Annotated in this window: 777 protein-coding genes, 14 tRNA genes, 10 rRNA genes, 19 pseudogenes, 3 riboswitches and 1 other annotated feature (2 of these 824 running past the window's edge); of the genes and pseudogenes, 381 read left to right on the top strand and 439 right to left on the bottom strand. The window is 64.7% G+C overall.

Going from position 1 to position 918,649, the window contains the following annotated elements; translation table 11 throughout:
* The 5 genes from DIR46_RS16585 to DIR46_RS26640 all read left to right on the top strand — a co-directional run.
* Nucleotides 1–180: the final stretch of an RNA-directed DNA polymerase gene (locus DIR46_RS16585; RefSeq protein ID WP_109346211.1), read on the top strand. The gene continues 1,215 nt to the left of window position 1, outside the view; the window shows 180 of its 1,395 coding nt (coding positions 1,216–1,395); its start codon lies beyond the left edge, outside the window; it ends in the stop codon at nt 178–180.
* A gap of 130 nt (nt 181–310) precedes the next feature.
* Nucleotides 311–715 (top strand): hypothetical protein, encoded by a 405-nt coding sequence (locus tag DIR46_RS16580; RefSeq protein ID WP_162819534.1) that lies wholly within the window; start codon nt 311–313, stop codon nt 713–715.
* A 428-nt stretch (nt 716–1,143) separates the two neighbouring features.
* Nucleotides 1,144–2,184 carry an LPO_1073/Vpar_1526 family protein gene (locus DIR46_RS26650; protein ID WP_162819533.1) on the top strand — a complete coding sequence of 347 codons (1,041 nt, stop codon included), beginning with the start codon at nt 1,144–1,146 and terminating at the stop codon, nt 2,182–2,184.
* Between the two features lie 219 nt (nt 2,185–2,403).
* Nucleotides 2,404–3,615: a hypothetical protein gene (locus DIR46_RS26645; RefSeq protein WP_162819532.1), complete on the top strand. Its 1,212-nt coding sequence runs from the start codon at nt 2,404–2,406 to the stop codon at nt 3,613–3,615.
* Nucleotides 3,616–3,662: 47 nt separating this feature from the next.
* Nucleotides 3,663–5,888 carry a hypothetical protein gene (locus DIR46_RS26640; RefSeq protein ID WP_162819531.1) on the top strand — a complete coding sequence of 742 codons (2,226 nt, stop codon included), beginning with the start codon at nt 3,663–3,665 and terminating at the stop codon, nt 5,886–5,888.
* A 120-nt stretch (nt 5,889–6,008) separates the two neighbouring features.
* On the opposite strand, the gene DIR46_RS26635 is transcribed toward DIR46_RS26640, so the two are convergent.
* Nucleotides 6,009–6,998, bottom strand: a complete 990-nt coding sequence (locus DIR46_RS26635; RefSeq protein ID WP_162819530.1) for a hypothetical protein — start codon at nt 6,996–6,998, stop codon at nt 6,009–6,011.
* Nucleotides 6,999–7,418: 420 nt separating this feature from the next.
* Nucleotides 7,419–7,895, bottom strand: a complete 477-nt coding sequence (locus tag DIR46_RS16560; protein WP_109346206.1) for a DNA-deoxyinosine glycosylase — start codon at nt 7,893–7,895, stop codon at nt 7,419–7,421.
* Nucleotides 7,896–8,268: 373 nt separating this feature from the next.
* On the opposite strand from DIR46_RS16560, the gene DIR46_RS16550 reads away from it, so the two are divergent.
* Nucleotides 8,269–8,553 carry a YlcI/YnfO family protein gene (locus tag DIR46_RS16550; protein ID WP_109346204.1) on the top strand — a complete coding sequence of 95 codons (285 nt, stop codon included), beginning with the start codon at nt 8,269–8,271 and terminating at the stop codon, nt 8,551–8,553.
* Nucleotides 8,541–8,834, top strand: coding sequence for a type II toxin-antitoxin system RelE/ParE family toxin (locus DIR46_RS16545; protein WP_109346203.1), 294 nt, complete (start codon nt 8,541–8,543; stop codon nt 8,832–8,834). The genes DIR46_RS16550 and DIR46_RS16545 overlap by 13 nt, the downstream gene beginning before the upstream one ends.
* A 65-nt stretch (nt 8,835–8,899) precedes the next feature.
* On the opposite strand, the gene DIR46_RS16540 is transcribed toward DIR46_RS16545, so the two are convergent.
* The 6 genes from DIR46_RS16540 to DIR46_RS16515 form a co-directional block, all read right to left on the bottom strand.
* Entirely contained in the window at nt 8,900–10,171 is a 1,272-nt protein-coding gene (locus DIR46_RS16540) for an alpha-amylase C-terminal beta-sheet domain-containing protein (protein WP_109346202.1), read from the bottom strand.
* 284 nt (nt 10,172–10,455) lie between these two features.
* Nucleotides 10,456–11,967, bottom strand: a complete 1,512-nt coding sequence (locus DIR46_RS16535) for an efflux transporter outer membrane subunit (protein WP_109346201.1) — start codon at nt 11,965–11,967, stop codon at nt 10,456–10,458.
* A gap of 1 nt (nt 11,968) precedes the next feature.
* On the bottom strand, nt 11,969–15,148 hold the full coding sequence (locus DIR46_RS16530; protein ID WP_109346200.1) for an efflux RND transporter permease subunit: 3,180 nt from the start codon (nt 15,146–15,148) through the stop codon (nt 11,969–11,971).
* Nucleotides 15,149–15,154: 6 nt separating this feature from the next.
* The gene (locus tag DIR46_RS16525) at nt 15,155–16,381 is read right to left on the bottom strand and encodes an efflux RND transporter periplasmic adaptor subunit (protein ID WP_109346199.1); all 1,227 of its coding nucleotides are present in this window, start codon (nt 16,379–16,381) and stop codon (nt 15,155–15,157) included.
* Between the two features lie 491 nt (nt 16,382–16,872).
* Nucleotides 16,873–17,718, bottom strand: a complete 846-nt coding sequence (locus tag DIR46_RS16520; protein ID WP_109346198.1) for an alpha/beta hydrolase — start codon at nt 17,716–17,718, stop codon at nt 16,873–16,875.
* Nucleotides 17,715–17,942, bottom strand: a complete 228-nt coding sequence (locus tag DIR46_RS16515) for a hypothetical protein (RefSeq protein ID WP_109348049.1) — start codon at nt 17,940–17,942, stop codon at nt 17,715–17,717. Before DIR46_RS16515 ends, DIR46_RS16520 begins: the two co-directional genes overlap by 4 nt.
* Nucleotides 17,943–18,084: 142 nt before the next feature.
* Between DIR46_RS16515 and DIR46_RS16510 the strand changes: the two genes are divergently transcribed.
* From DIR46_RS16510 to DIR46_RS16495, 4 genes are all read left to right on the top strand, one after another.
* Nucleotides 18,085–19,062 carry a LysR family transcriptional regulator gene (locus tag DIR46_RS16510; RefSeq protein ID WP_109346197.1) on the top strand — a complete coding sequence of 326 codons (978 nt, stop codon included), beginning with the start codon at nt 18,085–18,087 and terminating at the stop codon, nt 19,060–19,062.
* A gap of 43 nt (nt 19,063–19,105) precedes the next feature.
* Nucleotides 19,106–19,552, top strand: coding sequence for an Mpo1 family 2-hydroxy fatty acid dioxygenase (locus DIR46_RS16505; protein WP_109346196.1), 447 nt, complete (start codon nt 19,106–19,108; stop codon nt 19,550–19,552).
* Nucleotides 19,553–19,651: 99 nt separating this feature from the next.
* A complete protein-coding gene (locus tag DIR46_RS16500) occupies nt 19,652–20,590 on the top strand; it encodes a DMT family transporter (protein WP_109346195.1) in 939 nt (312 codons plus the stop codon).
* The gene (locus DIR46_RS16495; RefSeq protein ID WP_109346194.1) at nt 20,587–21,087 is read left to right on the top strand and encodes a GNAT family N-acetyltransferase; all 501 of its coding nucleotides are present in this window, start codon (nt 20,587–20,589) and stop codon (nt 21,085–21,087) included. The genes DIR46_RS16500 and DIR46_RS16495 overlap by 4 nt, the downstream gene beginning before the upstream one ends.
* Nucleotides 21,088–21,369: 282 nt before the next feature.
* Here the strand turns inward: DIR46_RS16495 and hutI are convergent, their stop codons facing one another.
* From hutI to ada, 9 genes are all read right to left on the bottom strand, one after another.
* The gene (gene hutI, locus DIR46_RS16490) at nt 21,370–22,593 is read right to left on the bottom strand and encodes an imidazolonepropionase (protein WP_109346193.1); all 1,224 of its coding nucleotides are present in this window, start codon (nt 22,591–22,593) and stop codon (nt 21,370–21,372) included.
* Nucleotides 22,586–23,191 (bottom strand): HutD/Ves family protein, encoded by a 606-nt coding sequence (locus DIR46_RS16485; RefSeq protein ID WP_109346192.1) that lies wholly within the window; start codon nt 23,189–23,191, stop codon nt 22,586–22,588. Before DIR46_RS16485 ends, hutI begins: the two co-directional genes overlap by 8 nt.
* Nucleotides 23,188–24,567: a formimidoylglutamate deiminase gene (locus DIR46_RS16480; protein ID WP_109346191.1), complete on the bottom strand. Its 1,380-nt coding sequence runs from the start codon at nt 24,565–24,567 to the stop codon at nt 23,188–23,190. The genes DIR46_RS16485 and DIR46_RS16480 overlap by 4 nt, the downstream gene beginning before the upstream one ends.
* Nucleotides 24,564–25,352, bottom strand: coding sequence for an N-formylglutamate deformylase (gene hutG / locus DIR46_RS16475; protein ID WP_109346190.1), 789 nt, complete (start codon nt 25,350–25,352; stop codon nt 24,564–24,566). Before hutG ends, DIR46_RS16480 begins: the two co-directional genes overlap by 4 nt.
* A gap of 23 nt (nt 25,353–25,375) precedes the next feature.
* Nucleotides 25,376–26,920, bottom strand: coding sequence for a histidine ammonia-lyase (gene hutH / locus DIR46_RS16470; protein ID WP_109346189.1), 1,545 nt, complete (start codon nt 26,918–26,920; stop codon nt 25,376–25,378).
* 9 nt (nt 26,921–26,929) lie between these two features.
* The gene (gene hutU, locus DIR46_RS16465; protein WP_109346188.1) at nt 26,930–28,639 is read right to left on the bottom strand and encodes a urocanate hydratase; all 1,710 of its coding nucleotides are present in this window, start codon (nt 28,637–28,639) and stop codon (nt 26,930–26,932) included.
* 92 nt (nt 28,640–28,731) lie between these two features.
* Nucleotides 28,732–30,402 (bottom strand): amidohydrolase, encoded by a 1,671-nt coding sequence (locus tag DIR46_RS16460; RefSeq protein WP_109346187.1) that lies wholly within the window; start codon nt 30,400–30,402, stop codon nt 28,732–28,734.
* A gap of 82 nt (nt 30,403–30,484) precedes the next feature.
* Nucleotides 30,485–31,222 carry a 2OG-Fe(II) oxygenase gene (locus tag DIR46_RS16455; protein WP_370659978.1) on the bottom strand — a complete coding sequence of 246 codons (738 nt, stop codon included), beginning with the start codon at nt 31,220–31,222 and terminating at the stop codon, nt 30,485–30,487.
* Nucleotides 31,171–32,268 (bottom strand): bifunctional DNA-binding transcriptional regulator/O6-methylguanine-DNA methyltransferase Ada, encoded by a 1,098-nt coding sequence (gene ada / locus DIR46_RS16450; protein WP_229446282.1) that lies wholly within the window; start codon nt 32,266–32,268, stop codon nt 31,171–31,173. Before ada ends, DIR46_RS16455 begins: the two co-directional genes overlap by 52 nt.
* Before the next feature lie 157 nt (nt 32,269–32,425).
* On the opposite strand from ada, the gene hutC reads away from it, so the two are divergent.
* The 10 genes and pseudogenes from hutC (at nt 32,426) to DIR46_RS16400 (ending at nt 40,798) form a co-directional block, all read left to right on the top strand.
* Nucleotides 32,426–33,127: a histidine utilization transcriptional repressor HutC gene (gene hutC / locus DIR46_RS16445; protein WP_109346184.1), complete on the top strand. Its 702-nt coding sequence runs from the start codon at nt 32,426–32,428 to the stop codon at nt 33,125–33,127.
* Between the two features lie 76 nt (nt 33,128–33,203).
* Nucleotides 33,204–33,611 (top strand): response regulator, encoded by a 408-nt coding sequence (locus DIR46_RS16440; protein WP_229446281.1) that lies wholly within the window; start codon nt 33,204–33,206, stop codon nt 33,609–33,611.
* Nucleotides 33,612–33,841: 230 nt separating this feature from the next.
* The gene (trxA, locus tag DIR46_RS16435) at nt 33,842–34,168 is read left to right on the top strand and encodes a thioredoxin TrxA (RefSeq protein ID WP_005665082.1); all 327 of its coding nucleotides are present in this window, start codon (nt 33,842–33,844) and stop codon (nt 34,166–34,168) included.
* Nucleotides 34,169–34,308: 140 nt separating this feature from the next.
* Nucleotides 34,309–35,571, top strand: a complete 1,263-nt coding sequence (gene rho, locus DIR46_RS16430) for a transcription termination factor Rho (protein WP_109346182.1) — start codon at nt 34,309–34,311, stop codon at nt 35,569–35,571.
* Between the two features lie 188 nt (nt 35,572–35,759).
* A complete protein-coding gene (locus tag DIR46_RS16425) occupies nt 35,760–36,029 on the top strand; it encodes a type B 50S ribosomal protein L31 (protein WP_005665079.1) in 270 nt (89 codons plus the stop codon).
* A gap of 112 nt (nt 36,030–36,141) precedes the next feature.
* Nucleotides 36,142–37,863 carry an ArnT family glycosyltransferase gene (locus DIR46_RS16420; protein ID WP_109346181.1) on the top strand — a complete coding sequence of 574 codons (1,722 nt, stop codon included), beginning with the start codon at nt 36,142–36,144 and terminating at the stop codon, nt 37,861–37,863.
* Between the two features lie 270 nt (nt 37,864–38,133).
* Nucleotides 38,134–38,601, top strand: coding sequence for a hypothetical protein (locus DIR46_RS16415; protein ID WP_109346180.1), 468 nt, complete (start codon nt 38,134–38,136; stop codon nt 38,599–38,601).
* Between the two features lie 123 nt (nt 38,602–38,724).
* Nucleotides 38,725–38,809: transfer RNA gene (locus tag DIR46_RS16410), tRNA-Leu, on the top strand.
* A gap of 362 nt (nt 38,810–39,171) precedes the next feature.
* A pseudogene (locus tag DIR46_RS16405) lies at nt 39,172–39,681 on the top strand (IS1595 family transposase); the annotation flags it as partial.
* Between the two features lie 91 nt (nt 39,682–39,772).
* Nucleotides 39,773–40,798: pseudogene (locus tag DIR46_RS16400) on the top strand (IS110 family RNA-guided transposase).
* 298 nt (nt 40,799–41,096) lie between these two features.
* On the opposite strand, the gene DIR46_RS16395 reads toward DIR46_RS16400, so the two are convergent.
* Nucleotides 41,097–43,274 (bottom strand): hypothetical protein, encoded by a 2,178-nt coding sequence (locus DIR46_RS16395; protein ID WP_109346179.1) that lies wholly within the window; start codon nt 43,272–43,274, stop codon nt 41,097–41,099.
* Between the two features lie 367 nt (nt 43,275–43,641).
* On the opposite strand from DIR46_RS16395, the gene DIR46_RS16390 reads away from it, so the two are divergent.
* From DIR46_RS16390 to DIR46_RS16380, 3 genes are all read left to right on the top strand, one after another.
* Entirely contained in the window at nt 43,642–45,795 is a 2,154-nt protein-coding gene (locus DIR46_RS16390; protein ID WP_109346178.1) for an O-linked N-acetylglucosamine transferase, SPINDLY family protein, read from the top strand.
* A 176-nt stretch (nt 45,796–45,971) separates the two neighbouring features.
* The gene (locus DIR46_RS16385; RefSeq protein WP_205288987.1) at nt 45,972–49,319 is read left to right on the top strand and encodes an MHYT domain-containing protein; all 3,348 of its coding nucleotides are present in this window, start codon (nt 45,972–45,974) and stop codon (nt 49,317–49,319) included.
* Nucleotides 49,316–50,311: a response regulator gene (locus DIR46_RS16380; protein ID WP_109346177.1), complete on the top strand. Its 996-nt coding sequence runs from the start codon at nt 49,316–49,318 to the stop codon at nt 50,309–50,311. Before DIR46_RS16385 ends, DIR46_RS16380 begins: the two co-directional genes overlap by 4 nt.
* Before the next feature lie 26 nt (nt 50,312–50,337).
* Here DIR46_RS16380 and DIR46_RS16375 read toward each other — a convergent pair whose 3' ends face one another.
* From DIR46_RS16375 to DIR46_RS16355, 6 genes are all read right to left on the bottom strand, one after another.
* Nucleotides 50,338–51,522: a glycosyltransferase family 4 protein gene (locus tag DIR46_RS16375; protein ID WP_109346176.1), complete on the bottom strand. Its 1,185-nt coding sequence runs from the start codon at nt 51,520–51,522 to the stop codon at nt 50,338–50,340.
* Nucleotides 51,523–51,534: 12 nt separating this feature from the next.
* A complete protein-coding gene (locus DIR46_RS16370) occupies nt 51,535–52,413 on the bottom strand; it encodes a glycosyltransferase family 4 protein (RefSeq protein ID WP_229446280.1) in 879 nt (292 codons plus the stop codon).
* Nucleotides 52,389–52,673 (bottom strand): hypothetical protein, encoded by a 285-nt coding sequence (locus DIR46_RS27320; RefSeq protein ID WP_229446279.1) that lies wholly within the window; start codon nt 52,671–52,673, stop codon nt 52,389–52,391. The genes DIR46_RS16370 and DIR46_RS27320 overlap by 25 nt, the downstream gene beginning before the upstream one ends.
* Nucleotides 52,670–53,620 carry a GDP-mannose 4,6-dehydratase gene (locus DIR46_RS16365; RefSeq protein ID WP_109346175.1) on the bottom strand — a complete coding sequence of 317 codons (951 nt, stop codon included), beginning with the start codon at nt 53,618–53,620 and terminating at the stop codon, nt 52,670–52,672. The genes DIR46_RS27320 and DIR46_RS16365 overlap by 4 nt, the downstream gene beginning before the upstream one ends.
* Nucleotide 53,621: 1 nt before the next feature.
* Nucleotides 53,622–54,662, bottom strand: coding sequence for a GDP-mannose 4,6-dehydratase (gmd, locus tag DIR46_RS16360; protein ID WP_109346174.1), 1,041 nt, complete (start codon nt 54,660–54,662; stop codon nt 53,622–53,624).
* Nucleotides 54,663–54,965: 303 nt separating this feature from the next.
* A complete protein-coding gene (locus tag DIR46_RS16355) occupies nt 54,966–57,278 on the bottom strand; it encodes an NADP-dependent malic enzyme (protein ID WP_109346173.1) in 2,313 nt (770 codons plus the stop codon).
* 139 nt (nt 57,279–57,417) lie between these two features.
* Here DIR46_RS16355 and thiL point away from each other — a divergent pair, with 139 nt between their 5' ends.
* The 4 genes from thiL (at nt 57,418) to DIR46_RS16335 (ending at nt 63,192) form a co-directional block, all read left to right on the top strand.
* Complete coding sequence (thiL, locus tag DIR46_RS16350) at nt 57,418–58,392, top strand: thiamine-phosphate kinase (protein ID WP_109346172.1); 975 nt, start codon at nt 57,418–57,420, stop codon at nt 58,390–58,392.
* A gap of 110 nt (nt 58,393–58,502) precedes the next feature.
* Nucleotides 58,503–60,191 carry a hypothetical protein gene (locus DIR46_RS16345; protein WP_109346171.1) on the top strand — a complete coding sequence of 563 codons (1,689 nt, stop codon included), beginning with the start codon at nt 58,503–58,505 and terminating at the stop codon, nt 60,189–60,191.
* Nucleotides 60,192–60,292: 101 nt separating this feature from the next.
* Nucleotides 60,293–61,279, top strand: coding sequence for a glycosyltransferase (locus DIR46_RS16340; protein WP_205288986.1), 987 nt, complete (start codon nt 60,293–60,295; stop codon nt 61,277–61,279).
* Nucleotides 61,280–61,329: 50 nt separating this feature from the next.
* Complete coding sequence (locus tag DIR46_RS16335; protein ID WP_162819529.1) at nt 61,330–63,192, top strand: hypothetical protein; 1,863 nt, start codon at nt 61,330–61,332, stop codon at nt 63,190–63,192.
* Between the two features lie 57 nt (nt 63,193–63,249).
* Here the strand turns inward: DIR46_RS16335 and DIR46_RS16330 are convergent, their stop codons facing one another.
* Nucleotides 63,250–64,173, bottom strand: a complete 924-nt coding sequence (locus DIR46_RS16330) for an AraC family transcriptional regulator (protein ID WP_109346168.1) — start codon at nt 64,171–64,173, stop codon at nt 63,250–63,252.
* 87 nt (nt 64,174–64,260) lie between these two features.
* Between DIR46_RS16330 and DIR46_RS16325 the strand changes: the two genes are divergently transcribed.
* Entirely contained in the window at nt 64,261–65,088 is an 828-nt protein-coding gene (locus tag DIR46_RS16325; protein WP_109346167.1) for an oxidoreductase, read from the top strand.
* Between the two features lie 193 nt (nt 65,089–65,281).
* Nucleotides 65,282–65,527 (top strand): glutaredoxin domain-containing protein, encoded by a 246-nt coding sequence (locus DIR46_RS16320; RefSeq protein ID WP_109346166.1) that lies wholly within the window; start codon nt 65,282–65,284, stop codon nt 65,525–65,527.
* A gap of 96 nt (nt 65,528–65,623) precedes the next feature.
* Here DIR46_RS16320 and DIR46_RS16315 read toward each other — a convergent pair whose 3' ends face one another.
* Entirely contained in the window at nt 65,624–68,236 is a 2,613-nt protein-coding gene (locus tag DIR46_RS16315) for an EAL domain-containing protein (RefSeq protein WP_109346165.1), read from the bottom strand.
* Complete coding sequence (locus DIR46_RS16310; RefSeq protein ID WP_109346164.1) at nt 68,233–70,269, bottom strand: sensor histidine kinase, YfiR-like protein-associated; 2,037 nt, start codon at nt 70,267–70,269, stop codon at nt 68,233–68,235. Before DIR46_RS16310 ends, DIR46_RS16315 begins: the two co-directional genes overlap by 4 nt.
* 309 nt (nt 70,270–70,578) lie before the next feature.
* Between DIR46_RS16310 and DIR46_RS16305 the strand changes: the two genes are divergently transcribed.
* The 4 genes from DIR46_RS16305 to DIR46_RS16290 all read left to right on the top strand — a co-directional run bounded on the left by DIR46_RS16305 (nt 70,579) and on the right by DIR46_RS16290 (nt 75,430).
* Nucleotides 70,579–71,061: a CinA family protein gene (locus DIR46_RS16305; RefSeq protein WP_109346163.1), complete on the top strand. Its 483-nt coding sequence runs from the start codon at nt 70,579–70,581 to the stop codon at nt 71,059–71,061.
* Nucleotides 71,062–71,200: 139 nt separating this feature from the next.
* Nucleotides 71,201–74,023: a M16 family metallopeptidase gene (locus tag DIR46_RS16300; protein ID WP_109346162.1), complete on the top strand. Its 2,823-nt coding sequence runs from the start codon at nt 71,201–71,203 to the stop codon at nt 74,021–74,023.
* Between the two features lie 58 nt (nt 74,024–74,081).
* Nucleotides 74,082–74,438 (top strand): ArsR/SmtB family transcription factor, encoded by a 357-nt coding sequence (locus DIR46_RS16295; RefSeq protein WP_205288985.1) that lies wholly within the window; start codon nt 74,082–74,084, stop codon nt 74,436–74,438.
* The gene (locus DIR46_RS16290; RefSeq protein ID WP_109346161.1) at nt 74,435–75,430 is read left to right on the top strand and encodes a cation diffusion facilitator family transporter; all 996 of its coding nucleotides are present in this window, start codon (nt 74,435–74,437) and stop codon (nt 75,428–75,430) included. Before DIR46_RS16295 ends, DIR46_RS16290 begins: the two co-directional genes overlap by 4 nt.
* 6 nt (nt 75,431–75,436) lie before the next feature.
* On the opposite strand, the gene cysK is transcribed toward DIR46_RS16290, so the two are convergent.
* From cysK to tcdA, 3 genes are read right to left on the bottom strand one after another with little or no spacing between them, the layout of a single operon-like run.
* The gene (gene cysK, locus DIR46_RS16285; protein WP_109346160.1) at nt 75,437–76,369 is read right to left on the bottom strand and encodes a cysteine synthase A; all 933 of its coding nucleotides are present in this window, start codon (nt 76,367–76,369) and stop codon (nt 75,437–75,439) included.
* A 30-nt stretch (nt 76,370–76,399) separates the two neighbouring features.
* Nucleotides 76,400–76,933: an FKBP-type peptidyl-prolyl cis-trans isomerase gene (locus DIR46_RS16280; RefSeq protein WP_109346159.1), complete on the bottom strand. Its 534-nt coding sequence runs from the start codon at nt 76,931–76,933 to the stop codon at nt 76,400–76,402.
* Nucleotides 76,934–76,976: 43 nt separating this feature from the next.
* Nucleotides 76,977–77,873 carry a tRNA cyclic N6-threonylcarbamoyladenosine(37) synthase TcdA gene (gene tcdA / locus DIR46_RS16275; protein ID WP_109346158.1) on the bottom strand — a complete coding sequence of 299 codons (897 nt, stop codon included), beginning with the start codon at nt 77,871–77,873 and terminating at the stop codon, nt 76,977–76,979.
* Between the two features lie 110 nt (nt 77,874–77,983).
* On the opposite strand from tcdA, the gene pdxH reads away from it, so the two are divergent.
* Nucleotides 77,984–79,192, top strand: coding sequence for a pyridoxamine 5'-phosphate oxidase (gene pdxH / locus DIR46_RS16270; RefSeq protein ID WP_109346157.1), 1,209 nt, complete (start codon nt 77,984–77,986; stop codon nt 79,190–79,192).
* A gap of 48 nt (nt 79,193–79,240) precedes the next feature.
* Nucleotides 79,241–80,476: a class I SAM-dependent methyltransferase gene (locus tag DIR46_RS16265; protein ID WP_109346156.1), complete on the top strand. Its 1,236-nt coding sequence runs from the start codon at nt 79,241–79,243 to the stop codon at nt 80,474–80,476.
* A gap of 57 nt (nt 80,477–80,533) precedes the next feature.
* Here DIR46_RS16265 and msrA read toward each other — a convergent pair whose 3' ends face one another.
* Nucleotides 80,534–81,076: a peptide-methionine (S)-S-oxide reductase MsrA gene (msrA, locus tag DIR46_RS16260; RefSeq protein ID WP_109346155.1), complete on the bottom strand. Its 543-nt coding sequence runs from the start codon at nt 81,074–81,076 to the stop codon at nt 80,534–80,536.
* A gap of 144 nt (nt 81,077–81,220) precedes the next feature.
* Between msrA and DIR46_RS16255 the strand changes: the two genes are divergently transcribed.
* Both DIR46_RS16255 and DIR46_RS16250 read left to right on the top strand, forming a co-directional pair.
* Complete coding sequence (locus DIR46_RS16255) at nt 81,221–81,733, top strand: flavin reductase family protein (protein ID WP_109346154.1); 513 nt, start codon at nt 81,221–81,223, stop codon at nt 81,731–81,733.
* A 108-nt stretch (nt 81,734–81,841) separates the two neighbouring features.
* Nucleotides 81,842–83,035: an acyl-CoA dehydrogenase gene (locus DIR46_RS16250; protein WP_109346153.1), complete on the top strand. Its 1,194-nt coding sequence runs from the start codon at nt 81,842–81,844 to the stop codon at nt 83,033–83,035.
* On the opposite strand, the gene DIR46_RS16245 is transcribed toward DIR46_RS16250, so the two are convergent.
* Nucleotides 83,036–83,881 (bottom strand): oxygenase MpaB family protein, encoded by an 846-nt coding sequence (locus DIR46_RS16245; protein ID WP_109346152.1) that lies wholly within the window; start codon nt 83,879–83,881, stop codon nt 83,036–83,038.
* A 102-nt stretch (nt 83,882–83,983) separates the two neighbouring features.
* Here DIR46_RS16245 and DIR46_RS16240 point away from each other — a divergent pair, with 102 nt between their 5' ends.
* The gene (locus DIR46_RS16240) at nt 83,984–85,942 is read left to right on the top strand and encodes a phosphatase PAP2 family protein (protein WP_109346151.1); all 1,959 of its coding nucleotides are present in this window, start codon (nt 83,984–83,986) and stop codon (nt 85,940–85,942) included.
* A 64-nt stretch (nt 85,943–86,006) separates the two neighbouring features.
* Here DIR46_RS16240 and DIR46_RS16235 read toward each other — a convergent pair whose 3' ends face one another.
* Nucleotides 86,007–86,354, bottom strand: coding sequence for a hypothetical protein (locus tag DIR46_RS16235; RefSeq protein WP_109346150.1), 348 nt, complete (start codon nt 86,352–86,354; stop codon nt 86,007–86,009).
* A gap of 48 nt (nt 86,355–86,402) precedes the next feature.
* Nucleotides 86,403–88,682 carry a DOMON domain-containing protein gene (locus DIR46_RS16230; RefSeq protein WP_109346149.1) on the bottom strand — a complete coding sequence of 760 codons (2,280 nt, stop codon included), beginning with the start codon at nt 88,680–88,682 and terminating at the stop codon, nt 86,403–86,405.
* 276 nt (nt 88,683–88,958) lie between these two features.
* Between DIR46_RS16230 and DIR46_RS16225 the strand changes: the two genes are divergently transcribed.
* A complete protein-coding gene (locus tag DIR46_RS16225) occupies nt 88,959–91,064 on the top strand; it encodes a putative bifunctional diguanylate cyclase/phosphodiesterase (protein WP_229446278.1) in 2,106 nt (701 codons plus the stop codon).
* Nucleotides 91,065–91,109: 45 nt separating this feature from the next.
* Here DIR46_RS16225 and DIR46_RS16220 read toward each other — a convergent pair whose 3' ends face one another.
* The 12 genes from DIR46_RS16220 to DIR46_RS16170 form a co-directional block, all read right to left on the bottom strand.
* Nucleotides 91,110–91,793 (bottom strand): OmpW/AlkL family protein, encoded by a 684-nt coding sequence (locus DIR46_RS16220; RefSeq protein WP_109346147.1) that lies wholly within the window; start codon nt 91,791–91,793, stop codon nt 91,110–91,112.
* A 210-nt stretch (nt 91,794–92,003) separates the two neighbouring features.
* A complete protein-coding gene (locus DIR46_RS27765) occupies nt 92,004–92,642 on the bottom strand; it encodes an SGNH/GDSL hydrolase family protein (RefSeq protein WP_307719100.1) in 639 nt (212 codons plus the stop codon).
* A 30-nt stretch (nt 92,643–92,672) separates the two neighbouring features.
* Nucleotides 92,673–93,365, bottom strand: a complete 693-nt coding sequence (locus tag DIR46_RS27760; protein ID WP_307719099.1) for an SGNH/GDSL hydrolase family protein — start codon at nt 93,363–93,365, stop codon at nt 92,673–92,675.
* Nucleotides 93,366–93,624: 259 nt separating this feature from the next.
* On the bottom strand, nt 93,625–94,668 hold the full coding sequence (locus DIR46_RS16210) for an L-threonylcarbamoyladenylate synthase (RefSeq protein ID WP_109346146.1): 1,044 nt from the start codon (nt 94,666–94,668) through the stop codon (nt 93,625–93,627).
* Nucleotide 94,669: 1 nt separating this feature from the next.
* Nucleotides 94,670–95,866, bottom strand: coding sequence for a 5-(carboxyamino)imidazole ribonucleotide synthase (locus DIR46_RS16205; RefSeq protein ID WP_109346145.1), 1,197 nt, complete (start codon nt 95,864–95,866; stop codon nt 94,670–94,672).
* 4 nt (nt 95,867–95,870) lie between these two features.
* Nucleotides 95,871–96,368 (bottom strand): 5-(carboxyamino)imidazole ribonucleotide mutase, encoded by a 498-nt coding sequence (purE, locus tag DIR46_RS16200; protein ID WP_109346144.1) that lies wholly within the window; start codon nt 96,366–96,368, stop codon nt 95,871–95,873.
* A 4-nt stretch (nt 96,369–96,372) separates the two neighbouring features.
* Nucleotides 96,373–97,269, bottom strand: a complete 897-nt coding sequence (locus DIR46_RS16195) for a phosphoribosylaminoimidazolesuccinocarboxamide synthase (protein ID WP_109346143.1) — start codon at nt 97,267–97,269, stop codon at nt 96,373–96,375.
* A gap of 112 nt (nt 97,270–97,381) precedes the next feature.
* Entirely contained in the window at nt 97,382–98,446 is a 1,065-nt protein-coding gene (gene fba, locus DIR46_RS16190; protein WP_109346142.1) for a class II fructose-bisphosphate aldolase, read from the bottom strand.
* 125 nt (nt 98,447–98,571) lie between these two features.
* Nucleotides 98,572–100,020 carry a pyruvate kinase gene (pyk, locus tag DIR46_RS16185; protein WP_109346141.1) on the bottom strand — a complete coding sequence of 483 codons (1,449 nt, stop codon included), beginning with the start codon at nt 100,018–100,020 and terminating at the stop codon, nt 98,572–98,574.
* Between the two features lie 60 nt (nt 100,021–100,080).
* A complete protein-coding gene (locus tag DIR46_RS16180) occupies nt 100,081–101,283 on the bottom strand; it encodes a phosphoglycerate kinase (RefSeq protein WP_109346140.1) in 1,203 nt (400 codons plus the stop codon).
* Between the two features lie 51 nt (nt 101,284–101,334).
* Nucleotides 101,335–101,679 (bottom strand): AzlD domain-containing protein, encoded by a 345-nt coding sequence (locus DIR46_RS16175; RefSeq protein WP_109346139.1) that lies wholly within the window; start codon nt 101,677–101,679, stop codon nt 101,335–101,337.
* Nucleotides 101,672–102,424: an AzlC family ABC transporter permease gene (locus DIR46_RS16170; RefSeq protein ID WP_109346138.1), complete on the bottom strand. Its 753-nt coding sequence runs from the start codon at nt 102,422–102,424 to the stop codon at nt 101,672–101,674. The genes DIR46_RS16175 and DIR46_RS16170 overlap by 8 nt, the downstream gene beginning before the upstream one ends.
* Before the next feature lie 257 nt (nt 102,425–102,681).
* Between DIR46_RS16170 and DIR46_RS16165 the strand changes: the two genes are divergently transcribed.
* The 3 genes from DIR46_RS16165 to DIR46_RS16155 are packed head-to-tail and all read left to right on the top strand — an operon-like array spanning nt 102,682 to nt 104,483.
* Nucleotides 102,682–102,876 (top strand): zinc-finger domain-containing protein, encoded by a 195-nt coding sequence (locus DIR46_RS16165; protein WP_109346137.1) that lies wholly within the window; start codon nt 102,682–102,684, stop codon nt 102,874–102,876.
* Between the two features lie 35 nt (nt 102,877–102,911).
* Nucleotides 102,912–103,895: a YheT family hydrolase gene (locus tag DIR46_RS16160; protein WP_109346136.1), complete on the top strand. Its 984-nt coding sequence runs from the start codon at nt 102,912–102,914 to the stop codon at nt 103,893–103,895.
* Nucleotides 103,896–104,483 (top strand): DUF2946 family protein, encoded by a 588-nt coding sequence (locus DIR46_RS16155; protein ID WP_109346135.1) that lies wholly within the window; start codon nt 103,896–103,898, stop codon nt 104,481–104,483.
* Between the two features lie 6 nt (nt 104,484–104,489).
* On the opposite strand, the gene DIR46_RS16150 is transcribed toward DIR46_RS16155, so the two are convergent.
* Nucleotides 104,490–106,061 carry a beta-barrel assembly-enhancing protease gene (locus tag DIR46_RS16150; protein ID WP_109346134.1) on the bottom strand — a complete coding sequence of 524 codons (1,572 nt, stop codon included), beginning with the start codon at nt 106,059–106,061 and terminating at the stop codon, nt 104,490–104,492.
* Between the two features lie 101 nt (nt 106,062–106,162).
* Between DIR46_RS16150 and moaC the strand changes: the two genes are divergently transcribed.
* Nucleotides 106,163–106,669 (top strand): cyclic pyranopterin monophosphate synthase MoaC, encoded by a 507-nt coding sequence (gene moaC, locus DIR46_RS16145; protein WP_109346133.1) that lies wholly within the window; start codon nt 106,163–106,165, stop codon nt 106,667–106,669.
* Between the two features lie 45 nt (nt 106,670–106,714).
* Here moaC and DIR46_RS16140 read toward each other — a convergent pair whose 3' ends face one another.
* Nucleotides 106,715–107,137, bottom strand: a complete 423-nt coding sequence (locus DIR46_RS16140) for a LysM peptidoglycan-binding domain-containing protein (protein WP_109346132.1) — start codon at nt 107,135–107,137, stop codon at nt 106,715–106,717.
* 343 nt (nt 107,138–107,480) lie between these two features.
* On the opposite strand from DIR46_RS16140, the gene DIR46_RS16135 reads away from it, so the two are divergent.
* From DIR46_RS16135 to DIR46_RS16125, 3 genes are all read left to right on the top strand, one after another.
* Nucleotides 107,481–107,816 carry a hypothetical protein gene (locus tag DIR46_RS16135; RefSeq protein WP_109346131.1) on the top strand — a complete coding sequence of 112 codons (336 nt, stop codon included), beginning with the start codon at nt 107,481–107,483 and terminating at the stop codon, nt 107,814–107,816.
* A 38-nt stretch (nt 107,817–107,854) separates the two neighbouring features.
* Nucleotides 107,855–108,250 (top strand): VOC family protein, encoded by a 396-nt coding sequence (locus tag DIR46_RS16130; RefSeq protein WP_109346130.1) that lies wholly within the window; start codon nt 107,855–107,857, stop codon nt 108,248–108,250.
* A 164-nt stretch (nt 108,251–108,414) separates the two neighbouring features.
* Nucleotides 108,415–109,128 (top strand): flagellar brake protein, encoded by a 714-nt coding sequence (locus DIR46_RS16125; protein WP_109346129.1) that lies wholly within the window; start codon nt 108,415–108,417, stop codon nt 109,126–109,128.
* On the opposite strand, the gene DIR46_RS16120 is transcribed toward DIR46_RS16125, so the two are convergent.
* Nucleotides 109,125–110,057 carry a MerR family transcriptional regulator gene (locus DIR46_RS16120; protein WP_229446277.1) on the bottom strand — a complete coding sequence of 311 codons (933 nt, stop codon included), beginning with the start codon at nt 110,055–110,057 and terminating at the stop codon, nt 109,125–109,127. The genes DIR46_RS16125 and DIR46_RS16120 overlap by 4 nt on opposite strands.
* Before the next feature lie 315 nt (nt 110,058–110,372).
* Between DIR46_RS16120 and DIR46_RS16115 the strand changes: the two genes are divergently transcribed.
* Nucleotides 110,373–110,828, top strand: coding sequence for a fasciclin domain-containing protein (locus DIR46_RS16115; protein ID WP_109346127.1), 456 nt, complete (start codon nt 110,373–110,375; stop codon nt 110,826–110,828).
* A 142-nt stretch (nt 110,829–110,970) separates the two neighbouring features.
* On the top strand, nt 110,971–113,028 hold the full coding sequence (locus tag DIR46_RS16110) for a S9 family peptidase (RefSeq protein ID WP_109348046.1): 2,058 nt from the start codon (nt 110,971–110,973) through the stop codon (nt 113,026–113,028).
* A 56-nt stretch (nt 113,029–113,084) separates the two neighbouring features.
* Here DIR46_RS16110 and DIR46_RS16105 read toward each other — a convergent pair whose 3' ends face one another.
* From DIR46_RS16105 to recA, 6 genes are all read right to left on the bottom strand, one after another.
* Nucleotides 113,085–113,573 (bottom strand): pilin, encoded by a 489-nt coding sequence (locus DIR46_RS16105; RefSeq protein ID WP_109346126.1) that lies wholly within the window; start codon nt 113,571–113,573, stop codon nt 113,085–113,087.
* Between the two features lie 302 nt (nt 113,574–113,875).
* Nucleotides 113,876–114,757 (bottom strand): succinate--CoA ligase subunit alpha, encoded by an 882-nt coding sequence (gene sucD / locus DIR46_RS16100; protein ID WP_109346125.1) that lies wholly within the window; start codon nt 114,755–114,757, stop codon nt 113,876–113,878.
* 28 nt (nt 114,758–114,785) lie between these two features.
* Entirely contained in the window at nt 114,786–115,955 is a 1,170-nt protein-coding gene (sucC, locus tag DIR46_RS16095; RefSeq protein WP_109346124.1) for an ADP-forming succinate--CoA ligase subunit beta, read from the bottom strand.
* Nucleotides 115,956–116,023: 68 nt separating this feature from the next.
* Complete coding sequence (locus tag DIR46_RS16090) at nt 116,024–116,587, bottom strand: DUF2889 domain-containing protein (protein WP_109346123.1); 564 nt, start codon at nt 116,585–116,587, stop codon at nt 116,024–116,026.
* Nucleotides 116,588–117,056: 469 nt separating this feature from the next.
* Entirely contained in the window at nt 117,057–117,521 is a 465-nt protein-coding gene (recX, locus tag DIR46_RS16085) for a recombination regulator RecX (protein ID WP_109346122.1), read from the bottom strand.
* A gap of 84 nt (nt 117,522–117,605) precedes the next feature.
* A complete protein-coding gene (gene recA, locus DIR46_RS16080; RefSeq protein WP_109346121.1) occupies nt 117,606–118,682 on the bottom strand; it encodes a recombinase RecA in 1,077 nt (358 codons plus the stop codon).
* Between the two features lie 202 nt (nt 118,683–118,884).
* On the opposite strand from recA, the gene DIR46_RS16075 reads away from it, so the two are divergent.
* The 4 genes from DIR46_RS16075 to DIR46_RS16060 are packed head-to-tail and all read left to right on the top strand — an operon-like array spanning nt 118,885 to nt 123,557.
* A complete protein-coding gene (locus DIR46_RS16075) occupies nt 118,885–119,619 on the top strand; it encodes a response regulator transcription factor (protein WP_109346120.1) in 735 nt (244 codons plus the stop codon).
* Entirely contained in the window at nt 119,616–121,199 is a 1,584-nt protein-coding gene (locus tag DIR46_RS16070; RefSeq protein WP_109346119.1) for a sensor histidine kinase, read from the top strand. The genes DIR46_RS16075 and DIR46_RS16070 overlap by 4 nt, the downstream gene beginning before the upstream one ends.
* A complete protein-coding gene (locus DIR46_RS16065; protein ID WP_109346118.1) occupies nt 121,177–121,512 on the top strand; it encodes a DUF4212 domain-containing protein in 336 nt (111 codons plus the stop codon). Before DIR46_RS16070 ends, DIR46_RS16065 begins: the two co-directional genes overlap by 23 nt.
* Nucleotides 121,509–123,557 (top strand): sodium:solute symporter family protein, encoded by a 2,049-nt coding sequence (locus DIR46_RS16060; RefSeq protein WP_109346117.1) that lies wholly within the window; start codon nt 121,509–121,511, stop codon nt 123,555–123,557. Before DIR46_RS16065 ends, DIR46_RS16060 begins: the two co-directional genes overlap by 4 nt.
* Before the next feature lie 92 nt (nt 123,558–123,649).
* On the opposite strand, the gene purM is transcribed toward DIR46_RS16060, so the two are convergent.
* Entirely contained in the window at nt 123,650–124,693 is a 1,044-nt protein-coding gene (gene purM, locus DIR46_RS16055; RefSeq protein WP_109346116.1) for a phosphoribosylformylglycinamidine cyclo-ligase, read from the bottom strand.
* 168 nt (nt 124,694–124,861) lie between these two features.
* Here purM and hda point away from each other — a divergent pair, with 168 nt between their 5' ends.
* From hda to thpR, 7 genes are all read left to right on the top strand, one after another.
* Nucleotides 124,862–125,545 (top strand): DnaA regulatory inactivator Hda, encoded by a 684-nt coding sequence (hda, locus tag DIR46_RS16050; RefSeq protein ID WP_109346115.1) that lies wholly within the window; start codon nt 124,862–124,864, stop codon nt 125,543–125,545.
* The gene (locus tag DIR46_RS16045; protein ID WP_109346114.1) at nt 125,542–126,216 is read left to right on the top strand and encodes an HAD family hydrolase; all 675 of its coding nucleotides are present in this window, start codon (nt 125,542–125,544) and stop codon (nt 126,214–126,216) included. The genes hda and DIR46_RS16045 overlap by 4 nt, the downstream gene beginning before the upstream one ends.
* Nucleotides 126,209–127,606, top strand: coding sequence for a polynucleotide adenylyltransferase PcnB (gene pcnB, locus DIR46_RS16040; protein WP_109346113.1), 1,398 nt, complete (start codon nt 126,209–126,211; stop codon nt 127,604–127,606). The genes DIR46_RS16045 and pcnB overlap by 8 nt, the downstream gene beginning before the upstream one ends.
* The gene (gene folK / locus DIR46_RS16035; RefSeq protein ID WP_109346112.1) at nt 127,603–128,076 is read left to right on the top strand and encodes a 2-amino-4-hydroxy-6-hydroxymethyldihydropteridine diphosphokinase; all 474 of its coding nucleotides are present in this window, start codon (nt 127,603–127,605) and stop codon (nt 128,074–128,076) included. The genes pcnB and folK overlap by 4 nt, the downstream gene beginning before the upstream one ends.
* A gap of 12 nt (nt 128,077–128,088) precedes the next feature.
* On the top strand, nt 128,089–128,436 hold the full coding sequence (locus tag DIR46_RS16030) for a DMT family protein (protein ID WP_005664942.1): 348 nt from the start codon (nt 128,089–128,091) through the stop codon (nt 128,434–128,436).
* Nucleotides 128,437–128,512: 76 nt separating this feature from the next.
* A complete protein-coding gene (panB, locus tag DIR46_RS16025) occupies nt 128,513–129,379 on the top strand; it encodes a 3-methyl-2-oxobutanoate hydroxymethyltransferase (RefSeq protein WP_370659942.1) in 867 nt (288 codons plus the stop codon).
* A 10-nt stretch (nt 129,380–129,389) separates the two neighbouring features.
* Nucleotides 129,390–129,902: an RNA 2',3'-cyclic phosphodiesterase gene (gene thpR / locus DIR46_RS16020; RefSeq protein WP_109348045.1), complete on the top strand. Its 513-nt coding sequence runs from the start codon at nt 129,390–129,392 to the stop codon at nt 129,900–129,902.
* Here the strand turns inward: thpR and DIR46_RS16015 are convergent.
* From DIR46_RS16015 to DIR46_RS27950, 3 genes and pseudogenes are all read right to left on the bottom strand, one after another.
* Entirely contained in the window at nt 129,892–131,040 is a 1,149-nt protein-coding gene (locus tag DIR46_RS16015; protein ID WP_109346110.1) for an MFS transporter, read from the bottom strand. The two genes, thpR and DIR46_RS16015, sit on opposite strands and share 11 nt — an antisense overlap.
* Nucleotides 131,037–131,300 carry a DeoR/GlpR family DNA-binding transcription regulator gene (locus DIR46_RS16010; RefSeq protein WP_162819528.1) on the bottom strand — a complete coding sequence of 88 codons (264 nt, stop codon included), beginning with the start codon at nt 131,298–131,300 and terminating at the stop codon, nt 131,037–131,039. Before DIR46_RS16010 ends, DIR46_RS16015 begins: the two co-directional genes overlap by 4 nt.
* Nucleotides 131,300–131,812, bottom strand: a pseudogene (locus DIR46_RS27950) (DeoR/GlpR family DNA-binding transcription regulator); the annotation flags it as partial. The gene DIR46_RS16010 and the pseudogene DIR46_RS27950, both read right to left, overlap by 1 nt.
* 175 nt (nt 131,813–131,987) lie before the next feature.
* Between DIR46_RS27950 and DIR46_RS16000 the strand changes: the two are divergent.
* The 3 genes from DIR46_RS16000 (at nt 131,988) to DIR46_RS15990 (ending at nt 135,359) form a co-directional block, all read left to right on the top strand.
* Entirely contained in the window at nt 131,988–133,046 is a 1,059-nt protein-coding gene (locus DIR46_RS16000; RefSeq protein ID WP_109346108.1) for a sensor histidine kinase, read from the top strand.
* A gap of 4 nt (nt 133,047–133,050) precedes the next feature.
* Nucleotides 133,051–133,797, top strand: coding sequence for a LytR/AlgR family response regulator transcription factor (locus tag DIR46_RS15995; RefSeq protein WP_109346107.1), 747 nt, complete (start codon nt 133,051–133,053; stop codon nt 133,795–133,797).
* A 101-nt stretch (nt 133,798–133,898) separates the two neighbouring features.
* Complete coding sequence (locus DIR46_RS15990) at nt 133,899–135,359, top strand: high affinity choline transporter 1 (RefSeq protein ID WP_109346106.1); 1,461 nt, start codon at nt 133,899–133,901, stop codon at nt 135,357–135,359.
* Between the two features lie 90 nt (nt 135,360–135,449).
* On the opposite strand, the gene DIR46_RS15985 is transcribed toward DIR46_RS15990, so the two are convergent.
* Nucleotides 135,450–136,820, bottom strand: coding sequence for a glutamine synthetase family protein (locus DIR46_RS15985; protein WP_109346105.1), 1,371 nt, complete (start codon nt 136,818–136,820; stop codon nt 135,450–135,452).
* Nucleotides 136,821–136,900: 80 nt separating this feature from the next.
* Nucleotides 136,901–137,679 (bottom strand): annotated as a pseudogene (locus tag DIR46_RS15980) (gamma-glutamyl-gamma-aminobutyrate hydrolase family protein).
* 409 nt (nt 137,680–138,088) lie between these two features.
* Here DIR46_RS15980 and DIR46_RS15975 point away from each other — a divergent pair.
* Together DIR46_RS15975 and DIR46_RS15970 are read left to right on the top strand one after the other, a co-directional pair.
* Nucleotides 138,089–138,616 carry a PEP-CTERM sorting domain-containing protein gene (locus DIR46_RS15975; RefSeq protein WP_109346104.1) on the top strand — a complete coding sequence of 176 codons (528 nt, stop codon included), beginning with the start codon at nt 138,089–138,091 and terminating at the stop codon, nt 138,614–138,616.
* A gap of 155 nt (nt 138,617–138,771) precedes the next feature.
* Entirely contained in the window at nt 138,772–140,226 is a 1,455-nt protein-coding gene (locus DIR46_RS15970) for an NAD-dependent succinate-semialdehyde dehydrogenase (RefSeq protein WP_109346103.1), read from the top strand.
* Nucleotides 140,227–140,247: 21 nt separating this feature from the next.
* Here the strand turns inward: DIR46_RS15970 and DIR46_RS15965 are convergent, their stop codons facing one another.
* From DIR46_RS15965 to DIR46_RS15920, 10 genes are all read right to left on the bottom strand, one after another.
* Nucleotides 140,248–140,616 carry a nucleotide pyrophosphohydrolase gene (locus DIR46_RS15965; protein WP_109346102.1) on the bottom strand — a complete coding sequence of 123 codons (369 nt, stop codon included), beginning with the start codon at nt 140,614–140,616 and terminating at the stop codon, nt 140,248–140,250.
* Nucleotides 140,594–141,292: a carbonate dehydratase gene (gene can / locus DIR46_RS15960; RefSeq protein WP_109346101.1), complete on the bottom strand. Its 699-nt coding sequence runs from the start codon at nt 141,290–141,292 to the stop codon at nt 140,594–140,596. Before can ends, DIR46_RS15965 begins: the two co-directional genes overlap by 23 nt.
* A 202-nt stretch (nt 141,293–141,494) precedes the next feature.
* Nucleotides 141,495–142,625, bottom strand: a complete 1,131-nt coding sequence (gene dnaJ, locus DIR46_RS15955) for a molecular chaperone DnaJ (RefSeq protein ID WP_109346100.1) — start codon at nt 142,623–142,625, stop codon at nt 141,495–141,497.
* Between the two features lie 120 nt (nt 142,626–142,745).
* Nucleotides 142,746–144,698 (bottom strand): molecular chaperone DnaK, encoded by a 1,953-nt coding sequence (gene dnaK, locus DIR46_RS15950; protein ID WP_109346099.1) that lies wholly within the window; start codon nt 144,696–144,698, stop codon nt 142,746–142,748.
* A 121-nt stretch (nt 144,699–144,819) separates the two neighbouring features.
* Nucleotides 144,820–145,395, bottom strand: a complete 576-nt coding sequence (gene grpE / locus DIR46_RS15945; protein WP_109346098.1) for a nucleotide exchange factor GrpE — start codon at nt 145,393–145,395, stop codon at nt 144,820–144,822.
* Nucleotides 145,396–145,642: 247 nt separating this feature from the next.
* Nucleotides 145,643–146,746: a ferrochelatase gene (gene hemH, locus DIR46_RS15940; RefSeq protein ID WP_109346097.1), complete on the bottom strand. Its 1,104-nt coding sequence runs from the start codon at nt 146,744–146,746 to the stop codon at nt 145,643–145,645.
* Nucleotides 146,747–146,882: 136 nt separating this feature from the next.
* Complete coding sequence (locus tag DIR46_RS15935) at nt 146,883–147,311, bottom strand: organic hydroperoxide resistance protein (protein ID WP_005664912.1); 429 nt, start codon at nt 147,309–147,311, stop codon at nt 146,883–146,885.
* A gap of 135 nt (nt 147,312–147,446) precedes the next feature.
* Complete coding sequence (gene recN / locus DIR46_RS15930) at nt 147,447–149,111, bottom strand: DNA repair protein RecN (RefSeq protein ID WP_109346096.1); 1,665 nt, start codon at nt 149,109–149,111, stop codon at nt 147,447–147,449.
* A gap of 66 nt (nt 149,112–149,177) precedes the next feature.
* Complete coding sequence (locus DIR46_RS15925; protein WP_109346095.1) at nt 149,178–150,080, bottom strand: NAD kinase; 903 nt, start codon at nt 150,078–150,080, stop codon at nt 149,178–149,180.
* A gap of 128 nt (nt 150,081–150,208) precedes the next feature.
* The gene (locus tag DIR46_RS15920; RefSeq protein WP_109346094.1) at nt 150,209–151,117 is read right to left on the bottom strand and encodes a DUF3667 domain-containing protein; all 909 of its coding nucleotides are present in this window, start codon (nt 151,115–151,117) and stop codon (nt 150,209–150,211) included.
* A 145-nt stretch (nt 151,118–151,262) separates the two neighbouring features.
* Between DIR46_RS15920 and DIR46_RS15915 the strand changes: the two genes are divergently transcribed.
* The 7 genes from DIR46_RS15915 (at nt 151,263) to ribB (ending at nt 159,566) form a co-directional block, all read left to right on the top strand.
* Nucleotides 151,263–151,583, top strand: a complete 321-nt coding sequence (locus tag DIR46_RS15915) for a hypothetical protein (RefSeq protein ID WP_109346093.1) — start codon at nt 151,263–151,265, stop codon at nt 151,581–151,583.
* Between the two features lie 3 nt (nt 151,584–151,586).
* On the top strand, nt 151,587–152,018 hold the full coding sequence (locus tag DIR46_RS15910) for an OsmC family protein (protein WP_109346092.1): 432 nt from the start codon (nt 151,587–151,589) through the stop codon (nt 152,016–152,018).
* 99 nt (nt 152,019–152,117) lie between these two features.
* Nucleotides 152,118–152,531, top strand: coding sequence for a lactoylglutathione lyase (gene gloA / locus DIR46_RS15905; RefSeq protein WP_109346091.1), 414 nt, complete (start codon nt 152,118–152,120; stop codon nt 152,529–152,531).
* Between the two features lie 206 nt (nt 152,532–152,737).
* A complete protein-coding gene (locus DIR46_RS15900) occupies nt 152,738–155,563 on the top strand; it encodes a type VI secretion system Vgr family protein (protein ID WP_109346090.1) in 2,826 nt (941 codons plus the stop codon).
* A 38-nt stretch (nt 155,564–155,601) separates the two neighbouring features.
* Complete coding sequence (locus DIR46_RS15895; protein ID WP_109346089.1) at nt 155,602–157,164, top strand: hypothetical protein; 1,563 nt, start codon at nt 155,602–155,604, stop codon at nt 157,162–157,164.
* A 23-nt stretch (nt 157,165–157,187) separates the two neighbouring features.
* Nucleotides 157,188–158,294: a hypothetical protein gene (locus tag DIR46_RS26630; protein WP_162819527.1), complete on the top strand. Its 1,107-nt coding sequence runs from the start codon at nt 157,188–157,190 to the stop codon at nt 158,292–158,294.
* Between the two features lie 370 nt (nt 158,295–158,664).
* Nucleotides 158,665–158,816: riboswitch (FMN riboswitch) on the top strand.
* A gap of 102 nt (nt 158,817–158,918) precedes the next feature.
* Nucleotides 158,919–159,566, top strand: a complete 648-nt coding sequence (gene ribB / locus DIR46_RS15890) for a 3,4-dihydroxy-2-butanone-4-phosphate synthase (protein ID WP_109346088.1) — start codon at nt 158,919–158,921, stop codon at nt 159,564–159,566.
* Nucleotides 159,567–159,656: 90 nt separating this feature from the next.
* Here the strand turns inward: ribB and DIR46_RS15885 are convergent, their stop codons facing one another.
* The 4 genes from DIR46_RS15885 to DIR46_RS15870 all read right to left on the bottom strand — a co-directional run bounded on the left by DIR46_RS15885 (nt 159,657) and on the right by DIR46_RS15870 (nt 162,842).
* Nucleotides 159,657–161,015, bottom strand: a complete 1,359-nt coding sequence (locus tag DIR46_RS15885; RefSeq protein WP_109346087.1) for a TolC family outer membrane protein — start codon at nt 161,013–161,015, stop codon at nt 159,657–159,659.
* A 37-nt stretch (nt 161,016–161,052) separates the two neighbouring features.
* Entirely contained in the window at nt 161,053–161,376 is a 324-nt protein-coding gene (locus tag DIR46_RS15880) for a rhodanese-like domain-containing protein (RefSeq protein WP_109346086.1), read from the bottom strand.
* A 9-nt stretch (nt 161,377–161,385) separates the two neighbouring features.
* Nucleotides 161,386–162,039, bottom strand: a complete 654-nt coding sequence (locus DIR46_RS15875; protein WP_109346085.1) for a protein-L-isoaspartate O-methyltransferase family protein — start codon at nt 162,037–162,039, stop codon at nt 161,386–161,388.
* Between the two features lie 161 nt (nt 162,040–162,200).
* Nucleotides 162,201–162,842: a TetR/AcrR family transcriptional regulator gene (locus DIR46_RS15870; RefSeq protein ID WP_109346084.1), complete on the bottom strand. Its 642-nt coding sequence runs from the start codon at nt 162,840–162,842 to the stop codon at nt 162,201–162,203.
* Between the two features lie 204 nt (nt 162,843–163,046).
* Here DIR46_RS15870 and DIR46_RS15865 point away from each other — a divergent pair, with 204 nt between their 5' ends.
* Nucleotides 163,047–163,328, top strand: coding sequence for a YkgJ family cysteine cluster protein (locus tag DIR46_RS15865; RefSeq protein WP_109346083.1), 282 nt, complete (start codon nt 163,047–163,049; stop codon nt 163,326–163,328).
* Nucleotide 163,329: 1 nt separating this feature from the next.
* Here DIR46_RS15865 and DIR46_RS15860 read toward each other — a convergent pair whose 3' ends face one another.
* Nucleotides 163,330–163,737, bottom strand: a complete 408-nt coding sequence (locus DIR46_RS15860; RefSeq protein WP_109346082.1) for a hypothetical protein — start codon at nt 163,735–163,737, stop codon at nt 163,330–163,332.
* Nucleotides 163,738–163,975: 238 nt separating this feature from the next.
* Between DIR46_RS15860 and DIR46_RS15855 the strand changes: the two genes are divergently transcribed.
* Together DIR46_RS15855 and recQ are read left to right on the top strand one after the other, a co-directional pair.
* On the top strand, nt 163,976–164,809 hold the full coding sequence (locus DIR46_RS15855) for an undecaprenyl-diphosphate phosphatase (RefSeq protein ID WP_109346081.1): 834 nt from the start codon (nt 163,976–163,978) through the stop codon (nt 164,807–164,809).
* A 42-nt stretch (nt 164,810–164,851) separates the two neighbouring features.
* On the top strand, nt 164,852–166,684 hold the full coding sequence (gene recQ / locus DIR46_RS15850) for a DNA helicase RecQ (RefSeq protein WP_109346080.1): 1,833 nt from the start codon (nt 164,852–164,854) through the stop codon (nt 166,682–166,684).
* Nucleotides 166,685–166,689: 5 nt separating this feature from the next.
* Here recQ and DIR46_RS15845 read toward each other — a convergent pair whose 3' ends face one another.
* The 3 genes from DIR46_RS15845 to trmB form a co-directional block, all read right to left on the bottom strand.
* Complete coding sequence (locus DIR46_RS15845; protein WP_109346079.1) at nt 166,690–167,439, bottom strand: LytR/AlgR family response regulator transcription factor; 750 nt, start codon at nt 167,437–167,439, stop codon at nt 166,690–166,692.
* The gene (locus DIR46_RS15840) at nt 167,436–168,650 is read right to left on the bottom strand and encodes a sensor histidine kinase (protein WP_109346078.1); all 1,215 of its coding nucleotides are present in this window, start codon (nt 168,648–168,650) and stop codon (nt 167,436–167,438) included. The genes DIR46_RS15845 and DIR46_RS15840 overlap by 4 nt, the downstream gene beginning before the upstream one ends.
* 131 nt (nt 168,651–168,781) lie before the next feature.
* Entirely contained in the window at nt 168,782–169,462 is a 681-nt protein-coding gene (gene trmB / locus DIR46_RS15835) for a tRNA (guanosine(46)-N7)-methyltransferase TrmB (RefSeq protein WP_109346077.1), read from the bottom strand.
* 172 nt (nt 169,463–169,634) lie between these two features.
* Here trmB and DIR46_RS15830 point away from each other — a divergent pair, with 172 nt between their 5' ends.
* Together DIR46_RS15830 and DIR46_RS27305 are read left to right on the top strand one after the other, a co-directional pair.
* Nucleotides 169,635–170,750 carry a succinylglutamate desuccinylase/aspartoacylase family protein gene (locus tag DIR46_RS15830; protein ID WP_109346076.1) on the top strand — a complete coding sequence of 372 codons (1,116 nt, stop codon included), beginning with the start codon at nt 169,635–169,637 and terminating at the stop codon, nt 170,748–170,750.
* A 735-nt stretch (nt 170,751–171,485) separates the two neighbouring features.
* On the top strand, nt 171,486–171,779 hold the full coding sequence (locus DIR46_RS27305) for a YqhG/Tai3 family protein (protein ID WP_229446275.1): 294 nt from the start codon (nt 171,486–171,488) through the stop codon (nt 171,777–171,779).
* 4 nt (nt 171,780–171,783) lie between these two features.
* Here DIR46_RS27305 and DIR46_RS15815 read toward each other — a convergent pair whose 3' ends face one another.
* Together DIR46_RS15815 and DIR46_RS15810 are read right to left on the bottom strand one after the other, a co-directional pair.
* The gene (locus DIR46_RS15815) at nt 171,784–172,452 is read right to left on the bottom strand and encodes a DUF6064 family protein (protein ID WP_109346075.1); all 669 of its coding nucleotides are present in this window, start codon (nt 172,450–172,452) and stop codon (nt 171,784–171,786) included.
* Entirely contained in the window at nt 172,449–173,378 is a 930-nt protein-coding gene (locus tag DIR46_RS15810; protein ID WP_109346074.1) for an aldo/keto reductase, read from the bottom strand. The genes DIR46_RS15815 and DIR46_RS15810 overlap by 4 nt, the downstream gene beginning before the upstream one ends.
* Before the next feature lie 339 nt (nt 173,379–173,717).
* Between DIR46_RS15810 and DIR46_RS15800 the strand changes: the two are divergent.
* The 3 genes and pseudogenes from DIR46_RS15800 to DIR46_RS15790 all read left to right on the top strand — a co-directional run.
* Nucleotides 173,718–174,086, top strand: a pseudogene (locus DIR46_RS15800) (transposase); the annotation flags it as partial.
* An 85-nt stretch (nt 174,087–174,171) separates the two neighbouring features.
* A pseudogene (istA, locus tag DIR46_RS15795) lies at nt 174,172–175,251 on the top strand (IS21 family transposase).
* Nucleotides 175,248–175,403, top strand: a complete 156-nt coding sequence (locus tag DIR46_RS15790; RefSeq protein WP_229446274.1) for a hypothetical protein — start codon at nt 175,248–175,250, stop codon at nt 175,401–175,403. Before istA ends, DIR46_RS15790 begins: the two are co-directional and overlap by 4 nt.
* On the opposite strand, the gene DIR46_RS27945 is transcribed toward DIR46_RS15790, so the two are convergent.
* The 6 genes from DIR46_RS27945 to DIR46_RS15760 all read right to left on the bottom strand — a co-directional run bounded on the left by DIR46_RS27945 (nt 175,358) and on the right by DIR46_RS15760 (nt 181,655).
* A complete protein-coding gene (locus tag DIR46_RS27945; protein WP_370659977.1) occupies nt 175,358–175,567 on the bottom strand; it encodes a hypothetical protein in 210 nt (69 codons plus the stop codon). The genes DIR46_RS15790 and DIR46_RS27945 overlap by 46 nt on opposite strands.
* A 72-nt stretch (nt 175,568–175,639) precedes the next feature.
* Nucleotides 175,640–175,966 (bottom strand): aldo-keto reductase family protein, encoded by a 327-nt coding sequence (locus DIR46_RS15780; RefSeq protein ID WP_229446273.1) that lies wholly within the window; start codon nt 175,964–175,966, stop codon nt 175,640–175,642.
* A 132-nt stretch (nt 175,967–176,098) separates the two neighbouring features.
* Entirely contained in the window at nt 176,099–176,425 is a 327-nt protein-coding gene (locus DIR46_RS15775) for a DUF6572 domain-containing protein (RefSeq protein ID WP_109346070.1), read from the bottom strand.
* Between the two features lie 23 nt (nt 176,426–176,448).
* A complete protein-coding gene (locus DIR46_RS15770; protein WP_162819526.1) occupies nt 176,449–177,072 on the bottom strand; it encodes an RHS repeat-associated core domain-containing protein in 624 nt (207 codons plus the stop codon).
* 598 nt (nt 177,073–177,670) lie between these two features.
* Nucleotides 177,671–178,681 carry a site-specific tyrosine recombinase XerC gene (gene xerC, locus DIR46_RS15765; protein WP_109346068.1) on the bottom strand — a complete coding sequence of 337 codons (1,011 nt, stop codon included), beginning with the start codon at nt 178,679–178,681 and terminating at the stop codon, nt 177,671–177,673.
* A gap of 40 nt (nt 178,682–178,721) precedes the next feature.
* Nucleotides 178,722–181,655, bottom strand: coding sequence for a toprim domain-containing protein (locus DIR46_RS15760; protein ID WP_109346067.1), 2,934 nt, complete (start codon nt 181,653–181,655; stop codon nt 178,722–178,724).
* Nucleotides 181,656–181,784: 129 nt separating this feature from the next.
* On the opposite strand from DIR46_RS15760, the gene DIR46_RS15755 reads away from it, so the two are divergent.
* A complete protein-coding gene (locus DIR46_RS15755) occupies nt 181,785–182,129 on the top strand; it encodes a helix-turn-helix domain-containing protein (RefSeq protein ID WP_109346066.1) in 345 nt (114 codons plus the stop codon).
* A 753-nt stretch (nt 182,130–182,882) separates the two neighbouring features.
* Here DIR46_RS15755 and DIR46_RS26625 read toward each other — a convergent pair.
* From DIR46_RS26625 to DIR46_RS15735, 3 genes and pseudogenes are all read right to left on the bottom strand, one after another.
* Nucleotides 182,883–183,431: a hypothetical protein gene (locus DIR46_RS26625; protein ID WP_229446272.1), complete on the bottom strand. Its 549-nt coding sequence runs from the start codon at nt 183,429–183,431 to the stop codon at nt 182,883–182,885.
* 660 nt (nt 183,432–184,091) lie between these two features.
* Nucleotides 184,092–185,102: pseudogene (gene xerC / locus DIR46_RS27295) on the bottom strand (site-specific tyrosine recombinase XerC).
* On the bottom strand, nt 185,099–188,047 hold the full coding sequence (locus DIR46_RS15735; protein ID WP_109346063.1) for a toprim domain-containing protein: 2,949 nt from the start codon (nt 188,045–188,047) through the stop codon (nt 185,099–185,101). Before DIR46_RS15735 ends, xerC (DIR46_RS27295) begins: the two are co-directional and overlap by 4 nt.
* A gap of 129 nt (nt 188,048–188,176) precedes the next feature.
* Between DIR46_RS15735 and DIR46_RS15730 the strand changes: the two genes are divergently transcribed.
* Nucleotides 188,177–188,521: a helix-turn-helix domain-containing protein gene (locus tag DIR46_RS15730; RefSeq protein WP_109346062.1), complete on the top strand. Its 345-nt coding sequence runs from the start codon at nt 188,177–188,179 to the stop codon at nt 188,519–188,521.
* Between the two features lie 596 nt (nt 188,522–189,117).
* Here the strand turns inward: DIR46_RS15730 and DIR46_RS15725 are convergent.
* The 20 genes from DIR46_RS15725 to DIR46_RS15625 form a co-directional block, all read right to left on the bottom strand.
* Nucleotides 189,118–191,397 carry an RHS repeat-associated core domain-containing protein gene (locus DIR46_RS15725; RefSeq protein WP_109346061.1) on the bottom strand — a complete coding sequence of 760 codons (2,280 nt, stop codon included), beginning with the start codon at nt 191,395–191,397 and terminating at the stop codon, nt 189,118–189,120.
* Nucleotides 191,394–195,374 (bottom strand): RHS repeat domain-containing protein, encoded by a 3,981-nt coding sequence (locus DIR46_RS15720; protein ID WP_162819524.1) that lies wholly within the window; start codon nt 195,372–195,374, stop codon nt 191,394–191,396. The genes DIR46_RS15725 and DIR46_RS15720 overlap by 4 nt, the downstream gene beginning before the upstream one ends.
* 695 nt (nt 195,375–196,069) lie before the next feature.
* Nucleotides 196,070–197,704, bottom strand: a complete 1,635-nt coding sequence (locus DIR46_RS15710) for a DUF4214 domain-containing protein (protein WP_109346058.1) — start codon at nt 197,702–197,704, stop codon at nt 196,070–196,072.
* 912 nt (nt 197,705–198,616) lie between these two features.
* Nucleotides 198,617–198,690 (bottom strand) — tRNA-Gly (locus DIR46_RS15705).
* Nucleotides 198,691–198,758: 68 nt separating this feature from the next.
* Nucleotides 198,759–199,754, bottom strand: coding sequence for a TraB/GumN family protein (locus DIR46_RS15700; RefSeq protein ID WP_229446271.1), 996 nt, complete (start codon nt 199,752–199,754; stop codon nt 198,759–198,761).
* 145 nt (nt 199,755–199,899) lie between these two features.
* Complete coding sequence (locus tag DIR46_RS15695) at nt 199,900–201,465, bottom strand: UdgX family uracil-DNA binding protein (protein WP_109346056.1); 1,566 nt, start codon at nt 201,463–201,465, stop codon at nt 199,900–199,902.
* Nucleotides 201,462–202,691, bottom strand: coding sequence for a putative DNA modification/repair radical SAM protein (locus tag DIR46_RS15690; RefSeq protein WP_109346055.1), 1,230 nt, complete (start codon nt 202,689–202,691; stop codon nt 201,462–201,464). Before DIR46_RS15690 ends, DIR46_RS15695 begins: the two co-directional genes overlap by 4 nt.
* A gap of 104 nt (nt 202,692–202,795) precedes the next feature.
* Nucleotides 202,796–204,367 carry a tetratricopeptide repeat protein gene (locus DIR46_RS15685; protein ID WP_109346054.1) on the bottom strand — a complete coding sequence of 524 codons (1,572 nt, stop codon included), beginning with the start codon at nt 204,365–204,367 and terminating at the stop codon, nt 202,796–202,798.
* Nucleotides 204,368–204,373: 6 nt separating this feature from the next.
* Nucleotides 204,374–206,599 carry a GGDEF/EAL domain-containing response regulator gene (locus DIR46_RS15680; RefSeq protein ID WP_109346053.1) on the bottom strand — a complete coding sequence of 742 codons (2,226 nt, stop codon included), beginning with the start codon at nt 206,597–206,599 and terminating at the stop codon, nt 204,374–204,376.
* 8 nt (nt 206,600–206,607) lie between these two features.
* On the bottom strand, nt 206,608–208,779 hold the full coding sequence (locus tag DIR46_RS15675) for an HDOD domain-containing protein (protein ID WP_109346052.1): 2,172 nt from the start codon (nt 208,777–208,779) through the stop codon (nt 206,608–206,610).
* Nucleotides 208,780–209,094: 315 nt separating this feature from the next.
* Nucleotides 209,095–210,384 (bottom strand): multidrug effflux MFS transporter, encoded by a 1,290-nt coding sequence (locus tag DIR46_RS15670; RefSeq protein WP_109346051.1) that lies wholly within the window; start codon nt 210,382–210,384, stop codon nt 209,095–209,097.
* A 12-nt stretch (nt 210,385–210,396) separates the two neighbouring features.
* Nucleotides 210,397–211,599 (bottom strand): THUMP domain-containing class I SAM-dependent RNA methyltransferase, encoded by a 1,203-nt coding sequence (locus DIR46_RS15665; RefSeq protein WP_379763162.1) that lies wholly within the window; start codon nt 211,597–211,599, stop codon nt 210,397–210,399.
* A gap of 171 nt (nt 211,600–211,770) precedes the next feature.
* Nucleotides 211,771–212,184 (bottom strand): CopD family protein, encoded by a 414-nt coding sequence (locus DIR46_RS15660; protein ID WP_109346049.1) that lies wholly within the window; start codon nt 212,182–212,184, stop codon nt 211,771–211,773.
* Between the two features lie 17 nt (nt 212,185–212,201).
* Nucleotides 212,202–213,467 carry a glutamate-5-semialdehyde dehydrogenase gene (locus DIR46_RS15655; RefSeq protein ID WP_109348044.1) on the bottom strand — a complete coding sequence of 422 codons (1,266 nt, stop codon included), beginning with the start codon at nt 213,465–213,467 and terminating at the stop codon, nt 212,202–212,204.
* A gap of 231 nt (nt 213,468–213,698) precedes the next feature.
* Entirely contained in the window at nt 213,699–214,712 is a 1,014-nt protein-coding gene (holA, locus tag DIR46_RS15650) for a DNA polymerase III subunit delta (RefSeq protein ID WP_109346048.1), read from the bottom strand.
* Nucleotides 214,713–214,726: 14 nt separating this feature from the next.
* Entirely contained in the window at nt 214,727–215,248 is a 522-nt protein-coding gene (locus DIR46_RS15645; protein ID WP_205288984.1) for an LPS-assembly lipoprotein LptE, read from the bottom strand.
* A gap of 9 nt (nt 215,249–215,257) precedes the next feature.
* Nucleotides 215,258–217,900 carry a leucine--tRNA ligase gene (gene leuS / locus DIR46_RS15640; RefSeq protein ID WP_109346047.1) on the bottom strand — a complete coding sequence of 881 codons (2,643 nt, stop codon included), beginning with the start codon at nt 217,898–217,900 and terminating at the stop codon, nt 215,258–215,260.
* Nucleotides 217,901–218,030: 130 nt separating this feature from the next.
* Nucleotides 218,031–218,357, bottom strand: coding sequence for a barstar family protein (locus tag DIR46_RS15635; protein WP_109346046.1), 327 nt, complete (start codon nt 218,355–218,357; stop codon nt 218,031–218,033).
* 2 nt (nt 218,358–218,359) lie between these two features.
* A complete protein-coding gene (gene dapB / locus DIR46_RS15630; RefSeq protein ID WP_109346045.1) occupies nt 218,360–219,169 on the bottom strand; it encodes a 4-hydroxy-tetrahydrodipicolinate reductase in 810 nt (269 codons plus the stop codon).
* A gap of 10 nt (nt 219,170–219,179) precedes the next feature.
* Entirely contained in the window at nt 219,180–219,785 is a 606-nt protein-coding gene (locus tag DIR46_RS15625) for an outer membrane protein assembly factor BamE (protein ID WP_109346044.1), read from the bottom strand.
* A 79-nt stretch (nt 219,786–219,864) separates the two neighbouring features.
* On the opposite strand from DIR46_RS15625, the gene fur reads away from it, so the two are divergent.
* Nucleotides 219,865–220,296, top strand: coding sequence for a ferric iron uptake transcriptional regulator (gene fur, locus DIR46_RS15620; RefSeq protein WP_109346043.1), 432 nt, complete (start codon nt 219,865–219,867; stop codon nt 220,294–220,296).
* Nucleotides 220,297–220,384: 88 nt separating this feature from the next.
* On the opposite strand, the gene hrcA is transcribed toward fur, so the two are convergent.
* Together hrcA and DIR46_RS15610 are read right to left on the bottom strand one after the other, a co-directional pair.
* On the bottom strand, nt 220,385–221,413 hold the full coding sequence (hrcA, locus tag DIR46_RS15615; RefSeq protein ID WP_109346042.1) for a heat-inducible transcriptional repressor HrcA: 1,029 nt from the start codon (nt 221,411–221,413) through the stop codon (nt 220,385–220,387).
* Nucleotides 221,414–221,531: 118 nt separating this feature from the next.
* Nucleotides 221,532–222,233 (bottom strand): HAD family hydrolase, encoded by a 702-nt coding sequence (locus tag DIR46_RS15610; protein WP_109346041.1) that lies wholly within the window; start codon nt 222,231–222,233, stop codon nt 221,532–221,534.
* Between the two features lie 243 nt (nt 222,234–222,476).
* Here DIR46_RS15610 and DIR46_RS15605 point away from each other — a divergent pair, with 243 nt between their 5' ends.
* Together DIR46_RS15605 and DIR46_RS15600 are read left to right on the top strand one after the other, a co-directional pair.
* Entirely contained in the window at nt 222,477–223,061 is a 585-nt protein-coding gene (locus DIR46_RS15605; protein WP_109346040.1) for a hypothetical protein, read from the top strand.
* Nucleotides 223,062–223,081: 20 nt separating this feature from the next.
* The gene (locus DIR46_RS15600; protein ID WP_109346039.1) at nt 223,082–223,723 is read left to right on the top strand and encodes a hypothetical protein; all 642 of its coding nucleotides are present in this window, start codon (nt 223,082–223,084) and stop codon (nt 223,721–223,723) included.
* A gap of 179 nt (nt 223,724–223,902) precedes the next feature.
* Here the strand turns inward: DIR46_RS15600 and DIR46_RS26950 are convergent, their stop codons facing one another.
* The 5 genes from DIR46_RS26950 to DIR46_RS15575 form a co-directional block, all read right to left on the bottom strand.
* Nucleotides 223,903–224,070, bottom strand: a complete 168-nt coding sequence (locus tag DIR46_RS26950) for a hypothetical protein (RefSeq protein WP_187271610.1) — start codon at nt 224,068–224,070, stop codon at nt 223,903–223,905.
* Nucleotides 224,071–224,353: 283 nt separating this feature from the next.
* Nucleotides 224,354–225,121: a 16S rRNA (adenine(1518)-N(6)/adenine(1519)-N(6))-dimethyltransferase RsmA gene (rsmA, locus tag DIR46_RS15590; protein ID WP_109346037.1), complete on the bottom strand. Its 768-nt coding sequence runs from the start codon at nt 225,119–225,121 to the stop codon at nt 224,354–224,356.
* A complete protein-coding gene (gene pdxA, locus DIR46_RS15585; protein ID WP_109346036.1) occupies nt 225,118–226,227 on the bottom strand; it encodes a 4-hydroxythreonine-4-phosphate dehydrogenase PdxA in 1,110 nt (369 codons plus the stop codon). Before pdxA ends, rsmA begins: the two co-directional genes overlap by 4 nt.
* 4 nt (nt 226,228–226,231) lie before the next feature.
* Nucleotides 226,232–227,602: a peptidylprolyl isomerase gene (locus DIR46_RS15580; protein ID WP_109346035.1), complete on the bottom strand. Its 1,371-nt coding sequence runs from the start codon at nt 227,600–227,602 to the stop codon at nt 226,232–226,234.
* Nucleotides 227,603–227,674: 72 nt separating this feature from the next.
* The gene (locus DIR46_RS15575) at nt 227,675–229,645 is read right to left on the bottom strand and encodes an LPS-assembly protein LptD (protein ID WP_307719098.1); all 1,971 of its coding nucleotides are present in this window, start codon (nt 229,643–229,645) and stop codon (nt 227,675–227,677) included.
* A 401-nt stretch (nt 229,646–230,046) separates the two neighbouring features.
* On the opposite strand from DIR46_RS15575, the gene DIR46_RS15570 reads away from it, so the two are divergent.
* Genes DIR46_RS15570 through DIR46_RS15555 form a run of 4 tightly spaced genes read left to right on the top strand, consistent with a single transcriptional unit; the run spans nt 230,047 to nt 234,338 of the window.
* On the top strand, nt 230,047–231,105 hold the full coding sequence (locus tag DIR46_RS15570; RefSeq protein WP_109346034.1) for an aminoglycoside phosphotransferase family protein: 1,059 nt from the start codon (nt 230,047–230,049) through the stop codon (nt 231,103–231,105).
* Between the two features lie 8 nt (nt 231,106–231,113).
* Nucleotides 231,114–231,836: an N-acetylmuramate alpha-1-phosphate uridylyltransferase MurU gene (murU, locus tag DIR46_RS15565; RefSeq protein ID WP_109346033.1), complete on the top strand. Its 723-nt coding sequence runs from the start codon at nt 231,114–231,116 to the stop codon at nt 231,834–231,836.
* Nucleotides 231,833–233,176 carry a Xaa-Pro aminopeptidase gene (gene pepP, locus DIR46_RS15560; RefSeq protein WP_109346032.1) on the top strand — a complete coding sequence of 448 codons (1,344 nt, stop codon included), beginning with the start codon at nt 231,833–231,835 and terminating at the stop codon, nt 233,174–233,176. The genes murU and pepP overlap by 4 nt, the downstream gene beginning before the upstream one ends.
* Before the next feature lie 13 nt (nt 233,177–233,189).
* Entirely contained in the window at nt 233,190–234,338 is a 1,149-nt protein-coding gene (locus tag DIR46_RS15555) for an FAD-dependent monooxygenase (RefSeq protein ID WP_109346031.1), read from the top strand.
* A 153-nt stretch (nt 234,339–234,491) separates the two neighbouring features.
* Here the strand turns inward: DIR46_RS15555 and DIR46_RS15550 are convergent, their stop codons facing one another.
* The 3 genes from DIR46_RS15550 to DIR46_RS15540 are packed head-to-tail and all read right to left on the bottom strand — an operon-like array spanning nt 234,492 to nt 237,437.
* Nucleotides 234,492–235,949, bottom strand: coding sequence for an NAD(P)(+) transhydrogenase (Re/Si-specific) subunit beta (locus tag DIR46_RS15550; protein WP_109346030.1), 1,458 nt, complete (start codon nt 235,947–235,949; stop codon nt 234,492–234,494).
* Nucleotides 235,946–236,284, bottom strand: coding sequence for an NAD(P) transhydrogenase subunit alpha part 2 (locus DIR46_RS15545; RefSeq protein WP_109346029.1), 339 nt, complete (start codon nt 236,282–236,284; stop codon nt 235,946–235,948). The genes DIR46_RS15550 and DIR46_RS15545 overlap by 4 nt, the downstream gene beginning before the upstream one ends.
* A 40-nt stretch (nt 236,285–236,324) precedes the next feature.
* Complete coding sequence (locus tag DIR46_RS15540; RefSeq protein ID WP_109346028.1) at nt 236,325–237,437, bottom strand: Re/Si-specific NAD(P)(+) transhydrogenase subunit alpha; 1,113 nt, start codon at nt 237,435–237,437, stop codon at nt 236,325–236,327.
* Nucleotides 237,438–237,678: 241 nt separating this feature from the next.
* On the opposite strand from DIR46_RS15540, the gene DIR46_RS15535 reads away from it, so the two are divergent.
* Both DIR46_RS15535 and mnmA read left to right on the top strand, forming a co-directional pair.
* The gene (locus tag DIR46_RS15535) at nt 237,679–238,161 is read left to right on the top strand and encodes an NUDIX hydrolase (protein WP_109346027.1); all 483 of its coding nucleotides are present in this window, start codon (nt 237,679–237,681) and stop codon (nt 238,159–238,161) included.
* A gap of 18 nt (nt 238,162–238,179) precedes the next feature.
* Nucleotides 238,180–239,292, top strand: a complete 1,113-nt coding sequence (gene mnmA / locus DIR46_RS15530) for a tRNA 2-thiouridine(34) synthase MnmA (RefSeq protein ID WP_109346026.1) — start codon at nt 238,180–238,182, stop codon at nt 239,290–239,292.
* A gap of 10 nt (nt 239,293–239,302) precedes the next feature.
* On the opposite strand, the gene DIR46_RS15525 is transcribed toward mnmA, so the two are convergent.
* Nucleotides 239,303–241,081 (bottom strand): sensor domain-containing phosphodiesterase, encoded by a 1,779-nt coding sequence (locus tag DIR46_RS15525; RefSeq protein WP_109346025.1) that lies wholly within the window; start codon nt 241,079–241,081, stop codon nt 239,303–239,305.
* Nucleotides 241,082–241,250: 169 nt separating this feature from the next.
* Between DIR46_RS15525 and DIR46_RS15520 the strand changes: the two genes are divergently transcribed.
* A complete protein-coding gene (locus DIR46_RS15520) occupies nt 241,251–241,979 on the top strand; it encodes a GAF domain-containing protein (protein ID WP_109346024.1) in 729 nt (242 codons plus the stop codon).
* A gap of 6 nt (nt 241,980–241,985) precedes the next feature.
* Here the strand turns inward: DIR46_RS15520 and DIR46_RS15515 are convergent, their stop codons facing one another.
* The 3 genes from DIR46_RS15515 to DIR46_RS15505 are packed head-to-tail and all read right to left on the bottom strand — an operon-like array spanning nt 241,986 to nt 243,863.
* Nucleotides 241,986–242,381, bottom strand: a complete 396-nt coding sequence (locus DIR46_RS15515) for a response regulator (RefSeq protein ID WP_109346023.1) — start codon at nt 242,379–242,381, stop codon at nt 241,986–241,988.
* Nucleotides 242,382–242,396: 15 nt separating this feature from the next.
* Nucleotides 242,397–243,173 carry a 5'-3' exonuclease gene (locus tag DIR46_RS15510; RefSeq protein WP_109346022.1) on the bottom strand — a complete coding sequence of 259 codons (777 nt, stop codon included), beginning with the start codon at nt 243,171–243,173 and terminating at the stop codon, nt 242,397–242,399.
* A gap of 15 nt (nt 243,174–243,188) precedes the next feature.
* Nucleotides 243,189–243,863: a glutathione S-transferase gene (locus tag DIR46_RS15505; protein ID WP_109346021.1), complete on the bottom strand. Its 675-nt coding sequence runs from the start codon at nt 243,861–243,863 to the stop codon at nt 243,189–243,191.
* A 134-nt stretch (nt 243,864–243,997) separates the two neighbouring features.
* Here DIR46_RS15505 and DIR46_RS15500 point away from each other — a divergent pair, with 134 nt between their 5' ends.
* The gene (locus DIR46_RS15500) at nt 243,998–244,873 is read left to right on the top strand and encodes a DUF72 domain-containing protein (RefSeq protein ID WP_109346020.1); all 876 of its coding nucleotides are present in this window, start codon (nt 243,998–244,000) and stop codon (nt 244,871–244,873) included.
* Nucleotides 244,874–244,891: 18 nt separating this feature from the next.
* Here the strand turns inward: DIR46_RS15500 and DIR46_RS15495 are convergent, their stop codons facing one another.
* Genes DIR46_RS15495 through DIR46_RS15485 form a run of 3 tightly spaced genes read right to left on the bottom strand, consistent with a single transcriptional unit; the run spans nt 244,892 to nt 247,286 of the window.
* On the bottom strand, nt 244,892–245,143 hold the full coding sequence (locus tag DIR46_RS15495) for a DUF6587 family protein (protein WP_109346019.1): 252 nt from the start codon (nt 245,141–245,143) through the stop codon (nt 244,892–244,894).
* Nucleotides 245,144–245,146: 3 nt separating this feature from the next.
* Complete coding sequence (gene feoB, locus DIR46_RS15490; protein WP_109346018.1) at nt 245,147–247,027, bottom strand: ferrous iron transporter B; 1,881 nt, start codon at nt 247,025–247,027, stop codon at nt 245,147–245,149.
* Nucleotides 247,028–247,031: 4 nt separating this feature from the next.
* Nucleotides 247,032–247,286: a FeoA family protein gene (locus tag DIR46_RS15485; RefSeq protein ID WP_109348042.1), complete on the bottom strand. Its 255-nt coding sequence runs from the start codon at nt 247,284–247,286 to the stop codon at nt 247,032–247,034.
* A gap of 235 nt (nt 247,287–247,521) precedes the next feature.
* Here DIR46_RS15485 and DIR46_RS15480 point away from each other — a divergent pair, with 235 nt between their 5' ends.
* Both DIR46_RS15480 and bfr read left to right on the top strand, forming a co-directional pair.
* The gene (locus tag DIR46_RS15480) at nt 247,522–247,731 is read left to right on the top strand and encodes a (2Fe-2S)-binding protein (protein ID WP_109346017.1); all 210 of its coding nucleotides are present in this window, start codon (nt 247,522–247,524) and stop codon (nt 247,729–247,731) included.
* Nucleotides 247,732–248,247: 516 nt separating this feature from the next.
* Nucleotides 248,248–248,718, top strand: coding sequence for a bacterioferritin (gene bfr / locus DIR46_RS15475; protein WP_109346016.1), 471 nt, complete (start codon nt 248,248–248,250; stop codon nt 248,716–248,718).
* Nucleotides 248,719–248,793: 75 nt separating this feature from the next.
* Here the strand turns inward: bfr and DIR46_RS15470 are convergent, their stop codons facing one another.
* Entirely contained in the window at nt 248,794–249,720 is a 927-nt protein-coding gene (locus DIR46_RS15470) for a PfkB family carbohydrate kinase (protein WP_229446270.1), read from the bottom strand.
* Nucleotides 249,721–249,734: 14 nt separating this feature from the next.
* Complete coding sequence (locus DIR46_RS15465) at nt 249,735–250,349, bottom strand: glutathione S-transferase C-terminal domain-containing protein (RefSeq protein WP_109346014.1); 615 nt, start codon at nt 250,347–250,349, stop codon at nt 249,735–249,737.
* A 157-nt stretch (nt 250,350–250,506) separates the two neighbouring features.
* Here DIR46_RS15465 and purB point away from each other — a divergent pair, with 157 nt between their 5' ends.
* A complete protein-coding gene (gene purB, locus DIR46_RS15460; RefSeq protein WP_109346013.1) occupies nt 250,507–251,886 on the top strand; it encodes an adenylosuccinate lyase in 1,380 nt (459 codons plus the stop codon).
* Nucleotides 251,887–251,966: 80 nt separating this feature from the next.
* Here purB and DIR46_RS27290 read toward each other — a convergent pair whose 3' ends face one another.
* Together DIR46_RS27290 and DIR46_RS27285 are read right to left on the bottom strand one after the other, a co-directional pair.
* The gene (locus DIR46_RS27290; protein ID WP_229446269.1) at nt 251,967–252,827 is read right to left on the bottom strand and encodes a TonB-dependent receptor plug domain-containing protein; all 861 of its coding nucleotides are present in this window, start codon (nt 252,825–252,827) and stop codon (nt 251,967–251,969) included.
* Between the two features lie 36 nt (nt 252,828–252,863).
* The gene (locus DIR46_RS27285; protein WP_229446268.1) at nt 252,864–253,853 is read right to left on the bottom strand and encodes a TonB-dependent receptor plug domain-containing protein; all 990 of its coding nucleotides are present in this window, start codon (nt 253,851–253,853) and stop codon (nt 252,864–252,866) included.
* 219 nt (nt 253,854–254,072) lie between these two features.
* Between DIR46_RS27285 and DIR46_RS15450 the strand changes: the two genes are divergently transcribed.
* Genes DIR46_RS15450 through DIR46_RS15440 form a run of 3 tightly spaced genes read left to right on the top strand, consistent with a single transcriptional unit; the run spans nt 254,073 to nt 255,779 of the window.
* Complete coding sequence (locus DIR46_RS15450; protein ID WP_109346012.1) at nt 254,073–254,621, top strand: cytochrome b; 549 nt, start codon at nt 254,073–254,075, stop codon at nt 254,619–254,621.
* Nucleotides 254,618–255,172 carry a YceI family protein gene (locus DIR46_RS15445; RefSeq protein WP_109346011.1) on the top strand — a complete coding sequence of 185 codons (555 nt, stop codon included), beginning with the start codon at nt 254,618–254,620 and terminating at the stop codon, nt 255,170–255,172. Before DIR46_RS15450 ends, DIR46_RS15445 begins: the two co-directional genes overlap by 4 nt.
* A gap of 37 nt (nt 255,173–255,209) precedes the next feature.
* The gene (locus DIR46_RS15440; protein ID WP_109346010.1) at nt 255,210–255,779 is read left to right on the top strand and encodes a YceI family protein; all 570 of its coding nucleotides are present in this window, start codon (nt 255,210–255,212) and stop codon (nt 255,777–255,779) included.
* Between the two features lie 96 nt (nt 255,780–255,875).
* Here DIR46_RS15440 and DIR46_RS15435 read toward each other — a convergent pair whose 3' ends face one another.
* A complete protein-coding gene (locus DIR46_RS15435; RefSeq protein ID WP_109346009.1) occupies nt 255,876–257,198 on the bottom strand; it encodes a hypothetical protein in 1,323 nt (440 codons plus the stop codon).
* 288 nt (nt 257,199–257,486) lie between these two features.
* Between DIR46_RS15435 and DIR46_RS15430 the strand changes: the two genes are divergently transcribed.
* The 4 genes from DIR46_RS15430 to DIR46_RS15415 all read left to right on the top strand — a co-directional run bounded on the left by DIR46_RS15430 (nt 257,487) and on the right by DIR46_RS15415 (nt 262,662).
* Nucleotides 257,487–257,756 (top strand): GlsB/YeaQ/YmgE family stress response membrane protein, encoded by a 270-nt coding sequence (locus tag DIR46_RS15430; RefSeq protein ID WP_005664749.1) that lies wholly within the window; start codon nt 257,487–257,489, stop codon nt 257,754–257,756.
* A gap of 81 nt (nt 257,757–257,837) precedes the next feature.
* Nucleotides 257,838–259,103, top strand: a complete 1,266-nt coding sequence (cls, locus tag DIR46_RS15425) for a cardiolipin synthase (protein ID WP_109346008.1) — start codon at nt 257,838–257,840, stop codon at nt 259,101–259,103.
* Nucleotides 259,104–259,246: 143 nt separating this feature from the next.
* The gene (locus tag DIR46_RS15420) at nt 259,247–261,406 is read left to right on the top strand and encodes a S46 family peptidase (RefSeq protein WP_109346007.1); all 2,160 of its coding nucleotides are present in this window, start codon (nt 259,247–259,249) and stop codon (nt 261,404–261,406) included.
* A 161-nt stretch (nt 261,407–261,567) separates the two neighbouring features.
* Complete coding sequence (locus DIR46_RS15415) at nt 261,568–262,662, top strand: alpha/beta fold hydrolase (RefSeq protein WP_109346006.1); 1,095 nt, start codon at nt 261,568–261,570, stop codon at nt 262,660–262,662.
* Here the strand turns inward: DIR46_RS15415 and DIR46_RS15410 are convergent.
* Nucleotides 262,625–263,299 carry a CatA-like O-acetyltransferase gene (locus DIR46_RS15410; protein ID WP_109346005.1) on the bottom strand — a complete coding sequence of 225 codons (675 nt, stop codon included), beginning with the start codon at nt 263,297–263,299 and terminating at the stop codon, nt 262,625–262,627. The two genes, DIR46_RS15415 and DIR46_RS15410, sit on opposite strands and share 38 nt — an antisense overlap.
* A gap of 13 nt (nt 263,300–263,312) precedes the next feature.
* The gene (locus DIR46_RS15405) at nt 263,313–264,794 is read right to left on the bottom strand and encodes an APC family permease (protein WP_109346004.1); all 1,482 of its coding nucleotides are present in this window, start codon (nt 264,792–264,794) and stop codon (nt 263,313–263,315) included.
* Nucleotides 264,795–265,053: 259 nt separating this feature from the next.
* Between DIR46_RS15405 and DIR46_RS15400 the strand changes: the two genes are divergently transcribed.
* Nucleotides 265,054–266,244 (top strand): globin domain-containing protein, encoded by a 1,191-nt coding sequence (locus tag DIR46_RS15400; RefSeq protein WP_109346003.1) that lies wholly within the window; start codon nt 265,054–265,056, stop codon nt 266,242–266,244.
* Nucleotides 266,245–266,268: 24 nt separating this feature from the next.
* Here DIR46_RS15400 and DIR46_RS15395 read toward each other — a convergent pair whose 3' ends face one another.
* From DIR46_RS15395 to DIR46_RS15350, 10 genes are all read right to left on the bottom strand, one after another.
* Entirely contained in the window at nt 266,269–267,129 is an 861-nt protein-coding gene (locus tag DIR46_RS15395) for a head GIN domain-containing protein (protein ID WP_109346002.1), read from the bottom strand.
* Nucleotides 267,130–267,252: 123 nt separating this feature from the next.
* A complete protein-coding gene (locus tag DIR46_RS15390) occupies nt 267,253–268,365 on the bottom strand; it encodes an NADH:flavin oxidoreductase/NADH oxidase (RefSeq protein ID WP_109346001.1) in 1,113 nt (370 codons plus the stop codon).
* A gap of 90 nt (nt 268,366–268,455) precedes the next feature.
* Complete coding sequence (locus DIR46_RS15385) at nt 268,456–269,442, bottom strand: succinylglutamate desuccinylase (RefSeq protein ID WP_109346000.1); 987 nt, start codon at nt 269,440–269,442, stop codon at nt 268,456–268,458.
* Between the two features lie 3 nt (nt 269,443–269,445).
* A complete protein-coding gene (locus DIR46_RS15380) occupies nt 269,446–274,137 on the bottom strand; it encodes an NAD-glutamate dehydrogenase domain-containing protein (protein WP_109345999.1) in 4,692 nt (1,563 codons plus the stop codon).
* Nucleotides 274,138–274,238: 101 nt separating this feature from the next.
* Complete coding sequence (gene astB, locus DIR46_RS15375; protein WP_109345998.1) at nt 274,239–275,579, bottom strand: N-succinylarginine dihydrolase; 1,341 nt, start codon at nt 275,577–275,579, stop codon at nt 274,239–274,241.
* A 2-nt stretch (nt 275,580–275,581) separates the two neighbouring features.
* The gene (astD, locus tag DIR46_RS15370; RefSeq protein WP_109345997.1) at nt 275,582–277,078 is read right to left on the bottom strand and encodes a succinylglutamate-semialdehyde dehydrogenase; all 1,497 of its coding nucleotides are present in this window, start codon (nt 277,076–277,078) and stop codon (nt 275,582–275,584) included.
* The gene (gene astA / locus DIR46_RS15365; protein ID WP_109345996.1) at nt 277,071–278,129 is read right to left on the bottom strand and encodes an arginine N-succinyltransferase; all 1,059 of its coding nucleotides are present in this window, start codon (nt 278,127–278,129) and stop codon (nt 277,071–277,073) included. The genes astD and astA overlap by 8 nt, the downstream gene beginning before the upstream one ends.
* Nucleotides 278,120–279,193, bottom strand: coding sequence for an arginine N-succinyltransferase (locus DIR46_RS15360; protein ID WP_109345995.1), 1,074 nt, complete (start codon nt 279,191–279,193; stop codon nt 278,120–278,122). Before DIR46_RS15360 ends, astA begins: the two co-directional genes overlap by 10 nt.
* Nucleotides 279,194–279,295: 102 nt before the next feature.
* A complete protein-coding gene (locus DIR46_RS15355) occupies nt 279,296–280,537 on the bottom strand; it encodes an acetylornithine/succinyldiaminopimelate transaminase (RefSeq protein WP_109345994.1) in 1,242 nt (413 codons plus the stop codon).
* Between the two features lie 134 nt (nt 280,538–280,671).
* Nucleotides 280,672–281,610, bottom strand: coding sequence for a GlxA family transcriptional regulator (locus DIR46_RS15350; protein ID WP_109345993.1), 939 nt, complete (start codon nt 281,608–281,610; stop codon nt 280,672–280,674).
* A 176-nt stretch (nt 281,611–281,786) separates the two neighbouring features.
* Between DIR46_RS15350 and DIR46_RS15345 the strand changes: the two genes are divergently transcribed.
* The 5 genes from DIR46_RS15345 to DIR46_RS15325 all read left to right on the top strand — a co-directional run bounded on the left by DIR46_RS15345 (nt 281,787) and on the right by DIR46_RS15325 (nt 286,365).
* Complete coding sequence (locus tag DIR46_RS15345; protein WP_109345992.1) at nt 281,787–282,284, top strand: MarR family winged helix-turn-helix transcriptional regulator; 498 nt, start codon at nt 281,787–281,789, stop codon at nt 282,282–282,284.
* Entirely contained in the window at nt 282,281–282,562 is a 282-nt protein-coding gene (locus DIR46_RS15340; RefSeq protein ID WP_109345991.1) for a hypothetical protein, read from the top strand. Before DIR46_RS15345 ends, DIR46_RS15340 begins: the two co-directional genes overlap by 4 nt.
* 90 nt (nt 282,563–282,652) lie before the next feature.
* Nucleotides 282,653–283,486, top strand: coding sequence for an HDOD domain-containing protein (locus tag DIR46_RS15335; protein WP_109345990.1), 834 nt, complete (start codon nt 282,653–282,655; stop codon nt 283,484–283,486).
* Nucleotides 283,487–283,754: 268 nt separating this feature from the next.
* The gene (locus tag DIR46_RS15330; protein WP_109345989.1) at nt 283,755–284,552 is read left to right on the top strand and encodes a glucose 1-dehydrogenase; all 798 of its coding nucleotides are present in this window, start codon (nt 283,755–283,757) and stop codon (nt 284,550–284,552) included.
* Entirely contained in the window at nt 284,545–286,365 is a 1,821-nt protein-coding gene (locus tag DIR46_RS15325) for a glycoside hydrolase family 15 protein (protein WP_109345988.1), read from the top strand. Before DIR46_RS15330 ends, DIR46_RS15325 begins: the two co-directional genes overlap by 8 nt.
* A gap of 428 nt (nt 286,366–286,793) precedes the next feature.
* On the opposite strand, the gene secF is transcribed toward DIR46_RS15325, so the two are convergent.
* The 5 genes from secF to queA form a co-directional block, all read right to left on the bottom strand.
* Entirely contained in the window at nt 286,794–287,816 is a 1,023-nt protein-coding gene (secF, locus tag DIR46_RS15320) for a protein translocase subunit SecF (RefSeq protein WP_109345987.1), read from the bottom strand.
* Between the two features lie 15 nt (nt 287,817–287,831).
* Nucleotides 287,832–289,706, bottom strand: coding sequence for a protein translocase subunit SecD (gene secD, locus DIR46_RS15315; protein WP_109345986.1), 1,875 nt, complete (start codon nt 289,704–289,706; stop codon nt 287,832–287,834).
* Between the two features lie 56 nt (nt 289,707–289,762).
* Entirely contained in the window at nt 289,763–290,092 is a 330-nt protein-coding gene (gene yajC, locus DIR46_RS15310; protein WP_109345985.1) for a preprotein translocase subunit YajC, read from the bottom strand.
* Nucleotides 290,093–290,270: 178 nt separating this feature from the next.
* Nucleotides 290,271–291,410 (bottom strand): tRNA guanosine(34) transglycosylase Tgt, encoded by a 1,140-nt coding sequence (tgt, locus tag DIR46_RS15305; RefSeq protein ID WP_109345984.1) that lies wholly within the window; start codon nt 291,408–291,410, stop codon nt 290,271–290,273.
* Between the two features lie 10 nt (nt 291,411–291,420).
* Nucleotides 291,421–292,443 (bottom strand): tRNA preQ1(34) S-adenosylmethionine ribosyltransferase-isomerase QueA, encoded by a 1,023-nt coding sequence (gene queA / locus DIR46_RS15300; protein ID WP_109345983.1) that lies wholly within the window; start codon nt 292,441–292,443, stop codon nt 291,421–291,423.
* A gap of 105 nt (nt 292,444–292,548) precedes the next feature.
* Between queA and recG the strand changes: the two genes are divergently transcribed.
* Complete coding sequence (gene recG / locus DIR46_RS15295) at nt 292,549–294,609, top strand: ATP-dependent DNA helicase RecG (protein ID WP_109345982.1); 2,061 nt, start codon at nt 292,549–292,551, stop codon at nt 294,607–294,609.
* Nucleotides 294,610–294,634: 25 nt separating this feature from the next.
* On the top strand, nt 294,635–295,036 hold the full coding sequence (locus tag DIR46_RS15290) for a hypothetical protein (RefSeq protein ID WP_109345981.1): 402 nt from the start codon (nt 294,635–294,637) through the stop codon (nt 295,034–295,036).
* Between the two features lie 34 nt (nt 295,037–295,070).
* Here the strand turns inward: DIR46_RS15290 and DIR46_RS15285 are convergent, their stop codons facing one another.
* From DIR46_RS15285 to pyrC, 5 genes are read right to left on the bottom strand one after another with little or no spacing between them, the layout of a single operon-like run.
* Nucleotides 295,071–295,445, bottom strand: a complete 375-nt coding sequence (locus tag DIR46_RS15285) for a YggL 50S ribosome-binding family protein (protein WP_109345980.1) — start codon at nt 295,443–295,445, stop codon at nt 295,071–295,073.
* A complete protein-coding gene (locus tag DIR46_RS15280; RefSeq protein WP_109345979.1) occupies nt 295,435–295,818 on the bottom strand; it encodes a glyoxalase superfamily protein in 384 nt (127 codons plus the stop codon). Before DIR46_RS15280 ends, DIR46_RS15285 begins: the two co-directional genes overlap by 11 nt.
* 10 nt (nt 295,819–295,828) lie before the next feature.
* Nucleotides 295,829–296,818 (bottom strand): Gfo/Idh/MocA family protein, encoded by a 990-nt coding sequence (locus DIR46_RS15275; RefSeq protein WP_109345978.1) that lies wholly within the window; start codon nt 296,816–296,818, stop codon nt 295,829–295,831.
* A gap of 13 nt (nt 296,819–296,831) precedes the next feature.
* Nucleotides 296,832–297,623, bottom strand: coding sequence for a DUF3025 domain-containing protein (locus tag DIR46_RS15270; protein ID WP_109345977.1), 792 nt, complete (start codon nt 297,621–297,623; stop codon nt 296,832–296,834).
* 8 nt (nt 297,624–297,631) lie between these two features.
* Nucleotides 297,632–298,681: a dihydroorotase gene (gene pyrC / locus DIR46_RS15265; protein ID WP_109345976.1), complete on the bottom strand. Its 1,050-nt coding sequence runs from the start codon at nt 298,679–298,681 to the stop codon at nt 297,632–297,634.
* Between the two features lie 275 nt (nt 298,682–298,956).
* On the opposite strand from pyrC, the gene DIR46_RS15260 reads away from it, so the two are divergent.
* From DIR46_RS15260 to DIR46_RS15250, 3 genes are all read left to right on the top strand, one after another.
* Complete coding sequence (locus DIR46_RS15260; protein WP_109345975.1) at nt 298,957–300,225, top strand: dicarboxylate/amino acid:cation symporter; 1,269 nt, start codon at nt 298,957–298,959, stop codon at nt 300,223–300,225.
* A gap of 93 nt (nt 300,226–300,318) precedes the next feature.
* Nucleotides 300,319–301,602, top strand: a complete 1,284-nt coding sequence (locus tag DIR46_RS15255; RefSeq protein WP_109345974.1) for a metal-dependent hydrolase family protein — start codon at nt 300,319–300,321, stop codon at nt 301,600–301,602.
* 41 nt (nt 301,603–301,643) lie between these two features.
* Complete coding sequence (locus DIR46_RS15250; RefSeq protein WP_109345973.1) at nt 301,644–302,729, top strand: type II asparaginase; 1,086 nt, start codon at nt 301,644–301,646, stop codon at nt 302,727–302,729.
* On the opposite strand, the gene DIR46_RS15245 is transcribed toward DIR46_RS15250, so the two are convergent.
* Entirely contained in the window at nt 302,723–304,600 is a 1,878-nt protein-coding gene (locus DIR46_RS15245; protein WP_109345972.1) for an ABCB family ABC transporter ATP-binding protein/permease, read from the bottom strand. The two genes, DIR46_RS15250 and DIR46_RS15245, sit on opposite strands and share 7 nt — an antisense overlap.
* Nucleotides 304,601–304,662: 62 nt before the next feature.
* Here DIR46_RS15245 and DIR46_RS15240 point away from each other — a divergent pair, with 62 nt between their 5' ends.
* Nucleotides 304,663–305,106: an acyl-CoA thioesterase gene (locus tag DIR46_RS15240; protein WP_109345971.1), complete on the top strand. Its 444-nt coding sequence runs from the start codon at nt 304,663–304,665 to the stop codon at nt 305,104–305,106.
* 32 nt (nt 305,107–305,138) lie between these two features.
* Here DIR46_RS15240 and DIR46_RS15235 read toward each other — a convergent pair whose 3' ends face one another.
* The 4 genes and pseudogenes from DIR46_RS15235 to DIR46_RS15220 all read right to left on the bottom strand — a co-directional run bounded on the left by DIR46_RS15235 (nt 305,139) and on the right by DIR46_RS15220 (nt 311,962).
* Nucleotides 305,139–306,821, bottom strand: coding sequence for a long-chain-fatty-acid--CoA ligase (locus DIR46_RS15235; RefSeq protein ID WP_109345970.1), 1,683 nt, complete (start codon nt 306,819–306,821; stop codon nt 305,139–305,141).
* A gap of 85 nt (nt 306,822–306,906) precedes the next feature.
* Nucleotides 306,907–308,597 (bottom strand): annotated as a pseudogene (locus DIR46_RS15230) (long-chain-fatty-acid--CoA ligase).
* 160 nt (nt 308,598–308,757) lie between these two features.
* Nucleotides 308,758–309,834, bottom strand: a complete 1,077-nt coding sequence (locus tag DIR46_RS15225) for an aminopeptidase (protein WP_109345969.1) — start codon at nt 309,832–309,834, stop codon at nt 308,758–308,760.
* Nucleotides 309,835–309,859: 25 nt separating this feature from the next.
* Nucleotides 309,860–311,962, bottom strand: coding sequence for a molybdopterin-containing oxidoreductase family protein (locus DIR46_RS15220; RefSeq protein ID WP_109345968.1), 2,103 nt, complete (start codon nt 311,960–311,962; stop codon nt 309,860–309,862).
* A 174-nt stretch (nt 311,963–312,136) separates the two neighbouring features.
* Between DIR46_RS15220 and DIR46_RS15215 the strand changes: the two genes are divergently transcribed.
* Entirely contained in the window at nt 312,137–313,330 is a 1,194-nt protein-coding gene (locus tag DIR46_RS15215) for a M20 aminoacylase family protein (RefSeq protein ID WP_109345967.1), read from the top strand.
* Nucleotides 313,331–313,333: 3 nt separating this feature from the next.
* Here the strand turns inward: DIR46_RS15215 and DIR46_RS15210 are convergent, their stop codons facing one another.
* Entirely contained in the window at nt 313,334–314,044 is a 711-nt protein-coding gene (locus tag DIR46_RS15210) for a suppressor of fused domain protein (protein ID WP_229446267.1), read from the bottom strand.
* A 138-nt stretch (nt 314,045–314,182) separates the two neighbouring features.
* Here DIR46_RS15210 and DIR46_RS15205 point away from each other — a divergent pair, with 138 nt between their 5' ends.
* Nucleotides 314,183–314,746, top strand: coding sequence for an acyloxyacyl hydrolase (locus tag DIR46_RS15205; protein ID WP_109345966.1), 564 nt, complete (start codon nt 314,183–314,185; stop codon nt 314,744–314,746).
* Nucleotides 314,747–314,863: 117 nt separating this feature from the next.
* On the top strand, nt 314,864–316,306 hold the full coding sequence (locus DIR46_RS15200; RefSeq protein ID WP_109345965.1) for a DHA2 family efflux MFS transporter permease subunit: 1,443 nt from the start codon (nt 314,864–314,866) through the stop codon (nt 316,304–316,306).
* A gap of 1 nt (nt 316,307) precedes the next feature.
* On the opposite strand, the gene DIR46_RS15195 is transcribed toward DIR46_RS15200, so the two are convergent.
* The 15 genes and pseudogenes from DIR46_RS15195 to DIR46_RS15125 all read right to left on the bottom strand — a co-directional run bounded on the left by DIR46_RS15195 (nt 316,308) and on the right by DIR46_RS15125 (nt 329,723).
* The gene (locus DIR46_RS15195; protein ID WP_109345964.1) at nt 316,308–316,592 is read right to left on the bottom strand and encodes a hypothetical protein; all 285 of its coding nucleotides are present in this window, start codon (nt 316,590–316,592) and stop codon (nt 316,308–316,310) included.
* 135 nt (nt 316,593–316,727) lie between these two features.
* A 5S ribosomal RNA gene (gene rrf / locus DIR46_RS15190) occupies nt 316,728–316,840 on the bottom strand.
* Between the two features lie 116 nt (nt 316,841–316,956).
* Nucleotides 316,957–319,848 (bottom strand): 23S ribosomal RNA (locus tag DIR46_RS15185).
* 210 nt (nt 319,849–320,058) lie between these two features.
* Nucleotides 320,059–320,134, bottom strand: a tRNA-Ala gene (locus DIR46_RS15180).
* A gap of 21 nt (nt 320,135–320,155) precedes the next feature.
* Nucleotides 320,156–320,232 (bottom strand) — tRNA-Ile (locus DIR46_RS15175).
* An 81-nt stretch (nt 320,233–320,313) separates the two neighbouring features.
* Nucleotides 320,314–321,848, bottom strand: a 16S ribosomal RNA gene (locus tag DIR46_RS15170).
* Together the 16S, 23S and 5S rRNA genes with 2 tRNA genes alongside form the textbook arrangement of a ribosomal RNA operon.
* Nucleotides 321,849–322,236: 388 nt before the next feature.
* A pseudogene (locus DIR46_RS15165) lies at nt 322,237–322,884 on the bottom strand (Wadjet anti-phage system protein JetD domain-containing protein).
* Nucleotides 322,797–323,648 (bottom strand): annotated as a pseudogene (locus DIR46_RS15160) (SbcC/MukB-like Walker B domain-containing protein); the annotation flags it as partial. The pseudogenes DIR46_RS15165 and DIR46_RS15160, both read right to left, overlap by 88 nt.
* A 51-nt stretch (nt 323,649–323,699) precedes the next feature.
* Nucleotides 323,700–323,786, bottom strand: a pseudogene (locus tag DIR46_RS27940) (DUF3375 family protein); the annotation flags it as partial.
* A 91-nt stretch (nt 323,787–323,877) separates the two neighbouring features.
* Nucleotides 323,878–324,519, bottom strand: coding sequence for a DJ-1/PfpI family protein (locus DIR46_RS15150; protein WP_109345963.1), 642 nt, complete (start codon nt 324,517–324,519; stop codon nt 323,878–323,880).
* A 101-nt stretch (nt 324,520–324,620) separates the two neighbouring features.
* Nucleotides 324,621–324,733 (bottom strand): 5S ribosomal RNA (gene rrf / locus DIR46_RS15145).
* Nucleotides 324,734–324,849: 116 nt separating this feature from the next.
* Nucleotides 324,850–327,723: ribosomal RNA gene (locus tag DIR46_RS15140) — 23S ribosomal RNA — on the bottom strand.
* Nucleotides 327,724–327,933: 210 nt separating this feature from the next.
* Nucleotides 327,934–328,009: transfer RNA gene (locus tag DIR46_RS15135), tRNA-Ala, on the bottom strand.
* Between the two features lie 21 nt (nt 328,010–328,030).
* A tRNA-Ile gene (locus DIR46_RS15130) sits at nt 328,031–328,107 on the bottom strand.
* A gap of 81 nt (nt 328,108–328,188) precedes the next feature.
* Nucleotides 328,189–329,723 (bottom strand): 16S ribosomal RNA (locus DIR46_RS15125).
* A 521-nt stretch (nt 329,724–330,244) separates the two neighbouring features.
* On the opposite strand from DIR46_RS15125, the gene DIR46_RS15120 reads away from it, so the two are divergent.
* Nucleotides 330,245–330,655, top strand: coding sequence for a DUF2061 domain-containing protein (locus tag DIR46_RS15120; RefSeq protein ID WP_109345962.1), 411 nt, complete (start codon nt 330,245–330,247; stop codon nt 330,653–330,655).
* A 65-nt stretch (nt 330,656–330,720) separates the two neighbouring features.
* Here the strand turns inward: DIR46_RS15120 and DIR46_RS15115 are convergent, their stop codons facing one another.
* From DIR46_RS15115 to DIR46_RS15080, 8 genes are all read right to left on the bottom strand, one after another.
* Nucleotides 330,721–332,157: a DUF3999 family protein gene (locus DIR46_RS15115; RefSeq protein WP_109345961.1), complete on the bottom strand. Its 1,437-nt coding sequence runs from the start codon at nt 332,155–332,157 to the stop codon at nt 330,721–330,723.
* Nucleotides 332,158–332,234: 77 nt separating this feature from the next.
* Entirely contained in the window at nt 332,235–335,360 is a 3,126-nt protein-coding gene (locus DIR46_RS15110) for a DUF2339 domain-containing protein (protein WP_162819523.1), read from the bottom strand.
* Nucleotides 335,361–335,581: 221 nt separating this feature from the next.
* Nucleotides 335,582–335,694 (bottom strand): 5S ribosomal RNA (gene rrf / locus DIR46_RS15105).
* A 116-nt stretch (nt 335,695–335,810) separates the two neighbouring features.
* Nucleotides 335,811–338,682: ribosomal RNA gene (locus tag DIR46_RS15100) — 23S ribosomal RNA — on the bottom strand.
* A gap of 241 nt (nt 338,683–338,923) precedes the next feature.
* Nucleotides 338,924–338,999 (bottom strand) — tRNA-Ala (locus tag DIR46_RS15095).
* Nucleotides 339,000–339,007: 8 nt separating this feature from the next.
* Nucleotides 339,008–339,084 (bottom strand) — tRNA-Ile (locus tag DIR46_RS15090).
* A gap of 80 nt (nt 339,085–339,164) precedes the next feature.
* Nucleotides 339,165–340,699, bottom strand: a 16S ribosomal RNA gene (locus DIR46_RS15085).
* 305 nt (nt 340,700–341,004) lie between these two features.
* Nucleotides 341,005–341,919 (bottom strand): LysR substrate-binding domain-containing protein, encoded by a 915-nt coding sequence (locus DIR46_RS15080; protein ID WP_109345959.1) that lies wholly within the window; start codon nt 341,917–341,919, stop codon nt 341,005–341,007.
* Between the two features lie 100 nt (nt 341,920–342,019).
* On the opposite strand from DIR46_RS15080, the gene DIR46_RS15075 reads away from it, so the two are divergent.
* Nucleotides 342,020–342,892 carry an aldo/keto reductase family oxidoreductase gene (locus DIR46_RS15075; RefSeq protein WP_109345958.1) on the top strand — a complete coding sequence of 291 codons (873 nt, stop codon included), beginning with the start codon at nt 342,020–342,022 and terminating at the stop codon, nt 342,890–342,892.
* A gap of 91 nt (nt 342,893–342,983) precedes the next feature.
* Here the strand turns inward: DIR46_RS15075 and rrf (DIR46_RS15070) are convergent.
* The 4 genes from rrf (DIR46_RS15070) to DIR46_RS15055 all read right to left on the bottom strand — a co-directional run bounded on the left by rrf (DIR46_RS15070) (nt 342,984) and on the right by DIR46_RS15055 (nt 344,794).
* Nucleotides 342,984–343,096, bottom strand: a 5S ribosomal RNA gene (gene rrf / locus DIR46_RS15070).
* A gap of 107 nt (nt 343,097–343,203) precedes the next feature.
* Nucleotides 343,204–344,016, bottom strand: coding sequence for a M48 family metallopeptidase (locus DIR46_RS15065; protein ID WP_109345957.1), 813 nt, complete (start codon nt 344,014–344,016; stop codon nt 343,204–343,206).
* The gene (locus DIR46_RS15060; protein ID WP_109345956.1) at nt 344,013–344,480 is read right to left on the bottom strand and encodes a YbjQ family protein; all 468 of its coding nucleotides are present in this window, start codon (nt 344,478–344,480) and stop codon (nt 344,013–344,015) included. Before DIR46_RS15060 ends, DIR46_RS15065 begins: the two co-directional genes overlap by 4 nt.
* Nucleotides 344,480–344,794, bottom strand: coding sequence for a YbjQ family protein (locus DIR46_RS15055; protein WP_109345955.1), 315 nt, complete (start codon nt 344,792–344,794; stop codon nt 344,480–344,482). The genes DIR46_RS15060 and DIR46_RS15055 overlap by 1 nt, the downstream gene beginning before the upstream one ends.
* A 140-nt stretch (nt 344,795–344,934) precedes the next feature.
* Here DIR46_RS15055 and DIR46_RS15050 point away from each other — a divergent pair.
* From DIR46_RS15050 to DIR46_RS15000, 11 genes and pseudogenes are all read left to right on the top strand, one after another.
* Nucleotides 344,935–346,433: pseudogene (locus DIR46_RS15050) on the top strand (B12-binding domain-containing radical SAM protein).
* A gap of 54 nt (nt 346,434–346,487) precedes the next feature.
* Nucleotides 346,488–347,621 carry an MlaE family ABC transporter permease gene (locus DIR46_RS15045; protein WP_109345954.1) on the top strand — a complete coding sequence of 378 codons (1,134 nt, stop codon included), beginning with the start codon at nt 346,488–346,490 and terminating at the stop codon, nt 347,619–347,621.
* The gene (locus DIR46_RS15040; protein ID WP_109345953.1) at nt 347,621–348,478 is read left to right on the top strand and encodes an ABC transporter ATP-binding protein; all 858 of its coding nucleotides are present in this window, start codon (nt 347,621–347,623) and stop codon (nt 348,476–348,478) included. The genes DIR46_RS15045 and DIR46_RS15040 overlap by 1 nt, the downstream gene beginning before the upstream one ends.
* 2 nt (nt 348,479–348,480) lie before the next feature.
* The gene (locus tag DIR46_RS15035) at nt 348,481–349,428 is read left to right on the top strand and encodes an MlaD family protein (protein WP_109345952.1); all 948 of its coding nucleotides are present in this window, start codon (nt 348,481–348,483) and stop codon (nt 349,426–349,428) included.
* A gap of 8 nt (nt 349,429–349,436) precedes the next feature.
* Entirely contained in the window at nt 349,437–350,060 is a 624-nt protein-coding gene (locus DIR46_RS15030) for an ABC-type transport auxiliary lipoprotein family protein (RefSeq protein ID WP_307719097.1), read from the top strand.
* The gene (locus DIR46_RS15025; protein WP_109345950.1) at nt 350,057–351,202 is read left to right on the top strand and encodes a VanZ family protein; all 1,146 of its coding nucleotides are present in this window, start codon (nt 350,057–350,059) and stop codon (nt 351,200–351,202) included. The genes DIR46_RS15030 and DIR46_RS15025 overlap by 4 nt, the downstream gene beginning before the upstream one ends.
* 58 nt (nt 351,203–351,260) lie before the next feature.
* Nucleotides 351,261–351,596, top strand: a complete 336-nt coding sequence (locus DIR46_RS15020; protein WP_205288983.1) for a (2Fe-2S) ferredoxin domain-containing protein — start codon at nt 351,261–351,263, stop codon at nt 351,594–351,596.
* 16 nt (nt 351,597–351,612) lie between these two features.
* Nucleotides 351,613–352,242, top strand: a complete 630-nt coding sequence (locus DIR46_RS15015; RefSeq protein WP_109345949.1) for an alpha/beta hydrolase — start codon at nt 351,613–351,615, stop codon at nt 352,240–352,242.
* A 105-nt stretch (nt 352,243–352,347) separates the two neighbouring features.
* Nucleotides 352,348–353,493, top strand: coding sequence for a D-alanyl-D-alanine carboxypeptidase family protein (locus tag DIR46_RS15010; RefSeq protein ID WP_109345948.1), 1,146 nt, complete (start codon nt 352,348–352,350; stop codon nt 353,491–353,493).
* Between the two features lie 132 nt (nt 353,494–353,625).
* Entirely contained in the window at nt 353,626–354,549 is a 924-nt protein-coding gene (locus DIR46_RS15005) for an aldo/keto reductase (RefSeq protein ID WP_109345947.1), read from the top strand.
* 1 nt (nt 354,550) lies between these two features.
* Nucleotides 354,551–354,862: a metal-sensitive transcriptional regulator gene (locus tag DIR46_RS15000; protein WP_109345946.1), complete on the top strand. Its 312-nt coding sequence runs from the start codon at nt 354,551–354,553 to the stop codon at nt 354,860–354,862.
* A gap of 7 nt (nt 354,863–354,869) precedes the next feature.
* On the opposite strand, the gene pssA is transcribed toward DIR46_RS15000, so the two are convergent.
* Nucleotides 354,870–355,649 (bottom strand): CDP-diacylglycerol--serine O-phosphatidyltransferase, encoded by a 780-nt coding sequence (gene pssA, locus DIR46_RS14995; RefSeq protein ID WP_109345945.1) that lies wholly within the window; start codon nt 355,647–355,649, stop codon nt 354,870–354,872.
* A gap of 142 nt (nt 355,650–355,791) precedes the next feature.
* On the opposite strand from pssA, the gene DIR46_RS14990 reads away from it, so the two are divergent.
* Genes DIR46_RS14990 through DIR46_RS14985 form a run of 3 tightly spaced genes read left to right on the top strand, consistent with a single transcriptional unit; the run spans nt 355,792 to nt 357,361 of the window.
* Nucleotides 355,792–356,643, top strand: a complete 852-nt coding sequence (locus tag DIR46_RS14990) for a CAP domain-containing protein (RefSeq protein WP_307719096.1) — start codon at nt 355,792–355,794, stop codon at nt 356,641–356,643.
* A complete protein-coding gene (locus DIR46_RS27755; RefSeq protein WP_307719095.1) occupies nt 356,583–356,762 on the top strand; it encodes an Ig-like domain-containing domain in 180 nt (59 codons plus the stop codon). Before DIR46_RS14990 ends, DIR46_RS27755 begins: the two co-directional genes overlap by 61 nt.
* On the top strand, nt 356,759–357,361 hold the full coding sequence (locus tag DIR46_RS14985; RefSeq protein ID WP_229446266.1) for an Hpt domain-containing protein: 603 nt from the start codon (nt 356,759–356,761) through the stop codon (nt 357,359–357,361). The genes DIR46_RS27755 and DIR46_RS14985 overlap by 4 nt, the downstream gene beginning before the upstream one ends.
* 3 nt (nt 357,362–357,364) lie before the next feature.
* Here the strand turns inward: DIR46_RS14985 and DIR46_RS14980 are convergent, their stop codons facing one another.
* Both DIR46_RS14980 and DIR46_RS14975 read right to left on the bottom strand, forming a co-directional pair.
* Nucleotides 357,365–357,526 (bottom strand): hypothetical protein, encoded by a 162-nt coding sequence (locus DIR46_RS14980; protein WP_229446265.1) that lies wholly within the window; start codon nt 357,524–357,526, stop codon nt 357,365–357,367.
* Between the two features lie 343 nt (nt 357,527–357,869).
* On the bottom strand, nt 357,870–358,451 hold the full coding sequence (locus DIR46_RS14975; protein WP_109345943.1) for a DUF1439 domain-containing protein: 582 nt from the start codon (nt 358,449–358,451) through the stop codon (nt 357,870–357,872).
* Nucleotides 358,452–358,707: 256 nt separating this feature from the next.
* Here DIR46_RS14975 and DIR46_RS14970 point away from each other — a divergent pair, with 256 nt between their 5' ends.
* Nucleotides 358,708–359,685: an IS481 family transposase gene (locus tag DIR46_RS14970; RefSeq protein WP_109343495.1), complete on the top strand. Its 978-nt coding sequence runs from the start codon at nt 358,708–358,710 to the stop codon at nt 359,683–359,685.
* Nucleotides 359,686–359,702: 17 nt separating this feature from the next.
* On the opposite strand, the pseudogene DIR46_RS14965 reads toward DIR46_RS14970, so the two are convergent.
* From DIR46_RS14965 to rpmH, 6 genes and pseudogenes are all read right to left on the bottom strand, one after another.
* Nucleotides 359,703–360,929, bottom strand: a pseudogene (locus DIR46_RS14965) (IS3 family transposase).
* Nucleotides 360,535–360,651 (bottom strand) — a sequence feature (AL1L pseudoknot). (Overlaps the previous pseudogene by 117 nt.)
* A gap of 340 nt (nt 360,930–361,269) precedes the next feature.
* Nucleotides 361,270–362,658 carry a tRNA uridine-5-carboxymethylaminomethyl(34) synthesis GTPase MnmE gene (gene mnmE / locus DIR46_RS14955; RefSeq protein WP_109345942.1) on the bottom strand — a complete coding sequence of 463 codons (1,389 nt, stop codon included), beginning with the start codon at nt 362,656–362,658 and terminating at the stop codon, nt 361,270–361,272.
* An 84-nt stretch (nt 362,659–362,742) separates the two neighbouring features.
* The gene (gene yidC, locus DIR46_RS14950; protein ID WP_109345941.1) at nt 362,743–364,428 is read right to left on the bottom strand and encodes a membrane protein insertase YidC; all 1,686 of its coding nucleotides are present in this window, start codon (nt 364,426–364,428) and stop codon (nt 362,743–362,745) included.
* Nucleotides 364,429–364,436: 8 nt separating this feature from the next.
* Nucleotides 364,437–364,700, bottom strand: a complete 264-nt coding sequence (gene yidD / locus DIR46_RS14945; protein ID WP_109345940.1) for a membrane protein insertion efficiency factor YidD — start codon at nt 364,698–364,700, stop codon at nt 364,437–364,439.
* Nucleotides 364,697–365,092, bottom strand: coding sequence for a ribonuclease P protein component (gene rnpA, locus DIR46_RS14940; protein ID WP_109345939.1), 396 nt, complete (start codon nt 365,090–365,092; stop codon nt 364,697–364,699). Before rnpA ends, yidD begins: the two co-directional genes overlap by 4 nt.
* Before the next feature lie 31 nt (nt 365,093–365,123).
* On the bottom strand, nt 365,124–365,258 hold the full coding sequence (gene rpmH / locus DIR46_RS14935; protein ID WP_040378179.1) for a 50S ribosomal protein L34: 135 nt from the start codon (nt 365,256–365,258) through the stop codon (nt 365,124–365,126).
* 364 nt (nt 365,259–365,622) lie between these two features.
* Between rpmH and dnaA the strand changes: the two genes are divergently transcribed.
* The 3 genes from dnaA to gyrB all read left to right on the top strand — a co-directional run bounded on the left by dnaA (nt 365,623) and on the right by gyrB (nt 370,820).
* The gene (dnaA, locus tag DIR46_RS14930) at nt 365,623–367,044 is read left to right on the top strand and encodes a chromosomal replication initiator protein DnaA (protein WP_109345938.1); all 1,422 of its coding nucleotides are present in this window, start codon (nt 365,623–365,625) and stop codon (nt 367,042–367,044) included.
* A 96-nt stretch (nt 367,045–367,140) separates the two neighbouring features.
* Nucleotides 367,141–368,247 carry a DNA polymerase III subunit beta gene (gene dnaN / locus DIR46_RS14925; RefSeq protein WP_109345937.1) on the top strand — a complete coding sequence of 369 codons (1,107 nt, stop codon included), beginning with the start codon at nt 367,141–367,143 and terminating at the stop codon, nt 368,245–368,247.
* Between the two features lie 71 nt (nt 368,248–368,318).
* A complete protein-coding gene (gene gyrB / locus DIR46_RS14920) occupies nt 368,319–370,820 on the top strand; it encodes a DNA topoisomerase (ATP-hydrolyzing) subunit B (RefSeq protein ID WP_109345936.1) in 2,502 nt (833 codons plus the stop codon).
* Between the two features lie 56 nt (nt 370,821–370,876).
* Here the strand turns inward: gyrB and DIR46_RS14915 are convergent, their stop codons facing one another.
* On the bottom strand, nt 370,877–372,163 hold the full coding sequence (locus DIR46_RS14915) for an MFS transporter (RefSeq protein ID WP_109345935.1): 1,287 nt from the start codon (nt 372,161–372,163) through the stop codon (nt 370,877–370,879).
* Between the two features lie 248 nt (nt 372,164–372,411).
* Here DIR46_RS14915 and DIR46_RS14910 point away from each other — a divergent pair, with 248 nt between their 5' ends.
* Complete coding sequence (locus DIR46_RS14910; RefSeq protein ID WP_109345934.1) at nt 372,412–372,843, top strand: hypothetical protein; 432 nt, start codon at nt 372,412–372,414, stop codon at nt 372,841–372,843.
* A 181-nt stretch (nt 372,844–373,024) separates the two neighbouring features.
* On the opposite strand, the gene DIR46_RS14905 is transcribed toward DIR46_RS14910, so the two are convergent.
* Nucleotides 373,025–373,549: a nuclear transport factor 2 family protein gene (locus DIR46_RS14905; protein ID WP_109345933.1), complete on the bottom strand. Its 525-nt coding sequence runs from the start codon at nt 373,547–373,549 to the stop codon at nt 373,025–373,027.
* Between the two features lie 141 nt (nt 373,550–373,690).
* Complete coding sequence (locus DIR46_RS14900; protein WP_109345932.1) at nt 373,691–374,809, bottom strand: NHL repeat-containing protein; 1,119 nt, start codon at nt 374,807–374,809, stop codon at nt 373,691–373,693.
* A 567-nt stretch (nt 374,810–375,376) separates the two neighbouring features.
* Between DIR46_RS14900 and leuA the strand changes: the two genes are divergently transcribed.
* On the top strand, nt 375,377–377,059 hold the full coding sequence (leuA, locus tag DIR46_RS14895) for a 2-isopropylmalate synthase (RefSeq protein ID WP_109348038.1): 1,683 nt from the start codon (nt 375,377–375,379) through the stop codon (nt 377,057–377,059).
* A gap of 42 nt (nt 377,060–377,101) precedes the next feature.
* Here leuA and infA read toward each other — a convergent pair whose 3' ends face one another.
* The 3 genes from infA to DIR46_RS14880 all read right to left on the bottom strand — a co-directional run bounded on the left by infA (nt 377,102) and on the right by DIR46_RS14880 (nt 379,767).
* Nucleotides 377,102–377,368 carry a translation initiation factor IF-1 gene (gene infA / locus DIR46_RS14890; RefSeq protein WP_005664553.1) on the bottom strand — a complete coding sequence of 89 codons (267 nt, stop codon included), beginning with the start codon at nt 377,366–377,368 and terminating at the stop codon, nt 377,102–377,104.
* Nucleotides 377,369–377,732: 364 nt separating this feature from the next.
* Nucleotides 377,733–378,044 carry a hypothetical protein gene (locus DIR46_RS14885; protein WP_205289206.1) on the bottom strand — a complete coding sequence of 104 codons (312 nt, stop codon included), beginning with the start codon at nt 378,042–378,044 and terminating at the stop codon, nt 377,733–377,735.
* A gap of 73 nt (nt 378,045–378,117) precedes the next feature.
* Nucleotides 378,118–379,767 carry an ATP-binding domain-containing protein gene (locus tag DIR46_RS14880; protein WP_109345931.1) on the bottom strand — a complete coding sequence of 550 codons (1,650 nt, stop codon included), beginning with the start codon at nt 379,765–379,767 and terminating at the stop codon, nt 378,118–378,120.
* A gap of 394 nt (nt 379,768–380,161) precedes the next feature.
* On the opposite strand from DIR46_RS14880, the gene DIR46_RS14875 reads away from it, so the two are divergent.
* From DIR46_RS14875 to DIR46_RS14845, 7 genes are all read left to right on the top strand, one after another.
* Nucleotides 380,162–383,308: a DUF6701 domain-containing protein gene (locus DIR46_RS14875; RefSeq protein ID WP_109345930.1), complete on the top strand. Its 3,147-nt coding sequence runs from the start codon at nt 380,162–380,164 to the stop codon at nt 383,306–383,308.
* Nucleotides 383,308–383,790: a type II secretion system protein gene (locus tag DIR46_RS14870; protein WP_109345929.1), complete on the top strand. Its 483-nt coding sequence runs from the start codon at nt 383,308–383,310 to the stop codon at nt 383,788–383,790. Before DIR46_RS14875 ends, DIR46_RS14870 begins: the two co-directional genes overlap by 1 nt.
* The gene (locus tag DIR46_RS14865; RefSeq protein ID WP_162819522.1) at nt 383,780–384,229 is read left to right on the top strand and encodes a prepilin-type N-terminal cleavage/methylation domain-containing protein; all 450 of its coding nucleotides are present in this window, start codon (nt 383,780–383,782) and stop codon (nt 384,227–384,229) included. Before DIR46_RS14870 ends, DIR46_RS14865 begins: the two co-directional genes overlap by 11 nt.
* Nucleotides 384,226–385,080 carry a prepilin-type N-terminal cleavage/methylation domain-containing protein gene (locus tag DIR46_RS14860; protein ID WP_109345927.1) on the top strand — a complete coding sequence of 285 codons (855 nt, stop codon included), beginning with the start codon at nt 384,226–384,228 and terminating at the stop codon, nt 385,078–385,080. Before DIR46_RS14865 ends, DIR46_RS14860 begins: the two co-directional genes overlap by 4 nt.
* Nucleotides 385,077–385,571: a hypothetical protein gene (locus tag DIR46_RS14855; protein ID WP_162819521.1), complete on the top strand. Its 495-nt coding sequence runs from the start codon at nt 385,077–385,079 to the stop codon at nt 385,569–385,571. Before DIR46_RS14860 ends, DIR46_RS14855 begins: the two co-directional genes overlap by 4 nt.
* Before the next feature lie 88 nt (nt 385,572–385,659).
* Entirely contained in the window at nt 385,660–386,394 is a 735-nt protein-coding gene (locus DIR46_RS14850) for an SDR family oxidoreductase (protein WP_109345925.1), read from the top strand.
* A 96-nt stretch (nt 386,395–386,490) separates the two neighbouring features.
* The gene (locus tag DIR46_RS14845; protein WP_109345924.1) at nt 386,491–387,414 is read left to right on the top strand and encodes an AraC family transcriptional regulator; all 924 of its coding nucleotides are present in this window, start codon (nt 386,491–386,493) and stop codon (nt 387,412–387,414) included.
* On the opposite strand, the gene DIR46_RS14840 is transcribed toward DIR46_RS14845, so the two are convergent.
* Nucleotides 387,411–389,978 carry a chemotaxis protein CheW gene (locus DIR46_RS14840; RefSeq protein WP_109345923.1) on the bottom strand — a complete coding sequence of 856 codons (2,568 nt, stop codon included), beginning with the start codon at nt 389,976–389,978 and terminating at the stop codon, nt 387,411–387,413. The two genes, DIR46_RS14845 and DIR46_RS14840, sit on opposite strands and share 4 nt — an antisense overlap.
* Nucleotides 389,979–390,100: 122 nt before the next feature.
* On the opposite strand from DIR46_RS14840, the gene DIR46_RS14835 reads away from it, so the two are divergent.
* Nucleotides 390,101–390,736, top strand: a complete 636-nt coding sequence (locus DIR46_RS14835; RefSeq protein WP_109345922.1) for an HAD hydrolase-like protein — start codon at nt 390,101–390,103, stop codon at nt 390,734–390,736.
* A gap of 16 nt (nt 390,737–390,752) precedes the next feature.
* On the opposite strand, the gene DIR46_RS27280 is transcribed toward DIR46_RS14835, so the two are convergent.
* Nucleotides 390,753–390,878 (bottom strand): RtcB family protein, encoded by a 126-nt coding sequence (locus tag DIR46_RS27280; protein ID WP_162819520.1) that lies wholly within the window; start codon nt 390,876–390,878, stop codon nt 390,753–390,755.
* Between the two features lie 142 nt (nt 390,879–391,020).
* Between DIR46_RS27280 and DIR46_RS14830 the strand changes: the two genes are divergently transcribed.
* Nucleotides 391,021–391,440, top strand: a complete 420-nt coding sequence (locus tag DIR46_RS14830; RefSeq protein WP_229446264.1) for a hypothetical protein — start codon at nt 391,021–391,023, stop codon at nt 391,438–391,440.
* A 17-nt stretch (nt 391,441–391,457) separates the two neighbouring features.
* Here DIR46_RS14830 and DIR46_RS14825 read toward each other — a convergent pair whose 3' ends face one another.
* From DIR46_RS14825 to folE, 3 genes and pseudogenes are all read right to left on the bottom strand, one after another.
* Nucleotides 391,458–392,066 (bottom strand): phosphatase PAP2 family protein, encoded by a 609-nt coding sequence (locus DIR46_RS14825; protein ID WP_109345920.1) that lies wholly within the window; start codon nt 392,064–392,066, stop codon nt 391,458–391,460.
* A gap of 168 nt (nt 392,067–392,234) precedes the next feature.
* Nucleotides 392,235–392,510: pseudogene (locus tag DIR46_RS14820) on the bottom strand (transposase); the annotation flags it as partial.
* A gap of 81 nt (nt 392,511–392,591) precedes the next feature.
* The gene (gene folE, locus DIR46_RS14815; RefSeq protein WP_109345918.1) at nt 392,592–393,158 is read right to left on the bottom strand and encodes a GTP cyclohydrolase I FolE; all 567 of its coding nucleotides are present in this window, start codon (nt 393,156–393,158) and stop codon (nt 392,592–392,594) included.
* A 143-nt stretch (nt 393,159–393,301) separates the two neighbouring features.
* Between folE and DIR46_RS14810 the strand changes: the two genes are divergently transcribed.
* Entirely contained in the window at nt 393,302–394,225 is a 924-nt protein-coding gene (locus DIR46_RS14810; protein WP_109345917.1) for a hypothetical protein, read from the top strand.
* Nucleotides 394,226–394,253: 28 nt separating this feature from the next.
* Here DIR46_RS14810 and nudC read toward each other — a convergent pair whose 3' ends face one another.
* A complete protein-coding gene (gene nudC, locus DIR46_RS14805; protein WP_109345916.1) occupies nt 394,254–395,075 on the bottom strand; it encodes an NAD(+) diphosphatase in 822 nt (273 codons plus the stop codon).
* A gap of 255 nt (nt 395,076–395,330) precedes the next feature.
* Here nudC and DIR46_RS14800 point away from each other — a divergent pair, with 255 nt between their 5' ends.
* From DIR46_RS14800 to DIR46_RS14790, 3 genes are all read left to right on the top strand, one after another.
* Nucleotides 395,331–396,989, top strand: a complete 1,659-nt coding sequence (locus DIR46_RS14800; RefSeq protein ID WP_109345915.1) for a carbamoyltransferase C-terminal domain-containing protein — start codon at nt 395,331–395,333, stop codon at nt 396,987–396,989.
* Entirely contained in the window at nt 396,986–398,404 is a 1,419-nt protein-coding gene (locus tag DIR46_RS14795) for a N,N-dimethylformamidase beta subunit family domain-containing protein (RefSeq protein WP_109345914.1), read from the top strand. Before DIR46_RS14800 ends, DIR46_RS14795 begins: the two co-directional genes overlap by 4 nt.
* 111 nt (nt 398,405–398,515) lie before the next feature.
* Complete coding sequence (locus DIR46_RS14790; RefSeq protein ID WP_109345913.1) at nt 398,516–399,568, top strand: glycosyltransferase family 9 protein; 1,053 nt, start codon at nt 398,516–398,518, stop codon at nt 399,566–399,568.
* Nucleotides 399,569–399,635: 67 nt separating this feature from the next.
* Here DIR46_RS14790 and DIR46_RS27640 read toward each other — a convergent pair whose 3' ends face one another.
* Nucleotides 399,636–401,288 (bottom strand): methyl-accepting chemotaxis protein, encoded by a 1,653-nt coding sequence (locus DIR46_RS27640; RefSeq protein WP_109345912.1) that lies wholly within the window; start codon nt 401,286–401,288, stop codon nt 399,636–399,638.
* Nucleotides 401,289–401,410: 122 nt separating this feature from the next.
* Here DIR46_RS27640 and DIR46_RS14780 point away from each other — a divergent pair, with 122 nt between their 5' ends.
* Nucleotides 401,411–402,241 carry an AraC family transcriptional regulator gene (locus tag DIR46_RS14780; RefSeq protein WP_109345911.1) on the top strand — a complete coding sequence of 277 codons (831 nt, stop codon included), beginning with the start codon at nt 401,411–401,413 and terminating at the stop codon, nt 402,239–402,241.
* 102 nt (nt 402,242–402,343) lie between these two features.
* Here the strand turns inward: DIR46_RS14780 and DIR46_RS14775 are convergent, their stop codons facing one another.
* The 4 genes from DIR46_RS14775 to DIR46_RS14760 form a co-directional block, all read right to left on the bottom strand.
* Entirely contained in the window at nt 402,344–403,504 is a 1,161-nt protein-coding gene (locus tag DIR46_RS14775; protein ID WP_109345910.1) for an MFS transporter, read from the bottom strand.
* A 583-nt stretch (nt 403,505–404,087) separates the two neighbouring features.
* Entirely contained in the window at nt 404,088–405,113 is a 1,026-nt protein-coding gene (locus DIR46_RS14770) for an alpha/beta hydrolase (RefSeq protein WP_109345909.1), read from the bottom strand.
* Nucleotides 405,114–405,321: 208 nt separating this feature from the next.
* A complete protein-coding gene (locus DIR46_RS14765; RefSeq protein WP_109345908.1) occupies nt 405,322–405,747 on the bottom strand; it encodes an organic hydroperoxide resistance protein in 426 nt (141 codons plus the stop codon).
* 220 nt (nt 405,748–405,967) lie between these two features.
* Nucleotides 405,968–406,978 carry a LacI family DNA-binding transcriptional regulator gene (locus tag DIR46_RS14760; RefSeq protein ID WP_229410097.1) on the bottom strand — a complete coding sequence of 337 codons (1,011 nt, stop codon included), beginning with the start codon at nt 406,976–406,978 and terminating at the stop codon, nt 405,968–405,970.
* A 287-nt stretch (nt 406,979–407,265) separates the two neighbouring features.
* Between DIR46_RS14760 and DIR46_RS14755 the strand changes: the two genes are divergently transcribed.
* The 6 genes from DIR46_RS14755 (at nt 407,266) to DIR46_RS14730 (ending at nt 415,088) form a co-directional block, all read left to right on the top strand.
* Entirely contained in the window at nt 407,266–409,689 is a 2,424-nt protein-coding gene (locus tag DIR46_RS14755) for a TonB-dependent receptor (RefSeq protein ID WP_109345906.1), read from the top strand.
* Nucleotides 409,690–409,775: 86 nt separating this feature from the next.
* Nucleotides 409,776–411,134, top strand: a complete 1,359-nt coding sequence (locus tag DIR46_RS14750) for a GH1 family beta-glucosidase (RefSeq protein WP_109345905.1) — start codon at nt 409,776–409,778, stop codon at nt 411,132–411,134.
* A gap of 31 nt (nt 411,135–411,165) precedes the next feature.
* Nucleotides 411,166–412,200: a glucokinase gene (locus DIR46_RS14745; RefSeq protein ID WP_109345904.1), complete on the top strand. Its 1,035-nt coding sequence runs from the start codon at nt 411,166–411,168 to the stop codon at nt 412,198–412,200.
* Nucleotides 412,193–413,533 carry an MFS transporter gene (locus DIR46_RS14740; RefSeq protein WP_109345903.1) on the top strand — a complete coding sequence of 447 codons (1,341 nt, stop codon included), beginning with the start codon at nt 412,193–412,195 and terminating at the stop codon, nt 413,531–413,533. The genes DIR46_RS14745 and DIR46_RS14740 overlap by 8 nt, the downstream gene beginning before the upstream one ends.
* An 89-nt stretch (nt 413,534–413,622) precedes the next feature.
* Nucleotides 413,623–414,108 (top strand): heme-degrading domain-containing protein, encoded by a 486-nt coding sequence (locus DIR46_RS14735; RefSeq protein WP_229446263.1) that lies wholly within the window; start codon nt 413,623–413,625, stop codon nt 414,106–414,108.
* Complete coding sequence (locus tag DIR46_RS14730) at nt 414,105–415,088, top strand: Gfo/Idh/MocA family protein (RefSeq protein ID WP_109345901.1); 984 nt, start codon at nt 414,105–414,107, stop codon at nt 415,086–415,088. The genes DIR46_RS14735 and DIR46_RS14730 overlap by 4 nt, the downstream gene beginning before the upstream one ends.
* Here DIR46_RS14730 and DIR46_RS14725 read toward each other — a convergent pair.
* From DIR46_RS14725 to DIR46_RS14715, 3 genes are all read right to left on the bottom strand, one after another.
* Entirely contained in the window at nt 415,073–415,321 is a 249-nt protein-coding gene (locus tag DIR46_RS14725; RefSeq protein WP_229446262.1) for a response regulator, read from the bottom strand. The genes DIR46_RS14730 and DIR46_RS14725 overlap by 16 nt on opposite strands.
* 6 nt (nt 415,322–415,327) lie before the next feature.
* Entirely contained in the window at nt 415,328–416,479 is a 1,152-nt protein-coding gene (locus tag DIR46_RS14720) for a serine hydrolase domain-containing protein (protein WP_109345900.1), read from the bottom strand.
* Nucleotides 416,480–416,570: 91 nt separating this feature from the next.
* Nucleotides 416,571–417,665, bottom strand: a complete 1,095-nt coding sequence (locus tag DIR46_RS14715; protein ID WP_109345899.1) for a porin — start codon at nt 417,663–417,665, stop codon at nt 416,571–416,573.
* A 175-nt stretch (nt 417,666–417,840) separates the two neighbouring features.
* Here DIR46_RS14715 and DIR46_RS14710 point away from each other — a divergent pair, with 175 nt between their 5' ends.
* From DIR46_RS14710 to mnhG, 8 genes are all read left to right on the top strand, one after another.
* The gene (locus tag DIR46_RS14710) at nt 417,841–418,371 is read left to right on the top strand and encodes a hypothetical protein (RefSeq protein WP_109345898.1); all 531 of its coding nucleotides are present in this window, start codon (nt 417,841–417,843) and stop codon (nt 418,369–418,371) included.
* A gap of 166 nt (nt 418,372–418,537) precedes the next feature.
* Entirely contained in the window at nt 418,538–419,419 is an 882-nt protein-coding gene (locus DIR46_RS14705) for a universal stress protein (protein WP_162819519.1), read from the top strand.
* 60 nt (nt 419,420–419,479) lie between these two features.
* Complete coding sequence (locus DIR46_RS14700; RefSeq protein WP_205288982.1) at nt 419,480–422,392, top strand: monovalent cation/H+ antiporter subunit A; 2,913 nt, start codon at nt 419,480–419,482, stop codon at nt 422,390–422,392.
* A complete protein-coding gene (locus tag DIR46_RS14695) occupies nt 422,392–422,736 on the top strand; it encodes a Na+/H+ antiporter subunit C (RefSeq protein ID WP_109345896.1) in 345 nt (114 codons plus the stop codon). The genes DIR46_RS14700 and DIR46_RS14695 overlap by 1 nt, the downstream gene beginning before the upstream one ends.
* Nucleotides 422,733–424,403, top strand: a complete 1,671-nt coding sequence (locus tag DIR46_RS14690) for a monovalent cation/H+ antiporter subunit D (RefSeq protein ID WP_109345895.1) — start codon at nt 422,733–422,735, stop codon at nt 424,401–424,403. Before DIR46_RS14695 ends, DIR46_RS14690 begins: the two co-directional genes overlap by 4 nt.
* Nucleotides 424,400–424,930: a Na+/H+ antiporter subunit E gene (locus DIR46_RS14685; RefSeq protein ID WP_109345894.1), complete on the top strand. Its 531-nt coding sequence runs from the start codon at nt 424,400–424,402 to the stop codon at nt 424,928–424,930. Before DIR46_RS14690 ends, DIR46_RS14685 begins: the two co-directional genes overlap by 4 nt.
* The gene (locus tag DIR46_RS14680) at nt 424,914–425,192 is read left to right on the top strand and encodes a K+/H+ antiporter subunit F (RefSeq protein WP_109345893.1); all 279 of its coding nucleotides are present in this window, start codon (nt 424,914–424,916) and stop codon (nt 425,190–425,192) included. The genes DIR46_RS14685 and DIR46_RS14680 overlap by 17 nt, the downstream gene beginning before the upstream one ends.
* The gene (gene mnhG / locus DIR46_RS14675) at nt 425,189–425,560 is read left to right on the top strand and encodes a monovalent cation/H(+) antiporter subunit G (protein WP_109345892.1); all 372 of its coding nucleotides are present in this window, start codon (nt 425,189–425,191) and stop codon (nt 425,558–425,560) included. Before DIR46_RS14680 ends, mnhG begins: the two co-directional genes overlap by 4 nt.
* Before the next feature lie 18 nt (nt 425,561–425,578).
* Here mnhG and DIR46_RS14670 read toward each other — a convergent pair whose 3' ends face one another.
* Nucleotides 425,579–426,139: a putative glycolipid-binding domain-containing protein gene (locus DIR46_RS14670; RefSeq protein WP_109345891.1), complete on the bottom strand. Its 561-nt coding sequence runs from the start codon at nt 426,137–426,139 to the stop codon at nt 425,579–425,581.
* Nucleotides 426,140–426,456: 317 nt separating this feature from the next.
* Here DIR46_RS14670 and DIR46_RS14665 point away from each other — a divergent pair, with 317 nt between their 5' ends.
* From DIR46_RS14665 to DIR46_RS14640, 6 genes are all read left to right on the top strand, one after another.
* The gene (locus DIR46_RS14665) at nt 426,457–426,990 is read left to right on the top strand and encodes a gluconokinase (RefSeq protein ID WP_109345890.1); all 534 of its coding nucleotides are present in this window, start codon (nt 426,457–426,459) and stop codon (nt 426,988–426,990) included.
* Nucleotides 426,991–427,135: 145 nt separating this feature from the next.
* On the top strand, nt 427,136–430,132 hold the full coding sequence (locus tag DIR46_RS14660; RefSeq protein ID WP_109345889.1) for a TonB-dependent receptor plug domain-containing protein: 2,997 nt from the start codon (nt 427,136–427,138) through the stop codon (nt 430,130–430,132).
* Nucleotides 430,133–430,144: 12 nt separating this feature from the next.
* Nucleotides 430,145–431,461, top strand: a complete 1,317-nt coding sequence (locus tag DIR46_RS14655) for a gluconate:H+ symporter (RefSeq protein ID WP_109345888.1) — start codon at nt 430,145–430,147, stop codon at nt 431,459–431,461.
* A gap of 11 nt (nt 431,462–431,472) precedes the next feature.
* Entirely contained in the window at nt 431,473–434,508 is a 3,036-nt protein-coding gene (locus DIR46_RS14650; RefSeq protein ID WP_205288981.1) for a glycosyl hydrolase family 28-related protein, read from the top strand.
* Complete coding sequence (locus DIR46_RS14645; RefSeq protein WP_109345887.1) at nt 434,508–435,404, top strand: alpha/beta hydrolase; 897 nt, start codon at nt 434,508–434,510, stop codon at nt 435,402–435,404. Before DIR46_RS14650 ends, DIR46_RS14645 begins: the two co-directional genes overlap by 1 nt.
* 19 nt (nt 435,405–435,423) lie before the next feature.
* A complete protein-coding gene (locus tag DIR46_RS14640; protein ID WP_229446261.1) occupies nt 435,424–436,203 on the top strand; it encodes a ThuA domain-containing protein in 780 nt (259 codons plus the stop codon).
* A gap of 90 nt (nt 436,204–436,293) precedes the next feature.
* Here the strand turns inward: DIR46_RS14640 and DIR46_RS14635 are convergent, their stop codons facing one another.
* From DIR46_RS14635 to DIR46_RS14610, 7 genes are all read right to left on the bottom strand, one after another.
* Nucleotides 436,294–436,896 (bottom strand): antitoxin Xre/MbcA/ParS toxin-binding domain-containing protein, encoded by a 603-nt coding sequence (locus tag DIR46_RS14635; RefSeq protein ID WP_282433151.1) that lies wholly within the window; start codon nt 436,894–436,896, stop codon nt 436,294–436,296.
* 72 nt (nt 436,897–436,968) lie between these two features.
* Nucleotides 436,969–437,280 carry an NYN domain-containing protein gene (locus DIR46_RS27635; RefSeq protein ID WP_282433150.1) on the bottom strand — a complete coding sequence of 104 codons (312 nt, stop codon included), beginning with the start codon at nt 437,278–437,280 and terminating at the stop codon, nt 436,969–436,971.
* Between the two features lie 78 nt (nt 437,281–437,358).
* Nucleotides 437,359–438,786 carry a PepSY domain-containing protein gene (locus DIR46_RS14630; protein WP_109345885.1) on the bottom strand — a complete coding sequence of 476 codons (1,428 nt, stop codon included), beginning with the start codon at nt 438,784–438,786 and terminating at the stop codon, nt 437,359–437,361.
* Between the two features lie 159 nt (nt 438,787–438,945).
* Nucleotides 438,946–441,030 carry a TonB-dependent receptor gene (locus tag DIR46_RS14625; protein ID WP_109345884.1) on the bottom strand — a complete coding sequence of 695 codons (2,085 nt, stop codon included), beginning with the start codon at nt 441,028–441,030 and terminating at the stop codon, nt 438,946–438,948.
* Nucleotides 441,030–441,347, bottom strand: a complete 318-nt coding sequence (locus DIR46_RS14620) for a hypothetical protein (RefSeq protein WP_109345883.1) — start codon at nt 441,345–441,347, stop codon at nt 441,030–441,032. Before DIR46_RS14620 ends, DIR46_RS14625 begins: the two co-directional genes overlap by 1 nt.
* On the bottom strand, nt 441,344–441,787 hold the full coding sequence (locus DIR46_RS14615) for a MotA/TolQ/ExbB proton channel family protein (RefSeq protein WP_109345882.1): 444 nt from the start codon (nt 441,785–441,787) through the stop codon (nt 441,344–441,346). Before DIR46_RS14615 ends, DIR46_RS14620 begins: the two co-directional genes overlap by 4 nt.
* Nucleotides 441,784–446,151, bottom strand: a complete 4,368-nt coding sequence (locus DIR46_RS14610; protein ID WP_109345881.1) for a cobaltochelatase subunit CobN — start codon at nt 446,149–446,151, stop codon at nt 441,784–441,786. Before DIR46_RS14610 ends, DIR46_RS14615 begins: the two co-directional genes overlap by 4 nt.
* A 185-nt stretch (nt 446,152–446,336) precedes the next feature.
* Nucleotides 446,337–446,556: riboswitch (cobalamin riboswitch) on the bottom strand.
* A gap of 149 nt (nt 446,557–446,705) precedes the next feature.
* On the opposite strand from DIR46_RS14610, the gene DIR46_RS14605 reads away from it, so the two are divergent.
* The gene (locus tag DIR46_RS14605) at nt 446,706–447,956 is read left to right on the top strand and encodes an ROK family transcriptional regulator (protein ID WP_109348034.1); all 1,251 of its coding nucleotides are present in this window, start codon (nt 446,706–446,708) and stop codon (nt 447,954–447,956) included.
* A gap of 181 nt (nt 447,957–448,137) precedes the next feature.
* On the opposite strand, the gene ssb is transcribed toward DIR46_RS14605, so the two are convergent.
* Entirely contained in the window at nt 448,138–448,641 is a 504-nt protein-coding gene (gene ssb / locus DIR46_RS14600; protein WP_109345880.1) for a single-stranded DNA-binding protein, read from the bottom strand.
* Between the two features lie 445 nt (nt 448,642–449,086).
* Here ssb and uvrA point away from each other — a divergent pair, with 445 nt between their 5' ends.
* On the top strand, nt 449,087–451,936 hold the full coding sequence (uvrA, locus tag DIR46_RS14595; RefSeq protein WP_109345879.1) for an excinuclease ABC subunit UvrA: 2,850 nt from the start codon (nt 449,087–449,089) through the stop codon (nt 451,934–451,936).
* A 107-nt stretch (nt 451,937–452,043) separates the two neighbouring features.
* On the opposite strand, the gene DIR46_RS14590 is transcribed toward uvrA, so the two are convergent.
* On the bottom strand, nt 452,044–453,912 hold the full coding sequence (locus tag DIR46_RS14590; protein WP_109345878.1) for a phosphoenolpyruvate carboxykinase (GTP): 1,869 nt from the start codon (nt 453,910–453,912) through the stop codon (nt 452,044–452,046).
* Nucleotides 453,913–454,239: 327 nt separating this feature from the next.
* Here DIR46_RS14590 and DIR46_RS14585 point away from each other — a divergent pair.
* Nucleotides 454,240–455,231: pseudogene (locus DIR46_RS14585) on the top strand (D-2-hydroxyacid dehydrogenase family protein).
* Here DIR46_RS14585 and DIR46_RS14580 read toward each other — a convergent pair.
* Complete coding sequence (locus DIR46_RS14580; protein WP_109345877.1) at nt 455,232–455,987, bottom strand: L-asparaginase; 756 nt, start codon at nt 455,985–455,987, stop codon at nt 455,232–455,234. It lies immediately after the preceding pseudogene.
* 137 nt (nt 455,988–456,124) lie between these two features.
* On the opposite strand from DIR46_RS14580, the gene DIR46_RS14575 reads away from it, so the two are divergent.
* Nucleotides 456,125–456,610 carry an asparaginase domain-containing protein gene (locus DIR46_RS14575; RefSeq protein ID WP_109345876.1) on the top strand — a complete coding sequence of 162 codons (486 nt, stop codon included), beginning with the start codon at nt 456,125–456,127 and terminating at the stop codon, nt 456,608–456,610.
* A 59-nt stretch (nt 456,611–456,669) separates the two neighbouring features.
* On the opposite strand, the gene DIR46_RS14570 is transcribed toward DIR46_RS14575, so the two are convergent.
* From DIR46_RS14570 to DIR46_RS14560, 3 genes are all read right to left on the bottom strand, one after another.
* Nucleotides 456,670–457,566, bottom strand: coding sequence for a recombination-associated protein RdgC (locus tag DIR46_RS14570; RefSeq protein ID WP_109345875.1), 897 nt, complete (start codon nt 457,564–457,566; stop codon nt 456,670–456,672).
* Nucleotides 457,567–457,640: 74 nt separating this feature from the next.
* Nucleotides 457,641–458,729 (bottom strand): DNA polymerase IV, encoded by a 1,089-nt coding sequence (gene dinB / locus DIR46_RS14565; RefSeq protein ID WP_370659939.1) that lies wholly within the window; start codon nt 458,727–458,729, stop codon nt 457,641–457,643.
* 77 nt (nt 458,730–458,806) lie between these two features.
* Nucleotides 458,807–459,835 carry an aldo/keto reductase gene (locus DIR46_RS14560; RefSeq protein WP_109345874.1) on the bottom strand — a complete coding sequence of 343 codons (1,029 nt, stop codon included), beginning with the start codon at nt 459,833–459,835 and terminating at the stop codon, nt 458,807–458,809.
* Between the two features lie 60 nt (nt 459,836–459,895).
* On the opposite strand from DIR46_RS14560, the gene DIR46_RS14555 reads away from it, so the two are divergent.
* The gene (locus DIR46_RS14555; protein WP_109345873.1) at nt 459,896–460,909 is read left to right on the top strand and encodes an AraC family transcriptional regulator; all 1,014 of its coding nucleotides are present in this window, start codon (nt 459,896–459,898) and stop codon (nt 460,907–460,909) included.
* Here the strand turns inward: DIR46_RS14555 and DIR46_RS14550 are convergent.
* Nucleotides 460,899–462,713, bottom strand: a complete 1,815-nt coding sequence (locus tag DIR46_RS14550) for a S8 family peptidase (protein WP_109345872.1) — start codon at nt 462,711–462,713, stop codon at nt 460,899–460,901. The genes DIR46_RS14555 and DIR46_RS14550 overlap by 11 nt on opposite strands.
* A 391-nt stretch (nt 462,714–463,104) precedes the next feature.
* A complete protein-coding gene (locus DIR46_RS14545) occupies nt 463,105–465,330 on the bottom strand; it encodes a TonB-dependent receptor (RefSeq protein WP_109345871.1) in 2,226 nt (741 codons plus the stop codon).
* Nucleotides 465,331–465,721: 391 nt separating this feature from the next.
* Here DIR46_RS14545 and DIR46_RS14540 point away from each other — a divergent pair.
* Together DIR46_RS14540 and DIR46_RS14535 are read left to right on the top strand one after the other, a co-directional pair.
* Nucleotides 465,722–465,797, top strand: a tRNA-Val gene (locus DIR46_RS14540).
* Between the two features lie 40 nt (nt 465,798–465,837).
* Nucleotides 465,838–465,914, top strand: a tRNA-Asp gene (locus tag DIR46_RS14535).
* Between the two features lie 82 nt (nt 465,915–465,996).
* Here the strand turns inward: DIR46_RS14535 and DIR46_RS14530 are convergent.
* Nucleotides 465,997–467,148 (bottom strand): GGDEF domain-containing protein, encoded by a 1,152-nt coding sequence (locus DIR46_RS14530; RefSeq protein WP_109345870.1) that lies wholly within the window; start codon nt 467,146–467,148, stop codon nt 465,997–465,999.
* 244 nt (nt 467,149–467,392) lie between these two features.
* Between DIR46_RS14530 and DIR46_RS14525 the strand changes: the two genes are divergently transcribed.
* Both DIR46_RS14525 and DIR46_RS14520 read left to right on the top strand, forming a co-directional pair.
* Complete coding sequence (locus DIR46_RS14525; RefSeq protein WP_109345869.1) at nt 467,393–467,878, top strand: cyclic nucleotide-binding domain-containing protein; 486 nt, start codon at nt 467,393–467,395, stop codon at nt 467,876–467,878.
* Nucleotides 467,875–469,089: an AI-2E family transporter gene (locus DIR46_RS14520; protein ID WP_109345868.1), complete on the top strand. Its 1,215-nt coding sequence runs from the start codon at nt 467,875–467,877 to the stop codon at nt 469,087–469,089. Before DIR46_RS14525 ends, DIR46_RS14520 begins: the two co-directional genes overlap by 4 nt.
* Here the strand turns inward: DIR46_RS14520 and DIR46_RS14515 are convergent, their stop codons facing one another.
* The 7 genes from DIR46_RS14515 to DIR46_RS14485 form a co-directional block, all read right to left on the bottom strand.
* Entirely contained in the window at nt 469,090–471,351 is a 2,262-nt protein-coding gene (locus tag DIR46_RS14515; RefSeq protein WP_109345867.1) for a YgiQ family radical SAM protein, read from the bottom strand. It abuts the gene before it with no gap.
* Nucleotides 471,352–471,455: 104 nt separating this feature from the next.
* Complete coding sequence (locus DIR46_RS14510; protein ID WP_109345866.1) at nt 471,456–471,740, bottom strand: DUF4404 family protein; 285 nt, start codon at nt 471,738–471,740, stop codon at nt 471,456–471,458.
* Between the two features lie 183 nt (nt 471,741–471,923).
* Nucleotides 471,924–474,083 carry a M3 family metallopeptidase gene (locus tag DIR46_RS14505; RefSeq protein WP_109345865.1) on the bottom strand — a complete coding sequence of 720 codons (2,160 nt, stop codon included), beginning with the start codon at nt 474,081–474,083 and terminating at the stop codon, nt 471,924–471,926.
* Nucleotides 474,084–474,151: 68 nt separating this feature from the next.
* Nucleotides 474,152–476,275, bottom strand: a complete 2,124-nt coding sequence (locus DIR46_RS14500; protein WP_109345864.1) for a M3 family metallopeptidase — start codon at nt 476,273–476,275, stop codon at nt 474,152–474,154.
* Between the two features lie 91 nt (nt 476,276–476,366).
* Nucleotides 476,367–478,499, bottom strand: coding sequence for a M3 family metallopeptidase (locus DIR46_RS14495; protein WP_109348032.1), 2,133 nt, complete (start codon nt 478,497–478,499; stop codon nt 476,367–476,369).
* 175 nt (nt 478,500–478,674) lie between these two features.
* The gene (locus DIR46_RS14490; protein WP_109348031.1) at nt 478,675–478,878 is read right to left on the bottom strand and encodes a SlyX family protein; all 204 of its coding nucleotides are present in this window, start codon (nt 478,876–478,878) and stop codon (nt 478,675–478,677) included.
* A gap of 341 nt (nt 478,879–479,219) precedes the next feature.
* Nucleotides 479,220–481,289 (bottom strand): UvrD-helicase domain-containing protein, encoded by a 2,070-nt coding sequence (locus DIR46_RS14485; RefSeq protein WP_109345863.1) that lies wholly within the window; start codon nt 481,287–481,289, stop codon nt 479,220–479,222.
* Nucleotides 481,290–481,491: 202 nt separating this feature from the next.
* On the opposite strand from DIR46_RS14485, the gene DIR46_RS14480 reads away from it, so the two are divergent.
* On the top strand, nt 481,492–481,977 hold the full coding sequence (locus DIR46_RS14480; RefSeq protein ID WP_109345862.1) for an SRPBCC family protein: 486 nt from the start codon (nt 481,492–481,494) through the stop codon (nt 481,975–481,977).
* 14 nt (nt 481,978–481,991) lie between these two features.
* On the opposite strand, the gene DIR46_RS14475 is transcribed toward DIR46_RS14480, so the two are convergent.
* The gene (locus DIR46_RS14475; RefSeq protein WP_109345861.1) at nt 481,992–483,431 is read right to left on the bottom strand and encodes a dihydrolipoyl dehydrogenase; all 1,440 of its coding nucleotides are present in this window, start codon (nt 483,429–483,431) and stop codon (nt 481,992–481,994) included.
* A 174-nt stretch (nt 483,432–483,605) separates the two neighbouring features.
* Here DIR46_RS14475 and DIR46_RS14470 point away from each other — a divergent pair, with 174 nt between their 5' ends.
* The gene (locus DIR46_RS14470; RefSeq protein WP_109345860.1) at nt 483,606–484,055 is read left to right on the top strand and encodes a PEP-CTERM sorting domain-containing protein; all 450 of its coding nucleotides are present in this window, start codon (nt 483,606–483,608) and stop codon (nt 484,053–484,055) included.
* A 16-nt stretch (nt 484,056–484,071) separates the two neighbouring features.
* On the opposite strand, the gene DIR46_RS26145 is transcribed toward DIR46_RS14470, so the two are convergent.
* From DIR46_RS26145 to hemE, 3 genes are all read right to left on the bottom strand, one after another.
* The gene (locus DIR46_RS26145) at nt 484,072–485,661 is read right to left on the bottom strand and encodes an eCIS core domain-containing protein (protein WP_115766705.1); all 1,590 of its coding nucleotides are present in this window, start codon (nt 485,659–485,661) and stop codon (nt 484,072–484,074) included.
* Between the two features lie 135 nt (nt 485,662–485,796).
* The gene (locus tag DIR46_RS14460; RefSeq protein WP_109345859.1) at nt 485,797–487,803 is read right to left on the bottom strand and encodes a primosomal protein N'; all 2,007 of its coding nucleotides are present in this window, start codon (nt 487,801–487,803) and stop codon (nt 485,797–485,799) included.
* Nucleotides 487,804–488,381: 578 nt separating this feature from the next.
* Nucleotides 488,382–489,464, bottom strand: a complete 1,083-nt coding sequence (gene hemE, locus DIR46_RS14455) for a uroporphyrinogen decarboxylase (protein WP_109345858.1) — start codon at nt 489,462–489,464, stop codon at nt 488,382–488,384.
* A gap of 91 nt (nt 489,465–489,555) precedes the next feature.
* Between hemE and DIR46_RS14450 the strand changes: the two genes are divergently transcribed.
* The 4 genes from DIR46_RS14450 (at nt 489,556) to DIR46_RS14435 (ending at nt 499,466) form a co-directional block, all read left to right on the top strand.
* Entirely contained in the window at nt 489,556–491,487 is a 1,932-nt protein-coding gene (locus DIR46_RS14450; RefSeq protein ID WP_109345857.1) for a S9 family peptidase, read from the top strand.
* Nucleotides 491,484–495,635: a DEAD/DEAH box helicase gene (locus DIR46_RS14445; RefSeq protein WP_109345856.1), complete on the top strand. Its 4,152-nt coding sequence runs from the start codon at nt 491,484–491,486 to the stop codon at nt 495,633–495,635. The genes DIR46_RS14450 and DIR46_RS14445 overlap by 4 nt, the downstream gene beginning before the upstream one ends.
* Before the next feature lie 294 nt (nt 495,636–495,929).
* A complete protein-coding gene (locus tag DIR46_RS14440) occupies nt 495,930–497,816 on the top strand; it encodes a DUF885 domain-containing protein (RefSeq protein ID WP_109345855.1) in 1,887 nt (628 codons plus the stop codon).
* Nucleotides 497,817–497,954: 138 nt separating this feature from the next.
* Nucleotides 497,955–499,466, top strand: a complete 1,512-nt coding sequence (locus DIR46_RS14435) for an extracellular catalytic domain type 1 short-chain-length polyhydroxyalkanoate depolymerase (RefSeq protein ID WP_370659976.1) — start codon at nt 497,955–497,957, stop codon at nt 499,464–499,466.
* 31 nt (nt 499,467–499,497) lie between these two features.
* Here the strand turns inward: DIR46_RS14435 and tatC are convergent, their stop codons facing one another.
* From tatC to DIR46_RS14305, 27 genes are all read right to left on the bottom strand, one after another.
* Complete coding sequence (gene tatC, locus DIR46_RS14430; RefSeq protein WP_109345853.1) at nt 499,498–500,253, bottom strand: twin-arginine translocase subunit TatC; 756 nt, start codon at nt 500,251–500,253, stop codon at nt 499,498–499,500.
* Entirely contained in the window at nt 500,254–500,778 is a 525-nt protein-coding gene (gene tatB / locus DIR46_RS14425; protein WP_109345852.1) for a Sec-independent protein translocase protein TatB, read from the bottom strand.
* 12 nt (nt 500,779–500,790) lie between these two features.
* Nucleotides 500,791–501,027, bottom strand: a complete 237-nt coding sequence (tatA, locus tag DIR46_RS14420) for a Sec-independent protein translocase subunit TatA (RefSeq protein ID WP_109345851.1) — start codon at nt 501,025–501,027, stop codon at nt 500,791–500,793.
* A gap of 115 nt (nt 501,028–501,142) precedes the next feature.
* Nucleotides 501,143–501,517: a histidine triad nucleotide-binding protein gene (locus tag DIR46_RS14415; RefSeq protein ID WP_109345850.1), complete on the bottom strand. Its 375-nt coding sequence runs from the start codon at nt 501,515–501,517 to the stop codon at nt 501,143–501,145.
* Nucleotides 501,518–501,684: 167 nt separating this feature from the next.
* The gene (locus DIR46_RS14410; protein ID WP_109345849.1) at nt 501,685–502,023 is read right to left on the bottom strand and encodes a phosphoribosyl-ATP diphosphatase; all 339 of its coding nucleotides are present in this window, start codon (nt 502,021–502,023) and stop codon (nt 501,685–501,687) included.
* Nucleotides 502,020–502,433: a phosphoribosyl-AMP cyclohydrolase gene (gene hisI, locus DIR46_RS14405; protein WP_109345848.1), complete on the bottom strand. Its 414-nt coding sequence runs from the start codon at nt 502,431–502,433 to the stop codon at nt 502,020–502,022. Before hisI ends, DIR46_RS14410 begins: the two co-directional genes overlap by 4 nt.
* Nucleotides 502,423–503,205, bottom strand: a complete 783-nt coding sequence (hisF, locus tag DIR46_RS14400) for an imidazole glycerol phosphate synthase subunit HisF (protein ID WP_162819518.1) — start codon at nt 503,203–503,205, stop codon at nt 502,423–502,425. The genes hisI and hisF overlap by 11 nt, the downstream gene beginning before the upstream one ends.
* A 107-nt stretch (nt 503,206–503,312) precedes the next feature.
* The gene (gene hisA / locus DIR46_RS14395) at nt 503,313–504,089 is read right to left on the bottom strand and encodes a 1-(5-phosphoribosyl)-5-[(5-phosphoribosylamino)methylideneamino]imidazole-4-carboxamide isomerase (protein WP_005664401.1); all 777 of its coding nucleotides are present in this window, start codon (nt 504,087–504,089) and stop codon (nt 503,313–503,315) included.
* Between the two features lie 50 nt (nt 504,090–504,139).
* Nucleotides 504,140–504,781, bottom strand: coding sequence for an imidazole glycerol phosphate synthase subunit HisH (hisH, locus tag DIR46_RS14390; RefSeq protein WP_109345846.1), 642 nt, complete (start codon nt 504,779–504,781; stop codon nt 504,140–504,142).
* Between the two features lie 2 nt (nt 504,782–504,783).
* Nucleotides 504,784–505,374 (bottom strand): imidazoleglycerol-phosphate dehydratase HisB, encoded by a 591-nt coding sequence (gene hisB / locus DIR46_RS14385; RefSeq protein ID WP_109345845.1) that lies wholly within the window; start codon nt 505,372–505,374, stop codon nt 504,784–504,786.
* A 77-nt stretch (nt 505,375–505,451) separates the two neighbouring features.
* Nucleotides 505,452–506,555 carry a histidinol-phosphate transaminase gene (gene hisC / locus DIR46_RS14380; RefSeq protein WP_109345844.1) on the bottom strand — a complete coding sequence of 368 codons (1,104 nt, stop codon included), beginning with the start codon at nt 506,553–506,555 and terminating at the stop codon, nt 505,452–505,454.
* Entirely contained in the window at nt 506,552–507,382 is an 831-nt protein-coding gene (locus tag DIR46_RS14375) for a DNA-methyltransferase (RefSeq protein ID WP_109345843.1), read from the bottom strand. The genes hisC and DIR46_RS14375 overlap by 4 nt, the downstream gene beginning before the upstream one ends.
* Nucleotides 507,379–508,716: a histidinol dehydrogenase gene (hisD, locus tag DIR46_RS14370; protein WP_109345842.1), complete on the bottom strand. Its 1,338-nt coding sequence runs from the start codon at nt 508,714–508,716 to the stop codon at nt 507,379–507,381. The genes DIR46_RS14375 and hisD overlap by 4 nt, the downstream gene beginning before the upstream one ends.
* Before the next feature lie 9 nt (nt 508,717–508,725).
* Nucleotides 508,726–509,400, bottom strand: coding sequence for an ATP phosphoribosyltransferase (gene hisG, locus DIR46_RS14365; protein ID WP_109345841.1), 675 nt, complete (start codon nt 509,398–509,400; stop codon nt 508,726–508,728).
* A 22-nt stretch (nt 509,401–509,422) separates the two neighbouring features.
* Nucleotides 509,423–510,673 (bottom strand): UDP-N-acetylglucosamine 1-carboxyvinyltransferase, encoded by a 1,251-nt coding sequence (gene murA / locus DIR46_RS14360; RefSeq protein WP_109345840.1) that lies wholly within the window; start codon nt 510,671–510,673, stop codon nt 509,423–509,425.
* 2 nt (nt 510,674–510,675) lie between these two features.
* Nucleotides 510,676–510,912: a BolA family protein gene (locus DIR46_RS14355; RefSeq protein WP_109345839.1), complete on the bottom strand. Its 237-nt coding sequence runs from the start codon at nt 510,910–510,912 to the stop codon at nt 510,676–510,678.
* A 26-nt stretch (nt 510,913–510,938) separates the two neighbouring features.
* On the bottom strand, nt 510,939–511,700 hold the full coding sequence (locus DIR46_RS14350) for an ABC transporter permease (protein WP_109345838.1): 762 nt from the start codon (nt 511,698–511,700) through the stop codon (nt 510,939–510,941).
* A complete protein-coding gene (locus tag DIR46_RS14345; protein WP_109345837.1) occupies nt 511,700–512,623 on the bottom strand; it encodes an ABC transporter ATP-binding protein in 924 nt (307 codons plus the stop codon). Before DIR46_RS14345 ends, DIR46_RS14350 begins: the two co-directional genes overlap by 1 nt.
* Before the next feature lie 162 nt (nt 512,624–512,785).
* The gene (locus DIR46_RS14340) at nt 512,786–513,061 is read right to left on the bottom strand and encodes an STAS domain-containing protein (protein WP_109345836.1); all 276 of its coding nucleotides are present in this window, start codon (nt 513,059–513,061) and stop codon (nt 512,786–512,788) included.
* Nucleotides 513,062–513,070: 9 nt separating this feature from the next.
* Nucleotides 513,071–513,718 (bottom strand): MlaC/ttg2D family ABC transporter substrate-binding protein, encoded by a 648-nt coding sequence (locus DIR46_RS14335; RefSeq protein ID WP_109345835.1) that lies wholly within the window; start codon nt 513,716–513,718, stop codon nt 513,071–513,073.
* Nucleotides 513,719–513,772: 54 nt separating this feature from the next.
* Nucleotides 513,773–514,495, bottom strand: a complete 723-nt coding sequence (locus tag DIR46_RS14330) for an MlaA family lipoprotein (protein WP_109345834.1) — start codon at nt 514,493–514,495, stop codon at nt 513,773–513,775.
* A complete protein-coding gene (gene mlaD, locus DIR46_RS14325; RefSeq protein WP_109345833.1) occupies nt 514,492–514,965 on the bottom strand; it encodes an outer membrane lipid asymmetry maintenance protein MlaD in 474 nt (157 codons plus the stop codon). Before mlaD ends, DIR46_RS14330 begins: the two co-directional genes overlap by 4 nt.
* Nucleotides 514,966–515,005: 40 nt before the next feature.
* On the bottom strand, nt 515,006–515,788 hold the full coding sequence (gene mlaE / locus DIR46_RS14320; protein WP_109345832.1) for a lipid asymmetry maintenance ABC transporter permease subunit MlaE: 783 nt from the start codon (nt 515,786–515,788) through the stop codon (nt 515,006–515,008).
* Nucleotides 515,785–516,588 carry an ABC transporter ATP-binding protein gene (locus DIR46_RS14315; protein WP_109345831.1) on the bottom strand — a complete coding sequence of 268 codons (804 nt, stop codon included), beginning with the start codon at nt 516,586–516,588 and terminating at the stop codon, nt 515,785–515,787. The genes mlaE and DIR46_RS14315 overlap by 4 nt, the downstream gene beginning before the upstream one ends.
* 372 nt (nt 516,589–516,960) lie before the next feature.
* Nucleotides 516,961–517,578 (bottom strand): FMN-dependent NADH-azoreductase, encoded by a 618-nt coding sequence (locus DIR46_RS14310; RefSeq protein WP_109345830.1) that lies wholly within the window; start codon nt 517,576–517,578, stop codon nt 516,961–516,963.
* Nucleotides 517,575–517,736, bottom strand: a complete 162-nt coding sequence (locus tag DIR46_RS26615; protein ID WP_162819517.1) for a hypothetical protein — start codon at nt 517,734–517,736, stop codon at nt 517,575–517,577. Before DIR46_RS26615 ends, DIR46_RS14310 begins: the two co-directional genes overlap by 4 nt.
* A gap of 11 nt (nt 517,737–517,747) precedes the next feature.
* Entirely contained in the window at nt 517,748–518,956 is a 1,209-nt protein-coding gene (locus DIR46_RS14305) for an NAD(P)/FAD-dependent oxidoreductase (protein WP_109345829.1), read from the bottom strand.
* Nucleotides 518,957–519,052: 96 nt separating this feature from the next.
* Between DIR46_RS14305 and pdxR the strand changes: the two genes are divergently transcribed.
* Nucleotides 519,053–520,561 (top strand): MocR-like pyridoxine biosynthesis transcription factor PdxR, encoded by a 1,509-nt coding sequence (gene pdxR / locus DIR46_RS14300; RefSeq protein WP_109345828.1) that lies wholly within the window; start codon nt 519,053–519,055, stop codon nt 520,559–520,561.
* Nucleotides 520,562–520,571: 10 nt separating this feature from the next.
* Here the strand turns inward: pdxR and DIR46_RS14295 are convergent, their stop codons facing one another.
* From DIR46_RS14295 to DIR46_RS14275, 5 genes are all read right to left on the bottom strand, one after another.
* On the bottom strand, nt 520,572–522,035 hold the full coding sequence (locus DIR46_RS14295; protein ID WP_109345827.1) for a glutamate synthase subunit beta: 1,464 nt from the start codon (nt 522,033–522,035) through the stop codon (nt 520,572–520,574).
* A 24-nt stretch (nt 522,036–522,059) separates the two neighbouring features.
* Nucleotides 522,060–526,775 carry a glutamate synthase-related protein gene (locus tag DIR46_RS14290; RefSeq protein WP_109345826.1) on the bottom strand — a complete coding sequence of 1,572 codons (4,716 nt, stop codon included), beginning with the start codon at nt 526,773–526,775 and terminating at the stop codon, nt 522,060–522,062.
* A gap of 250 nt (nt 526,776–527,025) precedes the next feature.
* On the bottom strand, nt 527,026–527,736 hold the full coding sequence (locus DIR46_RS14285; RefSeq protein WP_109345825.1) for a transposase: 711 nt from the start codon (nt 527,734–527,736) through the stop codon (nt 527,026–527,028).
* Between the two features lie 260 nt (nt 527,737–527,996).
* On the bottom strand, nt 527,997–528,677 hold the full coding sequence (locus DIR46_RS14280; protein WP_109345824.1) for a response regulator transcription factor: 681 nt from the start codon (nt 528,675–528,677) through the stop codon (nt 527,997–527,999).
* 113 nt (nt 528,678–528,790) lie between these two features.
* The gene (locus tag DIR46_RS14275) at nt 528,791–529,882 is read right to left on the bottom strand and encodes a sensor histidine kinase (RefSeq protein WP_229446259.1); all 1,092 of its coding nucleotides are present in this window, start codon (nt 529,880–529,882) and stop codon (nt 528,791–528,793) included.
* A 200-nt stretch (nt 529,883–530,082) separates the two neighbouring features.
* Between DIR46_RS14275 and DIR46_RS14270 the strand changes: the two genes are divergently transcribed.
* Nucleotides 530,083–530,331: a DUF3297 family protein gene (locus tag DIR46_RS14270; RefSeq protein ID WP_109345823.1), complete on the top strand. Its 249-nt coding sequence runs from the start codon at nt 530,083–530,085 to the stop codon at nt 530,329–530,331.
* On the opposite strand, the gene DIR46_RS26610 is transcribed toward DIR46_RS14270, so the two are convergent.
* Nucleotides 530,300–530,533: a hypothetical protein gene (locus DIR46_RS26610; RefSeq protein ID WP_162819516.1), complete on the bottom strand. Its 234-nt coding sequence runs from the start codon at nt 530,531–530,533 to the stop codon at nt 530,300–530,302. The two genes, DIR46_RS14270 and DIR46_RS26610, sit on opposite strands and share 32 nt — an antisense overlap.
* 112 nt (nt 530,534–530,645) lie before the next feature.
* The gene (locus DIR46_RS14265; RefSeq protein ID WP_109345822.1) at nt 530,646–533,759 is read right to left on the bottom strand and encodes a DEAD/DEAH box helicase; all 3,114 of its coding nucleotides are present in this window, start codon (nt 533,757–533,759) and stop codon (nt 530,646–530,648) included.
* Nucleotides 533,760–533,987: 228 nt separating this feature from the next.
* Between DIR46_RS14265 and DIR46_RS14260 the strand changes: the two genes are divergently transcribed.
* Entirely contained in the window at nt 533,988–536,342 is a 2,355-nt protein-coding gene (locus DIR46_RS14260; RefSeq protein ID WP_109345821.1) for a Tex family protein, read from the top strand.
* Between the two features lie 9 nt (nt 536,343–536,351).
* Complete coding sequence (locus tag DIR46_RS14255) at nt 536,352–536,831, top strand: GNAT family N-acetyltransferase (protein ID WP_229446258.1); 480 nt, start codon at nt 536,352–536,354, stop codon at nt 536,829–536,831.
* Here DIR46_RS14255 and DIR46_RS14250 read toward each other — a convergent pair.
* Both DIR46_RS14250 and DIR46_RS14245 read right to left on the bottom strand, forming a co-directional pair.
* Complete coding sequence (locus DIR46_RS14250) at nt 536,812–537,099, bottom strand: hypothetical protein (RefSeq protein ID WP_109345819.1); 288 nt, start codon at nt 537,097–537,099, stop codon at nt 536,812–536,814. The genes DIR46_RS14255 and DIR46_RS14250 overlap by 20 nt on opposite strands.
* Nucleotides 537,100–537,160: 61 nt before the next feature.
* The gene (locus DIR46_RS14245) at nt 537,161–537,472 is read right to left on the bottom strand and encodes a hypothetical protein (RefSeq protein ID WP_162819515.1); all 312 of its coding nucleotides are present in this window, start codon (nt 537,470–537,472) and stop codon (nt 537,161–537,163) included.
* A gap of 170 nt (nt 537,473–537,642) precedes the next feature.
* Between DIR46_RS14245 and grxD the strand changes: the two genes are divergently transcribed.
* Both grxD and DIR46_RS14235 read left to right on the top strand, forming a co-directional pair.
* Nucleotides 537,643–537,957 carry a Grx4 family monothiol glutaredoxin gene (grxD, locus tag DIR46_RS14240; RefSeq protein WP_109345817.1) on the top strand — a complete coding sequence of 105 codons (315 nt, stop codon included), beginning with the start codon at nt 537,643–537,645 and terminating at the stop codon, nt 537,955–537,957.
* Between the two features lie 4 nt (nt 537,958–537,961).
* The gene (locus DIR46_RS14235; protein ID WP_109345816.1) at nt 537,962–538,570 is read left to right on the top strand and encodes a UbiX family flavin prenyltransferase; all 609 of its coding nucleotides are present in this window, start codon (nt 537,962–537,964) and stop codon (nt 538,568–538,570) included.
* Between the two features lie 33 nt (nt 538,571–538,603).
* Here the strand turns inward: DIR46_RS14235 and DIR46_RS26945 are convergent, their stop codons facing one another.
* The 3 genes from DIR46_RS26945 to DIR46_RS14225 form a co-directional block, all read right to left on the bottom strand.
* Entirely contained in the window at nt 538,604–538,777 is a 174-nt protein-coding gene (locus DIR46_RS26945) for a hypothetical protein (RefSeq protein ID WP_170976722.1), read from the bottom strand.
* A gap of 128 nt (nt 538,778–538,905) precedes the next feature.
* On the bottom strand, nt 538,906–539,325 hold the full coding sequence (locus tag DIR46_RS14230; RefSeq protein ID WP_040775023.1) for a hypothetical protein: 420 nt from the start codon (nt 539,323–539,325) through the stop codon (nt 538,906–538,908).
* Nucleotides 539,326–539,602: 277 nt separating this feature from the next.
* Nucleotides 539,603–540,655: an MBL fold metallo-hydrolase gene (locus DIR46_RS14225; protein WP_109345815.1), complete on the bottom strand. Its 1,053-nt coding sequence runs from the start codon at nt 540,653–540,655 to the stop codon at nt 539,603–539,605.
* Between the two features lie 135 nt (nt 540,656–540,790).
* Between DIR46_RS14225 and DIR46_RS14220 the strand changes: the two genes are divergently transcribed.
* Nucleotides 540,791–541,195, top strand: a complete 405-nt coding sequence (locus tag DIR46_RS14220) for a MerR family transcriptional regulator (RefSeq protein WP_109345814.1) — start codon at nt 540,791–540,793, stop codon at nt 541,193–541,195.
* Nucleotides 541,196–541,334: 139 nt separating this feature from the next.
* Here DIR46_RS14220 and DIR46_RS26605 read toward each other — a convergent pair whose 3' ends face one another.
* Nucleotides 541,335–541,544 carry a hypothetical protein gene (locus DIR46_RS26605; RefSeq protein WP_162819514.1) on the bottom strand — a complete coding sequence of 70 codons (210 nt, stop codon included), beginning with the start codon at nt 541,542–541,544 and terminating at the stop codon, nt 541,335–541,337.
* Nucleotides 541,545–542,109: 565 nt separating this feature from the next.
* On the opposite strand from DIR46_RS26605, the gene DIR46_RS14215 reads away from it, so the two are divergent.
* The 5 genes from DIR46_RS14215 (at nt 542,110) to DIR46_RS14195 (ending at nt 547,040) form a co-directional block, all read left to right on the top strand.
* Entirely contained in the window at nt 542,110–543,294 is a 1,185-nt protein-coding gene (locus tag DIR46_RS14215; RefSeq protein WP_109345813.1) for an isovaleryl-CoA dehydrogenase, read from the top strand.
* Nucleotides 543,295–543,373: 79 nt separating this feature from the next.
* The gene (locus DIR46_RS14210) at nt 543,374–544,573 is read left to right on the top strand and encodes an acetyl-CoA C-acyltransferase (RefSeq protein WP_109345812.1); all 1,200 of its coding nucleotides are present in this window, start codon (nt 543,374–543,376) and stop codon (nt 544,571–544,573) included.
* Between the two features lie 77 nt (nt 544,574–544,650).
* Complete coding sequence (locus tag DIR46_RS14205; protein WP_109345811.1) at nt 544,651–545,319, top strand: SDR family oxidoreductase; 669 nt, start codon at nt 544,651–544,653, stop codon at nt 545,317–545,319.
* 34 nt (nt 545,320–545,353) lie between these two features.
* On the top strand, nt 545,354–546,481 hold the full coding sequence (locus tag DIR46_RS14200) for an acyl-CoA dehydrogenase family protein (protein WP_109345810.1): 1,128 nt from the start codon (nt 545,354–545,356) through the stop codon (nt 546,479–546,481).
* Between the two features lie 10 nt (nt 546,482–546,491).
* Nucleotides 546,492–547,040, top strand: coding sequence for a GNAT family N-acetyltransferase (locus tag DIR46_RS14195; RefSeq protein WP_205288980.1), 549 nt, complete (start codon nt 546,492–546,494; stop codon nt 547,038–547,040).
* Here DIR46_RS14195 and DIR46_RS14190 read toward each other — a convergent pair.
* The 3 genes from DIR46_RS14190 to DIR46_RS14180 form a co-directional block, all read right to left on the bottom strand.
* The gene (locus DIR46_RS14190; RefSeq protein WP_109345808.1) at nt 547,033–548,085 is read right to left on the bottom strand and encodes a S66 peptidase family protein; all 1,053 of its coding nucleotides are present in this window, start codon (nt 548,083–548,085) and stop codon (nt 547,033–547,035) included. The two genes, DIR46_RS14195 and DIR46_RS14190, sit on opposite strands and share 8 nt — an antisense overlap.
* A gap of 83 nt (nt 548,086–548,168) precedes the next feature.
* A complete protein-coding gene (locus tag DIR46_RS14185) occupies nt 548,169–551,021 on the bottom strand; it encodes a TonB-dependent receptor domain-containing protein (protein ID WP_109345807.1) in 2,853 nt (950 codons plus the stop codon).
* Nucleotides 551,022–551,239: 218 nt separating this feature from the next.
* On the bottom strand, nt 551,240–552,985 hold the full coding sequence (locus DIR46_RS14180) for an ABC transporter substrate-binding protein (protein ID WP_109345806.1): 1,746 nt from the start codon (nt 552,983–552,985) through the stop codon (nt 551,240–551,242).
* A gap of 164 nt (nt 552,986–553,149) precedes the next feature.
* On the opposite strand from DIR46_RS14180, the gene DIR46_RS14175 reads away from it, so the two are divergent.
* From DIR46_RS14175 to DIR46_RS14165, 3 genes are all read left to right on the top strand, one after another.
* Entirely contained in the window at nt 553,150–554,388 is a 1,239-nt protein-coding gene (locus tag DIR46_RS14175) for a spore maturation protein (RefSeq protein ID WP_109345805.1), read from the top strand.
* 20 nt (nt 554,389–554,408) lie between these two features.
* Nucleotides 554,409–555,878, top strand: coding sequence for a D-alanyl-D-alanine carboxypeptidase/D-alanyl-D-alanine endopeptidase (gene dacB, locus DIR46_RS14170; RefSeq protein ID WP_109345804.1), 1,470 nt, complete (start codon nt 554,409–554,411; stop codon nt 555,876–555,878).
* A 179-nt stretch (nt 555,879–556,057) separates the two neighbouring features.
* Complete coding sequence (locus tag DIR46_RS14165) at nt 556,058–557,194, top strand: GGDEF domain-containing protein (protein ID WP_109345803.1); 1,137 nt, start codon at nt 556,058–556,060, stop codon at nt 557,192–557,194.
* Here the strand turns inward: DIR46_RS14165 and DIR46_RS14160 are convergent, their stop codons facing one another.
* The 9 genes and pseudogenes from DIR46_RS14160 to DIR46_RS14120 all read right to left on the bottom strand — a co-directional run bounded on the left by DIR46_RS14160 (nt 557,195) and on the right by DIR46_RS14120 (nt 566,640).
* Nucleotides 557,195–557,806 carry a M15 family metallopeptidase gene (locus DIR46_RS14160; RefSeq protein ID WP_109345802.1) on the bottom strand — a complete coding sequence of 204 codons (612 nt, stop codon included), beginning with the start codon at nt 557,804–557,806 and terminating at the stop codon, nt 557,195–557,197.
* Entirely contained in the window at nt 557,807–558,706 is a 900-nt protein-coding gene (locus tag DIR46_RS14155; protein ID WP_109345801.1) for a LysR family transcriptional regulator, read from the bottom strand.
* A gap of 372 nt (nt 558,707–559,078) precedes the next feature.
* Nucleotides 559,079–559,843: pseudogene (locus DIR46_RS14150) on the bottom strand (N-acetylmuramoyl-L-alanine amidase); the annotation flags it as partial.
* Nucleotides 559,844–559,871: 28 nt separating this feature from the next.
* Nucleotides 559,872–560,795, bottom strand: a complete 924-nt coding sequence (locus tag DIR46_RS14145; RefSeq protein ID WP_109345800.1) for an N-acetylglucosamine kinase — start codon at nt 560,793–560,795, stop codon at nt 559,872–559,874.
* A gap of 18 nt (nt 560,796–560,813) precedes the next feature.
* Nucleotides 560,814–562,403, bottom strand: a complete 1,590-nt coding sequence (locus DIR46_RS14140) for a glycoside hydrolase family 10-like protein (RefSeq protein ID WP_229446257.1) — start codon at nt 562,401–562,403, stop codon at nt 560,814–560,816.
* Between the two features lie 34 nt (nt 562,404–562,437).
* Nucleotides 562,438–563,580, bottom strand: a complete 1,143-nt coding sequence (locus DIR46_RS14135; RefSeq protein ID WP_109345798.1) for an acyltransferase family protein — start codon at nt 563,578–563,580, stop codon at nt 562,438–562,440.
* A 6-nt stretch (nt 563,581–563,586) separates the two neighbouring features.
* Nucleotides 563,587–564,852: an MFS transporter gene (locus DIR46_RS14130; protein ID WP_109345797.1), complete on the bottom strand. Its 1,266-nt coding sequence runs from the start codon at nt 564,850–564,852 to the stop codon at nt 563,587–563,589.
* 42 nt (nt 564,853–564,894) lie between these two features.
* Nucleotides 564,895–565,773, bottom strand: coding sequence for an N-acetylmuramic acid 6-phosphate etherase (murQ, locus tag DIR46_RS14125; protein WP_109345796.1), 879 nt, complete (start codon nt 565,771–565,773; stop codon nt 564,895–564,897).
* Between the two features lie 126 nt (nt 565,774–565,899).
* The gene (locus DIR46_RS14120; RefSeq protein WP_109345795.1) at nt 565,900–566,640 is read right to left on the bottom strand and encodes a GntR family transcriptional regulator; all 741 of its coding nucleotides are present in this window, start codon (nt 566,638–566,640) and stop codon (nt 565,900–565,902) included.
* Between the two features lie 123 nt (nt 566,641–566,763).
* Between DIR46_RS14120 and DIR46_RS14115 the strand changes: the two genes are divergently transcribed.
* The 12 genes from DIR46_RS14115 to DIR46_RS14060 all read left to right on the top strand — a co-directional run bounded on the left by DIR46_RS14115 (nt 566,764) and on the right by DIR46_RS14060 (nt 580,926).
* Nucleotides 566,764–568,062, top strand: a complete 1,299-nt coding sequence (locus tag DIR46_RS14115) for a serine hydrolase domain-containing protein (protein ID WP_109345794.1) — start codon at nt 566,764–566,766, stop codon at nt 568,060–568,062.
* Between the two features lie 116 nt (nt 568,063–568,178).
* Complete coding sequence (locus tag DIR46_RS14110) at nt 568,179–569,414, top strand: D-amino acid dehydrogenase (protein ID WP_109345793.1); 1,236 nt, start codon at nt 568,179–568,181, stop codon at nt 569,412–569,414.
* An 84-nt stretch (nt 569,415–569,498) separates the two neighbouring features.
* Nucleotides 569,499–569,960, top strand: a complete 462-nt coding sequence (locus tag DIR46_RS14105; RefSeq protein ID WP_109345792.1) for a YchJ family protein — start codon at nt 569,499–569,501, stop codon at nt 569,958–569,960.
* Between the two features lie 48 nt (nt 569,961–570,008).
* Nucleotides 570,009–571,628 carry a carboxyl transferase domain-containing protein gene (locus DIR46_RS14100; protein WP_109345791.1) on the top strand — a complete coding sequence of 540 codons (1,620 nt, stop codon included), beginning with the start codon at nt 570,009–570,011 and terminating at the stop codon, nt 571,626–571,628.
* A 12-nt stretch (nt 571,629–571,640) separates the two neighbouring features.
* On the top strand, nt 571,641–572,429 hold the full coding sequence (locus DIR46_RS14095) for an enoyl-CoA hydratase/isomerase family protein (RefSeq protein ID WP_109348028.1): 789 nt from the start codon (nt 571,641–571,643) through the stop codon (nt 572,427–572,429).
* Between the two features lie 16 nt (nt 572,430–572,445).
* Nucleotides 572,446–573,786, top strand: a complete 1,341-nt coding sequence (gene bioA, locus DIR46_RS14090; RefSeq protein ID WP_109345790.1) for an adenosylmethionine--8-amino-7-oxononanoate transaminase — start codon at nt 572,446–572,448, stop codon at nt 573,784–573,786.
* A complete protein-coding gene (gene bioF / locus DIR46_RS14085; protein ID WP_109345789.1) occupies nt 573,783–574,967 on the top strand; it encodes an 8-amino-7-oxononanoate synthase in 1,185 nt (394 codons plus the stop codon). Before bioA ends, bioF begins: the two co-directional genes overlap by 4 nt.
* The gene (gene bioD / locus DIR46_RS14080) at nt 574,964–575,791 is read left to right on the top strand and encodes a dethiobiotin synthase (protein ID WP_109345788.1); all 828 of its coding nucleotides are present in this window, start codon (nt 574,964–574,966) and stop codon (nt 575,789–575,791) included. The genes bioF and bioD overlap by 4 nt, the downstream gene beginning before the upstream one ends.
* Before the next feature lie 19 nt (nt 575,792–575,810).
* Nucleotides 575,811–576,836 carry a biotin synthase BioB gene (bioB, locus tag DIR46_RS14075; protein WP_109348027.1) on the top strand — a complete coding sequence of 342 codons (1,026 nt, stop codon included), beginning with the start codon at nt 575,811–575,813 and terminating at the stop codon, nt 576,834–576,836.
* A 120-nt stretch (nt 576,837–576,956) separates the two neighbouring features.
* Nucleotides 576,957–578,981 (top strand): acetyl/propionyl/methylcrotonyl-CoA carboxylase subunit alpha, encoded by a 2,025-nt coding sequence (locus DIR46_RS14070; RefSeq protein ID WP_109345787.1) that lies wholly within the window; start codon nt 576,957–576,959, stop codon nt 578,979–578,981.
* Between the two features lie 93 nt (nt 578,982–579,074).
* Nucleotides 579,075–580,004 (top strand): 2-hydroxyacid dehydrogenase, encoded by a 930-nt coding sequence (locus DIR46_RS14065; RefSeq protein ID WP_109345786.1) that lies wholly within the window; start codon nt 579,075–579,077, stop codon nt 580,002–580,004.
* 1 nt (nt 580,005) lies between these two features.
* Entirely contained in the window at nt 580,006–580,926 is a 921-nt protein-coding gene (locus DIR46_RS14060; protein ID WP_109345785.1) for a hydroxymethylglutaryl-CoA lyase, read from the top strand.
* Between the two features lie 71 nt (nt 580,927–580,997).
* On the opposite strand, the gene DIR46_RS14055 is transcribed toward DIR46_RS14060, so the two are convergent.
* A tRNA-Pro gene (locus tag DIR46_RS14055) sits at nt 580,998–581,074 on the bottom strand.
* 98 nt (nt 581,075–581,172) lie between these two features.
* Here DIR46_RS14055 and DIR46_RS14050 point away from each other — a divergent pair.
* Nucleotides 581,173–581,787, top strand: coding sequence for a hypothetical protein (locus DIR46_RS14050; RefSeq protein ID WP_162819513.1), 615 nt, complete (start codon nt 581,173–581,175; stop codon nt 581,785–581,787).
* A 4-nt stretch (nt 581,788–581,791) separates the two neighbouring features.
* Here DIR46_RS14050 and rsmI read toward each other — a convergent pair whose 3' ends face one another.
* Nucleotides 581,792–582,697, bottom strand: a complete 906-nt coding sequence (rsmI, locus tag DIR46_RS14045; RefSeq protein WP_109345783.1) for a 16S rRNA (cytidine(1402)-2'-O)-methyltransferase — start codon at nt 582,695–582,697, stop codon at nt 581,792–581,794.
* Nucleotides 582,698–582,708: 11 nt separating this feature from the next.
* Here rsmI and DIR46_RS14040 point away from each other — a divergent pair, with 11 nt between their 5' ends.
* From DIR46_RS14040 to DIR46_RS14020, 5 genes are all read left to right on the top strand, one after another.
* Nucleotides 582,709–584,061 carry a penicillin-binding protein activator gene (locus DIR46_RS14040; RefSeq protein WP_109345782.1) on the top strand — a complete coding sequence of 451 codons (1,353 nt, stop codon included), beginning with the start codon at nt 582,709–582,711 and terminating at the stop codon, nt 584,059–584,061.
* 1 nt (nt 584,062) lies between these two features.
* The gene (locus DIR46_RS14035; RefSeq protein WP_109345781.1) at nt 584,063–584,422 is read left to right on the top strand and encodes a YraN family protein; all 360 of its coding nucleotides are present in this window, start codon (nt 584,063–584,065) and stop codon (nt 584,420–584,422) included.
* Between the two features lie 56 nt (nt 584,423–584,478).
* Nucleotides 584,479–585,075: a phosphoheptose isomerase gene (locus DIR46_RS14030; RefSeq protein ID WP_109345780.1), complete on the top strand. Its 597-nt coding sequence runs from the start codon at nt 584,479–584,481 to the stop codon at nt 585,073–585,075.
* Nucleotides 585,068–585,727: a BON domain-containing protein gene (locus DIR46_RS14025; RefSeq protein WP_109345779.1), complete on the top strand. Its 660-nt coding sequence runs from the start codon at nt 585,068–585,070 to the stop codon at nt 585,725–585,727. Before DIR46_RS14030 ends, DIR46_RS14025 begins: the two co-directional genes overlap by 8 nt.
* A 72-nt stretch (nt 585,728–585,799) precedes the next feature.
* A complete protein-coding gene (locus tag DIR46_RS14020) occupies nt 585,800–586,327 on the top strand; it encodes a TlpA disulfide reductase family protein (protein ID WP_109345778.1) in 528 nt (175 codons plus the stop codon).
* Between the two features lie 3 nt (nt 586,328–586,330).
* Here DIR46_RS14020 and DIR46_RS14015 read toward each other — a convergent pair whose 3' ends face one another.
* Entirely contained in the window at nt 586,331–586,753 is a 423-nt protein-coding gene (locus DIR46_RS14015) for a PaaI family thioesterase (RefSeq protein WP_229446256.1), read from the bottom strand.
* A gap of 84 nt (nt 586,754–586,837) precedes the next feature.
* Nucleotides 586,838–588,865, bottom strand: a complete 2,028-nt coding sequence (locus DIR46_RS14010; protein WP_109345776.1) for a helicase-related protein — start codon at nt 588,863–588,865, stop codon at nt 586,838–586,840.
* Nucleotides 588,866–589,108: 243 nt separating this feature from the next.
* Here DIR46_RS14010 and DIR46_RS14005 point away from each other — a divergent pair, with 243 nt between their 5' ends.
* From DIR46_RS14005 to DIR46_RS13980, 6 genes are all read left to right on the top strand, one after another.
* Complete coding sequence (locus DIR46_RS14005; RefSeq protein WP_109345775.1) at nt 589,109–589,297, top strand: hypothetical protein; 189 nt, start codon at nt 589,109–589,111, stop codon at nt 589,295–589,297.
* 69 nt (nt 589,298–589,366) lie between these two features.
* Nucleotides 589,367–590,371 carry an ATP-grasp domain-containing protein gene (locus DIR46_RS14000; protein ID WP_109345774.1) on the top strand — a complete coding sequence of 335 codons (1,005 nt, stop codon included), beginning with the start codon at nt 589,367–589,369 and terminating at the stop codon, nt 590,369–590,371.
* Nucleotides 590,359–591,231: an SDH family Clp fold serine proteinase gene (locus DIR46_RS13995; protein ID WP_109345773.1), complete on the top strand. Its 873-nt coding sequence runs from the start codon at nt 590,359–590,361 to the stop codon at nt 591,229–591,231. The genes DIR46_RS14000 and DIR46_RS13995 overlap by 13 nt, the downstream gene beginning before the upstream one ends.
* The gene (locus DIR46_RS13990) at nt 591,228–591,737 is read left to right on the top strand and encodes a MauE/DoxX family redox-associated membrane protein (RefSeq protein WP_109345772.1); all 510 of its coding nucleotides are present in this window, start codon (nt 591,228–591,230) and stop codon (nt 591,735–591,737) included. Before DIR46_RS13995 ends, DIR46_RS13990 begins: the two co-directional genes overlap by 4 nt.
* Nucleotides 591,734–592,291 (top strand): hypothetical protein, encoded by a 558-nt coding sequence (locus DIR46_RS13985; protein ID WP_162819512.1) that lies wholly within the window; start codon nt 591,734–591,736, stop codon nt 592,289–592,291. The genes DIR46_RS13990 and DIR46_RS13985 overlap by 4 nt, the downstream gene beginning before the upstream one ends.
* Entirely contained in the window at nt 592,288–594,078 is a 1,791-nt protein-coding gene (locus DIR46_RS13980) for an ABC transporter ATP-binding protein (protein ID WP_205288979.1), read from the top strand. Before DIR46_RS13985 ends, DIR46_RS13980 begins: the two co-directional genes overlap by 4 nt.
* On the opposite strand, the gene DIR46_RS13975 is transcribed toward DIR46_RS13980, so the two are convergent.
* The 8 genes from DIR46_RS13975 to DIR46_RS13935 all read right to left on the bottom strand — a co-directional run bounded on the left by DIR46_RS13975 (nt 594,068) and on the right by DIR46_RS13935 (nt 600,144).
* Nucleotides 594,068–594,445, bottom strand: coding sequence for a rhodanese-like domain-containing protein (locus tag DIR46_RS13975; protein ID WP_370659975.1), 378 nt, complete (start codon nt 594,443–594,445; stop codon nt 594,068–594,070). The two genes, DIR46_RS13980 and DIR46_RS13975, sit on opposite strands and share 11 nt — an antisense overlap.
* A gap of 138 nt (nt 594,446–594,583) precedes the next feature.
* The gene (lipA, locus tag DIR46_RS13965; protein ID WP_109345769.1) at nt 594,584–595,576 is read right to left on the bottom strand and encodes a lipoyl synthase; all 993 of its coding nucleotides are present in this window, start codon (nt 595,574–595,576) and stop codon (nt 594,584–594,586) included.
* Between the two features lie 24 nt (nt 595,577–595,600).
* Nucleotides 595,601–596,308 carry a lipoyl(octanoyl) transferase LipB gene (gene lipB, locus DIR46_RS13960; protein ID WP_109345768.1) on the bottom strand — a complete coding sequence of 236 codons (708 nt, stop codon included), beginning with the start codon at nt 596,306–596,308 and terminating at the stop codon, nt 595,601–595,603.
* 122 nt (nt 596,309–596,430) lie between these two features.
* Nucleotides 596,431–596,697, bottom strand: a complete 267-nt coding sequence (locus DIR46_RS13955) for a DUF493 family protein (protein ID WP_109345767.1) — start codon at nt 596,695–596,697, stop codon at nt 596,431–596,433.
* Between the two features lie 47 nt (nt 596,698–596,744).
* Nucleotides 596,745–598,658 carry a DUF6600 domain-containing protein gene (locus DIR46_RS13950; RefSeq protein WP_109345766.1) on the bottom strand — a complete coding sequence of 638 codons (1,914 nt, stop codon included), beginning with the start codon at nt 598,656–598,658 and terminating at the stop codon, nt 596,745–596,747.
* Nucleotides 598,659–598,779: 121 nt separating this feature from the next.
* The gene (locus tag DIR46_RS13945) at nt 598,780–599,418 is read right to left on the bottom strand and encodes a LysE family transporter (protein WP_109345765.1); all 639 of its coding nucleotides are present in this window, start codon (nt 599,416–599,418) and stop codon (nt 598,780–598,782) included.
* 127 nt (nt 599,419–599,545) lie between these two features.
* Entirely contained in the window at nt 599,546–599,833 is a 288-nt protein-coding gene (locus DIR46_RS13940) for an HU family DNA-binding protein (RefSeq protein WP_005664253.1), read from the bottom strand.
* Between the two features lie 89 nt (nt 599,834–599,922).
* A complete protein-coding gene (locus tag DIR46_RS13935) occupies nt 599,923–600,144 on the bottom strand; it encodes a BrnA antitoxin family protein (protein WP_109345764.1) in 222 nt (73 codons plus the stop codon).
* 220 nt (nt 600,145–600,364) lie between these two features.
* Between DIR46_RS13935 and DIR46_RS13925 the strand changes: the two genes are divergently transcribed.
* Nucleotides 600,365–601,306 (top strand): DUF808 domain-containing protein, encoded by a 942-nt coding sequence (locus DIR46_RS13925; RefSeq protein WP_109345762.1) that lies wholly within the window; start codon nt 600,365–600,367, stop codon nt 601,304–601,306.
* Between the two features lie 33 nt (nt 601,307–601,339).
* Here DIR46_RS13925 and DIR46_RS13920 read toward each other — a convergent pair whose 3' ends face one another.
* Complete coding sequence (locus tag DIR46_RS13920; protein WP_109345761.1) at nt 601,340–601,813, bottom strand: hypothetical protein; 474 nt, start codon at nt 601,811–601,813, stop codon at nt 601,340–601,342.
* A gap of 36 nt (nt 601,814–601,849) precedes the next feature.
* On the opposite strand from DIR46_RS13920, the gene DIR46_RS13915 reads away from it, so the two are divergent.
* Genes DIR46_RS13915 through DIR46_RS13905 form a run of 3 tightly spaced genes read left to right on the top strand, consistent with a single transcriptional unit; the run spans nt 601,850 to nt 604,672 of the window.
* Nucleotides 601,850–603,142, top strand: coding sequence for an SDR family oxidoreductase (locus DIR46_RS13915; protein WP_109345760.1), 1,293 nt, complete (start codon nt 601,850–601,852; stop codon nt 603,140–603,142).
* A complete protein-coding gene (locus DIR46_RS13910) occupies nt 603,142–603,606 on the top strand; it encodes a DUF2269 family protein (protein ID WP_109345759.1) in 465 nt (154 codons plus the stop codon). Before DIR46_RS13915 ends, DIR46_RS13910 begins: the two co-directional genes overlap by 1 nt.
* A gap of 40 nt (nt 603,607–603,646) precedes the next feature.
* Entirely contained in the window at nt 603,647–604,672 is a 1,026-nt protein-coding gene (locus tag DIR46_RS13905; protein ID WP_109345758.1) for a zinc-dependent alcohol dehydrogenase family protein, read from the top strand.
* Between the two features lies 1 nt (nt 604,673).
* Here DIR46_RS13905 and DIR46_RS13900 read toward each other — a convergent pair whose 3' ends face one another.
* From DIR46_RS13900 to DIR46_RS13890, 3 genes are all read right to left on the bottom strand, one after another.
* On the bottom strand, nt 604,674–605,459 hold the full coding sequence (locus DIR46_RS13900; protein WP_109345757.1) for a glutaminyl-peptide cyclotransferase: 786 nt from the start codon (nt 605,457–605,459) through the stop codon (nt 604,674–604,676).
* 67 nt (nt 605,460–605,526) lie between these two features.
* Entirely contained in the window at nt 605,527–605,889 is a 363-nt protein-coding gene (locus DIR46_RS13895) for a hypothetical protein (RefSeq protein WP_229446255.1), read from the bottom strand.
* A gap of 113 nt (nt 605,890–606,002) precedes the next feature.
* Nucleotides 606,003–606,347: a DUF6152 family protein gene (locus tag DIR46_RS13890; protein WP_109345755.1), complete on the bottom strand. Its 345-nt coding sequence runs from the start codon at nt 606,345–606,347 to the stop codon at nt 606,003–606,005.
* 143 nt (nt 606,348–606,490) lie between these two features.
* On the opposite strand from DIR46_RS13890, the gene DIR46_RS13885 reads away from it, so the two are divergent.
* On the top strand, nt 606,491–606,970 hold the full coding sequence (locus DIR46_RS13885; RefSeq protein WP_109345754.1) for a GNAT family N-acetyltransferase: 480 nt from the start codon (nt 606,491–606,493) through the stop codon (nt 606,968–606,970).
* Here the strand turns inward: DIR46_RS13885 and DIR46_RS13880 are convergent.
* A complete protein-coding gene (locus DIR46_RS13880; protein ID WP_109345753.1) occupies nt 606,862–608,349 on the bottom strand; it encodes an MFS transporter in 1,488 nt (495 codons plus the stop codon). The genes DIR46_RS13885 and DIR46_RS13880 overlap by 109 nt on opposite strands.
* Nucleotides 608,350–608,398: 49 nt before the next feature.
* A complete protein-coding gene (locus DIR46_RS13875; RefSeq protein WP_109345752.1) occupies nt 608,399–609,520 on the bottom strand; it encodes an ROK family protein in 1,122 nt (373 codons plus the stop codon).
* Between the two features lie 261 nt (nt 609,521–609,781).
* Between DIR46_RS13875 and DIR46_RS13870 the strand changes: the two genes are divergently transcribed.
* From DIR46_RS13870 to DIR46_RS13860, 4 genes are all read left to right on the top strand, one after another.
* Nucleotides 609,782–612,148 (top strand): TonB-dependent receptor, encoded by a 2,367-nt coding sequence (locus tag DIR46_RS13870; RefSeq protein ID WP_205288978.1) that lies wholly within the window; start codon nt 609,782–609,784, stop codon nt 612,146–612,148.
* A gap of 4 nt (nt 612,149–612,152) precedes the next feature.
* Nucleotides 612,153–613,292 carry a YdcF family protein gene (locus DIR46_RS13865; protein WP_205288977.1) on the top strand — a complete coding sequence of 380 codons (1,140 nt, stop codon included), beginning with the start codon at nt 612,153–612,155 and terminating at the stop codon, nt 613,290–613,292.
* 83 nt (nt 613,293–613,375) lie between these two features.
* Complete coding sequence (locus tag DIR46_RS26600) at nt 613,376–613,663, top strand: hypothetical protein (RefSeq protein WP_162819511.1); 288 nt, start codon at nt 613,376–613,378, stop codon at nt 613,661–613,663.
* Complete coding sequence (locus DIR46_RS13860; RefSeq protein WP_109345750.1) at nt 613,629–613,817, top strand: hypothetical protein; 189 nt, start codon at nt 613,629–613,631, stop codon at nt 613,815–613,817. Before DIR46_RS26600 ends, DIR46_RS13860 begins: the two co-directional genes overlap by 35 nt.
* Here DIR46_RS13860 and DIR46_RS13855 read toward each other — a convergent pair.
* The 3 genes from DIR46_RS13855 to DIR46_RS13845 form a co-directional block, all read right to left on the bottom strand.
* The gene (locus DIR46_RS13855) at nt 613,805–614,602 is read right to left on the bottom strand and encodes an SDR family NAD(P)-dependent oxidoreductase (protein WP_109345749.1); all 798 of its coding nucleotides are present in this window, start codon (nt 614,600–614,602) and stop codon (nt 613,805–613,807) included. The genes DIR46_RS13860 and DIR46_RS13855 overlap by 13 nt on opposite strands.
* Before the next feature lie 189 nt (nt 614,603–614,791).
* Nucleotides 614,792–615,445, bottom strand: coding sequence for an oxygen-insensitive NAD(P)H nitroreductase (nfsB, locus tag DIR46_RS13850; RefSeq protein ID WP_109345748.1), 654 nt, complete (start codon nt 615,443–615,445; stop codon nt 614,792–614,794).
* 47 nt (nt 615,446–615,492) lie between these two features.
* On the bottom strand, nt 615,493–616,500 hold the full coding sequence (locus DIR46_RS13845) for a zinc-binding alcohol dehydrogenase family protein (protein ID WP_109345747.1): 1,008 nt from the start codon (nt 616,498–616,500) through the stop codon (nt 615,493–615,495).
* Between the two features lie 110 nt (nt 616,501–616,610).
* On the opposite strand from DIR46_RS13845, the gene DIR46_RS13840 reads away from it, so the two are divergent.
* Nucleotides 616,611–617,534, top strand: a complete 924-nt coding sequence (locus tag DIR46_RS13840) for a LysR family transcriptional regulator (protein ID WP_109345746.1) — start codon at nt 616,611–616,613, stop codon at nt 617,532–617,534.
* Here DIR46_RS13840 and DIR46_RS13835 read toward each other — a convergent pair.
* On the bottom strand, nt 617,531–618,823 hold the full coding sequence (locus DIR46_RS13835) for a Xaa-Pro dipeptidase (protein ID WP_109345745.1): 1,293 nt from the start codon (nt 618,821–618,823) through the stop codon (nt 617,531–617,533). The genes DIR46_RS13840 and DIR46_RS13835 overlap by 4 nt on opposite strands.
* 73 nt (nt 618,824–618,896) lie before the next feature.
* Nucleotides 618,897–619,514, bottom strand: a complete 618-nt coding sequence (locus DIR46_RS13830) for a LysE/ArgO family amino acid transporter (RefSeq protein ID WP_109345744.1) — start codon at nt 619,512–619,514, stop codon at nt 618,897–618,899.
* A 92-nt stretch (nt 619,515–619,606) separates the two neighbouring features.
* On the opposite strand from DIR46_RS13830, the gene DIR46_RS13825 reads away from it, so the two are divergent.
* Nucleotides 619,607–620,500 carry a LysR family transcriptional regulator ArgP gene (locus tag DIR46_RS13825; RefSeq protein ID WP_109345743.1) on the top strand — a complete coding sequence of 298 codons (894 nt, stop codon included), beginning with the start codon at nt 619,607–619,609 and terminating at the stop codon, nt 620,498–620,500.
* A gap of 343 nt (nt 620,501–620,843) precedes the next feature.
* Here the strand turns inward: DIR46_RS13825 and DIR46_RS13820 are convergent, their stop codons facing one another.
* Nucleotides 620,844–623,111 (bottom strand): PhoX family protein, encoded by a 2,268-nt coding sequence (locus tag DIR46_RS13820; protein WP_109345742.1) that lies wholly within the window; start codon nt 623,109–623,111, stop codon nt 620,844–620,846.
* Between the two features lie 218 nt (nt 623,112–623,329).
* Between DIR46_RS13820 and DIR46_RS13815 the strand changes: the two genes are divergently transcribed.
* Nucleotides 623,330–625,651 (top strand): hybrid sensor histidine kinase/response regulator, encoded by a 2,322-nt coding sequence (locus DIR46_RS13815; RefSeq protein ID WP_109345741.1) that lies wholly within the window; start codon nt 623,330–623,332, stop codon nt 625,649–625,651.
* A gap of 3 nt (nt 625,652–625,654) precedes the next feature.
* On the opposite strand, the gene DIR46_RS13810 is transcribed toward DIR46_RS13815, so the two are convergent.
* The 4 genes from DIR46_RS13810 to tssE all read right to left on the bottom strand — a co-directional run bounded on the left by DIR46_RS13810 (nt 625,655) and on the right by tssE (nt 629,614).
* The gene (locus DIR46_RS13810; protein WP_005664212.1) at nt 625,655–626,062 is read right to left on the bottom strand and encodes a DUF2750 domain-containing protein; all 408 of its coding nucleotides are present in this window, start codon (nt 626,060–626,062) and stop codon (nt 625,655–625,657) included.
* A 90-nt stretch (nt 626,063–626,152) separates the two neighbouring features.
* Nucleotides 626,153–627,271, bottom strand: coding sequence for a type VI secretion system baseplate subunit TssG (gene tssG / locus DIR46_RS13805; protein WP_109345739.1), 1,119 nt, complete (start codon nt 627,269–627,271; stop codon nt 626,153–626,155).
* A complete protein-coding gene (gene tssF / locus DIR46_RS13800) occupies nt 627,235–629,076 on the bottom strand; it encodes a type VI secretion system baseplate subunit TssF (RefSeq protein ID WP_109345738.1) in 1,842 nt (613 codons plus the stop codon). Before tssF ends, tssG begins: the two co-directional genes overlap by 37 nt.
* Nucleotide 629,077: 1 nt before the next feature.
* On the bottom strand, nt 629,078–629,614 hold the full coding sequence (gene tssE, locus DIR46_RS13795; protein WP_109345737.1) for a type VI secretion system baseplate subunit TssE: 537 nt from the start codon (nt 629,612–629,614) through the stop codon (nt 629,078–629,080).
* A 158-nt stretch (nt 629,615–629,772) separates the two neighbouring features.
* Between tssE and tssK the strand changes: the two genes are divergently transcribed.
* From tssK to DIR46_RS13770, 5 genes are all read left to right on the top strand, one after another.
* Nucleotides 629,773–631,113: a type VI secretion system baseplate subunit TssK gene (gene tssK / locus DIR46_RS13790; RefSeq protein WP_109345736.1), complete on the top strand. Its 1,341-nt coding sequence runs from the start codon at nt 629,773–629,775 to the stop codon at nt 631,111–631,113.
* Nucleotides 631,114–631,131: 18 nt separating this feature from the next.
* Nucleotides 631,132–631,395 carry a PAAR domain-containing protein gene (locus tag DIR46_RS13785; protein ID WP_109345735.1) on the top strand — a complete coding sequence of 88 codons (264 nt, stop codon included), beginning with the start codon at nt 631,132–631,134 and terminating at the stop codon, nt 631,393–631,395.
* A 4-nt stretch (nt 631,396–631,399) separates the two neighbouring features.
* Nucleotides 631,400–632,659, top strand: a complete 1,260-nt coding sequence (locus DIR46_RS13780; RefSeq protein ID WP_109345734.1) for a hypothetical protein — start codon at nt 631,400–631,402, stop codon at nt 632,657–632,659.
* Nucleotides 632,656–634,146 carry a hypothetical protein gene (locus tag DIR46_RS13775; protein WP_109345733.1) on the top strand — a complete coding sequence of 497 codons (1,491 nt, stop codon included), beginning with the start codon at nt 632,656–632,658 and terminating at the stop codon, nt 634,144–634,146. The genes DIR46_RS13780 and DIR46_RS13775 overlap by 4 nt, the downstream gene beginning before the upstream one ends.
* Nucleotides 634,147–634,270: 124 nt before the next feature.
* Nucleotides 634,271–635,008 (top strand): DNA-binding protein, encoded by a 738-nt coding sequence (locus DIR46_RS13770; protein WP_229446254.1) that lies wholly within the window; start codon nt 634,271–634,273, stop codon nt 635,006–635,008.
* A 93-nt stretch (nt 635,009–635,101) separates the two neighbouring features.
* Here DIR46_RS13770 and mqo read toward each other — a convergent pair whose 3' ends face one another.
* From mqo to DIR46_RS13725, 9 genes are all read right to left on the bottom strand, one after another.
* Nucleotides 635,102–636,691: a malate dehydrogenase (quinone) gene (gene mqo / locus DIR46_RS13765; protein ID WP_109345731.1), complete on the bottom strand. Its 1,590-nt coding sequence runs from the start codon at nt 636,689–636,691 to the stop codon at nt 635,102–635,104.
* 614 nt (nt 636,692–637,305) lie between these two features.
* Entirely contained in the window at nt 637,306–637,545 is a 240-nt protein-coding gene (locus DIR46_RS13760) for a hypothetical protein (protein ID WP_109345730.1), read from the bottom strand.
* 5 nt (nt 637,546–637,550) lie between these two features.
* A complete protein-coding gene (locus tag DIR46_RS13755) occupies nt 637,551–639,647 on the bottom strand; it encodes a putative bifunctional diguanylate cyclase/phosphodiesterase (RefSeq protein WP_109345729.1) in 2,097 nt (698 codons plus the stop codon).
* 162 nt (nt 639,648–639,809) lie between these two features.
* The gene (locus DIR46_RS13750; protein ID WP_109345728.1) at nt 639,810–640,685 is read right to left on the bottom strand and encodes a helix-turn-helix domain-containing protein; all 876 of its coding nucleotides are present in this window, start codon (nt 640,683–640,685) and stop codon (nt 639,810–639,812) included.
* A gap of 16 nt (nt 640,686–640,701) precedes the next feature.
* Complete coding sequence (locus tag DIR46_RS13745; RefSeq protein WP_109345727.1) at nt 640,702–641,565, bottom strand: pirin family protein; 864 nt, start codon at nt 641,563–641,565, stop codon at nt 640,702–640,704.
* A 184-nt stretch (nt 641,566–641,749) separates the two neighbouring features.
* Nucleotides 641,750–643,078 carry an alginate export family protein gene (locus DIR46_RS13740; protein WP_162819510.1) on the bottom strand — a complete coding sequence of 443 codons (1,329 nt, stop codon included), beginning with the start codon at nt 643,076–643,078 and terminating at the stop codon, nt 641,750–641,752.
* A 1-nt stretch (nt 643,079) separates the two neighbouring features.
* Complete coding sequence (locus tag DIR46_RS13735; protein WP_205288976.1) at nt 643,080–644,888, bottom strand: amidohydrolase; 1,809 nt, start codon at nt 644,886–644,888, stop codon at nt 643,080–643,082.
* Nucleotides 644,889–645,059: 171 nt separating this feature from the next.
* The gene (locus tag DIR46_RS13730) at nt 645,060–645,356 is read right to left on the bottom strand and encodes a putative quinol monooxygenase (protein WP_109345724.1); all 297 of its coding nucleotides are present in this window, start codon (nt 645,354–645,356) and stop codon (nt 645,060–645,062) included.
* A gap of 65 nt (nt 645,357–645,421) precedes the next feature.
* Nucleotides 645,422–646,066 (bottom strand): hydrolase, encoded by a 645-nt coding sequence (locus DIR46_RS13725; RefSeq protein ID WP_109345723.1) that lies wholly within the window; start codon nt 646,064–646,066, stop codon nt 645,422–645,424.
* 431 nt (nt 646,067–646,497) lie between these two features.
* Between DIR46_RS13725 and DIR46_RS13720 the strand changes: the two genes are divergently transcribed.
* Together DIR46_RS13720 and DIR46_RS13715 are read left to right on the top strand one after the other, a co-directional pair.
* Nucleotides 646,498–647,109 (top strand): nuclear transport factor 2 family protein, encoded by a 612-nt coding sequence (locus DIR46_RS13720; protein ID WP_205288975.1) that lies wholly within the window; start codon nt 646,498–646,500, stop codon nt 647,107–647,109.
* 52 nt (nt 647,110–647,161) lie between these two features.
* Nucleotides 647,162–648,046 carry a LysR family transcriptional regulator gene (locus DIR46_RS13715; RefSeq protein WP_229446253.1) on the top strand — a complete coding sequence of 295 codons (885 nt, stop codon included), beginning with the start codon at nt 647,162–647,164 and terminating at the stop codon, nt 648,044–648,046.
* 22 nt (nt 648,047–648,068) lie between these two features.
* Here DIR46_RS13715 and DIR46_RS13710 read toward each other — a convergent pair whose 3' ends face one another.
* Nucleotides 648,069–649,760: a sigma-54-dependent Fis family transcriptional regulator gene (locus DIR46_RS13710; protein WP_109345722.1), complete on the bottom strand. Its 1,692-nt coding sequence runs from the start codon at nt 649,758–649,760 to the stop codon at nt 648,069–648,071.
* Nucleotides 649,761–649,869: 109 nt separating this feature from the next.
* Nucleotides 649,870–650,064: a LysR family transcriptional regulator gene (locus DIR46_RS13705; protein WP_307719146.1), complete on the bottom strand. Its 195-nt coding sequence runs from the start codon at nt 650,062–650,064 to the stop codon at nt 649,870–649,872.
* Between DIR46_RS13705 and DIR46_RS13700 the strand changes: the two genes are divergently transcribed.
* The 3 genes and pseudogenes from DIR46_RS13700 to DIR46_RS27255 all read left to right on the top strand — a co-directional run bounded on the left by DIR46_RS13700 (nt 650,025) and on the right by DIR46_RS27255 (nt 650,720).
* The gene (locus DIR46_RS13700) at nt 650,025–650,234 is read left to right on the top strand and encodes an SDR family oxidoreductase (protein ID WP_229446252.1); all 210 of its coding nucleotides are present in this window, start codon (nt 650,025–650,027) and stop codon (nt 650,232–650,234) included. The genes DIR46_RS13705 and DIR46_RS13700 overlap by 40 nt on opposite strands.
* Nucleotides 650,234–650,407 (top strand): annotated as a pseudogene (locus DIR46_RS27260) (NAD(P)-binding domain-containing protein); the annotation flags it as partial. The gene DIR46_RS13700 and the pseudogene DIR46_RS27260, both read left to right, overlap by 1 nt.
* Nucleotides 650,388–650,720, top strand: a complete 333-nt coding sequence (locus DIR46_RS27255; protein ID WP_307719142.1) for an NAD-binding protein — start codon at nt 650,388–650,390, stop codon at nt 650,718–650,720. The pseudogene DIR46_RS27260 and the gene DIR46_RS27255, both read left to right, overlap by 20 nt.
* A gap of 144 nt (nt 650,721–650,864) precedes the next feature.
* On the opposite strand, the gene DIR46_RS13690 is transcribed toward DIR46_RS27255, so the two are convergent.
* Together DIR46_RS13690 and glmS are read right to left on the bottom strand one after the other, a co-directional pair.
* Nucleotides 650,865–651,410, bottom strand: coding sequence for a hypothetical protein (locus DIR46_RS13690; RefSeq protein WP_109345721.1), 546 nt, complete (start codon nt 651,408–651,410; stop codon nt 650,865–650,867).
* Nucleotides 651,411–651,657: 247 nt separating this feature from the next.
* A complete protein-coding gene (gene glmS, locus DIR46_RS13685) occupies nt 651,658–653,487 on the bottom strand; it encodes a glutamine--fructose-6-phosphate transaminase (isomerizing) (protein WP_109345720.1) in 1,830 nt (609 codons plus the stop codon).
* 162 nt (nt 653,488–653,649) lie between these two features.
* Between glmS and DIR46_RS13680 the strand changes: the two genes are divergently transcribed.
* On the top strand, nt 653,650–654,120 hold the full coding sequence (locus DIR46_RS13680) for an Lrp/AsnC family transcriptional regulator (RefSeq protein ID WP_109345719.1): 471 nt from the start codon (nt 653,650–653,652) through the stop codon (nt 654,118–654,120).
* A gap of 124 nt (nt 654,121–654,244) precedes the next feature.
* On the opposite strand, the gene glmU is transcribed toward DIR46_RS13680, so the two are convergent.
* The gene (gene glmU / locus DIR46_RS13675) at nt 654,245–655,621 is read right to left on the bottom strand and encodes a bifunctional UDP-N-acetylglucosamine diphosphorylase/glucosamine-1-phosphate N-acetyltransferase GlmU (protein ID WP_109345718.1); all 1,377 of its coding nucleotides are present in this window, start codon (nt 655,619–655,621) and stop codon (nt 654,245–654,247) included.
* Nucleotides 655,622–655,661: 40 nt separating this feature from the next.
* On the opposite strand from glmU, the gene DIR46_RS13670 reads away from it, so the two are divergent.
* From DIR46_RS13670 to DIR46_RS13655, 4 genes are all read left to right on the top strand, one after another.
* Nucleotides 655,662–656,540 carry a DUF6279 family lipoprotein gene (locus DIR46_RS13670; RefSeq protein WP_109345717.1) on the top strand — a complete coding sequence of 293 codons (879 nt, stop codon included), beginning with the start codon at nt 655,662–655,664 and terminating at the stop codon, nt 656,538–656,540.
* 59 nt (nt 656,541–656,599) lie between these two features.
* A complete protein-coding gene (gene rsmD / locus DIR46_RS13665; protein WP_370659937.1) occupies nt 656,600–657,241 on the top strand; it encodes a 16S rRNA (guanine(966)-N(2))-methyltransferase RsmD in 642 nt (213 codons plus the stop codon).
* 122 nt (nt 657,242–657,363) lie between these two features.
* Nucleotides 657,364–657,864 carry a pantetheine-phosphate adenylyltransferase gene (gene coaD / locus DIR46_RS13660; protein WP_109345716.1) on the top strand — a complete coding sequence of 167 codons (501 nt, stop codon included), beginning with the start codon at nt 657,364–657,366 and terminating at the stop codon, nt 657,862–657,864.
* A 16-nt stretch (nt 657,865–657,880) separates the two neighbouring features.
* Nucleotides 657,881–658,141 (top strand): YfhL family 4Fe-4S dicluster ferredoxin, encoded by a 261-nt coding sequence (locus DIR46_RS13655; RefSeq protein WP_109345715.1) that lies wholly within the window; start codon nt 657,881–657,883, stop codon nt 658,139–658,141.
* Between the two features lie 656 nt (nt 658,142–658,797).
* Here the strand turns inward: DIR46_RS13655 and DIR46_RS13650 are convergent.
* Nucleotides 658,798–659,082, bottom strand: coding sequence for a hypothetical protein (locus DIR46_RS13650; protein ID WP_109345714.1), 285 nt, complete (start codon nt 659,080–659,082; stop codon nt 658,798–658,800).
* Nucleotides 659,083–659,231: 149 nt separating this feature from the next.
* Between DIR46_RS13650 and DIR46_RS13645 the strand changes: the two genes are divergently transcribed.
* Nucleotides 659,232–660,185: a LysR family transcriptional regulator gene (locus tag DIR46_RS13645; protein ID WP_109345713.1), complete on the top strand. Its 954-nt coding sequence runs from the start codon at nt 659,232–659,234 to the stop codon at nt 660,183–660,185.
* A gap of 99 nt (nt 660,186–660,284) precedes the next feature.
* Here the strand turns inward: DIR46_RS13645 and DIR46_RS13640 are convergent, their stop codons facing one another.
* Nucleotides 660,285–660,740, bottom strand: a complete 456-nt coding sequence (locus DIR46_RS13640) for an Lrp/AsnC ligand binding domain-containing protein (protein ID WP_005664065.1) — start codon at nt 660,738–660,740, stop codon at nt 660,285–660,287.
* A gap of 212 nt (nt 660,741–660,952) precedes the next feature.
* On the opposite strand from DIR46_RS13640, the gene putA reads away from it, so the two are divergent.
* Nucleotides 660,953–664,600 (top strand): trifunctional transcriptional regulator/proline dehydrogenase/L-glutamate gamma-semialdehyde dehydrogenase, encoded by a 3,648-nt coding sequence (putA, locus tag DIR46_RS13635; RefSeq protein ID WP_109345712.1) that lies wholly within the window; start codon nt 660,953–660,955, stop codon nt 664,598–664,600.
* 100 nt (nt 664,601–664,700) lie between these two features.
* Nucleotides 664,701–665,816, top strand: a complete 1,116-nt coding sequence (gene ald, locus DIR46_RS13630) for an alanine dehydrogenase (protein ID WP_109345711.1) — start codon at nt 664,701–664,703, stop codon at nt 665,814–665,816.
* Here the strand turns inward: ald and DIR46_RS13625 are convergent.
* A complete protein-coding gene (locus DIR46_RS13625; protein WP_441295127.1) occupies nt 665,786–666,682 on the bottom strand; it encodes a 5'-methylthioadenosine/adenosylhomocysteine nucleosidase in 897 nt (298 codons plus the stop codon). The genes ald and DIR46_RS13625 overlap by 31 nt on opposite strands.
* Nucleotides 666,683–667,814: 1,132 nt before the next feature.
* Here DIR46_RS13625 and DIR46_RS13620 point away from each other — a divergent pair.
* From DIR46_RS13620 to DIR46_RS13545, 16 genes are all read left to right on the top strand, one after another.
* Nucleotides 667,815–668,654: an alpha/beta fold hydrolase gene (locus DIR46_RS13620; protein ID WP_109345709.1), complete on the top strand. Its 840-nt coding sequence runs from the start codon at nt 667,815–667,817 to the stop codon at nt 668,652–668,654.
* Nucleotides 668,655–668,742: 88 nt separating this feature from the next.
* Nucleotides 668,743–669,513, top strand: coding sequence for a sulfite exporter TauE/SafE family protein (locus tag DIR46_RS13615; RefSeq protein WP_109345708.1), 771 nt, complete (start codon nt 668,743–668,745; stop codon nt 669,511–669,513).
* A gap of 199 nt (nt 669,514–669,712) precedes the next feature.
* Nucleotides 669,713–671,644: a tRNA uridine-5-carboxymethylaminomethyl(34) synthesis enzyme MnmG gene (gene mnmG / locus DIR46_RS13610; RefSeq protein WP_109345707.1), complete on the top strand. Its 1,932-nt coding sequence runs from the start codon at nt 669,713–669,715 to the stop codon at nt 671,642–671,644.
* Nucleotides 671,641–672,288: a 16S rRNA (guanine(527)-N(7))-methyltransferase RsmG gene (rsmG, locus tag DIR46_RS13605; RefSeq protein ID WP_109345706.1), complete on the top strand. Its 648-nt coding sequence runs from the start codon at nt 671,641–671,643 to the stop codon at nt 672,286–672,288. Before mnmG ends, rsmG begins: the two co-directional genes overlap by 4 nt.
* Before the next feature lie 125 nt (nt 672,289–672,413).
* On the top strand, nt 672,414–673,184 hold the full coding sequence (locus tag DIR46_RS13600) for a ParA family protein (RefSeq protein WP_109345705.1): 771 nt from the start codon (nt 672,414–672,416) through the stop codon (nt 673,182–673,184).
* 23 nt (nt 673,185–673,207) lie between these two features.
* Nucleotides 673,208–674,086, top strand: coding sequence for a ParB/RepB/Spo0J family partition protein (locus DIR46_RS13595; protein ID WP_109345704.1), 879 nt, complete (start codon nt 673,208–673,210; stop codon nt 674,084–674,086).
* Between the two features lie 354 nt (nt 674,087–674,440).
* The gene (locus DIR46_RS13590; protein WP_109345703.1) at nt 674,441–674,776 is read left to right on the top strand and encodes an ATP synthase subunit I; all 336 of its coding nucleotides are present in this window, start codon (nt 674,441–674,443) and stop codon (nt 674,774–674,776) included.
* Between the two features lie 4 nt (nt 674,777–674,780).
* Complete coding sequence (atpB, locus tag DIR46_RS13585; RefSeq protein ID WP_109345702.1) at nt 674,781–675,614, top strand: F0F1 ATP synthase subunit A; 834 nt, start codon at nt 674,781–674,783, stop codon at nt 675,612–675,614.
* Nucleotides 675,615–675,699: 85 nt separating this feature from the next.
* Nucleotides 675,700–675,945, top strand: coding sequence for a F0F1 ATP synthase subunit C (gene atpE, locus DIR46_RS13580; protein ID WP_005664041.1), 246 nt, complete (start codon nt 675,700–675,702; stop codon nt 675,943–675,945).
* 77 nt (nt 675,946–676,022) lie between these two features.
* The gene (locus DIR46_RS13575) at nt 676,023–676,493 is read left to right on the top strand and encodes a F0F1 ATP synthase subunit B (protein ID WP_109345701.1); all 471 of its coding nucleotides are present in this window, start codon (nt 676,023–676,025) and stop codon (nt 676,491–676,493) included.
* A gap of 2 nt (nt 676,494–676,495) precedes the next feature.
* A complete protein-coding gene (locus tag DIR46_RS13570) occupies nt 676,496–677,029 on the top strand; it encodes a F0F1 ATP synthase subunit delta (RefSeq protein WP_109345700.1) in 534 nt (177 codons plus the stop codon).
* A gap of 78 nt (nt 677,030–677,107) precedes the next feature.
* Nucleotides 677,108–678,649 (top strand): F0F1 ATP synthase subunit alpha, encoded by a 1,542-nt coding sequence (gene atpA / locus DIR46_RS13565; protein WP_109345699.1) that lies wholly within the window; start codon nt 677,108–677,110, stop codon nt 678,647–678,649.
* 56 nt (nt 678,650–678,705) lie between these two features.
* Nucleotides 678,706–679,581 carry a F0F1 ATP synthase subunit gamma gene (gene atpG, locus DIR46_RS13560; RefSeq protein WP_071360947.1) on the top strand — a complete coding sequence of 292 codons (876 nt, stop codon included), beginning with the start codon at nt 678,706–678,708 and terminating at the stop codon, nt 679,579–679,581.
* 135 nt (nt 679,582–679,716) lie between these two features.
* Nucleotides 679,717–681,120, top strand: coding sequence for a F0F1 ATP synthase subunit beta (gene atpD / locus DIR46_RS13555; protein ID WP_005664031.1), 1,404 nt, complete (start codon nt 679,717–679,719; stop codon nt 681,118–681,120).
* A gap of 27 nt (nt 681,121–681,147) precedes the next feature.
* The gene (locus DIR46_RS13550) at nt 681,148–681,570 is read left to right on the top strand and encodes a F0F1 ATP synthase subunit epsilon (protein WP_109345698.1); all 423 of its coding nucleotides are present in this window, start codon (nt 681,148–681,150) and stop codon (nt 681,568–681,570) included.
* A 170-nt stretch (nt 681,571–681,740) separates the two neighbouring features.
* Nucleotides 681,741–683,420 (top strand): serine hydrolase, encoded by a 1,680-nt coding sequence (locus tag DIR46_RS13545; protein WP_109345697.1) that lies wholly within the window; start codon nt 681,741–681,743, stop codon nt 683,418–683,420.
* Nucleotides 683,421–683,443: 23 nt separating this feature from the next.
* On the opposite strand, the gene DIR46_RS13540 is transcribed toward DIR46_RS13545, so the two are convergent.
* Nucleotides 683,444–684,070 (bottom strand): peptidoglycan recognition protein family protein, encoded by a 627-nt coding sequence (locus DIR46_RS13540; protein WP_109345696.1) that lies wholly within the window; start codon nt 684,068–684,070, stop codon nt 683,444–683,446.
* Nucleotides 684,071–684,182: 112 nt separating this feature from the next.
* Between DIR46_RS13540 and DIR46_RS13535 the strand changes: the two genes are divergently transcribed.
* Nucleotides 684,183–684,605 carry a CoA-binding protein gene (locus DIR46_RS13535; RefSeq protein ID WP_109345695.1) on the top strand — a complete coding sequence of 141 codons (423 nt, stop codon included), beginning with the start codon at nt 684,183–684,185 and terminating at the stop codon, nt 684,603–684,605.
* Between the two features lie 71 nt (nt 684,606–684,676).
* Nucleotides 684,677–685,261, top strand: coding sequence for a glutathione peroxidase (locus DIR46_RS13530; protein ID WP_109345694.1), 585 nt, complete (start codon nt 684,677–684,679; stop codon nt 685,259–685,261).
* 4 nt (nt 685,262–685,265) lie between these two features.
* Here DIR46_RS13530 and DIR46_RS13525 read toward each other — a convergent pair whose 3' ends face one another.
* Nucleotides 685,266–685,703 carry an acetyltransferase gene (locus tag DIR46_RS13525; protein WP_109345693.1) on the bottom strand — a complete coding sequence of 146 codons (438 nt, stop codon included), beginning with the start codon at nt 685,701–685,703 and terminating at the stop codon, nt 685,266–685,268.
* A 174-nt stretch (nt 685,704–685,877) separates the two neighbouring features.
* On the opposite strand from DIR46_RS13525, the gene DIR46_RS13520 reads away from it, so the two are divergent.
* Entirely contained in the window at nt 685,878–686,489 is a 612-nt protein-coding gene (locus DIR46_RS13520; protein WP_109345692.1) for an OmpW/AlkL family protein, read from the top strand.
* Nucleotides 686,490–686,575: 86 nt separating this feature from the next.
* On the opposite strand, the gene pabB is transcribed toward DIR46_RS13520, so the two are convergent.
* The 7 genes from pabB to DIR46_RS13480 all read right to left on the bottom strand — a co-directional run bounded on the left by pabB (nt 686,576) and on the right by DIR46_RS13480 (nt 693,017).
* The gene (gene pabB, locus DIR46_RS13515) at nt 686,576–688,399 is read right to left on the bottom strand and encodes an aminodeoxychorismate synthase component I (RefSeq protein WP_109345691.1); all 1,824 of its coding nucleotides are present in this window, start codon (nt 688,397–688,399) and stop codon (nt 686,576–686,578) included.
* Nucleotides 688,400–688,409: 10 nt separating this feature from the next.
* Nucleotides 688,410–688,988, bottom strand: a complete 579-nt coding sequence (gene slmA / locus DIR46_RS13510) for a nucleoid occlusion factor SlmA (RefSeq protein WP_109345690.1) — start codon at nt 688,986–688,988, stop codon at nt 688,410–688,412.
* Nucleotides 688,989–688,995: 7 nt separating this feature from the next.
* Nucleotides 688,996–689,742, bottom strand: a complete 747-nt coding sequence (locus tag DIR46_RS13505) for a pyrimidine 5'-nucleotidase (protein WP_109345689.1) — start codon at nt 689,740–689,742, stop codon at nt 688,996–688,998.
* An 89-nt stretch (nt 689,743–689,831) separates the two neighbouring features.
* Nucleotides 689,832–689,906 (bottom strand) — tRNA-Thr (locus DIR46_RS13500).
* A 68-nt stretch (nt 689,907–689,974) separates the two neighbouring features.
* Nucleotides 689,975–690,904 (bottom strand): acetylglutamate kinase, encoded by a 930-nt coding sequence (gene argB / locus DIR46_RS13495; protein ID WP_109345688.1) that lies wholly within the window; start codon nt 690,902–690,904, stop codon nt 689,975–689,977.
* 476 nt (nt 690,905–691,380) lie between these two features.
* Nucleotides 691,381–692,439 (bottom strand): extracellular catalytic domain type 1 short-chain-length polyhydroxyalkanoate depolymerase, encoded by a 1,059-nt coding sequence (locus DIR46_RS13485; RefSeq protein ID WP_109345686.1) that lies wholly within the window; start codon nt 692,437–692,439, stop codon nt 691,381–691,383.
* A gap of 98 nt (nt 692,440–692,537) precedes the next feature.
* Nucleotides 692,538–693,017, bottom strand: coding sequence for a hypothetical protein (locus tag DIR46_RS13480; RefSeq protein WP_109345685.1), 480 nt, complete (start codon nt 693,015–693,017; stop codon nt 692,538–692,540).
* Nucleotides 693,018–693,166: 149 nt separating this feature from the next.
* Here DIR46_RS13480 and DIR46_RS13475 point away from each other — a divergent pair, with 149 nt between their 5' ends.
* Both DIR46_RS13475 and DIR46_RS13470 read left to right on the top strand, forming a co-directional pair.
* Nucleotides 693,167–693,361 (top strand): DUF1289 domain-containing protein, encoded by a 195-nt coding sequence (locus DIR46_RS13475; protein WP_109345684.1) that lies wholly within the window; start codon nt 693,167–693,169, stop codon nt 693,359–693,361.
* Between the two features lie 109 nt (nt 693,362–693,470).
* Complete coding sequence (locus tag DIR46_RS13470; RefSeq protein WP_109345682.1) at nt 693,471–694,424, top strand: NAD(P)H-dependent flavin oxidoreductase; 954 nt, start codon at nt 693,471–693,473, stop codon at nt 694,422–694,424.
* A 3-nt stretch (nt 694,425–694,427) separates the two neighbouring features.
* On the opposite strand, the gene DIR46_RS13465 is transcribed toward DIR46_RS13470, so the two are convergent.
* Nucleotides 694,428–695,012, bottom strand: a complete 585-nt coding sequence (locus DIR46_RS13465) for a hypoxanthine-guanine phosphoribosyltransferase (protein ID WP_109345681.1) — start codon at nt 695,010–695,012, stop codon at nt 694,428–694,430.
* Between the two features lie 128 nt (nt 695,013–695,140).
* Between DIR46_RS13465 and DIR46_RS13460 the strand changes: the two genes are divergently transcribed.
* The 7 genes from DIR46_RS13460 to DIR46_RS13430 all read left to right on the top strand — a co-directional run bounded on the left by DIR46_RS13460 (nt 695,141) and on the right by DIR46_RS13430 (nt 700,342).
* The gene (locus DIR46_RS13460) at nt 695,141–696,958 is read left to right on the top strand and encodes an aminopeptidase P family protein (RefSeq protein WP_109345679.1); all 1,818 of its coding nucleotides are present in this window, start codon (nt 695,141–695,143) and stop codon (nt 696,956–696,958) included.
* Between the two features lies 1 nt (nt 696,959).
* Nucleotides 696,960–697,220, top strand: a complete 261-nt coding sequence (locus DIR46_RS13455) for a hypothetical protein (protein WP_109345677.1) — start codon at nt 696,960–696,962, stop codon at nt 697,218–697,220.
* Nucleotides 697,221–697,250: 30 nt separating this feature from the next.
* Nucleotides 697,251–697,994, top strand: a complete 744-nt coding sequence (locus tag DIR46_RS13450) for an MgtC/SapB family protein (RefSeq protein WP_109345676.1) — start codon at nt 697,251–697,253, stop codon at nt 697,992–697,994.
* Nucleotides 697,995–698,046: 52 nt separating this feature from the next.
* A complete protein-coding gene (locus DIR46_RS13445) occupies nt 698,047–698,625 on the top strand; it encodes a DUF924 family protein (protein ID WP_109345675.1) in 579 nt (192 codons plus the stop codon).
* 1 nt (nt 698,626) lies between these two features.
* Entirely contained in the window at nt 698,627–699,457 is an 831-nt protein-coding gene (locus DIR46_RS13440; RefSeq protein ID WP_109345673.1) for a Rossmann-like and DUF2520 domain-containing protein, read from the top strand.
* A gap of 24 nt (nt 699,458–699,481) precedes the next feature.
* On the top strand, nt 699,482–699,859 hold the full coding sequence (locus DIR46_RS13435; protein WP_109345671.1) for an MAPEG family protein: 378 nt from the start codon (nt 699,482–699,484) through the stop codon (nt 699,857–699,859).
* A gap of 120 nt (nt 699,860–699,979) precedes the next feature.
* A complete protein-coding gene (locus DIR46_RS13430) occupies nt 699,980–700,342 on the top strand; it encodes a hypothetical protein (RefSeq protein ID WP_109345670.1) in 363 nt (120 codons plus the stop codon).
* 27 nt (nt 700,343–700,369) lie between these two features.
* Here the strand turns inward: DIR46_RS13430 and DIR46_RS13425 are convergent, their stop codons facing one another.
* A complete protein-coding gene (locus DIR46_RS13425) occupies nt 700,370–700,954 on the bottom strand; it encodes a molybdopterin-dependent oxidoreductase (RefSeq protein ID WP_109345668.1) in 585 nt (194 codons plus the stop codon).
* Between the two features lie 63 nt (nt 700,955–701,017).
* Here DIR46_RS13425 and DIR46_RS13420 point away from each other — a divergent pair, with 63 nt between their 5' ends.
* Together DIR46_RS13420 and DIR46_RS13415 are read left to right on the top strand one after the other, a co-directional pair.
* Nucleotides 701,018–701,614, top strand: a complete 597-nt coding sequence (locus DIR46_RS13420) for an alpha-ketoglutarate-dependent dioxygenase AlkB family protein (RefSeq protein WP_109345667.1) — start codon at nt 701,018–701,020, stop codon at nt 701,612–701,614.
* A 176-nt stretch (nt 701,615–701,790) separates the two neighbouring features.
* Complete coding sequence (locus DIR46_RS13415) at nt 701,791–702,363, top strand: porin family protein (RefSeq protein ID WP_109345666.1); 573 nt, start codon at nt 701,791–701,793, stop codon at nt 702,361–702,363.
* Nucleotides 702,364–702,453: 90 nt separating this feature from the next.
* On the opposite strand, the gene DIR46_RS13410 is transcribed toward DIR46_RS13415, so the two are convergent.
* The 3 genes from DIR46_RS13410 to rarD all read right to left on the bottom strand — a co-directional run bounded on the left by DIR46_RS13410 (nt 702,454) and on the right by rarD (nt 705,865).
* Entirely contained in the window at nt 702,454–703,011 is a 558-nt protein-coding gene (locus tag DIR46_RS13410) for an REP-associated tyrosine transposase (protein ID WP_109345664.1), read from the bottom strand.
* 187 nt (nt 703,012–703,198) lie between these two features.
* Nucleotides 703,199–704,866 (bottom strand): energy-dependent translational throttle protein EttA, encoded by a 1,668-nt coding sequence (gene ettA / locus DIR46_RS13405; RefSeq protein WP_109345663.1) that lies wholly within the window; start codon nt 704,864–704,866, stop codon nt 703,199–703,201.
* Nucleotides 704,867–704,983: 117 nt separating this feature from the next.
* Entirely contained in the window at nt 704,984–705,865 is an 882-nt protein-coding gene (gene rarD / locus DIR46_RS13400) for an EamA family transporter RarD (RefSeq protein ID WP_109345662.1), read from the bottom strand.
* A gap of 167 nt (nt 705,866–706,032) precedes the next feature.
* Here rarD and DIR46_RS13395 point away from each other — a divergent pair, with 167 nt between their 5' ends.
* The 8 genes from DIR46_RS13395 (at nt 706,033) to DIR46_RS13365 (ending at nt 714,758) form a co-directional block, all read left to right on the top strand.
* Nucleotides 706,033–707,910, top strand: a complete 1,878-nt coding sequence (locus DIR46_RS13395; RefSeq protein ID WP_109345661.1) for a potassium transporter Kup — start codon at nt 706,033–706,035, stop codon at nt 707,908–707,910.
* A 155-nt stretch (nt 707,911–708,065) separates the two neighbouring features.
* A complete protein-coding gene (locus DIR46_RS13390; protein ID WP_162819509.1) occupies nt 708,066–708,974 on the top strand; it encodes a polysaccharide pyruvyl transferase family protein in 909 nt (302 codons plus the stop codon).
* A 156-nt stretch (nt 708,975–709,130) separates the two neighbouring features.
* On the top strand, nt 709,131–709,565 hold the full coding sequence (locus DIR46_RS13385) for an FKBP-type peptidyl-prolyl cis-trans isomerase (protein WP_109345659.1): 435 nt from the start codon (nt 709,131–709,133) through the stop codon (nt 709,563–709,565).
* Between the two features lie 132 nt (nt 709,566–709,697).
* Nucleotides 709,698–709,892, top strand: coding sequence for a hypothetical protein (locus DIR46_RS26595; protein ID WP_162819508.1), 195 nt, complete (start codon nt 709,698–709,700; stop codon nt 709,890–709,892).
* Nucleotides 709,893–710,042: 150 nt separating this feature from the next.
* The gene (locus DIR46_RS13380) at nt 710,043–712,109 is read left to right on the top strand and encodes a PEP-CTERM sorting domain-containing protein (protein ID WP_229446251.1); all 2,067 of its coding nucleotides are present in this window, start codon (nt 710,043–710,045) and stop codon (nt 712,107–712,109) included.
* Nucleotides 712,110–712,283: 174 nt separating this feature from the next.
* The gene (locus DIR46_RS13375) at nt 712,284–712,958 is read left to right on the top strand and encodes a response regulator transcription factor (RefSeq protein WP_109345657.1); all 675 of its coding nucleotides are present in this window, start codon (nt 712,284–712,286) and stop codon (nt 712,956–712,958) included.
* Nucleotides 712,955–714,307 carry a sensor histidine kinase gene (locus DIR46_RS13370; protein WP_109345655.1) on the top strand — a complete coding sequence of 451 codons (1,353 nt, stop codon included), beginning with the start codon at nt 712,955–712,957 and terminating at the stop codon, nt 714,305–714,307. The genes DIR46_RS13375 and DIR46_RS13370 overlap by 4 nt, the downstream gene beginning before the upstream one ends.
* Nucleotides 714,308–714,401: 94 nt before the next feature.
* Nucleotides 714,402–714,758 carry a hypothetical protein gene (locus DIR46_RS13365; protein ID WP_109345654.1) on the top strand — a complete coding sequence of 119 codons (357 nt, stop codon included), beginning with the start codon at nt 714,402–714,404 and terminating at the stop codon, nt 714,756–714,758.
* Nucleotides 714,759–714,769: 11 nt separating this feature from the next.
* On the opposite strand, the gene DIR46_RS13360 is transcribed toward DIR46_RS13365, so the two are convergent.
* From DIR46_RS13360 to DIR46_RS13320, 9 genes are all read right to left on the bottom strand, one after another.
* Nucleotides 714,770–715,285, bottom strand: a complete 516-nt coding sequence (locus DIR46_RS13360) for a GNAT family N-acetyltransferase (RefSeq protein ID WP_229446250.1) — start codon at nt 715,283–715,285, stop codon at nt 714,770–714,772.
* Nucleotides 715,282–716,328: a histone deacetylase family protein gene (locus DIR46_RS13355; protein WP_109345653.1), complete on the bottom strand. Its 1,047-nt coding sequence runs from the start codon at nt 716,326–716,328 to the stop codon at nt 715,282–715,284. Before DIR46_RS13355 ends, DIR46_RS13360 begins: the two co-directional genes overlap by 4 nt.
* A gap of 50 nt (nt 716,329–716,378) precedes the next feature.
* Nucleotides 716,379–717,974: a glutamate--cysteine ligase gene (gene gshA, locus DIR46_RS13350; protein WP_109345652.1), complete on the bottom strand. Its 1,596-nt coding sequence runs from the start codon at nt 717,972–717,974 to the stop codon at nt 716,379–716,381.
* A gap of 77 nt (nt 717,975–718,051) precedes the next feature.
* Nucleotides 718,052–720,097 (bottom strand): DUF885 domain-containing protein, encoded by a 2,046-nt coding sequence (locus DIR46_RS13345; protein WP_109345651.1) that lies wholly within the window; start codon nt 720,095–720,097, stop codon nt 718,052–718,054.
* Nucleotides 720,098–720,164: 67 nt separating this feature from the next.
* A complete protein-coding gene (prmC, locus tag DIR46_RS13340) occupies nt 720,165–720,986 on the bottom strand; it encodes a peptide chain release factor N(5)-glutamine methyltransferase (RefSeq protein ID WP_109345650.1) in 822 nt (273 codons plus the stop codon).
* Entirely contained in the window at nt 720,983–721,465 is a 483-nt protein-coding gene (locus DIR46_RS13335; RefSeq protein WP_109345649.1) for a disulfide bond formation protein B, read from the bottom strand. Before DIR46_RS13335 ends, prmC begins: the two co-directional genes overlap by 4 nt.
* Nucleotides 721,466–721,615: 150 nt before the next feature.
* Nucleotides 721,616–722,692, bottom strand: a complete 1,077-nt coding sequence (gene prfA / locus DIR46_RS13330; RefSeq protein WP_109345648.1) for a peptide chain release factor 1 — start codon at nt 722,690–722,692, stop codon at nt 721,616–721,618.
* A 100-nt stretch (nt 722,693–722,792) separates the two neighbouring features.
* Entirely contained in the window at nt 722,793–724,067 is a 1,275-nt protein-coding gene (hemA, locus tag DIR46_RS13325; protein ID WP_109345647.1) for a glutamyl-tRNA reductase, read from the bottom strand.
* A 73-nt stretch (nt 724,068–724,140) separates the two neighbouring features.
* Nucleotides 724,141–724,830 carry a response regulator transcription factor gene (locus DIR46_RS13320; RefSeq protein WP_109345646.1) on the bottom strand — a complete coding sequence of 230 codons (690 nt, stop codon included), beginning with the start codon at nt 724,828–724,830 and terminating at the stop codon, nt 724,141–724,143.
* A 251-nt stretch (nt 724,831–725,081) separates the two neighbouring features.
* Here DIR46_RS13320 and DIR46_RS13315 point away from each other — a divergent pair, with 251 nt between their 5' ends.
* On the top strand, nt 725,082–725,672 hold the full coding sequence (locus tag DIR46_RS13315) for a hypothetical protein (RefSeq protein WP_229446606.1): 591 nt from the start codon (nt 725,082–725,084) through the stop codon (nt 725,670–725,672).
* A gap of 291 nt (nt 725,673–725,963) precedes the next feature.
* Here the strand turns inward: DIR46_RS13315 and minE are convergent, their stop codons facing one another.
* From minE to minC, 3 genes are read right to left on the bottom strand one after another with little or no spacing between them, the layout of a single operon-like run.
* A complete protein-coding gene (minE, locus tag DIR46_RS13305) occupies nt 725,964–726,215 on the bottom strand; it encodes a cell division topological specificity factor MinE (protein WP_109345644.1) in 252 nt (83 codons plus the stop codon).
* A 1-nt stretch (nt 726,216) separates the two neighbouring features.
* Complete coding sequence (gene minD / locus DIR46_RS13300) at nt 726,217–727,032, bottom strand: septum site-determining protein MinD (protein WP_109345643.1); 816 nt, start codon at nt 727,030–727,032, stop codon at nt 726,217–726,219.
* A 36-nt stretch (nt 727,033–727,068) separates the two neighbouring features.
* Complete coding sequence (gene minC / locus DIR46_RS13295) at nt 727,069–727,860, bottom strand: septum site-determining protein MinC (RefSeq protein WP_109345642.1); 792 nt, start codon at nt 727,858–727,860, stop codon at nt 727,069–727,071.
* Nucleotides 727,861–728,192: 332 nt separating this feature from the next.
* Between minC and DIR46_RS13290 the strand changes: the two genes are divergently transcribed.
* From DIR46_RS13290 to DIR46_RS13260, 7 genes are all read left to right on the top strand, one after another.
* Nucleotides 728,193–729,371: an acetyl-CoA C-acetyltransferase gene (locus tag DIR46_RS13290; RefSeq protein WP_109345641.1), complete on the top strand. Its 1,179-nt coding sequence runs from the start codon at nt 728,193–728,195 to the stop codon at nt 729,369–729,371.
* Nucleotides 729,372–729,460: 89 nt separating this feature from the next.
* Entirely contained in the window at nt 729,461–730,201 is a 741-nt protein-coding gene (phbB, locus tag DIR46_RS13285; RefSeq protein WP_109345640.1) for an acetoacetyl-CoA reductase, read from the top strand.
* Between the two features lie 89 nt (nt 730,202–730,290).
* Entirely contained in the window at nt 730,291–731,625 is a 1,335-nt protein-coding gene (locus DIR46_RS13280) for an amino acid deaminase (protein WP_109345639.1), read from the top strand.
* Between the two features lie 57 nt (nt 731,626–731,682).
* The gene (pip, locus tag DIR46_RS13275; RefSeq protein ID WP_109345638.1) at nt 731,683–732,639 is read left to right on the top strand and encodes a prolyl aminopeptidase; all 957 of its coding nucleotides are present in this window, start codon (nt 731,683–731,685) and stop codon (nt 732,637–732,639) included.
* A gap of 70 nt (nt 732,640–732,709) precedes the next feature.
* Nucleotides 732,710–733,192 carry a DUF2721 domain-containing protein gene (locus DIR46_RS13270; RefSeq protein ID WP_109345637.1) on the top strand — a complete coding sequence of 161 codons (483 nt, stop codon included), beginning with the start codon at nt 732,710–732,712 and terminating at the stop codon, nt 733,190–733,192.
* Between the two features lie 20 nt (nt 733,193–733,212).
* Nucleotides 733,213–733,668 (top strand): hypothetical protein, encoded by a 456-nt coding sequence (locus tag DIR46_RS13265; protein ID WP_109345636.1) that lies wholly within the window; start codon nt 733,213–733,215, stop codon nt 733,666–733,668.
* A 66-nt stretch (nt 733,669–733,734) separates the two neighbouring features.
* Nucleotides 733,735–735,768 (top strand): NADPH-dependent 2,4-dienoyl-CoA reductase, encoded by a 2,034-nt coding sequence (locus DIR46_RS13260; RefSeq protein ID WP_109345635.1) that lies wholly within the window; start codon nt 733,735–733,737, stop codon nt 735,766–735,768.
* 38 nt (nt 735,769–735,806) lie between these two features.
* Here the strand turns inward: DIR46_RS13260 and DIR46_RS13255 are convergent, their stop codons facing one another.
* The gene (locus tag DIR46_RS13255; protein ID WP_109345634.1) at nt 735,807–736,928 is read right to left on the bottom strand and encodes a beta-ketoacyl-ACP synthase III; all 1,122 of its coding nucleotides are present in this window, start codon (nt 736,926–736,928) and stop codon (nt 735,807–735,809) included.
* Nucleotides 736,929–737,048: 120 nt separating this feature from the next.
* On the bottom strand, nt 737,049–738,485 hold the full coding sequence (locus DIR46_RS13250) for a S41 family peptidase (protein ID WP_109345633.1): 1,437 nt from the start codon (nt 738,483–738,485) through the stop codon (nt 737,049–737,051).
* Between the two features lie 587 nt (nt 738,486–739,072).
* Here DIR46_RS13250 and DIR46_RS13245 point away from each other — a divergent pair.
* The 3 genes from DIR46_RS13245 to DIR46_RS13235 all read left to right on the top strand — a co-directional run bounded on the left by DIR46_RS13245 (nt 739,073) and on the right by DIR46_RS13235 (nt 744,681).
* Nucleotides 739,073–741,148 (top strand): M13 family metallopeptidase, encoded by a 2,076-nt coding sequence (locus tag DIR46_RS13245; RefSeq protein ID WP_109345632.1) that lies wholly within the window; start codon nt 739,073–739,075, stop codon nt 741,146–741,148.
* 77 nt (nt 741,149–741,225) lie between these two features.
* A complete protein-coding gene (locus DIR46_RS13240; protein ID WP_109345631.1) occupies nt 741,226–743,316 on the top strand; it encodes a M13 family metallopeptidase in 2,091 nt (696 codons plus the stop codon).
* 171 nt (nt 743,317–743,487) lie between these two features.
* Nucleotides 743,488–744,681, top strand: a complete 1,194-nt coding sequence (locus tag DIR46_RS13235; protein ID WP_162819507.1) for a hypothetical protein — start codon at nt 743,488–743,490, stop codon at nt 744,679–744,681.
* A 49-nt stretch (nt 744,682–744,730) separates the two neighbouring features.
* Here DIR46_RS13235 and DIR46_RS13230 read toward each other — a convergent pair whose 3' ends face one another.
* Nucleotides 744,731–746,185, bottom strand: coding sequence for a right-handed parallel beta-helix repeat-containing protein (locus DIR46_RS13230; protein WP_109345629.1), 1,455 nt, complete (start codon nt 746,183–746,185; stop codon nt 744,731–744,733).
* A 587-nt stretch (nt 746,186–746,772) separates the two neighbouring features.
* Here DIR46_RS13230 and DIR46_RS13225 point away from each other — a divergent pair.
* A complete protein-coding gene (locus DIR46_RS13225) occupies nt 746,773–747,414 on the top strand; it encodes a PEP-CTERM sorting domain-containing protein (protein WP_229446604.1) in 642 nt (213 codons plus the stop codon).
* A gap of 112 nt (nt 747,415–747,526) precedes the next feature.
* Here the strand turns inward: DIR46_RS13225 and DIR46_RS13220 are convergent, their stop codons facing one another.
* Nucleotides 747,527–748,420, bottom strand: a complete 894-nt coding sequence (locus tag DIR46_RS13220; RefSeq protein WP_109345628.1) for a c-type cytochrome — start codon at nt 748,418–748,420, stop codon at nt 747,527–747,529.
* A 175-nt stretch (nt 748,421–748,595) separates the two neighbouring features.
* Between DIR46_RS13220 and DIR46_RS13215 the strand changes: the two genes are divergently transcribed.
* The 6 genes from DIR46_RS13215 to DIR46_RS13190 all read left to right on the top strand — a co-directional run bounded on the left by DIR46_RS13215 (nt 748,596) and on the right by DIR46_RS13190 (nt 757,120).
* Nucleotides 748,596–748,671 (top strand) — tRNA-Arg (locus tag DIR46_RS13215).
* Between the two features lie 286 nt (nt 748,672–748,957).
* Nucleotides 748,958–750,040 carry an acyltransferase family protein gene (locus DIR46_RS13210; RefSeq protein ID WP_109345627.1) on the top strand — a complete coding sequence of 361 codons (1,083 nt, stop codon included), beginning with the start codon at nt 748,958–748,960 and terminating at the stop codon, nt 750,038–750,040.
* 663 nt (nt 750,041–750,703) lie between these two features.
* Nucleotides 750,704–752,107: a TIGR03013 family XrtA/PEP-CTERM system glycosyltransferase gene (locus DIR46_RS13205; protein ID WP_109345626.1), complete on the top strand. Its 1,404-nt coding sequence runs from the start codon at nt 750,704–750,706 to the stop codon at nt 752,105–752,107.
* A gap of 90 nt (nt 752,108–752,197) precedes the next feature.
* On the top strand, nt 752,198–754,306 hold the full coding sequence (gene prsK / locus DIR46_RS13200) for an XrtA/PEP-CTERM system histidine kinase PrsK (RefSeq protein ID WP_109345625.1): 2,109 nt from the start codon (nt 752,198–752,200) through the stop codon (nt 754,304–754,306).
* 14 nt (nt 754,307–754,320) lie between these two features.
* Nucleotides 754,321–755,685, top strand: a complete 1,365-nt coding sequence (gene prsR, locus DIR46_RS13195) for a PEP-CTERM-box response regulator transcription factor (protein WP_109345624.1) — start codon at nt 754,321–754,323, stop codon at nt 755,683–755,685.
* Between the two features lie 10 nt (nt 755,686–755,695).
* On the top strand, nt 755,696–757,120 hold the full coding sequence (locus DIR46_RS13190) for a right-handed parallel beta-helix repeat-containing protein (RefSeq protein ID WP_109345623.1): 1,425 nt from the start codon (nt 755,696–755,698) through the stop codon (nt 757,118–757,120).
* A 4-nt stretch (nt 757,121–757,124) separates the two neighbouring features.
* Here DIR46_RS13190 and DIR46_RS13185 read toward each other — a convergent pair whose 3' ends face one another.
* The 6 genes from DIR46_RS13185 to DIR46_RS13160 all read right to left on the bottom strand — a co-directional run bounded on the left by DIR46_RS13185 (nt 757,125) and on the right by DIR46_RS13160 (nt 763,915).
* Nucleotides 757,125–758,054, bottom strand: coding sequence for a hydrolase 1, exosortase A system-associated (locus tag DIR46_RS13185; RefSeq protein ID WP_205289122.1), 930 nt, complete (start codon nt 758,052–758,054; stop codon nt 757,125–757,127).
* A complete protein-coding gene (locus DIR46_RS13180; RefSeq protein WP_109345622.1) occupies nt 758,044–758,889 on the bottom strand; it encodes a hydrolase 2, exosortase A system-associated in 846 nt (281 codons plus the stop codon). The genes DIR46_RS13185 and DIR46_RS13180 overlap by 11 nt, the downstream gene beginning before the upstream one ends.
* Nucleotides 758,886–759,149: an acyl carrier protein gene (locus tag DIR46_RS13175; RefSeq protein WP_109345621.1), complete on the bottom strand. Its 264-nt coding sequence runs from the start codon at nt 759,147–759,149 to the stop codon at nt 758,886–758,888. Before DIR46_RS13175 ends, DIR46_RS13180 begins: the two co-directional genes overlap by 4 nt.
* A gap of 11 nt (nt 759,150–759,160) precedes the next feature.
* Nucleotides 759,161–760,621, bottom strand: coding sequence for an oligosaccharide flippase family protein (locus DIR46_RS13170; protein WP_109345620.1), 1,461 nt, complete (start codon nt 760,619–760,621; stop codon nt 759,161–759,163).
* A 206-nt stretch (nt 760,622–760,827) separates the two neighbouring features.
* Entirely contained in the window at nt 760,828–763,017 is a 2,190-nt protein-coding gene (locus DIR46_RS13165) for an RIFT barrel domain-containing protein (RefSeq protein ID WP_109345619.1), read from the bottom strand.
* Between the two features lie 19 nt (nt 763,018–763,036).
* Nucleotides 763,037–763,915, bottom strand: coding sequence for a glycosyltransferase family A protein (locus tag DIR46_RS13160; protein ID WP_162819506.1), 879 nt, complete (start codon nt 763,913–763,915; stop codon nt 763,037–763,039).
* A gap of 342 nt (nt 763,916–764,257) precedes the next feature.
* Between DIR46_RS13160 and DIR46_RS13155 the strand changes: the two genes are divergently transcribed.
* Entirely contained in the window at nt 764,258–765,241 is a 984-nt protein-coding gene (locus DIR46_RS13155; RefSeq protein ID WP_109345617.1) for a hypothetical protein, read from the top strand.
* A gap of 66 nt (nt 765,242–765,307) precedes the next feature.
* On the opposite strand, the gene DIR46_RS13150 is transcribed toward DIR46_RS13155, so the two are convergent.
* Entirely contained in the window at nt 765,308–767,590 is a 2,283-nt protein-coding gene (locus DIR46_RS13150) for a hypothetical protein (RefSeq protein WP_229446602.1), read from the bottom strand.
* Between the two features lie 516 nt (nt 767,591–768,106).
* On the opposite strand from DIR46_RS13150, the gene DIR46_RS13145 reads away from it, so the two are divergent.
* Nucleotides 768,107–769,150 carry a polysaccharide deacetylase family protein gene (locus DIR46_RS13145; protein ID WP_109345615.1) on the top strand — a complete coding sequence of 348 codons (1,044 nt, stop codon included), beginning with the start codon at nt 768,107–768,109 and terminating at the stop codon, nt 769,148–769,150.
* 12 nt (nt 769,151–769,162) lie between these two features.
* On the opposite strand, the gene DIR46_RS13140 is transcribed toward DIR46_RS13145, so the two are convergent.
* Both DIR46_RS13140 and DIR46_RS13135 read right to left on the bottom strand, forming a co-directional pair.
* Nucleotides 769,163–770,188, bottom strand: coding sequence for a GNAT family N-acetyltransferase (locus tag DIR46_RS13140; RefSeq protein WP_109345614.1), 1,026 nt, complete (start codon nt 770,186–770,188; stop codon nt 769,163–769,165).
* Nucleotides 770,185–771,408 (bottom strand): aminotransferase class I/II-fold pyridoxal phosphate-dependent enzyme, encoded by a 1,224-nt coding sequence (locus tag DIR46_RS13135; RefSeq protein ID WP_109345613.1) that lies wholly within the window; start codon nt 771,406–771,408, stop codon nt 770,185–770,187. The genes DIR46_RS13140 and DIR46_RS13135 overlap by 4 nt, the downstream gene beginning before the upstream one ends.
* A 212-nt stretch (nt 771,409–771,620) precedes the next feature.
* Between DIR46_RS13135 and DIR46_RS13130 the strand changes: the two genes are divergently transcribed.
* The gene (locus DIR46_RS13130; protein WP_109345612.1) at nt 771,621–773,186 is read left to right on the top strand and encodes an acyl-CoA ligase (AMP-forming), exosortase A system-associated; all 1,566 of its coding nucleotides are present in this window, start codon (nt 771,621–771,623) and stop codon (nt 773,184–773,186) included.
* A gap of 39 nt (nt 773,187–773,225) precedes the next feature.
* Nucleotides 773,226–774,473 carry a pyridoxal-dependent decarboxylase, exosortase A system-associated gene (locus DIR46_RS13125; RefSeq protein WP_109345611.1) on the top strand — a complete coding sequence of 416 codons (1,248 nt, stop codon included), beginning with the start codon at nt 773,226–773,228 and terminating at the stop codon, nt 774,471–774,473.
* Here the strand turns inward: DIR46_RS13125 and DIR46_RS13120 are convergent.
* Nucleotides 774,470–775,795 carry a putative O-glycosylation ligase, exosortase A system-associated gene (locus DIR46_RS13120; protein WP_109345610.1) on the bottom strand — a complete coding sequence of 442 codons (1,326 nt, stop codon included), beginning with the start codon at nt 775,793–775,795 and terminating at the stop codon, nt 774,470–774,472. The two genes, DIR46_RS13125 and DIR46_RS13120, sit on opposite strands and share 4 nt — an antisense overlap.
* 325 nt (nt 775,796–776,120) lie before the next feature.
* Here DIR46_RS13120 and DIR46_RS13115 point away from each other — a divergent pair, with 325 nt between their 5' ends.
* Genes DIR46_RS13115 through DIR46_RS13105 form a run of 3 tightly spaced genes read left to right on the top strand, consistent with a single transcriptional unit; the run spans nt 776,121 to nt 779,375 of the window.
* Nucleotides 776,121–777,485 carry a UDP-glucose dehydrogenase family protein gene (locus tag DIR46_RS13115; RefSeq protein ID WP_109345609.1) on the top strand — a complete coding sequence of 455 codons (1,365 nt, stop codon included), beginning with the start codon at nt 776,121–776,123 and terminating at the stop codon, nt 777,483–777,485.
* Nucleotides 777,485–778,480 carry an NAD-dependent epimerase/dehydratase family protein gene (locus DIR46_RS13110; protein WP_109345608.1) on the top strand — a complete coding sequence of 332 codons (996 nt, stop codon included), beginning with the start codon at nt 777,485–777,487 and terminating at the stop codon, nt 778,478–778,480. The genes DIR46_RS13115 and DIR46_RS13110 overlap by 1 nt, the downstream gene beginning before the upstream one ends.
* 13 nt (nt 778,481–778,493) lie before the next feature.
* Nucleotides 778,494–779,375: a hypothetical protein gene (locus DIR46_RS13105; protein WP_109345607.1), complete on the top strand. Its 882-nt coding sequence runs from the start codon at nt 778,494–778,496 to the stop codon at nt 779,373–779,375.
* Between the two features lie 61 nt (nt 779,376–779,436).
* Here DIR46_RS13105 and DIR46_RS13100 read toward each other — a convergent pair.
* The 10 genes and pseudogenes from DIR46_RS13100 to DIR46_RS13055 all read right to left on the bottom strand — a co-directional run bounded on the left by DIR46_RS13100 (nt 779,437) and on the right by DIR46_RS13055 (nt 792,448).
* A pseudogene (locus DIR46_RS13100) lies at nt 779,437–781,331 on the bottom strand (XrtA/PEP-CTERM system amidotransferase).
* Between the two features lie 22 nt (nt 781,332–781,353).
* Nucleotides 781,354–782,538 (bottom strand): TIGR03088 family PEP-CTERM/XrtA system glycosyltransferase, encoded by a 1,185-nt coding sequence (locus DIR46_RS13095; RefSeq protein ID WP_109345606.1) that lies wholly within the window; start codon nt 782,536–782,538, stop codon nt 781,354–781,356.
* 11 nt (nt 782,539–782,549) lie between these two features.
* Nucleotides 782,550–784,124, bottom strand: a complete 1,575-nt coding sequence (gene xrtA, locus DIR46_RS13090; protein WP_109345605.1) for an exosortase A — start codon at nt 784,122–784,124, stop codon at nt 782,550–782,552.
* Nucleotides 784,115–785,308 carry a TIGR03087 family PEP-CTERM/XrtA system glycosyltransferase gene (locus DIR46_RS13085; protein ID WP_109345604.1) on the bottom strand — a complete coding sequence of 398 codons (1,194 nt, stop codon included), beginning with the start codon at nt 785,306–785,308 and terminating at the stop codon, nt 784,115–784,117. Before DIR46_RS13085 ends, xrtA begins: the two co-directional genes overlap by 10 nt.
* Nucleotides 785,309–785,312: 4 nt before the next feature.
* Nucleotides 785,313–786,410, bottom strand: a complete 1,098-nt coding sequence (locus DIR46_RS13080) for a FemAB family XrtA/PEP-CTERM system-associated protein (protein WP_109345603.1) — start codon at nt 786,408–786,410, stop codon at nt 785,313–785,315.
* Complete coding sequence (locus DIR46_RS13075; RefSeq protein WP_109345602.1) at nt 786,407–787,291, bottom strand: XrtA system polysaccharide deacetylase; 885 nt, start codon at nt 787,289–787,291, stop codon at nt 786,407–786,409. Before DIR46_RS13075 ends, DIR46_RS13080 begins: the two co-directional genes overlap by 4 nt.
* 17 nt (nt 787,292–787,308) lie before the next feature.
* Nucleotides 787,309–788,340, bottom strand: coding sequence for an XrtA/PEP-CTERM system-associated ATPase (locus DIR46_RS13070; protein ID WP_109345601.1), 1,032 nt, complete (start codon nt 788,338–788,340; stop codon nt 787,309–787,311).
* Between the two features lie 25 nt (nt 788,341–788,365).
* Nucleotides 788,366–789,994 carry a TIGR03016 family PEP-CTERM system-associated outer membrane protein gene (locus DIR46_RS13065; protein WP_229446600.1) on the bottom strand — a complete coding sequence of 543 codons (1,629 nt, stop codon included), beginning with the start codon at nt 789,992–789,994 and terminating at the stop codon, nt 788,366–788,368.
* On the bottom strand, nt 789,975–790,895 hold the full coding sequence (locus DIR46_RS13060; RefSeq protein WP_109345599.1) for an XrtA-associated tyrosine autokinase: 921 nt from the start codon (nt 790,893–790,895) through the stop codon (nt 789,975–789,977). The genes DIR46_RS13065 and DIR46_RS13060 overlap by 20 nt, the downstream gene beginning before the upstream one ends.
* Before the next feature lie 26 nt (nt 790,896–790,921).
* Nucleotides 790,922–792,448 carry an XrtA system polysaccharide chain length determinant gene (locus tag DIR46_RS13055; RefSeq protein WP_109345598.1) on the bottom strand — a complete coding sequence of 509 codons (1,527 nt, stop codon included), beginning with the start codon at nt 792,446–792,448 and terminating at the stop codon, nt 790,922–790,924.
* A 406-nt stretch (nt 792,449–792,854) separates the two neighbouring features.
* Between DIR46_RS13055 and DIR46_RS13050 the strand changes: the two genes are divergently transcribed.
* From DIR46_RS13050 to pepA, 5 genes are all read left to right on the top strand, one after another.
* Nucleotides 792,855–793,622, top strand: a complete 768-nt coding sequence (locus tag DIR46_RS13050) for a S1 family peptidase (RefSeq protein WP_109345597.1) — start codon at nt 792,855–792,857, stop codon at nt 793,620–793,622.
* 197 nt (nt 793,623–793,819) lie between these two features.
* Entirely contained in the window at nt 793,820–794,425 is a 606-nt protein-coding gene (locus DIR46_RS13045) for an XrtA/PEP-CTERM system exopolysaccharide export protein (RefSeq protein ID WP_229446598.1), read from the top strand.
* A gap of 320 nt (nt 794,426–794,745) precedes the next feature.
* A complete protein-coding gene (locus tag DIR46_RS13040; RefSeq protein ID WP_109348018.1) occupies nt 794,746–795,477 on the top strand; it encodes a GNAT family N-acetyltransferase in 732 nt (243 codons plus the stop codon).
* A 79-nt stretch (nt 795,478–795,556) separates the two neighbouring features.
* Entirely contained in the window at nt 795,557–796,222 is a 666-nt protein-coding gene (locus tag DIR46_RS13035) for a class I SAM-dependent methyltransferase (RefSeq protein ID WP_109345595.1), read from the top strand.
* Nucleotides 796,223–796,403: 181 nt separating this feature from the next.
* Nucleotides 796,404–797,204, top strand: coding sequence for a flocculation-associated PEP-CTERM protein PepA (gene pepA / locus DIR46_RS13030; RefSeq protein ID WP_109345594.1), 801 nt, complete (start codon nt 796,404–796,406; stop codon nt 797,202–797,204).
* A gap of 205 nt (nt 797,205–797,409) precedes the next feature.
* On the opposite strand, the gene DIR46_RS13025 is transcribed toward pepA, so the two are convergent.
* The 5 genes from DIR46_RS13025 to icmF all read right to left on the bottom strand — a co-directional run bounded on the left by DIR46_RS13025 (nt 797,410) and on the right by icmF (nt 805,772).
* Nucleotides 797,410–798,288, bottom strand: a complete 879-nt coding sequence (locus DIR46_RS13025; RefSeq protein ID WP_109345593.1) for a ThiF family adenylyltransferase — start codon at nt 798,286–798,288, stop codon at nt 797,410–797,412.
* 54 nt (nt 798,289–798,342) lie between these two features.
* A complete protein-coding gene (locus DIR46_RS13020) occupies nt 798,343–798,942 on the bottom strand; it encodes a GNAT family N-acetyltransferase (RefSeq protein ID WP_229446597.1) in 600 nt (199 codons plus the stop codon).
* A gap of 228 nt (nt 798,943–799,170) precedes the next feature.
* The gene (gene prsT, locus DIR46_RS13015) at nt 799,171–801,945 is read right to left on the bottom strand and encodes an XrtA/PEP-CTERM system TPR-repeat protein PrsT (RefSeq protein WP_109345591.1); all 2,775 of its coding nucleotides are present in this window, start codon (nt 801,943–801,945) and stop codon (nt 799,171–799,173) included.
* Nucleotides 801,946–802,114: 169 nt separating this feature from the next.
* Complete coding sequence (locus tag DIR46_RS13010) at nt 802,115–802,444, bottom strand: hypothetical protein (RefSeq protein ID WP_109345590.1); 330 nt, start codon at nt 802,442–802,444, stop codon at nt 802,115–802,117.
* A 40-nt stretch (nt 802,445–802,484) separates the two neighbouring features.
* Nucleotides 802,485–805,772, bottom strand: a complete 3,288-nt coding sequence (icmF, locus tag DIR46_RS13005) for a fused isobutyryl-CoA mutase/GTPase IcmF (protein WP_109345589.1) — start codon at nt 805,770–805,772, stop codon at nt 802,485–802,487.
* Between the two features lie 220 nt (nt 805,773–805,992).
* Here icmF and DIR46_RS13000 point away from each other — a divergent pair, with 220 nt between their 5' ends.
* Nucleotides 805,993–807,216, top strand: a complete 1,224-nt coding sequence (locus DIR46_RS13000) for an HD-GYP domain-containing protein (RefSeq protein WP_109345588.1) — start codon at nt 805,993–805,995, stop codon at nt 807,214–807,216.
* A gap of 24 nt (nt 807,217–807,240) precedes the next feature.
* Here DIR46_RS13000 and DIR46_RS12995 read toward each other — a convergent pair whose 3' ends face one another.
* A complete protein-coding gene (locus tag DIR46_RS12995) occupies nt 807,241–808,275 on the bottom strand; it encodes a GGDEF domain-containing protein (protein ID WP_109345587.1) in 1,035 nt (344 codons plus the stop codon).
* Nucleotides 808,276–808,662: 387 nt separating this feature from the next.
* On the opposite strand from DIR46_RS12995, the gene DIR46_RS12990 reads away from it, so the two are divergent.
* From DIR46_RS12990 to DIR46_RS12940, 11 genes are all read left to right on the top strand, one after another.
* Entirely contained in the window at nt 808,663–808,851 is a 189-nt protein-coding gene (locus DIR46_RS12990) for a Flp family type IVb pilin (protein ID WP_109345586.1), read from the top strand.
* Nucleotides 808,852–808,925: 74 nt separating this feature from the next.
* Complete coding sequence (locus tag DIR46_RS12985) at nt 808,926–809,474, top strand: A24 family peptidase (RefSeq protein WP_109345585.1); 549 nt, start codon at nt 808,926–808,928, stop codon at nt 809,472–809,474.
* Between the two features lie 113 nt (nt 809,475–809,587).
* Nucleotides 809,588–811,024 carry a DUF8689 domain-containing protein gene (locus DIR46_RS12980; protein ID WP_109345584.1) on the top strand — a complete coding sequence of 479 codons (1,437 nt, stop codon included), beginning with the start codon at nt 809,588–809,590 and terminating at the stop codon, nt 811,022–811,024.
* Nucleotides 811,021–811,866 carry a Flp pilus assembly protein CpaB gene (gene cpaB, locus DIR46_RS12975; RefSeq protein ID WP_109345583.1) on the top strand — a complete coding sequence of 282 codons (846 nt, stop codon included), beginning with the start codon at nt 811,021–811,023 and terminating at the stop codon, nt 811,864–811,866. Before DIR46_RS12980 ends, cpaB begins: the two co-directional genes overlap by 4 nt.
* 18 nt (nt 811,867–811,884) lie before the next feature.
* Nucleotides 811,885–813,546, top strand: coding sequence for a type II and III secretion system protein family protein (locus DIR46_RS12970; protein ID WP_109345582.1), 1,662 nt, complete (start codon nt 811,885–811,887; stop codon nt 813,544–813,546).
* Nucleotides 813,547–813,560: 14 nt separating this feature from the next.
* Entirely contained in the window at nt 813,561–813,830 is a 270-nt protein-coding gene (locus DIR46_RS12965; protein ID WP_109345581.1) for a hypothetical protein, read from the top strand.
* A 40-nt stretch (nt 813,831–813,870) separates the two neighbouring features.
* On the top strand, nt 813,871–815,046 hold the full coding sequence (locus tag DIR46_RS12960) for a CpaE/TadZ family protein (protein ID WP_109345580.1): 1,176 nt from the start codon (nt 813,871–813,873) through the stop codon (nt 815,044–815,046).
* Between the two features lie 38 nt (nt 815,047–815,084).
* Complete coding sequence (locus tag DIR46_RS12955; protein ID WP_109345579.1) at nt 815,085–816,437, top strand: TadA family conjugal transfer-associated ATPase; 1,353 nt, start codon at nt 815,085–815,087, stop codon at nt 816,435–816,437.
* Nucleotides 816,438–816,460: 23 nt separating this feature from the next.
* Nucleotides 816,461–817,453: a type II secretion system F family protein gene (locus DIR46_RS12950; protein ID WP_109345578.1), complete on the top strand. Its 993-nt coding sequence runs from the start codon at nt 816,461–816,463 to the stop codon at nt 817,451–817,453.
* Between the two features lie 7 nt (nt 817,454–817,460).
* Nucleotides 817,461–818,408, top strand: coding sequence for a type II secretion system F family protein (locus DIR46_RS12945; RefSeq protein WP_109345577.1), 948 nt, complete (start codon nt 817,461–817,463; stop codon nt 818,406–818,408).
* 13 nt (nt 818,409–818,421) lie between these two features.
* A complete protein-coding gene (locus tag DIR46_RS12940) occupies nt 818,422–819,483 on the top strand; it encodes a LytR C-terminal domain-containing protein (protein WP_109345576.1) in 1,062 nt (353 codons plus the stop codon).
* A gap of 32 nt (nt 819,484–819,515) precedes the next feature.
* On the opposite strand, the gene DIR46_RS12935 is transcribed toward DIR46_RS12940, so the two are convergent.
* The gene (locus tag DIR46_RS12935) at nt 819,516–820,019 is read right to left on the bottom strand and encodes a lactoylglutathione lyase family protein (protein ID WP_109348017.1); all 504 of its coding nucleotides are present in this window, start codon (nt 820,017–820,019) and stop codon (nt 819,516–819,518) included.
* Nucleotides 820,020–820,113: 94 nt separating this feature from the next.
* Here DIR46_RS12935 and DIR46_RS12930 point away from each other — a divergent pair, with 94 nt between their 5' ends.
* A complete protein-coding gene (locus tag DIR46_RS12930) occupies nt 820,114–820,992 on the top strand; it encodes a LysR family transcriptional regulator (protein WP_109345575.1) in 879 nt (292 codons plus the stop codon).
* Nucleotides 820,993–820,995: 3 nt separating this feature from the next.
* On the opposite strand, the gene DIR46_RS12925 is transcribed toward DIR46_RS12930, so the two are convergent.
* Together DIR46_RS12925 and DIR46_RS12920 are read right to left on the bottom strand one after the other, a co-directional pair.
* Nucleotides 820,996–821,838: a glycoside hydrolase family 16 protein gene (locus tag DIR46_RS12925; RefSeq protein WP_109345574.1), complete on the bottom strand. Its 843-nt coding sequence runs from the start codon at nt 821,836–821,838 to the stop codon at nt 820,996–820,998.
* Between the two features lie 20 nt (nt 821,839–821,858).
* The gene (locus DIR46_RS12920) at nt 821,859–822,716 is read right to left on the bottom strand and encodes a polysaccharide deacetylase family protein (protein WP_109345573.1); all 858 of its coding nucleotides are present in this window, start codon (nt 822,714–822,716) and stop codon (nt 821,859–821,861) included.
* Between the two features lie 521 nt (nt 822,717–823,237).
* Here DIR46_RS12920 and DIR46_RS12915 point away from each other — a divergent pair.
* From DIR46_RS12915 to DIR46_RS12900, 4 genes are all read left to right on the top strand, one after another.
* Nucleotides 823,238–826,255: a TonB-dependent receptor gene (locus tag DIR46_RS12915; protein ID WP_109345572.1), complete on the top strand. Its 3,018-nt coding sequence runs from the start codon at nt 823,238–823,240 to the stop codon at nt 826,253–826,255.
* 160 nt (nt 826,256–826,415) lie between these two features.
* The gene (locus DIR46_RS12910) at nt 826,416–827,126 is read left to right on the top strand and encodes a SapC family protein (protein WP_109345571.1); all 711 of its coding nucleotides are present in this window, start codon (nt 826,416–826,418) and stop codon (nt 827,124–827,126) included.
* Nucleotides 827,110–828,123: a cupin-like domain-containing protein gene (locus tag DIR46_RS12905; protein ID WP_109345570.1), complete on the top strand. Its 1,014-nt coding sequence runs from the start codon at nt 827,110–827,112 to the stop codon at nt 828,121–828,123. Before DIR46_RS12910 ends, DIR46_RS12905 begins: the two co-directional genes overlap by 17 nt.
* 10 nt (nt 828,124–828,133) lie before the next feature.
* Nucleotides 828,134–829,651, top strand: coding sequence for a tryptophan halogenase family protein (locus DIR46_RS12900; RefSeq protein WP_109345569.1), 1,518 nt, complete (start codon nt 828,134–828,136; stop codon nt 829,649–829,651).
* 73 nt (nt 829,652–829,724) lie between these two features.
* On the opposite strand, the gene DIR46_RS12895 is transcribed toward DIR46_RS12900, so the two are convergent.
* The 9 genes from DIR46_RS12895 to DIR46_RS12855 form a co-directional block, all read right to left on the bottom strand.
* Nucleotides 829,725–831,029 (bottom strand): sugar MFS transporter, encoded by a 1,305-nt coding sequence (locus tag DIR46_RS12895; protein ID WP_109345568.1) that lies wholly within the window; start codon nt 831,027–831,029, stop codon nt 829,725–829,727.
* 13 nt (nt 831,030–831,042) lie between these two features.
* Entirely contained in the window at nt 831,043–832,023 is a 981-nt protein-coding gene (locus DIR46_RS12890; protein WP_109345567.1) for a glucokinase, read from the bottom strand.
* On the bottom strand, nt 832,020–834,542 hold the full coding sequence (locus tag DIR46_RS12885) for a glycoside hydrolase family 3 protein (RefSeq protein ID WP_109345566.1): 2,523 nt from the start codon (nt 834,540–834,542) through the stop codon (nt 832,020–832,022). Before DIR46_RS12885 ends, DIR46_RS12890 begins: the two co-directional genes overlap by 4 nt.
* 50 nt (nt 834,543–834,592) lie before the next feature.
* Nucleotides 834,593–835,957, bottom strand: a complete 1,365-nt coding sequence (locus DIR46_RS12880; protein WP_109345565.1) for a GH1 family beta-glucosidase — start codon at nt 835,955–835,957, stop codon at nt 834,593–834,595.
* A gap of 130 nt (nt 835,958–836,087) precedes the next feature.
* Nucleotides 836,088–837,140, bottom strand: a complete 1,053-nt coding sequence (locus tag DIR46_RS12875; protein WP_109345564.1) for a LacI family DNA-binding transcriptional regulator — start codon at nt 837,138–837,140, stop codon at nt 836,088–836,090.
* A gap of 80 nt (nt 837,141–837,220) precedes the next feature.
* Entirely contained in the window at nt 837,221–838,198 is a 978-nt protein-coding gene (locus tag DIR46_RS12870) for an ABC transporter ATP-binding protein (protein ID WP_370659966.1), read from the bottom strand.
* A 74-nt stretch (nt 838,199–838,272) separates the two neighbouring features.
* On the bottom strand, nt 838,273–839,133 hold the full coding sequence (locus DIR46_RS12865; RefSeq protein ID WP_109348016.1) for a carbohydrate ABC transporter permease: 861 nt from the start codon (nt 839,131–839,133) through the stop codon (nt 838,273–838,275).
* Between the two features lie 32 nt (nt 839,134–839,165).
* Nucleotides 839,166–840,059 (bottom strand): carbohydrate ABC transporter permease, encoded by an 894-nt coding sequence (locus tag DIR46_RS12860; protein ID WP_109345562.1) that lies wholly within the window; start codon nt 840,057–840,059, stop codon nt 839,166–839,168.
* A gap of 4 nt (nt 840,060–840,063) precedes the next feature.
* On the bottom strand, nt 840,064–841,320 hold the full coding sequence (locus DIR46_RS12855; RefSeq protein ID WP_109345561.1) for an ABC transporter substrate-binding protein: 1,257 nt from the start codon (nt 841,318–841,320) through the stop codon (nt 840,064–840,066).
* Nucleotides 841,321–841,556: 236 nt separating this feature from the next.
* Here DIR46_RS12855 and DIR46_RS12850 point away from each other — a divergent pair, with 236 nt between their 5' ends.
* The 6 genes from DIR46_RS12850 (at nt 841,557) to DIR46_RS12825 (ending at nt 850,723) form a co-directional block, all read left to right on the top strand.
* A complete protein-coding gene (locus tag DIR46_RS12850; RefSeq protein ID WP_109345560.1) occupies nt 841,557–842,768 on the top strand; it encodes a cation:proton antiporter in 1,212 nt (403 codons plus the stop codon).
* A 281-nt stretch (nt 842,769–843,049) separates the two neighbouring features.
* On the top strand, nt 843,050–844,378 hold the full coding sequence (locus DIR46_RS12845; protein WP_109345559.1) for a tyrosine-type recombinase/integrase: 1,329 nt from the start codon (nt 843,050–843,052) through the stop codon (nt 844,376–844,378).
* A gap of 684 nt (nt 844,379–845,062) precedes the next feature.
* On the top strand, nt 845,063–846,040 hold the full coding sequence (locus tag DIR46_RS12840; protein WP_109345558.1) for an IS481 family transposase: 978 nt from the start codon (nt 845,063–845,065) through the stop codon (nt 846,038–846,040).
* A 187-nt stretch (nt 846,041–846,227) separates the two neighbouring features.
* Nucleotides 846,228–846,809 carry a plasmid recombination protein gene (locus tag DIR46_RS12835; RefSeq protein ID WP_109345557.1) on the top strand — a complete coding sequence of 194 codons (582 nt, stop codon included), beginning with the start codon at nt 846,228–846,230 and terminating at the stop codon, nt 846,807–846,809.
* Between the two features lie 320 nt (nt 846,810–847,129).
* Nucleotides 847,130–848,128, top strand: a complete 999-nt coding sequence (locus tag DIR46_RS12830; RefSeq protein ID WP_109345556.1) for an AAA family ATPase — start codon at nt 847,130–847,132, stop codon at nt 848,126–848,128.
* Between the two features lie 51 nt (nt 848,129–848,179).
* Nucleotides 848,180–850,723, top strand: a complete 2,544-nt coding sequence (locus DIR46_RS12825; protein WP_109348015.1) for a S8 family peptidase — start codon at nt 848,180–848,182, stop codon at nt 850,721–850,723.
* Nucleotides 850,724–851,014: 291 nt separating this feature from the next.
* On the opposite strand, the gene DIR46_RS12820 is transcribed toward DIR46_RS12825, so the two are convergent.
* Nucleotides 851,015–853,402 (bottom strand): hypothetical protein, encoded by a 2,388-nt coding sequence (locus DIR46_RS12820; protein WP_109345555.1) that lies wholly within the window; start codon nt 853,400–853,402, stop codon nt 851,015–851,017.
* A gap of 274 nt (nt 853,403–853,676) precedes the next feature.
* Between DIR46_RS12820 and DIR46_RS12815 the strand changes: the two genes are divergently transcribed.
* The 6 genes from DIR46_RS12815 to DIR46_RS12790 all read left to right on the top strand — a co-directional run bounded on the left by DIR46_RS12815 (nt 853,677) and on the right by DIR46_RS12790 (nt 862,144).
* Nucleotides 853,677–854,267 carry a recombinase family protein gene (locus DIR46_RS12815; protein ID WP_109345554.1) on the top strand — a complete coding sequence of 197 codons (591 nt, stop codon included), beginning with the start codon at nt 853,677–853,679 and terminating at the stop codon, nt 854,265–854,267.
* A gap of 1,254 nt (nt 854,268–855,521) precedes the next feature.
* The gene (locus DIR46_RS12810; RefSeq protein ID WP_162819505.1) at nt 855,522–856,931 is read left to right on the top strand and encodes a hypothetical protein; all 1,410 of its coding nucleotides are present in this window, start codon (nt 855,522–855,524) and stop codon (nt 856,929–856,931) included.
* A gap of 13 nt (nt 856,932–856,944) precedes the next feature.
* Nucleotides 856,945–857,838 carry a trypsin-like serine protease gene (locus tag DIR46_RS12805; RefSeq protein ID WP_109345552.1) on the top strand — a complete coding sequence of 298 codons (894 nt, stop codon included), beginning with the start codon at nt 856,945–856,947 and terminating at the stop codon, nt 857,836–857,838.
* On the top strand, nt 857,835–859,988 hold the full coding sequence (locus DIR46_RS12800; RefSeq protein WP_109345551.1) for a S8 family serine peptidase: 2,154 nt from the start codon (nt 857,835–857,837) through the stop codon (nt 859,986–859,988). The genes DIR46_RS12805 and DIR46_RS12800 overlap by 4 nt, the downstream gene beginning before the upstream one ends.
* 52 nt (nt 859,989–860,040) lie before the next feature.
* Complete coding sequence (locus DIR46_RS12795) at nt 860,041–861,561, top strand: tyrosinase family protein (RefSeq protein ID WP_109345550.1); 1,521 nt, start codon at nt 860,041–860,043, stop codon at nt 861,559–861,561.
* A gap of 76 nt (nt 861,562–861,637) precedes the next feature.
* Nucleotides 861,638–862,144 (top strand): hypothetical protein, encoded by a 507-nt coding sequence (locus DIR46_RS12790; protein ID WP_109345549.1) that lies wholly within the window; start codon nt 861,638–861,640, stop codon nt 862,142–862,144.
* Nucleotides 862,145–862,260: 116 nt separating this feature from the next.
* Here the strand turns inward: DIR46_RS12790 and DIR46_RS12785 are convergent, their stop codons facing one another.
* From DIR46_RS12785 to DIR46_RS12775, 3 genes are all read right to left on the bottom strand, one after another.
* Nucleotides 862,261–865,950: a hypothetical protein gene (locus DIR46_RS12785; RefSeq protein ID WP_162819504.1), complete on the bottom strand. Its 3,690-nt coding sequence runs from the start codon at nt 865,948–865,950 to the stop codon at nt 862,261–862,263.
* 338 nt (nt 865,951–866,288) lie between these two features.
* Nucleotides 866,289–867,788 carry a recombinase family protein gene (locus DIR46_RS12780; RefSeq protein WP_162819503.1) on the bottom strand — a complete coding sequence of 500 codons (1,500 nt, stop codon included), beginning with the start codon at nt 867,786–867,788 and terminating at the stop codon, nt 866,289–866,291.
* Nucleotides 867,782–869,281, bottom strand: coding sequence for a recombinase family protein (locus DIR46_RS12775; protein WP_370659974.1), 1,500 nt, complete (start codon nt 869,279–869,281; stop codon nt 867,782–867,784). The genes DIR46_RS12780 and DIR46_RS12775 overlap by 7 nt, the downstream gene beginning before the upstream one ends.
* 897 nt (nt 869,282–870,178) lie before the next feature.
* Here DIR46_RS12775 and DIR46_RS12770 point away from each other — a divergent pair.
* On the top strand, nt 870,179–871,414 hold the full coding sequence (locus DIR46_RS12770; protein ID WP_109345545.1) for a DUF4268 domain-containing protein: 1,236 nt from the start codon (nt 870,179–870,181) through the stop codon (nt 871,412–871,414).
* 664 nt (nt 871,415–872,078) lie between these two features.
* Here DIR46_RS12770 and DIR46_RS12765 read toward each other — a convergent pair.
* Nucleotides 872,079–872,723, bottom strand: coding sequence for an antitoxin Xre/MbcA/ParS toxin-binding domain-containing protein (locus DIR46_RS12765; protein ID WP_205289121.1), 645 nt, complete (start codon nt 872,721–872,723; stop codon nt 872,079–872,081).
* Nucleotides 872,724–872,858: 135 nt separating this feature from the next.
* Between DIR46_RS12765 and DIR46_RS12760 the strand changes: the two genes are divergently transcribed.
* Nucleotides 872,859–873,101 carry a helix-turn-helix domain-containing protein gene (locus DIR46_RS12760; protein ID WP_109345544.1) on the top strand — a complete coding sequence of 81 codons (243 nt, stop codon included), beginning with the start codon at nt 872,859–872,861 and terminating at the stop codon, nt 873,099–873,101.
* A gap of 432 nt (nt 873,102–873,533) precedes the next feature.
* On the opposite strand, the gene DIR46_RS12755 is transcribed toward DIR46_RS12760, so the two are convergent.
* The 6 genes and pseudogenes from DIR46_RS12755 to petA all read right to left on the bottom strand — a co-directional run bounded on the left by DIR46_RS12755 (nt 873,534) and on the right by petA (nt 877,800).
* Nucleotides 873,534–873,609: transfer RNA gene (locus DIR46_RS12755), tRNA-Thr, on the bottom strand.
* A gap of 25 nt (nt 873,610–873,634) precedes the next feature.
* Nucleotides 873,635–874,135 (bottom strand): ClpXP protease specificity-enhancing factor, encoded by a 501-nt coding sequence (locus tag DIR46_RS12750; protein ID WP_109345543.1) that lies wholly within the window; start codon nt 874,133–874,135, stop codon nt 873,635–873,637.
* Nucleotides 874,136–874,267: 132 nt separating this feature from the next.
* On the bottom strand, nt 874,268–874,879 hold the full coding sequence (locus DIR46_RS12745) for a glutathione S-transferase N-terminal domain-containing protein (RefSeq protein ID WP_005663771.1): 612 nt from the start codon (nt 874,877–874,879) through the stop codon (nt 874,268–874,270).
* Nucleotides 874,880–874,977: 98 nt separating this feature from the next.
* Nucleotides 874,978–875,742, bottom strand: coding sequence for a cytochrome c1 (locus DIR46_RS12740; protein ID WP_109345542.1), 765 nt, complete (start codon nt 875,740–875,742; stop codon nt 874,978–874,980).
* Nucleotides 875,743–875,770: 28 nt separating this feature from the next.
* Nucleotides 875,771–877,182: pseudogene (locus DIR46_RS12735) on the bottom strand (cytochrome b).
* 3 nt (nt 877,183–877,185) lie between these two features.
* Nucleotides 877,186–877,800, bottom strand: a complete 615-nt coding sequence (gene petA / locus DIR46_RS12730) for a ubiquinol-cytochrome c reductase iron-sulfur subunit (RefSeq protein WP_071360824.1) — start codon at nt 877,798–877,800, stop codon at nt 877,186–877,188.
* A 224-nt stretch (nt 877,801–878,024) separates the two neighbouring features.
* Here petA and mscL point away from each other — a divergent pair, with 224 nt between their 5' ends.
* The 4 genes from mscL to DIR46_RS12710 are packed head-to-tail and all read left to right on the top strand — an operon-like array spanning nt 878,025 to nt 880,713.
* Nucleotides 878,025–878,444, top strand: a complete 420-nt coding sequence (mscL, locus tag DIR46_RS12725; protein WP_109345541.1) for a large conductance mechanosensitive channel protein MscL — start codon at nt 878,025–878,027, stop codon at nt 878,442–878,444.
* A gap of 50 nt (nt 878,445–878,494) precedes the next feature.
* The gene (locus DIR46_RS12720; protein ID WP_109348013.1) at nt 878,495–879,640 is read left to right on the top strand and encodes a trypsin-like peptidase domain-containing protein; all 1,146 of its coding nucleotides are present in this window, start codon (nt 878,495–878,497) and stop codon (nt 879,638–879,640) included.
* Nucleotides 879,641–879,667: 27 nt separating this feature from the next.
* Nucleotides 879,668–880,366, top strand: coding sequence for a DUF2461 domain-containing protein (locus tag DIR46_RS12715; protein WP_109345540.1), 699 nt, complete (start codon nt 879,668–879,670; stop codon nt 880,364–880,366).
* Nucleotides 880,367–880,377: 11 nt separating this feature from the next.
* Nucleotides 880,378–880,713, top strand: a complete 336-nt coding sequence (locus DIR46_RS12710; protein ID WP_109345539.1) for a cupin domain-containing protein — start codon at nt 880,378–880,380, stop codon at nt 880,711–880,713.
* 30 nt (nt 880,714–880,743) lie between these two features.
* Here the strand turns inward: DIR46_RS12710 and DIR46_RS12705 are convergent, their stop codons facing one another.
* The 5 genes from DIR46_RS12705 to DIR46_RS12685 all read right to left on the bottom strand — a co-directional run bounded on the left by DIR46_RS12705 (nt 880,744) and on the right by DIR46_RS12685 (nt 883,774).
* On the bottom strand, nt 880,744–881,775 hold the full coding sequence (locus DIR46_RS12705) for an NAD(P)H-dependent glycerol-3-phosphate dehydrogenase (protein WP_109345538.1): 1,032 nt from the start codon (nt 881,773–881,775) through the stop codon (nt 880,744–880,746).
* Nucleotides 881,776–881,793: 18 nt separating this feature from the next.
* Nucleotides 881,794–882,207 carry an SH3 domain-containing protein gene (locus DIR46_RS12700; protein ID WP_109345537.1) on the bottom strand — a complete coding sequence of 138 codons (414 nt, stop codon included), beginning with the start codon at nt 882,205–882,207 and terminating at the stop codon, nt 881,794–881,796.
* 125 nt (nt 882,208–882,332) lie between these two features.
* Nucleotides 882,333–882,791: a protein-export chaperone SecB gene (gene secB, locus DIR46_RS12695; RefSeq protein WP_109345536.1), complete on the bottom strand. Its 459-nt coding sequence runs from the start codon at nt 882,789–882,791 to the stop codon at nt 882,333–882,335.
* A 149-nt stretch (nt 882,792–882,940) separates the two neighbouring features.
* Nucleotides 882,941–883,204: a glutaredoxin 3 gene (grxC, locus tag DIR46_RS12690; RefSeq protein ID WP_109345535.1), complete on the bottom strand. Its 264-nt coding sequence runs from the start codon at nt 883,202–883,204 to the stop codon at nt 882,941–882,943.
* 168 nt (nt 883,205–883,372) lie between these two features.
* Nucleotides 883,373–883,774, bottom strand: coding sequence for a rhodanese-like domain-containing protein (locus tag DIR46_RS12685; protein ID WP_109345534.1), 402 nt, complete (start codon nt 883,772–883,774; stop codon nt 883,373–883,375).
* Between the two features lie 91 nt (nt 883,775–883,865).
* On the opposite strand from DIR46_RS12685, the gene gpmA reads away from it, so the two are divergent.
* The 16 genes from gpmA to DIR46_RS12605 all read left to right on the top strand — a co-directional run bounded on the left by gpmA (nt 883,866) and on the right by DIR46_RS12605 (nt 899,976).
* Nucleotides 883,866–884,612: a 2,3-diphosphoglycerate-dependent phosphoglycerate mutase gene (gpmA, locus tag DIR46_RS12680; RefSeq protein WP_109345533.1), complete on the top strand. Its 747-nt coding sequence runs from the start codon at nt 883,866–883,868 to the stop codon at nt 884,610–884,612.
* Nucleotides 884,613–884,654: 42 nt separating this feature from the next.
* Nucleotides 884,655–886,085, top strand: coding sequence for a murein hydrolase activator EnvC family protein (locus DIR46_RS12675; protein WP_109345532.1), 1,431 nt, complete (start codon nt 884,655–884,657; stop codon nt 886,083–886,085).
* Between the two features lie 12 nt (nt 886,086–886,097).
* Nucleotides 886,098–887,546, top strand: a complete 1,449-nt coding sequence (locus DIR46_RS12670; protein WP_229446594.1) for a S41 family peptidase — start codon at nt 886,098–886,100, stop codon at nt 887,544–887,546.
* Nucleotides 887,547–887,582: 36 nt separating this feature from the next.
* Nucleotides 887,583–888,353, top strand: a complete 771-nt coding sequence (locus DIR46_RS12665; RefSeq protein ID WP_109345531.1) for a HesA/MoeB/ThiF family protein — start codon at nt 887,583–887,585, stop codon at nt 888,351–888,353.
* Between the two features lie 194 nt (nt 888,354–888,547).
* Nucleotides 888,548–888,985, top strand: coding sequence for a type II secretion system major pseudopilin GspG (gspG, locus tag DIR46_RS12660; protein WP_109345530.1), 438 nt, complete (start codon nt 888,548–888,550; stop codon nt 888,983–888,985).
* 12 nt (nt 888,986–888,997) lie between these two features.
* Nucleotides 888,998–889,489: a GspH/FimT family pseudopilin gene (locus DIR46_RS12655; protein WP_109345529.1), complete on the top strand. Its 492-nt coding sequence runs from the start codon at nt 888,998–889,000 to the stop codon at nt 889,487–889,489.
* An 11-nt stretch (nt 889,490–889,500) separates the two neighbouring features.
* Complete coding sequence (gspI, locus tag DIR46_RS12650) at nt 889,501–889,884, top strand: type II secretion system minor pseudopilin GspI (protein WP_229446591.1); 384 nt, start codon at nt 889,501–889,503, stop codon at nt 889,882–889,884.
* Nucleotides 889,881–890,543, top strand: a complete 663-nt coding sequence (locus DIR46_RS12645) for a PulJ/GspJ family protein (RefSeq protein WP_109345528.1) — start codon at nt 889,881–889,883, stop codon at nt 890,541–890,543. The genes gspI and DIR46_RS12645 overlap by 4 nt, the downstream gene beginning before the upstream one ends.
* Complete coding sequence (gene gspK, locus DIR46_RS12640; RefSeq protein WP_109345527.1) at nt 890,543–891,538, top strand: type II secretion system minor pseudopilin GspK; 996 nt, start codon at nt 890,543–890,545, stop codon at nt 891,536–891,538. Before DIR46_RS12645 ends, gspK begins: the two co-directional genes overlap by 1 nt.
* Nucleotides 891,539–891,554: 16 nt before the next feature.
* Entirely contained in the window at nt 891,555–892,832 is a 1,278-nt protein-coding gene (gspL, locus tag DIR46_RS12635) for a type II secretion system protein GspL (protein ID WP_109345526.1), read from the top strand.
* Complete coding sequence (locus tag DIR46_RS12630; protein WP_109345525.1) at nt 892,829–893,347, top strand: type II secretion system protein M; 519 nt, start codon at nt 892,829–892,831, stop codon at nt 893,345–893,347. Before gspL ends, DIR46_RS12630 begins: the two co-directional genes overlap by 4 nt.
* Nucleotides 893,344–894,117 carry a type II secretion system protein N gene (gene gspN / locus DIR46_RS12625; RefSeq protein WP_109345524.1) on the top strand — a complete coding sequence of 258 codons (774 nt, stop codon included), beginning with the start codon at nt 893,344–893,346 and terminating at the stop codon, nt 894,115–894,117. Before DIR46_RS12630 ends, gspN begins: the two co-directional genes overlap by 4 nt.
* A complete protein-coding gene (gene gspD / locus DIR46_RS12620) occupies nt 894,117–896,531 on the top strand; it encodes a type II secretion system secretin GspD (protein WP_109345523.1) in 2,415 nt (804 codons plus the stop codon). Before gspN ends, gspD begins: the two co-directional genes overlap by 1 nt.
* 3 nt (nt 896,532–896,534) lie before the next feature.
* Entirely contained in the window at nt 896,535–897,956 is a 1,422-nt protein-coding gene (gspE, locus tag DIR46_RS12615) for a type II secretion system ATPase GspE (protein WP_109345522.1), read from the top strand.
* 42 nt (nt 897,957–897,998) lie between these two features.
* Nucleotides 897,999–899,219 (top strand): type II secretion system inner membrane protein GspF, encoded by a 1,221-nt coding sequence (gene gspF / locus DIR46_RS12610; protein WP_109345521.1) that lies wholly within the window; start codon nt 897,999–898,001, stop codon nt 899,217–899,219.
* Nucleotides 899,220–899,238: 19 nt separating this feature from the next.
* On the top strand, nt 899,239–899,976 hold the full coding sequence (locus tag DIR46_RS12605) for a hypothetical protein (protein WP_229446589.1): 738 nt from the start codon (nt 899,239–899,241) through the stop codon (nt 899,974–899,976).
* Nucleotides 899,977–900,011: 35 nt separating this feature from the next.
* Here DIR46_RS12605 and DIR46_RS12600 read toward each other — a convergent pair whose 3' ends face one another.
* The 4 genes from DIR46_RS12600 to hslV all read right to left on the bottom strand — a co-directional run bounded on the left by DIR46_RS12600 (nt 900,012) and on the right by hslV (nt 903,023).
* Nucleotides 900,012–900,743 (bottom strand): helix-turn-helix domain-containing protein, encoded by a 732-nt coding sequence (locus DIR46_RS12600; protein ID WP_109345519.1) that lies wholly within the window; start codon nt 900,741–900,743, stop codon nt 900,012–900,014.
* 152 nt (nt 900,744–900,895) lie between these two features.
* Entirely contained in the window at nt 900,896–901,099 is a 204-nt protein-coding gene (locus DIR46_RS12595; RefSeq protein ID WP_109345518.1) for a hypothetical protein, read from the bottom strand.
* 33 nt (nt 901,100–901,132) lie between these two features.
* Nucleotides 901,133–902,473, bottom strand: coding sequence for an ATP-dependent protease ATPase subunit HslU (hslU, locus tag DIR46_RS12590; protein WP_205289120.1), 1,341 nt, complete (start codon nt 902,471–902,473; stop codon nt 901,133–901,135).
* Between the two features lie 13 nt (nt 902,474–902,486).
* Nucleotides 902,487–903,023 (bottom strand): ATP-dependent protease subunit HslV, encoded by a 537-nt coding sequence (gene hslV / locus DIR46_RS12585; RefSeq protein WP_109345517.1) that lies wholly within the window; start codon nt 903,021–903,023, stop codon nt 902,487–902,489.
* Between the two features lie 89 nt (nt 903,024–903,112).
* Here hslV and DIR46_RS26590 point away from each other — a divergent pair, with 89 nt between their 5' ends.
* Entirely contained in the window at nt 903,113–903,274 is a 162-nt protein-coding gene (locus DIR46_RS26590; protein ID WP_162819318.1) for a hypothetical protein, read from the top strand.
* Nucleotides 903,275–903,285: 11 nt separating this feature from the next.
* Here the strand turns inward: DIR46_RS26590 and DIR46_RS12580 are convergent, their stop codons facing one another.
* The 7 genes from DIR46_RS12580 to DIR46_RS12550 form a co-directional block, all read right to left on the bottom strand.
* On the bottom strand, nt 903,286–904,536 hold the full coding sequence (locus DIR46_RS12580; protein WP_109345516.1) for an STAS domain-containing protein: 1,251 nt from the start codon (nt 904,534–904,536) through the stop codon (nt 903,286–903,288).
* 211 nt (nt 904,537–904,747) lie between these two features.
* Nucleotides 904,748–905,197, bottom strand: a complete 450-nt coding sequence (gene dksA, locus DIR46_RS12575; protein WP_109345515.1) for an RNA polymerase-binding protein DksA — start codon at nt 905,195–905,197, stop codon at nt 904,748–904,750.
* A 261-nt stretch (nt 905,198–905,458) separates the two neighbouring features.
* Entirely contained in the window at nt 905,459–906,529 is a 1,071-nt protein-coding gene (locus DIR46_RS12570) for a CobW family GTP-binding protein (RefSeq protein WP_109345514.1), read from the bottom strand.
* A gap of 154 nt (nt 906,530–906,683) precedes the next feature.
* The gene (gene xerC, locus DIR46_RS12565) at nt 906,684–907,613 is read right to left on the bottom strand and encodes a tyrosine recombinase XerC (RefSeq protein WP_109345513.1); all 930 of its coding nucleotides are present in this window, start codon (nt 907,611–907,613) and stop codon (nt 906,684–906,686) included.
* Between the two features lie 10 nt (nt 907,614–907,623).
* Nucleotides 907,624–908,289, bottom strand: coding sequence for a DUF484 family protein (locus tag DIR46_RS12560; RefSeq protein WP_109345512.1), 666 nt, complete (start codon nt 908,287–908,289; stop codon nt 907,624–907,626).
* Nucleotides 908,290–908,407: 118 nt separating this feature from the next.
* Nucleotides 908,408–909,688: a porin gene (locus DIR46_RS12555; RefSeq protein WP_109345511.1), complete on the bottom strand. Its 1,281-nt coding sequence runs from the start codon at nt 909,686–909,688 to the stop codon at nt 908,408–908,410.
* Between the two features lie 145 nt (nt 909,689–909,833).
* A complete protein-coding gene (locus DIR46_RS12550; protein ID WP_109345510.1) occupies nt 909,834–910,883 on the bottom strand; it encodes a porin in 1,050 nt (349 codons plus the stop codon).
* Between the two features lie 502 nt (nt 910,884–911,385).
* Between DIR46_RS12550 and DIR46_RS12545 the strand changes: the two genes are divergently transcribed.
* Nucleotides 911,386–913,149, top strand: a complete 1,764-nt coding sequence (locus tag DIR46_RS12545; RefSeq protein ID WP_109345509.1) for a tetratricopeptide repeat protein — start codon at nt 911,386–911,388, stop codon at nt 913,147–913,149.
* A gap of 88 nt (nt 913,150–913,237) precedes the next feature.
* Here DIR46_RS12545 and dapF read toward each other — a convergent pair whose 3' ends face one another.
* Genes dapF through DIR46_RS12530 form a run of 3 tightly spaced genes read right to left on the bottom strand, consistent with a single transcriptional unit; the run spans nt 913,238 to nt 915,819 of the window.
* Entirely contained in the window at nt 913,238–914,098 is an 861-nt protein-coding gene (gene dapF, locus DIR46_RS12540) for a diaminopimelate epimerase (protein ID WP_109345508.1), read from the bottom strand.
* 3 nt (nt 914,099–914,101) lie between these two features.
* Nucleotides 914,102–914,965 carry an LpxL/LpxP family acyltransferase gene (locus DIR46_RS12535; protein ID WP_109345507.1) on the bottom strand — a complete coding sequence of 288 codons (864 nt, stop codon included), beginning with the start codon at nt 914,963–914,965 and terminating at the stop codon, nt 914,102–914,104.
* A complete protein-coding gene (locus tag DIR46_RS12530; protein ID WP_370659973.1) occupies nt 914,962–915,819 on the bottom strand; it encodes a lysophospholipid acyltransferase family protein in 858 nt (285 codons plus the stop codon). Before DIR46_RS12530 ends, DIR46_RS12535 begins: the two co-directional genes overlap by 4 nt.
* Nucleotides 915,820–916,010: 191 nt before the next feature.
* Between DIR46_RS12530 and metK the strand changes: the two genes are divergently transcribed.
* Both metK and ahcY read left to right on the top strand, forming a co-directional pair.
* A complete protein-coding gene (metK, locus tag DIR46_RS12525; protein ID WP_109345505.1) occupies nt 916,011–917,177 on the top strand; it encodes a methionine adenosyltransferase in 1,167 nt (388 codons plus the stop codon).
* A 94-nt stretch (nt 917,178–917,271) separates the two neighbouring features.
* A riboswitch (S-adenosyl-L-homocysteine riboswitch) is annotated at nt 917,272–917,366 on the top strand.
* A 29-nt stretch (nt 917,367–917,395) separates the two neighbouring features.
* A protein-coding gene (ahcY, locus tag DIR46_RS12520) for an adenosylhomocysteinase (RefSeq protein WP_109345504.1) crosses the window boundary here: on the top strand, nt 917,396–918,649 show its 5' portion. It continues 156 nt past the right edge of the window; only the first 1,254 of its 1,410 coding nucleotides appear in the window; the start codon lies at nt 917,396–917,398; its stop codon lies beyond the right edge, outside the window.

Genomic DNA, 918,649 nt, shown 5'->3' with positions numbered 1-918,649 from the left:
CGGTACATCCCTAACTTCGACACCTCGTCCATCGACGAACAGCGGGCATTGCTCGCCCTGTACGGAATGGAAAATGTCGGGAGTCTGACCGAAGTGCAGGTCAACCGCGCCTTTAAAAGGCGCATCAGGCGCGAGACTTCTGAACTTGAGCAAGACATCCAGGGCGGCTCGCGTGGTTGAGTATCGCCACCGATGATGATTCTGGTCCTCTGAAAAGGAAGCGCAGTACGCATAGCCGGACGCGCAAACCTAACTTTACCAAGTCGTGCGTGGCATGAATGTAGACAATGAACGTGTAAGGACAATCGCCGTGGCTGTACGCGTAGCTTTCGAAAAGTGCGATCTGAAAGAGCTGCCGTGGCCAAGTTTTCCTCGAGGCGCCTGTGGCGACGTGTCGCTCGTGCTGGGCCAGGTTCTCGACGACGAAGGCATCGACGGGTTCATGTATGTTTGCGGGCACAAATACAGCGAGAGCGGCGCCGTCTCATCACATGCCTGGCTGCAAAATGGCGATTGGGTCGTCGACATCACTGCTGACCAGTTTGAAGACGTGGATGACGCCGTAATCGTCTCCAACTGCAGTACATGGCATGACGAATGGAAGCGCGACCACCCTACTGCCGGCACTTTGCGCCAGTATGGTTGCCAAGTACCTCAACTGTGGCGAGTGCTGTCGAAATTGGAACTGGAGTTTGACTCTTCTAGGAACCCGTAAAGCCCACATTTAGCATCACACATATGCGCCTTCTTCGTCATGAACTTGAATGTGTCCTTGCCAGGCACTTCTTACTCAGTTATCGAATTGCGTTTGCCGAATGCGTATCTGGAAACCCGTGGGGATTAAAAAAAATAGATTGGTTGACATATAAAACTTGCCGTGGGATACAGATAACTTAATCTTGATGATGGATCCAATATGTTCAAACTCGTCGCTATTCTCGCATTTGTCGTAACTGGTACATGGGTCTTCTTCCTACCTGGCTGGGATAGCATCTGCGCCGCACTAGCTGCTTTAGCTACCGTTGTGGGCGCACTCATGCAAAAAAGCGAACCAACGCAATCGCAAACAGTTGGCCCTGGCGGTGTCGGTATTCAGGCAGGAAGAGACGTCTCGACCCATGACATCTCAAGTAGAGGCTAGTCATGTTTGGTGATACGAAACAGGAGGTAGGAGACGGCTCACTGGCAATTCAAGCCCATCGAGATGTGACCGTCAATGCTGGTCTCAGCTACGAAAATGTCCGCACGGTAGCACTGGACACATTCCGATCTGAGTTCGTCAAAATGCTGGACATGGCAGGTGCTATCGCCGAAGCACGAGCGACCAATTTGCTCAACGAATACATTGCTCGCATCGAGCATGAGAACCGGGCAGCATTGGAGAACGCTCATGATCCCGATTTCCGATATAGCCTGTACACCGCGCAGAAAATTGCTGCCCGAAGTGGCGACGCAGGCCTTCAATCCTTACTCGTTGAGTTGCTTGTACAACGTTCCCATCAGGTGCCAAGAAGCTTCGTTCAGCTCGTGTTGAGCGAGTCGATCGATGCTATCCACAAGATTTCAGCAGGGCAGATCAATGCACTAACGCTGATCTTCGCCATCAAGCACATGAAGTTTTCGACGGTATCATCCTTCTCAACCCTATTGGATACACTAGACAAGTACGTAGAACCAGTCCTACAGGATATCGCCTCATCTGACGCCTCGATGAGCCACCTGGAATATGCTGGATGTGGAACCATCAGCAGTACTGGAAAATACGACATGAACAAGGCTTTACTCAGGTTCTATCCAGGCGCCTTTCAGACTGGCGTGTCCGAGGCTGATGTATGCGTAAAGGTCCTAAGCCCAGCTGCGCGCACTCTTCTCGTCCAGTGCGAACATGATGCGGGGCATGTCCAGGTCCTTGGGGGAAGCCTCGAGAATGTACGTGCCCTTTGCGATCAGCTAAGTTTGACGCTGAACGACCGGAAGATGCTCGAAGCAATCCTTCATTCGAAAAGCCAAATAAAGGTACTTGATTCATGCGCAAACCGCCGGACATATTTCGATTACTTATGGCAGGTATGGGAGAACACTCGACTTTCCAACTTTTCTCTGACAAGTGTAGGTTTCGCGATCGCTCATGCGAACTTATCGAAGTTTGGCCCCATCAGACCATTGACAGACTGGATTCATTGACATCCTAATCCCTTGGCCATATGTCGTCGTTATCTTTAATCCAATTTAAACTTTGTCTTGTTCGTGCTCAGCTCTCGCGACGGATTCGCCAAAGAACTACGCATCGCCCAAGTGTGATTAATAACCGGCTGGTTTTCTGCCATACTTCATCAACATCCTTCACAAATGCTAATTAAAGGCCGCTACAATATGCATCCGTTCCCGACATCTTTGGAGGACATGGAGGCGCTACTTGATACTCGTATTGAGCCAGCGGACCGCGTTTTAGCGTTTGACTCGCATCGTATTCGCGCCGACGATCATAAACTCCTTGTGGAAGCCTCGACCGTGCAGTGGTTGTGTACATGGACGCGTGTCTTGGGCGGTCGCACAAGTATTGAGCCAGGCATAGCAGAAGCCCCGCTTGACGCCCTCAAGCGCATTTCCGATACTCTGCCGGGGGCTCTGCTCGGCCTGCTCGACGAAAAGGCGGTGCCCGAAATTCCCAAGGTCGCGTTTGCTCGCTACAAAGACGCTTATTTCAAGCGTCAGCGTTCGTGGCCCGACCTCAATGCGCAAGATCGAGCTTCTTTGTTGTGTCTCGACAACATTCCTGCAGCGATCGGATTGCCGCCCCAGTTATATCCGCAGGCACCAAACCGACTTGTTGCCAGCCGCGACCAGTTCGAGCACATCGTAAATCAGATGATTAAGGCGGTCACGCCAGAGGCTAACATTCGGGGCGCGATCACAAATCATCGCGAACGGCTGACAACGATTTTGCATGAGCTCTTCAAGAATACGCACGACCACGCACGTACGACCGTGGACAGGCAGCCACTATTATTGTCGATACGTGGGATGTACGCTCGTTACTACACAGCTGAACAGCTTGCATATACTGCGCCCGCGCCTGTGAAAGACGACGAGGGTAATGACATTCCGTCGACGCTGAACCAAGCCGAAAACTACGCTTCGTACTTTACAAGACCGCGGGCGCTAGCCCCAAACACTCGACTAGTTCCACTGCCAGATCGCCACTTCCTTGGCCTTCTCGAGATTTCCGTCTTCGACACTGGCCCGGGGTTTGCCTATACCTACCTTAAAGATGGATATGCCGGGTCCTCCGCGCAGCAACAATTCGAGGCCGTGCTCGGCTGTTTCAGCACAGGAAGATCATCGACTGGGGACGAAAACCGAGGGTATGGTTTATGGAAGGTATTGCGCGACCTGAAAGAGCTTAAGGGATTCATCCGCGTACGCACTAACCGCGTGCATGTGTATCGGGATTTTGCATGGTACGGAAATATGTTCCTACAAACCGATGTCGCATCGCCGGCTGAGCGGATGATGGATTGGCGTAGAGGAATTACACAAAAGATGACGGAAGGGTATCCAGACATTCAAGGCGCACATGTGTCGATTCTAATTCCGCTGGGTGACAATTTATGAGCGTGTTCAATATCTCGACGTACCTTCGAGCAGGATCCGATGGCCGCTTGATCAACGTGCTCTCCGTTTTTCTTCATCCGGTTTCTTTCAGCGAGGAACTCTTAGATGAGGCAATCGTTCCTTGGCTGGCCAGTGGCGGCCCTTACGACCGCATTCATATCAGCGGCCAGCCAGTTGCCGTAGCAATGGTGCGCGCAATCCTATCCAGAGATTCCGCGATACGGATACGCCTCCAGACGATGCTCAAGGATATCGATCACATTACGCTGATTACGTGGTCAACGGATCATTCGAAGGTTTCGGTCGAGTCGTTGACGGGAATGTGCCCGGCAGACGCGAACATTGACGTCTTGGAGCAGCGCTTTTCCTTATTTGATCTGTTTTTAAGAAACGGGGGCCTTGTCACTGCTGGTCGTGGTACGCATTTCACGAAGCCGTCCGGTACGCATTCAACTCAATTTTTACGTGCAGCTAATGTTCTCGAAAAGAGCGGAGCAAATCACCAACTCCTTTTCTGGCTGTATCCACTGCTCAAAGGCCGCACTATCAATCGGCTCGTCATCGACACGTCCGGTATCGCACCAGTGGCTTACGCACTCGCGTATGAGCGACTCCGTTGGCAAGAGGCCGATGCACTTCCGATGATAGAATCGCACGCTTCGTATGGCGGCCTAGACGCACTTACCGTGTCCGATCCTGAGCATACTGTTTTTTTGGTTTCAGCCTCCACGTCAGGTAGTTTGGCCTCAAAGCTTATCGAAAAAGGCGCAAAAGCGGAAAATATCTTCACCTTGTATTTCCTGGGTTCTACCACGCCTGGCATTGTGGTCTGTAACTTGGGTGCGGACGCGGCGCACAGTTTCGAAGGAATACCGCGAATTGAAAATTACCCGGGAGCTAAGTGTCCCGAATGTAGCAGTCACTCCTACGCGATTCCTATTGTGGGAGACCAGTTTCGTACCGAACCGGCAAAAGTGGAAGAAATTGAAGTGGCTCTCAATGACTTCGACGAGACATCTAGGTCCGTGTTAGATCGACTGGTCAGTACAGGATTGTTCAGAGCATTCAGGTCTGTTGGCACGCGGCAGTTTGAACTTTATCTCGATGTGCAAAATATGTTGGAAGGCACGGCTGATGAAGAGAGTGCCCGCGAACGCGTTGCGGATATTCGCAGTAGACTTTCTCGGCTGATCCGTCGCGGCTCGACCGTGAACTTACGTCGCGTTGTACCAACAAGTTATCCTGGTGCCAGAACCTTCGCAGATCAAACCTATGCGGCGCTCCCATCCAATCTTCAGGAACAGGCGATCGTTACGCCATCAATGGCTCTTTCAGCCGTTCCCGAGGAGAGGGAAGCAGGCACCTTGGTGCTCTCGGGCTGTATGGACGACACCTACGAGTTGATGGGTATTAGTCGCGACCTGCGTACTGTTCACCCAGGCGGCAGCATTACTTACGTCAGCCCCATTTTCAGGGCTACGTCGGGGACAGAGCGTCGCCGCATCGAATCAAATCTTACTTTCGGGGATCAGGGACCTAAAACGTTTAACCTGCTGTCGGTTGTTTCTCTCGATCTACCACACTGTGTACCTAATCACAGCTGGCAGCTCGAATACGAACGGTTGCTAGAGTTGGAATATTGGTGCGCCTGTGCAGACCATGACGTGCCTGTCGCTATCACTGAGCGCATTGAGCTACTGCGCACTGCACCCGGAGTGGGTCTGGAAAACAACCTCTTCTGGCCTTCGCCGCAAGGGGTAACGTTAAAGCTCGCAGCTGACTTCACGATGATCCCGACTTACGATGGTAGACGCGTTATTAGCCAAGCGGACACGTTCGCAATCATAACGTCGCTGTTTCATAAGTATCGGCAGGGCGTGCCGAAGAAGGCGAGGCTGGTCTGCAGAACATACGAGCGAACGGTGATTTCGCCAGAGAGCTTTCAGAGGTTTAGCGACGGCGTTATTCAGGCATCCTTTCTCCGTGCTGCACGAGAGGGCGAAATCGCATACAGCAATTGTGACGAAATCGTTAGTGAACGCATGTTTGCCTTCCTGTCCGGCGAAGTTGCCGGCGCGTGCGAAAGCGGAGGTCATGCATTAATGGAATATTTGATTGCGCTGTTGGTTGGACGCTTGACGCTGCATCAGAAGCACGCCCGTGAACTTCTTGCCAACGTCGTCGACAAGGCTATCGCAGATCACTTTACTATCATTGCAATGTTCTTGATGAGTGAAATGGAACAAAACCGCCAGACTAGGTCCTCTACTTAACATCGTAGCGCCGCGCTTGGATTGACTTCAAATCTCCGTCCTCTCGATGCGTTGCCATAAGTCACGTACATTGGACGCTTGGGGCCTCGTCAGGCGCATCCGCGGCCTACGGGATTTTAGTTAATATGGTCTATGGGACCATGTGCATTCTTTACAAGACAACACGTTATCAATATAAATTCTTTCAAGCGCGGCGTGACTTGCATCTAATGCGCCCCCGCATTGTGGGCATGTGATCTCCAATAATGCCTCCGCTATTGATTCTAAAATTGGTCGGGCCTCAATTGGCGTAGGTCGGTGTTGGAACCAAAGTGCAAGACCAATAAGCGCGCGAACCGGATCCAAATCTCGCTGCTCAGTAAATCGAGAAAAATTTCCTATAATCGACTTCACAATCTGAACTGTGTGGAAAAGCATGATTGGCAGAAAAGAATATAACCCCTCCCACTGTGACTGCCATGCATCCTCATCAGAGAAAACGAAATTTAAGTTTGCTCGCTCGGTCTCAAGAAATCGAAATGACGTTACTAGATGATTTGCCTTTTGAAATAATGCCTCGAACCCTATCGAGAAGTTCTTATTGTATCTGACGTCGTAAATCAGCTCAGCCGGAAGCCATTCACCTGCATGAGAATTCTCCGCTGCCTCTTTAATTATTTGCTTTTTCTCAGAATCAGAAAATCGCTTGTTGATCGACTTATGCTCATAATCACCATCAAACGCAGCCAACATTTCACTAGGCCTCGCCAATAACCATTCCAGAAAAAACAGATTTTCCTTGAGTGGCTTTCGAAGTAGTGCAAAAGCGACGGTCAGCTTTCCTTTTGCAGAGCAAGATAGTGCCTCGTAGACAAAGTTCAGCATGTCCGAAACTAGCGCGGCGCAAATTTGTTTGTAGTAGAGGGAAAAAACCACGTCCTTCTTGTTGTTTCTCTCCAACCATTGAAATAGTTCCTCCCCTGATAAGTTCAAAGGAGGGTGAGCTTCCCCTTCCACAACCTTCCATTCATGCGAAAAAATATCCGCCGCTTCGCCCCCCTTTAAGAGGCTTACCAACTGATCGTGCAAAAAGAAGCAGTATTGGTGACTAAATTGGAACTGGTCAGGCAAGTGATTCTTCATTTTTATTCGGTACGATTGGATGGCCTAACGTAAATGATGGGACTTATAATATTACTGTTTCACTACTAAAGCGAAAATGGAGTTAATCTTCCGATAACTAGTGCACCTAAGCTCCCAGATATCTCGGTCTGCAGCAGCAGGGCATGTACACATATAGGCCTGGGTAATGGTTCAATTTATCAAGAAAGCCGAGATTGACGTTTCAGGAACCAGCATGCGTTGCCGCCTCTACCCTTAGGTGACGTTCACTTATTGTATTGCGATCTCGTCGTTAGTAAAGCTACGAACTACGCGCGAGGCGAACAGAGGCGGAACGCAGCGTCTCAAGGCGGGCAGTATCCTGCAGTGCGAGTCGCGCCGTCGTCCGGTGCGAGGATAGTCCTCCGAGAACCGCCCCCGCTGCTACCGCTATGAGTCTACGATCTTCTTCCAGACAGCCAGTTTATCTTCGAAAGACATATGAGCGTACGCTGGCGATGATGAGGGCAATACGAGGGTTTCGAACCCTGCCATGCAAAAGCGTTGTTCGGATTTGCCGGAGGTCTTACCGTTGAAGCAGACGCGGAAAAGATGTGGGCTGTGCCGTAGCAAAACGCCAAATTCGTTGGCCTGTGCCTGACGAATGGCAGCGTCCAAGCTTCCTTCACGTTCGCAAGCAGCGATGGTGTCCCACAAGCCGATCCGGTGAGCAAGCAAGCGAGCCAATCGCTCTTCGTAATCCATATCTGCGAGAGGTTCATTCGTCACTGCAGACATAAGCCGCCAGAACTGATTCCTAGGATGGGCATAGTATCGCTTTGCCGAAAGGGACGCCTCACCAGGAAAACTTCCAAGGATAACAATACGTGTTTGCAGATCAAGAACGGGAGGCAAGCCAACTAGCATAGGGACGACTTCGCTTGTAGTAAGTTAGATGGAGCAAAGTGCGAAATGAACACTTCGTCTCCAGATTCTAACTGTGTAAATGAGTTAAAGCCTCACTCCATGTTGGTTCTAGACCCGTTTTACATACACAGTGAACAAACCTCGTCACGCATAAGCGGATGGGCATAGTACTGGCCCGCAGCTAGCGAGGCCGCACCCGGAAAGCTGCCCAAGACAAGGATGCGCACGCTTGCGTCGAGAACCGGCGCCAAGCCGGTGAGAATGGGAACAGTTGCGTTCTGCATGACTGCATTGTAGCGGCCGGCCCGCGCGCCAGCTTGAAACTCCGTCGGAAGGTGCTACCTTAGTAGCACCACTTTAGATAACGCAGACTATGTCGACCACATCACTCAAGCTTCCCGATGAGCTCAAGCTACGCGCAGTCAACGCTGCGCGGGAACTAGGCATCAGTCCCCACGCATTCATGGTGGACGCGATCCGCCAGGCCGCCTATGCTGTCGAGCAACGCGCAGCCTTCGTTACGCAGGCGCGAGAAGCAAGGACGGAAATGCTGGAGCATGGAAATGGGCATGCGGCCGAGGACGTTCGAGCGTATCTGCGCCAGCGTCTCCAGAACGGCCAGATTGAAAGGCCCGCCAAGAAACCATGGCGAGAATAAGCTATTCCAGTCGTGCGCTGGCCGACCTCGAACGTATCAGCGACTTTCTCGCACCGGAGGGCATGGACGCGCAACTCGAAGCACTCGATTTGATTGACGAGGCCGTCACGGTACTCGTTCGGCACCCGCTCATCGGCCGTCTCGCAGAGCATGATTTACGTGAACTCATCATCTCGCAGGCGAAAACCGGATACATCGCTCTCTACAGCTATGAAGTGGAACAGGATGTCATCCTGATTCTCGCCATCCGACACCGGCGGGAAGTTGGCTTCTACGGATAGCGTTCGATCGCATCGAGCACGCAAATCCGACTGCCACAGACGGCAGCCGGTGACGACAAGCGGTCTTATTTGATCCAGACCGCGTAATGATTCCCCGACGTCTGCAGCACCCATCCACTGCCCGCCGGGCTCCAGCTGTTCGGCCCGATCTTCATCGCCAGCTGGCGCGTGTTGCCGTTGATGATCGCCGCATACAGGCCCTGGGTCGCCTGCTGGATCGCCACCGGCGAGGTCGAATGCACGCCCGCCGTACGCCGCGCCGCCATCAGCGCCGAAATCGGCGTCTTCAGGTTCCAGTTATAGATGTGGGGGTAGTACACGGTCGGGATGCCCGGATGGCTCAGCACATAGGCATACCCTTCCATCACCGAACCGCACGGCACCGACCAGTAGTTCTGGCCATTGCCGCAGCTTTCGGACGGACCGGTGTCGTGGTTGTCCACGAAGGTCACCGACATCGCCGGCCACCAGCCCAGCGCCCCTTGCGGCTTGCCGGATGCGTCACGCAGGCGCCAGTAGTTACCGTTCGCGAGCGCATCGTTGAGCAGGCCCTTGGTGGTGAAATCGAAGGCGCCGCAGCTGTTACCCGTGCCGTTAATCCAGTTCATGATTTCCTGGCGGTGGGCGTCGATATCGTTCAGGTTCATATCGTTCCACAGCTCGCCGACGCAGAATTCGGCGCCGAAGGCGTTGGCGTACTGGCCGGCATAACTCGGGCTGAAGCCGCGCACGTAGTCGATCCGCATGCCGCTGAAGCCCACCGGCTTCAGCGTGTGGTTCAACCAGGTGACGATGCCGTTCTGGACTTCGCCCACGTTGCGGTGATCCAGGTCGCGGCCGCCGTCGAAGCCGAGGGCGGTGTCGGGATTGCCCAGGCCGCAGTTGCATTCGTCGTTGTTGACGATCGTGTGCAGTGTCCAGTTGGGATTGGTGAAGTCCGACCAGTTGGTGGTGCCGACACGGTGATTGACCACGATATCCGCCACCGCCTTGATGCCGTTGTTGGTGAAGGCGCGCACGACGTTGGTCAGCTCGGCCGAGCTGCCATAGCTCGAACTGAGCACGTTGAGCTGGCGCGGCAGATAGCCCTGGGACGCGGCGGAATCCGATGGCGGCGGGAACCAGACGTGGGTGAATCCCATCGTTTTCAGGTCCCCCACATTGCCCAGCAGGATGTTGTACCAGTTCGGGCTGCGGTAGCCCGACGAATTCCAGTGGAAGCCCTGCAGCAGGACGGCCTGGCTGTTGCCGGACTGGGCCGGCGGGGTGGCGGCGCCGGCGCCGGCGCAGACGGCCATGGCGCTCGCGGCCAGCATGCCGATGATGCTCTTCTTCATGATTGCGTCTCCTCCGATTTTTTTGCGGTTTGAATGGGTTTTTTCAAACATCAGGATCTTGTCGCGCTCACCGGCAGCGTCCAGCCAGGTAGAAAAACTACCTTTTTCCTCCAAGAATCTACACCACCGATGAGTTCGACGGGATGAGTCTCTGCCGCGACCATCAGCGTGTCAATTGAATATGGGTGAAATATGTAGTTTTGCTACATCACGCAAAAAAAAGCGGCGGTACGCTTTCACGCACCGCCGCAAAGGGCAAACAACTTTGCCAGGGGGTAGTCAGATCAACGCTGTACCAGGGTCGCCGCTTCTGCCTGCGGGGCATCCCAGCCGCCGCCCAGCGACCGGATCAGCGCCACGGTCGTCAGCGCACGGTCGCCGCGCAGCTGCACCGCGGCGCGTTCCACCGTCGCCAGGTTGCGCTGCGCGTCGAGCAGTTCAAGGTAGCTGGAACGGCCCGCGTCATACAGCTTCTGCGCGAGATCGGCCGAACGGCGCGCCGACACCACGGCGGCGTCGATCTGGGCCGACTGGCCGGCCAGGATGCGCAGGCCGGCCAGGTTGTCCTCGACTTCGGCGAACGCCACCAGCACGCTCTGGCGGTAGGTACCCACCGATTCCTCGAGCGCCGCTTCGCTGCGCAGCACGTTGTTGCGGTTGCGGCCACCGTCGATCAGCGGCATCGAGGCCAGCGCCCCCACCACCCACGAGCGGCTGCTCCATTTGAAGACTTCCGAGAACACGCCACCGACGCCGCCGCCGTCGGCGCTGATGGTCAGCGCCGGGAACATGGCGCCGCGCGCCACGCCGATGCGGGCGTTGGACGCTTCCATCGCGCGCTGGGCGGCGACGATGTCGGGACGACGCTCCAGCAGCGACGATGGGAGGCCGGCGGGAATCGCCGGCATCAGGTTCGCGTCGAGCAGCGGGCTCGGGCCGGCCACGTAGTCGGCCGCCGGCTTGCCCAGCAGGACGGCAAGCGCGTGCTCGGTGGTGGCGCGCTGGCGCCGCACGCCGATCGCTTCGGCGCGCGCCGTCGCCAGCTCGGTGCGGGCACGCGACAGGTCGAATTCGCCGATATCGCCCAGGTCGAAGCGGCGCTGGGTCACGCCCACGCTCTCTTCACGCAGGCGCACGGTCTCGTCGACCGTCACGAGTTCGGCGTCCAGCGCGCGCAGCCTGAAATAGGTCTGGGCCACGTCGGCCTGCAGCGCCAGCAGCACCGAGCGGAAGTTCGCCTCGGACGTCGCCGCGTCGCCGCGCGCCGCCGACACGCCGGCCGCCACGCGGCCGAACAGGTCGACCTCGTAGCTGGCCGAGAGGCGCGCGGTGTAGCTGGTGCGCGCTTCGGTATCGCTGCCCTGCGGCAGATTCGACTCCAGCGGCGACAGGCGCGCGCGCTGGGCGCCGATGCCGATGCCCACCTGCGGGATGCGGTCGGCTTCGGCGATGCCGGCGATGGCCCGCGCCTGCTTGACGCGGCTGGCCGCGACCGACAGGTTGGCGTTGTTGGCGGCGGCTTCCTCGATCAGCGCGGTGAGCGCCGGGTCGTTGAAGGCCAGCCACCACTGGCCGCGCGGCTGGGCTTCGGCCGGCTGCGCCGGCTTCCAGCGCGCGCCGTCGACGCCCGCCACTTCCACGTCGGCCGCCTTGGGGGCCTGCGATTCGCGGAAGGCGGCCGGGGTGGCCACGTTGGGCTGGACGAAGTCCGGGGTGGCGCAGGCGGTCAGCAGCAAGGCCGCCAGTAATGGGCTTAACAACGGCGCGACGCCGCGTCGAATGAATGGATTATTCATCTCAATGTACTCCTTCCGTGCTATGCGCCACGGCCGGCGCCTTCGCAGGTTTTTCAAAGCGCTTGGCCAGCATGCGCAGCAGCACGTAGAACAGCGGCGTCAGGAACAGGCCGAAGAAGGTCACGCCCAGCATGCCCCAGAACACGGCGATGCCGATCGCGTGGCGCATCTCGGCGCCGGCGCCGCTCGAGAACACCAGCGGCACCACGCCGGCGATGAAGGCGATCGACGTCATCAGGATCGGACGCAGACGCAGGCGGGAAGCTTCCAGGGCGGCGTCGATCACGCTGCGGCCATGGTCTTCGAGTTCGCGGGCGAATTCAACGATCAGGATCGCGTTCTTCGAGGCCAGGCCCACCAGCACGAACAGGGCGATCTGGGTGAACACATTGTTGTCGCCACCCGACAGCTTGACGCCGGCCAGCGCGCACAGGATCGACATCGGCACGATCAGGATCACCGACAGCGGCAGCGTCCAGCTCTCGTACTGGGCGGCCAGCACCAGGAACACCAGCAGCACGCACAGCGGGAACACATAGATCATGGTGTTGCCCGACAGGATGTCCTGGTAGGTCAGCTCCGTCCATTCATACGACACGCCCTTCGGCAGCGTCTCTTTCGCGATTTTCTCCATGATGGCTTGCGCCTGGCCCGACGACACGCCCGGGGCCGCGCCGCCATTCATCTCGGCCGCGACATAGCCGTTGTAGCGCGTCACGCGGTCCGGACCATAGGTGTCCTTCACGCGCATCACCGACGACAGCGGGATCATCTCGCCGCTGTTGCTGCGCACCTTCAACTGGTCGATCTGCTCGCGGTGCGAACGGAACTCGGCGTCGGCCTGCACGCGCACCTGGTAGGTACGGCCGAACTGGTTGAAGTCGTTCACGTACACCGAACCCAGGTTCACCTGCAGGGTCTGGTTGATCGCGGACAGCGGCACGCCCAGCTGCTTGGCTTTCACGCGGTCGATGTCGGCGAACAGCTGCGGGACGTTGATCTGGAAACCGGAGAACACGCCGGCCAGCTCCGGGGTCTGCCAGGCGCGGCCCTGCAGCGCCTGCACCGCCTTGTTCAACTCGTCGTAGCCGACGTTGCCGCGGTCTTCGATCATCATCTTGAAGCCGCCCGTGGTGCCCAGGCCGTTCACCGGCGGTGGCGACAGCACCAGCACGAAGGCGTCTTCGACGGCGCCCATGCGCTTGTTGATCTCGGCCGCGATGGCGTCCGCGCTCATGTCCTTGCCCTTGCGCTCGCTGAACGGCTTCAGGCTGGTGAACACGATGCCGGCATTCGGCGCATTGGTGAAGCCATTGATCGACAGGCCCGGGAAGGCGATCGACGATTCCACGCCCGGGATGTCCTTGGCGATGGCCGACATCTGGCGGATCACGGCTTCGGTGCGGTCGAGCGAAGCGGCGTCCGGCAGCTGGGCGAAGCCGATCAGGTAGGCTTTATCCTGCTGCGGCACGAAGCCCGGCGGCACTGCCTTGAACATGAACACCGCGGCCACGGCCAGCGCCAGGTAGACGCCGATGGCGGCGGTCTTGCGGCGCAGGACGCCCTTCACGCCACCTTCGTACTTCTCGGACGAACGGGCGAAGAAGCGGTTGAACACGGCGAAGAAGCGTCCGAAAACTGCGTCGATCATGCGCGTCAACCGGTCCTTCGGCGCGCCGTGCGGCTGCAGGATCGCGCTTGACAAGGCCGGCGCCAGGGTCAGCGACACGAAGGCCGAGATCACGGTCGAGATCGCGATGGTCAGGGCGAACTGGCGATAGAACTGGCCGGTCAGGCCCGACACGAAGGCGATCGGCACGAACACCGCGCACAGCACCAGGGCGATCGCAATGATCGGACCACTGACTTCCTTCATCGCCTGGATGGTCGCGTCATGCGGCGTCAGACCATTCGCGATATTGCGCTCGACGTTTTCCACCACCACGATCGCGTCGTCGACCACGATGCCGATCGCCAGCACCAGGCCGAACAGCGACAGCGTGTTGATCGAGAAGCCGAAGGCCAGCATCACGGCGAAGGTGCCCACCACCGAGACCGGCACCGCCAGCAGCGGGATGACCGAGGCGCGCCAGGTCTGCAGGAAGATGATGACGACCAGCGCCACCAGCACCACGGCTTCGAGCAGGGTCTTGATCACCGAGTCGATCGATTCGCGCACGAACTGGGTCGGGTCATACACGATCGAATACTCGACTCCCTGCGGGAAATCCTTCGCCAGCTCATCCATCGTGGCGCGCACGTCGCTTGATAGTTGCAGGTCGTTGGCGCCAGGGGCGGCGAAGATCGGGATCGCCACCGCCGACTTGTTGTTCAGCAGCGAGCGCAATGCATACGAGCTGGAACCGAGTTCCAGGCGCGCCACGTCCTTGAGCAGCGTGGTACCGCCGTCGGCATTGGTCTTGAGGACGATGTCGCCGAATTCCTCGACGCTCTGCAGGCGGCCCACCGTGTTGACGGTCAGCTGGAAGTCGGCGTCCTTGGCCGGACCCTGGCCGATCACGCCGGCCGCGACCTGCACGTTCTGTTCGCGGATCGCCTCGACCACATCGCCCGCGGTCAGGTTGCGCGCGGCCACCTTCTGCGGATCGAGCCAGACCCGCATCGCGTATTCGCCGGAACCGAACAGCTGCACTTCGCCCATGCCATTGATGCGCGCCAGCTGGTCCTTGACGTTCAGCACCGCGTAGTTGCGCAGGTACAGGTCATCGTACTGGCCATTGGGCGAATTCAGGTGCACCACCATCGTGATGTTGGGCGACGATTTCACCGTGGTCACGCCAATCTGGCGCACCTCTTCCGGCAAACGTGGAAGCGCGCGCTGGACCCGGTTCTGCACCGCGGTTTCGGCCTGCTCGACGTTGGTGCCGATCTTGAAGGTGACGGTCAGCGCAAGCGCGCCGTCCGAGGTGTTTTGCGAGGACATGTACAGCATGTCCTCGACGCCGTTGATCTGTTCTTCCAATGGCGTGGCCACGGTTTCGGCGATCACCTTCGGGTTCGCGCCCGGATACTGGGCGCGCACCACCACCGAGGGCGGCACCACTTCCGGGTATTCCGAGATCGGCAGCTGGAAGATCGAAATCAGGCCGCCGACGAAGATGATCACCGACAGTACCGCAGCGAAGATCGGCTTGTCGACAAAAAATCTGGAAAAGTTCATGTTCGATTACTCCTTGACGTCGGCCAGCGCCACTTTGGCGTCCTTGGCCGCCGGGGCTGCGGCCGCGGGGGCCACCATCGGCACGGTTTGGGCGGCGATCGGCGCGCCGGGACGCACGCGCTGCAGGCCGTTGACGACGATCTTCTCGCCCGGCTTCAGGCCCTCGCGCACCACGCGCAGGCCGTCGTTCAGCGGTCCGAGCTTGACGGCGCGGTATTCGGCCTTGCCTTCCTTGTCGACCACGTAGACGAACTTGCGGTCCTGGTCGGTGTTGATGGCGCGGTCGGCGATCAATATCTGCTGGCTCGGGGCGCCGCCGGCGATCTGCACGCGCGCGAACAGGCCTGGGGCCAGCTGGCGGTCGGCATTGGCCAGGGTGGCGCGCATGCGCACGCTGCCGCTGCGGCTGTCGAGCTGGTTGTCGACGAATTCGAGCTTGCCGGCGTGCGGGAAGCCTTCTTCGCCGGCCAGGCCGACCTTCACGTCGACCGGCTGGCCGGCGTGGGTGCGGCGGCTCACGCGCAGATAGGTGTCCTCGTCGCCGTCGAAGCTGGCGTAGATGCGGTCCAGCGACACCACGGAGGTCAGCACCGCGCTGGCGTCGACCAGGTTGCCGAGGGTGATCTCGGCTTTCGAGACGCGGCCGTCGATCGGGGCGGTGACGCGGGTGTAGGCCAGGTTCAGGCGCGCGGCCTCGTGTTCGGCGGCGGCGGCGCGGGCGCTGGCGTCGAGCTCCTTCTGGCCGGCGTCGCGTTCGTCGAACTCGCGCTGGGCGATGGCTTTATCGGCCAGCAGGCGCTCGGCGCGCTGCAGTTCCAGGCGCGCCAGGTCGGCGCGGGCGCGGGCGGCGGCGGCGGCGGCCTGGGTGCGGTCGGACTCGGCCTGGTAAGGACGCGGGTCGATCACGAACAGCACGTCGCCCTTCTTCACTTCGGCGCCCGGCTTGAAATTGACGGCGGTGATGTAGCCCGAGACGCGCGAACGGATCTCGACCACGTCGATCGCTTCCAGACGGCCCGAGAATTCCTGGGTCTCGAGGACGGGTTTTTGCACGACCACGGCGGCGGACACCGGTGGCGCGGGGGGCGCTGCCGGTGCATCGTTGCTGTTGGCGTCCGCACAGCCGGTGACGCCTGCGCCGACCACGCCGGCGAGCGCCAGCGCGGCGACGACCGTCCGCAGCTTGCCCTGCAACAGATCCTTTGTTTTGCCCAGTTCTGGTTGGTTATTCATGATTAACCCTTCTTATTAAACACGATTGAAAAGACAATAAAACCCCGTCCGGCGTCGTCGACTTGTCGTGTCGAACGAAACGCTGGCGAAAAGAAGTCCCTTCCGCGCCGCAGCGCGGAAAAAAATTCAGTATCTGGATGGAGCGCGGCCGGTCAGTTCATGCCGGCGGCGCCGGGCTCAGGCCCGTGGACAGTCGCGCGCTGCCTGCAACCGCCGGCCCCGTGCCTGCTCGTTGTGTTTCATGGCGACCCTCCCCTCGATGCACTCTTACTCACCCCGACAGGATGCGAAAGACGCGGTTACAAAAATGCTGCCAATCTGCCCTGGCACAATATATTGCGCCCGGATGGCTTTCCCGACTCTTACTTACCCACCAATTATGCGAAAGACGCAGTTACAGCGATGCCCCCACCGGTGCGCCTGGCACGGTGTCTTGCGATACGATTGTGTGCCCGGCTCGGCCGGGCGTCAGGTGAACTGGCGCTGACTGGTCAGGCGCCTCCGCGCCCTTCCAGCCGCGCGAGGAAGCTGGAAATTTCAAGCATTGCCTGCACCTTGCAGGCGCACTCGTTGCGCCCGTTCGGATCCTGCAGGTCGGGTGCGGCCATGCGCCGCACGGTGGTGCAGATGCCGGCGTTGATCAACTTGGCGCCGTATTGTTCGGCCTCGTCGCGCAATGGGTCGTCCTCTGCCGACAGGATCAGGGCCGGCGCCAGGTTCTTGAGGCGGCTCGAGTGCAGCGGCGCCGCATACGGATGCGAGCGGTCGGCCGCATGCGGCAGATAGCCGCGGTAGGCGGCCGCACATACGGTAGCCGCTTTTTCGCGATCGGCACAATAGGTCATCTGACGCATCGAACCGGTGGACAGGGCCGGGTCGAGCATCGGCATGACCAGGATCTGTCCGGCCAGGGCCGGGCCGCCGCGGTCGCGCGACATCAGCGCGCACACCGCCGCCAGGTTGGCGCCGGCTTCGATGCCGGACGTTACCAGGAGCTTGCCGCTCCATCCCAGCTTGGTCTTGTTCTTCTTGGCCCACTGCAGCACCGCGTGGGCATCCTCGACCGCGGCAGGGAACGGGCTCACGGTCGCCAGCGTATAGGTGGTGGCCAGCACCAGCGGCAGATGGTCGCACTCCGCCAGGCTGCGCAGGAAGTCGTCGCACTCGTCCAGGTCGCCGCTATCGAAGCCGCCGCCGTGGAAATGCACCACCAGCAAGTCGCGCTTGGCGGCCGGGCCGGCGGCATACAGCCGAGCGGCCAGCGGGCCGGTGGCGCCACCGACCTCGAGCTCACGCACCTTCAGGGCACGCTCGGCCGCTTCGAGCACGGCGCTCATCGGGCGCCCCCCTGTTTCTGGAGCTCGACGATGCGCTCGTCGACGCCGGCGCAATCACCCACGCAGCTCATCTGCATTTCGAGGGACAACGCATGAAAGCCACGCGCCTCGGCGCCGGCGGCGCGTGAGTAGGCATCGGTGCAGAGCAGTGCCGCCAGTGCGACGCCGCTCAGGGCGACTGCTACCGTGGTAAAGATTCCGTTCTGAATGTTCCGATGGCTCATGGCCTGCTCCGTCTTCCTGGTCAATACATTGTTGCGATGCACACATAATAGTCTTCATCTACAATCAGATAAAGATGGCAATACCGAATTAATTGTTCGGATTGCTGAACAATCGCATCAAACTGGATTCGGAGAACAGGATATGAACAAACTCCAGGCCATGGAAGTCTTCGTGCAGGTGGTCGACGCCGGCAGCTTCACGCGCGCTGCCGAGACCCTGCAATTGCCCAAGGCGACGGTTTCGACCCTCGTCCAGGGACTGGAAACCTCGCTGGCTTCCAAGCTCTTGCACCGCACCACGCGCCATGTGTCGGTGACGTCGGACGGCGCCGCCTATTATGAACGCTGCGTACGCATCCTGTCCGACGTGCGCGACGCCGAGGAATCGCTGTCGCGCCACCGCTTCAGTCCCAGCGGACGGCTGCGGGTGGATGCGCCGACCGGGCTGTCAACCGAGATATTGATTCCGGCCTTGCCCGACTTCTTCGAGCGCTATCCGGACATCACGCTCGAGCTCGGCACCACCGACCGCCCCGTCGACCTGGTCGAGGAAGGCGTCGATTGCGCCGTGCGCGGCGGCGAACTGGTCGACACGAACCTGATCGCGCGCCGCGTCGGGGTGATCAATTTCGTCACCTGTGCCTCTCCCGCCTATGTGGAACGCTATGGCATGCCCATGCACCCGCGCGACCTGGAACGGCACCGCTGCGTGAACTATTTCTCGGCAAGGAACGGCAAGATCTCCAACTGGGACTATAACCGCGACGGCGAGCGGATCGAAATGACCTTGCCCGGCGTAATCGCCCTGAATGATTCGAGCGCCTATATCCAGGCCGGCTTGTCGGGGCTGGGCGTGATCAATATGACGGATTACCTGCTCAACGAGCACCTGGCCACAGGCAAGATGGTGCGTCTGTTGCCGGAATGGCGCTGCGATCCGCTGCCGGTGCACGTCGTCTATCCGCACAACCGCCATTTGTCGGCCAAGGTGCGCGTATTCGTCGAATGGATTTCGGAACTGTTCGCGAACCATCCGAACCTGCGCCTGCAGCCGGCCGACACCGCGGCGCCCGTGCCGGCCCTGCCTTCCGGCGCGCGGCAGACGGGACAGGGAGACTAAGTCGGGCGTAGAATCGTCGGCATAACAACCGGAGACCGCCGTCATGGAATTTTCCTCTACGCCGCGCGATATCGACGTCTTGCTGGCCCGCTATGCCGAGAGCCACCGCAATCCCGTCAACGAACTGATCCACTTCGTCTGCATCCCCGCCATCGTGTTCAGCCTGCTGGGCATCCTGTGGGCGATTCACCCGCTCGTGGCCCTGGCCGTCGTGGCCGCCGCGCTGGTCTATTACGCCAGGCTATCGATGCCGTTCGCGCTCGGGATGGCGGCGATGTGCGCCGTGATGCTGGGGCTGCTGAACGCGCTGCCGGACGGCACCGTGCTGGTGACCTCGATCGGGGTCTTCGTGCTGGCCTGGATCGGGCAATTCATCGGCCACCATATCGAGGGCAAGAAACCGTCGTTCTTCGAGGACTTGCGCTTCCTGCTGATCGGGCCATTGTTCGTGCTGAGCTTCCTGTATCGGCGCATGCGGCTCGCCTACTGATCGCCCAGGCGGTGATGTTGCGGTTTTGATACAGCACACCGTCCCACCGTCTAAAAAAAGTGCCTCCAGGAACAAAGCGGGAGGTCTATACTCCCGCGAATGTCTTCTCCCGTCCTTTTCATCATCGCCTCGCTGATCTGGGGCTCGACCTTCTGGGCCATCACCCTACAGCTGGGACACACCGCTCCCGCCGTGTCGGTCGCCTACCGCTTCTTCCTGGCCGCCGCCACCCTGTTCGCCATCTGCCTGGCGCGCCGCGACAGCCTGCGATTGCCCTGGAGCACCCATCGCTGGATGGCGCTGCAGGGCGGCCTGACCTTCGGCATCTCGTATATCTGCACCTATGAATCGGAGCAGCACATCGTGTCCGGCCTGGTGGCGGTGATGTTCGCGCTGATGGTGTTCTGGACGCCGATCTGGAGCCGCATCTTCTTCGGCACCGAGGTCAAGGGCCGCACCTGGGCCTGCGGCGCCGTCGCCACCGTCGGCGTGGCCCTGCTGTTCTGGCACTCGATCGGCGACGCCTGGCAAGCATTGAAAACGGGCGGCGACGGCCACTTCCTGGCCGGCGTGGTGCTGGCCCTTGCCGCCACCCTGGCCAGCTCGGCCGGCAGCATCGTGGTCAACAAAGTCAAGGACCAATCTTCCAACCTGCCGCTGACGATGGCCTGGTCGATGCTGTGGGGCGCGTCGATGGTGGCGGTGTGGTCGCTGGCCAACGGCAATGCCTTCACCCTGCCCGACAGCCCCTCTTACTGGGCGGGCCTGGTCTACCTGTCGATCTTCGGCTCGGTCATCGCCTTTTTCGCCTATTTCACCCTGATCGGCCGCATCGGCGCCAACAAGGCCGTCTACATCGGCGTCGTCACGCCCGTGCTGTCGGTGCTGCTGTCGGTCCAGCTCGAAGACTACCGCCCAGGCCTCCTCGAATTCCTGGGCATGGTGCTGTGCCTGGCGAGCGTCGCCTGGGCCGTGCGCGCGCCTGCCGCCAGGAGCGTGCAATCCGCTAACCTGAACAATGCCATCGAATCGCCATGACTATCCATTTCTCCATCCGCCCCGCCCAGCCGCAAGACGTCGCCCACATCCACGCCATGATCGTGGAGCTGGCCGTATTTGAAAAACTCGAACACATGGTGGTCGCCACCGAAGCGCTGCTGCACGAAGGCCTGTTCGGCGCGCGTCCATCGTGCGAAGCGATCGTCGGCGAAGAAAACGGTGAAGTCGTCACCTTCGCCCTGTTCTTCCACAATTTCTCGACCTTCCTCACCAAGAAGGGCTTGTATCTGGAAGACCTGTACGTGAAGCAGGCACACCGCGGCAAGGGCTACGGCACGCAGATGCTGCAACGCCTGGCGCAGCTGGCGGTAGAACGCGGTTGCGGACGTTTCGAATGGTCTGTGCTGGACTGGAACGAGCCGGCCATCCAGTTTTACAAGGCCATGGGCGCGGATGTCATGCCCGATTGGCGCATTTGCCGCGTCACCGGCGATAGCCTGCTGTCGCTTGCGCAGCACAGCCAAAGCACGCAATAAAGCGACGCACAAAGAAAAACCCACGGGCCTTGGCACCGTGGGCAAACCCATTTTGGCAAATGGGGAGGGGAGATGGGAATCACATGAATGACTATAGTCGGCCATTCTTAATGATCCATTAAGGCTTACATTTGCTTACCGCTGTAACCGCCGCTGTAACCGCTTGTCGCCATTGCGTGTTGGATCCATCATCAATCAGGCAAGAAAGCCGGACTTGAGGGCGATCAAGCACTTATCCACCGTGACTGTGGGTGTTGCGGTAAGGGGACAGGTGTTGCCGGACTAGGCAGGAAGATGAGGCGCGCGCAGGACGCCGCCATTGACCACGGCCTGGCAGGGATTGAAACCGATCGCATACGCCAGGTCGGCGGGACGGGCGATCTTCCACAAGGCCAGGTCGGCGCGCTTGCCGACCGTCAGGGTGCCGATCTCGGCCTGCAGGCCCAGGGCCAGCGCGCCATAGGCGGTCGCGCCCAGCAGGGCTTCCTGCGGCGTCAGGCGCCACAGGGTGCACGCCATATTCATCGCCAGCAGCAGTGAGGTCATCGGCGAGGTGCCGGGATTGCAGTCGGTGGCCACCGCTATCGGCACGCCGGCCTCGCGCAGCGCATCGATCGGCGGCATCACGGTCTCGCGCAAAAAATAATAGGCCCCCGGCAGCAGCACCGCCACGGTGCCCGCGCGCGCCATCGCCGCGATGCCCTGAGGGCTCAGGTGTTCCAGGTGGTCGGCCGACAGGCCCCGGTAGCGCGCCACCAGTTCCGCCCCGCCCTGGTCCGACAACTGCTCGGCGTGCAGCTTGAGCGGCAGGTCGAGCTTGCGCGCGGCGTCGAACACGCGCCCGGTCTGGGCGTGGGTAAACCCGATTCGTTCGCAGAAGGCGTCGACTGCGTCGACCAGGCCTTGCTCCGCCAGCGCCGGCAGCATGCGTTCGCACACTTCGGTCACGTAATCGTCCTGGCGGCCGGCGAATTCCGGCGGCAGCGCGTGGGCGCCGAGGAAGGTGGTCGCCACCCGCACCGGCAGCAGCGCGCCGATGCGGCGCGCGGCGCGCAGCATGCGTTCTTCGGCGCCCTGTTCGAGGCCGTAGCCGGACTTGATCTCGAGCGTGGTCACGCCCTCGGCCAGCAGGGCGCGCACGCGCGGCAGGCTGGCCGCGACCAGCTCGTCGATACTTGCTTCACGGGTCGCGCGCACGGTGGACATGATGCCGCCGCCCTGGCGCGCGATGTCTTCATAGGTGGCGCCGTTCAGGCGCGCTTCCCATTCGTTGCTGCGGTTGCCGGCGTGGACCACGTGGGTATGGCAGTCGACCAGGCCCGGCGTCATCCAGGCGCCGCCGCAATCGTGCACCCGGCTTGCCGGCGGGGCGTCAAGGCGCTTGCCGATCCAGGCGATGCGGCCATCCTTCACCGCCAGCGCGGCGTCCGGCAGTTCGCCGTAGCCGTCCTCCATCGTCGCCAGGTGGACGTTGGTAAACAGCAGATCCACGATGCGTTCAGTCATACATCGCCTCGTCGTCGTCCTCGGAATAGTAGTGGACGTCGACGATGAAGATCGTGGCCTGCCCTGCCTCCAGCGACCATACCGTGCCCTGGTCGAGGATCACGGCGTCGTAGCGCACCAGGCCGATGCGCTCGTCGTCGCTGGCCAGTTGCAGGCTGTCGCCCTCGGCCAGGAACAGGATCGTCACCTCGGCGCGCGCCACGAAGGTGGAGTCGCCGCTCAGGCGGCGCCGCCCGAACTGGTGCCAGCAGCGTTCGCTGCGCGACATGACGTTGAAGTCCAGGGTCGGCCCGCGATTGAGCCGGGCCTGCACTTCCGAGGCGCCGTCGAAGGCGATCACGGGTTCGGCGTCGCTGATCAGGGTCGGCTCGCCGTCGATCTGCAAGGTCAGGCCATGGCCGTCGACCAGCGCCAGGGTGCGGTCCACGCCGGGGAACTGCGAGAACGCGCCGTCCTCGGCGATGGTCGCCAGGCTGACGCGCCAGTCGAAATCGTCGAAGCCGGCCTCCAGTGGGCCGATCGCGATCTCGATCGTGCTGCCGCCGCCGTTCTTCCACGGCACCGGGGACAAGCCTGCAAAGGGAATCAAGACAGTCATTTCGCCACCTCCTGGGACACTGCGCGCAACTCCTTCAGCGCCTGCCGGTAACGCCCGGCGATCGCCTCCTGCGCCATGTGGCGCCCGTTCTCGACCACCCAGCGGCCGCCGCACAGCACGTCGCGCACCAGGTTGTCGTTGCCACAGAATACAACACGTCCGAGCACCTCAGCCTCAACGACGTCATCGAGGTTTGGATGATCCGCGTCCAGCACCAGCAGGTCGGCGCGGCTCCCGGCCTCGAGCCGCCCGACGCGCCGCCCGGCCGCGGCCGCGCCGCCGTGCAGCGCAGCCTGCCACAGGAAGTCGGCCACATCGCGCTGGGCCGGCGTGTGCGCCACGTTGCGTTTCTGGTGCAGCAGGCGCTGCCCGTACTCGAGCCAGCGCAGCTCTTCCACCGGGCTTTGCGACACATGGCTGTCGCTGCCGATGCCGAAGCGCCCGCCCGCCTCGATGAAGGGCGCCAGCGGGAACAGGCCGTCGCCCAGGTTGGCCTCGGTGGTCGGGCACAGGCCGGCCACGGCGCCGCTTCTTGCCAGCGCCGCGACTTCCGTCTCGTTCAGGTGGGTCGCATGCACCAGGCACCAGCGCGCATCGAGCGCGACGTGGTCCATCAGGTACTCGACCGGACGCCGTCCGGCATGCGCCAGGCATTGTTCCACCTCGCCCTGCTGCTCGGCGATGTGGATGTGCAGCGGACGGCCCGGCAGGCCAGCCGCCAATTCGCGGATCTGGTCGATGGTGGCCGCGCGCAGCGAGTGCGGCGCTGCGCCGACTTCCAGTTGTCCACTGCGCAGCGGGCCCAGCGCATCGACGATGCCGAGCACCTCGTCGACGTTCGTCCGAAATCGCGCCTGCGCCGGCGCCAGCGGTTTTTCACCGAAACCGGCATAGCTGTACAGCACCGGCAGCAGGGTCAGGCCCATGCCGGTCGCCTGCCCCGCCACCGCCAGTTGCTGGGCCGTCTCGGCCGGCCGCGCATAGGCGGCGCCGCCGACGTCGCGCTGCAGGTAGTGGAACTCGCACAGCGAGGTATAGCCGTGGCGCAGGCACTCGGCGAACAGCTGGGCCGCGATGGCCTCGATCTGGCTTGGGGTGATGCGGGCCGCGAAGCGGTACATCAGGTCGCGCCAGGTCCAGAAGCTGTCCGGCCCGTCGCCCGCGACTTCGGTCAGGCCGCCCAGCGCGCGCTGGAAGGCGTGCGAATGCAGGTTGACCATGCCTGGCAGGACGTATTGCGCCTGCCGCGTGCCGGAAGAAACCGTGGCGCCGGGCGCCACCCGGGTCAGGTCGCCGTGCGCATCCCATTCGAACAATACGTCGCGCCGCCAGCCCTGCGGCAGCAGCGCATGGCGCGCGAACAGGGCAGTCGTCATGAACGCACCCAGTGCACCGCCGCGCCGACCATGTCGCGCAGCAGCGGTTGCAGCTGGGCCGCGACGTCAGAACGGTATTCGAACGGCGGCGCCTCGTTCATGTACAGGCACTGGCATTTCTCGAGCTGGATCGCGTGCACGCCGCTGGCCGGCTGGCCGTAGTGGCGGGTGATGTGGCCGCCCTTGAAGCGGCCGTTCAGGGCGATCGTGTAGCGCTCCTGCGCGCGCGCCACGCCGAGGATGGCTTCCTCGAGTCCCGGGTCGCACGACTTGCCTTCGGCGGTGCCGAAGTTCAGGTCCGGCAGCTTGCCCTCGAAAAAGCGCGGAACGACGGACGCGATCGAATGCGCTTCCCACAGCACCACGCGGCCATGCTCGGCCTTCAGGCGCTCCAGCTCCGCCCCCAGCTGCTCGTGGTAGGGCCGCCAATAGCGATCCAGGCGCCGCTGCACCTCCGCCGCGTCGGGCTCCATGCCCTCCCTGTAAAGACGCTCGCGCCCGAAGGTGTCGAGCGGGCACAGGCCGGTCGTGTCCAGGCCCGGATACAGATTGGTGTTCTCCGGTGGGCGGTTCAGGTCGATCAGGTAGCGCGACCAGCGCGCCGAGATGGTCGCGATGCCCATCTCTTCCAGGAAGCCGTACAGCTCCGGCAAATGCCAGTCGGTGTCTGCGCGCGCCGCGGCGCAGGGCGCCAGCGTGTCCGCCACCTCGTCGGGTATGTCGGTGCCCGCATGCGGCATCGATACCAGCATGGGAAGCCTGCCTGCCTTGAACCGGAACTCCATCGCGACTCCTCTCCCTTACAGGTTTACGGGTGCAGCACGGTGAACAACGCCTTGCACGACGCCGACAGCGCGCCGTCGACCACCAGCTTGCGCGCGGCCTCGATGTCGGGCGCAAAGAAGCGGTCGGCATCGTAGGGGGCGACCTGCTGGCGCAGCTGGGCATGCACCGACTCCAGCGTCTCGGAGCTCTTCAACGGGCGGTGGAATTCGATTCCCTGGCCGGCCGCCAGCAGCTCGATCCCGACGATGACCGCCGTATTGTGCGCCATATGGTCGAGACGGCGCGCAGCGAAGGTCGCCATGCTGACGTGGTCTTCCTGGTTGGCCGACGTCGGCAGGCTGTCCACGCTGGCCGGATGGGCCAGCGACTTGTTTTCGGAAGCCAGCGCGGCGGCGGTCACGTGGGCGATCATGAAGCCGGAATTCAGCCCCGGCTCGCGCACCAGGAAGGCCGGCAGGCCGGACAGGTTGGCGTCGATCAGCAGCGCGATGCGGCGCTCGGCCAACGCGCCGATCTCGGCGATCGCCAGCGCCAGCGTGTCGGCGGCAAACGCCACCGGCTCGGCGTGGAAGTTGCCGCCAGAAATGATCTCTCCTCCGTCGAAGAGCAGCGGATTGTCGGTCACCGCATTCGCCTCGATCAGCAGGGTGCGGCCGGCATTGGCGATCAGGTCCATCACGGCGCCCATCACCTGCGGCTGGCAGCGCAGGCTGTACGGGTCCTGCACCCGCTCGTCGCCCACCAGGTGCGAGGCGCGGATCGCGCTGCCGGCCACCAGCTCGCGGTAGATCTTCGCCGCCGCGATCTGGCCCGGCTGGCCGCGCACCGCGTGGATGCGCGGATCGAACGGCGCATCGCTGCCGCGCGCCGCATCGACCGACAGCGAGCCGGTGACCATCGCGGCCTCGAGCAGGCGTTCGGCCATGAACAGGCCGTGCAGCGCCAGCGCGGTGGAGACCTGGGTGCCGTTGATCAGGGCCAGGCCTTCTTTCGCCGCCAGCGTCACCGGTTCGATGCCGGCCGCGCGCAGCGCATCGCCCGCCTCCACCAGCACGCCATTGTGGCGCACCTGGCCCACGCCCAGCATCGCCAGCGTCATATGGGCCAACGGCGCCAGGTCGCCCGAGGCGCCCACCGAACCCTGGCAGGGAATGGCCGGCATGATGTTGGCGTTGTACAGGGCGACCAGGGTCTCGACGATCACCGGACGCACGCCCGAATAGCCGCGCGCCAGGCTGCCGATCTTGGTCAGCAGGATCAGGCGCACGATGCTGTCCGGGAGAAGCTCACCGGTGCCGACCGCATGCGACAGGATCAGGTTGCGCTGCAGGGTGGCCAGCTGCTCGATCGGGATGTGGGCCTTGGCCAGGATGCCGAAGCCGGTGTTGATGCCATAGGCCGGGTCGCCCTTGGCGACGATGGCGTCGACGGTGGCGGCGGAGGCCGCGATGTCGTCCCAGGCCCTGGTGGCCAGGTCCAGCCGCTGGTGGCCGGCCCAGACGGCGCGCAGGTCGGCCAGGCGCAATTCGCCGGGTTGCAGGGTGAGGCTGTGGTTCGTGTCGTTCATATCGGTTGCTTACTTGATCATTGGGAGGTTCAGGCCATTGCGCTTGGCGCAGTCGATGGCGCTCTCATAGCCGGCGTCGGCGTGCCGCATCACGCCCGAGGCGCTGTCGTTCACCAGCACCCGCGCCAGGCGCCTGGCCGCGGCCTCGGTGCCGTCGGCCACGATCACCACGCCGGAATGCTGCGAGTAACCCATGCCCACGCCGCCGCCATGGTGCAGCGAGACCCAGGTGGCGCCGCCGGCCGTGTTCAGCAAGGCGTTCAGCAGCGGCCAGTCGGACACCGCATCGGTGCCGTCGCGCATGGCCTCGGTCTCGCGATTCGGGCTGGCCACCGAGCCGGTGTCGAGGTGGTCGCGGCCGATCACCACCGGCGCCTTCAGCTCGCCCGTGCGCACCATCTCGTTGAAGGCCAGGCCGGCCAGGTGGCGCTCGCCCAGGCCCAGCCAGCAGATCCGCGCCGGCAGGCCCTGGAAGGCGATCCGTTCGCGCGCCATGTCGAGCCAGCGATGCACCCGCGCGTCGTGCGGGAACAGTTCCTTGATCTTGGCGTCGGTCTTATAGATGTCTTCCGGGTCGCCCGACAGCGCCACCCAGCGGAACGGGCCGCGGCCCTCGCAGAACTGCGGACGGATATAGGCCGGCACGAAGCCCGGGAAGTCGAAGGCATCCTGCACGCCCTCGTCCTTCGCCACCTGGCGGATATTGTTGCCGTAGTCGACGGCATGGGCGCCGAGCGCCTTGAAGTCGAGGATGGCGCGCACGTGGATGGCGCACGATGCCGCCGCTTCCGCCTTGAGGCGCGCATGCTGCGCAGGGTCCTGCTGCGCCGCCTTCCATTGTTCGACACTCCAGCCGATCGGCAGGTAGCCGTTGATCAGGTCATGGGCCGAGGTCTGGTCGGTGACCAGGTCCGGCACCAGGCCGCCCTCTTTCGCCCGGCGCACCAGCTCCGGCAGCACCTCGGCCGCATTGCCGAGCAGGCCGATCGAGACGGCCTCGCGCGCGTCCTTGTGCCGGCGGATCATGCTGAGCGCCTCGTCGATGTCGCGCGCCTGCTTGTCCAGGTAGCGGGTGCGCAGGCGGAAATCGATGCTGCTCTGCTGGCATTCGACGGTCAGCGAGACGGCGCCGGCGAAGGTCGCGGCCAGCGGCTGGGCGCCGCCCATGCCGCCCAGGCCCGCCGTCAACACCCAGCGGCCGGCCATGTCGCCGCCGAAATGCTGGCGGCCGGCCTCGGCGAAGGTTTCATAGGTGCCCTGCACGATGCCCTGGGTGCCGATATAAATCCAGCTGCCGGCCGTCATCTGGCCGTACATGAACAGGCCCTTGCGATCGAGTTCGTTGAAGTGCTCCCAGTCGGCCCATTTCGGCACCAGGTTCGAGTTCGCCAGCAACACGCGCGGCGCATCCGGGTGGGTCTGGAACACGCCGACCGGCTTGCCGGACTGGATTAGGAGGGTCTGGTCGTCCTCGAGCGCGCGCAGCGAGGCCAGGATCTGGTCATAGCACTCCCAGTTGCGGGCGGCGCGACCGATGCCGCCATAGACCACCAGATGCTGCGGGTTTTCCGCGACCTCGGCGTCGAGGTTGTTCTGGATCATGCGGTAGGCGGCTTCGGTCAGCCAGCTCTTGCAGCTGAGCTGGCTGCCGCGCGGGGCCTGGATCACCCGGGTCGGGTCGAAACGTGGATCGGCGAGATGGCGGGAATCTTGGGACATGGCGGCTCCTTCGGTCGGTGACACGGCGCACGCCAGCGGCGCGCGCCGTAAAGCTGCTCTGGAGTCTAGGTTGTCTATACAACCTCGTCAAATCATTTTTTGAAGACCTGGCGGCCCGCCACCCAGGTCTCCAGCACGCCGGTCTTGTGGATGTCGTAGGTCGGCATGCGGAACAGGTCCTGGTCGATCACGATGAAGTCGGCCTGCTTGCCCGGCTCCAGCGAACCGAGCTCCTTTTCCTGGTGCCCGGCGTAAGCGGCATCCAGCGTGAAGCAGCGGAAGGCTTCCTTGAGCGACATCGCCTGGTTCGGATACCAGCCGGCCACCGGCTGCCCCTGCGCATCCTGGCGCGTGACGGCGGCATGGATGCCGAAGAACGGGTTCGGCGATTCGACCGGAAAATCCGAACCGCAGGCGATGCGCGAGCCCTGGTGCAGGAAGGTGCGCCAGGCGTAGGCGCCCTTGATGCGCTCCGGTCCGATGCGGGTCTCGGCCATGTTCTTGTCCGACGTCGCGTGGGTCGGCTGCATCGACGGAATGATGTCCAGCGTCCTGAAGCGCGGGATGTCGGCCGGGGTCACGACCTGGGCGTGCTCGATACGGTGGCGTTGCGCAGCGCTGCCAGTCGCCTTCAGCTCCTTCTGGTAGATGTCGAGGATCTGCTTGTTGCCCGCGTCGCCGATCGCGTGAACGTTGACCTGGTAGCCCTTGCGCATGGCCTTGGCCATCATGGCGTCCATCTGCGCGGTCTTGTAGAACAGCAGGCCGTGCGAGTGCGACTCGTCGCTGTAGGGCTTGATCAGGGCGGCGCCGCGGCTGCCCAGCGCCCCGTCCGAATACAGTTTCACGGAGCGCAGCGCATACATGCCATTGCCGTAGTCCTTCAGCGGCCCCTTGGCGGCCAGCTGGTCGAAATCCTTGTCGGTGCCGGCGATCATGCCGTACACGCGGGTGGTCAGCTTGCCTTGATCCGCATAGGCGCGGTACAGGCGGTCCTGGCCCACGTCGACGCCGGCGTCGTGCACGCTGGTCAGGCCGACGCGCGCCAGCTCGGCCAGCGCGCGGTCGAGCATCAGGCGTCCTTCGGCCTCGGTCTGCTGCGGCAGCACGCGGGTCAGGAGTTCCTGCGCGGTGTCGACCAGCACGCCGGTCGCCTCGCCATTGGCGTCGCGCACGATCTTGCCGCCGACCGGGTCCGGCGTCGACTTCGTGATGCCGGCCAGCGCCAGCCCGCGGCTATTGGTCCAGCCGGCGTGGCCGTCGACCCGCTCCAGCCATACCGGACGATCGCTCACGACACCGTCGAGCTCCCCAGCGGTCGGGAAGCGGCCCAGCTTCCAGTTCTCCTGGTTCCAGCCGCGGCCGCGGATCCATGCGTGATCCGCATTGGCGCGCGCGTAGTCGCCGATCGACTTCAGGGCGCCGTCGAGCGAGGTGCTGTGGAACAGGTCGAGCTGGGTCAGTTGCTGGCCCAGGCCGAACACGTGGCCGTGGGCGTCGATCAGGCCCGGCAGCAGGGTGCGCCCGCCCATGTCGACGCGCTTCGCGTTCGGCGCTTTCGCGGCGACGTCGGCGCCGCTGCCGACGGCGATGATGCGGCCCTTGTCGTCGAAGGCGATGGCCGTGAACTGGACCAGCTCACCCTTCCCGTTCAGGGTATAGCCGTTGGCGTTGTCGACCAGGGTGTCGGCATGTGCCGACAGGCTGCCGAGGGCAGCCAGGACGAATAATGAACACTGCAGGGATAACTGGCGCGCGCGCATGCTTTTTTCTCTCTCCGATATGGGTTTTCCGCGCTTCGTGGGCACGGTTCGACAGAGTGTACTGCATGAGGGCGGCAGCCCTTCAGGTGGCGTCGTGGAAGATGATCCCCAGGGTATGGCGCAGGCCGCGCCGCACCCGGCTGACGCCATGCCGCATCGCCACCCGGTAGACGCCGCGCGTGCCCTGCACCGGCCGCTGGTTGACGGCGAACACGACGGCGTCGCCCTGCTGGAGGCTCACGACTTCGGCGCGCGACTGCATGCGCGGCCGCTGCTCGGTGAGTACGAACTCGCCGCCATCGAACTCCTCGCCGGACCGCGACAGCAACACCGCCACCTGCAGCGGAAACACCTGTTCGCCATACAGGTCCTGGTGCAGGCAGTTGTAGTCGCCGGCGCGGTAGCGCAGCAGTAGTGGCGTCGGACGCAGCTGGCCGGTCGCATGACACTGCGCGAGGAAGTCGGCGTGAGCGGGCGGGAAGCGCGGTTCCAGCCCGAGCGCAGCCTGCCAGCGGTTGGCGATGCCCGCCAGCGGCGGATACAGGCTGGCGCGCAGCGCGGCCAGCGGCTCCGGCAGCGGATACCCGAAATACTGGTACTCGCCGCGGCCGAAGCCGTGGCGCTCCATCACCACCCGGCTACGAAAGCGCTGCGGCTCGTCGTAGGCGGCAATGAAGCGTGCGCAGTGACGCGCGTCGAGCAGCCCCGGAATCACGGCGCAGCCGGCGTCGTCGAGCTGGATGCCGACGTCATCCCAATCGATGACGGTCACTGCTGTGTCTCGCGCTCGAGCAGCGCGCGCTTGCGCTCGATCCCCCAGCGATAGCCGGACAGCGCGCCGCCGGTACGCACCACGCGGTGGCAGGGAATCGCCACCGCCGCCGGATTGGCGGCGCAGGCGCCGGCCACGGCGCGCGCGCCACCGGGCAGGCCGACCCGTTCGGCCAGTTCGGCATAGGTCACGGTCTGGCCCGAGGGAATCGCGCGCAGGGCTTGCCACACGCGCTGCTGGAAGGCGGTGCCGCGCACGTCGAGCGGCAAGTCGAGGCCGATGCGCGGCTCCTCGACCAGGCCGATCACCAGCGCCACGGTGCGCTCGAAGCCTTCTTCGGCGCCGCGCAGCTCGGCCTTGGGAAAGCGCGCCTGCAGGTCTTCCACCAGCGGTTCCGGTTGGTCGCCGATCAGGATCGCGCAGATGCCGCGCCCGGTGGCGGCGACCAGGATGGCGCCCAGCGAGCATTCGGCCACGGCGAAGCGGATCGTCTCGCCCCGCCCGCCGGCGCGGTAGTTCGACGGCTGCATGCCCAGCACCTCGTTCGACGCCGCATAGAAGCGCCCGCTGGAGCCATAGCCGGCGCCGTACAGGGCGTCGGTGACCGATGCGCCTCCCTCCAGTTCCTGGCGCACCCGGGCGCCGCGCCTGGCCGCCGCGTAGGCCTTGGGCGTGATCCCGGTCCGGGCCTTGAACACGCGGTGGAAGTGGAAGCGGCTCATGCCGGCGGCCTGGGCCAGGGTATCCAGGTCAGGTTCATCCTCCGATTCCTCGATCAGGCGGCAGGCGCGCGCCACCGCCTCGGCCTGGCGCTCGGCCAGCGGCGGCAGGTGCGGCGCGCAGCGCAGGCAGGGCCGGAAGCCCGCCGCCTCGGCCGCCTGGCTGCTGGCATGAAAGGCGACGTTGGCGCGCTTCGCGCCGCGCGACGGGCACGAGGGCCGGCAGTAGACGCCGGTGGTGCGCACCGAATAATAAAAACTGCCGTCGGCGCCGGCATCGCGCCGCTGTACCGCGTCCCAGCGCATGGCGTCGATCCGGTCGCTATCTGTCGCTGCTTCTGTCGCTGCTTCCGTCACTGTATCTGTCACCGTCATGATGGCCTCCTCCTTCAGCAATAGCGACATCCTGAAGCTCCCGCCGCCAGGCCGCACTCCGGGTCTTGCTTTCGAATCCCGGTGCTAGAATCGGGCGTGGCCGCAAAGGCCAGGCATTCGGAGATTGAGTTTGGAAGCACAGACCGCGCAAGAGAGCATGCAGGAAAAGTCGCCCATTTTCCAGCAGATCAAGGATTACCTGGTTGCCGAAATCGCTTCCGGCCGCTGGAAAGAGGGCGAGCTGGTGCCATCGGAGCAGGCGCTGGTGCGCCAGTTCGGCGTCTCGCGCATGACCGTCAACCGCGCCGTGCGCGAGCTCACCGCCGAGCAGGTGCTGGTGCGACGCCAGGGCTCGGGTACCTACGTCGCCCCCCAGAAATACCAGGGCACCCTGGTCGAGATCCGCAACATCGCCGACGAGATCCGCGCGCGCGGCAAGCTGCACGCCAGCCGCGTGCTGGCGCTGGAAGAAAAAAGCGCCGACGACACGCTGGCCGCCGAGTTCGACCTGGAGCCGGGCGCCACCCTGTTCCATTCGCTGATCGTCCACTTCGAGAACGAGGCGCCGGTCCAGCTCGAGGACCGCTGGGTCAACCCGGCCTGCGCCCCGGCCTACCTGGAGCAGGATTTTTCGCGCATCACCCCCAACGAGCACCTGATGGCGAGCGCGCCGCTGCAGGGGGCCACCTATGCGATCGAGGCCCAGCCGGCGCCTACGGCCGAGGCGCGCCTGCTGGCGGTCGAGGCCGGCGCCCCCTGCCTGGTGCTGCACCGGCGCACCACCTCGGCCGGACGGGTGGCCTCGGTGGCCACCATGTGGCATCCGGGGCACCTGGCGCGCTTCACCGGCAGCGTTTGATAAAAAATACCGATTCGGACAACCCGTCTTGCCGGTTTTTCGCGATAATGGCCGTCGATCTACCCATTTCAGATACATGACGCACATGCCTCCCGACGCCGCCGATTCGCCTCTCGCGCAACTGCGCGTGCTGGTGCTCGACGACGACCATCTGCTGCTGGAGGTCATGCGCGAGATGCTGGCAGCCTGCGGGCCGTGCGAGATCGTCCTCGAAGTCGATGCACCCCAGGCCCTGGCCCGGCTCGATGAAGCCATGCCCGACGTCCTGATCTGCGACCTGGTGCTGCCCGAAATGGACGGCATCGAGTTCCTGCAGGCCGCGGCCAGCCTTGGCTATGCCGGCAAGGTGATCCTGCTGTCGGCGCTCGAGGACGAGGTGCGCGAGGCCGCCGCCGACCTCGCGCGCGCCCTCGGCCTGCAAGTGGTAGGCTCCTTCCGCAAGCCGCTCACCCCGGAGCAATTGCGCCATGCGCTGGGATGTTGAGATTTTGTACAAAGCCTCGAACACTTTTTAAAAAAATGGGGTATTATTCGCCTCATTCCCCGCCTGACACCCTCTAGCCGTTCTTCCAATATTGAAATTCGCACACAGTGCCTCCACCATTGTGTAGCAGCAATATTTGGCAAGGCAGTACCCACGGTAGCCGGTCGAGACGTTCCGCATGACTTGTCTCAAGGCGTTAATAACGATTCTTACCTCACATTGAGGAAACCATGAGCGAAAACATCAAACACATCAGCGATGCATCCTTCGAAGCCGACGTGCTCAAGTCCGAGCAGCCGGTGCTGGTCGATTTCTGGGCCGAGTGGTGCGGTCCTTGCAAGATGATTGCCCCGATCCTGGAAGAAGTAGCCAAGGAATACGCAGGCAAGATCACGATCGCCAAGATGGACGTCGACGCGAACCAGGCCGTGCCGGCCCAGTTCGGCATCCGTGGCATCCCGACCCTGATCCTGTTCAAGAACGGCCAGGTCGCAGCCCAGAAGGTTGGCGCCGTCGCCAAGGGTCCGCTGACCGCTTTCATCGACAGCAACATCTGATCCAAGTAATATAGCGGCGACGGCGCGCCCGCGCAGTCGCCACGCAGTCACAATATTGGCCGGGAGTCACCCTCCCGCCTCGATTAACCCACGCAGTCCCCTCCCCTACCACATTCACCCGTCACGGGTCACCCACACACATGCATTTATCTGAACTGAAGGCGATGCACGTTTCCGCGCTGCTGGAAATGGCAATCGGCCTCGACATCGACAACGCAGCCCGCCTGCGCAAACAGGAACTGATGTTCGCGATCCTGAAGAAGCGCGCCAAGCAGGGCGAGCAAATCTTCGGCGACGGCGCTCTCGAGGTCCTGCCGGACGGTTTCGGTTTCCTGCGCTCGCCGGACGCGAGCTATATGGCTTCGACCGACGACATCTATATCTCGCCGTCGCAGATCCGTCGTTTCAACTTGCATACGGGTGACTCGATCGAAGGTGAAGTGCGTACGCCGAAGGACGGCGAGCGTTATTTCGCCCTGGTCAAGGTCGACAAGGTCAATGGCGAATCGCCGGAAGCCTCGAAGCACCGCATCCTGTTCGAGAACCTGACCCCGCTGCACCCGCAGGAACCGCTGCGCCTGGAGCGCGACATGAACGGCGCCGAGAACATCACCGGCCGCATCGTCGACCTGATCTCGCCGATCGGCAAGGGCCAGCGCGGCCTGCTGGTGGCGTCGCCGAAGTCCGGCAAATCGGTCATGCTGCAGCACATCGCGCATGCGATCACCGCGAACCACCCCGACGTGACCCTGATCGTCCTGCTGATCGACGAACGTCCGGAAGAAGTGACCGAGATGCAGCGTTCGGTGCGCGGCGAAGTCGTCGCCTCGACCTTCGACGAACCGGCCACCCGCCACGTGCAGGTCGCCGAGATGGTGCTGGAAAAAGCCAAGCGCCTGGTCGAAATGAAGAAGGACGTGGTCATCCTGCTGGACTCGATCACCCGCCTGGCGCGCGCCTACAACACCGTGATTCCGGCCTCGGGCAAGGTGCTGACCGGTGGTGTCGACGCCAACGCGCTGCAGCGTCCGAAGCGCTTCTTCGGCGCCGCCCGTAACGTCGAGGAAGGCGGCTCGCTGACCATCGTCGCGACCGCGCTGATCGAGACCGGCTCGCGCATGGACGACGTGATCTACGAAGAATTCAAGGGCACCGGCAATATGGAGGTGCACCTGGAGCGCCGCCTGGCCGAAAAGCGCGTCTACCCGGCGATCAACCTGAACAAATCGGGCACCCGTCGCGAAGAACTGCTGATCAAGCCCGACCAGTTGCAGAAAATCTGGATCCTGCGCAAGCTGCTGTACTCGATGGACGAGATCGAGGCGATGGAGTTCATCCTCGACAAGATGCGCGCGACCAAGAACAATGTCGAATTCTTCGACATGATGCGCCGCGGCGGTTGATACGCCCCGGTGCGCCGCGTGCAAAGGCAGCCTTCGGGCTGCCTTTTTATTTGGCATTGCCTGGCGCCGGAAACCGTTTTATAATCTTCGGTTCAGTCCAACCCCTGGCAAGTGATCGGCAATCGGGTCAAGAAGCTGTTCGACCGACGAAGTGCTGTTTGGCTACCAACTCAATAGAAAGCAGAACCATGAAGACCGATACCCATCCAGATTACCGCGAAGTCGTCTTCCACGACCTGTCGTGCGACTTCAAATTCGTGACCCGTTCGACCATCAACACCCGCGAAACGATCACCCACGAAGGTAAAGAATACCCACTGGTCAAGATCGAGGTGTCCGCTGAATCGCACCCGTTCTTCACCGGCAAGCACAAGATCGTCGACACCGCTGGCCGCGTCGAGAAATTCCGCCAGAAGTTCGGTTCGGTCGGCTCGAAGACCTCGGTCGCCAACGGCTAATTGCCGCAGTAGAATCTTCGAAGCCTCCGGGCTTCGCGAAAGAAGCCGCCTCAGCGGCTTCTTTTTTTTTCGCAGCTATACTACGCAGTTATTTTACCCATCCGATTCGCCGATGAAACCAGTCCGTCTTCCCGCCGCCGCCACCCTGGCGCTGCCCCGCTGGGCCCTGCTCGCGCTGGGCATGCTGTACATCCTGCCCGGCATTATCGGCCGCGATCTGTGGAAGGAAGACGCGGGCAGCTTCGGCATCATGTGGACCATGGCGCACGGCGGCCTGGAGGACTGGCTGTACCCGAACATCGCCGGCCTGGCCAGCGTCGACGAGGGCCCGCTGGCCTTCTGGCTGGGCGCCATCTGCATCAAGCTGTTCGGCTGGATCCTGGGCGACGTGCTGGCCGCGCGCGTGTCGACGATCGGCATCTTCGTGCTGGGCACGACGTCGCTGTGGTACACCGCCTTCCACCTCGGCCGGCGCGCCGAGGCGCAGCCGCTGCGCCTGGCCTTCGGCGGCCAGCCCGAACCCGACGACTACGGCCGCACGCTGGGTGACACCGCGGTCCTGATCTACCTCGGCAGCCTGGGCCTGCTGCTGCAAAGCCACCTGACCCTGGCCGCCACCCTGCAGGGCGCGCTGCTCGCCTATTTCCTGTACCGCGCCGTGCGCTACGTCGAGCACACCAGCACCCGCAACGCGGTGCTGGTCGGCCTCGCCCTGGGCGCCCTGACCCTGACCCAGGGCTTCCTGCCGCCGCTGGTGCTGATCGTGGCCCTGTTCGCCTGCACCCGCTATCTCGACATGCCCGCGGGCCAGGCGCTGCGCCACCTGCTCGTGGCGGCCGGCGTCGGCCTCGGCCTGACCCTGGTGTGGATCCTGCCCGCCGTCGTCGTGCAGCCGTTCGGCCTGCCGCCGGTGGCCGACTGGCTGGCCTGGAACGCGCAGCAGTTCGGTGTGCCCGGCTGGGTTGCGGTCAAGACTTTCCTCCGCACCGGCGTCTGGTTCTTCTGGCCGGCCTGGCCATTCGCGATCTGGGCGGTCTGGGCCTGGCGCCGCCAGCAGCAGATGCTGCACATCGTGCTGCCGGTGTTCTTCTTCCTGGCCCTGGTGCTGCAACTGCTGTGCGACCCGGTGCCCGAGAACAGCGACTTCCTCAAGATGCTGCCGCCGCTGGCCCTGATGGCCGCCTTCGGCCTGCCGACCATGAAGCGCGGCGCGATCAACGCCATCGACTGGTTCTCGGTGATGGTGCTGACCATGCTGGGCGCCGCCATCTGGCTGTTCTGGATCGCCAAGCTGACCGGCTGGCCGGCCCAGCTGGCCAAGAACGCGCTCAAGCTGGTGCCCGGTTTCACGCCTGAAATCGGCATCGTCACCTTCACCGTGGCGGCCGCAGCCAGCGTGGGCTGGGTCGTGCTGGTGCACTGGCGCCTGTCGCGCCAGCCATCGGTGCTGTGGCGCGCGGTGGTGCTGTCGTCCGGCGGCCTGATCCTGCTGTGGGTGCTCCTGATGACCCTGTTCCTGCCGGACCTGAACTACGGCAAGAGCTACGCCGGCGTGGCCCAGCAGATCGCGGCGCGCCTGCCGGCCGACACCGACTGCATCGAGACCAATGTCGGCCCGGCCCAGCGCGCCTCGCTGGCCTATTACGGACGCCTGCCCTTCGTCACCCTGGCCGGCGGCAAGTGCGACTACGTGCTGCTGCAGGACAGCCTGCGCAACCGCAACGACCGCGCGCTGCTGCGCAAATGGGGCGTGCGCAACACGATCCCGCTGTGGGAAGGCCGGCGCGCCTCCGACCGCGACGAGCGCTTCAGGCTGTTCCGCCGTACTCAATAAGATGCACCTCGACAAGCCGCATACCATGCGGCTTGTTTCTTTATGAGGCTTGTGAGCAACGATATTCACCTGTGCGCGGCAAGTGTTGCCAATATGAGAACCTAATCGCAAAGAATGCGTGTTTGCGTGGAGTCAAGCACCGGCCTGGTGCCGCTCGTCACAATGGGCGAGTCAATGCAGATCAACTACCAGGCTGAATGGGGTGTTGCGTCAGTTTAATTACAGGCCAACATGGACCGTTGCACGAGATGCTGTGAGGGAGAGATCACCATGAAGAGTGTGACGTTGTCAGAGATCGTGCGCGTCCGGGAGCGGCCCGGGTTCCTGCGGCGCATCGACACCTGGCGCCAGTCCCTGCCCTGGGCGCTGACGCTGCTGGGCGGCCTGCCGCTGCTGGTGCTAACGCTGCACCTGATCGATCCCGGCACCCCGCTGCCCTACCTGGTGCTGCCGGCCATCGTGGGCGGCCTGCTGCCGATCTATATGCTCGGGCCCGGCCGCTTCGAGATGCGCACCCGCTTCGATGCCCACTACATGATCAACACGCTCGACGAAGCGCTTGGCACGCTGGGCTACCGGCGCACCGCGGCAGACAGCACCAGCATCCGCTACTTCCGCCCGCGGCCCTGGCTGCGCGGGCAGGAAGGCGCGATCAATGTCGCGGTGCGCGAGCACGTGCTGGAGATTGTCGGGCCGGTGGGGAGTTTGCGGTTGTTGCAGCATCGGATTGCGCGCTGAGCGGGCGCGCCGGGCATCGGTTGGCGGCGTGCGCTAACGTGTCCGCATGTCGACTTACGCCAATTTCTTGCGCACACTGGTCAGTTGCGCGCGCCATGTGCTAAGATGCGCGCCTGCTATTGGGCCTCTGTGGCGGAATTGGTAGACGCACTTGACTCAAAATCAAGCGCCGTAAGGCGTGCCGGTTCGATTCCGGCCGGAGGCACCACCAACAGACAGTATTAGCGAAACCCGCTCTCTTCTTCGAAAGAGCGGGTTTTTTGCTTTTTTGGCCGGACCGCTCGCCGGCGCACTATCCTCCGCTGCAGGCAAGCGAATCGCAGCCGTCACCCTGCCCACCCTTCTCCGACTGCGGATAGCAAGCGTTTCATGCTGTTCCACAATCCCACCTAAATGTCTAGGTCCATACCCAGTCAGGCCCCGTTGTCTGCTGCTGCAAATTAAAGCTATAGGGTCACGTCTAAGCCACAGCATGACGTCTGCCAATCGAACACGGGCTCAGCCGTTTTTACCCAATAGCCGGGATTAATGTAGAGGCCGTGTCCGATTGTCAGACGTGACCCTTCGGACTCAGAAGCGGACGAGCTGTTCCTGCTCGAATCGCAGAAAGGCTCACGCCAACTGACTCGTCCTGCCCGCAAGCGTGGCGGCGTGGCGGCAAAACGCGGGATCTCGAAAGAACACGACTGCGTCCTGGTGGCGCGTGACCGCGACGGCCGCACCTTCAACTTCGTTCCCGACCGGGGTGCGGTCACCAAGTCGCAGCTGCATGAGCATTTATTGCCGGCGCTCGAAGCGGACATCCTGCTGGTCACCGATGCGCACGCGGCGTATCGGGCTTTCGCACGCGAAGCCGGCATCAGCCACGAAGCCGTCAATCTGCGCCAGGCAGAGCGGGTGCGCGGCGCGGTGCATGTCCAGAACGTCAATGGCTACCATCGGCGCTTTCGCCAGTGGCTGGCGCGCTTCAACGGCGTGGCATCGCAGTACCTGCTCAACTATCTGGGTTGGCGCTGGGCCCTGGATGGCGGGCGCATCGATTCGTCGGAGGCGCTGTTGCGAGCGGCATTGGGCAGTTTCAACACGAAACAGTTACAGCGCCTAATGAGATGGTCCCCCTCCACCCTGGTCCAAGCTGACTGGGGACTTCATTTCTGGGACGGAGGCTATCATGCAAGACGCTACGCTTATCGGCATCGATCTGGGTAAAACCACTTTTCACGTTCACGGCCAAGATGAGCATGGCAAGGAACAGCTACGCAAGAAATTCAGCCTTAAGCAGCTAATGGAGTTCTTTGCCGAGCTCCAGCCTTGCACAGTTGTAATGGAAGCCTGTGCTGGCGCCCATTACTTGGCTCGGCAATTGATCGGCTTCGGCCATGACGCCAAGCTCATTTCCCCGCAGTTCGTGAAGCCCTTCGTCAAGAGCAACAAGAACGACTACGTTGACGCCGGAGCAATCTGCGAAGCGGCCAGCCGCGCATCAATGCGGTTCGCTACACCAAAAAATGAAGCCCAGCAGACCTTGTCAGCGCTGCACCGCGTACGCGAATCCCTCGTACATGATCGAACCAAAGTATGCAATCAGGTTCACGCGTTCTTACTCGAGTTTGGAATAAGCTTGCCGATTGGGCACGCCGCGATTCGCCGGTTGCCGAGCATTTTGGTTGATCACGAACTGCCGCCCCGCCTGGGGGCTGTCCTGTAGCGGCTGCACACCCACTTAAAGTATCTGGATGAGCAAGTGGATGCAATCGAAAAAGATCTATCTGCACAGCTCGCCGATGATGACCTTGGACAGCGATTGTTGACCGTACCCGGCATTGGGCCGATCACGGCAAGCGTCCTCGCAAGCGAATTGGGCGATGGAAAGCAATACCGCTGCGGTCGCGACTTCGCCGCTTCCGTAGGCTTGGTGCCACGCCAGCACAGCACGGGCGACAGGAACACCCTGTTAGGCATCAGCAAACGCGGCGACAAGAATCTGCGTCGCTTGCTGGTGGAGTGCGCACGAACCTACATGCTGCGCGTGGAAGGAAAATCGGGACAACTAGCTGACTGGGTACGAGCCATGCTCACTCGCAGGCACTCCAACGTAGTGGCCTGTGCTCTCGCCAATAAGCCGGCACGGATCGCTTGGACGACCGCCGCGCACCACACCACGTTTGAAACGAAGCGCTCCTTCATGCCTACATGAAGGAGCCTGGACTTGCTTTAACAACCACCTCCAGGTTTTCCGACTGCTGAATTTGGATGACGTGAACGGCACACCGGCCTGCCGGATACCCTGGCAAAAAAATCGGCTATAGCAAGCCGAGCGCCTTTTCAGGGACGACAGGCGCGACTCTCATCGTGGCGCGGAGCTTGTCTCCACCAGACGCCGGATAGATTTATGCAAGCCCTCCTCGCCTCACACAAGATCAGCTTGCAAAAAGGAGGGGGACCATAGATTTCTTGTGACCGAGAGCCGCACACCAGGATAGCCAGTACTTCCTCTAGCGTGTACCCAGGTCAAGCTTGAGCACAGCCCCAGGACGTGTAAGGTAGAAGGTGTTCGCGCCTAGGTAGGTAATGCTCTGGAGGCTTTCCTGGGACCACTCATTTTGCGGCGCGGGCAGGGCAAGCACGGTCGATACGACGCCATCCCTGGCGATCTTGCGGATGGCAGTGTTGCCGCTATCGCTGATAAAAAGGTTGCCGTTCGCATCGATCGCGATGCCGCTCGGGTAGATGAAACGTGCGGCCAGGCCCGGCCCGTCGACCAGTCCGCCTTCCGACTGCTTTCCGGCGATCGTCACCACTTCGCCTCCCGGACTGATCCTGCGTACCGTATAGCTCCTGATATCGACCACGTACAGGTTGCCGACGCCATCGATGGCGATCGCATTCGGGTTGTTGAAGGTCGCTTGCGCGCCGACGCCATCGAGGTCGGCGGAGCCGTCCCCTTCACGCAGCTGCCGGCCGGCGATCGTCGATACGGCGCCGGCCGGCGTGATCTTGCGGATAGTCGGACCATCGGTCACGAACAGGTTGCCGGCGCTGTCCCTTGTGATGCCGGTGGGGCTGATGAAGTGCGCATTGCTTCCGACGCCATCGACCAGATCGAAAGTGCCGACCGTGCCGGCGATGGTGGTCACCTCGCCGTTAATGGCGATCTTGCGGATCAGCTTGTTGAACGTATCCGTGAGGAAGATATTGCCGGCGGCATCAGCCACGATGCCTGCAGGACTGAAAAACCGCGCGGCTGCGCCAACGCCATCGGCGCTGCCGCTTTCTCCGGCCTTGCCTGCGACCGTGGTGACCAGCCCGCCAGGCGTGATCTTACGGACGGTATGCCCATAGCTGTCGGTGACATACACATTGCCCGCGCCATCCGTCGTGGAACCGCTCATGAGTGCCCCAAGCGTCGCCTCCGGCCCTGCCCCGTCGGTAGCGCCCTGGCGCCGCGCCGCGCCGGCGATGGTAGTGACCTGGGCCTGGGGCGAGGCCTTCCTGATCGTGTAATTGCCATAGTCCGCGATATACAGGTTGCCGCTGCCGTCGGCAGCCAGCCCCTGCGGCCCATTGAATTGCGCCGCAACGCCCACGCCATCGGCGCTGCCCGGACTCATGACGATCAGTCCGCCATGGGTGTCGATGAACATCGGTCCAGGCGATCCGGCGAACACGTCGATCCGGCCCGTCGCCGCCGAATAGGCGTAGACCCTGTGATAGCCGCGATCCGAAAAATAGACGTTCCCGGAGGGATCGATCGCGACACCCGCGTAGCTCCCTTCCGGCGGCACGACGCCCAGGGTCGCCACCGCCCCGCCAGGCGACAGCCTCAGGAGTTTCGGGGTCCGGATGGTAATGGCCGACGCGGGCGCCCCGGGCACGGTATTTAGTTCCGTGGTATCGCTGCCGACGACGCCGATCACGGACAGGTTGCCCGATCCGTCCACGGCGACACCATCACTTTGGACGACGAAGCTGGGATCATTGCTCGTGATTGTCGTGACGGTCCCCGCCGGGGTGATTCGCCGGAGCGTCTTGAATGTGTCGACAATGCCCAGTTGCTGGTCGACGACGTACAGGTGTCCAGTGGGGTCGCTGGCCACGCCCACGGGTCGATAGAATCGTGCTGCATTTCCTTGCCCATCCGCATTGCCGAAAGCGCGCACAGCGCCGGCCAGTGTCGTCACTGTCCCACCAGGATCGATCTTGCGAATGACGTGATTGCCGGAATCGGCAACGTAGACATTGTGTGCGGCATCGACGGCAAGCGCGACAGGCGAATCGAAGCGCGCCGCAGCTCCCCGGCCATCGGCATGCCCATTCAGGCCAGGCGCACCGGCTAGCGTGCTGACTTGCCCATCGGACATCTTGCGGATCGTATGGCTGTATCTGTCGGCGATGTACAAGGTGCCGTCGCCGGCAATCGCCACGTCGCTCGGGAGGCGGAACCTGGCAACATCGGCGGCGCCATCATCGATGCCGGGGCCGCCAGTATTTCCTGCGAGTACCGTCAGCTTTGGCATGACCGGCACTGTCGGGGGCGGTTGCTCGCTGACCGGGGGCGTTCCCGTCGAAGGCGCGTCGCTGGAACTGCCGCAAGCGGACAGCAGGGTGAAAACGAAGGCGGTGACAATCGGTGTGAAGAATCCAAGCCCTCTTGAACCACGAAGATTTTTCATTGCGGTTATCGATGTGTATTTTGTTCAGCATCCACTATAGGCGAGTCTGCGGCCGGACGGTATCTGGATCGCATGATCGCTCACGCTTTACCCGAATCGCATGCGCGAAGTGGAAAAAGTGAGGATGTATCCCAGTTCGGCACCCCATGCTGGTAGCCTGGCCTGAATGTCCCCCAGCGACCTGGCCGCCCCCTCTCGACCGGCGCCGCCGTCCATGGCCTGATGCCCTGTCCAACCTGGTCTGCGTCGGGTCGAAAGGATGCCGCCCCCATGGCCTCTCCTTGACCCTCCCCCGCCTCATACCCTAATGTAGCGCCATGAGCACGCTCCCCCCAGCGACGACGTCCGCCAGATCGTCGACCAGGCCATGCAGGCCGCACACCACGAAACCGAGGCGGGCAACCTCGAGCAGGCGCTCGCCCTGTACGGGGCCGTACTCGAGCTCCAACCCGGCCACGCCGGCGCCCACCATGCCGTGGGTGTGCTGGCCAGCCGCGCCGGGGATGCGGAGACGGCGATGCCGCATTTCGCCGCCGCCCTGGAAGCCGACCCCGGCCAGGAAGCCCATTGGCTGTCCTATCTCGCCGCCCTGATCGAGACGCGCCAGTTCGCCGCCGCCACGGATCTGCTCCAGCTCGGCCGGACCCACGGCCTGCGAGGCCCGACGATCGACGAGATCGAACGGCAGCTGGCCAGCTCGGGCGCGCCCGACAGCGCCGAGATCGACGCCGCCGCCGCCCTGTTCGCCCAGGGACGCAGCGAGGAAGCGGAGAGCGCCGCGCGTTCGCTGGTCGAGCGCTTCCCCCAACACGCTTTCGGCTGGAAATTATTGGGTGGCGTCTACCACCGGCGCGGCGACGCGCAAGCGGCCCTGAATGCCATGGCGATGTCGGCCAGGTTCGACCCCGACGATGCCGAGACGCTCAGCAACCTGGGCATGCTCCTGATGCGCGCCAACCGGCTGGAAGAATCGGAGAACGTGCTGCGGCGCGCCCTCGCGCTGCGGCACGAGAACGCGGACGCCCACAACCACCTGGCCATGACCCTGGCAGAGCGTGGACGGCTGTCCGAGGCGCAGGCCAGCATCGACGCGGCGCTGGCGCTCGACCCGCATCATGACAATGCAGCCATCACGCAGGCGCTGATCCTGCAGAACCGGGGCCGGCCGGCCGAGGCAGTGGCCGTCTATCGCGACTTATTGGCGCGGACCCCGGAAAACACCGATGCCCACAGCAATATGCTGTTCTGCCTGAGCGAAATGCCCGGACTCACGCCGGGCGCGCTGTTCGCCGAGCATCGGGCGTACGGCAGCCTGATCGAACAGAGGACCGCGCCCCCCGCTCCCCTGGACAACACGCCGGAGCCGGAGCGGCGCCTGCGCATCGGCTTCGTGTCGGGCGACCTGCGCAACCACGCGGTCGCGTCCTTCATCGAACCGGTCTTCGAGCGCCTCGGGCAGCGCCCCGGGCTGGCGCTGCATGCCTACTACAACCATACCCTGCATGACGCGGTCACCGAGCGCCTGCGTGGCCACCTGCCCCATTGGCGCGACGTCGCCGCGCTCGACGACGACGAACTGGAGCGGCTGGTGCGCGCCGACGGCATCGATATCCTGATCGACCTGTCGGGCCACTCCGCCTTCAACCGGCTGCCCGCGTTCGCGCGCCGGCTGGCGCCGGTGCAGGCGTCCTGGATCGGCTATCCCGGCACCACCGGCCTGGCGGCGATGGATTACTACCTGGCCGACCGCAAATTCCTGCCGCACGGACAGTACGACCACCTGTTCACGGAGAAACTGGTGCAGTTGCCGCTGTCGCTCCCCTTCGAGCCGGTGACCAGCGCGCCCGACGTCGGCCCGCTGCCCGCCCTGGCCAACGGCTACGTCACGTTCGGCAGCTTCAATCGCCTCAGCAAGTTCAACGGCGAAGTGATCCGGGCCTGGGGGCTGCTGATGCGCGCGTTGCCCGATGCGCGGCTGCTGGTGGGCGGCATGCCGGAACGGCACGATCATGCGGAAGTGCGCGCCTGGCTGGAGCACGAAGGCATTGCCGCGCACCGGGTCGACTTCCATGGCCGCATCGTACTGCACGATTACCTGAAGCTGCACCAGCAGGTCGACCTGTGCCTCGACACCTTCCCCTATCCGGGCGGCACCACGACCATGCATGCCGGCTGGATGGGCGTCCCGACCCTGACGCTGGACGCAGGTACCGTGACCGGGCGGCAAACCGCCTGCTTCCTCGAGCATTGCGGGCTGCACCATTTCGTCGCGCACAGCGTCGACGATTTCGTCGCCAGGGGCCTGGCCATCTGCGGCGACCTGCCGGCGCTGGCGGCAGTGCGCGCCACGCTGCGCGAACGTTATGCGCTGCCCACGTCCGACACCATGACCCGGATTACCGACGGCGTCGACCATGCGCTGCGCCAGATGTGGCGCCGTTGGTGCCAGGGCCTGCCGCCAGCCAGCTTCGAGGGGACGCTGCCGGCGGCCCCTGTCGACGCACCACATCAATCGGCTTGATTATGTTAGCGGGCGTGGTTACGAAACCACGCCCGCACCAAAAAGGTCGCTTGGAAGCTACATAAGTTCGCTAAAAATCCAGTAAATCCAGTAATCGCTGTATTTCCCCACGGGAAGATGTCATACTTCGCGGTCATGTCCCAAGGATAAAACTCCGTTGTCCTGACTGCGAATTCATGTTGCAACTATTTAACGCCCCTGCCGACCCATCCATGCTGACCTATGGCGTCTACGAGCCACGCCTGGTCGTGCTGTCGGTGCTGGTAGCGATCTTTTCTTCCTGGATGAGCCTGCAAATCACGGGCCGCGCCAGCGCCAACCCCGCGCACCGCGCCATCGTGCTCGGCACCGGTAGCCTGGCGCTGGGCGCCGGCGTGTGGTCGATGCACTTCATCGGCATGCTCGCTTTCAACCTGTGCACGCCGGTCCATTATGACCACGGCATCACGCTGCTGTCGGCCCTGCCGAGCATCGGCGCGTCCCTGGTCGCGCTCAACCTGATTTCGCGCCCCAAGCTGCGCCTGGCGCATCTGCTGGTGGGCGGGGTGCTGGTCGGGGCGGGCATCGGCGCCATGCACTACACCGGCATGGCCGGCATGCGCATGCGTCTCGACCTTTATTATGATCCGGCCATGTTCGCGCTGTCGATCGTGGTCGCCGTGGTGCTGGCCACGCTGGCCCTGGGCGTGCGCCATGGCCTGTCGCGCTACAAGTCGATGACCGATTCGCGCCGCCTGCTGATCGCGGCGGTGGTGATGGGCTGCGCCATCGCCGGCATGCACTACACCGGGATGGCGGCCGCGCGCTTCGCCGGCGAGGTCGATCCGCTGGGCCTGAACGGTTCGAACAGCGATTTCCTGGCGCTGTCGATCACGGTCATCACGGTGGCGCTGTCGCTGTGCGTGGTCGCCGCCAACGGCCTGCTGCGCTACCGCGAAATGTACCTCGGCCTGGAGCGCAGCGAAGCCTGGATGCGCGCGCTGCTCACCACCACCGTCGACGGCGTGATCACCGTCGGACGCGACGGCATCGTCACCGAATTCAACGCCTCGGCCGAGCGCATCTTCGGCTGGCGGCGCGACGAGATCGTCGGCCGCAACATCAGCCTGCTGCTGGACGAAAAAGACCGCAAGTCCGAACGCGGCCTGCTGTACGTGCTGTCCCGGGGCAACCTCGAAGGCGTCAACACCAGCACCGAGACCTTCGGCTTGCGCAAGGACGGCAGCCTGGTGCCGGTACGCGGCGCGATGGGACACGCCAGGCTGGGCGACCAGGACCTGTTCGTCTGCTTCGTCACCGACATCAGCGAGCGACGCGCGATGGAACAGGCGCTCACGGCCAGCGAGCAACAGTTCCGTTCCCTGATCGGCAACATCCCCGGCATCTCCTACCGCAGCAAGCTCGATGGCGACTGGCCGATGGTGTTCGTCAGCGAGGCCGTGGAGCGCGTTACCGGCTACCCGGCCGCCGATTTCCTGGGCGAGCCGCCGCGCCGCGTGTTCGGCGCCCTGATCCATGCCGAAGACCGCATCCGGGTGGCGAAGGCGACCGGCGCCGCGCTGCGCGAAGAGCGCCCCTACCTGGTGGAATACCGCCTGCTGCATGCCGACGGCGGCGTGCGCTGGCTGTGGGAAAACGGCACCGCGGTGCGCAACGAGTCCGGCGACGTGCAGTGGCTGGACGGCGTCATCCTCGACATCACCGAGCGCCGCCAGATGGAAGAAGCGCTGCGCGCCGCCAAGGAAACCGCCGAGCAGGCGGCCGCCGCGCGAGCGACCTTCGTGGCCAATATGAGCCACGAGATCCGCACCCCGATGAATTCGATCCTGGGCTTCACCGACGTGCTGCTGGACGGCGACCTGGACGTCGAGCAGCGGCGCCACCTGGACACCATCCGCAGCGCCGGCCGCGCCCTGCTGCGCCTGCTCAACGAGATCCTCGACACCGCCAAGCTCGAAAAAGGCGCGGTGGAGCTGGAGCAGAACGACTACAACCTGCTGTCCCTGATCGACGAACTGTCCTCGACCCTGGCCGCGAACGCGCGCGCCAAGGGCCTGCACCTGGACATCCAGTACGATCCGGCGCTGCCGACGGGCCTGCGCGGCGACGAGCTGCGCATGCGCCAGGTGCTGACCAATCTGCTGGACAACGCGATCAAGTTCACCGCCAAGGGCAGCGTGACGCTCAAGGTCGGCGCCGAAGGCGACCAGTTGTGCATCGCCGTGATCGACACCGGCATCGGCATCGCGCCCGAGCGCCTGTCCGCCATCTTCGACCCGTTCACCCAGGCCGACGCCTCGATGACGCGCCGCTTCGGCGGCACCGGCCTGGGCACCACGATCAGCAAGCAGCTGGTCGAGCTGATGGGCGGCCGGATCTGGGCCGAGAGCGAGCTCGGACACGGCACCACCTTCCACGTGCGGGTGCCGCTGGTGCTGGCGCGCTTTGCGCAACAGGCGCCGCGCGTGCGCAGCGCCGCCGTGCTGCCGCCGCTGCGCGTGCTGGTGGCCGACGACGTGCCGCAGAACCTGGAACTGATGCAGCTCCTGATGACCCGCCGCGGCCACACCATGACCGCGGTGCGTGATGGCGCCGCCGTGGTCGCGCTGAGCGCCAGCGGCGAATTCGACCTGGCGCTGATGGACTTCCAGATGCCGACCATGGATGGCCTGGCCGCCACCCGCGCGATTCGCGAACACGAGGCGCGTGAAGGGCGCAAGCGCCTGCCGGTGATCGCGATGACCGCCAGCGTGCTGGCCGAACACCGCCAGGCCAGCATCGACGCCGGCATGGACGGTTTCGCCAGCAAGCCGGTGGACTGGTTCGCGCTGTCGCACGAGATCGCGCGCGTGCTCGGCCTGTCGGCCAGCGAACCGGATGCGCTTGGCGTGGCCAATGCGCCGCGCGAAGTGCTGAACCGGCGCGCCGGCCTGCATCGCTGGAGCAACCGCGAGGACGCCTATGCCGAGGCGCTCGATCACTTCGCCCGCCAGTACGCCGACCTGGGCCAGGCGCTGCGCCTGCACGCGGCCGGCGGCGAGCACCAGCAGCTGCGCATCCTTGCGCACAAGGTGCGCGGCGCGGCCGCCAACGTCGGTCTCGAACTGCTGGCCGATGCCCTGGCCGCGCTGGAGCACGCTACCAATGCGGTGCCGACCGATGCGCGCCAGGTGGCCAACACGCTGGTGGTGGCGAACAATGCGCTGGACGCCGCGCTCGAGGCGCTGCGCGCCGTGGCGACGGCGCCGGCGCCCGTGGCGCAAGGCAGCACGGTCGACCTGGCGCGCGCGCGGCGCGCCGGCGGCGTGCTGCTCGAGGCGCTGCGCCGCGGCGCCCTGAACGACGGCGCCATGGCCAGCCTGGCCGCGGCGCTGGCGGCGCATCCGGCCGCCACCCGTGTGACCCAGGTCCAGTCGGCGATCGCCGACTTCGACTTCGACCTCGCCCTCGGGCACCTGGAGGCCATCATCGGCGTCTTGGGCGATGGGGCATTTGACGACGTTTTCGACGAATCCCCAGCATGAGCCAACCGAATACCCGCCCGCTGATCCTCGCGGTCGACGACGAAGCCAGCAACCTGCAGCTGCTGCGCCAGATCCTGCAGGACCACTACCGCCTGCTGTTCGCCAAGGACGGCGCGCGCGCGCTCGAACTGGCGCGCCAGGAGCAGCCAGACCTGGTGCTGCTGGACGTGATGATGCCCGGGATGTCGGGCTACGAGGTGTGCGCCGCCCTCAAGGCGCATCCCGCCACCGCCTCGACCCCGGTGATTTTTGTTACCGCCCTGACCGAGACCGCCGACGAGGTCGAAGGCTTCGAGGCCGGCGCGGTCGACTACATCACCAAGCCGGTCAGCCCGCCGGTGGTGCGGGCACGCGTGCGCACCCACCTGTCGCTGGTGCGGATGGAAGAACTGCGCGCCAGCCGCCTCGAGATCGTGCAGCGCCTGGGCCTGGCCGCCGAGTACAAGGACAACGAGACCGGCCTGCACGTGATCCGCATGAGCCACTTCTCGCGCATCCTCGGCATCGCGGCCGGCATGACGGAGATCGAGGCCGACGACCTGCTGCACGCGGCGCCGATGCACGACGTGGGCAAGATCGGCATCCCCGACCGCATCCTGCAGAAACCCGGGCCGCTCGACGCCGACGAATGGAAGATCATGCAGAGCCACGTGACGATCGGTGCCGAGATCATCGGCGAGCACGATGGCGGCATGCTGGCGCTGGCGCGCCAGATCGCGCTGACCCACCACGAGAAATACGATGGCAGCGGCTATCCGAACCGGCTGACCGGGGAAGACATTCCTTTGGTGGGCAGGATCGTGGCGATCGCCGACGTGTTCGACGCCTTGACATCGGTGCGGCCGTACAAGAAGGCCTGGACCGAGGAAGAAGCGGTGAATTTCTTGCGCGAGCAGAAAGGCCGCCACTTCGACCCGCAACTGGTGGATCTGTTCGCCGACCAGATGCCGGCGATCCGCGAAATCAGGCTGCGCTGGGCAGAGACGGCCTGAACGCCGGCTGCGCGCGCCGGTATGCCCTAACGCCCTGTGGCGTCGCCTTTCATGTGCAAGGCGCCGTCCGCCGGCTCGACGAGCGCACCCTTGGGGGCGCGCCTTGCCACCAGCTCGTGGTACAGCGCCGTATAGTTGGCCGCCATCTTCTCGGACGTAAACAATTCTTCGAAACGCGCCTCGGCGCGGCGGCCCATGGCGCGCGCCATGTCCGGGTTGTCCCACAGGGTGCGCATCGCCGCGCGCAGCGCCGGAGCGTCGGACGGGGGCACCACCAGGCCGGTGTCGCCATCGACGTTGATATAGGTGGTGCCGGTGCCGATCTCGCTCGAGATCATCGGCTTGCCGTACATCGCGCCCTCGAGCAGCGAGATGCCGAAGGCTTCCGAACGCAGGTGCGAGGGGAACGCCACCGCATAGCACAGCGTCAGCAGCGCCGCCTTGTCCGGTTCGTCGATCGCGCCGACGAACATCACGTTGGACAGGCCCAGGCGCGCGGCCTGTTCCTTGAGCTCCTGCTCGATCGGCCCGGCGCCGACGATCACGATCGGATAGTCCAGCCCTTGCGCCGCCTCGAGCAGGATGTGCAGGCCCTTGTAGTAGCGCAGCACGCCCACGAACAGGAAAAACTTGGGGCCCACGCGCTCGCGCCAGTGCGCCAGGCGGGCCGGTTCGGGCTGCGGATAGGTGCCGCGGTCCAGGCCGAAGGGAATGACCGAGGTTTTTTGCTTGTAACGCGCCAGCACGGTCGACGAACCGAGATAGTTGGGCGAGGTGGCGACGATCGCGTCGACGCTCTTGAGGAAGCGGTGCTTGAGCGGCTGGTACAGGCGCAGCAGGTGGCGCTGGCGCACGATGTCGGAGTGGTAGGTGACCACCGTCGGCTTGTCGACCCGGGCCATGAAATGGGCCAGGTCCATGAAGGGCCAGGGGAAGTGGTAGTGCACCACGTCGGCCTGCTTCGCCAGGCGCGCCAGCGCGCCGATCGACTGCACCGAGATGGCGTTGGACGCGATCTCGGCATTGAGCGGCACGCGGTGCACCATATGGCCTTCGAATTCGAACGGGACCAGGTTGTCGTGTCGCGACAGCGACAGCACCGTATTGCTCACGCCGAGGCGGCCGGTGCCCACGCACATCTGGCGGATCACCTGTTCGACCCCGCCCACGGAATCGGGGTGGTAGGTCTTGTAGAAATGAAGGACACGCATAATCAACTCAGCTTACTGCGAAAGGACGGCACGGTACACCTCCGCCGTCAGGCGTGCGGTGTTTTGCCATGTCAGTTGTTCGGCGCGGGCGCGTCCGGCGGCGATACAGCGCGCGCGCGCAACACCGTCCGTGGCCAGTATCCGCATGGCGTCGGCGATGGCGCCGCTCGACAGCGGGTCGACCAGCAGCGCCGCGTCGCCCGCGACTTCCGGCAGCGAGGTCGTGTTCGAGGCCACCACCGGCACGTTCGAGGCGAAGGCTTCCAGTACCGGAATGCCATAGCCCTCGTACAAGGAGGGAAACACGAAGACGCCGGCGCCGGCATACAGGTCGCGCAATTGCCCATAGTCGGTCAGGCGATCCAGCCAGACCACGTTCTCGCCCGCCGCCCGCGCCGCCTTGATCGACGCCACCAGGGCTTCGCTGCGCGCGCCGGGAGCGCCGACGATCACCAGGCCGCGTTCAAGGCGCAAGGGCGCGGGCAGCGCGAGATACGCTTCCAGCAGGCGCTCGACGTTCTTGCGCGGCTGCAGGGTTCCAACAAAGAAGAAATAGCCAGGCTCCAGGCCATAGGCGTCCAGGGTCGCCTCCACTGACCGCGGGTCGGGTGCGGTGAGCCATTCCTCGTCGACGCCGCAAGGCACCACCGAGATGCGCCGCTCGTCGACGCCGAAGCAGTCGACCAGTTCTTCGATGGCGAAGTGCGACAGCGCGATCACGTGGTCGGCCTTGCGCGCCGCCCTGGCTTGCAGCCAGTTCTTGAGCTTGCGCAGGCGCGGGTTGCACCATTCCGGGTGCTTGATCGGCAACGCATCGTGCAGGCTGGCCACCACCGGGCAATCCATGCGCACCACGCGGTAGTCGGTCACGTGGAAAATGTCGGCCGGCATGTGGACACGGTGGGCCCCGGCGTCACCAGATCGATCAGGGTCGCTGTCTCAAAAGATTGGGGAAATGCCTGGCCGATGGAGATACCCGCATCGCCCTGGCGCAGGCGGGGCCAGGAAAACGGCGCCACCTCGCACAGCGTTGCGGGCAAGTGCTGCATCAAGGCCCGGGTGTAGACGCCGATGCCGTCCAGCCGGCCACCAGTCAAACCGGGCTCGACCATGGTCGTGCCCAGACCGACCTTGATGACTGCGGGTTTCACGCCCTGTACATCCAGTCCAGCGTCTCGTGCAGCGGGGTCGGCGCCAGGTCGCCGATCACGGCGGCCAGCTTGCGATTGCTGCCAGTCAGTTGAAGCACGTCGTTGGCGCGCACGAAGGCGGGATTGACCTGCACGTCGATACGGTAGCCGGCGATCTCGCCCATCGTCTCGATGACGCTCGACAGCGAGTGCGGGGTGCCCGAGCAGACATTGAAGGCTTCGCCGGCCGGCGCCGCCGCCAGCAGACGGCGATAGCTGCGCACCACCATGCGCACGTCGGAGAAATCGCGCGCGATCGCGAGGTTGCCCAGTTCGATGCGTTGTTCGTTGCGGCGGAAGTGGTTGACGATCTTGGGCAGCAGGAAATTCTCGGCCTGGCCCACGCCGGTGTAATTGAATGGCCGCACGATCGTGATCGGCAGCTTGTCCATCCACAGGCGCGCCATGTATTCCATCGCCAGCTTGCTGACCGCGTAGTCGTTGGCCGGCGCGGGCGGCACGCTTTCGTCGATCACCGGCACGTTGGCATTGCCGTAGATATTCGCCGACGAGGCCAGCAGCACGCTGGTGGGGCGATGCTCGCCGGCCGCCAGGGCTTCAAGCAGGTTGCGCGTGCCCACCACGTTGACGCGGTAGATCGCCTCGACGTTGGCATGGCCCACGAAGGCGATGCCGGCCAGGTGGGCCACGACGTCGGGCTTGACCTCGGCGACCATGGTGGCCACCGCATCGCGGTCGCACAGGTCGACCGCATACACATCGGGCCCGGTTTCCTCGCCCGGCATGACGGTGCCGAACACGCGGTAGCCCGCGGCCGTGAGGGCTGAGGCCAGGTAATGGCCGGTGAAGCCGCGCAGACCCGTGATCAGGGCGCGGCGGCCCTCCCCTTCACGCCCGCTCGCCTGCTTGGCGAGGGCGGAAACGTCATCCGTGGCCAGGCGCGTCATATCAGAACGAGAAGCCCTGTTCGTTGCGACGCAGGTCGGCGTCGACCATCATCTGGCACAGCTCTTCGAGCGTGGTCTTCGGCTCCCAGCCCAGCTCGCGCTTGGCTTTCTCGGGGTCGCCGATCAGGAGGTCCACTTCGGCCGGACGGTAGAACTTGGGCGAGACACCCACCAGCTTCTTGCCGCTCTGGCTGCAGTGGGCGACTTCCTGCTCGCCCGAACCGCTCCAGTCCAGCGTGACGTTGGCGGCCTTGAAGGCCATGGTGACGAAGTCGCGCACGGTCTCGGTGCGGTTGGTCGCCAGCACATAGGTGTCCGGCTTGTCGGCCTGCAGCATGCGCCACATGCCTTCGACATATTCCTTGGCGAAGCCCCAGTCGCGCTTGGCGTCCATATTGCCCAGCTCCAGCAGTTCCAGCTTGCCTTGCACGATCTTGGCCACCGAATCGGTGATCTTGCGGGTCACGAACTCGCGGCCGCGCAGCGGCGATTCGTGGTTGAACAGGATGCCCGAGGAACCGAAGATGTCATACGACTCGCGGTAATTGATGGTCATCCAGTGCGCGTACAGCTTGGCTACGCCATACGGGCTGCGCGGGTAGAACGGTGTATCTTCCTTCTGCGGGATGGCCTGCACCTTGCCGAACATTTCCGAGGTCGACGCCTGGTAGAAGCGGATCTTCGGATTGACGATGCGGATGGCTTCGAGCAGGTTGACGGCCCCCAGGCCGGTGATCGAGGCGGTGGTCACCGGCTGGTCGAAGGACACGCCGACGAAGCTCTGCGCCGCCAGGTTGTACACCTCGCTCGGTTGCGCCGTTTCGATCAGGCGCAGGCTCGAGGCCAGGTCGGTCAGGTCGTATTCGACGAGCGACAGGTTCGGATGCGAGGTGATGCCGAGTTCATCGATGCGCCAGAAATTGACCGAGCTCGAACGACGGTAGGTGCCGGTGACGTGATAGCCTTTTTCCAGGAGCAACTGGGCCAAATAGGCGCCATCCTGGCCGGTGATACCGGTGATGAGGGCTCGTTTGTTTTGCATGTTCTTGGATGGGTATGAGGTGGTCTTGCGGGCGCCACGTATTATCTGACGAGCCCGATGAAGCAAGGATTGTAACAGAGGAGGTCGGTTTGCCTAATTGCACACCAGAAATGTGTGCAATTAAATCAACACCTATCTGAACATTATGACCCGAAAATGACGCCCTCCGACGGTCGCTTACGGTTTGTTACCAGTGTCTTTGCAGGACGACAAACGGCGACAGCTGGAGACAGGTGAAAACAAAAACGCCTGCCCCGGCGCAAGGCGCGCGAGGCAGGCGTCAAGTACAGACCGGCTAATTAGTTACCGCTCGGAAACAGCATCTACCACCGCCAGCGCCGTCATATTGACGATCCGGCGCACCGTCGCCGACGGGGTCAGGATGTGGACCGGACGCGCGCAGCCGAGCAGGACCGGCCCGATCGCGATGCCGTTGCCGGCCGCCGTCTTGAGCAGGTTGTACGAGATATTGGCGGCATCGATGTTCGGCAGCACCAGCAGGTTGGCGTCGCCCTTCAGGGTCGATTCCGGCATGATCTTGGCGCGGTTCTTGGCGTCGAGCGCGGCGTCGCCGTGCATCTCGCCGTCGATTTCCAGTTCCGGCTTCTTCTGCTGCACCAGGGCCAGGGCGGCGCGCATCTTCTGCGCCGACTCCGAATTGGCGCTGCCGAAGTTCGAGTGCGACAGCAGGGCCGCACGCGGGCTGATGCCGAAGCGCTCCATCTCCTCGGCCGCCATGATCGTGATCTCGGCCAGCTGCTCGGCGTTCGGATTCTCGTTGACGTGGGTATCGACCATGGCCAGCTGGCGTTCCGGCGTGATGATGAAGTTCATCGCCGCATAGACGTTGGCGCCGGGACGCTTGCCCAGCACCTGGTCGATGAAGTCCAGGTGCATCTGGGTGGTGCCGTAGGTGCCGCAGATCATGCCGTCGGCTTCGCCCTTGTGGATCATCATGGCGCCGATCAGGGTGTGGCGGCGGCGCATGGCCAGCTTGGCCAGGTCCTGCGTCACGCCCTTGCGCATCACCATCTGGTGATAGGTCGTCCAGTAGTCGCGGTAGCGCTCGTCGAAGTCGGGGTTGATGACGTCGAAGTGCACACCCAGCTTGAGGCGCAGGCCGAATTTCTCGATGCGCTGCTCCAGCACCGCCGGACGGCCGACCAGGATCGGGCGCGCCAGCTTTTCGTCGACCACCACCTGCACCGCGCGCAGCACGCGCTCGTCCTCGCCCTCGGCGTACACGATGCGCTTGAGCTCCGGCGGCGCGCTCTTGGCGACCGTGAACAGCGGCTTCATGAAGGTGCCGCTGCGGTACACGAACTGCTGCAGGGTTTCGGCGTAGGCTTCCAGGTCCTCGATCGGACGGGTGGCGACGCCGCCATCCATCGCGGCCTTGGCCACGGCCGGCGCGATATGGGTCAGGAGGCGCGGGTCGAACGGCATCGGGATCAGGTATTCCGGACCGAAGGACAGGTTCGAGATGCCGTAGGCCGAGGCCACGATGTCCGACTGCTCGGCGTGGGCCAGGTCGGCGATCGCGTGCACCACGGCGATTTCCATCTCGCGCGTGATGGTGGTCGCGCCGCAGTCCAGGGCGCCGCGGAACATATAGGGGAAGCACAGGACGTTGTTGACCTGGTTCGGGTAGTCCGAACGGCCGGTGGCGATGATGGCGTCGCCGCGCACCGCCTTCGCGTCTTCCGGCAGGATTTCCGGGTTCGGGTTGGCCAGCGCCAGGATCAGCGGGCTCGGGCCCATCTGCGCGACCATGTCCTGCTTGAGCACGCCGCCGGCGGACAGGCCCAGGAAGATATCGGCGCCGGGGATGACATCGGCCAGCGAACGGTGCGGCGTGTCCTGCGCGAAGCGCTCCTTGTCCGGGTCCATCAGCTCGACACGGCCCTTGTAGACCACGCCGGCCAGGTCGGTGACGAAGATGTTCTCGATCGGGAAGCCCAGGTCGACGATCAGGTCGAGGCAGGCCAGCGCGGCCGCGCCGGCGCCCGAGACCACCAGCTTGCATTCCTTGATGTTCTTGCCGACGACTTTCAGTCCGTTCAGGATGGCGGCGCCGACGATGATCGCGGTGCCGTGCTGGTCGTCGTGGAAGACCGGGATCTTCATGCGCTCGCGCAGCCGGCGCTCGATGTCGAAGCACTCGGGCGCCTTGATGTCTTCCAGGTTCACGCCCCCAAAAGTAGGCTCGAGCGCGGCGATGATGTCGACCAGCTTGTCGGGATCGGTCTCGTTGATCTCGATGTCGAACACGTCGATCGCGGCGAACTTCTTGAACAGCACGCCCTTGCCTTCCATGACCGGCTTCGACGCCAGCGGACCGATATTGCCCAGGCCCAGCACGGCGGTGCCGTTGGAGATCACGGCGACCAGGTTGCCGCGCGCGGTGTATTTGTAGGCGTTGGCAGGATCCTTGACGATTTCCTCGCAAGGCGCAGCCACGCCCGGGGAATAGGCCAGGGCCAGGTCGCGCTGGTTCAGCAGGCCCTTGGTGGGCGCCACGCTGATCTTGCCGGGACGGGGAAACTGGTGATACTCGAGCGCTGCTTGACGCAGTTGCTGACGTAATTCTTCTTTTTTGTCAGATGACGAATCCATGCTGGGCAGCCTTCCTGAAGCAAAACGGGACTTTCGATTCTATCAGACAGGATGTTGTCAATGGCTACGTATTTTCACCACTCTTATGTGAGGTTGCAGCAAATCCTGGCAGGCCAACGGAGGGCGGTACAATCGCCCCATGCTTTCCGAATTCGACCTCATCAAGCGTTATTTCAAGCGCGAGCGCCCCGGCCGCCCTGATGTCGGGCTCGGCATCGGCGACGACTGCGCCCTGCTCTCTCCAGCCCCTGGCCGCCAGATCGCGATCTCGTCCGACATGCTGGTCGAAGACCGCCATTTCTTCGCCGGCGCCGATCCTTTCATGCTGGGCCACAAGGCCCTGGCCGTGAACCTGTCGGACCTGGCCGCGATGGGCGCGCGGCCCATCGCCTTTACCTTGGCCCTGGCGCTGCCGCGGGCCGACGAGGCATGGCTCGACGGTTTCTCGCGCGGACTGTTCGCGCTGGCCGACGAGCATGGCTGTGAGCTGATCGGCGGCGACACCACCAAGGGGCCGCTGAATATCTGCATCACCGTGTTCGGAGAACTATCTCCCGGCCATGCGCTGCGGCGCGCCGCGGCCAAACCGGGTGACGACATCTGGATCTCGGGCACGCTGGGCGATGCGCGCCTGGCGCTGGCCGGCTGCTGGAAAGAGGTCGAGCTCACCCCTGAGGCACAGGCGCAAGCCGCGCCGAGGCTGCACATGCCCACGCCGCGCGTGGCCCTGGGCCTGGCGCTGGCGGCGGTGCCGATCGCACACGCCGCGCTCGACATCTCGGACGGCCTGGTCGGCGACCTGGGGCACATCCTGGCGGCGTCAAGCGTCGGCGCCACGCTCGACGTCGACGCGCTGCCGGGCGGCCCGGCGCTGGCGCGGCAAGACCTCGCGCTACGGCGCCGCTTCACGGCGGCCGGCGGCGACGATTACGAATTGTGCTTCACGGCGCCGATGTCACAACGCGCGGCGGTACTGGAAGCGGCGGCGCAGGCCTCCACGCCAGTCACCCGGGTCGGCACGATCGACGCCGTCCCCGGCCTGCGCCTGGTCAATGCACATGGCGAGCGGCTAGACCTGTCGCTAGCGGGCTGGGATCATTTTGTGGCAGGGTGAGTCATCTCTCCATACGGACTGAACAACAGGCTTTCCTGCCACCAAGAAAGTTTTATGATTGGCAGGTGAGTTTTATGATGCACAGGTGAGCCCCACCCTCGAGAGCGTCCATGCATATCCTGAAGAACCCGATCGCCCTGGCGGAACCCTGGTTCGCCCGTTTCGCCAATTTGCTAGCGCAACCGCGAGTGGCCCTGGCCATGGCCTGGATCGCACCAGTCCTGTTCGGCCTGTTGTCGATGGCCTTGGGGCAGGACAGTAACTGGGACCTGAAAAACTACCACTGGTATAACCCTTATGCTCTTCTTAACGGGCGGCTCGACCTCGACATGGCCCCGGGCCAGTGGCAAAGCTATTTCAATCCGCTGATCGACGTCCCCTACTACTTGCTGAGTATCACGCTGCCCGGCCCCCTGGTCGGATTCCTGATGGGGTATGCGCACGGCCTGAATGTCGTGCTGGTGATGGCCATCGCGCATCGCATCCTGCCGGCACGCGGCGGCGGCATGCGCCTTCCCCTGCTGCTTGCGGTCGCGGGCGCATGCGGCCCCGCTTTCCTGTCGCAACTGGGCAATACCATGGGGGACAACCTGACCGCGCTGCTGGTGTTGTCCTCGCTGCTGCTCGTACTGCGCGGCTGGAACGGGCTGCATGTGGCTACGCGTCGAACAGTCGGTTGGATCGTGGTTTCGGGCTTGCTGATGGGCTTCGGAACGGGGCTGAAGCTGACCAATGCGCCCTATGCCGCGGCGTTGTGTATTGCCCTGCTGACGGTGCCGGCCTCCTGGCGGCAGCGGTTTGCGCTGGCGGTCACCCACGGTTGCGCTGTGCTGGCCGGCCTCCTGCTCGGCGCTGGATATTGGTGGATGACGATGTGGGAACGCTTCGGCAATCCCCTGTTCCCACAATTTAATAATATTTTTCGCAGTCCGTTGGCGCAGCAAATGGGGGTGATCGACAACCAGCACACACCTCAAGGCATGCTTGAGACCCTGTTCTGGCCATTGGTGTTCGCCATCGACGTCGCGCGCGTATCGGAGCTTCCGCTCAGGCTGGTGATCGTCCCGCTCCTGTACGCCCTCGCGCTGGCATGCGCCGCCGCCTGGCTGCTGGGCCGGATTGCCGGGCGGCGGCCGCACGCGCCAATGCCGGAGCGCGCGCGATTCCTCCTGGTGTTCGGCCTGGTGGCCTATCTGGCCTGGATGAAGCTGTTCGGCATCTACCGCTACCTGGTGCCGCTCGAACTGCTGGCGCCGCTCATGGTGTGGATCCTGCTCCAGCACCTGATGCCGTCGCTTACGGCAGCGCGCGTCGGCGGCTGGCTGCTGCTTGCCACGTCCCTCGCCGTCCTCCCCTTCGTGACTTGGGGCCATGCCGAATGGGGTTCGCCCAATATCGGCGCCCAGGTGCCACCCCTGGCGTCTCCCGCCAACACGATCGTCTTCACCGCGCATGGAGACCCGCCAGTGGGCTGGCTGACGACGTTCTTCCCGCCGCAGGTGCGCGTGATCTCGGTGACGGGCGCCTTCCCGGAGTCACCGGCCTGGCTCGAGCGCATCCGGGCAGCCGCGGCCGCGCGTCCGGGGCCGCATTACGTGATCCTCTCGACTTTGCCCGAAGGCAACCTGCACGATAGGCGGGCCATCGCGGAAGATGATCGCCTGCGCATGCTGGCGGCCAGAGAACAATTGGCACGCTACCGCTTGCGCATCGACGACGGCGCCTGCAGGAAGTACGCTGCCACCATCGGGACGGCCTCGCTGCCCTACCGGTTCTGCCCCGTGACAGTCGTCCCCTGAGCCGGAATGCGGCAACACACCAATATATGATCCCGATAATGTGTTAACGTGCAACCAAGAAAGATATAATGACTGGCTTAGCAATTGCCGAGCCGTGTCTCATGAACTCCTCAGCCAACCCGACGGGCGCGACCGACGCGGGGATCCAGCGCAACGCGCCGCGCGTCGCCGTCGTCATCCCCTGCTATAACGAAGCGCTCACTATTGCCCAGTTGATCAACGACTTCAACCGCTGCCTCCCTGAGGCGCAGGTATATGTCTTCGACAACAATTCCACTGACAATACCGCCGATATCGCGCGCAGCGCCGGCGCAAGCGTGCGCCGGGTCACGATTCAGGGCAAGGGCAGCGTGGTGCGGCGGATGTTTGCGGATGTCGAAGCCGATGCCTACATCATGGTCGACGGTGACGGCACCTATGACACCAAGGCGGCGCCGCGGCTCGTAGAGAAACTCCTGGAAGAAGGCCTCGACATGGTGGTCGGCAGCCGCGTCAGCACCGAGCAGGCTGCCTACCGGTTCGGCCACCGTTTCGGCAACAGCATGCTGACCGGCTTCCTGTCGCTGATCTTCGGCCGCACCTTCACCGACATCCTGTCAGGTTACCGCGTGTTCTCGCGCCGCTATGTCAAATCGTTCGCCGCGCATTCTTCGGGCTTCGAAATCGAGACCGAGCTTACCGTGCACGCGCTAGAGCTGCGCATGCCGGTGGCCGAAGTCGAAACCGTCTACGGGGCGCGCCCCGACGGCTCGGTCAGCAAGCTCAACACGTACCGAGACGGCGTGCGCATCCTGCTGACGATTCTTCGCCTGTTCAAGTCCGAAAAGCCGCTCGGCTTCTATTCGATCGCCTTCTTCGTCTGCGCACTGGCCTCCGTGCAGATGGCGATTCCCATCTTCGTCACTTTCCTGGAGACCGGCCTGGTGCCGCGCCTGCCGACCGCATTGCTGTGCACCGCGCTCATGCTGTTCGGCGTCATCCTGCTCGCTTGCGGCATCATCCTCGACGCCGTCACCAAATCGCGGATCGAGCAGAAGCGCTTTCGCTACCTGGCGGTCGCCGCCTTCGACCCAGCCCGGGAAGACTGAATCCCGCGGCTTGCGTCCGCCGCAGTTCCTCACCTCCCCAAGAAAATCGCATGCGTTTTCCAAATAATGTAGTCACCAGGCTCGAAACCTGGTTCCGGAGCCGTACCGCGGCGCTGGCGCGGCCAGGTGCGCCTGTCGCCGCGGCCTGGATCGTACCGGTGCTGTTCGGCCTGGTTTCGGTCTACCTTGGTCAGGACGAAAACTGGGACTTGCGCAACTACCACTGGTACAACGCCCATGCGCTGCTTAACGGCAGGATCGACCTCGACATGGCGCCGGCCCAATTCCAGAGCTACTTCAATCCACTGATCGACGTTCCCTACTATGTGCTGAGCACGAACCTGCCTGGTCCGCTGGTCGGCTTTCTGATGGGCTGTGTACACGGCCTGAACTTCATCTTGCTGCTGGCCATCGCACGTGTCGTGATCGGTGACCGCGCCGACCGCGCACGCTTGCCGCTTCTGCTGGCCGGAGCCGGCGTTTGCGGCGCCGGCTTCCTGTCGCAGGTCGGTAACACCATGGGCGACAACCTGACCGCGCTGCTGGTGCTGGGCGCGCTCCATGTGATCATGCGCGGCTGGGATGGCCTGCACAAGGCGTCGGTCCGCGCGGCCGGGGTGCTGCTGGCATCCGGTCTGCTCATGGGCCTGGGGACAGGTCTGAAGCTGACCAACGCTCCGTACGCAGTCGCGCTGTGCCTGGCGCTGCTCGTGGCGCCAGCTTCCTGGCCGGCACGTATCGGGTTCGCCTTCGTGCAGGGCTGCGGCGTCCTGGCCGGCATGCTTGCGAGCGGCGGCTACTGGTGGCTCGAGATGTGGGAGCGCTTTGGCAATCCGCTGTTCCCGCAGTTCAATAATATCTTCAAGAGTCCCTTAGCCCAGCAGTTGGGCGTGATCGACAATTCCCACATGCCGCACAATATACTCGAAGCGCTGTTCTGGCCCTTCGTGTTCATGGCGCAAGTCGCACGCGTATCGGAAATCCCCCTCAAGATCGCCGTGATTCCGCTGCTGTATGCCATGGGGCTGCTCTTCGTCGTCAGCTGGCTGCGCGGCCGCCTCTTGGCTGCGGCTGGCCCCGGCAGTGCCGCTTCAGTGCTGTCGACGCGCGCCTGCGGCCTGCTGCTCTTCGGCCTGATCGCCTATTTGCTGTGGGTCAAGCTGTTCGGCATCTATCGGTATCTGGTGCCGCTCGAGCTGCTGGCGCCGCTGATGGTGTGGATCCTGGCAGAGCGCATGTTCTCGGCCGCCCGCGCCGCGCGTATCGGCGGCTGGCTGCTGGCCGCGACCACGCTGGCCGTGTTTCCTTTCGTCTCCTGGGGCCACGCCGGCTGGGCTTCGCCGAACTTCAGCGCCAGCGTGCCTCCGCTCGCCAGTCCGGCCGATACGATCGTGTTCACCGCCCACGGCGATCCGCCAATGGGGTGGTTGGCCACATTCTTCCCGCACGAGGTGCGCGTAATTGCGCTGGCTGGCGGCTTCCCCGAGTCGCCGGCCTGGCTCGAGCGCGTCCACGCCGCCGTCGCCGAGCGGACAGGACCTCATTACGTGATGCTGGCAGCCGCCCGGAGCGAAAAGGAAAACAGCCTGCAACGCAAGCGCGCGCTGGTCGATGCACTTGGACTGACCGGCGACGCGGCCGGTTGTGCGCGCCTGGAGCGCCTGACACGGCGCGGCCGCTTCCATGTCGACGTGCGCCTGGTCGACGAACCGGGACGCGCCTGCACGCTGGATCTGCAGCAACGCTACGTCGCCGACCTGCCAGAACAGGATCGCGCCCGCATGCAGGCCACCAGGCAAACGCTGGCGCAATACGGCCTGGCGGTCGACGATGGCGCTTGCAAAACCTATTTGGCAACAGCCGGCACGGCGCCATACCCGTTCAGATTCTGCACGGTGACGGTCGCCAGGTGATCTCAGGGCGGCGGGACCGGGTGCGATGCATGCAAGGTCTCCAACATCCGCGTGATCTCAATGCGATGACACGAACGCCGGATTGGCCTGCGGCGGCAGCGCGAAGCTGGAACGCATGCGCCTGGCTTCCTGCGCCGGACTCAGGCCGAACAGGCGCTTGAACTCGCGTCCGAATTGCGAGGCGCTTTCATAGCCCACCTCCGATGCCACGACCGCCGCGCTGCGGTCGTTGCGCACCATGAGCAGCCGCGCCTGGTGGAGCCGGATCGATTTCAGATACTGGATCGGCGTGGTGCCGGTGACCGCCTTGAAGTGATGGTGGTAGGTCGGCACGCTCATGGCGGCGTCCAGCGCCAGCTGTTCCACCGTCAGCGGCTCGCGGTATGCCCCATGGATGCGCCGCAGCGTCTTGAAGATCTGGCCGAACTTTCCCTGTCGGGCGAGCGCCGCGCGCATGGCGCCGCCCTGCTCCCCGGTCAGCACGCGGTAATACAGCTCGCGCAGCAATCCCCGTCCCAGCACCGCCGACGCCATCGGGTCGGCCAGCGCCTGCACCAGGCGCAGCACGGTCGCAGCGAAGGCCGCGTCGACCGGCGTCGACACCATGCTTTTCGCGCCCGCCTCGGCCAGGCCGCCATGCTGCTGGACCTGCAGCAGGACGTCGGCCGCCAGTTCGAGATCCAGGTGCAGGTAGATGGCCAGCAGCGGCTCGGCGGCGCTGGCCTGGGTCTCCATGGTGAACGGCACCGGCACCGCCACCGCCAGGTAGTGCTGGGCGTCGTAGCGATACACCTCGCCGCCGAAATACCCCTGCTTGCTGCCCTGGCACACGATCACGATGCCGGGATCGTACAGCACCGGCGTGCGCGCCAGCGGGCGGTCGGAACGCAGCAGCCGGACGTCCGGCAGCGGCGTCAGGTTATAGCCTTCCAGCGGCGACAGGGCGGCCAGCAGTTCGACGGTTTGTTCGTGGGTACTCATAGGATCAGGCTAGAAATCGACCGTTTCAGGCGTTAACGGCCTGAGGCTGAAGAATATCATGCCAGTCATCGCAAACAAGGAGGACATATGGGCAAGCTATTCTTCATCACCGGCGTCAGCAGCGGATTCGGGCGCGCGCTGGCGCAGGCCGCGCTCACGGCTGGCCACCGCGTGGCCGGCACGCTGCGCGGCGCGGAGCAGGCCGCGGCCTTCGCGGCCCTCGATCCGGCGCGCGCGCATCCGCAACTGCTGGACGTGACCGACAGCGCCGCCATCGAGGCGGTCGTGGCCCGCGTCGAGCGCGACTTGGGGCCGATCGACGTGCTGGTCAATAACGCCGGCTATGGCCATGAGGGCGTGCTGGAAGAATCGCCGCTGGACGAGATGCGCCGCCAGTTCGACGTCAACGTGTTCGGCGCGGTGGCCGTGATCAAGGCCGTGGTGCCCGGCATGCGCCGGCGCCGCCAGGGACACATCGTCAACATCACCTCGATGGGCGGCACCATCACGATGCCGGGCATCGCCTATTACTGCGGCAGCAAGTTCGCGCTGGAGGGCGTCTCGGACACCTTGAGCAAGGAACTGGCGCCGTTCAATATCGCAGTCACGGCCGTCGCGCCGGGCTCCTTCCGCACCGACTGGGCCGGGCGTTCGATGGTGCGCAGCCCGCGCGCGATCGGCGACTACGACGCCAGCTTCGAACCGGTGCGGCGCGCGCGCATCGAGAAAAGCGGCAAGCAGCCCGGCGATCCCGCCAGGGCGGCCCAGGCCATCCTGCACCTGGTCGAGAGCGAGCGGCCGCCGGCACACCTGCTGCTCGGCAGCGATGCGCTGGCGCTGGTGCGCGCCGCCCTCGCCGAACGGCTGGCCGAGATCGATGCCTGGGAGGCCGTGACCCGCTCGACCGACGGCTGAACCGCCCGCGGCGCTGGCGCCGGCGCACAGATGCCGCTTCACGCGCGCCAGGATGAACCGGCCGATGACGGCCGTGCGTGCGTTGACGCACGGCGTAGCCCATACCATCGGCCTACTCTGCGAGTGACGACGTCAGCGCTCATGACGTTGCAACCTGCAACTTTGCCATGCAATTTAAAGGAGTAACATTTCAATGGAATCGAGGCAAGCACTGCTGCACCGCATGGTTACGCCGGAACATATTTGCCCATTCGGGATCAAGTCGCTCGAGTTACTGGAACGGGCGGGTTACCAGGTCGACGATCATCAATTGACTACCCGAAGCGAAGTGGACGCCTTCATGGAGGAAGAAGGCGTGCAGACGACACCGCAGACCTATATTGACGGGCAGCGCATCGGCGGGTATGACGAACTTGTCGTCTTTCTAGGCGAGAAGTGAAGGCCGCCTCCTGGCCTGGGCGTCGGCGGCGCGCCCAGCCGGGTACCGGCTGGCGCCGGTGCGGCGAGCTGCTAGCGGCAAACGGCATGGCGGCCGCTAGGCCGCTGCTTCCCCCTTCGCGTCCTCGCCGCGCGGCGCCTTGCGATCGTCATAGGGCCCGTACGTCATCCAGTAATGCCGGAACGCGAGGCGGATATTGTCGCGCAGCTGCTGGTCGTCCCATGGCTTGGTGTAGAAGCGGTAGATCGCGCCGCGGTTGATCGAATCGAGCACCGATTCCACCCCGGTATAACCCGACAGGATGATGCGGATGGTCTCGGGATACATTTCCTTGACCTTGCTGAGGAACTCGGTCCCGCTCATCACCGGCATGCGCTGGTCGCACAGGATCACGTGCACCCGGTACAGCGCCAGCAATTCGAAACCCTCGGCCGGCGAGGACGCGGTCAGCACGCGGTAGCCGTCGCGCCGGAACAGGCGGTGCAGCGCGGTGAGCACGTTCGGGTCGTCGTCGACGATGAGCAGGGTCTGCACCTTGTTATCGTCGGTCTGCTTTTCTTCGGGCTTGGCGCGGTTGGACACCACCATCTCGGCCAGCTGGTCGGCCGGCAGCGCGCGCGAAAAATAAAACCCCTGGATCTGGTCGCAACGGTGGCGCCGCAGGTAGGCCATCTGGGCGCGCGTCTCGACGCCCTCGGCGATCACCTGCATGTGCAGGCTGTGCGCCATGCTGATGATGGCCAGCGCGATGGCGGCGTCGTCCGGGTTGTTGACGATGTCGCGCACGAAGGCGATGTCGATCTTGAGCTTGTCGATCGGGAAGCGCTTCAGGTAGGCCAGGCTCGAGTAGCCGGTGCCGAAATCGTCGATCGCGATCCGGATCCCGAGCGCCTTCAGGCGCGTGAGCACCTCGGTGGTGTGCTCGGCGTTCTGCATCAGCGCGCTCTCGGTCAGCTCCAGTTCCAGCAGCCCCGGTTCGACGTCGTGGCGCGCCAACGCGTCGCGGATCACGCCTTCCAGGTCGCCTTCGACGAACTGGCGGCTCGACACGTTCACCGCCACCCGCACGTCGCGCACCCCGTCCGCGTTCCAGGCCGCGATCTGGCGGCAGGCCTCGTCGATGATCCAGTCGCCGACCCGCACCACCAGGCCCGTCTCTTCCATGATCGGCACGAATTCGGCCGGATACACCAGGCCGTAGCCGGGACGGTGCCAGCGCAGCAGCGCCTCGGTGCCGGCGATGCGGCCGGTGTTGAGCTCCAGCTTGGGCTGGTAGTGCAGCACGAACTGGGCGTCTTCGAGCGCGCCGCGCAGGGCCAGTTCGAGGTCCAGGCGCGCCAGCACCTGCACGTTCATGCCGGCGGTGAAGAAGCGGTAGCCGTCGCGGCCGGCCTCCTTGGCGCGCACCATGGCGGTATCGGCGTACTTGACCAGCGCGCCCGGCTCGACCGTGTCGTCCGGGTACATGGCGATGCCGATGCTGGCCGTCAGCGCGGCCTGCTGGCCGTGCAGGTCGAACGGCACGCGCAGGGAATCGCGCACGTCGTTGGCCATGTTCACCGCGTCCTGCTGCTCGCGCGGCATGGTGAGGATCAGCGCGAACTCGTCGCCGCCCAGGCGCCCGACCGAATCGCGCACCTTCACGCAGCGCACCAGGCGCGTGCTGAACTGGCGCAGCAGCTCGTCGCCGCCGCGCGTGCCGAGCGTGTCGTTGATCACCTTGAAGCGGTCGAGCGTGATGCACAGGACCGCCACGCGCCAGTTCTTGTCCTGGGCCAGCTCGATGGTGTCGCGCAGGTTGTCGAAGAACAGGGTGCGGTTCGGCAGGCCGGTCAGGGCGTCGTAGCTGGCCGCATGGCGCAGGTTTTCCTGGGCCTGCAGGCGCTCGCTGATGTCGCGCGCCACCGCGATCAGCATGCGCTGCGCAGGGTGCTCGAGGTCCTGTTCCTGCAGCTTCCAGCTGATCTCGACCGCCACCGAGCCTTCGCCGCCGGCGCGCAGCAGTTCGGTCTCGACGATGTCGGCCTCGGACTCGGACTCGCGATCGTGCGCGGCGCCGCCGCCCAGCAGGCGCTCGAGCTGGGTGCGCGTGGCCAGGCCCAGCGCCACCGGGTCGATGCGCAGCAGCGCGTCGCGCGAAAAGCCCAGCATGCGGCAGGCGCCTTCCGAGACGTCGACCATGGCCATGCTGGCGGTGTCGATCAGGAACAGGGCGTCGGGCGTGGCGTCCATCGCGCCGCGAAAGCGCGCCAGTTCGGCGGTGCGCTCGCGCACCTGTCGCTCCAGCTGGCTGCCGTAGTCGAGCGACTCGCGGTGCAGCAGGCGCACTTCGAGCAGGTTGCGGATGCGGGTCATCACCTCGACCGTGTCGAAAGGCTTGCCGATGAAGTCGCGCGCGCCCGCCTCGAGCGCTGCCAGCTTTTTATCCGGCTCGGCCGTCACCACCAGCACCGGCAGCCACGAATCGCTTTCCAGCGGCTTCAGGGCTTCCATCACGTCGAAGCCGTCCATGCCCGGCATGTGCAGGTCGAGGATGATCAGGTCGAAGCGGTGCTTGAGGTGCAGCGCCACCACCTGGCGCGGATCGTAGGTGGAACTGACGTTCTCGTAGCCGGTGGTCTTGAGCAGGTATTCGAGCAGCTGCACGTTCACCGGCTCGTCGTCGACGACGAGGATGCGCGCGCGCCGGATGTCGGACAGGGAAATCATCTAGCCTTCCTTTCGCCTGGCCCGCCCGTCCCGGGCTGCTTCGCCAGCGTGCTGTTGATCGCTTCGGTGAACTTGTCGATGTCGATCGGCTTGGTCAGATAGCGGTGGAAGCCCGCCGCCAGGCCGCGTTCGATATCGCGCGGCATGGCGTTGGCCGTCAGCGCGATGACCGGAATCCAGGTGGTCTCGGGATCGGCGCGCAACTGGCGCAGCACCTCGAAGCCGCTCATGCCCGGCAGGTTCAGGTCCATCAGGATGGCTTCCGGGAGGTGCGCCTTGGCCAGCTGCAGGCCGAGGTGGCCGTCGGGCGCCGACAGCAGGCGCAAGTCGCGCCGGAAGGCGACGATTTCTTCCACCAGGCGCAGGTTGGCCGGGTTGTCCTCGACGTACAGCACCAGGTGCGGCTCGCCCTCGTCGGGCAAGTCGCTCGGCGCGCTCGCGGCCTCGGGACCGCCCTCGGGCAGCGCCGAGGCCAGCGGCGTGGTGCTGGCCAGCTCGATCCAGAACACGCTGCCCACGCCGGGGCTGCTGGTGACGCCGATCTCGCCGCCCATCAATTCCACCAGGCGCTTGGTCACCACCAGGCCGATGCCGGTACCCTCCTGGGCGCCGGCTTCCTGGCCCAGGCGGTTGAAGGGCTGGAACAGGTTGGCCAGCTGCTCCGGGTTCAAGCCCTGCCCAGTGTCCTGCACCGACAGCCGCAGGCGTTCTGGCGCGGTCTGCTCGCAGCTGACCACCACCGCGCCCTCCTCGCGGTTGTACTTGACGGCGTTCGACAACAGGTTGAGCAGCACCTGTTTCAGGCGCGTGCGGTCGGCCATCACCACCGCCCCGTCGATCGCCGGGAACAGCACCCGCACCTTGCGCGTGGCGGCGATCGGCTCGATCATGGTGCGCACCTCGAGCAGGATGTCGGTCAGGGCCACCGGTTCCATCGACAGCGTGATGGTGCCCGATTCTACCTTGGCCAGGTCGAGGATCTCGTTGATCAGGGTAAGCAGGTGGCGGCCCGACTTGAGAATGTGGTTCGCGAATTCCTTCTTCTGCTCCAGGGTCGATGGCAGCGTGTCGGAGGTCAGGATCTGGGCGAAGCCGAGGATCGCGTTGAGCGGGGTGCGCAGCTCATGGCTCATCGAGGACAGGAAGGCCGACTTGGCCTGGTTGGCGCTCCTGGCCTCCTCGTTGGCGTTGGCCAGTTCGGCGTTGGCCAGCGCCAGCTGCAGGGTGCGCTCGTCGACTCTGTGCTCCAGCTGCTCGTTCAGGCGCATCACTTCCTGCTGCGCGCGCGTGCGCTGCTGGGCTTCGCGCAGGGTGGTGCTGTGCGAATCCTCGAGCTCGCGGGTGCGGCCCTCGATCTCGGTCAGCATGGCGTTGAAGGAATCGGCCAGCTCGGCCGCCTCGTCGTCGCCGATGCGCGGCGCGCGGCGCGAATAGTCGCGCGTGGCCACCACCTCGCGCGCGATCTCGGTGACGGCCACGATCGGCGCCGTGATCACGCGTCCCAGGCGCCGCGTCAAGAGATAGGCGATCGCCATCGCCAGCAGGGTCACCCCGGCTGCGATCGCGAGATAGTCGATGGTGCGCGCCAGCAGGCGATTCTCGGCGCGCAGCACGACGGTGCCGACCGTGTCGCCATTCTCGACGATGGGCTGGCGCACCACCAGGTCGTCGGTGGCGTCCCCGGACACCACGGCCGCGTCCAGGCGCTGGGAAATATTGCGGGGTTCGCCGGGGGCGGCGTAGGAGGCGAACAGCGCGCCTTTCGCATCGTAGATGGCGGCGGCGCGCACCAGGGGACTGGTGCGCAGCAGGGCCAGGTTCTCGTTGGCCAGGCGCGGGTCGTCGAAGCTCAGCGCGGCGGACGTCATGTGGCCGACCAGTTCGGCCTGGGTCGAGAGGTCGTTCACCAGGGCGCGATGGTAGCTGCGCAGGTCATAGGCGATCACGACGGCGATCGAGACCAGCAGCGCGACGAACGTAGTCGTCATCACCACCGCCACCAGCTTCTTGCGGATAGAGCGCTGGCGGCTCATGCTTCCTCCACGGACCGCTCATGGAAAAGCATGCGCGGCATGTAAAAGTTCTAACAAAGACGAGAAATTGGTCATCCCAGCATAGCAGCACGCCTGTGCTGTGTGTCGCACGAAACATTTATCACGCCGGGCCAGGATGAGAATGCGGCTGGCACTGTAAACGTTCGCCTGCGGTTTGGGTAGCAATTTTTGAAACGTTGACCTGTCGTTCGCCCACCGTGCGCCCGCGCAGCGCGCTAGAATGAAGGCAGTCCGACCGGTTTCCCGACGTGGCACTCGCCCGGCCGGCGGCTTCCAAAGGAGACCCACGTGACGAACGAACTCATCGACCTTGCCCAGAAAGTCAGCGACACCATCGGCCCCAGAAAACTGATGCTGGCCGCCGCCGAATCCTGCACCGGCGGCGGCATCGCCTATACGCTCACCGCCATCCCCGGCTCGGGCGACTGGTTCGACTGCGGCTTCGTGACCTATTCGAACACGGCCAAGAACGAGATGCTGGACGTGCCCGACGCCGTGATCGCCCAGTTCGGCGCGGTCAGCGAAGAGGTGGCCGCCGCGATGGCCGCGGGCGCCGTGGCCAACAGCAATGCCGACATCGGCGTCTCGACTACCGGCATCGCCGGCCCGACCGGCGCCGTGCCCGGCAAGCCGATCGGCACCGTGTGCTTCGGTTGGGCGCGCGGCGACCATGTCCACACCGAACGCCTGGTGTTCCAGGGCGACCGCCAGGCGGTGCGCGAGCAGGCCATCGCCCACGCGCTGCGCGGCATCCTGCGCTTCGTGGAATAAGAGGCAGGGAGAGTAAGAGGCAGGGAGAGCGCAAGGCGCTGCGGCGCCATGCCACAAATTTTCTTCGTATCCGGGATAATGGCGAGGCGCGCGCCGCTCGAGCGCGGCAAGCGCATTGTCATTGAATTACGGAGAGTATTTGAACATTCCCACGCTGATGGTCCCGCTGATGCTGGCCGCCGCTCCCGCGGCCGGCCAGGCCCAGGACCAGCCTCCTGCGCCGGCGTCGGCGCCGATCCCGTCGATCGCTTTTGAAAAGACGGTGCTGCCCAACGGCCTGCAACTGATCCTGGTCGAGGACAAGCGCCTGCCGATCGTGGCCGTCAACCTGTGGTACCACGTTGGCCCGGCCAACGAGGCGCCCGGCCTGACCGGCTTCGCCCACCTGTTCGAGCACATGATGTTCGCCGCCACCCGCCACATCCCGCGCGGCGAGGCCGACCGCCTGCTCGAAGGCGCCGGCGCGACCGACAGCAATGGCGGCACCGGCTTCGACAGCACCAGCTACTACGACACGGTGCCGAGCAACCAGCTCGAACTGGCGCTGTGGGTGCATGCCGACCGCATGGGCTTTTTGCTGGACGTGCTCGACCAGCAGGCCTTGACCAACCAGCAGGACGTGGTGCGCAACGAACGGCGCCAGACCGTCGAGGGCGAGCCGTATGGCCTGGTCGAGGAAGCGCTGCTGCAAACGCTGTTCCCCAAGGGCCATCCGTATGCGGCCTCGATCATCGGCTCGCACGCCGACATCCAGGGCGCGCGACTGGAGAACGTGCGCGAGTTCTTCACCAACTACTATGGCCCCAACAACGCCAGCCTGGTGATCGCCGGCGACATCGACAAGGGCAGAACGCGCGAGCTGGTGCAGCGCTATTTCGGCAATCTGCGGCGCGGGCCGGACGTCGTGCGTCCCAGGGTGGTCACGCCCCCGATCACGGCCGAGCGCCGGGTCGTGGTGCGCGACCGGGTGGAGCTGCCGCGCGTGTTCATGGGCTGGCTGACGCCGGCCGCCTACCAGCCGGGCGACGCCGAGCTGGCGGTGGCCGCCACCATCCTCGGCGGCGGCAAGTCGAGCCGCCTGTACAAGGCGCTGGTGTACGAGCGCCAGATCGCGCAAGACGTATCGAGCACCCAGACCTCGCTGGCCTTAAGCTCGACCTTCGTGGTCGACGTCACCGCGCGCGCCGGCCACACGCCGCAGGAACTGGAAGCGGCGATCGACGCCGAGCTGGAACGGCTGCGCAAGGAAGGCCCGAGCGAACGCGAAGTCGAACGCGCCCGCTACAGCCTGGAGACGGCCCTGCTGGCGTCGCTCGAAAAACTCGGCGGCGACGGCCTGGCCGAGCAGCTCAACCACTACAACCTGTACACGGGCGACCCGGGCTACCTGGCCAAGGACCTGGCGCGACTGCGCCGCATCGACGCCGCCGCCGTCCAGCGCGCGGTGCAGGCCTGGCTCAAGCCGGAGGCGCGCGCCGTGGTGACCGGCGTGCCCGGCAAGCCGAAGGTCGACGATCCGCGCGCGCCCAAGCCGGCCAAGACGGCGCCGCCGCCAGGCCCTCGGATCGCGCTGAACGAGGCCGAACCGTGGCGCGCGACGCCGCCCGTGGCCGGGCCGACGCCGAAGGTCACGCTGCCGCGCGGCGAGACCTTCAAGCTCAAGAACGGCCTCACCGTGATCCACCACCACAATCCGGCGCTGCCGCTGGTCTCGAGCCAGCTGGTGGTGAAAAGCGGCGGCGCGGCCAATCCGGTCAAGCTGCCCGGCCTGGCCGGCTTCACCGCCCAGATGCTGGAAGAAGGCACGGCAACCCGCAGCGCGCCGCAGATCGCGGACGAAATCGCGCAGCTGGGCGCCTTCATGGACGCCGGCAGCAGCGACGACGTCTCGACCGTGTCGCTGCTGGCCCTGCGCGCGACCTTTGCGCGCGCACTCGAGGTGGTGGCCGACATCGTCCAGCACCCGTCCTTCCCGGCGGCCGAGATCGAGCGCCAGCGGCAAGACCGCCTCGGCGCGCTGACGCAGCAGCGCGAGGATCCGGAAACCGTGGCGGCGCTGGCGGCGGCCGGCGCCCTGTTCGGCGAAGGCCATCCGAAGGCCTATGGCCAGCTGGGACTCGAAGACGCGATCCGCGCCACCACGCGCGCGGACATCGCCGGTTTCTGGAAACGCCACTACGTGCCGTCCAATGCGGCGCTGGTAGTCACCGGCGACATCACGCGCGCCGAGCTGGAAGCGCTGGCCGAGGCGCAGTTCGGCGCCTGGCCGGCGGCCGAAGCGCCCGGGTTGAAGCCGGCCGAGACCCGGCCCACGCCGGCGCGCCTGGTGCTGGTCGACCAGCCGGACGCCGGTCAAACGGCGCTGCAGGTGGCCTGCATGGGCCCCGCACGCGACACGCCCGACTTCCCCGCCCTGCAGGTGATGAACGGCGCGCTGGGCGGCATGTTCTCGAGCCGATTGAACAACAATCTGCGCGAAACCAAGGGCTATACCTACGGCATCTACTCGCACTTCGACTACGACCGCACCCCGGCGCCGTTCTCGGTCGAGGCCAGCGTGCAGCAGGATGCCACCGGCGCATCGGTGCGCGAGATCCTGCGCGAGATCGCGGCCATGCGGGAGCAGCCTTTATCGCAGGCCGAACTCGACGCGGCGCGCAACGCCCAATTGCTGTCGCTGCCAGGCCAGTTCGAGACCAATGCCGACATCGGCGCCAGCCTGACCGAGTTGTTCGTCTACGGCCTGGGGCCGGATTACTACGACAATCTGGCGCGGGAGTTGGCGCGGGTCGGCGTCGAAGACGTGCAGCGAGTCGCGCGGGAATACCTCGATCCGGACCGGATGGTCGTGGTGGCGGTGGGCGAGCGGCGCAAGATCCTGCCGCAGCTGCAGAAACTCGGGCTGGGCCAGCCCGAGAGCCGCGACGACGACGGGCAGGTGTTGGACAAGAAGCAACACTGAACGAGACCGCGCTTGCCCGCTGCGGCTGTTTGGCCCTAACATGTGAACACCTATTCATATGTTAGGGCCAAACTTGACTGCGACGCATCCACCCGCCCAGCCCATCGCCCCGCCGCCCGAGGAAGCGATCGGCCAGCTGGCCGACCTGTTCCACCTGCTGGGCGACCCGACCCGGCTGCGCATCGTGCTCGCCTGTCTGACACAGCCGACGGCGGTGGGCGAGATCGCGGCCGGCCTGGCGCTGTCCAGCTCGCTAGTGAGCCACCACCTGCGCCTGCTGCGCGCGGCCCGCATCGTCAAGGCCGAGCGCCAAGGCAAGCAAGTCTTCTACTCGGCCGCCGACGCCCACATCAGCAGCCTGCTCTCCACCATGTTCGAGCACATCGCCGAACCCGCCAACGGAATGGACGCATGAACCACGCACACGACCACAAGCATGGACACGATCACGATCACGATCACGGTCACGGTCACGGTCACGACCATGGCCATTCCCACGGCTTCGGCCATCACCACCACCACATGCCCTCGCCCGACGGCCACGGCCGCGCCTTCGCACTGGCGATCGGCCTGAACCTGGCCTTCGTCATCGTCGAGTTCACCTACGGCTTCATCGCCCACTCCACCGCGCTGATGGCCGACGCCGGCCACAACCTGTCCGACGTGCTGGGCCTGATGCTGGCCTGGGGCGCTGCGCTGCTGGCCAAGAGCGCCCCCAAGGGCCGCTATACCTATGGCCTGCGCGGCTCGTCGATCCTGGCGGCGCTGGGCAACGGCCTGCTCCTGATGGTGGCCTGCGGCGCCATCGCCTGGGAAGCCGTGCAGCGCATCGCCGAGCCGGCGCCGGTGGCCGGCGCCACGGTCTCTATCGTGGCCGCCATTGGCGTCGTCATCAATGGCTTCTCGGCCTGGTTGTTCCTGGCTGGCAGCAAGGGCGACCTGAACATCCGCGGCGCCTACCTGCACATGGCGGCCGATGCCGCGCTGTCGCTGGGCGTGGTGATTTCGGGGCTGGCGATCATGTACTCGGGCTGGACCTGGATCGATCCGATCGTGAGCCTGGTGATCGTGGTGGTGATCGTGATCGGCACCTGGTCGCTGCTGCGCGAGTCGGTGCAACTGTCGATGGCGGCCGTGCCGCCGAATGTCGACCCGGGCAAGGTGCAGGCCTTCCTGGCCGGCCAGCCCGGCGTGACCGAGGTGCATGACCTGCACATCTGGGCCATGAGCACGACCGAGACCGCGCTCACCGCCCACCTGGTGATCCCCGGCGGCTATCCGGGCGACGCGGTGCTCGACACCATCGAGCACACGCTGCGCAAGGACTATGCGATCCACCATTGCACGCTGCAGGTGGAACAGGGGACAATCCATCACCACTGCACGCTGCAGGGCCACGCCCACTGATAAAAACTATCCCGCCAGGTTGGCGTACAAGGCCGTGCTGAGGTAACGTTCGCCGAACGAGGGAATGATGACGACGATCAGCTTGCCCGTGTTCTCCGGCCGGCGCGCCACCTCGATCGCCGCCCACAGCGCCGCGCCCGACGAGATGCCGACCAGCAGCCCCTCCTCGCGCGCCGCGGCGCGCGCCGTCTCGAAGGCATCCTCGTTCTTCACGGAGACTACTTCGTCGTAGGACGCGGTATTCAAGACCTGCGGCACGAAGCCGGCGCCGATGCCCTGGATCGGGTGCGGGCCCTTGGTGCCCTTCGACAGCATCGGCGACGCCTCGGGCTCCACCGCGATCGCCTGGAAGCCGGGCCGGCGCGGGCGGATAGCCTCGCTCACGCCGGTGATGGTGCCGCCGGTGCCCACGCCCGCCACCAGGATGTCGATCTTGCCGTCGGTGTCGCGCCAGATTTCCTCGGCCGTGGTGCGGCGGTGCACTGCGGGGTTGGCGGGATTGTTGAATTGCTGCGGCATGAAGGCGCGCGGGTCGCTCGCCACGATTTCTTCGGCGCGCCGGATCGCGCCCAGCATGCCCTCGCTGCCGGGCGTGAGCACCAGCTCGGCGCCATAGGCGCGCAGCAGCATGCGCCGCTCGCTGCTCATGGTCTCGGGCATCACCAGCTTGCAGCGGTAGCCGCGCGCCGCGCACACCATCGCCAGCGCGATGCCGGTATTGCCGCTGGTGGGTTCGACGACGGTAGTGTCCGGGTTGATGAGGCCGGCCGCCTCGGCGGCCTCGATCATGGCCAGGCCGATGCGGTCCTTGACGCTATGCGCCGGATTGTGGAATTCGAGCTTGCCGACCAGGTCGGCTCCGCTGCCCCGCGCCAGCTTGCGGATGCGCACCAGCGGGGTATTGCCTATCAGTTCAGTGACATCGTTCGCGATTCTCATACCGCCTCCGTTGTCGAACAAATATTGACGTTATTTGACGTCCAGCAGTTCCACGTCGAAGATCAGGTCGGAATCCGGCGGGATCATGCCGCCACCCGCGCCGCGCTTGCCATAGGCCAGCGCGCTCGGGATGATCAGGGTGCGCTTGCCACCGACCTTCATGCCGGCCACGCCCTGATCCCAACCCTTGATCACACGGCCAGCGCCAAGCTGGAACTCGAGCGGATCGCGGCCGGCGTCGAGCGACGAGTCGAACTTGCGTCCGCGCTGCTGCCGGGCCAGCGGCTTGTGGAACCAGCCGGTGTAGTTGACCACGACATTGCTGCCCAGGGTCGCCTCCTTGCCGGTGCCGACCACCCGGTCGACGATCTCGACCTGGGGCGCGGGCGCCTCGGCCACCGGCGCTGGGACCTGGTTGTCCGGCGGCGCGACCGGCGGCGTGCCCGACTGCTGCACGTCCGGCGGCGGCTGGGTGGTCGGCTTGCTGGCCTCTTGCGCGCCTTCCTGCGCCTGGACGCTCGCGGCGGCCAACAGCAGTGCAATGAATGCGGATCGACGAATCATGTGTGCTCTTCCAAGAATAGGCAACCGGACGGTTGCAACAATCTTATGATAACAAGGCCTCTTCGGCTTGCACAGCTTGCACTGCCGGGACAGCCTGGGCCTCCACCTCTGCAGCCTTGGCGGCAGCCGCCGCCTCGGCCAGGCGGCGCAACACCTGGCCCGCGGTCACCATGCCGAAGGTGGCGGTGACCACCATGCTGGAGCCGAAGCCGGCGCAATTCAGGCCGGTGATGCTGTTCGGGTCGACATCGCAGGCATCGCCAGCGTCGGGATAACGCAGCGGCTCCATCGAGAACACGGCATCGATATGGTATTTCTGCTTCTCGCCGCGCGAGAATCCATATTGTGCGCGCAGGATCTTGCGCACTTTCTTGAGCAGCGGTTCTTGCTCGGTACGGGCCAGGTCGCGGATCTCGACCTTGGTCGGATCGATCTGGCCGCCCGCGCCGCCCACCACCACCAGCGGCATCCTGTTGGCGCTGCACCAGGCGATCAGGGCCGCCTTCGGCTTCACGCTGTCGATGGCGTCGACGACGTAATCGATATCCTTATCGCCGATCATTGCCGGGATATTCTCGGGATCGATAAAATCCTCGACCAGCGTGACCTGGCAGAACGGATTGATCTGGGCGATGCGCTGCTTGAGCGCCTCGATCTTGGCCATGCCGACGGTGGACGACAGCGCCTGGATCTGGCGGTTGATGTTCGATTCCGCCACATTGTCGAGGTCGATCAGGGTCAGGCGGCCGACCGCGCTGCGCGCCAGCGCCTCGACCACCCACGAGCCGACGCCGCCGACGCCGATCACGCAAACGTGTGCAGAGCGAAAACGTTCCAGCGCATGCTCGCCATACAGGCGGGCAATGCCGCCAAAGCGCCGCGCGAAGTCGACTTCTTCGTCCAACGTTGCCGAAAAGAGCTGAGTGTTGATCTGGTTCATCCCAATATTGTAGCGGACACGCCTTTTGCATCTGCACTAAAATACCTCTTAGATAACCAAATAGTGATGAGCAAATAATTTGCGTGTCACCAAAATGCTACTGGAACGCCATGAGCTCCCTCCTGCACGACGCCGCCCCCGATTTTACCCAGCCGATCGCCGTGCTCAAGCACTGCCACGGACGCATCCGCAAGCAGCTCGCGACCCTGGAAAAGCTGCTGGAACACCTGCCGCGGCACGGCGCCGATGAGCAGGCGCGCCAGGCGGCCAGCGCGGTGCTGCGCTACTTCGAGAAGGCGGCCCACCTGCACCACGACGACGAGGAACAAGACCTGATCCCGATGCTGCGCGCCACCGCGCAGGGAGAAGACGCCGCCATCCTGCAGGCGCTGGCGCCGACCATCCTGCAGGACCACAAGGACATGGATGCCTTGTGGCAAGACCTGCACGAGCAGCTGACCGCCGTCGCCGAAGGCCGCGACACCATGTTGTCCGAGAGCGCGGTGCGGCGCTTCGTCGCGCGCTATACCGCCCATATGGAGCGCGAAGAGAGCACCATGGCCCCGATGGCGATGCGCCTGTTCTCGCCGGAACAGATGGCGCAACTGGGCCAGGCCATGCAACTGCGCCGCGGCATCGCAGCCCCGGTGGCATCGGCTGCCGCGCTGTCGCCGGCCCTGGGCCAGGCGGTGGCCGACCTGCGCAAGGACTACGGCCAGGCCAGCCTCGACGAAGCCGACGTGAGCGACGATCCGATCGCGCAATTCACCGCCTGGTTCGAGCAGGCGCTGAAGGCCGAGGTGAACGAGCCGAATGCGATGTCGCTGTCCACCGTGGCCGCCAACGGCCGGCCCAGCTCGCGCATCGTGCTGGTCAAGCAATTCGATGCGCGCGGCTTCTCGTGGTACACGAATTACGACAGCAAGAAGGGCGCCGATTTGCGCGACAACAGCTATGCTGCATTGCTGTTCTTCTGGAGCGAACTCGAACGCCAGGTGCGCATCGAAGGACGTGTGGAGCGCACCGCGCCGGAAGAAAGCGACCGCTATTTCCGCAGCCGTCCCCTCAAGAGTCGGCTGTCGGCGATCGCCTCGCGCCAGAGCGCGCCGATCGCCAGCCGTGCGCAACTCGAACAGAACTACGATGTCGTGGCGCAGGGGGCCGGCGAGGATCCGGCGCGTCCCGACAACTGGGGCGGCTTCCGCCTGATCCCCGACCGTATCGAATTCTGGCAAGGCCGGCGTTCGCGCTTCCATGACCGCATCGTCTACGAGCGGCAGGAAGACGGCAGCTGGACGCGCCAGCGTTTGCAACCGTAACCGGCCAGGAGCCGCGGCCGGCTACGCCTTTATATAAAGGGGTGGACCGTGTTCGATCAGATCAAGCTGTCGGCCTGGCAATCGGGCCTGCGCGGCAAGTTGCCGCAACTGTCACTGCCATTGCGCGTGGAGCTGTGGAACGGTGAACGCATCGACCTGTCGTCCGATCCGCCACGGGTCACCATCCGCCTCCCCGGCCCGGCCGCGCTGCGCTACCTGCGCTCCCCTTCCCTCTACAGCCTGGGCCGCGCCTACGTCGAAGGCGCGATCGAGGTGATGGGCCGCGCGGCCGACATCATCGCGATCGGCAATGCGCTGGCGGCGTCCGGCTCGGCAGTCGGCGCCACGGTCGATACCAGGCGCGGCCGCCTGGCCGACGCGCTGGGCTTGCGCAGGAACCACACCCGCGAATCCGACCGCGACGCGATCCGCTACCACTACGACGTCTCCAACGAGTTCTACGCCGCCTGGCTCGACCCCGGCATGGTGTATTCCTGCGCCTATTTCGAGGAGGGCAGCGAAGACCTGGCCACCGCGCAGGTCAAGAAGATCGACCACATCCTGCGCAAGATCGACCTGCGTCCCGGCCAGACCCTGCTCGACATCGGCTGCGGCTGGGGTGCGCTGGCGCTGCGCGCGGCCGAGCAATTCGGCGCGCGCTGCGTGGGCATCACGCTGTCCGAGAACCAGGCCGCACTGGCGCGCGAACGGGTCATCAAGGCCGGGCTGCAGGACCGTGTCGAGATCCGGATCCAGGATTACCGCGACGTCGGCGGCCATTTCGAGCGCATCACCAGCGTCGGCATGTTCGAGCACGTCGGCGTGCGGCACCTCAAGGATTATTTCGCGCGCGTGGCCAGCCTGCTGGCCCCGGGCGGCGTGGCGATGAACCATGGGATCACCACCACCGACGCCGACAACGGCGCCACCCCCTACGGCGGCGGCCAGTTCATCGACGAATACGTGTTCCCGCAAGGAGAACTGGCGCACCTGGGGACCGTGGTGCGGGCGATGCAGGAAGGCGGCCTGGAAGTGCGCGACGTGGAAAACCTGCGCCGCCACTACGCCCACACCTGCGCGCTCTGGACCGACAACTTCGAGAACAACGCGGCCCGCATCCGCACCCTGACCGACCCGAAGCGCTTCCGCATCTGGCACGTCTACCTGGCCGGCTGCGCCTACGCCTTCGCCCACGACCGGATCAGCCTGTACCAGATCGTGTGCGGCAAGGCAGGGAGCGACGTGGCGCAGTTGCCGTGGTCGAGGAGGCATATGTATGCCTGAGGCGCAGCACCGCCACGGTCACTTGAACAGCACCGGCGTGGGCTGCTCGTATGTTGTTCAAGCCTTCAGGCGATCCGTGAAAGTTTTGCGGAACTTGGCCACCTTCGGCGCCACCACGAATGCGCAATAGCCCTGCAGCGGGTGCTGGGCGAAGTAATTCTGGTGATAGTCCTCGGCCTTGTACCAGGTTTCCTGCGGTTTCACCTCGGTGACGATCGGCGCATCCCACACCAGGCCCATCTCGCCGATCACCTTGTGCGCGATCTCGGCCTGCTCGGCCGAGGTGGTAAAGATCACCGAGCGATACTGCGTGCCCACGTCGTTGCCCTGGCGATTCAGCGTGGTCGGATCGTGGATGGTGAAGAAGATCTCGAGGATGTCGCGGTAGCCGATCACCGCAGGGTCGAATTCGAGACGCACCACCTCGGCGTGGCCAGTGGTGCCGCTGCAGACCGCCTCGTAGCTCGGATGGTCGACCTGGCCGCCCATATAGCCGGATTCCACGCGGGTGACGCCCCGCGCCTCGAGGTAAACCGCTTCCACGCACCAGAAGCATCCACCGCCCAGGATGGCCACTTCGGTTGCTTTTTGCTCACTCATAGTTCACCTTGGCATTTGTAAGATTAGATATCCTTAATGTAGCGCAAAGCGCAGTGTTCTGCTTTGAACTGACAGCATGGCGCCCCGCTCGCGGCAAGGACTCACCCGACGATGGCATAATGAGCGCCAACGTTCAGGAACCGCATGAATACACTTTCCGCCCGCGCCACGACACGCGGCTTCGATACAACACATTTCCGCCACGCCCTGTCGCAATTCGCGACCGGCGTGACCGTCATTACCACGCGCCTGGCCGACGGCAGCTTCCGCGGCCTGACCGCCAGCTCCTTCAATTCGGTCTCGCTCGACCCGCCCCTCGTCTTGTGGAGCCTGGGCGCCGGCGCCAACAGCCTGCCTATCTTCAGCGGCAACTCGCACTACGTCATCAACGTGCTGTCCGCCGGCCAGGAAGAGCTGGCGCTGCGCTTCTCGCGCCGCACCGAAAACCCGTTCGAGGGCATCGAGTACGAACTGTCGCGCACCGGCCTGCCGATCCTGAAAGGCGTGTCGGCGTGGTTCGAATGCCACAACCGCAGCCGCTATCCCGAAGGCGACCACGTGATCTTCGTCGGCGAGGTCGAGGAATGCCAGGTCCATCCGCAGCCGGCCCTGATCTTCCACGGCGGCAAGTTCGGCAGCACGGCTGGTCAAAAATAGAAATTTCTGTCGCAGTTTCAAAAGATACGGCTGCCGCTCGTTTCTATAATGGTCAGGCGCGCCGCACGCGCTACCGACCGAACTAGAACTTAGAGACAGGATTTTGCGATGACCCGTACCGACTCGTCCAAGAAAGCTTCTTTCCACTGGGATGACCCGCTGCTGCTGAACAGCCAGCTGACTGATGACGAGCGCATGGTGCGCGACGCGGCCGCCGCCTATTGCCAGGACAAGCTGCGCCCGCGCATCCTCGAGGCCTTCCGCCACGAGACCATGGACGTCTCGATCTTCCGCGAAATGGGCGAGCTGGGCCTGCTGGGCCCGACCATTTCCGAGCAGTACGGCGGCCCCGGCCTCAACTACGTCGCCTACGGCCTGATCGCGCGCGAAGTCGAGCGCGTCGACTCCGGCTACCGCTCGATGATGAGCGTGCAATCCTCGCTGGTGATGGTGCCGATCCACGAATTCGGCAATGAGGAAACGCGCCAGAAATACCTGCCGAAGCTGGCCACCGGCGAATGGATCGGCTGCTTCGGCCTGACCGAACCGAACCACGGCTCGGACCCGGCCTCGATGGTCACCCGCGCACGCAAGGTGGACGGCGGCTACAGCCTTACCGGCAGCAAGATGTGGATCACCAACTCGCCGGTCGCCGACGTGTTCGTGGTCTGGGCCAAGGACGACGAAGGCGCGATCCGCGGCTTCGTGCTCGAGAAAGGCTGGAAGGGCCTGTCGGCGCCGGCGATCCACGGCAAGTTCGGCCTGCGCGCCTCGGTCACCGGCGAAATCGTCATGGACAATGTGTTCTGCCCGGAAGAAAACGCCTTCCCGGACGTGCGCGGCCTGAAGGGCCCGTTCACCTGCCTGAACTCGGCGCGCTACGGCATCGCCTGGGGCGCGCTGGGCGCGGCCGAAGACTGCTGGCACACCGCGCGCCAGTACACGATGGACCGCACCCAGTTCGGCAAACCCCTGGCGGCGAACCAGCTGGTGCAGAAGAAGCTGGCCGACATGCAGACCGAGATCACCCTCGGCCTGCAGGGGTGCCTGCGCCTGGGCCGCATGAAGGACGAAGGCACGGCGGCGGTCGAGATCACCTCGATCATGAAGCGCAACTCGTGCGGCAAGGCGCTGGACATCGCCCGCGTCGCGCGCGACATGCTGGGCGGTAACGGCATCTCGGACGAGTTCGGCATCATCCGCCACATGGTCAACCTCGAGGTGGTCAACACCTATGAAGGCACGCACGACATCCACGCCCTGATCCTGGGCCGCGCCCAGACCGGCATCGCCGCGTTCTGATCATCGTGCGACGCGCCGCGCGGCCTGGGCCTGCGGCGTGTCGCCCAGCGGCGCCAGCACCGACCCACGCGCCATCGCGCGCACCAGCGCCGCTTCGCCAAAGCGCAGCCCGCGCCCGCGCAGCTGCGGCAGCGAGCGCACCGGCTCGGGCGTGATCTCCACCGCCGCGCGCACCAGCAAGCGCTGCAATGGCCGCAAGGGCGCCGGCAGGATGGGCGCCTCGCCCATGATCCGCATGAAATCCGCGAGGATGCTTGACCCTTCCAGTCCGGGAGCGGTCTTCGCCAGCATCGATTCCCACTCCTTCCATGAACCCGGGGCGCCAAGCGCGCCGTACAGGCGTGCGGCCGGTGCCGATTCGGCGAAGGCGGCGTCCTTCTCCAGACTGGACAGCGAACGGACGTAGCGGTGGTAAGCCTCGGCAAACCCGAACGAGGCGGTCGCCTGCACCCAGTCGAGCAGGCGCGGATCGTTGGCGCGGTAGGCCACGCCGTCGGGCGTGCTGCCCTTGACCCGCTCATGCATGCTCACCACGCGAGCAATCATTTTTTCGGCGGCCGAGCGCGGGCCATAGACGGTCATCATCGCCGCGAAGCCGGTGCGGCGCAGCCGCATAGCCGGGTCGCGCTGGAAGCTGCTGTGGTCCCACACGCCGGAGCGCACCGACGGTTCGGCCAGTTCGAGCAGCACCGCCGTCACCCCGCCCACGAACAGGGCGACCGGGTTGGCGAAGACCTGCCACGAGATGCCGTCGTGCGGCGCCAGCGCGGGTTCGCCGGCCGGCTGGCTGAAATCGCAGGCCATGCCGGCAGGCGGCTGCAGCAATTCCCGAACTGCGCTCAACATCGCGCTTCTCCTAATAAAATCTATTCGGTCATCAAGACGTCACAGCATATTCATATCATCCCTTCAATTTTTCGGTCTCACAATTCATTGAAGGGTTAGTCCATGCTTTACGCCAGTCCACTGCGCCGCCTTCCGCTCGCCATCGCCATCGGCGCCGTCCTCGCCCTCTCCGCCTGCGGTGGTTCGGATCACCATGACGATGCCGATGTCGTCGTCGTCCTGCCGCCGGCGCCGGCCGACCAGGGCGCCGCCGATACCGCACCGGTCCCGGCCGTCACGGCCTTCGTGGACACCGTCGCCACCAACCAGCGCGGCGACGCCCGCTACGCCACCCTGGCCACGAATGCCGGCGTGCGCGTGCTGGGCGGCATGCTGAACATCTGGAAGCCGCTCACCGAGATCGTCGACGCCGGCCAGACCGCCCCTGCGGCCGACGGCTTCCCCGCCGTCGTCGCCTCCAGCTGGACCGGCCTGCCGAACGACGGCACGCCGGGCGGCACGATCGTCAACCCGCAAGTCCACAACGCGAACATCGACTACGTGGTCAAGGCCACCGCCAGCCGCACACAGGAGCAGACCTTGCTGGCCTACCTGGACGACCGCCGCGGCAAGGGCTACAGCACCGCCAGCGGCATGGGCCCGCTGACCGACGCCTGGCGCAGCGCCTCGCGCCAGACCACCACCATCAACGACATGCCGGCGGACGCCGTCAGCGTCAAGTATGACGACGGCGGCAACAACAATGGCGTCGGCGGCGACGCCAATCCCGAGTTCGGCAAGGTGATCGACCTGGTCAACGCGATGGGGGCCAACGGCTCGACCGAGCCGGCCAAGCGCTTCTACAAATATGCAAGGCCGTACCGCTGGAGCAGCGCGGTGAAGGTGGTGCCGCAGCTGGAGCCGGCCAAGAGCACGACGCCGGGTACCGACGGCGGCTACACCAGCGGCCACTCGGCGGAAGCGACCCGCAACGCCGTCGCCATGGCCTATGTGGTGCCGGAGCGCTTCCAGGAAATGGTCGGCCGGGGCCTCGAGCTGGGCGAGAGCCGCATCCTGGCCGGCATGCACTCGCCGCTGGACGTGATGAGCGGCCGCGTGCAGGCGCAAGCCGTCGCAGCGGCCAACCTGATCGCCGCCGGCGCCACCACCCGCGCCGCCGCCCGCGCCCAGGCGCAGACGACGCTGATGAAGCTGACCAACACCACGCCGGCCACCTTCGCGAACTATGCCGCATCCGGCACGCCTGCCAACGACCGCTTCGCCGACTATGCGACGAGCAAGGCGAATTACCTGCGCCGCATGACCTATGGCCTGCCGCAGATCGGCTCGACCACCACGCCGGCCGTCGTGCCGAAAGGCGCCGAGGTGATGCTGGAAACCCGCCTGCCCTACCTGAGCGAAGCGCAGCGCCGCGTGGTGCTCAAGACGACCGCGATCCCTTCGGGCTATCCGGTGCTGGACGATCCCGAAGGCTGGGGCCGGTTGAACCTGTTTGCCGCCGCCGACGGCTACGCCGTCTTCAGCGGCAACGTGGTCGTGAACATGGATGCGAGCAAGGGCGGCTTCAACGCCGCCGACCGCTGGCGCAACGACATTTCGGGCAGCGGCAAGCTGGTCAAGCAAGGCAGCGGCGTCCTGAAGCTGGGCGGCAGGAACAGCTGGACCGGCGGCGCCCAGGTCGAGGGCGGCACGCTCGAAGCCCTGTCGATGACGGCCTTCGGCACCGGCGACGTGTATGTCGCCAGTGGCGCCACGGTGGTGAACAATACGGCGGGCACGCTGGCGCTGGCGAAGGGGTACACCCAGCTCAAGGGCGGCACGCTGGAAATGCGCATCGGCGCGGTGACCCACGGCCACCTGAGCGTCAGCGGCGCGGTGGCCATCGGCGGCGGCACGCTGCGCATCGTGTTCCAGAACGGCTACAAGCCGGCGGCCGGCGCCACGCTCAAGGTCATCACGGCGGGCAGCCTGAAGGGCAAGTTCGAGACCATCACGGTCGACGGCTACACGGTCACCCCGACCTATACCGCGACCGGGCTGGAACTGCGCCTGGGCGCATGAACACATAGGATCGCGACGTCGAAGTAGAAAGGGCCGGGAGCGATCCCGGCCCTTTTCAGTTGGCTTATTCGTCGAAGTCTTCGGCCAGGTTCTTCCAGCCGCGGCTCTTGGCGAAGGCCGCGAATTCCTCCGGCGCTTCGAGCACGATCAGGCGGCTCTCCTGCAGGCCGGGATCGCTATGGCCGAAATCAGGGCCCTTGTAGCCGACCGCGCGCAGGCGGTCGACGATCTGGCGCACCAGGACCGTGTCCTTGTAGGCGCCCGGTTCGAGCTTGGCCGCGAATTTCACGTACACGTCAATAATCCCGTAGCCCTCGTCGAAGATCGTGATGTTCTTCACGTCGAGAGTACGGCCTTGCCCATCCTTGGCCTGGAAGGCGCCGGACAGTTCGATATCGGAGTCGGTAGTCATGGCGCCAGCATATCACCGGGACGCGAGGCGCGGTGGCAGGACAAGCGTCTATACCTCCCACTGCAGCTTGAAGGTCAACGACCTGCTGCGCTCATCCACCAGCGGCAGCTTGTCGTCGACGACCCCGAGCGACACCGTCCTGCCCACCCGCCACTGGTAGCGATACAGCAGAGACCGGTGGACCTGGCGATCGTTCCACGCCTCCAGCTGCGTCACGCCGTCATCGCGCCGCGCAGCCCAGGTATTTTGCGCGAGCAGGCGCACCGAGTCGCGCGCGCTGAAATGCAGCATCGCCAGCCAGCGCCAGGCGGTATCCGAAAACGCGGGCTGGCCCAGGGTTCCCTGCACCCAGGCCCGGTTCACATGGTGGTCCAGTTCGAGCGACCAGCCCCGGCGCAATGGGAAGCGCAGCCCCACGTCCAGGATCACGTTCCCGCCCGGCCCCACGCGATCGGCGTCGACGTCGAGCTGGCGCCCCAGCGCGACCTCCGCCGCGATCTTCGAGATCCACGGCGCCGGCGTGGTCTCGACGCCGAAGTTGATGACCCGGGTATCGTGCAGGCGCCCGCCCGGCCCGGCGCGCTGGCGGTCGAATCCCAGCTCGACCCACAGGCCGGTCTGCAGCGGCGCCGCCATCCACACGCCGGGACGCAGCTTCCTCTCGACCGTTTCGCCGCCGCGCTGGCCACTGACGTCGTCGGCCAGGGTGCGCATCTCGTGCACGATCAGATAGGTCTCGAATTCGTACAGCTCGAGCGCGCCCAGGGATTGCGGACCCAGGATGCGGTTCATCGATCCCGTGATGCGGGCGATGCCGGCCTGCGGCACGAAGCCGTTGTCGTTCACGAAGCCCGGCGCGATCGCTTCCACCTCGGCCTCATGCCACCAGCGCGCGCTCTTGTGCAGGTACTTGCCCCACAGGTAGCCGCCGGAGCGTCCGTCCACCTGCGCCGGTAAATCATCTTCCGTGAATCCGGCGGTCGTGCGCGAGGCCATCGCCACGCCGGACAGCTGATGCTGGACGCCGCCGTCGGTCTCGCCGCGCCACTGCTCATCGACGCCCAGCACCTCGTTGCTGCCGAAGCGGTGGTAGTCGCGCTGCGAGGCGAAGGCGCCCAGCAGCAGGCCGTCCTGGTGCCAGCGCGCACGCGCCAGGCTGGCCATCGTGCGCCGGGTCTGTGCGTACTCCAGCGTTTCATAGGGACGCCCGCGCAGCACCAGGCCGCCCGGCTCGTCACGCAGGCTCATCGCGGTGGCGTCCATGTGGGCGCCGCGCCAGGTCGCGCGCAGGCCGTATTCGGGGTCGTTCACGGTGCGCGAATAGAAGCTCGGCAGCGGCAGGCCCAGCACGTCGGCGCTCTCCAGGAAAAAGCCGCGCTTCTCCGGCAGGCTGAGCGCCACGTTGCTGGCGCCCTGCGATACCGGCTCGTCGATCTCGACCTGCGAGAAGTCCGGGTTGATGGTGGCGTTGAACACCCAGTCGGCGCGCGGGCGGGCATTGATCTCCAGTCCCAGCTCGGCCTGCGAGCCACGCATCCGCTGGCCCGGACTCCAGGCGCGAGCGCTGCGCACCGTCAGTTCAGGACGCAGCTCGACGAAGCCGCGGTCGCGCACCGTTTCCACGGTGGCGTCCATGCCCGCGATCTCCTGCAGGAAGCTCAGGTGGCTCAGTGCGTCGATCCGGAACGGCGCCGTCACCAGCAAGGCGCCTTGCGCGTGCGGGACGCTGCGCTCGACCATCATGCGCCAGTTGCGTCCGTCCGCATACGGGAAACGCAGGTTCGACAGCGGCCAGCGCACTTCCATGCTGTAGCCGTCGGGCAGGATGTTGACGGCGGTCTCGACCGGGAAGTCCGGCCCCAGGTCGGACTCGTCGTCGGCGGCGCGGTGCATGCCGTCGCTGACCACGCCCAGGGTATTGATGCGCACGAACTGGGCCGAGCGGCCATGGCCGGCCGGGTCGATCCAGATGCCGATGAAGTCCTGGTCGGGGCCGACCTTGTCGCGCCGCGCCAGCTGGCCGCGGCGCCGCTCGGGCGCCGGATCCCAGGCGCGGATGCCGAACACCAGCGCGCCATCGTCGACCAGCAACTGCACCGTGGTGCGCAAGCCGCTTGGGGCGGGTTGCCCGTCGCGCGGCAAATGCTTGTGGAAATCGTCGTACAAGGGCGCGCGTTGCCAGACCGCCTCGTCGAGCACGCCGTCGATGGCCGGCGCCTCGGGCGCGCCGATGCGCAGCGCGTGCAGGGCCTCGCGGTCGGTGGAAGCATGCGCGGCGCCGGCGCCGAGCAAGGCGGCAAGCAGGACAGCAAGTCGGCGCAGGGTCACGTCAGAGAATCGCTCGGGATGGGGGCCGGGCAGTCTAGCATGCGGGTTATTAAAAAGAAAATGCCATCGACATTCCATGCCCGTTGGGTTGCAACTGTGAAAGTGAATGTGGGATATGTCACATTTCGTGGTATGGCGTTCTCATTCGATACGCTTTAGCGCTATCAGCCTCAGGTCCACTCTGTGTGCATGGATATTTACGCTACCATCAATGCGCGATGCATGAGGATCGTGCCGGTCTCTACTTCTTGAGCGTGAGAACAAATGAGTGTGCACATGAGTACGACGCAGCCCTTGCCGGACCCTTCCCTGCCCGAGCAAGCGGGCGCCCTGTCGCTCGACCTGCTGCTGAGGAACTTGCCCGGCGCGGTCTTTCGCTGTCATAACGACCGCGACTGGACCATCGAATTCATCAGCGAGGGTGTCGAAAAGCTGACCGGCTATTCACCCGCCACCTTCACCGCGCGGCCCGGCCTGCCATTCGGCTCGATCATCCTTCCCGAAGATCGCGCCCTGGTGGACGGCGCGGTCGCGCTGGCGCTGGCCCAGGGCCGTGCCTACCAGGTGACCTACCGTATCCGCACCGCGAGCGGCGACGTACGCTGGATCTGCGAACAGGGCTCGCTCAACCTGTCGGGCGGCGCGCCCGGCATGCTGGAGGGCTTCATGTCCGACTTCACGCGCCTGAAGAAGGCCGACCTCAAGATGCAGGAGCAGGCATCGTTCCTGCAACGGGCGCGCGACGCCATCATCGCGATGGACATGCATTCCGTCATCAGCTACTGGAACCATGGCGCCGAGCGCCTGTATGGCTGGAGCGCCCGGGAAGCGCTGGGCAAGCGCTTCTGCGAGTTGTTGTGCGACAAGCCCGCACTGTACGAGGCCGCCTTCAGGCAGACGCTCGAGTCGGGCGAGTGGGCGGGCGAGCTGGCCCACATCCGGCGCGACGGGTCGGCGGTCGACACCGACACCAGCTGGACCTTGCTGGGTGCGGACGACACCCTCGGCGCCTGCCAGAAGATCCTGGTGATCGGCACCGACATCAGCGAACGCAAGAGCAACGAAGCCAGGATCTTCCACCTGGCCTTCTTCGACCACCTGACCGACCTGCCCAACCGCGCCAACCTGCTCGACCACCTGCGCCGCGCCCTGCTCACCAGCACGCGCACGCGCAAGTACGGCGCGCTGATGTTCTGCGACCTCGACAACTTCAAATTCCTCAACGACAGCCAGGGCCACGCGGCCGGCGACCAGCTGCTGCAGGCGGTGGCGCGCCGCCTCGAGCACTGCGTGCGCGAGGCCGACATGGTGGCGCGCCTGGGGGGCGACGAGTTCGTGGTGCTGATCCAGCCGGTGGAGGACACGCGCGAACTGGCCGCGAACCAGGCCGAAATCGTCGCCGCCAAGGTCGTGGCGGCCCTGGCTACGCCGTTCCAGCTGGGCGACCTGAATTACTCGGTGTCGGTCAGCATCGGCGTGGTCACGCTGTGCGGCGTCCACGACACGGTGGAATCGACCTTGCGCCAGGCCGACGCCGCGATGTACCAGGCCAAGGCGGCGGGCCGCAATACCTTCCGCTTCCACGATCCGGCGGTGCAGGCCGCCTGGTCGGCGCGCGCCGAACTCGAAGGCAGCCTGCGGCGCGCGCTGCAGCACGAGGAGTTCGTGCTGCACTACCAGCCCCAGCTCGACCGATCCGGCCGCGTGCTCGGAGCCGAGGCGCTGCTGCGCTGGCGCCTGCCCAATGGCCGGGTGCTCTATCCGGCCGAGTTCATCCGCGCCGCCGAGGAAAGCGGGATCATCGTCGAGATCGGCAAATGGGTGCTGCGCACCGCCTGCGCCGAGCTGGCGCGCTGGCAGCGCGCGCCCGAGACGGCCGGCCTGACGCTGTCGGTCAACGTCAGCGCGCGCCAGTTCAACCAGCCGGATTTCGTGCCCATGCTGCAGGCGATCTTCGAGCACAGCGGGGTGCAGCCATCCAGCCTGAAGCTCGAGCTGACCGAAAGCCTGGTCATCACCGACTTCGTCCAGACCGCGCACACCATGGCCACCCTCAAGCGGCGCGGCCTGAGTTTTTCGCTGGACGACTTCGGCACCGGATATTCATCGCTGGCCACCCTGCGCAAGCTGCCGCTCGACCAGCTCAAGATCGACCACTCCTTCATGCGCGACGTGCTGACCGACCAGAACGACGCCTCGATCGTGCGCTCCATCATCGCGCTGGGCGACAGCCTGGGTTTGCAGGTGATTGCCGAAGGGGTCGAGACGCCGGGGCAGCGGCAGTTCCTGGCCGATGCCGGCTGCCATCTTTACCAGGGGTTTCTCTACCAGAGCGCGCTCAGCGCCGAGCATTTCACGCAGTACGCGCGCGGCATCCATTAAAAAAGCCCGCACGCGGCGGGCTTCGGTCACGTGGCAAACGCCGCGTCAGAACTTGTAACCCACCGCCAGCACGATCGCCACCGGATCCAGTTTCATGAACTGGGTCTGGCCGGTCGAGAAGTGCACGTCGGTGCGCAGGCGGGTCTTGATGACGGTGGCGTCGGCGAACCAGCGCTCGTCGAAGTTCATCGCCACGCCGACTTGCGCGCTATAGGTCAGCTTGTTGTCGATCTTGAAGGTGGTCGGCACGTCGCTGCCTGGATTGGTGATCGCGGTCATCTTGCCCGAACCGCGTTCCTTCATGAAGTAGGCATAGGTCGGACCGACGCCGACGAACGGACGGAAGCTTGATGTCGGCGCGCCGAAGCGGTATTGCACGAAGGCGGTCGGCGGCAGCGCCTCGACCTCGCCCAGCTTGCCGGTGCCCTGGATCGCGCCGGCGCCGTAGATGCTGTGCTTGTACGGCGTGCCGAGCGCGCCTTCGACCGAGATATTGTCGGTCAGGCTGTAGCTGAGGATCAGCACCGGCTGCATGTCGTTGCCGACGTCGGCCTTGGTGCCCGGCAGCGCCGGGGCGCTGATGTCGCCGCTCTCGACCTTCGGCATCAAGCGGTTGAAACCGACCTTGGCCGTGATCTGGCCGGCCGATTGCGCGTACGCGCCGGACGCGAATGCCAGCCCGGCAGCCACACCCAGCACCTTGATCATGCTGTTGAAACGAATATTCATGCTATCTCCTGATGTGTGTGATGGGGCCTGCCATCGAGGCAGGCCTGCCGCTCAGAGCCTGTGCCGGCAGGTGGGGGAAGCTCATGGCGATGCATGGCGAGCGTGAGCAGGGCGCGAGGAGGCTGCATGGCGGCGCCATGCAACGACCGAGCAACGCAGCACACGCTTGCCAGGCGCGCCAGGAGCGACTCCCATCTGTCGGCGCGGCTCTTACAGCCAGCCCTTGATTGCCATGTCCTTGAAGACGTAGCGGGCGATGAGGTCGTTCTCGAACGGGGTCGGGTGGATCCCGTCGGCGAACATGTAGCGGCTCACATCACCTGCGACCGTGTTGTTCGCGGTGCAGATCAGCGAGGTCGTGCCCAGTGCATTTTCGGCGCAGGCCGGTGCGCTGGTGTTGGTCAGGCCGTATGGGCCGGGGTTCTTCACCTGGTCGTTGCTGACGCTGTACAGGTCGGTGTACAGCACGCGCGCATCGTCGGCGCCCAGGCCGGCTTTCAGCTGGGTGTTGAAGGCGTTGACCATGGCGGTCACCAGTTGCTGGATCGCGACGGGACGCGACTTGGCGGTCGGGGTGCTGGCGACGTCCGGCAGGTTGGCGACGATGACGTACTTGGCGCCCTTGGCCAGCAGTTCGCTCTTGACCAGGCCAGCCATCTGGGCGCCGGCGGTGCCGAGCGCGGTGACCATGGCGGTCGCGTTGGCAGTGGCGTAGGCGCCGGCCGCGGTATTGCCGGCGGCGGTGCCGTCGGCCTGGGCGGCGGCCACGATCGGGCCATATACGGCCGGCTGGGCGACCGCCTGGTTACCCGGCTGCATCGCTGCGGCGCGCACGGCTGCCTGCACCACGGTCTGGTCGGTCTTGCCCGGGCGTGCGTTCTAGGTGGCGATCGCCGCGCCGATGGCTTGCGCCGCGGCTTGCGGGTTGGTCGCGCCGGCCGCGAGGCGGGTGGCCAGGGCGGTGGCGAAGGCTTGCGCGCCGGCGGCCGTGCCGGCATTGGTCACGGCGGCCAGCTGCATCAGCACGTCGTTACCGCCCGACAGCACGGTCACCAGTTCGGTGCCGGTGAACTTGTTGCCGGTCTTGGCCAGGTGATTCGCGATCTGGGTGACCATCGGGGTGGTCATTTCGCCGATCGGCGAGCCGGTGGCGGCGTTACCCGGGCCGATCGGGTTGACCACGCGCGAACCGCCTTGCGCATAGTTGAAGCAGTTCGGGTGGTTCACGATCGGCACGTTGAAGCCGAGCGCGGCATTGCCCTGCAGGCCGGTCTGGGCGGCGCACGGGGCCGGCAGCTTGAGCTGGGCGGCCATGAAGTCGAGCCAGATCTTGCCGGTCAGGTCGACATTCTTGGCAGTGCTGTCGCCATTGATGGTGAACTTGCCGCCGCCGGCCGCCGCCACCGCGCCGACGCGATAGGTGCCCACGTCCGACAGGCTGTCGCCGAACGACACCATATTGGTGAAGGTGAGCTTGGTGGTCTGGTCGCCGCCGGCCGGGCTGGTGCCGCCGCCGCATGCGGTCAGGAGCGCGGCCGTCAGAACGGCCAGCGCGAATTTGGTGTGACGCATTGTGTCTCCTGGATAGAAATTATTGTGAAACGAACGCCCGTGCTATTCGCATCATGATAACTATGCCAGCGTTGAAACCGCTTGTATAGCAAATTCCATTGCACGTTGGCATTTGGCTACCACACCTATCAAAAGAGATGGGTAGCCCTGAGGGATGGGATTATAACCACCGTTTTCCCGGCAGAAAGAGATGTGTTTGTAACAGACGAGTACGAAACGCGGAGCGTTTAAGCTCCGTCATTCGCTTTATTGATGTAAATTAAACTTTTGCCTGGCTGTTGAGCAAACCGTGCACGATGCCCGTCGAACCATGGGCTGCACGGCGCAGGCGATCGTTGACGCCGAGCCAGTCGCCACCCTGCGGTGGCGCTTCGACCAGGATCACGTCGGCCCCCTGCCCGTCCATCGCGCGCAGCGCGGCGTAGAGCGCATGGGCGAAGCCGTCGGGCGCCGCCGGCAGGCGCAGTGCGGCGTGGGTCGTCGTGATGATTCCTTGCATGTCGCTCACGTGGATCAACGCCACCTTGCGGCCGGCGCCGTGCAGCGCGTCCAGGGTCTGGAGCAGGGTCGCGCGCTCCTGCATCGCCACCGGCGTATGCGGCGCGTAATGCGATTCGAGCGTGCCCGAGGCGCGCGGCGCGGCAGCGTCTGGTGCGGCCGGCAGCTGGTCGATCACGGCGGCGATCGCGGCGGCAGAGATCTGGCCGGGACGCAGCAGCACCGGGCCGTGCGTGTCCAGGCGCGACAGGTCGACGATGGTCGACTCGATGCCGACCTGCGAGGGGCCGCCATCGAGCACCATGGCCACGCTGCCATCGCTCCCGAATTCATGCTGCACGTGCTCGGCCAGCGTCGGGCTGACGTGGCCGAATTTATTCGCCGACGGCGCGGCGACCCCGCCCTTCCCGCCCTTGAACGCGCGCAGCAGCGCCAGCGCCACCGGGTGCGCGGGGCAGCGCAGGCCGACCGTGTCCTGGCCGCCACTGACGGCGTCCGGGATGTTCGGGGCGCGCCTGAGGATCATGGTGAGCGGGCCGGGCCAGAAGGCGGCCGCCAGCGCCTGCGCCTGCGGCGGGATGTCGCAGGCCCAGTAGTCGAGCGGCGCTTCGGGAGCGAGGTGCACGATCACCGGATGGTCTTGCGGGCGGCCCTTGGCGGCGTAGATGGCGGCCACCGCCGCAGGATTCTCGGCGTCGGCGCCCAGGCCGTATACGGTCTCGGTCGGGAAGGCGACCAGCTGGCCGGCCTCCAACGCGCGCGCGGCGGCCTCGATGGCCGCTGGGTCGAACTGCTGCGTGTCCATCTCAGGGCTCGATTCCCAGGATCGCGCAGGCGGCGCGCAGGCTGTCCTGCGCCTCGGCCAGCGTCGGCGCCACGAAGGTTACGTGGCCCATCTTGCGGCCGCGGCGCGGGTCGTTCTTGCCGTACAGGTGCAGGTTGGCGCCAGGCAGGCCCAAGACCCGGTCCCAGGCCGGCTCGCGTGCGTCTTCGCTAGCGCCTTCGAACCAGACATCGCCCAGGATGTTGAGCATGACGGAGGCCGAATGCTGGCGCACGTCGCCCAGCGGCAGGCGCGCCATCGCACGCACCTGTTGCGCGAACTGGCTGGTGATGCAGGCATCGATCGTGTAGTGGCCGCTGTTGTGCGGACGCGGCGCCATCTCGTTGACGACCAGGGTGCCGTCATCCAGCACGAAGAACTCGATGCACAGCACGCCGACGTAACCCAGCTGGGCGACGATGGCGCGCGCCGCGTCCTGGGCCTGCCTGGCGCAGGCCGCGGACACGTTCGGTCCCGGCACGGTGGTGGTGAACAGGATGCCGTCGCGGTGCACGTTCTCGGCGATCGGATACACGACGGACTCGCCATCGTGGCCGCGCGCGGTCAGCACCGAGACCTCGTAGGCCAGCGGCAGCATCTTCTCGAGCAGGCAGGTCACGCCATCCATGCTGTCGAAGGCGGCGCGCACGTCCTCGCGCGAACGCACGCGGACCTGGCCCTTGCCGTCGTAGCCCATGCGCACGGTCTTGAGGATGCCCGGCAGCAGGTCTTCGCCGATGGCATCGATATCGGCATGCGAGGCGATGGTCTTGTGCGGGGCCGGCATCACCTTCGAGGTCGGCGCGCAGTCGACGAAGAACTTCTTCTCGAGGATGCGGTCTTGCGCGATCTGCACGCACAGGCTCGATGGCGCGACAAAGCTGCTTGCTGCGAGCTGCGCCAGGCTGTCGGCGGGGACGTTCTCGAATTCGGTGGTAACGGCCGCGCACAGCGCCGCCAGTTCGGCCAGGGCGTCGCCATCGGTGTAATCGCCTTCGATGGTGCGGTCGGCCACCTGGCCGGCCGGGCAATCGGCGCTCGGCTCGAGCACGGCGACCTTGTAGCCCATGGCCTGGGCGGCGTGGGCGAACATGCGACCGAGCTGGCCGCCGCCCATCACGCCAAGCCAGGTCGACGGATCGGCGGATGGGAGGATTGGGGACAATGCGGGTTGAGTCATCGACTTACAGGGGAAGAGTCATGGCCTGGGCGGCGGCGGTCTGGTCGCGGCGGAACTGCTCCAGCTTGTCGGCCAACGCGTCGTCGCCCGCGGCGATGATGGCCACCGCGGTCAGGGCCGCGTTGGCGGCGCCGGCTTCGCCGATGGCGAAGGTCGACACCGGCACGCCTTTCGGCATCTGCACGATCGACAGCAGCGAATCCTCGCCGCGCAGGTATTTCGACGGCACCGGCACGCCCAGCACCGGCACGATGGTCTTGGCGGCCACCATGCCAGGCAAGTGGGCCGCGCCGCCGGCGCCGGCGATGATGGCGCGCAGGCCGCGGCGACGCGCTTGTTCGGCATAGGTGAACATCTCGTCCGGCATGCGGTGGGCCGAGATCACCTGCGCTTCGAACGGCACGCCGAACTGCTTCAGGATGGCCACGGCATTCTGCATCACGTCCCAGTCGGACGAGGAACCCATGATGACGCCGACCAGCGGCTTGTTCTGCTCGCTCATCTGCTTATGCCTTCAGCTTCTCGCCGGTCAGGCGTTCGATGGCCTCGAAATACTTGGCCTGGGTTTTCTCGATGACGTCCGCCGGCAGGTTCGGCGCCGGTGCGGTCTTGCCCCAGTCGGTCAGGGTTTCCAGGTAATCGCGCACGAACTGCTTGTCGAACGACGGCGGCGACATGCCCGGCGCGTACGAATCGGCCGGCCAGAAGCGCGACGAGTCGGCGGTCAGGACTTCGTCCATCAGGTGCATCACGCCGTTTTCATCGAGGCCGAATTCGAACTTGGTGTCGGCGATGATGATGCCCCTGGTGGCAGCATATTCGGCGGCGGCGCTATAGAGCTTGATACTGACTTCGCGCATCTTGGCGGCCAGTTCGGCGCCGATGCGCTGTTCCATCTCGGCGAACGAGATGTTTTCGTCGTGCTCGCCGATATCGGCCTTGGCGGCCGGGGTGAACAGCGGTTCCGGCAGCTTGTCGGCCTGGCGCAGGCCGGCTGGCAGCTGGATGCCGCAGATCGCGCCGCTTTGCTGATAGTCTTTCCAGCCCGAGCCGATGATGTAGCCGCGCACGACGGCTTCGACCATGATCGGCTTGAGGCGCTTGGCCACGACGGCGCGGCCACGGACCTGCTCCACCTCGTTCTCGGCGACCACGCTTTCCGGCGCCACGCCGGTCAGGTGGTTCGGCACGATGTGGCCGAGCTTCTCGAACCAGAAATCGCTCATCTGGTTCAGCACCATGCCCTTGCCCGGGATCGGCTCGTTCATGACCACGTCGAAGGCCGACAGGCGGTCGGTGGTGACGATCAGGATCTTGTCGTCGCCGACGGCGTAGTTATCGCGCACCTTGCCGTGACCGAGCAGTGGCAGGGACTGGATGGAGGATTGGTAGAGGCTGTTCATAGATGGCTATCAGGAAAGCGGAAACCGGCGACAAAGGCCGCCGGTTGAGAAAGTCAGGCCTGGTTGGCCTGTCCAATACGATATTTTACGTCAAAAAAGCCGGCAATCCGACTTATTGGACGATCTGCGCCAGTTCGCCGGCCTTGTAGCGCTCGGCCATCTTGTCCAGCGGGATCGGCTTGATCTTGCCCGCCTGGCCTTCGCAGCCGAACGCCAGGAAGCGCGCCTTGCACACTTCCATCGCCGCTTCGCGCGCCGGCTTCAGGTAGTCGCGCGGGTCGAACTTCGACGGGTTCTGGAACATGTATTTGCGGATCGCGGCCGTCATCGCCAGGCGGATGTCGGTGTCAATATTGATCTTGCGGACACCGTGCTTGATGCCCTCTTGAATCTCTTCGACCGGCACGCCATAGGTTTCCTTCATGTCGCCGCCGAATTCGCGGATGATGGCCAGCAGCTCTTGCGGCACCGACGACGAGCCGTGCATCACCAGGTGGGTGTTGGGGATGCGGGCGTGGATTTCCTTGATGCGGTCGATCGCCAGGATGTCGCCGGTCGGCTTGCGCGTGAACTTGTAGGCGCCGTGCGAGGTTCCAATGGCGATCGCTAACGCGTCGCACTGGGTGCGCTTGACGAAGTCGGCCGCCTGGTCGACGTCGGTCAGCAGCTGTTCGCGGGTCATCTTGCCATCCGCGCCGTGGCCGTCTTCCTTGTCGCCCTGCATCGTCTCCAGCGAACCGAGCACGCCGAGTTCGGCTTCGACGGTCACGCCGATCGAGTGCGCGAACTTGACGACTTCTTGCGACACCTGCACGTTATATTCATAGCTGGCGACGCTCTTGCCGTCGGCTTCGAGCGAGCCGTCCATCATCACCGACGAGAAGCCCGAACGGATCGCGGCCATGCAGACGGCCGGCGACTGCCCGTGGTCCTGGTGCATGACGACCGGGATGTGCGGGTAGGCTTCGACGGCGGCGTCGATCAGGTGACGCAGGAAGGCTTCGCCCGCATATTTGCGCGCGCCGGCCGAGGCCTGCATGATGACCGGGCTGTTGGCGGCATCGGCGGCGGCCATGATGGCCTGCACCTGCTCCAGGTTGTTGACGTTGAATGCCGGCAGGCCGTAGCCGTTTTCGGCGGCGTGGTCCAGCAATTGACGCAATGATACGAGTGCCATGGTTGTACTCCAAAACAATAAAGAAACTTGTCCGGGAATCCCGAATGCCGAGCGCGGCGCCGTCCGTCCTGGACAGCGCCTGGCAAATGCCGCTGTTCGCGTCTCAGGCTACTCGTCGATTCCCTTTAATCAAACTCGCCAACGCGCACGATCTTGAGCGCATTGGTGCCACCGGCCTGGCCCATCGGCGAGCCCCAGGTGACGACGATCAGGTCGCCCTTGCGTACGAACCCTTCTTTCATCAAGAGTTCCTCGGCCTTGCGCAGCACGGCGTGGCTGCCGCCTTCCTGCGGCAGATTGAATGCTCGCACATTGCGGTACAGCGACGCCTTGCGCTGCGTCGCCTGCAGCGGGGTCAGGGCGAAGATCGGGGTGTCGATGCTGTGACGGCTCATCCACAGGGCGGTCGAACCCGACTCGGTCAGCGCCACGATCGCCTTCACCGCCAGGTGGTGGGCGGTGAACAGCGTGCCATAGGCAATGGTCTGGTCGATGCGGGTGAACTGCTTGTTCAGGAAGTCGACGTCGATCTTGTTGTATTCGGACTGCTCGGCTTCGACGCAGATCGCGGCCATCATTTCGACGGTCTCGATCGGGTACTTGCCCGATGCGGTCTCGGCCGAAGTCATGACGGCGTCGGTGCCGTCCAGCACGGCGTTGGCCACGTCGGACACTTCGGCGCGGGTCGGCACGGCGTTGACGATCATCGACTCCATCATTTGGGTCGCGGTAATGGCCAGCTTGTTCGAATCGCGCGCCATGCGGATCATGCGCTTCTGCAGCGCCGGCACGGCGGCGTTGCCGACTTCGACCGCCAGGTCGCCGCGGGCGACCATGATGCCGTCCGACGCATCCAGGATCTCTTGCAGCAGCGGAATCGCTTCGGCGCGCTCGATCTTGGCGATCATCATCGGCTTGTGGCCATACGGCTCGCCGGCGATATTCGCCAGCTGGCGCGCCATTTCCATATCGGTCGCGCTTTTCGGGAACGAGATGGCGAGGTAGTCGGCCTGGAAGCTCATCGCGGTCTTGATGTCTTCCATGTCCTTGGAGGTCAGCGCCGGCGCGGTCAGGCCGCCGCCCTGGCGGTTGATGCCCTTGTTGTTCGACAGGTCGCCGCCAACCTTCACCGTCGTGAAGATCTCGTGACCGACGACGCGGTCGACGATCAGCACGATCAGGCCATCGTTCAGCAGCAGCTTGTCGCCCGGCTTGACGTCGCGCGGCAGCGCCTTGTAATCCAGGCCCACGCGTTCCTGGTTGCCCAGCTCGCCGTTATCGCCCCACTTGGCATCCAGGATGAAGCGGTCACCATTGTTCAGGACGATCTTGCCTTCCTCAAACTTGCCGACGCGGATCTTCGGACCCTGCATATCGGCCATGATGGCCACTTCGCGGCCGCATTCCGCGGCGGCGCGGCGTACCAAGTTCGCGCGATCGATATGGTCCTGCGCCTTCCCGTGCGAGAAGTTCAGGCGCACGACATCGACGCCGGCGCGGATCATTTTGACGAGAATATCGAAATCGGTCGAAGCAGGGCCGATGGTTGCGACGATCTTGGTGCCACGGTACATGGATTGTCCTTGTATAAAAACAAAGCGCAGACTGGCTGCGCTAGGGTCTCAAGCAGTTTCTTATGAAGCGCTGCGTTGCAGCAGGATATCGACAGCAGGCAGCGTCTTGCCTTCCAGGAACTCCAGGAAGGCGCCGCCGCCGGTCGAAATGTAGCCGATCTGGTCGGCAATCTTGTATTTTGCAATCGCGGCCAGGGTATCGCCGCCACCGGCGATCGAGAAGCCCTGCGAGCCGGCGATGGCCAGCGCCAGGGTCTTGGTGCCCTCGGCGAACTGGTCGAATTCGAAGACACCGACCGGACCGTTCCAGACGATGGTGCCGGCCCTGGCGACCTGCTCGGCCAGCATGGCGGCGGTTTTCGGGCCGATATCGAGGATCATGTCGTCGTCCGCCACGTCGGCGACGTCCTTGACGGTCGCGGCCGCGGTCGGGGCGAATTCCTTCGCGCACACGACGTCGACGGGGATCGGCACCTGCGCGCCGCGCGAGGCCATCTTCTCGATGATGGCCCTGGCTTCATCGACCAGGTCGTTCTCGACCAGCGACTTGCCGATGTTCAGGCCCACGGCCTTCATGAAGGTATTGGCGATGCCGCCGCCGACGACCAGGTTGTCGACCTTGTCAGCCAGGCTTTGCAGGATGGTCAGCTTGCTCGATACCTTCGAGCCGGCGACGATGGCCAGCAGCGGACGCTGCGGCTGATGCAGGGCTTTACCGAGGGCATCCAGTTCGGCGGCCAGCAGCGGGCCGGCGGCCACGATCGGGGCGAACCTGGCGATGCCGTGGGTGGTCGCTTCGGCGCGGTGGGCGGTGCCGAAGGCGTCGTTGACGTAGACGTCGCACAGCTTGGCCATTTTTTGCGCCAGCTCGTCGCTGTTCTTCTTCTCGCCCTTGTTGACGCGGCAGTTTTCCAGCAGCACAACCGAGCCGGGGGCGACGTCGACGCCGTCCACCCAGTTCTGTTTCAATGCAACGGATTGGCCCAGCAGCTCGGACAGGCGCCTGGCGACCGGCGCCAGGCTGTCTTCCGGCTTGAATTCGCCTTCGGTCGGACGGCCCAGGTGGGACGTGACCATCACCGCGGCGCCGGCCTTCACTGCGGCCTGGATCGCCGGCACCGAAGCGCGGATACGCGTGTCTTCGGTGATATTGCCAGCGTCATCTTGCGGGACGTTCAGGTCAGCGCGGATAAAGACGCGCTTGCCTTGCAGCGCTTGTTGGTCGATCAGGTCTTGCAGGCGGGTGAAACGGAGAGCGTCCATTTGGTCGGCGTGGCAATAGTGAAAAAACGTCATTGTACATTAGCAGGCCTGCTAGCTGACGGTGCCGAAGACGTGGAGTACACGCAATATCGTAAATACAAGCATGCCGAATAAAATCGTCAGCAGCATGTTACGGCGCCATAGATAAAAGGCGAACGCGGCGACGCCGGCCAGCAGCTTCGGATTCGCCAGCGTGAACTGGACTTCGCCCTGCGTATCGATCAGGAAGTCGGGCCCGATGATGGCCGCCAGTGCGCAGGCCGGGGCATAGCGCAGCATTTCCTGCACCCGTGGCGGGATCGTCACGCGGTGGCCGATCATCCAGAACGAACTGCGGGTGGCGGCGGTGGCCACGCACAGCACGCCGATCACGACCCAGATTTCCCAATCAGCCACGGCGCACCTTCGCTTTCGCCAGCGTTTCTTCGATCACCATCGCGGTGACCATTCCAACCAGCACCGCCAGCAGCAGCCCCAACTTGTACGGCAGGTCGTAGGCCAGCACCGAGATCGCGGCCGCCACCAGCACGCCGCACAGGGCCGCGTTGTTGATCATCAGCGGCACCATGATGCACAGGATGGCCAGGGTGCCGGCGAAGCCAAGTCCCCATTCGGCCGGCACCGCGCTGCCCAGGAAAATGCCGATGATGGATCCGATCTGCCAGGCGAACCAGTTCGGATACATCAGCCCCTTCAGGTAAGAGAGCTTGCCCGCCACCGGCTCCAGCGTTGGATAGCGCTGCAGGAACAACGCGACGGTCAGGTCGCCCGAGATATAACCGAGATAAAAGCGCTGCCGCCACGGCAAGTGGGCGAAATGCGGCCCCAGCAGCGCAGAAAAGATCACGAAACGCAGGTTGACCACCAGGGCGGTGGCGAAGATGACCCAGATCGGGGCCTGGGCGGCGATCAGCGGCAGCGAGGCCAGCTGGGCCGAGCCGGCGAACACCAGCAAGGTCATGCCCAGCGCCTGCGGCACGGACAGGCCACTCTTGACCATGGCGATGCCGACCACCAGGCCCCAGGCGGCGATGCCGAACAGGGTCGGCAGGCCGGTCTTGAAACCTTCGTTCCAGGCATCGCGGTTCGGCGCGTCGCCGATGGAGACGGAAAGCTGGCCCGGCTTGTCGACCGCGCTCATGCGGCGCGCGGCACAGCACGCATCACGACAAAACGTGTGGCATTCTTGCAACGGCCGACCGGGAAGTCGACGCAGGCGGCAGGCTTGAAACGGTCGGACATGAAACGCATGGATGGATGTGGCGCGGGTTGGACGCTCAATATAACAGGCGTCGCTCTTGCTCTTTATGCTGAGCGCATTATTTTACGGTCATTTCGGCAATAGAGCGAATCCGTTAAAATCCAGTCCTTGCCCATTTTTGCCTGACGGAGAAACAGATGAATCAAAAGACGATGCCTGTGGTGGAGCTCACGGCCAAGGACCTGCCGGCCTATTGCCCCAACCCGGCCATGCCGCTGTGGTCCTCGCACCCGCGCGTCTTCCTCGACTTCGACCACCACGGCGAGGCCAAGTGCCCCTACTGCGGCACCGGGTACCGCCTGGCCCCGGGCACCGTGCTCAAGCACCACTGATTTTGTCCTGTGAGGCGCCATGGCGCCTCTTTTTCATGCACTACCCCGCTCCCGCTTGGCTGCCCGGCGGCCACCTGCAAACGATCTATCCAGCGACCTGCATCGCCAGGCCGCCGGTCATCTATCGCCGCGAGCGCTGGCACAGCGCGGACGGCGACTTCGTCGACCTCGACTTCGTGGATGGCCAGCCCGGCCAGCCGCTGGTGGTGCTGTTCCATGGCCTGGAAGGCAGTTCGAACAGCCATTATGCCCGCGGCCTGATGGCGGCCCTGGCCGCACGCGGCTGGTCGGGCGTGGTGCCGCATTTTCGCGGCTGCTCCGGCGAAGCCAACCTGGCGCCGCGCTTCTACCACTCGGGCGACGCGAGCGAAATCGACTGGATCGTCCGCAAGCTGCGCGCATCCCGGGAAGGCGCGCTGTATGCGGCCGGCGTCTCGCTGGGCGGTAACGCCCTGCTGCGCTGGCTGGGCGAATCGGGCCACGGCGCGGAGATCGTCGATGCCGCCTGCGCCGTATCGGCCCCGCTCGACCTGGCGCGCGGCGGAGAAGCGCTGTCGTCCGGCTTCAATATGCTGTACACCCGGATGTTCCTGCAGACGCTCAAGCCGAAGTGTCTGGCCAAGCTGGAGCAATTTCCTGGCCTATTCGACCGCACCGCCCTGCTCGCGGCGCGCGATCTGTACGCCTTCGACAACGTCGTCACGGCGCCCCTGCACGGCTACCGCAACACCGACGACTACTGGCATCGCGCCAGCGCCCGCCACGTGCTGCACGCCATCACGGTGCCGACCCTGGTGCTCAATGCCCGCAACGATCCATTCCTGCCGGGCATTCACCTGCCGACGTCGGCGTCGAACGCGGTGACGCTCGAGTATCCCGAACAGGGTGGACACGTCGGCTTTGCCGTCGGCCCGTTCCCGGGGCGGATCGACTGGCTGCCGCGGCGCATCCTGCACCACTTTGACTCCGTCAATGGCACGCGCGCGCTGTTGCCGGCCGAACCGTGCGATGCTGCCTGAATGGACGATATCGTAAAACAGGCAATGGCCAAGTGGCCGAACGTGCCCCACTGCTACGGCTGGCTCGCGCTCGACGCGCGCGGCGGCTGGCGCATGCGCGACGAAGCGGCCCAGCGGGCGGGCGTGCCGGGCGATCGCTTGAACAATCCTGCGCTGGTGGGTTTCATCAACCGCAACTACCTGCATGACGAGCACAGCAACTGGTATTTCCAGAACGGGCCGCAGCGGGTGTACGTGAACCTCGAGGCCACGCCCTTCATCGCGCGCACCGATCCGCAGCAGGGATTGGTATTGCAGACCGGGCAGGCGCTGGCGGAGGTCGAGCGGGTCTACCTGAGCGACGCCGGCGCGCTGGTGTTCGTGGCGGGCGAGACGGTGGCGCAGCTGGATGACCGCGACGTCGCCCAGGTACTGGGCCTGCTCGAGCTCGATGGCACAGCGGCCTCGGACGAGGCGGTGATGGCGTGGCTGGAAAGTGGCGACGGCCGCCTGGTCCTGCCGTGGGCTGGCCGCCGGCTTGCCGTCGAGCGCGTGGTGGGCGAAGAGATGCCGGCCAGGTTCGGATTCAAGCGGACGCCGGCGCCGTAGGCGCGGTCAGCGCTCTTCGGCCTCTTCCTTCGCTTTCTTCTGTTTCTCCTGCAGTTCGCGCACGCGCGCATCGATCACGGCCTGGTCGTAGAACGACGCATCGCTGGCCTTGCGCGCCAGTTCGAGCTGGGCCATCGCCGCCGGCACGGCGCCGGCCAGCACGTACGATTCCGCCAGCGACATGTGCTGCAGCGCGATCTTGCCCTGCTTGGCATAAGTCCTGGCCAGCATATCGTGCAGCTTGCGTTCCTCCCGATACTGCTGGGCCTGGTCGCGCAGGTACAGCGCCGCCTCGTCGAAGCGGTCGGTCGCGATCAGGGCCTGCGCGTACTGGTGCGCGAGCGCGCGCGACAGCGGGTAGCGCTGGCGCGCCGCATCCGCTTGCTTGACCGCTTCTTCCAGCACGGACCTCGGCTGGCCCGGCGCCATCTTGATCTCCAGCGCCAGCCCGGCGAACATGGTGGCGCCATCGCCCACGTTCGACGGCGCCGCCGACAGTACCCCCTCGCGCGGCTTCATGGTCTCGATCGCCTTGTCGAGCCAGCGCTGGGCGCCGGCCAGGTCGTTCTCCTTGAGCGCCAGGTAGGACAGGCCATACTGGGCCCCGGCCTGCCACTGGCGGTGGGGCTGATCCTTGAGCTGGGCCTCGAAGGCGGTGCGCGTGTCGCGTCGGCCCTGTTCGCTCCCGTCCTGCAGGACGCGCGCGCGGGCGCGCACCAGATGAAAATCGAGGCTGTCGACGCGCTGCTTCTTGGGAATTTCGCGGATGCGCGCCTGCATGTCGGTGATGCGCTCCTGGGTCAGCGGGTGGCTGCTCAGGCTGGCAAGGCCGGGCGGCAGGTCGCCATACAGCCTGGAGGCGGCCTGCAGGCGCCGGAAGAAAGCGACGATGCCGGTGGTGTCGTAGCCGCCCGCCTCCATGATCTGGAAGCCGACTCGGTCGGCCTCGCGCTCGGCGTCGCGGCTGAAGTTCAGCTGGCGCTGCACGGCCAAACCCTGGCCGCCCATCAGCACGCCCATGGCCGCATCCGAGCTGGCCCGGGCCGCCAGCGCCGCCAGGATCATCGACGCCAGCGGCAGCAGGACGTCCTGGCGCTGCTGGCCGATCCTGCGCGCGATATGGCGCTGGGTGACGTGGCCGATCTCGTGCGCCATCACGCCGGCCAGTTCCGATTCGGTCTGGGCCGCGATGATCAGCCCCGAGTGGGCGCCGATGAAGCCGCCCGGCATCGCGAACGCGTTCAGGGCCGGATCGCGCACGGCGAAGAAGTGAAAGTCGGCATTGGTCTCGCCGCGCGCGCCGGGCACGGCGGCGACCAGGCCGTTGCCGAAATTGTTCAGGTATTCGGAGATCGGCTCATCGTCGAGATAGTCGCGGTCGCGCCGGACGTCGCGCATGAACTCCTCGCCCAGCTTGCGCTCGACGACGGGCGACAGGTCGCCGCGCGCGGTGTCGCCGAGCGTGGGCAGGCGGGTCGAATCGGGCCGCCTGAATACGTCGGACTGCGCTGCGACGGGGAAGGCGGTCGCCATGCACAAGGCCATGACGGACAAGGAGGAGCGCCAGCGGCGCGCCATTGCTGGAGGGACGACGGATTTCACGGTGCTATCATACCTGCATCCGCGCGCATGTTGCTGCCCGGCGAACCTTTTTGTAATCCGAATACACCGACCGAGTAATGACGAATCCGATCCCGACCGCTGACCACTTGACCCACTTCGACGCCACCGGCCAGGCCCATATGGTCGACGTCGGCGCGAAACAGGACACGCACCGCACCGCGGTGGCGGCCGGGACCATCCGCATGAAGCCGGAGACGCTCGCCTTGATCACCTCCGGCAATGCCAAGAAGGGCGACGTGATCGGGATCGCGCGCATCGCGGCAATCATGGCGTCCAAGCGCACCAGCGACCTCGTGCCGCTATGCCATCCGCTGCCGATCACGCGCGTGACGGTGGATTTCGAAATCGACGAGGCGGCCAACAGCGTGCATTGCCGGGCGCAGGTGGAAACCATCGGCAAGACCGGCGTCGAAATGGAAGCGTTGACGAGTGTGCAGGTGGGCTTGCTGACCGTGTACGACATGTGCAAGGCGGTCGATCGCGGCATGGTCATGACCAACATCCGCGTGCTGGAAAAGCATGGCGGCAAGAGCGGCGATTGGACGGCGCAGCCTGACCGCTGAGGGCCAGGCGCACGCTATCCGGTCAGTCGACCCGGGTGGACGAATTCACGGAGCCGACAGCATCAGTTCCTGGCCAACCCGCAATTCCCTCGGGTCGCTGACTTTATTCCATGTCGCGAGATCGCCATGGTTGATCCCGTTCTTCTCAGCAATACTCCATAAGGTATCTCCCCGTTCCACGACGTACATCCCGCCGCCGCTTCCTTGCGCCGCGCCTGCGACCGATGATCCCGATGATGCCGTACCGGCTTCGGACGCGGTTGCGGGTGCGGGTGTGCTGGCAGGCGTCGTCGCCGGTACCGTGGGTTCCGTACTCACGGTGGCTGGCGGAACGGTGGCTGGCGGGGTTTCCATCGTGGTGCTGGCGGGTGCTTCCATCGAAGGCGCGGTGGTCTCCGGCGCAGGGACGTCATTCTTGCATGCTGCTAATAAAGTAATGCAAGTGACAGAAATCAGTAGCGTTTTCATATCAACCTCTCCTCGTTGATTAAAAAAGATGCCTCCACAAAGACGCAGGTACGCCGGCAGGCCTATGACTGCGATGGAGCGCCGGATATTCCTGTTCTTTTAGAGTGTGTGCCATGATTTAAAAATCAAGAACTATTGTCGAAATGTTTTTCTTCCCTGCTCATCGGGGTCCACGGAGACACCTACCGGGACGGACACGCCACGACGCCGCAGCCATGTTCGGTGGCCGACTGCCCCGTCAACTGAGCAACACCATGGACAAGTTCCATACCCGGCCTATACTGGTCGGCGACCCACTGAGCACGTTTCTCCTTCAACCTGCTTCTATCCGAGAGGATGTTTCATGACGACCGCATACCCGCAGTTCACCGCAGCGACTGTCCAGCTGAACGCCCTGCCCTATCAAGCTACATTCCTGAAGATCGCCAATGTCTACGCGGATTCGACCCGCGCCAGCCTGGAGCAGCTCTGGATCAGCTCTTCCAGGATCATCATGGAAGAGACGATGAAGGCCTTCATCGCCGCCTCGCAGTCGTGCGCCGAAGCCTTGACCAGGAATGCCGTATCGGTCCAGCAACAGTCATTCAGCCGGCTCATCAGCGCAAACCAGAAGGCGGTCGAAATCATGGGCCAGAGTTTTGCCGACGCCATGACGTCGGGCTGGAAACCCGCACACTGAGCGCCTCCGCTTCATCACCCTGTCGACAGGAGTCGTCGATGGCGCACGGCATCACTCCATTCCTGATGTTCGAAGGCGCGGCCGAGGAAGCGACGCGCTTCCATGTCTCTCTGTTCGCCCGCTCCGAGGTCAAGCAGATCGAGCACGACAAGAGCGGCGAGATGGGCCCCGAAGGGAGCGTCAAGCGGGCCGGTTTCACCCTCGCCGGGCAGGCCGTGATCCGCACCGACGGTCCGGCCAGACACGCGTTCATCTTCACACCGTCGGTGTCGCTGTTCGTAGAGTGTGAAGATGAAGCCGAGTTCGACAACGTTTTCGCCCGGCTGGCGGATGGCGGCAAGCTGCCGATGCCGCCCGATAATTACGGCTTCAGCCGCAAGCTTGGCTGGCTGATCGACCGCTTCGGCGTGTCGTGGCAGACCTACCCGAGTTGAGCGGGCTCGTTCTTCTTCGCTGGCAGGCGAATACGGCCGCCATTAACTTATTGCTACGGGCCGTCGGCAGCAAGCAGTGACATTAAGATACATTTCAGAGGAAAGGCTGCTGCTATCATTCCAGCTTTTCTCTGCGGCAATGGCCGCCCGCTTGTCTTGCCGATATGAACAGCGCCCAAGCCCATGAGCTGACGCCCCAGGAATACGAATTCGAAACGCTGAACATGCAGGTTGGCGTCCGCCTGCAGCTCATCACGCACCGGCGGCTCAAGCCAGTTTCGCATTTTTCCAGCCTCATCGGCTACGTCAGGGACGAGTACCTGATCCTCAAGATTCCCTTCGAAGACGGCGTGCCGATCGGGCTCACCGAAGGCGAGCGCGTGACCATCCGGGTGTTTTCGGGCGTGAACGTATGTTCCTTTGCCTGTACGGTCGAGCGCATCTTTGCACGCCCGCTGTTCTATGTCCACCTGTCCTTTCCGAACTCGATCCAGGGCACCAGCCTGCGCGGCGCGATGCGCGTGCGCGCCGACCTGCCGGTGCGGGTGGCCGGCGTGAAGGATGGCGCGACGCCGATCGACTGCCAGCTGGCGAACGTGTCGGTGACCGGCGCGCGGATCGATTCGTCGCAGCCCTTGCCGCCCGACGAAGACATCGTGGACCTCCGGTTCGCGCTGGTGGTTCCGCCCGATAACGGGGAAACGCAGGTGCGCACCCGGGCCAGCATCAGGAACCTGGCGGTCGGCAAACCAGCGGACGGCGAGCGCGAGATGTACAGCTATGGCGTGCAATTCATCGACCTCGACCCGGTCCACTACACGCTGTTGCAAAACATGACCTACGAGGCGCTGCTGGCCGACCGCGGCAGGATCGTCTAGGCCGCCCAGCCTTTCGGCAACGGCAATCCCTCCTCGATCGCGAGACGCTCCATCGCCGCTTCCAGCACGACCCGCGCCCGGCCCGATGCCAGCGCCAGCTCGGCATGCAGCGCGGCGTCCTTCGGAGTGCGCGAGGCGCAATCCTGGCTGTAGCGCTCGAAACTGCCGACCATGAGCAGCAATTCGGTCAGGTGACGCGGGCATTCGCAGGTCAGGCGGCTGCCGGCGGCGGCGATATTGGCCAGGTCCTCGTCGGCAAAGCGCGGCGGCGCGACGGCGGCGGCAACCGGCTCCCGCAGTGGCGGGCGGTGACCGGTCAGGGCCGACTGGCACAGCAGCGCCAGCTCGTTCAGGTCCGCCGGGATGCGGGCAACCAGGCAGCCTTGCGCGCGCAGCGTGCGGATCGTGGCGCTGGAACAGAATCGGTACAGCACCACGACCGCGGCCACGCCAGTCGCTTCGCGCGCCGTGGCAATGGCCGGCATGACCCGGTCGTCAAGCTCGGATTGTTCGATCACCAGGACGTCAGCGCCCGTGTCGCGTGGCAATTCTTCCGCCATTGCCAGGCCAGCGCTGTGACCGCGCACATCGAGGCCAAGGGAATGCTGCCCCATGCCGGCAACGCGCCGTGCCAGCATGGCGCCAACGAGCAGCACCCGTACCGGCGCGGCCTGGACGGCCCGGGCCTGGCCATCCAGGCCCAGCATCGATTGCAGCTGGTCGCGGCTCAGGCCAGCGAGTACGCCGATCGAGTGGCCCTGGTCGACCAGCTGCTTGAGCAGGCCAAGGCGCGCGACCTGCTCGGCCGAATAGAGGCGCTGTCCGCGCTCGGAGCGCTGGGCGTCGGACAGGCTGTAACGCCGCTCCCATACACGCAGCGTTTCAACCGGTAACCCTGCCAGCCGTGCGGCGGCGCCCGTGCGGTACATGATCCGCTCTTGTCCCGTTTTAAAAGAGTCCGTCATCGTGCATCCAAACTGAATCAATTGAACTTTTGAAAATGAATGGTGTCACAACTCGCAGCGCATTGCAGCTCCATGCTCAACAGTGCGTAAAGCGCGCACGCGGCTCAATCAGTCGTCACCCAATCGACTTTTGCATGCGGCTCCGCAGGCCGACCCATAGTTGAACCTATTTTATAGGACAAGACCGCTGCACACATTAGACTGAACCGCTTAAATAGCGGTAAATTTACTCCAGATAGGTTCATCGTGAACCATCGCCACCTACTCAAGGAGTCGACAATGAAAAAGATCCTGGTCGCATTGCCCCTCGCATTCGCCTTCGCCTCGGTCCAGGCCGCGGATATCGTGGATACCGCCAAATCGGCCGGTACCTTCAATACCCTGGTCACTGCCGTCCAGGCCGCCGGGCTGACCGACACGCTGAAAGGTCCGGGCCCGTTCACCGTCTTCGCCCCGACCGATGCGGCGTTCGCGAAGATCCCGAAAGCCAAGCTCGACGCCCTGTTGAAAGACAAGGCCGCGCTGTCCAAGGTGCTGACCTACCATGTGGTGCCAGGCAAGGTCATGGCTGCCGACGTCAAGCCAGGTAACGTCAAGACCGTGGAAGGCAGCGCGTTCGCGGTGAAAGTCGCCGGCGGCAAGGTCATGGTCGACAAAGCCACCGTGACCAAGACCGACATCGCAGCCGACAATGGTGTGATCCATGTGATCGATACGGTCATCATGCCGAAGTAAACGCTGCGCCTTCCCAGGCAGCGCTCCCCCGTCCTGGTCACGCCAGCGGCGGGGACTATGTCAGCTTCATGCTCGATGACATCGTGGTAAATTGCCGGCTTGCATGCGGCACCCTGCCGCGGCACTGATCGACGAGGATGGAATGACATTTCGCTTGCTGACGATGGCGGCCGCCCTGCTGGCCGCCACCACCGCGACCGCCGCGCCGCGCGGCTTTACCGTGGAAGACCTGGTCAACATGGAACGGGTCGGCAGCCCGGCCGTGTCGCCGGACGCCACGCGCGTGATCTATACCGTGCGCACCACGGACATGGAGAAGAACCGCGGCAATACCCAACTGTGGATGGTCGACCTGCGCGCCGCCAAGCCGGCGCCGCAGCGCCTGAGCCAGCATGCGTCGAGCAGCAGCGATCCGGAATGGTCGCCGTCGGGCGATGCCGTCTATTTCCTGTCGGCGCGCTCGGGCTCGTCGCAGGTGTGGCGCCAGCCGGTGGCGGGCGGCGAGCCGGTGCAGGTGACGAACCTGCCGCTGGACGTCGACAACTTCCGCCTTGCGCCAGGCGGCGACCGCCTGGCCTTCAGCCTGGCCGTGTTCCGCGACTGCGCCGACCTGGCCTGCACCAAAGCGCGCCTGGACGCGAAAGAAAAGGACAAGGCCACCGGCAAGGTCTATGACCGCCTGTTCGTGCGTCATTGGGATACCTGGGGCGACCACCGCAATGCGGTGCTGTTCTCGGCGCCGCTGGGTGCGGATGGCAAGGTCGGCGGCGAGCCGGTCAGCCTGTCCGGCTCGCTCGACGGCGACGTGCCGTCGAAGCCTTTCGGCGACCGCGAGGAATACCGCTTCAGCCCGGACGGCAAGACCATCGTGTTTTCAAGCCGCATCGCCGGCAAGACCGAAGCCTGGTCGACCAACTTCGACCTGTACAGCGTGCCGGCCGCAGGCGGCGCGGCGCCGCGCAACCTGACGGCCGATAACCTGGCATGGGATACCAAAGGCACCTTCTCTCCGGATGGCCGCACCCTGGCCTACCTCGCGATGGCGCGTCCCGGCTTCGAGGCCGACCGCTACCAGGTCATGCTGATGGACGTCGCCACCGGCGAGAAGCGCAAGCTGGCGGCCGACTGGGACCGCTCGGCCGGCAATCTGGTATGGCGTGCGGACGGCAAGGCGCTGATCGTCGATGCGGAAGACATCGGCCAGCACCGCCTGTTCTCGATCGACGTCGCCAGCGGCAAGGTGACGCCGCTGACCGACAAGGGCGCGGTCGGTGCGTATGACCTGCGGCGCGATACGCTGGTCTACACCCATGCGAACCTGCAATCTGGCGCGCAGCTGTTCTCGATGAAGCTGGGCGGCAAGCCGAAGCAGCTGACCGATGTGAACACGGAGCGCTTGAAGGACGTGCGCTTCGGCGAGTCGGAGCAGTTCTCGTTTGCCGGCGCCAATGGCGAGACCGTGTACGGCTACGTGATGAAGCCGTGGAATGCGCAGCCGGGCCAGAAGTATCCGGTCGCCTTCATCGTCCACGGCGGCCCGCAGGGCAGCTTCGGCAACAGCTGGAGCTATCGCTGGAATCCGCAGGTGTATGCGGGCGCGGGTTACGCGGCCGTGTTCATCGACTTCCACGGCTCGACCGGCTATGGCCAGAAGTTCACGGACTCGATCAGCAACGATTGGGGCGGCAAGCCGCTGGTCGACCTGCAGAAGGGCTACGACGCGGCGGTGCAGAAATTCCCGTGGCTCGATCGTTCACGCGATTGCGCGCTCGGAGCGTCGTACGGCGGCTACATGATGAACTGGATCGCGGGGAACTGGTCGGATGAGTTCAAGTGCATCGTCAACCACGACGGCGTGTTCGATACGCGCGGCATGGCGTACTCGACCGAGGAACAGTGGTTCACGGATTGGGAGAGCGGCGGGCCTTACTTCAAAGTGCCGGAGAACCATGAGCGCTTCAATCCGGTTCATCACGTGAACAAGTGGAAGACGCCGATGCTGGTGATCCAGGGGGATCTGGACTTCCGGATTCCGACGGCGCAGGCGCTGGGGACCTTTACCGCGCTGCAGCGCATGGGTGTCGAGAGCAAGCTGCTGGTGTTCCCGGATGAGAATCATTGGGTGTTGAAGCCTGCGAACTCGGTGCAGTGGCATCACACTGTGGTGGGGTGGTTGGATCAGTATCTTAAGCCACGCTAAACACGAGAATGCTAAAAGCCGCCAGAAGGCGGCTTTTAGGTCCCAGAGAGGTTTGATTAATCCGCTTCAGCCGCTGGAGGGTTATTCTTCTGAATTGCTTCTACGGCTACTTCGTTAGTCAGAGTGGCGCCGACAGTGTTAGTCCAGACCAGTGCCGCATCGTTGGCAACAGGCGTCATGATGATGTCGCCACCGTCAATGTTTGCGCCAATACCGGTGCCTAGAGTTACGGTCACGACACCGTCCGCGACTTCCACTGCAGCGACTTCTTTGGTAGGCGTGAAGTCTGCAGCTGCCGGAATACCGTTACTACCACTGTCGCACTCGGTCAAGACACCGCCGTTTTCCTGAATGCAGACACCAACTGACGTCTTCACGGACGAGACAGTACCCAATGCTGCGGCGATTTTTGACTTGATAGTGTAATTACTGTACTGCGGAATCGCTACGGCAGCCAGAATACCGATGATCGCAACGACGATCATCAGTTCGATCAGGGTAAAGCCGCCTTGGGCGTTTTTACTTGGCATTTGCTTGAAGTTCATTTTTCTCTCCAGGGTAGTATTTCAAAAGTTGGGACTACGTGACTTGTACGGCTCAGCTGCTACGTTTCCTATACGCAAGCGCCGTGCCAGCTCAAAAAAAGCAAGAAACGGTCGATTTTATGAATAGAGAGATAACAAAACGCTGTGCCATGACAAGATTTGACGCCTCGGGTGACAAATTTTGTCGGTGCCGTAGGTCAATTTTTGTCAGGCGACGAAGGTTGATGACGAAAAATGGAACCGCAAACAAAACGGGGAGCCGAAGCTCCCCGTTTTAGCTATCGATCAAGCGATCGTCAGGATTACAGCATCGCCTTCAGCAGACGCGCCATTTCCGACGGGTTCTTGGTGACGGTAATGCCGCAGGCTTCCATGATTTCCAGCTTGGCTTGCGCGGTGTCTGCGCCGCCCGAGATCAGCGCGCCGGCGTGGCCCATGCGCTTGCCTGGAGGCGCGGTGACGCCGGCGATGAAGCCAACCACTGGCTTCTTCATATTGTCCTTGATCCAGTAAGCAGCATTGGCTTCGTCCGGACCGCCGATTTCGCCGATCATGATGACCGCGTCGGTGTCAGGATCGTCGTTGAACATGCGCATCACGTCGATGTGCTTCAGACCGTTGATCGGGTCGCCGCCGATGCCGACTGCCGACGATTGGCCCAGGCCCAGTGCGGTCAGCTGGCCGACTGCTTCATAGGTCAGGGTGCCCGAACGCGATACGACGCCGATACGGCCCTTCTTGTGGATGTGGCCCGGCATGATGCCGATCTTGATTTCGTCAGGGGTGATCAGGCCTGGGCAGTTCGGGCCCAGCAGCAGGGTCTTGGAACCGGCTTTGGCCATGCGATCCTTGATTTCCATCATGTCGCGGACAGGGATGCCTTCGGTGATGCAGATTGCCAGGTCCAGCTCGGCTTCAACGGCTTCCCAGATAGCGGCGGCTGCGCCTGCTGGTGGGACGTAGATGACCGACACGGTCGCGCCGGTTTCGGCCTTGGCTTCCTTGACCGATGCGTAGATCGGGATGCCTTCGAAATCTTCACCGGCTTTCTTCGGGTTCACGCCTGCGACGAAGGCTTCCTTGCCGTTCGCGTAGTCGCGGCACATGCGGGTGTGGAATTGGCCGGTCTTGCCGGTGATGCCCTGGGTGATGACTTTTGTGTCTTTATTGATCAGAATCGACATTTTTATTTCCTTAGCGAATTAGGCCGAATTATGCTTTACCAGCGGCGGCGGCAACGACCGACTTCGCTGCGTCTTCCATCGTGTCTGCGGCGATGATTGGCAGACCCGAGTCAGCCAGCATCTTCTTGCCCAGGTCTTCGTTGGTGCCCTTCATGCGCACGACCAGCGGCACTTGCAGCGACACGGCTTTCGATGCGGTGATCACGCCTTCGGCGATGACGTCGCAACGCATGATGCCGCCGAAGATGTTGACCAGGATGGCCTTCAGTTCCGGGTTCTTCAGCATGATCTTGAATGCTTCGGTCACTTTCTCGGCCGTAGCGCCACCGCCCACGTCCAGGAAGTTGGCAGGCTCGCCGCCGAACAGCTTGATGGTGTCCATGGTTGCCATGGCCAGGCCGGCGCCGTTCACCAGGCAGCCGATGTTGCCGTCCAGCGAGATATAGGCCAGGTCGAACTTCGATGCTTCGACTTCGGCTGGATCTTCTTCGTCCAGGTCGCGGTAGGCGACGATCTCTGGGTGACGGAACAGCGCGTTGGCGTCGAAGTTGAATTTCGCGTCCAGGGCGATGATCTTGCCCGAGCCGGTCACGATCAGCGGGTTGATTTCAGCCAGCGATGCGTCGGTTTCCCAGTACGCTTTGTACAGGCCTTGCAGGTTGGCGCGGGCATCGGCGATCGAGCCAGCCGGCACGCCGATCTTGGCGGCGATGCTGTCGGCGTCGGCGTCGGTCAGGCCGACGGCCGGGTCGATCACGACGTTGTGGATTTTTTCTGGGTTGCTGTGCGCGACTTCTTCGATGTCCATGCCGCCTTCCGACGACGCCATCAGCACGACCTTCTGGGTGACGCGGTCGGTGACCAGCGAGACGTACAGTTCCTGCTTGATGTCGGCGCCTTCTTCGATCATCAGGCGACGCACTTTCTGGCCTTCAGGGCCGGTCTGGTGGGTCACCAGCTGCATGCCCATGATCTGGTCAGCGTATTCCTTGACTTGCTCGATCGACTTGGCGACCTTGACGCCACCGCCCTTGCCGCGGCCGCCAGCGTGGATCTGGGCCTTGACCACCCAGACCGGACCGCCCAGTTCTTCAGCTGCCTTGACAGCCTCTTCCACCGACATGCACGGAATGCCGCGCGGAACGGTCACCCCGAATTTTCGGAGGATCTCTTTGCCCTGGTACTCATGGATCTTCATGCTGGCTTCCCTTCTTCTATTACTGAATTAGAAATACGGTTGAACTACAAAAAATAAAACGACGAACGCTAACCCGAGACGGCCTTGATTGACCAGCGTGGGTAGTATTTGGCCACGGCAGGGCCGTCGCTGCGCAGGGCATGGCAACGGTCGAGCTCAAATGGACGGTCGGTTGACGAGCCGCCGAGCCCGCCTGGGGCATCGACATTGTCGTCAGCAAAGGCTTGCAAGGCTGCGGTCGGCAACACCTGGGCCAATTCGGTGAGATGGGTGCAGCCGAGCACGCCGGATAGGCGGTCTTTCAGGTGCAACCGGAAATGGTTCACGAGCGAGAGCCCGATCAACTTCTTGTAGGCAGGGCCGATGGTATCGCAATAGCCCGGATACGGGACGGCATCGGATGCGGCTTCGGCATCGACGATGTTGAGGTCGCGGTCTATGGTCACGCGCAGCTTGAGGTCGTGCACCGGCGTGCCGCCGGGCCGTTCGCCGGAAGCAAGCGCAATCGTACGCGTCTTCACATCGCGGATGCTGGCATCGAGGTCCCACAAGCCATCGTCGCGCGCGAACGCTTCGACTGTGATGGCGCGCGTATGCCGGAGCGAGCGCGATACGGGAGGTGACAAAGGCATAAATACCAGTGCCGTCGGGACGGCGGTTAGTGGTGCAGCCGGTGTGCTTCGTGCACGTTGCCGCAGCTTCTGCGACAACAACCGCTCATGCGGCGCTGCTTAAACCCGCAAAGTTTAGCACAGCGTCCACAGCGGCGCATGAGAAAGAAAGGCCGGTAAGGGATACTACGAGGAGATGAAGGGACTTCAAGACAATATAACGACGCGTTTGCCGCTTATATTATTCGGCTGTCTTTAATGAGAGTAACGATCCCATTCACAACGTGAATGAAAGATATGTAATTGGGATAGCGTCGGTTCACCACATGGATGAGCAGACGACGGAAAGCGCCAGCGTGCAGCGCCATCGCCCGTTGAGGAATATGCTTTTAAGCATATCGGGGATGGCGCTCCACGCTGGCGCCTGGAACTGCAACGACGCATATTGTCGTTGAACGCGCGGACGGGAGCCCCGTCCATCCTAATGCTGTTATTCAGAAAACTCGTCGTCGGCTGGGCTACCCTGCATCGCCACCCGCGCCGCACGCTGGGAAAAGCCGCGCTGCAACAGAAAGCGCATCTGCTTGGCCCGCATCGCCGCATCGGTAGCGACCGTGCCGAACTTGCGCTGCCAGACTTCGACGGCGCGCGCGGTCTCGCTATCGGACAGCCCGGCCTTGATCTCGACCAGCGCATCGCCGGTAACGCCATGGCTTTGCAGCTCGGCCACCACGCGGCTATTGCCGTAGCGGCTGGCCTTGCGGTTGATCAGCGATTCGGCGAAACGTTCCTGCGACAGCCAGTTATTCTTTTCAAGAAAATCCAGGAGGGCGTCGATGTCGTCGTCTTCCTGGGCATACTTGGCCAGCTTGCGCCGCAACTCGAACCGGCTGTGCTCGCGCTGCGACAGGTAGCGCAGCGCGCGCGCCTTGAGACTCAGTACGGGTGCTGGCATGGGGACACCATCGTCGACCACATGGCGCGAGCGAATGGGTAGAAACCCGCGGCGCTACCCTGCCGCGCCGCCCGCGCCAGGCGATTACTCACCAACTGCCTGCAGCTTCGGCTTGTCCTCACCACCGGCAGCAACCGGCGGCAGTTCGCGTACGCCCAGGGCGGCGCGGACCTTGTTCTCGATCTCACGCGCCAGGGCCGGGCGATCCACCAGGAACTGGCGGGCGTTGTCTTTACCTTGGCCAATGCGCTCGCCGTTATAGCTGTACCACGAGCCCGACTTCTCGACGATCTTGTTGTCGGCGCCCAGGTCCAGGATTTCGCCTTCGCGCGAGGTGCCCGCTCCGTACAGGATGTCGAAGTGGGCTTCCTTGAACGGTGGCGCGATCTTGTTCTTGACGACTTTGACCTTGGTTTCGTTACCGATCACTTCGTCGCCCGACTTGATCGAACCGGTACGACGGATGTCCATGCGCACGGAGGCGTAGAACTTCAGTGCGTTACCGCCGGTGGTGGTCTCCGGGCTGCCGAACATGACGCCGATCTTCATGCGGATCTGGTTAATGAAGATCACCAGCGTGTTGGTGCGGTTGATCGAACCGGTCAGCTTGCGCAGCGCTTGCGACATCAGGCGCGCCTGCAGGCCAGGCAGCGAGTCGCCCATATCGCCTTCGATCTCGGCGCGCGGGGTCAGTGCCGCCACCGAGTCGATGACCACCAGGTCGACGCTGCCCGAACGCACCAGTGCGTCGGTGATTTCGAGCGCCTGTTCGCCGGTATCCGGCTGCGAGATCAGCAGGTCGCCCAGGTTGATGCCCAGTTTTTGGGCATAGGTCACGTCGAGCGCGTGCTCGGCGTCGATGAAGGCGCAGGTGCCACCCAGTTTTTGCATCTGGGCGATGGTCTGCAGGGTCAGGGTGGTTTTACCCGACGATTCAGGGCCGTAGATCTCGACGATACGGCCGCGCGGCAGGCCGCCGACGCCCAGGGCGATGTCGAGGCCCAGCGAGCCGGTGGAAACAGTCTGCACTTCTTCGACCGGCGCATTGGTGTCCATGCGCATGACCGAGCCCTTGCCGAACTGCTTTTCGATTTGCGCCAGGGCGGCTGCCAGCGCCTTGCCCTTTTCAGCGGCGTTCAATGCGGATTTTTTGTCGTCCATGGTGTACTTTCAATCGTGGAGTAGGCAAGGTGTGGGCGCGCACGCGCACTTCAATAGCCACTACTGTATAAAAATCCAGTGGTTTTTGCAAGCACTAATACGTAACCATTTTGTCAATCAATGGGGCGAAGCTCGCATTGTTGCGACAAATCAAACACAATATGGACTTGAGTTTGTCTAACGCGTTAACCGAGGTGCCACCATGCGAATTCTGCTCGCCGAAGATGATAGCGTACTTGCTGACGGCCTGACGCGATCCCTGCGCCAGTCCGGCTACGCCATCGATTACGTCAAGAACGGCCAGGATGCCGACACCGCCCTCTCCACCCAGGAGTTCGACCTGCTCATCCTCGATCTCGGCCTGCCGAAGATGTCGGGGCTCGAAGTGCTGCGCCGCCTGCGCGCCCGCGCCTCGCTGCTGCCGGTCCTGATCCTCACCGCCGCCGATTCCGTCGAGCAGCGGGTGGAAGGCCTCGACCTGGGCGCCGACGACTACATGGCCAAGCCGTTCGCCCTGTCCGAACTCGAGGCGCGGGTGCGCGCCCTCACCCGCCGCGGCGCCGGCGGCGGCCCGACCGTGGTGCGCCACGGCCCGCTGGTCTACGACCAGGTCGGCCGCAGCGCCTACATCAACGACCAGATGCTCGACCTGTCGGCGCGCGAGCTCGGCCTGCTCGAGGTGCTGCTGGCGCGCACCGGCCGCCTGGTATCCAAGGAACAATTGGTCGACCATCTGTGCGAATGGGGCGAGGAAGTCTCCAACAACGCGATCGAGGTCTACGTGCACCGCCTGCGCAAGAAGATCGAAGTCGGCGGCGTGCGCATCGCCACCGTGCGCGGCCTGGGCTACTGCCTCGAGAAATACTCCGAGGCCGCAGCAAGCGCCGCCGCCGAACGCGCCGCAGGAACAGCAGCGGCAACCGTCGCCGACAGGTGAACGAACGCGACGCCGGCTTCACGGCCGGACCCGAGCAAACCCCGGCCACGACGGCCGAGCCGACCTACGTCCCGCCGAATCCCGAGCCGGACGAAAACATCCGGCACTCGCTGTTCGGCGAGATCCTCGACTGGATGCTGGCTCCGCTGCTGCTGCTGTGGCCGATGAGCATCGCCATCACCTATCTGGTCGCCAAGTCGATCGCCAACCAGCCCTTCGACGACGCGCTCGAAGACCGGGTCACGGTGCTGGGCCAGCAGATCCGCAGCGTGGGCGGCAAGGCGTCCGGCCAGCTGCATCCGTCCGGTCGCGACATCCTGCGCGCCGACGACGTCGACAGCGTCTATTACCTGCTGGCCGGACCCGACGGCGAACTGCTGGACGGCGACCGCGACCTGCCGCGTCCGCGGATCAACGCGGCCGACGAGCATGCGCGCAGCGGCGCGGTCGAGTTCCGCAACGACAGCATCCACGGCACGCCGATCCGGGTCGCCTACACTTATGTCAACCTCGACCCATTGCACGAGCGTTCCCTGCAGCCGCCGCTCGAGCCGCCTCATTCGCCTCCGCTTGCGCTGGTGCAGGTGGCCGAGACGCTCGACAAACGCGCGCACCTGGCGGGCGAGATCATCAAGGGCGTGATCCTGCCCCAGTTCATCATCCTGCCGGTGATCCTGGCGCTGGTGTGGTTTGCGCTGTCGCGCGGCCTGACCCCGCTGGCCGAGCTGCAGCAGCGCATCCGCGCGCGGCCCCAGGACGACCTGTCGCCGATCGATCCGCGCCAGGTGCCGGAAGAGATCTCGCCGCTGGTCGGCTCCTTCAACGACATGCTCGAACGCCTGGGCGAATCGATGGCGATGCAGAAGCGCTTCATCGCCGACGCCGCGCACCAGATGAAGACCCCGCTGGCCGGCATGCGCATGCAGTCCGAACTGGCCCTGCGCCAGCTCGACCCGGCCGAGATCCACCGCTCGCTGGAACAGCTGGCCAAGAGTTCGGAATCGGCCACGCGCCTGGTGAACCAGCTGCTGGCGCTGGCGCGCGCCGAAAACCAGCCGCAGGCTGGCCTGGCCTTCGCCGAGCTGGACCTGTCGCGCCTGGCCCGCGAAACGGTGCAAGACTGGGTGCAGGCCTCGTTCGCGGGCGAGATCGACCTCGGCTTCGAGCCGCCGGCCGCCGACGAAGGCCCGGTCGTCATCGCCGGCCAGCCGCTGATGCTGCGCGAGCTGCTGTCGAACCTGATCGACAATGCGCTGCGCTACACCCCGGCCGGCGGCAGCGTCACGGTGCGCGTGCGGCGCGACGGCGCCGGCGGACCTGCGCTGCTCGAGGTCGAGGACACCGGCCCCGGCATCGCCGCCAACGAGCGCGAACGCGTGTTCGAGCGCTTCTACCGCATCCTGGGCAGCAATACCCAGGGCAGCGGCCTGGGCCTGGCGATCGTGCGCGAGATCGCCCAGCAGCACGGCGCCCGGATCGACATCTTCAACAACCCGCGCAGCCAGTCCAAGCGCTTCCCGGGCAGCCTGTTCCGCCTGACCTTCCCTCCTCCGCTCCATGAACCCGACGCCGCCCCTTGACCCCCACCAGGACGACGCGGCGCGCCGCCGCGCCGCCAACGCCGTGCACTGGGAACGCACCCGCAAGACGACCCTCCTGCTGCTGGCGCTGTGGCTGGCGACCGGCTTTGGCACCGTGTTCTTCGCGCGCGAGCTGGCGCGCGTCGAGGTGTTCGGCTGGCCGCTGTCGTTCTACATGGCGGCGCAAGGCGCCTCGCTGGTGTCGCTGGCCATCATCGGCTTCTATGCCTGGCGCATGCGCCGGCTGGACCGCGATGCGGCTGCCAATGCTGCGGCAAACACTGCGGCAAGCGCCGGGGATGCGCCACGATGAGCGGCAAGCCACCGTATTTCAGCAAGCTGGCGCGCTACTATCTCTGGTATACCGGCTGCTTCGCGCTGTTCCTGGTCGCCGTCGCCCTGCTCGAGCAGGAAGGCATGCCGCGCCTGTGGATCGGCCACCTGTTCATGTTCGCCACCATCGCCCTGTACGCGATCATCGGCGTGATCTGCCGCACCTCGAGCGTCACCGAATACTACGTCGCCGGACGGCGCGTGCCGGCCATGTTCAACGGCATGGCCACCGCCGCCGACTGGATCTCGGCGGCCAGCTTCATCAGCCTGGCCGGCGGCCTTTATCTGCAGGGCTTCGATGGCCTGGCCTTCATCATGGGCTGGACCGGCGGCTTCGTGCTGGTCGCGCTGCTGATCGCGCCCTACCTGCGCAAGTTTGCCCAGTACACCGTGCCCGACTTCCTGGCGGCGCGCTACGGCGGCGGCGCCGGAGGACGCGGCGGCCCGGTGCGCGCGCTGGCGGTCGGCGCCACCATCCTGGTCTCGTTCACCTATGTGGTGGCGCAGATCTACGCGGTCGGCCTGATCGCTTCGCGCTTCACCGGGGTCGATTTCTCGGTCGGGATCTTCCTGGGCCTGGCGAGCATTTTGGTGTGCTCGTTCCTGGGCGGGATGCGGGCGATCACCTGGACCCAGGTGGCGCAGTACATCATCCTGCTGGTCGCCTTCCTGATTCCAACGATGTGGCTGTCGGCCAAGCACGCCGACAACCCGATCCCCGCGGTGGCCTATGGCTCGCTGATGCCCAAGCTGACCGCGCGCGAGGCCGAACTGGCCAGGGATCCGCGCGAAGAACAGGTGCGCGCCGAGTTTCGCCGCAGGGCCGACGCATACGCGGCGCGGGTCGATGCGCTGCCCGAATCGTGGGAGACCGGCAAGCTGGAAGCCCAGCGCCAGCTGGCAGCGGCGCGTGCGCGCAATGCCTCGCTGACCGAAGTGCGCCAGGCCGAGCGCACGCTGGCCACCTATCCGAACTCGGTGGACGAGGCGCGCTCGCAATGGAGCGAGCGGCGCGACGCCAATCTGGCGCGGGCCCGGCCGCCCGAGCCGCACGCCGAGCCCTTCCCCGGCGCCACCAAAGAAGAATCGGATAAGCGCCGCAACAACTTCCTTGCCGTGGTGTTCTGCCTGATGTTCGGCACCGCGGCGCTACCCCACATCCTGATGCGGGCCTATACCACGCCGTCGGTGAACGATACCCGGGTCTCGGTGTTCTGGACCCTGTTCTTCATCCTGCTGGTCTACCTGACCATCCCGGCGCTGGCGGTGCTGGCCAAGTACGACATCTATACCTCGCTGGTAGGGAGCGACTTCTCGTCGCTGCCCACCTGGATCTCGTACTGGGCCAATGTGGACAAGGCCAATCCTTTGGTGAGCGTGGCCGACATCAACGGCGACGGCATCGTGCAGCTGGCCGAATTCGCGATCGACGCCGACGTGCTGGTGCTGGCGACGCCCGAGATCGGCGGCCTGCCCTACGTGATCGCGGGCCTGGTCGCGGCCGGCGGCCTGGCGGCGGCGCTGTCAACCGCCGACGGCCTGCTGCTGGCGATCTCCAATGCGCTGTCGCACGACGTCTACTATAAAATGGTCAATCCGAGCGCGTCGACCCAGAAGCGGGTCACGATTTCCAAGCTGCTGCTGCTGGGGGTGGCCTTCATCGCCGCCTACGTGGCGTCGCAGAAGCCGGCCGACATCCTGTCGCTCGTGGCTGCGGCGTTCTCGCTCGCGGGCTCCACGCTCTTTCCGGTGCTGGTGCTGGGCGTGTTCTGGAAGCGCGCCAACCACCAGGGGGCGATCGCCGGCATGCTCGTCGGCTTCGCGGTCTGCCTCTGCTACATGCTGAGCACGAGTCCAGCCCTGGGCGGCAGCATGAATGCCGCCTGGTTCGGCATCCTGCCGATGGCGGCCGGGGTGTTCGGGATGCCTGCCGGGATGCTGACCGTGGTCGTGGCCAGCCTGCTCACCGCGCCGCCCAGCCGGGGCAGCGAGGGCATGGTCGACTACATCCGGGCGCCGGAGTAGCCGATCATTGCAGCGGCGCGGCGCGCTAACGACAGCGCACAACGAAGAACGGGCGCCCTCGGGCGCCCGTTTTGCGTTCGGCAGTCCTGCCCTTACAGCACGACGGTCTGCGCCTGGCCTTCTTCGCGGGCGCGGATCTCGCCGATGCGGTACACGGTCTCGCCGGCCGCTTCCAGCTGGGCAAACGCCGCATCCGCGTTTTCTTTCGAGACGATCACGGTCATGCCGATGCCGCAGTTGAACACGCGGTGCATCTCGGCGTCAGCCACGCCGCCGTGCTGCTGCAGCCACTGGAACAGCGGCGGCATGGTCCACGACGAAGCGTCCAGCACGGCGGTGAGGTTATCCTGCAGCACGCGCGGGATGTTCTCGACCAGGCCGCCGCCGGTGATGTGCACCAGGCCTTTGACTTCCATCGAGGACATCAGGCTGAGCAGCGGCTTGACGTAGAGGCGGGTCGGCGCCATCAGCACGTCGGCCAGCTTGCGGCCATGGAAATCGGCCTCGAGGTCGGGCTTGGCCACCTGGATGATCTTGCGCACCAGCGAGTAGCCGTTGGAGTGGATGCCCGACGACGCCAGGCCCAGCACCACGTCGCCCGGGACGATCTTGCTGCCGTCGATGATCTGCGACTTCTCGACCGCGCCGACGGCGAAGCCGGCCAGGTCGTATTCGCCGTCCGGGTACATGCCCGGCATTTCGGCGGTTTCGCCGCCCAGCAGCGCGCAGCCCGACTCTTCGCAGCCCTTGGCGATGCCCGAGACCACGGCGGTGGCGGTCGCCACGTCCAGCTTGCCGCAAGCAAAGTAATCGAGGAAGAACAGCGGCTCGGCGCCCTGCACCAGGATGTCGTTGACGCTCATGGCGACCAGGTCGATGCCGACCGTGTCGTGGCGGTTCAGTTCGAACGCCAGCTTGAGCTTGGTGCCCACGCCGTCGGTGCCGGATACCAGGACCGGTTCCTTGAACTTCTTGCTGATCTCAAACAGACCGCCGAAGCCGCCGATGCCGCCCAGCACGCCTTCGCGCATGGTGCGCTTGGCAAGGGGCTTGATCGCTTCGACCAGGGCGTCGCCGGCATCGATATCGACACCCGCGTCGCGGTAGGAGAGAGAAACATTAGATGGTTGGCTCATGGTATTTGGCAGCGGAGGCGGTAAAATAGGAGGCGACCGGCGAAACTGGTCAATCCACTATTTTAGCAAAACGGTTCATCCAATATCCCGTTTAACGAATATAACAGCGAAACTTGACCTTACTGGCATGCCATTTTTCCCTACGTCAGGCATGAAACGGCCCACGCCATGAAACAGCTGGTGCTCGATTTAGGCGCCGAGCCGGCCCAGAGCCTCGACACCTTCCAGGTGGGGGCGAATGCCGAGATGGCGCACCTGATGCACCTGTTCGCCGAGCGCAGCTCGCGCGAGCACTTCGCATACCTGTGGGGCGACACCGGCGCCGGCAAGACCCACCTGCTGCACGGACTGGCGGCCAGCCCCGGCGCGCGCTATATCGCGGCCGACGCGCCCGCCGCCGATTTCCTGCACGCGCCCGACGTCACGCTCTACCTGCTGGACGATTGCGACCGCCTGAGCCCGCAGCGCCAGATCGACGCCTTCTCCCTGTTCAACCAGATCCGCGAGCATGGCGCCTACATGGTCTGCACCGGGCCGGTGCCGCCGGCCGTGCTGCAGGTGCGCGAAGACCTGCGCACGCGCATGGGCTGGGGCCTGGTGTACCAGATCCACGGCCTGTCGGACGACCAGAAGATCGAAGCGCTGACGCACGCCGCCGAGGCGCGTGGTTTGACCTTGTCGGCCAGCGTGTTACCCTATTTGTTGTCTCATTTCAAACGCGACATGCGTTCCCTGTCGACCATGCTGGACGCCCTGGACCAGTATTCGCTCGAAACCCAGCGCCCGGTCACGCTGCCCCTGCTGCGCGACCTGCTGTTGCAAGAGAACCTGCCGCTTGAACCCAAAGAATGAAAAACCTTGCCCTGTTTGACCTCGACCACACCCTGCTGCCGCTCGATTCGGACCATGAATGGGGCGAATTCCTGGCGCGGGTCGGCGCGGTCGACGGCGATGCCTACCGCGCCCGCAACGACGCCTTCTTCGCCCAGTACAACGCCGGCGTGCTCGACCCGGTCGAATACCTGGAGTTCGCGCTCGGCACCCTGGCGGGCTTTCCCCGTCACGAACTCGAATCCCTCCATGCGCGTTACATGCGCGAAGTGATCGAGCCCGCGATCAAGCCGCAGGCCCTGAAGCTGGTGCGAGAGCACCAGGCCGCCGGTGACCTGGTGGCGATCATCACCGCCACCAACCACTACATCACGGCGCCGATCGCGGCCGCCTTCGGCGTCGAGCACCATATCGCGGCCATGCCCGAGCGCGACGCCGCCGGCAATCTCACCGGACGCCTGGCGGGCACCCCGACCTCGGGGCCCGGCAAGATCACGCATATGCACGCCTGGCTGGAACGCCTGGGGCAGCCGTTCGGCAGCTTCGGCCGCAGCCATTTCTACAGCGATTCGCACAACGACATTCCGCTGCTGTCCATCGTCTCCCATCCGGTCGCGACCAATCCGAGCGCCGCGCTCGCGAGCCACGCGCAGCAACAGGGCTGGCCAACCATCCAACTATTCAATGATTAAAAAATTCATCCGTAAAATCCTGGGTGTGAAAGACCAGCGCGACGCCACCGAACCGACCATCCTCGGCCCGGCCGAACACGGCATCGATCCCAAGAATGTCTCGTCGAACGCGATCCGCGTCACGCAAACCCTGCAGGAAGCCGGCTTCAAGGCCTTCGTCGTCGGCGGCGCCGTGCGCGACCTGCTGCTGGGCGTGAAGCCCAAGGACTTCGACATCGCCACCGACGCCACGCCCGAGCAGGTCAAGAAACTGTTCCGGCGCGCCTTCATCATCGGCCGCCGGTTCCAGATCGTGCACGTGATGTTCGGCCAGGACCTGCTGGAGGTGACCACCTTCCGCGGCAACGGCAGCGACAACGCGCCCAAGGACGAACATGGCCGCGTCCTGCGCGACAACAGCTTCGGTCCGCAGCACGAAGACGCGGCGCGACGCGACTTCACGATCAATGCGATGTACTACGATCCGGCCACCCAGTCGGTGCTGGACTACCACGGCGGCATCGAGGACATCCGCGCCAAGACCTTGCGCATCATCGGCATGCCCGAGGCGCGCTACCGCGAAGACCCGGTGCGCATGCTGCGCGTGGTGCGTTTCGCGGCCAAGCTGGGCTTCACGATCGAGCCGACCACACGCGCGCCGATCCCCGTCATGGCCCCGCTGATCGACAATGTGCCGGCGGCGCGCGTGTTCGACGAGATGCTCAAGCTGCTGCTGTCGGGCCACGCCCTGGCCTGCCTCAAGGAGCTGCGCTCGGCCGGCCTGCACCATGGCCTGCTGCCGCTGCTGGACGTCGTGCTCGAGCAGCCGATCGGCATGAAGTTCGTGACCCTGGCGCTCGATTCGACCGATGCGCGCGTCAAGGCCGGCAAGGGCGTCTCGCCCGGGTTCCTGTTCGCGTCGCTGCTGTGGCACCAGGTGCTGGAAAAATGGACCGCCTACCGCGCCGCGGGCGAAGCGCCGATTCCCGCGCTGCACCTGGCGGCCGACGCCGTGCTCGAAACGCAGACCGAGAACCTGGCCCTGCAGCGCCGCATCGCCACCGACATGCGCGACATCTGGGCCATGCAGCCGCGTTTCGAGCGCCGCGCCGGCCGCGCGCCGTACAAGCTGCTGGAACACCCGCGCTTCCGCGCCGGCTATGACTTCCTGCTGCTGCGCTGCGCCTCGGGAGAATTGCCGGCCGAAGTGGGCGAATGGTGGACCGAGTTCTATGCGGCCGAAGGCGGCGACCGCGAGCGCCTGGTGGCTGCGGCCGGCACGCGCGAGCGCGAAGGCGGCGCGGCCAATGGCGCGCCCAAGAAGCGTCGTCCCCGCCGCGGTCCGCGCAAGAATACTGGTGAAGGCGGCGGCGAACGCAGCCCGGCGCCAGCAGGCGGCAGCGAAGAATGATCGCCTGGGTCGGGATCGGCGCCAACCTGGGCGACGCGCAGGCGAACGTGCTCGACGCGCTGGCGCGCCTGGCGCGGCTCGGCGGCAGCACCCTGCTGCACACCTCGAGCCTGTACCGCACCGCCCCGATCGACTCGAGCGGCGACGACTACATCAACGCCGTGGCCTGCCTCGACACCACGCTGGCGCCCCACGACCTGTTGCGAGCGCTGCAGGACATCGAACAGGCCCATGGCCGCGAGCGGCCCTATCACAACGCGCCGCGCACGCTCGACCTCGACCTGCTGCTGTACGGCGACGAAGTCATCGCCAGCCCGGCCTTGAGCGTGCCGCATCCGCGCATGCATGAACGCGCCTTCGTGCTGCAGCCGCTGCTCGAGATCGCCCCCGACATCGACATTCCCGGCCATGGCCCGGCGCGCAGTTTCGCGGCGCTGGTGGCCGGCCAGACCATCGCCAGACTCGCGTAGAAAGCGCATGCCATGAACCTGCCCGTCTGGGCCCAGACCACGGGCCTCCTGATCCTGTCGAACGTCTTCATGACCTTCGCCTGGTACGGCCACCTGAAAGGCCTGCAGCACCGCGCCTGGTACGTGGCGGCCCTGATCAGCTGGGGCATCGCGCTGTTCGAGTACCTGCTGCAGGTGCCGGCCAACCGCATCGGCCATACCCAGTTCTCGCTGGCGCAGCTCAAGATCATGCAAGAGGCGATCACCCTGACCGTGTTCGTGCCGTTCGCGATGTTCTACATGAACGAACCGTTCAAGCTCGACTACGTCTGGGCCGGCCTGTGCCTGGTCGGCGCCGTCTACTTCATCTTCCGTTCATGACGGTTTGCCTGCAGCTTCGCATGCGCCGCATTACACTACGCGAATCTGGACGTTCCAGTTTTACCAAAGGATTTGTATGAGCTCTTATTTGCAGGGTAACGATATGGCCACGACCGGCGCCGCCACGGTGCCGACGCCGGTGCCCGCGTTGCCGAAGGCCGTGACCGTTCCCGCGCTGCTCGCCAAGCGCGCAGCCGGCGACAGGATCGCGATGCTGACCTGCTACGACGCCAGTTTCGCCTCGCTGATGGACCGCTGCGGCGTCGAGATCCTCTTGATCGGCGACTCGCTGGGCATGGTCTGCGCCGGCCACGACTCGACCCTGCCGGTGACGGTGGCCGACATGGTCTATCACACGGCCTCGGTCGCGCGCGGCAACAAGAACGCGCTGGTGCTGGCCGACATGCCCTTCGGCAGCTACGGCAACCCGCAGCAAGCCTACGACAGCGCGGTGCAGCTGATGCGCGCCGGCGCCCACATGGTCAAGATCGAGGGCGGCGCCTGGCTGGCCGACACCGTGCGCCTGCTGGTCGAGCGCGGCATTCCGGTGTGCGCCCACATCGGCCTGACCCCGCAGTTCGTGCACCAGCTGGGCGGCTTCAAGGTGCAGGGCAAGACCGGCGAAGGCGCCGAGCGCCTGAAGAACGACGCGCTGGCGCTGCAGGCGGCCGGTGCGGCCGTGGTGCTCCTCGAGGCGGTGCCGGCGGCGCTGGGCAAGGAAGTCACCGAGCTGCTGTCGGTGCCGACCATCGGCATCGGCGCCGGTCCCGACTGCTCGGGCCAGGTGCTGGTGATGCACGACCTGCTGGGCGTGTTCCCGGGCCGCAAGGCGCGCTTCGTCAGGAACTTCATGGATGGCCAGACCAGCATCGACGCGGCCGTCATGGCCTATGTGGCGGCCGTGAAGGACGGCAGCTTCCCGGCGCCGGAGCACTGCTTCTGATGTGAGCATCATGGGCCAGCAAGAGACATCGCGTCTGTTCCTGGCCCTGTGGCCGTCGGCCACGATACGCGCCCAGCTGCGCGCGCGGCGCGATGCCTGGCCGTGGCCACGCGGCGCAACGCCGGTCCATGCCGACAAGCTGCACCTCACCCTGCACTTCCTGGGCGACGTTCCCTCCGAACGCTTGCCCGAACTTCTCGAGCGATTCGCAGTCCCGTTCGAAGCGTTCCGGCTCGATCTCGGCATGCCGGTGCTGTGGCCGCACGGAATCGCGGTGCTCGAACCGCTGGCCGTACCGCCCGAACTGCTGGCGCTGCACGCGCGGCTGGCGGATGCGCTGGTGGGCCTTGGCTTGCAAGCCGAGGCGCGCAGCTACCGGCCGCACGTCACCATGGCGCGCCGCGCCAGCGGCGTCGCCGTGCCGGAGAACGGTCCGGCCATCGCATGGCAGGCCGACGGCTACGCGCTGGTCGAATCGCAGGGCGGCGTCTACACCGTCCTGCGCGAATACATCAGCGCTTGAGCACCCCCGCGCTCAGCGCGATCACGATCCCCGACAGCGACAGCGCGCCGAGCGCCACCATCACGCTCGAGTGCACCGCCACCCAGCCCAGCACCGGCGGCGCCAGCAGCAGGCCGCCATAGCCCAGCGTGGCCACCGCCGCCACGCCCGCGCCGGGATGCATGCCGGGGATGCGCGCGGCGGCGCCGAACAGCAGCGGCACCACGTTCGCCGCGCCCAGGCCGACCAGGGCGAAGCCGCAGCTCGACATCACGAAATTGGTGCTGAGGACCGCCAGCGCCAGGCCGGCGAACATGGCCAGGCCGCCGATCACCATTACCCGCATCGCGCCGACCCGCAGGATGATGCGGTCGCCGGCGAAGCGGCAGGCCGCCATCGCGATCGAGAACGCCGAGTAGCCCAGCGCCGCCGACGCCGGCGAGGCGCCGGTGCGCTCCTCGAGCAGCAGCGCGCTCCAGTCGACCAGCGCGCCTTCGACCGCGAAGCACAGCAGCGCCAGCAGGCCCAGGCCGAGGGCGGCGCCGCGCGGCAGCATGAAGTGGCTGCCGCTCGCATGCGCGGCGAAGCCCAGCACGCGCGGCGCCGTCAGGGCGAGCACCACGGCGGTCGCGATCGCCACCATCAGGGCGCCTCCGCCATGCCCCAGGCCCTGGCCGACCAGCACGCCGCCCAGGCTCGCACCGAACAGGCCGCCCAGGCTGAAGAAGCCGTGGAACGACGACATGGTGGGCAGGCCGCGCGCGCTCTCGACCTCGCTGGCGTTGGCGTTCATGGCCACGTCCAGCGCGCCGTTGGACACGCCGAACAGGAAGGCCGCCACGAACAGCAGCGGCAGGTTCGGCACGCCCATGACCACGGCCGTCATCAGGGCGAAGGCGAAGCCCGACAGCAGCACCATGCGGCGCGTGCCGAAGCGGCCGGTCAGGCCGCCCATCAGCGGCATCGCCATCAGGGCGCCCCCGGCGATCGTCAGCAGCACCAGGCTGAGCATGCCGGTATCGATGCCCATGCGCGCCTGCACGGTCGGCACGTGGGCCGCCCACAGGCCGATGCCGGCGCCGTTGAGCAGGAAGACGGTCGAGATGGCCCAGCGGCCGGCTTCGATGCTGCGTGGTTCGATGGTGGAGACGTGGGTCATGCCGGGGCCTTGTTGGTGAGGGTGATGTCGAGTGCGGGATGGCGTTCGCGCAGGGAGGCGATGGCGGCAAGCGGCGCATCGGCCTCCAGCACCAGGTGGTCGATCTCGTCCAGCCCCCCGAACACGAAGGGAGCGCTGTCGTCGAAGCGTTCGTTGAGGACGGCGACCGCGCGCCGCACGCTCGCGGCCAGCATGGCCCCTTGAGCGCCGCTTCCTCGGGATTCGAAGCGGCCAGGCCGCGCGCGGGATCGATCGCGCACACGCCCACCAGGGCCAGGTCGGGCCGCAGGCGCTGCACTTCGGCCAGGGTGGCGGCGCCGATCACGGCGCCCTCGTTCGGATGATAGGTCCCGCCCAGCAGCACGATGCGGGTACGCTGGAAGCCGCCCAGCGCCAGCGCGATCTGCGGGCTGTTGGTGACGATGGTGGCGCAGCAGCCGTCTACCAGGGTGCGCGCCAGCGCCAGGTGGGTCGAACCGGCGTCGATGAGCATCGTGTCGCCGGGGCGGATGCATGCGCGCAGGCCCTGCGCCAGCTGCGTCTTGCGCGGCAGGTCGCTGGCGGCGCGCTGCTCGAAGTTCTCCGCCGGCCGCAGGCGGATCGCGCCGCCGTGCACGCGCCGCAGCAGGCCGGCCGCATCGAGGTCGCGCAGGTCGCGCCGGATCGTGTCTTCGGACGTCGCCAGGCGCTCCGCCAGCTCGGCCGCCAGTACCCGCCCTTCGCGCTCGACCGCGTCGACGATCGCCTGGCGTCGTTCTTCCGGTAATTGCATTTCTTCTCCAGTTTGCTTGCGTCGTCAATTTACACAAACATGCAAATTAACGCAATAACATGCAAGATCACGCACACGATCGACTCGTCGCATCCAGTTCGCAGTTGACGCCGTATTTCCTGCAACCTGGCGCAGGCCATCACGCAGGCGACGCAATCTCGACGATACTGAATGGATGAACCCGATCAAGTCCATCTCCCTGGCCCCGATGTGGCGCGGATATATCGCCATCTGGCTGGCGTACATCATGCTGATCGCAGTGGTGCTCCAGACTGACGCCCTGCTGACCGGGAATTTCAACCCGGCGATGATCTTTTACGCCTTCGCCAGCATCGCGCCTTCGGCAATCGTGCTGACGCTGGTCTGGCCCCTCACCGGCTGGTTCGAGCGGCGCGGCGTGGGGCTGGGGTGGCGCTGCGCGATCCACTTCGCGGCTGCGCTGACCTTCGCCTTCGGTGCGCACGTGCTGCTGACGCTCATGCAGGAGCCGCTCGAGCGCGGGCTCGCGTGGCATGTCTGGCCGTTCCTGTACAACGTCATGAGCTACGCCGTCGTGGCCGGCCTGTTCCACACGATGCGCGCCACCGCCGCCACCCAGCGCCAGGCGCTGGCGGCCCAGCAGGCGCGCACGCTGCTCGTTGCCGCCGAACTCGGCGCGCTGCGCAGCAAGCTCAACCCGCACTTTCTCTTCAACACCCTGCACTCGATCATCGCCCTCACCCAGCGCAACCCCGCCGCCGCCGAGACGGCGCTGTTCCAGTTCTCGGACATGCTGCGCTATGTGCTCGATACCGAACGCGCTGGCGCCGACCGCGTGACGCTCGACGCCGAGCTTCAGTTCGCGCGCGACTACCTGGAGCTGGAACAGCTGCGCCTCGGGCCGCGCCTGCAGGTGCACTGGGATCTCGATCCCGACCTGGGGGACGTCGTGCTGCCGGCCCTGACCCTGCAACCGCTGATCGAGAACAGCATCAAGCACGCCTTCAATCCCTATACCCGTCCCGGCCTGCTGCGCATCGAGAGCCGGCGCGACCCGCAGGCCGGCATGCTGCGCCTGACCGTGAGCGACGACGGCCCGGGCGCCACGCAAGAGACGATCGACGCCTCGCCCGGCCTGGGCATCCGCACCATCGGCCGCCGCCTCGAACTCGATTACGCGGGCCGCGCCTGCTTGAGCATCGATTCCCGTCCCGGCGCCGGCTTCGCCGCCCGCGTCACCCTGCCCATCGCCTGACACCATGACCAAGACCGCAAAGACCGTGTTTTTCGCCGAAGACGAGCCGCTCGCGCGCGACGTGCTGCGCGACGCCATCTATGCCCACCCTGGCCTGCGCCTGGTGGGCGAAGCCGCCGACGGCGCCAGCGCGCTCGAGCGCATCGGGCAGCTGCGGCCCGATGTCGTGTTCATGGACATCCAGATGCCCGAGATGACAGGCCTCGAAGTGCTGCGCCGGCTCGACTACCTGCCGCAGATCGTGTTCACCACCGCCTACGACCAGTACGCGGTGACCGCCTTCGAGCTGCACGCGGTCGACTACCTGCTCAAGCCGTTTACCAGGGCGCGCTTCGCGGCCAGCGTGGCGCGCCTGCTGGAAGGAGCGACGCAGGAGCGGGCCGGCCTCGAGGATGCGCTGGCGCGCGCGGCAAGCGGCCCGGGGCGGCTGGACCGCATCCTGGTGCGCGACCGCGGCCGCATCTTCCCGCTCGCCGTGGGCGAGATCGAATACATGAAGGCCGATTCGAAGTACACGGTGATCGCCGCGCGCGGCCAGCACTTCCTGGTGCGGATCGGGATCTCGGAGCTGGAGACCCAGCTCGACCCGCGCCGCTTCATCCGCGTGCACCGCTCGGCGCTGATCAACCTCGATTTCGTCGAATCGATGCGCGCCGACGAGCAGTCGCAGCTGCAGATCTTCATGCGCGACGGCGCCTGCATCGGCGCCAACCGCGAGGCGTCCAGACTGTTGCGCGAGATGGCGATCTAGACCGGCGAAACGGCAAAGTTGGGCCTGCCGCCGGCTTCTGCATTTATAATCGCGAATTTTCCGCCCGATAATAATTCCTGGCCTTCGGAGCATTCACCAGCATGAATATCACCCTGATCTCTTTCGTCGTGCTCTACCTGTTGGGTACGCTTGCCCTGGGCATGTGGGCGGGCACGCGGATCAAGAACACCAGCGACTTCGCCGTCGCCGGCCGCAGCCTGCCGCTGATCATGGTGATCACCACGACCTTCGCCACCTGGTTTGGCGCCGAGACCGTGATGGGCATCCCGGCCAAGTTCGTGCAGGGCGGCCTGAACGCGGTGGTGGAGGATCCGTTCGGGGCCGGCATGTGCCTGATCCTGGTCGGCGTGTTCTTCGCCGCCCGGCTCTATAAACTGAACCTGCTGACGATCGGCGACTACTACCGCCAGCGCTACGGCAAGGGCATCGAGGTGTTCTGCTCGGTGGCCATCATCATGAGCTACCTGGGCTGGGTCGCGGCCCAGATCACGGCGCTGGGCCTGGTGTTCTCGGTGCTGACCGCCGGCGCCATGTCGCCGGCCACGGGCATGATCGTCGGCACGCTGACGGTGCTGATCTACGTGGTGGTGGGCGGCTTCCTGGCCGTGGCCGTGACCGACTTCATCCAGATGATCGTGCTGGTGGTGGGCATGAGCGTGATCGCCTGGTTCGCCGCCGACCTGGCCGGTGGCGCCGGCAACGTGCTGGCGATGGCCCAGCAGGCCGACCTGTGGCGCTTCCTGCCCGAGCCGAGCCTGAAGGACGTGATGTTCTTCATCGCCGCCGCGATCACCATGATGTTCGGCTCGATCCCGCAGCAGGACGTGTTCCAGCGCGTGATGTCGGCCAAGGACGCGCCGACCGCGCGCACCGGCGCCATCATCGGCGGCGCCAGCTACATCGTGTTCGCCTTCGTGCCGATGTTCATCGTGGCCGCCGCCGTGGTCGTGATGGGCAGCACCGCGCTCGACCTGGCCCAGAACGACTACCAGCGTCTGCTGCCGACCTTCGTGATGACGCAGATGCCGCTGTTCATGCAGATCCTGTTCTTCGGCGCCCTGCTGTCGGCGATCAAGAGCACCTCGTCGGCCACCCTGCTGGCGCCGTCGACCAGTTTTGTGGAGAACATCCTCAAGAACCTGCGTCCCGGCATGACCGACCGCGAACAGCTGTTCGCGATGCGTATCTCGATCGTGGTGTTCGCGGCCCTGGTGCTGCTGTACGCGATCGCGATGGAAGGCACTTCGATCTACGAACTGGTGTCGGGCGCCTACCAGGTGCCGCTGGTCGGCGCCTTCATCCCGCTGGTGATGGGCCTGTACTGGAAGCGCGCGACCACCCAGGGCGCGATCCTGTCGATCGGCGCGGGGCTGTTCACCTGGATCCTGTTCTTCGAGCAGATCTCGTCGCTGGGCGAGCACTTCCCGGGCCAGCTGGCCGGCCTGATCGCGGCCTTCATCGGGATGGTGGCGGGGTCGCTGGCGCCGCAGGTGTTGAAGAATCGTGGCGAGACGCAGGACGTGCTGGAGGCGCGGGCCTAAGCCTCGGCCATTTTTATGCCGGTTGAACGCGTGGACGGGAGCCCCGTCCACGCGTCCAGTCAGCGCATGACCATCCGGAGCGCCTACGGCTCACACATGCAGCAGCAAATGCTCCCGCTCCCACGGACTGATCACCTGCATGAACTCGCGGTGCTCGAGTTCCTTCACCGCCGTGTACACGTCGATGAAGCGCTCCCCCAGCACGTCGCGCAGCCGGTCCTCGCGCCGCAGCAGGGTGATCGCTTCCGACAATCCCTGCGGCAGCTCCACCGGCATATCGTAGGCATTGCCCTCGACCATCGGTGACGGTTCGATCGCTTCCGTCATGCCCAGGTAGCCGCAGGCCAGCGTGATCGCCAGCGCCAGGTAGGGATTGGCGTCGGCCCCGATCACGCGGTTCTCGACCCGGCGATCCTGCGAGCCCGATACCGGCACCCGGAAGCCCACCGTGCGGTTGTCGATGCCCCATTGCAGGTTGATCGGCGCCGCCGTCTCGCGCACGATGCGGCGGTAGGAATTTACATAAGGCGCAACGATCGCCATCGCCGACGGCATGTAGCGCTGCAGGCCGCCGATGTATTGGTGGAACAGGGGCGATGGCGAACCGTCGTCGTTGCTGAAGACGTTCTTGCCGGTCTCGGCGTCGACCACGCTCTGGTGCACGTGCATCGCCGAACCCGGCTCGCCCGCCATCGGCTTGGCCATGAAGGTGGCGTACATATCGTGCTTGAGCGCGGCCTCGCGCAGGGTGCGCTTGAAATAGAAGACCTTGTCGGCCAGGCCCAGCGGCTCGCCGTGCTGGAAGTTGATCTCCATCTGGCCGGCGCCGATCTCGTGGATCAAGGTGTCGACGTCGAGGTTCATCATCTCGCAGTAATCGTAGATGTCCTCGAACAGCGGATCGAATTCGTTGACGGCGTCGATGCTGTACACCTGGCGGCTGGTCTCGGCGCGGCCGCTGCGGCCGATCGGCGCCGCCAGCGGCAGGTCGGGGTCGATGTTCTTGGCGGTGAGATAGAACTCCAGCTCGGGCGCCACCACCGGCGTCCAGCCACGCTGCTCATACAGCTTGAGCACGCGCCGCAGCACGCTGCGCGGGGCGAAGTCGACCAGCCTGCCATCGGCGTAGTAGCAGTCGTGAATCACTTGCGCGGTGGGATCGGCCGCCCACGGCACCATGGTGATGGTGCTCGGGTCGGCGCGCAGGATCATGTCGCGGTCGATGCTCGAGATGGCGCGCTCGTAGGCAGCATCGCGCTCGGGGGTGTTGCCGGTAACGGTCATGCCCAGCACCACCTCGGGCAGGCGCATGCCGCGGTCATCGGTGAATTTCACGCGCGGCAGGATCTTGCCGCGCGCCACCCCGGTCAGGTCGGGGACCAGGCATTCGATCTCGGTGACCCGTTTTGCGTCGAGCCACTCTTCCATATCGGTATAGCTGAAGTTGTCGCGAATTGCCATGTAGTTGCCTCACTGTCGTTGAAGGATGCAGAAGGCAGGAGAGTCGGGGAGCCTCGGTCCCGGGCCCTTGGCAGAGGCGCTCATCCGGCGCTCCGGCGCCGTTCGTGGTTCTCGCAGCGTCGTTCCTGATACGCGCGGCACGCCTGGCCAAAGGCGCCGAACATCTTCATCGAATACGGATTGTGCTGGATGCGCCACTCGGGATGCCACTGCACGGCCAGGGTGAAGCCCGGCGCATTCGACACGGTGAACGCCTCCACCAGGCCGTCTTCCGCCAGGGCTTCGACCGTCAGGCCGGGCGCCAGTTCATTCACGCCCTGCCCGTGCAGCGAATTGACGGGAATCTCGGACACGCCCAGGATGCGCTCCAGCAAGCCCCGGCGCACAGGCTGACGTTGTGGGCGTCACCGTACTGCTCATCCATGCCAAGCTCGGGTTTCTCGCGGTGGTCGAACTTGCCGGCGACGGTTTGCACCGCCTGGTGCAGGCTGCCGCCCAGCGCCACGTTCATCTCCTGGAAGCCGCGGCAGATCGCAATGATCGGCACGCCGCGCCGCACCGCCTCGCGGATCAGCGGCAAGGTGGTCTGGTCGCGCGCCGGGTCCTGCGGCAACGAGGGATCGAGCACTTCCTCAGAGTAATAACTGGGATGCACATTCGATGCCGAACCGGTCAACATGATGCCGTCGATGGTGCCGAACAGGGTATCCAGGTCCAGATTCGCGCCGAGCGAAGGAAGAATGAACGAAGCGCAATCGGCGCCGAGGGTGACGGCGTCGACGTATTTGTGCTGGGCCGCGTGGTACGGGTGCTCGCCGAAATCACGCGTGCATGCGGGAACGATGACGATGGGGCGCATGGTTTCTACCTTGTATTGAGCGCACGAGACCGAAACAGCCGGATCCTGCGCGGTGCGTTAATCCAGATCGAACACAGCGCCAACGAAGCGCTTCTCCTGCCGATCTGCTAAAAAACTGCGATTCCATGTCAAAAGCTTAACGTTAATTGGCGAGCCCTGCCCACACGTTACGGGCCGTCACGAAACGTTTTCAAATCGATGTGAACGGCGAAAAACCAGACCGACAAAGTCACTACACCATTTGGTGGTGTCGGGCAAAATTACATACAGTTGGTCAAATTTCCATGCATTTTGGGTGAGCTTTTGATTTTTATCAAACGCTCATCCGTGGCACGCGAATTGCATCAAGGCTTTTGCTTCAAATCGAAGCGACGTGTTACTCGAAACCAAACCAAAACGGAGGGTAATCATGAAAGTCCTGAAAAAACTGGCTGGTGCTGCTGTCTTGATGCTGGCGACGACCGGCGCCGTGCATGCGATTGAATACACAAGTCTCTATAATCCGGAACCGGACCGCTTTGTCACGTTCCTCACCCCGGTGTCCTACTCGCATGACCTGACGTCGTCCGGGCTACCGGATGATGCCACCCTGAATTGGGCAACACTCGACGTCCGCCTGTACGACATTCTCCTGGGTTCGGAAACGGTCAGATTCTTCTTCAACGGAAACCTGTCCGAGACTGTCCAGAACGTCTCGCTCTTCGGCCAGACCTACGACTTCGATGTCAAGACGGCGCTGCAGGACACCGGCATTCTGGACGTCACGATCCGTGTCTCCGGCCTGCTCCAGACCGTGAACTTCGCATGGTCGGAGCTGACCGCCGACGTGACGCCGAACACCCCATCCGAGGTCCCCGAGCCGGCCACCCTGCTCACCCTCGGCGCCGGCCTGCTCGGGGTGGCCGCCACCCGTCGTCGCAGGATCCACAAGGGCTGACCGTTCCTGCGGCCTGGCCGGCGACGACGTCGCCAGCCAGGCTTGAAGGACTTGCCGCGGGCGGCGCCGCGGCAGGTCCTGCTCTTCCAGCCTCGCTCCGCCCTTCCCCGAAACGGTCTACCATGAGTCCCGTTACACGACCGACGAGGACCGCCATGCCGAACCTGACCGACCCTTCCCTGCTGCGCCGGCAAGCCTATGTCGACGGCGCCTGGTGCGATGCCGACGGCAAGGACACCACCGCCGTGACCAATCCCGCCAACGGCGACACCATCGCCACGGTGCCGCGCATGGGCGCGGCCGAGACCCGGCGCGCGATCGAGGCCGCCAACGCGGCCTGGCCCGCCTGGCGCAAGAAGCTGGCGAAGGAACGCGCCGCCATCCTGCGCAAGTGGCACGACCTGATGATGGAAAACGCCGACGACCTGGCGCTCCTGATGACGCTCGAGCAGGGCAAGCCGCTGGCCGAATCGAAAGGCGAGATCGGCTACGCCGCCGCCTTTTTCGAATGGTTCGGCGAAGAGGCCAAGCGCATCGCCGGCGAGACCCTGGCCTCGCCCTGGCCCGACAGCCGCATCCTGGTCACCAAGGAACCGGTCGGCGTGTGCGCCGCGATCACGCCCTGGAACTTCCCGGCCGCGATGATCGCGCGCAAGGTGGCGCCGGCGCTGGCCGCCGGTTGCCCGATCGTCCTGAAACCCGCCGGACTGACCCCGCTGTCGGCGCTGGCCCTGGCCGTGCTGGCCGAACGCGCCGGCGTGCCCCGGGGCGTGTTCAGCGTGGTGACCGGCGACACGACCGCGATCGGCGGCGAGATGACGGCCAATCCCCTCGTGCGCAAGCTGAGCTTTACCGGCTCGACGGAGGTGGGCCGCCTGCTGATGGAACAATGCGCGCCGACGATCAAGAAGCTGTCGCTCGAGCTGGGCGGCAACGCCCCCTTCATCGTGTTCGACGATGCCGACCTCGACGCCGCGGTCGAGGGTGCGATCGCCTCCAAGTACCGCAATATGGGCCAGACCTGCGTGTGCGCGAACCGCCTGTACGTGCAGGACGGCGTGTACGACGCGTTCGCGCGCAAGCTGGCGGCGGCGGTCGGCAAGCTGAAGGTCGGCGACGGCCGCGAGGAAGGGGTCGATCAGGGACCGCTGATCGAGGAGAAGGCGGTGCGCAAGGTCGAGCAGCACATCGCCGATGCGCTGGATAAAGGGGCGAAGCTCATCGCGGGCGGCAAGCGCCATGCGCTGGGCCAGACCTTTTTCGAGCCGACCGTGCTCACCGGCGTGACGCCGCACATGCTGGTGGCGCGCGAAGAAACCTTCGGGCCGGTGGCGCCGCTGTTCCGCTTCAAGACCGAGGAAGAAGTGATCAAGCTGGCCAACGATACCGAGTTCGGGCTGGCATCGTATTTCTATGCGCGCGACCTCGGCCGCGTGTGGCGGGTGGCCGAGGCGATCGAAACCGGGATCGTGGGCGTGAACACGGGGATCATCTCGACCGAGGTCGCGCCGTTCGGCGGCGTCAAGCAATCGGGGGTGGGGCGCGAAGGCTCGGTCTACGGCATCGACGATTATCTCGTCGTGAAATACATCTGCATGGCGGGCCTTTGAGGGCCGGCCCGCCATGCCCGTCTATCTCTTGTACTCGTCGTACTTGCGCATGTCGCCGCGCACCTGATCGGCCGGGTATTTGGCGCGGTTGAGCACCATCTTGTCTTCCACCGCCGCCAACAAGTCGACGTCCAGCTTGTCGGCCAGCCGCACCAGGTAGACCAGCACGTCGGCCATCTCGTGGCGCACCTCCTGCAGCTTGGCGGCGCCGAGTTCGTCAAGCCGGCCCGACTGCAGCCACTGGAAATGCTCCAGCAGCTCGGCCGCCTCGACGCTCAGGGCCGAGGCGAGGTTCTTGGGCGTGTGGAACTGGTCCCAGTCGCGCTCGTCCACGAAGGTGCGGACGATGGCGCGCAGGCGTGCGAGATCACTGTCCGCGGCGTTCGTCACGCACTTCTCCGCCGTCCACGTAGCCGCTCAGCACGCGCTCGAGCTTGGGCGCGATTTCTTCGAAGCTGCTGATGGTGATGCCAAGGTCGCGCAGCAGGCCGTCGTGCACGCCGTACACCCAGCTGTGGATGGTCAGCGGCTGGCCGCGTTCCCAGGCGTCGCGCACGATGGTGGTGTGGGCCGTGTTCATGACCTGCTCGGCCACGTTCAGTTCGACCAGGCGGTTGGTGGCGGCGCGGCCGACCACGTTGCCCAGGTATTTGCCATGCTTGTCGCGCACGTCGCGCACGTGGCCGAGCCAGTTGTCGGCCAGGCCGACGCGGCCGTCGGTCAGCGCCGCGTGCACGCCCGAGCAGCCGTAGTGGCCGCAGATGATGATGTGCTTGACCTTGAGCACGTCGATCGCGAACTGCAGCACCGACAGGCAGTTCAGGTCGGAGTGCACGACCACGTTGGCGATGTTGCGGTGGACGAACAGCTCGCCCGGCGCCATGCCCAGCAGCTCGTTGGCCGGCACGCGGCTGTCCGAGCAGCCGATCCACAGGTATTCGGGCGCCTGCTGGTCTTGCAGCGCCTTGAAGAAGTTCGGATCTTCGGCCACCATCGAGGCGGCCCAGGTGCGGTTCCGTTCGAACAGCTCGCTCGCGGTCAATCCCTTGGTCTTGTACTTGTCCATCGTGATTCCTTGTATTGTCGTGTTGCCGTCGAGCGGAAGGTGTCCCGATCGACGTTGCCTGGCCCATCTCGCGTGGGCGCTTCGGCGATGCTCCTCAAAATTACGTGAAGTGTAACAGCGTTGCGTGACCTTCGGCAGCGGCGTGGCGAGGCAAAAAAAACCGCCGAGGGCGTGTGCCGCTCGGCGGTTTCGGCAAAGCCGCTTATTCGAAGAAGTCCTTGACCTTGTCCATCCAGCCCTTGCTCTGCGGGCTGTGCTTGGAACCGCCTTCGCTGGTGAGGCGGTCGAACTCGCGCAGCAGTTCCTTCTGCTTGTCGGTCAGCTTGACCGGGGTCTCGACCACCACATGGCAGAACAGGTCGCCGGTATAGCCCGAGCGCACGTTCTTGATGCCCTTGCCCTTGAGGCGGAAGGTCTTGCCGGTCTGGGTGCCTTCGGGCACCGTGAACGACACCTTGCCGGTGAGGGTCGGCACCTCGATCTCGCCGCCCAGGGCCGCCTTGGAAAACGAGATCGGCATTTCGCAATGCAGGTCGTCGCCTTCGCGCTGGAACACCGCGTGCTGCTTGATGTGGATCTCCACATACAGGTCGCCCGGCGGCCCGCCATTGGTGCCCGGCTCGCCATTGCCCGACGAGCGGATGCGCATGCCGTTGTCGATGCCGGCCGGGATCTTCACTTCCAGCGTCTTGTTGCGCTTGATGCGTCCGGCACCGCCGCAGGCCGCGCACGGCTCGGGGATGATCTTGCCGCTGCCATGGCATTTCGGGCAGGTCTGCTGGATGCTGAAGAAGCCCTGCTGCATGCGCACCTGGCCGTGGCCGGCGCAGGTGGTGCAGGTCACGGGCTGGGTGCCCGGCTTGGCGCCGCTGCCGTGGCAGGTGTCGCACTTGTCCCAGCTCGGCACGCGGATGGTGGTGTCGAAGCCGTGGGCCGCCTGTTCCAGCGTGATCTCGAGGTTGTAGCGCAGGTCGGCGCCGCGGTACACCTGCGGGCCGCCACCGCGGCCGCCACGGCCGCCGCCGAAGATGTCGCCGAAGATGTCGCCGAAGGCGTCGCCGAAACCGCCCGCGCCGCCGCCGAAGCCGCCGCCCATGCCGCTGTTCGGATCGACGCCGGCGTGACCGTAGCGGTCATACGCTTCGCGCTTCTCCGGATTGGTCAGCATCTCGTAGGCCTCTTTGACCTCCTTGAACTTCTCTTCCGCTTCCTTGTTGTCCGGGTTGCGGTCAGGGTGGTACTTCATCGCAAGCTTGCGATACGACTTCTTGATCTCGTCTTCCGACGCACCCTTTGCGACCCCGAGGATCTCGTAAAAATCACGCTTCGCCATGGTCGGCACCTAAAGTTATCTGCTGTATTCTTTTAAATCAAAAAAACCGAGCCGATGAACCAGCGAAGGTATCGGCTCGGCCTGTGCGCGGGAAACTGTCCGTTCCCGCGCCAAAGACGCTTACTTGGCGTCCTTCACTTCCTTGAAGTCGGCGTCGACCACGTCGTCGTCCTGCTTGGCCGACTGTTCGCCACCGGCCGCACCCGCACCAGCAGCGCCCGGAGCGCCGGCCGCGCCAGCCTGCTGCGCCTGCATGTCGGCGTACATCTTCTCGCCCAGCGACTGCGCTGCGCTCGACAGGGCCGCGGTCTTGGCATCGATGTCCGCCTTGTCGCCGCTCTTGATCGCGCCTTCCAGGTCGGTGATCGCCGCTTCGATCTTCTCTTTCTCGGCCGCGTCCAGCTTGTCGCCGTACTCGGTCAGCGACTTGCGGGTCGAGTGGACCAGCGCGTCGCCCTGGTTGCGGGCTTCGGCCAGTTCCTTGACCTTCTTGTCTTCTTCCGCGTTCAGCTCGGCGTCCTTCACCATCTTCTGGATTTCTTCTTCCGACAGGCCCGAGTTGGCCTTGATGGTGATCTTGTTTTCCTTGCCGGTAGCCTTGTCTTTCGCGCCGACGTGCAGGATGCCGTTGGCGTCGATGTCGAAGGTCACTTCGATCTGCGGGGTGCCGCGTGCTGCCGGCGGGATGCCTTCCAGGTTGAACTCGCCCAGGCTCTTGTTGCCCTGCGCGATTTCACGCTCGCCCTGGTAGACCTTGATGGTCACGGCCGGCTGGTTGTCGTCGGCGGTCGAGAACACCTGCGAGAACTTGGTCGGGATCGTGGTGTTCTTGTGGATCATCTTGGTCATCACGCCGCCCAGGGTCTCGATGCCCAGCGACAGCGGGGTCACGTCCAGCAGCAGCAGGTCCTTGCGCTCGCCCGACAGGACCGAGCCCTGGATGGCGGCGCCGACGGCGACGGCTTCGTCCGGGTTCACGTCCTTGCGTGCGTCCTTGCCGAAGAACTCTTTAACTTTCTCTTGCACCTTCGGCATGCGGGTCATGCCGCCGACCAGGATGATGTCGTCGATGTCCGAGACCTTTACGCCCGCATCCTTGATGGCGATGCGGCATGGCTCGATGGTCTTGGCGATCAGTTCCTCCACCAGCGACTCCAGCTTGGCGCGGGTGATCTTGAGGTTCAGGTGGACCGGGGCGCCGTTGGCCATGGCGATGTACGGCTCGTTGATCTCGGTCTGCTGCGACGACGACAGTTCGATCTTGGCGCGCTCGGCCGAGGCCTTGATGCGCTGCAGGGCGATCGGGTCCTTCGACAGGTCGAGGCCGTTGATCTTCTTGAATTCGTCGATGATGTAGTCGATCACGCGCTGGTCGAAGTCTTCGCCGCCCAGGAAGGTGTCGCCGTTGGTCGACAGCACTTCGAACTGCTTCTCGCCGTCCACGTCCGCGATCTCGATGATCGAGACGTCGAAGGTGCCGCCACCGAGGTCATACACGGCGATCTTGCGGTCGCCCTTGTCGGTCTTGTCCAGGCCGAATGCCAGCGCGGCCGCGGTCGGCTCGTTGATGATGCGCTTGACGTCCAGACCGGCGATGCGGCCGGCGTCCTTGGTCGCCTGGCGCTGCGAGTCGTTGAAGTAGGCCGGCACGGTGATGACGGCTTCGGTGACTTCTTCGCCCAGGTAGTCCTCGGCGGTCTTCTTCATCTTGCGCAGGACTTCAGCCGAGATCTGCTGGGCTGCCAGTTTCTTGTCGCGCACGCTGACCCAGGCGTCGCCGTTGTCGGCCTTGACGATCTGGTACGGCATCAAGCTGATGTCTTTCTGCACTTCCTTCTCGTCGAACTTGCGGCCGATGAGGCGCTTGACGGCGAACAGGGTGTTCTTTGGATTGGTGACGGCCTGGCGCTTGGCCGGCGCGCCGACGAGGATCTCGCCGTCTTCCTGGTAGGCGATGATCGACGGCGTGGTGCGCGCGCCTTCGGCATTCTCGATCACCTTCGGGGTACCGTTTTCCATGATGGCGACGCAGGAGTTGGTGGTGCCCAGGTCGATACCGATGATTTTGCCCATGATGTGTTCCTTTAGTATTTGTGAATTTCTGATGGATTCAATATTGGGAAGGAGCAGCGTGCTTTCAAGTGGTCCAGTTGACAGCGTCGGTTAGAACACACACGGATGCCGCTGCCGGTCCTTATTTCGGCGCCGCGGCGGTCACGATGGCCGGACGCAGCAGGCGGTCGGCGATCATATAGCCCTTCTGCAGCACGGTGACCACCGTATTGGCTTCCTGTTCCGACGGCACGACGGCCACGGCCTGGTGCTTGTTCGGGTCCAGCTTGTCGCCCGCCTGCGGCATCACTTCGACCAGGCGGTTCTTCTCGAAGGCGGCGGTGAGCTGCTTGAGGGTCATTTCGACGCCTTCCTTGATCGACTCGACCGTCGGGGCTTCGACCTTGACGGCCATTTCCAGGCTGTCGCGCACCGGCACCATGGCCTCGGCGAAGCTTTCGATGGCGAATTTATGGGCCTTGCTCACGTCTTCCTGGGCGCGGCGGCGGATATTGTCGGCTTCGGCCTTGGCGCGCATGAAGGCGTCATGCATCTCGGCCAGCTTGGCTTCGGTGGCGCTCAGTTGTTCTTCGAGGCTTGGCTCTGCGGACGGAGCGGCCGGCGCCGCGGTTTGTTCGGTCGCAGCCCCGGTGGCGTCAGCGGCAGGCGCTTCGCCAGCTTGCTGGTCGAGCACCTCTTTGTTTTCTTGGTCTTGCATCGGAAAAACTCCTAGAATCAAGGACTTGGCTGAGTTGAAAACGTATCCTGATCGATACACAGCGCCCCAGATGGGGCGATCTCCTACAATTTCAAGGGGAATTGCAGAGATGCCATGTAAAAAACGGATCAATACGGCACCCAGCACCAACAACCTGGCATTTTAGCAGGTTGTCAATAAGCAAGCGCTTGCGGACGCCCTTGGTATCGATGCCGGCCTGGTGCCGGCATGCCGGGTGTGGAACAGGTCAGGCGCCCAGGCGGGCCGCGTTCTGCGCGCCGCGCTCGGCGTCGAGTCGGCGTGCCTCGCGCTGGGCCGGGTTCTGGATCGTGGACCAGCCGATCAGGTGCTGCTCGGCGATCTCGGCCATGCCGCGGATCCAGGACGGCGACGCGTTCAGGCAGGGAATGTAGTGGAACTCCTTGCCGCCATTGGCTTCGAAGTCGTGCCGCACTTCCATCGAGATCTCTTCCAGCGTCTCGAGGCAGTCGCTGGTGAAGCCCGGACAGATCACGTCGATGCGCTCGACGCCGTCGCGCGCCAGCTGCTGCACGGTCGGCGCGGTGTACGGCTGCAGCCATTCGGCCTTGCCGAAGCGCGACTGGAAGGTGACCAGGTAGTCGTCCGGCGCGAGGCCGAGCGCCTCGGCCAGCAGGCGCCCGGTCTTCTGGCACTCGCAGAAATACGGGTCGCCCAGCTCGAGGGTGCGCTTGGGCGTGCCGTGGAAGCTCATCACCAGCTTCTGGCCGCGGCCGTGGGCGTCCCAGTGGGCCTGCACGCTGTCGCGCAGCGCGTTGATATAGCCTTCGTGGTCGTGGTAGTGCTTCACCAGGCGCAGCTCGGGCACGTTGCGCACGTGCGCGTAGTGCTGGAACACCGAATCCCAGATCGAGGCGGTGGTGGTGCCGGAATACTGCGGGTAGGCGGGCAGCACGACGATGCGGTCGCAACCGTCGGCCTTCAGTTGATCGAGCACGTCGGGCAGGGACGGCGTGCCGTAGCGCATGGCCATCGCCACTTGGACGTCTTCATGGCCGCGTTCGGCCAGCACGGCATGCAGTTTTTCCGCCTGCCGGGCGGTGTGGATGCGCAAGGGCGAGCCTTCGCGGGTCCAGATGGTGCGGTACTTGGCGGCCGACTGGCCGGAGCGGAACGGCAGGATGAACAGGTTCAGGATGAACCACCAGATGCGGCTGGGGATCTCGACCACGCGCGGATCGGACAGGAACTGCTTCAGGTAGCGGCGCACGCTCGAGCGGGTCGGCTCGTCGGGGGTGCCGAGGTTGACCAGGACGATCGCGCTGTGCGACACGGCGCCGTGCATGTGAGGCGGTTCTTTACGAAATGGCATAGATGGAGGATGGTGACAGGACTTGCTTATTATAAATGCGGCATGCCGCCCGGGCGGGTGACGCCCCCTTTTGCCGGGGCGGCGCCACCGCCATCCGTGGCGCTCTGACCACGGAACCTGTCTTGTGCCGCCTGGATCAGGTGTTCACGTGCAGGCGCACGTCGATATTGCCGCGGGTGGCGTTCGAGTACGGGCACACGATGTGGGCCTTGTCGACCAGCTCTTGCAGCTGGGCCTGGTCCATGCCGGGCGCCTTGATGGTGAGGTCGACCTCGATGCCGAAGCCGGTCGGGATCTGGCCGATGCCGACGTCGCCGGTGATGGTCAGGTCTTGCGGCAGCGCAACCTTGGCCTGGCCGGCCACGAACTTCAGGGCGCCCAGGAAGCAGGCCGAGTAGCCGGCCGCGAACAGCTGCTCCGGATTGGTGCCCGGGCCGCCACCGCCGCCCAGTTCCTTCGGCGTGCTCAGTTTCAGGTCAAGGACACCGTCGGAACTTTTCGAGGTGCCTTCACGGCCACCTTGCGAGGTGGCTTGGGCGCGGTACAGGACTTTTTCGATGCTCATGCGAATTCCTTCCATGGTTGAGGTTGGCGAACGATGCTGCGGCGTGCGGGCCGCAGGTCGAACGTCACTCTGCCACAGAATGGAGAAAGTGGCATGACATCAGAATGAAGAGTTCAATAGCACAAGCGCAGTGGTTCAGGAAGCGAGCAATTCCCGCGCATGCTTGCGCGTGGTCTCGGTGATCTCGATTCCGCCCAGCATGCGCGCCACCTCTTCGACCCGTGCGCGGCTGTCGAGCACGTCGATGCGCGAGACGGTGCGCCCTTCGCCGGTCGTGCCCTTGGCCACCTGGAAGTGCTGGTTGGCTTGGCTCGCCACCTGCGGCAGGTGGGTCACGCACAGCACTTGCCGCTGCTGGCCCAGGCGCTTCAACAGGCGCCCCACCACCTCGGCCACGCCGCCGCCGATGCCGGTGTCGACCTCGTCGAAGATCAGAGTCGGCACCGTGGTCGCGTTCGAGGTGATCACCGAGATCGCCAGCGAGATGCGCGCCAGTTCGCCGCCCGAGGCCACCTTGGCCAGCGCACGCGGCGCCACGCCGGCATGGCCGGCGACCAGGAATTCCACCTGCTCGAGGCCATGCGCGCCCGGCTCGCCGCTGTTGAGACCGATGGCGAAGCTGCCGCCGCTCATGCTGAGCTCCTGCATCGCGGCCGTCACTTGCGTGCCCAGCTCGGCGGCGGCCTTGATGCGGCGCACCGACAGGCGCCCGGCTACGTCCATATAGGCGGCTGCGGCCTTGCCTTCCTGCTTGCGCAGGCCGTCGATATCGGTGGCGTCGGCCAGCTGGCGCAGCTTGGTGGCCAATTGCGCATGTTCTTCGGGCAGTTCTTCGGGCGTGACGCGGTACTTGCGCGCAGCGCTGTGCAGGGCGTCCATGCGGGCATCGACCTCGCGCAGGCGGCCAGGGTCGAGCTCGACCTTGTCGATGTAGTTGTTCAGCTCGGACACCGCCTCTTGCAGCTGGATGCGGGCCGGCTCCATGCAGTCGAGCACCGCCTGCAGCTGGGCGTCGACGTCGACCAGCTTGCCGAGCTTGGCGTTCAGCGAGGATAGCTGCGACAGGATCGGATGCTCCGATTCCGAGATCGCGGCCAGGGCCTCCTGGGCGCCTTCGAGCAGGCTGGCGGCGTGCGACAGGCGGCTGTGTTCGTTGCTGATCTCGGCCCATTCGCCGGCCTTCGGCGCCAGCTTGTCGAGCTCGCTGACCTGCCACTCGAGACGTTCGCGCTCGATCAGCACGTTCTTGGCATTGGTCTCGTATTCTTCGCGCTGGCGCACCAGTGCGCGCCAGGCGCGCCAGGCTTGCGACACGGCTTGCGCCTCGATGCGCGCCTGCGGATCGCGCACCGCGATCTGATTGTCGAGCAGCGCGCGCTGGGCATCCGGCTTGAGCAGCGACTGGTGGGCATTCTGGCCGTGGATGTCGACCAGCAGTTCGCCCAGTTCGCGCAGCTGGGCTGCGGTGGCAGCCACGCCATTGATATAGGCCTTGGAGCGGCCGGCGTTGTCGATCACGCGGCGCAGCAGCGCCCCGCCCTCCTCGATGCTGAATTCATGCTGCTCGAGCCAGGCACTGGCCGCCTCGGTCGGCGAAAAATCGGCCGTGATGTCGGCTTTGGCCGCGCCTTCGCGCACCATGCTGGCGTCGCCGCGTCCGCCCAGCGCCAGTTGCAGCGCATCGATCAGGATCGACTTGCCGGCGCCGGTCTCGCCGGTGAACACCGAAAAGCCGTTCGAGAACTCCAGTTCGATGGCGTCGACGATGACGAAGTCGCGGATGGTCAGTGTGCGCAGCATGAAAAATCGGGTCTCCGGTGATTGGCGATTCTGTGGCGATCAGGTCAGGCGCTGGATCGTGGCGACTTACTTGAGCTTGCCGTCGTTGGTGGGGTATTCGTTCCAGTGCAGCTTCTGGCGCAGCGTATGGTAGTAGCTCCAGTCGAGCGGATGCAGGAAGGTGATCGTGTGCGGCGAGCGCGAGATGACGATCCGGTCGCCCAGCTGCAGGCTGGTGAAGGTCTGCATGTCGAAGTTCACGCTGATGTCGCGTCCGCTGACCAGCTCGACCACGATCTCGCTGGTGTCCGGCACCACGATCGGCCGGTTCGACAGCGCGTGCGGCGCGATCGGCACCAGCACCGTGCCCCCCAGGCTCGGATGCAGCAGCGGGCCGCCGGCCGACAGCGCGTAGGCCGTGGAACCGGTGGGCGTGGACACGATCAGGCCGTCCGAGCGCTGGTTGTACATGAATTGACCGTCGACGGTCAGCTTGAGTTCGACCATGCCGGCGCCGGTGCCGCGCGCCACGACGACGTCGTTGACCGCCACGCTGCAGAATATCTGCTCGCCGCCGCGCATCACGCGCGCCTCGAGGAGGGTGCGCTTCTCGGCGCGCGAACGGCCCTGCAGGATCTCGCCCAGCGCCGGCAACATGTCGTCGAGCGGGATGTCGGTGATGAAGCCGAGCCGGCCCAGGTTGATGCCGACCAGGGGGATGCCATATTCCGCCAGCTGGCGCGCGATGCCCAGCATGGTGCCGTCGCCGCCGACCACGATGCCGATCGCGGCCTGGGCGCCAATCTCGGCCACGGTCATCGAATCGATGTTCGCCAGTTGCAGGTTGGCCGCGGTGTCGGCCTCGAACACCACCCGGTAGCCCCCATATTGCAGGAAGTCGCGGATGCGGCCGACCGGCTCCTCGACGCCTGCCGTGTTGTGCCGCACCACGAGCGCGATGATCTGTTGCGGTTGGGGCGAAGCGGGCATGACGGTCTCTGCGATAGTGGGTTAACGACAGGCTGAGATTAACCGATAATCCCTGCGGCTGCCATACGGCGCTCGGCAATTACTGTATAGATGAACAGTATAGCTGGCGCCCGCCCTCCCCTGCAAGTTCAGCCCATCAGTACCATTCCCATCACGGTCAATACGGCCGAGGCCAGGGTCACGACGTGGGCGAAGATCAGCACGATCCACCGGATCACCGTACCCACCCAGCCGCGTTCGTAGACGCGGCGCATCGCCATCGGCAGGTAGAACACCAGCCATAGCAGCAGCACGAAAATGATGAACTTCCAGCTTTCCGGGACCAGGATCATCACGGACAGCATCAGGAAGGCAAACGCATTCACGTGCAGGGCGAACAGGAAATGCTCGCCATAGCGGCGTCCGGTGCCCAGATAAAGGATCTTCAGGTACAGCGCGAACAGCGGCATCATGGCGAAGATCGCATACGGCGTATAGCTGAAAAAAGCCTGCTTGAGCGCCGCCCTCTGCGCCTGCGGGGACAGGGACAGGAAGCGCGCCACCCGCTCGCGCAAAACCGGATGCACGTTGCCGGCCTTCTTGTTCAGCACGCCCAGGACTCTTTCATACTCGGCGGCGTCCATTCCCACGGCCGGACCCAGCACCGTGTCCTTGGCGCGTCCTTCGGCCACCGCGGCTGCCAGGGCCGGCGACGGCTCGTCGAAGCGCGCCACTTCGACGCCGCTGAGCTTGAACAGCGCAAAGAAAATGATGCTGAAGGTGAGATACAGGCGCAGCGGCTCCAGATAGCGCACGCGGCGGCCCTGGATGTATTCGCAGGTCAGCAAACCCGGTTTGGCGATCAGCAGGGCCAGCGACTTCCACAGCTTCCCCTCCAGCGCCACGTAGTGGGCGATGAACTCGTGCAGGAATTCGCGTGCGCTCGGCACGTGCAGGTGGGTGGCTTGCCCGCACTGCTGGCAGTAATTGCCCTGGGTAGTTGCGCCGCAGTTCTTGCAGGCGGTGCTGGCGTGGTGAGTCAGGGTGTCTGGAGTCACGGTGCGCTTGTCGTCAATACGGTCAAGCGCTCATCTTAGCGATGTAATTGCAAAAAAGCATCACCAAATTACGGGGTTCAATTGCGCGACTCAATCAGCGACAGGCAGTTAGGATGAGGATGACGAAAATGCAAAGGAGAGCAGCATGGTGACCGAAGCCAAGGACCGGTTCGTCAATACCAAGGAACCGATGAGCAACGACGGCGTCAAACGCCAGCCGCATGAACGCGACGAGACGCCGGACGGGCAAGACCAGGCGCCACGTGGCGTCATGAAACAGGCGGCCAAGGACCTCGAGCAGGGCCTGGTCGACACCGATTCGCGCAACACGCCCGGCATTTCGGAGGCGGTCGATCCCGTCCCCGGCGCCAGTGGCCAGGCCAAACCGCAGCCCGACCGTCATCGCGACATGCGCGATCATGACGCCGAGCCTGCACCCGAAGACAACGACAAGGAAAGGAAATAACTGATGACGATCAAACGCGATGGCAGCGCAGTCTGGAGTGGCGGCATCAAGGATGGCAAGGGCCAGGTGTCGACCGGTAGCGGCGCGCTCAAGGACCAGCCCTACGGCTTCAACACCCGCTTCGAGGACGCACCGGGCACCAATCCCGAAGAGCTGATCGGCGCGGCCCATGCGGGCTGCTTCACGATGGCGCTGTCGGGCCAGCTGGGCCAGGCCGGCCTCACCGCCGACGAGCTGCGCACCAAGGCGACGGTGTCGATGGAGAAGGTCGAGGGCGGCTTCTCGATCACGGCCGTGCACCTCGACCTGGTGGCGAAGATCCCTGGCGCAAGCCAGGAAGCCTTCGACAAGGCGGCCACCACGGCCAAGGAAAACTGCCCGGTCTCGAAGCTGCTGAACGCGAAGATCACGCTCGACGCGAAGCTCGAGAACTGATCCGGCGCGCCGCAGGCCGTCCTGCCTGCGGCGCCTCCGGCAAGGATGCCGTCGAACGCATAGAATGGCGGTTCTTCGAAACACATAGGGCAAGCCAAAATGCGCATCCTGCATACCATGTTGAGGGTCGGCGACCTGCAACGCTCCATCGACTTCTACACCAAGGTGCTGGGCATGAAACTGCTGCGCACCAGCGACAATCCGGAATACAAGTACAGCCTGGCCTTCCTCGGCTACGGCAGCAACCCGGACCACGCCGAGCTCGAGCTGACCTATAACTGGGGCACCGACAGCTACGACATGGGCACCGCCTACGGCCACATCGCGATCTCGGCCGAAGACATCTACGCCACCTGCGAACAGGTGCGCGCGGCCGGCGGCAACATCACCCGCGAACCGGGCCCGGTCAAGGGCGGCACCACCGTGATCGCCTTCATCACCGATCCGGACGGCTACAAGGTCGAGCTGATCGAGCGCGCCGACCATGCCGGCGGCGGTGGGCTGAGCACCTGAGCACTGACTGAATTTTCAGCAAAAAATGGCGCGGCGCCTCCAGGCACCGCGCCATTTCTTATTTCGATCTACCCGTTACGCATATCCCATTTGTGGTTTGACGGCCGTCATGCCTACAGGCATCACCTGGAGGACCCGCTCTCTTAAGATCGACATTGCCGCCAACGCAAAGGAGCGACGATGTCCATCCAGGCCTGCCTGCGCCCATGAGAGCCTTTCCCGACCCCGCTTCGCTCGGCCTGTTCGGCACGGGCCTGAGCCAGCATGCGCGACTCCTCACCCTGGCCAGCAGCCAGAAAAGCGACTTGACGCAATCGCTCGTGGCGGAGCGCTTTTCGGGACGCGAGGCCGTCAATGCGTTGTTTCGCTTCGAGGTCGATGCGCTCAGCACCTCGACCGATCTCGACCTGTCTTCGTTCATCGGCGAAGAATTGAGCGTCGGCCTGCTGCAGCCGGATGGCGGCCGGCGCGCCTGGCATGGCCTGTGTACGCAGGCCTCCTGGCTGGGCGCCGATGGCGGCGTCGCCCGCTACCGCCTGGTGCTCGAACCGGCGTTGGCGCTGTTGACGCTGCGGCGCGACTGCTACCTGTTCCAGAACAAGACCGTGCGCGACATCGTCTGTGAATTACTGGCGGATTACCCACAGGTGGAAGTGTTATTCGACGTGACGCAGGAACTGGCGCCGCGGCCCGTCTGCACCCAGTACCGCGAAAGCGATTATGCGTTCTTCGCGCGGCTGCTCGCGTCCGAGGGCTTGAGCTGGCGCTTCGAGCATGCGCCGTTCGAGACCGTGGCGGGCGCCGACCACGGCCAGGCGCGGCACCGGCTGGTGATCTTCGACAGGCGGGCGCGCATTCCCCCGATGCCGGGCGGCGCGATGCTGCGCTTTCACGGCGTGCGCGCGACCGAGCGCGACGATGCGATCGACACCTTCCACGCGCGGCGCCGGGTTGCCGCGAACGGCGTCAGCATCAGCAGCTGGAACCCGGCCATCTTGCTGGCGCCTGCGTCCGAACTGAATTCGCACCTCGATGCCGGCGCCCTGCCCGCGCTCTCCATCCACGACGGCAGCGGAGAACGCATCGGCGGAGACACCGGCGCCACGATGCGTGTTCACAGCGAGTTGATGCTGCTGGCGCTGGAGCTGGACAACAAGGTCTTCGAGGGCGCAGGCGCCGTGCGCCGGCTGGCGGCGGGACATGGCTTCACCTTGACGCAGCACGACCGCTATCCGGCCGGCGCCAACGCCTTCACCGTGGTGTGGGTCCAGCACGAGGCGCGCAACAACTTCGACACGGGCATCGCGGGCGCGGCGAAACAGGTCGAGAACGGCACCTACCGCAACGCCTTCGCCTGCGTGCGCGACGTGGTGGCGCTGGTGCCGGCCGCGACCGCCGCGCCGCATCCCTGCACGAGCCTGGGGCCGCAGACGGCGCTCGTGGTCGGCTTGCCGAATGCGGTCGCCACCAGTACGCGCGATCATCAGGTAAAGGTCCAGTTCGCATGGCAACGTGGCGTCCATCCGAATCCCGGCGGCCTCTCGCACAACCTGGATGAACGGGGCTGCGCGCCAGGCAATGACGCTTCCGGCAGCTGGATACGGGTGGCCGAGGCGCTGGCCGGCCCGAACTGGGGCACCGTGTTCGCGCCGCGCATCGGCACCGAGGTGCTGGTGGATTTCATCGAAGGCGACATCGACCGGCCAGTCATCGTGGCGCAGTTGCATAACGGCGTCGATCTGCCGCCGTTCCCGGCTGGCGTGGATTCAGGGGCAGATCATGCCGGCGTGCTGTCGGGGATCCATAGCCGGAACTTCGATGGCGGGGGTTTCAATCAATGGCAGGTGGACGATACGTCCGGCCAGTTACGCACGCGGCTGGCAAGCAGCAGCGCGGACAGCGAGCTCAATCTTGGTTATCTGATCGAGCAGCCGCCCGGCACCTTACGGCGCGGACGGTATCGCGGCAGCGGCTTCGAGCTGCGCACCGACGCCTGGGCGGTCGTGCGTGGCGGTGAAGGCGTGCTGCTGTCGACCAGTGCGCGGCCGCAGCTCGGGAGCGGGATCACGTCGACGCAGATGGATGCGGCCGAGGCGGTGGCGCAGTTCAAGGCGGCGCAGTCGCTGGGCGACGCGCTGCGCGATGCGGCGGGCCAGTCGCAGGCGCTGTTCAGTAGTGATGCTGTCAAGGCGCAGGAGGAATTCATTGCGTTGATCGATCCCCAGGCCAAGGGCAAGTACGACGGTGCGGTTGGGGGACAGACGGCACTCAAGGCCAAGGCGGGGTCGCGCGAGCTTGATGGCGAGCAGCCTGTTGAAAAATTTGGGGCGGCAATCGTGCTGATGGACTCGGCGGCCAGCGTGAATTGGGCGACGCCGGCATCGACCGTGGTCCATGCCGGCGGGCAGATGCAGTGGACGACGCAGTCGGATTTGCATATCGCTGCGGCGCATACGGTGTCGACCGTGGCGGGCGGCGCGGCCAGCCTGTTTTCGCATGCAGGCGGGATCCAGGCGATCGCGGCGAACGGGCCGGTGTCATTGCAGGCGCATACGGATCAGCTGGAGATTTTGGCGGACCAGGAAGTCACCGTGATCTCGGTGAATGACCGGATCGAGATCAAGGCCAAGGAAAAGATCGTGCTGCAGGCGGGCGAGTCGGCGATCACGCTGGAAGGCGGGGATATCACGTTCGCCTGCCCCGGGAAGTTCTCGGTCAAGGGTGGCAAGCACCTCTTCGACAAGGGCGGTCGCAAGACCGCCAATTTGCGCAATCTGCCGGGAGACCTCAGTCCCGAGATGCAGCATTGGATTGCCTTGCACTATCTCGATCCCGAGATCGCCGAGGGCATCCCCGATGTCGATTACGAAATCCATTTTCAGGATGGACCAGTCGTTACCGGAACGCTCGACAAGGACGGCAAGGCCTTGCACGAGAACGTCGACAACAAGGCGGTCAAGAAGGTCATTTACAAGCCGCGAAAGCCAGACGATGAGGTTCCTCACGATCCACTGGAAGCATTGACCCGTTGACGTCTTCCCCATAACGCAGTGCCTGCCGGAGCATAGCAATGGCCGAGATAAATCCTACCCAGTTGCGTAGTGCAGTTGCATGGAGTACCGGCACACCGCAAGCAGAAGCAGAGGACGACAAAAGCGCATGGGAGTGGTTCTGGGAGGCGATTCAGGGAGACTTCAACGAGAACCGGTCCACCGGACAGATCGTGGCCGATGCCGCGATCTCGATGATTCCGCTGGTCGACCAGGTCTGCGATGTGCGGGACCTGGTCGCGAACTGCAAGAAGCTGCGCGAGGAACCGGACGATATGTGGTCGTGGGTGGCGCTGGCGCTGACGCTCATCGGGCTGTTTCCGGTTCTGGGGTCCTTGGTCAAGGGCGCACTGAAGGTGATCTTCTCGTTTATCAGGCGTACAACTGGTAAAGGAATTTCTCTTGCGATCGATGCCTCGATGACGTGCGTAATTGCCCTGCTACGGCGTGAGGAGTGTCAGCGGTATCTACGGCGCCTCAAGGTGGACGACGTGTTCGCCTGGCTGGCGAAACAAGTTACGCAAGTCAAGGAGAAGACGAACCCTAGTGCGCTATTGCGCGCGTTCGACAAAGGAATCAGTACAACAAGGACGCTGGTCACCAAAGTCGAGGATATTCCTCGCGTTGGACCGAAGGCAAAAGCAGCGCTCGATACAATTGTCTGGGTTCGCGCAAAAGCAGATGACGGGCTAAAAAAGGCATGCGACCCAATCAAAGAAATTTTAGACGCGATCGTTATTCGACTTGGGAAGGAATCTCTCAGAAATCGGCACGGAATTATAGACGTCAAAAATATTCATTACCGCGGTGCACTCCCGGAAGCCGCAGCAGTGACTATGATGCGGACCAAGAACCCGAAACCATCATGGCTCAGCACTGGTAACAACTTCAGCTTTCCACCGCAAATCGCGGATGTGGAACGTTTGCGCGTTGACACGGAGGTAAGCAACGGTTGGCCCCCGTTAACCAATGGTAACATTGAGTCGTTTCATAAAATGGCTAACGTTGTAATCAAAGGCCCAGCTCGGCTTTTCCGGATTATATCCCCCAATAGCCGGGCAATGAGCGATTGCTGGATAAGCGAGAAGGTGTTCAATGAAATACAAAACTCACCCGATCCGCGAGCGGCGTGGAGAAAGTTTCTGGCAGTGTGGCCAGATTGGAACGTGAACGGTCAATTTGTTATCTACGATATCAAACCAGGCGAGACATTGAAGGCGTGGCAAGGCCCTGCGGCGGCCCAGACGAAAGACACGCTCCCAGACTATCATCTCGAAGGCGGAGGGGAGCAGATTATTTTCAAAATCAACAGAAGCGACCCACGAAATGACACTACTAGGTTCTACAAAATAGGAAATGATAAAGAAAAAACGCTAGGGGAACCAATCGAGCGTTCCGCATATGACAAGTTAAACTCCGCAGATAAAGAAAATTATCTGGAAATACGAGAATCCATAAACCATCCTAATATCAGTGGACCGTTTGACACTGGATGGAAGCAAACTGAATTTGACGGGAATAATGTTCACCAAAGGATTGGCCTCCCCTCCTTACCCGGGCAAATTACAGCAATCAAAAGATAGCCCTAACTGCACAAGGATATTTTATGAATCACATCATCTCACTGACCCCATGGCAAAAGAAGCAAGCAGCCCTCCTGTATCACTTCTCATCATTGAAATACCTAATCGGATTGCGGGATCGAGTTAATTTTCTGAAACTTTTCGCCGAAGAAAAAATTGAACAAAGCCGTGCTGAAGGACGCGACCGTTTTCTACGCAGCGCACAGTGGGGAGATCGGGATACAACTGAGAACTGGGCAAATAATGCATGGCAATTTTTAGCTGACTTCCAATTATCCATTGTAGAGGCTATTGCGGATCATCCATCAAAAGTTTATCACGTGACAGGTACGAATCAATGCGCTCGCGGACTAAGCGAATACTCTATGCAATGGGCGACTGCAGACGAAGAAAAAAAATTTGACACCATGTTTGCGGACATTTCGGACTATGCCCACAACATCGATAACACGATGCAGAAGCGTTTCCAAGTGAGCCGATGGAGCGATTTCAGCCTCGCGCTGGCATGGCGAAAACATGCGTCGGAACTAAAGATGACCCCGAGATTTCGTTTGCTACCAGATATCATTTCAGATACGAATCAGACTCCGCCCCGCACCGGGGTGTATATTTCTGTCGACGATCCACATGCATCGCTGCAGTTTGCATGGAACGGATCAAAAGGCGGCGAACTCATTCCCAGCTCTACATTTAACGACCTGGGACTCGCTGCATTAGTTGCGGTCGGCCGATCAAAGCTCTGGATTGACGATGCGGCAATGCGTGCTTTCGTTTTGGCGAACATTTCACATCCAGACTTGGCAAACGATTCTTATGCAAATACATCACTAAAACCTCAATTAGCTCCGAGCCTAGTTGCACGTTACGCATTTAAAGCGCGCCCAACTCGTTGGTGCTACGTCGAACTTATCGATGGTGAGTTTGAAGATTTGGAGAAAGGAAGTGATTCGAGTCCACCATTAATGGAAAGTCTACGCTTCAATGCTGGAGAAGCTTGCAATACCAGTGGCTATTACTTCAGTCCTGCACGCCTCGACTCACGGCGGTGGTTCGAAGCGAGCGAAGTATTTCCTCATATTGATTCCACTTACGGAAAAACAATCTGGCAGTGGGATGAACAGCAAAAGTAAGAAATTAACGAATGCCTTCAATCCCTCAGCGGGATAAATTCACTTGGAAAGATGAGCATGAAGAATCAATATATAATGAAACAACGAATGCTTCGATTTTCTGCAGCAATCGCAATCTATCTGATTAGCTTCCCTCGACATCCACGTCACGCATGGGAACACCAAGCATCACTGACGTTGAATGAATTCCATGTTTTTCGATTCCAGAAAATTTAGAAACGCCAGACGGACCGCCATTCCATGGGATTTCCATAAGCAAACTTCCTGACGCATCTCTACCCATTCGATTCCCAAATCGGTAGCTGCTGAGCAGAAGTTTTCGCACACTGCTACAATCGCCTTGCCTATTCAACAGGCAACCACAATGTAATGACGTCTTCGGGGCGGGGTGCGATTCCCCACCGGCGGTATGACCTTCACGGGTCGAGCCCGCGAGCGCTTGTTCAACTCCCATTGAGCAGGGTCAGCAGACTTGGTGAGAAGCCAGGGCCGACGGTATAGTCCGGATGAAAGAAGATGTGCGCTGTCATGCGCCTGCTCACCCGCGCCTTCGCGGTTGAACAGGTGCGCGGTCTCGCTTTGCCCTGATGCGTTTTTCGCCAACCACCGCGAGGAGCGTTTCACATGTTAGTCCCTACCTACACCCTTCAAAGCAACGATCTCGAAGGTCGTATCGCCGCCGCCCTGGCCGCCATGCGCGCCGGCATTCCCGTCATCCTGCTCGACGACTTCGATCGCGAGAACGAGGCCGACCTGATCGTCGCCGCCGAAAAACTGAGCGTCGAAACGATGGCGCTGATGATCCGCGAATGCAGCGGCATCGTCTGCCTGTGCCTGTCCGACGAGAAGGTCCGCGCGCTCGAGCTGCCGCCGATGGCGACGGAAAACGGCAGCCGCTACGGCACCCCGTTCACGGTCTCGATCGAAGCCCGCCACGGCGTGACTACCGGCGTTTCGGCCGCGGACCGCGTCTCCACCATCCAGGCCGCGATCGCGCGCAATGCGCAGCCGGACGACCTGGTGCGCCCCGGCCACGTGTTCCCGCTGCGCGCGACGCCGGGCGGCGTGCTGGCGCGCGCCGGCCATACCGAGGGCTCGGTCGACCTGGCCAGGCTGGCCGGCCTGCAGCCGGCCGCCGTGCTGTGCGAGCTGATGAACCCGGACGGCACCATGATGCGCGGCGAGCAGATCGAGCAGTTCGCCGAAGAGCGCGCCTTCCCGATCCTCACCATCGCCGAACTGATCCAATGGCGCCGCGCGCGGGCGCTGTAATTTAACAATGAAAAAGCCCGGGGCGCCAGCACGCTGGCCTACCGGGCTTGTTCACACCTGCCTGCGCACCCAAGCGCAGGCACCAAAAGATCACTCTCCCAACAAGCTGTTCACCGGCACCAGGTCCGCCTCGCGCAGCGATCCGGCCGCCGCCTTCAGGCGCAGGCCGTTGATGATCACGTCATAGCGCGCACGCGACAGGTCGGTACGGGTCTGGTACAGCTGGCGCTGGGCGTTCAGCACGTCGATATTGATGCGCACGCCGACCTGGTAACCCAGCTTGTTCGACTCCAGCGCCGACTGGCTCGACACTTCCGCCGCTTCCAGCGCCTTGACCTGGGCCAGGCCGCTGTTCACGCCCAGGAACGACTGGCGCGCCTGCAGCGCCGCATTGCGGCGGGTCGCTTCCAGGTCGTTGCGTGCGCGGTCTTCCAGCGCGATCGATTCGCGCACGCGGCTGGTGACGGCGAAGCCGCTGAAGATCGGCACACTCCATTGCACGCCAATCGCATTGTTCTTCGTGTCGCCCGAGCTGCCGGTGCGGCCGTTGACGTCGCGGCGGGTCGAGCTCGCCACCAGGTCGACGGTCGGCAGGTGGCCGGCGCGGTTGCGCGAGATGTCGCGCATGGCGATCTCGACCTGCAACTGGCCGACGGTCACGCCATAGTTCTGGTTCTCGGCCGACGACACCCACGGATCGACCGATGCCGGCTGCGGCACCGCCAGCGTCACGCCCGGCTTCAGCGCGGCCAGGTTGCCCGGCGCGGTGCCGATGATCGTCTGCAGCGTGTTGCGCTTGTTGTCCAGGTCGTTGACGGCGGCGAATTCCTGCGCCAGCACCAGGTCGTACGCGGCCTGCGCCTCGTGGGTGTCGGTAATGGTCTGGGTGCCGACCTCGAAGTTGCGCTTGGCCGACGCCAGCTGTTCGGTGGTCGCTTCCTTCTGGGCGCGGGTCGACTCCAGTTTATCCTGCGCCGCCAGCACGTCGAAATAGGCCGTGGCCACGCGCGTGATCAGGTCTTGCTGGGCCTGGGCGAACTGCGCCTCGGCGATCGCCTGCTGCAGCTTGCTCTGCTGGTAGGTCTGCCAGCGATCCCAGCGATACAGCGGCTGCTGCAGCGACAGCGTGTATTCGTTGGTGCGCAGGTTCGAACCGCTCGAATCGATGATGCCAGGCTGGCCGTTCGGCAAGGTGCCCACCTGGCCGATATTCCATGGATCGAACTCGTTGTCGTTCTTGCTGATACCACCACTGAGACCCACGGTCGGCAGCAAGCCTGCACGCCCCTGTGTGATCCGCTCGCGGCCGGCGGCCAGCGAGGCGCGCGCGCTCGCATACGTCGCATCGTTGGCCAGCGCCTGCTGGTAAACCTGGATCAGGTCGGCAGCGTGGGCGTTGAGCGAGAAGCACGCGCTGGCAAGCAGCACGGCAAGTAGGGGTTTCTGCATTGCTATCTCCACAGGAGTCATCTAGTTGAGGATCAGGTCAATACTTCGGCATCGACGGATCGACCTGTACGGCCCAGGCGTGTACCCCGCCCGTTAAATTCGTTACGTTACTGAACCCATTGCGCTCGAGGAAGGCAGCCACGTTCATGCTGCGCGCACCGTGGTGGCAGATGCACACCACTTCCCGGTCGTCGTCGATCTCGCCCACGCGGACCGGAATCAGGTGCATGGGGATCTGGACCGAGCCTGCGATCTTGCAGGTCTCGAACTCCCAGTCCTCGCGCACGTCGAGCAGCAGCGGCTGCTCGCGCGCCGGGTCGGCCAGCCAGGCGGCCAACTCGGGTGCGGTAATCTGTCGCATCGATCGCCCTCAGAAGGTGAAGCGCGACGGCGCTTCGGCGCCGGTCAGCGGCTTGGCCACGGTCTCGAACAGCTTGACCGCGTCGCGCGCCGTTTCCGAGGTGCGGGTGATCAGCTGGCAAGTCATCGCCGGCGCCTCGCCCAGGATGACGATCATGCGGCCGCCCACCTTCAGCTGCTTGACCAGCGCTTCCGGCAGCACCGGCAAGCCACCCGAGACCACGATCACGTCGTATTCGGTGCCCGCCGCCCAGCCCTGGGCGCCGTTGCCTTCTTCCACGCTGACGTTGGTCACGCCGGCCTTGGCCAGGTTTTCCTTGGCCAGGGTGACGCTTTCTGGCTGGATCTCGACCGTGGTCACGTGACGCGCGGTATGCGCCAGCAGCGCGGCCATGTAGCCGGAACCGGTGCCGATCTCCAGCACGTTCTCATGCTTCTTCACCGCGATCTCTTGCACGATGCGCGCTTCAACCTTCGGATTGAACATCGTCTCGCCGCCTGGCAACGGGATCTCGACATCCGCGAAGGCCAGGTTCTCGTAGGCCTTCGGCACGAATTGTTCGCGCTTAACCACGTGCAGCAGCGCCAGCACATCTTCGTCCAGGACGTTCCACGGACGGATTTGCTGTTCGATCATGTTGAAGCGGGCTTGTTCGATATTCATTTCAGTTCTCGGTGGAAAAATAAATAATCCGATATTCTAATCGCTCAATGGCCTCTGGACGCACATCTTAACGATGCACGGCCAAGCCAGAGGAAAATTGCGACAGTCTGCAGTTTGAGGGGGATGAACGCCAGAAATCCGTCCCTGGCGTGATTGACAAGTTACTTGGATGCGGGAAGCAGGCCGTGCAGGGTGATCTCGAGGAAGGCTTCCAGGAAGGCCTCGGGCTGCAGGTCGCAGCGCTCGCAAGGGGCGATCGTATGCTTCCAGGTGGAGAGCATCAGCAGCGGCGCGATCAGCACCTGGGCCGTCTGCGGCACGTCGATCGCGCGGAATTCGCCGCGGCGGATGCCGCGTTCGAGCATGTTCGAGATCATGCGCATGCGGCGCGACATGACCTCTTCCTGGTAAAAGCGCGCCAGTTCGGGGAAATTATCGGCTTCGGCGAGGATCAGCTTGCTGATGCCGGAAGCCTTGGTCGAGCCGATGCGCACCCACCAGGACAGGATCACATGGCGCAGCAAGTCGGCGCTATGGCCATCGAACTCCGCCACCGAGGTCTCGGCATCGTCGATCATCGGCAGGATGGTCTGGCGCACGACGGCCTTGAACAGGTCTTCCTTGTTGGCGTAATACAGGTAGAGCGTACCCTTCGACACCCCGGCGCGGCGGGCCACGTCTTCCAGGCGCGTCGAGGCGAAACCACGTTCGACGAACAGCTCGATCGCGGAAGCCAGGAGTTCCTTGGGACGCGCTTCCTTGCGACGTTCCCAGCGCGGCTTGCTGTCAAGTTGGCAGTCCATATTCCCGCCCAGAAATTATCTAAGGAACAATTAATATAGACCGCGCTCGGCGGCACAGTCAAGCAAACGTTGTATCGCCGAAACTATATTAGTTGAAATGTGGTAGCAGCCGTAGATTCAACCGTTTTCACGAAGATGTTGCAGGCCGATGAAAGCTGAGCGGGATATACTGGCGGACTCTGTTTCAAGCAATCCTCGATATCCATGCCCGCCTCTTTCCAGTGCCGGCCGCAATGCGGCGCCTGCTGCACCGCGCCTTCGATCACCAGCCCGATTCCAGGCATGCCGAACGGCAAACCAGCTGGGGTGCGTTGCGTGCAACTGGGGGAGGATGAGCGCTGCCGCATCTTTGGTCAGCCGGAACGGCCTGTCTTCTGCGGCGGCCTGCAGCCGTCGCACGAGATGTGCGGCGACGATCGCCCGCAGGCGATCCGCTGGCTGAGCGAGCTGGAAAGGGCTACTGCACCTGCCTGCGCATCTTCCTGAGCTATACCGCCGATTTTCCACGCGCCTGTTGCACGCGCTGGAACAACCCGCCGAGGGTCAGGCCGTCATGCCAGACCTCGTCCAGGCGCAGGCCGTAGCGCTCGCGCAGGGCGCGCGCCAGCGGCTCGATATCGGACGCGTCGGGCATCCAGCGTGCGGACCTGGCGGCGCGCACCACGCCCAGCACCTGGTCGTCGGGGCGCAGGTGCAGCTTGTCGCTGTCGCCGAACGAGAAGGCGGCGCCGAACACCGACAGGAATTCGCGGATGTCTTTACGGGATGCGGATGGGAAGGAACTGCGCCAGACCCGGCCCTGGAAGGGTCGGTAGCGTAATGCGTTGGGCAACTGCCAGTCATGAAATGCCAGCCAGGACAGCGCGGCAAGGATGATGACCAATAATAGACTCATTGGGTGAGTGCAGGATTACTCATGGATTTAGTTTAGCACGCGATTTCACATTCGAGGCAAGCGCTTTTTTCATTCGCGCGCAGCTCCAGGCGCACCAAGGCTGCACATTGCCTCAGCAAAATTGCTCGTACGGTTCAGTTAGCACAACGGTGGCGGCCCGGCTCATGGTAAGCTTCGAGCCCGAGTCGGCGTGCCTGAGCCGGCTCGTCCCCAGATCACTTCCACACCAACACAATTCATGGATATTGCGCTCGCCATCAAGGCGATCATCATGGGCCTGGTCGAGGGCTTCACCGAATTTCTTCCGATTTCTTCCACCGGTCACCTGATTCTTGCGGGCGAACTGCTCAACTTCACGGGCGTCAGGGAAACGGTATTCAAGATCGTGATCCAGCTGGGGGCCGTGCTGGCTGTCGTCTGGGAGTACCGCGAGCGCGTCATGCGCCTGTTTTCCGGGCTGGGCTCGGATCCGATCCAGCAGCGCTTCGCGCGCAATGTCGCGATCGCCTTCATGCCGGCCGCCGTTGCCGGCGTGCTGTTCAGCGCCACGATCACCGAACTCCTGTTCCACCCGGTGCCGGTGGCGATCGCCCTGGTCGTGGGCGGCGTCATCATCCTGTGGGTGGAACACCGCCAGCGCCAGCGCGCGACGCCGCCGCGGGTCGAGACGGTCGACCAGATGACGGCGCTCGATGCCCTGAAGGTCGGCTTCGCCCAGTCCTTCGCCCTGATTCCCGGCACCAGCCGTTCGGGCTCGACCATCATCGGCGGCATGCTGTTCGGCCTGTCGCGCAAGGCGGCCACCGAGTTCTCGTTCTTCCTTGCCATGCCGACGATGCTTGGCGCTACGGTGTATTCTGTGGTCAAGGAACGCGAGGCACTGTCGATGGCCGACTTCCCGCTGTTCGGCCTCGGCTTCGTCTCGGCCTTCATCGCGGCCTTCCTGTGCGTGCGCTGGCTGCTGCGCTACATCAGCTCGCACGACTTCACGATCTTCGCCTGGTACCGTATCGTATTCGGTATCCTGGTGCTGGTAACCGCTCACTTTGGCTTGGTCAACTGGTCGGAGTAAACTAGCGCCCGTACCCCTGATCCAAACACTGAAACAGACAGTATGAATCCCGATATCGGCGCCGACCTCGGCGCGCGCGCTCTCCATGTGCTGGAGACGGTCTTCGGCTATCCCGCCTTCCGCGGGCAGCAGGGAGAGATCGTCGAGCACGTGGCCAGCGGTGGCGACGCGCTGGTCCTGATGCCGACCGGCGGCGGCAAGTCGCTGTGCTACCAGATTCCCGCCCTGCTGCGCGACGGCGTCGGCGTCGTCGTCTCTCCGCTCATCGCGCTGATGCAAGACCAGGTCGATGCGCTCGAAGAAGTCGGCGTGCGCGCGGCCTTCCTCAACTCGACCCAGAGCTTCGAAGAAGCCATGCGCATCGAGCGCCTGGTGCGCAGTGGCGAGATCGACCTCGTCTACGTGGCGCCCGAGCGCCTGATGACGCCGCGCTGCCTCGAGCTGTTCGAAAGCAGCCGTATCTCGCTGTTCGCCATCGACGAGGCCCACTGCGTCTCGCAATGGGGCCATGACTTCCGCCCCGAATACATCCGCCTGTCGATCCTGCACGAGCGCTTTCCCAACGTGCCGCGCATCGCGCTCACCGCGACCGCCGACCAGCAGACCCGGGCCGAGATCGCGCACCGCCTGCAGCTGGAAGACGCGCGCCAGTTCGTCTCGTCGTTCGACCGGCCCAATATCCGCTACTCGATCGTCGAGAAGACCACCGGCCGCAAGCAGCTGATCGATTTCATCAGCAGCGAGCATCCGCAGGATTCCGGCATCGTCTACTGCCTGTCGCGCAAGAAGGTCGAAGAGACGGCGGACTTCCTGAACGAGCACGGCATCCGCGCCATGGCCTATCACGCCGGCATGGAGCACACGGTACGCGCCGCCAACCAGGCGCGCTTCCTGCGCGAAGAGAACATCGTCATGGTGGCCACCATCGCCTTCGGCATGGGCATCGACAAACCCGACGTGCGTTTCGTCTGCCACCTCGACCTGCCCAAGAGCATCGAGGGCTATTACCAGGAGACGGGCCGCGCCGGCCGCGACGGCCTGCCGGCCAGCGCCTGGATGGCCTACGGCCTGCAAGACGTCGTCCTGCAGCGCCGCATGATCGACGAATCCGAGGCCGACGAAACCTTCAAGCGCGTGCTGTCGATGAAACTCGACGCCATGCTCGGACTATGCGAGACCTTGTCCTGCCGGCGCATGCGCCTGCTCGACTACTTCGGCGAGCGCTCCGGCCCCTGCGGCAACTGCGACACCTGCCTGGTGCCGCCGGTCAGCTTCGACGGCACGGTGCCGGTGCAGAAGCTGCTGTCGGCCATCTACCGGGTCGACCAGCGCTTCGCCGGCGGCCACGTGATCGACGTGCTGCGCGGCGCGCAGACCGAGCGCATCAGCCAGTGGCACCACGACAAGCTCACCGTGTATGGCGTCGGCGCCGACCGCAGCGAACAGGAATGGCGCGCCATCCTGCGGCAAGCGATCGCCCTCGGTCTGGTGACGGTCGATCACGACGCCTTCAGCTCCCTGAAACTGACCGACCTGGCGCGGCCCGTGCTCAAGGGCGAGCAGAAGGTGCAGTTGCGCCAGTACCAGAAGCCGGTCAAGGCCAAGCGTCCGTCCACCTCGCGCTCGAGCTACGAAGAAACCGAACTGTCGCGCGACGAACAGGCGATCTTCGACCGCCTGCGCTCGTGGCGCATGGGCACGGCGCGCGAGCACGGCGTGCCGGCCTATGTCGTGTTCCAGGACGCGACCCTGCGCGAGATCGCCAAGGTCAAGCCGTCCTCGATCGACCAGCTGCGCGGCGTGTCGGGCGTGGGCGAGAAGAAGCTCGTCTCGTATGGCGACGAGATCGTCGCCATCATCAACGAGATGAGCTGACCGGATCATTCCCGGAACAGGTAAGTGAAACTGCGGCTGACCGGGAGCACCTCGTCGCTGCCGCGCAGCAGCACCTGCATGCGTTCGGCGTCGACCCGCTCGGCCGCCCGGATCGCATTCACGTTCACCAGCGTGCCGCGGTGGATCTGCCAGAACAGGCTAGGGTCGAGCCCGCCCACCAGATCCTTGAGCGGGATGCGCACCAGCGCCTCCGAATCGGCCAGCACCACCCGCGTGTACTTGCTGTCGGCCTGGAAGAACAGGACTTCGTCGACGTCGATCAGGCGAATCTGCTTGCCGACGCTGGCCTTGAGCCATTTGAGCTTTTCGCGCTTCGCTTGCGGCGACGCCGCCTTCACCTGCCGCACCACCTCGCTGACATCGTCCGGACGGGTGTCCAGCTTCTCCCGCAGGCGCGCCAGGGCCTTGTCGAGCCGCCCCGGCTGGATGGGTTTGAGCAGGTAGTCGACCGCGCCGGTGTCGAAGGCATCGACCGCATACTGGTCGTAGGCAGTGACGAACACCACGTGCGAACGGCGGCCGATGCGCTCCGCGACTTCCAGGCCCGACATGCCCGGCATGCGGATGTCGAGGAAGACCACCTGCGGCTCGTGCCCGAGCCAGGCGTCCCAGGCATCGATGCCGTTTTCGGAAGCCGCCACCACCTGCGCTTCGGGCCAGGCCGTGGCCAGCATGCCTAGCAGGCGCTCGCGCATCAATGGTTCGTCTTCGGCGACCAGCACGTTGATACTCATGCTCGCTCCTTGCAGGGGATGGCGATTTCGGCCAGCAGGCCAGGTTCGGCTTCACTCAGCAACAGGCAGGCGCCGTCGCCGTAGGCCAGGCGCAGGCGGTGGCGCACGTTCTCCAGGCCGGCGCCGGCGCCCGGCGTGTCGCTCATGCCGACGCCGCTGTCGCGCACCCGGATGCGGATCGTCCCGTCGTCGTCGTGGGCCGTGACCGCGATCTCGCCGCCGTGCAGGGATGGCTCGATGCCGTGCTTGATCGCATTTTCGGCCAGGGTCAGCACCAGCATGCTGGGGATCCGGGTGGCGGCCAATGCATCGGGCACATCGACCGTGTAGCGCAGGCGCTCGCCCATCCGGATCTGCATCACCCGCAGATAGGAGTCGACCAGGCCGAATTCGGTCGCCAGTGCGACCTGTTCGCAGCGCATATCGCTCATGCTGGCGCGCAGGAAGTCGATCAGGTGGGACGTGAGTTCGGCGGCGCGTGGGGCACCCTGCTCGGCCAGCTGCTGCACCGCGCCCAGGGTGTTGAACAGGAAGTGCGGCTCGATCTGGGCACGCAGGAGGCGCAATTGGGTTTCGCTCAGCTCGCGCGCCAGGCGCTCCTGCTCGGCGTCGCGCCGGAGTTGCTCGGCCAGGAGCTGATAGTGGCGATTACGCAGCACGGCAATCACGATGGTCGGTATCGCCACCAGCGCGGTCACGACGATCGTCACGGTCACGACGATCCTGGGCAGCCTGTCGAGCAGGACTGACCAGTTCCCCCCCGTCTCGAACATGGCGGTCAATCCACCAAACAGCCCGCCCACCAGGCCAAGGCCGACGATCGTGCCCAGCGCCTTGCCCTTGGCGCGCACGATCTTCCCATAATTGAACCAGACGCCCAGCAGCGACATGGCCATCGCGAGCCCGATCACATTGGCGGCGAGGACCGTATGCCACCACGGCCTGGCAGGCAAGTAAGCGAGATTGATCAGGAAACCGAGCACCGACAGGACGACGAAGAGCTTGAGCAGCGCAAGCAGGGCTGCCGAGGTGCTGACGGTACTGGAAAACTGATAAAGGGATTCACGCTCGGCAGGCGACATTTGCGCCAGCTTGCGGGCGAAGAAACGGCGGCAGCCGGCCGGCACTTGCGCCACCAGCGTTGGATCGCGGAGCACCGCAAGCTGCTCCGCCTCTACCTCACGGTTCCATTGTTCGATGCGCTTCCACATGCCGCTCTCCTCCGTGCTCGTTAATGTATATCAACAAGTCCAGTCTAGGAATTTCCGGCACCCCGGCACAGCAAGTGGCGACGAACGACGAAGGCAGGGGAGCGAACGACGATCCGCCCCCGGCCTGGTGCTTATTTGCGCGTGAAGACCAGGTCCCACACCCCGTGGCCCAGCTTGATGCCGCGGTTCTCGAACTTGGTCAGCGGACGGTATGCCGGCTGCGGCGCATAACCCTCGGCGGTATTGACCAGCTCCGGCTCGGCGCTCAACACCTCGAGCATCTGCACCGCATAGTCCTCCCAGTCGGTCGCCAGGTGCAGGTAGCCGCCAGGAGCGATCTTCTGGCACAGCAGCTTGACGAAGGCCGGCTGGATCAGGCGGCGCTTGTTGTGGCGCGCCTTGTGCCATGGATCGGGGAAGAACACGTGCACGCCGTGCAGCGCGCCGTCCGCGATCATGTGGTTCAGCACCTCGAACACGTCGTGCTGGACCAGACGCAGGTTGGCGATGTCCTGCTCGCCGATCTGCTTGAGCAGGCTGCCCACGCCCGGCGTGTGCACCTCGACGCCCAGGAAGTCCGTCTCGGGCATCAGCTTCGCGATATGGGCCGTGGTGTCGCCCATGCCGAAGCCGATCTCGAGGACGACCGGCGCATGACGACCAAAAGCGCGCGCGAGATCGAGCGGCTCCTTCTTGTACTCGATCAGGAACTTCGGACCATGCTCCTCGAAAGCCCGCGCCTGCGCGGTCGACAACCGCCCTGCGCGCGTGACGAAACTGCGGATGCGGTGTTCGGTGGGATCGTACAGCATGGACCGTGCCGGACCACTGGTGGGCTTTTCAGAAGACATGGGGAGTGTGGAATATGCGGAAAAAACGGCTGTCATTATAGCGCAGCCCTTCTCCCCTTCCGGTCGTGCGTGGTGGCAGGGCGGAATCGCGCATAATCGGTGTCTTACCCCAGCAACGCCGGAGCCTCTTGCCATGCACTCGACGAAACACCCGATCGCCATCGAAGACAGTGTCGCCACCCTGAACCTGACGTCGTTCCACTATGGCGCACCGGGCAGCGGCAAGAAGGTGTACATCCAGGCCGCGATCCACGCCGACGAAGTGCCGGCGATGCTGGTCGCGCACCTGCTGCGCGGCCAGCTCGACAAGCTCGATGCCGAGGGGCGCATCCAGGGAGAGATCGTCCTGGTCCCGGCCGCCAACCCGCTCGGCCTGTCCCAGGTGCTGCATGGCGCGCCGTTCGGCCGCTACGACCTGTCCACCGGCCTGAACTTCAATCGCTCCTACCGCCACGTCGCGGCCGCCCTCAAGGACACGCTCGAGGGCCGGCTGGGCCAGGACGCCGCGGCCAACGTCGCGCTGATCCGCGAGCTGGCCCGCAACGAGGTGGCCGCCTGGGAACCCGCGGACAATGCCGCCACGCTCAAGAAACTCCTGCTGACGATGGCGATCGACGCCGACATCGTGCTCGACCTGCACTGCGATAACGAGGCGGTGCTGCACATGTACACCGGCACGCCGCTGGTCGACGTGATCCAGCCGCTGGCCGACCTGATGGGCGCGCGCGTGCTGCTGGTGGCGAAGGAGTCGGGCGGCGAAGCCTTCGACGAAGCCTGCAGCCGGGTGTGGTGGGACCTGGCCGACCATTTTACGGACGCCGTCATCCCGCCCGCCTGCGCCGCCGTCACCGTCGAGCTGCGCGGCGAGAACGACGTCAACTACGACTATGCGCAGCGGGATGCCGACGCCATCCTGCAGTACCTGGCGCACCAGGGCGTGCTCGACATCCCGGTGGCCCCTCTGCCTGCCGGGCAATGCGGCCCGACGCCGCTGGACGCGGTCGAGCCCCTGGCGGCGCCGCATGCGGGCGTTCTGGTGTTTCGCAAGAAGCTGGGCGACCAGGTGGCGGCGGGAGAGCCGATCGCGGACATCGTCAATCCGGTCAGCGGCCAGGTCACGCCGGTGGCGGCCAGCCGTCCGGGGTTGCTGTTCGCCAGCACGGCGCACCGGCACCTGCTGCGCGGGATGCACGTGTGTAAGGTGGCGGGGGCGGACTCGTTCAGGTCGGGCAATCTGTTGTCGAGCTAAAGATCTTTTGCTGAGGCATCCGGCCTTGTAGCGCGTTACCAAGGCTACTTGGCGTTGGCAAATGGATGCGAGTGCACAATGTGCCCACCTGCCGAGCGACAATCATTGGATGTGTTTTCAACGACACGCCAATAATCATGTCTATCGACGTGGAGAAGTTTGTATCCTACTTGCGTGCGCATGCCGTCAATCAAAGTCAGGGAAGATGCGCTCGTTCCACCCGGTTGGCACTCGAAGCTGGTGGCGCCGATACCGCAGGACATCCGCTGAGAGCAAAGGACTAGGAGCCTATCCTGACGAGAAATGGATTCCGTTCTATCGCTGTTCCTAGTCCAGAACAATGCAGATTTCTCAAAGGCGATATCGTGGTCATCCAACCGTATCAAGGTGGAAATCCAGCAGGCCATATTGCTGGATTCGACGGAGAAAAGTGGGTATCCGATTTCGCCCAAAGGGACTTCTGGGCAGGTCCAACCTACCGCAGGGAAAGGCCTGACTATGCTGTCTACCGTCCTTAATCGTGTGCTTGGAGCGATAGCGTTGGCTTTCGTGCTCGTGACGCAGACAAGTGCGGCGCCACTCGTACCCGACGAGAAGATCGCCATTGTCGGCAGTCTGTAGAAAGCCTTCGCATGGCAGGTACTGTCAAGCTCCGACGATGTCTTTGGCAAACCGCTCGTGCAGTAAGAGGAGCGGGTCCTTCGTCGTTATTTCGACCAGGAGCTGACGTCTCTATTGATCAAGGATCGTCAGTGCGCCGCCAAGGCCGGTGGGATCTGCAATCTCGACTTCGACCCGATCTTCGCCTCACAGGACCCTGCTGCAGTCGACTTGTCGATCCGTTCCATGCCAAACGATATCGTGGCTGTCGAATTTACCTATCCTGCTCATGGCGAGAGGGTAAAGCTGGAATATCGCTTGGCCAAAAACGAGGGTGCATGGCGAATCGGCGACATTCGATATCCTGGCATGTCGGACACCTCACTCAAACAGCTGCTCGCGCGTAAGCTGCCTGACAGCGGAAAATAGCCGCTCAATGTACTGGCGAATGCCTCGCATGCCTGAAGAGTAATCCAGCCGCAACCGCAAGAATGGCGAACGTCGGCAGCAACCAGGCGTAACCGACATGCAGCTCCATCAGGGTCGCCCCACTCACCGCGCACCACGCCAGCGGTATCAGCCAGGCAACCGGGTGCGCGCGGCTGGCCAGCAGCACGCCCAGAGTCGCGATCGCGGTCGGATCGGGCGCGATGCCGAACACCTCGGCCTGGTTCCAGCCACGGCCGCTGCCTGGCGCCAGCAGCGGGTAGGCGATCACCGCCAGGCCGGTCAGCCCCAGCGCCACCTGCTTCTGCATGCCGGCCGGCGTCGCCGCGCGCGGCCGCAGCGCCATGAAGCACAGCATCACGGCCTGCACGCCGAAGGCGAGCGCGAACCAGGGGCCGGCGGTGTTGATGTCCGCATGGCGTTCCAGGTGGTACGCCCAACCTACCCAGCCCCAGGCCACGGCCAGCACCAGCAGCGCGATGCGGCGGATGTGGACGCCAGGGCGCGCGATGCCGCCGATGACGATCAGGCCGGCCGCCAGCGCCATCAGGTGCGCGGGCCAGACCGCCTCGTTGTACAGGGCGATGAGCCGGTAGTAGCTGCGCTGCGAGAACATCAGAAAATCCGACAGCGTATAGGTCCACCACTCGCTCATGCCAGCCTTTCGGCATCCTGGGCGATGCGCTTGCGCAGGGCCTCGTCGGGCATGCGGCCGGCGCCGGCCAGCAGGTTTTCGCGCACGTGGGCCACGCTCGAGGTGGCGGGGATCGCGCAGGTGACGGCGGGGTGGGACACGATGAACTTCAGCAGCGCCTGGGCCCAGGTGCTGCAGCCGATGTCCGCGGCCCAGCCGGGCAGCGGTTTGCCGGCCAGCGTCTGGGTCAGGTCCCCCTGGCGGAACGGCCGGTTGACGATCACGCCGATGCGGCGCTCGCGCGCCAGCGGCAGGATACGCCCCTCCACCTCACGATCGAGGGCGTTGTACGAGATTTGTACGAAGTCGATGGGGTGTGACGCCATGATCTTCTCGATCTCGCCGTGGCGCCGGCCTTCGGACGTCGTGATGCCGACGTAGCGCAGCCGCCCTTCCCTCTTCATCGCCAGCAGGGTCTTGAGGTGCTCTTCCCACGACAGCAGGTTATGCACCTGCAGCAGGTCGAAGCGCGGCACGCGCCACAGCTTGCGGGAAGTCTCGATTTGCTGCACGCCACGAGCGCCGCCGCTGATCCATACCTTGTCGGCCGAGAACAAGGCCGGCGGCTTGATGGCTTGCACGGCTTCGCCGATCACGTCCTGGGCCGAGCCGTACATCGGAGACGAGTCGATCATCCTGCCGCCGCCGGCGAAGAACTGGCGCATCACGTCCTGGCACTCCTTGCGCGCCTGCGGGTCGCGGCCAACGTTGAAGGTGATCCAGCTACCCAGGCCGATGACGGGAATCTGCTCGCCGGACGAGGGAATCGGGCGGGTGAGCAGCGGCGCGGGGGCCGGTGCGGCGTGCAGCGCTGGCAGGGCCAGGCTGCCGGATGCGGCGAGCATGGCTTGCAGCAGGCGGCGGCGTGAAGGCGAGTCCAGTGTCATCCTTGTTCCTCGCATGGCTGAGTGCAGGAATCGACAGGATACTGCGTCTGAAGATGAGATGGCGCTGCCGTCAGCGCTGTTCCGGCCCGGATGGCGGCTTGTCGCCCAGCTGGCGTCGCAGACGCCGATTATCTGTCCTTCGCCATCGACCGGGCCACACGCTGGGTTTTCATGCACATCTACGGCAAAGTGACCGAGGCGAGCAGCGTCGATTTTCTACATTCGTTAAACGCGTTTATGACCAAACTGGACTCGACAGATTACGTATCTGTCGCGACATTGGACTACCACCACTCGGGTAGACATTTCTGACCTATGATTTGAGCATAGGAGAAATGAATGAGTACACAGCGTTACTCCCCGGGATTCAAGGAAGAGGCAGTCAGACAGGTGGTCGAACGGGGCTACCCGGTGCCGGAAGTGGCGACCCGGCTGGGCGTGTCTTCCCACAGTTTGTACAAGTGGGTCAAGGCGGTCATGCCGACCAAGGATGAGAAGCAAAGTGCCGAGCTGGTCGAGGCGAAAAGCGAAATCTTGCGGCTGCGTTCCCAATGCGCCGGCTGGAAGAGCAGCGAGATCTGCTAAAAAAGCCGCACGGTACTTTACCAGGGAGCCCGAGTAAAGTATCGGTTTATGAACGAGCACCGGCACGAGTTTTCGCTTGTGATGATGTGTCGTGTTTTGAAGGTGGCGCGGGCTGGGTTCTATTGTCAGCCGCAGTTGTAAACTGATACAGGCAGCAATTGAAAACTGATACACGATTTTGAGAAGATGGCCGCTTTGCGGAGCGGCCTTGAAACCCAAAGAGGTGTATGTGGAAATTCAACTCCTGAAGAAGCATGGGTTAAGCCTTCGGCAAATCGCCGCCGAGGTAGGCTGCGCAGTGAACACGGTGCGCCGGCACTTGGCCCTGGAGGCCGTGCTGAAGTACGAACGCAAGGTCAAGCGCCAGACGAAGCTGGCGCAATTCGAGCCGTACCTGAGAGATCGGCAGCAGCCGCTCAGCCCGACGTGATTCCGGCCACTGTGCTGTACTGCGAGATCGCCGCGCGCGGCTACGAGGGCGGCATGAGCCAGTTGAGGGCCTTCATGCGCACCTTGCGCCCAGCGCCTCCTGCCGATCCGGTGGTGCGCTTTGAGACGGCGATGGGCGAGCAGCTGCAGGTGGATTGGGTCGAATTCCGCAAAGGCAGCGCGCCGTTGCACGCGTTTTGCGCGACGCTCGGCTTTAGCCGGGCCAGCTATGTGGAGTTCGTCAGCAACATGAAAGTGGAAACCCTGATCGCCTGCCACGAGCGCGCCTTTGCAGCGTTCGGCGGCGTGACGCGGCGGGTCCAGTATGACAACATGAAGACGGGGGTACTGGAGCGCGATGCGTACGGTGAGGGCGAGCACCGCTTCCACGCCGGCTTCCTGGACTACGCCAGGCATAGCGGCTTCGTACTCAAGCTGTGCCAGCCGTACCGGGCCCAAGACCAAGGGCAAGGTCGAGCGGTTCAACGGTTACCTGCGTCGTCCATTCTATGTTCCGCTGGCGAGCCGGCTGGCGCAAAACGGCCAGAAGCTCGATGTCGTGACCGCCAACGTAGAGGCGGCCCACTGGCTGCGCGAAGTGACCAATGCGCGCATCCACGGCACGACCGGGGAGCCGCCAGCCGAAGCATTGAAGCGAGAGGCGCAGCACCTGCAACCGTTGCCGGCACCATGGCGCGCGGACATCGCAGCAGCTAGGCCGCAGCCGGCTACCGCAGCCCCTGCGGCGCCACGGCCGGCGGCAGTAGTGGACCGGATCGCACAACCGTCTCCATTGCAGCATCCGCTGCAGGTGTACGACGCGCTGCTGGTGCGGGTATCGGAAGGGGTGGCGGCATGAACCTGCAGCATGAGCGTATCGCCGCGTTATGCGATAGCTTGAACCTGCCGTTCGTGACACAGGGCTACGGCGCCGCCACCCAGAAAGCGACGAAGCAGGAGATGGCCTACAGCGACTTCTTCGAGGGGCTGGTCTGCCCGAAACGCAAGTGATATTCCCACAGCATTCCCCAGTCGAACAGGTAGCTGCCCGCAGTTGCCGGTGCCTTCACCTGAAAGTTGAAGGTCGCCGATTGTCCCGGAGCCACGCTGGCCACGCCCAAATCGACACGCACAGTACCGAAGCTCGTATTGTCGACGGGGTTGCTCGTGCCAATACGGTATAACTCGCTCCGGCTCCACGTGACGTTGCCGGTATTTTTGAAAGTCAGCTTCAGTAGCGCCTGGTATCAGGTGGTGCAGCGGATCTCCGCAGCCCATCCGAGCAGCGGATTGCCGGCCAGTACCTGCGTCAAATCTCTCCGGAGGAAGGGCCAGTTGACGAACACCCCAATGCGGCGCTCGCGCGCCAACGGCAGGATGCGCTGCTCTCGCTCGCGATCGAGGGCGTTGTAAGAGACCTGCATGAAGTCGATGGGTTGCGACGCCATGATCTTCTCGATCTCGCCGTGGCGGCGCTCTTCGGAAGTCGTGATGCCGACGTAGCGCAGCCGCGCTTCCTTCTTCATCGACAATAGGATCGTGAGGTGTTCTTCCCACGACAGCAGGTTATGCACCTACACCAGGTCGAAGCGCGGCACCCGCCACAGCTTGCGCGAGGTCTCGATCTGCTGCACGCCACGGGCGCGCCACTCTAGCCACCTGCGCAGCCGACTTAGCACCGACACCGCCTGCTACCGCAGCTTCCGTCAATCTGGTAAAACACTATAGGAAAACTTAAACCCTGCATCATGAATAAATGCCGTTACCTTTTCAAGAAATCCAATGCCCTGCAGACTTGGCGAATATTTACAAGCCAAATGAATAGCCACAGGCCTTTCCTCTGTATCAGGAAAAGTTTTAATAATTTCATCACTTTCCACGAAGGCCAAGTAACTGTTGAGCTTCTCTTGAAGCAATAGAAGATGCTCGTTTTCAGCATCCCATTGAAGATGATCTGAAATGGTCAATATCACCTCGCCAGTCGTTGAGTCGATACTGATAAAATCGACTACCCCTGCTTGCTCAATTGTCATGGGGATCTCTATAGCTAATTACTTTACAACGGTCTAATTACATCAACTTTTTGAGGCGGTATTATAGTCCCCCCTGGAAAACCGTCCTTCCCTTTTCCAACTACCACTCCACCACTCTGCGCGATTTCAGGGTGAGCTTTTGTTTGATTCTTTGTTAAAGGCGCAGTCGCAGATGCTTTGCATTCGGTACATATGATATTGCCATTCGTATCCCGCGCGACGATATCCATTCTAGTTTTCACTCCACTTGCAGTCTTTATGGTTACCTCTTCGCCAACTTGCTTTCCGCTACTTTTCACCCGCGCAGCGACTTTACTTTGAAATGCATCACCTGCAGCTTTGTTAGCTTGAACGCCTGCTCGCGACGCGTTAATTAACGTACCTGCACCTCCAGGAAGACCAGGCACAGCAGTCGCAAACCCGTCATAGAGAAGGCCGATTGCATCGACAGCTGCACCACTATAATTTCCAACTGCTAGGTTCCGACTAAGGCTAACGATATCCATCGCAACGTTAGCAGCGTCCCACGGCGTTTCGACTGCGCGCCCATCGGGGTCTATGTACTTATGCGGGTTGTTGTTGGCGTACGCGTAACGATTGAAACTCCCTCCGGTATTGGCGTCCGTGGTCACCGGATCAATGCTCAAGAATCGTCCACCCGACATGCGTTTGTCGTAGGCGAACCGATTTCCCCTAGACCCTTCAAGGACTTGGCGCAGGGTTTTGCTGGCGGATTGTGCGTAAAGAGCGAATTTTTCCCTAGACGCGATTTTGGCTCGCGTACGCGCGTGCGACAAGCTGTTTCTTTGCCTGTTTATTAATGGCCCCACTTGGCCGCTGGAGTTGGGTTTGCGTGGGTTTCAACTGACTGACGGCGGAGCGCGGCGGCAAGCGACGCAGGAGCGCGCCCTGTACACCTGACTGGCTTTACCCCGTATGGTGGACTGCGCGTAGCGCCTGGACAAAACCATGCGCCGGCGGCGCACGCATTGGCCTGGCAAACCCGCAGGGGCGCAAGACATAACGCCTATTCTGTCAACCCGCAGGGCGCGCAGCGATCGGCCCACCGAACGCAGCGCAGCGTAGTGAATGGGACGATTTGACAGAATGCCGCGTTATGTTAAAGCGCGCGGCACGCGCGATTTACCCCGGCGGGGCTGTGCCTTTGCATGGCTGTTTTCCGACTGACGGCGAAGCGCGGCGGCAAGCGAGGAACGAGCGCGCTTTGTGGGCCTGACCAGGGTTCTACGCCTGCTCGCCGGTGCCTGGGCCGTGCAGGCGGGCCGGATGGGTCGCCTCATGCACCTGCTTGAGCTTGACGATCGCCACGCGCGTGTAGATCTCCGTCGTGCCCAGGTTGGCGTGCCCAAGCAGCGCCTGGATGAAACGCACGTCGGCGCCGTTCTCCAGCATGTGCGTGGCGCAGGCGTGACGGAACAGGTGGCAGGAACTGTTCAGCGGCCCTGACAGCTGCACACGCTCCAGCTGCGCGCCGTCGATCGCCTTCTTGACGATCCCCGAGAGCTGCTTGCCGGTCAGCCGCAGGCCCTGCCTGGAGAGGAACAGCGCGTGCGCTTCGCCGCCCTGATTGGCCCGCACCTCGTCGCCATACCTGGCAAGCCAGGCCAGCGCCCGGTCCCCGATCGGCACCATGCGGTCCTTCCTGCCCTTGCCCTGCCGGATCAGCACTGTGCCGCGTTCGGCGTCGACGTCGGCCAGGTCCAGCGCGACCAGTTCGGCGCGCCGCATGCCGGTGCTGTACAGCGTCTCGAGGATGGCCCGGTCGCGCAGGCCGAGTTCGCCGCTGCCGGCCGCGTCGATGACCTGCGCGACCTCGGCCACGGTCAAGACATGGCGCGGCAGGCGCGTCTCCTTTTTCGGCAGGTCCATCTCGCCGGCCGGGTTGAATAGCAGGTGATGCTGGCGCGTCAGCCAGCGGAAGAACACCCGCACCGCGACCAGCCGCGTGCCCTGGCAGTTGAACGACAGCGGCTGGCCGTCGCGCTGCCGGCGGTAGGCGAACACGTACTGCCGGTAGCGCTCCAGCATGGCCCGCGTCACCTCGTCCGGCCTGCGGATGCCGCGCTCCTCGCACCAGTCGATGAAGTAGCCCAGGTCGATACGGCGCGTCCTGATCGTGTGCTCGGAATAGCGCATCGCCCGCAGCCAGTCGATGAAGCCGACCAGGTGGCCGTGGAAGCCGCCGGCAATCGCCGGATCGCCCGCGTGCAGCGGTTTCACGGTGCGCGCCCTCATGCTTCACCCGCCACTACGGTGACGACTGGCGCGTGGCCGTTCACCCCAGGATGCGTGGCGGCGGCGACAAATGGCTCGCCTTCCGCCGCAACCCGCGCCGCCACTGGCTTTGCGGGCAACAGCACGCCCCGGCCGGGTACCGACACCGCCCCGACCCGGCCCGACCGGAGGTCGACCGTGCCACCTGTGCCCCCGACCGCTCGCCGTCATACCCGCCCAGCGCGGCCGCGTCGAGCAGCCCGAACAGGTGCGGCGCCCGGCTGCCGTCGCCGTCATACAGCAGCTCGTAGACATAGCCCTGCCCGCGCTCGGCCCGGTGCACCAGCAGGTATTCCAGCTCGGCCAGCCGGCCCAGGTGGATCTTGAGCTGGGTATCGCCCCAGCCGGTGGCGGCGCGCACGTCCTTGCGGCTGAAGCGGATCTCCTTGCGCGGCAGTTCGAGGGAGGCCGCGCAGGCGTCGACCATGCCGGCGACGAGCGTGAGCAGGCGCCGCGTCTGCGGCGGCAGCTCGTCCAGGCTGCGGCCCAGCACCTCGTGCGTCAGCCGGTTGGCCTGTTCGATGTCGGCAAGGGTCACCTCGATGTACTCCAGCGCGGCGCCGCCCGGACCATGCGCGCTCTTGACCGCCCGCTGGTACTGGTGCAGCAGCGCGATGGTATCGATCAGCGTCAGGTATTTTTCATGGTCGCGCCGCGTGCGCGTTTTATCGGACAGGAAGGTCAACTGGTAGGCATATGGGTTGACCACCGCCAGCGGCCGCAGCAATCGCTGCGCATTCTGCTGCACGGTCAGTACCGCATCCTTGCCCTGCTTCGCCAGCAGGCCTGCGAGCGTGCGCCGCTGCCGCTGCAGGCTGTGGATCGCCTCGGTCTGGGCGCGCCCCTCATCCACCGTCAGCACAATGCAGCGGTTCATCAGCTCTTCGTCGATCTCGATCGCGGTCGTCGTCAGGAAAATCATCACCGGCCCCGTCACCTTGTACTCCTGCGTGATCAGGCTGCCGCTGTTGGCGTCCTTGCCGGTCGAGGCGATCGTCAGCTCGCCCTCGGACTGCAGCAGTTTTAACGCATAGCTGGCGCGGCTCGCGCCTTCCTCTTCGACGATGGCCAGGATCTTGTGCTGCAGGTTCGTCTCGCCCATGTAGAACAGGCTCTGGCCGGTCATCGCGCTGTACTTGATCCGCTCTTCCTGCGGGATCATCGCCAGCACCGCGTCCATCAGGCTCGACTTGCCCGCCGCCGACGAGGACTGCACCACGATCGCCAGCGGCCGGTCCAGCTTGCGGCTGACCGCCGCCAGGTAGCCCACCAGTTTATTGGTCCGCTCGCCCACCAGGCCGCAGGCGTCGAAGTCGGCCACGATCCGGTCGAGTAAACCGGGGCTGCGCAGCATCGCCAGCGCGGCGTCGCGCTCGGCCGCGCTCATCGCCGGCACGGCCGGCTCCTGCTTCGTCGCGGCCCGGATGCGCTCGTCCTGCAGCGCTTCGAGTTTCAACAGGATGCGCCCCAGGTCGTGCTTGACCACGTCGTCGCGCACGCCCAGTTCCTTCGCCGCCTGCTGCAGGTAGTGGGCGCGGCCCTTGGCGCTGTACAGGTCGAGCGTATCGACGTGGAAGGCTTCGCCACTCGACACCAGCAAATTGATCTTCAGGGTTTCCGGCGACAGGTTCTTAGGCAGGCCGCGCACCCGGTAGCGGCGCTCGGCGAAGGTGAACACCACTTCGTCGTCCTTGACCTCGGCAGCGGGCTCGGTGGCAGGCGCCGCTACCGGCGAAGCGGCCAAGGGAAGCGCAGCCCCGGCATCGCCAGCTGGAGCCGGCTCCGCCGCAGGCGCATAATCCACCACCTCGATACCCGGTCCAGCCGTGGCCTGCGGCGCAGCACCTTTGCCCATCCACGCCGCCTTGCGGATCAGGATGCCCAGGCTTTTCGCAGCCGGCGTCACCTTCAAAGCGTATTCGTTGGCGTCCATCCCCTTCGGGAATTCGATGCGGTAGCACTCGATGCCGGCCGCGATCAGCTGCTCGGCCAGCGCCGCGGCAGCCTTGTCGCCCGCCTCGTCGCGGTCGTAGGCAATCAAGACCCGTTTCACGCCGTGCAGCTGGAACGCGGCCAGGTGGTCGGGCGTAAAACCGCCCACGCCATAGCTGGCCGTCACGTTATGAAAGCCGGCCTGCCAGAACGTAAGCGCGTCGATCAGCGCCTCGCACAGGATGATTTCCTCGAACTGCGCCAGTGCCGCCGCGTTCCACACGCCCTTGTGTGCGCCCGGCAGGTACAGGTGCAGCGGCGTGCCCGCACGCAGGTCGTCGCGCAGCTTGCGGCCGTACACCTCGGTCACGTTGCCATCACTGTCGAGCACCGGGACCACGATCGAACCATTGAAGTGTTCGTGGCCCGAGGCGCGCAGGATGCCGATGCGCTGCAGGCGGCCCTTGATGTCCGCGCCGGCCTTGACGTTCTTCGCGGGCAGCCGGTAGCCCAGCGTGCGGTTCGCGTAACCGAGCCTGAAACGCGCGATCAGTTCCGGGTCGCCCAGGCCGCGCTTGCCGAGATAGGCCAGCGCCTCGGGCGACTCCAGCAGGCTCTGGTGGTAGAACCCGACCACCTGGTTCAGCAGCTCGCCATCGGACGCGCTTGGCGCCACCGGCGCCGGCAGCTTGACCGGCACGCCCACCCCGGCAGCTAAAGCGGAGTCGGCCCGCAGCAGCTCGACCGCGTGCCGGAACGAGACGCCGTGCGCCCGCATCACCCAGTCGATCGGCCCGCCGCCGGCCTGGCACGCGCCCAGGCAGTGCCACAGGTTTTTCTCCGGCGTGATCACCAGCGAGGGCGTCCGGTCGGCATGGAACGGGCAGCGCCCGATCAGGTTCGCGCCCTTGCCGGCCAGTTCGACGCCGTGCGCTTCGGCCAGCTGCCGCACCGATATGTCTCTCTTTAGCCGCTCGATCTCTTCTGCCGGTATGCGTGCCATGCGTTTTCCCCGAAACCTTGTCAAGACATTTTACGTGTATTACTATAGTACACGACTATGTACTTTAGTCAAAGCTTGAAAATTTCAGGGGGTAGCATGGCGGCTGGTTCATTCTCGATATGGTTATCCATGACACTGCCCGCACGCCTGATCGCCTTGCGCAAGGAGCGTGGCCTGTCGCAACAGGCCATGGCCGACGCGATGGGCATTCACGTCAACAGCTTGAAAAAGTACGAGTCCGGCCAGGCGCAGCCTTCCCTGGACGCGCTGCGCAAGATCGCCGTGGCCCTGCACACCAGCACAGATTTCTTGCTGTTCGATGAACATCAGCGTGGTCCATCGGACGACCTGCGCCTGCAGTTCGAGGCGGTGTCCCAATTTCCGGAAGAAGAGCGCAAGATCGTCAAGGCGCTGCTCGAGGGAATGATCATCAAGTTCCAGACCAAGCAGATGGTGGGCAACTTGAGCAGCTAAAACGGGACCGCTTTTTAGCGGCTAAAAAGGAAAGCCACTCGCATCCGGAAACACCGGAGGGAGTGGCTTTTTTTTGTTTAAAAAGAAGGATGATTTCCACCGCCCACGGTATGGGTCTCGGGGCATACCCTGAGTGCAAGAAAAGCTGGGCGGTGTGAAGGTGGCTGCAGGCCACCGAATGCCGGCACAGCGGTGTATCCACGCGCCCGCGCGTGGATACATTTCTCATCCTGTCCTCAATGTAGCTACGCTTAATCGTGGGCGTTGCAGTGGGCGTTGCAGTGGGCATTGTCGTGGGCGTTGTGGTGGACGTTACAGTGACCTGTTGCGCTCACGAAGCCGGGAGCGCCAACTGGGTCAGGCCCGAATTTGGGCATGGCCACCAAAAACCAAGTGCTAAAAAGAAGGCACTCGCATCCATGACACCAGAGAGAGCCGCTTCTTTTGCTTAATAAAAATAGATTTAGGATCCGCGCCGCTCCCACTACTACCTGCCCTTGGCGTTTCGCGGACTGTCGTAGGCCACGTTATTTCATTCGGTAGCGCCTTCGCATATCGCAATTTCGTTATTCCATCGCCCTCCGCGATCGAGGCAACTATCGATTCGCATCTCGCGGGCGAGCCAGATCCCTAAACAAAAAATCGTCAGTAAACCAATAATAATGGTCAGAGTTTTATTTTTTTTCATCGCAATCCCTTCATGCAATTGACCATACCTAGGGACGAGTGCATCCCTGGTATCCGGTCGCTCAATCATAATTCTTTAGGCTCAACCTTTTTAGGTTCAGGTACCGGCCGCGGTGGCGATGGGGGTGGCACCGGGAGCCCGCGAGGCGCTAAAGGACTGCAGGAAGTTGTGCACGCTTGAGAGGAACTACTTCCTTGAGCCCGCCCGAACGCGTTTGCTGCTTGGTCGGCATCCGACGAACTTTTTGGATCACCTTTGACATTCTGATCGACAAATTCTCGAGTATCGGAGATCACTGTCGCGGCAGCTTTGCCCTCGGCGCCGCGCTGTGACGCTTCGCAATTTGCCTTACAGTGAAAATACTTGTCGGCTCCAATAGTATTCGCATCACGCATTGCCTGGTAGTTTTTGACGAAGTCTTTGGCAGCGCCGACCGACTGCACTCCAGGGACATCTTTGGCCTTTGGCAATCCGTTGGGCAACACAAAGATGCCCGGTGACATTGCTTGTCGTCCATCTGGATCGACATATCTATAAGGATTGTTGTTCCCGTAAGCGTAGCGGTTAAAGCTGCCACCGGTATTCGCATCCGTCACCACCGGATCAATGCTCAAGAATCGTCCACCCGACATGCGTTTGTCGTAGGCGAACCGATTTCCCCTAGACCCTTCAAGGACTTGGCGCAGGGTTTTGCTGGCGGATTGTGCGTAAAGAGCGAATTTTTCCCTAGACGCGATTTTGGCTCGCGTACGCGCGTGCGACAAGCTGTTTCTTTGCCTGTTTATTAATGGCCCCACTTGGCCGCTGGAGTTGGGTTTGCGTGGGTTTCAACTGACTGACGGCGGAGCGCGGCGGCAAGCGACGCAGGAGCGCGCCCTGTACACCTGACTGGCTTTACCCCGTATGGTGGACTGCGCGTAGCGCCTGGACAAAACCATGCGCCGGCGGCGCACGCATTGGCCTGGCAGACCCGCAGGGGCGCAAGACATAACGCCTATTCTGTCAACCCGCAGGGCGCGCAGCGATCGGCCCACCGAACGCAGCGCAGCGTAGTGAATGGGACGATTTGACGGAATGCCGCGTTATGTTAAAGCGCGCGGCACGCGCGATTTACCCCGGAGGGGCTGTGCCTTTGCGTGGCTGTTTTCCGACTGACGGCGAAGCGCGGCGGCAAGCGACGCAGGAGCGCGCGCTGTCGGCCTGACTCGATTCAAGCGTGGCCGTTGCCTTCCGCAGCGCGGCTGGCACTACCGCGCAGCGGCTGACCAGGGGTTCTACGCCTGCTCGCCGGCGCGTGGGCCGTGCAGGCGGGCCGGATGGGTCGCCTCATGCACCTGCTTGAGTTTGACGATCGCCACCCGCGTGTAGATTTCCGTCGTGCCCAGGTTGGCGTGCCCGAGCAGCGCCTGGATGAAGCGCACATCGGCGCCGTTCTCCAGCATGTGCGTGGCGCACGCATGCCGGAACAGATGGCACGAACTGTTCAGCGGCCCGGACACCTGCACCCGCTCCAACTGCGCGCCGTCGATCGCCTTCTTGACGATCCCGGAGAGCTGCTTGCCGGTCAGCCGCAGTCCCTGCCTGGAGAGGAACAGCGCGTGCTCGCCGCCGCCCTGGTTGGCCCGCACCTCGTCGCCTTACCTGGCAAGCCAGGCCAGCGCCCGGTCCCCGATCGGCACCATGCGGTCCTTCCTGCCCTTGCCCTGCCGGATCAGTACCGTGCCGCGCTCGGCTTCGACGTCAATCACGTCCAGTGCCACCAGCTCGGCGCGCCGCATGCCGGTGCTGTACAGCGTCTCGAGGATCGCCCGGTCGCGCAATCCCAGTTCGCCGGCGCCGGCCGCATCAATGACCTGCGCGATCTCGGCCACGGTAAGCACGTGGCGCGGCAGGCGCGTCTCCTTCTTCGGCAGGTCCATCTCGCCGGCCGGGTTGAACAGCAGGTGATGCTGGCGCGTCAGCCAGCGGAAGAACACGCGCACCGCCACCAGCCGCGTGCCCTGGCAGTTGAACGACAGCGGCTGGCCGTCGCGCTGCCTGCGGTAGGCGAACACGTGCTGCCGGTAGCGCTCGAGCATGGCCCGCGTCACCTCGTCCGGCCGGCGGATGCCGCGCTCCTCGCACCAGTCGATGAAGTAGCCCAGGTCGATGCGGCGCGTCCTGATCGTGTGCTCGGAGTAGCGCGTCGCCCGCAGCCAGTCGATGAAGCCGACCAGGTGGCCGTGGAAGCCGTCGGCAATCGACGGATCGCCCGCGTGCAGCGGCTTCGCAGTACGCGCCGTCATGCTTCACCCGCCGTTACGGTGACGACTGGCGCGTGGCCGTTCACCCCAGGATGCGTAGCGGCAGCCGTAATCGGTGCATTTTGCGCTGCAACCCTTGCCGCCACTGGCTTACCGGGCAGCAGCACGCCCCGGCCGGGTGCCGACACCGCCCCGACCTCGGCCCGACCGGACGCCGACCGCGACGTTTTCTGCCCCGACCGCGCGCCGTCGTACCCGCCCAGCGCGGCCGCGTCGAGCAGCCCGAACAGGTGCGGCGCCCTGCTGCCGTCGCCGTCATACAGCAGCTCGTAGACATACCCTTGTCCGCGCTCGGCCCGGTGTACCAGCAGGTATTCCAGCTCGGCAAGCCGGCCCAGGTGGATCTTGAGCTGGGTGTCTCCCCAGCCGGTGGCCGCGCGCACGTCCTTGCGGCTGAAGCGGATCTCCTTGCGCGGCAGCTCGAGCGCGGCCGCGCACGCGTCGACCATACCGGCGACGAGCGTGAGCAGGCGCCGCGTCTGCGGTGGCAGCTCGTCCAGGCTGCGGCCCAGCACCTCGTGCGTCAACCGGTTGGCCTGCTCGATGTCGTCAAGGGTCGCTTCGATGTACTCCAGCGCGGCGCCGCCCGGACCATGCGCGTTTTTGACCTCCCGCTGGTACTGGTGCAGCAGCGCGATGGTGTCGATCAGCGTCAGGTATTTTTCGTGGTCGCGCCGCGTGCGCGTTTTATCGGACAGGAAGGTCAACTGGTCGGCATAGGGATTGACCACCGCAAGCGGCCGCAGCAGGCGCTGCGCATTCTGGTGCACGGTCAGTACCGCCTCCTTCCCCTGTTTCGCCAGCAGGCCGGCCAGCGTGCGCCGCTGCCGCTGCAGGCTGTGGATCGCCTCGGTCTGGGCGCGCCCCTCGTCCACCGTCAGCACGATGCAGCGGTTCATCAGCTCTTCGTCGATCTCGATCGCGGTCGTGGCCAGGAAGATCATCACCGGCCCCGTCACGCGATATTCCTGCGTGATCAGGTTGCCGCTGTTGGCGTCCTTGCCGGTCGAGGCGATCGTCAGCTCGCCCTCGGACTGCAGCAGTTTCAGCGCGTAGCTGGCCCGGCTCGCGCCTTCCTCTTCCACGATGGCCAGGATCTTGTGCTGCAAATTGGTCTCGCCCATGTAGAACAGGCTCTGGCCGGTCATCGCGCTGTACTTGATGCGCTCTTCCTGCGGGATCATCGCCAGCACCGCGTCCATCAGGCTCGACTTGCCCGCCGCCGACGAGGACTGCACCACGATCGCCAGCGGCCGGTCGAGCTTGCGGCTGACCGCCGCCAGGTAGCCCACCAGCTTATTCGTGCGCTCGCCCACCAGGCCGCAGGCGTCGAAGTCGGCCACGATCCGGTCGAGCAAACCGGGGCCGCGCAGCATCGCCAGCGCGGCATCACGCTCGGCCGCGCTCATTGCCGGCACGGCCGGCTCTGGCTTCGTCGCGGCCCGGATGCGCTCGTCCTGCAGCGCTTCGAGTTTCAGCAGGATGCGCCCCAGGTCATGCTTGACCACGTCCTCGCGCACGCCCAGCTCCTTGGCCGCCTGCTGCAGGTAGTGGGCGCGGCCCTTGGCGCTGTACAGGTCGAGCGTATCGACGTGGAAGGCTTCGCCGTTTGATGCCAGCAGGTTGATTTTCAGGGTTTCCGGCGACAGGTTCTTCGGCAGGCCGCGCACGCGGTAGCGGCGCTCGGCGAAGGTGAACACCACTTCGTCGTCCTTGACCTCGGCGGCGGTTTCGGTGACGGGGGCGACGGCCGGCGAAGCGGCTAATGAAGACATGGTCGCGGCAGTCAGGCACTCCACCTCCTCGACGTGCGGCCCCGGCGCCTGCGGCGCCGCACCTTTGCCCATCCACGCCGCCTTGCGGATCAGGATGCCCAGGCTCTTCGCGGCCGGCGTCACTTTCAATGCGTACTCGTTGGCGTCCATCCCCTTCGGGAACTCGATGCGGTAGCACTCGATGCCAGCCGCAGTCAGCTGCTCGGCCAGCGCCGCGGCGGCCTTGTCGCCCGCCTCGTCGTGGTCGTAGGCGATCAAGACCCGTTTCACGCCGTGCAGCTGGAACGCGGCCAAATGGTCGGGCGTAAAACCGCCCACGCCGTAGCTGGCCGTCACGTTATGAAAGCCGGCCTGCCAGAACGTGAGCGCATCGATCAGCGCCTCGCACAGGATGATCTCCTCGAACTGCGCCAAAGCCGCCGCGTTCCACACGCCCTTGTGCGCGCCCGGCAGGTACAGGTGCAGCGGCGTGCCGGCACGCAGGTCGTCGCGCAGCTTGCGGCCGTACACCTCGGTCACGTTGCCGTCACTGTCGATCACCGGGATGACGATCGAGCCATTGAAGTGCTCATGGCCCGAGGCGCGCAGGATGCCGATCCGCTGCAGGCGACTCTTGATCTCTGCGCCGGCCTTGACGTTCTTCGCCGGCAACCGGTAGCCCAGCGTGCGGTTCGCGTAGCCGAGCCTGAAAAGCGCGATCAGTTCCGGGTCGCCCAGGCCACGCTTGCCGAGATAGGCCAGCGCCTCGGGCGACTCCAGCAGGGCCTGATGGTAAAACCCGACCACCTGGTTCAGCAGCTCGCCATCGGAGGCGCTTGGCGCCACCGGCGCCGGCAGCTTGACCGGCACGCCCACCCCGGCAGCTAAAGCGGAGTCGGCCCGCAGCAGCTCGACCGCGTGCCGGAACGAGACGCCGTGCGCCCGCATCACCCAGTCGATCGGCCCGCCGCCGGCCTGGCACGCGCCCAGGCAGTGCCACAGGTTTTTCTCCGGCGTGATCACCAGCGAGGGCGTCCGGTCGGCATGGAACGGGCAGCGCCCGATCAGGTTCGCGCCCTTGCCGGCCAGTTCGACGCCGTGCGCTTCGGCCAGCTGCCGCACCGATATGTCTCTCTTTAGCCGCTCGATCTCTTCTGCCGGTATGCGTGCCATGCGTTTTCCCCGAAACCTTGTCAAGACATTTTACGTGTATTATTATAGTACATTACTATGTACTTTGGTCAAGACGGAAAAATTTCAGGGGGTAGCATGGCGGCTGGTTCATTTTCGATGTGGTTATCCATGACACTGCCCGCACGCCTGATCGCCTTGCGCAAGGAGCGTGGCCTGTCGCAACAGGCCATGGCCGACGCGATGGGCATTCACGTCAACAGCCTCAAGAAGTACGAGTCCGGCCAGGCGCAACCGTCGCTGGACGCGCTGCGCAAGATCGCCGTGGCCCTGCATACCAGCACAGATTTCTTGCTGTTCGATGAACACGAGCGTGGACCGTCGGATGACCTGCGCCTGCAGTTCGAAGCGGTGTCGCAATTCCCCGAGGAAGAGCGCAAGATCGTCAAGGCGCTACTCGAGGGGATGATCATCAAGTTCCAGACCAAGCAGATGGTGGGTAACTTGAGCAGCTAAAGCGAACCGCTTTTTAGCGGCTAAAAGAAAAAACCACTCGCATCCGGGACACCGGAGGGGTGGCTTTTTTTGTTTAAAAAGAAGAGGAATTTCTACTCCTACGGTAGGGGTCTCGGGGCATGCCCTGAGGTCAAGAAAAGCTGCGCGGCGTGAAGGGGGCCGCAGGCCACCGAATGCCGGGCAGCGGTGTATCCACGCGCTTGCGTGTAGATACATTTCTCATCCTGTCCTCGATGTAGCTACCCTTAATCGTGGGCGTTGCAGTGGGCGTTGCCGTGTACGTTGCAATGGGCATTGCAGTGGACGAGTCACGGCACCGCTCGATCGACTTCGCGCTCACCCTGTGAAAAGCTTATCGATCAGAGACTCTAAAATTCGCCCTCTCACAGTTGGTTCATATCTTTCGTCTAGGCCGCTGACCTCGAACTCGTCTTGCAGCAAATTTCTATACTCGTCCGCAGTCTCATCAGTTATCTCAAGAACAGGTTGATTTCCGGACAAAGCTGGACAAGGCCCGGAATCAGCTTCGGCTAAAACTTCCTTGAGGACTTGCCACTCGTCTGGTGTCAATTTAATCAACATTTTTGAACCTCCACTTATTGCTCGGCTGCCTTAATTAGTTTTTCAGCAGTTTTTGTTGACGTGGGGTTGACCGACACGATCTTACCGGTCTCGGGATTTACTGCGGTCGTGGCATCCTTTCCAATAAATCGCTGGGACGCTCGCCCCATTTCATCAGTTTTAGTTTCAGTGATCTTCAAGGGATTTTTCAGTGAGTCCAGTATTCCTTTTGGTCCGACTCCGGCTCGCTTACCGCCATCGCCGATCGCTCTATCTACCGCGTGACGAGCAATCGATTTGATTTCCACCCCATTCTTCGCAACTATGGTCGTCGCTTTACCTGCCGCAGCACCCACCACGGCGGCTTCTGCGGGAGCGCCAGCGATTATCGCAGCCGCAATGGGAGGACCGACGGCCATGCCGATTGTCGCAATCACGACAGGGGTGCGGAATGGTTCGTAGACCCCTGAGTTGCCCGAGGCCGCATGGTTACGAAATTGGTCGCTAAATGCCTCGGCTGCTCGCTCTTGCCGACCATCCGGGTCGACGTACTTGTACGGGCTGTTAGCCGCGTACGCATAGCGATTGAAGCTGCCACCTGTATTCGCATCGGTCACCACCGGATCAATGCTCAAGAACTTTCCCGCGACCGGATCATAATATCGCTGCTGCATGTACGTCAGCCCAGTGTCGGCGTCATTCACATGTCCCGTGAACCCGACAATCGGCGCCGCCCCACCCGCCACATAGCCATATGGCTCATACCGCGTCCGGCTGATCACCTGCCCCGCCGCATCCGTGCGCGCTACAGGACTGCCCAGCCCGTCGGTGTGGATATAGGTCACACCGCCACTTGCCGCGGCCGACGTCGTCACCGTCTCGACATGCATGGTCGTCCCGCCCGCACCATTTGCCGTCCACGTGCAGCTGGAAGGATACCCCACCCACGCCGCCAGTGCCGTGTCGGTGCGCGAGCCATTGACGGTGAGCGATTCATTGACCTTGTAGCCGGTGCCTGATGCCGTGCACACGCGTGCGAGCGACGTTGCGTTGCTGGTCGTCCATACGGTCGTGAACGACTGCCCCGCAACCGGCGCCGGATTGCGTGTGACGTTAATCGTCGGCTTTGCGCTTGCACCTGCGGACGTTATCAGCGTCTCGGTGTAGGTCGTGGTTCCGCCGGCACCGCTGGCCGTCCAAGTACATGTGGATGGATAGCCGACCCAGGCTGACTGCGCAAGCTGGGTCCGGCTGCTGTTGACGGGAATGCTCTCATTGACCTTGTAACCGGTCCCAGAGGCGGTGCATACACGACTCAGCGAAGTTGCATTGGTCGCATTCCAGTACGTCGTAAACGGGCTGCCGGCGACCGGCGCGGGGGCGTGCTGGACGCTGATGGTCGGCTTTGTTGCGGCCGCATTCACCGTGATCCGTAGTCCGCTGGTCTGCCCGAAACGCAAGTGATATTCCCACAGCATTCCCCAGTCGAACAGGTAGCTGCCCGCAGTTGCCGGTGCCTTCACCTGGAAATTGAAGGTCGCCGATTGTCCCGGGGCCACGCTGGCCACGCCCAGATCGACACGCGCAGTACCGAAGCTCGTATTGTCGACGGGGTTGCTCGTGCCAATACGGTATAACTCGCTCCGGCTCCACGTGACGTTGCCGGTATTTTTGAAAGTCAGCGCCACGTTGTACATGCTGCCGGCAACCATCGTGGTCGGCACGGTCGAGCCGGTAAACTGGGCGTCATAGACCGGCACCGGTGCAGTGACGGTAATCGTGCGCGACATGAGATTGCCGAACCAATGCAGGTTCTCACGCAGCATCTGCCAATCGAAGCTGTAGGTGCCAGGAACCGTCGGCGCTTTGATGTTCAGGGTAAACGTCACGTTGTCGCCAAACTGATGGCTCCCTGGTACATTGACACGACCGACGCCCCAAACCACGTTGTTCTCGGGTGTCCTCGAGCCTAGACGATAGGGATAAGGCTCTGCCGAGGACCAAACCGTCGAGCCAATATTGCGCATCATGATCGTAACCGTTCTCGTCGAACCGGCCTCGATCGTCGACGGCATGCTGGTATTCATGAACTGCGCGTGGTCGTAAGGCTCCTCTCCTTCGGGCGGTGGCGGTGGCACGAAATCGGTCGTTGGTGGCACCGCATCCGGCGCCAGTCCGGGTTTGGTCTGGCTGGCCGCAGTACCCACCTGTAGCAGCAAGGCAAACAGGAGGGTGAGCAGTACGACCCCGTGTACCGCAGCACCGCAGTGGCGCGCCAGATTCTTGAAAACCGGCAGGAATGGCGCACGCATCATTTCACCTCCGCGATGACGTGATTATTCAGGTAGATGTAGCGGGTCGCGGCATTCGCGCCCGAAGTGGAATACAGCAGTTGTCCCGCCTGGCTGTACACTTGGATCCGGTTCACACCGTCGTTGCCGACCACGCTTACCCGGCGGCCATGACCGTCGTATTCGTAGGTGGCCAGGCCGGTCGCGCTCGACATGCGGTTGCCGATGTCGAACGTATAGCTGCGGTTGCCTCGCCGATTGATGTTGCCTTGCACGTCGTAACCGTAGGCGAAACTGAAGGCGGCATTGCTGCTGCCGAGACTGTCCAGGCGGTTGGTGCTGCGGTTGATCGTATGCACGCCGGTGCGGGCATTGCTGCCAGCGCTGATCGTACTCGAGAGCAAGTTGTCTTGGGAATCGTAGGTATAGCTGGCAGTGCCCCACAAGCCCGGTGCCGACACGATCTTGAGGCGATCCAGCCCGTCGTAGCCCATGGTGCGCGAGGTGATGCCCTCCTGCTGGTCCTGGATGCCGGTGACGTTGGCGTTCTCGTCGTAGGTATAGATGTCGTTCAGGATGCCGGCGTCGGCCGACGAGCGCGGCAAGCCTCGCACGTTCTGCGCCATGCTGCGCACGATACCGTTGCCGTACCTGAAGCCGGCGACCGCGCCGCCCGGATGGTAAGTGATGCCTGTCGCGTAGCTGCCGACCTGCTGCGCCTGACCGAGCGCATTTGGCGCCAGGGTGATGGACAGGCCATCTCCCGGGTATTTCAGTGTCGCAGGCGAACCGTTCGCGTCGTAGCCGCGGTCGATGATGTATGGCGTGCTGCCGTACGTCAGACTCTCGCGTTCGAGAAGGCGCCGCTTGTTATAAGTGTAAGTCCACTTGGCGTTCTTGGACGTGGTCGTGGCAAGCAGGCCGTCCGGCCAGTAGGTCCGGTCGATCGCGGGACTCGCATCGCCGAAGGCCGTCCTTGTCAGGCGGTTGCGCGCGTCATACGTGTAGGTGATCTTGCGGGCGGCACCGACCGTCGTCGGGTTGCACGACAGCGCCGTCGACAAATCGGTACCGGAGCCACGCCACCAGATATTGTTGGCGGCGTCATATTCCTGGATTGTCGCGCCGTTTTCCGGCTCGATGGTCTTGCACAGCCGTTCCTTGCTGTCGTAGACATAGCGGCGTATGACGCTGGCGTCGGCACCGCTGCGGGTAATTGAGGTTGGTTTGCCGAAGACGTCGCGGACGATCGACAGGTTCACCGCCTCGGGCAGCGCGATGCTGGCGATCGCTTCATCGCTCGGTTCGTCGAATGCCTGGTAGCCGAAGGTCGTGCGATTGCGGCGCGGATCGGTGACCGTCGTGGTAAAGCCGCTGTCATATGAGTAGCTCGTGTACAGGTTGCCAAGCTCGCTGGACGCGGTGGTTTCGGTGATCCTGCCCAGTCCATCGTAGGACGCGCTCACGCCGTCGCCGAGCTGGGCGTAGCTGCGTTCAGGATAAGACTCGTAGGTCGTGCGGCCGTTGAAATCGTAGCGGCGCTGGACGATGGTGGTCGTACCCGCGGGGTTGGCGCCATCGTAATGCTCGCTATAAACGGGCCGCAGCAGCTCGTCATAGTACTCGACGCGGTAGCCGTTGCCCGTCGTGACCTGCTGGCGCCAGTGGCCGGCCGGAAGGTCGAACTTCGGAGCCGAGGAGCGCGCGACGTCGATCACGGTCGGCGTCCAGGCCACCGTATCGCTGGCGGGATAGGTCACCCTGGCCAGCCTGCCCATCGCGTCATAGCCGAAGCCGGTCGTGAATCCGTTCTCGTCGGTCAGGCTGTCGATGCGGCCGATATTGTTGACGCTCACGCTCTGGGTCTCGCCGGTCGCGTAGCGGATGGATTGCGGGATGCCACGCTTGTAGTTCGAATACGTGGTTACCTGGTTCTTGCCATCACTGATCGAACTGACCGTGCCGTCGGTGTTGTACAGCATCGAGCTCTGCAGGCTACCGAACTGCGTGACGCTGGTAAGCGTTGCATTGGTGGCGTGGTAGGCATTCGACACCATGACCTTGCCTGAATCCGGATCCCGACGCTCCTTGAGCTGCCCGAGGACCCACTTGCCGACGTTGTCGTCGTACGTAATTGTCTCGCGGCGCTGGAATCCCAGAGAACTCGAACGGCTGATCTGGGCCGGCCGGGCAAAGGTATCGAAGGCAGCCACATCCATGACGAAGGTCGTTCCCTGCTGGGTAACCTGGCGCCGGTTGACTTCGGTGATCTTCGCCGCCATTTCGCCATCGCCACGCGGCTGCAGGCTGTGCCCGAACTGCGCGATCGGCGTCGTATAGCTCAAATCGGTAGAGCGCAGCGGCATGCCGCTGCTGCTCGACACCTCTGTCCTTTGCAGTTGTCCCTCAGTTTCGCGCCATGCCGTGCCGAAGGTATGGGCAGTCGTGTCGCCCGCCGGGTCGGTCACGATGACCGTCTTGGTGCGCACGCAGCCCGGACAATCATTCCAACTTGGCTCAGGGGCAGGATAGCTCGTCGACCAGACCAGGGAGCCAATCGACGAACCGCTCAGTTCCTTCCTCGTCAGTGCATAGGTATCGAACAGATACGGATACCTGACATGCTCGGCGTTGGTTTGGATATCGCGACGGCAGTCACGCTCGACCTGCGAGCGTGCGTGCCGGGTCTGTACCAGGGTGAAGCGCCCGACCGCCCCGGACGGATGCGTCATGGTTCCCGTTTCGGCAATCGGGGATAGCATGCCGGGGTTGTCGCACGAACCCTCGCCAGGATACGAAATGGCCTTTTGCAGGCTGGCGATCGGCCCCAGCGACCAGCTCGATTGATCGGGCAGGGTGACACTTTGCAACTGGGCGTAAGAGGTCGAGTTACTGTAGCCGTAGCGCCAGGTCCGGGTACCGTCCGAGACGCTGGCGACCAGGTTCGAGGCGGTCGCCCCTGGCGTGACATAGGTGAACGTGATCGTGCGTGCACTGCCGGAAGCATCGTTTCCAGTGATGGTTTTCAGCTGCCACTTGTTGGTCGTATCATAGGTATAGGTCACCGTGTTGCCGAACTTGTCGGTGATCTTCGTCGGCAGGATCCAAACCTCGCTGCGATCGAGTTGCGGCATGGACGGGATCATGTTCGGTTGCTCCGGTTCATCCTCGACCGGTGCCCCGCCAAGCTCATGAGCCCCTGCCGCGACAGCAGGGTCTCCCCTACCGTCGTCGCCGGTGATTGCACGGGCTGCCAGCATCTCCGGTGCAAGCGTTCCTTTGACGATCGGCTCGATTCGGCGGCTGACCATCCAGTCGAACCGATACTGAGTCCCATCGGGGGCGATGGCGAGGAATCCCTCGCCCGTACCTCCACTGCCGGCAGCCAGCGTGGACAGGCACTGGATTGCCCAGTTGTTCCGGGTGACCACGGGATGGCTAGCGGCCGCATTGCCTGGCGCCGCCGTGTAAAGGTGGCTGCGTTCGAGCATCTCCTGATCGCCCTGGCCCGGCACATACAAGAAATTGCCATGCCAGAACTCGACCGCGGTCCAGATAGCACCACTGTTCGGCGTGACGACCGATTGCGGTTCGCTGAAGCTGGAGCAGCGATTGGTGCCGCCGCTACTGTTGACCCACCCCTTGCGTGACTCGAAGACGCCATGCATGCGCGGTATCTCAATATCCCAGCGCCCAAAGAGGGCGCCGTCGACTGGCTCCTGCCCGACAATCAGACGGCGGCCGACCGATACCGGCAAGCTGCTATTCCCGGGCAGCGATACGTCGGTCTGGACGAACTCAAGCGCGCCAGTGTAAAGGTTCACCTTGTCGCCAAACAGATCAGCACCTAGCGTGGTTACCGCCTGCGGAGCACGGATTAGCTTGGCCTGTTCGGTGTAGGGAGTCTGTTGCGCGAGTGCGGATTGCGACAGCAGGAGAAAGGAAACCGGGATAAAGACGATCGCAAATCCCGTCACACGTAAGTTGGACCACTGGCGCACTGCAGACTCCTCGAGTTGCACAACATGGGTGAAGATTTAACCCATCCATAATGGCACCTGTGAGGCTCCAGAATTCTCATCGAATGTAACTCTCGTCACCTTTTCCATAATTTACCGATACTCCCAACGGCTTCTTGGAAATGCACGCGATTATTAAGGCCCGGTGACTACCCCATCACGATAGTCGACCCTGGCTATCACACCCGTCATAACTTATGGCGACAACGCACTTGTTAGAGCGTGACAATGACACCAGCAGTCCGATCGCCACGTCGATGCAGCACCCGCCTCATACAGAAATATCGCCGCCAGCCATGATTCCATGCCCCATTCGCAAACAGTCGCCGCGGCGGTAGCCATCGGACTGAGGTCAATTTTTGTGGCCACCTGCTCGCCTTACCATGTCAAGCAGCTACTTAAGAACCATAAGTAAGCCTGTACATTGGCATTCAATCGAAGCACTCAGCGACTAAAAAGCTCCAACGTGCGGACGCGTAGACGTTATGGGTGAAGGTGAAGGACGCCTTCGGCGGGATCGTATCGAGGCAGATGCTTGAGGACGCGCGCGTTGAACGGAATCGGCGGCGTCGGCAATGGTCAGACGACGAAATGCTCGACAAACTCCACCAGATATTTGTCGAGCATGGCAAAGTAACCCCCGACTTCATTCAAACAGTGAGGGGTGCTGAGTTACATCAGAAATTGCAAGCTAGATTACCGGGTGTCGTCGGCGCCACGACGCCGTGAGACGTGTTTCCGGTGATCGTGACTCCGCTGATATTGTCTGTTACGACTGCTGCCCTAGACGGGCACCTGGCATATGGGTCTAACGTCTGAGATACAGTATAGGATGAGTAGCTTAAGGCATTTCCGCTAACCAAAGTGTTGATGGCGTAGCCGACACCAATGCCGACTTGCATGGTTGTAGAGATACCTGCATTGCTATTATTAGAAAATTCTCCACCACTGATATAAGACGTCAGATTATTCCAAGGGCGGCGACCCGCCGATATCCCCAGCTCGAAACGTGTTCCTTCCGCTGCAAAAAAAGTATTTCCAGAGAACGAGGAGCCGGTGAAGTCGCGCACAATCGGCGTTGATCCTGCGTAGAAATAAGGCTCGTACATAAGGGCAGCAAATGCTGGAATGCCCGTAGAGATAATCAGGTTTCCCGTGACCTTACTTGCTTGAACAGTTTGCAGGCCGGCAGTGTAAAACAAGATTATTGACACGTCGCTGGCATCTATGATGGTGTTATTCTCAATTGAAGTCTTCGCACATTTTGACGTAATGCCATCACTGTAAGGATACGGCGTTGTTGCATTGCCATAATGCGTGTTCGTATATCCAGTCAACAGATTGCCACTCACACTTATATTGTTACAGGTGATGCCTGTGGGCTCTGATCCGTCGATTCCAATATTTGTTCCACCAATAGGTGTGTCGAAGCGGCTATTGCTCACTCTCGCGTTATTTCCACTCGTAATAAGAACGCTGGCCGCGGGCTGTACATAGTTGATAGTCGTACCATTTACAACGTGATCACGGTGTCCGGAAACCCAAATTCGGTCCATTACCGCGCCTGGCTGTGTATTTGTTGAGCCTTGCATAACGATAGTTGAGTCAGAAAAATTTGCACTTCTTACAATTCTTGCCATTTTGGCATATTGACCTCGAACGATGTTACCCGCAGTAGTAAGCGTGACTCCAGCAGGAATAACGATTCTCTGGTTCGCATAAACGACTGTGCCTTGAGGCAAGCTCACTACTTTATTCGAACTATTGCTAGCGGCATTGATCAGGTTTTGCAGGGCCGCAGACGTCATAGGCGCAGTGCCGGAGTCGAGTGGCATTGCTGGGTGCTGACCCCAAGTGTATGGAGTGTTCTGTCCTACAGGGATCGATGAACAAATTTTAGTGTTACGAAGGTTCACGAACTCGCTGCTGCTGACGAAGTCGCTGATTATCGCGGTGATGCGGACACCTGTATCAAGTAAGTTTGCATAGTACTGAATCGATCCGCTATCAGGCTCACGGCTTAATATTCCACGATACAAAGTCAAAACTTTTTCTTTATTAGTATAGCCGAGGGCATTATACTCTGCAGAAGTGTAAATATTGTTAGCCAGATCGGAAAAATTCAATGTTGCGCAATTCGATGGTGTCGTAAGAAAATACGGATTTGCTTTCCATGCTGCAGTATCGGGGGCACGACCTAATCCCTCAGTGTATAAGCGAGAAAGGAACTGTGCAGTAGTAGCCTGTGCTGGTAGGGCGAAGGTACTCATCGTGGCGAGCAACAAGAAAGTTTTGAATCGTGGTATAAACATCAATCATTCCTTTTCAGTGGATTAAGAACATCATGAATATAATGGGAATTTGCATTGACCGCTTTACGAGGCAATTCCACTAACACGATAACAAATAGCGCTGTTTGGATACTCACCAAAAATAACGTGCAGTAAGATCTGGCCTGACTTTAAGGATGCGCCACTTTAATCATCGGTCCACGTCGCGTCAATCCGAACTGTCACAAAGACCACTTCGATTCCTGCTGAGCCTCCACGAAGCAAACCACGTTCTCCGACGCCAGATTCGGGCACAAGAAAAGCAAACCCGCTGCGACCGGTTCCAGGCCGATATCAAGGCCGTGACGCTGTGGCTGGCACTGGTGGCGTCACCCGAAGGGCGAAGGATGCGGCCGGCCAGCGACCAGTTTGGAGCGGATGCCACGCATACATATCGCGCAGCAATGTTTCGGCCTGTGTGACAAAGGTATCGAGACGTGCTCTACAACAACCAGGCCATCCGCGGGTGCGTCAGCGTCAACATGAGGAACGAGCCGGCGCTGGACGTTCGTGACGACCGCCGGTAACGTGTCGATGTGATGCAAAACCACACGCTTCGGCATGGCGACGAAACTATGGCGTTCGGCGATGCTTGCGACCTGCCTTCGCAATGCGAGTACTTCTTTACTGCACGATGGCATGGAGATACGGCTCGCCACCGGCGCCTTCGCGGCGCGATCGGCGCTACCCATGGCGAGTCTAGCGGCAACGCCAGGCACTGTCGCTAACGTGTTGCTGGCGCGGGCGACGGGAAAGTGACGCCTGCCAGATACAAATTTGGTCAGTAAAACGGTTCGGGGCAGGAAAAGCACGGTGAGTACATTTGCTCACGTCTTCGACAGCAGGCAATACCACAATCGTGCTGACTTGCGTCCATATCAACTTCCAGTTGATTGGAGCGGGTGAAGGGGATCGAACCCTCGTCGTAGGCTTGGGAAGCCTCTGCTCTACCATTGAGCTACACCCGCGTCGCCAGCATTCTACGCGTGTTCGGGACGGTTTGACAATTTTCCGCCCCTCCCCCGCCTGCCCCGGATCAATCCGGCTGCTCGACCGCATACCCCTTCGCCGCCAGCGCCGCGATCACCCCTTGCGGATCGAAGATATCCTCGATCTTCAGCACGGCGAAGGTCGAGGCATTGGCCGCCAGCGCCTTCTCCGCCGAGGCGACCCACATCGCCTGCGCACGCGCTTTCATGTTCTTGAATTCGGGCTCGGCATCGAATGCCGCGCTGTTCATCAGTGCGCCGAAACAGGCCTCTTCGCGCGTGGCGAAGTCCAGCTTGCGCATCTCATCCATGTCGCCCTTGGCCCAGGCATTGGCGCGCCGGCTGGCGGCCTCGATGTCCTGCTCCAGCGTGGCCATCGTCCGCGCCAGGCAGGCGGCGTCGCCCAGGGTCGACTTCTTGAAGTTCTTCAGCACAGTGCGCGCATTGTCCATCGGTAGCTGGAAGGTCGACGCGGTCTCTTTCAGCTTCGCCTTCTTGACCAGATCCAGCAGCGGCTTGCGCACCGCGTAGCTGTCGATCAGGCCCGCCTGCTTGCGCGCGGCATTCGACAACACTTCCGCCGCGAAGATCGGGCGCTCGCGCTCGACGTCGTCGTTCTCGGGCAGGTATTTCGCCTTGAGCGTGGTCCAGCGCGCGTAGTCTTCAGCCGGCATCACGTCGCGCAAGGTGGCGCCATCCGGATTCTTGCGCACCCCGATCATGCTCGGCAACAGCGTGATCGACTTGAAGAAGCCTGCCTTGGCAGAGGCGCTTGGCGCCGACAGGTATTCCTGCGAATTCATGATGACGTTCTCGACTTCCTGCGAGCGCCACTGCATGTCCTTCGGTACCGGCCCGTACATGCCGAACACCCACAAGACATGCTCCCCCTTCCTTACCTTCCACATGCCCGGTCCCGGACGCTGGGCCACGACGTGGATCTGCTCCGGCGCCGGTTCGGCGGCGGTCTCGAACGCACCAACAGCGGCCTGCGCCGGGACAGCCACATCTTCCGATTGCGCCCAGGCGGGAGCGGTCAGCATGCATATGCAGAAAGCGGGTACGGCGAGCTTGTTCATGAAATGATCCGGTGATGGGAATCGCCAGATCTTACGCCAATGGCATCGCTGGCGAACCCGCTGTGACACGGCTGTTTCAATTACATGAGCAACGCATATCGCGCATATGTCAGCCTTCCGGCGGCTCCGGCACGTCGGGCCGGTCCAATAATTCCTGCGCCAGCTTCAAGCCCTCGACCATCACCGAAAACGCCTCCTGCTTGGACGCTTCGTCGGGCACGCGCAGCACGTACGACGGGTGGTAGATCGTCACCACCCAGCTGTCGCCATGGCGCACCGGCCGCCCCAGCTTGTCCTTGAGCGTCGCGCTGCCGGTCTGCAGCACCGACTTGAGCGCGGTCGCGCCCATCGCCACGATGACCTTGGGTTTACGGGTGGCGATCTCCTTCTCGAGCCAGTAGTGGCAGGCCTCGATCTCCTTCTGCGCCGGCGTCTTGTGCAGGCGCCGCTTGCCGCGCGGCTCCCATTTGAAATGCTTGACGGCGTTGGTGATGTAGACGCCCTTGCGCTCCACGCCGGCCTGTTCGAACACGCGGTCGAGCAGCTTGCCGGCCGGGCCGACGAAGGGCTGGCCGGCCAGGTCTTCCTGGTCGCCCGGCTGTTCGCCGACGAGCATGATTCTTGAATGTTCTGGTCCTTCGCCGCCCACCGCCTGGGTCGCGTGTTCCCACAGGTCGCAACGCCGGCACTCGTCCAGCTTCGACGGCTGCTGGCGCTCGGGCTGCGCCTGCTCGGCCTCGATCGAGATCGTGCGGCCGCTGCGCCTTCCTACGGCCTCGACCTGGCCGATGCGGCGCGCGCCAAGGCCGGCCTGGCTCACCAGCGACGGCACCAGCGCGCCTTCCGGCAGATTCTTCCAGAAGCGTGACGGGATGTGGCTGTTCATCACCTGCGTGTTCAGGCGCGCCGGGTTGAAGATGCTGCGGTAATAGGTCAGCCACAAGGCCTCGCCGGCGTCGTCGAGATCGGCCGCGCTCGACATCAGGGGACCGGTGTGGTGCAGGATGGCGCCGTCCCACAGCACGCTGGCGTCGGGCGTGGCGATCATCCAGCTCACCTTGCCCATGCGCGCCACAAAATGCTCGGCGACTTGCGGCAGGACGTCATGGGCGGGTTCGAACCAGGCCACGAAATGGGGCGCGCCGGCCTCGATCGGCCGTTCGCGGAATCGGATATAGGCGTGCATATCGTGTACCTCGCGCCGCACCGCCTTGACCATCGCGTGCAGCCGCTGCCCGTCCGGATCGGCGGGCGATTGCACGTCGTGCTCGCCCTGCTGCCAGCGCCAGATCACCCGGTACAGGAAGGCCCAGCGGTCATGGTCGCGGTAGCAGGCGGCGGTCTGCAACATCTCCATCAGGGAGCGGGGAACTTGTGGCCTCGGCGGCCTTGGCGTCGCTGCATTGGAAGGCTCCGGTTCGCCCGCTTGCGGTTCTGCCGGAGTCGCCAGGAGGTCGCCTCCATGATGCGCAGCGGCTTGGGATGCCGGCGCACCCGAGAACAGGTCGGCGCCCGGCGCACCCCAGGTCACCGCCTCGGGCGGCACGCCGGCGCGCAGCAGTTCGCGCGCCACCGCGCGCCATGCGGTGAAGCCGTCCACCAGCAGCGGCCGGCCCGCGCGCACGTTCTCCACCGCGGTCGCGGCGAGGGCGGCGGCGCCGGCACTCGCGTTCATGCCGCCTGCAATTCGGGCCACAGGTTCATCTGCTGCGGCGCATCGGCCATGTGCTTGCGCAGCAGGTCGGAACTGGTCGCGCCCTGCGCCGGCTTGTAGTCGGCGGTGACGACGAAGGGCGCCAGCTTCTTGAGGCTGCAGCGCAGGCGCGACAGATCTTCCCAGCGGATGCGACGCAGGCGGCGCAACTCGACGATGCGCTTGGCGTTGCGCAGGCCAATGCCGGGAATCCGCGGGATCAGGGAAGCGTCGACGCGGTTCAGGTCCATCGGGAAGTGCTCGCGATTGCTCAAGGCCCAGGCCAGCTTGGGATCGACGTCCAGCGCCAGGTTGCCCGTCTGCGGCATCAGTTCGCCGGCCGTGAAGCCGTAGCCGCGCAACAGAAAGTCCGCCTGGTACAGGCGGTGCTCGCGCAGCAGCGGCGGCGGCGCCAGCGGCACGCTGCCGGGGCTCTGCGGGATCGGGCTGAAGGCCGAGTAGTACACGCGCTTGAGCTTGTAGCTGCCGTACAGCGTCTCGGCCGTGTTCAGGATGGTGTGGTCGTCGCTGGCGTCGGCGCCGACGATCATCTGCGTGCTCTGGCCGGCCGGCGCGAAGGCCGGCGCCTTCGGCTCTTCGGCCTTCTCGTCCAGCTTGCGGCGAATGGAACCCATCGCCAGCTTGATCGTGTGGACGCTTTTTTCGGGCGCGAGGCGGGTCACGCTGTCGTGGGTCGGCAGCTCGATGTTCACCGACAGGCGGTCGGCCCAGCGGCCGGCTTCCTGGATCAGCAGTGGATCGGCGTCGGGGATGGTCTTGAGGTGGATGTAGCCGCGGAACTGGTGCACCTCGCGCAGCTGGCGCGCGACTGCCACCAGTTGCTCCATCGTGTAGTCGGCCGACTGGATGATGCCCGAGCTGAGGAACAGGCCGTCGATATAGTTGCGCAGGTAAAAATCCTGGGTCAGCTTGACGACTTCGTCGACCGCGAAGCGCGCCCGCGGCACGTTCGAGGTGCGCCGGTTGATGCAGTACTGGCAGTCGTAGATGCAGAAATTGGTGAGCAGGATCTTGAGCAGCGAGACGCAGCGGCCGTCCGGCGTGTAGCTGTGACAGATGCCCATGCCGGTGGTGGCGCCCAGGCCGTCCTTGCCCTCGGAGCCGCGCTTGGGCGCACCGCTGCTGGCGCAGGATGCGTCGTACTTGGCCGCGTCGGCCAGGATTTCGAGCTTGTCGTTGAGTTCCATCGCGCGCGCTTGACTGTATGGACATACAGTATAACGCGGCGTGCTTGCATACACGGTGCGCTGGCCCAGCCATGCATGCCTGCCGGCGGTTCAAATGCGGTGCGTTAAACGGATATCAAGCGCTCTGCCTGGGACAACTGTTGCGCTTCCATTTGGCCCGCGATCTTGCCCAGGTAGGCAGAAGCCGGAGCCACGCCGGCAGCGCCAGCCCGGTGCAGCCAGGCGTAGGCCTCGACCAGGTCGCGCTGGGCGCCCTGCCCCGCCGCATACATCACCCCCAGGTTGAACTGGGCCCGCGCATGGCCCTGGCGCGCGGCGCACAGGTACCAGAAATGGGCCGCCTCGTAGTCGCGCTCCACGCCCTTGCCGCAGTCGTAGCGCAGCCCCAGCTCGAACTGCGCCAGCGCGTGCCTGTGGTCGGCCGCCTTGTGGAACCAGTCGGTCGCCTCGACCGGGTCGCCGGTCTCCAGGCGGTCGAGCAGCGCGCCGACCATGTACTGGGCCGGTGCGTAATCCTGGCCGGCCGCGCGCCGGTACCAGGCCAGGGCCTGCGCGCTGTCCTGGTCGACGCCGCTGCCGCTCTCGTAGCGCAGGCCCAGGTCGAACTGGGCGCGCAGGTGCCCCTGCTCGGCCGCCTGGCGATACCACCCGGTCGCCTGGGCCGGATCCTGCTCGACCCCGTTGCCGGCATCGAGGAGCTGTCCCAGCTGGTACTGGGCCGCCGGCAGGCCCTGCTCGGCCGCGCGCCGGTACCAGGCGGCCGCCTGCGCCGCATCGACCGCCACGCCCTGTCCGTGTTCATAGCGCATGCCAAGGCTGTTCTGGGCCCCGGCATGGCCCTGGTTTCCGGCGCGCCGGTACCACGCCAGGGCCAGCGCTTCGTCGCGCGGGACGCCGTGACCGGTGTCGTAAATGAGCGCCAGATTGAACTGCGAGCTGGCATGCCCCTGTTCGCCGGCGCGTCCATACCACAGGATCGCCTGCCGGCTGTCCTGCTCGACGTCCTGCCCCTTGTCGTAGCGCAGGCCGAGGTTGAACTGGGCGGGCGCATGGCCCTGCTCGGCCGCCTTGCGCATCCAGGCCAGCGCTTCGCGCGGGTCGCGCGCCACGCCCTGGCCGGCGTCGTAGCGCAGGCCCAGGTTGTACTGCGAGCGCGCATAGCCCTGCTCGGCGGCGCGCCGGTACCAGTGCAGCGCCGCTTCCTGGTCCTGGGCTACGCCCTTGCCGGTCTCGAACATCATGCCCAGGTTGTGCTGCGCGCCCGGCTCTCCCTGATCCGCCGCCTGGCTGAACCAGTGCAGCGCCCGGCCCACGTCGCTGGCCACGCCGAGGCCCTTCGCATACAGCCAGCCCAGGTTGTACTGGGCCGGCGCGTAACCCTGGTCGGCCGCGCGCCCGTACCAGTGGGCCGCCTGGGCGAAATCCTGCTCCACGCCCTGGCCCTTCTGGAACATCACGCCGAGGTTGTACTGGGCCTGCGCCAGGCCGCTTGTCGCGGCCATCCGGTACCAGACCACCGCCAGCTCGTCGTTCCTGGGCACGCCCTGGCCGTTGACGTACATGAAGCCCAGGCTGTGCTGGGCCTGGACCATGCCGCGCTCGGCCTGCGCTTTTACGCGCAAGAACTGAGCGCTATACGTCGGCGTCTCACCGGACACGAGTGACGTGTCGAGCATGATCGGTCAGGCCTGCACCGCGCGCAGGCTGGCGCCCGACTGGGTGCGCAGCGCGGCCATGAAGTCCTGCAGCGAAATCGGGCGATAGAACAGATAGCCCTGCATCGTCAGGCAGCCGTTGGCGCGCAGGTAGCGCGCCTGCTCCTCGGTCTCGACGCCTTCGGCGATCAGGTTCAGGCCCAGGCCGCGCGCGATCGAGATGATCGCCAGGATCACCGGATAGTGGCCGTCTTCCTGGTGGATCTCCTTGACGAAGGACTGGTCGATCTTGACCGTGTGGATCGGGAAGCGGTGCAGGTAGGACAAGGACGAGTAGCCGGTGCCGAAGTCGTCGATGGCGATCGACACGCCCAGCTGGCACAACTTGTTGAGCTGCTCGATCGCATACTGCGGATTGCGGATGCAGATGTTCTCGGTGATCTCGACCTCGATCTGCTGCGGCGAGATGCCGTGGCGCGCCAGCGCGCCGCGCATCTTCTCGAAGAAGTCGCCGCGGTCCAGGTATTGCGGCGACAGGTTCAGCGACAGGCGGATCTCGCTGCCGCCGATCGCATTCCACTTCAGCATGTCGCGGCACAGCGCGCCGATCATCCAGTCCGAGATCGGCAGCATCAGGCCGTTCTCTTCGGCGAACGGCAGGAACTCGCCGGCCGACAGGCGCCCGCGCGTTGGATGGTTCCAGCGCATCAGGGCTTCGGCGCCGGTGATGCGGCCGCTCATCGCGTCGATCTGCGGCTGGTAGAACATCTCCAGCTCGTCGTGCTCGAGCGCGCGGCGCAGCGCCTGCTCCAGCGCGATCTTCTGGTGCGACACTTCGAGCATCGAGTCGTGGTAGAAGCTGTGGCCGTTCTTGCCCAGCGCCTTGACCTGGTACATCGCGATGTCGGCGTGGCGCAGCAGCTCGTCGATCGATTCGCCGTCCTTCGGGTAGATCGCGATGCCGATCGAGGCCGAGATGTGCACCTCGTGGCCGTCCAGGTCGAACGGCTCCTGCAGCACCTCCAGGAATTTGTCCGCCACCATGCGCGCGTCGTCGCGGTCGCGCAGCTCGGGCAGCACGATCGTGAATTCGTCGCCGCCCTGGCGCGCCAGGGTGTCGCCCTTGCGCAGGCATTCCTTCAGACGTCCCGCAGCCTGCTGCAGCAACTCGTCGCCCTTCACATGGCCCAGCGTGTCGTTGACCAGCTTGAAGCGATCGAGGTCGATGAACATCACCGCGAGCTCGGTCTGCTTGCGCTTGGCCTGGATCACGGCCAGGCCGAGGCGGTCCTTGAACAGGATGCGGTTCGGCAGGTCGGTCAGGATGTCGTGGTAGGCCTGGTAGGAGATGACCTCTTCGGCGCGCTTGCGGTCGGTGATGTCGCGCGCCACGCCATAGGTGCCGAAGAATTCGAGCTTCTTCACTTCCTGGTCCGGCACGTGCATGCCGATCGCGTTGAGCGAGATCGTCATCAGGGTGGTGTTGAAGGTGCGGTCGTGGCGCTCGAGACCATTTCCTCCGCCGCGGCATTTGAGGCGCAGCTCGACGTTGCGCGAGGCGCGCTCGTCGACGCGGCGCTCGTTGAACACATAGCGCGCGCGCTCCAGGTCTTCCTCGTGCACCAGGATCGAGTAATGCTGGCCGATCAGCTCCTCGCGGGTGTAGCCGAGCAGCTGGTAGGCGCGGTCGTTCACAAAAGTGAAGCGGCCCTCGTGGTTCAGCGTATAGATGATGTCCGGCGACGAGTCCACCAGGTAGCGGTACATCTTCTCGGAGTTCTCGAGCTGGTTCGCGATGCGCGCGTTATCCAGCGTCAGGCGCCGCCGCTGCAGCGCATTGCTCACGGTGGAGAGCAGCTCCTCGCGGCTGTAGGGCTTGCGCAGGTAGCTGTAGGCGCCGCGCTTGAGCGCGCCGATCGCGGCGTCGATGCCGATCTCGCCGCTCATCACGATGACGTCGGCGTCGATCCCCTTCTGGTTGATGAAGTCCATGATCTCGTGGCCGCCGATGTCGGGCAGGCGCAGGTCGAGCAGGACGAGGTCGAAGTGCTGGCGAGACAGCTGAGCCAGGGCTTCAGTCCCCGACGGCGCGGTGACCAGGCGGTAGCCGCGCCCCTGAAGCAGTTCGTACAGCGAGGACAGCAGGCGTGGCTCGTCGTCGACCAGCAGCAGGCGCGGCTGGCTGTCGGTCTCGAGAGTCTGGGAAAAGGGAGCGGGTTCGCCGGGAAGCATGTTGGCGGGATGCGCGTGCATGGTGAGGGTTAAGCGGAACCGAGGGCGCGCGCCGGCAGCGCGGGGGCCGCACCGGCGCCGGACCACGCCGGCAAGAGGATTTCAAAGGAAGTGCCGGCGCTGCCGCTGCGGCAGGCGATGTGGCCGTCCAGCTGCTTGACCAAGCCGTGGACGATCGACAGGCCCAGGCCGCGGTTGGCGCCGGCGTTGGCGCCGTCCTTGGCGCTCCTGACCGGAGAAAACAGGTTGGCCAGCACCTCGCGCGACAGGCCCGGGCCGTTGTCGCTGACGACGAGTTCCAGGTAGACCCGGCGCTCGCGGTTCACGTGGCCGCGGTTGACGATCTCGATCCGCCCCGCCGGGCGCGAGCCCAGGGCCTCGACCGCGTTCTTGATCAGATTCACCAGGATCTGCTTGAGCACGTCGGGTTCGCCCTCGATCGCGCCATCGCCTTCCATGCGCGCCACGATCTGGGTCGTGGCCGGCACGTAACCGCTGCCGCGGAACAGGCGCAGCACGTCGTCCACCACCTTGGCCGCATCGAGCGGACGCGGAACGGCGTCCGGCGTCCTCTGGTCGGCCAGGCTGCCGATCAGCTGGCCGACGCGGTCGATCTCTTCGTTCAGGATCGACAGCTCGCCGCCCACCGGCTCCTGGCGCGCCAGCTTGCCGTCCAGGACACTGAGGTAGTTCTTGATGATCGCCAGCGGATTGTTCACTTCGTGGATCACGCGGCGCGAGGCGTCGCGGAATTCCTCGGCCACGCTGGCCAGCTGGCGCCGCGCGTGGCCGCGCTCGAGCAGCAGGTTTTCCAGCGCGCTCGCGGCCTGCGCGCCGAAGGCCTGCATGAAGCGCTCGCGGCGCTGGCAATGCGGCAGCTGCCAGCCCGGCACGCCGCCGACCAGCACGCCCAGGCAGCGCGGACCGGCGACCAGCGGCACCACCACCAGGCTGTCGGTGCCGAGCATGCGCAGCAGCTGTTCCTCGGCCAGGCCCAGCTGATCCCGCTGGCGGTCGCGCTGCACGAAGGCCGGACGGCGTTCCAGCGCGCTGCGCGCAACCGGGCCGCCTTTCGCCAGCGGCAACGTGAACTCGGCGATGCGCTGCGCGCCGAAGGTCGGGGCGCCGGCAAGCAGCTGGCCGGTCGGGTTCTCGAGCAGCACCACGGCGCTGTCGAAATCGAACAGGATGCGCGCGGTGCGCGTCATCGCGTCCAGCAGGCCCGACTCGCCCTGCTGGCGCGCCAGGCTCTGGCCGACTTCGGACACCAGCACCATATTGCGCACTTCCTCGTTCAGGCGCTGCTGCACCGGATCGACGGGCGGCGGCGGCGCGTAGGCCGGTGGCCTCGGGATGTCGTCGGCGCCCGCCAGGTCGATGCCCAGGTGGGCGGCGGCCTGCTCGACCTGGCGCGCGGCCTTCTCGACCAGCCGGGCCGCCTGCGCGGCGTCGACGCCGCACAGCGCGCCGGCCTCGCTCACCATCGTCGCATCGTCCGCATGATGGGACAGCACGTGCGCCAGGCGCACGATGCGGATCAGCGGATGGCTGGACTCGAGCCGCTCGCTCGGTTCGTGGTGGTAGAGCACCGCGTCCGCCAGGAAGGAATCGAGCTGCCAGCGCTCGATCAGCCAGGCGCCGGCCTCGGTGTGGGTGATCTGCAGGGTGCGCTGCTCGACCGCGCACAGGTCGTCGTCGTCGCGCGCGGTGAAGTTGAAGCCGTATTCCTTGGGCGCCGCGGCCAGCAGCGCCAGCCGGCCGACGTTGTGCAGCAGGCCGGCCAGGTAGGCTTCTTCGGGATGCGCGTAGTCGATCGCGCGCGCCACGTCGCGCGCCAGCACCGCCGCGCTGAGCGAATGCTTCCAGAACGCGCGCAGGTCGGTGCTGTTCGAATGGGGAAAGCTGTTGAAAGTCTGGAACACCGAATCGCTGATGACCAGGGTCTTGATCATGTCGGTGCCGAGCGCCACCAGCGATTGCTCGAGGTCGGCGCTGCGCGTGTGGCGGTGGTAGGCGGAGCTGTTGGCGACCGCCAGCAGCTTGCCGGTCACGCCGGCATCCTTCGCGATCAGGGCGGCGAGTTCCGGCATGCCGAGGTCGTCGGCCTGCAGGTGCTCGATCAGCTTGACCAGGATCTGCGGCATGGCCGGCAGACGGGCAATCAGCAAACGATTGCGAATGTCCTGGTCGGATTGGTGCATGTTTTCTAGCACGGCCGCCACTTGTCGAAGATTGGGTTGGTGGCGTTGCCCGCTACCCGGGGCGGCCACAACATCTGGCACTTCAGTCAATGGAACAGGCGCGTGAATTGCCCTCTGCTCCGGATGTAAAAAACGTATCGTAGCATATATACATTTCTGATCAGGAACAATAGTTTCAATAGTAACTCTTGCCGAAGGCTGGCTCTAACTGTAAGACAGAGGAAAAGCAGACTTATGCTTGTTGCATCGATACGACTGTTGCATAAAATTTCGTGAATTTCAGGCACAAACACCCGGCATGCGCCGGGTTCGCACTCAGGGGACGTGTTCTCCCCGCGCACGCAATTTGCGCCGGTGGCGCCGCGCCGTGTCCCAGAACGCCAGCGAGACCAGCACGAAGAACATCTGGCCGACGGCCAGCGCCAGCACCGAGTGCGACAGCATCGGGGCGACGACGCCGGCCACGATCGCGCCCAGCAGGGTCGAGACGAAGGACTGGCACGAGGCCACGGTGCCGCGGATGTGCGGGAACAGGTCGAGCGCCAGCAGGGTCGCGCCGGGCGCGATCAGCGAGCTGCCGAAGGTGAAGAAGAACATCGGCGCCACCGTCCACGGCAGCGCCGGCGGCAGGAACGCGTGGTAGGTCACGTTGAAGGCCACCGCCCCCAGCATGAAGAAGTAGCCGATGCGGATCTGGCGCGCGAAGTCCATCCTGCCGGCCAGGCGGTTGGCCATCAGCGAGCCGAGGAAGATCCCGCTCACGGTCGGCACGAACAGCCAGGCGAATTGCGACGGCCCCAGGCCCAGGCTTTCGGGCAGCATGACCGGCGCCGCCGCGATGTACAGGAACAGGCCGCCGAAGTTCAGGGCGGTCACGCCGGCCTTCATGTGGAACAGGAAGGAGCTGAAGATGGCGCCATAGCTCTTGGCCAGGAAGCGCGGGTTGAACGGCTGGCGCTTCGGTGCGGGGATGGTCTCGGGCAGGTGCTTCCAGCAGAACCAGCCGAGCAGCACGGTGTACAGGCACAGGGCCAGGAAGATCGCGCGCCAGTCGAACCACAGCACGATCCAGCCGCCCACCACCGGCGCGATGGCCGGCGCGATCGAGAAGATCATGGTCACCATCGACAGCAGGCGCGCCGCCGCGGTATCGGAATACAGGTCGCGGATGATGGCCCGTCCCACCACCACGCCGGCCCCCGCCGACACGCCCTGCATGATGCGGAACACCCACAGGTAATGCACCGAGGACGCCGAGGCGCAGCCGAAAGTGGCGACGGCGAACACCACCAGCGCCACCAGGATCACGTTGCGGCGCCCGAAGGCGTCCGACAGCGCGCCATGCCACAGCACCATGCCGGCGAAGGCCAGCATGTAGGCGGTCAGGGTCTGCTGCACCTCGAGCGGGGTCGCCGCCAGCTCGGCCTGGATCTGCGGGAAGGCCGGCAGGTAGGCGTCGATCGAGAACGGCCCCAGCATCGACAGGGCCGCCAGCAGGGTCGCCAGGCCGCCGGCCGACAGCATCGCGATCTTGTGGGGAGTGGGGAGCGGAACCGGGGTGACGGGGTCCTTCGGAAGATCGGGCGGGTCGGTTGGCGGCAGCATCGTCAGTCCAGGTCAGTCCTGCTTTGGTTTTGCTTCTTCGCGACGGTTGAAACCGGCCACCATGTCGAAGCGGAACAGGCGGCATTCGAGCGCGCCGTTGAAGAACGGCGTCTTGCGCGATTCCTTCAGGCGCAGCATCTTGGGCAATCCCAGGTCGGCGGTGAACAGGTAGGCGGTCCAGCCGGCGAAGCGCTGCTTGAGCGTGGTGGAAAAGGCCGAGTAGAAGCCCAGCGCCATCTCGTCCTGCGGCACGGTGCTGTCGCCGCGCACGCCGATCCGTTCGCCGTACGGCGGGTTGGTGAGCAGGATGCCCGGTTGCGCGGTCGGCGCCGACACGTGCTGGGCCTCGATCTGCTTGAGCGGCACCTCGAACAGGATGCCGGCCACCTTCAGGTTATGGCGCGTCATGGCGACCATATCGCCCGAGATGTCGGAGCCGAAGATGGTCGGCTCGTTCGGCAGCGGGTTCGGCTTGATCGCGGCCTTCATGTCGGCCCAGGCCTGGCGGTCGTGGTCGGCGAACTGTTCGAAGGCGAAGCGGCGGCGCGCGCCGGGCGGGATGCCCTGCACCATCTGGGCCGCCTCGACCAGGATCGTGCCCGAGCCGCACATAGGGTCGAACAGCGGCACGCCCGGCTTCCAGCCCGAGACGCGCAGCAGGCCCGCGGCCAGGTTCTCGCGCAGCGGCGCGTCGCCCGTCTCTTCGCGCCAGCCGCGCTTGAACAGCGCTTCGCCCGAGGTGTCGAGGTAGATGATGAAGTTGCGCTGGTCGAGGAAGCCGACGATGCGCATGTCCGGCTCGCGCGTGTTGACCGAGGGACGCTTGTTGTACTGGTCGCGGAAGCGGTCGCAGATCGCGTCCTTGATCTTGAGCGTGGTGAATTCGAGGCTCTTGAGCGGCGACTTGACGGCGGTGACGTCCACGCGGATCGTGTGGTCGGGGCCGAACCAGTCTTCCCAGGGCTGCTCGAGCACCAGGTCGTAGATGTCGTTCTCGTTGCTGTAGCTGCGCTGGCCCATCCGCATCAGCACGCGCGAGGCGATCCGCGAATGCAGGTTGACCAGCCAGGCGTCCTGCATCGTGCCCGAGCAGTGCACGCCGCCCGGCACCTGGTTGTGCACCTTGAAGGTGGTGGAGAGTCGGGCGATCTCGCCCAGTTCTTCGGCCAGCGCCGCTTCCATGCCGCGCGGGCATGGGCAAAAATATGAGGCCATGAGGGGTACCCTTTGTCCGTTGATGAAACTGTGTTGACAACGCGTCAGCCACGTCAGTGGCTGACCGTTTGATTATTTAAAGCCACCTGCTTCAAGACGTCATCCCCGCGCGGGCGGGGATGACGTTCATGCGTAGCGCGAGAAAGCCCGCCACACTCTGCGCATACTACGTCAGAACGGCTTGACGGTCGCCAGGATCACGATCACCAGCAGCAGGATCACCGGCACTTCGTTGAACCAGCGGAACCACGTATGGCTGCGCGTGTTCACGCCGCGCTCGAATTTTTTCAGGATCGAACCACAGGCGTGATGGTAGCCGATCGCCAGCACCACCAGCACCAGCTTCGCGTGCAGCCAGCCGTGCTTCATGCCGATCATCATCGCCAGCCACAGGCCGAGCAGCAGCGCCGGCACCATCAGGATCGTGGTGAAGCGGTACAGGCGGCGCGCCATGCCCTGCAGGCGTTCCAGCGCGGCCGGGTTGGTTTCCTGGGCCAGGTTCACGAAGATGCGCGGCAGGTAGAACAGGCCGGCGAACCACGAGGCGATGAAGACGATGTGCAGGGCTTTGATCCAGAGGTACATGCGGTTCCTTGTTATGGTTATTGACGAACTTCGCCGTGCCCGAACACGACGTACTTGAGCGACGTGAGTCCTTCCAGCCCGACCGGCCCACGCGCATGCAGCTTGTCGTTCGAGATGCCGATCTCGGCGCCCAGGCCGTATTCGAAGCCGTCGGCGAAGCGGGTCGAGGCATTCACCATCACCGAGGCCGAGTCTACTTCGCGCAGGAAGCGCATGGCGCTCGTGTAGTCCTCGGTGACGATGGCCTCGGTGTGCTTCGACGAGTACGCGGTGATGTGGTCGATCGCCTCATCCATGTCGGCCACCACCTTGACCGCCAGGATCGGAGCCAGGTATTCGGTCGCCCAGTCTTCTTCTAGCGCGGCGGCCAGGTGCGGATAGCCGGCCAGGATCTCACGCGCCTCCGGGTCGGCGCGCAGCTCGACCTCCTTCGTCGCATACAGCGCGGCCAGGCGCGGCAGCACGGTGGGCGCGATCCCGCGCGCCACCAGCAGGGTTTCCATCGTGTTGCAGGTGCCGTAGCGGTGGCATTTGGCGTTGAACGCGACCGCCAGCGCCTTCTCGACGTCGGCCTTGTCGTCGATGTAGACGTGGCAGATGCCGTCCAGGTGCTTGATCATCGGCACCGTGCTTTCCTTCATCAGGCGCGCGATCAGGCCCTTGCCGCCGCGCGGGACGATCACGTCCACGTACTCCGGCATCGTGATCAGGGCGCCGACGGCAGCGCGGTCGGTCGTGTCGACCACCTGCACCGCATCCTGCGGCAGGCCGGCGCCCGCCAGGCCCTCGGCCACGAGCGTCGCCAGCGCGCGGTTGCAGTGGATCGCTTCCGAACCGCCGCGCAGGATGGCGGCATTGCCGCTCTTGATGCACAGGCCCGCCGCGTCGACCGTCACGTTCGGGCGCGCCTCGTAGATGATGCCGATCACGCCCAGCGGCACGCGCATCTGGCCGACCTGGATGCCGCTCGGACGCACCTTCATGTTCGAGATCTCGCCGACCGGATCGGGCAAGGTGGCGATCTGGCGCAGGCCGGCGACCATGGTGGCGATCGCGCCGTCCGACAGCGCCAGGCGGTCCATCAAGGCAGGGGCCAGGCCGGCGGCCTGCGCCATTTCCAGGTCCTTCTGGTTGGCGGCGCGCAGGCTGTCGGCATCGCGCTCGATGGCGGCGGCGATCAGTTCCAATGCGCGGTTGCGGGTGGCCGTATTGGCGCGCGCCATGGCGCGCGAGGCGGCCCGGGCCTGGCGGCCCAGCTGGTGCATGTGTGCGGTGATGTCCATCGTGATTCCCGTTGCGTTATCGATCAGGCGCGCCGAGCGATGCACATCCGTATCGAGAGCGGCTGCCTTAGGGAAGCACTGCTTTATTCATGGCGGGGAATCGGCCACGAGAAAATGCACCCTGCAGCGTTGCAAATCCTCGCGATACCACGGGGTATCGCTGCGGTTTGCGCCTTGCCGGGCACATTTTTCGTGACCGATTCTCTCCCGCCAGAATAAAGCAGTGCTTCCCTAGCGCGCCACCTTCAACGCCAGCTGCAACATCGCATCCCACGCATCGCCCGCGAAGCCCTTCGCGCGCAAGCCCTTGACCATGCGGTCGACCTGCGCCGCGTCCTGCAGCGCCGCCTCGAGCGTGCCAAGCGACACGCGGCGCAGCGCCGGTTCCATCATCCGCTCGCGCGGTCCCCAGATCCGGTATTCCTTCAGCAGCGCGCCCAGCGGGCGTCCCTGCGACATGCCGGTCTTTAATTTTAGCAGCGTGCGGATCTCTTCGGACACCGCCCACAATACCAGCGGCAGCGCCTCGCCCTCGCCCTTCAGGCCTTCGAGCATGCGCGCCAGGCGCGCCGGGTCGCCGCCCAGCATCGCCTCGGACAGCTTGAACACGTCGTAGCGCGCCACGTTCAGCACTGCGTCGTGAACCTGCTCGAAACTGAGCTTGCCCGGTTCGTACAGCAGCCCCAGCTTCTGGATTTCCTGGTGCGCCGCCAGCAGGTTGCCCTCGACCCGGTCGGCGATGAAGTCCAGGCTCTGGCGCTCGGCGCCCTGGCCCTGGTTCGACAGGCGCTGGCCGATCCAGCCAGGCAGGTGGGCGCGTTCGACGTTCGGGATCTCGATATAGACCGCCGCCTGCTGCAGCGCCGTCACCCACGACGACTTGGCGGTCTGCCAGTCCAGCTTCGGCAAGGTGATCAGGGTGAGGTTGTCGGGGCTGAGGTCTTTCGCGTAGCTCTGCAGCGCGGCGCTGCCGTCCTTGCCGGGTTTGCCGGTCGGGATGCGCAGCTCGATCAGCTTCTTGTCGCCGAACAGCGACAGCGCCTGGTTGGCAGCCAGCAGCTCGCCCCACTTGAAACTGCGCTCGACCGTAAGCACGTCGCGCTCGGTGTACCCTTGCGCGCGCGCCGTCTTGCGGATCCGGTCGGCCGCTTCCAGCGCGAGCAGGTGCTCGTCGCTGGTGATCACGTACAAGGGAGCCAGTCCCTTGCCCAGATGGCCGTCGAGTGCCTCGAGCCGCAACTGCATCGTCGCTTACTTCCTCACGCCGGCTTGATCGCCGCCAGGCGGCGCAGGATCTGCTGCACCAGGTCGGACTGCATGTCGCGGTACAGCAGCGCTTCTTCCGATTCCTTGGCCAGCACCTGCGATTCGTCGAAGGCGATATTGCGGCGCAGGGTGATCTCGGTCGGCGCCAGCAACTGGCGGTTGTTGGCGTCGCGTACCTGGAACACCAGCGTATAGCTGAGCGAGTACTCGCGCACCCGGCCCAGGCTGTTGAGCGACAGGATCGATTTGCCGCGCGTTTCGCTGATCACGTCGAACAGGGCCTGGGCCTTGGAGGCGTCGGTCTCGATGCGCACGGTGTCGCCCGCGCGCAGGTTGCGCTTGAGCTCCGTGCCCAACGGCGAGGCCTCGTTGAACGACAGCCAGATGCTCTGGAACGGCAGGTTGTACTGGCCGTCGCTGCCGCGCAGCTGGAAGCCGCAGCCAGCGAGCACCGCCGCCATCATGCATGCGGCCAGCGCACGCACCAGGAACTTGCTCGACACGAATTTGATCATGCGGAACCCTTACACGACGATGTTGACGAGTTTGCCCGGCACCACGATGACCTTCTTCGGCGTGCCTTCGATGAACTTCTGCACCGCTTCCGAAGCCAGCGCCGCGGCTTCGATGGCGGCCTTGTCGGCCTCTTTCGGCACCTTGACCGAGCCGCGCAGCTTGCCGTTCACCTGGATCATCATCTCGATCTCGGACTGCTCCAGCGCGGCCGGGTCGACCTGCGGCCAGGCTGCGTTCAGGATGTCGCCATGGGCGGTGGCAAAGCCCAGCTCCTGCCACAGCGCGTGGGTGATGTGCGGCGCGACCGGGTTCAGCAGGCGCAGGAAGATCGAGAAGCCTTCGGCGATGATGGCGTTCGAGGCCGCCGAGTCGTCCAGCTTCGCGGATTCCAGCGTATTGAGCATCTTCATGCAGGCCGAGACCACGGTGTTGTACTGGATGCGCTTGAGGTCGTAGTCGGCCTGCTGCAGCACCTTGTGCACTTCGCGGCGCAGCGTCTTCTGGTCGTCGTTCAGCGTGCCTTGCGCTTCACCGTTGAACGATGCCGCAATGCGTTCGCGCTGGGCATAACCGAAGGCCCACACGCGACGCAGGAAGCGGCTGGCGCCTTCGACGCCGCTGTTCGACCATTCCAGCGTCTGTTCCGGCGGCGAGGCGAACATCGTGAACAGGCGCGCGGTGTCGGCGCCGTACTGCTCGATCTGGGCTTGCGGGTCGATGCCGTTGTTCTTCGACTTCGACATCTTCTCGGTGCCGCCGATCTCGACCGGCTGGCCGTCGGCGCGCAGGATCGCGCTCTGTGGGCGGCCCTTGTCGTCGAAGGTCAGATCGACGTCGGCGGGGTTGAACCAGGTCTTCTTGCTGGTCTCGTCCTCGCGGTAATAGGTCTCGTTGAGCACCATGCCCTGGGTGAGCAGGTTGACGAACGGCTCGTCGAACTTCACCAGGCCGAAGTCGCGCATCACCTTGGTCCAGAAGCGCGCGTACAGCAGGTGCATGACGGCGTGCTCGATGCCGCCGATGTACTGGTCCATCGGCATCCAGTAATCGTTGCGGGCGTCGACCATCGCCTCGTTCGAACCCGGCGAGGTATAGCGCATGTAGTACCACGACGAATCGATGAAGGTGTCCATCGTGTCGGTCTCGCGGCGCGCCGGCTTGCCGCATTTCGGGCAGTCGCATGTCAAGAACGCTTCGTCCTTGTTGAGCGGGTTGCCGGTGCCATCCGGGACCAGGTGCTCCGGCAGCACGACCGGCAGGTCGGCTTCGGGGACCGGCACCGAACCGCATTCGCCGCAGTGGATCATCGGGATCGGGGTGCCCCAGTAGCGCTGGCGCGAGATACCCCAGTCGCGCAGGCGGAAGGTGGTTTTCTTTTCGCCCAGGCCCTGTTCGGCCAGTTCGCCCGCGACCGCGTTCACGGCCGAGGTGTAGTCAAGGCCATCGTACTTGCCCGAGTTGATGGTGCGGCCGTTTTCCTTGTCGCCGTACCACTCCTGCCAGGCTTCCAGCGAGAATTCCTGGCCCTCGACCGCCACCACCTGCTTGATCGGGAGGTTGTATTTCTTCGCGAAGCCGAAGTCGCGCTCGTCGTGCGCCGGCACGCCCATCACGGCGCCGTCGCCATAGGTGATCAGGACGTAGTTGCCGACCCAGACCGGGATCTGCTCTTGCGTGACCGGATGGGTGACGAACAGGCCGGTCGGCATGCCCTTCTTCTCCATCGTCGCCATATCGGCTTCGATCACGGAACCCATCTTGCACTCGGCGATGAATTCCTGCAGGGCCGGGTTGTTGCGGGCCGCGTGCTGGGCCAGCGCGTGTTCCGGCGCCACGGCGCAGAAGGTCACGCCCATGATGGTGTCGGCGCGGGTGGTGAACACGTACAGCTTGCCGTCGTTGATCGGCTCACCGTCGTCGTCCTTCACGCTGTGCGGGAAGGCGAAGCGCACGCCGGTCGACTTGCCGATCCAGTTGGCCTGCATGGTGCGCACGCGCTCCGGCCAGCCCGGCAGCTTGTTGTCGACGTGGTCGAGCAGCTCGTCGGCGTAGTCGGTGATGCGCACGTAGTACATCGGGATCTCGCGCTTCTCGATCAGCGCGCCCGAACGCCAGCCGCGGCCATCCACGACCTGTTCGTTGGCCAGCACGGTCTGGTCGACCGGGTCCCAGTTCACGGTGCCGGTCTTCTGGTAGATGATGCCTTTCTCGAGCATCTTGAGGAACATCCACTGGTTCCACTTGTAGTAGTCCGGTTTGCACGCGGTCATCTCGCGCGACCAGTCGATCGCCAGGCCCATCGATTCCATCTGGCCACGCATGTGGGCGATGTTCGAATACGTCCATTCGGCAGGGGGCACGTTGTTGGCCATCGCCGCGTTTTCGGCCGGCATGCCGAACGCGTCCCAGCCCATCGGCATCAGGACGTTATAGCCGTTCATCCGCAGGTAGCGGTACATCACGTCGTTGATCGTATAGTTGCGCACGTGACCCATGTGCAGCTTGCCCGATGGGTAAGGCAGCATCGAGCAGGCGTAATACTTGCCTTTCGGGAAACGCGGATCGTTTTCGACGGCCTTATAGGCGTCGATCGATTTCCAGTAGGCCTGGGCGGCTTGTTCTACTTCGGCTGGACTATATTTTTCTTGCATGATTCTGCAGACGTAATGTGGGATGTGGAACCGGTCATTATAACCCGTTCATTTTGCACTGCGGCGAAGGCGCGGTGCGTGAGGGAAAATGCAAAGAAGGCAGCATCCCGGTGAACGCTGCCTTCGAGGATTAACGCAGGACCAGTTCCAGCGCCGGCTTTTCGCCATAGTCCTCGTAACGCTCGTTGATGCCGCCGACGCAATAGCTCAGCTCTTCGAGCAGGTCGGGCGCCGCCGCCTTCATCTTGTCGGCCTCGAGGATGACGATTTCCAGCACCTCATCCGCTTTCAGGCGGAACCTGGTCATGTTCTCGTCGTCGCGCAGATAGCTCATGCAGTCGACCCAGGCGTCGATGCTGTCCGCATACGAGGCCGGGAAACCGAAGGCCTCGCGGCTCTGCTGGTGAAACGATGCCTCATCGACAATGACGGCGCCGTTCAGTTGTGCCACCGCCATGATCAACCCTTCAGGCCCAGCACGTCCTGCATGTCGAACAGGCCGCTGGCCTTGTCCGCCAGGAAGCGCGCCGCGCGCAGCGAGCCGTGGGCATAGGTCACGCGGCTGCTCGACTTGTGGCTGATCTCGATGCGTTCGCCGGTGCCGAGGAACATCACGGTATGGTCGCCCACCACGTCGCCGCCGCGCACGGTGGCGAAACCGATGGTCGACGGATCGCGCTCGCCGGTGACGCCTTCGCGGCCATAGACGGCGCACTCGTTCAGGTCGCGGCCGATGGTGGAGGCGACGACTTCGCCCATCCTGAGCGCGGTGCCGGACGGCGCATCGACCTTGTGGCGATGGTGCGCCTCGACGATCTCGATGTCATAGCCTTCCGAAAAACTTTTTGCGGCCATCTCGAGCAGCTTGAGCGTGACGTTCACGCCCACGCTCATGTTCGGGGCGAACACGATGCCGATTTTTTCGGCCGCAAGCGCGATCGCGGCCTTGCCGGCCTCGTCGAAGCCGGTGGTGCCGATCACCATCTGCTTGCCGTTGGCGGCGCAGTATTCCAGATGCTGCAGGGTGCCCTCGGGGCGGGTGAAGTCGATCAGCAGATCGGCATTGTGCAGGCCGTGCTTGATGCTGTCCTCGATCGGCACGCCGGTCAGGATGCCGGCGAAGGCGCCCGCGTCCTGGCCGATGAAGGGCGAACCCGGCACGTCGAGGGCGCCGGCCAGGCGCATGTCGGGCGCCTCCTGGATGGCTTCGATCAGCATGCGGCCCATGCGGCCGCTGGCGCCGGCAACGGCGATGTTCAACATGGTCATGCTCGCCCCCTTATTGCTGCGTTGCAGGCGCATTGACCTTGGCCGGCTCTACCGGGCGTCGGTCGGGATGGGCCTTGCTGCCCTTCGACGGACCGGCGATGCGGTCGATGTACTCGCGCTCGCTCGGCAGATTGCCGCCCTCGAAACGCTCGACCACGTCATTCTTGAAGAACACGGTCACGCGGCTGGTGGTCAGCTCGCCATTGCCGCGCGCCAGGTAGAACGGGTAATCCCAGCGGTCGGCGTGGAAGGCGTCCATCAGCAGCGGCGAACCGAGCAGGAAGCGCACCTGGTCGCGGGTCTGGCCGGCCTTGAGCTGGTTCAGCATCTCTTGCGAGACGAAGTTGCCCTGCTGGATGTCTGGGCGATACGGCGAGAAGATCCACAGGAAGCGCTGCAGGCGCGTGGCCTGGACGGTCTGGGCGCCGGCATTGGCGATGGCGGCCGACTTTTCCGCGTCGGACGCACTGGCGGCCGCATCCGTCGCCACCGGCGGCGCCGGACGCGTCTGGTTACGCCAGGAGGCGCAGCCGGACAGCGTCAACGTGCAGGCGAGACCCGCCGCCAGCGCCGCTTTGGTGGAGAATCGATGGAATACGGCTTGTTTGACAGGCATAGTTAACCTCAATACGTTCGAGCGGGAGCTTCCAAAACGCTATATCATAAAGCACTCCGCCAATATTCGAGTGACAAACATGAGTAACAACCCGACCGACCTGAAGGCGAGCGGCCTCAAGGCCACGCTGCCACGGCTGAAAATCCTGGAAATCTTCCAGAACAGCTCCGTGCGGCATTTGACGGCGGAAGATGTCTACAAGATCCTTCTTGCTGACAATATGGACGTGGGCCTCGCGACCGTTTACCGCGTATTGACCCAGTTCGAGCAGGCCGGCCTGCTCAACCGCAACCATTTCGAGACCGGCAAGGCCATCTATGAGCTCAACGCCGGTTCCCACCACGACCACCTGGTGTGCGTCACCTGCGGCCGCGTCGAAGAGTTCTACGACGACGAGATCGAAAAGCGCCAGCAGATGATCGCCGAACAACACGGCTTCACGATCGTCGAGCACGCGCTGGCGATCTATGGCAGCTGCCCGCAGTGCCGGGGTATCGCCAAGCCGGAGTGATTCCGCAACTGGTACGGCCGGTGTAAAGCTAAGTAAAAAGGGCGCATGGGAACCATCCCACGCGCCCTTTTCTATTGTTGTTGGCAATTCAGCCGTGACTGAGGGCGTTCGACAGCAGCTTGGCCGTGATGTCGACGATCGGGATCACCCTTTCATAGGCCATCCGCGTCGGGCCGATCACGCCCAATGTGCCGACGATGCGGCCGTCGACCGCATACGGCGCCGTCACCACGCTCATCTCGTCCATCGGCACCAGCTTCGATTCGCCGCCGATGAAGATCTGCACGCCGCCGGCTTTGCTCGACACGTCGAGCAATTGCATCAAGCCAGTTTTTTGTTCGAACATCTCGAACATCTGGCGCAGCGAACTCATGTTGGACGACAGGTCGGACACCGACAGCAGGTTGCGCTCGCCGGCGATGACCATGTCATCCCCCTCGGCCATCGCCTCGCTGCCGGCCTCGACCGCCGCCTGCATCAGGCGCCCCATATCGTCGCGCAATTGCTGCAGCTCGCCACTCAGGCGCTTGCGCACTGCGTCGAAGGACAGGCCGGCGAAGTTCTGGTTCAGGTAATTGGCCGACTGGGTCAGTTGCGCGGGAGAATAATCCTTATCGAGCAGCAGCAGCCGGTTCTGGACGTCGCCGCGCGGATCGACGATCACGAGCAGGATCCGCTTTTCGCCCAGGCGCAGGAATTCGATCTGCTGGAATACCGACTCGCGGCGCGGGCTCTGCACCACGCCGGCGAATTGCGACAACGAGGACAGCATCTGCGCCGCGTTGGCGATCAGCTTCTGCGGTTGCAGGTTGGATAAGGGCTGCGGCAAACGCATGCGCTCGGCATCGACCGCCTTGTCGTCGATCGGCCCCACCGTCAGCAGGGTGTCGACGAACACGCGGTAGCCGCGCGGGGTCGGGATGCGGCCGGCCGAGGTGTGCGGACTGGCGACGAATCCCATCTCCTCGAGGTCGGCCATGACGTTGCGGATGGTGGCTGGCGACAATTCCAGGCCCGACAGCTTGGACAGCGCGCGCGAGCCTACCGGCTGGCCGTCGGCGATATACCGTTCGACGAGGGCTTTGAGCAGGGTTTGGGCACGTTGGTCGAGTTGCATGATTCCGGGAAACGTTCGAGAGCGTCCTTGTTTAAGGTGTGCATTATAGGCAGGTTGGGGCATGGTACGGGCGGCACAAGGCTTGCTGTGACGCATGTCCAACGCTCTTGCCCTTGTACTACATGAAGCCGAGCCAGTCGAGCAGCGCGTCGAGGCTGGCCACCTCGACGTCGGGCCGGACTTCATGGGCGAGCTCATTGACCTTGCCGGTCCGGTTCATCCAGGCCGCGCGCAGGCCCGCGCGCTGGGCGCCCTGCACGTCCAGCAGCAGGTCGTCGCCCACGTACAGGGTCTCGCCAGGCTCCACGCCGAGCGCGGCGCAGCCGGCCAGGAAGATGCCGGGGTCGGGCTTGGCGCGGCCATACTGCCGCGCCGCCACCGAGGCCTGGAAGTGGTGGGCCAGGCCGATGGTCTGCAGGTCGGCCACGCCATTGGTGACCGAACCGACCAGGACGTGTTTCTTCAGGCGCTCGAGGCCCGGCACGACATCGTCATAAGGCGTCACGGCATTGCGGGCGGCAAAGAACACGGTCATCGCCAGTTCGACCTTGCCGGGATCCTCGCCCACCTGTTCGAAGGCGGCGACCAGGCCGGCGTGGCGCAGCGCGCCCAGGTCGATCCCGAATTCGGGGCGCGCCGCCAGCAATTCCAGGCGCGCCGCGCGCAGGCTGTCGATCGTGAAGCGTTCGGCCACCAGCGGCGCATGCTCGGCCAGCCAGGCATACAACAGTTTTTCGGCTTCCAGGATCACGGGCGCGATCGGCCACAGGGTATCGTCGAGGTCGAACAGGACGGCTTTCGGCCAGGGTTGGCGGGTCATCGGCTTCCAGGTCAAGAGGGGAGAAAAGGTGCGCCCCAAGCATAGCGATGCGCCACGCCGAATGCAATGCGCACGCCGTCAGCGCCCCGGAATGTTGCCTTTGTTGAATTATGGTTACACCAAGATACAAAACCAAATGCGCCCGAAATGGACCAGCTGCTTGCCAAATGGACTAAAATGTTGAGCGATTTTTCCATTCTCACCGCGCAGCTGCGCTTTCCCGCTAGATTTTTTGGAGATGTTATGAAGAGTTCCTACCTGCGTGCCGGCGCGGCGCTGGCCTGCGCGGTCGCCTTGTCTGCCTGCGGCGGCAGCGATGGCCAACTGATATTGGGCGGCACGTACCAAGGCGTGACCAAGACCGGCCTGGTCGTGAAGAACGGCGGTCAAGAAAAGAAAATCGATCCGCCTGCCAATGGTTCCGGCGCGGGACAATGGTCGTTCGACAATCTGATCTCGACCGACGACCGGTATACCGTCGAGTTCGTATCGAAGCCATCGAACGTCAAGGATTGCACGATCGAAAATGCGAGCGGTCGTGCCGGCTACCACGTCTACACCGTCTACATCACGTGCGAGCTCAACCGCCATGCGCTGTCCGGCAGCGTCAGCAACCTGAAGGGCAATCTGGTCCTGGTCAACGGATCCGACAAGGTGACCGTGCCGGCTGGCGCCACCGGGTTCAGGATGGCCGACATCGCCGAAGACTCGCCGTACGGCGTCGCGATCCTGGAACAACCGGCCGGCCAGACCTGCACCGTCGCCAATGGCAGCGGCACCGTGGGCCCCGCCGCCGTTACCAACGTGGCCGTCACCTGCACCCCTTAATTTTCCCTGGAGCGTTACGCATGAAGTCTTCCCTGATCCGTCCGGCGCTCGCGCTGGCGCTGGCCGCGGGCCTGGCCGGCTGCGGCGGCAGCGACAAAGCCGAGTTCGTTGTCAAAGGCACCATCACCGGCATCGTCTACCCGGGCGCCGTCCTGACCACCAATGGCATGGAAATCGCCATCGCGCCACCGGCCAAGCCTGGCGACCCGGTCAGTTTCGCATTCCCGAACAAGCTCGAGTACGGCGATGTGTACAACGTCCAGTTCAAGAGTGAACCGAACAACCAGAATTGCGGTACGCCGCCCCAGACGATCGCGAACTTCAGCGATACCGCAGGTCGCCTGGCGGACATCAACATCACCTTCGCCTGCGCGGTCGATGTCTATACGATCGGGGGCACGGTGAGCGGACTGACGGCAGATGGCCTGGTGCTGGCAAATGGCAGCACCGGCGGTACGATCACGGTGGCCAAGCCGGCAGCGGGAGTCACCACGCCAATCACCTATACCTTCGCCGGACCGGTTGAATTCGGTCAGACCTATGGGGTGACCGTTCTGACCCAGCCAACCGGCCAGGTATGCACTGTTGCAAACGCCACCAACACCATGGCCGCCGCAAACGTCACCAATATCAACGTAACCTGCGTGGCGACCCCAGGCTGATCAGATATACACAATTCTTATGTCGAGTATTTGAAAGGAAAATTGGATTTATATGCTGTCGCGCAGCATAATAACTCCTGTCTCCTCCAACTCTCCTCAGAAAAGAATTGGATTTCAGCCCGCTCCTTGAGCGGGCTTTTTTTTGTCCGCATCATCGGGGGGCAATCTGCCAGCAGCGCTCAGCGGGCGGCGCTCACCTTCACCACGGCGATCTTTTCCATGCCGACCGACACCTGCGACTGATACGCCTCCACCGAGCGCGCGTTGGCGGCGACGGCGTAGCTGCTGAAGCCGGCGAGGATGGCGGCGGCGATGAAGATGGCTTCCATGTGCTTGAGGACGTTCATGATGTGCTCCTGTTGGTCGGTTGAGGCGCCGGATCGGCTGTCCATGTGAGCACTATAAGAAATTGGTCCGACGCTCTCCAGCGGCATGCGACAGACTGCACAAATCGGCGACCCAGCCCCCGGAAATACGTGATAACCCGTATGTTGCGGCGCAACATGGACATCGTTGGGCGTAAAAAGAGCGCCGACCGGCGGCGCTATCATGTTTTGTGCGGCAAGCCGCACAAAACTCGGGTTTCCGCCTTCGCGGGAAGTCATTGCCGCCAGCGGCAGGAATGACGTGTCAGGGCAGGTTGGCCAGCGCCACGTATTGCTCCAGGCTGACCGCTTCCGGACGCACGCCCGGATCGATGCCGGCCTCGACCAGCTGCGCCTCGGTGAACATGCCGGCCACGCAGTTGCGGATCACCTTGCGCCGCTGCGAGAAGGCCTTGGCCACCACCGCCTCCAGGCGCTTGCCGTCGCACGGCAGCTGGCGCCGGGTCGGCACCATGCGCACGATGGCCGAATCGACCTGCGGCGGCGGATCGAAGGCGGTCGGCGGCACGATGAAGAGCATGGCCATGTCGTAGCGCCATTGCAACATCACCGACAGGCGGCTGTAGGCCTTGGTACCCGGCTCGGCCACCATGCGCTCGACCACTTCCTTCTGCAGCATGAAGTGCTGGTCTTCGACCAGGTGGGCGAACTCGGCCAGGTGGAACAGCAGCGGGCTCGAGATGTTGTATGGCAAGTTGCCGACCACGCGCAGTTTTTGTCCGTCCGGCACGGGAATCGACCCGAAATCGAATTTGAGCGCGTCGCCCGAATGCACGGTGAGACGCTCGCGCGGGTAGGCTTTTTCCAGGCGCGCCACCAGGTCGCGGTCGAGCTCGACGACGTGCATATGATCGAGCGACTTGAGCAGCAACGCCGTCATCGCCGCCAGGCCCGGGCCGATCTCGACCATCGTTTCGCCGCGCCGCGGTCCGATGGCGTCGATGATATTGTTCAGGACATGGTCATCGGTCAGGAAGTTCTGGCCGAAGCGCTTGCGTGCGACGTGTTTCATGCTTGCTTTCTTGATGATTCGAGAGTGGCGGCTGCGCGGCGCGCGGCCACCATGTGCATGGCGGCGCGGATCGCCTCCTCCATGCTGCCGCAATCGGCCAGGCCCAGGCCCCGGGCCGCCAGGTCGAGGGCGGTGCCGTGATCGACCGAGGTGCGGATCAGGGGCAGGCCCAGCGTGACGTTGATGCCGCGCCCGAAGGTCGCATGCTTCAGCACCGGCAAGCCCTGGTCGTGGTACATCGCCAGCACGCAGTCCGCATCCTTCAGGTACTTGGGCTGGAACAGGGTGTCGGCCGGATACGGGCCGCGCGCGTCGATGCCGCGGCTTCTCGCATCCATGAGCACCGGCGTGATGACGTCGATCTCTTCGCGGCCGAGATAGCCGTTTTCTCCGGCGTGCGGATTCAGGCCGGTGACCAGGATCACGGGCGCCGCGATGCCGAATTTGTCGCGCAGGTCGGCGTGCAGGATGTCCAGCACCTGGGTCAGGTTGTCGCGCGTGAGCGCCCCCGGCACGTCCTTCAAGGGCAGATGGGTCGTGGCCAGGGCGACGCGCAGGTAGGGCTGGTCGCCGCCAGGCGATCCGGCCAGCATCATGACCACCCGGGACGTGCCGGTCTTCTCGGCCAGGTATTCGGTATGTCCGGAAAACGCGATGCCGGCGTCGTTGATCGTGCTTTTTTGCAACGGCGCGGTGACGATGCCATCGAACCACCCACGGCCGCAACCTTCGATCGCCAGGTCCAGCGTGGCCAGCACCGCCAGGCCATTTTCGGGATCGAGCTGGCCCGGCACGACATGCGCGGCCAGCGGCACGTCGACCACCGCCAGGCGCCCGGCGCCGAAGTGCGGCAGGCCGCCATTGCGCAGGGCCTGGGTCGACAGCGCCGACAGGCGGATGGCGGGATCGATCAGACTGGCGGTGAGCGCCAGGAAGGCGGCGTCACCGACCAGCACGCAGTTGGCCTGCTCGCGCAGGGCCCAGGCGGCGCGGATCGCGATCTCGGGACCGATGCCGGCCGGCTCGCCGACCGTGATCGCCAACACTGGCCTCGATGTGGCCGACTGCGGCGCCAACGGGCGCCCGGGCGCCTGTGGCGCAGCCATGGTCTTACTGCTCCTCGCGGAACTCGACGTAGGCGCGGTCGCGCACCTGGCGCATCCAGTCTTCCATTGCTTCCTGCATCTTGCGGTCGCGCAGGACCTGGCGCGCCACATTGCGTTCCTTCTGCTGGGTCACGTCTTCGCTCTTGCGCCCGATGACCTGGATCAGGTGGAAGCCGAACGGCGACTGGATGACGTCCGACACCTCGCCGGGCTTGAGCGCATTCATCGCGGTCTCGAATTCCGGCACGGTGTCGCCCGGGTACAGCCAGCCCAGGTCGCCGCCCTTGGACGCCGAACCGTCCTGCGAGTGCAGGCGCGCCAGGTCCTCGAAGGTGCCGGCATTGTTGTCCATCTTTTCCTTCAGCTCGAGCAGCTTGCGCTTGACCTCGCCCTCGGTCATGGTCGGGGTGACCTTGATCAGGATGTGGCGCGCATGGGTCTGCTCGACCACCGACTTCTCGGTCTCGCCGCCCAGCGGACGCTTGCCGGACAGCTTGAGGATGTGGAAGCCGACGTTGGTCTTGAGGATCGGCGTGACCTGGCCCGCTTCGAGCTTGCGCAGCTCGGTCGAGAACATTGGCGGCAGCCGGTCGGCGTCGCGCCAGCCGATCTCGCCGCCCTTGAGCGCGTCGGGCGCGTCGGAATACGTGGAGGCCATGCGCGCGAAGTCGGCGCCGGTGCGCAGCTGGCGCATCACTTCCTCGGCGCGCGCGGCGCGCGCGGCGATCTGCTCGGGCGAGGCGTTCTCTGGCACGCGCACCAGGATCTGGGAGATGTCGACCTCGATGCGGTCGGCCTCGGCAGCCTTGGCGGCGGCCATATAGGTGTCGATCTCGGCTTCCGAGACCTGGATCTTGCTGTCGACCTCGTGCTCGCGCAGGCGCTGCATCATGATCTCGTTGCGGATGTCTTCGCGGAACTGGGCGAACGGCATGCCCTCTTTTTCCATCTGGTTGCGCATGTCCTGCACCGACATCTTCTGATTTTCGGCGATGCGGCCGATGGTGGCGTCCAGGGTGCGGTCGTCGACCTTGACGCCCATTTCTTTCGCCAGCTGCAGCTGGGCGCGCTCGACGATCATCGCCTCGAGCACCTGGCGCTCCATGGTGGCCGGGTCGGGCATCTGGGCGTTACGCGCCTTCATGTTCTGGGTGACCTGGGCCACGCGGCCGGTCACTTCGTTGCGGGTGATCACTTCGTCGTTGACGACGACCTGGATCGAATCGACCACCTTGGCGTTGGCCGAGGCCGGCGGCAGGAAGCCGCCGCCGGTAGCGGCTGAAGTGTCGGCCTGGGCCAGCGCCTGGCCCGCGGTTAGCGCGCACAGCAATGCTGCCGCCATCTGGAGGGACTGCAAACGGGTAGTACGCATCATCTTGATAACACTCATTTCAGGATAGTTCACATCATGGACGACGAATTATGGACGGCTAGTCTGAACGCTTGCTTATGGACGTCCAATTCCGGTGTTCAGTCGCGTATAGCCCGGGATGCTCTTGTTGAACGAATCGAGCGGGTTACCCAGGCCCAGGCGCGACAAGCCATTGAGCTCGAGCTGGAAGAAGATCGGCGTCGATGCCTCGCGCGCGGCGGTCACGAAGCGCTGCGCGCCCATCCGGAACACCCAGCAATCAGCCTTGTATTCGAGACCGATCAGGCTTTCGATCAGCTTGCCGCCGCCAGCCGGTGAATTGGCTGGCAGCCCCACGCCGTACGACCGCAACGCGTAACTGACCCGGCCCACGCCATACCAGCGGCGGCCGATCGGCCACTGCGCCGACAAGTCGACGTTGCGGAAGCTGTCACGTTGATAACGGTATTCGGCGTTCAGCACCTTCATCTGCCCCGGACGCCACTGTACACCCACATTCGAGCTGTACAAACTGCTTCCGCTGGCATCGTATTGTACGCCGCTATCGAAGCTCCAGGACTCGGAAATGGTGCCGGAGGCCGCCAGCAGCATGTCGGAACGGCTCTGGTGTGGCGGCTCGTTCTGGTAGAGGCCCACGCGCGGCTGCTTGAGGTACTGGCGCTGGCCAAAGGCCAGCCGCAGGCGCTCGGAGCCATCTTCCTGGATGAAGCGCGACACCAGGGCGGCCGTGACCTGGTTGGCGTCGGACACCCGGTCCAGGCCCACGTAGCGGTTTTCGGAGAACAGCTGGGCGTAGTTGAAACCGGAGCGGCCGGTGTCGAACAGTGGCACGTCGTCCTGGTTCTCGTACGGCGTGTAGACGTAGAACAGGCGCGGCTCAAGGGTCTGGGTGGCGCCGCTGCCGAACAGCGAGGTCTTGCGCTCGAACACCAGCCCGCTGTCGAGCGAGAAGGTCGGGATCGTGCGCGAGATAGTGGTGGGCTTGCCGACCCGGCTCTCATGCCTTTCGAGATCGTACTTGGCCGCGTTGTACATCAGCTTGGGCGTGACGAACCAGCCCGGACGCACGATCGGATAGCTGACCTGGCCCTGCACCACGGCGCGGTTGCCGCCGATATCGGTAGGGTGGTCGAAGCGGGTCGCCTCGGCGTCGATCGCCCAGTCGAAACCGGCCACGTCGTAGCGCGCGGCGCGGAAGTTAATTTGCGGCAGGCGGTCGTAGGGGCGCGGCACCCTCAGGTTCGGGTCGATGTCGGCGGCCGGATCCTGCAGCACCTGGTAGTTCTGGGCGCGCGCGGAGAGGCTCCAGAACTGGCCATGCAGATCGGTGCGCAGTTCGCGCAGCAGCTGGCGCTCGGCGCTGGCCGAGACGTTGCGCGAGAAGTCGGACGGGTATTCGTCGTCCGAGGCGCCATGCAGGTTCCAGCCGTACGACCAGTTCGGCCTGATCGACTGGCTGTGCAGCGAGTCGACGCGCCAGCGCGTGGTCTCCGTCTTGCGGTCGTCCGGCAAGACCTCGACATGGGTCTCGCCCTGGTAGGTGCTGCCCAGGTAGCGGCCGGTGGCGCCCATCTGGAAGCCGCGGTCGAACATCATGCGCGGATACAGCGTCAGGTCGCGGTTGGGGGCGATGTTGACGTAGTACGGCACCATCACCTCGGCCTTGCCCTGGGAGCCGAAGCCCACCGTGGGCGGCAGCCAGCCCGAGCGGCGCTGGCCCGACAGCGAGAACGACATCGCCGGGGTGCCGATGATGGGCACGTCCTTGAAATAGATGATGGTCTTGCCGGCGGTGCCGACGTCGCGGCCGCTGTCCAGGCGCAGGGTGCTCGACTTGAGGTACCAGTCGGGATCGGGACCTTCGCAGGTGCTGTAGGTGCCGTTGCGCACCAGGGCCTGCTGCTCGCCCAGAAAGTCGATGCGGTCGGCCTGCCCCTGGCCATTGCTGTCGGCCAGGAAGTAGGTCGGATTGAGCAGGTAGCCCTTGCCGGTCTCGAGGTTCAGCTGCAGCTCGTCGCCCTTGTAGCGGTCGCCGAAGCGCCACATGTTGACGTTGCCGGTGGCGGTGACTTCGTCCTCGACCCGCAGGTAGCAGGCGGTATCGGCGGTGATGCCGCTCTGGCCGCGCGTGATCTCGACGTTGCGGTTGAGGTCCAGCCGCCGGTCGGGACGGCCGCCGATCTCCTCGGCCTGGATAGTAACGGGAAGTTCGTCTTCAGCTTGTGGCGCGGGGGGACACTCTGGGCGAATGCCGGAACCGCGGTCGCGGAAACCAGTGCATAGAGCGCGAGGACCTGCCGCGGCGGGAAAGGTTGGCGTGACGACCAGCTCATGGAAAATCGCAGCTCATGGAAAATCGGACATGCACCATAAAGGGCGGTTTTTTTAGAATGAATCCCTTATTATATGGGAATTAGCTCAACCAACCGGATTCATCAGGCCGCTTCATGTCAACTTTGTATCAAAACTCTTCCACTTCCTCCAGTGCCGACGCGCGCTTGGCGCAGCTGAACGATTGGCTGGCCTCGACCGGCCTGGTGGAAGTCGGAACCGGCCGTCCGGCATCGATCGATGCGAGCTTTCGCCGCTACTTCCGCTACGACGTCGTCCCCGCCATGCAGGACAAGCTGGGCGCGACCCTGATCGCCATGGACGCGCCGCCGGAACGCGAGAACGTGCCGGCCTTCATACACGTGCAGGGCCTGCTGTTCGACGCCGGCGTGACCGTGCCGGCGATCGCCGCGCGCAACGTCGAGCAGGGCTTCCTGCTGCTGGGCGACCTGGGCAACACCACCTACCTGTCGCGCCTGGACAGCGACAACGCGGCCTTCATGTATTCGGACGCGGTCGACGCCCTGCTCAAGTTCCAGATGGCCAGCCAGCCTGGCGTGCTGCCCGAGTTCGACCGCGCCTTCATCCTGCGCGAGCTGAACATCTTCCCTGAGTGGTACCTGAACCGCCACCTGGGCGTCACGCTCGACGACAAGCAGCAGGCGCAGCTCGACAAGGTATTCGAGGCGATCGCCTCGAACGTGCTGGCGCAGCAGCAGGTCTTCATGCACCGCGATTTCCATTCGCGCAACCTGATGTTCCTCGACCACGGCAACCCCGGCGTGCTCGACTTCCAGGACGCCGTGTACGGACCGGTGACCTACGACCTGGCTTCGCTGCTGCGCGACGCCTACATCCAGTGGGACGAAGAGATCGTGCTGGACTGGGTGGTGCGCTACTGGCAGAGCGCCAAGGGGGCCGGCCTGCCGGTCAACCCGGACATCGACGCCTTCTACCGCGACTTCGAGTTCATGGCCATGCAGCGCCACCTGAAGATCCTCGGCATCTTCTGCCGCCTGAACTACCGCGACAACAAGTCGCACTACATGGGCGACCTGCCGACGGTGCTCGATTACGTGCGCAAGACCGCGAACCGCTACACCGAACTCAAGCCGCTGCTGCGCCTGCTCGACGCGCTCGAAGACAAGGCGCCGCAAGTCGGCTACACCTTCTGAGGTCCAGCATGAAAGCGATGATTTTCGCCGCCGGCCGCGGCGAGCGCATGCGGCCCCTGACCGACAGCTGCCCCAAGCCCTTGTTGAAAGTGCGCGGGCGGCCCCTGATCACCTGGCACGTGCTGAACCTGGTGCGCGCCGGGATCCTCGATATCGTGATCAACCACTCCCACCTCGGCCACACGATCGAGGAAGAGCTGGGCGACGGCAGCCGCTACGGCGCGCGCATCGTGTATTCGCACGAGCCGACGCCGCTCGAGACGGCGGGCGGCATCGCCAACGCGCTGCACCTGCTGGGCGACGAACCGTTCCTGGCCGTGTCGGGCGACATCTATGCGCCCTACTTCGATTTCTCGCTGGCGCTCGACGCGCTCAAGGATATCGATGCGGTTGGCGTTCCCTACCCGGTCGACAAGCGCGACATCGCCTGGCTGTGGCTGACGCCGAACCCGTGGCACAACCCGGATGGCGACTTCGCGCTCGACCTGTACACGCTCAAGAACGACGGCGCCACCAAGTGGAACTTCGCCGGCATCGGCGTATACCGCGCCGAGATGTTCGACGGGATCCAGGCCGGCGAGTTCCTCAAGTTCGGGCCGCTGATGCGCAAGTTCATCGAACAGGGCCGCGTCGGCGGCGAAATCTACCAGGGCCAGTGGGTCAACGTCGGCACCGTGGGCCAGCTGGAAGAGCTGAACGCGCCGCTGCGGGCGGCCAAGACGGCTTCATGATGCCGGATTGCGCCGCGCATGCCGCCCGGCGCGCGCATCTGCTGGGGCGGATGCAGCCGGGCGCTGTCGCCGTGCTGGGCACCGCGCCCGAAGTGCCGCGCAACGGCGACAGCGACTACCCCTACCGCCACGACAGCCATTTCTATTACCTGAGCGGGTTCGCCGAACCCGAGAGCTTCGTGGCGCTGGTCGCGGCCCAGGGGGAACGGCCGGCGCGCGCGATCCTGTTCTGCCGCGAGAAGAATGTCGAGCGCGAGATCTGGGAGGGTTTTCGCTTCGGCCCCGAGGCGGCGCGCGCCGCGTTCGGCTTCGACGAGGCGTATCCGATCGACGAACTCGATGCGCGCATGGCCGAGGTCCTGGCCGATGCGCCGGCGCTGTACTACGCGCTCGGCTCCGGCGCGGCGCTCGACGCCAGGGTGGCCGACTGGCTCAAGGCGGTGCGCGCACGCGGCCGCACCGGCGTCACCGCGCCGCAGACGACGCACCACCTGCTGGCCATCCTGGACGAGATGCGGCTCTTGAAGGACGAGCACGAGATCGCCCTGATGGCGCGCGCCGGCGCCATCTCGGCCCAGGCCCATGCGCGCGCGATGCGCGCCACCCGGCCCGGCATGTTCGAGTACGAGATTGAGGCCGAGCTGCTGCACGAATTCCGCCGCAACGGCGCCCAGTTCCCGGCCTATCCCTCGATCGTCGCTTCCGGCCCGCAGTCCTGCGTGCTGCACTACAACGCCAACAACCGCCGCATCGGCGACGGCGACCTGGTGCTGATCGACGCCGGCTGCGAGTTGGACGGCTACGCCAGCGACATCACGCGCACTTATCCTGCCAATGGCCGCTTCAGCGATGCCCAGCGCACCCTGTATGAACTGGTGCTGCGGGCGCAGTCGGCAGCCATCGCCGCCATCAATCCGGGCCGGCCGTACAGCGCCATCCACGATGCGGCGGTGCGCGTGCTTACCGAGGGCATGCTCGACCTGGGCCTGCTGGACCGGAACAAGGCGGGCCCACTCGACGATGCGATCGCGTCGCGCGCCTATGCGCAGTTCTACATGCACGGCACCGGCCACTGGCTGGGCATGGACGTGCACGACGTCGGCGCCTACCGCGACGTCGCCTCCCCCGACAAACCGTCCCGGTCCCTGCAGGCGGGGATGGCGCTGACGGTGGAGCCGGGCATCTATGTGCGGCCCGGCGAGGGCGTGCCGGAACGGTTCTGGAACATCGGCATCCGGATCGAGGACGACGTGGTCGTGACCGGCGCCGGCTGCCGCATCCTGACCGCCGACGCGCCGAAGGACGTGGCGGATATTGAAGCTTTGATGCGAAAGCACTGATGCGGGAAACACGATGACGGAACAAACCCTCGACTTCGACGTGGCGATCTGCGGCGCCGGCCCGGTGGGCCTGGCGCTGGCCGCCTTCCTGGCGCGGCGCGGGATGCCGGGTGCGCGCATCGCCCTGATCGACGGCAAGTCGCTGGGCCAGGCGATCTCGGACCCGCGTTCGATCGCGCTGTCCTGGGGCAGCGTGCAGCTGCTGGACGAGCTCGAGGCCTGGCCGCTGCCGGCCACGGCGATCCACCAGATCCACGTCTCGCGCCGCGGCCAGCTGGGCCGCAGCCTGATGGACCGCCGCGACCACGACGTCGACGCGCTGGGCTACGTCACGCGCTACGGCGCCGTGGTCGACGCCCTGGCGCGCCGCTGCGATGCGGCCGGCGTCGCCGTGCTGCGCCCGGCGCGCGTGCAGTCGCTGGACGAAACCCCTGATGGTGCGCTACTCGCGCTGGACGACGGCCGTACGGTGCGCGCGCAGGTGGCGGTGCAGGCCGAAGGCGGCATCTTCGGCCAGCAAGAGGGTCGCGCCAGGAGCCGCGACTACGAACAGACCGCCGTGATCGCGCGCGTGACGAGCGACGCGCCGATCGCGCACCGCGCCTTCGAGCGCTTCACCGACGAAGGCCCGCTGGCCCTGCTGCCGGAAGACGGTCCCGATGGCCACCAGTATGCGCTGGTGTGGTGCGTGCGTCCCGAACGCGCCGGCACGATCCTCGACCTGGACGACACCCTATTCCTGCAACAACTTGGCGAGGCTTTCGGCGCCCGCCTGGGAACGTTCACGAAAGTCTCCCCCCGCGTCGCCTTCCCCCTCGGGCTGAACGCCGAAGCGCGCGCGACGGCGCGCACGGTCGCCATCGGCAATGCCGCGCAGACGCTGCACCCGGTGGCCGGCCAGGGCCTGAACCTGGGCCTGCGCGACGCCGCCGTCCTGGCGCGCCAGCTGGCGCGTGGCGCCACGTCGGCCGCGATCGGCCGCTTCCTGGAAGAGCGCGCGCAAGACCGGAAGCTGACGATCGGCCTGACCGACACCATGGCCCGCGCCTTCACCGCCAGCAAGCCGCTACAACCCCTGCTGGGCCTGGGCCTGGCCGCCCTCGACCTGGCCAAGCCCGCCCGCACGCTCCTCGCCGACCTGATGATGTTCGGCCGCCGCTAACCACCGCAGGCGCCAACCCAATAATTAGGGTCAGAGTAGAATTATTGAGCAATTTCTCAGCTCGATGTTGTCACTTAATTCGACTCCGACCCTAACTATCTGGGTGGCAATTGGCCAATAAATCAACTCTGACCCTAATTGTCGGGCTATTGATTATTCGACGGCTTTGACCATCGATTCGATGACTTTCTTGGCGTCGCCGAAGACCATCATCGTGTTGGGCTGGTAGAACAGGTCGTTGTCCAGGCCGGCGTAGCCGGAGGCCATCGAGCGTTTGTTGACGATGATGCTTTTGGCGCGGTAGGCCTCCAGGATCGGCATGCCGGCGATCGGGGATTTGGGGTCCTTCGCGGCCGGGTTCACCACGTCGTTGGCGCCCAGGACCAGGACCACGTCGGTCTGGCCGAAATCGCCGTTGATGTCTTCCATCTCGGCCACCTGGTCGTAGGGAACTTCGGCTTCGGCCAGCAGCACGTTCATGTGGCCCGGCATGCGGCCGGCCACCGGGTGGATCGCGTAGCGCACCGTCACGCCGTGTTCCGTCAGCTTGTCGACCAGCTCCTTCACCGTGTGCTGGGCGCGCGCCACCGCCAGGCCGTAGCCGGGGACGATGATCACCGACTCGGCGTTCTGCAGGATGAAGGCGGCATCTTCGGCGGAACCCGATTTCACCGGGCGCTGCTCCTTGGCGCCGCCGTCGTCGGCGGCGGCTTCTCCGCCGAAGCCGCCCAGGATCACGTTGAAGAAGGAGCGGTTCATCGCCTTGCACATGATGTACGAGAGGATCGCGCCGCTCGATCCGACCAGCGAGCCGGCGATGATCAGCATCGAGTTGTTCAGCGAGAAGCCGATGCCGGCCGCCGCCCAGCCGGAGTAGGAGTTCAGCATCGACACCACCACCGGCATGTCGGCCCCGCCGATCGGGATGATGATCAACACACCGAGCACGAAGGCCAGCGCCGCCATCACGATGAAGGGCGTCCAGGCCGGCGCCACGCCGTCGGCGAAGCAGAACATCAGGCCCAGCACGACGATCGCGATCGCCAGCACCAGGTTCAGGATGTGCTGCCCCCCGAAGCGCACCGGCGCCCCCTGGAACAGGCGAAACTTGTATTTGCCCGACAGCTTGCCGAAGGCGATCACCGAACCCGAGAAGGTCACCGCGCCGACGAAGGTGCCGATGAACAGCTCCAGCCGGTTGCCGAAGGGGAGCGGCATCTCGCGGGTGGCGATATTGAAGGCCCAGGGTTCGGACACGGCGGCGATCGCGATGCACACCGCCGCCAGGCCGATCAGCGAGTGCATGGCCGCCACCAGCTCGGGCATCTTGGTCATCTCGACCTTCTTCGCGGCGTAGGCCCCGATCGCCCCGCCGACCACCACGCCCAGCAGCACCAGGGCGAAGCCCGAGCCGCCTCCCTGCCCCAGGCTGTCCTGCAGCTTGAGCATCAGCGCCACCGTGGTCACCACGGCGATCGCCATGCCTGCCATGCCGAAGGCGTTGCCGATGCGCGCGGTCGAGGGCGAGGACAGGCCCTTGAGCGCCTGGATGAAGCAGACCGAGGCGACCAGGTAGAACAGGGTGACGAGGTTCATGCTGATGGCGTTCATGCCTGCTTCTCCTCGATCTTCGCTTCGACCGCCGTCTTCGCGGCCTTCGGCTCCTTCTTCTTGAACATCTCCAGCATGCGCTGGGTGACCAGGAAGCCGCCGAACACGTTCACCGCCGCCAGCGCCACCGCGACCGTGCCCGCCACGCGCCCGGCCATGCCCTCGGTCAGGCCGGCGGCCAGCATGGCGCCGACGATCACGATCGCCGAGATGGCGTTGGTAACCGCCATCAGGGGCGTGTGCAGCGCGGGGGTGACGGTCCAGACCACGTGGTAGCCGACGTAGATCGCCAGCACGAAGATGATCAGGTTGATGATGGTGTGGCTGATGTCCATGCCTTGTCTCCTGTCCTGTTCTGGTCCTGCCTGAAACGATCTATTTACGCAGCACTTCCCCGTTCGCGCACACCAGCGTCGCGGTCACGATCTCGTCCTCGCGGTCGATGAAGAAGCGGTCGTCCTTGTCGATCACGAGCTTGAGGAAGTCCAGCACGTTGCGCGCATACAGGGCCGACGCATCGGCCGCGACCAGCGCCGCCAGGTTCGGTTCGCCGATGATGTGCACCCCATGCTTGACCACTGTCCTTCCCAGCTCGGTCAGCGGGCAGTTGCCGCCCTGGGCGATCGCCATGTCGACGATCACGGAACCCGGCTTCATGGCGCGCACCGTTTCTTCGCCGATCAGGATGGGCGCCTTGCGGCCCGGGATCAGGGCGGTGGTGACGACGATGTCGGCCAGTTTCGCGCGCTCGTGCACCAATTCGCCCTGGCGCCGCATCCAGTCGGCCGGCATCGGCCGCGCATAGCCGCCGCTGCCCTGGGCGATCTCGCGTTCCTCGTCGGTGAGATACGGCACGTCGATGAATTTGGCGCCCAGCGACTCCACCTGCTCCTTGACCGGCGGACGCACGTCGGACGCCTCGATCACGGCGCCCAGGCGCTTGGCGGTGGCGATCGCCTGCAGCCCGGCCACGCCCACGCCCATGATCAGCACGCGCGCCGCCTTGACCGTGCCGGCCGCCGTCATCAGCATCGGCATGAAGCGCCCATAGGTATTGGCGGCCAAAAGAATGGCCTTGTAGCCGGCGATATTGGCCTGCGAAGAGAGCACGTCGAGCGACTGCGCGCGCGTGATGCGCGGCGCGGCTTCCAGCGCGAAGGCGGTGAGACCGCTCCCGGCCAGCGCGGCGAGATTGTCAGCGTCGAAGGGATCGAGCATCCCGACCAGCACCGCCTCGCGCCGCATCAGGCCGCGTTCGTCGGCGTCCGGGCTGCGTACCTTGAGGACGATGTCGGCGCCGAAGGCGGCGGCGCCATCGACGATGCTGGCGCCGGCCGCTTCATAGGCGCTGTCGGGCGCCGCGGCATGCAGGCCGGCGCCGGACTGCACCAGGACCTGGTGTCTGGCGGCCAGCTTCTTGACGGTTTCGGGAGTTGCTGCAACACGCGTCTCGCCCGGCCTTGTCTCGGCCGGTATGCCTATCCTCATGACACCTCCGTACGTTGGAATACTCGAGTGCACAACCTGTCTTTACGGCAAGTGTTCCAATATACCTTCTTTTAATGAATTTGCAATGCTTATGACAAAACTCATGCCGCTTGGGCGATTTACCGGCATTTTTGCGACAGATCAAGCCGAATTAACGACAGGCAAGCACCGCAGGCTGGGCAAGGCTGAGCAAAGCACCCCTCGACCGAGGTAGAATACCGGCTCATTTTCAAGGACAGGCATGAGCGACATCTTCAAACCATCGGTTACCGTGGCTGCGATCATCGAGCACGAAGGCCGTTTCCTGCTGATCGAGGAAGAGACGAGCGAGGGCGTCAAGCTGAACCAGCCCGCCGGCCATCTCGACCCGCACGAATCGCTGGAACAGGCGGTCGTGCGCGAAGCGCTCGAGGAAACCGCCCACGAGTTCATACCGCGCACGCTGGTGGGAATGTACATGTCGCGCTACCACTCGAAGTCGCGCAATGCCGACGTCACCTACCTGCGCTTCACCTTCGCCGGGGCCGTCGGCCGCAAGTTCGACCAGCCGCTCGACGAAGGCATCCTGCGCACCCTGTGGATGACGCGCGACGAGATCGCCGCCACCGCCGACCGCCACCGCAGCCCGATCGTGCTCAAGTGCGTGGACGACTACCTGGCGGGCCAGAGCACGCCGCTGTCCCTGCTGCACACCCATCCCTCGGTGTTCGAGGGCGGGATCTGAATTCAATACGGACGTAACATGAGCAAGAAAAAAGTCGTGATCGGGATGTCGGGCGGGGTCGACTCCTCGGTCGCGGCGTGGATGCTGAAGGAACAAGGCTACGACGTGGTCGGCCTGTTCATGAAGAACTGGGAAGACGACGATGACTCCGAATACTGCTCGACGCGCCAGGACTGGATCGACGCGGCCAGCGTGGCCGACGTGGTCGGGGTCGACATCGAGGCGGTCAACTTCGCCTCCGAATACAAGGACCGCGTGTTCGCCGAGTTCCTGCGCGAATACCAGGCCGGCCGCACGCCCAACCCGGACGTGCTGTGCAACGCCGAGATCAAGTTCAAGGCCTTCCTCGACCATGCGATGAAGCTGGGCGCCGACCTGATCGCGACCGGCCACTATGCGCGCGTGCGCCAGAACACGGGCAGCGGCAGGTTCGAGCTGCTCAAGGCCTTCGATGCCACCAAGGACCAGAGTTACTTCCTGCACCGCCTGAACCAGGCGCAGCTCTCGAAGTCGCTGTTCCCGCTGGGCGAGATCCCGAAGACCGAGGTGCGCAAGATCGCCGAAAAGCTCAAGCTCCCGAACGCCGCCAAGAAGGATTCGACCGGCATCTGCTTCATCGGCGAGCGCCCGTTCCGCGACTTCCTGAACCGCTACCTGTCCTACAAGCCGGGCCCGATCAGGCTCGACGACGGCAGCAAGGTCGGCGAGCACGTCGGCCTGTCGTTCTACACGCTGGGACAGCGCAAGGGCATCGGCATCGGCGGCCTCAAATCGCGCAAGAACGCGGACGGCACCAGCGAGCCATGGTTCGTGGCGCGCAAGGACATCGAGGCCAATACCCTGTACATCGTGCAGGGCCATGACCACCCATGGCTGCTGTCGAACCGCCTGGAAGCCGGCCAGGCCAGCTGGATCGCGGGCGAAGCCCCCGATCCGCGCGCGCTGTCGGCCAAGACCCGCTATCGCCAGGCCGACGTGGCATGCAGGGTGCAGGCTGCAAGCGACGGCCGCTTCGCCCTCGACTTCACCGACCCGCAATGGGCGGTCACGCCCGGCCAGTCGGCCGTGCTGTACGACGGCGACGTCTGCCTGGGCGGCGGCATCATCGACGCCCGCTCGGGTCCGGCCTGACCCGCGCGTCTCAGCCAGCCCGTCCGGCCAGCCATCCGGCCAGCGCGTCCGGGGCCAGCGGACGCGCGTGCAGGTAGCCCTGCACCTCGTCGCAGCCCGCCGCGCGCAGGAAATCTTCCACTTCCGCCGTCTCCACGCCTTCGGCCACCACCTTGTGGCCCAGGTCGTGCGACAGCTTGATCATCGCCCCCACGAGCGCGCGCCTGCGCTCGTCATGCGCCAGGTTTCGCATGAAGCTCTGGTCGATCTTGACCACGTTCGCAGGCAGGCTTTGCAGATAGGACAGGCTGCTGTAGCCGGTGCCGAAATCGTCGATCGCCAGCTGCACGCCGGCGCGCGCCAGGCGCTCCAGCGTGGCCTGCGCCACCTTCGGATTGCGCATCAGTGCGCTCTCGGTGAGTTCGAGCGCCAGGTTTGACGCCGGCAGGCCGTGGCGCACCAGGAGCTTCAATACGCGCTCGCAGAAATCCGGCTCCTCCAGGTTCACCGCCGACACGTTCACCGCCACCTGCAACGCCACGCCATCTTGGCGCCAGGCGGCCATCTGGCGCATCGCGGCCGCCAGCACCCATTCGGTGGTGGCGCGCGCCAGCGAGGTGCCCTCGATCACGGGGATGAATTCGCCCGGCGAGATCACGCCCTCCTCCGGATGGGTCCAGCGCAGCAGCGCCTCGACGCCGACGCAGGCGCCGTCGCCCAGGCCGACCTTGGGCTGGTATACCAGGTGCAGCTGGCTGCGGCTTTCGAGCGCGGCGTTGAAGGCGCTCACCAGCCAGAAACGGCGCTGCAGGATGGCGTCGTGCTCGGACGAGAACACGCGCACGCAGCGTTCGGCGGCCAGGCCGTCGTGGGCGGCGCTGTGCATATTGCGCAACAGGTCCAGTCCTTCGGTCTGGCCGACCGTGAACGGTGCGATGCCGATGGTAGTGGTGGTGATGAAGCGCGCCGGGCCACAACCGGAGCGGGCGTCGAGCCAGGACTGCAGCTGGGCGCGAAAGGTCTCGAGCGAGACGCCGGGCGGCGCGAAGAAAGCGAACTGGGTACTGGCCACGTGGTAGATCTTGCCGGCGCCGCCCAGGCGCAGCTGCGGAACCGTATCGCGCATCAGCTCGTCGAGGTAGCCGGAGCCCATCACGCGCTGGGCGTCGCTGAGCTGCTGCGGGCTGGCCAGGCTGACCAGAGCCGCCAGGCGCATGTCTCCCGTCGGCCCGGCCAGCTCGAGGTCGGTGAAGTCGCTGATGAACTGGTTACGGTTGGGCAGGCCGCTGGTCGGATCGATCCGGCCCAGCGCATGCTGCAGCTCGATCTGCGCCATCACCATCGCCGCCAGGTCCTGCAGCGCCTGGCTCTCGGCCGCCGTCACCTGGCGCGGAGCGGTGCCCAGCACGCACATCGCGCCCAGCGCAAAACCGTCGCTGGTCATGAGCGGCGCGCCGGCATAGAACCGGATGCCGTCCGCTGCCAGCTTGCTGTCGCGAAAGCAGGCGTTGTCCAGCAGATCAGGTACGATCAGCACGCCTGCGGTGTCGGCAACCTCCGCGCACGGCGCGCGCAGTCGGGGGATCGAATCATGCTCGACGCCGACCTTCGACTTGAACCACTGGCGGTCGCTGTCGGTCAGCGACACCGCCGCGATCGGCAGACCGAACAGTTGGGCAGCCATTCGCGTGATGCGGTCGAACGCCTCGCTCGGCGGCGTATCCAGCAACTCCAGGCGATACAGCGCGTCCAGACGCGCCGCTTCGTGGCTGGACGGGGCCAGTAGTGCTGGTTTGATCGGTGAGTTCATGGTCGGCCTGGCTGGCGCACACGCGCCGGAAATGACGAAATTGACGGATTTTCATTCATTGTTACAACAAAAATTCTTTCAGTCAACAATTATTGCCAATTTTATCGTCATATTCGTCATTTTTTGTTGCTTCATGTAAAATCGGTGTATTGCAGCAATACGCCATACCATGACAACCAGAGCCGACGACGATCCGATCCTGACCACGCGCGAAGCGGCGCGCCTGCTGGGCGTGGCGGTGAGCACCGCCCAAGTCTGGATGGAAGGCGGCGCGCTGCCGACCTGGAAGACTCCCGGTGGTCATCGCCGCGTGCGCCTGAGCGCCGTGACCCAGCTGATGCGCCAGCGCGACGCCGGCCTGCCCGCTTCGCTGGCCGCGCCGCTCGGCGGCGAGTTCCTCCCGACGCCATCCCCCGCCTATCCGGTGGCGCCCAACGAGGCGCAGCGCCTGGCGGCGCTGGCCGCGTCGCAGCTGATGGCATCGCCCGAGGAAGCAGCGTTCGACCGCGTGACCTGGCTGGCCAGCCACGTGACCGAATGCCCGATGGCCCTGCTCACGCTCCTGTCCGGGCAGCGCCAGTGGTTCAAGTCGCGCATCGGCATCGAGCAGCGCGAGACCCCGCGCGAGGTGGCCTTCTGCAGCCACACGATCATGCAGGACGGGGCGTTCGTGGTGGAAGATGCCGGCGCCGACCCGCGCTTCGTTGCCAATCCCCTGGTGACGGGCGCGCCGCACATCCGTTTCTATGCGGGCTATCCGGTGCGGGACGCCAACGGGCTGGCGCTCGGTTCGCTGTGCGTGCTCGACCGCGAGCCGCGGCGCCTGCGCGAGCGCGAACTGCGCGCGCTGCGCGAACTGGCCGCCATCGCGTCCGACGAAGTCAGGCGCCGCGGCTAGCGGCATTCACTCCGGCTTGGGGGCCGCCTGCTGTTTCTTGACGAAGGCGATCACGGTATTGCGGATGGTCTTGAGCACGGTGTCGGCCTTGAACGGCTTGACGATGAAGCCGTGCACGCCGCGCGCCACGGCCGACTGCACGGCTTGCGCATCGAGCGTCCCCGAGACCAGGAAGATCAGGGTCTTGGGCAACTCGGCGCGCAGCTGTTCGACCACGTTGTTGCCGTCCTCGACCTGCTCGCGTGCGATGCAGAGCACGTGCGGGCGGTGCTTGATCGCCAGGCCGTAGCCGAGCGCGCTGGTGTGGGTCGCCCCCACCACCTCGTAACTGCCATCGGCCAGCACGGTGCCCAGCATCGACCGCGAGACCGCGTTTCCATCCACGATTACCGCCTTCAGCATTGCGTCGCTTTCCGTTTAGTGAGAGTCATAGGCAAGCATATTCCAGGTCACGCCCAGGCGCACGTCGAGCTTGAGCGACACCAGGCAACGCGAGATCTCGAGTATCTCACGCTCGGCGCGCAGCCTTTCGCCCAGCGGCGTCTTGAGGATGCCGGCGCCGGCGATGACGGCGTCGAGGCTGCCGTAGGCATTGAGCAGGCGCGCGGCCGTCTTCATGCCGACCTTGGACACGCCCGGCACGCCGTCGGTCGGATCGCCCATCAGCGCCAGCAGGTCGTGCAGCCGCTCGGGCGCGACGCCGAAGCGCTGGCGCACCCAGGCGTCGTCATGCCATTCGTTCTTGAAATGGTCCCACACCAGCGCGCCATGCGCGATCAGCGGATGCAAGTCCTTGTCGGTGGTGGCGACGATGGCCTCCCCCCGCCCTTCCGACAGCCAGCGCATCACGCCGGTGGCGATCACGTCGTCGGCCTCGACCTCGGGAATCGACACCACGTGCAGGCCCGCCGCGCGCAGGCGCTCGTGGAATTCGGGCAGGGCCGCGCGCAGCTCGAGCGGCATCGCCGCCCTGCCCTCGCGGTAGCGCGGATACAGGGCGTGGCGCCAGTTCTCGCCGCCGTGGTCGAAGGCCGCCAGCACATGGGTCGGCGCATGCGTCTCGAGCACGTTGCGAAACGACGAGAAGGCGTGGCGCAGCGCGATGCTGGCCTTCAGGTCGGAATCCGGCTCAGGACTGGCCTCGTACACCCGGCGTACGATGTTCAGGCCGTCGATGGCGAGCAGCTTGGCCATGCTTGATGGATCCTCTTACGCTTTGCCGATCTCGTATTTGCCGCCACGTTCGAGCGCGCGCCCGTAAGCCGGGCGCGCATGGATGCGCTTCAGGAAATCAAGCAGGTTCGGGTACTTGCCATCGAGCCCGCCGCGCGAGGCGGCCGCCTCGAGCGGGAAGCTGAGCTGGATGTCGGCCGCCGTGAATTCTTCGCCGGTGAACCAGGGATGCTTGCCCAGTTCCGCTTCCAGGTAGCCCAGGTGCAGCGCGATCTGCGGCAGCACGAAGCTGCCCTTGACCTTTTGCGCGATGCCGCGCGCGATCGGCTTGACGAAGAACGGCATCGGGCTGTTCTCGACCTTGTCGAACACCAGCTTGAGCAGCAGCGGCGGCATCGCCGACCCTTCGGCATAGTGCAGGAAGTGGCTGTAGCGCAGGCGCGCCGGAGTGCCGGCCGCCGGTTTCAGGCGTCCCTGGCCGTACTGCTCGACCAGGTATTCGACGATGGCGCCGGATTCGGCCACCACCAGGTCGCCGTCGCTGATGACGGGCGACTTGCCCAGCGGGTGCACGGCCTTCAGCTCGGGCGGCGCCAGCATGGTCTTGGGATCGCGCTGGTAGCGCTTGATCTCGTATTCCAGGCCCAGCTCTTCCAGCAGCCACAGGATGCGCTGCGAGCGCGAATTGTTCAGGTGGTGGACGACGATCATGGCGGCTTCGATAGTAATAATGGTCGTTAGCTTAGCACTGTTGCGCCTTTGCCAAAAGGGCGCCGCCGCCATTGGCGCCGGCTGGGTGCGCCAGCGCACGACCGCGTGCACGCGCCCCATGTATCGTGGCAGGCATGAGCGGAAAGACCTGTATCGGCATCTCGGGGTGGCGCTATGCGCCGTGGCGCGGCGCGTTCTATCCGCCCGGCCTGGCCCAGCGCCGCGAGCTCGAATACGCGTCCGGCCAGCTGTCCAGCATCGAGATCAACGGCTCGTTCTACGCGCTGCAGCGGCCGGAAAGCTATGCCGCCTGGTACGAGGCCACGCCGCCCGGCTTCGTGTTCGCGGTCAAGGGCAACCGCTTCATCACCCACATGCTGCGCCTGCGCGACGTCGAGAAGCCGCTGGCCAATGTGCTGGCCTCGGGCGTGCTGGCGCTGCGCGAGAAGCTGGGCCCCATGCTGTGGCAGTTCCCGCCCAATTTTTCCTTCGATCCGGAACGCTTCGAAACCTTTCTCTCGCTGCTGCCGCATGATACCCAAGCCGCCGCCGAACAGGCGAAGGGTCACGAACAACGCATGAAAGGCAGGGTGACGCTCGATCCCGGGACCAAGAAGCGGCCGCTGCGGCATGCGGTCGAGATCCGCCACGAAAGCTTCATTGACCCCGCCTTCATCGCCCTGCTGCGCAAGTACAAGGTGGCGCTGGTGGTGGCCGACACGGCCGGAAAATGGCCGCAGATCGAGGACGTGACGGCCGACTTCATGTACCTGCGCCTGCATGGCGACAAGGAACTGTATGCGAGCGGCTATGACGACGAGGCCATCGAAAACTGGGCAAGGAAGATTCGCGCCTGGCGCGATGGGGGACAGCCCGAAGATGCGTGCCTGGTAGCGAGCAAGGCGCCGCGCAGGCGCGCCAGGCGCGACGTCTACTGCTACTTCGACAACGACGTCAAGGTGCATGCGCCGTTCGACGCGCAGCGCCTGATCGCGGCGCTGCAGGATTGAACCGCGTCGCGCCGGTCCTCAGCGCTGGTGCAGCTTGATCACGCGGTGCTTGCCCGGCGGGTCGGGCTGCTTGGGCGCGCAGCCGCTGCCGCAACTGCCGCCGCCGCAACCGCCGCCGCCCGACTTGTCCAGCCAGCGCGCCAGGACGGACTTGCGGCCGCCCCTGGTCAGGTGCATGACCAGGCGCGCACGCAGGCCGGGCGACATGTATTTGGCGCCCAGGTACAGCGCCGAGGCAAGCACGATGACGGCAACAAGCAGTTCCTGCATGATTCAGGCTCCAGTGATGGCGAGGGTGACGCGGTAGACGATGAAGGCCGCCACGTAGGCCAGGCCGAACATATAGCCAGCCATGATCCAGGCGTACTTGCGGCTGCCGGTTTCGCGGGCCACGGTGGCCAGGGTCGGCAGGCAGTGCGGCGCATAGACGTACCAGGCCAGCAGCGCGAGACCCGTGGCCAGCGACCACGACTGCGCGATCAGCGGCGCCAGGGTGTCGCCGACTTCGTCGCCGCCCGACAGCGCGTACACGGTGCCCAGCGCGCCGACCGCCACTTCGCGCGCGGCCATGCCCGGCACCAGCGCGATCGCGATCTGCCAGTTGAAGCCGATCGGCGCCAGGATCACTTCCAGCGCGCGGCCGATCATGCCGGCCACGCTGTAGTAGATCGGCGGCTCGGTCGCGCCTTCCGGCGCGCCCGGGAAGCTCGACAGCAGCCAGAGCAGGACCATCATGGTCAGGATCAGGGTGCCGACCCGCATCAGGAAGATCTTGGTGCGTTCCCACAGGCCCGAGGCCAGGGCGCTCAGCTGTGGCCAGTGGTAGGCCGGCAGTTCGAGCATCAGCGCGTGCTGCTTGTAGGTGCTGCGGCGCTTCATGAACCAGGCCACCGCCATCGCCGACAGGATGCCGGCCATGTACAGGATGAACAGCACCAGCCCTTGCAGGTTGAGGATGCCGGCCACGGTCTGGTCGGGGATGAAGGCCGCGATCAGGAGCGCATACACCGGCAGGCGCGCCGAGCACGTCATCAGGGGCGCGATCATGATCGTCACCAGGCGGTCGCGCGGATTCTGGATCGTGCGCGCGGCCATCACGCCGGGGATCGCGCAGGCGAACGAGGACAGCAGCGGCAGGAAGGCGCGGCCCGACAGGCCGACGCTGCCCATGATGCGGTCCAGCAGGAAGGCCGCGCGCGGCAGGTAGCCCACGTCTTCGAGCAGCAGGATGAAGAAGAACAGGATCAGGATCTGCGGCAGGAATACCAGCACGCTGCCGACGCCGGCGATGATGCCGTCCACGATCAGGCTGTGCAGGATGCCTTCGCCGAGCAGGCCGCCGACGGCTTCGCCCAGCGCGCCGACGCCGGCTTCGATCAGGTCCATCGGCGTGCCGGCCCAGCTGAACACGGCCTGGAAGATCAGGAACATCAGCGCGGCCAGGATGACCGGGCCCGCGACCGGATGCATCACGACGTTGTCGATCTTCTCGGTCAGGTTGCCGGTGTCCTTCGCGGTGGAGACGGCGGCGGCCAGGATGCGGCGCACCTCACGCTGGGTCTCCTCGACCGGCACGGCGTCGATCGCCGACAGCGGATTGGCCTTGACCGGGGCATCGAAGGCCATGCGATCCAGCTCGGCCAGCAAGGCCTGCTCGCCGCCCGACTGGATGGCCACGGTTTCCACCACCGGCATGCCCAGTTCCTGCGACAGCCTGGCGGTATCGATCTCGATGCCGCGCTTCTTCGCGACGTCGACCATGTTCAGGGCCAGCACCATCGGCAGGCCGAGGCGCTTGAGCTCCAACACCAGGCGCAGGTTCAGGCGCAGATTGGTCGCGTTGACCACGCACAGCACGACGTCCGGCGCCTGCTCGCCGGCGCGCAGGCCGGCCACCACGTCACGCGTGATGCCTTCGTCCGGCGTCTGTGCGTTCAGGCTGTAGGCGCCCGGCAGGTCGAGCACGCGGAACGCGCGGCCGGCCGGCGACTTGAAGCTGCCCTCCTTGCGCTCGATGGTGACGCCGGCATAGTTCGCGACCTTCTGGCGCGAGCCGGTGAGACGGTTGAAGAGCGCGGTCTTGCCGCAGTTGGGGTTGCCGAGCAGTGCGACCAGTGGAGTACGAGCAGCCACCTGTTGTTCCATGACTCCCATGCGCTCAATCCGCCTTGATCGAGACGAGGGCCGCTTCGAAGCGGCGCAGCGCGAAGGTCGACTCGCCGACCTTGACCGCCAGCGGACCGCCCAGCACGCGCTTGAGCACGCGGATGCGCTCGCCCGGCACGAAGCCCAGCTCCATCAGGCGGCGCTGGACATCGACACCGCCCTGCGCATGCGGCGCCAGCTGGACTACGGTGGCACTCTGGCCCGCTTTCAGCGAGTCGAGTGTGGACAGGGTGGGGGCTAGGGTCATGGCAGCTTCCAGGTGGTTGTTGCGCTTATGAGACAGCGACAAGAATGATGCCGTCATCATAAACCTAAATGCGAACTATTACTATTTGCAGCTTGTCATTGCCAGGCCGGAAAGCGCAAAAATAGTGCAAACAGTTCGCAGAATTCGCTTGCTTTCGTGGCCGAGTTTACAGAAAATACCAACGCAAATGAGAATGATTCGCATTTTTCTAGTGTAATTAGCAAGGGTAGCTCCGATGATCGTCTGCGTCTGCAACAACATCTCCGACCGTGAAATCCGCCAGGCCGTCGACCTGGGCATCTCGTCGATCGCCGAATTGCGCAAGGAACTCGGCGTCGGCACCATGTGCGGCACCTGCGTCAGCTACGCACGCGAAGTCCTGCATACCCATCTCGACAGCAAGACCACCATCACCGAAGTGCGCCGCCTTCCGCAAACGGCCTGACTCGCCAGCATACGGCCTGCCCCGCCAGGCCGCGGCGCGTTGTTCTTCCTCGGGTCTTGAAAAGCGGTCAAACCGCCGCTGGCTGTACTGGCCGGTCGAAACTCTCCGGTAAGCCCATGACCATCCTGCCCGACCTCGGCCTGGCCGGCGAATAGGGCCTGTCCCTGCTGCGCAGCCTGCGCGGAGCCGGTAACGCGACGCCGATGATCATCCTCACCGCCCGCGCCGGGATATCCGGGCGCAGCGACGGCAAGACCGTGATTCAAGGTTTTCAATGCGGTAAATAAAGCCATGGATGATGCCGGGAGCGGTAAAACGAGAAGCGTTCTGATTTCCTTTTCGCGGTAGCGAGAAGCGTTATCAACGTGGAGTGAGAACGGTTTTTATTACGCCCCAATTTGTGGCTTTTTCTTCGATTTAGCGCGCTTTTTTAGGCAATTTTGTCCCTTTTGAGGGCATATTGCGCTGGCTTGTTTGCTATCATTGAGGCCATTCAAAATTATCAGGGGCACTCCAATGAAAGGCGATCAAAACGTTCTCCGTCTGCTGAACGCACAGCTGACCAACGAACTCACCGCAATCAACCAGTATTTCCTGCATGCGCGCATGTACCGCCATTGGGGCCTGGAAAAACTGGGTAAAAAGGAATACGAAGAATCGATCGGCGAAATGAAGCATGCCGACAAGCTGATCGACCGCATCCTGATGCTGGACGGCCTGCCGAACCTGCAGGCGCTGCACAAACTGATGATCGGCGAATCGACGCAGGAAATGCTGGAATGCGATCTGAAGCTGGAACGCGGCGCGCAAGTGACCGTCAAGGAAGGCATCGCCGCCTGCGAAGCGGCCGCCGACTACGTGTCGCGCGACCTGTTCCTGATGATCCTGGAAGACACCGAAGAGCACATCGAGTGGCTGGAAACCCAGCTCGACCTGATCGTCAAGGTCGGCATCCAGAATTACCTGCAGAGCCAGATCGCTTCGTGATCGCGGCATGATCGCGTCGTGATCAACCTGGGCCGGCTTGCGCCGGCCCTGTTGCATTGTGTCCCGCCCTGGCCCTCAGCGCCAGCGCGTCATCCACTTGTCGTAGAACCCCATATCCCTCGGCACCGCGCCGGGAATCGCGCAGATCGCGCCGGCGAATTCGTTCGCGCGCGCCAGACTCGTCTCGAGCGGCCAGCCGCGCATCCGTCCCAGCAGGAAGATCGCCGCGAAGGCGTCGCCCGCCCCCACCGTATCGATCACGAACGGCGGGGCCGGATGGTCGCGCTGGGTCAGGACCCGGCCCTCGCTGTCGAAGTACGCCGAGCCGCGGTGGCCCAGGGTCACGATCAGGGCGTCGAGCGAGAACATCTTGAGCAATGCCTGGCACGAGGCGTGGACCGCGTCGGCCGCCAGCGGCGGATCGTCGGGCTTGATCTGGAAATACCAGCCGAACAGCGCCTGCAATTCTTCTTCGTTGACCTTGACGATGTTCGCCGCCTGCAGCGAGCGGGTGACGCCGCGCTCGTCGTACTGGCCGTCGCGCAGGTTCAGGTCGAGAAAGCGCGTCGCCGTGCCGGCGGCGCCATCCAGTACGGCGCTCAAAGCGCCGCGCGACGCCTCGTGGCGCTGGGCCAGCATCCCGAAATAGACGATGCCCGGCGTAACGCCTTCCACGCTCGCCACCGCCGCGGCGCGGTCGATGAAATCATAGGCCTGGTTCGGCAGGATCGTGAAGCGGTGGCCGCGCGGGCCGCGCTCGACCAGCACGCGGCCGGTTTCTTCCAGCGGGTCGCGCTGCAGCCCGGCCTCGCTCATGGCGAAGCGCTCGAACTCGGCGCGCACCAGCTGGCCGCTCCTGTCGTCGCCGATGCGGGTGATGGCCAGGACCGGCGCCATGAAGGCGGCCAGGTGGCGCGCCACGTTGAACGGCGCCCCGCCGACGACCTGCTCGGGCTGGAAATCGTCGACCAGCGCCTCGCCGAACACCACGGCGGTGGACATGCCCGGCACGCCGTTCATGCGAGGACGGGAACGGTGTCCTTGAACGACTGGCGTTCGGACAGCTTGTCGAACAGGCGAGCCAGGTTCGGATAGTCGCCGCGCCAGTCGATGTCGGGGAAGCGGAAGCCGATCCAGCCAAGGGCGCAGCCGACGGCGACGTCGGCCAGCGAATAGTGGTTGCCGGCGCAGAAGCTTGACTCGCCGAGGCGCTCGGACATCACGCGCAGGCCGGCATGCACCTTGCCCCACTGGCGGGCGATCCACTCGGGGCTTTGCTGCGCCTCGGGACGCAAGGTGGTTTCCAGGCGCACCAGCACGGCGGCGTCGAGCACGCCGTCGGCCAGGGCTTCCCATACCTTGACCTCGGCCCGGTCGCGGCCGTTAGGCGGCAGCAGCTTGCAGACCGGGGTGAGCGTGTCGAGGTATTCGGCGATCACGCGCGAGTCGTACAGGGTGCTGCCGTCTTCCATCACCAGGCATGGCACCTTGCCCAGCGGATTCGTTTGCTGGATGGTGGTGTCGGCGGCCCAGACATTCTCCTGGATAAAGGAATAATCGAGTTTTTTATCCGCCATCACGACACGGACCTTGCGGACGTAGGGGCTGGTGACAGAACCGATGAGTTTCATGGGAGGTCGCAGTTGGGAATTGAAACCCAGTATAGCATCGGGCCCTGCCGCGAAACCTGCGCTGTCGCCGCCCCAACACACTCGCGCACCGCGGCATGCGCAAGGGTTCGCCGCCCGTCCGGTGGTAAAATCCGCGTTTTTGACCGCCACTGCTGCCATGACCTCTACCGCCCTGTCCCCTACCTTGTCGGCCCTGTCCCCGCTCGACGGCCGTTACGCTTCGAAAACCGACAAGCTGCGCCCGATCCTGTCGGAAACGGGTTTCATGCACCACCGTGTGAAGGTCGAGATCGCGTGGCTGCAGGCGCTGTCGCAGGCCGGCTTTGCCGAGATCAAGCCGTTTTCCGCGCAAGCGATCGCTCACCTCGACCAGATGGCGGCGAACTTCAGCGAAAAGGATGCCGCCCGCATCAAGGAAATCGAGGCGGTCACCAACCATGACGTCAAGGCGGTCGAGTACTGGCTCAAGGAACAGGTCAAGGACGTGCCGGAGCTGGTCGCGGCCAGCGAATTCATCCACTTCGCCTGCACCTCGGAAGACATCAACAACACCTCGCACGGCATGATGCTGAAAAGCGCGCGCGACGGCGTGCTGCTGCCGGCCCTGCAGGCGATCATCGCGAAACTGACCGAGATCGCCCACGCCAACGCGGCGCTGCCGATGCTGTCGCGCACCCACGGCCAGACCGCCAGCCCGACGACGCTGGGCAAGGAATTCGCCAACGTGGTCGCGCGCTTGCAGCGCGCCGTCCGCCGCATCGCCGACGTCGAGATCCTGGGCAAGATGAATGGCGCGGTAGGCAACTACAACGCCCACCTGTCGGCCTATCCGGAATTCGACTGGCCGACCTTCTCGAAGAACGTGATCGAACAGCGCCTGGGCCTGACCTTCAATCCGTACACGATCCAGATCGAGCCGCACGACTACATGGCCGAGATGTTCGACGCCATCGCGCGCACCAACACCATCCTGCTCGACCTGAACCGCGACATCTGGACCTACGTCTCGCTGGGCTATTTCAAGCAGAAGCTGAAGGCTGGCGAGATCGGTTCGTCGACCATGCCGCACAAGGTCAACCCGATCGACTTCGAGAACTCGGAGGGCAACCTGGGCCTGGCCAATTCGGTGCTGCGCCACATGGCCGACAAGCTGCCGGTCTCGCGCATGCAGCGCGACCTGACCGATTCGACGGTGCTGCGCAATATCGGCGTCGGCTTCGGCTACGCCCTGCTGGCCTACGACAGCTGCCTGCGCGGCCTGAACAAGCTGGAGGTGAACGCCGCCCGCCTGGAGCAGGACCTGGACGCGAACTGGGAAGTGCTGGCCGAGCCGGTGCAGACCGTGATGCGCCGCTACGGCATCGCCAACCCGTACGAACAGCTGAAGGAACTCACCCGCGGCAAGGGCATCACCCGCGAAGCGCTGCGCGAGTTCATCGAAACGCTGGCCGTGCCGCAGGAAGCCAAGGACCTGATGCTGGCGATGACGCCGGCGAACTACACCGGGCTGGCGGCAAAGCTGGCGGCCGACATCTAGGCGTTACCCTCAGCACGTCGTTCCCGCGAAGGCGGGAACGACGTTCAGGGGCCGACAAAAGAACGGCCCCTGCGCTGCGCTCAATAATCCCACCTCACCCTGACGCCCACCCGGCGCTCGAATTCCGCCAAGTACGTGCTGGAGCCAAACTCCGCATGCCCGCCGTTCAGGTTTTCCCCGTACACCGACAGCGCCAGTCCCGGCCGCACCCGCCAGCCGAAGCGCGCGTCGAGCGCCGTGTATGACTGCACCCGTGACGCCGGCATGTCGCCCACCCGGCGCACCGTGACGTCGACCTCGCGCGCATCGTCGATGTTGTAGCTCGAGCGCAGCTGCAGGGTGTGCGAGGGATCGCGCCGTGCCGTCTCCAGGCGCGCCGCGTCGTTGCCGCCCGGTTTCAGGGCCAGGCGCTGGCGCAGCGCGGTCCAGCCGCCCGACAGGCGCCAGCGCGGCATCGGCTGCCAGCTGCCCCAGGCTTCGATGCCGCTGGCATGGCCTTCCATCAGGTTGGCGAACACCAGGTAGCTGCGCGTGGGATCGAGTTCCTGCGTGCGCAGGTGGTCGTAATCGGTATGGAACAGCGTGACCGAATACGACAGCGCCGCCGTCGGCTGGCCGCGCACGCCCAGTTCGATGACGCGCGCCACTTCGCTGCGCACCGTTGGCCCGCCGCGCAGGATGAATGGCGGCTGGCCAGGCACCCAGGCGTCGGCGTCGAGCCGTGCGGGGGCGCGCACGGTGCGCGCCGCCGACGCCCAGAAGGCGTGCTGCGGCGACATGCGCCATGACAGGCGCGCGCTCGGCAGCCATTCGACGCCGGTGTAATGATTGTATTCGGCGCGTCCGCCCAATGTCAGGCGCCAGGCGTCGTCCAGCGCGATCTCGTCTTGCACGAACAGGCTGCCCCACCGCTGGTTGGTATCGGCCGGCAGGAAGGCCACCCATTGGCTGTTGCCGACCCGGTCGCGCGTCTGGCGTTAGTTGGCGCCCCATACGACGCCATGGCGGCCGGCGGCCGGCAAGGTGTGCTGGAACTGCACGTCGGCGGTGGTCAGGCGTTCGGAAAACAGCGGCGGCGATTCGCGCACCGTGTGATCGAGATAGGCCTGCACGGCGATGTCGCCGCCGCCTTCCAGGGCGCGCCGCCAGCGCGCGGTCAGGTTGGCGCCGTCCGAGCGTACCCGGCCGAGCTCGGTGGGACCGCGGGGCACCGCGATTTCGCCGGGCTGAGGCTGGTCGAGCCGGCCCTGGTAGACATTGCCGACGACCGAATAACGATCGCTCCCCTGCTCCCAGTCGGCGCGCACCCCGGCCATCGCGCGCCGGTGACTGTCGTCGATGCGCCCGCCTTCGATGCGGTCGCTGTCGCTGCGACGGGTCGTCTTGCCGAAAACGCGCCAGGCGACGCCGCCGGCGCTCGTGCCGCCCTGGCGGAAGGCGGCGCCCCCGCTGCCGTCGCTGGCGCCCTGCAGCGCCAGCATGCCGCCCTGCGTGTCGCGCGCGGAACGGGTCGTGATGTTGATGACGCCGTTCACCGCGTTCAAGCCCCATACCACGCCGCCCGGCCCGCTGACCACTTCGATGCGCTCGATGTCTTCGAGCAGCACGTCCTGCGCATCCCAGAACACGCCGGCGAACAGCGGTGTGTAGACCGTGCGGCCGTCGATCAGCACCAGCAGCTTGTTGGACAAGACACTGCCGCCGCTGTTCTGGCCGCGCGCGCTGATGGAATAGGCGTAGCCGTTGATGCGCGCCACGTGCAGATTGGGCGCCAGCCGCAGCGCCTCGGGCAGCGAATCGGCGCCGGAACGGCGGATGTCGTCGCCCGTGATCACGAACACCGCGGCCGGCGCATCCTGCAGGCGCTCGGGGCGCTTCGAGACGGAAGTCACCTGGATATTGGCCAGCTCTTCGATCGACAGGTCGGCCAGGTCGTCCTGCCCGCCAGCGGCGGCAACGGCAGGCATGGACAACGACACAACCGTACCCGTGGCCAACAAAATATGCCGGTAGCAATATTTAATAAATGCGCTCATGACCGAATTTTACATTCTGCCGAGCCCGATGGTGCATCTTTCACAAGTCCGTGCTAGTGTTTGCGACAGAAATTCGAGCTCTGCAGCACGGTGACCGCTTTTTTGCTATAGTTGGTTAGTTCTAACTCGTACTAGTTACCTAGAGACAATATGCGCCGTTATACGATGCCCGCAATCGTGCTGCACTGGCTGATCGCCATCGCCATCATCGGCACGTTCACGCTTGGCCTGGTCATGACCGATATCCAGGGTATCAGCATGGCCAAGATCCGCTACACCAATTGGCACAAATGGGCCGGCGTGACCGTGCTCGGCCTGGCCGCGCTGCGCCTTCTGTGGCGCCTGTTCAACCACCCGCCGCGATACGTCGACGACATGCCGGCCTGGCAGCGCGGCGCCGCCCACGGCCTGCACGTCCTGCTGTACGTGCTGATGTTCGCGGTGCCGCTGTCGGGATATTTCTTCAGCCTGGCGGCCGGCTTCCCGGTCGTGTATTTCGGCGAAATCCCGCTGCCGGTGCTGATCGGTCCCGATCCCGAGCTGCGCGCCGTGCTGCGCGGTGTGCACTACTGGCTCAATATGCTGCTGGCCGGCCTGGTCGCCCTGCACGTGCTGGCCGCCTTCAAGCACCTGCTGGTCGACCGCGACGGCGTGATGCAGCGCATGCTCCCCATCCCTACCCCGAAGGAAAAACGATGAAACCATTCAAGGCCTTGCTGGTTGCGACCCTGGTCGGCGCCAGCGCCATCGCCATTGCCGTCCCGCTCAAGACCGATCCGGCCAAGAGCAGCGTCTCGGCCGTGTTCAAGCAGATGAACGTGCCGGTCGAGGCGCCGTTCCGCAGCTTCAGCGCCGCCATCGACTACGACGCGGCCAAGCCGGCCGCATCGAAAGCCAGCGTCGCGATCAATACCGCCAGCTTCGACATCGGCGACCCGATGTACAACAAGGAAGTCGCCAAGAAGGAATGGTTCAATTCCGCGCAATTCCCGAAGGCCAGCTTCGTGTCCACCAGCATTGCCCCGGCCGGCGCCGGCAAGCTGAACGTGTCGGGCAAGCTGACCCTGAAGGGAAAAACCGCCGACGTCACCTTCCCGCTCGCGGTCAGGGCCGAAGGCGGCAAACAGGTATTCGAGGGACAGCTGCCGATCAGGCGGCTGGCCTTCAACATCGGCGAAGGCGAGTGGAAGGACACGAGCATGGTCGCCGATGAAGTCGTCATCAAGTTCCGCGTCACCGCGGCGCCGTAAGTTTTACCACCACCACACTCACAAGGGACATCACCACATGAAGATCAAGCACCTGATCGCGGCCGCCGCCGCCCTCGCCGCCAGCACCGCCTTCGCCGCGCCGGTCACCTACGACATCGAGCCGAACCACACCTATCCGAGTTTCGAAGCCGACCACATGGGCCTGTCGGTATGGCGCGGCAAGTTCAACAAGTCGAGCGGCACCGTGACCCTGGACCGCGAAGCCAAGACCGGCTCGCTGGACATCACCGTCGACATCAACAGCATCGACTTCGGCCACGACAAGATGAACGAGCACGCCAAGAAGCCGGACATCTTCGACGCCGCCAAGTACCCGACCGCGACCTTCAAGTCGAAGTCGATCAAGTACACCGGCGACGTGCCGACCTCGGTCGACGGCGAGCTGACCCTGCACGGCGTGACCAAGCCGCTGACGCTGCAGATCAACAAGTTCAAGTGCATCATGCACCCGATGCTGAAGAAGGAAGCCTGCGGCGCCGACGTGGTGGGCACCTTCAAGCGCGACGACTTCGGCATCAGCTTCGGCCTGCCGAACTTCTCGCCGGAAGTGAAGCTGGCGATCCAGGTCGAAGCCGTCAAGCGCTGATCGATCGAGCCATATGAAAAGCCCCGCCGGCGCGAACCGGCGGGGCTTTTTCCGTTTCACCAGTAGCGTGGACGGCTTTGCCGTCCACGCGTGCGATCAACGGCCGTCGCGATCGAAATCACCCGGAATGGCGCGCTCGACGCGGTGCCAGCCGGCGCGGGTCGCCGACTTGGCCTGGTCCCACTTCAGGCGCGAGTTGCCCTTCGAGCGTTCCCATTCGCCGGCCAGGTGGCTTTCGTTGGCGTCATAGCCGCCATCGTATTTGCCGTAGCTGTTGTAGCCCAGCGCATAGGCCGGCGCGTAGTCGTCGTAGGTGTAGCCCGGCGTGTAATAAGGCTGGGTCTGGTACTGGGTGCGCCAGTACTCGTTTTCCTCGTGCGGATTGACCATGTGGCCGACGCCCTTGCCGGCCGCGCCGCCCGCCAGGCCGCCGATCGCCGCGCCCGCGGCCACGCCGAGTGGGCCGGCCGCGGCGCCGATGATCGCACCCGCGGTCGCGCCGCCGCCGGCGCCCACGCCCTGCGCCAGGTTGTGGTCGTGCAGCTCGTCGGTGGACTTCGGATTGACGACCTCGCCCACGCCACGGCCGGCCGCGCCGCCGGCCAGGCCGCCGACCACGGCGCCCGCCGCCATCCCGATCGGACCGCCCACGGCGCCGACCGCGGCACCGGCGGCCGCGCCGGAACCGGCGCCCACGCCCTTGGCCAGGTGGTGTTCGGCCAGGTCGTCGCCGGCCTTCGGATTGACCACTTCGCCCACGCCCTTGCCGGCGATGCCGCCCGCCACGCCGCCAACCACGGCGCCGGCCACGGTGCCGATCGGACCGGCAACGGTGCCGACCGTGGCGCCCAGCGCGGCGCCGCCAGCGATGCCCAGGCCGGCGCCGATCACGTGCGAGCCGCCCTGCTTGGTCCAGTTTTCCTGGATGTGGGCCGCGTCTTCATCGGAGCGCGCATGCACGCCCATCAGGATACCGCCGTTCTTGATGCCTTCTTCGTAGTGCGCAGCGCGCTCTTCGGGAATGCCGGCGCCGATCAGTGCGCCGATGAGACCACCGGTGATGCCGCCCGCGCCCGCGCCGGCCAGGGCCGCCGCCAGGGGACCTGCGACCACGACACCCAGGCCCGGCAGCACCAGCGTCGTGCCCACGGCGGCGATGCCGGCCAGCACGGCTCCGATGGTGCCACCGATACCCGCACCGATGCCGGCGCCTTCTGCCGCCTTGCTGCCCAGTTCCGTATCCTTGTCGGCGAAGTGGGTCTGGCGCGTGGAGTCGGACATCATCAGGTTGACGTCGTCGCGGCCATAGCCGCGGTCGGACACGGTTCCATAGGCGCGCTCGGCGCTGGCGCGGTCGGGGAACAGGCCGGTGACCATGCGCTGGTTCTGGGTCTGACGGTTGGTATCGTAGCTGCTCATGACGAATCCTTTCTGATAGTTGGGGTGGCCAGGCGCTGTCGCAGCGGCGCTGCCAGGGAGGTCCACCTTATGCCCCGATCGCATATGGCTCTGTTCGATGACGCACCCTGCGCGGAGACGAGCAGATTTGCGCCGGGGCGGCGAACCGGGGCATGAACAGCGATGCAAAAACGCTATCTAACGTGAGTTGCCGCACCGACCTGATGGGGCAGCATCTTTAGACTTTTTCCCATGGTCACGGCATTCGTTGGGCCTGGGGTATGTCTTTCAACTTGAGGAGGAAGCACCATGTTATTCATCATCTGGATCGTCGTCGGCGGCATCCTTGGCTGGCTCGCCAGCATGGTCATGAAGACCGACGCAGAGCAGGGCATCATTCTTAACGTCGTGGTGGGTATCGTCGGCGCCTTCCTGGGCGGCTGGCTGCTGTCGCCGCTGTTCGGCACCGGCACCATCAACTCGGACGACTTCAGCGTCGCTTCGCTCCTGGTCTCGTTCCTGGGCGCGGTAATCCTGCTGGCCATCGTCAACCTGCTGCGTCGCGGCCGCGTTCGTTAATGCGATCGAGTAGTCAATCGTAAAAACCAACGCCACGGCGTTGGTTTTTTTTCCTCTGTGGTTTTATTGATGAGCTCAAAAATGTTCTGGACAGTGTTGATCACGATCGCCGCGACGCTGGTACTCGGCGTCCTCGCGCTGAACTTCATGCCGAGCGAAAAACAGATCGAGCGGCAGCTGACGCGGCAGTACGATACCCGCGACCCGCAATTCCGCCGCTCGATGGGGGTCCTGCTGGGGCCGCCCATTCTCGAAGGTAACAAGGTCGATGTGCTGGTCAATGGCGACCAGATCTTCCCGGCCATGCTGGCCGCGATCCGCCAGGCGGAAAAGTCGATCACGCTGGAAACCTATATCTACTGGTCGGAATCGATCGGCAAGGAATTTTCCGAAGCGCTGTCCGAGCGCGCCCGCGCCGGCGTGAAGGTCCACGTCATGCTCGACTTCATGGGCAGCATGAAGATGGACAATGCGCTGGTGGACGAAATGAAGAAGGCCGGCGTGCGCGTGCAGCGTTATCACAAGCCGGTCTGGTGGAAGCTGGCGCGCATGAACAACCGCACCCACCGCAAGCTGCTGGTCATCGACGGCAAGATCGGTTTCACGGGCGGGGTCGGCATCGCCGACCAGTGGCGCGGCAATGCCGAGGACGAAGAACACTGGCGCGACAGCCACTTCCGCGTGGAAGGCCCGGTCGTCGGACAGATCCAGGCGGTGTTCAACGACAACTGGTTCAAGGCCACCGGCGTGGTGCTCGACGGCCCCGACTACTTCCCGGCGCTGGAGCCGAAGGGCACGATGCCCGCGCAAATGTTCTCGAGCTCACCGACCGGCGGCAGCGAGAGCATGCACCTGATGTACCTGATGTCGATCACCGCCGCACGCGAGACGATCGATCTGTCGGCAGCGTATTTCGTCCCGGACGACCTGACCGTCCGCACCCTGATCGCGGCCGCCAAGCGTGGCGTGCGCGTGCGCCTGATCACGCCGGGCCCGATCATCGATTCGGACCTGGTCAAGGCCGCCTCGCGCGACCGCTGGCCGGAACTGCTCGATGCCGGCGTGCAGATCTCGGAATACAAGCCGACCATGTACCACGTCAAGACGCTGATCGTCGACAAGCTGCTGGTGTCGGTCGGCTCGACCAACTTCGACAACCGCTCGTTCAGCATCAACGACGAGGCCAACCTGAACGTGATGGACGAAGACTTCGCCGCGCGGATGAGCGAGATCTACGAGGAAGACTGGGCCCGCGCCACGCCGATGACCGAGCATAAGTTTGCCAAGCGGTCGTGGTGGCAGCGCCTGACGACCTGGGCGGCATCGCTGGTGGACAAGCAACTGTAGCGAATGGAACAAAACACGGTCATTCGACGAACAAAGGGTTTTTGATTGCGCACTCGAAATAGCGGTTGACGATCCATCATGGGATTAACGATACTCATGGACGCTTTCCAATCCGAGTATCCCTTCCCAACCAGATCACGCGCATGAAAAAGACTCTTCTCTCGCTCGCCATCCTGAGCAGCTTCGCCGCCCACGCGGACGAAGGCATGTGGATGCCGCAACAGCTGCCACAAGTGGCCAAGCAACTGAAAGCCGCCGGCCTCAAGCTGGATCCGGCCAACCTGACCAAGCTGACGGAATTCCCGATGGGCGCCATCGTCAGCCTGGGCGGCTGCTCGGCTTCCTTCGTGTCGCCGCAAGGCCTGGTGGTCACCAACCACCACTGCGTCTACAACAGCATCGCCGTCAATTCGACGCCGGAGCGCGACCTGCTCAAGAACGGCTTCCTGGCCAAGACCATGGCCGAGGAACTGCCGGCTTCGCCAGGCAGCCGCATCTTCGTGACCGACGAGGTCACCAACGTCAGCAACCAGGTGATCACACCGGAAGTCGCCAAGCTGACCGGCAAGGCCCGCATCGACGCCATCGAAAAGAACCAGAAGACCCTGGTGGCGGCCTGCGAACAGGAAGCCGGCTACCGCTGCACCGTGGCCAGCTTCTACGGCGGCCTGGAGTTCTATCGCCTGAAGCAGCTCGAGATCCGCGACGTGCGCCTGGTGCACGCGCCGGCCGACGGCGTCGGCAAGTTCGGCGGCGACACCGACAACTGGATGTGGCCGCGCCACACCGGCGACTACGGCTTCTACCGCGCCTACGTGAGCAAGGAAGGCAAATCGGCCGAGTTCTCGAAGGACAACGTGCCGTACAAGCCGAAGCACGTCATCAAGCTGGCGCAGGGCCACGCCAAGGAAGGCGACTTCGTGATGGTGCTGGGCTACCCTGGCCGCACCAACCGCCACCGCCTGCCGTCCGAAGTGGCCTTCACCTTCGACTGGAACTACCCGGCCTTCGTGCAGGCCTCGGGCGAGACCCTGGCCATCATCGACCGTGAAACGAAGAACGACCCGGCCGCGCGCCTGAAATATGCCGGCCAGATCGCCGGCGTGAACAACTACTACAAGAACCGCAAGGGCATGCTGGTCTCCTACCAGAACAGCGACTTCTTGCAGCGCAAGACCGCCGAGCACAATGCGCTCAAGGCCTGGGTGAACGCCGATGCGTCGCGCAAGGCGCAGTACGGCGCCGACATCGAGGCGGCCGAGAAGCTGATCGCCGAGCGCGACGCCGGCACCAAGAAGGGCTTCTTCCTGACCTATTCGCAGCCGAAGTTCCTGACCTCGGCGCGCACGCTGTACCGCCTGGCCAACGAGCGCGCCAAGCCGGACACCGAGCGCAAGACCGGCTACCAGGACCGCGACCTGCCGCGCCTGACCTCGGTGATCGAAGGCCAGGACCGCACCTACGATGAAAAAGTCGACAAGGCGCTGGTGCTGAACTTCCTGAAGCAGTACAACGCGCAGCCGGCCGCCGAGCATGACGCGGCGTTCGACGCCGCCCTCGGCATCAAGCCGGGCATGAGCGAAGCCGAACTGAAATCGGCGCTGGACCGCATCTATGCCGGTTCCAAGCTGGCCAGCAAGGAAGAGCGCACCGCCTGGCTCAAGAAGTCGCCGGCCGACTTCAAGGCCTCGAACGACAGCTTCATCAAGGCCGCGGTCGCGATGTACGACGCCGACATCAAGGACGAGGAAAAAGGCGAGGAATCGGCCGGCAAGATCCAGCAAGCCTACGGCAACTACATGAAGGCCAAGATCGCCTACATGAACAGCAAGGGCCAGGCCGTCTACCCGGACGCCAACAGCACCTTGCGCGTCACCTTCGGCAAGATCGCCGGCCGCGACGTGGGCGCCGACGGCACCACCGGCTGGACCGCCTTCACCACCGTGTCGGGCGTGACCGCCAAGCACACCGGCGAAGGCGAATTCGATGCGCCGGACAACCAGCTGGCCGCGATCCAGGCGAAGAACTTCGGCAAGTACGCCGATCCGAAGCTCAAGACCCTGCCGGTCAACTTCCTGGCGACGCTGGACATCACCGGCGGCAACTCGGGTTCGGCCGCGCTGAACGCCAAAGGGGAGCTGATCGGCCTGGCCTTCGACGGCACCCTGGATTCGATCATCTCGGACTGGGACTTCAACAAGGCCATGACCCGCTCGATCCAGGTCGACACCCGCTACATGCTGTGGAATATGAAGGAAGTCGACAAGGCGGATAATCTGCTGAAAGAGATGAACGCGCTGTAATCGTTCTTTTCTCTTCCGAAGGCCGCGCCACCGCAAGGGGCGCGGCCTTTTTCATGGGGTTTTGTACCGGTCATTCCCCGGATTTGCCCGTCTGTCGCGATCGCCGCGACCGAGCGCTGTGCGCTCGCTAGACTGAATGCACGAAACGATGGGAGAGCGAGATGAAGAACACCCTGATCTGCTGCCTGGCCGCGCTGGGCATGCTGTGCGGGAGCGCCGCCGCACAGGACAATATCGACGCGAAGCGGCTGGCCGGCGCCCGCGCCGCGGTCGAAGACCTGCAGCGCATCGTGGCGCCGCGCGGCGTGCAGGATTCCTATAAAACCCGCATCGGCGGCATCGACCAATGGATCAATGTGCGCGGCCAGGACCGCGCCAACCCGATGATCCTGTTCGTGCACGGCGGCCCGGCCTCGCCCATCACGCCGACCATGTGGCAGTTCCAGCGCCCGATCGAGGAATTCTTCACGGTCGCCAACTACGACCAGCGCGGCGCCGGCAAGAGCTATGGCGAGACCGATCCCGCCATCGTGGGCGAGACGATCCGCATCGAGCGCTACGTCGACGACCTGATCGAGGTCGCCGAACACCTGCGCGGGCGCTACGGCCAGCAGAAGCTGGTGCTGATGGCGCACAGCTGGGGCACCGTGATCTCGATGGCGGCGTCGTTGAAACGTCCCGACCTGTTCCACGCCTACGTCGGCATCGGCCAGGTGATCAGCGTGCGCGAAAATGAACGCATCAGCTTCGAATATGCGCTGGAACAGGCGCGCATCCACGACGACAGGGAAGCATTGAAGGAGCTGCAGGCCATCGCGCCCTATCCCGGCAACCAGCCGATCACGCGCGAGCGCATCGTGGCCGCGCGCAAGTGGCCGCAGCACTACGGCGGGCTGTCGGCCTGGCGCAGCGAATCGACGTATTTCTTCAAGGGCCCGCTGCTCTCGCCCGACTACACGATGGACCAGGTCAAGGCCATCGACGCCGGCAGCCTGCTCACGCTGGGCCGCCTGTTGCCGGAATTCGTCGAGGTCGACTACTCGAAGGTGAAGGAATTCCCGGTGCCCGTCGTGATGTTCCTGGGCCGCCACGACTATACGACGCCGACCGCACCGCTTGAAGCCTGGCTGGCGCAGGTGAAGGCGCCGTCGAAGCGGGCGGTCTGGTTCGAGCGTTCGGCGCACATGGCGCCATGGGAAGAGCCGGGCAAGACCCTGGTCAGCCTGCTGGAGTATGTGCGGCCGCTGGCGCAGTAGAACGCATCATCGCCGTCAGCTCGCTTGCTACCTGCTGGCCCAGCTGGTAGATGTGGAAGCCGTCGACGAAGCCGTGGTGGGCCTGCACCGAGAATGGCAGCACGAGCTTGCCGGCTGGGCCGTCGCGGAAGCGCCCCCAGGCCAGCGAGGGAATATCGGAACGGCCGATGCGCGTGGTCGGATGCTGGATCGCCGTGAACTCGAGCCAGGGAATGCAGGTGACGAACACCTGGTCCTTGGCGTCGCGCGGCGACAGGGTGGTGTAATGCTGGTTCAACCCGGTCATGTTCGCCGCTTCGACGCCGGCCGCGCGGCCGCGCGCGACGAATTCGCGCAGGTCGTCGGACCAGTCGAAGGTCGCGAAATTGAGGTCGTCGTTGAGGTTCCTGACGGTGAACGACGGAATCAGCCGCTCGATGCGGATCACTTCGTCGTCGTGGATGCGGTAGCGGAAGTTCTCGATCTTCAGGACCGAGCGCAGCACCGCGCACAGCAGCACGTGGAAGGGCGCCAGGCCCTGCTCCTTGCACCAGGGCCGGAAGTCCGGCAATTCGAGCGGGAAGCACAGGTTGACCGACGGGCTGTCCATGCCGTCGAACAGCGCGAAACGGTCGCGCCGCTGTTCGAATTTGTCCACGCAGTTCTCTTTCTTACTTTGCCGTGTTCAGACGGCTGTTGCGCATGCCGTAGGCGAAGTAGGCCACGACCGCCACCGCCATCCAGATGAAGAACACGCGGAAGGTTGCCGGCGACAGGTCTTTCATGATGTACAGGCAGGCCAGCACCGACAGGCCCGGGATCACGTAAGGGCCGAACGGCACGCGGAAGCCCGGCGGCGCATCCGCTCCCTGGCGCTTGCGGATCACCGGCACCGCGATCGAGACCACCATGAAGGCGGTCAGTGTGCCCATGCTCACCATATCCCACAGGAAGGTGGAATCGACGCTGCCGGCCACCAGGCCCACCACCACGCACACGATGATGGTGTTCTTCACCGGCGCCTGGGTGCGGGCGCTCACCTTCTGGAACACCTGCGGGATCAGGCCGTCGCGGCTGATCGCGTACAGGATGCGGGTCTGGCCGTAGATCGTCACTAGGGTCACCGAAAACACCGACACCACCGCCCCTAGCGACAGCACCAGCGCCGGCCAGGCCTGGCCGGTCACGTTCTGCAGGATCACCGCCAGGCCGGCCTCCTGGCCCTCGAACAGATGGGCCGGCTGGGCGCCCATGGCGGCCACCGCGACCAGCATGTAGAACACGGTCACGATGATCAGGGCGGCCAGGATCCCGATCGGTACGTTGCGGCGCGGGTCCTTCACTTCTTCGCCGGCGGTGGCGATGGTGTCCAGGCCGATGAAGGAGAAGAACACGGTGCCGGCGGCGGCGGTCACGCCGGCCATGCCGGCATAGCCCGAGGCCTCGTTCGTATTGAAGAAAGGCTGGAAGTTGTCGGCATTGAAGCCGGTGAAGGCGATGGCGGCGAAGAACACCAGGATCGCCAGCTTGATGATCACCATGATGGCATTGGTGGTGGCCGACTCCCTGGCGCCGCGCACCAGCAGGAAGCCGCACATGATCACCAGGAGGATCGGCGGCAGGTTGATGTTCCCCGGATGGAAGGTCACGTTATGGTGGTCCGAGACGAACATCGGAGAACGCAACTGCTCCGGTATCTGCCAGTTGAAGGCATTCATCAGGAAGTTGTTCAGGTAGTCGGACCAGCCGATCGAGGTCGCGCTGGCCGCCAGCCCGTATTCGAGCAGCAGGCAGGCGGCGACGATGAAGGCCGCGAATTCGCCGACGGTGGCGTAGGCGAAGGAATACGAAGAACCCGAGGCCGGGACGCGGCCGGCCAGTTCGGCGTAGCACAGCGCGGTCAGGCCGGCGGTGAGCGCCGCCAGCAGGAAGGACAGCACCACCGCAGGTCCGGCCTTCGGCACCGCTTCGACCATCGTGAAGAAGATGCCGGTGCCGATCGTGGCGCCGACGCCGATCATGGTCAGGGGGAACAGGCCGAGCGAACGATGCAGGCCGGGTACGGCGCCGGCGACGCCGACGCTGGCGGTTTCCTCGTGATGGCGTGCTGCCGATTTGGTGCGTAACAGCTTCTGGCCCAGGGTCTGGTTCACGGCGAGTCCTTCGATGCGCGGTAGTGATCGCGGCGACGGCCGCAGCTCAACAGTCTCAAAAACGAAGTTGCGATTATAGGGGAGTCCGCCTCCCTCGCAATGAATAGTTGAAAATAAGAGTTCAAATAAGGTGCATTTACAAAGCATCTTTGATAGAATTTCTTCCGTCCACTTACCGTTGCCCGCACGCGAAGACCATCAGGCGGGCTTTTTTCAGCACCAAAACATGCTTTTTAATTGCATCTAATAAGGACCCGCCATGATTTCTGCCGCTTCCCGCCCCTATATCGACGCTTCGGTTCCTGTCCTGCGCCAGCACGGTCCGGCCATCACGACCACCTTCTACGCCAATATGTTCAGGGCCCATCCGGAGCTGCGGAACCTGTTCAATATGGGTAACCAGGCCAGCGGCGTGCAGCAGCAGTCGCTCGCTTCGGCGCTGTTCGCCTACGCCGCCAACATCGACAACGCCGCCGCCCTCGGCCCGGTGGTCAGCCGCATCGTGCACAAGCACGTCTCGGTCGGCCTGACCGCCGCCCACTATCCGATCGTCGGCTTCCACCTGCTGGGCGCGATCAAGTCGACCCTGGGCGATGCCGCCGTCGACCCGCTGATGAAGGCATGGGAAGAAGCCTATGGCTCGCTGGCCAAGGTCTTCATCGATGCCGAAACGAAGTTGTATGCGGATGCCGGCATCGAAGCGGGCTATCTGCGTCCGATGCGCGTGACGGAGGTCGTGCGCGAAAGCGAAAACGTGCTGTCGATCCGCTTCGTACCGCAGGATGGCGAGCCGCTGCCGCCGTTCAAGGCCGGCCAGTACGTGAGCGTGGAAGCGATCTTCGACGACGGGTTCAGGCAGCTGCGCCAGTACAGCCTGTCGGATGCGTACGGCGTCGATTCGATGCGCATCTCGGTCAAGCGCGAGGAAGGCAACAACAACGTCCCGGCCGGCGCCGTGTCGAACTGGCTGCACCGTAACGTGGAAGTGGGCGACATCCTGCAGGTCAGCCATCCGTTTGGCGACTTCTTGCCGGATACCGAATCCGACGATCCGGTGGTGTTGCTGTCGGCCGGCGTGGGCATCACGCCGATGATCGGCGCCCTCAACCGCATCGCCCTTGTCAATCCGCAGCGCCGCGTGATCTTCGCGCACGCCGCGCGCTGCCCCGAGCATCATCCGCACCAGCGCGATATCGCCGCCGCCCAGGCGCGCATGCCGAACCTGCAGGTGGTGACTTTCCATGAACAGGACAGCGCGCCCGACGCCCTGCCCGGCTTCATGGACCTGGCGCGCCTGCCGAAGTGGCCGCGCAGCGAGACCAACGTCTATATGTGCGGCCCGCTGCCTTTCATGCAGGCGCAGTGGAATGCGCTGCTGCAAGACGGCGCCCCGGCGAACCGCCTGCACCGCGAGGTGTTCGGTCCGGACCTGCTGGATAATCTGCTGTAGAGCCTACCTGCTGAGGTAGGCTCCTCAATCGAGCAGGTGCACCCGGTCGCCAGTGATGCTGCGCTGGGCCGGGTGGCCATACACGCGGATGCCGCCCGAGCCCGAGGTGCGGGCGAACAGCGACTGCTTCACGGTGGCGCGGATGCCGCCCGAACCGCTGGCGCCGAGGTCGGCGTCTTCGGTTTTCAGGTCGGCCAGGTCGACGCTGGCCGAGCCGCTCACGCGGGCGCTCAGCGAGCGCACCGCGCCGCTGGCGTCAAGCGAGCTCGATCCGCTCAGCTCCAGGCGCGCATGATCGCCCTTTACCTGCCCCAGGCGCATGCGGCTCGATCCCGACAGGGTCGCGTCGATGCCGTCGCTCTGCAGCCGGCTCGCGTCCAGCAGCCCCGCGCCGCTGGAACGCGCATTCAGGTTGCCCACCTTGCCCGCGAGGCGCACTTCGGACGAACCGCTCCTCTTCACGTCGAGCGGCGCGCCATTCAGCTCGCTCACCTCGACACGGGTGGCGCCGGAGGCGCGCACTTCACTCAAGCGCGGCGTGGTGTACACGATGCGCAGCGGCGTCTTGCTGCGCAGGCTCTTCTCGGAATAGATGCGCAGGGTGTCGCCCTGGGTCTCGGTGCGGATCAGCGGCAGCAGGTTGCTGTCCGCCTCCACCACCAGCGACGGCGACGGACCGACGCGCACCTCGACCGGCAGCGAACCGCTCACGTCCAGCACAGGCAGCGCGCCAATGGCGCGCTGTTCGCGCGCGGCGACGCCGTCGCCCTCCTTCGAATCGCTGCTCCACGCGGTATGGACGCGGGTATCGCCGTCGCCTGGGGCGACGATGATGGCGCAGCCGGTGAGCGCTGCGAGGGAAGCAAGGGCGATGAGGGTACGCATGGCAGTCCAATCAGGTTGTTGTTCGAGTGATGGCACTCTAACAACGCCCCTGTTCCATCGCCATTTGCATGCGATGAACTGCAATAAAGCCGCGCTGGACTGCAGAAAAACGGCGCGAACGGATCAGCGCTTGCCCAGCTGCGTATCGCCGAACAGCGCCTTGTGCTCGCGCGGCTGCGAACGCCAGTACTGCGGCGGCGCGACCACCTGGTCGCCCAGCTCGGCCGCCGCATGCCAGGGCCAGCGCGGATCGTACAGCATGGCGCGCGCCAGGGCGATGACGTCGGCCTGGTCGTTCTGGAGAATCTCTTCGGCTTGTCTCGCCTCGGTGATCAGGCCCACGCCGATGGTCGGCAAGCCCGTCTCGCGCTTGATGCGCTGCGCGAATGCGATCTGGTAGCCCGGCCCCAGCGGGATCTGCTGGAAGGGCGAGATGCCGCCGGTCGAGACGTGGATGAAGTCGCAGCCCTGGGCCTTGAGCGCGTGGGCGAAGCGCACGCTCTGCTCCAGGTCCCAGCCGCCATCGACCCAGTCGGTGGCCGAGATGCGCATCCCCACCGTCATTCCCGGCACTGCCGCGCGCACGGCGGCCAGCACCTCGAGCGGGTAGCGCATGCGGTTTTCCAGCGAACCGCCGTACGCGTCGTCACGGTGGTTGGCCAGCGGCGACAGGAACTGGTGCAGCAGGTAGCCATGGGCGCCGTGCAGCTCGATCGCGTCCAGGCCCAGCGCCTGGGCGCGGCGGGCGGCGGCCACGAAGGCGTCCTTCACGCGCACGAGGCCCGCGGCGTCCAGCGCCAGCGGCACGGTCTCGCCGTCGGCATGCGGCACGGCGGACGGGGCTTCGGTCTGCCAGCCACGCGGCTGGCCGGGCGGGATGTTGGCGCCGCCTTCCCACGGCACCTCGCTCGACGCCTTGCGGCCGGCGTGGGCCAGCTGGACCGCGACCTTGATCGGGGAGTGGCGGCGGATCGCGGCGATCACCGGTTCGAGGGCCCTGGCGTGATCGTCGGACCACAGTCCCAGGTCGTCCGGCGAGATGCGGCCTTCGGGTGTGACGGCGGTGGCTTCGATGATCATCAAGGCAGCGCCGGACAGGGCCAGGCCCCCGAGGTGGATCATGTGCCAGTCGGTGGGCAGGCCGTCGACGGCCGAGTACTGGCACATCGGGGCGATGGCGATGCGGTTGGACAGCTCCAGCGAGCCGAGGGAATACGGGGAAAACAGCTTGCTCATGGTGACTCCTGCGTGTCGGGAAGGACAAGTCTAGTCCGGTCCCTCGATTCGTGCAGGGCGCGAAAAAAAACGGGCCGCAGCCCGTTCCGGTCAATCGATGCGCACCACCATGATCCCGGCGCGCAATCCTACCCGCACGTCGGGGTTCGGGAACACGACCAGTTCCTCGTCGTGCTCGACCGTATAGACCGTGTCACCGTCGGAGGCGATCACCTCCCCCCGCTTCATCGGCGTGAAGTTCCAGGTCTCGCGGCCCACGCGCATGCTGAACGCATCGGACAGCTTCATGATCGAACGCGCCGTCGCGAACACGTGCGGCGCCACCTTCGCTTCCCCGGCCGGCTGGCCGCGCAGCAGCCGCTCCAGCGCCTTCGACGCATCGGCGAACTGGGACAGGTCGTTCTGCCCCAGCGTGCCGACCCGCCCCAGCTCGACCGTGGTGCCGGCCGCGCCGAGATGCTCGGACGTGAAATAGCTGTAGGTGCCGGCGGAGGCCGGATTCATGATGATGGCCTGGATCCCGGCCTCGCCCATCCACGCGATCAGGCTTTCGCGGGCCCGGTCCTCGATCAGCTCCGGCACGATCGCGAACATCGGATAGTGCGAAGGCCGGATCGCCGTGTGCAGGTCGAGGTGCCAGCGCTGCGGCCCGCTGCCTTCGAAGAAGGCGCGGGTGACGTCGATCAGCACGTCGGCGCGGCCGGCTTCGAAAGTGCCGGCCAGCGAACCACGCTCCAGACGGAACATCCGGTTCAGGTCCGCATCGACGAAGCGCTTGCCCAGGCGGATGGCATCGATGTTCCCGACGCACAGCATCAGGTCCACCGCCAGCGCCTCCGGCGTATGCGACAGCGCCTCGACCAGCCAGGCGACCATCTCGATCGGTCCGGTCTCGTCGCCATGCACGCCCACCGACACCAGCACGCTGGGACGGCCGGCATCCGGCGTCGCCGCCTTGACGGTCAGCACGCCGGACGCCGGCTGCGCGACCGCGAAGCCGGCGCTTTCGAAGCGCTGCGCGACCGAGGCGAAATCCGCCTCGGCCAGCGCGCGCACTGCTTCAGGCAATGCGCTCACGACTCAGGCCGCCAGACGTTCCGGGCTCAGGCCTTCGGACAAGGCCCACACGTCCAGCATCGCCTGTTCCAGGTCGGCCGGCTGGGCGAAGCCGGTCAGGCCGCGCGCGGCCATCACCTCTTCGACCGCCGCTTCCATATTGCCGTCCTGGCCGGCACGCTCGATCACCTGCAGCAGCAGGCGCTGCTGGGCGCGGCGCAGCGACTGCAGCGCATAGTTGCGCAGCTGTTCCTGCGACTTGCTCTGCGCCGGCAGCTTCAGCCCCAGTTCCAGCGTATCGATGCCGACCTTCTGGCGCAGCACGGTGCCGATCTGCAGGAACTGCAGCAGGGTCATGCCGCCCGGACGCTGCACCGACACGGCCGCGAACAGGAACGATGCCTGCGATTCGATGATCTCGACCGCCTTCCAGGCCGCGGCGAACGGCACCGGCAGGCCGGTGTGGCCGTCGGCTTCCGAGCGGATCTGCGGCGCCTGGCTCTGGTCGGCCTCGGCGAACAGGGTCGACAGTTCCTTCAGGCCCTCCGAGTTGGCCGGCAGCGACAGCACGCCTTCGACCACGGCGCGCAGCATGGCGCGGCTGCGGTTGTCGACCGAAACCGACACGTCGCGCGGCACCACCAGCGCGTCTGCGTCGAGCGCCTCGAATACCGGCGCCAGGTGCAGGGCCGCCCAGGCGCGCGCCCATGCCTTGACCACGTCGGTCTCGTCGATGCGGTGTTCCAGCGCCAGGTCGCGCAGCATCAACGGGCCGCAGCGGTTGACCGCTTCATTGGCCAGCACGGTGGCCAGGATGGTATTGGCCAGCGGATGATCCAGCGGATCGCGGGTCGCCACCAGCTGGGCCGGGAAGTAAGGGCGCAGCAGCGAGTCGGCCCACGGTTCGCCCGTCAGCTCGAGCGCGGCCAGGGTGCGCTTGAAGCGGTTCTTGACGTTGGCGATCACCACCGCCAGCTCCGGCGCCGTCAGGCCCAGGCCCAGCGACTTGCGGCGCTGCAGCTCGACGTCCGTCGGCAGCTGTTCCAGCTCGCGCGAGACCGCGCCTTCGGCTTCCAGGTTGCCGATCAGGGCCATGTAGCCGTCGACCACCGCGCTGTTGGCCTGCGCCTGCACTTCGCGGGTCAGCAGGTGGGTCTGCAGCGTATTGTCGCGCAGGACCAGGCGCTCGATCTCGCCCGTCATCTCGTTCAGGATGCGGTTACGATCGCCCTCCGGCAGCTTGCCGGCGTTGACTTCGGTGTCGAGCCAGATCTTGACGTTGACTTCGTGGTCCGAGCAATCCACGCCGGCCGAGTTGTCGATGGCATCGGTGAAGATGCGGCCACCGGCGAGCGCGAACTCGATGCGGCCGGCCTGGGTCGCGCCCAGGTTGCCGCCCTCGGCCACCACCTTGCAGCGCAGTTCGTTGCCGTTGACGCGGATCGCGTCGTTGGCGCGGTCCTTCACCTGCGCGTGGGTTTCGGTCGACGCCTTGATATAGGTGCCGATGCCGCCGTTGTAGAACAAGTCGACCGGCGCCTTGACGATGCGGTGCATCAGTTCCTGCGGTGGCAGCGAGGTTTCCTCGATGCCCAGCACTTCGCGGATCTGCGGCGACAGCTCGATCGAGCGGGCGCTGCGCGGATACACGCCGCCGCCAGCCGAAATCAGGTTCTTGTCGTAGTCTTCCCACGACGAGCGTGGCAGCGCGAACATCCGCTCGCGCTCCCTGAACGAGACTTCGACATCCGGGGTCGGATCGAGGAAGATGTGGCGGTGATCAAAAGCGGCCACCAGTTTCAGCTGGCGCGACAGCAGCACGCCGTTGCCGAACACGTCGCCCGACATGTCGCCCACGCCGGTCATGGTGATCGGGTTGTTGGCCAGGTCGTGGCCCAGTTCGTAGAAGTGGCGCTTGACCGCTTCGAACGCGCCCTTGGCGGTGATGCCCATCTTCTTGTGGTCGTAGCCGTTCGAGCCGCCCGAGGCGAAGGCGTCGCCCAGCCAGAAGCCGCGCTCCACGGCGATGCTGTTGGCGATGTCGGAGAAGGTCGCGGTGCCCTTGTCGGCTGCCACCACCAGGTAAGGATCGTCGCCGTCATGGCGCGCGGTCGCCGCGGGCGGCACGATCTCGCCCTGCACGCGGTTGTCGGTCACTTCCAGCAGGCTGGCGATGAACAGGCGATAGACTGCCTCGCCCTCGGCCGCCACGACGTCGCGCGCGGCGCCGGCCGGCATCTGCTTGCAGACGAAGCCGCCCTTCGAACCGGCCGGTACGATGACGGCGTTCTTGACCATCTGCGCCTTCACCAGGCCCAGCACCTCGGTGCGGTAGTCTTCCATGCGGTCCGACCAGCGCAGGCCGCCGCGGGCGACCGGGCCGCCGCGCAGGTGCACGCCTTCGAAGCGGCGCGAGAACACATAGATCTCGCGGTAGGGACGCGGCTCCGGCGCCAGCGCCAGGTTGCTGGTGTCGACCTTGAAGATGATCTTCTCGCCGTTGTTCTGGAAGTAGTTGGTGCGCACGGTGGCCAGCGCCATGTCGACCAGCGCGCCCATGATCTCTTCGGTGTCGGCGTGGTTCACGCTCGGCAGGCCGGTCTTGAGGGTGGTCAGCTTGCTGCTGCCTTCGTTGCGCTGATCGACGCTCAGGCTCGGGTCGAAGCGCTGGATGAAGCCGGCGACGAATTGCTTCACCAGGGCCGGCTGGGTGCGCAGGGTCTCGGCCATGTAGCGCACCGAGAACTTGGAGCCCAGCTGGCGCCAGTAGCTGATGTAGGCGCGCACCAGCTGCACTTCGCGCAGCGACAGGCCGCCTTCGATGGTCAGGCCGTTCATGCGGCCGTCTTCGGCCTCGTCGTTGAACAGGGCGGAAAACAGTTCTTCGGCCACCTGGGCGATGCCCGGCTTGGCCAGCTTGGCCGCGCTCTCGGCATCGACCGTCAGCGCGGTCACGTAGCGGCGCACGCCATCCAGGCCGGTGTGGCGATAGGTCTGCTCGCGGTCGACCGCGATACCGGCGTTCTGCAGCGCCGGCAGGATGCGCGACAGCGACGGCACGGTCTCGCTCGAATACAGGCGGATCGAGGCGCCGGCGGCGTCATCGTGCTCGATGCGCGCGGTCACGCGGTCCGGGCGGCAGCGGGTCAAGAGAGCGTGCACGTCGCGGAACGCGGTCTCGGGCGCGGTCGCGGTCACGAAGTTGACCGGCAGGGTCGGCACGATCTTGCGCATCAGGCTGCGCTGGCGGCTCTCGTCGACCGAGTTGATCAACTCGGCGAAGCGGTCGTGCCAGCCATCGAGCACGCCCAGCAGCGGACGCTGGATATCGCTTTCCAGGTCGAGCGGGTAACGCGCGGCGTGGGCGGTCAGGTAGACGCGCGCCAGCGGTCCATCGGCCACCAGGGTCTGGACGTCGACGTCGCGCGCGCCCGAGCTTTCCTTCAGGGCGGCGGCCAGGCTGGATGCGACGGCGGCGCTGAAGCGCTCGCGCGGCAGGTAGACCAGCACGTTCAGGTGGCGCTGGTAGACGTCGCGGCGCGCGAACACCTTCGCGCGCGGCTGCTTGTACAGCGAGACCACGGCGCCGCAGACTTCGGCCAGCCATTCCGGCTCGGCTTCCAGCGCCTCGGTGCGTGGCAGCGATTCGAGGATCTCGATGAATTTCTCGGCGCGGAAGCCTTCCTGGCGCACGCCGGCGATGCTCAGCACCTTGGCCACGCGGCCGCGCGCGAACGGCAGGCGCGCCAGCGGGGTCGAGGTGGCGGCGCGGGTGAACAGGCCGATGAAGCAGTGCTCGCCCAGGATCTTGCCTTGCGCATCCAGGTCGCGCACGCCGATGAAGTCCAGCGGCGCGTCGCGGTGCAGGGTGCCGGCCACGTCGGCCTTGACGATCGACAGGTTCTCGGCGCGCAGCGACAGGGTTTCGAAGTCGCCCGGAATGCTGGCCAGGCAGGTGCCGTAGACCGGGTGCGCGGTGTCCTTCAGCACGCCGATGCGGCTCGGGATGTCGCGTTCGAGTTCGCGCGCGCCCGGCTTGACGACGTAGTAGGCGTAGCCGAACGGCTCGTAGCCTTCGTTCTTGGCCCATTCGAGGAAGGCTGCCACTTCCTGGCCTTCCGGGGTGCCGGAGGCAGCGGCGGCGGCGGCCACGGCGGTCATGCGGTCGCCCATGGCGACGGCGTCGCGCTGCACGGTGGCGGCGTCGTTGGCGACCATGCGCAGGCGCGCGGTCAGCTTGTCGAGTTCCTCGAACTGCAGTTCATCGTTCAGCAGGCACAGGACGATCGATTCCAGCGGGCTGCCGGCTTCGCCGACGGCGACGAAGGCGCCATTGGCGTCGCGGCGCACCGGCAGCACGGCGTTCATCACGCCGGCGGCGGTCAGGCGTTCCTTGCGCAGGGCCATGACGAAGGAGTCGACCAGGTAGGGACGGTCGTCGTTCAGAATCAAGAGTGCGGTGGCGGTGCCGCCGCGGCCGTCCAGGTAGCGCATGGTGGCGATCTGCGCGCCGGGGCCGCTGCGCTGGGCCAGTTGCGAGAACCCTTCCACCAGTACCGGCGCCAGGCTTTGCGGCGCGGTGCCGGCCAGGTCTTCGTCGTCGAGCGATCCGAGCCAGGCGGCGGTCAGGGCATTGACCTGCACGCTGTTGGCGGACTGGTTTGCACCGACCAGAGCGAGCGTCTGGTTGCGCAAATCGTTGGGCATGTCTTTCATCTTGCTTCTCCAAAGTTGTGTGCCTGGTGCGTCGACAGCTCGTGGCCCGACGCGGCCCTGCTTATACAGGACAGGGATCTTCCCGCCCGAATACTACATCGTTACAAGTCGTACAGCCCCGGCAATCCGAGGATGCGGGTGAGTTCTTCCAGCGCCGCCGCGCATTCGATGGCCAGTTGCGGGTCGGCCAGGTCCTTCGGCTCGATGCGGTCGCGGTAATATTGTTCGACCCAGGCGACCAGCCGCGCGTACAGCGCCTCGGTCATGATCACGCCCTGGTGCATGGCGGCGGCTTCCTCGTCGGTCAGCACCACGCGCAGGCGCAGGCAGGCCGGTCCGCCGCCATTGCGCATGCTCTGGCGCAGGTCGAATTCGACCAGTTCGTCGATCGGGCCGCCGCTGGCGACCAGGCCGGCCAGGTAGTTCGATACCGCCGCATTCTCGCGGCATTCGTGCGGCACCACCAGCGCCATGCGGCCGTCCGGCTTCGAGAGCAGCTGGCTGTTGAACAGGTAGCTGGCCACGGCGTCTGCCACCGGCACCTGGCTGCTCGCCACGCGCACCGACTGCAGCTCGGTATCGACGCCGGCCAGGGCGCGCCGGAGCTGATCCAGGGTGCCCGCTTCGTCGGCGAACGCCTGCTCGTGGTGAAACAGCACGTTGCCGTTGCCGACCGAGATCACGTCGTTGTGGAACACGCCCTGGTCGATCAGGTCCGGATTCTGGGCGGCGAACACGGTGCGCGCCGGGTCCAGGCCATGCAGGCGCGCGATCGCCTGGGAGGCCTCGAGCGTCTGGCGCGCCGGGTACTTCTTCGGCGCCGGAGCGGATGGGTCGAACTCCACGCGGCCGTAGACGAAGAACTCGACGCCGGGCGCGCCAGGGCTGGCGGCGAAGCGCGTGTGGTTGGCGGCGCCCTCGTCGGCGAAGGCCGGCACCGACGGCAAGGTGTCGTGCACCACGAAATGGTTGCTGTCGGCGAAGATCGCGCGCAGCGTGCGGGTCGCCTGCAGGTGCTCTTCGGAGCGGTGCAGCTTGTTGTTCAGGTTCGCGGCAGTAAGGTGCACGCGGCCGTCGAGCGAGTCGGCCGACGGGCTGACGGTGCCGGCATTCGCGGTCCACATCGGCGCGGCCGACCAGGCGCAGGCCAGGATCACCGGCGCTTCGCGGTAGGCGCGCGCCAGGACGTCGGCGTCGGTACCCGAGAAGCCCAGGCTGCGCAGCAGGCGGAAGTTCGGACGGCCCTGCGGCGGCATCACCGCCTGGGCGAATCCGCGCGCGGCCAGTTCGCGCATCTTGGCCAGGCCCTGCAGCGCGGCCTGGCGCGGATTCGAGGCCGAGCGCACGTTGTTGAACGAGGCGACGTTGCCGAACGAGAGGCCGGCATAGTTGTGCGACGGGCCGACCAGGCCGTCGAAGTTGAATTCGCGGGCGTCACGCATGCTCAGGCTCCTTGCGCCGGGAAGGCCAGGCCGGGCGACAGCCTGGCCGGCATCTCGAGTTCCGCCGTCTCGATCGAGGCCACCGGATAGGCGCAGTAGTCGGCCGCGTAATAGGCGCTCGGACGGTGGTTGCCCGACTTGCCGACGCCGCCGAACGGCGCCGAGCTGGCCGCGCCCGTGGTCGGACGGTTCCAGTTGACGATGCCGGCCCTGGCGCGCACGGCAAACCGCTTCCACAGCTCTTCCGACGGCGACAGCAGCGCGGCGGCCAGGCCGAATTCGGTGGCGTTGGCCACGCGCAGGGCGTCATCGAAGTCGCTCACGCGGATCACCTGCAGCAATGGGCCGAACCACTCTTCGTCCGGAATGCCCTGCGCATCGGTGGTGTCGACGATGCCGGCGGTGACGAAGCCGGCATTGGTGTCGAGCTGGCGCATCTGCAGCAGGATTTTTCCACCTTTGGTCGCCATATCGGCCTGCGCCTGCACCAGGCGCGCCGCGACCGCGCTTGAAACGACAGGGCCCATGAACGGCTGCGGCTCGGCGTTCGACGGGCCGACCTGCAGGTTCGCCGCGACCTCGACCAGGCGCTTCAGGAAGGCCTGGCCCGCTTCGTTGTCCTGGATGACCAGGCGGCGCGCGCAGGTGCAGCGCTGGCCGGCCGAGATGAAGGCCGACATCACGGTATGGTGGACGGCGGCGTCGATGTCCAAGGGGTTGCCGCTGAGATCCCACACCACCAGCGGATTGTTGCCGCCCATTTCCAGCGCCAGCATCTTGCCCGGCTGGCCGCCGAACTGCTTGTGCAGGGCGGCGCCGGTCTGGCTGCTGCCGGTGAACAGCACGCCATCGACCAGCGGTTCCTGGCCCAGCGCGATGCCGGTCTCGCGGCCGCCGTTGACCAGATTGAGCACGCCCTTCGGCAGGCCGGCCTTCTCCCACAGTTCGACGGTCTTCACCGCCGTGCGCGGCGCGTATTCGCTCGGCTTGAACACGACGGTATTCCCTGCGATCAGGGCCGGCACGATGTGGCCATTCGGCAGGTGGCCAGGGAAGTTGTACGGCCCGTAGACGGCGAACACGCCGTGCGGGCGGTGGCGCAGCACGGCATTGCCGTCGGCGACCTTATTGGCGCTTTCCCCTGTGCGCGCGCCGTACGACTGGACCGAGATGTCGATCTTGTTGGCCATGGTCGCGACTTCCGTGCGCGCTTCCCACAGTGGCTTGCCGACTTCCTCGGCGATGGTCGCCGCCAGTTCCTCTGCGTTTTCCTTCAGCAGGTCGCGAAAACGGGTGGCGACGGCGATACGTTCTTCCAAGGGGCGCAGGGCCCAGTCTTCGAAGCTGTCGCGCGCCGCCTGGGCCGCGCGCGCCACGTCTTCCTGGGTCGATTCGTTGCTGGTCCAGGTCTGGCGGCCGGTCGACGGATCGATGGTGGCCAGTTCGCGACCGCTGCCGGCGAGCCATTCGCCGTTGATGTAGTTCGAAAGATTAGCCATGGGAAGTCTTCCTGGTATTGAGTGTCAGGGTACGCACGTTGTCGCCCGCCTGGCAGCGCAGTTGCGCCAGCTCGGCGGGGTTCAGGACCACGCTGCTGGCGCCAGGCACGGCGCGGGTCAGGATCATCCGGAAGTCGTCCAGGCGCGTGTTCGACACCAGCATGTGCTCGGTGTCCGGCGCCGCTTCCTCGACCGACAGCCCTTCGGCCGCCACCGCCAGCACGCTATCGCGCACCGCGCGCAGCTCGGACACGCGGCCTTGCAGCACCGGACCGGCGTCGAAGATGTCGACGTAGCCCTCGTAATGCATGCCTTCCTGCTCCAGCAGGCGGCGCGCCGGCTGGGTCGAGGTGTGCACCTTGCCGATCACGTCGATCGCCGACTGCGGCAGGTAGTCGACGTACAGCGGCTGGCGCGGCATCAGTTCGGCGATGAAGGATTTCTTGCCGATCGCGGTCAGGCCGTCGACGTGGTTGAAATCCATCTTGAAGAAATGGCGGCCCAGGCCTTCGTAGAACGGCGAATCGCCGGCCTCGTCCTGGTAGCCGCGCATCTCGGCGATGATTTTTTCGGTGAATAGGTGCTGGAACTGGGCGATGAACAGGAAGCGGCTCTTGGATAGCCACTTGCCGTTGAAGCCGGCGCGGTACTGCGGCAGCAGGAACAGCGAGCACAGTTCGGTCGAGCCGGTGAGGTCGTTCGACAGGTACAGCGTCTCCATCCGGGTGAACACGTTCAGCTCGCGGCTGCAGTGCACCAGGGTGCCGATGCGGTAGTTGTAGAACGGCTCGGTCAGCCCGACCGCGCCCTTGATCGCGCACACGCCGGCGATGCTGCCGGCCTCGCCGGCAGGCCCCGTGTGCTCCAGCACGAACATGTAGTCGCGCTTCTCCGGCGCGATGGTCTCGGCGAACGAGGCCTCCGAGGTGGCCAGGCGCTGGCCCAGCATCTCCGGATCGGGTTTCAGGGTGGTCATGCCGCTGCCGGCCTGGCGCGCCATTTCCATCAGGGCGTCGAGGTCGGACAGTCTGGAGGAACGGATCACGAGCATGCGGGTTCTCCCTGGATGCGCACGCACACCACTTCGTCGCCCGGCGCGACACCCAGCGCCTGCTGGACCTCGCGCGGCAAGTCGATGGTGTGCGCATGTTCGATCGGTGCACAGCGCACGGTCACGGCGCGGAAACCGTTGCCGACGCTGGCGACGGCATAGTCGACCGGCGCGACATCATGTGCATGAGCAGGTGCATGAGCAGGCCCCTGAGCAGGCCCCGCGCCCACGCGCAGCTTGTGCGAGGCGCAGAACGAGCGCAGCGCGTTCTTGTGCGCCTGGAGGATCGGGCCGCCGTCGAAGATGTCGATGTATTCGTCGGCCTCGAAACCTTCCTGCGCCAGCAGGTCGAAGGCCATCTGGCCGCCGGGATGGATCTGGCCCAGCGCGGCCTGGGCGTCGCCCGGCAGCAGCGGCACGTAGACCGGATAGTGCGGCATCAGCTCGACGATCAGGGTGCGGTTGCGCGCGCCCTCGATCAGGCGTTCGGCCTCGAGGAAGTCCATCTTGAAGAACTTGCGGCCCAGCGCATTCCAGAACGGCGACTGGCCGTCGGCATCCAGGCGCCCGGCCAGCGGCACGAAGAAGCGGTCGCCGAAACGGTGCGGCGCCAGCATGGCGTACAGCAGGCGCGCGCGCGACAGCAGCGCGGCCTCGATGCCGGCGCTGTCGCGGTGGCGCAGGAAGAAGCCGGACAGCTGCGAATAAGCGGTGAGCTCGGAGCACAGGGTCAGCGCGTGCACGCTGTGGCTGATGTTCAGGTCGCGCGAGACCTGCTGGATCACGTCGTTGCGGAACGCGAAATAGGTGCCGTTCGAGCCGGCCGAGGCGTGGATGATGGCGGTGCCGACCACCTCATGCGAGCGCAGGTCTTCCAGCACGAACAGGTAGGATTCTTCGCTCGGGATATCGACCTGGGCAGCGAACGAGGCGAGCGAGCGCTCGACCGCCGCGACAATGCCTTCACGCGTGCGCGGCAGCGTGTGCACGCCCGGCATCGAGATGGCCGCCATCGCTTCCAGCGCGCCGATATCGGCGCGGTCTACCGGACGGACAACATACATGTGTACTCCCAGGTGGTACGTCAGTGGAGACAATAAGTGGAGACAATGCCCACGGCCGGCCTCACCCTTCCAGGCGGGCCGGCCGCGACCGGAAGGTGGCGATCAGGCGCCGGAGAATTCCGCCACCGCCGCGCGCATCAGGCGGTCGGCTTCGACGATCTGCTCGTCCGACACCACCAGGGCCGGCGCCAGGCGCACGACGTCCGGGCCGGCGATCAGCAGCATCAGGCCCAGCTTCTCGCACAGCTTGGTGTAGTCCTTCGAGCGGCCCTTGAAGCCTTCGGCCATCGGCAGGCCGATGAGCAGGCCCATGCCGCGCGGCTGGCCGAACACCTGCGGATAATCCGCCGCCAGCTGCTGCAGGTTGGCCATGACTTTCGCGCTGGCTTCCTTGACGCGGCCCAGGAAGGCCGGCTGGTTGATCAGCTCGAGGACTTTCAGCCCGACGCTCGAGGCCAGCGGATTGCCGCCGTAGGTGGTGCCGTGGGTGCCGACCGCCAGGTACTGGGCGATCTCGCTGGTGGTCAGCATGGCGCCGATCGGATAGCCGTTGCCCAGCGCCTTGGCCGAGGTCAGCACGTCCGGCACCACGCCCATCTGCTCGTAGGCGAACAGCGAACCGGTGCGGCCCATGCCCGACTGCACTTCGTCGAACACCAGCAGCGCGCCGGTCTTGTCGCAGAACTCGCGCAGCGCCTTCAGGTAGTCGGGATTGCCCGGGATGACGCCGCCCTCGCCCTGGATCGGCTCGACGATCACGGCGGCGACGTCGTCGGTGATGGCGGCGCGCGCCGCTTCGATGTCGTTGTACGGGATGTGGGAGAGGTCTTGCGGCAGCGGCTCGAAGCCTTCGGTGTACTTCGGCTGGCCGCCGACCGAGACGGTGAACAGGGTGCGGCCGTGGAACGACGACAGGCAGGACACGATGCGCGACTTGTGCGGCCCGAACTTGCCGTGCGCGTATTTACGCGCCAATTTGAGGGCCGCTTCGTTGGCTTCGGCGCCCGAATTGCAGAAGAAGGCGCGTTCGGCGAAGGTGGCGTCGATCAGGGCCGAAGCCAGGCGCAGCACCGGCTCGTTGGTGTAGCCATTGCCGATGTGCCACAGGGTGTTCAATTGCTTGGTCAGCGCTTCGTTCACTTCCGGATTGGCGTGGCCCAGGGCGGTGACGGCGATGCCCGAGGTGAAGTCGAGGTAATGCTTGCCTTCCTGGTCCCACAGGTCGAGGCCCGACGCGCGCACCGGCACCATCGCAGCCGGAGCGTAGGTAGGGACCAGGACCTCGTCAAAAGTCTGACGGCTAACCGGCAGCGTGGCGATACCCGAATCAAGCTTTGCGTTCATGGCTTCTTTTTCCTCATCCAATGGGTGTGGGTGGTGCGGGGTGGAATCACCGCATGATCGGGCCATTATAGAAACGCTTACCGGCAACTTCTTTTAGAAGTGCGACAGGCATTTTCATTTTTGACGCTGCTTGACTATTGAGCAAGTTTCCGCTGGCGCTCTTCCCTCGGCGTATTCCCGAACAAGGCGCCGAATGCCGTCGAGAAATGTGAGCCCGAGGAAAAGCCACACATCAGCCCCACCTGCACGATCGAGTGGTTGGTATCGAGCAGCAGCTGGCGGGCGCGGCGCAGGCGCAGCTCGAGGTAGTAGCGCGACGGCAGGCTGCCCAGGTATTGCTTGAACAGGCGTTCCAGCTGGCGCCGCGAAATGCCGGCCAGCTGGGCGATCTCGTCGGTCGAGAGCGGCTCTTCGATGTTCGCTTCCATCAGCGCCACCGCCTCGGACAGCTTCGGCTGCAGGGCGCCGAAGCGGGCCTGCAGCGCCACCCGCTGGCGCTCGTCCGGGCCGCGCACGCGGTCGATGCACAGGGTTTCCTTCACCTGCGCCTGGGCCGTGGCGCCGAACAGCAGCTCGACCATGGTCAAGGCGAAGTCGATGCTGGCCGCGCCGCCGCAGCAGGTGAGGCGGTTGGCGTCGAACTCGTATAGATTGGGGGTGAGCAGGGCCTGCCCGGCCTGGGCGTTCACGTCCGGGTACAGGGCCCAGGGCAAGGCGGTGCGCGCGCCATGCAGGACGCCGGCGTCGGCCAGCCACAGCACGCCGGCCCCGACGCCCCCCCAATATGGCGCGGCGCGGCAGCGCTCGATCAGCGCGCGCAGGTTGGCCGGGCGCAGGGCCGCCTCGGACTCATCGGCCACCAGCAGCACCAGGTGCCAGTGGCGCCCGGCGTCGCCCATGAATTTGTCGGGACTGCGCACGTCGACGTGCAGGCGGTCCGGCCCCAGCACCTTGGCCGCGAGACGCAGCGGCTGGTACAGCCCGGACCAGGTCAGCGCATCGGGTTCGCCTGCATTGACCAGCAGGATGCGCAGCGGCCGCTCCTGCGCGAGCAGGGACAGGTCAGGCGGCATCGCGGCGGATGAAAGATGGCATGGCCAAAGAGGCGGACTCGCAACGGACGTGATGAAAGAACATGGTCGTCTATCATACCGGAGAACAATGGGTGCGTTTCGAGCCGGCCGTGCCTCCTGCAGAATCTTGCGTAGCGGGCAACGGGAGGCGCGGCGGACGGCTATAATCCCGGCCCATGGGGGAACGATATCTAAAAAGCGTCCGGCTGCTGGCCGAGTGCATGCAGGGCTTCGAGCGCGTCTCGGGCGACGCGGTGCGCCAGAACGGGTTGACGCATGCGCAGTTCGATATCATCGCCACGCTGGGCAATACCACCGGCATGAGCTACAAGGAACTGGGCGAACGCACCCTGATCACCAAGGGCACCCTGACCGGTGTCATCGAACGCCTGGAACAAAAAGGCCTGGTGCTGCGCGAGCGCAGCTGCGACGACAAGCGATCGTTCTTCGTGCGCCTGACGCCTGCCGGCGACCGGGTGTTCTGCGATGTGTTCCCGAAAGTGATTGCACGTGGAAAAGAATTATTCACTGCCTACAGCGATGCCGACTTCGCCGCGCTCGAAGACGCGCTCGGCCTGCTGCGCTCCCGCATCCGGGCCGGCGCCCGGCATGACGGCAGCGATGATGACGAACGCCCCACTCCCTCCCCATTCCACCTGAAGGAAACGCCTTGAAAACCTCTCTCATCGACGGCAAGAAGCCAGCCCATTTCGACAAGCACATTATTGGCAACATCCTGCTCGACGTCGCCCCACTGGACGACGTGCGCGAGGAACCGATGCTGATCGGCGTGCGCAACGAAGCCGGCGAAATCTATCGCCTCATCGGCGCAACCAAACTCAACAGCTACATGAACGCGGTCGAGGAATTGCTCGACCTCGGCCTGGTCGACGAGCTGGAAAACCTCGAAGAACAGAAGGAAGGCTGCGACGCCATCTTCAGCGAAGAATAAAGACGCCTGGATACGACGGTCCCGCTGAGATCGATACCATAGAGCAATATTTTTGCAAGCAAGGTGTTGTGTTGGGGGTATAATTTTTTCATGGACCAAGTCTCCGCACTCGACAGCATCGCCGCCGAAGCCAGCCGCGGCGAACTCGCCTTCCCCACCAGCGTCAACGCCTCGTTGACCCTGCAGCGGGCGCTGGGCGAACCCGACTGCCACATCGACGCCGCCGCCCGCCTGGTGCAGGCCGAGCCGCTGCTGGCGGCGCGCACGGTGGCGATCGCCAACTCGGTGGCCTATAACCGCAGCGGCAACGACGTCACCAATGTGCGAGCGGCGGTCCAGCGCGTGGGCTTTCGCACCCTTGGCGCCCTGGCGGCCTCGGTCATCGTGCGCCAGCTGGCCAGCGAGATCCGCGATCCGGGCCTGCGCCACAAGGCCGACCAGCTGTGGGCCCACTCGGCCCACGTGGCGGCGCTGGCCCAGGTGATCGCGCGGCGCGTATCCTTCGTCGATCCCGAAACGGCGCTGTTCGCCGGCATCGTGCACGAGGTCGGTGGCTTCTACCTGCTGTCGCGCGCCGAAGCCCTGCCCGGCCTTCTCGACGACAACCTCGACGCCTGGCTCGACCATGGCGAAGCGGCGATCGGCCGCGGCGTGCTGCACAAGCTGGGCGTTCCCGCCCCGGTGATGGACGCGATCGAAGCATTGTGGGACGGCATGCGCGCGCTGCCGCCGGAAACGCTGGGCGACACCCTGCTGCTGGCCAACGACCTGGCGCCCCTGCCCTCCCCCCTGTTCGCACCGCCCGGCGCCACCACCCATGCCGCGGCGGCGACCATCGACTTCGTATTCGGCGAAGGCACGCTCAAGGGCGTGCTGGAAGAGTCAAGCGAGGAAGTGAAGAGCTTGACGTCGGCGCTGCTGTAGGCGATCCGACAAAAAAAACGCCCGCTCGGTAAGGAGCGGGCCAAGTCCAAAACTAGGGATGTCCTGAAAGAGACAGCCTCATCTTATGCCTCCGGCGTAGCGCACTCCGTACGTTCACGCACACTGGCGCCCACTCTTGTCGCATCGCCCGCTGCCTGCCATTGCCGGCCCAGCCGTGCATTTCCCATCCCCGCTTTCTGCTAAGGTCGTCCAGCCGGGCGCGCAAGCGCAGAGCGCGCCGGCCTATTCACGCTCTGGAGGACAACCCATGCATATCAGCCTGAACGACCAGGTGGCGCTCGTGACCGGCGGCGATTCCGGCATCGGCCGCGCCATCAGCATCGCCTTCGCCGCGGCCGGCGCCAAGGTGGTGGTCAACTACAACAGCAGCCAGGACAAGGCCGACGAAGTCGTACGACAGATCAAGGAAGCGGGCGGCCAGGCGCTGGCGGTCCAGTGCGACGTGTCCAGCGAAGACGACGTCGCGCGCCTGCTCGAGGCCACCGACGAGGCCTTCGGCGGCCTCGACATCCTGGTCGCGAACGCCGGCATGCAAAAGGATGCGCGGATCGCCGAGATGTCGCTGGACGACTGGAAAGCCGTGCTCGACGTCAACCTGACCGGCCAATTCCTGTGCGCCCGCGCGGCAGTGAAGCGCTTTCGCCAGCAGGGCAACCGCGGCCGCATGCGTGCCAACGGCGTCATCCTGTGCATGAGCTCGGTCCATGAAACCATTCCCTGGGCCGGCCACGTCAACTATGCCGCGTCCAAGGGCGGCATCGGCATGTTCATGCGCTCGCTGGCCCAGGAAGTCGCGCAGGAACGCATCCGTGTCAACGGCATCGCGCCCGGCGCGATCCGCACCCCGATCAACGAAGACGCCACCGAAGGCGGGGCGGGCAAGAAGCTGCTCGAGCTGATCCCGTATGGCCGCATCGGCGAGACCGACGACGTGGCCAACCTGGCGCTGTTCATGGCCTCCGACCTGGCCGACTACATGACCGGCACCACGGTCTATGTCGACGGCGGCATGTCGCTCTATCCAGGATTCGAAGACAATGGCTGAACCAAACGCAACCCGCCCACCACGCCCGATCGCCGCTCACGGCGCCATCGGCAATATGGCCACGATCGCACTGGTCGCGCTCGACGGCGCGGTCGACTTCCTGTGCTGGCCCGACTTCGACAGCCCCAGCATCTTCGCCGCCCTGCTCGACCCCGAGCAGGGCGGCCACTTCACCATCGCGCCGGAGGACGGGGACATGCGCGTGGTGCAGACCTACCTGCCCGCCACCAATGTGCTGCTTACCCAGTGGCTGGGTGAAGAGTCCAGCGTTCACGTGACCGACTACATGGCCAGCTCGGAACAGCTCGGCCATGGTCCGGCGCGCATGCTGCGCCGGGTCCACGTCACCAGCGGCGAGGCGCGCATCCGGGTCGACTGCCAGCCCCGCTTCGACTATGCCCGCCAGCGGCCGGAGGTCGCGGCCGGCCAGGATCAGGCGGTCTTCTCGGCGCCCGGCGCCCCACGCCTGCGCCTGTCGGCGCCCGTGGCCTTCGAGGCTGCCGATGGCGGCGCCTTGGCCTCGATCGTGATGCGTGAAGGCGACGTCATCGATTTCGTGCTCGACGAAGACGGCGACCCGCCCCTGCAGGCCGGCGCCGGCGACGCCCTGCTGCGGGAGGTCGTCCAGTACTGGCAGGCATGGAGCCAGCGCTCGACCTATCGCGGGCGCTGGCGCGAAGCGGTCACGCGCTCGGCCCTGGTGCTCAAGCTGATGACGTCGGGCCGCCACGGCTCGATCGTCGCCGCCGCGACCTTCGGCCTGCCCGAGGTGCTGGGCGGCTCGCGCAACTGGGATTACCGCGCCACCTGGATCCGCGACGCATCGTTCACCGTGTATGCCCTGATGCGGCTCGGATATATCGACGAGGCGAAGGCGTTTACGCGCTGGACCGCCGAACTGCCCAAGCATGATCAGAGCGACGGCCATCTGCGCATCATGTATGCGTTCGACGGCAGTCCGGTCGGAGAAGAAACCGAGCTCGGCCATCTGGCCGGCTATGCGAACTCCAGACCCGTTCGCATCGGCAATGCAGCCGCCAGCCAATTACAGCTCGACATCTTCGGCGCCTTGCTCGATTCGATCTATCTCAGTAATAAGTATGGCGAGGCCATTTCTCATGCCGATTGGATGGGCGTCTGCCAAGTGGTCAATTTCGTTTGCGACAACTGGAAGCGCCCGGATGCCGGCATCTGGGAAGGTCGCGAACCGGCGCGCGAACACCTGCATTCCCAGCTCATGTGCTGGGTGGCGGTCGACCGCGCACTGCGCCTGGCGGGCAAACGCTCGCTGTGCGCGCCGTTCGATCGCTGGATTGCGGCACGCAACGAGATGTCGCGTTATATCTGGGACACCTTCTGGAACGAAGAGCTCGGGCATTTTGTGCGCAGCAAGGGCTCACGCAATGTGGACGGCGCCATGCTGATGATGCCGCTGGTGCGCTTCATCGGCTCCACCGATCCGCAATGGCTGGCGACCCTGGACGCCATCGGAGACCAGCTCAGCCACGACGCGCTGGTGCAGCGCTACGATCGCGACGACGGGCTCGAAGGGAAGGAAGGCGCGTTCGCGGCCTGTTCATTCTGGTATGTGGAATGCCTGGCACGGGCCGGGCGGATCGACCATGCACGCAATAATATGGAAAAACTCATCGCCTACGGCAACCACGTGCACCTGTACGCGGAAGAGTTCACCAATAAGGCTGAGCTGCTCGGCAACTTTCCACAAGCCTTTACCCACCTTGCCTTGATCAGCGCCGCGACGTATCTCGATGCGGCGATTGAAGGCAAGCTTGGGCATCCGTGGCAGTTGTAGGCAAAAAAAACCCGCGCCGTTGCCGGTGCGGGTAAAGTCCAAAACTAGGGATGTCCTGAAAGAGACGAGTCCATCTTAAGCCTGCGGCATCCCGCACTCGGTGCGTCATTTCACATTAAGCATGTCTTTTTTACACGCTCGAATGGGAGCCAGCGCTCAGCGCTGGCTTTGACCCCAGCGACGCGTTCTTCAACAGCATCTCCCCCGATGGGCGGCTTTCTTAAAAAAAAACCCGCTTCGTTGCGGAAGCGGGTGAAGTCCAAAACTAGGGATGTCCTGAAAGAGACAGTTCCACTATAGGTGGGCCAACCTGGGCACTCAGTGCGCTGCCACACACAGCACCGTGAAATTCGTCGCAGCAGCGTCACATCAAACAAAATGCCGCCGCGGCAAGGCCGGGGCGGCATTCTTCATGCGGGGCGGGTAGCCTATACCACCGCGCCGTCGGTCTCGTCCTTCTCCTTGATCGGCTTGATCAGGTCTTCGCGCTTGACGCCCATCCACATGGCCACGGCTGCCGCCACGAACACCGACGAATAGATGCCGAAGCAGATGCCGATGGCCAGCGCGATCGCGAAGTAGTGCAGCGCATAGCCGCCGAAGAACAGCATCGACAGCACCATCATCAGGGTCGAGCCGTGGGTGATGATGGTGCGCGAGATGGTGCTGGTGATCGCGTGGTCGATGACTTCCGGCGTCGACATGCGGCGCTGCTTGCGGAACATCTCGCGGATCCGGTCGAAGATGACGACCGATTCGTTGACCGAGTAGCCCAGCACCGCCAGCGTGGCCGCCAGCACCGTCAGCGAGAATTCCCACTGGAAGAAGGCGAAGAAGCCCAGGATGATGACCACGTCGTGCAGGTTGGCGACCACGGCGGCGACGGCGAATTTCCATTCGAAGCGGATCGCCAGGTAGATCATGATGCCGACGATCACCATGATCAATGCGTTCAGGCCGTTCTGTGCGAGTTCCTCGCCGACCGATGGACCGACGAACTCGACCCGCTGCAGGCTGATCAGTTCTTCACCGGAAGCGCTGGCGCAGCTGGTGTGGTTGACGACTTCACCCTTCTCGGTCGTGACCTGGCTCTGCTTCGGCGCGCCGCCATCGGCGGCGCAGATGGCGTTGAAGACGCGCGCCGAGGTGCCGGCCGCTTCCGTGCCTTCCAGGATCGGCAGGCGCAGCATGATGTCCTGGGCGGTGCCGAAGCTGGCCACCTCAGGGTGCGAATACCCCATGCCGCGCAGCGTGTCGCGGATCTTTTCCTGGTTGGCCGCATGCGGATAACGCAGCTCCATCACGGTACCGCCGGTGAACTCCACCGAGAAGTTCAGGCCTTTGCTGAACAGGAAGAACACCGCGGCGACAAAGGTCAGCACCGAGATCGCATTGAGGATCAGGGCGTGGCGCATGAACGGGATATCCCGTTTGATCTTGAAAAATTCCATGTCAGTCTCGAGTCCTTACTTCTTGGTGGGCGACATGCCCGGCTGCCAGACCGTGCCGATCGAAATCTTGGTCAGTTTCTTCTGGCGGCCATACCACAGGTTGGCGAAGCCACGGGCCACGACGACCGCCGAGAACATCGAGGTCAGGATGCCCAGGCAGTGCACCACGGCGAAGCCGCGCACCGGACCGGAACCGAAGATCAGGAGCGCCAGGCCGACGATCAGGGTGGTCACGTTGGAGTCGACGATGGTGTCCCACGCGTGCTTGGAGCCGGCCGCGATCGCCGCCTGCGGCGGCGCGCCGCCGCGCAGCTCTTCGCGGATGCGCTCGTTGACCAGCACGTTGGAGTCGATCGCGACGCCCAGCGCCAGCGCGATTGCGGCGATGCCCGGCAGGGTGAGCGTGATACCCAGGATCGACAGCAGGGCCAGCAGGAACAGCACGTTGGCCGCCAGCGCCAGCGCCGAGAACACGCCGAACAGGTGGTAGTAGATGATCATGAAGACCGCGATCGCCACGAAGCCCCAGATGGTCGAGTGCAGGCCGCGTTCGATGTTCTCGGCGCCCAGCTGCGGGCCGATCACGCGTTCCTCGACGAATTCCATCGGCGCCGACAGCGCGCCCGAGCGCAGCAGCAGGGCCAGCTCGTTGGCGTCCTGCGAGGTGCCCATATTGGTGATCTGGAAGGTCGAACCCAGCTCGCTCTGGATGGTCGGGGCCGACAGGACGTTGTAGACGCCCTTCTCTTTCAGCAGGATCGCCATGCGCTTGCCGACGTTGTCGCGGGTGGCCTGGCGGATGCGGCGGCCGCCGTCGCCGTTCAGGTCGATCGAGACGGCCGGCTGCTGGTTCTGGTCGAAGCTGGCGGTGGCGCTCGAGATGTATTCGCCGGTCAGGATGATGTCGCGCGACAGCACGACCGGGGCGCCGCGGCCTTCGGTGAACAGTTCGGAATTGAGCGGGATGGCGGCCGACAGCTCGGTGCCCGGGGTCACGCTCTGGTCGACCATGCGCAGCTCGAGGGTCGCGGTGCGGCCGATGATGTCCTTGGCGCGCGCCACGTCTTGCACACCAGGCAATTGCACCACGATGCGGTCGGCGCCCTGCTGCTGGATGATCGGTTCGGTGGTGCCCAGCTCATTGATACGCTTGGACAGGGTCACGATGTTCTGCTTGACGCCGTCTTCGACGCTGCGCTTGATCGCATCGGGCTTGAGGCTGACGACCAGCTTCTGGTCGGCGCCGTCGGCGGCCTCGGCGAAGTTCAGCTCGTTCGAGCGCGAGGTCAGCACGTTGCGTGCGGCGGAACGGGTCGCGGCATCGCGGAAGCGCACTTCGATGGTGTCGCCCACGCGCTCGATGCCGGCGTGACGCACGTTTTCGTCGCGCAGGTTGCTGCGCACGCTGGCTTGCAGCGCCTTGACCTTGTTGTCGACCACGGCCTTGGTATCGACCTGCAGCAGGAAGTGCACACCGCCGCGCAAGTCGAGGCCGAGGCTCATCGGACCCGCGCCGATCTTTTCCATCCAGGCCGGGGTATTGGTGACCAGGTTGACGGTGACGATGTAGTCGGGGTTGGCCGGGTCGCGGTTCAGTTCGCGCTCCAGGGCCAGCTTGGCCTTGAATTGTTCTTCGGTGCCGGCGAAGCGCACACGCACCGACGTCGTATGGCCGCTGCCTTCGAGGGAGATGCCGGTATGGGCGATGCCGGTACGCTTGAGCGCATCCTCGACCAGGGTGGTGGAGGCGCTGGTGATGTTCAGGGTCGAGCGGCCCGATGTCACCTGCAACGCCGGCGTTTCGCCGAAGTAGTTAGGCGCCGTGTACAACGCGCCGAGCAGCAGCGCGATGACGATCATTAGGTATTTCCAGACGGGATAGCGATTCATAGTGTTCCGGCGTTCAGGTTGGGCAGTGCGGCCCGCGGGCCGCACGGAGCTTGCTCTTACAGGGCTTTCAGGGTGCCCTTCGGCAGCAGGGTGGTCACTGCGTTCTTCTGCACGGTGATGTCGGTGCCGGTAGCGATTTCCAGGGTGACGTAGGCGTCGGTCACTTTCGAGACGCGGCCGACGATGCCGCCGGCGGTCACGACTTCATCGCCCTTGGTCAGTGCATCCATCATCGCTTTCAACTCGCGCTGACGTTTCTGCTGAGGACGGATCATCAGGAAATACATGACCACGAACATCAGGATCAGCGGCAGGAAGGTCGTCAGGCTGCCCATGATGCCTGGGTCAGCGGCGGCGGTTTGCGCGTAAGCGTTGGAAATGAACACAAGAACTCCGATGGTGAAGTTAAAAAAATAAGCGGTGTATTCTAGCATCGGCCAGTCGCCGGACACCAAATCTGGAGATAGGTAATCTTGCTTTTCGGTATTGCAAGAGCTTGCTAGAAATTAAATTCCGGCGCCACCGTCAATACGACAGCGCCGGGCTGAGCAAGTGAGCGAGTGCTTACACGCCGCGTGCGCGGCCCGCATTGAACGCGATGCGGAACTCGTTGAAACGGTCGGCATCGATGGCGTCGCGCATTTCCTGCATCAACTTCAGGTAGTAATGCAGGTTGTGGATCGTGTTCAGGCGGGCGCCCAGGATTTCGTTCGAGCGGTGCAGGTGGTGCAGGTAGGCGCGCGAGAAATTCTTGCAGCAATAGCAATCGCAGCTCTCGTCCAGCGGCGCCTGGTCGTCCTTGTAGCGCGCATTCTTGATCTTGACGTCGCCGAAGCGGGTGAACAGCCAGCCATTGCGCGCATTCCGGGTCGGCATCACGCAGTCGAACATGTCGACGCCGTTCGCCACGCCGTCGACCAGGTCTTCCGGCGTGCCGACGCCCATCAGGTAGTGCGGCTTGTTCTCGGGCAGGCGCGGGCCGACATGGGCCAGGATGCGCTTCATGTCTTCCTTCGGTTCGCCGACCGACAGGCCGCCGATCGCCAGGCCCGGGAAATCGATGTCTTCCAGGCCGGCCAGCGACTCGTCGCGCAGGTGCTCGTACATGCCGCCCTGGACGATGCCGAACAGCGCGTTCGGGTTTTCGCCGCCGGTGAATTCGTTCATCGAGCGCTGGGCCCAGCGCAGCGACATGCGCATCGACTTGGCCGCTTCTTCGGCGGTGGCCGGGCGGCCGTCGATCTCGTATGGGGTGCATTCGTCGAACTGCATCACGATGTCCGAGTTCAGCGCGCGCTGGATCTGCATCGAGATCTCGGGCGACAGGAACTGGCGCGAGCCGTCGATCGGCGAAGCGAACTTGACGCCCTCTTCCGTGATCTTGCGCATGGCGCCCAGCGAGAACACCTGGAAGCCGCCGGAGTCGGTCAGGATCGGCTTGTCCCAGCCCATGAACCCATGCAGGCCGCCGAACTTGTTCATCACGTCGACGCCGGGACGCAGCCACAGGTGGAAGGTGTTGCCGAGGATGATCTGCGAGCCGACTTCCTTGAGTTCGACCGGCGACATGGCCTTGACCGAACCATAGGTGCCGACCGGCATGAAGATCGGGGTTTCGATGGTGCCGTGGTTCAGCTTCAGGCGGCCGCGGCGGGCATGCGACAGGCCGCTGGTGTCTTTCTTGAGCAGGGTAAATTCGAGCATCGTTTTTCCATCAACGTGAAGTGGTCGTCAGCAGCATGGCGTCGCCATAGCTGAAGAAGCGGTATTCGTTGGCGATCGCATGGGCATAGGCCTTGCGGATCGGTGCAAAACCGGCGAAGGCCGACACCAGCATCAGCAGGGTCGACTTGGGCAGGTGGAAGTTGGTGACCAGGCGCGTGACGGTCTTGAAGGTGTAGCCGGGCGTGATGAACAGCGCGGTATCGGCACTGCCTGCGACCAGCTCGCCGCTTTGCGAGGCCGACTCCAGCGCGCGCAAGCTGGTGGTGCCGACGGCGACCACGTCGCGGCCCGCCGCTTTCGCGGCGCGCACCGCGTCCACCGTCTCTTGCGAAATGGTGTACCACTCGGTGTGCATCTTGTGCTCGCTCAAATCCTCGACCCGCACCGGCTGGAAGGTGCCGGCGCCGACGTGCAGGGTGACGTAGGCGAACCTGACGCCTTTTTGCGCCAACTTGTCGAGCAGCGGCTGGTCGAAGTGAAGGCCGGCGGTCGGCGCGGCGACGGCGCCCGGCTCTTTCGAGTACACGGTCTGGTAGCGCTGCTCGTCGAATTCGTCGGCGGTGTGCTCGATATAGGGCGGCAGCGGCAGGCGGCCGTGGGCTTCGATCAGCTCGAACACATCGCCCTCGAAATGGAGGGTGAAGAATTCGCCGGCGCGTTCGCCGACCGTGACGTCGAAGGCATCGGCCAGGCGGATGCGGTTGCCCGGCTTGGGCGACTTGGACGCGCGCACCTGGGCCAGCACGGTGCGCTCGTCGAGCACGCGCTCGACCAGCACCTCGACCTGGCCGCCGGTTTCCTTGACGCCGAAGAAGCGCGCCTTGAGCACGCGGGTATTGTTCATCACCAAGAGGTCGCCCGGCTGGAGCTGGTCGACGATGTCGGAGAAGTGGCGATCGAGGATCTGATCACCGTCGAGCTGCAGCAGGCGCGAGGCGCTGCGGTCTGGCAGGGGCAGCTGCGCGATGCGCTCGGGGGGCAGCTCGAAGTCGAAATCGGAAAGCGAGTACATTATTCTCAATTCTGGGAAAATAAGCGCTGCCAGCTTTACAATACAGGCTCCAGCGCTGATGGCGAACCTTCTATTTTACGCCAGCGAGCGCCATTTTGCCGCGATATGCCCGCCTCCAAGACCACAAATCCACCCAAAACCCTCGAAAGCAAGCTCGCCCGCCTCGGACTGCGCAGCGACATGGACCTGGTATTGCACCTGCCGATGCGCTACGAGGACGAGACCCGGATCGTGTCCATCCGCGAAGCCTGCCTGCGCGGCGGCCATGTTTCGCAGGTCGAAGGCGTGGTGACCAAGAACGAAATCTCGTTCAAGCCACGGCGCCAGCTGCTGGTGACCATCGCCGACGAATCGGGCGACCTGCTGCTGCGCTTCATGAATTTCTACGGCAGCCAGGTCAAGCAGATGGCCGAAGGCGTGCGCATCCGGGCGCGTGGCGAACTGAAACACGGCTTCTTCGGCGCCGAGATGGTGCATCCGCAATACAAGGTCGTCAACGAAGGCGCGCCGCTGCCTTTCTCGCTCACGCCTGTGTATCCGGCCGGCGAAGGCCTGTCGCAGACGGTGCTGCGGCGCGCGATCGCCGACGCGATGAAGCGGATCGACTGGAGCGATACCGTCCCCGCGGGCATCCGCGCCAAGATGGGGCTGATCGACTTCGAGCCGGCCGTGAAACTGCTGCACTACCCGCCGGCCGACGTCGACGAACATGCGCTGGGCGAAAAATCGCATCCGGCCTGGGAGCGCATGAAGTTCGACGAGCTGCTGGCGCAGCAGCTGTCGCTGAAACGGGCGCAGCGTGCGCGGCGCGAGAAAGGGGCGCCGCACCTGCGCGCGGTGGGCCGGCTGTCGGAAGCCTTCCTGGCGGCGCTGCCGTTCAAGCTGACCGGCGCCCAGCGGCGCGTGGTGGAAGAGATCCGCGCGGACTTGCGCGAAGGCTATCCGATGCAGCGCCTGCTGCAGGGCGACGTCGGCAGCGGCAAGACCGTGGTCTCGGCGCTGGCCGCGGCGCAGGCGATCGACAGCGGCTACCAGGCGGCGCTGATGGCGCCGACCGAGATCCTGGCCGAGCAGCATTTCCGCAAGATCGCGGCCTGGATGGAGCCGCTCGGCGTGAAAGTCGCCTGGCTCACCGGCAGCCTCAAGAAAAAAGAGAAGGCCGCGTCGAACGAGTTGATCGAGTCGGGCGAGGCGAACCTGGTGATCGGCACCCATGCGCTGATCCAGGACACCGTGCAGTTCGCGAAACTGGGCCTGGTGATCGTCGACGAGCAGCACCGCTTCGGCGTCGGCCAGCGCCTCACCCTGCGCAACAAGGGCAGCGACGGCCTGGTGCCGCACCAATTGATGATGTCGGCCACGCCGATCCCGCGCACGCTGGCGATGACGTATTACGCCGATCTGGAGGTGTCGGTGATCGACGAGCTGCCGCCTGGACGCAGCCCCATCGTCACGCGCGCGATCGACCAGATGCGGCGCGACGAAGTGATCGAGCGCGTCTACGCGGCGGCGCTCGAAGGCCGGCAGGTGTACTGGGTCTGCCCGCTGATCGAGGAATCCGAGGCCCTGCAATTGCAGACCGCGACCGAGACCTACGAGACCCTCGCCGAATCGCTGCCCGAGCTGCAGGTGGGGCTGGTGCATGGCCGCATGAAACCGGCCGAAAAACAGGACGTGATGGACGCCTTCACGGCGGGCGAGGTGCACGTGCTGGTGGCGACCACGGTGATCGAGGTCGGGGTCGACGTGCCGAATGCCTCGTTGATGGTGATCGAGCATGCCGAGCGCTTCGGCCTGTCGCAGCTGCACCAGCTGCGCGGGCGGGTCGGGCGGGGCTCGGCGGCCTCGGTATGCCTGCTGCTCTACCAGTCGCCGCTGGGCCAGGTGGCCAAACAGCGTTTGATGACGATGCGCGAAACGACCGACGGCTTCGAGATCGCGCGGCGCGACCTGGAGATCCGCGGCCCGGGCGAATTCCTGGGCGCGCGCCAGTCGGGCCAGGCGATGCTGCGCTTTGCCGACCTGGAGCTCGATGGCTGGCTGGTCGACCGCGCGCGCGACGTGGCGCAGTATCTGCTCGATGGCGAAAAGCCCGAGAAGATCGCGGTGGTCGATGCGCACCTGGCGCGCTGGCTGGGTGGGCGCGAGGAATTCCTGAAGGTTTGATGGATCAATACGAGAAAGACACACAATGACGCAGGAGCAAGCGCTGGATATCGACGAACTGACCGCCCTGGCCCAGGCTTCGGCGCGGGTGACGGGTCCTTGTACCTGCGAGATCGCCAGCTACGCCGGGTGGACGCGCATCCCGGTATCGTTTCCGCAAGCGCAAATGCGCCCGGCCGGCACGCTGGCGGGCGACCCGTACGCCGAGCCGACCTATACCGAATACCATCCGCATGGGACCAATTACTGGTCGCCCGACGCGCCGATCGCCCTGCATTACTTTCCTTATAATCGGTGCGCGGTCCAGCAGTGCGAGGCCTGCCGGCGCTACTGCCTCACGTATGTCGAAGCGGGCGGCTACTACGTCGAGCCGCGCATCCGGGCGCTTGATGCGCGGCATATCGTGGATATGCCGGCAGCCGATTGAGCGGCTAGTCGGTAATGTGACCAGAAGACCAGTATCAGAGGGGGTAGCCGTGCCACCCGTCGGTCAATTCGAGGACACGCACATCCGCCACTTCGCAGCGTGCACGCAGCCACCGCCCCACCGCTTCACGGTCCTCCTCGCTTGGCGAACCTCGCTCGATCGTCGTGATGACACCAGACGTTTCCGTCAATGGCATGCGACCGCCGAAAGCGCCGCCGAGCAGGCCGCGCTGTTCCAGGAAGCCGAGCAGATCGTCGATCAAACGGTCGTAAGGCGCGCCATCCAGCGCTTGCACGAACCTGATCTCGACGTCGAAGACATGCTCGGTGAATTCGGCAACGCGCAGCTTCTTGCGTTGCCGCCGATTCAAGCGCCGTATGCAACTGGTCGCGCGAACATCACGTTTCATGGTTTTCCTTGGCGGTTGAATGTACGAACGTCAGCCTGTTCCCGAACGGATCCTTGACGCTCAGCTCGCGCGTCTCCCACGGCGTGTTCTCGATCCCGGGCCGCGCATAACCATAATGTTTGGCGGCCAGCTCGACATGCAGGCCGTCGACGTCGTCGACCTCGATCCTCAGCGCGGCGCCCGGGCAGCAATCGCCGTGATGCTCGCTCAGGTGCAGCACGCAGTCGCCGCGCGACACCTGCAGGTAGAGCGGCATGCCAGGGCCGAAGCGGTGCTCCCAGTCGGCCGTGAATCCGAGGTAATCGACGTAGAATTCCCGGGCCTTGGCCTCGTCGAAGACGCGCAGGATCGGCGTGACGCTCCCGAGCTTCATGGCGTCCGCCCTAAGCGCGGTCGGCCGCGTAACGCAGGCCGATCTGGCGCCGGATCTCGTCCATCACGCCCATCAGCGCCAGCGTCTCTCCCTGCGTCATCGACGGGCTTTCCAACAGCCCCTGCTGCCAGCAGCGCTGGGCCTCGATCGCCTCGTGCACGTAGCCGTTGCCGAGATACGGGGTTTCGATCGTGCGCTCGCTGCCGTCGTCCAGCTTGACCGTGACCGAGGTCGCGCGGTGGAACATGGTGTTCATCCGCACCTGGCCGCGCTCGCCCGACACGGTCAGCTCGGCCGGCGTGCGCGCCAGGAGGGAGCAGCTGCACACCGACATGCCGCCGCCTTCGTGCTTGAGCGTGAAGCCGGTCTGGACGTCGACGCCGGTCGGTCCCATCTGGGCCTGCGCGCGCACTTCGAGCACGGGGCCCAACAGGCCGGCCGCGACCGACAGCGGGTAGATGCCCAGGTCGAGCAGCGCGCCGCCGCCCAGCTCGGGATTGAAGACGCGGTGCTCGGGACCGAAGGCGGCGGCGAAGCCGAAGTCGGCGACGACCTGGCGCGGGGTGCCGATCTCGCCCGAGGCCAGGATGCGCTTCACTTCCAGGTAGGCCGGCAGGTAGCGCGTCCACATCGCCTCCATCAGGAACAGGCGTTTCGAGCGCGCCAGGGTCACCACCTGCTCGGCTTCGCGCAGGTTCATCGTGAACGGCTTCTCGCACAGCACGCCCTTGCCGGCGCGCAGCGCCATCAGAGCGTTGCCGGCGTGTTCCGGGTGTGGCGTGCCGATGTAGATCAGGTCGACGCCCTCGGCCTGGGCCAGCAGCTCGCACGAGCCGTAGCTGGCCAATGCGCCGAACTCTTCGGCGAAGGCCGCGGCCTTGTCATGGCTGCGCGAGCCCACGGCGGCCAGCACGGCGCCCGGCACGTCCTTCAATGCATTGGCAAAGGCGCGCGAAATCTTGCCCGTGCCGAGTATCCCCCAGCGTACCGTTTCAGCCATCGGCTTCTCCTCTTCAAGCCGTCCGCTTGGGACGGAATACAGTCGTATCCAGATAAAAATCAGGGTCTTGTCCAGGCCACCAGCCCGGGATGCCCAGCACCTGCAAGGGCGTGAAGCCGCCCGGCGTCAGGTCTTGCGTCGCCAGGCTGGCCGCCACCTCGCGGTCGAGCCAGGCGCGCCGCGCATCGCGTGGCAGCGCAAAGTAATCGTCGCCGGCGAATACCACCCGCGTATGCGCGGTGATCGCCTTGCGCGGCGCCACCAGCTTTTCCATCAGCGCGTGGCCGAACAGCCAGACCTCGACGTCCTTGCCGAACGAGTCACGCCGATCGTACAGGGCGGCGAGCCAGCGGTGCGCACGCAAGTCGTCGACCAGCGCCCGCCCGGCTTCATCGTCGCGCACCACCAGCAGGGCCGCGTTCTCGTCGAAGATCGTGGCGGCGTCGCGCGCCGGCCCGCGCGACTTGCCGACGCCGGCCTGCGCGATCTGCGCCGCCTGCAGCGCGTTCAGCGCGCGCTTGATACCCGGGAAGGTCTGCCACACCAACGCATTGAAGAAATCGTGCAGGTTGTCGCGGGTCGGCACCTGGCCGGTGGCGCCGATGAATTCCTCGTACGCCACCCCTTCCGGCAGCGCGGCCTGCGGCACGAAGGACAAGGGCATGCCGGCGCCGTTGCGCAGGTCGAGCCCGCGCGCCGCTACGTTGAAGGCGTCGATGAAGGCATCCGGCGGCGGCGCGGCGCGCTCAAAGCTTGGGCGCACCGAGTCGTACCACGGCCGCGCCCAGTCGATCGGCGGCAGCACGGCGCTGCTTATACCATCTTCCAGTTGATGCTCTCGCCCGCGTTCAGCGGCACCAGCTGGTGTTCGCCCATCGGCACCGATTCCGGCAGGGTCCACGATTCGCGCTTGAGCGTGATCGTGCCAACGTTCCTCGGCAGGTTGTAGAAGGCCGGGCCGTTGAAGCTGGCGAAGGCTTCGAGCTTATCCAGCGCGCCGGCCTGGGCGAAGGCTTCGGTGTACATCTCCATCGCGTGCAGCGCGGTGTAGCAGCCGGCGCAGCCGCAGGCGGCGTACTTGGTGTGCACCGCGTGCGGAGCCGAGTCGGTGCCCAGGAAGAAGCGCTCGTCGCCGCTGGTGGCGGCGGTGACCAGCGCCAGCCGGTGTTCTTCGCGCTTGAGCACCGGCAGGCAGTAGAAGTGCGGGCGAATGCCGCCGCGGAAGATTTCGTTGCGGTTGTACAGCAGGTGGTGGGCGGTGATGGTGGCCGCGATCGGGCCTTCGGCCTCGGCCACGTACTGGGCCGCGTCCTTGGTGGTGATGTGTTCGAACACCACGTTCAGGGCCGGCATGTCCTTACGCAGCGGACGCATCACGCGCTCGATGAACACGGCTTCGCGGTCGAACAGGTCGATCTCGTTGTCGGTCACTTCGCCATGCACCAGCAGCGGCATGCCGACTTCCTGCATCACTTCCAGCGTCTTGTAGCACTTTTTGAGGTCGGTGACGCCGGCATCCGAATTGGTGGTGGCGCCGGCCGGGTACAGCTTGACCGCGTGGATGAAACCGGTGTCCTGGGCGCGGCGGATCTCGTCCGGATCGGTGTTGTCGGTCAGGTACAGCGTCATCAGCGGCTCAAAAACCATCCCTTCCGGCAGCGCGGCCAGGATGCGCGCGCGGTACTCAAGGGCGGCGGCGGCCGTGGTCACCGGCGGGCGCAGGTTCGGCATCACGATCGCGCGGCTGAACTGGCGGGCGGTGTGCGGCAATACGCTGGCCATCGCCGCGCCGTCGCGCAGGTGCAGGTGCCAGTCGTCTGGACGAGTGATGGTGATGGTGTCTGGGGTCTCGATGGTGGACATGGCGGCTCTCGGAAAACGAATGGCGTATTTTACCTGCGCGGCGGCGCGCAGGGTGCGTTGGAGGGACCGGAAAGGCGAGCCGGATTGCCGTAACGGCAATGGCGTCCGCATGCTTGACAGCACTAACAGTGCCTAGGATACTGCGGAACTTGCCATAATCTTCAGCACCAACCGGCCTTCGGTCCTCGAAAACCGGCCATTGCCCGAACAATCCGCCAGCGACAGCGCGACCCGCCGCCGCCGGCCCTGCACAGGTCCACACGACAGGAAGCTTTATGAACAATCGAAATCGCCTGACTACCTTCATCATGATCGCCCTGGTGGTCGGCATCGTGGTCGGCTACCTGGTCAACGCCAATACGGACGCGGCGGGCGCGACGAGCTTCTCCGACACGATGTCGCTGATTACCACGATGTTCCTCCGCCTGATCAAGATGATCATCGCGCCGCTGGTGTTCGCGACCCTGGTGGTCGGCATCGCCAAGATGGGCGACGCCAAGGAAGTCGGCCGCATCGGCGTCAAGGCGCTGGGCTGGTTCGTGATCGCCTCCATCATCTCGCTGTCGCTGGGCCTGGTCCTGGTGAACATCTTCCGTCCGGGCGACGCGCTGTTCGCGGCGGGCATGATGCCGCCGGTCGACGCGCAATCGGGCATCACCAGCGGCAGCCTGACGATGAAGGACTTCATCACCCACCTGATCCCGACCTCGATCGTCGACGGCATGGCCAGGAACGAGATCCTGCAGATCGTCGTGTTCTCGGTGTTCTTCGGCACCGCCGCCGCCGCGGTCGGCGCGCGCGCCACGCCGATGATCGACGCCATCGACGGCGTCGCCCACGTCATGCTCAAGCTGACCGGCTACGTGATGAACTTCGCCCCGATCGCGGTGTTCGCGGCGGTGGCCGGCATCATCGCCAAGAGCGGCCTGGGCGTGCTGTCGACCTATGGCATCTTCATGGCCCAGTTCTACTTCGGCATCGCGCTCTTGTGGGTCGTCCTGATCGGCATCGGCATGGCCGTGATCGGCCCGCGCATCCTGCGCCTGATCTCGGAGCTGCGCGGCCCGACCGTGCTGGCCTTCTCGACCGCCTCGTCCGAAGCAGCCTTCCCGAAAACCCTGGAAAGCCTGGAGCGCTTCGGCGTCAAGAACCGCCTGGCCTCGTTCGTGCTGCCGATCGGCTACTCGTTCAACCTGGACGGCTCGATGATGTATTGCACCTTCGCCGCCGTCTTCATCGCCCAGGCCTATGGCATCGACCTGTCGATCGGCACCCAGATCACCATGATGCTGGTGCTGATGCTGACCTCGAAAGGCATGGCCGGCGTGCCGCGCGCCTCGCTGGTCGTGATCGCCGCGACCCTGAACCAGTTCGACATTCCCGAGGCCGGCCTGCTGCTGCTGCTGGCGATCGACCACTTCCTGGACATGGCCCGCTCGGCCACCAACGTGATCGGCAACGGCATCGCCACCGCCGTCGTCGCCAAGTGGGAGGGAGATTTGGGCGACCCCAACAAGGAACCGGCCATCTCGCCGCTGAAGTAGGTGTGGTGAGCGGCTGCCCGTAGTGCCCGAGGCCTTCCAGCGATGGAGGGCCTTTGTTTTTTCAATATCGATAATCACAACAAGGGGAAAGAGATGAAACAGATCGTTGCCGCCGGCATGCTGCTGGCCCTGAACGGCGCGCACGCCGCCACCCAGACGGTCAACTGCGGCCGGCTGCTGGACGTCCAGAAAGGCGCATGGCGCGAGCGCGTCAGCATCGTGATCGAGAACGGCAGCATCGTCTCGGTGGGACCGATGACGCAAGCTGCCGGCAATATCGACCTGTCTCGCCACAGCTGCCTGCCGGGCCTGATCGACATGCACGTGCACCTGACCAGCGAAACCCAGCCGGCGGTCGACGCCTACCGCGACCGCCTCGTCGCCAATCCGGCCGACATGGCCTATCGTTCGGTGAAGTACGCCGAGCGCACCCTGATGGCCGGCTTCACCACGGTGCGCGACCTGGGCGCCGCCGACAACCTGAACATCTCGCTCAAGCGCGCCATCGCCGCCGGCGAAGTGCCGGGCCCGCGCATGTTCACCGCCGGCAAATCGCTGGCCACCACCGGCGGCCACGCCGACCCGACCAACAACCTGTCGCACTTCCTGTCCGAGAAGATCGGCACGCCCGGCCCGGCCGAGGGTGTATTGAACAGCCCGGAGGAAGCGCGCCAGGCGGTGCGCACCCGCTACAAGGATGGCGCCGACCTGATCAAGGTGACCGCCACCGGCGGCGTCCTGAGCCAGGCCGCCAGCGGCCACAACTCGCAGTACACCGAGGACGAGCTGCGCGCCGTGGTGAGCACCGCGAAGGACTACGGTTTCCGCGTCGCGGCCCACGCCCACGGCGCCGAAGGCATGAAGCGCGCGCTGCGCGTCGGCGTCGACTCGATCGAGCACGGCACCCTGATGGACGACGAGGTCATCGCCCTGTTCAAGAAAGGCGGCGGCTGGTACGTGCCGACCATCTCGGCTGGCCGCTACGTGGCGGACAAGGCCAAGGAACCGAATTATTACTCCGCCCTGGTGCGTCCGAAGGCGGCCGCGATCGGCCCGCAGCTGCAAGCCACCTTCGGCCGCGCCTATAAAGCCGGCGTGAAGATCGCCTTCGGCACCGATGCCGGCGTGTTCCCGCATGGCGAGAACGCAAAGGAATTCGGCTACATGGTCGAAGCGGGCATGACGCCGGCTGACGCGATCCGCTCGGCCACGGTCAACGCCGCCATCCTGCTCGACCAGCCGAAGCGCCTGGGCGCCATCGCACCGGGCTTCGCGGCCGACATCATCGCGGTCGAGGGGGATCCCCTGCAGGACGTGAAAGTGCTCGAGCAGGTCAAGTTTGTAATGAAGGATGGCGTGGTCTACAAGAAGCCCTGATTTCCAGGGTATCCCGCCAGTTTTAGAAAGGTAGTGACACGATGTCCCAGCTGTTCCCCCAAGCCGCACGCGCGCGCGCCGCGCTGTTTGGCTTCCTGTTCCTGTTCGCGGCCGCGGTGCAAGCCCAGACCACGAAACTGCCGAACGTGACCATCCTCGCCACCGGCGGCACCATCGCCGGCACCGGCGCCACCAGCACCACCACGGTCGGCTACACCGCCGCCACCGTGGGCGTGCAATCGCTGATCGCGGCGGTGCCCGAGATCGCCAAGGTGGCGAATGTCTCCGGCGAGCAGGTGTTCCAGATCGCCAGCGAAAACATCAGCGACGCGCAGTGGCTGCAACTGGCCAAGCGCGTCAACGTGCTGCTGGCGCAGCCGAACGTGGACGGCATCGTGATCACCCACGGCACCGACACGCTGGAAGAAACGGCGTATTTCCTGCACCTGACGGTCAAGAGCAAGAAGCCGGTGGTGCTGGTCGGTTCGATGCGGCCATCGACCGCGTTGTCGGCCGACGGCCCGATCAACCTGTACAACGCGGTGCGCCTGGCCGGCACGCCCGAGGCGGCCGGCCGCGGCGTGCTGGTGGCGATGAACGACCAGATCCATTCGGCGCGCGACGTCACCAAGGCCAACACCACCACGACCGACACCTTCCGTACGTCGGAACTGGGCGTGATCGGCTACATCCAGGGCGGCCAGCCGTTCTTCTACCGTAACGTGGTGCGCAACCACACGCTGGACACCGAGTTCGACGTGAGCAAGCTCGATGCGCTGCCGCAGGTCGACGTGGCCTATGCCTATGCGAACGTGGGTGACGTGGCCGTCAATGCGCTGGTCGCAGCCGGCGCCAGGGGGCTGGTGCATGCGGGCGTGGGCAATGGCAGCCTGCCGGCGAAAACCAGGCCGGCGCTGGTCGAGGCGCGCAAGGACGGCGTCGTGATCGTGCGCGCGAGCCGCGTCGGCCAGGGTATCGTGGCGCGCAATGGCGAAGCCAACGACGACGAGCTGGACTTCGTGGTGGCCGACACCCTGAGCCCGCAGAAGGCGCGCATTCTCCTGATGCTGGCGTTGACCAGGACGACCGATACCAGGAACATCCAGCGGATGTTCTACACCTACTGATGCCCCCTTGACGTGGACGGCTCGCCATCCACGTCCGCCATCGCCTCCTGCGGCGGCGACGCAACATCCTCATCCGGCCGCGCCAGCTGCCGTTCCCACATCTGCGCATACAGGCCCTGCGCCGCCAGCAGAGAATAGTGCGTGCCGCGCTCGACGATCCTGCCGTGGTCGAGCACGATGATCTGCTGCGCATCGGCGATCGTCGACAGGCGGTGCGCGATCACCAGCGTCGTGCGGTTCTTCGCGATCTCCTTCAACTGCGCCTGGATCGCCTGCTCCGAGCGCGAATCGAGGGCCGACGTGGCCTCGTCGAAAATCAGGATCGCCGGGTCCTTGAGCAGGGTGCGCGCGATTGCCACCCGCTGCTTTTCGCCGCCCGACAGTTTCAGGCCGCGCTCGCCCACCATGCTCCCGTAGCCGTCCGGCAGGCTCTCGATGAAGTCGTGGATCGATGCCGCGCGCGCGGCCGCCACGATGTCCTCGCGGCTGGCGCCGGGCCGGCCATAGGCGATGTTGTATTCGATCGTGTCGTTGAACAGCACCGTATCCTGCGGCACGATGCCGATCGCGGCGCGCAGCGAGTCCTGGGTGATGTCGCGCAGATCCTGGCCATCGATGCGGATCGCGCCGCCGTTGACGTCATAGAAGCGGAACAGCAGCCGCGACAGGGTCGACTTGCCCGAGCCGCTATGCCCCACCACCGCGGTCGTGGTCCCGGCGGGAATCGTGAAGTCGACGTCGAACAGGATCTGCCGCTTGGCTTCGTAGCTGAACTCGACGTGCGAGAACGCGACCTCGGCGCCCTTCGTCACCAGCGGCCGGGCCTTGGGACTGTCGGCCACTTCGCGGTTCTGGTCCAGCAGCCCGAACAGGCGCTCCATGTCGGCCAGGCTTTGCTTGATCTCGCGGTAGATCACGCCCAGGAAGTTGAGCGGCACATACAGCTGGATCATGAAGGTATTGACCAGCACCAGGTCGCCCAGCGTCATGGTGCCGGCGATCACGCCCTCGGTTGCGCGCCACAGGATCAGGGTGACCGCAGTGGCGATGATCAGGGACTGGCCGGTATTCAGGAACGACAAGGAGGTCTGCGAGCGCACGCCGGCGTTCTCGTAGTTCTTGAGGCCTTCGTCGTAGCGGCGCGCCTCGTAGTCCTCGTTGCCGAAGTACTTGACGGTCTCGTAGTTGAGCAGCGAGTCGATGGCCTTGGTGGAGGCTTTTGACTCCAGCTCGTTCATGGTGCGCCGGAAGTGCGTGCGCCATTCGGTCACGACCACCGTGAAGGTGATGTAGGACGTCAGCGCCACCGCGGTGATGATGGTGAACCAGATATCGTAGTGGAACACCAGGTAGGCCAGCACCAGCGAGATCTCGACCAGCGTCGGCACGATGCTGAACAGCGAATACGAGATCAGGGTATTCACGCCGCGCGTGCCGCGCTCGATGTCGCGCGTCATGCCGCCGGTCTGGCGATTCAGATGGAAGCGCAGCGACAGCGCGTGCAGGTGGCGGAACACCTTGAGCGCAATGGTGCGCACCGCGCGCTGGGTCACGCGCGCGAACAGGAACTCGCGCAACTCGGTGAAGACCGTCATCGACAGGCGCAGCAAACCGTAGCCGACCAGCAACCCGAGCGGCAGCACCAGCAGCGCGTGCGGGTGCGCCGGGTCGATCGCCAGGCCGTCGATGATCTTCTTGAGCACCAGCGGCACGCCGACGTTGGCCAGTTTTGCGCCGACCAGCGCGGCCATGGCGGCCATCACCCGCCACTTGTAGACCCACAGGTAGGGGAACAGCGTTTTGAGGGTGGCCCAGTCGTTACGGGGACCGGCTTTGGGATCGGGCGGGAGTGGAGCGGAGTTGCGGCGCATGACGGGGCTTCGGGATTTATGGTTCAATTCGGGTCGATTGTAGCTTTTACCGAGAATTCACGATGACCACGCCCGAAAACACCGTCGCCACGCCCACCACCGTCCGCCTCCCCGCAGGCAAGATGCCGGAACTGCGCGTCATGCCCGCCCCGTCCGACGCCAATGTGTATGGCGACGTGTTCGGCGGCTGGATCATGGCCCAGGTCGACCTGGCCGGCTCGCTGCCGGCCACACGCCGCGCCAATGGCCGCGTGGCGACCATCGCCGTCAACTCCTTCCTCTTCAAGAACCCGGTATTCGTGGGCGACCTGCTGTCGTTCTATGCCGACATCACCAAGGTCGGCAACACCTCGGTCACCGTCTTCGTCGAGGTGTACGCCGAGCGCAACCGCCTGGCGGCCGAGGTGGTCAAGGTGACCGAGGCGACGCTGACCTATGTCGCCACCGGCCCGGACCGCAAGCCGCGCCAGCTGCCGCCGCTCGAATCGCTGGTGGCGCACCGTTAAAAGAAAGGCCGCCGGATCGGCGGCCTTCAGTATCAGGCGGTCTTCTTCTCGTCGCGCAGTTCGCGCCGCAGGATCTTGCCGACGTTCGTCTTCGGCAGGGTCTCGCGGAACTCGATGAACTTGGGCCGCTTGTAGCCGGTCAGCTGCTCCTTGCAGAATTCCTTGAGCTGTTCGGTGGTCAGGTCGGCGTCCTTCTTCACCACGTACAGCTTCACGGCCTCGCCCGAGTTCTGGTCCGGCACGCCCACGCACGCCACTTCCAGCACGCCCGGGTGCGCGGCCACCACGCCCTCGACTTCGTTCGGATAGACGTTGAAGCCCGACACCAGGATCATGTCCTTCTTGCGGTCGACGATGCGCGTATAGCCCCTGTCGTCCATGATGCCGATGTCGCCGGTCTTGAAGAAGCCGTCGGCGGTCATGACCTTGGCCGTCTCGTCGTCGCGCTGCCAGTAGCCGGCCATCACCTGCGGGCCGCGCACGGCGATCTCGCCGGCCGTGCCGAACGGGACTGCATTGCCCGCTTCGTCCAGGATGCGCAGCTCGGTCGACGGCAGCGGCAGGCCGATGGTGCCCGTGAAATCGGTGATGTCGCAGCGGTTGGCGGTCACCACCGGCGAAGTCTCGGACAGGCCATAGCCCTCGACGATCGGGATGCCGGTGGTCTTGAGCCACTTGTCGGCGACGGCCTTCTGCACCGCCATGCCGCCACCCGGGCACACCATCAGGCCCGAGAAATCGAGCCTGGCGAAATCGTCGTTGTTGAGCAGGCCGTTGTACAGCGTGTTCACGGCCGGGAAGATGTTGATGCGGTAACCGCCGAGCTCCTTGATGAAACCCTTGATGTCGCGCGGGTTCGGGATCAGGAGGTTCATGCCGCCGATGCGCAGGCCGAGCAGCGCGCAGACCGTGAGCGCATAGATGTGATACAGCGGCAGCGCGCAGGCGAACTGCGGCTGTTCGCCGGCCTTCAGCCTGGCGAGGGTCGGGGCGAACCAGGCTTCGTTCTGCAGCACGTTGGCGATCACGTGGCGGTGCAGCAGCACCGCGCCCTTCGACACGCCGGTGGTGCCGCCGGTGTACTGCAGGAAGGCGATGTCGTCATGACCGATCGCGACCGGCTTGAGCGTCTCGCGCGCGCCGTCGGCCAGCACCTTGTTGAAGCCGATCGCGCCCGGCAGCGAATAGGCCGGCACCATCTTCTTGACCTTGCGCACCACCAGGTTGACCAGCGTGCCTTTCAGGCCGCCCAGCAGGTCGCCCATGGTGGCCAGGACAACGTGCTTGACGCTCGTCTGGCCGAGGACCTGCTCGAGCGTGTGGGCGAAGTTCTCGAGCACCACGATCGCCTCGGCGCCCGAGTCGACCAGCTGGTGCTGCAGCTCGCGCGGCGTGTACAGCGGGTTGACGTTGACGACCACGTAGCCGGCGCGCAGCACGGCGGCCAGCGCCACCGGATACTGCAGCACGTTGGGCAGCATGATCGCCACGCGCGCGCCCGGTTTCAGGCCGCGCGCCTGCAGCCAGGCCGCCATGCGCTGCGACATCGCATCGAGTTCCGCAAACGTGATGGACTTGCCCATGCAGGCATAGGCCTTGCGGTCGGCGTACTTGCGAAACGCCTCCTCCAGCAAATGCGTCAGCGAGCGGTACTGGGTCGGATCGATTTCCGTCGCCACGCCGTTCTCGTACGACGAGAGCCAAAATTTGTCCATCTGTCCTGCCTTCCTTGTTGGTTCCAATAAAACGCGAAAGCCGCCCGACGGGGCGGCTTTCGCCGGGGTAGTCCCGTCACAATGCTTATGCCACCGTCTCCGCCTGCTTTTTCTCGTCCCTCAGCGCGCGCCTCAGGATCTTGCCGACGTTGGTCTTCGGCAGCTCGTCGCGGAATTCGATGTACTTCGGTCGCTTGTAGCCGGTGAACTGCTCCTTGCAGTAGTCCATCAGCTGTTCGGCCGTGAGGCCAGGGTCTTTCTTTACCACGAATACCTTGACCGCCTCGCCCGAATGCTCGTCCGGCACGCCGACCACGGCGCATTCGAGCACGCCCGGATGGCCGACGATCACGCCTTCGAGCTCGTTCGGATAGACGTTGAAGCCCGAGACCAGGATCATGTCCTTCTTGCGGTCGACGATCTTCACGAAGCCGGCAGCGTCCATGACGCCCACGTCGCCCGAGCGGAAGAAGCCATCGGCCGTCATCACCTTCGTGGTTTCGTCGGGACGGTTCCAGTAGCCGGCCATCACCTGCGGGCCGCGGATGGCGATCTCGCCGATCTCGCCCGGCGCCATGTGGCGGCCTTCGTCGTCGATGATCGCGATGTCGGTCGACGGCACCGGCAGGCCGATGGTGCCGGTGAACTCCGTGCTGTCGGCGCGGTTGCAGGTGGCCACGGGCGAGGTCTCGGACAAGCCGTAGCCTTCGACGATGGCCACGCCGGTCAGCTCGCGCCACTTGTCGGCCACGGGCTTTTGCACCGCCATGCCACCGCCATTGCACATGCGCAGCGCCGAGAAATCGAGGTGGGCGAACTCAGGGTTGTTGGCCAGCGCGTTATACAGCGTATTCACGGCCGGCAGCATGTTGACGCGGTATTTTGCCAGTTCCTTGACGAAGGCGGGGATGTCGCGCGGGTTTACGATCAGGACGTTCAGTGCGCCCATGCGCATGCCCCACATCGCGCACGCGGTCAGCGCGAAGATGTGGTACAGCGGCAGCGCGCACACGATCGTGACCTGCTCGCCCGCGGTCTGTTTCATGCACGGCTCGGCCCAGGCTTCGGTCTGCAGCACGTTGGCGATCACGTTGCGGTGGGTGAGCGTGGCGCCCTTGGAGACGCCGGTGGTGCCACCCGTGTACTGCAGGAAGGCGACGTCGTCGACCTTGAGCTCGGCCGGCTTGAACGGCATGCGCTCGCCCTGGGCCAGCGCTTCCTTGAACGTGACCATGTTCGGCAGCGAGAACTCGGGCACCATCTTCTTGACGTTGCGGACCACGAAGTTGACCAGCATGCCCTTCACGCCGCCCAGCATCTCGCCCATGCTGGCCACCACCACGTGGCGCAGCGGGCTCTTGCCCATCACCTTCTGCACGGTGTGGGCGAAATTTTCCAGCACGATGATCGCTTCGCTGCCCGAGTCGGTGAGCTGGTGTTCCAGCTCGCGCGCGGTGTACAGCGGATTGACGTTGACGACGGTGTAGCCGGCGCGCAGCACGGCGGCCAGCGCGATCGGATACTGCAGCACGTTCGGCATCATGATCGCCACGCGCGCGCCGGGGGCCAGGCCGCGGCTCTGCAGCCAGGCGGCCAGCCGCTTCGAATACATATCGAGTTCGCCATAGGTGAGGAACTTGTCCATGCACACATAGGCCTTGCGGTCCGCGAACTTGCTGAAGGATTCTTCGAGCAAATGCACCAAGGAGCGGTATTGATCCGGATCAATCTCCGCAGGCACGCCCGGGGATACGACTGCAGCCAAATTTTGTCCATCGCTCACCTCTGTCTCGATTTTTATCGTTATGGTCGGGCCGCCGGAGGTGCTTGCCGGGCGCGCCTGCGCACGTGGCTTGTGGGTTTGCCATCGCTGATGTGATGCTATCGGGCAGCGCCCCTGTGCGCAAGCGCTTTTACCGAGATTGGAACCGGTACTCTACGGAGACGCGCCGATGGTGCGCTGCACCACCAGCGTGCCCGGAGTGGTCGTCGCGCCAAGGCGTTTGAGCACACGATGACGCTCCTCTTTGTCGAGCTTTGCCAAGCGGTTGACGGCCTTGTAGAAGCCGTTCCACGTCTTCTCGCGGCGCAGCAAAACGCGAAACGCCGGCACGAAATCGTTATAAGTCGCCACCGAGGCCAGGTGAGCATTCGACAGCGGTTCGGCGAAGAAGCGGTCATAGCCAGCATAACCGCCCCAGTTCGCCTTGAGCACCTGGTAGTCGTCCTGCAGCGCCAGAAACAGGCGCGCCTTCGTGGCGCGCTTGACGCCGTCGGGCTCCATGCTCTTGTACGTACGCTCCAGCTCGCCGCGATAACGCAGCAGCAGCGCCAGAAAGTCGCTCTTGCGGCTCTTGTAGCGTTCGTACGCTTCGCTCATCTGGGGATTGCCGAAGCGCTCGAGCCAGGCTTCCACGCCGGCCTGCTCCACCGCGCTGGCAAAGGATTCATTGAACTGCGAATCGCCCGCCACGTAGACCACCTGGTGCGCCAGCTCGTGGAAAATCAGGCGCGCCAGCTCGGCGTCCGGATAATGGATGAAGGTCGACATCAGGGGATCGCTGAACCAGCCCAGGGTCGAGTAGGCGCTCACGCCCCCGACCTCGACGTCGTTGCCCTGCGCGCGCAGCTGCCTGGCATACGCCTGGGCCTCGGCCTTGCTATAGTAGCCGCGATAGTTCACGCAGCCGGCCACCGGGAAGCACCACTGGATGGGCTTGAGCGACAGCTCGGGCGTGGCGACCACGTTCCACAACACGTAGGGCCGGCCGAGATTGGTGTAGTTGGTGTAGCTGCCGTTATCGGGCAGTTTCATTTCCTGGATGGCGAAGCGGCGGATCTGGCGCGCCGACTCGAGGCGATGGCGCAGCTTGACGTTGGTGTTGCCATCGGCGATCCAGTCGTCGATCGGACGCGCATTGGTCAGCAATTGCAGCTGGCCTTGCGCGGCCTGGGTGTAGTACGAGAGGGATGAGCAGCTTGACAACATGAGGGCTGCGGCTGCCGCGACCATGACTGGCTTGAAGGCCTGGGAAAATCTAGAGGGTTTCATCTCGCGTCAAGGGTGCAGCTCTTTCGACCTGCACGAGGGTGTCGTAGAAAGTGGGCGCCCGGCCCATGTCGGTCAAACGCTGGCTGGTGACTTCATTGGCGTTCTTGCCGTCGCTGGCGAGTTTCTTCCACCAGATGGACAAGCCCACCACCAATCCAGCACGCGCCTTGTCGGTCACGCGTGCGCGGGCGATGAACGAACCGCGGTCGTTAAAAATACGCGCCATGTCACCGTGGGCGATGCCACGTGCGGCAGCGTCGTTCGGGTGGATGTCGAGGTGCGGTTCGCCCTCAGTTGCGCGCAGGCTCTTTACATTGACAAACGTCGAGTTGAGGAAGTTCCTTGCCGGCGGAGAAATCATCGCCAGCGGGTATTTTTCGGCCAAGTCAGGGTTGGAAGCAACAGACTCGTATGGCGGAATATAGGTGGGCACCGGATCGAGCCCATCGGCCAGCATGCTCTCCGAGAAGAACTCGCACTTGCCGGACGGGGTCGTGAAACCGCCCTCGGCGAACGGCGCGGCCGGCATGTTCAGCTTCTTCCAGCCGCTGCGCTTGAGCGAATCCCAGTCGAAGTGGATCGCGCGCGCATCGCTCTTGTTGAAGGCCTGGGCCGCGATCTCGTCGTCGCTCTCCTGGAAGCACGGGTCGTCGTAACCCATGCGCGCCGCCAGCAGGCGGAAGAATTCGGTGTTCGGCTTCGATTCTCCGACCGGTGCGATGGCGGCGTTATTCGCCATCATGTACAGGTGGCCATAGGCCAGGTGCGCATCGACGTGCTCGAGCTGGGTGGTGGCCGGCAGCAGGATATCGGCATAGTCGGCGCTGTCGGTGTGGAAGTGCTCGAGCACCACGGTGAACAGGTCTTCGCGCTCGAAGCCCTGCTGCACCTTGCGCGAATCGGGCGCGATCGCCAGCGGGTTGGCGTTGTAGACGATGACGGCTTCGATCTTCGGGCCGAACTCCGGCGACGCCTCCCTGAGCAGGTCGTCGCCGATGGTGGTCATGTTGATCGTGCGCGGCGTGCGGCCTCCCAAGAGATCCGGGCGCTGCAGCGCCGGACGGTTGGTGGGGAACGACGCCGAGGTCGACAGCTGGATGCCGCCGGCCGGCAGGCGCCAGGCGCCCACCAGCGCCGGCAGGCAGGTGATGTTGCGCACCGCCATTCCGCCGCCGCGCACGCGCTGGATGCCATAGTTGACGCGGATCGAGGCCGCTTCGCCGCGCTTCGCGGTCTGTCCGTACAGGCGCGCCAGATCGACCACTTCGTCTACCGTGATGCCGCAGGTTTGCGCGGTGCGCTCGGGCGTCCACTCGAGCGCGCGCGCCTTCAGTGGCTCGAAGCCGAGCGTGTAGCGCTCGATATAGTCGTGGTCGAGCAGGTCTTCCTTGATCAGGACGTGCATCATGCCCAGCGCCAGCGCGGCATCGGTGCCTGGCAACAGGGCGATGTGCTGGTGGCACTTTTCGGCCGTCAGGGAACGGTAGGGATCGATCGCGATCAGCGTCGCGCCACGGCGCTTGGCTTCTTGCGCGCGCATCCAGAAGTGCAGGTTGGAGGCGATCGGGTTGCCGCCCCAGATCAGGATCAGCCTGGCGTCCTGGAACTCCTCGAGGTCGGTGCCGATCGAACTGCCGATGGTGTAGCGGTAACCGGTGGCGCCGGCGGTGGCGCAGATGGTGCGGTCGAGCAGCGAGGCGCCCAGTTTATTAAAGAAGCGCAGCGACATCGATTCGCCCTGCACCAGGCCCATGGTGCCGCAGTAGCTGTAGGGCAGGATGGCTTGCGGGTCGCGCGCGCCGATGTCCTGCAGACGTTTTGCGATGGTGTCGAGGGCTTCGTCCCAGCTGATGCGCTCGAATTTCCCTTCTCCCTTGCGGCCTACGCGACGCATCGGATACAGCACGCGGTCAGGGTGGTAGGTGCGCTCGACATAGCGCGACACCTTGGTGCACAACACCCCGGCCGTGGTCGGATGCTCCGGATCGCCCTTCACTTCTTTCGCGACGCCGTCTTCGACCTTGACGAGGATGGCGCAGGTGTCGGGACAATCGTGGGGGCAGGTCGCACGGACGTGGATAATGGTCATTTTCTTATGAGGCTACGGTGAAAAAACTGCGTGAATCCAATACTTTATCCGATTCCGGCGGGCTTCGTGCCCTCCTCTGTCAAGTCTGTTTGAGGCACGCTACAATAGTTAAAACGATGCCATGCAAAGGCTGGACAGCGTGGTGACACATTCGCAAACAGCGAGGAGAACACGATGAAACTAGTGGAACCTATCCTGGCGTCTCAAGCAGAGATCCAGGCCATCCGACGTGACCTGCATGCCCACCCGGAGCTGTGCTACGAAGAACACCGTACCGCCGACATCGTTGCCGAACGCCTGAGCGCGTGGGGCATCCCCGTGGTGCGCGGCCTGGGCGTGACCGGCGTGGTCGGCATCATCAAGAACGGCACCTCGGAACGCGCGATCGGCCTGCGCGCCGATATGGACGCGCTGCCGATGCAGGAACTGAACGGCTTCGCGCACGCCTCGACCCACGCGGGCAAGATGCACGCCTGCGGCCATGACGGCCATACCGCGATGCTGCTCGGCGCCGCCCACTACCTGGCGCAGCACCGCAACTTCGACGGCACCGTGTACCTGATCTTCCAGCCGGCCGAGGAAGGCGGCGGCGGCGCCAGGCGCATGATCGACGACGGCCTGTTCGAGCGCTTCCCGATGGATGCCGTGTATGGCATGCACAATTGGCCAGGCATTCCGGAAGGGCATTTCGGCGTCGTCTCCGGCCCGATGATGGCCTCGAGTAACGAGTTCCGCGTGACCGTGCGCGGCAAGGGCGCGCACGCGGCGCAGCCGCATCGCGGCATCGATCCGGTGATGGTGGCGGTGCAGATCGCGCAAGCCTGGCAGACCATCGTCTCGCGCGAAAAGAACCCGCTGCACACCGCGGTGCTGTCGATCACGCAAATCCATGCCGGCAGCGCCACCAATATCATCCCCGACGAAGCCGAACTGGTCGGCACGGTGCGCACCTTCACCACCGACGTGCTCGACCTGGTCGAACGCCGCATGCAGGAGATGGCCAATGGCATCGCTGCGGCTTTTAGCGCCAGCATCGATTTCGGTTTCAAGCGCAATTACCCGCCGCTGGTGAACCATCCGGAACAGACCGCGTTCGCGATCGAGGCGATGCGCGCGGTGGTGGGCCCGGCCCAGGTCGACGCCAATGTCGAGCCGACCATGGGCGCCGAGGATTTCGCCTTCATGCTGCAGGCCAAGCCGGGCTGCTATGTCTTCATCGGCAATGGCGAAGGCGACCACCGCACCGGCGGCCATGGGCTCGGCCCTTGCCAGCTGCACAATGCCAGCTACGACTTCAACGACAACCTGCTGCCGATCGGCGCCAGCTACTGGGTGCGGCTGGCGGAGATGAGCTTGCCTGTGGCCTGAGGCTTAGAACAGCCCGAGGAATTTTTTCCGGGCCGTGTTCTTGCGCGCCGGGTCGACCACGTCGGTGACGTCGTACTCGTTGAACTTGTCGATCAGTTCCGCGAAGCCGCGGCGGCGCGCCAGGTTCAGCTCTTCCTTGTAGAGCGGCACGACGCAGTGGAAATAGACGTCCTTGCCGTCGACCGTGACCGAGTGGAATGGTTCCGGGCTCGATACCGGCGGCAGCACGATGGCGCCGCAGAAGCCGATCCCGGCGATATAGGGCTTGGACGGGTTACCGTTCGGCAAGGAGTGGCCGAGGCCGATCCAGGTGCGCTCCTTGTGCGGATAGTGCGCCAAGTGGCGCAGCAGGGCGACCGGCCAGTACCAGCGCTCGTCCTGCATCGCGGCCTCGTCCAGCTGCCAGTTCGCCGGCAGGGCCATCATGAGCTCGGCATATGCCGGCGCGCCTTCCGGCACGTTCATCGGCTGCTTGCTCATGCCCGACGTCACCAGGCGCACATAGGGATAGGAGTCGGTCGGCCCGATCACGTGGATGTCGACCTGGACGCCGTCGGCCTGGGTCTCGTGGAAGTACAGGGCCGGCTTGCCGAGATGGGCGGCGATGTGCTCGCCCACCGGATCGTGCGGCAGCACTGCGGGTTCGGGCTGGCGCGCCATCGGAGAGGCGAGCGGATACAGGGGAGCGATCGTGGGTTCGATTGGTTCGGCCATTGTTATTGATATGGGTCGGTTGCGGCGGGCGTCTATCATACCTTCGTCACATGGTTACGTGGCCGCCAGCACGCTATTGTTCTCGCTAGTACAATAGCGCATCAAACAAGAATTATGCTCTTCCTTCCAAGGATAACCATGCTCACTACCAAGAAAATCGGCGCCCTGGCTGCTCTCTGCGCCGCGCTGTTCGCTCCGTTCGCCTCGGCCCAGTCCACCGTCGGCAATGGCTACATCGATTCGGCTTCGTTCGAAGTCGGCACCAACCCGCAGCAGCGCATGTACCGCATCGCGGTCCAGTCCGACTGGGACAAGCGCTGGTTCGCCGGCAATGGTCGCCACCTGTCGGGCTACTGGGAAGGCAATCTGGCCCTGTGGCGCCTGAATTCCTACGAGAACGTTCGCGGCCAGAACAAGAACATCGGCGTCATCGGCTTCACCCCGGTGTTCCGCTACCAGAATGACAGCAAGCTCGGTCTGTACGGCGAGATCGGTATCGGCGTCAACCTGTTCTCGACCCTGTACAAGAACGAAGACAAGGAACTGTCGACCGCCTTCCAGTTCGGCGACCACATCGGCATCGGCTACACCACCCAGAAGTGGGACTTCGGCCTGAAGTACCAGCACTACTCGAACGCCAGCATCAAGAGCCCGAACGCGGGCGCCAACTGGTTCATCGCCAAGGCGGCTTACCGCTTCTGATGTCCATGATGCGCGCATGGGCCGGCAGCGGCCAGTCCATGGCGCGGCCGTCTTGCAGTTTGTGACACAATCGGGCCTCTGGCGGCCACTGCCGCCTGCCGTTTTCACGAGGCCCGATTGACCCCTTCGCCCACCCTCAAGCGCTATCTTCCCTGGCTCGTCGCGACTGCCCTGTTCATGGAGCAGCTCGATGCGACCATCGTCAATACCGCCATTCCGAGCATTGCCGCCAGCCTCGGCGTCACCCCGCTGAGCCTGAAATCGGTCGTCACCAGCTACATCCTCGGCCTCGCGGTCGGCATTCCCTTGAGCGGCTGGATGGCCGACCGCTTCGGCACCCGGCGCGTGTTCTTCACGGCCATTGCCGTCTTCACCTTCGCATCGGTGCTGTGCGGGCTGTCAGTGAGCGCCCACATGATGACCGGCGCCCGGCTGCTGCAGGGACTGGGGGGCGCCATGATGATCCCGATCGGCCGCCTGTCGATCGTGCGCACCTTCCCCAAGAACGAGCTGCTGGGGGCGATGAACTTCGTCATCATCCCAGCCCTGATCGGGCCGCTGCTGGGGCCGACGATCGGCGGCCTGATCGTGCACTGGACCTCGTGGCGCGTTATCTTCTTCGTCAATATCCCGGTCGGACTGGCTGCACTGTATTTTGTCTGGCGCCATATGCCTGACTACCGCTCCGAACAGCGGCGCCCGCTCGACGTGCCTGGGCTGATCCTGTTCAGCAGCGGCACCGCCCTGCTGTCCTGGGTGCTGGAAGTGTTTGGCGAGCATACGCTCGACGGCATGACGGCGGGCCTGCTGTTCCTGCTGGCGCTCGGCCTGTTGGGCGCCTATGCCTGGCATGCCTGCCGCACCAAGTTCCCGCTCCTGCGCCTGACATTGCTCAAGGTGCGCACCTTCCGCATCGCGGTGCTGGGCGGCTTCGTCACCCGTCTCGGCGTCGGCGGCCTGCCCTTCCTGCTGCCGTTGCTGTACCAGCTCGGCCTGGGACTGCCGGCGTGGCAATCGGGTTTGCTGATGATGCCGGCGGCGCTGGCGGCGATGGGCATGAAAGTGTTCGCGCCCGGCTTGCTGGCGCGCTTCGGCTATCGCCGGGTACTGCTGGTGAATACGATCATGATCGGCGTGACCATCGCGATGTTCACGCTGGTGGATGCCGGCACGCCGCTGGCGGTGATCGTCGGCATCGGCCTGATGCAGGGCTTCTTCAACTCGCTGCAGTTCTCGAGCATGAATACGCTGGCCTATGCCGACGTCGAGCCGGCCGATACCAGCATGGCCAGCACGATTTCCAGCTCGTTCCAGCAATTGTCGATGAGCTTTGGCCTGGCGGCCGGCTCGATCGTCACCGCCTGGTTCCTGGGCGGCGTAGCGCAGACAAACCAGGGCCAGGTGACGCAGGCCCTGCACCATGGCTTCGCCGTCCTGGCAGTGCTGACCCTGCTCTCCTCGGCCGTGTTCTGGCGCCTGCGCCGCAACGATGGCGACAGCATCAGCCGCGGGCGGAGCGTGGCCCCGACGGCCGAGCCGGTGACGGTGACGGCGCAGTAGTTCAGGCGGGCGCAGCAAGGCGCCCGAGTACCTTCTCGCGGTTGTCCAGGACGAAGCTGATGAACGTCGGTTCTTTCACTGCCAGACGGATCAATACTGGAAGCAAGGGATAACAGCAGCTGGCGACCTTGCGCACGCATTCGTCGTCGCGCAGGGCTGCCTTGGCGGCCTGGCCCTGGGCGCCCTGGAGCATCGGCATCAGGTCTGCGCGCCGCTTCTCGATTACGGCCGTGACGGGGCCCATCAGCTTTTCGCCCAGGCCGGCTGGATCGCTCCGTGATTCCATGGTTTTCTCCAGTGATAATGACTAGAGCATGTTGCCGCGAGGCAGCGATCTGGACGCTGATGTACGACAAGCGCAGGAGAATCCCAAAGCAAAAAACCCCACCGAGATCACTCGGTGGGGTTTTTCATATAACTAGCCTGACGATAACCTACTTTCACACTGGTTGCAGCACTATCATCGGCGCAAAGTCGTTTCACGGTCCTGTTCGGGATGGGAAGGGGTGGGACCGACTTGCTATGGTCATCAGGCATGACTTGTACGAGCAGTCGCGACAGTTCGCGCCTGCTCTGAATCTGGAAGAAGTATTGTTGGGTTGTAGCTTGTATCGAGCAGTTGTACTCTAACCCTGGACTACCAAGGTTATAGGGACAAGCCGTACGGGCAATTAGTACTGGTTAGCTTAATGCATTACTGCACTTCCACACCCAGCCTATCAACGTCCTGGTCTCGAACGACCCTTCAAGGAGCTCAAGGCTCCGGGAAATCTCATCTCAAGGCAAGTTTCCCGCTTAGATGCTTTCAGCGGTTATCTCTTCCGAACTTAGCTACCCGGCAATGCCACTGGCGTGACAACCGGTACACCAGAGGTTCGTCCACTCCGGTCCTCTCGTACTAGGAGCAGCCCCCTTCAAATTTCCAACGCCCACGGCAGATAGGGACCAAACTGTCTCACGACGTTTTAAACCCAGCTCACGTACCACTTTAAATGGCGAACAGCCATACCCTTGGGACCGGCTACAGCCCCAGGATGTGATGAGCCGACATCGAGGTGCCAAACTCCCCCGTCGATATGAACTCTTGGGAGGAATCAGCCTGTTATCCCCAGAGTACCTTTTATCCGTTGAGCGATGGCCCTTCCATACAGAACCACCGGATCACTATGTCCTACTTTCGTACCTGCTCGACTTGTCGGTCTCGCAGTTAAGCACGCTTATGCCATTGCACTATTAGCACGATGTCCGACCGTACCTAGCGTACCTTCGAACTCCTCCGTTACACTTTAGGAGGAGACCGCCCCAGTCAAACTGCCTACCATGCACTGTCCCCGATCCGGATAACGGACCAAGGTTAGAACCTCAAATGAACCAGGGTGGTATTTCAAGGATGGCTCCACGAGAACTGGCGTCCCCGCTTCAAAGCCTCCCACCTATCCTACACAGATTGATTCAAAGTCCAATGCAAAGCTACAGTAAAGGTTCATGGGGTCTTTCCGTCTAGCCGCGGGTAGATTGCATCATCACAAACATTTCAACTTCGCTGAGTCTCGGGAGGAGACAGTGTGGCCATCGTTACGCCATTCGTGCAGGTCGGAACTTACCCGACAAGGAATTTCGCTACCTTAGGACCGTTATAGTTACGGCCGCCGTTTACTGGGACTTCAATCAAGAGCTTGCACCCCATCATTTAATCTTCCAGCACCGGGCAGGCGTCACACCCTATACGTCCACTTTCGTGTTTGCAGAGTGCTGTGTTTTTATTAAACAGTCGCAGCCACCATTTTATTGCAACCCTTTGGCCCTCATGGAGTAAACCAATCAAGCTACTAGGGCGTACCTTATCCCGAAGTTACGGTACCAATTTGCCGAGTTCCTTCTCCCGAGTTCTCTCAAGCGCCTTAGAATACTCATCTCGCCCACCTGTGTCGGTTTGCGGTACGGTCTCGTATGACTGAAGCTTAGAGGCTTTTCTTGGAACCACTTCCGATTGCTTCGTCGCACATGGCAACTCGTCTCGACCCCTTGAATTACGTGCCCGGATTTGCCTAAGCACCTTCTATGAGTCAAAAACTGACTATTCCAACAGTCAGACAACCTTCCGCGATCCGTCCCCCCATCGCATCATACGACGGTGCAGGAATATTAACCTGCTTCCCATCAGCTACGCATCTCTGCCTCGCCTTAGGGGCCGACTCACCCTGCTCCGATGAACGTTGAACAGGAAACCTTGGGCTTACGGCGTGCGGGCTTTTCACCCGCATTATCGCTACTCATGTCAGCATTCGCACTTCTGATACCTCCAGCATCCTTTACAAGACACCTTCGCAGGCTTACAGAACGCTCTCCTACCATATTGATCTCGATGCAAGCAAAGAGAAAAATATCCGCAGCTTCGGTGACTGGCTTAGCCCCGTTACATCTTCCGCGCAGGACGACTCGATCAGTGAGCTATTACGCTTTCTTTAAATGGTGGCTGCTTCTAAGCCAACATCCTGACTGTTTTAGCCTTCCCACTTCGTTTTCCACTTAGCCAATCTTTGGGACCTTAGCTGGCGGTCTGGGTTGTTTCCCTCTTGACACCGGACGTTAGCACCCGATGTCTGTCTCCCAAGCTCGCACTCATCGGTATTCGGAGTTTGCAATGGTTTGGTAAGTCGCAATGACCCCCTAGCCATAACAGTGCTCTACCCCCGATGGTGATACTTGAGGCACTACCTAAATAGTTTTCGGAGAGAACCAGCTATTTCCAAGTTTGTTTAGCCTTTCACCCCTACCCACAGCTCATCCCCTAATTTTTCAACATTAGTGGGTTCGGACCTCCAGGGCGTGTTACCGCACCTTCATCCTGGCCATGGGTAGATCACTTGGTTTCGGGTCTACACCCAGCGACTGTCGCCCTGTTCGGACTCGATTTCTCTACGGCTCCCCTATCCGGTTAACCTCGCCACTGAATGTAAGTCGCTGACCCATTATACAAAAGGTACGCCGTCACCCCACGAAGAGGCTCCGACTGTTTGTATGCACACGGTTTCAGGATCTATTTCACTCCCCTCCCGGGGTTCTTTTCGCCTTTCCCTCACGGTACTGGTTCACTATCGGTCGATTACGAGTATTTAGCCTTGGAGGATGGTCCCCCCATGTTCAGACAGGATTTCTCGTGTCCCGCCCTACTTGTCGTATGCTTAGTACCACCGGTCTGATTTCGTGTACGGGGCTATCACCCACTATGGCGCCACTTTCCAGAGGCTTCCACTATCAGTCCGACTATCACATACAGGCTCATCCCATTTCGCTCGCCACTACTTTGGGAATCTCGGTTGATTTCTTTTCCTGCAGCTACTTAGATGTTTCAGTTCGCCGCGTTCGCTTTGCATACCTATGTATTCAGTATGCAATGACCTAAAAGGCCGGGTTTCCCCATTCGGAAATCTGCGGATCAAAGCTCGTTTGCTAGCTCCCCGCAGCTTATCGCAAGCTACTACGTCCTTCATCGCCTGTAATCGCCAAGGCATCCACCATGTGCACTTATTCACTTGTCCCTATAACGTTGGCCTCTGCATGAGTTACAGAGATCGTCACAGGATTCAAGAGTACAACTATGTTTGCTTGATACAAATTACTACTACCCTAAGTGTGTGCTTTCGCACACGCTTAAAAAAACTTTACTTCTTCCAGATTGTTAAAGAACGAAAAAACAGTGATCTCGAAAAGACCAAACCTAAACCGCTTGTGGCTTACGTTTGAGCTTTTGGTGGAGGATGACGGGATCGAACCGACGACCCCCTGCTTGCAAAGCAGGTGCTCTCCCAGCTGAGCTAATCCCCCATTTGAGGTCATGCTGAAACTTGGTAGGGCTGGTTGGACTCGAACCAACGACCCCCGCGTTATCAACACGGTGCTCTAACCAGCTGAGCTACAGCCCCGATAAAACTGTTCTTTACTATTCAACAGTCGATAAGCGTGGACGCTTGATGATGCAGCTTTCGCTGCCGGTGCTACTCTAGAAAGGAGGTGATCCAGCCGCACCTTCCGATACGGCTACCTTGTTACGACTTCACCCCAGTCACGAATCCTACCGTGGTAAGCGCCCTCCTTGCGGTTAAGCTACCTACTTCTGGTAAAACCCGCTCCCATGGTGTGACGGGCGGTGTGTACAAGACCCGGGAACGTATTCACCGCGGCATGCTGATCCGCGATTACTAGCGATTCCAACTTCACGTAGTCGAGTTGCAGACTACGATCCGGACTACGATACACTTTCTGGGATTAGCTCCCCCTCGCGGGTTGGCGGCCCTCTGTATGTACCATTGTATGACGTGTGAAGCCCTACCCATAAGGGCCATGAGGACTTGACGTCATCCCCACCTTCCTCCGGTTTGTCACCGGCAGTCTCATTAGAGTGCTCAACTGAATGTAGCAACTAATGACAAGGGTTGCGCTCGTTGCGGGACTTAACCCAACATCTCACGACACGAGCTGACGACAGCCATGCAGCACCTGTGTTACGGTTCTCTTTCGAGCACTGCCAAATCTCTTCGGCATTCCGTACATGTCAAGGGTAGGTAAGGTTTTTCGCGTTGCATCGAATTAATCCACATCATCCACCGCTTGTGCGGGTCCCCGTCAATTCCTTTGAGTTTTAATCTTGCGACCGTACTCCCCAGGCGGTCTACTTCACGCGTTAGCTGCGTTACCAAGTTAATTAAAACCCGACAACTAGTAGACATCGTTTAGGGCGTGGACTACCAGGGTATCTAATCCTGTTTGCTCCCCACGCTTTGGTGCATGAGCGTCAATCTTGACCCAGGGGGCTGCCTTCGCCATCGGTGTTCCTCCACATCTCTACGCATTTCACTGCTACACGTGGAATTCTACCCCCCTCTGCCAGATTCTAGCCTTGCAGTCTCCAACGCAATTCCCAGGTTGAGCCCGGGGATTTCACGTCAGACTTACAAAACCGCCTGCGCACGCTTTACGCCCAGTAATTCCGATTAACGCTTGCACCCTACGTATTACCGCGGCTGCTGGCACGTAGTTAGCCGGTGCTTATTCTTCAGGTACCGTCATTAGCAAAGGATATTAGCCTCTACCGTTTCTTCCCTGACAAAAGAGCTTTACAACCCGAAGGCCTTCTTCACTCACGCGGCATTGCTGGATCAGGCTTGCGCCCATTGTCCAAAATTCCCCACTGCTGCCTCCCGTAGGAGTCTGGACCGTGTCTCAGTTCCAGTGTGGCTGGTCGTCCTCTCAGACCAGCTACTGATCGTCGCCTTGGTAGGCCTTTACCCTACCAACTAGCTAATCAGATATCGGCCGCTCCAAAAGCATAAGGCCCGAAGGTCCCCTACTTTCATCCGTGGATCGTATGCGGTATTAGCGTAACTTTCGCTACGTTATCCCCCACTTCTGGGTACGTTCCGATATATTACTCACCCGTTCGCCACTCGTCAGCGGAGCAAGCTCCCTGTTACCGTTCGACTTGCATGTGTAAAGCATGCCGCCAGCGTTCAATCTGAGCCAGGATCAAACTCTTCAGTTCAATCTCTGTTTGTTGACTCTTTCGAGTCACTCGCTATTGCTAGCGAGGTCGCTCACTCAAAATACTGACCGTCACTTCATTACTGAAGCAACGTTAATACTTTTTGTGAACATTTGATAATTTAAGTAATCAAGAACCGAAGCTCTTGGCACCTTCATCAAACGCCCACACTTATCGACTGTTAATTTTTAAAGAACTTTATTCGGCACTGCTTTCTGCATTTTGCTTCGAAGCGTTGTGTTCGTCAGCAGCAGAGAGGCGAGAGTATGAAGTGTTTCTCATTTTTCGTCAACCCCTTTTTTCTCTTCGCTTTCGCTACCGTGAGGTGGCGTCTGCGTCGAGGAGCGAGACTATAGCAAAGCGTGACCGCCGCCGCAAGGGCCAGTTTTCATGTTTGTCGAATCGCGTCGACCGCCCATGTGTAGCCAATGCGCTCCTGCTCGAGGCGAACTCGCTCCCCAAGCATCTCGCCACGCAGCTGCAGAAATAGCCGCCGCTCCTGCTCGTCAGCCTCATCAGGTCCGCAAGATAACGCTTATCTCCGTCTTCCTGCTCCCCATACATGGCGATGTGCCTGCAACGTGTTTTCATCCATCAGCAGCGATGCCACGCCTGGGATCGACGCCCGCAGGCGATCGAAGATCGCAAAGCCATGGGTATCGATATTTCCCCAGTACAAGATGGGCCGGCTGCGTAGCCAATCGACCTGCTCCAGGCGGTCGACGCCATAGCCACCGCCGGACACCACCATGCTCGACTCCACATCGGGAAATGCCAGCGCTTTCACCTCGTTCTCCGTGATGTAGACACGGTCCACGCCCGTGCGCAATGCGGCGAACTGCGCCACAGGCACCATCAGGTCGGAGCAGCCGCCGACATGGTGCCGCTGGTCGAGTATGCGGAAACGAATCTGCGCCGGTTTGCCCAGCAGCCCATAACGCGCCTCGAACCGGCGCGCGCCGATTCGTCGGAACCGCGTCCGAATGCCTCGTCGATGACCACGAAGCGGAACGAACGCGAACGCACGGCGCCCCATTCAAGGCCGAACTGGTAGGCAGCCTCGCGGCCGGCACCGTGTACGCCAGCTTCTCCTTCTGACCGCCGGACTTGCCGCCGGCATCGTTGTAGTGTTCATGCTCGCTGTCGTCCTCGCGCCAACGCTCGGACGCCGAGAACACGAACCAGTTGCGCACGTCGGTCACCTTGCGGGTCCAGCGCCGGCCCATCTCGGCGCTGCCTTCGCGCCCCCCAGAAGCGCTCGATGATGCGCCGCACCTGCAGGAATTTCGCCTCGGTGTATTCCTCGTCGCTCGACCCGGTCAGCGCGCCTTCGGTGCAGCTGCGCAGGTCTTGCTGGAAGTCGCGCAGGTCGGCATCCAGGCTCGGTTCCGCCTCCAGGGCGATGTAGCGATTCGGGTTGTAGTCGATCGCATGCAGCGAGGTGTTGATGGTCTCGACCCGCTCGCGGATCGTTTCACGTTCGCGCTTGAGCTGCGACTGGAATCCGGCGATCTCGCGGATCGTGTTTTCGTTGAGCAGCTCCTTGAACTTTCCGGCGAAGCGCGGCAGGTCGTCGGTTTCCAGCACTTGCAGCATGCGCCGGAACTCAGGCGCCGCCTCGATGCTCCCATCGACCTCGCGCGCATCGAGCGACCAAGTGGTCACATCGTCCTGCATGGCGGTGATGATCCTGTCGCGCAGTGTCGCGATGCGCTTGCTGTCGGCGTCGATGCGTGCCTGCACGAGTTCGCGCACATCGCGCTCTCGGTGATCGCACGATTCGACAGTCAGCGTATGGCCGTCGGGTTCGAGTTCGCGGATCGGCGCGAGCGCCATCACCTGCTCCAGCAGCTTGCCCAGTTCATCCTGGCGCAACGGCGACATCAGCAGGTCCCAGAACGCGCGAAAGCTCTTGCCTTCGTCGGATTCGGTGAGCAGGTCGCGCCAGCCGAAGATCTGCTGCAGCAGTTCGCCCTTGCCGCCGTCCCAGGTCGCGCTGGGCGAGAAGCTGCTGCTATTCCATCGCAGTCTACGACGAAACGGCCGGTGTATCCGACATCGAAGCGACCAGTTCGTGATACCAGCGTTCCTGGCGGGTTTTATGCAGGCGATACCAGGCCTTGGCGGTTTCGGGCTTCCAGACCTTGAGCATCTTCAGCACCTCGTACGAGAACTCGAGCGGCGCCAGGCCGGTCGCCGTGACCAGGTTGTCGCCGCGCACGGCCGGCTCCTTACGGTACATGCGTTCACCACGATAGTCGGGGCAGGACGATTTCAGAAATCCGAGATCGTTGGAAGTGTGGCGCCGCGCATTCAGTGCGCCGATGCTGGCCAGGCCGACCGTGGCGCCACAAATGGCAGCGACCTGGCGGCCTTCATCCAGCACGTCGCGCGCCAGTTCAAGGGCTGGCCTTGCGTGTGCAGACTGCCAGATTTCTGCGCCTGACAGCAGGAGCAGGTCGTTCTGATCCATCTGGATGTCATCGATTACCACATCTGGTGTGTGGGTCATGCCGCCCATACTCGTCACTGCATCGCGATTCAGGCCGGCCTTCAGCAACTGGAAATCTCGTGAAGGGTCTGCGAAAAACCGGCGGCTATGCAGCTCTGCCGTCAGGTATCCGATTTCCCAATCCGCCAGCGTGTCGACGACAACGAGATAAACCTTCATCGCTTTTCCTAGGTAAGAGAAGAGTGTGACCTTGGGACTTTACGCGTCTCCAAAGCAAAAAACCCCACCGAGATCACTCGGTGGGGTTTTTCATATAACTAGCCTGACGATAACCTACTTTCACACTGGTTGCAGCACTATCATCGGCGCAAAGTCGTTTCACGGTCCTGTTCGGGATGGGAAGGGGTGGGACCGACTTGCTATGGTCATCAGGCATGACTTGTACGAGCAGTCGCGACAGTTCGCGTCTGCTCTGAATCTGGAAGAAGTATTGTTGGGTTGTAGCTTTGTATCGAGCAGTTGTACTCGACCTTGGACTACCAAGGTTATAGGGACAAGCCGTACGGGCAATTAGTACTGGTTAGCTTAATGCATTACTGCACTTCCACACCCAGCCTATCAACGTCCTGGTCTCGAACGACCCTTCAAGGAGCTCAAGGCTCCGGGAAATCTCATCTCAAGGCAAGTTTCCCGCTTAGATGCTTTCAGCGGTTATCTCTTCCGAACTTAGCTACCCGGCAATGCCACTGGCGTGACAACCGGTACACCAGAGGTTCGTCCACTCCGGTCCTCTCGTACTAGGAGCAGCCCCCTTCAAATTTCCAACGCCCACGGCAGATAGGGACCAAACTGTCTCACGACGTTTTAAACCCAGCTCACGTACCACTTTAAATGGCGAACAGCCATACCCTTGGGACCGGCTACAGCCCCAGGATGTGATGAGCCGACATCGAGGTGCCAAACTCCCCCGTCGATATGAACTCTTGGGAGGAATCAGCCTGTTATCCCCAGAGTACCTTTTATCCGTTGAGCGATGGCCCTTCCATACAGAACCACCGGATCACTATGTCCTACTTTCGTACCTGCTCGACTTGTCGGTCTCGCAGTTAAGCACGCTTATGCCATTGCACTATTAGCACGATGTCCGACCGTACCTAGCGTACCTTCGAACTCCTCCGTTACACTTTAGGAGGAGACCGCCCCAGTCAAACTGCCTACCATGCACTGTCCCCGATCCGGATAACGGACCAAGGTTAGAACCTCAAATGAACCAGGGTGGTATTTCAAGGATGGCTCCACGAGAACTGGCGTCCCCGCTTCAAAGCCTCCCACCTATCCTACACAGATTGATTCAAAGTCCAATGCAAAGCTACAGTAAAGGTTCATGGGGTCTTTCCGTCTAGCCGCGGGTAGATTGCATCATCACAAACATTTCAACTTCGCTGAGTCTCGGGAGGAGACAGTGTGGCCATCGTTACGCCATTCGTGCAGGTCGGAACTTACCCGACAAGGAATTTCGCTACCTTAGGACCGTTATAGTTACGGCCGCCGTTTACTGGGACTTCAATCAAGAGCTTGCACCCCATCATTTAATCTTCCAGCACCGGGCAGGCGTCACACCCTATACGTCCACTTTCGTGTTTGCAGAGTGCTGTGTTTTTATTAAACAGTCGCAGCCACCATTTTATTGCAACCCTTTGGCCCTCATGGAGTAAACCAATCAAGCTACTAGGGCGTACCTTATCCCGAAGTTACGGTACCAATTTGCCGAGTTCCTTCTCCCGAGTTCTCTCAAGCGCCTTAGAATACTCATCTCGCCCACCTGTGTCGGTTTGCGGTACGGTCTCGTATGACTGAAGCTTAGAGGCTTTTCTTGGAACCACTTCCGATTGCTTCGTCGCACATGGCAACTCGTCTCGACCCCTTGAATTACGTGCCCGGATTTGCCTAAGCACCTTCTATGAGTCAAAAACTGACTATTCCAACAGTCAGACAACCTTCCGCGATCCGTCCCCCCATCGCATCATACGACGGTGCAGGAATATTAACCTGCTTCCCATCAGCTACGCATCTCTGCCTCGCCTTAGGGGCCGACTCACCCTGCTCCGATGAACGTTGAACAGGAAACCTTGGGCTTACGGCGTGCGGGCTTTTCACCCGCATTATCGCTACTCATGTCAGCATTCGCACTTCTGATACCTCCAGCATCCTTTACAAGACACCTTCGCAGGCTTACAGAACGCTCTCCTACCATATCCTTACGGATATCCGCAGCTTCGGTGACTGGCTTAGCCCCGTTACATCTTCCGCGCAGGACGACTCGATCAGTGAGCTATTACGCTTTCTTTAAATGGTGGCTGCTTCTAAGCCAACATCCTGACTGTTTTAGCCTTCCCACTTCGTTTTCCACTTAGCCAATCTTTGGGACCTTAGCTGGCGGTCTGGGTTGTTTCCCTCTTGACACCGGACGTTAGCACCCGATGTCTGTCTCCCAAGCTCGCACTCATCGGTATTCGGAGTTTGCAATGGTTTGGTAAGTCGCAATGACCCCCTAGCCATAACAGTGCTCTACCCCCGATGGTGATACTTGAGGCACTACCTAAATAGTTTTCGGAGAGAACCAGCTATTTCCAAGTTTGTTTAGCCTTTCACCCCTACCCACAGCTCATCCCCTAATTTTTCAACATTAGTGGGTTCGGACCTCCAGGGCGTGTTACCGCACCTTCATCCTGGCCATGGGTAGATCACTTGGTTTCGGGTCTACACCCAGCGACTGTCGCCCTGTTCGGACTCGATTTCTCTACGGCTCCCCTATCCGGTTAACCTCGCCACTGAATGTAAGTCGCTGACCCATTATACAAAAGGTACGCCGTCACCCCACGAAGAGGCTCCGACTGTTTGTATGCACACGGTTTCAGGATCTATTTCACTCCCCTCCCGGGGTTCTTTTCGCCTTTCCCTCACGGTACTGGTTCACTATCGGTCGATTACGAGTATTTAGCCTTGGAGGATGGTCCCCCCATGTTCAGACAGGATTTCTCGTGTCCCGCCCTACTTGTCGTATGCTTAGTACCACCGGTCTGATTTCGTGTACGGGGCTATCACCCACTATGGCGCCACTTTCCAGAGGCTTCCACTATCAGTCCGACTATCACATACAGGCTCATCCCATTTCGCTCGCCACTACTTTGGGAATCTCGGTTGATTTCTTTTCCTGCAGCTACTTAGATGTTTCAGTTCGCCGCGTTCGCTTTGCATACCTATGTATTCAGTATGCAATGACCTAAAAGGCCGGGTTTCCCCATTCGGAAATCTGCGGATCAAAGCTCGTTTGCTAGCTCCCCGCAGCTTATCGCAAGCTACTACGTCCTTCATCGCCTGTAATCGCCAAGGCATCCACCATGTGCACTTATTCACTTGTCCCTATAACGTTGGCCTCTGCATGAGTTACAGAGATCGTCACAGGATTCAAGAGTACAACTATGTTTGCTTGATACAAATTACTACTACCCTAAGTGTGTGCTTTCGCACACGCTTAAAAAAACTTTACTTCTTCCAGATTGTTAAAGAACGAAAAAACAGTGATCTCGAAAAGACCAAACCTAAACCGCTTGTGGCTTACGTTTGAGCTTTTGGTGGAGGATGACGGGATCGAACCGACGACCCCCTGCTTGCAAAGCAGGTGCTCTCCCAGCTGAGCTAATCCCCCATTTGAGGTCATGCTGAAACTTGGTAGGGCTGGTTGGACTCGAACCAACGACCCCCGCGTTATCAACACGGTGCTCTAACCAGCTGAGCTACAGCCCCGATAAAACTGTTCTTTACTATTCAACAGTCGATAAGCGTGGACGCTTGATGATGCAGCTTTCGCTGCCGGTGCTACTCTAGAAAGGAGGTGATCCAGCCGCACCTTCCGATACGGCTACCTTGTTACGACTTCACCCCAGTCACGAATCCTACCGTGGTAAGCGCCCTCCTTGCGGTTAAGCTACCTACTTCTGGTAAAACCCGCTCCCATGGTGTGACGGGCGGTGTGTACAAGACCCGGGAACGTATTCACCGCGGCATGCTGATCCGCGATTACTAGCGATTCCAACTTCACGTAGTCGAGTTGCAGACTACGATCCGGACTACGATACACTTTCTGGGATTAGCTCCCCCTCGCGGGTTGGCGGCCCTCTGTATGTACCATTGTATGACGTGTGAAGCCCTACCCATAAGGGCCATGAGGACTTGACGTCATCCCCACCTTCCTCCGGTTTGTCACCGGCAGTCTCATTAGAGTGCTCAACTGAATGTAGCAACTAATGACAAGGGTTGCGCTCGTTGCGGGACTTAACCCAACATCTCACGACACGAGCTGACGACAGCCATGCAGCACCTGTGTTACGGTTCTCTTTCGAGCACTGCCAAATCTCTTCGGCATTCCGTACATGTCAAGGGTAGGTAAGGTTTTTCGCGTTGCATCGAATTAATCCACATCATCCACCGCTTGTGCGGGTCCCCGTCAATTCCTTTGAGTTTTAATCTTGCGACCGTACTCCCCAGGCGGTCTACTTCACGCGTTAGCTGCGTTACCAAGTTAATTAAAACCCGACAACTAGTAGACATCGTTTAGGGCGTGGACTACCAGGGTATCTAATCCTGTTTGCTCCCCACGCTTTCGTGCATGAGCGTCAATCTTGACCCAGGGGGCTGCCTTCGCCATCGGTGTTCCTCCACATCTCTACGCATTTCACTGCTACACGTGGAATTCTACCCCCCTCTGCCAGATTCTAGCCTTGCAGTCTCCAACGCAATTCCCAGGTTGAGCCCGGGGATTTCACGTCAGACTTACAAAACCGCCTGCGCACGCTTTACGCCCAGTAATTCCGATTAACGCTTGCACCCTACGTATTACCGCGGCTGCTGGCACGTAGTTAGCCGGTGCTTATTCTTCAGGTACCGTCATTAGCAAAGGATATTAGCCTCTACCGTTTCTTCCCTGACAAAAGAGCTTTACAACCCGAAGGCCTTCTTCACTCACGCGGCATTGCTGGATCAGGCTTGCGCCCATTGTCCAAAATTCCCCACTGCTGCCTCCCGTAGGAGTCTGGACCGTGTCTCAGTTCCAGTGTGGCTGGTCGTCCTCTCAGACCAGCTACTGATCGTCGCCTTGGTAGGCCTTTACCCTACCAACTAGCTAATCAGATATCGGCCGCTCCAAAAGCATAAGGCCCGAAGGTCCCCTACTTTCATCCGTGGATCGTATGCGGTATTAGCGTAACTTTCGCTACGTTATCCCCCACTTCTGGGTACGTTCCGATATATTACTCACCCGTTCGCCACTCGTCAGCGGAGCAAGCTCCCTGTTACCGTTCGACTTGCATGTGTAAAGCATGCCGCCAGCGTTCAATCTGAGCCAGGATCAAACTCTTCAGTTCAATCTCTGTTTGTTGACTCTTTCGAGTCACTCGCTATTGCTAGCGAGGTCGCTCACTCAAAATACTGACCGTCACTTCATTGCTGAAGCAACGTTAATACTTTTTGTGAACATTTGATAATTTAAGTAATCAAGAACCGAAGTTCTTGGCACCTTCATCAAACGCCCACACTTATCGACTGTTAATTTTTAAAGATCAGAATTCGGTTACTGCTTCATCTGCTGTCGCTTCGAATCGTTTTGTTCGTCAGCAGCAGAGAAGAGAGAGTATGAAGCGTTTTTTAAATCTCGTCAACCCTCTTTTTCCTTCCGCTTTTCGCTACCTGAAAGGATGCGTCTGCGTCGGGAGAACGAGACTATAACAAACCGATGACACATCCCGCAAGTCTTGCGTTACCCATGTTGCATCGCCATTGATAGCTGATAACTATCGATATATTCAATATTATTTGCTTTTAACTATAACCGAGAATCATTATCATTTGGCTCTACAGTCAGGAACCGAAGTGAAGAGGTAACGCCATGGTCATCGCAGCCAAGAAAACCAGCCAGGTCATCACCCACATGGCGATCGCCTTCACGATCGCCTACGCGATGACGGGCTCGATCGTGTTCAGCGGCCTGGCCATCATCATCGAACCAGTGATCAACGTCCTCCTGCTCCCCTTCCATGAAAGAGCATGGGCCGCCGTCCGCGCCGGGGCAACGTCGGAACGTGACCGTTACATGAAGATCGCTGGGGAGAAGGTCAGCCAGACGCTGATGCACATGGGTGTTGCGTTCGCAGTCATCTACTGCGCCACCGGCTCGATCGCCTTCGGGGGCCTGGCCGCCGTCCTCGAGCCGGTCTGCAATGTGCTGCTGCTTCCAATCCACGACCGGTTCTGGGACAAGCTCGAACTGCGCATCAATAGTGGAATGTACGCCGCCTGAACCGATCATCCAGTCGCCAAGCCCGCCAGTTACCAACCGGCGGGCCTTTTTACATGTGCAGCGATTCAGGCGACCGGCCGCTGCGCGCCGCTCTTGAGCTGGCGGAAAAGATGCCAGGCCATCGCACCCAGCGCCACGACTCCACCAACCAGCAATGCCCACAACCAGCCCCGCTTGTTTCCGGATGAACTGCTGGCGACAGCGTCCATAGCCTGGCCAGGTGACCGCTGCTGCACCAGATTTCCAGGCCTGGCCGCCACCAGCCCGGCCAGCTCGCCCACACTGAACCCCGGCGCGACCTGATGCAGTCCGACTCGGGCCGGGCGTACGCCCGTGCGGCCGAACGCCAGCGTGTAAGGTGGCCTGCCACCAGCGACGAACACCATGCTCGCGGGTGTCCAGCCCAGGCGCAGGGCCGGGCGCTCGGACACATCGGCCTGCGGCCGCACGATCCACTCGGAGGCATGCGTCACGGGAATCTCGACGTCTCCCGAAGCCCGACGCCGCCCATCCTGGACCATCTGGTAGAACGTCGTGTTCACCAGCGACTGCAATCGCACCGTGCTTCGCCCTCCCGCCTCGCGTCTGCGGAGAGTTTCGTATTGCCCGACCAGCACCGGCATCACGACGTTCTGTCCGGTGAACGCCAGCCCGAGCGAGCGTGCAGGAATCGCGATGGGCGCCGTATAGACCAGGTCCCGGCCCTCGAGGCCCGGCGAAGCTTGCAGAACGATGGTGTCGAGATGCCGGGCGGCCTGCCGCTGGACCACGTACTCGGCATGAATCGCGGAGAAGGCGATCGGCTTGCCCTCCAGCCAACGGATGCGGGCATAGCGGAACGACCGCGGCCTGAATCCGATGCGGTCTTTGCGCACGCTTGCTCCCTGGTCGTTGACCAGCCAGCTCAGCGCCGCCTCGGCTAGTTCATCCCAGTTTTGCAGGTCGTCGCTGACATCGAGCGCGACCCACGCGCTGTAGCTTCCCGCTCCCGGCGGCAAAGTCAATGCAAGCGCGTCCACCGGCGCATCCCCGTCCACCTGCGCGCTCGCGGCCGGTCGCAAATCCAGGATCAAGCTCACCAGCTCATCGCCGGCCGCGCGCGTGGGCGCCGTCACCGAAATGACGGCGCCATCGGTTCCTGTTCGGATCTGCAGGCTGTCGTGCACACGCCCGGCGTCGCGTACGGGGCCATGCACCGGGAAGACGGCCACCGGGATGCGTTGCCGGCTCAACACCGGCGGCGCAGCCAGGTCGACCAATGCGAACGGCAGCGATGCGCCGTCGGCGTCGAACACGCGCACGTCGTCCAAGTCCGGCGAACGCGCATGCAGATAGACTTCACGCGGCACCCGCAGCTGCACGACGGCCTGATTGGCGTCGACACCGAGCGGGAGGATGTGCGAATAGCTGGCCGGCCCGTCTCCCGGACTGGCAATGGCGACCGAAACAGGCAGGGCCGCCAGAACGACAACGACCGTGCGCCGTTTGAAAAACGCATACATGGTTGTCTCCTGTTCAGCTCAAGCGGAAACGGCTGACCGCTCGGCCTGCGCTGTTTTCGGATAAGGGGCAAGGTAGCCTACCAACAGCAACAACAGTCCGACACCGACGAAGGAGACGACGCGCCCGATGCTGACCCGTTTGCCACATCGACCAGGAACAGCTTCGCCACCACGATCCCGAGCGCGAGCGCCCCGCTCCACCAGGCGCGCCGCAGGGCCATGCGTGCGGAGAAACGCATGAGCACCAGTGCGCTCGCGCTCCAGACCAGGGACAGCATTGCTTGCACCAATTGCGATGCGGCGAGTGCGTCGATACGGTAGTCCATGCCGCCGTAGTACGCCGCGCTACGCAACAGGATGAGGTTGAACCAGATATAGGCCGCGATCGCGCCGCCGATCTTCAACCGATCCACCAGCGCGCGATGCGGCGAGGAACGACTGGTGAGCTGGTGCAAAGCGTTCGCCCATAGCATCAACACGAAACCGGTGGTCAGGTCGAGCGGGTTCAGTAACGGCACATAGGGCAACGGCAACATCGCTCCGTCATGCCTCACATTCCAGAACACCGCCAGCATCGCCATCAACACGGTGCCGCCGGGGATGACGACGGTGCGATACCAATCCCCCAGCGGCGCGCTCGGCCACCTGTCCGACTGACTGCGGCGCAACAGGAATACAAGGGCAAGCATCATTGCCCAACTCGGCAAATAATTGCTCCAGGCGGGATCGGCTGCCCAGTCGGTTTGCGCCGCTGGGAGCGGTTCGCCTGGACCGGCAAGCCAACGATCGATCAGGATGGCGCCGGCCGGCCAGAGCGCCAGCCACGGCCCAGCGGTGCGCAGGGCATGCAATATCTTGAGCGGCATCCGGCTTATCTCCGAACCGCCCTCGCTCCAGCGCAGGATCGCATACTCGCCGCCGGCCCAAAGGATGGTCCAGGCAAGCCAATCCGCCGCCTCCGGCAGCGTGTGGCTGGCATACAGTGTGTGCAAGCAAGCCGCCGTGACCAGGGCCAGCATGCCCCAGCAGGCAATCGCGAACCAGCGCAGTTGTGGCCAGGACAGGCGCGGGCCAAGCCGCATGCCCGCCACCGCCGTGATCACGACCGCCGCTGCGTACACGCAGGTCCAGCGCGCATACTGGCTACCGAGACCCGCCGGCAGATAGTCGGCCAGCCTGCCCGCGGCGATATTGATGACTGGGCCGAACCACCAGATGCCCGCCCACAACAGAAGTACCGAAGCAATTCCGCTTGCAGCGCAATCGGCGTCGCCCTGTGCGAGGTTGGGGCGCTGCAACATGCGACTGGTCGAGAATGCCGCGACGGCCAGCATGACGACGCCCAACAGCGGCTGCTCGCCGCTCGTCTCGAGCATGGAGGTGAACGACCAGCCCGGCGCGCAGATGATGCCCACCGCGCCAGCGCCCACGACCTGGGTGGTCAGGGCGAGCCCGTGTGCCATCGGCCACGTCATGCTGACGCCAATCGCATACAACAGCACGGCCGTGAATAGGGCGCCGACTACCATCCAGTTCGCCAGGACACTGCCATCCGCGCGGAACACTGCTTCGCTCCAGCAGGCGCCGAGCAGGGCAAGGGCGGCGAGTAACAGTCCAACGCTGGCAAGCTCCGGCAGGCAGTCGTCGTTGCTGGCATGCTTGCGCAGGTTGGCTGCGACCAGAAACGCGCTGCAACCCAGCAGCAGGAGTCCCAGCCACAGATTGGCTGCGGCCGCGGTGTCTACATCGAGCTTCGATGCAGCGGCAATGAAGCTCCCCCAGGCGCTGACCTGGAGAAACAGTCCGAAGATCCATGCAAGCCGGCGCTGGTTGCGCAGGCCGAGCCAGACGAATCCGACGCCTTCAACGGCCCAGGCGGCCGAGGTCCACCGTGCATCGAGCGAAAATGGGACGGCGAGCGTGCCGAAGACGACGCCAACCACCGCGAAGGTCTCGACCATCAAGCGCAAGCGCTCTTGCCCGCTGCGCCACAACGCAATGCCGAGCGCCAGATAGAACCCACCCAAACCGAGCGCGGTAAAGGCAAGACCGAATTCGCTGTCCTTGACCAGGCCGATCTGGAATCCAAATGCGAGCAGCGGCGTGCCCAGGACCAGGATGATATCGACGTAGTCCTTCATGCGCGTTCTCCCCCGGGTCGCGAACGAAAGAGGGATCGCGACGTAGCACAGGAAAAACAGGATCAGGAAGGCTTGGGCCGACCAGTAATGGTCGGGCGTGTAGCGCAGCCCGCCCCAGGAGGCGCCAACGATGAAGGTGAAGACGAATCCCAGCAGATTGAGCGGATGCCATGAGCGCATGACGGCCAGGGCAAACACGCCAGCGTTGAGCAGCGCGTAGTACGTAAAGAGTCCGATATGGCTGCCGGCTTCCCCGTTCGCCAGCAGTACGGGAGAGGCAAATCCGCCCGAGATGCCAAATGCCGCGAGCCAGGGCGCCTCCTGCAGGACCGCCAGCAGACAGGTGAAAAACGTAAGAAACACCAGCAGCGCAAAAGCCAGGCCAGAAGGCACCAGCGCATAGAGCCGATAGGCGCTGAAGATCACCAGCATCAGGACCGCAATTGCGGTTCCCTGAATGGGCAGTGCGAGCTCCCTGCGCGTCAGGCGCAGGCGCCACCCCCAGGCCAGCAATCCAAAATCGGCCAGGACCACGGCGGCCAGACGCAGTTCGATCGGGATAATGAGGGTCGCGGCGGCGTATTTGAGCAGGAAGCCGATGCCGATGAAGAGGATCACGAGGCCGAGCTTGGCAACCAGGTTGCCGGTGAGGAGCCAGGTCTTGGCGCCGATGAACCAGCGTGGCGGCGCCTTCAAGATGGGCTCCCGGACTGGCTCTACATGGACCGTCGACGCCGCCCTGGGGTTGGCAGGCCTCGCCTGCGCCTGCGTGGTGGCCGCCATTTTTGGGGGCGAGTGTGCGATGCCGTCGTCGGCTGCTGGTGCGGCCGGAGGAGCCCTGGTGAGATCAGGTAGCGGCGCCGCTGCCGTATCCGCGTCGGCAGGACGCCACGCAGTTGTGCTGGGCGACGGTGGCGTCGTGAGACGATGTACCTGCTGGTTCAAGGCCTCCATCCTCTCTTCCAGCTCATCGATCCTGCTCGCCTTGCGCAGTCCCATAAGCCACGCGACGAAAAACGGATAACCCAGCACTGCCAATACCACGAAGCCGAGCTCTTGCATGGTCGCCTCAAGGTGAGATGAGATGGTGTATTGGGGATAGATAAAGTACAGCGCGGCGAGGTAGTTGTCCTCGCTGTAAAGGAATATTAGAAGCAAGAAACAACTTAAGAAGCGTATTCTGCTTTTCGTTGCGCCCCGTCAAGTAACCGGGGTGGTAAGAACTTGGGCCGAAACGCAAAAAACCCCACCGAGATCACTCGGTGGGGTTTTTCATATAACTAGCCTGACGATAACCTACTTTCACACTGGTTGCAGCACTATCATCGGCGCAAAGTCGTTTCACGGTCCTGTTCGGGATGGGAAGGGGTGGGACCGACTTGCTATGGTCATCAGGCATGACTTGTACGAGCAGTCGCGACAGTTCGCGTCTGCTCTGAATCTGGAAGAAGTATTGTTGGGTTGTAGCTTTGTATCGAGCAGTTGTACTCGACCTTGGACTACCAAGGTTATAGGGACAAGCCGTACGGGCAATTAGTACTGGTTAGCTTAATGCATTACTGCACTTCCACACCCAGCCTATCAACGTCCTGGTCTCGAACGACCCTTCAAGGAGCTCAAGGCTCCGGGAAATCTCATCTCAAGGCAAGTTTCCCGCTTAGATGCTTTCAGCGGTTATCTCTTCCGAACTTAGCTACCCGGCAATGCCACTGGCGTGACAACCGGTACACCAGAGGTTCGTCCACTCCGGTCCTCTCGTACTAGGAGCAGCCCCCTTCAAATTTCCAACGCCCACGGCAGATAGGGACCAAACTGTCTCACGACGTTTTAAACCCAGCTCACGTACCACTTTAAATGGCGAACAGCCATACCCTTGGGACCGGCTACAGCCCCAGGATGTGATGAGCCGACATCGAGGTGCCAAACTCCCCCGTCGATATGAACTCTTGGGAGGAATCAGCCTGTTATCCCCAGAGTACCTTTTATCCGTTGAGCGATGGCCCTTCCATACAGAACCACCGGATCACTATGTCCTACTTTCGTACCTGCTCGACTTGTCGGTCTCGCAGTTAAGCACGCTTATGCCATTGCACTATTAGCACGATGTCCGACCGTACCTAGCGTACCTTCGAACTCCTCCGTTACACTTTAGGAGGAGACCGCCCCAGTCAAACTGCCTACCATGCACTGTCCCCGATCCGGATAACGGACCAAGGTTAGAACCTCAAATGAACCAGGGTGGTATTTCAAGGATGGCTCCACGAGAACTGGCGTCCCCGCTTCAAAGCCTCCCACCTATCCTACACAGATTGATTCAAAGTCCAATGCAAAGCTACAGTAAAGGTTCATGGGGTCTTTCCGTCTAGCCGCGGGTAGATTGCATCATCACAAACATTTCAACTTCGCTGAGTCTCGGGAGGAGACAGTGTGGCCATCGTTACGCCATTCGTGCAGGTCGGAACTTACCCGACAAGGAATTTCGCTACCTTAGGACCGTTATAGTTACGGCCGCCGTTTACTGGGACTTCAATCAAGAGCTTGCACCCCATCATTTAATCTTCCAGCACCGGGCAGGCGTCACACCCTATACGTCCACTTTCGTGTTTGCAGAGTGCTGTGTTTTTATTAAACAGTCGCAGCCACCATTTTATTGCAACCCTTTGGCCCTCATGGAGTAAACCAATCAAGCTACTAGGGCGTACCTTATCCCGAAGTTACGGTACCAATTTGCCGAGTTCCTTCTCCCGAGTTCTCTCAAGCGCCTTAGAATACTCATCTCGCCCACCTGTGTCGGTTTGCGGTACGGTCTCGTATGACTGAAGCTTAGAGGCTTTTCTTGGAACCACTTCCGATTGCTTCGTCGCACATGGCAACTCGTCTCGACCCCTTGAATTACGTGCCCGGATTTGCCTAAGCACCTTCTATGAGTCAAAAACTGACTATTCCAACAGTCAGACAACCTTCCGCGATCCGTCCCCCCATCGCATCATACGACGGTGCAGGAATATTAACCTGCTTCCCATCAGCTACGCATCTCTGCCTCGCCTTAGGGGCCGACTCACCCTGCTCCGATGAACGTTGAACAGGAAACCTTGGGCTTACGGCGTGCGGGCTTTTCACCCGCATTATCGCTACTCATGTCAGCATTCGCACTTCTGATACCTCCAGCATCCTTTACAAGACACCTTCGCAGGCTTACAGAACGCTCTCCTACCATATCCTTACGGATATCCGCAGCTTCGGTGACTGGCTTAGCCCCGTTACATCTTCCGCGCAGGACGACTCGATCAGTGAGCTATTACGCTTTCTTTAAATGGTGGCTGCTTCTAAGCCAACATCCTGACTGTTTTAGCCTTCCCACTTCGTTTTCCACTTAGCCAATCTTTGGGACCTTAGCTGGCGGTCTGGGTTGTTTCCCTCTTGACACCGGACGTTAGCACCCGATGTCTGTCTCCCAAGCTCGCACTCATCGGTATTCGGAGTTTGCAATGGTTTGGTAAGTCGCAATGACCCCCTAGCCATAACAGTGCTCTACCCCCGATGGTGATACTTGAGGCACTACCTAAATAGTTTTCGGAGAGAACCAGCTATTTCCAAGTTTGTTTAGCCTTTCACCCCTACCCACAGCTCATCCCCTAATTTTTCAACATTAGTGGGTTCGGACCTCCAGGGCGTGTTACCGCACCTTCATCCTGGCCATGGGTAGATCACTTGGTTTCGGGTCTACACCCAGCGACTGTCGCCCTGTTCGGACTCGATTTCTCTACGGCTCCCCTATCCGGTTAACCTCGCCACTGAATGTAAGTCGCTGACCCATTATACAAAAGGTACGCCGTCACCCCACGAAGAGGCTCCGACTGTTTGTATGCACACGGTTTCAGGATCTATTTCACTCCCCTCCCGGGGTTCTTTTCGCCTTTCCCTCACGGTACTGGTTCACTATCGGTCGATTACGAGTATTTAGCCTTGGAGGATGGTCCCCCATGTTCAGACAGGATTTCTCGTGTCCCGCCCTACTTGTCGTATGCTTAGTACCACCGGTCTGATTTCGTGTACGGGCTATCACCCACTATGGCGCCACTTTCCAGAGGCTTCCACTATCAGTCCGACTATCACATACAGGCTCATCCCATTTCGCTCGCCACTACTTTGGGAATCTCGGTTGATTTCTTTTCCTGCAGCTACTTAGATGTTTCAGTTCGCCGCGTTCGCTTTGCATGCCTATGTATTCAGCATGCAATGACCTAAAAGGCCGGGTTTCCCCATTCGGAAATCTGCGGATCAAAGCTCGTTTGCTAGCTCCCCGCAGCTTATCGCAAGCTACTACGTCCTTCATCGCCTGTAATCGCCAAGGCATCCACCATGTGCACTTATTCACTTGTCCCTATAACGTTGGCCTCTGCATGAGTTACAGAGATCGTCACAGGATTCAAGAGTACAACTATGTTTGCTTGATACAAATTACTACTACCCTAAGTGTGCTCGCTCATCATTTCTGATTCGCTTACACGCTTAAAAAAACTTTACTTCTTCCAGATTGTTAAAGAACGAAAAAACAGTGATCTCGAAAAGACCAAACCTAAATCTCATCAGTCATTTACTGACGACTTACGTTTGAACTTTTTTGGTGGAGGATGACGGGATCGAACCGACGACCCCCTGCTTGCAAAGCAGGTGCTCTCCCAGCTGAGCTAATCCCCCGAGAAACGTGGTAGGGCTGGTTGGACTCGAACCAACGACCCCCGCGTTATCAACACGGTGCTCTAACCAGCTGAGCTACAGCCCCGATAAAACTGTTCTTTACATTCAACAGTCGATAAGCGTGGACGCTTGATGATGCAGCTTTCGCCGCCGGTGCTACTCTAGAAAGGAGGTGATCCAGCCGCACCTTCCGATACGGCTACCTTGTTACGACTTCACCCCAGTCACGAATCCTACCGTGGTAAGCGCCCTCCTTGCGGTTAAGCTACCTACTTCTGGTAAAACCCGCTCCCATGGTGTGACGGGCGGTGTGTACAAGACCCGGGAACGTATTCACCGCGGCATGCTGATCCGCGATTACTAGCGATTCCAACTTCACGTAGTCGAGTTGCAGACTACGATCCGGACTACGATACACTTTCTGGGATTAGCTCCCCCTCGCGGGTTGGCGGCCCTCTGTATGTACCATTGTATGACGTGTGAAGCCCTACCCATAAGGGCCATGAGGACTTGACGTCATCCCCACCTTCCTCCGGTTTGTCACCGGCAGTCTCATTAGAGTGCTCAACTGAATGTAGCAACTAATGACAAGGGTTGCGCTCGTTGCGGGACTTAACCCAACATCTCACGACACGAGCTGACGACAGCCATGCAGCACCTGTGTTACGGTTCTCTTTCGAGCACTGCCAAATCTCTCCGGCATTCCGTACATGTCAAGGGTAGGTAAGGTTTTTCGCGTTGCATCGAATTAATCCACATCATCCACCGCTTGTGCGGGTCCCCGTCAATTCCTTTGAGTTTTAATCTTGCGACCGTACTCCCCAGGCGGTCTACTTCACGCGTTAGCTGCGTTACCAAGTTAATTAAAACCCGACAACTAGTAGACATCGTTTAGGGCGTGGACTACCAGGGTATCTAATCCTGTTTGCTCCCCACGCTTTCGTGCATGAGCGTCAATCTTGACCCAGGGGGCTGCCTTCGCCATCGGTGTTCCTCCACATCTCTACGCATTTCACTGCTACACGTGGAATTCTACCCCCCTCTGCCAGATTCTAGCCTTGCAGTCTCCAACGCAATTCCCAGGTTGAGCCCGGGGATTTCACGTCAGACTTACAAAACCGCCTGCGCACGCTTTACGCCCAGTAATTCCGATTAACGCTTGCACCCTACGTATTACCGCGGCTGCTGGCACGTAGTTAGCCGGTGCTTATTCTTCAGGTACCGTCATTAGCAAAGGATATTAGCCTCTACCGTTTCTTCCCTGACAAAAGAGCTTTACAACCCGAAGGCCTTCTTCACTCACGCGGCATTGCTGGATCAGGCTTGCGCCCATTGTCCAAAATTCCCCACTGCTGCCTCCCGTAGGAGTCTGGACCGTGTCTCAGTTCCAGTGTGGCTGGTCGTCCTCTCAGACCAGCTACTGATCGTCGCCTTGGTGAGCCTTTACCTCACCAACTAGCTAATCAGATATCGGCCGCTCCAAAAGCATAAGGCCCGAAGGTCCCCTACTTTCATCCGTGGATCGTATGCGGTATTAGCGTAACTTTCGCTACGTTATCCCCCACTTCTGGGTACGTTCCGATATATTACTCACCCGTTCGCCACTCGTCAGCGGAGCAAGCTCCCTGTTACCGTTCGACTTGCATGTGTAAAGCATGCCGCCAGCGTTCAATCTGAGCCAGGATCAAACTCTTCAGTTCAATCTCTGTTTGTTGACTCTTTCGAGTCACTCGCTATTGCTAGCGAGGTCGCTCACTCAAAATACTGACCGTCACTTCATTGCTGAAGCAACGTTAATACTTTTTGTGAACATTTGATAATTTAAGTAATCAAGAACCGAAGTTCTTGGCACCTTCATCAAACGCCCACACTTATCGACTGTTAATTTTTAAAGATCAGAATTCGGTTACTGCTTCATCTGCTGTCGCTTCGAATCGTTTTGTTCGTCAGCAGCAGAGGAATGAGATTATGCTCGTCCTGCTGAGCTTCGTCAACACCTAATTTTTCAGTTTTGTGACGAAACCGCATTGTTACGGATGAAGTCGACGAAGGCCCGTAGCGGCGCCGGCACCAGCCGCCGGCCCGAGTAGTACAGATAAGGTCCAGAGAACTGCGGCCACCACGGCTGCAGCACGGGCTTAAGCTCCCCACGCTCGACATACGGCTTCAGCCAGTCCTCGAACAGATAGATCACGCCCAAACCCTGCACCGCGGAATCGATCGCCAGGTCCAGCGCCCCGCCCACCTGCACCAGCAACTGCCCATTCGGCTCGATGGTCACCGTCTCGCCGCCCCGCTGGAACATCCAGTCGATCATCGCACCGCTGGCAAAGCGCGCGCGAATACATGCGCCGGGCGCCAGCTCGCGTGGATGCCCGGGCGCTCCATGGCGGGCCAGCCAGGCGGGAGAGGCCGCGGCCGCCATCCGCTGCGTGCGCGGGCCGATCGGCACGGCGATCATGTCCTGCTCCAGCCGCTCCTCGTAGCGGATGCCGGCGTCGCAGCCAGCTGCGAGCACGTCGACGAAGCTCTCCTCGGCCACCACCTCCAGGCGGATCTCGGGATATTTGGCAAGAAACGCCGGCACGATGGCCGGCAGCACCAGGCGCGCCGCACTCATCGAGACATTCAGGCGCAAGGTGCCGGTGGGCGTATCGCGAAAACTATTGACCACATCCAGGGCGCTGTCGATTTCGCTCCACACCGGATCCAGGCGCGCCAGCAGGCTGCTGCCTGCCTCGGTCGGCGCCACGCTGCGCGTCGTCCGGTTCAGCAGGCGCACGCCCAGACGCGCTTCCAGGCGCCGGACCGCTTCGCTCAAGCCGGAAGCGCTGCCGTCGGTTGCGCGTGCCGCTTCCCGGAAGCCGCCGGCGCGCGCAACGGCGACAAAGGCCGACAGATCTCCCAGCTCGATTTTCATTGTTCGTTTTTTCGTACAGCCCGTGTTGATTTCACCCGATTGTCACACAGATCGGCGCGATTTATCTTGATTGCACCAACTCACAACAAGGAGCGACACCATGTCCACCACGATCGATCAAGCCGGCACCCATACACTCGGCAACCGCACTGTCCGCCGCCTTGGCTATGGCGCCATGCAACTGGCCGGCCCAAACGCCTTCGGCCCGCCCAAGGATGCGGCCGTCGCGCGTGCGGTCCTGCGCGAGGCGTTGGAGCTTGGCGTCAACCACATCGACACCTCGGATTTCTACGGCCCACACGTCACCAACCAGTTGATACGTGAAGCGCTCCACCCCTACCGCGACGAGCTCGTCATCGTCACCAAGGTCGGCGCGCGACGGGACGCCGATGGCAGCTGGCTGCCCGCCTTCTCGGCACCCGAACTGGAGCAGGCCGTGCACGACAACCTGCGCAACCTGGGACTGGATACCCTGGAAGTCGTCAATCTGCGCGCCATGTTCGACCCCTACAAGCCGGCCGAAGGCTCGCTCGAGCCTCAGCTCGCCACACTCGCCGAGCTGCGCCAGCGCGGCCTGATCCGGCACATCGGCCTGAGTAACGTAACGCCGCGCCAGCTCGAGGAGGCGCAGCGCATCATGCCCATCGCCTGCGTCCAGAATATGTATAACCTGGTCCACCGCAATGACGACGCCATGATCGATGCGCTGGCGCGCCAGGGGATTCCTTACGTGCCGTTCTTCCCGCTCGGCGGCTTTTCGCCCCTGCAGTCGGACGCCCTGTCCGCCGTCGCCGCGCAACTCGGCGCGACACCCATGCAGGTGGCGATCGCCTGGCTGCTGCAGCGCTCGCCAAACATTCTGCTGATCCCGGGCACCTCGTCGCCTGTTCATCTGCGCGAAAACCTGGCAGCAGCCAAGCTCAGCCTGCCGCAGGACGTGCTCGCTCAGCTTGACGCGATCGCCACTCCTTAAAATGAATGAGTTTTACGCAACAGCACATATCGGCCGGCCAGAAAGCAAAAAAGCCCACCAGGCATCTGGTGGGCTTTCTCTCTATTGAATAGCCTGACGATAAACTACTTTCACACTGGTTGCAGCACTATCATCGTCGCAATGTCGTTTCACGGTCCTGTTCGGGATGGGAAGGGGTGGTACCGACTTGCTATGGTCATCAGGCATAACTTGCTGGAAAACTGTTCCTCTACTGGGCAACAGGCTTCCTGAATTCCGGCCTGCATTCTATCAGGCAAATCCGCCAAGTGCCAGCGTTATCGCCGGAACGATCAGAAGCGCGGCATGGGGCGCACATCGCCTGTCTTCATCTCCTTCTGGCGGATCGCTCCCCGCAGCGCGTCGATGCGCGCCCCCATCGATGGATGCGACGCCAGGTAGTGCGTGAACGCCGCCACGTCGTCCTCCTTGCGCTGCAAGGTCTCGAAGAATTCGGTGGCGCCACCGGCATGTTCGTAACGGCACTGCAAGATGTCGAGCGCCTTCCCGTCGGCCGCGGCCTCGCGCCCGCGCGAATAGCGGGATTCTCCCAGGTGCTGGGCCGGCAGCAGCACGCCGGCGGTCCCGGAGCCATCCCCCGTCAGCAAGGTAACGGCCGTCACCAGCACCAGCCGCCGCCCTAGCGCGCGCAAGTGATCGCGGTGCGCGAGGTGAGACAGCTCATGGGCCAGCACGAATGCCATGCCATTCTCGGAACGCACGCTGTCGAACAGCGCCGAATGCACGATGACCAGCCCGCCAGGCGCGACCATCGCATTCGGCGACGCCGAGCGGCTGACCCGCACCGTCACCGGCGCCTTCACCCCGGCGCACGTTTTCAGGCCATCCGCCAGGGCCTGCGCCCACGCCTCACGCCCTTGCAGCGCGGCCTCGCCGCGCGGCGCTGTCCAGGCCACCAGCTGCGTCAGCCTGGCCTCGGTCTCCGGGTTCATGCGCTCGACGACCACGTCGACCAGCCATCCCAGCGCCAGGTAAGCAGCGAAAATCACCGCCGACAGGCCGGCCAGGATGAGCACAAAATCCTTCAGTGGATGTTCGTGCGAGATATTGTCGTTATGCTCGGGCAGCGAAGCCTGGTATTTCATGCGGGCGCGAAGCCCTCCATATAATAGATGGCGGTGCCGTAGGCCAGCACCTCGACGCCGGTCACCTGGCGCGGCTGGCTGCCGGCCAGCGGCATCGTCTCCAGACGGACGTTGACGATCTCATGGGCGCCGGGGCAGCTTTCCTTCAGGCGCAGCAGCGCTTCCCGCTTGGCCCGGTCGAGCAAGGACTCATAGGACTTGACCGATCCACCCACGATCGAGCGCAAGGCGGAGGCCGCTTTCTTGAAATGGTCGACCGAGATGACCACGCTGCCCGTGACCAGCTCGCTGCGCGCGACCGGCGCCGTGCCCACCAGGGTGCGCAGCGAGGTGGCAGGCAGGTGCACGAACGCCTTTTCGCGCTCGATGATGGAGCGGTAATGCCTTCGCTCGGCCATCCTTCCGAAGACGTAGCCCAGCGCGACGGGCACCGTCCAGAAGGCGATGAGAAAAATGATTTCCATTACGCGACCGTCACTGCGGTGCCGTAGACATAGATCTCGGCGGCGCCGGCTGCCACCGACGAGGTCGAGAAGCGCACATTGACGATCGCATTCGCGCCCATCTGCTGCGCCTGCGACTTCATGCGCTCCGTGGCCTGCGCGCGCGACTCTTCCAGCAGCTCGGTATAGCCGCGCAGCTCGCCGCCAACCATATTCTTCAGGCCCGCCATGATGTCCCGCCCGACGTGCTTGGAACGCACCGAGCTGCCGGAGACGACGCCGTGGCAAACCGTAATGTTCTTGCCTGGGATGGTTTCGATATTCGTGAGAAGCATAATGGCATTCGAGTTAGAAAGAGTGGTCGATTGTAGACAGTAATCTTTATCACAAGCAACTCGCACTGCATATACAGGTCGAAAGCCTTGCCCGGCGCAGTAAAATACCGCCTTCCGCCGCAACCCTTCCCTTCCCCGCCATGACGATCCTGCTCTCGACCCTCAACGCCCGCTATACGCATGCCTCGCTCGGCCTGCGCTACCTGGCGGCCAATATGGGCCCGCTGCAAGAGCAGACCAGGATCCAGGAATTCGTCATCGGCGCCAAGACCACCGACCTGGTCGAGCGCATCCTGGCGCATACGCCGCGCATCGTCGGCTTCGGCGTCTATATCTGGAACGTGGAAGAGACCACCCGCCTGGTGGCCATGCTCAAGCGCGTGGCGCCGAACGTGACCATCATCCTGGGCGGCCCGGAAGTCTCGCACGAGACAGGCGAGCAGGAGATCGTCAAGCTGGCCGACTACGTCGTCACCGGCTGGGGCGACGTCACCTTCCCCAAGCTGTGCCGCGAGATCCTGGACGGCCCCAAGCCGATCATGAGGGTGCATGCGGGCGTGCAGCCGCCGATGGGAGAGATCGCCCTGCCCTACTCTTTATATAGTGAGGAGGACATCGCCCACCGCACCCTGTACGTGGAAGCTTCGCGCGGCTGCCCGTTCAAATGCGAATTCTGCCTGTCTTCGCTGGACAAGACGGCCTGGCCCTTCCCCTGGATGCCTTCCTGGCCGAGCTCGAGCTGCTGTACTCACGAGGCGCCCGCCTGTTCAAGTTCGTCGACCGCACCTTCAACCTGAACGTCAAGACCAGCCTGCGCATCATGCAGTTCTTCCTCGACAAAATCGAGGCCAGTCCGGACGACCCGGTCTACGCCCACTTCGAGCTGGTGCCCGACCATCTGCCGGAAGCGCTCAAGGAAACGATCGCCAAATTCCCGGCCGGCGCGCTGCAGTTCGAGATCGGCATCCAGAGCTTCAACCCCGAGGTGCAATCCCTGGTCAGCCGCCGCCAGAACAACGAGAAGGCAGCCGAGAACATCCGCTGGCTGACCCAGCACGCCACCGCCCACCTGCACGTGGACCTGATCGCCGGCCTCCCGGGCGAGGACGTGGCCAGCTTCGCGCGCGGCTTCGACCACCTGGTGAGCCTGGGCGCCGAAGAGATCCAGTTCGGCATCCTCAAGCGCCTGCGCGGCACGCCGATCATCCGCCATACCCAGGAATTCGGCATGGTCTACGATCCCTACCCGCCCTACACGGTGCTGGCGACAAGTAAAATCGACTTCGCCACCATGCAGCGCCTGGTGCGCTTTGCCCGCTACTGGGACCTGGTGGCCAACTCGGGCCGCTTCGCCAACACCATCCCGGTGCTGCTGGGCGAGAAGCCGTTCGATAACTTCATGGCCTTCTCGGACTGGATCTATGCGCACACCGACGCCACCCACCGCATTGCGCTCGACCGCCTGGCCAAGCTGGTGGCCCAGTGGCTGCAGAGGTGCGGCATGGATGCCGGCGAGGCGGCCGCGCTGCTGGCCAGCGACTATGCCGGCAAGGTCGATGCGCCGGTGCGCCCAGTGAAACCGGCGGCGGCGCCGAAAGCGGTCGCGCCAGCGCGCCAGGTGCGCCATCTGGCGGCCTGACACGCAACCGTATCGTGGCTGGCAACACAAACGATTCTCTTTTACACTGGCGCAATGCGGATTGAAAATGCGCCAACATTAACCATTCAACAGTCCGGCCAGGGTGCCGGCCAATCCGTCATTGCCGAGGGAGTCTGGCAAGTTCACGGCCTGTCGCAGCGCGGCGTCCTCAAGGGCATCACGCGCCAGCTGGCCGGGCTGAAGGACAAGGGAGCCTGCGAATGGGACCTGTCCGGCATCGAAAGCCTCGACCACATCGGCGCCCAGATGTTCTGGAATACCTGGAACAAGGAGCGCCCCAAGCGCCTCAAGCTCGACCCGCGCCAGGAAGACCTGTTCCGCCGCATCGAGGAGGCCGGCCAGATCAAGCTGCCGCGCCACCGGACGAGCCCCTTCCAATGGGTGATCGTGCTTGGCGCCGGCATCCTGAACTTCCTCGAGCACCTGCGCAGCTTCATCGGCCTGATCGGGATCCTGATCCAGGACCTGGGCCGCTTCCTGCGCCGTCCCCAGACCGGACCGTGGCGCGAAATCTCCGCCAACATCTATCACTCCGGCTTCCAGGCGCTGGGCATCACGGCCATGGTCGGCTTCCTGATCGGGATCGTGCTCTCCTACCTGTCGTCGCAGCAGCTGCGCATGTTCGGCGGCGACGCCTACCTCGTCAACATCCTCGGCATGGCGGTGATCCGCGAACTGGGCCCGCTGCTGGCCGCGATCCTGGTCGCAGGCCGCTCCGGCTCCTCGATCACGGCCCAGCTGGGCGTGATGCGGGTGACCGAGGAACTCGACGCCATGCTCGTGATGGGCATTTCGCATGGCTACCGCCTGATCATGCCCAAGGTGGTCGCGCTGGCGATCTCGATGCCGCTGCTGGTGGTCTGGACCGACGCCATGGCCCTGCTGGGCGGCATGGTTTCGGCAAAGATCGAGATGGGCATGTCGTTCCGCTACTTCCTGCAAAAGCTGCCGGACGCGGTGCCGTTCGTGAACTACACCATTGGCCTGCTCAAGGGCGCGACCTTCGGCGTGCTGATCGCCCTGATCTCGTGCCACTTCGGCCTGCGCATCAAGCCCAACACCGAGAGCCTGGGCCGCGGCACCACAACCTCGGTGGTCACCGCGATCACGGTGGTGATCCTGGCCGACGCGGTGTACGCCATCATCTTCAACGGGACGGGCTTCTGATGCCGGGAACCAGCAAACACCGCCGCCAGGAGCTGAACCGGCGCCCCGACGAGGAAGTCGGCGCGCCGGTGGTCCAGATCCGCAACCTGTGGACCAAATTCGGGCGCACGGTGGTGCACCAGGATCTGAACCTCGAGATCTACGGCGGCGAAATCCTCACCATCGTCGGCGGCTCCGGCACCGGCAAGACCGTGCTGCTGCGCCAGATGCTGGGCCTCGAGCGGCCGTCGCAGGGCAGCGTGCACGTGTTCGGCGAGGACATCAGCGCGGCCTCGCCCGAGCAGCTGCAGCGCATGCGCAACCATTGGGGCATGCTGTTCCAGCAGGGCGCGCTGTACTCGGCGCTGAGCGTGTTCGACAATATCGCCCTGCCGATGCGCGAATTGCGCTCCCTGCCCGAGGACGTGATCCGCGACGCCGTGCTGCTCAAGATGAATATGGTGGGCCTGGGCCCCGAGCACGCCAACAAGATGCCGGCCGACCTGTCGGGCGGGATGGTCAAGCGCGCCGCCCTGGCGCGCGCGCTGGCCCTCGAGCCGCAACTGCTGTTCCTGGACGAACCGACGGCAGGGCTGGACCCCGACCTGTCGGACGCCTTCGTCACCCTGATCCAGACCCTCCACCGCGAGCTGAAGCTCACGGTGGTGATGGTCACGCACGACCTGGACACCCTGTTCGCGCTGTCTTCGCGCATCGCGGTGCTGGCCGAGAAGCACGTGCTGGCGGTGGGACCGTCGTGCGACGTGCTGCAGGTCGAGCATCCCTTCATCAAACACTTTTTCCTGGGCCCGCGCGGCCAGCGGGCGCTGGAAGTGCTCGACGAGCGCCATGCCCAGCATGAATCGGAGAATCGATAGTTATGGAAAACAGGTCACATGCCCTGATGACCGGCATCTTCACGATCGCGCTCTTGGTGGCGACCGTCCTGATCGGCCTCTGGTTCAACCGCGACAAGACCGAGCTGGTGCCCTACGAGATCGTCACCACCCAGTCGATCCCCGGCCTGAACCCGCAAGCCACGGTGCGCTACCGCGGCCTGGAGGTCGGCCGCGTCGACGAGATCGTGTTCGACCCGCGCGTCACCGGCCAGATCCTCATCAGGCTGTCGGTGGACGCCGCCTCGCCGATCACCAGCACCACCTATGCCACGCTCGGCTACCAGGGCGTCACGGGAATCGCCTTCATCCAGCTCGACGACGAGCGCACCGGTTCGCCGCGCCTGCAGACGGGAGGAGATCGCATTGCCCGCATCCCGCTGCGCCCCGGCCTGCTCGACCAGCTGGAAGACCGCGGCCTGGCGATCCTCGAGAAGGCGGAGAAAGTAACCGCCAGCCTCGACGAACTGCTCAATGACGAGAACCGCGCCAAGATGGTCGGCGCCTTCGAGAGCGTCGAGCGCGCCGCCGACGCCTATGCCGCCATTCCGCAACGCCTCGATCCGGTGCTCGACCAGCTGCCCGGCCTGGTGAACAAGGTCAACCGCAGCATGGATTCGGTCGACACCCTGGCCACCAGCGCCACCTCGATGACGCGCAACTACGACCAGCTGGCGACCCGCCTGCAGGCGCCGGACGGCCCGATCGAGCGCCTGAACACCACCATCGGCGCGCTCGGCGCCGCCACCAGCGAGCTGGAACTGGAAACCCTGCCGCACGTGGTGCGGATGACCGACGAGGCGCGCGCCTCGCTGCGCGCGGTGCGGCGCACCGCCAACTCGTTCTCCGACCGCCCGCAAAGCATCCTGTTCGGCACCCCGGGCGACGCGCCGGGCCCCGGCGAGCCGGGCTTCGTGCCCCCGACCAAATGAGGACTACCGTGAATCGTCACACCTTCCGCTTCCCCGTCGCCGCCGTCTGCTGCGCCCTGCTGCTGGCCGGCTGCGCCAGCCAGGACCGCCCGCAGAATACCGTCTACGACTTCGGCGCGCCGTCGCTGCGCCCATTCACCCCGGCCACCCCTCCTGCCTCTCCGCTCGCGATCGTGGTGATGGACGTCACCGGCCCCAGCGGCCTGGACACCGAGCGCATGTTCTACCGCCTGAACTACGCCGACGCCCAGCAGGCGCGCACCTATGCCAGCAGCCGCTGGAGCGCCACGCCGGTGAACCTGGTCACCACCCGCATCAAGAGCCGCCTGTCGCAGGCGCACATGAAGGTGCTGTCGGCCACCGACGCCGCCAATGGCGTGCCGATCCTGCGCGTCGAGATCGACGATTTCGTGCACGCGTTCCCGAGCGCGGACCGCAGTGAAGGCCGGATCATGCTGCGCGCCTCGGTGTTTACCGAACACCGCCTGGTCGACCAGCGCAGCTTCGAGCGCGGCACGCCGGCATCGAGCCATGACGCGGCCGGCGGCGCGGCGGCGCTGGCGGCCAGCACCGACGGGCTGGCGGACGACATCGGCGCCTGGCTCGCCACCCTGAACCTGCAAGGCAAATGACCGAAGCGGAAGTCCCGGCAGACGTCGCCGCCGGCCGCTCGCGCGGCTCGCCCATCGTGCGCGCCGCGCTGCTGGCCTACCTGCTCCTGATCGTCTACGCCAGCTGGTTCCCGTTCACCGGCTGGCGCGACAGCGGCATCTCGCCGCTGGCCTTCCTCAATCTGGTCAAGCAGCGCTACTGGACCGGCTTCGACGCCGGCGTCAACATCGTCGGCTACATCCCGTTCGGCATGCTGCTGGTGCTGTCGATGTATCCGCGCGTGCGCGGCGTGTGGGCGGTGCTGCTGGCCACGTTCGCCGGCCTGCTCACCACCGGCACGATGGAGGCGGTGCAGACCTACCTGCCCAGCCGCGTGCCGTCGAACCTCGACTTCGTCACCAATGCCGGCGGCTGCTTCCTGGGCGCCATCCTCGGCGCGCTGTGGGCTCCGGGCCTGCTCGACCGCAGCCGCCTGTTCAAGCTGCGCCAGCGCTGGTTCGCGCCGCACGCCAGCCAGGGCCTGGTGCTGGTGGCCATGTGGCCGCTGGCCCAGATCTACCCGCAGAGCTACCTGTTCGGCCACGGCCAGGTGCTGCCCATCCTGTCCGGCTGGATGTCGTCCTGGCTCGACACCGAGATCGACCTGGTGGCCATGCTGCGCCCCGGCGACGACATCATGAGCGTGGAGCAGTACTGGCTGTCGGAGACCATCATCACTGCCTGCGGCATGACCGGCGCCGCCCTCACCCTGATGTGCCTGGTGCGCCGCGGCGCCCCGCGCTTCTGGCTCATGCTGGCCCTGCTGGCGAGCGCACTGGTGGTGAAAGCCTTCGCCAGCTCGCTGCTGTTCCGTCCCGATAACGCCCTGGTCTGGGTCACGCCGGGCGCCGAGGGAGGCTTCCTGATCGGCCTGATCATGCTGTCCGGCCTGGTATTCGCGCCGCAGGTGGCGCAGCGCCGGCTGGCGGTCGTGACCCTGATCCTGGCGCTGGTGGTGGTCAATACGATCCCGGTGAACCCGTATTTTTCGTCCACCCTGCAGGGCTGGGTGCAAGGCAAGTTCCTCAACTTTAACGGTGCGGCCGAGGGCCTGGCGCTGGCCTGGCCCTTCGTTGCCCTATGGTTCCTGCTGCTGCCCTCGCATAAACTCAATCGGCAATAAGAGCTTGTATGATGGCGCTTTGGCGCGACGCCATGCCACTCTTTCCAATGAGAACGACATGAACGATCAAGTGAACGAAGAGCAGTTTTACAAGCATCATGTATTTTTCTGCATGAACATCCGCGAGGGCAAGGATGCGCGCCCGAGCTGCGGCAAGTGCGGTTCCGAAAAAGCGCAGAAGCATGCCAAGAAACGCATCAAGGAGCTGGACCTGAGCGGCCAGGGCAAGGTGCGCATCAACCAGTCCGGCTGCCTCGACCGCTGCGAGGAAGGCCCGGTGCTCGTGGTCTACCCCGAAGGCACCTGGTACACCTACGTCGACACCGATGACATCGACGACATCATCGACACCCACCTGGTCGGCGGCAAGGTCGTCGACCGCCTCAAGATCTGATCGCCAAAGACGCTTTATGAACATCCATTCGCACAAATTCGAACTCGACGGCCCCGCCGGCAAGATGCAATGCCTGCTCGACCTGCCGGAAGGCGCGCCGCGCGGCGTCGCCCTGGTGGCGCATCCGCATCCGCTGTATGGCGGCACCATGGAAAACAAGGTTGCCCAGACGCTGGCGCGCACCTTCGTGACGCTCGGCTATGCGGCGGCGCGCTTCAATTTCCGCGGCGTGGGCGAATCCGAAGGCGTGCATGACGAAGGCCGCGGCGAAGTCGACGACATGGCCGTCATGTATGCGCACATGCGCGAGCAATATCCGGACCTGCCGATCACGCTGACCGGTTTCTCGTTCGGCACCTTCGTGCAGGCGCAGTTCGCGCTGCGCCTGGCGGCCGAGGGGCGGCCGGCCGAGCGCCTGGTGCTGGTGGGCACGGCGGCCGGCAAATGGCCGATGCCGGAAGTGCCGCAGGACACCATCCTGATCCACGGCGAACTGGACGACACTATTACCCTGAAGGAAGTTTTCGACTGGGCGCGACCGCTCGACCTGCCTGTCACCGTCATTACAGGCGCCGACCACTTCTTCCATCGCAAGCTCGGCCACATTAAAAATCTCGTGATTCAACTGTGGCGACGTGACATTTAGTCGTCACAGTCCCCTATAATAATTCCCTTCTCTTGAGGCAATGCTCCCTTTGGGACATTGCCTTGCGCTTTACCACCGCCCTACTTTAATGACGAAATACTCCCCATGAAAAAACTGTTAGCGGCCTTCGCCGCCAGCCTGGTGATGGTCTCGGCCAGTGCGCAAACCGTGCCCGCGCCCGCCATCGCCGCCAAATCGTGGTTGCTGCTCGACGCGACGAGCGGCCAGGTCATCGCCTCGCAAGAACAGAATATGCGCATCGAGCCGGCATCGCTGACCAAGGTCATGACGGCCTACGTCGCCTTTGCCGCGATCCGCGACAAACGCATCGCCATGGACCAGATGGTGAACGTGTCCGAGCGCGCCTGGAAAGTCGACTCCAGCAGCTCGAAGATGTTCATCGATCCGCGCGTGCCGGTGTCGATCAGCGACCTGCTGCATGGCCTGATGATCCAGTCGGGCAACGACGCCGCGGTCGCCATCGCCGAAGCGGTGGCGGGCGACGAAGCCACCTTCGTCACCCTGATGAACCGCGAGGCGCAGCGCATGGGCCTGAAGGGCACCCGCTTCGCCAATCCCCATGGTCTGCCGGACGCGAACAACTACTCGACCGCGGCCGACCTGGCGCAGCTGGCCGCCCACGTGATCCGCGACTTCCCCGAGTTCTACAAGATCGACTCGATCAAGCAGTTCACCTATAACAAGATCACCCAGCAGAACCGCAACCGCCTGCTGTGGCTGGACCCGACCGTGGACGGCATGAAGACCGGCCACACCAACTCGTCGGGCTACAGCATGATTGCCTCGGCGCGCCGTCCGAACGGCAGCACCGGCGAACGCCGCCTGATCTCGGTGGTGCTGGGCACCAGCTCGACCGACGTGCGCACCCAGGAAAGCCAGAAGCTCCTGAACTGGGGCTTCCAGAACTTCGACACCGTCAAGCTGTACTCGAAGGGCCAGGCGATCCAGACCCCGTCGATCTGGAAGGGCGCGCAATCGACCGTCAAGATCGGCTTCACGCGCGACATCCTGGTCACCGTGCCGAAAGGCGTGGCGGGCAAGCTCAAGCCGGTGCTGGAACGCCGCGACCCGCTGGTCGCGCCGCTGGCGCTGAACGGCCAGGTCGGCACCCTCAAGATGACCGTCGACGGCAAGCCGCTGCTGGTGCTGCCGGTGGTGGCGCTGGAAGAAGTGCAGGAAGCGAGCATTTTTGGCCGCGCCTGGGACTCGATGCGCCTCTGGCTGCAGTAAGCATCCGCGTTCGATCTTCGACAGCCCGTCCGCGCGTCATGCCGGACGGGCTTTTTTCATGCGCGGCGGCTGACGCGGCGCAGGCTTCGGGCCGCTATAATCATGCCATCCAGCCATCCCGAAAGAACCCCGATGCCGCAAGCGCCCGCCGAACTTCTCTTTCCCCGCATTCCGACGCGCGAAGGCGGCCTTGAGCTGTCGCGCATCGTGGCCGGCATGTGGCGCATGGTCGAATGGGACATGCCGGTCGCGGCGCGCGTCGACTTCATCGAACAGTGCCTGGCGCTGGGCGTGACGAGCTTCGACCACGCCGACATCTACGGCAACTACGGCGTCGAGGAACTGTTCGGCGAAGCGCTGCGCGCGCAGCCGTCGCTGCGCGACCGCATGGAACTGGTGAGCAAGTGCGGCATCAAGCTGTTGTCCAACAAGCACCCGGGCCACACGATCCAGCACTACGACACCAGCGCCAGCCACATCATGCGCTCGGCCGAGGAGTCGCTGCGCAAGCTGGGCACCGACCGCCTCGACCTGCTGCTGATCCACCGTCCGGATCCGCTGATGGAGTTCGACGAGATCGCCGCGGCCTTCACGCGCCTGAAACAGGACGGCAAGGTCCTGCACTTCGGCGTGTCGAACTTCACGCGCCACCAGTTCGAGTCGCTGAACCGCCGCATCGCACTCAGCACCAACCAGGTCGAGTTCTCTCCGCTGCACACCGCACCGATGTTCGACGAGACCTTCGACGGCCTGCAAGACCTGGGCGTCGCGCCGATGATCTGGTCGCCGCTGGGCGGCGGCCGCCTGTTCGGCGCACAGGATGAACGCGGCGCCGCGCTGCGCCAGGCCATCCAGGACGTGGCCGAGCGCATGGACAAGCCGTTCTGCAGCGTGGTGTTCGCGTGGATCATGCGCCTGCCCTGCCGGCCGATCCCGCTCACCGGCAGCGGCCGCATCGCGGCGATCCGCGAGGCGGTGCTGGGCGCCAGCTTCGAGCTCGAACGCGAGGACTGGTTCCGCATCCTGCGCGCCGCGCGCGGACACGAGGTGGCCTGAGATGGTCGAGGGCCCGCTCCGGATCGTCGAGGGCAAGGCCCTCAGCGCGCAGCAAAAGAAGGACTTGCTGAACCGGCTGGCCCGGATCGAGGGCCAGCTGCGCGGCGTGCAGAAACTGATCGCGCTGGCCGACTCGCCGTCGGATTGCGACGCGGTCGCGCAGCAGATGGCGGCGGCGCGCAAGGCGCTCGACCGTTCCTTCGTGCAATTGCTGACCTCATCGATCCTGACCCAGACCGGCGACGCCACCGATCTCGACGACGCGCGCGCCCGCGCCGCGCACCTGGCGGCGATGCTCGACAAGTTCGCGTGACAGCTCCTTAGTCTTCGAACACCTTGGGCGGCGCCACGCCGCGCCAGCCCAGCTTCCAGCCGATATTGAGCAGCAGGGTCACGCACACGTAGATCAGGAAGAACAGCACGAAGAAGCGCTCCTGCAGCAGCGCCAGCAGCACCAGGCACACGCCCAGCAGCGCCAGCATCACCTTGCCCTTCGGGTGCTTGGAGCTGGGGAAGCGGATGGTCGACACCATCAGCGCGCCGACGCAGACCATCAGCGCGCACACCAGGAAGGCCGGCGCCACCGCGATGACGGGATCGGGCCAGGCCACCACCACCGAGGCGACGCAGGCCGCGCCGGCGGTGATCGGCATGCCGACGAAGTAGCGCGGGTCGGTGCGGCCATGGCTGATGTTGAAGCGCGCCAGGCGCAGCGCGCCGCAGGTGACGAACACGAAGCAGGCCAGGCCGCCCATGCGCTCCAGGGTCGGGTGCACGTCGCCCAGCTGGGTGAAGCCGTAGCAGTACAGCAGCAGGCCGGGCGCGCAGCCGAAGTTCATCACGTCGGCGATCGAGTCGAGCTGCACGCCGAAGCTGGACTGGGTATTGGTGGCGCGCGCCACGAAACCGTCGAGCGCGTCGAACACGCCGGCCAGCACCAGCAGGATCGCGGCCAGGCGGAAGTCGTCCGGGTCGCCGATGCGTGCGTTGTCGACCGAGATCACGATGCTGGCGAAACCGCAGGCGATCGACAGCAGCGTCACGGAACTGGGCAGGGCGAACTTGGCGCGCGCAAGGCGTTGCTGGTTAGATAGCTTCAATGGTCGACTCGACATGGAAAATGTTGGCTTATTCTACAGGGTGGCTCCCAAGGGTGTTGCGCGATGGTTGCAGCGTCGGCCGCGATCGTTGTTTTTGGCCTAGAATGATGCCCCACGCTTATGTATTGACAGGAGTTGCAAAATGAGCTATACGCCACGCTGGCAGTCGATTGCCGCGATCCTGGGCGCTGCCCTGGCCCTGAGTGCATGCGGCGATGGTGGCGGCGACAGCCCGGCGCCCCAGGCCGGTGGCGGCATGGCAGTCGCGCCAAGTCCCGCCGCACCTGCCCCCGCGCCCGCCCCGGCGGTGGGTGCCCCCGCCCTGACCGGCAGTATCGCCCTCGACGGCCGCAACTGGATCAATTACCGGCGCGCCCAGGCCGGCGTGCCGACGGTGACGCCGAACGCGCAGATCGACAACGCGGCGCTTGGGCACTCCGAATACCTGCGCATCAACAACCTGATGAGCCACGACCAGGAGCCGGGCCGCCAGGGCTTCACCGGCGCCACCCTGGGTGACCGCCTGAACGCTGCCGGCTACACGCTGGACCGGGCGCGCGGTTTCGCCTATGGCGAGGTGATCTCCGGCAGCAGCAACGGCTCGGGCTTCTTCATGACCGAAGAACTGATCACGGCGATCTATCACCGCTTCGTGATCTTCGAGCCGATGTTCCGCGAAATCGGCACCGGCGCCGCCAGCGCCAGCCGCGGCTACCACTATTTCACCGCCGATTTCGCCAGCCGCAACGGCTATGGCCCGGCATCGCAAGCGGCACGATCGTCACCTGGCCCTTCAGCGGCCAGACCGGCGTCGCGCCCAACTTCTTCAGCGATACCGAGGAACCGGACCCGGTCCCGGACCGCAACGAGGTGGGGTATCCGATCAGCGTGCACACCAATCTCGATTCGACGCTGGCGGTCGGCAGCTTCACGGTGCGCCCGCGCGGCGGCGCCGACCTGCAGGTGCTGCGCGTCGATCCGCTCAGGAACGTGAGCGCGGCTTCGATCATTCCCGTGCTCCCGCTGCGCGCGGCCACGACCTACGAGGTCAATTTCACCGGCACGGTCAATGGCGCGGCGGTTGCGCGCGCCTGGTCGTTCACGACGCGGTGAGCGGCGCAGCGGTGGCCATCGACTTCGGGGCCGGCCTGGAACGGGTGATGGATGACCGCGCGCTGTTCCTGCGCGTGCTGGGACGCTTCGCCGGCGACTACCGCGACCTCGCGGCGCGCCTGCATGCGGCGCTGGATGCCGGCGACGCCGTGCTGGCCCACCGCATCGCCCACACGCTCAAGGGCGCGGCCGGGATGATCGAGGCGAACCGGCTGCGCCAGCTGGCGCTGGAGGTCGAGCTGGCGCTGAAGGCCGGCGGCGCGGCGCCGCTGGCGCTGATCGCGGCGCTGGACGAGGAGCTGGCGCGGGTGCTGGCGGAAGTCGACGCGCTGCTGGCCGCGCCTGAAATGCCGGCGCCGGCGCCGGCAAGCTCGCCGGCGAACTTGTCAACAACGTCGCCGGCCGCCCGGGAAGACCTGGCGCGCCTGCGCGACATGCTCGACCTCGGCGACGGCCGCGCGCCGGACCTGGCCGCGCAATTGCGTCCGCGCCTGCTGGCGAGCATGGGAAGCGAGAAGGTGGCGGCGTTCGACGCGGCGCTCAGGCGCTTCGATTTCGAAAACGCACTGGCGCTGCTGGAGCAAGCCGACGGGCGCTAGCCGTCAGCGCGTGAACTCGGCTTCTTCGTCGAAGGAATCGGCGCAGGACTTGCCGCAGAAGCGCCGCACGCTGTCGAGCGGCTTTTCGCAGTACCAGCACGAGCCCTTGGCCGGAAGACTGGCGCGGGTCGGCATGCTGCCCGTGGAGGCAACGGAGACGGCCACCGGCGGCTCAGCTGGCAGCCCACTGTCCGGAAGACTCTCGTGTGTCGTTTCCAAGATCCACCCCCTGATACGGCAGCCTCTAGTCAGAGAAAGATTACTTCAGCGGAACTCCGTGCGCATGAGAAAGCGCAAGCCGGACCGCGACAGGCGAACCCATCACGACTTTCGTTGCGTATCAGTGTGCGCCCAATGCCAGGCGGGTGCAATCCCCTGCCTGGCTCACGATGAGCGATTTGACATGTGTGCAACGTTTCCGCTGCACGAGCCACGATGCACCGCCAAAAATCGTAGTGTAATGCCAACTGTCGGCGTTCACGCTTGTGTACGCAGCTTGTTTCACCGCTTATTTTGCCGGCTCGAGCGTCACGACCAGGCCGGTGCGCGTGGTCTGGATGCGCGTGGGAACGAATTGCACACCCGCATAGCGCAGGTCTTTCTGTTCGAAGGAGTAGACCGGCATGTCGCGCGCGACGGTGTCGATCAGGCCATTGGCAACGCGGGTCAGGTGACGCTCGGCTTCGGGGTTGCCGAGCCGCAGGCTGTCGACGCGCGGCTCGGCCATCATGACGGCGGCGCGGCCCGGGTCGACGTACAGGCGGCCCGAAAACGCGATATTGCCGTTCCAGGCGCGCGCGAACGGTGGCGCGACCGAGGCGTCGACGGCCAGCGCGACCCGGTCCTGGTCCGGCTGGATCGCCAGCTGCGGACGGGTGAGCTGGACGTCGAACAGTTCCAGCAGACGCTCGTTGACGGGGAAGCGCTTGTCCAGGCCGGCCTGCAGCTTGTGCAGCGGCAGCTCGACCTGGCGCGGGCCGATCAGGCTGGGGCAGGAGGCCAGCAGGCTAGCGCCGACCGCGATGGCGGCCAGCCTGACGACCGTACGCCGCCTTGGCGTGGAGGAATGAGGTGGCGTGTATTTATCCATGTTCAAAGCCTAGCACGAGCCCGTCCATGACTCATTGACCGTTACGATACAGAAGGTGGAGAGAGGAGGATACGTCCCTTAGGTATAGGAGGTTAAGGAATCACCGTGCTGCGGGTGTACCTAAGTGTTTAGTTTCGTGTGATCATGTTCCCCGTCGCAGCATGGCCTTGTTCCGTGCAAAGGCCGTGCTCGATGAGATAATTGCTGGCTTCCTGCATCGTTCGTCAGCCCCTCGCAGAACATCACCATATCGAGCATGAGTTCACGCATTCACCCGCAAGCCCGCACCACGCCAAAAATCCGTCAGGAGATCAAGGATTCCGGCCTGTCCGACCGTCAAGCGGCCAAGGTGTTCAATATCACTCGGGCCACCGCTGCCAAATGGCTCAAGCGGGACGATGTGCAAGACCGCTCGCATCGTGCTCACACCCTGCATACGACCCTGAGCGCAGCCCAGGAACTGGTCGTGCTGTCCCTGCGCCAGACGCTTTACTTACCGCTCGACGACCTGCTCTACATCACCCGGCAATACATCAATCCCGAGGTCTCTCGTTCAGGCATTGCGCGACTGCTCAAACGCGAAGGCATGGCACGACTGGAGGACGTGATCCCTCAAGCTGAAGGCGAAACGATCAAGGCCAAGAAGACCTTCAAGGACTATGAGCCAGGCTTCCTGCACGTCGATATCAAGTACCTGCCACAGATGCCTGACGAAACCTCACGCCGCTACCTGTTTGTTGCCATTGACCGCGCGACGCGCTGGGTTTTTCTGCATATTTACAACGATATGACTGAACGTAGTAGCGTCGATTTCCTGCGCCGTTTGAAGCTCGCATCGCCGATCAAGATCACCAAGATACTGACCGACAACGGCTCGCAATTTACCGACCGCTTCGCCACCAAAGACAAGAAGCCCAGCGGCAATCACGCCTTCGACAAGGCATGTGGCAGCATGGAAGTCGAGCATCGCCTGGCGCCTCCGCGCCACCCGCAAACTAACGGCATGGTGGAACGCTTCAATGGCAGGATCAGTGAGCTGATCGCGCAGACCCGCTTCGATAGCAGGGCCGATCTGGAGACCACATTGCACAATTACCTCAAGCTTTACAACCACCATATCCCGCAGCGAGCTATCGGCTCAACGACACCGATTCAGGCGCTCAAGGATTGGCAGAAACGCAAACCTGATCTATTCGTCAAACGCGTCTACGATCAGACGGGACTCGACACGTAGAGGCCGGTTAGTGCGAGTCAGGCCGGAACAGCCTGACTGCTCAACTGCTTGTAATAGTTTGCCTCAGCTTCCGCTGGCGGTATATATAGCCGAGCGGCTCCAGCAAGCGGTGGTGGTTGAACCAGGAAACCCATTCCAGCGTGGCCAGTTCAACGGCCTCACGTTTTTTCCCAAGGAGCGCGGCGGTGGATCAACTCAGCCTTGTAGAGGCCGTTGATGGTCTCGGCCAGGGAATTATCATAGCTGTCGCCTTTGCTGCCCACAGAGGGCTCAATGCCGGCTTCTGCCAGACGTTCGCTGTACTTTATTGACACGTATTGCGAGCCCCTATCACTATGGTGGACCAAGGCATTTCGCTCGGGCTGACGCGCGTACAGTGCCTGCTCCAGCGCATCGAGCACGAAATCGGTCCGCATCGAACTACTTACCCGCCAGCAGACGATACGTCGAGCAAAGACGTCGATGACGAAGGCAACGTAAACGAAACCCTGCCACGTTGAGACGTACGTGAAATCGCTGACCCAAAGCAGGTTTGGCCGCTGCGCCTTGAACTGGCTATTGACCCGGTCGAGCGGGCACGAAGCCTTCGCATCGGGAACAGTCGTGCGTACGACCTTACCGCGCACGACGCCTCGCAGGCCGGCCTTGCGCATCAAGCGCTCCACCATGCAGCGGGCCACATCAGTGCCTTCACGCCGCAGTTGGCGCCAAACCTTGTCAGCTCAATAGACCCTGCATGTTCGCCTGCCAGACTCGTTCGACGTCGACGCCCAGCACGTCGTCACGCTGGACACGTGCACAACGCAACTCAGGATTGCGCCGCTGCGCGGCGTAACGCCAGTAGCCGGACGGCGCGACCTGCATCACCCGGCAGATCGGCTCGACGCCGTAAGCATGGCGCTACTGGTCGATGAATGCTCTCACGGCTTGATGCGGCGGTCGAGCTCCACCTGGGCGAGAAACGCACTCGCCAGCCGCAGGATCTCGTTTGCCTTACGCAGCTCCCGCACTTCTCGCTCCAGCGCCTTGATGCGCACTTCCTCGGCAGTGGTTGGACCGGGACGCTGGCCAGTGTCACGCTCTTGCTGACGTACCCAGCGGCGCAATGTCTCCGGCGTGCAGCCGATCTTGGCCGCGATCGACGTGATGGCCGCCCACTGCGACTCATACTCACTGCCAGCCTCGCTGACCATGCGCACAGCGCGCTCGATGACTTCAGGGGAATACTTAGGTTGCTTCTTCATAGCTCCATTTTCTGAAAGAATGGAGCCTCTACAAAACCCGGGGCGGTTCAAATCTTTGATCCGCTTGGCATCACTTCGAAGAGGAGCCCTCCAATATCACTCACGCGATAACGCGCAAGCTTAGGGCGTAGGGTCTTGACCTTCGTATCAGTTAGTGGGGTTGCTTGGCGTGGCATCGCTCTCCTTTAGGTACACAATGGATACATTGCACAATACAAGTGTACCAATCCGTGTACCTAGAAGAGCCGGAATTGTTGGTTTAGGTTTGGAACCCCTGAGCAACCAATTCCGGCTTCCTTAGAGGGAAACAACCCACCTCCGGCACCCTCCGGAATGCTCTTTATTTTCCGATGCAGAAGCGGCTGAAGATCACCCCCAGCAAATCGTCCGGCGTGAATTGCCCGGTGATGCTCGACAAGTGGTCCTGCGCCAATCTCAACTCCTCGGCGAACAGGTCGAGCGACTGATCGTCCTGCATCGCGTGCTGGCGCGCCAGCTCCAGGTGTTCGCGCGCGGCGCGCAGCGCGATCAGGTGACGCTCGCGCGCCAGGTACAGCGATTCGCCGGTCTGCTGCCAGCCGGCGATGCGCAGCAGTTCGGCGCGCAGCAGGTCGATGCCGAGCTTTTCGTGCGCCGATAGGTAGAGATGCACCGCGTCGGCGCTCTCGTCCTTCGACGGCTTGTGCCCCGACAGGTCGATCTTGTTCCAGATGCGCACCACCGGCACGTTGGGCGGGAAGGCCGCGACGATCGCCTCGTCGGCGGCGCTCGGTCCCAGATTCGCGTCCAGCAGGTGCAGGATCACGTCGGCCTTGCCGACCTCTCCCCAGGTGCGCTCGATGCCGATGCGCTCGACCACGTCGATCTCTTCGCCCCCCTCCTTGAGTGCGCGGATGCCCGCGGTGTCGATGATGTTGAGCGGGATGCCCTCGATCTGGATCGTCTCGCTCACCTTGTCGCGCGTGGTGCCGGCGATCGGCGTGACGATCGCCACCTCGGCCCCGGCCAGTGCGTTCAGGAGCGAGGACTTGCCGACGTTGGGTTGTCCGACCAGCACCACGTTCAGCCCTTCGCGCAGCAGCGCGCCCTGCGCCGCCTGGCGGAACACGTTTTCCAGCGATTCGATGATGCCGGCGAGCTGGCCGCGCGCGTTCGATTTTTCCAGGAAGTCGATTTCTTCTTCCGGGAAGTCGAGCGTGGCCTCGACCAGCATGCGCAGATTGATCGTGCCGTCGACCAGCTTGTGCACCACTTGCGAGAAGGCGCCCGACAGCGACTGCGAAGCCGACCTGGCGGCGGCCTCGGTGGAAGCGTCGATCAGGTCGGCCACCGCCTCGGCCTGGGCCAGGTCGAGTTTATCGTTCAGAAAAGCGCGGCGCGTAAACTCGCCCGGCTCGGCCAGGCGGAGGCCCGACGGCGCGCCGGCTTCCAGCACGCGCGCCAGCAGCATCTGCAGCACCACCGGGCCGCCGTGGCCCTGCAGTTCGAGCACGTCCTCGCCGGTATAGGAATGCGGTCCCTTGAAGTAGATGGCCAGACCCTCGTCGATGATGTCGCCGTTGGCGGCCTTGAACGGGATATAGGTCGCATGGCGCGGCGCCAGCGTCACGCCGGGGAACAGGGCGTCGACCAGGAAGGCGAGCGATTTGCCGGAGGCGCGCACGACGCCGATGCCGCCGCGGCCCGGGGCGGTGGCGATGGCGGCGATGGGGGATGTGTCGAGTTTCATGGGGGGATTGTAAGGGAAACGGGGTCGTCAAAAACAAAAAGCCCGCGCTTTTCGAAGCGCGGGCTTTTCACGAGAAGCTGCGGATTACTTGGCCGCGCCGGACTCGAACTTGCGGGTGATGACCCATTGCTGGGCGATCGACAGGATGTTGTTGACCACCCAGTACAGCACCAGGCCGGACGGGAAGAAGAAGAACACCACCGAGAATGCGATCGGCATGAACAGCATCATCTTGGCCTGCACAGGATCGGTCGGCTGCGGATTGAGCTTGGTCGTGATGTACATCGACACCGCGTAGATCACCGGCAGGATGTAGTACGGGTCGGGCTGGGTCAGATCCTGGATCCACAGGACCCAGGGCGCGCCGCGCATCTCGACCGAGGCCTGCAGCACCCAGTACAGGGCGAAGAACACCGGCATCTGCACCAGGATCGGCAGGCAGCCGCCCAGCGGGTTGATCTTCTCGGTCTTGTACAGCTCCATGGTGGCCTGCTGCATCTTGGCCGGATCGCTCTTGTAGCGTTCGCGGATCGCCTGCATCTTCGGCGTCACCACGCGCATCTTGGCCATGCTGCGGTAGCCGGCCGCCGACAGCGGGAAGAAGGCCAGCTTGATCAGGATGGTCAGGGCGACGATGGTCCAGCCCCAGTTACCCAGCATCGAATGCAACTGGGTCATCACCCAGAAGATCGGCTTGGCGATCACGGTCAGCATGCCGTAGTCCTTCACCAGCTCCAGGCCCGGGGTGATGGTTTCCAGGATCTGCTCGTCCTGCGGACCGGAATACAGGCGGGTGTCGGTCGACACGGTCGCGCCGGGCGCCACGGTGCCCAGCGACTGCACGGTGCCGATCGCGTACAGGTTGTTGGCGATCTTCTTGGTGAAGATGTCGCGCGGCGCCTTGTCGGCCGGGATGAAGGCCGAGACGAAGAAGTGCTGCGAGATCGCGACCCAGCCATTATCCGCCTTGGTCGAGTGATCGGCCTTGCCCTTTTCGATTTCCTCGAAGGTCAGCTTCTGGTACTTGTCGGCGTCGGTGTACAGGGTCGGGCCGGTGTAGCTCGGCATGAACCACGAATCGGTGGCCGGCTTGTTGCCGTCGTGCTGCAGTTGCAGGTACAGCGACGGCTGGATCGGCGCGGCGCTGATGTTGGTGACGTCATGACGCACGCCGACCAGGTAATCGCCCTTGCGGAAGGTCAGCGTCTTGGTCAGGCGCACGCCGCCCTGCTCGGCCTCCAGCACGACCTGCGCCTGGTTGTTGCCGCCCAGCGTGGTCTGCGCCGACTTGACGGTGAACGGCGTGGTGTGGTTCGGCAGCACGCCGGCGGCGCTGGTGCCGATCAGGCCGGTCTGGCCCAGGTAGACGTTCGGGCCGTTCACATTGAACAGGACCTGGTTCCTGGTCTTGTCGAAGTGATCCGGATAGTGCAGCAGCTCGAGGCGCTTGATGACGCCGCCGACCGAGTCGATGTCGACTTTCACCACGTCGGTAGTGACGGTGACGATCTGGCTGACTGGCGCGGCAGGTGCGGCGGCAGGTGCGCCCGGCACGGCGGTAGCGGCCGCCGCAGGTGCACCCGGCACGGCGGCGCTGCCCGGCTGCGCCGCGGCTGGGACATCCGTCGGCTTGGTCTGCTGCGCGACTTGCGCCGGCGGTTGCGCCGAGAACAGCGACTGCTTGCCGTTAGCCACCATCCAATTGTTCCAGAGAACGATCAGAGAGATGGCGAACACGATCCACAGGACAGTACGTTTATTGAATTCCATTGGAGTCTTCAAGAGTGGTTGCAACCGCAAGCGGCTGAATGGGATTCCTTGGGGCCGTCTTTCGGCGGCACCGGGTCGAGGCCGCCCGCATTCCACGGATGGCAGCGGCCCACGCGGCGCGCGGCCAGCCAGGAACCGCGTGCGGCGCCATGGACGCGCAGCGCTTCGATTGCGTAATTGGAACAGCTGGGATAGAACCGGCAACGCGGCCCGAGCATCGGCGACAACAGCAACTGGTAGCCGCGAAGCAACCAGACGAGCAGCGTCTTCATGGCGAGCTGGCCCGCGCCGGGCGCGGCTTCTGGGAAGCGAACAGGCGCGCCAGTTCCACCTTCAACGCGGCCTTCAGGGCGCGCGTGGTGGCCGGACCATCCTTGGCGTTGACGGGACGCGACAGGCGGACGATGCAATCGACCTGCGCCAGGCTGCTCGTACGGAACAGCTCGCGCGTCATGCGCTTGATCGTATTGCGGGTCACCGCGCGCGGCGCGAAACGCTTGGCCGCAACGACGCCCAGCCGCGCATGCGGCAGGTCGTTCGGACGCGTGTAGAGCACGAAGTGCGCCGTTTTTTGCGTCGGCCGCAAACGAAAAACGGATGAAAATTCATCCGTTTTAACGATGCGCCGAGCGCGCGCGAAGTCGTGCGAACCTTCGCCTGTCATCACCGACCGCAATCGATCTGCGGTGCGTGACTTAGACAGCCAGACGCTTGCGGCCCTTGGCGCGGCGAGCGTTCAGGACTTGACGGCCACCACGGGTAGCCATACGTGCGCGGAAGCCGTGCGTGCGCTTGCGACGGACGACGGAAGGTTGGTAAGTACGTTTCATGGTGGTCTCGCTTAAAGCAAAATAAGATGCAAAATCGGGTCTGACGTCGTGTCAGATTCGGCGCCGATGACAGTTTCGCTCGAGGTTAAACCAGCGTCACGCCACAGCAAGTCTTTCGTCGCCCAACCACCAGCCGCTGAAAAATCACAGCCTGGCATGGCGCACGGACGGGGAACCCTGAATTAGACTCTACTTCGCACCTTCATGTCAAGGCAGGTGTTGTTTCACCAAGCGCCGACCGCGGTCGTTTCCAGCTTGGCAAGGGGGAGGCCCGACTGCCATTTCGGTGGAAAATATGTGCAGCGCCTGTGGATAACTTCGGCCGAGACAGGTAAAATAGCGTGTTACGTATCAAAAGCGAAGTATGGAAAATTTTTGGCAGTCAGCATCCGCGCAGCTTGAGCTTGAGCTCACGCCGCAGCAATTCAGCGCGTGGATCAAACCGCTGGTGGCCCTCGACTACGAAGACGGCAAGCTGCGCATCGCTGCGCCCAACCGCTTCAAGCTCGACTGGGTCAAGACGCAGTTCGCCACTCGCATCACCGAACTGGCGGCCCAGTATTGGGAAGCGCCGGTCGAGGTGCAGTTCGTGCTCGACCCGAAGAATAATCCTGCCCGCAAGGCGGCAGACTCGAGCGCATCCGGTAACTCGGCCACGGTCGATTTCAACGCGCCGCGTCCTGCGCCTGGCGCCGACAACCCGAGCCCGTCCGCCAGCCCGAGCCCGACCCAGAACCTGAACATCGCCAACTCGCCCAAGCGCGAGCAAAGCCGCATCAACACCGAGCTGACGTTCGACAGCTTCGTGACCGGTAAGGCCAACCAGCTGGCGCGCGCCGCCGCGATCCAGGTCGCCAACAACCCGGGCGTGTCGTACAACCCGCTGTTCTTCTATGGCGGCGTCGGCCTCGGCAAGACCCACCTGATCCATGCGATCGGCAACCAGGTCATGGCTGACCAGCCGAACGCGCGCATCCGCTACATCCACGCCGAGCAGTACGTGCGCGACGTCGTCACCGCCTATCAGCGCAAGGGCTTCGACGACTTCAAGCACTACTACCACTCGCTCGACATGCTGCTCATCGATGATATTCAATTCTTCGGTGGCAAAAGCAGGACGCAGGAAGAGTTCTTCTATGCGTTCGAGGCGCTGATCGCGGCCAAGAAGCAGATCATCATCACCTCGGATACGTATCCGAAAGAGATCACGGGCATGGACGACCGCCTGATCTCGCGCTTCGACTCCGGCCTGACGGTAGCGATCGAGCCGCCCGAACTCGAGATGCGCGTGGCGATCCTGCTGAAGAAAGCGCAGTCCGAGGACGTGACCCTGTCCGACGACGTCGCCTTCTTCGTGGCCAAGCACCTGCGCTCCAACGTGCGCGAACTGGAAGGTGCATTGCGCAAGATCCTGGCCTACTCGCGCTTCCACGGCAAGGACATCACCATCGACGTCGTCAAGGAGGCGCTCAAGGATCTGCTGTCGGTGCAGAACCGTCAGATCTCGGTGGAAAACATCCAGAAGACGGTGGCCGACTTCTTCAACATCAAGGTCGCGGACATGTATTCGAAGCGCAGGCCGGCGAACATCGCCCGTCCGCGCCAGATCGCCATGTACCTCGCAAAAGAACTCACGCAAAAGAGTCTGCCGGAAATCGGCGAACTGTTCGGCGGCCGCGACCACACGACCGTGTTGCACGCGGTGCGCAAGATCGCCGGCGACCGCCAGAAGAATCCCGAGTGCAACCACGAGCTGCACGTGCTGGAACAGACGCTCAAGGGCTGATCGCCTGCCCTTGCGCAGAATATTTGTGTTTGCCTCGGGCAATGGCACAATATCGCTTTAGTAACACATCACCTTTCAAACGTACTGAGGATAACTATGCAATTGGTCAAAACCACCCGAGATACGCTTCTCCGGCCACTGCAGATCGTGAGCGGTATTGTCGAGCGTCGGCACACCATGCCGATTCTGGCCAATATCCTCATTCGCAAGACCGGCGAGAGCGTGTCCTTCCTGTCGACCGACACCGAAGTTCAGATCACCACGCACGCCAATATCGGTTCGGGCGACGACGTGACCGGCACCACGGTGGCCGCGCGTAAACTGCTCGACATCCTGCGCGCGCTGCCGGAATCGGGCGACGTCACCATGACCCTGCAGAACAAGCGCCTGGCGGTCCAGAGCGGCAAGTCGCGCTTCGCGCTGCAAACCCTGGCGGCCGAGGAATTCCCGACCGTTTCGGTGGCCGACAGCTACAACGCCTCGGTGACCCTGCCGCAGAAAACGCTGAAGCACCTGTTCAATATGGTGTACTTCTCGATGGCCCAGCAGGACATCCGTTACTACCTGAACGGCCTGCTGCTGGTGCTCGACGGCAGCAATATCATCGCCGTGGCGACCGACGGGCACCGCCTGGCCTTCTGCCAGGTGGAGACCGAGCAGCAGTTCGAGCGCCAGGAAGTGATCATCCCGCGCAAGACCATCATCGAACTGCAGCGCCTGCTGGAAGAAAGCGACGAAACCGTGCGCCTGGACATCGCGGCCTCGCAGGTGAAACTGACCTTCGCCGACATCGAGCTGGTCTCGAAACTGGTCGAGGGCAAGTTCCCTGACTACACCCGCGTGATCCCGAAGGGTTACAAGAACGACTTCACGATCAGCCGCGATGAACTGCTGCGTTCGCTGCAGCGCGCTGCGATCATGACCAGCGACAAGTTCAAGGGCGTGCGCTGCATCATCGAGCCGGGCGTCATGAAGATCAGCTCGACCAATGCCGACCAGGAAGAAGCGGTCGAAGAACTCGAGATCGACTACGGCGGCGATTCGATCGACATCGGCTTCAACGTCACCTACCTGCTCGACGTGCTGAACAACTTGAAGTGCGACCAGGTGAACATCGCCCTGGGCGACTCGAATTCGTCGGCGCTGATCTCGATTCCCGACAACGGCGACTTCAAGTACGTCGTCATGCCGATGCGCATCTGACGCGTCGCGCGGGCCGCTCCGGCGGCCCGTATGCATTTGCCTGAACTAGATAGTCTTATAGAAAGCAGTCCATGTCCGAGAATATCCCAGCAGAAAAGCCCGTCGAAGTGGCGGATGAATACGGCGCAGCGTCGATCCAGATCCTGGAAGGCCTCGAAGCGGTGCGCAAGCGCCCGGGCATGTATATCGGCGACACCTCGGACGGCACCGGCCTGCACCATCTGGTGTTCGAAGTCCTCGATAACTCGATCGACGAAGCGCTGGCCGGTTATTGCACCGAAATCCACGTCACCATCCACTCCGACAACTCGATTTCGATCGCCGACAACGGCCGCGGCATCCCGACCGGCGTCAAGATGGACGACAAGCACGAGCCGAAACGCTCGGCCACCGAGATCGCCCTGACCGAGCTGCACGCCGGCGGCAAGTTCAACCAGAACTCCTATAAGGTGTCGGGCGGCCTGCACGGCGTCGGCGTGTCTTGCGTGAACGCACTGTCGAAGCTGCTGCGCGTGACCGTGCGCCAGAACGGCAAGGTGCACCAGATGGAATTCACGCGCGGCGTCCCGGTCGATCGCCTGATCGAGATGCGCGACGGCTTCGAGGTCTCGCCGATGAAGGTAATCGGCGACACCGACAAGCGCGGCACCGAGGTGCATTTCTGGGCCGACGAAACGATCTTCACGCTGGTGGAGTTCCACTACGAGATCCTGTCCAAGCGTATCCGCGAACTGTCGTTCCTGAACAATGGCGTCAGCATCAAGCTCTCCGACCAGCGCACCGGCAAGGAAGAGCTGTTCGCTTTCGAGGGCGGCACCCGCGGCTTCGTCGAGTACATCAACAAGGCCAAGACCGTGCTGCACCCGACGGTGTTCCAGGCGACGGGCGACCGCATGTCGGATCAGAACACGAATATCTCGGTCGACGTCTCGATGCAGTGGAACGATTCGTTCAACGAGCAGGTGCTGTGCTTCACCAACAACATCCCGCAGCGCGACGGCGGCACCCACCTGACCGGCCTGCGCGCGGCGATGACGCGCGTGATCAACAAGTACATCGACGAGCACGAATTCGCCAAGAAGGCCAAGGTCGAGATTTCGGGCGACGACATGCGCGAGGGCCTGACCTGCGTGCTGTCCGTGAAAGTACCCGAGCCGAAGTTCTCGTCGCAAACCAAGGATAAACTGGTGTCGTCGGAGGTGCGCGGCCCGGTCGAGGAAATCGTCGCCAAGACGCTCACGGACTTTCTGATGGAAAAGCCGAACGACGCGAAAATCATCTGCGGCAAGATCGTCGAAGCCGCCCGCGCCCGCGAAGCGGCGCGCAAGGCGCGCGACCTGACCCGCCGCAAGGGCGTGATGGACGGCCTGGGCCTGTCGTCGAAGCTGGCCGACTGCCAGGAACGCGACCCGGCCCTGGCCGAGCTGTACATCGTCGAGGGTGACTCGGCAGGCGGTTCGGCCAAGCAGGGCCGCGACCGTAAATTCCAGGCCATCCTGCCGCTGCGCGGCAAGGTGCTGAACGTGGAAAAAGCGCGCTTCGAGAAGATGCTGTCGTCGGAGCAGATCACGACCCTGATCGCAACGCTCGGCACCTCGATCGGCCCGGACGAATTCAACGTCGACAAGCTGCGCTACCACCGCATCATCATCATGACCGACGCGGACGTCGACGGCGCCCACATCCGCACCCTGCTGCTTACCCTGTTCTACCGCCAGATGCCGCAGCTGGTGGAGCGTGGCCACATCTATATCGCGCAACCGCCGTTGTACAAGGTCAAGGCCGGCCGCGACGAGCGTTACCTGAAGGATGACGTCGAAGAAGCCAGCTACATGATGAACGTGGCGCTGAACACCGCGTCCCTGATCGCGCGCGAAGGCGCCGAGCCGGTGACCGGCGAGGCGCTGACCGAACTGGCGCGCAAGTACAACCTGGCCAACGCCATCATGATGCGCCTGGCGCGCGTGATTGACCGCGCTGCCTTGAGCGCGATCGTCAGCGGCGGCGTGACGCTGGACCTGACCACGCTCGAGGGCGCGGAAGCGTCGGCGAAGGCGATGGAAGCGGCGATCAACGATCCGGTGGTGAAGGTCAAGGTGAAATCGGACGAGCTGTCCGAAAAGCACGGCCTGCGCATCGAACGCATCTACCACGGCAACGTGCAGGTGACCGCGATCGACGCCGACTTCGTGGCGGGCGCCGATTACACCGTGCTGGCCGATTCGGCCGCCACCTTCCAGGGCCTGATGGGCGAAGGCGCGATCGTGCGCCGTGGTGAGGGCGAGCGCATGAAAGAGTTTGCGGTGCGCGACTTCCACGCGGCGATGGAGTGGTTGCGTGAAGAAGCCGAACGTGGCGTGTCCAAGCAGCGTTACAAAGGTCTGGGCGAGATGAATCCGGAGCAGCTGTGGGAGACCACGATGGATCCGACCGTGCGTCGTTTGTTGAAAGTGCAGATCGAGGATGCCATTGCGGCGGATCAGATCTTTACGACGTTGATGGGGGATGAGGTGGAACCACGTCGTAACTTCATCGAGACAAACGCCCTGCGGGCTGGCAATATCGACGTCTGATCGTATTGCGCTTCAAGTCAAAACGGCCTCTTCGTGAGGCCGTTTTTTATTGCTGTTTAATCTTGCTCGGGTATCGGCCGAACCACCAGGAACTGATACGACATCGCGCCAAGGAAAGCGATGCCGGCGCCGGTCAGCAAGGCCGGCACGAAAGACCAGCTCTGTGCGATATAGCCGGTAAAGATCGGCGCCAGCGCGCCGCCGATAAAGCCGCCGAAATTCTGGATCGCACCCAGCGAGGCAATGCGGCTGCGAGGCGCCACCGCCGTCACGAGCGACCACGAACAGGCCGAGGCCGCATTGGCCAGGAAGATGACGACCGAGATGCAGGCAATCGCCGCGGTATTGCTCTCGACCAGCGCAGCCGGAATCGTGAACGCCACCATCCCCAGCATCGACAGTACCACCGCCGTGCGACGCCCCGCGACGACCGATTTCGCGCGGCGGGTGATCTGGTCCGACGCCCAGCCGGCCGACAAGGCGCCCAGGAAACCGCACAGGAAGGGAATCGTCGCCGCCACACCGACATAGGCGACGTCCATCTGACGCTCCGTGCGCAGATACCCCGGCAGCCAGGTGAGGAACACCCAGTTCAGATAGACCGAACCGAAGAAGCCGAGCAACATGCCCCAGGTGGCGCGCTGGCGGAACAGCGCGCGCCAGGATGCGAAGCCCGTCGCCGGCGCGGCTTCCGAGGTCTGCCCTTCGTCCAGGTAGGCACGCTCGGCGTCGGTCAGCTCTTCGCGCACCGGGTCGCGATACAGCATGACCCAGACGATCGCCGCGACGATGCCCAGCGCGCCGGTGATGAAGAAGGCCCAGTGCCAGCTGGTCGCGGCGATCAGCGGCGACAGGCACAGAGGCGCCAGCGCGAACCCCAGCGGCGAGGCCGAGTTATAGATGCCGGTCGGCGTGCCGCGCGCACGCAAGGGGAACCAGTTGCTGACCACCCGCGCCGCAGCCGGGAATTGCGGCGCCTCGCCGATGCCCAGCACGACGCGCGCCAGCACGAACCAGCCGAAGGTAGAGACAAGTCCACCTGCAGCCTGGGCCAGCGACCAGATCACCAGTCCCGCGCCGAGCAGCCAGCGCGGCCCGATCTTGTCGACCAGGGCGCCGACCGGCAGCTGGCACAGCGCATAGCTCCACGAGAAGGCCGACAGCAGCACACCCATCTCGCCGAGCGATAGGCCGAGGTCGGCGCGGATGAATTCGTTGGCGACGGCCAGCGTGGCGCGGTCCAGGTAGTTAATGACGCCGGTGACGACCAGCAGGACCAATGCCAGATTCTGGCGGTAACGGATGCGCGAAGTCGCGGCCAGGTGAGTAGGGGTAACGTTCATTTCGGGATGGTATCAAACGACACCAGTCACCGGTTGGGCCTTTTTTGCCATGGCATGTTTGCAACACAGCGACAACAAGACTTAAAACTCGTGCTACCATCCGCTCCGGGCTGTGCAGGACGCCCACTCTCGCGAAAGCCAGCGCACCTGCCAACGTCCACGACGTGACCGTTTTTCAGGAGTCCATCCCCTGTTCATTCACTGATGCCGTAGCGAGAGCGGCCAATACCATGTGAAAAGGACTCGGCATGCGCCTCCACCGAAACACCCCTCCAGACACCAATACCGATTTCCTGCGCCGCTACGCCCGCGGCATGCTCCGCAGCATCCATTCGGACCAGCCCAGTAAAGCTTTGCCCATCGTGCGCCGCGTGCACGCGGCTGGAAAGACTGCAGACGCGCGCGTCACGCAGCTCTACCACGCACGCACGACGCTGCAGCTCAAGCACATGTTCCGCACGCTGGCCGCAGAGCTGGGCTATGCGACCTGGGATGCCTGCAAGCGCGATATCGACCGCCGTCCGCCGGAAGTGCTGGACCGCTTCCGGCTCGACCTCGGCGCGTTCGGCGACCATGAGCAGATCTGGTTTGCGGACCAGCCGACCGCCGCGGCCTGGCAGCGCGAACACGGCGGGCGCATGGTCGAGTATGGGAAGCAGGTTGTCGTGATGCCAGCCTGAGTGTAGCGCTGTTAAGTTTAAAGCAGCCACGACGTCGTTCCCGCGCAGGCGGGAACCCGAGGCTGCGAACGTCGTCGAAACGCGTGCAAAATTAGGTTCCCGCCTGCGCGGGAACGACGTTCGTACGCTAACTGAAGAGCGATTTTCCACTTTACTTAACGCCCTTACGACCAGCATGGGTTTATTGCGAGGCCGGCACCCGTCGCAACACATCGTCATAAGGCGCCAGATCGAGATAGGCCGTCACCTCAGTCGCGCGGCCGCCTTGCATGCGGAAGATCCATAGATAGCTGTTGCGATAGGGCTTGCCGTCCTTCGCCACCGCTTCGCCGTCCCACTCGATGATGACGTGATCGCCATCGGCCCACAGGTTGCGGATCGTGGGCCGGATCTGGCGTTGCAGGCGGGTCGACAGCGGCGTGACTGCGCCGTCGATCAATTCCTGCTTGCCGCGAAGGACGCGTGCGGTCGGACTGCTGCCCTTGATGGTCCAGACCACGTCCGGCGCCAGCATGTCGTCGAAGAAGGTCCGTCCGCCGGCGGCCCAGGCGGCGAATGCCTTGTTGACCGCTTCCTTGTTGCCTTGCGCCTGCGCCGAGCCACTGTCGGCGCGCGCCGGGGATGCGGACCACACCAGCGCAGCCATCAACACCCAGGCAGCCACCCAGCGTGACGAAGCACCCGAACCCGATCGAGAGAATTCCATATCGCACTCCTTGATGATCGTTGAATGGGAAGGCCACCCCCGGCTCTTCCGCTTCCGGCTAGTGTGCAGCGCACGCGCAGGCGCGCGTTAGCTCGATCTTCCGGAAAGCTTGCACGATCATCCGAAGATGCGGGCCAGCGCCTACGGCAGCCTGATCTTGACCACCGCATTGCCGGACGTGACATACAGGTTGCCCTTGCCGTCCGCGACGATGCCGCGCACATCGGCCAGGCTGCCCGGCAGGTCGCCGGTGCGCAGGGTGGTCGAGCGCGTCGTTCCCGCCACGGTCGTGACCACGCCTTCCGGCGTGATCCTGCGCACCAGGTTGTTGATCGCATCGGCGGCATACACATTGCCGCGCGGATCGACCGTCAGCGCCACCACCTGCTCGAAGCGCGCGGCGGTGCCGATGCCGTTGATTGCCCCCCTTGCATTCGCCGCGCCGGCCAGGAAAATCATGTTGTTGATGCCGATCACGCCGTTCGGGTTCCAGCGGCTGATCTCGCGATCCAGGTCTAACACGAACAGGTTATTGTTGTTGTCCACCGCCACGCCGCGCGGTTCGAACAGGCTCACACCGGTCAGGTTGTTGGCGACGGATTGGCCTTCCAGCATCAGCGTATTGTCCCCTGCAATCCTGCGCGTACTGTAGCTATTGGTGATGAACAGGTTGTCGTTGGCGTCGACCGCGATCGCGCCAGGCATAACGGAGGCCATCCGGCCCGCGGCGACATTGCTCCCCATCGGAATCGTGGCCGTCGTGCTGACGCGTCCAGCGGAAGTAATGCTCCGGATGCGCAGATTATCGGCAACATAAATGGTCCCGCGCCGGTTCACCGCCACGGCCACCGGATTGCCGAAGCGCGCATTGCCTGCGTCGCCATCGACGAAGCCGCTGGTGCCGGCCGCCCCAGCCACCGTCGTGACCACCCCCGCCGGCGTGATCTTGCGAATCACGAAGTTGCCGGTGTCCGCAACATACAGATTGTCATCGGCATCGATCGCAATGCCCTGCGGCCACTTGAAGCGCGCGGCCGTACCGGCGCCGTCCATCGTGCCTTCGATCGTCGGATCGCCCGCCAGGATCGATAGCGCCGCCACCGGCGCTGGCGGTGGATCGCCGCCGTCTTCGTCATCCTGGTCCTTCGGGATGCCGTCGCCGCAGGCGGAGCACAGCAGCATCAGGGCGGCGGCGCCGCACAGCTTGAGGCGAAGTCGGGCGGTATCGAAGACAGCATCGGTCACGGAACGGCGAGTCATGAATCTCTCCAGAAAGGTCCGTCTTCGATGCTACCACGCAGCAAACTATCGGCCGCTGTTCCCAGCCATGGTAGCTGCATAAACTGCATCGCCACCGCGCCATTACGGCGCCGAAGTAACACTGTCGCCGAGCAATCCGCCTTAGCGTCACAACCAATTTGCCGTACTTTCTTTCCCACAATTGCCAATTGCCCGCTTGACATACGGCCAATAGTTCCTTAAAGTCGAAATTATGTCTTTCACCCTGCATCTGTCGACCACCCTACCAGCCGCCGGCGCGCTATCGCCCGCTGCCCTGCTACTACGCGCGTAACTCTCCGCCGTACGTCCCGGCTCCGCCGGCCCCAACAGCAGTAGGATTCGCACCGATGTCTACCACGCCATATTTCGCACCATCGATTTTCCTCACCGGGTTCGTCCTGGCGGCCGGCTTGCGCGCACCGACTCGTGCGCTGCTAAAACTACCGATCGGTTGCCGGGCCTAGCGTTTTCGTGGCCCGCCCGGCAGCCTGTCGCCACCCATCAGACCCACAAGGTCGCCCAGTGACCACCCCATCAGGAGCCCCGATCATGCTGAACAACCCCGCCACCAAATACCGTCCCTTCCCCGCCGTCCCCTTGGCCGACCGCCAGTGGCCGAGCCGCAGCATCACCACGCCGCCGATCTGGATGAGCACCGACCTGCGCGACGGTAACCAGGCCTTGATCGAGCCGATGAGCGTGGAGAAGAAGCTGCGCTTCTTCAAGATGCTGGTCAAGATCGGCATCAAGGAGATCGAGGTCGGCTTCCCGTCCGCCTCGCAGACCGATTTCGATTTCGTGCGCATGCTGGTGGAAGACAAGCACATTCCGGACGACGTCACCATCATCGTGCTGACCCAGTCGCGCGATGAACTGATCCGCCGCACGGTGGAGTCGGCGGTCGGCGCCAAGCGCGCCATCGTCCACGTCTACAACTCGGTGGCGCCGGTCTTCCGCCGCGTGGTGTTCGGCATGGAGCGCGACGAGATCGTGCAGATCGCGGTCAAGGGCGTCCAGCTGATCAAGGAACTGGTGGCCCAGCATCCGCAGACCCAATGGGGCCTGGAGTATTCGCCGGAATCGTTCTCGACCACCGAACTCGATTTCTCGAAGCAGATCACCGATGCGGTCAGCGCCGTGTGGCAGCCGACCCCGGAGAACAAGATGATCGTCAACCTGCCGTCGACGGTCGAAGCGTCCACGCCGAACGTCTACGCCGACCAGATCGAATGGATGTGCCGCCACCTGAACAACCGCGAATCGCTGGTCATCAGCGTCCACCCGCACAATGACCGCGGCACCGCCGTTGCCGCCGCCGAGCTGGCGGTGATGGCCGGCGCCGACCGCGTCGAGGGCTGCCTGTTCGGCAACGGCGAGCGCACCGGCAACGTCGACCTGGTCACCCTGGCGATGAACCTGTACACGCAAGGCGTCAATCCTGGCCTCGACTTCTCGGACATCGACGCCGTGCGCCAGCTGGTCGAGGACTGCAACCAGCTGCCGGTGCATCCGCGCCATCCATATGCGGGCGACCTGGTGTTCACCGCCTTCTCGGGCTCGCACCAGGATGCGATCAAGAAGGGCTTCGCCAAGCAGCAGCCCGACGCGATCTGGGAAGTGCCGTACCTGCCGATCGACCCGGCCGACCTGGGCCGCAGCTACGACGCCGTCATCCGCGTCAACAGCCAGTCGGGCAAGGGCGGCATGGCCTATCTGCTGGAACAAGAATACGGCCTGCAGCTGCCACGGCGCCTGCAAATCGAGTTTTCGCGCGCCGTGCAGCGCGTGGCCGACGAGAGCGGCCGCGAGATCAACGCGGGCGACCTGCACGCGCTGTTCGCGCGCGAGTACCTGGAGCAGGACGAGCCATACCACTACGTCTCGCACCGGATGGTGGAGGATAGCGAGCATGACGTGCAGTTGGACGTGACAGTAACGCGCCACCATGCGCAGCAATCCTTCAGCGGCACCGGCAACGGCCCGATCGACGCCTTCGTGACAGCGCTGGGCCTGGAAATCCGCCTGATGGACTACCACGAGCACGCGATCGGCTCGGGCGCCGACGCGCGCGCGGCCTGCTACGTCGAGCTGCGCGTGGGGAATGGCCCGACGTTGTTCGGCGTGGGCATCGACAGCAATATCGTGACGGCGTCGTTCAAGTCGGTGTTGTCGGCGGTGAACCGCCATATGGCTGCCAGCGGAGAGGGTTCGGCCGCGCTCGCGGCCTGACTCCCACAATGGGGCGCGGGGCGCCCTGCTGCCGGCGCTCGATCAGCGGCGGCGCTGCGGCGCGCGGCGCGGGCCAGCCGGTCCGCGCGACTCGAGATGGCGGAACACGATGCGGCCCTTGGTCAGGTCGTACGGCGACAGCTCGAGCGTGACACGGTCGCCCATCAGGATGCGGATGTGGTTCTTCTTCATGCGGCCGGCCGTATAGGCGATCATCTTGTGGCCGTTTTCCAGCTCGACGCGGAAACGCAGTTCGGGCAGCACTTCCGACACGAGGCCGTTCATTTCGATCAGTTCTTCTTTTGCCATGCAGGTTCTCCTGAGGTGTGCGGCGCCGGCGGGAGCCAGGCGTCGTCGATGCGGGGAAGCGTTGGGCCCGGCATGCAGCGCCAGGAGAGAGGGATGAAAAAAAAGCCCGCATCCTGCGGGCTTCGTTTCAAAGCATTACCGATTTATCGCCGCTCCCGCCCATGCTATCTGCGTGGTGCCGGAGCTATGGACGCCCACGCTATCTGCGTGGTGCATCCGCTGTACAGGCTGACTGACATACCGAAAACACGTCCTCCGGAAAGTCGCGCACTGCACAGGCGCGGTCACGGATCGGAGGACTTTCGACCTGGCTTGGCCTGATCGAGCAGTCGAGTATAACAGCATTGTTTGTGCGGCGCACAAATTAATATTGTCCGCCGTATGAATGCGGCATCGGCTCGTCGTAGTCGTCGCGGTCGTCGCGGTCGTCGCGGTCGTCGCGGTCGTCGCGGTCGGCCATCATGCGTTCGGCGGCGGTCGACGCATCGTCGTCGACCTGGGAAGCGGCAACCGCCTCGGGCGGATCGAGCATGTCGGCCAGCATGGCCTGCAGTTCCGGCGTGTCCCACTCCTTGCCGGCGCGCTGCCGCCGGTGGATGTAGTGCTGGATCTCGCTATGCTGTTCAGGGGTCAAGGGCAAGCCGTGGAACGTGGTGCCCGGGGTCGCTTCGCGCATGCTGCCTCCTGTGCCCCGCCGATGCGGCCGGGTACACCGACTATACGCCGACGCGCACCGGGCGGCGCGCGCTTCACGCCGCGGCGCCCGTCCCGCTCATCCGGTCGAGCATCTGCAGCGAGGCGCGCTCGCTCATCACCAGCACCAGTTTCAGCCGTGCGCGCGTCATGCCCACAAAGAGCTTACGCAGCGCGCGCTCGTCCAGCTCCTCGAAATCGATCTCGGTGAAGATCAGCGCCGGCGCCGACTGTCCCTTGAAGCGGTACACCGACTCCGCCAGCAGGCCCCCTTCGCGAAACACCGGATTGCCGAACAGATCATAAGCGCCGGTGAACGAGCGCAGCGTGTGCGAATCGCTCAGCCGGTCGAGCTTCAGGATCGCCGACTTCTCCCGTCCGCGAAACGCGCAGATCGCGATGTCCTGGCGCCCGAAGCCGGCCGCCAGGCAGGAAGTCACGGCGCGCCGCGTCTGCGCCAGCATCGCTTCCTCGTCCCCCTCCGGATAGATCATCTCCTCGATGTCGGCGCCCTTGAACGGGCTGCCCGCCTCCACCGGCTGGCGCGCGGCGCCGATCTTGGTCAGCATGTCGACGATCTGGCGCGGGCTGCGGTAATTGGTGTGCGAATGCAGGGTCACCCAGCCCGGCAGCGGCACCATCGCGCGGCCGTACAGGTTCTGGTCCGGGTCTTCCATCCAGATCGCGCGCCCGCCCGGCTTGAGCATGCGCAGCACGATGTCGCGCCAGGCCACCGAGAAATCCTGGCCCTCGTCGACGATCACCACGTCGAACTGCCAGGTCTCGGGCAGCTCGGCGTCCGTCATCGAGTGTTCGATGCGGTCCCAGACGTCGGCCGCGCCGTAGTCGGGCGTGACGTCCTGCGCGCGCAGCCAGGCGTCGGACAGCATGTGGAAGGTGGCCACCCGTCCGCCGGCCGGCACCAGCCGTTCGATGTGGTCGGCCAGCGGCCGGTTGAAGCAGACGTAGAGCGGACGCAGGTCGGCGTCGAGCGCGGCCGTGTATTCGGCCAGCGCCAGCTGGGTCTTGCCGCTGCCGGCGGTGCCGATCACGTGCAGGCGGAATGGAGAAAATTCCAGCCGCCGGGCCCAGGTCGCCAGGCCGCCCGACAGCCGCGTCACCATGTTTACCGCGTTGCCGATCATGGCGCTGGGGTCGGGCCGCAGGTTCAGCGTGTCGCCCAAAAAGCGCGTGACCTTGTCGAAGTCGTCGGTGCGGTCCGTGACCGGCAGCGACTCGCGGATCACGCGCGCCAGCTTGGGCTTGTTGGTGGCGTCGATGATGTGGTCGGGGTCGATCCCGGCCAGCTGCTGGTCGCGCACGATGTAGTCGGGGCAGTACAGCAGATAGTCCACCGACAGCGTGCCGTGGTAGCGCTTGGTCAGCCCCTCGATGGTCGCCAGGATCTGGCTGCGGATCTTGCGCGGCTTGCCCTGGTAGTTTTTGACCAGGCCTTCCGGGGTTTCGTTCAGGAAGCCGGCGACCTGCTCGATCACCAGGATGCGGCCGTTCGGGGCGAGCACGATGAAGTCGACGTCGCCATACACCGAGTAACCCTGCTCGACATTGGTCCAGTGCACGCCGTGGTAGATGACATAGGGCGTGTCGGCCAGGCGCTCGTCGAGGTAGGCCAGGGTTTCGATCTCGCGCGCGGCGGCGCCGGTGACGGCCATCTCGCGCCAGCCGGCAGGTTGGATATGGGCCATGGTGTCCGCAAGCGTTAGTAAGGTGGAAACTATTGTAAGTCTGTTTCCATGATAGTCACACACCGTTGTCGGGGGAACGCATTATTGGGACGAAATCCACTTGGATCGTTGCCGAAGTGAAAAACTTATTGTCGCCTGGCGGCAATCCGGTGCACACTTTCGGCCATTACGCATAGCGTCAAGGTTCTCCGTGCACTTACCATTTACCCTTAAGGCAATTTCGCTTCCGGCACTGCGCCTATGGGGGTGGCTGCTGTGTGTCCTGTGCCTGCTACCGGCACCGGCGCTGGCTGGACAGATATATACCTTCGATGGCGGCAAAGTCCGCGGTTGCCAACTCGACGGCAAGGCGTACACCTGCGGCAACCTGCCGTCATCCGCTTGGGACGATTCAATGGCGATCGTCGACGGCTACAGCGTCCATGTCAAATCCACGGTCAGTCCGGGCTGGGACTATGGCTTGTCGATGTCCGGCACTGCGCGCATGACCAGTGACGGTTCCATCAACCTGAACGGAATCAACCCGGCAAAAATCAGCATTTCCGGCGGTTCGTTCGACGCGGCCGGCGAGTTCACCTTGACCAGGCCGATCCGCGTGACCGCAAATGTGACGGCCGGCTCCATGACGCTCGGCGGCGAAGCGGGTTTCCAGATCACCGGCAATATGGTGTCGAAAGGCGCGGTATCGATCGCCACCAGCGCCATCGTCAACGGCTCGGTCAGCGGCACCCAGGTCACTACCGGTTCGTCGGTCAAGATCAGTGGTAGCCTGAACGCGACGGGGGCGGTGTCGATCGGCTCGAGCAGCAGCGTCGGTGCAGGAGTCACCGGCGCATCCATCACCGCCGACTCGTCGGTCAAGATCGGCGGCAGCCTGACCTCAGCGGGGCGGGTAACGATCGGCTCCAGCAGCAGCGTGGGCTCGGATGTCACCGGTACTTCCATCAATCTCGACGCTTCGGTCACGATCACCGGCGCGGTGAAGGCCAGCGACGTCCTGACGGTCGGCTCGCATTCGACGATCCGCGGACCGATTAGCGGCACGACGTCGATCACGCTCAATTCGCCGTCGACCATCGTCGGCACGGTGACCTCGAAAGGGCCGATCACCATCGGATCGCATGCGAACATCGATGGCACGATCAGCGGCACCATTGTCTCCACCGGTTCGCCGGTCACCCTGAAGGGCAATATCGTCGCCACCAGCCGCTTTACGCTGGCCTCGGGCAGCACGGTCAACGGCGACATCACCTCACCCGAGATCGACATGTATGCGTCCAGCAGCGTCGTCACCGGCAATGTCACGGCGGCCAAATACCTCACCATGGGCCACGCCGTGCGCATCAACGGCGACGTCGATACCGGCCAGCTCAAGCTGGAAGCTTCGGACGCGATTGTCAACGGCAATGCGGCCGTGGACTTCGCGACCCTGTACTGGCATGGTCGCGTGAGCGAGAAAATCTTCTGCAAGAAGGGCACGCGGCCGGGATATTGCGACTGCGTCGACAACCAGAGCGATTATCCGGTCAATACCATCAATGGGCCGCGCTGCGAGAGTCCAAAACCCGTAGGGGGCGCGTTCAGCCACTTCCTCATCGAACACGACGGCAACGACGTCGCTACCTGCTCCACCAAGAACGTCACGGTCAGCGCATGCGCCAATGACAACTGCAGCCAGAAGCTCGCCACTTCCACCAAGGTGATCATGCAGCCGGGCGGGGCCAGCGCCAGCTTTACCGGTTCCGGCACGGTCCAGGTATCGAGCGCCCGCAAGGGCGTCAACAAGCTGTCGCTGACGCTCGACGGCGCGGCCACGCAGTTCAAGTGTTACAACACGAAGAGCAAATCGTCCAACTGCGACGTCAACTTCACGGGCGACGTCGGTTTCCGGATTACCGTGCCGAACCACAAGGCCGGCAACTGGGTGACGGCCGAACTGCAGGCGCTCAGGTCGGACGGTTCCCAATGCAAACCGGCCTTCGTCAATGTCAGCAAGCAGGTCCAGTACACCTGCAGCCATAGTGAGCCGACAAGCGGCGACCTGCCGGTCATGCTCGCCCGCACGAAAACGAATCGCGCCAATCCTGTTGAACTGATGTGCTCAGCCTATAAGCTGGTCCTGTGGGACACCACTTTCGACGACGTCGCCAAAGCGGCGATCGACCTGACCTACACCGACGCCGGCCAGGTGACGCTGAGCGCCAAGACCGATGAGATCAGCGGCGCCGGCAAGTTCACGGTCGCACCGGACCATTTCGACATCGTCACGCCGAGCCCCTTGCGCGCTGGCCTGGACTTCGAGGCGAAGCTCACCGCACGTAACGCAAACGGCGCCACGACACCCAACTTCAACAAGGCCGGCTATCCCGCTACCCCCAATGCGACCCTGACCAAGGTCAGCATGAGCTGTCACACAGGCAACGGTGTCATGTCGTCTGTCGACACCGAGTTCACCGGTGGCGAGGCGAAGGTCGCGCTCAATTTCCCCGAAGCCGGTTGGATCAATCTGCAGGCAGATTTGCAGAAATTCCTTGGTAGCGGCGAGACGACGACCAGCGCCACCGGCAGCAACGCACCCTGCACGCCCAAGGTCGGTCCCTTCGTGCCGATGTATTTCCAGGTCGAGCTGAACGACACGACCCGCATCCTGAGCAAGGATGGCAAGGACCTCACCTATTACTATTCGCGCGAGCCCATACCGCTCAAGATCACCGCCATGAACGCGAAGGGCGAGCCGACCACCAATTATCCGTCTGCGTATGGCTCGGATCACGCGTTTTCGTTGAGCGCCGTCGGCTTCGACGGCGCGCCGCTCGACGCCAGCCTCGGCGCCCTGGCTGGCACGCTCGCCGCCAGCGACTTCGACAAGGGTGTCGCCAAGCCGACGGCTTCCACGAAGTCGCCCCAGGCGACCTTCCAGTTCACGAATGCGCGTACCGCCCCCACGCAGATCCGCCTGCGCGTGGAGAATAAGGCCGCCACCGGCGCCCTGCCGGCCGGCCATGGGATCAAGTCGGCGGACGACCCGGCATATTCCGGCCTGGCTCCCGAAAAAGCGCGTCCGGAGATTCGCAGCGGACGCCTGCGCATCGCCAGCCGCTTCGGCCGCATCGGCGCCCCCCTCATGCTGCCGGTCACGGCTGAATACTGGACCGGCCAGAGCTGGGTGCTCAACGACCGCGACGGCTTCTCTCTCGTCCCCACTGGCGCCATCGCGCAAACCGCCTTCGCCGACACCAACGGCAATGGCGTCAAGCCCCAGATCAGCGTTCCCGGTAACGTGCAGCTCAGCGGCGGCAAGGCCGACCTGCAGATAACCGGCAGCGCCGCGGGCTGGATCGACATCGCATTCAATCTCGGCGCCAGCGCCACGCAAGACCAGTCCTGCCTGAAGGTCACGCCGGTTCCCGCTACCACCGGCGCCGGCCTGCCCTGGCTGCAATCGACCGCGGGCTGCGTCGATCCGTCGGGCCGCGCCACCTTCGGTATCTTCGCCCCCGAAAGCCGGCGCATCATCCACGTGCGCGAGGTGTTCAATTGATGCCATCGACGCAGCTGCAGAATGGCTTCACGATGGTCGAGCTGATCATGGTGATGGTGCTGGTCGGCGTGCTGGCGGCGATCGGCATTCCGCGGCTGATGGGAGACAACAGCATCAACGCGGTCGTCTTCGGCGACCAGGTCGCCAGTGCGCTGCGCACCGCGCAAAAGAGCGCAGTCGCCAAGCGCCGCATCGCATGCGTGACGACCCTGGTACGCACCATCCAGCTGCGCGTCAGCGAGGCTCCCGGCGCGTCCGACTGCAGCCTCCAACTCGATGGCGCCATGGACGGTACCTTCGACAGCACGGATGGCAAGGTCAGCATGAATAACCCGCAACCGGCCCTGTTCTTCCATCCGGATGGCAGCATCGCCGCCAGCGCCGGTGGGGCACCGCTCGCGGGCTTCAATATCGTCATCAGCGATTCCGGCGGCGCCCGGCGCACCATCCATGTCGACGGGAGGACCGGCCTTGTCAATTAAGCGCATGGCCGGGGTGACCCTGGTCGAATTGATCATCGCGATCGTGATCGTGGGGACCGCGCTGGCCGGCCTGGTCGCGGCCTACAATCGCGCCAACGCCGCCAGCGCCGATCCCTTGATCGCCCAGCAGATGCTGGCCATTGCCGAGACCATGATGGAAGAAGTCATGCTCAAGCCCTATGGTGGCCAACAGACCGTCAAGCCGGCCAACCGCGCCGACTATACCGAGGTCGGTCACTACAACGGATACGCGACCACCGGTATTGTGGACGTAGGCGGCAATCCAATCGCCGGCCTGGCGCGCTACAACGTCCAGGTCAGCGTCGATCCGGCGGCGCTGACCAACGTTGCCGCCACCGACGCCGTGCGCATCCGCGTGCTGGTGACCCAGGCCAGCGGCCAGAACCTGCAGCTGACGGGTTGGAGGACCAAGCCATGAAGCGCGCTCCTGCCCGCGGTTTCACGCTAATCGAGCTGATCGTCGTCATCGTCCTGATCGGCATCATCGGCGGCATACTCGCCATGCAGCTGGCGCCCGCCATCCGCAGCTATCTGCTGGTGGGGCAGCGCGCAGCGCTGACCAACCAGGCTGACACCGCCCTGCGCAAGATCGTTGGCGAGGTACGCAGGGCGGTGCCCAATTCCCTGCGGCTCGGGTCTTCCAGCTGCCTCGAACTGGCGCCCACCAAGGACGGCGGCCGATATCGCACCGGCCCCGACACGCTCAATGGCGCGGGGAGCGGCGCCTTCCTCGACGAGCATCAGGCCACCAGTCAGTTCGACGTGCTGACCGCGTTCGTCGCTGCGCCAGTGGAAAACGATGCGATCGTGATCGGCAACCAGAATACGGGCGACGTGTACAGCGGAGTCAATGTCGGCATCGTCCAGTCGGTAGGTGCGCCCGCCGCTCCCGGCACCGGCGTTCACGGCATCACACTGAAATCGGCCATACGCATCCCGCAGGGTTATGACGGGGCGCGCTTCGTGGTGGTGCCCGCCAACGAAAAGGTCGTGACCTACCGCTGCGACGGCGCGGGCCTGGCCGACGGCAGCGGTACCGGCAAGCTGTATCGACTCGCTGACGCAAGCCTGCAGGCCCAGAACTGCAGCACCGTCATACCGGCCAGCGCCGCCCTAGTCGCGGACAAGGTCTCGCAGTGCACCTTCATCTATTCGCCCAACCAGGGCGCAACCCAGGAAAGCGGTTTCGTGCAGTTGCAGCTTACCCTGAGCGACAAGGGCGAATCGGTTCCGCTCACCGTAGGCGCCCACGTGGACAACGTGCCATGACCCGCTCCCGCGTTCAATCCGGTTTCGCCTATATCGCGGCGGTCATATTGCTAGTGGTCGTTGCCGGGATCGCGGTGGCCTTGCTCCGGCTGACCACTACCCAGCAGTCGACCGTCAACCAGGCCCTGCTGGCCGCCCGCGCCGGCCTGGCGGCGCGCGGCGGCATCGAATGGGTGTACCAGGATCTCGTCAATCGCTGCGCGGCGACAGGACGCAAGACGGATCTCGCCGATTTCGTCAACGACGCGGGTTTCAAGGTCACGGTCAACTGCTCGTTCCAGGTCTTCCACGAAGGCCAGCATCTCGTCAATGACGTACCGACGGCGACCGCCAAGCGCATCTACCGGATCGAGTCGATCGCCTGCAATGGCAGCAGCGTGGACTGTCCCGACAAAGACAGCATCGCGCGTCCGGACTACGTGGAACGCGCCCGGGTGGCGACGGTATGCACGCGCCAACCGGCCGGTGGCGTCACAGAATATTGTTACTGATAACGGAATAATGATCGCGATTTCCTGCCAATGATCTTTTTCCAATAACAGCGCATCATGGACTCCTCAACCAACCCGAGGAGCATCCATGACCCCATCCAAAGTTGCCATCGTCACCGGCGCCTCGCGCGGCATCGGCGCCGCCGTCGCCCGCCGCCTGGCGGCAGACGGCTACCGCATCGCCATCAACTACGCCAGCAATACCGGGGAAGCCGAGAAAACCGTCGCCGCCCTGCGCGCCGCCGGCCACACAGCCATCGCGGTCCAGGCCGACGTCGCCCAACCCGATCAAGTGCGCGCGCTGTTCGACACCACCGAGCGCGAGCTGAGCAAGATCGACGTCCTGGTCAACAATGCCGGCATCCTCAAGACCGCGCCGCTGGCCGACACCTCCGACGAGCTGTTCGCGCGCACCTTCGCCATCAATGTACAGGGCAGCTTCAACACCATGCGCGAAGCGGCCACCCGCCTGAATGAAGGCGGCAGCATCGTCAACTTCTCCACCAGCGTGGTCGGCCTCAAGCCGCCCGGCTATGCGATCTACGGCGCCACCAAGGCGGCGGTAGAGACGATGAGCCAGATCTTCGCCAAGGAGCTGCGCGGCCGCCGCATCCGCGTCAACGTGGTAGCGCCGGGCCCGGTGGCGACCGAGCTGTTCTTCGACGGGAAGACGCCCGAGCAGATCGCCCATTTCGCCGGGCTGCCGCCGCTGGAGCGCCTGGGCGAGCCCGAGGATATCGCGCGCGTCGTGTCATTCCTGGCCGGCCCTGACGCCGGCTGGGTCAACGGCCAGGTGGTGCGCGCCAACGGCGGCGTGGTCTAGCCATTTCCGGAGGATTGGGCAATCCTTGCGGAGCATCGCACTCGATTTATAGGTTGTAATAGGCGCATGAATCACCACACCACCAGGAGACCGACGATGCAAGCGATCCGTGAACTCGCCGACCTGATTGCCCGCCATGCGCCCGATGAAGGCATGCACCGGAGCCAGGTGCCGGGCATGTGGCTGCTCCGTAGCGACCGCACCACCGAACCGCTGCACGTGGTGCATGCGCCGGCGGTCTGCATCATCGCCCAGGGAGCCAAGCTGGTGTCGCTGGCCGGCAGCGATTTTCATTACGACCCGGCCAAGTTCCTGGTGGTGTCGGTCGACCTGCCGGTGACCGGCTGCGTCACCCAGGCCAGCGCAGAAGAACCCTATCTGTGCCTGCGGGTCGACCTCGACCCGCAAATGCTGGCCGCGCTCGACCTCGAACTGCCGGGGCGTCCCCTCCCGCGCGCACGCGGAGGAGCATCGTCGCGCGGCCTGTTCCTGAGCGAGACCACGCCCGGCCTGGCCGACGTCGCGGGGCGCCTGGTGCGCCTGCTGGAGACGCCGCAGGACATCCCGGTCCTGGCCCCGCTGCTGCTGAAGGAGCTGCACTATCGCCTGCTCACCGGCGAACACGCCGACGTGGTGCGCCACATCGCGCGCGGCGAAGGCCGCATGGCCCAGGTCACGCGCGCGATCTGCTGGATCAAGGACAACTTCAACCGCCCGCTGAGCGTGGAACGCCTGGCCGGCGACGTGGGCATGAGCTCATCGACCCTGCACGAACACTTCAAGTCGGTGACGTCGATGAGCCCCCTGCAATACCAGAAGCAGCTGCGCCTGCAGGAAGCGCGGCGCCTGATGCTCACCGGCGCCAAGGACGCGGCGCGCGCCGGCCATGCGGTCGGCTACGAGAGCAGCTCGCAGTTCTCGCGCGAGTACGCGCGCTTCTTCGGCCTGTCGCCGGGGCGCGACGCGATGCGGCTGCGCCAGTCGCTCGGCGTTACCAGTCTGCTGCAGGCGATGCGCTAGGCAGCCACCGGCGCACCGCAGACCCGTTCCAGGATGCGCTGCGCACTGAGCTCCTGGATCAGCAGCGCGCCGCCGTTCGCCTTGATCAGGCTGGCCGCCAGCGCGGCGTCGTCGCCCGCCAGTCCGATCGGGGTCGACGCCGCCGGATCGAAGCGCTGCACCGAATGCACGTCGTCCACCAGCAGGCCGACCGTGGTGGCGCCGTGGCGCACCAGGATCACCTGCCCGTCCGCGCGCGGCGCACGCGCACGGCCGGAAACCAGGCGCGCCAGGTCGAACACCCAGACGAAACCTGGTCGCCTTACTTGGCCCACAGGCCGCCCAGGGTCGGCCTCGACGTCCAGCATGCCGATGCGCGCGCCGTCCGTCGGCGGCGTGCGCTTGACCCGCGCGAACGGCAGCGCCTCGATCACGGCCGCGGCGTCCAGCGCCATCAGGGCGCCGGCCAACTGGAACAGCGCATAGTCGCGTCCATGCTCGTGCTCCGACCTCACGTGTTCGGCGCCGGCCAGCGCCGCCAGCTCGCCCTCCTCGCGCACCGGCCCGAAGGATTGCAGCAGCACCGACAGCACCGGCTCCTCGCGGCTGGCGTCGGCGCGGAACTCGCGGTAGCCCGCGGCGCGCGCGCAGGCCGCCACGCAGTAATGGCCGGCATGTTCCACGATGCGGCGCGCGGCGCCGTGCCGCGCCGCCGCGTCCAGCAATGAACGATCGAGCGCCAGCCGCGTTCCGACCGGCCAGGCCGGGTCGGTGCCGCACAGCACGCGGCCGTCGGGGCTGACCAGGAAAGCCTGCATGTCGGCGCGGCCGGCGACCCCGCTGTCCAGCATATTGCGCAGTTCTACCGCGCTGTCGAACACGATGCCGATGCCGCCCACCACCGTCGCGTCGCGCTCCGGATGGCGGATCGCCGCGTGATAGACGAAGGTCGGCCGGCCTTCGTACAGCGCCGATGCGCCGAACGGCTCGGCGTAGTGGTCCATCTCGCTGCGCAGGCCGCACACGGCGCCCAGCGTATCGCTGGCGATGCGGTTGCCCACCACCTCCTGCGAACCGGTGGCGGCCACGATGCGGCCGCTGCGGTCGTACACGAACAGGCGGCTGTAGACCGTGTACAGGCTGTTGATGTGGCCCAGCAGCACGCCGATCGTCTCGGCCTGCCGCGGGTCGTCGCCATCGGCCAGCGCCTGGCGCAGCTGGCCGGCCAGGGCCCACCAGCGGCAGTCGTTGGCGCGCTCGTACAGGCTGCGGTCCAGCATGTCGACCAGCAGCTGGGCGGTGGCGTCGGCCTCCTGCAGGCTCGACGCCAGCACGGTCTGGTACAGGCCCTGGATCGACTGCGAGAACGCCGCGTCGCTGCGCTCGCCCGTTTCGGTGATCTGGTCGAGCACCGGATCCAGGCGATCGCTGCGAATACCTGCAGCGGCGCCGCTGCTGGTCACCTTGCCGTTCCAGACGATGCGCTTGATCGCCTGGGTGGCGCCAAGCACCGACGACATCAGCGCGTGCAGCGCCGGGCTGAAGGTGTGGGCGTGCGACAGCAGTCCCTGCAGCATGCGCGGCGCCAGCTGCGCCGCCGCGTCCGGATGCGCGCCGCGGAAGGCCAGCTCGAGCGGCACCATCACTTGCGCCTTCCAGCCGGGCGGGCCGGGATAGCCCTGGTAGCCCTGCGAGATGCCGGTGGCGACCAGGTATTCGCGGCCGGCGAACAGGCGTGGCGCCAAGTCGCCGTCGAGATTGACCGGCACCCGCACGCCGGGCGCGATCCACAGCGGATCGAGGCTCTTGACGACGCGGTCGTCGGCATCGAGCAGCACCATATTGGCGCGCCGGTCGGCGCCGCCATAGGCCTTGAAGATCGCGTCCAGCTCGTGTTCGAAAGAAAAACTCAGGCACAGCACGCCGAGGATGGCGCCGCTGTCGGGATCGCGCATGGCCTGAGAGTACAGCAGCGCATGCGGCGCACCGGGACGCAGGTCGCTGGCGCGGAAGGTCTCGACATAGCCCGATGCCGCCAGGGTGGCGGCTACGAGGGGGTCGCTGCTCCGCTCCAGCGTGGCGCCGGCATCGGCCCGCACCAGCACCGCGCCTTCCGGCGCCAGCAGCACGATGTCGTCGTACACGGTGTACTTGTCGCGATAAGCCACCAGGCGCCGGCGCGCTGCCTCGCGGTCCGGCGCGTCCCCGGCGGCCAGGCGCGCCAGGAAGCGGCACAGGTCGAGGTCGGCCGCCAGGAAACCCACGTCGGCCGTGCGTTCGAACAGGTTACGCACCAGCAGGTCGAGCGCGTACTGGGCCCGCGTGGCGGCCTCACGCGTCACCTGGCGCACCTTTTCGGACACCATATTGGCGACCAGGTCGCGCTCCAGCTGCACCAGGCCGGTGCGCGTGGCCAGCACGGCCGGCAACAGCAGGCGCGCCTCGAGCGGGCAATTCATCTTCGCGGACGCCTCGATCAGGCGCCATGTCTGGTGTAGCTCATGCAGCGCCGCCTGGCGCTTCACGACATCCTGCATGTAGGGCAGGAAGTTCTCCACCAGACCGGTATCGGGTTCTTGGTTCATGAGAGGAAGAGATAATATTACTTCCCGTTAAGCAAGACGCATGCCATTCAGTTTCGATGGCGTCGTCCCATGGCCACCCTCTCCTATAATCGCGCCATGACCATTTTTTCCCGGCTCCCCGCATGAGCTACCGCCTGGCGATCTTCGACTTCGACGGCACGCTGGCCGATTCCTGGCCCTTCTTTTTGAGCGTCTTCAACGATATCGCCGACCAGCATGGTTTCCGGCAGATCGACGCCGAGCAGGCCGAGCGGCTGCGCCACTGCGGTCCGCGCGACGTCATGCGCCACGTCGGCATGCCGGCCTGGAAGCTGCCGTTCGCCTCGCGCTCCTTCATCGACCGCATGCGCGCCGTCACCGGTTCGGGCCGCATTCCGCTGTTCGACGGCATCGGCCCGACCCTGCACGCGCTCGACCGCGCCGGCGTGCGGCTGGCGATGGTGTCCTCGAATGCCGAGGAAAACGTGCGCGCCGTGCTCGGCCCCGAGCTGGCCGCCCTGATGCGGCAGTACGAGTGCGGCATGTCGATCTTCGGCAAGGCCGCGCGCATCCGCAAGGTGGTGCGACAGGCGAGCACGCCGCCCGCGCAGGCGCTGTACGTGGGCGACCAGACCACGGACGCCGACGCCGCGCGCCGCGCCGGCATCGCCTTCGGTGCGGTCAGCTGGGGCTATGCGCCGATCGAGACGCTGCGCCGGGTGGCGCCTGAGCGCGAGTTCGGCGCGCCGGCCGACCTGCTGTCGCTGGCGCGGCGATAGCGTCCCTCGGCCCGCTTCAGCTGTCGAAGTCGGCGTTGCGCTCGACCGCATCGATGTCCTTGCAGGCCATCGGGATTTCATCGATCGCGCCTGCAGCATCGCAGCCACGCGTGGAGCGCTCCTGTTCGATATGGACGTTCATCCGCGGGGCGAAGGTGGTCCGTACCGGCGCATGATGGCGCAAAACGACAATCCACGCTCCCCGCCTGAATTGGCCCGGCCCTTATCGCTATTGCTATACTCGGCACACTACACTGTTGCATGAATGAACAATGACACTGCCGATGCGCCTTCCCCTCATCCTCCTGGCTCCGCTGCTGCTGACCGGCTGCTTCATCGAGACGGCCACCTATTCCATCGATCCCAATACCGATCACGCGATCACGGTCAGGGTCGAAAAAGAAAATTTCTGGACCAAGGAAGGAACGCTGCGCGTGATCATGTCGCGCCTGCCGGAATGCCAGCGCCAGCTCGAGCTGGGTTCGGTATGGCTGTCGGGTTTGCAGGTCGAGTTGTTCGGCAACGGCAACAACGTGTATACCTTGCGCGCCGACGACCAGGCCTGGCAGATCGACACCACGGACTGCACCGGCCAGGAAGCGCCGGACGCCGACGCCATCACCGGCCTGCCGCTGGGAATCTTCGAACTCGGCGACGACAACAAGCTGACTTTCGAAAAGCCGGAAGCCTCAGGCGACGAGTAATCAACTGGCCAGACAATTCAGGGCCGCAGCCAGCCGCGCCCGATCGGCAGCGCCAGCAGCCGGTGATAGACCAGCTCGAGCGCCGGCAGTGCCCGCGCGCAGGCGGCCTGGGCCAGCGGCGTATAGGCCAGCAGCGCGAAGCCGCCCGACACCAGCAGCGCCCCGATCATGTCTTTCGGCCAATGCACGCCGAGGTAGACGCGCGACCAGGCCACGATCAGCGACAGCGGCAGCATCAACAGTCCCAGGCTGCGCGCCAGCGGCACGCGGCTGAAGGCCAGCACCAGCGCCACCGAGAAGATGCTGGTCGCGTGGTCGCTGGGGAAGGAGCTGTCGGGTGCATGCAGCAGGAAGGTATGGCCGACCTCGGCCACGAAGGGACGCGGGCTGTACCACAGGTGACCGATCATCGCGTTCAGGGTCAGCGCACAGGCCGCCGCCAGGAAGGCGCGCAGCGCCACCTCGCGCCGCGGACCCGTTCCGCTGGCCCACAGCAGCACCAGGGAAAACGGCACCAGGAAAATCAGCCATTCGGCCGCAAACATCGCCCCCAGCAATTGCCAACCAGTCAGATCAGCGTGGGCATTCAGGACGGAAAACAGGATGAGGTTGACGTGCTCGATCATTGCGCGGGGCTATTGATGAAAAATTGATAACTTTTTCCATAGCTTAGCCCATGCATTCCAGCGCACCTTTGGCAAAGTGCAACAGAATGTGACAAAAAGGTGACAGCCTTGACGCGGTGCCTAGCGTTTGTGCAGCAAGGAGCGTAGCTGGGCGAGTTCGGCCTGCCTTCCCGCTTTCTCCAACACACTTTCGAGCAGCGACTGACCGTTCTCGCGCTGCATGGTCCACTGGGTGAAATATTCGTGCACGGTGCGCCAGGGCGGATAGCCGGCCGGCATTGCACGCCAGGTGGAGCCGGTGTGCAAAAAGTACAGCACGGCGCAGAACACATCATACAGATCATGCTTGCGCGGCCGCGTCTTGCGCCGGGCTGCCTCGAGCATGGCGCGTATCGCCTCGAACTGCTCGCGGGGAATATCGCTGGGATAGGCTGGACGATCCATAACTGACCTCCAAAACAACTTGGAGGTCCTGATGTGGAACAGGTTCCCGTTGTATTTACAAGGTAACCTATCCCCGGGATCTCAGTCGCGCGCCAGTGCGAGGAACTCGGTGCGCAGCGCCAAGTTCGGTTGCAGCTCGCCCAGCAGGGTCGAGGTGATGGTTTCTTCGCCGATGGCGCGGATGCCGCGGCTTTCCATGCACATATGGCGGCACTTGACGACGACGCCGACGGCCTTCGGCTCCAGCACTTCCATCAGCGCATTGGCGATCTGCATCGTCATGCGTTCCTGCACCTGCAGCCGCTTGGAAAAGATATCGACCAGGCGGGTCAGCTTCGACAGGCCCACGATCTTCCCGTTCGGCAGGTAGCCGACGGTGGCCTTGCCGAAAAACGGCGCCAGGTGGTGTTCGCAGTGGCTGTAGACCGGGATGCCGCGCACCACGATCAGTTCATTGTATTCCTCGGCGCCATCCTCGAACGCCTTGAGCACTTCCACCGGATCCTGGTCGTAGCCCGAGGTCCAGTGTTTCCAGGCTTTCGCGACGCGCGCCGGCGTTTCGACCAGACCCGGACGTTCCGGATTTTCGCCCAGGCTGGTCAGGAGACGACGCCAGTCGTGTTCGGTGAAAGCTTCTTTGTCAGACATGGTGCACCTTAAAAAAACGATTGCCGCAAGTATATAGGGAAGCACTGTCGCCGGCTGGCGGCCGCCCTATTCTTGAGGAAAATTAAATCCGATACGACACAGATCGCTTAGCGTTGAGCGTGGTTCCAGCCTGGGAGAGCGCTATGTTCGGCAGCACGGTTCTGGAAGTCGCCATCGGCCTGGCATTTTGCTACGGCACCCTGGCGCTGGTCGTCACCACTTTGCAGGAGGCACTGGCAGCAAGCTTCCATCTGCGCGCCGGCATGCTGCAGGACGCCGTCAAGCGCATGCTGAACGATCCCCGCTTCGAGGCCACGGCGCGGGTGCTGTACGCGCATCCGCTGGTCAACCCGCGCGCCGGCGGGCTCGATCCCGGCGCACGCCTGCCCGCCAGGCTCCGGTCTGCGCCAAATCCATCCTACATCGAACCGGCAAACTTCGCGATCGCGCTGATCGACGCCATCCGCGGCAGCCAGGGATCGCTCGAAGCAGACATTGCCGCCTTCCCCGATCCCCAGCTGCGGCGCACCCTGCAGACCCTGTACCTGCAGGCGGGCGGCGACCTGCAGCGTTTCCAGGCGACCCTTGCCGGCTGGTTCGAAACCAGCATGGAACGCCTGTCCGGCGTGTACAAGCGGCGCCAGCTCTTGATCTCGTTCCTGGTCTCGCTGCTGCTGACGATCCTGTTCAACATCGACAGCATCCACCTGTTCCAGACCCTGTGGCAGCATCCCGCCATGGCGGCCCACATCACCGCCTTGCCCGACGGGCTGGACGCCGACTTGATGGCCCAGCTGTGGGTGCTGCCGATCGGCTGGCATACCTTTCCGCCGGTGCTCGATGCCGACTTCGCGCTGCAGGCCTCGGGCTGGCTGGTCACCGCCAGCACCACCCTGTTCGGCGCGCCGTTCTGGTTCGACATCCTGCAGCGCGCGATCAACCTGCGCAGCACCGGCGCCAAGCCGGCTCCGCTCAATGTCGAACAGGCCATGGCGCCCACGCGGGCGCCGGCCACCGCCCGCGCGCCGGATGGCGTGACCGTGGTGGTGGCGCCGGTCCAGTCCTGAGCGCGCTGCCCTGGATGTGCCCCCTGACTTAACGGCCGGGCGGACGATGGGCGTCCACCAGGACGCTCGAGATCGACATCTGAGGCACCCGCTCCGGCCATTCGTCGTCCGGGCCGAACCAGCGCGCTTCCGCGATCTCGCTGGCGTCGACCCGGATCTCGCCGTCGAGGTACTCGGCCGTGAAGGCCAGCATCAGCGAATGCGGGAACGGCCACGACTGGCTGGCGAAGTAGCGCAGGTTGTGCACACGCAGGCCCACCTCTTCGAACACCTCGCGGTGGATAGCTTCCTCGATCGACTCGCCCGCTTCCAGAAAGCCGGCCAGCGGCACGAAGCGCTGCGTCGCATGCTGCAGGTGCTTGGCCAGCAACACCGAGTCGCCCTTGCGGATCAGGACCATCATGGCCGGCGAGATGCGCGGATAGGCCATGTGACCGCAATTGCCGCACTTGAAACAGCGCTCGCCGCCGGCCAGCACGGTGCCGCTGCCGCACACGCCGCAGAAGCGGTGGGTGCGCGCCCACTCGGCCACTTGCGCCGCACGTCCGGCAACACCCACCAGCGCCTCGTCGATCACTCCGAACAGCGCACGCAGGCCGCGCCAGGCATGGCCTGGCGGCAGCGCGGGTTCCAGGTCGAACCAGCCGGCCTGGCAATACCGCCCGTCCAGCAAGCCCAGCGGCTGCAGCGTGTCGGGCGCCACGCCCATGCGCTCCAGCGCCGCCGCGTCCGGCAATGCCGGCCCGTCTTCGCGCACCAGGAGCTGTCCCTTGTGGAACATGAAGTTCAGGGGTTCCGGATCGGGATGCGGCGCGAACAGCGGCGTGAAGGAGGCGGGTGTCTGGAGCATGGTCGGAAGGATAGTGGCCGGGATCCAATGATGATACCGCCTTTCCCGGCAACGTACAGGCGCCGGCCCGGCGCGCCTGGCCGGATTCGCCGCGTGGCCGCGAACTAATCCTGAACGGTCGCGCTCAAAGAATGGCTGACCACTGCATGTTGACGACTGCATGCCGCCCGCTGCTGGCGATCCGGCATGCGACACCGGCTTTCGCCCCCGGTGTTCAACCCGCTGATCCGCCGCTGCGCTAACCAGGAGAAGACGATGGACGATACCCCCGTTGTGCTCGGCATAAACCGCGACCGGCATGCGAGCGTCTGCCTCATGCACGGCTCACATGTGCAATGGGCCATCCAGAAAGAGCGCCTCACGCGCCACAAGCACCACCCTGGAGAACGGGGCGACATGGATGCGTTCTACCTGCCCCACCTGTCCGGGCTCGAGCGACCGCTCGACGTGCTGGTCGAATGCCATGCATCCGGCGGGGCTGCCGACGAGCCGGCCGACGAGCTGGCCAGCGAAGCGAGCGGCAGCGACGGCGCCCCCGCGCTCGTCTTCGCCCGCGGCGCGCGGCGCGCCCGCATCCCGCAGCACCTGGCGCACGTGGTTGGCGCCTTCCACCCGTCTCCGTTCCGCGAGGCGGCGGTGATGGTCGTGGGCGGCCAGGGCAGCCTGGGGGTCGACGGGCGGCGCGAAGTCGCCTCCTGCCATCGCGTCGACCGCGAACGCATCGCCCCCATCGGCCGGCAACTGAGAGGCGATGGCGACCAGCACGCCGCCGGGCTCGGCATGTTCTACGCCAGCCTCACCCAGGCGCTGTTCCCGGGCCAGGACAACGAGGGCAAGGTGACCGACCTGGCGCCCTACGGCGATCCGCACGCGCTCGGCCTGCCGCCCCTCGCGGTCGAAGACATGCAGGTCGCCATCCCGCACGCCTGGCCCGTGCTGCTGCAAGAAGCCGAGCGTTTCCGCTTCGGCTCGCCCAAGGCCAGCTTCACCGATTGCGCCAACCTGGCGGCGGCCGGCCAGCGCGCTTTCGAAGAAGCGCTGCTGGCGCTGGCCCGCTGGCTGCACGGGCGCACCGGCCTGGACGACCTGTGCCTCACCGGCGGCGCCGCCTTCAATGGCGCGGCCAATGCGCGCCTGCTGCGCGAAGGCCCGTTCCGGCGCGTGTTCGTGCCGCCGGCGCCGGGCGCGGCCGGCGCCGCCCTCGGCTGCGCCATCTACGGCCTGCTCGAGCTGGCCAGCCGCAGCGTCGACTTCCGCTGGACCCACGACTATCTCGGTCCGGCGCCCCAGCTGGCCGACATCGAGGCGGCGCTCGATGGCGCGAGCGACCTGATCGTCGAGCATCCGCGCGGGCGCGACGCCCTGTGCGCGCGCATGCTCGACCTGCTGTGTTCGGGACGGGTCGTCGGCCTGTACCAGGGCCGCAGCGAATTCGGCCCGCGCGGGCTGGGCCATCGCAGCATCCTGGCCGATCCGCGCCGCGAGCGCATGCGCGACTGGATCAATGTCCGCGTCCAGGAGCGCGAATGGTTCCGGCCCTTCGCCCCCATGGTGGCCGAAGAGCGCGCGTCCCAGTATTTCGACATGCAGGCGCCATCGCCCTTCATGCAGTTCGCGGTCCCCGTGCGCAGCAGCGTGATGCCGCTGCTGGCGGCGGTCACCCACGTCGACGGCAGCGCACGCCTGCAAACGGTCGGCCCCAGCGACGATCCGGTGCTGCGCGCCCTGCTGGCCGGCTTCGAAGTACGCACCGGGGTGCCGGTGCTGCTCAATGCCTCCTTGTGCGACAGGCACGAGCCCCTGGTCGAGACGCCGCAAGAGGCCGTCGCCACCTTCCGGCGCCTGCCCCTGCACGGCCTGGCCATGCCGCCCTACCTCGTCATGAAGCGCCACGAACCCGGGCTGCCGGCATGATCCGCGGCTATCCACGCCATGCCAGCATCTGGCCCGGCGAACGCCTGCAGCTGCACGTGTCGACCGACCGGCCGCGCTTTCGCGCCGCACTCTACCGCTGGGGCGACGGTTTCGAGCCCGTCATGCGCAGCGACTGGCTGCCCGGCAAGCATGCCGTCGACGCCGGCCCGGCCGACGACTGGCACTGGCCCCACTACTCACTGGCGCTGGGCCCGCCCCTGCGCTCCGGCGTCTACCTGGCCCAGCTCGAAGACGCCGGCCCACGCCCGCCGCGGCTCGATCAGGATGCCGGCGCGGCCCTGTTCGTGGTGCGGGCAGAACCCGATGCCGTGCCCCCTCCCCCATCCGACGTGCACCTTGCAGGCGGCCCGGACGCCGGCCGCCGCCCCGCGCGGCGCCTGTTGTACAAGCTGCCGCTGGCCACCTACCATGCCCATAACCGCAGCGGCGGCGGCTATTACGCGACGGCGGCGCAGCGCGCCGGGATGCCGCTCGGGGCCCGCGTCTCGCTGCGCAGGCCGGGCGGCGGCATCGGCGGCCCGGTCTGGGGCGCCCCCGACCACTACGACTGCCGCTCGCCGCGCCAGACCTTCGCCCACTGGGACGCCCGCTTCGTCCGCTGGCTCGAGCGCAGCGGCTACGCGGTCGACTATTGCACCGACCTCGACATCCATGCCGATCCCGCTCTGCTCGGCCGCTACCGGCTGCTGGTCGGCGCCGGCCACGACGAATACTGGACCGAAGCGCGCCGCGACGCCGTCGAAGCCTTCGTCGAAGGCGGCGGCAACGTCGCCTTCTTCGGCGCCAAGCTGTGCTGGTGGCGCATCCACCTGGTCGACGGCGGCACGGCCCTCGTCTGCCGCCAGGACGGACCGCAGGATGCGCATGACCACTGGTGGCAGCCGGACGGCGCGGCCCGGCCAGAAGACAGCCTGAGCGGCGCCAGCTACCGCCACGGCGGTGGCTGGCGCGACGGCCCGCGCCAGACCGGCGGCTTCCGGGTGCAGGATGCCAGCCACTGGGTATTCGCCGGCACCGGCCTGGCGCAGGGCGAGCGCTTCGGGCACGACACCTGGCCGCCCCTTGCCGGCCATGCCTGCGACGGCGCCCCGCTGGCCGCCTTCGACCACGACAGCGGCAAGGCCACCCTGTCCACCTGGTGCGACCGCGCCGGCACGCCGCACGGCTACCAGGTGCTGGCGGCCTGCCACCTCGACCGCCACTGGCAAGATCTTCCGCCGCGCGAGCGGCACGCCGCCCGCGAGGGCATCCACGCCGCCACCCTGGGCATCTACCAGCGCGGCGGCACCGTGTTCTCGGCCGGCACCACCGACTGGGCGCAAGTCATCGACGGGCCGCGCGACCGCCGCGTCGAACGCATCACGCGCAATGTGCTCGACCGCTTGCTGGCATGAGGCAAGTCCGCTGGCGCAGGCATGGGCCCGCATAGGTAAGGCAACAAGATGGAACATCGGCGAACGACAAGAATTCGCGGCGATGAAAAACGAGAGTGAGAGGAGAAAACCATGCTCCGGCGACCTTTGCTGCATCGTCTTCCGGTCCAGTCCGTCGTGGTATTCCGCGCGCTGCATCTTGGCGACATGCTGTGTGCGATTCCGGCGCTGCGCGCCCTGCGCACCGCCTTGCCCAAGGCCCATATTTCCCTGGTCGGGCTGCCCTGGGCAGCGCAGTTCGTCCACCGGTTTACCGCCTATCTGGATGAATTCCTGCCGTTTCCGGGCCATCCCCTGCTGCCCGAGCAAACCGTCCACCAGGACGACCTGCACCCGTTCTATGCGACGGTGTGCGCGCGCGAATTCAGCCTGGCCGTGCAGCTGCACGGCAGCGGCGACATCGCGAACCACATCGTTTCCGGCTTCGGAGCGACCGCGATGGCGGGCCACAGCCGCGGCAAGCCTTTGAGCACCGAAAAGACCGTCCTCGTCCCCTACCCCGAGACGGGCGCCGAGCCGGAACGCCTGCTGCACCTGGTCGGCCAGCTGGGGGCGCCGGTGGCCGGCACGCACCTCGAGTTCCCGATCCTGCGCGAAGACGAGGACGAGCTTGCCGCCAGCGGCCTGGTGGCAGGACTCGAGCCAGGCAGCTATATCTGCGTGCATCCGGGAGCGCGCCAGCGCGACACCTGCTGGCCGCCGGAACGCTTCGCCAGGGTGGCCGACCAGCTTGCCGACGAGTTCGGCATGCGCGTCGTCCTGACCGGATCGGCGGACGAGGCGCCGCTCGCCCAGGCGGTGGCCGATCGCATGCATGCGCCCGCCATCGTCGCCGCCGCCCCGATCTCGATCGGCGCCATGGCCGCCCTGATGAGCCGCGCGCGCCTGCTGATCTGCAACGACACCGGGGTGTCGCACATCGCGGCCGGGCTGGGGCTGAACAGCGTGGTCATCTTCAGCAAGGCCGACATCGCGCGCTGGGCGCCGCTCGACCGCCTGCGTCACCGCTGCATCTGGGATCCCGGCGCCGAGCGCGCCACCGTCGTGCTGCAGCATGCGCGCACCCTGCTCACCGGCGCCGAACCCAGCAGGCAACGGGCGGCGGGGATGTGGCCATACTGGTGAGCGCAGTCGCCTGGAGCGGCCTGTGCTGCAGCCATTGCGGCCGTTTTCCGCGCCGCCGCCAGCAGTGTCAGGCCTGGGCCAGCGACCGGTGTGCAAGCGCTCTGGATGCGCTCGCCATGCCGGCCGGTGCGACCGGCGGTGGGGATTGCGGGCCTGCAGCCAGCTTGAAGACGCTGACGCGCGCTGCAAGTCCCGCAGCACTGTCCTGCAGCGACTGGGCGGCGCCGGCGGCCTCCTCGACCAGCGCGGCATTCTGCTGGGTTCCCTGGTCCATCTGGCTGATGGCCTGGTGGATCTGTTCGATCCCAGCGCTCTGCTCGGCGCTGGCGGAAGTAATCTCGCCCATGATGTCGGCCACACGGCGCACACTCTGCACGATCTCTTCCATCCTCGCGCCCGCCTGGTCGACCAGGCGGCTGCCGCTGTCGACCTTGCCAACCGAATCGGTGATCAATTCCTTGATTTCCTTGGCGGCGCTGGCCGAGCGCTGGGCCAGGCTGCGCACTTCGGTCGCCACGACCGCGAAGCCGCGGCCCTGGTCGCCGGCCCGGGCCGCCTCGACCGCGGCATTCAGGGCCAGAATATTGGTCTGGAACGCAATGCCGTCGATCACCGCGATGATGTCGACGATCCTGCGCGCCGACGCGTTGATTTCACCCATCGTACCGATCACTTCGGTGACCACGGCGCCGCCGCGGATGGCGACGTCGGATGCCGAGGCCGCCAATCCATTGGCCTGGCGCGCGTTTTCCGCATTCTGGCGCACGGTGCTGGTCAGTTCCTCGACGGAAGCGGCGGTTTCTTCGATCGCGCTGGCCTGCTGCTCGGTCCGCGCGGACAGGTCCAGATTGCCCGCAGCAATCTGCGTGGAAGCGGTGGCAATGGTGTCGCTGCCGTTGCGCACGTCGCCGACGATGCTGGCCAGGCTCGCCGTCATGTCGCGCAGCGCCGTCAGCAGTTGACCGAACTCGTTGCTCGAATCGACATCGATCCGCAAGCTCAAGTCGCCTGCAGCCACCCGGCGCGCCACGTCGACAGCCTTCGACAGCGGAACGCCGATCGCGCGCACCAGATAGATGGTGGCGCCGCATGCCAGCAGAACGGCAAGCAGGATGGCGCCGATAATAATCAGGTTCAGCGTCCACAGTTCCGCGTGCAGCTGCTCGCTCTGCTGCTTGTTGCGTTCGCTCATGAAGGCATCGAGGCTTCTGTAGGTCTTCATGGATTCGGCGTAGACCGGGTTGATTTTCTTCCCGAGCATTTCGTTGGCCAGGTCCCACCGGCCATCCTCGATGGCGCGCATGGCCTCACCGACCAGCGCCATACCAAAATTATTGCTGACGTCCGCCCATCGCTCGATCTCTTGCCGCGTCTCGGCACGGACGATGCTTGCGCGCAGATTGGCGATTTCCTTGCGTAATTCCTCGCTGTTGTTCGATACGAACTGACTATGAACCGATAGTGGGTGGTTATGGAGCGCTGCAAACCGGTTTTCCGGGTTATGTTGCAACGCCTGTAGGATATGACTGCGATTCATTTCCATACGCAGTTCGATACTTGCAACAGCAGTTTGCTGATTGGCTGAGCGCAGAGCGAGATTTTCAAGCAGATCCACCGCGCGTTGGGTCGAATAAAAGCCGATCGCGCCAACGGTAATGGTCAGCAGGATGAGCACGCTAACCACGGCAGTGATCACGTGCTTGATACGTAGATTGTTCATGTTGGGAGAGGAAGGAGGAAGGCGATTGCCGACAAGCGTTGTATTCTCGCTTGAATTCTCACCAATTTCCACACAGAAACCCACCTTTTCGTCCAGAATAGCTGTCACTCAGTCGAAATTGAATGTTTATGGATAAGTTGTCATCGCTGGTCGGTCGTCAGTCCTTCAATGCCCGTATTTTTTTCAATGGAACGTTTTGCGACGGCAATCGCTTCACCGGAAACGGGATGTCGGGCCAACTGCATCTGGTGCGTTCCGGGCCGGTAGACTTCGTGCATGACGACGGTGGCATCGTTTGCATCACGGAGCCGAGCCTGCTGTTTTACCCGCGTGGCGACAATCACACGCTGCAGGTGCATCCCGGCCATTCCGCCAACCTGCTGTGCGCGCACATCACGTTTCAGGATGGGTTGAACAATCCATTGGCGCGCGTGCTGCCATCGTGTCTCGTCATTCCCCTCGAAGAAATCGACGGGCTGCGCAACACCCTGGAGCTTCTGTTCGATGAAGCCGGCAAGGATGACTCCGGTTCAGAAATGATCGTGGACCGCCTGTGCGATGTGCTTCTCATCCAGGTTATCCGCCGCGAATTCAATAGTGGCAGGTTGTCGGTAGGCTTGCTGGCCGGGCTGTCGGACCGCCAGTTGTCCCTGGCGCTGGCCGCTATCCACGAGCGGCCGCAAGAGCCATGGAGCCTGCAGTCGCTGGCCCAGGTCGCCTGCATGTCGCGCGCCGCATTTACCGAACGCTTTCGCGACGTGATGGGTGTCCCGCCCGGCGAATACCTGACGCGCTGGCGCATCGGCGTCGGCACGCGCCTTCTGCGCGAAGGCATGCCGGTCAAGCAGGTCAGCAGCCGCACGGGTTACACCAGCCCATCCACCTTCACGCGCGCCTTCACGACGATGATGGGGGCATCGCCGCGCGAGTGGCTCAAGCAGGCTGCCAGCTGATCCCGATGCCACGAACGACAACGCAGACGGTCCTTGCGGATGCGTCTGCGTTTTCACTGATCGGCAGCCATCGGGATCGCACCCAATGGCTGACTGCGTGGCTTACTTCAGCAGGCGGGTGCGGCACGCCACCACGGCGATCACCAGGGACAGGCCGCCGACGTAGGCGATGGCTGCCTGCATGCCGACGAAGTGGGCGACGGCGCCGATTGCAGGCGGACCCATCAGGCTACCGCTGTAGGCCATGCTGGCCACTGCCGCCAGGGCAGCCGGGCCCTGCGCGCCGGCGGCGCTGAACACGAACGGGAACACCAGGGCCAGGCCGACGCCGGCGATCGCGAAGCCGCCCAGGGCAATATAGGCGTTCGGCGCCAGCACCGCGAAGAACAGGCCCGATGCGGCGACCAGCGCGCCCGAGGTCACCAGGCGCTTGGCGCCGTAACGTTCCTTCATCCTGTCGCCGACCATGCGCGACATCAGCATCATCATCGAGAACGCGGACAGTGCCAGCGGCGCCAGGCCGTCCGACGCGCCGAAGTGCTCTTTCAGGAACACGCCGCTCCAGTCGGCGATACTGCCTTCGGCCATCGAGCCGAAGAAGCCCAGCAGACCCAGCAGGACGAGCGGACCACGCGGCAGCGCGAACTTCTTCTTTTCGACCTTCTCACCGACTTCATCCGCCTCGAGCAGGTTGACGGCGAGCCACAGCACCACGGCCAGCGGGCCGGCCAGCATCAGGAAGTGGGTGGCCGGCGCGATCTTCATGCTGGCCATCAGGCTGCCGAGGGTAGCGCCCACCAGACCACCGGCACAGCACAGGCCATGCAGGCGCGACATTTCCGACTTGCCACTCTGCTTTTCGCGGCGGGCGGCGGCCGAGTTCATGGCGACGTCGAAGGTGCTGGCCGTGATGCCCAGCATCAGGACCGCCATCATCAGGCGCGACACGTCCGGCGCCATGCCGATCGAGACCAGCACGCACAGCAGGGCGAGGCCCGCGATCATGATGGTCTTGCGCGCGCCGAAGCGGCCCATCAGAAAGGATGAGATCGGGTACGAGATCACGGCGCCGAGGCCGCCGCACAGCAGCACCATCGACAGGGCGGCGTGCGAGACGTTGACGCCGGCGGCCAGGGCCGGGATGCGGCCGGCCCACGAGCCCATGATCAGACCGAACAGGGCGAACACGACCGGCAGCGAGAACAGCTGGGCTTGTGCGAGTACGGAAGAAGAACGACGTGGAACTGAAACAGTGGTTTGCATGAAAGCGCGAAATGTTAAATTATTTGAGGTCTGAATGAATTGCCAGAGTGCTGATTACAGCCCGGACGCGTGTGAAATATTTACGTCAGGAAGCTGATGGACGGCAATTCTAACGACCTTTACTTGCTTTCGTTTTCCGCGCGGAAAAATATTTTCAGACGTTGTATTGCGCTGACGCAAAGAAGACAACTTACTTGATAGGAAGGCATGGGATCTTGATAAACCGGCACTAAACTGGCGTGTAGAAGTGAGTAAATAGCGGAAGTTGTAAGCAGTTATTACTGAACTTTTTACCCCATGCATCGATGCTCACCGAATCCTCCGATTGACGCGGCGCAGCAATTCCGTGTAAAAACGAACCGATTTTGTTGAGATTTCAGCAACTCATCAGTGGTGGAATACTGCACTCCCCGTCGCGCGACGTTTCGCCATTTTCCATGCGCCATTTACGGTTGAGTTAGCTTAAAAACTGCCGCCCAATTGTTAAATCCATTGAATGGCGGCGACACCGAATGCATGGCCCGGCGAGCGCGGCGATAAAAAAAGGCCGCCCTAAGGCGGCCCAGGCAGGGGTCAGCAAGCGTTACTTGGCCAGGTGTTTCTTCAGTTCGGTGCCTGCTTGCAGCACTTGCGAACGCACGCCCGGCACGGTGGCCAGCGGATTGAGCAGGCCGAAGTCGTGGATCATGCCGTTATAGCGGGTGACGGTCACGTCGACACCGGCCTGGTCCAGCTTGCGGCCGTAGGCTTCGCCTTCGTCACGCAGCACATCGTTTTCGGCGGTCTGGATCAGCGCCGGCGGCAAGCCCTTCAGTTGTGGCAGCGTCGCTTGCAGCGGCGAGGCATAGATTTCCTTGCGCTTGGCGGCATCCTTCGTATAGCTGTCCCAGAACCACTTCATCATATTGCGGCTCAGGAAGTGTCCGTCTGCAAACTGCTTGTACGAGCCGGTCTCGAAGTTGGCATCGGTCACCGGCCACATCAGCACTTGGTAGCGGAGTTTCGGGCCACCCTTGTCCTTGGCCATCAGGGTCAGCGCAGCCGCCATATTGCCGCCGACGCTATTGCCCGCCACCGCCAGGCGGCTGCCGTCGATATTCAATTCCTTGCCATGTTCCGCCACCCACTTGGTCGCGGCATAGATCTCGTTGATCGCCACACCGTATCCGGCTTCCGGCGAGCGGGTATAGTCGACGAAGACCGCCACCGCACCCGAGCTCTCGACCACGTCGCGCACCAGGCGTTCGTGGGTCGGATAGTCGCCCAGCACCCAGCCGCCGCCATGGATGAACATGAAGGCGGGAAGCACGCCCTTGACGCCAGCCGGACGCACGATCTTCAGCTTGATCTGCTTGCCGTCGACGGTGATCACCTTGTCCGAGACGTCGGCCGCCGGCAGATTGACCTTGACGCTTTTTTGCGCGCCTTCCAGCACCTTGCGGGCGTCGGCCGGCGACAGCTGTTCGATCGGCTTGCCGCCGCCGGAGTTGAGCGCCTTCAGGAATTCGGCGGTACGGCGTTCCACGGTGGGCTCGATGTCGGCGGCCGCAGCGGCGCCATAGGTCAGGGCCAGGGATGCGGCGACGAGGGCTTTGCTCAGGGTGTTCATGGTGCTTCCTTTCTTGTTGGGTTGGATCGGGCGGGGCCGTCTGCCACATTAGCAGCGCGCCGCAGGCCTTGATTGCATAAACGGATCATTCGGTGGTGGCGATGGATTAGCGATTATATTCACGATTAAATCGCACACTACCTATTCATTCTGGCTACTTGCTTATTAACGTGGTTCCGTCCCCCGGTTTCCCCGGGGGAGCGGTGCATCACACCAATTGCAGGGTCACGTCGATATTGCCGCGGGTCGCGTTCGAGTACGGGCAGACGATGTGGGCGCGGTCGACCAGGGTTTGCGCTTCATCGGCCGGCACGCCCGGCAGGCTGATCTTGAGGACGACTTCGATGCCGAAGCCGGTCGGGATCGCGCCGATGCCGACGCTGCCTTCCACCGACACGTCAGGGGAGATTTTCAGCTTGTCGCGGGCCGCGACGAATTTCATGGCGCCCAGGAAGCAGGCCGAGTAACCGGCCGCGAACAGCTGTTCCGGGTTCGTGCCTTCCAGGCCAGCGCCGCCCAGTTCTTTCGGGGTGGTCAGTTTCACGTCCAGCACGCCGTCCGAGGAAACGGCGCGGCCTTCACGGCCACCCGAGGCTTTGGCGCTTGCACGGTAGAGGACTTGTTCGATTGCCATGATAAAACTCCTTGTCTTGGTCGGCGGCGCTTGCCGCCATTTTCATTAAATCGCTATTTAATAGCGCGCTATATAAATGGTTTGCTGCCTTGGCCCGCCGACCCGTTTGCTTGTCCGTTCGGCGCTGCCATGGAAAGCATATTACATAGCTCGCGATTTAATTGCAAGCGATTTTTTACGCCGAGTTGTTACCGCATGTAACTGCGCGCCGGCATGAGGCTCACAGCAACCTGACCGATTCCCTCACGATCAGGCTCAGCTGCGGCACCTCGCCTTCCGGCTGTTCGTGCGCCAGCATCGCCAGCATGCGGCGTCCGATGCCGATCCCGGCGTCGTACAGCGGTTGGCGCACCGTGGTCAATGGAGGCGTCGTATACATCGAGCTTTCCAGGTCGTCGAAGCCGACCAGCGAGATGTCTTCCGGCACCCGGATATTGCGCCGGTACAGGGCCAAGCGCGCGCCATACGCGGTCAAGTCGTTGGCTGCGAAGATCGCGGTGAAGCGCAGGTTGGCGGCCAGCAGCCCGTTCAGCGCCAGCAAGCCGCCGGATTCGCTGAAGTCGCCCGCCACCACCAGCCGCGGATCGGCCTCGATCCGGTGCTTGGCCAGGGTGTCGTGGTAGCCCGCCAGGCGCGCCCGCGCATCGCGGTGGTCGTCAGGGCCGGCGATGTGGGCGATGCGGCGGTGGCCTTGCGCGATCAGGTATTCCACCGCCTCGCAGGCGCCGCGGTAGTTGTCGAGGCAAAAGCCGTGGGTGCGCGCGCCCTGGACATCGCGCCCGAAGGCGACGATCGGCACCCGCTTCGAGAAATCGAGGATCTGCTGGTCGCTCATATTCCCGGTGAGGATGGCCACGCCATCGACCCGGCGTCCAATCAACAGCTCGACCCGCTCGGCTTCTTCGTCGGCATGCCAGTGCCCGCTCATGATCAGGAGCGCATAGCCGGCCGCCTTGACCGCATCCTCGATGCCGACCATGGCGCGGTTGAAGTAGCCGCTCTCGAGCGACTGGGTCAGCACGCCGATGGTGCGGGTGCTGCCGATCTTGAGGCTTTGCGCCAGGCGGTTCGGCTTGTAGTTCAGTTCATCGATGACGCGCTCGATGGTACGGCGCTTGTCCTCGGACACCTTGGCGGTGCCGTTCAGGAAGCGCGACACCGTGGCGGGAGAAACGCCGGCAGCGCTGGCGACCTGGTACAGGGTGCTGGTGCTGCTCTCGACGTTTTTCATGAAGCGTTCCGGACCCATTCAAGGCAGATAGTTGCTTGAAGTATATCACCGATACTCACCCGGAAAGGATAGAAAGAACGGCCTCATGAAAATCTTTCATAAAGCGGCCGTCGTTGAGATGCAACAAACTCGACAACGGTGTTCACAAATTCTAATTGACATTTTTTTACGGACGAAATTACTATGAAACCGTTTTCAAGATTGATGAAATCGATTTCTCGTCAATCCATGTGTTAGCGCTCTCAGCGCTTCGATTTACCCTATAAAACAATACTCGGAGACAAGCAATGACCAAGACTACGCCCGCGGGGGCCGCAGTGCGCGCCTCGTCGTCCACTCCCATCCGCCTCGCCATCCTGACCCTGCTCGCCGGCATTGGCAGCGCCCAGGCCCAGAGCGCGTCCGACCCGGCATCCGCCGCCGCCGCCACGCCGCCCGCCGTCGTCGACAACGGCCAGATCGCCGAGGTGAAGGTCACCGCCACCAAGCGTTCGACCTCGCTGCAGCGCACCCCGATCGCGGTCACCGCGCTCAGCGCCGCCACCCTGCAGGACAACCACGTGCAGACCATGCTCGACGTGGTGGCGCTGGTGCCGGGCTTCCAGGCCACGGCCCAGGGCGACCACGGCGTCACCACCATGACCCTGCGCGGCATCGGCAACGACAGCGCCAAGACCGAATACGCCGACCCGGAAGTCGCGTCCTTCGTCGATAACGTCTATTCGCCGCGCGCCGAAGGCGCCACCGCACTGATGTTCGACGTCGAGGGCATCGAGGTTCTGCGCGGCCCGCAAGGCACGCTGTGGGGCCGCAACTCCACTGTCGGCGCGGTCAACATCCAGACCGTCAAGCCGGAACTGAACAGCCGCTCCGGCTACCTCGAAGGCGGCATCGGCGACTACAACCGCCTGGGCGTGCGCGGCGCGGTCAACATCCCGGTCTCCGACAATGCCGCACTGCGCTTCGCCGTGGTGCACGAGCGCCACGACGGCTACGTCGACTACCAGCGCTTCAAGAACCCGTCGGTCGAGTCGCAGCGCGCCGCCTACCTGGCCTCGGGCGCCGATCCGGCCGGTTTCCGTCCGATCAACCCTAACCTGTTCGTCTCGGGCGGCGACAAGTACAGCGCCCAGGACCAGAGCGCGGCGCGCCTGTCGCTGCTGTGGCAACTGGCGCCCAACGTGCGCTGGGACATCGCCTACGAAAAATTCATCGACCGCGGCACCCCGAGCGCCAACCTGATGCAGACCCCGCGTCCGGGCGAGAAGCACTGGTCGACCCTGTCCGACAGCGCGCCCTGGATCAACCGCGACAGCCACAATGTGCGCAGCCGCCTGAGCTGGGACATCAGCCCCGACATGGCGCTGCAGTACGTGGCCGGCTGGTCCAAGTACAGCGGCGACATGCGCTTCGACCAGGATGGCGGCACCGTGGTCCCGACCTCGATCACCACCGGCGGCATCTTCCAGGAACACACCACGGTCGACTCCAACTACAAGAGCCACAGCCACGAGCTGCTGCTGCAGTCGACCGGCACCCGCACGCTCGACTGGCAGGTCGGCGCCTATTATGGCAACGAGAAGAACGACGTCCGCTTCGACATCGCCGGCATGAAAGGCACGCCGGACGGCGCCGTGAACTGGCAGGGTTCCTTCATCCAGCCGAAGCAGACCGTGGACACCTCGGCCGTGTTCGGCCAGGCCACCTGGAACATCACCAATGCCTGGCACCTGACCGGCGGCGTGCGCTACACCCACGACAAGCGCGTCCACACCGGTGGGCGCGGCTACACCTGGGGCTATGACGCCAGCGCGCCGCAACTGCCGCTCAACCCGCACATCGACCCACGCGATCCGGTCAATGGCTACGTCGAAGGCGTGCCGAACGACGGCCGCTACAGCGACAACAAGGCCACCGGCCTGGTGCGCCTGAACTACGACATCGACCGCAACAATATGGTCTATGCCAGCGTGTCGACCGGCTACAAGTCGGGCGGCGTGCAGGACCGCGGCCTGCCCTACCAGCCCGAGACGCTGACCAACTACGAGATCGGCTCGAAGAGCACCTTCCTGGACGGCGCCCTGCGCATCAACAACGCGCTGTTCTACATGGACTTCAAGGACTTCCAGTTCAATTCGCCGGTCAGCTTCCCGGACGGCAGCCGCGGCCTGGCCATCGAGAACGCCGACGGCGCCGAGGTGTACGGCCTGGAGACCGAGATCGCCGCCCGCATCGCCAAAGATGGTCGCCTGTCGATCGCACTGGCCGTCCTCGACACCAAGCTCGGTCGCCTGATCGCCGGCTCGAACGACTATGCGCTGCCGCCGTGCACGATCGATCCGCGCATCGAGACCTGCCTCGACGTCACCGGGCACAAGCTGCCGCACGCGCCGAAGTTCTCGGCCACGGTCCAGTACCAGCACACCTTCCGCCTGGCCAATGGCGGCAGCCTGATACCGCGCATCACGGCGCGCTACGAAGACGAGGTGCGCCTGAGCGTGTTCGACCTCGGTCCGGAAGACCGCCAGAAGGCCTATGGCAGCGCCGACGTCGGCCTGCGCTACCAGCAGGACAAATGGTGGGTCGACGCTTTCGTGCGCAACGTGAGCGACAAGAAGATCAAGACCAGCGCCTTCAACGGCTTCGGCCCTTGGCTGGCGCAGTACAAGCCGCCGCGCACCGTCGGCATCAACACCGGCTTCGATTTCTAAGCCGCAGCACGGCAGGCCCGTTCCCCGGGCCTGCTTTTTTGTTTTCAAGCGCCTTGCCCCGCGCTTTGCTTCGATCAGAGAGTTCCATGACCAAAAGTCCCGACTTCGACTTCAACAACGACTTCCCACCCGATTTCACCTGGGGCGTGGCCACCAGTTCCTTCCAGATCGAAGGCGCCCACGACGTCGACGGCAAGGGCCCGTCGATCTGGGACACCTTCTGCAAGGACAAGGCGAACATCAAGGATGGCAGCGACGGCACCGTCGCCTGCGACCACTACCACCGCTACCGCGAAGACGTCGACATCATGGCTTCGCTGGGCGTGGACGCCTACCGCTTCTCGCTGGCCTGGGCCCGGGTCCAGCCTACTGGTCGTGGCGCCTGGAACGAGGCCGGTTTCGGCTTCTACGACCGCCTGCTCGACGCGCTGGCGGAAAAAAACATCCGCCCCCACGCCACGCTCTACCACTGGGACCTGCCGCAAGGCTTGCAGGACGACGGCGGCTGGATGAATCGCGACACGGCGCACCGCTTCGCCGACTACGCGCATGAAGTGGCGCGCCGCTTCGGCAACCGCATCGAGGCGATCGCCACCCATAACGAGCCCTGGTGCACGGCCAATCTCGGCTACGGCAACGCCCAGTTCGCGCCGGGCGTGGTCGACCTGAAGCAGTCGATCCAGGTCTCGCACCACCTGCTGCTGTCGCACGGCCTGGCGATGCGCGCCATGCGCGAGGTGGGCGGCAAGGCGCAACTCGGCATCGTGCTGAACCAGTGGACCGCCGATGCCGCCACCGGTTCCGAGGCCGACCGCGCCATGGCCGAATTCGAGTATGCGCGCTCGGTGCAGTGGTTCATGGACCCGATTTTCAAGGGCCGTTATCCGGAACTCGCGCTGCGTGGCCATGGCGCCAACGCGCCGCAGGTCCGCGACGGCGATTTCGACATCATCAGGCAGAAGATCGACTTCCTCGGCTCGAACTATTATTTCCGCAGCTGGTGCAGCGCCGCCACGCCGCCGGTGCCGCCGCCGGCTCGCCACGGCGTGACCGACATGGGTTGGGAGATCTTCCCGGAAGGCCTGCCCGAACTGCTGATCAAACTGAAAGCCGAGTACCCCGACCTGCCGCCGGTGTACATTACCGAGAACGGCATGGCCAATCCCGACCTGGTCGAGAATGGCCGTGTCCACGATCCGGCACGCATCGCCTACGTGCGCAGCCACCTGGCCGCGCTCAAGGAGGCGATGGATGCCGGCGTCGACGTGCGCGGCTACTTCCTCTGGAGCCTGCTCGACAACTTCGAGTGGAATTCGGGCTACGCCAAGCGCTTCGGCATCGTGCACGTGGATTATGCGACCCAGCAGCGCACCCTCAAGGACAGCGCGCTGTGGTATCGCGAATTCATTGCGGCCCGCGACCGGGCCAATCGCATCAAGACTTGATCGCCACAAAAAAAAGCGACAAGGAGGAGACATGCAGACGATTACCTACCCCGACGGCCCGCGCCTGCTGGCCGACATCGGCGGCACCAACGCGCGCTTCGCGCTCGAGCCGGCGCCGGGCGCGATCCAGGCCGTGCGGTCGCTGGCCTGCGCCGACCACGCCCGTTTCGAAGACGCGGTGCGCTTCTACCTGGCCGGCACGCAACGGCTGCACGGCGCCCGCGTGCGCCACGCGGTGATCGCGATCGCCAATCCGGTGGACGGCGACGCCATCCGCATGACGAACCACCACTGGGCGTTCTCGATCGAGGCGGCGCGCCGTGCACTGGGCCTGGAGACGCTGCTGGTAGTGAACGATTTCACGGCGCTGGCCATGTCGCTGCCGGCCCTGCGGCCGGGCGACCTGGCCCAGGTCGGCGGCGGATCAGCGCTGGCAGGCAGCGCCATCGGCCTGGTCGGCGCCGGCACCGGCCTCGGTGTCTCGGGCCTGGTCCCGAGCGGCGAGCGCTGGATTCCCCTGAGTAGCGAAGGCGGCCACGTCGCCTTTTCCCCGCTCGACGAGCGCGAGGTGACCGTGCTGCGCCATGCCTGGCAACGCTACGATCACGTCTCGGCCGAGCGCTTCGTCTCCGGCCCCGGCCTGGTGCTGATCCGCGAGGCGCTGGCCATGAGCCGCGGCATGGCGCCGGACAAGGACCTGTCGCCGTCCGACATCGTGACGCGCGGCCTGTCCGGCGGCGACGCGCTGTCGCTGGAAGCGATCGACTGCTTCTGCGGCATGCTGGGCACGGTGGCGGCCAACCTGGCCGTGACCCTCGGCGCGCGCGGCGGCATCTATATCGGCGGCGGCGTCGTGCCGCGCCTGGGCGCCTATTTCGTCGCCTCGCCGTTTCGTCCGCGCTTCGAGCGCAAGGGCCGCTTCAGCGAGTTCACCGCGCGCATCCCCACCTGGCTGATCACGGCGCCGACGCCGGCCCTGCAGGGCGCGTCGGCGATGTTGTCCGATCACCTGGCCTGGACCCATGCGACAGCGCCGCACATGAGCATGGAGGCTGCGCATGCGTAAGATCGCCTCGCCGCTGCTGTGGGTGCCGACCGGCTACTTCACGATGGCGCTCGGCTACGTGATGCTCACCAGCGTCACCGCCATCATGTTCAAGAACCTGGGCATGGACAACGGCCGCGCCGCCCAGTATTCGAGCCTGCTGATCCTGGCGTACACCGTCAAGCCGCTGTTCGCGCCCTTCGTGGAGATGTACCGCACCAAGAAATTCTTCGTGCTGTGCGCGCAGGTGGCGATCGGCGCCGGCTTTGCCGGGGTCGCGCTGCTGATGGAACTGCCCGGCTACATGACCTTCCTGATGGCGATTTTCTTCGCCCTGTCCTTCATCGGCGCGACGCAGGACATCGCCAGCGACGGCGTCTACGTCACCTCGCTCGACGCCCGCGCGCAATCGCTGTACTGCGGCATCCAGAGCCTGTCCTGGAACATCGGCCCGATCGTGGCCGCCGGCGGCATGGTCTACCTGAGCGGCTACCTGCACACGCACGTCTTTGGCCACGATCCCGCCGTGTTCGGGCCGGACTGGATCGATGCCTGGCGCATCATCTTCCTGCTGGTCGGCGGCCTGACCCTGTTGATGGCGCTGTGGCACTGGCGCACCATGCCGCAAGGCGCGCGCGCGGCCGACACGCCGTCCTCGGTGAAGGACGCCGGCCGCATCCTGCTCGACGCCTTCGTCACCCTGTTCCAGAAGCGCGGCGTGTGGCGCATGATCGCCTTCGCCTTCCTGTTCCGCTTCAGCGTGGGCCTGCTGGAAAAGATCGGTCCCTTCTTCATGGTCGATCCCGCCTCGAAGGGCGGCCTGGGCCTGTCGAACGAGATGCTGGGCCTGATCTACGGCACCTACGGCCTGGCCGCGGTGCTGGTCGGCTCGCTGCTCGGCGGCCTGTACGTGGCCAAACGCGGCCTGAAGGCGACGCTGTTCGTGCTGTGCTGCGCGATCAACATTCCGAACGTGGCCTTCCTGGTGCTGGCGCTCACCATGCCATCGAGCCTGGTCCTGATCACGCTCGGCGTCGCGATCGAAAAATTCTTCTTCGGCTTCGGGGCCGTCGGCTTCATGATCTACCTGATGCAGCAGCTCGCGCCGGGCAAGTACACCACCACCCACTATGCCTTCGGCACCGGCCTGATGGGCCTGTGCGGCATGGTCACAGGCGTGATCAGCGGCCACCTGCAGGAGATGATGGGCTACGTCGGCTACTTCGTGCTGGTGATGGTCGCCACCATTCCCTCCTTCCTGGCCACCTGGTTCGCGCCGTTCTACCACGACGACGGCAGCCAGCCGAAGGCGGAACCGGATGCCGACGCCGCGGGCAAGACGGTGCCGGCATGATGCGTCATGCCCGCCACGCTCAACTCGCGTGCTGCCTGCTGCTGTCCATGGCCGCGGTCGCTGCGCAGCAACCTTCACTTCCACCCACCATGCAAGACATCGCCACCATCTCGCTCGACGCCCTGCTGCAGGAAGAACGGCAGCTCCAGTTCGACCGTTTCGACAGGGACACCGCCGCCGCCCTCGGCGCTGCGCTGGTTGCGCGGGCGCAGCGCGCCAGCCGGCCGGTGACGCTCGAGATCAGGCAGGGCGACACGGTCCTGTTCGCGCATGCGATGCCGGGCGCCTCGCCGGACCATGCAGACTGGATCCGGCGCAAGAACAACCTGGTCAAGCGCACCGGCCACAGCTCCTTCTACACCCACCACGAGGTGCGCCAGGCCGGCGGCGATCACGACAAGTTGCCCGGCCTCGACATGCGCGACTACGCGGCCCACGGCGGCGCCTACCCGATCGTCGTGCGCGGCAAGGGCATGGTCGGCACGGCTACCGTGTCGGGCCTGCCCGGCGCCGACGACCACGCGCTGGTGGTGGCCGCGCTGAAAGACCATCTGCAGACAGGAGAACTGCCATGACCCGCATCATCCGCTGGGGCATCCTCGGCACCGGGCGCATCGCGCGCGACTTCGCGGCCGGCCTGCGCGCCACGCCCGACGCCGTGCTGGCCGCGGTCGCCTCGCGCAGCGACGAAGGCGCCCAGGCCTGTGCCGCTCAGTTCGACGTTCCACGGGCGTTCGGCTCCTATGAGGCGCTGGTCGATTGTCCCGACGTCGACATCGTCTATATCGCCACCCCGCACCCGATGCACGCCGCCAACGCCCTGCTCGCCCTGCGCGCCGGCAAGGCTGTCTTGTGCGAGAAGCCATTCGCGATGAACCGCCGCGAGGCGGGCGAGATCGTGGCGCTGGCGCGCGCGAAGAACCTGTTCCTGATGGAGGCGATGTGGACCCGCTTCATGCCGGCGCTGGCCGAGGTACGGCGCATCATCGCCTCGGGCGAGATCGGCACGGTGACCCAGCTGCACGCCGACTTCGGCTTCTCGGCCACGCCCGATCCAGCGCACCGCGTCAACGATCCGGCGCTGGGCGGCGGCGCGCTGCTCGACTTGGGCATCTACCCGCTGTCGATCGCCTGCGCCCTCCTGGGGCGGGTCGAGACGGTGCAGGCCCAGGCCATCATGGGCGAGACCGGCGTCGACCTCACCACGGCCTTCACCATGCGCCACGCGGGCGGCACCCTGTCGATCTGCAGCTGTTCGCTGCGGGCGCGCGCGCCGAGCGAGCTGGTGGTGTCCGGCACGCGCGGCAGCGTGCGCATGCACCGGATGTTCCACATGACCGAGAGCGTCACGGTCGACCTGCTGGACGGCCCTTCGCGCACGATTTCCACGCCCTGGCTCGGCAACGGCTACACCCATGAGGCGATCGCCGCAGGACAGTGCCTGCGCGACGGCCTGCTCGAGCATCCCGACATGACCCACGACGATACGCTGGCGATCATGGGGCTGCTCGACACGATCCGCAGGCAGATCGGCCTGCGCTATCCGAGCGACTGAGCCCCGGCGCGCAGCGCGTCGAGCTGCTGGATATTGGCCGGCTTGACCAGGTAACGGTCGAAGCCGGCACCCAGCGCGGCCCGGCGGTCGGCATTGCTGCCGTAGCCGGACAGCGCGATCAGGAGCGGCGTGCGCTCTCCCGGCACGGCGCGGATGTGGCGCGCCAGTTCGCGGCCGTCCATGTCGGGCAGGCCGATGTCGAGGATGCGCGCGTCCCGGGATTCCGCCAGCACGCGCCGTCAGGGCTGCGGCGCGTTTCCGTACCAGCCGTATTCCCAGCGCCACGGCATGTCGTTCTCGCCCAGCGCCAGGCGTGCGATCTCGGGGAAGATGCGCTCGGCACGCACGTCGTTGGACAGCATCACCAGGCAGCGCCGGCGCGCCTCCAGGCAGATCGCCATGTTTCCGGTGCTGTCGTTGTGCCCGCCCTTGAACCATCCGGCGCCGCTGCGATCCTGGAAGATGACCACGCCCAGGCCGGCCGCCAGCCCCGCTACCTGCGCGCCGGGCCGCGACACCAGGGTCGGGAACTGGCCGGCGCTCAGGATCGGCAGTTGCGGACGCACCATCTCGGCGCGCAGCGACGGGCTCAATCCGTCGCCGCGCACGAGCGCCGCCCACATGCGCGCCTGGTCGGCGATCGTGGTGTCCATCGAGCCGGCGGCGGTGACGGCGCTGCGCTGGTCGTGCGGCTCCATCTTGCCCTTCAGGGTGTAGCCGTCGGCCATGTTGGCGGCGAAGTCCGGCCGCCAGCGCATGCTGGTATTGGGCATGCCCAGGCGGTCGAACACGCGCAGCTGCATCTCGCGGCCGGCATCGAGGCCCAGCCCCTGCTCGACGATCAGCTGCAGGATGTACATGCCTTCGGCCGAGTAGGCATAGCGCGCGCCGGGGTCGAAGTGAAAGCGCAGCTTTTCGTCCGGCTCGAGCCAGCGGAAGTTGGCGAAGCCGCCCGCGTGCGTGAGCAGGATGCGTGGCGTGAGCCGGCGCCAGCGTTCGTCGCCGGCCAGGTCGCTGAAATCCCTGCGTTCGCCAAGCCGGTAGTCGGGCAAGGCCCGGGGCAGCAGCCGCGTGAGCGGTGCATCCAGGTCGAGCCGGCCTTCGCTGGCCAGCTGCAGCAGCATGTAGGCGAAGGCGGTCTTGGTCAGCGAGGCGCCGTACATCACCGTGTCAGGCTCCAGCGGCAGGTCGCACTCCAGATTGCGCTTGCCGTAGGTCGCGACCTTGACCACCTGCCCCTCGTCGATCAGCGCCAGCGCCAGTCCGACCACTTTTTCGCGCGCCATCAGGGCCTCGACGTCGCGGTCCGGCAATCCGGGGGCCGGGCCGCGCGATGCGCTCGAACAGCTGACAACCAACAGCGACAAGACCGCCACCCACAGTGCTCTCATCGGCTTCTCCCTGGTTGAGTTCCCGTGCGGACGACGGGATAACCAAGTGTAGCGCCGAGCCCGGCGCCGGACAATCGCTATGCCGGGTGGATCAGAAGCTGTGGCGCAGCCCGAGCGTGGCGCCCTTCAGGGTGGCGCCGGGCGCCGCGCCCAGGCTGTTGATCGCGAAGTCGTAACCGCCGTTCTCCTCGTTGTCGAGATGGGTGACGTAGGCATGCAGCGCGGTGCGCTTCGATAGCAGGTATTCGTAGCCGAGCGTGACGTGGGTGGCGCCGGTGCGTGCGCCGCCACGGATGAAGCCGACCCGGTTGCCGCCGGCGCCCTTTCCATCACCAGCATGCGCCAGCCCGAGGCGCAGGCCGTGCGCGCCGAGTTGATGGGTGACCGAGACATACCAGGCATTGCGATCCAGGCCGCCGGCGGCCGTCTCGTATTCGAGGCGCTCGGCCAGCAGCGCCACCCGGGTGTCACCGAAGCGCCGCGCCACGGCCAGCTTGGTGCCGCTGTCGCGCAAGCCCGGTCCCTGGTATTCGTGGTGCCGCTCATGGGCCAGCGTCGCATACCACGGCCCCTGATCGTAGACCGCCGCGAGCGAGGTCAGGGATGGCTTGGCGCCGCTGGCCGGGCGTTCCTCTGCCAGGCCGTGCGTCATTCGCAGGCCGATACCCTTCCATGTCCGGGTCCAGTAATGGATGGAGTTGGCCTGGCGCCGGTCGAAGGAAGACAGATTGTTCACGTTGTCGACCGCCGCCCCGGCGCCGTTGCCGATGATGCTCATATAACCGGCGGTAGTCGGATAGAAAGGGTCGAGGCTCGACGTCGCGCCGTTGTAGGCGGTCACCCAGTGACCGGCGAACAGCGTGCCGAAGCCGCCATCGAGGCCGACCCGGGTATCGCGGCGCGCGAGCTCACCCGCGCCGGTATCGAGCGACAGCGTGCCCTCGACCTGGAAGATGGCGCTGACCCCGCCGCCCAGGTCTTCGCTGCCGCGAAAGCCCAGTACCGAGCGGTTGTTCGAGACCCGCTGCTGGCTCAGGCGCGGACCGTCGGCGGTGGCGGACGCCTTCACGTATTCGGCCGACACGTTCAGGCGGCCATAAAGCTGGACCTGGGTCTGGGCCTGGGTCTGGGCGGCGGCGGCGCATGCCGCGAACGCCAGGGCACTGCGGCGCATGTATTTACTCATCGAAGACTCTCCTTGCCAGAATTCTCGGCCACGGGCCCATCCCGGCCTATCCCCAATCGAGGGGAGATCCATCCCCCCAAACGTGTTGGTTTTACGCCGCTTTACATTTCCCGCCCTGCGCCGCACGGTCCGCCCGGCCGTTAATCATGGACGAAACCCGAAACAGGACACGACCATGATCGACAGCATCGGCGGCGCCAGCGCCGCACAGGCGGCATCTGCCCCACCCCCGAAAAAAAACGACGAAGCGGCGCCTGGCCCGGCCACCACGGTCCCGTCCCCGGACGCCCAGGCGACGCCACCGGCGCCCACCCAAAGCGTCGAGTCGGCGGCGGCGGCGCGCCTGGGCGACGAACTGAATGCCCAGGCCGACGCCACGCGCGTGCAGCGCGCCGTGGATGCATCGCCGGTATCGGCCGCGGCGTCAAGCGAGGACAGTGACGCGGTCGAGGAAACCGGAAGCGCCCAGGCCGCAGCGGCACCGGCTGGCGGCGCCGGGGGCGCCGGGAGCGCTGCAGTGTCCTCGGCGACCACCGACACCGACTACATCGCCGAAGCCGACACCAATTCGGACAAGACGGTCAGCGACGAGGAACGCGCCGCCTACGAGGCCAGGCTGCGCGAGCAGAACGAAAAGCAGGCCGGGGTGCGCGCCGCGTATGGACAGATTGAAGCCGCCACGCCGGCGCTCGACATTACCGCCTGACGCCGCTATGCGGGATCAGGGACGCGGGTCGACGATGCGCGAAAATGCTGCACTGCACCCGGAGTTATCCGAAGTAAATTCAAAATAACTGAAGAAACGCGTTGTAGTCAGGTAGTCAACTACGGTAGAGTGTCGCCTTCCGAGAAGACTTTCCATGAGGCGGCGCATGCCAGACCCTAGCCCGACTACGCCCCCCGGATTGTTGCTTGCGACGGACCTGAGCGCCCGCTGCGACCGGCCCCTGGAACGCGCCAAGCAGCTGGCCGACGAATTTTCAATACCGCTGGTGGTCCTGACGGTGCACGACGCGCCCCAGGCGCCCGGCGAAGTGCTCCAATGGCTCGACGGCGACGCCGGACGCACGCAGCAGGAAGGCGCGGCGCGCGCCGAGTTCGCGCGCGAATTCGCCGGCTCGCCCCTGCAGGCCACCCAGCATTTCGCCACCGGTCCGGCCGCTGCCGCCATCCTCGACAGCGCGGCCACCCTGCCCGGCGCCATCGTGGTCGCCGGCGCCTCGCAGCACGACAGCCTGGGCGACCTGCTGCTCGGCTCCACCGTCGAGAAACTGGCGCGCGGCCTGGCGCAGCCGCTGCTGGTGGTGCGCCAGCGCGTACGCGGCTCCTACCGCCGCATCATGGTCGCGACCGACTTCACGCCGGCGTCAAAACTGGCGCTGGAAACGGCGGCCCGCCTGTTCCCCGGGCGCCGGATCACGGTATTCCACGCCCATGATTCCGAGACCCTGGTCCCGGATGCGCCGCCCCACGCGGAGCTGATCCGCTTCCTGGACGGCTGCGCACTGCCGCCCGGCGCCCATGAGCTGCTCGACCTGGTGATCGGCGAAGGCGAACCCGCCTCCCAGCTTGCGCGCCATGTAGTGGATAATAGTATCGATCTGGCCGTGCTCGGCCTGCATGAAGAATCGGCGCTGATGCGCCTCCTGACCGGTAGCCGCAGTGAATACCTGCTGCAGGCAGTCGTGTGCGACACGCTGCTTGTACGTCCCCCTGTGCGCCATGGAGAAGACGATGAGAATGAAAAAACCTGAAATCGCCCTGCGCCTCTGCGCGCGCCGCTACATGTCGCACTGCCCCGAAGGATGATGTCAATGACCTCACTGCCACTGATCCTGCTCGTCCTTCTTCCCTTCGCCGGCGCCTTCGTCTCCGCCTGCCTGCCCAATGGGTCGCGCAACCGTCCCGCCATTGCGGCCGGCGCGTTTACCCTGACGGCCCTCCTCTTCGCCATTGCCCAGTTCCCCGCCCTCGAAGCCGGCGAAGTCCTGCAATCGCGCCACAGCTGGCTGCCGATGTTCGGCCTCGACATCGTCATCCGCATGGACGGCCTGGCCTGGCTGTTCTCGGTCATGGTGCTCGGCATCGGCCTGCTGGTGATCCTGTACGCGCGCTACTACATGTCCAAGCGCGATCCGGTCGCGCGCTTCTACGCCTACATGCTGGCCTTCATGGGCGCGATGATGGGCGTGGTCCTGTCGGGCAACCTGATCCAGCTGGTGGTGTTCTGGGAACTCACCAGCCTGACGTCCTTCCTCCTGATCGGCTACTGGCAGGAGAGCAACGACGCCCGCCGCGGCGCGCGCATGGCCTTCACCGTCACCACCGCCGGCGGCCTGTGCCTGCTGGCCGGCGTGCTCACGCTCGGCCACATCGTCGGCAGCTACGAGCTGGAGACGGTGCTGGCGGCCGGCGACCAGATCCGCGCCCATGCGCTGTACCTGCCGGCGCTGGTGCTGATCGCCCTCGGCGCGCTGACCAAGAGCGCGCAGTTCCCGTTCCACTTCTGGCTGCCGCACGCGATGGCGGCGCCGACGCCGGTGTCGGCCTACCTGCACTCGGCCACCATGGTCAAGGCCGGGGTGTTCCTGCTCACGCGCCTGTACCCGGCCCTCGGCGGCACCCCGGAATGGACCTGGATCATCGTCGGCGCGGGCGCCACCACCCTGGCGCTGGCCTCGTTCTTCGCGATCTTCCAGAACGACATGAAGGGGCTGCTGGCCTACTCGACCATCAGCCATCTGGGACTGATCACCTGCCTGCTGGGCATCGGCACCCCGCTGTCGGTGGTGGCGGCGGTGTTCCACATCATGAACCACGCGATCTTCAAGGCCTCGTTGTTCATGGCGGTCGGGATCGTCGACCACGAGACCGGCACGCGCGACATGCGCGTCCTGCGCGGACTGCGCAAGGCGATGCCGGTGACGGCCGCGCTGGCGATCGTGGCCTCGGCCTCGATGGCTGGCGTGCCGCTGCTGAACGGCTTCCTGTCGAAGGAGATGTTCTTCGCCGAGACCACCCACGTGGGCGGCAGCGACGACTGGACCCTGTCGTACGTGGCGGTGGCGATGGGCATCTTCAGCGTCGCCTACTCGCTGCGCTTCATCAGCGTGTTCTTCGGCCGCCTTTCCAAGGACCTGCCGCACGAGCCGCACGAGCCGGCGCGCTGGATGCGCTTCCCGGTCGAGTGCCTGGTGGTGCTGTGCGTCGCGGTCGGCATCATGCCCGAGCGCGTGGTCGGCGAAGTGCTGGAGGTCGCTTCAAGCTCGGTCCTGGGCGCGGCGATGCCCGAGTACGACCTGGCTATCTGGCACGGCTTCAACCTGGCCCTGCTGATGAGCGGCGCCGCGCTGCTGCTGGGCGCCCTGCTGTACTGGGTGCTGTGGCGCCGCCATGACCTGCGTGAGCGCACCCGGGTGCCAGTGCTGCACCGCCTGAAGGGCGCGCAAGCCTACGAAAGCACGATGCTGGCGCTGTCGGTCGGCGCCAACGCGCTGATCCGCTGGACCGGCACCCGCCGCCTGCAGCCGCAAATGCTGGTGCTGATGGCCGTCATGGTCGCCGCGCCGCTGCTGCTGGTCGATCCGCTGCCCGCGATTCCCGCGCTGAGCGTGCAGGCGCTCGACCCGCTGTTCGCGGTGCTGTGGATCATCGGCGCCGCTTGCGCCCTCGGCGCGGCCTATAGCGCCAAGTACCACCGCCTGGTCGCGCTGGCCCTGGTCGGCGGAACCGGCGTGGTCACTTCGATCACCTTCTTGTGGCTGTCGGCGCCCGACCTGGCGCTGACCCAGCTGATGGTGGAGACCGTGACCACGGTGCTGATCCTGCTCGGCCTGCGCTGGCTGCCGCCGCGCTTCGCCCCGGCCGGCCTCAAGGAGCGCGCGCCGGCCAGCACCTGGTTCCGGCGCGGGCGCGACGGCTTCATCGCCGTCGCCGGCGGCCTGGGCATCGCGGCGGCCAGCTATGCGGTCTTGCGTCTGTCGCCGCCACCCTCGATCGGCGAGTTCTTCGTGCTGCGCGCGCTCACCGAAGGCGGCGGCTCGAACGTGGTCAACGTCTTGCTGGTCGACTTCCGCGGCTTCGACACCATGGGCGAGATCACCGTGCTGTCGGCCGTCGCCCTGACCGTCTATGCGCTGCTGCGCCGCTTCCGCCCCGCTACCGAATCGATCGCGATTCCGGTGCAGCAGGCCAGCGACGTCGACCCGGCCGTCACGCAAACCCCGGCCGAGCAGGCCTCGAGCGGCTATCTCATGATTCCGGCGGTCTACCTGCGCATGCTGCTGCCGGTGATGGGCGTGATGGCGGCCTACTTCTTCATGCGCGGCCATAACCTGCCGGGCGGCGGCTTCGTCGCCGGCCTGATCTTCGCCACCGCATTGATCGTGCAGTACATGGTGGCCGGCACCGACTGGGTCGAATCGCACCTGCGCCTGCGGCCCCACCGCTGGATCGCCTGGGGCCTGGCATGCGCGGCCTTCACCGGCATCGGCGCCTGGTTCCTCGGCTATCCGTTCCTGACCAGCCATACCGCCCACCTCACCCTGCCGATCCTGGACGAGATCCACGTCCCGAGCGCCTTCGTGTTCGACCTGGGCGTGTTCCTGGTGGTGGTCGGTTCCACCATGCTGACCCTGGTCGCGCTGGCCCACCAGTCGCTGCGCAGCCATCGCGCGGCGGCCGACGCCACGCGCGCCACCATCCCGCCCTCCAAGGAGATCTTCTGATGGAGCTCGTCATTTCGCTCGCCATCGGCATCGTGTTCGGCTCCGGCATCTGGCTGATCCTGCGTCCGCGCAGCTTCCAGGTGCTCTCGGGCCTGATGCTGATGTCGTATGCCGTCAACCTGTTCATCTTCATCATGGGCCGCCTGTGGGTCGACGCCGCGCCGCTCACGCCCGCCGGCGCGCCCCCCAACCCGGCCGCCCTGGCCGACCCGCTGCCGCAGGCCCTGGTGCTCACGGCGATCGTCATCGGCTTCGCCACCACCGCGCTGTACCTGGTGGTGATGATCGGTTCGCGCGGCCTGACCGGCACCGACCACGTCGATGGCAAGGAGCCTGAACTATGAGTCTTCACTGGACCCAGCACCTGATCCTGGTGCCGGTACTGCTGCCGCTGCTGGTGGGCGCCGCCCTGGCCCCGCTGACGCAGGGCTGGCACCGCCTGAAGTACTGGCTCAGCTACGCCTCGGTGCTCGCCCTGCTGGCCACCGCGGTGGCCCTGATCCAGATGACCGACGGCGGCCACTGGCCGGGCGGCCTGGGCATCTACCTGGCCGCCAACTGGAGCGCGCCGTTCGGCATCGCCCTGCTGGTCGACCGCCTGTCGGCCCTGATGCTGCTGCTCACCGCGGTACTCGGCCTGGCCTCGCTGCACTTCACGCGCACCCGCTGGGGCAGGATCGGCGTGCATTACCACACGCTGTTCCAGTTCCTGCTCATGGGCATCAACGGCGCCTTCCTGACCCACGACATCTTCAACCTGTTCGTGTTCTTCGAAGTGATGCTGGCCGCGTCCTACGGCCTGGTGCTGCACGGGTATAACGCCGAGCGCATTCGCGCCAGCATGCAGTACATCGCGATCAACCTGGCCGCCGCCCTGCTGTTCCTGATCGGGATTGCCGTGACCTACGCCACCACCGGCACCCTGAACATGGCCGACCTGGCCGCGCGCGTGCCGCTGCTGACGGGCGACGAACTGGCCCTGTTCAAGGTCGGCGCCACCGTGATGGCGCTGGCCTTCCTGACCAAGGGCGCGATGTGGCCGCTGGGCTTCTGGCTGCCCACCACCTATGCCGCCGCCTCGCCGCCGGTGGCGGCCATGCTGGTGCTCATGACCAAGGTCGGCGCCTACGTGATATTGCGCCTGTGGCTGCTGATCTTCTCGGATCACGCGGGCGCCGCGGCCGGCTTCGGCGGCGACGCGCTGCTGTATGGCGGCATGGCGACCATCGTGTTCGGCGCCGCCGGCATCCTCTCCACCGACACCGCCGGCCGCATGGCGGGCTATGGCGCCATCGTCTCGTCCGGCACCCTGCTGGCGGTGATCGGCTACGGCCAGCCGACCCTGGTCACGGCCGGCATCTATTACCTGATCGGCTCCACCATCGCGGTGGCTGCCTTCCTGCTCCTGATCGAGCTGATCGACCGCATCCGCACCCCACGCTCGGCCATGCTGGCGCTGACCATGGAAGCCTATGCGGTCGAGGACGCGCCGGACGAACCGGTCGGGCGCGGCGTGCCGGCCGCGATGGCGTTCCTGTCGCTGGCCTTCGCCGCCTGCGCGCTGATGATCGCCGGCCTGCCGCCGCTGTCCGGCTTCGTCGCCAAGTTCGGGATGTTCCACGCGTTGCTCAATCCGCACATCGACGGCGCCGGCGCCATCGACGGCAGCGCCGCGATCCCGGCCGCCGGCTGGGCACTGATGGTCCTGATCATCCTCTCGGGCCTGATCACCGTGATCTCGATGATGCGCTTCGGCGTGCGCACCTTCTGGGCCAGCGGCGCGTCCGAGCCGCCAAAGCTGCACCGCTCCGAGGTGGCACCGATCCTGCTGCTGCTGGCCCTGTCGGTGCTGATGACGGTGCAGGCCGAGCCGATGTTCGGCTACCTGAGCCGCGCCAGCGACGACGTCCACCGTCCCGGCGCCTACATCGGCCGGGTGCTGTCCGAGCCATCCGTGCCGGGCCCGGCGTCCACCGCCCCTTCCACCCTGTCGCTCCCGGAGGCGCCATGAGCCGCTGGCTTCCTTACCCCTTCGTGTCGCTGACGCTGTGCGTCCTGTGGCTGCTGCTGAACCAGACGCTGTATCCGGGCCACGTCCTGCTCGGCGCGGCGCTCGGCGTCGCCGGTCCGGTCCTGACGCGGCACCTCAATCCGCTGGGCTATCCGCGCCTGCGCAAGCCCATCGTCGCCGTGCGCCTGCTGGGCTTCGCGGCGGTCGAAGTGGTGCGCTCGTGCTTCAACGTCAGCCGCATCATCCTGCTGGCCGATCACGCCAACCTGAACTCGCAGTTCATCCGCGTGCCGCTCACGATACGCGATCCCTACGGCCTGGCGGCGCTGTCCTGCCTGATCAACATGACGCCGGGAACGGTGTGGACCGAACTTCAGCCCGGCCGCGATCCCGCGCACCACGAGCTGGTGCTGCACGTGTTCGACCTGCACGACGCCGCGTGGTGGATCGACACCATCCAGACCCGCTACGAACAGCCCTTGATCCACATCTTCGAAACGGAGGTACGCCATGGCGACCCTGCTTGAAATCTCGATCGGCTACGCCCTCGTGTGCGTGCTGGCGGCAATGGCGCTGTGCGCCGGCCGGCTGCTGATCGGTCCCTCGGCCCACGACCGCGTGCTGGCCCTCGACACCCTCTGGATGTGCGGGATGCTGCTGGCCCTGGTGCTGGGCATCCGCTTCGGCACCCAGGTCTATTTTGAAATGGCGATGCTGATCGCGCTGGTCGGCTTCGTCTCGACCATCGCGATGGCGAAGTTCCTGATGCGCGGGGAGATCATCGAATGACCGGCATCGAACACCTGCCCGACTGGGCCGCCCTGCTGGTTTCGCTGCTGCTGATCCTGGGCGCCAGCATCATCCTGATCGGCGCGCTCGGCCTGATGCGCCTGCGCACCTTCTACCAGCGCATCCACGGCCCGGCGATCACGATCACCCTGGGCGCCGGCAGCCTCCTGATCGCCTCGATGCTGTACTTCACCGTGGCGCAGTCGCGGCCCGTGGTCCACGAGATCATCATCACCGTGTTCGTGCTGCTGACCGCACCCGTGGTGTCGATGATGATCATGCGCGCCGCCGTCTACCGCGACCTGCGCGCGAAGAAGGGCGATGCGGGCGCGACCGCGGGCGAGGTGTACACCATCTCGCGCGAATGAGGCCAGCCTCGGCGCCGCTCAGCCCAGGCGCCGGAACAGGCCGGGATAGCGCACGACCAGGCCATCGGCATCGGTCTTGATGTCGGCCTGGAAGGGATCCGACAGGCTCTCGAAGCGGTAGCGGCCCTCGCCCAGCAAGGTATAGGCCTGGCGCGACGGCGTCACGCCCGCCCCGGGCAAGGTGACGTAGGCGACCAGGATCTCGCGGCGTTCGCGCAGGGCCTCGCCCAGGCGCCGGATCGGCAAGGTATTGGTGAACGGCGAACAGGCCAGATCGACGTCGGTGCAGCCGTCCAGCGCCGGCAGCGGCGCGCCGTCCGGGCCGCGCCACCTTGCTGCGCCGTCGGCGCGCAGCAGCAGGCGCGCGCCGACGGCCACGCTGGCCTCGACCTGGCGCACCCGCCAGCGCGCGTCGCAATGGATCGCGTAGCGGCAACCGAAAGGGCTGCCCTGATACAGGTCCCCCGAATCCGGCCCGACCACCACGCCTTCGGCGACGACGCCTTGCGCGGTGTGGCGGATCGCGAGGTATTCCAGACCGTTTCCTTCTTCCGTCGCCCAGCGCAGGCGGCGTTCCATGATCGTCCTCGCTTTCTGCGTGCGTGATCTGCCTTCACCATAGCCGATTCCAGTCACGCACACCTGGCGCCGTCGAGTAAATACAACATCGCGAAAAAATAGATTGCGCGTCGCAGCAATGTTAGCGCTATCAATTTTTCATGGTCCTTCCTGAGTGAAAAACCGCTGGAAGCCCCGTTTGCGCCCACTGCAAAGCGGCAAAATCAGCCGCGGATCACATTGCATTGCAACATCGATAACGTGTTTACAAAAAAAATTAGCTGAACAACACTCCGAGAAACGCGATGTTAGCGCTAACGGTCTTCCGAGGAGAAACGATGTCAGCATCAAGCGTCAACACCCCGTCCCAACCCGCCGGCGCCCTGCGCTGGGTCGTCATGGGCGTCAGCGGATCGGGCAAGAGCACGGTCGGCGCCGCCCTGGCCAGCCACTTCGCCGTGCCCTTTCTCGAAGGCGACGCCTACCACCCCGCCAGCAACGTCAGCAAGATGACAGCCGGCATTCCGCTCGATGACGACGACCGCGCCGGCTGGCTGGACGCGCTGGCGGCCGAGATCGGCCAGGCCCGCAGCCGGGGCGAAGGCCTGGTGCTGTCCTGCTCGGCCCTCAAGCGACGCTACCGCGACCTGCTGCGCGTGGCCGACCCGGCGCTGCGCTTCGTGCACCTGGCCGGTCCGCGCGAGCTGATCGCCGTGCGCATGCACGGCCGCCCCGGCCACTACATGCCGCCCTCGCTGCTCGATTCGCAGCTGAGCATCCTGGAGCCACTGCAGGCCGACGAAGCCGGCCTCACGCTGGACATCACCCTGGCGCCGTCGGCGCTGGTGGAAAGCGTCACCCGAAGCGCCTGAACCACGACGTCCGAATTACGACACCTGAACCACGGCCCTGGCACCGGGATTCGGCGAGATTCATCGCAAGCAGCCAGTTGCAAGCTGTCGCGCAGCCGACCATAGAGACGGCGCGCTCCCCTACAACAAGCATCGAGGAGACATCATGCGTACACCAGTTCAACGGACTCTCATCAGCCTGGCCGTGGCCAGCGCCTGCTGGAATGTGGGCATCGCCCACGCCCAGCAAGTGCAGCCCGAGCCGACGCCCGCCGCCGACAGCGCGGAGCAGACCACGCCGGCCGACGCCGCGCAAGCGACCGATGTTCCGGCCCCGGCCGATGGCGCCGCCGCCACCGTCGTACGCATCTCGGGTTCGCGCATCGCCGCGCGCGGCTTCACCATGCCGACGCCGACCACCAGCCTCACCAGCGCCGACCTCGAGAAATCGGCCAAGCCGAACCTGTTCAACACCCTGGCCGAGCTGCCTGCCCTGCAGGGCAGCACCGGCCGCACCACCAGCACCAACAGCACCAGCAGCGGCATCCAGGGCCTGTCTTCGCTGAGCCTGCGCGGCCTGGGCACGATCCGGACCCTGACCCTGCTCGACGGCCAGCGCGTGGTCGGCGCCAACGTCACCGGCGTGACCGACGTCAGCCAGTTCCCGCAACTGCTGGTCAAGCGCGTCGACGTGGTCACCGGCGGCGCCTCGGCGTCCTACGGTTCGGACGCGGTGGGCGGCGTGGTCAACTTCGTCACCGACAAAAAATTCACCGGCTTCAAGGCCCACGTCCAGGGCGGCCAGACGAAGTATGACGACGACCGCGGCGGCAGCGTGCAGGCGGCCTGGGGCAAGTCCTTCCTGAACGACCGCTTCCACGTGACGGCCAGCGCCGAGTTCACGAAGGAAAACGGCATCGAGTCGCCCGGCTTCGGCGGCAAGGGACCGAACGGCCGCACCTGGTACCAGAACCCGGCCTACTCGGTGCGTCCTTTGGGCCAGACCGGCGACGGGCTGCCGCAATATCGCGTGATCGAACAGGCGCAGCAATACCAGTACGCCAAGTATGGCCTGATCACCAGCGGCCCGCTGCAGGGCACGGCCTTCGGCGCGGGCGGCGTTCCCTACCAGTTCCAGTACGGTTCCAACGGCCGGCCGACCGGCACCGGCGCCGTCACCGGTTGCATCAACCCGTTCTGCATCGGCGGCGACTTGAGCGGCAGCGTGGGCTCGGGCACCAACCTGGCGATGAACTTCAAGCGCCAGGTGGCCTATACCCGCATGTCGTTCGACATCAATCCCGACCACCAGCTCTACTTCACCGCCAACTACGGCAAGGTGGACTCGCGCTTCTCGCCCAACCCGGGCGCGGCCAAGAACGCGAACCTGAACATCCAGTGCTCGAACCCCTTCCTGCCGGCGTCGATCGTCGATGCCTGCGCGCGCAACAACATCACCAGCTTCCAGTACGGCACCTCGAACGCGGTCTTCCCCGAGAACATCGACGTCCAGCCGACCCGCACCCAGCGCCGCTTCGTGCTCGGCGCCGAAGGCAAGTTCGCCCTGTTCGGCAAGGACTGGTCGTACGACGCCTACGTGACCCACGGCGAGAACAAGACCAATCTCGATGCCTTCAACATGACGCTCAACGCGCGCTACAACAATGCGATCGATGCGGTGCGCGCGCCGGACGGCCGCATCGTCTGCCGCAATCCGGTGGCCGCTGCGTCGGGCTGCGTGCCGCTCAACATCATCGGCGACAACCCGATCGATCCCGCCGCCTGGGCCTATATCGCGCCGGCCAACGGCCCGCGCCAGCGCACCACGCAAAGCCAGGACGTCGGCAGCTTCAACATCAACGGCGAGCTGTTCGAAGGCTGGGCCGGCCCGATCTCGCTGGCCACCGGCGCCGAATACCGGCGCGAGAAATACCGCGTGCGCGGCGACGCCTATGGCAACGGCGTGACCCCGGACTCGCCGAACAACGCGATGTATCCGAGCGACCCGCTGCTCAATACCACGGTCGGCAACAACTGGTACGCCGGTAACTTCCACAACGGCGAAGGCAGCTACAACGTGCGCGAAGCCTACGTGGAACTGAACGTCCCGGTGTTCAAGTCCGAGACCTGGGGCGAGGCCAACCTGAATCTGGCCGACCGCGAGACCAAGTACAGCACCGCCGGCAGCGTGGGCAGCTGGAAGCTGGGCGCCACCTGGCAGACGCCGATCGACGGCCTGCGCCTGCGCGGCGTGACCTCCAAGGACGTGCGCGCGCCGAACCTGTCGGAGCTGTTCGCGGCGCCGGTGGTGGTCAACAACGTGGTCCAGTACCAGGGCAATACCATCAGCGTCCAGGAACGCACCGTGGGCAACACCGGCCTGCGTCCCGAGATCGCGCGCAACAACACCTTCGGCATCGTCCTGAGCCAGCCGAAATGGGCGCCGGGCTTTTCTATCTCGGCCGACTACTTCGATATCGAAGTCAAGGGCGTGATCTCGGCGCTGACGATCCAGCAGGAAGTCGACCTGTGCGTGGCCGGCAACCAGGAGATCTGCCAGGCGATGGTACTCAACAGCCCGGGCAACAACTACGTCACGGTGCAGAACTTCAACCTGGCCTCGCTGAAGGTCAAGGGCTTCGACCTCGAGACCGCCTACCGGACTGGCCTCGAGCGCTTCGCCCTGCCGGGCCGCTTCACCTTCCGCGCGCTGGCCACCCGCAACCTGCACTACATCACCGAGTCGGGCGTGGTGGGCACCATCGCGGTGGATTCGGCCGGCTCGAACATGGGCAATACGCCGAAGTGGAAGGTGCTGGCGCAGCAGACCTGGGAGAACGACAAGCTGAGCTTCACGCTGACCGAACGCTGGTTCAGCGACGGCACCTACCGCAACGACTTCATCGAGTGCCAGACCAATTGCCCGATGTCGACGCTGATCCACCCGACCATCTACGACAACAAGATGAAGGGCGCGGCCTATCTCGACATCGGCGCCAGCTACAACCTGTCGAAGCAGTTGCAGGCCTACTTCAAGATCGACAACGTCACCGACCGCGCGCCGGAAGCGGCGCCGCAGACCAATGCCAGCTACGGCATCAATCCGGCGCTGTACGACGTGGTTGGACGCACTTACCGGGTCGGCCTGCGCTACGGCTTCTGACGGGATTCCACCGTGTGGAATATCGTCTCCGTGCTGCTCGCGGTCGGCCTGCTGACGCTGTTGATCGCATGGGGCAAGGTGCAGCCCCTGCTGGCCTTCGTGGCGGCATCGATCGCGGCGGCCCTGCTGCTCGGGGTGCCGCCGTCGAAGATCCCGGGTGCGATCGAGAAGGGCATCGGCGACCTGCTCGGCTCCCTGGTGGTGATCATCTGCCTGGGCGCCGTGTTCGGCAAGCTGATCGCCGACAGCGGGGCCGCGCGCCGCATCGCCACCTGCCTGGTCGACGCACTCGGGCCGTCGCGGATCCCGGTGGCGCTGACCGTCACCGGCTTCGTGGTCGGCATCCCGCTGTACTACAACGTCGGCTTCGTGCTGCTGGTGCCGCTGATCTTCTCGCTGGTGGTCAGCTCGGGGCGGCCGGCGGTGGCGCTCGCGATCCCGCTGCTGGCCGGGCTGTCGATCGCGCACGGCTTCCTGCCGCCGCATCCTTCGCCGGTGGCGCTCGTCTCGGCAATCCACGCCGACATGGGCACCACCTTGCTGTACGGGATCGTGGTGGCGGTGCCGACGCTGATCATCGCCGGGCCCGTGTTCGCGATGTCGCTGCGCCGCATCGAAGCGCAACCGGCGGCCATGTTCCAGGACGGTCGCGCGCTGCAGGAGGGCGAGCTACCGGGCATCTTCAACAGCTTCGCCACCGCGCTGCTGCCGGTGCTGCTGCTGGTGGCGACAACAGTGCTGATGATGGCGCGGCCCGACCTGAACGGCGCCGTTTCCTTCCTGGCCAATCCGCTGGTGGTGATGCTGGTGTCCTACGTGGTCGCGATCTGGACGCTGGGACTGGCGCAGGGGCGGCGCTTCTCCGTCGTGATGCAGGGCCCGGCGGAGGCGATGCGCGAGATCGCACCGATCCTGTTGATCATCGCCGGCGCCGGCGCACTGAAGCAGGTGCTGGTGGAATCGGGCGTCAGCGCCGATCTCGGCGCGCTGTTGTCCAGTCTTCCGGTGCCGCCGTTGGTACTGGGGTGGCTTGTGGCGACGGTGATCCGCATCTGCCTGGGATCGGCCACGGTGGCCGGCGTGACGGCCGGCGGCATCGTGGCGCCGCTGGTGCACAGCTCGGGCGTCGACCCGAACCTGATGGTGCTGGCCATCGGCGCGGGAAGCCTGATGTGCAGCCACGTCAACGACTCCGGCTTCTGGATGTTCAAGGAATATTTTGGCTTGTCCCTGAAGGATACCTTCCGCTCCTGGACCCTGATGGAGACCCTGGTGGGCGTGTTCGGCCTGCTTTTCGTGATGCTTCTGTCGCTGTTGTTGAATAGCTGAGGAAAAGATCGATGATGACAACACTTTCCGTACTTCCGCGCGCGCTCGCGCTGTCGCTCCTGCTGGCGGGCGCCGCGAACGCCGCATCCATCTCCGCCTACCAGACCATGCCCGAAGACCCGCGCGCCGTCGTGGTGCGCGCGAAAGGCGACGGCAAGGCCGACGACACGGCCGCGATCCAGCAGGCGCTGGATTCGGCCGCCAACAAGGGCCAGGGCGGCATCGTGTTCCTGCCGTCGGGACGCTATCGCATCACGCGCTCGCTGCTGATCCCGCTGGCCGTGCGCCTGTATGGCGTCGGCCCGACCCGGCCCGTGTTCGTGCTGGCCGAGAACACGCCTGGGTACCAGAAGGGCGTGGCCAATATGGTCATCTTCACCGGCGGCGACCAGTACAGCGTCGGCAAGGTACCGATGCCGGTACCGAGCGCGGTACCGTTCAGCGCCGAGGAAGGCAAGGCGGTCCGAAACGCCAACTCCTCGACCTTCTACTCGGCGCTGTCCAACGTCGACTTCGAGATCAAGGACGGCAACCCGGCCGCCGCCGCGGTGCGCATGCACACGGCCCAGCACTCGAACCTGAGCCACATCGACTTCCATCTTGGGTCTGGCCTGGCCGGCGTCTACCAGGTCGGCAACGTGGCCTACAACCTGCGCTTCTACGGCGGCCGCTACGGCATCCTGAGCGAAAAGACCTCGCCGGCATGGCAATTCACGCTGATGGATTCGACGTTCGAGGGCCAGCGCGACGCCGCGATCCGCGAGCATGAGGCCAGCCTCACGATGATCAACACGGAAATCAAGGACACCCCGGTCGGCGTCGAGATCAACCGCGGTTATGGCGACTGGCTGTGGGGCAAGGACGTGCGCTTCGAGAACGTCAGCAAGGCCGCGCTCATCGTCAGCAACGAAGACAATGTCTATACCCAGGTCGGCATGGAAAATGCCATCGCGCGCAATGTGCCGACGTTCGTCCGCTTTCGCGACAGCGGCAAGACACTGGCCGGCAAGGGCCGCGACTACGCCGTCAGCGAATTCAACTACGGCCTGTTCATCAAGCAGATGGGCGAACCGGGGTCGTTCTCGACCAACTACAAGACGGCGGCGCTGCCGTCGCCCTTGAAGGCGCCCGTCCGCGCCCTGCGCCCGCTGCCGGCGTCGAAGGAGTGGGCCAATGTGCACACCTACGGCGCGAAAGGCGACGGCAAGACCGACGACACGGCGGCGATCCAGAAGGCGATCGACAGCAACCGCGTGGTCTACCTGCCGCTGGGCTTCTATGTCGTCAACGACACCATCCGCATGCGGCCGGACACCGTGATCATCGCCCTGCACCCGGGCCTGACCCAGCTCCTGCTGCCGAACGGCTCGCCCAAGTTCCAGGGCGTCGACAGTCCCAAGGCGCTGCTCGAGAGCGCGCGCGGCGGCGAAGGCATCGTGTCCGGCATCGGCCTCGCGACCGGCGAGATCAACAACCGCGCGGTGGCGCTGCTGTGGCGTGCCGGTGAACACTCGCTGGTGGACGACGTGCGCATCCAGGGCGGCCATGGCACCCGCCTGTACGACGGCCGCCGCGCCGACCCCTACCAGAAGGATGCAAAATTCGACACCACCGCGCACTGGGACCGTCAGTATCCGAGCGTGTGGGTGACCGATGGCGGCGGCGGCACCTTCTCCGGCATCTGGTCGCCCAGCGGCTATGCCCAGGCCGGCTTCTACGTGACCAACACCACAACGCCGGGCAAGGTCTACGAACTGTCGGCCGAGCACCATATCCGCGCCGAGATCGTGTTGGACAACGTCGAGAACTGGGAATTCCTGGCGCCGCAGACCGAGGAAGAAATCCGCGACGGCGCCGATGCGGTGTCGCTGGAGATCCGCAATTCAAAGAACCTGCTGTTCGCGAACTATCACGGCTACCGCGTGACGCGTTCGTATAAACCGATGCCGGCGGCGATCCTGATCACCAATTCCAGCGACATCCGCTTTCGCAACGTGCACGTGAATGGCGAGAGCGGCTTCGCCACCTGCGACGACAATGGCTGCACCACCTATCTGCGCGCCAGCAAGTTCGCCTACGAGAACGCGATCCGCGACGTCTCCAACAAGCTCGAGGTGCGCGAGCGCGAGTTCGCCGTGTTCGACTACACCGGCAAGCAGCGCAAGGCGCCCGCCCCGCTGGGCAAGGTCGACAAGCTGGAAGGCGGTTTCTATTCGATCGCCGGCGCCACCGTCGATCCCAAGGGCAAGCTGTACTTCGTCGACCGCCACTGGAAGCGCATCTACAGCTATACGCGGGACGAGGGGCTGGTCGTGGTGCGCGATGCCCCGCTCGATCCGGTCAACCTGGCCATCGACAATAGCGGCAACCTGATGGTGATCTCGAACTACGGCCCGCAGGCCAGCGTCTATTCGTTCAAGCCTGGCACGCCGGGAACGGAGATCACGATGATCAAGCCGACCCCGGTCGCGCCTCGCCAGGGCGCGCGGGTCGCGGTGCCCGTCAACTTCTGGCAGAACGGCGAATTCAAGGACCAGCTGAACTACGATACCTTCGAATTCACGACCCTGGCCGAGATGTTCGCACGCGACGTCGCCCTGCCGAAGAAGGAAGAATACGTGTCGCCCGACGGCAGCCTGGTGCTGCCCGCCTACCGCGTGCTGCGCCAGGGCGCGGCGGACCACCTGGGCTGGCGCTGGGCCGATTCGCTGCAGGCCTTCGGCTTCGTCACCGCGCCGGTGGGCCAGCGCGTGGTGTTCACCAACGGCTCCGAGAACCGCACCTTCAGCGGCACCGTCAACGCTGGCGGCGGCATCACCGACCTCAAGCCGCTGGCCAACCGCGGCGGCGAGAGCGCAGCCGTCGGCCCGAACGGCGACGTCTATGTGGCCAATGGACAGGTCTTCGTCTATGGCAAGGACGGCAAGCAGAAGGGCCGTATCGACGTCCCGGAACGCCCGCTGCAGCTGATCTTCGGCGGTCTTGATAAACGCACGCTGTTCATCCTGACCCATCACTCGCTGTACTCGACCCGGATCAAGGATTGATGCGCGCGATCCGCATCCTGTGCGCGGCGCTGCTGGTGTCCGGCAGCGCCATCGCGCAGCAGCCCCCGGCCCCGCCTGTTATCGAGCTCTGGCCCGACGGCGCGCCCGGCTCCCAGGGCCGCCGGCACGAACCCGAAACGGTCAAGGACGGCGTCTACTTCAGCAATGTGCACGCGCCGTCGCTGACGGTGGCGCAGGCCGACCGCCGCCATGCCAACGGCGCCGCCGTGATCGTGGTCCCCGGTGGCGGGCACCGCATGCTGGTGTTCCAGAACGAGGGCATGGTGGCGGCGAAGACCCTGAACCGGATCGGCGTCACCGCCTTCGTGCTCAAGTACCGGCTGGCGCGCGATGGAAACTCGGGCTACAGCATCGAGGGCGATGCCGCCGGCGACCTGCGGCGCGCGGTACGCTGGGTGCGCGCCAATGCGGCGCGCTACGGCGTCGATCCCGAACGCATCGGCGTGATGGGATTTTCGGCCGGCGGCGAACTGGCGGCGCTGGTGGCCAATCATCCGGCGCCGGCACTCGCGTCTGGCGGCGATGCGCTGGACCGCCAGTCGGCCCGGCCCGACTTTCAGGTGCTGGTCTATCCTGGACCGCTCGGCAGCCCGGCCAGCGATGCGAACAACGCCCCGCCAGCCTTCCTGGTCGCCGGTTCGCGCGACGCCTGCTGCATGCCGCCCACGATCGCCCTGTACCAGCAGCTGGTGGCGGCCGGCGTCTCGGCCGAACTGCACCTGTATGCCGACACCGACCACGCCTTTAACATGGGTCAGCGCGGCGAGCGCGTCTCGCTGCAGCACTGGCCGGACCGGCTGGCCGACTGGCTGCTTGACGGCGGCTGGCTGGTGCCGCGCGCCGGACGCCGGCCCGAAGGCGTGCCCGCACCATAAGAACAGACAAGGAGACTCGATGAAACCAATGACATCCCTCGCCGCAGGCCTGGCCATGATGGCGATCGCCGTACCGGACAGCCTGGCCGAAGACCAGTTCAAGCTGCTGGTCCTGGCCACGCCCGGCAAATACCACTACGAATACATCCCGATCGCGCGCGACAACCTGGAGCGCCTGGCCAAGCTGCATTCGTTCGCGCTCACCTACACCGCCAAGACGCAAGTGTTCGAAGGCGACCTGAAACAGTATGCGGCGGTGATGTTCCTGAACACGCCGGGCGAGGAGCTCAACCCGGCGCAGCGCGCCAATTTCGAGGACTATATGCGCGGCGGCGGCAATGCCGTCGTGGTGCACCGTGCGGCGATCGCCAAGCCGAACGACTGGGTCTGGTTCGAGAAGATGGTGGGCCGCACGGTGGGGCTGCATCCGAAGCTGCAGACAGGGGTGGTGACCGTCGTCGACAAGCGCTTCCCCGCCACCTTCGGCCTGCCCGAGCGCTGGGTCTGGAGCGACGAGTTCTACACGTTCACCAATCCCTACAACGTGACGATCAATCCGGTGCTGAACGTGGACGAATCGAGCTACGACCCGACCCTGATCTGGCCGGGCCAGACGGTGAAGGGCATGGGCAAGGACCATCCCATCGCCTGGAACCACCAGTACGAGAAGGGCCGCGTGTTCGTCACCACGCTCGGGCACAACGGCGAGATGTACCGCGACCCGCAATACCTGGGCCACCTGCTGGGCGGGATCTACTGGGCGGCAACTGGATTGGGGCGAACCAGCGAAAGCCGTTAAATGGCTGAATGCCTGTGCCGCAGCTCGTCAAGCTGTCTTGCCAGGCATTCAGAAAACATGACCAACCTTGGAATCACCGGTGCCGGAAGACTATGCCGTTCCAGCAGCGTGTTGCCGATAACGCTCGATGTAGGCAATAACTTGCTGGGCCCCCTCGTCCGTCTCGACGAGTTCGATCGGTGTCCGCCCGCCCAAGTGCGCATTCGGTTCTCCCATCCATTTGAATGCCTTGCCACGACTCCCTGTCACAGGAAGCGCCAGTGCGACCACCTGTTCAAGCAAATCCGGTCGCGCATACCATGACTCCGGTTTCATTGTGGGCTTGCGCCCAGCAATCACCCGAGGCAATTGGGATTTGGCTAATTCTTCTAGAGTGATATGCGTGCGTACCCAGTGTGCGAGTTCAGCCAGCTCGCTGTTGGGAATGCGTTGCTGACTCCGGGATGGGACCACAAGTCCTATCTTTACCCTCGTATGGGCACGGATCAAATTCAATGCGGGAGCAATATCGGTATCGTTTGTTACGATCACAACCTGATCGACCTCACCCGTTATCGCATCGTGGTAAGCCTGCAGCGCGAGATTAACGTCAGACTGTTTTTCTTCAAGCTTCCATACGAGCGTTTCCTGGCAATCGCGTGGCCATGTTTCCGGGGCGGCCGGATTCACAAGCCTGGCTTTCGACTCAATCAACGAGTAGTAGCCTTCAATTAGTTCAATCTTTTCGCTATAAAGTTTACGCAGCGCCGTATGGTATCGCGCTTGTCACGACACCGAGTCGAGCGCTTTGGCAGCCTTTTCCAATATTTTGGCGGTGAAAAACTTGATGCTCAGAGGTAATAGCGCACTCTCAACCGGCGCACTGGAGGGAAGGATATGTTGCTCAAAAAGCGTCATCAGATCCAGCCACTTATATGGCGTACTCTTCAGGCAGCCATAATAAAGATTGTAGCCATCGATATAGATGCGGGTGCGCAACGGCGCGGTGGCTATGACCTGTACTTCTGCCATTTTCGCTCCGTAGAAATGAAAAAACCGGCTTGCGCCGGCTTCTTCCCCCGCGCCCCAGATGGTCATGCCACACCGGCGTCACGGATTAGTTGTTAAGGAGAGTGTATCAGGTTTGAGCAAAAAGATCTCGCCTCCGCAAACATCTTATCCTGGCTTGCACAAGCGCCGCCAGCCCAGCACCAGGCCGCTGAAGGTCAGCGCAAAGCCCAGCACGCACAGGACGATCACGACCACGTCCCACAACGGCCTGGTGCGCAGGAAGGCGAAGTCGAGCTGGTGCAGGCCGTTGAACAGCCAGCGGTCCCAGCGCTTGTCGCGGTCGACATAGCCGGCCAGGCGGCCCTGCGCTGGATCGATGTAGAACACTGGCGCTTCAGGCAGGTCGAAGCGCGCGCGCAAGACCGGAAAGGCTGCTTGGCGATGATGGCTGTAGTAATAATCGTCCGGTCCGGTGAGCAGTTCCGCCTGCATCGGCGCCCCGGGGCGGATCGCTTGCGCGGCAAGCAGCAGGGTGTCCCTCGGCACGCCAGGCACGGCGGCGCTGTCGCGCGTATCGACCAGCTTGCGTCCCTGGCGGCCGAGGGCACTCAGATACAGCTTGCCGCCCACGCGGCGCCATTCCAGTTCCAGGGTGCCGGGATGCGCGCGCAGCAGCGCGGCCGCATCCTGCGCCAGGTCGTGGCTGTCAAGCGCCCCGCCGGCGAATGCCTGCCGGTCGTGCGCGGTAACGCCGACGCCTGACGGAAAGCCGAACGGACCGACCGACAACCAGCCGCTGAACAGCCAGCTGATGACCAGCGCTCCGATACCGAGACCCAGCCAGTGGTGCCAGGCCTGCCAGCCCGTATAGGGCGACATCCGACCTCCCGCGTAACGGCGCCGCACACGCAGGCGCATGATGCTGATCACCATGCCCGTCACGGCCAGCACCATGGCCACGCCGGACGTCCACATCACGGCCTGGCGCCAGCCCTCGTCGTGCTTGCGCAGCGGCGTCACGTACACCCAATGGATGACGGAGCCGACCCAGTTCCAGGCGCGCTCGCTGCGGGTCGTGTCGCGCACCAGCTCCCCGGTGCGACCGGACACGTACAGGACACTGCCGGCATCATCGTCGGCGGCAACGCGGTACAGGGGCCGGTGCGCGCGCACGGCGCCGAAGGTCCATTGGTCCAGTTCGATCCTGTCGACTGCCAGCGAACGGGCATCGGGGGCCGCGCTGCGCGCGCTGCTCGAGACGATCAGGTAGTTCACTTCCAGCGGCGCGCCGCTGTCGGCCCATACCGAGTGCCAGCTGCGTTCGTGCTGGAAGTGCCACGCGGGGCGGCCCGCCACGGTATTCAGGCGCACCGCATCCGGTGCAGCGCTGCCTGTCCATGCTTCGGCGGCGCTCACCTGCACACGGTCCGGATCGAGCGGCGCCAGCCAGCCCATGCGCTCGCCTTCCGTCAGCTCCGGATACGGCACGTACATCATGACGATGCCGGAACCGAACCACAGCAGCACCAGGAGGCCGATTGCGATGCCCAGCCAGCGGTGCCACCAGTAGAGCTGACGCTTCCAGGAACTCACTTAGAGTCTATCCCGGTAGGTGGGGGGAAGCTCATGGCGATGCATGGCGGGCGTGAGCAAGGCGCGAGGAGGCCGCATGGCTAGCCATGCAACGACGAGCAACGCAGCGCACGCTTGCCAGACGCGCCAGGAGCGACTCCCACCTACCGGGATAGACTCTTAGTAACGCCAGTGGACGGTCAGCTCTGCATGACGCTCGTCGCCCAGCAGGTATTGCGACGAACCATACGAGGTGATCGCATACAGCCTGTCGGTCAGGTTGCGCAGGTTGAGCTGCAGCTGCACGTTGCGATTCAAGGACCAACCGATCGAGGCGTCCAGCGTGGTGTAGCCCGGCAAGGCCTGGGTGTTGGCATTGCTGATGAAGCGTTCGCCCACGTAGCGCAGGCCGGCGCCCGTGCGCCAGTCGCCGGCGCGGTGCGTCAGCCACAGGTTCGAGGAGACCTTCGGCACGTCGGCCGGGCGATTGCCGGCGCGCGAGACGTTGCCCGCTTCCACCAGCTCGTCGAACTCGGCATCGGTATAGGCCACGTTGGCATCCATGCGCCAGCCGGGGGCCAGGTTCACGCTGGCGCTCACTTCCGCGCCCTGCGAGGTCTGCGAGCCGCCCTGCACCGACAGCGCCGGATTGTCCGGATCGCGCGTGATGATGTCGTCCTTCCTGATCCGGTACAGCGCCGCCGTCCACGCGGCGCGGCCGCCGGCCAGCATCTGCTTGACGCCCGCCTCGACCTGGCGCGCGCCGGTCAGCTTGAACCTGCTGTTGGCCAGGGTCATCGACAGGAGGCTCGTCACCGGATCGCTGCCGGTGCTGACCTGGCCGTAGAGCGAGGTGTCCGGCGCCAGCCTCCAGCTCGCGCCGACGCGGACCGAGTTGGCGCGCAGGACGGTCTGAAAATGGCCGCTGTCGGCCAGCAGGTTGCGGCGGTCGATCGTGTAGCGGTCATGGCGTGCGCCCGCCGTCAGGAGCAGGCGCTCGTCCACGCGCCAGGCATCCTCCAGGTAGAAAGCATGGGTAGTGGTGTCGGTCGCGAAGTTCGGGCGGAACGGGTCCGGGGTGTCCCGGAAGCTCCCCGGGTCGAAGCCGCTTGGCGCCACCGTCGATGCGCCGCCATAGGGCGAGTTATTGGTGTGCTTGAAGTTGATGGTCGACGCTTCCCAGCCCGCCACCACCTGGTTGGCGCCGGTCTTCCAGCGCGCCTCCAGGCGGTTTGCCGTCTGCTCCTGGTCGTGGCGGATGCCGATGTAGTCGCTGCGGTCCACCACGTCGCGCACCGGGTCGTAGGCATACGACTCGATATTGCGCCAGTCGCGGCGCGAGGTGAAGTAGGCCAGTTCGTTGCTGATTTCCAGGTTCGGCGCCACTTGCCAGTTCAGGCGCGCGACGGCCTTGTCGTCGACGAAACGCAGCACGGCGTCGCCGGCATTGTAGTTCTCGTCGCGCAGCCATTCGGCCAGGCCGCCGTTCACCAGCGGCGTGCCGAAGTAGCGGATCGGCTCCTGCTCGGCATGATCGAGCTGGGCGTACAGGGTCACGCCGGGCGCGAGGATCGTCGTCATGCTGGTCAGGATCTTGCCGTGGCGGGACTCGCCGCGGTCGATGAAGCCGTCGCTGCGGCCGGCGTAAGCGTCGACGCGGAAGGCGCCCTGCTCGCCCAGCGCGCCGGTGGCGCCGATGCCGGCGCGCACAGACTCGCCGCCACCGATGCCGCCGAGGATCTCGAGCGAAGATGCGCGCCGCGGCGCCTTGCGCACGGCATTGACGATGGCGCCGGTGGTGCCGCTGCCGTGGACCACCGAACCGGGACCGCGCAGCACCTCGATCGTCTCGTAGCCCCAGGGATCGGCCGGATAGGTCGCGGTGGTGGAACCGACCAGCAGGCGCTGGCCATTCTCCAGGATCGCGATCGAGTTGTTGCCGTTGAAGCCGCGCGCCGAATAGCTGATGCCGCTGCCGGGCGAGCTGCTGTCGGTCAGGCCGGTGCTACGGGTCACCGCATCTTTCACCAGCAGGTCGCCGCGGGCGGCGATGGTGGCGGCGCTCAGGCTCTCGGCGCTGGCCGGCAGGTCGAGCGCGCTGATGTCCAGGCGGCTGCCGGTGGTGTTCGGGCGGCCGAGCGCCAGGCCTTCGTCACCGGCCGCGCCGCGAATCGTCACTGTGGGAAGGTCTTGTGCGAAGGCGCTGGCGGCGCACAGCAGGGCGATGGCCGCAGCGAGCGGGCGGGCTTGGAAAATGGCGTTCATTATTTGCTCTTGGTTTGCACCGGTTCGATCAGCACCAGCTGGCCGGTCTCGGGATCGCGATAGACTTCGCCGACGCGATCGTAGCCGCTGCCATCCTGGGTCACGCCGCTGGCGGGACGCTCGATCTGGCGGCCCTTTTCCACCGGCTGCGGGGTTTTCAGGGCCCCTTGCGCGCCGGCGATGGCGGCGATCAGGCCGCAGGCGAACACCAGCATCACGTCGACCAGGTTGACGAGGCTGGCGCGCGGATCTTCGTCGCTCTGGTCGAAGCGCGCGTCGAGGTGGCGGTATAGCCGCAGCTTGCCGCGCCCACTCATGCTGGCTGCTCCATGGCGTCCAGCGTCTCTTCATACCAGCGGCGGCGCAGCTTGCCGATCACCAGGCCGCCGATGCCCGCCACCAGGCCCAGCACAGTGGCGTCGAAGGCGACGGTCACGGCGCTGGCCAGCTTGGCCGGATCGCCTTCGCCCAGCGCCGCCAGGCCTGGTCCGAGCGGGATGATGGTGGCCATCAGGCCCAGCATCGGCGGGATGCGCGCCAGCAGGTCGGCGCGTTCCAGGCGGTGGCGGGCAATGCGCTGCACCGCCTCGACGTCGCCGCTGTCGCGCAGCCTGGCCAGGCCGTGGAAGCGTTCGCCGACGGCGATGCCGGATTCGACCAGCGCGATCGCGCAGCCGGCCAGCAGCGCCACCAGGGACGGCGCGAGCAGCCAGCTGACGGCGTCGTGCAGCCAGGCGTAGGAAAGGGTTTCGATCATGGGTGACTCCTGAGAGGTTGAGGGATGTGCCGGCCGCGCCACAGGCCGAGCGAGAACAGGGCGAGGCAGGCGGCCAGGATGGCCAGCACCTGCACGATGCGCAGCGCGGCAGGCTGCGCGGGTTCGGGTTGCTGCTTCAGTTCGTAGACGCGCATTGGCGCGGGCGCCGGCGCTGGCGGCGCAGCTTCGGTCCCTTCACCAGCGTCGGGCGCTGCAGCCTGCTGCGCCGGGGCGGCGACGGAAGGGACGGATGTGGCCACTGCCGGCAGCAGCTCGCCGCGCGCCTTGGCAAGCGTCACACCGAGCTTTTGCGCATCCGCGCCATCCAGCTGCGGCGCCAGCCAGCCCCACATCGGGTGATCGGGCGCCGTGTGGCCGCTGCCCGGCAGGCCGTTGGCCGCGACCAGACGCGCGAGCTCTCCGCCCATGCGGCGGATGGTTTCGGGATCGGTCTTCCAGAATCCTTTTTCTGCCGCCACCATGAACACCGCCAGCATGTGCGCCTTGACGTGCGCGTTGTGACGCTGGCCCAGGAATTCCGGCAGGCCGAGCTTGTGCCGGTCATCAAAGTAGACGGCTTTCACTTCGTCCCAGGCCCAGTTCTTGACCAGGTCGGGCCGCGTCACCTGCCAGCCCCACAGGTTCTCGATGAATTCCTGGCCCATGGTGCGCGCACCGGAATAACCGTTGTCCATCAGCGGGCGCAGCCAGGCCGGGTTCAGGAAGCGTCCGCGCAGCTCGCCCAGCAGGGCGCTGGCGAGCGGCTCGACGTCGGCCTGGCCCGGCTGCGCATGCTGCAGGATCAGCGCGTCCGGCACGCGCCCGGTGCGCGTCTCGACCGCGAGCGACAGGCCGCCCAGGTAGTCGAAGGCGTCGTTGTTGTCGAGCAGGCCATACAGATTGCTGGCGCGGCCGTGATAAGTGCGGTGGATGCCGTCCAGCGCCACGTCGAAAGCGCGGTGGCTGGAGGCGCCCTCGGCATCAAGGCCATAGGCATGGCCCATGCGGTTGCGGTAGGCGCGCCCGATCTCTTCGCGCTCGCGCCAGGCGCCCGAACGCTCGGCAAGGCGGTTCACGCCAGTGCCGTAGGCGCCCGGCGCATCGCCGAACACGCGCAGCGCGGCGGCCCGCCCTGCTTCGCCGGCCGCCATGCCGCCCGCCGCCAGCGCGCGCTGGCGCGTCAACCACTCGCGCGCCACGCGGTTGTTCGTGGCCGGCTCGCTGCCCCAGTCCTTGCCATCCCCTGCGCCCTCGATCGGCGCCAGCGCCGCCTGCAGGGCTTCGCGCAAGCCCGGATCCTGATCGACCAGCGTCTGCGCCGACGCCGCCAGCGCCAGCCGGCCGGCGCGGTCGATCAGGCGGATCAGGTTCGGGTACAGGTCGCGGAACAGGCCGGAAGTGGTGACCACCGCATCGCGTCGCACGGCGCCGGGCGTGAGCTTCACGTCGGTGACGATGCCGCGCGCATTCCACACCGGCTCGGCGCCCATCATCGCCAGCGCGAAGCCGACCATCACGCCTTCGTCGCGCACGGCATCGGAGGCCCACAGGATGATGCCTTCGCTGCCCTCGCCAACTTTGTCGCGCTCGGCGGCCTTGCCCGCCATCTGCCGGCCGAGCCCAAACCCGAGGCGGGTCGGCAGGATGTCGCCGTCGACCGCGTGGAAGTTGCGGCCGGTCGGCAGCGCCTCCGGCGAGCGCAGTGGATCGTTGCCCTTGCCCGGCTCGATGTAGCGGCCATCCAGGCCGGCCAGCAGCGCCGCCATCTCGCGCCGCGGCGAGTCGCGCAGTTTATGGGCGACGTCGGGATCGTCGATGCCGCTCTTCTTCATCGAGTCGAGCATCAGGTCGAGCGACGCGCGGTCCCACGGCCTGCCGAAGACGTGCAGGCCGTGGGGCATGAATTTCTCCTGCAGCTTGGTCAGATAGTGGCCGATCTCGTGCGCCAGCAGGTCGTCGTCGGCCGCATCGAAACCGATGCCGCGCACCTCGAGCACGTCGGACATCGACGCTTCCAGTTCGGCGCGCAGGTTCAGGGCCACGACCCGCTCGCGCATCAGCTGCGCGGCCTGGGTCTTGAGCGATTCGGACGACGCGGCCTCGAAGCTTTCGACGATCTGGCGCAGCGACAGCAGCTCGTCGTACAGCGGCGTGGTGGCCAGCGGCGGCGTCAGGTGGTCGACGATGACGGCCAGGCCGCGGCGCTTGGCCTGCGTGCCTTCGCCGACGCCGTCGACGATATACGGATAGATGCCCGGCAGGTCGCTCGCGATGAGGCTCGGATAGTCGTCGCTCGACAGGCCGACGGCCTTGCCCGGCATGAACTCGTAGGTCGAGTGGCGGCCCACGTGCACCACGGCGTCGGCCTTGAAGCGGTCGCGGATCCAGTGGTAGAAGCCCAGGAACTGGTGCGGCGGCGTGATGCTGGTGTTCGCGTGCAGCAGTTCCTCGTCCACTTCCCAGCCGCGCGGCGGCTGCGGGCCGATGAAGACGTTGCCGAACACCAGTCCCGGCACCAGCATCCTGCCACCGTCGACCATCACCTTGCCCGGCGCCGGCCCCCAGCCGCGCATGCCTTCGATGCCGTAGCCGATCAGGCGCCGATAAAGGGGAGCAAGCGACTGGCAGGGGCGTGGCTTGACGTCGTCCAGGCAGGAAAAATAACCCTCTTCCAGCGCATGCAGGTCGCGCGTGGCCTGCACGCGCTGCGGATGGTCGACGCCCTCGACCAGGTGCAGCAGCTCCTCGATCACGGTTTCGGCCTGTTTGCGGCCCAGCGCGCGCTCGCCGGCCTTCTCGGCCGCCAGCACGTCGGCATGCAGGCGGCCCAGCAGGCCGTCCTGCATCTCGCCCCGCACCCGCGGCGACAGGGTCGCAAACCAGCGCGCGTAATCCTGGGCCGTGACGCCGTTGACGGTACCGGCCATCTCGCGCAGCGCGGCGCGGTCTTCCGGCAGGTTGACGCCGCGCGCCATGATCATGTCGAGCAGCGCCTCGGGCGAGGCCGGCAGCTCGCCGACCGTGTAGCCGGCGGCCTTCAGGGCATGCAGCATCTCGAACAGCGAGTCCGGCACGTTGAGGTTGTCGGCGCCGATGTTCTGGCGGCCCGGCGGATGGTTGTAGTAGACCACCGCGACCTTCTTGTCGGCGTTCGATTTGGCGCGCAGCGCCAGCCAGCGCGCCACGCGCCCCGACAGGCGGTCGACTTCGGCCGGCAGCAGCACCGGAGGACGGTTCTCGATGCCGGTCTGGCGGTCGCGCTCGGCCTGGCCCAGGGCCGCCACCACCATCGGCTGGCCGATGCCCTGCAGCTCGGGCAGCGCTACGCGGTACTGTACCGAGTCGGGCGGCAGGCCGTCGGGCGACAGCTGCCACTGCATCGCGGTGCGGTCCGACAGGCGGATCGCCTTGAACACCGGGATGTCCAGACGCTTGAAAGCCTCCTCCACTGCCGCCCGGCCCTCCGCGGCGCCGACCACGAAGTCCTGCAGCACCACCAGTGCGGCCGGCTTGGCCGGCGCCACCAGCTGCGGCAGGCGCTCCAGCGCCTCGCGCGAGGCGCCGCCCCAGCGCGTCAGCAGCTGCACGCAGGGCTGGCCGAGTTCCTCGATGCGGCGGCACAAGGCGGCGGGCACCACGCCATCCATGTTCGCCAGGTCGAGCACGACCACGGTCGGCCGGTCCTGCAGGCCGAGCTTCGAGGCATTGCCCCAGGCGGCGGCGTCCTGCAGCTCGCGCTGTCGCGCGCGCAGGCGCAGGGTCGGCTCGGGCTGCGGATCGGCAAGGGCCGTGCCTGGCGCAAGCAGGTGCCGCATCAGCTCCGTGGTGTTGTCGACGCCGCCCGCCTGCCACACGCGGCGCGCTGCCAGCCAGTGGCGGGCGGCGGGCTCCAGCTCGGCCGCCTGCAGCGCGGCCGGCGGCGGGGCCTCGCCCGCCAGCTGGCGCAGCAGCTCGGGCGAGAAGCCGGCCAGGCTGCCGTGGCGGGAGCGCGTCATCAGGTTCAGGGTCGCCTCGCCATTCAGCGCCAGCACGGCGGTGTCCGGCCTGGCATGGCGCGCCAAGGCATCCTTCATGCGGCGCGCCGGGTCGCCGAACAGCGACACCGCCAGGATGGTGTTGGCGCCGGCGATCCACTGTCCCACTTCGCGCTCGCCCGCCGCCATCAGCTGGGCCGGGGTGCGCAGCAGGATGCGGTCGCGCGGATGGCTGGCCAGGTGGCGGTGGGCGGCCTCGATGGCGCCCGGCGCGGCGCGCTCGGTGACCACGGCGAACAGGGTGGCGGCGCTGGCGTGCTGGAAGCCCGGCATGCAGGCGAGCAGGAACGTCAGCACGGCGCAGATGCGGACAAGGAGAAGCGTGTTCATGTTGAACGTCGACCTTTTAGCAGCGCGCTAGACGCGCGCATGACAACAGGCAGCCGCCATCCTTCCACGATGAACAGGGACGCTTGCGCGCACGCCAGGAGGGCGCACGACCGCCTTGGCGACAGCACGAGCAGCAAAAGAAGGAACAGCGGACAACCAACAGGCACGCCCTCACCCCGGGACGTACGAATGCATCGTGGATGGCCGGTCTTCTGGCTCGCCGTCTTCCTTCCCCGGTCCTGCCTTCCCGTGCGCGGGGCACAGTGGCGTTCGACCGGAGTCGTCAGGCTTACAGCAGCGGGGGCTGCGCCGGACTGGCGCTCGATGGTTATCGCGCACGTCACCGGCTTCCCGTTTCACCTCCCTGCAGACGAGCAGGAAGGCACCATTCACTTGATTGGGCGCGATTCTACCGCCAAGTTCGACCAGTTGTCACCGCATTATTTTTCCTCGCATTCGCGCATGCCCGGAAAAATAAATCGCACAGGTTTATTTACGGGGAATGGATTTATACTGGCGGCTTCCAGCCGTCCCGCCCCTTGAACGCCCGCGCCATGCCGCCCGATAACGTACCGCCTACCGCCTTCGATCCCGCCACCATGCCGCTGCTGCGCACCGTCGGCTCGAACCAGGTCGGCATGCGCGAGTTCAACGAGCGGGTCGTGCTGCAGGCGATCCGCACCCATGGCAGCCTGCCCAAGGCCGAAGTCGCGCGCCTGACCAAGCTCAGTACCCAGACGGCCTCGGTGATCATCAACCGCCTGCTGGACGAGCAGCTGGTGGTCAAGCGCGACGCCGTGCGCGGCAAGGTCGGCCAGCCGTCGCAGCCGATCGCCCTGAATCCGGAAGGCGCGTTCTCGATCGGCATCCAGATCGGCAGGCGCGCGCTGGACGTGGTGCTGCTCGATTTCACGGGCGCGCTGCGCTGGCAGTCGTCGACGCCGTACGCCAGCCCCGAGGTGGAGCAGGTATTCGCCGCCATCGACGCCAGGCTGCGCGAGGTGGACGACTTCCTCGGCCCTGAACTGGCGCCGCGCCTGACCGGCATCGGCCTGGCCGCCCCGCTCACGCTGGGCACCTGGCACGGCCTGGAAAGCCTGCTGCCGCAAGAGGCGGAAGCCTGGCGCCGGGTCGACGTGCGCATCCGCCTGCAGGCCATGACGCCATTGCGCGTGGACTTCGCCAAGGACACGATCGCGGCCTGCGTGGCCGAACTGGTGGCCGGCCGCGGACGCACGCTGAAAAGCTATCTGTACGTGTTCGTCGACACCCTGGTCGGCGGCGGCCTGGTGATCGACGGCGAGCCGCACAGCGGCCAGTTCGGCAACGCCGGCGCGATCGGTTCGATGCCCCTGGGCCTGGCCGATACTGCAGAACGCGGCGTGGCGCCGCAGCTGCTCGGTGCGGCCTCGCTGGTGCGGCTCGAAGAGATGCATGCCCAGGCGGGATTGGCGCCGCTGGCGTTCGGCGACGAACGCCTCTTGAGCGGGCCGTGGGAAGCGGTGACCCTGCGATGGATCGAGGAAGCCGCCAATGCGATCACCTTCGGCGTCACCGGCGCGGCCTGCCTGCTCGACCTGGATGGCGTGATCGTCGACGGCGCCGTCAGCCGCGCCCTGCTCGAACGCCTGATCGCCGCGATGCAGGAGCAGATGACGCGCTACAGCTGGCAGGGCACCGAGCGGCCGCTGGTGATGGCGGGGACGATCGGGATGACGGCCAAGGTCATCGGCGCGGCCTACCTGCCGCTGCATGCGAACTTCGCGCCGGCGCATGGATTGTTCCTGAAGGCGGCCCGGCGCTAGCAAGGCGTGCGCTATGCCGGGAAGATGAAGATCGTGTGGGTAACAGATCCGGACGGGAATATCTTGAATATCAACTGCAGCTGAGTTCCGTTACTGGGTTAACGACCAGATCGCCGTCCATAAAAAAAACCCTGCGAATGATGCACTCACAGGGTTTGTCGTACCGCTCAGACCGGAAATATCAGAACGGAATATCGTCATCCATATCCGAGAAATTCGGCGCCGGTTTCGGCTGCGGACGCGCGGCCGGGGCCGGTGGCGCCTGGCGCGGAGCCGGACGCTGCGGGGCCGAGTAGTCGTCGTCCATGCCGCCGCCCATACCGCCGCCCATGCTGTCGCCGCCCATACCCTGGCGGCCACCCAGCATCTGCATGTTTTCAGCGATGATGTCGGTGGCGTAGCGCTCGATGCCGTCCTTGTCGGTGTACTTGCGGGTCTGCAGGCGGCCTTCGACGTAGACCGACGAACCTTTCTTGAGGTATTGGCCCACGATCTCGGCCAGGCGGCCGAAGAAGGAGATGCGGTGCCACTCGGTCAGTTCTTTCTGTTCGCCGGTATTGCGGTCCTTGGATTTGTACGAGGTGGCGACCGCGATGTTCGCGATGGCGTCGCCGCTCGGCATGTAGCGGATTTCCGGATCGCGGCCGAGGTTGCCGACGATGATGACCTTGTTGACTGATGCCATGGTGTTACTCCTGCTGGGTATGGTAAGCCCTGACTCTGCGTATTTCTAGGCGTCAGGGAACGATGTGTTGCAGCTGACTATTATGCGGTCCGCCACCCAGTTTCAGCAATCCTTTTCGTTGGCGGGCATCAGCCAAAACACACTATCGAAAAGGCTGTTTCGTTGTCGATTAAGTCAGATAAATAACTGCGCTGAAAATTATTTTCCAGTTCTGAACGCTTTGTCATTGAAGCGCCCGCTGATCGGCCCACATAGCATAGACCCGGCCCTCCTGCGCTTGTCAAAGTGGTATGCCAACCTGGCACCCCTGGTACAGCAACTACTGGATAGATGTACAGCCGAAACAAAAACGCGCTACACTTACGGGTTCTCCCCGATTGGCCCGCTTACCGCGCTGCTGGCGTCTGCGGCCCCGCAAAAACTGATAGAAAGTCTGCCCAACTTAATGGAAGAAATTCGCATTCGTGGTGCCCGCACGCACAATCTGAAGAACATCAACCTCGACCTGCCGCGCAACAAGCTGATCGTGATCACCGGCCTGTCGGGCTCGGGCAAATCCTCGCTCGCCTTCGACACGCTGTATGCAGAAGGCCAGCGCCGCTACGTCGAATCGCTGTCGGCCTATGCGCGCCAGTTCCTGCAACTGATGGAAAAGCCGGACGTCGACCTGATCGAAGGCCTGTCGCCGGCGATCTCGATCGAGCAGAAAGCGACCTCGCACAACCCGCGCTCGACCGTCGGCACCGTCACCGAGATCCACGACTACCTGCGCCTGCTGTACGCGCGCGTCGGCACGCCGTATTGCCCGCAGCACCCGCATGAGCCGCTGTCGGCCCAGACCGTGTCGCAGATGGTCGATGCGGTGCTCGCCATCCCGGAAGGTACCAAGCTGATGATCCTGGCGCCGGTCGTGGCCGGCCGCAAGGGCGAACATGGCGACCTGTTCCAGGCCATGCAGGCCCAGGGCTTCGTGCGCTTCCGCATCGCCAGCGGCGTCAATGCCGCCAAGATCTATGAAATCGATGAACTGCCCAAGCTCAAGAAGACCGAGAAGCACAGCATCGACGTCGTGATCGACCGGGTGAAGGTGAATCCGGACATCAAGCAGCGCCTGGCCGAAAGCTTCGAGACCGCCCTGCGCCTGGCCGACGGCCGCGCCGTGGCCTACGAGATGGACACCGAGAAGGAAACCGTCTTTTCGAACAAGTTCGCCTGTAATGTTTGCGGCTACTCGCTGCAAGAGCTGGAACCACGCCTGTTCTCGTTCAATAACCCGATGGGCGCCTGCCAGGAATGCGATGGCCTGGGCCATATCGAGTTCTTCGATCCGAAGCGGATCGTGGCCTTCCCGCACCTGTCGCTGGCCTCCGGCGCCGTCAAGGGCTGGGATCGCCGCAACCAGTTCTACTTCCAGATGCTGCAGAGCCTGGCAGCCCATTACGACTTCGACCTCGACAAGCCGTTCGAGCAATTGCCGAAATCGTCGCAGGAAGCCGTGCTGTTCGGCTCCGGCAAGACCGCGATCCCGTTCAGCTACGTGAACGAACGCGGCCGCACCGTGATCCGCGAGCATACCTTCGAAGGCGTGGTCAACAACCTGCAGCGGCGCTACCGCGAGACCGATTCGATGGCGGTCAAGGAAGAGCTGGCCAAGTTCATCAACGAAAAGAAATGCCCGGCCTGCGAAGGCGCGCGCCTGCGCACCGAAGCGCGTTTCGTCAAGATCGGCCAGGGCGAGCAGCAGCGCGCCATCTACGAGGTGTCCGATAAACCCCTGCGCGAAACGCTGGACTATTTCGACAAGCTGGAGCTCAGTGGCGCCAAGCGCGACATCGCCGAGCGCGTGATCAAGGAAATCGTGTCGCGCCTGAAGTTCCTGAACAACGTCGGCCTCGACTACCTGTCGCTCGACCGCAGCGCGGATACCCTGTCCGGCGGCGAAGCCCAGCGTATCCGCCTGGCCTCGCAGATCGGTTCGGGCCTGACCGGCGTCATGTACGTGCTAGACGAACCGTCGATCGGCCTGCACCAGCGCGACAACGATCGCCTGATCGCGACGCTGAAGCATTTGCGCGACATCGGCAATAGCGTGCTGGTGGTCGAGCACGACGAAGACGCGATCCGCACCGCCGACTACATCGTCGACATGGGTCCGGGCGCGGGCGTGCACGGCGGCGCCGTGATCGCCGAGGGCACGCTCGAGCAGATCATGAACAACGAGCATTCGCTGACCGCCCAGTACCTGGACGGCCGGCGCAAGATCGAAGTGCCGAAGAAGCGCACCAAGGCCGATCCGGCGCGCCAGCTGGTGATCACGGGCGCGAAAGGTAATAACCTGAAGGATGTGACCCTGACCTTGCCGGTGGGCCTGATGACTTGCGTGACGGGCGTGTCGGGTTCGGGCAAGTCGACGCTCATCAACGACACGCTGTATCCGGCGCTGTCGCGCCACCTGTACGGTTCGCAGACCGAACCGGCCGAGCACAGCTCGATCCACGGCCTGGAACACTTCGACAAGGTGATCTCGGTCGACCAGGCGCCGATCGGCCGCACGCCGCGGTCGAACCCCGCGACCTATACTGGCCTCTTCACGCCGATCCGCGACCTGTTCGCGACCGTGCCGACCGCCAAGGAACGCGGATACAGCGCCGGCCGCTTCTCGTTCAACGTCAAGGGCGGCCGCTGCGAAGCCTGCCAGGGCGATGGCGTGATCAAGGTCGAGATGCACTTCCTGCCGGACGTGTACGTGCCGTGCGACGTCTGCCATGGCAAGCGCTACAACCGCGAAACGCTGGAAGTGCAGTACAAGGGCAAGAACATCACCGAAGTACTGGACATGACGGTCGAGGATGCGCACGAGTTCTTCAAGCCGGTGCCGGTCATCGCGCGTAAACTCCAGACCTTGCTGGACGTGGGCCTGGGCTATATCAAGCTGGGACAGAGCGCGACCACCCTGTCGGGCGGCGAGGCGCAGCGCGTCAAGCTGTCGCTCGAGCTGTCCAAGCGCGACACCGGACGCACGCTGTACATCCTGGACGAACCGACCACCGGCCTGCACTTCGCCGACATCGACCTGCTGCTGAAGGTGATCCACCGCCTGCGCGACCAGGGCAATACGCTCGCCATCATCGAGCACAACCTGGACGTGATCAAGACCGCGGACTGGATCGTCGACTTGGGACCGGAAGGCGGCGCCGGCGGCGGCATGATCGTGGCGTCGGGTACGCCGGAGCAAGTGGCCAAGGTCAAGGACAGCCCGACGGGCAAGTACCTGAAGCCGTTGCTGAAGGGTTGATCTTCACCGTTCGACCCAAATGAAACAGGGGCAACGCCATTGGCGTTGCCCCTGTTCTTTTTTATATGACCGCTTCCAACAGCGGCCTCTCCCCCACTCGGCCGGTCTTAGCCAGCCAGTTGCTTCTCCAACCGATCCTTGGTGTCCACCAGCTCTTGCGGCAGGCGGTAGGCCAGCTTGTCGAACAGTTCACCGTGCAGCTTCAGCTCTTCGGCCCATGCGTTCTTGTCGATCGACGTGATTTGCGTGAACTGCGCTTCGGTGAACTCCACCCCATCCCAGTTCAGATCGCCATACGATGGCGAGGTGCCGAACAGGTGCGCGTTGCCGGCGGCGGCGCTGCCCTCGGTACGGTCAAGAATCCACTTCAGCACGCGCATATTGTCGCCATAGCCCGGCCACACGAAGCCGCCATCCTCGCCGGTGCGGAACCAGTTGACGCAGAAAATCTTCGGCAGCGCAGCCGGATTGATCGCGGCGACTTTCTTGCCCAGATCCAGCCAGTGCTGGAAATAGTCGCTCATGTTGTAGCCGATGAACGGCAGCATCGCGAACGGATCGCGGCGCACCACGCCCATCTGGCCGGCGGCGGCGGCGGTGGTCTCGGAACCCATGGTCGCGGCCATGTACACGCCATCCACCCAGTTATTCGCCTCGGTCACCAGCGGCACCGTGGTCGAGCGGCGGCCGCCGAAGATGAAGGCCGAGATCGGCACGCCGCTTGGATCGTCCCAGGCCGGGTCGATCACCGGATTCTGGGTCGCGGCCACGGTGAAGCGCGCATTCGGGTGCGCCGCCTTGGTGCCGGAGGCCGGCGTCCAGTCCTTGCCCTGCCAGTCGATCAGGTGCGCCGGCGCTTCCTTCGTCATGCCTTCCCACCACACGTCGCCGTCGTCGGTCAGCGCCACGTTGGTGAAGATCACGTTCTCGCGCAGCGAGGCCATGCAGTTCGGATTGGTCTTTTCATTGGTGCCCGGCGCCACGCCGAAGTAGCCGGCTTCGGGGTTGATCGCGACCAGCTTGCCGTCAGCCGCCGGCTTGATCCAGGCGATGTCGTCGCCGATGGTCGTCACTTTCCAGCCGTCGAAGGTCTTCGGCGGGATCAGCATCGCGAAGTTGGTCTTGCCGCAGGCCGAAGGGAAGGCTGCAGCCACGTATTTCTTGTCGCCCTGCGGCGACTCGACGCCCAGGATCAGCATGTGTTCGGCCAGCCAGCCGGTGCCGCCGGCTTGCGCCTCTTGGTAACCCATGTTCGAGGCGATGCGCAGCGCGAAGCATTTCTTGCCCAGCAGCGCGTTGCCGCCGTAGCCGGAACCGAAGGACCAGATCTCGCGGGTTTCCGGGTAGTGCACGATGTACTTGGTGGCATTGCATGGCCAGGCGACGTCGTTCTGGCCGGCAGCCAGCGGCGCGCCGACCGAGTGGACGCAAGGAACGAACTCGCCGTCCGGGCCCAGCACGTCGTATACGGCCTTGCCCATGCGCGTCATGATGCGCATATTGACCGCGACATAAGGCGAGTCGGACAGTTCGACGCCGATATGGGCGATCGGCGAGCCCAGCGGGCCCATCGAGAACGGCACCACGTACAGGGTGCGGCCCGCCATGCAGCCGTCGAACAGGCCGTGCAGGGTGCGGCGCATCTCGGCCGGCTCCATCCAGTTGTTGGTCGGGCCGGCCTGCTCTTTGGTGGCGGAGCAGATATAGGTGCGGTCTTCGACGCGCGCCACGTCCGATGGATCGGACCAGGCCAGGTAGGAATTCGGACGCTTGGCGGGGTTGAGCTTCTTCATCGTGCCCGCTTCGACCATCTGTGCGCACAGGCGGTCGTATTCTTCTTCCGAACCGTCGCACCAGTAAATGCTGTCAGGCTTGGTCAGGGCGGCGATTTCCGCGACCCAATTGATAAGCTTTTGATGTTTGATGTAAGCTGGAACGTTCAGTGCGGCGACGCCGCCCATCACGGGCTGGTTCATGGGGAGTCCTCCAAATGCCAATAAAGAATTCGGGTGGATCGCTGGGTCGGGATCATCCATCGGGCAAGCAGCCTGGTCAGGATCGCGGTGGGACAGCGGTCGGGGTCAACAGCCTCTGGCAAGGCTGAGCGGTACGTCTCATGAGCACCGTTGGATACGTGTCATTCCTGTAAGTTCTGCGCCGATTGTACACCCCAAAAACCGCCTTACGGGCCCTTTCACTACAAAAAAGTAGGAAAAATGCCCCAGTAATGTAGTAGGCTATTTGGGCAAATGCCCTACCCTGTTATTTGTTTACATTTAACTGATATAACTCTGACAACATCAATGAAAATCGCGATTCTTGACGATTATCAAGACGCCGTGCTCGGTCTTGACTGCTTCCGACTGCTCGACGGCCATGAGGTCAAAGTCTTCAATAACACCACCCGCGGACTGGGCCAGCTGGCGATCCGCCTCGCTCCTTTCGACGCCCTGGTGCTGATCCGCGAACGCACCGCCTTGTCGGCGGCATTGCTGGCGAAGCTGCCGAACCTGAAGCTCGTTTCGCAGACCGGCAAGGTCAGCGGCCACATCGACGTGGCGGCCGCGACCGCGCGCGGCATCGCCATCGCCGAAGGTGTCGGCTCGCCGCTCGCGCCGGCCGAGCTGACCTGGGCCCTGATCATGGCGGCCAGCCGCAAGATCGTGCCGTATGCGAACAATCTGAAGGACGGCTTGTGGCAGACGGCCTCGATCAATCCGGCGCTCAATGGCGTGGGACGGGTGCTGCACGGGCGGACCCTGGGCCTGTGGAGTTACGGCAAGATCGGCAAGCTGGTGGCCGGCTATGCGCGCGCCTTCGGGATGCGGGTGCTGGTCTGGGGCAGCGAGGCCAGCCGCGCGGCGGCCGTCGCCGACGGCCTCGAGGCGGCGGCGTCGCGCGAGGCGCTGTTCGAGCAGGCCGACGTGCTCAGCCTGCATTTGCGGCTGGCGGAATCGACGCGCGGCGTCGTCACGGCAAGCGACCTGGCGCGTATGAAACCGGACGCGCTGTTCGTCAACACCAGCCGCGCCGAACTGGTGGCGGAGGGCGCACTCGAGGGAGCCCTCAAGGGGGACGTCCGGGCACGGCGGCGCTGGACGTGTTCACGGGCGAACCGCTGGCGCAGGACTCGCCGCTGCTGCGCATCCCCACGGTGCTGGCCACCCCGCACCTGGGCTATGTCGAGAAGGACAGTTACGAGATTTATTTCCAGGCGGCGTTCGAGAACATCGTCAAGTTCGCGCAAGGCGAGCCGGCGAACATTCTCAATCCGGAGGCATTGGAAAAGCGCTGATCAGCGCAGTTCGGGCTCGCCCGTCAGATTGATCCTTGGCGCCGGCATCACGTGGGTGCCGGTCCAGAGCCCGGCCCAGCCCGGCGGCCAGCCGATGTCGCGGCCGCTGTAGGCTTTCAAGCCCGCCCTTACCGGCACGATCGGCACCACAGGCGCCTCGACCAGCCCGCCGCCCGCGGGGCGCTCCATATTGAGGCTGTACATGTATCCCGGCAGCAGCAGGTCGCAGGCTTGCGCGAACCAGGCGGTATGGTCTTCGTCGCGGCCCAGCGCCTGCGCCAGCCCTTGCGGATCGAACTTCGCCAGCGCATGGATCAGCTCGTCGGTGGTGGCGCCCGGCACGTCGCCCCAACCCATCACGGGATTGTTGTTGTAGTCGGCGCCCGAACCGTACCAGCCTTCGCGCCAGGTGCGCTGCATCCAGTTGCGCGGCCCCGTGAACAGGTGCCAGCGCCAGTGCAGGCCGGAGGGCTTGGGCCAGGAATACAGGTACAGCTTCTGGTAGCCCGCCTCGTGCAATGCGCGCACCACGGCCATCAGGCGCGCATGCGGCATGCGGTCTGGCGGCGCGCGCCGGAACAGGATCGGCTCGCCGTCGGCGTGCTGGACTTCGTCGCTCGACAGGTTCAGGTCGAGGGCGCGCGCCTCGTCGTTGAAACGCGCCGAAATCCAGCCAGTGAGCAGGTTGACGTGGGTGATCACGCCATAGCCGCGATGGCGGTGGAAGATGACGGTGCCGGGTGCGACTGCTTTCATGGCCAGGGGAAAAGAAAGAGGTGAAAGGCGATGAGTGTACTCATCCGATCCGGACGATTCTAGCGCAGTCACAGTCGGATACACTATGGTTTGCGGCTATCATGACGCACCTTTTTTCTGCGAATAGATAAACCAACATGACTTTGCGACTCATCGCCACCGGTGGCACTTTCGACAAGCATTACAATGAACTGAACGGCGTACTCGGCTTTGCTGAAAGCCATCTGCCAGAGGTGATCAAGCGCAGCCGCATGACGGTGCCGGTCGCGCTCGACGTGCTGCCGCTGCTCGATTCGCTCGACATGCAGGACGCCGACCGCGAGCGCGTGCTGGCCTCGTGCCAGGCTGCCAGCGAGAAGGCGATCGTGATCGTGCACGGCACCGACACCATGCGCGAGACGGCCGCCGTGCTCGGCGCCGCCAAGCTGGACCAGACCATCGTGCTGACCGGCGCCATGATCCCGTATTCCATCGCCAATTCGGATGCGCTGTTCAACCTCGGCTTTGCCTGCGGCGTGGCGCAGACCCTGCCGGCCGGCGTGTATGTCGCCATGAACGGCCAGGTTTTCCCGTGGGATAACGTGACCAAGAACCGCAGCGAAGGCGTGTTCCAGCCGCTGTAAACGACAATGGCCGGACGCACGGTCCGGCCATTGTCAGCGCCCGTCCAGTCGCCGGGCGATTACGCCTTGGCTTCGCCGCCCAGCGCCTCGACCACATCGGCCAGCAGCTTGGCCAGCTCGCCCGTCATCAGCACGATGTCGTTGTCGAAACGCTCGTCGTCGCTATAGGTCGGGCTTTCGCCTTCCTTGATCACGTCGAGCGGCTTGATGCCCTTGATCGCCAGCGACTCGGTCAGCACGAAGCTGATGCGGTCGTTCCAGGTCATGGCCAGGCGGGTGCACTGCTTGCCGGCGGCGATGTGGCGGCGGATGTCGTCCGGTTCCAGCGTGTGCTTCACGTAGCGCACCGCGGCGCGGCTTTCGCCGGTCGCGCGCAGCTCGGTGTCCTGGTCGATCGTGAAGCCGTACGGCGCTTCATCGGCTTCCAGCCAGCCGGTCATCACGGCCACTGGCGATTTTTGCACGCGCAGCGATTCCAGCGGCATCTTGTCGACGGCCTTGAGCAGCAGCTTGACGATGTCGTCGGCCTTCGCCGGGCTCGCCGCATCGACCACCAGCCAGCCGTTGACCGGGTCGATCCAGGTCCAGACGTTGCTGCGCAGGGTAAAGGCGCGCGGCAGCAGTTCGTCGGCCACGCGTTCCTTCAGTTCCTTCATTGCCTTCTTGCCAGGTGGGAAGCCCTGCTGCTCTTCGAGCTCGGCCGCCTTGGCCTTGGCCACCTGGTTGATGACCGATGCCGGCAGCAGCTTCTTCTCGGTGCCCAGCATGATCAGCATCTGCTTGTTGACCACGTGGACCAGGCCGCCGTTCGGGCGCGGCGCGTCCCAGCCCTGGCGCAGCAACTCATTGCTGCTGGCAGGCACGAAAGCCTGCGGCTCGAGGGCTTTTTCCAGTTGTTCAGGGGTATAGGCCCAAGGGGCCGGCAGACGGTAGATCTGTAGATTCTTGAACCACATAGGTTATCCGGTTGTGTCAGTATTTCAAAGGATCGATATTCTACGCTGCTATATGGCAACGTCGCATAAAAAGCTCAGGACCTTATCGAATCGTCCAGAACATCGTCGAACAGCCGCAACTGCTCGACGGTCTCGGTCTCGCCCAGGCGCACGCCCACGCCCAGCAGGCGCACCGGGCGGCTGGCGCGGGCCCAGCCGGTTTCCATCAGGCGCGCATAGGTCGGAATATGTGGCGCATGGCCCACGCACTCGACCGTCGTCTGCTGGAAATCCGAGAATTTGATCTTCACGAACAGCTTGTTGATGAATTTTTCGGCATTCGCACGCTTGATGCGGCCCAGCAGGTGTTCATGCAGATCGGGCAGCAGGGCCAGGCAAGCGGCCAGGTCGGGCACGTCGGGCGTATAAGTCTCTTCGGTGCTGATCGATTTGCGCTCGCGCGAGACGTTCACTTCGCGACCGTCGACGCCGCGGCTCAGGTCATATAAACGCGCGCCGAAGCTGCCGAAGTGTTCCTGCAGCTGGTCCATGCTCCAGGCGCGCAGGTCGGCGCAGGTCTGCAGGCCGAGGCGGTTCATCTTTTCGGCAGTCACCTTGCCGACGCCATGGAGCTTCTTGACCGGCAGCGCCGCGACGAAGGCATCCACCTCGTCGGGCCGTACCAGGAACAGCCCGTCCGGCTTGTTCCAGTCGCTGGCGATCTTGGCCACGAACTTGTTCGGCGCCACGCCGGCCGAGGCGGTGATGCCGACGGTCTCGAAGATGCGGCGCCGGATCTCTTGCGCGATCAGGGTCGCGCTGCCCTTGCAATGGGGCGAATCGGTGACGTCCAGGTAGGCTTCGTCGAGCGAGAGCGGTTCCACCAGTTCGGTGTAGTCCTGGTAGATGTCCATGATCTGGCGCGAGGCGATCCGGTATTTTTCCATCGCCGGCGGGATCACCAGCAAGTCGGGACACAGCTTGATCGCGGTGGCGGTGGCCATCGCCGAATGGATGCCGTAGCGGCGCGCCTCGTAGTTGCAGGTGGCGACCACCCCGCGCTGGTCGGGCCGGCCGCCCACGGCGAGCGGACGACCGCGGAGCAGCGGATCGTCGCGCATTTCGACCGACGCATAGAAGCAATCGCAATCGCAGTGGATGATTTTTCGGACCGGGGCGTTCACGCTGGAGGCCGCCCCATGTGGGGAGGACTACTGTAATTGCATACAGTATCGTCCGAAATCCGGTTTGGCGCAAGCCGCTAGCGCGCCAGGAAGCCGTCCCGGTGCACGTTGGTCATCGCCTGCACCCAGGCCGGGTAATACGTCGGCAGGCTGCTGGCCGCATCCAGCTCTGACATATCCTGCTCGCTCAGCGCCAGTTCCAGCGCGCGCAGATTGTCCTGCAATTGCTCCGGACGGCGCGCGCCGACGATGGCGGTGGTCACGCCGGGACGCGCCAGCAGCCAGGCCAGCGCCACCTGGGCCGGCGTGGCCTCGACCCGCGCCGCCACGCGCTTGACGGCGTCGATGACGGTGTAGCCGTGTTCCGGCGCGATCGGCGGGAAGTCGATGTGGATGCGGCGCGCATCCGGATCGCTGCTGCCGGCGCGGTCGAATTTGCCGGACAACAGGCCGCCGGCCAGCGGGCTCCAGGCCATCAGGCCCAGCTGCGCGTCCTGCGCCTGCGGCAGGATCTCGCGTTCGACGTCGCGCACCGCCAGCGAATAGCAGGCCTGCACCGACACGTACGAGGACCAGCCGTGCAGTCTGGACAAGCCGAGCGCCTTGGCGGTCTGCCAGCTCGACAGGTTCGAGCAGCCGATGTAGCGGATCTTCCCGGCGCGCACCGCGTCGTCGAGTGCGCGCAGCGTCTCTTCCATCGGCGTGAGTTCATCGACGTTATGGATCTGGTACAGGTCGATGTGGTCGGTCTTCAGGCGGCGCAGGCTGGCCTCGAGCGCGCGCGTCAGGTGCAGGCGCGATTGTCCCGCGTCGTTCGGCCCTTTCCCCATCGGCGCGTGGAACTTGGTGGCCAGCACCACTTCTTCGCGCCGGCCGGCCAGGGCTTGCCCCAGCAGGCTTTCGGATTCGCCGTCCGCATACACGTCGGCGGTGTCGATGAAGTTGATGCCGGCGTCCAGTGCCGTTCCCACCAGACGCTCGGTGGCGGCCAGGTCCAGGCCGCCGACCTTGTCGTAGGGCGGCGTCGCCGCTCCCCCGAAGGTCATGGCGCCCAGGCACAGGCGGGAGACGATGATGCCGCTATTGCCAAGTCGTCGGTATTGCATGAGAGGGTCCTTTCAGGAAAATCGATGGGGCCAGTGTAGAATCGGGCGGCGTGGCCCACCATGCTGCGTCCTCCACCGTTCATGCGCGACCGTCCAGACCTGCTTTCAGTCCGATCTTCCGATCCGCTCTCCGACATGCTGGCCCTGCTCCAGGTGCGCAGCGGCGCCGCGCTGCGCATGACCGCCGGCGGCCCGTGGGCGCTGCGCTTTCCTGCGTATCCCTACCTGAAATTCATCGCCCAGTTGCGCGGCGTCCTGCATGTGCGGGTCGAGGGCGATGCGCATTCCTACCGGCTCGAGGCTGGCGACTGCCTGTTGATGCGAAGCGGCCGGCCTTATGTCGCGGCTACCGATCCGGCACTGCCGGCGCAGGATGGCCCGGCCCACTTCGCGGCGCTGCGCGGCGGTGCGATCACGTGGGGCGATCCGGATGCAGGTGAGCGGATGGAAATGATCGCGGGCCGCTTCGAGCTCGACGCCTCGCAACGCGACCTGCTGGAACAGGTGGCGCCGCCCGAACTGCACATCCGTGCGGATGCGCAGGCCGCGCCGGCGCTGCGCGCGCTGCTGGATTTGTATGGCAAGGAAGCGGGGGCGCCGGACGCCGGCGCACGCCTGGTGACCGACGGCCTGGCGCGCATCGCCCTGGTGCAGGCCCTGCGCGAACCGGGCGGCGCGCGGCACGGCTGGCTGGCCGCACTGGCCGACGCGAAGATCGGCCCCGCGCTGCGCCTGCTGCACGGCGCGCCCGAACGACGCTGGAGCGTCGGCGAACTGGCGCGCGACACCGCGATGTCGCGCTCGGCGCTGGCGCTGCGCTTTCGCCAGCTGGTCGGCATGGCGCCGCTGCAGTACCTGCAGGCCTGGCGCATGCGGCTGGCGCGCAAGGCGCTGCACGAAGAAGACACCCCGGTCGCCACCATCGCCTGGCGCCTCGGCTATGCATCCGAAAGCGCGTTCAGCGCCGCGTTCAAGCGCGCCAGCGGCTGCGCGCCCGGGGTGTACCGGCAAAAAAAACGCGCGGCCGAGACCGCGCGTTCACCTCATCCTGGCGCCGACGCGCTTACCAGGTGAGCTTCAGGCCGTACTTGCCATTGGTGGCGCCGGTGCCGCCGCTGTAGTAGGTCACGCGCACGTAGCGGGTCGACGCGCTGCTGCCGGTGTTGCTGGAGCTGACGCTGTCCACCGCGCCGACGCCGTTCTGGCTGGTGCCCAGCTGCGTGCCGGATGCGTTGTACACGTACAGGTCGTAGTCGGCATTGGAGAGGCCCGGCGTCAGGACCGCGCTCAGGGTTTTACCGGCCGGCAGGTCGACGCGGAAGTAATCCGTGTCGGTGGTCGAGCCGAGGTTGCCGTTGACGGTCGTGTTGCCCGAGGTGACCAGGTTGGCGGTGGCGGTGCTGTTGTTCGCCTCCGCCTCGGCCTGGGTGGTGGCCGCCGTGCCGCCGGTGGTGGCCGCATTGACCGCCGCGGTGGCGTCCACGATGCCGGTGCCGCAGCCCGAGCAACTGGCCGGGAAGGCGCGCGCCGTCGATTTCAGTTTCGACTCGATGTCGTCCGGCGTCAGGTTGGCGTTCAGCGCCAGCATCAGCGCCGCCACGCCCGCCACGTGCGGCGTGGCCATCGAGGTGCCCTGGTAGGCCGCATAGCTGTCCGAGGCCGGCGCCGTGGTGCCGGTATTCAGCGTCGACAACACGCCATAGGCGCCGTCGCCGCCCGGCGCCGCCACGTCCACCAGGGTGCCGTAGTTGGAGTAGGAAGCACGGCCGCCCGTGCGGCCGGTGGCCGCCACCGCGATCACGCCCGAGCAGTTGGCCGGGCTGGCGTTGCTGACGTTGACGGCGTCGTTGCCGGCGGCCACCACCACCACCGCGCCGCGCGAGCGGGCGCCGTTGATGGCGTTCTGGGTGGTCGCGCCGCAGGCGCCGCCGCCGCCCAGCGACAGGTTCAGCACGCGCGCCTTGTTGGCGTTGGCCGGCACGCCCGACACGCTGCCGCCCGACGACCAGGTGATCGCGTCGGCGATGTCCGAGGTGTAGCCGCCGCACTTGCCGAGCACGCGCACCGGGACGATCCTGGCGTTGTAGGCCACGCCCGCCACGCCGGCGCCGTTGTTGGTGCGCGCCGCCACCGTGCCGGCGACGTGAGTGCCGTGCCAGCTCGAACCCTGGTCGCGCGTCGGCTGGCCGTTGCCGCATTCGCCGGCCACCACGGCGTCGCCCGGATCGCTGGCGTCGCTGTCGCGGCCATTGCCGTCGTTGCCGATGGTGGCGGTGCTGATGAAGTCATAGCCGGCCAACAGCTGGCCCGACAGGTCGGCGTGCGGGCGGTAGCCGGTGTCGATCACCGCCACCACCACGCCGCTGCCGGTCGACTTGTCCCAGGCGGTCGGCAGGCGCAGGCCGCCGGCGGTTTCATAGTAATGCCACTGGTCGGTGTAGCGCGGGTCGGTCGGCGTCGCCATATGGGTCATGATGCGGTCCGGCTCGGCGTATTCGATGGCCGGGTCGCGCGCCATCATCTCGGCGGCCAGCGATTCCACTTCCTTCAGGTGGCGCCGGCGGTCCAGCTTGAACACCTGGGCGCCGGTCGAGATGGCATGACTCTCCTTGACCACCATGCCGAACTGCTGGCCGGCGCGGTCGAGCCTGGCCTTGCGGTCGGGGGTCACACTGGCGACCCTGGCCGCGGCGCCGTTGGCGGCGGCCTTCGAGTCGCGGTACTTCACGATGAGTCGGTCTGTCTCCACGACGAACTGCGGCGCGCCGCGGCCGCCGTCGCCGCCGGCGGCCGCGAGGCTCGCTGCGGAGACCAGCGCCAGCGCGACCGCTGCACACATCTTCAACACGGTTGGATGAGTCGAATGCGTTTGCTTCATGGTTCTTCCTTCTTCAAGGTTTTCCGTCAAGCGAATGGCTCGCTTGTGTCGTTGTAGGACCGGCAATGCCGGTGCCGTCTCGAGGCGGCGAACTGAGCTTAGCCTGAAGGAAAGAGTCAGCAGGAAGAAATTCCAACCGTTTTCGGCGTGCATACAACGGTTAACTCGGCACATCCGGCAAAAACATGATTTCTTCGGCCAATCGTTAAATATGCAAAATATTTACTGCCACAATAAAGATATTGAACAAGTATGCATTGCGAATATAGTAATTAGCGGATAAATATTCATGTAACACTTTTGGTTTTTATCCTATGCACCATGGGCCAAAACGAAAAAAGGGCCGCGCAATGCGCGGCCCTCCGGCTCGGGCGAACTGACTGTCAAACGATCAGAAATTGCCCTTGAACTGCATACCCCACTGGCGCGGCTCATTGGTGAAGCCGGTCAGGTTGTTGAAGTCGATGGCGCCGGTGATGCGGCGCTGGTCGAGGACGTTGCGGCCGAAGGCAGCGACTTCATACTTGCCGTTGCCGAAGATGTAGCCGACGCGCACGCCGCCTTCGGTCAGCGGGGCGCCGGTGAACTCGGTGGCCTGGTACAGGAAGAAGTTGATCTTGCTGCGGTACGACCAGTCGGTGAAGAAGTACAGCTCGCCGTCGCGGAACGGCACGCCGTAGCGGGCGGTCGCGTTGAAGGTCCAGCGCGGCGCCTGCGGCAGCGGGTTGCCGTCGATGACGACGCGGCCGACGGCGTTCAGCGGATCGGTGATGGTGCACTGGGCGCATTTGTTGACCGACAGGCTGCCGTCGCGGATCTGCGTGTAGTTGTAGCTGGCGCCAGCGCTCACGCGCAGGGCGGTGCTGACGGCCGCTTCGAAGTCGAACTCGGCGCCCTTGCCCTTGGTCTTGTCGGCATTGATCAGGCGGTTGACGTTCGAGTTGCCACCGACCACGGTCAGCTGCTGGTCTTCGATCGTGTAGTCGTAGATCGAGAACGAGGTGCGCGCGCGGCGGTCGAACAGGTCGGCTTTCACGCCCAGCTCGAACGACTTGATGGTTTCCGAATCGGCGACCGTGATCGGCACTTCGGCCGAGGCGGCGGCGATGCTCGGCGCGCGGAAGCCGGTGGCGGCGCGGCCGTAGACGTTCACGGTCGGGGTCACTTTATAGGTGGCCGACACGTCCCAGCTGATCTTGTCCTTGCTTTCTTCGACCGACGACGGGCCGATCTGGACGACGTTGGTCGCCTCGATGGTGCGGAAGTCCTTCTCGTCCTTGGTGTAGCGCAGGCCGCCGCGGACGGTCCAGTCCGGGGTCAGGTCGTAGCTTGCCGATGCGAACGCGGCCCAGGCCTCGTTCTTCTGGTTCGAACGCAGGCGCGAGGTGCGCGCATAGGTGGTGCTGTTGAAGTTGTCGCTGCCGCCGGTGACGTCTTCGTCGAAGAAGTACAGGCCGGTCTGCCAGTTGAACGGGCCGGCATAGGCCGACTCGAGGCGGAATTCCTGGGTGTACTGGTCCAGGTTCTCGATGTAGCCGTTGGTCTCGACCTGGAACGGGATGAACCCCGGACCGGCCGGGGTGCCGCCGTCGATGTCGCCGCGGCTCGAGTAGTCGACGATGTGCTCGTAACCGGTGATCGAGTGCAGCTTGTAGTTGCCCAGGTCCCACTGCAGGCGCAGGTTGATGCCGTTGGTCTTGAGGCTCTGGAAGTTCTGGGCGTTGGTGACGATGTCGTCCAGGTCGGTGCCGTCGGCGAAGGTATTGCTGCCCTTCTTGATCAGGTTGGCGCGGAACAGGCGTGCGCTGCCGTTGGTCTGGCGCTGGTGGAAGCCCAGCAGGCCGCTGAAGCCGTCCTTGCTGTACAAGAACTGGACGCGTTCGGCGTGCTCGTTGTAGCCGTCGAGCTCACCGCGCTTCTGGGTCTTGGCGACATCGCTGAAATTGTTGACGTAGTCGTCGCGGTGCTGGCCGACGGCCGACACGCGCATCGCCACATTGGTCGACAGCGGCACGTTGACGGCGCCTTCGGCGTTCATCGTGTAGTGCGAGGCTGCCGACAGGTTGTAGTAACCCTCGACCTTCTTCAGGTTCGGCTTCTCGGATTCGAATTTCACGACGCCGGCCGGGGTGTTGCGGCCGAACAGGGTGCCCTGCGGGCCGCGCAGCACTTCGACGCTGGCCAGGTCGAAGATTGGGAAGCCCTTCAGGATCGGATTCTCCTGCACGATGTCGTCATAGACGAGCGAAACCGGCTGCGAGGCGAAGGTGTTGAAGTCGGTGTTGCCGTAGCCGCGGATATAGAAGCGCGGGAAGGTACGGCCGTTCGACGATTCGACGTTCAGGCTCGGCACCTTGCCGGCCAGCAAACGGATATCGTCGCCGCCCGAGACCAGCACATCCAGCTTGTCGCCCTTCAGGGCGGTGACGGAGACCGGCACGTCGCGGATGTTCTCGGTACGGCGCTGGGCCGTCACGGTCACGGATTGCAGTTGGAGGGACTGGTTGGACTCGGTCGTCTGGGCGAACGCCGGTGCGATCGGCAACGCGGCGGACAGCGCCAGCATTGCGCCATGCGCGCGGATAACGCGCTTGTGCATCTTGGACATCTTGGTCATGGAGTGTTTCCTGGTGATTAAAAAAAGAACCGATGTCCCCGTTCCTCTTCTTATGGACGCTACCCCCACCGGGTGCGCGAGCGGATATGACCCGCCCTCGGCAGCGCGTCTAGGGCGCACATCTTTGCGATGCTTTAAGGTTGCCGACTTGTCAAAGGCGGTATTGTCCGTGAATGGTCCATACAACGGCAAGTAAATATCGCGTATGTCGCCTTGATTACAACACATGCAGATGTGCCGGTTCGGGCTCCGCCTTCCGGCCGTGCTTCCACGCCCGCAAAAAAGGTTTTTGAATTTTTTTCGAAAAACCCTTGCAGACCTTGAAACCCAGCCTCTATAATTCGGGCCTCTTCGGACGCAATGACAAGCGTCAGATAGAAACCACCGAGATGGGCGCTTAGCTCAGTTGGTAGAGCGGATCCCTTACAAGGATTAGGTCGGGAGTTCGAGCCTCTCAGCGCCCACCAAGCATCTCGATGGTCGATCGAAGGTACGATCAGAGTAAACGGAGCGGTAGTTCAGTTGGTTAGAATACCGGCCTGTCACGCCGGGGGTCGCGGGTTCGAGCCCCGTCCGCTCCGCCAGCATCAAGGAAGAAGGGTCCGATTCGTCGGACCCTTTTTCTTTTTCCGCCCCGGTTTCATCCGCGCATCCGCGGTGGCCGGTTCACGCCCGCCGCCGCACCGGATCCCCCACTTCCACCCGATCGCGCCCCGCGCGCTTGGCCGCGTACAGCGCATGGTCGGCGCGCGCCAGCGCCGCGCTCAGGTCTTCGTTCGGATCGAGCACCACCACGCCGACACTGACCGTCATCGTGTAGCTCGGCCCGCTGGTGATCACGGTAGCCGCCCGTACCGCCCGGCGCAGGCGCTGGGCCGCCTGCACCGCGGCGTCGATGTCGGCGTCCGGCAGCATCATCGCGAATTCCTCGCCACCCAGGCGGCCGATGGTCTCGTGCTCGCGCATCACGTCGCGCGCGGTGCGGGCGAACACCTTGAGGGCGTCGTCGCCGCTGGCATGGCCCCAGCGGTCGTTGAGCTGCTTGAAGTGGTCGATGTCGATCATCATCAGCGCCAGCGGATGGCGCTGGCGCTGGGCCGCCAGGCGGGCGCGCTCGGCGCGCTCCAGGAAGGCATGGCGGTTGGGCAGGCCGGTCAGGCAGTCGGTCGAGGCCAATCTCGCCATGCGCGCGTCGTCCTTCTGCTTGCACAGCAAGAGGAAACCGAAGCCGTTGACGATCATGAGCAGGTAGCCGGCGAGATAGGCGGCTTCGCGCGCCAGCACATGGTCGAACGGGCCCTTGCCCATCAGGGCCGAGCCGGCCCACAGTGCGACCGCGACGGCGAACAGCGCATCGTTGATGCCGATGATCCGCTGCAGCAACGACGCATGGCGCCGGCGCAGCAGCACCCAGGCCATGGCGGCGGCGAACAGCGCGACCACGCCCGCCACCAGGGCGCTGAGCTGGGCGTGGCTGGCGCCGTGGATGCCGGCGGCGATCACCACGGTCGACGACAGCACGGCAACCGGCAATACGATCCGGCCCCAGCGCGTGAATCCGAAGAACACGCAATAGGCGGCCATTTCGAGCGACACCGCAAGGATCCAGCCGATGCCTTCCACGCCCCCCAGGAACGGCAAGTCCAGCATGGGGCGGGCCCAACCGACCAACTGGCTCAGGCCCATGCCGAGGCGCGCCCACATCCACAGCTGCAAACCGGGGTTGCGGTCGGCGCCGTGGGTATATCCTGCCATCAGGATCGCAAAGCCGACGTTACCGATCCCGAGCGCAAGAAGGAAAGTCTGTATATCGATCACTGCCTGTCCTCTTCGGAACGTTGGCGGGGCCACGCGCGACGGCTCGCGCGGCACATGACTTCGCAGCAACTAATGTTGCATTAAAGAATTTATGTTACACGCTTTCCCATTTCACGGCGCGCACGTTTGGTCAATGTATGGACAAATGCGACACTGTTGTGCGCGCGTGACGCTTTTTGATGCGTAGCAGCATCCAATCGCGGATAATCAAACAGACAACACACCGCACCACGCCGGAGCACCAGTGATTTTTCGTTTCCTCAAGCCCCCTCGGATGTCGCCGCGCCTGCACCGGCTCAAGAGTTCTTCCCTGTTCAGTGCGCTCACACCGCTGGAATTGAAGATTGTCGATGGATTGCTGCACGAGCGCCGCTATCTAAAGGATGAGATCGTTTTTGACGAAGGAGAGGAAGGCCAGGCGCTGTATCTCCTGATGAGCGGCCGCGTGCGCATCAGCCGCCTGCACGAGGGCGTGACCCAGGTGGTGGCCGAGCTGGAACCGGGCGGCTTCTTCGGCGACCTGGCCCTGCTCGACAACTCGCCGCGCAATGCCCAGGCGCGCGCGATGGAGCCGTGCGAGGTGGCGGTGTTCTTCCGCGCCGACTTCCTGGGCCTGATGGAAACCGACGCCGTCCTCGGCTACAAGATCTCGCTGGCGCTGGCGCGCCACATCGGCCTGCGCCTGCGCGAATGGATGGGTACCGGCCGGCCGCAGCTGGAAGCGCTATGAGTCCGGTGCCGGGCATCGTCAACGGCCCCGAGCGCGCCGGTCCCGTGGTCTGGACCGGGATCGTCGCCGCCACCTGCCTGCTGCTGCTGGTAGTCCAGCAACTGCTGTGGCTATTCCTGCCCTTCATCTTCGGCACGGTGCTCTATTACGTCCTGCTGGGACCGATGCAGCGGATGGTGCGCTCGGGCTTCAGCCGCAACGCCGCGGCGGTCTGGGTCTGCGCCCTGTTCTTCACGCTGGCCGCGCTGGCGCTGGCGCTGGCCCTGAGCTGGAGCGACGGGCCGGAAGAAGAATCGTGGGAAGCGACCATCGGCCTCTACCTGGATGGCGGCGTGGCGTTTGTCCGCAACTCGCTGGCCATGCTCGAGGCGCGCTTCCCGATCCTGGCCGGGATGCGGCTGACCTCGACCGTCGACATGGCGTTCAGCACCTATACCAACGACTTCGCGCAGAACCACCTGGGCGACATCGTGGTCGGCGTCATGACCTGGGTGCCGTCGCTGCTGCTGGCGCCCTTCCTCACCTTCTTCCTGCTGCGCGACGGCGTGCGCTTCAAGAAGTTTTTGGCGCGGGCGGTGCCGAATGCCTACTTCGAGCGTGCGCTCTATCTGCTGCACGAGGTCGACCAGACCGCGCGCCGCTATTTCGAGGGGCTGCTGAAGCTGACCGTGCTGGACACGCTGGTGCTGGCGCTGGGGCTGTGGGTGATCGGGGTGTCCTCGCCCTTGCTGCTCGGCTTGATCTCGGCGGTGCTGGCCTGGGTGCCGTTCGTCGGCTCCATCGCCGGCTGCGTGCTGGTGGTGATCGTGGCGTCGACCGATGCGCCGGGCAATCCGCTGATGGCCTATGGGGCGATCGGCGTGTTCGTGCTGGTGCGGCTGCTGGACGATTTCCTGTTCATGCCGCTGACGCTCGGGCGCAGCCTGCATATCCACCCGCTGGTCACGGTGCTGATGATTTTTATCGGCGGCATGCTGGCGGGCGTGGTCGGGCTGATGCTGGTGCTGCCGCTGCTGGGGGTGGTCATGGTGATCGGCGAGACGCTGGGGACGCTGGTGACCAATCCGCGGCTGCGGGCACGGCATCGCTATGCACGCGCGTTGCGCACCAGGCAGGCCAGCGTGGACCTGGACATCGCGCGCGAACGGCGTGGGGCGCCGACGCCGAATGGCGCGCTGAACGCGACGTCCAGCACGCCCCCAGAGGCATGATTACTTCCTGATGGCCTTCGGCTTGGACTTGATGGTCGACAGGATCGACGGCTTCACCTTGGCAGACGGTGCGCTGGCCGACGTTCTGGCCGAACCTGCTGCCGCGATGCGCTGGCCGCCGCGTCGCGGCGCCACCTCGACCGTGCGGCCCTTCGGCGGCGCACCGGCCGGACGACGCTCCTCACGCGCCGCCCCCGGCAACTCGCCGCCCGGCGGCGGAATCAGATGCCGCTCGCCATTGCCGATCAAGTCCGAACGTCCCATGCGCTTGAGACCCTCGCGCAGGATCGGCCAGTTCTCCGGATCGTAGTAGCGCAGGAAGGCCTTGTGCAGCTTGCGGGTCTTGCCGCTCTTGGCGGTCTCGACGACCTCCGAATCCTCGGTGACCTTGGCCAGCGGGTTCTTGCGCGAGTGGTACATGGTGGTCGCCATCGCCATCGGCGTCGGCGTGAAGGTCTGCACCTGGTCGAGCTTGAAGTTGTTCTTCTTGAGCCACAGCGCCAGGTTCAGCATGTCCTCGTCGGTCGAGCCGGGGTGGGCCGCGATGAAGTACGGGATCAGGTACTGCTTCTTGCCCGCCTCGACCGAATACTTGTCGAACAGGCGCTTGAACTCGTCGTAGGCGCCGATGCCCGGCTTCATCATCTTCGACAAGGTGCCGGCTTCGGTGTGCTCCGGAGCGATCTTGAGCAGGCCGCCCACGTGGTGGGTCACCAGCTCTTTCACGTACTCGGGCGAGCGCACCGCCAGGTCGTAGCGCAGGCCCGAACCGATCAAAATCTTCTTGATGCCGGGGATCGCGCGCGCCTTGCGGTACAGCGAAATCAGCTTGCTGTGGTCGGTGCCCAGGTTGGAGCAGATGGTCGGGTACACGCACGACAGGCGGCGGCAGCTTTCCTCGATCTTCTTGTCCTTGCAGGCCAGGCGGTACATATTCGCCGTCGGGCCGCCCAGGTCGGTGATGGTGCCGGCGAAGTTCTTGGTCGTGTCGCGGATCAGCTCGATCTCGCGCAGGATCGACGGCTCCGAGCGGCTCTGGATGATGCGGCCTTCATGTTCGGTGATCGAGCAGAAGGTGCAGCCGCCGAAGCAGCCGCGCATGATGTTGACCGAGTAGCGGATCATTTCCCAGGCCGGGATGTGGGCCTTGCCATAGCTCGGGTGCGGCGCGCGCGCGTACGGCAGGTCGTAGACGTTGTCCATCTCGTCCATGGCCAGCGGCAGCGGCGGCGGATTGAGCCAGACGTCGCGGTCGCCGTGCGCCTGCACCAGCGCGCGCGCGTTGCCGGGGTTCGACTCCAGGTGGAACACGCGCGACGCGTGCGCGTACATCACCGGGTCCTCGCTGACGGTTTCAAAACTCGGCAGGCGCACCACGGTCTTGGCCGCCTTTTCGCGCGCCGCGGCCTGGCGCTGCTCGCGCGTCATGATGACCACCGGTTTGACTTCCGGCTCCGGCGCGGCGTTATCGAGCGCGCAGGTCTTCGGGTCTTCCAGCGCCATCGCGTACGGGTTCGGCTGCTTGTCGATGCGGCCCGGCACGTCCACGCGGGTGGAGTTGTGCACCGACCATTCTTCGTCCGGCAGCCAGCCCTGCGGCACCAGGAAGGCGGTGCCGCGCAGGTCGCGGATGGTCTTGATGTTCTCGCCGGCCGCGATGCGGCGGGTGACGTCGACCAGGGCCCGTTCGGCATTGCCGAAGATGACCAGGTCGGCCTTCGACTCGAACAGCACCGAGCGCCGCACTTTATCCGACCAGTAGTCGTAGTGGGCGATGCGGCGCAGCGAGGCTTCGATGCTGCCGGCGATCACCGGCACGCCGGGGAAGGCTTCGCGGGCGCGCTGGCAATATACGGTCACGGCGCGGTCGGGGCGCTTGTTCGGCTCGGCGTTGGGGGTATAGGCGTCGTCGGAACGGATCTTGCGGTCGGCCGTGTAGCGGTTGACCATCGAGTCCATATTGCCGGCGGTGATGCCCCAGTACAGATTGGGCTTGCCCAGCGCGCGGAACGGCTCGACCGAGGTCCAGTCGGGCTGGCTGATGATGCCGACGCGGTAGCCTTGCGCCTCGAGCAGGCGGCCGACCAGGGCCATGCCGAAGCTCGGGTGGTCGATGTAGGCGTCGCCCGTGATCAGGATGATGTCGCACGAATCCCAGCCCAATTTGTCCATTTCGGCGCGGGACATCGGGAGAAAAGGTGCGGCAGCGGCGCGGCTGGAGCGCTTGGCGACCGTCGCAAAGAGATTGGCTGGGGAGTTCATTGGCCGGCATTGTACCGGAAAACCATTTCGGGGGCATCGGAGTGCCCCGAAAAATGGCTTAAAATCAATGACTTGTGGCGTGGATGCCGCGATAGGGCTGCGCGCTAGATGCCCATATTGGACAGGATTTGCCCCAGTTCACGCAGGCCGGACTCGACGCGCGGGTGGCGGGCGGCGAAGCGCGCCGCCAGTTCCTGGGTGCGCGAGCCCAGGCCATAGGTATTGGCGTCGAGCTGCTGCTCGGCGCGGCGCTCCAGCACTTTCTCGATGTCGCCATCGAGCTGGCGCAGCAGCGTTTCCAGTTCGACATCGGTGTCGCCCGTCTCTTGCAACTCGCGGTGCAGGGCTTTCAGGCGTGCCTTCAGGTCGGCATCGTGTTCTGGTTGCATCGTGTTCTCCGGTGTTGGCTCGATTTCATTGTAAGGCATGGGAGGCGGGAAGGAGAACACGGCTGTGGGGTATGAATGGCCGATGTGGTGCGCGAATGCAATTGGGCTCCCACGAAGGTGGGAGCCCACGTTTTTCAACCAACTACCTACGCCGATCGCAACCCACGATCGGCGCAATCACAATCACTCGCCGGTCAGACCACGACGCTCCAGCAGCGGCTTGATGTCGGCATCCTTGCCGCGGAAGTTGCGGTACATCTGCATCGCATCGAGCGTGCCGCCGCGCGACAGCAGGGTCTTGCGGAAGTGGTCGCCGTTCTTGCGGGTCAGGCCGCCGTTGGCCTTGAACCATTCGACGGTGTCGGCGTCGAGCTTCTCGGCCCACAGGTAGCCGTAGTAGCCGGCCGAGTAGCCGCCCGAGAAGGTGTGCGAGAAGTAGGTGCTGCGGTAGCGTGGCGGCACCAGGGCGAAGTCGACGCCGGCCTTCTTGAGCGCTTCAGCCTCGAAGGCCAGCACGTCCTGCGGGATCTGGTTCGGGGCCAGCTGGTGCCAGGCCTGGTCCAGCAGCGCCGCGGCCAGGTACTCGGTGGTGCGGAAGCCTTCGTTGAACTGGCTCGATGCCTGGACCTTGTCCAGCAATTCCTTCGGCATCGGCTCGCCGGTCTGGTAATGCTTGGCGTAGTTGGCCAGCACTTCGGGCCAGGCCATCCACATCTCGTTGACCTGCGACGGGAACTCGACGTAGTCGCGCGGCACGCGCGAACCCGAGAAGCGCGGGTACTGCACATCCGAGAACATGCCGTGCAGCGCGTGGCCGAACTCGTGGAAGGTGGTGCGCACTTCGTCGTAGGTCAGCAGGGTCGGCTCGCCGGCGGCCGGCTTGGCCACGTTGAGGTTGTTGGCGATGACCGGCTTGGTGCCCAGGAGCTTGCTCTGCGGGACCCAGGCATTGGCCCAGGCGCCGCCACGCTTGTTCGAGCGCGCGTATGGGTCGAAGGTGAAGATCGCCAGCTGCTTGCCGTCGACGTCGAACACGTCGAACATGCGCACGTCTTCGTTATAGCCCGGCAGGTCCTTGCGCTCCTTGAAGGTGATGCCGAATTCCTTGTTGGCGGCGAAGAACACGCCGTCGACCAGCACGCGGTTGATCTCGAAGTAAGGGCGCAGCTGGCCGGCGTCGAAGGCGTAGCGCTGGGCGCGCACCTTGTCGCTGTAGAAGGCCCAGTCGTGCGCGGCGGCCTTGAAGCCGCCCTTTTCCGCATCGATCACCTTCTGGATGTCGGCCGCCTCTTTCCTGGCGTTGTTGACGGCAGGCAGGGCCAGTTCGCCCAGCAGGGCGTTGACGGCGTCGGTGGTCTTCGCGGTCTGCTCTTCCAGGTTGTAGGCGGCGTGGTTCGGGTAACCCAGCAGTACGGCGCGCTCGGCGCGCAGCTTCGCGATCGAGAGCACGATCTGGCGGGTGTCGAACTCGCCGCCGCGGCTGCCGCGCGCCATCGAGGCCGACAGCAGCTTGGCGCGGGTGTCGCGGTTGGTCAGCACCGACAGGGCGGCCTGCTGGGTGGTGTTCACCACCGGAATCACGAACTTGCCGTCCAGGCCGCGCTTCTTGCCCTCGGCGGCGGCGGCGTCGATCGCCTTGTCGCTCATGCCGGCCAGCTCTTCGCGGGTGTCGACCACCAGCGCCGAGGCGTTGGCTTCCTTCAGCGTGTTCTGGGCGAACTGGGTCTGCAGGGCGGCCAGCTTGCTGTTGTATTCCTTCAGCTTGACCTTGTCGGCCTCGGACAGCTTGGCGCCGGCGCGCTCGAAGTCGTTGTTGTAGCGGTCCAGCAGGTAGGCCGATTCGGCGTCCAGCTTGAGGCTGTCGCGCTTGTTGTACAGGGTGTTGATGCGCTGGTACAGCTTGGCGTTCAGGCGGATCGCATCGCTGTGCTGCGACAGCTTCGGCGCCATCTCGCGACCCAGGGCGATCAGGGTGTCGTTGGTGTAGGAACCCGACAGGGTGCCGAAAGCGGTGCTCACGCGCGCCAGCATGCGGCCCGAGCGCTCCATGGCGACGATGGTGTTTTCGAACGTCGGCGCGGCCTTGTTGTTGGCGATCTTCTCGATCTCGGCGGCGTGCTGGCGCATCGCTTCGGCGTAGGCCGGCGCGAAGTGCTCGTTGCGGATCTTGTCCCAGGCCGGGTAGTTGAACGGCAGGGTGCTCTCTTTCGCGAACGGATTCGAGGCGTCGAATTTCGCGGAGGCGGCGACCGGGGCAGCGGCTTGCGCGGCGGGCGCGGCGTGGGCGATATTCAGGACGGCCGCGCTCACGGCGGCGGCCAGCAGGAGGTGGGTACGTTTCATATTATTTGCTTCTCTTTTTGAAGATGGTGCGGAAGGAAGCCGGCGCGGGGCCGGCTTCCCGGGCCGGCTTAGTTCAGGCCGCGGCGTTCCAGCAGCGGCTCGATGACCGGGTCACGGCCGCGGAAGTCGCGGTACATCTCGACCGCATCCATGGTGCCGCCCTTCGACAGCACCTTCTGGCGGAACACGTCGCCGTTCTTGCGCAGCAGGCCGCCGTTTTCCTTGAACCACTCGCCGGCATCGGCGTCCAGGCGCTCGGCCCACAGGTAGCTGTAGTAGCCGGCCGAGTAGCCGCCACCCATGGCGTGCGAGAAGTAGGTGCTGCGATAGCGCGGCGGCACCGGCGCGAAGTCCAGGCCGGCGTCCTTCAGTGCCTGCTTCTCGAACGCGATCACGTCGCTCGGCATCTGCTTGGAGCCCAGCTGGTGCCATTTCTGATCCAGCACCGCGGCCGCCAGGTACTCGGTGGTGCGGTAGCCTTCGTTGAAGCGCTGGGCGGCGCGCAGCTTGTCCAGCAGTTCTTTCGGCATCGGCGCGCCGGTCTGGTAGTGCTTGGCGTAGTTGGCCAGCACTTCAGGCCAGGCCATCCACATCTCGTAGACCTGCGACGGCAGCTCGACGTAGTCGCGCGGCACGCTGGTGCCCGAGAAGCGCGGGTACTTCACCTTCGAGAACCAGCCGTGCGTGGCATGGCCCAGTTCGTGGAAGGTGGTGCGCACTTCGTCCCAGGTGAGCAGGGTCGGTTCGCCGGCGGCCGGCTTGGTCAGGTTGAGGTTGTTGGTGATGACCGGCTTCTGGTTCAGCAGGAAGCTCTGGTCGACCAGGGAGCTCATCCAGGCGCCGCCGCGCTTGTTCGAACGCGCGTACGGGTCGATGATGAAGATCGCCAGGTGCTCGCCGTTTTCCTCGAACACGTCGTACACGCGCACGTCCGGGTCATAGGTCGGCAGGTCGGTGCGCTGCTTGAAGGTGATGCCCCACAGCTGGTTGGCGGCGAAGAAGGCGCCCTTTTCCAGCACGTTGTTGAACTCGAAGTAAGGCTTGAGCTGGTTGGCGTCGAACGCGTACTTGGCGGTGCGCACCTTGTCGCTGTAGTAGCTCCAGTCCTGGGCGCCGACCTGGAAGCCGCCCTTTTCTGCATCGATCACCTGCTGGATCTCGGCGGCTTCTTTCTTCGCGTTGCGCACGGCCGGCGCGGTCAGGTCGCCCAGCAGCTTGTTGACCGACGCGGTGTCCTTGGCGGTCTGGTCTTCCAGCGAATAGGCCGCGTAGCTGTCGTAGCCCAGCAGTTCGGCGCGCTCGGCGCGCAGCTTGGCCAGCTGCAGCACGACGTTGCGGTTGTCGAACTCGCCGCCGCGGGCGCCGCGGATCATCGAGGTGGTCAGGAGCTTCTCGCGGGTGCCGCGGGTGCTCAGCTGCGCCATCGCCGGCTGCTGGGTGGTGTTGACGACCGGGATCACGAACTTGCCTTCCAGGCCGCGCTTCTTCGCTTCGGCGGCGGCCGCGTCGATTGCTTTTTCCGACAGGCCGGCCAGCTCTTCGCGGGTATCGACCACGAAGGCCGAGGCGTTCACTTCACGCAGCACGTTCTGGCTGAACTGGGTCTGCAGCGCCGCCAGCTGGGCGTTGTAGCCTTTCAGCTTGGCCTTGTTCGCCTCGGACAGGTTGGCGCCCGAGCGCACGAAGTCCTTGTAGTAGCGCTCCAGCAGGAATGTCGATTCGGCGTCCAGGCCCAGCGAGTCACGCTTGTCGTGCAGGGTCTTGATGCGCGCGAACAGCTTCGGGTTCAGGCGGATCGCATCGCCGTGGGCCGCGAATTTCGGCGCCAGGTCTTTTTGCAGCGCCTGCAGCGTGTCGTTGGTGTACGAGCCGGTCAGCGTGTAGAACACCGAGCGCACGCGCGTCAGGAGTTCGCCCGTACGTTCCATCGCCACGATCGTGTTGTCGAAGGTCGGCGCGGCCTTGTTGTCGGCGATCTTCCTGACTTCAGCCGCTTCCTGGCGCATGCCTTCGGCGAAGGCCGGCGCGAAGTGCTCGTTCCTGATCTTGTCGAAGGCCGGGTAGCCATATTGCAGGGTGCTCGGCTTGGCGAACGGGTTCGAGGCCTCCAGGGCGGCAGCCGCCGGTTGGGCGAAGGAGAAGGTGGCCATGGCGACGCTGGCTGCGATCAGCAGCAGTTGTGGGCGGTTCATAGTGTCTCTTGTTCGTTGTGGGAAAGAAGTACTTCAAATAGCACGCCGCCCTCATCCGCTGCTCGTGACAGCGGATGAGGGCCGCGCGATATCAATTGCCGGAAGACTTGGACTCAACCAGGCCACGCCGTTCGAGCAGCGGTCCGATTTCCGGATCGCGGCCGCGGAAGTCACGGAACAGGTCCATCGCTTCGGCCGTGCCGCCGCGCGACAGCAGGGTCTTGCGGAAGTGATCGCCGTTCTTGCGGGTCAGGCCGCCGCTTTCGGTGAACCACTTGACGGTCTCGGCGTCGAGGCGCTCGCTCCACAGGTAGGCGTAGTAGCCGGCCGAATAGCCGCCGCCCATCGAGTGCGAGAAGTAACCGGTGCGGTAGCGCGGCGGCACCGGCGGATAGGCCACGCCGGCGTCCTGCAGCGCCTTGGCTTCGAACGACAGCACGTCGGTCGGCACCTGGCTCGGGGTCAGCTGGTGCCAGCGCTGGTCGAGCAGCGCCGCGGCCAGGTACTCGGTGGTGCGGTAGCCCTGGGCGAACTTCTTCGAAGCGACCACCTTGTCCAGCAGCTCTTTCGGCATCGGCGCGCCGGTCTGGTGGTGCTTGGCGTAGTTGGCGAGGACTTCGGGATACGTCACCCACATCTCGTTGACCTGCGACGGATACTCGACGAAGTCGCGCGGCACGTTGGTGCCCGAGAACTTCGGATACTTCACGTTTGAAAACATGCCGTGCAGCGCGTGGCCGAACTCGTGGAAGGTGGTGACCACTTCATCGTAGGTCAGCAGCGTCGGCTCGCCTGCGGGCGGTTTCGGGATGTTCAGGTGGTTGCCGATCACCGGCTTGTGACCCAGCAGGTGCGACTGCGAGACGTATTCGTTCATCCAGGCGCCGCCCTGCTTGTTGCCGCGCGCGTAGGGGTCGAAGATGAAGATGGCCAGCGGCTTGCCGTCGACGTCGAAGATGTCGTACACGGTCACGTCCGGGTCGTACACCGGCAGATCCTTGCGCTGCTTGAAGGTGATGCCGAATTCCTTGGTGGCGGCGAAGAACACGCCGTCGACCAGCACGCGGTTCAGCTCGAAGTAAGGGCGCAGCTGGCTCTCGAAGTTGAAGGTCGCGGCGCGCACCTTGTCCTGGTACATCGGCCAGTCCCAGGCCGCGACCTGGAATTTACCGCCCTCTTTATCGATCACCTTCTGGATTTCGGCCGCTTCCTTCTTCGCGTTGTTGACGGCCGGCGCGGCCAGGTCGCCCAGCAGCTTGTTGACGGCGGCCGGGTTGCGCGCGGTTTCCAGTTCCTGCGAATAGGCCGCGAAGTTCGGGTAACCCAGCAGCACGGCGCGCTCGGCGCGCAGCTTGACCAGGCGCAGCACCTGCTTCGTGGTGTCGTACTGCCCGCCATGGGTGCCGCGCTCGAGCGACGCCTTCATCAGGCGCTCGCGGGTAGCGCGGTTGGTCAGGAAAGACAGGGCCGGCTGGCTCGAGGTATTCACGATCGGGATCGCGAACTTGCCTTTCTGGCCGCGCTTGGCCGCTTCGTCGGCAGCGGCGCTGATCTGCGCGTCGCTCATGCCGGCCAGCTCGGCGCGGGTGTTCACGATCAGGGCGGCGGCGTTGGCGCCTTTCAGCACGCGCTGCTGGAAGTCCGATTGCAGCGAGGCGATCTCGCCATTGAATTTCTTCAGCTTGGCCTGGTCGGCCTTCGACAGGTTGGCGCCGGCGCGCACGAATTCCTTGTAATAGCGTTCCAGCAGGTGGACCGACTCGGCATCCAGGCCCAGCGACTCGCGCTTGTCGTGCAGCGCTTTCACGCGCGCGAACAGTTTCGGGTTGAGGTGGATCGCGTCGGAGTGGGCCGCCAGCTTGGGCGACATCTCGCGGTCGACCGCGTCCAGCGTGTCATTGGTGTTGGCGCCCTGCAGGTTCGAGAAGGTCGCATACACGCGCGCCAGCAGCTGGCCGGAACGCTCCAGCGCCACGATGGTGTTCTCGAAAGTAGGCGCGGCCTTGTCATTGGCGATCGCCTCGACTTCGCGCAGTTCCTCGCGCATGCCGGCGTTGAAGGCAGGCAGGAAGTGCGCGTCCTTGATCTTGTCGAAGGCCGGGTAGTTCAGCGGGAGACTGCTGGGCTGGGCGAAGGGGTTGGCGGCGTCGAGGACGGGAGCGGCAATGGCTGCATGCGCCAGCGCGACGCTGGCAGCCACGATGAGCAGTTTTGGACGGATCATGAGGTCTTTCGCGAACACTAGGGAAGGTGAGGCCGAGGCTGGCTCGACAGCAGTGCGCTAAAGATCATAGCAGGCTTGCAAGGCCACCGTAACAACTAAAAAGTAGCGCAATGTATCAGTGGCGAGCGCCTGTGTTTACGGGCGTAAACACATCGTTGGGTGCGGAAACGCCCGCTCAATAATGCGGGGGACGTTCGTTGAGGGGCGCCTGGCCGGCGTCGCGCAGGGTGCGCACATGGTCGGCCAGCTTGGCGACCATCGCCTCGAGCTGGTCGATGCGCCGCTCCTGGCGATAGATGGTCTTGTTCAGCTCGTCCAGCAAGTCTTCCTGCTGGGCGAGCTTGATCTCGAGACTGATAAAACGGTCTTCCTGGGTCATGGCGGCGGCATCCTGCTTAAAACCGGCATTATGCCAGCCGCGCACCAGCTCGATCAGGCGAAAGGCACGAAGTCGATGTCCTGAGCGATCAGGCCGCTCACATCGGCCTTGTTTTCTGGGCGTTCGCTGAACGTGATCAAAATACAGGGTGGCCGTGCATAGGAAATAAATGTTGCTTTTTAAAAACATAAATTTCCATAGAAATCTATCTGCCGAAAACTCACATTCTGACAACAATTTCTTGCCCGACAGTCGAGATCAAATGCGATTTCAATCGTGCGCAGGTCTTGTCGATCCGCCAAGGCTTGCGCGCAACGCTTACGCGGGAGTTCTACTCCTGTTTATTCAGGAACCGGCCGTGGTGTTGCCAGCAAGGCTTTCAGGTTCGCCAATCTTTCCTTCGGACTCAGGATTTCGCTTTCCATCGGCGCGGCCTCGCCGACGTCCAGCGCCATTTCCTTGATGAAGCGCGAGGGATCGCAATTGACCAGTTCGCCCGCACGTTTCCTGCGCTTGCACCAGCTCACGTGCAGGGTACGCTGGGCGCGCGTGATGCCCACATACATCAGGCGCCGCTCTTCCTGGATGCGCGCCGCGATCGACTCGACCGATGCGTCCGGATCGCCCTTGTGCGGCAAGATGCCCTCTTCCACCCCGACCAGGTAGACGTGCGGATATTCCAGCCCCTTGGAGGCGTGCAGGGTCGACATGCGCACCGCATCCTGTTCCTCGTCCGCGCCCTCGAGCATCGACATCAGGGCCACCATCTGGGTCAACTCGAGCAGGTTCTTTTCTTCGCCATCGCGGTCGCGTCCGCCACGGCCGCGGTCCTTCAGCCAGTTGGTGAACTCGAGCACGTTCTGCCACTTGCCCTGGGCCGCGCGGTCGTCAAAGTTTTCGTACAGATAGTGCTCGTAGTTCATCTCCTTCATCATGTCGTCGAGCACCTCGGCCGCATGGTCGCCGCTGCCCGTTGGCCCCGGCCGGGTGGCGCGGTCTTCCAGCTCGGCGATGAAGTGGCAGAAGTCGCGCAGCGGGCCTAGCTGGCGCTCGGCCAGCTTCGCCTCGATGCCGCCTTTTCTCGCCGCCTCGAACAGCGAGCAGTTCCACTGCTTGGAAAACTCGCCCAGCACTTCCAGCGTGGCCATGCCGACGCCGCGCTTGGGCGTCGTCACGGCGCGGATGAAGGCCGGGTCGTCGTCCTGGTTGGCGATCAGGCGCAGGTAGGCGATGATGTCCTTGATCTCGGCCTTGTCAAAGAAGCTCTGGCCGCCGGACATCGTGTAGGGAATGCGCTCCTTGCGCAGCGCCTGTTCGATCACGCGCGCCTGGTGGTTGCCGCGGTACAGGATCGCGTAGTCCGCCCACTTGTTCTTGCGCTGGAAGTGCTCGCTTGAAATCATCATCGCGACCTGGTCGGCTTCCTGGTCGTCGTTCTGCATGCCCAGCACCTTGATCGGCTCGCCCAGGCCGTGCTCGGACCACAGCGACTTCTCGAACAGCTTCGGGTTGTTGCCGATGACGGCGTTGGCCGCCTGCAGGATGCGGGTGGTGGAGCGGTAGTTCTGCTCGAGCTTGATCACCTTCAGGTCGGGGAAGTCGTCGCCCAGCGTTTTCAGGTTCTCCACCGAGGCGCCGCGCCAGGCATAGATGGCCTGGTCGTCGTCGCCGACCGCCGTGAACATCGGCTTCTTGCCCAGGCCCGTCACCAGCAGCTTGACCAGTTCGTACTGGCAGGTATTGGTGTCCTGGTATTCGTCCATCAGCAGGTAGCGCAGGCGCCGCTGCCAGCGGTCGCGGATCGATTCGTTATTGCGGAACAGTTCCACCGGCAGGCGGATCAGGTCGTCGAAGTCGACCGCCTGGTAGGCCTGCAGGGTGGCGACATAGCTGCGGTAGACGCGGCCGGCCAGGGCCTCGTCCTCGTCGCGCGCCGCCTTGATCGCATCTTCCGGATCGACCAGGCCGTTTTTCCACAGCGAGATCGCGTTCTGGATGCCGCGGATTTCTTGCTTGTCCGTGGTCAGGGCCAGATCGGAGACGATGGTGTAGCAATCGTCGCTGTCCATGATGGAAAACTTGTCCTTCAGGCCGACCCCGGCCGCTTCCTGGCGCAGGATCTTGACGCCCAGCGAGTGGAAGGTGGACACGGTCAATTGCTTGGCCTGCTTGGGCTGCTTGAGCAGCTTGCCGATGCGCTCTTGCATCTCGAGCGCCGCCTTGTTGGTGAAGGTGAGGGCGGCGATGGTGCGCGGATCGTAGCCGCAATGCTCGATCATGTAGGCGATCTTTTGCGTAATCACGCGGGTCTTGCCCGAGCCGGCGCCGGCCAGCACCAGGCAAGGGCCGTCGAGATATAGCGCGGCTTCGCTCTGCGGCCCGTTGAGGCCGAATCTTGGTGCATTGGACATGGGAATTATTTCTGGAGGACAGGCAGCGATTGTAACAATCTGGCGGACCCAGCGGGCGATGGCGCTCGCCGGCTGCACCGGATTGCAACACCGGCCAGCCGTCGACCGCTCGGGAGAGCCCGGACACGCGGGCGCGCAATCGAGTAACATGCGTCCTTTGCGGCTTGCGCCGCTGCGGCCCCATTTTCAGGACATTTGCCCGATGAAATTCGAACATCTCGTTGAAATCAACGACCCGATGAACCCGCTGATCGACACCCTCACCCGCGAGCAGGTCTGGCACGGCCTGGTGCTGCGCGCCGAAGACCCGAAGATGTTCATTCCGCACCTGGACGCCAGCGAGATCGTCGAGCGCGAGGCGGGCGCTTTCCGCCGCCGCCTGACCTTCGGCGAACTGGTGATTGAAGACCAGGTTTTCCTGACCCCGCTGCAGGAAGTGCGCTACGAAGTGCCGGCCCAGGGCGAGATCGCGGCCTCCAGCCTGCGCATGATCATCGAGGCGCCGACCAATGCCATGCTGCTGGTGCGTTTTTGCTACGACGACGGCACCGGCGAGCATGTCGATCCGGCCAACGCGATGTATGACGAGTTCAAGAAGTCGGCCTATGAAGAGGCCGACCTCGACACGGTGCGCATCCTGCGCAAGCTCGCCAGCGAAGGCAAGCTGAACACCACGCTGCTGAACTGAGCGTCAACGCAGTGTCAAGTACCCGGCTCGGTATCGGCCGGGTCGGTCTGGCTGTCGCCCTTCGACAGGTTGGTGGCCAGGTCGCGCAGCGCGGTGCGCACGCCCTCCTCGATCACCGGATGGTAGAACGGCATCTCGAGCATCTGGTCGACCGTCAGGCGCATCTGGAATGCCCACGACAGCAGATGGGCCAGGTGCTCGGCGCGTGGCGCGATCATCTCGGCGCCCAGGAACAGCCGGGTGCCATACTCGGCGTACACCCGCAACATCCCCTTGTTCTGCAACATCACCCGGCTGCGGCCCTGGTTGGCGAAGGACACGCTGCCGACCGCGAACTTGCGCTGGCCGCCGGCGCACAAGGCCTTGTAGTTCTTGCCCAGGGTGGCGATATTCGGCTCGGTGAAGGCGACCGCAATCGGCGCGCGGCGCAGGCCCGGACGCACATCCGGGAAGCGGCCCGCGTTGTCGCCGGCAATCTTGCCGTGGTCGGCCGCATCGTGCAATAACGGACGCTCGTTGTTGGCGTCGCCCGCGATGAAGATATTGCTGGTGCCGCACTGCATGGTGCGGGCGTCGAACACGGGGATGCCGTCCGGCCCCAGCTCCAGGCCCGTGTGCTCGAGCCCCAGGTCGTGCACGTTCGGCGTGCGGCCGGCCGTCATCAAGACATACTGGAAGCGCTCGGTGCTTTCCTTGCCCAGCGCATCGCGCACCGTCAGCGCCACCTCGTCGCCCTCCTGCACCGCCCCGACCACCTCGGTCTGGAAGGCGATGTCGAGTTCTTCCATCAAGACCCGTCCCGCGCAGCGCAGCACCTCCGGATCGGTGATGTTGGCGATGCTGCCGCCGCGCGCGTAGAAGCGCACGCGCACGCCGAGCCGGGCCAGGGCCTGGCCCAGTTCCAGGCCGATGACGCCGGTGCCGATCACGGCCACCGAGCGCGGCAGGTCGTCCCAATAGAACACGTCGTCGCTGGTGACGATGCCGGGACCGACGTTCTCCAGCTGCGGCAGGCGCAGCGGCGTGGAGCCGGTGGCGATCACGATGCGACCGGCCTGGATCTCGGTGTGGTCGTCGACCACCAGCGTGCAGGGGCCCGTGAAGCGCGCGCGGCCCTGCAGGCGGTCCTGCACCGGCATCGCCTCCACCCCTTCGAGCACGAAGCCGACGAAGCGGTCGCGTTCGCGCTTGACCCTTTCCATCACGGCGCGGCCGTCGATGCGTTTATCTAAGGCATGCACGCCGAATGGCGCGGACGTATCGATCACGTGGGACGCCTCGGCCGCCGCGATCAGGAGCTTGCTCGGCATGCAGCCGACCCGGGCGCAGGTGGTGCCGTACTGGCCGCTCTCGATCGCCACCGTCCGGGCCCCCAGCGTCTTGGCGGCGCGGTAGGCGGTCATGCCGGCGGTGCCGGTGCCGATGATGGCGACGTCCACGTTGAGTTGTTTCATTGCTGGTCTCCACTGCTGCGCTAATGACAGGCAAGACGATACGCTATTTTGCCGCCGCTGGTGGCGACATGCATCTTGCATGTCGAGCAACTTTACGTGCCGATCTCTATCGGGGGACACACTTTATTAATTTCCCATTAGAAATCAGTCGATTGCGAGAACTACGACAACACAGTGGTACTGCTAGACGTCGGCGCCAACTCGGTCGTCACCAGCATCGCCTACGATGTCACCCTGACCGCCGATTCGCCGAGCTGGCTGGCGGACATGGTCGTCGGCTTCGAGAACTCCAAGCAGACCGACGGCGTGTTCTTCACGCCGGGCATCGAGGAATGGTTCCCGGGTATCATGAGCTACTTGGGCTTCGCCGACCTGGCCCTGCTGGGCCTGGCGTTCGAAGTCGGCGTCGACGGCATCCTGCGCCTGGAATTCTTCGAAGACTGGGACGATCTGGTGGGGGTGGACGGCCAGTGGGACTTCGGCACCATCACCTTCGGCATCGAAACGGTCGACGTGGAAGAGCCTGGCGAAGTCCCCGAGCCGTCCACCACCCTGCTGATAGGTGCCGGCCTCGCGATGCTGGGCGACACCGGCCGCCGCCGCGCCGCCGGCGAAAGCGCCTGAGCAGGTCCCGGCAAGCTCACTTCCAGACGTAGACCCCGCCATTGTGTCCATGCTTGGCGTGGACGGTGCGGTCTACCAGCACCATTTTGTAATAGGTGGTCAGGTGGTGCCAGGTCCAGTCGGGCGGGCTGCTGTTGCCGAAGCCGTTCTTCATGATCCGGTTCGCCATGGAAAAATGCTGCCCGCGGCTCGCGCCGGGAATCTTGATCTTGGTTCCGCTCAGCGTGATGCCGTAGTTGGCCTTGCCTGAGCCCTTGTTCAGCTGAACCTCGCTGCCCGGCTTCATCGGATTCTTCCAGACCTTTTGTTTGTTGACCTTGCCGAAATCGATGCTGCCAAGGTTGTCGAGCTTATAGGTGACGTCCTTGAAATTGCCGTGCTTATGGGTGGTGTATCCGGCCTGGTAACTCAGCGCGCCGGGTGTGCGTGCCTTCTGTATCGGCTTGCCGCCGTTCACAAGCTGCTTGAACTGCGTGCGCGTCAACACGCCTTGATTGAACCATGTGAGGAACAGCGCGTGGGTCGCTTGCGCACCTGCGTTCCGCGCCAGGTCTTCAAACTGCTGATACAGCCCGGGGTGGCGCATGACCAGGGCCTCGGCCAGCACCGCTTGCTCGTCAGATTCAATTTCCGACAACATCAAGTCCCCCGGATCGAGTTCCTCTTCCGGATTGTCGCTGACCTGGTCCTCGGCGTGCTCGGGATCCTCCATCGCATCCTCGGGCAGGTGCAGATGATCCAGCGTGTTCCCCAGCAATTGCTCGATAGTCCATGCCTGGTCGCTGGTCAAAGCATGGCGAAGTGCGGTACTGGCTTCGTCGATCAATTCGATATTGCCGCTCTCGTAGGCAGTGGCGATACGCCAGTGCAGGGCCGTGGCAGCCTCCGTCATGCCGAGCTGGTGGCCGATATTCGCAAGCTCACGCAGGGGATCATTCCATACCTTTTCCTTCAACCCATCGTCGAGCCGACGCTGATGGCCGTCGACCCATACGGCTTGCGCGATTGCCGCGCCGCCCGGGGCCGCCCGAGGTGCAGGTTCGACGGCCGCGCCCGCCGGGGGCGCAGCCGAGAGTGCCCTCGCGCCCATCACATCCGCCTCACGCTCCAGGCCAGGATCGTCGTTCACGGCGACGCCGCCCTGCATTTGCAGAGTCGGCTGGACCCGTCCTTCGGCTTGCTGCACCAGGTGCCAGGCCTCGTGCGGCAAATGCCGCTCTTGCCCCGGCGCCACGTGAATTTCGCGGCCTTGCGCATAGGCATGCGCGTTCAAGCGGCCCGGCGCAGACGAGTTATAGTGAACGTTGACGTCGCTCAGATCGTGCCCCGACAGTGACTCGACGCCCGATTTGAGCCTGTCAGGCAGGCCGGTGCGGTTGACCGCCACGGCGGTGTCGTCCTGCGCCAGCTGGGCCGCTCCCTGGCCCTGCACGGCGCCACGCCCGGGCTGCCGGTTCCCGAACAGTTGCGCAACCAGTGCGCGCTGGGCAGTCATGCGCGGGCTGTTGCCGATCATGTCGGCGAGCGCGCCGGCGTTCGCGCGGTCCTGCTTCGCCTCAAGGCGCGGTTGTACGGTCCGCTGGTCGACACTCGGTTCAGCTTTCATGCGATTCCGGCAATCATGGCAACGACGACAAGTGATGGAGCAAGGCGCTTCATTTCCCTGAGGATATCAGCTTATTAACCAGAGTCAATTATTGCGCCTTACGTTCAGACCCATGCGCAACAACGCCGACCGCACTCAGATATCGACCGGGTCGACTTCAAGCGACCACTTCACGCGCGACTTCATCGCCCGCAGCTGCAGGTTCCAGACCCGCAGGAAGGCCTGCAGCGCGGGCCGCGAGCTGGATTCGACCAGCAGCTGGGCGCGGTCCACGTTGTGGACCCGGGTCATCGTCATCGGGATCGGGTCGTTGATCATGATCCCGTCGGCCGGCAGGCAGTCGCGCGCCGCCTCCAGGAATGCGATCGCGATCGGCAGCTCCTTCGCCTCGGCGCGCAGCAAGGCCTGGTACATGAAGGGCGGCAGCCCGGCTTCCTTCCTCTCTTCGAGCAGCTGGCCGGCAAAGCGCTCGTAATCGTGGCGCATCACCGCGCCGTACAGCGGGTGCTGCGCATACCTGGTCTGCACCAGCACCTCGGACGGCGCGCCGGCGCGGCCGGCCCGGCCCGCCACCTGCATCAGCTGGGCGAACAGGCGCTCGCTGGCGCGATAGTCCTGCGAGAACAGGGCGGTATCGGGGTTCAGGATCCCGACCAGGGTCAGCTTCTTGAAGTCGTGGCCCTTGGCGACCATCTGCGTGCCGATCAGGATGTCCACCTCGCCCCGGTGCACGCTGTCGAAGGCGGCTTGCGCGCTGCCCTTCAGGCGCGTGGAGTCGGCATCGATGCGCAGGATGCGCGCCTCGGGGAACATGGCTTGCAGCCCTTCCTCGACCCGCTGGGTGCCGCGTCCCAGCGGCTGCAGGTCGACGTTGCCGCAGGTCGGGCAGGAACGCGGAATGCGCAATTCGAGGCTGCAGTGGTGGCAGCGCAGCCGGTGCTCGGGCTTGTGCAGCACCATGAAGGCGGTGCAGCGGGTGCAGTTGCTGATCCAGCCGCAGGCGTCGCAGCAGATCACCGGGGCATAGCCGCGCCGGTTCAGGAACAGGAGCGACTGCTCGCCGCGCTCCAGCCGCCCGCGCAGGGCCGCCAGCACCTCGCTCGTCAGTCCGTCGCGCGCGCGGTCGCGTTCCATGTCCACCAGCCTGACTGTCGGCAGCACGGCGTCGCGCACGGCGCGCTCGCGCAGGTCCAGCCGCCGGTAGCGTCCCGAGCGCGCGTGATGCCAGGATTCGAGCGAAGGCGTGGCCGAGCCGAGCACGATCGGGATCCCCAGCTGGTGGGCGCGCCACACGGCCAGGTCGCGCGCCGAATAGCGCAAGCCTTCCTGCTGCTTGTACGAGGGGTCGTGCTCTTCGTCGATCACGATCAGTTGCAGGTTCGGCAGCGAGGCCAGGATCGCCAGCCGGGTGCCGAGCACGATGCGCGCCTGGCCGCTGTGCGCGGCCAGCCAGTGCAGCATGCGCTCGCCCTCGGACAGGCTGCTGTGCAGGGTGGCCAGCATCATGCCCGGGAAGCGGGCCCGGATATTCCCTTCCAGCTGCGGCGTCAGGTTGATCTCGGGGACCATGATCAGGATCTGCGCCTGCGGGTCGCGCGCCAGCACCCGGGCGCAGGCCTGCAGGTAGACCTCGGTCTTGCCGCTGCCGGTCACGCCCCACAACAGCAGCGGTGTGAAACCGTCGGCGCCGCCGATCGCGGCGGCCGCCTCTTGCTGGGAGGGATTCAGCACCGGCATGTCGACCGCCGTCGCATCCTGTTGCCGATCGAGCTTGGCCAGTTTTTTCAGGGCGCGGTCCAGCGCCACCGTCGTGGGCACCCGCAGGTTCTTGGGCAGGCCGGGCAGCGCCACCTCGCCCAGCGGACGCTGGTAGTAATCGGCGGCGAAGCGCGCCAGGGCGATCCAGCGCTCCGCCAGCGGGGACAGCTGGCTGCGCACGGCCAGGGCATCCTTCAGTTTTGCGGGCGGGACATCGGTTCGGTCCTTGACCGCGACGATCAGGGCCATGACTTCGCGGCGCGCGAACGGCACCAGCGCCAGCTGGCCGGGCAGCGGTTCCTCGCCCGGCCGGCATGGCCAGCGGTAGTCGAAACTGCTGTTCAGCGGTGTATCGAGCACCACTTCCAGGAAGCAGTGGTCCACAAAGCAATGCGTGCTATCGATGCTGGTTGACAATCTGGGCCCTGTGCAAATCTGTGGAAAACTTTGTGAATAGCGTGGGGCTTGACCCCATCAAAGGTTTACGTTAGATCAAGTCGCAATCGATAATTCTCAAATTCAAGACTATTTTTCACTTATGAATCAATAGCTTGCATATTCGTCCTGAGACCTGCTAACAAGCTCGGGGGATTTTTCCGCGTTGTGCATAACTAGGGTGGCCGGCGTGGAAAACTCGCCGCATTGCGTCACAAACTTAAGGCAATACTTGAAGAAGCACGCTAAGTCCCGGTAAACCAAGCACTTTTCCCCATTATCAAAACGTCTGTTGATAACTTTGTGAACAAGAGCCGAAACTGGCTGAAATCTACTGGACAACCTTGTGGTGCAGGACGCACTCAGCACTGCGCCGAAGCAAAAAACTCTTATAAATCATCGCCTTACGTTGATTCAGAAGATGCTGAGATGTCCACAGGAATTTTTACCCGCTTTTAGGAAGTTGTGAACAAGTGAGGGGTCGATTGGCGGCCTTGTCAAGAGCGCCGCCAATCGCAGGGGATAATTCAGGCGGCGCGCTGCTTGCGGCTGAAACCATGAACGGCGTCGACCATGGCGCTGACCGATTCCGGCGGCGTGAATTGCGAGATGCCGTGGCCCAGGTTGAACACGTGGCCGTGGCCGCTCGACGGCGCACCATAGGCGGCGAGCGAGCGCTCGACTTCGGCGCGGATCTGGTCCGGCTCGGCGAACAGGATGGCCGGATCGAGATTGCCCTGCAGCGCCACGCGGTCGCCCACCAGCTTGCGCGCGCGGCCCAGGTTGACGGTCCAGTCCAGGCCCAGCGCGTCGGCGCCGATGTCGGCCATCTCGTCCAGCCAGATGCCGCCGCCCTTGGTAAACACGATCGCCGGGATGCGCACGCCGTCGTGCTCGCGCTTCAGGCCGGCGACGATCTTGCGCATGTAGTCCAGCGAAAATTCTTGGTAGGCGCCGTCGGCCAGCGCCCCGCCCCAGGAGTCGAAGATCATCACGGCCTGGGCGCCGGCGTCGATCTGGGCGTTCAGGTACTGGGTCACGGCCTGCGCATTGATGTCCAGGATGCGGTGCATCAGGTCCGGACGGCTGTACAGCATCTTCTTGACCGTGTGGAATTCACGCGAGCCGCCCCCTTCGACCATATAGCAGGCCAGCGTCCACGGGCTGCCCGAGAAGCCGATCAGCGGCACGCGGCCGTTCAGCGCGGTGCGGATCGAGGTCACGGCCTTGAACACATAGTCGAGCGACGCCATGTCGGGGACGGCCAGCGCGTTCACTTCCGCTTCGGTGCGCAGCGGACGCTCGAACTTCGGGCCTTCGCCGTCGGCAAAATACAGGCCCAGGCCCATCGCGTCCGGCACCGTCAGGATGTCCGAGAACAGGATCGACGCGTCCAGCGGATAGCGGTCGATCGGCTGCAGCGTGACTTCGGTGGCGTAGTCGGGATTCTTCGCCAGCCCCAGGAACGAACCGGCGCGCGCGCGGGTGGCGCGGTATTCCGGCAGGTAGCGGCCCGCCTGGCGCATCAGCCACACCGGGGTGTAGTCAGTCGGCTGGCGCAACAGCGCACGCAGGAAGGTGTCGTTCTGGAGCGGGGCAAATTGTGGCATGGCTGACAATGGCGTTGGTAAGGAAACGGCTATTATCGCATTCTTGGGCGAACACTATAATAGGCGCCCCACCAAGGAAAGAGCCCAGATCATGACGATTGCTACCAGCAAACAACCTTTGCCTTGCGGTGCCTGGCCCTCGCCGATCAGCGCCGCGGTGGTTGCCGCCGGCGCGGTGCCGCTGGCCCAGCTGATGCTCGACGGGCCGCGCCTGGGCTGGCTCGAGGGTCGCGCCAGCGAGGGCGGACGCACGACGCTCATGGTGCACGATGCCAACGGCACGCGCGAGCTGACCCCGGCGCCGTTCAATGTGCGCAGCCGCGTCCATGAATATGGCGGCGGCGCCTGCCTGCTCGCCGGCGGCACGGCATGGTTCTCGCACCATGTGGACAATCGCCTGTACCGGGTCGAGCCTGACGGCGAGCCGGTCGCCCTGACCGCCGAGGGCACGGGCCACCGCTTTGCCGACTTCGTGCTCGATGGCGCGCGCCAGCGCCTGATCGCCGTGCGCGAGGATCACTCGGCCGGCGCCGCCTACCCTGTCAATACCTTGTGCGCGGTGGGCTTCGACGGCATCGAGACCGTGCTCGTGGACGGCAACGACTTCTATGCGGCGCCGCGCCTGTCGCCCGATGGCCGCCAGCTGGCCTGGCTGTGCTGGGACCATCCGCGCATGCCGTGGGAAGGCACGGAGCTGTGGCTGGCCGACGTGCTGGATGATGGGACGCTGGTGAACGGCCGCCTGGTCGCGGGCGGCGCGGAAGAATCGATCTGCCAGCCCGAGTGGTCGCCCGGCGGCCTGCTGCACTTCGTGTCGGACCGCAGCGGCTGGTGGAACCTGTACCGCTACGACCACGGCGTGGTGCATGCGCTGTGCCCGCGTGAAGCCGAATTCGCCGGCCCGCACTGGAGCTTCGGCGGTTCGCTGTACGGCTTCCGTTCCGGGGACGAGATCGTGTGCGCCTACGTCGAACAAGGCGTCAGCTACCTGGCAAGGCTGGCGGGCGGCAACTTGATACCGCTGGAATCGCCGTATGAAGAGATCCGCGAGCTGCGGGTGCAGGGCGACGTCGTGGCCGTGCTGGGCGGCGCGCCGACCATCGCGCCGGAACTGGCGCGGATCGACCTGACCAACAACAGCAGCGAGGTGCTGGCGCATTCGATCCCGCAACTGCCGGCGACCGGCTACCTGTCGGTGCCGCTGGCGATCGATTATCCGAGCGGGAATGGTCGCACCGCCCACGCCTTCTATTATGCGCCGACCAATGCCGACCATGTTCCGCAACACGGCGAGCTGCCGCCGCTGATCGTGATCGGCCACGGCGGCCCGACCGGCATGGCGGCCAGCACCCTGAAGCTGTCCACCCAATACTGGACCAGCCGCGGCTTCGCCGTGCTCGACGTGAACTATGGCGGCAGCACCGGCTTCGGCCGCGACTACCGCAACCTGCTCAAGCACCAGTGGGGCGTGGTCGACGTCGAGGATTGCGTGGCCGGCGCGCGCCACCTGGCGGCGCAAGGCGTCGTCGACCCCGAACGCCTGCTGATCCGCGGCAGCAGCGCCGGCGGCCTGACCGTGCTGTCGGCACTGAGCTTCCATGATGTGTTCAAGGCCGGCGCCAGCTACTACGGAGTGTCCGACCTGGCCGGCCTGGACGCCGATTCGCACAAGTTCGAGTCGCACTACAACCAGTACCTGATCGCGCCGCCGGAAACCGCCGCAGCGGTCTACCGCGAGCGCTCGCCGATCCACCACACAGATAAACTGCGGCGGCCGATGATCTTCTTCCAGGGCCTGGACGACAAGGTCGTGCCGCCGCAGCAGTCCGAGAGCGTGGTCGAGGCGCTGCGCGCGCGCAAGCTGCCGGTGGCCTACCTGACGCTCGAAGGCGAAGGCCATGGCTTTCGCAAGGCGTCCAGCGTGGTGCGCACGCTCGAAGCGGAATTGTATTTCTACCTGCGCGTGTTCGGCATCCCGGTGCCGGACGGCCTGCCTGCGATCGAGATCGAGAACCTCGCATGATGGTGGAGGACGTGGGCGCGCGGCTGGCCGCCTGCACGGCGGAAGAGCGTGCGCTGCTGGTCGTGCTGGCGATCGCGGGCGAACCGATGGGCCGCCAGCGCATCCTGGAGCATATGCGGGCCCTGGGCGTGGCGCTGCCGATCGCGCAATGGGTCGATGAACTGGCGCGCCTGCGCGAGCGCAAGCTGGTGGTCGACATGGGCGAGCGCGGCACCGGCATCGCGCCCGAGCTGTCCTGGCCGGTGCTGGACGCGGCGCTCGACGATGGCCTGTTCGACGGCGTGGCCGCCGCCTATGCCCAGGTCTCGACCGTGCGGCGCGACTGGCAGGGCACCCTGATGCTGCGCAGCTACCGCCAGGGCCTGGCCCTGCTGCGCATCGCCCTGCTTACCGGACGAGAGTACGACGTCGTTTCACCCCTGCTGGATGCCTGCCTGCGCTGCCACGAGTCGAGCTACCTGCATCCGCTGGTCGACGTCTGCGCGCGTCCTTTCGCACCAGGCATGATGGAGCGCATCCATCCGCGCATGCGCGAAGGCATCCTGCACATCCTGATCATGCATGCGCGCAGCGAACCGGCGCTGGCGCCTGGCGTGCGCGAGTACGCCGAGCGCCTGATACCGCGCAGCAGCCCGGAAAGCCCGCTGCGCCGCTCGCTGGGCGAGCACTACATCCTGTGCGGGCGGCTGGACGACGCCTTGTCGCTGGTGGACGAGACGGGCGATTCGCCCGGCCTGTTCCTGCGCAGCGTGGTGCAGGTGCTGCGCGACGATAGCGATGCTGGCGTGGCCGGCATCGACGCGTCGATCAAGCAGCTGCGCCGCGAGACCGGCAGGCGCAAGGCCGTGTTCGACGGCCACTGCGCGCACATCGCGATGACCGCCCTGCTGCGCAGCAGCGATCCGGGCCACCGCAAGCTGGCGGACGCCTGGCTCGAGATCGAGACGCGCGCGGTCCAGCGGCCCGACAACGCGGTCTGGTTCCAGCTCGGCATGCTGCACGAGATCCAGCGCGGCACCGTCGACGCCGCGCTGTTCGCCACGCGCAGCTGGGAGATGTCGCTGGAGCCGACCGTGTTCCGCGCCCTGATCCATCACTGGCTGGCCCTGCCTGCGTTGAACGACCAGCGGGCGCGGCTGGAAGACATGCTGACCCAGTCCGAGGCGGCCGGCTTCGACCTGTGGTCGGCCCAGCTGGCCGGCGTGCTGGCGCAGATGGGACAGGCCGGCCACCTGGCGCATGAACAACGCGCGGGCGAACTGCGACGCAAGCACCGCCTGCCCGACATGAGCGGCTGGTTCGCGCGCGAAGAACCGTGGGAACGCCAGCTGAACGCCCTGATCAACCTGCAGCCGGCGGTGAACGTGGAAAGCGTTCGCAGGTCAGGCCCAACTTCGCGCCTGGTCTGGCTGATCCGCTACGACCCGCACCTGGGCGTGCAGGAGCTGGAGCCGCGCGAGCAGAAGCGCGACGCGCAAGGCGGCTGGAGCCGCGGCCGCGCCATGGGCCTGAAACGCCTGGCCGAGGAAGGCCCCGCGCTCGACTTCCTCACCGCGCAAGACCTGCAGGCGGTGAACGCGATCGCCGGCCGCCGCTACTACGCCGGCAGCGGCATCCGTTTCGAACTCGAAGTGCACAAGGCACTGGCAAGCCTGGTCGGCCACCCGCTGCTGTTCTGGATGGATTCGCCCGGCACCCGGGTCGAGCTGCTGCCGGGCGAGCCGGAATTGCTGGTCAAGAAACTGGGCGACAAGGTGTCGATCGCGCTGAACCCGCCGGTAGAGGACAATGACGGCGAGGTCGTGGTCACGCGCGAGACGCCGACCCGCCTGCGCCTGGTGCAGATCAGGGACGAGCATCGCCGCATCGCCGCCATCGTCGGCGAAGGCTTGACGGTGCCGTTGGCGGCCGAACGCCGCGTTCTGCGCGCGATCGGCGCGGTGTCGTCGATCGTCACCGTGCAGTCGGACATCGGCGCCAGCAGCAGCGATATCGAGACCGTGCCGGCCGATCCGCGCCTGCACGTGCTGCTGCGTCCCTACCAGCACGGCATGCGCATGCAGCTGCTGGTGCGTCCCCTGCCGGGCGGCGCTTATTACGGCCCCGGCGAAGGCGCGGCCAATGTGATTGCCGACGTCGACGGCATCCGCACCGAAGCCCGACGCATTCTTCATGCCGAGCGCGAGGCCGAGCGCCAGCTGATCGGCGCATGCCAGGCCCTCGAACACGCGGAACCGGACCACGGCGAATGGCTGCTCGGCCAGCCCCTGCTGGCACTGGAACTGGTCGACCAGCTACGCGCGCTGGACAGCGAGTCCATCGTGGTCGCCTGGCCCGAGGGCGAAAAATTCAGGGTCACGAAAAAGGCCACGACGAAGTCGGTGCGGGTGCAGATCCGGCGCGAGCGCGACTGGTTCGCGGCCAGCGGCGACGTCGTGATCGACGAAGGCCGCGTGATGAACCTGCGCACCCTGCTGGAAAAGATCCAGGAAAGCGGCAGCCGCTTCGTGGCCCTGGGCGAGAACGAATACCTGGCCCTGTCGGACGAGCTGCACCGGCGCCTGACGGAGCTGGGCGCCTATGGCGAACTGCATGGCGACGGCATCCGCACCCATGCGCTGGCCAGTTTCGCGCTGGACGAACTGGCGCGGGACGCCGGCAGCGTCGATGCCGACAAGGCCTGGCAGGGGCACCTGAAACGCATGGCCGACAATGCCGCGTACCTGCCCAAGCTGCCGTCCACCCTGCAGGCCGAGCTGCGCGATTACCAGGTCGACGGCTTCCAGTGGCTGGCGCGCCTGGCGCACTGGGGCGTCGGCGCCTGCCTGGCCGACGACATGGGTCTCGGCAAGACGCTGCAGGCGCTGGCGCTGCTGCTCACGCGCGCCAAGGACGGCCCGGCGCTGGTGGTGGCGCCGACCTCCGTCTGCCTGAACTGGATCGACGAGGCCGCGCGCTTCGCGCCGACCCTGAACCTGAAGCTGTTCGGCCCCGGCGAGCGCGCCGCCACGGTCGACGACGCGGGGCCGTTCGACGTGGTCGTGGTCAGCTACGGCCTGCTGCAGCTCGAAGTGGCGCGCTTCAAGGGCCGGCGCTGGCACAGCATCGTGCTCGACGAGGCCCAGGCGATCAAGAACATGCACACCAAGCGCTCGCAGGCGGTGATGGCGCTGCAGGGGGACTTCCGCATGGCGGCCACCGGCACGCCGCTGGAAAACCACCTGGGAGAATTGTGGAACCTGTTCCGCTTCATCAATCCGGGCCTGCTGGGCAGCGCCGACCAGTTCCAGCTACGCTTCGCCGGCCCGATCGAGAAAGCCCAGGACAAACGCGCGGAGGCGGGCGCGCGCGCACGTTTGAAGCGCCTGACCGCGCCCTTCATCCTGCGCCGCACCAAGGCGCAGGTGCTGTCCGAGCTGCCGCCGCGCACCGAGATCGTGGTCCCGGTGGAACTGAGCGCCGAAGAGAACGCGCTCTATGAATCGCTGCGCCGCCAGGCCCTCGACAAGCTGGCCGCGCTCGAGGCGCCCGAGGGGCAGAAGGCGATCGAGATCCTGGCCGAGATGATGCGGCTGCGCCGCGCCTGCTGCAATCCCGAGCTGGTGGCGCCTGGCGCCGGCATCGCCAGCAGCAAGCTGGCGACGTTCGCGCGCCTGACCACCGACCTGCTCGAGAACCGGCACAAGGTGCTGGTGTTCAGCCAGTTCGTCGACCACCTGACCCTGATCCGCCATTACCTCGATGCCCAGGGCGTCGCCTACCAGTATCTGGACGGCTCGACGCCGATCCAGGAACGCAAGCGCCGCGTGGACGCCTTCCAGGCCGGCGAGGGCGACCTGTTCCTCATCAGCCTGAAGGCGGGCGGCGTCGGCATCAACCTGACGGCGGCCGACTACGTGATCCACATGGACCCGTGGTGGAACCCGGCGGTCGAGGACCAGGCTTCCGATCGCGCGCACCGCATGGGCCAGCAGCGGCCGGTGACCATCTACCGCCTGGTCGCGCGCGGCACGATCGAGGAAGGCATCGTCGACCTGCACCGCCACAAGCGCGACCTGGCCGACAGCCTGCTGGAAGGGACCGAAATGGCGGCGCGCATGTCGCCGGGGGATATGCTGGAGATGCTCAAGGCAGGACTCGGACGCTGAGATTGTCGATTCATTAATGTTGGCATAGAGCCTATCTCGGTAGATGGGAGGCAGCTGATGGCGATGCATGACGAGTGTGGGCAAGGCGCGAGCAGGCCGCATGGCGGCGCCATGCAACGACGAGCAACGCCGCCCACGCTTGTCATGCGCGCCAGCAGCGACTCCCATCTGCCGAGATAGGCTCTAACGTGTCGGAATGTTTCAACCGTCCGCAAAGCACGGTTTTGATGCTAATCTGCACGCCTTCGCGCCTGCGCGCATCCAGGCATCTCCTTAGTTACAGGGTTGAATACGATGATGAAAACGAAAATCGCGCTGGCGGCCTTGCTGGCGTGTTTCGCACTGACGCCGGCCGTCGCCGCCACCTCCAAGCCAGCCAAGGGCAAGGCGAAATCCTCGAAGGTCGTCAAGAAGAAGACTTCCAGCAAGGGCAAGAAAGCCCTGGTGGGCGCGGCCGCCGTCGGCGCCGGCGCCGCCTCCGCGGCTGCCGCCGGCGCGAACGCCGCCGAGATGCGCCTCGACCGCCGCATGTCGACCCTGAGCATGCAATACCTGACCGCCCTGTGGCGCATGGACCCCGAAGGCGGCATCTACGTCGGCAAGTTCGACAATGCCGCGAATCTCACCATCCCGAACGCCGACACGCGCGCGAAGCAGCTGGCCTTCGCCAACGAGTGGCTGGAAAAATTCGGCAAGCTCGATCCCAGGCAGCTGTCGCCGCGCTACCGCACCGATCTGGCCCTTCTGGTCAACAAGCTGGAGAAGGACCGCTGGCGCCTCTCCACCTGGCGCGAATACGAGTGGAACCCGTCGCAGTACAACGTCGCCGCGCCGCTCGACCTGATCCTGAACACCGACTACGCGGCCAAGCCGCAGCGCCTGCGCACCATTCTCAAGCGCCTGGCCGACGTGCCGGCCTATTACGCGGCGGCGCAGGCCTCCATCACCAACCCGACGCGCGAGCACACCCAGCTCGCGATCGGCCAGGCGCCGGGCACGATGGCCGTGCTGGCCGACCTGGGCAGGGCGGCCGAGGAATCGATATTGACGACGCAGGAAAAGGCGATCTTCGCCCAGCGCATCGCCAACGCCGGCACCGCGGTGCTGGGCTATGTCGACTTTTTGAACGGTGTCGAGAAGCGCCAGGCGGCCAGCGGCCAGGCGCGGCCTTTCCGCGCGGGCAAGGCGCTGTACGAGCAGAAGTTCGCGCTCGACATCCAGTCGTCCTCCAGCGCCGAGGAAACCTTCCGCAAGGCCCTGGTCACGCGCGAGGAACTGCTGTCGAACATGGACCGCATCTCGGACGAGCTGTGGCCGCGCTATATGGCGGGCGTGAACAAGCCGGCCGACCGCTTCCAGAAGATCGGCATGATGATCGACAAGTTATCCAGCCGCCACGTCGCGCGCGAGAACTTCTTCGCCGAGATCCGGCGCCAGATCCCGCTGCTGCAGGACTGGGTGATCAAGCACGACCTGCTGACGCTGGACCCGAGCAAGCCGCTCGAGGTGCGCGAAACGCCGATGTACCAGCGCGGCGTGGCCGGCGCCAGCATCGACGCGCCGGGCCCTTACCGCTCCAAGGACAAGACCTATTACAACGTCACGCCGATGGACAATCTCACGCCGGAACAGGCCGAGAGCAGCCTGCGCGAGTACAACGAGTGGATCCTGCAGATCCTGAACATCCACGAGGCGATCCCCGGCCACTACGCGCAGCTGGTGCACGCCAACCGCTCGCCTTCCCTGATCAAGTCGTTGTTCGGCAATGGCGCCATGGTCGAAGGCTGGGCCGTGTATGGCGAGCGCATGATGCTCGAATCGGGCTATGGCGACAACGCGCCCGAGATGTGGCTGATGTACTCGAAGTGGAACCTGCGCAGCGTGACCAACACCATCCTCGACTACAGCGTGCACGTGAACGGCATGGGCCGGGAGGCGGCGATCGACCTGCTCACCCGCCAGGCCTTCCAGACGCGCCAGGAAGCCGACGAAAAATGGCGCCGCGTGACCCTGACCTCGGTGCAGCTGACCAGTTACTTCAGCGGCTACCACCAGATCATGGAACTGCGCGAGCGCCGCAAGCAGCAGCTGGGCGAGCGCTTCAAGCTGAAGGAATTCCACGACCAGTTCCTCAGCTACGGCAATGCGCCGGTCAAGATGATCTCCGAGTTGATGCAGTGACCCTCTCCGCATGGCCCTCATGACCCATGAAGGCCGTGCAAAAACGCACAAGCGGCGTGCTCGCGCACCCGCTTGTGCGCCCCGTCTCCCGAACTATGATGAATGTGGCAGGCCTCCCGGCCAGCCCACGACAACCATATCCGGAGACATCGCATGCAGCCCTTCCATCGACGAGCGGCGCAAGCCGCGATCTGCCTGGCGCTGTGCGCGCCGTTCATCCCTGCCCTCGCACAGACTCCGGTCCAGGCCGGCCCCGGCGCCTGGAGCGCCAACCAGGTCTGGGCCAACGACACCACCCACGGCGGCGCCCTGGGCGGCTACTACTACTGGCCGGCCACGCCACCGATCCTGGACAACAAGCGCGCCCTGGTGCTGGTGCTGCACGGCTGCGCGCAGACCGCGGGCGGCGACGTCATCAACGGCAGCGGCGACGCCGGCTACAACTGGAAGGCGGTGGCCGACCAGTACGGCGCGGTGATCCTGGCGCCGAACGCCACCGGCAACGTCTACGGCACCCACTGCTGGGACTGGGCCGCCACCAACCGCAGCCGTTCCCATGGCCACACGGCGGTGCTGCTCGACCTGGTCAACCGCTTCCTCTCCAACCCGCAGTACGCGATCGATCCGAAACAGGTGTACGTGGCCGGCCTGTCCTCGGGCGGCGCCAAGGCCATGGTGCTGGGCTGCACGGCGCCCGAGGTCTTCGCCGGCCTGGGCCTCTCCGCCGCCCCGCCACCGGGCGTCACCACCGGCCAGATCTCGATCGTCCCTTCCGGCTATACGGCAACCACCGCGGCCAATGCCTGCCGCGCGATGGCGGGCAGCGCGGCCGACCATTTCGCGACCCAGGTCACGGGTGTGCTCTGGGGAACCAGCGACTACACGGTGGCGCAAGCCTATGGCCCATTGGACGCCGCCGCCATGCGCCAGGTGTATGGCGGCGCCTGGACGCAGGGCGCGGCGGTGACCGTGCCGGGCAGCGGCAGCAATGTGGAATACACGGACGCCAACGGCAAGGTGCGCACCTCGCAGATCACGGTGACGGGCCTCGGCCACGCCTGGCCGGCCGGCACGGGAGGCCAGAACGCCAACTACGTGAATGCGACCCGCGTGAACTACCCGGCCTTTATCATGGATTTCTGGTTCAACAGGAACCTGCGGGTGTCGCAGGCGCCGGCGCCCAGCATGGCCTCGTGCAGCACCAGCGTGTCGGGGTCGACGGTCACGGTGAACGGCGCCGCCAGTTTCGCCGAAGGGTCGATCGCCGGCTACCGGGTGCTGCTCACTGGCCCGTCGCCGGTCGACGACGCCGCGGCCGGCAGCGGCGCGGCGTTCAGCAAGGCCTATGCGAACCGCGCCGACGGCAGCTATGGCGGCAGCGTGACGGCCATCGGCAATAACGGACAAACGTCGAATGCCTGCGCGCTCCCCGCCTTCCAGGTGGGCGCTGGCACGCCGCCACCGCCGTTCACCTGCACGACCAGCACTGCCAGCAACTACGCCCACGTCCAGGCCGGACGCGCGCACGCGAGCGGCGGCTATGCGCTGGCCAAGGGCTCGAACCAGACCATGGGACTGTACAACGCCTTCTTCACCAGCACGCTGGCGCAGACGGCGCAGGGATACTACATCGTGGGGAATTGTCCGTAGCGCCGGGGCGGCGCCCGGCGCTGTAGCGAGCTTACGCCGTTTCTTCCGGCGCGGTGGTCGCGCGCTGGAAGATCGGCGCCACCAGCAGGCCCAGCTCGTAGAGCAGGCACATCGGAATGGCCAGGGCCAGCTGGCTGACCACGTCCGGCGGGGTGACGATGGCGGCGATCACGAAGGCACCGACGATCACGTAGGAACGGACCGAGCGCAGTTTTTCGAGGCTGACGATGCCCATGCGCACCAGGATCACGACCACCACCGGCACCTCGAACGAGGCGCCGAAGGCCAGGCACATCGACATCACGAAATCGAGGTAATTCTCGATATCGGGCATGACCGCGATCGAGGTCGGCGCGAACTCGCCGATGAAGTGGAACACGCGGCCGAACACGAAGAAGTAGCAGAACGCCACGCCGGCGATGAACAGCACCGACGACGAGATCACCAGCGGCAGCACCAGGCGCTTTTCGTGGGCGTACAGGCCGGGCGCGATGAAGGCCCAGGCCTGGTAGAACACCCAGGGCAGCGCCAGGATGAAGGACAGCAGCAGGGTGACCTTCATCGGCACCAGGAAGGGCGAGATGACGCCGGTGGCGATCATGGTCGAGCCGGGCGGCATCGAGGCGATCATCGGTGCGGCGATCAGGTCGTAGATATGCGACGGCCCCGGCCACGCCATCAGCGCGGCGCACACGATCGCGATCCCGATCGAGGCCTTGACCAGGCGGTCACGCAGCTCGACCAGGTGCGAGATGAAAGTGTCTTCGCCGGCGGCTTGCTCAGTCATTTAGAAGAAGGAAGAATTGGATTTGCTGGCGCTGCCGGGGCGGAACTTGCGCACCCGGGCGGCGCCCGACATCACATGGCGCTTGGTGCCATGGCGGTTCTTGTACCAGGCCGGCACGCTCGAGGTGCGCACCAGCTTCTTGCGGCGGAAGTCCCTGGCCTTGCGGTCGATGTCGGCCACGGTGGGCGTGATCGTGGTCGCGCTGCTGTCGTGCGCCGCGCGGCCATCCCACATCGCCTCGACCTCGTCGACGTGGCTGGTGACGGACGACTCGAAATCGCTGGTGGCCGATTCGACCTCGCTCTTGAACGATTGCGCCTTCTCCTGCACTTCCTTGTGCAGGTTGCGCAGCTCGTCGAGCTCGATCTCGCGGCTGACCTCGGACTTCACGTCGTGCAGGTAGCGCTGGGCGCGGCCATACAGCGTCCCGGCCATGCGCGCCACCTTGGGCAGCTTTTCAGGGCCGATCACGATCAGGGCGACCACGCCGATGATCGCGATTTTCGACAGTCCAAGATCGATCATGGAACTCGCGGCTTACAGGCGGGTCTTGTCGCGGGCTTCCACGTCGATGGTCGACTTGTCGGCCACCTGCTGCGTCGTTTGGGCTGGATTCGCTTCGGCAGCCTTTTCCTCGTCGCCCTTCACGCCGTCCTTGAAGCCCTTGACGGCCTTGCCCAGGTCGGAACCCATATTGCTGATCTTCTTGGTGCCGAAGATCAGCATCACGACCACCAGCACGATGACCCAATGCCAAATACTCAAACCACCCATGTTATTCTCCTAGCAAGGCGCATGCGCCTGAAAAATCGGGAAAGCGTCTACCACAGTATACGCGATGCGGGAGCACTCTGCCCCCCTGAAACTTAGTCCTGGCTTAGAGGATGCTTCACAGCGCCAGTCCACGCCACGGCCGCGGACCGCCGTACATATGCAGGTGCAGGTGATACACTTCCTGCCCGCCATCCGGACCGCTATTGATCAGTGTCTTGAAGCCGCCGTTCGGCTTGCCGTCGGCGCCGGTCTTGACGTCAATACCATTCTCTTTTGCAAGCTTTGGCGCCAGCGCCAGCATCTTGCCCAGCACCGCCGCGTGTTCCCCGGTGCAGTCGGACAAGGTGGACACGTGCTGCTTGGGAATCACCAGCAGGTGCACCGGCGCCGCCGGGTTGATGTCCTTGAATGCCAGCACATCCTCGTCTTCATAGACGACGGCGGCCGGGATCTGCTTGGCGACGATCTTGCAAAAAATGCAGTTATCCATCTTGTCTCCAGATTATGACAACATTTCAGGGACTTGCAGGCCCGGGAAGCCGAGGCATCGTATCAGCGCCCCGTGACATCGGTATGACGCCCGGTCGCCGATTATGACAGCGGAAGCACGTCCACGCACGGTGAGCATGTGCTCACTTGCAACGCTTCAGGAATTATTTATTCCTTGCGTGCAGCTTTTTCAATAAGTCCGGACATGCCTTCGCGCCGCGCCAGCTCGTCCAGCACCTGTTGCGGCGTGAGGTCGAACTTGGCCAGCAGCACCAGCGAATGGAACCACAGGTCGGCGCATTCGTACAGCACCTTGGACGGGTCGTTCGCGACGCGCGCATCCTTGGCCGCCATCACCAGCTCGGTGGCTTCCTCGCCGATCTTCTTGAGGATGGCGTCGTCGCCCTTGGCGAACAGCTTGGCGACATAGGAGGTCGCGGGGTCGCCGCCGTGCTCGGGCTTGCGCGATTCGATCACGGCCGCGACACGGGCCAGGGTAACGCTCATGGGGTCTTCTTCTTGTCCGGGGAATAAATGGTGTCGGGGTCTTGCAGCACCGGTTCGACGCTGTGCCAGTCGCCATTGTCGTACTTCTGGAAGAAGCAGGAATGGCGGCCGGTATGGCAGGCGATGCCGCCCACCTGCTCGATCTTGAGCAGGACCACGTCTTCGTCGCAATCGAGGCGGATCTCGCTCACCTTCTGGATGTGACCGGACTCTTCGCCCTTGTGCCACAGCTTCTTGCGCGAACGGCTCCAGTATACGGCTTCGCCCGTCTCGACGGTGCGCGTGAGCGCTTCGCGGTTCATCCAGGCGAACATCAGGATGTCGCCGGTCGCCGCTTCCTGGGCAATCACCGGCACCAGGCCGTGCTCGTCCCAGCGCACCTTGTTGAGCCACTTGGCATTATTCGGCATGTGGCTTTCCTTCATCGAGGCGCATCGGGATGCCCCGTTCGGCCATGAAGCGCTTGGCCTCGCCGACCGTGTGCTGCCCGTAGTGGAAAATGCTGGCGGCCAGCACCGCGTCGGCATGGCCTTCGAGCACGCCGTCGGCCAGGTCCTTCAGGCCGCCGACGCCGCCGGAAGCGATGACGGGGATGCCCACGGCGTCCGAGACGGCGCGGGTCAGGCCCAGGTCGAAACCGATTTTGGTGCCGTCGCGGTCCATCGAAGTGAGCAGCAACTCACCGGCGCCGAGGCTTTCCATCTTGCGCGCCCATTCCACCGCGTCCAGGCCGGTGGCGTTGCGGCCGCCATGGGTGAACACTTCCCACTTGCCGGGGCCCGTCTGCTTGGCGTCGATCGCCACCACGATGCACTGCGAGCCGTGCTTCTGGGCGGCGTCGAACACCAGCTGCGGATTGGTCACGGCCGAGGTGTTCATGCTGACCTTGTCGGCGCCGGCATTGAGCAGGCGCCGCACGTCCTCGACCTTGCGCACGCCGCCACCGACGGTGAGCGGGATGAACACGGTCGAGGCGACCGCCTCGATGATCGGCAGGATCAGGTCGCGGCCGTCGCTGGAGGCGGTGATGTCGAGGAAGGTGATCTCGTCGGCGCCCTGCCCGTCGTAGCGGCGCGCGATCTCGACCGGGTCGCCGGCATCGCGCAGCTCGGTGAAATTGACGCCCTTGACCACGCGGCCGCCGGTGACGTCGAGGCAGGGGATGATGCGTTTAGCGAGCATGATTTCTCAGCGCCGGCACGTCATCCCCGCGCAGGCGGGGACCCAAGTTTGCATGCATATCGATTAAGCAAGCACACCTGGGTTCCCGCCTCCGCGGGAACGAGGTGTCAGGTTTGCGCCCCTTCCGTCAGTTCATCGGCGCGTTCCTGGGCCGAAGCCAGGTCGAGCGTGCCTTCGTAGATCGAACGGCCGCAGATCACGCCCTCGATGCCTTCGTCCTGCACCGCGCACAGCGCCTCGACGTCGGCCAGCACGTGCACGCCGCCCGAGGCGATCACGGGAATCTTCACCGCGCGCGCCAGCTTGACGGTCGCCTCGATGTTCACGCCGGCCATCATGCCGTCGCGGCCGATGTCGGTGTAGATGATCGATTCGACGCCATAGCCTTCGAATTTCTTGGCCAGGTCGATGACTTCGTGGCCCGACATCTTGCTCCAGCCGTCGGTCGCGACCTTGCCGTCCTTGGCGTCCAGGCCGACGATGATGTGGCCCGGGAAGGCGCCGCAGGCGTCGTGCAGGAAGCCCGGGTTCTTGACGGCGGCGGTGCCGACGATGATGTAGCTGATGCCGTCGTCCAGGTAGCGCTCGATGGTGTCGAGGTCGCGGATGCCGCCGCCCAGCTGGACTGGGATCTCGTCCAGGCCGTTGTCTTCGGCGTATTCCTGCACTACCTGCAGGATCGATTTGATGGCGCTCTCGTTCTTCGGCTTGCCCGCGAATGCGCCGTTCAGGTCGACCAGGTGCAGGCGGCGCGCGCCCTTCTTGAGCCAATGCAGCGCCATGTCGGCGGGATCTTCGGAAAACACGGTGGCGAGGTCCATATCGCCTTGTTTCAGGCGAACGCAGTGACCGTCTTTCAGGTCGATGGCGGGGATCAGCAGCATGGTCGTTGTCGGTTGGTTGACGGGTTAAGACGCGGGTTAAAACCTGGAAATCACGGATTCCAGTGGATGAAATTGCGGTACAGGCGCAGCCCGGCGGCGGCGCTTTTTTCGGGGTGGAACTGGGTGGCGACGATATTATCGCGGCCCACGGCGCAGCAGAACGGGCCGCCGTAGTCGGTCTCGCCGATCACGTCGTCTGCGTTCCCCGGCGCCGCATAATAGCTGTGCACGAAGTAGAAATAGCTGCCGTCCTCGACGCCTTCCCACAGCGGGTGGGGGCGCGCCTGGCGCACCCGGTTCCAGCCCATCTGCGGGACCTTGAAGCGCGAGCCATCGGCCTGCAGCTTGCCGTCCAGCTGGAACCGCACGACCTTGCCGGGCAACAGGCCCAGGCCGGGCGTGCCATCGTTCTCTTCGCTTTCCTCGAACAGCATCTGCTCGCCGACGCACACGCCCATGATCGGACGGGTCTTGGCGGCGCGCAACAGCGCGTCTTCAGCGCCGGATGCGCGCAGGCTGCTCATGCAGTCGCGCATGGCGCCCTGGCCCGGCAGCACGATGCGGTCGGCGCGGTCCAGGTCGGCGGCCGAGCTGGAAATGAGGACGTCGGCCTCGGGCGCGGCGGCGCGCAGCGCCTGCGCCACCGAGCGCAGGTTACCGAGTCCATCGACGACGACGATCTTGTTGGCCATGATTACAGGCTGCCCTTGGTCGACGGGATGATGCCGGCCGCACGCGGGTCCAGCTCGGTGGCCATGCGCAGCGCGCGGCCGAAGGCCTTGAACACGGTCTCGCACTGGTGGTGGGCGTTCACGCCGCGCAGGTTGTCGATGTGCAGGGTAACGGCCGCGTGGTTCACGAAGCCGCGGAAGAATTCGCCCGTCAGGTCGACGTCGAAGGCGCCGATCATGGCGCGCGTCCATGGCACGTGCAGCTCCAGGCCGGGACGGCCCGAGAAATCGATCACCACGCGCGACAGCGCCTCGTCCAGCGGCACGTAGGAATGACCATAGCGCACGATGCCCTTCTTGTCGCCGATCGCCTTGGCCACGGCCATGCCCAGCGTGATGCCGACGTCTTCCACCGTGTGGTGGGCGTCGATATGCAGGTCGCCCACGGCCTCGACCTCGAGGTCGAACATGCCGTGGCGCGCGATCTGGTCGAGCATATGGTCGAGGAAGGGGACGCCGGTATTGAGCTTCTGGCGGCCGGTGCCGTCGAGGTTGATCGAGACGCGGATCTGCGTCTCGTTGGTATTGCGCGTGATGTCGGCGGTGCGGGTCATTGCTCAGGGTGTTCGTGGCCGGTCTCTCGCTGGGGAGAGGCCGGCTGGATTAAATGGTGTCCGTCGGGGGCGCTGGATTACAGCGACGTCTTCAGGGCTGCCAGGAACTGGTCGTTCTCTTCGGGGGTGCTGACCGTGACGCGGATGCAGTTGGCCAGCAATGTGTGCATTTTACTCAAATTTTTGATCAAGACCTTCTCGCCATGGAGAATCGCGCAAGCGCGCTCGGCATCGGGCACGCGCAGCGAGATGAAATTGGCGGCCGACGGGAACACCTCGACGCCCGGCAGGGCCGAAAGAAGCGCGGCCAGGCGGGTGCGCTCCTCGTTGAGGAGGCCCGCCTGGCGGTCCAGCACGTCCAGGTGGTCCAGCGCGAACTCGGCCGCCACTTGCGTGAGCACATTGACGTTGTACGGCGGGCGCACCTTCTCGAATTCAAGCAGCAGCGGCGCCGCGGCCGACATATAGCCGAGGCGGATGCCGGCCAGGCCCAGCTTGGACAGGGTGCGCATCACCACCAGGTTCGGGTGTTGCGGCAGGCGCTCCATGAAGCTGACCCGGGCGAACGGCTGATACGCCTCGTCGACAACCACGATGCCGTGCTCGCCCACGGCCTCGATGATCGCGACCATGTCGTCGGCATCGTACAGGTTGCCGGTCGGGTTGTTCGGATAGGCCAGGAACACCAGCGACGGCTTGTGCTCGGCAATCGCGGCCAGCATGGCCGGCAGGTCGAGCGAGAAGTCTGGCTTGATCGGCACGCCGACGAAGTCGGCGCCCGCGAACTGGGCCGAGCGCGAGAACATCACGAAGGCGGGCACCGGGGCCATCACCACGGCGCGGCGGCTGCCGGCCTCGCGCTCCTGGCGCGCGATCGCGGTCGCCAGGATCGTGATCAGCTCATCCGAGCCGTTGCCGAGCAGGACGTCGTAGCCCTCCGGCACGCCCAGCTTGCCGCAGATGCGGTCCTTCAGCGTGCGGTAGGACGGCACCGGATAGCGGTTCAGGGCCGCCTCGGCCAGGCGCGCGCCCAGCTCGGCGCGCAGCTCCTCGGGCAGCTGGTACGGGTTCTCCATCGAGTCGAGCTTGACGTAGCCGATCGAGTCCGGCACGTGATAGCTTCCCACGGCGCGCACGTCGGCGCGGATGGTGTTCTCGATCAGTCTGGTAATGTCGGTCATGACGTTTCTTCCGTGGTGGTGACGGCCTTGGCGGCCTTGCGCAGTTTTTTTGCCTTTGCTCCGGCGACCGGCACCTCGGGCGCGGCCAGCCGCTCGGCGATGATGGCGCAGTAGTCGGGGTTCAGTTCGAAACCGGTGTACTGTCGGCCCAGGCGCTTGGCGGCGATGGCCGTGGTGCCGCTGCCCATGAAGGGATCGAGCACCACGCCGCCCGGCGGGCAGGAGGCCTTGACCATGCGCTCGATGATCTCGAGCGGCTTCTGGGTCGGATGGTCGGCGCGCTCAGGATGCTCGCGGTGCAGGCGCGACACGCTCCACACGTCCTTCGGGTTGTAGCCGACTTCGAGCCACTTGGCGCCGACGAAGATCGAGCGCGAACGCGCCTTCTTGGTCTCGGCGTCATACGGGATGCGCACCGCGTCCAGGTCGAAATAGTAGTCCTTGCGCCTGGCGAAGAAGCCGATGGTGTCGTGCACCGACGAGAAGCTGCGCACGCTGCCGCCCATCGACGGCACGCGGCGGTCCCAGATGATCTCGTTCATCATCGTCATGCGTTTTTTCAGCATCACGAAGATCTCGGGCGCGAAGCGCCAGGTGAGGAAGATGTACAGGCTGCCATTGGGCTTGAGCTTGGGGATGGCGGCGTCGATCCACTGCTCGGTCCAGGCCAGATAAGCCTCGACGCTTTGCTGGTCCGACGCGTTGCCGTAGTCCTTGCCCAGGTTGTAGGGCGGGTCGGTCAGGATCAGGTCGATGGACCCGTCCGGGATGCGCGCCAGGCCGGCCAGCGCATCCTCGCAGAATACCTGGTTGACCCAGGACGTCATGCTGCCTGCGGCGGCACTGGATTCAAACGGAGCTCGGCGCTGCGCGCGTGCGCCTGCAGGCCTTCGCCATAGGCCAGCGTGGCCGCGACCTTGCCCAGCGTCTGGGCGCCCGCTTCGCTGACCTGGATGATCGACGAGCGTTTCTGGAAGTCATAGACGCCCAGCGGTGACGAGAAGCGCGCGGTGCGCGAGGTCGGCAGCACGTGGTTGGGGCCGCAGCAGTAGTCGCCCAGCGATTCGGACGAGAAGCGGCCAAGGAACATGGCGCCCGCATGGCGGATCTTATCGGCCCACTGCATCGGCTCGACGGCCGAGATTTCCAGGTGCTCGGCGGCGATGGACGATGCGATCTCGCATGCCTCGTCCATGTCGCGTACCTTGATCAGCGCACCGCGATCGGTGAGGGAGGTGGTGATTACTTCCTGGCGCGGCATCGTCGGCAGCAGCTTGTGGATGCTCTGCTCCACTTTCGCGATGTAGTCGGCGTCGGGGCACAGCAGGATGGCCTGGGCCAGCTCGTCGTGCTCGGCCTGCGAGAACAGGTCCATCGCCACCCAGTCCGGATCGGTGGTGCCGTCGCACAGCACCAGGATCTCGGACGGGCCGGCGATCATGTCGATGCCGACCGTACCGAACACGCGGCGCTTGGCGGCGGCGACATAGGCGTTGCCGGGGCCAACGATCTTGTCGACCGGCTGGATCGTTTCGGTGCCATAGGCCAGGGCGCCGACGGCTTGCGCGCCGCCGATGGTGATCACGCGGGTGACGCCGGCGATCGCGGCGGCGGCCAGCACCATCTGGTTCTTCACGCCATCCGGGGTCGGCACGACCATGATGATTTCTTTCACGCCGGCGACGTGGGCCGGGATCGCGTTCATCAGCACCGACGACGGATACGCCGCCTTGCCGCCCGGGACGTAGATGCCGACCCGGTCCAGCGGGGTCACGCGCTGGCCCAGCATCGTGCCGTCGGGCTCGGTGAAGGCGAAGCCGGTCGAGGCGTCCTTCTGGCGCTCGTGGAACACGCGCACGCGATCCGCCGCCACCTGCAGCGCGGCGCGCTGGGCGTCCGGCAGCGAGGCCAGGGCTTGCTCCAGCTCGGCCTGGCCGATGTCGAATTCGGCCATCGCCTTCGCGCCGCCGTTCGGGATGCGGTCGAACTTGTTCGTGTATTCCAGCACAGCCGCATCGCCGCGCGACTTCACGTCGCGCAGGATATGCGCGACCGCGGTCTCGATGGCATCATCGGTTTCCGCTTCGAACGCCAGCAGGACGTCGAGGGTGTTCTTGAAGTCGGGCGCGGTGGAGTCTAACTTGCGGATCTGTACTGCCATGATAGTGCTTCAGCCTTGTTGTTGGGACGCGCGTTCAAACGCTTCCAGGATAGGTTGCAGGCGCTCGCGCTTGAGCTTGAGCGCGGCCTGGTTCACCACCAGGCGCGAAGAGATGTCTATGATTTTTTCGACTTCGACCAGGTTGTTGGCGCGCAGGGTGCCGCCGGTCGAGACCACGTCGACGATGGCGTCCGACAGGCCGACCAGCGGGGCCAGCTCCATCGAGCCATACAGCTTGATCAGGTCGACGTGCACGCCCTTGCTGGCGAAGTGCTCGCGCGCGGTGTTGACGAACTTGGTCGCGACCCGCAGGCGCGCGCCCTGGCGCACGGCCTTGTCGTAGTCGAAGCCGGCATTGACCGCGACCGACATGCGGCACTGGGCGATGCGCAGGTCGATCGGCTGGTACAGCCCCTCGCCGCCATGCTCGAGCAGCACGTCCTTGCCGGCCACGCCGAAATCGGCGGCGCCATGCTGGACATAGGTCGGCACGTCGGAGGCGCGCACGATCAGCACCCGCACGCCGGGGTCGTTGGTCGAGAGGATGAGTTTACGCGAAGTCTCGGGGTTTTCCAGCACCTCGATCCCGGCCGCCGACAGCAGCGGCAGGGTGTCTTCGAAGATGCGGCCCTTGGAAAGCGCCAGGATCAGCTGGGGCTCGCCGGTGTTGCCGTTGAATGTCATGGTCTTCTTACTTGATGCGTACTTACTTGATACGAACAATCGCGGCGCCAACGGCCGACAGTTTCACTTCCATCCGGTCGTAGCCGCGATCGAGGTGGTAGATGCGGTCGATCAGCGTCGTGCCTTCGGCCGCCATGCCGGCGATGACCAGGGAGGCCGATGCGCGCAGGTCGGTCGCCATCACCGGCGCGCCGACCAGGCGCGGGACGCCCTCGATGAAGGCGGTATTGCCCTCGGTCGAGATTTGCGCGCCGAGGCGGTTCATCTCCTGCACGTGCATGAAACGGTTCTCGAAGATCGTCTCGGTGACCTTCGACGGACCGTCCGCGATCGTGTTCACGGCCATGAACTGGGCCTGCATATCGGTCGGAAAGCCCGGATACTCGGTGGTGCGGAACGAGACCGGACGCGGACGGCCATCCATCTTCGCGCGGATGGTGTCGCTGCCCACGGTCAGCTGCAGGCCGATCTCGCGCAGCTTGTCGAGCGCCACGTCGAAGATGTCGGTGCGGGTATTGGTCAGCACGATGTCGCCGCCGGTGGCCGCCACCGCGCACAGGAAAGTCGCGGCCTCGATGCGGTCCGAGATCACCGCATGCGTCGCGCCGTGCAGTTCGTCCACGCCCTGGATCACCAGGCGGTCGGTGCCGATGCCCTCGATCTTCGCGCCCATGGCCACGAGCAGGTTGGCCAGGTCGGTCACTTCCGGTTCGCGCGCGGCGTTCTCGAGCACCGTTTCGCCTTCGGCCAGGGTGGCGGCCATCAGGAGGTTCTCGGTGCCGGTCACGGTGATCATGTCGGTGTGGATGCGCGCGCCTTTCAGCTTTTTCGCCTTGGCGTAGATGTAGCCGCCCTCGATCGTGATCTCGGCGCCCATCGCGCGCAGGCCCTTGATGTGCTGGTCGACCGGACGCGAGCCGATCGCGCAGCCGCCCGGCAGCGAGACCTTGGCTTCGCCGAAGCGCGCCAGCAGGGGCCCCAGCACCAGGATCGAGGCGCGCATGGTCTTCACCAGCTCGTACGGCGCCTCGAGGGTGTCGATGGCGCTGCCGTTCATGGTCACTTTCTCGTCATCCTGCACGACCTTGAGGCCGGTCTTTTCCAGGAGCTTGAGCATGGTGCGCACGTCGTGCAGGCGCGGCACGTTCGACAGTTGCAGGTCGCCGGCGGTCAGGAGGCCCGCGCACAGGATGGGCAACGCCGCATTCTTGGCGCCGGAGACCGGGATATCACCTTGCAGGCGTTTGCCGCCGACGATCTGGAGCTTGTCCATGCTTATCCTTTGAATTCTTCTGGGGTCAGGGTTTTCATCGACAGCGCGTGGATTTCCTCGCGCATGCGGTCGCCCAGCGCCGCGTACACGATCTGGTGACGCTGGATGGGACGCTTGCCGGCAAACGCTGGCGAGACGATCACGGCCTCGAAGTGATGGCCATCGCCCTTCACGTCGAGGTGGGTGCATTCGAGGCCGGCGCTGATATAGCCGTGGATCAGTTCGGGTGTGGTCGCCACGATAACTCCAGTTAAACTTTGTACTATTAATGGCGCAGATTGTAGCCGCGCTTGAGCAGATTGATCGCCACGCCCGTCAGCACCGCGAAGAACACGGTCACGACGGCCAGGCTGATCCAGGGCGAAACGTCGGACTGGCCGAAGAACCCATAGCGGAACCCGTCAATCATATAAAAGAACGGGTTGAAATGCGAGACGGCCAGCCAGAAAGGCGGCAGTTTTTGGACGGAATAGAACACACCGGCCAGGAAGGTCGCCGGCATGATCAGGAAGTTCTGGAAAGCCGCCAGCTGGTCGAACTTCTCGGCCCAGATGCCGGCGATCGTGCCCATGGTGCCGAGGATGGCCGCGCCCAGCAGGGCGAACACCACGATCCACACCGGCGCCACGAATTCCAGGTGGGCGAACCAGGCGGTGACGATGAATACGCCGGCGCCGACCACGAGCCCGCGCAGCACCGAAGCCAGCACGTAGGCCGACAGGATCTCGGCGTGCGACAGCGGCGGCAGCAGGATGAAGACCAGGTTGCCGCTGATCTTGGACTGGATCAGCGACGAGGACGAGTTGGCGAAGGCGTTCTGCAGCACGCTCATCATCACCAGGCCGGGGATCAGGAACGAGGTGTAGGCCACGCCGTCGAGCATCTCGACCCGGCCGTCGAGCACGTGGCCGAAAATCAGCAGGTAGAGCATGGCGGTGACCACCGGCGCGGCCACGGTCTGGGTCGCGACCTTCCAGAAGCGCAGCGACTCCTTGTAGAACAGGGTACGGAAACCGATCGAGAACATTACTTACCCTCCTCCATGATCTGGATGAAGATGTCCTCGAGATCGGCCTGCTCCAGCTGCATCTCGTCGATGACGGCGCCGTTCTCGCGCAGGCGCGCCAGGATCGGCTCGACCTCGCTGTAATCGTTCACGCGCAGCGTGTACTTGTTGCCGCCGCCGTTGCCGCTCGTGTGCTCGTCGTGGGAGACGAGAGGACGAAGCTCCAGCGGCAGGTCACCCGACTTCAGGTGCACCACCAGCTGCGAGCCCGACACGCGGCGCAGCAGCGCGCTCATGGTGTCCAGCGCCACCACGTTGCCGCGCCGGAGCATGGCCACGCGCTGGCACATGGCCTGCGCTTCCTCGAGGTAGTGGGTAGTGAGGACCACGGTATGGCCGCCCTCGCGGTTCAGGCGCGCGATGAACTTCCACAGGGTCTGGCGCAGCTCGACGTCGACGCCGGCGGTCGGCTCGTCGAGCACGATCACGGGCGGCCGGTGCACCAGGGCCTGGGCCACCAGCACGCGCCGCTTCATGCCGCCCGACAGCGCGCGCATGTTCACGTCGGCCTTGTCGGTCAGGTCCAGGTTGTGCATCACCTCGTCGATCCAGGCGTCGTTGTTGCGGATGCCGAAGTAGCCCGACTGCAGGCGCAAGGTTTCGCGCACCGTGAAGAAGGGATCGAACACCAGTTCCTGCGGCACCACGCCCAGGCGCTTCCTCGCTTCGCGGAAGTCGGAGACGACGTCGTGGCCGTGGATGCGCACCGTGCCGGCATCGGGCCGGATCAGTCCCGCGATGGTGGAAATCAGGGTGGTCTTGCCGGCGCCGTTCGGGCCCAGGAGGCCAAAGAACTCGCCTTCCTCGATGTCCAAGGAGACGCCCTTCAGGGCCTTGAAGCCTTTATAGCTCTTCTCGACGCTGTCAATCTGGATTGCTGTCATGCTTGTTGGATGGCGCGGCGCGCAAAGTGGTAAGCGCACCGGGGGACCGTGCGGAGAAACGGTCCATTATAGGTGAAATCGTTCTGTCAAGCGGACGGAGGGGAGAAATGCGCGAACGCGCGAGGCGGGCAAAAACAAACGGCGGCCATCGGCCGCCGTTCTTCAGGCTTGCGGCAGCAGCGTGTCTACCCCGTACAGGGCAGCCAGCTTTTGCACATTGTCCGGCACGTTCACGAAGGTGAGCCGGTGGCCGGCGTCCAGCGCGCGGCGCTGCCAGGCGAGCAGCAGGGCCACGCCGGACGAATCGGCCGCCTGCACGCCGCCGAGATCGAACACGGTCTCGCCGGCGCGGATCGCCGCCGCGCCCTGCTCCAGCGCCTGGTGGGCGGTCAGGAAGGTCAGGGCGTCGATCGACAGCATCGGGTTGGATTCAGCCATGTTGACGGATCACTTTGCCGGCGCGGCCAGTGGCTTGGACGCCAGTTGGGCGTTGCGCTCGGCCAGGCGCTTGATCAGGCCATCGATGCCGCTCTTGCCGATCTCGCTGTTGAAGGTGCTGGTGTAGGTCTGGACCAGCCAGGCGCCCAGCACGTTCACGTCATAGATCTTCCAGCTGCCTTTTTCGTTGCTCAGGCGATAGTTCAGGGTGATCGGCTCGCCGCGGGCGACGTTCACCTGCGAGCGCACTTCGACGTCGGTGTCGGTCGGCGAGCCGCGCATCGGCTTGAACTCGACGGTCTCGTTCTTGATGGTCGACAGCGCGCCGGCGTAGGTATACACCAGCAGGTCGCGGAACTCCTTGGTCAGTTTCTGCTTCTGTTCCGGGGTGGCCGTGCGCCAGTGGCGGCCGGCCGCCTGCTGGGTCATCTTCTCGGCGTCGACGTAGGGCAGGATTTTTTCGTTGACCAGGCCCATGATCTTGTTGCGGTTGCCGGCCTGGATGTCCTTGTCGGCCTTGACGCTGTCGATCACTTCATTGCTGATGCGCTTGACCAGCGCGTCCGGCGCTTCGGCGGCGGCCACCGGGGCGGCGACCAGGACGGTGGAGAACGCCACGGTGGCTGCGGCGGCGACCAGGTGCATGAATGGCTTCATAGGTTTCCTTTTGGTTGGCGGCGGCGACGGCCGCACGCACGGTTGATCTTGTCGTTATTGCTCGTCGGTGCTCTGGCGCGGCACGTCGCCGTCGTACACCTGGCTCTGGCGGCGCTGCAGGTAGCCGTCGCGCAGGAACTCGTAGCGGTCGAGGGCGGCGTCTTCGAGCAGGCTGGTCGCGTCGAGCAGGCTGGCGCGGGTATCGATCACGCGGATGCCGGCGCCGATATTGCGCCAGTTCGCCGGCTCCTTGTATTTCCAGATATCACCACCGATATCGGCCGGCAAGGCCGCGGTGTCACGTACGGTAGATGGGCCCAGCAGCGGCAGAATCAAGTAGGGGCCGCTCGGCACGCCCCATTTACCCAGGGTTTGGCCGAAGTCTTCGTCGCTCTTCTGCATGCCAGCCTCGGAAGCGATGTCGAGCAGGCCGAAGATGCCGAAGGTCGAGTTCAGCGCGACGCGGCCGAAATCGGTGCCGGCCTGCTCGGGTTTGCCCTGCAGCAGGTTGTTGACCGAGCTCCAGGCATCCGACAGGTTGCCGAAGAAATTACCGACGCCGGTCTGGGCGAAGCCCGGCACGACGTTCTTGTAGCCCGTGGCCACCGGCTTCAGGACGGCGCGGTCGACCGCGTCGTTGAAGGTGAACATGGCGCGGTTATAGCCTTCCAGCGGATCCTGGGGATTGTTCGCGGTGGTGGCGCATCCCGTCAGGACCAGGATGGCGGCAGCGGCGGCGCCGAGGCGCAAATGCGAGAGCGTGACGGCGTGGTTCATTCACTACCTTCCTTTCCTTCAGCAGCCTTGCTGTAGATAAATTGATTAATTAAGTCTTCCAGGACCGTCGCCGACTGGGTGCGAATGATGCGGTCGCCCTCCGCCAGATTCTGTTCGTCGCCACCGGCTTCGATGCCGATGTATTGTTCACCCAATAAGCCAGCAGTCAAAATCTTCAGCGAGCTGTCTTTTGGGAATTTATATTCACTATCCATATCGAGGCGCACCGATGCCTGGAAGCTCTTGTCGTCGAAGGTGATCTCACCCACTCGACCGACCACCACGCCGGCGCTCTTGACCGGCGCCTGCGGCTTGAGCCCGCCGATATTGTCGAAACGGCCCGTGATCGAATACGTCTGGCCGAACGACAGCGTCCTCATGTTTCCTGCCTGGAAAGCCAGGAACAGCAGCGCTGCCAGACCCAGCAGAACGAACAGGCCGACCCAGACGTCGATAGTTTTGCGATGCATTTTGAATACCCTACAGTAACCGTTTTAAGCGTTTATAAACTTATTTATTGAACATCAGGGCCGTCATGACGAAGTTCAGCCCCCAGACCAGCAGCGATGCAATCACGACGGTGCGCGTGGTCGCGCGCGAGACGTCTTCCGGCGTCGGCTGGGCCTGGTAGCCCTGGAACAGGGCGGTAAAGGTCACTGCGATGCCAAAGATAAAGCTTTTGATGACGCCGTTCAGTACGTCAGCTCGCACATCGACACCGGCCTGCATCTGCGACCAGAACGACCCTTCATCGACGCCGATCAGTTTCACGCCGACGATGTAGCCGCCCAGCACGCCCACCGCCGAGAACACGGTGGCCAGGACCGGCATCGCGATCACGCCGGCCCAGAAACGCGGCGCCAGCACGCGCTGCACCGGGTTAATGGCCATCATTTCCATGGCCGACAGCTGCTCACCGGCCTTCATGAGGCCGATCTGGGCGGTCAGCGAGGTGCCGGCGCGGCCGGCGAACAGCAGCGCGGTCACGACCGGGCCGAGCTCGCGCACCAGCGCCAGCGCCACCACCTGGCCCAGCATCTGCTCGGCGCCATACTGGTTCAGCGTGTAGTAACCCTGCAGGCCCAGCACCATGCCGACGAACAGGCCGGACACGGCGATGATGACCAGCGAATAGTTGCCAATAAAATGGATCTGCTCGGAAATCAGACCGGGGCGACGGAAAGCGCCCGGCGACACTTTCAACACATTGAAGAACGAGCGCACGGCGAAGCCGAGGCCGGCGAAGCCTTCGCGCACGGTGCAGCCGACCAGGCCAAGGACGCGGGCGATCATGCGCGCGCTCCCAGGCCGAGGTCGTCGGCCAGCGACGTGCCAGGATAGTGGAAGGGCACGGGGCCGTCCGGGGCGGCATTGACGAATTGTTTCACGTAGGGGTCTTCCGAGACGCGCAGGTCATCCGGCGTGCCCTCGGCCACGATCTTGCCGGCGGACATGAAGTACACGTAGTCGGCGATCGCGAAGCATTCGTGCACATCGTGCGAGACGAGGATCGAGGTCGAGCCCAGCGCGTCGTTCAGGTTGCGGATCAGGTTGGCGGTCACGCCCATCGAGATCGGATCGAGGCCGGCGAAGGGCTCGTCGTACATGATCAGTTCAGGGTCCAGCGCCACCGCGCGCGCCACGGCCACGCGGCGCGCCATGCCGCCCGAGATCTCGGCCGGCTTCAGGCGGTGCGCATTGCGCAAGCCGACGGCGTTGAGCTTCATCAGGACCAGGTCGCGGATGAGTTCTTCGGGCAGGTCGGTGTGCTCGCGCAGCGGAAAGGCGACATTGTCGAATACCGACAGGTCGGTAAACAGCGCGCCGAACTGGAACAGCATGCCCATGCGGCGGCGCAAGCGGTACAGGCCTTCGGTATCGAGCTGGTGCACGACTTCGCCGCCGATGCGCACCTCACCGCGCTGGGGACGGATCTGGCCGCCGATCAGGCGCAATACCGTCGTCTTGCCGCAACCCGACCCGCCCATGACGGCAATGAGCTTGCCGCGTGGGAAGTCCATACGGAGATTCGACAGGATGGAACGCTCACCGTAAGCAAAATGCAGATCGCGGATTTCGACTAGGTTCGACACAGCATAATTAATGTTTGGGGAATCCGGTATTGTAGTGCAGAAAGCTATTTACCTGCTTGAGGGACCCGATTTTACCCCCAGGCGGCGACGTACTATTACAACACTAATAACTAATGAGTCAGCTAATTGCACTCATAAGCCATTGTTTTTGTTGAGATATGTATGTTTCACAATATTGGTATTCTTGAATTGTATCAATAAGCTGCATCCAAAAAACGCCCGAAGGAGCTGGTTTAAGCCCCTCCTAATTACCGGACCGGTAAGGAAGGATTTTTGCGCCGCACCATAATCTGGGGCCAAGGTGACGAAATAGCAAGTGACAGAATATGCAATACTCTGTCGCCATTTTGTCAACGCAAGCTACAGTTCCGATCAGCCGCCGAAATGGCCGTCCACCTGAGTCCAGGCGCGCGCGCGCCCCTCGGCCGCCCGCTGCGCGCCCAGCGCCAGCCCTTCGGCCGAAAACACCGTCACGTCCTTCAGGCCGATCATGGCCAGGATGGCGCGCAGATAGGGTTCGAGGAAATCCGGCTGGCGCGCCCGCTCGCCGGTGCGGATGCCCCCGCTGGCCAGCGCCAGGTAGACCGGCCGGTCGGCCAGGTTGCCGACCTTTCCTTCGGGCGTCGGGCGCATGGTGCGGTTGATGCGAACCACATGGTCGATCCAGGATTTCAGGGTCGAGGGCACGGTGAGATTGTGCATCGGGGTGCCGATCACGAGGATGTCGGCGCGCACCAGTTCCTCGATCAGGCTGTCGGAGCGCAGCTGCGCGCCGTCAACACCCGGCTCGTTGGCGGCGCTGGACAGGGCCAGCGCATAGCCGGCGTCGATGTGGGGCAGCGCCGGTTCGTCGTCTGCGCCCGCCAGTTCGCGCACCGTGACCGAAGCGCCGGGATGGCGCGCCAGCAGCCGCTCGACGACGTGGTTGGACAGTTCGCGGCTGGCGGCTTGCGGGCCGAGCGGGCTGGCGCTGATGTGCAGGATGTTCATGTGTGCTCCGGGTCGGGATAAAAACGTCGGGCGAACTGCAGGCGCAGGCCGCACATCGCGAGGATGATCGTGGTGGCCAGCGGCGCCGCGAACCAGTGTGCCTGCAAGGTGGTCGACGTCGGGATGGCGCCGCGACGGGACAGGTCGACGCCGCTCATGCGCTTCCCATTCACGGAACGATGACGTGGTCGGGACGCGCCAGGGCAAAGGCGGCGTCGCGGTCCGGGGCCGGCGGATAGATCCACTCGGTGTTGATGGCGCGCTTGAGGGCCTTGCCTTCCTCGCGGGTCAGCTTCACCTGGCGATCCCAGCCCTCGGTATACAAGGCGCCCCAGGGGCCAAGATCCAGGCAGGTCACGTACTTCGGCTGGCTGTAGGCGTGCAGCGGCAATCCGACCAGCTCGGCCACCGCGTTGTAGCCGGCCACCCGGCCGAGGCTGAGCGCGTGCTGGCACGACATCGCGGCCACATTGCCCTCGCCGTTGGTGGCGGCGCGCGCCACGTCGCCGGTGACGTAGACGCCGTCCGCGCCCGGGGCGCGCAGGTAGGGGTCGGCGTGGACGCGGCCGAAGCGGTCGACCTCTCCGCCCAGTTGCTCGGCCAGCGGGTTGGCGCGCATGCCGGCGGTCCAGATCACGGTGGCGGCGGGGAAGCTGCGGCCGTCGGAGGTGACCACGCCGCCGGCGCCGATCGCGGCCACGCCGGCCGAGGTGATGGTCTCGACGCCGACTTCGCGCAGCGCTTCCTCGATCACGGGACGCGGTCCGGCGCCCAGTTCAGGGCCGACCACCGGCGCGTGTTCCAGCATCAGCACCCGCACCTTGGCGTCCGGGCCCAGGATGGCGCGCAGGCGCTCCGGCATCTCGGTGGCGGTCTCGATGCCGGTGAAGCCGGCGCCGACCACCACCACCGTGTCGCGCGCCTCGCTTTGCGGCCTAGCGGCCAGGCTTTGCAGGTGCCGTTCAAGCCTTTCGGCCTGTTGCAGCTGGTCGACGTTGAAGCCATACTCGGCCAGTCCCGGCACGTTCGGCGTGATGACCTGGCTGCCGGTGGCCAGCACGAAGCGGTCGTACGGCAGCGTGACCTGGGCCCCGCCGTTCAGCGCCACCGTGACCTGACGCTCTCCGGCATCGATCTTCTCGATGCGGCCGGCCACGTGGCGCACGCCGACGGCGGTGAACAGCGGGCCCAGTTCGGGCGCCATATTGTCGAGGGTGGCCTCGTACAGGCGCGGACGCATGTGCAGCGCTGCGACTGGCGAGACCACGGTAATCGCGAGTTCGTCGGACTTGCCGGCCACGAAGGCGGCGCGGGCGGCGGCGATGGCGGCCCACAGGCCTGCGAAGCCGCTGCCGGCGATGATGACGTTCTGGATCATGATGTCTCCTGGTTGGGTTGTCGATGGATGGATTGTGGGGGTAGACTGGACTGATGTATTGATCCAGTCCTCTCACAAACGATTGATCCACTTCCCATGACAGAGGCAACCACGACGCGATCGGGCCGTCGCGCGCTGGCGCTCGGCGCCCCGGCGCCCGGCGAGACGCTGCAGCGCTGGCTCTATCGCAGCCTGCGCCAGGCCATCCTCGATGGCCGCCTTGCGGAAGGCGCCCTGCTGCCCGGCACGCGCGCGCTGGCGCAGCAATACGCGATGGCACGCGGCACCGTGCAGCTGGCCTACGACCAGCTGCTGTCCGAGGGCTACCTGCAGGCGCTGCGCGGCAGCGGGACCCGGGTCAGCCGCGTGCTGCCGGACGCCAGCCTGCAGGCCGGTCCGGCCCTGGCGCGGGAACCTGACCGACCGCCGCCAGGCGTGCAGCCGGACGGCCCGTGGCTGCGCAACGTCGGCGAGCAGGTCCCCGCCTTCCCGCTGCGTCCCGGCAGCGGCCTGCCGCCCACCTTTCATCCGCACCGCTGCGACGTGCGCGGTTTTCCCATCGACCTGTGGCGGCGCCTGCACGGGCGCCACCTGCGCGCGTCGAAACTGGCGATCCTGTCCGAGAACGAAGCGGCCGGCCTGGCGCCACTGCGCGCCGCGATCGCGCGCCACCTGGACCTGGCGCGCGGGGTGGCGGTCTCGCCCGACCAGATCGTGATCCTGGGCAGCGTGCAGCAGGCGCTCGACATCTGCCTGCGGCTGCTGGTCGCGCCTGGCGAGGCGGTATGGATGGAAGATCCCGGCTATCCCGGCGCGCGCCAGGCCATGCAGGCCCATGGCGCGCGGGTGGTCGACGTCGCGCTCGACGAGGACGGCATGCGGGTGCACGAGGCATTGGCGCAAGCGCCGGACGCGCGCCTGGCCTATGTGACGCCGGCGCGCCAGGCCCCGATGGGCATGGCGCTGTCGCCGGAACGCCGGCTGGCGCTGCTGCACTGGGCGCGCGAACGGGGCGCCATCGTGTTCGAGGACGATTACGACAGCGAATACCGCTTCGCCGCCAAGCCGGTGCCGGCGCTGCGCAGCATGGAAGGGGCAGAATCGCACGTGGTCCTGGCCGGCACCTTCAGCAAGCTGCTGTTCCCGGCGATCCGGCTGGCCTTCGTCGCCCTGCCCTGGCAGCTGGTCGACCCGTTCATCCGCGCCGCCTCGCTGGCCGCGCGCAATGCCAACGCCCTGTCGCAGGCGGTGCTGGCCGACTTCATCGACGACGGTCACTTCGACCGCCACGTGCGGCGCATGCGGCGCGTGTATGCCGGCCGCGCCGCCGCGTTCGAGGAAGCGGCGCTGCGCCATTGGAAGGGCTTGATCGAGGTGCCGCCAGTCACGGCGGGGCTGGACGTGGTGACGCGGCTGGTGGCGCACGAAGAGCGCGATGCCTGGCAGCGCCTGAACGCGGCAGGCCTCACGGCATTTCCACTGGAGCGCTATTGCGCGCAGGCGCGGCTGGCGCCGTCGCTGGTGATGGGCTTCGCCGCCTTCGACGAGGCGGCGATCGGGGAGGGAGCGAAGGCGGTGGCGGCCGCCTTGCGCGGCCGGCCTTAGGTCCTGGCGCTCAGCGCGGCAGGCTGGACACGCCCATCAGGAACTCGTCCACGGAACGCGCGCACTGGCGGCCTTCGCGGATCGCCCACACCACCAGCGACTGGCCGCGGCGCATGTCGCCGGCCGCGAACAGCTTCGGGTTCGAGGTCTGGTAGGCGCCTTCGCCCTCGGTCGTGGCGCGCACGTTGCCGCGCGGGTCCTTCTGCACGCCGAAGGCGTCCAGCACCTGCTGCACCGGCGAGACGAAGCCCATCGCCAGGAACACCAGGTCGGCCTTGAGTTCGAATTCGCTGTCCGGCACTTCCGCCATCTTGCCGTCCTTCCACTCGACGCGGCAGGCGATCAGCTTCTCGACCTTGCCGCCCTTGCCTTCCAGGCGCTTGGTCGCCACCGCCCAGTCGCGCTCGCAGCCTTCCTCGTGCGAGGACGAGGTGCGCAGGCGGGTCGGCCAGTAAGGCCAGACCAGCGGCTTGTTTTCCTGTTCCGGCGGCTGCGGCATCAATTCGAACTGGGTGACCGAGGCGGCGCCGTGGCGGTTCGAGGTGCCGACGCAGTCCGAGCCGGTGTCGCCGCCGCCGATCACCACCACGTGCTTGCCGGTGGCCTTGATCTGGTCCTTCAGCTTGTCGCCGGCGTTGACCCGGTTCTGCTGCGGCAGGAAGTCCATCGCGAAGTGCACGCCCTTCAGCTGGCGGCCCGGGACCGGCAGGTCGCGCGGCTGCTCGGCGCCGCCGGCCAGGATCACGGCGTCGAAGTCCTTTTCCAGGTCTTCCGGGAAGATCGTGTCGCGCGCCATATTGCTGACCGTGGCCGGGAAGTCCTTGCCGATCAGGACACCGGTGCGGAACGTGACACCCTCGGCCTGCATCTGTTCGACGCGACGGTCGATCAGGCTCTTCTCCATCTTGAAGTCGGGGATACCGTAGCGCAGCAGGCCGCCGATGCGGTCGCTCTTCTCGAACACCGTCACGTCGTGGCCGGCGCGCGCCAGCTGCTGGGCTGCGGCCAGGCCGGCGGGACCCGAGCCGACGATGGCGACCTTCCTGCCGGTCTTGACGCTTGGAGGCTGCGGCACCACCCAGCCGTGTTCCCAGCCGGTGTCGATGATCTTGCGCTCGATCGACTTGATGCCGACCGGGTCGTCGTTGATGCCGAGCGTGCAGGCCGATTCGCACGGCGCCGGGCAGATGCGGCCGGTGAACTCGGGGAAGTTATTGGTCGAATGGAGATTGTCCAGCGCATGGCGGTAGTTGCCATGGAAGACCAGGTCGTTCCAGTCCGGGATCATATTGTTGACCGGGCAGCCCGTGTTGCAGAACGGGATGCCGCAATCCATGCAGCGCGCGCCCTGGACCTTGGCCTGGCCATCGGTCAGGGTGACGACGAATTCCTTGTAGTTCTTCAGACGCACGGGCGGATCGAGGTATTCCTCTTCCTGCCGTGCGAATTCCATGAAACCGGTGATTTTGCCCACAATGTTTTCCTTTGCTTATGGCGCTTAAGCGGCCAGTTCGATCTTGTCGTTCGCTTCTTCCATGCTCGAGTTGTGCATCTCCTCGAGGGCGCGCTTGTAGTCGGTCGGGAACACCTTGACGAACTTGCTGCGGCTGTTGGCCCAATCATCCAACAGGTTGCGCGCGCGCGTGCTGCCGGTGTGCTTGAAGTGACGCTCGATCAGGCGGCGCAGGATGACTTCGTCGCATTCGCGCTCGCCATTACGGGTCTGGCTGTGCCAGGCCGCAGGATCGCACTGCTCCTTCGCCGACAGCACCGGTTCCAGGTTGACCATCGTGGTGTTGCAGCGGCCCGCGAATTCGCCTTTCGGATCGTAGACGAAGGCCACGCCGCCCGACATGCCGGCCGCGAAGTTGCGTCCGGTCTCGCCCAGCACCACGACGGTGCCGCCGGTCATGTATTCGCAACCGTGGTCGCCGCAGCCCTCGACCACCGCGATGGCGCCCGAGTTACGCACCGCAAAGCGCTCGCCGGCCACGCCGTTGAAGAAGGCTTCGCCCGAGATCGCGCCATACAGCACGGTATTGCCGACGATGATGTTGTCGACCGCCCAGCCGCGGAACTCGGTGTTCGGACGCACGATGATGCGGCCGCCCGACAGGCCCTTGCCAACGTAGTCGTTGCCTTCGCCGACCAGGTCGATCGTGATGCCGCCAGCCAGGAAGGCCGCCGCCGACTGGCCCGCCGTGCCCTGCAGCTGGATGTGGATGGTGTCGTCCGGCAGGCCGGCATGGCCATAGCGCTTGGCGACTTCGCCCGACAGCATGGCGCCGACAGTGCGGTTCAGGTTCTTCACCGGCGAGATGAACGAGACGCGCTCACCCTTGTCCAGCGCGGCTTTCGCTTGCGCGATCAGCTTGTGGTCCAGCGCCTTGTCGAGGCCGTGGTCTTGCTCGCTCGTGTGGTAGAGCGAGGTGCGGCAGTCGACCTGCGGCTGGTAGAAGATGTTCGAGAAGTCCAGGCCCTGCGCCTTCCAGTGCCCGATCGCCTTCGATTTATCCAGCAGGTCGGCGCGGCCGATCAACTCGTCATAGGTACGGATGCCCAGCTGGGCCATGATCTGGCGCGCTTCCTCGGCGACGAAGAAGAAGTAGTTCACGACGTGCTCGGGTTTACCCTGGAACTTGGCCCGCAGGACCGGATCCTGCGTGGCCACGCCCACCGGGCAGGTATTCAGGTGGCATTTGCGCATCATGATGCAGCCTTCGACCACCAGCGGCGCGGTGGCGAAGCCCACTTCGTCGGCGCCCAGCATGGCGGCGATGACGACGTCGCGGCCGGTGCGCATCTGCCCGTCCGCTTGCACGCGGATGCGGCTGCGCAGGCCATTCAGGACCAAGGTCTGCTGGGTCTCGGCCAGGCCCAGCTCCCACGGCGTGCCGGCGTGCTTGACCGAGGACAGCGGCGAGGCGCCGGTGCCGCCGTCATGGCCGGCCACCACCACGTGGTCGGCCTTGGCCTTCGAGACGCCGGCGGCGACGGTGCCGATGCCGACTTCCGACACCAGCTTGACCGAGATCGAGGCGCGCGGGTTGGCGTTCTTGAGGTCGTGGATCAGCTGGGCCAGGTCTTCGATCGAATAGATGTCGTGGTGCGGCGGCGGCGAGATCAGGCCGACACCCGGCACCGAGAAGCGCAGGCTCGCGATGTATTCCGAGACTTTATGGCCCGGCAGCTGGCCGCCCTCGCCCGGCTTGGCGCCCTGCGCCATCTTGATCTGGATTTGATCGGCCGCGTTCAGGTATTCGGCCGTGACGCCGAAGCGGCCCGAGGCCACCTGCTTGATCTTCGAACGCAGCGAATCGCCTTCTTCCAGCGGGATGTCGACCATCACGCGGTCCTTGCCCAGGACCGAGGACAGGCTCTCGCCCTTCTTGATGGCGATGCCCTTGAATTCGTTCAGGTAGCGCGATGGATCTTCGCCGCCTTCGCCGGTATTGCTCTTGCCGCCGATGCGGTTCATCGCGATCGCCAGGGTGGCGTGGGCTTCGGTGCTGATCGAGCCGAGCGACATCGCGCCGGTGGCGAAGCGCTTGACGATCTCTTTCGCCGGTTCGACTTCCTCGATCGGGATCGCCTTGTCGCGGTCGATGCGGAACTCGAACAGGCCGCGCAGGGTCAGGTGACGGCGCGTCTGATCGTTGATCAGCTGGGCGTACTCTTTATAGGTCGAGAAGTTGTTGGCGCGGGTCGAGTGCTGCAGCTTGGCGATCGCGTCCGGCGTCCACAGATGGTCTTCGCCGCGCACGCGGAAGGCGTATTCGCCGCCGACGTCCAGGCTGTTCGCCAGCACCGGGTCGTTGCCGAAGGCCAGGGCGTGCAGGCGCAGCGCTTCCTCGGCCACTTCAAAGAGGCCAATGCCTTCCACGTTCGACGAGGTGCCCTTGAAGTACTTGTCGACCAGCGACTTGTTGAGGCCCACGGCCTCGAAGATCTGGGCGCCGCAGTAGGACATATAGGTGGAGATGCCCATCTTCGACATCACCTTCAGCAGGCCCTTGCCGATCGCCTTGATGTAGTTGTAGCTCGCGGTCTCCGCCGACATCTTGTGCGGCAGGCTGTGGGCCAGTTCGGCCAGCGTTTCCAGCGCCAGGTAAGGGTGGACGGCTTCGGCGCCGTAGCCCGCCAGCAGGGCGAAGTGATGGGTCTCGCGCGCCGAGCCGGTCTCGATCACCAGGCCGGTCGAGGCGCGCAGGCCCTTCGCCACCAGGTGCTGGTGGACGCTGGAGGTGGCCAGCAGCGCGGGGATGGCGACCAGGTCGGGCGACATGCGGCGATCCGACACGATCAGGATGTTGTGGCCCGACTTGACGGCGTCGACCGCTTCGGCGCACAGCGAGGCGAGCGAGGCTTCGATGCCTTCCTTGCCCCAGGCGACCGGATAGCAGATGTTCAGCTCATAGGCCTTGAACTTGCTGCCGGTGTGCTGGCCGATGGCGCGCAGGCGCGCCATGTCGTCGAAGCCGAGGATCGGCTGCGCCACTTCGAGGCGCATCGGCGGATTGACGTTGTTGGTGTCGAGGATGTTCGGCTTGGGGCCGATGAAGGACACCAGCGACATCACCATGCTTTCGCGGATCGGATCGATCGGCGGGTTGGTCACCTGGGCGAACAGCTGCTTGAAGTAGTTGTACAGCGGTTTCAGTTTATTGGAGGTGACGGCCAGCGGCGAATCGTTGCCCATCGAGCCAGTGGCTTCCTCGCCCAGCACGGCCATCGGCGCCATCAGGAATTTCAGGTCTTCCTGCGTGTAGCCGAAGGCCTGCTGGCGGTCGAGCAGGGTCAGGGGCTGCTTCTCGCCCTGCGCGTCTTTCGCGCGCGCCGCCATCAATTGCGATTCCGAGAGCTTGATCTCATTGAGCTTGATGCGCACCGACTTGATCCAGGCTTTATAGGGCTTGGCGTTGGCGAAGCTGTCCTTGAGCTCCTTGTCGTCGATGATGCGGCCGGCTTCGAGGTCGATCAGGAACATCTTGCCTGGCTGGAGGCGCCATTTCTTGACGATGCGCGATTCGGGGATCGGCAGCACGCCCGATTCGGAGGCCATCACGACCAGGTCGTCCTCGGTGATGACGTAGCGCGCCGGGCGCAGGCCGTTGCGGTCCAGGGTGCCGCCGATGTGACGGCCATCGGTGAAGGCCATGGCGGCTGGGCCGTCCCATGGCTCCATCATCGCCGCGTGGTATTCGTAGAAGGCGCGGCGGTTGTCGTCCATCGCGGTGTGGTTTTCCCAGGCTTCCGGGATCATCATCATCATCGCCTGGGCCACAGGATAGCCGGCCATCACCAGCAGTTCGAGCGCGTTGTCGAAGCAGGCGGTGTCGGACTGGCCTTCATAAATCAGCGGGAACAGCTTGTTCAGGTCTTCGCCCAGCACGGCCGACTTGAGCATGCCTTCGCGCGCGCGGGTCCAGTTGAAGTTGCCCTTGACGGTGTTGATCTCGCCGTTGTGGGCGATCATGCGATACGGGTGGGCCAGCGGCCACTCGGGGAAGGTATTGGTCGAAAAGCGCTGGTGGACCAGGGACAGCGCCGAGATGCAGCGCGGGTCCTGCAAGTCCTTGTAGTAGACGCCGACCTGGTCGGCCAGCAGCAGACCTTTGTAGACGATGGTGCGCGCCGACATCGACGGCACGAAGAATTCCTTGCCGTGCAGGAGTTTCAGGGCCTGGATCGCGTGGCCGGACGACTTGCGGATCACGTACAGCTTGCGTTCGAGCGCATCGGTGACCATGATGTCCGGGCCACGGCCGATGAAGATCTGGCGGATCACGGGTTCCTTGGCGCGGACGAAAGGCGACATCGGCATGGTCTCGTCGACCGGCACGTTGCGCCAGCCCAGCACGACCTGGCCTTCGATGCGCACGGCGCGCTCGATTTCCTGTTCGCAGGCGATGCGCGAGGCGTGCTCTTTCGGCAAGAACACCATGCCCACGCCGTATTCGCCGGGCGGCGGCAGTTCGACGCCCTGCTTGGCCATCTCGTCGCGGAAGTACTGGTCCGGGATCTGAATCAGGATACCGGCCCCGTCGCCCATCAGCGCATCGGCGCCCACCGCGCCCCGGTGGTCGAGGTTCTTCAGGATCTGCAGACCCTGTTCAATAATCGAGTGACTCTTGTTGCCCTTGATATGGGCGATGAAACCGACGCCGCAGGCATCGTGTTCATTGGCGGGATCATACAAACCTTGGGCAATCATGAGGCATTCTCCACAACTTTTCGGGGGTCGAACGCCGAGAATAGTGCACTGCAAAACGCCACGTCAACAAGAATAATTAGGGTCAGAGTCGAATTGTTTGACAACTTTTTGCCTTGGCGATTAATTGGGGACAGAGTCAATCGCAGCTGTTCGATATCAGTTAATGCGATGCCAAGTCATTGATGTTGCAGAGTTTTTGACAAAAGAAACGGCACGAATAACCGTGCCGTTGTGTCAGGAATTGCGCGCTTCAGGCTGCAGGGAGCGGCGGCAGGGGCGGATTGAAGGGGCGGCCACGCTTCGCCGGCAAGATCTGGCGTTGCGTTTTTTGCTCGAGTTCGGCCTTGAATGTGAGCGAGCCGAGGGGCTGGTTCTTGAGGATCGCGATCGTGATGAAATCGACCTCTTCGGTGCTGAGGCCTTGCCGGACCATGTCGATATAGGCCGCCTCGCGCTGGAACGGCGTATTGCCCAGTGCCCAGAACAGCGGGTGATCGGCGACCAGGGTGTCGGTGCGAATGCCGGCGTGGTGGGCATAGCTGGACCAGGGATAGTTCTCCGGCGCCACCGTGAGCTGTGCGCGCACCGGATTGAGCTCGATATAGCGGCTGCAGGTCATGAAATAGCGGTCCGAATCGATCAGCGAGGTGCGGAAACGCCCTTCGAACAGGCCGCCGCTGCGCTCGTACTTGTGATTGAACCAGGGAACGTAGAGCCGGCCCACCTTCTGCATCATCAGCGCCAGGCCGTTGGCATCACCGGGCGTGGCCAGCAAGTGCAGGTGGTTCGGCATCAGGACGTAGGAGTGGATCGCCACGTCGTAGAACTTGGCGCCTTCCTTGAGCCACACTAGGAAGCGCTGGTAGTCGGCCTCTTCGCGAAAGATCACCTGGCGGTTATTGCCGCGCTGGATGACGTGGTGCGGTTGCTCGGGAACGATGAGTCGGGGTTGGCGTGCCATGGCGTCTGCTCAAATGTTGAGCACACGATTCTACAATAGAAATCGACTCTGTCCCTAATTAATCGCAAGCTGCGGCAAAAATGCGCTGACTCTGTCCCCATTTATTGAGCACACAAGCCTGGAGCAATCACGGCCAAGCAATTTTGAATAAAACTGAGAAAAAACAGCAAGATTGCCAAAGAAATTGGCCAATAATTCTACGCTGACCCTAATTGTCCGCGTGGCTATTGGCCAATAATTCTACGCCGACCCTGGCCTGGTCAGGAGAGGGTGAAGCCGGCGGAGAGGCTGTAGCCTTCGCCGTAGGCGCTGCGCAGGGGGAGATCCTGGCCGAGGCCGGAACGGGCTTTCTTGCGCAGGCGGTAGACCAGCATGTCGACCCGGCGGCTGGCGTCCGGATCTTCGCCGCCCATGCCGGCCACGATCACGTGGCGCGGCACCGGACGGGTGTTGATCGTCAACAGGTGCAGGAAGTTGCACTCTTTTTCGGTCAGGTCGATCACCTTGCCCATCAGCTCGAGCTGGCGCGCGCTCACGCGCAGGGTCCACTTGCTCGGGGTCGGGGCCGGATCGGGCGGACGCACGCGGCGGTCCAAGGCTTCGATGTGGGCCGCCAGTTCGGGGAACTTGATCGGCTTGGTCAAATAATGGTCGGCGCCCAGGCGCAGGCCCAGGATGCGGTGGTCGAACGCCACCCGCCCCGTCAGCACCAGCAGGCCGATCTCGGGGTACAGCTGGCGCATGCGCGGAATCACGTTGAAACCGTCCTCGTCCGGCAAGCCAAGGTCGAGCACGACCACCGCGGCCGGGGTGCGCGTCAGCGCCGCCCACATTTCGCTGGCGGTCCTGGCGATCGTCACTTCATGGTCGAGCTCCTTCAGGAACTCGGCCATGTCGTCGGCGTATTCGCCATTGTCTTCAACAATCAGTATCTGCGTCATTCCTTGGCCATAGTGTTCTTTAACCCGACAATGATACCAATGGTAGCGTTATCCTTGCCGGGTTGCGGTCCGATTATCGTTGCTGAGCCTGTATGAAGCAAGGAGTTGTTTCTCTACAAGCTTAATGAGGGCATCCACAGGCGGAATTCGGCTCCCGCACCTTCCGCTCCCGCCGCCAGGCTCAGCACACCGCCATGCACCTCGACGATCGAACGCGCCATGTACAGACCGAGGCCGCTGCCGGCCAGGCCGGCGGCGTTGCGGCCGCGGTAGCCCTTGTCGAAGACCCGCGCCACGTCTTCCGGCGGCACGCCGGCGCCGCCGTCGATCACCGCCAGCTCGACCCCGCCGCCGCTGCGTCGCGCACGCAGGATCACGGGCGCCGACGGCGGCGAAAACGCCAGCGCATTGTCGATCAGGACCTTCAGCGCCAGCCGCAGGCCTTCCGGCTCCCCGCGCAGGGTCAGTGGCAGTTCCTCCAGCCGCAGCGCGGCTTCGCGTCCGGCCGCGCGGATCTGGGTGGCGCCGCTCTCGACAAGGTCGCGCACGGTGATCGTGTTCGGCTGGCGCGCGCGGCCGAGCGCTGCCATGCGGTCCGGCGACAGGTATTCGTCGAGCATCGCGATCAGGCGGTCGACCGCGGCGCCGATCTTGCGATAGCGCGTACGAGTGGGCTCGTCGGCGTGGTTCGAGGTCGCTTCCAGGCGCTGGATCGCGCCGTCGATGGTGGCCAGCGGCGTGCGGAACTCGTGGTTGAGCATGCTGGCAAAGCGTTTCTGCTCGCTTTGATGGGCGCGCCGCGCCGACAGGTCGCGCAGCAGGCCGACCAGGGTCGGGGCAGGGTCGGCCTGCACCGTGGCCAGTCCTTCCAGCGCCAGCGGCCGGCCTTCGGCGTCGAACAGGTCGAATTCGCGCTGGCTGCGCGCGCCGGACTCGCCGCTGGCCGCCTCGCGCAGCCAGGCCGCGAGCGGCGCCAGGGGCGAGACACCGTCGCCGTCGAGCGCACACTGCAGCGCCTCGCGGTCGAAGCCGCTCAGCGCGCCGAAGGCGGGGCTGAGATACACGAGGCGGCGCACCGGCAGCGCGATGGCGAAGGCCACGTCGCCGCCCAGTTCAGCGATCGCGCGGAACTGCCGCGCCGGCAAGGCCTCGTCGTCTTGGCTACCCAAGACGGATGACTGGACGGCGGTATCGGGGCTGGACATGATCGGGATCTTTCTTAACCAACTAGCAAGTATTCGAGGATTACCACGAAGTATATAGCTGTGGGACAATAGTTGTGAACTATATCGCCAAGATCATTTCATGATCTGCTCGAACGGTTATTGAGCACCAGGCGCCAGCTCAAGCGGGATACAAACAAATGCGCCACGCAGATGGGGAGTTGAGGGATAATTCGCGCACCATGAACGATACCGCAACCCTCCCCCCGCTTCCAGACCGGCTGTCGATCGACCCGAGCAGCCCTTTCCACAACCGTGACGTGTTCCAGCGCGAGATCGGCATTCGCTTCAACGACAAGGATCGCCATGACGTCGAAGAATATTGCCTCAGCGAAGGCTGGATCAAGGTCGCCGCCGGCAAGACCCTCGACCGCAAGGGCAAGCCGATGCTCATCAAACTCAAGGGCAAGGTCGAAGCCTTCTATAAATGATCCAAGGGCCGCATGCGGCCCTTTTTTCATCCACCACGCCGGCGCTCAGGCGAGCGCGCGCGATGGCCAGCGCCGACAGCTTCAGTTTCTCCAGTTCGAAGGCGCCGTGCGCGCCATTGCGGGCGGGGTGGTCGAGGCGGGCGGGGTGTCGGATGCGGTCGAGGCGCCGCGCTTGCGCCAGGAGCCGGTCGAACGGGATCACCGGGTACTGATCATGGCGCCAACACCGGCTGGCGGCAGCGAACGCGTTGCGCCTGGCGGAGGACATGCGCCACGAAGCTCGCGCTGTCCCACCTGGGCGCTGCCAAGCCGGATCAATCGTCCAGCGGCGCGAAGATCGCCTGCAGGTCTTCCTGCGTCAGCGCCATCTTCTGCGATTCGCCTTCGGACAGGATCGACTGCGCCAGTTCGGACTTCTTCTGCTGCAGCAGCTGGATTTTTTCTTCCAGCGTGCCTTTCGCGATCAGCTTGTACACGAACACCGGCTTGTCCTGCCCGATGCGCCAGGCGCGGTCGGTCGCCTGGTTTTCTGCCGCCGGGTTCCACCACGGGTCGTAGTGGATCACGGTGTCGGCCGCGGTCAGGTTCAGGCCCACGCCGCCGGCTTTCAGGCTGATCAGGAAGATCGGCACCGCGCCCTGCTGGAAGGCCGCCACCTGGGCCGAGCGGTCGCGCGTCTCGCCGGTGAGGATCGCGTAGCGGATGTTGCGCGCGTCGAGTTCTTCCTCGATCAGGCCGAGCATGCTGGTGAACTGCGAGAACACCAGGATCTTGCGGCCCTCGCCCAGCAGGTCTTCGACCATCTGCATCAGGTCCGTCAGCTTGGCCGACACCGCCGCCGTGTTCTTCTTCGACGGCATCGCCTTCACCAGGCGCGGATCGCAGCAGACCTGGCGCAGCTTGAGCAGCGCCTCGAGGATGACGATCTGGCTGCGCGCCACGCCCTTGCGGTCGATCTCGTCGCGCACCTTCTTGTCCATCGCCAGGCGCACGGTCTCGTACAGGTCGCGCTGCGGGCCGGACAGCTCGATGCGGCGCACCATCTCGGTTTTTTCCGGCAGCTCCTTGGCCACGTGGTCTTTCGTGCGGCGCAGCAGGAAAGGACGGATGCGGCGGTTCAGCAGGGTGCGGCGCACCGGGTCGTCCTGGCGTTCGATCGGATGGCGGAACTGCGTGTTGAAGGTCTTCTCGTCGCCCAGCAGGCCCGGGAGCAGGAAGTGAAACTGCGACCACAGTTCGCCCAGGTGGTTCTCGAGCGGCGTGCCCGACAGGCACAGGCGATGGCGGGCGTCGAGCGAGCCGGCTGTCTGCGCCGCCTTGGAGCGGGTGTTCTTGATGTAGTGCGATTCGTCCAGGATCACCAGGTGGTAGTGGTGCTTGCGCAGTTCTTCCTCGTCGCGCGGCAGCAGCGCATAGGTGGTCAGGACGATGTCGGCGCCGTCGATCTGGTCGAACAAGTCCATGCGCTCCTTGCCCTGCAGGAGCAGCACCTTGAGGCTCGGCGCGAAGCGCGCGGCTTCGTCGAACCAGTTGGCCATCAGGCTGGTCGGGGCGATCACCAGGGCCGGGCTGGTGAGGCGGCCGGCTTCCTTCTCGGTGAGGATGTGGGCCAGCGTCTGCACCGTCTTGCCGAGACCCATATCGTCGGCCAGGATGCCGCCCAGGTCGTACTCGCGCAGGAACTGCATCCACGACAGGCCGTCGAGCTGGTAGTCACGCAAGGTGGCCTGCAAGCCGGCAGGCGCGTCGACCTTCTTGACCGCGCCGAACTGGCTCAGCTTGCGGCCGGTCTCGCGCAGGCGCTCGCCGCCGGTCCAGCGCAGCTCGACGCCGCGCGCCAACTCTTCCAGGCGCGCCGCGTCGAGCGTGGACAGGCGCAGCTTGCCCTTGATCTTGTCGTTGAAGTACAGCTCGCCCAGGGTGGCGAGGATCGGCTTGAGACGGCCCCACGGCAGCGCCACGCGCACGCCGTCAGGCAGCACGGCCAGCATCTGGTCGGCCTCCAGATGGGCGGCCAGCACGCTTGGATCGAATTCGAGCGGCGCGCTGCGGATCAGCTGCACCAGCACCGGCAGCAGCGGCACGCGCTTCTTCGCCACCACGATGCCCAGCTCCAGCTCGAACCAGGCATTGCCTGCTTCGGCCGGCTCATCGATGTCGGCATACCAGTCTTCGACCGGCACGACGTCATACCGGTACTTGTTCGATTTCTGCAGGTGCCAGCCGGCGTCGGACAGCGCGTCGACGTCGTTCTCGGCAAAGCGCAGCCAGTGCGCCTGGCTTTCGAGCTGCAGCGCGCCGGCCATGGCGTTGAACGGGGCGGTGGCCGGCTTGCGGAAACCGATCTCGCCCAGTTTGTCGAGGGCGTCGCTCTCGGCCTTCGGGTCGCGTTCGATGATCTCGGTGAGGTCGCCGATCTGGCGCACCACGCGCTGCGACGGGTCGAACGAGACGCGCTGGCCATCGTAGTCGAAGGCCAGCACGGCGAAGTCCTGCCAGCGCGTGACGTTGCCGTCGGCGAGCTGCACGGCATCGAGCAGCAGGTGCGGGATCGGCTTGACGTCGTTGCGCAGGCGCTGCGTGAGCGGCTGCGGCAATGGCATCAGCCCCTGCAGGCCGTGGGCCAGCAGCAGTTGCGAGACGCGCTTCTTGTCGGTGCCGGTCAGGGCCGGGGCTTGCGCCACCAGGGCCTGCAGTTCGGCCAGCGAGATGTCGATGCCGCCGCGATTGAGTTCGAGCGGCCCGCAGGACAGGTTGTCGATGTACCACGGCGGGTCGGTCGGCAGCATGTAGTCGATCTGGTCGGCCGCGCTGTGGGTGGCGGCGCCGCCGACCGGCTCCACCGACCATCCGAGCTTGGACACGCGGCCTTCGTCGCGCCAGGCCAGGCTGGCCAGGCGGGTCGGCCCGCCCTGCAATGGATAGACAAGGCCGCTGGCCATGTCGGACCACGAGTTCGCCCACAGCAGCTTGCCCTGATCGAGCAGCATCTGCAGCAGGATCGCGCCCACCTTGCCCTTGGGTTCGGTGGCGCTGGTGCCCTGGGCCGACCCACTGCGCATGGCGATGAAGAAGCGCACCAGGTCGACGTCGTCGCCTTCGAGATAGGCGGGCGGCGCCGACAGCAGCGAGAACACTTCGCTGACCGGGCTGGCCGCGGCCACGTCGCCGTTCGGACGCAGGCGCGCCTTGCACAGGCACAGCGCGACGTGGCGGCCGCCGCTGGTGGGCGCCATGACGTAGACGAATTTGTACTGCGCGGCCTTGGGGTCGACGACTTCGTCGGTCAGCTTCGGCTGGGGATGGGCCGCGGCTTCGACCCGTTGCAGCCAGCTCACCACCGGCGCCGGAAGGGCCGGGGAACGTGCCGGAGCGCGGACCGGTGGTGCGTCGCTGGCTTTCTCGCGAAGATAATCGACTGTGGTCATTGGGTCTCGTGGCTTCGTATCAAAAAAGGCAATAAACGGCATTATCTCGCATACGAACACTTCCGTTTTGTTCGGAATCGCACGTAGCGGACAAATCTCATCCGTGCGCACTGCGCACGCTTTCTCGTCAACCGGTTGTTCTCTCATGTCCGCGACACGCTGTCAAGACTGGCGCATCGTCGATGAGGGCGTATCATTGGCCGCTTGATCTTCGATACAACGATTCACATGCTGCCCTCCATCGAACAACGCCTCGCCCAAGAACTCGCCGCCCGCCCGGCCCAGGTGGCCGCCGCCATCGCCTTGCTCGACGAAGGCGCCACCGTGCCCTTCATCGCCCGCTACCGCAAGGAAGCCACGGGCGGCCTCGACGACATCCAGCTGCGCCTGCTCGAAGAACGCCTGCGCTACCTGCGCGAACTCGAAGACCGGCGCGCCGCGGTCATTGCGTCGATCACGGAACAGAACAAGATGACGCCCGCGCTGTTGCAGGCCATCGCCCTGGCGGAAGACAAGACCCGCCTCGAAGACCTGTACCTGCCCTACAAGCAGAAGCGCCGCACCAAGGCCCAGATCGCGATCGAGGCCGGCCTGGCGCCGCTGGCGGAGACCCTGCTGGCCGACCCGACCCTGAATCCGGAAGACGTCGCGAGCGGCTACCTGCGCGAGGCATTCACCAATGCCGACGGCGGCGCCAATCCCGGCGTGGCGGACACCAAGGCGGCCCTGGACGGCGCGCGCCAGATCCTGATGGAGCGTTTCGCCGAAGACGCCGAGCTGCTGCAATCGCTGCGCGAATACGTGCAGGAGCATGGCGTGGTCGAATCGAAGGTCGTCGCCGGCAAGGAAGACGAAGGCGAAAAATTCGCCGACTACTTCGACTACAACGAGCCCCTGGGCGCGGTGCCGTCGCACCGCGCGCTGGCCCTGCTGCGCGGCCGCCGCGAGGGCGTGCTGGACGTCTCCCTGCGCCTGGATTCGGAACCCGAGAAGCCGAAGTGGGATGCGCCGCTGAACCCGTGCGAGGGCCGCATCGCGGCGCGCTTCGGCATCAAGGCGCAGGGCCGCCTGGCCGACAAGTGGCTGCAGGACACCGCGCGCTGGACCTGGCGCGTGAAAAGCTTCATGCACCTCGATACCGAGTTGATGGGCGCCCTGCGCGACAAGGCGGAGCAGGACGCGATCGGCGTCTTCGCGCGCAACCTGAAAGCCCTGCTGCTGGCGGCGCCGGCCGGCCAGCGCGCCACCATGGGCCTGGATCCGGGCCTGCGCACCGGCGTCAAGGTCGCCGTGGTCGACGCCACCGGCAAGGTGGTCGATACCGCCACCGTCTATCCGCACCAGCCGCGCAACGACTGGCATGGCGCGCTGCACACGCTGGGCCAGCTGGCGGCGAAGCACAATGTGTCGCTGATCTCGATCGGCAACGGCACCGGCTCGCGCGAGACCGACAAGCTGGCGCAAGACCTGATCAAGCAGAACCAGGAACTCAAGCTGACCAAGATCGTGGTGTCCGAGGCAGGCGCCTCGGTCTATTCGGCCTCGGAGTTCGCTTCGCGCGAACTGCCCGACATGGACGTGTCGCTACGCGGCGCGGTCTCGATCGCGCGCCGCCTGCAGGATCCGCTGGCCGAACTGGTCAAGATCGATCCGAAGTCGATCGGCGTCGGCCAGTACCAGCACGACGTCTCGCAGACCCAGCTCGCGCGCTCGCTCGACGCGGTGGTCGAGGATTGCGTGAATGCAGTGGGCGTGGACGTGAACACCGCCTCGGCGCCGCTGCTGGCGCGGGTCTCGGGCCTGTCGAACACGGTGGCCCAGGGCATCGTGGCCTACCGCGACGCCAACGGCGCCTTCGCCTCGCGCGCGGCGCTGAAGAAGGTTCCCCGCCTGGGCGACAAGACCTTCGAGCAGGCGGCCGGCTTTTTGCGCGTGGTGAACGGCGCCAATCCGCTGGACGCATCGGCGGTGCACCCGGAATCGTATCCGGTGGTCGAGAAGATCCTGGCGGACGTGAAACGCGACGTCAAATCGCTGATCGGCGACGGCCACTTGCTCAAAGCTCTGTCTCCGTCGAAGTACGCGGACGAGAAATTCGGCGTGCCGACCGTCAGCGACATCCTGAAGGAACTGGAAAAGCCGGGCCGTGACCCGCGTCCGGAATTCACCACCGCCACCTTCAAGGAAGGCGTGGAAGAGATCTCGGACCTGCGTCCGGACATGATCCTGGAAGGCGTCGTGACCAACGTCGCGGCCTTCGGCGCTTTTGTCGACATCGGCGTGCACCAGGATGGGCTGGTCCACATCTCGGCGCTGTCGAACACCTTCGTGAAGGATCCGCACACGGTGGTCAAGGCCGGCCAGGTGGTCAAGGTCAAGGTGCTCGAAGTGGACCCCAAACGCAAGCGCATCGCGCTGACCATGCGCCTGGCGGACGGCGCGCCGCAGGCGGGTTCGCGGCCGGAACAGCGCGGCGACCGCACGGACGCCAGGCGCGTGGCCCATCACGGGCGCCAGGAACGTTCGGCGCCGCAATCCAGCAATGCGATGGCCGACGCCTTCGCCAAGCTGCGCGCGAAATAAGAACCTGCCTTGACAGGTTCCAGGCAGATGCTGAGGCTGGCCTGCGCCGATCCGGACAGTCCCGATGCGCGGCGGCTGGTCGCGGAACTCGACGCGGCGCTGGCCGCGATCACGGGCGACAGCGGCGCCTCGTCGTTCGAACCGCAGGATTGCCGCGGGGCCGGCGCGGTCTTCGTGATCGCCTATGACGCGCAGGGCGCCGCGGTCGGCTGCGGCGCCCTGCGTCCGCTCGAACGGGAGGTGGGTGAAATCAAGCGGATGTATGCGCGTCCCGGCAGCGGGGCCGGCGCGGCTATCCTGGCCGAGCTGGAACGGCATGCCGCTGACTGCGGCTACCATCGCCTGTCGCTGTCGACGCGGCGCGTGAACGTGCGCGCGGTCGGCTTTTATGCACGGCACGGTTATCTGGAAGTGCCGCCTTACGGCCGCTACGTTGGCCGCTCCGTGTCGATCTGCCTGGGAAAAACGTTTATCCGCTGTGCTTCATGAACATGCCGATCAGGTAGACCGTCAGGCAGCCGAAGCCGATCAGCAGCATGCGCGCCTGCGGGATGGCCGGCAGGCCGGTCTTCTTGATGTGCACGGCGTCGCGCACCAGCAGCGCGGCGTACACCAGGGCCGCCACGCCGGACAGGATGTCGCCCACGCTGGAGCGCGTGATGCCGCCATAGATGTTCAGCAAGCCGGGAATGCCCAGCAGGGCGGCGATCACGAAATTCATGTTCGGCGATGGTACGCGCGGGCGGGGTTGCTGCATCTCTACTCCAATAATCGAATGACAAACCGGGCGATCATACCGCAATGCCGGCTGCATACCGTCATATTCCAGGCAGTCTCAGGGTCGAACCCTGGCTCATGATCTTCACCAGGAAGCTGCCGACGAAGGCGCCGAAGCAGATGTAGCCGATCAGGGTCACGCGCGGCGACTCCAGCAGCGCCGTGCGGCCGGCCCTGCGCTGCAATGCGCACCAGGCCAGGTACAGCGCCATCATCAGGGGCCCTAGTGCGAAGAAGATGCCGGCGAACCAGCCACGCGAGAGGGCGCTGGCGATATCGAACAAGGCGGGCAGACCGAGCACGGCCGCGAACGCCCACATGGCCACTGGGGGCAAGGTAGCAAACGTCTTCATCGTGTTTGTGGATAATCTTGAACCGGTCGATGATACCGCAGACCACCAGTGGTCGACGGATGGCGAACTTGGTCCCCCACCTGCGTGGGGGCGACTTGGCCAACTTCGTCGGCCAAGTCGTTATAGAATGTCGCCATCTACTTATTCCTTTTCTTCAAAGGCAGAATCAAATGAGCGACGTGCAAACCTGGATCAAAGAAACCGTGACCTCCACCCCGGTCGTGCTGTTCATGAAGGGCACCGCCCAGTTCCCGCAGTGCGGCTTCTCGGGCCGCGCCATCCAGATCCTGAAAGCCTGCGGCGTTGACAACGTTGCCACCGTCAATGTGCTGGACGACGCCGAAGTGCGTCAGGGCATCAAGGACTACTCGAACTGGCCGACCATTCCACAGCTGTACGTGAAGGGCGAGTTCATCGGCGGCACCGACATCATGAACGAGATGTACGAATCCGGCGAACTGCAGACCCTGCTGAAAAACGACTGATCGGATGGCTGATCGCCCGCGCGGTGGCGACCGCCGCCGGATCATCGTCGCCATCACCGGCGCGACCGGCGCGGTCTATGGCGTGCAGCTGCTGCGGCGGCTGCACGGCACCCCGGACATCGAGTCCCACCTGGTCGTTTCCGACGCCGCCTCCCTCACCCTGCACCAGGAACTCGGCCTGCAGCGACGCGACGTCGAGGCACTGGCCCACGTCGTCCACCGCAACCGCGACGTCGGCGCCTCGATCGCCAGCGGCTCGTACCAAGCCGACGGCATGGTGATCGCCCCCTGTTCGATGAAAACGCTGGCAGCGGTCGCCCATGGTTTTTCTGACAACCTTGTGACACGCGCGGCCGATGTGGTCCTGAAGGAACGCCGGCGCCTGATCCTGATGGTGCGCGAAACGCCCTTCAACCTGGCCCACTTGCGCAATATGACGGCCGTGACCGAAATGGGCGGCATCATCTTCCCTCCCCTGCCAAGCTTCTATCACCGGCCGGCGACGATTGCGGACATGGTCGAGCACACGGTGGACCGTGTCGTGGATTTATTAGGGATAGAGAATGCCCAGGCCGCCCGCTGGGGCGGCATGAAGGGCGAACAAGACGCCTGAACGGCGCCGCCAGCGTCCTGCCGGCGCACGCGTTCAGCGTTTGTCGTCGTACTGCTTGTCTTCGGACTTCTTCAACTCGCGCGCCTCTTCAAGCATTCGTCGCCGGGCATTGCGTTCTCGCATGACCTCGGCATGACGCGCTGCCGTCATGGGCGGCGCCGTCATCAAATCCTTGAGCTGGGCGGTATTGGCGTAGTTGTTTCGCATGCGGCAGCTGCTCCTGGGTGGACCTGAGGCGGTGGCGGACATGCTGCCACCTGAACAGATTATGACCCAGCTGCGGCCGTTTGTGCGGCCCGGCATGACGAAAAGTGCAAGCCGCGAGAAAAGACGACTTACTTCGCTTCCGCTTTCTGGTGGTTCATGCGCACCAGCATGCGAATGAACTCGCGCGCCAGCTGGCGGTGGTGTTCATCCAGGCGCTGCAGGTCGGCGATCAGCTTGACGTCGGCCGATTCGAAGCGGGCGCCGCCACCGTTGGCGGCGTCAAGGCTGGCGGCCTGCTCGGCGCCGCCGAAGCGCAGCCAGTCGGCCGGCACGCCCAGCCACTGGGCGATCATGCGCAGTTTTTCCTGGGTAGGAATGGCTTCGCCTACCAGCCATTTGCGGGCCGCGTGGACCGTGATCGGACGGCCTTCGAAGCGGATGTTAAATTCTCGGGCGAGGCGGGTGGGGCTGTCGGGCGAGTAGTGTGCGTTCTTCAGGGCCTGCTGCAGTCGCTCACTGAAGCTCTCCCGTTCATTCGTTGAATTCATCGTGATACTGGGTTTATTGAGACTGTACGGGCGGCTTCTTCTCCCGTATGGATGAGAAGCCAAAGGTCCAAATCATACAACTAAAATGTAACAATGATGTGGTTTTTTAAGAGTTTTTACGCTCAGTGCAACTAATACCCAACAGCAATACGCCGAAGTAGGATTTTTACAAAATATTCTATTATTCGAAATGAATAAGTGTACGCACCATTACTTAGACAAGACGACTGGAATACACGTACCAAAAAAATTGTATCGAGTGGTTACAAATGAAATGTTAGATTTGTTGAAATCTCACGACGCCATCGTCAGCGATTTCCCGGCGCAAACTTCCGTCACGCCATAGCTTGTGCAAGTGGGCCAGCGCCTCGCCCAGCGCAAAGCTGAGCTGGTGGGCGTCGAGCGGCCGCCGGAACATGATCGGCACGATGTCGGTCGCCGAGCGTGGCGTGACGCAGGCCGCGATCACCTCGGCCAGGCGCGCCACATGGTGGTCGCGCAACTGGGCGATGCGGGTATGCAGGCCGCGGAAGGGCTTGCCGTGCGACGGCAGCACCAGCACGTCCTCGGGCAGGTCGGCGAACTTCGACAGCGAATCGAGGTAGAGCTGGAGCGGATTGCCCTCGGGCTCGACCGCGAATACCGAGACATTGGTCGAGATGCGCGGCAACACCATATCGCCCGAGAGCAGCACGTTCAGCGCCTCACAGTAGAGCGAGGCGTGTTCCGGCGAGTGGCCGAAGCCGGTGATCACGCGCCAGGCCTGGCCGCCGATCGTGACGAGCTGGCCATCCTGCAGCCGGGTATAGGCTTCCGGTACCGACGGCACCAGCGACGGATAGTAATTGCGGCGGCTGCGCATCTGGTCCAGCATCGCCGCATCGACCAGACCGTGGCGTTCGAAATGGGGAATGGCCGACGGCCCGTCCACGCCGGGCAGCGCCGCCGCCATCATGCGCATGAAGCCGAACTCGCCGGTGGTGGTCCAGAACGGCGCCCCGAAGCGCGCGCTCAGCCAGCCGGACAGGCCGACGTGGTCGGGATGGCAATGCGTCGCGATCACGCGCACCAGTGGTTGGCCGTCCAGGCCTTGCTCCAGAACCTGTTCCCAAGCGGCGCGGGTGGCGTCGGTGCCGGCGCCGGTATCGACCAGGCTCCAGCCGCGCCGCTCGTCGAAAACGTCGTTCAGCAGCCACACATTGATATGGTCCAGCGCGAACGGCAGGGGCATGCGCGCCCAGCGCAGCCCCGGCATGACCTCGTGCACGGCGCCGGAAGCGGGGATGGTGTCGCCAAATGGATAATCCAGCTGGGCTTCGAGGGCATTCATGGCAATCTTTCGTTTTCCGGGTCAGTGGACCGCGCTACAATGTGGCGAAACTGACAGTTAACGTAAACGGCAATCACAGTATCATTTTTCGATTCTAAGCGATAGCCGCGAACGTTTCCCAACCGCCCGAAACTCATGCCCACTACCTATACCATCGCCGAACTGGCTCGCGAATTCGACATCACCGCAAGGGCGATCCGTTTTTATGAAGACCAGGGCCTGCTCAGCCCCAAGCGCGAGGGCGTGGGCGGACGCAACCGCGTGTACACCCCGCGCGACCGTACCCGCCTGAAGCTGACCCTGCGCGGTAAGCGCCTCGGCCTGACCTTGTCCGAAATTAAGAGCATCGTCGACATGTATGAGTCGCCGCGGGACACCGTGGCCCAGATCAACCGCTTCCTGGGCGTGCTGGCCCAGCAGCGCCTGACCCTGGAGCAGCAGCGCGCCGATATCGAAATGGCGCTGGAAGAGATTTCGGCCCATGAGGAAGAATGCCGTCGCCTGCTGAGCGAGGACGAGACGGCGCGCGACATGGCGTGATCCAGCCGGTCAGCCGCGGTCGCCGCATCGGCTGTCGAAGAACGAAGAAATTCAATCCGCAATGGCGACGAGCGCCGTGCGGATTGGATGCATGCCTTGTATCAGGTCCTTGTTACGGGGACCGGAATGATATCGCGGGCTAAATATTGAAGCATCCCCCCGTCCATCCCGAATTGGCCTTCCGGAACTCGGCCAGCGCCGTCCGGCATTGCCCCAATGTCTCGTACTTTCCGACGCTTTTGAGATTCTGATTATTGCTCTGCCAAACCTTTAATTCATAATACGCCGTATTGGCGAACGCAAAAGGGGCAATCGTTGACAGCAATAGTACAAGTATCAGCGTTTTCATGATTTGTCTCCAGCTATGTTTGGCAGCCATCAGATCTTTATACGCGACAGAATTTCCTCGACCTCCTTCCCGCTACTCCTCCCGTTTCTGGGTGCCACGCACCGGACTTGCCTGCTGACCGTATCTTGTCCGGGTCAGGCAAAGTGATCAGCAAACCGTATAAGCAATCAATATATTGCCATCGGAAAAATCATTATTTTTCATTCCTGCCGATAACGCGGCGATGCATGGTTTGAGGATAACAATAAAGACGAGTTCCCGGGCGTCTTATGATGCAAATACAACATGTATCATAAACCGGCCCGGCAAATCATTTTTATGCGTTTCAAATAACGTAAAACCGCAATTCTTTCTCTGTCCAATAAACAGATGTTGATTCTCGGCGTCGCAGTTTTATTGTCATTTTCATCAGCGCGAACCTTGTCCCGATGTGGCAAGCGTGTCGTGGGCCGGGGAAGCCGCCTACGACGACTTCACTTTACGTTTACGTTAACGTAACAGGCGAGTATCATATTCGTTCACTGGCTGCCCACTCTGCCCAACCACCGTTCACCGTGAGGACGACATGCTGCATCTCCCAGGCTTGACCTTTGACCATGGCGAAGACATCGCCGCGCTGCGCGAAGCAGTCCAACAATTCGCGGCGAGCGAAATCGCCCCGCGCGCTGCCGAGATCGACCGCAGCGACCAGTTTCCGATGGACTTGTGGAAGAAGATGGGCGAACTGGGCCTGCTTGGCATTACCGTCGGCGAGGAATACGGCGGCGCCAATATGGGTTACCTGGCCCACATCGTGGCCATGGAAGAAATCTCGCGCGCCTCGGCTTCGGTCGGCCTGTCCTACGGCGCCCACTCGAACCTGTGCGTCAACCAGATCAAGCGCAACGGCAACGAGGAACAGAAGCGCAAATACCTGCCCAAGCTGATCTCGGGCGAGCACGTCGGTGCACTGGCGATGTCCGAGCCCAACGCCGGCTCCGACGTGGTCAGCATGAAGCTGCGCGCCGACCTCAAGGGCGATCGCTACGTGCTGAACGGCAGCAAGATGTGGATCACCAACGGTCCGGACGCCGACACCCTGGTGGTGTACGCCAAGACCGACCTCGAGGCGGGCCCGCGCGGCATGACCGCCTTCCTGATCGAAAAAGGTTTCAAGGGATTCTCGGTCGCGCAAAAACTGGACAAGCTGGGCATGCGCGGCTCGCACACCGGCGAGCTGGTGTTCCAGGATTGCGAAGTGCCTGTGGAAAACGTGCTGGGCGGCGTCGGCAAGGGCGTCAACGTCCTGATGTCGGGCCTGGACTTCGAGCGCACCGTGCTGTCCGGCGGCCCGCTGGGCATCATGGCGGCCTGCATGGACGTCGTGGTGCCGTATATCCACGACCGCAAGCAGTTCGGCCAGGCGATCGGTGAATTCCAGCTGATGCAGGGCAAGATCGCCGACATGTATTCGACCATGATGGCTTGCCGCGCCTATGTGTACGCCGTGGGCCAGGCCTGCGACCGCGCGACGAAGCCGGAACAAGTACGCGCCCTGCGCAAGGACGCCGCCGGCGCCATCCTGTACAGCGCCGAAAAGGCCACCTGGATGGCGGGCGAAGCGATCCAGGCCCTGGGCGGCAACGGCTACATCAATGAATACCCGGTGGGCCGCCTGTGGCGCGACGCCAAGCTGTACGAGATCGGCGCCGGCACCAGCGAAATCCGTCGCATGCTGATCGGCCGCGAGCTGTTTGGTGAAACGATGTAAAACTTGGGGCCCCGCCTGCGCGGGGAGTCATTGCTGCCAGTGGCAGCAATGACGAACTACTTACATGGAGCAACACACAATGAATGATCCAGTCGTTATCGTCGGCGCGGCGCGCACCCCGATGGGCGCCTTCATGGGCGATTTTTCTTCCAAGACCGCGAGCGACCTCGGCGCGGTGGCGATCAAGGCGGCCGTCGAGCGCGCCGGCGTCGCGCCTGACGCGGTCGAACACGTCTACTTCGGCAACTGCCTGATGGCCGGCCAGGGCCAGGCCCCGGCGCGCCAGGCGCTGATCAAGGCCGGCCTGCCGCTGTCGACCGGCGCCGTCACGCTGTCCAAGATGTGCGGTTCGGCGATGCAGGCCGCCATCTTCGCCCACGACCAGCTGGTGGCCGGCAGCGCCGACATCGTGGTCGCCGGCGGCATGGAGTCGATGACGGGCGCGCCCTATCTGATCCCGAAGGCGCGCGGCGGCTACCGCATCGGCCACGCGCCGATGTTCGACCACATGATGCTCGACGGCCTCGAAGACGCCTATTCGCGCAACGAAAAGACCGGCGAAGGCCGCTCGATGGGCACCTTCGCCGAAGAGTGCGTGGCCACCTACCAGTTCACGCGCGAGGAGCAGGACGCGTTCGCGATCGCGTCGGTCAAGCGCGCACAGGCCGCCAGCACCGGGGGCGGCTTCGACTGGGAAATCGCGCCAGTCACCGTCACCGGCCGCGCCGGCGACACCGTGATCGACAAGGACGAAGGTCCGCTCAAGGCCAAGGTCGACAAGATCCCGTCGCTCAAGCCGGCATTCAAGAAGGACGGCACCGTCACCGCCGCCTCGTCGTCGTCGATCAACGACGGCGCCGCCGCGCTGGTGATGATGCGCGAGTCCAAGGCGAAAGAGCTCGGCCTGACCCCGATCGCGCGCGTGCTGGGCCACGCCACCCATGCGCAGGAGCCGAACCTGTTCACCACCGCCCCGATCGGCGCGATGCAGAAGCTCTTCAAGAAGACCGGCTGGACGGCCGCCGACGTCGACCTGTTCGAAATCAACGAAGCCTTCGCCGCGGTGCCGATGGCCGCCATGCGCGACCTCGACATCCCTCACGACAAGGTCAACGTCCACGGCGGCGCCTGCGCGCTGGGCCACCCGATCGGCGCTTCCGGCGCGCGCATCATCGTCACCCTGCTCGGCGCGCTCAAGCGCAGCGGCGGCAAGCGCGGCGTGGCCTCGCTGTGCATCGGCGGCGGCGAAGCCACCGCGATGGCGGTCGAGCTGGTGTAATCCGCTCGACCGGCGTACGGCAATGATGAACGATCCATGCGAACATTGAGGATTCAACCGTTCACAGGGAGTTCATCATGCCTACCGCACTGATCATCGGCGCCTCGCGCGGCATCGGCCACGAGATGGTCCGCCAATACCGCGCCGACGGATGGCGTGTCATCGCCACCGCGCGCAAGCAGGAAGACTGCGATGAACTGGTCCACCTCGGCGCCGAAGCCCATCAGCTCGACGTCACGGTGGCCGATTCGATCGCGGCGCTGGCCTGGCGCCTCGACGATGAACAAGTCGACGCCGCCTGGCTGGTGGCAGGCGTCTATGGCCCGACCCACGGCAGCTTCCCGACCGGTCCCGAATTCGACGCCGTCATGCACACCAATGTGTTATCAAGCATGCGCCTGATTCCGGTCGTCGGGCCCCTGCTGGCCGACACCCGCGGCAAGCTGGCGGTCGTCTCTTCGCGCATGGGATCGATCGGCGAACGCTCCGATACCCAGGGCACGCTGTACCGCGCCAGCAAGGCGGCGCTCAACTCCGTGCTGAAGGATGCGTCGATCACCTATGGCGCGCAAGGCGTCACCTGCGTCGCCTTCCATCCGGGCTGGGTCCAGACCGATATGGGCGGCAGTGGCGCCAGCCTCACGCCGGAGCACAGCGTGCGCGATATGCGCGCCACCCTGGCCCGGGTGGACGCCAGCGCCAACGGCAGCTTCCTGAACCACGACGGCGCCGCCATCGCCTGGTAGGCCATCCACACACATAAAAAACACACGAGACACCATGATCCTGAGCGAAGAACACCAGATGATCCGCGACGCCCTGCGCAGCTTTGCGCAGGAACGCCTGGCCCCCAACGCCGCGCGCTGGGACCGCGAACACCATTTCCCGAAAGAGGAACTGAAGGAACTGGCGGCCCTGGGCGCCTTCGGCGTGGCGGTGCCGGAGCAGTATGGCGGGGCGGGCCTGGACTACGTGTCGCTGGCGCTGGTGCTCGAAGAGATCGCGGCCGGCGACGGCGGCACCTCGACCATCATCTCGGTCAACAACTGCCCCGTGTGCAGCATCGCCATGATGTACGCGAACGAGGAACAGAAGCAGCGCTGGCTGCGTCCCCTGGCCCAGGGCGAGCTGCTGGGCGCCTTCGCTCTCACCGAGCCGCACACCGGCAGCGACGCCGCGGCGCTGCGCACCACGGCCACGCGTGACGGCGACAGCTACGTCATCAACGGCACCAAGCAGTTCATCACCAGCGGCAAATACGGCGACGTCGCCATCGTCATGGCCGTCACCGACAAGGCGGCCGGCAAGAAGGGCATCAGCGCGTTCTGGGTGCCGACCGATACGCCCGGCTACATCGTGGCCGGCATCGAGCACAAGATGGGCCAGCACTCGTCGGACACGGCGCAGATCGTGTTCGACGGTTGCCGTATCCCGGCGGCGAACCTGATCGGCGAGGAAGGCATGGGCTACAAGATCGCCCTGTCCGGGCTGGAGGGCGGCCGCATCGGCATCGCCTCGCAATCGGTCGGCATGGCGCGCGCGGCCTACGAGGCGGCGCTCGCCTACGCGAAGGAGCGCGAGAGCTTTGGTAAACCGATCTTCGAGCACCAGGCGGTGCAGTTCCGCCTGGCCGAGATGGCGATGAAGATCGAGGCCGCGCGCCAGCTGATCCTGCACGCCGCCGCGATGAAGGATGCGGGCCTGCCCTGCCTGAAGGAAGCGGCGATGGCCAAGCTGTTCGCTTCCGAGATGGCCGAGAACGTCGTGTCGAGCGCGATGCAGGTGTTCGGCGGCTACGGCTACGTGGCCGACTTCCCGGTCGAGCGCATCTACCGCGACGTACGCGTGTGCCAGATCTATGAAGGCACGAGCGATATCCAGAAGATCCTGATCGCGCGCGCGCTGTGATGGCGCAGTGATGGATCCTGTCCTGCGCATCGTGGCGCTCGAGCCGGAACGGCTGCCGCAGCTGTTCCTCTACCTCGACGACCACCTGCGGGACAATGGCAGCGCCGGCACGCCGCTGTTCCAGCCACAGTCGCGTGAGTTGTCGCGCTTCCCGCCCGAGAACGCGGCCGCCTTCGCCGGCGCTCTCGATACGCCTTTCGGCCAGCCGGGCTGGCGCCGGGTCTGGATCGCGCTCGATGGCGCCGGCAATATCGCCGGCCACGTCGACCTGCGCGCGCGGCCCGAGCCGGCGGCCACCCACCGCACCCTGCTCGGCATGGGCGTGCACCGCGATGCGCGGCGCCTGGGGCTGGGCATGGCCCTGGTGGAGAGCGCACTGGCCTGGGCCGGCGCCACGCCGCCGCTCGAATGGGTCGACCTCGACGTGCTGTCGGCGAACCTGGCCGCGCGCCGGCTGTACGAGCGCGCCGGCTTTGTCGTGACGGGCGAAGTGCCGGACCTGTACCGCATCGATGGCGAGTCGCACGGCTCGGTCACGATGAGCCGGCGCGTCAGGTAACGGCGGACTCCAGCAGCGTGATCATCTGCGCTTTCGTGTCGATGCGCGCCTGGATCCCCATCGGCAGGGTGAACTGGTTGCGGATATGCCCGATCGAATAGCCTGACACCGCCGGGATGGTCAAGGGATGCAGGTGCAGGCCCAGCGTGCGCTCCAGCGTCAATGAAATGTCTTCATGCTCCGGCCCGCAGTTCTCGCAGATGCCCACCACCAGCGCCGCCGCATTCCTGAAACCACCCGCCAGGTCGAGCTGGGTCATCCAGCGGTCGATGCGGTATGGCGCTTCGTTCACCTCTTCCAGGAACAGGATGCTGTCCTTGATGTCGGCCGCATACGGCGTGCCCGCCAGCGCCGCCACCAGCGACAGGTTGCCGCCCATGAGCGGGCCGGTCGCCACGCCGTGGGTGAAGGTGTGGACGCCGAAGTGCGGCTCGCTCGCGGCGCGCTGCGCGTTCTCCTGCGACATCGGAATCGTATAGCTGGCCTGTGGCTCGGTCAGCACCGCCATCATGTGCTCGCTCGAATACGGCGTCATCGTCGACGAGGCCACCGGGCCGTGGAAGGTCACCAGGCCGGCCTGCTTGAGGATCGCGAGATGCAGCGCCGTGATGTCGGAATAACCGACCAGGACCTTGGGGTGGCGGCGAATGAGGTCGTAGTCGAGGCTCGAGACCAGCGAGATGCAGCCCGAGCCGCCGCGGATCGGCCAGATCGCTTTCACTTCCGGGTCAAGGAACATCGCATGCAGGTCGGCCAGGCGCTGCTGCACCGATCCGGCATAATTGCCGAACACCTCGCGCAGATAGGCGCCGGTCTTGACCTTGAAACCCAGCGCTTCGATATTGCGCACCGCCTTCTCGATGGCGCGGTCGGTGGTGTAGCCGCCGGGCGCGATCAGGCCGACGACGTCGCCTCGCTTCAGGCGCGGCGGTTTGATGAGTTTTTTCATGGGACGTGGGGACGGCGTACGCACTGCGGCAACACCGGGCAAGGCAAGGGACAGGGCGGCGGCGATGGCGCCGAAGCTGCGACGGCTGATCTTCATGCGTGAGGCAAGACTCCAGATGAAAAAAGGCCCGCGCCGGGAGGACGACAACCTCCATGGCGCGGGCCCTCAGTGTAGAGCAATCAGAAGAACTTGTAGTTCGCCATCAGGGTGAACGAGCGGCCGCGTGGATCGGCGACGCGCGGTTCCCAGGTGCTGCCGGCGCCGGTGTTGCTGTCGTAGGTGATCGCTAATGGTGGATCCTCGTCGAGCAGGTTCTTGACGCCCGCGGTCAGGGTCAGGTTCTGGAAGCCCGTGTAGTTCACCGACAGGTTGAAGATCGAGTAGTCGTCGACCTTGCGCTGGTAGTTCGACGGCGTCACACGGCCGCTGGCCACGCCCGGCAGCACCTGGTCGTCATAGCCCGAACGGTAGATGTTCTGCAGCATGCCGCTCCAGTTGCCGTACTTGTAGGTGGCATAGGCGCTGTGCTTCCACTTCAGGCCCAGGTCGCCGGTGAACAGGAAGCGGCCCACTTCGCTCTCGCCGAATTCGGCGTTACGGGTGGCGCGCGATTTCTTCTCCAGCAGGCGCGAACCGTCGATACCCAGGCTCCAGACCGACCCGGTGCTGAACTTGCCGTTCAGGCGGGCGCCGACTTCGACGCCGCGCGTGATGCGCTCGCCGGCATTGAGCCAGCGCTGGTCGATGAACTCCAGCTCGCCGGCCGCGTTGCGGATGAACTGGTCCTGGAACAGGTTGTAGTTCGCGACCATGGTCGCCACGTTGAACGAATCGATCGTGTTTTCCTTGCGGATCTCCCACAGGTCGGCATTGGCCGAGAAGGTGCTGGTCGGCTCGAACACCACACCCAGGCTGGCCTGCTTGGCCGTTTCCGGTCCCAGCGTCGGCTTGCCGCCGGTGAGCGTATTCGGATTGACCGCCTGGCAGCCGGCGACCGTGGTGTCGACGCGGCCGCTCGGACAGGTGGCCGGATCGGCCAGGTCCTTGCCGGCATAGGGCGACTCGGTCACGCCGTTGAACAGCTGGTTGAACGACGGCGCGCGGAAGCCCTCGTTGTACGAGCCGCGGAACATCAGCTGCGGGATCGGCTGGTAGCGGAACGACACCTTCGGATTGGTGGTCGCGCCGAAGCCCGTGTAATCGTCGCGGCGGATGGCGAAGGTCAGTTCCAGCGCCTGCGTGACCGGCACCAGCACCTCGGCATAGACGGCCTTGATGTCGCGCTTGACCTTGTCGAGGGCATTGACGTCGTCGAACGGCGCGTTCAGGATCGCCGGTCGCGCATTGGCGGCGCGGCGGTCGCCATTGAACTTGTATTCCTCGCGGCGCAGGTCGGTCCCCAGCGCGGCCAGCACGGGCCCGGCCGGCAGCTTGAACAGCTCGCCCGAGATCGCGGCATCGAATTGCGTCATCGTCACCTTGCCGCCATACATCACCACGCCCGCGGCCGAGGTGGCGCGGATCGCGTCGATCGCTGCCTGGCTCTGGGTCTGGCCCGGCAGCAGGAAGGGATTGACGATGCCCGAACCGAGCACATTGGCCAGGGCCTGGGTGTAGTTGTAGCCGGTGCCCAGCGTCGAATCCGATTCGCTGAACGCGCGCGACAGGCCGACCCGGTAGTCGTACTGCTTGCCGAACAGGTTCAGGGGGCCGTCGGCGCCGACCAGCACGCGGCCGGCCTTGGTCTCGGTCTCGATCTCGCGGTTGCCGCACTCCATGCAGCGCCAGCGGTAGGCGATCGGCAGGCCGTAGTTGGCCGAGATGCTCGGGAACACCTTGACCAGGGCGTTATAGACGTCGTTGTAGGCTGCGCCGGTGCTCGGGTAGAACGAGGCAGGGCCGAAGGTCGAGGCGGACGGAGAGATCTGGTTCGGCGAGAAGCGCTTGGCCACTTCGACGCGCGAACCCACGCCTTCGGCGAAGAACTCGTGTTCGCCCATGCGGAAGGTGGCGCGCGCCAGCGCGTTGGAATTCTTGACCGGCTGCTGCAGCACGGCGGCGCGGCCGGTATCCCAGGCGCAGCCATAGGCCGAGCCGGGCGAATCCCACAGCTTTTCGTCGTAGGCGCCCATGCCGTCGATGCTGTCGCAACCCGGGCCGCCCGGCAGGTCGAGCAGGCTGATGCCGTTATAGGCCACGGTGCCGCCGCCCGGGATGGTCGGGCCGGTGCCGGTGCGCGACAGCAGGGTCGGCGCCAGGGTGGTGGCGAACACGTTGCCGCTCGGGGTGCCGCGCGTATCGACCGACACGCCGCGGTTCGGCTGGAAGGTATTCACGAAATCGCGCTGGTCGCCGCGCAGCGCCTTGTTCTCGCTGTGCGCGGCCGTCACCAGCACGTTCCAGCCCTGGGTGTCGAGGTCGCCCCAGCCGCCGGTGATGGTGGCGCGGCCGATCTCGCCGCCGCCCGCTTCGGTCACGTCGGTGAATGCCTGGGCTTCCAGGCCCTTGTAGTTCTTGCGCAGGATGAAGTTGATCACGCCGCCGATCGCGTCGGTGCCGTACACGGCCGAGGCGCCGTCCTTCAGCACTTCGACGCGCTCGACCGCCGCCATCGGGATCGAGTTCAGGTCGACCGCCGAGCCCTTCATGCCGTGGGTCGCGACCCGGCGGCCGTTGAGCAGCACCAGGGTCGAATCGGAACCCTGGCCGCGCAGGTTGGCGCTCGAGGCGCCGTTGTTGCCGCGCTGGGCGCCGGAGGTGACGTCGGCGTTCGACGCCAGGTTGTCGGAGCCGTTGCCGTTCACGTTCAGGGTCGCGATCAGCTGCTCGGCCGTCACGATGCCCTGGTCTTCCAGCTGTTTGCGCGAAATGATCTCAACCGGCAGCGCACCTTCCTTGGCGATGCGCTTGATGCTCGAACCGGTGATTTCCACCCGCTGGATCGGCGCCTCGCTTTGCGCCTGCGCTTGTGCCACGATCGGGGCGGCCACGCCCATGAGGGTCATCAACTGTGCCAGTTTTTTCAATTTCACCGTGTTTCTCCTTACGTTTTCCCTTGGCGGTCTTGGGCCAGATTGGTGCACTGCATCGCACACGCCTGGCCTGCTCTGTTCGTAATGGCTAGTTCGCTCTTAGCATTACGTTATGTTGTGAATTCAGAGTACGCCCACAAAATTCTCAGGTGCCAATGAATTAACCGGAGGGCAGTATAACCAGCAGGAATATTTAATTTAGGAAAAACTAACGAAATCTAACGTGTAGCTCTAGCGGAGCGTGCTCTTTGCGCAACATCGACATCGAGGTAACGCCAGGTCGTGAATTCGACAGGATGCCGTTTGTAGTTTTTCAGCCACGGATGGCGCAGGTCGCCGGACAGCACATGGGTCAATGGCACCCATGGGTTATAGGCGTGCAGCAGCTGGTTCATCTCGAAATACAGCCTGTTGCGCTGCGCACCATCGGTGAGCAGGCGCGCACGCTCGTAGCGCACGTTGTACTCCGGCAGGTTGAAGCGGGAGTAGTTGGCGCGGCCCGCGTTCGGGCCGTACAGCAGCTGGTAAAAATTGTCGCCGTCGGGGAAGTCGGCGATCCAGTTACTCTCGAACATCTGCACCGTGCCCAGGCGCGAAGCCTTGATGATCTCGGTCTTCTTGTCCGACTTGAACACCACGCGCAGGCCGATCGCGTTCAGGCATTTTCTCCACAACTCGTCGCGCAGGCGGCCGCCGACGGTGGCTTCGCTATGCATCGTGAGCGTCAAGGGCTTGCCGCCGGGCGCGCGCCTGAATCCATCGGCATCGCGCTGGTCATAGCCATGGCGGTCCAGCAGCGCATTGGCCAGCGCCGGGTTGTAGGGCACCGGGCTGCGGTAATCCGGATCGTAGCCGAGCACGTTCGGCGGCAGCGGCGATTCGGCCTTGATCGCGAATCCCTTCTTGAGCAGCGCGATGTCCTCAAGGCTGTTGTACGACATCGAGATCGCCCGCCGCAGCGCCACCTTGTCCTTGCCGTAGCCGCCGACCACCGGGTCGTTCATGTTCATCCACATGTAATAGGTCTGCAGCACCGGGAAACGCGACAACACGATGCCGCGCGCCGCCAGCTCCGGTTTCAGTTCGCCGCCCTGCACCACCATCTCGGTCATCGATTCGGGAATCTGTTCCAGGTAGTCGTATTCGCCATTCAGGAAGCCCAGCATGCGGCCCTGGAATTCCTCGGCGATCTTCACGTCGATCCGGTCCACCCGCGGCAGGAGCTGCCCGTTCAAGGCGGCGGCAATCGCCCGGTCTTCCGGGTCGTCGCCCGGCGTGGCATGGAACACGGCCGTCGAATACGGATTGGCCAGCAGGACGATGCGGTCGCTGCGTTTCCATTCGCCGATCATGAACGGCCCCGTGCCGACCGGATGGTTGCCTGCCTGGCCCGGATAGGCCTCGATCACCTCGCGCGCGACCACGCCGGTGGCCGGGGTCGCGAGATAGAACAGGAAGTTGTTGTCGGGCGCGGCCAGGCGGATGCGCAGGGTGTAGCGGTCGACCGCCTCCACCTGCTTGCCTTCGACCATATACGACCAGGGCGACCTGAGCGACGGATCGCGCAGGCGCTGCAGGCTGTAGGCATAGTCGGCAGCCGTGACTTCGCGCTTCACGCCCTTGAAGGCCGGGTCGGGCGTGAAATAGATGCCGGGACGGATGTGGAAGGTATAGGTCAGGCCGTCGGCGCTCACTTGCGGCATCGCAATCGCCGTGTTCGGCCGCAGCTTCGCCGGCCGCGCCAGGTAGTCGTAGCGCAGCAGCGGATCGAACAGGTTTTCCAGCAGCGACAGGGTGGCGTTGTCGGACGCCGCCGCCGGGTCGAGCCCTGTTTCGCTGGTGGACAGGAACATGCGCAGCACTTTTTGCTCCGACTGCACGGGCGGCTGGGCCTGGGCCTGCGCCGCCTGCGCACCGAGGCAGGACAGGGTGAATACGAGGGCGGCGGCGTAGCGGAATGTCATGACAAGCAAGTCCTGTTGGGCGTTGCGTATCATAGGCCGGCGCCCATCCCGAGGCAACGCTCATAACTTTTGAACATGGCGCGGCTGCATTCTTTCATCCACGCGGCTTGCCCTCAGCCTCTGTCCACTGCACAATCGTGCGATACCCGGCAGCGATTCATCACATGGCACTCAATTACATCTGGACAGGCTTCTTCCTCGTGGGCTTTATCGCGGCACTGGGACAATGGATCTTCCTCGGCGATACCGAGGTCTTCAAGCGCATCATCGACGGCACCTTCTCCTCGGCCAAGATGGCGGTGATGGACATCGCCCTGCCGCTGGCCGGCGTGATGACGCTCTGGCTCGGGATCATGAACGTGGGCGAGAAAGCCGGGGCGATCAATGCCTTCGCGCGCGTCATCGCCCCCTTCTTCTCGCGCATCTTCCCCGGCGTGCCGAAGGACCATCCGGCCAACGGCCATATGGTGATGAATTTCTCGGCCAATATGCTGGGCCTGGACAATGCCGCCACGCCCTTCGGCCTGAAGGCGATGGAAAGCCTGCAATCGCTCAATCCGAAAAAGGACGAGGCCAGCGACGCCCAGATCATGTTCCTGGTGATCCAGACCTCGGGCCTGACCATCATCCCGCTGGCCATCATGGCCCAGCGCGCGATCCTGGGCGCGGCCAACCCGGCCGACATCTTCATCCCGACCCTGATCGCCACCTACTGCTCGACCATGACCGGCATCATCGCCGTCAGCCTGCGCCAGCGGATCAACCTGCTCGATCCGGTGGTGTTCGGCTGGATCGGCGGCGGCACCGCGCTGATCGGGGGCCTGGTGCTGGCGATCACCCAGTTCATGGACAAGTCGCAGATCGAGTTGTTCTCGGTCGTCGCAGCCAACCTGATCCTGTTCTCGGTAATCGCCGTCTTCATGACCGGCGCCCTGCTCAAGAGAGTGAATGTGTTCGACGCCTTCATCGAAGGCGCCAAGGGCGGCATCGAGACCTCGCTCAAGATCATCCCCTACCTGGTCGGCATGCTGGTGGCCATCAGCGTGGTGCGCAATTCGGGCATCCTGGGCCTGATCGTCAGCGGCTTCGCCTGGATCTTCGCCGCGCTCGGCCTGCCGACCGATTTCGTCGGCGCCCTGCCGACCGCCCTCATGAAGCCGCTGTCCGGCAGCGGCTCGCGCGCCATGATGATCGATGCCATGACCACCTATGGCGTCGATTCCTTCGTCGGCCGCCTGGCCAGCATCCTGCAGGGCGCCGCCGACACCACCTTCTATATCGTCGCCCTGTATTTCGGCTCGGTCGGCATCCGCAAGACGCGCTACGCGATCGGCTACGGCCTGCTGGCCGACCTCGCCGGCGTCATCGGCGCCATCTTCGTCGCCTATCTCTTCTTCGCTTAGTGCTTCACTCAAGGAACAGCATGCTCAAACGCTCCGCCCTCGCCCTCGCCTTCTGCACCTGCATCTCGTTCGCCCACGCCCAGCTGCCGCAGCCGGTGGCCCAGGCGCTGCGGCAGAACGGCATCGGGCAGGACGAGATCGGGGTGCTGGTGCTGCGTGGCGACGCCGCCGTGCTGGAACACCGGGCCGGCCTGCCGATGCAGCCGGCATCGACCATGAAGCTGGTGACGACCCTGGTCGGCCTGGAACGCCTGGGGCCGGCCTTTCGCGGCCGCACCGAGCTGCGCACCACGGGCCAGGTCGAGGACGGCGTGCTGCGCGGGAGCCTGTACCTGAAAGGCGGCGCCGATGCCGATCTCTCGGGCGAGCACATCGCCGACATGCTGCGCGCGCTGCGCTACGACGGCATCGAGCGCATCGAGGGCGACCTGGTGCTGGATCGCGGCCTGTTCCAGCCGGCGCGCACGGACCTCGGCCTGCCGCCCTTCGACGAGTCGCCGGAAGCGTATTACAACGTGATCCCCGACGCCCTGCTGGTCAACAAGAACATGCTGCAGCTCGACATGCGTTCCACCGCCTCGCGCCTGCAGCTGCGCATGCATCCGGAGCTGGAGCGGGTCTCGGTGACGTCCGAGATGACGCTGGTCGATGCCGATTGCGCCCGGTGGGAAGCCGGCTGGCAGTTGCCCGAGGCGCGGCGCCAGGCCGATGGCCGCATCAAGGTGGTCTTGCGCGGCACTTTTCCGAAGAACTGCAACCGCAGCTACGGCGTCAATGTGCTCGACCGCGACGATTACGTCGGCCGCCTGGTGCGCCAGGCCTGGAGCGACCAGGGAGGCGTGCTGAGCGGCCGCACCATCACCGGCGCCACACCGCCAGAAGCCCGTCTGCTCGCGGCCCATGCATCGCGCCAGCTGCCGGAACTGGTCCGCGACACCAACAAACCATCGGACAACGCACTGGCGCGCACCTTGTTCCTGAGCCTGGGCAGCCTGCAGGCCGACCCGGTGGCGGGCAGCCTGGCGCTGCCCGCCACCGAGGAGTCGACCTTCGCCCGCGCCGACGCCGCCGTGCGCGGCTGGCTGCGCGAGAAGCAGATCGACGACACCGGCTTCGTGATCGACAACGGCTCGGGCCTGTCGCGCATCGAGCGCATCAGCGCGCAGCAGATGGCCCACCTGCTGCAGGCCGGGCTGCGCAGCCCCTGGGCGCCGGAATTCCAGTCCAGCATCCCGATCGGCGCGGTCGACGGCACCATGCGCCGCCGCCTGCAGGACAGCCCCGCCGCCGGTCGCGCGCGCCTCAAGACCGGCTCCCTGCGCAACGTCACGGCGCTGGCCGGCTACGTGCCGGACGCGAACGGCGTCCCGTGCGTGTTCGTGGCGATGATCAATAGCGAGCAAAGCGGCAACGGCCGCGGGCGCGCCGTGCTCGACACGCTGGTGGACTGGGTGGCGCGCTCGGGCGCGCCGCTTCCCGCTACGCCCTGAACCGGGAATGTACAGCTAAACATTGCTTTGGACACAAGTTTAATGTCGAATTACTATAATTTCTTAGTTTTCGATAGCAAAAGCTGACACAATAGCGGGCTGGCGCGTGTCTCGCGCCACCGGTTTCCGCCTCCGCAGGACGCGATGCCGACCTTCACGTTTGGCCGTCCTGATCATCCATGAAATTCCATCCCCTGAGCGGAGAATTCGCGCGCGCCGCGGACGAGACCGAATTCCTCCACAGCCAGTTATCGCGCACGCGCTCGCTGCTCGGCTTCACGCTGCTGTTCTGCGTCATCTTCTTCCAGCTGTTCTTCCTGACCGATATCGCGGCGCTGGGACTGGGCGCCGCGCTGCGTGAAACCCTGCCTGCGCGGCTGGGCGTCGCGCTCATCGGCGGCATCGGTGCCTGGCTCGCCTATCGCCGGCCGCTGTCGATCCGCGGCACGCGGCTGGCCGCATCGAGCGCAGAAATCCTGTCGCTGGGCTGCTTCATGGTGGTCGCGCTGGCGCGTCCGAACGAGGTGCACTGGCACGCGCTGTCGATGGTGGTGATCCAGGTCGTGATCTACCTGTACATCCCGAACCGGCTGGCCTATGCCAGCGCGATCGCGAGCGGCGGCGTGATCGTCTTCCTGGCGCTGGTGCACTACCTGCTGCCGCCCCGCCCTGCGGCCGACCTGCTCACCATGGGCATGCTGCTGGCGATGATCAATACCTTCGGCATCCTGGCGGCGCGCCGCTTCAACCGGGTGGCGCGCGAGGAATTCCGGCTGCAGACGCAATTGAAGCGCCTGGCCGAGCGCGACCAGCTCACCGGCTGCTACAACCGCCATTACCTGAACGACCACCTGCTGGGCACCGAGCTGGCGCGGGCGCGGCGCTTCGGCCATCCGGTCTCGGTCGTGCTGTGCGATATCGACCACTTCAAGCACATCAACGACACCTTCGGCCACCACCAGGGCGACCACGTGATCCAGAACTTCGCCACCCTGCTGCAGGGGATGACGCGCCAGGGCGTCGATGCGGTGGTGCGCTACGGCGGCGAGGAATTCCTGCTGATCCTGCCCGTGACCACGCTGGCGGGGGCGGCCGGCCTGGCCCACCGCCTGCGCGACGCCTTTGCCGCCCTCACCTTCACGGTCGACGGCGAACCGGTGCCGACCAGCGCCAGCTTCGGCGTGGCCGCCTTCGATTTCTCCGGCGGCGACCTGCGCGTCACGCTGCCCGACCTGATCGTGGCGGCCGACAAGCAGCTGTATGCGGCCAAGCGCAACGGCCGCAACCGGGTCGAGTCGGCCGAGCTGGCGGCGTAGCTACAACACGCGGCGGAAGGTGGCGCGCACCAGATCGCGGTCGCCGCAATCGAAATGCCACCACTCGGTCCTGATGCCCAGGAAGCCGGCCTGCAGCATCGCCTCACGCAGCAGGCGCCGGTTGGCCAGCTGATGCTCGGTGAGCTGGCCGGCCACTAGAAAACCTTCCTCCAGCGCCGGATGCGACAGCTCCGTCATGTCGTCGAAGCCGGTGCCCATGTCCAGCTCGGCGCCTTCGGCATCGCGCAGCGTGAGGTCGAGCGCCATGCCATAGGAGTGGATCGAGCCGCGCGCCGGGTCGGCGAGGTACAGGCGCAGGTCGGTGCCCTCGAGCGCATCCCACAACTGCTGCTGGACGCGCTGCGGACGCAGGGCGTCCAGCACCAGCGGCCGCAGGCCGGGCGCGTGCACGGCCAGCCAGGCCACGGCGCGCTCCAGCGCGGCCGCGGCCTCGACGTGCAGCCAGGCGCAATCGTAGGGTGAATACAGGTCGCGCCCGACGAAATTGTTGGCGGTGGCGTAGCGCAGGTCGACGTCGATGCCGGCGATGCTGTCCAGGTGGCGGAATTCCGGGCTGCTGGCGATGTCCTCGCTGGCGAGGGTATGGTTCATTTAGCTGTCTTCAAGGCAGGCGCGCGCGGTCGCGCCGATACAGTTGGCCAGCTCGCGCGCCCCATGCGACAGGGGCGAATGGCTGGCGGTGAGCAGGAACAGGTGCACCGGGATCGACGGCGACCACTGGCGGCACTGCACCTTGTTGGGCGCGGCCGAGGCGGCGGTGAACGGATCGAGGATCGCCGTGCCGGCGCCGGCTTCGACCAGCGAGCGCGCGATCTGGTAGGTCTGCACCACGGTGCGGAACACCGGCTGCACGTCCTGCGCCTCGCAGGCGGCAATGACCATCTCGCCCAGCGGATCGCGGTCGGCCAGGCCGATCAGTTCGCCACTCAGGTCTTCGGCCGAGATCGGCTTCTTGCATTCGTCGTCGGTCCAGGTGCCGGCGGGCGCCACCACCGTCAGCAGGCCATGGGCGATCGGCTCGGCCACGATGCCGGGATGGCGCGGATCCTGCAGCGACAGCGCAAGGTCGGCTTCGCCCAGGCGCAGCGCATTGACAATCTCGCTCGTGTGATGCGTTGCAAGTTCGCAACGGGTTTCGGGGAAATCGCGGCGCCATGCCGTCATTCCGACCGGCAGTACGCTGACCGCGATGGTGGGCGTCGACACCAGGCGCACGGTCTCGACCGCGCGGCCCTTGAGGCTGGCGGCCAGGCGGCGGATGCCCTGCAGGTCGCGGTTCAATTTCTCGGTTTCGGCGAACAGGCGGTGCGCTTCCGGCTTCGGATACAGCTTGCCGCGCACGCGCTCGAACAGCGGCATGCCCAGCTGCAGCTCGGCGTGCTGCAGCACCTTGGTCACCGCCGGCTGGGAAATATGCAGCACCTGGGCGGCGCCGCTGATAGTGCCGACTTGCATGATGGCGTGGAACACCTCGATATGACGCAGACGCATTGCTTCACCCTTCAGAAGAAAACCCACCCTGCATACACACGGGGTGGATGGGCGAAGGATACAGCGAAAATTGCTGTACGGCGATGGTCACGGCGTGTTCACTGGCGGCGTGGCGGGCACGGGCGCAGGCACCGGTGCGGTCGGCGGCACGTTCTCCAGCGCGCCCGGCAAGGGCTCGGGGGTCGGGGCCGGCGCCGATGGCGGTACCAGCGTTGGCGCTGGAGTCGGCGCTGGAGTCGGCGCTGGAGTCGGTACAGGCGCAGGCGCCGCAGGCTGAGCCGGCGGAAGCGGCTGGCCGGGCACGGCCTGCCATGGCTGCGGCTGGGCCGGGATCACCGGCATCGGCGGCGGCGGGGTGCCGGCCGGCGTGGTCAGCACTTCCAGCAGCGCCGCCGTCTCGGCGTCAGGATTGCCGGAGATGTCCAGCGGGCGGTATTTCATCTGGAACGCCGCCAGCGTGGTGCGGGTCGGTTCGTCGTACACGCCGCTCTGTACGATGCCGAAGCCGTGCATGGCCAGCTTGCGCTGGAACCAGCCGACGTCGGGCAGCAAGGCGTCGAAGGCCGGGCGCACGGCGGCCACGCGGGCGGCGTCCGGCCACAGCACCAGGCCCTCTTGCGCCAGGCGCTGCCACGGGAACTGGGGGCCCGGATCCTGCTTGCGCAGCGGCGCGATGTCGCTGTGGCCCAGCACGTTCTCGGGCGCGATGCCGTGGCGCTGGACGATGTCCTTCACCAGCGGGATCAGGGCGTCCACCTGCGACTGCGGGAAGGGCGCATAGACGCGGCCCGTCGGCGTGTCCTTCCAGCCGGCGTTGACGATCTCGATGCCGATCGAGCTGTTGTTCAGCTGCGTGAAATTCTTCCAGCTCGAGTTGCCGGCATGCCAGGCGGCACGGTTCTCGTCGACCAGGCGATAGATCTTCGGCGTCGCCTCGTCGGTCAGCAGGTAGTGCGAGCTGACCTCTTTCTCGGTCAGGATCTTGATCGAGCTGGGCGTGTTGGCGACCGTGTAATGCAGCACCAGGAAGCGCGCGCGGCTCGACTGGCCCTTGGCGGTATAGGTGGTGTCATAGCGCGGGACGGTGGAGCAGCCCGCCAGTACGGTCAGGGCAAGCAAGGCGGCGATCGATTTCATATTGTTCTCCTTGGTGGTGTCTTGTTGTTCAACCCAGCGCCAGGCGCGCGGCAGCATGGTGGGCGCGCGAGCCGGTCCGCGTGAAGGCGATATCCGACGGCAGCGCCGCGCGCATGGTGTCGGCGATCAGCGGATGCAGTTCGGCGGCGCGCCCGGCCAGGGCCACCGGGCGGGCGCCGAAGCGCGAGATCAAGGCCGATGCCAGGCGCGCCAGCTCGCGGCCGGCATCGACCAGGATGGCGCGCGCCGCTGGATCCTGTTCCGCGCTGGCGGCGACGGCCAGCGCCAGCTTGCCGACCGTCCCGCGCTCGCTTTGATAGATGAATTGGCGCGACTCGGCCCAGTCCGATCCGCCGACGTGTTCGAACACGGCATGCGCCATCGGCGACTCCCGCCAGCAGCCGGGACGTTCGTCTTCATTGCGCCAGATATGGCGCAGCGCTTCGCGCGCGATCCAGAAGCCGCCGCCGCCATCGTCCAGCACCACGCCCCGGCCGCCGGCGCGGTGGAACACGTCGTGCTCGTCGATGAAGGCCCCGATCGAACCGGTGCCGGCATAGACCAGGTAGCCCTCGCCCGGCGCGAAGCTGGCGCGGTAGGCGATCTCGATGTCGTTGCAGAGCGTGACCGCGCCAGGCGCCACGCCCAGCAAGGCGGCAAGCCAGCCCTGCAGCAATTCGCCGTCGCCGCCGAAGCCGGTCAGGCCGGCCTGCACCCGCACCGGATGCGCATGCTGCAATACCGCCGCCGCCAGCCGTTCGAAGGTGGCGCGCACGGCCTCGCGGCCGTGGGGCGTGGCCATCTGCAGGGCGGAGAGACCGTCGACCGTGCCCTCGGCCAGGATCGCGCCGCCGGGCCCGGCCAGCGCCCAGCGCGTCTGGGTGCCGCCGGCGTCGATGCCCAGGCCGGGTTTGAACCCTATCTCATGCGGCTTGTCTTGATCAGTCGGCATACCGTGATGCTACCCGCATTATGGTTTCGACCACACACGCACGCGCTCGCCCTCGTTGCCGAGGCGGTCGACCGCGCTCACTACCACGATCTCGGCCGGGCCGAGGCGGTCGTCGTCGGAAACAGTCCAGGTCGCGCGCGCCGCCGGCGCCACGGCGAAGCGCCATTCATTGCCGTGACGGGCCCAGATCGCATACAGGGCGTTGCCCTTGCCCGCCGTCAGGCTCAGGTCGACCGACCTGGCGCCGCGGACGGCCTTGATCGTGGGCGTGCCGGGCCGCGTGCTGCCCAGCCACGGCGTGGCCGGCACCAGCGCCTGGCCGGTGTAGCGGCTTGCGCGCAACTGGTCGCTGATGCCCTTGCGGTTCTGCGTCAGGGCCACCATGCTGAAATGGATGTGACCAGTGGCCTGCGGACGCGAACGGGTCACGCTGACCTGCTGCAGCACTTCGTCCGGCTCGTAGGCGCGGGTCGGCGCGCCGATGCGGCTGGTGAACAGGCCCGGCCAGATATGGCGGCCCAGCGGGTTCTGCCCGATCCAGTAGTCGAGCAGCACGTCATAGGCCTGTCCCGGCGACTTGATCGGCCAGTACAGCTGCGGCACGAAGTAGTCGAGCCAGCCCTCCTGCAGCCACAGTTCGGCGTCGGCATACAGCTTGTCGTACTGCGAGAAGCCATTGATGCCGGGCGGACGGCGGTCGGGCCGGCCCAGGCCGAAGGGGCTGATGCCGAAGCGCACCCAGCTCTTTTCGGCATGGATGCCCTTGTACATGGCCTCGATCAGGCGGTTGACGTTGTCGCGGCGCCAGTCGGCGCGCGCCAATGTGCCGCCGCTTTTCAGGTAGCGCTGCCAGGCCGGATCGTCGGGGAAGTCCAGCTCGGCCTTGGCCGTGCGGCCGTCCAGCGCGGCGGCATTGCCGGCCACGGCCGGCGTGGCCTCGATCGGGTAGGGATAGAAGTAGTCGTCGATGTGCACGCCGTCGATGTCGTAGCGGCGCACGACGTCGAGGATCACGTCCATGGTCTGCTTGGCGGCCGCCGGCTCGCCCGGGTCCATCCACATGAACTTGCCGTAGCGCTTGACGACGTCCGGTCTGGTGTTGGTGATGTGGTTCGGCGCCGACTGCGAGCGCGCCGCGTCCATGCGCGCGCGATAGGGGTTGAACCAGGCGTGCAGCTCGAGACCGCGCGCATGCGCCTGGTCGATCCAGAATTTGAGGGGATCGTAGGCCGGCATCGGCGCCTTGCCTTGCGCGCCGCTCAGGTACTCGGTCCAGGGCTCGATCTTCGATGGATAGATCGCATCGGCCGAAGGTCGCACCTGCAGCACGATCGCATTCAGGTTCAGCGACTTGGCGCGGTCGAGGATGGCGATGGCTTCCTTCTGCTGCACGGCGGACGAGAGGCCGGGCTTGCTGGGCCAGTCGATATTGGCGACGGTCGAGACCCAGGCGGCGCGCAGCTCGCGCGGGGCGGCGGGCGGATCGTCGCCGCCGCTGGTTTCGGCAACCGGTACACCGCGGGTGAGCGGCTGGGTGCCGCAGCCGGCCAGCAGGCCACCGAGGGCGAAGGCGCTGGCCAGGCCGAGCGTGAAAGCGCGTTTGTTCATGTTGGGAAGCAAAGTGGCTCCTTGTGTGTTCGGTTCAGACTTTGACGAACCAGCGCTTGCGCCACATGCACCAGGCGATGGCAAACATGCAGGCGTTGAAAGCGATGGCGTACAGTAATGAGGTGTTGCGTGGGTCCAGCGGCAGCGCGGCGAATGGCGCGTACAGGAGCCGGCCGAGCGCGAGCTGGCTGCCGTCCGGCTGGGTGAATTTGATAAAACCGAGCATCTTGGCGATGAGGCCCGAGAGCGCGAAGATGAACAGCGCGTTCATGCCGTAGATGACGAAAGGGGTACTCAGGCGCTGCATGCGCTCGCGCAGCGCCGTTGACGGCGCCGCGTCCAGCAGCCAGTAGCTGGCGCCGAAGGCCAGCAGCGCCCAGCCGCTCATCAACAGGCAGAACGACGGCGTCCACAGGCTTTTATTGATCGGCATGAGGACCGCGTCGAGCGTGGAACCCAGCGCCAGGCAGGCCAGTCCCGCCAGCATCAGCCATACGACCTGCTCGGTGCGCGGAAGTGTCGAGAGCAGCAACCGGCCGGCCAGCACGCCGAACAGCAGGCTGCACACGGCCGGAAGCGTGGACACCAGGCCTTCCGGGTCCCAGGTCTTCGCTTGCGCCCACAGGTGACCGCCTATCAGGGCGCGGTCGATCCAGGCGCCGACGTCCTGGCCCGGTTCCAGTACGCCGGCGCCGATGCCGGGAACCGGAACGAGGAGCATCAGGACGCTGTACAGCGCCAGCAGCAGGAAGATGGCAAGCGCCTGGCCGCGCCAGCGCAGGTAGACCACCAGCGGCGCCGCCACCAGCGTGCACAGGGCGATGCGCTGCAGCACACCGGGAATGCGCACGCTGCCCCAGTCGAAACGCGGGATCAGGTTGAGCAGGAAGCCGATCAGGAAGATCAACGCGGCGCGTTTGGCGAGTTTGATCAGCAGCTGCGGCCTGTCTGCGCCGGCGGCGGCCAGGCGGCCCAGCGACAGCGCCATCGCGACGCCGCCGATGAATAAAAAGAAAGGGAAGATCGTGTCGGTGAACGTCCAGCCATGCCAGGCCGCATGCGCGAGCTGCGCATGCAGGTGGCCCCAGTCGCCCGGGTTATTCACGAGCACCATCGCGGCGATGGTGAAGCCGCGGAAGGCGTCGAGCGATGTCAGGCGCGCCGGTGCGTCGATCATGGCCCGTTATTTTTTCCCGAATTCGGGATCGATCCTGACCAGCGCCGCCACGATGAACGCGGGGATCGTCGCCAGGCAGGTCCAGATGAAGAAGTGCTTGTAGCCCAGGTATTCCTGCAGGTCGCCGCTCCACATGCCCGGCACCATCATGCCGAGGGCCATCAGGCCGGTGCAGATCGCATAGTGCGCGGTTTTATTGGGACCGTCGGCCACCATGATCATGTACATCATCATGGCCGTGAAGCCGAAGCCGTAGCCGAACTGCTCGAGCGCCAGGAAGGCGGACACCGTCACCAGGTCGGTAGGCTGGGTCTGCGACAGGTAGACGAAGACCAGGTCCGGCAGGTGGATCGCGAACACCATCAGCCACAGGCAGCGCTTGAGCCCCAGGCGCGAGATCAGCCAGCCGCCGGCCAGGCCGCCCAGGGTCAGGGCGATGATGCCGACGGTGCCGTAGGCGATGCCGTATTCGGCGGTGGTGAGCCCCAGGCCGCCTTCGCTGACCGGGTCCTTCAGGAACGGCGCCACGAGCTTCAGCAGCTGGGCCTCGCCCAGGCGGAAGGTGAGGATGAAGGCGACGATCATCCAGATGTCGCGCTTCTTGAAGAAGGCGGCGAAGGTGCCGAAGAAATCGCGCAGCGGATTATTGGTGGTCGGGGCGGGACGATCGTCCTCGGGCACCGGCAGCACGAACTGGTGCCAGGCAAACGCGGCGAAGAAGATCCCGGCCAGCACGTAGAACACGATCGCCCAGGCTTGCCTGACGTCGCCCAGGCTGACCGCCAGGTAACCGGCCAGCACCACCAGCGGGCCTTGTCCGACCAGGGTCGCGAGGCGATAGAAGGTGCTGCGCACGCCGACGAAGGCGGCCTGCTGCTGCTGGCGCAGGCCCAGCATGTAGAAGCCGTCGGCCGAGATGTCGTGGGTGGCCGAGCTGAACGCCATGATCCACATGACGGCCAGGCTGACGGCGAAGAAGGCGGGTGTGTGCAATACGGTGCCGACCGCGATCAGCGACGCGCCGACCACGATCTGCAGCAGCACGGTCCAGCGGCGCTTGGTGCCGAACATGTCGACGATGGGCGACCACAGCGGCTTGATCACCCACGGCAGGTACAGCAGGCTGGTGTAGAAGGCGATGTCGGAATTCGAGATCCCCATGTCCTTGTACATGATGACGGTCAGGTTCATCACCACGACGTAGGGGATGGCCTGGGCGAAGTACAGGGACGGCACCCACAGCCACGGGCGGTTCGCTTGCGGTTTATGCATGTCTCTTTCTTGTGCCATCAGGCCAGGGCTGCGGAAACGCGCTTACGCGAGCGCCTGGCGCACGCTGCCGCGCGCCGCTTCCAGCAGCGCTTGCGCCTGCTCGACACTGGTTTGTTTGGACAAGGCCACGATGGCGGTCTTGACGTGGAATCCGCATTGCTCCAGCACCGCCCGCGCGGCCTCTTCGTCGGCGCCGGTGGCGAAGCTGGTGAGACGGATCGCGCGCCGTACCAGTTTGGCATTGGTAGCCTTCAAGTCTACCATCAGGTTGCCGTAGACCTTGTTCAAACGCACCATCAGTGCGCTGGAAAAGGTGTTCAGCGCGATCTTTTGCGAGGTGCCGGCCTTCAGGCGCGTGCTGCCCGAGACGACTTCGGGCCCGGTGTCGAGCGTGACGCCGATTTCGGCTTCCTGCGTGACCGGCGCGTCCGGATTGTTGGCGAAGCCGATCGTCAGCGCGCCGACCGCACGCGCGGCCTGGATGGCGCCCAGCACGTACGGCGTACCGCCCGATGCGGCAATCGCCAGCACCACGTCGTCCGGCCCCACGTTCACGCCCTGCAGGTCGGCAGCGCCCTGGGCGAAATCGTCTTCGGCGCCTTCGACCGCGACGAACATCGCGTCGCTCCCGCCGGCCAGCAGCGCCACCGCGCGCCCATGCGGCCAGGAGAAGGTCGGGTACAGCTCGACGCTGTCGAGCACCCCCAGGCGGCCCGAGGTGCCGGCGCCGACATAGATCAGGCGTCCGCCCGCCTCCATGCGCGGCAGCGCGGCGGTGACGGCGGCGGCGATGCGCGGCGCGGCCTTGCGCACCGCTTCGACGGCCTGGAGCTGGTCATCGACGAAGACGTTCACCAGTTCGGTGGTCGGGTACTGGTCGAGGGCGGCGTGCGCCTGGGAAGGGGTTTCGGTATTGAGCATCGCCGTGTCTCGAAAATGGTTTTTTGATGAAACCAGTGTAATACCAATTCGGCAAGCCATCCCATGAAAGGATCGGCCGCCGCCATGCCGCGAGGTTATGCGGGCGACCCGGCGCAGGGGTCGGGCCTACGCCGGCCGCCGCAACTCGGCCACGAAGTCGTAATGGTCGCTGCGGCAATAGGAATGGGTCAACTCCACCGGCTCGCCCGATTCCAGGTAGCCGACGCGGGTGATGAACAGCACCGCGCGGCCTTCCGGCACGTCCAGGCGCGCCGCCAGCCCGGCGTCGGCGTTCATGGCGCGGATGTGCTGCAGCGCGCGCACCGGCATGTGGCCGCTCTTGCCCAGGTGGGCGTAGAGCGACGCGGCCACGCCATCGGGGCGCGGCAGCACCGTGGCCGGGATCACGCTGATCTCGTAGGCCATCACGACGTCGTCGGCCAGGCGCAGGCGTTCCAGGCGCGCCACCCGCGCGCCGGGCGAGAGGCCCAGCGAGAGCTGCTCGTCGGCGTCGGCCAGTATCACTTCGCGGCGCAGCCACTCGGACCTCGGGGTATAGCCGCGCTGCTGCAGCTGTTCCGAAAAACTCGACAGGTTCGACAGCGGCTGCTCGATGCGCGGGGCGATATAGTTGCCCGAGCCGCGGCGGCGCACCACCAGGCCCTGCTCGACCAGCTGGTCGATCGCCTTGCGCGCGGTGACGCGCGAGACGTCGAGCTGTTCGGACAGCATGCGTTCGGAAGGCAGCGCCTGGTCGGCCTGGTAGCGGCCGTCGCGCACGTCCTGCGCCAGCTTGCGCGCCAGCTGCATGTAGAGGGGAGAATTGTCGTCCAGGTTGACCTGGAATCCGGGACCGGGGGTGTTCATACCGTGGAAGCATACCACTTGAGACCAATACAAAAGAGTTATGACTTGCCTACGGCTATTCATTAGGCAAGGGTTTCGGGCTTTCCGTATGCTGATCCGGCAAACACGATAAAAGGGAATGACATGAATCACGGCAGGCGATCCCTGCTCGGCATGGTCATGCTGGGCGCCATGGAACCGCTGTTCGCGGCGATGCCACCTGCATCCGGCGGCGCGGCGGCTTCGCTCGACGCCGAGCTGGCCGCCGTCGTCGACGACCCTGCCTTTCCGCTGGCCAGCCTGTCGGTGCTGGCCCTGCGCGCCGGCCGGCCGGTGTACGAAGGCGCGTTCGGACGCCGCACCATCGGCAGCGGCGCCGCGCCCGACCGCCCGGCCACGCCCGACACCTTGTACCGCATCGCCTCGATCTCGAAGCTGGTCACCACGCTCGGCCTGATGCGCCTGCTGGAAGGCGGCAAGGTCGACCTCGATGCCGACGTCTCCGGCTACCTCGGTTTCAATTTGCGCAATCCGCATTTCGCCAGCCAGGCGATCACGCTGCGCCACCTGCTGCTGCATACCTCCTCGCTGCGCGACGACGGCGGCTACTTCTGGCCGGCCACGACCGCGCTGAAGGACGTGCAGCCGGCCTGGTCGCAGCTCGCCGGCCCCGACGGCGCCTATTACACCTATTGCAACCTGGGCTTCGGCCTGATCGGCACGATCATGGAACGCGTGACGGGCGAACGCTTCGACCGCCTGATGGCGCGCCTGCTGCTGCAACCGCTCGGCCTGCAGGCCGGCTACAACCCGTCCGAACTGCCGAAGGCGGCGCAGGACCGGCTGGCGACCATCTACCGCAAGCGCGCCGCGGACAGCGAAACCTGGCAACCCAACGGCCCTTGGGTCGCGCAGGTGGACGCCCCCGACATACAGCCGCCCCCAGGCCTGGCCGGCTACGTGCCGGGCACGAACGCCACGCCGTTCAGTCCGACCGGCGGCCTGCGCATCTCGGCGCGCGATCTGGGCGTCGTCATGCGCATGCTGATGGCGGGCGGCGTCCATGATGGCAAGCGCCTGCTGCAGGCGGCGACGGTCGAGCGGATGTTCGCGCGCCACTGGCGTTACGACGGTGTCGGCGGCAACGGCAACCCGCTGGGCAGCATCCTCAGCCCGCGCGGCCTGGGCAACGCCCATTATCCCGACCGTCCCGGGATGTGGCTGACGCCCGGCCTCGACGCGGTGGGCCACCTGGGCGACGCCTATGGCCTGCGCTCGATCTTCGCGATGGACCGCACCACCGGCAACGGCATCGTGGTGCTGGCCGGTGGCAGCGCGCGCGACCCAGGCGATCAACCCGGCCGCGACTCGTCGCTGGCGCGCTACGAGGAGCGCGTCCTGGCGAGCGTCTACCGGCGCGCCATCCTCGGCCAAACCGCCTGAACGGCCCTGCAAATGCGTACATATATGCCGGTTATGACGTCGCCCCCACGATTCATTGGCGGCCTGTCCGTACAGCCTCTAAGCTCCTTTCCCCTATTTGAACAAACGAGTCTGGCATGCAGCACATCATCGTGATCGGCGGCGGCGTCGTCGGCCTGGCGTCGGCCTGGTGGCTGGTGGAAGCCGGCTATGGCGTCACCCTGCTGGAGCGCGCGCCGGATGTCGGCAGCGGCGCCAGCTACGGCAATGGCGGCCAGCTCAGCTACCGCTACGTCTCGCCGTTGGCCGATGAGGGTATTCCGCTCAAGGCCGTCAAATGGCTGTTCCAGGCCGACGGTCCGCTGCGCTTCAAGCCCGAGGCCGACCTGCGCCAGTACCGCTGGCTGGCAAGCTTCCTGGCCCACTGCCGCGCCGACGTCAACCGCCGCACCACGGCCAAGCTGCTCGAGCTGGGGGAATGCTCGCGCCAAGCGATGCAGCAGCTCGAGCTGGTGGTGCCGCCCGAGGCCTTTCACTGGCGCGACGCCGGCAAGCTGGTGGTCTACCGCTCGCGCGAGGTGTTCGAGGCGGCCGCCTCGAAACCGGGCGCCGGCCAGGTCTGGACGCCCGAGGAATGCGGCGCGCGCGAACCGGCGCTGGCCGCCAGCCAGCACCTGCTGGCCGGCGGCATCTACAACGCCGGCGAGGCGGTGGCCGACTGCCACGCCTTCTGCCTGGCCCTGGCCGAACGCCTGCGCGCGCACCCGCGCTTTCGCGGCTTCGTCCATGGCGAGGCGACCGGACTGTACGCCGAGCGTGCGCGCATTCGCGGCGTCGAGACGACCAGCGGGCTGCTCACGGCGGACGCCTACGTGCTGGCGGCCGGGATCCAGAGCCGCGACCTGGCCGAATCGATCGATATCCACCTGCCGCTGTATCCACTCAAGGGCTACAGCCTGTCCGCCCCGATCCGCCAGGACGACGTGGCGCCCGAAATCAGCGTGACCGACTTCGAGCGCAAGGTGCTGTATGCGCGCATCGGCGACCGGCTGCGGGTGGCGGCCATGGTCGACATGGTGGGCGAAGACCTGCGCCTCGATCCGAAGCGGGTCGAGGGCCTGACGCGCCAGGTGCGCGAAACCATGCCGCGCGCGGCGGATTATTCGCAGGTAGCGGTGTGGGCGGGATTGCGGCCGGCGACGCCGAGCAGCGCGCCGATCGTCGGGGCGACCCGGTATGACAATCTGTGGCTGAACGTCGGGCACGGGCCGTTGGGGTTCACCTTTGCCTGCGGGACGGCGGCGGTGCTGGCCGACCTGGTGCAGGGGAAGGCGCCGCCGTTCGGGTTGGATGGGTTGACGCTGCGTCAATAAAGCCAGATTGCCTTTTCACTCATGGGGTGAACCGTCATGCGCCCCGCATGACCGGCGTGAGAGAAATCGCGGATAATTGCCGCCATGTCCACCCGTCCCACCTCTCCCTGCCCTTGCGGCGGCCCCGCGTTCGAGCAATGCTGCGGCCCTTACCTGGCCGGCGCGGCCCTGCCGCCGACCGCCGAAACCCTGATGCGCTCGCGGTATACCGCATTCACGCTCAAGGACGAGCCCTATCTGGTTGCCACCTGGCATCCAAGCACCCGCCCGCAGGAAGCGATCATCGACGAATCCGAGCCCATGCGCTGGCTCGGACTCGAGATAAAAACTGCTTTACGTTTACGTCAACGTAAAGCAGAATTGCCGGACGATCCAGAGCAGGACCCGAACCGTATCAACGAGGATAGCGTCGAATTCGTCGCCCGCTTCAAGGTCGGCGGCCGTGCGCACCGCCTGCATGAAGTCAGCCGCTTCGTGCGCGAGTCCGGCCCGGATGGCGCGCTTCGCTGGTTCTACCTGGACGGCAGTTTCCCTGACAAGAAGTGACCGCCGCGAGAGGCGGACGACAAAAGAGACGAAAGCAGAGGACGGCACATGCCCCAGATCGAGAGCAAACTGAACCCGCGCGGCGAGGACTTCAAGACCAATGCAGCGGCAATGCAGGCGGTGGTGGACGACTTGCGTGCGCGCGTCGCGCAACTGGCCCAGGGCGGCGGTGAAGCCGCCTGCGCCAAGCATGTTGCAAGGGGCAAGCTGCTGCCGCGCGAGCGCGTCGAGCACCTGCTCGATCCGGGCACGCCCTTCCTCGAATTCTCCCAGCTGGCCGCCTATGAAATGTATGACGGCGCCGCCCCCAGCGCCGGCATCATCACCGGCATCGGCCGCGTCGCGGGCCAGGAGTGCGTGATCGTGTGTAACGATGCCACCGTCAAGGGCGGCACTTATTATCCGATGACGGTGAAAAAACACCTGCGCGCGCAGGAGATCGCCGAGCAGAACAACCTGCCCTGCATCTACCTGGTCGATTCAGGCGGCGCCAACCTGCCGAACCAGGACGACGTGTTCCCCGACCGCGACCACTTCGGCCGCATCTTCTACAACCAGGCGAACCTGTCGGCCAAGGGCATCCCGCAGATCGCCGTGGTGATGGGCTCCTGCACCGCCGGCGGCGCCTACGTGCCGGCGATGAGCGACGAGTCGATCATCGTCAAGGAACAGGGCACGATCTTCCTCGGCGGCCCGCCGCTGGTAAAAGCCGCGACCGGCGAAGTGGTCAGCGCCGAAGACCTGGGCGGCGGCGACGTCCACACCCGCCTGTCGGGCGTGGCCGACCACCTGGCCCAGAACGATCCGCACGCGCTGGCGCTGGCGCGCACGATCGTCTCGAACCTGAACCGGGTCAAGCCAAGGTCGGGAGAAATGCGGGGCGCGCTGCGCGACAGCGTCGAGCCGAAATACGCCCCTGAAGAGCTGTACGGCGTGATCCCGGTCGACACCCGCAAGCCGTTCGACGTGCGCGAAGTGATCGCGCGGGTCGTGGATAACAGCGAGTTCGACGAGTTCAAGGCCCGTTATGGCACGACGCTGGTGTGCGGCTTCGCCCACATCTACGGCATGAAGGTCGGCATCATCGCCAACAACGGCATCCTGTTCTCGGAGTCGGCATTGAAAGGCGCGCACTTCATCGAACTGTGCTGCCAGCGCAAGATCCCGCTCGTCTTCCTGCAAAACATCACCGGCTTCATGGTCGGCCGCAAATACGAAAACGAAGGCATCGCCCGCAACGGCGCCAAGATGGTCACCGCCGTCGCCACCGCCTCGGTGCCGAAGTTCACCGTCATCATCGGCGGCTCCTTCGGCGCAGGCAACTACGGCATGTGCGGCCGCGCCTTCTCGCCGCGCTTCCTGTGGATGTGGCCGAACGCGCGCATCTCGGTGATGGGCGGCGACCAGGCGGCGTCCGTGCTGGCCACCATCAAGCGCGACGGCATCGAAGGCAAGGGTGGCCAATGGTCGCCCGAGGAAGAAGCCGCGTTCAAGCAACCGATCAAGGACCAGTACGAGCACCAGGGCCACCCCTACTACGCCAGCGCGCGCCTGTGGGACGATGGCGTGATCGATCCGCGCGACACCCGCATGGTGCTGGGCCTGGGCCTCTCGGCGGCAATGAACAAGCCGATCGAGGATACGAAGTTCGGCGTGTTCCGCATGTAAGGAGAGATGAACATGGATTATCAAACCCTCACCATCGCGATCGCCGACAAGGTAGCCACCGTCACCCTCAACCGCCCCGAGCTGCGCAACGCCTTCAACGAGCACGCGATCGCCGAACTGGCGCTGGCCTTCGATGAACTGGGCCGCAGCGACACGGTGCGCGCCATCGTCCTGGCCGCGAATGGCCCGGCCTTCTGCGCCGGCGCGGACCTGAACTGGATGAAGAAGATGGCCGCTTACTCGCATGAAGAAAACCAGGAAGACGCGCTGCGCCTGGCCGATATGCTGCGCACGATCTACCTGTGTCCGAAGCCCACCGTGGCCAAGGTGCAGGGCGACTGCTACGCCGGCGGCATGGGCCTGGTGGCCGCCTGCGACATCGTCGTCGCCGTCGACAACGCGGGTTTTTGCCTGTCCGAAGTGAAGCTCGGCCTGATTCCGGCTACCATCTCGCCTTACGTGATCAAGGCCATGGGCGAACAGGCCGCGCGTCGCTACTTCCTGACCGCCGAACGCTTCGACGGAGCGGAAGCACGCCGCATCGGCTTCGCGCATGAAGTGGTGGCCGCCGACGCGCTCGACGCGACGGTCGCCGGCATCGCCCGTGCCCTGGTCAACAACAGCCCGAACGCCGTGAGGCAAGCCAAGACGCTGGTGCGCGACATCGTCGGCAAACCGGTCGACGACGCGTTGCTGGCGGATACCGCCGGCCGCATCGCCGCCATCCGCGCCTCGCTGGAAGGACGGGAAGGCGTGGCCTCCTTCCTTGAAAAACGCAAGCCCACATGGCTGCAAACATAGAAATTGGAAACCTGAAGTGACTCAATCGACCTCCGCCGAGTGGATCGCGCGCAGCCTGCGCAGCGTATGGCATCCCTGCACGCAAATGCAGCACCACGAGGAGGTGCCGCTGATCGCGGTCAGCCATGGCAAGGGTCCGTGGCTCTATGACTATGACGGCAAGCGCTACCTGGACGGCATCAGCTCGTGGTGGGTCAATATGTTCGGCCACGCGAACCCGCGCATCAACGCCGCGCTCAAGGACCAACTGGACAAGCTCGAACACGCGATGCTGGCCGGCTTCACGCATGCGCCGGTGGTCGAGCTGGCCGAACGCCTCTCGAAGCTCACCGGCCACGCGCTGGGCCACGCCACCTTCGCCTCGGACGGCGCTTCCGCGGTCGAGATCGCGATGAAGATGAGCTTCCACGCCTGGCGCAACGCCGGCAACACCGCCAAGCAGGAATTCGTCTGCCTGCAGGGCAGCTACCACGGCGAGACCATCGGTGCGCTGTCGGTCACCGACGTCCCGCTGTTCAAGGATGCCTACGGCCCGCTGCTGCGCGCCTCCCACGTGGTGAGCGCACCGGATGCGCGCAACGCGGCGGAAGGCGAGACCGCCCAGGACGTGGCGCGCCGCGCGATCCTGGAAGTGAAGGAACTGTTCGAACAGCGCGGCGACAACATCGCCGCCATCATCGTCGAACCGCTGGTGCAGTGCGCGACCGGCATGGCGATGTACGACCCGCTCTACCTCGAATTGCTGCGCGACCTGTGCGACCAGCACCAGGTGCACCTGATCGCCGACGAGATCGCGGTCGGCTGCGGACGCACCGGCACCTTCTTCGCCTGTGAGCAGGCTTCGATCTGGCCCGACTTCCTGTGCCTGTCGAAAGGCATCAGCGGCGGCTACCTGCCGCTGTCGCTGGTGCTCACCCGGGACGACATCTACCAGGCCTTCTACAGCGAAGACATCACGCGCGGCTTCCTGCACTCGCACTCGTACACCGGCAATCCGCTGGCCTGCCGCGCCGCGCTGGCCACGCTCGACATCTTCGAGGAGGACGATGTCCTGAACCGCAATCGCGAGCTGGCGACGAAGATGACGATCGCGCTGGCGCCGCTGGCAGAACATGAACGCGCGCGCCACTTCCGCCAGCGCGGCATGATCTTCGCGTTCGACGCCATCGAACCGGACAAGGATCGCGCCTCGACCTTCTCGCGCCGATTCTTCTCCACCGCGGTGGAGAACGAACTGCTGCTGCGCCCGATCGGCCGCACCGTCTACCTGATGCCGCCCTACGTGCTGGACGACGAAGTCGTCGCCGGCCTGGCCGCACGCACCCTCAAGACCTTCGAGTCGGTGATCCGGCCATGAACCTGATCGCCGCCATCGACCGCAAGCTCGACGCGCTCGCCGCCCACAGCCTGGTGCGCAAGCGTCGCGTGACCGACGGCGCCTGCGCGCCGCGCCAGATCGTGGACGGCCGCGAATTGCTGGCCTTCTGCAGCAACGACTACCTCGGCCTGGCGTCGCACCCCCTGGTCATCGAAGGGTTGCGCGCGGGCGCATCGCTGTATGGCGCCGGCAGCGGCGCCTCGCACCTGGTGTCGGGCCACGGCCGCGCGCATCACGTGCTGGAAGAGCGCCTGGCCGAGTGGATGGCGCCGCACCTTGAACAGGCGCGCGCGCTCACGCTGTGCACCGGCTATATGGCCAACCTGGCGATCCTGACCGCGCTGGGCCAGGACGCCGACGCCATGATCTTTTCCGAGGCGCTGAACCACGCCTCGCTGATCGACGGCGCCCGCCTGGCGAAGGCCGGCGTCACGGTCTATCCGCATGGCGACGTCGAGGCGCTAGGGGCGCAACTCGCGGCAAGCACCGCCGGCACGAAAATCGTCGTCACCGACAGCGTCTTCAGCATGGACGGCAACCTGGCCCCGCTGCCGGCATTGCTGGCCGTGTGCGAACGTCACGGCGCCTGGCTGGTGGTCGACGACGCCCACGGCTTCGGCGTGCTGGGGGCGAACGGGCGCGGCGCGCTCGAACACTTTGGCCTCCGCTCGCCCAACCTGGTCTATATGGGCACGCTCGGCAAGGCGGCCGGCGTCGGCGGCGCCTTCGTCGCCGCGCACGCCAGCGTGATCGAATTGCTGGTGCAGCGCGCCCGTCCCTATATCTACACCACGGCCTGCCCGCCGGCCCTCGCGCACGCCCTGCTCGCCAGCCTTGATATCATAGGCGATGCCGAGGGTGCAGAGCGACGCGCCCACCTGGCGGGACTTATCAAGCAATTGCGCGAATCGCTGGATTTCCAGCGTTGGAAACTGGTCGCGTCGCACACCGCGATCCAGCCCGTCATCATCGGCAGCAACGACGACGCGTTGCGCGCCTCCGCCGCCCTGCATGAGCAGGGCCTGTGGGTGCCCGCGATCCGCCCGCCAACCGTAGCGCCGGGTACTGCGCGTTTGCGCGTGACCTTGTCGGCCGCCCACGGCATCGACGACGTAGCGCAGCTGGCGGAGGCGCTCAACAGACTGGAAAAGACCCCATGAAAAACCTCAACGAGACCGACGACCCGATCGCCGCACCGCCGCCCGCGCTGCCCGAGGCCGAGCTCGACGAGCCTGCCCTGGAGCCGGAGCTCGAGGCGCGCTCCATCGACGGACTGCCCTCGCGCTTCGCCTGCTTCGTCACCGGCACCGACACCGAGATCGGCAAGACGCTGGTCTCCAGCGCCATCCTGCACAAGCTCGCCGCCAGCGGCGTGCGCGCCTGCGGCATGAAGCCGGTGGCGGCCGGCGCCGAACTGCGCGACGGCGAACTGCATAACGACGACGCCGACATGCTGTTCAACGCCGGCAACGTGCACCTGCCTTCGTCGATCACGACGCCGTACATGCTGCGCGAACCGGCGGCGCCCCACATCGCCGCCGCGCTGGAGAACGTCACCATCGAATCGGCGCCGATCATCGCCGCCTTCGCCGAGATCCAGGCCGCGTCCGACGCCGTCGTGGTCGAGGGCGTGGGCGGCTTCCGGGTGCCGTTCAACGACAGCTTCGACAGCGCCGACCTGGCCGCGCAACTGAACCTGCCGGTGATCCTGGTGGTCGGCATGCGCCTGGGCTGCATCAGCCACGCCCTGCTCACGGTCGAAGCGATCGTTGCGCGCGGCCTGGTGCTGGCCGGCTGGGTCGCCAATACGCTGGCGCCCGAGATGCATCATGAGCAAGAGAACATCGAGGCGCTGACACAGCGCATCCCGGCGCCGCTGCTGGGCCGCGTGCCGCGCCTGCAAACACCGACGGCCGCCGCGGCGGCCGAATTCATCGATCTCGCTGGACTGCCGGGATGGCCGTCCACGCGAGGCAAGTCCTGAAGGAACCACCATGTCCGATATGAATACCATCGCCCTGCACCGTCCTGCGGCCGCCATCAAGCCTGCGGAAAACGCCACCTGGCCGCTGGCCGACGTGCTCGCGCTGTTCGAGCTGCCCTTCCCCGAGCTGATGCACCGCGCCTCGACCCTGCACCGCGAATACTTCCCGGACGGCGACGTCGAACTGGCGACCCTGCTGTCGATCAAGACCGGCGGCTGCGAGGAAGACTGCGGCTACTGCCCGCAGGCGGCGCGCTACGATACCGGCGTCGAAGCCAAGAAGATCCTCGACATCGACACCGTGCTGGATGCGGCGCGCGCGGCCAAGGCCAGCGGCGCGACCCGCTTCTGCATGGGGGCCGCCTGGCGCAGCCCGAAGGAGCGCGACATGGAAAAGGTCGAGACCATGGTGCGCGAAGTGAAAGCGCTGGGCATGGAGACCTGCGCCACGCTGGGCATGCTGGAGGCCGGACAGGCCGAGCAGCTGAAGAAAGCGGGCCTGGACTACTACAACCACAATATCGATACCGCGCCGGATTTCTATAACAACGTCATCTCCACCCGCGAATACCAGGACCGCCTGGACACGCTGGGTCGCGTACGCGAAGCGGGCCTGAAGGTCTGCTGCGGCGGCATCGTCGGCATGGGCGAGACGCGCGAACAGCGCGCCGGCCTGATCGCCCAGCTGGCCAACCTGAACCCGTATCCGGAATCGGTGCCGGTCAACCACCTGGTGCAGGTGGCGGGCACGCCGCTGCACGGCATGGAGAAGCTGGACCCGATCGAATTCGTGCGCACCATCGCGGTTGCGCGCATCACCATGCCGCAAGCGCGCGTGCGCCTGTCGGCGGGCCGCCGCGAGCTGGGCGAAGCGGTGCAGGCGATGTGCTTCATGGCCGGCGCCAACTCGATCTTCTACGGCGACAAGCTGCTCACCACCGACAATCCGGAAGCCGACGACGACCGCGTGCTGCTCGAGAAGCTGGGCCTCAAGACGCGCGCCGCCACGCTCGATTCGGTGCAGAAGGAAGCCTGCGGGTGTTAAGAAAACTTAGCTTCCCGCCTACGCGGGAAGTCATTGCCGCCACTGGCGGCAATGACGAAGGCGGCCGGGGAGACAAGGCCGCAACCTTCTTCGAACAACCATAAGCGAAAGATAAAGCGCATGTTCACCAAGATCCTCATCGCCAACCGTGGCGAAATCGCCTGCCGTGTGGCCGCCACCGCGCGCCGCATGGGTATTCGTACCGTCGCCGTGTATTCCGAGGCCGACGCCGGCGCAAAACACGTCGCGGTGTGCGATGAGGCGGTCCTGATCGGCCCCGCGGCCGCCAAGGACAGCTATCTGCGCGGCAGCAAGATCATCGAGGTCGCCAAGGCCACCGGCGCCCAGGCGATCCACCCCGGCTACGGCTTCCTGTCCGAGAACGCCGAGTTCGCGGATGCGGTGCAGGCCGCCGGCCTGGTGTTCATCGGCCCGCCGGCATCCTCGATGCGCGCGATGGGTTCGAAGTCGGCCGCCAAGCAGCTGATGGAGAGCGCCAACGTGCCGCTGGTGCCGGGCTACCACGGCGACGAGCAGGATCCTGGCTTTCTCCGCCAGCAGGCCGACCGCATCGGTTACCCGGTGCTGCTCAAGGCCAGCGCCGGCGGCGGCGGCAAGGGCATGCGCGTGGTCGAGCGTTCGGAAGATTTCGAAGCCGCGCTGGCCTCGTGCAAGCGTGAGGCGATCTCCAGCTTCGGCGACGACAAGGTGCTGGTCGAGAAATACCTGATCCGCCCGCGCCACATCGAGATCCAGGTCTTCGCCGACAGCCTGGGTGGTTGCGTCTACCTGCACGAGCGCGACTGCTCGGTGCAGCGCCGCCACCAGAAGGTGCTGGAAGAAGCGCCGGCCCCGGGCATGCCGGCGGACCGCCGCGCGGCCATGGGCGAGGCCGCGGTGAATGCCGCGCGCGCGGTCGGCTACGTCGGCGCCGGCACCGTGGAATTCATCGCCAACCAGGACGGTTCGTTCTATTTCATGGAGATGAACACCCGCCTGCAGGTCGAGCATCCGGTGACCGAGATGATCACCGGCACCGACCTGGTCGAATGGCAGTTGCGCGTCGCCTTTGGCGAGCCGCTGCCGAAGAAGCAGCATGAACTCGGCATCCACGGCCACGCGATCGAGGCGCGCGTGTATGCCGAAAATCCCGAGAAGGGCTTCCTGCCGTCGATCGGCACCTTGCGCCACATGGACGTGCCGCAGGCGGTGGCGTTCGAGCTCGGCGCGGATGGTCTCGGCGGGGCAACGGCGCCGGCCGCCGTGCGCGTCGACTCCGGCGTGCGCGAGGGCGATACGATCTCGCCGTTCTACGATCCGATGATCGCCAAGCTGATCGTCTGGGGCGCCGATCGCACCCAGGCGCTGGCGCGCATGTCGCAGGCCCTGAGCGAGTTCCGCATCGTCGGCCTGGCCACCAATATTGCTTTCCTGAAGCGCCTGGTCGAAGGCCAAGCGTTCGCCAGCGCCGACCTCGACACGGGTTTGATCGAACGCAATCAATCCTCACTTTTCCCGCCCGCAGCTCCAGCCCCGCTCGGCGCCCTGGCCCTGGCCGCGCTCGCCCTCCTCGAGGCCGAAACCGTGCACGGCGCCGCCAACGACGCCGACCCATGGAGCCAGGCAAGCGGCTGGCGCATGAATGGCGATTACCGCCGCACCTTGTCCTTCACCGATGAGTACGGCGACTATCGCATCGGTCTGACTTACCGCAATAGTGGGTGGGAAATTGACCTTGATAAGCAGCGTCAGCGCATAAAACTAGTCTCGCAGAACGATGCCGAGCTGGCCCTGCGCCTGGGCGAGACCGCCCTGCACGGCTGTGTGCGCCGCGACGGCGACGCATTCCACGTGTTTACCGGCGGCCGCCACCACACCCTGACGTACAATGACCCGATGGCACATGCCGGTGAGATTGAATCGGCGGGCGGTCGCCTGACGGCGCCCATGCCGGGCAAGGTGGTCGCGGTGCTGGCCCAGTCCGGCAAGATTGTTGCAAAGGGGGAGCCGCTGGTGATCATGGAAGCGATGAAGATGGAACACACGATTTCCGCGCCGAGCGACGGCCTGGTGGAAGAAGTGCTGTACGAGGTCGGCGACCAGGTTGCCGATGGCGCGCCGCTGCTGGCTTTCAAGGCAGCATAGCAAGACCCATAAAGGGTAGCTCGAAAAACCGTCGCGAGCGGCAGCAGTTTCTTCGAGGTGCCAGAACCACCCTGACAAAAACGAGGGGGAGACATGCGCATTGTCCTGTACCGGGGCGATGGCGTCATCGAGCCGTGGGAACGCGAGTTCTCGGCCGTGATGCCAGGCGTCGAGACGGTCACCTGGAAGGAGGGCCAGCTATTGCCCCCCTGTGATTACGCGGTATTGTGGAACCCGGCGCCCGGCCTGCTGGCGCAGCTGGACGAGGTCAAGGCGATCTTCCTGATGGGCGCCGGCGTCGACGCCGTGCTCAAGTTCGGCGAGACGCTGCCGCGCGTGCCGCTGGTGCGCCTGGGCGACGCCGGCATGGGCGTGCAGATGGCCGAGTACGTGGCGCACGCCGTGCTGCGTTACTTCAGGCGCTTCGACGAATACGAACAGCAGGCGCGCCACGGCGCCTGGAATCCACTGCCCCAGCATCCGAAAGACTCGTTCACGATCGGCGTCATGGGACTGGGCAAGCTTGGCATGCCGGTGGTCGAGGCGATGCGCCATTTCGGCTTCCCGGTGCGCGGCTGGAGCCGCAGCCCCAAGGACATCCCCGGCCTGCCGACCTATGCCGGCATGGAGCAGCTCGACGACTTTCTGCATGGCACGCGGGTGCTGGTCTGCCTGCTGCCACTGACCGCGGACACGACCAACCTGCTCGACCGCCACCGGCTGGGCAAGCTGGCGCCCGGCGCCTACCTGATCAACGTCTCGCGCGGCGCCATCCTGGCCGAGCCCGACCTGATGACCCTGATCCGCTCGGGGCACATCGCCGGCGCCACGCTCGACGTGTTCCGCCATGAGCCGCTGCCGGCCCCGCATCCGTTCTGGAACGAACCGCGCATCGCCCTCACCCCGCACATCTCGGCGCTCACCATGCGCCTCGACGCCGTGCGCCAGATCGCCGACAAGATCGGTGCGCTGGAAGACGGCCAACCGGTCGACGACCTGGTCGACCGCCAACTTGGATACTGACATGACCCACCAGAGCTCCCTGCCTGCGAAAGTAAAAATCGTCGAAGTCGGCCCGCGCGACGGGCTGCAGAACGAGAAGGAAGCGCTGAGCGCCGACGTCAAAGTCGAACTGGTCGAACGCCTGGCGCGCGCCGGCTTCGTCAACGTGGAGGCGGCCGCCTTCGTCTCGCCGAAATGGGTGCCGCAGATGGCGACCAGCGCCGAGGTGCTGGCGCGGATCGAGCGCCGGCCCGGCACCATCTACTCGGCGCTGGTGCCGAATATGCAGGGCTTCGAGGCCGCCCTGGCCGGCGGGGCCGACGAGGTGGTCGTGTTCGGCGCGGCCTCCGAAGCCTTCTCGCAAAAGAACATCAACTGCTCGATCGCCCAGTCGATCGCCCGCTTCGAGCCGGTGGCGCGCGCGGCGAAGGAACAGGGCCTGCGCCTGCGCGGCTCGATCAGCACGGCCTTCGGCTGCCCCTACCAGGGCGAGGTGCCGCTGGATGCCGTCGGCGACGTGGTGGCGCGCATGCGCGACCTGGGTTGCGACGAGATCGACATCGCCGACACGATCGGCGTCTCGACCGCCCGCAAGACGCAGGCCGTGATGCTGCGCGCAGCGCGGGAATTCCCGATCGCGCAACTGGCCGGCCACTTCCACGACACCTACGGCCAGGCGCTGGCCAATATCTATGCGGCGATGGAAATCGGCGTGGCAATCTTCCACTCCTCGGTGGCCGGCCTGGGCGGCTGCCCCTATGCCAAGGGCGCGACCGGCAACGTGGCGACCGAGGACGTGCTGTACCTGATGCAGGGGCTGGGCATCGAGACCGGCGTCGATCTCGACCAGGTGGTCGATGCCGGGCTGTTCATCTCGCAGCAGCTGGGCCGCAAGAGCATCAGCCGCGCCGGGAATGCGATCGCAGCCAAGCGCGCCGGATGAATCGTCGGGGCGGATGGCGCCCCACAACGAAAAAAGCCGACAACTCACGTTGTCGGCTTTTTTCTTGATACTGGTCGGAGTACAAGGATTCGAACCTTGGACCCCCTGGTCCCAAACCAGGTGCGCTACCGGGCTGCGCTACACTCCGAAGAAGCGAGATCATATCGGTTTCGCGTGACCTGGTCAAGTTTTCGTTGCAAAATAGCGTGTAAGACTTTTCTAAAGTTAAGTTGAGGTATGTATTTCATGCATATGGCTCTGAACTTTGGCGAGCCGGTCAGCCTGCAACGCGGCAACCGGCGCATCGTCATCGGCGTCGCGGTATCGATCGCGGTGCATGCATTGTTCCTGCTGGCGTACCGGAATACGACCTTCAAGACCATGGCGACCGGGCCGGCCGAGCCGACGGTGCTCTCCGTCATGATCGCCCCTCAAGCGCCGCCGCCGCCGCCGCCATCCGAGCCGGAAATCGTTCGTCCGGCAGCGCCAGCCCCGAGCGCCCCCACTGCACCACGCACGACCCGGCCGGCGCCACCGCAAGCCGTGATCGCCGTTCCGGAAAGCGCTAGCGCCGCCCCGGATCCATTCGTTGTGCAGCAGGAAGAAACCACTGAGCCGGCGCCGAAGTTCGACATGAACGCGGCGCGCGAGGTGGCGCGCGCGAATGCCCACCTGCGCGACCCGTCGAAAGAAGGCACGGCGCTGGCGCAATTCCCCGAACCGGCGTTGCAGACCGAATCGAAGCTGGCGCGCGGCATCCGCGAAGCCAAGCGGCGCGACTGCAAGGACGGAATTCCAGGCGGGCTGCTGGCGCCGATTTATTTATTGATGGACAAGAAAGATTCGGGATGCAAGTGGTGACCCGTCATTCGCCCTTGATCTGGAGCGCACGTTCGTAGAGCGCATTCTTCTTGCGTCCGGTAATCTGCGCCGCCAGGTTGGCCGCCTGCTTCACGCTGCACTCGCCCAGGAGGATCTGCAAGATGCGCTCGGCCTCCGCATCCTCCGCATCGGTCGCCTCGACCGCCCCCGCCACCAGCACCACGAATTCGCCGCGCTCGCGATGCTGGTCGGCTTTCACCCAAGCCAGCGCATCCTTCAGCTCGCAGCGATGCACTTCCTCGAACATCTTGCTCAGCTCGCGGGCGAACACCACCTGCCGGGTCGGCTCGAACGCCGCCGCCAGCGCCTCGACGCAATCGATGATGCGGTGCGGCGCCTCATAGAACACCAGGGTCGAGGTCTCGCGCGCCAGCGGCGCCAGCGCCGCCTCGCGGCCCTTGGCCTTGGCCGGCAGGAAGCCGACGAAGTGAAAACGGTCGTTCACCAGGCCGCTGGCCGACAGCGCCGCGATCGCGGCCGAGGGGCCGGGCAGCGGCACCACGTTCAGGCCGGCATTGCGCACCGCGTCGACGATGCGCGAACCGGGATCGGACACGCCGGGCGTGCCGGCGTCGGACACCAGCGCCACGCGCTGTCCGGCGCGCAGCCGCTCGACGATCTTGTCGGCCACTTCACGCTCGTTGTGCTGGTGCGCGGCGATGGTCGGCTGGGAGAGGCCGAAGCGCTGCAGCAGTGCGCCGGTCTTGCGCGTGTCCTCGCAGGCGACCACGTCGGCCAGCGCCAGCAGGTGCAAGGCGCGCAGGGTGATGTCGGTGACGTTGCCGATCGGAGTAGCCACGACATACAGCGTTGCGGTAGGATAGGACTGCTGGGCCGCCTCGCCCATGACGGGAAGTCGGGCGATGTCGATGGTCTGCTGATCTGTCATAAAGGGTTCCGATGCTGAAGAAAAAAAATCTACCGGGCTTGCTCGCGGCCGCCGTATTTACGCTGTTAGCCGGTTGCGGCAGCACGCCATTGCCTCCCGATACCGGTTGCGGCATGCCGGGTGGCGTGTGCAGTGCCGGGGCGCCGGTAACGAATGCGCCGCCGCCGGCGCCAGCTTACACGCCGCCGCCGCGTGACGAAAGTGGCGTACAGACCAATCCGGTCGAGCTGCCGCCGAGCGCCGGCGGCAGCCCGCGCGCCGCGGCGCCATCGTCGGCGCCCTACAGCGGCCCGGCCATGCGTGTGGCGCTGCTGCTGCCGCTCGACTCGCAGGCGCTGGCCCAGCCGGCCGAAGCGGTGCGCGCCGGCTTCATGGCCGCCCACGAACAGCAGCGCGAGGGCATCACCGTCAACCTGGTGCCCACCGGCGACTCGGCGCAGGCGGTGCTCGACGCCTACCGCAGCGCGGCCGAACAGAACGATATCGTGGTCGGCCCGCTGGCGCGTTCCGCCGTGGCGTCGCTGGCCACCAGCGGCGCGGTCAACAAGCCGACCATCGCCCTGAACCACCCGCAAGTCAATTCCCCGCTGCCGCGCCAGATGCTGGTGATCGGCCTGTCGCTCGAGGACGAGGCGCGCCAGGTGGCCGAGTGGGCCGCCAGCGAACAGCCCATCGGCCAGGCCCTGGTGCTCACCGGCCGCGCCGCCTGGCAGCAACGCCTGTCGGGCGCCTTCAGCCAGCGCTGGGCAGAACTCGGCCGCACGCACGCCACGGTCGAACTGCCGGCCGAAGGCGGCTACGTCGACGGCAATGCGCTGGCCGAGCTGCGCGCGCGTCTGTCGGCCGAACCGCCGCAGCTGGTCTACGCCGCGCTCGACGCCAACGGCCTGCGCCAGGTGCGCATGGCGATCGGCACCTCGCTGCCAACCTATGGCACCGCCTCGGTCAACCCGGGCCTCGACACGTCCGGCGTGCCGGCCGAACTGGTCGGCGTGCGCTTCCTCGACCTGCCCTGGACCGTGCAGCCCGACCATCCGGCCGTCGCCGGCTATCCGCGCTGGAGCGCCGGCAGCCAGGGGCTCGACCCGCAGCGCCTGTACGCGCTCGGCATCGACGCCTTCCGCATCGCGCGCGAACTGGCGCAGCGTCCGACCGGCTCGTTCGAACTCGATGGCGTTACCGGCCGCCTGTCGGTGAACATGGGCCAACTCAGTGGTCAACATTCGCGTGCCTTCCGCCGCGTCGAGACCGGCGTCGTGGTGCGCGACAACGGCCCGACCGAACAAATCCTCACCGACGACGCCGGCGGCGACAGTGTGCCGCCACCGCGCCGCGTGTTCGAACCGGTCGCGACCGGTTTATGACATGTGGCCCTTGCGCCTGTCCAGAAGGCAGGCCCAGGGCCGGGAATGGGAACGCGCCGCACTCGACTATTTAAAACGCCATCAACTGGCCCGGGTCGAGGAGAATTTTCGCTGCAAAGGCGGCGAGATCGACCTGATCATGCGCCATGGCGCAACCCTGGTGTTCGTCGAAGTGCGCCAGCGCGCCGACCGCAGACACGGCGGCGCGGCCGCCAGCATCACCCCTGCCAAGATCCGCCGCCTGGTCTGTGCGGCGCAAGTCTATCTGTTGCGTTTTCCCATCATTCCTCCCTGCCGTTTCGACCTGGTCGCCATCGATGGCGAGCACATTGAATGGTTGCGGAACATCATTGAAGTGTAAGCAATTTTTACTGCGCTTGCTCAGGTGGGGTTGCCGCTGCACTATAATCCTCGGCTATGAATACTCAACGCATCCTCGCTCACTTTCAGGAGAGCGCCGACCTGAAGGTGAAGTCGGCCGCCACCCTGGCTCCTTCCATTTCGGCGGCGGTAGAACTCATGTTCAGCGCCCTCTCCAACGGCAACAAGATCCTGGCCTGCGGCAACGGCGGCTCGGCCGCCGACTGCCAGCACTTCGCGGCCGAGCTGGTCGGCCGGTTCGAGCGGGAGCGCTTCCCGCTGCCGGCGATCGCCCTGACCACCGACACCTCGATCCTGACCGCGGTCGGCAACGACTACAGCTTCAAGGAAATCTTCTCGAAGCAGGTGCAGGCATTCGGCCAGGCGGGCGACATCCTGCTGGCGATTTCGACCTCGGGCAACTCGGCCAATGTGCTGGCCGCGGTCGAGGCGGCCCTGGAGCGCGAGATGCGCATCGTGGCCTTCACCGGCAAGGACGGCGGCCAGCTGGGCAAGCTGCTGACCGACGCCGACGTGCACATCAACGTCCCGCATGCACGCACCGCGCGCATCCAGGAAGTCCATCTGTGCGCCATTCACTGCATCTGCGACGGCATCGACGTCGCGCTGTTCGGAGGAGACGAGAATGCGTAACACCCGCCGGCCCATGGCCGCGCTGCTGAACAAGACGCTGTTGACCAAGATCGTACTGGGCACTGCCCTGGCCGCCTCGCTGTCGGGCTGCTTCGGCCTGGTGGTCGGCGCCGGCGTGGCGGGCGCCGTGTCGACGGTCGACCGCCGCACGCTGGGCGCCCAGACCGAGGACAAGTCGATCACGGTCAAGGCCGAGCTCGAAATGCGCAAGATCACCGGCGACGCCGGCAACGTCAACGTCACCAGCTTCAACCGCCGCGTGCTGCTGACCGGCGAAGTGCGCGACGAAGCGATGAAGCAGGCTGCCGAGCGCGAAGTGCGCAAGATCGCCAACGTGGTATCGGTCATCAACGAGCTGCAGGTTTCCGGCTCGTCGAGCTACACCTCGCGCTCGAACGACGCCCTGATCACCACCAAGGTCAAGGCCAGCCTGGTCGACATGAAGACCGTGTCGGCGATCTCGTTCAAGGTCACCACCGAACGCGGCGTGGTCTACCTGATGGGCCTCGTCACCCCGCGCGAAGGCAATATCGCCGCCGACGTCGCCAAGGGCGTCTCGGGCGTGACCCGCGTGGTGAAGATCTTTGAATACATCAACGAAGAAGATCCACGCGTGCGGCAGAACAGCCCCGTGCAGGCTTCGCTGGACTAAACAAGGCCCTCATCAGCCCACAAAAAGCGGCAGGACTATAATGGTCCTGCCGCTTTTTCATATCGATCGACCATGACCGCTCCCACGCATTCATCCGCTACCCGTTCCTGGTTCAAGCCCGCCGCCATCGGCGCCGTGGTGCTCGCCCTGGCCGGCATCGGCTACGCCTCGCTGAGCAGCACCACGCAGGCGCCCGACGTCACCTTCATCAGCATCGCCGGTGAAAAGATCAGCACCGAATCCTTGCGCGGCAAGGTCGTGATGGTCAACTTCTGGGCCACTTCCTGCGTCACCTGCGTCAAGGAGATGCCGGACATGGTCGCGACCTACAACAAGTACAAGGACCAGGGCCTGGAATTCGTCGCCGTCGCGATGCAGTACGACCGCCCCGACTACGTGCTGAACTTCGCCGAGCAGCGCCAGCTGCCGTTCAAGGTGGCGCTGGATTCGGCCGGCGACATCGCGCGCCAGTTCGGCGACGTCACCCTGACCCCGACCACCTTCCTGATCGACAAGCAGGGCCGCATCCTCAAGACCTATGTGGGCGAGCCCGATTTCGCGGCCGTGCACAAGCTGATCGAGAAGGAACTGGCTGGATAAGCCTCAGGCTTTCGGATACAGGATCATCTGGGTGCAGCGGAACAGGGCGATGGTCTTGCCGCTGGCCTGGTCCGTGACGGTGGCGTCCCACACCTGCGTGGTGCGGCCCAGGTGGACCGCAGTCGCCGTGCACGCCAAGGTGCCTTCGCGCGCGGTGCCGAGGTGGTTCGATTTCAGTTCGATGGTGGTGAAGTTCTGCGCGCCTTCCGGCAGGTTGCTGACGCAGCCGTAGCCGGCGCAGGTGTCGGCCAGGGTGACCACGCTGCCGGCATGCAGATAGCCATTGGGCGCCAGCAGCTGCGGCTCGACCTTCATTTCGGCGGACAGCTTGCCGGGGCCGACTTCAGTAATGCGGATGCCCAGGTGGCCAGGGAGGAACTTGGCGCCGAATTCGTTGAAGGCTTCCGGGGTGTACTTGGTATTCACGCGTGTCTCGATGTTGTTGTAAAGAACGGCATCGTACACCGGGAACGCCCACCTGGTTCGAGTGATGCTTCTAGTAGACCGCGCTCAACGCCGCTTGCCACCACCCTGCCTATTGCCCGGCTTGCCGCCCGGCCGGCCTCCCTGCTTGCTCCCCTGCCGCTTGCGCGCCGCCGAATTCTGCTGCTGCAGCACCGCATCGACCCGCTCCGCCGCCTCGCGCGCCAGCTCCTGGGCCAGCGCGATGCTCGGGAAGTATTCCGGCTCGCGGTAGCCCAGCCAGGCATAGGCCGAATACACGCGGCAGGTATCCTCGACTTCCTGCAGGTTCATATAAAGCAGGTGCTGCGGATTCGGATGCGGCTGCAGCTTGACCACCTTCTTCTTGGCCAGCGACAGCGCCCAGTGCTCCCAGGCGCTTTGCAGCACCGGCACGCGGCTCGAGATCGGCACCAGCGACAGCATGAATTTCTCGGCCACCGACAGCGGCAGCGTGTCGAGCCATGCGGCGCGCTCGTTCTGCTCCTCGGTAATGCGCGGATAAAAGAAGCCATCCGGCACGTCGATATTGTGCACGAAGCGTTTCAGGAGCTTGACCAGCGAGGTCTCGCCGGTCACCGCCGCGATGCGGTGCAGCTGTTCGAGCGACGGCGCGACCGCGAAGCCGGTGGCGGCCACCGGCGGGATCTTTTCCTTCATCAGCGCGCGCATCACCTGGTGGGTGTCGTCGTCGTAGCCGGCGACGAATCCTTCCTCGTGCACGCCATAGCGCCCTGCCCGGCCCGCGATCTGCCTGGCCAGCGCCGCCGGAATCTCTTCTTCCTCATAGCCGTTGTACTTGACCGTGGTGGTCATCACGATGCGCGCGATCGGCATGTTCAGCCCCATCGCCAGCGCGTCGGTGCCGACCACGATGTCGGCCTGTCCCTCGCGGAAGCGCTCGGCCTGGGCCCGGCGCACCTCGGGCGAGAGGTTGCCGTAGACCGTCGCCACCGACAGGCCTTTTTCGGTGATCATGTCGCGCCACATCAGGACCTCGCGCCGCGAGAAGCAGATCACGGCGTCGCCGCGGCGCAGGTTCGACAGCTTGCGCACGCTGGTCGGCTCCATCGACAGCGGCCCCATGCGCTTGAGCACATGGACTTCGAGCGGCACCTCCAGGCGTTCGGCCAGCGCCTCGATCGCGCGCCGCGCTTCCACCGCGCCGACCAGGTAGACGACGTTCGCCGGCGCGCCGCACACGGCGGTGGTCCAGGCCGCGCCGCGGTCGCGGTCGGCCAGCATCTGGATCTCGTCGATCACGGCGACTTCCACCGGCGTCTTCGTGTCGAGCATCTCCACCGTGCTGGCGACGTGGGTCGAGCCCTCCACCAGGCGCCGCTCCTCGCCGGTGATCAGGCTGACCTTGATCGGCTCGCCATGCGGGCGCGCGGCCTGCAGGCGCTCGTAGTTCTCCAGCGCCAGCAGGCGCAGCGGCGCGAGATAGACGCCGCTGCCGGCCTTGGCCAGCGCTTCCATCGCGCGGTGGGTCTTGCCCGAGTTGGTGGGCCCGAGCAGCGCGATGAACTTGCGCTGCATGCGGCTGGCCACCTCGAACGAGCGCGGATACTCGGCCAGGTTGATGCTTTCCTTGGTGCGCGCGGCGTGGCGCTCTTCCTCTTCGCGCTCGGCCGCGTGGGTCAGGCGCTGCGAGATGCGCTGGAACACGTACTCGGCCGGCTCGGAAGTTTCGAGTTCATCGAGCACGTCGAGGAAAGTCATCGGGTCCCAGCCGAATTCGTCGGCGTCCCCGGCGATGTCGCGCACGAATTCCTCGGCTTCAAGGTGCAGGCGCTGCAGGTCTTCCTCTTCCGTGCGTTCTTCGATCAGCGCGCGCCGCGCCAGCAAGTCCATCTTGCGCCACTTGCTCGGCTTGGCCAGCACGCCGCGCGCCGGCACCAGGCGGTAGGGCACGCGCAAGCCTTCATAGCGCACCTCGCCCGAGAAGCGCAGGAAGACGCGGCCTTCCAGCTTGACCAGCTCGATGCCGCGCGCGGCCAGGCCGAGCTCGCGCTCGAGGAAGGCGTCGTCAGGTTCGGTGTTGTCGGAAGGGGGGATATCTCGGTGGTCGGTCATGAATGCGGTCGGTGTGTCGATTTGCCGCCACTATAGCGTGGAAGCGCATCGCACAGCGTTCCATGCCTGCCGGCGCCAGCCTGCTCACCCCGCTGTAAGGAATCATGACCTCGTCATAATTTGGCGTCAGTTCTGCGTTCTATTCGCGTCGCATTGACGCGGTTCAATGCGAAACCTACTATTTTGTGGCCATCAGTCGATGGCATATCGCGGTTCAATGCTGTTATTTCGGAGGATTCAGTAATGCAGATCCAGAAAGAAACCAAGCTGTTCGCGTTCAAGCTCGCCGAGAAAAAAGAGAAAGAGGCCAAGCCGGCTGCCCAATGGCAAGTCCGCGACGGCGTGTCCGTCGCTGGCTGCACCGACCCGACCGGGGAGTTCAACGTGCGGTGGTCGCAGAACCGCGGCGTCGACAACGGCGTGTATTGCTGATCGCCGGCTAGCCCAAGGGCCTTGCAACTGCAAGGCCTTTTTCTTTTCACTCTCTCGACATCGGTTACGATGAAACGGGTTCTGATCGTCACCCATAGCCGCGACCTGCATGCCGATGCGATCGTACCGCTATTGCGCCAGCGCGGTCCGGCGCCGATACGGCTCGATCTCGACGCCTTCCCACGCGATTACGAGCTGTGCCAGTCGTTGACCGGCACCGACTGCGTCAACCGCTTGCGCCCGTTGCCGGGCGGTGACTGGATCGATCTGGACCAGGTTGGCGCGGTATGGGTCCGCAAGCCGGCCGACTATGCCTATCGCAGCGACGACCTGGGCGCACAGGAACGCGCGTATGCCCGGCACGAGACCGAGCAGGCGCTGTTCGGCGTCCTGTACAGCCTCGACTGCTTCTGGATGAGCCACCCGCGCGCATTGCGCGGCGCCCAGTGGAAGGGCGAACAACTCAAGCGTGCGGCCCGCATGGGCTTCCGGGTGCCATCCTCGATCGTTACCAACAGCCCCGAAGAAGTACGCCGGTTCAGAGACCGCATTCCGGGACCGATCGTTTTCAAGTCCCTGTCCACGCCCAGGCTGGCGAGCGACGAGATGGAGGCGCACGAGCGCGTCGTCGGCGGATTGGGAACCACCCTGGTCGATGACGCCATGCTGGACGACCTGGACGCGGTCGCCGAACTGCCCTGTCACTTCCAGGAATACATCGCGAAGGACTACGAGCTGCGCGTCACCGTGGTGGGCGAACGCGTGTTCGCCGCGCGGATCGCATCCCAGGACGACCCGCGCACGATGATCGATTCGCGCGACATGTCGGCCCCTGTCGGCTATACGGCCTGCACGCTGCCGCCTGAAGTGGCCCGCCGCTGCATCGACTTCGTGCGCAGCTATGAGCTGAGCTATGGCGCCATCGACCTGATCGTGACACCCGGCGGCGACACCGTTTTCCTCGAAAATAACCCGGCTGGCCAGTTCCTCTACGTGCAGGAGCTGGTGCCGGCACTGCCGATTCTCGAGGCGATCGCCGACCTGCTATGCGAGGAAGCCGCATGCCGCAACTGACGCATGCCCACTTGGGCGAGCATATCGCACGCATCGAACGCGAGCGCGACAGCAAGGTGCTGGTGATGGCCGCGTCCCACCTCGACATCGAGCTGCTGCCTGCACTGTACGACGCCTGCGAGGAAATCGGCCGCGCGCCGCGCCTGGACGTGGTGCTGCATGGCCGCGGCGGCGTGGTCAATGCGGCGCGCCGCATCGCCCTGCTCCTGCGCCGCAGCGCCGACCAGCTGTCCTTCATCGTGCCCTTCCATTGCGAATCGGCCGCCACGCTCTTGACCCTGTGCGGCGACGAAATCATGGCCGGCGAGCTGGCGCTGTTCTCGCCGATCGATCCGCAGCTCGACGGCGCCGGCGGCGGCAGCTTTTCCGGCCTGGACATAGAGCGGTTCGGCGACATGGCGCAGGATTGGTTCGGCATCGAGGGTGACAGCGCGCGCGCCGAATCCCTGGCCCTGCTGTGCAACAGCATCTTCCCGCCCTCGCTCACCGCCTTCTACCGCACCACGCGCGAGCTGGCCGCGATCGGAGAGGAATTGCTGGCCTTCCAGCGTCCCGACCTCGAGGCGGGTGCGCGACAGGCCATCGTGCGGCACCTGATGTCGGCCTACCATTCGCACAATTACGCAATCGGCCCGGACGAGCTGGCGCGGCTCGGCCTGCGCGTGCGACGCGACCAGGCGCTCGAGCGGCTGGCATGGCCGCTGTCGAAGCTGCTGCAGGCCACGGTTGGGGGCGGCGTTCGCGACAGCGACGATGATGAATTCAATGACGCCGTGCTCGCCACACGCGCCGCGCTGCGGGTGCGCCGGCGCCGTCCCGGCGGCCTGGCGCCGCTGTGGCGTGAGGAGCGCGCTGCATGAGCGCGGCCTTCGGCGCCGACATCCTGCGCTGGTTCATCGGCTTCGTGCTGCTGGCCGCCTGCATCGGCAAGCTGCGCACCTTCACGCGCTTTCGCGACAACCTGGCGACGTCGTTCGGGGTCGCCCCGCGCCAAGGCGCTCTGCTGGCGCCTGCCATCGTCGGCATCGAATTGCTGCTCGCGGCGCTGGTGCTGGGTCCCTTTGCCCGGTTCGGCATGGCCGCCGCCCTTCCCCTGTTCGCGGCATTCACCATCCTGCTGGCCTGGCGCATGAAACGCGACGGCGCCTTGCGCTGCGGCTGCTTCGGCGAGGCCGAGCGCAACCTTTCCGGATACGACCTGGTGCGCAATCTCCTGATCGTGACCGCGATCGCCCTGTTCCTGACCCTGCCCGCCGGCGCCGGGGTGCCACCCGCATCCAGCGCCCTGGCCGCGGGCCTGGGCGCCATCCTGGCGGTGCTGGCAATCGACTTCCACGACGTCGCCCATCTGCTCGTGGAGCATTGATGGATGCCGACCTGCTGCAACTGGTACTGGCGGCGCTGGCCTTCGCGGTCGCCCTCAACCTCAAGCTGACGCTGGCCGCGCGGCGCAGCGCGCTGCGCGCCTTGACGCCGCCAGTCACGCTGCAGCCGGGCCACACGCTGCCCGCGATACGCGCCACGGTGCTTGACGGAGGCGGCCGGGTGGCGCTCGGCGCGGCCGGCCCTGCGCGCGCGCTGCTCTTCCTGTCCAGCCAATGTCCGAAATGCCGCGCCAAGGTTCCGCACCTGGCGTCGCTGGTGGAGCTTGCCGGCGATGCCGGCCTGGCGATGTCGATCGTCAGCGAAGAGCCGCGCTGGCGCCTGGCATCCCTGCTGCGCGGCACCGCACTGGCATCGCACACCCTGCGCCTCGGGCGCGCCGATTACCGGCTGCTCAACCCACTGCGGGCCTCGCCAGCCTATCTGTTCGTCGACCCGCAAGGCACGATCGAAGCGGCGGGACTGATCGGCGATGCCGACTGGCGCGCGCTGGAACGGCAGCTCACCGGCGCCGACGGTATGGAGAACGCGGCATGAGCCGCGCGCCCGACGGCAAGACCACGTGGGAGTCCCATCTCGAACGCCTGCGCCTGGTGCACGCGGTGCGCTGGCGCGTCGCCGCCGGCCTGGCGTGCATGGTCGCGGCGGTCGGCCTGGAGCTGGCGATTCCGAAGGCGATTGCCTACGCCATCGACAACCTCGACCGTTTCAGGAACGGCATTCCCTCGTACCTGGCGCTGGCGATGCTGGCGCTGGTGGTGCTGTATGCGGTAGCCTCGATGGCGCGCTTCTACCTGATGCACACGGCCGGCTACCGGATCGTGGCCGGCGTACGGCGCCGCCTGTTCGCCACCATCATCCACCAGCCGATCGCCTTCCACGACCGTCATCACGTCGGCGAACTGACCAGCCGCCTGGGCGCCGACGTGCTGGCGCTGCACGAGAGCCTGACGGCGGGTTCGGCCCACATGCTGCGCTCGCTGACCGTGTTCCTCGGCGGGCTGGCCATGCTGCTGTATCTGTCGCCGATCCTGAGCCTGCCACTGGCCCTGTTCATCCCGGCCAGCCTGGCGCTGGGCAAGCACTCCGGCGCCAGCTACCGCGAACGTTCGCGCGAGGTGCAGGCCAGCATGGCCGACGGCGGCAAGACCGCCCAGGAATACTTCAGCAACGTGCGCCTGATCCATGCGTTCAACCAGCAGCTTGGCGCTGTCGCGAAGTATGCCGGGGCGGCCGACCGCATCTGCGCGGTATCGACAGTCAATGCCGGCCGGATGGCCATGTTCCAGGGCCTGCAGTCGATCCTGACCCTGCTGGCCCTGTTGCTCACGGTGTGCCTGGGCGTGCACCTGATCGCCCAGGGCGCCCTCTCGGTCGGCGAGCTGACCGCCTTCATCATCTATGCCAGCATGGCGACCGATGCCGCGAGCTCGGTGGCCGAGTTCTGGAATTCCTGGATGCGCACCCTGGGCGCCACCGACCGGATCTTCGCCCTGCTGCGCGACGGCGAGCCGCCGCTGCCCACCGACACCGGGAGCCGCCTCGACGGCGCCATCGCGCTGCGCGGCGTGCGTTTCTCGTATCCGGAGCGGCCCGGCATGACGGCGCTGGACGGCATCGACCTGGAGATCGCGCCCGGCGAAAAAATCGCCCTGGTCGGCCCCTCGGGCGCCGGCAAGTCGACCATCGCCAACCTGATCCTCGGCCACTACCGGCTTGATGCCGGCCAGGTCCTGTTCGACGGCGTCGACGCCGCCGAGATCGGCCTGGCCGCGGTGCGGCGCCACATCGCCATCGTGGAGCAGGAGCCATCGCTGTTTTCCGGCTCCATCGCCGAGAACATCGCCTTCGCCCTGCCGGGACGCGAGGTGACACGCGAGGAACTGGTCGCCGCGGCGCGCCTGGCGCATGCCCACGATTTCATCGCCGCATTCCCGCAGGGCTACGACACCGTGGTGGGCGAACGCGGGGTGCAGCTGTCGGGCGGACAGAAACAGCGCATCGCGATCGCGCGCGCGCTGCTGCGCGACCCCGGCATCCTGATCCTGGACGAAGCCACCAGCGCGCTCGACGCCGCCAGCGAACGCCTGGTGCAAAGCGCGCTCGACACCCTGATGCAGGGACGCACCACGATCATCATCGCGCATCGCCTGTCGACGATCGCCAAGGCCGACCGGATCGTGGTCATGGATGGCGGCGTGGTGCGCCAGCAGGGCTCGCATGCGGAATTGATGCGCCAGCCGGACGGCCTGTATGCGTCCCTGATCCGTAACCAGTTGCAGCACCAGATGCCAGCGCGAATCCTTCATCCAGTCAGCCCGTGACGCTGCCGATCGTCAGCTCGACCGGCCGCCCCAGCCGGGCCAGGCGCTCGGCGCCACGGTGCGCTCCGGTGCAGTGCGGCCCGGCGCAGTGGACGACAACCAGGGTATCCATCGGATAGTCGCGCAGCCTGGCCTCGACCAGCTTCGCATGCGGCATGTTCAGGGCCGCGGGCACGTGGCCGGCCGCGTACGGGCCAGGGCCGCGCACGTCGAACAGGATGGAGTCGGGCTGTCCGCCCTCGAGCGGGCGGAGCTCGGCGTGCCCTGGTACACGCATGCGGTGTGCGCCGTCGCAGCCGGCCCGCTGCGCGCCATGGGCGGCTTGAGCGTCGTCATCCCTGGCTGGAGCGACGCGCTGTACGTCCAGGACGGACGCATCGTGGCTTCGGCCGGCTCGGCCGCCGCGCTGTCGCCGGCTGGGCAGGACGGCTGCCTGGGCAGCCTGGGCAGCCTGGGCAGCCTGGGCAGCCTGGGCAGCCAGGGTGGCCAGGGTGGCCGGGGTGGCTTAGGCGGCGACGCCCGCGTTATGCGCCTGCTGGTCGGCGTGGTACGACGAACGCACCATCGCGCCCACGGCGGCGTGCACGAAGCCCATTTCATAGGCCTTTTCTTCGAACATCTTGAAGGTGTCCGGGTGCACGTAGCGGCGCACCGGCAGGTGCGAATTGGTCGGCGCCAGGTACTGGCCGATGGTGAGCATGTCGATGTCGTGCTCGCGCATGTCGCGCATGACTTCCAGGATCTCTTCGTCGGTCTCGCCCAGGCCGACCATCAGGCCCGACTTGGTGACGGCGTTCGGGTACATCTTCTTGAAGTCGCGCAGCAGCACCAGCGAGTGCGTGTAATCGGCGCCCGGACGCGCTTCCTTGTACAGGCGCGGCACGGTTTCCAGGTTGTGGTTCATCACGTCAGGCAGGCCGTCGGCGAAGATGTTCAGCGCTTTTTCGAGGCGGCCGCGGAAATCGGGCACCAGCACTTCGATCTTGGTGTTCGGCGACAGCGCGCGGGTCTTCTGGATGCACTCGACGAAGTGGCCGGCGCCGCCGTCGCGCAGGTCGTCGCGGTCGACCGAGGTGATCACGACGTAGGACAGGCGCAGGTCGGCGATGGTCTTGGCCAGGTTGCCGGGTTCATTGACGTCCAGCGGATCCGGGCGGCCGTGGCCGACGTCGCAGAACGGGCAGCGGCGGGTGCACTTGTCGCCCATGATCATGAAGGTCGCGGTGCCCTTGCCGAAGCATTCGCCGATGTTCGGGCAGCTGGCTTCCTCGCACACCGTCACCAGATTGTTGGCGCGCAGGATGTCCTTGATCTCGTAGAAGCGCGACGAGGCGGTGGCAGCCTTGACGCGGATCCAATCCGGCTTTTTCAGGCGCTCGACGTCCGCGATCGGCACGATCTTGATCGGGATGCGCGACGTCTTGCTGGCGCCTTTCTGCTTTTCGCTGGCGTTGTAGGCGGATGCGGAGGCGATGCCGGTGTCGATTTCGGAAGTCATTTGGCTCGTTGCCCCAGAAGGGCGTCAGTTGGTTTGTTCGGTTCGGACTTGGCTGCGTTCGATCTGCGGGTCGACCTGCTGTCCGAGATGCAGGATCAGGGCCTGGGCCAGCGCCTGCTGGACGTCCGCCAGCGGCGCCTCGACGCCCATGGTGCGCATGTCGACCGTGGCCAGCCCGGAATAGCCGCACGGGTTGATCCAGGTGAACGGAGCCAGGTCCATGCCCACGTTCAGCGATACGCCGTGATACGTGCAGCCGTTGCCGCGCACCTTGAGGCCCAGCGCGGCGATCTTGGCGCCCTTGCGCGGACCCTCGGCGATATAGATGCCGGGCGCGCCGGCGATGCGCTCACCGGCCAGATTATACGCCCCTAATACATCGATCACCGCCTGTTCGATTTTTTCCACAAATTGGCGCGCGTACAGCTTGCCGCCCGGCTTGTTGCGGCGCAAGTCCATCAACAGGTAGATCACGACCTGGCCCGGGCCATGGTAAGTGACCTCGCCGCCGCGGTCGGTCTGGACCACCGGCACGCCCTGCGGCGCCAGCACGTGGCCCGGATCGGCGCCCAGGCCCAGCGTGAACACGGGCGGGTGCTCGACGATCCACAATTCGTCCCGGGTCTCCGGCGTGCGCGCGTCGGTGAAGGCGCGCATGGCGGCGAAGGTGGGTTCGTAGTCGGCCCGCCCGAGTTCACGGACGAGCGGCGTTGCTGAGCGAATCGAGGACATGGAATCGGGAACGAGGCGTCAAGCCATAGTATGGACAGCCCCGTCATTATAAGCCAGCGCGGTGGGACGTGCCTGCCGAACAGGCAGTCCGGCCCGCCGCTTATCGATATGGCAATGCGTCCTTACAGGACCATCTTGACCATCGGGTGGGTCGACAGGGTGCGATACACCTCGTCCAGCATCTCGCGGCTGGTGGCGGTGACGGTGACGGTCAGGCCGGTATAGTTGCCCTTGGCCGAAGGACGGGACTCCAGCTTGCCTTCATGGAAAGTCGGATCCAGCTGGGTCACCAGCGCGAGAATGGTGGGAGCGAAATCGATATGGGTCGCGCCCATCACCTTGATCGGGAATTCGCTCGGGTATTCGATGAGGGATTCTTTCGGGTCCATGACTAATCCTGTGTAAATGCGCATTGTAGCCAATGCCAGCGTTTTCCTCAGCGTTCCTGTATCTGCTGGCCGCGCGCATTGGTATGGGCGCGCTGCTCGCCGCCGCCGCGCGGCGTGAACGCGGGCGTCGAAGATTGCGGGCGCGGCGCGGGCGGGGCGACCATCTGCGGCGGCGGAGCGGGCCGCGGCGGCGGGGCGGTCTCCATTTGCGGCGGCGGACGCACGTCGGGCCGCGGCATCGGGCGCGGCTCGGGGCGCGAGAATGACGGCGCCGGATTGGTGGCCATGGCCGGCGGCCGCTGCTGCTGCAATTGCTGGCTGCGTTCGGCGCGCTCGCGCATGCGTTCGCGCTGCTCGCGTTCGCGCTCGGCATGGCGCCCGAAACCCAGGCGGTCGGCCTGCATGCGGTTGTCCAGGTCGCGCTGCATGCGGTCGCGCTCTTCCTGCTGGCGCACGACGCGCTCTTGCTGCTGCATGCGCTCGCGCGACAGGCGCTCGTTGCTCTCGCGCTGGCGCGCCATCGGGTCCGGCTCGAGGCGGCGATCCTGCACGAAGCCGTCGCGCGTCACCTGGCCGGTCTCGAGGCGCTGGCGTACCTCGCGCCGCTCGAGCAGCTCGCGCCGCGCGTCGTTCCCGCGGTTCCAGTCGGCGCGCGCCACCAGCGGCGGCGGCGGGGCGCTGCCCTGTCCGCGCGGCAGCGCGAAGTTCGGGCGGTCGGGGCGCGGCGCGCGCGGCACGACCACCGGCCCACGGCCGCCGAAGTGCTCGCGCGGCACCACGGTCAGTCCGAGGTGCCCCGGCCGCTGCTGGGCCGCGCGGCGGGTGGCGTGGCGCCAGTCGTTCAGGCGCCGCAGGCGCTCGCTGGACAGGCGATAGCCGGGCACGTAGCGGTCGTAGGGGCTGAGCGGATACCAGCCATGCGCGTGCAGGTTGTGCGAGGCGAAGCCGACGCTCCAGTTGCCGCCGCCGACCCAGCCGACCAGCGCCGGCGACCATACCGGCCGCCGTTCGAGGCGGCCCGGGGCCCAGGCCCAGCGGTTGTGCACCTGCACCCAGCGGCCGTAGTGGAAGGGCGCATAGCCCCATGGCGCGTTGTCGACCCAGGTCCAGCCCCAGGGCGCGATATAGCTCCACTGGCCGTCGCGGTAGGGCGTCCAGTCGGATGCCACCACGGTCGGCGTCCACAGGCTGCCGTAGTCGGAGTGGGTGCTCCAGCTGCCGTAGCGGTCGAGCTCTTCGTAGCCGGTCATCTCGGTGCCGATGTGGCGCGACGACTGCTCGGCCACCAGGGTCTGGTCGCGCGTCAGGGCCCAGTCGTCGAATCCGTCGCGCCGCGCCTGCTGCGTACGCACGTCCTCGTCGCGCACTTCGGCGGCGCGGCCGGTGCGGACGGTGAGGCTGGCGCCGGCGCCGTCGACCTGGGCCTCGCCATCGAGCACGCTCACCAGGCTGGTGTCGGGCACGCGGTCGGCATCCACACGCAGGCGGCCCGGCTGGGTCAGGCGCACGGTCGCCTGGGCCGTGCGCAACTCGAACTCGGGCACCACCTCGCTGTTCATGACGCGGATGCTGGCGCTGCCGAAGTGCAGGCGCAGGCGCAGGCGGTCATCGTCCAGTTCGGTGAACTCGAGCGAGCTGTCGCCATCCAGGCGGATCGAGGTGGAGCCGATGCGGATCTCGGTGCGGGCGCCGGGCGAGGTCGTGACGAGGTTGCGCGTGGTGACCGGCCAGTTGACCACGGCGGCGCTGCTCTCGGCGCCAACGTCTCCGCCGATCTCGACCTGGCCCTGGACGAGGGACACGCGGCCCACCCGGCCCGGCGGCTCGGTCTCCATGACGCCGTTGCCAGTCGCCTCAATCTGCCCCGGCGGGTCGGTCTGCAGCACGGTCTGCGCGGGCGCGCAGGTGGAAATCGCGGCCAGGGCGAACACGGCGGCGGTAGGGATGAGGCGATGGGTCATGACATGCTCCAGGATGGAACGCGGACGGGGTGGCTCAATCTCATTACAACGCTCGAGCTCCCGCGTGGACAACGCGGGTTACATAAAGTTGCATCTGCCGGCCCAGCAGAAATACGATGGATCAGGCCGGCTGGCGCTTGACGAAGAATAGCATCGAGCCGATCAGCACCAGCACCGCGCCGAACACGCGGTTCTGCAGGCGCATATGGCGCGGATCGCGCATGAAGCGCTGCATCGAGGCGGCCAGGGCGGCGTAGCCGTGCATCACGATCGAATCGATCGCCACCATGGTCACGCCCAGGATCGCCAGCTGGGTGAGCAGCGGCGCATCCTTGGAAATGAACTGCGGCAGCACGGCGACCATGAAGATGATGCCCTTCGGGTTCGTGGTATTGGTGAGAAAACCGGTCAGCACGCGCCTGCCGAACGACGGATGCGCTTCCAGGCCGGCGGTCGACGCCGTCGGGCCGGGCGCCGGGGTGGCGCGCCACTGGGTCACGCCGAGGTAGATCAGGTACAGCGCGCCGATCACCTTGACCGCCGTGAAGGCGACCGAGGATGCCAGCAGCAGCGAACCGACGCCGGCGCCGGCGATGACCAGCACCAGGATCAGGCCCAGCTGCAGGCCGAGGACGGTCGCGCTGGCCTTCCTGAGGCCGTAGGCCAGGCCATGCGACATCGACAGGACCGCGCCGGAGCCGGGCGAAATGGCGATCAGCGAACCGGCGATGACGAAGGCGATCCAGGTAGCGAAGCTCATGGCGGTGAAAAAATGAATGGTGCTGCGGAGGAGAGGGGGAAGACTTGCTGCCGGGGAGGCAAAAAACGGCACATTCAGCCAGCGCGCGCGACCCGTCAACGGGCCGCGACGCGAGGCCGGGTACTGATTACTTCTTCTTGGTCGGGTTGACCGCTGCCTTCAGGGTCGCGCCAGCCGAGAAACGCGGGCTCTTCGATGCCGCGATCTTGATCACTTCGCCGGTGGCAGGGTTGCGGCCCTTGCGTGCGGCGCGCTTGGTCACCGAGAAGGTGCCGAAGCCGGTGATGCCCACCGTGTCGCCCTTTTTCAGGCGCTCGGTGATGATCTCGATGATGGTGTTCACGGCGTCGCCAGCGGCAGCGCCCGACATCTCGGTGCGCTTCGCGAATTCTGCGATCAGTTCGCCTTTTTTCATAAATCCCTCCGGGGTTAAAAGAGCGGGAAGATTAGCATAAATATTGCTATGTGTAATGCCGCTCCCGGCGGGAAATCTGAAAGGAAGCCTTATGCGACGCCAGATTCGATGACCGGCCCGTTCAAACGGTTGCGCAGCGCGGCGTTGATCAGGGTCTGGTAACCGGTGCCGCAACGCTCGGACAGGTTGCGGAATTCCTTCAGTACCTCGTCGTCGAGATAGATCGTGATGCGGGTCTTGCGCTTCGGCGGGCGGGCGCGGCGGACCGGAGCGGCGGCGGGAGCGGCAGACTGGAGCGAATCGGTGTTCATGGAATGATCTCCTTCGTTTTGGGGGGACGAGGCTGCAGTACCGCAACCTTCACGCTGCACTATACGTACGCAGACCGGAAGTCGCCCGGCAAAAGCGACGAGATGCAGATTTTCAGGCATGAACTGCAAAAAGCGACGCCGAACGGCGCGGCGAACCGTGTAGCCGCGGAACCGCGCCTCGGTTAATATCATGTCAACTTACAATGAAGGAGCATCACCCATGGCCGGAGCCAGTCTATTCACCCTGTTGGACGATATCGCCACCATCCTCGACGACGTGGCCGCGATGAGCAAGATCGCGGCCAAGAAGACGGCGGGGGTGCTGGGCGACGACCTGGCGCTCAATGCGCAGCAGGTCACCGGCGTGAAGGCCGACCGCGAACTGCCGGTGGTGTGGGCGGTGGCCAAGGGATCGATGCTCAACAAGGCGATCCTGGTGCCCGCGGCGCTGGCGATCTCGGTCTTCCTGCCCTGGCTGATCACGCCGCTCCTGATGATCGGCGGGGCCTTCCTGTGCTACGAGGGCTTCGAGAAGCTGGCCCACAAATACCTGCACGGCGCGCAGGAAGAAGAGCAGCACAAGGCCCAGCACAAGGCGGCGATCGCCGATCCGCGGGTCGATATCGTCCAGATGGAGAAGGACAAGATCAAGGGAGCGGTGCGCACCGACTTCATCCTGTCGGCCGAGATCATCGTGATCTCGCTGGGCACGGTGGCCGGCGCCGCCCTCGGCCAGCAGGTGGCGGTGCTGGTGACGATCGCGGTGGCGATGACGATCGGCGTCTACGGCCTGGTGGCGGCCATCGTCAAGATGGACGACGCGGGTCTTTACCTGAGCCGGAGCCAGAACGGCGCCGCGCGCGGCCTGGGCAAGGGCTTGCTGGCGGCCGCGCCGCGCCTGATGAAGGTGCTGTCGGTGGTCGGCACTGCCGCCATGTTCATGGTCGGCGGCGGCATCATCGCGCACGCGATCGAAGCCGTTCACCACTTCTCGCAAAGCATCGCCGCCTCGCTCACCGACATCCCGGCGGTGGGCCCGGTGCTGGCCGTGCTGGCGCCAATCGTGGTCGACGCCCTGGTCGGCGTGCTGGTAGGCGCGGTGGTGCTGGCGGTCGTGACGCTGGTGCAGCGCATGCGCGGCAAGAAGGCGGCCGCGCACTGACCTTCCTGCATGGCGTCGGCGTCTCCGCCGACGCTAGCGCGACGGCTGATCCTTGCGCGTCAGGATCGCACCGATCGCCAGGCCGATCGCGAACCCCACATACACCACGCCCAGCGCATTGCGCGACATGCGCTTTTCATATCCCGGCTGCAGCGACCTGGGCGTCAGCTTGTAGTCGGTAAAGGCGGCGAATGCCGACGTTGCCGCCGAGGAGGCGGCGATGGCCATCGGATTCTTGCCGTCCATTACGCCACCCAGGGCGCGTTCGAACACGAAGGACCAGAAGGTCGCGCTGGCATGGTGGATCAGGTAGCCCGGCACCGTGTAGCGCAGCGAGAAGCGGTCGCGGTAGCCTGCTTTATTACCATGAACATAGTGGCTGACGGCATTGGTCGGTGCGAAAGCACTGCCGGACTGGATCTTGCCGACCAACGCCATCGCCACCGTGGAGAGCACGCTCGAGGTCGCACCAGAGATGAGTGCGCGCTGTAATGCCGTATTTTCCATACAATCCTCTTTTACTCGATGTGAAGGGAACAACGGATGCGGATTTTGCTGACGGGGGCAAGCGGTTTCATCGGGCAACATCTGCTGCAGGCGTTGCTCACCGAAGGCCACCACGTCGTGTGCGCGCTGAGAGCACCGGAAGCGAAGCTTCCGAAAAGCGATGACCCGCGCCTGAGCTATATCCACGCCGATTTTGCCAACAATACCGATAAATCGGCCTGGTCGGCGCGCCTGTCGCACGTCGACGCCGTGATCAACACGGTCGGCATCTTCCGCGAAAGCGGACGCCAGAATTTCGCCCGCCTGCACCGCGACACGCCGCGCGCGCTGTTCGCCGCCTGCGCCGAATCGCACGACGTGCAGATGGTGATCCAACTGTCGGCGCTGGGCGCCGACCGCGATGCCCAATCGCCCTACCACCTGTCCAAGCGCGATGCCGACGACTACCTGGCCGGCTTGCCGCTGCGCTCCTACATCGTCCAGCCCTCGCTCGTGTACGGCCGCGATGGCGCCAGCGCGCGCACCTTCCGCACCCTGGCCAGCATGCCGTTCACCCTGCGCTTCGGCAGCAAGCCGCAGCTGGTGCAGCCGATTCATGTGGACGACCTGGTGCTGGCCATCGTCGGCCTGCTCAAACACCGCCTGCCGATGATGCCGGGGGCCGGCACCTCGATGCGGGTGCCGCTGGTGGGGCCGCAGGCGATGCCGTTCACCGACTATCTCGGCCTGCTGAGAACAACCATGGGCATGGGGCGCCAGCGCGTGTTGACCCTGCCGGGACCGGTGGCGCGGCTGACGGCCGCCATCCTGCCCGGCACATTGATCAGCCGCGACGCGCTGCGCATGCTGGACCGCGACAACACGGCCGACGTGATGCAGACGGCGATGCTGCTCGGCCATCTGCCGCGCTCACCGAACGAGTTCATCGGCGACCCGGACGGCGAACGCGCGCGCGCCAAGCTCGGCTGGCTGCTGCCGATGCTCCGCTACAGCATCGCGGCGGTCTGGATCCTGACCGCGATCGTGTCGTTTGGCCTGTACCCGGTCGAGGCCAGCTACGCGCTGCTGGCGCGCACCGGCATTCCTCCCGACCTGCAACCATGGATGCTGTATGGCGCCGCCACCTTCGACCTGCTGCTGGGACTGGGCATCCTGTTGCTGGCGCGGCGGCGCTGGCTGTGGCTGGCGCAACTGGGCCTGATCGGCTTTTATACGGTCGTGATCGCGGTCAAGCTGCCTGAATTCCTGCTGCACCCCTACGGGCCGCTGACCAAGAACCTGCCGATGCTGGCCGCGATCTGGCTACTCTACCAACTCGAGGAAAAATGATGGATTACGTGGTGCTGAAGTGGCTGCACATCGTCTCGTCGACGCTGCTGTTCGGCACCGGAATCGGATCGGCCTGGTACATGCTGTTCGCCAACGTCAGCCGCGACGTGCGCGCGATCGCGGTGGTGGCGAAATACGTCGTCGTCGCCGACTGGCTGTTCACGGCCACCACCGCCATCCTGCAGCCGCTGACGGGCTTCTACATGATCCACCTGGCCGGCTATCCGCTGCACAGCAAGTGGATCATGTGGTCGATCGTCCTGTACGTGATCGCCGGCGCCTGCTGGCTGCCGGTGGTGTGGCTGCAGATCCGCATGCGCGACATGGCGGCGGAGGCGGCGCGTACCGATACTGCATTGCCGGTGCTGTACTGGCGTTATTTCAGGATCTGGGTGACCCTGGGGGTGCCGGCGTTCGCGGCGTTCATCGTGATTTTCTGGCTGATGGTGGCAAAGCCGATGTAGCGCTTGCCGCCACATTCATTTTTACTTGAAAGGAAGACCCATGCGGGCTTACCAAATTCTGCACGGCGCAAACATCGACGGCCTCCAGTGCATCGACTACCCCGAGCGCGACCTCGGCCTGGGCGAAGTACGCATCCGCGTGCACGCCGTCTCGCTCAACTACCGCGACCTGATGGTCGCCGGCGGCAACTACCTGGTCTCGGTCGAGGATCCCATCATCCCGTGCTCGGACGGCGCCGGCGAGGTGCTGGCGGTCGGTCCCGGCGTGACGCGGGTGCAGGTGGGCGACCGCGTGGCCGGTTCCTTCTTCCCGCACTGGCTGGAAGGCGGACCGACGCCGGACAAGGTGCGTCACGGCCTGGGCGGCGACATCGACGGCATGCTGGCCGAAGAAGTCATCCTGCACGAGGACGCGCTGGCCATTATCCCGGCCGGCCTGTCCTTCATCGAAGCATCCACCATGCCGTGCGCCGCGGTCACCGCCTGGAACGCAATCTTCGTCTCCAGCAACCACGTCAAGCCGGGCGATACCGTGCTGCTGCTGGGCACCGGGGGCGTCTCGATCCTCGGCCTGCAACTGGCGCGCGCGGCGGGCCTGCGCACCATCGTCACGTCGTCCAGCGACGACAAGCTGGCGCGGGCGCGCGCGCTGGGCGCCCACCACACGATCAATTACCAGGCGATTCCCGAGTGGCACGACGAGGTGCTGCACCTTACGCACGGCGTCGGCGCCCAGGTGGTGCTGGAAGTGGGCGGCAAGGGGACGGTGAACAAATCGGTATCGAGCGCCGCGATGGGCGGGACCGTCGCCGTCATCGGCGGCGTCAGCGGCTTCGGCGGCGAAGTCAATCCGGCCTCGCTGCTGGCCAGCGCCAAGCGCCTGGTGGGCATCTATGTCGGCAGCCGCGCCATGCTGGAGGACGTGATGCGCTTCGTGGACGTGAGCGGCGTCAAGCCGGTGATCGACCGCGTGTTTCCGTTCGGCCAGGCCCGGGAAGCGTATCGCCACATGGCGTCCGGCGCGCACTTCGGCAAGGTGGTGATCGACGTCACCGACCGCACCTAGATCAACGTCGAAGTTTGGGCACCAGCTCGATCTCGAACAGCTTGGGCCACAGCTTGCCGGTGACGAACAGGCGCTTGCCCTTGCTGTCCCAGGCGATGCCGTTGAGGACGGCGTCGACTTCCTTCGTGCCCCGCTGGTCTGGCGGCAGCAGCCCGGTCAGGTCGATCACCCCGAGCACCTTGCCGCTGTCGGGATCGATGCGGGCGATCAGTTCGCTGCCCCAGATGTTCGAATACAGCTCGCCGTCGACCATTTCCAGTTCGTTCAGGCGGTCGACCGGGCGGCCCTCGGCCGTCACCTGCACCCGGCTCAGCTCCTTCATCGTCTTCGGATCGAGGATGCGGATGAAGGAACTGCCGTCGCTCATGTACAGCTGCTTCGCATCGCTGGCCAGGCCCCAACCCTCGCCCTCGTACTCGAAGCTCTGCTTGAGCTTGAAAGTCTTGAGGTCGAACACATAGCCGACCTGCGAGGTCCAGGTCAGGCCGACCAGGCTGTTGCCCACCGCGGTCGAACCTTCGCCAAACACCTCCTTCGGCAAGTCGGCCTTCTGCACCACCTTGCCGGTCTTGAGCTCCACCTTGCGGATCGTCGAGCGGCCATACTGGCCGGTGCTTTCGTACAGATGGCCGTCGCGGTAGAACAGGCCTTGCGTGAAGGCCCCGGGATCGTGGGGGTAGGTGTTCTTGACGACAAAGCCATACACCGGCAGCGCGGCCTGGGCGGCGCCGGCGCTCATGCAGGCGATGGTGCAGGCGACGGCGAAGGTAGAGAACTGTTTGAGCATCGTGGTTGACTGAAAAAGCGGCAACAGACTGTAGCACGAAGGCTGCCGGTTCGCCGTCGAACGCGCGTCAGACATAGGCCAGCAGGCGCCCGCAGGCGATCACGGCGATCCAGAGCAGCAGCGACAGCGCCGCATGCAGCCTGGCCCAGGCCGGCGCGCCAGCCGGCCAGCCGGCGGCCCCGCGCCAGGGACCGGCATGGAAGACGAGGGCATTCACGCCGGCCGCCACGATCAGCGCCAGCTTGAGCAGGAAGACGTCATTGTCCAGCAGCTCGGGCTGGGTCGAGAACATCAGCAGCCCGCTCGGCACGATCAGCAGCAGGCCGAACCAGGACCATGGCAGCAGGTGGCGCGCCAGCCCCTGCACGGGAAGCGTACGGCCGAAGCCGAGCAGGCGCAGGTCGAACATCGCCGCCGCCCCCACCAGCACGGTGAAGCCGACGATGTGGACGATCTCGACGACCGGATACAGCCAGGCGCCGTCGCGCAGGGCCTGGGCCAGTGGCGTCGAGGCGGCCCAGGCGGCCGCATCCTTGATGACGCTCAGCGCAGCTCCGTGACCTTGTCGCCGACGGTGATGCGCTCGGCGCGCAACTCAGCGGACTTGCTGCGGTTGGGGTAGCCGTAGACGGTGACCTTGTTGCCTACCTCCAGCATGTCCTTGGCCAGGCCACGGTTCTCCATGCGGCCGGGCGGCGCCAGCACCACCAGCCAGGTCTTGTCGGCCGTTTTCAGGCGCACGAAGCCGTGGGGCTGCTGGTAACCGGATTCTTCGATGGTGCCGGTCAGCTGTTGAGGTTGCTTGGCATCGTATTCGCTCCACCCGTGATGGGCGGAAGCGGTGGCGACCACGATGGACAATACGGTGGCCAGGAGTGCGCGTTTCATTGTTTTCCTCCGGGTGAAGAAATCGATGATGCATGCGGCAAGCTTATCCCTGAACGAGAAACGACGCGCGCACGACTGCTCTGCGGGAATGGCCATTCCGCCCGGTGTAGTATTTAGTTATCGCCTTTATTCAAGGAAACACCATGTCATCGCGCCGCCCGGCCACCCTGGCCGACCTGTCGACATTGTGGGAATTGCGCACCCGGGCGGTCCGCGCCGGTTGCGCCGGCCATTACCCGGCCGCGGTGATCGACATCTGGTGCGCCGCCCCGGCGCCCGCCTCGCTGCCGCTGCTGGTCCAGGCCGGTGGCGCCGTCGTGGCGGAGGAAAACGGGCACATCGTCGGCTACGCCGTGCTGAACCTGGATACCGGCGAGCTCAATGCCGCCTTCGTCGAGCCGCGCCAGCAGCGCCGCGGCATCGCCTTGCAATTGCTGCAGCAGCTGGAATCGATGGCGTGCCAGCGGGGCCTGTCCCGCCTGTTCCTGTCGGCCTCGCTCAACGCCGTCCCGTTCTACGAACGCGCCGGCTTCGTGTCGCTGCGCAAAGAGTTGTATCCGCACCGTTGTGGGGTAGACCTCGCGTCGGTGTTCATGGAAAAGCAGCTGGCCCGGCCGTGCTGAGCCGCCTGCATCGCCTGGCCTGCACGCGCCAGGCGGCGCAGGCCGTTGACCCGGCGTACCCGGGCGTGCATCGTGTGGCCGATGTCCAGCCGCAGCAGCACCAGGATCGCGATGAACGAACCCAGTACCGGCGCGCCGAACGCCAGCACCTTGAGTGCCAATATGACAGCCGGCGTCTGGACGGCACCCGGCACGTAACCCAATTGCCCAAGCGTCCACCCGATGGTGGCCAGCGCGGCCGCCCCGCCCGCCTTGAGCAGCACCAGGATCGCCGCGAACGCCACGGTCTCGCGCCGCTCGCGATAGCGGAACTCCGAAAAGTCGACGATATCGGCCAGGATCCCCCAGGGCAGCATGCCCACCCCGGCCAGGCCGATGCCGGCCAGCGCCGCACATGCGAGCAGCAGGGCGCGCTGTTCGCCGGCACAGGCGAACAGGACGATGCCGGTGGCGGCCACGCCATGGCTCAGGGCCAGCAAGGTCGTCTTGTCATGGCGACGCACCAGCGCAATCCACAAGGTGGCGCCGGCGATGCCGCTCAGGGCGAGCGTCAGGAGCACCCGGCCGGCGAAACCGGCATCGTCCAGCACATACGTGCACAGGTAGAGCAAGGTCTTGGCGAACATCGGTATCGCGAAACCGGTCACCATGGCCACCACGGCGATGGCGCCGAACAGCCGGTCGGGCTTGGGCCACCAACCGAAGGCGGCGGCTGGTCGCGGAGCCGGGCCGCGCACCTGGTCGGCCGTGCGCGACGACCATGCAGCCATCAGCAGGGTCGCGCAAAACAGCACGCCGGCGCCGACGCCCAGCCATGCCATGCGCACCGGCGTCGCCTGGCCTTGCGCGACGTTCATCGACGGCGCGATCACGGTGGCGACGACGATGCTGGCGGTAGCGCTGAACAGGGTGCGGTAGCCGGAAGCGCGCCCGCGCGCGTGGCTGTCGGTCGTCACCCGCGCCAGCAGGCTGTTGTGCGGCACGTCGATCAGGGCGTAGGTGGCGCGCAGCAGCAGCAACAGGATGGCGATGAGAGCGAAGTGCTTCACCTGCAGGAGCGGCAGGGCGTACAGCGCCCCGAAGGCGCACGCACAGGGCAGGACGCATAGGGCAATCAGGCGCGGATAGCCGATGCCGCGCCGGTCGGCATGCGCGGCGAGCATCCCGGCGCCGATGTCGAACGCCAGGTCGCCCAGGAAAACGATCAGCATGAGCAGGCTGACCTCGCGTGCGGGCATGCCGATGACATCGGTCAGCAGGAACAGCAGCGTGACATCGATGCTGCCCAAAAAGATCGCCTTGCCGAAGTTGCCCGATGCATAGCCAACGACATGGCGGTCGTCATTCAGCTGGGCGGCGCATGCGCGAAAGTCTGGCATCCCGCGAGCATATCCGGCGCGGATGACAGTTTGATGTCAGCGCGCAATCCTAGCCCGCTACCAGCGTGGTCGCCGCATGGATCGGCAGCAGTGCGGCGCCCAGCGCGATGGCGCTGCCGCCCAGCGCCGAGATACGGATCTGCCCCGGCCGCTCGGGCGACCAGCACAGCGGCATCGCATTCAGGCGCTCGGCCAGGCGCTCCACCACCGAGGCCGGCAAGGGACTCGAGAACACCACGTCTTCCGGATCGAACCAGGCGATCGCACTGTTGACCAGCACTTCCAGCTGGCTGGCGGCGCGGTCGAGCCAGCCCTCGACGACCTCCTCGAAACCTGCAGTGAGCTCGTCGAAACGGGCCACCGACTCGATGCCGCAGCCGGCTTCGCGCAGCACCGCCAGCAAGTCCAGCGTGCTCGGACGCGGCAGGTGGCCGGGATAGAGCATCCCGATTTCGCCGGCCGCGCCGAATCCGCCCTTGACCAGCCGTCCATCCTCGATCACGCCTGCGCCGATGCCGTAGCCAAGCAGGATCACGACGACGGTGGATGCCTTGCGCCCGGCGCTGCTCAGGTAGTACTCGGCCATGGCCGCCGCGTTGGCGTCATTCTCCAGCAAGACCGCCGTGCCGAGCGCCTCGCCCAGCATCTGCCCCAGCGGCACGTCGTTCCAGCCGGGCAGCTCTTTCACCGTATGCCACGAATCGCCCGTGCGCGAGCGCGGCGAACCGGGCAAGCCCACGCCGATGCCGAAGAAGCGCTGGCCCAGCAAACGGTGCCGTACGCCGAGTACGTCGAGATGCCCTTGCACGATGGCGGCGAATTCGACGGGGCTTGGCGTGCCGATCTGCTCGCTGACCAGCGCGATGATCTCGCCCGAGAAGTCGACCAGGGCGATCTCCAGCACCCCCTTGTGGACCGTCGCGCCGGCTGCGAAACCACCCTGCGGCGAAATACCGAGCGGGATGGTCGGCCGGCCGCGCGTGGGCGCCTCGAGCGCTTCCCGCTCTTCGATCAGGCCGAGGCTGATCAGGTTATGCGACAGCTTGGTCAGTGCCGAGTTGCTGACCTGGAGAGAGAGGGCCAGTTCCGTGCGTGGCATCGCTCCTTTCGTGCGCAGATGCCAGAGCAGGCGTTTTTCTTCCGAGAGCAGGTGCAGGCGTGCCGCCTTCATCGTTCCAGCCTTGTCGCGTGAATTTTATTTATTTTACGAGTAATAAATAATCCGGTCAAAAACGGTCCTTATGCTCGCCCTGTTGACTTTATCCCTACAGGACGATTCCATGATCAAGACAAGAATGACGCTCGCGCTGCACTGTGCACTCGGCGCCCTGACCGTACTCGGCCCCTGTGCCGCAGCCCAGGAACCCTCCGCTGTGGTGGCCCCCCGGCGCCGGCCGCGAGCCCGGATGCCGACGCCGCCACCGGCGCCCAGGTGGTGGTGGTCACCGGTTCGGCGCGCCCGCAGCGCCGCTTCGACGTGTCGTATGCGGTCAATTCCCTGTCGCAGGGCGACATCCAGAAGCTGGCGCCGCTGAACATGGCCGACCTGCTGGGCAAGATGCCCGGCATCCAGGTGGAAGCGACCGGCGGCGAAGTGCAGAACGTGACCCGCGTGCGCGGCATCCCGACCGACGACGGCTATGCCCTGTTCCAGCAGGACGGGCTGCCCCTGATGACCGAGATCAACGGCTTCTTCTTCCGCGGCGACAGCATGAACCGCTACGACCTGATGACCAGGAACGTCGAAATCGTGCGCGGCGGCCCCGCGCCGATCTATGCCAGCCAGGCCGCCGCCATCGTCAACAACACTACCGTCACCGGCTCCGAGAAGACCATGGGCAAGGCCCGGGTCACGGTCGGCACCACGGGCCTCAAGCGCCTCGACGCCTACCAGTCGGGCAAGATCGACGACAAGACCTATTACGCCGTCGGCGGATTCATTCGCGAGGACGACGGCCATCGCGACAACGGCTTCCCGAACGACCGCGGCGGCCAGATCCGCGCCAACATCAAGCGCGTGACCGACAGCGGCACCTGGAAGCTGAGCGCCAACTACCTGAACGACCACAACGCCTTCTACCTGCCGATCCCGGTCTCGGATCCGCGCAATCCGGCCGTCTCGCTCGACCGCTACATCGATTATTTCGACGGGACGATGAATTCGCCCGCCCTGCGCAGCGTGCCGCAGAAATACCTGGACGGCGCCGGCGTCCTGCAGACCGAGACGCGCGACCTGGCCGACGGCCGCCACCTCGAATTCGGCAACCTGGGCCTGCAGTACGAGGGCGACCTCGGCGCCTGGCAGCTGTCGGCCAAGGCCGGCGCCACCCGCGGCAAGCTCGAGTTCGACGCCTTCTATTCGACTTCCAACCCGGCCGACGCGACCACCTTCGCCAACGGTTTCCTGAACTCGGCCAGGGCTGCCTTCGGCCCGGTCGCCCGACTGGGCTATGCGGTCGCCGGCAGCAAGGGCGCGCAAGCCTACGATCCGGCGCAGGATTCCGGCCTGGTGATGCAGGGCCAGTACCGGGCGCTGGGCGCCACCTTCTACTCGCACCAGGCCGACGTCAACCTGACGCGCACCTTCGCGACCGGCATCGGCAGCCACGACGTGAAGGCCGGCTTCTACGCCAGCGCCTACGGCACCACCAGCAAGTCGGTCTACAACGACATGCTGATCGAAGTGAAGGGCCGCCCGCGCACCCTCGACCTGGTGGCCTATTCGGACTCCGGCGCGGTGCTCGGCTCGGTCACCGACAACGGCGTGCTGCGCTACACCACGACCCTGAACCAGGGCGACGTCGAGGCGCGCATGGGGGCGCTGTACCTGAACGACACCTGGACCGTGAACGACCAGCTGCGCCTGGACGCCGGCGTGCGCACCGAGCGTTACCGCTACGACGGCTACGCCTTGCTCACCGCGCAGGCCAACCTGGGCGACCGCGCGACCCTGGCCGACGACACCACGCGCCGCTTCACCGGCGCGCGCCAGTCGCACGTCCACAAGCCGCGCACCACCAACTGGACCCTGGGCGCCAACTACGATTTCACCCCGAACCTGGGCGGCTACGCGCGCGTGTCGCACCTGGAAGTGCCGCCGACGATGAACGTGGCCTCGTCGGTCGACCCGCTGGTGCTGACCACCAAGGCCGACCAGTACGAGGTCGGTGTCAAGGCCACCCTCGGCCGCTCCTACCTGTATGTGACCGCCTTCCGCACCAACTTCGACCCGCTCAACGCCTCGTTCGTCGCCTTCAACCCGGTCACCGGCCGCAACGACCAGACCGTGCCGTTCTACGGCAAGGCCGTGGTGCAGGGCGCCGAGGCCGACGGCGCCTGGCACGTAACCGACCGCTTCGTGGTGAACGCCTCGCTGACGGTGCAGGAACCGGAGTACCGCGACTTCGCCAGCGCCACCGGCGCAGATCCGTCGCGCATCATCGGCAACCAGCTGATCCGCCAGCCGAAGGTGTTCGGCAACATCCGTCCGAGCTACAGCTTCAACCTTGGCGGCAATGCGGTCGACGTCTACGGCAGCGTGGCCTACATGGGCAAGCGCTACGTCGACTTCTTCAACGCGACCGAGCTGCCTTCGTTCCACACCATCGGCGCCGGCGTGACCGTGACGCGCGGCGACTGGCAATTCCAGCTCACCGGCGACAACCTGACGAACGAAAAAGGTCTCACCGAGGGCAATACCCGCACCGACGCGCTGGCGGGCCAGGGCAATAGCGTGGCGATCTATGGCCGTCCGGTGTTCGGACGAAGTGCGCGCTTCTCCATCAGCAAGGCTTGGTAACACGATGATCAAACATCTCATGCTCACGGCAGCGCTGGCTGCCGCACTTCCCCTGCACGCCGCACAGGCGGTCGACCGCCACTGGTCGCTGATGGCGGGGCGCATGTTCCCGCTGGTGACCTCGATCCAGCCCGAGCGCGCGCCGGCCGCCCTGGTAGCCGTGCTGGAGCAACGCAGGAAGCGCATCGACGCCTGCGAGCTGGCGCCCAAATGCCTGCTGCTGGCGGCCACCTGGACCGATGCCGACATGGATGCGGTGGCGGCGGCCGTGCCGGCGGCCGGCAAGCCGCCGGGCATGGCCGACGACGGCGCCAGGGCCCAGGTGGCGCGCGAACTGCGCGGCCTGAACGCCGTGCTGCAGACCTACGGCTTCGGCGCGCAACCGCGCTATCCGATGATCGACGGTCCGATCGAGAAGACCGACGGCGCCGGCTTCAAGGCCTCGGTCGCGGACGCCATCTGGCTGGCCGACGCCGGCAAGCGCGACCCGGCGGTGCGGCTGGACCCCAGCATCGCGCTGGCCATCGCCCTGATCGACGCCAACGATCGGCGCGACGCGGTGCTGTTCGAGCCGCTCGACCAGGCCCACAACGGGGCGCCGTTCGCGCTGGCGAAGAAGACCGACTGGCAGCGCTACAGGTACTCTGCGATCATCATTCCCGGCGTCGGCCCCGAGAATCCGGCGCTCTCGATCAGCGCGCGCAGCAAGCTGCACCTGCAACTGGCCGCGCGCCGCTTCGCGCAGGGCGACGTGGCCTTCATCATCACCAGCGGCGCCGCCGTGCACCCGAAAGGATCGACTTATGTCGAGGCGGTGGAGATGCGCAGGACGCTGGTCGAACGCTTCGGGATTCCCGCCGAGCGCATCGTGATCGAGCCCTATGCGCGCCACACGACGACCAATCTGCGCAACGCCACCCGGCGCCTGCACGCGATGGGTGCGCCGCTGGACAAGCCGACGCTGATCGTCGCCAACGCCAGCCAGAGCCGCTACATCTCGAGCCCCGAGTTCGCGGCCCGCAATCCGGCGGAACTCGGCTACGATCCGGGCGCCATCGGCACGCGCCACTCGCCGTACGAGGTGGAATTCACGCCGTCGGCGCGCTCGCTGCGCGTCGATCCCTGGGATCCGCTCGATCCCTGAAACGCGATTCATGCAAGAGGAATGGACCGGGGCGCCTGTGCAGGCATACACTCGGCCATTCCTCCACTTCGTCCAGACCACCGATGCACCGTTTCTCGGCCACCTTGGGAATCGCGCTTGCCGCCGTCCTGTCCCACCCGTCGGCCCATGCCGCCTGCGACGACTATCCGCAGGAACTCGCCACACGGGTCAGCGCCGACCAGGCCCTGCGTGCACGACTCGACTTCAGCCGGATGAACGATCCAGACCAGAAGACACTGATGCAGCAAATGGGCATCGTCGACCGTGCCAATACGGCTTGGCTGAAAGCATTGTTCGAGCAATGCGGTTTTCCGGATGATGGCGCCGTCCGAGCAGCCCTGCAATGTTGACTTCAACTCGATGGACGACCGCGAGAAAGTGGAAGCGCGGCGCCCAGCCCTGGGACTGCCGCCGCTCGACATCTACAAGGAGATCGTCCTGGAGAATTCGAACTGCGCGCCGGTCAAGCAGGACGGCAATACCGCGCCAGATCAGACGCTGTAGCGCGACGCCGGCCTGGTATGCGACAGGTTCGGCCCCAGCGCGCGGCGGGCGCTTTCAAATGCGTCCCAGTCGGCGCTGTCCGGCAGGGCCGGGATGGTGATGACTTCTCCCTGATCCAGACCGGCGAGGGCGGCGTCGACCATGTCGTCGACGCGCATCACGATCTCTTGCGGCAGGTGCGCGACCGGTACCCCGGCGTGGTCCCAGAATTCGGTGGCGGTGGCGCCCGGCAGCACGGCCTGGACCCGGATGCCCTTGCCGCCCACTTCGTGCTGCAGCGACTGGGTGAGCGCCAGCACGAAGGCCTTGCTGCCGCCGTAGGTGCCGTTGAGTACCTCGGGAGCGACGGCCGCGATCGACGAGATATTGATGATGGTGCCCTGGCCGCGCGCCACCAGGCGCGGCACGATGGCGCGCGTCAGGCGGGTCAGCGCCGTCACGTTCAGCGCGATCATGCGGTCGAGATCGTCGACGCTCGAGTCGAGCATGCTGGCGGTGGCGCCCAGGCCGGCGTTGTTCAGCAACAGCGTGATCGACGCATCGCTTGCCAGGCGCTCTTCCACGCGGCGCAGGTCGGCGCCTTGCGTGAGATCGGCGACCAGGATGTCGACCTTGCGGCCGGTCTCGGCGCGCAGCCGGGCGGCGACCTGCTCGAGGCGCTGCTGGTTGCGCGCCACCAGCACCAGGTCGTAGCCGCGTTCGGCCAGACGTTGGGCGTAGCGGGCGCCGATGCCGGTCGAGGCGCCGGTGATCAGGGCGGTGGTGGCTTGTGCGGTCGTGGTCATGTCGTTCTCCCTGGTGTTTCGTTGTCGATGGAAACAGTCTACGCAGACAAAACATGGCCTGTTGGTCATATATCCCTCAATTTGAGCCATCGTGCATGTGACCGAATCCGAGGGCTGGACGCAAAAAAACGGCGTGCATCGCTGCACGCCGTTTTCACGAACCACCCGCAGGTGGCGACAATCACGCGATCAGATGAAGGTGAACGTCGCTTCCTGCGCCAGGCGCGATTTCGGCAGGCCGGCATTGAAATCGCTTTCCGACGAATAGCCGAAGCTCACCAGCACCAGGCTGGTCAGGCCCTTCGCGTTCAGGCCGAATTCCTCGTCCAGGATCTTCTGGTCGAAGCCTTCCATCGGGGTCGCGTCGATCTCGAGCGTGGCCGCGCCCAGCAGCGCGGTGCCCAGCGCCAGGTAGACCTGCTTCTCGAGCCACTGCGCCACGTCCTTGCCGCCGAAGCGGTGCTGGTTGACGTAGCCGCGGCGGGCGCCGTCCTGGCCGGCGCGCGCGGCGGCGTCGCGGAAGCGGCCATCGCGTTGTTCCTGGTCCAGCAGCGCTTCCAGGTGCGCCTCGTCCATGTCGATGCGCGAGCACAGCACGATCACGTGCGAGGCATCATTGATCTTGGCCGCGTTGTAGGCATAGCCGCCCTGCGCCGCCTTGGCGATGCGCGCACGGCCTTCCGGCGTGTTGGCGACGACGAAGTGCCACGGCTGCGAGTTCACCGACGACGGGCTGCTGCGCAGCAGGTCGTACACCTGCTGCATTACTTCTTCAGGGATGCGGCGCTCCGCATCGTAGGCTTTGGCGGTATGGCGTTTTTGTGCGGCCGACAGGATATTCATGGTGCTCCTTCCGATATTGAATGCGACGATCTTAAGCGATCTGCGCCTTAAAAGTTCTCGAGCACGATTTTTCCGATCGCGCGGTTGCTCTCGATGAGGGCATGGGCGCGGCGCAAATTGGCGGCGTTAACCGTGCCGAAGTGCTCGCCCAAGGTGGTGGTCAGGGTGCCGTCCTCGACCATCGCGGCCACCCGGTTCAGGAGCTCGTGCTGGCGCACCATGTCGGCCGTCTCGAACATCGAGCGGGTGAACATCAGTTCCCAGTGCAGCGAGATCGACTTGCGCTTGAGCGGCACCGCGTCGAGCGTGGCCGGATCGTCGATCAGCGCCAGCTGGCCCTGCGGCGCCAGCGCGTCGATGATGTCCTGGTAATGGCGGTCGGTGTGGGTCAGGCTGATCACGATGTCGACGTTGGCCAAACCCAGCTCTTCGAGCTGCGGCTGCATCCGGCGGGTGTGGTCGACCGTGTGGTGGGCGCCCAACCTGGTCACCCATTCGCGGGTGGCGTCGCGCGAGGCGCTGCCGATCACCGTCAATCTGGTGAGCCGGCGCGCGAGCTGGGTCAGGATCGAACCGACGCCGCCGCCGGCACCGATGATCAGGAGCGACTTGCCTTCACCGCCGCCCTCCGGCACGCGCAAGCGATCGAACAGCAATTCCCAGGCCGTGATCGAGGTCAGGGGCAGGGCGGCCGCTTCGGCGAAGCCGAGATTCGCGGGCTTCCTGCCGACGATGCGCTCGTCGACGGCCTGGAACTGGCTGTTGGAGCCGGGGCGGACGATCGAGCCGGCATAGAACACCTCATCGCCCGGCGCGAACAGGGTCACGTTGGCGCCGACGGCGCGCACGATGCCGCTGGCGTCCCAGCCCAGCACGCGCGGCTCGCTGACGGCAGAGCCCAGGCGGATCTTGGTGTCGACCGGGTTGACCGAGACGGCGCGCACTTCGACCAGCAGGTCGTGCGGGCCGGCCAGCGGCATGGGCAGCTCGGTGTCGACCAGGGCCTGCGGGTCGTCAATGGGCAGGCCGTGTTGGGTATAGACTATCGCTTTCATTTTCTTCTCCGGGAATAAAGTGGGGGCAATACGGTGACAACGATTCTAGAGAAGAGCCGGGCCGCGAAACAGCGCCACGGCAGGGTTTCACTTTCACTGTGGGAAAGAAAATGATCCGTCTCGACGACCTGTCGCTGTTCGTGCGCGCCGCCGCCCTGGGCAGTTTTTCACAGGCCGCGCGCGAAGTGAACCTGCTGCCCGGCCAGGCCAGCGCGGCGATTCAGAGGCTGGAACGCGAACTCGACGTCCGCCTGTTCGCGCGCTCGACGCGCAGCCTGCGCCTGACCGACGAGGGCAAGCGCTACCTGCCTTTTGCCCAGGATGCGCTGCAGACGCTGCGCGATGGCCACGACGGCATGCGCGGCGAGAATGCGTCCCTGTCCGGCACCCTGCAGGTGGCGGCGCCGTCCGACTTCGGCCGCAATGTGCTGCTGCCGTGGATCGGGGAGTTCCGGCGCGCGCACCCGGGCCTGGACATCCAGATGCTGGTGTCGGACCAGGTGGCGGACGTGTTCCGCGATCCGGTCGACATCGCGCTGCGCTACGGCCAGATCGACGACGCCAGCTTCATCGCGCTCCCGGTGGCGCCGGAGAACCGGCGTGTGCTGATCGCTTCTCCCGCTTACCTGGAACGGCACGGCCGCCCGCAAACGCTGGCCGAGCTGGCCTCGCACGCCTGCCTGGCCTACCGCCTGCGCGGGCGCATCTATGACCGCTGGTGCTTTCCACTGCCTGAAGGAGACCAGATGGTGCAGGTCAAGGGATCGCTGGTCAGCGACGACGCCGACGTGGTGCGGCGCTGGGCCGTCGCCGGCGAAGGCATCGCCTATAAATCCTGGCTCGACGTCTGCGCCGACGTGGCGGAGGGAAGGCTCGAGGTGGTCTTGTCGGAAATCCCCGGCGAAGCCACCCCCTTGAACCTGGTGTGCCCGCACCGCAAGCAATTCTCGCCCGCGGTGAAGCTGTTGCATGCGCTCGTGAAGGAACGCTGCGCTCCGCTGCTGGAACGCCTGGAGCGCCTGGGTGGCCGTTAAAGCGCGCCGCCCTTGACGATGGCGCCGCCCTGGATCACGACCGCCGGCGCTTCCAGCAAGGTGACGTCGACAAGCGGATCGCCCTTGACCGCCACGATGTCGGCATAGCGGCCCGGCTCGACCACGCCGACGTCCTTGCGCGCCAGCGCCTCGGCCGCGTTGACGGTGGCGGCCTGGATCGCCTGCAGCGGCGTCATCCCGTACTGGACCATGACGGCGAACTGCTTGGCGTTGCCGCCGTGCGGGTGCACGCCGGCGTCGGTGCCGAACACCATCTTGACCCCGGCCGCATGCGCCTTCCTGAAATTCTGGCGCTGCCGTTCCGTCACTTCGCGGTCCTTGCGCAGATTATCTTCCAGCACGCCGTTCTTTTTGCCTTCAAGCGCGGTATAGGTGCCGTTGTAGATGTCCATCGACAGCCAGGCGCCGTGCTTCTTCGCCAGCGCGATGCCCTCGTCGTCGATCAGGCTCGCATGCTCGATCGTGTTGACGCCGGCGCGGATGGCATCCTTGATGCCGGCCGCGCCGTGGGCGTGGGCCGCCACCTGCAGGCCCCACTGGTGCGCTTCTTCCACCGCGGTGCGCAGTTCGGCCAGGGTCATCTGCTGCTGGCCCGGTTCGGTGTTGCGCGAGAAGACGCCGCCGGTGGCGCAGACCTTGATCACCTGGGCGCCGTACTTGCGCAGTTCGCGCACCGACTTGCGTACTTCGTCCGGGCTGTCGGCGTTGTACTTGTTCTTTTCTTCCATCGACGGCGGGAAGTAGGTGCTGTCGCAATGGCCGCCGGTCGCGCCGAACGACCAGGCGGCCGGCACGATGCGCGGGCCGCGCACCTTGCCGGCGGCGATCGCCTGGCCCAGGCCGACGTCGTTCCAGTCCGAGGCGCCCAGGTTGCGCACGGTGGTGAAGCCCGCGTCGAGGGTCTTGCCCGCATGGGCCACGGCCAGCGCCGACCAGAAGCGGTCGTTGTATTCGAGGCCCTTGTAGCCGCCATAGGTCGGGTCGGCATCGAGGTGCACGTGCATGTCGATCAGGCCGGGCAGCAGGGTCATGCCGGGCAGGGCGATGCGGGTCGCATCGGCGGCGGCCGGCGTGGCGGCATCCGGCTTGAGGCTGACGACCTTGCCGTCGCGCACCAGTATCTCGGGGTTCTGGATCATTCGGCCGCTCTTGACGTCGAGCAGGCGGTCGGCGCTGATGATCACGTCGGCCGCGTGGGCGGCATGGACGGAACACAGGCCGGCGGCGGCCAGGCACAGGGAGAGGGCGTTCAGGGTCAAGCGGTTCAAGCAGCCTCCGGGCGGTGAGATGGGCAAATGGCAACTTTACACCGGACAACATCTCACCGACCCATTTTTTTGCTTAGCTGTCTATCAGCAGCAACGCCGCCAGCACCAGCATCATGGCGCCGGTGAGCGCTTCGAACACGCGCCACACTGCCGGCCGCGCCAGCACCGGGGCGAAGCGCTGCGCACCGACGCCGATCGCCGCGAACCACAGGATCGACGCCGTCATGGCGCCCAGCGCGAACGATCCACGCTGCTCGGCCGCCAGGCTGCTGCCGACGGCGCCCAGCAGCACCACGGTGTCGAGATAGACGTGCGGGTTGAGCAGCGACAGCGCCAGCACGGTCGCCAGCGCCGCGCCGAGGGTCTGGGCCTGCGCCGCCGGGTCGGCCGCCAGCGAGGCGCCGCCGCGCAGGCTGCTGCGCCAGCAGCGCAGGCCATACCAGAGCAGGAAGACGGCGCCGCCATAGCGCGCCACCGACGTCAGGAGCGGCGAGGCCTCGATCAGGGCGCCCAGGCCGGCGGTGCCGGCGGCGATCAGGATCACGTCGACGACGATGCAGGTGACGACCGTCGGCAGCACGTGGCGGCCGCGCACCGCCGTGCGCAGCACATGGGCGTTCTGGGCGCCGATGCCCATGATGAGGCCGGCGCCCAGGCCCAGCCCCTGTAGATAAACCTGATGCGAGAACATGGCCGCCTCCTTTGGTAAAGGCGCCACTATCCCAGCCCGGCGGGCAGGATTCAATTATATTAATGATTATTCAAGCTACTTAAGAAAAACTAATGACGATCGATCCCCGCCGCAGCGCCGCCTTCCTGGCCGCCATCGATTGCGGCAGCCTGGAGGGCGCCGCGGCCCAGCTCAAGGTGACGCCGTCGGCGATCTCGCAACGCATCGCGGCCCTCGAGCAGGAGCTGGGCACGCCGCTGCTGGTGCGCAGCCGTCCCTGCCGCCCGACCGCGCCCGGCGCGCGGCTGCTGCAGTACCTGCGCCGCTCGACGCTGCTCGAATCGGAATTTTTGGCCGGGATGAAGGACGACCCCGGCCCGGCGCGGGTCGCGCTGGCCGTCAACAACGACACGCTGGCGACCTGGCTGCTGCCGGTGCTGGCGCCCATCCTCGATGCGGAAGGGCTGCTGGTCGAATTCGTCCTCGACAACCAGGGCCATACCTTCGCGCTGCTGGAAGGCGGCCATGCGGTGGCCTGCATCTCGGGAGAGACCGAGCCGATGCGCGGCTGCAGCGCCAGCCCGCTTGGCGTGATGCGCTACCGGATGGTGGCTTCTCCGACCTTCGCGCGGCGCTGGTTCCCGGCCGGGATGACGCGCAGGGCGGCCCAGCGCGCGCCGCTGGTGGTGTTCGACCGCAAGGATGCGATGCAATCGGCTTTCCTGCTTACCCATTTCGGGCTGCCGGACGGCGCCTATCCGTTTCACTACGTGCCGGCCAGCGATCCCTTCGTGCACGCGGTGCGCTACGGCATGGGCTACGGCATGCTGCCGGAAGAGCAGTGCGGAGCGTTTCTCGAGAATGGCGAACTGGTCGACCTGGCCCCGGCCTTGTACCACGACGTGCCGCTGTACTGGCACGCCTGGCGCATTCAGCCGCCGCGGCTGGAGCGCATGGGAACGGCGCTGGTGAAGGCCGCGCGCGGCGTGCTGCTGCCGCTCGCCTGAGCGACCGGAAACCACTGCGCCACGCCCCACAGCAGCCCGGGAACCAGCAACAGGTGCAGCGGCGCGAACGGCGGCAGCCGGTCGAGCAACAGGGCGAAGGTCCAGGGCGTAGGTCCAGGGCGTGGCGAGGGGCAGTATCTGGTTGACGTCGTAGGCGGCGCTGGCGCGCGCGAGGCGCAGGTAGGTCGATAACGGCAGGGCAGGCATGGCGGGCTCCCGGTCGGACGATCCGCCTGGTGCTGACACGGGCCGGGCTGGCCCATCGTGCGCGCAATAAAAAAGGGCCGGTTGTCTGCGCAACCGGCCCGTTCGGCCTTACGGCTGGTAGGAAGTCAGCGAACGATTACGAACCGATGCGGCCGCCGTCATTCTTGGTGATGACCAGGGTCGCCGAGCGCGGACGCTTGCCGGCGCCGTAGCCCGCGTTCGCCGGCCACTGGCTGGTGTACTTGCTGGCGTCGCCGATGTTCGCGGCGGCGGTGTTCTCGCCCGGGTGCTGGATGTTGACGAACAGCGCCTTGCCGTCCGGGGTCTCGGTGATGCCGGTCAGCTCGCAGCCGACCGGGCCGACCAGGAAGCGCTTGAGCGTGTCGGCGCTGGCGGCCTTGCCCACGAAGGTGTCGACGCTCAGGGTCGAGCCGTCGGTCTTCGGATAGCTCAGGGTGACCTTCTTGCCGTCGCCCACCTTGCCCGGCAGGCCGGCCACCATCATGCAGTTGGTGACGTCGGTGTAGGCGCCGTCATCGGTCTGGATCCAGCAGATGCCGGTCGAGGTGCTGAAGGCCAGGCCGTCCGGGCTCGAGAAGTCCTGGTCGTTGGAGAGGCCAGACAGGTTGATGCGGGCGGCGTCGGCGGCGGCTTCGGCGCCGAACAGGTAGACGTCCCATGCAAAGCTGGTGGCGGCCGAACCGGCGGCGTCTTCACGCACGCGGATGATGTGGCCGTTCGAGTTGCCCAGCTGAGCGGTCGAACCCTTCATGTCGGTGTACGAACGCGGGTTGGCCGCGTCCGGCGCCATCTGGCTCGAGCTGCTCGGCTCGACGCGGCGGTTGCTGTTGTTGGTCAGCGTGTAATAGATCTCGCCGGTGGCCGGATTCACCGCGCACCATTCCGGACGGTCCATCCTGGTCGCGCCGACGGCGTCGGCGGCCAGACGGGCGTTGACCAGCACGTCGGCCTGGTCGGCGAACTTGTAGTTCGCGAAGTTGGCGATGGCGCTGTTGGCGATGCTCAGTTCGATCCACTGGCCCTTGCCGTCGGCGCTGAACTTGGCCACATACAGCTTGCCGCTGTCGAGGTACTTGTCGCCGGTGGCGATGCGATCCGCCGCGACCGCGTCGGCCGGGTTCCACGGCGCCGTCGAGACGAATTTGTACATGTATTCGCCACGCGAATCGTCGCCCATGTAGACGGCCAGCGGCTGGCCGGCGGTCAAACGGCCGAAGGCGGCGCTTTCGTGGGCGAAGCGGCCCAGCGCGGTGCGCTTCTTGATCGCGCGGGTCTTGTCGTAGGCGTCCATCTCGACGATATAGCCTTCGCCATTGAGCTCGTTACGATAATCGTCGCTGCCGTCAAGCGACGTGCCCTTCTTGCTGATGTTCCAGCGCTGGTACTTGTCGTCCGCGCCGCCGGTTTCCCAGCCGTGGCGCGAGGCCGCGCCCTGCGCCAGGCCATAGCGGTTGAGCGAAGCGACGCTCTTGTCGCCGCGTGCGGCATTGTCGGTGGCGGAACGGGTGAAGTAGCCGGCCCAGTTTTCCTCGCCCGACAGATAGGTGTTCCATGGGGTGCGGCCGGTGCCGCAGTTGTTGATCGTGCCGCGGAATTTCGTGCCGTCCGGCGAGTACTTGGTCTTGACCAGGGCATTGCCGCGCACCGGACCCGACAGCTGGACTTCGGTTTGCTGGTGCACGCGGCGGTTGAAGCTCGAGCCCGGCAGGTATTCCCACTTGCCGCCGTTGCTGCGCACTTCGATGATCGACAGGCCGTGCAGCGCCATTTCCTTGTCGACTTCGGCGCTTGGCCTTGGCAGCGTGTTGGTGCCCCCGTTGGCGTGCACGAAGAACGAGGCCAGGCCTTCGTTGGTGGTGGCTTCGTGGTTCATCGCCAGCAGGCCGCGGCTGACGCCGCTGGTCGAGACGCCGCCGCTGTCCGACAGCGAGAAGAATTCCATGCCGTCATGGTGGTCGCCCGCGCGGTTCTCGAAGTCGGTGTCGGTGCCGTCGTTCTTGTAGGCCGGGGTGCTGCTCGTGAGCGGATCGCCCAGCGCGTACAGGACGGTGGCGGTATAGCCGGCCGGGACGACCACCTTATCGGCCAGGCTCTTGCCCACGGCGGTGAAGCCGAGCAGCTTTTCGACCGGCGCCGGCGGCGGGGTGGTGTTGGTCGGCGGATTGGTCGGCGGGGTGACAGGATCGTCGTCGGAACCTCCGCAGGCGGTCAGGCCGAAGCTGCCGAGCAGGGCGGTCGCAGCCGTTGCGGCGCCGCCGCGCAGCATGCTGCGGCGGCTCAGGCGTTTCTGGAGAACGTCGCTGAAGTGTTCATTCGACGAGTTGTTCGAATCGACATCATCATGTTCGGCAGGAATGCGGGCGAAATCGGTCGGCTTGTTCACGGAAGTGGATCCTGTTTTCTAGTGTGGGAAAGGAAAGCCACTGAATAGTAGTAAGGCAACATGACCACTTTGTGACGGTTTGATCACAGTTTGATGACAGCGCGTCGGCCCCCTTGCTTTTCTCCGCGGCATTTTCAAGATTCTCCCGCCGCCATCGGATGCGGATACCACTGACTGCGCCGCTGTGGTATAGATAACGTTTTACCTGGAACAGACAGATGCAGGAACACCGCGCCACCACGACGCAGCAGGACACGATCACCCCTGGATGGACGCTGTTCGAAGCGATTCCCGATTGCGTGAAACTGCTCGGCATGGACGGCACGGTGTTGGCGATCAACCGCAACGGCCTGCGCGCGATGGAGATCGACGACATCGGGACGATGCGCGGCAGGGCGTGGACGGCCTACTGGCCGCAGCCGGCCCGCCCGGCGGTGCAAGCCGCCCTGGACGCGGCGCGCGCTGGCGGCACCGGGCGTTTCAACGCCGCCTGCCCGACCGTGCGCGGCACGCCCAGGTGGTGGGACGTGGTGGTTACCCGCACCGAGGCAAGCGACGGCCAGGCGCCGCACCTGCTGGCCGTTCTACGCGATATCAGCGGACAGGTGCGGGACGAATCGCAGCGCAAGGAGACCGAACGCGCGCTGCACGCCAGCCGCGAGCGCTTCGAGAAGATCGTCAGCCAGGCCGCCACCGGGGTGGTCCAGATCGACACCGCCGGCCGCATCGTGCTGGCGAACCAGAAGTATTGCGCGATGGTGGGCCGCAGCGAGGCCGAGCTGATCGGCATGAGCGTGACCGAGGTCACCGCGCCGCAGTCACGCGTCCAGACCCAGGATGCGCTCGCGCGCCTGAAGGCCGGCGCCGCCGGCGTGGCGCTCGACAAGTACTATCTGCACAAGAACGGTTCGCTGGTCTCGGCCACCAGCAGCGTCAATGCCCTGCGCGGACCAGACGGCGAATTCGAGGGCCTGGTCGCCATCGTGCTCGACACCACCGAGAGCAAGCAGGTCCAGGATCGGCTGCGCGCCAGCGAGGAGCGCTACCGCACCCTGTTCGAGTCGGTCGACCAGGGCTTCTGCATCTTCGAGATGATCTTCGATGACGCCGGCAAGGCCGTCGACTACCGCTTTTTGGAGATGAATCCGATGTTCGAGCGCCACACCGGCCTGGTGGACGCCGTCGGCCGCACCGCGCGCGAGATGCTGCCCGCCCTGGACGACTTCTGGTTCGAAACCTATGGAAAGGTGGCGCTGACCGGCATCCCGGCGCGCTTCGAGAACGAGGCCCCGGCCATGGGCCGCTGGTTCGACGTGTACGCCAACCGCATCGGCGGATCGGACAGCCGCAAGGTGGCGCTGCTGTTTTCCGACATCACGGCGCGCAAGCGCTCGGAGGAAGAGCTGCGCCGCCTGGCCGCCGACCTGGCCGAGGCCGACCGCCGCAAGACCGAATTCCTGGCCACGCTGGCGCACGAGCTGCGCAATCCCCTGGCGCCGATCCGCAACGGCCTGTCGGTGATGCGTCTGGGCGGCGACGATCCGGCGGCGGTCGGCAAGGTCAGGGAGATGATGGAGCGCCAGATCGGCCACATGGTGCACCTGATCGACGACCTGCTCGACGTGGCCCGCATCAGCGGCGGCAAGCTCGAACTCAAGCGCCAGCGCGCCGACCTGCGCGCGATCCTGGCCAACGCGGTCGAGACCAGCCTGCCGCTGATCGAAGCCGGCCAGCACGCGCTCGATCTGGACGTGCCCGACCTGCCGCTGCCGGTGGACGCCGACGCCACCCGGATCGCCCAGGTGGTGGCCAACCTGCTCAACAATGCCGCCAAGTACACGCCGGCGCGCGGCCACATCCGGCTGTCGGTGCGGCGCGATGGGCCCGAGGCGGTGGTCGCCGTCAGCGACACCGGCGTCGGGATCGCGGGCGAAGCGCTGGCCGGCGTGTTCGACATGTTCAGCCAGGTCGGCCGCACCGTCGACCGCTCGCAGGGCGGGCTCGGCATCGGCCTGTCGCTGGTGCGGCGCCTGGTGGAAATGCATGGCGGCAGCGTGGTGGCCGAGAGCGGCGGCGCGAACGCCGGCAGCGTGTTCACGGTGCGCCTGCCGCTGGCCGAGGCGGCCGACGGCGGGGCTGCGCATCCGCAGGGCGAGGAGGCGCCGGTCCGCGACGGCGGCGCCGGATTGAACGTGCTGGTGGTGGACGACAACGTCGATGCCGCGCTGACGCTGTCGATGATCCTGGAAGCGTTGGGCCACGTCACCCGGGTGGCGCACGATGGCCACGGGGCGCTGGAGGCGGCGCGGGATTTTCGCCCGCGGGTCGCCTTCCTCGACATCGGCATGCCCGGCATGAGCGGCTACGACACGGCGCGCGCGATGCGCGCCACGGAGGAACTTGGCGGGATCGTGCTGGTGGCCCTGACCGGCTGGGGCGCCGAGAGCGACCGCCGGCGCTCGAGCGAGGCCGGCTTCGATCACCATCTCACCAAGCCGGTGCAGCTGGAGGTGGTGGAGAAGTTGCTGGGGCGGGTGTGAAGCCTACGTCCTCCTCAGCTCATCTTCGAGGTCGCCGATCAGCTGGACCACGCTGGGCGTGATGCCCTTGTCGCCCGGGGTATAGAACACGCCCGGCAAGACCCGGTCTTCTTCCAGCTGCGGCAGCAGTTCGTCGATCAGTTCCTCGAGCGAGAACGCCTGGGCGTCATAACCGTCCCATTCGTATTCGGCGCACAGGCTGGCATAGTCGCTCGCCGGCCACATCGGAAACACCAGGGTGCCGTCGTCCGTCTTGGCCAGGGCCCAGCCGTCCTGGTACAGCCCCCACACTTCGCGCGCGTCGGCGACGCGCTTGATGAAATACTCATAGCGCTCCGGCCCCGGCAGCGTGACCACGGCGGCCAGTTGCTGGCCGCCCAGCTTGATCGCCGAGATGATACGTTCGCTCATCACCATTCCCGTTCATTGAGGCGCAAAGCCTGACATCATCAGGATACGCCATCGGGCGCCGGTGGTGCGTTCGACAGACGCGCAAGCGAATCAGGCCGCGTTCAGCGCATAGCGCACGTCGTGGCGGTCGCCCGGCGGGGCGTCCAGCACCAGGAAGGCGTCCCAGCCGAGGCGGCCGGGATGCAGCTCGTCCAGCGTGGTGTTGTGGACGTCGGCGGCGCGCAGCACCACCTCGACCTCGTATTCGAACGCGACGCCGGTGAACAGCGCCAGCACGCTGCCGAGGGCCCGCGCCGCCAGGCCGCCCGGCAGGAAGCCCTGGAAGCCGGCATGCGCCAGCGGCCCCACGACCAGGCGCAGGCGCAGGCTGCGCTGCCAGACGCGCGCGCCGGCGATCGCGCGCGTGCCGAGAACGGCGCTGTCCTGGCCCAGCGTGGTCTGCTGCGCCGGCGGCACGTCGTACCAGGAGCCGACGAACTGCTCGGCCTCGACCTGTTCGCCGAAATATTCCGACAGCACCCGCGCCAGCTGCACGGCGGACACCGCCTGGTGCCGGATCGCGGCCGCGAAATACCCGATCGACTCGTCCAGCACGGCGCCGTCGGCTGCGCCGGCCAGGCGCCGGCGCAGCGCGGCGTCGCCGAGGCCGGCCAGTGACAGCAGCAGGGGCAGGAAGGCATCCTGGCCATCCAGCTGGTACTTGAACGGCAAGCGGTACTTGCGCCAGGCTTCGTAGAACAGCGCCAGCGAGCGGTTCGAGAATGCGTCCAGGAAGGCGCGCGGGCCATCGTCCTCTTCCTCGTTCTTGTGGCGCGCCCCGTGCTCGGCGATGCGCTCGGTATAGTGGGCCGGCAGCACGCCATGCGCGCCCAGCAGGCCCATGAAGGCGGGGGTCAGGTGCACGCGGCGCAAGGTCCCTTCGCGCACCGCCTCGCCCAACGCGGCGGCGTCGACCGGCAGCTCGAAGGGCATGCCGACCTCGAGGTCGCGCAGCTCGGGCTCGATGGCTTCGAGCTGGCTGGCCGGGAAACCCAGGGAGAGGGTGTTCCGGAACCGCAGCATGTCGGCCACCAGGCCATGCGGATCCAGGCCGCGGCGCTTGAGCCACAGCTCGAGCACGCGCACCGCCTGGAAGAACTCGAAGCGCCACGGCTCGCGCAGCAGGCGTTCGATTACAGGAGACTCAGTTCGCCGCTTCTCGGCCCGCATCGCAGCAACTCCTCTCCGGATCGGTGGGACACGATCACCAGCTGGGTGAAGCTGTTGGCGTGCACGTACAGCGCCAGGAAGCGCTCGACGATGTGGGCGAAGGCATGGATGCCGCTTCCCACGAACGCCTCCTCGTCGATCGCGATGCGCACCTCGACCCCGCGCACCAGGCAGTTGAAGGGGTTCCCGGACAGCCAGGCGCTGGTGGGCACATAGGCGATCGCACCGATGCCGCCGACCTGGCGCGTCGACGCCGCCGAACGCGGCAAGTCGTGCAGCGCCAGCATCTCGCGGAAGGCCTCGACGCCGCCGTCGGCCAGCGACAGGTGGTTGAGTGAAAGCAGCGAGATCAGGCGCCAGTGCGCGCTGCGTCCGCGCGCGAAGCGCCAGGTGGGGCTGGGTTTGCGCAGGAAGGAAATCTCGCGCACGCCCGATCCCCCTTCGAGGAACAGGTCGCCGCCCGGTTGGCCGTAGCTGAGCAGTTGCGGCAAGTCGCGGTTGGTGCAGGTCAGCTCCAGGTTCAGGGTCGTGGTCTCGACGTCGGCCGGGTCGAAGTCGATGTCGACGATCGATATCCGGGTCTCGAAGCCCGGGCTGCGCTCGGCCATCGTGTCGTCGCGGTGCATGGCCCAGTAATGCCCGTTCCGCTCGGGCGTCTGCGCATGCTTGAGCGAATAAAAGGGCTGGAACCGCACCACCGTCTCGCCCTGCGGCGTCTGGCGCACCAGGTTGACCTCGTCGATCGCGTTGACCTCGTAGGCATAGGCGCGGCGCGCATCGGCCAGTACCGGATAGCTGGCCGTGGCATGGGTCAGGCGGATCGGTTCGCCGCGCTGGGCGAACAGGTTGATCACCGGCGTGCAGCCCGCCACCAGGTTGTTGGTCGAAAGGTTGGACAGCATGCGCGCCAGGTTCGAGTCGCTGCGGATCCCGTTCAGGGCCAGGTGCACGGTGAGGCGGCGCGTGCCCGCGGGCAGGCTGCGCGCCAGCAGCGCCAGGTCGAGGTCGACGAAGTTGAACTTCTCGGGAAAGCAGAAGTATTCGGTCAGCAGCCGGTAGGCGGTGTGGGAACGGGCCGGGAAATCGATCAGCGCGTCGTCCTCGACGAAGCCGGCGGCGCGCACGGGCAGCGCCGGCAGGGCGATCCAGTGGCCGCCCTCGGGCTGCGCATAGGCGGCGACCGTGCGCGCCAGCAGCGCGTCGCGCAGGGCCGCGCAGAACGAGGGTTCGCCATCGAGGAACAGGCGCAGCGCCGGCAGGTCGATCGCCTCGACGCCGCCACCTTCGCAAGTGACGCTCAAGGACAGGCTGACGCTCGCGCCGGCGCCGGGCGGCAGGAGCACCGCATCCGGCGCGTGAATGATCGGCGAAAACACCGCGCGGCTAAGGACCAGCGGCGCCATCGCGACCGGGTACACGGTGCGGAAGATGCAGGTCACGCCGCGCACCGGGCGCGTGGTCAGCCTGGTGCCGCGCGGGATGGTGCTCACCGTGGTCTGTTGTTTGGCCGCGGCGGCGACGTCCAGGCGCGCGATCGAGCACGATGGAAAGGGCCGCAGGTAATGCGGATACAGCACGTCGAACAGCGCCTCGGTGAACTCGGGATAGTCGTCGTCCAGGCGCTTGGCGATGCGCGCGTTGAGGAAGGCGAACGACTCGATCATGCGTTCGGTGTGCGGGTCTTCGCATACTTCGCCGCTCATCGACAGGCGGCCGGCGATGCGTGGATAGCGCTCGGCGAATTCGCGCAGGTTGCGCCGCAGGTAGGCCAGTTCGCTTTCGTAATAGGGCAGCAGGCGGTCCAACTCAGGCTCCCGCCGTTGCCGATGATGCCGCCGCCACGCCGGCGGCACTGCCCGCTCCCGCGCGGCCGGCCTTGCGGATGCTGTACTGGAGCGTGGACGGCTGCAGCACGGCGTCGAAGTTGACCGGCTCCTCCGACATGCTCCCCACCAGCACCGCCGTGATCGAGAAACTCAGGCGGTTGACCGACGGCGCGCCGCCATCGTCCTGCATCTCGAGCAGCGCCTTCACCTTCTGCAGCCGCGGCTCGTGGCGCGCGATGGTGTTTTCGATGCAGGTACAGATATGGGCGCGGTCGGTTGGACTGGACAGCGAACGGTCGGCGAAGTCGCACAGCCCATAGCCGACCATCGACCTGCCGCATTCGGGAAAGACGGCCAGTGCGCCGTCCTGGATGGTCGAGCGCGTGTTGAGCAGCGCTTCGAGGTCGCGCGCCACCGCATCCTTCAGTTCCTCGACGTTCAGACGCGCGACCGCCACGCCATTGCGCAGCGGCTGGCCGAGCAGGCGGTCGAACAGGTCCGGCGTGAATCCTTTCATCGATCCCCCCTCCTTGGCACAAGCCCGTGTTGCGTACTGAAAACCAATCGCATGTTGCCACGGCGTTCAGTGCCAACCTTTGATCAAGTTCACATGCGCAACAGCATCTCGTCGTTATCGTTTCCTTTCGCAAAGAACAAGCGGAAGGAACGACAGCCATGACCAGCAAAGTCCTCTGGGGCGAAGGCCTGCTGCTGCGCCCGCAGCATTTCCAGCGCCAGGACGCCTATCACGAGCATTGCCTGTACAAGGGGGTCAGGGCGGCGCACCCCTATGCATGGGGGGTCGAGCAGCTCGAGATCGACCGCGAAGCGCTCGCCAGCGGCATGCTGCGCGTGCAGCGACTGTCGCTGCGCTTCCAGGACGGCGAGCTGTACGAGGCGCCCGGCCTCGACGAGCTGCCCGGCACCGTCGACCTGAGCGGCCTGCAGCAGTCGGTGCAGGCAGTGACGTACTACGCGGCGCTGCCGGGACTGAAGCCCTTCAACGCCAACTTCGTCCAGCCGGGGCAGGCAGCGAACACGACGCGCTTCATGCAGGCCAACGAAGAGACGCCCGACCTCTACACGCAGGCGGCGCCGGTGCAACTGGCCTACCTGAAGCGTGCGCTGCGCCTGGTGTCCGAATTCGAGCCGCGCGACGCCTACGTCCACTTTCCCCTGCTGCGCGTGCGTAGAATCGCCACCGGCGGCTTCGAGCTCGATCCGGCGCTGGTGCCGCCGTCGATGTCGCTGGGCGCCGCCCCGGTCCTGTTCCAGCAGCTGCGCCGCCTGCTCGACGCGCTGCAGGCCAAGGTCGGCGCGCTGTACGGCCATCACCGCGAGCCGACCCGCAACGTGATCGAATTCCGCTCCGGCGACATGTCGTCGTTCTGGCTGCTGCACACGGCCAGTTCGGCCTATGCGGCGCTGTCGCACCACTTCAACCAGCCGGCCCTGCACCCCGAACGCCTGTTCGAGGCGCTGCTGGACGTGGCCGGCGGCCTGATGACCTTTTCCAAGAGCTGGACCCTGTCCGACCTGCCTGCTTACCAGCACCACGATCCCGGCCCCGCCTTCGCCAGGCTGCACCAGATCGTCCGCGAGCTGCTCGACACCGTCATCTCGGCCAAGTATTTCGGCATCGCCCTGAACGAGGTGCGGCCGTGCTACCACATCGGCATGCTCGACTCGGGCAAGATCGACGACGACACCACCTTCTACATCGCCGTCTCGGCCGACATCCCGGCGCTGGAACTGGTCGACGTGGCGCCGCTGCGCTTCAAGGTCGGCGCCCCCGACGACGTCGAGAAATTCGTGCTCTCGGCCCTGCCCGGCGTGCGCCTGCAGTACACGCCGCAGCCGCCGGCGGCGATCCCGGTGCGGCCCGATACCTGCTACTTCATCCTCGAGGCGAAAGGACCGATGTACGAGCGCATGCTCAAGGCGCAGTCGATCTCGATCTACGTCCCGGCCGGCATGAAGGAGCTCAGGCTCGAGCTGCTGGCGGTGATGTCCTGAAAAAGGAGGAAAACAACCATGGCAGGAGCACTGATCAGACTCGGCGACAAGACCTCGCACGGCGGCGTCGTGCTGGAAGCCTCACCCAACAGCGATATCGACGGCGTCGGCATCGCCCGCATGGGCGACAGGACGAGCTGCCCCAAGCACGGCCCCGGGCCGATCGTCGAAGGCGATGCGACCCTGATCGTCGACGGCAAGGCGGCGGCGCGGCATGGCGACAAGACCGCCTGCGGCGCGACGCTGATCGCCGGCCAGCAAACCACCATCGACCAGGTCTGAGCCCATGTCCACCGCCACGACCACGACCACCGCAGCGCCGCCGTCCCCTGGCTGGCTCAGCCGCATCGGCGGCAGGCTGCTCGCGCGCCAGCCTGTCGCGCAGGCCGCCACCGCGCCGGCGGTGCAGCAGGACGCCGTCCAGGAACGACCTTGCCCGACCTTGTCCATTCTCGCCGGCGCGCTGTGCACGTCGCACGGCGCCTCCGCCGACGAACTGGGCGCCGCGCTTGCCGCCAACAAGGTCGATGCCGACCTCGACCGCGAACTGGTCGACGACGACGGTTTACCGGTCATGAGCGCACGCTGCGAACAGGCCGGCGACCAGGCGGTGCGCGAAGAGATCGCCGACTGGCTCGACAGCTGCACCGCGCCGGCGCCGCGTTTCGGCGACGAAGGGTGGCGCGCACTCGTCCTTGGCACGACAGTCCTGCGCGAGCTCGCCGACCGCGCCGCAGGGCTGCTGGGCGCGGACGAAGGCGCGCCTGTGACGCTGCAACTGGCCTTGGCGCTGCCGGATGACTGGCAGGTCGAGCACCGCCAGGCGGCGTCGATGTGGTGCAGCCAGGTGCTGCTGCGGTGCGGCTGGCCCGCGGCGCGCATCGGCCTGGCCGAACCGGCGGCCCCGGCGCCGCTCATTGCCCGGCTGGCACAGCAGGCGGAGAACAAGGCGGAACGAAAATCGGCGTCGACCGCGACGATCCTGCTCGCGTTCTGCTCCCACGTCGGCCAGGAGACGGTCGACCGCTGGTCGGCCAATGGCACGCTGTTCACCTCCTTTCGCCCGCGCGGCCGCATCCCCGGCGAAGGCGCGGCCGGGCTGCTGCTGGCGCCGGCCGCGGACGGCGCCGGCATTGTCCACCTCAGCCTGGAAGCCGAGGCCTGCGATCCGGCATCCGCCAGCCTCAAACGCCTGTCGCCACAGCGCCTGAACACCCTTGCCGAGCGCCTGCTGCAGGGCGCGGCGATCGCGCCGGCCGCCATCGCCATGGTCGTCGCCGACGCCGGCGCCGACACGCGCCACGCGCTCGAACTGATGGAGTTCGGCGGCGCCACCACGCCGCACCTCGACAACGCCAGCGACATCGTCCGCCTCGGCCCGGCCTGCGGCGCATGCGGCGACGTGCCCTTCGTCGCCGCGCTGGCGCTGGCCGCGCACGCCGCGCTCGAACACGATGCGCCGCTGCTCTGCGTGGGCAACGACGCACCGGACCTGCGGACGCTGGCCCTGGTCCGCCCCGCTCCCAAGCTGGAGGACGCGCCATGAACTCCCCCTATTACGTGCCGTCGGGCCGCCTGCCGGCGCAGGCAATCGTCTCGACGGGAGCCTGCGCGCTGCTGGTCGTCATCCCGGCCTGGCTGTATGCCTGGCTGACGATCCATTCGCCGCTCGTCCTGGTCGACTGGTTTGCCATGGGCGTCTTCGCGCTCGTCATGGGCGTGGCCGCGCGCCAGGTGGCGCGCCAGGCGAAGGCGCGCAACCCCATGTGGATGGGCAGGTTGGGCCTGGCGATCGGCGTCGCCGGCTGGTACGCCCACTGGGCCGCCTGGCTTGCCATCGCCGACGCGGGCGGCTTCGCTTCGCTGCTCGCGGCTCCGCAGGACATGTGGCGCTTCGGGATGGTGCTGGCGGAGAACGAAGTGCGCCGCGTCGCGGGGATGCGGATCGAGGGCAGCGCGCTCGTCGCCGGCTGGATCGTCGAGTTCATCCTGATGACCACCTTGCCCAGGTCGCTGGCGCGCGGCGCGGCCGAAGAACCGTTCTGCGAGCGAAGCGGCCGCTGGGCGACGCCGTTCGAGCTGCCGCGCAGATTCGCCTGGATCGAGGAACCGCACGTCGTCGTGCACCGGCTGGAAACCGCGCCGGGCGAACTGTTCTCGATCCTCGGCGACAGCGTCGGGGCGGACGCCGCGCGCTACAGCACGGTGACGCTGTACCGCACTGAAGGAGATCCGTTCGTCTCGATCGACAACGTGCAGGTCGAGCGCGACGCAAACAAGGAAAAGAAGACCACGCGCCCGGTCATCGCCTACCTGCGCCTGCCGGGCATGGATGCAGAACGGATCGTCGAGGAATGCAGCGCACCGACCGCAATGGAACCCGGACAGGCGCCGGCCGACACGCCGGAACTGGCCGACGCCATCGGCCATCTCGGCGCCGGCCGCCTGGACGAAGCGCTGGCCGGTGCCATGCCCCATACGGCAGCGACGCGGGACGGCTTGCGCATCGATGCGTTCCGCCTGTGCGCGATGGCCAGCGCGGGCCTGGGGCGCTGGGCCGAATCGCTGCACTACTGGAATGCCTTGTGCGACGAAGAGCCGAGCGCATTCAATGCCCTGCAAACCGGATGCTGCTGCGCCATGACGGGCGACACGGCGCGCGGCGAAGCGTGGATCGCCTGGGCGCGTGAACGCAATGCCGCTTCGCGCGAGATGCCGGACCCGCAGATCGTGACCAGCTTCATCTCGGCCCTGACCCAGTGCGGCCAGGCGGCCCGGGCGATGCCGTATCTCGAGCAGATGCGCGCGCTCTACACGGGCCTGGGTTGCCTTGATCCTACCTTGCTGTTCGTGCGCCGCATTCCCCTCTTCGGCACCTTCCTGCAGAACAGCCTGCCCATCGTCCGCGCGGCCCTGGACCAGGACGAGGGTCGCGCCTGGTACGCCGCGATGCTGCCGCATCTCGACGGCCCGGGAAACGAGACGCTGGGCGCCTGGCTGGACGAGAATTTTGCCGGCATGGCAATGGAATAATCGGACTCGCGGCAATTCCGCGACACTCGACCGCATTGTGCGATGCTTTTGAGCAACTAAACCGGCGTCTAGCGTATGATGCACAGCCCTACAACGAACATCCTGACGCGGTATGAAAACGGATATGGCACACCTGGACGTGACGCTCGGCGACGTCATCGAGGCGGCCGACACGCTCCAGAACGACAAGCAGCAGGTCACGATCGAGGCCGTGCGCGGCATCATCGGCGCCGGCTCGACCAAGACCATCCACCAGCACCTGGCCACCTGGCGCGCCAGCCATGCGAAACCTGTCGCGGCGCCCAAGGCCGAAATGCCGCCCGAGCTGCTGGCCGAACTGGGCCGCTGGGCCCAGCAGTATGCGCAGGATGCGGGCGCCGGCATGCGCGATGCGCTGGCGCGCGCCGAAAGCGATATGGATGCGCTGCTCGCGGCCGGTAACGAACTCGAAGCCGAACGTGATGGCCTGAACGCCGAACTGAGCGATGCGCGGGTCGCGCGCGAACAGGCCCAGCTGATCGCGGACGAGCGCAACGAAGAGATCGAGCGCCTGACGGCCGAGCTGCGCAATGCGCGCCAGATCGCGGCGGACGCGCTGGTCGGCAAGGCCAAGGACCAACTGGCGATCGACGGCAAGGACGCCCAGTTGGCCGACCTGCGCCAGCAGCTCGAGCGCAACGTGGCGGCCACCGCGGCCGAGTCGGATGCGCGTCTGCGCGCCCAGATGGAGCTGGTTGGCGTCACGACCGAACGCGACAACCTGGCGGCCGAGATCAAGGAATTGCGCACCACGCTCGACAACTCGCGCAGCGAACGCAGCAATCTTCGCGCCGAACTTGAAAGCCTGCGCGCACGCAAATAAGCCTGCCCACGGTGAAATAAAAAAAGGCCTCGGTGCAATGAACCGAGGCCTTTTTTTTCGCTGCGGCATACGCCGCAGCGCTTCTTTACCGCATCACTCCTGCGTTGCCGCCGGCACGTCCAGCGTGACCGCCTTCAGGCCCAGCGCAGCGCTGCTCTGCTGGCGGATCTGGTTGGCGAAGGCCGGATCGTCGTTCAGCTTGCGGCCGTACGAAGGAATCATTTCATGCATCTTGGCTTGCCATGCAGGCGTCTCCAGCTTGTCGCGGAAGGCCGATGCCTTGAGCACCTTGAGCATGATCGGCGCGGCGGTCGAAGCGCCTGGCGAAGCGCCCAGCAGGGCGGTGACGGAGCCGTCGCTCGATGCAACGACTTCGGTACCGAACTGCAGCAGGCCGCCCTTCTTCGGGTCGTCCTTGACGATCTGCACGCGCTGGCCGGCGTTGACCAGTTCCCAGTCTTCCATCCTGGCTTCCGGGAAGTATTCACGCAGCGTCGCCACGCGGTCTTCCTGCGAGTTCATCACCTGCTCGACCAGGTACTTGGTCAGCGGGATGTTGTCGATGCCGGCCTGCACCATCGGACGCACGTTGCCGGTGCCGATCGAGGCCGGCAGGTCGACCCACGAACCGTTCTTGAGGAACTTGGTCGAGAAGGTCGCGAACGGTCCGAACAGCAGGGCTTTCTTGCCGTCGATGATGCGGGTGTCGAGGTGCGGCACCGACATCGGCGGCGAACCGACCGAGGCCTTGCCGTACACCTTGGCGTGGTGCGCTTCGATCAGCGCCTGGTTGGTCGTCACCAGCCATTGGCCGCCGACCGGGACGCCACCGTAGCCCTTGGCTTCAGGAATGCCGGTCTTTTCCAGCAGCGGCAGCGCGCCGCCGCCGGCGCCGATGAACACGAACTTCGCGCTCACGGTCTTGAGCTGGTTGTCCGCCAGGTTCTTGACGGTCACGTTCCACAGGCCATCCTTGCCGCGCTTGATGTCTTCGACCTGGCTGCGCAGGTTCAGGGTCATGCCGTGGGTGCCGGTCAGGTGAGTGACCATGCTGCGGGTCAGGGTGCCGTAGTTGACGTCGGTACCGATGTCCATGCGGGTCGCGGCCACTTTCTGGCTGGCGTCGCGGCCGTTCATGACCAGCGGCGCCCACTTGCGGATCGTCTCGTGGTCCTCGGTGTACAGCATGCCCTTGAACAGGTTTTCCTTTTGCAGGGCGTCGTAGCGCTTGCGCAGATACTGGATGTTGTCGTCACCCCAGACGAAGGCCATGTGCGGCACGTTGTTGATGAAGGTGTTCGGCGCGCCCAGGTATTCCTTCTTCACCTGGTAGGCCCAGAACTGCTTCGAGATCTCGAACTGTTCGTTGATGTCGACGGCCTTCTTGGTGTCGATGGTGCCGTCCGGCAGTTCGGGCGTGTAGTTCAGCTCGGCGAAACCGGAGTGGCCGGTGCCGGCATTGTTCATCGCGTCGGAGCTTTCGGCCGAGACCGAATCCATGCGCTCGAACATTTCGATCGTCAGTTCGGGATCGAGTTCCTTGAGCATGGTGCCGAGGGTGGCGCTCATGACGCCGGCGCCGATCAGGACGACGTCGACCGGCTTGTCATTGGAGGGAGCGGGGGCTTTGCTGCACGATGCAACGATGAAGCAGGAAAGGACAACGAGAAGCGAGGTACGCATACGAGTATCACCTGAAAAATGTTTGCGATGGCCTGGCATGCAATCAGATTTAAAAAATTCAACGGCTCGGTAAAGGAACGTCTGCACACCGCCTGCTGGCGGTATCGATGCACCGATAAGGAACGGGTTGTCGGGACCTGTCGCGGTCCATGAAAACAGCAACAAAACTCGGCAACCGACGCATTGCGAAGGCGAGGCAACGGCGAACTGGATGACAGTCGAACCGGCCTTGCAGGCAACACGGATATGACGCGCTGACATGGGTTGTCAGGCAGGCCAGTCGATATCCCTGGCGTCCATTGAGCGGGAAGTCCTATAGAGGACTGAGCGGAGTATAGCCCAAACAAATCAGGCTTGCGCGGGCCACCCCCGGTAAACGTGGCCCTCTCAGTATTCGACCTGTGGCGAACTCAGTAGTAGTACCGAGTCCGTGCCGGTAAAGCGGCGCGATGCTCGTGAATGCCCGAGAGCCCATCACGTAAAGGCGTCGATCGGACGATGGCGCGCCAGTTCCATCCGGCCGCGCGTTCAATGGGGGCAGTGTCCCGCCCTGCTGCTGCTCAAGATGCAGCTACACGATCTCGGTGCATGGTCGTGCTCCTTTCGATCTCGGTCTATCGCATTGCTTGCCGGCCCAGACGCCATATCACGCGGTCACCGAGATGGACCGATTCCAACCTGCCGGCATCGCGCAGGCGCGCAAGGGCGCGTTCGGTGACATCCATATGCCCGGGAAGCGGTTCCCCTGAAATCCACCAATGATGGACACCCTCGGTGGTGTCGGCGCTGGACGGATGCTGCGCCAGGTAAGAAAGGATGGCGCGCTCGGCGACATCGATAGCGTTCTGATCCATGGCGGTCAGACGGCCGGCCAGTCGAGCCGCTGGATCCGGTTCTCGGCCGCTTCCGGACGCCCGAACAGATAGCCCTGGAAGTGCGAGCAGCCTTCTTCCATCAGGCGCCGCAACTGCTCCTCGGTCTCCACGCCCTCGGCCGTCGTCTCGATCAGCAGGCTGCTCGAGAGGCCGGTGATGGCGCGGATGATCGCCATCGCTTCCCGGCTCTGCCCGATCTCCTGCACGAACGACTTGTCGATCTTGATCTTGTCGAATGGGAAGGAGCGCAGGTAGCTCAGCGAGGAATAGCCGGTGCCGAAATCGTCGAGCGAAATGCGCACGCCCAGCTTCTTCAAGGCCTTCAGGGTGCGGATATTGCCGTCGCTATTGTCGAGCAACACCGACTCGGTGATCTCGAGTTCCAGCCGCTCGGCCGCCAGGCCGGAATCGGCCAGCGCCAGCGCCACCATGCTCACCAGTTCGCTGCTCTTGAACTGGATCGGCGACAGGTTGACGGCGATCGTTTCGCCATTGGTCCAGGTCGCCGCTTCCTGGCAAGCGAGGTTGAGCGCGCGGGCCCCGAGCTCGTGGATCAGGCCGGTTTCTTCGGCGATCGGAATGAAGTCGATCGGTGGAATCGCACCGCGTTCCGGATGGCGCCAGCGCATCAGCGCCTCATAGCCCGAGATGCGATTGCCGGCCTTCTCGACGATCGGCTGATAGTGCATCTGCAACTCGCCACGGTGCAGCGCCCGGCGCAGGTCGATCTCGATCTGGCGCCGCACCCGCGCCGCCGCCTCCAGTTCGGGCCGGAACACCTCATGGCGGTTGCGGCCGTTGCGCTTGGCCTCGTACAAGGCCATGTCCGAGTGCTGCAGCAACTGCTCGGCCGTGCTGCCGGCGGGTGTGGACAGCGCGATGCCGACGCTGATGCCGACCGCGAAGCTGTGGCCGTCGATCGAGAATGCCGGCGCCACCGCCTCGATCAGGCGCTGCGCCGCCTGCTGGGCTTCTTCCAGGCGCTTGACGCGCGGCAGGACCACGGCGAACTCGTCGCCGCCCAGGCGCGCCAGCGTGTCCTGGTCGCGCAGGCATTTGCGCAGACGGCTGGCCAGCGTCAAGAGGATCTTGTCGCCGAAGCCATGGCCGTAGGCGTCGTTGATGTTCTTGAAATTGTCCAGGTCGAGGCACAGGATGCCCACGCCGGAGCCATCCTCCGCGCTGGACGCGAGCGCGGCATTGAGGCGTTCGTTGAACAGGTTGCGGTTGGGCAGATTGGTCAGGCCGTCGTGCTGCGCCATATGATGGATTTGCGCATAAGCGGCCAGCTCGTCGGTCACGTCTTCCGTGATGATCAGCACGTACTCGCCCTCGCCGTTGGGCTGCTTGCCCGGCACCGTGCGGCTGCGCAGGCTGCGCTGGCCGACCGAGGTCTCCACCAGCACGGCGTCGTCCAGCCCGACCCTGGTGGGCGCCGCATGCGCCGTCTGGCGCTCGACATACTCGGCCACGCCCGGGCTCAGGCAATCGCCGACGGCCAGGCCCTTCAGGTCGACACAGGCCTGGGCGAACAGGCGCTGCGCCTGCTGGTTGGCCAGCAGGATGGTGCGCGAAGCGACGTCCAGCACCAGCACGCTGGCCGGGATGTTGGCGATCACCGAATCGAGGAAGTCCGACAGCGAGGCCATCTGGCGGCTATAGGCTTCGGCCAGCTCCTTGGCCTCGACCAGCTTGCGCTGCTGCTGGTAGCGTTCGGTGATGTCGCGCGTGATCTTGGCAAAGCCGACCAGGGCGCCGTCATCATCGCGGATGGCGTCGATCACGACGTGGGCCCAGAATGCGCTGCCATCCTTGCGCACGCGCCAGCCCTGGTCTTCAAAGCGGCCGGTGCGGGTGGCGATCTCGAGGTTGATGTCGGGCAGGCCGGCATCCCGCTCCTCGGCGCCGTAGAAGCAGGCGTAGTGGCGGCCGACGATCTCGCCGGCGGTATAGCCCTTGGCGCGCTGGGCGCCGGCATTCCAGCTGGAGACGACGCCGGCGGGCGTGAGCATGTAGATGGCATAGTCGACCACCCCCTGGACGAGCAGGCGGTACATCAGGTCGGGGTTCTCGGTGTTCATGGGCATGGCATTGGAAAACGGAACACCGTGCAGGCGCGGTGCGGCGCCCCTGGTGACGTGGACGCGCGAAGGCGGTCAATCAGGAACCCTGACTATACAGGATTTAGTTCTTTTTAGAACCACTCATAGAGTTCAGGCAATGCTGATCGGAACGGGGCATGCCTAGGTTCGCATGTCCAGCCGCCACGCCGCGGGCGTCGCGCCGGTCATCTTGCGGAAGGTGCGGCCGAAGTGCACCGCGTCGGCGAAGCCGGTGGCCACGGCGACGTCCTCCAGGCAAGCATTGGTGTTCAACAGCAGTTGCTTGGCGCGCTCGACACGCGCCTGCAACTGCCACTGATAGGGCGCCATTCCGGTCGACGCCTTGAAGGCGCGGCAGTAGTGCGACTGCGACAAGCCGGCCAGTTGCGCGAGTGCCGCCAGCTCGACCCGCGCCGGCAACCTGGCCTCGAGATAGCCCAACGCATCCCTGAGCTGCAGCGCCGAGAGCTTGTATCCGCTGCCTTTGGCCGGCCTGGGCCGTTCGCAAAGCCTTGCGGCAATCGCCGCGGTGAGCGAGTCGCCGTACAGCTGGGAGGTGGGATCGGGGTCGCCGATCGCGTCGGTCAGCAACCTGATCAGGGTCCACACCCGGTCATCCGAGAAGCGTAGCCGGGGCACGTCCATCGGTCCCGGCGAACCGGACATTGCCATGCGCTCGCGGAGCAGGCTTGCGTCGAAGCTGATCGCCGCGCACCTGAGATAGCGGGCATCGTCCGCATAACCCCATAGCGCCATCTCCGCCGGCGCGAAATACATGGGCCGGGGAGTGTAAGGATGGGGATTGGGGACGGCGGGTGCCGACCTGGGTTCGGCGTATCCCCGTCCGACCTCTTCGAGCTTGGTGCCGAGCCGGATCGACTCTTCGTGACGTTTCAGCTGCACCAGGATGCGGCCCGTGCAGGTGTACTCGACCAGCTCGACGTTGACGCCGTTCCAGCGACGACTCGTCGTCGTCAGCATGGTCACGTTCTCGGGCAGCTCGCTTGCGCTGGACATACGAATGCAAGCGCTGCTATGCGTGAGGGACCACGGGCCGCATCGTGCCCGCGTGCGGGAATTTGCCGTGGCGGTAAGCGGCATAATAGCCGGCCAATTCTTCGGTGGAGCCGGCGATGAAAGGCCCTTTCGCCACCACCGCGATGTTCTGCGGCAGTCCCGCATACAGCAGCAGGCGGGCGCCATCGTCCCCGGCGCGCAGGCGGAGCGCGCTGTCGCCGTCTCCCATCGGGCCGGTCCAGCCGACCGCGCCCGTGGCAAGTTTTTCGGTTGTGGCGCCAGCTTCCGTGTCGCCCTCGACCACCACCACGAAAGCGTTGTACGAGGCGGGAACAGGCGCGGCAAAGACCGCCCCCGGCGCCAGCCGGACGTCGACCAGGGTCACCGGGACCGCATTCAACGTCGGCGCCGCGGCGTCCCCCGACTTGCCGCTATAGACCGTCGCCACGAGGCCAGGCCCGGTGTGCACCGGCATGTCGGCGCGCCGCAGGACCTGCACCCGCGGCGGCATATTGCGCTGCGCCTCGGGCAGGATCAGCCACAGCTGGAACAGGCGCATGCCGCCGGACACCACCGTGTCTTCGGCATGGACGATGCCGCTGCCGGCCGTCATCCATTCGACGTCGCCTTCCTCCAGCCGCCCACCGGTATCTTCCATCGTGCCGTTCAACATGAAGGTGACGGTCTCGAGGCCGGCGTGCGGATGCGCCTCGCCAAACGCGCCTCCCGGCGAGACGTGATCGTCGGCCATCAGGAAAAAGGGATCGGTGGCAGCCAGGTTGCCGGGCGCCACCACCAGGGCGGCCTTGTGGCGCTCGCCGTCGAAGCCCGGGCCCAGTGGGGGAATGCTGGTGACGCGATCGATCGTTCGTTCGAACATTGCTCTCTCCTCGTGGTGCGGGGCGGCCCGTCGCGCATCGGCGCCGTCCCGATCCCGTTCATTATCCCTGGCTGCCCGAGCGCGATCCAGACACGAAAGTGGCGATGCCGTGTCGCCGAATGCGCAACGCGACAACGTCGTCCGATAGGTCAGAACCGGTACTGCATGCCGATGCTGACGAAGCTCAGCGCGTCGTCGGCGCCGGTCTCGCGCAGGAACCTGCCTGGCTGTCCGTAGGCGGCCACCGCCGTCGAGGACCAGCCCGGGCCGGCGTCCAGGTGGCGCCGAGCGATGCGATGGTCGCCACGTAGCGAGCACGGCTATCGCCGATGGGCCCGATCAGCCTGCCGTTGGGCGCATACACGCCGTCGCGGGTGCTGTGGCGCCAGAAGAAGTCGAGGCTGGCGTTCAGCTGGACCCGTGGCGCCAGTTGCATCGTCAGCGCCGGATGGATGTTGAAGAAGTTGCGTGGACCGAGCGTCGCTTCGTCGCCAAAATAATTCCCGCGCGGGTAAATGGGATTGAGGGTGCCGAGGCGGTCGTCGCCGGGGTCCTTGTCGCCGCTGGCGACGGCGAGCAGCAGCGCCGCCCGCGGCCGGCCGGCCACGCCATCGAAGGTGTGGCCGGTTTCCGTCGCAAGCGACCAGGCGCGGATATCGGCGTCGCCGAAGTGTCCGCCCTGCACGATGAATTCCCAGTTCCAGTCCCAGGCTTCGCGATCGCCGAACAGGCGGGCGCCCACCGACCAGCGGCGCTCGTGCGCCTCGCCCTGGACGTAGCGGGCAACGGTGTCGTCATAGTGCAGGGCATAGAGGTCCCAGGAAGTGAGACCGCCGGTGCGGGTCGCGTAGACGCCGCGCAGCTTCTGCGTCGGCAAGCGCGTGTCGTCGAAGCTGCCCGCGAGGTTCTGGCGCGGCGCCGCGGCGAAGGCGTCCACGCGCCAGGCGCCGCCCACCGCATAGGCGCGGACCGCTTCGAAGCTGCGCCGCACATTGGGGCCCTCGCGCGCATCGATGACGCGCCCCCTCCCGAACTGCAGCTCCTGGATGCCGGCCCGGATCCCGATGCGGCTTGCGCCATCGCTTCCCGATTGCCATTCGGCGAACAGGTTGGTCGGGTCGAGGCGGTTCTCGTCCACCGGGGACGGGCCGGCGGCGCGGCCGCTGGTGGTCGAGCTGGACAGCTGGACGAAGCCGCGCCAGTGTTCTCCCAGGCGCAGGGCGGCGAAGATGGAAGCGCGGTGCTGCAGCACGCCCCATCGGTCCTGGGGGTCCAGCCCATAGCGCGGATTGCCGGTGTGCTCGTAGCGCAGGCGCAGATCGCCGCCCAGCGTCAGGCGCACGTGATCCGCGAGCGGGCGGTCCTTCCAGCATGCGGCGCGGCTGCCGCCATCGGCGCATCGCTGGCGCTGGGCCTCGACGTCGTCGTCGAAGCGCAAGGGCCGATACTCCGCCAGCGCGGCATCGGCCGCCAGCAGCAAGGAAATCGCGAGCCAGGCCGCGCGCACGCTCACCTTACCGGGCCTGGTAATAGCCGCCGAAGTGCTTGATCGGCGACCATGCAGGCAGGATCTCGGGCAATACCGGCGACAGCGACCGGTAGTCCTGCGCGCCGTACACCACCCGGCCATCCATGACCGTCAGGACCGAGGAGACGGACTTGATCTGGGCTTCCGGCACCGTGAAGTAATCCCGGTCCAGCAGCGCGAAGTCGGCGAGGTGGCCGGGGGCGATCATGCCCATCTCGGATTCGGTGTTCATGAACCACGCCGCATTACGCGTGAACAGCCTCAAGGCCTCGTCACGTGTGAGGCGGTTATTCTTGGCCAGGATTTCAGCGCCGGAGATCGACTTGCCGGACACCATCCAGCTGATGCCGATCCAGGGATTGAACGAAGCGGCGCGGAAGGCGTCGGTGGTCATGGCCAGCGGCACGCCGCTGTCGACGAGCTCGCGCAGGCGCGGGGTGATCAACGCTTTGTCGCGGCCGTGGGTCTTGACGAAGCTGTCGCCGTGCAGCGCCATCTTGGTGTCCAGGGCGATGCCGCCGCCCAGTGCCTTCACGCGGGCGATATTGGCTGGACTGATGGTCTCGGCGTGTTCCAGGCTCCAGCGCAGGCCGTCGAGCGGCATCTTCTGGTTGAGCTTCTCGAGCGCATCGAGGAAGGGCGTGATGTTCTCGTCGTAGGTGATGTGCTCGCTGAAGGGAATGCGCCGCTGGACCAGCTTGGAGATATCCCGCTCGACCAGTTGATGCATCTTGACCGGCTCGATGACGAGCGTCGGACGGTCGAAGTTCTCGTGGTCGTGCACCTCCACCGACAGCAGCTCGCCGGCGCCCTGGTAGGAGTGACCGTGGGCCAGGTGCGGATGCAGGTTGTGGCCGGGAGCGATCGGCGCCGTCTTCGTGATCGCCGTGATCTGCGCATCCACCACGTTGAAGTCGGCGCCATCGCCGAACTGGATGTCCATGAAGGGCATGCGGATATTGAGGCGGTTGTCGCGGGCGAGGGCATCCACGGTGCGCACGGCCTTGGGATAGCCGCGGAAGCCCGTTCCCGCATCGACGATGGACGTGACCCCGACGCGGTTGAGACTATGAACAAGCTGAACCAGCGAGCTCACTTCCTCGTCCGGGGTGAGCTGGGGGACCATGGTTTCCATGGCGATGAAGGTGAAGGTGTAGCCGTGGACCACGCCGGTGTAGCGGCCTTGCGCATCCTTTTCCAGCTCGGTTCCCGGCAGGTTGGGGAACTTGTCGGTGCCCACGCCGAAGGCGTCCATCGCCAGCTGGTTCATGAAGCCGCGGTTGTAGGCGTACTGCACGATCAGGGGATGGTTGGGGACGGCCTTGCGCAGTTCGTCCACGGTGGGGAAGCGGTTCTCCTCGAACTGGTATGGCGACCAGCCGCCGACCACCTTGACCCAGTGGCCCTCCGGCGTGCGCTTGGCTTGCTCGCTCAGCATTTGCATGGCCCGGCGCAGCGTCGGCACGCCGTCCCAGCGCAGGGTGTAGTTGTAGCCGAGTTCGTTGAGCACGTGGGTGTGGGCGTCGATGATGCCGGGGATGAGGCGGCGACCGCGGGAATCGATGACTTTCGTGTTGGCGTTCTTCAGGCCGAGCACTTCGGCATCGGTGCCGACCGAGTAGATGCGGCCGTTCTTGACGGCCACGGCGGAGGCCGAAGGTTGGGCCGGATTGCCGGTGTGGATCCTGGCGTTATGGACGATCAGGTCGGCGCCTGGCGTTTCTTGCTTTCCTTGTGCCTGGGCATTGGTGAAGCCGCTTACCAGCATGCATCCGATCAGGATTATTCGTTTCAATCTCGTTCCCCAGTTATCGATGTATAGGACACCACGCTGCACCGGTCGCGGTCGGTGAACCGGACTCGGCAGCGGGGTGGTGTGATGGGGAAGAGGTTACCTATACGGTCCAGCGTAGTCACTGATCGTTCATGCTGTTCGCAGGACGATTCTGCTCATCCGTGCAGGAGCTCAGGCGACGCGCCTGAGCATGCGTGCGAATTCCGTCTTCTCGACGTTGTCCACGCCGTTCTCGTGGAAACGCACGATGTGCGGGCCATGCTCGTGATGCCGGTCGCGCGCCTCGGTGGATGCCCACTCTTCCACGAACACGAAGTGCCCCGGCATGTCCCTGTCTTCGAACAGGTCGTAACGGATATTGCCGTCCTCCTTGCGCGAGGGTTCGACCAGGCTGGCCAGGTCGCGGCGCAGTTCGTCTTCCTTGCCTTCTTTCGCCTTGAGTCCGACGACGATGAATAATTCGCTCATTCGCTTCATTCCTTGATGGTCGATCACAGGGCGGCCTCGCGTACGGCCGCCCTCGGACTTGCCGCTTACTTCGTGGCCGCGCCGTGCAGCGCCTTTTCGGCATTGAAGCCGTCGTGGTTCTCGAAGACGCCCATGAAGCCCGGCACTGTCGCAGCGCGCGACCAGTCGCGCTGGAGCTCGCAGTACATCTGGACCCGGCTGATGAGCTTCACGCCGGCCTGTTCCATGCGGCGCAAGGCCGCCTCGTGCGCACCGAGCGAGGTGCCGCCCACCGCATCGACCGGCACGTAGACTTCGTAGCCTTCCTGGATCGCGTCGAGCGCCGGGAAGGTCAGGCAGGCCTCGGTCCACAGCGCGGTCATGATCAGCTTCTTGCGGCCGAGCGCCTTGACCGCCTCCTTGAACTCGATATCTTCCCAGCTGTTGATGGAGGTACGGTCGTAGGTCGGCAGGTGGCCGAGCACCTCCTGCAGCTCGGCGATCGGCGGCTTGTTGCGGCCGGTCGCGACATTGACGGTCGAGTGGATGATGGGCAGCTCGTAATTCAACGCCGCCTTGGCAGTGCTCACGATATTGAACACCAGCTCGTCGCGCGGCATCGAGCGGATCGACGAGACCTGAACCGGCTGGTAGTCGATGATGATCAGCGCCGCATTCTGGGGTGTCAGGAGGTGATCGGTATGTGGATTGCGAATTTTTTCGGTGGTCATGGTCTTCTGCGCTCCTTCTGGTAGCGGGGTTGGATCTCCGGGGCAGGCCGGACGACACGGCATTGCGTGAATGGCCATTGTGCTGTTCCTCACCACCTGGCGGTAGCGCCATCCGACGCGAAGGTCAGTAGCCTGACGTGCAACCCTCTCACGTTCACGGCCGCCCAGGACAACCGATCCTCGCCGGCTTTGCTCATTTGATGATCTCGATAATTCTTGCGCGCGCCAGTAACGGAATTTAATCAAATGATAAAAATCAGCTCAGGGAATGCCGTGCTGCGGCGCAGCATATTCCTGTATTCCGAGAAAAATCTACATTCGAAAAAGGTCACATATTGCATCACACAAAAGCAATGCTGGCACGACGCTTGCAATAGAAATGGTTCAACGGATCTAGCTGACCTGAGTGCCCCCTACATTAAGGAATCAACATGAACGCACTATTCGTAACTGCCAGCACCGGCCCTGGGCGGCGCGCTTTTCCAGCAACTGTGGTTTCCATCGGCGCCATCCTGATGACTGCCGGTGTCCTGCTCGTCCCATCTGCTGCGTTTGCCCAGCAACAGCGCGCGCCACTCGATGTCGTCAAGGAGTTCCTTGAAAATACCGCACCGGACAAGGTCGGCGCCGCGGCCAGGCGCCTGGTCGCCGCCGACGCAACCTATGTTTCGCTGAACTTCGACAACCCGGAGCTGAAGAAGATCGAGCCCTGGGCGGGAACGTCGACAGGTCCGGAAGGATTCAGCAGCACATTCAGCCGCGTGGCCAAATACTGGAAAATCGAGGACTTCAAGGTCACCGACATGTTTGGCAGCGGCGAGAGCGTCGCCGTGTTCGGGACGTTCACCTACCGTTCGGTGGCGGTCGGCACGACGTTCCGTTCCCCATTCTCGATCCTCGCGAAAGTCAGGAACGGGCAAATCCATTATTTCCAGTTCATGGAAGACACCTATGCGTCCGCATCGTCGTTCCGGCAAAGCGGCAGCTGGATCGTCAAGACCGATCCGGACGCGCCGGCATTTGAAGTCGGCAAGGGCAAGTAAGCAGCATGCCGATCCTCAATGGTGAGCAAGGCGGCGTGGACAAGACGGGAGCATGAAAGTGGACATCGATGTACTGCAGACCTTCGTCGAAGTTGCCGGCGCGGGCGGCATCTCGCCGGCGGCATCGCGGCTCAGCTTGTCGAAATCGGTCGTGAGCCGCCGCCTCGCCCGTCTTGAAGACGAGCTGGGACTGCAACTGCTGTCGCGCACGACCCGTGGCGCGGCGCTGACGGAAGCCGGCGCGACCTTCATGCACTATGCGTCCCGGGCCTGCGCCGAGATCGACCTGGCCCGGGAAGCGATCCATCCGGCGGGCGAGCTGTGCGGACGCTTGCGGATTGCCGCGCCACTGTCCCTGGGCTCGACGCATTTCGCGCCCGTGATCGCCGACATGGCGCGGCGCTACCCACTGCTCAACATCCACACCTGTTACAGCGACCAGGTCGTCGATCTCATCGGGGAGGGCTACGATTGCGCGATCCGGCTCGGCTACCTGCAAGACTCGAACCTGGTCGCGCGCCGCATCGGCCCGATCCACAGGACGCTGGTGGCCAGCCCGGCCTACGTCGAGCAGGCTGGCTCCCCCGAGAACCTGGAAGAACTCCACCACCACCAGGCCCTCCTGCAGGGAACGGAAGCATGGCACCTCAGGGATGGAGACGCCAATGTCACTGTGCGCCCGCAAGGACGCTTCAAGGCCGACAATTGCAACGCCCTGCTTGCTGCCACATTAGCCGGACTGGGTATCGCCTGCCTTCCCACAGGGCTGGTGCGCGACCATCTGGATGCGGGATCGCTGGTGCCAGTCCTGCGCAAGTATCCCTTGCCGCCAGCCGGCGCCTATGTCGTGCGCCCGCCTGGCCAGCGCACGACCCGGAAGGTTCGCGTCCTGACCGACCTCCTCACCGAATATTTTGACAAAGCACCACCCGTTTGAGATGCTTGCCAGTCCGGTGAATTCAGATTTGTACGGGATCTTCGGCGCTGTCGATTCTGGAACGTTTTAGCCGGTAACTGAGCTGCGGCCTGGTGATACCCAGCATCCGCGCGGCGCCGGACAGGTTGCCCTTGCTGCGTACGACCGCTTCGCGCAACACCATATTCTCCATGTCTTCGAGCGACATTTGACTCTGGAGAATCTGGTCACACAGCGTGCTTTTACGTTCTTGCTCAGGGTTTTCAAGTGCCCCGGCTTTGTCGACTGCAACGCGCTCCATCTCCGGGAGCACGAAGTTCGGAAACAGATCCCGGCTCTCGATCCAATCGCCCTGTGCCGCCAGAATGACCCCGCGTTCGATCATGTTCCCAAGTTCCCGAACATTGCCAGGCCAGCTGTATGCCACCAGCGCCTGCATGGCCTGGTCGGTCACGCCAGCAACGCGCTTTTCGTGCAGCGCGCAGAACTTGTCCACCATCATCGATACCATCGAGGGGATATCGCTGCGGCGCTCGCGCAATGGCGGGATGAGGATAGGGTAGACGCTCAGGCGATAGTACAAGTCGGCGCGGAAGCGTCCAGCCTTGACGGCCTCCGGCAGGTCGATGTTGGTTGCCGCGACGATACGCACATCGACCTTGCGCGGACGCTCGTCGCCAAGCCGCTCGATTTCACCTTCCTGCAGCGCGCGCAGCAGTTTCGCCTGCGAGGCCAGTGGCAGCTCGCCAAGTTCGTCGAGGAAGAGCGTCCCTCCGTCGGCACGTTCGAACTTGCCCGCGCGTGAGCTGGTGGCGCCGGTATAAGCGCCCCTTTCGACGCCGAACAGCTCCGCCTCGATCAGATCGTGCGGAAGCGCGGCGCAATTGATCGTCACAAAAGCCTTGTCTGCGCGCCGGCTCCGGTGATGGATGGCACGCGCGAAGCGTTCCTTGCCGACACCGGTTTCACCTGACAACAGTACCGTGACGTTGGTTTCGGCAGCTTTCTCGACGAGGCGATAGGCCTGCCTGAAGCTTGGCGATTCGCCGACCATGTCCTCGAGGCTGCGGTATGTCTTCAGGCTGCTGCGCAGCATGTCGACCTGGGATGAAAGCTCCAGCAGCTGAGATACGATGGACTCGGGCTCGAAGTAAGGCGTGAAGTCCTGCGCGTCAGGCCATTCCTCGACAGGCTTGCCGACGATCCTGCATTCTTCGTCCGAACAGCCGATGCACTTCGTTTCCTTGAACAGGATGAAGCGTCCCATGAAGGCAGACGTATAGCCGGAGGCGTAACCGATCAGGCTCCAGCATACGGCGTCCTGCTGCGGACCGAAGGAATTGACGTGGGCGGCGGCTTCCCACGAGTTACGCCAGATGAACTCACCATGGAATTCGCCTTTGTCGACGTCCATATGGCCGAGCACGGGAATGACCTGCACGCCGCCCTCGAGCATGTGCATCTGCGGCCCCGTTGCAAACGCTTCCTCGATCGTCAGGTTGCCACGAATCTTGCGCGCCAATTCAGCATCGCGCGTTCCTGACGCAAATCCCATGCGGGTGAACATGCGCCGTGTGAACTCCTTACCGACCGAATTCATCATTTCTTCGCGCAAGCCGCCTAACGATGCCGCATGGAGCAGCAGCATGCGGCTTTCGGACAGCCAGATCGAGCCGTCGTCTGGCGAGAAGCGGATGAGCCGCCGCAGGTCCAGGTCTTCGGGAAATTCGATCATTTCACTGCTGCTCCCATTCGATGGTTAGAAAGTATATTGAATGAGTGAAGGTTACCTAGACGGTCCAGCATGGTCACTGATCATTCTTGCTGTTTACAGCACGATCCGATCATGGCGCTGCGGTCGCGGCATTCGACAGCATCGTATCGGCGATATCCAGCATCGCCCGCAGGCGGTCCATATGCCGCAAATCGTGGTGATAGCCCACCCCGATATCCCGGCTCGGGGGACGATCGGGCAGGTCGATGCGCTGCAATCCAGAGAGTGCATCGCCAAGCGGCCTTGGCAGCACTGCAATGCCCATGCCGCGTAGGGGCGATCGGATCCGACTTTCAGGCCTGGCACGAGAAACGGACACCGCTCGGCCGGGCCGGCCAGGTGCAGGACATTGCGCCGATCGTTGCCTTTCTCGCGTCAAGCGATGCCGGCCGGGTGACGGGCGAGATCATCCTGGGTTCGGGGGGCATGCGCTGATGGAGATCGGCATCATCGGGCTGGGTGCAATGGGCCGCGAGATTGCGCGCAATCTGGCTGCGGCCGGGCATGCGGTGAAGGCGTGGAATCGTTCTGGGGGAGACGTCGCGGGCGTGCGGATGGTGGAGACGCCGGCGCAGGCGCTGCAGGCGGATGTCGCCTTCACGATGCTGTCCGACGATGCGGCGATCCGCGGTGTGTTGCTGGAGACGGGAGCGCTGGCGCAGGCGCGCGGAAAGCTGGTGCATATCGAGCCGTTCATATCAGGTCTATTCGGCCAATATCCTTCACGATCGCCACGAGCCGGGATCCAAGGCGTCGCTGGGCTTGAAGGATTTGCGACTTGCGCATGCGGCAGCAGAGCAGCTGGGACGAAAGCTGCCGATGCTCGAGGCCGTTCGTCTTCGAATGGGCGAGGCTGTCGATGCAGGTGGTGGTGAAAGGGATTGGTCGGTGATGGCTGATTACACGATTCGATCGGCATAGTCCTCCTGTGCCGAAGGCCCAGCGGTCGATGGGCTCAACAGAACAGCCACGACGACTGGTGCCGCGAACCAGTCGGCTTGCGACTGGCTATTAGACTTGGGCGGTTAGCTCGCGACTGGCTATCCGCATGACGTCGTCTGTCATCTAAACGGGCAGGATAAATTCGTGCACATCCAAAGGATTTTTTGCAGGACCATTTTTTTGCAGGAAGTCCTTCGCTTTATCAACATCGATGCGAATGCACTGCACCGGGCGATAATAGCCTGGCATTGATTCAACACTGTATGCGAACACGCCGGTCTCCACGAGAGCATCCACCACCCCTGTCGTAGCCTGCATCACATTGCGGTAAGGGGAGTCCTTTGGAAGAAAGCAGCGCCGCAGGATCGCATCGAGTCCATTTACTGCCTCGCCCTGAAACCGATCATAACCTTGACGTCGTTTACTAATTGCCAACATCGAAATAGTTCCACGCCGCATCCAGGCATCGATAAACTGAACAAGATCGATCGATGCTCCTGGCCCACCATAGGGCAGCCGGACGAAAAGCCCATCGGCGGTGAGTAGCGAATTAGTGACGATTTGCTGGCTTTCCGTAACGCTGCAACCGTTGCCAAGCAAATACTCAGCGTAGGGAATCACGACGAAGGCAGGCTCGCCATCCGCTCCGTAAATGTATTGGTGAGACATGGTTACTCCTGGATTTTGGTTGTAATACATCGAAGTTTACGAGCACGCACAAGCCGCACGTTCTGCTCGTTTCACTGTAATACATCGAAGTCTACATCGAAATACATTGAAAATCCAGTGGTATGTTGCAGCGTGTCTAAGCGTCTAAAAGAGAAAGCCCATGGACCGACGTCCATGGGCTTTTTTCAGATGCGAAGTGGGGGATGAGTTGAATTCTCACCTACTTACGCGTTTGGAGCGTATCTCTTCACTCGACCGTCACCGACTTCGCCAGATTACGCGGCTTGTCCACATCGGTACCGCGCGCCAGCGCCGTGTGATACGCCAGCAGCTGCAGCGCCGCCACGTGCAGAATCGGCGACAGCAGCCCGTAGTGTTCCGGCAAACGAATCACGTGCAAACCATCGCCCGAGGTGATGCGCGAATCGACGTCGGCGAATACGTACAGCTGACCACCACGCGCACGCACTTCCTGCATGTTCGACTTCAGCTTTTCCAACAGCGCATCGTTCGGTGCGATCGTTACCACCGGCATCTCTTCGGTCACCAGCGCCAGCGGGCCGTGCTTCAGTTCGCCGGCCGGGTAGGCCTCGGCGTGGATGTACGAGATTTCCTTGAGCTTGAGCGCGCCTTCCAGGGCGATCGGGTAGTGGATGCCGCGGCCCAGGAACAGGGCGTTTTCCTTGCGCGCGAATTCCTCGGCCCAGGCGATGATCTGCGGCTCGAGCGCCAGCACCGACGACAGGGCGACCGGCAGGTGGCGCATCATCTTGAGGTGTTCGGATTCTTCGGCGTCGGTCAGGCGGCCGTTGACTTGCGCCAGGGTCAGGGTCAGCAGGAACAGGGCCGCCAGCTGGGTGGTGAAGGCCTTGGTCGAGGCCACGCCGACTTCGACGCCGGCGCGGGTGATGTAGGCCAGCTGGCACTCGCGCACCATGGCGCTGGTGGAGACGTTGCAGATGGTCAGCGTGTGGTGCATGCCGAGGCTGCGTGCGTGCTTGAGCGCGGCCAGGGTGTCGGCCGTCTCGCCGCTCTGCGAGATGGTCACCACCAGGGTGTCGGGGTGCGGCACGCTGTCGCGGTAGCGGTATTCGCTGGCGATCTCGACGTTCACCGGGACCTTGGCCACCGATTCGATCCAGTACTTGGCGGTGAGGCCGGCATAGTAGCTGGTGCCGCAGGCCAGGATCAGCACGCGGTCGATCTTCTTGAACACGGCGTAGGCGCCGTCGCCGAAGAGTTCCGGCATCACGCCGGTCACGCCCTCGAGGGTGTCGCCGATCACGCGCGGCTGCTCGAAGATCTCTTTCTGCATATAGTGGCGGTATGGGCCGAGCTCGGCCGCGCCGGTGTGGGCGTGCACGGTTTTCACTTCGCGCTCGACCGGACGGCCGTCGACGTCGACGATCCAGTAGCGCGCCAGCTGCAGGTCGACCACGTCGCCTTCTTCGAGATAGATGATCTGGTCGGTGGTGCCGGCCAGCGCCATCGCGTCGGAGGCGACGAAGTTTTCCTCCTTGCCCACGCCCACGATCAGCGGCGAGCCCTGGCGCGCGGCGATCACGCGGTGCGGTTCCTCGCGGCAGAACACGGCGATGGCGTAGGCGCCGTGCAAGCGCTTGACGGCTTGCTGCACGGTCTCGAACAGGTCGCCGGTGTACAGGTGGTCCACCAGGTGGGCGATGACCTCGGTATCGGTCTGGCTCGTGAACTTGTAGCCCAGCTTGGTGAGCTCGTCGCGCAGCTCGTCGTGGTTTTCGATGATGCCGTTGTGGACAAGTGCGATGCGCGCATTGTCTTCGGCGGGCGAGAAGTGCGGGTGGGCATTGTGCGACGCCGGGGCGCCGTGGGTGGCCCAGCGCGTGTGGGCGATGCCGGTGAAGCCGTCGAGGCTTGCCTCTTTGACTTGCGATTCGAGGTCGGCCACGCGCGAAGTGGAACGCGAGCGGGTCAGGCGGCCATCGAGGTGGACGGCGACGCCACAGGAGTCATAACCCCGGTATTCGAGGCGTTTCAGGCCTTCGATCAGGACGGGGGTGATATTGCGTTTGGCAACTGCTCCGACGATACCGCACATGGCTAACCTCTCTGGATGAAAAACTGTTGAGTCTTATCGTAGAGCAATCTGAATGAAATAAGCTTACAGTGCGCGGCTAATTTTGTTAGATTATTTCATCTGTGCTCGACCGAGAAATATTGTTCCATATATCTCATAAAATTTATTGAATATTTCACCAAGATGACCGAACTGCCTGCTCTCGACGACGTCGATCGTCGCATCCTGACTATTTTGCAAACTGACGCATCGCATACGAACGCCGAACTGGCGGCGCTCGTGCACGTGTCGCCGCCGACCTGCCTGCGCCGCGTAAAGCAGCTGACGGAAAGTGGCGTCATCGAGCGCCAGGTCGCGATCGTGGCGCCCGACAAGGTCGGCAGCCGCCTGTCCGCCATCGTCGAGATCACGCTCGACGTGCAGGCCGCCGAGCGCATGGAAGAGTTCGAGAACCTGGCCGCCAGGGAAGCGGCCGTGCTGCAGTGCTACCGGGTGTCGCCAGGCCCCGATTTCGTGCTGGTCGTGCAGGTCGCCGACATGCCGGCCTACCACGCGCTGGCGCACCGGCTGTTCACGTCGCACGCCAACGTGCGCAACGTGAAAGCCTATTTTTCGACCCACCGCAGCAAATTCGACACCCGGATCGCCGTCTAGATCGCCGTCCGCAGCCTGTGGATAATATTGTGGAAGACCAGGTGAATGAACAGTGGGTAAGCACGGTAAAAGCCTGTGTTTATCTTGTTCACTTCCTGTGATTACCCTGTCGACAGCCGGTGGATTACTTCTTCACTTTCACTGGACGCTTCCATCCTTCGATGGTGATTTGCTTGGGCCGCGAAATCGTCAGCTTGCCGGCCGGCGCATCCTTGGTCAGCGTGGTGCCGGCGCCAATCGTCGCGCCCTTGCCGATCGTCACCGGCGCCACCAGCTGGCTGTCGCTGCCCACGAACACCTCGTCTTCGATCACGGTACGGAACTTGTTGGCGCCGTCGTAGTTGCAGGTAATGACGCCGGCGCCGATGTTCACACGTGAGCCAACGGTGGCGTCGCCGATATAGGCCAGGTGGTTGGCCTTGCTGTGCGCCGCCACGGTGCTGTTCTTGACCTCGACAAAGTTACCCACATGGACGTCCTCGCCCAGCTCGGTGCCCGGACGCAGGCGCGCATACGGTCCGATCTGCGAGGCGGCGCCAATGGCGGCGCCTTCGATATGGCAGAACGGCTTGATGTTGGCCCCAGGACCGACCGTGGCGCCGACCAGCACGCAGTTGGCGCCAATCTTCACGCCGTCGGCCAGTTCCACTTTACCTTCGAAGACGCAGCCGACGTCGATGACGACATCACGGCCGCAAATCAGTTCGCCGCGCACATCGATGCGCGCCGGGTCCATCAAGGTCACGCCTTTTTCCAGCAGGGCATGGGCGATATTCAGTTGATGGCGACGCTCGAGTTCGGCCAGTTGCACCTTGCTGTTCACGCCGGCCACTTCCCATTCGCCCGACGGTTGCGCTGACACGACCGGCACGCCGTCCGCCACGGCCTGGGCCACGATGTCGGTGAGGTAGTACTCGCCCTGGGCATTGTTGTTGGACAGCGCAGCCAGCCACTTCTTGAGGTGGCGGGTCGGAACCGCCATGATGCCGCTATTGATTTCGCGGATGGCGCGCTCGGCCTCGCTGGCATCTTTTTCTTCCACGATGCGCGCGATCTTGCCGTTCTCGCGCACGATGCGGCCCAGGCCGAAGGGGTTGGCCTGTTCGACCGTCAGGATGCCCAACTTGTCGCTTCCTGCGGCCTCGACCAGGCGGCGCAGCGTGTCCGCCGTCGTCAGCGGCACGTCGCCATACAGCACCAGGGTGGCGCTGCCATCGTCCAGTTGCGGCACGGCCTGCATCACCGCATGGCCGGTGCCCAGCTGCGGCTGCTGCAGGGCGGTGTCGATGGTGACGCCGGTTTCTTGCGCCAGCGCGGACACCATATCGGGCACCGCTGCGCCGCCGTGCCCGTAAATCACACATAATTTCTGCGGACTCAGGCTACGTGCCGTATCGATAACGTGACGCAACAGCGGCTTACCAGCCAATGGATGCAGGACTTTCGGCAGGGCGGACTGCATGCGCTTTCCCATGCCGGCGGCGAGGATCACAACGTTCATAAGCCGTTCTCAAAAAGTTGAAAATATGAAAAATTCTAGCATGCGAAATACCTTGTTCCGGCGCACCATTGCGTTATTCGCGATTGCCTTGATGGCGCTGGCGGCCGGTTGCAGCACCATTCGCTTCTCGTATAACCAAGGGGACACCTTACTGTACTGGTGGATGAATTCCTATGTCGACTTCGAAGGACAACAGGCCGACATCGCCAAGCGCGACATCAATGGATTGTTCCAATGGCATCGCCAGACCCAGTTGCGCGACTATGCCGCTTTATTAGGCAATTTCAAGCAAAAACTGGGCGGCAACCCGAGCCAGGCCGACCTGCTCCAGGCCTACCGCGAGATCCGCGTGCGCGGCGAACGCCTGTCCCAGCGCGCGGTGCCGGAACTGACGACGCTGGCCATGTCGATTACCCCCGCGCAAATCGCCCATATCGACAAGAAGTTCAAGGACAAGAACGAGGAATACCGCCGCAAGTTCATGAGCGGCAGCGTCGAGAAGCGCCAGCGCGCGCGCTTCAAGAAGTCGATGGAGCAGATGGAGCTGTGGTTCGGCCGCTTCAGCAACGAGCAGGAAGCCGCCCTGCGCCGCGCCTCCGACCTGCGTCCGCTCGACAACCAGCAGTGGCTGGAGGAGCGCCAGTACCGCCAGCGCCGCATCCTGGCGCTGCTGCAAGAGGTGCAACAGAAAAAGCTCAACCGCGAGCAGACCACGGCCAAGGTACAAGGCCTGATGCGCGAGTTGTTCACACGCATGGAGTCGCCCGAGCGCAAGGCTTTCTATGACGCCAGCATCGACCATACGACGAAATACATCCTGACCGCGATCAAACTGGCGACGCCGGAGCAGAAGGCCCATGCGCAACAGCGGATGCAGGGCTGGATCAATGATTTCGAAGCATTGGCAGCGGGTAAATAACGTCGGCGGCAAACCGCATAAACCTGCATGCTATAGTGCCGCCCATGCAAAGAAAGTCCATGAAATCGAGGCCCGAGGCCGCCAAACCCCACGGCGCGCCGCGCATGGCCCAGCATCAGGTCCGCATCATCGGCGGCGCCTGGAAACGCACGCTGCTGCCGGTGGTCGACGCCCTCGGCCTGCGTCCCACCCCAGACCGCGTGCGCGAAACCGTCTTCAACTGGATCAACCACCAGCTCGGCAGCGACTGGGACCAGGCCATTGTGCTCGACCTGTACGCGGGTTCCGGCGTGCTCGGCTTCGAGGCGGCCAGCCGCGGCGCGGCGAAAGTGACGATGGTCGACAACCACGCCCCGGCCGTGCGCCAGCTCGAAGCCAACCGCGACAAGCTCAAGGCCGACAACATCACCGTCCTGCGCGCCGACGCCCTGACCCTGGCGCGCGACCTGGCCACCCGCGGCCAGCGCTTCGACGTGATCTTCCTCGATCCGCCTTATCAACAGAATCTGCTGGCCAAGACCCTGCCGCTGTGCGCGGCGCTGCTGCTCGAAGGCGGCATGGTGTATGCCGAAGCCGAGGTGCCGTTGCCGACCGAGGGCGACGACATCCCCGACTGGCTGATGGGTTGGGAAGCGGTGCGCGCCGACAAGGCGGGCATGGTCTACTACCATTTGCTGAAGCTGCAGGAAAAGGCGGCCTGAGTCCCGCCAGGGGCCTGGAAACCGCACAACCATTGGGCAATCCGTGCTCCAGCCTGGGGCGAATGCCGTGTTTTCAGGCATAATGCGCGTTCCGATAGGGTGTTCATTTTCAGGGAGCCGCAATGGTTGTAGCCGTTTATCCAGGTACGTTCGATCCGCTGACCCGCGGCCACGAGGATTTGGTACGCCGCGCATCCGGGCTGTTCGACCGACTGGTGGTCGGCGTCGCCGACAGCCGCAACAAACGTCCGTTCTTCACGCTCGAAGAGCGCCTGGATATCGCCAACGAAGTGCTTGGCCATTACCCCAATGTGCAGGTCGAGAGTTTCTCGGGCCTGCTCAAGGATTTCGTGCGCAAGCACGACGCTCGCGTGATCGTGCGCGGCCTGCGCGCGGTGTCCGATTTCGAGTACGAGTTCCAGATGGCGGGCATGAACCGCTACCTGCTGCCCGACGTCGAAACCATGTTCCTGACCCCGTCCGACCAGTACCAGTTCATTTCGGGCACCATCGTGCGCGAGATCGCCATGCTGGGCGGCGACGTGTCCAAATTCGTATTCCCTTCGGTCGACCGCTGGCTGCAGCAGAAAATCGCCAGCATGGCGCAAACGCCGAAGGCCTGATTCTCCAGGACGTATCATGGCTTTATTGATTACCGACGACTGCATCAACTGCGACGTCTGCGAACCCGAATGCCCCAACGATGCCATTTCGATGGGCGAAGAGTATTACCAGATCGATCCGCACAAGTGCACCGAGTGCGTCGGCCATTTCGACGAGCCGCAATGCGTGCAACTGTGCCCGGTTGCCTGCATTCCGCTCAATCCGGAATGGCGCGAATCGCGCGAAGAACTCCTCATCAAGTACGAGCGTCTGACGGCTGACAAGCCCACCGCCTGATCTCTTCTCCCAAGCCGGCAACTCTGCCGGCTTCTTTGTTTCCCGCCTCAGCTTCCCTGACCGCGTACCGGCATGCCCGGCATGCGGCATCCGCACGTCCCTGAACGCTGACTTTCATCCAGCCATATTCGCCCGTTCTCGCCTGCTACTCCCGGTCAAATTCGAACAGCGCTTTTTCACGCTTGTTGGTCGACTGATTTCGCTTGTCCACACCATTACCGTAAGTCGCTACCATCGATATCTACAATGTGAACTTTGTTGAACACACAGCATATTACAGTTAAGTTGCGATGATATTTCATGAATTTACCTTTATCTTCAAAAAAATATTCGACTAGTCCAACCTCATGTGATTCTAATCTATATTCTTATAAAATCATCCTAAGTAGTGACTAAATACACCGATCAGTACGCTAATTCGCATCGCAATGATCCGACGAACTTGAGATAATTTTGACTTATTGTGAACTTTGTTAAATAAAAAAGCCGAGAAAACCCGGGTAACGCAAAGTCACCAGGCGTGAAGCGACATCCGGGCATTTTTCAGAGGAGAACAGAAGAGCGCGGCCGTGACGGCGTGCGACGGAGGGGGCAGGGACGAAAAAAACGCGGTGTCCGTTGCCGGAGACCGCGTCAGGGGAGAAATTCGGTAATAATCAGTGGCGGATGCCCATTGCACGCACTTCGGCGGCGTCCACCGGATCCAGGCTGGCCAGCTTGTGCTTGAGCGCCAGCGCTTCGTCCAGGGCGCGGCGCGCGGCCTGTTCGGCCTTGCTGCGGCGTGGACGCACGGTCAGGTACAGGGCGCGGCCGATGCCGACCAGCAGCGGGCGGAAGAACAGGACGAAGCCAGCCAGCAGGGCAAGATACACGGTGGTGCTGAACACCTGGCCGTAAGGTACGGCAGCGGCGGCTTGGACTAGGGTGGCGGTAGAAGACATGATAGGCTCGTTCTGTTATTGTTGAGAACTATAGTGCGTCGCAACATATAAATCTAATTTTGTTCCCTGATGGCCCTTATACTGTTTGTGAATGATTTGGAGTACACTACTCGTACTCCTGCATTCACAACAGTTTTCTCCTTAAACCCATGAGCTTTCTGACGCTTGACCTGAATCTGCTGCGCGTGTTCGACGCGGTGATGACCGAGCAAAACCTGACCCGCGCCGCCGGCCACCTGGCCATGACCCAGCCCGCGGTGTCGAATGCGATCAAGCGACTACGAGAAAGCCTGGGCGACGAGCTCCTGATCCGCACCGCCTATGGCGTCAAACCGACCCCGCGCGCCGAAGCCCTGTGGCCGGCCGTGCGCCAGGCCCTGGCGGCGCTGGAAGCGGCGGTGATGCCGGAGACCTTCGACGTCTCCAAGGCCCAGGCGACCTTCCGCATGGCCATGGCCGACGCGACCGCTGCGCTGTGGCTGCCATCCCTGATGCGCTCGATCGAACGCGAGGCGCCGGGCGTGAACATCCGCATGGTGCCGCTGACGACGCGCGAGCCGCGTCCGATGCTGTTGCGCGGCGATATTGACCTGGCGGTTGGCTTCTTCCCCGGCGTCGCGGCCCAGCTGTCGTACGAAACCGGTTCGCCGATCCGCCACGAGCGCCTGTATTCCGGCGTCTATGTGTGCGTGATGCGCAAGGACCATCCACTGGCCAAGGAAAAGCTCGATCTCGATACCTATTGCAAGGCCAATCACTTGCTGGTGAGCTTCTCGGGCCGTGCCCACGGCCTGGTCGACGAGGCGCTGGCCCAGGTCGGTCGCGAACGCCGCATCCTCTTGACCGTGAACCAGTTCTTCACGGCGGGCAGGGTGGTGGCGAACTCCGACCTGATCACGGTGCTGCCGAAACACTTGATGGTCTCGACCGGCATGACCGACGTGCTGATCTGGAAAGAGCTGCCGTTGCAGCTGCCGGCCGTGCACCTGGACATGCTGTGGCACGAACGCGATGGCCGCAGCCCGGCCCACCGCTGGCTGCGCAAGAACCTGGAATCGATGGCGGAAAGCGCCTCGAAGAGCGGCGTGCGCAAGGTCGTCTGACAGCGCCAGCACGGGGTATCAGTGCAGCAAATTGCTTCACGTGAAACAAAACGGCCAGGCAAATGCCTGGCCGTTTTACGTTGACGCGCTGGCTGGTGCTCAGCGGATCGGCAATTTGGTCGTATTCTTGACTTCTTCCATCACCGCATAGGTATGGGTTTCGCGCACGCCCTTCTGCAACAGGGTCTTGCCCAGGAATTCGCGGTAGGCCGCCATGTCCTTGACGCGCGCCTTGACGAGGTAGTCGAAGCCGCCGGCCACCATATGGCATTCCAGCACCTCGGGAATCATCTGCACGCTCTGCTTGAACGCATCGAAGACTTCGGGAGTGGTACGATCGAGCACGACCTCGATGAAGACCAGCAGCGACACGTCGAGCAGCTGCGGATTGAGCTGGGCCGTGTAGCCCATGATGTAACCCGATTCGTGCAGTTTGCGCACGCGCTCGAGACAGGCCGCGGGCGACAGGTTGACCCGTGCCGCCAGCTCCACGTTGCTGATGCGCCCGTCGTTCTGCAGCTCGGCGAGGATCTTCTTGCTGATCTTGTCCAACATCGGGTGTCTCCCGTTAATTTTATTCGGTCAGATTGTCGCATCAAAAACTATCTATTGCTAGTCTGGTTTAAAAACAGAATAAATCCAGAAGAATTCCTTCTACAATCGAATCATTTCCACCGACGTACAAACCGCGCCGACCACCATTTGTGGGACGGCGCTTTTGCTGTGCGGTGCCCTTCGTTGTGACTTTTTCTTTTGACTAGATAGCCATGCAGATCGCTGCTTCCCCGGCCTCCACCTTCGTCCCCTTCGACGCCCTCCACGCTGAAACCAAGCGCGGGCAGACGCCCCTGCGCGCCGCCATCACCGCCGCCTATCGCCGCGATGAAACCGAGGCCGTCCAATGGCTGCTGGCGCAAGGCGCAACGCCCGGCGCAGAAGCCCAGCCGCTGGCGCACCGCCTGGTCTCGGCAGTGCGCGAAAAGCGCACCCGCGCCTCGGGCGTGGACGCGCTGATGCACGAGTTCTCGCTGTCGTCGGACGAAGGCGTCGCGCTGATGTGCCTGGCAGAAGCGCTGCTGCGCATCCCGGACAGCGAAACCGCCGATCGCCTCATCGCCGACAAGATCAGCCGCGGCGACTGGCGCAAGCACCTGGGCGAATCGCCGTCGCTGTTCGTCAATGCCGCGACCTGGGGCCTGCTCATCACCGGCAAGCTGGTCTCGACCAATAGCGAGCAGGGTCTCGGCTCGGCGCTCACGCGCCTGATCGCGAAGGGCGGCGAACCGCTGATCCGCAAGGGCGTCGACATGGCGATGCGCATGCTGGGCAACCAGTTCGTCACCGGCCAGACCATCGACGAAGCGCTGAAGAACAGCCGCGACAACGAGACCCGCGGCTATCGCTACTCCTACGACATGCTGGGCGAGGCGGCGCTGACCGAAAGCGACGCCAGGAATTATTACGCCTCATACGAAGCCGCCATCCACGCGATCGGCAAGGCCTCCAATGGCCGCGGCATCAAGGACGGTCCGGGTATTTCGATCAAGCTGTCGGCGCTGCATCCGCGCTACAGCCGTGCGCAATACGCGCGCGTGATGGGCGAGCTGCTGCCGCGCGTGCGCAGCCTGGTCCTGCTGGCCAAGACCTACAACATCGGCATCAATATCGACGCCGAGGAAGCCGACCGTCTCGAGATCTCGCTCGACATGCTCGAAGCGCTGGCGTTCGATCCCGAGCTGTCCGGCTTCGAAGGCATCGGACTGGTGGTGCAGGCCTATCAGAAACGCTGCCCGTTCGTGATCGACTTTCTTGTCGACCTGGCCAAGCGCAGCGGCCAGAAGTTCATGGTGCGCCTGGTGAAGGGCGCCTACTGGGATGCCGAGATCAAGCGCGCCCAGGTCGACGGCATGCCCGGCTATCCGGTCTACACGCGCAAGGTGTACACCGACGTCTCCTACCTGACGTGCGCGCGCAAGCTGCTGGCTGCGGCCGACGTGCTGTATCCGCAGTTCGCCACCCACAACGCCCACACGCTGTCGGTGATCTACACCTGGGCCAGGCAGGACCAGGTCAGCAACTACGAGTTCCAGTGCCTGCACGGCATGGGCGAGACGCTGTACGACCAGGTCGTGGGCAGCAAGAACCTGGACAAGGCTTGCCGCATCTACGCGCCGGTCGGCTCGCACGAAACCCTGCTGGCCTACCTGGTGCGCCGCCTGCTGGAAAACGGCGCCAACTCCTCCTTCGTGAACCAGATCGTCGACGAGAACGTGGCGATCGACACGCTGCTCACCGATCCCTTCGACGTCGCACGCGCCAGTGCTGGCCGTCCGCATCCGGCGATCGCGCTGCCGCTCGACATGTTCGGCGCCGAGCGCAAGAATTCAAGCGGCATGGACCTGGTCAACGAAGACATCCTTGCCAAGGTGGCGGATGGTCTCGCGCAGCAGCGCCAGCACGTCGCCGGCCCACTGATCGACGGTTCGGTCGATGCCGGCGTGCCCGCCAATGTGGTCAATCCCGCGATGTCGAGCGATATCGTCGGCCAGGTGAGCGAAGCCTCGCGCACCGACGTCGAAACCGCCCTGGCCGCGGCCAGCGCCTTCGCCGGCGAATGGGCCGCCACCGCCACCCACGAACGCGCCGCGATCCTCGAGCGCACTGCCGATTTGTTCGAACAGCACGGCGTCGAGTTGATGGCCCTGGCCGTGCGCGAAGCCGGTAAATCGCTGCCGAACGCGATTGCCGAACTGCGCGAAGCGGTCGACTTCCTGCGCTACTACGCGGTGCAGATCCGCGGCTCGAGCAAGGCCGAGGCGCTCGGTCCCGTGAGTTGCATCAGCCCCTGGAACTTCCCGCTGGCGATCTTCACCGGCCAGGTGGCGGCCGCCCTCGCCGCCGGCAACGTGGTACTGGCCAAGCCGGCCGAGCAAACGCCATTGATCGCCTGCCGCGCGGTGGAACTGTTCCTCGAGGCGGGCACGCCGCGCGCCGCGCTGCAGCTGCTGCCGGGCCGCGGCGAAGTGGTTGGCGCCGCCCTGACGGCGGACAGCCGCATCAAGGGCGTGATCTTCACCGGGTCGACCGAAGTCGCCCAGCTGATCAACCGCACGCTGGCCAAGCGCGCGGAACAGGAAGGCATCGACATCCCGCTGGTGGCGGAAACCGGCGGCCAGAATGCGCTGATCGTCGACTCCTCGGCGCTGCCGGAGCAGGTGGTGCAGGACGTCCTGAGCTCTGCCTTCGATTCGGCCGGCCAGCGCTGCTCGGCGCTGCGCGTGCTGTTCCTGCAGGAGGACATCGCCGACAAGACCATCAAGATGCTCAAGGGCGCGATGCAGGAACTGCGCGTGGGCTGCCCGGACCGCCTGGCGACCGACATCGGCCCGGTGATCGATGCCGAGGCCCAGCGCAACCTGCTGGCCCACATCGAGCGCACCAGGGCCACCGCGCGCAGCCACTTCGCGCTCGAGCTGCCGGCGTCGGTCGTCGCTGCCGGCACCTTCGTGCCGCCGACCGTGCTCGAAATCGCTTCGCTGGCGGAGCTCAAGCAGGAAGTCTTCGGTCCGGTGCTGCACATCGTGCGCTACCGCCGCGCCGAGCTGCCCTCGGTGATCGATGCGATCAACGCCACCGGCTATGGCCTGACCCTGGGCGTGCATTCGCGCATCGATGAAACCATCGACACCATCGTCAACCGCGCCCACGTCGGCAATATCTACGTCAACCGCAACATCGTCGGCGCGGTGGTCGGCGTGCAGCCGTTCGGCGGCGAAGGCAAGTCGGGCACCGGTCCGAAGGCCGGCGGCCCGCTCTACCTGAAACGCCTGCAGCGCGGCGCGGCGCCCTTGATGGAACATGTGCGCCAGCCGGAAGCGGCATTGGAGGCCCTGATCGGCTGGCTGCGCGCCAACGGCCAGCAGCCGATGGCCGCGCTGGCCGAAGGCTACGCGCGCACCTCGCTCAATGGCGTGTCGATGGACCTGCCCGGCCCGACCGGCGAAAGCAACCGCCTGTCGTTCACGCCACGCGGCGCCGTGCTGTGCGCGCCCGCCACCTCCGCCGGCCTGCTCAATCAATTGGCAGCGGCCCTCGCCACCGGCAACCGCGCCCTGGTGCTGGCGCCGGCGCCGGACGCGATTCCGGCCAACCTGCCGGCGGCGGTGAAGGAACGCGTACGCTTCGTGGGCAAGGAAGAAATCGACGCGGCCGACGTCGCGATCGCGCTGGTCGAAACCGGCCTGGCCGGCCTGCTGCGCACCCGGCTGGCGGCGCGTCCGGGCGCGATCGTCGGCATCGTCGATACCGACGCCCTGGTCCCGGTGGACCTGTGGCGCCTGGTCGCCGAGCGGGCGGTCTGCGTCAACACGACGGCCGCTGGCGGCAACGCAAGCCTGATGACCTTGGGCCTGTAAGAATCATCGTAGCGTGGGCGGCTTTGCCGCCCACGCGTCCGACAAACAAGAAACCGGCAGGAGAAGCACCAGCAAGAACAACCCACAACAGGAGACAACCATGCTTGTAGGCGTTCCAAAGGAAATCAAGAACCACGAATACCGCGTCGGCCTCACGCCGGCGTCCGTGCACGAACTGATAACACGCGGCCACCAGGTCATCGTCCAGCAAGACGCTGGCAGCGAGATCGGCCTGAGCGACGCGCACTACACCGCCGCCGGCGCCGCCATCGCCGGCAGCGCCCAGGAAGTCTTCGCGCGCGCCGACATGATCGTCAAGGTCAAGGAGCCGCAACCGCTCGAGTGCGCGATGCTGCGCGACGGCCAGATCCTCTACACCTACCTCCACCTGGCTCCCGATCCGGAGCAAACCGCGGCCCTGGTCAAATCGGGCGCCATCTGCATTGCCTACGAAACGATCACCGGCCCGGGCGGCGGCTTGCCCCTGCTTGCGCCGATGAGCGAAGTCGCGGGCCGCATGTCCATCCAGGCCGGCGCCGCCCACCTCGAGAAGTCCCGGGGCGGCATGGGCCTGCTGCTGGGCGGCGTGCCTGGCGTGGCGGCCGGCCATGTCGTCATCATCGGCGCCGGCGTGGTCGGCGCCAATGCGCTGCAAATGGCGGTCGGCACGGGCGCCCGCGTCACGGTGCTCGACAAGAACGTCGACCGCCTGCGCCAGCTCGACCTGGTGTTCGGCAACCGCATCTCGACCCTGTATTCCAATGCCCATGCGCTCGAGGAAGCGGTCCTGGACGCCGACCTGGTGATCGGCGGCGTGCTGGTACCCGGGGCTGCGGCGCCGAAACTGGTCACGCGCGACATGGTCTCGCGCATGAAGAAGGGCGCCGTCGTCGTCGACGTGGCAATCGACCAGGGTGGCTGTTTCGAGACTTCGCATCCGACGACGCACGCCGATCCGACCTTCCTGGTCGATGGCGTGGTCCACTACTGCGTCGCGAACATGCCGGGCGCCGTGGCGCGCACCTCGACCTTCGCCCTGAACAACGCCACCATCGGCCATGCCCTGGCGCTGGCGAACAAGGGCTGGCGGCGCGCACTGGCGGACGACGTCCACCTGCGCCATGGCCTGAACGTCTGCCAGGGCAAGGTGACCTTCGAAGCCGTCGCCCAGGCCCTGGGCTACGACTACATCCCGCCCGACTCGGTCCTGGGCTGAAGCGGCGCTTCCACCAGATGCCGGCACAGGCGCCGGGTGATGTGGAAAGCGTACTGCGCGGCCACCGACTTCACGAAGCGCATGAAGTCGTGGGCCGCGTTTTCATTGGCATTGTCCGACACCGCGCGGATGACGGCGAACGGCACGTCCAGTTCGTGACACACCTGCGCGACCGCGGCGCCTTCCATCTCCACCGCCACCAGCCCGGGCAGGGCGCCGTTGAGCGCGTCGATGCGCAAGCGATCGTTGACGAACTGGTCGCCGCTGGCGATCAGGCCGCGATGCACGCGCGGCTGTTCCAGGCCAAAAGCCAGTCTCTCGGTCTCGGAGATCGTCTGCAGGAAGTCGCATTCCAGGAAGGCGTGGGCGGCGCTGGACAGGCGTAGCGACAGCTGCTGGTCTGGCTGGAAATGCGTCTGGCCCGTGAGCGGCACTTCGAAACGGGGGAACAGGGGGCTGGCATCCATATCGTGCTGGACCAGCGATTCGGCCACCACGATGTCGCCCACATGGATCGTCTTATCCCCCGCGCCGGCAACGCCGGTGAAGAGGATGTGCGTAACTCCAAACTTTTCCACAAGCGTTGTCGCCGTCATGGCAGCGGCAACCTTGCCAATACGCGATAAAACGCACACAGCGTCGATTTCCCACAGTCGTCCGACCCAGAACTCGCGTTTGCCGTAGATGAGCTTGGCGGGCCCTCCCATGGCTTCCACGAGCCCTGCCTGTTCTTCGTGCAAGGCGCTGATGATCCCTAGACGCATGTCTTCCTGATAGTAGGTGTATGGAGAGGTGTTGAAGCCTTCAAGGCCGTACAGACAGGCAACTGTGAATAAGGGACGGATTGTACACAGCTTCCATCGCATTCAGTTCTCGAATTGCAGCAATCGTGGTTCTTGCTGGACGTGGTGAGCGACCTGTTCTGGAAGACGCTTTTTCTGCCTGCGCTGTGTTTGCTTATTTAATTAAGAGATATGTATACAAGGTTGATAGTAGTAGGTAAACGCGACGTTCTCTGTGGATAAGGTGCGTTTACTCCACAGTATCAATGGTTTACGACCTCGTTTACGCGCTGGAAAAAGCTTGCGTCCGGCTTGCACGGTTCTTGGACAACAAATCGGCTCCCAAAAAAAGGTCCTGTTTTGCACATCTGATGCTGTGGATATGCAGCGGCTTTTCCACAGCTGGTTTCTCGTCACTACCGTTGAGCAAGCGATATTCGTTCGGTGTGACCACGTCCGCATGCATTGCAGGGCTTTTTTTTTGTACGACCTTGGCTCGTCTGCAGTCTTCAGCGGGCCCGGCGTCGACGAAAGTGGCGCTTCCTCATATTGTTTTAGTTAAAAGCTTGTATACAAAATGATAGTAGTAGTAAACGCTTCCCGCTGTGTGGATAAAGCCGATTTTTTCCACAACATCAGTGGTTTACGGCCGCGTTAACCCGCTGGAAAACGCTTGTGCCGACGCTGTAGGAAAGTTGGATAGAAATTGCGCGCCTGGACAAGATTGGGGTTTCTGCACATTCCATCCTGTGGATATTCATTCGGTTTTCCACAGAGGTCCGCTTTTTTTTGCCTGCCTGGAGGGCCGTCGAGCATATAGGCCAGTACGTGGTCGAGATGGCCGACAGCCTGGGCTTGCGTCATATCGCTTCCCGGATTTGCCACACTCGACCAAAAATTTTTTTTTCGCGGGCTCGTCAGGTTTACAACCAAGATCTGTATACAACGATGATAGTAGTGGTTAACGGAGTCGGGTTTCTGTGGACAACCCGATTAAAGAACGAGAAATCAGGGGTTTATGTCACGGATAAGTCCGTGCACTGCTGAGCAAACTGCTTGGTGGCAAATCTGGACAAGATTTTTGCCTGTGCAAAAAAGCTGAGTTTTGCACAAACGATACCTGTGGATATCAAGTAGCTTATCCACAGAAGGGGTCTGGACAGGCGTTTACGTTCTGGTAAGCTGTTTCTCATCGAACTGAGGTACAGGGAAACGCATGGATGTCGTGTCGCAGTACGTCAGGGTCAATGGTTTGAACATGCACTACGTGACTGCCGGCGAGGGCCCGCCAGTCCTGCTCCTGCATGGCTTTCCGGATACCCACGCGGTCTGGCGGCGACAGATCCCGGCCCTGGCTGCGGCTGGGTTCCAGGTCATCGCTCCCGATCTGCGCGGCTACGGCAAGACCGATATGCCGCCTGACGTCGGCGCGTATGCAATCGACTTCGTGGCCGACGATGTGCTGCAGCTCATGGATGCGCTGGGGATCGAGCGGGCGACCGTGGTCGGCCACGATTGGGGCGCGCAAGTCGGCTGGCATCTGGCCATGCATGCGCCGCAGCGTGTCAGCCGTTATGCGGCGCTGTCGGTCGGCCATCCGAAGGCGCTGGCCAAATCGGGTATCAATCAAAAACTGCGCTTCTGGTACATGGCGGTGTTTATGACGCCGGTCCTGGCTGAAGCGCTGTTGCGGGCAGGGAATTGGGCCGCGCTACGAGCGATGAACCGTAGTCGTGAACAGCAGCAACTCTGGATCGATGCGCTGGCGCCGCAGGGCCGGTTGACCGCGGCCCTGAACTATTATCGCGCCAACCTGAAGGCTTCCGGCGGCAAGCGATGGAAGCCGGTCGACGTGCCCGTGCTGGGTGTCTGGAGCGAGCACGATCCCGCGCTGCGCGAACAGCAGATGCTCGACTCGCGCGAACAATGCCGCGCCGGTTTCGACTATGCCCGCATCGACGGCGTGGGCCATTGGCTGCAGCTGTCGGGAGCCGACCGGCTCAATACCTTGCTGATCGATTTCGCAAGATCGCCGGCGGCGGTCACGCCGGCATAAGCACCACGGGGAAGGGCGGGCTGGCGCCGTGTCGGTACGGCTTGCTTGCCGTAAAATATCGGCTCTGCACCTCCCCTGAAAGTTTCCCATGATCGATGTAGTGTGGCTCGGCGGCGCCGCCTTCGCCGCCGGCCTGGTCGACGCCGTTGTCGGCGGCGGTGGCCTGATCCAGCTCCCCGCCATGTTCTCCCTGTTGCCGAAAGAAGCGCCGGCAACCATCCTCGGCACCAATAAACTCGCAGCGATCTTCGGCACCGGCTCGGCCGCCGCGAGTTACGCGCGCCGGGTGCGGGTCGCGTGGAGCACCGCGGCGCCGGCCGCCATTGCCGCCTTTGCCCTTTCCTTCGCTGGCGCCTGGACCGTGACGCGGGTGCCGGCGGATTTCGTGCGTGCACTGCTGCCGTTCGTGCTGGTCGCGGTCGCTGTCTACACGTTCATGAAGAAGGATCTCGGCGCGGTGCACGCCCCGCTGCACAGCGGGATGGCCGAACGCTACTGGGCGATCGGCATCGGCGCCGCCATCGGTTTCTATGATGGTTTCTTTGGGCCGGGAACCGGCAGCTTCCTGCTGTTCCTGTTCGTGCGCTTCTTCGGTTTCGACTTTCTCAGCGCATCGGCTGCGGCCAAGGTGGTCAATGTCGCCTGCAATCTGTCGGCGCTGATGTGGTTCGGTTACAGCGGTCATTTGCTATGGCAGCTGGGTTTGCTGATGGCCGGATGCCAGATCGTTGGTTCGGTGATCGGCACTCGACTGGCGTTGAAGCATGGCAGCGGTTTCGTCCGCAAACTGTTCCTGTTCGTTGTTTCCGCACTGATTGTAAAGACAGCCTACGATTCGTTCACAAAGCTGGGCTGGTAACGCTGTTTCACGTGATACATCAAAGCCGGGTTCTTGCCCGGCTTTTTTTTCGTCAGTTGTTCCACGTGAAACACGCTGGTAAGAACAGAGGGGGAAGGTTTCACGTGAAACAAAATCTGTCGTTTTCAGACCCATGGAGAGTCCAGCAGGAAAAAAGAATCTATAATCGCGCATTAGTCTCCTCGCTCCACACCCCATCATGCTATTTCCTACTGAATTCGACGTCATCGTCGTCGGCGGCGGCCATGCCGGAACCGAGGCCGCACTCGCGTCCGCACGCACCGGTCAAAAGACCCTGCTGCTGACCCACAATATCGAAACCCTTGGCGCCATGTCCTGCAATCCGTCGATTGGCGGGATCGGCAAGGGCCACCTGGTCAAGGAAGTCGATGCCCTCGGCGGTGCCATGGCAATGGCGACCGATGAGGCGGGCATCCAGTTCCGTATCCTGAATTCGTCCAAGGGCCCGGCCGTGCGCGCCACCCGCGCCCAGGCCGACCGTGTCCTGTACAAGGCGGCCATCCGCGCGCGACTGGAAAACCAGCCGAACCTGTGGCTGTTCCAGCAAGCGGTCGACGACCTGATGGTGGAGGGCGACCGCGTGGTCGGCGCCGTCACCCAGGTGGGCCTGAAGTTCCGTGCGCGCGCGGTGGTGCTTACTGCCGGTACTTTCCTGGACGGGAAGATCCACGTCGGCCTGCAGAATTATTCGGGCGGCCGCGCGGGCGACCCGCCGGCGACCTCGCTGTCGTCACGCCTGAAGGAACTCAAGCTGCCGCAAGGCCGCCTCAAGACGGGCACGCCGCCGCGCATCGATGGCCGCAGCATCGACTTCTCGGTGCTCACCGAGCAGCCGGGCGACCTCGATCCGGTGCCGGTATTCTCGTATATGGGCAATGTGGCGATGCATCCACGCCAGGTGCCGTGCTGGGTGACGCATACCAATGAGCGCACCCACGACATCATCCGCGCCGGTCTGGACCGCAGCCCAATGTACACCGGCGTGATCGAGGGCGTCGGCCCGCGCTACTGCCCATCGATCGAGGACAAGATCCACCGCTTCGCATCGAAAGAATCGCACCAGATCTTCCTCGAGCCGGAAGGCCTGACCACCAACGAGTTCTACCCCAACGGGATTTCGACCAGCCTGCCGTTCGACGTCCAGCTGGAGCTGGTGCGCTCGATGCGCGGCATGGAGAACGCCTTCATCCTGCGTCCCGGCTATGCGATCGAATACGATTACTTCGACCCGCGCGGGCTGAAGGCCTCGCTCGAGACCAAGGCGATCAAGGGCCTGTTCTTCGCCGGCCAGATCAACGGCACCACCGGCTACGAAGAAGCCGCGGCCCAGGGCCTGCTGGCCGGCCTGAACGCGGCATTGCAAACCCAGGGCAAGGATGCCTGGACGCCGGGCCGTTCCGAAGCCTATCTCGGCGTGCTGGTCGACGACCTGACCACGCAAGGCGTGGCGGAACCGTACCGCATGTTCACCAGCCGCGCCGAATACCGCCTGTCGCTGCGCGAAGACAATGCCGACATGCGCCTGACCGAGATCGGCCGCCAGCTGGGCATCGTCGACGACGCGCGCTGGCAAGCCTTCGAGACCAAGCGCGAATCCGTTGCCCGCGAACTGGAACGACTCAAATCGACCTGGGTCAACCCACGCATCCTGGCCGCCGCCGAATCGGAACGCGTGGTGGGGCAGGCGCTCGAGCGCGAGTACAACCTGGCCGACCTGCTGAGAAGACCGGGCGTCGAGTACGACACCCTGATGACGATGCAGGGCAGCGAGGGCCAGCCGCTGGCCGGTCCCGGCGTCGAAGACCCGGCCGTGAAGGAGCAGGTGGAAATCCAGCTCAAGTATTCTGGCTATATCGATCGCCAGGCGCGCGAAGTCGAGCGTCACGACCACTACGAAAACCTGAAGCTGCCCGAGAACCTGAACTACCTCGAGATCGTGGCGCTGTCATTCGAGGTCCGCCAGAAGCTGGACAAGCAGCGTCCCGAAACCCTGGGCCAGGCGTCTCGTATCTCGGGCGTGACCCCGGCGGCGATCTCGTTGCTGCTGGTGCACCTCAAGAAACGCGGCGTCAAGGGCTTCGCCCCAACCACCTCGGAGGCGGCGCAATGAAATATGCGTTCGACCGCGATGCGCTGGCCAGGGTGCTGGCCGACGGCATCGCCGAGATGGGCCTGGACGTGAGCGCGGAACAGCAGGGCAAGCTGATGGCCTACCTGCAGCTGATGCACAAGTGGAATGCGGTGTACAACTTGACTTCGCTGCGCGACCCGATGCAGATGGTGACCCACCACCTGCTCGACTCGCTCGCCGCCGTGCCGGCCTTCCTCGGTGCGCGCAATGTGCTGGACGTGGGAGCAGGGGGCGGATTGCCCGGCATCGTGCTGGCCATCACCCGGCCCGACATGAAGGTGGCGATGATCGACACCGTGCACAAGAAAACCGCCTTTCTCACGCAGGTGAAGGCGGAACTGGCCCTGGCCAACGTGACCGTGCACACGATGAAGGTGCAGGACCTGGCCGTGAGCGACAAATTCGACGTCATCACTTCGCGCGCCTTCGCCGACCTGTCCGATTTCGTCAACTGGTCCGGACACCTGCTGCAGGAGGGCGGCAAATTCATCGCCCTGAAAGGGGTGGCGCCGAGCGAGGAGCGGGAAAGGCTGCCGCAAGACTGGAAAGTCAGCGATTTGCAGCCCCTGCAGGTGCCGAGACTGGGCGCGGAGCGCCACCTGGTTTTCATCGAACGAACCTAGTAAACAATATTAATAGTAAAAACCGTATAAACCGTTTATATCGTTTATACAGTATGAATCATTAAAATGGTTTGTACCGTATGAACGGTATGGCGTCTTGTAGCCGCTTTCAGGAAAGAGAATAGATGGCGAAGATTTTTTGCGTTGCGAACCAGAAGGGTGGGGTAGGCAAGACCACCACCACCGTCAACCTGTCGGCGGGCCTGGCAAAACTGGACCAGCGCGTGCTGCTGGTCGACCTCGACCCTCAGGGCAATGCGACCATGGGCGCGGGCATCAACAAGGCCGCGCTCGAGTCGTCGATCTACCAGGTGTTGCTGGGAGAGTCGGACGTGGCTGGCGTGCGCGTGCGCTCCGAGGCGGGGCGATTCGACGTGCTGCCCGCCAACCGCGAGCTGGCCGGCGCCGAAGTCGAGATGGTGTCGCTCGAAAACCGCGAGCGCCGCCTGAAGGACGCGCTGGCCGCGGTGGACGCCGACTACGACTTCATCCTGGTCGACTGCCCGCCCGCGTTGTCGCTGCTCACGCTCAACGGCCTGTGCGCCGCGCATGGCGTGATCATCCCGATGCAGTGCGAGTACTACGCGCTCGAGGGCTTGTCCGACCTGGTCAACACGATCAAGAAGGTGCACGCCAACCTGAACACCGACCTCAAGATCATCGGCCTGCTGCGGGTGATGTTCGACCCGCGCATGACGCTGTCGCAGCAGGTGTCGAACCAGCTCGAGCAGCACTTCGGCGACAAGGTGTTCAAGACCATCATCCCGCGCAACGTCCGCCTGGCCGAAGCGCCGTCCTACGGCATCCCGGGCGTGACCTTCGACCCATCGTCGAAAGGCGCGCAGGCGTATATCGCCTTTGGCGCGGAAATGGTCCAGCGCATCAAGACCATGTAATCACCACGAGAGCTGACACGACAATGGCAACCAAAAAACTCAAGGGACTGGGCCGCGGGCTCGACGCCCTGCTCGGCGGCGACATGGACGCCGCGCCCGCAGCAAGTAATCTACCTTCGGTCCTGGCGGTCACCCAGATCCAGGCCGGCAAGTACCAACCGCGTACCCGCATGGATGAAGTGAGCCTGTCCGAGCTGGCCGCCTCCATTAAAACCCAAGGCATCATGCAGCCGGTGCTGGTGCGTCCGCTGCCGGCGGGCAGCAGCACGCCGTACGAGATCATCGCCGGCGAACGGCGCTTCCGCGCGGCGCAGATGGCGGGCCTGGACGAGATCCCGGTGCTGGTGCGCGACGTCGACGACCAGGCCGCGGCCGCGATGGCCCTGATCGAGAACATGCAGCGCGAAGACCTGAATCCGCTCGAAGAGGCGCAGGGCATCCAGCGCCTGATCTCGGATTTCAATTTCACGCACGAGCAGGCGGCCGGCGCGGTCGGCCGCTCGCGCAGCGCGGTGTCGAACCTGCTGCGCCTGATCAACCTGGCGCAGCCGGTGCAGACCATGCTGATGGCGGGGGATATCGACATGGGCCATGCTAGAGCCTTGCTGGCGGTCGACAGCGCGAACCAGATCGCGCTGGCCAACCACGTCGTCGCCCGCCGCCTGTCGGTGCGCGAGACCGAGAAGCTGGTCGCCCGTGCGCTCGAAGAGCAAAGCGCCCCGGCCCAGCCGGCGCGCGCCAAGGACAAGCCGGGCGACATCGTCCGCCTTGAAGAAGAATTGTCCGACAGGCTGGCGACGCCGGTGCTGTTCAAGATGGGCGCGAAGGGCAGGGGACAAATGATCATCGACTTTGCCGACCTGGACATCCTCGAGGGTGTGCTCGCGCGTCTGCGCGCGTGAAAAACAGGGAGGCTACCCGGTCACACCGGGTGGCCTCCAGAGGGGCCGGCGACCAGCGAGTGGGCCACCTCCAAAGCGTTAGCGCTACCAACTTTCGCGCCACCCGGCGCGGTCCCGTCGCTACGCAGATCAGCGCAATTGTCACATTCGGCTCTATACACGATCTGAGCGTAAGTAGCTGAAAATATTGCGCTATCCGCCGGCATCGTGTCACATTTTTGCCAACTATTCGTCCCAGTTATAAGTGTGGAATCGTTTGACTCACGTCCGTATAACCACTTATAATTCCGGCGATTCTTGTAATTATCACCTCGTAGTACGTCCAAAATGCGCTAGCGCAAGAGCTAAAAGAATATGCTACGCATCGTTTCCCTGCAGTTGATAGCAACGGTAGTCGTCGGCCTGATCGCCGCACTACTGGGGGGACGGGCTGCGATGTTTTCGGCTGTACTGGGCGGTTTGTGTTGTGTCGTGCCCAACGGGATCATGGCAGTGCGCTTGTTCGCCGCGTCCGCATCTGGAACGGCTACTCCCGCGACATTTTTCATCTGGGAATTTGTAAAGATTGCATTAACGCTGGCGCTCCTGGGCGCAACCGCGTGGCTGTATCACGATCTGAACTGGCTGGCACTGGTCGCTGGAATCGTCGTGGCACTAAAAAGTTACATCATCTTATTATTTAGGCAATGACAACATGGCGACTCCAGTAGACGGCGCAGCGCACGCGCCCACCGCTTCAGAATACATCGTTCACCACCTGGGCCACCTGAAGAATCAGTATCAGGTCGGACCGGTCGACTTTTCGGTCGTCCACTTCGACACCTTGTTCTGGTCGATCGCCATGGGCCTGACCGCCTGCCTGCTGATGTGGGCCGCCGCCCGCAAGGCCACTTCCGGCGTTCCTGGCCGTTTCCAGGCTTTCGTCGAAATGATGTTCGAAATGGTCGATGACCAGGCCAAGACCATCGTGCACGGCGACCGCAGCTTCATCGCTCCGCTGGCGCTGACCGTGTTCGTCTGGATCGTCCTGATGAACGCGCTGGACTTGCTGCCGGTCGACATGTGGTCGTGGCTGTTCGCCGCCTTCGGCATCGAGCACATCTTCCCGTATCACCGCGTGGTCCCGACCGCCGACCTGAACGCGCCGATTGGCATGTCGCTGGGCGTGCTGCTGCTGATGATCTACTACGGCATCAAGATCAAGGGCTTCGGCGGCTGGCTCCATGAACTGTTCGCAGCACCGTTCGGCATCTGGATGGCGCCGTTCAACCTGCTCCTGAACCTCATCGAATACGCAGCAAAAATGGTGTCGCTCGGTATGCGACTGTTCGGCAACATGTTTGCCGGCGAACTGCTGTTCCTCTTGATCGCACTGCTGGGCGGTACCGCGACGATGTTCGGTTTCATCGGCCACGTGATTGCTGGCTCCATCTGGGCGATCTTCCACATCCTGATCGTGATCCTGCAGGCATTCATCTTCATGATGCTGACGCTGGTTTACCTCGGTCAGGCTCACGAAGGCCACTGATCGAAGCCGCAAGCATCGAGTGAATGTGGTTGTAAAGAAGTTGTAGTTTTTAATTTAGTTTTTAATTTAACTTTTGGAGTTTTTCATGACTGACCTTTCTTTTGTTGCACTGGCTTGCGGTTTGATCATCGGTCTGGGCGCAATCGGCGCTTGTATCGGTATCGCTCTGATGGGCGGTAAATACCTGGAAGCTTCTGCACGTCAGCCAGAACTGATGAACACCCTGCAGACCAAGATGTTCCTGCTGGCTGGTCTGATCGACGCGGCATTCCTGATCGGCGTTGGTATCGCCATGCTGTTCGCGTTCGCTAACCCGTTCGTTCCAGTCTAAGACTCGCGTCTCGAGGTCTTGAAGGGCCGAACCAGTTTCTGGTTCGGCATCCGTGTTTCTGTAAGAAGGATAAAACCGTGAACCTTAATGCAACCCTGCTTGCACAGCTCGTGGTCTTCTTCATCCTGGCGCTGTTCACGATGAAATTCGTGTGGCCGCCGCTGATGAAAGCGCTCGACGAGCGCGCCGCGAAGATCGCGAGTGGCCTGGCCGCTGCCGATCGCGGCAAGGCCGACCTGGCTGCCGCCGAAAAGCGCGTCCAGACCGAACTGGCCGGCGCCCGTGACGAAGTGCAGAAGCGCATCGCCGACGCCGAGAAGCGCGCCGCCGCGATCATCGAAGAAGCGAAGAAAACCGCCGCCGAAGAAGGCGCACGCATCGTCGCCGCCGCCAAGGCCGACGCCGAGCAGCAAGTGACGCGCGCGCGCGAAGAACTGCGTGGCCAGGTTGCAACCCTCGCGGTTGCCGGCGCCGAGCAGATCCTGAAGCGCGAAGTGAACGCAGCGGCCCACGCCGACCTGCTGTCGAAACTGTCGACCGAGCTCTGATCATGGCTGAACTCGCAACCGTCGCCCGCCCTTATGCCGAAGCGCTGTTCCGTGTCGCCCAGACCGGCGACATGAATGCGTACTCGGCCATCGCGTCGGAACTGGGCCAGATCGGCGCCATTCCCGATGTGCAGGCCTTCGCCAGCAACCCGAACGTCACGCAGGCACAACTGGCGGACACGATTGCGTCGCTGGTCAAGGCTCCGCTGAATGCTGAAGCGAAGAACTTTATCGCGATGCTGGCCGAAAACGGCCGCATCAACCTGCTGCCCGAGATCAGCACCCAGTTCGCGATCCTGAAGAACGCGAACGAAGGCGCAGCCGACGCGACGATTTTCAGCGCGTTCGAGATTTCGGCCGACCAGCTGAACGAGCTGGTCGCCACGCTGGAAAAGAAATTTGGCCGCAAGCTGAACCCAACGGTGACAGTGGATCCCTCGCTGATCGGTGGTGTGCGCGTGGTCGTCGGCGACGAAGTGCTCGATACCTCGGTACGCGCCAAGCTGCAACGGATGCACGTTGCACTGGCTTCGTAATCGATAGTGTGCACTCGCATAGGCCGGCGTCCCGCCCTTGCCCTACGCATCAAGAAACTATAATTGGAGTTAGCTAGCATGCAACTTAACCCATCTGAAATCAGCGAGCTGATCAAGAGCCGGATCCAGGGCCTGGAAGGCTCTGCAGACGTCCGCAACCAAGGCACCGTGATCTCGGTCGCCGACGGTATCTGCCGCATCCACGGTCTGTCGGACGTGATGCAGGGCGAGATGCTGGAATTCCCAGGCAACACCTTCGGCCTGGCAATGAACCTCGAGCGCGACTCGGTCGGCGCCGTCATCCTGGGTGCCTACGAGCACATCTCGGAAGGCGACACCGTCAAGACCACCGGCCGCATCCTGGAAGTGCCGATCGGTCCTGAGCTGCGTGGCCGCGTGGTCAACGCCCTGGGCCAGCCGATCGACGGCAAGGGTCCGATCGCCACCACCCTGACCGCCCCGATCGAAAAGATCGCGCCAGGCGTCATCGCGCGTGAATCGGTGTCGCAGCCTATGCAGACCGGCATCAAGTCGATCGACGCGATGGTGCCGATCGGCCGTGGCCAGCGTGAGCTGATCATCGGCGACCGCCAGACCGGCAAGTCGGCCGTGGCAGTGGATGCGATCATCAACCAGAAAGGCCAGGGCGTCACCTGCGTTTACGTCGCGATCGGCCAGAAGGCATCGACCATCAAGAACATCGTGCGTTCGCTGGAACAGCACGGCGCGATGGAATACACCATTGTTGTCGCAGCATCGGCGTCGGAATCGGCCGCCATGCAGTACATCTCGGCCTACTCGGGCTGCGCAATGGGCGAATACTTCCGCGACCGCGGCGAAGACGCGCTGATCGTGTACGACGACCTGTCGAAGCAAGCAGTTGCCTACCGCCAGATTTCGCTGCTGCTGCGCCGCCCACCAGGCCGCGAAGCCTACCCAGGCGACGTGTTCTACCTGCACAGCCGTCTGCTCGAGCGCGCAGCGCGCGTGAACGCCGACTACGTCGAGAAGTTCACGGGCGGCGCCGTCACCGGCAAGACCGGTTCGCTGACCGCACTGCCGATCATCGAAACCCAGGCTGGCGACGTCTCGGCCTTCGTGCCGACCAACGTGATTTCGATTACCGACGGCCAGATCTTCCTGGAGACCTCGCTGTTCAACGCCGGTATCCGTCCTGCGATCAACGCCGGTATCTCGGTGTCGCGCGTCGGTGGCGCCGCCCAGACCAAGGTCATCAAGGGCCTGTCGGGCGGTATCCGTACCGACCTGGCGCAGTACCGTGAACTGGCTGCGTTCGCGCAGTTCGCATCGGACCTGGACGAGTCGACCCGCAAGCAGCTGGACCGTGGCGCGCGCGTCACCGAACTGCTGAAGCAGCCGCAGTTCTCGCCGCTGTCGACCTCGCTGATGGCCGCATCGCTGTTCGCCGTCAACAAGGGCTACCTGGACGATATCGAAGTCAAGAAAGTGCTGCCGTTCGAGCACGGTCTGCATGCCTTCCTGAAGTCGGGTCACGCGTCCCTGCTGTCGAAGATCGACGAAACCAAGCAACTGGACAAGGACAGCGAAGCACTGCTGGCCGCCGCCATTGCTGATTTCAAGAAATCCGGCGCATATTAATTGATGGACCGGCGCCAACCGAGGTTGGCGCCGGTGCCCGGAAGGAGTAAGGACTCATGGCAGCAGGCAAAGAGATTCGTGGCAAGATCAAGAGCGTAGAAAATACGAAGAAGATCACCAAGGCGATGGAAATGGTCGCCGCATCGAAAATGCGCAAGGCGCAGGATCGCATGCGCGCCGCCCGTCCCTACAGTGACAAGGTTCGTAACATCACCGCCAATCTGGCCAACGCAAACCCGGAGTACACGCACGCATTCATGGCGCAAGCCAAGGGCGTGTCGGCAAAGGCAGTGGGTTTCATCGTCATCACGACCGACAAGGGTCTGTGCGGCGGCATGAACACCAACATCCTGCGCCAGGTAACGCAGAAGGCGCGTGAGCAGGAGCAGCTGGGCAACCGTGTCGAGGCAGTCGCCATCGGCAACAAGGGCCTGGGCTTCCTGAACCGCGTCGGCATGAAGCTGGTGTCGCAAGCGACCCAGCTGGGCGATGCCCCGCAACTGGACAAGCTGATCGGACCGGTCAAAGTGATGCTGGACGCGTACCAGGAAGGCAAGCTCGATGCCGTCTACCTGTGCTACACCAAGTTCATCAACACGATGAAGCAGGAAACGATGGTCGAGCAACTGCTCCCGCTGCCAGCGAAAGCGCTGGAAGCCGACGCAGGCGCCCACGGCTGGGACTACATCTACGAACCGGAAGCGCAAGTCGTCATCGACGAGCTGCTGGTGCGTTATGTGGAAGCGCTGGTGTACCAGGCAGTGGCGGAAAACCTGGCGTCCGAGCAATCGGCGCGCATGGTCGCGATGAAGGCCGCGAGCGATAACGCCGGCAGTGTCATCAGCGACCTGAAGCTGGTCTACAACAAGACCCGCCAGGCTGCGATTACCAAAGAACTCTCCGAGATCGTTTCGGGCGCAGCGGCAGTCTGATCAATTGGGGGAAAGAGCGGGCCGCGCAGGCTTAAGCGAGCGTAGCGAGCGTACTCTGCCCCCAACTGACCATAACTGACTGTGCTTTTAACGGTTTAAGTAAAAGAATCTAACTATATATCTGAAGGAACGAACATGGCTGATGGCAAAATCGTTCAGTGTATCGGCGCCGTGGTTGACGTGGAATTCCCACGTAACGCCATGCCGAAAGTGTACGACGCACTGAAAATGGAAGGCTCCGAACTGACCCTGGAAGTCCAGCAACAGCTGGGCGACGGCGTGGTCCGTACCATTGCTCTGGGCAGCTCGGAAGGCCTGCGTCGCGGCATGATGATCCAGAACACCGGCAATCCGATCATGGTGCCAGTCGGCGTGCCGACCCTGGGCCGTATCATGGACGTGCTGGGCAACCCGATCGACGAATGCGGTCCGGTCAGCCATGAGCGCATGGCATCGATCCACCGCGATGCGCCGGCCTACGACGAACTGTCGCCGTCGACCGACCTGCTGGAAACCGGCATCAAGGTCATCGACCTGGTCTGCCCGTTCGCCAAAGGCGGTAAGGTCGGCCTGTTCGGCGGCGCCGGCGTCGGCAAGACCGTCAACATGATGGAACTGATCAACAACATCGCCAAGGCGCACTCGGGTCTGTCCGTGTTCGCCGGCGTGGGTGAGCGTACCCGTGAAGGTAACGACTTCTACCACGAGATGGCCGATGCAAAAGTCGTCGACCTGGAAAACCCAGCCAACTCGAAAGTGGCGATGGTCTACGGTCAGATGAACGAACCACCAGGCAACCGTCTGCGCGTCGCGCTGACCGGCCTGACCATGGCGGAAGCGTTCCGTGACGAAGGCAAGGACGTCCTGTTCTTCGTCGACAACATCTACCGCTACACCCTGGCCGGTACCGAAGTCTCGGCACTGCTGGGCCGTATGCCATCGGCAGTGGGCTACCAGCCTACCCTGGCCGAAGAAATGGGCCGCCTGCAGGAGCGCATCACCTCGACCAAGACCGGTTCGATCACCTCGATCCAGGCCGTCTACGTCCCTGCGGATGACTTGACCGACCCGTCGCCTGCAACCACCTTCGCCCACCTGGACTCGACCGTCGTTCTGTCGCGTGACATCGCTTCGCTGGGTATCTACCCTGCGGTCGACCCACTCGATTCGACCTCGCGCCAGCTGGACCCGCTGGTCGTCGGCGAAGAGCACTACTCGACCGCGCGCGCCGTGCAGGGCACCCTGCAGCGCTACAAGGAACTGCGTGACATCATCGCGATTCTGGGCATGGACGAACTGGCGCCAGAAGACAAGCTGGTCGTCGCTCGCGCACGCAAGATGCAGCGTTTCCTGTCGCAGCCGTTCCACGTCGCTGAAGTGTTCACCGGCGCACCAGGCAAGTACGTTTCGCTGAAAGACACGATCAAGGGCTTCAAGATGATCGCATCGGGCGAACTGGATCACCTGCCGGAGCAAGCGTTCTACATGGTCGGCACGATCGAAGAGGCAATCGAGAAAGCCAAGAAACTGGCTGCCTAAGTCGGTTCGTCTAACTGAAGGACACACATGGCAAACACATTTCTCGTTGACGTAGTCTCGGCCGAAGAGCAGATCTTCTCCGGCCAGGCCGAATTCGTCGCGTTGCCGGGTGAAGCGGGTGAGCTGGGTATCTACCCGAAGCACACCCCCTTGATCACGCGCATCCGCCCGGGCGCCGTGCGCATCCAGGTGGCCGGCGGCGGCGAAGAGTTCGTCTTCGTAGCAGGCGGTATCCTCGAAGTGCAGCCGAACGGCGTGACCGTGCTGGCCGACACCGCGATCCGCGGCGCCGACCTCGACGAAGCGAAGGCAAACGCGGCCAAGAAGCAGGCCGAAGAGCTGATGCTGAACAAGGAATCGACCATCGACTACGCGAAAGCCCAGGCCGAAATGGCCGCCGCGATCGCGCAGCTGGCGGCGATCCAGAAGCTGCGGTCGAAAGGCCGTTGAGCTGAACAAGCTCGGCAACGAAAAGGGGCAGCCTGCGGGCTGCCTTTTTTTATATCCCGGTTTTTTATCGGTTCATCGAAACCGAATCGCAGTTCGTCGGATTTTTCACCGCTACCCATAAGGCAGAGTTAGAGTATCAAGAACACAACTTGCCAAGAAGGGTAGCCGTCATGCTGAAACTCTCCGCCGTCGCTGTTGCTGTCATCCTGCTGTCGAATCCCGTGCTGGCGCAAGCGCAGCAGCCGGCCACCAAGGCCTCTGCGGCGCAGCCGCTGGCCAGCAAGCTCGACGCGCTGTTCAAGCCCCAGTTCAAGGCGGGAGACCCCGGCGCCACGGTCATCGTGGTCAAGGACGGCAAGACGGTGTTTAGGAAGGCCTATGGCGCCGCCGACGTGGCCGCGAAGACGCCACTGACGCCCGGCACCGTGCTGCGCCTCGGCTCGATCACCAAGCAGTTCACGGCGGTGGCGATCCTGATGCTGGCCGAGGAGGGCAAGCTGGCCCTGAACGATCCGATCACGCGCTTCTTCCCCGACTATCCAACCCAGGGCAAGGTCATCACCGTCGAGCACCTGCTGACCCATACCTCGGGCATCGTCAGCTATACCGGCAAGTCGGGCTATGTGGCGACGATGGGGAAGGACTTCACCGTCGCCCAGATGATCGACGGCTTCAGGAACGATCCGCTCGAGTTCGAACCCGGCACCCAGTTCCGCTACAACAATAGCGGCTATTTCCTGCTCGGCGCGATCATCGAGCGGGTGTCTGGCACGAGCTACGCCAGCTTCCTCGAACGGCGCATCTTCACGCCGCTGGGCATGAAGGACACCGCGTATGAAGGCGTCGAGCGTTCGAACGCGCCGCGCGCGGTCGGCTACAGCGCGCAGGAGAAGGGGTTCGCGCCGGCGCAGCCGCTGTCCATGAGCCAGCCGTATGCGGCCGGCGCGCTGGTATCGACCGTGGACGACCTGGCGAAATGGGATGCCGCCATCGCCTCCGGCAAGCTGCTGAAACCCGCGAGCTGGAAGATGGCCTTCACGCCCTACAAGCTGAACCCGGAGAAGTCGACCGGCTACGGCTACGGCTGGAGCGTGGGCGCCCTGCAGGGCGCGCCAGTGATCGAGCATGGGGGCGGCATCAATGGCTTTCGCACCCATGCGCTGCGCCTGCCGGAGCAGAAGATCTTCGTCGCGGTGCTGAGCAATGCGGACAGCGGTAATGCCAATCCCGAGGTGCTGGCCAAGAAGGCGGCGGCGCTGGCGATGGGCAAGCCGTTCATGGAGCTGAAGGAAGTCAAGCTCGATGCCAGGGCCATCGATGCATTCACAGGGGTATACGACATCGACGGCAAGGAAAAGCGCACCTTCACCAGCCGCGACGGCAAGCTGATGATGGCGCGCGGCGACCGGTCGCCGGCCGCCCTCACTTCCTATTCGAAGGATGGCTTCTTCGTCCCCGGGACGCTGGCGCGCTTCGAGTTCGGGCGCGATGCGCAGGGCAAGGTCAGCCACGTCACGGTCGACAATGCGGGCGAGCGGACGCGCAACGAGCGCATTGGCGATGCGCCCGCCGAACGCGAAGCGGTCAAGATCGACAACGCCGGCTTCGACGCGCGTGCCGGCGCCTACCAGCTTGCGCCGCAGTTCACGATCACGGTCAGCCGCGAGGGCGAACGCTATTATGCGCAGGCGACCGGGCAGCGCAGGATCGAGATCTTCCCGGCCAGCGAAGACGTGTTCTTCTCGCGCGACGTGAATGCCGAACTCCGGTTCGAGAAGGGCGCGGATGGCGCGCCGGTGGTCGTGTTGCACCAGGACGGCCAGGCCACGCCTGGCACGCGACTTCAGTAAGCACTAACTGAGCAGGTCGCAGCTTATTTCGCGGCCTGCTCCTGCGCCAGGCGCAAGGCCACCTTGTGCCTGAAATAATCGTCCTTCACGTAGCGGTACAGGTTCTCGCCCGGGCACACGGTCTTGTCCGAGTAATCGCGGTGGCTCTGGATGTCGTCCAGCGAGACCTGGTATTTGTCCGCCAGCATGGCCATCAGGCGCACCACCGCATCGAGCTGCTGCTGGTTCGGCTCCACCTCCTCGAAATTGCCGACCACCTCGATCAGCGCATGTCCCTTCGGATCGTATTCGGTATTGGTGTCGCCGGCATAGGCGATGTCGCGCGCGCCGTAGATGCGGCCTTCCAGGTCGATCACGTAGTGATAGGGGATGTCGAGCCAGCCTTTCTCGGCGCGCGACCAGGTCTGCAGGCGGCGCAGGTAGGCTTGCGGATCGGTCCCCGGCTTGAACGGCTCGCCCTGGTGGTGCAGCGTGATGTGGGTGATGCGGTGGCGGCGCGCCTTCGCATCAATGGACGGCGTGCCGCCCCAGCTGGCGACCGGCACGATGGCGCGTTCGACGTCGTGCAGGGATTCGGCGCCATGCGCACCGGCGAACGAACAGGCCAGCGCAAGAAAGGCGGCGAAACGCGAAACAGGTCCGAGGCTCATGGGCAGCTATTCAGGATGGATGAGCCGTCATCTTTCCACGTTTGACCGTGCAACGCCAGCATATCCAAACCTGATAAGCTGATTCCAACGATAACAACAGCCAGGACACAGCATGCGAACCATCACCCAGATCCTCCGTGACAGCAAGATCATCGCCATCGTCGGCATGTCGAACAAAGAAGACCGCGCCAGCAACGAAGTGGGCGCCTACTTGCAGCACAACGGCTACCGCATCCTGCCCGTCAACCCGAGCTATGCCGGCCAGACCATCCACGGCGAGACCGTGTACGCCACCTTGCAAGAGGCCGCCGACGCCCTGGCCGGCAGCGGCCAGCGCATCGACATCGTCGACTGCTTCCGCAAATCCGAGGACATCGGGCCGATCGCGCGCGACGCCATCGCCGTGCGCGCCGGCTGCCTGTGGATGCAGCTCGACATCGAGAACCAGGCGGCAGCCGACCTGGCGCGCGCCGCCGGGCTGGACGTGGTCATGAACCACTGCATCAAGATCGAGCACCGCAATCTGGAGGATTGAGAAAAGCGTTGGCCGCCGGGGTTGCCGCTTGCGCTACAATCGACGCATCTTAACCCCGTCAATACCACGCCATGATCAAGACCATCGTCCTGCTGCTCGCCGCCACGGCCGCTGTCAGCGTCACCCAGCCGGCACGCGCGCAGGCCGCGCCGGCCGCCGCGCTGACCAAGAGCCCGGCCGCCTGCCCGGCCGTCCTGAAGCACAGCTTCAAGCGCCTGCAGGACGAGGCGCCGCAAGACCTCTGCCAGTACGCCGGCAAGGTGGTGCTGGTGGTGAACACGGCCAGCTACTGCGGCTTCACCAAGCAGTACGAAGGTCTCGAGAAAATCTACGCCAAGTACGGCGGCCGCGGCCTCGTGATCCTGGGCTTCCCGTCGAACGACTTCGGCCAGCAGGAACCGGGCAGCGCCAAGGAAATCGCCGACCTGTGCTTCAACACCTATGGCGTCAAGTTCCCGATGTTCGCCAAGAGCTCGGTCAAGGGCCCGCAAGCCAATCCGCTGCACGCGCAACTGATCAAGGCCACCGGCCAGGAACCGAAGTGGAATTTCACCAAATACCTGATCGGCCGTGACGGCAAGGTGCTCGACTACTTCCCGAGCAAGGTCACGCCGGAAGATCCTCAGCTGACCGGGAAGATCGAAGCGGCGCTGTAATCGTCTAACGCAGTGCGAGGTGCAGGATGGGGTAGGGCTTGCCGAACGGGTCCTGCTCCGACCGTCCCGCCACCGCGAAGCCCATGCGTTCGTAGAAGCCGAGCGCCTGCTGGTTCTGCTCATTGACGTCCACTTGCGTGGCTTTCAATTGCGCGATCGCGAATTCCACCAGGGCCCGTCCGGCGCCCTGGCCGCGGTGCTGCGGGTCGACGAACAGCATCTCGATCATGCCCTCGCTCACGCCGATGAAGGCGCAGGGCTGGCCGGCCTCGTCGCGCACGCAATGCAGCGGCGTGAACTCGCGCAGGGTGCGCTCCACGATCGGCACCAGCAGCAGGAAATCGTCCGGATGCAGGAAGTCGTGGGTCGCTTGCACGGATGCTTCCCAGATGTCGAACAGGCGCGGCAGGTCGTCGTTTGCGGCGAGGGTGATGCTTGGCATGGCGGTTCCTTCCGAATGATTCTTTCGTCTCAGAGATATAACCTAGGAAATAGGCGTTTTATAAACCATACTAATAGCATGGTCATTTTGATGTAGATCATAGTTTGTTTTTCCCTACATCAATAAGCTTACCTTCGTCGCAGATGACATAAAACGAAGAAAGGTAAGAAAAAGATGAAAACGACGATGAAAACCGTGCTGGTGGCCCTGATCGCCATGGCGTCCGCCCAGGCGCTGGCGCAGGAATCTCCATGGCTGGTGCGCGCCCGCGCCGTGTACGTCGACCCGGACAACAAATCGACCCCGATCGCCGGCGTCGGCGCGGCGGACCGCCTCGAAGTGAGCACGAAGACCATTCCCGAGCTGGACATCAGCTATTTCTTCACCCCGCACATCGCGGCCGAGCTGATCCTGACTTATCCACAGAAGCACAAGGCCCGGCTGGACGGCGCCGAGATCGGCACCTTCAAGCACCTGCCGCCGACCCTGAACCTGCAATACCACTTCACCCCCGGCGCGGCCATCAGCCCTTATATCGGGGCCGGCGTGAACTACACCCGCATGTCGAGCGTCAAGCTGCTCGATGGCGCCGGCGATCTGGAAAACGATAGCTGGGGCCTGTCGCTGCAGGCCGGCGTCGACTTCCGCCTGAACGAACACTGGTCGGTCAACGCCGACGTCAAGAAGCTCAAGCTGCGCAGCGATGTATATGTCGGCGGGGCCAAGGCCAGCCACCTGAAGGTCGATCCGGTACTGTTCGGGCTGGGCGTGGGTTACCGCTTCTAGGATCACGTCCGTCCGTTTCCCTGCGCGGGCTTCCAGCAAAAGCAATGGGCATGGAAACGGGCAGGGCGTGAATCATGGCGCCGCTTTTATGGCGTATCAACGAGCACGGCCCGCAGCGGCCCGCGCAGTGCGTTGCAGACGACGATGTCGTCGGCCTGCGCCAGCATCTCACGCGTGATCACGGCTTCGCGCGCATGCCACGCGGGCGCGGCCAGCATCACGCCGCGCATCACGCCCGGCAGCACACCGGCCGACAGCGGCGGCGTGAGCCATTCTTCGCCGAAGCGCAGGAACACGCTGCTGCGTCCCCCTTCCGTCAATTCGTCACGCTCGTTGAAGAACAGCATATCGAAGGCGCCTTGCGCCTCGGCCGCCTTCCATGCGGCGTCGTAGCGGCTGCGGATACTCGTCTTGTGGCGCAGGAAGATATCTCCGCTGTGCGTCGGCTCCTGGGCCAGCAGCAGGGTGACCGGCTCGTGCAATGGCGCCAGCTCGCCGGAGGTCAGCGTCAGCGCGCCGGCATGGTCCACCGCCAGGCGCAGGCGGTGCAGCGCATCGGAGGGCAGGGCCTGGCTGGCGTCCAGCAGCGCCACATGCGCCGCGCCGCGGTCGAAGGCGAAGCCGAAATAGGCGCACGATGCTGTCATGCGGTCGAGATGCTGCTCCAGATGGCGGCAGCCATGCTCGCGCGAGGCGCGGATGGTCTCGAAGATGGTGAACTCGTTGGCGAGGCCCGTGAGAAAACGCGCCTTCAGCTGGCACTCGGCGTATTCGGATGGCGCATCGCTGTCGTAGACGATGCCGGCGCCGACGCCCAGCTCCCCGCGCCGGATGCCGCCCGTCGGCGCACCAAGCGCCAGCGTCCGGATCGGCACCGACAGGCAGAAGTCGCCGTAGGGGCGGCCAGGCGGCGCCGGATCGAACCAGCCGATCGCGCCGGTATAGATGCCGCGCGCATCGGGTTCGAGTTCGTGGATGATCTCCATCGTGCGCCGCTTCGGCGCGCCGGTGATCGAGCCGCACGGGTACAGGGCCTTGAAGATCTCTTCCAGGCCCGCGTCAAGGCGCAGGCGCGCCTGCACGGTCGACGTCATCTGCAGCACCGCGCCGTAGCGCTGCACGTCGAACAGGGCCGGCACCTCGACGCTGCCGGTCTGCGCCACGCGACCCAGGTCGTTGCGCAGCAGGTCGACGATCATCAGGTTCTCGGCGCGGTTCTTGGTGTCCTGCGCGAGGGCCTGGGCGCGCGCGGCGTCGATATCGACATCGCCGCTGGCCGGCGCCGTGCCCTTCATCGGCCGCGCCACCAGCATGCCCGCTTCATGGCGTACGAACAGCTCGGGCGAGAACGACAGCACGGCGCCGCCGCCAGGCAGCGTCACCAGCGCGCCATATGGCACCGGCTGGCGCGCGCGCAGGCGCGTGTACAGGGCGAGCAGCGAACCGAAGGCGTCGAAGCGCAGGCGCCAGGTGTAGTTGACCTGGTAGGTGTCGCCGGCCGCGATGTAGTCGCGGATGCGGTCGATCGCTTCGGTGAACCGCGCTTCATCGACATTCGCGGCGATGCCGGCGACGCCGGCCGGCTCGAGGTCCATGCTGCGCGTCGCCAGCCACGACGCCACCTGCTCGCCCGTCATGCGCTCGCAATGGTTGAATAGCAGCACCTGCGCCAGAGGGCCTGCGAGCGGCCGGGCCGGCAGGCCCTCCAGGTGCGCCCCCAGTTCATAGCTCAAGAGCGGCACGGCGTGCAGGCCGCTTTGTAGCGCCTGCGACAGCGCCGCCACCAGCCGCGGCCAGCCGGCCGCGTCCTCGCACCTCAGCGTGCCCGCATGTCCGCTGTACAGGCGCGAGCGCGCCTCCTGCGTGGCGCGGGCATCGTCCAGCAGCGCGAAGACTTCGCCGGTATCCATCCTGTCGATTCTACGCCGCCAGCAGCAGGGACAGTTGAAGCGACGTGCCCTCCATCGGATTGAGCTTGAAGCCCGTCTTTGCGAAGCGGTGCCAGCGGCCGGTGACGTAGTTCACCAGCAGGCTGGCGCGCGCGGCGACGTCGGCTTCCTGGCCGTGTCCCTGCGTGACCGCCAGGCGCAGCGCTCCCTTGAAGGCCAGTTCGACCTTGTCGTAGAACTGGTTCATTCGCAGCTGCAGGCGCTCGTCCTCATTGACCAGCGCATCGCCGATCAGCACGCGCGTCATGCCCGGGTTGTTGGCCGCGAAGCCGAGCAGCATCTGCAGCATCGCGTGCGCCTGCGTCAGGCCGCTGTCTTCTTTTTCGGTGATCTGGTTGATCACGCCGAACACCGACGACTCGATGAACTCGATCAGTCCCTCGTACATCTGCGCCTTGCTGGCGAAGTGGCGGTACAGCGCCGCCTCGGACACCGACAGGCGCGCCGCGAGCGCGGCGGTCGTGATTTTCTCGCCCTTGGGCTGCTCGAGCATCGAGGCCAGGGCCTGGAGGATTTGCAGCTTGCGCTGGCCTGGCTTCGTGCTTGCCATGGGATCCCTAGGAGTTGTTATTGGAGCGGCGCAGCCCGGAGAGCCGCGTCGGAAGTTGCCGCACGGATTTTACTTTGACATTGACGTAACCGGGGCATTTCAGGGTCCTCGGGAGGGGCGCTTTTCCGATCGGATCGCTCATTCGCAGGTATTGCGTGACCCAGACAGTGCGCAACCCGAGCTGGCGCGCCGTGCGCAGGTTGGCCAGCGTGTCTTCGACCAGGATGCAGCGCTGGGCCGCGATGCCGTGTTTGCGCAACAGCCGGCGCAGCATCAGCTTCGACGGCTTCGGCCGCAACTGCCCGTGCACGTGCATGTGTTCGATCGCCACGTGGTGCGAAAAATGGTTGTGCAGCTTCAGCCGGCGCACGATCTCGGTCGAATAACTGTTCGGCGCATTGGTCAGCAAGATCTTGCGGCCAGGCAGGCGGCGCAACAGGCGAGCCAGGCCGCGCTCGGCGCGCAGCAGGGCGTCGAGCGGGCCGATGTCGTGGGTCTGGTGCAGGAAATCCTTTGCGCACACCTGGTGGTGGCGCATCATGCCGAGCAGGGTGGCGCCGTAGCGCTTCCAGTAGCCCAGGCGCGCGCTATCGACCATCTCTTGCGTGGCCGGCACGCCACCGGTGCTCAGCACGCGCGCGATATACGTGTTCATATTGGCGCTGATCGCCGGGAAGATCGCGTGCGAGGCGTCGTGCAGGGTGTTATCGAGGTCGAACAGCCAGACCGGGGCTTGGAGGGAAGAAGTAGACACGGGTAATCGGCTCGCAAAGAATGCAACACGCGATTATGCCAGCGTCGCATGACGACGTCAGGGCGCAGGGTAAAACAGGGGAGGGGAGATGGTGCCCTTGACGTGGATTGAACACGTGGCCTCTCCCTTACCAAGGGAGTGCTCTACCACTGAGCTACAAGGGCGGGTAGATGCGGTGGGCAATGCCCACCGTAACGACATTCTTTGTGGGGGTTTCCCCGTCACAAAAAATTTAGTGAGACCGGATCATAGTGCCAAAAGCCTGTTCGGTCAAGACTTCGAGCAACAATGAGTGTTCGATGCGGCCATCGATGATGTGCACGGTGTTCACGCCCGATTTCGCGGCGTCCAGCGCCGACGAGATCTTCGGCAGCATGCCGCCCGAAATCGTGCCGTCCGCGAACATCTCGTCGATTTCGCGCGCCGACAGGTCAGTCACCAGATTGCCCGCTTTATCTTGCACGCCGGCGATGTTGGTCATCATGATCAGCTTTTCGGCTTTCAGGATTTCCGCGATCTTGCCGGCGACCACGTCGGCATTGATGTTGTAGGCCTGGCCGTCCTGGCCGAAACCGATCGGCGAGATGATCGGGATGAAGGCGTCGTCCTGCAGCGCTTTCACGACGGCCGGGTTGATCGCCTCGATCTCGCCGACGAAACCGATGTCGAGGAACTCGCCCGGTTTTTCCTTGTCGGGCATCGCCATGCGACGTGCGCGGATCAGGCCGCCGTCCTTGCCGGTCAGGCCGACTGCCTGGCCACCGTAGTGATTAATCAGCATCACGATGTCTTGCTGAACTTCGCCGCCCAGCACCCACTCCACCACTTCCATGGTTTCTTCGTCGGTGATGCGCATGCCCTGCACGAAGGTGCCCTGCTTGCCGATTTTCTTCAGCGCATTGTCGATCTGCGGGCCGCCGCCGTGGACCACGACCGGATTCATGCCCACCAGCTTGAGCAGGATGACGTCGCGCGCGAAGCCGTGTTTCAGGCGTTCGTCGGTCATGGCATTGCCGCCGTATTTGATGACGATGGTCTTGCCGTGGAAGTTGCGGATGTAGGGAAGCGCTTCGGCCAGGATCTGTGCCTTCAGCGCCGTCGAAACGGCGGTCAAGTCGTCAGGTTGGTCGTCGGTCTTGAGGCTGTTCACTTGAGCGTTCATGGAGGGTCCGAAATAAATGTCGCGAGATTTTACAGCCAATGTCGTAAAGGCAGCGTAAACCTTGCGGGGAAAGGGCGGCGTCCTGTTGTATTTTATGGCAGCAATCGGTACTTTATCAGGTATGAGTATTTGCACGCGCTGCGGCGCCGAATTTGGATGCGCGATGACGGATGGCGCACGAGAACCGTGCTGGTGCACGGCGCTGCCGCCGGCCGTCGCCGTGCCGCAAGAGGCGCTCGGCTGCTGGTGCCCGGACTGCCTGCGCGCCCATATCGCCGCGCAGCCCATGCCGACGGCGCCTAAGAACCTATCCCGGTAGGTGAGAGTCGTTCTTGCCGCGCCTGGCAAGCGTGCGCTGCGTTGCTCGTCGTTGCATGGCTCGCCATGCGGCCTCCTCGCGCCTTGCTCACGCTCGCCATGCATCGGCATGAACTTCCCCCCACCTACCGGGATAGGTTCCAAGGCCGGCCGACGCCTCAGCGCCGCGTACGAAAGAAACGCATCATCTCGCGGCTGGCATCCGGTCCCTTGCCGTCCGTATAGCTGCCGCGCGCATTGCCGCCGAACCAGGCGTGGCCGGCGCCATGCACTAGCCAGTGTTCCGCACGCACCGTGCCGTCGTCGTCCGGATAGAGGGTGCGTGTGTAGGCATGCCCGTCCGGCACGTGGCCGGGTTCGGCCATGCCGGGGCTGGCCAGGTGGCGCGCGCCTTGCGCGACCAGTTCCTCGCCATTGGCCGGATGCACCGTGGTATCGCGGTCGCCGTGGAAGACGATGATCGGCAACGGCTGCCCGCTCGTCGTGCTGCGGCGGAAATCGCCCTTCATCGCCGCCAGCGCCGACGACAGGTCGTTGGCCGAGGCAAAAGGCAGGCCGGAATGCACGCCCACCGCCGCATACAGGTCGGGATACAGCGTGCCCATGATGGTCGCCATCGCGCCGCCGGCGGACAGGCCGGCGACATACACCTGGCCTGGATCGACCGCGTGGGTGTCCATGATCGCGCGCGTCATGCCGGCGATGATCGAGGGCTCGCCTTCGTCGCGGCGCTGGTCGACCGCATTGAACCAGTTCCAGCAGCGCGAGGGATTGGCGCCCTTGCTCTGCGCCGGATACAGCACCAGGCAGCCGATCTCTTCGGCCAGCACGTTCATTCGGGTGCCGGTGGCGAAGTCGTCCGGATCCTGGGTGCAGCCGTGTAGCATCACCAGTAGCGGCGCCGGCCTGCCGGCGTCGCTGCTGGTGATGCTGCCGGGCACGTACAGCTTGTAGTCGCGGCGGCCGGCGGCGTTGGCGTGGTGACCGTCGATGAATTGACCGGGCCCGGGCGCGCGCGGCTGCTGTGCAGGCGCCGGTGCTGGCGTAGGTGCGGCAGGAGGGGCGAAGTCGCGCATCTGGCGCTGGGCCACGCGCTGCAAGACCGCCGCATTCTTGAGGGCCTGCTGTACCGCGGCGCCGGGCGCCGCCGGTCCAGCGCGCCACAGCGAGCGGGTGGCGGCGCGCATCTGGGCCAGCAGCAATCGGTTAAGTTTCATGACATTCCTTTTGTGCAGTGCACAATTTCACGCCATGAGCTTACACTAACCTGTCAAACGTTGCCGAGCGACTGTCGCTGCAGTTTTTACGCGACGGTTCACCCACACCCTTCCACATAGTCGACGGCCGGCTTGATGCCGGCGCGCATGGTCGTTAGTTTCCCCTTGCTGGCTTCGAAGATCATTGCCTTGTTCTCGCCTTTGGGCAGGACCAGGACCTGGCCCTGTTCGTCGTATTTGTGGAGTTCGCTGCGCAGCGCGGGTTGGTGGCGCAGAGCGTCCCTGGCCGACATGCGCGCCGTGATGCCGGCGCTGTTGCGCACCACCGTTTTGGCGTCGGCGCGCACGATCACGCCGTTCTCGACCATGAAGCTCACCTGTGGATAACGTTTGAAGCGGACGATGGGGCAGGATGGATCGAGCGGCCGCGGGGTGGCGCGCTGGCCCAGCTTGCGTTCGACCTGGTCGAGCCGCTGGCCGAACTGGATCTTGCCGTAGCCATCTGGCGACAGCACCTGGCTCGAGCCCGTGGCGGATACGCCCAGCAGGGCGGTCATGACGATGAAACGAATTTTCATGGGGCACCTCATGCAGCAAGTTAATCGATGCGGCACTGTTCCAGGGACAGTGCATATTGACGAGTATAGTGACTCACAAGCAAAAACGGCGCTGGACTGCCGGACGCGCGATAATGCCGCCTCCGACATATACGCTTAGGCTTCAGGTAATGGATCCAGAACTGCTCACCCCCGTCCCTTCGCCCTGCATCAATATCTGCAAGATGGTCCCGGAAACCGGCCTGTGCCAGGGCTGCCTGCGCACGATCGACGAGATCCGCGCCTGGCGCAATGCCAGCGAGGACGAGAAGCGCGCGATCTGGGCCGAGATCCGGCGCCGCGAGACCGGCTTAATCGGCGACTGAGGTCGCTCAGCGGGAGAGAGGCAGCCGATCTTTAGAGGGAGAAATCTAGCACGATCGTTCTTTTTTCGAGGCTATAATGGTCCGATACCCAACTACCGAGAGTCCGCCCATGACGATGCCCGCCGTGCTGCAAGACCTGTCCCTTCCCGTGATCGCTTCGCCGATGTTCATCGCCAGCGGTCCCGCCCTGGTGGCTGCCCAGTGCAAGGCCGGCATCGTCGGTTCCTTCCCGGCCCTGAACGCCCGTCCGGCCGAGTTGCTCGATACCTGGCTGACCGACCTGCAGCGCGAGCTTGCCGCGCATGCGGCCGCCAATCCGGGCGCGAAAGTGGGGCCGATCGCGGTCAACCAGATCGTCCATCAATCGAACGACCGCCTGGCGCACGACGTCGAGGTATGCGTGAAGCACCAGGTGCCGATCATCATCTCGTCGCTGCGCGCGCCGCCGCGCGAGATGATGGACGCGGTGCATGCGTATGGCGGCATCGTGCTGCACGACGTGGTCTCGATTCGCCATGCCGAAAAGGCGCTGGAAGCGGGCGTCGATGGCCTGATCCTGGTGGCGGCCGGCGCCGGCGGCCATGCCGGCGCGCTGTCGCCGTTCGCGCTGGTGGGCGAAGTGCGCAAGTTCTTCAAGGGGCCGATCGCCCTGTCCGGTTCGATCGCGACCGGCGACGCGATCCTGGCGGCGCAGGCGATGGGCGCCGATTTCGCCTACATCGGCTCGCGCTGGCTGGCCACGAAGGAATCGAACGTCAGCGATGGCTACCGCGATGCGATCGTCGAATCGAGCGCGGCCGACGTCGTGTACACGAACCTGTTCACCGGCGTGCACGGCAACTACCTGAAGAAATCGATCGTGGCGGCCGGGCTGGATCCGGACAACCTGCCGGAATCGGACAAGAGCAAGATGAGCTTCGGCTCGGGCGCGGCCAAGGCCTGGCGCGACATCTGGGGCGCTGGCCAGGGCGTGGGCCTGATGGACGACGTGCCGACGGTGGCCGAGATGGTCGAGCGGCTCAAGCGCGAGTACGACGCCGCGCGGGCGCGGCTGGCGCTGTAACGCTCAATCCGCCTGCTTCAGGTCTTCCGGCCGGATGGTCCACAGGCCCGGCAGGTTGCGCCAGTAGCCATACACGTCCATGCCGAAGCCGACCACGAACTTGTTGGGCAGGCTCAAGCCCACCAGGTCGGCCTGGATCGGCTTGGCGCGGCCCAGGTCCTTGTCGGCGAACACCACGACGATCACTTCGGCGGCGCCCATGTCGAGCAGGCGTTGCTTGACGTGGGCCAGGGTCTCGCCTTCGTCCAGGATGTCGTCCACCACCACGATCTTGCGGCCTACCACGTTCTGGCGCGGGATCACCTTCCACACGATCTCGCCGCCGCGGTCTTCGTCGCCGTAGCGGCTGACGTGGATGTAGTCGAAGTCGAGCGGGAAGGTCAGTTGCGGCAGCAGGTGGCCGGTAAACACCACCGCGCCGCCCATCACGCCCAGCACCAGCGGGAATTCGGCCGCGCCCTCGGCGTTGAAACGGGCATTGAGTTCGTCGGCGACGCGCCGCACGGCGGCATTCACTTCGACGGGCTCGACGATCTGGGTGGCATTCGCCAGTAGCGCTCGCGCGCGCTCATGGTGGAAATCGTGCATGGTCTTCAGTTAAGTTGAGTGCGGGACCATTATGCGTCATCCGTCTGAGCCATGCGTTCCGGTTGGCCATTCGGGAGGATTGCGGCGTATGATACGTGGCTTGGAAAACAAAACCGACGCATTCAGCCATGTCCCATAACGAATTCCAGGCCGCACGTGCAGGCCGCCTCGCGCAACTGCGCGCCGCCATGGCGCGCCACGGCATCGACGCCTGTATCGTCCCGTCGAGCGATCCGCATCTGTCGGAATACCTGCCCGGCCACTGGAAGGGCCGCGAATGGCTGTCCGGCTTCACCGGTTCGGTCGGCACCTTCATCGCCACCGCCAATTTCGCCGGCGTCTGGACCGACGGCCGCTACTTCACCCAGGCCGAGACCGAGCTGGCGGGCTCCGAGATCGCCTTGATGAAGATCCCGGGCGCCGCGAGCCAGTTGCACGTCGACTGGCTGGCCGCTAATTTGACGGCGGGCCAGACCGCCGCCGTCGATGCGCGCGTGCTGGGCCTGGCCGGCGCGCGCCTGTTGAAAGATGCCCTGGCCGCCAAGGGCGTGACCCTGCGTCTAGACGCCGACCTGCTCGACGAAGTCTGGAGCGAGCGTCCATCGCTGCCGCTTGAACCGGTCTTCGAACATTTGCCGCCGTACGCCACCGCCACCCGCGCCGACAAGCTGCACGCCACGCGCGCCGCGATGGAGGCGCATGGCGCGGGCTTTCATTTCATTTCGACGCTGGACGATATCGCCTACCTGTTCAACCTGCGTGGCGCCGACGTCAGCTTCAATCCGGTGTTCCTGGCGCATGCGCTGATCGGCCGCGGCGACGCGACCCTGTTCGTCCTCGAGGGCAAGGTGCCTCAGGATGTGCGCGCCCGCCTGGAAGCCGACGACGTGCACCTGGCGCCGTACGCCAATGCCGCGCACGCGCTCGAATCGCTGCCGGAAGGCGCGACCCTGCTGCTCGATCCGCGCCGCGTCACCGCCGGCATGCGCGCCGCCGTGGCGCAGGGCGTGAACGTGGTCGAGGCGATCAACCCGACTACCTTCGCCAAGTCGCGCAAGCTGGAGAGCGAGGCCGTGAACGTGCGCGCCGCGATGGAACAGGACGGCGCGGCGCTGTGCGAATTCTTCGCCGCGCTCGAGCCGCTGCTGGCGGACCCGAACCGCGCGCCGCTGAATGAAGCCGACATCGACACCCGCATCACCGCTTGCCGAGCGCGTCGCCCTCATTTTGTGAGCGCCAGCTTCTCGACCATCGCCGGCTTCAACAGCAATGGCGCGATCATGCACTACCGCGCCGAGAGCGCCACCTGCGCCGTCATCGAAGGCGACGGCCTGCTGCTGATCGATTCGGGCGGCCAGTACCTGGGCGGCACCACCGACATCACGCGCGTAATCCCGGTCGGCACGGCAAGCAGCGCGCAGATGCGCGACTACACGCTGGTGCTGAAAGGCCTGATCAACCTGTCGGCCACGCGCTTCCCGCGCGGCACCCGCGCGCCGATGCTGGACGCGATCGCGCGCGCGCCGATCTGGGCCGCCGGCATCGACTACGGCCACGGCACCGGCCACGGCGTCGGCTACTTCCTCAACGTGCACGAAGGTCCGCAGACGATTTCGCCGGCGGTGCCGCCGGAGCCGCATACCGCGATGGAGCCGGGCATGATCACCTCGATCGAGCCGGGCATCTATCGTCCGGGGCGCTGGGGCATCCGCATCGAGAACCTGGTGCTGAACCAGCACGTCGAGACGTCCGAGTTCGGCGAGTATCTCGGCTTCGAGACCCTGACCCTGTGCCCGATCGACACCCGCTGCCTGGACAGGTCGCTGCTGCGTCCCGACGAAATCGCGTGGCTGAACGATTATCACGCGACCGTGCGCGCGCGCCTGACGCCGCACGTCGAAGGCCCGGCATTCGAATGGCTGATGCTGCGCACGGAGGCGATCTGACATGGCCAGCTCACGCTCCACCCGCGCCAGCACCGCCGTCGAGCGCCTGAAGCAGCGTACCGGGAACAATCTGTACTCGATGGCGCGCACCGGCGACGGCCACTTCTACCTGTCCGAAGCGCCCGGCAGCCCGCCGCTGTGCCCACCGATGGAGCTCGACGATTTCGTCGCCTTCGTCAAGGGCCTCGGTCCGCAGGAGCAGCCGCGCATCAGCAAGAACGACCTGGCCTTCGAGAAGCAGCTGGTCAAGAAAAAACCATGACCGCCCGCCGACCATGAACACCATGCGCGCATGACGGAAACCAACCTGTTCGCGGCCTACTGGTCGAAGCACGAGCTGTTCACCAATGGCCTGATCCTGTTGCACCTGGTCGGGGCCTTGCTGCTCGGCCTGCTGGTCGGTTACGAGCGCGCCTATCACGGGCGCGCCGCCGGCATGCGCACCTATGGCCTGGTGTGCATGGCCTCGGCCGCGCTGACCATCCTGGCCGGCTATCCGGACCTGTGGTACGGCGGCCATGCGGGCCTGCTGGCGCCGATCGATCCGACCCGCATCATCCAGGGCGTGGTCACCGGCATCGGCTTCCTGGGCGCCGGCGTGATCATGCGCGAGGGCTTCAATATCAGCGGCCTGACCACGGCGGCCTCGATCTGGGCCTCGTCGGCGATCGGCATCCTGATCGGCATCGGCTTCTATCTGGCCGCGATGGGCCTGGCCTTCCTGTCGGCGATGATCATGATCTACCTGAACCGCCTGGAGACCTTCCTGCCTTCGCGCCACGCGGTGGCGGTGCGGATGCGCTTCCGGCCCGAATTCATGCCGCGCGAAGACGCGATCCGCAGGGTGGCGCTCGAGCGCGGCTACGAGATCGCCGGCAGCTCGCTGACCATTAGCAGCGACGAAGGCCGCCAGGAATGGCGCTTCGTGGCGCTGGCGCTGTCGCGCAAGACCGGCGCGCCGCTGTCGGAGCTGGCGCGCGAACTGGCCGCCTTCGACGGCGTCGACTCGTTCCAGTTGTCGCACGCGCGTAATTGACGAAGCGGTTCAATCTCGCAACACCAATAACAATTCCAAACGGGGTTTTCCAATGGACGCACAAGAAGTTCTCGATTTCTGGTTCCTGCCGCCTTCCGATCCAGGCCATGGCAAGCAGCGCGCCGAGTGGTTCCGCAAGGACCACGCCTTCGATGCCGCCGTCCGCGAACGCTTCGGCGCCGCGATCGACCATGCCATTACCGGCGGCTTGCGCGAGTGGGATGAAGAGGGTCCGCGCGGCGTGCTGGCGCGCATCCTGGTGCTCGACCAGTTCACCCGCAATGCCTACCGCGGCACGGCCGAATCCTTCGCCGGCGACGCCCTGGCGCTGAACGCCGCGCGCCAGCTGGTGGCGTCTGGCGGGCACCTGGCCCTGTCGCCGCTCGAGCGTGTCTTCGTCTACATGCCGTTCGAGCACGCGGAAGACGCGCGCACCCAGGAGCAGTCGGTCGAGTTGTTCACCGACCTGGCCGCCAGCCACGAAGGCTTCAGCGAGCAGCTCGATTACGCACACCGCCACCGCGGCGTGATCGCGCGCTTCGGCCGCTTCCCGCACCGCAATCCGATCCTGGGCCGCGCCTCGACACCCGAAGAAGCCGACTACCTGGCCACGCCGGGATCGGGTTTCTGAGGTGGTTGCCAGCCTGAACCTGGTCGGCGCCGGCCACGTCGGCAAGGTGCTGGGCCGCCTGCTGTCGGCTAGCGGCGTGTGCACGGTGCAGGACGTGCTGACCCGCTCGCCCGCCAGCGCCCGGGCGGCGGTCGATTTCGTCAACGCCGGCCGTGCCTGCGCCGGCATCGAGGAACTGCGTCCGGCCGACATCTGGCTGCTGGCCGTGAACGACGACCAGGTCGCGCCGATGGCCGCCGCGTTGGCGCAGGCGCATGAGGTCAAGGGCGCGGTCATATTCCACTGCAGCGGCGCCAAGGCGTCGAGCGAATTGCAGGCGCTGGCCGACAAGGGGGCGCTGGTGGCCAGCGTGCATCCGATCCGCAGCTTCGCCGATCCCGAGGCCGTGGCGCGCGACTTCGCCGGCACCTTCTGCGGCATCGAGGGCGAGGCGCAGGCGCTGGCGCGGCTGGCGCCGGCCTTCGAGGCGATCGGGGCGCGCCTCGTGACCATCGATGCCGCGGCCAAGACGGTCTACCATGCGGCGGCGGTGTTCGCGTCGAATTACCTGACCACGGTGCTCGATGCCGCCTTGCGCGCCTACCAGGCGGCCGGCGTGCCGGAGCCGATCGCGCGCGAACTGGCGCGGCCGCTCGCCAGCGAGACCATGGCGAACGTGTTCCGCCTCGGCCCGGTGGCGGCCCTGAGCGGGCCGGTGGCGCGTGGCGACCACGCCACCGTGGCGCGCCAGCAGCAGGCCCTGCTCGACTGGGACGAGCCGACCGGCAGGTTGTACGAGGCACTGGTGCCGCTGACGGCCGACCTGGCGCGGCGCAAGCACGCCGCTTCATGACTTCAAGACAATAAGGAAAACGCGATGTTCTTCACCGCCTGGACCACCCTGGCCGTCCTCGGTGTGTATTTCTGGACCTGGGGCGTCGCCGGCTATGCCCGCGTACGCTACAAGGTGCCGGCGCCATCGATGGATGGCCCCGAGGCTTTCCAGCGCGCCCACCGTGTCCAGATGAATACGCTGGAGATGCTGCCCCTGGTGCTGGTGCCCTTGTGGCTGTGCGCCACCTTCCTGGGCGACCTGTGGGCGGCGGCCGGTGGGCTGCTGTGGTGCCTGGGCCGCATCCTGTACGCGGTTGGCTATTACCGCGACCCGGCAAAGCGCGAAGCTGGCTTCATTTTGGGCATGCTGGCTTGTGCCGCGTTAATCGGCGCCACAGTTTTTGGCTTATTAATGCGCTGAAGCGAAAAAAGCGAATACAAAGATCGACAAAGTTCCCGTATGGAAATATGCTTAAGGACTGACTACTAATTAGCATCGCGCGTCCTGTCCGGATGGTCACTGGCGCGCCAGGAGAACAATATGTTGTTTCTGAAGAGCACGAGTGTGACCAAGGCGCCAGGGATCTATGAGGTCGACGTCGCAGCCAAGCCGCCAGGCAAGACCTTTGGCGTCTTCCTGGCCACCGACCCGGAAAATCCGCCGCACACCGTCCTTGCCGGCCTGGCCGAACTGGGTTTCCAGAACGTTCATCAGCAAAACTACGTGCACCGCGACAAGGGCAAAGTGCTCGACCTGCATTTCCAGAAGGACGGCACCGATATGTTCAAGGGATGGAAGGCGGACGAATGCAGCGCCAACCTGGCCGCCATCGACGCTCTGTTCGGCAACGTCGGCATCAAGGTAGCGCCGCGCGTGATGAGCCTGGCGGAAGCCTACGCCTGAAGCCTGCGCCGGCCGCCTGAATACCGGTCAGGCCATCGCTTCCAGGTAATACAGGGCCCATGGGCAGGCGCCGAAACGTTGCGCCACCGGGAGCGCCGCCATTTCCGGCACCCGGTCGGCGTCGTATACGGCCCATAGCGGCCCCAGCCCTCCCAGCGGCATCGGTTTTCCATCCAGGTGGGTGGCGACGATGAAACTCCACGCTCGTAACTGTCGCATCTCCAGCACGGCGGCATAGCCGTCGACCGCGCGAATCAGCACCTTGGCGGCATCGCGCGGCCTGGCGCCGGCCTGGGCCAGGACGTCGGCCAGCAGCGGTCCGCGCAAGGGATGCGGCTTGCCGTCATATTCCAGGGTCGGACGGATGGTGCGCGCCGGCAGGGCGGCCAGGGCTGCGAAATCGAGGGCATAGGCGCGGTCGAATACCAGCTTTTGCTTGGCCATCATCTGGTCGAGCGCCGGATCGAGGCCGCCGCGGTTGCTGCGCGTGATGGCGCCGGTGATGGTCAGCAGCGTCGGGCCTGCGGCCGGGGCCGTGTCCGTGCCGCGGCTGGCGAAGGCCGGCGCTGCGCCCGCCAGCGCGGCGGCGCCCAGGAAATGACGTTTGTCCATGCGAGAATGCGGTGTGGCGGAAGGTTCACCATCATAGCCGTCAATTTTGCGTATGGTTTAGCCATGGATTTATTTGCCGACGACTCCCTGCTGAGTCCAATTCCGCTTGAAGACGGCGAGCTCGCCTGGATGCCCCAGCTGCCGCTGCCCGGGACCAATGCCGAGGTCATGGCGCGCCTGCTGCGTGAAACCGACTGGCGGGAGGAAACGGTGGTGGTGTATGGCAAGCGCCACCTGCAGCCGCGCCTGAGCGCCTGGTATGGCGACGCGGCCTATACCTATTCCGGCCTGCGCCTGCAGCCGGCGCCGTTCACGCCCCTGCTCGACACCTTGCGCCAGGCGGTCGAGGCGGCGACCGGACACCGCTTCAACAGCGTCCTGCTGAATCTCTACCGTAACGAACGCGACAGCATGGGCATGCACAGCGACGACGAGCCGGAACTGGGACCGCAACCGGTCATCGCCTCGCTCAGCCTTGGCGCTGCCCGCACCTTTATCCTGAAGCATAAATACAACAAAAAGACTGTCCGCCTCGAATTGACCGACGGCAGCCTGTTGTTGATGCGCGGTGAAACTCAGAAATATTGGTTGCATGGCATCAATAAGGTGACTCGTACGTTACAAGCGCGTGTCAACCTAACTTTCAGGAAAATCGTTTAAGCTGCGCGCAACACCATCGATCCACGCGGAAATATTACTAACCGGTCGGTCATTAAGTTACACTTTCTTACAGTTCTTACGGAATCGGCACGGACTTGCTCTGTCGCCAGTGCTATCTTGATCACATCGCGATTCGTTGGGAATCGCGAGCCAGATGAACAAGAAGAGGAATTGAGATGAAAAAGCTGATCGTTGCACTGCTCGCCACCACCGCCGCTGTTTCGGCTGTCCAGGCACAAGAATTCACCCCACGCGCCTATGTTGGCGCCGGTGCGGTGGCCACCGATTATGAAGCGCGCGTCCCAGGTGCAACCAGCGCCGACATCGATACCATCAAGGCATCGGCCAAGCTGTTCGGCGGCTACGAGTTCACCCCGAACTGGGCAGTCGAAGTCGGCCATACCGACTATCGCAGCGCCGACATCTACTACACCCTGGGCCCAGTGGCAGCCAGCGGTGTCGTCGATGGCCGTTCGACCTACGTCGCCGCCAAGTTCAGCTCGCCGCTGACCGAGAAGCTGGTCGGCTACGCCAAGTTGGGCGTGTCGCACGACGTGAACGAACTGGCGGCGGTCAACGCCTCGCTGAACCGTCGCGACAGCGACAACAACGCCTACGGCGCCCTGGGTGTGCAGTACAACATCAACCAGGACGTGGCAGTGATCGCCGAATACGAACGCTTCGGCGGCACCCGCGACTTCGGCGTGCGTCCGAACGCACTGACCATCGGCGCGAAATATTCGTTCTAAGCCGAGCGTGTAGTGAACGAAAAAGGCCCTTCGGGGCCTTTTTTGTTGTCAGTGCAAAATGTTAAACCTGGGATCGATGTGGAAGTGGATTCATAGCCGCGCCAGCGCCTGACCCTGCGGCCGCTGCACCCATGGCGGCACGATGATCGACGGCGCCGGCGCCGCATGCCCGGCCGAGATGAAGCGGTGCAGCGACGACCACGGCCAGTCGCGCGGTTCGGCGCAGTGGCCGTGGCGTACGGCGTCGGTGTGGACGTAGTCGACCAGGGCCGCATAATCGTCGTCCAGGCCGACCCGGTAGTGGCGGTAGTGGCGTTCCCAGACCGCGCCATCGTCCACGCCCGGCTGGCCGGTCTTGCGCAGCGCCTTCGAAAACGCGATCTTCACGGCCCGCCAGCGGCTTGAACAGTCGTGGTCGCCTGGTGGCAGGGTCCAGATTGCATGGGCATGATCGGGCAGGACCGCCCAGGCATCGACGTGGAAAGGACGGCGCGCACGCGCCAGCCGCATGGCTTCGCCGAATGCGGAGATATGTTCGGTCAACAGGTGACTGCCGCGGTCGAGCAGGCGCACCGTGAAAAAGAAGGTCCCGCCAGGGACGCGGTTATCGCGGTAAAGATTGGGGTAACGATCGGGGTAACTGAGCATGGTCTGGCCGGCGCCGCGCGCACGAAGCGGCTGCGGTCGACGAGCTTCCGGTAGTCCTTATCGAAAACAGTTTTACACATTTTGCATTCTGACCCCGTTCCATTTCCGCTAGTAAAAAGCCCGCCACATGGCGGTCGCCAAGGCGGGCTTTCCCTTACGAAACAAGAGCTTGCATTCTGTCTACTGATCAGGTGGTCAGCGGCTTGTAGCGGATACGCTTCGGCTTGGCGCCTTCTTCGCCCAGGCGTTTCTTCTTGTCGGCTTCATATTCCTGATAGTTGCCGTCGAAGAAGGTGACTTGCGAATCGCCTTCGAAGGCCAGGATGTGGGTCGCGATACGGTCCAGGAACCAGCGATCGTGGGAGATCACCATCACGCTGCCGGCGAACTCGAGCAGCGCGTCTTCCAGCGCGCGCAGGGTTTCGACGTCCAGATCGTTCGACGGTTCGTCCAGCAGCAGGACGTTGCCGCCTTGCAGCAGGGTCTTGGCCAGGTGCAGACGGCCGCGTTCACCGCCCGACAGGTTGCCCACGACTTTTTGCTGGTCGGAACCCTTGAAGTTGAAGCGGCCAAGGTAGGCGCGCGACGGCATTTCGAAGCGGCCCACGCTGAGCATGTCGGCGCCGCCCGAGACGTCTTCGAACACGGTCTTGTTGTTGGCCAGCTCGTCGCGGCTCTGGTCGACCAGCGAGACCTTGGCGGTCTTGCCGATCACGACTTCGCCGCTGTCCGGCTGCTCTTTGCCGGCGATCATCTTGAACAGGGTCGACTTACCGGCGCCGTTGGGGCCGATGATGCCGACGATGGCGCCCGGCGGGACGGTGAACGACAGGTTGTCGATCAGCAGACGGTCGCCGAAGGCCTTCGAGACGTTCTTGAACTCGATGGCTTCATTGCCCAGGCGTTCGGCCACGGGGATGAAGATCTCTTGCGTCTCGTTGCGCTTCTGGTATTCGTATTCGGAGAGCTCGTTGAATCGGGCCAGGCGGGCTTTCGACTTGGCCTGGCGCGCCTTCGGATTCTGGCGCGACCATTCGAGTTCCTTCTGCAGCGCCTTCTGGCGCGCCGATTCGGTCGCTTCCTCTTGCTTCAGGCGGGCCTGCTTCTGGTCCAGCCACGACGAATAATTGCCCTTCCATGGGATGCCGTGGCCGCGGTCCAGTTCCAGGATCCATTCGGCGGCGTTGTCGAGGAAGTAGCGGTCGTGGGTGATGCCGACCACGGTGCCCGGGAAGCGCAGCAGGAATTGTTCCAGCCACTCGACCGATTCGGCGTCCAGGTGGTTGGTCGGTTCGTCGAGCAGCAGCATGTCGGGTTTCGACAGCAGCAGCTTGCACAGCGCCACGCGGCGCTTCTCGCCGCCCGACAGCACGCCGATCTTCTGATCCCATGGCGGCAGGCGCAGCGCGTCGGCGGCCATTTCCATCTGCAGGTTCAGGTTGCCGCCGTCGGCGGCGGCGATGATCGATTCCAGGCGTTCCTGTTCCTTGGCCAGGGCGTCGAAGTCGGCGTCCTCTTCGGCATAGGCGGCGTAGACGGCTTCCAGCTTGGCCTGCGCCTCGAAGGCTTCGCCCAGGCCGGATTCGACTTCCTGGCGCACGGTTTTTTCCGGGTCGAGCTGCGGTTCCTGCGGCAGGTAGCCGATGTTCAGGCCAGGCATCGGGCGCGCTTCGCCCTGGATGTCGGTGTCGATGCCAGCCATGATCTTGAGCAGGGTCGACTTGCCCGAGCCGTTCAGGCCCAGCACGCCGATCTTGGCGCCCGGGAAGAAGGACAGCGAGATGTCCTTGAGAATTTGACGTTTCGGCGGGACGATCTTGCCCACGCGGTTCATCGTATAGACGTAATTGGCCATGCTTTAACTCTGGTGTTGTTCAAGGAGCACAGGATACGACAGAACCCGTGCCCGACACAGGATTTCTTGGCCGTTGCCGGTGAAATCCCGCGGGTTATCTACATGAGCCGCGGAGAATCAGCGCTTGACTGGCGCCGGCGGCCGGCGCAGCAGGCCTTCGCCGGCGAACAGGATCAGCGCGCTCCAGATCAGCGCGAAGCCCACCAGGCGGTCGGCGGTAAACGCTTCCTTGAACAGCCACACGCCGAGCAGGAATTGCAGGGTCGGCGACAGGTATTGCAGCAGCCCCAGGATCGACAGCGGGATGCGGCGCGCGCCGCTGGCGAACAGCAGCAGCGGAATCGCGGTGAGCGGACCGGCCATCACCAGCAGCACGCGGGTGGTGTCGGAGTCGGTATTGATGAACACGTTCTGGCCGTTCACGGTCAGCCAGATGACGTAGGCCGCTGCCAGCGGGAACAGCACGATCGTCTCGAACGACAAGCCCTCGAGCGCGCCGAGCGCCGCCGTCTTGCGCAGCAGGCCATAGCTGCCGAAGGAGAAGGCCAGGAACAGGGCGATCCAGGGCACGGTGCCGGTCTGCCAGGTCAGCCAGGCCACGCCCAGCGCGGCAATCGCGATCGCCACCCACTGAACGGCGCGCAGGCGCTCCTTCAGGATCAGGTAGCCCAGCATGATATTGACCAGCGGATTGATGAAATAGCCGAGGCTGGCTTCGATCACGTGGTGGTTGGTGACCGACCAGATATAGACCAGCCAGTTGGCGCTGAGCAGCAGGGCCGACAGCACGAAGCTGAAGAATACCCGCGGCTGGCGCACCACGTTCAGCCATTTCCACTGGCGCCGCAGCAATAGCACGATCAGCAGGAAACCGAGCGACCACAGCATGCGGTGCGCCAGGATCTGCATGGGCGGCACATCGCCCAGCGCGTGGAAATAAATGGGGAACATGCCCCAGCAGAGAAAGGCCAGGGCCGCGTAAATGATGCCGGAACGCATGGAAATGGGGGCTGGATTGCAGGGATGACATTATCCCTGAATACGTACACGGCTGCTGGCGCGTGTTTCTTTTTGCACGGGTGTATGATGCACCACGAAATATTCTTGCTTTTTTTCAGCCACTATTTTATGGTGCGCCGCACCAATACAACAGCGATGGTGTAATCTTGACATCAGATAGCAAGAAGAGCAGCCTGGCGGCACTCACCCTGGCCGCAGTCGGCATCGTCTACGGCGACATCGGCACCAGCCCACTCTACACGCTGCGCGCGGTGTTCGACGACACCCACGGCCTGCCCCTGAACACTCCCAACATTCTCGGCGTCATTTCCCTGATCTTCTGGGCGCTGACGGTCATCGTCTCGCTCAAGTACGTGACCCTGGTGCTGCGCGCGCACAACCGCGGCGAGGGCGGCATCATGGCCCTGATGGCGCTGGCGACGACGTCGGTGGCGCGCAATTCGCGCTGGAGCTTCCCGCTGCTGGCCATCGGCGTCATCGGCGCCACGATGTTCTATGGCGACAGCGTGATCACGCCGGCGATCTCGGTGCTCGGCGCGATCGAGGGCCTCGAAGTCGCGGCGCCCGGCATGTCGCACTACGTGGTGCCGCTGGCGGTGGTGGTGCTGGTGGTCCTGTACAGCGTGCAGCGCCATGGCACGGCCGGCATCGGCCGCTTCTTCGGTCCCGTGATGCTGGTGTGGTTCCTGGCGCTGGCCGCGATGGGCATCGTCAACATCGTCGAGTCGCCGCAAATCCTGAACGCGCTCAATCCCTGGCATGCGGCGCACTTCATGCTGGACAATAAATTGTTGGCCTTCATTGCGCTGGGCGCGGTGGTGCTGGCGATCACCGGCGCCGAGGCGCTGTATGCCGACATGGGCCACTTCGGCGCCAAGCCGATCCGCATGGCCTGGTTCCTGATCGCCTATCCGGCGCTGACCCTGAACTACCTGGGCCAGGGCGGGCTCTTGATCGCCGATCCCGGCGCGGTGGAAAACCCGTTCTATCACCAGCTCGGCACCTGGAGCGTGATCCCGCTGGTGATCCTGTCGACCATGGCGGCGGTGATCGCCTCGCAGGCCACGATCAGCGGCACGTACTCGATGACCAAGCAGGCGATCGCGCTGGGCCTGCTGCCGCGCATGCGCATCCTGCACACTTCGGAAAGCGAGATCGGCCAGATCTATATCCCGGCCGTCAACTGGCTGCAGCTGGTGGTGGTGCTGATCGCCGTGGTCGGCTTCGGCTCGTCGGACGAGCTGGCCGGCGCCTACGGCATCGCGGTCACGGCCACCATGATGATGACCACCGTGCTCACCTTCTTCGTGACCCGCTACCGCTGGCGCCTGCCGCTATGGGTCTGCCTGGCTGCGACCGGCTTCTTCCTGACGATCGATATCATGCTGTTCGCGGCCACCACCACCAAGATCTTCCACGGCGGCTGGTTCCCGCTGCTGATGGGCGGCGTGCTGCTGACCCTGATGCTGACCTGGAAGCGCGGGCGCGCCCTGGTATTCGAGAACCTGCAGAAGCACGCGATCCCGCTCGAAGCCTTCATGGAGTCGCTGTTCGTGGCGCCGCCGACGCGGGTGCCGGGCACCGCGATCTTCCTGCGCGGCGAAAGCGACGGCGTGCCGCACGCGATGTTGCACAACCTGTCGCACAACAAGGTGCTGCACGAACGGGTGGTGTTCCTGACCGTGCACATGCGCGAGGAACCGTGGGTGCCGTTCGAGGAACAGATCGATATCGTCGACCTGGGCCACAACTGCTACCAGCTCAATATCCACTATGGCTTCAAGGACGAGCCCGATATTCCGGACATCCTCGAGCGCTGCGGCGCGCTCGGCCTGTCGTTCGAGATGATGGAAACCTCGTTCTTCATCGCGCGCCAGACCGTGATCTCGGCCCCGGGCGGCGGCATGGCGCCATGGCGCGAGCACCTGTACGTGGCGCTGTCGCGCAATGCGCGCAGCGCGGCCGACTATTACCAGATCCGCAGCAACCGGGTGATCGAGCTGGGGACGCAGATCGAGATCTAGGCTGCTCGTCCCGCCGACCTGCGCACGGGAGACGTGCGCAAAGGAAATTTCAGCAAACTATCTTATAATCGGGAATTATTGATTAATAAGCAATTCCTGAGCACGACCGTACGGGCAGGATGTCCGGACCGATCATTCCAATCCATTGGCGAGACATGAAGCTTTACTACTATCGAGGCAATAATTTCGGCGACAAACTCAATCCTGTGATCTGGGATGCGCTGATCCCCGAACTCGTGGACGAAGACGACTCCACGCTTCTGGTAGGAATGGGCACCCTGATCAATTCGCGGGTGCCGGTCGAGCCTCAGAAACTCGTGTTCGGATCGGGCGTCGGCTATAACAAGGCGGCGCAGGTGGACGACAAGTGGAAATTCTACTGCGTGCGCGGGCCGCTGACCGCCGCCGCGCTGGGGCTCGACAAGCAGGTGGCGATCACCGATCCCGCGCTGCTGCTGACCCGGGTCGTCAACCAGCCAGTGGCGCCGACGGGCGAGGTCGTCTTCATGCCGCACCATTCCAGCATGCTCAATGCCGACTGGGCCCCGTTCTGCGCCAAGGCGGGCATCACTTTCCTCGATCCCGAGGCCGACATGCACGAAGTGCTGGCGAAGATCCGCGGCGCCAAACTGGTCATCGCCGAGGCCATGCATGCGGCGATCGTGGCGGACGCCTATCGGGTCCCCTGGATTCCGGTGCAATGCTACGAACACATCCTGGGATTCAAGTGGGAGGACTGGTGCCAGTCGATGTCGGTGCCTTACCGCCCCCAGACCCTGCCAAGCGTGTGGGACATCGACAAGACGCTCGGCCCGCGCGACCGCCTGGCGGCAAACGTCAAGCGCGGCCTGCGCGGCGTGGGCATCTGGAAAGGCGACTGGACCCCGCCGCCACCGGCGAAGAACGTGCGCCAGGTCGAGGATGCGGTCGTCGGCGCGCTGTCGAAACTGGCCGGCAGCGGCGAGTCCTACCTGAGCGACGAACGTCTGCAGGGCGTGGCGCTGGAACGCCTTCTGGCGAAGATCGACCAGCTGAAGCGGGATTACGCCATCGTGGCTGCCTGATGCAAATGTTGCGTCAAAGCGTCAGTTTCGATTCAGCACTCCATTGCTAAAATACAATTATTAGACAAATTACGGACAGTTTCATGCGACTGATTCGATAAGGTACGAGGTTTCGTTACACCACCCTTATCTGCCTTTCCCTGTCGAGGACACCCCATGAAACTGAAGTTCCCCCTGATCGCGGCCTTCGCCGCCATGCTCGCCCTGACCGCCTGCGGCGGTGGCGGCAGCGACGACGACAAGCCTGTCGTCAGCAGCCCCGCGGCGCTGACCAAGACCGACAACACGGTGGGCACCGGCGCCGAGGCAGTGACCGGCAAGACGGTGACCACCCAGTACACGCTGTGGCTGTACAACGACAAGGTCGCCGACTTCAAGGGCTCGCGGCTGGAATCGGGCAATCTGCGCCCCTACGTCGTCGGCAGCGGCGCCGTCATTCCCGGCTACGACCAGGGCGTGATCGGCATGAAGGTCGGCGGCAAGCGCACCGTCCTGATCCCGGCCAACCAGGCCTACGGCGCGACCGGCAACGGTCCGGTTCCGCCGAACTCGGGCCTGGTGTATGAAATCATCCTGACCAAGGTCGAGTAAGCCGGCAGGCTTGCGCAATGACGTACCGCACCGGGGCATCGCCCCGGTTTTTTTTGCGCGCACGGCTGACCTGGCGCACGACCCGCGGGGAGGTGGCGGGCGATGCTCGGGGTTTTTCGTGCCGGGCCGATCATGCGTGCATCTTTCCTCCCCGTCGTCTGCTTCATGCCGGCCTGGACCGGCGTTGCGTCCGCCGCACCCATGCCGGCGACGACCGTCCCCGCCTGCGTCGTCGTCGATCCCTATCTCGCCGCCGACCCGCCCGCCTGGCTGCTGCTGGCGGCTGCGGTGCTGCTGCTCGGGGCCGGCCGCCTGGCCGCCTCGTGACCCGCGCGCGCCTGCGCTGGCGCAGAACGGCCCCGCCTTGTTTGCGACATCGTTGAGATTCCCCGGTCATCGGAAGGATCGATCATGTCCTTACGCAAATATTTCTTAACTAAATTGTTGCTGGTCATCCTGGCATGTCCAGGCCTGGCCATGGCAGAGCCGCTCTACCGCATGACCTGGCTGCCGCAGGATTTCACCGCCGCCGGTCTCGATGACGCCGGGCGGGTGGTGGGCACCGCGCAGGGAGGGGCGGCGGTATGGTCGACGGGCGGCGCCACCTACCTGGCCTCGCTGCTGCCCGGCAGCGAAGGCCTGGCGATCAATAACGGCGGTTCCATCGTCGGTCGCATCGGCAGCGATGCCTTCGTGTATGCCGGCGGCGCCTTCTCGATCTTCAACGTGCCGCCGGCCTATGGCACCTGGGCCACCGCCATCAACGACGCCGGCCAGGTGGCGGGCTTCGGCGCCCTCGGCTTTTCCGAGACCTACGCCTTCCTGTACAAGTCGGGCGCCGTGACCCAGCTGGGCAGCTTCGGCGGCACGATCAGCGTGGCCAATGCGATCAATGCCAGCGGCCACATCGCGGGCTTCGCCAGCCGCGCCGGCGATGGCGACGACTGGGGCGATCCGCGGCGCACCGCCTCGGTCTACCGCGACGGCGTTCAGCACGACCTCGGCTCGCTCGGCGGCTGGTTCAGCGAAGCGAACGACATCAACGACGCCGGCTTCGTCGTTGGCTGGTCCGGGCTCGAAGACAACTTCAGCGAGCGGCCCTTCCTGTTCTCTCCCGAAGAGAACCGCATGATCGATCTCGGCACATTGGGCGGCGTGTCCGGGCGCGCCAATGCGCTCAACAACGCCGGCGTGGTGGTGGGCCTGTCCGGCATCGGCAGCGTGGGCGGCTTCGACTACCACGCCTTCATTTATGGGGCCGGCGGCCAGCTCGACGGCATGCTCGACCTCAACGCGCTGGTGGGCGGGCGCGGCGACTGGCAGCTGGTGAACGCGCTCGACGTCAACGATGCCGGCCAGATCCTGGCCCAGGCCTGCAACGGGCTGGGCGACTGCCGCGCGGTGCGGCTCGACCTGGTCACGGCGGTGCCCGAACCCGGCAGCTGCGCGATGCTGGGGACGGGGCTGGCGCTGCTGGGCTGGCATGCGCGCCGGCGCCTGCGTGCGCGCTCGTACTGGATGGCGCCGGCGCTCCTGGTGGGAACGCTGACGGCGCCGTTGGCGGCGTCAGCAGCCCCGGCCGACGCGGGGCAGGGCCAGCCGGGCCTGTTCCGCGCCACCTTCCTCCCGACCGGGTTCTCCGCCCATGCCATCAACAGCCGTGGCCATGTGGCGGGCAGCAACGGCGCCGCCGCCGTGTGGGATGGCGCCACCGTGCGCGACTATGCCGCGCTGGCGCCGGGTTCGAACGCCTACGCGATCAACGGCCACGGCCACCTGGCCGGCGTCCACGTCGACGCCGCGCACGTGTTCTCACCGGCCGGCCTGCGCAATGCCGGGCGCGGGGTGCTGGTGGGCGTCAACTCGGCGAGCGGATTGAACGACAGCGGCGCCGTGTCCGGCAATGCCGCCTTCGGGATCGGCGAGCGTGGCCGCGGCTTCGTCGTCGCCAACGGCATCACGCGCATCATTCCCACGTTCGGCGGCACCTGGGGCGGCTCCGCCGCGATCAACCGGCACGGCGCCGTGACCGGCACCGCCTCGGTCACGGGCGACGCCTTTCCGGTGCCGCACTATCTTGCCTACGTCTACCGCGACCAGATCATGCGCAGCCTGGGCACGCTGGGCGGCAAGAACAGCAGCGCCCACGACATCAACGATGCCGGCGAGGTGGTCGGCATCGCCGATACCGGCATCGTCGTCGACGGGAGCAGCTATCTGGCGCAACCGTTCCTGTACTCTGGCGGCGTGATGTACAGCCTGGGAGCGCTGGGCAGCTTCGGCTATGGCTCTGCCAACGGCCTCAACAATGCCGGATCGGTGGTGGGCTCGTCGACCGCCGACACGCCTGATGGCCCGGCATCGCACGCCTTCCTGCACGAGCGGGGCGCGATGCGCGACCTGAACGCGCTGAGCGCGATGCCCGTGGGCTGGACGCTGGTGGATGCGACCGATATCAACGATGCGCGCCAGATCCTGGCGTTGGCCTGCCACCGCGAGGACTGCCAGTACGTGCGGCTCGATCCGCCGCCGTGCGCTTGCTGACCTCGGATCATCTGAACGGGCGCGTCCGCGCAGTAGTGTATCGTTGGAAAGGAGCAAGCGCAGCCATCAGGACCTGAACAGGAGGGCGCACGCCATGTTGCCGCAATGCGCGGCAGGTATGCTCACCCGAGCGCGCAGCATGCCGCCAAGCCACCTGTCCATGGAAGATGCCCGATGAGAATTCTGCTGGTAGAGGACGAAACCGAATTCGCCGACACGGTGCGCGGCGCGCTGGAGCGCGAAAAATACGTTGTCGACCATGCCGACCGGCTGGCGCTGGCGCGCGAGGCCAGCCGCCTGCATGCGTACGACCTGGTGCTGCTCGACCGAACGTTACCCGACGGCGATGGCCTGTCCCTGCTGCCGCTGCTGCGCGCCGCCAATCCCGGCCTGCCCGTCATCATGCTGACCGCGCGCGGCGAAGTCACCGACCGTGTCGCCGGCCTCGACGAGGGCGCGGACGATTACCTCGTCAAGCCGTTCGCGCTCGAAGAACTGTTCGCGCGCATCCGCGCGGTGCGGCGCCGTCCCGCCGAACTCGGTCCCGAGGAAATCCACGTCGGCGCGCTCGTGTTCGATGTCGCCAACGACGAGGCGAGCGTGGCGGGCGTGCGGCTGGACCTGGCGCGACGCGAACTGCGCGTGCTGGCGACGCTCGTCAAGCGCCGCGGGCGCACCGTGCTGCGCGAATCGCTCGAACAGGCCGTGTATGGCTACGACGACGCGATCCAGTCGAACACGCTGGACTCCCATATCTCGCGCCTGCGCCGCAAGCTGGCCGCCGTCGATGCCGGCATCGAGATCCACGCCATCAAGGGCGTCGGCTACCTGCTGCAGGCGCGGTCGTGAGCCGCAGGCCGCCCTCGCTCAAGCGGCCGCTGATCGTCCAGCCGCTGCTGTTCCAGTTCGCCATCTTGTTCATCTGCATCCCGCTCCTCGTCGCGCTGGCGCTGCGCGCCGATAGCGGAGGGCCGTATACCGACGAGCGGATCACGCCCGTCATCGCCGCTGCCATCGTGCGCGCGGACGACGGCGCCCTGGCGCTGCGCATGACGGAGCAACTGGCCGCGCTGCGCGCCGAGACGCCGAACCTGTGGTTCGTGGCCGAGGACGACCATGGCCGCCGCCTCAGCTTCGGACAGGTGCCGGCGCAGTATGCGGCCGCCACCAGCCTGCTGCGCAATCTCTCCTACGGCCACGTGCGCGACCGCTACGCGCCCCATGCGCTGAGCGCCGTGATCCGCCGCGAGGACTCGCCCGCCGGCCCGGTGACGATCCTCGGGCACGGCAAGCTGACGCAGGTGGGCTTCACCGTGCTGGCGGCGTCCAACGTCGCCGCGCTCCCGATCTTCCTGCTGATGGTCCTGATGTCGCTGGTCGCCATCCCCTGGATCGTCAGGCGTTCACTGGCCGGCGTCGCCAGGATCGCCGCCGAGGCGGAAAGCATCGACGTCGACCGGCGCGGCGTGCGGCTCAGCGAAGCGCAGGTGCCGAGCGAGATCGCGCCGCTGGTGCGGGCGGTGAACGATGCGCTCGGCCGCCTCGACGAAGGATACGAGCGGCAGCGGCGCTTCATCGCCTCGGCCGCCCACGAATTGCGCACGCCGATCGCGATCCTGCGGGTCAAGGTCGATGCTTCCAGGGACCCCGACACGCGCCGGCTCGGTAGCGACGTCGAGCGGCTCGCCAACCTGGCCGAGCAGATGCTCGACCTGCAGCGCCTGGACGCGGCGCGGCGCGACGAAGAGATCGACCTGGCCGCGCTGGTGCGGCGCGTGGCCGCCGACCTGGCGCCGCTCCTGATCGCCGCCGACCGCTCGATCGCGGTCGAGGTCGACGCGGCGCAGCCGGTGCGGCCGGTGAGGGGCGACGCCGGCGCGATCGAGCGGGTGGCGACGAACCTGGTGCAGAACGCGATCGAGCATGGCGGGCGCCACGTGGTGGTGCGCGTGCAGGGCCCGGCATTCGAGGTCGAGGACGATGGTCCGGGCATCCCGCCGGAAGAGCGCGAGCGCGTGTTCGAACCGTTCCACCGCCTGCGGCCGCGCTCGGCCGGCAGCGGCCTTGGCCTGCACCTGGTGCAGCAGGTGGTCGAGCGCCACGGCGGCCACGTGTCGCTCCTCGGCGCGCCCGGCGGCGGCACGATTGCGCGCGTCGTCCTGTCGCCGGTCCGGCCGGTTTCGCCGCGCACTCCATGATCCCGCAATCCAGCGCTGTTCTACTGTCGTGCATGGCGACGCCGTCGCCTCCGGCCACACCGGCCGGCCACCGAATGTCAGACAGGAGAACAACATGAATCGACCATCTTGCGGCGCGGGTCGCCGCCCCCTCGCGACGCTGGGCCTCGTCGCCGTGCTGGCCGCGGGCCTGGCGGCATGCCAGTCGCCCGAGCAAAGGCGCGCCATGCATCTCGCCGAGGACACCGGCACCTGCGCCGATTTCGGCGCGCGCCAGGGTTCGCGCGAATACACGGAGTGCATGCTGCGGCAGCAGACCCGGCGCGACAACGAGAAGCTCAATGCGCTCGAGCGCCAGCGCATCGCGACCCAGAACAGCAAGGACAGCCTCGAGATGGTGCGCAAGATCGAGTGCGACCGCGAGGCCAAGAAAGAGCGCGAAGCGGGCCTGCGGCCGCGCCGCTGCGACTGACGAGAAGGTTCTTAGCGCAGCATGTCGATGTGCATGATGCCGTCTTCGTCATACGGTTCCGAGACGGTCTGGAAGCCGAAGCCGCCGTAGAAGCGCTCCAGGTATTGCTGGGCGCCGATGCGGATGCGGTGGCCCGGATACAGCGCCTCGGCCTGGCGGATGCCCTCGCCGATCAGGGCGCGGCCGGCGCCGGTGCCGCGCGCGGCCGGGGTGGTGATCACGCGGCCGATCGACATCTCGTCGTACTTGGCGCCCGGCGCCAGCACGCGCAGGTAGGCGGCCAGGCTGCGCTTGCCATCGATGCTGCGCCAGCCCAGCAGGTGGTGGGCGTCCAGGTCATGGCCGTCGATGTCGGGATACAGGCAGGTCTGCTCTAGGATGAAGACGTTCTGGCGCTGGGCCAGCACTTCATAGAGGTCGAACGGCGAGAGGTCGGCGAAGCGCGAGAATTGCCAGTCGATGAAGGTGGAGCTGGGGGGGTCATGAAATGCGAAGAGAGGATGGGTGGAATGTGGAACGGCGGTCATTCGGCGGCGGTTTCAAAACCTTCCAGCACGTTGACCGTATGGATGCCGAGCTCGGGACCGGCATTGCCGCCCTCGAACACGAAGGCCGTCGGCAGCCCGAGGTGGGCGATGCGTTCGCCGATGCGCAGGAAGTCGCCGCCCTGCAGGCCGAAGCGCGGATCCTGCCCTTGCGCGGCCGTGTCGGCGCCGAGCGACACCACCAGCGCCTGCGGCCGGGCCATGGCGATCTTGAGGCAGGCGGTTTCCAGGGCCGCGAACCAGGCGCCGCTGCCGCAGCCGGGCGCCAGCGGGATGTTCATCGTGTAGCCGGCGCCGGCGCCGCTGCCGGTCTCGTCGGCATGGCCCAGGTAGAACGGATAGTCGACGCGCGGGTCGGCGTGGATCGAAACGAACAGCACGTCGCTGCGATGATAAAAAATGCCCTGGGTGCCGTTGCCGTGGTGGTAGTCGAGGTCGAGGATGGCGACCCGTTCCAGGCCGTCGTCCAGCAGGTGCTGGGCCGCCAGCGCGGCATTGTTCAAGAAGCAGGCGCCGCCGAAGAAATCGCTGCCGGCATGGTGGCCGGGCGGGCGCGTGAGCGCGAAGGTGCCGCGCTCGCCGCGCCGCAGGGCATGGGCCGCGTTGACGGCGCAGTCGGCGCCGGTCTTGGCCGCGATCCAGGTGCCGCTCGTCAGCGGCGTGCCCGCATCCATCGAATACAGGCCGAGGCGCGCGCCAAAATCGTCCGGTTCGATATCGAAGCGCAGGGTGCGCACCGGCCATGCCCTCGGCAAGGCATCCTTGCCGGCATTGCGCGGATCGAGACCGATCCATTCGCTCCAGGCGTTGCGCAGGAAATGCAGGTAGCGCGGGCTGTGCACCCGCTCGAGCGTCATGAGCGGCACGCCGTGCGGCGTGACGATCGCGCCCAGGCCGCGCCGCTCGCATTCCTTCAGGACGATGGCGGCGCGCTCGGGCTCTTCCGAACAAGGCGCCAGCTCGCCGCGATCGGGCTCGACGCGGCCGGCATGCTGGGCATGGTGTTCGTTGTAAAACGTGAGCAAGTAGTCCTCGCGGCTGCAGGTTCGAACGGATGCCGCGATTGGCGGCTACCTCAGTTGTTGGAGCATAGCCTACTGCAATTGTAGGCCGCAACAAAGTCGTCGAAGCTGCCCGTGTCGGTCGCTTCGATGCTCGCCTGCTCGGCCAGCGAGCTGGCCGCCATCTCGTCGAACAGCGCTTCCTCGGCCGGCATCAGGGGACTGTCGCGGAAGGTGGCCGCATGCAGGCGGCTCTGCTGCAGGCCGAAGGCCGCGGCCGAGCCGAGCGCGCGCACTTCTTCCAGCACCCGCGCCGACGGGGTGAGCGACGGATCCTCGATCTTCGCCTTCTGCTTGGCCAGCGCAGCCTGGTGCACGTCGCCCTCGTTGTGCCCGTCGTCCAGCAGCCGGGCCACCGGGCGGATGCGTTCGATCAGTTCCAGCGCCCAGTCCTTCAGCGGCACTTCTGCCCCGTCGCGAGTCAGGGTCAGGTCGGGGCGGCGGCCTTCCTTGACCGTGCGCGCGAAGTTACGCGCGTGCAGCTGGCTGTCGTGGGCGCTGATCAATGGGCTTTCCTCGAGCGCGCAGAACAGCAGGAAGGCGTCCAGGAAGCGGCCGGTGTCGAGGGCGATGCCCACCGGCTCGAACGGATCGACGTCGAGGCAGCGCACCTCGATGTATTGCACGCCGCGGTTGCACAAGGCCTGCACCGGACGCTCGCCGGTGCGGATCACGCGCTTGGGACGGATGGTCGAGTAATACTCGTTCTCGATCTGCAGCACATTGGTCGACAGCTGGATCCATTCGCCGTCCTTCTTCGTGCCCAGCTTGGCGTAGGGCTCGTAGGGACGGTTGACCGCATCCATCAGGCTCGTGACATAGCTTTCCAGGCTGTTCTCGTGCGGACGCAGGCCGGACTGGGCGTCGTTCTGGTAACCCAGGTCGCTCATGCGCAGGCTGGTCGCGTACGGCAGGTAGAGGGTATCGCCGGACAGCGTCTCGAGATGGTGTTCGCGGCCGCGCAGGAAGCTGGTGGTGAGCGCAGGCGTCGCGCCGAACAGGTACATCAGCAGCCAGGAATAGCGGCGGAAGTTGCGGATCATCGCGATATAGCTTTCCGACTGGAAGTCGCGCAGCGCATGGCGGCGTTCCTCGGCGATCCCTTCTTCTTGCGCGAACAGCTGCCACAGTTGCTCCGGCAGCGAATAGTTGTAGTGGATGCCGGCGATGCATTGCATGGCCTTGCCATAGCGCAGCGCCAAACCGCGCCGGTACACGTGCTTGAGCATGCCGATATTCGACTTGCCGTACCAGGCGATCTCGATCTCTTCCTCGGGCGGCAGTTCGCCCGGCATCGACACGCCCCACAGCATCTCGTCGCCCAGCTTGGCGTAGGCGTAGCGGTGGATCGCGTCGAGGCGGTGCAGCGCCAGCGCGATGTCGTGTTCGGCCGGCGTAATGAATTCCAGCAGCGCCTCGGCGTAGTCGGTCGTGATGTGCGGGTGCGTCAGGGCCGAACCGAGCGCCGGGGAGTGCGGGGTGCGCGCCAGTTGGCCCGCCGCGTCGACCCGCAGGGTTTCGCGCTCGATGCCGCGCAAGCCCTGGCCCAGCAGCGCGCGGTGGTCGTCGTCGTCGAGCAGGGCCAGGCGGCGGTTGAATTGGTTCGACACAGTGTTTCCTTTCTTATACTGCCAGTTCGGTTGGTGCAGAGATTAACCGAAAAACGGACTGCGCGTCCGGCGCCCTCTCATTCAAGCCAGGGCGGCGCGCTGAAGGATTTGCGGGCCGGCGCCGGCGCCGCGGCGGCCGGCGGCTCGAAATCGGGCGACGGCCCGGGGTCGTAGCCCGGCGGCAGCTCGCCGTCGAGCACGAAGTCGAATTCGAAAGCGGGTTCCCATGTCGACACCGGTTCGGATGCGGCATTGAATTCGGCGTCGCCGTCGACATTCGCCCTGGCCGCGGCCTGCGGCGCGCCGGCGCGCGTCGCCGGATCCTTCTCGGCCACGATCCAGCGGCCGATGCGGCGTTCCAGCTCGGGCAGCGGCAGCGCGCCGCCGCCGAGCAGGGCGTCATGGAAGCGGCGCGGGTCGAACAGCTTGCCGAGCGCGGCGCGCGCCTGGGTGCGCAGCGCCAGGATGCGCAGTTGGCCGATCTTGTAGCCCAGCGCCTGGGCCGGGCGCGCGATATAGCGGTCGACCTCGGCCTCGTTGTCGGCCGGCGGATTGGCGGTATGCGTGTTCAGGTAGTCGATCGCCTGCTGGCGCGTCCAGCCGAGCGAATGGATGCCGGTGTCGACCACCAGGCGCGCGGCGCGGAACATCTCTTCGTTGAGGTGCCCGAACAGCGAGAACGGATCCTGGAACAGGCCGAGATCCAGCCCCAAGCCTTCGGCATAGGTGGCCCAGCCTTCGCCGTAGGCGTCGTACCAGCCGTGGCGCCGGAATGCCGGCAGCTCGAGTTCCTGGGCGCGCGTCACCTGCAGGTGGTGGCCGGGAACCGCCTCGTGCAGGGCCACGGTGTCGACCTGCCAGATCGGACGCGCGTTCAGGCGCGCCGTGTCGACCACCAGCGCGGCGCTGCGCGCCGCGCTGCCGGCCTCGTAATAGGCGGCCGGCTGACCGGCGTTTCCGCTGTCGCCGCCCATCGGCTTGACGACGACGCCCGCCTTGGGAATGACGGTGACCACGCGGCCCAGCCGCGCCTGGGCCAGCGCCAGCGTGCGCCGGTAGCGGTCGAGCAGGGCCGCCGCGTCGACGAAGAACAGGCGCCGGTCGCTGCGCGCGAAGGCGATGAATTCGGCGAAGCCGCCGCGAAAGCCCGTGCGCGGGATCAGGCGTTCGATCTCGGCGCGCATGCGCGCGACCTCTTGCAGGCCGAGCGCATGCACCTGGGACGGCGTCATCGCGGTGGTGGTGCTGTCCTTCACCAGTTGGGCGTACCACTCCGGGCCGCCCGGCAGCGCCGCGGCGCCGGTGCTGTCGCGCGCGGCCGGCACGTAGTCCCGGCGCAGGAAGTCCTCGAGCTTGCGCAGGGCCGGCGCCGCCTGCTGTTCCAGGGCCGCCTTGCCGGCCGCGCGGAACTGTTCGCGCACCTCGGGGGCGACGGTCGCCGGGATGCGCTGGAAGGGCGCGCCGAGCGCCCCGTCCGCCAACTTCTCGCGCAGCGCGCGCAACGCATCCGGCACCGGCGCGATGGCGGCCTTCGGGATCGTCCAGCCGGCCTGTTGACCGGCGCGCAGCTGCTCGATCAGGCCGTCGACGTGGGCCGGCAGCGCCTGCAGGCGCGCCAGATAGGTCAGGTAATCGGCGTCGTTTGCGAACGGCATCTCCGCGACCAGGCGCGGCAGCCGCACTTGCAGGCCGTCGTAGGCGGTGATCGGGAGCGGATCGAAAGGACGCGCCGCGCCGGCGGCGATCAGGCGCGCCTTGTCGGCCACGAACAGGTCGTAGGACACCTGGTCTTCGCCGGCCAGCTGCGCGCGGTCGATCTTCTGCGCCGCCGCCAGCATGGCGCGCTCGTGCTCGAGCGCGGCCGCGCGTCCCGCCAGCGAGGTGTCGGATAGCCAGGCGTTGTAGCGATGCTCGCCCAGGGCGGTGGCCTTCTCGGGCGCATGGCGCAGCTGCCACTGCCAGTCGCGCTCGTAGAGCCGGGCGGCCAGCACGGACGGCTGCTCGAGCGGCGCATCCGGGGTGACGGCAGGCGGCGCGGGCAGTGCGGGCAGAGCAGGTGGCACGACCGCGGCGCCGCCGTGCAGCGGCGCGAGCAGGACGAGGGAGGCGAACAGGATGCGCATGCATGCTCCGGAATCAGGACTGGTCATTCTAACAAGCCCGTCCCGAGGGGTGCGCGCCCCAGGCGCCCTAGGCACTGCGGCGGCCTCCGCTGACCCGCTCGATGCCGGCCAGGTCGCGCCAGCTCTGCACTTCGCCGTAGCCGCGTGCCTTCAACAGATCGCGCACCGCCCCGGCCTGGTCGTAGCCATGTTCGAGCAGCAGCCAGCCGCCCGGTTCCAGGTGCGCGCCGGCGCCGTCGGCGATGGTGCGCAGGTCGGACAGGCCGTCGGCGTGGTCGGTGAGGGCGTCGATCGGCTCGAAGCGCAGGTCGCCCTCGATCAGGTGGCGGTCGCCGGCCACGATATAGGGCGGGTTCGAGACGATCAGGTCGAAGCGCTCCGCGCCGAGGGCGTCGTACCAGTCGCTGCGCAGGAAGCGCACGCGCGCCTCGTTGGCGACGGCATTGGCGCGCGCGACGTCCAGCGCCTCCTCGCTCACGTCGAGCGCCGTGACGTCGGCATCCGGCCGCGTGTGGGCGAGGGCGACGGCGATCGCGCCACTGCCGGTGCCCATGTCGAGCACGCGCTGTCGCGGCGCGAGGCGCTCCAGCGCGAGTTCGACGATCAGCTCGGTGTCCGGACGCGGGATCAGCACCGCCGGCGTCACCTTGAACGGCAGCCCGAAGAATTCGCGCTCGCCGACGATGTAGGCGATCGGTTCGCCGTCCAGGCGGCGCCGCACCAGCGACGCCAGGAGCGCCGCTTCTTCAGGCGTGAGCACGCGTTCCGACTGCGTGATCAGGGCCACGCGCGGCAGGCGCAGCGCATGGCACAGCAGGATGCGGTTTTCGAGCGGATCGAGCGGCAGCGACAGCCGCACCTGCCCGAGCGTGGCGCCGGCCTCGATCATGCCCGCCCGGCGCGCAAGTTCCGCAGCAGCACCCAGCCCAGCAGCACGGTCAGCACCACGAACCAGACCGCCGACCATTGCGGGATCGCCAGGCCGAGAATGGTGTCGGTTGCGCCTTCGCACAGGCCGTCGGCGCGGAACAGCCACGGCAGAAATTCGGCGCTGGGGATCTTGTTGAGCATCGTCTCCATCGGATCGATGCCGCACGAGAAGCCGGGATTGGCGATCACGTACAGGTGCTTGCCGACCGTGACCAGGCCGCCAAAGGCCGCCAGCAGGGCCAGGATCGTGGCTGCGCGGACCTTGCCGCCGATGGCGCCGACCAGGGTGCACACGCCGATGGCGAGGAACATGTAGCGCTGGATCACGCACAGCGGGCAGGGCCGCATTTCCATGGCATGCTGCAGATAGAGGGCAACGGCGATCAGCGCGAACGAGATCGACGAGATGGCGAACAGGACCTGGCGGTTGGTAGGCATGCGTGGCTTTCTGAAAACGGGCAGGGTGGACGGGAAACCCGTCCACCCTGCCTTTGGCAGGATCGCCGTTATTCTCGCATAAACGTTGCAAACGACGCTTCGCGATTTTCAATCTGGCAACTTAACAATGACTTAAGTTCGCTTGTTGCTTTAGTCGCCCAGCGCCGCCAGCAATTCGGCCTGGTGTTCCTGGGCCAGCGCTTCGGTCAGTTCCTTCAGGTCGCCGTCCATGATGAAGTCGAGCTTGTACAGGGTCAGGTTGATGCGGTGGTCGGTCAGGCGGCCCTGGGGGAAGTTGTAGGTACGGATGCGCTCGCTGCGGTCGCCCGAGCCGATCAGGCTCTTGCGGGTGGCCGCTTCCTTCGACTGCTGCTCGCGCAGCTGGGCGTCCTTCAGGCGCGCCGCCAGCACCTTCATGGCCGAGGCCTTGTTCTTGTGCTGGCTGCGGTCGTCCTGGCATTCCACCACCAGGCCGGTCGGCAGGTGGGTGATGCGCACCGCGGAGTCGGTCTTGTTGATGTGCTGGCCGCCGGCGCCCGAGGCGCGGTAGGTGTCGATGCGCAGGTCGGCCGGGTTGATGTCGACGTCCTCGACTTCATCCGCCTCGGGCATCACCGCCACCGTGCAGGCCGAGGTGTGGATGCGGCCCTGCGTTTCGGTGGCCGGCACCCGCTGCACGCGGTGGCCGCCCGACTCGAATTTCAGTTTCGAATAGGCGCCGTTGCCGACCACGCGCACGATGACTTCGCGGTAGCCGCCCAGGTCGGACGGCGACTCGGACACCATCTCGACCTGCCAGCGGTTGCGCTCGGCGAAACGGGTGTACATGCGCAGCAGGTCGCCCGCGAACAGGGCCGATTCGTCGCCGCCGGTGCCGGCGCGGATCTCGAGGAAGATGTTGCGCTCGTCGTTGGCGTCCTTCGGCAGCAGCATTTTCTGCAGTTCGAGCGCCAGGTCCGCCATGCGCTGTTTCGCCCCCTCGATTTCTTCCTGGGCGAACTCCTTCATCTCGGGATCCTGCAGCAGTTCCTCGGCGGCGGCGGTGTCTTCCAACGCGCCCTGGTACTGGCGGTACACCGCCACCAGCGGCGACAGCTCGGCGTGTTCGCGCGTCATCTTGCGATAGCTGTCCATGTTCGCGGTGGCGCCTTCGCTCATCAGGAGTTCATCCAGCTCGACGAGGCGGTTGGCGAGTTGGTCCAGCTTGAACAGCATGGAAGGTTTCATGGGCAGTCTCGGTAGGAAGATGGTCGGGAGGCCGCAGCGAAGGGCCGGCTTGCGCGCTTGGGCGCGCAGGGCGGGCGGGGCCGCCGGGAGAATCGGGGCGCTAACGGCGGCCGCGGAACAGCTGCGGCAGCAGGGTGGCCAGGCGCGCGCGGTCGTCGCCCTGGGCCTGGTGCAGGGCCTGTTGCGGGCCGTGCAGGAACTTGGCGGTGAGCCCCTTCGACAGCGCTTCGAGCACGGCTTCGGCATCCTCGCCGCGCGCCAGCATCTTGCGCGCGCGTTCCAGCTCGGCCTGGCGCAAGGCCTCGCCCGATTCGTGCAGGTCGCGGATCACCGGCACCACGGCGCGGTCGCCGACCCAGTGCATGAAGGACTGGACCCGGGTCTCGATGATCGCTTCGGCCTGGCGTACGGCGGCCTGGCGGCTTTCCATGCCGGTCTGCACCACCTGGGCCAGGTCGTCGACCGTGTACAGGAACACGTCGTCCAGGCGCGCGACCTCGGGTTCGATATCGCGCGGAACGGCCAGGTCAACCATGAACATCGGGCGGTGGCGGCGCGCCTTGACGGCGCGTTCGACCAGGCCCTTGCCGATCAGCGGCAGGGTCGAGGCGGTGCAGGAGATGACGATGTCGAATTGCTGCAGGTTGTCCGGCAGGTCGGCCAGCCGGATCGCGCGGCCGTTGTAGCGGGCGGCCAGCGCCTCGCCGCGCTCCATGGTGCGGTTGGCGATGGTGACCGATTTCGGGTTCTGGGCCGCGAAGTGGGCCGCGCACAGCTCGATCATCTCGCCGGCGCCGATGAACAGCACGTGCTGGTCGGCGATGCGGTCGAAGATGCGGTGCGCCAGGCGCACCGCGGCGGCGGCCATCGACACGCTGTGGGCGCCGATCTCGGTGGTAGTGCGCACTTCCTTCGCCACCGCGAAGGTGCGCTGGAACATCTGGTGCAGATAGGTGCCCAGGCCGCCGGCGGCGTCGGCGGTGCGCACCGCATCCTTCATCTGGCCCAGGATCTGCGGTTCGCCCAGCACCATCGAGTCCAGGCCCGAGGCGACGCGGAAGGCGTGGCGCACGGCGTCGTCCTGCGGCAGCAGGTACAGGTGGGGGCGCAGCTCGGCGTAGTTGAGCGCATGATAATGCGCCAGAAATTGGGCCGAAGCGTCCAGCGGATCGGGCAGCTTGATCGCCGCATACATCTCGGTGCGGTTGCAGGTCGAGAGGATCGCCGCCTCTTCGCCGCCGGTGGAACCCTGGCGCGCGAACCAGCCGCGCGCCGACTGCACCGCCGTGCCGATCTGGTCGGGCGCGAGCGCCAGTTGCTCGCGCAGCGAGACCGGTGCTGTGGTGTGGTTCAGGCCGACGGCAAGCAGTTGCATTTCGGAGGGAGAGCGAGGGTCAATGGACTGCGGCCATTATACCCTCTTGCTGTCAGGGCTTCAGGCTCTCGCCTCAGGCGCCGAGCTTTTCCAGCCGGTAGCCATAGCTGTAGACCGGCACGAGGCGGAAGCCGTTCTCTGGCCGCAGATGGAGCTTGTTGCGTACGCGCGAGACGTGGGTGTCCATGGTGCGCGACGGCACGTCGTTTTCGCGGACCCACACCGATTCGTGGATGTAGGCGCGCGACAGCGGGCGGCCAATATTCCTGAAGAATAGCAGCGCCAGCGAGAACTCCTTCTGGGTCACGTCGATCACCGAACCGTCCTTGAGCAGCCGTCCCGGACGGGTCTCGAAGGTGTACGGGCCGAACTGCAGCTGCTCGGCGCTGTTCTGCGATGGATAGGCGCGGCGCAGCAGGGCCGAGACGCGCGCCACCAGCTCGCCGCGGCGCAGCGGCTTGACCAGGTAGTCGTCGGCGCCGGCGGTGACGCCGGCAATGATGTCGTCTTCGGCGTTATTCCCGACGAGGAACATGGTCGGCGCGGTGGACGCCAGCTTTTCCTTGGCGCGGCGCAGCACTTCGCCGCCTTCCATATCCGGGACATTCCAGTCCATCACCAGCATGTCGGCACTGTCCTTGCGTAACTGCCCCAGTAATTCCTTGGCGCTGTCGTACGATTGGCAGCTGTGGCCAGCGGCGCTGAGGACCTGGCAAATCAGGTCGGCTTGGGGACGGTCTTGCTCCAGGACGGCAATCTTCATGACGGGCGAAATGTTGTGTGGTTGCCTATGTAGGAAGATTCCTACAAAGTTAAACCAAATATATCAGACTTTCACAAAACGATGCTACTGATAAACATCGCTCAGACACCAAAAGGTGACATTTGTACTATGCGAGTGTTGTGTTAACGGGACCACGCAGAAAATCTCCCCACAGGCGTAGACTGAATTTTATATGTCATTCAGATAATGTATAGGGGGAAATTATGTTGTTTACACGCAAAAACACCGCTGTGTCCGAGGATCGCGTCCCCGTCAGCGGCGCCGAGATCGACGCCACCCGCAGCCGCTGCCTGGCGCTGGTCAGGAAACGCGCCGCGATGTCGGCGGCGGTGGCTGCGGTGCCGGTGCCCGGCCTCGACCTGCTGGCCGATATTACGGGTTTCGCGGCCCTGGTCGACCAGATCAATGCCGAATTCGGCCTGACCCAGAAGCAGATCGAACGCCTGCACCCACGCATGCGCGTGATCGCTTACAAGGCGGCGGCGTCGGTGGGAGGCATGCTTGTCGGCAAACTGGTGACGCGCGGCGCCGTCGCGCGCCTGTTCCGGGTCGTGGCCGGCCGGATGGCGGTCAAGACCACGGCCAAGATGGTGCCGCTGGCCGGCCAGATCGCGTCGGCGGCGATCGGCTACACGCTGTTCAAGCGCATGGGGGCGCAGCACGTGGAAGCCTGCGTGAAGGTGGTGCAGGAGCTGGAGCGGGCCGAGGCCGCGGGCGAGGCGCCGCAGCCGGTGGAGGAGAACGACGACGCCGCCGCCACTGTACAGGTCAATGGCGGGGCGGTCAGTGGGCCGGCGAAAGAGCCGGTGCTGGTGATGTGACGAGCTGACCATCCTGCGCAGGGTGGACGCCAGGGTGAGGTCGACGACCTGGGCAGCGCTCACCCCGGCCGCCTTCACCGCCTCGACCCTGCCCGCGTCCACGGTGCCGCGGGTCGTCACCAGGTGGCGCGCGAAATCCGCCAGCGCATCTTCGCGGGCATTGCCGGTGGCGTCCGGGACGGGGTGGGAGGCGAGACGGGTCATGATGAAGATCGTCTCACTCAAGAAATGCCCATCACAAAAGACGATGCCCGCACGGGGCGGGCATCGATGGGCGAAGCGCGGCGCCGGTCAGGTATCCGGCAGCACCACGTTCACGTCCAGCACTTCCAGGTTGCCCTGGCGGTCGACCGAGACCTTGATGTCGTCAGGGTTGACCTTGACGTACTTCGAGATCACGGCCAGCAGCTCCTGGTGCAGGGCCGGCAGGAAATCCGGACCGGCGCGGTTGGTCCGTTCGCGTGCGATGATGATCTGCAGGCGTTCCTTGGCGGCTGTCGCGCTCTTCTTTTTTTCGGGGAAGAGGAATGAAAGCAATGCCATCTCACTTGGCTCCGAAAATGCGCTGGAAGAGTCCCGGCTTTTCGTAGTTGGTAAAGCGCAGCGGGCGGTCTTCGCCCAGGAAGCGCGCGACGACGTCCTCGTAGGCATCGGCCACGTCGGTCCCCTTGAAGTGGATCGCCGGGTTGCCCTGGTTCGAGGCGTGCAGCACCGATTCCGATTCCGGAATGATGCCGATCAGCGGGATGCGCAGGATTTCCTGCACGTCCTGGTAAGACAGCATTTCGTCCGCTTCGACGCGTTTCGGCGAATAACGGGTAATGAGCAGGTGTTCCTTGACCGGCTCGCTGCCGCTCTGGGCGCGGCGCGACTTGGCCTGCAGGATGCCCAGGATGCGGTCCGAGTCGCGCACCGACGAGACTTCGGGATTGGTGACCACGATCGCTTCGTCGGCGAAGGTCAGGGCCATCAGCGCGCCGTGTTCGATGCCGGCCGGCGAATCGCAGATGATGAATTCGAAGTCCATCTTGACCAGGTCGTTGAGCACGCGCTCCACGCCTTCTTCGGACAGGGCGTCCTTGTCGCGCGTCTGCGAGGCCGGCAGGATGAACAGGTTGTCGCAGTGCTTGTCCTTGATCAGCGCCTGGTTCAGGGTCGCTTCGCCATTGACGACGTTGATCAGGTCGTAGACCACGCGGCGTTCGCAGCCCATGATCAGGTCGAGGTTGCGCAGGCCGACGTCGAAGTCGATCACTGCCGTCTTGTGGCCGCGCATGGCCAGCCCGGTGGAGAAGCTAGCGCTCGAGGTCGTTTTGCCCACACCGCCCTTGCCGGACGTCACAACAATAATTCGTGCCACAAAAAAGTCCTTTACAGTATCTGTTCAGTTCGGGGATCAGGCGCGAGGTGCCGGAGCCAGCGATTGGATGTCGATCCGGTCGCCGACCAGCCGGATCTGCGTTGGCTGGCGCGACAGGTCGGACGGGAAACCTTCGTCGAACGTGCGGTACACGCCGGCGATCGAGACCAGTTCCGGCTGCATCGACAGCGCGAAGATGCGCGCGTCCGGATTGCCGGACGCTCCCGCGAGTGCGCGGCCATTGAGCGGCGCATACACGTGGATGCTGCCATCGGCGATCAATTCGGCGCCATTGTTGACCACGGCGGTGACGATCAGGTCGGTGCCGCGGGCATAGATGCGCTGGCCCGCGCGGACCGGCGTGTCGATGACCAGCGGCAGGGCGGCCGGCGCCTGGGCGGCGGCCGGTTCCGGGGCTGGCGCAGCGGCCGCCGGGGGAGCCGCTGCGGCAGCCAGTTCGGGCGCGGCAGGGGCGGGAGGCGCAGCCGCATGGCCGCTGGCGCGCACGCCGCTCGAGCCGTCGTCCAGCGCCAGGCCCTGGGCCCGGATCGCTTCCACCATCGCCGGACTGGCGCCGCGCACGGCGACCGCGTTCAGGCGGTATTTCTTGAGCAGGGACACCAGCGCCGCCCAGTCGAGCCGCGGCGCCTCAAGCGCGATCGCGGCCACGTCGATCACCGCGAACTCGTCCTCGAAGAAGTCCGATACGCCTCCGGTCATCTGTTCCAGGGCGGAGTCGATGGCTTCCGGGTCGGCCGAGTGCAGGATCGTGGAAATGGCAACGACCGTGGAAATCTTGATTTCGATGGGAAGCGTGGTTTTAGGCATAAAACGGTGTGGTTGGCGTTGCGCTTGTGCATTCTACTGTGAAAATTATAGAAAAGGACAGAAGCGCACGCATCATTCCTAACAGAAATTGAACGTTTGTCAGCAACCAAAAATTAAGTCATGCGCCAGATCAAACCCGCACGATTGGTATGTTGTTTTTGATGAATAAACTGCTAAGATTGCTGATGCTTTAACAGCAGCATGGGCTCCTCATTCCGACACTTGAGGTTTTTATCGATCCCATGCACAGAGCCCGCCATCGCAGAATGGCGCGCCGAGTCCGAGGGAATTCTGTATGTTGCCGGCCGCGGCCGGCTGAACGGAGATTGAACATGGAAGACGTAGTCATCGTCGCCGCCGGTCGTACGGCCGTCGGCAAATTCGGCGGTACCCTCGCCAAGATTCCAGCCGCCGAACTGGGCGCGCAAGTGATCAAGCACCTGCTGGCCAAGACCGGCATCGCCCCCGAAACCGTCAGCGAAGTCATCATGGGCCAGGTGCTCACCGCCGGCGTGGGCCAGAACCCGGCGCGCCAGGCCGTCATCAAGGCCGGCCTGCCCGACATGGTGCCCGGCTACACCATCAACAAGGTCTGCGGCAGCGGCCTCAAGGCCACTCACCTGGCGACCCAGGCGATCCGCTGCGGCGACGCCCAGATCGTCATCGCCGGCGGGCAAGAGAACATGAGCGCCTCGCCGCACGTGCTGGCCGGCTCGCGCGACGGCTTCCGCATGGGCGACGCCAAGCTCACCGACACCATGATCGTCGACGGCCTGTGGGACGTCTACAACCAGTACCACATGGGCGTCACCGCCGAGAACGTCGCCAAGAAATACGAGATCTCGCGCGCCGAGCAGGACGAATTCGCGCTGCAATCGCAGCTGAAGGCCGAAACTGCTCAAAAAGAAGGCAAGTTCAAGGACGAGATCATCCCGGTCGAGATCGTGACCAAGAAGGGCACGACCGTCTTCGACACCGATGAATATCCAAAGCACGGCAGCACCCTCGAGGCGCTGGCCAGCCTGCGTCCGGCGTTCAATAAGGAAGGTTCGGTCACCGCCGGCAATGCGTCGGGCATCAACGACGGCGCCGCCGCCGTGATCATGATGAGCGCCTCGAAAGCGAAAGAACTGGGCTTGACTCCGCTGGCGCGCATCAAGGCCTATTCCTCGTCCGGCCTCGACCCGTCGATCATGGGCATGGGGCCGGTGTCGGCCTCGCAGCTGTGCCTCAAGAAGGCCGGCTGGACCCACGAAGACGTCGACCTGATGGAAATCAACGAAGCCTTCGCCGCCCAGGCGATCGCCGTCAACAAGCAGATGGGCTGGGACACGTCCAAGATCAACGTCAACGGCGGCGCGATCGCCCTGGGCCACCCGATCGGCGCTTCCGGCGCCCGCGTGCTGGTGACCCTGCTGCACGAAATGATCCGCCGCGACGCCAAGCGCGGCCTGGCGAGCCTGTGCATCGGCGGCGGCATGGGCGTGGCGCTGGCGGTCGAGCGCGACTGACGACGGCCTGATGACGGTAGCGACGGCCCTCCTGATAGCGCCGTCGGTTTCAAGCGAAGTGAAGTGACACAATAAAACTGGAGAAGACAATGGCTCGAGTAGCATTAGTAACCGGCGGCATGGGCGGCCTGGGCGAAGCGGTATGCATCAAACTGGCTGCATTGGGATATCAGGTCGTCACCACTTTTTCGCCGGGCAATACCAAGGTCGACTCCTGGCTCGGCGCCATGAAACAGCAGGGCTATGACTTCAAGGCCTATGCCTGCGACGTGGCCGATTACGACGCGGCCCAGGAATGCGTGCGCCAGGTGATCGCCGACGTCGGCCCGATCGACGTGCTGGTCAATAACGCCGGCATCACCCGCGACATGACCTTCAAAAAGATGGACAAGGTCAACTGGGACGCCGTGATCAAGACCAACCTCGATTCCGTGTTCAATATGACCAAGCCGGTCTGCGACGGCATGGTCGAGCGCGGCTGGGGCCGCATCATCAATATCTCGTCGGTGAACGGCCAGAAGGGCGCCTTCGGCCAGACCAACTACTCGGCCGCCAAGGCCGGCATGCACGGCTTCACCAAGGCGCTGGCGCTGGAAGTGGCGCGCAAGGGCGTGACCGTCAACACCATCTCGCCGGGCTATATCGGCACCAAGATGGTGATGGACATCCCGAGCGAAGTTCTGGAAACCAAGATCATCCCGCAAATTCCGATGGGCCGCCTGGGCAAGCCCGAAGAAGTCGCGGGCCTGGTGGCTTACCTGTCGTCGGACGAGGCTGCATTCGTCACTGGCGCCAATATCGCCATCAATGGCGGGCAGCATATGTCCTGATCCGTCAGGACGACACACGAAGCACCGCTGAGGCGGTGCTTTTTTTACGCCGATTACAATAGACGACCAACTTGCTATCGGAGCCGATCATGCACACCTTGCCCCACGGCGGCCTCGCCCTGTCCAGCCTCGACGAACAGCTGCTGCTCCCCGGCGCCAAGGGCCTGCCGCTGCGCGAACCGCTGCGCCAGGGCGCGATCGGCGTGCAGGGGTGGAATGTGCTGCGCGGCGATACCAGCTATCCGGTTGCCGTGCTCAGGGAATCGAGCCTGCGCCACAACCTGGCCTGGATGCGCGCCTTCTGCGAGCGCCACGGCGTCACCCTGGCGCCGCACGGCAAGACCACGATGAGCCCGCAGCTGTTCGGCGCGCAACTGGCGAATGGCGCCTGGGGCATCACCCTCGCCACCGCGATCCAGGTCCAGGTCGCGCACCGCTTCGGCGTGCGCCGCGTGCTGCTGGCCAACCAGCTGGTGGCGCGCAGCGATATCGAGGCGGTGCTGGCACTGCTGCATGGCGATCCGGATTTCGAGTGCATCGTGCTGGCCGATTCGCATGCCGGCGTGGCGCGCCTGGCGCAGGCGGTCGCGGCGCACCGGCTGGCGCGTCCGCTCCCCGTGCTGGTCGAGCTGGGCCTGGCCGGCAAGCGCGCCGGCTGCCGCACGCCGCAGGAAGCGATGGAGGTGGCGCGCGCCGTCGCGGCAGCCGACGGCCTGGCGCTGGCCGGCTTCGAGGGTTACGAAGGCCTGCTCGTCAGCGACGACCGCGCCGCCGACTTGCGCCAGGTCGACGATTTTCTGTCCCGGTTGGTCGCGCTGGTACGCGGCGCCGATGGCGAGGGCCTGTTCGCCATGCCCGAGATCCTGGTCTCGGCCGGTGGCTCGTCCTATTTCGACCTGGTGGCGCGCGGTTTCCGGGACGTGGCCGGCCTGTCGCGTCCAGTACGCGCCATCCTGCGCAGCGGCTGTTACCTGACGAGCGACCATGGCATGTACCGCCGCCATATCGAGGAGCTGAACGCGCGCGAAGGCGGCCAGCAGGAAGGGCTCAGGCCCGCGCTCGAAGTCTGGAGCACGGTCCAGTCGCGCCCCGAGCCGACCCTGGCCATTCTCACCATGGGCAAGCGCGACGCCTCCTACGACGCCGACCTGCCGATCCCGCTGTACACGGCGTGCCCCGACGGCGCTGCGGATGGCAACACCGCGCCGGCCGCGCTGCCGCCCGGCTGCACGATCGTCAAGATGAACGACCAGCACGCCTACCTGAGGTTGCCGGAAGGCGACCCCTTGTGCGATAGCCTTGCGGTCGGCGACCTGGTCGGCTGCGGCATTTCCCACCCCTGCACCACCTTCGACAAGTGGCCGCTGCTGCTGGCCGTGGACGACGCCTACACGGTGCGCTACGCGCTCAATACCTTTTTCTGAAAGCCGCTGTCGTTACGCTACAATCGGCTTCTTGAATCACTGCCAACAAGAGCCGCCATGCCCGTCACGCCGCCGTCGCTGTTCCCGCCGATCCAGCCCATCCGCCACGGCATGCTGGCGGTGGACGAGATGCACACGATCTACTGGGAAGAAGTCGGCAATCCGGACGGCATCCCGGTGCTGTTCCTGCACGGCGGACCGGGCGCCGGCCTGTCGCCCCAGCACCGCCGCTTCTTCGATCCGCGCGCCTACCGCGTGATCCTGTTCGACCAGCGCGGCGCCGGCAAGTCGACGCCGCTGGGCGAGTGGCGCAACAACACGACCCAGCTCCTGATCGAGGACATCGAGCGCCTGCGCGCGCTGTTCGGCATCCAGCAGTGGCTGGTGTTCGGCGGCTCCTGGGGCTCGACCCTGGCGCTGGCCTATGGCCAGGCCCATCCCGAACGCTGCCTGGGCTTCGTGCTGCGCGGGATCTTCCTGTGCACCCGCGCCGAGGTGGACTGGTTCATCAACGAGGTGCGCTGGTTCTATCCCGAGCTGTACGAGGAATTCGTGGCCCCGATTCCGCCGGATGAGCGGCACGACCTGCTCGGGGCCTATGCGCGCCGCCTGCTGTGCCACGATCCGGACGTCTACTGGCCGGCCGCGCGCGCCTGGAGCCGCTTCGAGGGCCGGCGCGTCTTTTTGCTGCCGCAGCCCGAGGAAGTGGCGAACGATACGCTCGACCTGGGCGTGGGCCGGCTCGAATCGCACTACATGCTCAATGGCGCCTTCCTGGACGAAGACCAGCTGATGCGCGACCTGGCGCGCATCGCCCACCTGCCGGCGGTGATCGTGCAGGGCCGCTACGACGTGATCTGCCCGCCGCTGTCGGCCTGGCGCCTGCACACGGCGTGGCCGGGATCGAAGCTGGAGATGATCGCCGATGCCGGCCATGGCGCTCTGGAAGCGGGGATCGCGCGCGCGCTGGTGGCGGCGACCGAGCAGTTCAAGCGCCTCGGCCGTTTCGAATGAAACTGCAGCCCGCGGACGCGGACTGCTAAACTAGTCACCAGGCACACCACAACAATTCGAACGTGTTCTTATGAATATCCAGATCAGCGACATCGGCCACGTCATCCAGCTGGCGATCGCGCCGGTTTTCCTGCTCACCGGCGTCGCCACCAAGCTGACCGTGCTGACCAACCGGCTGGCGCGCATCATCGACCGCACGCGCGTGCTCGAGGACCGGCTCAAGGTCAGCCCCAATGCCGAGTTTTCCAGCGAACTCGAACTGCTCTACCAGCGCTCGCACCTGATCAACTTCGCGATCGCCTCCAGCACCGCCTGCGGCCTGCTGGTGTGCGTGGTCATCGCGATGCTGTTCGCGGGCGATACCACCGGCATTCCGCTCGACCAGTACATCGCCGCCTGCTTCGTGTTCGCGATGATCGCCCTGATCAGCAGCTTCGTCTATTTTTTGCGCGAGATCTTCATCGCATCGAAGTTCATGCGCATGCAGCACCAGGCCATCATGATGCTGCAGTCGCCACCGCCGCCACCTCCATCGCCGACCACCCAGCCTTGAACGCGGCAAGAAAGAATCCCATGCACGACTACCAACGCCCCCCGACCCTGCACCGCTACGCGCTGCGCACCGAACTCGAAAACGCGCTCAAGACCGGCCAGTTCCGCCTCGAGCCCAATGGCGGCTTCCTGCACGTGTCGTTTTCCACCGTCTGGGACAAGCGCCTGTTCGACATCATCACGCCGAGCGACGCCTGCCTGGTGATCCACAACACCGAGGAATTCGGCGAGCGCCTGCACCGCGCCGTGCAGCGCCTGCTGCCCAACTGGGCCGGCATCGACGGCGCCATCGAGTACGGCAACCGTTCGCCGCTGGGCGCGGCCTTCACCAAGAGCCTGGGCCAGGCGCGCGAAAAGGAATGGCAGTTCGCCTGGCGCCCGATGTCGCCCGGCGCCAGCCTGAATCCGGTGGTGGTCAGCATCGGCAGCATCGAAAGCTTCGCCGAACTGCGCGACCGCGAAAGCCACCTGGCTTGATGCCGGCGCGCCCCTGATCGGGTCGTTTAGACGCACGACTCCAGAAAATCGCGGTGTAATGCCGCGATGACTACTGCTACCTATTCTCGCCTGCTTGAGCCCCTCGACCTGGGTTTCACCACCCTGAAGAACCGCGCGATCATGGGCTCGATGCACACCGGGCTCGAAGACCGCTTCTACAACTACGGCAAGCTGGCCGCCTTCTACCGCGAACGCGCGCGCGGCGGCGTGGGCCTGATCGTCACCGGCGGCATCTCGCCCAATCGCCAGGGCTGGCTGCTGCCCTTTGGCGGCACCCTGAACTCCCTCTTCGACGTGCCCAATCACCGGCGCGTCACGCGCGCGGTGCACGAGGAGGGCGGCAAGATCCTGATGCAGATCCTGCACGCCGGCCGCTACGGTTACCAGCCCTTCGTGGTGTCGGCATCCAGCATCAAGTCGCCGATCTCGCGCTTCAAGCCGAAGGCGCTCACCGAGGCCGGCATCGAAGCGACGATCCGCGCCTACGTGCGCTGCGCCAGGCTGGCGCGCACGGCCGGCTACGACGGCGTCGAGATCATGGGCAGCGAGGGTTATTTGCTGAACCAGTTCCTGTGCGCGCGCGCCAACCGCCGCACCGACCGGTGGGGCGGGCCGATCGAGAACCGCATGCGGCTCGCCGTGGAGGCGGTGCGCCGCATCCGCGCCGCGGTCGGGCCGGACTTCATCCTGATGTACCGCCATTCGGTGCTCGACCTGGTCGAAGGCGGCAATACCTGGGACGAGATCGTGCTGTCCGCCAAAGCCCTGGAAGGCGCCGGCGCGACGATCCTGAACACCGGCTATGGCTGGCACGAGGCGCGCATCCCGACCATCGTCACCTCGGTGCCGCGCGCCGCCTTCGCCGGGGTCGCGGGACGGCTGCGCAAGGAAGTCGGCATTCCCGTCGTGGCCTCTAACCGCATCAATATGCCGGATGAGGCGGAAAACATCCTGGCGCGCGGCGACGCCGACCTGGTCTCGATGGCGCGGCCCTTCCTGGCCGACGCCGATTTCGTCGCCAAGGCCGCCGCCGGCCGCAGCGACGAGATCAATACCTGCATCGCCTGCAACCAGGCCTGCCTGGACCATACGTTCTCCAACCGGCGCGCGACTTGCCTGGTCAATCCGCGCGCCTGCCACGAGACCGAACTGGTGTTCCGCAAGGCCGCCACGGCGCGTCGCATCGCCGTGGTCGGCGCCGGGCCGGCCGGCCTGTCGGCGGCGACCGTGGCGGCCGAACGCGGGCACCAGGTGACCCTGTTCGATGCCGAGGACCGCATCGGCGGCCAGTTCAATATCGCGATGCGCATCCCGGGCAAGGAGGAATTCGCGGAGACGATCCGTTATTTCGGCCGTCGCCTCGCACTGCTGGGCGTCGAGATTCGCCTGAACTGTCGGATCACGCGCGATGAATTGCTGGCCCAGGGCTTCGACGACGTGATCGTGGCGACCGGCATCCGCATGCGCAAGCCGGCGATTCCCGGCATCGACCATCCGATGGTCGCGAGCTATATCGACGTGCTGAAGGGCGGCCGTCCGATCGGTGCGCGGGTGGCGATCATCGGCGCCGGCGGCATCGGTTTCGATACCGGCGAATTCCTGGTGCACGATCCGCAAGTACCGTTGCCGGTGCCGGTCGCGCACTGGATGAAGGAGTGGGGCGTCGACCCATTGGCGTCCACGCCCGGCGGCCTGGCGCCGCCCGTGCCGCCACATCCGCCGCGCCAGGTCTGGCTCCTGCAGCGCAAGACCACGCGGCCAGGCGCCGGCCTGGGCAAGACCTCGGGCTGGGTGCATCGCGCCACGCTTGCGCGCAGCGGCGTGACCATGCTGGCCGGCGTGGGGTATGAGCGCATCGACGACGCCGGCCTGCACATCACGGTGGGGGGCGAAGCGCGCCTGCTCGAGGTGGACAATGTGGTGATCTGCGCCGGGCAGGAAAGCCTGGCCGACCTGATGCCGGCCGATGGGGCCACGGGTGGACCGCGCTTCCACAAGATCGGCGGCGCGGCGCTGGCGGCGGAGCTGGATGCCAAGCGTGCGATCCGCGAAGGGGCGGAGCTGGCGGCGCGGCTTTGAGCCGCGCCGATGCGGATTCGAAGTGGATTCGCAGTGGCTTACTTCTTGCGCACCACCACGCAACCGATCGAATAACCGGCGCCGAACGAGCAGATCACGCCATTGGCGCCCGCCGGCAGGTCGTCCTGGTAGCGGTGGAAGGCGATGATCGAGCCGGCCGACGAGGTATTGGCATAGCTGTCCAGGATTACCGGCGCTTCGTCGGCTGTCGCGTCGCGGCCCAGCAGGGTGCGCACGATCAGCAGGTTCATGTTCAGGTTGGCCTGGTGCAGCCAGTAGCGCGCGACGTCCTTGGTTTCCAGGCCGGCCGCCGCCAGCGTGTCGGCGATGGTTGCCGCCGCCATCGGGCAGACTTCCTTGAACACCTTGCGGCCCTGCTGGCGGAACAGTTTATCGGGCTGGCCGATCCCCGCTTCGTCGAAGCGGTTCATGAAGCCGAAGTTGTTGCGGATATTGTTCGAGAAGCTGGTCTTGAGGCGGCTGTCGAGGATTTCCCACTGGTGCGCGCCGCTTGCCGTCTCCGCGGCCTCGATCACCATCGCGGTGCAGGCGTCGCCGAAGATGAAGTGGCTGTCGCGGTCGCGGAAGTTCAGGTGGCCGCTGGTGATTTCGGGGTTCAGCACCAGCACCGCGCGTGCGCGGCCGCCCCGCACCGCGTCGACCGCGGTGGCGATGCCGAAGGTGGCCGAGGAGCAGGCCACGTTCATGTCGAAGCCGAAGCCGTCGATGCCCAGCGCCTCCTGCACCTCCACCGCCATCGCCGGATAGGCGCGCTGCATATTGCTGCAGGCGACCAGCACCATGTCGATGTCCTGCGGCGCCTTGCCGGCGCGTTCGAGCGCTTCGCGCGCGGCCGCCACGCACATCTCGGCCTGCACCGAGATCTCGTCGTCGGCCCGTTCGGGGATGCGCGCCGTCATGTGGCTCGGGTCCAGGATGCCGCTCTTTTCCATCACGTAGCGCGACTTGATGCCCGACGCTTTCTCGATGAAGGCGCTGCTCGACGGTTCCAGCGCCGTCACTTCGCCCGCCGCGATGCGCGCGGCCTGTTCCTGGTTGTGCAGCTCGACATAGGCGTTGAAGGCTGCCACCAGCTCGTCGTTCGAGATGGAGTGCGGTGGGGTGAACAGGCCGGTGCCGCTGATGACGACAGGTTTCATATTCAGCAAACTTTCAGGGAAAATAAGCACGGTTGTGCGCAAGATGCGCCGATTCTACACGCTCGGCGCATAGCTGGGAATCGGCTGCCGCAGGGACTGTTCAGTCGCGCTTCTTCACCGTTATTCGCCTTTGTGCCCTTGCTGGGCCAGGGTGGTGGAGGGCTCGGCGCGCCTGGACAGCACCACTTCCTGGCCCTTCAGATGGCGCAGGGCCTGGGCCAGCTGGAAGTCGTCCGCGCTGCCGTAGTCGAGCGGCTTGCGGGTGCGCGCCTCGGCGAGCAGGCGCATCTGCTCCTCGATGTCGTCCTCGCGCGTGGCGACTTCTGGCCCCGAGCCGTTCGACAGGTGGTGCTGCAGGTCGGCTTCGCGCATGCGCAGGGCATTCAGGCCGTCGCCTTCCAGGGTTTCGTCGACCGGGAAGTCAGGGACGATCCCGCGCGCCTGGATCGAGCGCCCGGCCGGGGTGTAGTAGCGTGCGGTGGTCAGCTTGACCGCGGCGTCGCGTCCGATCGGGCGGATGGTCTGCACCGAGCCCTTGCCGAAGGTCTGGCTGCCCAGGATGGCGGCGCGCTTGTAGTCCTGCAGGGCGCCGGCCACGATCTCGGAGGCCGAGGCCGAGCCGGTATTGACCAGCACCACCATCGGCAAGTCCTTGAATGCCGGGGGCAGGGTGGCCAGCGGATCGGCGCCGCTGCGCAGCATGTAGAACTCGGGCCGCGCGTAGAAGCGCTGGCGCTGTTCAAGCAGCTGGCCATGCGTCGACACGATCTCGGCGTTCTTCGGCAGGAAGGCGGCGGCGACGCCGATCGCGCCCTGCAACAGGCCGCCCGGATCGTTGCGCAGGTCGAGCACCAGGCCTTTCAGGTCCGGGTCTTCGCGGTACAGCGCCTGCAGCCTGGCCGCCATGTCGTCCACGGTCGGTTCCTGGAATTGCGCGATGCGCAGCCAGGCGTAGCCCGGTTCCACCATCTTCGCCTTGACGCTTTTCTGCACGATCTCGCGCCGCTCGATGGTGAAGTTCAGTGGCTCGGGCGCGTCCTTGCGCGCGACCGTGAGCGTCACGCGCGTGCCCGGCTCGCCGCGCATGCGCTTGATGGCGTCGTCGATCGGCGTACCCTGGACCGGGTGGCCATCGATGCGGGTGATCAGGTCGCCCTCCTTGATGCCGGCGTGGTAGGCCGGCGAATCTTCCATCGGGGTGACGATCTCGATATAGCCGTCCTCGCTCACGGCGATCTCGATGCCGAGGCCGACGAAGCGGCCCTCGGTGCCCTCGCGCAGCTCGCGGTAGGCGCGCGGATCGAGGTAGGCCGAATGCGGGTCGAGCGAGGCGACCATGCCGGCGATCGCCTCGGACAGCAGGGCTTTGTCTTCGACCGGCTCGACATAGGTGGACTTGATGACGCCATAGACGTCGGCCAGCTGGCGCAGCTCGGCGATCGGCATGCTGGCGTCGACCGGCGGCTTGAAGGCGAGGGCCGAGAATTGCATGGTCAGGCCGACCCCGGCGATCACGCCCAGGCCGACGAGGCAGAAATTCTTGAAGGTGGAACCCATGGTGTTGATCCGTTGAGGCACGCGTTGCGCACGGAACCGGCAGGCGCGAGCTTATGCCTGAGGTAGCGCAAGGCCAGTATAAACCGGTTCGTGAACGGTTGCGGGCGACGGCGCAAAAGCGATCAACCCGGAATGAAGGCAGAGGAGGCAGGGGAGGCGGGCGGCGAAGTTGTTGCACCCGGTCTTACGATGGTAAGCAATTGTAAGAGTAGAAGAGCGTGCGGATGAGGCAGCCTATAGTTGGAACCAGTTTTTCTCTCTCTCCACTCTTGAAGTGGTCTTTGCCCGCGGCCTCCACCGCGGGCTTTTTTCTTTCCGGTTCCGTTTTCGCACATGGTGCGATCTAGTCGGCTGCCTCTGCACAGATTGTACATTCGCTCTTTGGCGGATACGGGATGCACTTGTCATCCTGTTGTCATCGCCCAACACATGCATACGCGAAAACACATGTGTGCCGTGTATCGAAAAGTAAAAATACGTGCTTCCCCAGCGAGGCTTATTGCCGAACCGCTAGAATGATTTTTTGCCGACCATCCGGCCGGAACCGATTCACCCCTGCAATCGCACTGCAAGTAAGGATTTATCCCGTGAAGCGACACCTCCTGAGCACCCTGACCCTGTCCCTGATGACTGCATTCGCCGCGCCGGCCATGGCCGCCGACGCTGCGCCGGCCACCGCCGCCACCGCCGCCGCGCCGGCCGGCGTCATTTCGGGCATCGACACCCAGTACATCGACACCAGCGTGCGTCCGCAGGACGACTTCTTCACCCACCTGAACGGCAAGTGGCTCAAGGAGACCGAGATCCCGAGCGACCGTTCGAGCTGGGGCACCTTCATGAAGCTGCGCGAAGACACCACGCCGCAGCTGCTGGCGATCATCGAGGCGGCGCAAAAGGACACGGGCGCCAAGGCCGGCGCCGAAACGAAGAAAATCGGCGACCTGTACGCCAGCTTCATGGACGCCGAGCGCCGCGAAACCCTGGGCTACAAGCCGCTGACCGGCGAGCTGTCGCGCATCCGCGCGCTGAAGGACAAGAAGGGCATCCCTGGCCTGGCCGCCCACCTGGCCAGGATCGGCGTCTCGAGCCCCTACGGCATCTACGTCGGCCAGGACATGCGCGAGTCGACCAAGTACGCGACCTACATCAGCCAGAGCGGCCTGGGGATGCCCGACCGCGACTACTACCTGAAGCTCGACGACGCCAAGCTGGCGGAGATCCGCGCCAAGTACCAGCAGCACGTCGAGAAGACGCTCCTGCTTGCCGGCGAAAAGAACGCCGCGGCCCAGGCCAAGGCCATCGTCGACTTCGAGACCGAGCTGGCCAAGGTGCAGTGGACCAAGGTCGAGAACCGCGACCCGGTCAAGCGCTACAACAAGATGAGCGTGGCCGAACTGACCAAGCTGGCGCCGGGCTACGACTGGAAGGCGGCCCTGGGCGCGGCCGGCGTGGGCAACAAGCTGGACTACATCATCGTCAACCAGCCGAGCTACTTCACCGGCTTGACGGAACTGCTGGCGAAGACCGACCTGGCGACCGTCAAGTCCTACTTCGAATGGCAGCTGCTGCGCGAATACGCGCCCTACCTGTCGAAGGACTTCGTGGACGCGGACTTCGCCTTCTACGGCACCGCGCTGACCGGCGTGACCGAACAGCGTCCGGAATGGAAGAAGGGCGTGGCCACCGTCGAAGGCGCGCTGGGCGAGGCGCTCGGCAAGCTGTACGTGAAGGAGCACTTCCCGGCCGAACGCAAGGAACGAATGGAACAGCTCGTCAAGAACCTGATCATTGCTTATGGTCAGTCGATCGACAAGCTGGAGTGGATGAGCCCGGCGACCAAGAAGGAAGCGCGCGCCAAGCTGGCCAAGTTCACGCCGAAGATCGGTTATCCGGACAAATGGCGCGATTACTCGCGCCTCTCCATCAAGCGCGACGACCTGGTCGGCAACGCGATGCGCGCCTCGACCTTCGAGTACGAGCGCAATATCGGCAAGCTGGGTAAGCCGATCGATCACACCGAATGGGGCATGACGCCGCAGACCGTGAACGCGTACTACCGCAGCACGATGAACGAGATCGTGTTCCCGGCCGCGATCCTGCAGCCGCCGTTCTTCGACATGCGCGCCGACGACGCCGTCAACTACGGCGCGATCGGCGCCGTGATCGGCCACGAGATCGGTCACGGCTTCGACGACAAGGGCAGCCAGTCGGACGGCGACGGCAACCTGCGCAACTGGTGGACCGCCGAGGACAAGGCCGCCTTCAAGGCCCGCACCGACAAGCTGGTCAAGCAGTTCAACGGCTACAGCCCGCTGCCGGGCTATAACGTCAACGGCGAGCTGACCCTGGGCGAGAACATCGGCGACAACGCCGGCCTGTCGATCGGCTACAAGGCGTACAAGCTGTCGCTGGGCGGCAAGCCGGCGCCGGTGATCGACGGCCTGACCGGCGACCAGCGCTTCTTCATGGGCTTCGGCCAGGTGTGGCGCTCGAAGATGCGCGAAGCGCAGCAGATCAACCAGGTCAAGACCGACCCGCATTCGCCGGGCCAGTTCCGCGCCAACGGCACGGTGCGCAATATGCCGGAGTTCTACGAGGCATTCGACGTGAAACCGGGCGACAAGATGTACCTGCCGCCTGAAGAGCGCGTCATCATCTGGTAATCTGGTCCCATCGACGGGCCGGCGTCACGAGCGCCGGCCCGTTTTGCATTGCACTCACAACAAAGAGAGAGAGAACCATGAAACGACATCTGTTCAGCGCCGCGGCACTCGTGCTGGTGGCTTCCTTCGCGCACGCAGAATCCGGCGCCGGCGCCGGCGCCGCCCCTGCCACTGCCACTGCCGCCAATGCCAGCGCCGCCAAGGCCGGCGCCGCGTCGGGAATCGCGACCCAGTACATCGAGGCGGGCGTGCGTCCGCAGGACGACTTCTTCGAACACCTCAACGGCAAGTGGCTCAAGACGGTCGAGATCCCGGCCGACAAGTCGACCTGGGGCGCCTTCCACCAGCTGCGCGACGACACCCTGCCGCAGCTGCGCGCCATCATCGAGAAGGCCGCCATGGAAAAGAGCGCGGCCAACGGCACCGAGGCGCGCAAGATCGGCGACTTCTACGCCAGCTACATGGACGAGGCGCGCCTGGAACAGCTGGGCGCCAAGCCCCTGGCCGGCGAACTGGGCAAGATCAACGCGGTCAAGAGCAAGGCCGAACTGCCGGCCATGTTCGCCCACCTGGGCCGCATCGGCGTGAATGTGCCGTTCGTGTTCTTCATCCACCAGGATGCCAAGGATTCGACCAAGTACGTGGCCGACCTGTACCAGGCCGGCCTGGGCATGCCTGACCGCGACTATTACCTGAAAACCGACGACGCCAAGCTGGCCGACACCCGCGCCAAGTACCAGCAGCACGTCGAGAAGATGCTGGCGCTGGCCGGCGGCAAGAACGCGGCGAAAGACGCCAAGGCCATCGTCGCGCTGGAAACCGAACTGGCCAGGGTCCAGTGGACCAAGGTCGAGAACCGCGACCCGATCAAGACCTACAACAAGGTCGAGCTGGACAAGCTGGCCGCGATGGCGCCGGGCTATGACTGGCAACAGTGGCTCAAGGCCTCGGGCCTGCAGGGCAAGGCCGACTACCTGATCGTGAGCCAGCCGACCTACCTGAAAGGCTTCGCCGAGGTGCTTGGTCGCGTACCGCTGGAGACCTGGAAAGCCTATCTGCAGTTCCAGACCTTGAACGGCTACGCCAACTACCTGTCGAAGGCGTTCGTGGACCAGCGCTTCGCCTTCAACGGCACCACCCTGGCCGGCATCCCGCAACTGGAGCCACGCTGGAAGCGCGGCGTCTCGACCCTGGAGTCGAGCCTGGGCGACGCGGTGGGCAAGCTGTATGTGGCCAAGCACTTCCCGGCCGAGCGCAAGGCGCACATGGAAGTGCTGGTCAACAACCTGCTGGCCGCCTACAAGGAGTCGATCGACACCCTGGACTGGATGAGCCCCGCGACCAAGAAGGAAGCGCAGGCCAAGCTGGCCAAGTTCACGCCGAAGATCGGCTACCCGAACAAGTGGAAGGAATACACCGCGCTCACCGTCAAGCGCGATGACCTGGTCGGCAACGTGATGCGTTCGCGCGAAGTGGAATACAACCGCGAACTGAACAAACTCGGCAAGCCGATCGACCGCGACGAGTGGGGCATGACGCCGCAGACCGTCAACGCCTACTACAACCCGGAACTGAACGAGATCGTGTTCCCGGCCGCGATCCTGCAGCCGCCGTTCTTCGACGCCAATGCCGACGACGCCGTCAACTACGGCGGCATCGGCGCCGTGATCGGCCACGAGATCAGCCACGGCTTCGACGACCAGGGTTCGCAGTACGACGGCGACGGCAATATGCGCAACTGGTGGACCGAGGAAGACGGCAAGCGTTTCGGCGAGAAGACGAAAGCGCTGATCGCGCAATACGCCGCCTTCAGTCCCCTGGAAGGCTATAACGTCAACGGCGAACTGACCCTGGGCGAGAACATCGGCGACAACTCGGGCCTGGCGATCGCCTATAAAGCCTACAAGATCTCGCTGAAGGGCAAACCGGCGCCCGTCATCGACGGTCTCACCGGCGACCAGCGCTTCTACATGGGCTGGGGCCAGGTGTGGCGCACCAAGATGCGCGAGCCGGCGCAGATCGCCCAGATCAAGACCGACCCGCACTCGCCGGCGCAGTACCGCGCCAACGGCACCCTGAAGAACCAGCCGGGATTCTACGAGGCGTTCGGGGTCAAGCCGGGCGACAAGATGTACCTGGCGCCGAAGGATCGCGTGATCATCTGGTAAGCATGGCGACCCCGTTTCCGGGGTAGTCCCATCAGCGTACAGGGCCCGGCCGGGCAGTCGGCCGGGCCCTTTTTTCGGCTTGATCGATTGCACTGGAGAAAATTGCGTGCGCCCCGTGCGCAGGAGATAAGTTATACTTTTGCAATATTTGCATCGCCACGTGGATCGCACATGAACAGCGTAGTCACCATCGAGCCGCCCCGCATCGAGGGGGAGGGACCTTACAGGATCAGTGCCCGGCTCCGCTTTCCCGGCGGAGACGAGACATTGTGGTTCGAAACGCCGTTGCGGCCGGTCGATGCGGCCGACAGCTTCCTGCTGGTATTGCTGCCGCGCGCGATGCGCGAGGGCCTCGACATCGTGGTCGAGGGAGAACTGTCCAGCCAGCTGTACTACAACGTCACGCAATACTACCTGGCCTTCCTGCGCACGCTCGAGGCGGCGCGCAAGCCGATTGCCATCGTCGCCAGGCGCCTGACGACCAGGACGCATGGCGGCGCCGGGGTGTTCACCGGCTTTTCGGCCGGGGTCGACTCATTCGCAACCATCCTCAGCCACACGAAGGACGTGCCGCCCGAGTTCCGGGTAACCCACTTGCTGTTCAATAATGTCGGTTCCCACGGCCAGACCGGGAACGACCAGCAGATCTTCGAGGAACGCTACCGCCGGCTCGAGAGCCGCGCGATGGGCCTGCCGTTCCTTCCGGTGACGTCCAATCTTGACGAGGTGATGCGCTCGAAGTTCGAGAAGACCCACACCATCCGCAACTGTGCGACCGCGCTCCTGTTCCAGAATGCCTGCGCCAAGTTCCTCTATTCATCGGCGGTGCATTACCGGGATGCCTTCGTCAACGAGACCGAGTACATGGGCTTCTCCGACGCGGTCGGCGTGGCGCTGCTGTCGACCGAGACCACCCAGTGCATCTCGGCCGGCGGCCAGTTCACGCGTTTCGAAAAGACCGAGCTGATTGCCGATGAACCGGCGACGTTCGACACGCTCGACGTCTGCGTGAAGCCGAAGGCGGGCGTGGTGAACTGCTCGACCTGCTGGAAATGCCTGCGGACCCAGCTGACCCTGGAGATCGCCGGCAAGCTCGACAACTACAACCGGGCCTTCGACCTTGCGGCCTACCGGCGCGTGCGCGACCTGTTCATCGCCCTGGTCCTGAAGGAGTCCTCGCTCCTGAACAAGGAAATCGCCGAGCAGATCGCGCGCCGCAACTTTGCCGTGCCGCCGGTCGCGCGCATCATGCGGCGTGCTCCCGAACGGCTGCTGCAAGACCTGATCGCGATGCAGTCGCGCCCAGAACCGTATGCGAAGCAGCTGTACTGGCGCCTGGTGTCCAGGAAGAGCGCCGCGAGGTAGGGCGACCGGTGCGTCATGCTCGTCCCACGCCGTGGCGCAGGACGGTCGATCAGCGCGCCAGGCTGGAATAGCTGCAGGTCTTCGACATACCCTTCTTCGGATCGCCGAACACCTTGGTGGTGCAGGCGGTCTTGGCGGTGATGACCTTGGTGCTGTAGGCGCCCGATACACCGAAGCGCACTTCGCGGGTGCCGGTGAAGGAACAGGTATAACCCTCGGTGGCGCACTGGTTCCAGGTTTCGGGCGTGCCCGGCGCCGGCGACGGGGCTGGAGCCGGCGCCGGGTTCGATGGCGTCGACGTCGACCCCGAGGCCTCGTACGCACCGATATCGAGTGCGCCGGATGCCGAACGGCTCTCGCTGGCCGCCGTATGCTTGTATTGCGCGGTCGGCGCCAGGCTGACGCCGGCCGCCGACTTGCCCGGCGCCGTGCCGGCATTGATCACCAGCGCATTGGCGAGCGGATGCAGGTCGAACAGCGCGCGGTTGACGAAACCGGCGGCCACCGAGCGGTAGTTGCTCTTCTGGATGGCGCTGCCCTGGCTGGTCACGCTACCGATGCCGCTGAAGATATTGTTCTGCAGCAGGACAGGCGTGGTGACCTTGCTGCCGACGAGCACGAAGGTGCCGCGCGAGCTGTCGTCATTGATGAAGGTATTGTTCACGACATACAGGTCCTTGCCCGGGTTCGTCGCGCCTTCCATGCCGTAGGCCAGCATGCCCGGATTGTTGTGGACGGCAGGCTGGTGGATCACGTTGCCGATCACATAGGCGGTACCGGCGTTCGGCAGGTCGATCTCGTAGCTCGGCGTGCCGGCCTTGAGGCTGCCCGACGGAGTGCTCGAGAAGCGGTTGTAGCTGATGGTATTGACGCGGGCGCGTGACTTCAGGTTGTGGCCGACCCAGGCATCGTGCGAGTAGTTGTAGCGGAACACAAGACTGCCGACGTTGCCGATGTACAGGTTGTGCGAATAACCGTCACCTCCGCCATTGCGTCCGAACTCGCTGTATTCGATCACGATATGACTGCTGGTGTTGGTGCCGCTCAGGATGCCGTTTTCATTGCCGTGCAGGTAAGAGGAGCGCAGCGTGAAGTTGGTGCCCTCGAGCCGCAGCGCGGCGCCGTTCTTGTCCGGCACCTTCGCGCCAAACATCTCGACGTTCTCGACCGTGATGTCATTGCCCTTGACGACCCAGATCGCCTTGCCCTGTGCGTTCTTGCCGGCGGCATCGATCTTCGGGCGGCCGTTCACGCCGCGGATGATGAGTTTGCTCGTACTGATGGCGCAGACGTCGCCGCTATAGGTCTTGCTGCCGTCGATCTCGACGATGTCGCCGGCCTTGGCCTTGGCAAAGGCGGCGCACGGCGCCGCATAGGTCTTGCCCGGGCCCACCGACAGGGTGGCGGCCGAGGCGCCGCCCACAGCCGCCAGCGCCATCAGCAACGCGGCGCTCAGGCGAAAGTTGACGGATTTGCTCGACGAATTGGTGCGGAATCGTTGCATGTGATTTAGTCCTGTAAAGAAATTCCAAATGGAATTATTCCTGCTGGAAAGTTTTGAAGCATACGATGTTTACTCGGAGACACTTGTAACGAATTGTGACAGTGCAAAATGGAAATGTTTAACAATTGCGAATAATCGAGTATAAAGTGCAACTATTTCTTGCAATCATTTTTTTAGTGGCGATGTGCTTTCAAGGAGGCCTGCTTAATATTTCCTGAAAGAATAAATGGTGGTTCGGGAAGCCGGTATCGACGGTTCCTGATCGCCAAAGAGAAAAACTCCGCAGAGACGCGTACGAATGGATCACGCATGAATCCACATACATTTCAAATAGAAATGCGGATGCAAGGCAGGAGCGAGATGCAGCGATGGAGGGAGTCGGGATCGAAAAAGGCAGGTGCGTCAGCGAGCGGGACTGGGGCGCGTTAGCGGATCTCGCTGCCGAAAGGTGCTGTCGGGATACTTTACAGCGCAGAGGGACGATTCCGACGATGCCTGTTCAAGCAATTGATTTTCCAAAGAAAAGGTACTCGGCATACTTATTGCTTAGAAATTAAGCATTCGATGTTTTTAGTAAGGAGAGAAATGTGTACAGATTGATTGGATCGATCCTTGTCATGATGGCAACCCTGGCACTGGCGCCCCAGGCCGCCGTTGCCGCGCCTGTCGTCGCAGCAGGATCGACGTATTCCTTGTATCTCGACCGGGATAATAGCAACGAAGCTTTTTATGCTCTTGCCACTTTCGATGGAATAAGCGAACTCGGCGCATGGGAATTCTTGCCGATTACTGTCTCGGAATCCGAAACCGAGCTGGGTAATGGCCGCTCGCTCATCAGTATCCAGTTGCGCGCCGATCGCGATCTGTTCCCGGTGGCAGATGAAACCGGTGTCTACGGTATTGGAACGTTTGGCGACGGCTTGGATTTGCTGCGTTCGGTATTCCTTTATGATGCGCGCGTTTCTTTTCTTGATTCCAATAGTAAACTGTTGACCGATTCCGGCAATCTTGTCGATGAGGTTGGCCAGGCCGCCCCCTGGGATGGTTTTTTCCCGACCGCGGATCTGGTATTCGAGAGCGCAGCCCTAGGTGGACAAGGCATCCTGGGCATCAATTTCGATTTCTTTGTCAGTGAGCGGCCTGCTGCGGTTCCTGAACCAGCCGGCGTATTGCTGATCGGGCTTGGAATGATGGCAATGTTGGCTGCGCGCCGACGCCGCCAGCATTGATCGGCAAGATGGTATTGTTGCGTTGCGCCAAGGCAACGTTCATGATCTTTTTAAAACAAAAAGCACCCGACCGGGTGCTTTTTTTTGCCGCAATGCGCTGTCGCTGCGTACTTTATTTCACGGCGGCGACCATGTAATCGACGGCCGCCTTGACGTCCGCATCGGGAAGGGTGGAGCCGCCTTTCGGCGGCATGAAGCCGGTCTTGCCTTGGAAGCCCTTGAGCGCGTGCTCGTACATTACGTTGCCGCCTTGGCCGAGACGTGCCGTCCAGGCCGCCTTGTCGCCGAACTTTGGCGCACCGGCGATGCCAGCGCCATGACAGGCGATACAGGCCGAATCGTAGGCTTTCTTGCCGGCGTCGGCACTGGCAATGGCTGGCGCGGCGGTAGTTGCAGCGGACGGGGCGGGCGTTGCCGCCGCGCCTGGCGCCGGAGCTGCTGCAGTGGCCGGCGCAGCGGCGCCAGCGGCCGGCGCCTCGGCGGCTGCCGGGGCGGGCGCGGGCTCGGCCGGCTCCTTGAAGCTGGCGCCGCTCTTGTTGGTCATGAAGACGACGGCGCGCTCGACCTCCAGGTTGTCCAGGTCCGGGTTGCCGCCCTTGGCCGGCATCGCGCGGATGCCTTCGATGGCGTGCTTGAGAATGGTGTCATAGCCCTGCGCCAGGCGCGCGCCCCAGGCGGCGTTGTCGCCGGTCTTCGGCGCGCCTGCCATGCCGCTGTCATGGCAGGCCGCGCAGGTGGCGGCATAGACGGCGCCGCCGGCCTGCAGCACGCGCGGCGCGTTGGCGTCGACCAGGGTGAATCCTTCTTCGGAGACGGGGCGGATGCGGTTGGAGATCGCTTCGGCGCTCTGGCTGTCGGTGCCGGCGCCTGTGGTAGCGGTACTGGTCACGAAAACGACCAGCAATATGATGCCTAGAACAATAACCAGGAAAAATCCCGTGACGGCGACGACGAGCTGTTTTGGCGTGCGGATGAGGGATTGGTGTTCGTTGTGTGCGTCGCTCATGATTTCCTTAATTCAATTAAAAAAACCGGCCACTGGGGCACTGCGATCTAGTGGCTTTTTGCAAATGCCGTCAAGCATCTTATTATAGTGTAATCCTGCTTCGGTGTAGGGGTTTTTCCGCTTCTTCCCATGGACGTACTTGCGGAAAGACTGTATCCTTCGTCACGCCTCCAGCGCGGCTGTAGCTCAGTGGATAGAGTATTGGCCTCCGAAGCCAAGGGTCGCTGGTTCGATCCCAGCCAGCCGCGCCATTCCGGCATAATTGCCGCCAAGCAGTTCCCCTTTTTCCCCTTTCTCTTCCCGATCTTTCCGTATGCGCCGGCATGTCGCCGCCCCGCGTCCGATTCCGCCCGTCGTCGTCGCATCGCACACTTTTGTGGAATGGTGCATGCGCACAATTGACATTGCCAGTTGTTGACTTTAATGTAAGAAAGTTGACGGACCGATCACCGCCGGTAGGCGCGATCCGGCAATATCACGCGCCCGTGTACGGCGACCTCCCTGCGTACGCTTCGCTCTCTTGAAAGAGGACCTTCCATGACTCTCGACCGTGGCCTTCGCGACCGTATCGCCGTTCTTCGCTTCGTGATGATCTTCGGCGTCATCATGCTGCATACGCCACAGTACGTGCCCATGGCCGAGATCGGCAACGGCTGGTTCGACGCCACCAAGGCCTTTTTCCAGCTCGCCGTATTCCGCGCCACCGTTCCGGTGCTGACCGTCATCTCGGGCTTTCTGCTGTTTGGCGCCGCCCTCGACCGTGCGCCGGCGCGCCTCTTCAGTAAAAAGGCGCGCACGATCCTGCTGCCCTTCCTGTGTTTCAACCTGCCGCTGGTGCCGCTGGCCCTGGGGGCGCAAATGGCTGCCGGAATCGAGATGTCGGCGCAGCTGTGGCCATTCGAACCGATGGCCTGGCTCAATGCGGCGTTCGGCCTGACCGCGTCGCCTATTAATTACCCGTTGAATTTCCTGCGCGACTTGCTGGTGCTGATCCTGCTCGCGCCTGCGTTCGGCTGGCTGTTGCGCAACTATGCGTGGCCGGGCCTGGTCCTGGTGTCGGTGGTGTTCTTGAAAAACTATGATGGCGTGCTGGTGCTGCGCGACATCATGGCCGTCCTCTTCTATGTCGGCGGCATGGCAGCCGTGCGCGGTTGGAACCTGCGCCTGCTCGACCGCTTTGCAATGCCGTGCTTCCTGTTGTTCCTGCTCGCCTGCGCCGCCATCGTGCATTTCCGTGTCGCGAACACGACCTATCTGCGTCTGGTCGCTCCCTTCCTGATCTGGCCTGCGACCGCCTGGCTGGCGGCGAGCCGCTTCGGACCATGCTTGGCCGGCATGAGCAAATACAGCTTCTTCATGTTCCTGGCGCATGCGCCGTTGCTGCTGCTGACCTGGATCCTGTACGGTCGCTATGGCAGCGCCTTGCCCTATCCCCTGTACTGGATCATGGCGCCATTGCTGGTGACGGCCGTGCTTGTCGTTGTCTATCGAATTGCCGAAACCTTGATGCCACGGCTATTTCCCCTGCTCATAGGTGCAGGCAGCCGGGGCCCGAGGATGGCGGCGGTTGCCGACCCGGTGCCGGTGGTGGATGCACCGCGGGCTGGGGCAAAAATCTGATGCTCAAACTTGCTTTAAATCAATATTGGCTTTAAAGCAATAGCGCACGATATCCATCGTTGCGCTGTATATTGTTGAGTCAATGCTAAAATTTCTCTCTCTTTTCGCAGGGAGCGATGGGAACCTGTCATATGCGTGTTGCATCGACCTGACGCGGCAGTGAAGCGTCGTTGAGTCCGGTTGTGTTTCCGTGCTATATTTACTGTTAAAAATATAGCAAAAAATCACCTCCTGCATGATGTATAAAATGCATGGTTCGACGGTGGTTCGCCAGGTTTGATTGCACAGACGATAAGTCATCGAGACTACACAGCATTGACCTAATATGGCGGGCAGGTCGGCCGGCACTGAACGGCAGATGGAGGTCGGCGCCACGTCATCGACGTTGCCCTCAGGAAAGACGCACACTCTTGCGCACGGTACATATGGCGATAGAGAAACAAATCTCAATCTTTGCTATATTGATAATGTTGTGTAGGAAAATTTGTTGACCAGGAGGCGAGCGAGACCCTCGTTTTTTCCGTAAATACAACATCTCTTTGCGAGCGCGACAGGTTATGGCGATTGTGTGAGACCATGCGCGCGCTGCCATTCAATGCGGTTCTAGCGGTCGTTTTGCCAACTCAGCTAGTAGTGAAGCAATAATAAATTCTGGGGAATAACATGTTTCGGATCTCTAATCACTATGTGTCGAAGATCGTATTCGTCCTGCTGTTCGTAGAGATGTTGATCCTGCTCGGCGCCGCCTATGCGGGAGCAGCCATGCACTTCATCGATGTCAGCACGCCGGCGCGGACCCTGCAACTCGATCACTTCATGGCCTCGGCGATCGCCTTCGCGGTGGCGGTCAGCTTCAGCATGAGCGCCATGGGCATGTACCAGCTCGATTTCGACGAGGGCCTGCGCCATCCCTTCTTCATGAAGCTGATGCCGGCCTTCCTGATGGGCTTCCTGATCCTGACCCTGGTGTTCTATATCGCTCCCGACCTGTATTTCGGCCGCGGCATCCTGCTGCTGGTATTCGGCCTGGCGGCGGTCGGCATCTTCACGGCACGCATTATTTTCTTCAAGACATCCGAGATGCGCCTGATGCAGTCGCGCATCATGTTCCTCGGCTGCGGCCCGCTGGCCAAGGAGTGCAGCGAGCTGGCGCAGAAAAAGACCAGCTACCACCGCTACAATATCGCCGGCTTCATTCCCGTCGCCACCGAAGAGGTATGTGTTCCGTCTGGCAACCTGCTGAAAGTGCGCGACGGCGATTCGCTGGTCAATATCGCCAAGCAGTATGGTGTGCAGGAAATCGTGGTCTCGGTCCAGAACCGGCGCGGCAGCTTCCCGATCAAGGAACTACTCGACTGCAAGCTGCAAGGCCTCAAGGTCACCGACGCCGCCACCTTCTTCGAGCGTGAAACCTGCCAGATCCGGGTCGATTCCCTGCAGCCGAGCTGGCTGGTCTTTGGCGGCGGCTTTGATCAGAGCTATATCCGCACCTTCATGAAGCGCGGCTTCGACCTGGTGTGCAGCACCCTGATCATGGTCATGACCTTGCCGATCATGCTGGCCGCGGCCATCGCCGTGTGGCTGGAAGACCGGGGCCCCGTGTTCTATTCGCAGGAACGGGTCGGCAAGGACGGCAAGATCTTCCGGGTGCACAAGTTCCGCAGCATGCGCACCGATGCCGAAAAGGGCGGCAAGCCGCAGTGGGCGGCCCAGAACGATCCGCGCGTCACCCGCGTCGGTAATTTCATGCGCAAGACCCGCATCGACGAACTGCCCCAGGTGTTCAACGTGCTCAAGGGCGAGATGTCCTTCGTCGGTCCGCGCCCCGAGCGTGCTTATTTCGTGGAGCAACTGATTGAGGTGGTGCCGTATTACAATGTGCGCCACAGCATCAAGCCTGGCATTACCGGCTGGGCCCAGGTGCGTTACGGCTATGGCTCCTCGGCCGAGGATGCGCTGCAAAAGCTGCAGTACGACCTGTACTACGTCAAGAACAACAGTCTGTTCCTCGACGTGCTGGTCCTGATCAATACCCTCAAGGTCGTGCTGTTCCGCAGCGGACGCTGATGACCACGCCCCGGGTCGCGCCGGGGCCAGGCATCGGTGTGGCCTCCTTACCCGGATTTTTTCAATGCACGTTCTCATGGATGGCGCACGTTGACCAGCATTGCCGTCTATAGCTACAGCGTCGCCGCCGTCGGGTTCCTCCTGCTGATCGGTCTCCTGCTGACGATCTGGCGCGGCCGCAGCCACGTCGCGCCGGTCGCGATCGCCTGCGCGCTCACCGCGCTCTGGTCCGGCGCCCTGGCCCTGGAAGCCGCGTCCGGCCTCGGTCTGTGGTCGGTCTGGACCGACAAGCTCGAGATCCTGCGCAGCGGCGCCTGGTGTGTCGTGCTGGTCCTGTTGCTGGGCAACTACCGCGATCCGCGCAGCCGCTGGACGTTCGGCCTGCGCACCTCGGTGTTCGCGGGCGGCATGGCCTACCTGGGCCTGCTGCTGGCGACGGCGCTGCTGCGCACCGACCTGATGCTCAATATCGACGGCCTGCTGCCGAACGTGACGCTGCGCGTATGCCAGGCGGTGCTGGGCATGCTGCTGGTCGAACAGGTATACCGCAACAAGACGGTACAGGAGCGCTGGGCCATCAAGTTCGCCTGCCTCGGCATCGGCGCCATGTTCGCCTACGACTTCTATATGTACAGCCAGGCGATGCTGTTCCATGAGATGCACCAGGATACCTGGGCCGCGCGCGGCATCGTCAATGCCCTGGCCATGCCGCTGATCGGCACCGCGGTCAAGCGCGGCACCTCGCGCGCCAATGCGCTGGCGCTGTCGCGGCGCGTGATGTTCCATTCGACCGCGCTGTTCGGCTCCGCGCTGTACCTGATGGCGATGGGCTTCGCCGGCTACTACCTGCGCTACTTCGGCGGCAGCTGGGGCGGCGTGATGCAGGTCGTGTTCCTGTGCGGCGCGCTGCTGGTGCTGGCCGGGACCCTGTTCTCGGGCACCTTCCGCGCCTGGCTCAAGGTCTTCATCAGCAAGCATTTCTACAGCTACGGCTACGACTACCGCGAGGAATGGATGCGCTTCACGCGCACCCTGTCCGAGCACAGCGCCAACATCGGCGAGCGCGCCATCGAGGCGGTCGGCGCCCTGGTCGAAAGCCCGGGCGGGGTGCTGTGGCAGCGCCGCGACGGGACCCCGGATAGCGGCGGCGCCGGCGCCTATCGCCCGGTGGCCGGCTGGCAGGCCGCCAGCAGCGCCGTCGAGCCGGCCGATTCGAAGTTCTGCCGCTTCCTGGAGACCACCCAGTGGGTGATCGACCTGCACGAATACAAGGCCTTGCCCGAGAAGTACGGCGACCTCGAACTGCCGGCCTGGCTGAAGGAATTCCCGCGCGGCTGGCTGGTGGTGCCCCTGATCATGCACTCGAAGCTGTTCGGCTTCGTGGTGCTGCAGGATGCGCGCAGCACGGTGGCCCTGAACTGGGAAGTGTTCGACCTGCTCGAGATCGCGGGCAGCCAGGCCGCCAGCTACCTGGCGCAGCAGGACGCCGCCAACGAATTGATGGTGGCGCGCCAGTTCGACTCGTTCAATCGCATGTCGACCTTCGTGGTGCACGACCTCAAGAACCTGGTGTCCCAGCTGTCCCTGATGAACGCCAACGCCGAAAAGCACCGCGACAATCCGGAATTCCAGCGCGACATGCTCGAGACGGTCGACCATTCGATCCAGAAGATGACGTCGATGCTGCAGAAGCTGAGCCGCAACGATGCCCCGGCGCGGCCGCGCGCCCTGTCGGTCGAGGCCGTGGTGCGCCAGGCGATCGCGCTCAAGAGCGCCCTCGAGCCGCATCCGGTACTGGAGGTCGAGCAGCAGGGCCTGCTGGTGGTGGCCGACCGCGAGCGGCTCGAGCGCGTGCTGGGCCACCTGATCCAGAATGCGATCGAGGCCACGCCCAAGAGCGGCCGCGTGAACGTCACCGTGCGTCGCCGGGGCGACCGGGTGGCGATCACGGTGGCCGATACCGGCGCCGGCATGACCGAGCAATTCATTCGCGAGCGCCTGTTCAAGCCGTTCGAATCGACCAAGCCGGCCGGCATGGGCATCGGCGTGTTCGAGAGCCGCGAATACATTACCGAGCTGGGCGGCGCGCTGGACTTGACCAGCACGCCCTCGGTCGGAACCACTTTTACCGTCACCCTGCCGTTGTACCATGAGGCCGGGGCCGGCATCGCCGCCGGCGCCATCGATCGCGCAGCGTGAACTGAGGAATAGCCGTGACCCAAAACAAACCGAAACTGTTGATCATCGAGGACGACCCCGGCCTGCAGAAGCAGCTGCGCTGGAGCTTCGATGCCTATGACGTGGTCGTCGCCGGCGACCGCGAAAGCGCGCTGGCGCAGATCCGCCGCCACGAGCCGGCGGTGGTCACCATGGACCTCGGGCTGCCGCCCGATCCGGACGGTTCGACCGAGGGCCTGGCGACGCTGGAACAGATCCTGGCGCTGGCGCCGGACACCCGCGTGATCGTCCTGACCGGCAACCAGGAGCGCGCCAACGCGGTCAAGGCGATCGCCATGGGCGCCTACGATTTCCACCAGAAGCCGTGCGAGCCCGAGGTGCTGAACCTGGTGATCCAGCGCGCTTTCTTCCTGCACAACCTGCAGATGGAAAACCGCCGCATGCAGTCGAACCAGGCCGATTCGCCGATGGCGGGCGTGATCAGCCGCGACGCCGGCATGCTCAAGGTGTGCCGCAATATCGAGAAAGTGGCGCCGACCTCGGCCTCGGTGATGATCCTGGGCGAATCGGGCACCGGCAAGGAAGTGCTGGCGCGCGCGCTGCATGCGCTGTCGCCGCGCGCCAAGGAGCGCTTCGTGGCGATCAACTGCGCCGCGATTCCCGAGAACCTGCTCGAAAGCGAATTGTTCGGCTACGAGAAGGGCGCCTTCACAGGCGCGGCCAAGCAGACCAAGGGCAAGGTCGAACTGGCCAACGGCGGCACCTTCTTCCTGGATGAAGTGGGCGACCTGCCGATGGCGCTGCAGGCCAAGCTGCTGCGCTTTTTGCAGGAGCGCGTGATCGAGCGCATCGGCGGGCACGAGGAAATCCCGGTAGACGTGCGCATCGTGTGCGCGACCCACCAGAAGCTCAAGGAATTGTGCAGCACCGGGCGCTTCCGCGAAGACTTGTATTATCGTCTATCGGAGATCGTGGTCACGATCCCGCCGCTGCGCGCGCGCCAGGGCGATGCGGCCCTGCTGGCCCACCACTTCAAGAACAAGTTCTGCGCCCAGGAATCGCGCCCGACCCTCCATTTCGCCCCCGACGCGATCGCCGCCATCGAGGGCTATGAGTGGCCGGGCAATGTGCGAGAAATGGAAAACTGCGTCAAGCGCGCCGTGATCATGGCCGATGGCCCGACCATCGTGGCCGACGACCTGGGCCTGCCCGACAACGGCACCCAGGTCGAGGAACCGCTGAATCTGCGCCAGGTGCGCGACGAGGCCGAACACGCGGCCATCGTGCGCGCGCTGGCGCGCGTGGACGGCAATATCGTCAAGGCGTCCGAGGTACTGGGCGTGAGCCGCCCGACACTGTATGACCTGATGAGCCGGCACGGCATCAAGAGCAGCGCATGACGTATTCCCAATGAGGCGCGGCGCCCGCCTGGCGCTGGCGGCGACCGTGCTGGCCGGCTGCGGCGTGGCGGCGGGACTGTTCGCGCTTGAACGCGCCGGCGTGATGCCGCGTACCCTGGCGCCATACATCGAAAAGCGCAGCAGCGGCCACCATGCCGTCATCGTCGGCGCCGGCCGGTTCGCCAGCCGCGGCCTGCTGGCGCTGGACCGCGGCGCAGCGGGCGGCGCCGCCCCGGACCTGGCGGCATTGACGCTGGGCGCCCAGCCGAAGCCGGCCGGGTCCGTCGGCACTGATGCCAGCGTGGTCACCGGCGTGGCCGCCCTGCGCGCCGCCATGGCCGCGGCCACGCCCGGCACGACGATGACGCTGGCGCCAGGCACCTACCGCATCGAGCGCCGCGCACTCGAGGCCAGCCGGCCCGGTAGCGCCGGGGCACCGGTCGTGGTGCGCGCCGCCCAACCGGGCACGGTGACCTTGCTGTCGAACGTGCCGGTCGCGATCCGGGTCAACGCCCCGCACTGGCGCTTCGAGAACCTGGCCATCGACGGCGCCTGCGCCGCCCACGACGACTGCGAGCACGCCTTCCAGGTGACCGGGGCGGCCAGCCATTTCGCGGCCGTCAACAACACCCTGCAAGGCTTCAACGCCCACTTCAAGATCAACGGCGCGGGCGGACGCTTTCCCGACCATGGCCTGATCGAGGCGAACACCCTGTCCAATCCGGCGCCGCGCGCGACGCGTCGACCAGTGACCCCGATCGACCTGGTCGCGGCCAGCGACTGGACGGTGCGCGGCAACATCATCCGCGACTTCATCAAGGCGGGCGGCGACCGCATCAGCTATGGCGCCTTCGCCAAGGGCGGCGGCAGCGGCAATCTGTTCGAGCGCAATCTGGTGTGGTGCGAGCAAACGCTGGCCGGCCAGCCCGGCCAGCGCGTCGGGCTGTCGCTGGGCGGCGGCGGCACCGGCAAGCCGTATTGCCGCGACGGCCGCTGCATCACGGAACAAGAGCGCGGTGTCTTGCGCGCCAACCTGGTCGTCGGTTGTTCCGACGTCGGCATCTACCTCAACAGCGCGGCCGATACCCGGATCGAGGACAACACCCTGGTCGACACCGCCGGCATCGACGTGCGCTTCGCCACCAGCAGCGCGCGCATCGACGGCAACCTGGTCGACGGTCCGGTCCGCAGCCGCGACGGCGGCCTGCTGCGCCTCGGGGACAACCGCGCTGCGGCCTTGTGGCGTTCGTATGCGGGACTGCACCCGGTGCGCGCCTTGTTCGCGGCGCCGGCGGGCGGCGACTTCCGCTGGCGCGGCGCCGCGCCCGAGCGCGCCGAGCCGCGCCAGGATGGCGTCGACTTGTGCGGCGCTCCACGCAGCCAGGCGAAGGCCTACGGCGCCTTCGAGGATTTCGGCGCCTGCCTGCGCCGCTGAGGATTTACCAGGACCGCAGCCATTCGGCCGTCCAGCGCGCGACCTGATCGCGCCAGGCGCGGCGCGAGAAGGTATGGTCGGCGTCGTCGATCTGGCGCCGCGTCACGCGCGGCGGGGCCAGCACGCCTTTCCAGGCGCGGTCGGCGTCGGCCAGGTCGCAGAATTCGCGCGCGGTCAGGTCGGCGCCGGAGATCACCAGCAGCACCTGCCCGCGAAACTCCTGCAGGCCGGCGCGCATCCGTTCCGGCAGCGAGGCCGTGGCGGTGGCGCCGCTGGCGGCGGGCGCGGGCGTGCCCCTGGCCTTGCGCAGCAGCGCCAGCAGCGACGCCAGCGAGCGCCGCCAGTCGAGCCCTCCGCGCAGTAGCTGTTTCCAGAACGCCGGGTCGCGCAGGCGCGCGCGGTAGTAATGGCGCAGGGTGGCGCGCGCCAGGCCGTCCTCGGTGCGCACCCAGGGATTGAGCAGCACCAGGCCGGCCACGCGCGGGTCGCGCGCGGCGTACATGCCGATCGCCGAGGCGGCGTCGCACAAGCCCCACAGCACCACTTCGCGCAAGTCCGGCGCCGCCGCCATGAAGGCATCGATCGCGGCGCGCAGGTCGTCCTCGACCTCGTCGAACGGACGGATGGCGCCTTCGCTATCGCCCATGCCGCGGTAGTCGAAGCGCAGCACGGGCACCCCGCCCTGCGCCAGGTCGCGCGCCAGCAGGGTGAACTGGCGGTGGCTGCCGGCCCGGTATTGCGGGCCGCCCACGACCACCAGCACGCCGCGGCTGGCGCCGGCGCCCCGGGCGGGAAGGCTCAGGATGCCGTACAGCCGTTCGCCGCCGCAGTCGAAGGCGAGCGCGCGTTCCTCGGGGCCGCCGTCCGCATCCACGCCGGGATTGGCGCCAATATTGGCTTCTATATGCCTGATCTCCACGCCTTCAATGCCCATGCAGTCTTGCCTCCAGCGCGGCCGTGCCGGTCTCCAGCCAGGCCGCATTCTCGGTGATCTCGGTGGTCGTCCAGAACGGCGCGCAGTGGACCGGGTGCAGGCGCAGGTCGACGCCGGCGCCGCGCCAGGCGGCGGCGGCGCGCGCGGCGCCGGGGGACGGCTCGGCGCCGGCCTGGGTGACCGCCTCGATCCAGTCGACCGGGCAGGCCGGGCGGAAGGCGTCCAGCGGCTCGAGCGCCTCCAGCGCGCGCGCCAGGCGGGGATCGAGGTCGTAGCCGGCGATCTCGAGCGCTTCGCCGGCCAGCAGCGCCGCACGCAAGTGCGCCGTCCCGCCGCCGGCGTCGCCATCGGCCAGCAGTGCGCCGGCCAGGCGCAGGCGCAGGAACTGCGTCAGATAGGTGGAACCCTTGAGCACCGGCTGCCACAGCAGCATGCCGGCCACCGGGTGCGCCGCCGTGCGCGCATAGTCGAGCGCCAGCAGGGCGCCCAGGCGCAGGCCCCACAGCCGCAGCGGCGCATCCGTTCTCTCCCGCAGCCAGGCCGCGGCCAGCGCCAGGTCGGCTTTCCACAGTTCCCAGCGCGCGTCGCCGAAGTCGCCGCTGCTGTCGCCGCAGCCGGCCAGGTCGATCTGCAGCACGGCGTGGCCGGCGGCGGCGAAGGCGCGCGCCTGCAGCGCCGCCATGCGCCGCGCGCGGTTCAGCTCTTCGGCGAAGGGATGCACGTACAGCAGCGTCCCGCGCGCCGGGCCGGCCGGCGGGTGGTAGAGGCAGAAGCGCTGGCCGCCATCCACCTTCAGGAAGAAGGGTTCGGCCGGCGCGCCGGCGGCGGCTTTCATGCGCCGCGCTTGTCGTCCACGAAAGCGGCCAGGCTGCCCAGCGTGGCGAAGGTGCTGGCGCTGATGTCGTCGTCGTCGATCGCGATGTCGAAGTGTTCTTCGAGGGCGGCGATCAGGCTGACCACCGCCATCGAGTCGAGTTCCGGCAGCGCGCCCAGCAGGGGCGAGTCGGCGTCCAGCTGGCGGCCGGCGTCGCCCAGGCTGAGCACGTCGGTGAGGATGGTCTTGATCTGGTCGATGGTGATTTGGTTGGTGTTCATGCGAATTCCATTCACGGGTTGGGGCGCAGCAGCGCCAGCCGGGTCTTGATCGGGGCCGCCAGGCGGTGCACCTCGCCCACCAGTTCGTGGCGCGTCAGGCGCAGCAGCAGGTACCAGACGACGGCGATGACCGGCGCCATGGCGAGCAGGCGCAGCAGCGGCGCCAGCGTGGACGGCAGCGCGATGGCCAGCAGCATGGCGGCGCCGCTGCTGCCCAGCGCCACGATGGCGCTCGGCAGCAGGGCGCGCAGCAGGGCGCCCATGCCGAGGCCGAAGTAGCGGCGCTGGATGAAGGCGCGCAGCGGCGTGGTCAGCACCGTCGCCAGGCACAGCGCCCAGGCGAAGGTCACCAGGGAGCCGTCGTACAGCCAGACGCCGAAGCCGATGCGCGACAGCAGGATGGCCAGCACGAACACCGCGCTCATATAGGGGCGGCCGATCGCGGTCAGGGCAAAGCCGACATACTGGAACATCATCACCGACGCCGCGGCCAGGATCAACGGCAGGATGGCCGGCACCGACTCGAGCCAGGTGGGACCGTACAGGGCCAGCACGATGTCGTGGCCGAGCACCGCCGTCAGGCCCAGCGCGGTCCAGCCCACGCCGGTCAGCAGCACGGTAGCGCGGGTGAGCACCGGCGCCAGCGATTCGCCGCGGTGGAAGATCTGCGCCAGGTAGGAGACGGCGCCGTAGGTGACGGTCGACCCGGCCACGTGGATGAAGATCTGGACCGTCGAATTGGCGCGGCTGAGCAGGCCGACCTGGCTGGCCGAGCCGAGCTTGCCGAGCAGGATGTCGGGGATCGCGTTGTTGACGGCGGCGGCGGTGTTCGACACCAGCGAGCCGGCGCCGAACTTGGCCACCGCGCGCCAGTGCGCGAACGAGGGCAGCCAGGGCAGCTCGCGCGGGCGGTGCGGGACCAGGGCCAGGCCGCACACCAGGATGTTGATCAGGTTGGCCCAGGCCAGGCTCATGCTGCCGAAGCCCTGCTTGGCCAGGATCAGGCAGGCGGCGCAGTAGCTGAGGGTGCCGGCGGCGTTCACGTAGGCCTGCTTCTGCGCCTCGAAGCGGCGCGACAGCATGGCGTTGGTGATCGAGCCGAACGGGATGAACACGAAGCCGAGCGCCAGCACCTGCATCACCGGCACCATCCCGGGTTCGTCGAACCAGGCGCCGACCGGGCCGCTCGCCAGGTACAGGCACAGGGCGATCAGCCACGACGAGGCATAGGCCACGCCGGCCGCCGAGCGCAGCTTGTCGGCCGACAGGTCGGCCTCGCGCTGGATATAGTGGGTGACGCCGAAATCGCGGAACACGTGGGCGAAGTTCACCAGCACCAGCGTCATCGAGAAGATGCCGATCTCGCTCGGGCTGAGGATGCGCGCCAGCAGCACGCTGACGACGAACTTGAGCGCCGTCGAACCGGTCGAGGAACAGAAGGTGATGAAGAGCGAACGTCGCAGGTTGGCCATGGTTCAGGAAATCGCGGCTGCGCGCCTCAGGCGCCGGCCCGCGCGGCGGCAGTCCGGATCGGATGGTGAATGGATGGCATGCCTGCAGACCTCTTTTGATGCGCGCGAGCGATTGCTGTAATGCACAACATTATATGCTGCATCCTTATTTACACATGCGCGCACGATACATTTCTGGCATCACCGATCGGCGATGGCGGGGCGTGTCAGCGGCGTGCCTTGTCAGCCACCATGCCTTCGCGCGGCACGATCGCCCATACCGGCGTCTTGCGGTAATCGGGCCGGTCGGCGCGCGCCTCGAAGCGTTGCCAGGCCTCGTCGGCCTTGGGAACGCCCCAGGTGGCCGCCAGCGCCAGCGCCGGCTGCATATTGGCCGGGAAGCCGAGCACCGAATCCGAGAAGCCCGACATGCGCCCCGGCGACCAGTGGCCCTTGCTGGCCACGCGCAGCCACTCGCTCTGTTCGCGGCTCCCGCACGGCTGGTCGATGTACTTGAGACCTTGCGGATGGCGCAGCTTCTTGCTTTCGTTCAGGATGCTGTCGCCGCCAAAATTGAATGCATACATCGTGGGAAGGTCGCGAAACAGCGGTTCCTTCGGTCCCGGACGGAATTCCAGGTGGTAGGCCGAGGCCTGGATCCAGCAAAAGCCCGGCGTCGTCATGCGGCCGACGGCGTACCTGGCTTTCCACTGCAGGATCGGCAACGCCTTCTCGAACCCGAGTTCGGCCAGGTAGCCGAAGCTCCAGGTCAGGAAGTCGTCCTGCCACGGCGCCGACGCCTTGACCTTGAACGAGCCGGCGCCCGAACCGTCGTACACGCCCAGCCGGTTCGGATTCCCGACGACATAGGTGGCGTGGTAGAACTTGAGGTTGTTGTCGACCTGCTTGACGAAATAGTCCTTGAGCGGATGGGCGTCGGGCGTGATGTAGGCGGCGTGGCCCAGCGTGCGCAGCGACCAGGCCTGGCCGCGCACCTGCTGCCAGCGCACCAGGCCCTGGCCGTGGCCGGAATTGACCGGATCGGTTTCCAGCGGATTGCTGGCGGCCCAGAACTGCAGTTCTTCCAGGTAGTAGTAGTCGCCGGTGAGCAGGTAGGGCAGGTAGGCCAGCGAGGGCTGGTGCGCCGTGTCGTGCTTGTAGGGGGTTTCGCACAGGCCCTTGCCGGCGCAGCGCGGCACCGGCAGCGGGCCCTTGTCCGCCAGGTTCATGTGGGTCGAGACGGCGCGGTTGGCAGGGGTGTCGGTGCGCAGCGGGTAGCCGGTCCTTTCGTCGCGCAGGTGGATCGACCAGCTGCCGGAGCCCTCGGCGGCGGCGACCATGGTCCTGAACGCGCGCGGGTCGCCCGACAGCAGGTATTGCACCGACCAGGCGGGCAGTGGCCCGATGTCGTTGCGGCCCCCGGTGGAGGGCATGTAGGGATTGACGGGGCCGATGGTCATCGGACCGGTCTTTTCCTCGGGCAGGCGCTTGACCTGGTTGACCAGCGAGAGCTCGCTCGGCGCGATGCCCTGGTCGTAGTTGGACACGGCGCGCGAAGCGATCAGGTAGGCGCTGTCGGGACGCACCTGCAGGTCCGGGGCGCGCGCCGCGTTCCACCAGGCCAGCTGGCGCCAGCGCGCGTGGTGGTAGTGGCGCAGCTTGTCTTCTGTGTAGACCGTGCGCCCGCCCACCTCGACTTCGACGTCGTAATCCAGGTTGCGCGCGCCGGACTGGAAGGTTTTGGCGTTCTCGACCACGACCTCGACCCGTGCCTGTCTTTCCAGGCCCGGATACCAGCGCACGGCGAAGTGCGCTTCCAGCAGCGGATGGGCGGCGCCGGCTTGACGCCTGAACGGCGCCGCGCCGCGCCATTCGCGGACCAGCGGGCCGTCGAGCCACAGGCTGGCGTTCCTGCCGCCCCTGGCGCCGGCCACCGCATCGGCCAGCGTGGCGCGATAGGTGGCACCGTCGAGTTTGATCGTGACGGCGGCAGCCAAACCGTCGGCGAGCAGGCTGTCGACGCCGCCGCCGGCGGCGCGCGGCGCCGGGGCATCGCCCTTCACCAGGGCGATAGCGGCGGCGCCGCGCGCGCCGAGGCGCGGCAGGACGCCGGACAGGACCGCGTGGCGCACCGAGCCGTCGGCATGGGTGGCCTTGACATCGGCCTGCAGGGGAATCAGGGCGCCGTCGTCCAGGCGGGCGGCCAGGCGGTCCTGCTTGCGCAGGTCGCCCGGCGCGAAGACCTGGCCGAACGTGAAGGGGACGCTGGACTGCGCGCCGCCGAGGTTCTGGATGCGCACCTCGGGGAGCGCCTGCGCCGCAGCCGCATCGGCCATGGCGCCGGCGCCGCCCAGCATGGCCGCGAGCGCCAGCAGCCGGAGCAGGCGCGGCGCAGAAGACAGGAACGGGCCGGACATCGAAGCGCTCGGCCGGGTATCAGCGCGCCGTGGTCGACTGCGCCAGTGGAGCGGCGGCGTCCGGCGCCGCGCCGAGCGAGCGGATCGCGTCGCGCGAGGTCGCTTCGTACTTGCCGTTAATGAAGCGCATCGAGCCGATGAAGTGCAGGAAGGCGGTGTCGGCGGTGGCGCAATCGGGGGTGCCGTACTTGGGGAAGGGCAGGGAACGGGTGCCGCGGGCGTTGGCCACGAGGTAATTCGAGGTCACCTGCTCGGTGCCCCAGCGTCTCCAGTCCTCGCCCAGCTTGGCGGTCATGCGGCGCGAAAAATCGAGCATGGCGTCGCGCATGGTCTCCGAGCGCGGAAAGCCCGTGAACCCGGCGCAGCCGCGCACGTACAGGGCGTCCTGCGGCAGGCCGACGTTGACCATCTCGCTCTCGGAAATGGTCTGGATGTGGGCGCCCGGCTTGAGCACGCGCAGCGCATGTTCGCGCACCGCCGGCAGCTGCCGCAGCGGGGTGTCGGGCAGGTCGGCCAGCACGAAACCGGTGCCGTTGCGCACGCCTTCCACGATTTCGGGGATCGGCTGGACCGTGACGGTATCGGCGTCGAGCTGGACCACGTAGGTTTCGCGCACGAAGCCCGAGATCGCGTACAGCCTTTCCCACACGCCGCCGCGCGGAATGTCGGGATGGACGAATTCGTCGGCGTGGTGCAGTTCGATGTGCGGCACATGCTGGCGCAGCACGGCCCGGTCCTCGTCGGTGATCGAGGGATCGCATACCACGACGACCCGCTCCGCGTTAGCGTAACGGACGAAGGACTTGAGCGCGACAAGATACGCGAGAACGTCGCGGGTATGGACCATGGACAGCAGCATGAACGGCAGCTTGCCACGCTCCACCGGAGGGGTCGACAAGACCTGTCTGGTCACCTTCGTGTGCCGCGAACGGAAATAATCCCGTTTCAGGCGCTGAACTATCCGCTGTATTAAAGACATCCTGACTTACTCCTGTATCGGCATCCGGGCGCGCGTCACATGTGCCTGATTGATGGGCGCTGATGTGATATTCTTGCCTTTCTTGCAATAGCGCGCGATTATTATATGCTGATTTCCTGGCCGCACGCGTTCCGTGCTGCATTTTTTGCCATTTAACATTATCGTCACGCTTCAGGCGCATCCAGTGCGCGGGGACCAGCATGGTTCTACAAAAAATTCACGTACGGAGTGCCATTGAGTAATGAACGAGTAACATTTTTCATGCCCGATCCACAGCAGGTCAGCCTGTTCCAGGATGCCGACCCGGACCGGGACTGGAAACTGTTCAGCACCGGTGTGCAGGTCTGGGTCGGCCAGACCTATCTGCGCCTGAAGCGGGCCGGCTACCCGGTGGTGCTCACGGCGCAGGCGCCGGCGTCCGGCCTGGTGGTGGCGCATGCCGACCATGTGCCTGTGCTGCTGTGCCGCCGGCGCTGGAACGCGGCGCTGACGATCGTGGCGGCGCGCGCCGACCGTCCGCGCCAGCCGCATGCCGACGTCGAGATCGTGCAGAACGGCGCCTGCGCCGACGGCGTCGCCGCCTTCCACATCCAGCACTGGCCGCAGCCAGGACTGGTGCCGCGCGACGCGCTGCGCGGCAGCGCCGTGCGGACGGTCGCCTTCAAGGGCACGGTGGGGGAGATGACGCCCGAATTCGCCGCGCCCGAATGGGCGGAAGGCTTGCGGCGGCAGGGCATCGAATGGCGCTGCGACGCGGTGGCCTGGGGCGGCAATGCCGCCTCCTACCAGACCAGCTGGAACGATTACCACGACACCGACGTGGTGCTGGCGATGCGCAAGGACCTGTCCCACCTGCATGCCAAGAAGCCGGCCAGCAAATTGATCAATGCCTGGCTGGCCGGGGTGCCGGCCATTCTCGGTCCCGAGCAGGCTTACCGCGAACTGCGGCGCTCGCCGCTCGACTACATCGAAGTGGCGTCGGCGCAGGAGGCAGGCGCGGCGCTGGCGCGCCTGGCGGCCGAGCCGCAGCTGTACCGGGCCATGGTCGAGAACGGGCTGCGCCGCGGCGAACAGGTGCGCGCCGAGGAATGCACCCGGGCCTGGGCCGCGCTGCTGTTCGAGACACTTGCGGCGCGCAGGACGCCGGCGCCGCTGGCGCTGGCCAGCCTGGGCCTGCGCAGCCTGCGCTGCCGGCTGCGCGCCTGGCGCACGCCACATGAAAAAAGCGCCGCCACCTTGCGGTGACGGCGCCTCCTGCCGAACCCCGGGCGACGCGCTTTCAGGCGCGGTCGGCCGGGATGCCGCCTGCGATCAGCGCGGGACGATGTCCCACTGCGGGCCCTTGCTGTAGTCAGGCTTGTCGGCGCGGCCGCTGAAGACGGTCCAGGCCTGGGCCGCGTTGGCGATGCCCGAATTGGCCGCCACCGCCAGCGCCGGCTGCATGTTCGACGGATAACCCATCGTCGAATCCGAGAAGCCCGACATGCGGCCCGGCGACCAGTGGCCGTTGCTGGCGGCGCGCAGCCAGTCGCTCTGCTCCTTGCTGGCGCAAGGCTGGTCGATGTATTTCAGGCCTTTCGGGTGCTTCAGCTTCTTGCTCTCGTTCAGGATGGTGTCGCCGCCAAAGTTATACTGGTGCATGCTCGCCAGGTCGCTGAACAGCGGCGCCGTGGCGCTCGGGCGGAACTCCATATGGTAGGCCGAGGCCTGGATCCAGCAGAAGCCCGGCGTGGTCATGCGGTTGACCGGATACTTCGCCTTCCACTGGAGGATCGGCAGGGCCTTGTCGAAGCCGAGTTCGACCAGGTAACCGAAGCTCCAGGTCAGGAAGTCGTCCTGCCACGGCGCCGACGCCGCTACCTTGAACGAGCCGGTGCCGGAACCGTCATACACGCCCAGCTGGTTCGGATTGCCGGTGACGTAGGTCGCGTGGTAGAACTTCAGGTTGTTGTCGAGCTGCTTGACGAAATAGTCCTTCAGCGTATGGGCGTCCGGCGTGATGTAGGCGGCATGGCCCAGCGTGCGCAGCGACCAGGCCTGGCCGCGCACCTGCTGCCAGCGCACCAGGCCCTGGCCGTAGCCCGAGTTCGCCGCATCGGTTTCCAGCGGATTGCTGGCGGCCCAGAACAGCAGCTCTTCCAGGTAATAATAGTCGCCGGTCAGCAGGTAGGGCAGGTAGGCCATCGACGGCTGGTGGGCGGTATCGTGGGTGTACGGCGAGCCGCACAGCTTCTTGTCGTTGTTGGCGCAGCGCGGCACCGGCAGCGGGCCCTTGTTGGCCAGGTTCATGTGGGTCGAGGTGTTCTTGTAGGCGTCGTTGTCCACGCGCAGCGGGAAACCGGTCTTCTCGTCGCGCATGTGGATCGACCAGCTGCCCGAACCGTCGGCCACCGCCATCATGGCGTTGCGGGCGCGCATGTCCAGCGACAGCAGGTAGGACACGCTCCACATCGGCAGCGGACCGAGGTCGGGGCGGCCGCCGGTGCCGCCCATGGCCGGGACCACCAGGCCGATCTTCATCGGGCCGGTATTGTCGGCGTTGAGCTGATTGCCCATGGTGGCCAGCATCGCTTCGGTCGGCTTGACGCTCTGGTCGTAGTTCGACACCGCTTTCGAGGCGATCAGGTAGGCGACGTTCGGACGCACGTGGATGTCCGGGGTGCGCGCGCCGTCCCACCAGGCGCTTTGGTGCCAGCGGGTGTGGTGCATGTGCATCAGGCCGGCCTTGGCGTAGATCGAGCGGCCGGCGACGTTCACGTTGACGTCATACTTCATATTGTGCGAAGCCTTGAACGTCATGGTGTTCTCGACGATCGCATCGACCCGCGCCTGCTTCAGGCCCGGATACCAGCGCACGGCGAAGCTGGCGGTGAAGCGCGGATGCACCACACCGGCGGCGCTCTTGAGCGGCGCGGTGACGATCCATTCGTTGACGACGGCGCCCGACAGCCAGCTGACCGGCTTCGGCGCGGCCAGCGCGGTGGCGAGCGAGGCGCTGTATTGCACGCCCTCGTAGGTCACCTGCACGTCGCTGGTCAGGCCGCTGGCGGCCAGGTCCTGCAGGGTGACGGCGCTTTTCTCCGACGGGGTCGACTTGACCAGCTGGATCTTCTCGATCTGGCCGGCGGCCAGGCTTGGCAGGATGCCGGACACGACCAGGTGACGCACCGAGCCGTCGGCATGGGTGGCCTTGACGTCGGCCTGCAGGCGCATGAGGGTGCCGTTCGACAGGCGCGCCGCCAGGCCTTCGGTCTTGGCCATCTGGCCAGCCGCGATCACCTGGCCGAAGGTGAACGGCACATTGGTCTGGGCCGCGCCCAGGTTCTGGATCTCGAAATCGGTGATGGTGGCGCCGGCGACGATCGCGGCCGGGGTGTTGCCGGTCACCGGGGTCAGCACGGTTGGAGTGGCCGGACGCGGGGCCACGACGGTGGCCTTGGCCAGCGACGTGCCGGAGTCGGTGTACGAAACGGTCTCGGACGCGAGATCTTCGCCGCCACCGCCGCCGCAGGCGCTCAGCAGGGCGGCGCTCAGTACGGTGGCGAGGATCGAGGCGCAACGCGCAGGCAGGCGGACCGGCTGGGAGGTTCGCACATTGCCACGGTCCGCGCGGCTCGGGAGCATCTGGTCAGAGTTCATTTGGGTAAAAAGAAAAGTTCGCAAAAGAAATTTAATTTCCGTGTGGAACTGAACTTTACCCCGTTAAAAATTTCCGTGGGCCAATTCTGAACAGATTTTGCCGATTTTCTGCGCAAAAACAACGAAAATAGCGCTTTTGAAAGTATTGACGCGAACAAAGTCAAGCGTATTTTTGATAAAAACCGTGAAAAAGCAACAAGTCTCTTGGTTTTAATACATTTACTGGTCTGCGAATTTCGTTTTTGTGCCTTCCAGCATCACTTTTCTTCTATACTTGGTTTCATATTTATCGAATTTAGGAAGTGCAGGTTGTTTGCACAATTGCGAAGTTGACATCGAATCATTCCTGGCTGTGATAGGATGACAACATCAATGGACTGGCGACATGGCCAGTCCCTGTTATTCAAGGACACAGTGCCGGCCGTTGTGCTGCGCCCATGTGGCGCACTCGGGCTTCGCGGAAATGATGCAATGCTAAGCACAACCAACCATGTAGCGGCCAGGCTGGCGGCCGGGCGACCGCCGGTCCTGATCGTGATCGTCGATACCGAGGAAGAATTCGCCTGGGACCGGCCATTCGACCGCGCCAACGTCGATACCGCCTCGGTCGCGGCCCAGCCCCTGATGCACGAGCGCGTGTTCGACCGTTTCGGGATCGTGCCGGCATATATGGTCGACTGGCCGGTGGCCACCGCCCCGCAGGCCGTCGCCACCCTGCGCCGCCTGATGCAGGAAGGACGCTGCGACATCGGCACCCAGCTGCACCCATGGGTCTCGCCGCCATATGAAGAACAGGTCACGCGCTTCAATTCCTACGCCGGCAATCTGCCGCGCGAGCTCGAACTGGCCAAGCTGCGCATGCTCACCAACGCCATCGGCGACGCCTTCGGCCGCGCCCCGACCGCCTTCAAGGCCGGCCGCTACGGCCTGGGGCCGCATAGCGCCGAGGCGGCGGCAGCGCTGGGCTACGAGATCGACGCCAGCGTGGTGCCCTACACCCGTTTCGAGGAAGACGGCGCCCCGGATTTTCGCGCCTTCGACGAGCATCCCTACTGGTTTGAGGCCGGCGGACGACGCCTGCTCGAGCTGCCGGTGACCACCGGCTACGCGGGCTGGCTGCGCGGCATGGGATCGCGCCTGTTCGACCTGGCGCGCAGCCCGGCGGGACGCGCGCTGCGCATGGGCGGCGTGCTGGCGCGCACCCGGGCGCTCGAGCGCATCCGTCTGAGTCCCGAAGTCGCCAGCGGCGACGAGATGCGGCGCCTGACGCGCGCGCTGCGCGCCGGCGGCTGCGAAGTGTTTTCGCTCACTTACCACAGCCCTTCGCTGGTGCCGGGGCACACGCCTTATGTGCGCGACGCGGCCGACCGCGAACGCCTGATCTCTTCGATCCACGATTATTGCGCCTGGTTCCGCGACGAGATCGGAGGCCAGTTCATGGCCTTGTCGCAGGTTGGCGCAGCGCTGGCGCCGCAAGCCGTGAGCGTGACGCGCACGCTCGAAACGGTGCGCTGACGCCGGGCCGGGTCAGCGCCCGGCGGCGCGCGCGTGCAGCCGGCCCAGCCAGGGCCAGCGATAGGCGTTCAGGTGGTACATGGTGCGCACCTCGTCGGTCCAGCGCAGGTGCCACTCCATCACCCGGCCATAGAATTCGATGCGCTCGAAGCGGCGCGACGCGATGATGTCGCGCGTGGCTTCCTCGCGCATCAGGAGCGCCGGCGACAGGCCGTTGCCGATGCTCTCGTCGTACGCCGTCTTGAGCACGACGATGCAGTCGCCCCCCTCGACGCACAAGTCCATCGCCGCCAGCCGCTCGCCGATGAAGTAGCGGTAGACGCAGGCCGCGTCCATGGCGGCGAAGGCTTCCAGCATGGCGCGGTAGAAGCGGCCCTGCTCGTTGCCGGCGGCGACGGCGGTGCCGTCCTTCGCCTTCCAGCCGGCGCTTTCCAGGCGCCCGTAGTCCTCGACCGCGGCCGCCATCTCGTGCGCCGCGCGGCTGGCCTGGAGCCGGGTCGGCACGCCGTCGTCCTGCAGGCGCTTGCGCTGCTTGCGCAGGTTGCCGCGCAGGTTCTTGCCGCGCGTGTTCCAGTAGTCGTCGAAGCTGGCCGGCAGGGTGACGCGGGCGGTCTCGATATAGTCCAGGGTGCGCAGGCCGCCGTCGGCCGCATCGGCGGGACGGGGCATCAGCATCGGGTCGCATTGGGTGACGCCGAGCATCAGGGCGGCGCCGGGAAGCTGGCGCAGCAGCTCGGGCAGCACCGCGGGCGCCTGCGCGTCGCGCTGCAGCCACAGGCCGACCGGCGCCTGCGAAGGCTGGAAGGTGTTCCAGGCGCCGCCGCGCGACGGCGCCAGGATCGTCATGATGTCGGTCTCGCCATCGCGCTCATGCCAGGCCAGCCGCTCGCGGCCGCTGCCGAACACGGACAGCGCGGCGACCGCGAACTCGGGCGCCAGCAGCGGCGAGCCGGCGCTGTCCCGGTGCAGGCGGCGCCAGCGCTCCAGGTGCTCGGGCCGGGCGAGCAGGTCGGCGGCCGGGACCACGCGCCAGTTCATGCCGCCGCTCCCGCCGCTTCCCCCGCGCCTTCCAGCGCGCGGCGCACGGTGGCGGCCAGCCAGGCGCGTTCGTCATCGCGCAATTCCTGGTGCACGGGCAGGCCGAACAGGCGCCGGCCGAGCGCCACGCTGTTGGCGCACACGCCGGCGTCGACCCCGGGCCACAGGCTGGCGCCGAAGCGCACCATCGGCACGCCGGCGGCGCGCAGGCGTTCGAACAGCGCTTCCGGATGCTCGGCCAGCAGCGGGAACACCCAGGGGCAGGCGCCGGCGGGCAGCGCCGCGAACAGCGGCTGCCAGCCAGGCGCGCCGGCCAGCGCGCGCATCAGTTCCAGGTAGTTGCGGCGCCGTGCGTCGACCAGGCGCGCGCGCCCGGCGCGCCGCAGGACGCTGCGCGAGAACCATGACGAGCGGCGGTCGACCCAGCGCGGATCGAAATCGAAGCTGCTGTCCGACGAGGACGGGGCCAGCGCCGGGGCCGGGCCGGCGCTTGTCTTGCTGTGCGCCTCCCTGCGCGCCTTGACCCGATTCCACAGCATGGTCTTCAGGCGCAGCGGCAGGGCCAGCGCGGCTTGCAGCAAGGGCAGGCGACCGTGGCCGAAGCTGGCCTCGAGCGCGCCGAGCGCGGCTTTGGCTTCGAAGCCACGGCCGCCGCCGTGCAGGTCCGACGGAAGCGCGTGCCGATGCGAGACCAGGCAGCCGCCTTCGAAGACGGGGAAGAATTTCATGCTGCTGCCGATTGCATAGTCGCCGCTGGCGCCGACCGCGACGCCATCGCGCTCGCCGAAGTAGCAGTGGGCGCAATCCTCGATCAGGGCGGCGCCGTGAGCGTCGCACAGCGCGCGCAGGGCGCGCAGGTCTTGCGGGAAGCCGAAGAAATGGGTGGCCATGACGGCCTTCACGCCGGGCCCCAGTTTACTCGCCACGTCGTCGAGGTCGGCCGTGGTGTCGGGATGGACACGATAGAACACCGCCTCGGCCCCGCGCCAGTGCACGGGCGGAATCATCGAGGGGCTGTGGTAGGCCGGCACCAGCACCCGGTCGCCCGGGCCGACGCCGAGCGCGCGCAGCGCCATGCCGATCGCGATCCGGCCGCTCGTGACCGGCTGCACCGCGGGCGCGTCGTCCAGTGCCGGCAGGGTGTGGCCCCGGCCAGTGAACGTGTCGGACGAAAGCACCGGAACGGAGGGAATGGCTCGGCGATCGCGGGTAGGGGTCATGCTGGCGCTACGGATGTGTTTATTCTAGGCATGATTTAAATATAACATGCTGACCTGCCGTTTCCGCGCACCCGCCGCCGTGCGCGCGCTCGTGAAGTGATGTCGAAAAGGCATGCATTCCCTTGTTGCATGGCCCGAACTGGTAAGATGGCAGCTGCGTGGCGGATGCGCCGCGCCATTTCGCGCGATGCGGCCACCGGACCCACTATGCAATGAACCACCTGATCCACGACAGCATCTTCGACAGCGCGGCGCGCACTCCCGACGCCGCGGCCCTGGCCTACGGCGCGGCGCGCTGCACCTACCGCGAACTGGCCGACCAGGTAAGCGCGGCGGCGGCCCTGTTCCTGGCCCAGGGCATGCAGCCGGGCGAGCGGGTCGCGGTGTACATGGAAAAGCGCATCGAGAACGTGGTGGCCATGTTCGGCGCGGCCGCCGCCGGCTGCGTGTTCGTGCCGGTCAATCCCTTGCTGAAACCCGAGCAGGTGGCCTATATCCTGGCCGACTGCAATGTGCGCCTGCTGGTGACGACGCCCGAGCGCCAGGCCCAGCTGGCCGCCAGCCTGGCCGGCTGCCCCGACCTGCGCGCGCTGCTGCTGACCGACGGCGCCCGGCCGGCGCCGCTCGCCCAGGGCCTGGCGCTGCTGCACTGGCCGCAGCCCGCGACTGCGGCATCGTTCACGCCGCACCGCCGCATCGACACCGACATGGCGGCCATCCTGTACACCTCGGGCAGCACCGGCGCCCCCAAGGGCGTGGTGCTGTCGCACCGGAACATGGTGGCCGGCGCCGCCAGCGTGGCCGGCTACCTGGGCGTACGGGCCGACGACCGCCTGCTGGCGGTGCTGCCGCTGAGCTTCGACTATGGCCTGAGCCAGCTGACCACCGCCTTCCTGCGCGGGGCCTGCGTGGTGCTGATGAACTACCTGTTCCCGAAGGACATCGTGGCCGCCGTGCGCGCCGAGCGCATCACCGGCCTGGCCGCGGTGCCGCCGCTGTGGATCGCCCTGTCGCGCCTGGAGTGGCCGGCCGATTGCACGCTGCGCTTCATCACCAACTCCGGCGGCGCCATGCCGGTGGTGACGGTCGAGGCGCTGCGGGCCGCGCTGCCGCGCGCCGAGATCTACCTGATGTACGGCCTTACGGAAGCCTTCCGTTCGACGTATCTGCCGCCGGCCGAACTGGCGCGCCGCCCCGATTCGATCGGCCGCGCGATCCCCAACGCCGAGGTGCTGGTGGTGCGTCCCGACGGCAGCCTGTGCGAGGCCGACGAGCCGGGCGAACTGGTGCACCGTGGCGCCCTGGTGGCGCTGGGCTACTGGAACGACCCGGCGCGCACCGCCCAGCGCTTCCGCCCGGCTCCCGGCCAGGATCCGGCGCTGCCGTTGCCCGAGCTGGCCGTGTGGTCGGGCGACACCGTGCGGCGCGACGCCGACGGCTACCTGTACTTCATCGGCCGCAGCGACGAGATGATCAAGGTGTCCGGCTACCGCATCAGCCCGACCGAAGTCGAGAGCGTGCTGCATGCCAGCGGCCTGGTGAACGAGGTGGCGGTGTTCGGCATCGCCGACGAGACGCTGGGCCAGGCCATCGTGGCGGTGGCGGTGGCCGACCTCGGTGCGGTCGACCGCGCCGCGCTGCTGGCCGAATGCCGGCGCCGGCTGCCGGCCTACATGATCCCGGCCCACATCGTCGTGCGCGGCGAGGCGCTGCCGCGCAACCCGAACGGCAAGATCGACCGCAATCTGCTGCGCACGACCTTCCAGCCCGGAGAGTAACAACGTCCGGACCCACCGCACCTGTTCCAGTATATTCCCATGACCGGCACCAAGCCCCAGCACGCTCCCCAGATTCATTTCCCCGTGGTCGACGACGTCCTGCAAGTCGGCGCCATCCCGCTCACCCGGCTGGCCGAGCGCGTCGGCCGCACGCCGTTCTTCGCGGTCGACCGCGCCGTCTGCAGCGCGCAGGTGGCGGGCCTGCGCGCGATCCTGCCGCCGCAGGTGGCGCTGCATTATTCGATCAAGGCCAATCCGATGCCGGCCCTGGTGCAGCACATGGCGGGCCTGGTCGACGGCCTCGACGTCGCCTCCGGCGGCGAACTGAAAACCGCGCTCGACACCGGCAAGGATCCGGCCCACATCAGCTTCGCCGGCCCGGCGAAGACGCCAGCGGAACTGCGCCAGGCGATCGCGTCAGGGGTGTGCCTGAACATCGAGTCCGAACACGAGCTGGCCAGTGCCGCGCGCATCGGCGCGGAGCTCGGCATCACGCCGCGCGTGGCGCTGCGCATCAATCCGGCCTTCGAGCTCAAGTCGTCGGGCATGAAGATGGGCGGCGGCGCCAAGCCCTTCGGCATCGACGAGGAACTGGCGCCGGCGCTGCTGAAACAGGTGGCCAGCCTGGGCCTGGATTTCCAGGGTTTCCACATCTTCAGCGGTTCGCAGAGCCTGCGCCTGGACGCCATCGTCGAGGCGCAATCGCGCAGCATCGAGCTGGCCATGCGCCTGGCGGAGGGCAGCCCGCTGGCGGTGCGCCAGCTGAACATCGGCGGAGGCCTCGGCATCCCGTACTTCCCGGGCGAAGCGCGTATCGATCCGGCGCCGATGGGCGAGCACCTGGCGGCCTGGCTGCCGCGCCTGGCCGCGGCGCTGCCGCAGGCGCGGCTGGCGCTGGAACTGGGACGCTATTTGGTCGGCGAAGCCGGCGTGTATGTGGCGCGCGTGATCGACCGCAAGGTCTCGCGCGGCGAGGTATTCCTGGTGCTGGACGGCGGCATGCACCACCACCTGGCGGCCTCGGGCAACCTGGGCCAGGTGATCCGCAAGAATTATCCGGTGGCGGTCGGCAACCGCATGAATGCCGGGGGCGACGCGCCGGACAGCGGCCCGGCCTCGGCCACCGGCCCCTTGTGCACCCCGCTCGACATCCTGGCCGACCGCATGCCGCTGGCCCATGCCCGCGTCGGCGATCTGGTGGTGGTGTTCCAGTCCGGCGCCTACGGCGCCAGCGCCAGCCCGGCCATGTTCCTCGGCCATCCGCCGGCGCTGGAAGTGCTGGTCTAGCTCTGCGCCCTGGCGTCGGGCGCCTTGCCCAGCCAGCGGTTGATGCGGTCCTGCATGAACGGGATGCGCATCGGCGGGATATCTTCCTGGACCGGCATGCGGATCAGCACCTTGTCGAGGACGATCAGGATCGCGAACACGTAGTAGATCAGGTCGTAATAGGCCAGGGTCAGGAAGGCGCCGGCGGTCATGTAGCCGATGATGCTGACGTGGCACATGCGCGCCAGCATCAGGGCCCAGGCCAGGTCCGGCTTGTCGCGGCAGAAGCGGATCACCCGCGAGCCGAGGCGCCAGGCCACCAGGAACATGGTCAGGAAAATCGCCAGGCCGATGTAGCCCTGCTCACCCAGCACCTGGAAATAGATGCTGTGGGCATCGTAATAGCGCTCCGGCTCCGGCGCATACAGCATGAACATATGGGGCGCGAACACGTTCGGCCCGCCGCCCAGCACGAACTCGTTGGCGATATTGATCGCGAACAGCCAGGAGTTGATGCGCCCGGTCGCGGAGGCGTCCTCGTCGTACGTCTGGATGGTGTGCATCCTTCCTATCCATTCCTCGGGCATGGCCAGCAGGACGATGGGCACCAGGAGCAGGAAGGCGATGCCGGTCTTGAGCTTATGGTGCGACTTGAGCCACAGGAAAAAGCCCATCATGAAGACGGCAAGGAAGGCGCCGCGCGAGTACGAGCCGATCGCACCCAGCGCGGTGAGGGCGGCCATGGCCAGCACTGCGCGCTTGAGCCATTTTCCATGGACCTGGGTCACAAGATAGACCAGCAGCGGCGTGATCGTCACCAGCGCCAGCGCCAGCGTGTTGTTGTCGCTGATGAAACTCGCGCGCGGTCCGAGCATGCCTTCGCCGCCGCCGCTGAAGATGACGAAGATGCCGCTCTTGACACCCCAGAAGCCGATCGACAGCGCCACCACGATGGCCAGCATCTGGGCATCCTTGCGGGTGCGCACCGTCATGATGGTGAGGAAGATCATCAGGATGATCTTGCTGAACCGGTCCCAGTCCTGCCAGGCCGCGGCAGGCACTTGGGCGAAGATGGTGGTGACCGTCATCCAGCCGAAGAAAATCACGAGCATCACCACCAGCGGCGACATCGGGATCTTCTTCGGCTCGCGCGAGACCATGACCGCCACCAGGGTAATGATCGACAGGTACATCGCGAACGCGAAGTTCTGCGTGAAGCCGTAGCTCAGGCGGTGGGGATTCATCAGGCTGACCACGGCGTAGGCCATGGCGCCGACCACCGGGCGCTTGAAGATATAGGGAATGATCGCCACGAAGGCAAACAACAGGATGATGTCACGCATGGCCGGGCTGCCTCGGAATGCTTGGAATGGATGGTGTCATAGGGATGGGCAGGGTTCCAAAGCGCGCCGGGAAGCGCTGGCGCCGGATCGGTATTTGTTAAAAAGCAATGCCGCCATTATGCGAAAAATTTTTCCGGAGGGCAGCACGATTGACGCCAGACGCATAAATTTTTGACAAGCATGATACTATAATTCAAGTTCCAATCAGCACTGTTACGCCTTATCGTTACTCGCTGAAGCAACACCCGGCACAAGAAAAAACGGCGCGCACGGCGTGCGCTTTCACCGGTTCTTTCGTTCAGTTAATCCACCTTCCAGACAAATCATGAAGATCACTATCATTGGCACCGGCTACGTGGGCCTGGTTTCGGGCGCATGCTTCGCCGACGTCGGCAACACCGTATTGTGCCTGGACGTCAACGACGAAAAAATCGCCATGCTCAAGAATGGCGTCATCCCGATCCACGAACCCGGCCTGGACACCATGGTCGAGCGCAATGCCGCCGCCGGCCGCCTGCTGTTCTCGACCAGCTATGACGAGGCCGTCGCACACGCGGAATGCGTGTTCCTGGCGGTGGGCACCCCGCCGGACGAGGACGGCAGCGCCGACCTGACCCATATCCTGGCCGCGGCCCGCTCGATCGGCCAGCGTATCGAAAAACCGGTGGTGGTGGTCGACAAGTCGACCGTGCCGGTCGGCACCGCCGACAAGGTGCGCGCCGCGATCCAGGGTGAGCTCGACAAGCGCGGCAGCACCGTCGCGTTCTCGGTGGTCAGCAATCCCGAATTCCTGAAGGAAGGCGCGGCGATCGAGGACTTCATGCGTCCCGACCGCATCGTGGTCGGCAGCGACGACGCCAATGCCACCCGCCTGATGCGCCAGCTGTACGCGCCGTTCAGCCGCAACCACGAAAAGCTGGTCGAGATGGACGTGCGCAGCGCCGAGCTGACCAAGTACGCGGCCAACGCCATGCTGGCCACCCGCATCAGCTTCATGAACGAGCTGGCCAACCTGGCCGAAGTGCTGGGCGCCGACATCGAGTCGGTGCGCCACGGCATGGGCCTGGACCCGCGCATCGGCTCGCAATTCCTGTACGCCGGCATGGGCTACGGCGGCTCCTGCTTCCCGAAGGACGTGAAAGCCCTGGTCAAGACCGGCGCCGGCCACCAGCAGACCCTGCATATCCTGGAAGCGACCGAGCGCGTCAACGACAACCAGAAGAACGTCCTGTTCAAGAAGCTGTGCCGGTTCTACGGCGGCGTGGAGCACCTGAACGGCAAGACGGTCGCGCTGTGGGGCCTGTCGTTCAAGCCGAACACCGACGACATGCGCGAGGCGCCGAGCCTGATCCTGCTGAAGGAACTGTTTGCCGCCGGCTGCCAGGTGCGCGCCTACGATCCGGTGGCCAGCAGCGAAGCGCTGCGCGTGCTGGAGCGCGACCACGGCGCCGGCCGGGTCCAGGAAATGCTGACCATCTGCAGCTCGGCCACCGCCGCGGTCGACAATGCCGACGTGCTGGTGCTGGTCACCGAATGGAAGGAATTCCGCGCGCCGGACTTCCGCCACCTGGCCCAGACCCTGCGCGGCAAGGCGATCTTCGACGGCCGCAACATCTATGATCCGGCGGAAGTCGCCGCAGCCGGCCTGGCCTACGAAGGCATCGGCCGCGTCAGCCGGAAGGCCGCCTGATGATCACGGGCACCCACCGCATCCTGGTCACGGGCGCCGCCGGCTTCGTCGGCAGTTTCGTGGCGGCGCGCCTGGCGGCCATGGGCCACCAGGTGGTCGGCTGCGACAATTTCAACGACTACTACGATCCGCGTTTGAAGCACGACCGCGTGGCGGCCTTGCTGGCGCCGGCCGGCGTGCCCTGCCACACGGTGGAATTGAGCGACGCGGCCCAGGTCACGGCGCTGTTCGAGCGCGAGCGACCGACGCTGGTGGTGCACCTGGCGGCCCAGGCCGGAGTACGCTACTCGCTCGAGAACCCGGCCGCCTACGTGCAGTCGAACCTGGTCGCCTTCGGCAACATCCTCGAAGCCTGCCGCCACGGCAAGATCGAGCACCTGCTGTACGCCAGCAGCAGCAGCGTCTATGGCGCCAACGCCAAGGTGCCGTTCAGCGAGGACGACCAGGTCGACGCCCCGGTTTCGCTGTACGCCGCCACCAAGAAGTCCAACGAGCTGATGGCGCACTCGTACAGCCACCTGTTCAAGCTGCCGGCCACCGGCCTGCGCTTCTTCACGGTGTACGGACCGTGGGGCCGTCCTGACATGGCCTATTTCAGCTTTGCCGAGAAGATGGCGCGCGGCGCCACGATTCCGGTGTTCGCCGAAGGCCTGCTCACGCGCGACTTCACCTATATCGACGACATCGTCGAAGGCGTGGTGCGGCTGCTGTTCAAGCCGACGCCGGCCACGGAGACGCGCGCGGCGCACACCGTGTTCAACATCGGCAACCACAATCCGGTGCGGGTGCTGGACTTCATCCAGACGCTGGAAGGCGCGATGGGCATCGAGGCGCGCAAGGAATTCCTGCCGATGCAGCCGGGCGACGTGCCGGCCACCCATGCCTCGATCGACAAGCTCAAGGCCTGGGTCGACTTCGCGCCGACCACGCCGCTGGCCGCCGGTCTGGCCAGTTTCTGGGCCTGGTACCGGGACTGGGCGCCGGCACGCAAATGAGGCGGGATCGAGCATGAACGACCAGCCTCAGATCCTGCTGTTCCAGACCACCGACCCGGCCGCCGTGAAAAAGCGCCTGCTGCGTTTTCGCGCCGCTTTCCTGCGCCTGGGACCGCAATGCCGCTTCGCCGCCATCTCGTACACGCCGAATGCCAGGACCGAGGTGCGCAAGGTGGTGCTCGACGGCGTCGAGATCGAGCACCATGTGTACGGCCCGGACGCCATCGATACCCTCGGCTATCCGGCCAAGGGCGCCGCGCGTCCATTCAAGCTCATTCCCGGCAACTGCGACCTGCCGCCGCTGCTGTTCCGGCGCGCAGAGCCGCAATTTGCCGAGTATTGGGTGGTCGAGGACGACGTCGAGTACTCGGGCGAGCTGTACGACCTGTTCGCCGGACTGGCCCATCGCGAGGGCGACCTGCTGGCCGCCCACCTGGCGCGCGGCGAGGAGGAATGGACGTATTCCGCGATGCTGCACGCGCCCGGCCTGGACCTCAAGCCGGCCGACAGCTGGCTGGTGTTCCTGACGTTCTTCCGCATCAGCGGCGCGGCGCTCGACCTCATCGACCGCTACTACCGCGCCGGCTGGACCGCCCACAGCGAGAACGCCTGGGCCACGATCCTCAAGCATGGCGGCATGAACGTGGTCGACTTCGGCGGCGCCGGCGAGTTCGTGGCCGAGGAAGACCGCAACAAGCGCTACCACGGCGTGCCCAACGACGGCTTCGCCAAGAACGGCACCTTCGGCACGCTGAATATCCGCCTGCGCCCCGGGCGCCAGAAGGACGTGCTGTGGCATCCGATCAAGCCGCCGAAGGCCTGGCTGCGCCAGTGGCGCAAGCGGTATGTCTCGATGGCCCAGTGGTATCTGGGACGCCTGACGCGTTCGCGCTAGCGGCGTCGCAGGCTTGCCGAAAGCCCGCGGTTCTTGCGAACCGCGGGCTTTTTACATTGTTTCAGGCCTCGGCGCTGACCCGCAGGAAGGTCTCGAACATCAGCACCGACCACAGCGGGGTGCTGTAGTCCTTGCCGCCGGAGATATGCTGTTCGACCATCTCGCGCAGGAAGCGCTCGTTGAACATGCCGGTGTCGAGCAGCAGCGGCGACAGCGCCGCCGCGCGCAGCTTGTCGCGCAGCGGGCCGCGCAGCCAGGCCGCCAGCGGAATCGAGAAACCCTTCTTGGCGCGGTACAGCACGTCGTGCGACAGGAAAGGCTCGAGCGACTTCTTGAAGATGTACTTGCCTTCGCCGCCGCCCAGCTTGATGTCGGGCGGCAGGGTCGAGGCCCATTCGACGAAGGTGTGGTCCAGCAGCGGCACCCGCACCTCGAGCGAGTGCGCCATGCTGGCGCGGTCGACCTTGGTCAGGATGTCCCCGGCAGCCAGGTCTTGAAGTCGAGGTACTGGATCAGCGACAGCGGATCGTCGGTCGGCGACCTGGCCGCGTGCTCGTGGAACACCTGGATCGCCTCATAGCCCTGCAGCTCGCGCTTGAACGCATCCGAGAACAACTGGGCCCGGATCCGGTCCGGCATCTTCGACACGCCATGGAAATAGCCTTCGACCGTGTCGCGCGCCAGCGCCTCGAAGGTGGTCTTGGCGCGGAACATGCGCGGCGCCCAGTCGGCCTTCGGATACAGCCGGCCCAGCGTGCCGAATACGGGTTTGCGCAGGCCGGCCGGCACCTTGTCGCGCACGCGCTGCTCGGCCATCGCGAAGCGGTAGCGGCGGTAGCCGGCGAAGCTCTCGTCGCCACCATCGCCCGACAGCGACACCGTGACGTGCTTGCGCGCCAGCTGGCACACGCGGTAGGTCGGGATCGCCGAGCTGTCGGCGAACGGTTCGTCGTACAGCCGGCCCAGGGTATCGATCAGGCCGTAGTCGTCCTTGTCCACGATCTGGGCATGGTGGGTGGTGCGGTAGCGGGTGGCGACTTCGTTGGCGTATTTCGATTCGTCGTACTCGGGGTCGTCGAAGCCGATCGAGCAGGTCACCACCGAATCGGGATTCTGCTGCGCCATCATCGCCACCACCGCGCTCGAGTCGACGCCGCCCGACAGGAAGGCGCCCAGCGGCACGTCGGCCACCATCTGGCTCTGCACGCATTCCTGCAGCCGCGCCGTCAGCTCCTGCTCGATTTCCTGCATCGGGCGCTGCGGCGCGCGCTGGAACGGGATGTCCCAGTACTGTTCCGGCTGGACCGCCGTGTCGCCCGCGCGCAGGGTGATGCGGTGGCCCGGCGCCAGCTTGTAGGCGCCGTGGAAGATGGTGTGCGGTTCCGGCACGTAGCCGAAGGCAAAGTAATCCTCGACCGCGCGCGGGTTGAGCTTGCGCGACAGTTCGGGGTGGGTCATGATCGACTTGAGTTCGGAGCCGAACACGAACAGGCCGTTCGGCAGCAGCGCGTAGAACATCGGCTTGACGCCGAGATGGTCGCGCGCCAGGAACAGCGTCTGCTTCTTTCGATCCCAGATGGCGAAGGCAAACATGCCGCGCAGGCGCTGCAGGCAGTCCTGGCCCCAGGCCTGGTAGGCGTGCAGCAGCACCTCGGTGTCCGATTTGGTGCGGAAGGCGAAGCCGAGCGCGACCAGCTCGTCGCGCAGCTCGCGGTAATTGTAGATCTCGCCGTTGAACACCATCGTCACGTCGCCCTGGGCGTTGCGGATCGGTTGCTGGCCGCTGGCCAGGTCGATCACCGACAGCCGCCGGTGGCCCATGCCGAGCGCCGTTTCCAGATACAGCTCGCCTTCGTCCGGGCCGCGGTGGTGCTGGCTTTCGTTCATGCGGCCCAGCGCCGCGCGGTCGATCTCGCGAGTTCCCTGGGTATCAAAAATGCCGACGATTCCGCACATGCTGGTTCACTTCCTGCGTTGATTAAGTATTCATGGATTGGCGCAGCCGGGCCGGCGCCTTGCGCGCGACCAGGCCGTCGTACAGCGCCATATAGGCGCGCAGCATGGCGGCCATGCTGTATTTGTCTTCGATGCGTTCGCGCGCGGCGGCGCCGTGGCGCGCCCTCATGGCCGGGTCCTGCGCGTAGCGCGCCAGCGCCTCGGCCAGGGCATCCACGTCGACCGGCACCAGCAAGCCCTGCACGCCATCGGTGACCACTTCGGGGATGCCGCCGACGTTCGAGCATACCGACGGCAGGCCGCAGGCCATCGCCTCGAGCAGCGAGACCGGCGTGCCCTCGGCCAGCGAGGGCAGGGCGAAGACGTCGAAGCCGTGAAGCAGTTCGGCCACGTCGGCGCGCGCGCCGGGCAGCCATACCGCGTCCTGCAGGCGGGCTTCTGCCACCTGCTCGCGGATCGCGCCGAGCAACGGACCGTCGCCGACGATGGTGAGCTTCAGGCGCGCGCGCAGGGCGGGCAGGCGTTCACGCAGCAGGGCGAAGGCGGCCACCAGGCCGCGGTGGTTCTTGACGTCCTGCACCCGCGCCACGGCGCCGATCACGATGTCGTCCGGGCCCCATGGCGCGGCGCCGCCCGCGTCCGCGCGCGGCTTGAAGCGCTCGGTGTCGACCCCGTTCTTGATCAGGTGGTTCTTCGCGGCCGGGATGCCGACCACGTCGGCCAGCCAGCGCTGCAGGTCGTCGGACACCGGGATATAGCGGTCGATGAACGGCGCCAGGCGGCGGCGCAGGAAGTTGTGCTTCCTGTTCAGGCCCTGCGGGTCGGCCGCGTCGCGGCCATGCTCGGCGTGGATGCGCACCGGCACCCCGGCTACCGCCGCGGTGAAGCAGAACTCCATCGCCGCCAGGTTATAGGTATGCAGGATCGCCGGGCGCAGGCGCCGCATCAGCTGCCAGAAGTCGCGGTGCACCTTCACGCCGTTGCCGGGCGGCTTGTTCAGGGCGTACAGCTCGACCCCGGGCTGGGTGATGCGCTGGGCGAACTCCGTATAGCGCGTCAGGCACACCACCGCATGCCGGTATTTTTCCGGCGGCAGGCGGTTGATGCAGTCGACCAGCAGCGTTTCCAGTCCGCCCACGTCGAGCGAATAGACCAGGTGCACGACCAGGGGCCGCTGGGCAGTCAGGACGGACAGTTCGCTATGCATCGTCGTGACCGTCAATGGGTGCGCGCATGGTCCAGCGCGCGCTCGACCGCCTGGCCCTGGCCCGCCAGGAAGGCGCGCAGGGCGGCGCGCGCTGCTTCCGGATTGTCGCGCACCGGCGCCGACAGCAGCACCACGGCGCCGTCGTCGCCGCGGAAGCGCAGCTTGGCCTGGGCCTGCAACAGCTTGCCGACGTAGTTGTTGGCCGTCAGGTGGCCGTCGATCGACATCCACTGCCACACCAGGATCTGGCCGCCCGGGCCGTTCAGGCGCGTCTCGCGCAGGGACAGCGGCTGGCCATCCAGGGTTTCGCTGCGCATCGCGCCGCCGACGGCGTGCCAGGCGTCGTCCGAGGTGGCCAGCGTGTTGACGGAGCTGATCAGGGCCTTGCCGTTGCGCTGGTTGCGGTAATACATGATGTCGAGCGCGACCGGCGGCATGGTTTCGCTGTTGCGGAAGGTGGCGCGGTAGGTCGCGTCCGGGTTGATCCAGCGCGGGGTCCAGTCGGCGAACGGCGCCACCTGTGGCCAGCTCACCGCCACCGTGGACAGCTGGACCGGCTGAGGATTGAGGTTGGCGGCGTCGTTGTAGCGCGCGAAGCCCGGCCACAGGGCGGTGAGCGCCACCACGGCGGCGCACATCGCCGCCATGCGGGCGGTCGAGGCCGGCGCCGGGTTGCCCGGCATGGCGGCGGCCGGCGTGGCCCCGGCAGCGACCGGGATCTCGTCGTCATCGCGCCAGAAGCTGCCGACCCAGAACATCAGCAGCATGACCAGGCCGAAGAACACCCAGCCATAGATCAGGTGATCGACGCCGGTGGCCAGCTCCATGCCCGACAGGTGGCCGATCATCACGATCATGTAGGCGCGCAGGCCGTTGGCGATGATCGGCACCACGATCGATACCGCCACGAACAGCAGGCGCTTGGACAGCGTGCGGTAGGTCAGGTAGGCGTACAGGCAGCCCAGGGTGAACGAGGAAATCAGGTAGCGCACGCCGCTGCAGGCTTCGACCACCGACCAGGATCCGGTCGGCAGCTCGAAGCGGGTGCCGTTGCGCAGCACCGGGATGCCGGTGGCCTGCACCGCCCATACGGTGAAGTCGGCGGTGAGGTTGATCAGCGGGCCGACGAAGACTTCGCCGAAGGGCACGGCCAGCAGCAGGAACAGGAGCGGAAAGGCGAGTGCCCCGGCCAGGCGCGGCCCCAGCATGGCCAGCGCGATCACCGGGAACATCGACACGAAGGCGTACTGCATCACCACCTGCACCTCGCCCATGCGCGCCAGCAGCCAGCCGGCGCCCAGCATCGCCAGCAGCAGCAGGGCCGGGGCCCAGGGCCGCGCCGGGATCGCATTGAAGACGGCGCGCCGGCGCCAGATCAGCCACAGGCTGATCGGCAGGATGGCGTAGCCGTGGGCGAAGGTCTCGGAACTGTTCCAGATCGCCACCAGCGACCCGGCGGTGCCGAGGTAGAGGAAGAAGGGCGCCAGCAGCGCGAGCGCGATCAGCATCGCGCTCGAGGGCGCCAGCGGCGCGGTGGCGGCGCCCGGTGCGGCGGCGGCCAGGTCCTTGGGTGGGTTCACGAGCATTCCAGTCGCTCCTCGATGCAGGCCAGGTTGCTCGGCCAGCTGTAATGATGTTCGACCCGCGCGCGTGCGGCGCGGCCCATGTCACGGTTGCTGTTCGCCAGCAGGGCCCCGAGGGCCGCGATCCAGGCCGGGGCGCCGTCGGCCACCGCCAGCTCCTGGTCCGGCACCGCATCGATGCCTTCCAGCGCCTGCGGCGAGACCACGGTCGGCGTGCCCATGGCCATCGCCTCGAGCACCTTGTTCTGGATGCCGCGCGCGATGCGCAGCGGCGCCACCGCCAGCGTGGCGTGGCGGATGTATGGCCGCACGTCGGGCACGGTGCCGGTCACGGTCACGCCCGCGCGCTGGCCCAGGGCCTGGACCTGCGGGTTCGGGCGCGAGCCGACGATGTAGAAGCGCAGCGCCGGGTCTTGCGCGGCCAGGGTCGGGAATACTTCGTCGCAGAACCATTGCACGGCGTCGACGTTGGGCCAGTAATCCATGGCGCCGGTAAACACCAGCGTCTTTTCACCGGCCGCATAGGGGCTGGCCAGCTCGTGCTCGGGCGAGAAGTAGTCGGTGTCCACCCCGTTGCTGAAGTGGCCGATGCGCGCCACGCTCTCGGGCGCCAGCTGGCGGAACAGGTCGGCCTCGGGCTTGGAGACGAACAGCGAAGCGTCGTACTGGCTGGCCACCTGGCGCTCGTAGCGCAGCAGCTGGCGCGCCTCGTGGCGGTACAGCCAGCTCATGGGCCAGGACTTCTTGTCGGCGTACTGGCGCCATTTGTCCGAGTCGACGTCGCAAAAGTCGATCACGCGGCGCGCGTCGCGATGGTGGTCGACGTATTGCGCCATCGGCGACGAGAACACCATCACGCGCTTGATGCCGTGCGCGGCCACGGTCTGCTCGACCCAGCGCGCCATGCCCGCATCCTGGTAGTAGTCCAGCGACAGCGAGCGGTTCCTGACCAGCGCGCCCAGGCTGCGCACGCGCGCCAGCAGGGGATTCAGGGCCGCGAAATGGCTGCTGGCGCACATCGCCTCGACGGTGGGCACGTGCTGCCAGTCGTCGGCGTCGTCGACGAAGGTGGCCAGGTGCACCCGGTAGTCGCGCGCCAGGTGCTTGAGCAGGTTGTACGAGCGGATCTTGTCGCCCTTGTTGGGCGGGTAGGGGATGCGGTGGATCAGCAGCAGCAGGTCTTGCACGGCATTACCCCAGGTTGCGCACGATGTAGGGACCGAGGAAGTTCGCTACCGGCAGCGGCAGCTTCTTCCACATCTTGATGAACAACTGGTATTTCGGGTTCAGCGGATTGTTGTCCGGCAGCGCGGTCGATGCGTACAGCTTGTATTCATACGGCAGCGGTTCGGCCACGAAGCCCCAGTTCTTCTTGAAGTCGTAGGCGCCGGTGCCCAGCTTGCTGCGGCCGAAGTCGAAGATGCGGCAACCGCGCGCGGCGGCCGCCTGCATCAGGTTCCAGTACATGAAGTCGTTGCCGGCCACGCTGCGCGCCAGGTCGGTGCCGCCGCCGTAGTAGGGCACCACTTCGTCGCGCCAGTAGAACGACAGCACCGAGCCGACCAGGCGATCGTCTTCGGTAAGGATGGTGCGCACTTCGCACTCGTCGCCGAAGGTTTTCTGCAGCAGGGCGAAGTATTTTTTCGGGAACACCGGGGTGCCCAGGCGCAGCACGCTGGTGGCATAGGCCTCGAACATGCGATCGACGTTGTCCTCGACCACGCCCTTGAGGCCCAGCTTGATCCCCTTGCGCACCATCGCGCGCTGCTTGCGCGGGATGGCGTTCATATTGGCCTCGTCGTCGCCCGTGATCTCCTTGCGGAAGGTGACGTACAGTTCCTTGGTATGCCAGGAGGCGTCGCCCGGATGGGCGCGGTGCATGCCGCGGTACTCCAGGTGGCCCACGCCCAGCTTCCTGGCCAGCTGGTCGGCCGCTTCGTCGAGCAGCAGGCGCGCGCCGTCGTTGACCGCGGCCACGCCGCCGTACACGCAGAACGGCATCGCGCCCAGCGAGTGGCCGAACAGGCGGCTCTTGATCTCGGCCAGCGGCAGCACGCCCTGGATCTGTCCGTCCTGTTCCACGTAGTAGAACCAGGTCTTGATGCCGAACGACTGCTCGATGACTTTCTGCCAGCCCGACAGGTGGAAGAAGGTGGCGTTGGGGCAGGCGCGCACGAAAGCGTCCCAGCGGGCGGCATCCTGCGGCTGCATCAGGTGCAGGGTCTGGGCGCCGGCGGCGCTGGCGGGCATGGCGCGCTTGGCCTGCGCCGCTTCGATGATCGAGTTCATGGCTTGTCCAGGAAGATGCGGTCCATGCGGTCCCACTTGAAGTCGCGCGCCAGCTGTTCCAGGCGGCGCTCCATGCGGTCGATGTTGACGTAGTGGCGGAAGCGCGCCTTGGCGCCCAGGCCTTCGGGACGGGGCTGGCCGGGATCGACTTCCCACGGGTGGAAGTAGAACAGGGCCGGTTCGCCGTCTTCGCGGTTGACCTTTTCCATCATCCAGCGCGACAGCGCGTAGGGCAGCAGGCGGAAGTAGCCGCCGCCGCCGGCCGGCAAGTTGCGGCCCGCCAGCTTGACCGTGGTGATCGGCACTTCCAGCAGCCCGTCCGGGCCGTTCGGGTAGAAGGCGAAGCGCGGCGCGTCCGGCATGCCGTAGTGGTCGTGGGCGATCGGGTAGATGCTCGAGCTGTACTTGTAGCCGGCGTCGTGCAGCGCGTCCAGCGCCCACAGGTTGGCGTGGCCGATCGAGAAGCTCGGCGCGCGGTAGCCCACCACGGCCTGGCCTCCGATGTCTTCCAGCAGCGCCTTGCTCGACCGGATGTCGTTGTCGAATTCGGCCCGGCTCTGGTCCGAGGCGCGCAGGTGGCCGTAGCCGTGGCTGGCCAGTTCGTGGCCGGCGGCGACGATGCGGCGCACCATGGCCGGATAGCGCTCGGCGATCCAGCCCAGGGTGAAGAAGGTCGCGCGCACGCCATGGCGCTCGTACAGCGCCAGGATGCGTTCCATATTGGCCTCGACCCGGCATTCGCGGGTCGGCCAGCTGGCGCGGTCGATATAGGGAGCGAAGGCCGAGACCTGGAAGTAATCCTCGACGTCGCAGGTCATCGCATTGCGAATCTTCTCGCCTGGCGCTGGGCGCGGCCGGGCTGCGGGAGCGGTCATTTTCATTGCCGTATTCCTGAGTGTTATTCCTGGTTGTCCACGTGGCGCTGGGCAGCGCCGGGTGGGGTGGCGGCGATCTTCTTGAGGATCGACAGCACCGACACGATCGATTTTTCGAGTCGCATCATGCGTTCGTCGAGCTGCTCGACGCTGGCGCTGCGCCGCTCTCCATGCTGCAGGTCGTGCTGGCCTGCGGCCGCGCGCATGGAGGCCGGATCGGGCTCGCCCATGTCGTCCGGCGCCTGGAATTCGTCCGAGATGTCGCGCACCACTTCGCTGATATGGGATTCGGTGAAGGCGTGCAGCTCTTCCAGGTAGCCCATCAGCAGCACGCGGTCCATCAGCGTATTGGTCTTGCGCGGGATACCGCCGCTGTAGGCGTAGATCGCGGCATGGGCGGCGTCGTCGAACGACGGATCGCCGTTCCAGCCGACCGTGGCCAGGCGGTGCTCGACGTAGGCGCGGGTTTCCTGGGCGTCCATCGGCCCCAGGTGGTAGCTGGCGATCACGCGCTGGCGCAGCTGCTGCATGGTGGGGCTGTGCAGGGTGGCGCGGAATTCCGGCTGGCCGAGCAGGAAGGTCTGCAGCAGCGAGCGGTCGTCGGTCTGGAAGTTGGACAGCATGCGCAGTTCTTCGACCGTGCGCGCGTTCAGGTTCTGGGCTTCGTCGATCACGAGCAGGGCGCGCTTGCCCTGGCGGTCGACCGAGCGCAAGAACTGTTCCAGGCGATTGAGCAGCTCGGCCTTGCTGGCGCCTTCGTATGGCAGGCCGAAGGCGGAGACCACCATGCGCAGCGTGTCTTCCGGATCGAGGCTGGTGTTGACGATGTGCGCCGCGACGATCTGGTCGAGCGGGATGCGGCCCAGCAGGTTGCGCACCAGCGTGGTCTTGCCGGCGCCGACTTCGCCCGTGATGACGATGAAGCCCTCGCCCTGCGACAGGCCGTAATCGAGGTAGGCCATGGCGCGTTTGTGGCCCTTGGATCCGAAGAAGAAATGCGGGTCCGGGCGGAGCTGGAAAGGCTTGGCCGACAGGCCGTAATAGGATTCGTACATCGTGGTTCCCTGGGGTCTGTTGCGCTTAAAACGTCTTGAACAGGCTGGCCGAAATGGCGTTCTCGGTGTAGGTGCCGGCATTGAAGCGGTCGCCGCTGCGACGACGCAGGTCGACCGATCCGATGGTCTCGCCGAAACGGCGCGACACGCCGAGCTGGAACACGCGCTGGGTGCTCTTGTAGCCGCGGTCGCGCGACTCGCTTTCGTTGATGTCGTAGCGCGCGGTCAGGTTGGAACGCGAGTTCAGCCGGTAAGTGTAGTTCGCTTCGACGCCATGCTGGCGCACGTTGTCGCTGTAGCGGCCTTGCTGGCTGCCCAGCAGCGGGCTGTCGCTTTGCTGGTCCGAGATCGCGTTGCGGTCGCTGGCATGGGCCGACAGCACCGCGCTGCTGCGGCCCTTGCGGTACACCATCGATGCCTGCAGCCGCTTCTGGCGCATGAAGCGGTTGCTCAGGTAGTTGATGCTGTCGGACAGCGACGGCGGCAGGCCGGTCTGGTCGATATAGGCCTGCACCACCTGGGCGCGCTGCACCGGATCGGGATAGGCGGTGGCGAACATGCGGTCGAGCAGGCCCGCGGTGTCGATCGTCGACGGCAGCGTGAACTGCTGGCGCGAGGTCGTGATGACGTCGTTGTAGCTCACGTTCCAACTGGTGTGGCGGCTGCGGTGCATGGCCATCAGGGTGCCGGTATTGCCGTAGAAGTGGCGGCCGGCGGTGGCCTGCAGGCTGGTGCGCGAGGACGGCGTCCAGGCAAAGCCCACCGACCAGTTGGCGCCTTGCTCGCCGCCGCCCAGTCCTTCGAACTCGTAGCGGTCGTAGCCGGCGTTGGCCAGCAGCGAGAAGCGGCCGTTGACCATGTAGCGCAGGTTGGTGGCCAGCATTTCGCTCGAGGAGTCGCCATAGCGCCCGCCGTTCAGGTCCTGCTTGGTATAGGTGACGCCCCAGCCGAGGGTGCGGAAGGCGGGGCCGTTCACCAGCGACGCCAGCAGGGTGTTGCCGCCGGTGCGGCGAAAGCCGATATTGTCGCCGCCGCCGACCGAGTCGCGCGTGAAGCGCAGCTGGCCCGCTGCGGTGCTGCCAAAATTCTTCAGCAGGTAAGGGCTGATGCTCCAGGTGTCGATGTCGGTGCGGTTGGCGTTCGAGTACTGGTCGTTGGTGATGCGCGGACCGAAGGCCGAGATGTTCTGCTGGCCGCGCGCAGCGGTGGCGTCGAGGAACAGCAGGTCTTGCGCCAGTTCGCCGCGCAGGTTGGCGCGGTAGCTGCGCCGCACGCTCGACACGCCGCCGTTCTCGCCGTCGCCGAAGGAACCGTCGCGGTTGCGCTTGTCGCTGTCGTGCAGGTAGGCGAACGTATGCAGCTGGGCGCTGGCGTTCACGGTCAGGCGCCGGGTCTGGTTGCTGAGCTTGAAGCCGGGCGAGATCTGCGTGATCAGGTCGCTGTGCGCCAGCTCATCTTCCGTCAGGTTGACGTTATCGGTCCAGGTTTCGGCGACCCGCAGGGTCGGGGTCACGCGCCAGTCGGCGTGGGCCGGCAGGGCGGCCAGCAGCAGCACCGCCGCCGCCAGTGGAGTCAGCGCCGCCGGCGCGCGGCCGCGCGCGGAGCGCGCTGGCGACATGGCGCAAGCAGGCTGCTTAGCCGTAATGATAGTCATACGTTTCTTCGATGCCGGGGATGTCCCTGGTCTTGTTATAGACGAGATTGACGTTGCTCATGCCTTCCAGCTGCTGCAGCGATTCCTTGACCGCATGCTGGGTGGTGGTCTGGGCTTCCACCACCACCACGATCTGGCCCATGTGGCTGGCCAGCACGCGCGCCTCGGTGGTCAGCATCAGCGGCGGCGAGTCGAAGATGATGACGCGGTCCGGATAGCGGTTGGCCAGCTCGGTCAGCATGGCGGCCATCGTCGAGCTGGCCAGCAGCTCGGTGGCGGCGTTGGAGGCGGCGCCGGCCGGCAGCAGGGCCAGGGTGTCGACGTTGGTGCGCAGGATCACGTCCGGCAGTTCGAGCGAATCGTCGACCAGGATGTCCATCAGGCCGCGCTGGGCCGGCAGGCCGAGCGTGCGCAGGACCGACGGACGCGCCACGTCGGCGTCGACCAGCAGCACGGTGTGGTCGAGCTCCATGGCGATGCTCATCGCCAGGTTGATCGCACAATAGGTCTTGCCTTCGCCGGGCAGCGAGCTGGTGATCATGATCAGGTTGGCCGGGTTGTCCTTCGGACCGCGCTCGGCAAAGGCGCGCTTGAGCAACGGGCGCTTGATGATGCGGAATTCTTCCAGCAGGTTGGTGCGGCCGCCGGCGGCGGTGACCATGCCCAGCTCGCGCATGCGCGAGAGGTCGAGTTCGACGCGGCGGGTGCGCGCCGGGGCGGACGCGTTGCCCGCGGCCAGGTCCGGCGTCGGGGCCGGCTCGGCCGGCACGTCGACCAGCACGGCGGCCGGCGCGTCGACCAGCGGCGGCTCGACCGGCACGATGGTGGCGGCAGGGTTGGCGGGGGCGGCGTTCTGGCGCTGCTGGTCGATGCGGCGGGCGGCTTTTTCGATAATGCTCACATTTACTCCTTATTGGCCAACCGGCCTTACATCGCGGGGCGGACCAGGATGGCGGCGACGCCGGCACCATAGGCGCCGAACAACAGCAACACCGAAGCGGCCAGGGCGACCAGGCGGCGCTTGCGCAGCACGGTCTGCTCGGCGGTCCAGTTCATGCTCACCGAACCCAGTACCGGCAGGCCGGTGGCTTCGCGCAGGGAGGCCTGGCTGAGGAAGGTCGGGCGCAGTTGGCTCAGCAGCAGGGCGCCGGCAAGGCCGGCGGCGAGGGCGCCGACGAACACCAGCGAGAACAGCTGCAGGCGGTTCGGACCGGTCGGCACGGCCGGCGCGATCGGCGGATCGATCACGCGGAAGGTCAGCATGTCGGTGGCCGAGGACACCTCGCCCGACAGCTTGGCCGATTCGCGCCGCTCGACCAGGCGCTGGTAGTTCTGGCGGTTGACTTCGTAATCGCGGTTGAGCTGGGCCAGCTGGGCTTCGACCTCCGGCACCAGTTCGCTCTGGCCACGCAGGCGCGCCACGCGGTCGCTGTATTCGTTGACGCGCGCCCGCAGCGAAGCGACGCGCGCCTCGGCATCGGACAGCTGCACGGTCAGCTGCTGCAGCATGGGGCTGAAGCTGGCGCCCGGGTCCGAGCTCGGCACGGGATTCTTGGCGGCATCGGCGCGGCGCTCCATCAGCTGCTCGAGCAGGCGGCGGTTGGCGACGATGTCGGGGTGCTGTTCGGTGTACTGGGTGCGCAGGCTGTCCAGGTTCTTGTTGACGGCGGCGATGCGCTCGTCCAGCGCCGGGTCGCGCAGCACCGGGACGCTGGCGCCACCCCTGGTGTCGCCCGACATCCTGCTGCGGATCGCATTGCGCGCCTGTTCGGCCTCGGCCAGGTCGAGCTGCGCCTGGTTCAGGGCTTCGGTGGCCGACATCAGGCGTGCGCCATAGTCGGCGCCGGCGCGCGGCAGCATGCCGATGTTCTTGATCTTGAATTCCTTGAGCGAGTTCTCGGCCGCGGCCAGGCGTTCTTCATAGCTGCGGATCTGCTCGTCGATGAACTGGACCGCCTTTTCGGAGTCCTGCTTCTTGCCGGCGAAGCTGCCCTCCACGAAGATCGTCAGGAAGGCCTGCACCACGTCCTTGCTCTCGCGTGCGCTGGTGCCGGTGTAGCTGATGGTATAGATGTTCTCGCGGCCGGTGCCTGCCATCTTGAGCTTCTCGATCATATTGTCGACCATCTGGTCGAACTCCTTGGGAGTGCGCGTGCGGGCGTCGAGGTCGAGTTCGCGCGCCACGCGTTCGACGTTCGGGCGGCTCATCAGGGTACGGCGCATGAACTGCACCTGCTGGTTCAGGTTCGGCAGGGTGGTCATGCCCGACAGCAGCGGCTTGAGAATGGTCTGGGTGTCGACGTAGACGCGCGCCGATGCCTCGTACTGGTTGGGAAGCGAATACACCACCCCCCAGCCGGCCAGCGCCACCACCCAGGTGATGACGACTGCATGCCAGCGGTACTTGCCGATGGCCTTGAGGAGGTGAAGTATCTGGGTTGTAATTTCAGCCATCGTGTCGATCTCGTCGGTCAGGGCCTGGGCTGCAGGCTCAACAAATAAACAATGTGCATGATCGCTTGTACCCTAATCAATTGCAATTGAGGGTTAAGAGATGCAGCGATTCGTGGTCACCGATGCCATCGGTTTGCAACACATGTTCCGCACTGCAATAAGAAGATGTTAAACAAATTGCATCATGGCGGTTGTTGCATTATCGCAAACAACTGAAGAATTCGCATGTTGTATTTCGCGAAGCGAATCCACCTCGCTGCCAGGGTTCGGTTCGTTGACCTCAGGCCGCGCGGTTCTTCAAATAGTTGCTGAAATTCAAAGAAGCTTATTGTAATGTTTAAAAATGGAAAGGGGCCGTACGATTGCCTCAGCCCTGTTACAACTACCTCAAGATTGTGAAGGTTCGATGACGCGACGATTGTTTTCAATACGAGTGGCTGCCGGCGCGCTGCTATGGTGGGCGGGAGCCGGTCTGCAAGCGGCGACGCTGCCGCAGACGGTGGCGGCGGTCAAGCCGTCGATCGTGGGCGTCGGCACCCAGTTGCAGACGCGCAGCCCGGCGATCGTGTTCAGCGGCACCGGTTTCGTGGTCGGCGACGGTCTGAGCGTGATCACCAATGCCCACGTGGTGCCGGACAAGCTCGATGCGGCCCGCATGGAGCAGCTCGGCGTGGTGCTGCCAGACGGCGCCGGGGTGCGCTTCCGCCAGGCCCAACTGGTGGCCCTGGATCGCGAGCACGACCTGGCGCACCTGCGCCTGGACGGCGCGCCGCTGCCGGCCCTGCGCCTGGGTGACGCGGACCGGGCGGCCGAGGGGCAGGACCTGGCCTTCACCGGCTTCCCGCTCGGCATGGTGCTGGGCCTGCACCCGGCCACCCACCGCGCGCTGCTGGCCGCGATCACGCCGGTGATGCAGCCTTCGTTCAATGCGCGTCGCCTCGATGCGCGCGCCGTGGCGCGGCTGCAGCGCACGCCGTTCAGCATCTACCAGCTCGACGGCACCGCCTATCCGGGCAACAGCGGCTCGCCGTTGTACGACCCCGCGACGGGGCAGGTGGTGGGCGTGATCAATATGGTGTTCGTGAAAGGCTTGAAGGAATCGGCCATCTCGACCCCCAGCGGCATCACCTATGCCATTCCGGTGCGCCACGTGCAGGAACTGCTGAGCCGCTAGCATCAGCGGATGGCGCGCTGGCGTAAGGCAGCAACATGCAAGTATTTCAATTGTGCATGGCTTGTCGCCGGGTCGGTCTGCGCTACAATAGCGCAGGCCGTGATGGCGAAATTACAATTTTTGATTCACGTCGAACACTATTCCACCAGGGATGGCCGGTAGGCGCGAAGGGGATGAACGCGATGATGACGAAGACCATGAAGAACCTTTTGGCAACTGGCGCCGCCGCTTGCATGCTGCTGCTGGGCGGCTGTTCCACTCCGGTACCGCCCAGCACCGCCGCGCTGGCGCCGATCAACCCAGACTACCTGATCGGGCCGGGCGATGCCGTCAACATAATTGTCTGGCGCAATCCCGAAGTGTCGATGTCGGTCCCGGTGCGGCCGGATGGCAAGATCACGACCCCGCTGGTCGAAGACCTGCCGGCAGCCGGCAAGACCTCGACCCAGCTCGCGCGCGACATCGAGCAGGCCCTGGCCCAGTTCATCCAGCAGCCGGTGGTCACCGTGGTCGTGACCAACTTCGTCGGCAACTTCAACGAACAGATCCGTGTGATCGGCCAGGCGGCGCGCCCGCAGGCGCTGCCGTATCGCCGCGAGATGTCGCTGATGGACGTGCTGATCGCGGTGGGCGGCGTCACCGAGTTCGCCTCGGGTAACAAGGCCAGCATCGTGCGCACCGTCGAGGGCAAGCAGGAAAAAATCAATGTGCGTCTCGACGACCTGATCAAGGATGGCGATATCTCGGCCAATGTCATGATGCGCCCGGGCGACATTCTGGTCATCCCCGAGAGCTTCTTCTAAGCCGTTCATCCTGCCCGACCGGCCCACGCGCCGGTCGCCCCGCGCCGGTCGCCCCGCGGCGTTCGCCACGGCGGCACCTTGCCGCAGCTTTCCCTTCTGCAACCGGCACGACCAGTGCAGCCGGTCACTTTCCCCACGATATCTTGTCCCCGCGCGCCGCAGTGCCTGCCGAAGCTGCTATCGTCCATATGCGGCGACATTCAGAATGTCAAAGAAATAAATACTCCTAGTTAATACAATTGATATTTTGTAATTTATAATGCTATGATGATCAGGAACGCCGCCGGCACACGACGTGCCGGGCTGCCTGGAGAATGACCATGATCGAGACATTAGCGCCGGCCGCCTTCTGCGCCGGTCCGGGTGGCGACGAGGTTGCCGCTTCCGACGGACCCAGCATCATCGACGTCGCCATCAACGAGCGCGTATTCGGTATACGCGCGGCCGACATCGACTCCCAGCGCAATTCCGCCAGTATGCTCATCAGTAAGATGTACTCCTGGCGCGGCTACAGCGGCAATCACCAGGTGCACAGCGACCCCAACCGGATCACGCTGACCGCGTCCGACCGCGGCCAGGTGTTCGGCACCCTGAGCCTGGGCCTGGATTCCGAGATCGGCCTGCTGGCCGACCAGGTGTTCAAGGATTGCATCGATGCGCGCCGCGGCGCCGGGCGGGTATGCGAGATCACCAAGCTGGCGGTCGACCCGGCGGTCAAGTCCAAGGCGGTGCTGGCCTCGTTATTCCACGTGGCCCTGATCTATGCGCGCGACCTGAATGATTGCAGGGACATCTTCATCGAAGTCAATCCGCGCCATCGGCGCTTCTACGAAGCCATGCTCGGCTTCCAGACCGTGTGCGAGTCGCGCCCCAATCCGCGGGTGCAGGCGCCGGCGGTCCTGTTGCGCGTCGACACCGCATTCGGCACCGAACAGGTGGCCAAGTGGGGCGGCATGCAGGACAAGGCGGTGGGCGAACGCTCGCTGTTCCCGTGGTTCTTCTCGCCACGCGAGGAGGCGGGCATCGTCAACCGCCTGCGCCAGCTGGGCTGAGCCAAATCGATCCACGCTTGCCTGCGGTTCATTAACGCCCTATATTTCCCGCTTTACTTCAATCCAATGAGGACGCTCCATGACGACAGGCAAGACCAGGGATGAAATCGCCGAAGCCTATTCATCCGAACCGTGGTGGTACGACCTGCGTGGCTTCTTCATTCTGACCTTTGCCTACAACAGCACCATCGGCACGCAGATGCGCTTCTTCGGGCCCAACTTCGGACCCGACCACCTGGAGGTGGCGTGCGGCACCGGCACCCTGCTCGAAATGGTCCTGAACTGGCGCCGCCGCCGCAAGCTGCCGCCGGTCAAAGTGACCGGCATCGACTATGCCCCATCGATGCTGGCCGGCGCCAAGCGCCGCTTCGCCGGCAATCCGCTGGTCGAGGTGCAGCATGCCGATGCGGCCCAGCTGCCGTTCGCCGACAACCGCTTCGATACCGCCAATATAGCCAACTCGATCCACTGCTTCCCGACCGTCGACGGCGCGCTGCGCGACATCCTGCGCGTGCTCAAGCCGGGCGGGACCCTGGCCGCCAACGTGCTGCTGTATCCGTCAGGCTTCGCCCCACTGCGCTGGGCGGCGCAGAAGATCAATGACTGGGGCATCCGCAAGGGCATCCTGTACAGCCCCTTCCATATCGAGGAGCTGCGCGCCAAAGTGCTGGCCGCCGGCTATGATATCGCCAGCGAATTTAAGTCCGGAAACACCTGGAATGTAGTGTTGCGGAAACCCCTGTAGGACGGCGCCCACAGCGGCGCGAGATTTTTTAAACACAGGTGTCGGGATCTTTTACAGTGTTGTAATTTCTTCTACGAAATAGTCATCTAAGTGACTGATTTTAAAGGAAGTGAGTTAGCTGGCACGATGGTTGCTTAGATAGAGGGTGTTAGTACCAAACCCTACAACCAGGAGATCCAAGATGAAAGCAGTATCGAAGACCATTATCGCTTGCGCAATCGCTGCAACCTCGATGTTCGGCGCCGCCGCCCAGGCCGCCAACTTCAATCCGTTCACCGTGGAATACGATGGTCGTGAATTCACCGCTGACAAGATCACCGGCAACTACAACGAAATCGCTACCTTCAACACCGACGGCACCTTCAACGTGTCGCTGGTGTGGAACGCCGGCCAGTTCGTCGGCAACGGCGGCACGACGCCGGTCACCCGTACCGGCCTGAACAACGACTACGGCCTGTACGCGCTGTACACCGCCTCGGGCACCTATGGCGTCGAGAACGGCACCAACGTGTTCCGTTTCAACGATGGCAGCGGCCGTCTGGCGATGTACCTGGACGCCAACCTGGATTCGACCTTCACCATGCCAGGCAGCGGCGCTACGCCAGTTAGCGTGGGCAACAGCGGCGACGACGTGCTGCTGGCCGAAGGCGATCCACTGTCGGGCTTCGGCGTGCTGGACCCAACCCTGCCGACCTGCGGCCCAAGCGGCATCAACTGCGGCAGCTTCGGTGCGAGCTCGACCTTCGCTCTGGTCGGTTTCGGCAAGGAATTCTTCACCTCGCCAAACCCGTTCTACAACCTGTCGTTCCAGTCGGGTCAGCTGAACAACTTCAACCCGACCGGCACCCAGGAAATCAACGGTTCGCTGGACGTGGTCTTCGCCAACACCGCCGAAGTGCCTGAGCCGGCATCGGTCGGCCTGCTGGGCCTGGGCATGCTGGGCCTGTACGCTGCCCGCCGCCGCAACAAGAAAGCTGCCTGATAACCACGGGCCTGCCTGGCAGGCCTGACGTCAGCAGCGTGAAAAAAGCCACTGCCGGAGCGATCCGGCAGTGGCTTTTGACTTGGCGCCGTACCCATTCGATGCTGTTGCGGATCCGGAGGCCAGCACAGCAGTTCAATGCTCATCCACATCGAACGGGTACAGCGCCTTTGACTCTGGTAAGCCGCCCGGAAGCGGCAGGCGCTCAGCGCACGGCTGCCGCCATGCGCGCGAACTGGCGGCGCCCGATCGCCAGCATCAGCCGCTGGATCGGATGGCGGTTGCCGCCCGGCCGCCAGGTGCGCTTGAGCTTGTTGCGGTAGGCGTCGAACTGCATGCCCCAGGGCGCAGCCAGCACGTCTCCGCGGCCGAGCAGGATCTTGAGCGCTTCGGTGGCGCATACGCCGGCGCACAGCTGGCAGGCCATGAAGGTCGACGGCCCGCGGCGTTCAGCCAGGTTGACCGAGCCCGGCACCATCAGATAGGGACGGTGCAGGCCGGCCGGCGCCAGGCCGACCACGAAGCGGATCGCCTTTTCCTGCTCCGGCAGGTCGCCCCAGCCGAAATACTCCTCGAAGGTCATCTTGCCCGGCATGAAGTTGAGCAAGGCCGTTCCCATGCCCAGCGGCGCACCGGTGGTGGCCGGAATACCGAGCCGGGCGCAGGCGGCGAACGTCTGCTGGCGCGCGTCGAAGGCGAAGAAATCGAGGGCGTCCACGTACAGGTCGGCTCCCGCCAGGAAGGCGTCGAGATTGCCCTCGTGGACGCCGTCCGGGAAGATCTCGATCTCGATCTCGGGGTTGATGTCGCGCGCCATGCGCGCCAGCACCTCGGCCTTCGGCTGGCCGACGGTCGACATCATGGCCCCGACCTGGCGATTGAAGTTGGCGATGTCGAAGGTGTCGAAATCGGCGATGCGGAAACGGCCCACGCCGAGCCTGGCGAGGGTCAGCAGGTGCACGCCGCCGACGCCGCCGCCGCCGGCGATGGCCACGCACTTGCCGCGCAGCTGTTGTTGCTCGGCGGGGGTGACCCACCCGATATTGCGTGAAAATGCCTGTTCGTAGTTGAACGGTTTAGTCATTGATGGTTCGGGACAGAAGTGAAACGGCGACCGGCCGGGGATGCGGCGCGGGCGTCATGCCGGGTGCGACTCATCCATGCGCAGCAGGCGATTGATAATGCCACGCTCTTCGCGTGGTGAAAAGAAATATGGATAGAAAGAACGTTCTTCCGTTTCGCCATCGGCGGCCCAGGTGCCGCCGAAGTGCGCGATCTGCTCGGTGACGTATTGCAGGTTCACGCGCAACAGGTAAGCCGGCGCGTCGACCCGTGGGTTGGTCTTGAGCTCGCCTTCCTTGCGAAAGCCCAGCATGCGCTCGTAGAAGCGGCGGTGGCGCGGATTGACCTCGATCACGATGTCGGTGCAACCATGCATGTCGCGCGCGTAGATCACGGCCAGGTGGAACACATTGGCCAGCGCGGTCTTGGAGCGCACCGAAGGGTCGAAGGCGAATTTGGTGAATTCGCACAGCTTGGCGCCGCGCCGACGGTGGGCATCGAGTTCGTCCTTGAAGATTTCGTCGGCCATCAGGCCGACCTCGGAATCGATGCCGATGCTGAGCGTGCCGACCACGTCGCCCTTGTCGGTGGCGGTCAGGGTGATGCGGTTGGGGTCGCTGCTTGGCTGGTGATTTCCGGCGTAGCCTCGCCAGGCATACATCCTGTTGATCAGCATACTGGCCGTGTTACGACCATCCGAAGTATCGGTAAGCCGGATTCCGTACGAATCGTCGTCCACGATAAACATCCTCATTTAGGAGAACGTTATCTTATCGCGACATTAATAAATCCAGCGTTCGATAGGATGAGGCCGCTCATCCTGGCCCTGCCTTTGCCGACGGGGCCGATGGCGCGTCGGCAGGGCCGCCGCGGAGCCCGGCCCGGCCCCGCGGCGAACGCCCTCTTACAAGGTCTTGAGCAGTGCGCGCGCCTCGTCGGCGTGGGCGAACGGCGTGTCCGACGCCAGCAGTTTGTCGAGCTCGCGGCGTGCGCCGGCCTTGTCGCCGCTCTTGTGCAGGGCCTGCGCCAGGTGGTAGCGGATCTCCATCGCGTTCGGCGCCTGGCTGCTGGCTTTCTGCAGCAGCGGCAGGCCGCGCGCGGTGTCGCCCTGCTCCACCAGCACCCAGCCCAGGGTGTCCATCACGCCCGGGCTGTCGCTGGCCAGCTTGTAGGCCTTCTCGGCGGTCGCCAGCGCGCGCGGATCCTTCACCTGCTGGTAGGCCCAGGCCAGGTTGTTCAGCACCAGCGGATGCTCGGGGGCGCGCTTCTGCGCGTTCTCGAGCCTGGCGATGGCACCCTTGTAATCCTTGGCCGACAGGTTGAGCTCGGCCACCAGCAGCGAGACGCGCACGTCGTCCGGCTGGGCGGCGAGCCAGGCCTGTCCGCGCGCCAGCGCTTCCTTGCTCTTGCCGCCGGCCTGCATGGCCTGCATCACCTTGACCGTCAGTTCCGACGAGCGCGCCAGGGCCAGGCCTTTTTCATACGACTGATGGGCCTGGGCAAATTTTTGCTGCGACATCAGCACGTCGCCTTCGATGACGTGACCGACCGGCGCCTTGGGCGCCGCCTTCTGCAGCTCGCGCGCCACCGCCAGCGCCTCGTCCGGACGCTTGCCGCGCAGCGCCAGGTCGACCTGCATCAGGCGCGCCGGCACGAAGTCGGGCTGGAGATCGACCGCGCGCTTGAGGTGGGTGGCGGCCGCCGATTCGTTCTTCAGCGCCAATTGCACTTGCGCCAGGCGCAGCTGGGCGCCGGGCGCCTTCGGCAGCACGTTGACCAGCTTGCTGTAGGTGTCCAGCGCGCCGTTCAGGTCCTTGTTCGCGGCCTGCGACTGGCCGAGCAGTTCGAGCACGCCGGCATCGGTCGGATGGGTGGTCTGGAACTTGCGCGCCAGCGCCAGGGCCTTGGGCGCCTGCCCGGTGGCCAGGTAATGCGCGCCGAGCTTGAGGGCCGGCGCAGTGGCGTTCGGATTGGCGTTGCTGGCCTTCTCGAACCAGCTCGTGGCCTCGGCCTGGTTCTTCTGCAGCATCGCCAGCTCGCCCAGCGCCGTCATGGCCTCGACGCTGTCCTTGTTCTTGTCCAGGAAGGCGGTGAAGCGGGCCTTGGCGGCATCGGGCTTCTTGTCCTGCACGTCCAGGCGCGCCAGGTTGGTCACCGCCGGCAGGAAGGTCGGCTGCAGCGACAGCGCCTTCTCGAAGGCGGTGCGTGCTTCCGCATTCTTGCCCTGCATCATATAGACCGCGCCCTTGAGCTGCTGCACTTGCGCGCTGTCAGGCTGTTGCTTCTCGAGCGCATTGACGGCGGCCAGTGCCTTGTCGTAGCGCTTCATGCCCATCTCGGTCTGCACCAGGGCCATCGTGGCCTGCAGCGATTTCGGGTCGAGCGTGGCGGCCATTTCCAGGTCGCTCAGCGCGCGCGCCTGGTCGCCCTGGGCCAGGCGCGACAGGCCCAGCGAGGTGCGCACGGCGGCCGCCTCCGGCGCCAGGGTGGCCGCCTGCTGCAGGTAGTTGCTGGCCTTGTCGAAGTCGCGCACCTGCATGTACGATTCGCCGGCCAGGGCCAGCAGCTGCGCATCCTGCGGCGCCGCCTTCAGGGCCGGCTCCAGGGTGGCGGCGGCATCGGCCGGCTGGGCATTCTTGAGCTGGGCCTGGGCCAGCAGCTTGCGCGCATAGATGTTGTTCGGATTGGCTTCCAGGTATTTGCGCAGGTGCTGCTCGGCCTGCTGGGTGCCGCCCAGCTGCAGCTCGGAAGCGCCGGCCAGCAGGATGCTCGGATAATGGTTGGGCGCGACCTTGAGGATCTTCGCCAGCGCATCCCTCGCTGCCGAGTGCTTGCCTTGCGAGAATTCATACAGGGCGCGGGTGTACACCACCAGCAGGCTGCCCGGCGAATTCTTTTCCGCCGCCTCGACTTCTTTCTTGGCCGCGTCGAACTTGCCGCGCGCGATCTCGATATAGGCTTTCTCGATGTGGGCGCCACGGTGGTCCGGCTTGAGCGCCAGCGCCTTGTCGTAGGCGGCCAGGGCTTCGTCCTGCTTGTTCATCGAACGCAGCATCGCGCCCTGCATGATGAAGACTTCGGGATTCTTCGGATCCTTGGCCACCGCCTGGTCGACGTAGAGGAGGGCGGCGTCGCGCTCGCCGCGTACGGCGGACAGGCGCGCCAGGCCCATCAGGGCATCGCCGGAATTGGCGTTCGCGGCCAGGGCCGCCTCGTAGGCCTGCTTGGCCTCGTCGGGCTTGCCGCTGCCCAGAAATGCATCGCCGCGCAGCGACAGCAGCGCGGCCGATTTGGCCTTCTCCGGCGTGATCAGCTCCAGCACTTCCTTGAACTTGCCCTGCTGCGCCAGGGTCTGGCCCAGCAGCGGCAAGACCCGCTCCTCGGCGATGCCGAGCGAACGCGCGCGCCCCAGTTCCTTCTCGGCCGACACGTTGTCGCCGGTGGACAGCTGCAGGGTGCCCAGCGCCAGGCGCGCCTCGCCGTCTTCCGGGCTGTTCGCCACGGCGTTCTTGAGCTGGATCAGGGCAGCTTTGATGTCGCCTTTTTGCTGGTACTCGGACGCCTCCGCCAGCAGGGTTTCGGTCGACTGGGTCCGGTTGCAGCCGGCCATGCCGACGGTCAGGAGGGCGCCGGTCAGGATGGCGGCGGTGAGTTTGAGCTTGGTGGGATGGCGCGGCATGTGGAATTCCTCAGGCAGTGGAGACGGTCGTTTCGCCGGGTAGGCGAAATTCTCAACAACAAATCATACCTGAAGGAACCGCGCACCCAGTGTACAAACGGACACAGCTGTTGCAAAACTTATCCGATGCATATTGCATGAGTGTTGAAAAAATTGCTACCCGGGGAAATTATCCCTCACCGCTGCCGTCGAGGCCCGGATCGCGGCGCAGCCGGCCCAGCAGGGCTTCCACGTTCTCGCCCACCGGCAGGCCATGGCGCCGCAACAGCTGCACGTGCAGCACCAGGTTTTCCAGCACCAGCTTGGCTGACACTGCGAGCAAGGTCAGCGTGCGGTCTTCCTCGCTGAAGTTCTCCATCGCCGCCGCCATCTCGCACAGGTGGTCGGCGACGATGGCGCGCATCTCGTCCTCGGGGAAGGGCAGGTCGGCGAAGTCGATCGGGTCTTCCCGTTCGACTTCGCGCATCAGGGCGGCGAGCTGGTCGGGCTGGATCGTCATGGATGGCTCCGTGGTGGGGACGGAACCATTCTATGCGACCTCACATATTGCGGCGGTACTGCCCACCCACCTCGAACAGCGCAGTGGTGATCTGGCCCAGCGAGCACACCCGCACCGCGTCCATCAGGCGCGCGAACACGTTCTCGTTGTCGATCGCGGCCTGGCGCAGGGCGGCCAGCGCGGCCGGCGCCGCACCGGCATTGCGGGCGTGGAAGTCTTCCAGACGCTGCAGCTGCGACTGCTTTTCGTCGTCGGTCGAGCGCGCCAGTTCGATGGTGGCCGGCGCGCCCGCGCCCTTCGGGTTGCGGAAGGTGTTGACGCCGATGATCGGCAGGCTGCCGTCGTGCTTGCGGTGTTCGTACAGCATCGACTCTTCCTGGATCTTGCCACGCTGGTAGCCGGTCTCCATCGCGCCCAGCACGCCGCCGCGCTCGGCGATGCGCTCGAACTCCTGCAGCACCTGTTCTTCAACCAGGTCGGTCAGCTCGTCCATGATGAACGATCCCTGGTTCGGGTTCTCGTTCTTTGCCAGGCCCCATTCGCGGTTGATGATCAGCTGGATCGCCAGTGCCCTGCGCACCGATTCGTCGGTCGGCGTGGTGATCGCCTCGTCGTAGGCGTTCGTGTGCAGCGAATTGCAGTTGTCGTAGATCGCGATCAGCGCCTGCAGGGTGGTACGGATGTCGTTGAAGTCGATCTCCTGCGCGTGCAGCGAGCGGCCCGAGGTCTGGATATGGTACTTGAGCTTCTGGCTGCGATCGTTGGCGCCGTACTTGTCGCGCATGGCCACCGCCCAGATGCGGCGCGCCACGCGGCCGAGCACCGTGTATTCCGGGTCCATGCCGTTCGAGAAAAAGAACGACAGGTTCGGCGCGAAGTCGTCGATGTGCATGCCGCGCGCCAGATAGGCTTCGACGAAGGTGAAGCCGTTCGACAGGGTGAACGCCAGCTGCGAGATCGGGTTGGCTCCCGCTTCGGCGATGTGGTAGCCCGAGATCGACACCGAGTAGAAATTGCGCACGCCGTGGGTCACGAAATATTCCTGGATGTCTCCCATCACCTTGAGCGAGAACTCGGTCGAGAAGATGCAGGTGTTCTGGCCCTGGTCTTCCTTCAGGATGTCGGCCTGCACGGTGCCGCGCACGGCGGTGAGCACCCAGGCGCGGATTTTCTCGGCTTCTTCGCCGCTTGGCTGGCGTCCGTTATTCTCGACGAACTTGTCGATCTGCTGGTCGATGGCGGTATTCATGAACATCGCCAGGATGGTCGGGGCCGGGCCGTTGATGGTCATCGAGACCGAGGTCGACGGGCTGCACAGGTCGAAGCCGTCGTACAGCACCTTCATGTCGTCCAGGGTCGCGATCGACACGCCCGAGTTGCCGACCTTGCCGTAGATGTCGGGACGCAGCGCCGGGTCGGCGCCGTACAGGGTCACCGAATCGAAGGCGGTCGACAGGCGTTTCGCGTCCATGCCGGTCGACACCAGCTTGAAGCGGCGGTTGGTGCGGAAGGCGTCGCCTTCGCCGGCGAACATGCGGGTCGGGTCCTCGCCCTCGCGCTTGAAGGGGAATACCCCGGCAGTGTAGGGGAAGGAGCCCGGCACGTTTTCCAGCATCAGGAAGCGCAGGATTTCGCCATGGTCCTCGAAGCGCGGCAAGGCCACCTTGCGCACCGGGTTGCCGGACAAGGTCGTCGAGATCAGGCGCGTGCGGATTTCCTTGTCGCGAATCTTGACCACGTGCTCTTCGCCGGCGTAGGTCGCCTGCAGCTGCGGCCACGAGGCCACCAGGGCCTTGGCTTCGCCGTCCATGGCGTTGTCGCGCTGCGCGATCACGTCGTCGAAATCGGTGTCCTTGCCGGCCGCGGCCAGCATGCGCTTCGCTTCCTGCAGCTGCTGGCGCTCGCGCGCCAGCGTCACCTGCCTGCCGACGCGGCGGTGGTAGCCGCGCACGGTGTCGGCGATCTCGGCCAGGTAGCGGCTGCGCGCCGGCGGCACGATCACGTTCTTGCCGCTCGAGTAGCGCTGGGCCGGCGCCTGCAGCTGGCCGGTTTCGACCTTCAGGCCCAGTTCCGCCAGCTTCGGCAGCAGGCCGTGATAGAGGGCGGTCACGCCGTCGTCGTTGAAGCGCGAGGCCTGGGTGCCGTAGACCGGCATCTGGTCCGGGCTCATCGACCACAGTTCGCGGTTGCGCTGGTATTGCTTGGCCACGTCGCGCAGCGCGTCGAGCGCGCCCTTGCGGTCGAACTTGTTGATCGCGATGAGGTCGGCGAAATCGAGCATGTCGATCTTCTCGAGCTGCGAGGCGGCGCCGAATTCCGGGGTCATCACGTACATCGAGGTGTCGACGTGCGGCACGATGGCGGCGCCGCCCTGGCCGATGCCCGAGGTCTCGACGATCACCAGGTCGAAGCCGGCGACCTTGCAGGCCGCGATCACGTCCGGCAGGGCCTGCGAGATCTCGGAGCCCGCTTCGCGCGTGGCCAGCGAGCGCATGAACACGCGCTGCTGCCCGTTCCAGGGATTGATCGCATTCATGCGGATGCGGTCGCCCAGCAGGGCGCCGCCCGACTTGCGGCGCGACGGGTCGATCGAGATCACGGCGATGTTCAGGCGGTCGCCCTGGTCGAGGCGGATGCGGCGGATCAGTTCATCGGTCAGCGACGATTTGCCGGCGCCGCCGGTGCCGGTGATGCCCAGGGTCGGCACGCGCAGCGTGTCGGCGGTATCGAGAATCTCCTTGCGCAGGCTCGGATCGACGCGATTGTTCTCCAGCGCGGTGATCAGCTGGGCCAGCGGGCGATGGCGCGCCGCGATCTCGCCTTCGCGCAGCGCCGCGAGCGAGGTCGGGGCGTAGGGAGACAGGTCGACATCGCAGGCTTCGAGCATCGAACGGATCATGCCGACCAGGCCCATGCGCTGGCCGTCTTCCGGGCTGAAGATGCGCGTCACGCCATACGCGTGCAGGTCTTCGATCTCGCTCGGGACGATCACGCCGCCGCCGCCGCCGAACACCTTGATGTGCTCGCCCCCGCGCTGGCGCAGCAGGTCGATCATGTACTTGAAGTATTCGACGTGGCCGCCCTGGTAGCTCGAGATGGCGATGCCCTGCGCGTCCTCGGCCAGCGCCGCGGTCACTACCTCGTCGACCGAGCGGTTGTGGCCGAGGTGGATCACCTCGGCGCCGTTCGACTGCAGGATGCGGCGCATGATGTTGATCGAGGCGTCGTGGCCGTCGAACAGCGAGGCGGCGGTGACGAAACGGACCTTGTTGACCAGGCGCGGCTGTTCGGGCAGGTCGAGCTTTGCCGAGGGAGTGATGTCGTTCATGGGGAGAGGGTCCTTGGGATCGGTGAGGACGGGATGCTGGTAAGTTATATGACGTTAACGTTAACGTCAAGCTCGCGGCGAAGTAATACGGTCGACGTCGATCCATTTCACATTGCGTATCCCTGGGGCAACACTGAGTTCCAATACGCAAACGGCTTGCTATACTCGGTGCATAAGGGCGCGTGGCGCCGGAATTCATGTACAAGAAGAGACGCGACAGATGCTGAAGAAAGTGGATTCTTCACAGCTCAGGGTGGGCATGTTCATCCAGGACCTGGATTGCGGCTGGATGGAGCATCCATTCGTGCGCAGCCAGTTCCTGATCACCGAGGAGGCCGAGATCCGCAAGATCGTCGACGCGCGCATCCGCGGCGTCGTGATCGATTGCCGGCGCGGCCTGGACGTCGACGCGCCGACCGTCGACGAAAGCGCGGCCGCCACCGAGGCCGAGGTGAAGGCGCTGGCGGAGGCAGCCACCGCGCACGGACGCGTGCGGGTGCCGCTGGCCGAGGAATTGCAGCGCGCGGTGCATGTGCGGCGCCAGGCCACAGACGTGGTGCGCACCGTGATGCAGGACGCGCGCCTGGGCAAGGCAGTCGAGCTGGACCAGGTGAGCCCGGTGGTGCAGCACGTCACCGAATCGATCCTGCGCAACTCGGGCGCCTTGCTCAGCCTCCTGCAGATCAAGAACAAGGACGACTACACGTTTCTCCACTCGGTCAGCGTGTGCGCGCTGCTGGTCGCCTTCTGCCGCTCGCGCGGCTTGGACGAGGAGGCCATCTACCAGGCCGGCCTGGGCGGACTGCTGCACGACACCGGCAAGGCGCTGGTGCCGGACGCCATCCTCAACAAGCAGGGGCGCCTGACCGACGACGAATTCGACATCGTCAAGCGCCATCCGCGCGACGGCCACGATATCCTGGTGAAGACGCCCGGCATCGGACCGGTGCCGCTCGACATCACGCTGCACCACCACGAGCGGCGCGACGGCAGCGGCTATCCGGACCGCCAGGCCGGCGACGGCATCAGCGAGCTGGCGCAGATGGCGGCCATCGTCGACGTGTACGACGCGATCACGTCCGACCGCTGCTATCACAAGGGCATGCCAGCGGCCGAGGCGCTACGCAAGATCTACGAGTGGAGCAAGCACCACTTCAATCCGGCGCTGACGCAGGAATTCATGCGCTGCGTCGGCATCTACCCGGTCGGCACCCTGGTGCTGCTGGAGTCGGGCCGGCTGGGCGTGGTGGTCGAGCCGCACGAATCGAGCCTGCTCACGCCGAAGGTGAACGTGTTCTTCCATGCGAAGAGACAGGTGTATATCCGCCCCGAGACGGTCGACCTGTCGCGCGCGGTGGGCTTCGGCGGCGGCGACCGCATCGTGAGCCACGAGTCGGCCGCGAAGTGGCAGGTCGACCCGCTGCGCTTCATGCAGCTGGCCTGAATCCATCATCCGCCCCGCAGGGCGTCAAAAGAACTCGGCGGTGTCGTTGACGGCGACGGTCTGCAGCATTCCGCTCGCGACCAGCTCTTCGTAGTGGCACACGCGGTTGCGGCCGTGGGCCTTGGCGTAGTACAGGGCCTGGTCGGCGTGGCCCAGCGTGACCACCGGCGAATCGGCGGCGCTGACGCTGGTGAAGCCGATGCTGACCGTGACCCGGCCCACCTGCGGGAAATCGTGGCTCTCGACGTCGGCGCGGAAGCGCTCGATGATGCGGCGTGCGTTCTCCAGGTTGGTCGAGCGCAGCAGCACCACGAATTCTTCTCCGCCGAAGCGGAACACCCGGTCCTGGGCGCGGAACGACGACTGCAGCAGGTTGGCGATCAGGATCAGCACCTCATCGCCGTACAGGTGGCCAAAACGATCGTTGACGCCCTTGAAGTGGTCGACGTCGACCACCGCCAGCCACTGCTTTTCTTCGCCGTTGTGATGGCGCCGCTCGGCCTGGCCGGGGGCGTTGGCATCGGTTTCGGAGGCTTGCAGCATGCGCGCCAGCTGGTCGTCGAAGGTCTTGCGGTTGAGCAGGCCCGTGAGCGAGTCGCGCTCGCTGTAGTCGAGCAGGTTCTGGAAGTTGCGGTACACGCTGACGATCCCGTTGACCATGTACAGCGCCTCGGGCGTGAACGGTTCGGCGTGCACGATCTCGAGGCAGGTGTCGGCCTTGTCGCCGAACCAGATTGGCAGCCACAGGCTGCGCAGACCGTCGGCGCCGACGCTTTCGGCGCGCGGCTCGTGACGGCGCAGGCAGGCGCCGAGTTCGGGATAGAGGGCGATCGGTTCGCCGGGACCGCTGTCCTGCGGCTCTTCGGGGCAGGCCACGCTGCCGGCATGGATGCAGGCGCGCGAGCGCACGAAGTACTGTTCGCCGACGCTGGAAATGGTGAGCACCCTGGTGCGGGCTGCGCCTGACAATTCCTGGACCGCCGAAATCACGGAGATGTCCAGCATGGTGTGATCGCGGTGGCCGGTCATGTCCACCATGTGTCGCAGCAGGGAATCCATGTCGTCGTTATCAGACCAAGCAATAAGGGGTACCGGGAGACCGCCCCGCTCGGGGCGTGGCGCACAGGCAGAGCGCGCCAGACGCCCAGCGCGCCACGATCGGCGGTGCCGCATTTTTCAGCGGTCAAGCAAAACAGCATAATACTTTTTTGTATTACCGGCAACTATTCTTAACAATTTTTATTCATCGTTTTCGGGCGGCGTGACACATCGCCCGCGAGCTTGCTTCTTATCAGAAGCTCGTATTTCCGCTTGGAAAAGTTGTCGGTGCTCAACTTGCCCAGCGGCATTAATCGGTACAGTGAATTCACTGGCAAACGTAACACAGCAGTAGCGACGGGGCCCAGTCGCAGCCAGTATTTCCTCAACCATCATAAGGAGTTTTTCATGAGCACGATTACCTCCGCCATCAAAGCATTTTTCGCTGACGAAAACGGTGTGACCGCCATCGAGTATGGCCTGATCGCCGCCCTCATCGGCGTGGTGATGGCCGGTGTCGCCGGTCAAGTCGGCGATGAGATCAAGCAGGCCTTCGAGTACATCCGAGACCAGTTCGACACTCCAACTGCTCCGTAATCTGCCTGCCCCCGGGACGCGGTTCGGCCCTGGGGGGCTTTTTTTTCGGCTTTTCAATTTCGGGGAATCCGATCATGGCTGTCGCAACTTACCTCGATACGCTGCTGCTGCTGCTGGTCACCGCGGCGGCGCTCAAGGACCTGGAGAGCCGCCGCATCCCGAACCGGCTGCTGGCCGCCGGCATGTTCGGCGCCCTGGTCCTGCACTTGCTGTCGCCGCAACCGGTGGACGGGCTGCTCGCCTGGCTGGGCGGGGCGGCGACCGGACTCGCGGTCTTTCTTCCCTTTTATCTGGTCCGCGGCATGGCAGCCGGGGACGTCAAGATGATGGCGGCCGTGGGCGCCTTCGCCGGCCCCGGCGACGCGCTGCGCATCGCCATCCTGGCCTGGTGCGCGGGCGGCGTGATGGCGCTCGCCGTGATCGTCTTCAAGGGCCGCCTGCGCATGGTGTTGTCGAACCTGTGGGGGATCGTGCGGCCCACGCTGCTGCGCCTGCCGCACGCGCCGATGCCCGGCAGCGCCGGCGGCCCGCCCAGCGCCGGATCGATTCCCTACGGAGTGGCGATCGCCGGCGGCGCCATCGCCTTGCTGGTCAGCCGTTATGCCGATCGGCCGCTGTTGTGAGGGCGGTCGTTCCGGGGTGATGTTAAGCCTTTGTCAGGTATCAAGTGCCTGATGAGGCCGCTCGCTAGAATCAAATCAAGGTTTTCCGAACATCTTCATGGGCAGGAGGGTTCATGACTGGAATGTTGTCGGCCACTACAGCCGCCGCCTGGCACGATGCGACGCCGTTCGGATCCGCGGCCAGCGTGTCGTCAAGCGATGGCGACGTGACCGCCGTACTGCCGCGCCAGCCGCGCACGGTGCGCGACACCGGGCTCGATCCGCGCCTGGTGACGGGGCTGGTGCTCAAGGTCCTGCATGCGGGCGGCAAGACGCCACTGTCCAGGATCACCGGACGCCTGCGGCTGTCGGTCAGCGTGGTGCGCGAAGTGCTGCAGGGCCTGGTCGCCGGCCAGCAGGCCGAAGTCGCCTATTCGGGCGAGACCGATCTCGACGTGCACTACCAGCTCACCGCCGCCGGCGAGCGCGCCGCCGGCGAGCACCTGGCCGAGTCGCGCTATGCCGGCCCGGCGCCGGCGACGCTGGCGGCCTGGCGCTCGGTGGTGGCGCAGCAGTCGCAGCGCCAGCCGGACGCGCCGCGCGTGGCGCGCGCCGAACTCGAAGCGGTGCTCGACGGCGACGGCCTGGAACCGGCGACGCGCGAACTGATCGGCGCGGCCCTGCATTCCGGCCGTCCGCTGCTGCTGTACGGCCCGTCCGGGAGCGGCAAGACCACCCTGGCGCGCAAGCTCGCGCGCCTGCGCCAGGATCCGATCGCGGTGCCGTACGCGGTGCTGGTCAACCACGAGATCGTCCAGCTGCACGACCCCGCCCTGCATCCGGCGCCGCTGCAGATGCGCGGCCTCGAGGAGCGCCGCAGCTGCGACGCGCGCTGGGCCCTGAGCCAGCGGCCGCTGGTGCACGTCGGCGCCGAGCTCACGCGCGACATGCTGGAACTGCGGGTGGACGCCGCCAGCGGCGTGCTGCGCGCGCCACCCCATATCCTGGCCAATAACGGCCTGCTGGTGCTGGACGACCTGGGTCGCCAGCGGATGCCGGCCGGCGAGCTGCTGCACCGCTGGCTGGGCGCGCTGGAGGCCGGCCAGGATCACGTGACGGTGCCGCACGGTCCGAGCCACGCGCTGCCGTTCGACGTCGGCCTGGTGCTGGCCACCAGCCTGGCGCCCGAATCGGTGCTGGACGACGCCTGCCTGCGCCGCATCGGCTACCGCATCGCCGTGGGGCCGCTGTCCGAATCGAGTTACCGCGCGCTGCTGCGGCGCCAGGCGCGGCTGCGCCGCATCGACTTCGACGAGGCGGCATTCGATTACCTGATCGACGAACTGCATCGCCGCACCCGGCGCCCATTGCTGGCCGCCTGGCCGCACGAGCTGCTGGGGCGGATCGCCGATTTCGCCGGCTTCGCCGGCCGCGCGCCGCGTTGCGACGTGGATGGCCTGGTCCAGGCCTGGAGCAGCCTGTTCGGAGCCAGCGCCCTGCCGCCCGCGCTGCCTTGTGCATCGAACCCAGCGGCGGTGAAGCGGGATGACAAGGAAGGGGATGCGCGATGAAGAACAAGCGTGCCGTGATCATGATGGCACTGGCGGTGGTGCTGGGCCTGCTGGCGGTGGCGCTGGCGGGAAGCTGGCTGCTCAATGCCCCGGGCGCGACTGCCGGCCGGATCGTCGTCGCCCGGGCCGACGTCGACATCGGCCAGCGCCTGACGCCGGAGATGTTCAAGCTGGTCGACTGGCCGGCGGACAGCGTGCCGAAGGGCGCCTTCACCGATCCCGCGCCCTTGAGCGGGCGGGTATTGCGCAGCAGCCTGCTCGCGGGCGAACCGATCAGCGAAGCCAAGCTGGCCCCGGCCGGCACCCTGGGCGGCCTGTCGGCCCTGATCACCGAGGGCAAGCGCGCGATCACGGTGCGCGTCAACGACGTGATCGGGGTGGCCGGCTTCACCCTGCCGGGCAACTACGTCGACATCATCGTCAGTACCGAGACCATGCCCGACCCGAACGCGACCCGGGTGCGCGAGCAGAGCATCTCGAAGATCGTGCTGGAGCGGATCCTGGTGCTGGCGGTGGCCCAGGAAGTCAACCGCGACGAGACCAAGCCCAAGGTGGTCAATGCCGTCACGCTCGAGGTGACACCAGGCGAGGCGGAAAAGCTGGACCTGGCGCGCAGCGTGGGCACCCTGTCGCTGGCGCTGCGCAACCAGGTCGATCCGGCCGCCGCCGCCACCCTCGGCGCGACCAAGGAAAACCTGCTGCCCATGGTCGCCGCCGCGCCGCCGCCCGTGGTGCGGGCACCGCCGCGGCCGCGCGTGCAGCAGGTGCGCGCCCCGGGCCCGCCCAGGCGCGACTGCATCAGCGTCATCAACGGCCTGCACGCATCGCAGGAATGCTTCTGACCACCGACTGGATCGATCATGAAACGACGTCCCTCGATCGCACTGCACGCTTCCCTTGCCGCCGTCCTTGCAGCGCTGGCCGGCCCGGTCCTGGCCAGCACGGTCCCCGTTATCCCCGCCGCCGCCGCGCAGAAGGCGGCCGAACCGAAGCCGGCGCCGAAGAAACCGGCGTTCCCCCGCAGCGCGAGCGAGCCGCCCGCGCGCATCGCCGAAGGCTGCCGCGGCGAGGCGGCGCGGCCGGCCGCGATGGCGCTCCAGATGGGCAAGTCGACCATGCTGCGCCTGCCCGAGAAGGTGGCCCGGCGCAGCGTCGGCAACCCGGCCGTGGTGCAGGCCATGCTGGTCGCCCCGGACACCCTGTACATCGCCGGCGTCGACGTCGGCAGCACCAATATGATCGTGCAGGGCCGCAGCGGCTTGTGCAGCGTGATCGACATCACCATCGCGATGGACCCGAGCGGGCTGGAAGCGACGCTCAAGGCCGCGATGCCGGACGAGCAGGACATCCGCGTGATGGCGGCCAACGACAGCCTGATCCTGGCCGGCACCGTCAGCGACGCCACCGCCGTGCAGCGCGCGGTGGAGCTGGCCGGCGCCTACGTGCGGCGCCCGCTGCGCCAGTTGCCGGCGGCCGACAAGGACAACGAGACCGACGGCGTGATCGTGGTGGGAAGGAATGGCGCCAGCGGCGGCGGTGGCGGTGGTGGTGGGGCTGGCGGCGCCGGCGCCCGGGTGGTCAACCTGCTGGCGGTGAGCGCGCCGCAGCAGGTGCAGCTCGAGGTCAAGGTGGCCGAGGTCTCGCGCACCCTGCTCGAACGGCTCGAGACCGGCACCCGCTTCAGTTTCGGCTCCGGCAGCTGGACCACCACCCTGGCCACCGATTTCCTGAGCGGCCTGGCGCGCGGCAGCCTGTCGGGGCTCAAGACCAACGGCAACCGCTTCGCCATCGAGGCCGACAAGCTCGATGGCCTGGTGCGCATCCTGGCCGAGCCGAACGTGCTGGCCATCAGCGGCCAGGAAGGTTCCTTCCTGGCCGGCGGCAAGTTCTACATCCCGGTGTCGCAGGACGACGACCGCGTCACGCTGGAAGAGAAGGAATTCGGGATCGGCGTGCGCTTCACCCCGACCGTGCTGGCGGGCGGGCGCATCAACCTGAAGGTGGCGCCCGAGGTGTCCGAACTGTCGCGCGAAGGAATCGGCATCACCGCCAACGGCATCACCGGCACCGCCATCATGCCGCTGGTGACCACGCGCCGCGCCAGCACCACGGTGCAGCTGCACGACGGCCAGAGCTTCGCGATCGGCGGCCTGGTGCGCAACAACCTGATCGCCAACATGAAGGGCCTGCCTGGCCTGGGCGATATTCCGGTGCTGGGGGCGCTGTTTCGCAGCACCGACTACCAGCAGGACCGCACCGAGCTGGTGTTCGTGATCACGGCGCGCCTGGTCAAGCCGCTGCCGGGCGGCAGCCACGTGCTGCCCACCGACGGCCATGTCATGCCCTCGCGCGCCGGCCTGATGCTGGGCGGGCGGCTGGAAGGGGAGCCGCCCGCCGCCGCCGCGCCGTCCGGTGCTTTGGCCACGTCTGCGGCCACGTCTGCGGCCGCGTCACCGGCTGCGGGGCAGACCGCAGGCGCGGATACCGGACGCTTCGAACTGACGCCGGCGGCTTCGAACTGACATAGGAGAATGCGATGCGAACCACATTCACACGATGGGCGGCGCTGGCGCTGCTCGCCTGCGGCGCGCCGGGGTGCGTCTCGACCACGCCACACTGGGATGCGCGCCTGGGCGCGGCCACCCGCAGCAACCTGGCGGCCCAGGTGATCGACCCGAGCGGCGCCGCCGCCAGCAATCCTTCCGTAGGCCTCGACGGCCGCGCCGCGCGCGCCGCCATCGAGAACTACCAGCGTTCGTTCGCCCGGCCGGAACTTGGGCCGCCAGCGGCGATGGTGGACCAGTGATGGACGCGCGCGCAGCAGAAGTCCTCCGTCCGGGGCTGCCATGAGAGCGCTCCTGATCAGCCGTGACAGCCACTTGTACGCGGAACTGGCCTCGCAGGGCGCGGCGCGGGTCCCGCCCCTGCACCTGGCCGCCACCCGCGCCAGCCTGCGCGAGGCGCTCGACCGCCCCGAACCCGACGCCCCGCAGCTGGTGATCATTGACGCCAGCGGGCTGGAACCGTTGGAGGCGGCCCTGCTCGAGCGCCTGGGCCGCCAGTACCCGGATTCGCAGCTGATGCTGCTCACCAACCAGCACCAGCCCGAGCTGTTGATCACGGCGATGCGCGCCGGCGTGCGCGAGCTGCTGCAACTGCCGCTGGTGCACCGCGCCTTCCACGAGGCGATGGACCGGATCGCCGCCGCCGCCGGCGTGTCGAGCCTGCGCGAAGGCAAGGTGCTGGCCTTCATCGCCTGCAAGGGCGGCAGCGGCGCCACCTTCATCGCGGCCAACTTCGGCTATGCGCTGGCCACGCTGGCGGGCAAGAAGGTCCTGCTCATCGACCTGCACGGCCAGTTCGGCGATGCCGCCCTGTACGTGTCCGACCAGAAGCCGGCCATGACGATGTCGGACGTGTGCGCCCAGATCGCGCGCGTGGACGGGCCCTTCCTCGAATCGTGCCTGGTGCACGTCACGCCGGGCTTCGGCGTGCTGGCCGCGGCCGACGATCCCGGCCACGCGAAAGAGGCCAAGCCGGAACACATCGACACCATCCTGCGCGTGGCGCGCCAGAACTACGACTACGTGCTGCTCGACGTCGGGCGCCAGATCGACGCGGTGTCGCTGCGCGCGCTGGACGTCACCGACACCATCTATCCGGTGCTGCAGCTGGCGCTGCCCGACATCCGCGACGCGCGGCGCCTGCTCGACATCTTCCGCTCGCTGGGCTACCTCCTGGACAACATCCGCCTGATCGTCAACCGCTACGAGAAGGGCGGCAAGCTGCGCCTGCAAGACCTGCATGCGGCGCTGGGCTGCGAGGTGGTGCACACCTTCCCCAACGACTACGTCGCGGTGACCGATTCGGTGAACCAGGGCGTGCCGGTGCTGCAGCTGTCGCGCTCGAGCTTTGCCGCGCGCAGCCTGGCCGAGATGGTCGAGATGGTGACCGCGCACCGGGTCCAGGAAAGCCGCGGCCTGCTGGATCGCCTGTTCGGGCGCCAGGACGCCGATTACTGATCGCTCGTCGATTACCGATCCAGCCACGAAAGACGCCCATGTCCCTTCGCGAACGACTTGCCCTGTCCGGCCAGGAGCGCATCACCGGCGGCGGCGCCGAGTTGCAGGATGCGCCGAACCAGGCCTACCAGGAGCTCAAGAAGCTGATGCACCAGATGATCCTCGACCGGATCGACCTGGAGCGGCTCAAGCGCCTGACCGCCGAGCAGTTCAAGCACGAGCTGGCGCTGCTGGTCCAGCGCATCATCGAGGACGAGCGCATCGTCCTCAACCAGCACGAACGGCACCACCTGGTGCTCGATATCCAGCACGAGATGCTGGGCTTCGGCCCGCTCGAACCGCTGCTGTCCGACCCCTCGATCTCGGACATCCTGGTCAATACCGCCAACAAGGTCTACGTCGAGCGCCACGGCCGGCTGGAGCTGACCGAGATCACCTTCCACGACAACGCCCACCTGATGAAGATCATCGAGAAGATCGTCTCGCGGGTGGGCCGCCGGGTGGACGAGTCGAGCCCGATGGTCGACGCCAGGCTGCCGGACGGCTCGCGGGTGAACGCGATCATTCCGCCGCTGGCGGTGGACGGGCCGATCCTGTCGATCCGCCGCTTCGGCGGCAGCCCGCTGACGGTGCAGAACCTGCTCGACTATAAAAGCGTGACCACGCCCATGATCCGGGTGCTGGAAGGGCTGGGCACGGCCAAGGTCAACATCCTGATCTCGGGCGGCACCGGCAGCGGCAAGACCACCTTGCTCAACCTGATTTCGGGCTTCATCCCGCCCACCGAACGGGTGGTGACGATCGAGGACGCGGCCGAGCTGCAGCTGCGCCAGCCGCACGTGGTGCGCCTGGAGACGCGACCCGCCAACATCGAGGGCAAGGGCGAGGTGCCGCAGCGCGCGCTGGTGCGCAACGCGCTGCGCATGCGGCCCGACCGCATCATCCTGGGCGAGGTGCGCGGCCCGGAGGCGCTCGACATGCTGCAGGCGATGAACACCGGCCACGAAGGGTCGCTGGCCACCATCCACTCGAACACGCCGCGCGACGCGCTGTCACGGCTGGAGAACATGGTCAGCATGGCGGCGGTAAACCTGACGCCGCGCGCGATCCGCCAGCAGATCGTGTCGGCGGTGACGGTGGTGGTCCAGGTCTCGCGCCTGACCGACGGCACGCGCAAGCTGGTCAGCATGCAGGAAATCACCGGCATGGAGGGCGAGATCATCTCGATGCAGGAGATCTTCCGCTTCGAGCAGCGCGGGGTCGACGTCGACGGCAAGGTGCTGGGTCACTTCAGCGCCACCGGCGTGCGCCCGCGCTTCGCCGATCGCCTCAAGCTGTTCGGGGTCCCGGTGTCGGACGATTCATTCGATCCCGACCGCCGGTTTGAATGAACTGAGCGACCGGGAGCGCGCATATGGACGGCTTGTTCTATGGTTTCGTGGTGCTGCTGTTCGCGGCCGTGATCCTGGCGGTCGAGGGCTTCTACCTGTGGTGGATGAGCACCCATGGCGCGGCGGCGCGCCGCATCGCGCGCCGCCTGCAGATCATGTCCGGCGGCGTGAACGCGCGCAGCGGCGAACGGATCTCGATCCTCAAGCAGCGCCGCTACAGCCGCATCGAGGCGCTGGACCGCCTGCTGCATCGCGTCAAGCTGGCGCAGCGCATCGATGCGCTGCTGGTGCAGGCCGGCGCCACCTGGTCGGTCGGCCAGTTCCTCGCCGGCTCGCTCGGCTGCATGGTGGCGGCCCTGGTGCTGACCTCCGATGCCGTCAGCTCCTTCGGCGTGCCGTTGCCGGCGCGCCTGCTGGCCTGCGCCGGCGGCCTGGTCCTGCCCTGGTGGCTGCTGCACCGCATGCGCATGCGGCGCCTGGTGCGCATCGAGCACCAGCTGCCCGAGGCGGCCGACTTCATCGCGCGCGCGCTGCGCGCCGGCCACTCGTTCACCAACGTGCTGCAAATCGTCGGCAACGAGCTGCCCGAGCCGCTGGCCGGCGAGTTCCGCATCACGCGTGAGGAAATCAACTATGGCGTGCCGATGAACGAGGCCCTGCACGGCCTGGCCGAGCGCATCCCTCTGACCGACCTGCGCTACCTGATCATCGCGGTGCTGATCCAGCGCGAATCGGGCGGCAACCTGGCTGAAATCCTCGGCAACATCAGCCAGATCATCCGCGCCCGCCTGAAGCTGGTGGCGCAGGTGCGCGTGCTGTCGGCCGAGGGACGCATGTCGGCCTGGATCCTGGGCGTGCTGCCGTTCGGCGTGATGGGCGTGATGCTGGTCAGCAGCCCGGACTACGTGCGCATGCTGTGGACCGATCCGTCCGGGGTGCGCCTGCTGTGGTACGGCCTGGGCATGATCGTATTCGGCGTGCTGTGGCTGCGCAAGACCATCCGCATCCGCGTGTGAGGCCCCCATGACTTCTTCCCAACTGGTTTTCCTGCTGATCGTCTTCGCCGTCGTCTGCCTGCTGGCCTGGGTCGCGCTGGTGCTGTTCGCGCCGCTGGCGCTGCGCGAGCGCCTGCGCCGCTTCCTGGCCCCGCGCGCCGGAGCGCGGGGTGGCAACGAACTGGGCGTACGCTGGATCGAGCGCGTCGCCAGCGTCGCCCGTCCCCTCACCAGGCTGTCGATCCCCGAGGAAGGCTGGGAAAAATCGACCTTGCGCACCCGCTTCATGAACGCCGGCTGGCGCCACCCGTCGGCGCCGACCCTGTACTTCGCGTCCAAGACCGCGCTGGCGCTGCTGGTGCCGGCCCTGTGCGCGCCATTCCTGGTGCTGTATGGCTCGTCCCTGAGCGGCGGCAAGGTGCTCGGCATCCTGCTGGTGGGCGCCGCCTCCGGCTACTACGCGCCCAACGCGGTGCTCGAGCGCCTGGTGCAGAGGCGCCGGCGCGAGATCTTCGAGACCGTCCCCGACGCGCTCGACCTCCTGACCGTTTGCGTCGAGGCCGGCCTGAGCCTGGAGCGGGCGCTGGTCAAGGTCGCGGCCGAGATCCACATCAAGAGCGTGGTGCTGTCGCAGGAGCTGCAACTGGTGCTGATGGAGATGCGCGCCGGCTTTTCCAAGGAAAAGGCGTTGCGCAACTTCGCGCTGCGCTCGGGCGTGGACGACGTCGACACCCTGGTCGCGATGCTGATCCAGTCCGAGCGCTTCGGCACCAGCGTCGGCGACTCGCTGCGCGTGCATGCCGAGAACCTGCGCCACAAGCGGCGCGTGATGGCCGAGGAAACCGCCGCCAAGATCGGCCTCAAGCTGCTGTTCCCGCTGATCTTCTGCATCTTCCCGACGCTGCTGATGGTCCTGCTCGGGCCGGCCGCGATCCAGATCTCGCGCACCCTGGGTTCCATGCCCTTCGCGCGCTGAAAGGAGCGAATCCATGCGACGCACCCTCGAGATGACCCGCCTGGCGCTGCTGTGCGCCGGCCTGATGGCCTGCTCGCCGTTCGGCTGGCGCGCCGCCCTCGACAGTGGCGCGCAGGCCGAGGACATCTATCGCACCGGCCGCGCGCAACACCTGGCAGAGCAGCTGGACGGCGCGCGCGCCGCCTACGAGGCCGTGCTGCGGCTGGAGCCCGGCCATCCCGGCGCGCGCAACGGCCTGGCGACCCTGCACGCCGAGAGCGGCGAACTGGAACGGGCGACGTCGATCTGGCGCGAGCTGACCGCGTCGATCGGCCTGGATGCGGGACCGGGCAAGGCTTACCTGTTCGCCAACCTGGGGCAGGCTTACCTGCTGGGCGGCGCGCACGAGGAGGCGCGCGGCGCGCTCGAACGCGCCTGCCTGCTCGACCCGCTCGATCCGCGCGGCTGGCAGCTGCTGGGCGACGCCCTGGCTGCATTGGGACAGGCCGGGCGCGCCGCGCAGATGCACCGGCAGGCGGCGGCGCTGCGCCAGCACGACCTGCGCGCCGACTTCGCCGCCGCCGGCGGCAAGACCGAGGTGGCGCCGCTCGGCCAGGCCCTGGCCGCACCGAAGCCGCAGGCCCATCCCGACTGGTCCCAGTCCTATATCCACGTCGGCGTGGACGGCATGATGGAGTTGCGGCGGGTGGACGCGGCGCGCGAGGCACACCAAGCGCAGGAGGAACGCGAGGCGCCCGCTTCGGCTGCGGTGGCGCGCCTGGAAATCCGCAACGGCAACGGCGTGACCGGCATGGCGCGCGCGCTGTCGAACCGCATCGACGAACCGGGCATCCGGGTGACGCGCCTGTCGAACGATCCGGGCTTTGCGGTGCATTACACCCGCATCGAGTACGAGGCAACCCATGCCGACGCCGCGCGCCGGCTGGCGCGGCGCCTGGGCAGCGCCCGGCTGCGCGAAGTCGACCCCGGCGCGCCCGTCAACCTGCGGCTGGTGCTGGGCCGCGACCTGGCGCGCCACGGCACGGCGCTGCGCCTGTGGCCTGAGGCGGAGCCGGAGCGCCTGGCTCGCCGCTAGTGCTCGCGCGTGCAGCCATCGTGCCGGCGGCGTCAGGCCGTCGGCTGGTACGCCCCGGCTGCATAGGTCAGCTCGTAGCTATGGCTGTAGATCTCCAGGATGTTGCCGAACGGGTCCTCCATGTAGACCATGCGGTAGGGCTTTTCGCCCGGGAAGTATTCGCGCACCGGCATGCGCTGCTTGCCGCCGGCCGCCACGATCTTCGCGGCCAGGCCCTCGACGTCGGGATCCTGCACGCAGAAATGGAACACGCCGGTCTTCCAGTACTCGAAGTTATTGTCGGGCCGGACCGCGTCGCGGAACTCGAACAGCTCGACGCCGACCCGGTCGCCGGTGGACAGGTGGGCGATGCGGAAGGACTCCCAGCCGGCGCCGAAGACGTCGGTGCACATGACGCCGATCGCGCTGTCGTCCTCGCCGATCGTGGTCGGCGGCATGATCAGGTACCAGCCAAGGACCTCGGTATAGAACTTGACTGCCGCCTCGAGGTCGGGAACGGACAGACCGATATGGGAAAAGCTGCGTGGGTAGGGCATGACGAACTCCGCAAGGTGGTTGGAGCAGACATTGTCGGTCGCGGAAACGATAATGTACACTAATGGACACTTATCATTCCCATTAGATTCTGTTATGTTGCAACCCCAGTGGCTGCGTTCCTTCGCCGCCCTCGCCGAGCTTGGAAGCTTCACGCGCGCGGCCGATCGCCTGGGCCTGACCCAGGCCGCCGTCAGCCAGCACGTGCGCCACCTGGAAACGCGTTTCGGCCCCTTGCTGGTGCGTCGTCCGCGCCAGCTCGAGCTGACTCCGGCCGGCGGCGCGCTGCTCGATTACTGCATGGAGCTGCAGCGGGCCGAACGACGCCTCGAGGAACGGCTCCAGGATGGCGACCCGACCGTGGGAGACGTCGGACTGGTCACGCCCGGCAGCGTTGGCCTGATCCTGTATCCGCGGCTTCTGGCGCTGCAGGCGGCGCAGCCTGGCCTGGTGGTGCGCCATCGTTTCGCGCCCGATGCCGAGACCATGCAGGCGGTGCTGGACCAGCGCTATGAACTCGGCATCGTCACCCTGCGCCCCGACGACGCGCGGCTCGTGGCCGAGCCTTTCGCCCACGAAGCGCTGGAACTGGTGGCGCCCGCTGGCCGGGCAGCAAACGGCTGGGAAGACCTGGCGGCCCTGGGGTTCATCGACCATCCGGACGGCCAGGCGATGGCCACGCGCCTGCTGAGCCGCTGCTTTCCGGGCAACCCCGGCGTCGCCAGCCTCCCCCCGCGGGGTTTCAGCAACCAGATCGGCCTGATCCTCGAACCGGTCGCGCGCGGCCTCGGCTTCACGGTGATCCCTGCCTATGCGCGCCAGGCCTTCGTCCGGCAGGAAGCGCTGCAGGTGGTCGACACGGGCGCGCCGGTGCTCGACACGCTGTGGCTGATCCACCGCGCCGAATGGCCGTTGTCGGCGCGCGCGGGCTGGGTCGCCGACCAGCTGCGCGCGGGCATGGCCGCCGGGGCCTAGGCGTCAAGGCGCCGTCTTGCGATACACCCGCACGTAATCGACCAGCATCCGGCGCGGGAACGGCGTGGTCGCATCCGGATAGCCCGGCCAATAGCCGCCCACGGCCAGGTTCAGGAGCACGAAGAAGGGATGCTCGAACACCCACTCGCCCTTGACGGTATCCGGCGTGGCGGTGTGGTAGTGGATGCCGTCGCGGTACCAGCGAATCTGCTTCGGCTCCCATTCGACGGCGAACACGTGGAAGTCGTCGCCGTACTCGGCCCCTGACAGGGCGCTGGCCTTGCTGAAGGCGTGCTCGCCCGAGTAGCCCGGCCCGTGCAGGGTGCCGTAGGCATTGGCGGGCTCCTTGCCGATGATTTCCATGATGTCGATCTCGCCGCTCTTCGGCCAGCCGACCTGCTTGATGTTCGCCCCCAGCATCCAGAACGCGGGCCAGATGCCCTGGCCCTTCGGCACCTTGATGCGGGCCTCGTAGCGGCCGTATTGCGTTTCCTTCAGCCCGGCCGTCTTGAGCCGCGCCGAGGTGTAGTCCTTGCCTTCATGGCTTTCCTTGCGCGCCTCGATCACCAGGTGGCCGCCTTCCACGCGCACGTTCTCGGGCCGGTCGGTATAGAACTGCATCTCGTTGTTGCCCCAGCCATGGCCGCCGGTCTCGGGGAGCCATTTGCCGAGGTCCAGCGCCGCGCCGTCGAATTCGTCGCTCCACTCCAGCGTCCAGCCGGGCAGGCCGGCGGTGGCGGCTGCGGTGGCGGCTGCGTTGTTGGCGGATTGTGTGGCGGATTGTGTGGCGCAGCCCGCGCTGGCGGCCAGCGCGAGCAGCGCGGCCAGTCTGGTCAACGTCTTCATATGTCTCCTTGATTCGGCCGTCATCGCGCCGCAGGCGTCGCCGCCCGCTGCTGCCTGACGTGCTTCATGATGTTGAGGAAGGTGTCGGTCCAGTACTCCTGGCGATGCGCGGCGAGGAAGCGGACCAGCTCCTCGTGCGCCTGCGTCGATACGCTCAGATGGTCGCCGCCGATGCCGTGGAAGGTGAAGGCGATCATGGTGCCGCGTTCCCCCGCCTGCTTCACCAGCGCGATCAGTTCGGCGCCGCTCGCGCCCACCGGCGCGACCGAGGCCACCCGGTAGGGATCGACCGCCGCCATCGAGGCCGGCACGCCGGGGCCGGGGCCGGCCTTGATCGCCACGAAGCGCGCGTGCAGCGCCGGCAGGTAATCGCCGCCCAGGGCCTTCACGTCGAAGCAGGGAGCGGTGTAGGTGCGCTCGCGGCGGCCGTCGATCGCAGTGAGCATCGTGTTGGCGAGCAGGACCTGGTCCTGCATCTGCTCGCGCGTGGTGGTGTCGAGGTTGCGGTGCGGAGCGACCCAGGCGCGGTCCGGCCCCGCGCCGGAACACTGGTGGAACAGGCTGTGGTTGCCCAGCTCATGGCCGCCCCTGGCCGCGGCGCGCCAATCCTCCATGCGCCTTGCCACCGGCTCGCTGGACAGCTGCAGGAAAAACGTGCCCTTGACGCCGTGGCGATCGAGCGCCGGGATGGCGTTGTCGAGCTGGGAATCGAGGGCGTCGTCATAGGCCAGGCTGACCGCCGCCCGCGCACCGCCGGGCCAGGCAAAGGCGGCGTCCTGCGCATGCGCCGGGCTGGCGACGACGAAGGTAACGCCGGCCGCGAGCAGGGCGCTCCGGATGATGGCGCGGCTCGCACTACGGGTAAGAAAGTGGTGCATCCATGCTCCATTTTGGAAACGTTACCATAACGTCAACCGACTATAGCATCGCCGAAAAATAGGTGTCAACGAGGGAAACGACAGGGAAGACCCTCGTTCGTTAACTGGTGCTCGCTCTGGTGCTGCACCAAAGTGTTGCAAAACTACGTCAACCACCCATGGATATTCGGTTGACAATTTTTTTTCCTAACCCTAATATTCAGTCAAACTCATGGAAACGTTTCCATGACGCGAACAAGTCAGCTTCGTTCCCCCAACGGTCTACCAGGCCAAGGAGCCGAGGACACATGAAACAGCGCGACGCGCACCAGGCAATTCACGCGACGAGGCCACCGGCTACCCACCGGCGGCCTCGTCGCGCCGCTTGGTGCGCGTCTCGGGCTTTCCTGGCCGGGAGGTGACCAGGCAAGGATGGATTGGCAGCGAGTAGCGAAAAACACGACGCATGCCGCAGTGCGTCCGATTTGGCGGAGACACCGTAGCTAGGCGACGGTCATATTTATAAAAAAACAGGAGAAGACATGTACTATCCAAAGGCTAAACAGACCTTGATCAGCCTGGCAGTAGCCAGCGCATGCGCGGCATTCGTTCCGGCATTCGCGCAGGCGCAGGCAGACACCCCGACCAGCGCCCCGAGCCAGGCAACCGACGCCGCCAGCAATCCTGCGGCGCAGAATGCGACGCCGACCTCGCCACAGACCGTGGTCGTGACCGGCATCCGCGCCAGTCTCGAATCGTCGCTCAATCTCAAGCGCAATGCGCAAGGCTTCGTCGACGGCATCGTCGCCGAAGACATCGGCAAATTCCCGGATACCAACCTGGCCGAATCGCTGCAGCGTATCTCGGGCGTGTCGATCGACCGCAGCGAGATCGGCGAAGGCTCCAAGGTCACCGTGCGCGGCGTGGGCCCCGACTTCAACCTGGTGCTGCTCAATGGCCGCCAGATGCCGACATCGAGCCTGGGCGACCGCAATGGCCGCGCCTACGACTTCGCCAACATCGCATCGGAGGCGGTGTCGCAGCTGCAGGTGTACAAATCGAGCCGCGCCGAAACCCCGACCGGCGGCATCGGCGCCACCATCAACGTGGTCACCGCGCGTCCGCTGTCGCGCCCCGGCATGCAGGCCAGCGTCGGCGTCAAGGGCGTGTACGACACCTCGGCCACCAACCTGCCGGACGACCTGCAGCACGGCAACAAGCTGACCCCGGAAATCTCGGGCATCTACAGCAATACCTCGGCCGACGGCCGCTTCGGCATCGGCCTGTCGGCCAGCTACCAGGAACGCAACCTGGGCTACAACCGCGCCTCGGTGTCGAACGGCTGGAAAGGCCCGTTCCGCGGCGACGAGAACAACTGGGGTACCATTCCCCAGCCAGGCACGCCGGGCTCCGAAAACATCACGAACCGTCCGGGTCCGGGCGACCTGTACCAGGTGCCGCAGAACCTGAACTACAACCTCTCCGGCGTGCAGCGCGAGCGCACCAACGGCCAGGTGGTGTTCCAGTTCGCACCGAACAAGTCGCTGACGACCACCCTCGACTACACCTATTCGGAAAACAAGATCCACACCCGCCGCAACGACATGTCGGCGTGGTTCAACTTCGGCCCGTCGTCGAGCACCTGGACCGACGGTCCGGTGGCCGCGCCGCTGGTCTACACCGAGATCATCAATCCGGCCACCAGCGACATCGCCATGGGCGGCGCCGACTTCGCCACCAAGACCGAGAACAAATCGCTGGGCTTCAATGCCGCCTGGCGCGTGAACAGCGACATCCGCCTCGAGCTTGACGCCCACCATTCGACCGCCGAGTCCACGCCCAACAGCCCATTCGGCTCGAGCAACACCCTCGGCACCGCCAGCTTCAGCCGCGGCACCACCAGCGTCGACTTCACGCAGGACTTCCCGGTGCTGAGCATCCAGGGCGCCGATTTCGTGCGCGCGCCGCAGCAGGTCACCGGCTCGGTGTTCGAGAACGGCTACATGAAGACCGAGATCGACCAGGTCCAGACGCATGGAAGCTGGAAGATGCTGGAGGCGTCGGAGCTGAAATTCGGCCTGGGCGCGACCAAGGTCGACTACCGCTCGGCCTTCTCGGTCCAGCAGCGCGATACCTGGGGCGGCGCCACCAGCGCGGAAGACTACCCGGCCAGCGTGTTCCACGCCGAGACGCTCAACAAGTACTTCGACAATATCAACGGCAGCGGCAATGCGGCGCTGTTCAACAACTTCAACACCTTCAATTTCGACGAGGTGCGCAAGCTCGCCGCCGCCGCGTCGGGACGCCCTGACCTGTACCTGCCCAAGACCGTGTGGGATACCGACCAGCGCACCGAGGAAAAATCGAAGAACCTGTACCTGCAGTTCAACACCGAGTGGGATGGCCGCTTCCCGATCAATACCTCGATCGGCGTGCGCTACGAGAAGACCGACGTCAGCTCGACCGCGCTGGTGCCGACCGCGACCGCGATCAACTGGGTGTCGCAGAATGAATTCCCGATCGTGTTCGGCGAGGCTGCATTCACCAACCTGAAGGGCAAGTACAGCCACGTGCTGCCGAGCTTCGATGCCGATATCCAGCTGCGCTCCGACCTCAAGGGCCGCTTCAGCTTCGGCGAGACCATCGGCCGTCCACGCTACGACCAGATTGCCGGCGGCCAGATTCTCAATACGCTGGCACGCGTCGAAGGCGGCACCGGTTCGCAGGGCAACCCGTCGCTGGAACCGGTCAAGTCGAAGAACTTCGACCTGGCGCTGGAGTGGTACTACGATCGCCAGAGCTTCGTGTCGATCAACCACTTCCGCAAGCACCTGGACAACTACGCCGGCCAGTCGCAGGTGATCGCCCAGCCGTTCGGACTGCATACCCCGGTGGGCGGCGCCTACTGGAACGCGGCGCTGGCCAACGGCTGCGCAACGGCGGACACCACCTGCATCCGCAGCTACATCCTGCGCAACTTCAACGGCCAGCCAGGCGTCGTGCGCGGCGAGGACGATGGCGTCGGCAATCCGACCGGCACCATCACCGGCATCTCGACCGACCCGATCGCCGACTTCCGCATCACCTCGTTCTCGAACCAGAAGAAGGCGCGCATCCGCGGCCTGGAATTCAACCTCCAGCACATGTTCGGCAACAGCGGCTTCGGCGTGCAGGCGAACTACACCTATGTCAACTCGGGCCTGAAGTACAACAACGCCAGCATCGGCGAGCAGTTCGCGCTGGTCGGCCTGGGCGACTCGGCCAACCTGGTGGGTATCTTCGAGAACGACAAGTGGAGCGTGCGCGCGGCTTACAACTGGCGTGACGAGTTCCTGTCGGGCACCTTCGACGGTTCGGGTCCGAATCCGAACTACACCGAGGAATACGGCCAGCTCGACCTGAGCGTGGGCTACAACGTGAACAAGAACCTGACCCTGTCGTTCGAAGGCATCAACCTGACCGACGAGATCCAGCGCATCCACGGCCGCAACAAGCACCAGCTGCTGTTCGTGTCGCAGTCCGGCCCACGCTACATGGTGGCCGCGCGCTACAAGTTCTGATCGCCGCCTGACGTGGCGGGCCGGGAGGCATGTTCCCGCGCCCGCTTTCGGGGTAGACTTCACGCACCGGCCACGAGCGCCGGAACCAGCGGCGGGTCGGCACCATGCCGGCCCGCCGTTGTCCTTTCCGGCCGGTCCCCATAACGATTTCGAGACATCCATGCCCAACATCGCCCTGCTGAACAATATCGAGCACAAGGACCTGCGCGTCATCACCGGCCACCGCCCCGGCCTGGGCAGCGAGGTCGCCTGGGTGCCGACCTTCGCCGCCGAATTCCGCTCGCTGCAGGGGCACTATCCGATCATCTTCCGCCGCGACGACGCGCAGGCGCGCTACGAGGCGATCGCGCTGCTCGGTTTTACCGAGGACGAGAACCTGTTCCTGGAAGACGCCCGCTGGGACGCCCCGGTGGTGCCACTGCTGTTGGAGCGCCAGCCATTCCTGATCGGCCGCAGCGGCGACGAGCTGATGATCCAGGTCGACCTCGACCACCCGCGCGTGAGCCGCACCGAGGGCGAGCCGGTATTCAAGCCGCATGGCGGCAACAGCGACTACCTGGCCCATGTCGACGGCCTGCTGTCGACCATCCACCAAGGCCTGCAGTTCGAGCCGGGCTTCATCGACGCCCTCACGCGCCATGAACTGCTGGAGCCGTTCGCGCTCGAGATCGAGTTCGACAACGGCGCGCAGAGCCGCATGTCGGGCTTCTACACCATCAACGAGGAGCGCCTGGCCGCCCTCGACGCCGGCGCGGTCGCCGAGCTGCACCAGGCCGGCTACCTGGGCCCGATCTGGTTCGCGCTGGCGTCGCTGTCCAACCTGCGCGGCCTGATCGACCGCAAGAACCGCCGCCATGCTGCCCATCGCTAAGCGGGTGCGCGAGATCGCCGGCCTGCGTCCCGGCGACCTCGGCCCCGAGATCCTGGCCTCGACCGAGCCGCTGCTGCTGCGCGGCCTGGTGGCCGACTGGCCGATGGTCAAGGCCGGCCTGGCCTCGCCGCGCGACGCCGACGCCTACTTGCGCCGCTGGTACCGCGACGCCACCGTCAACGCCATGCTGGGCGCGCCCGAGACCGAAGGACGCTTCTTCTACAACGACGACCTCAGCGGCTTCAATTTCTATCCGGTGCGGGTGCGCCTGGACACCGTGCTCGACGAACTGGCCAAGCACCTGGCCACCACGCCGCCCCCGACCATCTACGTCGGCTCGACCACGATCGACACCGCGCTGCCGGGCTTTCGCGGCGAGAACGACGTCGACCTCGGCGCGCGCGACGCGCTGGCCAGCATCTGGATCGGCAACCGCACCGTCATCGCGGCGCACTACGACCTGCCGGACAACCTGGCCTGCGTGGCGGTGGGCCACCGCCGCTTCACGCTGTTCCCGCCCGGCCAGCAGCACAACCTCTACGTCGGTCCGCTCGACTTCACGCCCGCCGGCCAGGCCATCAGCCTGGTCGATTTCGCGAAGCCCGACTACACGCGCTTCCCGCGCTTTTCCGAGGCGCTGGAGCACGCGCAGGTGGCCGAGGTGGCCCCAGGCGACGCCCTGTTCATTCCCAGCATGTGGTGGCACCACGTCCAGGCGCTGGACGCCTTCAATGTGCTGGTCAATTACTGGTGGCGCCAGTCGCCGGAATGGATGGATACCCCGACCAATGCGCTGATGCATGCGCTGATGTCGGTGCGCGACCTGCCGCCGGCGCAGCGCAAGGCCTGGGCCGAGCTGTTCCGCCACTACGTGTTCGAGGCCGACGCCGACACGGCGGCCCATATCCCGGAAGCCGCGCGCCGGGTGCTCGGGCCGCTGGACGACAATGCGGCGCGCGCGATCCGGGCCCAATTATTAAAGCGGATGAACCGCTGAGGAGACAAGCATGGAACAGAAGAGCAACGGGGAGGGCGGACTCAAGGGACGCCCGATCCGGCGCGTGGTCATCGCCGGCGGCGGCACCGCCGGCTGGATGGCCGCGGCCTGCATCTCGAAGGTGCTGGGCAAGCGCCTCGACATCAAGCTGATCGAGTCGGACGAGATCGGCACGGTCGGCGTGGGCGAAGCCACCATTCCCACCCTGATCAACTTCCACAACCTGCTCGAGATCAACGAGCAGGAATTCATGGCCGCGACCAAGGCCACCTTCAAGCTGGGCATCGGCTTCGAGGGCTGGCGCAATGTGAACGAGGACTACATCCACTCGTTCGGCATGACCGGCACCGACCACTGGACCGCCGGCTTCCAGCATTTCTGGCACAAGGGCCGCGAGCGCGGCCTGGCGACCGACTACGGCGACTACTGCCTCGAGCTGCGCGCCGCGCTCGAGAACCGCTTCGCCCACCTGCCGCGCGGCGGCATGAACTACGCCTACCACCTCGATGCGACGGCGTATGCGAAGTACCTGCGCGCGTTCAGCGAGCGCTTCGGCGTGCAGCGCATCGAGGGCAAGATCGTCGACGTGACCACCAGCGCCCTGACCGGGCATATCCGCTCGCTCACCCTCGACTCGGGCGCCGACATCGAGGGCGACCTGTTCATCGACTGCACGGGTTTTCGCGCGCTGCTGATCGGGCAGGCGCTGGGCGTGGCGTACCAGGACTGGTCGCAATGGCTGTTCAACGACAGCGCCGCCGCCCTGCAGACCATGTCGGTGGGCGACGCGGTGCCGTACACGCGCTCGATCGCGCATGGCTTCGGCTGGCAGTGGCGCATCCCGCTGCAGCACCGCGTGGGCAACGGCATCGTGTTCTCGAGCCGCCACGTCGAGCAGGAGCAGGCCATCGGCGCGCTGCTGGCCAACGTCGAAGGCGAAGCCTTGATGAAGCCGCGCGTGCTGCGCTTCACGCCCGGCCAACGGCAGCAGGTCTGGAAGGGCAACTGCATCGCGGTGGGCCTGGCCAGCGGCTTCCTGGAGCCGATCGAGTCGACCAGCATCCACCTGATCCAGCGTTCGATCGTGCGCCTGATGCAGATGTTCCCGACCGCCGGCATCGCGCCCAGCGACGTCGAGGAATACAACCGCCAGGCGGCGCTCGAGGTCGAGCACATCCGCGACTTCATCATCCTGCACTACAAGGTCACCAACCGCGGCGACACGCCGTACTGGCGCGAAGCGCGCGACATGACGGTGCCGGCGTCGCTCCAGCACCGGATCGACCTGTTCCGCGAGACCGGGCGCGTGTTCCGGGTGCCCAACGAGCTGTTCGCCGAAAACTCATGGATCCAGGTGATGCTTGGCCAGGGCATTACGCCACTGCAGCACCACCAGTCGGCCGACCTGATGGGCGACGAGGAGCTGGCGCACTTCCTCGGATCGATCAAGGCCACCGTCGACAAGACCGTGAGCCAGCTGCCGTCGCACCAGCAATACGTCGCGCGCTACTGCGCCACCCCGAAATAGCCGGGCGCCAGGCGTACAAGTAAAAACGCCCGCGCAGATTGCGCGGGCGTTTTTATTTCCAAGGTTGCGTCGGTCAGTCGGCCACGGCCTTTTCTTTATGCAGATTGGCGTACTTCACGCCGTAGTACATGATGAACAGGTAGCAGGCCGCCGGCACCAGGAAGGAGATCTGCAGGCCGATGGTGTCGGCCAGGATGCCCTGCACGAACGGCACCACGGCGCCGCCGACGATGGCCATGCACAGGATGCCCGAGCCCTGGCCGGTGAACTTGCCCAGGCCGTGCAGCGCCATGCTGAAGATGGTCGGGAACATGATCGAGTTGCACAGGCCCACCGCCACGATCGCCCACATCGCCAGGCTGCCTTCGGTGAAGGTCGCGGTCAGGACCAGCGCGATCGAGCCGAGCGCGGTGACCGCCAGCGATTTGCCCGGGCTCACATAACGCATCACGGCAAAGCCGATGAAGCGGCCGACCAGGGCGCCGCCCCAGTACATGCTGACGTAGCGCGCCGCGTCGGCGTGCGACAGGCCTGCGATGTGCGGTTCGCCGATGAAGTTGATCAGGAAGCTGCCGATGCTCACCTCTGCGCCGACGTACAGGAAGATGCCCAGCGCGCCCAGCACCAGGTGGCGATACGACAGCGCGCCGCCCTTGGCGTCGACCGCGGCGGTCGTGTCTTCGAAAGCGATCTTCGGCAGGCGCGCCATCGCGAACAGCACCGCCAGCAGCGCCAGCGCGGCGGCCAGGCCCAGGTAAGGGCCTTGCACGGCGGCGGCTTCTGCGGCCTTGTGCGCTGCCTGTTCGGCCGCCGGCAGCAGGGCCAGCTGGTCGGCGGAGAGGACCACCGTCGACAGGATCAGGATGCCGCCCAGCGCCGGCGCCACCGTGGTGCCGAGCGAGTTGAAGGCTTGCGTCAGGGTCAGGCGGCTGGCCGCGGTGCGCGCCGGACCCAGGGCGGTGACGTAGGGATTGGCCGCCACCTGCAGGATGGTGATGCCGCTGGCCAGCACGAACAGCGCGAACAGGAACATGCCGTAGCCGCCGTTCGAGGCCGGGTAGAACAGGGCGCAGCCGGCGGCCGCGATCAAGAGGCCGGTGACGGCGCCGTTCTGGTAGCCCAGGCGGCGGATCAGGGCGCCGGCCGGCAGCGAGACGATGAAATAGGCGCCGAAGAAGCAGAACTGCACCAGCATCGCCTGCATGTAGGTGAGGGTGTAGATCGACTTCAGGTGCGGGATCAATACGTCGTTCAGCGACGTGATCAGGCCCCACATGAAGAACAGGATGGTGACGATGACCAGCGCGCCGGTGTGCTGGTTGTGCTCCCCGTCCACGGCAGCGCCGGCCACGGTGGGGTTCTGGATTGGGTTCTGCATGGAGTCTCCGTTGTTATTGCAGAGTAGCGATATGACCCGACAGCATAGCTGAAACCCCGCGCAATGCGGGATATTGTTCGGTAATCAAGTAGGTCGGGATGCGCGACAGATAGTCGCCGAGACGCCCCTTGTCCTCGAAGCGCGCGCGGAAAGCCGATTGTTCGAAGATGGCGCCCAGGCGCGGCACGATGCCGCCGCCGATATACATGCCGCCGGTCGCGCCGAGGGTCAGCGCGACGTTGCCGGCCACGCTGCCCAGGATGGCGCAGAACACGTCGACCGAGCCGCGGCAATCGCTCGATGAGCCATCCAGCGCCGCCGCGCTGATGTCGGCCGCCTTGAGACGCTTGCCGGTGCGGGCCCAGTGGATCAGCTCCATGCCCATCCCCGACAGCAGGCGCTCTGCCGAGACGTGGCCGTATTCCCCCCACAGCGCTTCCAGGATCGCCACCTCGTCGCGGGTGACGGGCGCGAAGCTGACGTGCCCCCCTTCGCCCGACAGCGGGATCCAGCGCTCGCCCGCCGGCACCACGCCCGAGACGCCAAGGCCGGTGCCGGGGCCGATCAGGCCGATCGTCCGGTTCGGCAGCTCGATGCCGCCGCCGATCTGCCGGCGGCCATCCTGGGCCAGGTGCGGCAGCGACATCGCCAGCGCGGCGAAGTCGTTCACCATCAGGAGCGTCGTCAAACCGAGTTCGATGCGCAAGGCTTCGATCGAGAAGCTCCAGTGATGATTGGTCATCCTGATCTCGTCGCCCTCGACCGGATTGGCGATCGCGATCGCCGCATGGCGGACGGTGTCGACCGCGAATCCCCGCGCCCTGGCGTTGTCCAGGTACGCGCGCATCGCCTCGCCCAGGCTCGGGTAGCCGGCGGCCGCCAGCACCTCGATGTCGTCGAACCCTGCGCCCGGATCCGACTGCAGGGCGAAACGCGCGTTGGTGCCGCCGACGTCGGCGAGCAGCCGCAGCCCAGTCGTCGCCTCCTGCGTCATTTCAGTTCACCGCACTGCACGGCGCCTGCTTCCTTCGCCGCGCCGCCGGCGATCTCGATATTGGCGAAGGCCGCCGAGAATGCGGCGTCGCTGGTGACGGCGAACGGCGTATCGACCTTGGCCAGGTCGAGGCCCTTGGCCTGGAAGCAGGCCAGCGGAATCGCGACGGTGTTCTTGGCGCCGACGGCCAGGCGCTTGAACAGGCCGGTCGCATCCAGGTCGACGCTGGTGGAACCCTGGCGCATCGAGATCGTCACCTTGCCGGCCGGGGCCTTGGCGACGATGGTGTCGAAGCGCAGCGCGCCATCCTTGACCGCCGCGCTTGGCAACACGATGGCGCGTGCGCCGCGCGCTTCCAGCGTGGCCGGGCCGGTCCAGGCGCCCAGCTTGGCGTCCTGCTGCGTATTGACCTGGGCGGTGGTGACGGTGATGTTCGGCAGCTTGAAGCTGGCGTTCAGGTCGGCGCCGAGCACGGTGGTCTGCTGGCCGGAGCGGATCGCCAGCGGATAGCTCATGCGGTCGGCCTGGCTGAACACCGGGAAGGTGTTGCCGGCGCTGCAGCCGCCTTGCGGATAGCTTTCATCCAGCTTGCCCAGCTTGGAGCGCGTGCCGGCCTTCAAGCCGTAGCCGTAGGCGAACAGCGGCGCGTAATCCTTGTCGCCGACGTTCAGCTTGATCTGGCATGCCGACTTCGGCCACGAGAACGGCAGCACGCCGCGGAAGTCGTAGCGTTGCTGGCCTTCGATCAGCAGGTCCGACACGCCCTTGCCCTCGGAACCCGGCAGCCAGGCCGAGATGAAGGTGTCCGAGAGGTTGAGCAGGTCGTTGGCGAACACCGGACGGCCGGTGACCATCACCGTGACCACCGGCTTGCCCTTGCCGCCGACGGCTTTCAGCACGGCGAGATCCTCCGGATAGCGGCTGCTGTGGCGCAGGGTGCCGGACGGGTGGATGTCGCCGTCGCCTTCCGCGTAAGGACGCTCGCCGATGACGGCGATCACGACGTCGAACTTCGAGACGTCGACGCCTTTGGCATCGAGGCTGAAGGTGACGTTGTCCTTGCCGGCCGCTTCACGGATGCCGGTCAGGATGGTGTCGGCGTTCTTGAAGTCGGCATTGGTGGTGGCGGTGCCCTGCCAGGTGATCGACCAGCCGCCGCTCTGGTTCGACAGCTCGTCGGCGCTCTTGCCGACCACGAGGATCTTCTGGCCGCGCTTCAGGGGCAGGGCCGGGCCTTCGTTCTTGAGCAGCACCAGCGATTCGCGTACCGCCTGGCGCGCCAATGCGCGCGCCTGCATCGCGTCGTCCTTGCCGGCATGGGCGTTCTGCACGGGGCTCTTGTCGAACAGGCCGGCGCGCAGCTTGACGCGGATGATGCGCGACACGGCGTCGTCGATGCGCGACATCGGGATCTCGCCGCTTTCCACCTGCTTGATGGTGTTGGCGATGAATGCCTTCCAGTCGTCCGGCACCATGATCATGTCGTTGCCGGCGTTGATCGCCTGGGCGCAGCTGTCGTTGCGGCAGCCTTTCACCTCGCCGATGCCGTTCCAGTCGGTGACGACGAAGCCGTCGAAGCCCATCTTGACCTTGAGGATGTCGGTCAGCGCGTACTTGCTGCCGTGGAGCTTGCCGTATTCCTTGCCGCTGGCGGTGTCTAGCCAGCTGTTAAACGAGGACATCACGGTCTGGGCGCCCGCTTCCAGGGCCGGGAAGTAGCCGGCGCCGTGGATGTTGATCAGGTCGCGTTCCGGGGTCTCGGTCACGCCGCGGTCCTTGCCATTCTTCGTGCCGCCGTCGCCGATGAAGTGCTTGGCGGTGGCGATGGTGTTGGCGTCGTCCTTGAACACGCCCTGCATGCCCTTGACGTATTCGCCGGCATAGCTGCGCACGACTTCCGGATGCTCGGCATAGCTTTCATAGGTGCGGCCCCAGCGGTCGTCGCGCACCACGGCCAGGGTCGGGCCGAAGACCCAGGCGATGCCGGTCGCGCGCACCGCCCTGGCGGTGGCGGCGCCGATCTCGCGCATCAGCTGCGGATTGCGCGCCGCGCCCAGGCCGATATTGTGCGGGAACAGGGTCGCGCCCGGCACGTTGTTGTGGCCGTGGACCGCGTCCGTGCCCCACACCACCGGCACCTTGATCGCCATATCGGTCTTCATCGAGGCCTCGTGGTAGGCCTGGGCCAGCGCCAGCCATTCCTTCGCGTCGGCCGCCTTGTTATTGTTTGGCCAGCTGCCGCCGCCGTTCAGGACCGAACCGAGGTAATACTTGGTCACGTCCTCCGGTTTGGTGGTCTTGATCTCGGGCTGGGTCATCTGGCCGACCTTCTGGGCCAGGGTCATCTTGCCGACGATTTCCTGGACCCGCTTCTCGATCGCGTCGTCCTTCTTGATGGCGCTGGTCACGCGCGGCCAGTCGGCCAGCCTGGTGTCGACCGGGGCGGCGGCGCCGCAGATGGCCGGCAGGGCCAGGGCGATGGAGAGGGCCAGCGTGGAAGGACGAAGCTTGAAGGTCATGGGTTGTCTCGCTTTATTGTTCGTTGAAGTAGAAGCTTGTTCGTGAAAGCTCATTCCTGGCGCAGGAAGGAACCATACCATTTGCCGCTGTTCTTCAGGCGGCGTTGCTGGGTGGCGTAATCGATGTGCACCAGGCCGAAGCGGCGCAGATAGCCTTCGGCCCATTCGAAGTTGTCGAGCAGGCTCCAGGCGAAGTAGCCCTTGATCGGCGCGCCCGCGTCGATCGCATCCTTCATGGCGGCCAGGTGGCGCATCAGGTAGTGGCGGCGCTGGACGTCGTCGATCTCGCCATCCGGGCCGACGGTATCCTCGAAGGCAGAACCGTTCTCGGTGACGTACATCGGGCCCGGGTGGTAGTCGTTCTCGATGCGGGTGAGGAGTTCGGTGAAGCCTTCCGGCGACACCGGCCAGCCCATCGCGGTGATCTCGCCGCTGGTGGTCGGCAGCACTTTCGCGTCGAGCGGGGCGTGGCCGGCCTCGTGCCTGATCACTTCGGGGAAGTAGTAATTCACGCCCATGAAGTCGGTCTTGACGGCGATCGCTTCCATATCGCCCGGCGCGACGTCGGGCGCCGCGGCGCCGAACCGTTCGCGCGTGGCTTCCGGGTAACCGCGGCCGAACAGCGGGTCGAGGAACCAGCGGTAGCGCAGGCCGTCGTGGCGTTCCATCGCGGCCTTGTCCTGGTCGCTGTCGCTGGCGGCGCGCAGCGGGTGCAGGCTGACCGCCATGCCCACTTTCGCATCCGGCACGTTCGCGCGGATCAGCGGCACCGCCTTGCCGTGCGAGACCAGCACGTTGTGCGCGACCTGCAGGGCCGCCTTGAGGTCGGTCTTGCCCGGCGCATGCCAGCCTTCGAAGTTGCCGATGATCGCCGTGCACCATGGTTCGTTGTGGGTGATCCAGTGCTTGACCCGGTCGCCCAGCGTGCGCGTCATGGCGTCGGTGTAATCGAGGAAGGCGTCGATGGTGGCGCGATTCTCCCAGCCGCCCGCATCCTGCAGCGCCTGCGGCAGGTCCCAGTGATACAGCGTGGCCCATGGCTCCAGGCCCCGTTCGAGCATGCCGTCGACCAGGCGCGAATAGAAATCCAGCCCCTTCTGGTTCGGCTGGCCCTTGATGCCGGTGTAGATGCGCGGCCAGGCGAACGAGAAGCGGTAGGCGTTCAGGCCCATGCCGCGCGCGATGTCGAAGTCTTCCGGCCAGCGGTGGTAGTGGTCGCAGGCATTCATCCCATCGGAGCCGTCGCGGATCGTGCCGGGGGTGGCGGCGAAGCGGTCCCAGATCGATTCCACGCGACCGTCTTCACGGCCGGCGCCTTCGATCTGGTAGGACGAGGTGGCGCAACCCCACAGGAAATCGCGGGCGAAATCGCTGCGCTGCGGCGCGGAAGGCTCGGGTCGGTTGGCAGTGGTCATGGTCTCGCTTCAGGTAATGGGTATGTTCTGATTAAATGTTTGGGAAAGCTTACCAATTCATTGGAAAGCTTTCCAGTCTGGTGCCAAAAAAATGGCCGCGTGCGGCCCGCCGGAGCGTCGCATGCCAGCCTCATTTCTTTTTACTTGCCGTCTTGCCGGCGCGTTTCGGCTTGTCGCCACCGATCCTGGCCAGCGAGGCGCGCATGGTGACGCCGACCGGGAACGAGCGCGCCACCGGGCGTTTCAGGTCGTAGCAGCGGTTGAGCAGGGCGTTGATGCCGTTCTGCGTCATCTCGCGCCACGGCATGTGCACCGACGTCAGGCGCGGCGCCGAGAAATCCGCGCTCGGCGTGTCGTCGTAGCCGATCACCGACAGGTCGCGCGGCACGCTGATGCCGGCTTCCTGGAAGTAGGACAGGGCGCCGACCGCCATCTCGTCGTTGGCGCAGAACAGCGCGGTGCACGGCGTCTTCGATTCGACCAGGGCCTTGGCGGCATGCCAGCCGCCCTGCGGCGAGAAGTCGCTCTCGACCAGCCACACCTTATCGGTATCGATGCCGTCGGCCTTCAGCTCGTGCATGAAGCCGTCGACGCGCGCCACGTTGTCGAGCAGCGCGCTCGGACCGGCGATGACGGCGATGTCGCGGTGACCGTGGTCGAGCAGGGTGCGCGCCGCCAGGCGGCCGCCCTGCGCATGGTCGACCGTGAAGCACTGCTCCGGGATGTCCTTGAAATCGTGGTTCAGGGCGACGATCAGGCGCCGCTTGCCGCCCAGGGCGGCGATGTCTTCATCGAGCAGGGCGCTGGTCATCATGATCAGGCCGTCGCAGCCGCGCTCGATCAGGAATTCGATGCCTTCGATGGCCTGGTTGCGCGCATCGCCTAGGCCGACGCCGAAGGCGACCACCATGTGCAGGCCGGCCGCGCGCAGCTCGGTGTCGATGATCTGCAGGATCGGCGTGTAGAAGGTGCCGGACAACACCGGGATGTAGACGCCGACCATCCGGCTGGTGCCGGACAGCAGGGCGCGCGCCGCGTGCGACGGGCGAAAGCCCAGCTCGTCGATCGCCTTGCGCACGCGTTCGAGCGTGGCCGGCGATACCGAGCCCTTGCCGCTGACCACGCGCGAAGCGGTGCCGAGACCTACCCCAGCCAGCCGCGCTACGTCCTTGATTGTCGCCACCTGCGATCCCTATCCGATGAATACGTTAATCAAAACAACCGCCAAGCATACTGCATCCGCGTACGGATCGCACCCATCCATCATGACCTTTGACCGTTTTTAGGATCGAACAACGAAACACGGCCGGTGTCGATCGCGAAGCGTACCGCCTGGCCGGACGCCAGCGAACGTCCATCGTGCTCGATGCACGACAGTGCCTGTCCGCCGCAGTCGAGCCACACCACCTGGTGGTTGCCCATCGGTTCGACCAGGGTGACCGTCGCGTGCAAGGGACCGTTGTCGTCGACGTGGATGTGTTCCGGGCGCGCGGCCAGCGTCACCGCGCCGGCCTTCGCCCCGGCCGCGAGTGGCAGCGTGATCGCACCGGCGCTGAAGCGGCCCTGCGCATCGATGCTGCCGTCGATGAAATTCATCGAGGGCGAACCGAGGAAGCCGGCCACGAAGCGGTTGGCGGGGGTGTCATACACCTCGGCCGGCGTGCCGATCTGCTGGATGCGACCCGCCTGCATCACCACGATGCGGGTCGCGAGCGTCATCGCCTCGGCCTGGTCGTGGGTCACGTAGATCATGGTCGAACCGAGCGCCTGGTGCAGCATTTTCAGTTCGCGCCGCAGTTCGGCGCGCAGCTTGGCGTCCAGGTTCGACAGCGGTTCGTCGAACAGGTAGACGCCGGCCTCGCGCACCAGCGCGCGGCCGATCGCCACGCGCTGGCGCTGGCCGCCCGAGAGCTGGGACGGCTTGCGCTCCAACAGGGCGTCGAGCTGCAGCATCTCGGCCGTCTTGCGCACGCGGCGCGCTACTTCCGCCTTCGGCGTGCCGGCGATCTTGAGGCCGAACGACATATTCTTCTCGACCGTCATGGTCGGGTACAGCGCGTACGACTGGAACACCATGCCGATCCCGCGCTCGCTCGGGTCGGCGTAGCTCATGTCGCGCCCGCCGATCTCGATCGCGCCGCCGGACAGGTCGATCAGGCCGGCGATGCTGTGCAACAGGGTCGACTTGCCGCAGCCCGAAGGGCCGAGCAGCACGAGGAATTCGCCCGGTTCGATCTGCAAATCGAGATCTCGTATGATTTCTTGATTGCCGCGGGTGATGCACAGTTTGCGCAGGTGGACGTTCGACATGGGGGTCAGCCTTTCACGGCGCCGGCGGCAATGCCGCGCACGAACCAGCGTCCGGAGATGAAGTAGATCGCCAGCGGCACCGCGGCCGTCAGGATGGTCGCTGCCATATTGACGTTGTACAGGCGGGTGCCGGTGGTGGTGTTGATCACGTTGTTCAGCTGGACCGTCATCGGCAGGTTCTCGCGGCCGGCGAACACCAGGCCGAGGATGTAGTCGTTCCAGACGCCGGTGACCTGCATGATCGCGGCCACGACGATGATCGGCAGCGACATCGGCAGCATCACTTGAATAAAGATGCGCCAGAAGCCGCCACCGTCGATGCGCGCGGCCTGGAACAGCTCGTGCGGTACCGAGGCATAGTAGTTGCGGAACAGGAGCGTCATGAGCGGCATGCCGAAAATGACGTGGACGACCACGATCGCCGGCAGCGAACCGAACACGCCGGCATGCGCCATCATCCACACCAGCGGATAGATCATGACCTGCACCGGGATGAAGGCGCCGGCCAGCAGCACGCCGAACAGCACATTCGCGCCGCGCGGACGCCAGAACGACAGCGCGTAGCCGTTGACGGCGCCGAGCAGGATCGGGATCACGGTGCTGGGCACGGCGATCGCCACCGAATTCCAGAAGCCATGGCTGACCGCGCCCCAGGCCGCGCGCCATGGCTCGAGCGTCGCGGCAGCGGGCATGGCGAACACGTTCCCCATCCTGATCTCTTCCATCGGCTTGAACGAGGTGATGATCATGACGTACAGCGGCAGCAGGAAGAACAGGGCGGCACTGAACAGGAAGGCATAGACGCCGAGGCGCGCCGGGGTGAACATGCGCTTGCGGCGCGCGGTCCGGGTGGATTGGCCTGGCATGGGTGGCGCGATCGCCTGCAACGAATGGTGGCTCATGCGTGGCCTCCGTTCAGGCGCGCGCGGCGGCTGCGCGCATAGGCATAGGGCGCGAGCAGGGCCAGCACCGGGATCAGGAGCGTGACCGCGCCGGCCGAGGCCAGGCCGATGTTCGAACGCAGGAACAGGTGGTCCATGATGAACTTGGCCGGCACTTCGCTGGCGATGCCGGGGCCGCCCTGGGTCATCGCGACCACGGCGTCGAACAGTTTCACTACCGCGGTGGACAGCAGCAGGAATACGGTGGCAACCGACGGGCCCAGCATCGGCAGGACGATCTGCAGATAGACGCGCCAGGCCGGGATGCCGTCCAGGCGCGCGGCTTTATAAATTTCGGGATCGATGCCGCGCAGGCCGGCCAGCATCAGCGCCATCACCAGGCCCGAGGCCTGCCATACGGTGGCGATGACGACGGTGTAGATCACCAGGTCCTGGTGCACGATCCAGTCGAACGAGAAGCCCTCGAAGCCCATCCGGCGCACGGCGCCTTCGATGCCGCTGCCGGGCGCCAGCAGCCATTGCCATACGAGGCCGGTGGCGATGAAGGACATCGCATACGGGTACAGGAACACGGTGCGCAGCAGGCCTTCGCCCTTGACGTTCTGGTCGATGAAGACGGCCAGCAGGAAGCCGATGATCATGCAGGCGAGGATGAAGGCGACGCCGTAGACGGCGAGGTTGTGCAGCGACAGCAGCCAGCGCTCGTTGTCGAACAGGCGCACGTACTGCGCCGCGCCGATGAAGCTGTCGGACGGGAAGGTGCGCGAGGCCGTGAACGAGGTGCGCAAGGTCCACATCGCGCCGCCGATGTAGGCGCCCAGCACCACCAGCGCCATCGGCAGGAGGGCGATATGAGGGGCGAGGCGGACTTGATGGCGTTGGGCGAGCATGGCGTCAGTATTTGAGGGCGTTGGCGATGCTGCGCTGGACCCGGTCGACATTCATGTCCATATTCCAATAGGCGGTCAGGATGTCCTGCATGGCGCCGTTCTGGTCCGGGGTCAGGTAGACCTCGGTGACGCCCAGCTGGCGGCTGCGGTCCTTGACGATCTCGATGCCCTTCTGCGCGCACAGGTCGAGCTGCGACGCATCGGCATCCAGACGCACCGGGATCGAGCCTTTCAGCTTACTGAACGCGACTTGCAGCCCGGGCTGCGACACGACGTTGGCCAGCAGTTGCTGGGCCTTGATCGCATCGGCCTTGTTCGTGCGCGGGAAGACGAACACGTCGCCCTGCATCAGGTAGGGTGTGTCGGGCTTGAGGCCGGGGATGCAGCCGTAGTGCTGGCCGGGCAGCTGGCCGGCGTTGGTGAACTCGCCCTTGGCCCAGTCGCCCATCACCTGGAAGCCGGCACGGCCAGCGATGAGCATCGCGGTGGCGTCGTTCCAGTTGCGGCCGGGCGAGCCTGGATCGACATAGGACTTCATGCGCTTGAAGGCGAGCAGCACAGTACGAAACTGCGGTGAGAGGATGGTGGCCTGGTCGCGGTCGCGGATCACTTTCAGGTACAGCTCGCGCCCGCCGATATTGGCCAGCAGGGCCGAGAACAGCACGGTCTCCTGCCACGACTGGCCGCCGTGGGCCAGCGGCACCAGGCCGGCTGCCTTGAGCTTGTCGAGCGCGGCGAACAGTTCGTCGATGCTGGCCGGCTCCTTGTCGATGCCGGCCTTCTGGAAGGCGGCCTTCGAGTACCAGATCCAGGTCTGCATGTGGATGTTGAGCGGCACCGCGTAGTAGTGGCCATCGTGCTTGATCACGTCGATCAGCGGCTCGGGCAGGATGCGGTCCCAGTCCTGGGCCTTGGCGACCAGGTCGACGTTGTTGAGCATGTCCTGCTCGATGACGTCGGTGAACTGCTTGGACGTGTTGAACTGGGCGGCGGTCGGCGGATTGCCGCCGATGATGCGGTTGATGGTGACGGCGCGCGACTGGTCGCCGCCGGCGATGGCACTGTCGATCCACACGCCGCCGGCGGCGCGGTAGGCCTGGGCGACCTGCTTGACGGCGCTCGATTCCCCGCCGGAGGTCCACCAGTGAATGACTTCCGCTTTCGGCGCGGCGGCCTGGGCCGGCACGACGGCCAGTCCAAGCGCGTAGGCAGCAGCGCACAGCCGTGCGCGGGCTGCCGCCGTGATGCGGGGTGTGACCATCGTGTCTCCGTTCAATGCCATTATTTTTTGGCACGTTTGGAAACGTTACCATTGGCTTGGTCCGACTATAGCATCGGGTTAATTCTCGGTCAAACAAATCTTGCAATATGTAATTTTGACACGAATCTTCAGAATTTTTTCAGGTTGCAAGTTGCCAAGAACCGATATTTACGCCGATACTCGCCGGATATTCGAGCCCGCGCCGACGGGTTTTCGCACAAGACAAGGAGACAGCCATGCACGGTCCAATGGGCACCACCGAAATCTTCCTGATCGCGATGTTGCTGATCTTCGCCGTGCCCTATCTGATTTGGCGGCTCGGCAATACCGATTACTGGGCGCCACTGGTGGTCGTGCAAATCATCACCGGTGTATTGCTGGGACCTGGCGTGCTGGGCAAGGCGTATCCAGAGTACTACAGCTTTGTATTCAACCCGCAGGTCATCGGGTGCCTGAATGGGATCGCCTGGTGGGCGGTCATGCTGTTCGTGATGCTGGCGGGGATCGAGCTGGACTTGAAGAAGGCCTGGGAGCACCGGCGCGAAAGCAGCATCACCGCCGGACTGGCGCTGGGCGTGCCGCTGGCGTTCGGCGGGATCGCCGCCGCAGGGATGCTCGGCTACGCCGGCTGGATCGGCCCGCAGGCGCAGAGCTGGCAATTCGTGCTGGGGGTGGGCATGGCGTGCGCGGTGACCGCGCTGCCGATCCTGATCCTGCTGATGGAAAAACTGGACATCCTGCGCCAGCCGCTGGGTCAGCGCATCCTGCGTTACGCGAGCCTGGACGACATCGCGATCTGGGGCGTGCTGGCGCTGATCCTGCTCGACTGGGAGCGGGTGGGGCGGCAACTGGGATTCTTCGTGGTCTTCATCATCGCCACCAGGCTGTTTCGCCGCATGATGGTGAGCATCCCCGAGCGCGACTGCTGGTTCGCGATGCTCGTGTGGCTGATCGTGTGCGGCTTTACCGCCGACTGGGCCGGACTGCACTATATGGTCGGGGCTTTCCTGGCCGGCGCCGTGATGGATGCGGACTGGTTCGACCAGGAAAAGCTCGATTTCCTGCGCCATAATGTGTTGCTGGTATTGATGCCTGTGTTCTTCCTGAGTACCGGCCTGCGTACCAACTGGGCGGTCGGCGGTGCGGCGGTGTTCGTCGCGGCGGCGGTGCTGCTGGCGGCCTCGGTGGCGGGCAAGCTGGTGGGCGTGCGGATCGCCGGCCGCGTGCTTGGCTGGGGCAGGGAAGAAGCCTCGATCATCGGCTGGCTGCTGCAGACCAAGGCGCTGATCATGATCATTTTCGCCAATATCCTGCTGGACAAGGGCGTAATTACCAGCGAGACCTTTACGGCGCTGCTGTTGATGGCGATCGGCAGCACCATGTTGACGATTCCGGTCGTTTATCCGAAGCTGCGGCGCGGCGTCGAGCTGGTATTGAAAGCCAGGTAGGAAGGGGCCGAGCCAAACAAAAAGCCCAGTCCGAGGACTGGGCTTTTTGCTGAATGACTGGTGCCGACTGCAGGACTCGAACCCGCCACCTGATGATTACAAATCGCCTAAACCTGATGTGGATGAGCGTTGACTAGTATATCTATAGATCAGGAAAGTTTAGTTAAATCATAGACTTAGGAATATTTGTTGGCATTCTTGTATTGATGAGCGTTGATCGGTATACTGCCATTCGGGTTACATGGCGGTTACATGAGATGCCAACGATATGAGGGGGACTAATGGCAAGAACGAAGTTTACGATTGGCCGGATTCGGGAGTTCCAATGTGAGTCTGGCAAGAGCCAGTCGTTCTTATGGGATACAGAGGCGCCGGGCTTAGGACTAAGGGTCACTGCTACAGGAGCTAAGTCGTACATCTTCCAGGCGAAGCTCAACAACGAGGCGCTGCGCATGACCATAGGTTCAGTGGATACGTGGCGTATCGACGAAGCCCAGGCTGAGGCAAGACAACTGAAGGTCATCGTCGACAGAGGGCAGGATCCGCGTCAGGTCAAAGCTCAGCAGCAAGCAACGCAGGAAGCTGCACGAACCGCAGCCGACGCAAAGGCATTACGAGAATCGGTCACTCTTGGCGATATCTGGGCAGACTATGTTGCCGATCGAATCGCGAGCCGAGAGAACGGCTGGTCTGATCATCACATCGCTGCACATCGTAAGCTCATTCAGGCCGGAGGTGAACGACGTCTCCGTAGCCCGAAGTTGACCGAGCCCGGCCCGCTTTTTTCACTTTCTCGTGTCCCGCTCATAGCGTTGACTACTGAACGAATTGAAGCTTGGGCTCGGGCTGAGGCCAAAATCCGCCCATCTAGTGCTAGGCTAGCCTATCGCTTGCTTAAGGCATGTATGAACTGGTGCGGCACGCACAAGACTTATTCGAGCATCGTTCCAGATAATCCTACGAGGAGCACGCGTATTCGAGAGAGTCTGGGGAAGCCAAAGAGGCGCAATGACGTACTTCAAAAAGCGATGTTGAAGCCTTGGTTCGATGCAGTACGGAAGATTGGAAATCCTGTCTTCGCTGCTTATTTACAGTGTCTACTGCTTACAGGTGCGCGGCGCGAGGAATTAGCCCAGCTGAGGTGGGACGACGTTAGCTTCGCGTGGGGTGGCCGCATGATTTTGAAGGACAAGATCGAAGGTAAGCGAGAAATTCCTCTGACACCATATGTTGCATCGCTGCTTCTTCAGCTACCGCGCCGGAACCAGTGGGTGTTTTCGAGTCTAGCGTCAGCATTGGGTCATATTGCAGAACCTCGGATCGCTCATAACGAAGCGTTAGCGTCTGCAGGCTTGCCTCACCTTACTCTGCACGGTCTTCGACGATCGTTTGCAACACTTAGTGAGTGGGTTGGTACTCCTGAAGGAATAGCTGGCGAAATTCAAGGGCATGCTCCGAAAGGAGTTCGAGAGCAAAGCTACATCCGACGTCATTTGGACCTGCTCTCACTATGGCACGTCAAGATCGAGGAGTGGATACTTTGCGAGGCTGGCATCAGTTGTCAAAGTAGCAAGCAGAATCCAAACGGCGCTGATGTAGCGGCAGCCTAGTCTTCGTCAAAGCGTGGCTTAGATGAAGTCTATACTTGTGTAGACTTCACTGACCGGAACGTCTCTGGCAGTACATCAACACCCATTCTGGTGCTTTTAAGGCAGCATGGAATGGTTGTTGTATTCTCGCAACAAAGAAATCCAAGTTTTCTGAAGTTCAGCCATACAGTCCTGATCGCCTTGCGCATCAACGGGAACCCCTCACGTCGGCGCAACCTTACATGGGTAGCACTTATGGCGACTAATACGACTACGACCAACTCTCATGCCCTCGCGGCGTTCGCAAACGGTAGCGAATTCATCCTTACCTCTGAACTAGCTCGGCTTGTTCGGCGCGCGGATCAAACCATCAGAAAGAGCCTCTCAGAAAAGGGGCATTTTTTCGGCATTGTTCCAATCAAGCTAGGCAACCGAAATCTATGGCGAGTGCGAGATGTTGATGCATTAATTTCGGGTGTTAGTTAATGAGCAGCTCGTCCAAAACGCCAGCAGAAATTGCTATAAATGGCCTCAGTAAGGCAAGTTCAAAGGAGAATACCTGCGCATTCCTAAGTGTTTAGTTTCGTGTGATCATGTTCCCCGTCGCAGCATGGCCTTGTTCCGTGCAAAGGCCGTGCTCGATGAGATAATTGCTGGCTTCCCGCATCGTTCGTCAGCCCCTCGCAGAACATCACCATATCGAGCATGAGTTCACGCATTCACCCGCAAGCCCGCACCACGCCAAAAATCCGTCAGGAGATCAAGGATTCCGGCCTGTCCGACCGTCAAGCGGCCAAGGTGTTCAATATCACTCGGGCCACCGCTGCCAAATGGCTCAAGCGGGACGACGTGCAAGACCGCTCGCATCGTGCTCACACCCTGCATACGACCCTGAGCGCAGCCCAGGAACTGGTCGTGCTGTCCCTGCGCCAGACGCTTTACTTACCGCTCGACGACCTGCTCTACATCACCCGGCAATACATCAATCCCGAGGTCTCCCGTTCAGGCATTGCGCGACTGCTCAAACGCGAAGGCATGGCACGACTGGAGGACGTGATCCCTCAAGCTGAAGGCGAAACGATCAAGGCCAAGAAGACCTTCAAGGACTATGAGCCAGGCTTCCTGCACGTCGATATCAAGTACCTGCCACAGATGCCTGACGAAACCTCACGCCGCTACCTGTTTGTTGCCATTGACCGCGCGACGCGCTGGGTTTTTCTGCATATTTACAACGATATGACTGAACGTAGTAGCGTCGATTTCCTGCGCCGTTTGAAGCTCGCATCGCCGATCAAGATCACCAAGATACTGACCGACAACGGCTCGCAATTTACCGACCGCTTTGCCACCAAAGACAAGAAGCCCAGCGGCAATCACGCCTTCGACAAGGCATGTGGCAGCATGGAAGTCGAGCATCGCCTGGCGCCTCCGCGCCACCCGCAAACTAACGGCATGGTGGAACGCTTCAATGGCAGGATCAGTGAGCTGATCGCGCAGACCCGCTTCGATAGCAGGGCCGATCTGGAGACCACATTGCACAATTACCTCAAGCTTTACAACCACCATATCCCGCAGCGAGCTATCGGCTCAACGACACCGATTCAGGCGCTCAAGAATTGGCAGAAACGCAAACCTGATCTATTCGTCAAACGCGTCTACGATCAGACGGGACTCGACACCTAAGTAAGAAACTTAATGATCGTAGTTACTCAGGTCAGAGCGACATGCCATATGGCCGTTTTCATTTGGAAGTTGCCTTGAGGCATAATCTTCGTGAGCTTGTAGCTGAGCGAGGGACTTATGGGAACATTGACTCTCATAAAACAAAAAAAATATTATTTTGCGCGGTCAATCTAGTGCGGCGGCAGCAATGCTAGACGCGGACGAAATTGTCCGGTCTGCCGACACAGGTGGTAAGCAGTTAAGAAAAGATGCGGTTTGGGGAATTGAACTTGTTTTTACTTCATTACCTAGTGAGAACGAAGATATTATTAAATATTTTGATGATTGCACGAGCTGGGCTGAGGCAGAGTTCAATGTTCCGATATTGAGTTCGGTAATACATCTTGATCAAGGCCACCCACATTGCCATGTTCTCTTAATTCCTTTATTTAAAGGGGTGCTTACTGCGAAAAAAGTTTATGGCAATAAATCAGTAATGGTGGCTCGACTGGACTCATTCTATGAAGTCGTAGGAAGAAAATACGGTCTCAGGCGGCGCCGATCGAGAGTTAAGCTGGCATCTGCTCAGCGTAAAGGCCTGTTGCAGCGCTGCGCTGATTTCTTGTCGGAAGGCCGCTGGCTGACTGGAAAACAGATCGAGACCATTTTAAAGCCTTTTCGAGAAGATCCATTGCCTTTGGCTGAAAGCTTAGGAGTGGTCTTCGGTGGAGCGCGCAGTCAGGTCAAGTTCGCTTCAATGTTCGGCCAAGGCACCCCATTTGTCGCCTGACTGAATGTTTGAAACAGGCCGGCAGCATGCTGCTGTCGTAGTGTTGAACTTTCCACTATGACTGTAGACTGGGGTTGCATAAATGCAACAGTCTCAGTGATGCTGCAGGATGATGAGGCATTCAAGGTTGTACTTTGATGCTATCTGTCCCCACGCTATACTGGATGTTATGATGATAGGTTCACAAAAGTGCCAGGCTGCCGGTTCAGTGGCTGCTCGGTTCTATCGACGCGGCGCAGAGGTTATGCCTCTTCATGGGTGCTTTACAGTAAGTTGCTGCAAATGCAATCTTCTGACTACAACTATTCGAGGACGCGATAATGTCAGCTAAACAAGTTCTCGCACTCCTTAATTCTCATATCGATGGAGATGAGGAACAACTTCTGTCGATTGCATTGCAGATAGCCGCGCAAGAGGCGCGTCAGGGTAGACCAGATGACGCAGATAAACTTAAGCGGCTTGTTCAAAAAGCTCGAGATCAACGTCCGAGTATAGGAAGTCCAGGAGGACAAACCCCGATCCCATTGGCCCGTCCAAGAGGTGAACTTCAAGGATTGGTTGAAAGTACATATCCAAGAATTAGTCTATCTGACATGGTATTGTCGGATGAGGTATCCAAACGGCTATCGCGTGTGGTTCGACAGCAGCAACAACGACTTATTTTGCGTGAGCACGGTCAAACACCAACTTCTCATCTGCTGCTTGTTGGGCCACCTGGTACAGGGAAGACGATGACTGCATCAGCTATTGCTGGAGAACTTCGCCTACCGTTATTCACTGTCCGATTAGAATCGCTATTTAGTAGATTCTTCGGCGAGACAGCTGGAAAGCTACGTCTGCTTTTTGATCAAATTTCTCAGACGAGAGGCGTCTACCTACTTGATGAGTTTGATGCTATTGGTGCTCGCAGAGGGGATTCTAACGACGTTGGCGAAATCCGCCGTGTGCTGAATTCAGTTCTCTCATTTATGGAGGAGCCCAACTCTACTGATAGTGTTGTGCTCGCTGCAACAAATCATGTGTCGATATTGGATGAAGCTTTGGCTCGGCGTTTTGATGAGCTAATCGAATATAACCTTCCTGATGTCGATGCTGTTAGAGCTATTCTAGAGCGTAGACTTGGAAAATTTAAGTTCACAGCTAAATCTTGGGGCGCCATGGCGCCAACGCTCGAAGGTTTGAGCCCAGGAGAGCTAGTGAGAGCAGCTGACGCCGTTGTAAAGGATGCTATTCTTGAGGGCGCCTCCAAAGTTTCACCAACAGCCCTTCGCGAAGCCCTGGAGAATCGGCAAACACTAAAAAGCAAGTTTCGGCGCTGAGCGGTTTAGGTAATTTGCGTAAACCGAAAAAGTAAACTTCTTAAGGAGCTTATGGCGGAGTCTAACAATTTTAATAAGAGAAACCGTCCTCATATTTCGATTGATCTTTTTAGAGATGAGTCGGCATATGTAGTCCCATCGCGAGACCGGAAACGTAAGCCACTTCGTGGTGACTATGCTGCACATGCAGCTCATTTACTCAGTGAACTTAGAACAGCGCTAGGACCTCTTCCAGCTCCAACAAGTGACGGTCGCCTAGCAATTAGGGGTCTCAAGGCAGGAACAATTGTTGAAGTAACGACTTGTCCTCCTGCTGAAGGTTCCCGCAGTAAAGCAACTAAGATCCCAGCAGCTTTAGATTTCCCCACCCAAGATATAACGGTATTACGTTCAAAACGGAACGATGATTGTTCTGAAAGTGCATTGCTATTCATTCCTGACGCGGCAAGGGAATATCTGCGGAAGCGAATCGCTGAATATGGAAAGAATCCGAGTGGTGTCCGCCGACCAGACTTAGAGCGTTTTGAGGTTGTTGAGAATGTCCGCGCGGCAGATGCCCGCTCATTGTTCACTATGGACATAGCTTTTGATTCCCCAGAAATTCTGTGGTGGGAGATCTGGGTGCGTCAACCAGTCATTTCGGCAGATCGGTTGGTCGATGCGGCAAAGAATGCGAATCTTGATGTTCACTCCGAGCGGCTTTTATTCCCTGACACTGCAGTAATCTTCGTCCATGCTGCTGCGAAGGCTTTGATTTCATTTGCGACGAAGGTGCCAGGCTCAATAACGGAGATCCGCCGTGCTACCGGCACTATCGAGCCAATCCTCGACCGTGGGGAAAGCGGGCTTTCCCAGCACGATTGGGTTGCCGAACTTGCGGGACGTGTTGCTTCTCCGCCTGACGGTGCCCCGGTCGTTTGTATCCTTGATACGGGCATTGCTGCAGCGCATCCGCTGATTGCACCTGGTCTGCAAGGTGCTTGGGCGTATGATCAAGCATGGGGAGCTGACGATCATTATCCTGGCGGAGGTCACGGTACTCCGCTTGCTGGGCTCGTCCTATATGGTGACCTTGAGCCGCTCATGAATGATACCCGGTCAGTGACGCTGACTCATGGCGCGGAGTCAGTCAAACTGTTGCCGCCACGTGGATTCCCACCGACTAAACCACCTAACTACGGCATCGTTACGCAGGGTGCGGTAGCTTTAGTTGAGTTGGAAAGACCAGAGGCCCTACGTACTTTCTGTCTCGCGACCTCGACAACGGACTTTCCTCCTAATCGGCCATCAACGTGGAGCGGGGCGCTTGATCAAATCGCCTCCGGCAGCATGGTGGGCGATATTAGCGAAAATGTCCCGGCGCGACAGCGTCCGAAGCGGTTGCTGTTGGTTGCTACAGGAAATGTTTCTGGAGGTTTGGCCCTAGACGTTTTACCTCTGCAGTCACTAGAAGATCCTTCACAAAGTTGGAATGCTTTAACGATCGGTGGGTTCACTCGCAAAGAACAGCCACCAGCGGGCCCGGCTTCACTATACTCTGCCGTGCCAGCTAACCACCGTAGCCCATTTAGCCGTGGGTCACAGGCTCTTCCTAATGATCTGACACCAATAAAGCCAGAGGTCTTATTTGAAGCCGGGAACATGGCGTCGGATGAAGGAGGTTTCTGTGGGTGGGATCCGTCGATGTCGCTTCTAGCAACAGGATCGGACGTGGTCGCAGAGCCGCTTGTACCTTTTTGGGCAACGAGCGCCGCGACTGGGGTTGCTGGTAACTTTGTGGGGCGTTTGCAGGCAGCACTTCCTACTTTGTGGCCGGAAACTCACCGTGCACTAATTGTCGATTCAGCTCGTTGGCCAGAGCCGATACGTAAAAATTTCGTCGGGACCGGGGCCCATTGGAAAGGTGGAAGCAAGAGTAAGAAACAGCAGTTACTTCGTGAATATGGGTATGGCGTACCTGACATAGAGCGCGCGATCTTTTCAGCTCAGAACGACGCTACTTTAATCGCGCAGTCGGAAATTCAGCCGTTTGCACTTGGCGCAGATGGAAAGTCCGGCGTTTTCAATGAGATGCATTTTTACGATCTGCCTTGGCCGCGTCGAGCATTAGAAAAGCTTGAAAATGAGATTGTGACGATGAAAGTGACTCTCTCATATTTTGTGGAGCCTAATTTGACAGGAAAGGCCGCGACCCGTCCTGATACGTATCGTTCCTTCGGGCTGCGCTTCGATATGAAAAAAAGAGGCGAATCGGATTTGCGTTTTCGCAGCAGGCTCACTGCAAGTCAGTCCAAAGATTCTGGTGAAATGGACGACGAGACAAGCTACTGGTTGCTGGGGCCAAAAGCGATACAGGCAGGGTCACTTCATTGCGATCTTTGGCGAGGAAGAGCGATTGACCTTGCTGGACATGATGCAATCGCAGTCTATCCAGTTGGGGGATGGTGGAAATCACATACAGGCCAGAAGCGCGTAACCGACAAAGCAAGGTATGCACTGGTAATCTCAATATCGGCGCCCGGACATGACATTGATTTATGCGCGGAGATCGATGTGGCCATAGAGGCGAAAGAAGTAGAAGTTTTACTTGGTTAGCTGAGCTTAACCCTTTGAGTCACTTAAAAAAACCTACGATTTTGACCACAATCAGACAAGTATCCTAGGGAAGCACTGATTTATTCATAGCGGCGGCTTCGGCCACGAGAAAATGCGCCCAGCGGCGTTTCAAATCCTCGCGATACCACGCGGTATCGCTGTGGTTTGCGCCTTGCTGGGCACATTTTTTGTGACCGATTCCAGCGCGCCCGAATAAATCAGTGCTTCCCTAGGCGCGATTCACAGGAGATGACCAGTGCAGCTCCCGTGCATCCCTACCACGGGAGAGATTTACCTTAAAAAACCTAAAGTAAAAACTTGCGGCCGCAATTTCTCACTCAACACCGTATAGTTGCTCTCGAAAGTACTAAATGAGACTGCTTGAGTGTCGCCACTGGCGCCGCGTTCCACAAGGGCATTTCGCACTTGATGCCAACCAACGTCTGGCCGATTTAATTTGAATTTATCCCTAACGTTACGAACGTCAGTGTATGCGAAGTAGGCTTCCCAAAGTATCCTGCCGGACTCAAGAACCGATAGTGCTTCATCTGACAGTATCTTTTTAGATAAATGTTCTTTCATAAAATCGGACTCGAATCTATCAGGTGCACCAACTTCGTCTTCTGAAAATGGAATGAAGTGATTAGTAAGAGACCATTTCTTTCCGTTCCACTCTAAATCATCTGCGCCAGCAGTCAGATTGCTTCCATTGAAAAGCATCCAGATTAAACAATCATTAATGAACTCATCACCGAGTGGTTCTACCGGCTGCAAAAACTGATCGCGGTCATTCAACCATGTTTGCTTTATTAATCGTCGGACCGCAAAAACAACTGCTGCCTTGTCAACATTTTCTTCAGTAACAAAAAATGCACCAGCACTGCCAAAGCCTGATGAGAACAGTGCTGTCAATTTTCCAGCATTTTGAAGCATATTGCTATTGCATAACATACTGCCTATGCCTTTTTCCGCCCATTTTGTTCCGCGTAGATCTTTCGTGACTGTTGCCGGTGTTATAGCGTTTTTTAAAGGCACGCAGTCTTTCCCATTGCCTCTAGGACGAACAATCCATTCGCTCAGAAAAGTTGAGTTTGGTAAATTGTAAAATTTCTTTTCTCCTCTTGGAAGGGCGTTTTTATCAAGGACTTCAGCGGAAATTTCAGTAATAGGGGTCTTAGGACCATTTTGGTCAGTTTTCCAGATAAGAAAACCAATGGGAAAATCCCCTTTCAAACCGTCAAACGATTTGCTATGAACGACGAAACCGCCGAGGTAATTAGCATTCCATAGTTTTCTAAACTGTTCAAAATTTGGAGCATTGACGTACTTAATCTTGCTGAAAATAGCGAGAGTTGCTGTAGGCATTTCTTGAGCAATTCGTGCTAGAAATTGTGTGAACAGCTCACGAGTAGCATATCCGTAATCAGGCATTGATCGGGACATCCTTGTTGTCGCTACAGAAGTTTTATGTTCTCCTCCCGTCACGGTGTCTGCACTACCTGCTTCTGCGTAAGGCGGATTAATTAAAATAAGGATTTTCTTCCCTTGTGCAATTGCCAATCTTAAGGATTGTGGAATCTTATTCGTGAGGTCATAATTAATTTTTCCGTTCTCATCAATGTCGTCGTTTAGATAATCGTATTGAAAACGATGAGCAGAAACACATGTTTTTGTAGCTTTCATCATATCAATGTCTGCTTGATCCAAGGTTGACATATAAATATTTCGATGATTACTGTGCTTGACCTCTAAGTTTCCAACCCCACAGCACATATCCCATACAATATATTCTTTTTGCCAGTCTTTGCCGAGTGTTTCGACGAGCTTATCATAGGCCTTATCAACGACTTTGAGCGGAGTGTAATACGCGCCTTTAAAAATACGCTCATTTACCGGAATAAGATTGTCACGACGTTCAAGCATGTAATCGCGGTAGCTGACATTTGGCGGTCTATGATAAATTGCCCAGAACCGTCTATAGCCGTCCTTATTGCCTAGCTCAAACATTTTTCCGTTTAGGCTAAAAATCGGTGATCCGTTTTTGTGCAGTAGCTCTGCCGGCAGATTGTTATGAGTAGATACTGTGCCGTCGTGCATGATGTCTGCAAAGAATAGAAGTGCATATTGCTCATCGTCCACACCAGAAATTTCGCGTCCAATCATTGAAACCCATTTGTCGAAAACCTGCTTTAGGTTATCGGGCGTAATCTGGGTCCTAATTATGTCGCCACACTTAATAGCCGCTTTAACTGTGCTGATGAATTCTTCTTCATGGGTCGAAATCTTGAAGGAAACGAAGTGCGTGCCAATGTGCGCAGAAATTTCGTCTAAGGCCTCCTGGGTGTATTGACTTGCAGACTTTCCCCACTTTACCGTTTTTCTCTTTAAGAATGGCAGTACGTCAACGCTTTTCATTAACGCTGCTTTTTCAGTATCGATTACTGCAAGTAACGGCGGAACTGTTTCGCCACGATCCATTGAAACCTGAACGTAATGCAATAGCTGGGTGAACATTTCATAGCTAGAATGTTTGCCAGTATCTTTTGCCTCGAACCAAATCTCCTTGGTTTGGATATCGATTAAACCTTTCGTATAGCCTTTCAAGCCAAGAGCTTTGATATAGGCATCTTTGACATCTTCTTCGCTTCTCGCGTTCTGCAGGTCGGTATAGAGGTTCACAATTTTGATAATAATTTTCAATAATAGCAGGGGAACGGCCAGTTATAGTTTACCCGAAGCAAGACACAGTCGGCCATCATATTGACCGACCTTGGACGCCAAGGGTGAATGTCTGAGGCTTATACTGTTCGGAAACGACCGTTTTTGAACATGGTACAACGATCCCATGCTGAGATGTCCATAAAATAGGGGTTTGATTTTTGAGCATGTTCAAATGTAAAATTAGCGTTATTGAACAGGATCGAGCACTGTTGCATAACGGAGAGATGGGAAGATGGCAATTTTTGGCTATGGGCGAGTCAGCACCAAAGAACAGACGACAGAGAATCAGCGACGTGAGATTGAGACGGCCGGCTATGAGGTTAATTACTGGTATGCTGACGAGGGCGTGTCGGGGAAGGTCTCAGCGCTACTGCGTCCGCAGTTCGCCAAGATGCTCGGACAGATCCGAGACGATGAGACCCTAGTAGTGACAAAGCTGGATCGCCTTGGCCGTGATGCTCAGGACGTCGGCGCCACGATCAAGGCCCTAACAGCGCGCCGCATCCAGGTCATCGTCCTGCAACTAGGGAAGCTGGACCTTACCAGCGCTGCGGGCAAGTTGATGCTAACTATGCTCGCGGCTGTGGCTGAAATGGAGCGCGACCTGCTGGTTGAGCGAACCCAGTCTGGCTTGGCCCGGGCAAAAGCAGAAGGGAAGACGCTGGGGCGCCCAGCCAGCACTACCGACGAGCAGCGCTCTGCAATGGCGAGACAACACCAGGCCGGCGCTTCGATCAGCGCCCTGGCGCGCACCTTTGGTATTTCTAGGGCTAGCGTCATGCGGATAGTAAAGCCGGCCAATACTGCAGATGTTCCTACTTGAGGTTTCTTTAGGGTGTGTGTGTGCGGCTTTGCTCTACAACCGTCTCAAGCTGATCTAGCAAATCCTCGACATCCCCATTCTTGCCCCAGATCCGCTGTATAAGACAGCTTGTATGCCTGCGCCGCAGCGGGATGCCAGTGCCACTTCGGTAATCGCCCTCACGCGGGCGCGCGCACTGGTCCGAGTTGGCGGCCGCAGTACATTACAAGTACTGGCGAAAAGCTATCGAGCGCTGCACGTGGTTCGTTGCTGCCCTTGGTAATGCCAAGCGTTGTAGCACAAACGTCACCCTTACTGGCATACCCAGCGACGCACCGTTTCAGGTACGCAGCCGATTTAGTCTGCGATGGATTCGATCGCAGTCCACTGCGAGCTGTACTCGTTGGCGGTCTCGCTGACCATGCACACGGCGCGTTGGATGACTTCGGGCGAATACTTGAGTTGCGTCTTCATGACTCTATTCCCCTGAGCAATGGAGCAGCTCAGAATTCGGGACGATTCAGAAAGATTGCATCTTCAAAGTTAGTGAGCGCTAGTTAGCGCGACGGTTAGTGCAAGATCGTCGCTTACTCATTAAGAGCGCCTAACAAAACCTCTCGACATACCGCCAACAGATGATCGAGCAGGCAAGCGACAGGAATGCCTGATGAATGTCTGCTCGCCGTTCGTACCGGATGCGCAATCTACGGGGCGGTGTAGCCAACACAAGGTTCGCTCGACGGCCCAACGCCACTGTCCAAGCCTTTCGCGCGACTCTACATCGTAGCGCGCGATACGAGCGCGATGCCTCGACTGCGAAGCCAAGCCCGATGGGCTCTCGAAGCATAGGCTCGGTCAGCATTCAACTTATCTTGACGTTTGCGGGCATGGCCAGACAGCCCTTTTCCTTGCCGAGATTGACTCTACCAACGGGACGAGGAAACGCGAGTCGTGTACTTGGGCACCCGAGATTTGAGCTACCAGTGGAAGCCTACGCTCATCGACCAGATCCTCAGGTTCAAAGTGTCCATGGAATCCAAGCGGATCAAAGCAGTATTTCCAGCGGCTCGCGAGTGTCTAGGAAACTCGTGGCGATTCACTCCTGCTCATAGAGATCCCGTCGTGTTTGCGCAACAACAACCTTTATGGAAATAAAAGAGTGACTTTTTGGTAAAGTTTTGTAACTATGGTTAAGGAAGAACATTCACCACACTTTAAATTCCAGTCCTAATCATGCTAAACCGTCGGCAAGCTTCGGTACTGTTCTTTCTCCCCATGCTCCTGCTGTCCGGTTGCACCCAGCTCGAGGTGCGGCGCCACACTGGCGGCGTCATCGAAGGCGTGCCGTACACGCTGCCGGCCACGACTTTGGTCGTGACAGTGGATTACGAAATCGAGCGTTGTGAGACCAATAAAGACGGGCAAGTTTTTTTCGACGTCGCTAAGAAGGTGGCCATTACGGCGGAGACCACGCGCGGTGAACGCTTTGTGGTGCCTTATGAATCGTTGCGAAACGTGTTCAAGGATACCGAGTTTTCCGTCGAATCCCATCCGGGATCGACCTTGAAGAGCGTGTCGACAACCATTAGTGATAAGACGGGGCCGGCCCTTACCGGGGCGGTCGGCACGGTTCTTCGCATTGCGGGGCTGCAGGGCGGGATGCTTGCCATGGCAAGGGACGCGCTTGCCCCGCCAAAGGTCTGTACAGACCATGTGATCGAGGCCCTCCAAATGCTGGCGAAGGCGAAGGCGAAGGCAGAGGCTAAGGCTAAGGCTAACGCGCAGGCTGCAGCCAAAGAGGAGCTAGGCAAGGCGGCTAAAACGGCGCAAGTGCCAGGTGTGGCCGCACAGCCAGCCGTTTCGCGGAAAGCAGACAACATGGCCAAGCCTGCGCAGGCGGATGCTGGAGGGACTCAAACAGCGGCGGCCGAGAAGAAGGGAGAGGATCCTGCGCTCGAGGCCGCACGCCAGAAATTGCGCGCACGCGTCATCCGCCGATGGACGCCAACCAAGAAGGACCTTGACACGGACGGCGTCAGTATCGCCATATATCCCCCCCAGGTGGAGAGCGGTAAATGGCTCACGGAGGAAGGGCTCAAACTCCTCGACGCTCTAACAGAGAACGAAGGTACCAAGGTCTACCACCAACTGCCGACTCTGCGTACGGTCGTCCAGGTCCGCACCGACGTTCCTTTGGTGTCTGATCCCACCGACAACGGCAGCTTTCCGGGTTTCGTCGTTCGCCAGCCCGCCTACGGCGTGGTGCGCGCTTGCCAGAACACGTGCATGGGCAACAGCGAGGACGACACCTCGCTGCTCACTCCTGTCCGGGTCATCGTGCCGCAGCTTGGTGATTACGTCATCGTGCCGCTAAAAAACCGTGTCTTCGCAGAGCAGACCCTGAACGTGTCGCTCGGCGCTGATGGTTCGCTAGACAAAATCGGCTTCAAGGATAGCGCTCTCGTGGATAAGGCTGCGGGCACCCTCAATACCAACCTGGACGCCTACACGGCTCACCGAGAGGCACGCCAGAAGCTGATCGACGACGCGGCCGAGCGCGCCGCCGATCGCCAGCTGAACCAAGCGAAGGACGTGGCTGAGCTTAACAAGGCCATTAAAGCCTGCCTCGACGCGCAGAAGGATGTGAAAGACGTTGACGGCATCGTCGTCGGAACGTGCCAATAAAAGGGGAAGCGATATGGCACGTTCGCGCTTGATCCGCCGCTGGCTTGGATGCGCGTCTCTCCTGGCCTGCACCTACGGTTCAACAGCCGCAGCTCAGGATTTGGAATTCAGCACCAACGATGGCACATTAGAGTTCGTTTCTGTCGCAAGCTTGACACAGGATTCAGGTGCGATACCCAAGATGGGCAACGCCCAACGCGTCAACACCAAGCTGTGGCCGGCGTCTTTCGTGGCCAGATTCGACGGCGGCACCTGTACTGCGACACTGATTGGGCCGCGTGTACTGTTGACCGCGGCGCATTGCGTCGGCCACGACAAACGGATCAGCATCACGTTGCCTAGTGGCGCGGCATACGGAGGGAAATGCAAGCGTGAATCCACGTGGTCACTCGTTGAACCCAGCCACGACCTGGCCCTGTGCCTGATGGATAAGGAAGTCATAGAGCCGCACTTGGAATATGAGTGGGTCGCCTTGAACCTGGCCGTGGCACGGCACGATGAACTGATCGCGGGCGGTTACGGCTGCACGGACCTCGAGACAATGACAGTCGCAAAGCCGCCGGAGTTTTGGGTGGGATCCTTTTTTGTGGATGTGCCGCCGGGCGGCCTGACCTGGGGGCCCGGCTATCTCGCGACAAAACCCGGCACCAGCGCCAACACTGCTTTTGTATGCCGGGGTGACAGCGGCGGCGCGGTCTATCGGGTCAAGAACGGAAAGCGTGGTGTCGTCGCGGTCGTTTCGGCGGTCCAGGCCAACCCCAAACTGGATACCTACAAGGTGTCGTACCTAACGTCTCTTTCGTCCAGCAAGGCTCAGAAGTTCATCACGAACTGGCTGGCTGAAGCCAAACAGCCGGTCTGCGGCATCGACCCGCTGGTACCCAATTGCCGTCCCGCCCGCCCATGATCATGCGCCGGACCGCACTCCTGGTTTCGCTCGCCCTGCCGGTGGCCGCCTCGGCCAATACTATGCCGGCCACTCCGCAGATCATCACCATCATGCCGGCCGGCCCGCTTCCCGCCGACGCACAATGGCTGCTGGCAGACCTCGGCGCACTGGCCGAGCGCACCGTCCCGGGTGGTGAGGACCCGCTACGCCTGTTGCGTGCGCATTGCGGTGGTTCGTACACCAACGATTACTACCAGCTGGCCATCCGCGACAACCCGGGCTTTATATTCGGACCCGCCAAGGAAGACCGCAAACTGCGCCTGCCCGCGTGCGTACAGATCGATACCAATGTAGTGGCGCAGCCCTTGCCTGGCGAAGACTGGCAGGCCTTCCTGAAGCGCCACCTCGGGGTAGAGCCAGGAGCCCAGGTGTCGCCCTGCGAACCGAACGACCGCCGTTCCGACTGCAATGTAATGGCGGTGGAGAAGGTCGCGGTGCGTAACGGCGGCGAGCAGGCTGGGCTTGACAAGCCGTTGGATCCGAACCGTGCCGTTTCATTGCCGTGGAAGGTCCTGCCCAGCACGATTATTCTCAAGCCGGGCATCAAGTCAGAAGACGCGCTCAAGCGTCTGCGGGAACTGCAGAAGCGGTACATGAGCCGCCATTCTGCCAACCTGGGCGGCGCATTCAATGGCCTGAAGGTCATCAAGTCAGCTGGCTCGCTCAAGGGCGTAGCTGGCTTCCGGGTGCAGCCCGAGGGTCCTCAAGTCTTTACTAGCGCGCATGAAGGTGGCGGCATGGAATTGATCAAGCCGCTGGCTGAGGATGCCCCGGTGCTGAGCGGCACGTCTTGCGACCCTGCGGGCAGCACGCTCACGCCCGATTGGCCGATCAATCAGACCGCTGTGATTGCCGCTATCGAGTCTAGCCGCGCAGCGGCCGCGAAGCAGGGCCTTGCGCTCTTGCCAGCAGTGGTGCGCGTGGTCGACACCGGCGCACGCGGCCTATCCTCGTATTTTCCCATGCAGGCGCTGGCCGTAAACGCCGCGGAGAAGGCCAGCCCGCTGGTCGACAGCGACCAAAATGGCCTCTGGGGCGATTACTACGGTTTTGGCGTGCGCGAGAGTGGCGACGTGGAGCCGGAGAAGAACGACAAATACGCCATGCACGGAACCCAGGTCGCCGACGTCGCCCTTGGCGGCTACGCATTGCGCAGCGCTTACCCCGATGTGTACCAGCTGGTCAAGCTGAGCATGGCCAAGGTCTTCATGAGGGTGCAGGACACGGTTCTGGTCGATGATGCGACGCTGGCTAAGTCGATAGGGGAAGTTCCTTCCCATCCGAAGCCGCGCGTGATCAACCTCAGCGTGGGTACCACGAACGTACAGTCGACGACCTTGCTGGCCAAGGGTTTACGCGAAGCCGCGCAGGGGAATGTCCTAACTGTTGTCGCCGCCGGAAACGATGGGAAGGACATCGTCCTTGGCAAGCTAACCTATCCCGCTTCGTACAGCGGAGCTGAGGTCCCGGCGTCCTGGCTTATCGCGGTGGGCGCCAGCGGGCCCAACGGTGCGCCGGCCCGGTTCACGAATTTTAGTCCTGACCGGGTCGACCTGCTGGCGCCGGGCTGCCGCATCCCGTTCCAGTGGGACAGCAGTCCAACTCAATGGCTTCATGGAACGTCCCTGGCGGCACCGCTGGTGTCGTTCACTGCCGCGGCCGTTCATGCGCTGGGTGTGCGAAAGATGTCGGACGTGAAGGCGCGCATCATCGCGTCGGCCGATCACGTCCCGGCGGCCCAGGGCTATACGCGCTTCGGCGGCATCGTTCTCAACGTCGAGCGGGCCCTGCGCGTCTACGAAGACGTGCTGCGCGTACGCGGCGCGTCGGCCGACCTGTACGGCAAATGGCACTTCGATCCGTTCGACGACTTCAAGGCCTGTGCCGATGACCGGGTGCTCGAGCCAGCCAGGCTGTTCTCGCTGCGCACGCGCATCGAGGGCGGCGTCACACAGCTGCGTGTCCTGCCGAAGGGAATGGATGGGTCGCTAGTCGAGCCTCAGTACTGTCCGGTGTCGGACAGCCGCATCACGTTTGTGGAGGCTGACGGCAAGGTCCACGACGTGCCGCTCGACAAGATCGAGGTCCTGATCCGGGCCAGCCGCTGATCCCATCCCTTCTACCGATCCCATTTCCCCTTTTATCACGAGGACACTCCCCATGTTTGACGCACACCGCCGCACCTTCCTGAACGGATCGGCCGGATGCGCCCTGGCCGCCCTGATGCCCGCCGCGAAGGCCCAGGCGCGGGTGGTCACGCGCCCGGCATTGCATACCGCCGCCGGACGGGAGATGCTGATAATCTATGCGAAGGCCGTCGGCGCGATGATGGACTCGTCCAAGTACCCTGAAGGCGATCCGCGTTCCTGGACCTTCCAGTGGTACACCCACATGGTCCGCGGCGACCGCACGAAGGATGCCGAACTGCAGCGCATCTACAGCGCCAACGGCACCCACCGCGAGCTCGCCAAGCTCATGTGGAATACCTGCGAGGCCCATCTGGACGCCCGCCGCGAACCCTTCTTCCTGCCCTGGCACCGTCTGTACCTGCTGGCCTTCGAGGACATCGTGCGGGTGGTGAGTGGCCGGGCCGATTTTGCCCTGCCATATTGGGACTATACGGACCCCGATCTCAGCCGACGCGCCTTGCCGGAAGCATTCCGGTCACCCAAGCACCCAATCTTAAAGCACCTGTTCCGGCCCAACCGCAATCCCGGAGTGAACCAGGGACAGCCGATCGACCAGCCGGCCGGCAGCCGCGCCCCGCTATCCCTGGACTTCATGAAGTCGGTCGACTACAACGAATCCGAGGAGGACGCCGGATTCTGCGCGAATATCGACGGCACCTTGCATGGGGCCGTGCACACGAACGTGGGCAACCGGATCGGCATGGGTAGGGTGGCGTGGGCAGCCGACGACCCCATCTTCTGGGTCCATCACTGCAATATCGACCGGGCTTGGGCGAGCTGGAACAGGGCAGGCGGCGTCAATCCCACGGACCCGCAGTTCCTGAACGAAGAATTCACTTTCGCAGGTCCAACCGGCGAGCCGCTGCGCCGCAAGGCAGGCGAAGCGGTGCAGATGCAGGACTACCAGTACGACTTCTACATTGGCGCGGATCCGATCCCCGCAACCAAGCCGTTGCTGGTGACCAACCGCGCAGTGGCCCGCGCCAGCGCTCGCGACATTAACCTGTCCACGGCGACGCGCCAGGTCAAGCTTGAATCCGGCGCAACCCAAGTGGGGGATCGTCCCACGCTGGTTGCCGCGCCGCTGAAAATCGACCCGGAGAAGCCGGCCTACCTGAAGATGGAGGGTCTGTCGGCCGACCGCGGGGCGCCGGCTTATGATGTGCACTTGGCCGCCATGTCGTCCGTCACCAAGCGGCGCAGCGCGCCGAGCTATGTTGGCACGATCAACTTCTTCGGCGCGGAGTCGGCGCATTCCGGCCAGGGCGACGCGCATGGCGGTGGCCACAGTGCAGGCCACGGTGGCGGCCAGGATGAGGGAAGCGCTGCCGCAGGCGCGGCCGGGCGTTCCGTCAGTTTTCAACTTAGTAAGGCACTTAAACAACAGCTCAGCCAATCGGGACTGGCGCCGTATGTCACCTTCGTACCACTTTCGGGCGGGGCCAAAGACGCCAAGCCAAGAATCCGCCAAATTCTGGTGTCGGGCAGCTGAGCAGGCCGTTGCGCGATCTTCGGTTCTCGCCCGCGCTTCCATGGTATTTTGGATTTCCCGACACGTGGAGGGTCCCATGAAAGTCGCAATTGTCGTCCTGATCATGTCTGTCGCCGCCCAGGTTGCCGCAGCCGAGCGCAAAACCGAGCGGATCGGCGAATGGAAGGGCGAGGCCGGCCTCGACCGAACCCTCCAGTTGCCGCTCAGTCCCACGGTGCGCGACCCGCATGCAGCTATCCGGAGATGCACGGCGCTGTGGCTCGTCATCAGCGGCTTGCGGGCTGAAAGCGAAGATGAGCCTCCCGTTCACATCTTTCTGGGCGAAACCGGATTGGGGGAGGACGGTCAGCCGAGGGGTGTACGGGTCGGCACCTTGACCTTCTATGGCTGGCCCGAAGGCCGAACGGGACGAAGTAATCTCAGCTTTCCGGTCCGCGACACCGGTCTCTGGATCGGCAGCCTGCGCCAGCACGATGAGATGCGGGTGACGTTCGTAACTGCGGACCGAACGGGTTCGCACGCCGCGCCTTCGATCCAAGGCATCAGCCTGTGGTGCCGTGGCAAGGCACGGCAGAAAGGCTGACTTCATCCATGCGGATCGCGCCTCGCGCCGCGTTCCTGTGGAATTATTGCCTACTCAAGCCGATATCTTCTATGATTCTCGTCCTCAGGCGTGCAAAAGTGCTTGAGCTCCTCAATTCACTTCGCCTCGTACTTCCCTGTTCTCATTCCATCGTTTACCCAGGCATCCAATGCGTCCACTCGGATGAACTTGGTGGGAACCTCATACGGCGTGTGCACCATCCAATAGTGAAGCTCGCGGCTGACATAAACCTCCACATCTCTGGGAGGCACTTCCGCGGGCTTAGGCCACTTTAAGAGGTCAAACATCTTGTCTCGGTTCTTGGCAAGAAACTCTCGACGTCCGCGAATTCGGCTGTATTGGCCGTTTTTGTCCGCGTCACTCATGCCGAACATGCGGTCTCTCAGCCGCCGGGAATCCTTTATTGAGTGCGCCGTTTGATTGTATTTGCATTCCGCATAAAGGACAGTATTCGTAGCTGGCCAGTAGGCGAACACATCGTAGTCCCCGACGTCCGCGAAGCCCTCCTTGCGAAACCGCCGGAAGAAATCCGCGCCGCCTTCAACGTACGGGGTGTGGCGCTTGAGAATCTCCACGGCGCGGACCTCAAGCGCATCCTCAATGAGCTTCTTGATGGACTTGACGACTGCTTGGACGTTTGGCCACTGGAAGTCAGCCGGAAGAACGCCATCTCGAACGGCTGACAGCCATATCAGCTGAGACCGACTAGCGCTCTCGGCTCCCCAGACGACCTGCTTTCCGACTGGGACAAGAGGCCGGATGGCATAGCGATGAAGACGCTTGCTGTGCTCCCAGAACGGGACATCGCTTTCGTCGATTGTCTTGCCGGACAAGCGCCTGATGTTGGGTCCCGAAAGCGTCAGGAACGACACGATTGCAGTAGCCTCGGCCGGCGTGATTTCCTCGAAACCCTGCACGATGGCATGGGCAAGGTGGTCTGGCTCCCCCAGATAAAACAGAGCCAAGTCGTCCGCCAGGCCATGGCGCACCGGCTGGGTGAAAACCGTTAGGGCCTGCAGGAGTTTCTGTAGCTCGAACCCCACGTCAGCCTTGAATGCCTTCTGGAGATTTTCGCTCACCAGAAGCTCCGCGACTGCCCCCTCCACAGCGTCGTCGTTTTTGATTCCCTCGCCTAGCCTGATTCTCGCCAACTCGTGCGCATACTCTTCCTCTCGTTCCTGCCAAGTCTGGGAGTAGAAGACCTCCGGGACGAACTGGTCGTCGATGTCCACGCCGCTTACGTCAACCTGGTTGTGCAGAACGTCGCTGGCCCCCGCAAGAACCATGTACCAGTCAACCAGTCCGATGAGTTCTCGCAAGAGCTGCGGCGTGATTCGCTCCTGCCCACTCGTGGTAGAGCTGACCGCCTTCTCCAGCAGGTACCGGTAGTTGCGAGCGGTGCTTTCAAACTCCTTCCGAGCTTCGGAAAGAGCTTCCAAGCGGTTGTAGTCGACTTGGTGGGCGCGGCTCTGGTGCACTCGGGTCTCGCGGATGCGTCTGGCAAGAAGTAAGCTGTCGTGCTGCTCGACGCAGGCGATGGCCAGCATCTCCCTGTCCAGCGGCGCAAGCCGCTTTTCGAGTTGAAGGCGAAAGCGTTCTCGAGCCGTGTCGATGCGCACCTTTGCCTCGTGCAGCTCGTAGCGACCAGGCTCTAGGTCACTTTCCTTCATCACGACGGCCAGTGCCTTGCGCGCGAGCTTGTACTCTGTTGGTGTCGGAACGACTGGGTCAGCAAAGTCGGGCACGTCTATCGTCCGCTCCAGCACCTGCAGATGGTACCGCGCGGGGCGTGCCGCGAGGCCCGCCAATCGGGTTACGAGGTTCTGCGGGGCAGTAATGCCGAGTGACGCTGTGCAGGCGAAGAATGTTTCTTGAAGGCAGCGGGCCTCGAAGGCTGCGTTTCGTGCCCCATTCAGACCAGCCTGTATCGCGGTTGCATGAAGCTTCATTTCAACGCGAGCTGGGTTCCCCACGCTTCCGGTGGCAGACAGCACTATTTTCTCGAAGCTCTCCAGAGGCGCCGGGGACTGCTCTCGGTCAACACGCCCCTGATCGGCGAGGCGGCAGGCGAAGACCAGCTGCTGCCGTTGAAATAGCGCTTCCAACTGGAAATCGCCTGCACACTCATGAAGCGCGTCGATGACCATCTGCGCGAACATGTCCGCCATCTTAGCGTCTTCGACCTCCAGCCCGGGCTCCACCGTCACCGTTGCTTGGACGGTGCAGGAGCCGACCTGGGTGGAGTAAGCCATCGCAGTATGGTGACGCGAGCGAAGCTCAACAACCCCCTTGGCGGTGCGCTTCACGTGCCATCCAGACGACCCGTCCGGGAAACGCGGCGGCGCCGACGCCCAGAACTCGGTCAGGGTATTGAAGCGCCACCCGCTGCCCCAGTGCGGATCTAGGGCAATCATCGTCGGGTTAATGGCTCCCTCTACGAGCACCCCGTGCGTATCCTTGAACGTGCCGAAGAGGTCAGCAAGCGCGCGGGAAAACGGCGATAGCGTTCCCCGCTGTGTATCCGCAAAACTCCAGAACTGCTCAAGCTCCCGTATGTCCTCGAGGCCATCTACGATGCTGACCAAGTCAGCCAAGGGGATGATCCTCGTGGGCCGCTTAGGCGCGTCAAGCATGTTGAGACCAGTACCGGACTGTGTCAGGACGATAACGATCTGCACATCGTCAGCCCCGGGACCGCTCTGCTCACCTTGGCCGAAAGCTAAACCCCGTCCGTCGTCCATTCGCAGGTGCAGAACACCCCCACTGCGAAGAGCTGCATAGACTGCGGAAGCCGCGGCGCCAGCGGCCGCAAGTGACCGATGGTCGCAGGTGCAGAACAGATGTACCAGTGAGCCTCCAGTGATGGTGCAGCTGACAGTCAGCGCGGGAAATTCTTGCCGGCTGACCAGTAGCTTCATCGGGCCGACCATCACATGCCGCAGCCGGGCGGCAACATAGCGGCCGATAGCCTTATGGGTTTGCGCGGTGCCACCTAGCGTCCCAACTTTAGCCCAGCGGTCGATGATGACCCCTGGCCCACTCCGCAACGAGATTGGAACCCACGTTTCGCCTTGCGCTACACCCAGAAACGGCAGGGCTCCGCCCGTGAGGACAGCATCCCCAAACGTCGCCCAAGTCAGTGGCGCCTTATACGCGCCCATGGAAGCGACCAGCTTGGCGCTTGCGTTGGCTCGCCATTTGGCGACCCTAGCGCCTGTACTTAGGAGCGCGACACGGCACGAGGTCCAGAAATTCTCGAGCGGCACCTCCACGTGACCGTAACTAGGCTCCGGGAGTACAGCGCCGGCCGGGTTCGGAACTGCCTCAATCAGGTCAGCGTGCAGAGCGATAGCGAAGTCCATGTCGGCCAGGGCTGCCTGGTTGCCGTCATGCGTGATGCGGAATGCCTGTACAAAGTCGGGAAGCCGCTCGATGCAACTGCCGTAGAACATCGGCACGTAGCTATCACCAAGGGGGGCACGAACTTGGCCCCAATCTGCTTCGATGTGGCAGTCCTCTAGCGTCGGGAACTCGGGCCAGGCCGCGTAGAGCTCGGTCAGAAAGAGGGCAAAGTCTTCGTAAGTCTGGATTGCCTGTGCGTCGTTCGAGTCGCTTTGAAGACCCAAGAGCACTGTCCAGGCAAACAGGTGCTTGATCGGACTGGCCACATTCGGCTGCCAAAGGTCTGATACGGCCACTGCTACAGCGGCATCAAAGCGCACGTACCTGCGCAGAACTGCCTCTACAGCCGCTACGTCACGCTGGAAGTGCAGGTCGACCTGCACCTGTTGCTCTGATCTACCAAGGAAGTCCTGCATCTGTTCAAGTAGGGACGTTGAGGCATTCCTACCGTCAGCGCTCTCTCGACGTTCACGCTTCTCGCGCGACTTCTTTCCCATATATCCCTTGCGTTTTGCCTTCGCCGCAGGCGTTCGGTCCCAGGTGCTACCTGGGAGAGTTAAATGGCTGCAATTAGCCATTTTCAGCCGATCGGCACAGGTTAGCAGGTTGCTGACTTGCAAAGGTCACAGACTGTCACGACAGGCGGGTCCGACCCAAGGAATCTCGCCAAAAGTCACTTATGCTTTTGACTTAGGCTAGGCTAATACTTGGGCGAAGCGGCTCACTCAAGACCGAAAATCGCAGCCAGAGAACCGTGGGTATAGCGCGCATACTTGCTCAGCGTTCGCACAGACGGCCAGATGTAGAGATTGTCTGGGAAGTCTGCCACTGGAATGAGATAGAAAGCTGCAATATGCTCGTTCGATGGATCGGCGCGGACCCAGATGATGAAGTCGACCGCTGGCTTATGCGCCAGCGCGACCTTCCAGCAAGGATGGCTTCGCTCGTACCGACACCGAGTGCACAGCAAGCGGGCGGTTACACCGTTCAGTCGATAGGTGCGTGGACTGAGCTTCTCGACTTGGGCGTTTGCCGCGACCGCGCATCGCTCGAGCTCGATCGTCATGTCACGGCTAATACACCTCATCCGGTACCGGGTGATGGTGCTTCGGGTGAGAGATGGCCAGCTCACGCCAGCGAGACCCATTGCCGATGTAATGCCGTTGAAGCGCGCAGCATATGATTTCACCGCTGGCCCGCCGCTGGCGTTGATCAGGTCCAGAGTGACCTTACCGTGCTCGACGAATATCTGGCGTAGTGAATCGAGCATTTCGTCATCTGACCACTGCCGGCGGCGGTGTTCTCGTACGCCGCGTGCGGCCTCGAGCTTATCGCGTGACACAATTGCGTCAAAAGCGTCGTCTACTTTCACCCAAGTTGCCCGTGCATTCGCGCGACGTGAGCTTTTCAGGCGCTGGGTGCTCCGGTTGAACACCAAGGTGCCAGCATACTTGTCGTTCGTGAGAATTTGCTTTACATGGTACGGTGACCAAGTACGGCCGAACTCGTTCGCGATCCCCTCGCCATTGAGGCGGCGCGCAATACCAGTGTCCGACATGCGCTCGCCAAGATACATTTCGTAGATGCGGTGAATCACGGCTACTTCGTCTTCCGGCCCTCTGGTGTAACTGACGCGATCAGTTGGCATGGGCTTGCGTTCGCCGACGCCCAGGAGGCCCTTCGGCTGACCAGCCGCAGAGATCACGATGCGGCGGAGCCCGTAGCCAGCCAGGCCGCCTTGCTTGAATCCGGCTTTGGTAAGGCGGCATTGCGCTCGAAATACCTTCGCTGACAGTTCGCGACTATACTCGGCAGCCATGGCTCGTTTGAGGCCCTTGAGCACGGCCGCGAGCGGTGATCCGTCGTTTGTGAAAGGCTCGGCGCAGTACGACACTGCGATGCCGGCCCGGCGGCATGCATATTCGTAGTAGGCACTCTCATCAACGTCTTGGAAGCGACCCCAGCGGCTCACGTCGTATACTAGGACAACTTTAAAGTCGGCACGGCCGGCTTGAATATCGGTGAGCAGCTCGAGTAGACCCGCCCGCCCATCCAAAGTAAGCCCGCTGCGCCCCTTATCGCGATATACCCTTACGATCGCGAAGCCATGCGCCGCAGCGTACTCCTGCAGTGCTGCCTCTTGATGCTCGGTTGAGTAGTTCTGGTGCTCCGTTGAGGCTCTTAGATATAGCGCAGCCCGGTCAGCGTATGCCTTCAGCACGAGGCCTCCAGCAAGCCGGGGCAGTCGAGACCAAACATCGCGCCCGCAGTCGGATATCGCATGCAAGCGAACTGGTCGAGATTTGAATCCTTCAAATAGATCGCTCCTGGCGCCAAGTCGTCCTGGCTGAAAAGGAAGTAGTCTGCTATGACCCCTGTGATCGGTTCCATCCGGCCTACGATAGTGAAGTCGGCATTTGGGCTGCCGCGAATTTTCCAGTTCTGCTGGCCACGGCGAGGGTTTCTCGGAACGGCGATCTCGATCAGGACCCGGAGGCGCCCATTTATCAGAACTGTGCTCCGGTCGTCTATCAGGTCGGTGGTGCCGCCAGCGGCCACGGCGAGAGTTTCGACCTCCTGCTGGAGGGCGGCGCGTGCCGCGGCGATCAATCGTTTCGTCGTCACAAATGCATGCTTCGGAGAATTTGGCAGACCGGCGGCTTGGTAAGCACTCATGAGGGAGCCGAACGTGCGCACTAACAATTGCGGATCCGGCATCAGCGAATCGGCTGCAATAATCTTCGCATTCACTGTCCCATGCCGGTCGTGACAGGACTGAAGGAGGGGGACCAACTCATCCCGAGTACGACGCCTCAGCCGACGCGCGCGCTCTTCCTGGACTTGATCGAAGACCCGGGCATCGATGATCGGAGCGATCGCCTCTTGATTCACGATCCATTGGTCGGCAGCGTTGCGAGTTCGACGAGTAGAAAGTTTGCACGAGCGCCGGTTATAGGCGAGGGCACCGCAATACTTCACGTTGGTCAGTAACGAGTTGATCATCGCCTGAGTCCATGGCCGGCCAAACTCGCTTAGCACCTCTTCGCTGTTGAGTAAGCGTGCAAGCCCTGCTTCACTGGAGCCTTGCTCAAGGTAGAGGGAGTACACGCGCCGCACCGTCTCCACTTCGTGCTCAGGGCCCCAGACCAGCACAACTCGGTCCGTTGCGGATATCTTCGATTCGCCATATTCGAGAATGGCACGCGGCGTACCGCATGCCTTTAGCGCTAGGCGCCGAAGACCGTACCCAGCGTGCCCACCTTGCTTAAAGCCCATCGCGATGAACCTGGCCTGGGCTGCGAACACCTTTTCGGATAGGTCGCGGCTGTACTCCGCCGCCATGACGCGCTTCATGCTTTTGAGCAGCGAGGCATACGGTCCTGAGTCGTCGGCGAAGCGTTCGCCGCAATAGATGACTTCTATGCCAGCACGCCTGCAGGTGTGCTCGTGGTAGGCAGCCTCATCGATGTCTTGGAATCTTCCCCATCGGCTGATGTCAAATACAAGAATTTGGCTGAAGTCGGGCGCCGCTGACTGAACGTCACGCATGAGAGCGAGCAATCCTGAACGCCGTCGGATGTCCAAACCGCTCTTGCCGTCGTCGACGTACTCTCGAATGATCTCAATGTCGCGCGCCGCTGCGTATTCTCGGATCCTAGCGCGCTGGTGATCCGTCGAGTAGTCCTGGCTCTCGGTCGACATGCGGACGTACATGACAGCACGACTTGCAGCATAGTGGACCATAAAGCCTCCAGTGTTTGATATGGCGCAATATGCCTCAGGTATTTGCGAAGACTATACGAGGATGAGCAACGATACTACGAAAATTGATGTGAGCCCTATGATTCTAGCCACGGCAATTGCACTGTACCGGATTCACGGAGTCCACTTTGCGGCAGCGTTTCTTCATGATGCTGGGGTCTCGATAGAAGTGGCGTGTGAATTGCTGACACAGCCGTCATGCTGACCGGCAGCATGTACGTTACATACCATGCCGTATTGTCTAATACCGCGCCCGCCTACGTGCAGGCAGATGTGGTTTCGACATGCCAAGCCGCTACCGAGTTGTTGCAAGTGCTGCTGGCCGAGCCTCTAACGGCTGGATGCAGCACGCTGGGCCGACATCGCGCAGCGCGACGTCCAACTGGCGACCTTCAAGGATCTTGCGCGCCGGCGCGAGCAAGATTGGACCACTCAACTAAACCACGCACTCAAATGCGAATTCTCGTGATCAGATCATCCGCGCTCAATCTGACTCTGCCAGCGCTTCTCTCAGCCGGTGCGACACCCTTGCGCCAACAGCCGTAGCGTGCCTGACGCTTCCGTCGGGATCCTCAATCACAACCCTCGCAGCCGTACTCCAAAACCAGCAGAGCGAGTATCGAGCCTTGGCTGAAAAGGCTAACCGACGCGTCAGTGACGCATTGATGCTTCAGTGAGTGTGGCCCGAGTACGTAACGTCAAAGCCGTTAAGAACCGCTTTCGACCCAAAGCGGACCTCGCGCGACAACGCTAGCATTCCAGTAGCGTCGCAGGGAGATATCGCGTCGCCTCAAGTGTTCGATAACAATCGGCAGCATGTAAAATTGCCAGCTTGACCATGGATCGCCGATGACCTCTTACACCAACCTTATTCACATATCCCAGAACGGCACTACTACTCCACTGCAGCGGGTGCCGATGGGCCGCAGCGCCGATGGACAGTACAGCGAGGCATGGCTCCAGCAGCTGCTCTTCGAGCATCCTAAGTCTCTGCCGATCCGTGAGATCGACCCTCACGCCGGGGCATTGATCCCGGTTTGCATGGAGCTGCAGACCAGCGCCGGACCAGCGGACATTCTGTATGTCACGCGAACCGGTCAGATCGTTCTTGTCGAAACAAAGTTGTGGCGGAATCCAGAAGCCCGCCGCACTGTCGTCGCGCAGATTCTCGATTACGCGAAGGAACTGTCTAGCTGGTCGTACGAAGATTTAAGTCGCGAAGCGGCGCAGGCCACCGGACATGGCCCCGGCCACCTTCTTGACGCAGTCCGCGCCGTGCATGCGAACCTGGACGAGGCCGCCTTTGTCGATGGCATCAATCGCAGCCTGGCAGTAGGGGATTTTATCTTGGTGATTGCTGGCGACGGCATCCAGTCTGGCGCCCAGGCGCTCGTCTCATTCCTTGAGCGCTATGGCCACTTGCGCTTCCAGCTAGCGCTGGTCGAGATTGCAAGCTACCGCGGTCTTGACGATTCGCTTCTTCTCCAGCCAAGGGTCCTTGCCAAGACAGAACTCTTGGTGCGGTCGGTGCTGCTGGCGCAGCCCAGCGCAGCTGCTGGAGGTGTCGACGATGCAGATGAAGACGCGGCCGAGATCACTGCCAATGCAGCAAAGAATGCTGCGCAGGCTGAACAGTGGGAGCGCTTTTGGGCTGAATATCTCGCCGTGCTGCGCCTTGACGACATGCAGCAGCCACCGCCTGCGCGCCCTGCCAAGACCACCAACATCTACCTCTATTTGCCGCCTGGTTCAGGCTGTGTCTGGATCACAGCGTTTGTGGCTCAATCCCAAGGAAGAGCTGGGGTCTTCCTCAGTTTCAGTAAAATTTTTTTGGAGGCGCATGACTGGTACGAGCGCCTCTACGAGGAGCGAGAGGAAATTGAGCGTGTCGTACCAGGATTGACATGGGAACGTCAGCCGGGCGGCAAGATCATCATCATGGCACCACCAATAGCTTGTCGGAAAATCGATGATCCAGCAGAACGGCTACAGCTGATCGCGTACTTGGCCCTGCAAACGAATGCCATGGTCAACGCTTTCCGATTCCGGCTCGAAGCGTTTGTTCGTGAACGCGCAAATGGGTAGTGCTGGAGCGTGAACATCGAACGCACCTTCATTGATCAGTTCCTGGAGTGCAAGCCCCAGCCTTGACTTTGAGTTCTTCGAGGCGCCGGTACATGATGAAAGAGCAAATACGTGCTGCAGTCGACGCCAGCGTCTAACTTGAAAACGTCACACGTCACTTATGGTAGGCGCTGAAGGAGGTCATGGTCGGATGAGCCAGTTCGTTTAACGTCCGCCTATGGCCGATAGCGGACGGTCGGCACGGCTCGGTGCACTCGGCTGTTAACTGCTGAGCAACTAGAAGGTTTTGTCAGGCGCTCTAAGGCTATTCATCGTATACGCGGCAATAACGTTGCCATGGTCCAAGCAGACACATCTGCTGGGTTGCGCTCGATCAATCCCGTTGTCGCTTAGCTAGCCTGATGAGAAGGCGCTCTTGTTTAGATTTGGGGCGGAAGTACTCGCGTACATGCCAACGAACAAGGTCAAAAAACTTGAGTCCCGGTTCTGGCTCTGGTGGATCAGGCAGGCGAGGCATCGGTCCATGCCATCCACCGTACCGATGCACAGATTTAAATGTATCAAACTCGTCCAACGGATTGATCTCTATATCGTTTACAGGGTTGCAAAACAATGTGATGAGCACGTATGACAAGCTCAATAGATTGAAAAGACGCGGAGCACGTCAATCAGCCTGCTCAAAACGTTCTTCAAGCAACTTCTCAACTAAGTTACAACCTTCTGCAGTTTGAATGACATCAACAGGCCTCTCGTGGCCTAGGCCAACCTTAGGGCTCTTCAGCCAAGTGGCTGCGGCATGGCGATCGCCAAAAAGTTGCGTTGCACGATCGTAGATGGCTTGTGCGCGCGTTAGCGTTCCTGGGTCCTCGCCAGCTGATGTGCGAGCATCTGCCTGTGACGAGACGGGCGTCGCTACAGATGAAAAGAGCGGCTGAGGTTCGTGCTCGAATTCGCCAAACTCTTCTTTATCTAGATGCAACCCCTCTTTATGTGGATCTTGCGACTCGTAATCTTCCTCTTCCAAGGAGCGTCTGCCTTTGCAACGAGGGAAAGCTGTACAACCCCAAAATTCTCCTCTGGCTGAGGGCCGGAGTATCATCCGAGAACCGCACATGCTGCACTGCGGCACTCGTTCCGCTACGTAATCCCGCATCCGTTTAGCTTTCTGAACGAAGGATTCAAGCTCTGGCGGCACCTCGCCCTCGACCACCCATTCTTGTAGACCCTTATCGAAGTAAGCGCCATGACGCTTGGCAAAATCTTCTACCGCTGGGGTGATCTCAACGAGGATGGTTATCTTCTTTGTCATTGATGCGTTCTCTCTCTTCCAAAAAGGAAGCACAGTGAAAAATTAGCTAAGACACGCATGCACAGATGCCTTCCTGCACGGCATTGAGGTACATGTACCGTCGCCTGTGTTGGATTATAGCTAGATCATTCGGCTGTGCCAAACCTCTCCCAACATCGTCAGACCAGTGAGCTAGTCGCGCTTGGAGCTGCGATCAAGAGCTTCCGTATGAGCAAGAAGATCTCTCAAGAGGATCTGGCGCTCATCGCTGGCGTGGACAGGAGTTATCTAGGCAGAGTAGAGCGCGGCGATAACAACGTGGCAATCCTTACGCTCCATCGAATAGCGCGTGCGTTGGATGTATCCTTGGCTGAGCTGTTTCGACAAGCCTGCCTATAAATCCGGCAGCTACAGCGGATCGTTAGCCTGCGGACAAGCAAGTTGGCTCGCAACGACCAGCTTCCCATTTGTCAATTTTGCCAAATGAGGAAAGAGAAATTTTCTACACTGCCTCTTGAGAACAGCCAGCAGACTGCGTGTATCTGGCATTGCATTTACGAAAAGATCATCCGATTTGCCATTTTTGCCAAATGGGATGCCTAAGCACGACTCTACAGACGTCAGCACTAACCGACAATTTCGCGAGCATGACTAGGCGCTTGTCTGACGAGCTAGATGCAAAGGGTTGTTGTGTACGAATACAGCCATGTAGACGGCGGGAAGTTGAACGCAGAGCCGTCAAGTGAGCACGGCTGGGTTACATGGCGGTTACATTAGACTCAGAAAGCAAAAAGCCCAACGCTAAATGCTGGGCTAAGTGCTTGATTTGATTGGTGCCGACTGCAGGACTCGAACCCGCCACCTGATGATTACAAATCAACTGCTCTACCTGATGAGCTAAGTCGGCATGACCTTAAGACAACGATTATACGCTATTTGATCCGGGTCAAGGTCGGACGTCCACCCTTCTTGGGCGGCTCGTCATCCCCGCCAGGCACAGTGGGCGGTGCATCCGCCACCACCGGCGAATCCACACCGGTCGACGGCACGGCCGACAAGGCCGGCGCGGTCGGCGCACTGTCGACGGAAGCACCCGACGACTGTTCATCAGCCTCAGGCGCAGCCCCCACCTCGAACGCCATCCCCTGTCCATTCTCATTGGCATAAATCGCCAACACATTGTGCACAGGGATATAAATCTCCCGCGATACGCCATTGAAGCGCGCACGAAAGTGGATCGCGTCATTGTCCATCTTCAGCCCCGACGTGGCGCCGTAGCTGATGTTCAGGATGATCTCGCCCTTGCGAACATATTCCATCGGCACGGTCGTCCCGCCATCGACCTTGACGGCGATATAGGGCGTGAAGCCGCTGTCCGTGCACCATTCGTAGATGGCGCGCAGCAGGTAGGGTTTGGTGGAGATCTCTGCCATGGTGATGTTGTGTAGAAATACAGGCGTTTGCGCCAGTTTACCGGAATCGTCCGACGGACGTCCAAAACCGGCGCGTGTGAAGCGATACAGCGAACAGGGGCGAAACGCGAAGGCGTCCCACCCCAGAACACATCAACGACGCATCACTTTCTCGGACGGGGTCAGCGCCTCGATATAGGCCGGACGCGAGAAGATACGCTCGGCGTACTTCATCAGCGGCGCCGCGGTCTTCGACAGCTCGATGCCGTAGTGGTCCAGGCGCCAGAGCAGCGGGGCGATCGCCACGTCCAGCATCGAGAACTCGTCACCCAGCATGTACTTGTTCTTCAGGAACAGCGGAGCCAGCGTGGTCAGGCGATCGCGGATTTCCGCACGCGCCTTGTCGTGGTTCTTGTCGTTCGCCTTGTTGCGCTCGCTTTCCAGCGTGTGCACGTGGACGAACAGCTCTTTCTCGAAGTTGAACAGCATCAGGCGGGCGCGGGCGCGCATCAGCGGATCGGCCGGCATCAGCTGCGGGTGCGGGAAGCGCTCGTCGATGTACTCATTGATGATGTTCGATTCGTACAGGATGAGTTCGCGCTCGACCAGGATCGGTACCTGGCCGTATGGGTTCATCGTCGAAATATCTTCCGGCTTATTGAACAGGTCGACGTCGCGCACTTCGAAGTCCATGCCCTTTTCGAACAGGACGAGGCGGCAGCGTTGGGAGAACGGGCACGTGGTGCCGGAGTAGAGAACCATCATGGTTTATAGTTCCTTAAGAAACAAAGGGGTGTAGCGCAGAGCACTCACCCCAGAGAAATGATTGCCCGTATTATAGCCAACCGGGCAATGAAAGCGAATTACTTCACCTGTTTCCAGTACGATTCGTTCAAACGCCAGGTCAAAAACACGAATACGGTCAGGAACAGCAGCACGATCACGCCCAGCTTTTTGCGGGTCGCCTGGGCTGGTTCGGCCATCCAGACCATATACGCGACCAGGTCGGCGGTGGCTGCGTCGAACTCCTGCTGGCTCATGGTGCCAGGCGATACTTGCTCGAAGCCGGCGAACTTGTGGACCATCTTGCGCGGCTCATGCGGATCGGCCTCTTCGGCGAACTTGGCGGTGCGAATCCCCTGCTGCTGCCACATTGCATGCGGCATCGCAACATTCGGCACCACCATATTATTCCATCCGGTCGGGCGGGTTTCGTCCTGGTAGAAGCTGCGCAGATAGGTGTACAGGTAGTCGGCGCCCGAGCCGGCCGGGGAGGCCTTTGCGCGCGCGATCACCGACAGGTCCGGCGGCACCGCGCCAAACCAGGCCGCCGCATCTTTCGGGCGCATCGCCGTCGTCATCATGTCGCCAACTTTGTCGGCAGAAAACAACAGATTGTCACGAATCTGGTCTTCCGACAGGCCCAGGTCGCGCAGGCGGTTGTAGCGCATCGAGGCTGCCGAGTGGCAATTGAGGCAATAATTGACGAAGATTTTCGCGCCATTCTGCAGCGACGCCATGTCGTTGCGGTCCGGTGCGCGGTCCAGTGGGACGCCGCCTTCGGCGGCGAAAGCCAGTCCCGGCACCAGCGCCAGGACTGCAATCAGTTTCTTTGCAAACAATTTCATGTCGTGTCCTTGTGCTCTTGTCCGGTGATCAATGCGGGGTGAAGGTGACACGGGTCGGCACCGGCTTGAAGGTGCCCATCGTGCTCCACCATGGCATCAGGAGGAAGAACGCAAAGTAGGCCAGCGTGCACACTTGCGACAGGATGGTGAAGGCCGGGGTCGGCAGCTGGGTGCCCAGGTAGCCCAGGGTCACGAACACGAGCGCAAAGAGGGCGTACACCCATTTGTGCCAGCTCGGACGGTAGCGCAGCGATTTCGCTGGCGAGTGGTCGAGCCATGGCAGGCCGGCGATGATCATCACCGACGAGCCGAACAGCACCACGCCCCAGAATTTCGCGTCCAGCACCTGCGGCAGCATGCCGATCACCAGCAGCAGGCCGACCACGGCGACGATCGCCTTGGTGCGGAAGTGCAGGCGCGATTTCAGCCAGATGAAGGCCACGTACAGGGCGATGCCGATCATCAGCACGTACATGAAGTCGGCCGTGGTCGCGCGCAGCACCGAGTAGAACGGCGTGAAATACCAGGTCGGCGCGATGTGCGGCGGCGTCTTCATCGAGTCGGCCGGCAGGAAGTTGTTGTACTCCAGGAAGTAGCCGCCCATCTCGGGTGCGAAGAACACGACCGCCGAGAACAGCAGCAGGAACACCGACACGCCGAACAAGTCCTTGGTGGTGTAGTAGGGGTGCGACGGGATGCCGTCCAGCGGATGGCCGTCCGGGCCCAGGTTTTCCTTGATCTCGACGCCGTCCGGGTTGTTCGAGCCCACTTCGTGCAGCGCCGTCAGGTGGGCGGCCACCAGGCCCAGGATCACCAGCGGCAGCGCGATCACGTGGAACGCGAAGAAGCGGTTCAGGGTGGCGTCGGAGACCACATAGTCGCCGCGGATCCACAGCGACAGGTCTTCGCCGATCACGGGGATCGCGCCGAACAGGTTGACGATCACCTGGGCGCCCCAGTACGACATCTGCCCCCATGGCAGCAGGTAGCCAAAGAAGGCCTCGGCCATCAGGCACAGGAAGATGCCGAAGCCGAACAGCCACACCAGCTCGCGCGGCTTGCGGTAGGAGCCGTACATCAGCCCGCGCGCCATGTGCAGGTAGACCACGATGAAGAACGCCGAGGCGCCGGTCGAGTGCAGGTAGCGCACCAGCCAGCCCCACGGGACTTCACGCATGATGTATTCGACGGAGCCGAAGGCCAGCGCGGCGTCCGGCTTGTAGTGCATCGTCAGGAAGATGCCGGTGACGATCTGCAGCACCAGCACCAGGGCCGACAGCGAACCGAACAGATACCAGACGTTGAAATTCTTGGGGCGTAGTACTTGCCCCATTGATCGTTCCACAGCTTCGATGCGGGGAAGCGGTCATCGACCCAGGCCAGGGCTTTCTCGTGCACCGGTGCGTCGGCCGGCAGCTTGGTCTCCTTGAATGCACCCATTTGTTATGCCTCGCCTTTCTCGTCTTTGCCGATCACGAGCTTGTTATCGGACAGATACATGTATGGGGGGACATCCATATTCGTCGGCGCCGGCTTGTTCTTGAACACGCGCGCCGAAAGGTCGAAGGTCGAGCCGTGGCAGGGGCACAGGAAGCCGCCCGGCCAATTGTCGGGCAGGTTGGGCTGCGGGCCGGAGGCCAGGCGGGAGGAGGGCGAGCAGCCCAGGTGGGAGCAGATGCCGACCGTGACCAGCACCTCCTTGTGCTCTGCGCGCGAGCGGAACGGATTCTTGGCGTATTCCGGCATCGGCAGCTGGAACACATTGTCGGAGGCGGGATCGGCCAGTTCGCCCTGGTCCTTCTCGAGCGTGGCCATCATTGCGGGGGTGCGGCGCAGGATCCAGACCGGCTTGCCGCGCCATTCGACGACTTTCATTTCACCCGGAGCGACGTCGGAGATGTCGACTTCAACCGGGGCTCCCGCCGCTTTTGCGCGCTCGGAAGGCTGGAAGGTGCTGACCAGGGCTCCCGCCGTGGACACGCCGACGACGCCACCGGCCGCGCACGTCGCGACCAGCAATCCGCGTCGGCCCGGATCGACCTGCTTTTCATTACTCATACCAACCCCACTCCGTGAATATACGAATTTTAAGAATTAATAGCGAGCTTCCAGCATCCAAAATTATATGTGAACGGCAATACCTAAGGGAAAAAAATTGTCTGGGCTACACGCTTTGGCAGAATGGTCTTTTGTGCTCTTGCAGCATTTGGCTGTAAGACAGCCTCCGGAGCGTTCAGGTATCATGCAAAGGCTTGTATCAACAACAACGAGGGGAATCACAAATGGCGATGATGGAAGAATTCAAGAAATTTGCGATGCGTGGCAATGTCATTGACCTTGCCGTTGGCGTGATCATCGGCGGCGCCTTTGCGCGGATCACCGATTCACTGGTCAAGGACATCGTCATGCCGCCGATCGGCGCGCTGCTGGGCGGCCTCGATTTCGCCAATTATTATATTCCTCTCAACAACCAGGGCTATAACCTCCCCTTGGCAGAGGCGCAGAAAGCTGGAGCTGTGTTGGCATACGGTAATTTTCTGACCATCCTGCTCAACTTCATCATTCTTGCCTTCATCATCTTCCAGATGGTCCGGCTGATCAATCGCCTGCGCGGCCCGGCCGAGGAAGCCAAGGCAGCGGCGCCGGTGACGCCGGAAGACATCGTGCTGTTGCGCGAAATCCGGGACTCCCTCAAAAAGTGAACGACGATACCGTCCACGAATTACGGCGTGCGAAGCCGAAGCGGCCGCTTCTGACGCGTCTCTGGCTGCTGTTCGCGCAAGCGGTAACGATTGCGCTGGCGGCCTGGTTCGTGGTGGCCGCCCTGCGGCCAGAATGGCTCGACAGGCCAGATAGTGTCGCGGTCGGCAACCCGGGCAACCCGGTGCCGATGCTGCAGGCGCCGCCGCGGGCGGCGGCCGGCAGCTTCCGCGACGCCGCCGCCAAGGCGATGCCGGCGGTGGTCAATATCTATACCAGCAAGGCTTCGCGCCAGTCGCATCCCTTGTTGAAAGATCCGTTCTTCCGCCGTTTCTTCGGCGATCGCGCGCCGCCCGACGAGCAGCTGGCCAGCCTCGGATCCGGCGTCATCGTCAGCAGCGACGGCTATATCCTGACCAATTTCCACGTGATCGACGGCGCCGACGCGATCGAGGTCGGTCTTGCTGATGGCCGCAAGGCCGCGGCGCGCCTGGTCGGCACCGATCCCGAAACCGACCTGGCCGTGATCCGCATCAGCGAGCGCAACCTGCCGGTGATGGTGCTGGGCGACCCCGAGGGCGCGCGCGTGGGCGATGTGGTGCTGGCGATCGGTAACCCGTTCGGCGTCGGCCAGACCGTCACCCTGGGCATCATCTCGGCGCTGGGTCGCAACAACCTGCACATCAACCACTTCGAGAATTTCATCCAGACCGATGCCGCGATCAATTTCGGCAACTCGGGCGGGGCCTTGGTCGATACTGAAGGTCATTTGCTGGGCATTAATGCGGCCATTTACTCGCAGACCGGCGGCTCGGTCGGGATCGGCTTCGCCATTCCCGTGTCCACCGCCAAGACCGTGCTCGATTCGATCGTTAAGCATGGCAGCGTGGTGCGCGGCTGGATCGGCATCGAATCGCAGGACATCACGCCCGAGCTGGCCGACAGTTTTGGTCTGGCCAAGCGCAGCGGCGCCATCATCGCCGGCGTGGTGCGCGGCGGGCCGGCCGACCGCGCCGGCATCGTGCCGGGCGATATCCTGGTGGCGGTGGCCGGCGAGCCGATCGCGGACACCAGCGAGATGCTGAACCTGATCGCCAAGCTCGCGCCTAGCGCCAGGACGCAAATGACGATCCTGCGCAAGCGGCGCGAAGCCACGGTCGACGTGACCGTGGGCCGCCGGCCGCGCCAGGCGCCCTGAACTTTTCTATCGATACCCCGGACCACCATGCATCTGCGCGACCTGACGCAATTTCTCACCGAACTGAGCGAAAACAATAACCGGCCCTGGTTCCTCTGGAATAAGCCGCGCTATGACATCCTGCGCACCGAATTCGAGGAAACGGTCACCGAACTGATCAAGGCCCTGACCAGATTCGACAAGCAGGTGGCGGCCTGCAATCCCAAGAAGGCGATGTTCCGCATCCACCGCGACACCCGCTTCTCGAAGGACAAGACGCCCTATAAAACCCGGTTCTCGGCCGGCATCACCCCGCACGACAAGCGCCGCCCGAGCGCGGGCGGCGGCTCGACCTATTATTTTCATATCGAACGCGATGGCACGCTGGGCTTCGGCGTGGGCGAGTACCTGCCGCCGGCGCCGCGCCTGAAGGCGATCCGCGAGCACGTGGTCAACGATGCGACGGGTTTCGCCAAAGTATTGAAGAATAAGAATCTTCACGCCACCTATAACGACATGCTGGAAGAGGACAAGTTGCAGCGTCCTCCCAAGGGCTTCGATCCCGATCACCCGCATGTCGATTACCTGAAACTGAAAAGCTTCTTTGTGTGGACCGAGGTGAAACTGGACCTGAACGCACCGGATCAACTGGTGCCGCGGTTGGCGCAAGGATTCCAGGACGCCTATGCGCTGGTCAGCTGGCTGCGCAGCGTGCCGGAACCGCAAGAGGAAGCGACAAACGCATAGAGGAGGGCGACATGGCCTTGCATCACGCAGTATCCGGCGAAAAGATTGCTTTGCAACGCGGCGACGACGACATCGCCTATTTCACCTCGGTCGCCCTGGTCAAGACCGAGCACATGGAACTGATCCGGCTGGTGCTGCCGGTCGAACGGCCGATCCCCGAGCACCGGGTCGACGGCGAAGTGACCATCGTGTGCCTGGAAGGCGAGATCGCGGTCGATGCGCACGACAAGACCACCAACCTGCAACCGAGCGAGATGGTTTATCTGGCGGGCGGCGTGCCGCACACGATCCGCGCCGTGTCGGATGCGGTGGCGCTGATGACCATTTTGATGGCGCCGCAGCGTTAAAGGCGTAGGGTGGACGGCGAGCCGTCCACCCTACGCCAATTCCTCCCGCGGATCCCGCGCCAGCAACTGCGCCGCCATCTGCGCCGCATCCACGCCGTCGAACAGCACGCTGGCCACCGCCTCGGTGATCGGCATGTCGACTTCCATCCGGCGCGCCAGTTCGCGCACCGCCTTCGCGCACGGCACGCCTTCGGCCACGTGGCCCAGTTCCGTCACGATCGTGTCCAGCGCCTTGCCTTCGGCCAGCGCCAGCCCCACGCGACGGTTGCGCGACAGGTCGCCGGTGCAGGTCAGGATCAGGTCGCCCATTCCCGACAGACCCATGAAGGTGCCCGGCTGCGCGCCGAGCGCCAGCCCCAGGCGGGTGATCTCGGCCAGGCCGCGCGTGATCAGGGCGGCTCTGGCATTCAGGCCCAGGCCCAGGCCATCGGCGGCGCCGGTGGCGATCGCCATCACGTTCTTGACCGCGCCGCCCACTTCCACGCCAACCAGGTCGTCGTGCGAGTAGACGCGCAGGTTGTCGCCGTGGGCCGCCGCCACCACCCGCTCGCGCAGTTCGGCATTCGAAGACGCCACGGTCAGCGCGCACGGCAGGCCGCGCGCCACTTCCTGGGCGAACGAGGGGCCGGACAGCGCCGCACCCGGCACGCTGTCGCCGAGCACCTGCGCCACCACCTGGTGCGGCAGCAGGCCGGTGCCGGCCTCGAAGCCCTTGCACAGCCAGACGACGTTCGGGATCGGGCGGCCGCGCAACTGTTCCAGCAGCGGGCGCAGGCCGGCCACCGGGCAGGCCAGGATCAGCAGCGGCGCGTCTTCTTCGCGGCCGGAGGCCACATGGGCGATCGCCGCCTCGAAGTCGGCGCTCACGCGCAAGGCGGGCGGCAGCGGATGGCCCGGCAGATAGGCCAGGTTGTCGCGCGCGGCATCGGTATCCGCCATCTGCTGGGGATTGCGGCCCCACAGCAGCACGTCGTGGCGCGCGGCCAGCGCGATGGCGACGGCGGTGCCCCAGGCGCCGGCGCCGAGGACGGTGATCTTGGTATTGGGTTTGTTCTGTTGCATGGAACTCCTGGAGTGGATTTACAGGCCCCAGATCTCCGAGACCTTGATATAGCCGATGATGCCGTCGCGATGGCGCACGCGCGCCCAGACGAGGGCATGGGGATCGACCAGTTCAAGTAAAACGCCCTTGTCGGCCGTCATCAGGACCGCCGAGGTTTCATCGGGGCCGGAATGGACCCGGCCACCGGGCGTGCGTACCAGCACATTGCGTCGCGCGGCCAGCGAATTCGCCGGCGTCCAGGCCACGTCGCCGTTCATGTCGCGCACCTTGACCCAGTTGCCATAGGCGATCATGACCTGCAGCGGCATGCCGGGCGGCGCCAGATAGAGTTTGTTTCCCTTGGCCGATGGCGTCTCGTACAGGATCGCCGGGGCGGTGCCGACCGTCTTGAAATCGAAGGCGTGAGCGCTTGGCGTGGCCAGCACTGTCATTGCCAACAGTGGAGCAGCTGCACGAAGTCGGGAAGGGAGCATGGCGGGCCTGGGGTTGTAGGTGGAACCGCGACGCCGAAGGGCTGGCACGGACGCGACCTGGGCCGCGTCCGTCTTGGTGACACTTAGTTTGCCGGTGCGGCAGCTGCTTCGGCCATGGCCGCGGCGCGCTGCTGGTAGAACGCTTCGAAGTTGATCTCGGCCAGGTGCACTGGCGGGAAGCCGGCACGGCTGATCACGTCGGCGATGTTCGCGCGCAGGTATGGGTAGATGATGTTCGGGCAGCCGATGCCCAGCAGCGGATCCATCTGCTCGGCAGGGATGTTGCGGGCTTCGAAGATGCCAGCCTGCTTGCCTTCCACCAGGAACGCAACCTTGTCCTTGACCTTGGCGGTGACGGTGATCGTCACGGTCGACTCGTAGATGCCTTCGGCGATGCTTTCGGCGCCGACGTCGAGCGACACTTCGATTGCCGGCGCTTCCTGTTCCAGGAAGATCGATGGCGAATTCGGTTGCTCCAGCGACATGTCTTTCAGGTAGACGCGTTGGATTTGGAATACTGGTTGCAGAGTTTCGTCAGACATGGAACGCTTTCTAATAATAGTGGGAAGCAGATCGCCAGTTTGGCAGGCCGCTCCGGGGTGCTTGGGTCAAACGCGACGACAATTGTAGCAAAACCAACTTGGAAGCAATAGCGGCTTTGCCGCCCGCCGCCGCGTTCAGCCCAATTAGCTTACTCGCCCTTGAGCATCGGGTCCAGGCGTCCGGCCTGGTCCAGCGCATACAAATCGTCGAAACCGCCGACGTGGATGTCGCCAACATAGATCTGCGGCACGGTGCGGCGGCCGGTGCGCTGCATCATGATCTGGCGCTGTTCCGGGTCGAGGTCGACGCGGATGCGTTCGATGTCATGCACGCCCTTGGCTTCGAGCAGGCGCTCGGCGCGCACGCAATAGGGGCAGGCTGCGGTGTGGTAGAGAACGACGTGGGCTGTCATGCTGAATCCTTTCGTGTCTGCCGGCCCGAACACCGGGCCGGCGGGTTTTGGGACCTCGAAAAACCTGCTGCGCGTTGCAGTTTCAGTCTGCGATGCTCACCGTACGCCCGTACGGTTGCGCTTCTCGACCGAAACTGCTGCCGCTCGCGACGGTTTTTCGAGGGCCCTTTACTTCGTGACCGGCAGTCCCGCAGCCGTCCAGGCCGTCAGGCCGCCTTCCAGGCTGTGGACGTCTTCGAAGCCGGCCGCCTGCAACTGGCGTGCGGCCTTGTCGCCACGGGCGCCGGTCTGGCACACCACCACGACGGTACGGTTCTTCGACTTGTCCAGTTCGCCGATGCGATTGCCCAAGTCTGCCAGCGGGATGTGTTTCGCGTCGCGCAGGTGGCCTGCCGCGAATTCTTCCGCGCTGCGTACGTCGACCACGGTGGTCTTGCCGCGGTTGATCATCTGCGTCACCTGCAGCGGCGTCGCGCGTTTTCCGCGCGGCGCCAATGCCGGCCACAGCAGGGCGACACCCGAAATCACGGCGATCGCAACAACGAAGATATTATCGAGTAAGAAATTCACAAGGGTTCCGATTGGTTGAACTGAATCGGGGCATTATAAAATAGATGCCGGACCGGACTTCAACCAGAATTTTTTCGAGAAGAAGAGACTAATGTACAAGATCGTATTCATGCGCCACGGCGAATCCACCTGGAACCTGGAAAACCGCTTCACCGGCTGGACCGACGTCGACCTGACCGAAAAAGGCGTGGCCGAGGCGAAAGCCGCCGGCCGCGTGCTCAAGGAAGCCGGCTTCACCTTCGACGTGGCCTACACCTCGGTGCTCAAGCGTGCCATCCGCACCCTGTGGCTGGCGATGGACGAGATGGACATGATGTACCTGCCCGTCAAGAACGACTGGCGCCTGAACGAACGCCACTACGGCGCCCTCCAGGGCCTGGACAAGGCCGAGACCGCCGCCAAGTTCGGCGACGAGCAGGTGCTGGTCTGGCGCCGCAGCTACGACACCCCGCCGCCGGCGCTCGAGAAGGACGACGAGCGCACCTCGTTCGGCGATCCGCGCTATGCGGGCCTGAGGGAAGACCAGATCCCGCTGACCGAATGCCTGAAGGACACCGTGGCGCGCGTGATGCCGGCCTGGAACGACGAGATCGCTCCCGCGATCCGCGCCGGCAAGAAGATCCTGATCTCGGCCCACGGCAACAGCCTGCGCGCCATCATCAAGATGCTGGACAACATCAGCGACGCCGACATCGTCGGCCTGAACATCCCCAACGGCCAGCCGCTGGTGTATGAGCTGGACGCCGACCTGAAGCCGATCAAGCACTACTACCTGGGCGACCAGGAAGCGATCGCCGCCGCCATGGCGGCCGTGGCCAACCAAGGGAAGGCAAAGTAAGTCTTGCATTTGCCATTCACGAAGGGAGCCGGCAGCGTACTCATGAGTACGCTGCTGGCGGTCGCGCTGTCCGGCGCGTTTTCTACCGACGCCTGGGCCCAGCGCCAGACCGAGCGCAGCCGCCAGAAAGCGGCGGCCGAGAAGCAGCGCGCCGGCATCCAGCAAAAGCTGCAGGCGATCAAGCGCGACATCAGCCAGACCGAAAGCGCCAAGGAAGACGCGGCCGACACGCTGGCCGAGTCCGAGGCCGCCATTTCCAACGCCAACCGGGCGCTGCGCGACCTGCAGGAAGAGCAGGGCGCCACCAATACGCGCCTGCAAGACCTGGCCGCGCAGCAGGAACAGCTGAACCAGACCATCGCCGCCCAGCAAAAGCAGCTGGCCAAGCTGTTGCGCGAGCACTATGTGGCTGGCAACGAAGACCGGATCAAGCTGCTGCTATCGGGCGACAACCCGAACCGCATCAGCCGCGACCTGCAATTGATGGCCTATGTCTCCCAGGCCCAGGCGCGCCTGCTCGGCTCGCTGCGCGGCAACCTGGCGCAAGTCGAGGCCAACCGCGACCAGGTCGAGAACGCCCAGCAAGAGCTGGAAGAAATCGCCCAGGAGCAGCTCGACCAGAAGGCGCTGCTGGAGACGGAAAAAGCCAAGCGGGCGGCGCTGCTCAACACCTTGTCGACCCGCCTGGCCGACCAGCGCAAGCAGGCCGATCGCCTTGAGCAGGACGAAGAACGCATGTCGGGCCTGGTCACCCGCCTCGAACGCCTGATCCGCGAGCAGGAAGAAGCCGAGCGCAAGCGCCAGGCCGCCCTGGCGGCGAAACGCGCCAAGGCCAAGGCCGCGGCCGAGGCCAAGGCGAAGGCGCTGGCGGCCGCGCGCGCGAAAGCGGCGGCCGAGAAGGCCGAGCGTGACCGCGAACGCGAGCGCATCGCGCGCGAGAACGCCAGGCCGGGCGCCAAGCCCAAGCCGATGCCCGAACCGATCAAGGAGGCGCCGATCCTGGCCCAGGAGCCGGACCAGGAAGACCCCGGTCCGAGCGAGCCGCCGCCGCCGATCCTGGGGCCGGCCGCAGCCAGCGGCTCGTTCACGGCGCTCAAGGGCCGCATGGCCAGCCCGGTCAACGGCACGGTCGCGGCCCGTTTCGGCGGACGCCGCGGCGACGGCCCGACCTGGAAGGGCAATTTCATCAAGGCCGCCGAAGGATCCGAGGTGCGCGCCGTGGCGCCGGGCCGGGTGGTGCATGCCGACTGGATGCGCGGCTTCGGCAACCTGATCATCATCGACCACGGCGACGGCTACCTGTCGATCTACGGCAACAACCAGTCGCTGCTCAAGCGTCCCGGCGACAGCGTGCGCGCCGGCGAGGCGGTGGCCAGTGCCGGCAATACCGGTGGCAACGAGGAATCGGGGCTATACTTTGAGCTCAGGCATCGCGGCAAGGCCATCGATCCGGCGGGCTGGGTCAGGTTCTAGACAAGGCATAACATGGGCATGAAAGCAAAGCATTTCGGGCTGGTCGGCGTGGGCGTCCTGGTTGGCGTGGCGGCATCGTTCCAGCTCTCGGCCCATGCGCAAAAGGCCGGCGCGCCCTTGCCGCTCGACGAGCTGCGCCAGCTGGCCGACGTGTATGGCCTGATCAAGACCGACTACGTCGAGCCGGTGGAAGACAAGAAGCTGCTGTCGGAAGCGATCGGCGGCATGGTCGCCTCGCTCGACCCGCACTCGGTCTACCTCGACCCGAAGGCCTTCCGCGACATGCGCGAGGCGGTGCAGGGCAAGTTCGTGGGCGTCGGCGTCGAGATCTCGAACGAGGACGGCTATATCAAGGTGGTGTCGCCGATCGAGGATACGCCCGCCTTCAAGGCCGGCATCAAGCCGGGCGACCTGATCACCCGCATCGACAACGTCCCCGTGCGCAATATGTCGTCCGACGAGGCGATCAAGCGCATGCGCGGCAAGGTCGGCAGCAAGGTCACGCTCACCATCGCCCGTCCCGGCGAAGACAAGCCCTGGGTGGTGCCGATCGCGCGCCAGGAAATCAAGGTCGTCAGCGTCAAGGCCAAGATGGTCGAGCCCGGCTATGCCTGGCTGCGCATCAGCCAGTTCCAGGAAAACACCCTGGACGAGCTGGCCAAGAAAACCAAAGAACTGTACGCCGAACAACCCGACATCAAGGGCCTGGTGCTCGACCTGCGCAACGACCCGGGCGGCCTGCTGCCGGGCGCGATCGGCGTCTCGGCGGCCTTCCTGCCGCAGCCGGACCAGGTGATCGTCAGTACCAAGGGCCAGATCGCGGATTCGAACCAGAACTTCTATGGCCGGCGCGAATTCTACGCCCAGCGTGGCGACCCGCTGGCGGGCTTGCCGGCCGGCCTCAAATCGGTGCCGATGGTGGTGCTGGTCAATGGCGGCTCGGCATCGGCTTCCGAAATCGTGGCCGGCGCCCTGCAGGATTACCAGCGCGCGATCGTGATGGGCAGCCGCACCTTCGGCAAGGGCTCGGTGCAGACCTTGCGGCAACTGTCGGAAGACACCGCGATCAAGCTGACCACGGCGCGCTACTACACGCCGAAAGGGCGGCCGATCCAGGCCACCGGCATCGAACCCGATATGCAGGTCGACGAAAGCGCCGAGGGCGACCTGCTGAACGCCCTGCGCGTGCGCGAAGCGGACTTGCAGCGCCACCTGGCGGCCGAAGGCGAGAAGGAAGCGGCGCCCAAGGACCAGAACCCGAGCCTGGCGCAGCAGCAGCGCGCGCTGGCCCTGCTGAAGGACCGCAAGCCGATCGAGTTCGGCGGCCAGGACGATTTTCAATTGGCGCAGGCGATCAAGCATTTCAAGGGCTTGCCGGTGCAGCTGGCCAAGGGCGTGCCCGACGAAGACAAACCCGCGCCGGCGCCGCTGCCGGGGCGGAGCAGAAATTGCCTGAATTGAAGGCGCCGCCGACGAAATGAGGTCGGGGCGACCCACATGAACGACAACCAGCTCCTGCGCTACTCGCGCCACATCCTGCTCGACGACATCGGCATCGAAGGCCAGCAGCGCCTGCTCGCGGCCCATGCCCTGGTGATCGGCGCCGGCGGGCTCGGCTCGCCGGCCGCCCTCTACCTGGCCTCTGGCGGCATCGGCCGCATCACCCTGGTCGACGACGACACGGTCGACCTCACCAATCTGCAGCGCCAGGTCATGCACACGACCGAGCGCATCGGCCAGCCGAAGGTCGAGTCCGGGCGCGCGGCCCTGCTGGCGATCAATCCCGAGATCGAGGTGGTCGCCCTGAACGAACGGGCCGGCCCCGAGCGCCTGCTGGCGCTGGCGCGCACGGCCACCGTCGTGCTCGACTGCAGCGACAACTTCGCCACCCGTCACGCGGTCAACCGCGCCTGCGTCGCGGCCGGCGTGCCGCTGGTGTCGGGGGCGGCGATCCGCTTCGACGGCCAGCTGTCCGTATTCGACCCGCGCCAGCCCGATGCCCCGTGCTATGCCTGCCTGTTCCCTGAAGACAGCGGCTTTGAGGACGTTGCCTGCAGCACCATGGGGGTGTTCGCCCCGCTGGTCGGCATCGTCGGCGCGGTCCAGGCCGCCGAAGCGATGAAGCTGATCGCGGGCATCGGCGAGTCCCTGGTCGGCCGCCTGCTCATGCTGGACGGAAAATTCATGGAGTGGACTGGCGTCAAGGTGGCGCGCAATGCCGCTTGTCCGGTATGCGCCACGCGCAGTAGCGGACCGAACGAGGTTTGATGAGGGGCGGCTTAAGGGTACGGATCCAAGGTGTCGTGACGAGCGTAGGTAGCTTACAATTGCACACCCGCCGCCGGTAGCGATGTAATCATTCGCACAATTTTGTACGCAGATTCATCCGCAGTATTATCTTGTCATATTTCGGCCGTATACTGTCCCGGCTCCACCGATTCACCAGCCTAATCACACTGCATATGAATTTCCAACGTACACAACGTCGCGCCCGCGGCTTTACCCTGGTCGAGATCATGGTCGTCGTGGTCATCATCGGCATCCTCGGCGCACTGGTCGTGCCTAAATTGCTGGGCCGCACGGGCGAGTCGCGCGTCACTGCCGCCAAGGTCGACATCGCCACCATGATGCAGGCTCTCAAGTTGTACAAGCTCGACAACCAGCGCTATCCGACCACCGAGCAGGGCCTGAACGCCCTGATCGCCAAGCCGACCTCCGGCCCGGCTGCCAACGGCTGGAAAGAAGGCGGCTACATCGAGAAGCTGCCGAAGGACCCGTGGGGCAATTCCTACCAATACCTGTCGCCGGGCGTAAAGGGCGAGATCGACGTGTTCTCCTACGGCGCCGACGGCCAGCCGGGCGGCAACGGCGAGGATGCCGACGTCGGTTCCTGGCAGTAAGACATCCTTCCCATGCCGGCCTGGCGCGCGCGGGGCGCATCCTCCGGCTTCACCCTGGTGGAGCTGCTGGTCGTGATGGTCATCATCGGCATCACGCTGGGACTGGCTACGCTGAACGCGCTCCCGAGCCCGCGCCAGGACCTCGAGAACGAGGCCAGGCGCATCGCGCTGCTGCTGCAGCTGGCGCGCGACGAGGCCATCGTGCGTAACCGCCTGGTCGCGTTCGACGCCAACGGCGAGCGCTACCGCTTCATGGTGCGCGGCGACACCGGCTGGGAGCCGGTCACGCGCGACGACCTGCTGCGCGAGCGCAGCTTCAAGAATCCACCGCTGCGCCTTCAGCTCGAGCCATCCGGAACTGGAGCTGGAAGCGGCGGTCCGGACATGCTGCGCATCACGTTTGGCCGCGAGCCGGTCGACCGTCCCTTCGTGCTGACGCTGGCCTCGGGCGCCAACGCGGTCGCGATCCGCGCCGACGGCGTCGGCCACTTCACTGTCGAATGACGTCCAGGACCATGATGCCGTCTCGCCCAGTTTCCGGATTCACCCTGCTCGAAGTGCTGGTGGCGCTGGTCATCGTCGGCACCGCGCTGGCCGCCGGCCTGCGCGCGGTGGGCAGCCTGACGTCCAACAGCGCCGGCCTGCGCGCCTCGATGATGGCGACCTGGTCGGCCGAGAACCGGCTCGTGCAGATCCGCCTGGGCCGCGAATTTCCCGAGATCGGCAAGCGCAGCTTTCCCTGCCCGCAAGGCGACCTGAACCTGATATGCGAAGAAGAAGTGCTGGTCAGTCCCAACCCGCTGTTGCGCAGGATCGAAGTCTCGGTGTTCGACGCCGACAACCCGGGGCGCCGCATTGTCAAACTCATCCAACTGGTCTTGAGGCCTTCCCCGATATGAACGCTCGGTCCCGGCATGCAGGCTTCACGCTGGTCGAACTCCTGGTGGCGATCGGCATCCTCGCCATGGTGGCCGTACTCGGCTGGCGCGGGCTGGACGGCATCGTGCGCGCGCGCGTGGCGCTGACCAACGAGATGGAAATCACGCGCGGCATGCAGCTGGCCTTCGCCCAGATGCAGAACGATTGCGAGAACGCGGCCGGCAACGACATCATGCGCGGCCGCCCGGCCTTGCTGTGGGACGCCGACCGCCTGACCCTGGTGCGCAAGGTCCTCGTCGAACACGAGCCGTCGCGCCTGCAGGTGGTCAGCTACCGCGTGGTCAACGGCCAGCTGATGCGGCGCGAGTCGCCCGGCACGCGCGACCTCGACCACATCGCCCAGCTGTGGCAGGCGATCGCCTCCGATGCGCCGGCGGAGAATTCGCCGTCGGTCGCGCTGCAGGTCGGCGTGACCGGCATGCAGGTGCAGGGCTGGCAAAACGATGCCTGGCGTAATGAGCCGACCGCGGTCGGCGGCAATGGCGAGGGCCAATCCCCGCCGGTCGATCCGTCCCTGGGCCCGGCCCGCTCGCGCGAGCCGACCGGCGTGCAGGTGGCGCTCACCGTGCAGGGCCTTGGCCAGCCGATGGTCAAGTCTTTCCTGCTGGGAGGCACCTGATGCGGCCAGTGCCCCTTCCGCGCCGCCAGCGCGGCGTCGCCGTGGTCACGGCCCTGCTGCTGACCACGCTGGCGATCTCGATCGTCGCCAGCCTGTTCTGGCAGCAGCAGGTGCAGGTGCGCTCGATGGAAAACCAGCGCCTGCAGCTGCAGACCAAGTGGATCCAGCGCGGCGCCCTGGACTGGGCCAGCGTAATCCTGCGCCAGCCCTTCGGCGGGCGCATCTCGCTCGAGCAGATATGGGCCACGCCGCTGGCCGAGACCCGGCTCGACCAATACATCGAACGTGAGCGGGTGCAGGGAGAAAATTTCAATGCATCCCTGTCGGGTCAGGTAGTCGACGCCACGGCGCGCTACAATCTGAACAACCTGGCGGCGGGCGGCAAGCGCGATCCCGTAGAGACCGGGGTGCTCGGCCGCCTGTTGACCAATGTGCGGCAAGAGCCGCGGCTGGCGCGGCCGATCGCCGATTTCGTCGCCGCCGGGCAGGCGCTGACGGTGGATCCGGACGCAGCGACCGACACGACCACCCAGACGCCGCGCAAGGGCAATCCGATGCCGATCCTGCGGGTGGACGACTTGCTGGCGGTGCCGGGCGTCAAGCCCGAGACGGTCGAGGCCTTGCGCCCGTTCGTGATCGTGCTGCCGGCGCAGGGGACGACGGTCAACGTGAACACGGCGCCGGCCGAGGTACTGGCGGCGGTATTGCCCGGCTGTTCGATGTCCCAGGCCAACGCCCTGGTCGAGCAGCGCAAGCGGGTGCCGTGGAATGATGTGCAGCAGTTCAATACCGAATTGCAGTGCCGGGGCAATGAGCAGGGTGGTGCGCAGGGAGAGCTGAAGATCAGCATCACCAGCAATTATTTCCTGGTGCAGAGCCGCATCCGGCTGGATCGCGCGGCGCTGGACGCGGAATCGCTGGTGCAGAAAGGCAGCCTGACCAATCTTGGCGCCGCCGGTGGCGGCGTAAACGTGATCTGGACCCGCCAGAACTAGAAGAAAGCGAGACAGTTTGACTACTCTTTATATCCGGCATCCGGCCAGGAGCGAAGGCGAGGGCGCCTTGTGCAGGTTCGCGATGGTCGGCGACAACGGCGCCATCGGACAGCAGGGCGAAGGCGCGCTGCGCAACCTGGGCGACGTGGTCGCGGCCAGCCGGCGCGTGGTGCTGATCCTGGCCGCCAGCGACGTCACCCTGCTGGCGGTGCAGGCGCCGCCGCTGGCCGGCGCGCGCCTGCGCGCGGCGCTGCCGGCCCTGGTCGAAGAATACATCCTGGGTGACCCGCTCGATTGCGTGCTGGTGGCCGGCCCGGCCATGGCCGACGGCCGCCGTCCGGTGGCCGTGGTGCAGCAGGCCTGGCTCGAGCCGCTGGTGCGCAAACTGCTGGAGATGGGCGCGCGCGCGGTGGTGGCCGTGCCCGAACAATTGTGCCTGCCCCTGCATCCAGGCAGCGTGAGCGCCGCCTTCGGCAAGGGAGAATTGATCCTGCGCCAGAGCCAGTACGAAGGCCTCGGCCTGGCGCTCGACGGCACCCCGGTGGTGGCCCTGCAGACGGCGCGTGCGCTGGCGGGCGATGCGCCGCTGGTGCTGTACGTCGAGCACGAGCAGATGGGGGAATACCAGGCGCTGCTGGCCGAGGCCGGCCCCGGCGTCACCCTCGAGAGCGACAACTGGGCGCACTGGATCGCCGGCGCCCGCGGCAGCAGCAATGGCGGCGCGGTCGGTCCCGCGCTCGACCTGGTGCCCGGCCTGGGCACGGCGGGCGTGGCGCGGCGCGACTGGCGCCGCTGGCGCTGGCCGATCCGGCTCGCCCTGGCGGCGCTGGCGGTCAATGTCATCGGCCTCAACGTCGAATGGCTGGGCCTGAAGCGCGAGGCCGACGCCGTGCGCCAGCAGATGAGCCAGACCTTCCGCTCGGTGTATCCGGGCCAGCCGGCGATCGATCCGGTGGCGCAGATGCAGCAGAACATCGCGCGCGCCAGGGCCGGCAGCGGCGAGGTGGGCGGCGATGAATTCACCTGGATGGCGGCGGCCCTTGGCGAAGCCATCGGCGGCCTCGGCGCGCCGCCTGCGATTGCATCAATGGAGTTTCGCGAACGCGCCCTCACTGTGCGCGTCAAACCCGAGTCCGCCAATCCCGGCGCCGCCGACCAGCTGCGCCCGGCCCTGGCGGCACGCAACCTCAGCCTGGAAGCGCCCGACGCCAACACCTGGTTGATCCGCAGCACTGGTGCCTCACAATCGGGCGCATCGCAATCTGGAGTGACGCAATCGGGAGGCATGCAATGAGCATCGTCGGCAAAATCAGCGGGCTGCGCGAACGCGCCACCGCCTACTGGATCGCGCGCACCGAGCAGGAACGCAAATTCCTGATCGTCGGCGGCGCCGTGGCCGCGCTGGCGTTGTTCTATCTCGTCCTGCTCGAGCCGGCGCTCGAAGGCCGCGAACAATTGCGCCGGTCCTTGCCCGAGCTGCGCCAGCAGGCCGCCCAGCTCGAGACCCTGGCCGGCGAAGCCCGGGCCGCCGCCGGCGAGCCGGCGCCCGTCGTCACCCCGGTCACCAATGAGTCGCTTACCGCCAGCATGGCGGGCCGCGGCCTCAAGCCGGCCTCGCTGTCGGTGAGCGGCGAGTACACCAAGGTTCAGCTCAACAATGTCTCCTTTGCCAACCTGATGGCCTGGCTCGACGCCCAGCGGCGCGAGAGCCGCCTGATGGTGCAGGACGCGCAATTTTCCGCCCAGACCGCGCTGGGCCAGGTCGACGCCACGCTCACGCTGCGCCAGCGCAGCGATCCGGCTTCATGAGGCGGGCGCTGACGTGGGGCCTGCTGGTCATCCTGGCGGTGGTCGCGACGGTGCTGGCTTTCCTGCCGGCGGCGTGGCTCGGCCCGATGGTCGAGCGCCAGACCGGCGGTCGATTGACGCTGGGGGATGCGCAGGGTACGCTTTGGCGCGGCTCAGCCTTTATCGGCGGGGCGCCGGGGCCGGGTGGGGCGGTCACCCCCTTGCTGCCGGGCCGTTTTTCCTGGACCTTGTCGCCGCTGGTGGTGCTGGGCCAGGTCAGCATGAGCCTGGAAAACCCCCAGGCGCTGGCCAACCCGGTGCGGGTCGAAGGCAGCTGGTCGCAGTGGCAGGTCAATGCCGGCGAGCTGCTGCTGCCGGCCGAGGGGCTGTCGGGCCTGGGTGCGCCGCTCAATACGCTGGCGCCGAGCGGCCGCATCCGGCTGTCCTGGAACGCGCTCGACCTGCTGCGCCAGCAGAATACCGTGACGCTGCAGGGGCGCACCGTACTGTCGATGAGCGATATGGGTTCGCGCATGTCGCCCATCAAGCCGCTCGGCAGTTATGAAATGATCATGGACTGGCGTGGACCGCAGGCCGATTTGACCCTGCGCACCGTGCGCGGCGCTTTGCTGCTGTCGGGCGCGGGTGTACTGCAAAATGGACGCCTGCGCTTCTCGGGCCAGGCCAGCGCCGCCGACGGCTATGAAGACCAGCTCGGGACCATGTTGAACCTGCTGGGCCAGCGCCGGATGGTGAACGGCAAAAACGTAATCGCACTCGAGTTCAGATAATGAAGAAAACAGACCGCTCCACCTTCGCGCACCCCAAACTTCCGGCCCTGCAGCTGCCGGCCTTGCAGTTGCGGGCCCAGCGCCTGGCCGCCGGCGCCATGCTGTGCTGCGCCGCCACCCTGGTCGCGCTGCCGCTGCCGCTGCCCGCGCTGGCGCAAGAAAGCGCGAACGCCGCTGCCTTGAGCTTCGTCAATGCCGACATCGAGTCGGTGATCAAGGCGATCGGCCACTATACCGGCATGACCTTCATCATCGACCCGCGCGTCAAGGGCACGCTCACCCTGGTGTCCGAGAAATCGCTGAGCAAGAGCGAAGCCTTCGGCCTGCTCACCTCGACCCTGCGCCTGCAGGGCTTCGCGGTCGTTACCAGCGGCGACGGCTACGCCAAGGTGGTGCCCGAGGCCGAGGCCAAGCTGCAGTCATCGCCCACCCAGGTCGGCGGCGTGCGCTCCAGCAAGGCCACCGGCGACCAGATCGCGACCCAGGTGTTTTATCTGTCCTACGAGTCGGCCGCCAACCTCACCGCCGTGCTGCGTCCGCTGATTTCGCCCAACAACTCGATCATGGCGAACCCGGGCAACAACACGCTGGTCGTCACCGACTATGCCGACAACCTGCGCCGCCTGGCGCGCATCATCGCCGCGCTCGACGCGCCGGTGGCGGCCGACCTCGACGTCATCCCGATCCGCAACGCGATCGCCAGCGACATCGCCCAGCTTGTCACGCGCCTGATGGAACCGGCTGCCGGCGGCGACTCGGGCCGGGTCACGGTGCTGGCCGATCCGCGCACCAACTCGGTCGTGATCCGCGCGCCGTCGCAGGCGCGCGCCAACCTGGCCAAGAGCCTGATCGCCCGCCTGGATCAAGAGAGCTCGAGCAAGGGCAATATCCACGTGGTCTACCTCAAGAATGCGGAAGCCACGCGCGTGGCCCAGACCCTGCGCGCCGTGGTGTCGCAGGATGCATCGGCGATGCCGCAGCAGCAGCAAGGCACGCAAGGCAGCTCGATCACCTCCGGCACCGGCAGCCAGGCGGGCCAGGGCGGGCAGGGCGGCCTCGGCGGGCAGGGGGGGCTGCAGGGCAGCACTGGCATCGGCGGTACCGGCAACACCTTCGCCCAGCAGGGCCAGCAAGGCGCCCAGGGCGGCGGCCAGGGCTCGGGCTTCATCCAGGCCGACGCCTCGACCAACAGCCTGATCATCACCGCGCCGGATGCGGTGTACCGCAACCTGCGCTCCGTGATCGACCAGCTCGACGTGCGCCGGGCCCAGGTCTATATCGAGGCGCTGGTGGTCGAAGTCACCTCCAACAAGGCCTCCGAATTCGGCGTGCAGTGGGTCGGCGCCACCGGCGATTCCGACAGCAAATACCGTTTCGGCGGCCTGCAGAACTTCACCGGCGGCGGCTCGGGCAACAGCATCGTCAACCTGGCGCTGGCGGCGAGCCAGGCCGGCAGTACCGGCACCAATGGCACCACGATACCGACGCTCCCGAGCGGCCTGACTTTCGGGCTGTTCCGCCAGGTCGGCGGCGAACTCGGCCTGGGCGCGGTGGCGCGCGCGCTGGAATCCGACGGCAACGCCAACATCCTGTCGACGCCGAACATGATCACGCTCGACAACGAGCTGGCGACCATCAAGGTCGGCCAGAACGTGCCGATCATCACCGGTTCGTTCGCGACCAACAGCACCACCGGCGGCGGCAACCCGTTCCAGACCGTCGACCGGCAAGACGTGGGCCTGCTGCTGCGCGTGCGGCCGCAGATCTCGGAAGGCGGTACCATCAAGATGGCGATCTACCACGAAAACTCGAGCGTGGACGCCTCGACCCGCAATGCCGAGTCGGGCCTGACCACGAACGTGCGCGCGATCGAGAGCAATGTGCTGGCCGACGACGGCCAGATCATCGTGCTTGGTGGCCTGATCGAGGACAGCGAAGGCGATGGCGAAGAGAAAGTGCGCGGCCTGGGCGACATCCCGGTGATCGGCAACCTGTTCAAGTACCGTACCCGCAGCCGCGTGAAGACCAACTTGATGGTGTTCCTGCGGCCGGTGGTGGTGCGCAGCAAGGAAGCCTCGAATTCGATCGCGATGGACCGCTACGACTACATGCGCGCGGCCGGCGCCGCGGCCCAGCTCGAATCGACGCCGCTGCTGCGCGACCTCGGCGCGCCGCAACTGCCGCCGCTGGTGGGTGGCCAGCCGCCAGCCGGCGGCGGCATGGCGACCATGCCGGTCCAGCGCCAGCCTGCGCCGAACGCGGCGCCGGGCGCGTCCAACGATGGCGCGCCATCGCGCCATCAGGGAACCGCCCCGGGGGCGGGCCTGTCTGAACCAGGATCGGGCGCGGTCATGCCCGGCGCGGCAGTACCCGCGTCGCCAACCCGTCCGGTGCAGCAACCGAACGGGGAGTAAATCATGAACAATCTCTTGCCCTATGCCTTTGCCCGCGACCACGGCGTGCTGGCGCGCGGCAATGGTGAACCGGGCCAGAGCGTCGAAGTGCTGGTGTCCAGCAACACCGCGCCTGCCGCCATCGCCGAGGTGTCGCGCCGTTTCGGCCGCATCCAGCTGCGCCGCCTCGATCGCGACGAGCTCGACACGGCCATCGCCGGCGCCTATGCCGGCGGCGGCGGCGATGCGTCGCAGGTGGTCGACGAATTCGACGCCGACCTCGACCTGACCAAGCTGCTGCAAGACGTGCCCGCCATCGAAGACCTGCTGGAATCGTCCGACGATGCGCCGGTGATCCGCATGATCAATGCGCTGCTCACGCAATCGCTGCGCGAAGGCGCGTCCGACATCCACATCGAGCCGTTCGAGCAGACCTCGGTGGTGCGCTTTCGCATCGACGGTGCGCTGCGCGATATCGTGCGCCCGAAAAAGGCGATCCACGCCTCGCTGATCTCGCGTATCAAGATCATGTCGCAGCTCGACATCGCCGAGAAACGCCTGCCGCAGGATGGCCGCATCACCCTGCGCGTGGGCGGCAAGCCGGTCGACGTGCGCGTCTCGACCCTGCCCACCGGCCACGGCGAGCGCGCCGTGCTGCGTCTGCTCGACAAAGAGGCGGGACGCCTCGACCTGTCGCACCTGGGCATGGCCGAAGACATGCTGCCGCAGTTCGACCGCCTGATCAACCAGCCGCACGGGATCGTGCTGGTGACCGGCCCGACCGGTTCCGGCAAGACCACCACCCTGTACGCGGCGCTGTCGCGCCTGAACGCGTCGACCACCAATATCATGACGGTGGAAGACCCGATCGAGTACGACCTGAACGGCGTCGGCCAAACACAGGTCAATGCCCGCATCGACATGACGTTCGCGAAAGCGCTGCGCGCCATCCTGCGCCAGGACCCCGACGTGATCATGATCGGCGAGATCCGCGACCTGGAGACGGCGCAGATCGCGGTGCAGGCCTCGCTCACGGGCCACCTGGTGCTGGCCACCCTGCACACCAACGACGCCGCTTCGGCGGTCACGCGCCTGCTGGACATGGGCATCGAACCGTTCCTGCTGTCCTCGTCGCTACTGGGCGTGATGGCCCAGCGCCTGGTGCGCAAGCTCTGCTCGCAATGCAAGACCTTCGACGGTTCCACCTGGCATGCGGTCGGCTGCGAACGCTGCGGCCACACGGGCTATCACGGCCGGGTCGGTGTCTACGAGCTGCTCGAGACCACCGAGCAGATCCGCTCCCAGATCCACAACCGCGCCTCCGAGGCCGAGATCCGCGATGCGGCGCTGGCAACCGGCATGAAGACCATGCGCGACGACGGCGAACGCTGGCTGGCGGACGGCACCACCACGCGCGCCGAACTGGTGCGGGTGACGAAGGATTAAGATGCCGACCAAGATGGAAATCGCGAGGATGGGAACTGACTGATGCCGGCATTTCGCTACGAAGCCGTTGACGCCGGCGGCGCCACCCGCAAGGGCGTGGTCAACGCCGACAGCCCGCGCGCGGCGCGCGCCGACCTGCGCGCGCAGGGCCTGACGCCCTTGAGCGTCGAAGCGATCGCCGCCCAGGTCGACGCCTCGGGCGTCACCCGCGCGCGCGGCATCGGCGAGCGCCTGTCGCAGAACGAGCTGGCCCTGTTCACGCGCCAGCTGGCCAGCCTGCTGGAAGCCGGCCTGCCGCTCGAGCAAGCCTTCACCGCCCTGCTGGAGCAGGCCGAGCGCGCCTATATGCGCGACCTGATCGCCTCGATCCGCTCCGAAGTCATCGGCGGCTCGCCATTCTCCACCGCGCTGTCGCACCACCCGCGCGACTTCGCCGAGATCTACCGGGCGCTGGTCGCCTCGGGCGAGCAGATCGGCCAATTGTCGCGCGTGCTGTCGCGCCTGGCCGACTACATCGAGCGCCGCAACGCCCTGGTGCAGAAGGTGCGGCTGGCCTTCACCTATCCGGCGATCGTGACCGTGGTCGCGTTCGCGATCGTGATCTTCCTGCTCACCTATGTCGTGCCGCAGATCGTCTCGGTGTTCGCCAACACCAAGCAGAAGCTGCCCTTCCTCACCGTGGTCATGCTGGCAGTGTCCGACTTCGTGCGCGCCTACGGCATCTATTGCGCGATCCTGATCGGCGGCGCGTTCTGGCTGTGGCGGCGCGCGCTGCGCAATCCCGACCTCAAGCGGCGCTGGCACACCTGGCTGCTGACGGCCCCCATCTATGGCAAGTTCGAGCGCAGCCTTAACACCGCGCGCTTCGCCAGCACCCTGGCGATCACCACCGGATCCGGCGTGCCCATCCTGCGCGCGCTCGACACCAGCCGCGAAACCCTGTCCAACGTGGCGATGCGCGAACTGGTCGAGCAGGCCACCGGCAGCGTGCGCGAAGGCGTGAGCCTGGCGCGCGCACTATCGGCGCAAAAGCATTTCCCGCCGATGCTGGTGCACATGATCCGCGCCGGCGAGATCACCGGCGAACTGCCGGCCATGCTCGAGCGCGCCGCCAATTCGCAGCAGGCCGACCTCGAGCGCCGCACGCTCACCATCGCCGGCCTGCTCGAGCCGGTGCTGATCCTGGCCATGGGCCTGGTCGTGCTGCTGATCGTGCTGGCGGTGCTGATGCCGATCATCGAAATCAACCAGCTGGTGCAGTAAAACAATGGCAGTCAATAATATGAACAAGCGTTTGCCTCTTCTCTTCAGCCTGCTTGCCCTGATCCTGCTGGCGGCCTCGATCGCCTATTGGGTGCTGCAGCTGTACAAGCCGGAGCAGCGGCCGCTGGCGGCGGCGCCGGTCGCCACCCAGCCGCCGCCGAGCCCCGAGGCGGCGGCAACGCTGTTCGGCGGCCAGCCGACGGCGGTGATTTCTAATTTCCAGCTCACCGGCGTGGTGTCGGCCGGCGCCGACAGCGCGGTCATCCTGGTGGCCGACGGCCAGCCCCCGAAGGCGGTGCGTATCGGCCGCGAGATCGCGCCGGGCGTGACCGTGGCCGAAGTGCACCGGCGCTATGTGATGTTGTCGGATGGCGGCGTGATGAAGCGGGTGGAACTGGCGCTTGACACCGGCCAGTCGACGTCGATCATGCCGCCGGAACCGCGCATGCTGCAGCAGCAAATGCAGCAGCAGATACCGCAGGCCATGGAACCGCAGACCGCGCCGGGCGTGGTCAACCCGCCGCCCACCATGCGCAGCGTGCCGCCACCTGGCGGCGGTCCGCAGGGTACGCCGACCACCCCGGAGAATGCGCAAGTGGTGCAAGAGCAGCAGGCGCCGCAAGACCAGCAGGCGCCGCAAGAGCCGCAGGATCCGCCGCCGGAGCAGGGCGATCCGACCCAGCAGAGCCGCAACAACGTGCAGATGCCGCCGAATGCGCCGCCGATGAACCAGACCCAGCAGCCGATCACGCAGTAAACGGGGGCGTTCGCCCCTTTACCGCACCGCGTCCATCAGCGTCGCAGCGCGGTAAATGCCGCCAGTTCCCACGACCTGAACCCCAGCAGCAAGGTGTAGCCCTCGCGTTCCCCGGCCGGCAGGCGCCGGTCGTTCAGGTGCAGCCGCGCCAGTTCTGCCGCAAGCTGCTCGATCTTGAGCGACAACTCTTTAGCGCTGGCATGCGACAGCCGCGCCGGCAGGCACATCAGCGCCTCGCCCGCGCCGTCGAAGTGCCCGGCAAAATAATCCTCCACCACATGTTCGCGGAAGAAGTGCTGCACCGGCCCATCGGGCAGCCAGCGGAATGCGTTTGACACCCGCAGCTGGTAACGGTTCAGCGGCTTGAGTTCGATCAGTCCCAGCCGGTCGAGTTCGGCGAGCAGGGTGATGCACTCGGCCTCGCTCAGCTTGTAGGTGTCGATGACCTGTTCCACATTCCAGTGGCCGAGGCAGCAGATCGCCATCAGGAGCAGGCGCGGATTGGCCACCAGCGAGCGCTCCTGCGGCAGGCTCAGGGCATCCAGCTGGGGCCGGGTGTCGAGCGCGCCACGCAGCAATTCTTCGAGAGGGATGCCGGTCGCCTGGCAAATCTCGGCCAGCCGCGACAGCGCCATGTCCTTCTGGCCAAACATCCGTTTCACGCTCGATTCGCTCACGCCGATGCGCTCGGCCAGCAGCTTGTAGGTGATGCCGGCCGCGCGCAGGCGGGCGCGCAGGGCGTCGAGGATCAGGTCGGGTGAACTCATGGTATCCGTAAAGAAAGGCGACGCTTGACTCTACCGTTGAACGGCGACAGGGACAAGACGCATGCGACGAACGGCGCGCCGGTCCGATGGACGAAAAAAAGCGGACACCGAAGTGTCCGCAAGGAGAAATGCTTGATCGGGCTGGCGCAGGCTCAGTCGTCCTCGTCCGCCACCAGCTTGACCTTCCGGAGCGCCCGCTTGGCTTCATGCCGCTCGCTCGACAGCGGCTTGGCATGCGGCCCGGCCGCGCGCGCCTTGGCCAGCGCCGCGATCGGGTTGCGCGGCTTGCCGAACTGCTGCGAGGGTTCCACCCGCAGCCGCATCTTCTGCCGTGTCGCCAACGCCTTGTTCGCCATGCGGGAGGTCTCCTGGAAGATTACAGCCGCCGATTACAATACATAGCGCGACAGGTCTTCGTTGACCGCCAGCGCATCGAGTCGCTCGTTGACATAGGCCGCGTCGATCCGCACCACCTGGTCCTTCTGGGACCCGGCGCTGAACGAAATTTCTTCGAGCAGCTTTTCCATCACCGTGTACAGGCGGCGCGCGCCGATGTTCTCGGTGCGCTCGTTGACCGAAAACGCGATCTCGGCCAGGCGGTGGATGCCTTCGTCCACGAATTCGATCGTGACGCCCTCGGTCGCCAGCAGCGCTTCGTATTGCTTGGTCAGGCTGGCGTGGGTCGAGGTCAGGATGCTCTTGAAGTCGTCGATCGACAGCGATTCGAGTTCGACGCGGATCGGGAAGCGGCCCTGCAGTTCCGGGATCAGGTCCGACGGCTTGGCCAGGTGGAAGGCCCCCGAGGCGATGAACAGGATGTGGTCGGTCTTGATCATGCCGTACTTGGTGTTCACCGTCGTGCCCTCGACCAGCGGCAGCAGGTCGCGCTGCACGCCGGCGCGCGAGACGTCGGCGCCGCCGTGTTCGGAGCGGGTCGCGATCTTGTCGATCTCGTCCAGGAACACGATGCCGTTCTGCTCGACGTTGGCGATCGCCTTCTGCTTCAGTTCGTCCTCGTTGAGCAGCTTGCCGGCTTCTTCGTCGACCAGGAATTTCATCGCATCCTTGATCTTGAGCTTGCGCGGCTTCTTGCGCGCATTGCCCACGCCGGCGAACATCGACTTGATCTGCTCGGTCATTTCTTCCATGCCCGGCGGCGCCATGATTTCCATCTGCGGCGCGGCATCGGCCACTTCGATTTCGATCTCGCGGTCGTCGAGCGAGCCTTCGCGCAGGCGCTTGCGGAAGGTCTGGCGCGTGGCTTCGCCTTCCTTCGAATCGCTACCGCCGTTGCTGGTGTTGAAGCCGAAGTCGCGCGCCGGCGGCACCAGGATGTCGATGATGCGGTCCTCGGCCGCGTCCTCGGCGCGCTGGCGCACCTTTTTCGCTTCGCTGGCGCGGGTCTGTTTGACGCCGATGTCGATCAGGTCGCGGATGATGGTGTCGACGTCGCGGCCGACATAGCCCACCTCGGTGAACTTGGTCGCCTCGATCTTGATGAAGGGCGCGTCGGCCAGCTTGGCCAGGCGGCGCGCGATCTCGGTCTTGCCGACGCCGGTCGGGCCGATCATGAGGATGTTCTTGGGCGTGATTTCATAACGCAGGCTCTCGTCGACCTGCTGGCGCCGCCAGCGGTTGCGCAGCGCGATGGCGACTGCCTTCTTGGCCTTGCCCTGGCCGACCACGTGCTTGTCGAGTTCGGAGACGATTTCCGGTGGGGTCATGTTCATGATGCTGCTCATATCAGTCCAGGGTCTCGATGATGTGGGACATATTCGTGTAGATGCACAGCTCGCCGGCAATGGTGAGCGCCTTCTTGACGACTTCGGCTGGCGGCATGTCGGTGTTCTCGTACAGCGCCTTGGCGGCGGACTGGGCATAGACGCCGCCCGAACCGATGGCGCCGATGCCGTCTTCCGGCTCCAGCACGTCGCCGTTGCCGGTGATGATCAGGGTCGACTCGCGGTCGGCCACCAGCAGCATCGCTTCCAGGCGGCGCAGCACGCGGTCGGTGCGCCAGTCCTTGGCCAGCTCGACCGAGGCGCGCAGCAGGTTGCCCTGGTGTTTTTCCAGCTTGCCTTCGAAACGGTCCAGCAGGGTGAACGCGTCGGCCGTGCCGCCTGCGAATCCGCACAGGACCTTGCCCTGGTAGAGCTTGCGCACCTTGCGCGCCGAGCCCTTCATGACGACATTGCCCAGCGTGACCTGGCCATCGCCGCCCAGCGCGACCTGGCTGCCGCGCCGCACACTGACGATGGTTGTACCGTGAAATTGTTCCATTTTGACCTCGTGATGTTCTAGCCAACAGCAAGTGGGGATCGTGCGTGGGATTGCAAGATTAGCTCTGCCTTAAATGCATTCGGATAAGTGTGCGCCTGGCGCTGACAGCAGGCTGTACGCTGTCGATAGGCTCACGACTGGAACCGCACACGATGTTTCTCTTCTTTTCCAATAAGCTTGGCTGTCTTGGCTCGATCCTGGTGTCGCTGGTCGTGACCTTGCTGCTGTTACTGGCCCTGGGCTGGCTCTGAACGCCTGAAACCTAGTAACGGTGCGGATAGAGCCGCACGCCGTCACCCGCCCCGAGCAGGCGCAGCAGGGTAGTGACGAGATGGTTCAGTTCGCGCAGCTCGACCGTGCGACCGGCGGCGCCGTGCGCATCCAGCCGCGCCAGCAGGCTGCCGGCGCCGGCATAATCTATGCGCGCCAGCCGGGAGCAATCCAGCACCAGCGTCTCGCGCTCCTGGGCATAGGCATCGATGGCCGCCAGCAGGGCGCTGTCCGGACCGCTCACGACGGACGGCAACATGAAGCGGTCGCCATGGCCCGGCGCCGGCGCGGCGGTGGACACGCGCAGCGGCGCCTCGAACGAGGGCGGCGACACCTCGTAGGTGACGCAATAATCCATCGCCGCTTCTTCGAACTGTTTTTCGCGGTTGGTGAGCAGCAGCAGCTCGAGCAGCAGCAGCCACGGCGCCGGGCTGGCGCCGCGTTGGCCGATGACCAGCATCGGCCGCAAGGTGTCGAGCAGGGTGTCGGCGCCGGCCAGCACCAGCTCGCGGCCGGCGCCGCGTAATGTTTGCAGCGCCGCCAGCAGGCAGGCGGCGCCGTCGGCATCGATCGCCGTCACCCGGCCGAAGTCCAGGCGCACGACCGGCGCCGTCGCATCCAGCACGCGGGTCAAGCGCGCCGCGACGCTGGCGTCGACTGTGGGGCCGAAGGTCTCGACCGCGGTCAGGCCGGCGCCGGGACGGGCCGCGTCCTGCGCCGCCGGCAGCGGTTTCCATGCCGGCGGCGAGGTCTCGAAATGGCTGGCGTAGTCGATGGCGATGCTTTCGAAGGCGTCTTCACGGCCGTCGGCCTGGTACAGGTCGAACAGCATCCACCACGGCTGGCGCTCGGCGCGGCCGAGGGTCGCCAGCGATGCACGCAGGAGCTGCTCGGCGTCGTCGCGCTGGCCGTTGGCGTACAGGATGGCGCTTTCCTCGACCGCCGGCGCACTGGCGGGCGTCGCCGCCTGGTCCGGGACGTCGTGCTCCGGATGCGCGACGCCGCGGGCCGGACGCCGTACGTTGCTGCCCCAGGCCGGCTCGTCGTCGAACATGTCGGAAGCGAAGGCGAGCTCGATCTCATCGATCTTGGCGGCGGTGGCGCGCGCGATCTCGCGCTGGCGTTCGCGCTCGGCCTCGGTGTCCAGGCGCGACGGTTCGCCGCGCAGGCGTGACTCGGGCGGCGGCCAGTCGCGCACCCCCGCATCGTCGTTCTTTCTCTTCAGGAAGGAGAAAAGCCCCATGCTCACCGTTGTCATTTAGGCCAGACGTGCTGACCATAGCACGAACCCCCGGCCTGTGTGCTGCGCACACGCTGCTCAGGCTAGTGTATCCGATGGGAAACGATAGCATATGCATGGCGCCTGAAACGTGCGCGCGCATGCAAAAACGGACGCGCAAACAAAAAAAGCATGCGATACCTCGCATGCTTTTTTTGATGACTACGGCGATAAATTAGTCGCCGTACAGCTTTTGCTTCAGCTCACGGCGCTGCTGGGCTTCCAGCGACAGCGTGGCGGTCGGACGGGCGATCAGGCGCGGGATGCCGATCGGTTCGCCGGTTTCTTCGCACCAGCCGTACTCGCCGCTGTCGATCGACTGCAGCGATTGCTGCACTTTCTTGAGCAGCTTGCGTTCGCGGTCGCGGGTGCGCAGTTCCAGCGCGTGTTCTTCCTCGATCGTCGCCCGATCGGCCGGGTCGGGAACCAGGACGGTTTCGCGCAGGTGTTCCGTGGTTTCGCCGGCGTTCTTCAGCAGTTCCTTCTCGAGTTCCTGCAGACGGTTCTTGAAGAACGCGAGCTGGGCCGGATTCATGTAGTCGTCATCGCTCATCGCCCGAATCTCTTCTTCCGTCAGGAGGCGTTCTTCGGGCTGGGCGGTATTCGGTTTCGTTGTTTTAGTCATGATGCCTTCGATACGACAGAGGTTTTCATTTTATCAGCTTGCCAACTTTCTACCCGATAAAGGTGTGCGTGAGGCAAGCTGCCTTGATGGCGACCTGGCGCCATCCCTTCTCTGGCCGCGCCGCATATGCAGCAAGGACAGTTCGCTACAGCAGGCTGGCGGCTAGTATATAGCGCACCGGTCCGTCCGGCGAGTCGGCCGCGACAAACTGTCGCGGCGGGTCGTCATGCGATCCTCAACAGCCGGTCAAACCGATGTAGTTTATACCAAACATTGTTCAAGTCCGCGGACAAATACGTCTTTTGGTAAATTTTTACCAATGAAGACCATCTTGGTCGCGGGCGTCTCGTTCTCGCCCCATTTCGGGCCCACGTCGCTGCCCATGATCTGGTGCACGCCCTGGAACACCACCTTGCGGTCGACGCCCTCCATCCGCAGCACGCCTTTATAGCGCAGCATTTGCGGACCGAATACCTGCACCAGGCTGCCCAGGAATTGTTCCAGGCGTTCCGGGTCAAACGCGCGCTCGCTCTTGAACACGAAGGCGGCGATGTCGTCGCTGTGGTGGCCGTGGTGGTGGTCGTGGCTGCAGGCTTCGCCATGCGCATGGTCGTGGCCGCAGTGATCGTGGTCGTGTCCGTGCTCATGGTCATGGTCATGCTCGTGGCCTTCCTCGACCTTCAGGAAGTCCGGATCCAGTTCCAGTTTGTCGTTCAGGTTGAAGCCGCGCAGGTCGAGCACGTCGGAAATCGGCGCCCGGCCGAAGTCGCTGGTCGCGATCGGCGCGCGCGGATTGATGCGGTGCAGCCGCGCCTTCAGCGCCTCGACGGCGGCGGCGTCGACCAGGTCGGTCTTGGACAGCAGGATCTTGTCGGCGAAACCGACCTGGCGCTGGGCTTCCTCGTTCTGGGTCAGCTGGTCCATCGCATGACGGGCGTCGACCACGGTGACCACGGCGTCGAGCAGGTAGTTGGCGCCTACTTCTTCGTCGACGAAGAAGGTCTGGGCGACTGGACCGGGATTGGCCAGGCCGGTGGTTTCGATCACCACCCGATCGAAACTGATTTCTCCGGCGGCGCGCTTCTGCGCCAAGCTGGTCAGGGCCACGATCAGGTCGCCGCGCACGGTGCAGCAGATGCAGCCGTTGTTCATCTCGACGATCTGCTCGCTCGAATCCTGCACCAGGATTTCGTTGTCAATATTTTCCTGGCCGAATTCGTTCTCGATGACGGCGATGCGCATGCCATGCTCTTCCTGCAGGATGCGGTTGAGCAGGGTGGTCTTGCCCGCGCCGAGGAAGCCGGTCAGGATGGTGCTGGGAATCAGGTCCATTGGTTCGCTACTCGTGTTGGGGATTGGACAAAAGAACCGGGGGATTATGCCGCAATTCCTGCAAGCTCACCATCAACCGTATCCGGGCTTGATCGAGTTCAAACCATCAACCCGGGAATGTGGCCGGAAAGGCGCGCCTGCGCCGGCCGGGCGGCTACTTGGCCTTGGCGCGCGGATGGGCCGCGTCATACACCTTCGACAGGTGCTGGAAATCGAGCGCCGTATAGATCTGGGTCGAGGTGATGCTGGCGTGGCCGAGCAATTCCTGCACCGCGCGCAGGTCGCCCGAGGATTGCAGCAGGTGCGAGGCGAAGGAGTGGCGCAGCACGTGCGGATGCACGTGGACCGGCGTGCCGGCGCGCAGCGCGTGCTGCTTGAGCCGGTTCTGCACGACGCGCGGCGAGATGCGGGTATCGCGCGCCGACAGGAACAGGGCGGCGCTGCCGTCGCGCGCGGCGGGACGTACCGCCAGCCAGGCCGCCAGCGCCTCGCGCGCCGGGCCGCCGACCGGCACCCGGCGCATCTTGTTGCCCTTGCCGGTGACCACCACTTCGCCGGCCTGCAGGTCGAGCCAGCCGAGCGAGGCCGGCTGGCCGGCGCGTGCATCCTGCCAGGCGACGTCGAGGCCGGCCAGTTCCGATACCCGCAAGCCGCTCGAATACAGCAGCTCGAACATGGCGCGGTTGCACAGCTCGAAGGGTTCGGCGTGGCCGCGCGTATTTGCTTCCATCAACTGCACGGCGTCGTCGACGGCCAGCGCCTTGGGCAGGCTCTTCGAGCGTTTCGGAGCGTGCACGCCGTCGACCGGGTTGACGGCCAGCGGGGTCTGGTCCGACAGCCAGGCAAAGAAGCCGCGCCAGCCGGACAGCTTGCGCGCGATCGTGCGCGCCGACTGGCCGCCGGCATGCATCTTGGCGGCGTAGCGGCGGATGTCGAAGTGAGTCAGCCGGGCCCAGTCGGCCGGGGTTGCCACGTCGGCCAGTGCGGCCAGCTCGGCCAGGTCGCGCCGGTAGGCGCCGACCGTGTGCGGCGACAGCTGGCGCTGGGTGCTCAGCTCACCCAGGTAGCGCGCGGCCCAGTCCATGGCTCCTGGCTCAGGCGCGCAGCGGCGCCAGCGCGGTGGTCGAGGTGGCGGCGATGTGGACCAGGAAATCGGTCGCCATCGCGGTCGTGAAGCGCGCCGGATCGGGCGAGCCCAGCACCAGCAGGCCAAAGCTCTGGCCCGGCTGACCCAGCGGCAGCATGACGGTCGAGCGGATCGATTCCGCATCGTCCAGCCAGCGCACCGCCTCGAAGTCGTTGTTCGGGCCGCAATATGGTGCGCGCAGGCTGTTGGCGAAGATGCGTGCGTCGTCCGACACGCCCTGGGCGAACCATTCGCCGGCATGTTCCGGCGCCACGTTCCACAGACGCAGGGTGACTTGCGGCACGATGAAATGGGTGCGCAGGCCGTCGGCCAGGTCGCGCGCCATGGCGGCGCCGCCTTTTGAGACCAGCAGGGCCTGGGTCCAGGCGTGGAAGCGGTTGGCGATGCCGGCGTTTTCTTCGGCGCGGCGCGACAGGTCGGACAGGCGCAGTTCGAGGGCGCGGAATTTATCGCGCATCACTTCCATCTGCCGCTCCTGCAGCGACACGGCGCGGCCGGTGAGGGGGCTCGACAGCTTGACTTCGCCCAGCAGGCCGGCGTGCTCCTGGAAGAATTGCGGATGATCGATCAGGTATTGCGCGACAGCGTTGGCGTCCAGTGGTGCGATGCTCATGGGGAATTGAGTGATGGAATGAATCAAACCATTTTACCCGACGCGGGCATGGCGTCGACGTTTTGGCAGGCAAGAAAAAAGACGCCCGCAGGCGTCTTGGGGTGAGCGCTGGCAGGCGTCAGAAGCGGTGGCGGACACCCAGCTGCAGGGCGCGGCCATCGGCGCCCGGCGCTTCGGTGAAGCCGCCCGGGTTGCCCGAGGTGCCCGGCGAATACTGCGCCTCGTTGTCGTTCTTGATGAAGGCGAGCGCGGTGTACAGGTCGGTGCGCTTGGACAGGAAGTAGTTGTAGCCCACCGCATACAGGTTGGCGTCGCTGTTGGATGCCGTGCGGTCGTTCTGGTGCGCGTACGAAGCCACGATGCGGCCGTTGCCGATCTTGTAATGGGCGCCGACCTGGTAGCTGTTGGCATCCTGCTGGGTGTTGGCCCTGATATTCGTCTGGAAAATGCCGAGGAGGGCATTCCGGGTGCCCTCGGGCACGCCTTGCGCGATCAGCGCCGGCACCACGGCCTGCTTCCATCCGTCCAGGTAATCGGGCAGCAACGCCGAATTCTGGTTGCGCTGGCTGTGGAAGCCGGCGAAGAATTTCCAGCGCTCGCCCAGGGTGTAGGAACCGCCCACCGTCGTGGTGCGCAGGCTCGGACGGTTCTGCATGTCGTAACCGTGGTTGTAGCCGATGCCGACGTCGAAGCCATTGGCCTTGTAGGTGATGGCGCCACCGCGGAATTTCTTGTAGCGGCCGAGATAGCCGGAATTGCGCGCGCCATACATCACCGAGCCGCCCAGGCCGTTCGGCAGGGCGATGCGGTACTGGACCGATTCCTGCGAGCGGATGTCGGCGCCCAGCGCGGTGAAGCCGGCGGTGCCGCCGGTGATGTGGCCCCAGGTGCCGGCGGTGCCCGATTCGAAGGCGTCGGCCATGTTGAACACCTCGTAGCCCGGGGTGTACATGCGGCCCAGCATCACGGCGCCGATCGGGGTGATCAGGCCGACCATCGAGGTGCGGTCGAACAGGGCTTTTTCCTGGTTGACGGCCGGCGCGCCCGGCGGCTGGATCGCCGCCTGCAGGCGGTCGCGGATGGCTTGTGGAATCTGGTTCATGCCGCGCAGCAGGTAGACGCCCGGATTGTCGTTCATCAGGGCCGGCTGCTGCGAACCGTTATCGAGTTCGACACGGGCCTCGAGATTGAAGATGGCCTTGTAGCCATTGCCGAGGTCTTCGCTACCCCGGATGCCGAGGCGCGAGCCGTCGGCGCCGCCGCTATAGACCTTGGTCGGGCCACCCTTTTGCCACATCACGCCGGCATCGGCGATGCCGTAGATCTGGATACTGGTCTGGGCCAGGGCGGAGCATGCAAACGTCGCGCCGAGCAGGCCGGCGATCAGGCTTTTCTTCATCGTGTCTCCATATTATTTTCTTATTGCGATGCGTGCGCTCGCCCAAGCAATATGCCATTGCCATGGCGCACTGTACAGAACGCTCGTTCGCGGATGCGCTGGGGACGATCAGACGTTGTGAAAACACTACATGGAACAGGAGCGCTCAGAACGCGTGGTTGATGCCGATGTCGTATTGGTTGACGCTGCCTGGCCTGGTCAGCAGGCCCTTCTTGCGCGAGGCGTCGATGTACAGATAGGTTCGCTTCGACAGGCTGTATTCATAGCCCAGCGACAGCTGCCTGACCTTCTCCAGGCCGTCGGTATCTTTCTGGCCATAGCCCGCCAGGAACCTGCCCGGGCCCAGCGCATAGTTGGCGCCCAGCACCCACGAGGTCGTATCGTTGTTGAAGACCCGGGTATGGTCTTCGTCCAGCCTGGTGAACGTGCCCATGAGCTTGAGTTCCGGAGTCGCCTGGACCGCGGCGCCGACCGACCAGACCTTCGATTCGATCGCATTGCGTTCATAGGCCGCCATCAGGGCGGCGGGGCCGTTGTTGTAGGTGGCCGAGACCGAGAACGGATTGGCCGAGGCTTCGGCGCCGGCCGGATACTGGGGCGCGCCGGCGCTGCCGCGGCCGATCACGGCGACGCCGCCGTTGTTTTCCTTCGTCGCGATCGCGGTGTTGAGCTGGAAGCCGTTGGTGACCGGTGAGTTGTACCAGATGGCGTTCGACCAGCGGTTGCTCGATGCGCCGACCGGGTCGAGCGGCTGCGAGCTGTAGCCGGCAACGCTCAGGTCGGTATAGAAGCCGCCCGCGGTCGGGATCGCATGGAAGGGTTCGAAGTTGCCGATGGTCTCGTGGAATGGAGTCAGGCCGCGGCCGATGCGCAGCATGCCGAAGTCGCCTTGCAGGCCGACACGGCTCTGGCCCTGGAATAGCTGGCGCTGGTTGCCGCCAGGACCGATCTCGCTGCTGCCGGTATCCGGCTCATAGCGCATTTCAAGATGGAACAGGGCTTTGAAACCATTGCCCAGGTCTTCGGTGCCCCGGATGCCGAGGGTGTTGGCGGCGCGCTTGCCGATGCTGATGTTCTCGCCGCTGCGCTTGACGATGCCGGCATCGAGGTTGCCGTAGACCTGCACCGACGTCTGCGCATGGGCCGCGCCGGCGCAAGCGCCGAGCAGTGCGACAGCCAGGAGAGATGGTTTCATTATCGGTGTTTCCAGGATCGAGGTGAGCGCATGCAGAGCGTCGAGGCCGGTCGGGTAACCTCGATTGTTTCAAGCTTCAGCGCTGGCTATTTGGTCAATTATCAGTGGCGCGCTTGGTAGATCGCTAATAAATCCAATCGTGCTGTTGTATTTTTGAAACGTATGCCACGCGCATGACATCCAGGCGGTCGTTTTGCATCCGAGAAAGAGGCGGCGGCGTTCTTCCATCGGGCTACCCGCGAGCCTGTTCCGATGTCGTGCGGCGACGGTGGCCGGTTTCATCCGCTTCAACCAGCTTTGTGCCCCGTCAACTCAGCCCGGAATCGAATCGAATCGACGGCGACAGCGGCTTAGACTTTGGCCAGATTTGCCTGAGCGGCGACAGGCCCTGTCAATACCTTGTATATTGGCAAGCTCGCCAGGCCGGCTTGCGCCAAGGCCTGGCAATCGTGATGCCGTCGCCGCTGCGTGTTGCCGACTCACTTTTTTATGTCTTCCAACGATGGCTAACCGCGAAGAATTGGCGATCATTCGCAACGCCCGCGCCGGGCAGGTGGCGGCCCAGCTCGAGCTGGGCAAGCTGTATTTGTTCGGCAGCGCCGGACTCCCGCAGAGCCTGCCGACGGCGCTGCACTGGCTCGAGCGTGCGGCTCGACAAGACTGCCCATCTGCCTGGCAGTTGATCGGTAACCATATCCCTCTTGAGCTCGCCCAGCATCACGCCACCGCCGTCGCCCAGTGGTACGAGCGCGCCTATGACGACGGCAGCCTGCATGCCGGCCTGGTGTTTGCCCAGCTGGTGCTCGATCCGGCGGCAGCGTCATCCCAGCAGCATCCGAAGGCCGTGCAGGCGCTCGAGGACGCGGCGCGCGCCGGCTTCCCGCATGCGCAATGGCTGCTGTCGCAGCGGCAGGGCAAGCAGCCTGCGGCCATCCCCGGTATGCGGTCGGCGCCGTCGAGCGGGGCGGCGCGGCCGGCGTCTGCTTCCGGCGCCGCCGAGCGCCCGCCGGCCGGCCAGCAGGCCCGGGAGCGGGCACGGCGCCCCCAAGGCGCCGGCGCGGCGCAGTATGCCGCGCTCGACGAGGCATGGACGGCGCGCCGCTGGGACGATTACCTGGAACATGCGCTGCCGCAGGCGCGCGCGCTGGTCGGTGAACGCGGCGAGCAGGGGGAAATGCGGCGTTTCGCCCCCGACGAGATCGCCCTGCTGTCGCGCTGCGCGCGCCTGCTCGACCCGGCGCTCGCTGGCGTCAGCGGCCTGCCGGCCCTGGACGCCGGCGCGGCGGCGCGCTGCCAGCCGGGCGAACCCGCCGTGTTCTGGGAGCTTGCCGCGGCCGAGCATGACGCCCACGCTCAGCTGGCGCTGGGCCTGCGCTGCGCGCGCATGCGGGTCGATGGCAGGCGTTGCAGCAATGGCGGCGGGGCTGTCAATGGCCAGGTCGCGGAGGCGCATGTCGCCCACGCGCATGTCGTCCACGCGCATGTCGCCAACGCGCATGTCGCCTACGCGCATGTCGCCCACGCGCAAGTGGCCCACACGCAGGTCGCCAACTTCAAGAAAGCGATCCGCTGGCTGAACCTGGCCGGAGAGCAGGGCCTGGCCGAGGCCTGGTATGCGCTGTCGCGCATCTATATCAAGCCCGAGTTTTCGCAGCGTAACGTGGCCGATGCCCAGCGCTACCTGGAGCGGGCCGCCGAGATGGGGTATCGCGATGCCCAGCTCGAATGCGGCCACAATGCCTGGCGCGCGCGCCGCGAAAACGAGAACAACGACGTGCGCGCCGTGTACTGGCTGCAGCTGGCGGCGGCCCAGGGCGCGCCGGAGGCCGTCGAGTTGCTGCGCAAGATCGCGCCGCGCGCCACGGCCGCGCCATACACCGAGACCGGACGGCTGCTGGCCAGCCATGCCGATGCGCTGGCGGCGCATCCCTTGCTGGCCGCGCGCATCGAGCTGGCGGCGCTGTTCGGCCTGTCGCGCGCCGAGGCGCTATTGCTGGACGTGGGCGCCGCCGACCAGGGCCATTGCCTCGTCATCGACATCCGCGCCAGCTACGGGCGCAGCAAGCGGCGCCTGGTGATGGTGGAATCGGCGCAGGAGCGCGAGGCGCTGGACCGCATCGTGCGGCTGTTCGAACAGGTCGACTGCGGCCCGACCGGGCCGGAAGGAAATTACCGGCAACGCCTGTACCGGCTGCGCACCCTGCTCAATGTGGCGCTTCCCGGCAACGACGCCGATGGCGGCGCCGACATCGAGCTGGCGGCCTGAGCCCGGCAAAACTACCCGGGCAAACAAAAGGGCGCCAGCGGCGTCCGGTCTTGCGATAGCGGCGCCCGGAAAGGCGCCGGCGGCGGCGTCAGATCTCGACTTCGCCTTCGAACACCGATACCGCCGGTCCGCTGAGGTAGACCGGCTGGCCCGCTCCCGCCCAGGCGATGCTGAGTTCGCCGCCGCGGGCCGACACGCGCACCGGTGAATCGAGCAGGCCGCGCCGGATGCCGGCCACCACCGCCGCGCAGGCGCCGGTGCCGCAGGCCAGCGTTTCGCCGGCGCCGCGTTCATGGACGCGCAGGCGGATGTGATGGCGGTCGACCACCTGCATATAGCCGGCGTTGACGCGTTTCGGGAAGCGCTCATGGTGTTCGATCAGCGGGCCGGTCTGTTCCACCAGCGCCGTGTCGACGTTGTGCACCACCTGCACCGCATGCGGGTTGCCCATCGAGACCACCGAGATCTGCGTGGCCTCGCCGCCGACCGGCAACGGCCACAGCGTTTCCTCGCCTTCGGGCTTGCCGTCCAGTCCGGCGCTGTCGAACGGCACCTCGGCCGGGTCCAGGCGCGGCGCGCCCATGTCCACCGTCACGTTGCCGTCGTCTTCCAGGCGCGGGTTGATGATGCCCGACATGGTCTGCACGCGGATGCTGCGTTCCCGGGTCAGTCCTTTGTCGACCACGAAGCGCACGAAGGCGCGCGACCCGTTGCCGCATTGCTCGACCTCGCTGCCATCGTTGTTGAAGATGCGGTAGCGGAAGTCCACGCCGGCGTCGAGCGGGCGCTCGACGACCAGGATCTGGTCGGCGCCGATGCCGAAGCGGCGGTCGGCCAGGCGCTGCCATCCGTCAGCGCTCATGCCGTCGACGTCGATCTGCTGGTTGATGGCGTCGATCACGACGAAGTCGTTGCCGGCGCCATGCATCTTGGTGAATTTCAGTTTCATGAATTAATCATACAGCGAAGGTTCACCCGGCGGACGGGTCTTGAAGCGTTTATGGGTCCAGAAATACTGCTCGGGAGTCTCGCGCACGCGCTCTTCGATGAAGGCGTTCATGCGGCGGGTCGCCTCGACCATATCGTCGCCCGGGTAATTTTCCCACGCGGGATAGAAACGCACGCGCCAGCCCTGGTAGTTCGGCAGGTAGGTCGCGATCACCGGGATCACCTTGGCGCCAGTGGTGGCGGCGATGCGTCCCAGCGCGGTCAGGGTCGCGGCCTGCACACCGAAGAAGGGCACGAATTCGGCATCCTTTTCGCCGAAATCCATGTCCGGCAGCATGAAGTAGGGCAGGCCGTCGCGCAGCGCGCGCAGGATCGGCTTGATGCCTTCCTTGCGCGTCACCAGGCGCACCGGACCGTAGCGCTCGCGGCCATGGCGCAGCAGGCGGTCGAAGGCTTCGTTCTTTTGCGGCACGTACATGCTGCACACGGGGATCACGCGCGAGGCGACGCCGGCCACGTCCAGGCACACGAAGTGCGGGCACAGCAGGATCGTGGGGCCGGCTTCCATCTCGGCCTGCGGCACCGCCGGCTCGACCTGGATCAGGCTGCGCACCCGTTCCTCGGGCGCCCACCACAGGATCGAGCGCTCGACGATGCTGCGTGCATATGCGCGGAAGTGGCGGTGCGCGATGCTGCGCCTTGCCTTTTCGTCGAGTTCCGGCATGGTCAGGCGCAGATTGGTCAGCGCGATATGGCGGCGCCGGCCCATGATCACGAACATCAGGCTGCCGATCGATTCGCCGATGCGGCCGAGGATGGGTAGCGGCAGGAAATGCAGCAGCCACAGGATTCCGAGCAAGACCCTCATGCCGCGGCCTCGCTTTCCGGACCGGCCACGCCGTCCGGCTGCTTGTAGCGGTTATAGCTCCAGAAATACTGGCTCGGCGCGCGCGCGATCAGCTGCTCCATGGCGCGGTTGATCGCCGCCGCCTGGTCGGCGGCGCTGCCGCTCAGGTCGCCGTCGAAGGGTACGAAGCGCACGATATAGCCGGCGCCGCCCGGGCGCCGCTCGGCGTACACCAGCAGGATGTCGGCCTTGCCCAGCTGGGCCAGCTTGGCCGGCAGGGTCATCGTATAGGCGTTGCGGCCGAAGAAGGGCGCCCACACGCCTTCGCCTTCCTGCGGCACCTGGTCGGGCAGCAAGCCGATCGGCTGACCGCCCTTGAGGGTCTTGGCCAGGATGCGCACGCCCGACAGGTTGGCCGGCGCCAGGTGCAGGTTGTGGCGCGCGCGCGCGCCTTCGACCAGCGGCCGCAGCGCGTCCTTGCGCGGCGGACGATACATGACCGTCAACGCCGTCTTGAGCGCGATCTGCTGCGCCGTCATTTCGAAGCAGCCCAGGTGTGGCGTCAGGAACACAATGCCGCGGCCCGCGTCGAGTTTTTCCTGGACCAGTTCCCAATTTTCTACCGTGGCATGCCTGGCAACCCGCTCCGGTTTGGCGCACCATACGAAGGCGAGCTCGATCGCGGCCTTGCCGGCCTCGGAGACGGCCTGTTTCCAGTGTGCGTCATAGCCGGCCTGGGCCAGGTTGGCGCGCAGGCGGCGCTTGTACGACGGCGACAGCCAATAGACCAGCCAGCCCATCGCGGCGCCCAGGGCGTGCAGGAATGGCAACGGGAAAATAGATAAGATTCGGAAAATGACTACTAGCATGTCGATTGATGGGTGTCGGGTCGCGTCCGCATTGCGCGTGCGTTTCCACACCAAAATTCCAAGGAAGCGTAAAATACCACTTTATGCTGGATCCGCCGAGTTAACAGACAACTTGCGAAGCGGAATATAAATGTCGCTAAAGCGTCGCAGGCAACAGTTTGCTGCGGCAATTCATGTGAACAGTAACTGGAGCCTACATGTCGAACGACTACCTCTTCACCTCCGAATCCGTCTCCGAAGGCCACCCGGACAAGGTCGCTGACCAGATTTCCGACGCCATCCTCGACGCCATCCTCGAGCAGGACCCGACCGCGCGCGTCGCCGCCGAAACCCTGTGCAACACCGGCCTGGTGGTGCTGGCCGGCGAGATCACCACGCACGCCAACGTCGACTACATCTCGGTGGCGCGCAACACCATCAAGCGCATCGGCTACGACAATACCGATTTCGGCATCGACTACAAGGGCTGCGCCGTCATGGTCTGCTACGACAAGCAGTCGCCGGACATCGCGCAGGGCGTGGATGAAGGCGCCGGCATCGACCTCGACCAGGGCGCGGGCGACCAGGGCCTGATGTTCGGCTATGCCTGCGACGAAACGCCGGAGCTGATGCCGGCCGCCATCTATTATGCGCACCGCCTGGTCGAGCGCCAGTCGCAGCTGCGCAAGGATGGCCGCCTGCCATGGCTGCGTCCGGACGCAAAATCGCAAGTCACCCTGCGCTACGTCGACGGCCGCCCGGTCGCGGTCGACACCGTCGTGCTGTCGACCCAGCACCACCCGGACGTCACCCATTCGCAGATCGAAGAAGCCGTCATCGAAGAGATCATCAAGCCGACGCTGCCGCGCGAGTGGCTCGATAAAACCCGCTTCCTGGTCAACCCGACCGGCCGCTTCGTCATCGGCGGTCCGCAGGGCGATTGCGGCCTGACCGGCCGCAAGATCATCGTCGACACCTACGGCGGCGCAGCCCCGCACGGCGGCGGCGCGTTCTCGGGCAAGGATCCCTCCAAGGTCGACCGCTCGGCCGCCTACGCCGCCCGCTACGTCGCGAAGAACATCGTCGCCGCCGGCCTGGCGCGCCAGTGCCAGGTGCAGGTCAGCTACGCGATCGGCGTGGCGCGTCCGATCAACATCACCGTGTATACCGAAGGCACCGGCGTGATCCCGGACGACAAGATCGCGGCGCTGGTCAACGAGCACTTCGACCTGCGCCCGAAAGGCATCGTCCAGATGCTCGACCTGCTGCGCCCGATCTATTGCAAGACCGCGGCCTACGGCCACTTCGGTCGCGAAGAGCCGGAATTCAGCTGGGAGCGCACCGACAAGGCGGCCGAGCTGCGCGCCGCTGCCGGCTTGGCATAAGCCTTCATGGGGGCGGCGGCAAGGCCGCCGACCCCATGCGCCATATCACGATCCAACAAGCATTCCCCCGCCATCCAGGCGTGCTAAACTACCCCGTTCCGAGGAGCGTTGCGACAAGAGCTTGTTCCCGCGTAGGCGGGAAACACGTTATTGCCAGGCTCGGATATCCAGCAACCGCGCTCACGTTACTTTTTTCTAAACATTGAAAGGAGGGCGTGATGAGCGCCGTACTCAAAGACTCCCAAGACTATATCGTCGCCGACATCTCCCTGGCTTCCTGGGGCGAGAAGGAAATCCGCATCGCCGAAACAGAGATGCCGGGCCTGATGGCGATCCGCGAAGAATACGCCGCGACGCAGCCGCTGAAGGGCGCGCGCATCGCCGGTTCGCTGCACATGACCATCCAGACCGCGGTCCTGATCCGCACCCTGGAAGCCCTGGGCGCCACCGTGCGCTGGGCATCGTGCAATATCTACTCGACGCAGGACCACGCCGCCGCGGCGATCGCCTCGGTCGGCACGCCGGTGTTCGCCATCAAGGGCGAGACCCTGGACGAATACTGGGAATACACCCACCGCATCTTCGAATGGCCGGGCGACCAGGCCAACATGATCCTCGACGACGGCGGCGACGCAACCCTGCTGCTGCACCTGGGCGTGCGCGCCGAGAAGGACATTTCCGTGCTGGACAAACCAGGTTCGGAAGAAGAAATCTGCCTGTTCAACGCGATCAAGGGCCGCCTGGCGCGTGATCCGTCGTGGTACTCGAAGCGCCTGCCTGAAATCAAGGGCGTGACCGAGGAAACCACCACCGGCGTGCACCGCCTGTACCAGATGCATCAAGAGGGCAAGCTGGCCTTCCCGGCGATCAACGTCAACGACTCGGTCACCAAGTCGAAGTTCGACAACCTGTACGGCTGCCGCGAATCGCTGGTCGACGGCATCAAGCGCGCCACCGACGTCATGGTCGCGGGCAAGATCGCCGTCATCGCCGGCTATGGCGACGTCGGCAAGGGTTCGGCCCAGGCGATGCGCGCGCTGTCGGCGCAGGTGTGGGTCACCGAGATCGATCCGATCTGCGCACTGCAGGCGGCAATGGAAGGCTACCGCGTCGTGACCATGGACTACGCCGCCGAACACGGCGACATCTTCGTCACCTGCACCGGCAACTACCACGTCATCACCGAGCAGCACATGCTCAAGATGAAGGACCAGGCGATCGTCTGCAATATCGGTCACTTCGACAACGAAATCGAAGTCGCCGCGCTCAAGAAATATGAGTGGGACAATATCAAGCCGCAGGTCGACCACGTCATCTTCCCTGATGGCAAGCGCATCATCCTGCTGGCCGAAGGCCGCCTGGTGAACCTGGGTTGCGGCACCGGCCACCCATCGTACGTGATGAGCTCGTCGTTCGCGAACCAGACGATCGCCCAGATCGAGCTGTTCATGAACACCGCGCAGTATCCGGTG

Origin of the sequence: Massilia oculi (genome assembly GCF_003143515.1) — a bacterium.
Lineage (GTDB): Bacteria > Pseudomonadota > Gammaproteobacteria > Burkholderiales > Burkholderiaceae_D > Telluria > Telluria oculi.
Note: the sequence above shows the minus strand (reverse complement) of the source record. Positions and strands in the feature narration are given on the sequence as shown.

Bases quoted from the DNA above. Each gene is read 5' to 3' on its own strand.
- DIR46_RS26650 (WP_162819533.1), top strand. From the start codon at position 1,144: ATGTTTGGTGATACGAAACAGGAGGTAGGAGACGGCTCACTGGCAATT.
- DIR46_RS26645 (WP_162819532.1), top strand. From the start codon at position 2,404: ATGGAGGCGCTACTTGATACTCGTATTGAGCCAGCGGACCGCGTTTTA.
- DIR46_RS16560 (WP_109346206.1), bottom strand. From the start codon at position 7,895: ATGCTAGTTGGCTTGCCTCCCGTTCTTGATCTGCAAACACGTATTGTT.
- DIR46_RS16550 (WP_109346204.1), top strand. From the start codon at position 8,269: ATGTCGACCACATCACTCAAGCTTCCCGATGAGCTCAAGCTACGCGCA.
- DIR46_RS16545 (WP_109346203.1), top strand. From the start codon at position 8,541: ATGGCGAGAATAAGCTATTCCAGTCGTGCGCTGGCCGACCTCGAACGT.
- DIR46_RS16540 (WP_109346202.1), bottom strand. From the start codon at position 10,171: ATGAAGAAGAGCATCATCGGCATGCTGGCCGCGAGCGCCATGGCCGTC.
- DIR46_RS16535 (WP_109346201.1), bottom strand. From the start codon at position 11,967: ATGAATAATCCATTCATTCGACGCGGCGTCGCGCCGTTGTTAAGCCCA.
- DIR46_RS16530 (WP_109346200.1), bottom strand. From the start codon at position 15,148: ATGAACTTTTCCAGATTTTTTGTCGACAAGCCGATCTTCGCTGCGGTA.
- DIR46_RS16525 (WP_109346199.1), bottom strand. From the start codon at position 16,381: ATGAATAACCAACCAGAACTGGGCAAAACAAAGGATCTGTTGCAGGGC.
- DIR46_RS16520 (WP_109346198.1), bottom strand. From the start codon at position 17,718: ATGAGCGCCGTGCTCGAAGCGGCCGAGCGTGCCCTGAAGGTGCGTGAG.
- DIR46_RS16515 (WP_109348049.1), bottom strand. From the start codon at position 17,942: ATGAGCCATCGGAACATTCAGAACGGAATCTTTACCACGGTAGCAGTC.
- DIR46_RS16510 (WP_109346197.1), top strand. From the start codon at position 18,085: ATGAACAAACTCCAGGCCATGGAAGTCTTCGTGCAGGTGGTCGACGCC.
- DIR46_RS16505 (WP_109346196.1), top strand. From the start codon at position 19,106: ATGGAATTTTCCTCTACGCCGCGCGATATCGACGTCTTGCTGGCCCGC.
- DIR46_RS16500 (WP_109346195.1), top strand. From the start codon at position 19,652: ATGTCTTCTCCCGTCCTTTTCATCATCGCCTCGCTGATCTGGGGCTCG.
- DIR46_RS16495 (WP_109346194.1), top strand. From the start codon at position 20,587: ATGACTATCCATTTCTCCATCCGCCCCGCCCAGCCGCAAGACGTCGCC.
- hutI (WP_109346193.1), bottom strand. From the start codon at position 22,593: ATGACTGAACGCATCGTGGATCTGCTGTTTACCAACGTCCACCTGGCG.
- DIR46_RS16485 (WP_109346192.1), bottom strand. From the start codon at position 23,191: ATGACTGTCTTGATTCCCTTTGCAGGCTTGTCCCCGGTGCCGTGGAAG.
- DIR46_RS16480 (WP_109346191.1), bottom strand. From the start codon at position 24,567: ATGACGACTGCCCTGTTCGCGCGCCATGCGCTGCTGCCGCAGGGCTGG.
- hutG (WP_109346190.1), bottom strand. From the start codon at position 25,352: ATGGAGTTCCGGTTCAAGGCAGGCAGGCTTCCCATGCTGGTATCGATG.
- hutH (WP_109346189.1), bottom strand. From the start codon at position 26,920: ATGAACGACACGAACCACAGCCTCACCCTGCAACCCGGCGAATTGCGC.
- hutU (WP_109346188.1), bottom strand. From the start codon at position 28,639: ATGTCCCAAGATTCCCGCCATCTCGCCGATCCACGTTTCGACCCGACC.
- DIR46_RS16460 (WP_109346187.1), bottom strand. From the start codon at position 30,402: ATGCGCGCGCGCCAGTTATCCCTGCAGTGTTCATTATTCGTCCTGGCT.
- ada (WP_229446282.1), bottom strand. From the start codon at position 32,268: ATGACGGTGACAGATACAGTGACGGAAGCAGCGACAGAAGCAGCGACA.
- hutC (WP_109346184.1), top strand. From the start codon at position 32,426: ATGCAGGAAAAGTCGCCCATTTTCCAGCAGATCAAGGATTACCTGGTT.
- DIR46_RS16440 (WP_229446281.1), top strand. From the start codon at position 33,204: ATGACGCACATGCCTCCCGACGCCGCCGATTCGCCTCTCGCGCAACTG.
- trxA (WP_005665082.1), top strand. From the start codon at position 33,842: ATGAGCGAAAACATCAAACACATCAGCGATGCATCCTTCGAAGCCGAC.
- rho (WP_109346182.1), top strand. From the start codon at position 34,309: ATGCATTTATCTGAACTGAAGGCGATGCACGTTTCCGCGCTGCTGGAA.
- DIR46_RS16425 (WP_005665079.1), top strand. From the start codon at position 35,760: ATGAAGACCGATACCCATCCAGATTACCGCGAAGTCGTCTTCCACGAC.
- DIR46_RS16420 (WP_109346181.1), top strand. From the start codon at position 36,142: ATGAAACCAGTCCGTCTTCCCGCCGCCGCCACCCTGGCGCTGCCCCGC.
- DIR46_RS16415 (WP_109346180.1), top strand. From the start codon at position 38,134: ATGAAGAGTGTGACGTTGTCAGAGATCGTGCGCGTCCGGGAGCGGCCC.
- DIR46_RS16395 (WP_109346179.1), bottom strand. From the start codon at position 43,274: ATGAAAAATCTTCGTGGTTCAAGAGGGCTTGGATTCTTCACACCGATT.
- DIR46_RS16390 (WP_109346178.1), top strand. From the start codon at position 43,642: ATGCAGGCCGCACACCACGAAACCGAGGCGGGCAACCTCGAGCAGGCG.
- DIR46_RS16385 (WP_205288987.1), top strand. From the start codon at position 45,972: ATGTTGCAACTATTTAACGCCCCTGCCGACCCATCCATGCTGACCTAT.
- DIR46_RS16380 (WP_109346177.1), top strand. From the start codon at position 49,316: ATGAGCCAACCGAATACCCGCCCGCTGATCCTCGCGGTCGACGACGAA.
- DIR46_RS16375 (WP_109346176.1), bottom strand. From the start codon at position 51,522: ATGCGTGTCCTTCATTTCTACAAGACCTACCACCCCGATTCCGTGGGC.
- DIR46_RS16370 (WP_229446280.1), bottom strand. From the start codon at position 52,413: ATGCCGGCCGACATTTTCCACGTGACCGACTACCGCGTGGTGCGCATG.
- DIR46_RS16365 (WP_109346175.1), bottom strand. From the start codon at position 53,620: ATGACGCGCCTGGCCACGGATGACGTTTCCGCCCTCGCCAAGCAGGCG.
- gmd (WP_109346174.1), bottom strand. From the start codon at position 54,662: ATGCAAAACAAACGAGCCCTCATCACCGGTATCACCGGCCAGGATGGC.
- DIR46_RS16355 (WP_109346173.1), bottom strand. From the start codon at position 57,278: ATGGATTCGTCATCTGACAAAAAAGAAGAATTACGTCAGCAACTGCGT.
- thiL (WP_109346172.1), top strand. From the start codon at position 57,418: ATGCTTTCCGAATTCGACCTCATCAAGCGTTATTTCAAGCGCGAGCGC.
- DIR46_RS16345 (WP_109346171.1), top strand. From the start codon at position 58,503: ATGCATATCCTGAAGAACCCGATCGCCCTGGCGGAACCCTGGTTCGCC.
- DIR46_RS16340 (WP_205288986.1), top strand. From the start codon at position 60,293: ATGAACTCCTCAGCCAACCCGACGGGCGCGACCGACGCGGGGATCCAG.
- DIR46_RS16335 (WP_162819529.1), top strand. From the start codon at position 61,330: ATGCGTTTTCCAAATAATGTAGTCACCAGGCTCGAAACCTGGTTCCGG.
- DIR46_RS16330 (WP_109346168.1), bottom strand. From the start codon at position 64,173: ATGAGTACCCACGAACAAACCGTCGAACTGCTGGCCGCCCTGTCGCCG.
- DIR46_RS16325 (WP_109346167.1), top strand. From the start codon at position 64,261: ATGGGCAAGCTATTCTTCATCACCGGCGTCAGCAGCGGATTCGGGCGC.
- DIR46_RS16320 (WP_109346166.1), top strand. From the start codon at position 65,282: ATGGAATCGAGGCAAGCACTGCTGCACCGCATGGTTACGCCGGAACAT.
- DIR46_RS16315 (WP_109346165.1), bottom strand. From the start codon at position 68,236: ATGATTTCCCTGTCCGACATCCGGCGCGCGCGCATCCTCGTCGTCGAC.
- DIR46_RS16310 (WP_109346164.1), bottom strand. From the start codon at position 70,269: ATGAGCCGCCAGCGCTCTATCCGCAAGAAGCTGGTGGCGGTGGTGATG.
- DIR46_RS16295 (WP_205288985.1), top strand. From the start codon at position 74,082: ATGTTAGGGCCAAACTTGACTGCGACGCATCCACCCGCCCAGCCCATC.
- DIR46_RS16290 (WP_109346161.1), top strand. From the start codon at position 74,435: ATGAACCACGCACACGACCACAAGCATGGACACGATCACGATCACGAT.
- cysK (WP_109346160.1), bottom strand. From the start codon at position 76,369: ATGAGAATCGCGAACGATGTCACTGAACTGATAGGCAATACCCCGCTG.
- DIR46_RS16280 (WP_109346159.1), bottom strand. From the start codon at position 76,933: ATGATTCGTCGATCCGCATTCATTGCACTGCTGTTGGCCGCCGCGAGC.
- tcdA (WP_109346158.1), bottom strand. From the start codon at position 77,873: ATGAACCAGATCAACACTCAGCTCTTTTCGGCAACGTTGGACGAAGAA.
- pdxH (WP_109346157.1), top strand. From the start codon at position 77,984: ATGAGCTCCCTCCTGCACGACGCCGCCCCCGATTTTACCCAGCCGATC.
- msrA (WP_109346155.1), bottom strand. From the start codon at position 81,076: ATGAGTGAGCAAAAAGCAACCGAAGTGGCCATCCTGGGCGGTGGATGC.
- DIR46_RS16255 (WP_109346154.1), top strand. From the start codon at position 81,221: ATGAATACACTTTCCGCCCGCGCCACGACACGCGGCTTCGATACAACA.
- DIR46_RS16250 (WP_109346153.1), top strand. From the start codon at position 81,842: ATGACCCGTACCGACTCGTCCAAGAAAGCTTCTTTCCACTGGGATGAC.
- DIR46_RS16245 (WP_109346152.1), bottom strand. From the start codon at position 83,881: ATGTTGAGCGCAGTTCGGGAATTGCTGCAGCCGCCTGCCGGCATGGCC.
- DIR46_RS16240 (WP_109346151.1), top strand. From the start codon at position 83,984: ATGCTTTACGCCAGTCCACTGCGCCGCCTTCCGCTCGCCATCGCCATC.
- DIR46_RS16235 (WP_109346150.1), bottom strand. From the start codon at position 86,354: ATGACTACCGACTCCGATATCGAACTGTCCGGCGCCTTCCAGGCCAAG.
- DIR46_RS16225 (WP_229446278.1), top strand. From the start codon at position 88,959: ATGAGTACGACGCAGCCCTTGCCGGACCCTTCCCTGCCCGAGCAAGCG.
- DIR46_RS16220 (WP_109346147.1), bottom strand. From the start codon at position 91,793: ATGAATATTCGTTTCAACAGCATGATCAAGGTGCTGGGTGTGGCTGCC.
- DIR46_RS27760 (WP_307719099.1), bottom strand. From the start codon at position 93,365: ATGCGTCACACCAAATTCGCGCTGGCCGTTCTGACGGCCGCGCTCCTG.
- DIR46_RS16210 (WP_109346146.1), bottom strand. From the start codon at position 94,668: ATGGACACGCAGCAGTTCGACCCAGCGGCCATCGAGGCCGCCGCGCGC.
- DIR46_RS16205 (WP_109346145.1), bottom strand. From the start codon at position 95,866: ATGACTCAACCCGCATTGTCCCCAATCCTCCCATCCGCCGATCCGTCG.
- purE (WP_109346144.1), bottom strand. From the start codon at position 96,368: ATGAGCGAGCAGAACAAGCCGCTGGTCGGCGTCATCATGGGTTCCTCG.
- DIR46_RS16195 (WP_109346143.1), bottom strand. From the start codon at position 97,269: ATGAACAGCCTCTACCAATCCTCCATCCAGTCCCTGCCACTGCTCGGT.
- fba (WP_109346142.1), bottom strand. From the start codon at position 98,446: ATGGCACTCGTATCATTGCGTCAATTGCTGGACCACGCCGCCGAAAAC.
- pyk (WP_109346141.1), bottom strand. From the start codon at position 100,020: ATGTACCGTGGCACCAAGATCGTCGCAACCATCGGCCCTGCTTCGACC.
- DIR46_RS16180 (WP_109346140.1), bottom strand. From the start codon at position 101,283: ATGGACGCTCTCCGTTTCACCCGCCTGCAAGACCTGATCGACCAACAA.
- DIR46_RS16170 (WP_109346138.1), bottom strand. From the start codon at position 102,424: ATGAGCGCGGTCGACAAGCCGGGCCAGCTTTCCGTCTCCATCGGCGAC.
- DIR46_RS16165 (WP_109346137.1), top strand. From the start codon at position 102,682: ATGAATCAAAAGACGATGCCTGTGGTGGAGCTCACGGCCAAGGACCTG.
- DIR46_RS16160 (WP_109346136.1), top strand. From the start codon at position 102,912: ATGCACTACCCCGCTCCCGCTTGGCTGCCCGGCGGCCACCTGCAAACG.
- DIR46_RS16155 (WP_109346135.1), top strand. From the start codon at position 103,896: ATGGACGATATCGTAAAACAGGCAATGGCCAAGTGGCCGAACGTGCCC.
- DIR46_RS16150 (WP_109346134.1), bottom strand. From the start codon at position 106,061: ATGGCGCGCCGCTGGCGCTCCTCCTTGTCCGTCATGGCCTTGTGCATG.
- moaC (WP_109346133.1), top strand. From the start codon at position 106,163: ATGACGAATCCGATCCCGACCGCTGACCACTTGACCCACTTCGACGCC.
- DIR46_RS16140 (WP_109346132.1), bottom strand. From the start codon at position 107,137: ATGAAAACGCTACTGATTTCTGTCACTTGCATTACTTTATTAGCAGCA.
- DIR46_RS16135 (WP_109346131.1), top strand. From the start codon at position 107,481: ATGACGACCGCATACCCGCAGTTCACCGCAGCGACTGTCCAGCTGAAC.
- DIR46_RS16130 (WP_109346130.1), top strand. From the start codon at position 107,855: ATGGCGCACGGCATCACTCCATTCCTGATGTTCGAAGGCGCGGCCGAG.
- DIR46_RS16125 (WP_109346129.1), top strand. From the start codon at position 108,415: ATGAACAGCGCCCAAGCCCATGAGCTGACGCCCCAGGAATACGAATTC.
- DIR46_RS16120 (WP_229446277.1), bottom strand. From the start codon at position 110,057: ATGTACCGCACGGGCGCCGCCGCACGGCTGGCAGGGTTACCGGTTGAA.
- DIR46_RS16115 (WP_109346127.1), top strand. From the start codon at position 110,373: ATGAAAAAGATCCTGGTCGCATTGCCCCTCGCATTCGCCTTCGCCTCG.
- DIR46_RS16110 (WP_109348046.1), top strand. From the start codon at position 110,971: ATGACATTTCGCTTGCTGACGATGGCGGCCGCCCTGCTGGCCGCCACC.
- DIR46_RS16105 (WP_109346126.1), bottom strand. From the start codon at position 113,573: ATGAACTTCAAGCAAATGCCAAGTAAAAACGCCCAAGGCGGCTTTACC.
- sucD (WP_109346125.1), bottom strand. From the start codon at position 114,757: ATGTCGATTCTGATCAATAAAGACACAAAAGTCATCACCCAGGGCATC.
- sucC (WP_109346124.1), bottom strand. From the start codon at position 115,955: ATGAAGATCCATGAGTACCAGGGCAAAGAGATCCTCCGAAAATTCGGG.
- DIR46_RS16090 (WP_109346123.1), bottom strand. From the start codon at position 116,587: ATGCCTTTGTCACCTCCCGTATCGCGCTCGCTCCGGCATACGCGCGCC.
- recX (WP_109346122.1), bottom strand. From the start codon at position 117,521: ATGCCAGCACCCGTACTGAGTCTCAAGGCGCGCGCGCTGCGCTACCTG.
- recA (WP_109346121.1), bottom strand. From the start codon at position 118,682: ATGGACGACAAAAAATCCGCATTGAACGCCGCTGAAAAGGGCAAGGCG.
- DIR46_RS16075 (WP_109346120.1), top strand. From the start codon at position 118,885: ATGCGAATTCTGCTCGCCGAAGATGATAGCGTACTTGCTGACGGCCTG.
- DIR46_RS16065 (WP_109346118.1), top strand. From the start codon at position 121,177: ATGAACCCGACGCCGCCCCTTGACCCCCACCAGGACGACGCGGCGCGC.
- DIR46_RS16060 (WP_109346117.1), top strand. From the start codon at position 121,509: ATGAGCGGCAAGCCACCGTATTTCAGCAAGCTGGCGCGCTACTATCTC.
- purM (WP_109346116.1), bottom strand. From the start codon at position 124,693: ATGAGCCAACCATCTAATGTTTCTCTCTCCTACCGCGACGCGGGTGTC.
- hda (WP_109346115.1), top strand. From the start codon at position 124,862: ATGAAACAGCTGGTGCTCGATTTAGGCGCCGAGCCGGCCCAGAGCCTC.
- DIR46_RS16045 (WP_109346114.1), top strand. From the start codon at position 125,542: ATGAAAAACCTTGCCCTGTTTGACCTCGACCACACCCTGCTGCCGCTC.
- pcnB (WP_109346113.1), top strand. From the start codon at position 126,209: ATGATTAAAAAATTCATCCGTAAAATCCTGGGTGTGAAAGACCAGCGC.
- folK (WP_109346112.1), top strand. From the start codon at position 127,603: ATGATCGCCTGGGTCGGGATCGGCGCCAACCTGGGCGACGCGCAGGCG.
- DIR46_RS16030 (WP_005664942.1), top strand. From the start codon at position 128,089: ATGAACCTGCCCGTCTGGGCCCAGACCACGGGCCTCCTGATCCTGTCG.
- panB (WP_370659942.1), top strand. From the start codon at position 128,513: ATGAGCTCTTATTTGCAGGGTAACGATATGGCCACGACCGGCGCCGCC.
- thpR (WP_109348045.1), top strand. From the start codon at position 129,390: ATGGGCCAGCAAGAGACATCGCGTCTGTTCCTGGCCCTGTGGCCGTCG.
- DIR46_RS16015 (WP_109346110.1), bottom strand. From the start codon at position 131,040: ATGACCCACGTCTCCACCATCGAACCACGCAGCATCGAAGCCGGCCGC.
- DIR46_RS16000 (WP_109346108.1), top strand. From the start codon at position 131,988: ATGAACCCGATCAAGTCCATCTCCCTGGCCCCGATGTGGCGCGGATAT.
- DIR46_RS15995 (WP_109346107.1), top strand. From the start codon at position 133,051: ATGACCAAGACCGCAAAGACCGTGTTTTTCGCCGAAGACGAGCCGCTC.
- DIR46_RS15990 (WP_109346106.1), top strand. From the start codon at position 133,899: ATGAATATCACCCTGATCTCTTTCGTCGTGCTCTACCTGTTGGGTACG.
- DIR46_RS15985 (WP_109346105.1), bottom strand. From the start codon at position 136,820: ATGGCAATTCGCGACAACTTCAGCTATACCGATATGGAAGAGTGGCTC.
- DIR46_RS15975 (WP_109346104.1), top strand. From the start codon at position 138,089: ATGAAAGTCCTGAAAAAACTGGCTGGTGCTGCTGTCTTGATGCTGGCG.
- DIR46_RS15970 (WP_109346103.1), top strand. From the start codon at position 138,772: ATGCCGAACCTGACCGACCCTTCCCTGCTGCGCCGGCAAGCCTATGTC.
- can (WP_109346101.1), bottom strand. From the start codon at position 141,292: ATGGACAAGTACAAGACCAAGGGATTGACCGCGAGCGAGCTGTTCGAA.
- dnaJ (WP_109346100.1), bottom strand. From the start codon at position 142,625: ATGGCGAAGCGTGATTTTTACGAGATCCTCGGGGTCGCAAAGGGTGCG.
- dnaK (WP_109346099.1), bottom strand. From the start codon at position 144,698: ATGGGCAAAATCATCGGTATCGACCTGGGCACCACCAACTCCTGCGTC.
- grpE (WP_109346098.1), bottom strand. From the start codon at position 145,395: ATGCAAGACCAAGAAAACAAAGAGGTGCTCGACCAGCAAGCTGGCGAA.
- hemH (WP_109346097.1), bottom strand. From the start codon at position 146,746: ATGCCATTTCGTAAAGAACCGCCTCACATGCACGGCGCCGTGTCGCAC.
- DIR46_RS15935 (WP_005664912.1), bottom strand. From the start codon at position 147,311: ATGAGCATCGAAAAAGTCCTGTACCGCGCCCAAGCCACCTCGCAAGGT.
- recN (WP_109346096.1), bottom strand. From the start codon at position 149,111: ATGCTGCGCACACTGACCATCCGCGACTTCGTCATCGTCGACGCCATC.
- DIR46_RS15925 (WP_109346095.1), bottom strand. From the start codon at position 150,080: ATGCCCGCTTCGCCCCAACCGCAACAGATCATCGCGCTCGTGGTGCGG.
- DIR46_RS15915 (WP_109346093.1), top strand. From the start codon at position 151,263: ATGGTGACCGAAGCCAAGGACCGGTTCGTCAATACCAAGGAACCGATG.
- DIR46_RS15910 (WP_109346092.1), top strand. From the start codon at position 151,587: ATGACGATCAAACGCGATGGCAGCGCAGTCTGGAGTGGCGGCATCAAG.
- gloA (WP_109346091.1), top strand. From the start codon at position 152,118: ATGCGCATCCTGCATACCATGTTGAGGGTCGGCGACCTGCAACGCTCC.
- DIR46_RS15900 (WP_109346090.1), top strand. From the start codon at position 152,738: ATGAGAGCCTTTCCCGACCCCGCTTCGCTCGGCCTGTTCGGCACGGGC.
- DIR46_RS15895 (WP_109346089.1), top strand. From the start codon at position 155,602: ATGGCCGAGATAAATCCTACCCAGTTGCGTAGTGCAGTTGCATGGAGT.
- DIR46_RS26630 (WP_162819527.1), top strand. From the start codon at position 157,188: ATGAATCACATCATCTCACTGACCCCATGGCAAAAGAAGCAAGCAGCC.
- ribB (WP_109346088.1), top strand. From the start codon at position 158,919: ATGTTAGTCCCTACCTACACCCTTCAAAGCAACGATCTCGAAGGTCGT.
- DIR46_RS15885 (WP_109346087.1), bottom strand. From the start codon at position 161,015: ATGCAGAAACCCCTACTTGCCGTGCTGCTTGCCAGCGCGTGCTTCTCG.
- DIR46_RS15880 (WP_109346086.1), bottom strand. From the start codon at position 161,376: ATGCGACAGATTACCGCACCCGAGTTGGCCGCCTGGCTGGCCGACCCG.
- DIR46_RS15875 (WP_109346085.1), bottom strand. From the start codon at position 162,039: ATGAATATCGAACAAGCCCGCTTCAACATGATCGAACAGCAAATCCGT.
- DIR46_RS15870 (WP_109346084.1), bottom strand. From the start codon at position 162,842: ATGGACTGCCAACTTGACAGCAAGCCGCGCTGGGAACGTCGCAAGGAA.
- DIR46_RS15865 (WP_109346083.1), top strand. From the start codon at position 163,047: ATGCCCGCCTCTTTCCAGTGCCGGCCGCAATGCGGCGCCTGCTGCACC.
- DIR46_RS15860 (WP_109346082.1), bottom strand. From the start codon at position 163,737: ATGAGTCTATTATTGGTCATCATCCTTGCCGCGCTGTCCTGGCTGGCA.
- DIR46_RS15855 (WP_109346081.1), top strand. From the start codon at position 163,976: ATGGATATTGCGCTCGCCATCAAGGCGATCATCATGGGCCTGGTCGAG.
- recQ (WP_109346080.1), top strand. From the start codon at position 164,852: ATGAATCCCGATATCGGCGCCGACCTCGGCGCGCGCGCTCTCCATGTG.
- DIR46_RS15845 (WP_109346079.1), bottom strand. From the start codon at position 167,439: ATGAGTATCAACGTGCTGGTCGCCGAAGACGAACCATTGATGCGCGAG.
- DIR46_RS15840 (WP_109346078.1), bottom strand. From the start codon at position 168,650: ATGTGGAAGCGCATCGAACAATGGAACCGTGAGGTAGAGGCGGAGCAG.
- trmB (WP_109346077.1), bottom strand. From the start codon at position 169,462: ATGCTGTACGATCCCACCGAACACCGCATCCGCAGTTTCGTCACGCGC.
- DIR46_RS15830 (WP_109346076.1), top strand. From the start codon at position 169,635: ATGCACTCGACGAAACACCCGATCGCCATCGAAGACAGTGTCGCCACC.
- DIR46_RS15815 (WP_109346075.1), bottom strand. From the start codon at position 172,452: ATGAGCGAGTGGTGGACCTATACGCTGTCGGATTTTCTGATGTTCTCG.
- DIR46_RS15810 (WP_109346074.1), bottom strand. From the start codon at position 173,378: ATGACACTGGACTCGCCTTCACGCCGCCGCCTGCTGCAAGCCATGCTC.
- DIR46_RS15790 (WP_229446274.1), top strand. From the start codon at position 175,248: ATGAACCTGCAGCATGAGCGTATCGCCGCGTTATGCGATAGCTTGAAC.
- DIR46_RS15775 (WP_109346070.1), bottom strand. From the start codon at position 176,425: ATGACAATTGAGCAAGCAGGGGTAGTCGATTTTATCAGTATCGACTCA.
- xerC (WP_109346068.1), bottom strand. From the start codon at position 178,681: ATGAGGGCGCGCACCGTGAAACCGCTGCACGCGGGCGATCCGGCGATT.
- DIR46_RS15760 (WP_109346067.1), bottom strand. From the start codon at position 181,655: ATGGCACGCATACCGGCAGAAGAGATCGAGCGGCTAAAGAGAGACATA.
- DIR46_RS15755 (WP_109346066.1), top strand. From the start codon at position 181,785: ATGACACTGCCCGCACGCCTGATCGCCTTGCGCAAGGAGCGTGGCCTG.
- DIR46_RS15735 (WP_109346063.1), bottom strand. From the start codon at position 188,047: ATGGCACGCATACCGGCAGAAGAGATCGAGCGGCTAAAGAGAGACATA.
- DIR46_RS15730 (WP_109346062.1), top strand. From the start codon at position 188,177: ATGACACTGCCCGCACGCCTGATCGCCTTGCGCAAGGAGCGTGGCCTG.
- DIR46_RS15725 (WP_109346061.1), bottom strand. From the start codon at position 191,397: ATGATGCGTGCGCCATTCCTGCCGGTTTTCAAGAATCTGGCGCGCCAC.
- DIR46_RS15710 (WP_109346058.1), bottom strand. From the start codon at position 197,704: ATGTTTATACCACGATTCAAAACTTTCTTGTTGCTCGCCACGATGAGT.
- DIR46_RS15700 (WP_229446271.1), bottom strand. From the start codon at position 199,754: ATGCTGACCGCTCCCGCCTGGGCGCAATCGGAAGATGTGGCTGTCCCG.
- DIR46_RS15695 (WP_109346056.1), bottom strand. From the start codon at position 201,465: ATGAACGCGAGTGCCGGCGCCGCCGCCCTCGCCGCGACCGCGGTGGAG.
- DIR46_RS15690 (WP_109346055.1), bottom strand. From the start codon at position 202,691: ATGGAACTCAACGACAAGCTCGAAATCCTGGCCGACGCGGCCAAGTAC.
- DIR46_RS15685 (WP_109346054.1), bottom strand. From the start codon at position 204,367: ATGCTCGACACGTCACTCGTGTCCGGTGAGACGCCGACGTATAGCGCT.
- DIR46_RS15680 (WP_109346053.1), bottom strand. From the start codon at position 206,599: ATGCACGCGCATCCCGCCAACATGCTTCCCGGCGAACCCGCTCCCTTT.
- DIR46_RS15675 (WP_109346052.1), bottom strand. From the start codon at position 208,779: ATGCACCAATCCGACCAGGACATTCGCAATCGTTTGCTGATTGCCCGT.
- DIR46_RS15670 (WP_109346051.1), bottom strand. From the start codon at position 210,384: ATGCTGCCGCCAACCGACCCGCCCGATCTTCCGAAGGACCCCGTCACC.
- DIR46_RS15665 (WP_379763162.1), bottom strand. From the start codon at position 211,599: ATGGCCTCATATTTTTGCCCATGCCCGCGCGGCATGGAAGCGGCGCTG.
- DIR46_RS15660 (WP_109346049.1), bottom strand. From the start codon at position 212,184: ATGTACCTCTGGATCAAAGCCCTGCACATCGTCTTCATCGCCTCGTGG.
- DIR46_RS15655 (WP_109348044.1), bottom strand. From the start codon at position 213,467: ATGGACATCACCGCACACATGCACCAGCTGGGCCGCCAGGCCCGGGCC.
- holA (WP_109346048.1), bottom strand. From the start codon at position 214,712: ATGCAGTTGCGGCTCGAGGCACTCGACGGCCATCTGGGCAAGGGACTG.
- DIR46_RS15645 (WP_205288984.1), bottom strand. From the start codon at position 215,248: ATGATCAAATTCGTGTCGAGCAAGTTCCTGGTGCGTGCGCTGGCCGCA.
- leuS (WP_109346047.1), bottom strand. From the start codon at position 217,900: ATGCAAGAAAAATATAGTCCAGCCGAAGTAGAACAAGCCGCCCAGGCC.
- DIR46_RS15635 (WP_109346046.1), bottom strand. From the start codon at position 218,357: ATGGCGGTGGCACAACTGAACGGCGCCGTCATTGTCGATGAGGCATCG.
- dapB (WP_109346045.1), bottom strand. From the start codon at position 219,169: ATGACCATGTTGAACATCGCCGTTGCCGGCGCCAGCGGCCGCATGGGC.
- DIR46_RS15625 (WP_109346044.1), bottom strand. From the start codon at position 219,785: ATGCCTGTCAAACAAGCCGTATTCCATCGATTCTCCACCAAAGCGGCG.
- fur (WP_109346043.1), top strand. From the start codon at position 219,865: ATGAGTAACAACCCGACCGACCTGAAGGCGAGCGGCCTCAAGGCCACG.
- hrcA (WP_109346042.1), bottom strand. From the start codon at position 221,413: ATGCAACTCGACCAACGTGCCCAAACCCTGCTCAAAGCCCTCGTCGAA.
- DIR46_RS15610 (WP_109346041.1), bottom strand. From the start codon at position 222,233: ATGACCCGCCAACCCTGGCCGAAAGCCGTCCTGTTCGACCTCGACGAT.
- DIR46_RS15605 (WP_109346040.1), top strand. From the start codon at position 222,477: ATGAAGAGTTCCTACCTGCGTGCCGGCGCGGCGCTGGCCTGCGCGGTC.
- DIR46_RS15600 (WP_109346039.1), top strand. From the start codon at position 223,082: ATGAAGTCTTCCCTGATCCGTCCGGCGCTCGCGCTGGCGCTGGCCGCG.
- DIR46_RS26950 (WP_187271610.1), bottom strand. From the start codon at position 224,070: ATGAACGTCCTCAAGCACATGGAAGCCATCTTCATCGCCGCCGCCATC.
- rsmA (WP_109346037.1), bottom strand. From the start codon at position 225,121: ATGAAACACGTCGCACGCAAGCGCTTCGGCCAGAACTTCCTGACCGAT.
- pdxA (WP_109346036.1), bottom strand. From the start codon at position 226,227: ATGGCTGCGCCACAGGCGCCCGGGCGCCCGTTGGCGCCGCAGTCGGCC.
- DIR46_RS15580 (WP_109346035.1), bottom strand. From the start codon at position 227,602: ATGATGCGTACTACCCGTTTGCAGTCCCTCCAGATGGCGGCAGCATTG.
- DIR46_RS15575 (WP_307719098.1), bottom strand. From the start codon at position 229,645: ATGTGGCGCTTCGGCGACCGCTACAAGGGCGACGAGCTGCAGCTGAAC.
- DIR46_RS15570 (WP_109346034.1), top strand. From the start codon at position 230,047: ATGTCAACTTTGTATCAAAACTCTTCCACTTCCTCCAGTGCCGACGCG.
- murU (WP_109346033.1), top strand. From the start codon at position 231,114: ATGAAAGCGATGATTTTCGCCGCCGGCCGCGGCGAGCGCATGCGGCCC.
- pepP (WP_109346032.1), top strand. From the start codon at position 231,833: ATGATGCCGGATTGCGCCGCGCATGCCGCCCGGCGCGCGCATCTGCTG.
- DIR46_RS15555 (WP_109346031.1), top strand. From the start codon at position 233,190: ATGACGGAACAAACCCTCGACTTCGACGTGGCGATCTGCGGCGCCGGC.
- DIR46_RS15550 (WP_109346030.1), bottom strand. From the start codon at position 235,949: ATGAACGCCATCAGCATGAACCTCGTCACCCTGTTCTACCTGGTCGCC.
- DIR46_RS15545 (WP_109346029.1), bottom strand. From the start codon at position 236,284: ATGGACATCAGCCACACCATCATCAACCTGATCATCTTCGTGCTGGCG.
- DIR46_RS15540 (WP_109346028.1), bottom strand. From the start codon at position 237,437: ATGAGGATAGGCATACCGGCCGAGACAAGGCCGGGCGAGACGCGTGTT.
- DIR46_RS15535 (WP_109346027.1), top strand. From the start codon at position 237,679: ATGAGCGACATCTTCAAACCATCGGTTACCGTGGCTGCGATCATCGAG.
- mnmA (WP_109346026.1), top strand. From the start codon at position 238,180: ATGAGCAAGAAAAAAGTCGTGATCGGGATGTCGGGCGGGGTCGACTCC.
- DIR46_RS15525 (WP_109346025.1), bottom strand. From the start codon at position 241,081: ATGAACTCACCGATCAAACCAGCACTACTGGCCCCGTCCAGCCACGAA.
- DIR46_RS15520 (WP_109346024.1), top strand. From the start codon at position 241,251: ATGACAACCAGAGCCGACGACGATCCGATCCTGACCACGCGCGAAGCG.
- DIR46_RS15515 (WP_109346023.1), bottom strand. From the start codon at position 242,381: ATGCTGAAGGCGGTAATCGTGGATGGAAACGCGGTCTCGCGGTCGATG.
- DIR46_RS15510 (WP_109346022.1), bottom strand. From the start codon at position 243,173: ATGGCCAAGCTGCTCGCCATCGACGGCCTGAACATCGTACGCCGGGTG.
- DIR46_RS15505 (WP_109346021.1), bottom strand. From the start codon at position 243,863: ATGATCGTCGTCCACCACCTGAACAATTCGCGCTCGCAGCGCATCCTG.
- DIR46_RS15500 (WP_109346020.1), top strand. From the start codon at position 243,998: ATGAGCGGAAAGACCTGTATCGGCATCTCGGGGTGGCGCTATGCGCCG.
- DIR46_RS15495 (WP_109346019.1), bottom strand. From the start codon at position 245,143: ATGCAGGAACTGCTTGTTGCCGTCATCGTGCTTGCCTCGGCGCTGTAC.
- feoB (WP_109346018.1), bottom strand. From the start codon at position 247,027: ATGGGAGTCATGGAACAACAGGTGGCTGCTCGTACTCCACTGGTCGCA.
- DIR46_RS15485 (WP_109348042.1), bottom strand. From the start codon at position 247,286: ATGACCCTAGCCCCCACCCTGTCCACACTCGACTCGCTGAAAGCGGGC.
- DIR46_RS15480 (WP_109346017.1), top strand. From the start codon at position 247,522: ATGATCGTCTGCGTCTGCAACAACATCTCCGACCGTGAAATCCGCCAG.
- bfr (WP_109346016.1), top strand. From the start codon at position 248,248: ATGAAAGGCGATCAAAACGTTCTCCGTCTGCTGAACGCACAGCTGACC.
- DIR46_RS15470 (WP_229446270.1), bottom strand. From the start codon at position 249,720: ATGTCCACCGCCGTGGTGTTCGGCGAGGCGCTGGTCGACGATTTCCAG.
- DIR46_RS15465 (WP_109346014.1), bottom strand. From the start codon at position 250,349: ATGAAACTCATCGGTTCTGTCACCAGCCCCTACGTCCGCAAGGTCCGT.
- purB (WP_109346013.1), top strand. From the start codon at position 250,507: ATGACCTCTACCGCCCTGTCCCCTACCTTGTCGGCCCTGTCCCCGCTC.
- DIR46_RS27285 (WP_229446268.1), bottom strand. From the start codon at position 253,853: ATGCCTGCCGTTGCCGCCGCTGGCGGGCAGGACGACCTGGCCGACCTG.
- DIR46_RS15450 (WP_109346012.1), top strand. From the start codon at position 254,073: ATGCGCCGTTATACGATGCCCGCAATCGTGCTGCACTGGCTGATCGCC.
- DIR46_RS15445 (WP_109346011.1), top strand. From the start codon at position 254,618: ATGAAACCATTCAAGGCCTTGCTGGTTGCGACCCTGGTCGGCGCCAGC.
- DIR46_RS15440 (WP_109346010.1), top strand. From the start codon at position 255,210: ATGAAGATCAAGCACCTGATCGCGGCCGCCGCCGCCCTCGCCGCCAGC.
- DIR46_RS15435 (WP_109346009.1), bottom strand. From the start codon at position 257,198: ATGAGCAGCTACGATACCAACCGTCAGACCCAGAACCAGCGCATGGTC.
- DIR46_RS15430 (WP_005664749.1), top strand. From the start codon at position 257,487: ATGTTATTCATCATCTGGATCGTCGTCGGCGGCATCCTTGGCTGGCTC.
- cls (WP_109346008.1), top strand. From the start codon at position 257,838: ATGTTCTGGACAGTGTTGATCACGATCGCCGCGACGCTGGTACTCGGC.
- DIR46_RS15420 (WP_109346007.1), top strand. From the start codon at position 259,247: ATGAAAAAGACTCTTCTCTCGCTCGCCATCCTGAGCAGCTTCGCCGCC.
- DIR46_RS15415 (WP_109346006.1), top strand. From the start codon at position 261,568: ATGAAGAACACCCTGATCTGCTGCCTGGCCGCGCTGGGCATGCTGTGC.
- DIR46_RS15400 (WP_109346003.1), top strand. From the start codon at position 265,054: ATGATTTCTGCCGCTTCCCGCCCCTATATCGACGCTTCGGTTCCTGTC.
- DIR46_RS15395 (WP_109346002.1), bottom strand. From the start codon at position 267,129: ATGCGTACCCTCATCGCCCTTGCTTCCCTCGCAGCGCTCACCGGCTGC.
- DIR46_RS15390 (WP_109346001.1), bottom strand. From the start codon at position 268,365: ATGAGCAAGCTGTTTTCCCCGTATTCCCTCGGCTCGCTGGAGCTGTCC.
- DIR46_RS15380 (WP_109345999.1), bottom strand. From the start codon at position 274,137: ATGAAAGACATGCCCAACGATTTGCGCAACCAGACGCTCGCTCTGGTC.
- astB (WP_109345998.1), bottom strand. From the start codon at position 275,579: ATGCGTGACGCCCGCGAATTCAACTTCGACGGCCTGGTCGGCCCGTCG.
- astD (WP_109345997.1), bottom strand. From the start codon at position 277,078: ATGGCTAATCTTTCGAACTACATCAACGGCGAATGGCTCGCCGGCAGC.
- astA (WP_109345996.1), bottom strand. From the start codon at position 278,129: ATGCTCGTGATCCGTTCCTCCAGACTGTCCGACCTCGACGCCCTGATG.
- DIR46_RS15360 (WP_109345995.1), bottom strand. From the start codon at position 279,193: ATGTATGTTGTCCGTCCGGTAGACCGCGCCGATATCGGCGCGCTGGAA.
- DIR46_RS15355 (WP_109345994.1), bottom strand. From the start codon at position 280,537: ATGAACGCAAAGCTTGATTCGGGTATCGCCACGCTGCCGGTTAGCCGT.
- DIR46_RS15350 (WP_109345993.1), bottom strand. From the start codon at position 281,610: ATGCCGCCTGACCTGTCCCTGCTCGCGCAGGAGCGGCCGCTGCGCATC.
- DIR46_RS15345 (WP_109345992.1), top strand. From the start codon at position 281,787: ATGGGGGAACGATATCTAAAAAGCGTCCGGCTGCTGGCCGAGTGCATG.
- DIR46_RS15335 (WP_109345990.1), top strand. From the start codon at position 282,653: ATGGACCAAGTCTCCGCACTCGACAGCATCGCCGCCGAAGCCAGCCGC.
- DIR46_RS15330 (WP_109345989.1), top strand. From the start codon at position 283,755: ATGCATATCAGCCTGAACGACCAGGTGGCGCTCGTGACCGGCGGCGAT.
- DIR46_RS15325 (WP_109345988.1), top strand. From the start codon at position 284,545: ATGGCTGAACCAAACGCAACCCGCCCACCACGCCCGATCGCCGCTCAC.
- secF (WP_109345987.1), bottom strand. From the start codon at position 287,816: ATGGAATTTTTCAAGATCAAACGGGATATCCCGTTCATGCGCCACGCC.
- secD (WP_109345986.1), bottom strand. From the start codon at position 289,706: ATGAATCGCTATCCCGTCTGGAAATACCTAATGATCGTCATCGCGCTG.
- tgt (WP_109345984.1), bottom strand. From the start codon at position 291,410: ATGCTCGAATTTACCCTGCTCAAGAAAGACACCAGCGGCCTGTCGCAT.
- queA (WP_109345983.1), bottom strand. From the start codon at position 292,443: ATGTACTCGCTTTCCGATTTCGACTTCGAGCTGCCCCCCGAGCGCATC.
- recG (WP_109345982.1), top strand. From the start codon at position 292,549: ATGCCCGCCTCCAAGACCACAAATCCACCCAAAACCCTCGAAAGCAAG.
- DIR46_RS15290 (WP_109345981.1), top strand. From the start codon at position 294,635: ATGACGCAGGAGCAAGCGCTGGATATCGACGAACTGACCGCCCTGGCC.
- DIR46_RS15285 (WP_109345980.1), bottom strand. From the start codon at position 295,445: ATGAAACGTGATGTTCGCGCGACCAGTTGCATACGGCGCTTGAATCGG.
- DIR46_RS15280 (WP_109345979.1), bottom strand. From the start codon at position 295,818: ATGAAGCTCGGGAGCGTCACGCCGATCCTGCGCGTCTTCGACGAGGCC.
- DIR46_RS15275 (WP_109345978.1), bottom strand. From the start codon at position 296,818: ATGGCTGAAACGGTACGCTGGGGGATACTCGGCACGGGCAAGATTTCG.
- pyrC (WP_109345976.1), bottom strand. From the start codon at position 298,681: ATGTCCACCATCGAGACCCCAGACACCATCACCATCACTCGTCCAGAC.
- DIR46_RS15260 (WP_109345975.1), top strand. From the start codon at position 298,957: ATGAACAATCGAAATCGCCTGACTACCTTCATCATGATCGCCCTGGTG.
- DIR46_RS15255 (WP_109345974.1), top strand. From the start codon at position 300,319: ATGAAACAGATCGTTGCCGCCGGCATGCTGCTGGCCCTGAACGGCGCG.
- DIR46_RS15250 (WP_109345973.1), top strand. From the start codon at position 301,644: ATGTCCCAGCTGTTCCCCCAAGCCGCACGCGCGCGCGCCGCGCTGTTT.
- DIR46_RS15245 (WP_109345972.1), bottom strand. From the start codon at position 304,600: ATGCGCCGCAACTCCGCTCCACTCCCGCCCGATCCCAAAGCCGGTCCC.
- DIR46_RS15240 (WP_109345971.1), top strand. From the start codon at position 304,663: ATGACCACGCCCGAAAACACCGTCGCCACGCCCACCACCGTCCGCCTC.
- DIR46_RS15235 (WP_109345970.1), bottom strand. From the start codon at position 306,821: ATGGACAAATTTTGGCTCTCGTCGTACGAGAACGGCGTGGCGACGGAA.
- DIR46_RS15225 (WP_109345969.1), bottom strand. From the start codon at position 309,834: ATGGTCGCGGCAGCCGCAGCCCTCATGTTGTCAAGCTGCTCATCCCTC.
- DIR46_RS15220 (WP_109345968.1), bottom strand. From the start codon at position 311,962: ATGACCATTATCCACGTCCGTGCGACCTGCCCCCACGATTGTCCCGAC.
- DIR46_RS15215 (WP_109345967.1), top strand. From the start codon at position 312,137: ATGAAACTAGTGGAACCTATCCTGGCGTCTCAAGCAGAGATCCAGGCC.
- DIR46_RS15210 (WP_229446267.1), bottom strand. From the start codon at position 314,044: ATGGCCGAACCAATCGAACCCACGATCGCTCCCCTGTATCCGCTCGCC.
- DIR46_RS15205 (WP_109345966.1), top strand. From the start codon at position 314,183: ATGCTCACTACCAAGAAAATCGGCGCCCTGGCTGCTCTCTGCGCCGCG.
- DIR46_RS15195 (WP_109345964.1), bottom strand. From the start codon at position 316,592: ATGGAATCACGGAGCGATCCAGCCGGCCTGGGCGAAAAGCTGATGGGC.
- DIR46_RS15150 (WP_109345963.1), bottom strand. From the start codon at position 324,519: ATGAAGGTTTATCTCGTTGTCGTCGACACGCTGGCGGATTGGGAAATC.
- DIR46_RS15120 (WP_109345962.1), top strand. From the start codon at position 330,245: ATGGTCATCGCAGCCAAGAAAACCAGCCAGGTCATCACCCACATGGCG.
- DIR46_RS15115 (WP_109345961.1), bottom strand. From the start codon at position 332,157: ATGTATGCGTTTTTCAAACGGCGCACGGTCGTTGTCGTTCTGGCGGCC.
- DIR46_RS15110 (WP_162819523.1), bottom strand. From the start codon at position 335,360: ATGCAAGAGCTCGGCTTCGTGGTATTGGCAGTGCTGGGTTATCCGTTT.
- DIR46_RS15080 (WP_109345959.1), bottom strand. From the start codon at position 341,919: ATGAAAATCGAGCTGGGAGATCTGTCGGCCTTTGTCGCCGTTGCGCGC.
- DIR46_RS15075 (WP_109345958.1), top strand. From the start codon at position 342,020: ATGTCCACCACGATCGATCAAGCCGGCACCCATACACTCGGCAACCGC.
- DIR46_RS15065 (WP_109345957.1), bottom strand. From the start codon at position 344,016: ATGAAATACCAGGCTTCGCTGCCCGAGCATAACGACAATATCTCGCAC.
- DIR46_RS15060 (WP_109345956.1), bottom strand. From the start codon at position 344,480: ATGGAAATCATTTTTCTCATCGCCTTCTGGACGGTGCCCGTCGCGCTG.
- DIR46_RS15055 (WP_109345955.1), bottom strand. From the start codon at position 344,794: ATGCTTCTCACGAATATCGAAACCATCCCAGGCAAGAACATTACGGTT.
- DIR46_RS15045 (WP_109345954.1), top strand. From the start codon at position 346,488: ATGCGGATTGAAAATGCGCCAACATTAACCATTCAACAGTCCGGCCAG.
- DIR46_RS15040 (WP_109345953.1), top strand. From the start codon at position 347,621: ATGCCGGGAACCAGCAAACACCGCCGCCAGGAGCTGAACCGGCGCCCC.
- DIR46_RS15035 (WP_109345952.1), top strand. From the start codon at position 348,481: ATGGAAAACAGGTCACATGCCCTGATGACCGGCATCTTCACGATCGCG.
- DIR46_RS15025 (WP_109345950.1), top strand. From the start codon at position 350,057: ATGACCGAAGCGGAAGTCCCGGCAGACGTCGCCGCCGGCCGCTCGCGC.
- DIR46_RS15020 (WP_205288983.1), top strand. From the start codon at position 351,261: ATGAACGATCAAGTGAACGAAGAGCAGTTTTACAAGCATCATGTATTT.
- DIR46_RS15015 (WP_109345949.1), top strand. From the start codon at position 351,613: ATGAACATCCATTCGCACAAATTCGAACTCGACGGCCCCGCCGGCAAG.
- DIR46_RS15010 (WP_109345948.1), top strand. From the start codon at position 352,348: ATGAAAAAACTGTTAGCGGCCTTCGCCGCCAGCCTGGTGATGGTCTCG.
- DIR46_RS15005 (WP_109345947.1), top strand. From the start codon at position 353,626: ATGCCGCAAGCGCCCGCCGAACTTCTCTTTCCCCGCATTCCGACGCGC.
- DIR46_RS15000 (WP_109345946.1), top strand. From the start codon at position 354,551: ATGGTCGAGGGCCCGCTCCGGATCGTCGAGGGCAAGGCCCTCAGCGCG.
- DIR46_RS14990 (WP_307719096.1), top strand. From the start codon at position 355,792: ATGAGCTATACGCCACGCTGGCAGTCGATTGCCGCGATCCTGGGCGCT.
- DIR46_RS14975 (WP_109345943.1), bottom strand. From the start codon at position 358,451: ATGGATAAATACACGCCACCTCATTCCTCCACGCCAAGGCGGCGTACG.
- DIR46_RS14970 (WP_109343495.1), top strand. From the start codon at position 358,708: ATGAGTTCACGCATTCACCCGCAAGCCCGCACCACGCCAAAAATCCGT.
- mnmE (WP_109345942.1), bottom strand. From the start codon at position 362,658: ATGAAACTCGACACATCCCCCATCGCCGCCATCGCCACCGCCCCGGGC.
- yidC (WP_109345941.1), bottom strand. From the start codon at position 364,428: ATGGAATTCAATAAACGTACTGTCCTGTGGATCGTGTTCGCCATCTCT.
- yidD (WP_109345940.1), bottom strand. From the start codon at position 364,700: ATGAAGACGCTGCTCGTCTGGTTGCTTCGCGGCTACCAGTTGCTGTTG.
- rnpA (WP_109345939.1), bottom strand. From the start codon at position 365,092: ATGACAGGCGAAGGTTCGCACGACTTCGCGCGCGCTCGGCGCATCGTT.
- rpmH (WP_040378179.1), bottom strand. From the start codon at position 365,258: ATGAAACGTACTTACCAACCTTCCGTCGTCCGTCGCAAGCGCACGCAC.
- dnaA (WP_109345938.1), top strand. From the start codon at position 365,623: ATGGAAAATTTTTGGCAGTCAGCATCCGCGCAGCTTGAGCTTGAGCTC.
- dnaN (WP_109345937.1), top strand. From the start codon at position 367,141: ATGCAATTGGTCAAAACCACCCGAGATACGCTTCTCCGGCCACTGCAG.
- gyrB (WP_109345936.1), top strand. From the start codon at position 368,319: ATGTCCGAGAATATCCCAGCAGAAAAGCCCGTCGAAGTGGCGGATGAA.
- DIR46_RS14915 (WP_109345935.1), bottom strand. From the start codon at position 372,163: ATGAACGTTACCCCTACTCACCTGGCCGCGACTTCGCGCATCCGTTAC.
- DIR46_RS14910 (WP_109345934.1), top strand. From the start codon at position 372,412: ATGCGCCTCCACCGAAACACCCCTCCAGACACCAATACCGATTTCCTG.
- DIR46_RS14905 (WP_109345933.1), bottom strand. From the start codon at position 373,549: ATGGAATTCTCTCGATCGGGTTCGGGTGCTTCGTCACGCTGGGTGGCT.
- DIR46_RS14900 (WP_109345932.1), bottom strand. From the start codon at position 374,809: ATGACTCGCCGTTCCGTGACCGATGCTGTCTTCGATACCGCCCGACTT.
- infA (WP_005664553.1), bottom strand. From the start codon at position 377,368: ATGGCAAAAGAAGAACTGATCGAAATGAACGGCCTCGTGTCGGAAGTG.
- DIR46_RS14885 (WP_205289206.1), bottom strand. From the start codon at position 378,044: ATGCGCGAAGCGACCCCGGGCACCACGTTCCACGGCTTGCCCTTGACC.
- DIR46_RS14880 (WP_109345931.1), bottom strand. From the start codon at position 379,767: ATGGCCCATATCCAACCTGCCGGCTGGCGCGAGATGGCCGTCACCGGC.
- DIR46_RS14875 (WP_109345930.1), top strand. From the start codon at position 380,162: ATGGCGATCGTCGACGGCTACAGCGTCCATGTCAAATCCACGGTCAGT.
- DIR46_RS14870 (WP_109345929.1), top strand. From the start codon at position 383,308: ATGCCATCGACGCAGCTGCAGAATGGCTTCACGATGGTCGAGCTGATC.
- DIR46_RS14860 (WP_109345927.1), top strand. From the start codon at position 384,226: ATGAAGCGCGCTCCTGCCCGCGGTTTCACGCTAATCGAGCTGATCGTC.
- DIR46_RS14855 (WP_162819521.1), top strand. From the start codon at position 385,077: ATGACCCGCTCCCGCGTTCAATCCGGTTTCGCCTATATCGCGGCGGTC.
- DIR46_RS14850 (WP_109345925.1), top strand. From the start codon at position 385,660: ATGACCCCATCCAAAGTTGCCATCGTCACCGGCGCCTCGCGCGGCATC.
- DIR46_RS14845 (WP_109345924.1), top strand. From the start codon at position 386,491: ATGCAAGCGATCCGTGAACTCGCCGACCTGATTGCCCGCCATGCGCCC.
- DIR46_RS14840 (WP_109345923.1), bottom strand. From the start codon at position 389,978: ATGAACCAAGAACCCGATACCGGTCTGGTGGAGAACTTCCTGCCCTAC.
- DIR46_RS14835 (WP_109345922.1), top strand. From the start codon at position 390,101: ATGAGCTACCGCCTGGCGATCTTCGACTTCGACGGCACGCTGGCCGAT.
- DIR46_RS27280 (WP_162819520.1), bottom strand. From the start codon at position 390,878: ATGAACGTCCATATCGAACAGGAGCGCTCCACGCGTGGCTGCGATGCT.
- DIR46_RS14830 (WP_229446264.1), top strand. From the start codon at position 391,021: ATGCGCCTTCCCCTCATCCTCCTGGCTCCGCTGCTGCTGACCGGCTGC.
- DIR46_RS14825 (WP_109345920.1), bottom strand. From the start codon at position 392,066: ATGATCGAGCACGTCAACCTCATCCTGTTTTCCGTCCTGAATGCCCAC.
- folE (WP_109345918.1), bottom strand. From the start codon at position 393,158: ATGTCTGACAAAGAAGCTTTCACCGAACACGACTGGCGTCGTCTCCTG.
- DIR46_RS14810 (WP_109345917.1), top strand. From the start codon at position 393,302: ATGTTCGGCAGCACGGTTCTGGAAGTCGCCATCGGCCTGGCATTTTGC.
- nudC (WP_109345916.1), bottom strand. From the start codon at position 395,075: ATGCTCCAGACACCCGCCTCCTTCACGCCGCTGTTCGCGCCGCATCCC.
- DIR46_RS14800 (WP_109345915.1), top strand. From the start codon at position 395,331: ATGGACGATACCCCCGTTGTGCTCGGCATAAACCGCGACCGGCATGCG.
- DIR46_RS14795 (WP_109345914.1), top strand. From the start codon at position 396,986: ATGATCCGCGGCTATCCACGCCATGCCAGCATCTGGCCCGGCGAACGC.
- DIR46_RS14790 (WP_109345913.1), top strand. From the start codon at position 398,516: ATGCTCCGGCGACCTTTGCTGCATCGTCTTCCGGTCCAGTCCGTCGTG.
- DIR46_RS27640 (WP_109345912.1), bottom strand. From the start codon at position 401,288: ATGAACAATCTACGTATCAAGCACGTGATCACTGCCGTGGTTAGCGTG.
- DIR46_RS14780 (WP_109345911.1), top strand. From the start codon at position 401,411: ATGTTTATGGATAAGTTGTCATCGCTGGTCGGTCGTCAGTCCTTCAAT.
- DIR46_RS14775 (WP_109345910.1), bottom strand. From the start codon at position 403,504: ATGCAAACCACTGTTTCAGTTCCACGTCGTTCTTCTTCCGTACTCGCA.
- DIR46_RS14770 (WP_109345909.1), bottom strand. From the start codon at position 405,113: ATGAACACCCTGAGCAAAGCCCTCGTCGCCGCATCCCTGGCCCTGACC.
- DIR46_RS14765 (WP_109345908.1), bottom strand. From the start codon at position 405,747: ATGGCAATCGAACAAGTCCTCTACCGTGCAAGCGCCAAAGCCTCGGGT.
- DIR46_RS14760 (WP_229410097.1), bottom strand. From the start codon at position 406,978: ATGAAAAACGTCGAGAGCAGCACCAGCACCCTGTACCAGGTCGCCAGC.
- DIR46_RS14755 (WP_109345906.1), top strand. From the start codon at position 407,266: ATGACCAAGACTACGCCCGCGGGGGCCGCAGTGCGCGCCTCGTCGTCC.
- DIR46_RS14750 (WP_109345905.1), top strand. From the start codon at position 409,776: ATGACCAAAAGTCCCGACTTCGACTTCAACAACGACTTCCCACCCGAT.
- DIR46_RS14745 (WP_109345904.1), top strand. From the start codon at position 411,166: ATGCAGACGATTACCTACCCCGACGGCCCGCGCCTGCTGGCCGACATC.
- DIR46_RS14740 (WP_109345903.1), top strand. From the start codon at position 412,193: ATGCGTAAGATCGCCTCGCCGCTGCTGTGGGTGCCGACCGGCTACTTC.
- DIR46_RS14735 (WP_229446263.1), top strand. From the start codon at position 413,623: ATGCAAGACATCGCCACCATCTCGCTCGACGCCCTGCTGCAGGAAGAA.
- DIR46_RS14730 (WP_109345901.1), top strand. From the start codon at position 414,105: ATGACCCGCATCATCCGCTGGGGCATCCTCGGCACCGGGCGCATCGCG.
- DIR46_RS14720 (WP_109345900.1), bottom strand. From the start codon at position 416,479: ATGAGAGCACTGTGGGTGGCGGTCTTGTCGCTGTTGGTTGTCAGCTGT.
- DIR46_RS14715 (WP_109345899.1), bottom strand. From the start codon at position 417,665: ATGAGTAAATACATGCGCCGCAGTGCCCTGGCGTTCGCGGCATGCGCC.
- DIR46_RS14710 (WP_109345898.1), top strand. From the start codon at position 417,841: ATGATCGACAGCATCGGCGGCGCCAGCGCCGCACAGGCGGCATCTGCC.
- DIR46_RS14705 (WP_162819519.1), top strand. From the start codon at position 418,538: ATGCCAGACCCTAGCCCGACTACGCCCCCCGGATTGTTGCTTGCGACG.
- DIR46_RS14700 (WP_205288982.1), top strand. From the start codon at position 419,480: ATGACCTCACTGCCACTGATCCTGCTCGTCCTTCTTCCCTTCGCCGGC.
- DIR46_RS14695 (WP_109345896.1), top strand. From the start codon at position 422,392: ATGGAGCTCGTCATTTCGCTCGCCATCGGCATCGTGTTCGGCTCCGGC.
- DIR46_RS14690 (WP_109345895.1), top strand. From the start codon at position 422,733: ATGAGTCTTCACTGGACCCAGCACCTGATCCTGGTGCCGGTACTGCTG.
- DIR46_RS14685 (WP_109345894.1), top strand. From the start codon at position 424,400: ATGAGCCGCTGGCTTCCTTACCCCTTCGTGTCGCTGACGCTGTGCGTC.
- DIR46_RS14680 (WP_109345893.1), top strand. From the start codon at position 424,914: ATGGCGACCCTGCTTGAAATCTCGATCGGCTACGCCCTCGTGTGCGTG.
- mnhG (WP_109345892.1), top strand. From the start codon at position 425,189: ATGACCGGCATCGAACACCTGCCCGACTGGGCCGCCCTGCTGGTTTCG.
- DIR46_RS14670 (WP_109345891.1), bottom strand. From the start codon at position 426,139: ATGGAACGCCGCCTGCGCTGGGCGACGGAAGAAGGAAACGGTCTGGAA.
- DIR46_RS14665 (WP_109345890.1), top strand. From the start codon at position 426,457: ATGTCAGCATCAAGCGTCAACACCCCGTCCCAACCCGCCGGCGCCCTG.
- DIR46_RS14660 (WP_109345889.1), top strand. From the start codon at position 427,136: ATGCGTACACCAGTTCAACGGACTCTCATCAGCCTGGCCGTGGCCAGC.
- DIR46_RS14650 (WP_205288981.1), top strand. From the start codon at position 431,473: ATGATGACAACACTTTCCGTACTTCCGCGCGCGCTCGCGCTGTCGCTC.
- DIR46_RS14645 (WP_109345887.1), top strand. From the start codon at position 434,508: ATGCGCGCGATCCGCATCCTGTGCGCGGCGCTGCTGGTGTCCGGCAGC.
- DIR46_RS14640 (WP_229446261.1), top strand. From the start codon at position 435,424: ATGAAACCAATGACATCCCTCGCCGCAGGCCTGGCCATGATGGCGATC.
- DIR46_RS27635 (WP_282433150.1), bottom strand. From the start codon at position 437,280: ATGACCATCTGGGGCGCGGGGGAAGAAGCCGGCGCAAGCCGGTTTTTT.
- DIR46_RS14625 (WP_109345884.1), bottom strand. From the start codon at position 441,030: ATGAACGCCATTTTCCAAGCCCGCCCGCTCGCTGCGGCCATCGCCCTG.
- DIR46_RS14620 (WP_109345883.1), bottom strand. From the start codon at position 441,347: ATGAGTGGGCGCGGCAAGCTGCGGCTATACCGCCACCTCGACGCGCGC.
- DIR46_RS14615 (WP_109345882.1), bottom strand. From the start codon at position 441,787: ATGATCGAAACCCTTTCCTACGCCTGGCTGCACGACGCCGTCAGCTGG.
- DIR46_RS14610 (WP_109345881.1), bottom strand. From the start codon at position 446,151: ATGAACACGCTTCTCCTTGTCCGCATCTGCGCCGTGCTGACGTTCCTG.
- DIR46_RS14605 (WP_109348034.1), top strand. From the start codon at position 446,706: ATGCCGCCCGATAACGTACCGCCTACCGCCTTCGATCCCGCCACCATG.
- ssb (WP_109345880.1), bottom strand. From the start codon at position 448,641: ATGGCATCAGTCAACAAGGTCATCATCGTCGGCAACCTCGGCCGCGAT.
- uvrA (WP_109345879.1), top strand. From the start codon at position 449,087: ATGGAAGAAATTCGCATTCGTGGTGCCCGCACGCACAATCTGAAGAAC.
- DIR46_RS14590 (WP_109345878.1), bottom strand. From the start codon at position 453,912: ATGAACCAGCCCGTGATGGGCGGCGTCGCCGCACTGAACGTTCCAGCT.
- DIR46_RS14580 (WP_109345877.1), bottom strand. From the start codon at position 455,987: ATGAAAGCAGTCGCACCCGGCACCGTCATCTTCCACCGCCATCGCGGC.
- DIR46_RS14575 (WP_109345876.1), top strand. From the start codon at position 456,125: ATGACTTTGCGACTCATCGCCACCGGTGGCACTTTCGACAAGCATTAC.
- DIR46_RS14570 (WP_109345875.1), bottom strand. From the start codon at position 457,566: ATGTGGTTCAAGAATCTACAGATCTACCGTCTGCCGGCCCCTTGGGCC.
- DIR46_RS14560 (WP_109345874.1), bottom strand. From the start codon at position 459,835: ATGCAATACCGACGACTTGGCAATAGCGGCATCATCGTCTCCCGCCTG.
- DIR46_RS14555 (WP_109345873.1), top strand. From the start codon at position 459,896: ATGCTGCGTCCTCCACCGTTCATGCGCGACCGTCCAGACCTGCTTTCA.
- DIR46_RS14550 (WP_109345872.1), bottom strand. From the start codon at position 462,713: ATGAAGCAAACGCATTCGACTCATCCAACCGTGTTGAAGATGTGTGCA.
- DIR46_RS14545 (WP_109345871.1), bottom strand. From the start codon at position 465,330: ATGACCAAGATGTCCAAGATGCACAAGCGCGTTATCCGCGCGCATGGC.
- DIR46_RS14520 (WP_109345868.1), top strand. From the start codon at position 467,875: ATGAGTCCGGTGCCGGGCATCGTCAACGGCCCCGAGCGCGCCGGTCCC.
- DIR46_RS14515 (WP_109345867.1), bottom strand. From the start codon at position 471,351: ATGAACTCCCCAGCCAATCTCTTTGCGACGGTCGCCAAGCGCTCCAGC.
- DIR46_RS14510 (WP_109345866.1), bottom strand. From the start codon at position 471,740: ATGCAACCAGAACACGATGCCGACCTGAAGGCACGCCTGAAAGCCCTG.
- DIR46_RS14505 (WP_109345865.1), bottom strand. From the start codon at position 474,083: ATGAAACGTACCCACCTCCTGCTGGCCGCCGCCGTGAGCGCGGCCGTC.
- DIR46_RS14500 (WP_109345864.1), bottom strand. From the start codon at position 476,275: ATGAACCGCCCACAACTGCTGCTGATCGCAGCCAGCGTCGCCATGGCC.
- DIR46_RS14495 (WP_109348032.1), bottom strand. From the start codon at position 478,499: ATGATCCGTCCAAAACTGCTCATCGTGGCTGCCAGCGTCGCGCTGGCG.
- DIR46_RS14490 (WP_109348031.1), bottom strand. From the start codon at position 478,878: ATGACCCAGGAAGACCGTTTTATCAGTCTCGAGATCAAGCTCGCCCAG.
- DIR46_RS14485 (WP_109345863.1), bottom strand. From the start codon at position 481,289: ATGTCCAATGCACCAAGATTCGGCCTCAACGGGCCGCAGAGCGAAGCC.
- DIR46_RS14480 (WP_109345862.1), top strand. From the start codon at position 481,492: ATGAAATTCGAACATCTCGTTGAAATCAACGACCCGATGAACCCGCTG.
- DIR46_RS14475 (WP_109345861.1), bottom strand. From the start codon at position 483,431: ATGAAACAACTCAACGTGGACGTCGCCATCATCGGCACCGGCACCGCC.
- DIR46_RS26145 (WP_115766705.1), bottom strand. From the start codon at position 485,661: ATGAAAGCTGAACCGAGTGTCGACCAGCGGACCGTACAACCGCGCCTT.
- hemE (WP_109345858.1), bottom strand. From the start codon at position 489,464: ATGCCACAATTTGCCCCGCTCCAGAACGACACCTTCCTGCGTGCGCTG.
- DIR46_RS14450 (WP_109345857.1), top strand. From the start codon at position 489,556: ATGACGATTGCTACCAGCAAACAACCTTTGCCTTGCGGTGCCTGGCCC.
- DIR46_RS14445 (WP_109345856.1), top strand. From the start codon at position 491,484: ATGATGGTGGAGGACGTGGGCGCGCGGCTGGCCGCCTGCACGGCGGAA.
- DIR46_RS14440 (WP_109345855.1), top strand. From the start codon at position 495,930: ATGATGAAAACGAAAATCGCGCTGGCGGCCTTGCTGGCGTGTTTCGCA.
- tatC (WP_109345853.1), bottom strand. From the start codon at position 500,253: ATGACTGAGCAAGCCGCCGGCGAAGACACTTTCATCTCGCACCTGGTC.
- tatB (WP_109345852.1), bottom strand. From the start codon at position 500,778: ATGATCGATCTTGGACTGTCGAAAATCGCGATCATCGGCGTGGTCGCC.
- tatA (WP_109345851.1), bottom strand. From the start codon at position 501,027: ATGGGTGGTTTGAGTATTTGGCATTGGGTCATCGTGCTGGTGGTCGTG.
- DIR46_RS14415 (WP_109345850.1), bottom strand. From the start codon at position 501,517: ATGGATAACTGCATTTTTTGCAAGATCGTCGCCAAGCAGATCCCGGCC.
- DIR46_RS14410 (WP_109345849.1), bottom strand. From the start codon at position 502,023: ATGAGCGTTACCCTGGCCCGTGTCGCGGCCGTGATCGAATCGCGCAAG.
- hisI (WP_109345848.1), bottom strand. From the start codon at position 502,433: ATGCCGAATAATGCCAAGTGGCTCAACAAGGTGCGCTGGGACGAGCAC.
- hisF (WP_162819518.1), bottom strand. From the start codon at position 503,205: ATGCTCGCTAAACGCATCATCCCCTGCCTCGACGTCACCGGCGGCCGC.
- hisA (WP_005664401.1), bottom strand. From the start codon at position 504,089: ATGCTGCTGATCCCCGCCATCGACCTGAAAGACGGTCACTGCGTTCGC.
- hisH (WP_109345846.1), bottom strand. From the start codon at position 504,781: ATGGCCAACAAGATCGTCGTCGTCGATGGACTCGGTAACCTGCGCTCG.
- hisB (WP_109345845.1), bottom strand. From the start codon at position 505,374: ATGACCCGCACCGCCGACATCACGCGCAATACCAACGAGACGCAGATC.
- hisC (WP_109345844.1), bottom strand. From the start codon at position 506,555: ATGACCGACATTACCAGACTGATCGAGAACACCATCCGCGCCGACGTG.
- DIR46_RS14375 (WP_109345843.1), bottom strand. From the start codon at position 507,382: ATGACGTCCTGGGTCAACCAGGTATTCTGCGAGGATGCGCTGGCCGGC.
- hisD (WP_109345842.1), bottom strand. From the start codon at position 508,716: ATGGCAGTACAGATCCGCAAGTTAGACTCCACCGCGCCCGACTTCAAG.
- hisG (WP_109345841.1), bottom strand. From the start codon at position 509,400: ATGACATTCAACGGCAACACCGGCGAGCCCCAGCTGATCCTGGCGCTT.
- murA (WP_109345840.1), bottom strand. From the start codon at position 510,673: ATGGACAAGCTCCAGATCGTCGGCGGCAAACGCCTGCAAGGTGATATC.
- DIR46_RS14350 (WP_109345838.1), bottom strand. From the start codon at position 511,700: ATGTTCTCGATCGGTTTCCGTACCCTGTTCTACAAGGAGTCGCTGCGC.
- DIR46_RS14345 (WP_109345837.1), bottom strand. From the start codon at position 512,623: ATGACAGCAATCCAGATTGACAGCGTCGAGAAGAGCTATAAAGGCTTC.
- DIR46_RS14340 (WP_109345836.1), bottom strand. From the start codon at position 513,061: ATGGCTGAATCCAACCCGATGCTGTCGATCGACGCCCTGACCTTCCTG.
- DIR46_RS14335 (WP_109345835.1), bottom strand. From the start codon at position 513,718: ATGAAGCCATTCATGCACCTGGTCGCCGCCGCAGCCACCGTGGCGTTC.
- DIR46_RS14330 (WP_109345834.1), bottom strand. From the start codon at position 514,495: ATGAACCACGCCGTCACGCTCTCGCATTTGCGCCTCGGCGCCGCCGCT.
- mlaD (WP_109345833.1), bottom strand. From the start codon at position 514,965: ATGCATCGCAAAACTATCGACGTCTGGGTCGGCCTGTTCGTTCTGCTG.
- mlaE (WP_109345832.1), bottom strand. From the start codon at position 515,788: ATGATCGCCCGCGTCCTTGGCCTGGTCGGCTGCACCGTGCGCGAAGGC.
- DIR46_RS14310 (WP_109345830.1), bottom strand. From the start codon at position 517,578: ATGAACATCCTGCACATCAGCGCCAGCCCGCTCGGCCCGCAAGCCGCC.
- DIR46_RS26615 (WP_162819517.1), bottom strand. From the start codon at position 517,736: ATGAGCGGCGTCGACCTGTCCCGTCGCGGCGCCATCCCGACGTCGACC.
- DIR46_RS14305 (WP_109345829.1), bottom strand. From the start codon at position 518,956: ATGATCCAGAACGTCATCATCGCCGGCAGCGGCTTCGCAGGCCTGTGG.
- pdxR (WP_109345828.1), top strand. From the start codon at position 519,053: ATGACAGAGGCAACCACGACGCGATCGGGCCGTCGCGCGCTGGCGCTC.
- DIR46_RS14290 (WP_109345826.1), bottom strand. From the start codon at position 526,775: ATGATTGCCCAAGGTTTGTATGATCCCGCCAATGAACACGATGCCTGC.
- DIR46_RS14285 (WP_109345825.1), bottom strand. From the start codon at position 527,736: ATGGCACGCCAACCCCGACTCATCGTTCCCGAGCAACCGCACCACGTC.
- DIR46_RS14280 (WP_109345824.1), bottom strand. From the start codon at position 528,677: ATGACGCAGATACTGATTGTTGAAGACAATGGCGAATACGCCGACGAC.
- DIR46_RS14275 (WP_229446259.1), bottom strand. From the start codon at position 529,882: ATGTCCAGCCCCGATACCGCCGTCCAGTCATCCGTCTTGGGTAGCCAA.
- DIR46_RS14270 (WP_109345823.1), top strand. From the start codon at position 530,083: ATGAACGATACCGCAACCCTCCCCCCGCTTCCAGACCGGCTGTCGATC.
- DIR46_RS14265 (WP_109345822.1), bottom strand. From the start codon at position 533,759: ATGACCACAGTCGATTATCTTCGCGAGAAAGCCAGCGACGCACCACCG.
- DIR46_RS14260 (WP_109345821.1), top strand. From the start codon at position 533,988: ATGCTGCCCTCCATCGAACAACGCCTCGCCCAAGAACTCGCCGCCCGC.
- DIR46_RS14250 (WP_109345819.1), bottom strand. From the start codon at position 537,099: ATGCAGCAACCCCGCCCGCGCGTACCATCGCCGAACATGAATTTCGTG.
- DIR46_RS14245 (WP_162819515.1), bottom strand. From the start codon at position 537,472: ATGAAGACGTTTGCTACCTTGCCCCCAGTGGCCATGTGGGCGTTCGCG.
- grxD (WP_109345817.1), top strand. From the start codon at position 537,643: ATGAGCGACGTGCAAACCTGGATCAAAGAAACCGTGACCTCCACCCCG.
- DIR46_RS14235 (WP_109345816.1), top strand. From the start codon at position 537,962: ATGGCTGATCGCCCGCGCGGTGGCGACCGCCGCCGGATCATCGTCGCC.
- DIR46_RS26945 (WP_170976722.1), bottom strand. From the start codon at position 538,777: ATGCGAAACAACTACGCCAATACCGCCCAGCTCAAGGATTTGATGACG.
- DIR46_RS14230 (WP_040775023.1), bottom strand. From the start codon at position 539,325: ATGAATTCAACGAATGAACGGGAGAGCTTCAGTGAGCGACTGCAGCAG.
- DIR46_RS14225 (WP_109345815.1), bottom strand. From the start codon at position 540,655: ATGAATGCCCTCGAAGCCCAGCTGGATTATCCATTTGGCGACACCATC.
- DIR46_RS14220 (WP_109345814.1), top strand. From the start codon at position 540,791: ATGCCCACTACCTATACCATCGCCGAACTGGCTCGCGAATTCGACATC.
- DIR46_RS26605 (WP_162819514.1), bottom strand. From the start codon at position 541,544: ATGAAAACGCTGATACTTGTACTATTGCTGTCAACGATTGCCCCTTTT.
- DIR46_RS14215 (WP_109345813.1), top strand. From the start codon at position 542,110: ATGCTGCATCTCCCAGGCTTGACCTTTGACCATGGCGAAGACATCGCC.
- DIR46_RS14210 (WP_109345812.1), top strand. From the start codon at position 543,374: ATGAATGATCCAGTCGTTATCGTCGGCGCGGCGCGCACCCCGATGGGC.
- DIR46_RS14205 (WP_109345811.1), top strand. From the start codon at position 544,651: ATGCCTACCGCACTGATCATCGGCGCCTCGCGCGGCATCGGCCACGAG.
- DIR46_RS14200 (WP_109345810.1), top strand. From the start codon at position 545,354: ATGATCCTGAGCGAAGAACACCAGATGATCCGCGACGCCCTGCGCAGC.
- DIR46_RS14195 (WP_205288980.1), top strand. From the start codon at position 546,492: ATGGATCCTGTCCTGCGCATCGTGGCGCTCGAGCCGGAACGGCTGCCG.
- DIR46_RS14190 (WP_109345808.1), bottom strand. From the start codon at position 548,085: ATGAAGATCAGCCGTCGCAGCTTCGGCGCCATCGCCGCCGCCCTGTCC.
- DIR46_RS14180 (WP_109345806.1), bottom strand. From the start codon at position 552,985: ATGACATTCCGCTACGCCGCCGCCCTCGTATTCACCCTGTCCTGCCTC.
- DIR46_RS14175 (WP_109345805.1), top strand. From the start codon at position 553,150: ATGGCACTCAATTACATCTGGACAGGCTTCTTCCTCGTGGGCTTTATC.
- dacB (WP_109345804.1), top strand. From the start codon at position 554,409: ATGCTCAAACGCTCCGCCCTCGCCCTCGCCTTCTGCACCTGCATCTCG.
- DIR46_RS14165 (WP_109345803.1), top strand. From the start codon at position 556,058: ATGAAATTCCATCCCCTGAGCGGAGAATTCGCGCGCGCCGCGGACGAG.
- DIR46_RS14160 (WP_109345802.1), bottom strand. From the start codon at position 557,806: ATGAACCATACCCTCGCCAGCGAGGACATCGCCAGCAGCCCGGAATTC.
- DIR46_RS14155 (WP_109345801.1), bottom strand. From the start codon at position 558,706: ATGCGTCTGCGTCATATCGAGGTGTTCCACGCCATCATGCAAGTCGGC.
- DIR46_RS14145 (WP_109345800.1), bottom strand. From the start codon at position 560,795: ATGCCGACTGATCAAGACAAGCCGCATGAGATAGGGTTCAAACCCGGC.
- DIR46_RS14140 (WP_229446257.1), bottom strand. From the start codon at position 562,403: ATGAACAAACGCGCTTTCACGCTCGGCCTGGCCAGCGCCTTCGCCCTC.
- DIR46_RS14135 (WP_109345798.1), bottom strand. From the start codon at position 563,580: ATGATCGACGCACCGGCGCGCCTGACATCGCTCGACGCCTTCCGCGGC.
- DIR46_RS14130 (WP_109345797.1), bottom strand. From the start codon at position 564,852: ATGCATAAACCGCAAGCGAACCGCCCGTGGCTGTGGGTGCCGTCCCTG.
- murQ (WP_109345796.1), bottom strand. From the start codon at position 565,773: ATGCTCAATACCGAAACCCCTTCCCAGGCGCACGCCGCCCTCGACCAG.
- DIR46_RS14120 (WP_109345795.1), bottom strand. From the start codon at position 566,640: ATGAACACCCCCGGTCCCGGATTCCAGGTCAACCTGGACGACAATTCT.
- DIR46_RS14115 (WP_109345794.1), top strand. From the start codon at position 566,764: ATGAATCACGGCAGGCGATCCCTGCTCGGCATGGTCATGCTGGGCGCC.
- DIR46_RS14110 (WP_109345793.1), top strand. From the start codon at position 568,179: ATGCAGCACATCATCGTGATCGGCGGCGGCGTCGTCGGCCTGGCGTCG.
- DIR46_RS14105 (WP_109345792.1), top strand. From the start codon at position 569,499: ATGTCCACCCGTCCCACCTCTCCCTGCCCTTGCGGCGGCCCCGCGTTC.
- DIR46_RS14100 (WP_109345791.1), top strand. From the start codon at position 570,009: ATGCCCCAGATCGAGAGCAAACTGAACCCGCGCGGCGAGGACTTCAAG.
- DIR46_RS14095 (WP_109348028.1), top strand. From the start codon at position 571,641: ATGGATTATCAAACCCTCACCATCGCGATCGCCGACAAGGTAGCCACC.
- bioF (WP_109345789.1), top strand. From the start codon at position 573,783: ATGAACCTGATCGCCGCCATCGACCGCAAGCTCGACGCGCTCGCCGCC.
- bioD (WP_109345788.1), top strand. From the start codon at position 574,964: ATGAAAAACCTCAACGAGACCGACGACCCGATCGCCGCACCGCCGCCC.
- bioB (WP_109348027.1), top strand. From the start codon at position 575,811: ATGAATACCATCGCCCTGCACCGTCCTGCGGCCGCCATCAAGCCTGCG.
- DIR46_RS14070 (WP_109345787.1), top strand. From the start codon at position 576,957: ATGTTCACCAAGATCCTCATCGCCAACCGTGGCGAAATCGCCTGCCGT.
- DIR46_RS14065 (WP_109345786.1), top strand. From the start codon at position 579,075: ATGCGCATTGTCCTGTACCGGGGCGATGGCGTCATCGAGCCGTGGGAA.
- DIR46_RS14060 (WP_109345785.1), top strand. From the start codon at position 580,006: ATGACCCACCAGAGCTCCCTGCCTGCGAAAGTAAAAATCGTCGAAGTC.
- DIR46_RS14050 (WP_162819513.1), top strand. From the start codon at position 581,173: ATGCATATGGCTCTGAACTTTGGCGAGCCGGTCAGCCTGCAACGCGGC.
- rsmI (WP_109345783.1), bottom strand. From the start codon at position 582,697: ATGACAGATCAGCAGACCATCGACATCGCCCGACTTCCCGTCATGGGC.
- DIR46_RS14040 (WP_109345782.1), top strand. From the start codon at position 582,709: ATGCTGAAGAAAAAAAATCTACCGGGCTTGCTCGCGGCCGCCGTATTT.
- DIR46_RS14035 (WP_109345781.1), top strand. From the start codon at position 584,063: ATGTGGCCCTTGCGCCTGTCCAGAAGGCAGGCCCAGGGCCGGGAATGG.
- DIR46_RS14030 (WP_109345780.1), top strand. From the start codon at position 584,479: ATGAATACTCAACGCATCCTCGCTCACTTTCAGGAGAGCGCCGACCTG.
- DIR46_RS14025 (WP_109345779.1), top strand. From the start codon at position 585,068: ATGCGTAACACCCGCCGGCCCATGGCCGCGCTGCTGAACAAGACGCTG.
- DIR46_RS14020 (WP_109345778.1), top strand. From the start codon at position 585,800: ATGACCGCTCCCACGCATTCATCCGCTACCCGTTCCTGGTTCAAGCCC.
- DIR46_RS14010 (WP_109345776.1), bottom strand. From the start codon at position 588,865: ATGACCGACCACCGAGATATCCCCCCTTCCGACAACACCGAACCTGAC.
- DIR46_RS14005 (WP_109345775.1), top strand. From the start codon at position 589,109: ATGCAGATCCAGAAAGAAACCAAGCTGTTCGCGTTCAAGCTCGCCGAG.
- DIR46_RS14000 (WP_109345774.1), top strand. From the start codon at position 589,367: ATGAAACGGGTTCTGATCGTCACCCATAGCCGCGACCTGCATGCCGAT.
- DIR46_RS13995 (WP_109345773.1), top strand. From the start codon at position 590,359: ATGCCGCAACTGACGCATGCCCACTTGGGCGAGCATATCGCACGCATC.
- DIR46_RS13990 (WP_109345772.1), top strand. From the start codon at position 591,228: ATGAGCGCGGCCTTCGGCGCCGACATCCTGCGCTGGTTCATCGGCTTC.
- DIR46_RS13980 (WP_205288979.1), top strand. From the start codon at position 592,288: ATGAGCCGCGCGCCCGACGGCAAGACCACGTGGGAGTCCCATCTCGAA.
- lipA (WP_109345769.1), bottom strand. From the start codon at position 595,576: ATGACTTCCGAAATCGACACCGGCATCGCCTCCGCATCCGCCTACAAC.
- lipB (WP_109345768.1), bottom strand. From the start codon at position 596,308: ATGTCCTCGATTCGCTCAGCAACGCCGCTCGTCCGTGAACTCGGGCGG.
- DIR46_RS13955 (WP_109345767.1), bottom strand. From the start codon at position 596,697: ATGGACCCGAAAGAATCCCTCATCGAATACCCGAGCGAATTCCCGATC.
- DIR46_RS13950 (WP_109345766.1), bottom strand. From the start codon at position 598,658: ATGACCCATCGCCTCATCCCTACCGCCGCCGTGTTCGCCCTGGCCGCG.
- DIR46_RS13945 (WP_109345765.1), bottom strand. From the start codon at position 599,418: ATGAGCTTCGCTACCTGGATCGCCTTCGTCATCGCCGGTTCGCTGATC.
- DIR46_RS13940 (WP_005664253.1), bottom strand. From the start codon at position 599,833: ATGAAAAAAGGCGAACTGATCGCAGAATTCGCGAAGCGCACCGAGATG.
- DIR46_RS13935 (WP_109345764.1), bottom strand. From the start codon at position 600,144: ATGAACACCGATTCGCTCCAGTCTGCCGCTCCCGCCGCCGCTCCGGTC.
- DIR46_RS13925 (WP_109345762.1), top strand. From the start codon at position 600,365: ATGGCCGGAGCCAGTCTATTCACCCTGTTGGACGATATCGCCACCATC.
- DIR46_RS13920 (WP_109345761.1), bottom strand. From the start codon at position 601,813: ATGGAAAATACGGCATTACAGCGCGCACTCATCTCTGGTGCGACCTCG.
- DIR46_RS13915 (WP_109345760.1), top strand. From the start codon at position 601,850: ATGCGGATTTTGCTGACGGGGGCAAGCGGTTTCATCGGGCAACATCTG.
- DIR46_RS13910 (WP_109345759.1), top strand. From the start codon at position 603,142: ATGGATTACGTGGTGCTGAAGTGGCTGCACATCGTCTCGTCGACGCTG.
- DIR46_RS13905 (WP_109345758.1), top strand. From the start codon at position 603,647: ATGCGGGCTTACCAAATTCTGCACGGCGCAAACATCGACGGCCTCCAG.
- DIR46_RS13900 (WP_109345757.1), bottom strand. From the start codon at position 605,459: ATGCTCAAACAGTTCTCTACCTTCGCCGTCGCCTGCACCATCGCCTGC.
- DIR46_RS13890 (WP_109345755.1), bottom strand. From the start codon at position 606,347: ATGAAACGCGCACTCCTGGCCACCGTATTGTCCATCGTGGTCGCCACC.
- DIR46_RS13885 (WP_109345754.1), top strand. From the start codon at position 606,491: ATGTCATCGCGCCGCCCGGCCACCCTGGCCGACCTGTCGACATTGTGG.
- DIR46_RS13880 (WP_109345753.1), bottom strand. From the start codon at position 608,349: ATGCCAGACTTTCGCGCATGCGCCGCCCAGCTGAATGACGACCGCCAT.
- DIR46_RS13875 (WP_109345752.1), bottom strand. From the start codon at position 609,520: ATGAAGGCGGCACGCCTGCACCTGCTCTCGGAAGAAAAACGCCTGCTC.
- DIR46_RS13865 (WP_205288977.1), top strand. From the start codon at position 612,153: ATGATCAAACATCTCATGCTCACGGCAGCGCTGGCTGCCGCACTTCCC.
- DIR46_RS26600 (WP_162819511.1), top strand. From the start codon at position 613,376: ATGCACCGTTTCTCGGCCACCTTGGGAATCGCGCTTGCCGCCGTCCTG.
- DIR46_RS13860 (WP_109345750.1), top strand. From the start codon at position 613,629: ATGATGGCGCCGTCCGAGCAGCCCTGCAATGTTGACTTCAACTCGATG.
- DIR46_RS13855 (WP_109345749.1), bottom strand. From the start codon at position 614,602: ATGACCACGACCGCACAAGCCACCACCGCCCTGATCACCGGCGCCTCG.
- nfsB (WP_109345748.1), bottom strand. From the start codon at position 615,445: ATGAATATCCTGTCGGCCGCACAAAAACGCCATACCGCCAAAGCCTAC.
- DIR46_RS13845 (WP_109345747.1), bottom strand. From the start codon at position 616,500: ATGAAAGCGATAGTCTATACCCAACACGGCCTGCCCATTGACGACCCG.
- DIR46_RS13840 (WP_109345746.1), top strand. From the start codon at position 616,611: ATGATCCGTCTCGACGACCTGTCGCTGTTCGTGCGCGCCGCCGCCCTG.
- DIR46_RS13830 (WP_109345744.1), bottom strand. From the start codon at position 619,514: ATGTTCTCGCATCAGGTTTATCTACAGGGGCTGGGCCTGGGCGCCGGC.
- DIR46_RS13825 (WP_109345743.1), top strand. From the start codon at position 619,607: ATGACGATCGATCCCCGCCGCAGCGCCGCCTTCCTGGCCGCCATCGAT.
- DIR46_RS13815 (WP_109345741.1), top strand. From the start codon at position 623,330: ATGCAGGAACACCGCGCCACCACGACGCAGCAGGACACGATCACCCCT.
- DIR46_RS13810 (WP_005664212.1), bottom strand. From the start codon at position 626,062: ATGAGCGAACGTATCATCTCGGCGATCAAGCTGGGCGGCCAGCAACTG.
- tssG (WP_109345739.1), bottom strand. From the start codon at position 627,271: ATGCGGGCCGAGAAGCGGCGAACTGAGTCTCCTGTAATCGAACGCCTG.
- tssE (WP_109345737.1), bottom strand. From the start codon at position 629,614: ATGAAAGGATTCACGCCGGACCTGTTCGACCGCCTGCTCGGCCAGCCG.
- tssK (WP_109345736.1), top strand. From the start codon at position 629,773: ATGACCAGCAAAGTCCTCTGGGGCGAAGGCCTGCTGCTGCGCCCGCAG.
- DIR46_RS13785 (WP_109345735.1), top strand. From the start codon at position 631,132: ATGGCAGGAGCACTGATCAGACTCGGCGACAAGACCTCGCACGGCGGC.
- DIR46_RS13780 (WP_109345734.1), top strand. From the start codon at position 631,400: ATGTCCACCGCCACGACCACGACCACCGCAGCGCCGCCGTCCCCTGGC.
- DIR46_RS13775 (WP_109345733.1), top strand. From the start codon at position 632,656: ATGAACTCCCCCTATTACGTGCCGTCGGGCCGCCTGCCGGCGCAGGCA.
- DIR46_RS13770 (WP_229446254.1), top strand. From the start codon at position 634,271: ATGGCACACCTGGACGTGACGCTCGGCGACGTCATCGAGGCGGCCGAC.
- mqo (WP_109345731.1), bottom strand. From the start codon at position 636,691: ATGCGTACCTCGCTTCTCGTTGTCCTTTCCTGCTTCATCGTTGCATCG.
- DIR46_RS13760 (WP_109345730.1), bottom strand. From the start codon at position 637,545: ATGGATCAGAACGCTATCGATGTCGCCGAGCGCGCCATCCTTTCTTAC.
- DIR46_RS13755 (WP_109345729.1), bottom strand. From the start codon at position 639,647: ATGAACACCGAGAACCCCGACCTGATGTACCGCCTGCTCGTCCAGGGG.
- DIR46_RS13750 (WP_109345728.1), bottom strand. From the start codon at position 640,685: ATGTCCAGCGCAAGCGAGCTGCCCGAGAACGTGACCATGCTGACGACG.
- DIR46_RS13745 (WP_109345727.1), bottom strand. From the start codon at position 641,565: ATGTTCGAACGAACGATCGATCGCGTCACCAGCATTCCCCCACTGGGC.
- DIR46_RS13730 (WP_109345724.1), bottom strand. From the start codon at position 645,356: ATGAGCGAATTATTCATCGTCGTCGGACTCAAGGCGAAAGAAGGCAAG.
- DIR46_RS13725 (WP_109345723.1), bottom strand. From the start codon at position 646,066: ATGACCACCGAAAAAATTCGCAATCCACATACCGATCACCTCCTGACA.
- DIR46_RS13720 (WP_205288975.1), top strand. From the start codon at position 646,498: ATGAACGCACTATTCGTAACTGCCAGCACCGGCCCTGGGCGGCGCGCT.
- DIR46_RS13715 (WP_229446253.1), top strand. From the start codon at position 647,162: ATGAAAGTGGACATCGATGTACTGCAGACCTTCGTCGAAGTTGCCGGC.
- DIR46_RS13710 (WP_109345722.1), bottom strand. From the start codon at position 649,760: ATGATCGAATTTCCCGAAGACCTGGACCTGCGGCGGCTCATCCGCTTC.
- DIR46_RS13705 (WP_307719146.1), bottom strand. From the start codon at position 650,064: ATGGGCATTGCAGTGCTGCCAAGGCCGCTTGGCGATGCACTCTCTGGA.
- DIR46_RS27255 (WP_307719142.1), top strand. From the start codon at position 650,388: ATGTCGCCTTCACGATGCTGTCCGACGATGCGGCGATCCGCGGTGTGT.
- DIR46_RS13690 (WP_109345721.1), bottom strand. From the start codon at position 651,410: ATGTCTCACCAATACATTTACGGAGCGGATGGCGAGCCTGCCTTCGTC.
- glmS (WP_109345720.1), bottom strand. From the start codon at position 653,487: ATGTGCGGTATCGTCGGAGCAGTTGCCAAACGCAATATCACCCCCGTC.
- DIR46_RS13680 (WP_109345719.1), top strand. From the start codon at position 653,650: ATGACCGAACTGCCTGCTCTCGACGACGTCGATCGTCGCATCCTGACT.
- glmU (WP_109345718.1), bottom strand. From the start codon at position 655,621: ATGAACGTTGTGATCCTCGCCGCCGGCATGGGAAAGCGCATGCAGTCC.
- DIR46_RS13670 (WP_109345717.1), top strand. From the start codon at position 655,662: ATGCGAAATACCTTGTTCCGGCGCACCATTGCGTTATTCGCGATTGCC.
- rsmD (WP_370659937.1), top strand. From the start codon at position 656,600: ATGAAATCGAGGCCCGAGGCCGCCAAACCCCACGGCGCGCCGCGCATG.
- coaD (WP_109345716.1), top strand. From the start codon at position 657,364: ATGGTTGTAGCCGTTTATCCAGGTACGTTCGATCCGCTGACCCGCGGC.
- DIR46_RS13655 (WP_109345715.1), top strand. From the start codon at position 657,881: ATGGCTTTATTGATTACCGACGACTGCATCAACTGCGACGTCTGCGAA.
- DIR46_RS13650 (WP_109345714.1), bottom strand. From the start codon at position 659,082: ATGTCTTCTACCGCCACCCTAGTCCAAGCCGCCGCTGCCGTACCTTAC.
- DIR46_RS13645 (WP_109345713.1), top strand. From the start codon at position 659,232: ATGAGCTTTCTGACGCTTGACCTGAATCTGCTGCGCGTGTTCGACGCG.
- DIR46_RS13640 (WP_005664065.1), bottom strand. From the start codon at position 660,740: ATGTTGGACAAGATCAGCAAGAAGATCCTCGCCGAGCTGCAGAACGAC.
- putA (WP_109345712.1), top strand. From the start codon at position 660,953: ATGCAGATCGCTGCTTCCCCGGCCTCCACCTTCGTCCCCTTCGACGCC.
- ald (WP_109345711.1), top strand. From the start codon at position 664,701: ATGCTTGTAGGCGTTCCAAAGGAAATCAAGAACCACGAATACCGCGTC.
- DIR46_RS13625 (WP_441295127.1), bottom strand. From the start codon at position 666,682: ATGCGATGGAAGCTGTGTACAATCCGTCCCTTATTCACAGTTGCCTGT.
- DIR46_RS13620 (WP_109345709.1), top strand. From the start codon at position 667,815: ATGGATGTCGTGTCGCAGTACGTCAGGGTCAATGGTTTGAACATGCAC.
- DIR46_RS13615 (WP_109345708.1), top strand. From the start codon at position 668,743: ATGATCGATGTAGTGTGGCTCGGCGGCGCCGCCTTCGCCGCCGGCCTG.
- mnmG (WP_109345707.1), top strand. From the start codon at position 669,713: ATGCTATTTCCTACTGAATTCGACGTCATCGTCGTCGGCGGCGGCCAT.
- rsmG (WP_109345706.1), top strand. From the start codon at position 671,641: ATGAAATATGCGTTCGACCGCGATGCGCTGGCCAGGGTGCTGGCCGAC.
- DIR46_RS13600 (WP_109345705.1), top strand. From the start codon at position 672,414: ATGGCGAAGATTTTTTGCGTTGCGAACCAGAAGGGTGGGGTAGGCAAG.
- DIR46_RS13595 (WP_109345704.1), top strand. From the start codon at position 673,208: ATGGCAACCAAAAAACTCAAGGGACTGGGCCGCGGGCTCGACGCCCTG.
- DIR46_RS13590 (WP_109345703.1), top strand. From the start codon at position 674,441: ATGCTACGCATCGTTTCCCTGCAGTTGATAGCAACGGTAGTCGTCGGC.
- atpB (WP_109345702.1), top strand. From the start codon at position 674,781: ATGGCGACTCCAGTAGACGGCGCAGCGCACGCGCCCACCGCTTCAGAA.
- atpE (WP_005664041.1), top strand. From the start codon at position 675,700: ATGACTGACCTTTCTTTTGTTGCACTGGCTTGCGGTTTGATCATCGGT.
- DIR46_RS13570 (WP_109345700.1), top strand. From the start codon at position 676,496: ATGGCTGAACTCGCAACCGTCGCCCGCCCTTATGCCGAAGCGCTGTTC.
- atpA (WP_109345699.1), top strand. From the start codon at position 677,108: ATGCAACTTAACCCATCTGAAATCAGCGAGCTGATCAAGAGCCGGATC.
- atpG (WP_071360947.1), top strand. From the start codon at position 678,706: ATGGCAGCAGGCAAAGAGATTCGTGGCAAGATCAAGAGCGTAGAAAAT.
- atpD (WP_005664031.1), top strand. From the start codon at position 679,717: ATGGCTGATGGCAAAATCGTTCAGTGTATCGGCGCCGTGGTTGACGTG.
- DIR46_RS13550 (WP_109345698.1), top strand. From the start codon at position 681,148: ATGGCAAACACATTTCTCGTTGACGTAGTCTCGGCCGAAGAGCAGATC.
- DIR46_RS13545 (WP_109345697.1), top strand. From the start codon at position 681,741: ATGCTGAAACTCTCCGCCGTCGCTGTTGCTGTCATCCTGCTGTCGAAT.
- DIR46_RS13540 (WP_109345696.1), bottom strand. From the start codon at position 684,070: ATGAGCCTCGGACCTGTTTCGCGTTTCGCCGCCTTTCTTGCGCTGGCC.
- DIR46_RS13535 (WP_109345695.1), top strand. From the start codon at position 684,183: ATGCGAACCATCACCCAGATCCTCCGTGACAGCAAGATCATCGCCATC.
- DIR46_RS13530 (WP_109345694.1), top strand. From the start codon at position 684,677: ATGATCAAGACCATCGTCCTGCTGCTCGCCGCCACGGCCGCTGTCAGC.
- DIR46_RS13525 (WP_109345693.1), bottom strand. From the start codon at position 685,703: ATGCCAAGCATCACCCTCGCCGCAAACGACGACCTGCCGCGCCTGTTC.
- DIR46_RS13520 (WP_109345692.1), top strand. From the start codon at position 685,878: ATGAAAACGACGATGAAAACCGTGCTGGTGGCCCTGATCGCCATGGCG.
- pabB (WP_109345691.1), bottom strand. From the start codon at position 688,399: ATGGATACCGGCGAAGTCTTCGCGCTGCTGGACGATGCCCGCGCCACG.
- slmA (WP_109345690.1), bottom strand. From the start codon at position 688,988: ATGGCAAGCACGAAGCCAGGCCAGCGCAAGCTGCAAATCCTCCAGGCC.
- argB (WP_109345688.1), bottom strand. From the start codon at position 690,904: ATGAACGCTCAAGTGAACAGCCTCAAGACCGACGACCAACCTGACGAC.
- DIR46_RS13485 (WP_109345686.1), bottom strand. From the start codon at position 692,439: ATGAAACTTAACCGATTGCTGCTGGCCCAGATGCGCGCCGCCACCCGC.
- DIR46_RS13480 (WP_109345685.1), bottom strand. From the start codon at position 693,017: ATGAAAATTCGTTTCATCGTCATGACCGCCCTGCTGGGCGTATCCGCC.
- DIR46_RS13475 (WP_109345684.1), top strand. From the start codon at position 693,167: ATGGATCCAGAACTGCTCACCCCCGTCCCTTCGCCCTGCATCAATATC.
- DIR46_RS13470 (WP_109345682.1), top strand. From the start codon at position 693,471: ATGACGATGCCCGCCGTGCTGCAAGACCTGTCCCTTCCCGTGATCGCT.
- DIR46_RS13465 (WP_109345681.1), bottom strand. From the start codon at position 695,012: ATGCACGATTTCCACCATGAGCGCGCGCGAGCGCTACTGGCGAATGCC.
- DIR46_RS13460 (WP_109345679.1), top strand. From the start codon at position 695,141: ATGTCCCATAACGAATTCCAGGCCGCACGTGCAGGCCGCCTCGCGCAA.
- DIR46_RS13455 (WP_109345677.1), top strand. From the start codon at position 696,960: ATGGCCAGCTCACGCTCCACCCGCGCCAGCACCGCCGTCGAGCGCCTG.
- DIR46_RS13450 (WP_109345676.1), top strand. From the start codon at position 697,251: ATGACGGAAACCAACCTGTTCGCGGCCTACTGGTCGAAGCACGAGCTG.
- DIR46_RS13445 (WP_109345675.1), top strand. From the start codon at position 698,047: ATGGACGCACAAGAAGTTCTCGATTTCTGGTTCCTGCCGCCTTCCGAT.
- DIR46_RS13435 (WP_109345671.1), top strand. From the start codon at position 699,482: ATGTTCTTCACCGCCTGGACCACCCTGGCCGTCCTCGGTGTGTATTTC.
- DIR46_RS13430 (WP_109345670.1), top strand. From the start codon at position 699,980: ATGTTGTTTCTGAAGAGCACGAGTGTGACCAAGGCGCCAGGGATCTAT.
- DIR46_RS13425 (WP_109345668.1), bottom strand. From the start codon at position 700,954: ATGGACAAACGTCATTTCCTGGGCGCCGCCGCGCTGGCGGGCGCAGCG.
- DIR46_RS13420 (WP_109345667.1), top strand. From the start codon at position 701,018: ATGGATTTATTTGCCGACGACTCCCTGCTGAGTCCAATTCCGCTTGAA.
- DIR46_RS13415 (WP_109345666.1), top strand. From the start codon at position 701,791: ATGAAAAAGCTGATCGTTGCACTGCTCGCCACCACCGCCGCTGTTTCG.
- DIR46_RS13410 (WP_109345664.1), bottom strand. From the start codon at position 703,011: ATGCTCAGTTACCCCGATCGTTACCCCAATCTTTACCGCGATAACCGC.
- ettA (WP_109345663.1), bottom strand. From the start codon at position 704,866: ATGGCCAATTACGTCTATACGATGAACCGCGTGGGCAAGATCGTCCCG.
- rarD (WP_109345662.1), bottom strand. From the start codon at position 705,865: ATGCGTTCCGGCATCATTTACGCGGCCCTGGCCTTTCTCTGCTGGGGC.
- DIR46_RS13390 (WP_162819509.1), top strand. From the start codon at position 708,066: ATGAAGCTTTACTACTATCGAGGCAATAATTTCGGCGACAAACTCAAT.
- DIR46_RS13385 (WP_109345659.1), top strand. From the start codon at position 709,131: ATGAAACTGAAGTTCCCCCTGATCGCGGCCTTCGCCGCCATGCTCGCC.
- DIR46_RS26595 (WP_162819508.1), top strand. From the start codon at position 709,698: ATGCGTGCATCTTTCCTCCCCGTCGTCTGCTTCATGCCGGCCTGGACC.
- DIR46_RS13380 (WP_229446251.1), top strand. From the start codon at position 710,043: ATGGCAGAGCCGCTCTACCGCATGACCTGGCTGCCGCAGGATTTCACC.
- DIR46_RS13375 (WP_109345657.1), top strand. From the start codon at position 712,284: ATGAGAATTCTGCTGGTAGAGGACGAAACCGAATTCGCCGACACGGTG.
- DIR46_RS13365 (WP_109345654.1), top strand. From the start codon at position 714,402: ATGAATCGACCATCTTGCGGCGCGGGTCGCCGCCCCCTCGCGACGCTG.
- DIR46_RS13360 (WP_229446250.1), bottom strand. From the start codon at position 715,285: ATGACCGCCGTTCCACATTCCACCCATCCTCTCTTCGCATTTCATGAC.
- DIR46_RS13345 (WP_109345651.1), bottom strand. From the start codon at position 720,097: ATGCGCATCCTGTTCGCCTCCCTCGTCCTGCTCGCGCCGCTGCACGGC.
- prmC (WP_109345650.1), bottom strand. From the start codon at position 720,986: ATGATCGAGGCCGGCGCCACGCTCGGGCAGGTGCGGCTGTCGCTGCCG.
- DIR46_RS13335 (WP_109345649.1), bottom strand. From the start codon at position 721,465: ATGCCTACCAACCGCCAGGTCCTGTTCGCCATCTCGTCGATCTCGTTC.
- prfA (WP_109345648.1), bottom strand. From the start codon at position 722,692: ATGAAACCTTCCATGCTGTTCAAGCTGGACCAACTCGCCAACCGCCTC.
- hemA (WP_109345647.1), bottom strand. From the start codon at position 724,067: ATGCAACTGCTTGCCGTCGGCCTGAACCACACCACAGCACCGGTCTCG.
- DIR46_RS13320 (WP_109345646.1), bottom strand. From the start codon at position 724,830: ATGAAGATTGCCGTCCTGGAGCAAGACCGTCCCCAAGCCGACCTGATT.
- minE (WP_109345644.1), bottom strand. From the start codon at position 726,215: ATGGCATTGCTTTCATTCCTCTTCCCCGAAAAAAAGAAGAGCGCGACA.
- minC (WP_109345642.1), bottom strand. From the start codon at position 727,860: ATGCCTAAAACCACGCTTCCCATCGAAATCAAGATTTCCACGGTCGTT.
- DIR46_RS13290 (WP_109345641.1), top strand. From the start codon at position 728,193: ATGGAAGACGTAGTCATCGTCGCCGCCGGTCGTACGGCCGTCGGCAAA.
- phbB (WP_109345640.1), top strand. From the start codon at position 729,461: ATGGCTCGAGTAGCATTAGTAACCGGCGGCATGGGCGGCCTGGGCGAA.
- DIR46_RS13280 (WP_109345639.1), top strand. From the start codon at position 730,291: ATGCACACCTTGCCCCACGGCGGCCTCGCCCTGTCCAGCCTCGACGAA.
- pip (WP_109345638.1), top strand. From the start codon at position 731,683: ATGCCCGTCACGCCGCCGTCGCTGTTCCCGCCGATCCAGCCCATCCGC.
- DIR46_RS13270 (WP_109345637.1), top strand. From the start codon at position 732,710: ATGAATATCCAGATCAGCGACATCGGCCACGTCATCCAGCTGGCGATC.
- DIR46_RS13265 (WP_109345636.1), top strand. From the start codon at position 733,213: ATGCACGACTACCAACGCCCCCCGACCCTGCACCGCTACGCGCTGCGC.
- DIR46_RS13260 (WP_109345635.1), top strand. From the start codon at position 733,735: ATGACTACTGCTACCTATTCTCGCCTGCTTGAGCCCCTCGACCTGGGT.
- DIR46_RS13255 (WP_109345634.1), bottom strand. From the start codon at position 736,928: ATGAAACCTGTCGTCATCAGCGGCACCGGCCTGTTCACCCCACCGCAC.
- DIR46_RS13250 (WP_109345633.1), bottom strand. From the start codon at position 738,485: ATGGGTTCCACCTTCAAGAATTTCTGCCTCGTCGGCCTGGGCGTGATC.
- DIR46_RS13240 (WP_109345631.1), top strand. From the start codon at position 741,226: ATGAAACGACATCTGTTCAGCGCCGCGGCACTCGTGCTGGTGGCTTCC.
- DIR46_RS13235 (WP_162819507.1), top strand. From the start codon at position 743,488: ATGAACAGCGTAGTCACCATCGAGCCGCCCCGCATCGAGGGGGAGGGA.
- DIR46_RS13230 (WP_109345629.1), bottom strand. From the start codon at position 746,185: ATGCAACGATTCCGCACCAATTCGTCGAGCAAATCCGTCAACTTTCGC.
- DIR46_RS13220 (WP_109345628.1), bottom strand. From the start codon at position 748,420: ATGAGCGACGCACACAACGAACACCAATCCCTCATCCGCACGCCAAAA.
- DIR46_RS13210 (WP_109345627.1), top strand. From the start codon at position 748,958: ATGACTCTCGACCGTGGCCTTCGCGACCGTATCGCCGTTCTTCGCTTC.
- DIR46_RS13205 (WP_109345626.1), top strand. From the start codon at position 750,704: ATGTTTCGGATCTCTAATCACTATGTGTCGAAGATCGTATTCGTCCTG.
- DIR46_RS13190 (WP_109345623.1), top strand. From the start codon at position 755,696: ATGAGGCGCGGCGCCCGCCTGGCGCTGGCGGCGACCGTGCTGGCCGGC.
- DIR46_RS13185 (WP_205289122.1), bottom strand. From the start codon at position 758,054: ATGGGCATTGAAGGCGTGGAGATCAGGCATATAGAAGCCAATATTGGC.
- DIR46_RS13180 (WP_109345622.1), bottom strand. From the start codon at position 758,889: ATGAAAGCCGCCGCCGGCGCGCCGGCCGAACCCTTCTTCCTGAAGGTG.
- DIR46_RS13175 (WP_109345621.1), bottom strand. From the start codon at position 759,149: ATGAACACCAACCAAATCACCATCGACCAGATCAAGACCATCCTCACC.
- DIR46_RS13170 (WP_109345620.1), bottom strand. From the start codon at position 760,621: ATGGCCAACCTGCGACGTTCGCTCTTCATCACCTTCTGTTCCTCGACC.
- DIR46_RS13165 (WP_109345619.1), bottom strand. From the start codon at position 763,017: ATGTCCGGCCCGTTCCTGTCTTCTGCGCCGCGCCTGCTCCGGCTGCTG.
- DIR46_RS13155 (WP_109345617.1), top strand. From the start codon at position 764,258: ATGCCCGATCCACAGCAGGTCAGCCTGTTCCAGGATGCCGACCCGGAC.
- DIR46_RS13145 (WP_109345615.1), top strand. From the start codon at position 768,107: ATGCTAAGCACAACCAACCATGTAGCGGCCAGGCTGGCGGCCGGGCGA.
- DIR46_RS13140 (WP_109345614.1), bottom strand. From the start codon at position 770,188: ATGAACTGGCGCGTGGTCCCGGCCGCCGACCTGCTCGCCCGGCCCGAG.
- DIR46_RS13135 (WP_109345613.1), bottom strand. From the start codon at position 771,408: ATGACCCCTACCCGCGATCGCCGAGCCATTCCCTCCGTTCCGGTGCTT.
- DIR46_RS13130 (WP_109345612.1), top strand. From the start codon at position 771,621: ATGAACCACCTGATCCACGACAGCATCTTCGACAGCGCGGCGCGCACT.
- DIR46_RS13125 (WP_109345611.1), top strand. From the start codon at position 773,226: ATGACCGGCACCAAGCCCCAGCACGCTCCCCAGATTCATTTCCCCGTG.
- DIR46_RS13120 (WP_109345610.1), bottom strand. From the start codon at position 775,795: ATGCGTGACATCATCCTGTTGTTTGCCTTCGTGGCGATCATTCCCTAT.
- DIR46_RS13115 (WP_109345609.1), top strand. From the start codon at position 776,121: ATGAAGATCACTATCATTGGCACCGGCTACGTGGGCCTGGTTTCGGGC.
- DIR46_RS13110 (WP_109345608.1), top strand. From the start codon at position 777,485: ATGATCACGGGCACCCACCGCATCCTGGTCACGGGCGCCGCCGGCTTC.
- DIR46_RS13105 (WP_109345607.1), top strand. From the start codon at position 778,494: ATGAACGACCAGCCTCAGATCCTGCTGTTCCAGACCACCGACCCGGCC.
- DIR46_RS13095 (WP_109345606.1), bottom strand. From the start codon at position 782,538: ATGCATAGCGAACTGTCCGTCCTGACTGCCCAGCGGCCCCTGGTCGTG.
- xrtA (WP_109345605.1), bottom strand. From the start codon at position 784,124: ATGCTCGTGAACCCACCCAAGGACCTGGCCGCCGCCGCACCGGGCGCC.
- DIR46_RS13080 (WP_109345603.1), bottom strand. From the start codon at position 786,410: ATGAACTCGATCATCGAAGCGGCGCAGGCCAAGCGCGCCATGCCCGCC.
- DIR46_RS13075 (WP_109345602.1), bottom strand. From the start codon at position 787,291: ATGAAAATGACCGCTCCCGCAGCCCGGCCGCGCCCAGCGCCAGGCGAG.
- DIR46_RS13070 (WP_109345601.1), bottom strand. From the start codon at position 788,340: ATGTACGAATCCTATTACGGCCTGTCGGCCAAGCCTTTCCAGCTCCGC.
- DIR46_RS13065 (WP_229446600.1), bottom strand. From the start codon at position 789,994: ATGACTATCATTACGGCTAAGCAGCCTGCTTGCGCCATGTCGCCAGCG.
- DIR46_RS13055 (WP_109345598.1), bottom strand. From the start codon at position 792,448: ATGGCTGAAATTACAACCCAGATACTTCACCTCCTCAAGGCCATCGGC.
- DIR46_RS13050 (WP_109345597.1), top strand. From the start codon at position 792,855: ATGACGCGACGATTGTTTTCAATACGAGTGGCTGCCGGCGCGCTGCTA.
- DIR46_RS13045 (WP_229446598.1), top strand. From the start codon at position 793,820: ATGAAGAACCTTTTGGCAACTGGCGCCGCCGCTTGCATGCTGCTGCTG.
- DIR46_RS13040 (WP_109348018.1), top strand. From the start codon at position 794,746: ATGATCGAGACATTAGCGCCGGCCGCCTTCTGCGCCGGTCCGGGTGGC.
- DIR46_RS13035 (WP_109345595.1), top strand. From the start codon at position 795,557: ATGACGACAGGCAAGACCAGGGATGAAATCGCCGAAGCCTATTCATCC.
- pepA (WP_109345594.1), top strand. From the start codon at position 796,404: ATGAAAGCAGTATCGAAGACCATTATCGCTTGCGCAATCGCTGCAACC.
- DIR46_RS13025 (WP_109345593.1), bottom strand. From the start codon at position 798,288: ATGACTAAACCGTTCAACTACGAACAGGCATTTTCACGCAATATCGGG.
- DIR46_RS13020 (WP_229446597.1), bottom strand. From the start codon at position 798,942: ATGCTGATCAACAGGATGTATGCCTGGCGAGGCTACGCCGGAAATCAC.
- prsT (WP_109345591.1), bottom strand. From the start codon at position 801,945: ATGCCGCGCCATCCCACCAAGCTCAAACTCACCGCCGCCATCCTGACC.
- DIR46_RS13010 (WP_109345590.1), bottom strand. From the start codon at position 802,444: ATGACGATCCAGCCCGACCAGCTCGCCGCCCTGATGCGCGAAGTCGAA.
- icmF (WP_109345589.1), bottom strand. From the start codon at position 805,772: ATGAACGACATCACTCCCTCGGCAAAGCTCGACCTGCCCGAACAGCCG.
- DIR46_RS13000 (WP_109345588.1), top strand. From the start codon at position 805,993: ATGCTGAAGAAAGTGGATTCTTCACAGCTCAGGGTGGGCATGTTCATC.
- DIR46_RS12995 (WP_109345587.1), bottom strand. From the start codon at position 808,275: ATGGATTCCCTGCTGCGACACATGGTGGACATGACCGGCCACCGCGAT.
- DIR46_RS12990 (WP_109345586.1), top strand. From the start codon at position 808,663: ATGAGCACGATTACCTCCGCCATCAAAGCATTTTTCGCTGACGAAAAC.
- DIR46_RS12985 (WP_109345585.1), top strand. From the start codon at position 808,926: ATGGCTGTCGCAACTTACCTCGATACGCTGCTGCTGCTGCTGGTCACC.
- DIR46_RS12980 (WP_109345584.1), top strand. From the start codon at position 809,588: ATGACTGGAATGTTGTCGGCCACTACAGCCGCCGCCTGGCACGATGCG.
- cpaB (WP_109345583.1), top strand. From the start codon at position 811,021: ATGAAGAACAAGCGTGCCGTGATCATGATGGCACTGGCGGTGGTGCTG.
- DIR46_RS12970 (WP_109345582.1), top strand. From the start codon at position 811,885: ATGAAACGACGTCCCTCGATCGCACTGCACGCTTCCCTTGCCGCCGTC.
- DIR46_RS12965 (WP_109345581.1), top strand. From the start codon at position 813,561: ATGCGAACCACATTCACACGATGGGCGGCGCTGGCGCTGCTCGCCTGC.
- DIR46_RS12960 (WP_109345580.1), top strand. From the start codon at position 813,871: ATGAGAGCGCTCCTGATCAGCCGTGACAGCCACTTGTACGCGGAACTG.
- DIR46_RS12955 (WP_109345579.1), top strand. From the start codon at position 815,085: ATGTCCCTTCGCGAACGACTTGCCCTGTCCGGCCAGGAGCGCATCACC.
- DIR46_RS12950 (WP_109345578.1), top strand. From the start codon at position 816,461: ATGGACGGCTTGTTCTATGGTTTCGTGGTGCTGCTGTTCGCGGCCGTG.
- DIR46_RS12945 (WP_109345577.1), top strand. From the start codon at position 817,461: ATGACTTCTTCCCAACTGGTTTTCCTGCTGATCGTCTTCGCCGTCGTC.
- DIR46_RS12940 (WP_109345576.1), top strand. From the start codon at position 818,422: ATGCGACGCACCCTCGAGATGACCCGCCTGGCGCTGCTGTGCGCCGGC.
- DIR46_RS12935 (WP_109348017.1), bottom strand. From the start codon at position 820,019: ATGCCCTACCCACGCAGCTTTTCCCATATCGGTCTGTCCGTTCCCGAC.
- DIR46_RS12930 (WP_109345575.1), top strand. From the start codon at position 820,114: ATGTTGCAACCCCAGTGGCTGCGTTCCTTCGCCGCCCTCGCCGAGCTT.
- DIR46_RS12925 (WP_109345574.1), bottom strand. From the start codon at position 821,838: ATGAAGACGTTGACCAGACTGGCCGCGCTGCTCGCGCTGGCCGCCAGC.
- DIR46_RS12920 (WP_109345573.1), bottom strand. From the start codon at position 822,716: ATGCACCACTTTCTTACCCGTAGTGCGAGCCGCGCCATCATCCGGAGC.
- DIR46_RS12915 (WP_109345572.1), top strand. From the start codon at position 823,238: ATGTACTATCCAAAGGCTAAACAGACCTTGATCAGCCTGGCAGTAGCC.
- DIR46_RS12910 (WP_109345571.1), top strand. From the start codon at position 826,416: ATGCCCAACATCGCCCTGCTGAACAATATCGAGCACAAGGACCTGCGC.
- DIR46_RS12905 (WP_109345570.1), top strand. From the start codon at position 827,110: ATGCTGCCCATCGCTAAGCGGGTGCGCGAGATCGCCGGCCTGCGTCCC.
- DIR46_RS12900 (WP_109345569.1), top strand. From the start codon at position 828,134: ATGGAACAGAAGAGCAACGGGGAGGGCGGACTCAAGGGACGCCCGATC.
- DIR46_RS12895 (WP_109345568.1), bottom strand. From the start codon at position 831,029: ATGCAGAACCCAATCCAGAACCCCACCGTGGCCGGCGCTGCCGTGGAC.
- DIR46_RS12890 (WP_109345567.1), bottom strand. From the start codon at position 832,023: ATGACGCAGGAGGCGACGACTGGGCTGCGGCTGCTCGCCGACGTCGGC.
- DIR46_RS12885 (WP_109345566.1), bottom strand. From the start codon at position 834,542: ATGACCTTCAAGCTTCGTCCTTCCACGCTGGCCCTCTCCATCGCCCTG.
- DIR46_RS12880 (WP_109345565.1), bottom strand. From the start codon at position 835,957: ATGACCACTGCCAACCGACCCGAGCCTTCCGCGCCGCAGCGCAGCGAT.
- DIR46_RS12865 (WP_109348016.1), bottom strand. From the start codon at position 839,133: ATGCCAGGCCAATCCACCCGGACCGCGCGCCGCAAGCGCATGTTCACC.
- DIR46_RS12860 (WP_109345562.1), bottom strand. From the start codon at position 840,059: ATGCTCGCCCAACGCCATCAAGTCCGCCTCGCCCCTCATATCGCCCTC.
- DIR46_RS12855 (WP_109345561.1), bottom strand. From the start codon at position 841,320: ATGGTCACACCCCGCATCACGGCGGCAGCCCGCGCACGGCTGTGCGCT.
- DIR46_RS12850 (WP_109345560.1), top strand. From the start codon at position 841,557: ATGCACGGTCCAATGGGCACCACCGAAATCTTCCTGATCGCGATGTTG.
- DIR46_RS12845 (WP_109345559.1), top strand. From the start codon at position 843,050: ATGGCAAGAACGAAGTTTACGATTGGCCGGATTCGGGAGTTCCAATGT.
- DIR46_RS12840 (WP_109345558.1), top strand. From the start codon at position 845,063: ATGAGTTCACGCATTCACCCGCAAGCCCGCACCACGCCAAAAATCCGT.
- DIR46_RS12835 (WP_109345557.1), top strand. From the start codon at position 846,228: ATGCTAGACGCGGACGAAATTGTCCGGTCTGCCGACACAGGTGGTAAG.
- DIR46_RS12830 (WP_109345556.1), top strand. From the start codon at position 847,130: ATGTCAGCTAAACAAGTTCTCGCACTCCTTAATTCTCATATCGATGGA.
- DIR46_RS12825 (WP_109348015.1), top strand. From the start codon at position 848,180: ATGGCGGAGTCTAACAATTTTAATAAGAGAAACCGTCCTCATATTTCG.
- DIR46_RS12815 (WP_109345554.1), top strand. From the start codon at position 853,677: ATGGCAATTTTTGGCTATGGGCGAGTCAGCACCAAAGAACAGACGACA.
- DIR46_RS12810 (WP_162819505.1), top strand. From the start codon at position 855,522: ATGCTCCTGCTGTCCGGTTGCACCCAGCTCGAGGTGCGGCGCCACACT.
- DIR46_RS12805 (WP_109345552.1), top strand. From the start codon at position 856,945: ATGGCACGTTCGCGCTTGATCCGCCGCTGGCTTGGATGCGCGTCTCTC.
- DIR46_RS12800 (WP_109345551.1), top strand. From the start codon at position 857,835: ATGATCATGCGCCGGACCGCACTCCTGGTTTCGCTCGCCCTGCCGGTG.
- DIR46_RS12795 (WP_109345550.1), top strand. From the start codon at position 860,041: ATGTTTGACGCACACCGCCGCACCTTCCTGAACGGATCGGCCGGATGC.
- DIR46_RS12790 (WP_109345549.1), top strand. From the start codon at position 861,638: ATGAAAGTCGCAATTGTCGTCCTGATCATGTCTGTCGCCGCCCAGGTT.
- DIR46_RS12775 (WP_370659974.1), bottom strand. From the start codon at position 869,281: ATGTACGTCCGCATGTCGACCGAGAGCCAGGACTACTCGACGGATCAC.
- DIR46_RS12770 (WP_109345545.1), top strand. From the start codon at position 870,179: ATGACCTCTTACACCAACCTTATTCACATATCCCAGAACGGCACTACT.
- DIR46_RS12765 (WP_205289121.1), bottom strand. From the start codon at position 872,723: ATGACAAAGAAGATAACCATCCTCGTTGAGATCACCCCAGCGGTAGAA.
- DIR46_RS12750 (WP_109345543.1), bottom strand. From the start codon at position 874,135: ATGGCAGAGATCTCCACCAAACCCTACCTGCTGCGCGCCATCTACGAA.
- DIR46_RS12745 (WP_005663771.1), bottom strand. From the start codon at position 874,879: ATGATGGTTCTCTACTCCGGCACCACGTGCCCGTTCTCCCAACGCTGC.
- DIR46_RS12740 (WP_109345542.1), bottom strand. From the start codon at position 875,742: ATGAAATTGTTTGCAAAGAAACTGATTGCAGTCCTGGCGCTGGTGCCG.
- petA (WP_071360824.1), bottom strand. From the start codon at position 877,800: ATGAGTAATGAAAAGCAGGTCGATCCGGGCCGACGCGGATTGCTGGTC.
- mscL (WP_109345541.1), top strand. From the start codon at position 878,025: ATGGCGATGATGGAAGAATTCAAGAAATTTGCGATGCGTGGCAATGTC.
- DIR46_RS12715 (WP_109345540.1), top strand. From the start codon at position 879,668: ATGCATCTGCGCGACCTGACGCAATTTCTCACCGAACTGAGCGAAAAC.
- DIR46_RS12710 (WP_109345539.1), top strand. From the start codon at position 880,378: ATGGCCTTGCATCACGCAGTATCCGGCGAAAAGATTGCTTTGCAACGC.
- DIR46_RS12705 (WP_109345538.1), bottom strand. From the start codon at position 881,775: ATGCAACAGAACAAACCCAATACCAAGATCACCGTCCTCGGCGCCGGC.
- DIR46_RS12700 (WP_109345537.1), bottom strand. From the start codon at position 882,207: ATGACAGTGCTGGCCACGCCAAGCGCTCACGCCTTCGATTTCAAGACG.
- secB (WP_109345536.1), bottom strand. From the start codon at position 882,791: ATGTCTGACGAAACTCTGCAACCAGTATTCCAAATCCAACGCGTCTAC.
- grxC (WP_109345535.1), bottom strand. From the start codon at position 883,204: ATGACAGCCCACGTCGTTCTCTACCACACCGCAGCCTGCCCCTATTGC.
- gpmA (WP_109345533.1), top strand. From the start codon at position 883,866: ATGTACAAGATCGTATTCATGCGCCACGGCGAATCCACCTGGAACCTG.
- DIR46_RS12675 (WP_109345532.1), top strand. From the start codon at position 884,655: ATGAGTACGCTGCTGGCGGTCGCGCTGTCCGGCGCGTTTTCTACCGAC.
- DIR46_RS12670 (WP_229446594.1), top strand. From the start codon at position 886,098: ATGGGCATGAAAGCAAAGCATTTCGGGCTGGTCGGCGTGGGCGTCCTG.
- DIR46_RS12665 (WP_109345531.1), top strand. From the start codon at position 887,583: ATGAACGACAACCAGCTCCTGCGCTACTCGCGCCACATCCTGCTCGAC.
- gspG (WP_109345530.1), top strand. From the start codon at position 888,548: ATGAATTTCCAACGTACACAACGTCGCGCCCGCGGCTTTACCCTGGTC.
- DIR46_RS12655 (WP_109345529.1), top strand. From the start codon at position 888,998: ATGCCGGCCTGGCGCGCGCGGGGCGCATCCTCCGGCTTCACCCTGGTG.
- gspI (WP_229446591.1), top strand. From the start codon at position 889,501: ATGATGCCGTCTCGCCCAGTTTCCGGATTCACCCTGCTCGAAGTGCTG.
- DIR46_RS12645 (WP_109345528.1), top strand. From the start codon at position 889,881: ATGAACGCTCGGTCCCGGCATGCAGGCTTCACGCTGGTCGAACTCCTG.
- gspK (WP_109345527.1), top strand. From the start codon at position 890,543: ATGCGGCCAGTGCCCCTTCCGCGCCGCCAGCGCGGCGTCGCCGTGGTC.
- DIR46_RS12630 (WP_109345525.1), top strand. From the start codon at position 892,829: ATGAGCATCGTCGGCAAAATCAGCGGGCTGCGCGAACGCGCCACCGCC.
- gspN (WP_109345524.1), top strand. From the start codon at position 893,344: ATGAGGCGGGCGCTGACGTGGGGCCTGCTGGTCATCCTGGCGGTGGTC.
- gspD (WP_109345523.1), top strand. From the start codon at position 894,117: ATGAAGAAAACAGACCGCTCCACCTTCGCGCACCCCAAACTTCCGGCC.
- gspE (WP_109345522.1), top strand. From the start codon at position 896,535: ATGAACAATCTCTTGCCCTATGCCTTTGCCCGCGACCACGGCGTGCTG.
- gspF (WP_109345521.1), top strand. From the start codon at position 897,999: ATGCCGGCATTTCGCTACGAAGCCGTTGACGCCGGCGGCGCCACCCGC.
- DIR46_RS12605 (WP_229446589.1), top strand. From the start codon at position 899,239: ATGAACAAGCGTTTGCCTCTTCTCTTCAGCCTGCTTGCCCTGATCCTG.
- DIR46_RS12600 (WP_109345519.1), bottom strand. From the start codon at position 900,743: ATGAGTTCACCCGACCTGATCCTCGACGCCCTGCGCGCCCGCCTGCGC.
- DIR46_RS12595 (WP_109345518.1), bottom strand. From the start codon at position 901,099: ATGGCGAACAAGGCGTTGGCGACACGGCAGAAGATGCGGCTGCGGGTG.
- hslU (WP_205289120.1), bottom strand. From the start codon at position 902,473: ATGAACATGACCCCACCGGAAATCGTCTCCGAACTCGACAAGCACGTG.
- hslV (WP_109345517.1), bottom strand. From the start codon at position 903,023: ATGGAACAATTTCACGGTACAACCATCGTCAGTGTGCGGCGCGGCAGC.
- DIR46_RS12580 (WP_109345516.1), bottom strand. From the start codon at position 904,536: ATGGGGCTTTTCTCCTTCCTGAAGAGAAAGAACGACGATGCGGGGGTG.
- dksA (WP_109345515.1), bottom strand. From the start codon at position 905,197: ATGACTAAAACAACGAAACCGAATACCGCCCAGCCCGAAGAACGCCTC.
- DIR46_RS12570 (WP_109345514.1), bottom strand. From the start codon at position 906,529: ATGGACCTGATTCCCAGCACCATCCTGACCGGCTTCCTCGGCGCGGGC.
- xerC (WP_109345513.1), bottom strand. From the start codon at position 907,613: ATGGACTGGGCCGCGCGCTACCTGGGTGAGCTGAGCACCCAGCGCCAG.
- DIR46_RS12560 (WP_109345512.1), bottom strand. From the start codon at position 908,289: ATGAGCATCGCACCACTGGACGCCAACGCTGTCGCGCAATACCTGATC.
- DIR46_RS12555 (WP_109345511.1), bottom strand. From the start codon at position 909,688: ATGAAGAAAAGCCTGATCGCCGGCCTGCTCGGCGCGACGTTTGCATGC.
- DIR46_RS12550 (WP_109345510.1), bottom strand. From the start codon at position 910,883: ATGAAACCATCTCTCCTGGCTGTCGCACTGCTCGGCGCTTGCGCCGGC.
- DIR46_RS12545 (WP_109345509.1), top strand. From the start codon at position 911,386: ATGGCTAACCGCGAAGAATTGGCGATCATTCGCAACGCCCGCGCCGGG.
- dapF (WP_109345508.1), bottom strand. From the start codon at position 914,098: ATGAAACTGAAATTCACCAAGATGCATGGCGCCGGCAACGACTTCGTC.
- DIR46_RS12535 (WP_109345507.1), bottom strand. From the start codon at position 914,965: ATGAGGGTCTTGCTCGGAATCCTGTGGCTGCTGCATTTCCTGCCGCTA.
- metK (WP_109345505.1), top strand. From the start codon at position 916,011: ATGTCGAACGACTACCTCTTCACCTCCGAATCCGTCTCCGAAGGCCAC.